The organism is Legionella donaldsonii, from assembly GCF_900452385.1.
Classification (GTDB): Bacteria; Pseudomonadota; Gammaproteobacteria; order Legionellales; family Legionellaceae; genus Tatlockia; species Tatlockia donaldsonii.
Genome location: NZ_UGOA01000001.1, coordinates 970,232 through 1,892,977 on the forward strand (window position 1 = coordinate 970,232; position 922,746 = coordinate 1,892,977).

Genomic DNA, 922,746 nt, shown 5'->3' on the forward strand with positions numbered 1-922,746 from the left:
CTTTTCACGTTGTAATGGGTATTGATAATGACTTTTTGCATGTTTCTTAGATAGCGGCGATCCTCTTCATCAGTGTTCAAAACCTCTCCCTTCAATACAAGAGAGTCTCTTTGCCGCGCAATAACCTGATTAGGTCTTGGGTTAGTAAATCGAATCGTATTATCGCATTGATACAGTATTTTGGTGATGTCGTCAGCAAATTGGGAAAGACAGTCGCCTCGTTTCGCTCCATCTAACCGGTCTTTAAATGTGCTACGACTATTTATTTTCATTGCGTAAAGAGCATCTCGCTCCTCTCTTGGCAAGGATTCTACGAAAGCACAGAGGTTTGCAAACGCTCTTTTTTTTGTGTCAACCCTGCGACGGTAGAAGAAACTGTCGATACGGTTTTCGGCATCAAACTGATTGGAGACCAGCTCAGCATAGTCTTTTAAAGCAGCGAATGCCGATTTACTCAATTTTCCGTTCATCGTGTTGACATAGGCAAGGTAGACTGCACGGTGTGAACACTCCGGATGAGCAATAGTTTGGGCTGGATTAATATTTTGGCGAGCATAAAAATTTTCCAATCGGCCGGTTTCTTTGAAGTTCGCCAGGATGTCATCAAAAGTAAGTAGATCAAATTGAACGCTTGATGCAGCTGGATTGCCTCCTGCACCTGGCCCGCCAACGAGAGCTACCTCTTCTACTTCTCCTCCTGCTACTTGTGCAGGGATCTGGAGAGGCGTTCTACGCACGGCACATAAATCAGCGTGCTTCATGGTATAAAGATTATTTGCCAGTAAATCGTAATCCTGTACCGCACCGGGTAATAAGAAATGATGATAGTTTCTTTCGCCTTTGTACAAGGCGATGAGCTTTGCGATATTGATTAAGTCCGTATGTTTGTCGCTATTATTTTTACCATACAGTTCTTTATAGAAATCGTCTTGTGCCACAAAAGAATGAATCGCCTTAATCAGCTTACCCATAGTAAGCGTTTCAAAGTCTAAAAGGGCAAAGTAGTATCGATTTTTATTCAGAGACTTTAATTTTGCAAGAAGTGTTTCCCAAATAAGTTCTTGGGATACGAGTTGCTGGGTCTCTTTCCACTGTTCGTCGGAGGAGCAGTTATGATTATAAATTGTTACAAAGTACTCAAACATTGTGAGCCTCTCTGATTAATAATTGCTTGCTTATTAAATTTTGCGGCAGTTATAGATCAATTTTTGCACCATGCTACCATTAACAACAATTTTTTGTCAATTATTTTGCTCTGTGAAAAACAATTAGTCACTGTGAAAAATTAAGAATGATTAATTATCCTGCAGGAAAGAATGAAATTGTCTATAACAGTATAATAATTATTTTATTTGGGTATCCACTATCTGCATAAAATTTATTCTATGGCATTGATGGTCCAAACTGCTGAGTTTTGATTTTCGCAAAGAATGTCTACTAAACTTAAGAAGAAATAAAGCTCGAGTTAATAATGGGGATTGGTTACTGACTAAAGGAAGAGGAAATGGGATTATTAAAAAGGCTGGTTTGGCCATTCGTTTTATGTTTTATTCTAAGTATTTCTCCAAGTTATGCTGATACGAATGTTAAGGTAGGTACGGTTTTTTTTGATCCCCCTTTTGTGATGTCAATTAATCAAGGTTTCGATATTGATTTGATACGTGCCATTTTCCAACGGATGAAAACGTCTTATGAGATTATCCCGATGGATTACAATCAGTTATTTACGGCGCTAAATGACGGGACAATTGATATTGCTATCGGCGGTATTTCTATTTCTCCTGACAGAGAAGCCGTTTATATTTTCACTTTGCCTTATATGGTGAGTAAGGGGCAATTTTTAATTTTGAAAAACAGCGGTATTAAATCAATCGATAACTTACTGGGTGGAAAAGTGGGTGTTATAAGGGGGGAAGAGCAGGGCGGAGTTTTTTATAATTATTTGTCTACCAATTACATAAATCAATTCCAACTGATGAAGTTTGATGACATGGAAGATATTATTACGGCCTTAAGTAATAAGAGCATTACAGCAGCCTTTCTTAATCAACCCACAGCTGCTTATTGGGAGCAAAATGGAGGTGGCCAGTTTAAAGCTTTGGGACAACCTGCAATTATAGGGTCTGGTTATGGGATTATGGCTTTACCAACCCATTCAGCCTTAATAGGAACGATTAATCAGCAATTGCAGGGCATCGAAAAAGACAATACTTATTTAAATCTATACGGTACTTATTTCTCTGATTGATGAACCCCTTGTGTGGACTCTGACAAAGATCTTGGGAATAATAACCTCTAGTTCTTCGTATCTTCCTTTGCATGAGGTTATCTATGTCTTCTTCATTTTCGCGGCTGGATTGGTTTGATAATGCTGAACAACGTCCTCATCCCTGGCCTGGATTAAACTGGTTGACTGCGATGCTAGTCGTGCCCGATGTTAAAAAGGCAGTGTCATTTTATGAAGAAGTCTTTGGTTTTGTTCCTATTTTTGAACTACCTGATGACCAGGGTGAGTTGGTTTTTGCCCGTTTGCGTTATAGGGGGTGTAATTTTACCCTAAGTCAAGAGAGCGCTTTTAATTTTGAAGGGGGTTCACCACAGACTACGAATAATATTCCGCCGTTTATTTTTTATGTGTATGTCGATGATGTTGATAAACTGTATGCTCAAGCTATTGCTAAGGGATGTCGATCCCTGGCTGAACCGAATGTCCAATTTTGGGGAGATAAAACAGCACGGCTTGCCGATCCCTTTGGTTATCGTTGGGATATTGCGTTAAAAGTAGTTTAGGATTAACAGAATGATTGATTAACGGGGTTGCTTCACTATCTTGAAGAAACCTGCCACCAGGCTAGGGGGGAAGGATGAACGTTGATAAGGACTATCAACAGGCAAGAACTGATTTTCAAACGTGGCGCCAACAATTGCAAGAGAATATTTTGAGGCCCAATTCTTCTCTTATGCATACCTATCAATGCTATTTTTCCCAACAACCAGACTTCATGCAACAACTAAGTCGTTTTGCTCTTCAAGTGGCAGAGCAATTAGAACCCCTTGTAGTAGAAAATAATTTAGATGCTAATCTGCCAAAAATTGAACAATATAATGCCATTGGTGAGCGGCATGATCGGGTCATTCATCACCCTTCCTATGTTGCTGCTGGCGACCTCATTTATGGTTCAGGCTTAATGCGCTATTTGCTTACAGCAGGCCAAATGCAAAAGACCCTCAGCCTGTTCCTGCTATCTGCACATGCTGGTGAAGCCGGGCATAATTGTCCTATCGCTTGTTCAGCTGGCGTAATTCGTATCTTAAGCCATTACTCGCAATTAAAACAAACGAAGTATTATTTGGATAAATTAACAGAGCCTGCTTTTAGTCAAAATTACACCGGAGCACAGTTTTTAACTGAGATTCAAGGGGGTTCTGATGTTGGCGCAAATGCCGCTTATGCCTATCAAGATAATGAAGGGCAATGGCGGATTAGCGGAGAAAAATGGTTTTGTTCCAATGCCAATGCGGATTTGATTTTATTGACAGCCCGCTATGATCAACAGGTTAGTGGAACCCGGGGCCTAGGATTGTTTTTGTTGCCAAGTCAATTGTCGGATGGTAAGCCTAACCAATTTAAACTCAGACGTTTAAAACAAAAAATTGGTACTCGTTCAATGGCGACGGCTGAAATTGATTTTGAAGCAGCGTTCGCTTATCCGATGGGGGAAATGGCTCAAGGCATTAACTTGGTCATGGAAAATGTTTTGCATTTATCGCGAATTTTTAATGCCTTTTCCGTTTTGGGTATGGCAAGACGTGCTTATCAAATCGCTTATTACTATGCAGTTAATCGCGCTGCTTTCCAGCATAAAATTATTAAGTATCCCTTGGTAAAAGAAACATTAGCCCATATCAAAGCTGAAAATACCGCGTTGCTGGCCAGTATTTTTCATATGGTACATCTTCAGGATGAATTGGATGCTAATCCGCAACAAGAGCATGCTAAAACGCAGCAGCTTCTTTTGCGAACTTTGGCGAATATCAATAAATATTATACTGCCAAGCGCACAGTAGAGAATGTCCATCATTGTCTTGATATCCTGGCTGGTAATGGAACAATAGAAAGTTTTTCTTCTTTACCCCGTTTATTAAGGGATTGTATTGTTTGTGAAAATTGGGAAGGAACCCATTTTACCTTATGGATGCAAACCTTAAGAGACATTAATAAATTTCAAGTGGATGAGTTGTTTCTAGCTCATTTATTGCAACTACTCAATCAAGTGAAAGAGAGTTCTCAGCATAAACTGACCCTACAGGAAAATATTGTTGTTTTGGCTGAAAAAATTAAAGTAATGAAAAGAGTATCGGCTGAAGAGCAAAGTTTGCAAATACAAGAAATCATTGAAAAGATGGCTATCTTGCATGCAGCTTTAACGTTAGTTTTAGAACTGCAAGTAGGAAATCCACCCGAAGCAAAGAAGGGGGCTTTGGATTTATTTATGCAAAAACACATCAATAAAAATGGTTATCCTTATACCGATTATATAGGGTTATTAAATGCCATTCTGGCTATTAATTAACATGGGTTCGATATAAAGAACCTGATTTTTATCTTGTTAAGCAAACGCTTAACTATCGGCTTTATAGTTACTATTTTATTATAATGATCAAATCATTTATTCCTGGGTAAGAAAATGACGAAAAAAGAAGGCTTAATTCTAAAAATAGTAATGTCGCTTTTATGGTTTGGGTTCTTGGCGAATTCTTATGCCTTGGAAAAACAGATTTCTACGAAAAAAATAAGTTTTCAACAGATCAATGGGCTTTATAATTTTTTTGGTAAAAAAATCAGTGTATTGGAACAAAATATCAATAAAGATAAGTTACCTGAACCCTATAATTTTTTGCTGGTACAGCCCTTAATGACAATGGGCATAGAAAAATATTACCATCGTACGCCAAAAATTGAGATAATATCTGCCAAAAAGGATGAGCAGGCGAACACTTATTCCCGTGCAATCGTTATGTTGATAGATGGTAATAAAAAGCGGGATGATGTAAATATTGCCCAATTAAGGAATGAAGCAGTGGCAGTGGAGTTCGCTCTAATCACTATGAACTTTAGTGAGTTGCCTGATAAGGTAATAACCGGAGTACTGGATACCAAGATTCCTTTTGGGAAACTCTTGGTAATTAACCAATTAAAAACCTATGATACTGGCCAGCAATATTTTGCAGTGCAATGTGATTCAGTGATTGAGCATTACCTCCATTGCCCTAAAAATAGCAGGCTTTATGGACGTACTAACACCATAATAAGAAAGGATAGCCAAAAATGGATTGCACAGGTTGTAGAAATTTTATCTGGTCCCAGATGCCAGGATAAAAGTTGTCAAAATTTAATGATAGGAATTAGGTAGAATGAGCTTATATGTAATTGTTACATTTTATAAATTTACACCACTCACTGATTATGTCTCTATGAAAGAGCCTTTATTAAAGTCAATGAAAGCAAATGAAATAAAAGGAACCATTATTCTGGCTAGTGAAGGAGTAAATGGTACTTTTTGTGGTAAAAAAGAGAATGTGTTATCGCTAATCGCTTTCATGCGCAGTTATGCTGGTTTGGAAGATCTTGCTTTTAAAGAAAGTTTTGATGAATTTAACCCTTTCGATAAAGCAAAGGTAAAATTACGTAAGGAAATTGTAACTCTGGGAGAAGCGGGGATTGATCCGGTTCTGGTCACTGGTACTCATGTGAGCCCCGAGGAATGGAACGAGTTGATTGCTGATCCCGATGTGGTAGTGGTTGATACCAGAAATGATTATGAAGTGCAGTTAGGGACTTTTAAAGGAGCGATTAATCCAAAAACGGAAAACTTCAGAGATTTCCCTGACTATGTTACAAACCATTTGAACGATAAAAAAGATAAGAAAATTGCCATGTTTTGTACTGGCGGCATACGTTGTGAAAAATCGACCTCTTATTTAAAAAAATTGGGCTTTAATGAAGTCTATCAGTTGGATGGTGGCATACTTAATTATTTAGCCTCTATTCCCAAGGAAAAATCCATGTGGGAAGGCAGCTGCTTTGTTTTTGATGACAGGGTAGCCTTAGATCATAAACTACATAGCCTTGAAAGAGGTTCGATTGATAGTGAGTGGAAAAATAATAACCGCAAAAAATCAATGGAAGAATCCGACACGCTCTAGTCGTGTAACAGCTGTTCGCCAGATTATAAAGCCCATACTGATTTCTGTCCTATACTAGGATAAATGGTCCCCGCTTGCGCGGGGACAAGCGGTTTAGAGCGAAAGCGCAGTAGGTTTCAATAGGCTTGTTGCGATATCCGCTGCATGAGTAAATAGACTGGATTATCAGGAAGATAAAGCGATGAGAAAGAAATCGGTTGCCTTCTGGTTTACTCTTTTATTCGGCTTGAGCATAAGGAGTTTTGCTATGAGCTTATCCCTTACGAGTCCAGCTTTTGCAGCGAATACCCTGATCCCCTCTCAATATACCTGTCAAGGTGCTGATATTTCTCCAGCGCTGCTTTGGCAAGAGGCACCGGCAGCAACAAAATCTTATGTATTAATCCTGGATGATCCCGATGCTCCCAGTGGAGATTGGGTGCATTGGGTGATATTTAATATACCGCCAACTGTCCAAGGATTAGCGGATGATGCCGAATTACCAACAGGCGCAGTAAACAGTAAAAACAGTTGGGGGCAAATAGGCTATCGAGGTCCTTGCCCGCCAAGTGGTACACATCGTTATTTCTTTAAACTTTATGCATTGGATACGCTCTTAACTCTTAATGCCAATGCAACCAAACAAGATGTTCTTGCCGCGATGGCGAATCATGTGTTGGAGAAAAGTGAGTTGATAGGTCTTTATCGTAGGCAATAAAAAGAGGTAAAAATTGTCAGCGAGAGGAATTTTAGCGTGATTCCTCGAGGCTGCTGACTATTTCTAACCATTCTTCTTCGGCCTGAAGAAGCTCTTGCTGTATATTTTTCTGTTCATTTAATAACGTTTGCAATTTTTTTTGCTGCCCCTCTTCATAGAGGGATAAATCTGAAAGTATTGTTTCAAATTGAGAGAGCCGTTGATGGGACTGTTCGATCATTTGCTCCAGTTTTTTCAGACGATTTTGTAAACTTTTTTTCTCACGATATTGGTTTGCACTTTGGGTTGATGTATTTTCTTTCCCTGTTTCCCGATTCTGTAGCCATTGATAATAATCGTCCAAATCACCTTTAAAGGGTTGCACGTGATGTTGATAAACAAGGTAAAAATCATCGACAGAGGTGCGCAATAAATGCCTGTCATGTGAAATCAGAATTAAGGCGCCTTCATAGCTTTGTAGAGCGATTTCTATCGCAGCCCGCATACCAAGATCCAAATGGTTTGTTGGCTCATCAAGCAATAATAGATTGGGTTTTAACCAAACCAATTTAGCCAGAGCGAGCCTCGCTTTTTCACCGCCCGAAAAATAGTGGATAGGTTTGGTGGCCATGTCCCCTATAAAATTAAAACCACCCAAATAATCACGAATGGTTTGTTCGCGGGTTTCTGGGGAGAGGAGCTGAATTGTTTCAACAGGGCTTAATTTATCATCTAATTCTTCCAGTTGGTGCTGGGCATAATAACCAATTTGCAAGTGGGGTGAGCGATAAATCGTACCGGATAAAGGTGTTAAGGTCCCCGTCAGGGTTTTAATTAACGTTGATTTTCCTTCACCGTTAGGACCTAGTAACGCCAGCCTGTCTCCGGGATTTAATACCAAATTGATCTTTTTCAGAATTGGACTGTTTATCTCGTAGCCAGCATTTACTTTTTCACAGTTGAGCAAAGGATTTCCTGCACGTGGACAGGGATAAAAGTTAAAAGAAAAAGGTGAATCAACCTGTGCCTGTGCCACAATGTCCATTTTAGCGATCGCGTTGAGTCGACTTTGTGCCTGCTTGGCTTTTGATGCTTTCGCACGAAAGCGATTAACATAAGTCATCAAATGACTAATTTTCTGTTGCTGTTTTTCATAAGTGAGTTGCTGCAGAGCCAATTGTTGAGCACGGATTTGCTCAAAACGGCTGTAATTCCCACTATATAAATTCATAGCCTGCTGTTCTATATGAAGAATATGAGTAACAAAGGCATCCAGAAATTCGCGATCATGGGAAATGAGTAAAATGCTACTCGGGCATTGCTTTAGCCATTTTTCCAACCAGAAAATAGCTTCCATATCCAAGTGGTTAGTCGGTTCATCAAGCAACAGGAGGTCGGCAGGTTTCATAAGGCAGCGGGCAAGGCTTAAACGCATACGCCAACCGCCCGAAAAACTGTTCACAGAATTTTTTTGTTCTGTCGCTTTAAAGCCCAAGCCAGCCATAATAGAAGCTGCTTTTGCAGGTTTACTATAACCCGCTGTTTGATTGAGTAATTCGTGGCAGAGGAGAACCTCAGCATCGTCACCTCGTTGCTCTGCACGACCCAATCGTTGTTGTAACGCCAGATAATCGTCATCACCAGCAAGTACAAAATCAACGGCAGGTTCGTCACTATCCGGTAACTGCTGTGATAAATGGCTAATCCGCAATTGCGGATTAAGCAGGCAATCACCGCTATCAGGATGCAATTGATCCAGGATTAAGGCAAACAAACTGGATTTGCCACAACCATTGTGGCCAATCAAGCCAACCTTCTGTTTTTCGTACAGTGTCACGCTGGTTTTATCCAGCAGGACTTTATTACCGCGAGAAAGGGTAATTTGACGCAGTGTTAACATAGTATTCGGAACTAGCAATTAAGTAGGCGCTATAGTACCACAATGTACAAAATACCCTAAGAGTCGGAGTTTATGCCCATAAAACATCACATTGCTTCTTTTGGGCTGATTTAAGCATATTGAGTAAAGGAAAGGCGCGATGAGCAAGGCTTATATTAGGTTCTTCGTCCTCCGCCTCATCGGCGGTGTTTTGTTCTTTTTTTCCTGTTTTCGCTAGTCCCTGTTGTAAGCGAGTTAATGCTTCAGGAATATCCGCAGCAACAATTGCACCGGGAATTGTAGCGCTGTGCCCCATCATTTTTAAAAGTTGTATTGCTACATCACCAAACATGGTGATATTTTCGTAAGCATCACTGGAGAAAGTAACCAACATAATCATTTCCTTATTTTTATCATCTAACAATACAGATTTTACTAGGGTCTGTAGTCATTACGCCAGCTTGAGTGAAAAGCGGTGATTTATGCTCCTCTCGCCCAGTTTACACGAGAGTAAAAGAGCAGCGAAGGAAATCAACGCTTTTCGTTAAAGGGCTACAGACCCTAAATCAAAAGCTTCTGCCTAAATCGACACAACTTTAATTGATTAGGTATATAATAGTGCCATTTTGTTGCCAGGTCGAAAAATGAATAAGCAAGATTTTTATTTTGATTTACCGGAAGAGTTGATTGCGCAGTATCCTTTAGCCAAACGCAGCGACTCGCGATTATTGATTTACAATCGCAAAACGGGTTGTAGCGCGCATCATCAATTCAAAGACATTGTGCAATTTTTTCAGCCCGGTGATCTTTTAGTAATGAATAACAGTAAAGTTATCCCGGCGCGCTTGTATGGCAGAAAAGAAAGTGGGGGCAAGATCGAGTTATTGATTGAACGCTTGCAAGGCAATAATTCATTTTTAGCCCATATTAAAGCGAGCAAATCACCAAAAGCGGGTACACTTATCTATTTGGACAATGATTGGCGTGTTGAAGTAGTAAGCAAGCAGGATGACTTATACCATTGTCAGGTTTTAGGTGATGTGGAGATGATGCTGGAGCAAATAGGCCACATGCCATTGCCTCCCTACATTACTCGTGCGGATGACACAATGGATAGCGAGCGCTATCAGACTGTGTATGCAAAATATAAAGGGTCAGTAGCAGCGCCGACAGCTGGTTTGCATTTTGATGAAGAACTGTTGCAGCAGTTACAGGGTAAAGGTATTAACATTGCCTATTCAACCTTGCATGTGGGTGCGGGGACTTTTCGTCCGGTGCGTTGCGATTCAATCAGTGAACATAAGATGCATAGTGAGCAATTTACTGTTACTGAGGCGCTATGCCAGGCAGTCAATGAAACCCGGGCAGCGGGCAAGCGTGTGATTGCTGTTGGGACAACCGCCTTGCGTAGTTTGGAGAGTGCCGCTGAAGGAGGTCGCCTCAAACCTTGTAGTCGCGATACCGATATTTTCATTTATCCGGGTTATCAATTTCAAATCTGTGACGGTTTGATTACTAATTTCCATTTGCCTGAATCAACCCTTTTAATGCTTGTTTCCGCTTTTATAGGTCACGCGCAAGCGATGGCTCTTTATCAAGAGGCCATAGCACAAAATTATCGTTTTTTTAGTTATGGCGATGCCAGTTTGTTGCTTTAATAAGGATTTGCATGATAAACAAAAAACAAGGTCTAGGTTTGACCCCGGTATTGACTGCGGAAGCAGGCAATTGTTTGACTCTGGCAAACTGGCAAGAAGTCGGTATTAAGGCTGGGGCTTATTATTTGGACGCATTGCTCATGAAGCCTGGGGTTGTTTGCCTTAAAAAACTTGCTCCTTTATCTCATTATACCGGTTGGCAAGGGATTACTGTATTAAATGCTTCACTATTAACTGCACGAAATGGTGTTTACACGATTCGCTCTTGCTATGATGGCAGCCGTATAATAACTGATCAGAACGAACTGACTTCCTTAATTAGCTTGTTGCAGGCGGATAGAGTGGTTTTGCCCTACGGAATATTGAATAACTCTAATCTCAAAGTTTGGCAAACCCTAGCCGAAACAAGTAGGTTATTTGTTTCAGTGGATGAGCACGCACCAATTTATCCGGACTGGTTATTGGGCAGGTACCTGCGTTATGACTGCACAAAACCTTTTTCCGATTTTATGCAGGAACTGCGACAACATGCCGATGCACCTCTCTATTTGAGTGGTGAATTTACAAGTGAACAATTGCATGAGTTGGCACGTTATCCTGTTTGGCATGTAGAGTCTGATAAACCAGCCAGAGATGCAATGGAAGGGCGGGTTTACAATAAAGAAGGCATCATTGATATCCTTGATAGCCAACAGGCAGAAGATTACCGGCCCATTGCTGATTGTTCTTGTCCAACTTGTCAGCAATCATTGACCAGAGCCTATTTACATCATTTATTAGGGCACACACCACTTTTGTGCCAACGGTTTCTTATTCAACATAATGTTCATTATTACCAACAGCTGTTATTACCCTCATGACAAACATAACATGAAATTACTTAGGTACTTCATTTACGCGAGAGTGAAATATCGTTATGATGTCACGCTATCTTGCCCAGCCTTGGGCTAGTGCCATGATTAAACAGCGACTGAGGAGATTAGTATGAGTTTTTTTATAAGCGATGCTATGGCTGCAGCCCCGACCACTACACAAGCAGCGCAGCCTGACGGCACGTTTTCGCTGATTATGATCGTTGTCATTTTTGTATTGTTTTATTTTATGTTGATAAGGCCACAAAACAAACGAGCAAAAGAACATCGTGAAATGATTAATCAATTGAAGAAGGGCGATGAAATTGTAACGTCTGGAGGAATACTGGCTAAGGTTGTTAGCATTGATGAGCAATACATCAAAGTTGCTCTTGCCGAAGGCGTTGAAATTAACTTGCAGCGAGGCGCAGTAAGTACAATTTTGCCTAAAGGCACCATTAAATCCCTTTAAGTTGGCGCAGGGACACGGAAATGCAGAATAAATATCCTCTGTGGAAAAACATTATGCTGATCATCATTGCGGTGCTCGGCTTAATCTATGCGATACCTAATTTGTACAGCGAAGATCCTGCTGTACAAATTTCTTCATCAACCCCAGTTGACATGGAGCAACTCAGTCAACAAGTTCAGACTTTACTCGACGAAGCAAAGCTCAAATATAGTCCGATAGTCGTTTCTGGAGACAATCTGGAAATAAGGTTTTCTTCGACTGATACCCAATTGCTGGCTCGGGATATTATTAAAAATGGTCTTGGTTCAGATTACACAGTTGCGTTAAATTTAGCAGCGGCCACTCCAACCTGGTTAAGCAGAATAGGTGCAGAACCAATGAAGCAAGGCCTGGATCTGCGTGGTGGGGTACATTTTCTTTTGGAAGTCGATGTAGATAGCGTTGTCGGTCGTCGTTTTGAAGGGTTGATGAAAAGCATCGGCCAGGACTTGCGTGAAGCGGGTATTCGTTATACTGGAATTCGTTATGTCGCTGATAAAGGCATTGACGTACGTTTCCGTTCTACGGAAGACATGCAAAATGCCGCTGTCGAGATTAAGGACAAGTTTTCTAATTTGGTCCTGGAGAAATCGAATGCTGCTTATACGATTTCCCTTTCCTTGTCCCCTGCGGAGTTAAACTCAATTCGTCAGAATACTATCGAACAGACCATGAGTATTTTACGAAATCGGGTTAATGAACTGGGTGTTGGAGAAGCAGTAGTCCAGCAGCAGGGAGCAACACGAATTGGAGTGGATCTTCCTGGTATCCAGGACGCGGCACGTGCAAAACAAATTCTGGGTGGTACCGCTACTTTGCAATTCCATCTCGTTGATCAGGAAAACGATGCACAAATTGCCAAGCAAACAGGGGTTATTCCTGTTGATAGCAAACTCTATATGATGGATGGACACCCTATTTTATTGAAGCGTCAGGTGGTACTCAGCGGCGATTCAATTACTAGTGCTGTTTCCAGTTTTGATCAGCAGACAGCTAGCCCTTCCGTACAAATTCAGCTAGGCGGGGGTGGGGAAAGCCTATTTACCAAAATTACCCGGGAAAATATTAATAAGCGTATGGCCATTGTGTTTGTTGAAACCAAGGCAACGACTCAAACCGTGGACGGAGTCAGCAAACGAATTAATCATCGTGAAGAGCGGGTGATTTCAGCACCAGTTATTCAAAATGCGTTGGGTAATAGTTTCCAGATTACTGGGCTGTCAGACAGTAAAGAAGCGAGTAATTTAGCCCTGCTACTACGGGCAGGTGCGCTGCCTGCAGTGATTTATCCCGTAGAGGAACGGACAGTCGGACCTTCATTAGGTAAAGAGAATATTCATCGTGGTATGGTGTCTCTGCAAGTGGGTATGGGGTTAATTTTAGTGTTGATGCTAGTGTACTACCGCTTCTTTGGTCTAGTCGCTAATATTGCATTATTTTTGAACCTGCTTTTGCTTAGCGCCCTGATGTCCATTATCGGTGCTACGTTGACTTTGCCTGGAATCGCTGGCTTTGTGTTAACGGTCGGGATGGCCGTTGATGCTAATGTCTTGATCTATGAAAGAATCAGGGAAGAGTTACGCAACGGTTTATCACCCCAGGCAGCAATGTTTGCAGGGTATGAACGGGCTTTTGCGACAATTATCGATGCCAACGTTACCACGCTTATTGTGGGTATAGTCTTGTTTGCTATAGGTACTGGGCCTGTTCGTGGTTTTGCAGTGATCTTATGCTTGGGATTGTTGACATCGATGTTAACAAGCATCACCTATACTCGTGCTATCGTAAATTGGTATTACGGTGGGCGGAATGTGAAAAAACTGTCAATTGGTATTTGAGGCGAGGCTTAGATGGAATTTTTTAATCCAAATTCAAAAATAGATTTCATGGGGGCCCGCAAGTGGACCGCTCTATTTTCTGCGCTTGTCTTCTTGGTATCGATTGGTGCCTTGTTGATTAATGGGTTGAAATGGGGGTTGGATTTTACTGGTGGAACCCAAATTGAAATTTCTTATCAGCAACCGGCTGATTTAACGGCGATCCGCGACAATTTATACAAGGTAGGCTTTAAGGAAGCACAGGTAGTTAGCTATGGTACATCCAAGGATGTGCTAATTAGTATTGCGCCCCGGGCTGATCTTGATCAGACTTTGCTTGTTGAGAAGGTGATGCAACAATTACCTGGTGCGGAAAAGCAACGAGTTGATTTTGTTGGTCCTCAGGTTGGACAAGAATTAGCTACTAAAGGTGCATTGGCAATCATTGTATCTCTACTTGCTACCATGATTTATATTGCCATGCGTTTTGAATACCGCTTGGCAGTTAGTTCGGCAGTAGCCTTGGTGCATGATCCGGTACTCATTCTTGGTGTTTTTGCCATGTTTGGTATTGAGTTTGATCTCAAAGCGTTAGCGGGTCTGCTTGCGGTTATTGGTTATTCATTAAACGATACGATCGTTGTTTTTGACCGGGTACGAGAGAATTTTGTTAAGATCCGGCGTGCAACGTCGTTAGAAATAATGAACATTTCTATTAACCAGACGTTATCCAGAACTATCATGACTTCTTTGTTAACTTTGTTTGTTGTAGTTGCTTTGTTCGTCTATGGTGGTGAGACAATTCGTGGATTTTCTTTGGCATTAATCATCGGAATCGTTATCGGTACTTATTCTTCAATCTACGTAGCAGGCGCGTTGGCTGTTGCAATGGGTTTAGACAGAAAAGATTTTATGCCAGCGCAACGCAAAGAAATTGATGACAGACCCTAGGGGTAATTGACATTTCTACTATCTTGGCGCTTCTGCTTTGATTTTCTGTGCTTCGCTGCTCACATACTTGTAGGTATGCTCCGCTGCGATGCTCGAAAATCAAAGCATAAGCACGCAAGCCAGCGAAATGTAAATCACCCCTTGCCGCATTGATGGCTTGATTTCCTGTGCTTCGCTACTCGAAAATTAAGCCATAAACAGGTGCAGGTTGGTGGGCACTTCGCCTAACCGCGTATTGACCTACAGCATTAATGCATCAATTTTGGCTGCACAGATAAAATCATTATGTGATAAGCCGTTGAGAGCATGAGTCATGAATCGTACATGGCAATAGTTATAACCAATTTCCAGATCAGGATGATGATTCTCGGTATTTGCTATCCAAGCGATAGCGTTAACAAAAGCCATCGTTTCGTAAAAATTTGCGAAGTGAAATGAACGTTTAATTTCTTTGTTATTCTCATGAACCTGCCATTTTTTATCGAGTTGTGGCATTAGGTTATGAATCTGCTCAACAGTTAATGCTTGACCAATCCCTTCACAAGATTCGCAATGTTTTTGACTTAGATCAGTTTTCATGGCCTGGCTCCTTCTTATTTTCAGACAAACAGATAGCGAGTGTATCAAGAAATCGGGTATTTTGAAGGCTATTACCAATACTTACTCGCAAATGATTAAATAAATTGTAGGGTGCTAACGGGCGTACAATGACTCCTTTTCTAAGTAATCCCTGGTAAATCGGCAGGGCACTAGTCCCGCAATCAAAGGTAATAAAGTTACAGCTTGAAGGAAGGGCCGTTAACTTTAAGTCTTTTAGACCCTGGCGAATTTGCTCTCTTCCCAAGGCATTTAATTCTACAGTCTGTCTCAGAAAGTGTTGATCATCAATTGCTTCATAGGCTGCCGCCAGTGCAGCTTGATTAACTGCAAAAGGAATTTGCACACGTTGTAATAATTCAGCAATTTCAAGATTGGCAATGGCATAACCCAAGCGTAAGCCAGCAAGCCCATAGGCTTTGGAAAAAGTACGGGTGATGACTAAATTGGGGTGGTGTTGCAATAGATTGATACTGGTTTTATCACCCTCAGGGTAAGCATATTCATAATAGGCTTCATCGAGAACAAGAATGGTTGTTGCTGGAATGTTATTCAGTAGCTTTTGAATGGAATCCGGGTTGATAAATAATCCTGTAGGATTATTAGGATTTGCAATAAAGATAAGTGCCGTTTGTTGATTACAGGCAGCAATGATTGCATCAATATCGACTTCCCAATTTGATTTCAATCCGATACTACGTACAGGTATCCCCAACGTTTGGGCTTGGATTTGATAGGAAATAAACGCATGATCATGAGTTAACATATGCTTATTATTATGCAAGGCAAAGGTTGTCAATAAGACAGAAAATAACAGGTCTGAACCATTGCTTAAGGTAAGCATGTCGGGATCAATGCCCCAGTGTTTACTTAATTTTTGCCGTAAAGGATGGTTGGCTGGTGTCGGATAGGTCGCTATCTGCATGCCTGAGAGTTCAGCCAAGGCTTGTTTTGCCAATGGACTGCATCCTAACGGATTTTCATTACTGGCAAGTTTAATAATATCGATTAAGCCTTGTTCTTTTGCCAATTCCTCAATAGATTTACCGGGCACATAAGGATTAAGAGATTGAATGCCAGAGTGAGGCAATCCGTGATAATTGCAGGACAATGAACTCTCCTTACAAAGTGAAAACTTATCATCTTACCTATTATTTCGAATTGTTTCTATCATCAAACCAGTACGTATTGATCACTTGTTTACTCTTTTTTAAAGTCGTACTCTATACACCGCATAGCAACCTCAGGAATGGAATATGAACGCTTATCAGGGATTTTCCTTGACCGAAGCATTGGTCGCTCTATTTTTACTGACTACGACGTCGCTTACACTTTTGCAGCAACAATGGCAGACCAATCAACGTCTTAATGAAGCGCTGCTGCGTGCACTGGCTTTAATTCAGCTTGATAATAATTCGGAAAGAATCATTGCAAGGCAAGCTTTGGCAATGGTTAAAGAGCCGTTTCAGTGGCAAAAAACAGAAACGAATTCTACTGTTATATTGCAGATAAGCTGGCCAGGGGCAGTCACCCGACCGGATTGTTGTCAGTTACAACGTCAAATCGCACGGTTATGAAATATGAGCGAGGCTTTGGCTTAACGGAGGCTATGATCACCGTACTATTAGCCAGTTTAATTATCATTATTTTGTTGCAGCATTATCTAAATTGTAAAAAATTCTATTTGGGCGCACAAATTTCGCTGGAACGTGAATTTGAATTGCAGCTGGTTAGCGATTTAATTCGCGATAGTGTAAGAAGGGCTGGATTCACTCCCTGTGTTAACGTCAATCATTTGCAAAGTATTGATAGACGTAATAACCGAACGCATTTAGTTGCGTTTCAGAGGGATGTTGGTAAAAACCATGCCTTGCAGTTGAATAGGATGAGTGAATATTTCAACCCGGTCTTGCAAATTATAACTTCTTCCCGTTTATTAGTACCCGCTGGAAAGGCCTATACAACCAAACACCCTGTGTTGCTGGCCGATTGTTACCATGCTGAAGTTCAGCAGATTTTATCATTACGACCTACCCTAAAGGGCGTTGAGATGATTTTTCCCCACCCCTTTATCTTTCATTATGTTGAACCAATTTATGTCGGTGAATGGGTTGAGGAGGCCTTTTTTATTCAACAAAACCGGCAAAAAAAATGGGCATTGTTTTACCGTTATAAGCATGCGGAGGAGCTAACGTCTGCCATTAATAAATTAACCGCTGATATCCATTTTCTGCAGGAAAAAACAGTCCTTACAGTGAATTTGGGTTTGGATGATATGCAAAACATGACTATTGAAACAACCGTTCGCACGCCATGAACCGCGAAGCAGGGATGATTTTAATTTCTACAATGCTGATGTTAGCACTGTTAGCCCTATTGGTGGTATCACAGATGCAAACGGTCTTTTTAGTTTATAAGTCGCTGAATCGGTTGGTCGACAAACACCAGTCATTTTACCAACTCGAGATGATTGCTCAAAAACTATCGTCTTTTAATAATAATCAGCTGCAGGCGGCTTGCCTTGTTACAGAAAAAAATCCCGATGAAGTATTCACCTTATTAAAAAATGGCAAAGCTTGTTCTCTCTCTTATGAGCAGCAATCGTTTTTCTATTTAATAGAAGAACTTGGCTTCTTTCCTTGTATGCAGACAGTGAAAGAAAAAGGGATCTACAGTACACAGCATTGGCGGCTTACTGTTCTGGCAAAGGATGAACGATTTAATTTTTTACAATTGCGGATTGCCAGGATTGCTCCCTTCATTCGCTGCGAAAAGAAGCCGTTGGTTTTTATCCATACAGGTATTATCAGTTGGCGTTATTTAGTCCGTTAATCTGTCAGAAATTATGCTATGGTAACAAGAGTATTTATTTTTCATTAGGGGCCGTTTACAGGTCGCTAGCTTGGGTGATTAGGGCTGGATTTTCGAGTATTGCAGCGGAGCATACAGCGAAGTATAGGAGCAGCGCAGAAGCAAGCCATAAACGCCAAGATAGTAGAAATGTAAACAGTCCCTAAGTAGGATTGGAGAAGGATTAATGATAGGGAAACCCTGTGTTTGGAAGTTAGGAACACTCGTTTTTTTAATTTTTTATCCTTTGACCTGGGCCAATTCAGCGAGTCTGAGTGCCTTTGAGGCATTACAGTTAGGCACAGAAGCTTATATCTATGGTTATCCTTTAGTGACTATGGATTTAACTAAGCGAGTGATGACGAATGCAGTGAAGCCGAACAATGGTCGCGGGCCCATGGGGCAATTTATCAATATCAGGCGATTCCCCGATGCGTCGTTTAAAGATATTCCAGCACCTAATGCTGATACGCTTTATTCTTTTGCCTGGCTCGATCTCGGTAAAGAACCCTACCTCTTGCATGTACCCAATCAGAATGGGCGTTATTACATTATGCCCTTATTAAGTGGATGGACCGAAGTATTCGCTGCTCCAGGCAGCCGAACAACGGGTACAGAAGCACATGATTTTGTTATTGTTGGACCTAATTGGAAAGGGACGGTGCCAGAAGGGGTAGTCGAATTAAAATCACCGACAAACATGGTCTGGATCTTAGGTCGCACTTATTGTACGGGAACCGCTGAGGATTACCATCTTGTCCACAGCGTGCAAGATAAATACAGTTTAAAACCCCTTAGCTACTATGGTAAAGCCTATACGCCTCCAACGGGTATCGTTGATCCAGCCATCGATATGAAAACCCCAATACGTCAGCAGGTTAATGCAATGGATGCCGCAACGTATTTTAAACAATTGGCAATTCTCCTCAAGGATAACCCGCCTGCAAGTTCGGATGCCCCCATGGTTGAGAAACTGGCTAAAATTGGTATTGTTGCAGGCCAGGAGTTTGATTTAGCAAAACTTGATCCTGCTGTAGCAATGGCGTTGGAAAATGCTGTAAAGGCTGGACAGTATGAAATTCTGATGCAGAAACTGAAGGCGGCTAAAGAGTTAAGAAATGGCTGGGTCGTCACAACGCGCACAGGCATTTATGGAACTGACTATAAGCAACGAGCTCTCCTTACTGCCGCCGGTCTTGGTGCGAATCGTCCGCAAGACGCCATTTATCCAGTAGCAATGACAGATAAAAGCGGTCAGACCCTCCATGGCGCTAATCAATATCTGATTCATTTTAACCCAGATGAAACGCCGCCTGTTAATGGGTTTTGGTCCTTAACGATGTATGACGAGCGTTTGTTTTTTGTGGCCAATCCTCTTAACCGTTATACAGTAAGCCCCCGTAATAATTTAAACTATAATCAGGATGGCTCTCTTGATCTCTATATTCAACATCAATCTCCTGGCAAAGACAAAGAGTCTAACTGGTTGCCAGCGCCTGAAGGGACTTTTATTTTGATGTTCCGATTTTATTGGCCTAAGCCAGCAATTATTGATGGTCAATGGCAGCTACCAGCAGTGAAAAGAATAGAATCTGCTGGAATACAAAACTAGGTCAGAATCACCCGATTCAAATCCGGGTAAAGCTTGCGCGCACTGGTTTTAAACGGAGGGATTCCGCGGGGGCGCGGAATCCTGAAGTGAATTGCTTTATTTTTTCTTGACTAACTTATAAGGAATATAAGTAGGTTCCCAGATATGGCTTTTAATGTTTTTTTCGATATCAGCATCAGTTAGAAAATCGGCTAAATTGGAATTCACGGCTTCCCTGGCGACAGCTAAGGCTACTTTATAGGAAACGTCTCGTACTTCGGTAAGCGGGGGGAGCAGGTTAGCCTGCGGATCGTGTTTGGCAGGTGAGCAGCTTGCCAGTGCTTTGGCTGCAGCCATGAACATTTTATCGGAGACTTGTTTTGCTTTGACAGCGATCAAGCCAAGACCCATTCCTGGAAAAATATAAACATTATTGGTTTGATCCACTCGGAAAGGCTTACCATTTTTTATAATGTTGCCAAAAGGGCTGCCAGTGCCAATGACAGCGCGATTATCGGTCCATAACATGAGATCAGTGGGTACCGCCTCGCTATGAGTAATCGGATTAGAAAGAGGCATGATAATAGGTTGGGCAACATGCGCCGCCATTTCGCGAATTAATTCTTCAGTAAAGATCCCTACCTGTCCAGAAACGCCTAATAAGGCATTAGGATGCAAATTTTTAATGACGTCTTTTAAACTGATCATGTCTTTGTTTTCACACTGCCAATTGGCAATGGCTTGTTTGGATTTTAACAATTTTTGTTGGAAGGGAAGTAAACCGGCCATTCCTTCCACTAACAAGCCATTGCGATCGATCATATAAATCCGATCCCTTGCCTCTTTTTCGGAAATACCATCATCGATCATGGCATGCACTATCAACTCAGCTATACCACAACCAGCCGATCCTGCACCCACAATTACAATACGTTGTTCGCGTAAGTGAATACCTGTGACTTGGACAGCGGATAAAAGGGTGCCGGTAGCAATGGCTGCTGTACCTTGTACGTCATCATTGAAGGTACATAGCTCTGTACGGTAGGTGTCTAAAAGGCGAGTAGCATTTTGTAAGGCAAAATCCTCCCATTGCAAAAGAATATGAGGGAAACGTTTTTTTAATGCTTTGATAAAAGCCGCAATAAAATCATCGTATTCTTGCCCGCGAACTCGTTCATGTCGCCAACCGATATACAAGGGATCTTTCATCAGTTCGGCATTGTTAGTACCCGTATCGAGTAAAATTGGCAGTGTTGCCGAGGGGTGTATTCCAGAGCAGGCACAATACAAAGCAAGTTTACCAATGGGAATCCCCATGCCGCCAGCCCCTTGATCGCCTAAGCCTAAAATACGTTCGCCATCCGATACTACGATGGCTTTCACTTTATCAAAACGCGGGTTTGCCAGGATTTGATCAATATGGTCGCGATAAGGATACGCGATAAAAATACCGCGTGGGCGTCGGTATATATGGCTAAAATTAATACAGGCATCCCCCACAATAGGGGTATAAACGATGGGCATCATTTCGGTAATGTGTTCGGTAAGCAAGCTGTAATAGAGTGTTTCGTTTGAATCCTGCAAGTCGCGTAGATAAATATATTTTTCCAGATCACTGTTTTTATTTTTAAAGGCAGCGTAAGAACGGGCGCGCTGATCAGCAATATGGCTTTCTTCGGGTGGCAAAAGCCCAAATAAATTGAATTCTTCACGCTCTTGCCTGGTAAACCCCGTGCCTTTATTCAGTATGGGATTCGTAATTAGCCGGTAATCAGTAACATAAACCTCACAATAGGGTTTTCCATCCTTATCTAGGCAATGCGAATAGTCCATTGAATCTTCTCCTTTATTAAATGCCGATAGTTCTGATAGAGCGCCATTAACAACCAGTGCCGTCTCTTTGTCAGTTCCATTCTTTATAAAAGAATAAACCCTTCTTGCATTTATTTCGAATGATAGAGGGAATATTTTTGTTAATTAATGAGAGGTTTCTAACTTTTTTGGCATGAAATGAGCTTAAAGAAGTAAAGTCTTATTTCGCTATGAGGACACAGAGTTCGTTGGTTGACTATATTCGTAGATAGGCAAAGGACGGTTGTTTAATGAATCGAGAGCGTTTAGCGGCGTTTCCATATTGGCCACACCTTATTACGCTGACAATTATTGTATTGGCTTTTGCCGGCTATCGTTTTTTTGCCTATTATTATACTCGTTCCGATGATGCTTATGTCTCAGCCAATATAATTAACATGGCTTCCCTTGTAGCAGGTCCCATTAGCAAAATTTATGTCTGTGAAAATCAACCCGTAAAAAAAGGGCAGAAGTTAATTGAAATTGATCCTCGGCCTTACAAATATGCGATGGACAAAGCCTGGGCTGAACTTCAGATCGCTAAACTCGATTATGAGAATGAGCGATTAGCGATTAAGGTAGCACACGATAAATTGCAGCAAAATCAGGCCATGCTTGCATTAAGTCGCGATCATTACCAGCGTTACAGTAAATTGCAACAGCGAGGTGATATCCCCGAAATCCGATTAATTAATGTGGAGTCCAAAATTCAAGAGCAGGAAGCGATGGTACTTAGTGCAGCTCAAGAATTGCAGATAGCACAACAGAATTTTGATGATAATAAAGTGATAGCAGCAAAGGCAGTTTACGAGAAAGCGCGCTACCTGTATGAACATACGACGGTTCTTGCGCCAACCGATGGTTATGTGACTAACTTCAATTTACGACATGGTCAATATATTAGTGTGGGGCAAGGTCTATTTGCTGTAGTAGACACTAAACGCTGGTGGGTCGTAACGCGTTATAGGGAAACGGTGATCCGCTTAATTAAACCCGGTGATAAAGCAAAGATTATGCTTGATATGTACCCAGGCAAAGTTTTTCACGGACATGTTGGAAGCATTGGTTGGGGCATTAATCGCGTACAGTCGGGCAAGGTTGCTCCGTCGACCCTGGTTTACCTGGAAGCAACCGAATATTGGATTAAGATTGCACAGCGATTTCCAGTACGAATCTATATTGATGATCTGACACCCGAATATCCTATGCGAATAGGAGCGAGTGCAACCACGATCACTTATCGGTGAATTGGTAAGGACTTTTTAAATTGATCACACCAAAAACGATAGAAAATAGAGCTGCATTACGAACCGCCATTGCAACGGTCGTTGCCGTCTTGATCGCGTTTATGCTGCATTTAGACAAACCTTATTGGGCAGGGATGACTGTTGTTATCCTTGCCAATTTATATACCGGTAGCATTATTGATAAAGCGATTCTGCGTATCCTGGGTACTGTCTTTGGTGTCTGGCTTGGTTTCTTTTTGGCTGGTTTTGTAGCGAATAGTTTGTTTCTGTATTTGTTGATGAATTTTATGCTGGTTGCAATCGGCGTCTATTACTATAACTTTAGCTCCCATGCTTATGCTTATCTCCTTGGGGCAATCGGGGCTTTTTTAGTCATTGCCCAATTAGCAATGGATCCTCAAGAAGCCTTTTTTGTAGCCGTCTGGCGGCCTATTGAGATTGGTTTAGGCGTGCTGGTTTCGGCAGCCGCAGCGTTCTGTCTTTTCCCAAATAATATCAGTGAGCATGCTTTAAAGGATATCGATGCAATTTTTACGGAACTTGGAAATGTATTGGAAGGGTTAAAAACCAATTTATTAACTGGTGAGCTGGATTTTACAAAAATTAAAAACAGTAATTTGCAATTGAAAAGAAAACTAAAAAAATCAACCGAAATAATCGATTTTATGCGGCGTGAACTCGGTGTCAAAAAGGAGAAAATAGACCAGATCAGAGTTTTAATTGATCTTTTTTTAAATTTAAGCCGGACTATTTCTTTTTTTATTTCTTCGTATGAAAGGGAGGTTGGGCGGGAGTGGGCTGCTGATCTGTATCAGCCTGTCGCCGAGGTATTTACTGCTGTGCAACATGATTTAGACGTATTACGCAAAGCATTCTTTTCTGTTGCGGAGACCGACCGAACTATACAAATTGATGGCGCGATGGAGGCTTTAAAGCAAACAATCACCTCTGAAACCGATGAATCACTGGTAAAAATAAAACATTACTATCAAATCGAACCTTTGTTGCAGCAAATCAATATGGTCATAACCAGTTTAAGTACGATTTTAATCAGTGGACAGAATTTGGAAGTAAAAGAGGAACGCTTAATTAGTTTCAAACAGCAATTGCGTCATGATCCCGATATTATCAAGCACAGTATTAAAGCAGGGTTAGCCGCTGTGCTTGCGCTTAGTTTCTGGCTAGTGAGTAATTGGCCAGGTGGATTGAATGGGATTATCAGTAGTATTGTTATTTCGATCAGAAGAAATCTGTTTGATATGAAAAACATTAGTTTTCATCGCATTCTAGGCTGTTTATCTGGCGGAGGGGTGGCTTTATTTCCCCTCGCTTTTTTTTCCATGAATTTATATGACTTAATTCTTGTTTTATTTTTTGCAGTCTGGGGCTTTAGTTATTTTGCTTTTAAATACACGAAATATGCTTATATTGGTTTACAAGCAAATATTGCTTTAGTTATCTCCCTGGCACAGGCGGGAGGTCCTCCTACTGACTTGGCTCCACCTCTGGAACGTCTGGGAGGAATTTTTATTGGTATCACTGCCAGTTTCCTGGTAGCCAATATTTTATGGCGCACTGATCTTCTAAGCATGGCATTTGGACATGTTAGGAAATTATTCCGCTATCTTCGCTATAACATGATTGAATTACTCCATGTAGAAAAGGAAAAAGAAAAACTCTACGATCTCGCTAATTTATTTTGGATGTCGCGCGGTTTATTAGAGTCCTTTAATGAGGAACAGCTCAGTCCCAAAAAACAAAAAAAGTTAATAGAGGCGAAAAGGATGTTTGCCCAATTAGCGCTTATTCAAGCGACAATCAGTCTTATTCATCAAAGCATTGATCAGGAAAAAGCACATAATACCGCTGTTTCATTAGGTATTAACCTGGCTACTTTGGAACAAATGGTAATGACACTGTACGATACAAAACAACCTGATAAGAGGCAGGTGTTCAAATCACAGATAGAAGCGCTGTTAGCCCAAATTGAACCGGTTATTTATTCCGTAAAAGCCACCGATATCGATTTGGATAATTGTATTGCCTATATCAACGCATTAACTCAATTGGCTATGTTACGTATTGATTTATAGGGAATGCCAATAAATCTATCCTTGGTAAGGACCGCAGCGCGGTCCAAAGGGAGTTAGCATTCGCTAAAAGTATCGGAAATAAGAGAAGATTAACTGACTAACTTATTTCGGATGCATTGATCGTTATGGGCAAATCCATCGATGACTAACCGGGTGACTGAGGAGACAATATCGTCTCGTTGGATGGCTTCTTTATTATTGTTTGTATAATAGACAGCGATAACAATGGGAGCGCACTGAGGAGGCCAAATAACACCAAGGTCATTGGTTGTTCCATAATACGTGCCGGTTCCTGTTTTATCTCCAACAATCCAGCCCTTCGGTACGCCTGCTCTTATACGTTTATCACCCGTGGTGTTGCTTTTTAACCAGGATAATAAAAGCTCATGCTGGGGCTTGGCTAAAACGTTAGTTAAAGCTAATTGCTGTAAACTTTGTGCCATTGCTTTGGGTGTAGAGCTGTCATAGACATTATTCGGCCCTCCAGACAGCGCTTCTTCTGGCCATCCATTGTCCTGCCGGAATGTCTCGTTATGGATAGAGCGGGCAAAATCGTTAATTTTTTCCAGCCCCCCCAGTTTTTTTACCAGCAGGTTCATCGCAGTATTATCACTATAGCTAATGGATGCCGCGCATAATTCAGCGACAGTCATTCCTGTATTGAGATGTTTTTCGGCAATCGGCGCCCAATTGGTTAAATCTTTTTTTGTATAGGTCATTTTTTGTGACAACAGAGTCGGGTCACTCATACTTTTTTTAAGGATAGCGGCAACCCCCATTACCTTGGAAGTGCACCCCATAGGAAATCGCTGATTAGCACGATAATGTATTTGTTGGCCATTCGCTGTGTTAATCGCATAAATTCCTATTTTTCCGCCTGAAGAGGCTTCCAGTTTGGCCAGTTTTTCTTGAATTAAAGGGGGAGTTATCTCTTCTGCTGCATTGGAGGGCATTGCCGTAAAAAATAAACTACCGGCAATAAGCCATGAGAATAAATAATTAGCTGAAAGGGGCTTCATAGTAGTGGTTCTCTTAAAAAAATAAATGGCTGAATGATGAGCTGTTTGTTTTAGGGCGTTATACAGCGAGCTTTGTATTGTTTGCTCATCTTGCGCGCCATTATAGCAAGTAAGTAAAACCCATGGATAGTGCATTAGCGTTGGGTTTACCGATTAGGTGTCCATCCTCTGTTGCAGGTAAAACCAGTATCAAGTACTGCCAAAGCAACAAACGGTTAATCAATCGAAAAGAAGCACTTTGGATTGGAGAATATTAATCAAGGAACCAGGATAAATAAAACCCTGGTTACGCTATGCTTTGTCAAGACTAGGCGGGTTTGTGATTTGGCGAAACAGCTATTTTTGCCCGTAACCCAGGGTCCTGATTGAGCTCATTGAGATAATGATTTAATTTAAAAATCCACTCAATCGCCATGACCGGCGTTTCGAAAAATCGGGAATCAAAAAAGTGCTTGGAATAATCAGGTAATTTCTTAATAGCTTTACGGGTTGTTTCTGAAAGCCCTGCCATAACACACTCTTTAACAGCGCGTGCGCAATTTTGACCGAATAAGTCATACTTATAGTTCGGATCATGTAAGAGTCGTTCCATCTTTTTTAAGATAGCGATTTCATCAAGAAAATAAGGTTGGCCACATTCGCTGGTGGGAAGCGACACTTTATGATCCGGACTTAAGCCTTCAGTCACCTCACTATTTTCGAGTTCAAGCTCAATTTGCTCTTTTTCCTGTTTTAGGTCGTGCAGCTCTTTTTTTATGTTTTCATACTGCCTTAGCAGTTCATTGATTTGATGCTCTTCTTTTTCAAGATCACGAAGCTTGTTCATTGTGTCAGTGATTTGAGTCTGTAAGGCCAATAACGCTTGTGCATCTTCGTTTTCAGGGTAGCGTTGAAAATAAAGCCTGAGATGACGTCTAACCTTATTACTATCGGGTTCATCGTCATAAAGCGTATTGATTTTATTAAACTCAGAAGTTAATGTACGATACTCTTCAATATAGGCATAAATTTTCGGCATATCGGCGTTTAGCAATAAATTATGGAATTCCACTTTTAATTGCTTAAGTTCTTTCTCCAAGGCTTGTTTTTCTTGGGCTGCAGCAAGACCGTCGTCTGGTTTTTTTACTCCTGGCTTCGATAAGAGATTAACCACATTGGGGGTAGTTTGTGGCAGTAATTTTCTTCTCGCTTCTAATTTTTTTTCCATAGCAGTTTGTGGAGCCCGCCCTTTTTTTTCGAGTTCCGCTCGCATTTCCTGTTTTTGTTTTTCAAGTTCAGCGATCCTGTTATCCACCGCTTGCATTTTTTGTGATAGTTCTGAAGGTTCAAATTCACTGCCTCGGTGATGTTCAATAATGCGTTTTGAACTTGGCGACTCATCCGTAGAATCAGACCATTCCCCTCGCATATCCATTTGTACCTTCTCACTAAAAAGGGACTTAACCTTTCCACCTACTCTGAAGAAACTCTGAATAGCGCGTAACTTCGTAATACCTTCATCGCCGGGCCATAGACTTAAGAAAGCGCTGAGACCTTTTAGTTTTTTTCCTCGCTTATAAAACCCAAGCCCATTGGGATCACCAGTTTTGACTGCTTCATAAATGGGCATAGCCTGTTGGAATTTAAGTTGCTTAAATTTTTTATCAATTTCACTTAAGTTGTGCTTATTTTCATAAAGCGTCACTGCCAGGCTCATATGCCCCACATTGCCGCCCTGAACCACTGCTTTCGCAATGCCTTTTAATGATCCGTGTAGGTCTTGTTTGTTTTTATTTCGTGGATTCCAAACGTAAAGCTCAAGCATTTTTTACCAAGTACAAAGTTAACTCTTATTAATTATAGGGGGGGATTATTAACAGACGCTTAAATTGATCGATGTGGTGAAAAAATAGTCGTAATGGCAGACTAAAGTGATGTGGTCGGACCCTTTTGACTCGACATGCTTCACGAGGATCCAGTGGTGCTGTTAGGTCGAAACGCCTCTGACGGCTCCCTGGTTTTTGGGATATTTAAGGTTAAAACAGAGTATTTTATTTGAAAGCGTTATTTGTCTTTGACCGTGTTATGACAAATGTTTTTATTGGGTATAAACGTCACATAAGGATCTTTATCAGTTAAATGAAATTGCATCACATACTGGTTCATAAAGGAGGAACCTAAAATCATTGCCGGAAAATATTTCATCCGTTCTCTTTGTTTCGCATTACGCCAGGCAGTTGGATGGGGTGGTAATGAACGGATAAAAACCAGTCGCGCTGAATCGTTACCACAACCAGCCTTATTGACATAAATATCAGGTTCCAAATCTAATAAATAATAAGAAGAAGGATCATCCTTCTTCTGAAAACCGATTTTGATTTTAGGCAGTGACTTGAAGTCGAGATCTGCTAAGGGTACACAGTAGTTGTTCTTCCAAAAAGGCTCTCCTAGAGCCTGATTTTTTTTGCCAGCATGCTCATAGATATAGTTTAAAATTTGGCTATGGAGATTTTCATTAAGAATAACATAACCTCCTGTACCAGTATCCAGTACCGCAGCAACAAAAGGAAGCACTGGTTTAGCTATCTGATTGCCTTTGTCATCAAAAAATCCGGAACTTTGTATTTCATAATAATTTTTATGGGTCATAGGGCTTTCATAGTTTTGATGATCGGTGACATTCTTAATGTATTCAGGGCCTATCTCTATATAGCTATCTGCACCAACTCCACACAATACAAAAGTAATGACTCGATGCAGATTATGGTACTTGTGAACATTTTTAACAAAAGTTTGGGCATTAGGAATGATTGAAATATTCTCTTTCAGTAGTCCAAGAATATTCGATGGTTGTGTACTTTCCTCAATCACAAATATTTGCATTTCAGGAATAATAGGATTTTTATGCTTGTACCCCTGAATTTGTGCGTAATATTCAATAACATGGTCAGTGGCCGATCCATATTTCAATACATATTTTGAGCTAGTGGATGAAGGTTTGAGTGCTTTAATTTCAACAAAACCTTTAGTCAATGGATTATCACAATGTGAACAAATTCTTTTTTCAGGAATTACGACTAAAGTCGAGCTTCCAGTATCAACGATTGCTTCAATGGGATGGGGCGGATTTCCTATTAGCACAGGCATGGTATAAATCCCATGCTCAACTTTATAACTAAGCGGAAATTTATAACTTTCTTGCTGTTCATTTTGAGCAAAGATGAGCGAGGACAGGGCAATTGTTGTAATGAAACTTATAATTCTAATTACTGTCAGCTTCATACCCTGTATCCCTAGTTCTTTGCTCATCGATGCAATGATATCTGCGTTAATTGTTTAATGGTTTGTTGACAATTTTGGTACATTGGCGCAGCAACATCTCAGTATTTAGTCTGAATGATGACGCTTCCCTTGGGGGTGCTCAAATCAATGTTGTATCACTCAAACTAGCCAATTGTAAACCTTGGTTTCAAATAAAAACCTGTAATCTGAAGCGCTAATAGATTACAGGTTTTAAACGTTATCCTATTTCACAACCATTAACAGCGTCTATTAGAAATTAATGCCATATCCATATAACTCGACTTTCTCGCCTTGCTTCAATTGTTTTACTTTGTCGACATCATCTTTATGAACAAACACCTTAATATTTTGACCATCTGCGGTTTTTAATGATACACCCACTAACTGATCTTGACAGTCATTGGAGGTCTTGGTGGCATCAGCAAAAGTAAAAGGAGAAAATGCTACTCCTAGTACTAATAGAAGTGGTAAAAATAAGCGTTTCATTTTAGGGAACTCCTTTAAATAGATCAGTTAGAGTATAGACCATCTATCAACATCTAATGCTGGCCGGGCCTTTCTTTGCAAAGAGCATAGCCGTCCTATTAAAGTGCTTACAGGCTAGGGTTACATGCTATGTTCTCGATTTAGCGCCGAATTTGGGAGGGGTTCAAAATTTGAAATGACGCGCAGTTATTGTAATTAATTGATTTTAATGTTTTTTAAAAGCAGGGTCGAACGGCAGGCAAAGCAGATTTTCATAGCCATTGTCCCATTTATTCGATCAAATAAATAAAATCAATAGCGCAATTTTTTTGATAAAAAATAGTTACCAGAAAGGCCAACTTATTTTTCTACCCTATCTTGTATAAGCTCACAATTCAGTACCTTTCGCAGATATAACAGCCTCCTCTCGGGAAGAGGTGTATAGCCAATTAAAATGCCAAAAAGCAAACAATCGCGGATGCTGCCTAGCGCCAAATCTGAGTTTTTATGTGCGATCGGGAAAGCCGGTTAACGGAGCCTGTGGGCATTCTTTGAAGCGTATTCTTCGAGTCTTAGTGCGAGCGGAAGGGATGGGGTTTGAGGATAGGCAAGATTTACTTGGTTATTTACTTAAAATATAATAAATTGATTTTATTATAAAATTTATCGAAATAACCATTGCCCATGTCGATGAGCCATAACAGGCTAACTAGACTATTTAGGATGTAGCAGATTATGAAAGCAAAATGGCTTGATAACCTTATTCCCTTGCATACTCGCTACCTGGGAATACAATATGCCGGTTGGAAACCTACAAAATTTGCGGATGAGAACCTGGGGTGTATTCTTTATTCAGACGTCTATGTGCCAATGCCAGATGGAGTTCGCCTTTCAGCGGACATTTACACGCCGAAGAAAAAAGGAAGATATCCGAGTATTGTCCAATTTTCTGCTTATAACCGTGACTTGCATACAGTAGGTATGCCTACGGGAACCAATGAGATTGGCTCACCGCCTAATTTTACTAATCGTGGTTATAATGTCGTCGTTTTAACCGCTCGCGGAGTTGGACGCTCGGAAGGACAGCTACGATATTGGCAGTGTGATGAAGAAGTTGATGATCATTTTCATGCGATACAGTGGGTGAGTGAGCAAAGCTGGTGTGATGGTCAAATTGCCTTATTTGGTTCTTCCTATTACGGAATGTCTCAGGTGAATGTTGCAGTCAAAGAACCTCCAGCCTTGAAAGCGTTCTTTGCTAATGAAGTCTGCACCGATTATTTTCGCCATGTTTTTCATTATGCGGGTTTGAGTGCCAATAGCTTTATGAGTTTATGGGCTGGCTCTAATTTTACTGAAAAAAATATCAAACGGTATATTGCTCCGTGGAAACGGGCTTTATTGAGCCATTTCATCAATCATTCCTGGACTTCAAAGCTTGGCCATACTTTTATCAATTATATTTATCACAATTTGAAAGATCATTATGTGGCAAAAGAAGCCCTGCCGTTTTATGAACACATCCTGTTTGACTTAAATACAAGAGAGGAAAATGTCGCCCACGGGCCTTTCCAAGCGTTGAAAAATATACATATCCCGTTTGTGGTTGTACAGAATCGAACTGATATCGCTCTACATCAATTTGGCGCTTACGATTTATTCGAGCATAGTGCGACACCTGAAAATAAAAAATGGTTGATTATTAATCGTCCTGAGTATGAATTACCTGTCCTGGAATGGCAGTTGGAAGCTGCAGCTTTTTTTGATTATATAATCAAAGGGTTAGATAATGGATACCAACAACGCTTACCCGTGCGTTATTGGGTTGATGGCGAGGAAAGGTTTGAGGGTTCAACAACCTTTCCCCCTGAAAATACTGCGAAAGAAAAATGGTATTTCAGTCCAAATGCACTATCAAAAACAGTCCCTGAAGAAAGTGATGAGACTTGGGTCAATGTGCCGCCTAATGCCGATATTGTAAAAAATATAAATAATATGGCAGCACAAACCTTGGAATATGAATTGACTGTTGACAAAACGTTTAAAGTGGCCGGTCCGGTTACTATGCACTTAAAATTTAGTTGTAATGAAATTGATTCCTTCGTGGTGGTCAGAGTGGACAGAATAGAGAGCTCTGGCAAGTCATCTTTTTTAACAATGGGGCACATACGGGCTGCGACTCGCAGTCTTTATGAAAACTATTCGTCGAAGTGTGAGGTCGCCTTAGATACGTCGATTCACCAGCCTTTGCAAAGAGGGGTGCCTGTACTGCTTTCCTTTAGCCTGATGCCTACCGCAGCTCTTTTTAAAAAAGGGGATAAAATGGTCATTTCCATCGGGAGTCGAACGGATTATGTAAGCCCAACACCTAAGGAAGGGATCATAGCTCCTCAATTTCAAACGCCATTTTATTTTTGCAGAAATAAGATTTACTACGGAAGTGAAACCTATATAGAGTTCAATGTGGAAAAGGGTCAAGTCCTTTGATAAGAGATATTTTATTGGCTATTTACCTTTCCCTTATAGGCGTCATAAATAAGTTAAATGGCCTTGACCTCTATGATTTTACAGGATTAAAATGCCAGCCTTTTAGGCATTTTAAAAAGGATTTTGCAAATGAAAAAAACCAGTCTGTTTGCCCTAATGATTGCATCTGGCAGTGCAATATCTGGCACAATGGGAGCAGTAGCCCAACCGGAATATTGGTATCTGGTTGGTGGCGCCGGCTATTCTCATTCCAGAGATGCGGATATTACTGTAGACCCGCAAGTTTGGGATAGGGCCGTAGAAGGATACTCTGATGATCTGGGTTCCGCTCCCTTGCTTTTTTTTGGAGTAGGCCGCCAGATTAGTGATTATTTTCGCTTGGATGTCAGAGGAGAGCGCCGGGGTGATTACCATTATTCCAACCCACAAACTGGCGTTTCGTCGACACCTGGGTTTACCGGCGACAGTCGCATTCGTAAATTCAAATTGACCAGTGAAGCACTCATGCTGAATGGGTGGCTCGATCTGGGGGTTTTATCCGATAGGCTCATGTGGCAGTCCGGCAGCTTTGCCATACAGCCTTTTGTTGGCGCCGGGATTGGTGTTAATTATTCAAAAGTTCATGATTTTCATACCATTGGTTTGCCTTTTGGTAACCGCAATGAAATAGCCTCTGTTAACCAACTGGTCACTGGTTCTGAGTTTGCATGGCGCGCAAGTGCTGGACTATCAGCACAGCTAACAGAGCGCTCGATCGTATCTGTAGGTTATAACTATTTTGATGGTGGTGATATTCCATTTCCAAGCTATATCCTATCATCTACTTCTGCCCCAAATGCATCACTTGGCCGCACGGGAGTCAGCACTCCTCCATGGAATGGTAAATTCCGTGCTAATGAAGTCTATGCAGAACTACGTGTAAAATTTTAAGACAAAAAACTAAAACACTCATCTGCGGAGGTTCCTCACGGTGTCCTCCGTAAGTAGTAAATAGCCTGGGTGAAACGAAGTGAAACCCGGGTTATGACAGACCTTCGCCCAGAGACATTATAAACGGAAGCCAGGTTTTTTCATGCGAACTTGCAATATCATCCTGAAGATAAAAGAGGTCAGGCGCTGACCCTGTATGTTTCATTTCTTTGACATAAAACCTACGTTTCGCACCAAGATAAACGATTTTTATAATTATTCTGTTCAATAGCCAGGCAGGAGAAGCCTGTGCCACGCGCAGATTCTGCGGCAAGTCCATAGATTTCAAGAGCATACTGACCAAAATAAGAAATGATTTGTTGATGTACTGGTTTTAGATTAGTTACCACACGATGTTTTTGATCGTTTGTCAGGATGGTTACAACAGCTATCACGTTCATCAGCTCAGCAATCCATTTCATTGTGGGATTTTGTACTGGCTTACCCAGCTGATTGGGAAGTGCTTCATCATGCTCCTTTAAGCATTGCCTGATGTGAGCTTGAGCAAAATTGTACACCATGAGACAAAGCGTCATTACCATCATCAAGGCTGTAATTCGCTCAGGTGTTTTAAGGAAGAAAGAGTCCAGTTCGAAGGCATTGTTTTTCATGAATTTAAAGCTTGATTCGACACAGGATTGCTCTTTATATTGTTGAAGCATGGCATGATTATTCAATAGCGAGCTATCACATTGATTACTGGCCAAAATAAAGCGTCCCAGTGTTTCTTTTTTAGCACCCACCCTCTCCAGACAGGTAGAAAGACAGGCTTGTATTTGATATCCAATCACCATTTTTTGAGCTCCAGGTTTTGGGCGACCTTTCCCTGTATGGCGTTCAACAGGTAGAATCTCATAATGAATTTGGTGGTATTTGAGTGATTTGATGAGCGGTTTTAATGCCTGCTTTGCATCGTCAGGACATTGAAAGACCTGGTGACCAAGATGCCATAAGGATTTAATGAGCTCTTGAGATTTTTTATCCAAATGCCTCTGAAAAGTCTTTAGCTCTCGCAACCTCGCCTGTTGCGACTCAATCAAAACCCAGCGTTGTGGAATACCATAAAGAACCGTTTCATGAACACTTCCACGATAGTTTGCATCAAACGGCTCCCAGGTCAGAGCATCACAAGGCTTGTTCAACAATACTTTGGCTTCATTAAGCTGTGCAGGTACTCGGGTTATCCAAAACACGTTATTGAGGCTTGCCAACTGCTCTGGAACATAAAAGGCGGCATCAACCACAAAACAAAGGCCATCAGGCATCCCATGAATACTTTGTGTAAACGCTTGCACCCTCCTAACCGTCTCTTGGAAACTTGTTTTATCACTACTATTCCCATCTAAGGCCTCCATCCATAAGGGGATATTCGCAGCTCCTCCTTGTACTAGTGACAGCATCACTTGCTTTAGATCAGAGCGATTCGCTTTGGAATATCCGTAGTCTGGTTGCGCAATCCCGGGCGCGGCCTCTTCTGTGTCATAGCGGCCGTAAAGAACAAAGCTTGTACTGTCTAAATGCAGTCTCTGGCTTAGTAAATTTTTTTCTCGGGCAATCTCAAAAGCCAATTCCGAATAAAGCCTGGTCACACCGTATTCTGCGATTTTATCCAGGCAGCGACCAAGACTGTCATCATTCAGGTGTGCCGCGTCTAGTTCTGAACCAAGCAGTTGAGCCACAGGCTTATCTTGGAAAAAATGCGGCGTCATATACAACCGGCTATTCATAAAACCCAACCCATTGATAACCATCGCCGCTACTCGACGACCATAGCTTACCACGCCTCCTTTTTTTTCATTTAACTCAAGGCGTGCATCAATTCTCTCTATTATCCCTAATTCTCTAATCGTTGCTGCAACAAGTCCTAAATGCCCCAATTGCTCTGAACTTACTGTATCTCGATTCAGCATCCTTCTCTCCAATAGGTCTTTGGGAGACAAGGGTACCTGATTCTTCTCTTGTGGGCTGTGATCTTTTTCTTATATCGGCTTGATCTTTTTCTCAATTTAACTAATGCGATAATTCCTTGGGGATAATTCTAATTTTAGCTTTTTCATGCTGCGGAATGTCCGATAAAAGAATAAAAGAAATGAATACATTAATAAACATCATAATCCCCATAAGAAAAAAAGAATGTGTTTTGAAGCAGGCAAGCAAAATTAGATTTAATTTTGTTAACAGGATTTAAATACATAATCCTATGCAGTAGGTATTTGAAATTTTAATCGTAAATGGAGACATCATGCAAATAAGTAGTGACGGCCAAACCCTGGTTAGAGTTAGGGACAGCGATATTGACGATGGTTCTTGTCAAATTCCTGCCGGCATTACGGCTATTGAAAGCTGGGCATTTATTAATTGTACCAAATTACAAACGCTAATGCTTCCTGCTGGGCTTACTGCCATTGGTCATGGGGCATTTTGTGGTTGTACTGGCTTAAAAACGGTAACGCTTCCTGCTGGGGTTACAACTATTGGTGAGAAGGTATTTGATGGTTGTTCCAGCTTAAAAACGATAACACTTCCTGCTGGGGTCACGACTATTGGTCCTTATGCATTTTATAACTGTAGAAATTTACAAAAAATAACAATCCCTGCCGGGGTTACGATCATTGATATTGGGGCATTTTGTGATTGTAGCAGCTTAAAAACGATAACACTTCCTGCTGGGGTCACGACCATTGCTACTGGGGCATTTTTGGGTTGTGCTAATTTACAAACGATAACGCTTCCTGCCGGACTTAAAACCATTGATAAGATGGCCTTTCATAGGTGTAGCCGCTTACAAACGATAACACTTCCTGCTGGGATTACGACTATTGATACGAGGGCATTTACTCATTGCACAAAGTTAACCTCGATTATCATCGCGAGTGATGATGAGACTGAGGTAGCGCGAATAACTCACTTGCTACCTGAAGAATTAAGAAGCAAAGTTATCTCCAAACGTCTACTTGATGAGATTACTCACTTTCAGGAGGAACAATTAGCCAGACTTCTCAATACGCCCCAAACCAATCGGCTCTATGGCTTTTTTCATGCTAAGTCCCGCAGTGTGCCTATGGCTATTTTCACGGAAAAAGATGAGCAGGGTGTAGAGCAACAAAGAGAACAAAAGTGTAGTAAGCTGCCTAGCGATATCTTTTTACACTTCAATCAGCTGACTAAAGATGATAATCCTTATTACCAACAGGTCCAAGCTGCAATTAAGCGTGAACCCTTACCTAAGACTCCCGAAGAGTTTGATGCTTATAAAGCACATATAGGCAAGTTAGTAACGCGGCACATTGACCAGGCCATTAAACAGGCACGGCATTTCAATGCACCTTGCGCGGCCAAAGAAGTGACGACTACTATGTGTGCGCCTGCCGTTTAATTCCTGTTGTTCCATTTACTCTTTCATTTAGAATATAAAGCCACGCATATTTATTCCGGACTACCTATCGGGTTGGCTCTTTCTTTGAAGTTTGGGCATTGTTACAGCTTGGCGTCTAGCATAGGTGATTTCCATTGATAAGAGCCTGAAGATAAGAGGTCAGGCGCTGACCCGGTATGTTTCATTTCTTCGAAATAAAGGAAATGAATACATTAATAAACATCATAAATCCCCATAGATAAGCAAAGAGTGAGTAAATTAAAAAATAGACTGCCCACAGGTAAACTACTTTCTCTGATACCAGGTAGGGAGAAACGAGCATTAACAGAAGCTGTTCTATAACAATAATGAAGGTATATATCCAAAGGCTAATAAGGAAAGAATTGTTATAAGAAAAAAAATACTGGGTTTTGAGGCAGGCAAGCAAAATTAGATTAAATAAAATAAGCAAAACGATAAATAAAAATAACCTCTCATAGAGGATATCAAACGGCAGGTAATGACTTAGAAATACGCAGAATTCTAAAAACAAGACAAGCTGTAATAAAAAAAAGAGCCCGCTCTCACTGGAGCGGAGTATTTTTCTGCAAAAAAGAATCGATAATAGCCAATTTATTCTCATTTTAAGGGCCTTAGATAGACCGAAAAATTAACCGGTTCAGAATACATCGTATGGCAAGAAACGCCCAGGGAAAATCTTGCAGTACGATACGGGGTAAAGCCACCTGAGTTTATTTCTTTCCATGACTGAATGTAGCCTAATTTTTTATCAAATTTAACGGTTAAATAATTAATATTGTCGCAAATACAACCGTTTGCTCCACATCGAGGATAATTTAATTGAATCAAATCGTTAAACAAGCTAGTCATTGGTTGCTCTTTATTTAGCCATGATGGTTTAAGATACTCACAAAAATCCTTATTTGAATCGGAGTGAGCGGTTTTAACCATTTTAAGCCTTCCATTCGCTATCTTGATTGTGTACACACAGTTACCATCATTGCTACTACTGTACGTTAATACATAGTTAGTAGGTTGCTGTGACTCCCACTGCTTAAAAAATAATTTATAAGAATCAATTGTCTGCCTGCGCAAGTGGATTGAATAAACAAAAAGGAGGGCAGTAATGACTACAAAGATAATTGTAAAAATAACAATAAACCGCGTTTTCATCCCGTTAAAAAGAATCATTTCCCAACCGAATTATGTGACCTGTTTTTAGTTTAGCATCTTACATGAGGCGGAATGAGTGGCGGCTGTTCGCCAACTACCCTTTTATATAACCCTGTATAATCCTCATGCTAAAATAATAAATAGAAGGTCTTTCCAACCGAGATTATCATGGACGCCAAAAACGATTACAGAGTGCTTCGAATTGCCCTGGTTATTATTGGATTGATTTTTATCTTCGGGGTGTACCCATTAACTCTTTTGTGGCCTTCAGGCTGGGCATGGCACCTGGTTGGGCATAACGTCTATTTACAAATGATACTAGGGGTTTATGCAACATTGGGTGTTTTTTTAATCCTGGCAGCGAAGAATCCCGTTCAGCATTTAAGTTTAATATGGTTTACTGTTTGGTCGAGTATTGTGCATGGCGGTATCATGGCCATCCAGGCATGGTATTACCCACAGCATTTTGAGCATTTGTACGGTGATGTTCCTGCTTTATTTATCATCGCGATTGTACTGGCTATTTTAACACCCCGTCAAAGCGCGTTAAGAGGATGAATACTAACAGCAGGCCCTAAGCATGGGTTCTTGGGCTATATCATTCCCACCCCGATGGATATTGAAAATACTTTATCAGAAGACTTGATCGCGTGTGAGTGTTGCAATGATTTCCCGTAGTATCACTGCGGTGATTGGCTTAACACAAACCTCATCGGCGCCCAGCTGTAAACAAATTTGTTTCAGCTCTTCACTCATATGGGCTGAGATAACCACGATGGGAGTGTGTTGATTCAGTGTGCTATTGCGAATAATAGGTAGCAATTCAATCCCTGGTCTATCCGGTAACCCCAAGTCAGAAATAATGCACTGGTAGGCTTGTTCTGCCAATCGTTCTGTCGCTTCCTCAGCAGTACTGGCCAATTCGATAGGATAATAATCACGCAGTGCTGCAACATAGATTTTCTGGCAGATAAAATTATCTTCGATGATCAGTAGTGGCGGTTTGGCCGTTATTCCTTCCCCTTTAGTAGACATGTCTAATCCTTTGTAAGCGAAAGGGGGGTATTATTTCTTTTTCAAATTAGAAAAAAAACTACCTTAAAAGGAAGTTATGGGCGTTGTATTCATCGGGGTTGATAAGAAAGGGGGAGGAGTAGCCCTTATTGCAAAAGGATTTACGAGGTAGATATAAGAAATAAAATTTTTTGGTAGTGCCTGCTAAAAAGCTAAAAAATTCATTGGGGGTACACAGACTCAAAGACTACAAATCTGCGTGGGACGTTTAAATGCAATAAGTGCTGACAGAGGACTTTATTAATCTCAAGTTGCAACTTGAAGAACTGGCAACCGCGGATAATTATTAGCAACTGCTTCTGAGGTGAGCTCATCGATAGACTCACTCCCTATAGGTTCCTTTAATTGACCAATAATCTAAAAAAGTCCACTCTGATGGATATATTTTAATCACATAGGGAACACCATGTTTAATAACCGTGTTTTGTTCTTCTTAATAGTTTGTTTAGCTGTTAATCCGGCTTTCGCCTGGTGGACTTCCGTTAAACCACATTCCACTTTCCGTTATAAAAATCTTCATGTTGAAATACCGCCTTTAGAAGCTGTCAAGGCTAAAGCAGGTCGCGATCATGGGCTGCACTATGTGGAGTTTGCCCAATCTGGATTTTGGATGGCTGGTAGAGGATACTCGATTGATTGGTTTTTTTATTGCAACAGACAATCCAAAAATTTTTCAAAAAAAGATTATATTGGGATGGAAAAAAGCCTGCATGATATCGTCCATGAGGGTATGATCAATAAGAAATCCTGCCAATTTACCACTGTTAACTCCCATAGTGCTTATCAATGTTCCATATCTGGCGTAGTTGACTCGGTGCCGGCAAATGTTTTAGTTACGTTTATGTACACCAAGGGAATTATGGTTGTTGCCACTGTTTACCAGCCAGCGGAGAAAAAGGAGCCTATTAACAAGCAAGAGTATGCGCGTTTTATTCGCTCTATAAACGTTGATTACGATAATGAATATGCCCAAAAATGCGCAAAATTACAGGCGGATAATAAAAAGCGCTCATAAGATTAAAAAAAATCTTAAAGGAGCTTGCTTTTGCAGTGTACATGGGGGCAGTGGGTCAGGGCTTGAATTTTGAATTAGTATAAATTAGAAAATCAAAATTTAAGAACTGGTCGGATTTCACTCATTTTCACGGCAATTTTTTATCCTCTGGACTGTTACTCTAATCAAACCATATCAATTTTTTCTAATTTTTTGAATCTTTCCTTCTCTTTTAAAAGCAATTCTAAAGCAACTTCAACTGGTCCAGGTATAGTCGAGTGGCCTGAAACCCAGCGTCTGACAGTGCTAGCGTCGACACGAAGGGCTTTCGCTAGCTTGGTTTGCCAACCCCAGTTACCAAATAGTTTTTCACCGATTAGGACTAATTCTTCTGAAGTCATAATTCATTTTTTATAAATTGTGTTATGAGCCCAAGCGCGGCGGAATCGAAACCAGCGAGGCCAAGAGACAAGGCATCGTTGGGATCACAAACATCACCCTCATTGGCGGCAGTAGCAAGAACGACTAATTTAATGCTTGGGTTTACCTCTTGACGATATCTGTTTAGCAGTAGTGCCAGATGGTTGTCTCCAGCCCAAGTTTCATTATCTGTCAGGATTACAAAAGCATCTAATTCCATTTTTCGCTTAAGAGCATAGGCAATGGGCAATGAAATGTCTGTACCGCCCCAGGCTATTCGTCTGATGGATTTAAGAGCATCGTTCAATCGTTGCGTCTTTATTGCTAATTGATGAACGCGGGTATTGAATCCTATGATATCGATGTTAGGTTCGCTGCGAGCAAAAAGTAGGGCTGTAGCTCCAGCGGCTTCTAGACAGCTCAATACAGGAGAGCCAGAGCACATACTTTCCCGCATTGAAAACGAAATATCAAGACCCAGCAATATGCGCTTATTGCTACACGCTTGCTGTTGAAAGGTAGAATAAAAAGCTGTATTTAATGCCTCACTAATAGCAGGCACCGGTTTCCAAATTAACCTGCCCAATTGGCCATGTCCTTGCGTATAAATTTTGTGAGCCAACAGTAAATCAATAGGATGAACAAGAGCATTTTGTAGTTGCTCATTATCCAGCAAACGATTGGCAACATAACGGGAGGCGTCACTGCCAGGTGTCAGTAGACCTACTTCGGTCATTTTGGCCAGATTGCGAATCATGGCTTTCATCGGCATATCAACCAGTAAGGCATTCCAAACTTCTTTATCTTGCAAATGTTTGTTAGGTACGACCTCTCGCGGTAATGAATATTGTCGGATTACTTGTGCAGCGGCAACAGCATCTGATGCTTCATTTACTTTATATTTTCCATCAATCAGCCTAAATTTTTCTCTTGCAGCAATAATCGCCTCTGTTTTTTGAGGATGCGCGATCCAATCAATTATGATGCAACGTTCTTTGTCGTTATTTTGTGGATGGGCAAGTCTTAATAAATCGCGCATTGACCAGCCGCCGCGTTGAGAATATTTCACTACTTGCAACGACAATTGTTCCAAAGGCAGTTCTAAAAACCAGAGAGAGATTGCCTTTCTTAGGCCACGTCCCCAACCACGCAATCCATTAACAAAATTTACAAATTGCAAAATATGACTACCTGTCCGCGCCACTTTTGTCAATGCTGCCAATGCAGCGTTACGTGTTTCGATATCACCAGCCGCGGTTGCCAGTGCTAAAGCAAATAAGGCCGGTTTATTTTTTGCTGCTCGGCCACTGCCACTGATTTCAATAATGCGATTGACGACTTTAACACCATCTTTTTCAATTAATCGTTGGATGGTTTGGGTGTTGTCTAATGTTAGCTCTGCTGGGGTGGCATAATAGGTTCCTGCCTCAGAACCAAGAATTAAAAATCTATCCAATAGTTGGTTATCATTAATAGGAAAATAATAGCCACCGGCATGGTTAGCGATTTGGCCAGCTACTGGTTCTATTTGTGAGTTCCCCCTAAGCCATAAGGGAGACAACCAATATACAAAGAATTCTCTGATTTGTTGATAACACATACGTGCTCCTAACGCCCTAGCAATCTTTTGCCAAAGAGAAGGCAGAAATGGGGTAAAAAAATGGACAGTGCTGGGCATGAAAGCATAGGTTGGCCCCTCGATGAACCGGCCTATTTCGGCCCAGCGGAGAGCAATTTAGTGCAAATTGCACTAAATGTCAATATTTGGGCGGAGTATGTAATAATTGGGCAAAGCCATTTAGTACTCTGTTCTCCAGTGAGCAGCGAAAATGTAAATGGGGTCAGAGCTTGAATTTTGAATTAGCATGAGAAAATTAAAATTTAAGCCCTGACCCAAAGTGGTGGGAACTTTGGGGTTGCTCATAATCGTCAGTAAGCAAAGAAAGTAACAGTTCCCTGGCAATGAAAGGGCTGTCCTTTGTTCTTATCTGATCATTCAAAAAGGAGGTCGCTTCTCTCAGCGTATCAGAATTAGGTTGCTCTAAATTTTCTAAAAGATCAGTCAGTTTTTTTTCCTCGCCGGGGTGTACTCTTGGCAGAAGAGTAAGGAAGGCTTTTGCTAAGGCTTTCAAAAACATATCCTCTGTCGCTTCCAATTTTTTAACCGGGCAGCAGGTAATTAGCAACTGACATTGATCGTGGTGGTTTAAATTGAATAGGGGATCCTTGTCTTCTGGCTCAATAGTTGGGTTTTGCCAGGATGCTCGCCCAGGTTGCTTGTCAATGGTTAAATCATATTTCAGCTCTTCTCCACAAAATTGTTGAATGAGTTCTAAAATAATCATCATTTCGTGCGGGTCGTAGCTGGTGATTAAGAGGGGCGCCTTGGCATTTTTATGGACTAGAATATTCCATAAAATTTGACACATGTCTAAAATTAACCCCTTAGGTGTTTCATCATGATCACTTAAAAATTCGGGATGACGCCAAATGATACAATGCGCATTTGATATACCTGACAAGGGCGGAGAACTGGCAATATTGGCATGGATATAAGTTTGCTTCACATGGGGGGCTTGTTTTTGTAAAACACGACTATTAAAACGTAAATCTGCTTTATTGATATCGCAACCCAAGTAATTAACCTTGACTCCCCTGGACCGGGCCAACAGCTCAAAGGCCGCTAGTTCAATGGCTGTACCACAAGCAATACTAATCACATTGAACACGTCTGGATTTGCAGAATTCTCCAGGAGGTTGCGGATAACCGGTAAAAGTGAATAAGCCATCCGAAAATGCCGGAAAGGGAATAAGCTTGCGCTTGGAAAAGAGTTAAAAACAAACATTCAAAATAAATAAAAAACTTAATGTTTTAATATTTTACAGCCAATTAAGCATAAAGACAACGATAAATTGACCCAGACAGGCCCACTGTTCCATTAATTAAATCGAATGGCTGACCCCATAGCCAGGATATTATTCTAAAACTAGTTGATAAAGCATTTGATATTTTCCAATAGCTCCTTATAAAGGGAATTCGTTGGATTGTGTTTTAATAAATTACTTGCTTTATCTAGGCAGGTATTTGAGTTCTCATGACATGGACGGATGAAAATCTTATTCGGACAATTATGATGTATCCAGGTATGCAAATATTGTTCAAATAGTACCTTGATGTTAGGGTCAGTAATCAACGTTAACTCACCAAGAATAACGTTTAAAACCATCCATCTATCATAGTATCCATTAGAAAGTAGTCTTATGAAGTAGCGAATGTGCATAAGGCTATTTCTTTTATAAACAAGCTCTAAAATCTCTTCAAAGGTATAACTGTCCTGATATTCCAATAGGCAGTTTGCAAACGATTTTAAAGAGGCTTGATCAGGATTAGATAGCAGGTCGGTAATCATGCTTTTCCAACCTTTCGGTTGCATTTTGAAGGCTGCGTTAATAATTGCGGCATTCAATTGCGAAATATTTTTGCTAATCAATGGTTGAATAGATCTAAAATCATCCTTGTTGCCAGACTCACTCAATCCAAGGATAGCCAATTTAATTGGTTTATCCTGCCTGTTAATGGCATCTCTATAGTAATTGGAAAATTCACTGATACCGAGTTGTTTAAGATAATAACGACTTAGATGTCGAATAGAACGACTACGATCAAACAAAGCCTGTTCTAAGATCCCTTTAGCCTGATTGGGATAACGCTCAATAAAGGCATAGAGAGCCTTTTTTCGAATGGGCATTAGTTTGTCATCCTTGATCTTATTTAGATAAATCAAAAACTGATCCGAGTCATATTGATTATGTGCAAGATTAAAGGCATTGACCTTGATGACAATATCTCTGTTGTTGAGTGTGACAGTTAATAGCTGTTCTATTTTAGAATCAGCCTTTGCAAGAATAGCAAATGCATAGCGCGCAATGATAATTTCTTGACTGTTAATTTTCTTAAAAAGTGCATCACTACATTGGGTTGCAAGTAATGACTCGATCTTCCTGATTAATTCGAGTCGGTCGAGCAGGTGCTCCTTTCTTGTTTTGATTTCTAATTGTTTCAGTAAAGGAAGCGACTCAATAAAGTGATCAATTAGTTCCTTACTTACAAGGCGATTAAGTGTGGTAAAGCATAATATTCTTATCTCCTCTACCCAATCGTTTGCACGGATAATGAGAAAGGGAATTGCCTCTTCAATACTATTTTCCGCGAGTGTTTTAATGGCTTTATAGCGAATATATCCATTGGGATGACAACATAAACTTTTTAAAATAACCACAAACTCTGTCGAATGCCCCCTATACGAATCCACAATGGAGGGTTTTAAGTTATACCAATATTCAGAGAGTTGATTGTAATGTTTAGAGAAAGTTGAATTGCGAATTTTTTCATCGATTTTACTTAAGAGATGAAGGGGTACCTGATGCAATAATGCATGAACCTTTTCATTGGCAAGTTTGCTAACCATTCTATTTTTAGCAAACATAAGAGGTATGAAAGGATAGATTGCATTTGGATCAGTAATTTCCTCAATTTCCTTTAATAAGCCTGCCTTTAACACTGAGGATCGAAATAGATTAATGAGGCTTGGTTTACAAAGATGGTATAAAGAGTCTACGATGCGCTCTAAATTTATATTAGTTACTTTATTCATAAATGGATTTTGTCAGTGTCGTTTTCCCGCTTGACGAGGGTCAGTAAGATAAACGATTCGGAAACTCTTTTAAAACCTCAATAACAATAGGGATTCATTTTTTTTCAAACCTTCGATCGCCTTCTAAGCTCGGCGATTAATTCAGATAGTATATCTTTTTTTAGCCCGAAAAATACAAGGTGTTATTCCGAATGATCGAGAGAGCTAAAATCTTTAAAATAGCAATGAATGCCCCGTCAAATTGTAGGTTAAAGTGCACAGATTTTCACAACATTTAGTGATAGTTTTGATGGGTTTTTCCGCCAAAAAGGTGATAAGCATACAACGTGTATACAAGCAGTACGGGCAGCATAATGGCAACGCCCACCAGAATAAAAACAAGTGTAGACGTTGGTGCTGCAGCCTCCCAAAAAGTCACCTGATGAGGTATTAAATAGGGGTAAACACTGATTGCGATACCGACATAAGCACAGAAAAAAATAACCAGGCTGTAAATAAAAGGTCTGCGTTCATAGCCTAGGGAAAGACTTTTCCAGGCTAAACAAATTGCCAAGGCAGTAACAAGCGGCAATGGAGCCAGGAGGATAACATTCGGAAAACTGTACCAGCGTGTAAAAATCTCAGGACTATGCAGCGGAGTCCAGATACTTACGAATAAGAGAAAAAAGCTAACGATAACTAATAGTCCTTTTGCATAATGGATCATTTTTCGTTGCAGGCGACCACTGCTTTTAATGATCATCCAGGTTGCCCCGAGCAGGCCATACCCGCTTACCAGGGCGACACCGGTCAACAAACTAAAGGGTGTTAGCCAATCTGCGTCATTAATCGTCATCGCTGCTTCATTAATGGGAAATCCCTGCACAAAACAACCTAACACCACGCCCTGAAAAAAGGCTGCAGCAACAGAACTAATTGCGAATGACCAATTCCACAGGGGTTTTGATTTGTCTGCTTTAAATCGAAACTCAAAGCTCACCCCGCGAAAAATTAAAGCAATTAACATCAACATTAAAGGCATATACAGGATAGGAAGTAACAGGCCGTAGACTTGAGGGAACGCGCCATAGAGCATCGCACCACCGAATACCAACCACGTTTCGTTACCATCCCATACCGGTGCGATGGAATTCATCATTTTATCGCGTTCTGCTTCACTGGTCGTAAAGGGAAATAAAATGCCTATACCGAGATCAAAGCCATCGAGGATGACATACATCAATACTATAAATGCCAGCAAAACAGCAAAAATGAACGGTAACATCATTCTTTCTCCCTGGGCAAATCAGTCATGTAGTGGAAGGCATGGTGTTCTACCTGGTCACTCTCTAATGGAGTAGGCCCGCGACGAATTAACTTTAAAAGGTAGTACAGGTAAAAACCAAAAATCACGCCGTAGGCAATCACGAGTAAAACAAAAGAAATAATCACTTCCTCCATGCCTATTGCCGAAACGGCATCCCGGGTTTTTAGTAAGTGGTAAACGACCCAAGGCTGGCGCCCGAGCTCAGCAGTAAGCCATCCTGCAATAGTGGCTACAAAACCAAGTGGGGCAATAAGAACACACCAGCGATGGAACCACTTCACGGAATACAATTTTTTTCTGAAGCGAAGGAAAAGCCCAATGAATGCAGTCATCAGCATGAGCAGCCCGATACCCACCATAATCCTGAAAGAGAAAAAGACAGGGGCAACCCGGGGTTGCTCCGACGGTGGAACCGAGCGTAAACCAACCATTTCCCCATCCCAGTCATGGGTATTGATTAGACTGGCAAGTTTGGGGATGCCCACCTCGTATTCGTTCTTTTGTTCTTTCTGGGAAGGCCAGGCAAATAGTAATAAGGGAGCCCCTTTTTGTGTATCCCAAACGCCTTCCATCGCAGCGGTCTTAATAGGTTGATGTTCATGAACCGAAATGCCAACCACGTCGCCCATAAAGATTTGCAAGGGCACTAATACCAGAGCGGCCCACAAACCAAAAGACAAACATTTTTTTGCCGTATCCAGCGCTTTATTACGAAGCAGATAATAACTGGCGACGGCCATAATCACGAAACTGGTTGTTACATAGGATGCTAAAACCATATGGATAAAACGAGGGATGAATGAGGGATTAAAAACGACGGATAACCAGCTTTCTACCACATACTTGCCATCAATGAGTTCATAACCACTAGGCGTCTGCATCCAGGAATTCGCAGACATGATCCAAAAGGCTGAAATAGTCGTACCGATTGTAACCAACAGTGTTGCCATAAAATGCAGTGCAGGGGGAACACGTTTCCACCCGAAAAGCATGACTCCCAAAAAACCTGCCTCAAGGAAAAAGGCAGTTAATGTTTCATAAGCGAATAAGGCTCCCAGCACATTACCAAATTGATAGATGAATGGGCCAAAATTAGTCCCTATCTGGTAGGCAAGTACAATGCCTGAAACGACACCCATACCGAATGTAAGCGCAAAAATTTTCGTCCATAGCTGACATATTTTCAAATAGCTGTCTTTCCTGGTTTTTAGCCACATGGCTTCCATAATGACTAAAAATACAGCCAGGCCAAGATTTAGTGTAGGAAATAAAATATGAAATCCTATACTAAAACCGAATTGTATCCGTGATAGGAGTTCTACCATTTTTTGAATCCTCTCTATCTATGTTGAACGATTGAATCCCTAGCTCAATACTCTCACAATCCTACGATTACAACCTCGCTTCAGCCCTATGACCCTCCATGAGTTAATAAAGAATCGAAAGGGTCGTTAGCATCAAATTTATTTATACAAAAATTTTACATAAATTATAGCATATGCTAATTATTAACTATAAATCTATACAAAAGTTATGCAAGACTGGTAATAATGGTAATCAAATGAATAAATGGCCTCTTCTCCTAGGGTTTTTAATTGGGTTGATAGTTCTCCTCGAACAAGGGTGTGACATGAATGATCCTGCCAAGTATGAAACGAATGAGCCTGTCCTCACCATACAAGAGTTCTTCAATGGAACGGTAAAGGGATACGGCATGATTCAAAAACGTTCAGGCGAAGTAAGACGGCGTTTTGTGGTGACCATGGAAGGAAAGTGGACTGCAAACGAAGGGACTCTGGATGAGTATTTCGTTTTTGATGATGGCGATAAGCAATATCGCCAGTGGAAAATCAATCTGATTGATGAACACCATTTCACTGCTACTGCAAGCGACGTCAAGGGCGTGGCGATGGGAGAGCAGTATGGCAATGTGATCAAAATGAGTTACCAATTACTGATTCCCTACAACAGCTCTACCTTGGCACTAAGCATGGATGACTGGTTATATCGCATTGACAAACATGTCGTGATAAATCGTGCCACAATGAAAAAATTGGGTATTCGTGTGGGGTCTATTACGGCCAGTTTTTTCAAGGACTAGTTAATGAATAAGCAAAGCGAAAATGAAGAGGTTCTTTTGCCGATAAGAACGATATCTGCCTTAACTGGAGTGAACTCGGTGACAATACGTGCCTGGGAAAGACGCTATGGATTATTAAAGCCAAAGCGTACAGCCAAAGGACATCGCTTATACACCTATGAACACGTCCAGCAGATAAAAAAGATTCTTGCCCTCATTGAGCAAGGCGTTTCTGTTGGGCAAATCAAAGAAACCCTTCTGACAGAGAATATCTTTTCGCATCCACCGCAGACTGAAAATCCATGGCGCCAATACCAACTGCAAATGCGGCAAATTATCTCTAATTTTGAGCAGTTCAAACTCGATAATTTATACAATCAGATTTTATCTCTTTACCCGATTGATATTGTCACCAAATACCTGCTTCTCCCTGTGTTTTTTTCACTTGAACAAGATGCTAAAGAGAAAAGATGCCTGGTCGCAGAGTACAATTTCTTCCAAATCTTTCTTCGGAACAAGTTGGGGGCAAGATTGCATCACGAAGGCCAGTTTGTTGATGGGCCCAGGCTGCTATTAGTATCCTCCCGTGTGGATAGGGATGAAGTCATTATGTTTTTATTCAGCCTGACGGCACTGGCAATGGGATACGTGGTTATTTGTCTTTATTTTAATGATGACAGGGATGAGCTTATTAAAGCCGCAGCCATCATAAAAGCACAAGGATTGGTGCTTATTGGTGAAAAACTTGTTGACGAACAATCCTCATGGATGGATAAGCCGATCGATCAATTATCCATTCCTGTTTTTGGCTTCATTGGCCCGACAGAGATTAAAAGACCCATCAATCAATCAAAGTTGATACCGTTGAATAGTGATTTCCGCCTGGCATTAGAGGAAGTAAAAATCAGATTGCAAGAGATGCAGTCTATTGAATAAAGGATGGATCAATGAAAAAGATAAGAGCGTTCATTCCACTGTTAAAATGGTTTGACGTTGAGTTTGCAGAAAAAAACCTGAAATCGAATACAATCGACTGGTCAAGGACGATACCCTTTGTTGTTTTGCATCTTGGCTGTTTAGCGGTATTTTGGGTAGGAGCAAGTCTTAGTGCAATCATTGCCGCGATCTTATTCTATTTTATCCGTATGTTTGCTATTACTGGTTTTTATCATCGTTATTTTTCGCATCGCTCGTTTAAGACGAATCGCTTTTGGCAATTTATATTTGCATTGCTCGCTGCTTCCGCTGCACAGAGAGGTCCCCTCTGGTGGGCAAGTCATCACCGTCATCATCACCGTTATTCAGACGCTGTTCAAGATCGGCATTCGCCACAGCATCATGGTTTTATATGGAGTCATATGGGATGGTTTTTCGCTTCAGAAAATTTTGTAACCGACTACAAACTGGTTGCTGACTTAGTAAAATATCCGGAATTACGCTGGTTAAATCGATTTGATCTCGTTATACCGCTTTTATTGGCAGTGAGTTTATTCCTGGCAGGTTATTTTCTACAACAATATTTTCCTGAACTTCATACAAACGGTTGGCAATTCCTGGTATGGGGATTTTTTATCTCCACGGTTTTGGTATTTCATGCTACCTGCAGTATTAACTCGCTTGCCCATCAATGGGGAAAGCGCCCGTTTAATACTGCGGATGAGAGTCGTAATAATTTTTGGTTAGCATTAATTACCCTCGGTGAGGGCTGGCATAATAACCATCATTTTTACCCCGGTTCAGCAAGGCAAGGGTTTTATTGGTGGCAAATCGATATCACCTTCTATCTGCTGTGCCTGCTCTCTTACACGCATGTTATTCATGGATTACGGCCTAACCCCTCCAAATTGAGGACCGAGAAATGAAAAAGCGTGTATGGATTACAGGAGCCTCATCAGGTATTGGCAAAGCAGTCGCCATGGCAATGGCAAATCGCGGCTATGAGCTCATAATATCCGGACGTAACCAGGGCGTATTGGATGAAATAACCCGTCAAACAGGCGCTCTGTCTGTCGCTTTTGATATAAGAGATAGAAACAGTAATTTAAAGGCAGCTGACCTTATAAAAGAAAAATTTGGTTATCTTGATATCGTTTTTCTAAATGCCGGAACCTGTGAATATGTTGATGTGACTGATTTCAAAAGCGATATATTTGAAGACATGCTTAAAACTAATTTTTTAAGCATGGTTTATGCTATTGAAGCATCGCTGCCTTTATTACGGGCCAGCAGGAATGCCCAGATTGTTGGAATGAGCAGTTCAGTTGCCTTTGTTGGGTTGCCGCGAGCGGAAGCCTATGGCGCCAGTAAAGCAGCCATCCGCAATTTTCTCCAGAGCCTGCGTATTGATCTTGCTAAAGAGAATATTTCAGTATCCATCGTATGTCCTGGCTTTATAAAAACACCATTAACCGATAAAAATGATTTCCCCATGCCTTTCCTTATAAGCAGCGAGGCGGCAGCAGAAACGATAATCAATGGTATAGAGAAGAAAAAGCTGGAAATCATAACGCCAAGATTGTTTGTTACGCTGATGAAAATTCTAAGTTTTTTACCAAATCAATTAAGTACTTATCTATTAAAGAAGGTTACAAATCGACAATGAAAATTGCCATTATTGGAAGTGGGATATCAGGTTTAACCTGTGCTTATTACCTAAAAAAAGAGGGGTATGATCCTTACATTTTTGAAGCGAACACATATGTAGGAGGCCACACCCATACAGTAGAACTGCAAACCGAGAGTGGTCTTTGTCCCATAGATACTGGCTTTATTGTTTTTAATGAAAAAACTTACCCTAATTTTGTTGGGTTATTGAGGGAGCTGGATGTGGCAAGCCAAATGACCGACATGAGTTTCAGCGTCTTTGATCCACAATCCCGCTTTCAATATGCGGGTGGCTCACTCAATAGTTTGTTTGCCGCACGAAAAAATTTGCTTAGTTATAAATTCTACCGCTTAATCAGTGAAATTTATCGATTTCAGCTTGCAGCTAAGAAACTGCTGGCAAGGAATGAGAAAAATTTAATCTTATCTGAATTCATTGGACAACATGGTTTCCACACTGATCTTGCCAACTTATACCTTTATCCCCTTATCTCTGCCTTGTGGTCAACACCCCTAAACCTGGTAGAACAGATGCCCGCTTATTTTGTGGCAAATTTCTTCTATAACCATGCTTTATTAGAAATGATGCCGTCTTTGCCTTGGAAAGTGATTCAAGGTGGATCTCACTCTTATGTGAAAGCCTTGACCAGACGCTTTGAGAATAACATTTATTTAAACACCGCGATTGAATGGGTAAAACCCAAACCTGGTGGAGGATATTACCTCTCGAGTAAAAACGAAGAAATAGGTCATTTTGAAAAGGTAATTATCGCAACTCATAGCGATCAAGCATTGGCAATGTTGGCCTGTCCTGATGAATTAACAGTTGAAATCCTGAGCCAATTTACCTACCAGCCTAATGAGGTTATTTTGCATACTGACACCAGTGTGTTGCCATCCAATCATCGGGCATGGGCCAGTTGGAATTATTTATTGGTTGACCAAAATGTCCGGCATGCTGTCCTTAACTACTATATGAATCGCTTGCAAAATTTATCTACCAAGCAACATTATTGTGTCAGCTTAAATGCAAGGGATTTTATAAACCCTGAAAAAATTATCCAAATTTATCACTACGCTCACCCGCAATACACCATACCTAGCCTGGCTGCACAATCGCGCCAAAAGGAATTGAATCGTAATGGTTCTCTTTATTTCTGTGGGGCTTATTGGGGTTTTGGCTTCCATGAAGATGGCGTGAAGAGTGCCTTAACCGTCTGCAAACAAATTTTGTCAGAAGAAAATCATGAACCTATCAACGCGGCATAGTGCCATTTATAAAGGCAGTGTAATACATCGGCGGTATGAACCCGTCAGACATCAGTTTTCTTATAATGTATTCATGGTTTTTCTCGATCTGGATGAATTATCTACACTCTTTGATTCCTATTGGTTCTGGTCAGTCGGACGTTACAATATTGCTCAGTTTAAGCGAAGTGATCATCTTGGGGATCCAGCCAATGACTTAAAACAAGAAGTCTATAAACTGGTCGAGGAAAAAACAGGCCATCGGTTAGAAGGTCCTGTTCGCTTATTAACGCACTTGCGTTATTGGGGTTATTGTTTTAATCCCGTCAGTTTTTATTATTGCTACGATGCAACGGGAAGCCGTATAGAAGCAATTGTAGCTGAAGTGAATAACACGCCATGGAACGAACAGCATACTTATATTCTTACAGCCTCGCAAAATCTCGCTAGTTATGAGTATCAACACTTCGTCTTTGATAAAGACTTTCACGTCTCTCCTCTTATGTCGATGGACATGATTTACGATTGGAGGCTTTCAGCACCCAATGAAAAGATTTGGGTACATATGAAAAATATTCACCAGAATCGTAAGGTATTTAGTGCAAGTCTCTGTTTAAACCGCCAGGAAATAACAGGTAGGAACCTTGCCAGGATTTTAATACAACATCCTTTCATGACCGGAAAAATAATTATTGCCATTCATTGGCAGGCATTAAAAATCTGGCTAAAAGGAGCAACGTTTCATGTTCACCCTAAAAAGAGATGAGCGGAATGGAAAATACTGCACGAAAAATTATTTTAAAACGATTAGCCAATTTGACAGTTGGCCAATTGCGAATTGAAGAGGGTGACGTCAGCATGACTTTCGGCGATCGCTCCGCTGCCTCGTTGATAACTGCTTCTATGAAAATTACAAATAGAAAATTTTATCAAGACGTCTTGTTCGGGGGGAGTATTGCTGCAGCTGAAACTTACGCCTCTGGATATTGGGAAACGGATGATTTGACGAAATTATTAAGGATTTTTTTACTCAATCAAACCACCACAAAAGAATTTGAAACGGGCTGGGCAAAATGCCTGGCTGTTTTACGCTGGATTTCCTATCAGTTTAAACGCAATAACCTGCAAGGTAGCCGTAAGAATATTGCTCAACACTACGACTTGAGTAACCACTTTTTCCAATTATTTCTGGATAAGAACCTTATGTATTCCTCCGCTATTTTCCCATCCACAGAAAGTACTTTGGACGAAGCGGCCAGTTATAAACTCGACGTCATTTGTAAAAAGCTGGCCTTAAAATCAAGTGACAAGATTATTGAAATAGGTACTGGATGGGGCGGTTTTGCTATTCATGCAGCAGAAAACTATGGTTGTGAAGTAGTAACCACCACCATTTCTCAACAACAATATCATTATGCTTCCCAACAAATCAGGGAAAAAAAATTGGGAACCAAAATTAAGTTGCTCAAACAGGATTACCGGCAACTGGAGGGGCAGTACGACAAACTGGTTTCCATTGAAATGATTGAGGCAGTTGGCTATCAGTATTACAAGCAATTCTTTCGGACTTGTTCACAATTACTAAAGCCCGATGGCGAAATGCTTATGCAAGCGATCGTTATCCAGGATCAGGCCTATGAACGCGCTAAATATGAAATTGACTTTATTAAACAGTATATTTTTCCGGGAAGTTGTATCCCTTCAGTGACAGCGCTATTGGATGCAATGACCAAGGCAAGTCATTTGCGCCTTTTTAACTTGGAGGACATTGGATTGCATTATGCGAAAACACTTCGTTGTTGGCGGCAGAACTTTACTTCTCAGGCATGCGAAATCAAGACGCTGGGTTTTGATGAGCGCTTTATCCGGTTGTGGAATTTCTATTTTTGCTACTGTGAAGCCGGTTTTTCTGAAGGCTATTTGGGGGACATGCAAATGCATTTTGTACACCCCCTTGCAATAAGACAGAAAAAATATGATTAGGCAACTGTGGCAATTTGTCTTTTTTCAAATACAGTGGTGGTGTTGCTTATTAAGTACGGTCTCTCCTCACTACCATGACCTATTCCTTTTGGCCTTAGTCTTAGCCGTCTATGATGCGTGCAGGCATTTTAAAACTCCAACCCGTTGGCTCTTATTCCTGCTAATCGCAAGCTTGGGTTTAATCAACGATACCCTGTTGATGCATTTAAATATATTTTATTTTTTTGACGATTCTTTGCTGATTATACCACCCTGGCTTTTGGTTTTATGGCTTTGTTTTGGAGGATGGTTTTTAAAGGCAGACTGGATTAATAATAATTACTTCCTAATGGCTTTGCTGGGAGCAATGGGGGGGCCTTTAAGCTATTTTGCAGGATTTAAACTGGGTGCAATTTCCTTTCCCCAGCCGTTGCTACTGACGATGATTATTTTATTGGTTGATTGGCTTTTACTGGCATTAACCCTAACGACATTAAATGGTCTTTGCAGGAAGTGACGGTCTTATTCCAATAAATGGGACGTGGGTGAAAAAATCAAACCGTGAAAGGGGAAATCATTTTCACCGGTGTAGCAATACTGCCGTGAACCAATCCCATAAAATTGACCATGGCGTAAGCGAGAAAAATTTTAAAGCAGACTCTATTTAGGAGAAATCGGAATGTAATCGTATTTCTCCGCAGAAGCAGTCGAGCCGCATTCATCATAAGTATTGTCTACACAAAGAAAAAATTCCTCTGCGCCATATTTCTGAGCTTGGGATAAGGCATCAGCAATCGAATGAAATTGAACAATTTCATTATTTTTCTTAATGAATTTGACAGAGTCTTTTAAAATTACTTCAACAAGGTATTCATGTAATTCAATGGGTGAATAAATTAAAGCAATTTTCTTAGACTCAGTATGGGCATAATTTATTAAGCCTTCATGGGTGTTGTTTAGCATGTTTTAATCCATCCGTTTAATTGTAATTATAGCCCTAAATTTACTATTACGCGGGTTTCATGTTGAAAAGTATAAAATACTTCCCTAGACCATAAAATAGCCAGCACGGATTGGATAGAGCGGCCTCCGTGGCGGTTGAAGTAAACTCAGCCCTATCAAGCCCAAAATCGCCTGGCAGATTGCTGTATGCCGTTCATCCAATGCTTATTCCTTATTAAGACTTGAAGTCAACAATACTCTCCTTCATAGTAGGTTTTTGACTATTAAGGGACCCAAGTTATGGCTCGATACTTAATCATTGCAGCAAGTAGCGCGATAGGTCAGTCAGTGGTTGAGCTTCTAAAAAAGCAAGGGAATGAGGTGATGACTACAGCACGAAGCGAGGACAAAATCGTTCCTGATTTTAGACTCGATGCCTCTGACTTTAGCGCGGTCGATAGGGTATTTGAGCAAGCAGGCCCTCTGGATGGCGTGGTTAATTGCGCGGGTTCTTTATTACTTAAGGGGGCTCATGCGACAAATTTTGAGGAGTTTCAAAAGACAATCAATGCCTCTTTGACTACCTCGTTTGCAGTGGTGCGTGCCGCAGGCAGTAAGATGCTCTCTGGAGGTTCCCTGGTGCTTATTGCCTCCGCAGCAGCCTTAACCGGACTGGCTAATCATGAAGCAATTGCTGCGGCGAAAGCAGGGGTTATTGGATTAGCAAAATCCGCCGCAGCGACTTATGCATCGCTCAATTTACGCGTCAATGTAGTAGCGCCTGGGATGGTTAAAACGCCTTTGACTGACCCATTACTTAACAATCAATTAGTCGCTAAAGCATCTACGGCAATGCATCCCTTGGGACGAATTGGTGAACCCTGCGATGTGGCGCAGGCTATCTTATTTTTTCTTAACCCTTGTAACAGTTGGATAACAGGGCAAGTACTTGCAGTGGATGGTGGCTTAAGCGCTGTTCGTCCCAAGCTTAAAGTGTAATTTATTTTTAGGACGTACGATGACAAAATTGTGTTTTCTTTTGGGCGACCAACTCAGTGAGTCCCTTTCCTCGCTGACTGCAATCGATAAGCACGATGATCTGGTTTTTCTTTGCGAAGTGATGGAAGAAGCCACTTATGTTGCGCATCATCCCAAAAAAATTGCTTTTTTATTTTCAGCGATGCGTCATTTTGCAAAACGATTAACAGCACTGGGTTACCGGGTACTCTACACTCAATACAATGAGGCCAGCAATACTGGGTCTTTTGAGGGGGAGTTGTGGCGGGTAATCCATGAAGAAAAAATTTCAGAAGTCCACGTCACTCACCCTGGCGAGTGGCGTGTTCTGCAAAAACTGGAAACATTAGAAAAGCAATTGTTGATACCCCTCATCATTCATGAAGACAATCGATTTCTATGCTCGATAGATGAGTTTAAAGAGTGGGCAAACGATAAAAAGCAATTGCGCATGGAGTACTTTTACCGAATGATGCGGCAAAAGCATCATCTTCTCATGGACAACCAGGGTAAACCAGTTGGCGGGGTTTGGAACTATGATCAGCAAAATCGGAAAAATGCGAATCACATTGAAGCATTTCCCCCTCGTTTGGTACATCCCCTCGATGAAGTAACCTCAGAGATTTTAAGTCTGGTGGAAAACGAGTTTTCCAATCATTTTGGCCAATTGCAGCCGTTTAATTTTGCCGTGACTCGCGAGCAGGCGCTCGGTGAAGTCAACCATTTTATAACGCATTGTTTAAGGTATTTTGGTGATTACCAGGATGCCATGCGCGCCAATGAAGTCAATTTATATCACTCGAAATTATCCTTTTATTTAAATGCAGGACTTTTACTGCCATTAGAATTATGCCGCATTGCAGAGGAAGCGTTTAAACAAAAACAAGCACCATTGAATGCTGTTGAAGGTTTTATTCGTCAAATTTTAGGATGGCGTGAGTATGTCCGGGGCATCTATTGGCTGTTGATGCCTGAATACGCAAACAGAAATTATTTTAATGCATCCAGGCCGTTGCCCTCGCTGTTTTGGGGGGACGACACCCGGATGTTTTGTATGAAAGAAGTGGTGCGACAGACGCAAGTTGAAGCTTACTCTCATCATATTCAGCGTTTGATGATTACCGGCAATTTTGCGCTTCTGGCCGGCCTTAATCCCAAGGAAGTCTGTGAGTGGTATTTGGCTGTGTATGCTGATGCCTACGAATGGGTGGAGTTGCCAAACACGCTGGGGATGGCGCTGTATGCTGATGGCGGCGTGATGGCCTCCAAGCCTTACGCTGCGAGTGGGAAATATATTCAAAAAATGAGCAATTTTTGTAAGTCCTGTGCTTATAATCCCCAAGAAGTGGTTGGTGAAAACGCATGTCCATTTAATTCCCTCTATTGGAATTTTATAGCTCAACACCAAGCCCTGCTTAAAAACAATCCGCGTCTTCATTATGCTTATCTAAATTGGGATAAAATGAACCTGGAAAAGAGAAACGCCATTCTCGCTAGGGCAACGGAAGTATTCGCCGCATTGGATGCCGGACAGTTATAAGGATCTGAGAATATTCAGGGTAGTTAGTTCATTAATGCAATAACGGCATTGAGATAAGAAGCGAATACCAGCCAAACCAGGTAGGGAATTAATAACCAGGCAATGGTTTTATGCGTTTTTTTAGCCTCAATGATTAAGAGCACATTCAAACAGGTTAAAACCACAAGCCAAATAGCACTTGGCGTCAACCAATGGAGCCCAAAAAAGAGTGGAGTCCAGGCCCAATTCATGAGCATTTGTAATGCGAAAAGCACCGTCACTTTTTTAGAAGACACCTTATTATGATTTGATAAAATCCAGGCAATGACTGCCAGAAGTGCATACAATACGGTCCAAACAATCGAAAAAATAAACCCGGGCGGCGTTAGGGATGATTTATTAAGATGCTCATACCAGGGATAAATATTCGCCTGAGTGAGTAAACCCAGTAAAAAGCCTATGCTTTCAAAAAGCACAATCCAGCCTATCAATTTCATTAGTTTATTGAAGCGCAAAATCATTTCCCTAAAGTTGGGTTAATCCTTCTTTGATGGTTGGGCATTTTAAAGTAACTTTCAACCCCTTTAGGGTTTAAATTAGAACTAAGGTGGTTGCTGGCGTAAAACTTGTGATCCAGGTGGGTCAATGAACGGATGAAATAATCAGGTGAATCTTTTTCTGATAGTGAGTAAGCTCAATAGAAATGATTGAAGGCAGTCACTCTAGTCCTCAGGAAAGATTGATTGAATGTTACTCGTAGCGCTTTCGGCGCATATAATTTCTCTCTGTCTACGCTTGCTGTATAATCATCCAAACTCAAATAAAGAGTATGAATTGCAACAGAAAGATAACTCTTAAATGAGAAATCCAGGATTAAAGAGAGAACATCATTTACATACACGACATCGTTTAAACAAGCCAGCAAAAAAGCTTAAACAAAGCAATAGTAAGATGGCGCGAGAGGCATTCCTCAACCAGACTTTCAATACAACAACAGAAATATCGACAAGAGTGATGTCAATCAAATCTATTAAGGTAATTATTAATGTCTAAAAATCTCAAAATTCTTATCGTAGGGGTTGGTGTAGCGGGCCCCGCACTTGGTTATTGGCTAAGAAGATTTGGTTTTTCGCCAGTCTTGATTGAAAAGTCCAAGTCGATTAGAAAAGGCGGTCAGGCACTGGATATACGCGGCATAGCAACGCATCTCGCGAGAGAAATGGGTATCTATGATCAAATCTGTGAGAGGCGCACGCGAATAGAATGCGGCCGTTTTGTCGATACAGCGGGTAATGTGCTCCATGAAGAACAGGGTGAGAAATTTGGGTTCCGCCAAGATGATGAAGTTGAAATTCTCCGGGGTGATTTAGTTGAAATCCTGATGAAAGCCATTGCTGATATACCTTGCTATTTCGATCAATCCATTATGAGCATGGAGCAGAACGCTGATAACGTGATAGTCCATTTCAGGGACGGTAAGGTTGAAAAGTATGACCTGGTGATCGCTGCCGATGGTATTCACTCTGCTACAAGGCGAATTATTTTTGATCAAAGTGAATATCAGTTAATTCATCTTGGTTCCTATCTTAGTACTTTTACAATTCCAAATTACCTTCATTTAAATCACGTCGATCTCGAATGCGAGGCTGATAATAAATTGGTATCAATCAATAGCGATAACAACCCCGAAATAGCAAGAGCAGGATTTATGTTCCGCTCTAACCATATCCTGAAAGACATTCGCGATGAGCAGGAACAAAAGCAATTCCTGTGGGATACTTTCCGTGATTTTGGCTGGGAAGCAGAAAATATTTTAAATCGAATGTCAGAAAGCGATGATTTTTATTTTGATGCGATTACCCAGGTCAAGATGAAGAGTTGGACCAAAGGTCGAATAGCACTCGTAGGCGATGCAGGGTATTGTCCTTCTCCTTTATCGGGCCAAGGTAATAATTTGGCATTTGTCGGAGCCTATATTCTGGCGGGAGAATTAAAAGCTGCTCAGGGAAATTATAAGCAAGCGTTTACTCGTTATAATGAATTACTCCATTCCTTCGTGGAGGCTAATCAGGAATTTGGTGTTTGGGTGAGCAAATCATTTCTTGTAGAAAATGAAGTTTCCAAAGAAATTGCAGAAGAACGCTCGACCAGAATCCTGGCCATGATCAAAGCAATTTCGAATGGGATTACCTTAGCTCAATATGAGTAATCCTATTCCAGCTGTTCGCCGGAGACGCCTGGCGCAGCCAAAAAAACAGCCCCCGTTCACCCTTTGCAGGGATGGCAGAAGGGGCTATGGGAACAAAGCTTGAATTTTGTATTCAGCGATCCAAATTCAAGCCCTGACCGCGAGATACAACGTTTCTCCCTTGATGTAATGCAATTACATCAGGGGGAATTTTCTCCCAGAAATTGCCGCGAACGGCTTTATTATAACCAATGCGGAATAGCTCATTCATTCGCTGCTTATCAAACATCTCATCGGATTTGGAGACGTAATTGGCAGGCACATAAGTTAGATTAAAATCTACCTCTTGTAGCAACGCACATAAATAAATGAAAATGACATCCGCACTCCCTTGCGCTGCGAGCACGCTATCCAACGCTTGTCGGCCTATCGAAAGTAGTTTGGGCTGGACTATCTTGTAAGGAAAACGATTTTGATTATTCCGGATAACAAATATTTTTACATTCGGTTTCTGCTTTAATTTGAAATAGCTGCGTGCAGCATGGATATCAGAGCCTAATCGACTTAAAAAAACAGCAAAGGTGGTTGAGCCATCAACATGCATTTCCTGATAGGATTTTCCCTGGTTAACAACATCAATATAGACAGGCGGTAATACAGCAGGAATACTTGCGGAAGCCAATAATACTTTTTTGAATAAGATTATTTTTTTTGGATTCCGGCTTGCAGCTAAACGAGTTAAATCCCATACCACTAATTTTCGAGAATAAAGATTGGTAGTACCGACATATAAACGCCTTCCTTGATAAAATCCCTTAGCGATATCATCGAGTAATTGAGGGGTAATGTAACGGTCTAACAAGTTCTGTAATGGCTTATCCCCTTTGAGCGACTCACCGCCAGTGGCAAGCGTCCATAAGATTGGTTTGTCTGTTATCACCTCTTTGGATGTGATAGTGGTATATACCTCTTTTAGAGGTTGATCGTATTTTGGCCCGGCAAAGGCTAAAGGCGCAATTAATGCGCCAGTACTGATTCCCGTTACTGTCGTAAAAGAAGGGCGTTTTCCAGATTTTGTCCAACCATTAAGAATACCTGCACCAAAAGCACCATAATCACCTCCGCCAGAAATAATCAGCAGGCTAAAAAAATTTTTTTGGTGGAACATCGTGTCTGGATACGTTTTGGCTAATTGTTTTATCCGTTCAAGTGATTGCTTTTTGATTAGCGGATTGGAGGAGTTGGTAAATTCGGTTCGTACATCGGGAAAATCGTTTATTTGTACAGCGTTTTCCAGTTCAGCAGGCACCGGATTCGGTTTCCCAGCGATTTGACATCCGCTCTGGCTAAGGATTAAAAAAATAACTACTATGATTTTTTTCATCGAATACTTAATCCTTTAATTCATTAAACCAGGTAATCAAGTTGAAATCGACGCAGACATCAACATGAATACTCCATTCCTTATTAAGCGAAACACTAAGCCTGTGTCAAAATTGTTTACCCATTTTAATCCCATAAACGATTTCATTAGGCGCATTTCTCACAATATCATAATTAACATTAGGCGTGATTTCGATGGCGGACCCAATCTTAAAAATATAATTAAATGCGCCTCTTCCTAAGAACTTACTTTTACTTCCTTCTTCAAATTTAATGCCTGGGCCAATACCGATGGTAATATTTTTTAAAAAGCTTAAGGTTATTAAGCCCATAGTTTCAATTTCATGATGTTGCTCTTTATTATTCGGGGTATTCTCAACATTCAAAGCAAAACCAAAAGGGAGGACCAGTGTTCTGTGATATTCTAGACCGTAAGTAAAATAATTATAATTTTTTATTTCAGTCCCGCCAAGGAACACCGCAAGCAGATTCTTATTTTCTTCCCTTGTATGTTTTGGTGTTTGCGAAGCATAAATGAAGTCAACAGATAAGATGGTTAAGAGAACAATAAAACATCCTAGTTTTTTTGTAATGCGTTGTTTCAATCCAGGTCCCCCAAAAAATAAAATCAGTGAGTCAGTCAATTAGTTTGCTAAGTTGCAAGTTCAGGTGGGCAGAAGAAGCTCTGACCTATCCCAGTTTATTCTCAAAAGTAATATTGAATTGATGGATTTCTTTCTCACCCAATAGTAGGAAGCCCTGGATGTGTGTGGCCAATTAAAATTAAACCTAACAAAACACGATTACTCTATCACCAAATTAGATGCGTTTTAAGAGTTTGTTTTTGAGATAAATTTTTAACGAACTGGCCGAAATCCAGGCGCTTCTTTCTAACACCTGGATACGACAACCAATTTGTTTTGACTGCGCTTAAGCGAGCAAGAAAAGCATGGCTGTATCTATCCGGCCAAGGCAAAGAGTTGAAAGAAATAGCAGCATTTTTAAAGGTATCCACCCGAAGAGTGACTCAGCATCGGCAATGGGTACAGCTGATGGATATTGAATAGGAAGTTGACTAAAAGGACTAATATACTTATTTTGGACTGTGGGTTAATGAGTGATATTTATAATATAATTAATAACTGCTCAAAGTGTAATTGGAGTCCATCTGTTTGTGTTAATATTTTGGACTACGATTAACTGATTGACTAAAGGAAGAGTCTAATGCACGGTATATTATTCGTTATCTTTTTAGTTTTACTTCTTATAGGCACTTTGCCAGTCTGGAACTACAGCAGGCGCTGGGGTTATCGCGTATCCTCTTGCATTGGGGCCATATTAATCATTTTTTTAGTCGTCCTTGCAATACAATATGCAGTGCGGCTACCTTAAAGGTAGGGTAGATTCAATTCAGATCTGATTACTAATGCAATTAAGGATGCCTGGCAAATGGGCTCTTTATTGTCCTTTTAATTCATTAATTACCAGTTTTTGTCCCCACAAGGGCTGAACAGGAGTTCCAAGGATTATATATTTCGGCACCACTGTGTTCGAAATGTTTTTATATTTCTCGTAACTACTTTTACACCGAACACTCAAGCAGTTGCACAATTAATGCATTTCAATCCTCTCATGGATCCGAAACATGAAATTTTACACAACGCGGTACAGACAGTTTGTTCATAAGGATGCAGGCAGAACTGTTTATTAAGCTCTATTAAGCTAAGAACGTACATAATTTGATTGTGCTAAAAATAAACGGATATTTGATGGCCTCTTAAAACAAGTTATAGATTCAATAGATTAATAGATTTGGAAATCATGGATATCATTTCTTTCCGGTGAAGTAGCAATTTATAGCTCATGTGAGGAAATTTTGAATTATACTTAATTTAGTAACATTCAGAGTAACAGGAGAAAAATTGAGTTTTCAATGTTGGCCGCCTGTATTAGGCACGTTCACATGAGATAACTAATAACAGGGGGCATAATCAAGTGCCATTCAATCCACAATTACCTAAGGAACCCATACATCGGATATCCAAACCATTGGCCCGATTTATTCGTATTGAGACTAGCACAGCATGCTTATTGTTGTTGTCTACTATTATTTCGTTAGTAATTGCGAATTCTCCTTGGTCCAGGCCTTTTTTATCCATGTGGGAAATCTCTTTGGGAATTCACATAGGGGATTTTGAATTTTCCCGCCCAATACATGCTTGGATAAACGATGGATTAATGACCTTATTTTTCTTTTTTGTCTCTTTAGAATTGAAACGAGAATTAGTATTTGGTGAGTTACGAAATCCTCGAATGGCTTTACTCCCTATTATCGCAGCGCTTGGTGGCATGCTTGTACCAGCTCTAATTTATCTCATGCTCCAACCAGCTGGGCCAGGGCAGAATGGATGGGGTACGGTGATGGCAACTGATACTGCTTTTGTTATCGGCTGCTTGGCAATTTTTGGTAAGCATATACCTCAAAGCCTTCGTATGTTTATGTTGTCACTGGCTATTATTGATGATATTGGTGCAATTCTGGTTGTTGCCATTGGCTACAGTCAAGGGATTTCATGGATGCCTCTTTTTATAGCGGCAATAGGTTTTATTTTTGTACATACAATAAAACGGCTTGGAATTCGTAATTTAGTCGTTTATTTTTTTATTGGTGCTCTTATTTGGGTTGCAATAGATTCATCGGGTATTCACCCCACTGTTACCGGTGTTATTCTGGGTTTAATGACTCCCACCAGGATATGGATAAATGATAAACAATTACATAAAATTTTAGAGCATATAGTTTCTTATCCCCCTGGAGAACATTGGAGCGGCGATACAGAAGATCGTAAAGCGTTGCTTCGGGCGGAAGTAGCTGCTCGTGAGGCTCTTTCGCCGGTTGAACGATTGGAAATCTTTTTGCATCCATGGGTTGGTTATCTCATTTTGCCTTTATTTGCATTAGCTAACGCAGGCATACCGATTTCTTCCGCCGATTTTACTAATGGGGTTACTGTAGCTGTTTTTCTAGGGTTCATTTTGGGAAAACCAATAGGAGTTTTTGGTTTTAGTTTTATCGCTGAATTTTTTGGACTAGCGAAACGACCTGACGATCTTAATTGGATATTGTTAGCCAGTGGCAGTATATTAACTGGAATCGGGTTTACAATGGCTATTTTTATCGCTAATTTAGCGTTCACTCCAGAGCTTATTAATGGTGCTCGGTTGGGGATTTTGTCAGCAAGTATTTTTTCTGCTTTAGTGGGGATGCTGGTGCTTTTATTTTATAAATTATATTCACTGAAATGATTTTCAATAATCTCACTATTTACACTCTGTTCAGCATACTTATAGGAAAGCTATCATAGCCTGTGAAACATAAAGAGCCCAGTTGTGCTATAATTTAAATATTGATCGTATAAACATTTATTTTCGATCCCCCAGAAACTTTGTAATCACATTATACCTTCTTTAGTTCGCATTTATTAGGCGTCCCTACTTGATTTTATATCGAGAATGATAATGTTTACTTATACTGCAAAAATATATTTTGATAATTTTGAAATAACTACCAATTCTGGAAATAAATTAGAGTCTCTTTTTATTTGGATGTTAGCTCAGGTCCAAGGAAAACATGGTAATTTAAGTGGCCAAGTTATGAATAACAAAACGCATTTAATCGAAAAAGAGTTTCGAGCATGTGCTTATGATTAGCTCTTTTCTGCGCGCAATGGCGGCATCCAACATGTAAAGGAAATATCGACAGTATGCGATATAGATAATTATGGCTCAGTACTTGAGAAACTTGGTTTTGAAAATCGAGGAATATTAAAAGAGTGGTTACATTTACCAGCATACGGATATAAAGCTCGGGATTGCTATAAGTATCTAAAAATAATCTTCTTTGCAGAATAGGGGAGTGGGGCTGAATTTTGATCGTTGAATACAAAACTCAAGCCCTGACCTCATACATATTGCATTATTCGATGCAGTATACATTAACATTAATCGGCGACTTCACACGTAATTTTGGTGCAATCTCGACAATTTTGAGCTGCAGCAGAAAACGCACCAAGAGCTGAAGAAGTAGCACTGTCCGATTTAACCTCAGCAGTTACTTCCTTCTTCAAATTAGATGAGTTTTAAGAGTTTGTTTTTGAGATAAATTTTTAACCAACTGGCCGAAATCCAGGCGCTTCTTTCTAACACCTGGATACGGCAGCCAATTTGTTTTGACTGCGCTTAAGCGAGCAGGAAAAGTGATCCCTGAGCCAATACCTTAGGGTCTGCGGCGAGGAGTCCTGGGTAGAGGGCTCTTAGGAAGTGTGTAGATCGGGTCGTTTAGATTTCTATTTCGTTCATCACTTCCCCCCGAAATAGTCTTTAAATCCTCTTTTTTGATTTTTTCCTTGGGTTGTTTTTTTGAAGGACTTTGAGAAGATTTTTTCATGATTTTATCCCATAACAAAGGAAACACCTTTAATTATAGTTCAATTATATAACACAAGGATTAATTAACGAGCGTCGTTCTATAGCCTCATACTGAAAAATACCCTTTATCCAAAGACTTCACCGAAATTTTTACATCCAAAGCGATCGATAATTTATCCAAAAATTAAAATTGAATGGTGAATTCCTAATTTCCATCGTCTTTTTATAGAGTTTTCTAGCTATCAGAAGATAGTCTAAAGTTTATACTACTCACAAAATTTATTAAAAAATGCATCCAAAACAATGGTTGGCGATTAAAAAAGAGGGCTTGTATTGCATTCCCGGGGATTTTTTTATTGACCCTGTTTTGCCAGTTAAGCAGGCAATTATTACCCATGCCCATCGTGATCATGCACGCTCTGGACATGAGCAAGTGTTCGCACATACCCATACCATTGATCTAATGGCGATACGCTATGATGAAGGTTTTGCCTCAAAATTTCGCCGTTTGGCTTATTATGAGAGAGTGAGAGTTAAGGACGTTGAGTGTTATTTATTGCCCGCCGGTCACATTCTAGGTAGTTCTCAGGTTGTTATCGAATACAAAGGTTCGCGCCTAATTATTTCTGGTGATTATAAACGCTCCTTAGATCCAACTTGTGACCCTTTTGTAGCAGAACCTTGCGATGTATTTATTACTGAAGCAACCTTTGGCCTGCCTATTTTTAAGCATCCCCCTATTGAGAAAGAGATTAATAAGTTGCTGGCGTCCTTAGAGGCATTTCCTCATCGTTGTCATTTAGTGGGTGTCTATGCTTTAGGGAAATGCCAGCGATTAGTCAGAACGTTAAGACTTATGGGTTATCTGGATCCTATTTTTATCCATGGCGCATTAAAAAAACTGTGTGATTTTTATGAATCAATGAAAATAGATTTAGGAGAGTTACGAATCGCATCGACTCTGGATGCCGGTACCTCTCAAGGGAAAATTGTCTTATGCCCTCCCAGTGCCTTAAGGGATAGATGGAGTAGACGCTTTGCCAATGTAGTGGTTTCCATGGCATCAGGGTGGATGCAAACCAGAGCAAGAGCCAAACAACAAGGGGTAGAGTTGCCATTAGTTATTTCTGATCATGCTGATTGGTTTGAGTTAATACAAACTATTAAGGAAATTAATCCCCAAGAAGTCTGGATTACCCATGGACAGGAAGAAGCCCTTGTTTATTATTTAAATCAACAAGGCTATAAGGCCCAAGCGTTGCATTTACTGGGTTATGAGGAGCATGAGGATTAAACATGAAAAAATTGGCTCAGCTTCTCCACAATCTTTATTTTACTTATGGTCATTTGGATAAAATGACGTTACTGCTTAATTTTTTCTCTAGTACACCCGATCCAGAACGTGGGTATGCCCTCGCTATTATGGCAAATACCCTGGTTTTTCCTACTTTTAATCGTGTGTTAATTAGAGAGTTAATCCAGGATAAAATGGATCCTGTTTTATTTGAGCTTTCTTATGATTATGTGGGCGATATCTCAGAAACTATCGCTTTGCTTTGGCCTCAGCCGGGAGCTAATAATGAATTGCCTTTGCTCTCCAGCTTAATTGCCAAATTCAAATCCCTACCCAAAAATGAAATTAAAAATTATTTAAGTGATTTACTCAATCACAGTAATGTTATCGAGCGTTGGGCCATTTTAAAATTAGGTACAGGGAGTTTACGGATTGGTATTTCGGCACGCTTTCTAAAAAATACTTTAGCTAAATATGGCAAAGTTGATGTACAGGAAATCGAACAAATCTGGCATGGATTAAATCCACCCTATATTGAATTGTTTGCTTGGCTAGAAAAAAAGAGTGCCGTACCCCTAAATAAGGAATCGATTTTCTTTCATCCCGTTATGTTATCTCACCCCTTTGACGAAAAAGAGTTGCAACAAATCAATCTCCAGGAATTTTCCTTTGAGCGAAAATATGATGGTATCCGCGTTCAAATTGTATCGACGGATCAAGGAAAGGCTCTGTTTACCCGTACTGGCGATAATATCAGTCATTCCTTTCCGGATCTGCTGGCTTCCATACAAGGCAAGGTCGTATTAGACGGAGAGTTAATCATTAAAACGATGAATGGGATTGGTAGTTTTAACGATTTACAGCAACGATTAAACCGCAAAACAATATCCAAAAAACGCTTATCAGATTCTCCTGCAGCCATAATACTCTATGATATTTTAAGCTGGAATTCGGACGATCTGCGAGCCTTAGCCTTTACTGAACGTCGGCAAAAACTGGAGCAATGGGTGGCGATTCACCCAGCAGATAATATCCTCCTTTCAGAGTTATTAACCTGCAAAGAAGGCTGTACCTTACCGCAATTAAAACACCAAATTCTGCAAGAAAATCATCCAGCCGTAGAAGGGTTAATGATTAAAAATAAGCAAAGCCCTTATCTTGCCGGGAGACCAATGGGACATTGGTACAAATGGAAACGAGATCCGTTAATCATTGATGCAGTGCTCATGTATGCTCAGCGAGGGCATGGTAAACGCTCTTCTTATTACTCAGATTATACTTTTGGCTTGTGGCAAGAAGGGGAGTTACTGCCAATCGGTAAAGCCTATTTCGGATTTACCGATGAAGAGCTCAGACAACTGGATCAATGGATACGCAATAACACTATCCATCGTTTTGGCCCTGTTCGGGAAGTAAAAAAGGAATTGGTTTTTGAAGTTGCTTTTGATGCAGTGAATTTGTCTTCTCGCCATAAATCAGGGCTAGCTCTCCGATTCCCTCGCATTAATCGGATAAGATGGGATAAACCAGCTGAGGAGGCCGATCAACTGAAAACGTTATCAAAATTGATGAAATAGATTTTCTTAAAGCGATTGCTCTTTTACATTCTAAAAATGTAAAAAACCTCAGTTGATACTGTTTCCATGGTGTTAATAAGGGCAATCTCAATCATTTAACCCTAAGCTCATCTTTCGTCATTTGCTGGTCAACGAAATAGTTCAGCGTTGGGGATGCACTATTGTCATAGTGTCTCGCCTGCTAAAAGGGGTTAATGATAATCCCGCGCGGCCTGAGAATGCGTTTTAGCTCTTATTTTTACAGCCTGTTTTTTTCCTTTTTTAGGCGCTGGCTTCGCTTTTACGGCCACCTCTTCTTTAGTTTTTTCCAACCAAAGCAAAAATTTTCCTTTTAAATAATGCATTTTTTCTTTAATAACAATAGCTTGTCGCGATGAAATAATTTTTTTGGCTTGATTAAATAGTTCACCTTCCTCTTCCCGTACATGGTGCTCAACGATTTCCTTTAATTTTAATACCGCTTTCTCCCAATTTTTTCCACTTACTTTGCTTTGAATCACCTTATTAATTTGGTCTTCAATTTCACGATGTTCTTTCTCGCCGTGCAAAGCGATTTCATTGGTTTGAGGGTGTTCAGCCAGTCTACGATATAGAGTCTCTTGCTCAGCGTGAGCGTGGACTAATAACTCCTGAGCAATTAAAGCAACGATTTCCTTTTTACGGGTTACTATTTTTGAATCTTCAAATAATTTAAACAGATGTTCAACTTTGTCATGATCCATTTTTAAATAGTCATAAATATCCATTTGTAGCCTCCTAGGGGGTCATAACCACCTTGATACAACCATTTTGTTTTTCTTCAAAAATTTTATAAGCGTCCGGAGCAGCCTTTAACTTAATGCGGTGTGTGATGATTTTAGATGGATCAATTTCACCATCCGTTATTTTTTTCAACAGCATAGGCAAGTAGCGTTGTACATGGGTTTGTCCCATTCTAAAAGTTAATCCTTTATTCATGGCTGCCCCAAAAGGAATATTATCGAGATTGTCTAAGTACACTCCTGGCATAGAAATAGTCCCAGCCTTCCCACAACATCGAATAGCCTCTCTTAGGACATGGGCTCGATCGGTAAGCAAGTAAGTCATTTGCTTAACTCGATCGACAATCGAGTCAAACGAAGGTCCTACATGGGCCTCGCATCCAACAGCATCAATACAACGTTCTGGACCTAGTCCTTTAGTCATTACCATTAAGGCATCAAAAACATCTTCTTCTTTGAAATTAATCGTTTCAGCATGACCAAATTTTTCGGCGAGTTTTAAGCGCTCTGCAACACAGTCAATGGCAATCACCCGTCCTGCACCTAACATCCATGCGCTTTGGATGGCAAATTGTCCCACCGGTCCACAACCCCAGACAGCTACTGTATCTCCCTCTTCGATAGCACAATTCTCGGCTGCCATGTACCCGGTAGGAAAAATATCAGATAGAAATAATAGTTTCTCATCAGCAATATCCGAGGGAACTTTGATAGGACCTACATTTGCAAAAGGAACTCTTACATACTCTGCCTGGCCACCAGAAAAACCTCCTAACAGATGGGAATAGCCAAACATGCCTGCGGGTGTTTGTCCCATTTGTTGTCTGGCTATTTCTCCATTAGGATTAGACAGTTCGCAACTTGCATAGAGTTTTTTCTTACAGAAATGGCATTTACCGCAAGAAATGGTGAAAGGGACAACAACTTTATCGCCAATTTTTAATTTTTTATTCGCTGAGCCTAGTTCAACAACTTCTCCCATGAATTCATGTCCCAAAATATCTCCAGATTCCATAGTAGGCATTAACCCGTTATAAAGATGGAGATCAGAACCACAAATTGCTGTTGCGGTAACGCGGATTATTGCATCTTGCTCATTAATGATTTCAGGATCAGGGACTTTTTCAATACGTACGTCTTTCTTTCCATGCCAGCATATTGCTTTCATAATAATTCCTTTATTAGTCCATGCAAAATTAATGTATAAAAATTATCCATATATTTAACGGATAGAACATATCTCCTCTCATTTCAACAATCATTGGATAGAAGTAGCCAGGACTAAAAATAGAATGTATTTAAAAATCATTTCCTTAGATAGAGGAATTTTTTTTCCCAGCTTTAAGTCAAACAGGTTCTATTAGGGAGCCGAGAAAGCAATGCTTAAAGTTTCCGAGTGATCAGGTGTATCTTTTAACGTCCATGATTTAAGACGAACTTTCGCTACTACGGCTGAAAGTCTCGATTTGCCTGCATATGCTTTAAAACGTCTACTTAATCATAAAATTACCAGTAGGTAATATCATGCGCGAGGCGGAGCGCGTGAGAAAGCCTATGCAGTTGATTTCGAATTATTTGCATCGGCAAATAATTGGCACTACAAAGAGGTGTGAAGAAATTACAGGGCAATTAATCCTACTATAATAGGATTTTATAGTCTCATTATTGTTCTTCAATAATTAATCCTACTATAATAGGATCTTAAAGTCTTTATTATTCTTTTTGACCATTAATCCTACGAGGATGGGATTAATTAATAATTAATTCAAAATTTTCTATTAAGGATGATATGGCCAAGCAAATTAAAAAACTACCGACTCCTAATCTTCAGTCGCCGTTAACAGCAAAATTGTTAGGAGATGCCATTAAAGCCCGTCGAACTCAAAGTAATTTAAAATTAGAGGATGCGGCTGCTTTATGTGGTATAGCCAAAGAAACCTTTATGAAAATAGAGCATGGGCAATCGAACTGTCAATTAGCAAGTGTATTACAAATTTGCTCTGGTTTAGGGATAAATCTTTACATAAAACCGTGGGTGGAGAATGGTGGAGATAAAAATGATTGGAGCTAAGCAAACCCTGGATGTTTATCTAGGAAAAAATCAAATAGCCAATATTGCTTTTATCGAGGACCAGTTGTACTGGAAATATAATGAAAACTGGCAAAAGAAAGGTTACGCTATATCTCCACATTTACCCTTGCATCAAGATATTCCATCTTTAAATGTGCAGCGTTTTTTACGGAATTTATTACCTGAAGGAAACCCCCTGGAGGTTGATAACCAATATCCATTTTTCGCAAGGGCGGTATTATGTCTTTTCCAAATTTGAAAAAACACTACCTAAAAAGGAAGTTAAGAGTGCTCTATTCATCGGAATTATAGGAAAGAGGGGAGGGAGTATTCCTTATTGGAAAAGGCTTACTGATGTGGATCTACGAAATAAAAAATTTCTGTAGTGCCTGCTAAAAAGCTAAAAAATTCATTTGCAAGGCACCACAGAATCAAATACTATAAATCTGCGTTTGATGTGTTTAAATGCAATAAGCGCTGACAGAGAGGCATCTCACCTCCTCCCCGCCAGCTAACCACAATCTATCTACGAGGATAAATTATGGCTAAACGAATCTTAGTCTATTTCAGTTTTGTATTTCAATGGCATGTCCGTAAGAAGCCACCAAAATTTCACATTATTTGCACCGGTTGAACATTAGGAGCATGGTTTACAGCGTGCTTTTAATTCGCTTTTAACCAGAAATCTTAATTATTTCAGCGACTAGAGATACAGGAATTATTTTTTCAATAATTCCTGTGCTAAGTCACGCCTTTAAAACATAAAGGAAGAATAATGGTGAAAACAAAGCAAGAAACCTTGAGGAAAACGAATTTAATCGACAGTCCCTTTTTTAAAGTGTTTGCAAAAAACTACCTGAACTATTTAGGCAATAGTAATCCAACCGCTAACCAACTGGCCGAAATCCAGGCCTTGCTTTCCAGTACCTGGATAAGACTGCCGATTTGTTTCGATCTGCGTTTAAGTGAGCAGGAAAAGCAATGTCTTTACTTATCCGCCCAAGGTAAAGAGGTGAAAGACATCGCAGCTTTTTTAAAGGTATCCACCCGAAGAGTGACTCAGCATCGGCAATCCATCTTTCAAAAATTGGATTGTAAAAATATAACAAGCGCGATAATTGTTGGATTGCGGTTTGGAGTGATCCAGGCTGAGGATTGATTGGGAGACAAGTTTGGTAAAGTAAGGAGCTCTGGGGAAAGGCTTTCAAATACACCTTTAAGCCCTGACCCCATTGATTTAATAATTCGATCAGATTTTGGAAGAAAATGATCTTACACTGATTATCATTGACAGTTTTTTAGTGGTTCGTGTCTTTAATCTTGCGGAATTACTTTTTGTTTAGTCCGTTTTTCTGATAGCAAAATGGCAAAAAATATCATTAAAGCTCCAATGAAGAATTGGACAGTTAATTGCTCATGCAAATAAATTGCGGCAGTTATGGTTGCAAATACCGGTTCAAGGGAAAAAATAATTGCTGCTTTAGTAGAGCTAACATATTTTTGAAATTGGAGTTGTAGCAAAAAAGCAAAAATTGAAGCAAAGATACTGCAAAATAAAATGGCAACCCAAACATTCGTTTGTGAGGGAATAGCAAGTCTTGTAGTAAATAAGCTGGCAACTCCCGCTAAAATACAAACAAAAATGGATTGAATGAACGTTAAGGAGAGTGATTGGTGAATCTGAGAGGCTTTACCAGCGAATAAAATATAGCCCGCAAAACAAAATGCACACAATAAAACCCAGAGATCGCCGTGACTAACTGTAAATCCATCAGAAAGCGTAATAAACCCAACCCCAACCAGGGCAATTAACGTGGCAGCAATGACATAGATGGACGGCCATTGTTTATGAAGGCAAGACTCAAAGAGGGCAACTACTATAACGGACAGTCCAGTGATAAAGCTCGCAGTCGAGGCAGTCGTGTAGCGTAAGCCGATGGTTTGGAATATCACTGTACCAGCCAGGAGGAGACCTAAAAAGGTGCCATAAAATAGGGTTTGCCGATCGAACCTTATTTTTTTCCAAAAAATAAGGAGTAATAAGAAGCTAGCGATACCAAAACGCCAAAACAAAAAATTAAAGGGTGATAGTGTTGCCACCGCATCCTTAATAAATGCAAAGGTCATTCCCCAAAATATTGTGGCTAATAAGATTGCTCCAACACCCAAAATAGATTTATTTTTATTATCCAACTCAATAGTCTCTTCCAGCGAGTGTTAATAAGGATAGTACTCGGAAATGCTCAAATTGATAATCTAACTGAGCGCTTGTATTTCTACCATAGAAGGACTTGTGATTCCCAGACGATTTGCAGCAGCATAAGAAAGATCTAAAATGCGCGTACTATAAAAGGGGCCGCGATCATTAATACGAACCACTACGGTTCGTCCATTTTTCAGATTCTTAACCCGTAGCCGGGTATTAAAGGGAAGCGTAGGATGTGCGGCTGTCATAGAATACATATTGTACCGCTCTCCATTGGATGTCTTGCGATGATGGAAGCGTTTACCATAAAACGTAGCGAGTCCTCGTGCTTTATACCCTTTTGCCGATCTCAGAGGGGTATATACTTTACCCCTGACTTTATAGGAAGCCATTTCCCCTTGGGACTTTGTTTTCATACAGGCGGTTAAATTAAACAGCAATCCCATAATGACAAAATAATGCATCGTTTTAACGGCTATTCTCATGCTTCTCCCTAAATACCAAATTAGCTTGGAAAAATAGCATATTGATTGAAGTTTGGCGACATATTCGTTGAATACGGCCTAGTGTAATGAAAAAAGAGGATGAACTGCAATAAGAAAAACAAAGGCCGCAGGAAACCTGTAAATCTCCCACGATGTATAACAGTGTCATACTGAAATACGCCAAATTCACACAGAGTAATATTAGAAACGGGGGTTTTGTTAACTCGTGTACTAAGTGTTGCTCGATTTCTAGAAAACCTTTAATAATGCGATCGTAAAAGTTAATTAATATTGTAAATTAAACTAAGTTAATATAACTTCAATTCCAATGAATTAATTAACTAAAAGATAATACGTTAATCGGATATGCCCGCGTTTCAACAGATGATCAAAATTTAAACTTGCAACACGATGTTTTAAAGCAAGCGGGTTGTGGGAAATTTTTTGATGAAAATATAGATAAGGTGATGCATAGATAAAAGAGTTTCGCATACTTTGATTTTAAGCCAACTGAGCCTGAGTTTATTTTGGTTGTACAACAAAAGTAAAAGAATTGAGTACTTCCTTTGATTGATTAAAACCAATTAGCCCAACCTCGTTATCATAAAAGACATTACAAATATCATTGAACGCGTTAATATTTAAGGGAAAGAGAGCGTTGGGATTATGATATATTACTAATCCTTCAGACCATGATTCTTCATAATCAGAGGCATCAATATCTTTATATTCCATTAATGGCAGTAATGCATTCGGATTATCATCAAGTAAAAAAGACATTCTTATCATTTTTATAGAAGAGCTTCCAAGACCAGCTAGCTTACCCATTCGATTGAATTTTGTTAATGTTGCTTGATTACTAAACAATACTCCGCTGATATACTTAGAATATTGCGAATTGAAAAAGAAACCAGATTCAATTTTTTTTCCTTTCCATTTATGTTTGGGTACCTGATAGAGAGTGGATACTCCGTCTTCTATTTTTGATTCTAATCCGTAAAGATAAATAGCAAGCGCTACCCGAGACCAAGTCATGGAGTCATCTGTATGATAATCATGAATTGCAAAAACTAATGGGTGATTCTTTACATGATTTTTTTCCCAATATTTTTTTGTAAGTTTAGATAGCAAAGTGCTTCCAAATTTTATTGGCATAAAATTTTTTAGATTTTTTTGAATATCAGCAGGCTTAGAAGTGGGAGGGTCTGGCCTTTGGGGATTGGTTGAAGGATTAACGGTTACAGCTTCTACAAAAAATTTTTCACCAAAATAAGAAAGTTCAAAATCAGGGGAAGTATGTTCATTACTGACCAGCAGATTTACGTTATGATTAAAATACATATGAAGGTATAGTTCCCATAATCTTGCATGAAAATTTTCTGATTGAAATTCACGTACATAATGCCCATCTTTATCAATAAACGAATTAGTGATCTCGGATATAAGATTTCTTGCGGCTTCAAACCTAGGTTCTTGAGCAAGGATTTTAAAAAATTTGTGTTGTTTATTTTTAGGGATACACTCTTTAAATAAATCAATTTTCCTTTTTTTATTATTACCTTGAGGATAGCAATCCTGAACTGATGATTCATATTGACTATGAATAATACTCAATAATTCTTCTCTACAAATATCTGCAGAAACTGAAAATTTTTTTGATAAGTCAATGCAGCGAAAAAGCCTATTTTCGTCTCGACCCAGAATAACATATCCGTAATCATCATCTATAAAATCCCTTACAATAACCGCTAGGATTCGATTTTCAAAAAACGAATACCATTCAATTTCTTCAAAAAGTTGCGAAGAAAGACGCCTGCAATAACAATATGCATCAAATTGCTTTTTTGAAATTTTTTTTCCATGCTCATCCAAGTAATTATATTTTTTATTCATGTCGAATACTTAAAGTTTATTTTTAATTATAGTGAATTTTTCTTCCATATAGTTAGCCAGCGTGGCTTTGATGACTAGGGGATCAAGAGATAAGAAAATATCCTTATTCTAAGGAAAAAAAGTGGAGATGGTATGGCTATTACTAAACCAGTTTATAGAACATATAGGCCATCTACTGGTAGTGCCTATATAGAAGATCCACGTTATGCAACGGATGCGTTACATTATATAAAGGCTTTTCTGTTAATCCAAAAAGATCTTCTTCAATTATTTGATTACATTGAACCATCAGATATAAATTTGAATACTTATTCTTTCAGGATCCATGAACTCTTAATAAGAAGCTGTATTGAAGTAGAAGCCAATTTTAAAGCAATATTTTTAGCAAATAACTACCCCCATCTTAAGCCTAAAGATTGGAATATTATAAGCTACTCAGATCTCAACCAAACTCATAAATTATCTTCTTATCGAATAGTGATTCCGAATTGGCATGGCAAAATAAAATCTATTGTTCCTTTTGCATCATTTAAAAAAGATGATCTAAAATTAAAATCTCCTTATTGGTATAAAGCCTATAACGAAACCAAGCATGATAGACATGAAAAATTTACCAGTGCTACACTTAAGAACTTAATGGGTGCTGTTACAGGACTTTTAGCAGTACTCTCTTCCCAATTTTATACAAACGATTTTTCCTCTTCTAATCCTGAGCTTTGTTTTGAAAATCCTATGTATGAAAATACAGAGGAGGGAATAGGAGGGTACTTTAGAGTTCAATTTCCCATTTTTCCTAAAAAAGATTGTTATGACTGCAAAAATTCAGATTTAACAAGTCCAGGCTTTAATTTGGAACCTTATGGTAATTGATCTGAATGAGTGCAAAGAGGATACTAATGATAAAAGCAGCAGTAGCTGAAGAAGATGCTAAGGATGTATTTTGTCCAAAGGAAATTTGGGGAATTTTTTGACTAGGGTGTTCCTATCGAGAATTTACGCTTTGAGAGAGAGCCGCTAGAGTAAAACCGTAAGTTTCTGTTCAAATGCCCCTGTTAGTCCAACTCATAAAAAATATACTTCTTTTTTAATGACGATAGTGCCAAGCGGTATTATTACCAAACATTGTATAGGAGATATTATTCAATACTGAATTGAGGTATTAACCACATTCCCGTGTAAATGTGGTATAGAATTGTAAATCAACACACACACAAATGGGGTCAGTACAACATGAAGAGGGTCAGGCTTGAATTTTGTATACCTGCATACTCCCTTACTTCACCTATGGTGTAGAGTCTTGGAGTCAGGGCTTGGATTTTATATAGACTCCTAAGTACCTTATAACGGACATTCCGCAGCATGAAAAAGCTAAAATTAGAATTATCCCCAAGGAATTATCGCATTAGTTAAATTGAGAAAAAGATCAAGCCGATATAAGAAAAAGATCACAGCCCACAAGAGAAGAATCAGGTACCCTTGTCTCCCAAAGACCTATTGGAGAGAAGGATGCTGAATCGAGATACAGTAAGTTCAGAGCAATTGGGGCATTTAGGACTTGTTGCAGCAACGATTAGAGAATTAGGGATAATAGAGAGAATTGATGCACGCCTTGAGTTAAATGAAAAAAAAGGAGGCGTGGTAAGCTATGGTCGTCGAGTAGCGGCGATGGTTATCAATGGGTTGGGTTTTATGAATAGCCGGTTGTATATGACGCCGCATTTTTTCCAAGATAAGCCTGTGGCTCAACTGCTTGGTTCAGAACTAGACGCGGCACACCTGAATGATGACAGTCTTGGTCGCTGCCTGGATAAAATCGCAGAATACGGTGTGACCAGGCTTTATTCGGAATTGGCTTTTGAGATTGCCCGAGAAAAAAATTTACTAAGCCAGAGACTGCATTTAGACAGTACAAGCTTTGTTCTTTACGGCCGCTATGACACAGAAGAGGCCGCGCCCGGGATTGCGCAACCAGACTACGGATATTCCAAAGCGAATCGCTCTGATCTAAAGCAAGTGATGCTGTCACTAGTACAAGGAGGAGCTGCGAATATCCCCTTATGGATGGAGGCCTTAGATGGGAATAGTAGTGATAAAACAAGTTTCCAAGAGACGGTTAGGAGGGTGCAAGCGTTTACACAAAGTATTCATGGGATGCCTGATGGCCTTTGTTTTGTGGTTGATGCCGCCTTTTATGTTCCAGAGCAGTTGGCAAGCCTCAATAACGTGTTTTGGATAACCCGAGTACCTGCACAGCTTAATGAAGCCAAAGTATTGTTGAACAAGCCTTGTGATGCTCTGACCTGGGAGCCGTTTGATGCAAACTATCGTGGAAGTGTTCATGAAACGGTTCTTTATGGTATTCCACAACGCTGGGTTTTGATTGAGTCGCAACAGGCGAGGTTGCGAGAGCTAAAGACTTTTCAGAGGCATTTGGATAAAAAATCTCAAGAGCTCATTAAATCCTTATGGCATCTTGGTCACCAGGTCTTTCAATGTCCTGACGATGCAAAGCAGGCATTAAAACCGCTCATCAAATCACTCAAATACCACCAAATTCATTATGAGATTCTACCTGTTGAACGCCATACAGGGAAAGGTCGCCCAAAACCTGGAGCTCAAAAAATGGTGATTGGATATCAAATACAAGCCTGTCTTTCTACCTGTCTGGAGAGGGTGGGTGCTAAAAAAGAAACACTGGGACGCTTTATTTTGGCCAGTAATCAATGTGATAGCTCGCTATTGAATAATCATGCCATGCTTCAACAATATAAAGAGCAATCCTGTGTCGAATCAAGCTTTAAATTCATGAAAAACAATGCCTTCGAACTGGACTCTTTCTTCCTTAAAACACCTGAGCGAATTACAGCCTTGATGATGGTAATGACGCTTTGTCTCATGGTGTACAATTTTGCTCAAGCTCACATCAGGCAATGCTTAAAGGAGCATGATGAAGCACTTCCCAATCAGCTGGGTAAGCCAGTACAAAATCCCACAATGAAATGGATTGCTGAGCTGATGAACGTGATAGCTGTTGTAACCATCCTGACAAACGATCAAAAACATCGTGTGGTAACTAATCTAAAACCAGTACATCAACAAATCATTTCTTATTTTGGTCAGTATGCTCTTGAAATCTATGGACTTGCCGCAGAATCTGCGCGTGGCACAGGCTTCTCCTGCCTGGCTATTGAACAGAATAATTATAAAAATCGTTTATCTTGGTGCGAAACGTAGGGCGTATGTTTAAAAAAGGGCAATTTAATATTTGGATGGTTGTAATGAAGTGTCATTTATTAACCAGTTGTTTCATCTGTATGGCTAAACTACGCCCTGATTTTGTGTTTTTGTAGCTTTTATATTTTTTGCAACGAAGCCGAATTCCTTGCTTCGTTCAAGATAGGTGTCGGGCCAAGGGCCCGACCTACGTTTACTGTTTTTGAGATACCTGTTGCGCTTACACACCGAGCTACGCGAATGTACAAATCTTATGGGCTACTGACTACCAATTCTTGAGGCCTAACATTCGGCTGACCGAAATCTTGAGCTAATTCTCTTTCTTCCGCAGTAGTTAGACCGACACTGGGCATTAATTCCTTAAAACCTCTCATGCTTTGTGGGCTCGGGTTAAAAAAACTTCCATATTTTAGAGGAGCTTGTTGTTTTAATTGATTTGTTCTGAAATTTAGAGCTAGCAAAATAACTACAAAAATCAATAAAATTGTTAAATTATTCTGATTAAAAAAACTTTTGAGAACATTGGAATTTTGATAATGTACAAGGGAATTGATCATCGAAGCAATAAAAGAAAATGCGGATGCCAGGCTATAAGGATACATCATCCTTTTTTCAACATCTTTATTAACTAAACCTTGTAAATACCTTTCAAAAACTATAACGCCATTATTGGGTACACAACCATTATTTATATATTTAAAATAATCATTTACGGTGAGGGAACCATTGATGTTAATGGGATCAAGAAAAAATACAATTTTTTTATCTTTGATAGGAAATACTAAGACGTTCTCTTCAATATAACAACTCTCAATAACATTATGAATGCGTTTGGATAAAAGGCGATTACTTTGTTTTTCGTAAAAAGATAAATTCTGGAAAATTCTCATTAGCAATTCATTAGGGAGTTGCATCAAGGGAGAAGGCTCAGAATTGGCTTTTTGTAGTGGTGCTCCTAGTGGCAAAGGGTTTTTGGTGACAGGTCTATAACTTTGAAATTGAATTAAACCTCTACTTGCATTACTAGCTAACTGCTCTAATTTAGTTATTTGCCCTCCTAATTTTATAAGATCAGTTAGGCGAGCAATTGCTTCTACATTGCCAGAATGGAGCGCCACTGTATGTTCAGCACCTCTTTTTAAATCTAAATAAGCTGATTTTAACGAAGGTAATTTTGCAGCAATATGTTTCAATTTCTGCTCAGAAATATACCCATAACCAAAAATATCCAGATAATGATTTATCTTAGCTTGCAGACGATCATAATTCATAAATATGAGACGAAATGGATCCTAATGGACAAATATTATACCATTAAGTCAACGTATAATACATTTATCTAATAAGCTACTTAGGTGAAGCAAATCACGCGTTTCACCAACACAGTAATACACCCCAGGGTCAGGTCTTCCGGCTTCATTGCAAAAAAATATAAAAGCTACACAAATGCACAAATGGGGGCAGGGCTTAAATCTTGCATGCAACAATCAAAATACAAGCCCTGACCCCATACTGCGCTGCATATTGCGATAATATTGCCAAGAGGAACAAGAGAGTATTGATAAGAGAAATGGAAAGTAACTATTTGTAAAAGGTAATAGTCTCAAAAAACGGTCGTTTTTCGAGAGTGGTTGAGAAATGGTCAGAGGGAAGATTTTACAAAATTCTTAATCAATTTAAGAAAATTTAAGAAATACTCTTGAGAGCTTAACAGCTTTATTCTGTAAAAATTCCCAACACTTGTGGCGAATGTAGATTTGATTCTCTATGGGTAAGTCAGCCATATTAGTAATTTTCTGATATTGAGTAAGCTCACTGTGGGCTATTGAAATACTGCCAAGATGGGGATTTTGCCAATTATTATAATCATCAGGAAAATATTGAATGAAATAAGTAGCTCAATCGAGCTATTAAATTCCTTCTTAGTTTTAATATCATATATTTTTGCTGTGCCATCTAAGCTCAAATAAAAACGATGGGTTGATGTAGGTTTTATGAGAACTCCACGAAATATAATTCCTAGATAGACAAGTGATATCGTATATCCATCAAAGAAGTTAGCAAATCACTGAAAACAATAGGAGTAAAATATTCTTTACTTTAAGCTTAGCTTTGATTAGTATTTTGATAAATGAACACTTATCAAAAAGGAAACTAATATGCCACGAGGCGGTAAGCGAGAAGGCTCGGGACGACCAAAGGGTAGTAACACCTACGGCGAAAGCACGCATCCATTAAGGATACCGGCCTCACGGTTAGAAGATGTAAAAGCCTTTCTAGCAAGTGGCGTTACCAATTATGCGATGCCTTTGTTTTCAAGCACAGTACGAGCAGGTTCACCAACTTCTGCTGATGATTATATAGAAGATTATATCGATTTAAACACTCATTTTAGCAAACAACCAGGGAGTACATTCTTAGTGACTGCCTCTGGTGATTCCATGGTCAATGCCAGTATTCAAGATGGCGACATGCTAGTTGTGAATAAAGATATAAAACCCACGCACGGTAAAATTGTAATCGCTTCTGTGGCCGGTGAGCTGACTGTTAAGCGATTGGCAATCCTACCAGGAAGGATTCATTTAGTTGCAGAAAATCCCAATTATTTACCCATTGTTGTTAATGATGAAACGAGTTTAGTCATTTTAGGTGTTGTTACTCATATTATTCATTCCGCCACTTAAAACCAGGAGAAAATGTATTCTTACTCTATTAAAGAAAATTTTAAATGCTCCGGACCCAAAAAGGGAATTAAAAAACCGAACAAAGCGTGTAGTTAATTTAGACAGAATTCGAACTATTGATGAATAATTAAATTCAAGAATGTTGGAAGTAGGGACGTGAATAGTAAATTGCCATGGAAGGCATGATTTATAGATATCTTCTGTTAGACCAGCATTGCTTATCATGGATAACTACATCTTATACGCAGAGTAGCTCCATCTAACTCATCACTCTTAATCGTTAGCTATTAAAACAACAGTCAGTCAATAACTGGCTTAGGAATTTATTTACTCAAAATTCTGATGTACGGGATAAGGTGGGCAAAATGTCACAATCAATAAAACAGATTTTACTCGTGGAGGATGAACTTGAAACGCGCTTAATAATTCATCTCATGTTACATCTAAGGCAATTCGAGGTGGATTTTGCTGAAGATGGCCAAGCAGCAGTGAAAATGGCTAACAATAAAGAATATGATTATATTTTGATGGATATTGGGTTGCCTAAACTAAGTGGAATTGATGCTTGTATTGCTATAAGAAATAATGAAGCACAAAAAATGCAGCTAAAAGTAACACCCATAATTGCTATTTCTGAGCGTGTTCAACTTCCTGAGATTGAACAATGCCTTGAAGTAGGTATGAACGCTATTCTCCTCAAGCCAATACAACCCCAATGTTTTGAACGATTAATAACTTCTTTAGAGAAAGAATCTTCTTATTAAGAGGAGAGAGTAATTAGACTTTAGATTCAACTGAATAGTGCAATTTTAGACCGAGAAAAACATTAGGTTTTAAAACACCAACGATGTTATTTTTGTCCCAGACAAATGATGAGAAAAGAGCGGTTGCATTAAAGAGTTGAATCCGCGCCTCCACAAGCTTCGATAAGTCTGATAAATATACTTTATCAGGCTCAAAGAAGTGGTAAGAGAAGAGTTGGTGGGCAAAGGTTTTCTTTCCCTTCCGTCAACGTATAAATTATTTTAATATTAAAAGAGAAGACGATATTAACAGTGAAATCTGAGTACATCATAATAATCAACTCCGACAAAAGATATTAACTTAACACAATTATGGTACTTTAGTTGGATACTGAAAGTGAGATCTTATTAAAGCATTCCATTCAAGGAGAGAATCACATGAAACGTGTATTATTTGTCGGACAGAAACCGGAAACAGTGGATTTTTCCGACCCCGCTTTACCACCAGGCTTGAATGCAGAGAAAATCCATATTGGGATTGCAATTGGGATTAACAAATTGGAAGAACGCGGATGGCAAGCGGATGAATGTATGATCACACCCGACGAAAAGGGTTGCTCAACATTAGAGAAGCAGCTTACATCGACAAACTATGATTGCGTGGTCATTGGTGCTGGCATGCGACTACCTTCTGAAGGATTAGTGATGTTTGAAAAGGTGATCAACCTTGTACATAAGGCTGCGCCTACTGCGGCGATTGCTTTCAATACGAGACCGGAAGACACCGCAGATGCGGCTGCAAGGTGGTTACAAGAAAATTGAGGATGTGAAGGGCGGGGGACACTAATACTCCAAGGCAAAATAAATCACAATAAGTCTGATTGCTGTTCTAATCAGACTTCTCTAATATTATTTAAGTCGGATTCGTTTCCAAAAACCAGTGCTTACGCAGCCAGAAAGCTACATTCACAAGCAGAATAAAAACTGGCACTTCAACAAGCAGCTAGCGTAGCCTGGTTGCTCGCAACCAGGATTTACCAGAGTATTGCGCTCAGATTTTTGCCCCGATGTAAAATGTTAATTGATTGGTTGCAAGTTCTCCGGGAAGAGCAACCTCATGGTCAATTACAGGCGAGATAAAGCGCCGGGCGGCACCTATAATTTCAAGAAGGTCACTATGATTTGAATTTTGAGATAATGAGAAACCTCTCCTAAGCGAGCTAATGGCGACTTGTCCAAACTATTTTTGGAATGGTGTAGGAAGATTAGATTTTCCATGTTCCAAAGTAATTTTTATCTCACCATATGAGTACCAAGAATTATTTGCACTTTGAAAGAGGGTGAAATTTCCTCCTGCAATTGCGGTGCATATTTTTTCTTCATTAGGCAAAAATATTTTGCTTAATTGAAATATAGGAAATCTGGATTTAGTCGCTATGCTAATCTGTCCGTGTCTATTTGCTCCACAAACATACCAGTTACCACGCTCATCACCCAATACAGTATGGGCATTTCCCGAAGAAATGGAGGTAATTCTGCAATTATCAGTCAACTTTATTAACGCAGGTGTAAGCTGAAGTCTTCTATGATTAAATCCTAACTGTCCTGCGCGATTTATACCACATGCAAACCATCCTTCGTCTGTTTGAAAATAGGTATGCGCAAAGAAACCGTGTACTACTTTTACAATACGATGAGTTAACGAGAATGGAATAGGGGCTGGAACAATTTGCCTATCAGTATGGCCTAGTCCTAACTCTCCATAACTATTCTGACCACAACCATAATAAATACCTTCATCGGTTTCTAAGATTGTTGAATTGTTTTGCGTGAAAATATTTCTGATTCTGCTCCCGCTAGGGGATGGGATTAGTTGAGGGATAAGTGAGGTTTGATTGTGTCCCGTCCCTAGCTGACCATAAGAGTTGTTTCCTACACCATACCAATCACCATTTTCCAACTTAAAAAAAGATAAGTTTTTACCGGCTACAATATTTTTTATTTTTACTGTACCTAAAGACTTAACTGGAGTAGGGGAAAAAGAGTCGCCTTTATTTCCAGAATATAATTCTCCATACCCATTAGACCCACAACCATACCATTTCTTACAAGCTGTTCTAAAAAAAACATGTTGATAGCCAGCCACTAATTTTTCGATATAAATTTGTGGGGGAAAATTAATCTTATTTAAATTCGACATTAAATCCTGGCAACTTAAACTAGTTGTTCCTATTCCTAATTGGCCTCTTAGGTGACTACCTATCGACATAACTTTGCCATCTTTAAATAAAAAATAAGCGGCATCTACACCTGCACAAACCCTATGAATAGTACCTTGTCGATTTCTTAGCTCAGCAAGCGTGATAGAGGATTGAGAAAAAAATTTACAAGTAAAAGAAAGATTTATTATGTCTGTATAAGAAAGGTGCTCCTGATATAAAGGGTGTATTTCTTCTGGGAGTAAAGAAAATGGATTACTCATTATATTCCTTGGTTGGTTTAAATCCCTTATAGATCTTGCTTTATCTAGATCATACAGTTCTGAATGAAAACTCTACCACAAATGAGGGGCAACACTGTTTTATACCTACAACCCTCATAAAAATCTCTTTGCTTATAATGCTAACAAATTTTATTAGAAAAGTTTCTAGGTTAAAAAATGAAATCTATACGGCCAGGTATTCTAGATTAACGCAAACCTGGCGTTCGGTTTCTTTACTGTTTTTAAATCGCTTAATCTCTGTTTCGATGGCTTTAGCGAATGAATTATTCCCCATACGGTATTGAGGCTTAGTTTCAATGACAGATGGCATACAAATATTCTTTAGTTTCAAAAATTGTCTGTATTTAACTCATTTTGTTAAAAGATGCCAAGTTAAATTTTTTATAATTAATAATGCCTTAAGGAAGCTCTGCTACGCTAATAAGAGAAAATAAGGTGTTGGATTATGAGCGATTATAAAGCAATTACAGCATTACTGGGCGGGCGAGGAAAACCTGATTTACAGGAGACTCTGCTAAACCCATTGCAATCTCTTCTAGAGAAGACCAATGCAGTCAGTGGTGTTCATCCAACCACCCCAAATCAACAAGCCAAACAATCCTTTGAAGGGATGGCAGACCGATTGATGGCCTGTCTTGCGCCAGCGAATCCATTAAACCTCTTTAAAAAGGGTTAATACAGCTAGCGTAGCCTGGTTGCTTGCAACCAGGATTTACCAGCGTATTGCGCTCAGACTTTTGTCCCCGATGTAAAAATGTTAATTGATTGGCTGCAAGTTCCCAAGGAAGAGCAACCTCATGGTCAATTGCAGGCGAGATAAAACGCCGGCACCTATTTTTACATTAGCCCTAAGAGATAGAAAATCAAATTGGCTCACGAGTTATATAACCTCTCTAGGATGTTCATGTGAATTACATACATTTTAACCCGGTGAAACACGGATTGGTAAAAGAAGTTATCGATTGGCCTAACTCAAGTTTCCATCGGTATGTCAGTGAAGGGTTGTTACCGAATAATTGGAGTGGAGAATTCTTAGGGGAGGGGAATGAGGTATAGGGAGTTAAATTGAAATCCTGGTTGCAAGCAACCAGGCTACGCTTGCTGAGAATTCACCTGTTTTTTAGCTGAGTTTCTCAAAATGCGTAGTCAATAAAATATTTCCTTAAACTTTAAGTCTTAGGATTGGCTCACTGTTAATCAAAAAGATCTAAAATAATGCGAGACCGCCAAGACCAAGGATTAGTTTACACACAACCAATACTAAATAATTACCAAAACACCCTTTTTTCTCGAGTGCCAATGGAACTCATGCAAATAATCAAGGAGTCCAGCCCTATTGCTAAAGCGTTACATCACGCAGCCTATGCACGGCAAGAAGATGTTACAGCCCTTCTAGCTTTGTTACAGTCTAATCCAAACCTACTCCTTCAAACTGGCAATGTAAAAACACCGGGTGGTCATGAAATAAGAGAGGTCACCATTTATGAGTTTTTATTAGGTGCAGGTGATTATGAACTGGCCAAGATGGTGCAGGGTTATTTTGCAGAAATAGATGGTGGCGAGGAAGAAAGAGTACGCCAATATGGGCGTTATAAACCGTATATTGACAACCTACTGAATCAGAAACCCTATGATTTATCTCCCTTAATTGAATTGATTAAAAAAGCGACTCCTCAAGAAATACAGGCCTTGCTCAACAAAGACAGGTCAGGTGAGACAGTGCTGTGTAAGGCCCTGGACCAATTCCGTAAAGATTGGGCTCCTCAAGTGTTGACTACACCCTGCATGCATTATAACTATGCTAGCCTGAAACATACTTTCGAGATACTTGCCCGTGAATGGGATAGTTTATATCAGACAAGTGGAAATAATTACGATATGATTGATTTAGTGTGGCGGCAATTGATAGGTTTTGAAATGAGACGCTTGCCTGGTATTGACCGATGCGTGATGGCACAGAGCCTTTACGGGGTAATAGAAGAGAATAAGGATTGCACGCGTTCCTACACATTTAAAGATTACTATTTGAAGCTCGCCCATGCATTTCCTATTACTGATTGCGACGATTCTTTTGATGGGCTAGGTGGGGATTTTTCAGTTAGTATATTTGCCGGGCGGGTGTTCGTGCGCGCAACCGACGCGCCCGGGTGGTGGCTTATTGGAAAACTTATGTCGAACAAAAACATCAAACTTGCAGAACTTATGCACCCACAGCCAGCCCATCAACAGAGCCCGTGTGTAATATTTTAAGCTGTTGACAAAGGCTGGATAGCGCGGCTGCATAGGCGGTCGCTTGTTCATCCCAGCTCGCATCATCTTATCTCATCCGATTACTTGAAAATTAAATATACAATCACTTTTAACCAATCGTTTTTTTCACACACCTAAAGAGAGAAATTTAAAACTGAATTTGCAGGTATTGATCCACGTTACGCGTAAACTTTATTCAGCGGCTACCTAACTATTTCGGTTTGCAAGACTACGAAACCCATGCATAATCTACATTACCTTATACAAAGGGAAGAGCCTTAAACATACAGGCAAAAATTTTATGGATAATCTTGACCAATATAAAGCTAAACTACTCGAATCAACAAATGACGTTGTTATCATTACAGATAACAATCTAGAAAACCCTGTAATTAAGTATGTCAATAAAGCTTTTGAGAAACTCACCGGTTTTACTAAGGAAGAAGCGATTGGCCAAACACCCCGTATTCTGCAGGGGCAAAAGACAGATAAAAATACATTGAGACGTATAAAAAGAGCAATGCCACTTAAAAAGTCTGTTAATTATGAGCTTCTTAACTACACTAAAAGTGGCGAAGAGTACTGGTTAGAATTTTCAGTCATTCCATTATTAAATGAGAGTGGGGAAGTTTCTTATTATGGTGCGATAGAGAGAGAGATTACTCAGCAGAAAAATTTGCATAACAATTTATATGAACTGGCGACTAAAGATTATCTTACCGGCGCTATTAATCGAAATCGTTTTTATGAAGTGGCTGCCATTTCTTTTGCTAGTTACCTGAGAGGCAACTTTAATATTGCGATCATGGTCATTGATATTGATAACTTTAAATCTGTTAATGATACCTATGGACATATAGAAGGTGATGAACAATTAAAGTTAGTTTCATCTGTATGCCTCAATAATATTAGGGCGACTGATTATTTATGTCGATTCGGTGGAGATGAGTTTATCATACTGATTCACGGACTGGACGGCAAAACTTTAAAAAATAAGGCAGATACAATTATTAATGCCATATTAAATAATGAGAAAGCTAAAGTAAGTATAAGTATTGGCGCCACCATAGTGGATAAAAAAGATACTAATATTGATAATTTAATTGCCAGGGCAGACAAAGCGTTATACGAGGCTAAAAAAAAACAGAAAGGGAGCTTCATTATTCTTTAGGCTAAAATTCTGTTGGATAATTGCCTCTCAAAGCAATGAAACTAAAATCTTTAACCCATCAAGATTTCAAATACAAGAGGTCGCTCTTTCGGATACCATCTATCTTAGTTGCTCGCAACCAGGATTTACCAGAGTATTGTGCTCAGACTTTTTTCCCCGATGTAAAAATGTTAATTGATTGGTTGCAAGTTCCCAAGGAAGAGCAACCTCATGGTCAATTACAGGCGAGATAAAGCGCCGGGCGGCACCTATTTTTTTACATTAGCCCTAAGAGATAGAAAATCCAATTGGCTCACGAGTTATATAACGTCTCCAGGATGCTCATGTGAATGACATTCATTTTAATCCGGTGAAACCCGGATTGGTAAAAGAAGTTATCGGCTGGCCTTACTCAAGCTTCCATCGCTATGTCAGGGAAGGTTTGTTACCAAAAAATTGGAGTGGAGAGTTCTTAGGGGGTGATTTTGATGAATGAGGTATAGGGCATTATGTTGAAATCCTGGTTGCACCCAGGCTTGTATCTTTAAAAAGTAGGCGGAAATGCTTAATCTCAAGGGCACTTGGGATGGGAGAAGAGAGCTTGATCCACAGGCAAGGCAAAAAGAGCCTGAAGCGTAGATTAGGCCCTTCTCCCCACTTATCAATCGACCGAACAGTATCTTAGGCCGCCCGTCAAAGAAGCCTGTATTCGCAAGCTTGGTCAACGATAAATAACCCCAAGTATTTTTACAGCCCATTGGAGATTAGCATGAGCGCATATGAATTTGTAGCAGTGGATATTGCCAAAGATAAATTGGATAGTTCTCTATGTATTAACAATCGCTATAAGCCTGCTGTTTTCGGCGATAGTCGTTTAAGAAAAGCTCTCTATATGGCTGCTTTGGTTGCCAGCGATATAACAAAGCTCTCCATTGCTTTGTAAACAGACTACAGCTAAAGGGTAAAACCCCAAAAACAATTATCTGTGCTTTTATGCGTAAACTAGCCCATATCATCTTTGGCGTTCTTAAAAATAACAAACCTTTTAATGAAAATTGGGCTTGCTTTTAAAGACAGTATCTACGCTTTCTTCTCTTGTCCTACAGGGATAACCAATCGCAATGGTCTTAAAGCCTTAAAATGCTCCCGCTCTTATAATCATCATTTATCCCCAATATGGCATTAGACCAATCTACCCTTATATTCTCGTCAGTACATTGACGTATCAATTTAATAATCAAAGTACATGCATTATCATGTTTTTCAAAGAGCGTTTCAGCTCCCAAGATAGTGCTTTCAAGCAAATCAGCGCATTGGTTATCAATTTCACCCATTTTCAACACGGGATCTCTGAGGCTTTCTATAGGGATATCCGGGCAGCTCATATATATTGTTTCGATCTGTAATTCGTAGGGATGGAGGGTTGTGGGGAATTTGGGTATGTCAGGACAGCCACAAAAGAACAAACAAGAGTAGGAAAAAGACTGTACGGTGGGGATGGCTACCGGTCTTACGGCTGTTACTAGAATTAGTTTATCTGGCCGTTGTAAAGCGAGTATAGGCTCTTGCGTATCTCTCGATATCCATAAGCTTACACTGGATTTTTCTGCTGGCTTGACCTCAACTTGACTTCTCATCATTTGACCTCTTGCTTAATTCATTGCTTTTCTTTTACTTCATGCCTGGCTTCGTCAGTGCTTAGGCGTTGAAAAAATGTACTCTCCTCCCCAGATAGTAGAAGAGATTATAACTTAATTACGAAGTGGTTTAAGAGTTATTTATAACCATAATGATCTGAGTTACAACAATATTGGGACGCAAAAATAGGAAAGCGCTGAAAATACATAATTTTGTCCAATCAGCCAAAAATAGTTACATTGTAGTAATGACATCTACATTGCGCAAATGGGAATTAATGTTGTCTGAAAATTGCCCCGACGCAAAACACCAGGCCTAACTGGGATAGTCAAATCTATTGGACCACGTCATTAATTGGTGCTCAAATAGAAAACCACAATCTATCTCTAAGTTAGACATAAGATGGTTGTATCGGCGATAATACTCTTTCTGGATACCTCGCAGCTAAGGATAGACTGAAATGTTCAGTAAAGAAAAATCTAAACATCCTAAATATAAAAATAGCCAATTAAATCAAAATCCTGAGGTTATTTTTCATGACCAGCATCATGAATCACTCGATAACGATTTACAATCATTATCAGCTAGAGACATTAGTCCGAGCAGTTTAAAAGGCAAAGAAAAGGAGTTACCCGTACCTGAAGATAGTTTGGGAACTTCTAAATTATCTAGAAAAAATTATGATCCCAAAATAAATCAAACGAGTTGGCATGGTAACGTTGGGAGTTCTTCTGGTAATCACTATCCTAAAGCGGCGCCGGCCGAGTCAAGAAGGAGAAATTTGTTTAGAAAGGCTGTATCCAAATCCTTTAGCAGCTTTTTTAAAAATAAAGACTCATCGAGAGCGACAGAAGAACCTGAACCTACTGAAGTCATACTTGAGGGACAGCGAATTCCCCTCAAAGTCTTTGAGGATAACAATGAGGTTACCCAAGGAGTCTTGACCACGATCGAGGACGAACTCACTGAAAGTGATGACAATAGTCTATCATCACCAAAGCGTCATTCACTGTTATTAGAAGACTTGGTTAACGAAGAAAGAAATCCGATTTTATATAGGGAAATTCTTGCATGGGAGCGTTTGAAAGAAAGAGGTGATAATCTCATCGAAATAGTAGAGGAATATCCTTGGCATACTGCTAATTCCATAAAATCATTATTTGATGCCAAATTACGCCAGAAAGTTGAACAGAGGCAAGTTCTTCAAATCGAATTAATTAGGACACTATGTAGAATTTTACACGTAGCATTTCAAAATTATCTTAAGCAAATAAAAGAAAAGGATCCTCAGGCTGAAGCAATGAAGAAATTTTTGCGCAATGCTATCAAATCAGCGATGCGTACTGATCTCTTTGATGAGTATCCTCCCTTTATAAGAAAATTTTTATACCATGACCAATTATCATTAATGCCAGATACGTTGGTCTATGATGATAGCATGCCTGATTCTTTTTATCGTAAAGAATTTGAGCAACGTGCATCGGTCCAATTGCGCTCCTGGAGATTTCCCGAAGCCAAATCTTATAAAGGTCTACTCATTCATACCCTGACTTTTCTGAAAGACAACATAGATCTTGAAACTTATAACGGAATCCTTGATCAATTGTTTGAGCTTATAGTTGAGGTTGGTATGGGTTTACGGGAGATCAATATGAAGACTTCGGAACTCCTATTAGATCTAAAGAAACCTGGACAAGTATTAGAACTTAAGATGTCAGAAGAGGAAAAGCCCAAACGCTTTGTTGCTTTAAGTACACAGTTGCATATGGCCACAAACGTTAAACAAGAAGTTATCAAGAAATTAGTGACTCTTATTCATAGCGAGTATTTAGCGCAAAAACTTTTACATCCTGATTTTAAGATTGATTTACCGCAATGTAGCGGGCTTGAGTCTGATATTTACTTTCCTGAAGGCAGTCATTTATTAATTGATATTCAGAAGACGATTGCAAATTTTATGAGTGAACATTCTAAATGGTTCAAGGGTTCAAGTCCTCGTTCAGGTTCAGTAATCGTTACAGCAAACTCACGAAATCTTGCGCTTATCTCGGAAGGGTTAGCTAACGCACTAAAAAATCAGTTAATGCCTTCAGGGCATGATTTGTACGTTGGGGCTTCGGCCAGCAATCTACTATTTTAGCCGATATCGTTTTATCCCTATGAATTTTAAAATTTTTTTAACGGGTGGAAAAATGAATTTTAGCCTAAATAGTTTTTGTTGGTTCGAATGTAATGAACCATCCCACGGACCTTTCCCTCAATTAGGAGAGGCACGATGAGAAAACCAACATTAAGCCACCTGTTGAATAAGCTAGCGTAGCCTGGTTGCTTGCAACCAGGATTTACCAGCGTATTGCGCTCAGACTTTTGTCCCCGATGTAAAAATGCTAATTGATTGGCTGCAAGTTCCCAAGGAAGAGCAACCTCATGGTCAATTGCCGGCGAGATAAAACGCCGGCACCTATTTTTTTACATTAGCCCTAAGAGATAGAAAATCAAATTGGCTCACGAGTTATATAACCTCTCTAGGATGTTCATGTGAATTACATTCATTTTAACCCCATGAAACACGGATTGGTAAAAGAAGTTATCGATTGGCCTAACTCGAGTTTCCATCGGTATGTCAGTGAAGGTTTGTTACCGAAAAATTGGAGTAGAGAGTCCTCCGGGTGTGATTTTGGTGAATGAAGTATAGGGAAGTAAATTGAAATCCTGGTTGCAAGCAACCAGGCTACGCTTGCTCCCACTTTTACAGATAAATGCGGGCTGGTGCAATTATATAAGCGAGCCGCAACAATTATTGTTTGACTTTTCAACAAAAACCGCTAATTGCTCCCCTATCATCCTTGTTCCATGCATCTTTTATAAAAAACGCATTAATAGCAAAAGTTATGGGTAATTAGCGCTTAGCCCCCACTGACTTTTGGAGATGTATCTGCAACGCAATCTTTGCTCGTGGGTTGAGATAAACCCATTTTTTTGAAAAACAGTATTCGATGGGGGGCAATTGACTCAAGATATTTAATTGCTATTTTTTCATTATTTGCAGCTTGGGCAGGTAAAGGATCTGGCTGATTGACCTCAATAGATTCTTGATTTTCATTATCCTGCTCGGCTGCTTCCTGCTCGGCTGCTTCCTGGGGTGCAAAGTCTGCTTCTGTCGTGGGTAAATCGGGTTCTTTCTCACCAATCATTGTTGCCCATTGAGAATCCTGCATCCAGTCCTCCGGGATATTATTTTGGTCGAAGGGCTCGAAATATCCTGGAAGTTGACCGTACGCATCTGTCATACGTGAATCAGCCTCTTCCTCAAAGTAGGCACTGTCTTCATCATCGGAATGTTCAAAAATAGCTGGGGGTTTAATCTTTTGTTTGACGTCTTTAGTAAACAAAATGCAAGAGATGCGGTGCCACAATTGCCTTACCTCTTCCGGAACTTCAATATCGGTATTACAATGCATGTAATTATCAAAATCAAATAAAAATACATCACCTTCTTCCAAGTCCACATAAAAACCTTCATGGCAAGAATTAGAACTGTTGTTAGTACGAACAAGAACCCCTGGAAAGAAAGTATAGCCGCCTTTATAGGATTTAGTTGCTGGCCCCTTTTGAGCCGGGTTAGATGGGTAAATAACAAATAATGGATTTAACCCCTTTATTCGTTTTTGGTTTTTATCCGTATGAGTTGTAGTTTGCTTGTCGAAATTAGCTTCCATGGTCAACAGATGGCGTGAACCACTCAGGGTAAATGCTTTGGCATATCCCAGATCTTCACAACGCTGTTGGTACTGATTTGGTGCCCATTGCTGGTACAGTGAATCTGCAATTTCTACAATCGGCTTCATCTCAGTTTCGATATCAGGCCTGGATTCAGAAAATAGCGTGGGCCTTACTCGCGCCATACTTGCTCCTACAATTCCAAAAGGCGCTGATCTGATTAACCGTTTTTGTTTCACATTGCTTTTTTCAACCTTGGATGACGCTCCAATTCTATTTAATGTGATTTGAGTGATACTGGAAATATCATTCCTAAGTTTATTGCTTATTAACTCGGGGGGGATAATGCCTCGACGATAAATACCAACTAATGTTCCTTTTTCGTCATAGAAGTTAGTGTCTTTATCAATTTTGATTGAGTTAGGAAATGGGCTATTAATAGTTTCACCGGGCTCTATCGTTTTTTCTTTATTTTCAATTAAGGTGACTGAAGCAATATCAGTACCTTCCAAACCTTTCAAAGAATCATCGCTCTCACTGCTAACATTTACCTGAGGCATCATGCGAAGCTTTTGAAATACCGGTTTTCTGGCGAGTTGATCGTAACTTGAGTTAAAGGCTGATTTTAATGATTTTGTAGTATTTTTATCAAAATTAAATCCCTGAAGAGACAAACTTTGTAAAATAACATCACCTAATTGACTTCCTGTATGCATTCGCAAATAGATGTTACACAAGAGGTGGTGTTGATATAAGTACATTAAATTTTGTACTGCAAGTGCCGGATTTTTTTTAGCTACCGACATGACTTGCGACTCGATATAATTGCGCCTTTTAACAGGATCTTTGTAGAGTTCGCTTCTAGGTAAACTATCCGCCATTTTTTTAACCGTAAATGGATAAGTAATATGGTGCGAGTAGGTGAACTTTCGTTTCAGTTCTTCTGGAAAGCCCTGTTTAATTTCTTTATGGGTATCGGCTCTTTTACCTATAGACGACACATGCTCCATGGAAAGGCGGCTGTAGTATCTTGCATTTTTTGCCAATATGATCTTTTGTTGCTCTTCCATTTCTGCGCTATTCGCCTTTTTCAACTCAATAAATTGAATTAAGTCAGGTGAAATGATTTTTCTTACTGCCGTGACCTTCTTGGTTTTTCCTTTGGTTTTTTCACCACTTTTTGCGCAAACCGTTGGCGCAGAATCTGCATCAGTTGCCTTTTCCTTGCTTTTCTCTGAATCTGCAAGAGGCCTATTGTCCGTCTTTATTTTTTTAGCGCGTCTTTTTGAATGGGCAGGGGTACTGGTAGCGGTGGCAGTCCAACTATCAGAAGGCTCTTTACGTTTGTTGGATTTTTGCTCATCTGAGCGTGGTGCAAATACGTAAGCAGCAGGCTTGGGCGCGTAAGACGCAGGAATCGGGTTATTTTCAGGAGCCAATATTTGACGGCATTCGTCAAGACATGTACTGATAAAAGCGGGGTTACCCGTTCTGTTGATACTTCCCAACACAGAATACAATTTAATTTTCAGGTTTATAAACTCTTCGCTGAGAGGAATACTTTCTGACAAGTATTCAGGTTGAACAGGATTAGGCCGGCTGGCAGGGGACTCATGCTTACTTTGCATTTTTAATTTACTCAAATGTCAATTTACATATTTTTTATAAAATAAAGTAGCAATAATACATTAAAGAAGGCATTCAGCAAATCATACAACCATTAAGATTATTTTTAAATCAAATTAGCCATTGGTTTTAAAGAATCGAACCTTGAATGATTCTAAGATGCTAAAACCCAAATACAAGAGCAAGCCTTTTACCAAGGCATTATTCCCTATAAAATTTTGAGATTTTAGATTTTGCATCAGGGCACAAGCTAGCGTAGCCTGGTTGCTTGCAACCAGGATTTACCAGCGGATTGCGTTCAGACTTTTGCTCCCGATGTAAAAATGTTAATTGATCAGCTAGCGTAGCCTGGTTGCTTGCAACCAGGATTGACCAGCGTATGGCGCTCAGACTTTTGCCCCCGATATAAAAATGTTAATTGATCAGCTAGCGTAGCCTGGTTGCTTGCAACCAGGATTTACCAGCGTATTGCGCTCAGACTTTTGTCCCCGATGTAAAAATGTTAATTGATTGGCTGCAAGTTCCCAAGGAAGAGCAACCTCATGGTCAATTGCAGGCGAGATAAAACGCCGGCACCTATTTTTTTACATTAGCCCTAAGAGATAGAAAATCAAATTGGCTCACGAGTTATGTAACCTCTCTAGGATGTTCATGTGAATTACATACATTTTAACCCGGTGAAACCCAGATTGGTAAAAGAAGTTATCGGCTGGCCTTACTCAAGTTTCCATCGCTATGTCAGTGAAGGTTTGTAACCAAAAAATTGGAGTGGAGAGTTCTTAGGGGAGGGGAATGAGGTATAGGGAGTTAAATTGAAATCCTGGTTGCAAGCAACCAGGCTTCGATTGCTGCCTATAGGTTCTCAATATACGTAGTATCCATAAGGTTGTCTAAATGAGACATATCGTAATCTTTCTAGTTAAATTTTCGCACAATTATCTAGGAGAATATTTAAATGTTAGAAAGAAAAGAAAGAATTCCAGCAGCTAATTCTGGCTGTTCGCAGCAAACAATCGCTTTTATCGAGTTAACCGGCGGTAAGAAATTTAATATAAAGAATGTATCGCAACGTCCGTTAAAGGAAGTTCTTGATCAAATAAAGCTTGATACCGGTAGACAAATAATAATAAAAGAAGAATCGGCTCTTGCATGTATCGGGATAGTTAAATACGATGCGCCACTTGGATACGCTCTTTTTGCCAACAAGAATATCAAAAAGAATCAAATATTATTTAACTATGGCGGCATTGAAGGAAACATCAAAGGATTAACAACTCAATACTTGTTAGAGGTTGGTGCAGGACAATGTTTAGATGCAGAGCACCAAGGTGATCTGGGTTCATTATGTATGCATTTATTTGATCCAATTCAACTTCAAGGCATGACCCCAGTGAAAATAGATGAAACACAGTATAAAGACATACAATTCCATAATCTACGCCATGAAGTTATTCAAACAAATTATGGGGTTGATAAGCGGTTTCATGCCAGAGAAGATATTCCCAGAGGAGCGATATTGGGATTTTCCTACGGTTATACCTATTGGTTTAGACAGAAAGTATCTCCTCTGTTAATGTCAAAAAATGGAAATCCAATCATTAATCTATCTGTAAAGGAGCCTTTATTTTGCTTGCGCAGTGAGAATCAATTGGAGACAGGCTCTATTGTTTATAGTAAGGAAAATTTACTTTATAATTTTAATCGATTCCGAAACAAGAAATTATGTGTGTTTTGGCCTCCAGAAATCAGCCAACCAGTGGTTTATGCCAATAATTTCATCATACAAGCTTTATTAGAAAAGAAATCCTATTCATCGGTTTTTGTGTATATCGATGTAAAAGATATTAGTCTAGAATTGAAAAAAGCTCTGGAGAGAGGTACAAACATGATTGAATTGCCATTAAGTATCTATGCTGAGCATGGTCAAGTTGGTCCTTTTGCGGATTGCTATTTGACAGATGATGAAATGTCCGAAATTAATGCGATTGCCCCGCACTATCTACCAAGTTAAGTTAAGTCAGCAATGTGGCCCATAGCAATCAAGCTATGGGGCTTATTGTATTAAATATTAACAAAGAGAATTTCTGTTATTCATTTTGAACCGTTCGGCTGAGGAGCACTGCCATTGACTTAAGGAATGCATCCAGAGCGAAACGAAAGAGCTCTCGCAAAGCGCATTGCGCCACAGTAGAGAGAGCCTTCGTCGCGAGATCGCTCTTTCGGATAGGCTATATATAAGTTTTTTAGCCATCTATCTTAGTTGCTCGCAACCAGGATTTACCAGGGTATTGTGCTCAGATTTTTTTCCCCGATGTAAAAATGTTAATTGATTGGTTGCAAGTTCCTAAGGAAGAGCAACCTCATGGTCAATTACAGGCGAGATAAAAACGCCGGGCGGCACCTGTTTTTTTACATTAGCCCTAAGAGATAGAAAATCAAATTGGCTCAGGAGTTATATAACCTCTCCAGGATGTTCATGTGAATGACATTCATTTTAATCCGGTGAAACACGGATTGGTAAAAGAAGTTATCGACTGGCCTTACTCAAGTTTCCATCGCTATGTCAGTGAAGGTTTGTTACCGAAAAATTGGAGTAGAGAGTTCTCAGGGTTTTGATTTTGGTGATGAGATATAGGGAATTAAATTGAAATCCTGGTTGCAAGCAACCAGGCTACGCTAGATGACTGCTAGAGTCCATACCCAGGATAAGTAAGTAATTTCACACTGTTATCTTCAGGACCTTCACTATTGGATGATAATAGGGAGGTGGCAGAACGTGTAATTAAAGAGCCTACCGCCATAAAAGGAGATAAAACTGTAAGAACACCGTAAGCTAATGTAAGTGCAAGATGATAACCAGTGTATGACATACTTTCTACAAAAGGCTCGGTTTCTGGAAGGAACGACATGAGAACCATTTTTCCGAAATAAGCTATAGTTCCCACTGCATGGCCTAATGTCATAATACCGTTTTCTAAAGTATCCGTAACCGGTCTGGCCAAAGATTTAAAAAATTCAGATTTTGATCCATAAGGACTAAAAAAAACTGGCATTGTGTTTAGAGCTAATTTAACTCTAGAGGTTAAGTGAAAGCATAAATTTTCATCATCATACTTGCTTCGAAGTTCGTCATCGCTCAAAATTTCATAAGCTTTATTAATTTCTTTGAATTTTTCTGCGGCTGTTGCGTTATCAGGATTTTTATCAGGGTGAAATTGAGGCGCTAATTTTTTATAAGCGTTTTTTATTTCTTCTTTAGAGGCTGTAACTTGAACGCCTAAAGTTTCGTAGAGTGTTGTCATTTACAATTATTCTCGCTTTTTATTTGTGAGCTAGTATGGATAAAAGATTTTAACTCAATATTAAGTATCTCTTCAAAGTTTAAAATTCCCTTTGTGACGTGCGTTGAAATCCTGGTTGTAAGCAACATCGATAAGACTCTCTCAAAATTCTCTTTGTTACTTCAACACCCCCAATAAATCTTCAGGGACTTATATACTGCGGTCTGTTTGTTGATTGTTTTAAGGCCACAGTGTAAAATAATTACCCCATAAGAGCCTCTTAAAAACGCGAACTGTAATAAAGGTAATCTAATATGCCACTACGAAGAAACTTGCCCAAATTAGTTATTAATCAAAATCCTTCTGAATATACCTATCCGTTTACATCTAAAGAGCGAGAAAAATTAAAAACAGATGGTTCTATTTTTTTATCAAGGAGCCGATTTCTACCTGAGATAAACCAAAATATGCCTTCAGGATTAAGGGTGCCTATAGCAACCAACGGCGTGTATTTTTTTGGACAAAGCGGAGTAAAAAATAGTTTTAATAACGGACCCTATAAAGGTAGAACAATTAGAGACGCAGCTTTAGAGGCGTATGTTGCACGAAGTTATTCCCCACTGAAGTTCCATTACGTCGAAAGGAAAGTTGGTAGTAATACTGTTAAGGTCGCAGAAAACAATCGAACGCTAACTTTCTTTTCTATGTTGGGAATTTCTCCTGTCGATCCAATTTGCAAAACCGGTGTTTCGTCGCATGAAAAGGCTGTTACCAAGAATAGCAAGGGGATGGAAAAAGGTTATTCGGACACTATCTTGGTCAGAGGAATGTCACTTACCGATAGTTAAGGTCGAGATTGGGTAATACGGGAGATAATTGCTATAAAGCTGAAATTCTGGGAATTTATCGTAACTTAGTGATTCTCATGGTGGCCAGAGGCAGAATCGAACTGCCGACACGAGGATTCTCAGTCACCCCCTTCAATTATAGTTGATTGATTTTATTATAAATTTTATCGCAGGAAACCACTGCAAATGTCCTACGATGTATAACAGTGTCGTACTCAGATACGCAAAATTTCCACAGCGACCTCTTTCCTTCTTAGTCAAATAATCGAATGAAAACCTGACCTACAGCGGTTAATAGTTCATAGAAAAATCAGTATTACTTCGGATTTTCGATCTCATTTTGGGTTGTTTTTGAAGACGGTGATTCAGTCGCTTTAAAAGGACTATGGGGTCAGGCCCTGACCCATTGTACTCTGCTAACTTGATTGTTGATCGCCTCCTCACAAGCACTCTAAGTGCAAAAAATACGTAGACCATCTCATATTTTCTTCACCGCAAGAGAGCAAAATTAACAATAAGCTTAAATTTTAATCTTTATGGTGCAATCATGAAATTTGAAATTCAAGACATTGAAAATTGGCTTTTTAATATGAATGGTGCAACACCACCTAGTGGCGCAAAACTCCCTCATTCAAGACTTTACGGGCGTCAACAGCAGTTTTATGCACCTAAACAGGAAACGTCCTCTTTGGAATCTGTAGGTGATGGTGTTGTTTCTAAGCGCGTGCAAATTCATTCTGGTGGTGTAACGGATATAAGAATAGCGGCAGGAAAAAGGGGAGCTGTTGCCACATCAAATAATGGTGACTTACTGACTGGTTGTGGTTTTGCTGTTGCCAAAGCAATAATTAATGCAGCCGGTGCTGGATTGCAGACGGAAGTATATAACCGCTACGGCGTTCCTGGAGTCATGGAAACCCCTCAGTATGGTAAAGACAACTATGGTAAGAGTGAAGGCAGAGGGTATGCTATCAGTTGTGACTCTTATGACATGAGAGCTACTCATAATATCGATAAAATTGAAATGCTTACTGTTCCTTATTTAGTCGGTAAAGAAAACGAGGACGGTGTAGAAAACATGTACTATGAAGCTTTTGTTCATAACAAAGATTTAGATTACATGATAGTTCCTATGGCTGGTATGAGTCATCCTCTTCTCGAAAATAGCTCTGATAAAAGTGCTCGATTGACAATGAATGCTTTCGAAAGGTTCGTTCGTGATTATCCAGACTCAAAGCTAAATCTTGTATGTGCCATTTTTAATGATAAACAGGCAGAGGAAAATTATAAAAAGCACGTAGTTGCTAAGGATGCAATTTTAGCAAAAGAGTTAGAGGCTCAACATAAACAAAATCCTGTTCACGCTCAACCGGTTGTTGCTCATGTTAAACCAACTTCGTCAAGTCCAGTTGAAGAGAAAAGCGAAGGATCAAAATTTATACACCAAAGCTCTGATACTGATTATTTCGTTACTGGCGTTGAAAAGCATGGCAACGGTTATAAAATACATGGAGCAAATGACAAAGGTGAGCCTCGTTATGTCATTATCGACGAACAGGGAAATGCCAGAGGCCACAATGGTCCTCAGCTGGGTTATGTTGAAAAGCAATTGTTTACTAATAGGAAAGCAATTTTCAAACAGTATGGTATTGACGAACCGAAACCCCATCAGAAACAAGGTGCTCAGCAAGTAAATAAGTGGGCAAGTTTTAAAGAAGCTCATACCTTGCAGTCAAGCGCGGCAAAAGATAAAGCTGAGAATATCAAATGGGCAAATGTTGCAAATAAGTTGGGTTACCTTGATGCATGGGTTTTTGATGTTAAAGATTCCCACAAAGCGTTTTCTTTCAAGGATGGGAGTCAAGCAGCTCTTTTTGCAAAGAAATTTCCTCATGTAGCTACTTATCAAGAAGGAGACTATCATAAAGTTGTTTTAAATAAATCTCAGCTCAATAATCTTTTACAACCAGCTATAAAATCTAATCTGAGTCAACCAAACGTTGTTGCGGCTCAACCGAATGCGGGAATGCAATCTTTGTTTGAGAAATCTCAACATCAAGACAAGCAACGCAATATTCATTTAGCAGAAGCTATAAAAAAGGTTGGTTATAACAATGTAATGGTTTTCGATTGCAAAGATAGCAAAGGTTCACCCTACAAAGAGTTTTCTTTTAAAGATGGGAAGCAAGCAGCTGATTTTGCCAAGCTTGCTCATGCAGCTACTGCTCAGGCTGGAGGTTATCATCAGGTAATTTTAAGCAAACAGCAAGTTTTAACATTGCAACATAAATTACAAAGCCGCGAGGCTTTCCTACACTCATCTAAATTTGATGAGCATGTAACTGGATTTAAGGCAAAAACGAAAGAAATGAGCGCTAATACGAAAGAAAACGCCAATTATGCTAATGCCCATCCAATAGCTGCTCAATTTTGTTCTGGTTTGGAGGCTGCAGGTAGAAGATATTTAAAAACAGGTGATAAACAAGCCCTGAAATCTGAATGCCAACATCTCTGCAGTAAGGCAAGAAACTCCTCATTGAAAGATCACCGAGAATGGACAGGGGCGATTGCAAAATTTGTAATTGATGTTTTATCAGGCATAACGCTAGGACTAACGAATAGATTGAGTATGTTTACGAGAACTGATAGTGTTAAAAAAGTAGATGATTTCGAACAGACTGTTGTTAATAATCTATCTCTAAATTAACAAGCGCCGCTATTTTTCAAAACACTATGTTTATAGTTTTGAGGTGTTCTAGGTCCCGAAGATTTCCCGAAATAGGATTTTTGAAAAATCAGATATCGATCGTAATTTATTGATTCTCATGGTGGCCAGAGGCAGAATCGAACTGCCGACACGAGGATTTTCAGTCCTCTGCTCTACCGACTGAGCTATCTGGCCGCGAGAGGTTGCTATTAAACTCCGAGAACGTTTCCGAGTCAAGGGGAGTTAATTATTTTTTTTGTAAAAAATAATCCCTGGCAAAATGGTTGAATAACAGGCAATCGGAAAGAGCTAATTTTGCTCTATTTTTAGCGCTTGTGTTGTTCAGGGGAGACAAGAATGTCAGGTAGACTCCATCAAAGCGGCCCGCTCGATGTCATGGCTTTACTTCGCGTTTTGACGCAATTGCTTTTGATAAGCAACCGCAATCTGGGCTCCCAAGAGAGCGTTGTTTTTAATCAACTCAATGTTCGCTTTTAAACTTTGACCGGCTGTTAACTCAGTAATGCGTTCCAGCAAAAAAGGCGTAATCGCCTTTCCAGTGACCTGTTTAGCTTCTTTTTGTGCCTGCTTGATGATTGGAATGATTTTATCGACGGGTATTTCTGCCTGTTTGGGGATAGGATTGGCAATCACGATGCCGTTATTGATAGCGAGTTTGCACTGGTAATGCATTAAATTGGCAATGTCCTCAGGGCTATCGAGACGATGGACAAGCGGTATACCGCTTGAGTGGCTATAAAATGCCGGAAATTCATCAGTCTTGTAACCAACTACCGCAACACCATGCGTTTCTAACATTTCCAGTGTTTTGGGTAAATCGAGAATCGATTTTGCGCCTGAACAAATGACAGTGACTGGCGTGCTGGATAATTCAATTAAATCGGCTGAAACATCAAAGCTTTCATTAGCATGCTGATGGACGCCGCCAATGCCGCCTGTGGCAAACAGCGGCAAACCGGCTAAATTGGCACAAAACATCGTGGCGGCTACTGTCGTGCTGGCTGTTTTTTTACGACTTAAGACAAAGGCCAGATCTCGCCGTGATGCTTTGACGACTTCGTCGCAATTCGCCAAATGCTCCATGAGTTTTTGATCAATCCCAATATGAATTTTTCCTTGATAAAGGGCGATGGTAGCGGGTATGGCACCATTATCGCGAATGAGTTGTTCCACCGCAGCGGCAGTCGCTAAATTATCTGGATAGGGCATGCCGTGCGAAATAATGGTGGATTCCAACACCACAATGGGTTGTTGATTATTTAGTCCATCACGGACTTCTTTGCCAATATGCAACAACTCATGAAACATGGTGCTTAACCTTCTTCTTTGGGCACGAAACCGGATGGTATGGCTGATCCCTCACCAAAAAAATATTTTTGCATTTCATCATGAAGGAATTCACGTGCTTTCGGATCAATTAAACTCAAACGGTATTCATTAATAAGCATTGTTTGGTGAGACAGCCACATTTTCCATGCCTGCTTTGAAATATGATTAAAAATTCGCTCACCCAAGGGGCCAGGAAACGGCGCTTTATCTAATCCTTCGGCTTCCTGGTTTAATTTTGCGCAAAAAACATGTCTTGTCATAAGGGCCTTGACTCAAAATTGGTAAGAAGTCGATTATGCGGCAATGCTATTCTATCGGCAATGCTAATGATTAATCAGCACGGCATTTAGCTTGCGCCAGCATAATATGCTGCGAAAGCAATTGTTCTTGCTCCGCATTTAAATCTTCGAATTGTACCGCTGTCCGGTATTGAGTTTCACTATGGTATTGACTGTAAACAACGACTGCATCCAGCACAACAGGAATCATCTTGGGTTTCGTGTAAATGACGACTTTCATGTGCGTTTTTTCTTTAACCCGATCTTTGGTTTTAAACGACATGCCACCTAAACTAATATTGACTTTACGCAGGTGAATTTTATCGCCAATTAAAAGATGACGGGCAAGGTAATCAATTTTGGCGTTGATTAAATTTAAATAATGGGCCAGTGCTGGTTCCTGCAATGCAAGCGATTGAGTGAGCTCGGCCAACTCATAATCCAGACTTTGGAAGTATTGGGTGGTTTCCAGGTAGCGTTTGCCGTTTTGCCCCAATAACTCCTCGGTGATTGATTTATCAGAACACACTTCTCCGCTGGTTATTATCTTGTAATCGAAATAAACCTGGTCCTCAATGCGGAAGTGCTGACGTCTTTCATGTACAGGCATAATCACTCCATAAAATCCGTTTTATAAGAAGTTTTAAGGCCTCTTGGAATGTTGGATTGATCTGGGTTGGTGGGTAGGCATTGTTTGCCTATCGGCACCTCTAGAAATCCGCACATTGCCGGCTCTTATGTTAACTATAGACACAGATTTAGAGTGTTAGTGAAAAAAATGATAAAGAAGAGCAAAATTTTTATCAAAATGAAGACTATTTTGACTGCTACAGGACTGACGAAACGAATCGGGGCAAGGTAAATTGGCTGATTAGAAAGGACGTTCTTATCCGCTAACTGGATGAATTACAATAAAATTTCAACGAGGCGATGGCCATGTTCCTGCAAAATTCCTTAACGATAACCGAGATATTTGCTTAACAAGACCAACACCGTTAAATGAAGGGGGTAATAAGCATAGAAGAAATAGGGGATACGGGGGAAGGCCAGATCGAGTTTGGTCGCAAGAAGAATTATCGGGAAGGAGGCTAAGGCCCAGTTATTACCATTAAACCGGGCAATAAACACGCAAAAAAATACCGAGGCAATTAAAGCGGTCAGAGAGGGTTTTTTGCAATAGAACCAGCAAGAAAGGCAGAAAGCAATTCCCTGCCAGTTATATTCTACAAAAACACCGCCAATGAAAAATAAGAACACCGCCAGAATGATATTATCCGCCCCTCCTTTTTCATAAAGAAACATACAGAGTGCGGCGATAAAAAAACTAAACATAATATTAAAGGGATAGATATGCTGCAAATATCGCATTGCCATATAGGCGGGAGTGGCCAGCAAACCAAACAGGATTAAGCGTTTGAAAGCACGGCCGTAAGTGCCGTGGGCCAGCGCTTCAGGGCGCGCCAGATTGTAAGCAAAAATAAAAGCAAATAAGGGCATGGCTAATCGGCCTATGCTCAATGCGGTATAACTGCTGGTGTTCCAAAAGATTCGATTGATGTGATCAATAGTCATGGCCAGCATGGCCAACCACTTCATGGCTTCCAACGTACCGCTGGTAATTTTAAGTGAAGGAAGTGGATAAAAAATTCTCATTCTTGTCTTTGTGTTCAACAATCGCTTTCCTGCTTTTTTTGTCAAATCAACTAGGGTCTGTAGACCGGTCTACTCGCCAGGCCGAACAGCCAGCGCAACGTCAGCAAAACCCTAAGGGTTGGTTACATTTCGCTGGGTTGCCTGCTTATGGCTTGGTCCGCGCATCGCAACACCAACATTAGAAATGGAAACAGCCCCAATTATTAACGTAGCTTGTCAGGAAATACAATAGACTTTCTCGAAAACCTGGCAGGGAGAAGACTTGTTTCGTCGATACGGTTGTTCGAATCCCCATAGACTTGATGTGCCACCAGGACCATTCTGGTCATAAGAAACCTGAATTAGTAGCCCACTCACGAAATGATAAAAAATTATTCATTATTCTCCTTTGCAAGCATCAGCGATGACTATAATAAAAGTGGAAGAGATTTCTTTTTTTAATGCGATTTAGGCTGTGTAACAAACATGACTCGAGCGGTTAAGGAGGACTATAGGACGCATCAGTTTGAATGGGCTGCTATTGCTGGGCATAAGGGTTTGAATATTGAGCTTATTGAAGCCACTTGTTACAGCAAGAAATGAAGAAGGAATAGTAATTTAAATTAGCTACCTTATTTTAGGATGAAACATGAGTGAACATTATACGGCAAAAATGTATTGTGGAGCCGAAGAAATTGCCCATAAATCTGGTGATGATATTGAGCAATTATATGTATGGCTTTTGGCTGTCGCTAATGGCCCGAACGGAGGGAATCACGGCGAGATTATTGATAACGAAACACAGCAAGTGGTTCGGCAATTTAAAAAGCGATCAGTAGAGTAGGCATCGATAGCGCAGTTATAAGAATCTAAGCAAGATCACTAAAGTTAACTCGTTCGCAGTTGCGATAGACTATCCACAAAATCTGTGGATAACCTTGTGTATTGCCTGATGATGGATAGTCAATAACAATGAAGAATCACTTATTAGGCCATTCACACTATATCAACACAGCCTAAATTTCACTACAATAGGTTTTTATCAAAATTAAACCAAGTATGTTTAAGCCACTACCACTTTTCATTGGGCTACGCTATACGCGGGCTAAAAAACGGAATCATTTTGTTTCCTTCATTTCTCTCAGCTCCATGCTTGGAATTGCTATTGGCGTTATGGTGCTTATTACCGTTTTATCAGTGATGAACGGGTTTGATGAAGAAATCCACAAGCGCTTTTTTAGTATGGCCCCGGAAATTACGGTTAGCGGCTCCAATGGTAAAATCAGTGATTGGCCCAATCTTGAGAAAGAGCTTAAAACATTTCCAGGTGTTAAGGCGATTGCACCCTATGTCGGCGGTCAGGGCTTGCTTACGCACGAGGGACAAGTTTTACCTATCGTATTAACCGGTGTTCTTCCCGATCAGGAAGAGGCAGTCACCCATCTTCAGGATAAATTACTGGCTGGTAATGTGGCTAACCTTAAAAATTTTGGCGTTATTCTTGGTCGTGGCCTGGCTGATAATCTGGGTGTTATGCTTGGAGACAAAGTCACTATTATGATTCCCCAGGCAACCGTGACGCCTGCGGGCATGATTCCACGTTTCAAACGTTTCACCGTGGTCGGGGTTTTTTCTGCTGGAACCGGGTTTAATTTTGATACGAAACTGGCTTTCATTAACCTGCAGGATGCCCAGAAATTGTTGCAACTGGGGAATGATGTCACTGGGCTGAAGATGAAAATAGATAATATTTACAAAGCGCCAGCCATGTCTGATCAATTAGCTGAGAAACTCGGTGAGGAATATCAGATCGGTAATTGGACCCGAGAGTTTGGTGCTTTTTTCCAGGCGGTGAAACTGGAAAAAACCATGATGTTTCTCATTTTATTATTAATTATTGCCGTAGCTGCTTTTAACCTTGTCTCTTCTCTGGTCATGGTCGTTAATGATAAGCAATCAGAAATTGCGATACTCAGGACTATTGGAGCGACTCCTTCCACCATCCTGTGGGTATTTATTGTCCAAGGCATGATGGTGGGATTTGTAGGGACCTTGTTAGGGCTTCTGGGGGGGCTTCTGTTGGCATCGAATGCAACGACGATTGTTAATGCCCTGCAATCCTTCTTCAATACACAAATCCTGTCTTCAAATATCTATTTTGTGGATTATCTCCCTTCAAAAATTATGTTCAGTGATTTGTGGCAAATATGTGCTATGGCGATGTTAATGAGCTTTGTTGCGACGATTTATCCAGCCTGGCGTGCCTCAAAAACGGTTATAGCGGAGGCCTTGCATTATGAGTAAAATAATTTTCGATTGCCAAAATCTGCGTAAAACCTATCATGATGGTACTGCCTCAGTCGACGTATTGAAGGGAATCAATTTTACTATTAATCATGGTGACAGAGTTGCGATTGTAGGACCCTCGGGTTCTGGTAAAAGTACGTTATTGCATTTATTGGGTGGTCTGGATAAACCGACTGCCGGCCAAGTCCTCATGCAGGATGTTGATTGGCAAACACTCTCTGAGAAACAGCGTTGTAAAGTGCGCAATCATCGTTTGGGTTTTGTTTATCAATTTCACCATTTATTACCTGAGTTTACTGCCTTGGAAAATGTGGCGATGCCTTTATTATTGGCGGGCAAAGCAATTGCTGGTGCTCAGGAAGAGGCAGAAATAATCCTGAAGCAGGTAGGGCTTGCCAAACGACTCAGTCATAAACCGTCGCAATTGTCTGGTGGTGAACGGCAACGCGTCGCAATTGCCAGAGCGTTGGTACATCAGCCACAATGTGTCTTGGCAGACGAGCCTACAGGCAATTTGGATCATGCGACTGCTACCCAGGTTTTTGATCTAATGCTGCAATTAAATGAGAAATTAAATACAGCTTTGATTATAGTAACACATGACATACAATTGGCGGGCAAGATGGATAAAATCATGACTATTCAAGATGGTTTTCTTGCTTAACTTTACTCATCGATAACGGCGCGAAGCGTTTTCAATTGAGTTTGTATTCAATGTTGTGGAGATAGTTGTAATGTCAACAGGAAATGTTCCAAATTCAAAAGTGGTCAACAAGGTACTAGAACGTGTTAAAGGGCAAGACCAGAGAAATAATACCCCTGTGACTGCAGCACAGTGGCCCGCTCAGGGCGGTTTGTTCGGGAGAGTCAATCGTCCTGCTCCTGACGACCAGGAGCCGGCGGCAGATGCACCGGCGGCGATCGTCAATAGAAGATAACGTTAGTAATCGGCATGCCCTGGTGTGCGTGGGAAGGGAATAACGTCACGAACGTTACCAACCCCGGTCACATAGCTCACCAGGCGCTCAAAGCCCAAGCCAAACCCCGCATGGGGCACTGTGCCATAGCGGCGAAGATCCCGATACCATTGATAGTGCTCTTTATTGAGATTACATTCTTCCATGCGCTTATCAAGAATATCCAATCGTTCTTCACGCTGGCTTCCACCAATAATTTCTCCGATGCCAGGCGCTAACACGTCCATTGCTGCGACTGTACGTTCATCGTCATTCAGACGCATATAAAAACCCTTAATTTCTTGTGGGTAATTAGTAAGAATGACCGGCTTCTTACAAAGTTCTTCGGCAAGATAACGCTCATGTTCTGATTGCAGATCAAGCCCCCAGCTAACCGGGTATTCAAAGTTGCGATCTGCTTTTTCCAAGGCAACTATTGCATCGGTATAAGTCATGATTTCGAAATCAGATTGAACAATATGTTCCAGACGCTCAATACAACCGGGTGCTACGAATTGATTAAAGAAATCCATGTCATCCTGGCGTTCATCAAGGACGGTTTTACACAAATAACGCAGCATCTCCTGGCTGAGTCCGCAAATATCATGCAGGGTAGCGAACGCTATTTCAGGCTCTATCATCCAGAATTCGGCTAAATGGCGGCTGGTGTTTGAATTTTCTGCACGGAAAGTAGGGCCAAAGGTATAAACTTTTGACATCGCCAAACAGTAAGCTTCAACGTTTAACTGTCCAGAAACCGTTAAAAAAGCTTCGTGGCCAAAAAAATCTTTCGTAAAATCAACCTGGCCTTGCGCTGTTTTAGGCAAGTTAAGTAAATCTAGCGTACTGACGCGAAACATTTCGCCAGCGCCTTCACAATCACTGGTGGTAATAATAGGCGTGTGGATCCAAAAATAGCCGCGTTGGCGGAAGAACTGATGGATTGCCTGGGCTAAACAGTCGCGAATACGGGTTACAGCGCTGATGGTGTTAGTCCGTGGGCGCAAGTGCGCGACTTCACGTAAAAATTCAAGCGTATGCCGTTTGGCCTGAATCGGGTAGCTGTCAGGATTTTCTACCCAACCAACGACTTCAACCTGTTCGGCCTGGATTTCAAAAGACTGGCCTTTACCTTGCGACACAACTAATTTGCCAGTGACAATGATCGAACAGCCAGCAGTCAGTTTCAGAATTTCATGTTGGTAGTTTGCAATCGTGTCGCTGACAACAACTTGAATTCCGGCAAAGCAAGAGCCATCATGCAAATTGATAAACGATAAACCTGCTTTTGAGTCACGTCGTGTTTTTACCCAGCCGCGGACAGTGAGTGTTTCATCAACACTGACTTCCCCATCCAGGCATTGTTTTATTGCATATACCTCTGTCATGATGTACTCCGAAAACATAAAATAGTCATTAGATTTGTTTACTGCAGACAGCTGCTATTGTAATGTCCGCGCCTCAGGCACTTGCAAGCGAGCGCAATTTCAACAAACCTGGTTGCATCCCGCTATACTAAAGAGCAAGGTAAGCAACAATAAAAACTCGATAATACACTAAATGAAAACAATGGGGGAACCTATGTTGCGAGGAGTTGTACTGTTTTTACTATTTTCATGGCCATTTTACCTCGTTGCCCAAGATACAGAATTAAAATTTTATCGTCCTTTTGGTGAGGTCAATCAGCAAGTGCCGTTGGTAGTTAAAGAAGAAGTGAAAGGCCAATGTTGGCAACAATCAGCACGCATCAAAAGAGAAGATGCCTGGCGTTGTGTCGTGGGGGATAAAACCTATGATCCCTGTTTTGTTAAACAATTTGGTTCGTATACACAGGCTTTATGCCCTCAATCGCCATGGATAGGGGATAGTGTGCAAATCGATCTGCCTGCTGCAGTGGATAATAGCCAGCATATGGAATTGAATATGGCAGAGACTTTTCCCTGGGCTCTTGAGCTAACAACGGGAGAAAAATGCCAGGCTGTGGATGAGGGCGATTTTTTTGATGGTTTACCAGTACGTTATCACTGTGATAGTCAAACCGTATTACTCGGTCATATCCAGCGTTGCAAAGCCAGTTGGAGTATCTTGCAGCGTACGCCATCCGGGGTGTCCACCGCCTGGGTGGCAAAGGCATGGTTTTAAATGGTATTCTGATGGGGTTAAATTCGGGGGTGTTTGGATTTGCCGGGATAGTAGAAAAGATAAATACCCTATAATGAAGAGGTAACCACTGTTTATGGAGTGAACTATGTTTACAGCGCTGTTCCATTCTCTTATTTTCTCTCAAATTTTAGGTCTGTATTTTATTATTGTGGCTATCATTATGATGATTAGAATTGATTTTTATCGTCATTTTATAATGAATTTGAAAGCAGGCAGTGGTGTTATTATTTTGGCTGCATCCTTTTCTTTGATAGTGGGATTAATGTTAGTTGTTGTGCATAATATCTGGGTTTTAGAGCCGCAGGTTATCATTACCCTGCTAGGTTGGCTGTTGGTTATCCTGGCAGTACTATGGCTTTCAATACCGGAAAAAATGACGCACTTCAGTCGATTGGTCTACAGTGGGAAAGGCTATTATGTGCTTGTTCTTTTCACGCTGTTTATTGGTATCCTGTTACTTACCAAAGGATTTTACCATTATATATAACGCTATCCCTTTACGTTAGCGAGAGAGATTAGCCTTCCTGTTTCATCCCCTCACTCATAAGGGGCGGCATCCCTGAATGGCGTCAGGCTAAGGCAATGGGCATTGATCTCATTAATAATCGGGTAATTAGCCATCGAAAAACCGAAACGATTGGCGTTATAGACTTGGGGAATAAGGCAAATATCTGCCATGCTCACTTCATTACCATAACAGAGTTGAGTTTTGTGGGGGATTGCTTGTAATCGCGCCTCTAAAGCATCGAAACCAAGTTTTAACCAATGATGATACCAATCCTGGATTTGTTGCTCATCCGCTTGAAATTGTTCGCGCAAGCGCGTTAGCACGCGTAAATTATTCAGTGGATGCATATCACAGGCAACAGTTAATGCCAGGCTTCTGACTTGCGCTCGACCTAAAGGATGCTGTGGTAAGAGCGGCGGTGCGGGATTCATTTCATCTAAATACTCAATAATGGCTAAGGATTGACTGATAATATGCCCATTTTCATCTAAGGTGGGGACCAGCCCCTGTGGGTTCAGTTGTAAATAATCAGGATGTCGTTGTTCACCGCCATGATTAATCAAATGCACAGCCAGTGTTTCATAACTAATATTCTTAATATTTAAAGCAATACGTACGCGATAACTGGCAGTGGATCGATAATAATCATAGAGTTTCATTGTTCTGGCCCTTTGTAACGAGTGACGGTTTGCTCAATAGCCCCAAAGAGGGACTGCCCTTGTTGATTCAGCATTTCGATACGAATCGTATCGCCATATTGCATAAAGGGGGTGTGTGCTTTGCCTTCGGCAATTATTTCAAGCATACGCTTTTCGGCAATACAGGAAGACCCTTTACTGCGATCCACATTGGAAACAGTTCCAGAGCCGATAATTGTTCCAGCAGCCAAATACCTTGTTTTTGCGGCATGAGCAATTAACTCCGGGAAGGAAAACGTCATATCAACACCGGCATCAGGTTGACCAAATAATTGCTTATTAAGATGGCTGAGCAAGGGTAAATGAACACGCTGGCCATCCCAATGCTGCCCTAATTCATCAGGCGTAATGGCTACCGGAGAAAAACTGCTGGCAGGCTTTGACTGAAAAAAACCGAAGCCTTTGTTTAATTCACCAGGAATGAGGTTACGTAGAGAAACGTCATTAACCAGCATAAGCAATTTGATGTGTTTGGCCGCCTGTTTAGGGTCTACGCCCATGGGAACATCATCGGTAATCACGGCCACCTCCGCTTCAAAATCAACGCCATAGGCTTCATCAGCGACTAATATGGGGCCTGTTGGATCAAGAAAACTGTCGGAACCTCCCTGGTACATCAGGGGGTTGGTCCAAAAATCGGCAGGCATTTCTGCCCCCCTGGCTTTCCTTACCAACTCCACATGATTGACATAAGCACTGCCGTCAGCCCATTGATAAGCCCGAGGCAATGGGGAGGCAAAGTCATCCGGGTTAAAAGCGAAAGCCGAATGACTCTGTCCTTCATTAAGCGCCTGATAGATGTCCTGCAGAGGTTTTTCCACCGCCGGCCAGTGTTCTATGGCAGACTGCAGGGTTTTAGCAATATGACCAACTTGAATTGCCTGGGTCAATGCTTGATTAACAACACATAATTCCCCGTCGCGACAATGGGCTGTTCTTAAGCTGGCTAATTTCATAATAGTCTCTCAATGGGTTTCTTGTAAGGTGCCTCTTTTAATTTGATCGCGCTCGATGGCCTCAAACAAGGCTTGGAAATTACCCTCGCCAAAACCCTGGTTACCACGACGTTGAATAATTTCAAAAAACACAGGTCCAAAGATATTTTCGGTGAAAATCTGCAGTAATAAGCCTGCTTTGGCATCTTTTTCACCATCAATCAAAATGCGTTCTTGCTGCAACTTTGCCAAAGGTTCTTTATGCCAGGGAATGCGGTGATCGACCATTTCATAATAGGTATCGGGAACATCAAGAAAAGCCACGCCATGCTCTCTCAAGGTATGGACTGTCGCATAAATGTCTTCTGTATTAAGGGCGATATGTTGAATGCCTTCGCCACGGAATTCATGCAAGAATTCTTCAATCTGTGATTGATCGTCTTTGGACTCATTTAAAGGAATTTTAATTTTGCCGCAGGGGCTGCCTAACGCTCTACTAATAAGGCCGGTCATCTGTCCTTTAATATTAAAAAAACGAATTTCGCGGAAATTAAAAATCGATTCGTAGAAATGGGCCCATTTATCCATATTACCGCGATAAACATTATGGGTTAAATGATCGATAAAGGTTAAACCACACCCATGAATGGCTTGGGTCACGATTGGTTTGTGTTGCCACTCATCAGCAAAAGGATGGTGTTGCTCATCCACAAAATAAATCACGCTACCGCCAATCGCCTGAATAGCAGGCAAATGATGATCGGCATGTTTGCAATCCTGGAATGGGGTCGCACCATGTTTTAGGGCGTAGGCATAGGCTGCCTGCACATCGTGCACGCGAAAGCCCATGGCACAGGCGCCAGCTCCATGAGTGGCGGCATGCTCTTGTGCCTGACAATCACTGGCAGCATTGACTATAAATTGAATTTGTCCTTGCTGATAAAGCGTAATGTCCTGATTTTTATGGGTAGCAACAATTTCGAAACCCATTTCACTAAATTGTTTATGTAAAAAGGTTTTATCAGGACCGGAGAATTCTAAAAAAGCAAAACCGTTTAATCCACAGGGATTGTTGGTACTATTTTCATTCATTGCCTAACTCCTTGTTAGTCTATAGTCCATCCAGAACTAAGGACGTGGTTTGACTAAAAATAATCCGTCAGCAATCGCTAACAAACTGATATACACGCGGTCATCTTGTTTTAAAAATTCATTAAGCCGGCGAATTTCGCGGGTTTGTCCCCCGGTTTCTTGTTTATCGATTACTTTACCATCCCAAAAAATGTTGTCTATGGCGATGAGGCCTTGAGGGCTAACTAATTGAAGCGCCAGTTCATAATAATTCAGGTAATTGGTTTTATCCGCATCAATAAAAATAAAATCAAAACTATGGGCATGGCCTTGCTGTAGTAACTCCTGCAATGAATTTAAGGCCGGCCCCAAGCGCAATTCTATTTTTTTATCCTGTTTGGCTTCATGCCAGAAAGGAAAGGCTTTTGCTGTCCATTCGGCATTAATATCACAGGTGATGACCTGCCCGTCATCTGGTAAGGCCAATGCCATCGCCAAGGCACTGTATCCGGTGAAAGTGCCCAGCTCAAGTACTTTACGGGCATTAATCATGCGCAATAAAAACTGCATAAATTGGGCTTGTTCAGGCGACACTTGCATATTGGCAAGCGGTAGTTTTGCTGTTTCCTCCCGCAATGCGTGCATGACTGGATGTTCCCGTAAAGAAACATCCAGCATGTAATCATACAGAGCAGGGGTTAGACTTAAATGCTTCATCAATAAACCTTCTCTCTAAACCATAACCTCTGAGCCAGAGGTTATCGGTTTTAAGGGAATTAAGCCAGTTTCTCCTGGGCTAAGGTATCTGCTATTTCGCTGGTAGGACGATTTTCCTGTTGTGAACGAGTAAAAATCTGTAGCAACGCTGTACCAATACCATCAATTTGTTGGTTAACCTGATGTTCCGGGGTATGTAAATATTTACTGGCTGCAAAGATTAATCCGCCGGCATTAATGACATAATCGGTCGCATAGAGAATACCTTTATCATGCAACAGTTGGCCATGATAGCTATGGGCCAATTGATTGTTCGCAGCACCAGCAACAATAGGGGTTTGCAATTGGTTGATAGTGGTGTCATTGATGATAGCGCCCAGGGCACAAGGTGCGAAGACATCACAAGGTACTTTATGGATACTTTCAGTGGGAACTGCAACAGCACCGAATTCACGTACGGCAAGTTCAACAGCCGCGCTGTTAACATCGGCTACCGTTAATTGGACGCCTAATTCATGTAAATGCCCTGCTAACAGATAACCAACATGCCCTAAACCCTGGATAGCAACGTGCAAACCATTGAGATGGTTTTTACCTAACTTGAATTCTACTGCAGCCTGAATCCCTCTTAATATGCCTTTGGCAGTAGAAGGGGACGGATCGCCATTATGGCTTGACAAACTGGCGACATAAGGGGTGTGTTGAGCAATAATATCCATGTCACTTAATACTGTTCCACTGTCCAAAGCTGTGATATACCGTCCACCCAACTGGTTAACAAATCGACCAAAAGAATGCATATAAGCTTCGCGATCGAACGGTTTAGCCGGTTTGATAATCACCGCTTTTCCGCCACCCAATGGGAGGTTAACCGAGGCGGCTTTATAGCTCATTCCTCTTGCCAGGCGCATCGCATCAAGGATGGCACTTTCCGTATTGGGATATTCAATAAAGCGACAGCCACCCAGCGCAGGGCCAAGTTTGGTATTATTAATAGCAACAATCGCTTTCATGCCCGTTTCACTATCCACTTTAAAATGTATATCACCAAATCCGTGTGAAAGTGCGTAATCAAGAAAATCACCTTGCTCGGTGACAAGTGATTCATTTTTTTTCATTGTGTCAACGGACATCATTTTTAAAAACTCCCTTGGTATTCTCGTGCACATGTTATAGACCGATTTGAATTCTAAATCAATGGAAGTTAGCGTTATAAACGAATTGGAAGCAGTCCATGCATGGTGTACACTGGTTTCAGGACTTAAATTTCGGAGACATGAATGAAAAGACTAGCTGGGATGCTTGCTTTGACATTGGCTGGTGATTTGTCCTATGCCATCACACCGCCGAAGATGATGTTGGATAAGGTCATGTATCAGGTGTCTGCTAAACAATGGGTGACCACCAAGACAGCCTTGTTGACGGTTAATATCAATGCCACGTTAACGAATGCGGATTTGGTTAAAGCCCGTGCTGAAATCATGTCTAACCTGGCTAAAATTGCTGGGGGAGAATGGCATTTAACGCAGTTTGATCGCTCTCAGGATAGCTCTGGTCTGGAAAAACTCTATGTGGCTGCGCAGGCTCGCGTACCACAGGCAAGTTTGACTGATATTTACAAAAACGCCAAAAATGTGAGTAAGCCTGGTGCAACTTATGACATCGGCGCTGTGGAATTTAAACCCAGTCTGGAAGAAATTCAGCAAATTAAAGCGCAGTTGCGTCAGCGCTTGTATGAAGAAGTAAAAACAGAAGTAGGGCAACTCAATAAGGTTTATCCTAATCAGAATTACAGCCTTAATCGCTTAATTTTCCTGGACGGTGAGGTCGCAACACCACAGCCTCGGGCTTATAAGGAAGCGAATACCATGTTTACCGCGGCAGTTGCTGCCCCTGCGCCTGCACTGACCGTCAGCAATGAATTGGTAATGAGTGCACTGGTGGAGTTGGCGTCCAATAGACAAGAGGGTAATACAGTTGCAAACACAAGTAATTGAGAGGGTAATTGGCCATCGCGGCGCGGCAGCGTATGCTCCGGAAAATACCCTGGCTTCCTTTGATAAAGCCTTAGCCTTAGGTTGTCGCTATGTTGAGTTTGACGTTATGTTAAGCGCGGATGGCGAACCTTTTGTTTTCCATGATGAAAGCCTTAAGCGAACCACCAATGGTAAAGGGGATTTGGGTCGAGTCGAGGCAGAGTATTTACAATCGCTCGATGCAGGCCGCTGGTTTTCCAGCAGTTATTCTGGCGAAAAGATTCCGCATTTTCGTGATGTGTTGCAATGGTTAACGTTTACTGATGTCAAAGCCAATATTGAAATAAAACCTTATCCTGGCAGTGCTGAGCAAACAACGGCTGTTGTTCTGGCTCATATCCATCGCTACTGGCCCCGCGGTAAACCCTTACCGCTGGTATCCAGTTTTGAATTGTCCGCATTGACTCTATGCCGTACACTCGCCCCGGAAATGCCTTTGGGTTTACTTTTAGATGAGTGGGATAAAAACTGGTTAAAAAAAGCCAAAGACCTGCAATGTTATTCTGTGCATGTTAATAAACGGGCTCTTAGCGCTGCTCGAGTCAAGCAGATTAAAGAGCAAGGTTATGTCTTGTTTGTTTATACGGTGAATCGCAAAAAGGTGGCAAACAAGCTTTTCGATTGGGGTGTTGATGCGGTGTTTAGCGATTATCCTGATCTCCTGTCATGCCGCTAGATTTCTTACGAAGCTCTACTGCAGTGTTGTATTGCTTCGTTGGCAGCGTGTTCGAATCGTCATGGGCTCATAGGTCAATGCCGGTTATGTGCTCTATTTTCCCCTGCCCAACGCCTAAGGCAGTGCGTTTCAAAAGACGTTTATTAAGTCTCTTCTCCGTATTATTTTTTTTAATTCCCTTCAGTAGTTCAGCAAAAACCGACCTGGTGATGTGGTACTCACTTGCCGGGCATTTGGGTGCTGAAGTGAAGCGTTTGGCAACGGATTTTAATCATAGCCAAAATGATTACACGGTAAAGCTGGTTTACAAAGGAGAATACATCGAGGCGATCACAAGTTTTGCGGCGGCTTTTCGCGCTAAACAACCGCCAGCCATCGTACAAGTTTTTGAGGTGGGTACCGCGACCATGCTTTATCCATCAGGCATTATCAAGCCTGTGGATGAGCTGATGCAGGAACAAGGGTTTAATCTCCCCAAAGACCATTTTCTACCGGCGTTGCGTGCTTTTTACAGTGAAGAAAACCGCTTGCTGGCGATGCCATTTAATACCTCTATTCCGGTTATATTCTACAATGCCGATGCTTTGGCGAAAGCGGGCTATTCCGTGTTTCCAGAGACTTGGGATGAGATGGAAGTTCTGGCTGCGGCATTAAGGAAGGCTGGTTATGCCTGTGCTTATACAACCGCGTATCCTGCCTGGGTGCAAATAGAATCCTTTTCTGCTATTCATGGTTTGCCAATGCTTGATGCAGAACGAGCGGTAGTGAGTTATAACAATCCAGCGATTATCAGGCATCTTGAGCGATTAAAGAAATGGCAGCAAAAGCATTATTTTGAATATGGTGGGCGTACCAGTGACGCAACCGTTTTATTTACCAGTGGCAGATGTCCTTTATTCAGCCAGTCATCGGGTGCTTATAATAGTTTATCCGAATTGGTCAGTTTTCGTTTAGGGGTAGCTGCGCTACCACTGGATACACAAGTTAGTTCAAGACGCTACAATAATGTGACAGGGGGGGCTGCTTTGTGGGCAGTTGCAGGCCAGAAAGCAGAGGTTTATCGGGGTATTGCTGCATTTTTTGCTTATATTGCCCAACCTAATGTACAGCAGCACTGGCATCAAGAAACGGGTTATTTACCGTTGGGAATTAGTGGTGTTTATGCCGGGTTGGCACAAGAAAGCCAACATCCTGTGCTTAGGCTTGCCCAGGCTGATTTAATGGGGCAACAGGCTAAACAGGCAAGAGTTAATTTTGGTCCCCAGAATCAAATTCGGGCTATTAATGATGAGGCCTTGGAAGCCATCTTTTCTGGCATAAAAACCCCTGCTGAAGCGGTTCGAGACGCTGAAAAACACGCTAATTACGCGCTGATGCGCTTTGTACGCATTACGAAGGAATAACGCTCGCTCTGTCAGCCTCAATGTGCTTCAACGAGAACAAGCGTTGGTTGCAAATTAAAAACTGGGCTTGTAGTAAGCCGGATTATCAGGAAAAATTTCACCTGCTTCCATTTGTTCTTCAAGTGTCGGGAGGGGCAGTGGATAATTGAGAGCGTGTTTTCTTTCATTAATAGCTTGCCTCAGTGTTTGTTGGTCTTGCTGAAGGCTGTTTTGTATCTCTGCAAGGTAGTCATTAATAAATTTAACCTGCGTTGGTGTCAGTTTTTCGTTCTTAAACTGCAAGAGAATATTACGCTCCAAACTAACATGGAGTTGTACATAGTTAGTCCATGTTCGCTCTATTCCACGCATAATAATCTCCCTGCGCGGATCGTAATGCCCTACGGAGGCTAAAAATTTTTCAAAGAAAGGCACAATTGCGGTGTTCCAAAGATTATTGAATGACGCAAAATGTTGTTCAAATAATTCGTTTTTCATGGAGGTAACTCGGCAATTGGAAGGGGGCAGATAATAACAAAAATCAAAAAAAGATCAAATTGGCATTTATTTGATTATCATTTTTATCTTCAGGATGCCAGCCTAGTAGGGGGAATTCGAGTTTTTATTCAAAACTGATACTATGATAGATGGCATTGTCAGGAAAAATTTGATTAGCCTCGATCTGTTCTTCAAGAATCGGCATAGGTAGTGGATTATTGAGTTGCCTTTTCCTTGCTTGCACAATTTGGTTAAAGGTCTGTTTATCGTCTGTAAGACTTTTTTTCATGAAAGTAACCAGTTCATTATAGCGTGCCTTTTGTTGAGGGCTTAATTCATCTTCTACCACTTTTAATTCCGTATAAATTTTTTCTGCTAGATTTCGATGCAGATAAGCATAGTGAGTCCATCCTTGCTCTACATATCTAAAAATCATGGGACTGCGTGGATCGCAGGTTTTAATATAGTCCAGGAAATTATTGTAGTAAGGAACGATTATTTTATTCCATTCGTTTGCGCATTCATCAAATTTTTGGTCGAATAATTCATCACTGTACATCGTTGGTTTTCCGTTACTAATGAAAAAAGCGCCTATGGTAACAAGAAATAAAAAAAGTGCACATGCATTTTATTGGTTAAAAATAGTTGGTGAGGGTTTTTGATTGGCAGTGCTTAGAGATTGTTTGCCGGTCGTTTGCCCAGCTAAAATGGCAATCTTATTGAGGGCATTGCCCTGGAGCAGGAGGAGGAAATAATGCGCAATTATTTATGGAAAATTAAAAAAATCATTTTATCCATGTTGGGTCATAAAACGGTTGGCGCAAGGGCTTTGGTTATTAATGACGACAAGGTGTTATTAGTTAAACATAGTTATACGCCCGGCTGGTATACCATTGGCGGCGCAGTGGAAAAAGGGGAAACACCGGTAGAAGCGGTTCAACGAGAACTCCTTGAAGAGGTGGGCGTGAAGTGTTTAACTTTGCCCAAATTATTCAGTGTTTACCATAATCATCGAGAAAGAAGAGATGACTATGTCGTGTTTTATCTCGTCGATAAATTTGAAAAAAAATGGGTTAGTTCGGCCGAAATTTTGGATGCGCAATGGTTTGAACTACAGGCACTTCCGCACGACATTTCGCCTGCTACGCAGCGTAGAATTGACGAATATATTGGGACTCGCAAAGTGGACGAGCGCTGGTAAGTTTAGATTGTTGGCTTTCCGGCGCAGGATCAAGTCGTCCTTTTCCGGGAAAGGACACCAAGTCTGTCCCGTGCCCAACCCGGTTCTTAACCGTTTTCGATTACTTTCTTAACACTCTGTTAATAATTTACAGTTTATAATGCTCCCTTATTCGTAGAAACACGATAGGAAAGCTGTATGCCTATTACCGTCACTATTCCTCGTCCTCCTGTTACTATTCTCGTTTTGAGAGGGGATGGTATCAAAGGAGTGGGTTATGTGGGTGCCTTACAAGTTCTCAACGAAAAAAAGGTAATACCCAATTTAACGACTGTGGCCGGAAGTTCGGCCGGTGCGATCACCGCGATGCTGATAGCGCTGGGATATAGTCAACAAGAAATTGAAGAGGAGTTGAGGACCCTGGATTTCAGTCGATTCATGGATCATCCTAATACCTTTCTTAATCGTGTTACCGGGGGTGTTTTTTCTGGATTGAAAGGGCTTTTGGGCTACAAACACGGGTTTTATCAGGGAGAAATATTACGCCAGTGGTTGGAAGAGAAAGTAGAAGCAAAACTCGGTAAAAAGAACGCCACTTTCCAGGATCTGCAAAATGCAATTAAAACTAATCAGGAAGAACAAAATTTAAAGAAAAAAAATCAGTTTAAAGAATTAATTGTTACCGGAACCAATTTGCAAACTGAAAAAACGGATATTTTTTCTGCGGCGACAACACCTGACTTGCCCATCGCCCACTCAGTACGAATTTCCTCGTCAATTCCTGCTTTTTTTGAAACAGTTTATATTAATAAGAAAACCGGTCAGGTTGAGCACGACATGACTGCTGAAAAAGCAAAAGATCCCAACTATGTCCCTTATGTGGATGGTGGGCTATTAGATAATTTTCCTATCGAATACTTGTCCGATGAGCGATATGCTTCCTTATATGAAATAAATAATGGCATTAATCCCAGTGTGTTGGGGTTACGGATTGATAGTTCTTTTGAAACCAATGCTATTTGGAACAAAACTTCGAAAAAATCCCAGGAATGGGATTTGTGGCGCTGGTTGCAGGCTGTTATCTCAAGTCCAATGGAAGATACGCACAAATTGGATAAATATGGGTTTCAGATTATTTCAAGTAATGATCTGAATATTAGTGGTACTGATTTTGCGCTGAGTAAAGAAGGTAAAGAACGCTTGATTCAAAAAGCAAAAGAAGCCACTGCCGCCTATTATGACAATTATATTGAAGGCAGTGCTTATGAAATACTGACTTTCAAGACCAAAGAAGAGCTGGAATATCACTATAATGCTGCGAAAAATGAATTAACCTATCTTGAAGGCTTAAAATCATTTCGCTCTCTGAAACCAGATGAAGAACGAAGAGCCAGCTATTTAAATGACATTTTAATCCCTGCTTATAACAAAACATTGGATACTTTGGTTGATTCTGAGAAAGAAGCCTTTTCAGGAGACTTGGCGCCTTTGGGCAAAGAGCAATCTTTTGTGCCAGAGACCCCCAAGGCCGCCCCTGTATCATTAAAGCAACTTCCTACTTTTTTCCAACCTCTTCAGGCCAAAGCAGTATCGCTTGTTGAACTGGAGAGAAGCGAGGTTGTCTCCGCAGCGCCAGCGGCGTAGGTCGGGCCAGAAGCCTACTCTCCGGATGTCTAAACCCGTTTTCAGTTTGGCTCGGGAGTAAATACCTTGATTACGCTACACTCCATCAAGGCTACGGACGACTGACTGGTTGATGGTAGCCTGGGTGCAAGCCGCAGGCTGTAACCCGGGATTTTCTACTATTACAATAGAGGCTGCATAAACACACTTAAATCCGGTCTTTCCCGCATGCGGTATTAATAACAATAGTAGCCTTGATGGAGTGTAGCGTAATCAAGGTATTTATTTAGCTTAATTCTTTAATTAATATTCTCCAATCCAACCTATCAAAGGAAGATAGCATGGTGAATTATCGGAGAAGTTTCATTCCCGGAGGCACTTTTTTCTTTACAGTGACACTGAGAAATAGAAAATCATGCCTCTTGGTAGATCACATTAATTTATTGAAAGACGCCGTTCAAACGGTTAAAGGGCAACATCCTTTTCTGACCAAAGCCTATGTGGTTTTACCTGACCATCTTCATATAATTTGGCTGTTGCCCCCAGGGGATTCGGATTACTCTCAACGGTGGAAAAAAATTAAGGCTCTGTTTTCAAAATCAATCCATAAATCGGTTTTACCCTTAATGAGAACAAGACACAATGAGTATTGTCTTTGGCAGCGTCGGTTTTGGGAGCATGCTATTAACGATGAAACAGATTTTGAAAATCACGTCAATTATATTCATTACAATCCCATTAAACATGGCTTAGTGGAGTCTTTGCATCATTGGCCTTATTCCTCGTTTCATTATTATGTACGTAGTGGGCGATTATCTAAAAATTGGGCTAACTCGATCCCTGAGCCAATAGAGAAGTTTGGGTTTGGGGAATAAATACCTTGATTACGCTATGCTCCATCAAGGCTACTGACGACTGACTAGTTGATGAGTAGCCTGGGTGCAAGCCGCAGGCTGTAACCCGGGATTTTCCGCTATTACAATAGTAAATACCTTGATTACGCTATGCTCCATCAAGGCTACTGACGACTGACTGGTTGATGAGTAGCCTGGGTGCAAGCCGCAGGCTGTAACCCGGGATTTTCCGCTATTACAATAGTAAATCCCTTGATTACGCTACGCTCCATCAAGGCTACTGAATGACTGGTTGATAGGTAGCCTGGGTGCAAGCCGCAGGCTGTAACCCGGGATTTCCACTATTACAATAGTAAATACCTTGATTACGCTACGCTGCATCAAGGCTACTGACTACTGACTGGTTGATGAGTAGCCTGGGTGCAAGCCGCAGGCTGTAACCCGGGATTTTCCGCTATTACAATAGTAAATCCCTTGATTACGCTACGCTACATCAAGGCTACTGACTGACTGGTTGATGAGTAGACTGGGTGCAAGCCGCAGGCTGTAACCCGGGATTTTCCGCTATTACAATAGTAAATATCTTGATTACGCTACGCTGCATCAAGGCTACTGACGACTGACTGGTTGATGGGTAGCCTGGGTGCAAGCCGCAGGCTGTAACCCGGGATTTTCCACTATTACAATAGTAAATACCTTGATTACGCTACGCTGCATCAAGGCTACTGACTACTGACTGGTTGATAAGTAGCCTGGGTGCAAGCCGCAGGCTGTAACCCGGGATTTACTACTATTACAATAGAGGCTGCATAAACGCACTTAAATCCGGTCTTTCCCGCATGCGATATTGATAAACAGCATAAAAGGCAATGACGTTCTTCAAGTAATTGCGTGTTTCATGCCAGGGAAGGGTTTCAATCCAGATATCGATTTGTTTGGGTGGATGGTTTCTAAGCCAATAATTCACTCGACTAGGACCAGCATTATAGGCTGCCGCGATTAACACGGGATGTCTATTAAAACGATTGGCTAATTGTTTTAAATAGGCAACACCAATGTTGATATTTTTTTGAAATAAAAACAGCTGATCTTTATCGCCATAAGCAATTTTTTCGCGTTTTGCTACCACCTTTGCGGTAGCAGGCATCACTTGCATTAGACCTCGGGCACCCGCTGGTGAAATGACATCCCGACGAAAACCGCTTTCCTGCCGAATAATGGCATAGATAAATTCACGGGGAATTTGGTAATTTTTAGCATATTGGCTAATAGTGGGTTGATACGCCAAGGGAAAGCGTAACACCAATTGATTATTTAACTCGTCGGTATTGCTTAAATAAACTGATTTACCATGCCACTGCAAATTAGTTGCGATCCAATATATCAGGGCACTCTTATCCTCTTTGGGGAGTTCGCTCATAAAATCATTGAGGAGCCTCGCGGCTTGTAACTCCTGTTTGGATTGATAGAGGTATTTAATATTATCTGTAATGGGTTGGTAGGGTTTTAAGATAGCCATATTGGATATTGGCGGCTCATTTTCAAAGCTTGGAGCCTGATTTAACCGCAGGCTGGCAAGGAAACCATAGTAATTCCTTGATTTTGCAACGGACTTATAGAGCGCTTGGGCTTGATCTTTTTTCCCTCTGGCTTCCAGGGCGCGGGCCAACCAATATTGCCAGCAAGGTTTATCTTTGTCAGGCGAATGATTGATTAGGTACTCCACTTTAGACCATTGCTGGCGCTTAAGCGCGTAACGGATTTGCCAATCAAGCAGAACGTCGTTGTAATAAGCCGGGTTTATTTTGTTAAACCAGTATTGCGTATCTTCATGATTACGCATCGCTTTATAAAGTGCCAAATGCGCAAGAAAAGCTTGTTGTTGCGGTTTGGTCAATAATTTTTTAGTTTTGATATGTTGCCAATATTTAATGGCTTGATCCATGTTAATGGATACCAGCCTCTTTAAACCATAAAGATAGAAATAATCGTGCAACTCACCAATCTCAAGCTGAGTAATACGGGACGGACTCTGGTAAATAGCGGCCAGTAATTGTTCGTCTTTGAGACGAGGCTGTTTATATTGTTTCAGTAAATAGCGGGCTAAAGGCAGATTGCGCTTGTCGAGTGCCAGGATAATTCGCTGAGTAATCAGTGTTTCATCAAAACTGTCGCTTTTCACCAGCAGGTTAAATAGCTCATTGCAAGCAGAGGGTTGAGAGCTTCCTGATAGCCATAAAGGCTTAGTCGCTTCCAGAGCCTCTTGGGTTTTTCCTTCATAATAGGTTGCCAGGAGGTTATAACACTGCAGATTAATATCGTTTGAGTTTTGATAATGCTTAAGGTAATTGGGCCAATCTTTTTGATGGGCTAAGTGGTATAGCCATCTTTCACGTAATCTTTTGGCAAGTGGTGTATCGCTGTCAATAAATGCATAAAAATCGGGACCCGGCTGTACAGGCAAGTTTTGGCTCCACTGTGTATAAGCCATAAACCGGTTTAAATACGCCTCACCCGATAAAGCATGAATTACCGCTGATGAATACATCAGGATTAAAAAAAATAATACTTTTTTCATAAGCTCTCAGTTACCACAATTGAGGATCCTTTCAAATGGTCCGATCCCTGTTGAGTTGCCTTATTGCTACAACCCAAGTTAAGAGAATATAAACGTTGCTATAGAATCATTATAGTTAAATTGATGCTAACTGAGTACGCATGGCTGTAATCGTTGTTGCATAATCACCACTGGAGAATATAGCAGAACCAGCAACAAATTGGGTAGCTCCCGCTTGTGCTATACGGGCAATATTTTCTGTGCTGACGCCGCCATCAACACAAATAGGGAGTGTGGGATAGTGTTGTTTTATCAGACTGATTTTATTAATTATTTCCGGAATCAAGGCTTGTCCGCCAAAACCAGGATTAACGGTCATGACCAGAATAAAATCGAGGCGATGGATACACCAGGTCAGGCAATCCAGTGAAGTCGCTGGATTGAGTACCAGACCTGCCTCACAACCTTGCTGCTGGATAAGTTGCAAGCTGCGATCGAGATGGATTGTCGCATCAGGATGAATACTAATTCGTTTGGCACCCGCTTTGGCAAATTGGACAATCAGATCGTCAACCGGTTTTGCCATCAAGTGCACATCAATCGGAACACTGGGAAAACGATGATGCAAAGCCTGGCAAATAGGGGGGCCAAAGGTAAGATTAGGGACGTAATGGTTATCCATGACATCAAAATGAATCATATCGGCACCGGCCTGCATGACTGCAGTGACTTCTTCGCCAAAACGGGTCATATCGGCTGAAAGCAATGAGGGTGCAATAAGGTAGGTCATTATAGGCCCTAAACAAAATAGAAGACATTATAGCAGGCATTCAATGGTGATTTGAATGCCTGCCAGACTAAGACCCTAAGCTTCACTGAACGTGTAGTTAAAAAACAAATTCAGCGTATGAACCTGGAACCGTGTGTCAAATGCACTGATTGTCCTTGTCGACATATAACGATAGTCGAGTCCGAAAGACGTCTCATCACTGTAGAAATAACTTAAACCAAGAATGATTTGCCCAACAGGGGTATTGGTACTTGTTTTCCCGCCCGTGATGAAAAATTCATTGGATGGTTGGGTTACTGTAGGGTTAGCGATACCGTAGAAATTAAGTTGACTTGAAATATGCGCATAACCGATCCCTAGACCAATGTAAGGGACAAAACTTGGATCATCATCTTCGTCGTAAATGTCATAGTAGCCATTAATCATCGCGCCACCGAAACTCGTATTGCCTTTAATTTGTATTCCGGGTGTCCCGCCCGAGGTAGCAAAAGGAGCCAGTGAGTTCACAACAAAAGCATTGAAGGGTACGAAATGTCGTTTAAAGGACAAGCCATCGACAGTCAGTCTGGTAACAGGGTTGTAATCGAAAAATAATTCCCCTTCAACGCGGAAATAACAGATCCGATAGCCAATCTGGCCACCGCCGCCGCCACCAATACTGTAAGCGAGTTGTGTGCCTGCGAGATCAGAAACGACTCCCCTTGGACGAGGATGCGTGCCGGCATTGATTCTGGGAGCATAAGACACTATCCCCGTTGCACCAGCGTACCAACCTTCAGCCGGAACTGCTGAAAACACAGACCAACTAGCTAGCAATAAACCGGCGAAGCCAATATGACGTAATTGTTTCATGTGCGCTATCCTTATTTATAACTGCTTTGATCAAAGCGGTAGGTGACTCCAATGCTGGCTATGTGGATCTGGACGACTTTACCAAGGTGATCGGCACGATCAGTTCCAACATAACGGTAGGCAATGTCAGCAGAATAATTTTCAGCAAAATTATACATTAGGCCGGCAGTAGCCTGATAAGCAAAAACATTATCCGAGCGTTTGAAACGGGTTCTAAAAGGGGCTTCACTGTCCAGTTCAGATTGAACCCAGCCGTAACCTAAACCAGCACCTAGAAAGGGTGCGATACTAGGAACCATTTCTGGGAAATCATAATAGACATTGGCCATGCCTAAAGCCGCATTGAATTGCCCATCAATGCCGAGCTGTCTTATACCCATCACTTGAAAATGGCCAAGATCGGCATGAACATAAGTAAACTCGGCTTCATAACGCAACGGAGTGCTTTTAAAGCCAACGCGGCCACCTGCATTATATCCGCCATTATAGGAGGCGCGTGTACGAGTCCAGCCATAATAGCTATTGCTGATATTATCGGGTACATAGCTGTAGCCACCGAAAACGCTTGAATACCAGCCATCAACAGGCGCCGCTGCTGCTGCAAGGCCGGAAGCCAGTAATGCGGCAGAAAAAAGTGCAATTCTCATGACATACCTTGTTATTTTTATTATTTATATTTAAAGCAATCCAATGTTAGCGATTTGCGTTTATTTTGCAAGCAACTTTTGCTGCTTGTATTACCTCATTGATGAGTTAAGATGATAGATGCCTATGGACAAACGGAGCAAGGAAATGCCGAGAATTATTGATCGCCTCGAGGACTTTGGTAAAGAACTTATTGATTTTATTTCAGATAGTTCTGAGGAAGGTAATAAACGTTTACAAGAAATCTTTAAGCAGGCAAGCAAAGAATATAATCAATATCAGGATTCTTATTTATGGTCCTGGCTTTATTACTATACTCGCCAGCGAACCGCAGCATTTGAAAAAACCATTTCGGCGTTAACTACTGTTGTTGATCCCATTATACAGTTACAAGAGTTTAGAAAGTTTGTCAGCGAAGGAGAATGGAAATCGACTTCAGCCAATATTGATCTCTATATTTTTTTAATTCGTTCCATAGAAGGCTATGAACCCGAAGAGGATCATGTCTTACGTACAGTCATTATACCGCGCTTGAATCAGTTGATCTGCAAAGATATTGATAACCTGATTAAAGCGCATGAGAACGCCATGCAGGAAGCTGAAAAACGAAAAAAAGAATTGGAGGCAATGCTGGCTGGAAAGCGCAAAGAAATGGAAAATGTTGTTCTCTTTGGGGCTGAGAATACAGCAATGGAAACGGCGGTAGAATCCCCGGAAAAACAGGTTTTCTCCCTGATCCGTCTTTCTCCGGAAGCAGAAAGCTCAGACTGGCAATTAACCTGGTATGACTCGACTGGAAAAGCAAACCGATTAGAGATTTATGGTGAATTAAAGCAATTGCTGCAGGAAATAAAAGTATTGCCGGAAGAAAACTCAAGCCGTCAGTTTAAAATAAAATCCGCTTGTACCAAATTAGTCGATGAACTGCTGGCGAAAACACAGGTTCTGGTGAACCCAGCCCCGGAGCTCTTGAAAGACCTCACTTCGACTTATGTGCTCTCCACCAAACCCATGCAAATTGTTTGGTATGATAGTCTGGGCAATCACCAACCTTTAAATTTACATAAATACCCTCAGCTGGAGGCGTGGTTAGGCCCTAAAACCGAGTTTACAGAAAAAGATTTGCCTCGCCTGAAAATGTATTTACGCCATATTGTAGTACGGCGTGAAGTCGATGAAGATAAACAGAGCAATGTCTTTGAGCTCTTACGTAAGAAGCATGGGGAAACGTTAATAGCAACGAATAGTATTGCTGCTGTTCCACCTTACAAGCTTACAGCAGGGACTTATTTATTAATTCGTGAGCCCGATGCAAAAACTGGTGCCTGGGTTTTATATCAAAGGCAAAAGGGAGGGATCAATCAACGGATCAATACCGATAATTGGGAAGCCTTTCATGAAATTCTTGCTCAAAATAAAGATTTTTCAGCTGCCGAATTAAGCTTGGTTGAAAAAAATAAACTGCGTGAATGCATCAAAAAAGCCGATAAAATTTTAGTAAAAAGTAAATCCTTGTGTGTTGCAGTGAATCATTTTTCTGCAGACAATCCGGGAACTTATGATCCAGGTACCTTTATTGTGACCAAGCAAAAAGAACAATGGCAGTTGTTCTATATTGATATGTTGCAGAAAGCCATTGAGGTGGATTTAACACAGTGTAGTCAGGTTAAGCCTCTTTTCGCACAGTGGTCTGGTTTACCTGAGGTTCTTGGAACAGTACAACTTGGCGAACTGTCTAAATTACTTGCTGATTTTAAGCCTGCTGCCCGTCTTAAGGGGGTCGATGTTTCTGAATTGGAACGATGCCTGGCAGCTGGAAAGCAAAAAAAGGAAAAACAAGGAGCAGAAGAGCCAAACTTAACAACACAAACCCTTACTTCTCCTGAAGTACCCAGTAAATCGTTATGCTTGGCAGTGAATCATTTCTCACCTGCCAATGCGGCAGGTTATAAACCCCGTTCATTTATTGTCACCAAGTTGGAAGACCAATGGCAACTGTTCTATATCGATAGCTTGCAAAAAGTCATCCCGGTTGATTTGGATCAATGTAAGCAGGTCAAGCCTCTTTTTGCGCAGTGGCTTGTCATGCCCGAGTCTTTGGGAGAGGATGAATTAGAGGCGCTGTCTAAGTCGTTAGGTAGTTACAGACCTGCTGCCCGTCTTCCGTCTCAGGATCTTTCTGCCGTGGAAAAATTTTTGTTTGGTAGGCAACAGGCCCAAACACACCCACAGCCGACAATGGTAGACTCCCCTACCATCCCGGAAAAAATGCAGCAGGTGAGTCAGCCCCGGTTATTTAATAATATGGCTAAAATTCCCCCCGGAAGCGATGACATAGACTCGCCTGTTTTTACCGTGTAACCGCTTAGCTGTCTCGGCATGTCCGAGACATCCAGCTATCGGGGACTAAGGGTTATATCGTAACAGGGTTAATAAAAAATTTTTTTTGCCAGCCACTCAAACATCATGGTTTGGGTGGCTTTAGACGCAGTATCCATACTTTGCATACAAACAAACGAAACATTCTCTTTTTTGTCCGCTTGGGCCAGCTTATTTCTAATTTTCGTGAGATTATGACTAGCCGGATTTATCGTAATGGTTGCCAGGGAATTATCAAACACCACCTTTTTTGCTTTAATTTCTAAATGGTGTGACAGAGAAATCGGCCAAAATTGTCGTTGATCACGCAATGGATGGTTGAGGTTTTGAGTCAATAACTCGGGTTGTTGGAGAAAAAAATTTTCGAGGGTCGCTTTCTTTATTGGAAAGGGGGCATGAGGCAGATGAAAAAACTTCCTTTGCCAGCCTGCTAATCGGGCACTGTTTTCTTGTACTATCCGATGTTCATTTTGTTTGGGTGTTTTTACTAGTTTTTTAAAATAGGTTAGCCATTTTTTGTCTGTCTGCGTTTTCCAATTTCCCCGGAAGACAAGGTTACTGCCACGAAAAAAATCCTCATAGTGAACCGGGCGAATTAAGAAACAATCATCATTAAAATAAATAAAATGATTCGCTAACCCGTTGATTCGCCATAAGGCAGATTCGATTGCCAGGCTGTTAAAAGTAGGTAAGCAATGTTCAAAACCAAAAAAAATTTCACGATGATCAATGAGTTTTACTTTGTTTTCATAAGGGGTGCCGGCAAATGTTTTCATCAGGGGAGGCGTTTGGGCATCGGTAACAATATAAATAGTTCGCAGCCAAGGTGCAAACCGTAGCAAGGAGTGGACACAGTAATCCAGTTCACCTTGTTGGTTAAATCGGGTAGGCGCTGCTGCCTCAGGTCTTTTATCAAGGCCTCTTTTAGCAAGATAGGAGGCCAGTTTTTCTGCATGCGCTTGATCGTAGCCATCTACCCAGGTGATCACGGCATCGACTGGTTCATTGATTGAATGACTACTCATTTAAAATCCCGAAGTAATTGGGTATCGCCAATCACGCCCAAAGGCTCTGGGACTGACTTTAACACCAGGAGCAGCTTGACGTCGTTTGTATTCATTTCGCTTGATCAAGCGAATCACTTTATTGACATCGGTAGCAGGAAAACCCATCTCAATAATCTCCTCGGCTGCTAGGTCATTTTCCATATAGGCTTTAATGATTGCATCCAAAATAGCATAGTCGGGTAAACTGTCTTGATCAGTTTGGTTGTCTGCAAGTTCTGCACTTGGCGGGCGGGTAATGACTCGCTCAGGAATCACTGCTGATAAACGATTACGGTAGCGAGCCAGGGCATAGACCTGGGTTTTCAAAACATCTTTCAATACTGCAAAGCCGCCGGCCATATCGCCATATAAGGTCGCATAACCGACAGACATTTCACTTTTGTTGCCTGTTGTTAAAACCATCTTGCCTGTTTTATTGGATAGGGCCATTAACAACATACCCCGAATTCGAGCCTGTAAATTTTCTTCGGTGGTGTCTTCAGGCAGTTGGGCAAAGGATGGCGCCAAGGTCGTTAAAAGACTTTTAAAGGCTGGTTCGATAGGGAGTAGGGTGCTTGTTACCCCTAAGGCCTGCAACTGTAATTTGGCATCTTCGAGACTCATGTCGGCGGTGTAGCGAGAAGGCATCATGACAGCATGGACTCGATCAGCACCTAAGGCATCGACGGCAATTGCTAAAGTCAGGGCTGAATCGATTCCTCCTGATAAACCAAGCAAAACCCCTGGGAAACCATTTTTTTCAACATAATCGCGTGTGCCGCAAAGCAAGGCTTCATAAATTAATGGCTCTGGTTCAAGAAGCGGTGTGATCTGCCCTGTTATTTTTTGTTGCTCAAGAATCACTGTCTCCAATGACTCGCTGAAGGCTGGGGCACGTGTACAGAGCGAACCTTGTTGATCAAAGGACATCGATTGACCATCAAAAACCAATTCATCCTGGCCGCCTGCCTGGTTAACATAAAAAATGGAGATACCACGGCGGGCATGTGCCTGCAATAAATTTTCGCGTAGACGTTGTTTTTCATAATCAAAAGGGGATGCATTGATGCATAGCAGGCCATCAATCCCTTCTTTGAGCAGTTGTTCAACCGGGCCTTCCTGCCAGATATCTTCACAAATACAGAGGCCAAGCTGGTAGCCTTTGACTGTCAGGATACAAGGATTTGCTACCCCTGGGGTAAAATAACGTAACTCATCAAACACCCCATAATTGGGTAAACGCTGCTTGTGGTAGCGGGCAATAAGCTTGCCCCGATAAAAAACGCTTGCTGCATTAAAACACCGCCCTTTTTCCAGGCTAGGATGGCCAACAATGACATGACAATGATCGGTATTTGCCTGAATAGTTTGTAAGGCCTGCTCAACTCGTTGATGCAACGTTTGCCGAAAGAGTAAATCCTCGGGTGGATAGCCGGTAAGAGATAGCTCTGGAAAAAGAATGACATCATGTTTTTCTTGTTGGGTTTGAATCACATGGACTAGTTTTGCAGTATTCGTTTCAATTGCACCAACTGTCGGATTAAGTTGAGCAAGCAAAATGGTTAACGTTTGATGCATATGGTTTTGGTACAAGCGCGACATAAAAATGATTTAGTTTATAACATCAGGCTGATTCTGTCGTTAATTATAGACATTATATTTAATGGATCGACTCGGCCTGCCGTATTCGGATTTAAAAAATCAAGGCGTGAAAGGAAGGTATTTTAAAAGAGCACTTTTAAAGCTCCCTGTTCTAAATACTACAATTGCCTTAGTTTGAACTGAAAATTAGTACACTACGATATCAAAAATAAGCCAACTTCGGTATAATATCGCGTTCAAGTTTTGTTATAGAAGATCGCCTATGCTAAAAGAAGCATTATCACGGATGGCTGATGTTTTTTTACCTGCCGTGTTGATGCATGGTCAAGAGTACCAACAAAAAGCACATGTACTCAATATTCGTCTCAGTGATGGTTTGCTGAAAGCACGTGTAAAAGGGCATTCTGGCCAGATTTATGATGTTCATATCGATCTGAAAACCTGGCCGGCAAAACCGGCTCACTGCAGTTGTCAATATAAGACTAATTGTAAGCATGCCGCAGCCAGCCTGTTTGCTTTACAAGTGAGGGAAAACTACGAAATTCCTGCTCCCTCAGGGAATAAGCGTGAGCAATCATTAAATACCTGGTTAACCACTTTACGTGAAAAAGAAGTAAAAAAAACGCCGGCAGACAGCTCACATGAGATTATTTATTTGCTTGAACCACAGTTTGGCGGCCATGAACATCGAATGGTGATAAGACTGGCAATCGCAAAACGCCTTAAAAAAGGAGGGGTAGGCAAAAAAATAATCCTCAATAGTATATCAGAGGGGAAAAAACAACACTTCGCGGCAGAGGATAATGAAATTATCACTTCTTTACTGGTGAAATGTGCAGTTCAGGGTGGGTTCGAACGCTTAACTATTCGTAACAGTGATTTAATAGAGAAAATTCTGGCTACTGGAAGAGCTTATCTCAATACGGATGAGGAACCCTCGGTAACCCTGGGCGAGCGGTTGGATGCCAATTTTTGTTGGCAATTAGAGGCGACAGGCCAACAGCATTTGGTTTTAGAGGTTAATGGTCAACAAGTACTCCCTTTATTGCTTGATAGGCTTTTGTATTTTGATGAAGAGAACCATGTCATGGGTTCTTTAAATAGTCCCTATAGTCTTGGCGAATTAAAAAACATAGTAAATCTCCCTGTCGTTGGTTTGCACCAGGCTTCAGCGGTCGCGATGAAAATTGCTGAAACTTACCCGCAGTTACCCCTGCCTAAAATTTACGACTATAAAGAGGTTCGTAGTGTTAAACCCAAACCTGTGCTCATTTTTGATGCAATCGAGTTAGACGTTTCTTCGGCGGCAGATCAAAATCTACATCCGATTCTTTTAGTGATTGATGTGCTTTTTGATTACGAAGGGGTAAGAGTAAAAATTGACGATGTTTGTCCTACCGTGGTGCGGGAAGAGAATGGACGTTTGGTTGCTATCCAGCGTGATTTGGTTGAAGAGAAAGAAAAAAATAATGAAGTAGAGCAAATTCTTAAACTTCGTAGTGCAACTTTTAGTGAGAAATTGCATTCTCCTTATGAATTACGTGATGAAAAAATATTGGCTCATTATAGCAACACGGATGATTTACCCCGTTTATACAATCAGGTTATTCCCCTGTTAAAAACGAAAGGATGGGAAATCGAGTTTGCCCATCCTTTTTATGAAGAAATTGTTGATGCTAATGAGGTGGAATGGTTTTCTGAGCTGGCTGAACGAGGGAATGATTTTTTTTCATACCAATTAGGTATTCTAGTCGATGGAAAACAGGTCAGTATTGTACCTCTGGTCGCTGAGCTTATTGATCGATTTGATAAAGATAGTATTGATAATTTGCCAGACGATGAAAAAGTGAGATTGCGTCTACCAGATGGGAAGGCCTTACAGGTGACCCTGGGACGAATCAAACCATTGATCCGTTTTCTTTTGCAGTATGGTACTCGTCATATCAGAGATGCCCAACCCTTACAGATAAACCGTTATCAATTAATCCTGATGCAAGAAACAGAGCGGGCAATGACGGCCGTGTCTGCTCGTTGGCAAGGTGGTGAAAAATTTAGGGAACAGCTGCGGCAATTAGTGACATTGGCTGGCTTGCCAATGGTTGAATCACCAAAAGGTTTGCGTACTCTTTTGCGCGATTACCAGCATCAAGGATTGAATTGGTTGCAATTTTTACGTGTGTGTCGTTTTGGCGGGGTATTAGCTGATGATATGGGGTTAGGTAAAACGGTACAGACTTTAGCTCATCTGCAAGTTGAGAAAGAGGAGGGGCGTTTAACCAATGCCAGTTTAATTGTTGCGCCAACGAGTCTTGTCGGTAATTGGTATGAAGAAGCAAAGCGTTTTACGCCAGAATTAAACGTTTTGGTATTTCATGGTCTTGAACGCCATGAGGATGTGTTTGATGATTATGATTTAATTATTTCGACTTATGGATTGATTCAGCGGGATAAATCGCGTTTTATTGATTATCCTTTTTATTACCTTATTCTTGATGAAGCACAATCAATCAAAAATGCACGCACTAAAACAACGCAAATAATCCAGCAGATTCAAGCAGAACATAGACTTTGTTTGTCGGGCACCCCTTTGGAAAATCACCTCGGTGAATTATGGTCTCTCTTTCATTTTTTAATGCCTGGGTTATTAGGCGATGCCAAACAGTTTAGGCAGTTTTTTAAAACACCCATTGAGAAGCAGGCCGATATGGAGAGGCGAGCGCTATTAGCCAAACGGGTCCAACCTTTTATGTTGCGCCGTACTAAAAACCAGGTTGCCAGTGAGTTACCTGATAAAACGGAAATGACTCGGACGATTGAGTTAACTGGTGCTCAACGTGATCTGTATGAAGCAATCCGGATGAGTATGGAGAAAAAAGTACGAGAAGCCATCGCTAAAAAGGGAATGAGCAAAAGTCAGATAGTCCTTCTTGATGCCTTACTTAAGCTAAGACAGGTTTGTTGTGATCCAAAATTGTTGTCAATGCCAGGCGCTGAGATTGCGCATGGGACTTCAGCCAAATTAGATACCTTGATGGAGTTATTGGAGAGTTTAATGGATGAAGGGCGACGGGTTTTAGTTTTCTCACAATTTACTTCCATGCTCAAATTGATAGAAGAGCAACTCATTGAAAGAGATTACTCTTATCTGAAGCTAACCGGGCAAACTCAAAATCGGCAAGCGTTGGTCAATACTTTTCAACAAGGGAAGATTCCTATTTTTTTGATCAGTTTGAAAGCCGGTGGTACTGGTTTGAATTTAACCCGCGCTGATACAGTAATTCATTATGATCCCTGGTGGAATCCAGCTGTTGAGGATCAAGCTACGGACAGAAGTCATCGTATAGGCCAGGAAAATCCAGTGTTTGTTTATAAATTAATTACTGCGGGTACTGTCGAAGAAGCCATTTTGGCAATGCAAGCGAAAAAAAGACAACTATTTGATGGGATTCTATCTGACAAGTCGAGTGCTATGAGCACCTTGACTGATAGTGATGTTGAACAATTTTTTATGCCATTACCTAAACCATAAAAACTAAATCGCTGATTGCAAAGCTTCACATCATAGCCTATTCTAGCATATGAGAAAATTTATGGAGAAAACTCATGAGACAATGGAAGGCGTTTTTAGCATTGATTCTTACGGTATTATTTATACCTGTTGCCCTGGCGCAATCACCTGCTGGAACATGGACAACAATCGATGATAAAACAGGCAAGAAAAGAGCAGTTGTTCGTATTAACGTGTCTGGAAACACACTTAGTGGTACTATTGTGAATGTTTACCCACAACCAGGCGATACAGGGATTTGTTCAAAATGCCCAGGTGGCTTTAAAGACAAACCTATCAAAGGATTGCAAATTGTATGGGGATTAAAGGACAAAGGGAATGGTGAATGGGATGGTGGTCAAATCCTTGATCCAAAAACCGGTAAAATCTACCGTGCCAAGATGACTCTGAAAGGCAATAAGCTTTATGTAAGAGGTTATATTGGTGTTTCAGTACTTGGCCGTACTCAAGTTTGGGTTCGCTGAGAAGGTAGTTTTAGCAAAATTTTGTCCTTTTTATAATCTTAATGTTTAAAAAGACACACTAAAGTGTGTCTTTTTTTGTTTGATATTACAAATAATTCTCAAATTATAGCGGTTTACCAAAATCATGGCAGAAGTACAAACACGAAAAAATACGGCAGTGGATCCATTGAAGCGTCCTCCTCATTCGGCAGAGGCTGAGCAAGCCATTATCGGAGGCTTGATGCTTGATAATCAGGTTTGGGATAATGTGAATACAAAATTATGCGAGGCAGATTTTTATCGCACCGAACACCGCATTCTTTATCGTGCCATTACCGAATTGGCGAAAAAAGAACATCCTTTTGATGTTGTCACGCTCTTGGATACCCTAAAGTCAAACAATGAACTGGATGATGCCGGTAGCGAAACCTATCTCTTTGAGTTGGCTAATAATACCCCCAGCGTAGCCAATGTCTCTGCTTATGCAGATATCGTGCGTGAGAAATCAGTGCAACGCCAATTAATTGCTGTTGCCGGACAAATTGCCGATGCGGCTTATAATCCAGGTGAAAGAGAAGTCACTGAACTCCTTGATTTTGCTGAAACGAAGGTCTTTGCTATTGCGGAACAAACGGGTGGTGATAAAGGACCTGAAAATATTAAATCAATTCTTGCGAAAGCAGTGGAGAAAATTGATACACTTTATCACAATGGCGATGCGCTCACTGGACTGGCAACAGGACTCAGTGATCTTGACGAAATGACTTCAGGTTTACAACCTTCTGATCTGGTTATTGTCGCAGGTCGGCCTTCGATGGGTAAAACAACCCTGGTCATGAATATGGCTGAACATGCAGCGATCAAATCCGGGAGGCCGGTATTGGTTTTCTCCATGGAGATGCCTGCCGATTCGCTTGCCATGCGGATGATGTCATCGCTGGGACGCATTGATCAACATCGCATTCGTACTGGTAAGTTAGATGATGATGACTGGCCGCGTGTTACGTCTGCTGTGCATATGTTATCTGAAGCGCCTCTCTTTATTGATGATACGCCGGCACTAAGTCCAGCGGAAATGCGAACTCGCGCGCGGCGTTTAGCCAAAGAGCATGGTCGCTTGGGGCTGATAGTCGTGGATTATCTCCAGTTAATGAAGGTGCCTGGTTTCAAAGCGGATAATCGTACGGCAGAGATTTCAGAAATTTCACGGAGTCTAAAATCATTGGCAAAAGAATTGGAAGTTCCAGTTGTTGCCTTGTCGCAGCTTAATCGTAGTTTGGAGCAGCGTCATGATAAAAGGCCAGTGATGTCTGATCTGCGTGAATCGGGTGCGATTGAACAAGACGCCGATTTAATCTGCTTTATCTATCGTGATGAAGTTTATAATGAAGATAGCCCTGATAAAGGGGTGGCGGAAATTATTATTGCCAAACAACGTAATGGTCCGATTGGCAAAGTTCGTGTTGCCTTTCTTGGTAAATACACGCGTTTTGAAGATTTGGCTTTTAATGGTTACCAAGGGGTAGATTAACGTGGCTAGGCCTACTCGAGTTCAAATTGACTCAACAGCGCTTATACATAATTTGAATCAAGTTAAGCATCATGCGCCCAATGCCAGGGTTATCGCGATGGTTAAAGCGAATGCTTATGGTTGCGGTATACCAGCGGTAGTACCTGTACTTGAAGGGCAGGTCCATGCTTTTGGTGTTGCTTGCCTGGAAGAGGCAATGGCTATTCGTGCTTTAGGGGTGCGTAGTGATTGTGTACTCTTTCAAGGGGTATTCAGTGCAGATGAGTTATATACAGTTGCGGCGCATCACTTTCAATGTGTGTTGCATCAACCGCATCAGTTACAGTGGTTATTGGCCACGCCGCTGCCTTCTAAAATCAAAGTATGGGTTAAAGTGAATACCGGTATGCATCGCCTGGGTTTTGCACCTGGCGATATCTACGACGTCATGAATGCTTTGCATAATTGTCCCTGGGTTGATGATGAAATTGGTTTAATGACTCATCTTGCCTGTGCTGATGAACCGGACCATCCAAGTAACCAAAATCAATTGCGGCTCTACAAAGAACTTGATTTACCACCATTAAACATACTACGCAGTATCAGTAATTCTGCTGCCATACTGACGTTACCTGAAACCCACGAAGACATCGTGCGGCCTGGCATCATGCTCTATGGCGTGTCTCCATTTGGAAATAAAACTGGCCAGGAATTGGGGTTAATGCCAGTCATGCGCTTTGTTTCAGCAATCAGTGCTATCCACCATTATCCGGCTCAGGCCAGAATTGGTTATGGTGGCACTTGGCAAACAGCGAGACCCTCTGTTGTAGGTGTAGTGGCGGTAGGCTATGGTGATGGTTATCCTCGCCATATCGCGCAAAATACTCCGGTTTGGATAAACGGCTATCAAGCTCCCATTATTGGTCGGGTATCGATGGATATGCTAACTGTTGATTTAACCGATTGTGCAGAAGTAAATATTGGTGATCTGGTTGAGTTGTGGGGGCAACATATCGCGGTAGAGACTATTGCGTTGTCAGCTGGTACTATTGCTTACGAATTGCTATGTCAATTTTCTCCGCGAGTACGTCAGGATAAATTGTTATAGCATTAGGGGCTGTTTGCATTTCTTATAGCTTAATGATTTGTGCTTCGCTGCTCGAACATCAAGCGATAAGCCCTTAAGCGAGCGAAATGTAAACAACCCCTATTGTGGTTGTGGATAATATCTATACGTGATGGTAGAATGGCAACCGATTTTACAACGATTACGCAGGTGAATTCGCATGAAAAAATTAGCGTTGGTATCACTCTCCCTATCAGTGTTTATGACTGGTTGTGCCCAAGTAAACAATGAGGGAATAGGAACGGTGACAGGGGGTGTTGTTGGCGGTCTTATTGGTAGCCAGTTCGGTAGTGGTTCAGGCAAAGTTGCTGCAGCTGCTGGTGGCGCATTATTAGGAGCTTATCTGGGTGGTAATATTGGCCGCACCATGGATCGTCTTGATCGCTTGGAAATGCAAAAGGCGTTGGAAACTGCACCAACAGGACGAGCAGTAAATTGGCAAAACCCGGATACTGGTAATCGTTATACTGTTCAGCCGACAAGAACATATTATACGAATCAACAACCTTGCCGCGAATACATTACAAAAGCAATTATTGGTGGTAAAGCGCAACAAATCTATGGCAAAGCTTGCCGACAAGCGGATGGTTCTTGGCGCGTAGTAAGCTAAGATCTAATCGGTTATCTAACTAAGTCGGGCCCCTTGGCCCGACATTCTCACTTATGACTAATGCACCCTAGTGAGCATACCAAATGCTGTTGTTATATCCATCAGGGTAAGAGACGCCATACCACTTATTAGGTTCATTATATCCATAACCAGCGTAGTAACCGTTATCGATGTAAGAGCCATTTTCATAATAACCAACAGCGATAGGATCATAGGCTGGGCCACTACTTTGGTAAATGGTGCAACTACTCAACAGGATAACGGGCAAAAAGACTACTAGTAGTGGAACAAGTTTCTTCATGATGGCATCCAAGCATGGTCTATGTAATTAAAAGTATAGCTAAATTACTGGGATAATTTGGGCTGTCTCAACTTGCGATGCTACAGTACGGTCGTCCGGTAATTCGATAGTGAGCTTCTTTCTGGTTACTGGTGGCGCTAAAAAGGTTATGCCAAGTGAGTCTGAAATGGTTAACTTCTTGAGAGATATAGACGGGACAGGATCCTGAGCCATTAATTCATTTGCTGCTGTTAAATCCCGTCTTGACTCCGCTACGGGTAATATAGAGGCTTCTGACATTTTTCGCGTGTTCAGTGTCGGGAGTAGAAGTGGCAAAACGTCCTGAGCTGCTTTCTCGTTACTGAGAGGCGCTAAAGGGGGTGAAAAAGGAATCACCGGCGAAGTAAATTTTAGCTGTGCACCCACGACCTTAGCTCCTCGTGTACAATTTTCAATAGAAACGGCAGTGGCGTTTTCTGCTACATCATAGAGAGCCTTTGATTGGTTTGGCCCTTCTAGTAAATGACCCGTTAACAAGAGATTCAAGATAATTGCCAGTCCTTTTCCGGCACCCCCAAAATAATAATGCGCTATCTTATCTTTGCTTGAAGTGAAGGTATTGGCATGCTCTGCACTGCTAAGGCTGCGCTTTTTGTAATCATGATTTGCAATATAGGCAGGAAAATTTTGGATATAATTATTGGGAAAGCCACCGCTATTGTCTTTAATAACTACTGAAACAGCGTCCTTGTCATTCAAGTCAAGTTCAATACTCATTTCCAATTGAGTCGTGGATTGCTGATTGTCTACATAATTCTTTAAAATGGCATCAACACTATTTTTCAAGAGCTCAATAAAAAAACGATCAAGTGTATCAATAACCAGTGGAGCAGGCTCCTGGTAGTTTGCGTTTAAAAAATCAAAACCTCTTTCTTGGGCTGGCTTAGCCCATAATGCTTTGATAGCAGGCCAGTGCAATGCTCCACCTACGCCAGTTAAGGTCTCCCCAATCAGGGTGCGAAGCTTTTTAAATTGGGTGAATAACTCTTGATTAGCCGGTTCGGCTGCATGCTTCATGTAAGCTTCACAGTAACTTTTTAAATCTAAAGATAACTTGACGACAAATGGATTATTGGTAGGAGCAATTTTGATTGTAGTCATAGTGGGAAGTTAATTTAAGCTCAAAGTGCGCGAATATTATCATGTTGATCTTAAAAAGGGCATCTTTATTGATTTTGCGAGTGTGACTGATTTGGACTGACTAGTCATAAAACCAAGACAGAAATTAACAGAACCCGCTCTTAGAGTAACGTATGTTGTGTTTGTTCCCGTAGAGACTGTTGCGCATAGAATGTCCAGACACTATTTGTGCTATATTTAAACAGTATCTGATACGTTGCTCAATCTATTTTTGTTGGTAGAACAAAGTAGGCGGATGAGAGATTTAAATTACAACATTCTTTCAGGGAGCGAGTCATGGCCGACCTAATTTTTTCCGCTTTGCCACAACCAAGGCGTCCTATTGCTTATGTTCATCCTTATGTCACAGTAACCCAGTGCGTTGAAATGATGACTAACGATAATATTGGTGCCCTTGTTGTATTGGATGATGATACAAATTCTAATCTTCTGGGAATGGTGACAGAGCGAGATATCATTAGATCTTGTCTGTTCCGGGGGTTGGATCCTAAAAAAGCAACTGCAGCCGATGTACTTTATTCGGATGTGAGTGTCTTAAATTTATTTGACCCTATTGAGTTGGCTATGGAAACCATTACCAAGACAAAGAGACGCCATGTTCTAGTCGCTGAACAGGGTAATCTGGTTGCTATTCTTTCAATTGGTGATTTGTTGTTTCATGTACTTGAAGACAAAACACGCGTCATTGAACACCTTGAAAATTATATTCAGACCTCTTATTAGAATTCATCAACTTGTACTGCTACATAATGCCGGATAAATCCGGCATTCGCGTCTTCATGCGATCTATTTCGATAACCCAACTAATTCGCTTCGGTAATTGGTTTTGTCCTTGCGGCCAGGATCATGCTGGCAAGCTTTTTCAGATCAAAATTAATATTGAGATAGGGTTTATTCGTGAATGAAATGAGACCAATTTCAGCACTGGGAGTGAGTTGGATATGACTAGTGACACCATTGACCCAACCATTTTTGGTCAGTTGGACGGGAAGACCCTGGGCTGGAAAATCGACGGTCCAGCCTAGTGCCATGGCATCTTTACCAAAATCCAGGGGATTATCAAATTGGGATTGATAAACATAGCTAGCCTGGGCAAGAATCGTATCTTGTAGAGCTGCTGGTGATTTACTCAATTGATAACGGGTGAACTTTAACAAATCAGCCATTGTTGAATAAATTCCACCACTGGGTTGTTCAAAACGAAATTCCCAATCTTTTTTAATCAAATCGCCATTGAGCCAATAACTGGCTATTTTACGTTGGGTCTGTTCTGGGGATAAGGTGACCGTGGTATCGACTAATTTGAGTGGTTTACTAATGAGTAGTTGTAGTAAGTTGCCATAATTAGTATGCATTTCTTTTGCTAGTAATTGACCCAGTAGGCCGAAAGCAACATTGGAATAAAGGTAATGGGTTCCAGGGGCATAAGTGGGTTTATAACTTTCATACCAACTGAGGAATTGGGGCATGTCGTAGGGATAATTAGTTTGATAATCATTATCCTCCGGAAGAGTTGGTAACTGCCGCGGAAAACCAGAACTATGGGTTGCTAAATCCAGCAAGGTGATTGGATGTATTTGTTTTCCTGATCCGTTGAGCAAACTGTCAATAGGCGTATTAAGTCGTACAGCACCCTGATTGACCATGTTGGCGAGCATTTGCGTAGTAAACACCTTGGAAACTGAGCCAATAGGCCATACGGTATTCATCTTGGGACGTTGGCCATTATTTTTTACTGTTTCACCACAACTAATCACTGCTCTTTCATTGCCAGAAATAATTCCAATCATGAGCGCTGGAACGCTACTCTGTTCAAAAATAAACATTTGAATATAGCTGGTCATTACAGCCAGGGGGAGTGTTTTGATGTTCTGTTGTTCTATAACCTGGCATTCTGGTATAGCTGCTTCGGCGAGGAGCGGGAGAAATAATCCGAAGACAACGCTTAACATTCTTGTAATCATAAAATATCCTTGCCTTTATAAGAGCTGGATTTGAAGATAGAACTTAATGTACAACTTAACAAGATGAGTTGTATAGTGATGACATTATTGCAAATGAAGGAATGAACATGCGGATCGCATTAAAAATTATTTTGAGCGCACTTCTTTTTTGTTCTGTTTCGATTGGATTTGCTGAGAGAGCTTCGCCTGCCTGGTTTAGTCTGGATAAAAACAAGCAAGTCAAACTGCGGGTCGAGCTGTTTCTTTCATCTTCTTGCCCTCATTGTAAGAAGGCAGATGAATTTTTTCATACGTTGGAAGCAAAGGAATCCTGGATCGAAGTCCATCGTTATATTATCAACGAAGATAAAGTAGCGTTAGCGTTTTTTAATCAGCGATTGCAACAACAACAGGTGGATAGTTTTGCTATGCCAGCCATATTTTTTTGCGATTCTCGCTGGGTGGGATTTGATAGCGCGGAAAATAGCGGTAAGGTGTTATTGCGGGCTTTGAATTATTGCCATCAGCAAATTGTTGCAGCGGAGCAATTAACACCGTTAACTCGCAATCTGCTGAAACAGTGGGCGACCGCGAGTTGGTACGATATGAGCATTGATTACAAGCCTTCTCCGGCCCTTTTTATTCCTATGATGGCTTTAACGGATGCCTTAAATCCTTGTGCAGCATTTTGTATAATGGCTTTGTTTGCATTTCTGTGGTTAACACCAACTCAATTAGCCCAATTCAGCCTGGGTATTGCATTTATTGTGGCAGTCGGTTTGGTACATTTTATCCAGCAAGCCTATACTGCTGCGTTTTATCACACCTGGACTTGGCTATTTATTTTCGCAGCTTTGCTTGGTTTAGGGCTTTTGGCCTACGTGGGTTCTAATTATTTTAAGGGTAGAACTGAAAAACCAATTTATATCACAGGTATTTTAGTCGTGCTTACAGCCATGTTTATACAGGCCTATCAGCAAACCTGTACACCCAACTTTGCGCTTGTATTTGAACAGTGGCTTGCTGCACAGCCTGTATCATCTACAAGACTGGCGCTTTATCAATTTAGTTATCAAATGATCTATTTAGTGCCTTTGTTTGTATTAATGGTCGTTTTTTCTTTTTTGAGCCACTCAAAGTCTCTGGAAAAGCATCGTTTGGTCATTACTCAGGTATCGTGGATGATTTTGACGATTATTGGCTGTTTCTTCATTTTTTACCCCAAGGGCTTATCAAGTCTCTGGATTTCTTTTGTGGCGTTGGCGGTTGCTATATTACTTGGATGGCTGACTGCAAAGCGAGGTGCTTAACTCGTTAATACGCTATCTAAAATTGATTTTATTATCTAGAGTTATATAACCGCTATGAATATTGGCGAATAAAATGGCTAAACCACCTTTTTTGCCGATTCCTTGTGATGTGGAGCAGGGAAAAACTTATTTCTGGTGCGGTTGTGGGAAGAGTAAGAAGCAACCTTTTTGCGATCGAAAGGATTGCGGCGATAAATGTGTTCCTTATAGGGCTATACTTACAGAAACGATTTTTTTTTGTAGTTGTAAACAAACAAAAGAACCACCCCTCTGTGATGGTTCGCATGCCCAGCTGGCACTCGACTACTTAAAGAAACGTAAGCAGCAACTTTGAAGGGATACTATCATGATGGATCAGCAGTTAAAAAGGAAGGTTGTTAAGACAATTACTCAATACGAGCAACAATACGACAAGTTGCAAATGGAAGTTAATGCCCTTAAAGGCACTCTTAATGAATTGAGTTTGCAAGCATTAAAGGAAACAGAGCAACTAGAATCTGGGATCAAGATCAAGATTAAACAAATTAAACAGCATATTAACCACTCTAACTCCATTGAAGATTTAGCTCATAAAATCCAAGAAAATTTAGTCGTGATGGAAAAACAATTGAAAGACTATAAAGCAAATGAGCAAAAGCGTTGGCAAGATAATGAGCAAAAAATGATGGCATTAGAAGAGAAGCTCATTAAAATAGAACGGAAAGGGGAGGAAATTAAAAATCTCTTATCCAATGAAAAGATTAATTTAAATCGAGATAGCTTAACGGGTCTGCCAAATCGTACTTTGTACTGTGAGTATATCTCGTATGCCTACTATCGTTGGCAAAGGGGCTTTGGTGATTTATCGCTTGCTTTGGCAGATATTGATCATTTCCGGGATATCAATGAAAAATATGGTCATTTAACTGGCGATAGGATACTGCGGGAAATAGCCACTATTTTTAAAACCTCCATTCGTCGTGCTGATTTTTTGGCGCGCTATAGCGGTGAAAAATTTATTTTCATATTTGAGAGAACTCAACAGAAACATGCCGCGATGGTTCTGGAAAGCCTGCGCAGAGCAATCGAAGAATGTCAATTTTTTCATGATAACACAAAGATTGACGTGACAGTCTCCTTTGGCCTTACTACTTTAACGCAAGGAGATGAGTTGGAAGGACTTTTGAGCAGGGCAGACAAAGCAGTTGATCAGGCAAAGCTGGGTGGTCGGAATCAAGTAACAACACTTTAGTTGTCAATAGCTATAAATAATCACCTACTATTAAAAAACTTGATCTAAACTAGTTGATTTGGGATCATCAGTGCATTCAGATAGGTGAGTTTTTGTATGAGTAAGTTAATTGATATTCCAGTTGTCGTTGAAAGCGGCCAAAAATACAAAACACCACAAGGTTTTGTTGCTATTAAAGACGGGGTTAAATCGGCCGGGTTATCTTCTGAGCGTTTGCCCAAGCCTAAATGGTTGCGTATCGTTAATCAGACTACACCTGCTTACAGTCAAGTAAAAGAACAAGTTGTAAAACACAGACTTGCTACCGTTTGTGAGGAAGCAAAATGCCCTAACATTGCCGAGTGTTGGTCTCATGGTACAGCAACGATTATGCTGATGGGCGCGGTTTGTACGCGAGCCTGTCGATTTTGTGCTGTAGATACGGGAAATCCGCATGGCTGGCTTGATACTGAGGAGCCTGAAAATACGGCTAATACCGTTGCGATTATGAATCTTGATTACGTGGTGCTCACGTCAGTAAATCGAGATGATCTGGCTGATGGTGGCGCCAAACATTATGCTGACACGATCCGGGCCATTAAAGCACGAACTCCAAAAACAAAGATTGAGGCATTAACTCCCGATTTTCAAGGAATAGAAAAAGATATCGCTGTTCTTTTGGATAGTGGTGTGGATGTTTTTGCACAAAATGTTGAGACAGTGGAGCGCTTAACGCATCCTGTCAGGGACAATCGTGCCGGTTATTGGCAAACTTTGAATGTTTTGGCCTATGCCAAACAATATCGGCCTGATGTTTTAACAAAAACCAGCCTGATGCTTGGCCTGGGGGAGACGGATGAAGAAATTCTCAAGACAATGGATGAGTTGCGAGCACAAAAAGTGGATATCTTAACCTTGGGACAATATTTACAGCCTACCAAAAATCATTTGCCAGTTGCTCGTTACGTCACCCCAGAAAAATTTATTGAATTTCGCGAAATTGGTTTACAAAAAGGATTTTTCGAAGTGGCTTCGGGTCCTTTGGTGCGTTCAAGCTATCGCGCAGATCGGGTTTTTAAGCGAGATAATCTGGGTTTATAAAGGTTTTTTGAAGAGTAAGTTATTTTTTCAGTCATTGCGAAAAACGTGAAGCAAGCCAGTACAGATTTCTCACAAAGCATGGTTATGGGTTGCTTTGCCAAGCTGGGCAATGACGAAATTTACATACGCCGTGAGCGCTTACGCGAAGGATGCTTTGGCGCAGATGAGAGGCAATGAAACCCGTGATTAAGAATTGGCAAAGATTATTTTTTGTACTTTTCACCGTTATTTAATACCACACACCTGACACGATTGATAAAAACCAACAATGGTGAACTCATCTTCTGCCAGGCGGTTTAGTTCTTGTCGTTGTTCTTCCCAGTCTGCTTCACTTTGTCCTTGAGCAAGTGCAGTATTTTTATAAGCATCATGTCCAGCCAGGAGCAGTTTTTTGCTGCGCTCTGTAGTTAACAGGGGTTGTATGAGATTAGCCTCTTTTATCTTAAATCCGCTTTTTTTCATCCAATAGACAAGTTTCATACCAAAGTCGCCATCTCGCTGTACACCATCAACGTCGTTATCAGGAGAGGGTATGTCTTGACGATTGTAATGCCAGGCTTTGGATGGGGGATAGGAAAAGGCTGCACTAATAATGCCTTCTTCTGCTATATAAAACCCGCCTTTGTTTAAACGATCATAAAAAAGCTTGATCGCTTCCCGCGGACTGTGTAAATGATGTAGAACGAAGCGGCAGTATATTAAATCAAACGTCTCATGATGTTTATCCAAATCATAGACAGAAAGTTCTTTAAAAAGTATATTTTTGTCATCTTGCCGATCACAATATTGTTTGGCCCTTGCCAATTGTGCGGGGCTGATATCAACCGATAAGACCTGACCCTGTTGGCCGACCTGTTGAGAAAGGTAGTGAGTCATAAGACCTGAACCACTACCAACATCCAAGACACGCATTCCAGGCTTAATCCCATTTCGCTCAATAAATGCCTGGCTAGTTGGATTAAAGGATCGATCAAGAATATCGTAATCCAAGCCTTCTTCGGTTATTTCAAAATCATAGCGCTCTTCATGGTGATTGCTCATGGTGTCCTCCCTATCCTGCGCAGGCCGGGCTCCTAGCCCGACATAAGCTGGTTGCTTAAGTGAGTATGTCGGGCCAAGAGCCCGATCGACGTTATCATTTTATATGGTAGTCAACCATTTGTTGCAACTGTTCCTTCATCGTATAGGGAGGTTCCCAGGCTAAAAGTGTTTTGGCTTTATCAGAATTAATCTCTAAATTATTCAATAATTGCTCGGCCAATTTGGCTTTACCAATGCGGCGAAACCCCCATTCCAACAGGTTATGCGGTATAGGCAGAAGGACGGTCTTTTTACCCATGGCTTTGGCGAGTTGCTGCAGTAATTGAGTCGTAGTGACTACTTCCCGATCAGCAACCAAGAACAGTTGATTAGCTGCTTTAGGGTCCTCAACGCATCTGGCAATAAAATCAGTGAGATTGGCAACCCCAATAAATTGACGTCTGTTTTTCACTTTGCCAAAAGGAAGAGGGAGTCCTTTATTGACAAGATTTAACAATTTTTCAAAATTACCTTTAACCCCTGGTCCATAAACGAGAGGTGGTCTAATAATAACCAGATCCATGGACGTAGCGAGTTGCTTTAAACGCTGTTCTGCTTCCCATTTGGCTTGGGCATAAGGTACCTGAGGATTGGGCTGTGAATTTTCATTAAAAGGATTGGCGTGGCTAGCATTTCCTAAAACACCGATACTACTGATAAAAATAAAGCGTTTAACACCCAGACGGTTTGCTTCTTTGGCCAAATGTTCGGTAGCCTGACAATTGACTTGCCGAAAGGTTTCCAGGGGATTATCACTTGTCTCGCGCAGAATATGGGCTCTTGCTGCACAATGAACAATGGTATCCACACCCTGGATGACCTTGTCCCAACTGGTCTCAGCACTTAATTCACCCAAATTATAGATAGTCAGTTCGTCCAGTTGCAGCTGTTTCTTGAGTTGCGAAACTGACCGCAAGGCCGACTCTGAGCGGACAGTGGCTCGTACTTCATAGCCATTTTGGCCCAAAGTTTTAACTAATTCCTGCCCTATAAAGCCGCTCGCACCAGTAACCAGAATTATCTTATTGGACATATTCGTCTCTTTTGCGGTATTGCTGAATACGATCAAGCAATTTACTGCAAACCATTTTCACTGGTGAATAATCGTAATTATGGCTCTTCAGGGCGCGCATTATCTCTTTATTTTGATTGAAAATATTTTTTAGCGATTTATTTGTAGTACCGCCTAAGCGCATTTTTATCATAACTTCAGGAATATAGCTGACCTTGATGTTATGTGAAAAGAGAAGACGTAATAACAATTCGTAGTCAGCGGCTAATTTATAATCCAGATTGAAAAGCATGCCATAGTTATCATGAACTTCCCTACGTGCATAAAAGGTGGGGTGGGCAGGAATCCATCCTTTGGCAAGGAGGGCTGAATTATAAGGACTGGAACGCCAGTAGCGCGCTACCTGATTGATATTATCCTGATTCACGTAAACCAAATCCCCATAGCAGGCATCTACTTCAGGATCGGCCAGAGCGTTTACTACGTTACTAAGCACATGCTTATTAGCAAGCATATCATCTGAATTCAAGAGGCCAATGACATCGCCAGTTGCTTTTGAGACGCCTTTATTCATTGCGTCATAAAGGCCATTATCGGGTTCTGAGGTCAGGTAGGCAATGTGCTCGCGGTTTTTTTCAAGAATTTCTAGCGTACCATCAGTAGAGCCGCCGTCAATGATGATATGTTCAATGTCTTGATGGGTTTGCATTTGAATTGTTCGCAAGGTGTCACGAATTGTTGCTTCGCTATTGTAACATGCGGTAACAATGGAAATTTTCATAGTAACCTCAAATTAAGATTGTAAAAGTGGGAAAGGGCGTATCGTTCTTTGAACCATCACAACGAAGGCATAACCTAATAAAACCAAACTTGCACCGGCTGATGACAGCGCGGCTCCTACGAGCCCATAGTTTGGCACTAAAACGGCATTACCTACAACCATGATAAAAAAAGAAGCAAGATTGATTAACAGGATCAATCGATCGCTGTGTTGGGCATAAAGCGTATACAACGGTACATCGGCGACGCTGCGACAGGCAGCACCAAACAATAGGAAATAGAAGATAGGCAAATTAGCCAGATAAACCGATTTATTAATAAGATTCACGAAGGGGTAGACAAGCGCTATACTTAAGGCAGAAAACACGAGGACAAAAGCAGTCGTGTATTTAAGCATATGCATTGCTTCACTATGGAAAAGCTGGCGATCATTTTGTTTCCACGCCGCTAACAGTTGTGCCAACCGCATTTTTGATACCCCAGTATTGACCAAATTGTGTAAAGTTACACTGAGGCCAGCATAAAAGGTATAGATTCCAACGGCTTCCATTCCGCAATAATAACTCACAAAAAAGCGCTCTATGTACAGGAGGCTCAAAGCCGAGAATGCGGTTACCAAAAAGGGTCTTGAAACTTTCAAACCTTGCCACATTGTTTTCCAGCGCACGGGATGGATCCACATGCTCTTCCACGGAAGGTTGTAGAGGGCTGTAAACCCTATGAAAATACTAAAGGCTGCCCCTGTAATCCAGACAATAAAAATAAGGTTGAAATAGCGGCTGGCAGGAAAAAAATAGAACACTGGCAGCAAGATATAGATCCAGAGTCCCTGGCGAAGAAAATAAATGAAATTGGCTAAATAAGGGCGAGACAAGGCAATAAGAATCCTCATCAACTCGTTGGACGCGTGCTCGAATATAATAAGGATGAAAAACCAGAAACACAGGGAATAGGGTACGAGATGCAAATAGAACAGGATATAAAAAGCCGGGGCGCTCAGGACAAAGGTAAGGGCGTAGAGAATGAATTGATCTCTTATGATGAGCACTTGTTCGATTTCGGAAGCGCCTACCAGTGTCCTGGATGTGTAGTTATAAAACTCCAGACCAAGAAAGAAAAGGGCATAGGCTACTATCGCGGCCATAACGCCGTACAAGCCCAGTTCGCTGGGTTGGAAATACTGCACTAAACAGATTACTAATAAAAATTTTGCTGCTAGAGTGAGACCCCTTATAGCAATTGCTGACAAATTGTAAAACCAAGAAAAACGCATCAATTAATAACATCCTTAAATGGGTTTTGGCCTGCTTTTCCCTGTTTCGAACGATGAAAATCAGCAAAAAGAGTTTGAATTATCCTGTAGAGCCAAAGGTTTGGCAATCATTTTATAATAGGTAATACAGCTATGGCTGTATTTTTTTTGATTATTTATCGGACGAGGGCAGCAAGACAGCAAAATAGTATAAAAATAAGACAATTCGAGATTTTTTTTGTTGTGAATGATACTATCGCACATGTTCGAGAATGCCTAGGATCAGGTTTAGTGAATTTAAGGAGTAAATGTGAGAGGACAGCAAACTGCGGCAGTTTACAGCAACGATGAAATTAATGTGGTAGCACTCTTGCGCCTGTTATGGCAAAAAAAATGGGTTATCTTTTTCGTCATCGTCTTAACTACAGCAATTGGATGTTTGAAGATTTGGAATACCCAGCCAGTCTTTGAGGCTAAAGCCTATATTGTACCGCCAACAGCTGGGGATATTGCTCCTTTTAATTATGGCCGTTCGTATGACAAGAATTCATTATTAAAACCTTTCCAGGTAAAAGATGTTTATCAGGTATTTGCCTCTTCCTTGTTATCCCAGGCAAGTATGTGGGCTCTCTTTAATAAAGCCTATTTACCCACATTGCCAGTTAAACCACGCAATAAAGCATCTTTAAACGCACTTTATAAAGGTTTCAGTAGTATCTTGACCGTTAAAGAAGACGTGAAATCTCCGATGAAATATACGGTGGTAGCCAGAAGTACGAATGTTGCAGAAGCAGCGAAATGGGTAGAACGTTATATTGATGTCGTTAAACAAGATGCAATTAGTAACATGCTTAACATTGTCAAGAGCGAAAACCAAAGCCTGGCTCATGATTTCGAGCAGAGAATCAATACCGTGCGTGAGATAGCAAAAGAACAACGTTATGATCGCATTAAGCAATTACAAGAGGCTTTAAATGTTGCTCAGGCAATGGAGTCAGAGGGTAAATTGCCGCCCCAAACCAGTTCTTTGAAGAACGCCAAGTTGTTCGGGCGTAGCAGCAAAGTACTGAAGGCAGAAATAGATACCCTCAATGCACGGCAATCTGACGACGCTTTCGCGCCGGAATTGCGTAAGTTAGAAGGTGAATATAATTTTTTACGTAAGATTACTATAAACCCTGCGGATGTTGCTGTGTTTCGCCTGGATGGCAATATTGATCTTTCGGATACCCCTATAGCGCCGAGGAAACGCTTGATCCTGGCTTTTTCTCTAACGCTGGGTTTTGTGCTGGGTGTGGCATTGGTACTTATGCAAGCAGTCTTTGCAACAAATCGTGCAAATGAATTGGCAGAAAAATAACTGCAAGTTCGCCAAAGCTGGCTAAATCACGTTATTGTTCTGAATTGGTTCATGGCCGGAGCCCTGCTTCGTGCCATGATTTTTGTTATCAAGAATTGAATTTGAAATGAGGATAGTTGGATGAAAGCGCTCGTTACCGGTGCTGATGGTTTTATCGGATCTCATCTTACTGAGTTATTAGTGAGGGAAGGTTACCAAGTGAAGGCACTCTCTCAATATAACTCATTTAATTATTGGGGTTGGCTTGAAGACATTCATTGTTTAAATGATATTGAAGTCTTAACAGGGGATATTCGTGATCCTCATTATTGTAAACACATTACCAAAGGCGTGGATGCTGTATTTCACCTGGCGGCATTAATTGCAATTCCCTATTCTTATGTTGCGCCAGACAGTTACGTCGACACCAATGTTAAAGGTACGTTAAATATTTGTCAGGCTGCGCTGGAAAACGAAGTTGGGCGTATTATCCATACATCCACTAGTGAAGTTTATGGGACGGCAAGATACGTACCCATTGACGAAAAGCATCCTTTACAAGCGCAATCCCCTTATAGCGCTTCTAAAATTGGTGCAGATGCAATGGCAATCAGTTTTTTTAACGCCTTTAATCTGCCATTAACGATTGCAAGACCTTTTAATACCTATGGGCCAAGACAATCTGCGCGTGCAGTCATCCCAACAATTATTTCCCAAATTGCCAGTGGCCGGGATCGAATTGAGTTAGGTGATGTGACTCCAACACGCGATTTTAATTACGTTGAAGATACTTGCCGTGGTTTCCTCGAGTTGGCCCGTTGCGATAAGGCTGTCGGTGAGGTTGTGAATATTGGCTCAAACTATGAGATTTCTATTGGCGATACACTGAATCTTATTCGAGAGCTCATGCAGAGCAACGTTGAGTTTGTTCTCGATGAGCAACGTTTGCGGCCGGAAAAATCAGAGGTTTCCAGACTATGGTGCGATAACAGTAAAATTCGTAATTTAACCGGGTTTGCCCCGAGGTTTTCTATCAGTGAAGGGTTACAAAAAACAATCGAATGGTTTACTTCGAGTGATAATTTAGCCAAATACAAGGCAGATATTTATAATGTTTGAGTATTATTATGTTTAATTTCCTCATTCAGTTTATTCGTGAACAATACCGCACGGATGATTTTATCCCTTTGCATGCACCCAAATTCATTGGCAATGAACGCGATTATGTGCTTGCTACTATTGACTCCAGTTTTGTCTCTAGCGTAGGTGCCTACGTTGATAAATTTGAACAGGAAATGGCTGCCTACACGGGTAGCCCCAGTGCAGTAGTCACTGTTAATGGTACCAGTGCCTTGCATATGGCTTTAATTCTAGCTGGCGTCAGTCAGGGGGATTATGTGCTGACCCAGCCATTGACCTTTGTCGCGACCTGTAATGCTATTAGTTATTGCAAGGCAGAGCCAGTATTTTTAGATGTCGATAAGCGAAATCTCGGTTTATCACCGCAAGCGGTTGATGCCTGGCTGGACGAGTTTGCTTTTATTGATGAGGCAGGCCTTTGTCGTCATCGAGCAGATAACCGTATTATCCGCGCCTGTGTGCCTATGCATACGTTTGGGCACCCAGCAGATATTGATGGTTTACTTGATGTCTCGGAACGCTGGCATGTGCCGATCATTGAAGATGCTGCTGAATCGTTGGGTAGTTTATACAAAGGCCGCCACACAGGTACTTTTGGGAAGCTAGGTGTTCTGAGTTTTAATGGAAATAAGATCATCACCACCGGTGGTGGTGGTATGATTCTAGCAGATAAAGAGCTGGGTATTCGGGCAAAATATTTAACAACAACGGCTAAAAAACCTCATCCCTATGAATTTTACCACGATGAAACAGGCTTTAATTACCGGATGCCCAATATCAATGCGGCATTGGGGTGTGCTCAATTAGAGCAACTGGATTCTTTTATAGAAAGTAAGCGTTTGTTAGCAAAAAATTATGCGGCGCTTTTAGCAAATACCTCGTTACAATTTATATCCGAGCCCGAGGGTTGCCGTAGTAATTATTGGCTTAATGCGGTGATATGCGAGAATCAGCAACAGCGTGATGAGTTGCTGAAAGCAACCAATGAGGCCGGGGTTATGACCAGGCCGATCTGGCAACCTATGCATCAGTTACCGATGTTTAAAAATGCATTGAGTGGTTCACTCAGTAACGTAGAATGGTTTGCTGAGAGAGTGGTTAATTTACCAAGTTCTGTTGTCATTCAGAGAGATGTACATGCGTAAGATCGCGGTTTTTACAGCTACAAGGGCAGAATATGGCTTATTGTATTGGCTCATGAAAGCAATTCAGGACAGTAGTGATTTGGACTTACAGCTGTTAGTAAGTGGTATGCACCTGGCTCCGCAGTTTGGAGAAACCTGGAAAGAAATTGAAGCGGATGGCTTTAAGATTGATGAAAAAGTCGAAATGCTACTGGCTTCCGACTCCCCTGTGGGCGTTGTAAAGTCAATGGGTCTTGCCACCATCGGTTTTGCGGATGCCTTGTCCCGCCTCAATCCGGATATTTTATTTTTATTGGGTGATCGGTTTGAAACCCTGGCACTTGCCCAAGCTGCATTAATCATGAAAATCCCTATTGCCCATGCCCATGGGGGTGAGTTAACTTTGGGTGCCTATGATGATTCAATACGGCATGCGGTTACCAAAATATCATCCTTGCATTTTGTGGCGGCTGAAGAGTATCGTCGCCGCGTAATACAAATGGGAGAGGAACCTGGCAGCGTATTTAATGTGGGGGCACTGGGGTTGGAGCACACTATAAAAACAGCCTGTCTTTCATCGGCCGGATTGGCAGGTGAATTGCAAATTCCCCTTCATGAGCCTTATTTTTTAGTGACTTATCATCCTGCCACCAATGCAGATGAACCTGTGGAAGCAGCTTTTAAAGGCTTGTTACAGACACTTGATGACTGGCCGAACCATCAGGTACTTTTCACGTATCCTAATGCGGACAATGGCGGCCACATTATTATTCAACTGTTGGAAAATTATTGTAAAGCTAATCCGGGACGAGCTTTTGCAGTGAAATCACTTGGCTTTAAAAAATACCTGAGTGCTGTCGCACATGCTGAAGCTGTGGTTGGTAACTCGTCAAGCGGTATCATTGAGGTTCCTGCTTTTGGGGTGCCAACCGTCAATATCGGTTTGCGTCAGGAGGGACGGTTGGCCGCTGATTCTATCGTTCACTGCAGGACTGATTATCCCGCAATTAAAGAAGCCTTGGGTAAAGCATTAAGCCCGGCGTTCAAGGAAAAATGCCGTCAAGTCATTAATCCCTATGGTAATGGGGAGGTATCAGGGCGAATTTTACCTGTGCTTAAAAACTATCAATTATCCACTGTAAAACACTTTCAAGATTGGAATTTTCACTATGCATGACCATAAAAAACCGGTTTATATTATTGCTGAAGCGGGTGTAAATCATAATGGTAGTCGAGATCTTGCTTTTCAGTTGGTCGAGGCGGCTGCTGAATCGGGTGCTGATGCGGTAAAATTCCAAACCTTTAAGGCAAGCAGACTAGCCAGCAAAAAAGTTGAAAAAGCTAACTATCAAAAATCAACGACCGATAAAGCAGAATCTCAATTGGATATGCTCGCGAAACTGGAGTTACCCGAAGCCTGGCACAGCGATTTGCAAAAGCATGCCAGGGCAAGAGGGATTGAATTTTTATCAACAGCATTTGATGAGCAGAGTTTACAATTTTTACAATCACTCAATTTACCGGTTTATAAAGTTCCTTCAGGTGAGTTGACCAATGCGCCTTTACTGTGGCGTTTTGCTAAAACAGGTAAGCCGCTGATTATTTCTACTGGAATGGCTACGTTGGCAGAGGTTGAGGAAGCGTTGGCGATTGTAGCTCATGCGTTGCAATTCCCAGAGGAGCCGCGCAGAATCGATGAGGTCTGGCAATGCTGGTCTAATCCGCAGAGGCGGGAAATGTTAAAAGGCCATGTCACTTTACTCCACTGTACTTCGCAATATCCTACGCCTTGGCATGAAGTGAATCTGCGTGCAATGGATACTCTGGCGGCAGCATTTGGTTTGGATGTTGGCTATTCTGATCATACTGAAGGAACAGTGATTCCGGTTGCAGCTGTTTCTCGTGGTGCGAGAGTGATTGAAAAGCATTTTACCCTCGATAGGACTTTGCCTGGACCTGATCATCAAGCCTCTATTGAGGTGGCTGAACTCAAAAAATTAGTGTCTGATATTCGCGCCCTGGAAATTGCCTTAGGCAGTCCCATCAAGGCTCCACAAACCAGTGAATGGGATACACGACGGGCAGCCAGGCAATCGATTGTTGCCGCCCACCATTTACCGGCGGGTAAAGTCATTGAGCGTAGTGATTTAACTACAGCAAGAACCGGCGGCGGTTTACCACCTAATTTGTTTTGGGAGCTAATTGGTTCTACCAGCAGTAAATCGTATGAACCCGGTGAGGTTTTTGAATTATGATTTTAAATAAGTTTCAGAGGCCTTTAATTTTACTTGGTGCCGGGGGGCATGCTAAGGTTTTGCTCTCGTTGGTCAGGGCGCTGGATTTACCTGTATTGGGCGTATGTGCTCCTGAATTGGTAAATCAAGGAGCAAATTTCTGGCGGGATATCCGAGTTCTTGGGACTGGAGAGGATTTAACTGAATTCAATCCTGACGAAGTTGCTCTGGTCAATGCGGTTGGGCGGCGCGTGGGGGATACGAATAGCAGGCAGCGTATTTTCGAAACATTGAAAGCAAAAGGTTATTATTTCCCTGTACTTGTGCACCCGGCAGCTTGGGTCGATCCGGATGCCCATCTGCAGGAAGGGACACAAATTATGGCTGGTGCAGTGGTCCAGGCTGATGCAAGGATTGGTAATAATGTGATCATTAATACTCGCGCCTCTGTTGATCATGATTGTGTCATTGAGGATCATGTTCATATTGCCCCAGGTGCGGTATTGTGTGGCAATGTATACGTTGGTAAACGTGCTTTTGTTGCCAGTGGAGCTACCTTGATTCCGGGAACCAGGGTAGGTAACGATGCAGTCGTGGGGGCTGGTGCTTCTATTGTACGGGATGTAGCACCAGGACAATTGGTCTTACCGGCCTTAATACGCCGGACAGAGTTCAGCCTAGAAACATATTGCGGTGATGAAAAATGATAAATTGGGAAACCTTACTCATAAAACCCGATACAACAATTAGTGAAGCAATAGAAATTCTTGATCGAGGTGCACAGCGAATCGCCCTTGTTGTGGATGAACAAAGCCGTTTATTAGGAACGGTAACGGATGGGGATATACGGCGTGCCTTGATTAAACATCTCGCTTTAGATTTGCCAGTACGAGAGATGATGTGTGAGACTCCCAAAAAGGCGGATGCTGATTGGAGCAAAGAACTCATCCTGGCAACGATGGAAAAATACCAGCTTCTGCAATTGCCCATTGTAGCTCCTGATGGGCGAGTGGTCGGCTTGGAAACCTTGCATGATATCCTAAGAAAACGCCATCGCGATAATCCTGTTTTTCTCATCGCCGGTGGATTTGGTACGCGTTTACATCCCTTGACGCAAGAGTGTCCAAAGCCGTTGCTTAAAGTGGGTGACAAAGCTATTTTAGAGCTAATTATTGAACGTTTTATTGATGCGGGTTTCCATCGCTTTTTTATTTCGACCCATTTTATGCCTGAGATGATCAAAAAACACTTTGGTGATGGTAGTCGCTGGGGGGTTACTATTCGCTATGTGCATGAAGAACACCCACTTGGTACCGGTGGGGCTTTGGGGTTGTTACCTCATGACGAAATTGATTTACCCATATTCATGATGAATGGTGATTTGTTAACTTCCCTGAATTTTCAGAATTTATTGGATTTTCATAACGAGCATGAAGGTGTAGCAACTATTTGTGTGCGTGAGTATGAGCATCGAGTACCTTTTGGTGTATTGAATTTTCATGGCCATCGAGTCACTTCGATTGTTGAAAAGCCGGTGCATCGTTCTTTCATTAATGCGGGAATTTATTTACTTTCTCCTGACTTTGCGCGTAGTGTTTTACCGGGTGTGCGTATTGATATGCCTGATTTGCTCCAACATCACATTGACAAGGGAAAAAGTGTTAATATGTTTCCCATCCATGAATATTGGTTAGATATTGGGCGTATGGACGATTTTAAAAGAGCACAGGAAGAGGTTAGTCTGTTAGGTTTTTAAGATGATTAAGCAAAAAAAAGTTTTGGCAATTATACCGGCTAGAGGCGGCAGTAAGGGATTGCCTGGGAAAAATATTCGCCCTTTAAATGGAATTCCTTTAGTCGCTTGGCCTATAAAGACAGCGTTAAGTTCTCGCTATGTTGACAGGGTTATCGTCACAACGGATGCTCCAGAAATAGCTAAAGTAGCGTTAGCGTATGGCGCTGAGGTGCCTTTTATGCGCCCAGCCGAATTCGCCAGGGATACTTCGCCTTCCTCAGAAGCAGTTATTCATGCCATTAAATTCTGTGCTGAGACGGATGGGCCTTATGATTATTTTGTCTTGCTGGAGCCGACTTCCCCTTTAACGGAAGCGGCCGATGTTGACGAGGCTCTGGAAACGCTGGTGGCTGGTGAAGGATTATCAATCGTTGGGGCAAGTAAAGTGGAAGCTTCGCATCCTGTTTACTGTGCAACAATAGGGGATGATAATTTTTTGCGGCCTTATAACCGGGAAAGTTTTGCTAAACCTATCCGCAGGCAGGATGTGGATGATGTGTATTTTTTTGAGGGTTCGCTTTATATATCAGACACTAAAAAATACCTTGAGACAGAAACTTTCTACCACGAACGCACGTTGCCTTATATCGTTCCTGCTTGGAAGTCTTTGGAAGTTGATACGCTATTAGACTTCTTAAAAATAGAAACCATATTGAAAAATAAAGAGTTATTAATTTAAAACCAGGAGCTGTTTACATTTCTACTATCTCGGCACTTATAGTTTGATTTTCTGCGCCCCGCTCTGCTGGCCGGAAATCAAACCATAAGCACTCAAACTAGCGAAATGTAAACAACCCCTGGCCATTGAATGGAATAAAAATGAAAAACGACTTTAAATCGCGTCTGTTGCACGTAATTCCTGGTGGCGCTCATACCTATTCGCGCGGTCATGATCAATATCCTGAAAATGCACCGCAAATTATGGTACGCGGAAAAGGGGCCTATACCTATGATGACAAGGGGATTGAATACCTGGATTATGGTATGGCCTTGCGGGCAGTCAATATTGGCTATGCAGAAGATGAAATCGATCAGGCCGCTTTTGAGCAGATTAGGAATGGTAATAATCTGACCAGAGCGTCGATGATCGAATTGGAAGCCGCTGAATTGTTAGTGGATCTGATTGATAGTGTTGACATGGTGAAGTTTACTAAGAATGGTTCAACAGCTGTTTCAGCTGCCGTTAAATTAGCAAGAGCTTATACTGGTCGCGATTTGGTAGCCCGTTGTGCCGAACAGCCTTTTTTTTCCTACGATGATTGGTTTATTGGTTCCACGCCGATAAAACGTGGTATACCTGCTAATGTCATTGAGCAAACCAAACTTTTTAGCTATAACGATCTTGCTTCATTGGAAGCGCTTATTGCGGAATATCCGGAGCAAATAGCCTGCGTGGTTTTGGAGCCAAGTGCTATGCAGCATCCAGCGCCATCGCTTACTCACGCCGGTGAAACCTATCTTCATGATGTTCAGCGCTTATGCAAGAGGCATGGTATTGTTTTTGTCCTTGATGAGATGATCACCGGGTTTCGTTGGGATCTGAAGGGTGCGCAAAATTATTATAACGTTCAACCGGATCTTTGTACTTTTGGCAAAGCAATGGCGAATGGTTTTGCTGTAGCAGCGATAGCAGGCAGGCGTGAAATTATGGAGCTTGGTTCAATTGAATTTCCTGGCCGTGAGCGTCTGTTTCTACTGTCGACAACCCATGGTGCCGAAATGTGCGGTCTCGGTGCTTTCGTAAAAACAGTGGAGTTTATGCAACGGCATCAGGTTGTGGAACAAATATGGAATTACGGTAAGTCTTTAATCTCGTTAATGAATCAGAAGGCTGCAGAGGCAGGTATCGCCGATTTCTTTAAGGCAGGTGGGATAGAATGTTCGCCTTGGTATGCAACCTATGATGCGAAAGGGGAGACTTCTTTAGCATTCCGTACCCTATTTTCGCAGGAAATGATCAAGAACGGGGTGCTGATGCCCTGGATCGCCTTGAGTTACCGGCATGGTGATAACGAGTTACAAAAAACGGCAGCAGCCCTTGAAAAGACTTTTAAAATTTATGCGCATGCTATTGAACAAGGTTCAACGGAAGGTTATTTGCAAGGTGAGATCATCAAGCCGGTCTTCAGACGTCATAATTAAAAATGGGTCGTATAGAGTAGATTTATGAATCAGGTACTAAACGATAAAGTTGTTGTTGTTACTGGCGGAGCAGGCCTTTTAGGAGCCGAATTTGTTCAGGCAATTGCCAGGAATGGCGGTATTGCTATCATTGCTGATCATAATAAGGAAGCAGCACTCAATGTTGTAGAAAGGATAAGTCAACAGAACCCGGAAGGGCGTGTTGATTTTGTAACATTGGATATTACAGATAAGACTTCCATTCTTGATGTGGTTAAAACAGTTTCGGAAAAATATGGGAAAATAGACGCGTTGGTCAATAATGCTTATCCGCGAAATAAAAATTATGGCCGGCGATTGATGGAGGTCGAATATAGCGATTTCTGTGAAAATATAACTCTTAATTTGGGGGGATACTTCCTGACTTCCCAGCAATTTGCTGCTTATTTTATGCAGCAGGGTTATGGCAATATGATTAATATTGCCTCTATTTATGGTGTTGTAGCGCCCAAATTTGAAATTTATGAGAATACCGCGATGACTATGCCAGTTGAATACGCTGTAATAAAATCGGGTATCATTCATTTGACTAAGTATTTTGCAAAATCATTTAAAGGTAAACAAATCAGAGTTAATTCTTTAAGCCCCGGAGGCATTTTGGATGCTCAACCCGCTTCTTTTGTAAGCGCTTATAAAGAGGAGTGCCTCAATAAAGGGATGTTGGATAAAGGCGATTTATCTGGCTCCTTAATTTATTTACTGTCTGATCTGTCGAGCTATGTTAATGGCCAGAATCTTATCGTAGATGATGGATTCACAATTTAATTAGGTGTTTTATGACTGAGAAACTTAAACGTTGTTCTAATTGTTTACTACCAGAAACTTACGAAACCATCGAATTCGATGAGCATGGATGTTGCAACATTTGTAACTCAGCGAAAATTAAAAAAGAAAAAATTGATTGGGTAGCCAGGAAAAAGCTATTGGATCAATTGATAGAGAAATACCGTGGCAAGGGCGATTATGATTGTATTATTCCTTTTAGCGGCGGGAAAGATAGTACTTTTCAACTCTTATACCTGATGAAGGAATACAAGATAAAACCATTGGTTGTTCGCTTTAATCACGGTTTTATGCGTTCGGTGATTAATGAGAATAATCAGCGGACCTTCAAGAAATTAGGGGTTGATGTGATCGAGTTCACGCCTAATTGGAAAATCGTAAAAAAACTCATGCTCGAATCATTCATCCGTAAAACGGATTTTTGCTGGCACTGCCATACCGGCATTTATTCCTATCCGATGCAAATCGCCATTAAATACAATGTTCCACTTATTTTTTGGGGTGAGCCCCAGGCTGAATTAACCGCTTACTACGATTATCTGAACGACGAAATCGAGTATGAGGATGAGAAAAAATTCAACATGATTAGAAACCTCGGGATATCAGCAGATGATATGTACGGTATGATTAATACCCCTGAAGATCCAATCGATCGGCGTGATTTGAATCCGTTTACTTATCCTAAATTAAGTGAATTAAAAAAACTGGGGTATGCATCAGTCTGTTTGGGAAGTTTTATTCCCTGGGATTATGAAGCCAATACCAAGTGGATTAAAGAGGAACTTGGCTGGCAGGCAGATGAGTTAGAAGGTGTGCCAAACGAAGTGAACACCACCGGTGAGAAGATTGAGTGCTTCATGCAAGGTACCCGTGATTACATTAAATACATCAAGCGGGGTTATAGTCGTATTACGCAAATTAATTCAATTAAATTACGTAACAACAAGATCACTAAAGAAGACGCTGAAAAATGGAATGCGATGGAAGGGCAACGACCTGAATCGTTGGATGTTTTTTTAAGCTATGTTGGTCTTACTGAAGAAGAATTTAATACAATTGTTAAACAAATGGCCATACCACCTTATGAGCATGATTTTGAAAATAATCCGAAAGCGAAACCGGTATGGGATACGATTAAGTGGTATAGAGAAGGTGAATGGATAAAATAATAGGCATCTTAGATTATGGCATGGGGAATATTAATTCAGTTTATAATTCGTTGAGCTATTTGGGCTATGAACCTGAAATTGTGAAAACTGCCCAAGCAATTGAGCGCTGTTCCCATCTGATTATTCCAGGTGTTGGTTCTTATGCAGTTGCTATGGCGAATATTGCGGCGCTTGAAGTAGACACAGTCATAATGAAACATGTACAAGCAGGAAAGCCCTTACTTGGAATTTGTTTGGGTATGCAGATCCTTTCTACAGAAGGTGAAGAGGGTGGCTATTCTAAAGGCTTGGGATTGATTGATGGCAAGGTTGAGTTTCTTGATCTTCCTGATTTGCCAGTTCCTCATGTTGGCTGGAATTCCCTGACCTTTAATTTTGACCACCCCATTTGTAACAACCTGAAAAAGCATGTGGATTTTTATTTTGTTCATTCTTATTTTTTCAATGCCAGTGATACAGGCAATGTGTTGGCTTTAACTGATTATGGTAAACAATTTCCCGCTATTGTAGTTAAGGAAAATGTAGTTGGTATTCAATTCCATCCTGAGAAAAGTCAAGATAACGGTTTGTTATTGCTTGAGAATTTTTGTGAGTGGGGTGGGGCATGTTAAAAAAGCGAATCATTCCAACGCTGTTGTTGAGTAATGGCCGAATGGTCAAAGGTAAACAGTTTGAGAATTTTCGTGACACCGGTGATCCGGTATCAGCAGCAAGAATTTACAATGCACAAAATGCGGATGAATTATTTTTTTTGGATATTGATGCTAATCGGAAAGGCAGTGCTTTTGAGATTTTGGAGAAAACGGTCAATGCGGTTTCAGCAGAATGTTTTATGCCTTTGTCAGTAGGGGGTGGTGTTGATTCGATTGAAAAAATGCGCCGCTTACTGTTGGCAGGTGCAGATAAGATTTCGATTACTACTGCAGCGCATACCACTCCCGATTTAATTGGCGAAGCGGCTAATTTGTTTGGCCGGCAATGTGTGGTAGTAGGCTTGGATGTCAAAGTGGAGAATGGAAACTATTCTCTTTACAGCCATTGTGGTACGCAAAAATCAACCAAGTCGTTACGTGATTTTGTCCTGGAAATGACTGAACGAGGTGCTGGCGAATTTGTTATGAATTCTATCGATAACGATGGCATGATGAATGGTTATGACTTGCAATTAGCCAAAGAGGTGAGACGCTATACGGATCGACCCCTTATTATTGCCGGCGGCGCCGGTACTTTTATGCATTTGGTTGATGCGTTTAAAGAAGCCCAGGTTGATGCGGTTGCCTGCGCGAGCCTTTTTCACTTCGGTGATAATAACCCAATTCGTGCCCGCTCCTATTTGTTGAATCAGGGCATACCCATGAAGCTGACTAAATGAAATTAACCATTGAACTACACTCGCTCAGTGAGTACCTGGCAAAACAATTACAAACGTTTTATCCCGATGGGGTGCCAGTAAAGGATAATATCACCCAGATAATGCCGACAGTGATTGAACGGCTGGATTACTGCTTTTCTCATATTCGCAAAAAATATTATTTCGATGAAGGGCAGACGGTATTTAATCATTTGAATTCTGATCACTATGCCATGTTTTTGTATTTCGTTGCCAATGAAGCCTATCGGCAGCAATTTATCAATGTGGCGGAAAAAGCATTTTTACTGAATAAAGCTTTACATGGGATTGATGCTTTTTATTCTATTGCGCTTCCAAAGGTGTTTTTGTTTGTCCACCCGGTAGGTACTATTCTTGGAAACGCGCACTACTCGGATTTTTTGGTCGTTTATCAGAATGTCACTGTTGGAACGGATGTAAATAGTGTCTATCCTCGTTTTGGTCAGGCAGTCGTGCTATATGCTAAAAGCTCGGTGATCGGTAAGTGCCATATTGGTAATAATGTCAGTATCGCCGGTAATACCTTTATAAGAAATACAAATGTGCCCGATGATTCCATTGTCGTAGGTTTATACCCTGACGTTAAGATAAAGAAGAATAGTAAGAATAATAAATATGATTTTTTTCCTAACCAATAGGGTCTGTTACCGCTTCTACTATCCTGGCCGAAAAGCTGAGGAAATAACGACGGACCGCAGGCAATGGTATAAAACAGGATTTTGTAGGAAATTGACAAGTATAAATTTTTTTATAATAATCCGCTTTTTTTCGCGCAGACACAACTCGCGTCCACAAGATTGTACACATAGTCTCGTTAGCCTCTATTCCTCAAGGTTATGTGAGCGCAGTGGTCAGTGTGGATGTATTCTCAGTGAATTAAGAGCAAGAAACAAGGAGTGTCAATGCGTTTGATACCGACAATTCTATGTGGTGGAGCAGGTTCCAGGCTTTGGCCGGTTTCCCGTGAATTGCATCCTAAACCATTTATTCGCCTAGCTGATGGGCAAAGCCTATTGCAGAAGACTTTTCTGCGGGGAGCGGCTTTATCCGGTGTTGAGGAAATCCTTACAGTCACCAATCGGGAACTGTTTTTCAAAACAGAAGATGAGTTTCGGGAAGTGAATGCAGCTGACCTAAACATGTCTTTTATTCTCGAGCCTTTTGGTCGTAATACAGCCGCTGCTATTGCTGCCGCAGCCTTGCGCATCGCTAATGGGTATAATGAAGATACACTGATGCTGGTATTGCCTGCCGATCATCTTATCTCCGAACAGGAAGCGTTTGAGGTAGCAATTGCACGAGCGGTTGAGCTGGCTGAACAAGGCAAGTTGGTTACTTTTGGTATTCAGCCTGATCGCCCTGAGACTGGTTACGGTTATATCGAAGCGGATGGTACCAATGTATTAAGTTTTGTTGAAAAACCTTCCTTGCTAAAAGCACAAGAATACCTTGATTCAGGACGTTTTCTGTGGAATTCAGGGATGTTTTGTTTTTCCGCTGGGACGTTATTGCGGGAGATGGAGCATTATTGCCCGGATATTCTTCTCGCTACTAAAACGTGCCTGGAACAATCCCATACGGCAACTGGAAAAGGGTTTTCACAACTGGAACTGGATGCCCAAAGTTTTAGCATCGTTCCTGAAAACTCAATTGATTATGCCATTATTGAAAAGTCAGCGCGAGTTGCTGTTGTGCCTTGTAGCATCGGTTGGAGTGATATTGGCTCCTGGAATGCTTTAGGTGATTTGGCTGAGCCTGATGCACAGGGAAATCGTATTGAAGGCGAGGCACTGCTTCATGACGTATCGAATTGTTATATTCGCAGTAAAGAACGCTTGATTGGAGCGGTGGGGGTTGAGAATCTATTCATTATTGATACGCCCGATGCGTTATTGGTCGCTGATAAATCACGTGACCAAGATGTGAAGCGTATCTATGCGCAGTTGAAAGCACAAGGTCATGAAGCACATAAACTGCATCGTACAGTGCATCGTCCTTGGGGAACCTATACGGTGTTGGAAGAGGGGCCACGTTTCAAAATCAAACGTATTGAAGTAAGGCCGGGAGCAAGCCTTAGTTTACAAATGCATCATCATCGCAGTGAGCATTGGATTGTTGTGAGTGGTATGGCCAAGGTCATCAATGGCGAGGAGGAAATGTTTGTCAGAACGAATGAATCGACTTATATTCCTGCTGGTCATAAGCATCGTTTGGAAAATCCTGGTGTGCTTGATCTGGTTATGATTGAGGTACAGAGTGGGGAATATATGGGCGAAGATGATATTGTCCGATTCCAGGATGTTTATGGTAGGGTGTGAACTACTTTTACTAAAAGTAGTTGCTAGCCAACCATAAATTTAAGAACAACGAAAGAACAATCAATTAGGTTTAGGGCTAGGTAAAACTGAGACTATTGAATTTGTTCCGTAACTGACAGATATATCACGAGGTGTTTGGTGAAAACGGCATTAATTACAGGGGTTACTGGTCAAGACGGTGCCTATTTAGCAGAGTTCCTAATCAACAAGGGCTATACAGTACATGGCATTAAGCGTAGATCGTCCCTACTGAATACAGGTCGAATTGATCATTTGTATCAAGATCCCCATGAAAAGGATCTTCGCCTTATTCTCCATTATGGTGATATGACTGACAGTACTAGTCTAATCCGTATCATTCAACAAACCAAACCGGATGAAATCTATAATCTGGCTGCGCAGAGTCATGTCTCTGTTTCCTTTGAGGAGCCGGAATACACCGCCAATTCGGATGCTTTAGGTGCATTGCGTATTTTAGAAGCCATTCGGATCTTGGGTTTTGAGCAAAGAACCAAATTTTATCAAGCGTCTACCTCTGAATTATACGGTTTGGTTCAGGAAACCCCACAAAAAGAAACGACACCTTTTTATCCTCGCTCACCTTATGCTGTTTCTAAATTATATGCCTATTGGATAACAGTAAATTATCGTGAAGCCTATAATATGTTTGCCTGCAATGGTATTTTGTTTAATCACGAATCACCGATTCGCGGTGAAACCTTTGTGACGAGAAAAATTACACGAGGTCTTGCACGTATCAAATGTGGTTTAGAAGGATGTTTGTATTTAGGAAACATCAATGCCAAGCGTGATTGGGGGCATGCCAAAGACTATGTTGAGATGCAATGGTTGATGTTGCAGCAAGAAAAGCCAGAGGATTTTGTCATTGCAACTGGTGAACAGCATAGTGTACGTGAATTTATCAATTTGGCCGCGAAGGAAATTGATTTAGAGCTTCATTGGGAAGGTGAGGGGATTAACGAGAAGGCTTACGACAGTGATGGTGTATGCCGAATTGCCATTGATCCTCGCTATTTCAGACCTACTGAAGTAGATACTTTATTGGGTGACGCCAGTAAAGCGCGTCAGAAATTAGGTTGGGAACCACGAATTCAATTTCATGAGTTGGTAGAAGAAATGATTCGCGCAGATTATGAAATCGCTTGCAGAGATAAATTTATTAAAGAAAATGGTTATGAAAAATGACCTGCGCATCGTCGAAGAGGGCTTCCAGGGGCTGTTGCCAAGCCAGTAGATAGGGTAACAGACCCAATTTTACGAATTGTAATGAGTGAGTGAGATATGCATCATAATGCCAAAATATATGTAGCCGGACATCGTGGGTTAGTGGGTTCAGCCTTAGTTAGAGCCCTGGAAAGGCAAGGCTATACAAATCTGTTACTCAGAACGAAGAGTGAGCTTGATTTAACAGACCAGGCAAAGGTTCATGCATTTTTTGCTCAGGAACGTCCTGAGTATGTCTTTATGGCTGCAGCAAAGGTTGGTGGTATTGTTGCCAATAATACCTATCCTGCTGATTTTGGTTATCAAAACCAAATTATTCAAACTAATCTTATTCATGCTTCCTGGGAAAATAAGGTCAAGCGCTTATTGTTTTTAGGCTCTTCTTGCCTTTACCCAAGGGATTGCCCACAACCCATGTGCGAAGAGCATTTGTTAACCGGCCCGCTTGAGCCTACCAACAAAGCGTATGCACTCGCAAAAATATCAGGCATTTCAATGTGTGAATCGTTTAATCGACAATATGGCACCAAGTATTTGGTCGCTATGCCGACAAATCTCTATGGTCCAAATGACAATTATGATTTGCAAGCTTCTCACGTCATTCCGGCCTTAATGCGAAAAATTCATGAAGCGAAGATTTCTCATGCGCCGTTTGTTGAGGTGTGGGGTTCTGGTGCACCTAAACGTGAGTTTATGCATAGTGATGACATGGGTGATGCAGCGGTATTTTTATTAAATTTACCGGACGCCCAATATGATGAATTGCTTCACTGCCCGGTAAGCGGCCCACTGGTCAATATTGGTTATGGCAAAGATATTTCCATTAAAGAACTGGTCGAGTTACTTTGTCGAATTGTCGATTATAAAGGTGAGGTCAGATGGGATAGCTCCAAACCTGATGGTACGCCGAAAAAACTATTGAATACGGACAAAATCAGCAAAACTGGATGGCAACCGAAGTTGGTTTTAGCGGATGAATTAAAGAAAATATATTTGGATAAGTTTGTTAGTGAGAATAAAGTTTCTTTGGCAGGTACTGTATGACCCGGTTTTTTTTTACAAGACCTAGCTACTTTCTTTATTTAATGTGGTTGATGTTAATGGTTGTTTTTTATATTCAACCGATTGAGTATCTGAAACCAGTTGGCTTCGGTGTTTGGGGTTTCATCCTGGGTGGATTGCTGGTTTTTACTCTGGGTGAGCGATCTGCCCGATTTTTCCCCGTCCGTCATGAGGCTGCTGTCGTTGTTTCAAAGCAACACCTTAATCGGGTTGTTCTTTTTTCTTCTCTGCTTGGTTTACTGGGTATTTTGTGCTTGACTTATGACAAGCTAATATTGAGCGGCCTGGATTATTCCCATGGCTTAGCGTTTATCCGTGAACTGCGTGTTCAGCAACTTGACAAGGGTGTGGATGTTCACCGTTCATTTTGGCTGTATTTAGGCTATCCTTTTTTCTCTTTTAGTTACCCGGCTTTAATGCTGTTGGTGATTAATGCAGCCGAGATCAAACCTTCAGTAGCCCGTTTTGCCCAGCTGTCTGCCAGTTCACCCATCATCTATGCTTTATTGTATGGCGGGCGGATGCCAATATTTATTTTATTCTTTCTTCTGTTGACCTGCTGTTTTATAAGAAAATTTCATGGGAAAACGTTTTTCCCCAGAGAACATGCCTTATTGGCGAAATTGCTTATGCTAGGGATTTGTTTTGCTTTATACAGCAATCATGTTCTGGTTGAGCGTAGACAGAATTCCAATCAGACTTCTTATAATGACTTTATGAACTTTGTTGTTCAGGAAAGTTGGGGTGCTGCGCCAAAACAATGGATAACGACACTCATTGAGGATGATATAGTCAGTAAAGATACGGCGATGACACTTATGACGAATTCAATGTATCTCACAAATGGGGTGGTTAGCTTAAGCAAGATAATAGACAATCATAAAAAATACACACCCTATTGGGGAACTTACCAGGTGGGTATTTTATCGCCTTTATTACGTGTTTTTTACGCTAACAACACGGTGTTGTCTACCATGAAAGAGAATATGGTTGATACCAAAATCTATGGTTTTTATACGACTGCCTGGGGAGCCTGGTTCCTGGATTTCGGACTGATAGGAGCAATTCTATTTATTGCAGCTTGGGGATGCGTCAGTGGTACTAGTGCCAAGTATGCCAGAGATCCGGCTCGATTAGGCTCGCAGCTAATTTTAGCGTATTGCTATACCTCGATTGTGGTCAGTATCTTTAATGGGCCCTTGGGGGTTTCTAATAGTTTTCTCATTTTTGCTTCTCTCGTTGTTGTGGCAGTCATGTTAAGGGGAATTGGTGTGAAACCTATTGCTCAAAGCAAATTGAGCTCCTGATTTTTTAGTTATAGGATAAATAATAATGACCGATGTAATGTTTTTTTCTCACCATAACACTGGCCCTTGGTGGCAGTATTTGGCGGATAGCTTAAACTTTACAAAGTCTGTTTGCCTGGTAAGTGATTTGCGTGGTGAGGGAGATATTTGTATCGTTGATGATTTTTATGCCAATCTACGTGAAAAGGATTGTGCTCAGATTGCCCTCCAGCATTTCTCCCCTGCACTTTGTGATGATATCATTCGTCGTTGCCGAGTTTTACGCAATCAACAAAAAGCTCAAGCCTTAGCAATGATAGGTGCGATGTGGCTAACCTTCGACGCATTAATAAAAAAGGAAAAACCAAAATTACTGATTACTTTTATTATTGATCGTTATGTTTTGGATGTTTTAAACCGAGTATTGCAATCTTACAATATACCGTTTTTGGGTTTGACAGCATCGATTGTACCCGACCATGTTATGTTTATGGTAAGAGGGAAATTGATTCATTTACGTGAACCTGAGAGGCAGGAAATTGAGAAAGCCAGAAAACAATTAGTCAATGACTCATTTACGCCATCCTACGTGAACAATAGTAAAAAATTTGGTCGTCTGCAGTATTGGCGTACCTTTTTATACTTTAAATTACGTGGGGCAGCGTTCGAATTGATCCGCCATTTAAAGCGCGATAAATTGAACTTGCATTATCTCGAAGCTTTAAATCGCCTGGATCATAAACCCCGTTGGCCTGATTATAAAGTGCTTAACCTCTTACATGAGGACTGGGAAAAGAGATTGGCTGAGGTCGCCCCTGATAAGCGGGTTTTTTTAGCATTACAATTACTTCCCGAGGCTTCTCTGGATTATTGGCTTGATGATCTTGCCCTGCTCAACAATGAACAAGTAGTCGAGGAAATTTCTAAGGTTCTTGGTAAAGCGGGCTATACTGTTTTTATTAAAGACCATCCCTTGCAATTTGGTTTCAGAAAACGGGAAGTTATGCAGAAGCTGGCAAAATTACCTTATGTTGTTCTCGTTCCTTATGCTGCTCCAGCGACTCATTTAATTAAAGAATGTCCAATTACAGTGACGTTTACTGGTACTATTGGTTTTCAAAGTGCGCTCGCTGGTGCATGTTCAATTGTTAGTGGCGCATATTATTCAGACGAGCAACATTTTGTGCATTTCCACAATTTACATGATATCACTTTGTTACCGCAAAAAATCGCAGCCTTTCAAAAAGACAAACCACAAAAGATTAGTGATGCGGCGATAGATAGCTTATTAACTAACCTTTTATCAGCCAGTGCGCCGGGAGATCTGTTTAGTTTCCGACGCTTTGATAGGAATCAGCCCCAGCACGTAGAAAAAGCCGCAACGTTGGTTGAGTCATTGAATAAATACTTGCCACAGTTCTTAGTTGCCAGAAAAGAAAGTGAAATAAAAGAACCTTGCTCCGTGTAGTCCTGTAACCCGTTTGCAAGCAAACGGGTTACCTGATGCTCTAAATCATTAGTCCTCACGCTGGCGAATGCAATCCGTCTCAGGTTATCTCAGACAAGTTGAATTCCTTTCCGAGCCAGTCTTCGCTGAAGGAAATAAGCGGTCAGTAGCATAATGCACCCCAGTGCTAACGTACAGGCACCCATAAGCAGATAGTAATTCTGATACAGGGGTAAGCTTTCTAGGGCGGAGCTTTTATTTTCTGGAATTGCTACGAAACCAGCTATGCGTCCGGAAATCGTATTGGATAAGGAAGCTGCCAGATACCACACTCCCATGGCGAAGGCTATTGCCTGGCTGTCGCAATAAAGCCCTATCATACTTAATCCAATTGCTGATACCCATAGTTCAGCCAAAGTGATGAGTATGTAGGTAAACCCTATATAATTACCATCAACATAGCCATTAACTGCATTGGTTGCTGCAAAGGCCATCACTAATAAGGCAAAGCCTGCTAACAAGGTTCCGCCGGCGAATTGATAAGGGATCGTGAATTTAGGGAAGAAACGATAAAAACGCGGTAATTGAGTCCCTAAGGCAATAATGAGTAGCGGATTAAGCATTTGATATTGTGCTGGGGAAACATGAAGATTCAAAAGTTTTAAATTGGAATTATTCTGTGCAAACAAGACGAGGGTTGTATTCATCTGGTTATAAATAATAAAAAATACCACGGCTTCCACGATTAATAATAAGGCAACTAATTGTTTAGTCCGGGTTTCTCCGGTCAGCGCCAGGGTTCTTAAGAGAAACCAAAAAATACCTAAGCCGCAGCCAATGGTTACAAGGATACTGGCAACATAAATGTATGAATAAGCAAAAAGGGTGAAGAAATAAATCATGATGAGATAAACAAATAAATAAGCTTTATTTGATCGGGAAAAAGAAAGGGTATCTTTACCCCAAATGACATTGTCATAAAGAGAATAATGTTTAGCGAAGTTTAAAGCGGCAATTGCCTTGCCGACAAAAACCAGGGTTAAAATTGACAAAGGACCATAACGACTTTCCATCATTGCAGGAGCAATGATTGTTGCGAGCAAGCCACCAATATTAATTGCCATGTAATAGTAAGTCATAGCCGATTTGGCTTTAATGGCATCATCAGAATAAATATGAGAAACCATACTTGATGAGGTACCAATTAAGAGGGAATTGCTGGCAGGTATTAATGCATAAGCGGCGAGAAAGAGTAGATCTCCATATTTACTTAAGGTGTAACCACTTAACATGACAAGTAAATAAGCAGAGGCTAAAAAAATGCTGCCCAGCAAGATGGCACGACGAACGCCTAATACTTTATCCGCCATAAAACCACCTAGAATAGGCATGAGATAGCCCGTAGCTTGGCTAATCCCTATAAAGGCATAGGCTTTTTCTTGATCATAACCTAGACCATGTGTAAGCAGGGGACGCGTCAGAAAAAGAATTAAAACGGTATTAAGTGCATAAGATGAAAACTGGCTCCAAAAGGTAATCAAAACGATATTATTGGTTTGCTGCTGACGAGTATCCCAGCGCGTAAAATAATTCTTTATTGTTTGATAAACCACATGAGCTCCTTAACAGGTGGCATACGAACGGAAATGTAAATAGGCCCTATTTTTTAGCCAGTACCACATCGATAATATGGGTATCATGGTAAGGAAAAGTAAATATTTGTCCAAAAAGACGTTTCAATCGTTCTAATAAAAAATTTTTGGGCAACATTCTCATCGAAATACTGTTTAAAAACCAGGTGCCCTCGATGCCAAAATGGGCCAGTTCGTCAATGTTTTGCAAGGTAATGGGGATTACCAAACGTTGATGGTGAATCACTTTGAATTGATGCTGTGCAAATACATGGAGTAACTCATCCAAACCTGAAGCCACTGTGGTATTTTTTACCATGGCTTTGTAATAATGGCCAACAACGCTGCTCAATAAAGAGCCTTTTGCAATGAAATCGGCTAAATGCTGTTGAGCGACTGGAAAGGATTCATAAGTTGTCGTGATCAGAGAAAAATGGCCATTGGCCCGCGTCAACAGATCAGCCTCATTAAATAGAGTATGAATTGGAATATAAGCGTTGATGAAATGAGCCAATGTTAAATCCTGGCTGTGGTGTGGCAGATAACGGCTGGCCTCGGTTGCACTGGCTTCTATCGTGGTTAAGGGTAAAGCCTTACGAGCACGAGCCAGCATTTCTGTTGAAATATCTATACCAGTAAAATCCGCTTCTGGCATCAGTGGTCTTAGTTTTTCCAAAAAAGCACCATTACCAACGCCAAAATCCAGAACTTTGTAATGTGGCCTTAATCCCAGATGTTCTTGCTTGATCTGTGCTATCGCCACTTTATGGCTGTCACTAATAGAGCCAAATCGATCTGCGGTTGCATAATTTCCCGCAATCTCGTTATACATGGCCTTTAAGGACATGCAGTTTTCCAGTTCATAAACATTCGGACAGTATATCGCCAATTGCGTGCAGGGAATACTCTTTAAAGGATTAAATTGCTGCTGAAGGTTGGCATGGTTTTAGAGAGACATCGTAATTTTTTATTTACTTTCAATTAGAAAAAATGGGTTAAGCAGGTCTCTTATTTTCCTGTTTTTCCTTTTTTGAAAAAAAATCGTTCGATTTTACCTAATTTGCCGTATAATCGACGGGCTTATTTCGTCGCGGCCCAGCATGGTTTAAAAGTAGATTCTAGATAAACAGGATTATCTATTGATAATTATGGAGAGGAGATGGCTTGGTTTAGCTTTTATTTGGTTATTTTGACAGTATCTTGCCTCGTAACATGGTTGTTGCGTCGCTATGCTTTGGCAACCAGCTTGATAGATATTCCTAATCATCGCAGTTCTCATCAGGTTCCAACACCACGAGGTGGGGGGCTTTCTTTTGTTTTTTGTTTTTTAGCAGCAACCTTTTTCTTATTCTCTCTAAAATGTATCTCGCTTTCTGTATTCGCTACTCTGCTGCTGTCTGGCGGGGGTATTGCTGTCCTTGGTTTCTTGGATGACCGTGGCCATATTCCGGCTAAGTGGCGCTTGTTAGGTCATTTTATCGCAACAGGTTTGGCTTTGTATCTGTTAGGCGGCATGCCGGCCATTTCTCTTTTTAATTGGACTTTAGCGCCTGGTTTTATAAGCAATGTTTTAGCTGTTTTTTATCTGGTTTGGCTGTTGAATTTATATAATTTCATGGATGGTATTGACGGCTTGGCGGGAGTAGAAGCGATTACGGTATGTTTGGGTGGTGTTTTATTATATTGTTTGCAAGCGGATTTAATGGCGATTTTTTTACCTCTTTGTTTGGCTTTTGCGGTAACCGGATTTTTAATTTGGAATTTCCCACCGGCACGTATTTTTATGGGAGATGCTGGCAGTGGCTTTTTAGGACTTGTACTCGGATTATTATCGCTTCAAGCTACCGCGGTTAATGCCAGTTTTTTTTGGAGTTGGCTAATACTTTTAGGTGTCTTTATTGTTGATGCTACGGTAACATTAGTGCGCCGTGGATTGAGTGGCGAAAAACTGTCAGAAGCACATCGCAGCCATGCTTACCAGCATGCTTCCCGCCATTATGGAGGGCATTTGCCTGTAACAGTGGGTGTTTTGGTAATTAATGTGTTGTGGTTGTTACCTTGGTCTTTACTGGTAGGGGTAGGTTATCTCAATGGTTGTTTAGGATTACTCATTGCTTATTCGCCTTTGATGGTCTTGGCTCTAAAATTTAATGCGGGAAAAAGAGAGTAATTTTTCTTTTTATTGATAAAAAATTTTTAAAAATCAAATTCCTTAATATTTTGTTAAGAATGATTGTGTAAACTTACAATCGAATGCTTTATTGTTCATTTTTTGTTCGAATTGTAGTCATTTAGAGCACCATGGAAGCGTTCTATGGAATAGGTGATGGCTACTACTAGAAGGGAGATTTGTCATGTTAATTTTGACTAGGCGTATTGGTGAAACGTTAATTATTGGTGATGATGTAAATATCACTGTCTTAGGGGTGAAAGGAAACCAGGTGCGCTTAGGCATTAATGCGCCAAAAGACGTTTCTGTGCACCGCGAAGAGATTTATCTGCGTATACAACAAGAGAAAGAAACAACTGACACTGAAGAAGCGGTATAGGTATAACCCAGATTTCAGCGCAGTCATCCTGCCCCGTATCGTTTAATGAGTAAACAAAGCGGGGCAAACTCCCAATCCCTCTCCTCTCTATTTTCATTGCAATAAACCACTTGTGTTATTCCTAATTGGAATGGGATGTTCTATTGATGCAATGAGGCATCACCAGAGGATAAATAATGTAGCGTACCTTGTTCATCTCTTAAAGTGAGTTGGCCTAACTCATTAACGCCACAAGCCTGCCCCGCAATTAACCCATTAGGTTGCGCAACGGCGATCTGTTTACCGAATAAATAGTCCACCTCTTGCCATCGAGAGCTAAAGCTGGCAAACCCTTGTTGTAAAAATTGTTCTAAATGATCGTCTAACTGAGCAATTAAATTCGCTAAAATAATATTGCGATCAAAATGATGGCCTGTAATTTCATATAAAGAACACCAAGGTCTACCGATCAGAATTTCGTGTTGGGTTGCTGTATTCACGTTAATACCGATACCGATAATAACTTGTGCGCAACCATTTGTTTCGGCAATCACTTCGATTAGGATGCCGCACAGTTTTTTATCGCCCCACAAGACATCGTTAGGCCATTTTAGTAGAAGGTTTTGGTCCACATTACTATTGCGCAAACATGCCAGAATGGCCAAACCTACCACCAAACTTAAACCTGATAGATGGGATAGGCAGCAATGTAATTCCCAGCGACTGGAGAAATAGATATTTTCCCCAAAAGGAGAAATCCAATGGCGACCAAAGCGCCCGCGTCCATTGGTTTGTGTTTCAGCACAACAAATTGCCAAGGAGGTCCCGGAAGGTAATTCTTTTAAAAATCGATTGGTAGAATCAATGGCTGCGAATAAATGAAAATCGAGGGGTTTAGTGAAGGATTTCTTAGATAAATAATGGCGAATTAATTGCTCATCAAGGAATTGCATGGGGGTGCCTAATTGATAGCCTTGCTGTGGCAACCGTTTAATAACAAGACCTAATTCGGTTAATTGGTGAACGTGCTTCCATACTGCGGTGCGAGATACACCCAACTGCTCACCAAGACTATTGCCGCTATGGCATTGGCCATCGGCTAACTGATGCAGCAGTTGGAGTTGTAGGGAGCTGAATTGTTTCATAACCAATGCGCCTAACCAGTTTATTAACTAAAAGGAAGTATATCAGATTCATTTCGGTACTCACGACTTGATAGCTATTGTCAATAAAAGGCGTGAGGATGCTGTGCAAGAAAACTCCTCGCTTAAACGAGGAGTTTTGTCTATCGAATAGGAGAGCAATACTCTAACCAGCGCGGCGCTTTATGGAGAGTGCCAGAAAAATATAAGTCCAGCCATCGACAATCATCTCAATAGCGATAAATAAACCAATCACCCATAAGCCACTAATGGGCCAATGCGCTAAGATCATGACGCCTAGTGCGATCGCAATAAGGCCGGCCAGCAATAACCATCCCCATCCTGCGGATCCTTTAAGCATAAGAGCCATAAAAATACGACTGATCCCGATAATAATGAGTACAGAGGCTAACATGGCGGTAATTAAGGTGGAGGCTAGAATGGGATCATAAATGATCAGGCAGCCGCCAATAAGATAAAGGACAGCAATCAAGGCATGCCAAACCACGCCTTTCCAATGTTTACATTTAAAAACATCAATAATTTGGGTGACTCCGGCAACAATTAATAATGCTCCCAAGAAGATCATACTGGCTAGAGTTAGGCCTACAACCATGCCCAAGCCAATACACCCCAAGATAACAAACAAGATCCCCAAGGCCAGTAGCCATCCCCAGTTACGGCTTAAATTATTTGTCGCCGTTCCCAAATCTGCTTTTTTAGTTGCCATAAAAATATCCTTATTTAAATTCCTTTGGCAATTAAACTATAGACGAAATTACTTAATTTTCATATTTATATGGCCTATATCGCTTCTCTTTAATTCACTAAGAGTCGATTGGATTAACATGTGTTCTAATTTGTGCTATTATGCGCAATATTTAATCTGTTCGGGGTGCTGAATGGCAATAAGAAGTTTTTGGGCACGAGTATGGATATTGCCAGAGGAAAACGAATCTTATGTTCCTTATGTATTGACGTTTATGTTTGTATGGGCGCCAATTGTCACTCTTTTTGGTAGTGTATGGGCCTTATTCAGGAATGAAAGAGAAGAACCTCAGCAGCAGCTTGCAGAAACCAATAGACTGCTTTCCAGGCTCTCTGCAGAGGATGAATTGCAAGGAACTATAGAGCACAGCATCGACGTGTTTGAGGAAGTTGAGCCTGTAGCGGAGTTTGGAATGACATGTAATGTATATAATCATGACAGCCTGCAACGTAGAGACTCCTCATCAAATAAAGTAGAGGAGTTCGAATTAATGGTCGAACAGTTTCAACAAGAGCCTTATTCTCAAGATGAGATGGCTAATACACCATTGACTGTCTTCCTGGCGGCCAGGGTTTTTAATTCGAGGAGTAAATACTTAGAGTCCTATCATCAGGAAGTACTTGATCTTCTTGTTAAATTATGTGAATTAGCTAAAACCTCTAAAACTGCGCAAGCGTTGTTAATAACTGCAAATAATCAAAACATGGCGTTAAGCCCCGAAATGATTCAGATGGGTATGCCATCAAATACTCCGATGATGTTGTTAATAAAAGCGGGTGATAGCGAAGCGGTTAAATTATTAATTCCCTTTTATTCAGCAGAAGATTTACTGAAAGCAACGCCCCGAGGTAATAGTCTGCTCCATATTGCAGCAATCACGGGTCAAGTAGACGTGCTTATGCTACTAAAAAATAGAGCGTTAGAGCTAGGTGTTTGGTCTCAATTAAAAGAGTACGAAAATCAAAAAGGGTTTACAGCCTTTGATATATTAGACAGTTTCCGGCTACTCCCAAGAAGCTGTTTATTTAAAAACCTTTTAGATTATGCCGATGATTTTTTAGGTGGCGAAGAAATTAACAAGGCTGCGGTTTCGAATCAGGGGAAAAGGTGTTTATACGAAGTTCGCAGTAAGGAACTATTACAGTTTGCTGAAGACGTTGAATCTGCCAATAAAGAGGAGTTAACAGCCTCTTGCTCCTCGCCAATTCCGTGCTCTTGATTATTCTTGTTCGACTCGACTGCCCTCGTTAGCATCAAAAAACTGTAGGATCTTCGATAATTTGATAACGAATCTTGTTGATCTGTGGGTTGTAACACAGGGCTGCACTACAAGCCAATTGAGGCATAAAAGAAACCATTTGCCACTCTGTTTCATGCAAGGTATCGCTGATAAGCTCATTGCTTGGGGGCGTAATGGGTACATCAAATTGCTGGGTTGGGTAAGCGAGTCCTAAACCACTTGCCTTAATAAACGCTTCTTTCTGTGCCCAGATATGGAAAAAACTTAAAGGTTTAAGAAAATTTGGGAGCATGAAAAATAGTTGCAATTCTTTGGGTGAAAAGGAGTGCTTGGCTATACCCTCATAAGGCCTGGGTGAAAAAAACTCTAAATCAATGCCTAGAGGGAATCGCCGTCCTATTGCCAGTAGGGCTAAATCACGTGAGTGGCTTAAGTTGAACTCCAGTTGCAGGCAATTTTCAACCTGGGGTTTACCGTGTTTACCATAAGTAAAGATGAGTTGTTTCGGGTCCTGTGTCAGATAACGAGCTAAAATGAGTCGTAACATGGCGCGAGCGGCGGTAAACCGACGTTGATGACGCGGGAAATGGTAACGTTTGGCTCGAGCCTGCTCGGTGCTGTTAAGCAAGGAATCTGCTTGGACCGGAGGATGGAGTAAGGGAAACTCCCAGATATCAATCTGATTATCTTTTAAACAAAAATCACCGGAAGGTATGGTTTCAAAAAGCAACATGGGAAGTATTCCCTAACAAAGAGTGACTATAGAATGTTATCAACGGTGGCGTCAAAAAGCAGTTGCGGTTATCATAGCGCATGAAAATAAAATTCGCCAACGAGTAACTGAATGAGTCGACAATTTTTAGATTTTGAACAACCTATTGAAGAGTTAAATCAGAAAATTCAAGCGCTGCGGATGGTAGGTAGTGACAATGAAGTCAATTTGAGCGAAGAAATCGCGCGCCTTGAAGCAAAGTGTGAAGAATTAACTGCAAATATTTTTTCTAATCTGGAGCCTTGGCAGGTTGCGCAAATGGCTAGACATCCATTGCGTCCGCAAACTACCGATTATATTGAGCACATTTTCACCGATTTTCAAGAGTTACATGGTGACAGGCACTATTCTGCTGCGCCTGCCATTATTGGTGGTGTAGCTCGTTTAAACGGTGAAGCGGTTATGGTTTTGGGGCATCAAAAAGGTAAACGTACCAAAGAAAAAGTTTATCGTAACTTTGGTATGGCTCGGCCAGAAGAATACCGCAAAGCGCTGCGTTTAATGAAAATGGCGGAAAAATTCAAGCTTCCTATTTTTACGTTTATTGATACAGCGGGTGCTTATCCTGGTATTGGCGCTGAAGAACGTAACCAATCAGAAGCTATTGCGCGAAATTTATTAGAGATGGCCAAACTGAAGACGCCAGTCATTTGTACCGTAACCGGTGAAGCAGGCTCAGGTGGTGCCTTGGCTATTGGCGTGGGTAATCGCGTGCTCATGTTGCAATATGGCATATACTCCGTTATTTCCCCAGAAGGTTGTGCTTCTATTCTCTGGAAAGATGCCGCTAAAGCAAGTGAAGCTGCTCGGGCCATGGGGATTACTGCTGATAAAATTCTTGAGTCAGGTTTAGTCGATAAGGTAATCCCTGAACCGCTGGGTGGGGCTCACCGTAATGTGCTTGATATGACTGCTCGGTTAAAGGAAGTTCTTATTGATGAATTACGTTCGTTGAAAAATCTTTCTGTAGAAGAGCTTTTGAACCAACGCTACGACAAATTTATGGCAATGGGGGCTTGTTGACACAATCTTTGCTAACAATCGACTGGCTAACGCAATTAGAGCGTTACCATCGGATTTTTGTTGGTTTTAGTGGAGGGCTTGATTCCACCGTCTTGTTACAACGCTTGGCTATAGAGCCTGCACTATTGCCTAAATTGACAGCCGTTCATATTAATCACGGACTCAGTCCTAATGCATTGGTTTGGCAGGCGCATTGCCAACAGGTTTGCGCCACACTTAAAATACCTCTGATTACCAAATCGGTTGAATTTGCACGCCAGAGTAATATCGAAGAAATGGCCAGGAAAGCAAGGTATCAGGTGTTTGCTCAATTGCTTGAAAAGTCGGATTGTTTAGTGTTAGGACACCATTTGAATGATCAGGCAGAAACCTTGCTATTACAACTCTTTCGTGGTGCTGGTATTGAGGGTTTATCCGCAATGGCTGTTGAGAAAGAATTCATGCAAGGGAATTTGTTACGGCCTTTTTTACACCATTCACGCCAAACCTTGGAAAACTATGCTCGATTGAATCAGCTACAATGGATAGATGATGAAAGTAACGAGGATATTGGTTTTTCCAGAAATTATATCAGGCATCAAGTCTTGCCTTTACTATCCGCACGATGGCCTGGGATCATTAATAGTTTGGCACGGACGTCGACCCACTGCCAGCAAGCCCAGGCGAACTTAGATGATTTGGCGATAATAGACTGTCCAGCACTTGCACAAGCGAGCAGCGAGTTAGTTATCTCTACTTTTTCTCATTTATCTCAGGCTCGTATTACCAATATTTTACGCTTATGGTTTAAGGCAAATCAGGTGAGATTGCCAAATACAGTAACATTCAATCGGCTAATCAACGAAGTGATTCATGCCAGTCAAGATGCTAATCCAGAAATTAGCTGGGACGATGTCAATGTTCGACGTTATCAGGACACATTGTATTTGCTAAAACGACAGGTTGAGTCTTCTCCATTGGCAATAACCTGGACTTCATTCCCTAAGCCTCTTGATTTAGGTGAGTCAGGTATTTTATTTGCGAGTGTTAAAGATAAAGGTCTAATTGTCCCGCCGCAAAGCAAAATTGAGATTCGATTTCGCCAGGGAGGGGAATTATTTCATTGGCATGGGCAAAGCAAGCAGCTAAAAAAATTATTACAAGAATGGCAGGTCCCTCCCTGGCTACGTGGTCAAATTCCTTTAGTTTTTATCAATGGTGAATTAGCGGCTGTGATTGGTTACGCGATAAGCGATTCTTTTTACGGAACTACACCTGCTCCAGCCTACGAATTAATCATCAATAATTAATTTTAAGTTAACAATTGTTAACTTAAAACCAGATTTATTGAAAAATAATTAATTACTATAATGTCTTCTACAGTTATGAGTAGAAGGATTAATCATGGTTTCTAATCTTCGAATCGCTTGGTTACTAAGCTATATTTCCATTGCTTCATTCTCTTCAGCAATTTTGACTCCAGCCTTGCCGCAGATCCAATTACAATTTGGTCTACAGACTGGCGAAATAGAGTGGGTCGTTTCGGCATTTTTACTAGGCTATGTTCTTGGCCAGCTAATCTATGCTCCACTAGCCAATCGTTGGGGTAGATTAGTTGCGTTACGAGTAGGATTAAGCATTAATTTAATCGGTATTTTACTCTGTTTTCTTTGCTTGATAACCCATTCTTATGGTTTGCTAATTACCGGTCGCTTGGTAAGTGCTTTAGGAAGTGCAAGCGGATTGGCTTGTACCTTGATGTTAATTAACGAATGGTTAGCTGAATCACAACGAAAAACAGCAATGGCTTACACGATTTTGTCGTTTACTCTGGGAATAGGTCTGGCTGTCACGTTAGGAGGACTTATTACAGAATATTGGCATTGGACAGACTGTTTTCTGCTCTTATTCATCCAGGGTACGCTTATGTTAGCTGGGACCTGGTTATTTAAGGAGACGCTCAAAAACAAACAGGCAATTAATATCCAGACAATCATGATTGCTTATAAACAGGCTCTAGCATCGCATACTCTGGTTTTATTTGCTTTGGTAGTTGGATTGTGTTCGGTAATTAGTTATTGCTTTTCAGCCGCAGGGCCGCAAATAGCGAATGATTTACTTTATCTTTCGGCTGCTGAATATGGCTATTGGAATCTTGCTAATATGTTAGGCATGCTCTTGGGTGGATTGGGGGCAAAATTCTTATTAAATCGATTTCCGGCCATGCAGGTTATCGTTCTTGGGCTGATTGGTTGTGCTGTGGGTACAATCAGCTTACTGGCTATGCTCCATGAGAATTCATCGTCTGCAGTCTGGTTCTTTCTTAGTACCTTAAGTCTATATTTATTTGGTGGTTTACTCTTTGCGGGCGGTTCATTGATCGCTTCTAACGCTTTGCCTGATAAAGCTAGCGCTTCTGCCATGATGAGCTTCATTAATATGTCCTCGGCTGTATTGGCGGTGGTGGTCATGGGATATTTAGGGGATAGTCCGCTTCAGGCTTTTGTGGAAGTTCTTACCGCAATGTGGCTATTGATTACTGCTCTGTTGGTATTACAAAAAATGTTTAGCAAAAAAATGGTGTTTCAATAATGAAATATAATGCCTGTTTTTTATTAAAAGCTTTGTATGCTAAATGGCGGATTTGAGGCTCCAAGAGTAGGGTAATTTTTTCCTGGAAACAAAGGATTTGTGCATACTAAAAGGTAATTTGACATCGCCAATGCCATTGCACCTTAAACTATGTCATATCACTAAGTCGCTGCAGATAGAAGAGGAAATGCCTGGGCGGAAGCTCTCATTCGTGTACCTGTCTACCTTAGCATTCAGGATGATTAACAGCTAATCCACCCATTGAGGTTTCTTTGTAAATGCTCTGCATGTCTTTACCCGTTTCTTTCATGGTTTTTATCACTTTATCGAGTGAAATCTGGTGTTGGCCATCACCAATAAGTGCCATACGAGAAGCATTGACTGCTTTAACTGAGCCCATGGCATTGCGCTCTATGCAAGGAATTTGAACTAAGCCCAGAACGGGATCACAGGTCATGCCTAAGTGATGTTCCATAGCAATTTCAGCAGCGTTTTCGATTTGCTCAATGGTACCGCCCAAGACGGCGGTCAAGCCTGCTGCTGCCATGGAAGAGGCAACACCGACTTCACCCTGGCAACCCACTTCCGCACCAGAGATAGACGCACCTTCCTTGTAAAGGATACCGATGGCTGCTGCGGTAAGAAAATAGGTATAGATATCTTCTTTGTTTAAGCGATCGTGCGCTTCCTGGCAATACTTCATTACCGCTGGAATAATACCTGCTGCGCCATTGGTTGGGGCCGTAACAATTCTGCCGCCGGCGGCATTTTCTTCATTGACTGCCATTGCGTACAAATTAAGCTTGTTCATAATGTCTGATTGTTCAAATATGCTGGGAATGCCTTTATGCTCGATAAGTTTTTGATATAAATCAGGGGCACGGCGTTTAACCTGTAAGCCACCAGGTAAAATCCCAGGATGATGGCAACCATTTTCGATACATTCATCCATGACTTTGGCAATGGCAAGGATTCCGTCCTGGATTTCCTGAGTAGTTCGCCAGGTTCGTTCGTTAGCCATCATTAATTCGGCAATAGTCAATTGATTATCTCGGCATAATTTTAATAGTTGACGCGCCGTAGTAAATGGATAAGGGGGAGGATTATTATCGGCAGCAGGGTGGTCAAAGGCTTCTTCTGTAGTAATAAAGCCACCACCGATGGAGTAATAAACTTGAGTCAATAGGGTTTTTCCAGCATGGTCATAGGCTGAAAAACGCATTCCATTACTGTGTTTAGGTAACAATTCCTTTTGCAAAAATAGAAAATCGTTGCTTTCGGTGAACGAAATATTTTTTTTGCCAGCAAGATAGAGTTGTTGGGAAGCGATAATTTCCTTCATGCGCGGAATCATCGTTTCGGGAATTACGGTTTCCGGCATTTTGCCTTCCAAACCGTTTAGAATAGCTTTATCTGTACCATGACCTTTACCCGTTAAGGCTAAAGAACCATAAAGTTCTATTTTTACTCGGTTTGTATCACTAAGTTTCTCTTTGTTTTCTAATAAATCCAAAAAAGCATTGGCAGCGAGCATTGGACCGACGGTATGTGAGCTCGATGGGCCAATACCGATGGAAAACAAATCAAATAAGCTGATACTCATATTTTAAACTCAAATTCACGCCAAATAATGACAATTTTAGAAGGAAAATTGCACACAAACAACATAAATCGGTACCAAAGATAAAATTCACCACAAATAATATTAGATTGCTTACACGGTTACTGGTAATTTCATTAGAATTTAGGCAGAATGAATGGGCATTTTTGCAAAGTTCTATTCTGACGACAGACAAAAAGGGGATTGTTTATGAAGATGAGACTGGTCGCGGCAGCTGTCATAAGTATGGCAATGTCAACGACAATTGCTGCAGCTGATGCGACAGCTACAACATCATTAAATAGTGACATGGATAAGTTGTCTTATAGCATTGGCGCTGATTTAGGTAAGAATTTTAAGAAGCAAGGCATCGAAATCAGTCCTGCTGCTATGGCTAAGGGATTACAAGACGGCATGAGTGGTGGTCAACTGTTGCTGACTGAACAACAAATGAAAGACGTTTTAAATAAATTTCAAAAAGACCTAATGGCAAAACGAAATGCTGAATTCACTAAAAAAGCTGAAGAAAATAAAGCGAAAGGTGAAGCGTTCATGAGCCAGAATAAGGCTAAAGAAGGCGTAGTTAGTTTGCCAAGCGGGTTACAATACAAAATAATCCAGACTGGTACTGGTGCAAAACCAGCAAAAGATGACACCGTCACTGTTGAATACACTGGCAAGTTAATTGATGGCCAGGTTTTTGATAGCACTGAAAAAACGGGTAAGCCTGCTACTTTCAAAGTATCACAGGTTATCCCTGGCTGGACTGAAGCATTACAATTAATGCCTGCCGGTTCTACTTGGGAAGTCTATGTTCCTGCCGGTCTTGCCTATGGTCCACGTAGTGTTGGTGGCCCAATCGGACCTAATGAAACATTGATTTTCAAAATTCATCTGATTTCTGTCAAGAAATCTGACGCTTAATTGATTCAATTCACCCTCGGTGCGTAGCGTTGAGGGTGAGTTTGCTTTCACCTTTCTTGAGTATTTTAAAGCATGAACAAACGCCTATTGATCGTTTTTTTATTGGGCTTTTCTTCAGGGCTTCCTTTAGCGCTAATCAGTAGTACCTTGCAAGCCTGGTTTGCTGATACAGGTATGTCAGTACTGGCAACTGGTATGCTGAGTCTGGTTAGTTTGCCTTATGCCTACCGTATTGCTTGGGGACCATTACTTGATCGTTATTCACTTTCGTCACTGGGTAAGCGACGAAGCTGGATTTTGATTATGCAGTTTGCTTTATTAATTGGCTTTAATGTCATGGCATGGTTTTCACCCAATACAGCGCCAGAACTTATGGCGGTTATTGCATTTATGTTAGCTTGTTTTTCGGCTACTCAAGATGTAGCCATTGATGCGCATCGCGTTGAATATTTACCTGTCGTTGAGCATGGCATCGGCGCTTCATTAGCGGTTTTTGGTTATCGTTTTGCTCTGCTTGTTGCTGGTGGTTTTGCTTTAATTATCGCTAAGAATTTCGGTTGGGCGTTTACGTATCGCCTGATGGGGTTTCTCATGTTATTGGGTGTCATTGCGACTTTGTGGAGTAATGAGCCTTCAAAACATAATGAAAATCAAATCAATTTTGTGGAATCGTTTGTTGCACCACTGAAAGAACTGGGCAAAAGGCGCGGTATTGTTCCCTTGCTGTTATTTATCTTGTTCTACAAATTAGGGGAGGCGTTTACAACCACAACAAGTGGTATTGTGATGCCATTTTTAATTCAAGGGGTTGGCTTTTCATTAGATACTATTGGTTATGTTAATAAAATGATGGGTATCAGCTCCATTCTATTAGGCGGTTTGGCTGCTGGTTTACTGTTAATTCGCTGGTCATTATTTCGTGCCTTACTTGTTTTTGGTTTAATTCAGGCAATTACCAATGTCTTGTTTATTGCTCTGGCAATAAGTGGTAAAAATTTACCTTTGTTTGCTACGGCAGTTGTTTGTGATAATTTTGCTGCGGGTATGGGTTCAACTGCTCTGGTTGCCTTTTTTATGCGTTTGGTAAATCAGTCGTTTACTGCAACCCAGTTTTCTCTCTTAGTGGCATTAGCAACCCTACCACGCGTTTTCTCGGGTCCTGTTGCCGCAATGTTGCAAATGTGGTTGGGATGGGTGGGTTTATATCAATTATCGTTCGTATTAGCTCTGGGATTTATTCCTTTTCTCCTCATGATTCGTGAACAAACCAAGGTTGTTAATGAGCCTGGTTTTGGAGAGCCGGAACTAAAAGTCGTTCATTAGACCTCTACCACAGCGAGCTTGGAAAGAGCCCCATTGGTTTAAGCAAGAAAAGGGATCTTATAACATGAGATCAATGCCACCAATTATCCCGTATTTTGATTTTACCTGTGTTCCGCGTAGTGTTTCAGTAATAGGAAAACCGGCAGAAAAATAGAAGGAGACACTATCTCCCAGATTAATTCTGAATCCTGGCGAGAAAAAGAGGCTATTACCTCCGGTATTAGGATCGCTCATTCCCGCAATTTTATCTTGAGTAAGGTATTCACCGTTTAACTCAACAATACCATCAATGGAGTAGTTGAGATTTTTCTCTTTATTATTTTGAGTAACCAGGGGATAAACTACTGCAAAATTATAATCCACTATTTTACCTAACAGCGTTTCTTGGGTACCTTGGGTTGTGTGAGTATAAATACAATCAGCACTGAGTGAAAATTCTCCCAATTTTTTAGAAAAAATTAAACCGGCGAAAGGGTTCCAGGAGCCGCTACCTGGTTGATCCGCAGCGGCAAAAGGTACCCCGTAAGAAGTCATTGCATTGGTTCTACCGGTAGGAGCGTTAACACCGAAAATAAGCGCAGTTGACAAGGGAAATTTGTTATCATCGATCACGTGCCAAAACCCAAAAAGGTTCGCATCGGCTATACCGGATACATCTCCCAGATTAACTACCTGAGAAAAAAAACCTTCTTCATCAGGAAATGCGGTACGTAATTGATAATTGCGGGTATAAGGCAGCGTTGCACCCATTGTGAGATTATCGGTTAGGCCATAGTTGATCATCAGGTAATTAACTAAAAGAGCTAATTGACTTTCTGATATGGGATCCTCTAATAAGGTCTGATCTGACAACGGATTAAGGCGATAATATTCTGATCTTCCACTAAACGACCAACTGCCCTTATTCAAACTATCTGCAGTTGTCGTAGTGACGGGAGTACCTACCCCGCTTGAATAATTTAATGTTGCAGCCTGTGAAGGGATGGCATAAAGATTATTGAAGTAAAGACTCCCTAAACCAATGAATGCATAAGCTAGTTTTTTCACCAACGGTTGTGCCCCAGGTTTACCAGATGAAGCTTGCTGAAAAATTCTATATGCTCTCATGAGATCGTTCTATCAGGTTGCAAGAAGAGCATTGTAGAATGGTTCTGATCCATAGTGTCAGTCACTTCATCCAGACAGGCATCTTTACTTGCTATTCATTATATAAAATAGTTTTTAATTTTCACCAGGTTAATTGGATTATTTTACTGGTTTGAGTAAGTACTATAAGTAGTCTTGGATTGCGTCAAGCGCTGCTCGCGCACAGAGACCATCCAGTTCAGGATTGGCTCCACTAATACCTATTGAGCCTAAATGCTGGCCTGCCTTGCTAATAATCGCTAGCCCGCCTTCGAGGAAAACGATGTCTGGAACAGAAGTATAAGGACTATTGGAATAAGTATTATTTCGTTCTGCCAGCTCTTTGGTAGAAATTGGAATACTGGCAGAAGTCATCGCTTTCAATTGAGACATACGAACACTAACAAAATTGTTGCCATCCATTCTTTTAAATAACTTTAAATTACCGTGATTATCCATGATGGCAATAGCAATACGTATATTATTTTTAACAGCATATTTTTCCGCCTGCTCGGCCATTACCTCTGCCATTTCAAGAGAAAGTTCTTGTACAGTTCGTAACATGGATAGTCCTTATAATTTATAGTGATACCCTAGAATCATACTTGGTAATAATGAATGGGCAAGTTTATCTAGAGGAACTTTCATTCTGCGAGAAGTCATTTAGGCCACTCATCGAAAATAAGAAAATTTCTAATATTTTCTATGTAATTACGTTTCAAAAAGATTAATTTGATCACTTAATAAATCATTAATACTCATTGAGTACAATATGCGACCAAATTGATGTCTAAAATTAAATCGGTAACAGATTCACATGAGAATATTGCTTTATACAAGACTTGAAAATGATACTGGCGGAGATGAGGCCCTCTTAAATATTCTTCAATTCTATCTGCTGCAACAGTTGGAAAAAGGCACGGAAGTCCATTTATGCCTTAGCTATGATACAGCATCGGAGGCGCGGGCTAAAAAAATTAGAACAAAATGGCTAAAAAATTTGGAAGAAAAAGGATTAGAAGGACAAGTTTGGCTATTCTTAACAGCCGAAAGCTCGTTTGAAAAAAGCGTTACTGGCATAAAATGCAAGTACTTGGATATTGGCCAAAAAACAATAGAGAGCTATAAATCGCTTAATACCTTGGATGCTACTGTAACCTGGTATATTAAAGCTCAAGACGGGTATCATTTATATAAGAAAGAAGCTAAGCGAATAGTACCCCTTACATTAAAATCCACAGAACCACCGAAGTTGGAACAAAGAAACTGTTATATTGCGCTGCAACACTCAGGAAGCGAGAAAGACTTTCCTTTATATGTCTTAAAGAATAAGAGTATTTATTACTATAAAACTATAGATGATTCAAAGCCTAAAAAATTCTCCCTGGAATTTGCGGCTTCAAAAGTCCTACAACAACTGCGAAAAAAGGCGAGTGGGGCAGCAAAACTTTTAAGCAATGATGAGCTTAGAATGATCACCTCTTTTACCTGTTATATACCTCCAGAATTACTGATGAACGAAGAAGAATATAACCTGGTAGAAGATTATTTTGCTCAAATACCTGAAAATTTCAGCACAGACAGAATATTCTGGCAAAGCTTTACAGAACTGACAAAGAGCTTGGATTTATTTGTAATGGCCGGATGGGCTCATGCGCAAAAGCCTATCACTGCACAATACTTAAGGGCAGCACTAGAAATTCCTATTACCTGTAAAATAGTACTAAGTTGTGTGCCTGGAATGAGTATTAATGTCAATAATTTCCTGACCGCCCTGCAAGACAAGCAGAAATACTCCCATGTCTTTGCATTACAACCTGGAATTGGCGCTAGAGGCGGTTTTCCGCTATTACCCACTTTAACGAAACTCTCGATTGAAGATCGTGAAGTACGAAATAAGTGGAAATCCCATATTGGTACTGCATATGAACCACATTTGGACAGTGTAGGGGAGACAGGCAAAGATAAATTGATTGTTATTTATTGCAGTAAAGATGCGCCAGGTGCCCCTGGGGAAGAGTTTTTACAACAGATTGCTTTAAAAGTGGATCCAAAGGAGTATCCAGTCCTACTGATTGGTGCAATCGAGGAAAGCGAAGCGTGTAAGCGATGGAAATTAATATGTGCTCAGCGTGACTTCTCTTGTAGCGTTATACCTCGCACCAAAAACACGCAAATATTAATGCGTGGCTTGCGTGATGCCCAATATTCCATGGCAACGGGTTCCTATTCTATATTGGAAGCACGCTATCTGGAGATTCATCATTGTCGATATCTATGTCCGCCTCATATGATAGAATTAGGTAATATGTTAGAAGAAGCAGGGGAGCGGGCTATAGAACAGGCATTTGCTCAGGGACAAGAGGCATTAAGCGAGTTAAGCCGATTACCACACCAAACTGACGAGTGCCATTTTTTGGATCCTCAATCTGCCTGGGATCAAAAAAATTCATGGAGAAGATATTTAGAGGAGGCTTTGAATACATCCGATGTTCCAGAGGCACTAGAACTAGAATCTACTACCATTAGGACCTGTAGTTTGGATAGTGGTTTAAAATTGTAAGATTACATGCAATTCAAAGCGGTAATAGAATCGGTAATTGGAGAAACTAATGTTTTCAAAATTTTTTCATTCAAAGCAATTACAAGCCAGAGAAGAAACTCTTCAGGAAGGAGAGATTGCTTTGTCGAATGCAGTAGAGGAATATATGCAATCCATAACGCAAGGGGACTATGCTCCAGAGTTACCTGAGATGGATTGGGACGCTAACGACGAGGCAAGTTATATCGAGAGACTTTTAAGCCCTGTTTCAGAGTATTTTAACAATCTGTCTATACCCGCATCCTCTGATGCTGGCCTGCCTGCTATTGCTCATCTATTAGCTTCGCTGACAATTCTTAAAGAAATGAGTGGTGTTAAGGCTGATGACAGACTTAAAAAATTAGAAAAAATGGGAGTAATGACGCAAGTTCAAGCCGGTATGCCTGGACCTTGTATGATTTATATCCATGCACTTTTGCAATCGCCCAAATACGATATGATTTCAAAAACTAACTTACTGGGTGATGTGATCAGTTATTTGAGCGGTAATATAAACACCTTCGGTGTACTGGGCGCTACCGTATTAGTTTTTGCGCTCAAGGAATGGTTTGCTATGTTTGAGCGCTTGACTGATAAATTGCAAAACATCTTATCGGAAGATAAAAGTAATCACATGGCTCTTCAAGAAGTGTATTCGACGGAACAGGAAGAAAAGACTTTTGTTGATCAGTGTATTCTGCAAGTTTGGGATATACTCAGCATTGACGTAATGGCGATCGGGTTGGACAAAGACGATTTTCCTGCTCCTCCTGCGTTTCCTTCTCCATTTGGAACTAATGGTTCCTTTTAAATCTACATAGTCGGTTGCAGGCCGAAAGGCTTACAACCCGGCGATTCGAAATAATCAAAAACATCATCAAAAATGCTCTGCAAGGGTGTCTTGACATTATGTGTTGAATGGTGACAATAACACCCAAATTTAATCAATGAGTAAATAGATGACCAATTTTTTTAAAAATAGAGCCCCGGTACAATTAGCCGGTGATGTTGCGATTGGTGCGCTAGGTAACGCCAGGAAAGGTCTTTTCGGTACTCTTTTATTATCTGCAGCTGAAAATTCTATACCTACCGTTGGATCTATTGCCACCATGGCTGGGGCCTGTGCCCTTGGAGGAGCCCTCTTAATCATTCCAGCGATGGCTATAAGAAAAATGTTAATTAGTGAGCTTCAGCCGAACGCTTCTTTTCTTGCGATGGTGGCAAACTCGACAGCCAATTTGTGCTTTAGGACTGCTTTTTCTGTTACTTCAGCCTGTGTTGGAGCAGCTGTTTTAGGATTAGCTATGACTCCTGCTGTGCTAACCAGTCTTACTGCCTCACTAACATTTGGTTTGATCGGCTTCATGGCCGCTCTGATTGTTGAGGCAGCTCGTCCAACGAAGGAGCAAAGAGTCGATTTGCAGGCTATGAATGTAGCATTTTAAATAGCCTTCAAACTATCTTTGGGTACTGCCAAGAGATATTTAGGCTCGTGGCAGTATCTTTCTTTAAGAAAGCCATGTTAAATAATCAAAGTATAGATTTTCGCCTTTGCGGAAATGATAAAACTTAAATCAATCATGAAATTTACATAGCCAAGATAGGATAGAAAATGCTTTTTAAAACTTATTTTCTGGTTGGTGGGGCAGGTTTTATAGGTTCTCATTTTTTAGATGCCTTGTTAGCGGACAAAACAACGCAAAAAGTGACGGTGTATGATAATTTTTCTTCTGGTAAAGAATGGCATTATCAGCAGCACAATGGCGACTCGCGTTTTTCAGTGGTTAATGGTGACGTTAAAGAAAGCGACAAACTGAATAAGGCGATCGAAGGCCACGAGGTTGTTATGCATTTTGCAGCCAATCCGGATATTGCCCGGGCGGTTAAGGAACCGAGTATTGATTTTACTGATGGTATTTATCTTACCTTCCAGGTATTAGAAGCAGCACGATTGGCAAAGGTGAAACGAATTATCTACACCTCAGGCAGCGGAGTCTATGGTGAAGTCCCTATTGAAAGCCCTGAGAATCAAGGCGGTATGTATCCCATTTCTACCTACGGAGCCAGTAAATTAGGTAGTGAAGCGTTTATTTGCAGTTATTGCCATATGTTTGATATGACTGCCTGCGTTTTTCGTTTCGCCAATGTCGTAGGACCTCGTCAAACACATGGAGTAGGGTACGATTTTATAAGAAAGCTTAGTAACGATCCGACCACCCTGGAAATTTTAGGCGATGGTACACAAAGCAAATCGTATATCCATATTCAGGATGTCATTGCGGCAGTTTTACTGGCAAATAGTCACTTAACAAAAAAATATGAGGTCTATAACGTAGCGACTGGCGATTGTATCAGTGTCCATGATATTGCCCAAATTGTTGTCAAATGCATGAAGATAAAAGAGCCAGTCAATTTTCAATTTACCGGGGGTGATAGGGGGTGGAAAGGTGATGTTCCGGTGGTGCGTTTAAACACTGAGAAAATTCATTCCTTGGGATGGTGTTGCCAACAAAATTCTGCCCATGCGATCGAAGCATCCGTTTTGGCGATGATTAAAGAATTAGAGTTGTTGGCCTAACCTGTTGGTTTAAGACCACTCTGTTTGAAGGAACAGAATTTACATGACGTAAATGAGCACGGCAGAGACAGAGATACGCAGCAATAACCAAAAAGAGGTGCAGGTTATCCTACACTAAAATCCAGTATGCCAAGCCAAAACTGATACCCATATAAATACTGATGACTGCAGAGATAATAAAAAGAACCTTGACTAATTTAAACCACTTTGAGTGGCCTGCATAATCTTCGTATAGCCAAAGAGTGATAATTGCCAGGGTGATCCAATAGGGAATGAAATCCATCTCATAGCGTTGAACAGCGAAGGGCAGAAGAAGCAGAAATACGACAATAATAAGAGGAATAAAAAAGGTAAAGAGCAAAAAACGAAGTAAAGGAAGTCTCTCTGGTTTGTTTTCTTTGAAATAAATTTTTAGCAGCTTGGGCAGGGCCAAAATTAAAAGAATAAAAGGAGTCGTTGTTAATACGCCGGCAACTGCTTCAAGATAATAGTCTTTATCAATGTAGTACCAACAATTATGCCAGAGCAGTCCAAAGTAGGGGAAAGTCAAACCTGTAGTGAATGGCTGTAGAAAATAGAAATAAAAACTATAAGCAAGATTACGAGGAATTTTTCCCAGGGTCGCTAATTCAAGATGCAACGCTTTTATATTGTTGCATGAAAGTTGCCAGATATGACCAAAGTCGATAATAGAGTCAAATCTCAAATAGTTGTAGAGTGCTAAAAATCCTCCCACAATAGCTGCTGGAATAACGACAGCCATCGTTAATGTGAACCGGTTTTTAGTCGTGTTCCTGACAAGATAAATTAAAAGTGCAGGCAGTATAAAGAAGCAGACCAGAACAAAATGAGGTCTGGCAGCGACACACAAGGATAAGCAAAGACTGAACAGAACAATATCTTTTGTTTTATATTGTTGGAAAATTTGATAGAGGAAAAATAAAGCGAAACTCATAAAACAATAAGCAGCAGCGATCGCCACTTCGTAGGTTATAGGCCTGGACATTAAAAAAGGAGCCCCATTGGTGAATCCCAGGAGCGAGGCCATTAAGACTAACTGTAGTTCTGAAATACGGGGAAAATAGCGTTCTTTAATTTTTATTAGCAGCAAGAAATTCACTATAAATCCTAATGAAAGGAAAAAGAATGCGGCAAGTCCGCCTGAGGGATAGAAACCCGTTAATAACTTAAAAGGCAGGTAAAACACGACAACTGGAAGGGGGCCAAAATAAAGATAGTATTTCCCTTTGTACAGCGAGGCATCATGCAGTCGGAGGTGACTATTTTGGGTCGGATCATAAGGATCTGCTAACTGCAGTAATTCTGGCGACGGTGAAACAAGTAAATTGAGGTGCCCAGATAAAAAACTCTCCGTTAAATATTGATATAAACTTTGGGGGACGGTATTGAATGATAAATGAAAGGCTGGGTAAAAAGCATATACCATAAGGACGTAGGCAACTATTGCCCCACGGCAAAGCCATTTTTCGTTTGGGTAAGCAGATTGTATTCCTTGGCTCATGAAAGTACCACTTTGGTTCCCTCAAAATCAAAACTAAAGCGGACTTCTTCCAAACCTGCCCGACGCATTGCATGACGCAATTTATTCCGATCAGCTGCATAAAACATTAAAAAACCGCCGCCGCCAGCACCCACTAATTTTCCACCCACAGCGCCATTTTTCATACCAAGCTCATACCAGGCATTAATTTGCTCACTACTCATACCAAGTGAGCGCTGCTTTTTATATTCCCAGTGCTCATGCATCAACTCACCAAAGCGAAGGCCATTGCCTTGCTCCAGGGCTTCTTTGACCTGATAACCCAGGTTTTTGATAAAATGTAAATTTTGCAGCATTTTATCATCGCCTTCCTGGGTTCGGGTTTTTTGATCTTGAAGAATGCTCCCCGCATTTCTGGAATAGCCCGTAAAAAAGAGTAAAAGATTATCTTCTAAATCAAACAACATATCTTTGGTAATATTTAAAGAGCTTGCTGTTACTTGATCATTTTTATGAAAGGTAAAACAAGTTAAGCCGCCATAAGCAGCGATGTATTGATCTTGTTTACCGATTGGTTCCCCCAAACTTTCTATTTCAATACGGCAGGCCAATTCAGCTAATTCTTGTGGATAAATCAATTTGTGGTTATGGGCATAGAGTGCGACCAGTAAGGCTGTAGTAAAACTGCCGGATGAACCCAGACCGGTGCCCGCCGGAATATCCGCCAGGGAGGCAATCTCAATTTGGTTGGAATGCAGCTCGGGTAATCGTAAAACTTCCCGAATGATTCGATGTTTTATCTCATCCACACAGCTGACATGTTCTAATTCGGAATATTTAAGATATATGCCTTTACTAAAGGGCCTCATTACGGTGACATAAACGTATTTGTTGATCGCTCCCGCAATTAAAAATCCTTCGTGTTCGTGGTAATAAGACGGTAAATCCGTTCCACCCCCACCAAAAGTAATCCGCAATGGGCTGCGCGCAATAATCATAGCCTCTCCTAACGAGGTAACTCGAATCCAGCTGCCATCGCATCGTTGTAAAACATTTTCACTGTATCGAGAGAGTAATCTTCTAAATTATAACCAACCAAGGGTAATTTTTTCAGAATATCTTTAGTGACAGTAATAATGTGGCAACCAATAGCATCTGCTTGAAAGATATTGAACAATTCACGCGGGCTGGCCCAGATTAATTCGGCTAGGGGATTCGTTTTAATAATCTCCAAAGCCTCTGCCATTATAGGCAGGGGATCCAGTCCAGTATCTGCAATACGGCCGGCAAATACGGAAATATAACAAGGTACCTCGGGGGATAATGCTGAAGTAATATGACGAACTTGTTCCAGGGTCATCACAGCCGTTATATTCAATTTAACCTGCTGAGCTGCCAGCCTTTTAACTAAGGCATGGCAGGTTTCACGGCGTGTGTTGGTAATTGGAATCTTGACATAAACATTGTCTCCCCAGGAGGCAAGCTGCAGAGCCTGTTGTTCCATTTCACTAAAATCATCGGAGAGTACTTCAAAGGAGATAGGTTGGTCAGGAATAAGGGCAAGAATTTCTTGCGCAAAGGCTTGGTAATCCAATACTCCTTCCTGGCGCATTAAGGTTGGATTAGTAGTCCATCCTTTAATATAGGGCTTGTGGTGCATCTCCAGGATATTTGTTCTGTCAGCGCCATCGGAAAATATTTTTACCCTCAATTGCTCAATTTTTTTATTCATCACACTTCCTCACGAAGAGCTCCTCAGGTAAACCGAGTCGACATGTTAGTTTTGTCTTTCAATTTTGGATGGGACACTAACAAATGCCAAACCACTGCCTGTAACGCTTCGGTATGCGGTGTTATTGTTTCCTTGTTAATTGTTGGAATAATAATGCAGACATCCGCTACTTGGGCCGTATAACCCCCGTCTCGCCCTACAATCCCCGTTATTTTTGCCCCTATTGTTTTTGCATGTTGTAAGGCCATCACAAGATTTGGGCTGACATTTTCAATTAAATTGCCACCTCCCACGGAGAATATAAACACCATATCTTTGTTTGAAAGTTTACTGACTTTTAACCACTCTACAAAGGTTGTTGCCCATCCATCATCGTTAGTTCGTGCAGTCAGTTCTGCGACATTATCAGTCGGTGTATAGGCTTCAATACCAATAATCTTGCGAAAGTCATTGACTGCATGTGAGCAGTTGGCGGCACTTCCTCCTACACCCAGGAAGAATAAGCGTCCGCCTGTCTCTTTGAGGGTAGCAAGGCAAGTAACCATTTGTTCAATTGCACTAATATCTAGCTGATTAAGAATTTCTATTGTTTCGTTCAAATGTTGTTTGGTATAGACCATCATGGTTCTTCTTCATTAACGATTTTTCGGCTTCATGCAATCAAATACAGGCTTAAACTAAATTATTGGGGATTTCTCCAGCTAGGACGTAACCGGTGTCAATTGTAATGTAAGTCTTTTTTTCTGTAATTGCAACCTACGTTTCGCACCAAGATAAACGATTTTTATAATTATTCTGTTCAATAGCCAGGCAGGAGAAGCCTGTGCCACGCGCAGATTCTGCGGCAAGTCCATAGATTTCAAGAGCATACTGACCAAAATAAGAAATGATTTGTTGATGTACTGGTTTTAGATTAGTTACCACACGATGTTTTTGATCGTTTGTCAGGATGGTTACAACAGCTATCACGTTCATCAGCTCAGCAATCCATTTCATTGTGGGATTTTGTACTGGCTTACCCAGCTGATTGGGAAGTGCTTCATCATGCTCCTTTAAGCATTGCCTGATGTGAGCTTGAGCAAAATTGTACACCATGAGACAAAGCGTCATTACCATCATCAAGGCTGTAATTCGCTCAGGTGTTTTAAGGAAGAAAGAGTCCAGTTCGAAGGCATTGTTTTTCATGAATTTAAAGCTTGATTCGACACAGGATTGCTCTTTATATTGTTGAAGCATGGCATGATTATTCAATAGCGAGCTATCACATTGATTACTGGCCAAAATAAAGCGTCCCAGTGTTTCTTTTTTAGCACCCACCCTCTCCAGACAGGTAGAAAGACAGGCTTGTATTTGATATCCAATCACCATTTTTTGAGCTCCAGGTTTTGGGCGACCTTTCCCTGTATGGCGTTCAACAGGTAGAATCTCATAATGAATTTGGTGGTATTTGAGTGATTTGATGAGCGGTTTTAATGCCTGCTTTGCATCGTCAGGACATTGAAAGACCTGGTGACCAAGATGCCATAAGGATTTAATGAGCTCTTGAGATTTTTTATCCAAATGCCTCTGAAAAGTCTTTAGCTCTCGCAACCTCGCCTGTTGCGACTCAATCAAAACCCAGCGTTGTGGAATACCATAAAGAACCGTTTCATGAACACTTCCACGATAGTTTGCATCAAACGGCTCCCAGGTCAGAGCATCACAAGGCTTGTTCAACAATACTTTGGCTTCATTAAGCTGTGCAGGTACTCGGGTTATCCAAAACACGTTATTGAGGCTTGCCAACTGCTCTGGAACATAAAAGGCGGCATCAACCACAAAACAAAGGCCATCAGGCATCCCATGAATACTTTGTGTAAACGCTTGCACCCTCCTAACCGTCTCTTGGAAACTTGTTTTATCACTACTATTCCCATCTAAGGCCTCCATCCATAAGGGGATATTCGCAGCTCCTCCTTGTACTAGTGACAGCATCACTTGCTTTAGATCAGAGCGATTCGCTTTGGAATATCCGTAGTCTGGTTGCGCAATCCCGGGCGCGGCCTCTTCTGTGTCATAGCGGCCGTAAAGAACAAAGCTTGTACTGTCTAAATGCAGTCTCTGGCTTAGTAAATTTTTTTCTCGGGCAATCTCAAAAGCCAATTCCGAATAAAGCCTGGTCACACCGTATTCTGCGATTTTATCCAGGCAGCGACCAAGACTGTCATCATTCAGGTGTGCCGCGTCTAGTTCTGAACCAAGCAGTTGAGCCACAGGCTTATCTTGGAAAAAATGCGGCGTCATATACAACCGGCTATTCATAAAACCCAACCCATTGATAACCATCGCCGCTACTCGACGACCATAGCTTACCACGCCTCCTTTTTTTTCATTTAACTCAAGGCGTGCATCAATTCTCTCTATTATCCCTAATTCTCTAATCGTTGCTGCAACAAGTCCTAAATGCCCCAATTGCTCTGAACTTACTGTATCTCGATTCAGCATCCTTCTCTCCAATAGGTCTTTGGGAGACAAGGGTACCTGATTCTTCTCTTGTGGGCTGTGATCTTTTTCTTATATCGGCTTGATCTTTTTCTCAATTTAACTAATGCGATAATTCCTTGGGGATAATTCTAATTTTAGCTTTTTCATGCTGCGGAATGTCCGTTGCAAAAGGTTTGTTCCGCAATTTGCTAAGAATCAAGATTTAAAATTTATAAGAACAAAATAATAAAAATCAAAAAGTTAACTTATATTTGGCTGCAGAATCCTAGGGATAATTTATGAATGCATCCTGACTTTAATGATGCGTTTTATGGTCCACCAGCTCGTATCCAAGGCATTCATTTTACTCTGTCCAATTCTTTCATGATAATCAATAAACACGGTATGTACTTTATAACCAGATATGATTGGTTTTAATAGTAGTTCAACAGGTAAGGCTGCGCCTTGGGCGTCGAATTGTAAAGCATCAATCATGGTTTTTCGGTAAGCTCGCATTCCACTGTGCAGATCGGTTAGATGCCTAAAAAATAATAGACTGGCTAGCCAGGCAAACACGACATTCCCAACATAGTTAGACCAGGGCATTGCCTGTGGTTTTTTGCCTAGTCGCGATGCATCAACCAGGTCGTAGCCTTGGTCAAGTATTAATGAGGCAAGTTCAGGAATTTTTTTGCTGGGATAAGTATTATCGCAATCTAAAGTAATAATCACTTCGCGACTTGCTTCTCGTAAGGCACGTTCCATAGCTGGACCATAGCCACGGGGCGGAATTTGGCGAATTACTTTTGCCCCCATTTCTTCGGCAATCGTCGCTGTTTGATCGGCGCTCGAATCTATAATGACAATTTCAGCGTCAGGCACAACCTGTTTGATATCTTGAATAACCCTTCCTACGGCTTTTTCTTCATTTTTGGTAATCATGGCAACAGTAACACGTTTCCCTGTAGGATCTGTTGTTAAGCTCATTCAGTTTTTTCTCCAGCTATTTTGCTTGCAACCAAGATGATACGAAAGGCGAATAAGCCAGGTATCAGTCGACTAATCCAATATTCAATAGGATATAAGAATTTACAATAAAATTGATAATAAGGTGAGGTAATAATGGAGTTTGTATCCCCGCTTTTTTGACGGCCGAGTAGAGATTTAATAATGGGTAGGAAAGCCCTCACCAGGAATGGTGTGCAGTCTACCTTTTCAATATTGCAACCACTGGCTTTAACCATCTTTTTAGCGGAACGAAAGGTGAAAAAGCGTATATGGGTACGATCCATGACGCCTGTCATTTCGTAATTAAAGAGGCCAAAAACAAGACGTACGCGATTAAGCCAATTTGCTACATTGGGGAGTGAGATCAGGATTTTCCCATCGTGTTGGAGAAACTCCTGATAATCTCGCAAAATTTGTAGGGGATCATAAACATGTTCCAGCACATCAGAAAAAACAAGGTAGTTAAATTTTTTACCTTGCAACACCTCTCGCACGGTTGCCACTTCATGCAGATCAGCACAGATAACTTGATGAACTCTCTTTTTTGCTTCTTCAGCAATCAAGACATTTGATTCCAGAGCACACACCTCATAGCCAAGCTGGACTAAGGCGGCCCCCAAGAGGCCTCTCCCTGCACCGACGTCTAAAATAGCTGCTGATCCTTTGGCAGGGGGTATTTGCTTTACAATACCTTCATTGATTTCTTCCAGATAGGGGTAATCTTTATTTTTTTGAAAATCCAAAATGAAATTTACATCTGGCATAAAGCAGATCCGGTTAGTTTAGTTAGGGCATTTTTTAAATAGACTAATTTTGTTTGGTGACAATCTACTTTATCGCCATTTAATGTTGCGGCGAGTTTAATGGCCCTGTCGACTGCCATATCGACATTGATATATTCAAAATAACTAAAGCGGCCTAATAAATAGATTCCCAAGTTGGCAAACCAGGCCCTTACTTTAGCAATATTTTCTTCATACCCGACGTCATAGACAACATAAGAATGCTCTACACGGTCAATTTTCTCAAAAACAATTTCGTCGTCAGGAGGCAATAGTTTTCGCTTTTGTAAACCTAGTTTAGTGTGCATTAATATTTCCGCATCGGGCCTGTTCCAGGTTGCGGAATTTTTAGCGCAAGTGATTTCAGCTTGTAAACTCCAATGTCCTTCGGGCCCATTCGCGGCAGAAAAGGTACAAGGATAGCTGATTCGGTTGACCAGGAATTCCGCTTCTGGAAAATAAACCGCGGTATATTGATTGTTGTCAACGCCGCGGATACCAAACGAAACAACATACATCGGGTTAACAATTAATTGTTCCACAGCGAATCGAATGTCATCAGGTATCGCGATATCTAACTTGGTAATGAGGTGGTGAACAGGCATGGTACTGATAACTTGATCATATTCTTTCATGCTGCCGTGCCGATCAAATAATCTGATTTTGCCGTTAATGAACTGGACCTTATCGACGGTAAATTGATAGTTAATGCGATTCGCTTTCTTCCAGGCTTCACTGATCGCTTGATAACCGCCCGTTTGGGGGTAGAAATAATAGAGTTGATGCAAATAACCTTCAGTCGTGTACCCCAAAGAAGATTTGAGGATGTCTTCCGGGGGAGGATTAGGAATACGCTCAGCCATGGACATTGAAAGTTGTTCTACCGGGATATTCCATACTTTTTCGTTGTAGGGAAATAAATAGCGTGAACAAATCCCTTCGCCAAAGGTTTTTAAAAACCACTCTTTCATATTGGCTGGGTTTGCGTATTTTTCTTTATAAGGATTAAAAATAAAATGACGAATACAGTCATAATTATCTTCCAGGGATAGTGCTTTTAAATCATTCTCAAAAGGGTATTTAAGCAACCGGTCTTTATAGGCGATTTTATTGTTACGTCGACACCGGGCAACATTCTCACCCAAGGTGGCAACAATAAAATCTAAAATGTCTTGATCACGAGAAAATAAAATGTGTGGGCCATAATCAAAAGTAAAGCCATTGGCGAGGAACGATGAGGCATGTCCGCCAACATGATTTTTACTTTCCAGGATCTCGGGTGTATCCTTTAGAAAAAGGCTAACAGCCAGACCCGATGGTCCTGCGCCAATGACTGCAAGACGAGACGATGTATTGTTTTTTTGCTTATTAATCATCTGTTAATGGCCTATCCAAAAATCGATACTCCCATGAGATGGGAATTTCATTGATATCATTATATCTAGTTGTCTGCAAATATTATCAGAGCACTAGCCACTCAATTGACCTAAATAAAAGGGAGGACGTCTTACATGAGTTTACCAGTTGCCCTATTAGCCGGCGGGCTCGCGACCCGTTTACTTCCTGTTACTGAGGAAATTCCTAAATCATTGGTAAAAGTAGCAGGCGAATTTTTTATTAATCATCAACTCCGTTATTTACGCAAGCAAGGAATAAGAGAGGTAGTTCTTTGTGTGGGGCATTTGGGTGAGCAGATTGAAGCCATCGTAAGGGATGGTTCTGCCTACGATTTACAAATACGTTATTCTTGGGATGGTCCTCATCTTCTTGGGACGGGGGGAGCATTAAGACAAGCATTAGCGCTTTTAGGTGATGCTTTTTTTATTCTTTATGGTGACTCCTATCTTCCTATTGATTTCAAAGCCGTAGAGCGAAGTTTTCATGAAAGTGGAAAGCTTGCCTTAATGACAGTATTTAAAAATGAAAATCAGGGGGACATCAGTAATGTTCTATTTAAGGACAATAAAATTATTGAATATAACAAACAGAACCCCTCTTCTACTATGCAATATATTGATTATGGATTAAGCATTTTGTCTGCATCTCTCCTGGCCCATTATCCTAAGGGAGAACCGTTTGACCTGGCTGAACTCTTCCATGATTTATCACTTCGGGGAGAGTTGTATGGTTATGAAGTATTTGAACGCTTTTATGAAATAGGTTCTCCGACTGGATTAAAAGAGGCCATCAGTAAGTTACAGGGACGGCAGTCAACGAAATAAAGCAATTACCGATGTCCTCGAGCCAGGTCAGAGTCACTCCTGTTTGCTAAATAGGTATCTGCCATCTCTTCATCGGTTATATCAACGGGCATATTCACAACGTTGCTTTTTGCAAAAAATGAATGTTCAAAACGCGAGCTATTTTTTGTAAATGCTTTCTTGATATAGCGAAATAATTTATCAACCCCATCACCAGTCAGCGCACTTGTTTGAACATAGGCAATAATATTATGGGCTTCTGCTTGTAATTTTATTGTTAGTGCATCAATTTCATCCTGACTTATTTCTCGTTGTTTATGAAGATCCGACTTATTCCCGACCAGGATAATAAACGGGTTTTTCATGGCATGTCTTTGGGCATCATTGACATAATGTTCGACGTGGGAAAAGCTTGCTCTATTCGTCAAATCAAAAACCACAACAATGCCTTGGGCATAGTGATAATAAAAAGGATGGATGTCCTTATAGCGTTGGTGTCCACTCATATCCCAACAGGCACTTAACCAATCGGACTTAAGGCGAAATACGTATTCTGCACCAATAGTTGGTGTGGGTTCGTAATTATAGCTGCAGTGATGGTGTATGAGTTGAGTTTTACCTGTATTGGTATCGCCAATAATAACTAATTGATTCTTCATAGAGGTATTTTAGGATAGATATTTACTTAATTAGGGGACTATGTCATCTATTTAAAATAATTACCAGTTCCAGCGAATATTCTATACTGTGGAGTAGGATGATATCTGCCTCATCACAATGTGCGTGGTGAACATAGCGATGACTTAGAGGAGTAATGATGGAATTTAATGCCTTATATGAAGAATTAGGCCTTAATTCAACGCAGAGTGATGAAGAGAGAGTCCAGATTTTAGCACAATGGTGTTATGAAAAAGTATCCAGAGATATCCGCTTTACTGATAAGTTAGAGGACAACTATGAAAACTATGAGGAACTGGCAACAGACTACCTCGAAGAGTTTCTAATTAATATTCCTCTGGATCTCGGGGAAGAGGTAGCGGCGTTTGAGGGGAGGAATGCTATCCAAGCAGCCGCCTTTTTGGGCCTCGATCAAGCAATCGCTTCCTTAAATCCACAACGGGATTTATTAAATAAACCCGATGCTCATGGAAATACACCTTTGCATATCGCTGCTTTGGCAGGGCATTTTTATACTGTTTCGGTTTTGCTTGATTTGGGGGCGGCTTTTGACAACCCTAATAAACAGTCGCAGCTACCTATTTTTAGTGCTTTAGAAATGCCAATGCTTTATGAAGATGACTTAAAAGAAAAGAAAATAAGAATTTTTAGACTACTAAGAGAGAAGTCACCAAAAACACTGGAGCATCAAGATATTAGTGGAGATACAGTACTCCATTTGATGGCAATTCACGATTTTTCTACTTTATTGGCAGAGGTCCTGAAAACAAATCCCGAGCTTGCCTTGATTAAAAATAATTATTTCTGTTATCCAATCCATACCGCTATTTTAAATAATAAAATCGATTGTGTCCGTAGTCTGCTAGCAATGGAGCAAGCAACAATCTTGGCGGATAGCAAGGGACGATTAGCGCTTCATTATGCAGCGCGTTATAGTGATAAAGACATCACTATTCTTTGCTGTGATGCCAGCGAAGATCTTAATGTGCTTGATGGGAGAGGACGCACCGCTATCATGTTAGCAGCACAGGCAGGAAATAATGCGGCTTTAAACGTGCTGGTTGATAAAGGGGCGGACTTACATGCTATTGATAGTGAAGGCTATTCGGCACTGCACTATGCTGTACTCGCCGGGCATTTGGAAACAGTGCGTTGGTTATTGGCAAATACGACGATTGATTTCAATGCGCCTGATAGCAAACAACAAACGCCCCTTGCTCTTTGTAATACACCTGAGAAAATTCAAATTAAGAACTTGCTTCTCGAGAGAGGGGCGATTTAACGTCCTTTTTAACAAGGATATTAAGCAAATGTACTGGATGGTGTGACTGTCCCCATTTTTTCTGGTGGTTCCTGCTCATCGTTCGGACGAGCCAAAAGGCCACTATTTGTTTGGGAGCTAATTAACAAATTGATGGGTGGCACTTCCGAAATAGTTAGTGTCTTCGCAGATAAGACACAGGAAGTATCCGTAAATGCCCGATGAATTAGGTTCCATAACCCTGGTTCTGTGGCTGTAACCTGACACACTTGCCGAACAAACTCATCAACGTCTCCAGGCCAACCATTTTTTTCTAAACAAGTAAGGTTGGAGTTTAAAAGCGCCTGCAGGGAAGGCTTATCATAGGCATAAAAAAAGCCTTTGCTCTCATTGATATAAGTCGTAATCCCTTTTTGTCTAAAAGCGTTTTTTAATTCTTCAATATTGTAGCCGCCTTCAACAATTTCCTGGGTAGTGAGATAACCAAGCGTTTTCTTGATACCTACCAAATTAAGGTCGCTGGTAATTTTATCCACAAAAAACTCACCGATTTCTTTAGAAATATAACGCTGATCTCGATGACGTTTTGGGACAATAAGATATAAAAGATTTGTTTCTTTGCTATCGAATAACTGTCCCAAACTAACATGATTAGTTAGCAAGGCTTTCCTATTAAAAAGTACGCGTAGATCATTAATATCTTCAACAGTGCATAGATCTCCAAATTTTTTCTTATAGTAGTCTACTATTTGTGATTTTAAATCGAGAATAGTTGATTTTTCATCCAGAGATAATTCAAATTCACTATCATCAATGCTCTTTATAAGAAACTTCATTTTTCCACCAAAATAAAAGAGAACTTGCTATTCTATCTTAGTTAAATTAAATCAATATTAAGGAAATATTAAGAATAAATTTCCATCAAAACCTGTCATTTTTATTTTTTTACTACCATCCTTAGCAAGGCGTATAATTTAACCTGAAGCAGAGATTTTTTTCAGAATAAGCGGAGTTGGGCATGCAACGAATAATTTTTATATTTTTTTTAACAGCGGGATTGGTGGGCAGTCTTTTTGCAGCAACGATAAAGGATTGGCAATTATCGCCAGAGGGTTTGGGGCCTATCCAAATTGGTATGACCTTAAAACAAGCAGAGCAGGCCTCTGGCATGAAATTTGGTTCGACTAAACCGGAGGTAGATCAAGCGGAAGACGAACGTTGTTTTTATGTTAGCCTAAAAGGAACTCAGGGTTTATCCTTCATGATTTCGGGCGATAAAATTGTGCGTATTAATATAACTTCCTCGTCTTTTTCTACCTCAAAAGGGGCAAGAATTGGCGATACGGAAGTGCAGGTACAGGCTTTATATGCTGGCAAGCTCGAAGTTGAACCCCATCACTATGATCAAAACGGTCATTATCTTACCCTTATTGAAACAGGGAGGGATCGTGCCATTCGCTTTGAAACGGATGGTAAAGTAATCACGCAAATTTATAGTGGTAGAAATCAGGAAACACATTATGTTGAAGGTTGTTTGTAATGAAGTCGTAATTTGCATGCTGTCCTATAATTAATCATTATTTGCTCTTCATTCTACTCTGTAAAGTACGTCTCGTTGGACTAAGGAATTGACGATGAGCAACAAAGGTGATCTCTATTTGACAATGCAGGAATTAATGAATCTTATGATCATCCTTGGTTACCCTCTAACGTCCCAAGGTCTTTGTTATGGTTATAGTTATTCAGCACAATTGACAATGTTGGGTGCAGAGTTAGAGACATTCAATCAACGATCCATAAAATTAGCTGAAATATATAGAAAACTTGAAGGGATAGCGAAAGAATCCCTGTTAAAAATATATACTTCCTATCCGCCAAAGGATTTGCAAAGTCATCCAGATAATTCGGTTGGTGTTTTAATAGAAATGTTGAAAAAAGAACGTTTTGCAAAAGACAAGACGGAATTTAACAAATTAGAAAAATTGAAAAAAGAGCTTATTACAGAATTTACAAATAGCGTAAAAGAGATTTCTATTAATAAAGAAAATGCAGCTCTTCAAAGTCAAGCTTATTTTGACTCCGTATCTGTTTTTCATGATATTTCTTCGATTACTCCGAATACGCGGCCCTCTAATCAACAAAATGCACGTTTGGTCATGAAACTGCTTACGCCAATTAAGCTTGAGAAGATGGGGAAAAAGATTCATCATCCCAATGCAATTACAGGTATTTTTGACCATACCGCCTTAAGTCAGGCGTTATCTTTGATGGCAAAAAAAATGCCTCCGATGGATTCTCCCGTGTCTTTCGAATTCGCAAGTTATTTTAAAGTTCCTGGTTCAGGTCAGAATGCTTCAGAAAAGACAGCGCTACATGCAATTGGGGTAGGGTTTGACCCCAATAAAAAGGAATGGCTCTTTGCTGATTCTATGGAACATCAAATAAAGCGTTTTCCTCTGGGAGAAGAAGACAAGTTAGCCAAAGAAATAGTAAAAGAATTTACTCACATGAAAGAATTTAAAGGAGGGATCGCCAAGCCCTTTTATATTAATCCTCTGCTCACTGATGCAAAAGCGCTTGAACCATTTAATCAAGCCGTTACTGAACTGCAGAATTCGCAGGCCTGGCAGCAACTGCAAATTTTCAATCAGAATAAGCAAGAGAATGAGGAGTTTCTTGTGAGAAATCTCCTTATGGAGGGTGCGCCCCAAGTGATAGAGGATTTTTTTTCAAAAAATCCCTATAAACAGTTAATAACTAGTCTAGAAATCGAAGGCAAACCTTTAATTAACTGGTTTTTATGGGCAAGAGGTAGCGATGAAAATATTGATTTACTTCTAGCCAGCTTCATTAAATGCGGTGGGGTGGTGAATGCGAAGGACAGCCAAGGTAATTTAGCATTGAATATATACCTGGCTGATTGTTGGAAAATGAAGAAATTAATGGAAACTGATAAGAAGGCGATCCAGTTTTTTTTAGCGCATGGAGCCGATATTAATGCTCGTACTAGCTATAAAAACCCGCCGCTTTTCCATGCAGTATATCACCAGAGTAGCGACCTCGTTGTTTTTTTGGTAGAAAACGGCGCAGATCCGAATCTATTAAGTGTTAATTGGGATAATACTATTACTTCATGTTTACATCTGTTAATAGAGGAAGTAGGGCGCGGGGGTAATGAAGCTGATAACGCAATAAAAATGGTAAGCCTTCTTCTGGAACATGGGGCTGATCCTCATGCTGGGGAAGATCTGAATCAAGGAAGATCAGCCTTTCAAGTACTAAAGGATGAACGCAAAAAATACCCGGGGTTTGAGGGTTTCAAAAGGGTGGAAGAGTTATTCTCAGGCCTTGAAAAGGCACTTGGTCAATCTGGGGCTCCTAAGTAAAGTCGTATAAAAAACCGATAACAGGGGATGAATTCAGAATAAAGTAAATTTCGGAAGAGCAAATCATGAAACTCGATGACGGTATGTTAGGATAGGGTCAAGTAGTTGCAGGTGTTTATGATCGGTTAGCAATCGTTAGTGGATGTTCGATGAACTTGGCCGCATGAAATTTTTCAATAAAGGATAATCATGCTCAAAAAATTATGGCGGGGAGAGTACCCATTATGGTTAACATTTTGGGTATTTGCTGTAGGGGGTACAGTTTTACTTCAGGGTTTTGTTTATCTCATTCAGTTTTTTTACAGCTCTAACTCGATACAGAGCGTTTCTTTTATTTATCTAATACTGACGGTTGCACTGCTGTATACCGTTTTTTTATGGATTGTAACAGGCCGCAGTTCAACGAACTATAAAGGGACACGACTGTGGCCAATTATGGCAAAAATAGTTATTGCATTAATTTTTTTAAAATCATTAACGGATAGTTATCTCATCTACGAATATGAAACGATAAAAGATGACTTTCGTGAGCAACTTGTCAAAAAAATACAGGCTAAAAATAAGAAGCTACCCATAAAATGGGGGGACACATTGGAGTGGTACAAGGTCGCTGTTGAAGGAAACAACATGGTTTTCTATTATCGATTTGTCAATTTGAATCCACTCCAACAGGCCTCTCTGCAAATGAGTCCGACCCTTGTCCAGAAGAGGTTGAATGAAATATTTAGTGGGGAAGCAGTTTGTAAAAGCAAAGATGCCACCTTATTTTTTCAACATAACATGGGACTTATCTATCGTGTGGATAGAAAAGGACAACAACCTTATCTTGTTTATGTAACGGCAGAGCAATGTAAAGAAAAAACAAATTGAGCTGGGCAATTAGTTCTAGTGATTGGTATTAAAAAATAAGAAAATAAAAGGCGCCGGGACAATAAGGTCCCCGGCGAACGTTGCTTGTAGAAAACGACGTTATTTACCAATAAGAATAAAAATGGCAGCGACCAGGGCGACAATTGCTACTACGATACTTGGAATGGCAATACCTGGTGCTAGAGTACTAAGAGCAACCAAGATTAAATAGACTGCTAGAAAAATAAAACCGATATTTTTGATAAATGTCATAATTATTCCTTTAAATAATTCACTAGATTTCTTTGGAAGAAGTCTATAGAAGGTCCAACGCACAGTTCCACAAGGAACCCATGAACTAGTATGACTGAACACCATTCTTGGGTCTAGAGCTAAGGAAAAAGACAAGAAACGAAGCTCTGTAGACTTTTAACAGCTTGCAACGAGCTGACCACCTGATAAACCACCATCAATGACGAGTTCACTCGCTGTCATAAAGCGTGATTCGTCGGAAGCAAGGTAGGCAATGGCGTAGGCAATATCCTCTGGTTGACCGATATGGCCAATCGGTTGAATGGTATTGTGCCGGGCAATAAATTCTTCATAGCCTATTGCGGATTTACGTGCTACTTCTTCCAGTAGGGGGGTCCAAATGTAACCGGGATGAATAGAGTTAACACGAATTTTGTCTTTCGCATAAAGCATCGCATCTGTTTTAGTCATTAAGCGAATTGCTGCTTTAGCGGCGTGGTTAGCCGGGTAATCAGGTGTACCAATTAAACCATGTAAAGAAGACATGTTGATAATACTGCCGCCACCGGCTTCTCTCAGATGAGGAATCACATGTTTGGTGCAGAAGAGAACACTTTTAACATTAATGTTCATTACCTTATCCCATTCTGCTTCGGTGAGTTCATGAGTAGGCTTATTATCGCCAATAATACCTACATTATTGACTAATACATTGATTCGGCCCCAGGCTTCACTAATCTGATAAAACGTGGTTTGCACGTCTTTCTCAATAACGGCATTCATCGGCCAAAATTGAGCCTTCCAGCCTTGGGAATTGAGTTCGGCAACAATGTTTTCTCCCTTTTCTATATTGATATCGAGTAAGGCAACCTGCGCTCCTTCTTTGGCGAGTAAACGGCAAGCAGCTTCACCAATACCCGAAGCACCTCCGGTAACCAGGATGACTTTATTGTTTAATCTGTTCATCAATTTTTATCCTTAAACCAAATGGGGCAAGTCTAACCTACCAATTAGGTTTAAACTACCTTAGAGAGATATCCAATAGGTTATGCTTATTTATTGTAAGTCGACCAACTAGTTTGAGGAGATAAAATGAGGATTACCATTGAACAGCTTTCGCCTATAGTTGCGCAAAATTTATGTCGCAAGATTACAGCAAATCTGCCTGAGTATTTTGGTTTACCTGCCTGTAATGAGCACTATGCAATGGGTGTCCTGGATAGAATTAATTTTGCAGCAAAGCTTGGTAATGATTATGTAGGACTTTTATGTTTGGATTTTCCTTATCCAACAACGGCCAATATTTATTGGATGGGAGTCATGCGCGAGAATCATCGCCAAGGGGTAGGGGCCCTTCTGCTTTTGTCGGCAATAAAGTATGCGCATCGATTAAATGCTTCTACTTTAACAGTGGAAACATTAGCGCCAAAGGAAGCGGATAAAAATTATCTAAAGACTTATCAATTTTACCGAGCACAAGGTTTTTCTCCATTATTTAATTTAAAACCAGAGAACTATGATTTTCTAATGGTCTATATGGCAAAAAATATATCTGATGCCGTCATTGAAAATGAGAATAAGATTAATCTCAGATCGCTAGTGCAAACTGATATTCAGCCTATTGTAGAAAAATTTAGCAGACATAATTGGGTAAAACCTGCTTCGACGTTTACCACCTATTTAGCTGAACAAAATAGAGGGGAACGTATTATTTGGCTTGCTTTTTCCCAAGATGAATTGGCCGGTTATGTTACTCTAAAATGGCTATCGTCCTATCCATCATTTCGAGATCAAAATATACCGGAAATTATGGATCTGAATGTATTGCCACCTTATCGTAAGAAGGGGATTGGTTCCTGTTTGCTCGCTCGGGCTGAACACGAGAGCGCTAAAAAAAGTACTCGATGTGGATTGGGGGTTGGGCTTTATGGCGATTATGGACAGGCGCAAAGACTCTATATAAAAAGAGGATATCTACCGGATGGCCTGGGGATAACGTCTCATTACAATGATGTTGTCCCTGGGGGGCGCTATGCCGTGGATGATGATTTAGTTCTATGGTTAACTAAAAAATTAGTTTAGTATAAATTAAAGGTTGAAGGTAGCGGATAGAAATCCGAATAAGCCTGAGATACTAAAGTTTACCCAGGTGAGTCGACGCTAACAATACTATGAATACATTACAATGGCTTTCGCATCTTATTGGTTTTAACACCATTTCTAGTAATTCCAATATCCAATTAATTGAGGCCATTGAGGCTTGGTTTAAACGCTATGATATTCCTTATCGTCTTATTCACAACAAGAAAAAATCTAAAGCAAATTTATTAGCAACCATCCCTGCAAACAATGGTGAAACACAGGGAGGTATTCTATTCTCTGGCCATACCGATGTAGTTCCAGTCGCTGGACAGCCTTGGGATACCGATCCTTTTATCGCCACAGAAAGAGATGGCAAAATTTATGGTCGTGGGGCCTGCGATATGAAAGGATTTGTCGCTGTTTTACTTGCTCTCGTCCCCGAATTTAAAACATTAAATCTTTTAAAACCTATCCATTTTGCTTTTACCTATGATGAAGAAGTTGGCTGTATAGGAGCAGACGTTTTAACCAGGCATTTACGGAAAATAGGTCTGCAGCCAGAAGCTTGCATGATTGGTGAGCCCTCTAATATGCGGCCAATAATCGGAGAGAAATCCCGGCAAGTTTACCACTGTAAGGTCAAGGGTTTGGCAGCGCACTCATCACTTGTCATGCGTGGTTGTAATGCAATTGAATATGCCAGTCGTTTGATTGCTTATGTCAGCAATATTGCTAGCCACCTGAGGAAAAACGGTCCTTTTGATGAGGATTTCGATGTTCCTTTCACAACGATTTCTACGAATATTATCAGTGGTGGAATTGCTGCCAATGTTACTCCTGGTCATTGTGAATTTATTTTTGATGTGCGGTATATCCCCCAATTTCTTCGTGAAAATTTCCGTAGTCAAATTGAAAATTATATTCGTGATGAATTATTACCTGAGATGAAAATAACATGCCCGGATGCTGCGATTTCCCTCAATCAAATATCCGATTCGACTGGGTTTAACGCGTCAGAAGATGCTCTCATTACGCGATTAGTGCGTATGGTTACCGGTGTAAAAGAGCGGTTGAAAGTTTCTTATTCAACGGAAGCGGGCATTTTTCAAGAGGCACATATCCCTACAATTGTTTGTGGTCCGGGTGACATTGAGCAGGCACATCGACCTAATGAGTTTGTCAGTATTGAACAACTTAAAATTTGCGAAAAAGTTCTAAGTAATATTGTCAATTTATTTTGTCTGAATTTAGATGCCGGCAGCAGTTTTTAATTTCATATTATTGATTTTTAATACGGTAAAAACGGCATTCCATATCCAAATAATACTCATCCTTATAGTATTCCATCCCGCAATTTTTCATTACGCGAAACGAGCCTTTATTTTTTTTATCGGCATAAGCAATAATATAGTCGGCTTTAATATAGGTTTTTGCCCAATTCAGCAGTGCGCTTAGTACTTCAGTGCCATAACCTTTGTTCCAGTATTTCTGATGAAAAAGATAACCCACTTTGGTTTCGCCACTATCAAGGTGATCAAAATAAGCTTCACCAACAAACTCATTGGTTTGAAGTTTAAAAATAACAAAGCAGGGGAGGCCTTTGGTTTTGCAGTTCAGCATACAGTCATTCATGTAGGCTTTAATTTCATCATCAGTGAGAGTACCCTCGGGAAAGAATTCTTTAACAACCGGATCCTTATCCAGGCTTCTGAGATGTTCAATGTCTTCCCGTCGCATAAAACGCAAACCCAGGCGTTTTGTTTCGATTAGATAGTTTTGCATCCTATTTCATACCCTTTGATTTCATTCCCTACTAGTAAGAATGGCTGAAAAATAGGATGCTTTCCAGTTGCCATGGTGAGCACTGGCATGACTGATAGTAATCTATACCTTTTTTACAAACTGCGATTTCAATTGCATAGGACCAATACCATCAATTTTACAATCGATGTCGTGGTCACCCTCAATTAATCTTATATTTTTAACTTTAGTACCGACTTTTACGACCAAGGAAGAGCCTTTAACTTTTAAATCCTTGATAACAGTCACTGTATCACCATCGTTTAGGATATTTCCGTTAGCGTCTTTAATAACCGTTTCTTTATCTGTGTTCCTTTCAGAGATATCTTTCGGCCATTCATGAGTGCATTCCGGGCAAATAAAAAGTTGGCCGTCTTCATAAGTGTACTCGGAGTTGCATTCTGGGCATCTTGGCGGGTTATTCATGTTAAATCCTATTGTTGATTGGCTTTCAATTTGAAACAGTACTGTTATTTTTGGGCAGTAACCATTTTTTTCCTTCGACTAATCGGGCAATCATCATACTACTTACGCTATTACCTGTCACATTCAACATCGTTGCTAGTGGATCGATAAGAATGCTAATAGCCGCTATAACTATCAGCACTGATGGTGGAAATCCGTAGATAGTCAGGATTAATAATTCACCGAGCATACCACCACTTGGAATGGCTCCCATGACGGTACCAACCAATAAGGAAACACCCAGCGCGGTGAGTAACACGGTGGCTCCCGAAAAATCCAGATGAAAAATACCAAACAAAAAGGCAATTTTAAAAACACCACCGATCACAGAGCCATCTTTATGAATGATGGTTCCCAGCGGAATGGCTGTTTCATAAATTTCTGGGGAAACGTTCATTTTCTTTGTGGCAATCAAATTGGCAGGAATGCTTGCAGCGCTGCTACAGGTTGCGATGGCTGTGGTCGCAGGAAGCCATACATTCTTCCAAAATGTTCTTATTCCCGCTGTGTTACCGGCGAGGTAGGCGTAAAAAGTATAGGCAGCGATGAAATAAACCAGTGACGAAATATAATAAATGACAGTAATGCGAACATAACTTTCCATTAATTTAGGACCCAGTTCACTCACTAAAACGGCAAAATAAGCAAAAAAACCAATGGGGGCGTAATACATAATGAACGAGAAAACGCGCATGAAAATTTCTTCACCTGATTGTAAAAAGGTGGCGAATAATTTGCCTTTTTCACCTGTAGTGGCAACAGCCAGCCCCACTAAAACTGAAAAGACAATTAAGGCAAGCATATTTTCGTGGGAGAGGAGTTTGGAAAAATCGGGAACGGTGAAGATAGCAGCAATCTGACTTGAAAAACTGATCGTAGCCACTTTCTCAGGGTTTGCCAACTGCAAATAAACATCTTGTGCAGGCGGGAAAAACGTTACAATAAGAATGGTATAGATAGCTGCTATCATTCCAGTAAACAGAAAAACAATAGCCATATAGAAAATAATTTTTCCCAGCTTTCCCAAAGAACCTGCGCGTGCAATAGCCGAGGACACGCTGAAAAAAATGAGTGGTACAATTGCTGTAAAAATTAAATTGAGAAAAATATCGCCCAAAGGCTTTAAATAACGGGTACCGGAGCCAAATAAATAGCCAGCCAAGCCTCCCAGCAAAATGGAAGTAATTAAAATAATGGGAAAAGCGTATGAGTTAAGTGTGTTATGTCGAGTTGTCACAACCAAAAATGTCCTATTACTTCTTCAGCCAATAAGCTTAGATAACAGAATTCATAAAAAAAGTCACTGCACTCGCTGATTTTGCGTTATTTTTTCAATGAAAATCACTTAATGTTTTTTTAAGAAACACTTAATATTTTCTTAAGATTTCCTTAATGTATAAGCACTATACTTATAAAAGCTTTTTCTCTAAGGATGTACTCTCATGCCTACCGTAAGTATCGAATCAAATGCTAATAAACAGCTCAGAACCAATTATGCCCGCACTCTAAAGCAAATTAAACATGATTACAAAGAGTTAATGGAAAGATTTTCTAGCCTTGATCAGTCTGTGTCCGCATCAGAAGCTTTTATGATTGAATTGGGGAAAAAAGTTGTTAATCGATTGATTTTAACAGAGGATGATGCAAAAAAATTAGGTAGGGATACGCATACCTTACCCAGTTTTATCAAGAGATCGGAGCTTTGGGCTTTGTGTAAAGGCTCACAATCGCTTCTTCTTAAGTTGTGCGAAAGAGACGCATGGCTACGCCGGTTAACGGGTGCGGATAGTAAGCACGGCAGGGTGGAAGATCGTGAAGCCTTTCATAACCGAGTGAATAAGTTCAAGAAAATATTACAAGAGTTAATGAAAGATACGAACGAATATGAGCTATGCCTTCCTTTTATAGAAAAATTTGAACAAGGAACCCTCGCTGCGTTTAATGACTACCGCAAGCAACTGGGTTTCGCAGAAAGAGTCACCCCTCGCTTACTTAAAGGGTTTTGTGAGCAAGACCATAAAGGCTCTTTGCAAGTACAACAGGCGAGTGTCTTAAATCAGGTTTTCAAAAAGCTGAGCGCAATTTCTGATAATAGGATTACTCAGGAAGAACTCAAATTTAAACAAACCAAAGCATATAAAGAAGCTGCTTCCCCAATGGAGAAACGAATCCTATTGAAGAAGCATATGGATGCCTTTAGAGAAAGTTTACCTTTACAAGAAAAACTGGAGTTCCTGGATCGCGTTCTGCAGAGTCAACAACCCTTTAAAAAAAGAACGCTCACCAAAGAAGAAAAGAAAACGTTAACTAAAGAAGAAAAGGCAGCGATAGCCCTGGAAGAAAAAGAAAAAATGCTTCAGCACAAGGCAGATAAAAAGGAATTTGCCCCTTTATTTAAACGTAATACCAAGGCAGAGCAGCAAGGAAATGCTATTCCTATTATTCAGCATTTAAAAGACCTTCGAGCAGCTTTCGCAGTAGCAGAAGAAGCCAGAATTGGATATCTTCAAGCTGTACAGGCATCACAACCAGAGGCGCGTAAACGAAAAACAGATTCTGCCAAGCCTTCTGCCCCAGAGGAAAGACCGGAGAGCCCTAAAAAGCAAAAAACGGAATCAGGTAACTATGCAAGAAAAATGCGTCTTTTCCATGAAGCAGAGCAACAATCTGAGCAAACAACAGGCCAAACGGTTGATATGGATCTTGAAATAGCAGACGCACCTTTGATTGTACCCATGTACTCAAAATAAGAATTGAAAAAATTTCTTCGTCTTAGTAGGAGGGCTATCGCATTGTTTGAAACTAACAATACGATGGCCCTCATTATTGATACGTTGTTGTGTTCATTATTCGTTTGATGTTTCCCAAATCTGTACGCAATTTCTTCCAGCAGCCTTTGCGGCGCTCATGGCGTGCATACTGTGATCTATACATTGCTCTATAGGTAGATGGGGATCAAGTAAGGCTAAACCAATGGAAACGGTCATGCGAATAGTTTCCTGCTGGCCTGCATCGATGGTGATGGTGGCAAGACCTTTTCGTAAGCGCTCAACCACTTTTTGGCCTGGGGCTAGTGCAGTGAAAGGAATACATAACAGGAATTCTTCACCACCATAGCGAAATACTCTGTCATAAGGCCTAAGATTATCAATCAGGTAATGTGCGATAGCTGCTAATACCTTATCGCCTATGTAGCGTCCGTGTTGCTCATTAATCTCACTAAAATGGTCCAGATCAACCATAGCAATACAACAATTTTGACCCTGGCGCTTGGCTAATTCCTGTTGTTCGCGCAAGATGGGTAAGATGCCTAATTGTGAAATAGCCCCAGTCAACGCATCGCGATTATATAATAAGGACTCCAGTTCACTTTTTAATGCAGTAATTTCCAGTTGTAAATAGGCCAGTGCGCTGGTAAAAAGATCATAGTTAACAGGGCTGATAGTTCCTGTTGCAGCTTCTTTTACTAGCTGTAAAGCGAGAAGATGTATTTTTTTGTGTGCTTCATCAATAGTAAGAAATCCAGGATAGTCATTGAGCTCTTTAGGGGCTGATGTGCTTAGCCATTGACCAAAGATGCATTGATGGTGCCCATCGGCTTGTAGATTATTATTATCAATGGGTAAATGGCAAACAAGGGCGCGAAGGAGCGTGCTATGCCATTGTAAATGTTCACTAAGCGCTTGTTCAAGCTGGATGATGACCTGTTGGAGCTCATGGCGTGGAATCATGTTGGCTGATAACATGATACATCCTTCTAGTTATCCAAAACCACAGTCACTCTAAGTATATTAGGTCACTATTACAAAAACAACCTGCTAGATTTTTAGCAGGCTATCAGACTTTAGGCGAGTTTGCCAGGCCGTTCTCTTTCCCAATATTTTAAAGGTGATAAAGAAGGATTCTCCATAGCGTCTACAGGTAGATAAAAAGTTTGCTCCAACAAAAATTGCCCCCCTAGGGCAGCATGGGAGACTTGATCAGTAAAGACTATCCAAGTGCTATTGGCAGGAAAATCAAATCGTTGTTTATTGACGGTTTGTTGATAGTCATCATTAAGTTTCATCGTATCATGTAAATTGAGCTGATAGTGATCATAGGCTGAGCGGAGCGTTTTAGTTGCTTTTATCCAATGTAAAAATTTAGCGCGAATAGGGCTATAGTTTGGAATGCCTGCGGCAAAGCGATTAAGCACTTTGGCAAAGGGCTCGCCCAGATGCCAGACTCTTGGTGCTCCATGCGGGTTAATATTGCAAAAGACGCGTAATATACGTTGTCCGTTAACTGGGCTGGCTGGAAACGAGTCAACATGCAGACGAGTATCATCCTTGCGCTTTGAGCTGACTCTTCCTTTAATCTCGGCAGGGCGATAACTGGTTCTTCCCCATAGGAGTGCCTGTTGATATTGCGGAAATACCGTATCTACCAATTGCTTTGCAAATTCAGCATAGCGCTGCATAAACGCTTTTAATGGGGCCGATAGCGCATTTTCATCACCCTGCTGTCGATAACCTCCCAAGCGTTGTCGGCTATAATCAAAACTCACATTTTTATGTTTACCATCCAGGATTGTTTCCGTGAGTAATTGCTCGGTTTCTGCTGTCTGAAGCGAAAAAGCATAATTGGGAAAGTAAATGACTTTGCCAGTCTCCAGGGATTGCAAAGCAAGCTCTTTATTGTCGGCACTAATGGACTCTAAATCATTGATGTTCAGAATATGCAATTGGTCGTTCATATTGTCTCAGACTTGATTAATCAAAACGACATGATTCTAGCAAATTATTCTGTCAATTTGCTGAAATTGATGAATTATCTTAGTTTGCAGCCTATTATTGAAGGGTATATAGATATTTTGTTATTTATCTGGAAAGGCCAACGATAAATAATATCAATGGTTATGATTTAACCAATTGATTTTAAAATATCTTCTTTTTGCGCTATGGTTAGAGGAGGTAATATTTCTCTAGCTTGCGTGTTGACAGCTTGATAATGGAGCACCGCAGCGGCGCCTCACGCTCGTATGTGTGGGCAGCGAAGTGCAGAAAATCAAGCGGTAAGCACCAAGATAGCAGGAATGTAAACAGCCTCGAATACATGAAATAACAAGGAGTTTGTATGAGCGATGTCGTCAAAAAACTATCCATTATCATGGCAGATACTTATGCATTGTATTTAAAAACCCAAAATTATCATTGGCATGTTACAGGTCCCCAATTTAAAGCGTTGCATGAATTATTTGAAATGCAATATCTGCAATTAGCGGAGGCTGCTGATCAAGTTGCTGAACGTATCCGCATTATGGGGCATAAAGCGCCAGCGACGTTTAAGGAATTTGAGCAATTAAAGAAGATAAAAGATGGGGATTCCAGCCTTGATGCTAATCAGATGGTGACCGAACTTGCTAATGATCATGATACGTTGGTGAAAGATCTGAACCAGGCAATGACCTTAGCACAAGAAAATAATGATGAAGGGACTGCTAATTTACTTTCCAATCGTATTGAAGAGCATGAGAAATCACGTTGGATGTTAAATGCATCACGTGCCAAATAGCTTTAACTAAAAAAATAAATAAGACAACAGGGCTTAGGCTCTGTTGATCTTATTAGGTTGCTTAAATCAAAAAAATCTTCCCTAGTTTTAAGATATCAGCCACAATCCTTGCTGATTGGGAGTTCGATGCAATACTGGATGCGTGTTTATTCCATGTAGTGCAGCAATAGCAGGATAAATAGGTGATACAATTTCTTTTTGCCACTAGTCTATTTTTAAGCGCAGCCTTGTTATTTGTGATCCAGCCTATGGTAGCAAAAGCGATGTTGCCTCTCTATGGCGGTACGCCGGCTGTTTGGTCAGTCTGTATGTTATTCTTTCAAGCGTTATTATTGTCGGCTTACGGTTACGCCTGGTTGCTTAGTCGTTTTGCTAATTGGCGGTTTGGGAGGTCATTGCATTTTGTAGTCGCGTTACTCAGTCTAATTGTTTTATTACAGCCCTTTATTCCTTCTGAGAGTGGTGCAGTACCTGAGTTATCTATTTTAAAAGATTTAATCGGTCAATTAGGATTGCCATTATTAATCATTGGTGCTTCCGCGCCATTGTTACAATTTGCTTATAGTCAAACACGGGATAAATACGCCAATGATCCCTATTTTTTATATGTAGCTTCCAATGTAGGCAGTTTACTGGCATTAATCAGTTATCCATGGCTGATTGAATATGCTCTTGGCATAGAACAGCAATTTCATTATTGGCAATGTATGTTTGTTGTTTATTTGTTGTTTCTGGGGGTTATCTTTTTTACTATCCCTTACCAGCAATTAGAGTCAATAAAGAAGAAAAACAACCTTGCCTGGCAATCTATTTTTCGTTGGGTAAGTTATAGTTTTGTTCCCTGTAGTTTAATGTTGGGTGTGACTTTTTATATATCGACTGATATTGCGGCAACCCCCTTGCTGTGGGTATTTCCTTTAGCACTGTATTTGTTGTCTTTCGTCATCACTTTTGCCAGAAAGCCACTGATTTCTCATGCCTGGGTGGAGCGCTCTACCTTGTTGGCTGTCATTTTCCCTGTGCTTGTATTTATCGTTGGTGCCAGTTTGTTGCAAGCCTGGCAATTAATTATTTTCCATTTAGTCAGCTTTTTTATGTTTGCTTTATTGTGTCACGGCGAATTAGTAAGGATGCGGCCGCCAGCTAGTCAATTGACAAGTTTTTATTTTTGCCTTGCCTTGGGTGGCGTATTAGCTGGTTTGTTTAATGGTTTGCTGGCACCAAGAATTTTTAATGATGCCTATGAATATCCTTTGATTTTTCTGCTAGCACTCTTTTGTTTGCCTCTATCCAAATCTACCCGTTTAGGTTGGATGCCTTTTATTGTTCTTGTCCTATTAATGCTTAATTATTGTTTGCCGAATCAACCGTGGGTTTTATGGCTTAAGAAATATCACCTGGCTGAGATTCTAGCCTTAGCTTGTATTATTATTTGGCCAAAAAATAGAATCACGTTGTTTGTGGGCATGAGTATTTTATTCGTTTTTTTATTTTCCCCCTGGTTTAAACCAACAAAAATTTTAAGCCAACAACGCAATTTTTATGGTGTGAAACAAATTGTTTCCCAGTTTGGAGCACATGTTTTAATGAGTCAGAATACGGTGCATGGTTTTCAACTGGAAGGAGCGCAAGGGCCTGGGAATGGGGCTATGGCTTATTACGGTCCCATGTTACCCGTCGTGCGGCATTTACAAGAAACCTATCAGCCGTTGCGGGCTACTATATTAGGTTTGGGAACAGGCATGATGGCTTGCCAGTTTCACAAAGAGGATCAGGTTGACATCATTGATATTGATGAGCAAGTACTTGAGATAGCAAAAAATAGTCTTTTCTTTACCTATTTACGGGATTGTCCACCGAGGGTTTCCTTAGTAGAAGGCGATGGCCGTTTGATATTGCAGAGTAAAGATAAACTTGCAGAACTACTGGTTGTGGATGCTTTTTCTTCTGATGCCATTCCGACCCATTTACTAACCCTGGAAGCATTCAAGCTTTACCAGCAAAAAATTATCGCTGATGGGGTTATTTTGGTGAATATCAGTAATCGCCATCTGAATCTACTGCCTGTACTGACCGCAGCCGGGCGAGAACTTGAATTGCTGGTGTTGCACAAAGGGCATGCTGGCAATAATAAGTTAGGCCAATTTCAATCAGAATGGGTCTTGCTTACAGCAAACCAACCGTTGTCAATTTATTTAATGCGTAGTCACGGGTGGCGTTTTGTTGCGAAAAGAGAGAGTCAATTATGGACCGATGATTACTCTAATTTAATCCCTTTACTCAAATGGTAACGCTGGGAGTAACTGAGAGGAATGGCATAGAAGAAACGCTCAAGCAAGGTGTTAGTGCTTGCTTAAGAATTCATCGACTACTTGTTTTAGAGGCTAATTGACTATTTAATCTTCATTATAAGGAAAGAGGCTATAAAATTAACCGCGAAACCTGGTTAAACTTCAGCCAGGTTTCCTTTGGTTTCCAGCCAGGCTTTACGGTCGGAAGCCCGCTTTTTGGCCAGCATCATATCCATCATGGCTACGGTAGTTTCTTCATCCTCAAGAGTGAGTTGTACCAGACGTCTGGTATTGGGATCCATCGTGGTTTCACGCAATTGCATAGGGTTCATTTCACCTAAGCCTTTGAAGCGCTGAACGTTAATCTTCGCTTTCGTGGTTTGAGACAGTTGCGTGATAATGGCTTGCTTTTCCTCGTCATCCAACGCGTAATGCACTATTTTACCTGCGTCAATTCGATACAAAGGTGGCATGGCAACAAAGACATGGCCTGCCTGAACAAGCGGTTTGAAGTGGCGTAAGAAGAGTGCACAGAGGAGTGTAGCAATATGCGCACCGTCTGAATCAGCGTCAGCAAGAATACAAAGCTTCCCATAGCGCAGACCGGCCAAATCAGTGGAACCCGGATCAACGCCAATAGCAACGGAAATATCATGAATTTCCTGTGAAGCTAATACTTCATTGGATTCTACCTCCCAGGAGTTTAAGATTTTTCCTCGTAGAGGCAGAATAGCCTGAAAATCTTTGTTACGAGCTTGTTTAGCGGAACCACCTGCTGAATCCCCTTCAACCAGGAATAATTCTGCCTGGCTTAAATCTTGTTGCAGACAATCGGCTAGTTTTCCTGGTAAGGCTGGACCCTGGTTGACGCGCTTACGGGCAACTTGCTTGGCTTGACGTAGACGTTTTTGAGCGCGCTCAATGGCAAAGGCCGCAATCATTTCCCCCTGGCTACGATGCTGGTTAAGCCAAAGAGAAAAAGCATCTTTTACCACGTTACTGACAAAGGCCGCTGTTTGTCTGGAGCTTAAACGTTCCTTCGTCTGGCCGGCGAACTGCGGCTCTTTCATTTTCACTGACAGTACATATTGGCATGGTTCCCAGAGATCGTCTGCGGTTAATTTCACCCCGCGTGGTAACAAATTACGTAATTCACAAAAAGCAGCCAAGGCATCATACAGGCCTGCTCGAAGGCCATTAACGTGAGTACCACCTTGTGCAGTAGGAATGAGATTCACATAACTTTCATTTAAATTACTGTTGCCCGATGTGGCTGACCAGACCAAAGCCCAATCCACAGTTGCTTCTTCACTGGCAAATTCGCCGGTAAAGGGCTCGTCAGGAAAGTAATCATTGTTTAAGGATTGTAATAAATAATCGGCCAGGCCTTTCTCATAGCACCAATGAGTTTGTTCGTTCGTGGCCTTGTTATTGAAGGTCATGGACAAGCCTGGGCAAAGAACTGCTTTGGCACGCAGAACATGGGTAAGTTGTTTAACAGAGATTTTTGTCGTATCAAAATAGTGAGCATTGGGCCAGAAACGGATAATGGTTCCCGTATCTCTTTTTTTGGTTACTCCAAGTTCATTAAGTTCTTCTAACTTGTCGCCATTGGCAAAACACATACTATAAATAATGCCGTTGCGCTTGATGATAACTTCCACCCGTTCAGAGAGGGCATTAACGACAGAGACCCCTACACCATGCAATCCACCAGAAAAGCTGTAATTTTTATCGGAAAATTTACCACCAGCATGCAGGCGCGTCATAATGACTTCGACACCACTTAAGCCTAATTGCGGGTGTAAATCAACGGGCATACCACGGCCATTGTCTTCCACTTCGATGGAGCCATCTTCATGCAGCGTGACGATGATCTGATTGGCAAAGCCAGCAATGACTTCATCGACGCTATTGTCGATCACTTCTTGTGCTAAATGATTGGGTCTGGTTGTGTCAGTGTACATGCCAGGGCGGCGTTGTACCGGTTCAAGACCGCTTAACACCTCTATTGCTTCAGCTGTGTAATTTTCAGACATGGATAATCACTTATGTGTAAAAAATACCTTTAGTTTAACACGAAAAACGGTGTTTCGTTTAAGTATATATTAAATTCAATTTGGTTTTTTATTATTCAATTATAACAGGGGGAAATTTATCGGCATAATTTAAGGGTTTTCTAGCTAAAATAGCCGCTGTTTTTAGGGCTGTTTTGATAAAAGCGTTTGCTAATTCATAATCACCATGAGCAGCAATAGGGAGACCTTCATCGCATTGACTACGAATACGACTGTCCAGAGGCAGCTGACCTAATAACGTTGTTTGGAAATTTTCACTCAGTGTTTGTCCACCACCCATCCCAAAAATGGCTTCCTGATGACCACATTGACTGCAGATATGTAAAGACATATTTTCCACCAAGCCAAGAACGTCAATGCCGGTTTTCGCAAACATTTTTATGGCTTTTTGTGCGTCGAGAGTTGCCACATTTTGTGGGGTTGTTACTACAACTGCTCCGGTTAAAGGTATTTTTTGCACCAAACTTAATTGAATATCACCGGTTCCGGGAGGTAAATCGATAAATAAATAATCCAATTCGTCCCAGAGAGTAATATCCAGCATTTGTAAGAGTGATTTTGCCAGCATAGGGCCGCGCCAGATTAGGGCCTGCTCATTATCGGTGAGATAGCCAATGGACATAGCCTGTATACCGTGTGCAGAGGCTGGTAAATAATGGTCGCCACTGATTTCTACGGGTTTGGTTTTCCCAAGCATTAAGGGAATACTGGGCCCATAAATATCAGCATCAAGAATACCGACTCTCGCTCCGGCGCGAGCCAAAGCAACTGCCAGATTGACGGCAACTGTTGATTTTCCTACGCCGCCTTTGCCTGAGGCAACAGCAATAGTGTTCTTAACACCTCGTAATCCTTTACCAGCTAATTGAGTACGATGGGCTCTAACAAAAAAATCCACTGCGATCCGAATTTGATAGTTTGGCAAGGCCTCTTGCAAGAGCCCGCTAAGGTGGGGTTTTAGGCTGCTTTCTAACAATTGGGTTGGGAAACCTGCTGCCAAGGTTAAATCAATTCGATTATTTTCTATAGTCAGCCTGGGTTGTATACCCAATTCAGCTATTGTCAAACCTAGTGTCTTATCAGAGGTAGTTGTCAGGATGTCAACTATGATTTTTTCTACATTCATCGCCGTTTAACCCACTTTTCATTGAGTTGGCATGATAGCCTACGATTTCAAGTTCGGGAAGCTCATTAGTCAATAGACCTTGTCTATAAACTCAAACTGCGGTCACCTTACTGTCCTCCCACGTGCAGGCAGTTAACTATCGGGTTTACCACCAGCCTGCCTTACTAATGAGTAATAATATCTTAAAGGCAATTGAGCATAGTACCTTAAGTATTCTTATCGATGGTAATACTTGTCGATGGCATGTTTTCAAGATCGTTCATTAAGGTTCTTAATAAATTTTCCGTTGTTGTATCTAATCCAAAGATGCGAGTAGTCAACCCTCTGCTGCTTTTAAATGTTCTCAGGTTCGTTTGAATCAGCTCAATGCCTTCATGTGGGGATTTTGCTTTTAGATCTTGCAATAATTTTTCCAGTCTTTCTGCTTTCTTTGTGGTTTCGTCTTTATGAAATACACTTTTATGAGCTGCTGCATATAATTTATCTGCATATTCATACACTGTTTTGTACGTGTTCAGGTTAGCTATTTCAGATTGATATTTTTTCGTAAGCATCCATCCATCTATAATGTCTTGGCGTAATTGTTCAGTTGCAAAAAAGTCAAAGCGATTTGGGTTCCATAACATCGTGGGTTTAAAACCATTCCTAATTAATTCTTTATTTAGAACAAGCATCACCAAAGTTCGACAATTGCCGTCAATAAAAGGATGTAGTCGTTCTATTTTTTGAACTAATTCAATAATGACATCCAATTTTTTTTGAGCACCAGACACATGCTTTCGTTTTTCTTCATATTGAAGAAGATAGGATTTAATTTTCTCCTCAATGACTTTGTGAGTCATGCTGGGCGAAACGAACTTACATTTTGTATTTTTTATTTTATCCTCTAAAAAATCTAAAACTTCTTCCAGTGCTTGTTTCTTATCCTCTTTTTTTTCATATTGTGATAGGGCTTCCTTAAGTACATCTACACTGCTATTACTCAAGATCTCAAATTTATTTTCATTTCCATTGGCAATCACTTCTTGTAAAAATTCTCGCAACCCCTCTCTTGAAACATTCGCTTCGTCGCCACCTGTGGTATTAAGTTTTAACCAAAAACCACTTACGTCATTCGAGCGAAACCGATCAAAGCGATCGAATTCTTCCAAGTTTGTTTTGCTTACGCCTTCTAAAGCAGTTCTATATAATTGCAAGATAAGTTGGGGGGTGAGCGTCTTGTGCAAGGTGTTATTGAGTAACTGATGTGCCTTAAGCATGGCAGCCATATAACCTGGTTCTTCCACATCAAATAACAGAGACCCTTTTTGTTTGCCCTCTTTAGTAAGTTGGCGATAATAGTCAATATAAAATCGCCATATTTCATCAGCGAATAGTTTGGCGTATTCATAATTCGCACTTGCTCTAGGCATGTTACAACCTCAGATTCATTGTTTCCTTATTATAGTTCATCGGGTTTATTGCTCTAATTTCTAGCAATTAAAGGCGATTTTAAACGGATTACGCAGGAGCAGGTCTTGTTCTATGTAAACAGGCATAATCTGCCCCGATCCTGGAATCTAGCAGTCAATTTGATCTAATAGTTCAATCTGTTCATTAAGATTCATAATCTGATTCTGCCAGTACACAGGCGTATTAAACCATGGAAAACTCAAAGGGAATGCGGGATCAGCCCAGCGTTTTGCGAGCCATCCTGGATAATGCAACATGCGTAATGTACGTAATACCTCGATTAGATGACGTTCACGCGGGTTAAAATCATGAAACTCACAATAACCCTGTAAAATCTTTGTCAGTTGCATATCCATTTGCTGGGGTTCACCTGAAAGCAACATCCAAATATCCTGTATCGCAGGACCCATGAGGCAATCGTCAAAGTCCACAATATGAGGCCCGGATTCGCTCCATAACACATTTCCTGCATGGCAATCGCCATGCAAGCGGATTTGAGCAACTGGACCTATGCTGTTCAATATCTGATTGATTTTTTGTAAGGCTGTTTCGACTGTGTTACAAAAATTAGGTTTTAAATAATCCGGAATAAAGTCTTGTTCAATGAGAAATTCATAGGGGTCATGGCCGTAACTTTGACTAGTTAATTGGATGCGATGTCGAAATCTTTGACACGCCCCGACTCGATGTAATCGCCCCAGAAAGCGCCCCATCCATTCCAATTGCTCGCTATTATCCAATTCCAGTGCGCGGCCGCCACGTCTGGGAAAGAGTGCGAATTTGAAATCATCATGATGGTGTAAGGTTTGATTATTTATAATTAAGGGAGCAACGATGGGAATTTCCTGTTCTGCTAATTCAAGTGCGAACTGATGCTCCTCTAAAATAGCGGCCGAACTCCAGCGATGAGGCCTATAAAATTTAGCGATGAGAGGTTCAGCATCTTCTATCCCTATTTGATAAACGCGGTTTTCGTAGCTATTGAGCGCGAGTAGGCTGCCTGTGCAAATAAAGCCCAGGCTTTCAAGTGCATCTAAAATGACATGAGGATCAAGTCGCTCATAAGGTGTTTGATTGTTGTGATTCAAATGGGGATCCAGAGGGTAAGCAGGTGAGTGCATTATACCGATTGTTTGCAGCAAACGTAGGTTTATAGACTAGAAGACAGGTCTTTCTTTTTATGAAGGGTTTGGGGGGCAAGTTCTTGAGCTAAGTGATTTGAGTGCATTGGCAGATCCGATTGGTGGGAAACGGTCTATAGCCATTGCTCAACAGAGGCATAACCCCCCTAAAATCCAAATAATTACAGCCTGTTTATTGATTGTCGATAAAAAAGCACTCCTGTCATTGAAATATGAACTAGAAATGAAACTGTTAGGGACGATCCGATTGCTAATTGAATGGCTTTATTAATAAACTCTAAATTCGAATTATTCCATTTCATTGCCCCAGGAAGATAAGCATTATGCGTAAAATAACAACACTCCTGTTTTGCCTCCTGTATTCTTTTTCTCTTTATGCTGCTTGGGAACCCCGTATTGAACAAGTAAAGCACCATTTTGTTCCTGAATTGAGTAACCAGGTATTTCGTGATCAAATTATTAAATTTATTCGGGCAGCAGCCATAGCACAAAACACAGAAACGTCACAATCTAAACTGAATGATTTGGATGCCACCTGGAGTAACCCTTACCAAAAAATGGATTGGAGTGTAAAAATTACTGTATACCATCAAGGAAACATGGTGGGAAAGGGGTGTGCTAATGGAGCGCGGTTAACCGATACGTTAAAGAAGGCGACGGCTTTGGCACTGGGTCACCAAGCTGCTGATAAATTGACCTCAGATCAACTTAAGCAATACCGTTTTAAAGTTGATTTTGATTATTATCCAGCAAAAATTTATTCCTTTATTGAATACAATGATCAGGGACTTGAGTTGGTTGGCAGCCGTGTTGCAGTGAGACGGTTAGATACCAAGGTGGTTGCGCAGCAAATAAAAAACAGTGAACACTATTTGTTAGAAACAATGCATCCACAATTGCATGGTTTTTTTAAGTTTTATGATGCACATGACGACAAACAAGAAAGTTTATTGCGGACCATTTATTCTTCATCCAGTTTATATACGCTGTTGAAACTTTATGCTTTAAACAAAAATCCACAGCTACAGCAGAAATTTAAATCCATCGCTGATTTTATTCTATCGAATCAGGTCACGGAGGGGCCTAATGCCGGTGGTTTTTATTATGGTTTTGATCCCAATACGAATCAGAAAACCTGTGTGGTTGTCGTGGGCACGACTTCGAAAACCATTTTTACCTTGTTGGAGCTTGCTCAGCTCTACCACGATGAACCAAAGTATTTACAGTCAGCCAAAAAAGCAGGGGATTGGTTGTTGACGATGGTAGAACAGGATGGCAGGGTAAAACCAATTGCTCGCTGTGATCACGGTGGTTGGCAATATAATGAAAAACAATCATTTCTGTATTCTGGGCAAGTCTTATCTGCTTTATCGAGACTTTACGCAGTGACACAAGATAAACGTTACTATCAGGGAGCAGCCAGGATTGCCAATCGTTTTGTCGATTTGGTGAAGACTCAAGGCCCTTTAGTCGGTGATAATTATCGCCCGGCAAATTCTATCTCTACAAGTTGGGTGATGATGTCTTTGATTGATTTTGCCAAGGTAGATAATGCCCTTATTTACCGGGATACGATCCAACATGTTGGCAGCAAAATTCTATCTCGCCAGATTACTAATAGGGATGATCTCTATAATAACGGCCGCTATCTCGATGCGATGTCAGCCAGTGGGAATGGCTGGATTAATGAAGTCATGGGCGTGTTTTACGAGTTTTGTAACTCAAATCATTTGGCGAATTGCCAACAGTATAAACAGGCTATTATTTTATCAAGTCGTTGGTTATTACAAAATGCTTACACCAAGGAAAACACTTACAATGTGAAAAATCCTGCCCGAGCGATAGGCGGTTTTATTACCAACTTTAGAACACAAACAGTTCGTACCGATGCTGTTTGTCATGGGGTCAATAGCCTAATCAGCTTATTGGCAATTGCAGGGCCGCAAGAACAGATTTTACTGGAGTTGCCTGAGCGGCCGTTGTCGGAGGTATTGCCTTTATTACGTAATGGTAATGGGTTTATGTAATTAGGGAATGATTAATCGGGTGGTGCGAGTCAGCATTCACGGGGTATGTTATGTTAAAAGCCAAGGCCGCTTTAATAAAGCGGCTCCTGCTGTAAAAATTCATTGACATTGTGTTTGACGACTTCTTTAAAGCAATTCGTCTGCGCAAACACGTTTCTTTGCCGTTCAGAACTGGTGCCACGAGTTAGAATGGTTTGCAAGGTTGAAAAATAATGCTGGTAATGAAGCTGTTTAATATAAGGTTGTAGTTTTTCAATCCATTCTTCCAAGTCATCTCTCATTAACTTTATTTTGCCATCGGTATTCATGACCAATTCGGCATCCAAGCCATATCGAATGGCTCGCCATTTATTTTCCCGTGATAGCCAGTAAGGTGGATAGGCTACTGATTCAAGCCAACTACCATTATCACTAAACCAGTGAGCGAGAGTGTGGATAAAAGCAACAATGGCAAGCGTTTCAGACAGCGTGGCTGCGCCATCACAAACTCGAATTTCCAGCGTGCCAAAGCCAGGGCTTGGTCGCAGATCCCACCATAAATCTTTCAGTGATTTTATCGAGCCACAGGATTTTAGTGTCTTGTAAAGATGTTCGAAATCTTGCCATTTTCGCACCTGATAAGGTTGTCCAGCCGTTGGCAATGATTCATAAGTAGTCGGTCGGCAAGATGATAATCCGGTATCAATCCCTTGCCAAAAAGGGGAGCTTGAAGAGAGTGCTAGCAAGTGAGGTAAAAAATACATAAAAAAATTATTAAAACGAATGCAATCTTCGCCACTGGACATACCCAAATGGACGTGTAAACCAAAAACACTCATGCGACGGGTAAGCCACTGGTTGCGATCGATTAACTCTTGATAGCGAGCAGTCGGAGAAATTATCCAGTCGGAATATTTGGAGAAAGGGTGGGAACCTGTAGTTGCAAGTAAAAGGTTTAGTTCTCTCGCGACAGGTTGTAAGTCAGTTATTGTTTGGTAGAGATCATCTTCAACCTGCTGTACGGAATGGCATTTATCCGTGTTAATTTCTATGGTGCTCAAATAAAATTCCGGTTTCACTTTTTCCAGGGGGGTAGTGGCTTCTAATACCTCTTCTGCACGTGAGCATAAATTATAATTGGTGGCGTCAATGAGTTGTAATTCAACTTCTACTCCTAAAGTAAGAATACCATTGCTGCGAAAATAAATTTCGTTTTCTTCCGCCGAGGCTAACGTGGTTGGTGAAGCAGGAAATTCGAACTCGGGAAATGTTAATAAGGATTCATAGCGTTGATTTTTCATCAGTTAATCCTTCTTTTTTATTATTAATTATTTTGATTTAAAACAACCAGGGATCATGAATTTTTCAATTCAGATTTGTTAGGGACAACTTGTCTGTCCTTACTATATTTACAAAGGCTCCTACAGTTGTATGGAATAGTTGAGTACAATAGATGTTCTATTAAAAATCTATAACTGTTGAAATGATTAGTACACAAACTATTTTTTCATACTAATAGTTTAGGCGGCTCATTTCAACCCTGGGTTACTTAGAAGACTTATTCATGAACAATTTTGATAATAATGCATTAGAAAAAATTCAGGTCGATGCACAATCTGAGCAGCGATCAAAAATGATCATGCTTGCCTTGCGTAAAGTGATGCAACAGATGGATCATCACTCCAGACGTTTAAATAAATGTTATGGGCTTACTGTACCTCAAATTATATGTCTGTATGAGATTTATGAAAAAGGCATCATGACGCTTTCAGCGCTGTCAAAGAGAGTTTACTTATCTACCAGTACGTTGGTGGGTGTTATCGATCGTTTGGAAGAAAAGGGTTTTGTTAATCGCACTAGAGATTCGAAGGATCGCCGTATTATTTTTATCGATATCACCAATAAAGGAAAAGAATTTGTTTGTTCTTCCCCCTATCTTCTCCATAATCGCCTGAATGAAAATTTACAGACTTTAGCTAAGGAGGAGCAAATAGCGCTGGCTAATTCTGTGGATTTATTAGTTAATATATTGAAAGAATTATAAGTATCGACTGAGGCCAGGGTAATCAAAATCGCTCTCGTTTGTTGACTGAATAAGCAGTTAGTTAACTTGAAGAAGCGATATAAACTAATGACTCAAATTGATTTGCAGATAATGGTTCACTAAATAGAAACCCTTGTCCATAATGACATCCATGGTCTATTAGGAATTTTAATTGACTCTCTGTGGTGATTCCTTCCGCGATCACTTTTTTTTGTAGTTTTTTGGCCAGCTGGATAATGATTTCAATAATGATTGCAGAATTACTTTCATGCTCAATATTCATCACAAATGATTTATCAATCTTTAAGGTGCTAATCGGTAAGTTTTTCAAACGCGTTAACGAGGAATGCCCTGTGCCAAAATCATCAAGTGCCAGGTTAAGGCCATTTTTCTCTAAAGCGATTATGTTTTTTTCAACACCCACTCGATTTTCTAATAAAGCAGTTTCAGTTAATTCCAGGTTTAGTAGGTTTGGATTAATGTGATGTTTTCTTAAAGTAGACTTTATTTTCCTTATAAAATTGGAATGGGATAATTGAATCGGAGATACGTTGATCGAAAATTGCAGGGGCTTTTGATATTTATGATTCCAAATTTCAATTTGCTTACAAGCGTTTTCTAATACCCAGTTACCCAGAGGAATCATCATTCCCAGTTTTTCTGCAATACTAATGAATTCTTGGGGGATAATTTTTCCCAAAACCTTATTTTTCCAACGCAAAAGCACTTCACCTCCAATGATTTTTTGGGTCAGTAAATGATAGATAGGTTGATAGCTAAGATAAAATTCATTTTTCTTAAGGGCGACGCGTAACTGAGTTGCTATCTCCAACTCATGGGAATATATTTTCGATAAATTTTTTGTATAGAATGTATAGGTATTTTTACCTGATGTTTTAGCGCGATACATGGCAGTATCAGCATTTTTTAATAGGTCATGATACGTAGTGCCATCCGATGGATAGATAGCAATACCGATACTGGCTCCAGTATAAAGTTGTTTGCCCTTGATACGGAATGGTCTATTCAAGATAGTAATTAATTTATGTGCTACCAGATTAGCTTCATTTTGTGAATTAATTTCTGTAAGAATGATCCCAAATTCGTCGCCACCTAATCGGGCACAATAATCACTCATTCGTATCGATTTTTTTAAGCGTATGGCAACTGCTTTAATTAACGCATCTCCCACATCATGTCCTATCGAATCATTAACGGATTTAAAGTTGTCTAAGTCTAGATATAGCAGAGTAAATTTATAATCATAGCGTTTGGCATTTTCTATCATTTTATTGGTGGTTTCTTCAAACGCCCGTCTATTCAGTAAAAAAGTGAGAGGGTCATAGGTCGATAGCTGTTCAAATTTCTCTTTCTGCTGTCGTAATTCTTTTTGACTTTCAAGTGCGAAATCATAACTAGAAAGATAACTTAATATCAGTGCGAAAAAGGGAATTAAATAGATTAATAATTGTATTAATAGCGCACTAAGATAAACGGTATCGTAAATATGCGTTGAACCAAAGATCATATAGCAAGATATAACAATTTGAGCGATAGCAATATAAAAAATAGAATGAGTTAATAGAGAGAGTTTTTTCTTAATGAGTCGGGGATAAATAGCGAAAATCAAATACAGATAGAGACATAAATTGATTAAACCAAATGGGTGTATAACAGTATTTTCTGAATGGATAATTTCAGGCAGTCTTTCTACTTCTTTAAGCCAATGCATACAGTAATAATTACTGGCAAGAATAAATAGGCTTGTTAAAATTAATAAAATTAATACTAAATATCGTTGCTTTAATTTTTTTAATAAGCAACCGCTTAAACCTACTAGTAATAATATTCCTGCGCAAATATTTGAAAGAACCCAAACATAGGCATGTAAATTTTCAACGTTTTTACTTAATGGGGATACCCATTCGTTAGCCAGGGTAAATGCAGTATTGAAGTAGGCTGCAAATAAATAAGCGAAACCTAGACTAAGCGCTACATTATCTTTTGTTAATTGATAATGGGTGAATGCCAGTAAGGTGATGAGGGTCGCAATAATTGAAATAGACCAATAATAGAGAGCATGATAAATAATGATTGATTGACTCGACCAGTCAGGAACTGCTAATTTAAAGCCAAATAATATCCCCAATGTCGGTAATATAATTACCATTAGGATAATGATTACAAACAATTTAGGCATTGTTACTAATATGCCATTATTATATGAATTCTTAGTCATCCAATAACTCGAATATATCCATACCTTCGTGTTGATCAAATTATTAAAATGATATTTAAATATAGATAATACTGCTATCTAAAACAACGCCTATTACCCCGGCAATCACTTTTTAGTCAGAAATGTATATATTTGACTACAAAGGCAGTCATTTATTAATCAGGAACTCCAATCCCTCTTCTTTTATAGTAGGCGTAGATTTTCCTGAGGTTCATTTAATGGGTAAGCACGGTTTTTATTCAATAGGTGACAGGGCTAAATGGCCAGTATAGTCCCATTGTACCCAATGACCGCTAGCCAGGTAATAGAGCCCGCATTTAATGGGTTCGCTCCTTAGTCTGGCCAAAAGACGAGCGTACTCATTCACTTGTTGTTGGTGATTTTTTTGGGCTTCCATTTGTTCACTGCCAGTTTTGAAATCAATGATCCAACGACATCCTTGAGCGATAAAGGTTCTGTCAATAATTCTGGTGCTAACCGTTCCTTGTTCGCTAACCAGTAATTCGTATTCATTTTTTTCCTCTGCATGAGGTTGTATTAACCATTGGCCAATTGGATCTTTAAACAAATGGGCTATTTGTTGTTGTAGTATTGCATAAACGTTGTCTTGTTCTGTCGGATCCAAACCTAAACTTTTAAGTTGATTCATGACAAGTGGCCAAGGTAGATTTTCATCGGTGCTTGGGTGGTGATCACAAATCCATTGCAGCAATTCGTGGGCAACTATTCCCAGTTGGCGTGCATTACTATCTGCTGGCAAAAGAGTCGTTGCCGGTATTTTGGAGAAAGATATCGATGGCAAGTCCGCATAGAAAGCGAAAGGCAGTCGATAAAGTTCGGGTAATTTTTCGGAAGGCATAATCGGTTGCAATCTTTCTTCCTGAGTAAGAAATTCTTCGTGTTTTAGAAAGCTGCGAAAAGTTCCTTGGCTTTCTTTTTCACTATTATCAAAGAGGAAAAGTCTTTTTTTAGCCCGTGTAACTGCAACATAAAGTAAACGCTGTAATTCATAACTATTTTTTTCGCTATCCAGTTTACCCAGATAATCATAAAGCAAGCACTGTTCTCGATGCGCAGCTTTTATAGGGGAAACAAGTAATAGTTCGCCATGTTTTTTACTGGGTAATTTTAACCAGCGTAATAAAGGATTATCCTGGTTTCTTGCTTTAGAACCTAAGCCTGGCAAAATAACACAATCAAATTCCAGTCCTTTGGATTTATGAATAGTCATCACCTGTAAACGGGAAGGAGTGGTACGTTGAGAATATAAGCGATTAAATTCGTTGTTAAAATAATCCCACTCAGGTAATTGACCGTTGGGAGTACACCGATCAATCAAGCGCCAGAATTGCTCCAGGTCGGCTTGCTCGGTGGCAGTTAAAATTTTATCGCCGTGTAGTTGTCGGAAAGACTGTGCTATCCAGCCAGAGAATGAGTGTTGATGGCGGCAAGCTAAAGCCTCTTGCAACACGGTATAAACAAAACGAGCCCGTGTACGTCCTTCCTCGCTAAGTCTAACGATGTGGTCTAACTGCGACAAAGCATGATAAATGGATTTTTTCTTATCAAAATTGGCCAGCAAATGAAGATCAGCCAAAGATAATCCGGCACAGGGACTTCTCAGTAATGCCAGCCAGGCTAGCCGATTCGCTGGTCTGAGCAAGGCTTGGGTTAATGACCAAAGATCGCGGAGATGAGGAAGCTTGGCTAATAGCTCAATCTCTACACCCTGAAAGCTAATTTGTTGTTCGCGCAATAGCTGCATGATATCAGTGAGCTGGTTACGTGAACGCACCAGAATAGCAATGTCACTGTTGGGATTGGCCTCCAATTCGTCAACAATGCATTTAATTAAAGCGAGGGCTTCTTGCTGGCGATCTGGAAATTGCTGGGCTTTGACGTAACTGTTTCCATCAGCAGGCAGAACATTGGTTGATGGATGAAAGGAAACGGCCCCCGACTCCATATCATCGAGTTGGGGAAAAATAGTGCGGAATTGGTGATTGACCCAATCTACCAGGGTTGCGGTAGAGCGAAAATTACAACACAATTCCAACGGTGTTAATTGGACAGGGCCTATTCCCTGTTGTTTTGCTTTGAGAAAAAGTCCCACTTCTGCTTGACGAAAACGGTAAATGGATTGCATGGGATCACCCACTATAAAGAGAGTTTTACCATCATCAGGCTGCCAACCGTAGACTAATTTTGTCAGCAATTGAAACTGCTGAATAGAGGTATCTTGAAATTCATCGACTAATAAATGGTGAATAGCGTTATCAAGAAAAAGTGTTAAATCTGTAGGATTTTCCTCATCACCGAGCGCAAGCAGAGCCTGCTGCGAAATGGCAGCAAAATCGACCTCATTTTGTTCACTGAAGATCAAATGCAAATGCCCGACTAATATAGGAAGTAAAGTGAATAGCGCTTGCAATACCTCCCATTGTTCAGGGTCATAGTGAGGGGCAGGTAAGTGTTGTACTCGGACTAAGGCGTCAAGAAAATCAGGTGCATTCTCCAGTTGGCTGAGTATTGCCTTACTATTTTCTTTTAGATGATTATAGAGCGCATCGTCGCAAATTCCACGTTTTAACCCGACATGATGATCAAAACTTTTTCTTAAATGACCTTGAGAGGTTAAAAGCAATGCAGCCAGATTGGCGACCAAGTCTCTATCTAATTGCGCGAAGCTATGCCAGTTACGGAGTGAATAGCGGGGGGAGTCCGGGTTTGTTTCAAGACTGGCGAATTGACGAACAAGCTGGCATAAATCGTCCTGGCAATTGACCGGTGTGCTTTGTTTAAAACGGGTTAACTCGTGCTGTTCAATAAAGAGAAGCATTTGCTCATAGTTTGTTTGACTTTGATCACGAGCAGAGTATAAAGAGGCTAACCATTGATCTCGGTTAGCCAGTAATTCACTCAATAGTTCTAAAAATTTGTCTTGACGATTATCCAAATGCTGTAACAAACATTTTAAGGGTTGATGTAAATTGATATCACTAAGTGCATGCGCGAAGCAGGCTCTTGCCGCAGCTTGATAATGGCGCTCCGGGTATTCACTGATTTGTGCATAGGGAACTTGTTTTTCTTGCAGAGGGATTGCCTGACAGAGAGTCTGACATAATGAATCAATAGTAATAATTCGTAAACGCCCTGGCTGTTGTAGAAGTTGCCAGCCTCGTTCTGCACAGCGATTGAGTGCTTCAGCAGCATAACTGTAGGTTTGTTGTTGGTGTGCAGAGGCGGGAGCAAGACCAGAAGCAGCTTGCTGTAAAGCCAATATAATACGCTCTCGCATTTCACTGGCTGCTTTGCGCGTAAAGGTCAGAGCAACGATTTGTTCAGGCTCGTTGACGTGTCCCAATAATCTCAAATAACGTTGAGTCAGTATTTCGGTTTTACCAGAACCGGCCGGTGCTTGTACAATAAAAGACCGGCGAGGATCAGTAGCTTGTAGACGTTGTTGGCTATCCTTAAGCATGTGAGTATTAGTCCCAAATAATTTCTTGCGCTGGTGCTCTGAGATTATAGTTGGAACTCATACAATGACCATAGGCACCGGCATTGGCAATGAGTATCACATCATTTTCCTGAGTCTCTGGTAGCAATCGGTCGTAACCTAAGGTATCCCCTGATTCGCAGATGGGGCCAACGATATGTGCAAAACCCGTTTTTTCCTGGTGCAGGCGACTCAAATTGACAATTTCATGATAGGCACCATAAAGTGAGGGTCGCATCAGTGAATTCATTCCTGTTTCAATGCCAATAAATCGGACTTTACCTTTTTCTTTGCACTGGGTTACTTTCGCGAGGAGCACGCCGCTTTCAGCGACAAAGAAACGCCCAGGCTCCAACCAAAATTTCAAATGAGAAAAACGGGTTTTTACTGCCATTAGGGAAGCATCCAAGGCTGCCAAGTCTAAAGGCTGTTGTCCAGGCTTTTCAACGATGCCCAGTCCGCCGCCCAGATTAATGACAGATAAGTCTGGGAACTGCTCGGCCAATGCTGTAAGCATTAGCGCGGTCTGCTGCCAAAGTTCGGGAGTTAAAATACCGCTGCCGGAGTGAGCATGTAACCCCATGACTTTAACATGGTGTTGGGCAACCAATTGAATGACCTGAGTGAGATCATGCTGCGGTATGCCAAATTTGGATTCATTACCGCCTGTACAAACATACTTATGATGTCCTGCACCGCAGCCTGGATCTATACGTAATAAAATGCGTTTTTCAACGAAGAGCTCCGGCCAATTTTCCAAAGGATATAGATTATCGACGGTGACGTGACAACCTAGTGAAAGTGCGTATTCATACTCTGCTTTTGCAGCGAAATTGGGCGTAAAGAGGAGTCTTTCTTTATCGATTTGAGGAAATAAGTTCAAGACATGTTCCAACTCATCTATTGAGACGCATTCAAAGCCAATCCCCTTGTGATAAAGTGTCTGCAAGATAGCGGGATGTGGGTTTGCTTTAATCGCGTAATAGAGTTGATCAATCGATTTTAAGCTTAATAATTCATCGGCTTTATTGGCCTGAGTTGGACTATGGTAGACATAACAGGGCGAGTTGTTTGCTGCGATTGTCAGCAATTTCTGGCGTTCATTTTCCCACCAAGGTGTTTTCTTCAATGCGGGTTTGCCGAATTCTTCCTGCCAACTTTTTGAATAATAGAAACTTTGCGGGTTATTTTCAATCAGTAGACTATGCAGTTTCTGGCATAATTTGTCAGCCTGTGATTCATCAACAACAAAGGTTAAATTTAAATCATTCGAAGCCAGGGACATGAGGTAAACTTGCTGCGCATCGAATACTTCAAGGGTAGGTCCTAATTGGGGTAGGACAGTACGGATATGATGGCCAACAAGACTAACCGCGCTACAGGGTTCAATCAATTTAGCACGTCCGAAACGATTCAAATCGGCGAGCAACGCATCCAATGCCCGACGGTCACGTAATTTGGCATTACTATCTAATGAAAGCGTGACGTTAAACTCTGAGGAAGAGAGTAGATCCACTGAAAAACCATGCGTTTTAAATGCTGCAAAGACATCAGCCAGGAAACCCACTTGTTGCCACATATTAAGCGTATCAATGGAAATCAGGATAACACTATGTTTGACCTGAATGGATTTTATGGGGGGAGCATTATCATCACTTTCTTTAGAAATCCGCGTGCCTGAATGGTCTGGCATGCGAGTGAATTTGACCACCATAGGGATTCCTGCCCGGCGTACGGGAGGTAAACAATTGGGATGCAAAACTTTTGCACCCATCGAGGCAATTTCCTGGGCTTCATCATAATTCAATTGTTTTAATAGGCGTGCATGCGGCAATTGATGAGGATTGGCTGTATAGATCCCGGGAACATCAGTCCATATTTCACAAGCACTGGCTTGCAGGATAGCGGCCAATAAAGCGGCTGAGGTATCGGAGCCTCCACGACCAAGCAATACCGTTTCTCCTTGTGGATTGGCCGCAAAAAATCCTTGTGTAATAACAGCCGCTGCGCCACTGGCAAGCAGTTTTTTACTGAGCGCTGGATTAGCTTCACTATTGCATCTTGCTGCAAGGTAATTGACAGCATCGCCGCCAGGAATTGCTGTAGAAATTAATGCTTCACGGACATCGAACCACAGACAATTAATTTCTCTTTGTTGCAGAAATGCATGCCCTAAACGAGTCATCATTAACTCACCCAGGCTTAAAATTTGTGCCCGTGTTTTTGCCGGTGCTTCTTTGAGAAGGGCAATACCAGTCAACCATTGATGCAATTGTTCCAGCTCAGTAGTAATCAGTTCAGGAGACACTTGCAAGGCTTGGGCTAATTCCATATGGCCTTGGCGAATCTCTGCTTCAATAGTTTGGTGCTGGTTTAATAAAGCAGCATTGATGGCTTGCTCTAATTTATTTGAAATTTGCGTAAGGGCTGAACACACAATAACCGGTTGTACGCCATTGGCAATATGTTGTTTAGTAATGGCTGCTATATTTTCCCAGGTTTGAAGAGAAGAAACACTGGTACCACCAAATTTCGTAACGACTTGTTGCATGATTATGCCCGTGCAAAAAAAGAACACATTAACATGGACTGATGAATAGATACAAGCAGAAGGCTGCAACAAAATGGCAATTAATTCCCAATGTGATTTTAATAATTACACCTTGGATTTATCATGACTATTTTAATGATTTTATTAGGAAATTTTTTCTCTAATCGTTTGAAAACCGTTTCAATTCATTTATCATCAGTCTTTTGCAAACATCTCGGGATGCATTTTAACGTTAAGGAGTGTGGAGTGAAGAGCATGCAAAAACCCATGAGAACAATCGTCAGCGCAGCTGTCGTTGCGATGATGGCAAGTACTATTGCCAACGCGGGGAGCTTTTCCCTGTACACAGAAAGTACTGCTTCGGCAGTAGGGAATTATGCTGCGGGTGTGGCAGCAGAAGCAGCTGATGCGTCAACTGGCTGGTACAACCCGGCAGGTCTGGCACTCATTCGGCAGCAACAAGTGGTTGTTGGTGCTGTAGGTGTATTTCCATCCTCTGAATTAACGGGTACCAGTACTTTCAGAACGGTAGGTCTTCCTCCTTTTGGCCAAACGTTTAGTGGAATCCAGGGAGCTAAAGATGCCGTAGTCCCTTCTTTTCATTACGCCTTGCCTTTAGGTGAAAATGCAACCTTTGGTTTAAGTATCGTTTCACCATTTGGTTTGGTTACTGACTGGGATAAAACCAGCCAGGTTCGTTATGGTGCTACGATCAGCGAATTGATTACTACCAATGTCTCTCCTGAAATTGGTGGTAAACTGACTGAGAATCTTGCTCTGGGTGGTGGTATTGATTTCCAATATGCGCGAGTTAAATTTAATCGCATCCTGGGTGAGCCCGCCTTAATGCAAGCGTTTGGTTTTCCACCAAGTTTTGTGGACTCAATGAGTTATAACAAGGGCGACTCGTTTGGTATCGGTTTCCACGCTGGTGTGTTAACTATGTTTAATGATAACCACACTCGCATTGGTTTAAATTACCAATCACAGATGAAGCATAAATTTAATGGATACAGCCGTTTGGGTGGTCGTTATGCGTCACCTGGGTTTAACGTTATAAATCCGGTTTCAGTAGCAACGGCAACTCCAAATAACACAATATGGAATAATAATTTATCCAGTAATGACATCGATCTTCCGGAAATTGTTACCTTAAGTGCGTATCAAGATGTTAATGAGAAATTAGCTCTCTTAGGTTCAGTGGTTTATACGGGCTGGCATTCCCTAAGAACTATTCAACTAAATAACGCGCTTACTTCCGCGCCAGTCGTTGGTGTGGTCAAGGTTATTTCTGCTTCTATTGAAGATTATGACAATGCTTGGCGTTTTGCACTCGGGGCTAATTACCATGTGAATGAGCAGCTAATGTTGCGTGTTGGCGGTGGTTATGATCAGACTCCAACCACTAACCTGCATCGTAGCATCCGTATCCCCGACTCTGATCGATGGGCATTATCTATTGGTGCACATTATCAATTAAAGCCAGAAATTGGTGTTGATGTAGGGTATACACACCTCTTTGCTACTGGTGACCGTCGAATCAACAGAACTGATCCTGTTAGTTCGTTCAGTACCTACAATATTAATGCTGATATTGATGCACACGCAGATTTGGTTGGTATTCAAGCTGTCTGGACTATTGATAAGCCAGTTCCGGTTGCTACAAAGTAAAGAGTATAAAGCTCAAAAAGCCACGCAATGCGTGGCTTTTTTATTTTAATCCTTGGTGATAGTCGCTTCGCCTGGGCCATTCACTTTTATAGTATACCCATTAGCGCGAATTTCTGTAGGTGTTATAACACCTGACTCGATGTTCAAATTTAACCAACCTAGGTTTACTGGGTTTGAAGTATTCGTTGCCATTTTAATTAATGCGCCGCAATTTCCTCCTACGATGTGTCCGAAGCAAATCATTCTGACTACTGCCCAATGTACTTTACCATCGCTATTCGCTTTAGTAGGTTGATGGGAGTCAATAGTTCCATCAATATAGGCGTTTGACTCGACATTGGTTCTGTTATGGATAATCAAATAAGTTGGACTTGCAAAAACTGCGCTGGTTGCGAGACTTAACGCTGCAACAGTCAAACCTTTGAACACTCGATTCATATCTTTACTCCGTAATTAAAAATTGGTTTGTTTCAAGCGGTCAGGAATCAATAGGCCGCTCTTTTTATTATTATTACCATCGTTTACAACGAATCCCTTGCGGGTTTTACTATAGGGTAATGCTTGATTAGTGACAACCCTTTATCAGACTTCTTTTGAAACTCTACTGCATTGGCGCATCGCTTCGTCGAACCGGTGCTCGAATCCTCATGTACTGACGTGTACACTGCGGTTCTGCGCGCCGTCTCTCCTCGCGCTGCTCTCACTGCAGCGAGTTTCGCAAGAAGTCTATTTTTATACGCTACTGCATTGGCGCATCGCTTCGTCGAACCGGTGCTCGAATCCTCATGTACTGATGTGTACACTGCGGTTCTGCGCGCCGTCTCTCCTCGCGCTGCTCTCACTGCAGCGAGTTTCGCAAGAAGTCTATTTTTATACGCTACTGCATTGGCGCATTGCTTCGTCGAACCGGTGCTCGAATCCTCATGTACTGACGTGTACACTGCGGTTCTGCGCGCCGTCTCTCCTCGCGCTGCTCTCACTGCAGCGAGTTTCGCAAGAAGTCTATTTTTATACGCTACTGCATTGGCGCATCGCTTCGTCGAACCGGTGCTCGAATCCTCATGTACTGATGTGTACACTGCGGTTCTGCGCGCCGTCTCTCCTCGCGCTGCTCTCACTGCAGCGAACTTCAAAAGAAGTCTATTTTTTGTTTAAAATGCGAGCAATGTCTTTGGCGAAATAGGAAATAATTAAATCTGCCCCAGCGCGCCTAATAGAAAGCAAACTCTCGATCATGGCTTGCTCTTCATTAATTAAACCTTGAGCTGCAGCATTTTTTAGCATGGAATATTCGCCACTGACTTGATAGGCGGCTAAAGGAATTTCAGGATAATGTTGTTTGAGTCGAAAAATGACATCGAGATAGTTCATTGCTGGTTTAACCATCAATAAATCAGCCCCTTCCTCCAAATCAAGAGCGGCTTCTCGTAAGGCTTCATGGCCATTAGCCGGATTCATTTGATAGGTTTTTCTATCGCCAAACTGAGGTGCTCCTTGCGCTGCCTCGCGGAATGGGCCATAGAAACTTGAGCTGTATTTAACTGCATAACTTAGGATTGCTGTATCAAGATGACCCGCTTCATCCAAAGCCTGGCGAATCGCTGTTACCATGCCATCTGTCATGCTGCTTGGGGCTACCCAGTCGGCGCCGGCATCGGCATGGCTAACTGCCTGCTGGCTTAATGAGGTCAAGGTTGCATCGTTATCTATCTGCTCACCCTGTAAAATACCGCAATGACCATGACTGGTGTACTCACAAAAACAGACATCGGTAATAATCAAAAGCTCCTTATTGACATCGCGGATAGTACGTATGGCTTGTTGAATGATGCCGTCTGCCATGAGAGAAGCACTGCCTTGCGCATCTTTATGTGCTGGAATACCAAAGAGTAATACCGCAGGAACGCCCAGGGCTGAAAGCTCTTCAATTTCTTGCGGTAAGCAATTGAGTGTTAATTGAAATTGCCCAGGCATCGATTTAATTTCCTTTTTCTCAGTGATAGTTTCACTGATGAATAAAGGAGCGATGAATTGTTGAGGGTGTAAATGCGTTTCCTGTAGCATCGCCCGCACAGCCGGGTTGCGGCGCATTCGTTTTAAACGTAGGGGAAGTTGATAATTGGTCATCCGATTATTCCTTGCGACGTGTGTATAAGATATCAATCCCGCTTGCAGTAAGACTGGCATTGACTTGGATACTAAAAAATTTATTGAGTAAATAGGTTAGTGTGAGGACGTTACTATCTGATTGTGCCAAACCAAAGTTATAACTTAGATATAAACGTTTAGACAATGATTTTCCTACAATGACCGATTTTTTCTCGGTAGTTTGCTTGGTGTTGTAATTATACTCCGGATTCGTTTCGTAATTGAAATCTAATCCCAAGGTTTGTTTGACCTGGTCGATCATTTGTAATCCTCCTGTCCCTGAATCAAGATTCATAGAGGATATTGCTGCAAGCAATAATTGACCTCCACTCTTATTAGCACGATTAATTGGTTTTCGCAGAATGAGTAGAGACAAAATATCCCCTTGCTGCAACGTAGGGGGGTCAGAAAATAGTGCTACTTTAGGTGCATTCAATCGTCCAGTGATCTCAATTCCTACAGTTGTTTTCCTACCGAAATCCACCGTTTTTAAATTGGTTGCATTAAAATCAAGTAATTCATTTGAGCCTGCAAACGCGCTATTTGCGTTGGTGAATTGACGGACGGCTCGTACATGAATGCTAGGATTATCAATTAAACCACCCGTGAACAGTAATTGACCTTGTTTAATTGTCAAATCTTGTCCATAAGCTTTGTACTGACCATCACGAATATTTAATTCACCGCTGGCAGTCAAAGGGCCTTGGGGGAGTTGGCGCAGACGAATAGCACCCGTAAGAAAACCACGTAACCCTTGTACACTAATAGCAACGTCGTTCCCCATTTCAACACGGATATCCGTATCAAGATGTAAAGGATTGAGAGGCGGTTGTTCTTTACCTGCAAAAACCGCATCCCCAGATAAGCTAACTGAATTACTAAAGGATTGGGGTTTAATCTGGGCGTGAGGGATAAGGAGGGTACCTTTCATAGCCAGTGATGTCGGAGTAAATTCGAAGTTTAGGTTAGGGGAGACATTAATTTGGTATTCCGGTGTATTAATTAGGGGGAAACTGTCCCCCCTAAGGGTTATTGTACCTCTAACAGCGGGTGAAAAAACACCGTTACCTTTTAAGGTTAATGGTCTGCCATTTGAAACAACAGAGCCTTGTGTCTCCCAGTGCTGTGCCTGACTTTGAACTTTAATTTGTACGGGATTGAGCACAAGGCCTTGTTTGGGTAAGGAAAAACTGCCTTTTTCGAGTTGAATAAGTCCATCAATAATCGGTTTGGCGATAGTGCCTTTCGCGTTTAGAATGGCGTGGAGTTGTCCTTCTGCTTTACTAATCTCTTTATTTAAATTACTAAGAAAAGCCAGTGAATTAACGTCTAGACGGAGAGAGCCCCGCAGGCTTTGGTCATTTGCCAAACCTTTTTGCAACTGAAATTGTGGTAATTCAAGATTAAGAACTAATTGCTTGTGTGGATCAATCGTCAATTTGCCGTTGATAAGTAAATGTTGCGGATTTAAACGTACACGAAAGTTGCCGCCAGTAAATGGCAGGCTCGATAGCAAGCTGTCATCTGGTAATTGATAGCTGCCTGGGCGAACCCTGATTAGGGCCTCTCCCTTTGTTGCGCTGCTTAACGACACTTTTGCAGTAATTGAGGTTTTTAAGCCAGCTAAATCAGGATGTAGAAGTTGCAGTTGAGGGAAGCTGGCAGTTGCCTGTAATTGATAAGGTGCTTTTCCTGATAGCCATAATTGATTAGCGCCTAAGATAATTTTGCCCTTTAACTGTTGATTTTGATAATCGAGGACTGCTTTCAATAAATTGTCGCGGTAGCGGGCAGTTAAGTTGCTCTTGAGTGATAAATTGCCAAGGGAATCGCCGGCAAACGCGGTGCTTAATTTCAATTGCCGTAAGGAGGATAGCGGATTTATCTCAGCATCGAAGGATTGTGCTGTCATCTGGCCCTGAATTTGCGGGCTATTTAGGGCATTATAAACGCAGTTAAAATCAATACGGCCTTGTGCTGATTTAACCGTGCTTACCGCATTAATGCTGTGTGGAGTAATTTTGCTATTCACTTCCCACTCTGCAGCTAAAGGGGAATTAAGAGTCGATTTGAGGCGCAGCGTTAAATCCTCTGGCGAACCATCCACATGAATTTCCCCTTTACTGCTCTCCAGATTATATGCCTTATAAAGCGGCCATAAGATCGCTTGCCATTGTGCAGTGGTGTGGATTTCGTAACCATTCCTTAGTGTGCCATTGAGTGTAAGTTGGGCAGGATTAGTGAACTCACCATGCCAATGATAAAGAAAAAAATCACCGCCTAAATCAAGTTTGCCCTCTAAGGGGAATATTTTATTGGCAGACTGAAATCGCAATGCAGCTGACGCGGTAAAGGGCAGTTGGGGTTGCAGTTTGGCTTCAGCAATAATGGCAATTTGATTTAAGTTCATTGCCAGTTTTTTAAGTTTCCATTGCTTGCTTGTTAGCCTGGCTTGCAAATTGATCGCATCGATTTGATGGATTATGCCGGCCTGGGTAATTTTTGTTTGCTTGATAGAGGCGTCTTTGATAGACAGGACAAATTGTAATTGTGGTAATTGGGCGTTAGTTTTCTCAGCCCCCGCTTTCTGGGGAGATAAATCAACCGTTAAACTATCGGCGTTTAGATGTTCGATAGTAATTTGATGGTGAAACAGGGCGCTTACTTGCCATTTTAACTGGAAATTGCTGAGTTCCACGGCAAATTGTTGATGCTGATAGCGCAGATGTTTAAACGAAAGCTGATCAATTAAACGTCCTTGTAATTGCTCAAAATGAAGTTGGCCAGGCAAAAAAATAGTTACCAGTTTGGCAGTGACGTAGAGTCCTGGGGTAGTTGTCACGAGGAAAATAAACAGACTAATCACCAGGATAAAAAGCAAAAACATGCTATAGAATGTGGAGCGCAGTGCTGTAATAAGGAAACGCATTTATAAATCAGGCCCCATGCTTACGACAAACCTTGGTTTCCATCCTTTAATCCGATTAAAATGGTTATCCACCGCTTGTGCGAAACCGATTTTAATTGGTCCAATGGGCGATACCCACATTAAACCAATCCCCACATCATTTTGTAAACGTTTCAAACTTGGCATATAGACATCACCACTGTCTAAAAAACCTGTAAGATACCATTTGTCGACCGTTTCCTTCTGAATTTCAATGCCGCCATAACTAAGAATTTTCCCAGGTCCAAGCGAGTTATAGCTATAGGCTTTCAGGTTATCGGCTCCCCCAAGTAGCAGTGCCAGGGATAAAGGTAATTCATTAATGTTTGAAATTTGGGTTATCCCTTGAATAGTATGAAAATAAAAGCGTGTGCGTAGGGCCGGCAAGGTAAGCGCAGCCTTGGCGTTAATTGATGCCTGCGCAAAGCTGACTTCCGATAAGATAGCCCTACTGGCTGCCAAACCATTGATCGTCACATTATAACCACTGGGGGAAAAAAGTTTGTCAGTCGTTTTAGACCAGGTGAACGTCGCGCGTGGATATACACTGAGTTTTTCAATTTTAGGCGCACCGGTATAGTGGAAGCGTTCATACAAACCATTAATAGACAATATTCGTTGAAAGTCAGATAAAGTATGTTGTTGCGCGATTGAGGTTAGTACGGAATCACTATAACCGGCGTTATAGTTCATGTTCGCTAAATTAGTACTGATATTGTATTGATCCGTTACTGGATTTTGTCCCGGAATAATATATTGGGCTTGCAGGGAGCTTTCATTATAAGCACCTATACCGACGACATTAAATTTATGACCGGCCCGGTTTACGGGGACAACGTGAAAGCCTGCACGTCCTCGTATGCCCGTATCGGTACCGTAGCCAAGGCCTAATGAATAATTAATGCGATCTGCGCGTTGCAGATGAACATCAACAGGAATATAGCGCTGACCATTCACTTGCGGTTTGATTGCCACATTGCTGAAATAACCGCTATCAACCAAATAGTTATTTAACGTCAATAGTTGTTCTGTTGTATAGGGTTGGCCATAGTGAAAGGGGAGATAGCGGTGGAGCAATTCCGGCGAGATGTAAGTGGGGTCAAATTTTACCTGGCCAAAATAATACTGTGGACCTGTATTAAATAACAAAATAATCTGGGCATTGTACCGATTCAGATCAATTAGAATTTCAGCTTTTTCGAATGATGAATGTAGATAACCCTGATTTTCCGCAGCACCAACTAGACGTTGTTTGGCATCTTCATATTGGGCGCTATCCAGGGGCTTACCTTCCTTGAAAGGGAAGTCTTGTATTAGCCTGGTTAACTCCGAATTTTGTGCCCCTTCCCCACGAATTGCCACCTGCACCTTGGTAACAAGCATCTGTGGCCCGGGGATAATTGCAATGTGTAAAGGTTGTCTGCTTATGTGAATTTGGGGTTTAAAATACCCATAGGGCTGCATCGCTTTGGCAATATGCAAACGAAGTTCTGCATCCGTTTCCTGGCTCAGTGAAATGGTTTCATTCAATTCACTTAAGCGTAATTGGATGTTACTTAATAATTTCCCTTTCACACCACGAATATTAAATGGATTCTTATTACTGCTGGCCCCAAGGAGCAAGGGCAATCCTGTCAGAAGCAATAGAATGAGACCTATTTTTTTATTCATAAAGCGATAACATATTACATCAATAGACTTCTTTCGATGCCAGTATTTTCAGTATTCGAGTACCGTAGTTACAAAGCAGGTTCTAAATTTTGAAAAAAATCTAATCTGTTATTTCGTTTGCCTCCAATGCTTTTAGACGATAGACCAATTCGAGTGCTTCACGAGCTGAAAGATTATCGGCATCAATTTTCGCTAACTCACGCAGTACAGGTGCCAGGGGTTTCACTGTAGTTGCAGGGGCTGGTTGTTGAGGAGACTGTTGTTGAACCAGATCCAAATGAGTCGTAGCAAGATGCAAAACTTCAGCGGGAAGGCCGGCAAGTTGCGCTACTTCGAGGCCATAACTGCGATTGGCAGGGCCTTCTTCTACCCGATATAAAAAAACAATACGGCCTGTTGCCAATGTGGCTTGTAAATGAATATTTCTGATGCGATCCATTTGTTCAGGTAACTGGGTTAATTCGAAATAATGAGTCGAAAACAAACTGTAGGCCTTGACGGTTTCGGCCAGATAGATACAGGTTGCGTAGGCCAGTGCCATCCCATCATAAGTACTGGTACCCCGTCCTATTTCATCAATAAGAACAAGACTTTTAGCGGTTGCCTGGCGTAGAATATGGGCTGTTTCAGTCATCTCGACCATGAAGGTGGAGCGCCCTGAGGCCAGATCGTCACTCGCTCCAATGCGTGTGAAAATCTTATCGATAGGACCTATTTGTACCTGTCTAGCCGGTACATAACTCCCTAGATGCGCGAGCAAGACAATTAAAGCATTTTGGCGCATGTAGGTCGATTTACCTCCCATATTAGGGCCGGTAATCAAGAGCATATTTTGTTTATCATCCAGCTCTAAATCATTGGCAATGAATTGCTGTTGCAGAACTTGTTCTACCACCGGATGGCGTCCGGCATGAATGTGAATACCGGGTTTGCTAACTAATTCTGGACAGCACCATTTCAGGCTTTGTGCTCGTTCAGCAAAATTATTGAGCACATCAAGTTGGGCAATTGCCTGTGCCAATTGAGAGAGCGAAGTAATGTATTGTTGTATTTCTTCCAGTAAATTTTCATAAAGCCATTTTTCTCTTGCAAGGGCTTTGACTTCTGCGGACAAGACTTTTTCTTCAAATAACTTTAATTCCGGTGTGATATAGCGCTCAACATTTTTTAACGTCTGTTTTCGTTGATAATTTGCAGGCGCTTTCTCTGCCTGATTGCGTGATAACTCAATGTAATAGCCTTGCACGCGATTGTAGCCAAATTTCAGCGACGAGAGCCCGGAACGTTTTTTCTCGTCATTTTCCAAGGTAATGAGTTTTTCCGCAGCATGGTTGTTTAAGGTTCTTAATTCATCAAGCTCTTCATCAAAACCCGTTGCAATGACACCACCATCACGAATTAACATGGGTGGATTGTCGACAAGGGCCGCGGTTAAGAGGTTGTGTAATACTGGCTGCGCAATTAATTGTCCTGCCAGTGTTTGTGTTAAAGAGGCTTTGTTTTGGGCAACTGTTGCATGCAATTCGGGTAAGAGAGCCAACGTTTGACGCAATTGCACCAGATCACGGGGTCTGGCCGATTTAAGCGCAATACGGGAGACAATTCTTTCTACATCACAGAGTTGCCGTAAGAGCGGTTGTAACAGAGTATCTTGCTTTTTCTCAATCAGTTCTTTAACTGCTTGCTGGCGTTGCTGGATTGCACTATGTTGACTCAGGGGCCTGCCAAGCCAGCGCTTTAGCAAACGACTACCCATCGCGCAGGCTGTGTAATCAAGAACGGCGAGTAAGCTATTTTCTCGTCCTCCTTGATAATTTTCAAATAATTCCAAATGCTTTTGTGTGGAAGCATCTAATTGTAAATAATCACTATTTTGTTCCAGCGTTATACTGGTTAAATGCGGCAAAGCCTGGCGTTGCGTCGCTTCTAGATAAGCCAATAAACAGCCTGCCGCAGGGAAGGCATTGCCATAGTCTTTTTCGCCAAAAGCACTCAAATCGCTAACTGCAAATTGCTCACATAGACGTTGACGAGCTCGTTCGGGGGCAAAATCCCATGCCGGGCGAATTTTTACCCGCTCATTATTACGTAGACAATTGATAGCAATGGCATCTTGTAGCAGAATTTCTACTGGTTGCAGGCGGTTGATTTCAGCAATAAGTTGTTCTTCATCGCCTACTTGTAACAAGTGAAAACGGCCACCACTTAAATCGACCCAAGCGAGGCCATATTGCTTCGCCTGAGGATGAATGGCAAGTAATATATTGTCTCGCCGCGCATCGAGAAGCGCCTCATCGGTTACTGTTCCTGGCGTGATAATACGGGTGACTTGGCGCTCAACAGGGCCTTTGCTCGTAGCTGGATCCCCAATTTGCTCGCAAATGGCGACAGATTCACCTTTCTTTAATAAGCGTGCCAGATAATTTTCAACCGCGTGATAAGGAACACCAGCCATTGGTATTGGTTTATCGGCCGATTGCCCACGATGAGTTAAGGTGAGATCGAGCAGTTGCGATGCCCGTTTGGCATCATCATAAAAAAGCTCATAAAAATCACCCATGCGATAAAGGAGAAGCATATCAGGGTAATCGGCTTTGATGCGTAAATATTGCTGCATCATGGGAGTATGACTAACAGACATGACACTCTAAGGCGATAAGTTTGGGGAGATTCTAGCAAAAGCAGTTGAACAAGTCAGTAAAACATAGCTTGGTATCAATGTCGGGATTACCAGGGCAAGCTAAATTTTCTTATTGGTTTGTCATGGTTGCTTTTTCCAAAAGCAATCGGGATTCGAATCGCGATGCTAGCCAATTCATTAGTAAAAAGCCAAAATTAAGATACTGTAAACAGATGTCACTCCCATGAGAGAGCATTTCTGATATAAAAATTAATATTCCGATTTGCCAATTACGGTAAAATTGGCCATTATGCTAGGCTACCTTTTTATATGACATTTTTTTCAGCAATGGAGAGCATGGCCTATGAAATTTGATGCCCTTGTGCTTGGCGGCGGAATTGTTGGTGTATCGGTTGCCACTCATTTACAAATGCGCGGACGTTCGGTTGCTTTGGTGGATCTGAAATTTCCAGGAAGTGAAACCTCGTTTGGCAATGCTGGATTAATTCAGCGTGAAGGTGTGTATCCTTATGCTTTCCCAAGAGATATTGGTTCCCTGATTAAATATGCTTTGAACCGCTCACCGGAAGCCAGATATCACTTAACTTCCTTACTAAAATTGGCACCTTTTCTATGGAAATACTGGTTTCATTCTCATCCATCCCGCCACGCCGAGATTGCTCGCTCTTATGCAACGCTAATCCAATATAGTTTATCGGAACATCATTCGCTGGCTGAGGCAGCAGACGCTAAACATTTGTTTCGCTCCGGAGGGTGGCTTAAAGTTTTTCGTAGCGCGAAAAAGCAGGATATTGAAACAAGGTTTGCTGAAAAATGCCTGGCTGAGCATGGCGCCAAATTTGAGGAATTGAATGCCGACACCTTACGTCAGATTGAACCCGATCTTGATCAATCTTTGTTAGGCGCCCTTCGTTATACGCAGTCTGAGGCGGTCAGTGACCCTGGTGCGTTGGTCGCTGCTTATGCAAAGCACTTTGAGCGTATTGGTGGGCGCTTTTTCTTTGGAGATGCCTGCAAGCTATCTGATCAGTGGACACTCAAGACAGAGCAGGGCGAGATTAAAGCAGATTCTGCTGTGATTACCTTAGGACCATGGTCGGATATATTAAGTGCTCGATTGGGCTATCGGTTCCCACTGGCTGTTAAACGTGGATACCATATGCATTATGATATGAAACCGGATACATGCCTCAATCACCCGGTGTTGGATGTCGAAAATGGCTATGTTATGGCGCCAATGACACGCGGGATCCGGCTAACGACGGGCGCTGAATTTGCGCGTCGTGACTCGCGAAAGACGCCAGTACAACTTAACTGTGTAGAGCCTATTGCACGCACGCTTTTCCCTATTACCAAACGACTTGAAGAAAAGCCCTGGATGGGTTGCCGTCCATGTACCCCGGATATGCTTCCCATTATTGGCCAGGCACCTCGCCATAAAGGGCTATGGTTTGCTTTTGGACATGCCCATCATGGCCTGACTTTGGGACCGGTTACGGGACGTTTGGTTGCGGAGATGATAACGGGCTCCGATTTGATAACGAATCCCTTACCATTCAGTGCGAATCGTTTTAGCGCATGATGTTTGGATGTTTGTAGAATTTATAGATTCCTAAATTCACACTATAGTATTTATAAGCGGATAATTAGAGCCAAGAGGATTATGAAACGTAACTGGGATATGATTAGAAATATACTCTTCAAAGTGGAAGAGCTTTCACCAAATGCACTGTTGACGTTAGACAGTTTTCCTATAGATGAACACAACGAAATTTCCTACCATTTGGAAATAATGGAAGAAGCGGGATTAATCAAAGGCAAAATCCATAAAACACCAGGCGGTTCTCCGCATGGGTTCCATTTGATTCGCCTGAGCTGGCTTGGGCATGATTTTTTGGAGTGTATTCGTTCCGATGCGATATGGAAACAAATAAACGATCAGCTTGGTTCCAAAAAAGTGGGCATGAGTATTGAAAACATTATGATGATATCTCAAGGTATTTCAAAAAGACTGTTATCTTAATAATCATTTTTTCCGCTGGTATTAATCCACCTTATAGCCATGCAGCATTAAAATGCCAGTTTTAATTGCTGCCAATAGAGGTTATAAAGTGCCAAAGTCTCTTCACCAACATCGCGTTGAAAGTGGCCGCGCTTAAGTGTTTCGGCTGAGGGGTAGACAACCTTATTTTCACTCACTGATTTAGGTAATAATTCGCGTCCTTTCGCATTGGTAATCGCATGCCCTTCGGCGAGTGCGATTTTCGCACTGATTTCAGCCTGGAGCATGAAATTAATAAATTGATAGGCTTCATCAGGATGTGGCGGGCTAAGAGGCATTGCCAAACAATCAACCCAAATTACAAAGCCATCGTTGGGGTAAACAAAGTCAATTCTGTTATTTTCGGCATGCGCTTTAAAAGCATCCCCATTCCAGGCAGAGCCGGCTATGGCATCTTCATCGATCATAATGGCCTGAATGCTGTCACTGGCAAATAATTTGATATTAGGAACAAGTGCCAGTAGGCGTTGATAGGCCGCTTCAATGTGTTTGGGATCGCTATCATTAGGATTAAAGCCGAGGCTCATCAAGGCAATAGCAAACACTTCTCTTGAGTCATCAAGCAACATCAATTGCCGGCGCCAACGACTTTGCCAGAGAGTATTCCAGCTACGTGGTGTCATTTTGACGAAGTCTCGATTGAAAAAGATGCCCGTAGCCCCCCAAATTAAAGGCACACTGTAACGGTTGCCTGGATCATAGTTATTATTGGTAAAGCGCTCATCCAAATTGGCAAGATTAGGTAAGCGAGTTTGATCAAGTGGCGTGAGCATACCTTGTCTTTGCATGCGCTCAACATAATAAGCAGAGGGAAGGATGACATCATAAATACTTTTGCCACTTGCTTTTAATTTGGCGTACATCGTTTCATTACTGTCATACGTAGAAAAATTAACCCTAATCCCTGTTTGTTGTTCAAATTGTTGTATGACCTTTTTGGGAATTTCTCCTCCCCAGACGTAGACATTGACCACTTTATTGGCATGGGCAGAAAAAGAGGCCGTTATCATTAGAAGAAAAAAGCGTAGAATTTTCATACTGATTTACCCGATAAGCGATGTGAAATGATAACTAATACCATCGATATCAGCAGAGTAATCGTACATAAGGCATTCAGCTCCGGGGTTACACCTGCCCTAACCAGGGAATAAATGGTGAGCGGTAAGATATTAAAATCAGGACCAGCAACAAAGTAGCTGATAATGACATCATCGAACGATAAAGTGAAACAAAGCAAAAAGGCACTTAAAACGCCTGGCCATAATAAGGGCAGCAGAATTTTAGTTAAGGCAATCCAACGACTCGCTCCTAAATCCAGGGCACTGAAATAGATATTGGGATCAAGGGTATGAATGCGGCTATTGATTGTTAACACCACAAAAGGAATGCAGAACGTGATATGTGCAATTAATAAGCTTGAAAAGCCTAAAGGAATATTGCTGGCATTAAAAAATAAAAGCAAGGCAACACCAAGAACCAAATCCGGAATAATAATCAACAATAATAATAAGGCATACAGGAAATGGCTGTGCTTACTGCGAAAGAGAAATAGATGGACGCAGGTTAGTACGCCTATCGTAGTAGCTGCAATGGATGCGCTGAGTCCTAACAGAATGGAATGTAGAAAAGAGGACCATAACCCGCGATCATGGAAAAGTTCTATGTACCAGCGTAAAGAGAAGCCATGCCACTGCAGGGAAAATTTGGTGTTATTGATTGAGTAAACGATCAAAACCAAGATAGGAAAATAAAGTATGAGATAAACAAGACTCAAAAATGTTTTTTGCGCCAAGGCCTTCAATGCAATACCTCCTTACTCTGGCGACGATAAATAATTAATAAAATCAGTAAAAGGACTGTTAATACCACCGAGGTTGCTGAGCCCTGCGGCCAATTCTCTAACACCAGAAACTGATCTTGAATTAAATTACCTAATAAAATAGAGCGAGCCCCGCCCAGTACGTTAGGGATGTAAAACAAAGTCATTGCGGGTAATAACACCAATAAGCAGCCTGCAATAATACCGCTGGCGGTATTGGGTAAGAACACGCGAAAAAATATAGCCCATTTATTGGCTCCTAAATCCTTCGCTGCTTCAATCAGTTTGAAATCAAAACGCTCCATGTTGGTAAAAATAGGCAAGACCATAAAAGGAAATAAGTTATAAACCAGCCCGCTGATAACTGCAAAATTGGAGTATAGTAAAGCGAGTGGGGTATCGATCAAATGTAATTTCAACAGAATGGCATTGATAATTCCTTTGGATTTGAGTATGGCAATGAGTGAATAAGTACGTACAAGCGAGCTCGTCCAAAAGGGAATAATAATCAATAATAACAATAACGATTGATGTTTTGATTTAACCAGTAAATAGCTAAAAGGATAGGCAATTAGTAAGCAGCATCCCGTAGTAACGAAAGCAATTAATAGGGAACGAAAAAAAATCTTGGCAAAGACAGGTGTTAGTAGGGCGGTGTAATTGGTTAATGTAAAGGGTAAGCTCACCAGATGGCTGCTATCTCGCGATAAAAAACTGGCTATCAAGACCAAACCTAGGGGAATAAAACTAAAAATGAATAGCCAGGTATAAGTCAAGTAAAGAGACGGTGATTTAACGTTCATCTTAATTCTCAGCACCAGGATTATTGATGTTCATAAGGTAATAGGACTTCCCAGCCGGGTAACCACTCTACCCAAACCGTTTCATTGGCCACATATTCCAGCTTATCATCGTCCTCATCAAAAAACTCCGATGCATTGATGATTTTTCCAGAGGGTAGTTCTACTTTGAGATCAACGGTAGACCCTTTATAGACAATATCGACTATCTTTCCCGGCAGCATTTCTTGCGTATCTTCTACTTCATTAAGACTCCACACCCGAATATCCTCAGGTCGAATGATTAGATGTGCTTTATCACCTGGCTTAAACCGAGCTGTGTTTTTACAGCGTAGTGTAACGGATTCAATTTTGGTGAGTAAGTCTTGCTCATCCAGGGCATCCACAGAGATATCGAAAATATTGGCTTCGCCGATGAACATTGCCACATGAAGATTGCTTGGCGTTTCATACACTTCCCTTGGTGTACCGATTTGCTCAATATGACCGTGATTAAAGATAACAATTCTGTCCGACATAGACAGGGCTTCTTCCTGATCATGGGTGACGAAAATAAAGGTCATCTTTAACGCTTTTTGCAATTGCTTAAGTTCATATTGCATGTCTTTGCGTAAGCGGTAATCCAGCGAGCTTAAGGGTTCATCAAGTAGTAAGACTTGTGGTCGATTGATTACTGCACGAGCAATTGCGACACGTTGTTGCTGGCCACCACTTAATTGTTTGATGTTACGTTCACCAAAGGCTTCTAATTGCACCAGACGCAGGGTTTCTGTAACTCGCTGCGCAATTTCGCTTTCCTTAACACGTTTACAACGCAAGGCAAAGGCGACATTTTCATAAACGGATAAATGGGGAAATAAGGCATAACTTTGAAAAACGGTATGAACATCACGTTTTTGTGGTGGCAATAAATTAACGCATTGGCCATTAATATAAATAGCGCCAGCTGTAGGCTGCTCAAAGCCTGAGATCAAACGCAGCAGGGTAGTTTTTCCACAGCCGGAGGGGCCAAGCAGAGTCAGGAATTCGCCGTTGTATACTGATAAAGAAATATTATTCAGTATCGTAGCACCACCATAGACTTTATCAATCTGCTTAATTTCTATAAGAGGGGTGTTGTTCATGCTTGCGCCGCACAAAATAGAAGAATTATGCGGTTTGCAGGATGGCTTGTCCAGTGCATTGTATCTTTTGCATGCAGATGGGAATCGGGTGATTCCCATCTGCGCTAGGAAGACAATGTCGTTTTGTAGATACGGATGCCGTGCATAAGGCACGGCAGGTTGACAGATTATTGCCAGCTTGAAATAGGTTGATAGGGTGGTTCCCCACTACAAGTTTGGGATATACCACCGTTATTACAAATAACGAGTCCCGTTTCATCTGTGGAGAAAACCCCACCTTGCCATAAGCAGCAACCCTGCAATTTTTCTAAATCCATCACCGCATGTCGAGTACAATAGCAGGATGAGAAATAGCCATTATTACACACGTAGCGACCTGCTGATGAATCGCAGTAATTAATACCACCCATATCACCACAGCATACAGTTTTAGCACAGCTTGGTATGTAAGGTTGGTCGTATCTACATCGAGGGTCATTAGGCGAAATAATCTCGGCGTTTACAGAGAAAGCAAGAAAAAAAAAGGTGATGGCAAGCAGACAACACTTTAGGCGCATGAGGGATCCCATCAATTAATATTTTTCTAGCATACCATAGGTACGGAATTAAAAAGAAGTTATCTTATTGATCTAACAATGACATTATTTTTGAGGACTCCTTTTTCTTCATTCGTAAAAGATTGGTTTTAGCCTACAATGACGACTGTTAAAACCCTGGCTGCTTGCAACGGGGTTATTTGTTTTTCAATGTCTTGAGACAATCGATGAGAAGCTAGTCTTCAACTGCATCAAGTATCGGGATCGTTTTTTCTAATTCTTGCATGTCCAATTCCACCGATTCAATTTTTTGAAAACGTTGGGTAATTTTTTTAGCCGAAGTACTGACTTCACTGACATCCTGATGAGCAAGATCAATATGTTTGGATAATTTGTCCATTCGTTTTTCAAAACGTTGGAAATCATCGGCCAAGGCATGCAAATGTTTCTGGATGATATGGATTTGCTTACGGGTGGCATCGTCTTTTAGAACAGCTCTTGCTGTCGTTAAGACAGCCATTAAAGTGTTGGGTGAAACAAGCCAGACTTTCAATCGTTGGGCGAGGGCAATCACTTCTGGGTAGTTGGCATGAATTTCGGCAAAAATGGCTTCGGCTGGAATAAACATGACTGCGCCATCGGTGGTTTCATTAGGGATAATGTATTTTTCAGCGATGTCTTTGATATGTTTTTGCAAATCTTGACGAAATTGTTGCTGTAATGATTTTCTCTCAACGGAGGTCGCATCTGTATTCATCAGCTTTTGGAAAGTTTCCAATGGAAATTTGGCATCAATGACGACATTGCCTGTCGGCTCAGGAAGGAACAAAATACAATCCGCTCTTTTTTGATTGCTCAGTGTGTATTGCATACGATAATGGGTGCTGGGAATCATATTAGCAATCAACGTTGATAATTGGACTTCACCAAAAGCACCGCGTGCCCGTTTGTCTACCAAGACATCTTGTAAACTGACCACATGGGAAGACAACTCCGTAATTTTTTTCTGTGCTTCATCAATAATGGTCAAGCGCTTAACGACATCAGTGAACGTTGAGGATGTTTTCTCAAAGCCCTCAGTTAATTTATGATTCACTTGCTGGGTGAGGCTATGAAGATGATTGCGTATTTCTTCTGTCAACGTTTGCAGATGAGAGGAGAGCGAACTGGCATGCTGTTTAAAGCTGTGGCTCATTTGTTCCCTGACATCGGTCATTTGTCGTTGTACAATGTCACTGATTAATTGCTGGCTCGTTAACTGACCCTGCATAATTTTTTCGCTAATACTATGCTGACTCGCTTGGTAACCTTGCTGCAATTCAAGATGCAGCTGATGCAATTGGTTGGTGAACAATTGCTGTGTTTTATCGAGCTGGGCTTCAGTGTGTTGACGTTGTTGGTATTGACGGCGGATAAGCCACAATAAAAGACAGAATTGGAGGGCAATCGCTATGGCGATACCCTCAAGCAATGAAAAATCAGCAAAATAAGCCATTATTCCCCTAGTTTGGTGAGTGCAATCGGCGTATCAAATTCAAAAACCTGTTTTAATTGACCCAAATCGGTTAAATGAATATAGCCAAGATAATAAGGTGCTTTATAATTACTTTTTAGCTCGGAATCAAATGAAAAATCCAAATTATGGAGACCGGCAGTTAGCCATGCAGCAGTTTGCGCTGTTTGCATGGGGTGTATTTTTCCTGCTTTATCACTACCATAAAGAACGACTTGCAAGGCATAGCGGCTATCAGTAGCTGCTTCAACGCTCGCAGAAAAAGTTAGCGGGCCAGTTCCTGTTTTTTTGATTTCCCGAATCGCTGCGGAGGGAATAATATAAGAAAAAGCAGAATGCCCTTGTCGCTTAATGGTTTGCGCATTAAGTGTTGTAGTCGTTTTGACTTCCACATACCAATTCCCTCCCTGGCTATCTTTATCACATAGGAGGGTTGCATGCCCTTCGTAGTTTTCATCTTCTATTTTTTCCAGATTTAAAGGAATGGTGTCCCCACTTGCATTGACTAAAGAAGCATCAATGGCATCAATGCGATAATGCTGTTCCTCATCTTGAAAAGAAATGGTTGCCACTAATTCATCTCCGTATTGATAGTGAGCCTTATCCGTCTTGACGTGTAAATAGGTTTTTGCATCCTTATCAAAAACGTGGATAAGGTAATTTTCATCATCTTTTAGGCCAGGTGTAGAACTACTTAAGACAAATTCTCCGGCACCTAGTTCCGGTTTTAATTGTAAGAGAATTAGATCGCGACCATTAAAGAAAGTATTTTGTAGCGCTTCTTCTTTGGAAAATAAGGAAGAGGCTTCAAGGAGGGTCAAATCAAGACCCTTACTATTTTTAATGCGAAAGTCAGGTTTGGCAGGTAATTTTCGATTTAAAGGTGTAATACGAATAATGGCTCCAGGTGCTTGTGTATTGATAACAAGCCCCTTTTTTAATTGTCCAAAGGTTGTTTTTATCTTGTATTTACGGCTTTTTTGTTGATGCTTTGTTTTATGCCCTAAAGGATTATTATTGGTTGGCCAACTTGTACTGAGAGTCTCTCGTGGGAGATTTTCACAACGCTTGCAATCATAGGGTTTAAGTGCTTGCTGCGGGAAGGTCATTGCCTGCGCTTGTAGTGTCCCTAATAAGATTAAAACAAATAGCTGACCTCTCATTGAATTGCTCCTTGTGCAAATAGTGCTTTCCGTAGAATATCGTCCAAACCAAAGCATGAATGGCGGCTTTGATTATGGCTCAAAGGGGTTTGTTGTTTCGTTTTTTGCCAATCATAAAACCAGAAAAGACCAGCGGTCATTTGTGAATCACAATCCAAAAAACCATCTGAGCAGTCATCCAGATAACGTTGGGTGATTTTTAATGCCGCATTCAATAGGTATTGATTGCAATAGCTTTCCTTGTCTAGCGGTGAGGCATTAACATCGGAGCCGACAATAACGTGAAAAGGAATTGGTAAAGAAGGTCGTCCTTTACTACCAAATAACATTTCATCATTAAAGAGCGCCATATCGCCAACGCGCTGTTGCTTTACCGAATCATTGCGATAACCGAGCAACCAGGCTACCTCATCCTCAAACCCATTGCCATCAATTGCTTCGTCAGCTAAGGGTGTACCGCCACTGGACGGTGCAATAGCAATGACGTGATGGATTTTTTTAGACAAAAGCATGAAACGCGGATCATAGGTGGGATTGGAAAGGATCCAACGCATGACATTTGCACCATTCGAATGCGTATAAACCGTCAAATGTTTAATTTGTTTTTCATGAACAAATTCGAGTAATTGGCTAGCCAGGCATCCTGCGGCTTCTTCATGCCACATGTAATGGCTAAAATCGCAATGAACGATGTAGTGGTTTGCTGGATTGGGAAGCGCTGAAGCCAGTGAATTGATAAAACTCCTTTTCCAATAACCACCATCAGCATCTTCGCGATGGTCATTGGTGCCATGTACAAAAGCAATACCCATATTCTTATCTGGTGTTTCTGAGCATGCTCCAAAAGAAACCAGAAAAAGAAAAAAACAGACAAAAAAACGCGGGAAGTCCATTTCATCATCCTTGTTTAAAAGTCAATCACACCCATCTATAACACACTCATCTGCCTGACAGCAAGATTAAAAAATAACAATAAAATTTAACACGTTAAATGTCGAATTATTGGCTTTTTAAGTCCTAATTGTCATTCCATTGGCAAGAAAAAAATTAGGATGTCTCTGAGGGATTGAGAGCGGGGCGTAATTAGGGTTATTTTCCTTAATTTAGTTCAGCAACCTCACATTGTGATTGGTATTATTACATCAAAGAGGGGGGGTACCCCATGCTGATGGAATAGCTATTGCAAAAGCAAAGTGCCTGCGATGCATAGAACCAGGGTTAGAGATTGGTTGTATGCACATGAGGGTGGTATTTAATCTGGATTCACTGCAAAATAAATTTCTATTCGGGTCGCCTGTAGGGTGGTTTCCTTTTAGGGAAAAGCGGGCGCTCTTTAACGCCTCCAGAAACATTTTCTAAATCACCGGGTTTAATTTTGCTAGCCTCTTTTGACTCTTTCATCTGTTTTTTGGTTATCTTGGGCATGAGAATCTCCTAAAAAATTAGGTATTTTGAGTATAGCAGTTGTAGGTTGAACTCCTTGCCTGCCCCCAGGTCGGGCCAGGGGGACCGACTTACTTTTAAAAGAACACGAGCAAGGTGAGACTGTTCCTGTCCAGGCAGTGGATTATTGAAAACATTCATGGTCTTTAAGCGTTTTACTTGCGTAAAAAGCTAACAAACCTTCAAAGTCACGTCGAAAAAATGGGGGGTATGCCGTTTCTTGAGACAGAAACGTTGAAAAAAGAGGAGTAAATCGAATACCATGGCTTCAGCCATCATTGTCTCCTTGGGAGCTAATTGTGGTTAGCTGGTAGTTGTTTATTAATTTAAAAACGCGCTTAAATCTTTTTTATTCCGCAGTGAGTCGCAACAGAAAATTGCGTGTTTTCTTAGCACTCCCGGTGGAAACCGCCCTAGTTAATCTTAAAAGGATAGTTGATGAATGAATGAGGATATTCTCAATCAAATCAAAACATTAAGAACTCGTATCAGAGATTATGATTATCACTATTACGTACTCGACGACCCCTTGGTTCCTGATATTGAATACGACCGCTGTTTTAAGGAATTACAGGCACTGGAATCAGAATATCCACACTATGTCAGTGCGGATTCGCCTACACAACGGATCGGTGGTAAACCTGCCGGTGCTTTTGAACCGGTTTTGCACCAGCAACCGATGCGTTCGTTGGGGAACGTTTTTTCTACAGACGAGTTGCAAGCATTTATGAAACGGGTCAGTGATCGTCTGGAGATGGATGAGAAAGCATTGCTCTTTACTTGCGAGCCTAAACTGGATGGCTTGGCTGTCAGTCTCACCTATAAAAATGGGGTATTAGATTGTGCGGCTACACGGGGTGATGGGGCTGTGGGTGAAAACATCACCAATAATATTCGAACGATTGCAGCTGTTCCATTAAAATTATTGACCGAGAATCCCCCTGAGCTGATTGAGATTCGTGGGGAAGTGTATATGCCGAAGGCCGGTTTTGAAGCCTATAACAAAAAAGCACGGGCTCATGGTGAGAAAACCTTTGCTAATCCCAGAAATGCGGCGGCAGGCAGTTTACGCCAATTAAATCCTGCAATTACTGCAAGTAGGCCTTTGGCGATTTACTGTTATGGTATTGGTGGTTATGAGCCGAAAAATTGGTCATTGCCAACTAGCCATTTTGAGCGCTTGCAATGGTTGCAGAGTTTGGGTTTTCGGGTTTCTGCTGAAACTAAAACGGTGCACGGTTTTGCCGGTTGTCTTGCCTTTTATGAATCGATGTTAGAGAGACGAGCATCGTTACCTTATGAAATTGATGGCGTGGTTTACAAGATCGACGATATCGAGTTGCAGGAGGAGTTAGGCTACGTAGCTCGTGCACCACGGTTTGCCTGCGCCCATAAGTTTCCTGCCAGTGAGGAAATGACTCAGATCCATGCCGTTGATTTTCAGGTCGGACGGACTGGGGCATTAACACCCGTTGCACGATTAAATCCTGTGAGTGTAGCGGGTGTTACCGTCAGTAACGCGACCTTACACAACATGGATGAAATCAAACGCAAAGATATTCGTATCGGCGATACGGTGGTTGTCCGCCGTGCGGGTGATGTGATTCCGGAGGTTGTTTCTGTTGTATTGGAAAAACGGCCTGAAGATACACAATTGATCCAGATGCCTACTCATTGCCCGGTTTGTGGTGCAGGCGTTTTCAGAGAAGAAGGAGAGGCAGTCGCCCGTTGCACTGGCGGATTATTCTGTAAGGCGCAACTCCAACAAATGTTATGGCATTTTGCTTCGAGACGAGCGATGGCGATCGATGGCTTGGGTGAAGTTCTTATCGAGCAATTAATCGACCAAGAGATTGTCCGCGATGTCGCTGATTTATATACCCTGGATCTGGATACTTTAGCTAACCTCGAGCGGATGGGTAAAAAATCGGCAGAGAATTTATTGACTGCCATTGAGCAAAGTAAGCAAACAACGTTTGCCCGCTTTCTCTACGCCTTGGGTATTCGGGAGGTTGGGGAAGTGAGCGCGCGCGTATTAGCGACTGAGTTTTCTGATATTGAATCGTTAAAAAATGCCACAGCAGAACAGCTCATGGCACTGCGAGACATTGGGCCTATTGGTGCTTATCATGTGGTGCACTTCTTTGCCCAATCCCATAATGTTGAGGTCATTAATAAGCTCTTGGCTCAAGGCGTGCATTGGCCGAAGGAAGAGCGCAAACAATTGGATGTTAATCATCCTTTCCACGGGAAGACAATGGTACTGACAGGAACATTGACCAGTATGGGGCGTGAAGATGCAAAAGCACGTCTCTTGGCAGTTGGGGCCAAGGTTGCAGGCAGTGTATCGACCAAGACTGATTTTGTAGTCGCAGGTAGTGAAGCCGGTTCGAAACTTGATAAAGCCCAGGCGCTTGGTGTTAAGGTGTTGGATGAGGATGAATTTCTTCGTCAACTTTGATAGAAAGATCGCTCTCCCTCTCCCGCGAAAGAAACTGGATTAAGGTCGATAAATAAGGTTCTTCGCGGGAGAGGGAGTGGCCAAGTCGATGTGAAAACGCTAGCTGCGTACTTGACTAAAGCCTTAGCGGCTCACATCATAAGACCTTTGAATTATCGTATATCAGGATTTGTACTTTGACAGTATTCTGCAGACAAGGGATCGTATTCTTAATACTGTTTAGTACGTTGCTTACCTCCTATGCCGGGTGGGTATTAAACAATCCTTATCCAGAAGACGAGCGTTTGCAGGAAATTTTTTATTCGTCTTTCAACGAGCAACCCAAAACACTGGATCCAGCTAAATCTTATTCCAGCAACGAATACCAATTCACATCGCAAATTTATGAGCCGGTACTGGAATATGATTATTTGCTGCGTCCTTACAAACTGGTGCCTCTAAATGCCACCAGCATGCCGCAAGTGCGGTATTTCGATCGTTCAAACCGGGCGCTTTCCAATCCTGATGACGGAGAGGTTGCTTATTCAAGCTACACCATTCATATCAAGCCAGGTATTTTCTTCCAACCGCATCCGGCTTTGGCGAAGGATGAAAAGGGTAATTACCGTTATCTTCAATTATCGGCTGATTATCTTGATGAGAACGATATCAGCAGTTTATCTGATTTCGAATATACAGGAACGCGAGAGCTTCTTGCCGATGATTATATTTATGAAATCAAGCGGTTGGCCAATCCAGCGGTTAATTCGCCGATCTATGGGTTAATGAGTGAACACATCATTGGTTTTAGGGAGTTTGCCAGTATCTTGCCAATGATGATTAATCCGGATGATTTTGTCGATTTAAGAAAATATGGCATGGCTGGTTTGCGCAAAATTGATGATTACACGTTTGAGATTACCCTCAAGGGGCAGTACCCGCAATTTTTGTTTTGGCTGGCTATGCCTTTTTTTGCTCCAGTCCCCTGGGAAGCGGATCGTTTCTATTCACAACCTGGAATGGATGATAATAATTTAGGGTTTGATTGGTATCCCGTTGGCACAGGCCCTTTCATGCTGAGTGAAAATAATCCGAACAAGCGGATGGTGCTGAGTAAAAATCCTAATTTTCGTGAGGACTATTTTCCTTCCCATGGTGGGCAAGAAGATAGGGATGCGGGTTATTTATCGCATGCCGGTGAGCGCCTGCCTTTAATTGATCAAGCTGTTTTTACCTTGGAAAAGGAATCGATCCCGAGATGGAATAAGTTCATGCAAGGTTATTATGATACGTCGGGAGTGAGTGAGGATAGCTTTGATCAGGCGATTCAAATCAGTTCGACGGGCGAACCAAGGCTCACATCCTCTATGGTTGCGAAGAAAATGACTTTGACCAAAACCACTGATCCAGCCATTTATTATTTGGGTTTTAACATGCTGGATAGTGTGGTCGGGGGAACTAGCGAGCGAGCACGCAAATTACGCTTAGCGATTTCGATTGCCGTCAATTTTGATGAGAATATTGCCATTTTTTATAACGGTCGTGGTAATCCTGCACAAGGTCCAATTCCACCGGGCATTTTTGGTTATAAGGAAGGAAAAGAAGGCATTAATCCTTATGTGTATCGATGGGAAGGAGGCAGAGCAAAACGGCGTAATATTGCTGATGCCAGGGCTTTAATGCGTGAAGCAGGGTATCCAGGTGGACGCAATCCTAAAACGGGTAGAGCGTTAATTTTGCATTATGATGTACCCATCACGGGCGGACCCGATGATAAAGCGCAACTTGATTGGATGCGCAAGCAATTGGCTAAAATTGGCATTGATCTGAATGTACGGGCGACGCAGTATAATCGTTTTCAGGACAAGATGCGGAGTGGCAATGCGCAAATTTTTAGTTGGGGTTGGAACGCTGATTATCCTGATCCGGAAAATTTTTTATTCATGCTTTATACGGCAAATGGTAAGGTGAAACATGGCGGTGAAAACGCCGCTAATTATTCCAATCGTCGCTATGATCGTTTATTTGAATTAATGAAGAATCATCCTAATGATCCGCAACGGCAATTACTCATTGATAAGATGGTTGAGATTGTCAGGCATGATGCACCTTGGGTGTGGGGAATCAATTCGGAAACTTTGATTTTAAGTCAACAGTGGGTTTCAGCCACGAAGCCCAGCACCTTTAGTCGTAATACCCTGAAGTACCTTGCTGTTGATGTGGATTTGCGTAATGCATTACGGGATCGTTGGAACAAGCCGGTGTTTTGGCCCTTGGGTTTGTTATTGTTATTATTTGTTTTAACTTTACTACCCTTGTTGATTGCTTATCGCCGCAAAGAGAAGCAGAGCGCTGTGAGAATCAAATGATGACCTATTATTTATTGCGTCGTATTGTTTATGCCATTCCTATCTTGCTGGGTATTAACGTGATCACTTTCGCCTTATTTTTTATGGTGAATTCACCGGATGATATGGCGCGTATGCAGTTAGGCCAAAAATATGTGAAGCCAGCAGCGATTATGCAGTGGAAAGTGCAACGAGGCTATGATTTGCCTCTTTTTTATAACGCTGAAAAATCAGGACTCAAACAAGTGACAGAGACTCTTTTTTTCCAAAAATCACTGCGCTTGTTTGCTTTTGATTTTGGCATTTCTGATGGCGGCAGAGATATCAGCTATGATATTTCCCATCGCATGTGGCCTAGTTTGGCGATTGCGATTCCTATCTTACTGTTTGGGATGCTGGCTGATATTATTTTTGCGATGTCGATGGCTTTTTTTCGCACAACCTACCTGGATTTAAGTGGTGTTGTTATTTGCATTATCCTCATGTCCATTTCCAGTCTTTTTTATATTATCGGCGGCCAATATATTTTCGGTAAGGTACTGCGATTAGTTCCTATCTCTGGGTATGATGATGGTTTAGATAGTATTAAATTTATTGTTTTGCCAGTACTCGTTGCAGTCTTGGCGGGGGTAGGCGCCGGTTCGCGATGGTACCGCACGTTATTTTTGGAAGAAATGAATAAGGATTATGTGAAAACAGCACGTGCAAAAGGATTATCAGAATCAATCGTCTTGTTTCGTCATGTGCTAAAAAATGCACTTTTACCTATTCTGACGGGTGTTGTTGTGATTATTCCTTCCTTATTTATGGGAAGTTTAGTGCTGGAATCATTTTTTGGCGTGCCAGGATTAGGCAGCTATATTATTGATGCGATTCAGCAACAGGATTTTGCTATTGTCAGGGCTATGGTGTTCTTAGGGTCAATTCTCTACATTGTAGGCTTAATCTTGACTGATATTTCCTACACGCTAGTTGATCCGCGAGTGAGGTTGGGCTGAGATGGAACTCTTATGGACCGATCAGTGTTTTCTTGGCGTGTTAATCATTAGTTTAATAATCACGCTTTTCAGTTTACGTAAAGTGCATACGAGACAGGCCTTTAAGCGCATTTTTAGAAGGCCTCTGGCTGTAAGTGCCGGTATTGTCCTGTGTTTTTTTCTCGCTATTGGTGTTATCGATTCCATTCATTTGCACCAAAACGACTCTGTGCTAGATCGAGTAATGGCACCGTTGGGAGACAGTTTTGAAAAGACCTATTCAGCCCCGTTAGCACTAAATTTATACAGTGTGGAAACAATTTTGGTTGGCGATAAAGTAGAGCAGGTCTATCCTCGTTTAAAATACCCACCTGCCCAGATAAAAAATGAGGCCGATAAATTCTGGCGAATTAAACAACTATTCGGGAAGGCATTGGCATGGAGTGTTAGCCTGACTCTAGTACTTTGGTTGCTTATGATTACAGCTAAGAGGGTTACCAATAAGCGCTGGCACTTTACCCCCAAAAAAGCCGGTTTGGCTGCTCTAGTGACCTTTTTCTTATGTGTTATGGTTTTACTCTATAGTTATTGGCTGTCGCGGGAATTGCATCTTTTAGGTACTGGAAAAATCGGGCAGGATATTTTTTATTACACGGTAAAAAGTATTCGTACCGGTCTTATCATCGGTATTCTGACAACCTTGTTTATGTTGCCTCTGGCTTTAATACTCGGCATAGCAGCAGGTTACTTTGGTGGCATCGTTGACGATCTTATTCAATATCTTTATACCACACTTAGTTCAATTCCTGGTGTATTGCTGATTACTGCGTCGGTATTATCGATGCAGACCTATATTGCCAATCACCCGCAACAATTTTCCACCCTGAGTAAAAATGCCGATGCGCGTTTATTTGCGTTGTGTCTGATTTTGGGAGTAACCAGCTGGACCAGTTTATGCCGCTTGCTTCGTGCTGAAGCCTTAAAGCTTAGAGAAGTGGATTACGTGATGGCTGCCCGTGCTTTGGGGAGTAGTTCTTTGACTATACTGCGTAAACATTTACTGCCCAATGTCATGCACATTGTATTAATTACCCTGGTGTTGGATTTTAGTTTTTTGGTGCTTGCTGAAGCGGTACTTTCTTATGTCGGTGTTGGGGTTTCACCAATGACTATCAGCTGGGGCAACATGATCAACGGTGCCCGGTTAGAGTTGGCAAGGGAGCCCCTTGTTTGGTGGCCCATGATCTCAGCGTTCGCTTTTATGTTTACCCTCGTTTTAGCGTCTAACCTTTTTGCTGATGCACTACGAGATGCGTTTGATCCGCATCAAGCAAGAGCTTAGAGTTTCTAGAAGTGTCTGTCCGGTTTTGTTTAAAGTTCGCACTTCTGTCAAAACCGGAAGCGCTCGTTTTTTCAATCGGTCAGATTAAGTAGAAACTAATTCCTGTTTAGGCAAGCTATACCGAGTTTATTGGCCAGTTGTTATATTGCTTTTAAACTCGGCAGGGGCTTTCTTTCCAAGCACAAAAATTAATGGTTTTTCTTCTTGGCATTATTGTCGCCTAATAGCCACTCCACAGTGACTGCCAGTTCATCAGCAATAGTTTGAATAGATTTGGATTCAAAAACGACGCCATGCAATAGTGCTTCAATTTTAAATTTGGGTAATTTAAATAGTTTGGAGCATGCCTGAACTCGCTCAGTCATTAAACTGGGAACGCCAATTGCATCTAATTCACCCATCAAACGCTCAGATAATAATTTGTTAGACATGATAGTCTCCTCTTGATTTACTTTTAGTGTAAAACACGTAAGCTTAAGAATTGATTAAGTTAAAATCTGGAGGAGTTAGCTATTATTAGCTTATAAGTGATTGGTGTTTTGTATTTTGTATAAGCTCATTGAGGTGAGAGTTAAGAATGGATAATGGATTTTCCCCAAAAACAAAAGGTGGCTACCCGAAATGGGCTAATATTTTTATTGGCGTATGGTTTTTTACTTGGCTATCCAGTTATGCCTATGCAGATATTCGCGTGGGAACTGTTAAATTTGATCCGCCCTATGTTCTTTCCCTCGACCAGGGTTTTGAAATTCAATTGATAAAACTCATTTGTCAACGAATGAATCAGCAATGCACTTTGATACAAATGCCTTATTACCAACTGTTTGAGGAGTTACTGAAGGGGTCTATAGACATAGGTATTGACAGTATTCCTTTTTACCTCTCCTCCTCGGGTGGCGATCCCTATATTTATTCTTACCCTTATTTACTTAGTAAGGGACAATTTGTCGTTTTAAGAAGTAGCAAAATTAATGCTATCAAGGATATACCGCAGGGATCCACCGTTGGACTAGTTAAAGAGAGTGGGGAACCTGGTCGCGGATTATTTTATCGCTTTTTCGTTGCCAAATACGGTAACACATTTCAGGTTAAACTTTTTGACGATATAGAATCGCTCATCAGTGATTTGTCTAGCGGAAATGTTACTGCGGTATTTTTGGATAATAACGAAGCGAATTACTGGGAACTTAATGGCGGGGATCAGTTTGATGCGCTTGAAACCCCTATGAAAGTTGCTGATGGAATTGGCATTGTTGCTTTGCCCCAAAACCAAGCGTTAATAAACAGTATTAACCAACAATTAATCAACATAGAAAGTGGAAGTGCTTACATTAATTTGTATAACACCTATTTCCATATGGGGGATTAATCGATCATAAATAACAGTCATTGTGCAAAATGTTATTTATTACAGCGTCATGTGTTTTGTTCCAAAGATGCGACAGCCTGTGAAAACGTGATCTACCATTTTTTGGTGTTTTCATGCTTGCTCTACCTGGTTGTCTTCGGTAGAGTGCAGTCATCATTTTGGGGATAGGTCTTTCTTATGCAACCGCGATTCGTTCATTTACGCGTCCATACAGAGTTTTCGATGGTTGATGGTTTAGTACGCATTAAACCATTGATGAAAACCCTTGTTGAAAAAGGGATGAATGCAGTTGCTGTTACCGATTTTTGTAATCTCTTTGCTGCTGTTAAAGTATTTAAAGCAGCGATTGAACGGGGAGTCAAGCCTATTATTGGTGGCGATTTGCCTTGTCATGATCCGGAAAATCCTGAGCAACTGTCGTCTCTCGTTCTCTTGTGTCAAAATGAAACTGGTTACCGCAATCTAACCCGTTTGGTGTCGAAAGCGTATCAAGAAGGGCAATACCAGGGACAACCACGCGTTCATCACGATTGGATAGCCGCGTATTCCGAAGGGTTGATTGCGTTATCAGGTGGCCGTAAGGGCTCCATCGGTAAAGCCTTGTTGGCAGGTGATGAGCCAGGTGCTTATGATCTGGCCAAATCGTTTGCAGCAGTCTTTCCCAATCGTTTTTATTTGGAAATACAGCGGACCGATCGCACCGATGAGTCAGAGTATAATGAGCGTATTGTTGCTTTGGCCGAGGAGCTGCATTTACCTCTGGTTGCTACAAATGATGTGTGTTTTATCGCAAAAGATGATTTTGAGGCGCACGAGGCGCGTGTTTGTATCCACGAAGGATTGAGTCTTGCTGATCCCAGACGTAATCAACAATATAGTGCAGCACAATATTTACGCTCAGCAGACGAAATGGTTGAGTTGTTTAAAGATTTACCACAGGCGATAGAAAATACCGTCGAAATCAGTAAACGTTGTACCTTAAAACTTGATTTAGGCAACAATTATTTACCTAATTTTCCCATTCCTGACGGCTCAACGGTTGAAGAGTACTTATCCCAATTATCAAAACAGGGTTTGGAGGAACGCCTTGCCCTGATTTTTCGTAATCAACCACCAGACCTCATTCAGAGCGCCCGTTTGCCCTATGACAGGCGGTTGCAAATCGAGCTTGATGTCATCAATGCGATGGGTTTCCCCGGATATTTCTTGATTGTGGCTGACTTTATCCAGTGGGCAAAACAAAATGGCGTACCTGTAGGGCCAGGCAGAGGTTCGGGAGCTGGTTCCTTAGTAGCGTATGCGCTAAAAATTACCGATCTCGATCCCTTGCAGTATGAACTACTCTTTGAGCGTTTTCTAAATCCAGAGCGTGTATCGATGCCGGATTTCGATATTGATTTTTGCATGGAAGGGCGCGATAGGGTTATTGATTATGTTGCTGAGAAATATGGTCGGCAAAGTGTGTCGCAAATCATTACCTTCGGTACAATGGCTGCCAAGGCAGTTGTGCGTGATGTAGGCCGTGTATTGGGGCATCCCTATGGTTTTGTCGATAAACTTGCCAAATTAATTCCCTTTGAAATTGGGATGACGTTAAGCAAGGCTCTCGAGGATGAAGAGGAGTTACGGCGCCGTTATCAGGATGAGGAAGAGGTCAAAGAGTTGTTTGATTTGGCCCTAAAACTGGAGGGTATTACTCGTAACGCCGGTAAACATGCGGGCGGTGTGGTAATCGCACCGTCGAAGCTAACCGACTTTACCGCTATTTATTGTGAACAAAACTCCACTCAGATAGTCAGTCAATTTGACAAAGATGATGTCGAAGCAGCCGGGCTGGTAAAATTCGACTTTTTGGGTTTACGAACCCTGACCATCATTGATTGGGCACTTGCCATCGTTAATAAGCAGAAGCGAGAGCAAGGGGAATCAGCTATTGATATCAGTATGATTCCAACCGATGATGAGAAGACCTTTGATCTTTTGAAAGCCTGTCAAACCACGGCCGTATTCCAGCTGGAATCCCGTGGTATGAAAGAATTAATCCATCGCCTGCAGCCGGACTGTTTTGAAGATATTATTGCGTTGGTCGCACTTTTTCGCCCTGGGCCTTTGCAGTCAGGGATGGTGGATGATTTTATTGATCGAAAACATGGCAGAGCAAAAGTCGAGTACCCTCATCCTGATCTGGAACCTATTTTAAAGCCTACGTATGGTGTCATTCTTTATCAGGAACAGGTGATGCAAATTGCCCAGGTATTAGCCAATTATACCTTGGGTGCTGCAGATTTACTCCGTCGTGCTATGGGCAAGAAAAAACCAGAAGAAATGGCACAACAACGAACCATTTTTACTGAAGGAGCTACAGCGCGTGGCGTTAGCGAGCAAACCGCTACCTATATTTTTGACTTAATGGAAAAATTTGCCGGTTATGGTTTTAACAAATCACATTCAGCCGCCTATGCCTTGGTTGCTTACCAAACTGCCTGGCTGAAAGCACATTATCCCGCAGCCTTTATGGCGGCGGTTATGTCATCTGATATGGATAATACCGATAAGGTAGTGACCTTTATTGATGAGTGTGGACAAATGAAGCTCAATGTTTTACCTCCTGGTATTAATACATCAAGCTATCAATTTACTGTCGCTGATAATCAGACCATTCTGTATGGACTAGGTGCTATCAAAGGGGTCGGGGAAGCTGCAATTAATTGTATTGTTGACGAACGAAAAGCGGCTGGCTCTTATCCAGGATTATTTAGTTTTTGCCAACGGTTGGATTTACGCAAAGTCAACCGCCGTGTTCTGGAAGCCCTGATTAAAGCGGGGGCCATGGATGAGTGGCATGTTGATCGTGCGGTTCTCTATGCATCCCTTGAAAAAGCGTTAAAGGTAGCAGATAAGACCCACCAAAACCAAAACAGCGGTCAGACTGATTTATTCGCTTTATTAGAAGATGTAAGTAATCAGGAAGATTATGTTGCCTGTAAACCCTGGCCTGAAATGCAACGCTTAAATGGCGAAAAAGAAACACTGGGCCTTTATTTATCGGGGCATCCAGCACAGCAATATTGCCAGGAATTTAAAGGATTTATCAGTTTGATCGCACGACTCAATCCGGCAGCAAGCAAAAAGGCTATGCTATGTGGATTGGTCACTGCAATCAGACGAGTGATGACTAAGCGAGGTAAAAAGCTAACAATTATTGGTTTGGAGGATTCTACTGCCAAATTGGACGTTGTTGTTTTTTCCGAAGTGTATGAAGCCTTACAAACGGATGTCCAAACTGGACAGATGATCGTTGTTGAGGGTGAAATCGCTACTGATGATTATAGTGGTGGCGTCAAAATGACAGCGAATCAATTATATACGATAGAGGAAGCCCGTACGCGTTTTGCTAAATGCCTCCTATTATCCATGACCGCTGCCGACGGAGATAGACTTCCAGCCTTGCAATCCATTTTAAAGGCTAACCAGGGAGGTTGTGTGGTACAAATTCGTTATTCCAACACCAATGCCAACGCTACCTTGACTATGGGTACAAAGTGGTGCGTTAAACCGAGTGATGAACTAGTCCTTCTACTAGCTGATTTATTGGGCCCCGATAAAGTGCAAGTAACCTATTAGCAAGCATCGGTTGAACGCGTCCCCCAACAGGGTGGTTATAGGGGACGTACCTAGGCTTAATCAAATTTTTCTTCTTTAAGTAAATGAAGGAATTCGGTGACTGTTTCCTGGTTAGCTTTTTGGTAGATGCCGCGCCGGCTGATAAATCCTCCGGTTAATTCTTTGAGTTTGAGGGTCATCTCCGTCCCTTTGACACAAACCGCTATGCCATTGATTACAATTGCACCATCAATAGTAAAGTTTTTTTGCCGAGCGAGTAACAACATCGGCAAACCGCCTGCCAACAGAACTACTTCTACCCCTTTTGCAATCATCGGTCTAATTTGTTCAGTAAACGCATGAAGCAGTTTTTGATAAACAGACGAATTGGTAAAAGCTTGTTCAAAATCTTGCACTTTTGCCTCGACAGCGCTAACAGCAGTAATTCGTTGTTGCAATCCATAATAGTTAATTTGGTTTTCATGCCAGGGAATGAAAACAGGATTGATGGTGACAAGGCCTATTTTATGTCCCAAGCTGCAAGCATGCAGCATAGTGGACTCACCTAAGCCAATCACAGGAATATCTACGCAGGCTTTTATCTCGTTAATGCCGGGTTCTTGAAAATGACCAATAACAAAAGCATCGTAACCTTGTTTTTCGGCTTGCACAGCATTACGAATAGTTTGCATGGCACAGCGAAACTCGGTAAGTGGATGCAGGTTTTTATCTGCAGGGGTTAAGCCATGTACTTCAAACTGAAACTCTTTGTCCGCATACTGATTCAATTGATCTTGTAGATGCTTTAAATAATTTGCTTGCTCAGTGGGGGCAACAAAGCTTTGATACCAAATCCGTTTACGAGTAGTCAAGATAAGATCCTCCATGAACTGATAGTGTAAGCAAACAGGTTAAGCCTTTACTGGAGAGCATACGTCTCGATTCCACCAACCGCCACCTAGTGCCTGAAATAAAGCAGCAGTATCTATAAAACGATTCGCCTGATTTTGTGCAAGCGTAATCAGAGCCTGTTGGTAATTTTGTTGGGCATTTAATACAAATAGATGATCAACTGCTCCAGCTTCCCATTGTTGCTGAGCGATGGCAAGGCTCTTTCGAGCCGCTTGGGTTGCATTGGCTGCTGTCTTTAGACTGATTGCATCAAATTGAATTGCCTTGAGGGTATCGGCAACGTCCTGAAAAGAGGCAAGCACGACACTGCGGTATTGCTCCACAGCTTGTTGATAAGCGGCAATTGCTGCGCGTTTTTTATGTAACAAAGCGCCCGCATCAAAGACCGGCTGGGTCAAATTGAGGCCGATATCCCAAAATTTGGTTAATGAGCTAAATAAGGTTCCCAATTCAATCGCAGAGCTACCAGCATCAGCGGTTATCAAAATATTAGGCAGTTGATTGGCAATGGCAACACCAATTTGTGCACTGGCAGCGTGTATTTGCGCTTCAGCGGCGCGGATATCAGGGCGTTGTTCAATCAGACGTGCCGGTATTCCAAGGGGAAGTTTTTCTGGGAGAGTCAGTGAGCTTAGCTCAAATTTCTGCGCAAATTCTTCGCTGGGAAAATGACCACAGAGAACAGAAAGTAAATGACGTTGCTGGGCAAGTTGTTTTTGCAATGGGGGTAAAACGGTTTGTGCCTGTGCAAGTGCTGCTTGTTGTGCCGCAACTGCAACGGCACCAATTTGGCCTACGCTTTGTTGCTTTAGCATCATGTCCAGTTGTTTTTGTGCAATAGCAATACTTCGTTGGGTTGCTTTGATTTGTTCCCTGATAGACGCTTCTTGGATAACTGCCATCACCACATTGGAAGTCAGAGTCAGGTAAATAGCTTCCTGCTGAAAAAGAGCCGTCTCAGCCTGTGCTTGCAAGGATTCAACTTGCCGCATATTGGCACCAAAGACGTCAGGAACATAAGACACTGTAAGTTGAGGGGTTGTTAAACTGTAAACATAGGCATTTGATGCAACGATACTGGATAGGGTGTGTGCAGTTAGATGACGAGTTGGATTTAAATTGGCAGAAACGTAGGGCAATAAAGTAGCACGTTGAGCCATTGCATTTTCTTGGGCTACACGCAACGCAGCTGCTGCAGCTTTTAGATCGGGATTAGTCTGCAAGGCGGATGCTATCAAATCGTTGAGCGGCTGAGAGTGAAATAGTTTCCACCACTGTGCTGGTATGTCCAAGTTATTAACCAGGTATTGCTTATTTCCTCCTGTAGTTTTTACAGAAATGGTGGAAGCCGGTAATGGTTGAGCGGTGTACTGTTTTATTTTTGGTGGGGGTGGGCGATGAAAATCAGGGCCCATAACACAACTATTTAACATACTGGTTGCTATAAGTGCCGAGAGGAGATGATAGCCTGCATGGCGATACTTTAGTCCCCACGTATTTCTCATGGTTCTTTCCTGTTTGTACGGATTTCTTTTTTAATCTTCCCTGCTATCATGCGCTCTTCAATAAAATAATACAGCGCGGGTAAAAGAAGGAGTGTGAGTGCTGTCGCGGATACCAAGCCACCAACAATCACTGTTGCTAAAGGACGTTGGACATCAGAGCCCAAGCCATGGGTTGTGGCAGCGGGGATCATTCCAATTGCCGCAACGGTGGCGGTCATTAAAACAGGTCGTAATCGCTCCTTGGCACCGTGAATAACTGCTTCTTTCAAGCTGCCCTTATGTTCTTTTTGCCAGCGATTGAGATTGGAAATCATAATGATGGCATTGAGTACAGCGACTCCAAACAGGGCTATGAAGCCGACGGCACTGGATACGTTCAAAGTCATTCCGCGTAGAATGAGGGCAACTAAACCACCAAACATTGCCAGAGGTACTGCGAGAAGGATTAGACCGGGTTGGCGTAAATTACCAAATTGAGAAAATAATAAAACCAACATTAACCCCATCAGCATAGGAATAATGACAGCAAGCCTTGCTTGCGCTCGCTGTTGGTTTTCTAATTGCCCACCCCAAGTAATTTCATAGTCAGTATGATCATAGTGAATGTTACGAGCAAGCAGCTTTTTTGCTTCGTTGGTAAAGGATACCAAGTCACGCCCCCGCAGGTTTAAACGTACGGTTAGTTGGCGTCGACCCATTTCGCGCGTGATAGTCGTTTGACCTTCTACAAATCTGATTTTAGCGAGCTGTCCTAATGCAACTTGCGCTCCATTAGCTGTGCTCAGCAACATATTGCCAATTGCTTGCGGATTATTGCGGGCGGTTTCATTGAATCTTACTGCGACATCATAACTGCGATCTTCAATGTAAATTCGGGTAACTGGACTGCCGCCAATACCGGTTTGAATAAGTGCCATGATATCAGCGATGTCGATTCCTAAACGGGCAATCGCAGCTCTATCAACATCAATGCGAAGCTCTGTCATCGGCGGCTCTTGATCAATAATGACATCTTGGGCGCCAGGAACAGTTTTTAATAGCTGCACAATCGATGTAGCAAGATGTCGGACGCCACGAAAATTATTACCGTATACTTTAACAACCAAGTCACTATGAGCACCCGCTACTTTATCTAATACACCGTCAATCATTGGTTGTGAAAAGGCAACCTGAATTCCGGCTAATTGTGCATACCTGCTTTGGAGATGTTTGATCAACTCTTGTTTGCTCCATCCGGATTTCCAGGTATTGTAAGGATGCAGGGTAATGGCGCATTCGATATGTGAAGGTGTAAAAGGATCGGTACCTTCATCGTTACGTCCGACTTGAGTAACAATATGATCAACTTCTTTGAATTCCATGGTAGCTGCCCGTAATTCGGCAGCCATCTGTGCTGCTTTATCCAGCGAAATACCGGGAGGAAGAGTGACCTGTAACCAGATAGAACCCTCATCAAGATAAGGCAGAAAATCTCTTCCAATAGACATTCCCAGAAGGGTAACCACCAGGAAAGTAGAGAGAAATAACCCCACAACTAGTTTATTCTTACCAATCAAGCGCGCTAATAATGATTCATAGCGCGGCATTATCCATAAGAGAAAGCGATTTTTATAGATGTGAATAGGATTGTGATAAGACCAATAAGCAAGGCCGGGAATTAGTGTTAAGGCGACTAATAAGGCACCAATCAAGGCAAAGCCCACTGCAAAGGCCATGGGTGAAAATAATTTATATTCAATTTGCTGGAAGGCAAAGAGAACGGAATAAGCAGTGATGATAACGAGAATACCAAAGAAAATGGGTTGGGTGACTTGCAAGGTTGATTGCAGAATATCGTCTTCAGTTAATATTGCCTTTTCATCTTCTTCACGGCGGCGCAAAATATTTTCCATTACGACGATCCCACCATCAACAATGATCCCGAAGTCGATTGCCCCCAGTGATAACAGGTTGGCAGGAATGTCGAAATTATACATACAGATAAAAGCGATTAATAAAGAGAGTGGGATGGTTAGAGCTACAATCGCAGCTGCTCTTACACTCCCTAGAAAAAACAGTAGAACAAGGGCAACCATTGTCATGCCGTCAAATAAGGTTTTACCAACCGTATGAACAGTCGCATGGACCAGATCGCTGCGATCAATATAGGGAACAATTTTCACTCCCTTGGGCAAGATGTGTTTATTGAGGGCATCGACGGTCTTATGTACACCGTCCATAACTTGTGAAGGGTTTTCTTTTTTAAGCATTTGGGTTATCCCTTCGATAACATCACCTTGCTCATCTTTGCCAACAATGCCGTGACGCTCCTTACTACCTAGCTTCACTTCACCAATATCTTTAATGAACACTGGAATATTGTTGTATTGAGTTATTTGAATATTCGCAAAATCGTTGAGGTTGTGAATTAAACCCACACCACGGACAACAATACCTTGCTCCCCTCGTTTCATAATACTGCCACCAGCACTGGCATTGTTTGCATTAATCGCCTGGGTAATTTGTCCCAGCGAAAGTTTATATTTGGCCAATTTTATCGGATCAAACTCCAGTAGAAACTGAGTGGTCAGGCCCCCAAAATTAGCCACCTCAACAACACCCGGCACTTGTTTAAGCTTGGGAATGACTTTCCAGAACTGTAATTCGGATAATTCAGCCAAGGTATGTGTCTGTGACTGCAGGGTATAGCGATAGATTTCACCAATAGGAGAGGTTAAGGCATCTAAACCTGGTTGGGCACCATAAGGCAGCGCGACATCGTTAATTCGTTCGAGTAGACGCTGCCGGGACCAATAATTGGGTGCACCATCGCGAAAGATGACCGTAATCAAGGATAAACCGAAGGTGCTGCGCGAACGCATGACACTCATACCGGGCGTACCTATAATCTCTCGTTCCAGTGGAATAGTTATTTGTTGCTCAACTTCTTCTGCTGCAAGTCCATTCACCTGAGTAATCACCTGTGAGGTAGTGGGGGCTATATCAGGGTAGGCCTCCAAAGGGATTTGCTTCCAGCAATAAAAACCATAGAAAGCGACAAAGATAAAAACAAGAACAACAATTCCGCGGCGTTTAAAGCACTGAGTGACTAAATTTTCAATCATTCAATATGATTCCCCCAGTTACTACCACTCGCTCATTAACATGCAAACCCGAAACAATCTCGATGTGTTCGTCAAGCTGGGCACCGGTTTTGACGATTCTTGTCTCAAATTGCCACGGCGCGGTTTCAATAAAAACAATACTGTCAAATCCTCGTTGAATAACTGCTGTCAGCGGTAAGACGATACTTTCATGGGGATTACCGTAGAAGATTGCTTTGGCAAACATATTGGGCTTTAGTCGTCCGTCTTGATTGTCGTGAATCATTTGAATATTGACCGTACGCGTATTGGGGTTCACGACGGCGCCAATGTGATGAACGACGCATTGTATAGGTTGGCGATAAGCATCCAATACTATTTTGACTTTTTGACCAGGATAAATGTTACTGATATCTTTTTCCTGAGCATTCGCGGTAATGTATACCTTCGATAAATCAGCTACGGTCATGATTGGCTGGGTTGTATCATTCCAATAGCCTCCTATCGCAGCATTTAATTCGATAACATGCCCGGAAAGCGGAGAGCGAACAACCAGGACATGCTTGTCGTCATTGCCAGTATTTTCTACACGTAATTCAATTAATCGGGCTTTGGCCCGTGCAAGTTCACTGACTGCTTGCTCATAATTATTCTGCGCCTCTTCTGTATCATGGCGAGCGGCGATATTGGAGACAGTCAGTTTTTCCTGGCGTTTGAGATTCTGTGTTGCAAATACCCATGCAGCCTTCGCTTTATCGACATCACTCAATGCTTGAGCCAGCTCAGCGGAATCAATGGTAAACAAGATTTCACCTGTTTTGACTGAATCACCAAGGCGTTTATTAAGAGTACTGATTCGTCCTAAAAGGGGGGGTAGCACCTTAACCAATGTGGCTGGATCGGCCTCAACCATCGCTGGAATAGTAAAAGGATCTTCTATGGTTTGTTTGGTAGTCGTTTGAATAGTAATTAATTTTCGTAGTGGTGATTTTTCAGGAATAATCAGGCGGCGTCCCTGGTGCACTAAAGGAATAACGACCTCAGGCGGCTTGGAGAAGTGTTTTGCACAACTCACAATCAGCCAGGGAATAAGTATCATAATAGCGAAACCTGCCAAGATCCAAAAAATGCGTTTGGAGACAAGTAATTTCCAATTCAAAGCAATTATCCTTTTACTTTGATACTGGATTAAGAATCCAGCACGTTTTGATTACAGACAATATTAAAACTTATTCATTTATAAATGATTTTTATCAATACATTACTCGTTTCTTTTGAGGTGAGCAAACTAATTTCTTAAAGAAATTCTATTTATGAATATAATTTTCATTTGCAGAGAGATAATAGCGTGATGAGATTTATTAAAAATGATACGCATCGCTTTTTTTATAGCAAGATCGATTTTTGAAAACACAGTATTAATGGATTAGTTTTATCCCCTCTTTTTTTGCTGACGGGCATAGGCTAACATGGGAGATAAGTTACTAAAGGATTGTTATAATGATTGTTTTTTACCGATATCTCGTAATTTGTGTATTAGCGCTATCGATATTGCCTAATACCTATGCAGGGATGAGTAAAGATAATTTTTATCGCAGTTTTTGGCTTCCTACTTATCATGGGGAGCGTTTGAATTATTGCATGCTCGGTGGCAAGATTTGTGGTATCCAGGTAGCCACTCGTTATTGCCGGATAATGGGTTATGCCTATGCGAATCAACAAATTATTGATTACAACGTCGGTTTGACCAATTACATGTCTACTTCTCCAGCGTGTAGGGCACAGTGTAAGGGTTGGCGTTGCAATGGTTTTAAAACGATTCGCTGCGTTGCTAATATGAGCCACAAACCACCAAAATCCTACCACTATCGTTTAAGACGCTTTGTCTACCCCCGTTATAATAATTACCGTGTTGATTGGTGTTATGACGGACGAAAGGGGTGTGGAGAGCGAGCGGCTTATTCATTTTGTCGCCGCTTGGGTTATTTAGCCGCGCGTCGATATGCCAAGCAAGATAAAGTAGCTGCCACGAAGGCTATTGGTAATCAAAAACTATGTTTTGGTAATGCATGTAATGGATTTGCTTACATCAATTGCTATCGATAGGAAAAACAAGGAAAGACACCGTGTTAATTATTTATGACACTAATAAAAAATATAGTCATTTATTTGACAGTGTGTTGGTTATTAACCAATACTCAACATTAGATAACCAGGATACAGGGATACGGTTATGAGCAACAATGAAGCAATTTATATCATTGATGACAACGAAGAACGTTGTCACAAGCTCAGTACGATCTTGAGTTTTGTGGGTGAAACCTGTTTTCATGCCAATTATAGTAATTGGCAATCCCAATCTTACAAGGATGCTCAGGCAATCGTAGCCGGTGTACGTTCCTCTTACAACGATACCATTGAATTTTTGGATGAACTGGGTACTAATGCCCCCAAATTACCCGTTATACTGGTTGATTCTCCTATACCCGAGAGTCGTTACTATACTAAAAACGTCTTGGCAAACCTTTGTTTCCCATTTAGTTATGCACAGATGCTGGAAGCTTTGCATAAATGTCAAATTGCTCAGGAAATTGCTTTGGCCCAATCCAGTCATGAAAAGCGAACTTCTTTATTTCGTAGTCTCGTAGGTAATAGTGATTCAATCAGGCAAGTACGCCGGCTGATTGAGCAGGTTGCGAATACTGAGGCAAGCGTATTATTACTAGGGGAGTCTGGTACAGGTAAAGAGGTTGTAGCACGAAATATACATGCTCTATCGTCACGCCACAGCAAACCGTTTATTCCTATTAATTGTGGTGCCATTCCAGCTGAGTTATTGGAAAGTGAATTGTTTGGCCATGAAAAAGGTGCGTTTACTGGGGCAATTACCTCCAGACAAGGGCGTTTTGAATTGGCAAATGGTGGCACATTATTTCTTGATGAAATTGGCGATATGCCTTTGGCCATGCAGGTTAAGCTATTACGGGTCTTGCAAGAGAGATGCTTTGAGCGCGTAGGCTCTAATAGGAGTGTCGAGGTCAATGTCAGAATTATCGCTGCAACGCACAGAAATCTTGAGCAGGCTATTGAAGAAGGGAAGTTTCGCGAAGATCTTTTTTATCGTTTAAATGTATTTCCTATTGATATGCCTCCGTTACGGGCCAGGCGTGAAGATTTACCCTTGTTAGTGAATGAGTTAATTGCCAGGATTGAAGGTGAAAATAGGCCGAGTGTACGTATTATGCCTGGGGCTTTGGAGGCTTTAAGCCGTTATCAGTGGCCTGGTAATGTGCGTGAACTTGCTAATCTTGTTGAACGGTTGTCTATTTTATTCCCTAACGGGATCGTTGATATTGATGATTTGCCAAGGCGATTCAAGACGGATAATAATTTTCCTACAACGAATACTGCAGTCAGCGGCAATGAGCGCGAGAGCCTGCTTGAAATGGTTAGTCAGGAGCAAGCTTTTTCGGGAGATGGTATTGATCTTAAAGAGCATTTGGTAAAAACGGAGCTAGCGCTTATTAGTCAGGCTTTGGATGAGTCCGATTGGGTAGTAGCTCATGCTGCAAGCTATTTAAATATGCGTCGTACTACGTTGGTAGAAAAGATGCGTAAGTATGGTTTAACACGCCCGGAGCGCGCCTGACCTTTCTCACCCCCCAGTTTCTTCCTGGAGGACCAGGGGGGAAAGAATTCTATCTGTGTATAAATAGAGGGGACGCTTTTTTAAGCTTGTCCGCTATCGGCGTTTTCGTCTTTTCCCACGTTTTCTTCAGCAGCAGGCTTCGGTTTTTTTGCTTTGGCAGGGGATTCTTCTGCTGGTCCAGGTTCTGGTTGCGGAGCTGGAGGTTGTTGCGGAGCTTGAGCTTGAGGAGGAGCCGCCGGTGTAGGTTTAGGCGGGGTTTTAGGCTGGGCTGCGGCTGCAGCCTGTTCTTCTGCTTCGCGTTTTTTCTTATATTCGTCAATAATTTCACCGACGCTGGTTTTAACATCCTTGAAAAGCTTACCCGCAAAGGAGCTCAATTCTTTAAAATCCGGTAGCTTTGATTTGAAATCACCCATGATTTACTCCGTGCTGACAGTTTAATTTCTTTATTCGTTAAGTATATACAACTATATGGGAAAAAAACCTGAATGGGAATCTAATGACGGAATTTAGCAAAAAATTCCCTGCGTGCGTGGAGAGGACAAGGAATAAGCAGGGATAGTACAACAACAATTTGCCTTTCTCATTTACAGGAGAAGAAAGCCTGTTGTAGAGGAAATGATATATAAAATTAATTGCCAGGCTACGATTGAGAACCGACCTCGTCGAGAGGGACGAAAAGGGGTTGCTGATTTAATTTTTAATATAGCGTTGTTGCCCCGCGCCTGATTGACTCCAGTCATTATTGTCTGAAAAGGTTGTATCAACAACGAATCGACTTGCCCAATCATCTCGGACAACACGCTTTTGATTCAGTAGTTTTTGAAAAAAATAATTGGAGGATTGTTCTTTCATTGTTGCATTAATGGGCCCTAACTGGGGTTGATATTTTTTCCTAAATTCTGCAAGGCGACTTTCTAAAAAATTAACAGTCTCTACTTTCTTGGCCGGAGGCAACCAATCATCGGGAACTTTAGAAACTAGCAGCATTAGGTCATTTCTTTCGATATGGAATAATTTAATAAGTGCCCGCTTTCTATGTTCGGGAGTAAGGTTATCAAATAAATGTTTATATCGCTGATTATAATGAGTGACGTTATCAACTAGAAAAACTTTAAGATAAGTATGGTTGAGGGAGTCATCATCACATAAGGTTGAAATCCCTTGGGGAAATTCTTTATCTTGCTGTTTTAATTGAAAAAAATGCAAATAAAATTTTAATTTTTCAGAAGATAAAACCTGAGTTCCACCATCATGCTTCGTGAGCCGGACTTTGTCTCCTGTCTGTTTTTTACCGATGTTATCGAAAACCCATCCACTCAGATCAATATCTGACAGGATTGCTGCGGCTAATTCAAGTTCTGCTAGGCCGTCTAGATCAGAGGGTAAGCTCGGAGTTTCAGGAGAATTATCGTTGAAACGAAGACCTTGCCAATTCTTAATCATTTTACTGATAAGAACAGCATCGTTTGCTGATGATCCCAAATAAGTTTTGGGAGTAGAAATCCCCATTAACCTATAAAAGCCCAGGGCAAGAAATTCATCAACCACTTTTTCTTTTGTTAAAGGCAAGGTCACTTGAGGCCCATTAAGCCAATATACCTGTTCTACATTTTTGAATCTGGATTTAATAAAAAAGAATCTCACAACAACTCCATTTGTAACTCAGTAGCCGCAGTGCTGTATCCGCGGCTACTATTTTCTTTTTTAAGCCCATCGATGCAGCAATTTCATCGCAGGTTGCATCAGTTTGTCAAGGAGAGAGCGTTTGCCGTGAATTGCAATCTTAAATGCATTGTAGTTTTCCATTTTTTCAGTGATGTAATCATCACTGGTTTTCAAACTATCCACCAGTCTTAAATCATAGGCATCTTTGGCTATCCAATGTTCACCAGTCGCTACCTTTTCGATATCCAATTGCTGACGATGGCCAAGCACATAATCTCTAAAAGCGCGATGAATTTTTTCCAATTCTTCCTGGAATTTTTCACGCCCTTTTTCCGTATTTTCAGCAAAAAGAGTGAGTGTGCGTTTGTATTCACCGGCGGTTAATAATTCGAAATCGATATTATTTTTCTTCAACCAACGGTGAAAGTTAGGTAATTGAGCAACAACACCAATGGAGCCCACAATAGCAAAAGGAGCAGCAATAATCCGGTTGGCAACGCAAGCCATTAAATAACCGCCGCTAGCAGCAATTTTATCAATGCAAACGGTCAATGGTATTTTTTTATCGCGTATACGTTGTAATTGGGAAGCGGCTAATCCATAGCCATTCACTGCACCGCCAGGGCTTTCAAGACGAACAACAATCTCATCTTTCTCTTGAGCTATTGCAAGAACAGCAGTGATAACATCGCGAAACTCATTCACTTGCGACGCTTTTATATCACCCTGGAAATCAATCACATACAGCGATGATTTTGCTTCTTTATTTTTATTCTTCTTTTTCTTCTCAGGTTTTTTATTTTTTATTTCATGCGCCATTCGCTGTTGAATTTCATCATACTGCTTATTGAGCGAGGTGATTTCCAGTTTATGTTTCGATTTGGAACCACGGCTTAGTGCTAAAATACCAGCCAGCGTCAGTAGTATTGCGATGACCAATGTGAGGCTTTTTAAAACAAATAAACCGTATTGCATCAGGAAATCCATCATATACCTTAATTAAATTTTATAAAGCAATGATTATCACCATGACCGCTCTGTAGTGCAAGTCTTGTCGACTTCTTTTGAAACTCTACTGCATTGGCGCATCGCTTCGTCGAACCGGTGCTCGAATCCTCATGTACTGACGTGTACACTGCGGTTCTGCGCGCCGTCTCTCCTCGCGCTGCTCTCACTGCAGCGAGTTTCGCAAGACGTCTACTCTTGATTTGCTCTTGCCAGAATAAGCAAATATAGATAGGCTGCCCTTTTTAATTAATGAAATCCTGCATGCTCGACGTTCAATCCCTCACTTTTGACTATCAGGATAAGCCTTTGTTACAGAAGGTCCAATTTTCTGTAGCTGCAGGACAATTACTGCATTTGCGGGGCAATAATGGTGCAGGCAAAACAACATTGCTCAAATTATTGACAGGGTTGCTTCAGCCCCATGAGGGGGAAATTCGTTACGATGGACAAGCGATCATGGCGGATCTTGCGGCTTACCAACAAAAGCTTTGTTATGTTGGGCATAAAGGAGGGATTAATCCTTTACTTACCATCAAAGAAAATTGTTTTTTTGATATGCACTGGGGTAGACGCACCCTCAGTTTTGACCATCTATTAGCAGGCTTTGGTTTACAAGGGTTTGGTGATGAACTGGTTTATCATCTCTCGGCGGGGCAAAGAAGGCGGGTTGGATTATTACGCATAGCAATGACTGATGCGAAATTATGGTTGCTGGATGAGCCTTTGGTCGCTTTAGATAAAGAAGCCATTTCTACCTTGATAACTTGCCTTGAAAGCCATCTTGCCCAGGGTGGGCAGGTTATTTTGACTTCACACCAGAATTTGCCATTAAACCGGACGAGTTATCAGGAGTATTCTCTGTGATGATGAGTCTGTTAACCCTCTTTCGCCGCCAATTCCGCCGAGAAATGCTCATTCATCTTCGCCAACCACGACTTTTGTTTCAGGCGGCCTTATTCTTTTTAATGGTGGCTGTTTTTTTTCCATTAACCATGCCACCCGACATCATTCTCTTACGTACCGTCGCACCAGGATTAGTATGGATAGCAATGTTACTGGCTATGTTGTTAGCTTCAGTGGGGCTTTTTCAACAGGATTATGAAGACGGTGTTGTGGAACAATGGTTGATTTCTGGTTACCCCCTAAGCGTGATTGTGGGAGCAAAAATTTTAGTGCATTGGTTACTCAACCTGATACCCATGCTGATTTTTTGTCCCTTGTTAGCTTTATTGTTTAATTTGACTGCCTATGAAACAACCATTTTACTTTGTAGTTTGATTGTCGGTACACCGGCCATTCTTTTTCTATGTGCTCTGGCTGCTGCATTTAGTGCGGGCATGCAGCAAAAAGGAGTGTTGATGGCATTGATCTTATTGCCTCTTACTATCCCGGTAATGGTTTTTGGCAGTGGTAGTTTAACCGCGGTGATGCAAGGATTGCCTGTACTGGGCTATTTAGCACTCTTGCTGGCTTTATCCATTCTTGCGGTTGGTTTTTTACCTTTTGCGATTGCAGCGGTGATTCGTATTAGCCTTGCTGAGTAATGCATGGTAAAATTTTTGTTTTTTTCTGATTCAATTATTCCCTATGTGGAAATTTTTATACCAACTGGCATCGCCAAAGGCATTTTATGAGCTGACACGATCATGGCTACCTTGTCTGGGTGCTGGTGCTTTGCTTTTTCTTTTACTTGGTATGATCTGGGGTTTGGTTTTTGCACCACCGGATTATCAGCAAGGTGATGCTTTCCGTATTATCTATGTGCATGTTCCGACAGCTTTTTTATCGATGGCAATTTATGGCTGGATGGGATTTTTGGCAGTGCTTTTGCTGGTCTGGCGCATTAAAATGGCTGGTTTAATGTTAGGGATTGCTGCCCAAACAGGGGCCATTATGGCTTTTCTGGCGCTAGTGACGGGCAGTATCTGGGGTAAGCCCATGTGGGGAACATGGTGGATTTGGGATGCGCGGTTGACCTCCGAACTTATTTTATTGCTTTTATATTTGGCGATTTTAGCGACTGGAACGGCTTTTCAGAATAAAGAGCAGGGCGATAAAATCGTCGCTATTTTGACGTTGGTGGGTTTAGTAGATTTGCCCATTATTCATTATTCTGTTTATTGGTGGAATACCTTGCATCAAGGCGCAACTTTATCTGTTTTTGCCAAACCAAAAATCGCGATTACTATGCTTTATCCTTTATTATTGACGCTGGCTGGTTTTTCTTTTTATTGCCTGTGGGTTATGTTACATAAGGCTCGAAATGAGGTGGTTCTGCGTGAACGCCGGCAGCAGTGGGTAAAGAACCTGGTGGAGAGAGAAGAATTATGACACAGTTTATGCACTGGCTTGCCATGGGAGGCTATTCTTCCTACATATGGTCTGCGTATGGTCTGGTAGTCGTCGTTTTGGCAATGAATACTGTTGGCCTAAGACTACAACGCGCCCGTGCCCGCAAATTATTACAACAATGGTTTAAGAGACAGTCTTCATGAATGCTGTACGTAAGCGTAAAATGTTACTGCTTTTATTTATCATTTCTATTCTCGCGCTGGTGACGGGTTTAGTGCTTTATGCATTGCGCCAGAACATCAGTTTATTTTATACCCCAACTCAGATTGTTAATGGAGAGGCTTCCAGTAAACATACAATTCGTTTAGGTGGTATGGTGGTAAAAGGCAGTATTGTACGGGCAAGCAAGGGGTTGGCGGTTCAATTTAAGCTCACTGATTTCAAGCAAACAGTGACTGTCAATTATGAAGGTATTTTACCCGATCTATTCCGTGAAGAGCAGGGAATTGTCGCGCTTGGTGAGCTCAGCACAGATGGGCAATTCAAAGCGCAGGAAGTATTAGCGAAACACGATGCCAATTATATGCCTCCGGAGGTTAAAGATGCCTTGGCTAAAGCGGCTCAACAAGGAGAAAAGAAAAGCGCATGATTGCTGAAATTGGTTTATTTTCTCTAATATTGGCGTTGCTATTTGCTTTTTTGCTGGCGATTATTCCTGCCTGGGGGCTTGTGCGAAACAAAACAGACTGGGTTGCTGCCGCACCGCTTTATGCATCTGGGCAATTTGTTTTTATAGCCTTTGCCTATTGCTGTCTTACGGCTTGTTTTCTGAGTGATGATTTTTCTGTGACTTATGTACTCACTAACTCCAGTATTTCACTCCCCTGGTTTTATAAATTATGCGCGGTCTGGGGCGGACATGAAGGGTCGATGCTACTGTGGGTTGCCATATTAAGTGTATGGATGCTGGCAGTTAGTTTTTTTAGTTCCGCTTTGGATTCGGCAATGCGTGCACGGGTTTTAGTAGTGCTAGGCTGGCTTAGTATTGGATTCATTCTTTTCCTGCTTTCAACCTCTAATCCCTTCACACGGCAATTTCAATTATTAGAGACAGAAGGGCGTGATCTGAATCCTTTGTTGCAAGATCCAGGATTTTTATTTCATCCACCAATGCTCTATATGGGATATGTCGGTTTTTCGGTTGCGTTTGCTTTTGCGATTGCTGCACTTTGGGTGGGGCGTGTTGAGGCGTCTTGGGCAAAATGGACCAGACCATGGACTTTAGCTGCCTGGTGCTGTCTCACTGCTGGAATCACTCTGGGTAGTTGGTGGGCTTATCGTGAATTAGGTTGGGGCGGTTGGTGGTTTTGGGATCCCGTTGAAAATGCCTCTTTTATGCCTTGGCTCGTTGGTACCGCTTTATTACATTCACTCGCAGTCAGTGAACAACGACAGCAATTTAAGGCTTGGACTTTATTACTGGCTATTACTGCTTTTTCACTTAGCCTGGTAGGCACTTTTTTAGTTCGCTCAGGCGTATTAACGTCGGTCCATGCGTTTGCTGTTGATCCTCAGAGAGGTCTTTATATTCTATGCTTCTTATTAGTCGTGATTGGTGGCTCGTTAACCTTATTTGCATTGCGGGCACAGACTTTACAGCGCCGTGATAATCCTTCACCGCTTTCGCGTGAGAGTGCATTACTGCTGAATAATGTCTTTCTGGCAGTTATGATGCTGACTGTATTAATGGGGACTGTGTATCCGTTACTCATTGACGGGCTTGGTTTGGGTAAGCTGTCCGTTGGGGCGCCTTATTTTAATTCAGTGTTTGTTCCATTGATGATTCCCTTAGTGATCCTCATGGGAATTGGCGTTCATTTAAACTGGCAGCGAGACAGTTGGCAAAAACTAGGGACTAAATTGCGACTTGTATTTTTTGCCAGTCTTCTGTTACCTCTGGGTTTACAGTTTGCTTTAACCGGACGTATTGATGGTTATGCACTCTTAGGGTTAATACTTGCTTTCTGGGTGATATTGAGCACAGTAAAACTGATTCATATTCGTAGCAAGCAGCGAGGGTTAAGAAATCTTGGTCAGGCTTTTTGGGGAATGGTTCTTGCTCATTGCGGTGTTGCCGCAACAGTAATTGGTATTGCGGTATCGAATTCTTATGGCATTCAAGATGATGTAAAAATGGCACCCGGTGAGTCTGTATCACTGGCAGGTTATACAATTAAGTTTTTGCGGGAAATTCCTTTAGAAGGTGCAAATTATCACGGCACACAGGCGCACTTTGCGATTAGGCACAAGGATAAAGGCACGGTTATCTATCCTGAAAAACGTATTTACAATGTTGGGCAAATGGCAATGACTGAGGCAGCTATTGACGTGAATCCCTTTCGTGATATTTATGTTGCTTTGGGTGAGCCTCTTGATGATAAAGCCTGGTCGGTACGTTTGTATTACAAGCCTTTTGTGCGCTGGATCTGGGGGGGCGGTTTTATGATTTTAGCAGGGGGATTACTTGCCCTGGCGGATCGTCGTTATTACCAGAAACGCCAGAAGCTCGCTAATCAGATACAAGAGGTTGCAGTATGAAAGCACTGTATTGGCGGTTAATTCCCTTAGCAGTTTTTAGTCTGCTGGTCGTTTTTCTCTGGCGTGGTTTAAGTTTGGAACCACAGACTCTTCCTTCTGTACAGATAGGGAAAATGTTACCTGAATTTCAATTATCAACCTTGGGTAAAGAGCAAGTATTCACCCCACAATCGATGCACGGACGCATAGCTTTATTAAATGTGTGGGCGAGTTGGTGTGCTGCTTGTACGGATGAACAGGTATTTTTGTTACGGCTTGCTCGTGAAGGGGTGCCAATTTATGGCTTGAATTACAAGGATAGCAGCGAAAATGCTAAACGATGGCTTGCAGAATGGGGCAATCCTTATCAGGTGATTGGCGAAGACAAAACAGGGAAAGTAGCTATGGATCTGGGTGTTTATGGGGCTCCTGAGACTTTCCTTATTGATAAGAAGGGTATTATTCGTTACCGCCATGTTGGTATTCTGGACGAAAAAACCTGGCAAGCTGATTTCTTGCCGCTTATGAAAACGTTGCAGGGTGAAGCATGATGAGATTGACAGCTTGTTTAAGCCTGCTCCTGGTTTCCTTGTTTTTCTCTACTGGGTATGCGAATACCCTTTATCCTTTGGAAACACCGAAACAGGAAGCGCAATTTTTACATTTATTAAAAGAGCTGCGTTGTTTGGTTTGTCAAAATCAGGATTTGGCTGACTCCCATGCAAGTCTCGCCAAAGATTTGCGTAGGCAAGTGTATGAGTTGGTTAAAGAGGGAAAAAGTGACAGCGAAATTATTAGTTATTTAACTGCCCGCTATGGTGATTTTATTTTATTTAAACCACCAGTTAAGCTCTTGACGGTATTATTATGGTTTGGTCCTGCATTGTTTCTTTTGCTGGGATTATTAATTTTTTGGCGTACTTGTTTGAAGCGAACGACAAATGAATGAATGGTGGCTTCCGCTGTGTTTTATCACCCTGGTTCTGCTGGCATTGCCAGTGGCCTTATACCCATTGCGTAAAACGAAGTGGTTTGCTGCTGTTTTGGCGCCAATAGTAATTATTGGGGTAGCTGCTGCCTACTGGCGATGGGGTGCGTGGTCTACCTGGCAACATTATAGGCAGGAAACAGAAAGGCAGCGCCGAGTAGAAGCGGTTCTTCAGACTATCAAAAGCCCGACGGAGTTAGTTGATCGATTAAAGGCGCGTTTACAAGCCAATCCTGACAGTGCACGCGGATGGTACTTATTGGGTAGGCTTTATGTCAGCCAAGGACAATGGCAAATAGCGTCTGAAGCATTTGCCAAGGCCCATCAACTCGCTCCCAACGATACAGCCACCACCGTCAATTATGGACAAAGCCTTTGGCAGTTAAATCAACAGCGTTTTGATGAGCCGATTAGAGCTTTATTTACTAATTTGCTGCGGCAAGATCCTGACCAACCCGATGCCTTAGCCATGTTAGCGATGGACTCATTCATGAATCATCATTATCAGCAAGCCATTAACTATTGGCAGCATTTATTGAAATTGGCTCCTGAGCAATCAGAAGAAGCGCAAATGATTCGCAAAGCCATTGCCAAAGCCCAGCAACAGCTTCAAGAATGATTGAAGACTTTTCTTTATAGTCGTTTTTCGTCTACACTCAAATTCAGGTTCAATGTATTGCCAATGATTTCAAGGAGAGAAAATGAACAGTCGAGTTTATCAAATTGTTGAACTGGTCGGCACATCGGAAGAGGGTATTGAAGAAGCAATCAATAATGCTGTGGCTCAAGCAGCAAAAATGCATGGTAAACTGGATTGGTATGAAGTCGTGGAAACACGTGGCTTTATTGAAGGAAGTAAAGCCAAATATTACCAGGTTCATTTGAAAATAGGTTGCCACGCACACTGATTTGGTAGAAAAGCTATTCCTAAACAAGTGTAGCCTTGATGCAGCGTAGCGAAATCAAGGTTTATTTATCTCAATGTTTGTATTATAAGCGTGGGCATATTCACTGTTTAATTTTGGAGAGTGAATACCTTGATTACGCTACGCTGCATCAAGGCTACTAGACGACGGTATGACAAAAATACGGCGAAGTGCTCACATGTCACACTAATTCGACATAGTCGCGCAGGGCTTTTAGAAAGTACATGCCATAATGGTTGAGTTTATGTTGGCCTACCCCGGAAATATTCAATAAATCTTCCATCGTTTGCGGTCTCTCACGCACCATTTCATGCAAGGTTGTATCGCTAAAAATCATGAAAGGTGGTTTATTTTCTTCATCGGCTAATTGGCGGCGCAGGGCACGCAATGTTTCAAACAGTGGATGATGCGTGGCAGTGAGAAGATTGCGTGCTTTTGTTTTAGCTGTTTTATTTTTCGCATCCACATTCACGAGAGCAAGAGAAACTTTTTCTTCTCCTTTTAATAGGGCGATAGCCTTTTTAGACAGGCGCAACACATTGAACTGGTTCAGATCCTGATAACAATAATCCCGATGAATCAATTGCCATGCTAATTGTTTCCAGTAAGCAATTGATTTGTCCTTGCCAATGCCATAGGTGCTTAAAAGATGATGGCCTGATTTTTCGATTTTTTCGGAATTCTGACCGCGCAATACTTCAATAGTATGGGTTAAACCATAACTTTGGCGTAATCTGTAAATACAGGAAAGCAATTTTTGCGCATCTTCAGTTGCATCGACGGTTTGGGGCGGATTATCGCAGACATCGCAATTACCGCAGGCTTGATCACTTGTTTCAGCGAAATAACGCAATAAAATTTGCCGACGACAATGAGTTGCTTCGGCAAAGGCCAGCATATGATTCAATTTAGACGTTTCTACCCTTTGCTGAGCTTCGTTGTTGCCTGTAGCAATCCAGCCCCGTAATCTGGCACTATCGGCAGGATCGTAGAGAAGCAGGGCTTGTGCAGCCAGGCCGTCGCGGCCAGCTCTGCCAGTTTCTTGATAGTAGCTTTCTATATTTTTGGGCAAATCGTAGTGCACGACAAAACGCACATTGGACTTATCAATACCCATACCAAAAGCAAGTGTTGCGACGACAATCTCAACGCGATCGTGGCGAAATAAAGATTGCACTTCGCGGCGCTCACTATGAGACAAACCAGCGTGATAGGCTTTGGCACTGTAACCCGCTTCCTGCAGTTTCGTTGTAAGGCGTTCCACCCCGTTGCGAGTACCGCAGTAGATAATGCCTGACTGTTGTTTTTGGGTTTGTAGAAATTGGTTTAACTGTTTTAGGGGATTATTTTTGGCAAGCACAAGATAGTGAATATTAGGGCGATCGAAAGAAGCAATAAATTGTTTCGGATTGTAATTCAGTTTAACAATAATATCCTGCCGTGTTTGTTGATCAGCGGTTGCTGTCAGCGCAATGACAGGCACTTCAGGGAAATGCTGTTTCAATAAACCCAACGCGGCATATTCAGGACGAAAATCGTGCCCCCACTGAGAGATGCAATGGGCCTCATCAATAGCAAACAAAGCTATAGGGCAGTCTTGTAACCGTTCAAGAAAAACCTGGCTTAGCAAGCGCTCAGGGGCAATATAGAGTAAATCGAGTTCGTTATTGTGTAATTGCGCCAATACCTGCCTTGCCTCATTGCTGCTCAATGACGAGTTATAATAAGCGGCGCGAATTCCCTGTAATTTTAGGGCTGCAACCTGATCTTCCATGAGCGCAATAAGTGGAGAGACGACAACCCCGACTCCCGCACGTACTAACGCTGGAACCTGGTAGCAGAGCGATTTACCACCACCGGTCGGCATAAGTACAAGTAAATCATTACCTGCAATTAGTTCGTTGATAATTTCTTCTTGAGGATGGCGAAAAGCGTCAAAACCAAAATAATTTTTTAAGACATGAGCAGCCTTTGCCTGTTTAATATCAAAATTTGTGGTGGTCTCCATGTGATTTTTTCTTGTTTTTTATTTCACGGACGCCAAAAATTGGCAATAATAACATCTTTATCGAACTGTCATAAGGTTGTTTGGTCTTTGAATTGATTTCACGTTTAACTAAGGATGGGCTATGGATTTTAAATTCAGTGAAGAGCATCTCGCTTTTCGTGATATGGCTGCAGAATTTGCGCGCAATAAATTAGCGCCCAATGCAGCGAATTGGGATGAACATAGTTTTTTCCCGGTTGAAACCTTGCGAGAAGCGGCAGGCCTCGGCATGGCCGGAATTGTCTCTGCTGAAGATATTGGGGGCTCTAATCTCAAACGGCTTGATGCTGCTCTTATTTTTGAACAATTAGCGACTGGTTGTATCACGACCAGTGCGTATCTTTCTATCCACAATATGGTGACCTCTTTGGTCGATCGTTATGCCGATGAAGCTTTACGCAGGACCTGGGGGCCACGTCTGACTTCCATGACCGCTTTAGCTAGCTATTGTTTGACTGAACCTGAGTCTGGTTCTGACGCAGCTTCATTAAAAAGCCGTGCAGTTTTAGAAGGTGATCATTATGTTTTAAATGGTGCTAAAGCGTTTATTTCCGGCGGCAGTGTCAGTGATGTCTATTTATGTATGGTAAGAACAGGTGATGAATCCCATCACGGGATCTCCTGTTTATTAATAGAGAAAAATACGCCGGGGTTGAGTTTCGGTAAGTTGGAAAGGAAAATGGGATGGTGCAGTCAACCTACCTGTATGGTGTATTTTGAGGATTGCCGTGTCCCTGTGGCTAATCGGGTCGGTGCTGAGGGGATGGGGTTTAAAATTGCGTTATCAGCATTAAATGGAGGTAGGGTTAATATTGCTTCCTGTTCTTTAGGAGGGGCGATTGCCTGTTTGCGTTTAACTCAAAACTATTTAAATGAACGTAAGCAATTTGGTAAATCTTTAAACCAGATGCAAGCGTTGCGTTTTTATTTTGCTGATATGTTGACGGATTTTGAGGCTGCCCGTTTAATGGTGTACCGCGCTGCTGATGCTCTGGATAAAGAAGATCCCCATGCGCCCATGTATTGTGCAATGGCTAAGCGTCTAGCGACTGATATTGCTTTTCGTATCAGTGACAAAGCAATGCAGCTGCATGGAGGTTATGGTTACTTACACGATTATCAGATTGAGCGCATTTTCCGTGACCTCAGGGTGCATCAGATCCTTGAGGGTACTAATGAAATCATGCGCGAAATTATTGCTAAAGCAAGTTTGGATGAAGAGTATTTTATTGATTAACAGGAGTTTCTAAATGAATTTAATTGCCCAAGAATTGGATAGCAACGGTATCTTGACCCTTACTTTAAATCGTCCGGAAAAATTGAATGCTCTAAGCAGTGATGTCTTGCATGCTTTGGCGGAAATTTTTGCCTCGGCAAAAGAAAACAAAAAAGTCAAAGCATTGCTTTTAACCGGAACAGGGAAAGCTTTTTGTGCGGGTGCGGATATCTCCCGCCTGGCAGAGTGTAATGCACAAAGCGGCTATCAATTTGCCTGTGAGGGGCAACATGTCTTTAGACAATTGGAAACCTTGGGCAAGCCTTCTCTGGCCGCAATCAACGGTTTTGCATTTGGTGGTGGTTGTGAATTGGCAATCGCAGCAACGATGCGGGTTGCAGCAACTACAGCACAGTTCGGTCAGCCGGAAGTAAAACTGGGAGTTATCCCGGGTTATGGCGGGACACAGCGTTTGGCAAGGCTGATAGGTAAAGGTCGTGCGATAGATCTGTGTTTAACGGGCCGTTTTATCAATGCAGAAACAGCGCTGAATTGGGGACTGGTCAGCGAAGTCTTTGCACCCGACGTATTGATAGAGGAAAGCAAACGAATTCTAACGGGCATTTTAGCAATGGCTCCCTTAGCTATTGCTAGTGTCATGGAAGTGATTGATCATGGCTATGACTTGTCTTTGACTGATGCACTGCATTTAGAAGCCGTTCATTTTGCCAAGGTTTGCGCCAGTGAAGACAAACAAGAGGGTGTAGCTGCTTTTTTGGCAAAACGACAGGCAAAATTCAAAGGAGTGTAGTATGACAGCGGATATTGCTTTTGCTCGTGAGCGGCATATTGGTTTAGTGACCTTAAATCGCCCCAACGCGTTAAATGCGTTAACTCTGGAGATGATCAAAGCCTTACAGCAGCAGCTGGAACTGTGGCAGAGCGACGATGATATTCATGCGGTCATTGTTCAGGCTGAAGGCGAAAAAGCATTTTGTGCTGGAGGTGATGTACGCTGGCTTTATGACGCAGGACTTAACAAAGATCCTGGGCAAATGCAGTTTTTTTGGCATGAATATCGGTTAAATCACTATATTCACGGCTATAGCAAGCCCTATATTTCCTTGATGAATGGGATCACAATGGGAGGGGGGGTTGGCATTTCTTTGCACGGTTCCTACCCCATTGCCAGTGAACGGTTTGTTTTTGCTATGCCTGAAACGGGGATAGGGTTTTTTCCCGATATCGCTGCCAGTTATTTACTGGCTCGTTGTCCAGGAAATTTCGGGGTTTATCTGGGTTTAACAGGGGATCGTTTAAATGCGCAGGAGGCACTTGCGTTGGGTTTGGTGAAGCAAGTGATTCGTTCAGATAAATTGCAAGATGTTCTAATGAGTCTTATTGCTGCTGATTTATCACACAACGCTTCTCAAGCGGTTGCTAATTGCCTGCAGCAATTTGCTATGCCTGCTGAGCGAGCTGTGTTTGAGAAGAAGCAAGCCATTATTGATCAATGTTTCGCGCAGGACAGTGTAGAAAAAATCTTTGCTTCATTGCAGAGAAGTGGTGATGACTGGGCTCTTCAGACTTTAGATCATTTACAGCAAAAAGCACCTTTAAGTCTTAAGGTGACTCTGGCACAAATTCACAAAGCAAAAAACCTGTCGATGGCCGAATGCATTAAGATGGATTATTGCCTGGTTGGCCAATTTATGCGTGATCCGGATTTTTACGAAGGAGTAAGAGCTTTATTGGTCGATAAAGATAAAGCTCCACGCTGGCAACCCGAAACGCTGGCTCTGGTGAGTGCCGCCAAAGTTAATGATTACTTTGTCTGTGAAGGAGAAGCGCTTTCATTAATCAATGAATAACTAGTCAGGATAAGTTCTCGATTCCGCGCGGAAGGTAAGGAAGGACTAGTTGTGGTGTTCTACGGACCGCATCCAAAACACCCTCTGTTTTAATTCCTCTCTTTCTTGCCCTGACAAGAGAGGATTATGTCTTTTTATAATAAACAACTTTATTTCTGCCTTGTTTTTTTGCCTGGTAGAGTGCGCGATCTGCGATTTCAATCAATGCGCTTTGAGTGTCGGCATGTTCGGGCATCATCGCAATGCCAAAAGAAGCAGTGATTCTTTCGAGTAATTTCCCCTGAAAAGAAATTTCTAATTTACCAATCTCCTGACGCAGCTGATCGATCCGTTCATAAACTTCTTCTGCACTATTAACCTCGACTAACAAAAGTAAGATTTCTTCGCCACCATAGCGGCAAACAATATCTGTTTCTCTAATATTGCGTGCTAATAAATTAGCGACCTCAATTAAGACGATATCGCCTGCTTCATGGCCATAAGTGTCATTGACCTTTTTAAAGTGATCAAGATCCATCATGACTATTGCCAAGTTATTATTTTGCCGTTTTGCACGTTGTAATTCTCTGGAAAAAAATTCTTCCAGGTAGGAGCGATTGTATAAATTGGTGAGTGGATCTCTAATGGAGCGCATTTTTATACTCACATGCAATTTAATATTTGAGAGGGATAGTGCTATCGATTCGGCAATGCTAATAATTAATTGTTCATGGTTCTCCACGAGTTGCCGAAATTCCTTTTCATTCAGGTCTTGGCTATTTAGAAATTCCAGGTATAGCAGACCTATGTTTTCATTTTGTGCTTGAAGCGGTATACAGACATAACAGGGTATGGGTTTAACTGCTTTCACATGCTGGCATGGAATACTTTGCCCAGAGTTATAATAATGATAAATTTGCCCACGTCTGATAGCCCAGCATTGTTCGGTACCGATTATTTTTTCTTCTATAATAGGCTTGCCCCAACCTGTCATACAGTCCATATAATTTTTAGAAGGATGGGCTAAATATAAACTACCTGCAGTGGTGGGTAAGATCTTTTGCCCATACATTGCAATAGGTTCTAAAGTTTCCTCAACATTTAAACACATTTGCAACGTACTGCTTAATTGATTGAGCAGATACACAGCATGATTCCTTTGCCTGGTTTCCTCTATGTTTTTTGTTAGTTGTGCGTTGGCTCTTTCCATCTCTTTTTCTATTTTTAAACGTTCCGTCACATTTCTTGCAATTTGTGAGGCGCCAATGAGTATATTGTCTGCATTATGAATGGGGCTATAAGTAATTTCATAACTGTTACGTGTCAGTTTTGAATCACCCAACTCTTCAATAATGGAAAATTTTTTATTGCTGAGTGCTTTTTTCCATAGAGTAATCAGGTTGGTTTGTTCAGCAGGAAGATGTTGTAAAAGATCGTTTAAATTGTCACCCAGGGAAATGGATTTACCAAAAAGTTGCAGAAAATCCTGGGCGTAGGAAGGATTAAAGGCGATCAAATTATAATTGTTGTCAATTGCTGCGATAGAATCATTTGTCCCGCTAATGATGCCTTTTAGTTGATCTTCTGCCTGTTTTCTTCTCTGAATAAGTTTAACGGTGCGCGAAAATTGTATATTGAATATTCCAAGGAACAAAAAAAACAGAACAAACGTCAGGGTATTGGTCATTTTGATATAGCTAAGCGCTGTATCGCTGGTTTTTTGTAGCTCATCATCTCTTGCGTTTAGCAGGGATTTTTCTGTATTAATCATAGTAAAGATGACTGTTTGAAGCTGGTGCAGTAAAGCGCCTCTTTGTTTGGTTAATAGGTCTTCAGCCGCTTCTTCCCCTTTTTTTTGATAAATCGCAATAACGGAATTACTGAAATGAATGCGCTCTTTTAATAGAGTGCTTAAATGGTTCAAACGTTCAAGTTGTTTCGGATTGTCTTTAATGAGTCGTTTAAGATTTTGTACTTTTGTTGAAGCGGCAGCGCTGGCATTATTCAATGCTTGCACAGAGTTGGCATCACCTGTAATGACATAGCCTCTCGTATACACGCTAATTTCTAGAATATTACCCCATAAGTCATTAATCGCGCTAATTAGCTCTTGTGTATGTAATACCCATTGCTTGGCATTAAGCAGGTGCTGGATCTGTACATAAGACGAAACATTAACGCCTATTTGCAAGAAGAATAGAATTAATAAAAAAAGATTTAATAAAACCCTTTGATTAAAATTTTTCATGGCATTTAGGTTCAGGTTCTTACTACAGTTTAGTCTCATTAGAAAGAAACCATCAATAGAAATTAAAAAAACGATGTATGCAGCGGAGCATATTTTCTATTGGTAGTAACCAAAAAGAGCCATAAAGATTAAAAGGTCAGTGTGCGAAGATTGCGGTTTAAATTTTTTTAATCAGGTAGCAGCCTATGCAATTATTGGCATGCCCTGGACGTTCGTATTCAACTGCAAAACCCAGTGTCTGATACCAGGCATAAGCTGGCCATTCCTTGAGGGTAAAAACAGTGACGGCTTTGCATCCTTTGCTTTTAGCCCATTCTTCTGCCTTGGTAACCAGGGCTTTCCCATAACCCTGATTGCGGAACCGCTCATCAACCCACAGCCCCCCAATTTCTGCCGGACCAAAATTGTCGAAGCCGGAAATAGCAGCGATAATTTTGTTGACGTTATCGTAGGCTGCAAAAAAATACCCACCTGTACCGGCCATACCTTGTTGGGCCGCGTAATGGTTGATCCCATGATAAATGGTGCCATGATCTTCTTCGCTGGGATTCTCAATAAATACGATCGATTCAATAGACATTTTATGCTCTTAAAATTCCAAGGCTATTTTCATTTCGCTTTTAGCTTCTTGAAAAAGCCGGGATAAACTAAACTAAGATAATATCTTTATAGCGAATAAAAGCGAAGGTAGATGATGCCTCAGGAACCGATCAAACACAAAATTGTTATTGTAGGTGGTGGTGCAGGAGGACTGGAGTTAGCAACTCGGCTTGGTAAAAAACTGGGTAAAAAGCATAAAGCGGATATTACGCTTGTTGATGAAACATCCACTCACGTATGGAAACCTTTATTACACGAAGTGGCTGCAGGTTCTCTCGATTCTAATATTGATCAAATTAATTACTATGCCCATGCCTCTAACCATTATTATCATTTCCAGCCAGGAAAAATGATAGATTTGGATCGAGAAAGTAAAGTGATCATGATTGCCCCCTTACTCGATGAGCAGGGTAAAGCGATTATTCCATCAAGGACACTGCATTATGATTCGCTGATTTTTGCTGTAGGCAGCCGCTCTAATAGTTTTGGTGTACCTGGAGTGGGTGAGTTTTGCTTAACGATCGATGATCTCGAGCAGGCAAATGTGTTTCAAAAAAAATATCTCAATAAAATTTTATCGATTAATTATTTTCCCAACTCCCCACCAAAACCCCTTAATATTGTCATTGTAGGAGCGGGTGCTACAGGGGTGGAGCTTGCAGCAGAATTACATCACTCACTCACACAAGTTCAAGCGTATGAACTCGATAACTCAGCAATAAAATTAGCTCAAATTACACTGATTGAATCCTCCAATCGTATCCTGTCAGGACTGCCAGAAGGAGTCACTGACTCGGTCTGTAAGAAGATGGAGTCGCTCAGGATGAATGTTTACACCAACACGAAAGTGATTCAAGTGCAGGCAAATGGACTTCACACCGAAAAAGGCGAATTTATCCCGGCTGATCTCTGTGTCTGGGCAGCTGGTATAAAAGCACCCGATTTTTTAAGTAAAATAGCAGGTCTGGAAACGGATCCTATTAATCGCCTCATGATTAAACCAACACTGCAAACGACGCGGGATGACAGTATTTTTGCTATCGGTGATTGTGCGCATTTAATGGATCCCAATACTGGTTTTCCGATGCCTGCGAGAGCGCAAACAGCGCATCAGCAAGCCAGTTTTTTAGCTGATAGATTCAACGCTGAATTTTCCGGCCATAAACCAAAGAACGTGTTTAAGTATCGCGATCGAGGTTCTATTGTTGCCCTGGCCTGTTATGGCGCTTATGGCCATTTGACCAGTTTTGCCAAAATCCAGCATTTTATCAGTGGTAAGGTTGCACTTTACACTTATCGGAGTTTGTATTTTTATCATTTGGCAACTTTATATGGTTTTTGGCCTGCCTTATGGCTGAAACGTGCCCGTAAGCAATTATTAAAAGTAAGGCCCCGGTTAAAGTTACACTTTAGTAAATATTAATTTGCAAATAAATAGCAGCCAATATTCCGTAATTGAATGTGGTAAAATTGTCTGTTTTTGTTATTTCACTTAGAATGCGCATATCGAATGCGCAGCAGGTTTTCTTTATGTCTGATTTTTACCAGGATTTTACCAAAAGGCGGACTTTCGCCATTATTTCTCACCCGGATGCCGGTAAAACAACCGTTACCGAAAAACTGTTGTTATTCGGAGGTGCAATTCAGCTGGCCGGAACCGTAAAAGGGCGCAAAGCAGATAGGCATGCGACTTCTGATTGGATGGAGATGGAAAAAGAAAGGGGTATTTCCATTACCACGTCAGTGATGCAATTTGTCCACAACCACCATGTGATGAATTTGCTGGACACACCAGGCCACGAAGATTTTTCCGAAGATACCTACCGTACACTGACTGCCGTTGATTCCGCACTAATGATTATCGATGTGGCAAAAGGGGTAGAAGACAGAACCGTTAAATTAATGGAAGTTTGTCGTTTGCGTGATACCCCTATTATGACCTTTATCAATAAATTGGACCGTGAAGGGCGAGAGCCGATCAGTTTGCTTGATGAAGTAGAAACTGTTTTGGGCATTCAATGTGCTCCAGTAACCTGGCCGGTGGGAATGGGTAAACGCTTTAAAGGGATCTACCATCTTTATCAGGATACAGTTTATCTCTATGAGCCCGGTAAAAATACACAAAAGCAAGAGGCGATGCAGATTAAAGGGTTAGATAACCCGCAGCTGGATCAACTCCTGGGTCAAACGGCACAAGAGTTACGTGATGAAATTGAATTGGTCAAAGGGGCTTCTCACGAATTTAATCTGGCTGATTATTTGGCTGGAAAAATGACGCCGGTCTATTTTGGTTCAGCGATTAATAATTTTGGTATTAAAGAACTATTGGATGATTTTGCCAAATATGCCCCAGGCCCGATGCCACGTGAGACCGTTGAGCGGATAGTAGAGCCGCAAGAAGACGCTTTCACAGGCTTTGTATTTAAAATTCAGGCCAATATGGATCCTAAACACCGCGACCGCATTGCCTTCTTACGTATTTGCTCTGGAACCTTTAAAAAGGGAATGAAGTTAAGCCATTTACGCCTAGGTAAAGAAGTGCAAATTGCCAATGCGTTGACCTTTATGGCTGGTGACCGCAGCCATGCGGAATTGGCGATGGCAGGTGACATTATTGGTTTGCATAATCATGGCACAATTCGTATTGGCGATACGTTTAGTCAAGGCGAACTGTTGAAATTCACAGGTATCCCTAATTTTGCCCCTGAACTGTTTCGCTTGGTACGTCTGAAAGATCCTTTAAAAAGTAAAGCGTTGCTCAAGGGGTTGATTGAATTGTCTGAAGAGGGGGCGACCCAGATATTTCGACCACTCAACTCTAACCAATTAATTCTGGGTGCTGTTGGCGTTCTTCAATTTGATGTGGTGGCGCATCGTTTAAAGCACGAATACAAAGTAGATTGCGTCTATGAGGCAGTGAATGTAAGTTGTGCTCGTTGGGTTTACAGCGAGGATGACAAGGCAATGACTGAATTTCGTACCAAGGCTCACGACTATCTGGCGCTGGATGGCAGTGATTCTCTCATGTATCTGGCCCCTACCAAAGTGAATCTGACCATGGCACAGGAGCGTTATCCGAAAATTCATTTTTCGGCAACGCGTGAACATTAATTGATCATGTGCTAATCTAGCGCGGCTAATTTGGACTTTTATTAACGGAATATGAATTTTACGGGTTTGCCTTAATAATCCCTTAAGGTTTCCTAACTAGTATTAACAGCATTGCTTTAGACGTTTTCAGGTGTAAAACATGGCCAAGATTAAATTTAGAGAAACTCCCTTTATCAGAAACATCTTAGGTATTTATGATCATGAGCGTGCTATGGCTAGCATGAGCTCAAGCATTGTAATTAATGATGCTCCCCAAGGATGGCTGTACACCTTTGGAATAACGAATAAAGAGTGTTTTATTGATGGATTGGAACAGCCTAAAGCCGGTGGCCTTTCTGATGTTTATCGACGTATTTCAGAGAGTAATCCTGAAAAGGGAGTAAAAAGAAACTGCGAATTTTTTAATTTTGTTTACAATACTTGCTACCAATACATCACGGATAACCAAACACGTTATTTCGGCCGTGCTGATTTGACCGATATTTCCCATGGCAAAGTGTTTGCCATGATCTTGATTGCCCATCTTTGTCAAAAAGCAATGAACCTTCCTGAGGAAGAACAGGATAAATACCGTTCAAGAATTTATAAGTTCACCGTTGAGCTAATGAACAATGACGATATCCGCAGATCCTCCAGTGTAGATGGTGAGATGCTTAGTTGTATTACTGCGCTTGATAACATTTGTATCGCTCATCAGAAACAGCCGGCACAAGAAGAAGATGCCATTGAAAAGCTGTTTTTAGAGGTTGGAAAGACGATTGGCACTATGGAGGAGATACTTCTTCGGGTTGATCAATATACATTGCCTTTAATTACTGGCCAGGAAGGAATCAGTGGGGATCAACTACGCAGTTATTATACCAGAGCAGAAGATATTACTCTTACTCTTAAGCAACAAGGGCTTTTAAATAATCCTTTGGTTGTTGAGTTGTACCGCAAGCCACATGATAAATATACGGAAGAAGGCGGTTATAAAGACCTCTATGCTGGATTGGCTTATGATTTAAGTGCAGCGGAGGATAATTCCTTTTTGTTAAAGCACTTTGATCAAGGTCAGAAGGAAAATTTTATTCGCCTGTTGCAACTACGTGATCGATTGCAGGTTTTAAAGTCCGAGCTCGACAGGCTTTACAAATTTACGAAGACCAATCAAATCACTTATTTAAATGATTTTCTTTACCTTGTTGATCCTTATCTGAAAGAAATGCACCGCGTTAGAGGGGAGTTGCAAGCTTGTGCAGAAAGGTTTGATGCCGATTGCAGCAGGGTTTATCGTGCTCGCCAGGAAGACAAAAGTTGGTTTCAAGAGGCTAGAAGACAATGGGAAAAAATCTATTATAACAAAGATTTTCTTGATGGCTTAAGAAGTGGTATTGTCGCATTAGCGCATAATATTGCCTCTACCTTCGCAAGGATTCCTTTCGATCGTTTTAATGCTTTGGAGGAACGAAGTGTTGAAGCGGGAGAAGTTGTTGCGCGCGGTGAAGTTCTATTTGGTGCTGATTTTAGTAAAGCAAAAAGTAATTTTCAGGAAGCAATAGCGACAGCACAACAATCTGAATTGAATAGACAGGCTGAATTAATTTTAATTAAGCAGCAGGATATTTCTGAAGAATATGAACATCTGATAAAAAAGGCTGAAGCCTCTTCTGATCCGCATAGAGACAGATTAATTGAATTACTGAAACACCGTAAAAAAATCATCGACGACATGATCAAGGCAATGATGCAACAGGCCCGCGATGTTGAAGTAAGCGGGATTGTTGACGAAGATGATTTTGTGGTCATTGAGCACAGTGGCGTTACGCTTGGTATGATGGAAATCGAGCATCAGTCGGGGAGTTTTTTCCAACTCATTCGTAACTATTTAGCCTCTCCCTCTACCGCTGCTTTTGAAAAATTAAAACTGGAGCTTGAGGAAAGCAAAGCCCGATTGGCAGAAGTAGAAGAAACCGTTAAGGCAAAAGACGAGCTTATTAGTGCCAAAGATAGAGAAATTGTAGTCTTGAGAAGTGATGTAGAAGCGCGTGATAGAAAAGTTTCTGCGTTTCAAGAGCGTTTTCAAGTTGTGAACGGAGTTACGGCTACCTTGTTGGGTTTAAAAAGCCCCGAGTTAGTAGAGAAATTATTAACCGATGATGTAATAAACGTAGATGGCCTTGCTCTTCCTGAGGCTAAAAAACTGCAAAACGTATTGGTTAATTATTCGAACATTATTAAGCAAGGATTCAATTATGAAAAAGCCTATGCTGATAATGCGAGTCGATACGAAATTACCCGGTTTTTCTCTCACAATGAGAACGGTAAAAAACATGCGAAGTTGGTCATGGCAGATTGGCAGGCTCATTTAATAGCTCTTTTAAAGCACCATGTAGAGCAGGCTCTCATAAAAAATGACAATAAAGTGGATGAAGCGTTTATTACAGAGTTATCTGCCAGGCTTTCGGAAGTCATCGGAGCCTCAATTGATCACTTGGTGATTGACGACAAGTACAGCAGTTATAAACAACACTCTTACCGTAATTATTTATATCATTTCCATCAGCAAATAGTTGACTCACACCATACAAAGATCGACTTGGTTGAGGAGCCTGCAGCGATTTTAAGTGTGGATGAGGTGGAAGAGGTTGTTGATGCAGGTTTTGATGAAAAAACTTTGCGTGACTTTAGTAAGAGTCTTTATCCTCAACAAAAAGTTGAAGACCAGCAACCAACAAGCTCCTGGCTCCCCAGGATATTCTAAAATATCGTAAATAAATAAAAGGGGAGTTTGATACTCCCCTTTTTTTATGTTTACTTAGTTTGACCGGATCTCCACAAAATGTCGCTTTTTGTGGAATAACTTACATTCTTTTAAGTAGAGCAATGGGCTTTGACCAGATACGAACCCTGGTTAATTAGTTTTACTTTCGCGCCAGAGTCGGCACTAATCGTTATTTTTTCCCCATGATGAATAACCATGGACTCTCTAGCTCCTTTTTCAAAAAGTTTGCCATTAATTTTTGCTTTTTTATTAATCATTTCTGCATACAGTTCAGTATGAGAGCCTTCAATGTGGGTCGTGCAAATAGCTGTAATTGTCCAAAACCAAGAGTTTGCGAAGACTACGGGTTCATTGGGAGCTAGTCGATATTCAATACTGACACCTGGTGAAGTAGCATACATATAATTCATTGCTAGGGTTTTTGCGCTAAATAGTGCACCGGCACATAGTAAACTACAACCGATTTTTCGCAGCATAAAAATTGTCTCCTAAATGACACACAAAAATACCATAACGTGATTTTCCCAGCATGGCAATTTAAGCCATGCCCCTATAAAGGCTTATATCAAGAGTCGCAGAGGTATACAACTATTGAAATAAGTGATCGAATAAAAGTTTTACAGGATTGATAATTGGCAGTCTGTTTAATGCTTAAGACTGCCTCTCCGGTTAAATTTCAGCCAAGGCTTTGGCAATTGACTCCGTCATGGTCTTTGCATCTCCAAAGAGCATGTAGGTGTTGTCGCGGAAAAATAAATCATTTTCCACACCGGCGTAGCCGGGTGAAAGACTGCGTTTTACAAATAAAACAGTTTTAGCCTTTTCAACTTCCAAAACAGGCATGCCATAAATAGGTGAGTTGGGATCGGTTTTGGCAGCAGGGTTGGTGATGTCATTAGCACCGATAACAAAGGCAACATCACAGGTAGCGAAGTCACGATTAATCTCACTTTGCTCAAAGACTCTATCGTAAGGGATATTCGCTTCTGCCAGGAGCACATTCATATGCCCAGGCATACGACCAGCGACTGGATGAATGGCAAAGCGAACTCGAATTGAATGTGCCTCCAGTGCGCTGACCAGCTCTTTAACGGCATGCTGAGCATGGGCAACCGCCATACCATAGCCGGGAACAATAATGACATCCCTAGCATTGCTTAACAAGAACGCTGCATCTTCGCCATTGGCTTGTCTAACTTGCTGTGATTCATGATGGGCTGAGCCACTGCTGACAGTGCCCGCATTTTTTAAACCACCAAAAATGACGTTAATAATGGAGCGGTTCATACCGACACACATGATATAACTCAAAATGGCCCCGCTCGCACCTACTAAAGCACCCGTGATGACCAACAGATGGTTACTCAGCGTAAAACCGATACCGGCTGCTGCCCATCCAGAATAGGAGTTCAGCATGGAAATAACTACCGGCATATCAGCACCGCCGATAGGGATGATTAACAAAAAGCCAATCAAGAAAGACAAGAGTGCAAGTAAGCAAAATGTATGGAAGGGTTGCGCGACAATAAAAAAGATAAACAAGCCAAGAATGGCCAAACCAATGAGGATGTTAAGCGCTTTTTGTCCTGGAAAACGAACGGGTTGCCCTGACATCCAGCCTTGTAGTTTCAAAAATGCGATAATCGAGCCAGAAAAGGTGATGGCACCGATAATTAAACCCAGGCTCATTTCTACCAGACTTGCTTTTTCAATGTTTCCCGGGGTACCGATATTAAAGGAGTTAGGGGATAGAAAGGCACAGAATGCTACAAGGACAGCAGCCAAACCCACTAAGGAGTGAAAACCAGCCACCAATTGGGGGATAGCGGTCATATTGATTTTTAGGGCGATAAAAGTACCGACAACACCGCCAGCCAGGATTAATGCAATAAGCAGCCAATGATGATTCATGGAAGGCATCATCAGGGTAGCAATAATGGCGAGAGCCATCCCAAAAATTCCCAGCAGGTTACCTCGCCTTGCAGAAGACGGGCTTGCCAAACCTTTAAGAGCCAAAATAAAGCATACTGCTGCAATCAGATAAAAAAAAGGAAACAATGAAGTCATATTATCATCCTTAATAAGGCATTATTTTTTTGAGCTTTTATACATCAGCAACATGCGTTGAGTAACCACAAAACCACCAAAAATATTAATGGCAGTGATAAAAATCCCAATACCGCCAAGCCAGGTAATCGTACCTGTTAATTGGCTGCCCGCAGCAATCAAAGCGCCAAGAATAATGATACTGGAGATCGCGTTGGTCACAGACATCAACGGTGTATGCAGGGCAGGGGTTACCTTCCAAACCACGTAGTAGCCGACAAAACAGGCCAGGATAAAAATAGTCAGAATAGCGATATAGGGATTACTGAGCGTATTAATACCAGTCATATTAGTTCTCCTTAACCGTTTGGAAGGGGAGGTAGTTACCCTCATGGCAGAGCAGGGCTTGTTTAATAATTTCATCCTCCCTGCTAAAAGTCAGTACAGGTGGTGTAGATGGCAGCAAAAGGCGAATCAAATTAACCAGATTGGTAGCATATAATTCGCTGGCTGTTGCTGGGACCAGACCGGCTACGTTGCTGTAACCGACTAAAGTCACTTCACCATGTTTAATGATTTTGTCACGTTTGCTCAGTTCGCAGTTACCACCGCGAGCGGTTGCCAAATCGACAATAATAGAACCTGGCTTCATCCCTTCTACCGTTTTTTTAGTCAGTAAAATAGGTGCCTTCCGGCCGGGAATTAATGCTGTGGAAACAACGATATCAGACTGCCTGGCGTATTGATCAATCAGTTCAGCTTGCCGGCGTTTGTAGTCTTCACTGGTTTCTCCCGCATAGCCGCCACTGGTCTCGCTGTCTTCTTCACTGACTTCAATAAATTCGGCGCCTAAACTTTCTACCTGTTCTTTCGCCGCCCGGCGAACGTCAAAGGCATAAACGACCGCACCCAAACGCTTGGCAGTAGCGATGGCTTGCAAGCCTGCAACGCCTGCACCCAGGATTAGGATCTTGGCTGGATGAATCATTCCAGCAGCAGTCATCATCATGGGGATAGCGCGATTAAAATGGTTGACTCCCTCAAGTACTGCACGATAACCAGCTAAATTCGCCTGGGAAGATAAACTATCCATACTTTGTGCACGACTGATGCGTGGGATGAGATTCATTGAAAAAGCACTCACTTTTTCTTTACAGCACCAAGTCAATAGTTCGCCTTCCTGTTCATTATCAAGAGGGCCAATCACTAAAGAACCAGCAGGTAAGCCTTGCAAATCTTTAGGAGAGGGTTCATTGACCGTGACAAGGATCTTGGTCTTTTTCAGGAGGTCTTTTTTATCGGCGACAATAGTAGCGCCAGCTTCTTCATAGTCAGCATCACTAAAGCCAGATGCTTTGCCAGCACCTGCTTCACAAGTGACCTCAAGACCAAGTTTCAAATAGTGTTTTACTGCATTAGGGGTAATGGCCACCCGGGTATCACTGTTACTTTCGTTTAAAGCCGCGATAATCATCGAAACATCCCTTTACCTTAGATGGGATCTATCCTATTGGAATCTGTTTGATATTGCTAGCATTTCAATAGCTGTTCTTGTGGAATTTGCTCATGGCTGCATTATCTTTTGCTTGCCAGAAAAAATTCTTTGTAACCTAATGCCTCCATCGCCGGTCATTATTGAGAATTAATTTTATTTACTCTAAAGTAAGCACTATTGGAGCAAGCCAATCGATGGAATATGGAAATTCTCGCCTTTTTTGCCGGGATAGCTTTTGCTTATACAAAGTCTATCTATCCCTTGTTATTAATTGTCGCTGCCTTATTTTTAAGAGCGCATTGGTCGCTTATTGTTTGGTTTTTAACGGCTATTCTGTGGGTGCTTTTTCATCAACTCTGGATTGCTGATCGGGGAATGCCTGAGCAGTTGGTTATTGCCAAAGCGGTACTGCAGGGCAGGGTAATCTCTGTTCCTGCCATTAGTCCGGGTAAAGCACAATTTCAATTTGCTGCAACCCGTTTGGATAATAAGCCAGTACAAGCTACTCTGTTGTTATCCTGTTACCAACGCTGCCCCATTTTTAAACTTGGACAGGTTTGGCAATTGCAGGCCAAATTGAGAAAACCAGCCAATTTAGGTAATCCTGGCCACTTTGATTATGTCAGTTCGCTCGATGTACGCCATATCCACTGGACCGGTTATATTAAGCTTAAACCATTGCCACCCAAGCGTCTTGAACAAAGAGCGCACCCAGAGCGTTTACTTAATTTACGTCATCATTTAGCGGACTCAATGGCGCAGTTAATGCCTAAAGGTCATGCGTTGGGTATTTTACAAGCACTAACGTTGGGAATAACGGTTAATGTGGATAAGCAGCAATGGGATTTATTTCGCCGTACCGGAACGACGCATTTAATGGTTATCTCCGGTTCCCACATTGGTTTGGTAGCCGGCTTAACCTATTGGTTGATAAAATGGTTGTGGTCGCGCGCCAGTCGCCTTTGCCTTTATTGGCCGGCGCTTCAGGTTGCTTCTGTGGTTGCTTTTTGTATGGCGCTTGCTTATGCCTTGTTGGCGGGTTTTTCTGCGTCGACACAGCGCGCGCTGGTTGCCTGTTTTTTTCTTTTTTTACGTCATTTCCTAAGCCAGCGTTTTACGGTCTGGCAAGCCTGGCGTTATGCCTTGCTTGCCGTTTTGCTATTTGAACCCCATGCCGTCTTAATGCCTGGATTTTATTTATCATTTATAGCGGTGGCAATCTTAATTCTCGTTACCCAGCGTTTTCCTTTTAAGGGAGTCAAACAAGGCCTGTGTTTGCAATTAGCTTGTCTGCTGGGTTTGATGCCGCTCACTTTATATTGGTTTTCCTATGGGGCAGTGAATGGATTGGCAGCCAATTTATTAGCGATTCCCTGGATAGAGTTTGTCATTGTGCCGCTTGCTTTAGTGACAATGCTAGTGACGCAATGGCTTGCTTTACCGGTCTTGGTGATGCCTGTTTATTGGGCAACAGAGGGATTGCTTTATTATTTACGATGGATTGATTCCTTTGCCTGGCTCAATCTGGATTTTTCTTTTACCCAATTACTTTCGCCTTTGGCCTTGATGGCAGCAATGAGCCTGTTACTGTTATTACCCATTAGAACCATTCTTCCAGCTGCACTTGTCCTGGGACTTGCGGGGCTTTTTCCTGCTTACCCACGTGTGAAGGAAGGCGATGCATGGATTGATGTTTTAGATGTAGGCCAGGGTTTGGCTGTTGTAGTGAATACTGCGAGGCATACACTTGTTTATGATACGGGTGTGAAATTTTACAAAGGGGGTGATATGGGAAAACTGGCGATCATTCCCTATCTCAATACCTTGGGAGTCACCAAACTTGATAAAGTCATTATTAGCCACCCTGATTTGGATCATCGCGGTGGCTTGCCCTCTTTGCAGGCAAACTATCCCATCGGAGAACTGGTAGTGGACCAGGTCGCTTTTTATAAACAGGGGACTACTTGCCATCATTATCCAGCCTGGCAATGGGATGGGGTTTTCTTTCGTTTTTTTACAGTTGTGAAGGCTTTTAAAGACAAAAATAATACCTCCTGTGTTCTCCAGATAAGCAATAAGAAGGGAAAAGTTTTATTGACTGGCGATATTGAAAAAGCAGGCGAAGAGGATCTGCGCGGCACTTACGGCAAACAATTGCGCTCGACTGTCTTAGTCGTGCCGCATCATGGCAGTAAAACCTCTTCCTCAGCTGCTTTTATACAACAGGTGTCACCACAATACGCAATCATTTCAGCCGGTTTTGATAATCGCTACCATTTTCCCCATCAACAAACGATTAATACGTTACAGAAAAATAAGGTGAAAATTTATAATACTGCCGATTGTGGTATGGTAACGATCAAGCTACATCAAGATACTAGCGGTATTAAGTTTTCCTGTTACAAGGGATGACAGTGAATGCCCTGTATTTATCCAATACTCGTTGACAACAAAATATACATACTATAGCATCATCCCACTTAATTTTATTCTTGGATTTTTACTCATGGTGCGCATAGCTATTTTTTTATTTTGTATTTTTTCTACGCTTGTAGTTAATGCGAGTACCACCTGTAAGTTCCATGAATGTATAGCCGTCGTTGATGCAGGAAGTACCGGTTCCCGTTTACATATTTATGCCTATGACGTTGATCAAACGAACTCTCCAATTAATATCAAGGAATTATGGTCAAAAAAAATTAAGCCCGGTATTGCTACCATTGAGGCTAACCAGGCAACCATGGATGCTTATCTCACCACCTTGTTTAGTGGTGCTCCGGAAGAAAATTTAGAGGTTTATTTTTATGCTACGGCGGGTATGCGTCTCTTGCCGCAACCCAAACAACATCAATTGTACGTTTTGTTGAGACAATGGTTTAGTACGCACCATGAATGGCAACTGCGTAATTCCAGAACAATTACTGGCAGTGAAGAGGGGATCTTTGGCTGGTTAGCAGTGAACTACCAGTTGGGAGTGCTTAGCAATGCGGCTAAGGAAAAAGCAGTGGGTGTGATGGATATGGGTGGTGCTTCCGTGCAAATTATTTTCCCGGTAAAAACTGCGGAAGGGTTAAGCAAAAAAGATGTGCGTGAATTTAGCCTTTATGGCCGTCATTTGATTTTATTTGTCCACAGCTTTCTCGGTTTAGGTCAAACCGAAGTCGCCCATCAATATCTCGATACGGCCGCTTGTTTTTCTGAGGATTATGAGTTACCAAAAGGGATGCCTGCCGCAGGTGATGCTTACTCCTGCAAAGAAGCAGTGTCTCCTTTAATAACAGGTGTGCACCACGTTGACAGTATTGTACAGCCCACTATGCAGGCTAATCCGGTAGACCAGTGGTTTGTCCTTGGGGGAACAGCCGAGCTTGCACAAAGTAAGCCCTTTACTTTTAAAAGGCAGCAATTCACTAACCAATCGTTGCTGAGTCAAGCGGATGCTCAGATTTGTCACCAGCGCTGGGGGAGTTTAAGCAATCAATACCCGGGAAATGATTTTCTCTATGGTTATTGTTTATTCCCTGCTTACTACTATGCGTTGATGGTAGACGGTTATGGGCTCCATCCACAAGAACCAGTCAATTTCCTGTCTGCCAATCAGAGCGGTGACTGGACCTTGGGTGTGGTTTTACACGAGCATAGTGCCTAATCCGTTTCTCTGGTCTACAGGTAAAAGTAGAGTAGGAGAGACTAAAGACAATCTTGCTTCGCTAACTTCAGCAAGTATATACTTGCGCATGATTGCCGTTGTAGCTCAGTCGGTAGAGCACTTGATTCGTAATCAATAGGTCCGCGGTTCGATTCCGCGCAACGGCATTAGTCTTCTAATAAAAATAAATTTTTATGGGGCACTGGTGGGGCATTCCGCTGCAAATATTAAATAATAAATTATAGTGTTAAAGTTTAGCCACTAAAGTTTCTATTGTTTCCTTACATTTATCTCTTTGTTCTTTAGCTACCTGTATTATTTCGTCATAGATTTTGTAAGTGTGGTTATCCATCGCACTTAAGGGAATTCCGGAGTTTGAAGCAACAACCCCTGCACTATTAAAATCTCTCAGCTCAATAGTAAATTCTTGTTCAAAATCATCTTGAGACGAAATATCATTAGAGTGATCGCGAAACCATTTTTTGTTATCTCTATACTCTTGGTACATTTTTTTTGTTGCTTCATTTGATAATGCTTTGAAAGCATGAGCTGCCCCTTTTTTTTGTGTAAATCTATTCCCGAGTAACAAATGAATTTTAGGTCTATCTAGTTGGTTTTCTTGCACTCTTTTTACAAAAGTATATTTACCATAGACTGGATGTTCTTTTTTTGAACCATAAATTAAATTAAATAAACCTGATATTGCAAAAATTGATGAATCATCCGCATTAATCGGAACTAATAAAAAATCTCCAGCAGCTACAGCCATTTGGGTATATATTGAGAAGCTTGGATTTGTATCAACAAAATAAGTAACCGGTCTGCTATCTGTAATGCGTTCTTTAGTAAGATTTTTTATTATAGAATGGATTTTTTTCCATGGCTTATCTTTTTCCGAAATAGGGTCTGCTTCCGCGCGTCTAGATAGTAGAGGAGAAATTAGTTCTAAATTTCCATCACCTGATAGTAAATAGATATTGGGGGGCAGTTTATTGTTTTTATCGTTTACCTTTATTAAATAATCGCTGTTGTTATGATTTTCTCCAATGATCACATCCGTGATATACCCGACAACAGTTTTTGGAGTTTCTAAAGCTATTAGCTCTTGTAATACGACTTCACCATTACGTCCACCACCAAGAAGCATAGTAGAGCAATTCGCTTGAGGACACATATCGATAACTACAATATCTCTATCTGGGTTTTTTTCAGCATAAACACACGCTATATGAAAAGTAATCGTGCTTTTACCAACGCCGCCTTTATTGTTCCATATCACGTAAGATTTATTTTCCATAATTAAAATCCTTTTTGTAAAAATTATTAATTAAGTATAGATAATAGTCTATTGAAAAAAGAAAAAGTGCTATTTTCTTAAATAATACCGAATCATTTTAAATATTTCTTTTTCATCAAATTATGACTTCACACAGCACTGCTTTATCTTTTGATATCCTCGATAGATCAATGTCGGTGTAACATCCCCTAAATTACTAATTAATCGGGTAAAGAAAACTCCTAGAGCCAAGATAATCAACATTGGCCAAGGGGGTATGTAACTTAGAAAACCAGCTTGCTCTATTGTAGAAAGTGCAGCTTCTTTTTTGTTTTTTTCTTGCTCCAATATTGAGCTCAAAATTTCTTGATTATCCTGAGGTGAAGTTGAGGTATATGAAGTTGGTGCAATGCTCAAAAAATTAGTTCCAAACTTGTTATCAAAATTTTTTAGGTCCTGATGAGTTAATTGATTCTGATGAGCTAACAAATTCTTTAATGACGCTATTTCGCTTTCTAACATCAGCTTTTTAGATTGAACAACGGGTTTCTGTTCATATATAGAATCGACAATGTGGTTATAGGTACAGAGTATAAAAAGCGCTGTCAAAACAGCTAACCCTAATTTATTATGCTAATAAAAAAGTTTTTAGCCATTTTTACCATTGGTTAAATTATTATCATTCGCCTTTATTATTAAGCAATTCTGATCTTAAGTGCCCCATAAATGCCCCTCAATCACATAATAGCTAAAGTAATTATTATATTTATTAAAGTAATAAAAGTCTTTAGCATAAGATTAATTATCAAGCGTAGCAAATGTTTTATCAAAGAGTTTGCTTACAACGAAATTCAATTTCAGATTTGTCGCAGGGGTGGGAGGGGATAGTCGGGGTTTTTGGGACTGTAGAGTCATCCGGTAGTGCACAAATCTCTGAGTTTTTCTGCCAGTTGTTTTTAGGTAGCTATCCAAGTAATCGCTTTGATGTGATCGCTATCTTTAAAATGTGCTAGAAAAATTAATGACAAGAAACTAACAATTTCAAGCTCAACCATACATCTTATCTCCAACAAGAACATTATTTTAACAGTGCCAATCGGTATTTTCCAATCTGGTGAAAACCGAGGGTTTGGTATGCGCATATAGCGGCATTATCATTGGTGAACAAAATTGCTCTTTTGACTTGTCGGTTAGCAGCTTGTTTTAGGCAAAGATACACTGCAATTCTGGCAAAACCTTTATTTCTTAATGAAGGCGGGGTATAAACGGGGCCGATCTGTACAATATCAGGTAGATTGGCATTAAATCCACATAGGGAAACAGGCGTGTTATTTACAAATAAAACCCATCGATTTTGGCTAAGCTGCGTATCTTGAATTTCATCAATAATGGATTGTTCAAGTGTGGGATTATCAGCATCATCCCCGAGTGCTTCAATATGATAAGCGATAAGCCATTCTTTGATGATATCCATGTCGCAATCTTGTACTGGTTTGAGTGTGCAGCTATATGAATGAATTGCTTGAGGTATAATCATTTTCCCAAGATTAAGTAAGAATAATTTTTCCTGATAATTAATGGCAAATAGGGAGAGGTCTAGGTTTAGCTTATCAATGACAAAACCGGCTTGGGTGTCTTCGCCAAGTATTCCGGCAATTGGTCTTGTTCTTTTTAGCTCAAATTCTTCTACTAACGCTGATAATGCAGAAAAATTTTCTGTTTGCATCATCACATTACCATTCCAATAATGAGCTAGAACACCATTAATTTTATTGTTTTCAAAGGAGCCGTAATATTCTCCGTGAAAGGGTGCATCTTGGTAGGTAATTCCCGAGTGATATAAGTTGTTCCTAATGAACATAGTCGTTTCTTGGTGATGATTGAGATAGGATGACAATTCATTTCTATGCAATTCGTCCAGCTTTTTTATCACAATCATTTTTTACCTCGATATGAAGAGTTCTTTTAATGCATTTTTAGATATATGTTAAGATCTAATAAAACCAGGCTATAAAGAGATGTTAATGGACTAAGTAAAAATTGACACCCACTTAGTCCAGAAGCTGTTGCCGAGCAATTTCCATAATTTTTATCGCGGCTTCATTAAAGGCTTATGATCACTAATGCAGCTTGCAATTCCTAAAATTAAAAATGTTCCTAAACAATGACTTGCAAGCATGCCTAGGGTCAGATCTTGCTTTTTACCACTAATATATGCTTGAGTAACGCCCATCAGAGTGGCTAATTCTTCTTGAGTTAACCCCAGCTTGAATACGAGCTAAAGCTACTGGATTATCAACGTAATCAGCAGGATTAAAGATCTCATAATCTTCTTGAGAATGCTTTAATTGCTCAGTAATTTGATGACGTAAAGCATTATAAGTAGCTACAGGCAATAAAACATATTCTACTTTGTCATCAAGAGATTTAATGGTTTGCAAATTCATTTGTAAGCACCTCCATAGGGTTTAATTTTTTCGATAGAGATAATTCTCACAAAAAATTAATTCCATTATTTATCCGCTAAGGCTTTAATAGTTGCAGCATATCGCTCTTTTAATTTGGCCACAGTTTGGGCGCGTTTTTTATGTTTTGCTTCTTCAAGCTGAGCCTCGGTTAGTGAGCCAACTTTGGCTATGATAAAAGGTTCTTGTCCTTTGTGAGCAAAGCAGATTTGTTCGCCATTGGCGATTCTTTCCATGATTTCACATAAATGTTTGCGCATATAAGTATAAGATACTGTTTGCATGGTATTTCCGATATTTTCTATACAAGTACATGTTGCATCTGATTATCTTTTAACTAGCAATATCTGATAGCTTTAATGTCCTTAATATTCTGTTAAATAATGGGATTCCTTCATCAGCGGTTGAGTTAGCATGGTCTGATTCGATCTTATCTCGTGCCTCTCCATAATCCTTCCAGTTAATTGATGCAGTATAAGCTTGCGCTTGATCCATGACCTTTACATAAGTTTTGAAATTTTTATCCCGAGAAGCAAGCCTTAACCCATTAAGATAATTATCTCGATGAACAGTAGGAATTATTATTTTATAATCTTCATGACTGACCAGCTCAGCATTCATCATAATTCTTGATAAGCGGCCATTGCCATCATCAAATGGATGTACTTCGCTAATCAAAAAATGCATAAATAGAGCTCTCTCAAAACCTGGATTGAGAATATTATAACGTTCAAATCCTTGATATAAAGTGCCCAATGATTCTTTGGGGGAAACAAAATACGTATTACCAGCTTTGTTTTGTTCAATCTTAAATTCACCTGGTCTTTTTTCGGGTCTTTCTTTCATTAAGATTGAGTGTCTTCGTTGGAGAATTTCAATCAACTCTTTTGGAGTTCTGGGAGTTATACTCATCTCGTATAAATCATTAGTTATCGTGAAATTAGATAACACATCGTGACTATCAGCATGACGATTGTTAATTTCTTCACCTTTAAAAACGATGTCTTCTGCCTCATCAATTAAAAACTCAGTTCCCTCTATGAAATTAGAAAAATAAGATTCGTAGAAGCTTAAGTTTTTGAAGGAATTTTTTTCGTATTGACATTGGCGAAAAATGAATTCACATTTTTTAAAATAAATAATTAACTCGTCAAATAGTTGGACTCGATAGTCATCATATGGTTTATTTTGAGCAATTGCTTTAGCGTAGGGTGAGACTAATGTATTTTTATCATGATGGGTTGAAAGTAGCGCGCTAATAATTTTCGTTAATTTTTCATATTCCTTATTAAAATTGAGTTCTTGCGCTATTATTCTAGCCTCATCACGTATAGCGTTTAATTTTTCTTCGCCTCTCAAATGTAATTCTTTACTAAGAATTTTTTCAATACCTTCTATTCCTACAGTTTTGGTGCCTATATAAGATGCGCCCCTGACTGTTGTCAGATTTTCTAATAGTGACCTAGGCAAATTACTCCGTGCTAAATTAGGCGTAATTTGTTCAAAGAATTTATCGGGTTCCCCCTGATACACTTTTATAACAAGACCAGGAAGATTGATTGTTTTTTCATATGTGCTGACGACAAAAACAATTGATGATTTTGAGTCAAATCGGACAGGTTTTAACACCAGGGCGGAACTGTATCCAAGAATGCCTTGGGAAACTATGTAAGGAATAATTTTCATCCATTCTTGTAATACAATATTTTCAATGCTGGTAGTTAAATCATCAGTATAAATACCTTGATAGATTCTTCTAAGTTTTTTATCCCTATATCGTCTGGATAAATTTTTTGCTGTCTTATTATCTGCTGCGAATTCTAGCATAGTCTAACCTTGGATAAATATATAATATAAGCATGTTATACCACAATCTAGCGAATTATAGCATGTTTTGTTGTTTATCCTGCGAATATAAGAATTATTTGATGGTTATTTTGCGAATATTAGATTGTTTTAATTGTCTGTCGATGAGAATATTAGGGCGTTTTGAGTGCTTTTATGCGAATTATAGTATGGCTTATAGATGGTATTAGTACTTGAAAAAGGTGAACAATGCCTAGGGTCAGATCTTGCTTTTTGCCAACTTCTAGTCAAAAGACAAATGTCAGGTTATTAGCCTTATTTAAAATTAAGCAGTGATTAATAAAACCATACTTTATTAATCATAATTATGCTATATTTTGATTAATAAAAAGTGAGGTTATTAATCATGAAATGGAATTGGCAGCTTGAGGATTGGCCTAATTTTACTTGGGACTCGGATAAATTAGTTGTGTATGAACAGTCTTTTACTGAGAGTGGTGGGATTATTATTGGGTCCTCACAACATATTTCTCAAGAAGGTAAGCAAAATTTATTTATTGATTTAATGTGTACTGATGCTTTAGATAGCTCTGAAATTGAAGGTGAGCATTTAAACAGAGATAGCGTTCAATCCTCCATAAAAAAAGAGTTAGGGGTGTCTACAGAAGCTACTAGAGCTAGCATGGCAGAGCGTGGGATCGCTAAAATGATGGTTAATTTATATCAAACGATTCCTAGTCCGCTAACGCATCAGGTTCTATTTGAATGGCATCAATTTTTAATGGGTAATAGCCATCATTTGGAACATATTGGTCAATATCGTAAGCATCAAGAAGCAATGCAAATTGTTTCTGGGCCTGATTATGATCGAAAAATCCATTTTGAAGCGCCTTCTTCAAAATGTGTTCCGGCCGAAATGGATCAATTTATTAATTGGTTTGAACGGAGTTCCCTTACTGGCTCAGCTCCTTTACCCACATTAACCCGAGCAGGAATAGCTCATTTGTGGTTTGAGAGTATCCATCCTTTTGAAGATGGAAATGGAAGAATAGGGCGAGCTATAGCAGAAAAAGCCTTATCGCAAGGATTTTCAAAACCAGTAATGACAGTATTGGCAAAAATATTATTACAAAAGAGAAAGGAATATTATCAGCAATTAGGTTTAGCAAGTAAAACTTTAGACTTAACGTCATGGTTAATATGGTTTGCTAACATCGCTTTAGAAGCGCAACAAAACACTTATTTGTATATTGATTTTATTATTAAGAAATCGGTAATTTTAAGGGAAGTGGAAGGGAAAATTAATCCAAGGCAAGAAAAGGTATTATTAAGATTATTTCATGCTGGGCCTGAAGGATTTGTAGGTGGTTTAAGTGCTAAAAATTATATGAGCATAACAGGCGCGCCCATCGCGACAACAACCAGGGATCTAAATGACTTGGTTAAAAAAAATATTCTCAAACGAACTGGCGAACTTAAAGCGACTCGTTATTTTTTAAATCTCGAGAAGGCTTAAATAGAGTTTGTTGAATTGAGTGCGCAGTGAGTGCACCAATCTAAGTTCCTCGTAGGGAGTTCCAAAATGGAACTTAGTGAAGCTTATAATTTGCCAGACATTGTTTAAAATTATATGTGTTCTTTAATTACTCTGTTACACAAGCAAAACAGACTCTTGGTTTTGATAACCATGAAATATCCTTACTTCAAGCAGCCACATAATCGGTTACATGATAAGTGGGTAGAGGTTTGTCAGTGAAGGTGGATTTTTGCCTTGTTGGTAATCTGATTAGAAAGTAAATTTTTTCTTTTCCAGCGCATCCCAAAATGCTCTGATTGCCTCTTCTACTTGATTATATGTGTTGGCGAGTTGCTGACTGTCCTGCGGTTTTAATTTTACTGCTTCATGAAAACGTGCCAGTGCCCTATTGAGTTGGGGTAGGGTAAGGTAATTGATGCCGCCTCGAACACGATGCAATTCTTTGCGAAGGGTTTCATCATCATGACTCGCATAAGCTTTTGCCAAGGTATCGAGACTCATTTTAAGATCAATCTCCAGCACTGATAATAACTCACGAAGAAGACTCTCATCCCCATTCATTTGATCAAGGCTTGCTTGCCAGTCGATTACCGCTGCTTTTTCCTCATCACTGATTTGGATTTCAATCCCAAGTGAGGCGGACTCTGATTGTCTCTTTTTAAACACGTACTGTTGTAAAAGGCTTTCTAACTTGGATTGCTGTAATGGCTTGCTGCAAACTTCTTGCATACCGGCCTCCAATGATTCATTCACCTTTTGAGCATCATCGGCGTGTCCTGTGATGGCTACAATGGGTACTTGTAATGCGTTTTGATTATTCAATGCACGGATCTGTTTCGTAACTTCAATACCGTCGACGTCAGGTAATCCTATATCCATCAAAATTAAATCATAGTCGTTATTTTGAACCATGGTGAGTGCTTCCATGCCATTTTCTGCATGATCATGAGCGCACTGAAAGCGATTTAAGTAAGCTTGCAGGCTTTTAGCGGCAAGGGGATTATCTTCTACTACCAGGACAGAGGCCACAGCATCGACTTTTGTTATTCCCTCTGGCTTTATGGTACGGTCAAATGGCAAGGTTTGCACGGTAGAGATTGGTGGCTGACGCACCGGTATTTTTTCTCTATCAGAATGATCAGAGACAACCAGTGGAAGATTAATAATAAAACAAGTTCCTTTACCTACTTCACTTTGTATATTAATTGTGGCATTCATCGCTTCGATGTAACGCTTCACGGTATATAGACCTAAACCTGCACCTTTGTATAATCCTTGATAAGCAGGCGTCAGGCGAGAAAAATGTTCAAATATTGTTTCAAATTTATCTTCTGGAATACCAATGCCACTGTCCTCTACCAATAATTGTAAGTTCATCTTATCGCCCAAGCGATAAGATGAGTCCCTTTCATCAAGCGATTTCACGTTGATTTTGACAAAACCGCTGTTGGTAAATTTTAAAGCGTTAGATAAAAGATTAAGCAGGGTGCGGTCAAGGTAATTCCGTAATCCACTAAAATAGGTAGGGATAGATTCCTCTATATCAAAAGACAATTTTAACTTTTTGTGAAAAGCAACCGGTTGTAAAAGATCAATGTTGTGTTTAACTAAATCACGAAGATTAAAGGACTCTACTTCTTCTGGCCGATGTCCTGATTCCAGGCGCATGGTTTCCAGAATTTCATTACAAAGTTCTAATAGTTGATCGGTTGCTCCTATTAGAAGCTGGGTATCCTCCTGTACGGTTTCAGTAATCTCTTTTAATAAAGAAAAAAAGGTTTGGGGGGTAGCTAAGTTTGCTTCTTCTGGCGTTTGTTGTAAAAAGGAACGGGCATTGTCCGCTATATTAAACATCTCTTGTGACATCCCAATAATCCCACTTAACGGGGTGCGAATATCATGGCTCATATTGGCAATGAAATCAGATTTTGCCTGGTTGGCTGCTTCAGCTGCTCTTTTAGCTTGAAGTAAGTCTTCTTCCATTTTCTTACGTTCGGTAATATCAACGGAGATGCCAACCATCCCTACAATTTCACCCTTTGTATTATGCAAAGGAACTTTATTGGATAAATAAATTTCTTTAGTTCCATCAGGGTAATGCAAAGGTTCTTCTACAGTTAATGATACTCCTTTATCCATAACCGCTCTGTCTGCTTTCCTATAGTGGGATGCTGATTTATCATCATAAAGATCGGCATAGGTTTTCCCAACGATCTCGTGTCTTGATTTTAGATGTAATAATTTAGCCATATTGTTGTTACATCCAAGGTATACGCAATCCCTGTTGATCCAATAAACACTGACTGGCATCTCGGCAATAATATTTTCCATGTAATTATAAATATTTCTCACTTGCTCTAATGTGCTTTTGCTCTCATCAATTAAATGGCTAGACAAAAGTAGGTTTAGATTACTGATTTCCTGATGAGTAGAGTCCTCAAATTCTTTTTGCATGTTTAAAAGAGACTCGTTCTTTTGATCCTGGACTGTCCCAATCAGGATGAGTTCATTCTCCTCTGGAAGGTTGGCTATATGCCACAGAACCGTTTTATCTCTGGTGTGGGAAACTAAATGTTGAGACTGTAGGGGGCTGTTTGGATCAAGATTGGGGCATACAACTGAAAAGGGTTTACCTATCGTGGTGGCTTTTTTTATTTTAAATTCCGTTTTTGCTTTAACATTGAGATCTAAAATAATGAGTTCGGATGATACCAAGATGATGGGCTGGTCAACCAGGTTTATAAACGTCGATAATATCTCTGTGGTTTTAGGCATGAAATCAACCCGGTTTAATGTTCAACCAAGTAAATGGTAGGCTAGGGAAAAAATAAAAACAAATAAGCCTGAATCATTATGCCCGCGAGTTAATTCAAATATCTATTAAAATTCTAATAAATCACCTCCAATAACTTCATTTAATAGGGAAGGTTCAATATTTTTCTCACTTAAACTCTTGTTGAGTTTGCTGGCTAAGGTTTGGATGTTAGGCTCGTAAAACATACTTTCGTGATCTCCTGGAACGATGTGGAGTTCGATGGGGCGTTTCGAATAATTTTCCCACCAATTTAAAGGGGCATCATATTGAAACATCTCGGTCAGCTTTTCGGCTTTAAACAAAATTAATTGGCTATTAATAATAGGCAATTTGTATTGCGTTAACATGTTTTCCCTATGCCACTGTAGGTCTAGCAAAAATTGAGAATTATAGACATTATTTTCTACATACTTTTTTAATAGTCTCGAATTTTGTTCCTTCATGATGTCTTGGAAATAAAGCTCATTACTTTGAAGTGTGGGATAAAATGCCCAGCCATCGAGAGAGATAATGGCTCTAACAGTTTCCCCTTTCTCCTCTAACTGTCTCGCCATTTCAATCGCGACAGTACTGCCAAATGATGAGCCGCCAAGTAAATAAGGACCATAAGGATAAATAGCCTGAAGTGAATCGATGTATGCGCTAGCCATCTCTTCCAGGGTATTAAAAATGAATTCGTTTTTATCAATGCCTGGGTCTTGTATCGCGTATAAGGGCCTTTCTTTGTCTAAATATTTGGCAAGAAGTTTATACCAAAATACACTGCCGCCAATAGGGTGAACTAAAATAAGAGGTGTTTTATCACCGGTTTCTTTGAGGGCAATAAAATTTTCAGATGGATTATAGATAGTTAATCGATCATCCGCTGTACGAGTCTCCATTTCAATTTCTTTCGCCAAAGAGTGTATCGTTGAGAACTCAAAAAAATTTCTAAGGCTTAAACACACTGAAAATTGCTCATGAATTAGCGAAATGATATTCATAGCGGAAAGTGAGTTACCTCCCAGCTCAAAAAAATCGTCATGAATTCCAAGATGGTCAATTTTTAACACAGAGCGCCAGATATTTTTTAATTGCAATTCAATATCATTATTTGGCTCTGCGTAATCATTGCTAGAAGTCAATTGTTTACAGGGTGTGGGTAAATTCTTTCTATCTACTTTTCCGCTTGGGGTTATTAAAAATTTGTCTACAACAAAGAATCGAGAAGGGATCATGTAGTCAGGAATCATTGCTTTGAGGGTGGAGCGAATATCTGTAGCAGATAGTTGAGCGTTTTGATCCAGTACAACGTAGGCTGATAACGATATTGAATTATCAGAGCCAGGTTCTGGTATGACAATGCATTGATGAATGGAGGGAATTTTTTCCAAATGGGATTCAATTTCATTCACTTCGATCCTAAATCCGCGGATTTTGACCTGACTATCACGTCGACCAATATATTCTATAATTCCGTCAGATTGCCATTTGACTAGATCACCGGTCTTGTACAACCTGTCATTCTTTTTGTTGCTGAACGGATTAGCTATGAATTTTTGCTCTGTAAATTCTTGATTATTTAAATAACCACGCGCTAAACCCTCCCCAGCGATATAGAGCTCACCTGTCATTCCGATGGGCACAGGCTGCAGTTTGTCATCCAAAATATAGGCTTTTGTATTAGAGATGGGTTTACCGATTCGACTTGCATCGCTTTCTGCATCCGCTTGTGTACAAGTCAGTGTTATTGCGTCAATAGTCGTTTCAGTTGGGCCATAAAGATTGTGTAGTTTTGCGCCAGAGGCGTTATTTTTAAAAAAAGCACCAATTGTTTCTGGCAAAAGCGCTTCACCTCCACAAAAGACCTGTTTAAGTGAATGACAGCTATCAAAACCTGGTGTAGACACTAATTCTTTCAACATGGAAGGGACAAGCTGTAAAACACTCACCTGATTGTCTTTGACTAAATTAGTCATTTGGATGGGACTGGCATGAGCGTCTGCTGGTGCTATTACGAGTTTACCTCCTATGAAGAGAGGCATAAAAAATTCCCAAACGGAGGCGTCAAATGAAAAGGGAGTCTTCTGTAGAAAGACATCCGTATTGCTAAAGGAATATTCTTTTTGCATCCATACCATGTGATTACAAATAGCACGATGGGAAATCGCTACGCCTTTTGGTTTACCAGTTGTTCCTGATGTGTAAATAACATAAGCTAAATTTGAAAAATTACTGACATGTTGTAGATTTTCATCCGGTAAATTTTTTAAATCCAGTACGGAGTTTATGTCAATAATTTTGCCTGTGTATCGATGAGGTCTTTTCTTTATTGATTGCTGATCCACGATTAATAGGTTTGCTTTACTATCATTCAGCATATAGGAAATGCGTTCATCAGGATAATTGGGGTCTAAGGGAAGGTATGCCCCTCCTGATTTTAAGATTCCCAAAATACCAACAACCATTTCTATGCTGCGATCTAAACAAATCCCTATCAAATGATCCTTCCGCACGCCCTGGTTTCTCAAGTAGCAAGCTAATTGATTAGCTTTTTGATTGAGCTCGTTATAACTAATTCCTGTACCTTGAAATACAGCAGCGATTGAATCGGGCGTTTTAGTAACTTGTTCTTCAAAGTACTGATGCAGCAGTTTTTTATAGTTATATTTAAACCCTGTATTATTCCAGGCATGCAGCACATTATTTCTTTCTTTTTTACCCATTATTGAAAGAAGGAAAATAGTTTTATCAGGACTATCAACTAAATCTTCCAGTAGTGTTAAAAAATGTCCATTCATATTTTCAAATAATGCATAAGATCCTGGCTGTGAGTTGTCATTGACATTGCTATGAAAATGGAACCAGTCGTGATTTGCTGAGATAAAAATAGTTAATTTTTTATTCGTCTTGCAGGGGGGGGGATTGTTTGCATCGATGAACCTGATACTGGCGTCAATTTGACTGGAAGACTTTTTTAATTGTGGGTAGCGAATAAAAATCTCTTTCGTGTAGGTGCTCTTTTGCAACAGCTTTGTTTTTTCGATTGAGACCAATGTTAATACATCCTTGAATGCCATAGTACTATCAAACCTGGTTGACAACGGGAGATGGTCTGATAAAAAATTATGTAGGAATAAAGGTTTCGATTGTAATTCCAGGGGGCTCAATTCTACGGATAAATTTCTATAATTGTTTAGCCGGTATAAATAAATTAAGGTAGCTGTTAACAAGATGTTCTCTAAAGAATGACCGTCACTGTCACTCGATAGTTTCTTTAGTTTCTTTAGCAAGGTATTGGGAATTCTGGTTTTCATCTCGCCAAATACGGCAACTGATTCCCCTCGTCTCGGTAGCTTAGACAAAAATGAAATCTCTTCCTGGGCACATTTTAAAAACTCATTAACCCAGAATTTTTCTACTTTAGGGTTTTGGGCAGGACTCGTTGATATTTTTTCGAGCAATCCAGCATCAATTGGGTCAAGCTTTGTAGGGATAGTGATATTCAATAAATGAACCAATGTTGGAATATCGTAATTTTCTCCATCAAGATCAGTAAGCTCTAAAATGGCAATATCGAAAGTTGCGGTAGCTACTTGAATATAACTATTTGAAAGCTTAACAATTGTTCCTGGCTCCATTCCTGAGAGTGCATTTAATTTTTTTAGCGCTTTTACGACAAAAATCTTTCCATTCATTATAATTTTGGGAACGACTAATTGATTTAAATAGTTTCCCATGGAGAGAGCCCTACACAATCGATCGATATCATCAGCGGATTTTTCCCAAGCGATAAACCCGAAATTAGCGGGCTTATCTTTTAGGCCGTAGTAGGAGCGGTATGATAAATTTTGTTTGACTGGTTTAGTGGTATTTGTAGCAAGCTCATCAACAAGTTCACGAAATGAGTGGATAGCCTTTTCGTAACATTTTAGATTTAAACTAAGTGCTGTATCAAAATCATCTATGGGAATGAGGGGTTGTTTCAGGATATTACCGGCATCAATCCTTTCATCCATAATGTGCCAACTAATCGCATGTTGTGTTTCGCCATTAAGAATCGCCCATGTCGTTGCATACAAACCAGCATATTTGGGTAATGGAGAATTGTGATAATTGATAGCGTAATAACGCGGAAGCGCCAGAATTTCTTTGGAAAGGATTTCACCATTGACTATGCTAAAGAGGAAATCAAATTTCCCACCCATGTGTTTTTTTTCAAATTGCCTAACGCTCTCAATATAAGGAATGAAATTAGCAGTACACCATTTTTCGATTTTTTCTGACGGAGATATCAAGCCAAGCAACTCATGGCCGCTAGCCAAGATAATATTTGCACATTCTAATGTCATATTATCGTCACCAATAATGTAACAGCTAAAGGTTTTTTTTGCGCTCATACATAGGCTCAATAGATAATTTGAAAATTAATAGGCAAATCAAAACTCAAGTGGAAAAACAATTCATCTGAATGAAAAGCTACTCACCAGAACTAGTCGAGTGCGGCGGTGATATGATGGCTCAGATGAGCTCCATTAGCAGGTAGTATTTTATCATAAATTTGTTGTTAAACTAATCAATGATAATAAATTTGATTCAAAGTAGCCGGGATATGTTTTTCAAATCAATAGGCTACGAAAATTTTTTAATGCTAAAGAGGTAAGACTAAATTTTCCTTAACACACCATAAAACCATCTCCGAAAATTTAAAAATCGTCGAGTCAAGACTGTTTTTTTATTATTTATTTGTTTATGATGCTCCACCGAAGACTTATTTTCTACGTCCTTAGCTATTGTGGATAATTCTTTACTCGCCTCGTCCATTTTTTATAATACAACATCTAATTCTCATCCGACCCCCTTATTTTAAAAGGGTTTTGCCATTTTTTCTTTCATTATTGATTTTTACGTTATCCACAAAAACTGTGGATAAAAATGTGTATAGAGTGGTAAATCTCAATGAACTAAAGCAGTTGAGTAGGTGCTCAACAACTTAACATGGTTGATCATCCGCTAAGCCGCATAGATTTTACGTACAGTGGCTACTGATGCTTATTGCTCCTAATTTGCGCTTTAAAATTAATGTGGGCTTGGTGGCTACTTCCATTCATAGTCGAGCTAATTCCTGTAGGAATGAATCAATAACCTAAAAAAATTACTGAATTCAGGTTAAAAGACCGGCATACAAGCACTTTAGTTGCTTGGCTCATTAAACGCATAGTAGTTATTGACAGGAATGAAACCGTCTTCCGTACAAAATGCTTGGAAAACAACATCGCGCAGCGAAGGCATCATAGGGTTGTTAAAAAATGTAATAGCATGATAAATTGAATTTTTTAATAACAGGGAAGGTCAAGGATGAGATATCTACACGTTGGATTAGGTATTTTAACGGCGGCAACAGGGATGGCACATGCTTCTCTACAATCCACTAGGGCTCAACCCACAACCTGTATTACCTCTCATTTCAGTGCGACAGGCAGTCAATACTGGAAATCAATTGTTTTAAAGTTGACGAATAATTGCAGTCAGGCCGTCGATTTTCAAAATACAACGATATCGTTTCAGACAACCGAAGCGTTAAATACGTCATTTTGGGGTGATTTTTCACCGCTGTCTTACCCTGACAACGTATTAAATATTACTTCACAACAACAACCTGGCAATCAGTTTTTAGCAACCCTTAACCTGCATTTCCCGAGCTTCTCTGGTGCTAATAGCCTTTTACCCATCGGCAGCTCTATTTCAATTAAATATGGCGCAACGACCGATAGCCATATAGAGGGTACTACCAATGTTTACCTCAGCACCGTGGTAGAAACAGGCAGTATTCAAATAACTAATTCCTCAGCGAAGCCAACGAATGTTTCGCAAAATTATGCAATGGTTCATTTGACAATGAATGGTCAATCGGTTGGCGATATCCAGTTACCCTGGCAAAGTTCAAAAACGTTATCCGGTCTTGCTGCCGGTAACTATACGATTTCAGCCGATACAGTCACCGACAGCGCCGGCAACAATTATGTAGGCCAGGCCAATCCCAGCAGTGTTAATTTAGTTGCCAATGAGACAGTGAGCTCAATAATTAGTTACGCACAGCGACAGCAACTCGGGAAATTACGCATCAATTTACAAAATGTACCTAATGAGATAGCCGGTTACAGTGAAAATCCTTCTGTCTTAATTACCCAGGCCAACTCAGGTAACTCACAAACACAATCATTAAGCTGGGGCAGTGTGACAACCGTCTCTCAATTAGCTGAGGGCTCAACTTACCAATTCTCGACATCGACCATTAATTACAATGGTTACAACTGTTTGCCAACCTTTACTCCTGCTTCTTTAGCGGCCAACGCGACCAACGTCCCAGTGACTAATTTAACCTATCAATGTATTCAGGTAGCACAAGATTCTGTGCGATTAGAGGTGAATGGCGCACCGCCTTCTTTATCTGCGTTAAAAATTACTTTAACACCCAATAACGGTTCACAGTCTGTCGAACAAACTATCGATTTAACGAATGGCAGTGGCTCAGCGTCTGTCTCTTTAACCGATGGCGTTATCTATACCGTTTCAACTAATGCGGTATCTGGCTACACGGTACGATTTTCCCCTCAGCCTTTAACAGCCACTCCAGACGCCGTTGAAATAATTAGCTTAACTCAAGAGGTTGCTTCAGGGGGACGTATTATTGGTTATATCCCGGGCTGGAAAACCCCGCCTACCGCGCAAGCCTTAGCGAATGCGGGATATACCCATGTAATGATTGCCTTTGGAGTATTTAGTACAAGTACACCTGGAGTCATCACCCCGGCTTTCGATACGGTTACGAAAGACTATATCCAGTCGCTTCATGCCGCTGGCATTAAAGTGCTTCTTTCTTTAGGCGGTGCGTTAACAAGTCTTCCTAATACAAGTGTTGATTTTCATCAAGTATTAACTGCAGCTGCTTCAGCAGAAGACTTTAAACAAACCTTTATTAATTCTTTAAATGGCTTAATCACGCAATACCATTTTGATGGTTTTGACATCGATATTGAGCACGGCATTAATGGTGGTGGGACTTTTTCTCAACCACAAGGGGATATTGCCGTACTCGCTAGCATTATCAATACGATGCACAATCAAAATCCTTCTCTCCTGATTACCTTAACGCCGCAGGTTGCTAATATTGCAGCGACAAGGGGGTTTGATCAGACCTGGGGTAATTATGCCTCGTTAGTGATGCAGACTCATACCTCTCTGGCCTGGGTTGGGATTCAGCTCTACAATACAGGCTGTGCATTTGGTATTGACCTGGTATGTTACGGTCCCATTCCTACGAATACCCCTGATTTCTCCGTCGCGATGGCTACTGATTTACTGGCAAATTGGCCTGCTAGTGTGAATGGGCAAACTACAGGCTTTCAGCCTTACATTAGCCATTTACAACCGTCACAAGTTGTCATTGGTTATCCGTCTGCTAACGCAAATGGACAAAGTGACGGCTCGCCTATAACGCCAACCGCCACGATTAAGCGCGCAATTCAATGCCTTAAAACAGCGGTTGCTGGTAATACAAGCTGCGGCAGTTATATTCCACCTCAAGCCTATGGCAATATTGGCGGTGTCTTTAATTGGGAAGTCACTTATGACCAAAGTAATAGTTTCAAATTTGCGACGGAACTAAAAAACTGTGTCATTAATGGGATTTGCAATTAATCGCCAGGTTGCACACCGTTTGAAAGAGGGCTGTGTAAACGAAGTCCGGGCTTGAATTTTGTATTCAACAATCAAAATTCAAGCCTTGCTCCATAGGTACTCCCTAGTAAGAAAATTCAGAGAATAGCATTCAGAGTAATGACAGGAATAGAAACGCAGTTGTTAATTGAAACGCTTTGTAGAGGAGCTAATTTGCTCCTTTAGTGTCTGCTGAATTCTAAAAATTCATTGCAAGACACTAAAGAATCAAATAGTATAAAAAGCGCGTTTGAAGTATTAAATGCAACAAGCGCTGACAGAGAGGAATTCGAGCGCCTCCCCGCCAGCTGACCAAATTTATCACAGGAGATAAAGATGGCTAAAGGAATCTTAGTCTATTTCAGTTTTGTATTTCAATGGCATGTCCGTAAGAAGCCACCAAAATTTCCCATTATTTACACCGGTTGAACATTAAGGGCATGGTTTACAGCGTGCTTTTAATTCGCTTTTAGCCAGAAATCTTAATTATTTCAGCGACTAGAGACACAGGAATTATTTTTTCCATTAATTCCTGTGCTAAGTCACACCTTTAAAAAATAAAGGAAGAATAATGGTGAAAACAAAGCAAGAAAGCTTGAGGAAAACGAATTTAATCGACAGTCCCTTTTTTAAAGTGTTTGCAAAGAATTACCTGGACTACTTAGGGAATAGCAGTCCTACCAACAAACAGCTAGCTGAAATCCAGGCCTTACTTTCCAATACCTGGATACGACTTCCGATTTGTTTCGACCTACGTTTAAGTGAGCAGGAAAAACAGTGCCTGTATCTATCCGCACAAGGTAAAGAGGTGAAAGAAATAGCTGCGTTTTTAAAGGTATCCACCCGAAGAGTGACTCAGCATCGGCAATCCATCTTTCAAAAATTGAATTGTAAAAATATAACCAGTGCAATTATTGTCGGGCTGCGGTTTGGGGTAATCAAAGCTGAACATCTATTAGACGAAAAGTAGATTGCTTGGGTAGATGGCAAATTCCAGATGGGGGAGATGTAAGATGTGAATCTTGATATAAATTTTGTTGTACAACTATTTAAAATAAATAGGACATTTGGCGTATTGGGACAATAAAACGATGCTTTATTAAGCATAATGCTGCTATATTCTGATTAATAAAAAGTAAGATTATTAATCATGAAATGGAATTGGCAGCTTGAGAATTGGCCTAATTATACTTGAATTAAAAATAATTGCTGTTTCGGATCCAGTACACGCAAGGTTATCTCATCGACCCTATCGCCTCCAGTAGGGATCAATGTAGCACTGGACGAAATTCAAACGTTTAAAGGCCTGTTATTTGATTCTGATGAGTAAATGCTGGTCAAAAATGATTTCTCGAAAAACCGATCTTTAAGGTGAAATTGAAGTTGGATATTCTCTTGGATGAGGAGCACTGGATTTATGTCCGATAAAATTGATGAAAAGGAGTTACCATTTAAATCGGTTCTTGATCAGACTGATGATGTCGTTATCATCACTGCAGTTGAACCTCTCAATGAGCCATTTGGGCCAAAAATCCTTTATGTCAACAAAGCGTTTACAACGCTTACCGGCTATACCCAGGAGGAAGTTCTAGGTAAAACACCCCGTATTTTACAAGGAGATAAAACGGATAAAAACACGCTAAAACGAATTAGGATCGCTTTGGAAAAAAAAGAAGCTATCCATGTTGAATTATTAAACTATGCCAAAGATCAAACAGAGTATTGGCTCGATTTTACTATTATCCCTATTAAAGATAGTAAGAAGAGGATTCAGTATTTTGCTGCGATTGAACATGATATTACTGAGCGAAAAAAACTGGAAGATGCAAAGGCTATGCTTTCTGCTCTTGTTGAGTTTTCAGGGGAAGCAATCATAGGAAAAAACCTGGAAGGGATCATACAAAGCTGGAATGAAGCAGCCAGGAATCTTTACGGTTACACTGAAAAGGAAGCCATAGGGGCTAATATAAAAATGCTATTTCCTAAGGAGAGGAAGAGAGAGTTTCAATATATCATGGATAAAATGGTTAAGGATCAACCCATTAAAGGCTTTGAAACAGTCAGAATGCATAAAGAGGGTCATATTATTCCAGTTTCTCTTACGATAGCGCCAATAAAAAATGCTCGGGGAAAGATAATAGGAGCATCAACAACAGCTCGCGATATTACCCAACAAAAAATAAACGAAGAAAAATTAAAACACCTCGCAGAACATGATGTTTTGACAGGATTGATTAATCGCCCACTCTTTGAAGATCGCCTGGTTCAAGCACTGGCTATTGCAAAAAGAACAAATTGTAATATGGCCGTTTGTTTTTTAGATATCGATGGTTTTAAAAACATTAATGATACTTACGGTCACGATATAGGCGATTTGGTATTGTGCACGGCAGCTCAATGCATGCAAAAATGTATACGGGACATTGATACGCTAGCACGGTTTGGTGGAGACGAATTTGCATTAATATTGTCCTACCTTAATGAAGAAAAGGATGTTATTAAAATAGTGAAGAAGTTAATTCGTTTATTCTCAAAAGGATTTTTGATTGAAAATTATAACCTCAAAGTTACTTTGAGTATTGGTATTTCATTGTACCCCAGAGATGGCATGAATGATCTTCTTAAGAAAGCGGATGCTGCGATGTATTACGTGAAAAAACACGGCAAGAATAATTTTATTTTTTTCAATGCAATTGATAAGAACTAATTTAGGTTGGTATTATTTGTCCTGAAATTAGGGATAAACAGTCTGGTGGCACTCGCAGGGCACGAGATAACAAGAAATCATGATTGATGACAGCCGATGGTAATGATTAATTTAACCTAATTTATTGATTATATTGCTATTAATAGCAATTCCTGCGATTAGTTTCATTCTCCAAATTCAAACGGTTTCCTTGGCGTAGATAGCCAATTAGCCTTAGTTTTGGATAGCAGGCAATACGTAGCATGTTCTATGAATATAAAAATAAATGGATTACAGTAAGCTTCAATTTTTAAAGAGGAGCGTCTCCGATGAGTATTACCATCTCCTATCTTAAAAATCATCCTCAAGTAATTCCTGCTCTAGCAAGGATTTGGCATTCTGTTTTAGGACGTGTTTGGGTGCCAGACATTCCCATCGAACGTGTCGAGCAGCGTTTTCGTGAGCATTTGAACGATGTGGTGTTGCCAATGACCTTTGTTGCTTTTGATGGAAATAAACTCGTAGGTAGTGTTTCTTTACGTGAAAATGATGGAATTCAGCCGCATTTGACGCCCTGGCTTGGTTCTCTTGTGGTCGATACAGCCTATCAAAAATGTGGTATTGGAAAAATGCTAATTGATGTCACCAAGCAAAAGGCCATTGAATTAGATTTTAAGACATTGTACCTGTTTACTTTCGATCCAACACTTCCTGCTTATTATGTGCGACAGGGATTTAATAAAATTGGTATGGATGAATTTAGAGGGCATCCTGTCACCGTGATGGAAACATCGCTGTGAGCCGTTATTGGCTACAGTCAATTGCTTTCTTTTGAAGCAGGGACTCCTATCCCGGAAATCCGCAGCAAACTCTTTTGCACATCGCCGAATTCTTCTTACAGGAGTATGGAGTTCTTTGAGCTGAATGATTAAATCTTATGCTATCATTTACTATGTCTTATTGATTATATCTCTTAAGGCCAAGGAATCGGTAATGAGCGGACATGAAAAACAAAGACATTCAACATTTCAAAGAAGACGCTAAAGCCATTTTGGAGGCAGTTCCAGATTTGTACCTTATTTTATGCCCCCGATTTAATATTGTTGGTGCAAGCGATGCGTATCTTAAAGCAACGATGCTGAAGCGAGAGGACATACTGGGACACTCTGTCTTCGATATTTTTCCAGACAATCCTGATGATACGTCAGCAACCGGCGTCAGTAATTTGCGTTACTCGTTAAATCGGGTATTAGAAGGCAAAGTTTCTGATGCGATGGCTATACAAAAATATGCTATTCGACGCCCTTCTGCTTTAGGCGGGGGTTTTGAGGAGAGGCACTGGAGTGCCATTAATTGCCCCATTCTGGATCAAGCTAACCGCGTCAAATACATTATTCATCGAGTCGTGGATGTAACAACCTTTATTCATCAGCAATCTCATGACGACCAATCAAAAATTATGGAAATCTTGCAAGGTCATGAAGGGCAGGTTGGTTGGGAAATCATGGAGAGAGCTAATAATCTTCAAGAGGTTAATAAGACGTTGCAAGAAAGAGAGGGGTATAATTCGGCTTTTTTGTCTGCTATTCCTGATGCAATGATTTTAGTGAATCGTGACGGAAAAATTGAATTTAGTAATACTCAGGCAGAAGTCATGTTTGGCTACACCAAAAAGGAATTATTAGGACAAGCAGTCGAGTTATTAATGCCTGAAAATGCGGCTAAAATACATCCTCAGCATCGTGAGGATTATTTTAATGCGCCGCGCGTACGTCCCATGGGGCTTGGCATGGAGCTTCAAGGAAAGCGAAAAAATGGGGACATATTTATCATTGAAATTAGTTTAAGTCCGTTGCAAACCCCTCAAGGAGGTAGTGCAATTGCTATTATCCGCGATGTAACGCTGCGAGTTGAACAAAACAAATTATTACAACAAAAAGAAAAGTCTCTCAGAGAATTGTATGAAACGGTTGAGAAAGAGAAATCGCAACTTAAATCGATTAATCAAAAGATGTTTATTATTACACAATTAAGTGAAACTTTTCTTGCTTGCAACACAATTGATGAAATACTGGAGTCCTTCTCATCGTTTGCTAATAAAATTCTGGGTTTCTCTAAGGGCGCTCTATATCTAATGCATAATTCACGCAACTACCTGGAAAAAAAAATTACATGGGATGATGTAAATCATTATCCAGTGATTTTTTCTTCCAATGAATGTTGGGCTTTAAGACGAGGTTGTATTCATGAGGTCAGTGAAGTGCAGCCCGGGGTTGTATGTCGGCACATCAAAGAGATGAAACAAGAACAGCAGGCATCCTTGTGCATCCCCTTAATGGCTCAAAATGAAATACTAGGCCTGTTATTGATTAATAGGGATTCTGACGAACAGAATACGTTAATTCCAGTGGTTGCAGAAACAGTCTCACTAGCGATTGCAAATATCAGATTGAAAGAATTACTTCATTCCCAGTCTATTCGTGATCCACTTACCGGCTTATTAAATCGTCGCTTTCTTGACGAATTTATGATCAAGCAAATAGGGCAAGCAAAACGTACCAAGACATCCTTGGTATTTATTATGGTTGATATTGATAATTTTAAAGCAATCAATGATAGTTTTGGCCATGAAATAGGAGACTATGTGTTATCTCGCCTGGGTAATTTACTTCCGTCTTTGGTTCGAGAAGGTGATTTGGCCTGTCGCTACGGAGGGGAAGAGTTTTTAATTGTTATACCGAACTGTGATGCTAAGAATGCAAAGCTCTTTGCTGAAAAAATACGAAATAAAGTGAGCAGAATGCGGATTGTAATTGAAGAACGGGTCTCTAATATTGCTATATCACTTGGCGTTGCAATCTATCCAGGGGATGGTTCGTCATTGAAAGAGTTAGTCGATGCAGCCGACCAGGCATTATATGCAGCTAAAAGACAAGGTAAAAATAAGACAATTATATTCACTGAAATTAATAAATAATAATTCAGATTGGTTATTTTGACAGAGTCTGCAAGGTAAGCAGTTAACAACTTAAATTTAAAAATTCTAGAGTCAAGACTGTTTTTTTAATATTTATTTGTTTATCATCACCCACGCATAGTTCTTTTTTTATTTTCTTATAAAGTCTGTGGATAATTCTTTGGTCTTCCCGTCTATTTTTTAGAAAAAAATACCGTTTAATAATTCAAAAGCCTTATTTTAAAAGGGTTTAATAAAACGCTTTAGGGATTGTTGTTTTTTTATCTTATCCACAATATCTGTGGATAAGCGTGTGTATAGAATGCTAAATCCTAATGAACTAATACAGTTATCCATGTGCTCAATTACTTAACACGGTTCTCTTACTTAAGAACACGATGAGGTAGCTAGAAACCCCTATCCAACATTCCTAGTACTCCCAAGGTGGTTTAGGGGTAGTTGGGTAAGCGGTGGGTGTCTGTGTTTTTTCAACCTTCTCGGTTGTTTGATCGCCTATTTGTTCTTCATTCTGCATGGCAGACTTTGTCTTGTAGGCCTTTTCTTTTAATTCCGGGTTTAAAATTTTTGGATTTACTCCGTGAAAATCAGTGCCGTCTAATTCTTCGACGTTCCGAGCAAAGCCATAGGTTGGGAAAAAGTAATTGAGTGCGGGCTCTAACGTAGAAGGTAAGACGTGTTCGGCAAGGATATGACCATTGTGCGAATTGGCGAAATAAACAGTCGTTGCTATACCACGTTGAGTTTGCGGATTTATTTCGGCACCAAAACCAGCCCTTGCGTTATTCATGTCGCCGGTGTGGTAAGCGCCTATTATTTGGCCCTGATTATTTTTGACTAACCCTATGCCTAGACCCCAAGTCACCTGTTCTCTATCGCTTTTAGAAACCCTTATTTTTTCAACCAGTTTATCTTCTGAATAGGGGAAGAAATCGTTGATCATCGAATAAATGGGTTCAATAGGCCTGAAGGCATAGTTTAATTGGTCGTCATTGATCCAGGCGGTTATGAATTTGGCATACTCTTCCGCTGTTGTTCTTAGACTGTTGGCGGCGACAGGTTTATTGCCATAGCTACTGTTTGGCATATTTAAAGCCCGCGGCCCAAATACGTATTCTCGAGCTAATGTTTCCAGATCCACACCGGTCAGTTCTTTAATTGCTCCTTGCAAGCAGTCAATACCAGGTCCTGAATAGGCATAATATTTACCCGGTGGAAACTGGAATTTAAATGGTTCTTCATCCGTGATATGTAAACCAGTTCTATGGGATAGTACCATTTCAGCGGTCAAGAGTTTTGCCTGTTCGTTCTGGTTCGGGAGAAATCGCTTGAGGAAGGGGTTTTCGTCATCTGGAATTATTTGTCCCTCTGTATCCCGGAACAGAGTATACAAAGGCGTTTTTAAATCAAATTCAGTCTTAAATTTCCCCAGGAATGCAGGGCGCTCTCTGTTGATTTTATTCATTTCGATTAGTTTTAAGACCAAATAAGCAAAGACGGGTTTACTCAGCGAAGCGGCCTCAAAAATTGTTCCGGGCCTAACAGGAGTAGGGGAGGACTCTTCTGTGCCAAGCGTTTCTCCTATGGGCATCGTAAAAATACCCCCATTTCTACAAGCAGCAACAGCTGCTCCCTTGATCTTGCTTGATCTCATTAAATGGTGAGTCGACTCGCGGGTAATTCCATTAACCTCATCGACTTCCTGAAGTTGAACGGTGTCTTCAGGTTCAAATTTTTCGGTAGACATTGTTTAGCTCAAGCTTAAGTGTTTATTTATTATACTATATCTTCTCTGGATCCCGGTAACGTATCCCTAACGCCAGTGTGATGATGATATTTTTATAATAATTAGTTGATATTAAAAAGAGATATGGCAAACTTCGCTTTTTTAAACGAGGATGTCTTAACATGAAAAAAAGTTTTGTAGCAGCTTGCCTGATTATGTTGGTTCCAGTGATTTCTTTTGCGAGCATTAACTATAAGAATACCTATTGCGGTAATGAAAAATATTTAGGAAACCCCAAGACAAAGCGGCCACATCTGCACTGCGGCAAGGGTTTTATGTCTTATAAAAAAGCGAGCGGTGACCATACGGTTATAACTGGGCTGGGTGATTGCAAACGAACAGATACTGTTTTTGATGATATAAAAGCGAATCGAACTGCATTTGCAAATTATACTGCGATTTATAATGCCCTTGTAGCCTACCATCAAAGTGGTTGCCCAAATCAATAATTACCCGTTAAACCGTTAAGGGAGTGAGTGGTACTCCCTTGATGGTTGTTAGAAAAGCGATTGCAAGTGGGAACGGGCTGCATCCGTTAGTTCATGGGCTTCTTTGGGGACAGGCATAGGCCCTTTGGGTTTAAATAGACTATCGCAGGCAACGCCCGCAGTAATAACGCTCGGGAAAGCGGTAGTCGCTGTTAGTGTAGGCAAGGCTGTCTCTGCTGATCCCAGAAAAGGTGCAATAAAGAGAGCGGGATAATAGGAGCACAGTGTTAAGCCAACTCCATATCCTATTGCACCTGCAAATAAAGTGATAATTGCCACAGCGGCAATTTTTAAAACAATATTGAGAAAAGGATGCGCTTCTTCTTCAAGAATAAGCTGAGTATTAGCAATAAAGTCAGTAATGGATTTTTCTTTATCTAATCCATTGATAATCGATTCCTCAAGTTGCTCCAAGGCAGCTTGCAATTGCTGCTTTTTATCCTGCGATAAAGGGTCCATTTCTTTGGCATATTTTATTTTTGCCTCGCTCCACAAGGAAAGACGTTGCTTATTAGCTAACTGTTGTTGCTTCACAACCTCTTCGACTTGTTGGCGTAAATCTGAATTCATATCGTGATGGGCTACAACGACGTGTTTGCTAATTCCCTGAAGTGGCAATTGAGAAAGTGTTTGCATCGCTGGGAATTTGCTCGTGCAGTATTGAACTGTTCCAAGCATCATTAATGGCGTAGCAGGGTTTTCTTGGAGGAAAGCATTGATAGCTGACTGGATTTTCTCTATTTCTATGGGTTGGTTTAAATCAATGCAGCAAAATCCTATTTTGCCCTCGTTATGCTCGACAGTGATGATACTTCCTTGCAATCGGTAATGTTCTAAAAGCCAGGTACTTAATAGGTTGTTTTCAAGGTCTTGAAACGCTGTTTTTGTTGGCGTTCCACTACCAGTGGTTAACCGTTTAAAAAAAGAAATTTGTTCTTTACCCATGCTGGTTCCTGGCAAATTTTGCCTAGTGTATTGCAGTTACATTAACGGAATCTTAAATAGGATTTTTCCATTGAACTAAGTCTTTATACGAACGAAATGGCACTGAACAAAACGTGCCTCAGCGTTCCCATGTCTGGTTTTGAGACAAGGAAGCAACAGGGTTATTACAAGAACTCATTGTACCTGTGTTACCCATATTCAATGTGTTTGCCTTTGGTAATTTCATAAATAACTGACTTCACTTTGAAACGCCGGTCAGCGCTTAAACTGTTTGCCAGGGTCATATAAAGTGAACCATCCATTGAAAACACATGGGAACTAACGCCACCAAAAGTGGGTATTGTTTGAATGATGGCAAATTGTCCCTCTTTCCATTGATATAAAGGAGATTGCAAGGCGGGGTTTGGATTAGTGTGATTACCGGTAATAAAATTAATCCGGAAAAGGTAGTGCTCATCCCTTAAAGTGAAATAACTAAAATGGCGTCCTCCTTCGCCTTGTAAAAGTTGATAGGGATTAAATTTTTTTCCATCCCACTGATAGAGTACCGAATCTGTTTTAATATTGGCGTACGCGAGATAAAATTTATTATCCAGCATAAAAAATTCAAAGCCTCGCCCGCCATCACCTTTAAACTGTTGATACAGATTAAATTGAGCCCCATCCCACAAATAAAGGGACGATTGCTTCAAGTGATCGGCAAAGGCTAAAAATAATTTGTTATTAATAGAGAAGGCTTTAAACGAATAACCCTGACGTGATGGAATGGTTTGAAAAGGAACAAATTTTTTACCATCCCACTCGTAAATCATGGAATTAGTTTCTTGAGGATGGCCTTTGTTTTCGGAAGTACCCCCTCCATTTGCAACCGCTAAAAAGTGCCGTTGGCCAATATTGAAAGAGTACCATTGCTGTGCACCGTAAGTTAAAAATTCTTGTACGGGATAAAAATAACGCCCATCCCATTGATAGAGCATGGAATAAGTATGCAAATTAAAAGGAGGATGAGGACCTGAGTGTGCACTGGCAATCGCTAAAAAAGAATTTTTGCCAATCGAAAAAAAAGTAGCTGATTCATTACCATGTCCGGGGATGCGTTGGTATTCACGGAATTGACTACCTGCTTTCTTGAAAATGATCACATCAACATCGGCGTTACCTCCGTCCATCTTGGCAGGGGTGTCAGGGATGTCTTCAGCGAACTGGGCTACTGCAATGTAGTACTCATCCTCCAGAGTAAATGGTGTTAATTGGCGAGCGCCAGTTGTTTCCAGGTATTGGATAGGAATCAATAGTTGTTCTGCAAAAACCGAAGTGGAAAAACCAATCAGTAAATAGGTGATTAACCATTTGATTATTCTCATAATATCCTAATTATTTTCTGTTACTTGAAAATATCAATGTGAACTGGCATAGCCAAGACGAGTGAATCATTTATTTCAAAACATTTAAAAAAATATTTTTTAATTAACTAGTTCTATCACAGCAAAGTCTCCGCATCAATTAGCAGAATTTTTTCATTGTCAGTTCGACTCCATAATATTCACATAAGAAATACGTAATATTGCGATAATAAATTAGTCATACAATTTATATAGAGCAACGCACTTTGTTGTGGTGTTGAATGCACGTATTTTCGGCAATGCAAGAGCCTTATACTAAGGTTAAGGCTACAGTTGATAAGTTTAAGACCTTAGGGTTATCTAAGAAGTGCAATGCGATTCGACATACGTTGACGATGTTGTTAACTAATCCTGAGATTATGTCTGAGCAACTTGCTGAAAAGTTGTTGCCTTCAGCAAGAGGGGTACCTTACCACATCGATTCCTCTGATCCCGAACAAGTCGTTGTGCTTAAAAAAGCAATCAATATGTTGTTCAATATTGAAAAAATGCTACAAGAGCTTGAACAAATCAATCTGAGTGAAACAGCAAGCCTCACAGAATTAGTAGCACTTGCTCCAAAAATCGCAAGAAGCCTTTATTGTGTGATTAATCAAGTGTATGAGGCGATCCAATTAATCAATCACTCAAACGCCTCTGTTCAAGCCATTTTGGGCCCTCATTTTAATCAGCTTAAACAAAAAATGGCTCCACTATTGGAGCAGCTAGGACAATTTACACCCCGTGGTGCTCTTTTAGATCAACCTTGGGGTGAAGTGTTTGGTAAAGCAGTTGAGCTTTTACCCAAAGAACAGATCACCTCTGACGAGGTAAGTTTCAATGCTCTGGGACAAGCTGTTTTTAATATTCCAGACTATTTTAAACAATTACAAACCATGCTTGAAACCGGCTCCTTATTCTCTGAGCCAGACTTATCTATGGATCCCCCTAATCCTGCCCTTTTAAAACAAAAGGAAAAAAGAGAAAAAGAAGCGAATGCCTTTGTTGCCAATTTGGATAGCATGGCCGTTAAAACCTGGTCCCAAGGACTCGGTATTGAATATGTTGCTGCGATTGGGCGGTTGGCAGGTTTCTTAAAAGATCATACGAAGGCCTTAGTCCAGACTGCCATACCAACCTCTAAGGCAGCCTACTTAAGACTCGAAGAAGCCTTACTTAATTTTAAACGCAAAGTACTACCAGCTATCATAGATGAGTTGGAAGCGCTTGAGATAACGATGGGTTTAAAACCTGGCCTCTTGGTTGAGCCAGCGTTAAGTGCAGCAACGACTTATTACAATAAATTGATTGAAACCCTTACTACTAAAATTGAAGAAGCAAGGGTTAAAGCGGATAACGTCGGTGTAAAGGCTTTCTTATATGTCACTGAAAAAGATGAAGATAAATTAGAGTTAGGCACGAAATTCGAAGTAGGGGAAGAAGTCGCGCACTTAATTGATGAGACCTTCGTAGCACAAAGGATAAGTCGGCAACATGCGAGACTCGATGCAGCAAGAGAAAGGATGTATGAGGTACAAGAGATTGCCGGGGCTGCGGAATCATTTTTTGCAAAAATTAGTACGCGACCTGAAAAATTAACTATCCAGGATAGACAAGAATTAGCTTTCCTTTATCAGCAATTCCAACCTCATATGAGGGCTAGAGATCCCCGATTGGATGCGGAAATTGTAAGTTACCTGAATTTAACAGAGCAAGAAAAAGAGCGCTTGTCTCAGGGAGCAGCTAGCGCCTCACCAGAACCTGAGGAACAACCCTTTCTTAGAACCGTCGGTGACTATGGTTTACGGTTGGTTGGACAGACCTTATTTGACAGGATTTTAAAACAAGACACGGCAGTGATGAATGCGATAAACAGAGAAATAGCTACCGTAGCAACGCAAATAGATTTAATTCAATCCAGCCAGGCTCAAGTGAAAGCGTCCTCCTATGAGAGAATGGGTAAAAAAACTACCCTTGAAGCGATTTCTGATAGCAATGGGTTAAATCCAGTCACCACTGCCGAAAACTTATCGTCTAGGCAACTCAACAAAAAAATGGCTGATTTGGATGATCAACTCGATGAATTGGCACAAGCAAGAAAGGCATTTTCAACGTTTATTGATACGCTCAATGAAGTCGCAAAAGGAAATAAACCACTCAGTGGTGTGGATGCAGAGACTAAAGAGCAATTGCGGAAACACTATGCTCAATTCCAAAAATACCTGTTTCCTGAAGAAAACGAGTTTCTCCTCCAATGGGATAAACAAATAGTGCAAGCCTTGATGCAGGATAAACCTCAAGCCGACGGTATTCGTCCAGTGACTACTGGAGAAATAGTGGAGCTTGAAAAGGTAATCGCTGCTAACATGGCCGCTATTCAAAAGCGTTTTGAACAAGGTAAGGAACTCTATTTTCAACAGTTACAAGAAAAATTAAAAGAAAGACCAGCATCTCCCATCATTTTAAAGCCTTCACAGGACTTGTCCAAAGGCACTCTCCTGGCTCAAGCCAATGCCGCAAAACTCTCAGAACAGTTCGATAATTCCATCCAAAAAGCAATCGAATTTTTGCAAAGCAATCTGGCTGCCGAGGTGGCTGCAGGACTCCGTCAGGTGGATAGCTCACCAAGCCTTCCTTATCAAATAGAGGCTAATGATGCGCCTGTAACTGTTTTTTATAAAACGGTATTTAATTACTTTTATAGTTTAATTGATAACACGATTCAAAAAGCAGTTGGTTTTTTGAGAGACAATCTTTCTACTGGATTAGTTACAGAGTTGGGCCTTAGCGAGACTGGGGCAGTAAAACCCTATCAACTAAAGGAAACGGATTCTAGTCAAGTCTCCTTGTACAAAAATGTAATTAACTCGCTTTGCTATTTAAGAGACGCTGTCGTTGCGGTTGAGAAGCAGGCAGGGCATCAATACACCGAAAGCACCTTATCAAGAGCTCTCTTTTTAGGCCAGACAGGTTTAGGGCTTGCTTCACCAGCTAAAAATATGGCTGGTGCTCTTGCTAATGTCGCCAATAATCCGCAATTTGCAGCGCTTGTCAAAATTTTACCTAAGGAGCTCGCTGAGTTTTTTGAACAAGCGAAGTTAACGACTGCTGAAAAGATGAGTGAGGCTGTCGCAAAAGCCAAAGTTGATCCCCGATTTGCCGTTATGTTGCAGGATATCCCTAAAGAGGTAACCGAGTATTTGCAGCATACCGATGATCCATGCCTCATACCAAAAGTTGTTGATTGGCTAGAGCATAGGCTACTTAATTTTTTCGAGAATACCCCTGTTGAACAACTTGAAGCCCGTTTTAACGAGTTTGAGCAAGACTTCATTCGCTTTATCCAAGACCTGGAGGCCAAGGGTGTAACCAAAACTCCCGTGACCGAGGATGGCGTTTTAGTCGATAAAATTTTAGTTGCTTTGCATAAAATCAAAGTACAAATAAAAGTAGAAATGGGTGAAATCGACAATCTGCTTGGTGACCAATGGAGTGCTCCCAGAGGACAGGAATCTGAAGAACAAGTGGCTGGTGATTTACAAAAACTGGATGCCTGCTTAGCTAAGTACACTAAATCAGGTACACCATTGACTCATCAGGATCAAGAAACGATCAAAGAATGCTATAAGGAATTACAACCCTACCTGGCCCAGGTGGATAAAAATTACTATACAAACGATTTATTAAACGATTCTCCGAATTACGAGCAAGTTTTACAGAAAATTTTAATCCAGGATAGAACAAAACGTATTGCAGCAATTAAAGAAAATAGAATGAATAGGATTTTTCATTATGTTCTTTCCGAGGGGACACCAGCACTCAAAGGAGTAATGGGCGCACTTACTGCAAACATTATTGCCCAATCTGAGCCAGCAGTAGAAATGACTGTGGAAAAATCAGATGCCATGAAGCGGGAGGAGGCTCTACAAGAAATCATTGAAGGTGTTAAGAACTTCCCCCTTCCCGCCAGTGATAGCCCCGAGGCTCGCCAAATAGCACAGGATAAGGAAGTTCTAATCTCCGCGCTACAGGGTATGGCTCCATTTCTATTGAAAGTAACTCCAACACCGAAAGACGTACAAAATCTTCTCAATGCAGTAAAAGGAGTTTATGCGGCATTATTCAATGTTGGCGTTGGAAGTCGCGAGTTATTTCTAGAAAAAATGCAGGACTTCCGTGCTGCTTGGGAATCAGTCGTTTTGCTAGCGGATGAGGCTGAATTTTCCCTGGGCTTAAAACCAGGTGTTCTATCGTCTGCTCTTAATGAACCGGTTGACAAATTCTATAGAGGGTTTATTACGAGCGTCAAAACAAAATATTCCGATCAGGATGTTTTAAAATTACTAGGTGATCTGAATCCTATTTCAATACGGATTGCTAATGAGGAACGCCGATTAAAAAATCTCGAAGAAACTGCTGGTTCTGAAATGACTGTTACTAGAAAAATGGAAATCAGTATCTCACGAGAACGAATCGCTTATTTAGCAGAATTAAAATTAGAAAAAGAAGCAGACAAGATCAAACGATTCGAGCAATTTAAGCAAGTTAACTACGAAAAAATCATCAACGAAGAGATTCGCCCTTCAGTGAATGAAAAAATGGGCGTTTATGCCAATCAATTCTTTCAGGATGTGCAACTGTTGTATGATGAACGTAGAGAATCGATGTTGCAAGATATACATCTGGGCACGCCAGTTGAAGCAGCTATTAGAGAAAAAATAAATAGTGTGTTCGTTGAATTGATGACTCCCAGCCCAGAACAATCACCCAGCAATCCCCTCCAAACAATTAAAAAAACTTACACACAACTTAATGCTGATTATCAGGCGATTCAAGAAATAAGAAAGCAATTTAAAAGTCAAAAAAATAATCCTCTGATGCAGGAGATACTTGCCAAATTTGATGCGTTTGAAGAAGAAGTAAAAAATTTTGCAAATAAAGAACTTCCAAGAAGCAATGAATCTGAAAAAGCCGTTTATATGACACAGCTGCAAGAGCACGCCCTTTTTGTAAGATCATTTAGAGATAGATTGGGCAATTATCAGTTACTGGTTAATAAAGAAAACCTGCACAACTATGAGGAATTGCAGGGTGAGAAACAAAATTTACTTGATAAGCCCCCAAGGGAGAGAAATGCAGGGATGCAACAAAAGCTCGCCTACCTGAATACTTATGAAAAACGCCTGATAGAAAAATGTGAGCAGGGTAGTCGGCATGAGGTTGCGGGGGAAATTAACGCTTTTGTTAAAGCACTTAATCTCTATGATGCCTTAGTTGAGGTCTCTGCAAATAACAGAAAGTTAATGGCCCAGTTACAGGAAGAGATAGCTAAATTAACTAAGCCGACTGATAGAAATAAATTAGAAATAAAAAAACAGCAATTGGCTATTGCACAAGATATTGAAGCTATTATTGGGCACCCTGAGATGCCAATAGAACAAAAAATCAAGATTTTAAAGCAATTCATGGTTAATGACAGTCAGGACAACAAAGCAGTTTATACGGGAGATTTTGGTAAAATAATTCAAGAAAATTTATCTGTTGTGAATAAGTTTAGTGCCGTAGAAGAACGGAAGTTTTCCTTTTTCTCAAGCCACAGCCAAGGAAGCTATGTAAGCAATGTAACTCCAGAGACCTTGCTACCCAAAATAGAGAAAAAAATAGCTGAGCTTGAAGGTAAAAATGACAAATCAAGCACTCATAAAAGAGAGGTACTTAAAGCAGCACAGGAAATGTTGCGTGATAGAACTGGAAGCAGGGAAGAACTCGCTGAAGTGATACGTAAATACCCTGAATACGATTCAGGAATTGGACCAAGTGACACAAAGAAACTTGCTCATCAGGCCATGGGTTGTTTAGAAACCCAGGCAAAACAAGCCGGATTAGCCTCCTGAAGCAAAAATAGGTCACTATTCTTCAGCGGGCAGTGGTTGGAATATTGCGCGCTATTTTTGTTTTCGCTACTAAGTGTTAGCCAAGTATTGAGGGGACCTTGTTTACCAGATAAATATAACCGCCAGTCCATGTGATAGGAACCCCACTGATAGTCACGACAGGTTCTACAGGAATACCAACCAAATTTAATCCCGGTGAGGAATATAGAAAAGAATCGACGTAGGTTGAGTCAGCGCATTTATTAAATAATTGCGGGAGGCCGGGGTATAGTTGTTGTAATTGGGCATAGCTGTTAGAACAGATAGAGCTAATGGCATTGCGTATTGAAAGGGGGTTGAAATTATTGGAGATGCCTAGAAACGTTGCATTGAAGTAAATCGCTGCAATGCCATAATAGCTTTGGCTTGCAAAACCTGGCACCGAAGTTAACTGCGATAACATTGAAAAATTGGTAAGGACCTCGCCATAATTTGCCAAACACCTGCTGTATAAAAAATTACCGGTAATGGGCCCTTGGTTATAGCCAACGGGGTAGCAATTATCAGGGTCGAGAGGTGGTTGTACTGCATCCATCGATTGCCTTGCCAGGTCTTGCCCTAACCCCAGGAAACTAATACTGAAAAGATCATACACCACACCATTGATGGTCAATTTGATTACATTGGGATTCGATGGGGTATTGGCAACAAAGGCGACTTGTGCTGAAGCGCCGCCAATTTCAATAATACCCCTGGTAAGGTAGGTACCAAGGCTGCTATTTAAATAATTGACTTCTAGCCATTGGTATAGACCTTCTTGCTGCCCACTAATGGTTTTTGTTTCTCCCAAACCATAGTTATTGCTTACTATCGTATTGGCGACTGATTGATAAATGGCCGCTTGCTGTGCTTCTGTCAGCACTCTCATTCCCGCAGTTCCCAAAACGCTGGCAATGGCCTGAGATGGCATGATTTGATAGGTTTGCAATACATTGGTCGCTTCTGTTAGCAGAGGCTGGATGGCATTGCCTGCTGCTGCAGGGTTATTCGCAAAACTGGCTAGAGGAATATTGTTATTATCAGTGAATAAAGTAACGATGAGAGGATTAAGGGGGGCAATAGTTTGATAGATAAACATGCGTGTGCCACTGCTGCCAGCATCAAAAACGACATTGTATCGTGCATTGGCCGGGGTAATGGTGGCGGGGGATACATTATTTGCTGAAAATAAACAGTAGCCATTTGCAATGGGAGTACAACCCAATAAAGGATAATAACCTGGTCTATTAACCTTGATACCTACGGAGGGATAGACACGATTGGGTACGGTGGTAGTGATGCTTAGATTTAATGAAGCGACATTATAGTTTTGGCAGGTGAGGGGGCCTTTTCCATTAAGGCACAGAGTTATGCTTATTGTTTCTGAGGACAGACCTGTTGATGATACTTTGAAAAAGGCTGCCGCAAAGGCTAGTTGGCCTGTTAATAATAAACCAAACAACACACCAAACCTGCTTAAACTCCGTTTCATTCACAATCCTTATCGTTAAACCACAACTGAGCAAATCAAGGCATTCGCATAGCTCGGGCCTGTGCTCAGGTTATTAAGTAATTGATTTGTCTGCTTTTTAAATTTGCCTTGTCCTAAATAAAAAAAACGATAGCCGCATTCGAGTGGTGCATGACCAAAAACGTTATTCATTCTTACTCCGAAGCCTGCCATTGCAGAAAAGGTGACTTGACTATGCCCCGAAAAAGCATGATCTGGAAGGGTCATACCGTCGAGAGACTCTTCATGAAAACTGCTGGTTGTCAGAATATTGACTCCAATTCCGCTATCAAAAGTAATTCCATAATGATTGGCAGGATTATCGATGGATGCCTTGGCAGCAGCGTAGACAGGAACATGGCTAAGGCCATATTTGTAGGCCAGATTTTCAAATAAATCTTCCTGGATCACCTGTCCTTTAACCTGCGTTTTTGTTAAATAAAAGACATTAATCCCGTAGGATAATTGAATGGCTTTTTTTACGGGATGATTAAAAAGGTACCCTAATCCTACTACCAGGTTTCCATCATGGTGTTTACTGACTGTAAAGCGATCGCCAATCAAGTCTTCAATTCCGATAAACTGGGTTTTACCTGAGTGATTCAGATAACCCCCTAATTGCAGGATTTTCTGTCCTTTTGTTAAATCAAGGGCAAAAGAAGGGGGGGTAATGGCTAATAAGCTAGCCAAGATTATACCTTTTGACAGCGTAAGTTGAATGTTTAATGGCAACATGGTTTTTTCATTGAAAAGTAAAATCTTAAACTGAATTGCTGAAAATATATATAGGTTCTTGATAGTTTTCAAAAAATGGGTATATTTTTTATACGCTATTTTCCTTTTGATTATGAGCTAATTTTCTTAAAAATCGTTCAATGAAATCTAAAAAAATTCCGACTAAGCAGCAATGAGTTGATCCTCTTAAAATTTCCTTAAGCTTCCCTGTGTATAGTGAATGCCAATTAAACAAGATGTCTAACTGATAATTCACAATGTTTTATACTTACAATCCACATCGCCATGTGAAAATTTGGCTTAGCAAAAATCCAGATTCTTTTTTGAACCTTGAAAATCAATTGCGTCTTATTAGGATGAGAAGTATAAATCCCACAGACGAAATTAATTTTGTTTATGATAGTAGTCTTTTATCTGCAGAAGCCATAGAAGAGTTAGATAAATTTTGCCTTCAATACAACATTGCGGCAAAGGATGTACAGAAAGATTTACTTCCCCAATGCAAGACAGTAGAAGAAAACAACTTAATTAAAGCTTATAAAGATGAAATTGCCCATTTAGATGAGGGTGGGAATTTGGCGGTGGCCTGTGATATTTTACGCTGGCTGCGGCCTGTTTACGAACTTGGTACTTACACTGATTTTGATGTACCCGTAGATACCAGAGAGATACCGCCGACGGTTCAGGTCGATAAGCCTCTTTTAGTCAACATGGGAAGTGTTGTTCTCGGTAGTGGTATTGAATCGTTGGCTCTTAACAATGACACAGTCGCTGTGGTTGATTGTGATGCTGCCCTCGAGGATATCAAAAAAATTCAGAAAACTCTGTTTGAAAATAGTTTGGCAAAACCCTATTCATCTGTTTTTCAAACTCATATATCCACTAATATACGGAGTTTGGAGGAATTTTTACCACCTTTCATTGTACCGATTTTATTAAAAATGGATCCTAATTATGCCATGCTCGATGAGTTGGCTTCCATAAGTAGAGGTAAAACATCACGCCAGGTTCGCCATAACATCATGAAATTGACCGAAAATAATAAAGTTTTCAGTGAGAATATTCTCGCTGGGAGCTTTATTTTTGGTTTTGGATATCTGAGTGACCAAGAAAAAATAACGGCTGCAGCAGCACAGCTAAGAAGTACTGTGCAATCACAACTAGGCTGGTTTAATTGGCTATTCTTACCTTCTGCGCAATATCAACAAATTAAAGCAATTGCTTCAATAAAGGACGATAATGAATTTTTAACAACAATGCGCAAACAAACCCGCATGGGGATGTTGAAAACCAATGTTATCTATACGTCAGGCCCTGGTGCAGTAGCATTGGGTTGGTTAGGTCGCCTATTTTTAAAGCGTGAAACGATTGATACGGACATAGCCTTGTCTTCATTCGCCCATTACGGACTCGATAAAGTCTTTATTTCCGAAAATAGCCTGCCTATGCACGCCAAAAGCAAAGAGGTAGTGGCTAAAATGTCAGTCACAGAAGTAGGGAAAACCAACGATTTATCCTGGTTAGAGGAAGGACAAAATGCAACGGTAGTTCGTGAGCAAAAAATCGAAAAATCAGCGTTAACCATCCAGCGATTTTTTCGTGGTAATAAAGTCAGAGCTGAAGCACATCTACCAGCGTCTTTCCTAGGGATGCGTGATAAAACGCAGGCTCATATCGATAAAATTGAAGCTGATTTAAATGGGTGGTTTGGTTTTTATCGTTATCGTCAACGGCATGAGAAAATTAGAGCCCTAAGAGGTATTCTTACGCACTTTGATAAGGAACACTTTGATGTCGATGGATTCCAAAAAGCATTAGCTAGCTATCGTTCCACAGATATTTCTGCAAGTCTTGGAAAAAGTGAAACTAAAGCGCTGATCGATGAGTTAACCCTATTTAGCCACCGGGCAAAAATTTATCGTCTTACTGACTCTCAAGGACAGCTATCACTTAACCTGCAGTGATACTCACTGCCATACCTTATTAATACCTATTTGAATTAGAGTGCTTTAGCTATTACACTTAGCATCTAACGAAGGCGGGTGTAGTTCAATGGTAGAACTTCAGCTTCCCAAGCTGATAGCGTGGGTTCGATTCCCATCACCCGCTCCAATTCCGGGATTCCCCAACATTGTTTTGCCGAAAAATCTTGCAATAGCACTACCCTTTATTGTCACACAAATAAATGAATAAACGTAATCACTGAATTGGGCTATTCAGTAGAGTCGTGGAAAGTCGGCAAGTCAAATATCCTATAAATTGATAGTGATTATCAGGGCTGACGCGGTATTCATTGCAGGCTAATGAGCACGGAAAACGTTTCGAAGAAGGGAACTATCTTCTGGGTACCGCGCATAAGCACGGTACGGAAAGGGAGAAAAGGGGATTCAATATTTCTTGCAAGCTTGCTTCGTTACCCAGCAACTAGAGTCTATCTAGCGACAAAATCCTGGACTTGATGAGGCGCTACTTCATCATTTTCTTGATTTGGAAGTGTCATCTCTTTAAAAAAGGAAAGATTTGCTTTTGTGGCTGTAAGTTTGGTAGCTGAATCGGGCTCTCTTACCACCGCTGGTAGATTTGCACCCAAATAATTCAACATCGTTATCAATCGATTGACCAGATCATTGAAAATTTTTCCAAAACCACGGAGATCTATGAGGGTAGTTTGCTGTGCTGTCTCTATTAATGTTATACCTTCAGTGAAAAAGCCGCTAACACTGATGCCTCCAGTTTTAAGTAAAGTTTGTTTGCCTTCCAGATCGGTAGCAAGTTGACGCGCAATCCCGGCTTCTGCTTTGTAACCTCTTTTTTCCAAATCCGCTGCTTTGCTTGAGAATTGTTTAAATTGCACACCGATTTCTTTGGTGACCTCATAAATTTCATCTAAATCAACACCGTCCCAAATATGGTCTCTCACGTCATTTTCTTTTTTGAGAACATCTTTATAAGTGACGCCATCTAGTCGTCCTTCTTTTATCTTTTGCTCCAGAATAGTAAGAAGAACTTGTGTAAAGAGCACAAAATGGTTTTCTTCCATAATCTCACCCTGCTCATAGGGAGAGAATTTTAGGCCAACAAAGAATCCCTTGCTTTTCGCTAATATTCCTGAGGTCTTTGGATTGTTTAACGCATGATTGAGGGTGTCATAAAGACTTTGTGTTGGGGTGGCTACTTGTGCTTCGCTGATTATAGCTCGTACTAAATGCCCTCTGAGTTCATTATTGGCTACTGCGCGATTGGAAACTGCCATGACAGCACCGGACTCTTTATTTCTAATCAGAAATTTTTCAGGGTCGTTTATATTCTCAAAGCTAATTTCTGACAGTGGTGTGTTTTTTAAAAAATCAATCTCTTCGGGAGCAAGTTGCTTTTTATCGAATGTAACCTCAGCACAATCTTCAATGGTGGCGAGTAGAACTTGTGCAACGACAGCCTTTGCTGTCGCGATAACCGACTCTTTAAGTTTGGGCATTCTATTCCTTGGCACAACAAGCGAGAAATTTGCTCCCATTGTACCATTATGGTTATGAATAAACCATCTGCCAGTTGTTCATAAAGTATAAAGGATGGGGCGCGAACGGCTTGTAGAGTCTGCTGATTTTCGGATTTTTACAGCATCCGATGTTACCACACTGCGATATAGCGTCGTATAGCAATTAATGGTACTATGCAATTTTTTAATCATATAGGTAATAGGATGTACGGAAAGAAAGAAAGTGTATTTAAAAGAGCATATGCTATTAAAGATTATGCATATAAAGAAAGCGGTGTCAAAATAAATAGTGGGGCAAGTTTTTTCCGGCCATTCGACTCTCTTGCAGATGTTAGAACACAGTTAAGATCACCTGTTGTCGCCCCAATAGTTGATTTGACCTTAGCGGTACAATCTTGCCTTCATGCCTGTCGCAACGTTCTGGAAACAGCTATTAATATCGTTTTTCTCGACGTAGGTAATATCAACAAAAGTGTGCCGGAATTTTTTACTAATGTTTTACAGGCTGCCTACTTTGCAGGGTCTGCTCTCACCGATACCTTATGGGATTTGACCGCATTAGCTACGCGTACCTTGTCGACAGTTGTTGATACTGCTGCAGCGATAGCGGGAGCAATTGCCGATGTCGGTTATGCCATTGTTGATGCATGTACTCCTAAAAGCGTACGTTTGTAGATCTCTCCATATCGTAAAAAACCAGCATTGTCCGTAATACTTCCAAGACAAGAAGTGCTGCGGACTCCTTAAAAGTTTGTTGCCTATTATTATGCAGGAACTCAAAATAAAGATTAACTGCTCTTTCCGTAATAAAAATTACGCCAAAATGCAATGTAGTCGGGTTTATTCCAAAACTATTTTCGACTATACGTAGAATCTAACTCGAATTAGTGATAAATAGCAGTTTCTTTTCTTATTCGTTTTTTGCTATGAATAAAAATTCAACGCCAGTTATTCGATTCGCTGTTTTTGAAGATGCCGAAGCGATTGCTATCAACCATATCCGTTCCTGGCAGGAAATGTACAAAGAGTTTATTCCTGAGTCTATCTTACAGAATTTATCCGTCCAAGAGCGTACTCAGCAATGGCAAGACCTTATAAAACAAGGTGTAAAAATATTAGTTCTTGAAATTGATCATAAAATGGTTGGGTTTGCGAGTATCTGTGAATTTCGTGATCTAAAACCAGATGTATTAAAAGGCGAGATCAGCGCTATTTATTTGCATCCAGATTATTGGCGTCAGGGATTAGGCACTCAATTATGTACGATAGCATTGTCTGAGTTATCAAAATTAGGTTTTAAATCAGTCTACCTTTGGGTTTTATCTGACAACTCCCAAGCGCGGCGCTTTTATGAGTCGCTGGGATTTGTCGTGACCGATTACACGAGAATAGAAGAATTCTATGAAGGTGGCGCGTTGCTGGAAGAAATTCTTTATAAAAAAACACTTGAGTAATACGTCGCCGCGGTGAAATTGAAAGGGCATGGGAAGTTGTTTGGCAGCGTTTCGGACCCGCATAAATGATAAAATATATATCTATATGTTATAATAAATTACAAAACGCCCCTGGATGCATCATATGAAATTAACTCATGCCATCAAAGCCGCTTTCGAGAGAGTTTTAGGCCAACAACCTATTGAGATGAAAGACAATAAAGAGAGCCCGGTTTTTGAGATAGCGTTTAAAGACGAAATCGATAAACAGGCTCTGGAAAAAGAATTTAAAGCGCTAAAAGAAAATTACACGATTAAGCACAACGTCTTATCTATCAATAAAAACGCCGTAGAACAATTCAATGCAATCATTGCTCAAGAGAATGCAAATAGAATTAAGGAATTAACCCATAAGAAATATGAACTGGTGTTAAGTCATTATTTCGGCAAAGTTTCGGGAATAACGGAGAAGGACTCATTACTTCATATCAGGTTTGAAAATTCTGTTGATAAAGAAAAGGTACGGAGTTTATTCACTATTGATGATCAAAGTAATCAAAATCATTTGGTTATTGGTCCAGGTGACCTTAACGATTTTAATCGTCAAATTGATGAATTACTCCTGATGCTTGCTGAAAACCAGGTGAATGCGTTGGATGAGGCGAAGCACCATAATTATTCTCCCAGTATGTTTCGGTAAATGAGAGGGTAATTATCGTCTGACAGCGTTGACGAGTTTCATCATCTCCTCGTCACTAAAAAAATCTGCCAGGGGGAGAGGGAATTTATTTTTAAGAATGTCGCTAAACATCAGGAAATGCTTTTCGAAGAAAATAGACTCCAGGTAGTTAACGATTCTATTTTTGAAAAGGTTATTGGGGTATTTATTCTTTTTAAATTTTTTGAGATCAATAATTTTTTCATTTTTGTTATCGTCTTGCTCTATAGGATTGGTTTGTTTAGTGATTAAATGGTTATAAAGTGCCTCTACTTTTTTAATGGCGACCGTATCCATCTTTAAATATTGGGTGACGGTTTTAAGAAAAAACAACTCTTTATACTCAGGAGTCTGTTTGCAAATGTATTCTTGGGACCATTGAACATTGAGTGCAGACGCTGCTGCTTCCAATAGAAATCCTCCACACCATTCCGGAACATCGCGTTTGGTTTGGTTCTCTTTACGCCAGATTAACTCCAGACTTTTAGCCAGTGCAAGCGTGAGATCATTGACTAAGACTTCTGTATTGGCTTGAAATAAATAGTTAGGATACCGTTGTTTGGCATGCGATACCCAGCGATTAAATAAAAAGGGAGCAGCCCTTTTTATTTTAAAGACCATTGTTGATTCAATAACCGCTTTAAAATAAATGGAATTTTTGTCTATTTCTAAATCCTCTTTTCACTTCTATCCAGCGAATGGAGTACTTTGGGTACCCCAAGCTTGTGATTCTAACTGAATTCTCTAGCCATAATTGCAAAGGCAATCGGCGTTATGATTATAACCCAGGCAGCGATTCCTCGATAAATGTTTATTTCACCATGATTAATGGTAAATTTTTCCGCTTTATCCCAGCTTGTGATTCTGTTTTTACTTAAGTTACTATGGGCTGAAATGAGCGTGAACAGGTTAATAAAGGGAATACCCATTGCCAAGCCAAAAAACCAAACTTTTACACTTCGTTTAAAAGCATGGGGCAACGTTGGTCTTTGTCCATCATTGGGTATGATTTGAATCCTTAACAGCCATTTCCCGAAAGTGCTGCCTAGGGTAATTAATAAGAGAGTTTCTACGAAGATCCAGGCAACTAAGGATAAAAAACCAAAAATGGTATCATTGATTCCCTCCATAAAAGCGGGCACGAGAAATACTAAAATCCAGCCAAACAGGATAGTGAATAGAGTATTGTCTATCATTCTTGCCATAAAACGTGTCCATGGCCTTACCGCGCTATGCTCAGTCTCTTCTTTAGATCCTGATGATTGGTTCCAATCAACGTAGATATCATGAAGCTGTCCTTCATCCTTAGGCATTTTAATGATCCTTATTCAAATTATTCAGAAGGCTTACTTCATTATGTTAAATCATAAGTAAAAGACGGGGCTACCCTGTGTATCATTTATTCCATAAACTTGAGAGAAAATCCGGATTGAGGGACTTCGATGACAAATTTAAATAAACCAATAATCCTGCGGGGCGATTACTGTACCTTAAGGCCGTTATGCCATGAGTATCATGATGATTTAGTAGAGGCAGTAAACGATGGGGAGTTGTGGAAACTCTGGTTTACCTTTGTGCCGGAGCCCCAGAAAATGCGGGAAAATATTGATTTGCGATTAAAAATGCAAGCCGACGGGACGATGTTGCCCTTTGCTGTTATCAATAATCAAACCCAAAAAGCAATTGGAATGACAACCTACTTAAATATTGATCATGTCAATAATCGTTTGGAAATAGGGGGAACCTGGTATAGTAAAACTGTGCAACGTACGGGTCTTAATACCGAGTGCAAACTGTTAATGCTAAACCATGCGTTTGAATCCCTAAATTGCATTGCTGTAGAGTTTCGTACGCATGCTCTTAACCGCCAAAGTCAACGTGGTATCGAGCGTCTGGGAGCCAAGTTGGATGGTATTTTGCGCAATCATATGGTGATGCCTAATGGTACTTTACGAGATACCTATGTTTACAGCATTATTGCAAGCGAATGGCCTGCTGTGAAAGCGCAGTTGGCGTTTTTAAAATACCAACGTTACGTAATGGATTAAAGGACGCATTTTGACATTTAAGCACGATAAAAAGAACGATAACACGCTGGAAGCGCTGCAGGAGCCAACGTTAAGGCAATTATCATCGATTAAACATGCCTTTTTCACGCGACGCGGCGGGGTGAGTGAAGGGAGGTATTCTTCTCTTAACTGTGCTTATGGCAGTGATGATGAACCCAGAAGAGTGGAGGAAAATAGACGAAGAATTACCACATTTTTGGGATATCCTCTAACCTCCTTGGTAACCGTAAAAAATGTTCATGGTAATAAGGCCGTGATTGTTGATGAGCATTGGCCAGAGAATGAGACCATTGAAGCAGATGCAATGGTAACAAAGCAAAAAAATATCCTTTTAGGTTCAGATAGTGCCGATTGCCCTATTGTTTTATTCGCTGATGAGCAAGCAGGTGTCATTGGGCTCGCCCATGCCGGATGGCGAGGCGCCAAAGCGGGCGTGTTAGAATCAACTATCCATAAAATGCAAGAGCTAGGTGCTACCCCCGAGAGAGTCGTGGCGGCTCTTAGTCCTTGTATTGCTCAGTCTTCTTATGAAGTCGGTCATGATTTTTTCGAGGCATTTATTCATGAAAACCAGGACAATTGCCGTTATTTCAAAAGCGCTGAGAAATTAAATCATTTCATGTTTGATTTACCGGGGTTTGTCGAAAGAGGTTTGGTCAACTTGCGTTTAAAATCGATTGGACAGATGGGCATCGATACTTATACCGACAAAAGATTTTTTAGCTGCAGACGCGCGTATCATGCGGGAGAGGATGATTTCGGGGGAAATTTTTCCTGTATCTTATTGAAATAAAAAATAACGAGAGCTGGTTTGAACTGAATATCATTGCATTTAGGCACTGGCTTTTATTATGTGTAGCTTGATAAAGAGACATGCGATTTTACGTATCCTGCGGCCAACGTGGCCCTGCCCTCAGTATCTCGATTTTGTTATCAATTAATTCATCAACGCCAATTTTGTTTTGTGTTTGAAATTTATAATTCACGGATGGATTTTGGAAAAACTGAGGCTTCTTTTTATCTTGGACGCCTAAATCTGGTGTGAGCATGTCTCTAATCTCATTAGCCGACTTAAAATTAGAAATATGTACATAGAGATCACAATCAGACACGGTTTTTCCTGTAGAGTTGCTGTAGTCAATGTATCGTTCACATAAAGCATTCTCTAAATAGTCTTTATCTCTCGCTTGTTCTTCAGGTGTGCCTGCCAGAGTGAATTGCACCAAATCATTTAAAAGGTTGATATGGATCATAAGCGTTCCAATTAGAGGATTATTTGATTAATTATAGAGCATTGTGTTCTTTTGTGCGCATAAATAATAAAGTAGTAGCAGCACAGCCTTTACCGGTATTTACGGTGTTATTCAGTTTGGGAGGGGGTGTTCAAAGGTGACTACAATGAGCCAGGTTTGTTTCCACTGTTCTGCCTCTACTCCCACCGCTAGTTGCATTTGTTCTGATTTTGAGTGAATTGAGATGAACTAGCGTTTTGAAGTTGGCAGATTCTTGTTTTTCCGAGTTTTTTTTAAGTAATAGACTAAGGGAAGAAACAGGGGGATAAGTAATAAACCCATAGTAACCTTTGCAGGATTCAGAGCGTATTTCCATTGATAATAACTTAGATTGGGTGCTGATTGTGGATTATAGGCTTCGTAGGTCAACAGGGTGATCAAGGTTGTAAATTGGCTATGAATATAGTTCCAGTTGTTCCACAGAATTGCTATTGCAATACAGATTAATCCTCCAATCAGGATAAAGATAATATTGGTTTTGCCCAAGCTGCTTTCAGGGCTAAGATTATTGAAAGCATAATAAAAACCACCGAGCATGATTAGGAGGCTTAAACAGAATAATAAATGGATGATTGGATTTTGCAGCAAGCCCATATAGCCCATTTGATTCGGATCGATTTGAGTCAGTGCGGCTTGAAATGGCGTTGTAAATATTAAAGCAACACGGAAAAAACCAATAAACAGAACGACCGCTAATACAGTCAATGTCCTCTTTTCCATGAGGGTAACTCGCATAGGCCAATAAATTAAAGTATATGCAAAAAGCACACGAACAGAGAAGGCGCTATCCGCTTTATACCATGGTCCTATAATGCCGTCGCTTTTCCACTGCGTCGTTTCTTGCTACTTTATGATTAGTAACAAATCGAGGGTAGGTTTCAATTGTAGTAGCATGGTTTTTAAAAGGGCGCTTTAATTCCCCAACCTCTTTTGCGGCACCGCTAAAAAATAAACTGTAAGGATTACTGTCGTAATATAAAGGACTTTCTGAGCTTCTTGTGGCAGAACAAGGGAATGATTTTTCCGTATCTTTGGGCTTATCATGAGGGATGGTTGAATCTTGCCAATCTGGGGATGAGAGTATCTCTGTAGTAGGGGGTGGTGATGAGCTACTGGATGGATGTACTGAACTGCCTGTTAACCGTACATTTACCCAAAACTTGTCGTCATCGAGATCGGAGCCAGAGTCATCTGTTCTACTTGATGTTGATGGATCATCGATAGTAGTGGATGCGGTAGAATCATTCAAACTCGTTGATTCATCCAGCAGTGCCTCTACCCAATGTTCGGCATTACTGAGATCCACCGTTGTAGAATCCTCGATGTCCGCCGATTCATCCGGCAGATCGGTCAGTAGTAACTCTACCCAATGTTCCGCATTACTTAGCTCCAGAGCAGTAGAATCCTCTTCTGTACTTGATGTTGACGTCCCGTCCTGGGTGACTGGTGTTGTAGAGTTCTCCATACTTGCTGGTTCATCCAGCAGATCAGTCAATAGTGCCTCTACCCAATGTTCGGCATTACTTAGATCTTGCGTATCAGAATCCTCTGTTGCTGTTGAAGCAGGACTATCTATACTTGCTATTGTAGACGCTCCTGCAATGCCTGGTTCATTCAGAAGATTAGATATAGAAAAAAGAAAGCTATCTACCCAGGTTTGATATCGTTGCTGTGTTTCTTCACTCATAGTTATCCCTAGCGCTGCAAGCGATCGGATTCGTTTCTGTAAATACAGGGCTATGCGAGGGTGTGTTATTGTCTCTTCCAAAATAGTCTGTCCAGGTATCGTTGCACTAAGATGGCGTAGTACCCGTTTTCTATAAGGTATTTCCAGATAGGTTGGTGGAAAGAGGGTGAGGTCAGTACAATCGCCAAATGGGGACAGTAAGTGGAGCGTTTCATTAGGAAACAATCTATCCACAGCTTTATAGGTTGTATCTGCTTGGGTCAATGAAGCAAAAATATTTTTTCTAATAGGGGCAATGGTATGAGAGGTGATTAGCTGACTCATATAAAGTGGAATCTTTAAACCCCGTCGTTGTAATTGCGCTAGCAAACCCACTAAATTTTTTTCAGCAACTCTTTCTTTATGATCCAGGCAAATATCTATAAGAGTGATAAAGGATTCGCCTTCAGCAGTTATTATCTTTAATGCACTCTCAAATTGATGAGGATCCATAGTTCGTACTTCGGTATCCTTTAAAACAATTGTGGGGCAGGCATTGGATCCGTATTCATCCCCACGCAAAGGCAAGGGATCCCCTGCTTTGTTGACATAATGGAAATCAACCGCAGAGTAATTTTTTTTGGCGAAATGGTTGATAATTGGCCTTTCGGTCGCTGAGCTTGCTGATTGAACATATAAGGCACAATTATGGACACTATTATCGGGCCAATAAACAGGGATGGTTGCTAATAAAAGATGGATATTGGCGGGGAGTTTAGAAGCAATGCCATCGATTCTTTTAATAAGTAATTTATATTCGTCCAGGCTTAAAGGACTCTCTTTGGTGTACAGGCTAAATTCATTCAGGCTTAAGCGGGTTACTAAAACATCGGCTGTTGTTATTTCTAGTTTTCTATGTGCTGTATTTGCTTGAGCCGCAAGATTTTCTATATGAGCGGCCATACGAGTTACCCTATCGTCAGTAATGGAATTGGTGTCCTTAATATACCAAGCCGTACCTCTTAACTCTTTTGCTTTTGATTGTAGGATTTCCCCGCTATTGTTTATTGCAATTATTTCTTGTATCTGAATAGGTTTACCCATCAAAGTACCCTAAGCGCCAAAAAAATTGATCTATTTTAAATCAATTTTATTAAGAAAAAATTAAATCGAATAATTGAATAAATTGTATGGAGGAAACAAAGTGGAATTACAGTGTTTCAAAATTTATTCAATCGGGTCGGTGTAAGGAATAAGGAAAAGAATATCTAAATTCTGCGAGGGGATAAAATTTTTTTTCTTTATTTGAAATTGAGTCGCTGAAATTTGTTTTGCTTCTTTTTTTCCACAAAAGCTTAGTATATTTTTCTTGTCACCTTTATCAATTGTTAGGGTAAAATTGCGAATCGGTCCTGCCCAGTTGGCGCCGGTTTTAAGAATATAAGCCAGGCGTCCTTCCGTATAAGGGGGCGTACTGTTTTTGGTTTTGGGGGTTAAACTTTTTTGTAAATGGTCGCTGATGCAGTATTTTGTAACAAATTCTTTATACCATTTTTCATGGATTGCATACGAAGTGCCTATACTGGTGCCTGCTGATGAGCCAACCACCGGTTGGTATTCATGTTCAATAATAATAGCTTGCCTGGGTGGAAAAATTTGCTCCCAGGTATAAGTGGTTTTTAAGTCCCATGCAGGTTGCGGTTCCTTTCTCATTCCTTTGCCATCGTCGAATTCCTCAAGCCAAATGAGGCCAAGTGATTCTAATTCCGGCCATTGCTGTTTGGGAATAGCCAGTAAGGCTTTTTTGGTTTGACTGTATTCAGGTGATAAAGGAAGCTTGTACTTTTTGAGTATAGCGGTTTGGTCCTTATTTTTAACCAGCGCTTTTTGGTGGATGGACATTTTAATCGGCTGGTTATTGACGCGAGTGACGAAACCCACAGGATTGACTGGATCATCGACTGGTAAAACTGCAAATTGTCTATCATAGCGGTAGCTTTTAATTAAGGGTAAAGGAAAGGCTACCAAAGCCTTAATAGGTTTATCCGATTTATTAAAAAAAATATAACGAATGCGTACCTTCTTTAAGGATAAAAAGAGTTCTTCCGATTGTAATTCAATGAAAGCATTTTTAGTGAAAACTAAACCTCCTGAAGCTAATTCAGCGGTGGAGTCGTTTGCACAGGCAATCCCAGAGAGGAATAGAATTGAGATTAAAAAAATGTTTCTTATCTTCATGGTGTTTCCTCATAACCAAGGTGCTAAAGCAATTGAGTATAAGTATGAGCAGTACAAGTCATATAATCCAGTGAATATTCTTTGAGTGATGCTTGCTCATAAATGACATCAAGACTGCTAATGGGAAGCTGTCTGAGGAATAGTTCTAATGCGTGTATACAGAGTCCCCTTGATAGATTATATTCAGGGTAATTAGTTAGTAAGGGACTATTATGAGAAGATTTTTTGCTGTATCCGGTCCACTATTTCTCAGTGCAATTAGTATTAGTTATGCGGCCAGTTATGATTGCCAAAAGGCAGGTAGTGCTGTAGAGAAAATGATTTGCAATGAGCAGGAACTCAGTATAAAAGATAGTTATTTGAGTCTTTTATATAACCAACTTTCTAACACGGCCTCAAGTAGCCAATTAACAGAAAGCCAAAAGCAATGGCTAAAAGAACGAAATCGCTGTCAATCTACATCCTGTCTTGCTAACGCTTATGATCAACGGATCAATGCGCTACATGCCTTGCTGCCAGCTTCGCAACCTATCCAGAAGCAGATTGCCACCGGGACTTGGCTTGCTGACTATAGCAATCAGTATGGGCAGTCCGCTTTGGAAATTACTGCTGTTGACTCAAAAGGTTTCAGTTATACCATTTTGGCAAATAACGGAGGTAATACAGGCGAACTGGACAATAAAGCGTTCTTTATTGGTAAGGATGCTCTAACGATTGATAAAAATGCAGAGGGCGGTAATCCACCTTGCCAACTGCTATTTCAATTTGTAAATAAGGGGCTTGTTGTCACCCAAAATGCTGGTTGTACTTATTACGCAGGAAATGGGGTTTTCTTCAGCGGTAATTATGTCAAAAATGGTAAAAAGAAATCCCTTAATCTTGTAGAACTGGGCTTGTTAGATTCAAAACAACAGGAAGACCGGTTTAAGAAACTGGTGGGTAATGATTACTCTCAGTTTATATCAGGATGCGGGGGGGCAGGGGATAGTGAGCAAAGTACCGATCCTAAAGCCTCTGTCCGTTCAGGATTTATACGAGGCATAGGACCTGGGAACTGTATCATAATGACCAGTGATAATCTGATTTGGACTGCAGTTTTAAACTCCGATGAGAGAAAAGTAAGCTACTTCACCAATGATCCTAGTCGTCGTGGTCAATTACCATCAGCCATTCAAGAGTGGATTGCCGCAAGAGAAAAAGAAGATGGTAAGAATATAGAAATTATTTTTAAATCGCTCTGATGTGGCGTTTTATCTTGTTACTTGTAGTCTCTCTTTAATAATAAGAATCATCTTGCGGTGATTCTTATTTCATAGCTGTTTCCAAGCCTCGTCCCCCCTAATGATTAGTTCTTTCTTGAGTTGTGAAGAGTAGGCATACTCTGGAGAAATTCTAAATGGTCTATAATTAATCATACATTAGCAAAAGGAGAGAACGATGAGCAAGGAAGAATCCCTACGATTGCAACAGCAAACCCAGAATAGGCTTTTAGGAAAAAATTTACTTAATTCTGTTCAGCCTATGCGAGAACTACTCGAGCTTAATCTTAAAACGCTGCAAAATTTTTCTTATATGAAACCCGAGCAATTAAAGGATCTTAATCGTCCAGAAGAAATTTTGGATAGAAATGTCTCACTATTGTTTGATAATGGACATAAGGCAATCGATTACTTTGAAGAAGCCTTTCATATTTTAGAAAAGCATCTATTTGAGCTGAAAGAAGAGGCAGCCAGGCAAACAAAGAAAGAGATTAAACGAACCACACGAGTTTTGCAGAAAGGGCTGAAAAAACGCGCGCACTAAACTCAGGTATTAGGGAACGCTTATGAATGAGAAAAAGGACGTTCAATTTCTTAAGCAAGCTTGTGATCCTGATACTCATTTCAATGAATCTGCACAGCCATTGCTTAGAGAGATTAAAACATTAAGCGAAGAACTGTATGAAAAGGGAAAAAATACGTTTGCGGAGATTGAGGATGAGATGCAAGCATCTAAAGAAATAATTATGCAAGCGGCCAAGGAAAATCCCCTTAAAACCCTGTTAATTGCTGCCGGTATAGGACTTTTGTTGCTACGTGGAATCTTTGGCAGGCGCTCATAACATGAGCGCCTGCGGAGCTTATTTTTAAACAAGCCGGTGTTGCTGAATTTTCATCCTTTTTTATAGAGTCTTTGCCAGGTCTCAGGATGATTGGGAGTATTCCAATCATCGCCAATCAATTTGCCAATCAAAATATTCTGGATTAAATCGAAGGTTTTTTAGGTAATTGGCATCACAGATAAACAATTAATTGTGATGAGGCAAGAAAAAAACACCTGATCTACAGGTGGGTTTTCGTTTCGAGGTTAAACGAATAAGGGTTCAATAACTAAAATTTGGGGTTGTGGTATAGGCACCCCTTTTGAGCCTGAGCCCGATAGGGGGCGTCAACAGAGTTCCTTAAATTAAGAAAGGAATGATTTTATAAGGCACCAGCGCACAATATTCATTCCAGTCTTGACCATATTTTTCAGCGCACCGTTTATCATCACGAAAAGCACGGTCGATGAGGAGAATTGTCAGGAAACAAACATAAAAATAAGGGGCGAAGTGGGTAAAAAGGGCAGGGACTGACCAAAAAAAGGCGCTGGTAAGCTCTGGGACATAATGAAAATGCCTTGCAAGACCCCACCATCCTGAGGCAAGTAGTAAGGTTTTCTTCGTATTTCCTTCGCTCGTTTTATAATGGGCAGGCAAAATCAAGGGTTTCTTGCCCCATATTTTGCAATTGCCTGCTGATTCCCTTGCTCGAATTCGTTGTTTGTCAGCAAGATAATTGATAAGGATACTGGCTGCCCCCAGACTTAAAATAAGTGCAACCCATACAAAATTTAAATGAATTGGGTGAAGTACAAGATACATACTGGGCGAGGTGTAAATACAAGGAACCCAGACCAGGCAACCCCAGCAAATATAAAAGCCAGCTCGATCATGCATAATGTCTAATGAGCGTAAATAGCCTGTTTCCCAAATAAAGAATTTGGCTATATACAAGAATTGTAATGAGACAGAGAGGAGCATTGAATTCGCTAGCCCACTCAATTCTGCTTGTTTGGCACAATAAGAGAGAAGGAATAATCCCCAACTCATCATGCCAAAACGGCAAGTAATAAATTTTTTAATATGCCAACCAAAAATTTGTGGGTATAGCTCTGTTCCCCAATAGTAATCAAATAAAATATTATTGCTGATACTTGCATCGGTTGATGAAGGATAAAAGCGTCCTTTAAGATACAATAGGACGCAGAAAAGAAGGCTAAAAAGGTTAAGAGCGCCTAAGATACTACCCAGATTGTCATACAGGATGGTTGCAGGAAATAAATTCAGGCCAAACGTGGCCAGGCAAAACGTTCCCATCGTGGTAATGAAGGCTAAAACGCCATTCGCTTTATAGGTCGGGGTATTTCCCTTCGGTGTAAGAGGCCCTTGAAAAGGTTTTCCGGGCAGAAAACGCATTAAGACGGCTTCAAAGACTATAAAGCAGCCAATGATCATCCAGGCGGTATCTGAACCCCAAAAATAGGGTCTCCATATGTCATAAATGGTTTGTACCAATCCATTTTGGGTTATCATGTTCCATAGCGTCGCTAAGGAACCTGCTAACTCAGTATTGGTATACCACATCAGCATGACAAAGGGAGGGCATAGCAGAATCAGCAGAAGGGGTCCCAATGAATTCCTAAGATTAAGCCACACGATTTATATCCTTATATCAAGTACTAACCTTTGAGCCTAAGACTAACATTAATAACATAATTCCTGAATTTAGTTAACTCAAAGTAACCGAGAGGGATAAAAATACGCTATTGATACCATTTGTTACTCCTGTTAAATAATTAATAAATAGGTTCCCGCTTCCGAGAGAACGACAAAAACCTGAACGATATCTTGGGATTACAGGCAGGCCTGTTTCGGTGTTAATTTAAGTGCATACAGTGGCTTATGGGATTAAAACAAGCCATAGTGAAGCAACCAGGCTTTAGGGAGTTTGATAGGAGAGTGTTATGCTGGGATGGCTTGTACGTATACTTTTGGTAGTAGCAGGTTTTATTGCAAGTTGGTTTGTCGCGCGCGATGCGCTTAATTTTGATATCGTGCAAATGGTGGTGGCAATCTTTCTGTTTACCATTATAGTGGCAATAGCAGCCTTTTGGGACCTATTAGCCAAGTGGTTCAGGCATACAGACAAGAAGCCTAAGTAGGCTATATTTTACTTTATTTAATCGAGTAGCCATTTCTATGATAAGCTCGGCCCCATACTAAAAGATGAGTAAAAAAATGATTAGAGTAGGGCAGTTTAACAAATTAAAAGTCATCAAAGAGGTCGCGTTTGGTGTTTACCTGGATGGTGGTAACCGGGGCGAAATTTTATTGCCTAATAAAGTTGTGCCTCAAGGTACCAGGGTGAATGATGTAGTAGATGCGTTTATCTATTTCGATTCGGAAGATAAGATTATTGCCACAACCTTGGCGCCCCGTGCCAAAGTAGGCAGTTTTGCTTTTTTAAAAGTAGTTGATGTTAATCGCATAGGTGCTTTTCTTGATTGGGGATTGGAGAAAGATTTATTAGTTCCTCGACCTGAACAACGTCGTCCGATGGAAAAAGATAAATCGTATCTCGTTTATGTGAAACAGGATAATGAAGGGCGTATTATTGCCAGTTCCAAAATAGATCACTTTCTGGATCAATTACCAGCTCCCTACAAGCCGGGTGAGGAAGTCAATCTACTGATTGCCGAAACCACCCCTTTAGGTACCAAGGTCATTATTAATGATAGCCACTGGGGGCTAATCCACTCCGGGGACATCTTTCAGATTTTGAGTTATGGAAAAAGACTACGCGGTTATATAAAAGCGATAAGAGAAGATGGAAAGATTGATATAGCCTTAAGAAAAACCGGCCAGGATAGCATCCAGGAATTAGCCCAGCGTATCGTGGCGCAATTACAAAAAAAGGGTGGTTTTTTACCACTGCATGATAAAAGTTCACCACTGGAAATCCAACGTGCATTTAGCGAGAGTAAAAAAAGCTTCAAGAGCGCAATAGGTCAACTCTATAAACAAGGTGTCATTAGCATCGAGTCAGATGGCATTCGTCTGCAGGATAAAGAGGGGCGTCAATAATATCAGGGTTTAGGGTAATAAATCTGGAAAGGTCTGGTTTGTTTATTCACTACGGCAAAGTCTGTTAGTTTATGCGGTTGGATTGAGCTTTTACTGATAATGTCGAACACCTTGATGTTTCTTATGATTTCTGCATCAGCAATCAGTGAGCGATGGCAGCGCCAAGGTACGGCTTCAGCACACATGATGGCCACTGCGGCGTTATTTTTAATGAGATCATGCAATTCTTTAAGTCCTTCATAAAAGAGTTTGGTTTGCATGTAATCGGCATAATTACGAAAACTGGCATTCCGCCAACCTGTGTTGATTGAAGTAGGGAAGCCCTTCCGTAAGCCCCCTAATTTGGATAAATGGGTATAACTAATTGCTTCCTTCGCCAGAGAGACGGAAAAATCTTCCTTATTAAACCAGGGGACATGGCGAGACTTTGGCACAGTACGAACATCAACCAGGTGACTAATATGGTAGACATCGAGGATCGCTATGAATTCTTGCAAGGAATGAGTTGAATGTCCTATGGTATAAAGTCGAGGCATCTTATTTCCCAGATTAAGGATTTAACTTACAGGACCTAGGCAAAGCTTCGATCTCTTCGTTAAAATGTTATTTTAATTCGGTCATTTAGTTTAGCTAAACGCCCTCATTAAAATAAAATTTTGCCTCGACCTCTAAGTTTGCGTAAGCCCTGACTTAATAATGGTTGAAAATTTTTATTATTCAAGAATAAGGATCGAATTTTAAATTGATCATTGCTCCGATACCGAAGTAAACTTGTTCTATCTGCACAAGACGTCAATAAATTATGTTATCGATTAAAGACCATCTCCTTGTACATCGATACTCCTATGAGTTTTTTAAACTGTCGCTGAATTTTAGAAAAAATTATGAAACCTCTTTGTTTTTTGGTGAAAACAAGTCTTTGCGAATGTTCGTCAATGGTGCACTGGTTAGCCCCAACCTGTTCAATCTTTATTATTTAATTACCCTGGTTCGCCAAGGATTAATTCTTACGGCTCACACGGATAAGAAATTAGAGGATTATGTTTCTTTTACGCGCGCTAATTTTAGTCCTTTAATTAAATCCTGGTGTGACTGGTGCTCGATTGTGAATGGTTATGGTTCCTTTCTGATTGAGGTTATTAATGATTACCTCGCACGCGATCCCGACGCCCGTATCATGTCGAAATTAAAACTCTTTAAGTACAAGGCATTAATTCATTTTGATTATTTAAAAATCATGTTACCGAAAGAGAGTTATTTTTCAAATCAGCCACCACGTCAGCCAGCGGATTTATTTCCTGCTTTTGAGCAAACCAATTCGCGGTTGCTTAAAAAGCTCTTGAAAACCCTTACTCGTTCCTATAATACATTCCAGGCAGTAGAACATCGATGGTGTCCATTTCTCCATATAAAGCGTATTGCATTAGCTCCCACAGCATCGGATAGATATCATTTTTATTTAAACTGTTTGGGATATGCTGATCTGATGCGAGCAGGGGAAATACTTGCTCATTTCAAACACCTCAAATGCAATCAGTGTGCAGAGCAAATTAATCATTTTTTAGGAAATAACTCAAAAGCGGTTGAAAAAGATAAACTTGCGCTGCATACGGAGGAGTTTTTTGCTCTTATATGTAAGCTTTCGCGCGCAAAGCCGCGTTAATGCCGATCATGCAGTTTAATTTTCGGCTAAGAATTTTTTGATAGGATTTGGCGGTCCAATCAACCAATAAGGGTTTAAAGATGACTTGTGTTTATAAAATCTTAACCGTTGACGAGTGGATCGCTTTCGAGAAAAGCGGTCATTTCGATGGTTCTGCAAACGATAAGAAAGATGGATTCATCCATTTAACGTTCGAAAATCAATATCCCGCAATTCTTGAAAAATTCTTCAAGGGAATTGATAGGGTCATTTTAGTAGAGATTGACAGTAGATTATTGGAAAAAGATACTTTGAAAGTGGAAGCTAATAAACCGGGTGGCGAGCAATATCCCCATCTATACAGCATGATGTCCATGAAAGCAGTTAGCTCTCATACGGAGCTGGAACTTCCCTATGAGCCGAGAGCTATTTTTCAAATCTAACGATTGCTATTCTCAGTATCTGCTACCCGAGGGAATTCTGCTTTTTGACTTGGATTCCACCGGACTATATGCTAACTATTTATTACTATCTCCATAAAGTTTTGAGCATGCTTAATGAATATATTTCCCTGGCAGAGGTCTATCTGGAGGCGTTTCGAAAGCAGCTGTATGATGATTCTTTAGTCGAAAGGATCGATAAAATAATCACTGAACCCATAGAGGGAATAAGCTTCATTGAGGCGTTGTTAGCCCAGGCAAATAATCCTGCAGAATTGGCTTATATCGCAGCAGGTCCTTTGGAAGATTTTTTTATAAAAAATTATGAGGTTCTTGGGGAGCCTTTCAATAAATTACTACGAACGAACAGCAAGATGAGGCAGGCGCTGACAGGTATTTGGATAAGTGAAAATACGAAAGCCAGAATTACCCTCGATAAATTGCTGGATAAATATCATTTAACCTATGGTTCGTTATAAGGTTGTATTTTATACCTTCTTGTATTGAATTAATAAAATAAATCAAAGGGTTGGTGTTATTTTTTTACAATTCGGTTGGGTTTCTTATCTGACTGTAAACACAAGGATGCGTAAAATCGACATGAAAAAAAATCTGAGTGCGCTGAGCTTATTATGGATTGCAATGACCAGCATGATTGGTTCAGGCTGGTTATTTGGTTCTTTATATTCTGCCCATTTTGCGGGTCCAGCAGCCATTATCGCTTGGCCCCTCGCTGGTTTTTTACTGCTGTTTGTTGCTTTGGCTTATGCTGAAATAGGAACGATGTTTCCTCGAGCTGATACACTGGCTTGTTTACCTTTATACACTCATGGCCGTTTAACCGGTGTGATGATCAGTAGTTTAGCGTGGTTTTCCCTGGCCATTTTACCGGTGATTGAGACTCAGGGGGTTATTCAGTACGCCAGTAATTATATTCCCGGATTAATTATTCATGAGGGTATGCATTATACCAATACACCCCTGGGTTATTTAGTGGCGTTGGTATTGCTCATGAGTTTTGTTTTATTTAATTATTTCGGGATTGGTTTATTCGCACGAATTAATGCCGCTTTTACTGTCTGGAAAATACTAATCCCAATCCTTACAGTCATTAGCTTGTTAACCATGAGTTACCATGCAAAAAATTTTTCCCAATACGGCGGTTTTATGCCCTATGGCTGGCAGGGAGTTATGGCTGCTATGTCGAGCGGGGGAGTCCTTTTTTCATTATTGGGATTTCGACAAGTTATTATTATGATGGGCGAAATTGAAAAACCAGGGAAATATGTTCCCCTCATTTTAATGAGCTCGTTATTGGTGACAACCTTGCTCTACACAAGCTTGCAATGGTCGTTTATTGGCAGTGTTAGTGCGCATGATCTAAGCAATGGATGGGCTAAGTTGTCTTTTACAGGGGAGGCTGGTCCTTTTGCTGCATTGGCTGCTCTGGCCGGGATGATAGGGCTTAGTGTTTTACTCTATGCGGATGCCTTTGTATCGCCTTACTCAACAGGTTTGGTTTATTCAACCACGGCAGCTCATATGTTGGCCAGTATGGATTCAGTCGTTTATATGCCGCAAGTTTTTGCCAAAAAAAATAAATACCAGGTACCTTGGGTGTGTTTAGGGGTGAATTTTTTATTGGCTGCTACGATGTCTATCATGTTACATGGCTGGCAAGAAATGTCGGCTTTTTTAGTAGCACTATTAATGGTTAGTTATGCTGTAGGTCCCATTTGCCTTAGCTGTTTACGTAAACAATTGCCTGACTATAAAAGACCCTTTCGTTTGCGTTGTAGTGGCTTCATTGCCTTGATTGGATTCTATGTCTGTACCGTAGGGGTTTATTGGTCTGGTTTTCATAGTGTACGAAAATTATTAGTCATTATGATTCTTGGTCTGATAGTTTCCTGTCTTTATTGTTTTATAAAAAAAGCACATCGGGATCTTGATGGGAAACAATCGCTTTGGTTTTTGTTTTATCTTCTAGGGCTGGGAATTTTTTCTTATTGCGGCAATTATGGTGGAAAACATTTCATACCCCAATATTGGGATTTATTGTATTTGTTATTATTCAGCCTAATTATTTTTGGCTTTGCTGTCTTGTCCAGGAAACCAAGTGGTTATACCCAGGCATTGGTTTCAAAAATACGTTAAGTCATTGGACTATTCAATCTTCAAACGCTATGAAATTCTTAGGTAAGAAAACACGTTCAGTCTATCTATTTCAATTATTCATTCAAATTGTAGAGTCAAGACTGTTTTTTAAATAGTTATTTGTTTATCATAGCCAGGCACTCGTTCAGTTGCTTCTTCTAAACCCTGTGGATAACTCGTTAATCTTACCGTCAATTTTTTATAAATAAAAAGGCATTATTGCAATGATAAACCTTGTTTTAAAAGGCCTGAATGATTTTTTCAATTAATGATTGATTTTTATCTTATCCACAAAATCTGTGGATAAGAATGTGTATAGAGTGTCAAAACTCAATAAACTAATGCAGTTAATCGAATGCTCAACAGCTTGTCATGATTTCTGTGCGATAGGGCGAAAGCGAAGTTGTAAGGACGCAAACTTGATACTGCCAAAAAGAAACATCCCATGGCTAGCTGAACCAATTTTTGATTGCAATTAAGCGTTCTTCAGCCTCTTCACTGTAACGTTTTTTCATTGGTGATCGCCATTGTCCCATTTTTAAGGGATTTCTCCTCTTTTCGAGGTCTAATTTTGACTTTTCAGGGTAAAATATGTGCAAATTCAAGTTATACTATTCTTAACCTATTTAAAATAGAAGTAGAAAAACTAATAACTAGTATTCATTTTTAAGTGATATTTCGACTTTATACCATCTCTTGTAAGGAATGTTATGTTTTCAAAAAGCCTGGGTACTCAAGGTGAGTTTATACAGAAATACAATGAGTTCGCAGAACTTATAAACAGGGAAAAACTAAATAGTGATGGGGTATGCTATGGGTTATCCGTGATTTATTTAGATTATGCAAAAAAAAATGAATTAGATGAATTTTTTGCTATCAAGAGAGTCATTTCTTCTCTTTCAAAGAAGGATATTGAAAAACTTGCACAATATTACCGAATGTATTACGCAGGCTCTAGCAAAATAAGCGGCGATTTTTCTATTACCTGTAACGACGATGAATTCACCTCTTCCCAGATTTTAGATTTTATCGATCGTGTTCATTCTGCCCAGAAAGAACAAAATCGTCATCCATTCCTTCACACTAGTTTGTCATGGGAAGAAACCCAATTAATATCCAACGATGATAGCCCAGGTGCCTTTACATTAGCAGATGCGCTCAATGATACGGATTCACAATTCATGCAACTTAACGATCGCAGCCATGCTTGTTCAGTTTTTAAAACGGAAGAGGGCTTGTTTTTCTTTGATCCTAATATTGGCGAACATACCTTATTTAAAACTCCAGAAGAGTTGCAACAACATTTTTATCATGAAGATGATTCAGAGCTCTCATGGGATTCTCGTTTTTTGACCAGACTTTTTGTTAGCGGGTTTTTTGTTTTGCATGGATTATCACTGACAACGATTGATCCTATCGTGGATGATTTACTAGATAAGGCAAAGACAAAGTTTAAAGATGATCCGGATTGGATGAAGGATATGGAAACCGCTCTAATCAGCTATAGACTAGGAAATATATCCAACAAAGCCCTGTTAGGCACTTTTTTAGCTTTTATAGCAAAGAAATCGGGTATGCCGATAAATAATAGTAAAGAGGCTTTAAATCAAATTGAAGCTGTAATTGAACCTGCTTTTGCAGAAACTAGCCTTAAAAGAATCCAAAGCTATTTGGATTCTTATTTTCAACAAAAAGACAACCTAGGTAAATTTTTTTCAAGTCTGAGTATCCTTACAGATAAGTTCAGCAAAAAAGAAAAAAGAAAAAAAATATTTGATTTCGCAATTGCTCTTATCAATGTTAAGGATGGCACTCTATTAAAATCTTTTATTGAATATCTAAATAGCCACAATATTAAATTTGACATAAACCAAAAATTTAATACCTCAATGGGCGGATTGGGCCCAACAGAGAGTCTTCTGGAAATTGCTGCAAAATTAGGAAGCGTTAGTTGTATTCACAGCTTAAGGCAATGTGGTGCTGAGATAGCGGATTTAAAAAAGTTATTAATATCGGCAGCAGAAAATCGTCAAGTTCAAGTTTTGGAATATTTTGCAAAAGAGTTTGATAAACGAAAATGGCCTATTTATGGCATGATTAAGTATTCAATAAAAAAAGGCCATATTGATGTTGTTAAGTTTTTTTTGCCAGAATATAAACAATTAATAATAAGGATGATTAATAATGACAGAGAAAAAGAAGTAGGAGACAGCATTGCCTACCGTGCGATAGCACATAAAAGGAGCGCTAAAATATTGTACGAGCTTGAGACTCTGGGATGCGCTATAGAAGATAATTTCAAGGTTGAATTATTTAAGGTTGCTGTTTTAGATCAACCTCAAGCCGCGGCTAATATGATTGAGTATGATCCTAGAGTTGTGCAACTTTCTTTAGAGACAATTAGTCCCGAAAAGTTAATTCATCGTATGACAACAGGCGGAGCATGGGAGGCTTTATGGGAAATGGATTTAACTCAACTAAGCAAACCAGTAATTAATGAAATTTTAATGCATGCTGTACGATGCAAAAAATGGGAATGCGCGGCTCTGCTAATGACTGCTCTTGATACAACGCAGGTACCTAAAGAATTATCTACCAGTCAAAAAGGGTTTATAGTTGATGGCTATTTAAAACTTCTTGAGACAAAACTTAATAAACAAGGCTTATCTGCTAGAATAAATGCCCATATTAGCTCTATTTGGGAAGGAACCCATGCATTAGGTTCATTGTTTAAACAAAAAGAAAGTGTGATCGAAGTATTTTGGAGTCCGAGTAGGAGCAGCGCAGGAAATCAAAGTAGTGTGACACGTAGACTTAGTCGCCTGGAAGACTTAGTAGGGAAGTACCAGCCACCCGCTTCTGAACCTATCCACAAAAACAAATTATGCGGCGATTCTTGATATATTAATCAAAGCGCTTAACCAGATATCGTAGAGGCCTGCGAAATTATGGTTCACATCTTCACATCAGCGTGGATCAGCTGAGGAGAATATTTATAGTAGATTTATAAACGCTTTGGCTTCAGCCAAAAGAGGTTATTCCTGTGGTGAATAGTCGGTTGGTTGTGATGTTTTTTTAGTCTATTGGGGCTTTATTAATGCAAAATTAAAATCAAACTCTATACTTATGGTGTATGAATACATACCAATGAAAAACAAGGAGGATGTTATGAGTACGCATTCTATACCTTTTTCAAGGTTAGTAGGTGCAGTAGTAACAGGAACCATATTATCTTTGGCATTATTATATACATCAAGTGCTAGTGCGGCTAATGGATGTGGGTTTGGCTATCACATGACCGCTTTTGGTCGGTGTGTACCCAATAGTCCTGGTCCCAATGCAACTCCCGCGCCTGGACGCCCAGACTGTTGGTACAATGGTGCTGGTCAATTGCGTTGTTGGAGGTAATTCATGGTAAGCAGATTCGGTTTATAACCCAATCTGCTTACTATTTGTTGTGACCTTGATTTGAATCACATCAAAAGTGGGTTCTTGTAAATTGTAAATAAAGCGATATGATTTAATGAAATTTATTCATATTGGATTTAAAAATGCAAATAGAACGCTTATATAACAAGGTAGCCAAGACTTATAATCAAGATATCAGTGGCAAGGTTCTTAATGAAGCGAAACAGAGAGCCGTTGATTTGGCGCTTGCACAAAATCGTTCATTCAATTCAATCCTTGCGCTGGGAATGGGTGATGGTACTGATATACTTCCTTATGTAGAACATTACCCTAACGCCAATTTACATGGCCTCGATATCTCTGAAAAAATGTTGGAAAGGGCAAAAGGGATCCTCAATTGCACAACTTATCATGGCGATATTAGCAAGGCATCCACGATTATCAAAAAACAGGATTTTGATTTTATTCTGGCCCATTTTGTGTCTGCTTATGTTCCCCTTTCGTCGATTCTTGGCGAGTGTAGAAAATTAATTGCCAAGGGCGGATTAGTTTCAATTGTGACCAATACCATGGCATCGTTCCCAGTTGCCCGATCTTTATTGCCTATACTCGAGGAGTCTTCACATCCTTTTAACAAACTGATTGCCTATCATATCAAGAAGACTCTAAAGAAAGTGTATGTTCCGCAAGATTTAAACCATTTAGAGAGTATGATTGAGGACAGTGGGTTCAAGCTTAAAACTCTGGAAGAAAAAAATATTCAAATTTCTCTTAAAACAGAAAAAGATGTCTTTGATTTTTTTATCCATGGTGGTTGGTTCGTCAGTGGTTTTATGCATCCACTCTTACCCCATAAGCTCATGAGTAGAGTTTGTCAGCAACTCATCCATAAAAATTTCTCCATGCCTTATGAAGACAGTATGAAGATTGCCTTTGCTATTGTTGAATAAGAAAAAGGGTTAATGCAAAATAAATAAATTAGTCAGGAGAGCCTAAGATGAATCCACCCAAGCGCATTTTTATTATCGGCCATGCAGGTGCCGGAAAAGGTGTTTTGGCACAGGCTCTGGCTGATAAACTGGGTTGGCGATTTATCGATGCGGATTTTGGATTAGCACCCTCTGTTGGCCGTAATCTGGCTGATATTCTTGGTAGCACAGGAGAAGAAACGTTTCATCATTGTCTGACAGATATTCTGACCTATCAACAACATCAGGAATATATTGTTGTAACCACCGATGATAGTATTGTTTGTAGTAAGACAAATCGAGAATTACTGGCTGCCGAGTTTACTGTTTATCTGAAAGTAAGTATTTCCGTGCAACTTGAAAGAATTTCCCATCATCGTCCGCTTTTGCCGAATCCAGATTACAAAGCCTTTTTGAACAAGCTTCGCCAGGAGCGAGATCATCTCTATGAAGAAGCCGCTGCTTTTTCCTTAAGCGCTGATAGCGGCTCGCTAGATGAGCATGTGTTGAATGTTATCAACGCTATGAAAAAATAAGCCATATAAGGGATTAAATATCGGATAGCTTTTTACGGGTTTGTATGCCTTCAAAAAAGAGAGTCGTGTTACCTGAACAGAATCAACTGATTGATTCATTCCAGGTTTTTGCTTTTCAACCGGAAGAAAGTTTTTATTCTTACCCTTTTGACGAGCGTTTAAGGCTATTGGAGGAGCGAATTCTTCTTGCTAAAAGATATTTGGCTAAGAAGGAAGAGGGGAACACGAGCAAACAATCCACGTCATTTTGGGCTAAAAGTAAATTGGAGGCTTTCAAAAACACACTAAGTGGAAGTGGCGTCAAGCAAGCAGAACACCCCCCCAGAGCCATTTTTGTGGCGCCTGAATACTTATTTAAAAATCTTTCTGAATTTTGTTATAAAAGATATTGTACTCAAGAGCAAAAGAATAAATTCAAAAAGCGATTACAAGCGCTTTCTGTGGATACTGATATGTTAATTGTTCCAGGAACAATGTGTTGGTATAAGAAAGGGGCTGATCAAGAAAACTATTATCGCAACACGGCTTATTTTTTCTATCGCGGGGATCTGCAAAAATACAAAAAGAGAAACCCCCATACAAACTATGACTTTGATTATACCAATGAGGGTTTTTTAAATCTGATGGATTTGCGTCGAGTTTATTTTAAATCGGGTCAACTCGATACCCCGGTTAAAAATTATTTTGGCCTTAAGATTGGTATTGAGATTTGTTTTGATTCTGTTCATGGTGAATTAGTTGATTTTGTTAAAGCAAATAACCTTTCCATCGATGTACAACTTATTATCGCAGATGGGGCGAAAAAACCTGTTCTTGTCAGGCAAGAGGGAGTGCTTTTTATTAAGGCGGAAAAAGATCCTCGGGAAACGCAAATAGGGACCATCGTTAAGGTTGATAATAAGCGAGTAGAGTTAAAACCGGCTATTGCTTTAGGCAGACTTGAAGAAGAAAACGATCTAACTTGGTTTCAATTTAAATAGCAATCACGGTATACAATATACCTTCATCTATGCGTTCGAATAGACCCATTGAGAGCTAGGTTCACACTACTCATGGCTTCTTATCCAAGGGACATAGAGCGGCTCTACTATCTGGTTCCAAAATGAATAGGTGCGTAACCATTTAATTGCTAAATGGAATACTGAATTCCTAACATCACTGTATCAAGACTTGGATTTCTGACATTAGTATTAAAACTGGCATTTAGAGTATTCACATTAAAGTTACCCGTGGTTTTGGGATTTGAACCAAAGGCATGGAAGTAGGAGGCAGTGAATGCCCAATTATCGGAAAGGTTATAAGCCCCTTCCATTTTCAGTTCAGGTAAAACAGAAGTATAGTTGATTGATTCAACAGAGTTTGCTAGCGCAACATTGAAAGGATTAAAGTTAGCACGGGTTCGAGTACTCATGTTTTGTATAAGTGCGCCGGTTTTAAAAAACAAACTATAATTGGAGGCAGTATAACCAACACCTACCAGGGCATCAAAACCGCTCAGGGTATTTCTAATACTCAAGCGAACGGGAAGAGAGGGCGGGACTGTACCTGCCTGATCAAGATTAGTACGACCATAATAACCAAAACCAATTTCGCTGCTTAGTGCAAATTGTTCATTGATAGGTCTTATTATTCCACCGGCAAGGCGGCCAGAAAGTCCTTTGTCGCTTTTATGAGAATAGAGTCGACCGTTTATTCCTGTAAGGCTAAATTCGTAATTCTCAATCTGATTCCATGAATAACCACCTTCCAAGGCTAAAAAGGAAATCAAGCAAGGCGTTGAATCCATAACCCCCATAGCCCCGGCATAGGTATAAGAACTCTGGGCTAAGGCAGCAAGCATTGAGAGTATAGTTATTTTTTTCATTGAGCTAGCCACGATTTTCTTATTAAGAGTACAGTTTAAACAGTTCTGGGAAAATTACTAGCTCTGTGGATTGGTTGCTAAGTTCAACCTTGCTTGGTGAGATGTCATATAATTAAGAAAACTGTCAATCCCGGACTTACTATGAAAGAGGTTGATGAGCTTATCAACGCTATAATTGAAGCCCTGCAACCTATCAATAAGGATGAGCCTTTTTTACATCAATTAGTCGATGATAGTACGGGGCTCACTATCTCTTCGATTAGATCATCAACTCATCCAAAAATTAAGAAAATTGATCTTTTTACTGTCCCTGACAGGCATAAATCCCCGCTCAAACCGCTTGGTACTGTAGTACAAATTACAGGAAAAGATAATGTTGTTGCTTTATTCAAGGTTACACCCGAAGTCTTAGAAAAATTAAAGCCATTATTGATACGGGCAAGGGTTTATCCTGAGTCTGCTTTTTTACGTCCCAGAGTACCTGCATTAACCATTTCAGAGTTTGATAATTTGCAAATCTACGATGAAAAAACACATAAAGATTATGAAGTTATCCGACAGTCTATTGCTAAGGCTGTGGCAGCTTTCATGCAGGAAAAATCCAATATGGAGGTTATGTTGGTGGATGTTGGAACGGGATTGGGAGACTGTCTGGTGTTAACTGCAAAAATGGTGCAATCAATTCCTAAAAATATTATTGCGATAGGTATCGATCCCAATGATAAGAGCATAGAGACAGCGCAAAAAAAATTTTCTGGCTATCAGTTTATTCTTGCTGAAGCTCGCTTTTTAGAAAAGATAATTAGAGAAGCAGATCAGCAAAATTCGAAGAATTTTTTAGTTGCTGTAACTGCTAGTGGTTCGCTTACACGTCTAGTGCTCAATAATACCCTGGAAGCATTGAATGTTTTTCAACAAGCCTATCGTGTAGCTGATATTATGGTTCTAGGTGGAGAGAATGAGATACTAATTACCCGTAAGATTGCCAAAAAAATTGGGTGGCATGCTCAATATCAGCCTAGTCAATTAGAAGGCGGAAATTTAGTTTATGTACTAACGAAAGAAGAGTTTCCTATTCCCAAAGTAAAGGATGGTCATCTTAATTTATCTTTACATGGGAATCCTCTTTTAGTGTTAAGTCATTACCCTGATCTGGCAAAAATTACCAGTCTTGATCTTGGTTTGGCTTATCTGAAGGAAGGAGAGGTTGCTCAATTACTTCAATTGATGCCTCAACTTAAAAAAATACAAATTTCAGGATTGGAAACATGGAAGGGGGAATTAGAAAACAGCATCAAAACCCATGGTCTTGAAATAACTATTTTCGTTGATTCGAAGGCCTATGCTGATACCGAATTAGATCCTAAACAGTGGGAATTAAAAAAATTCACTTCAAAATTTTATAAGCAACATGCGGGAATGCTTACCTTTTTTAATAAGGCTATTGCCAGTTTAGAAAAAGAAGCTGATGCGGCAGAATATAAGCCTGATAAGCATGAATCACCTCAAGACTATCTTGCACGCATAGAAATTCGAGCTAATAAAGGGGATGATATAGCAAGTTATGTACTGGCAAAAAAACTGTCAGAAGAGATAACAAATTTTCAAAATTTGCAAAAAAGTTTTAAATATTGGTCTGTCTTATATGAAAAAGGATATCCTGTTCTGTTTGAACTTGAGAAAGTTCACCATCTTATAGAGAAGGCGAATCCATTGCAGGATCTTTATGCGAAACTAAATGAGGCATTTTCTAAATTTAAGCCAAATGGCTGATGAGACGGCTATGAAATTTTTTTGTAAGAAATGTGGTATTCCTGTGACTCCAAAAATAGAAATAGTCAAGCAGTTGAGTAACTCACCTATTCAAATTTACTTTTGCAGTCAATGTAATGAACGACTATTGGAGTTAGGGGCGCGTCCTAATTTGTGGAGTGGAATTTGGGAACTTGCTCTGTTTGATTTATTGCGAGTCATTTATTTTGAAATCAAGCGATTCCTGTGTCGTTCGAAGTCTAAATAACGGCCTCTTTTGTAAAAGGTTTTATTCTGGTTTTCCCTTCTGTCCGTTATACTCTCGGCATTGATGTCACCAGGAGAGTAAATGCCTTTTAATCTTATGGCTGATTGGTTAGCACAGGAAGCTAAAGCCGGCTCAGTATGTCCTGACAGAGCCGTTTTATCCACGGTAAATTCAGCCGGTATTCCGCATAGTCGTGTGGTAGCAATTAAAGCGATTGAGAGTGAGAGAGAGAGCGTTTTATTTTTCACACCGCGAGGAACAAGAAAGTTTATCGAGTTAATCGAGAAGCCACAGGTTTCAATAACGTTCTGGTTTGCAATGCAGCAACGACAGATTATCCTGGAAGGAATTGCCAAGCCGCTTCCTTTACAAGAAAACGAAATTTATTGGCGAGCTCTCCCACGCGAACGCCAATTACGTTTTTCTACCTATGCGCCTACCTCAGGGAAGGCTATCAATTCCCTTGTTGAGTTAGACAAAAAGCTTGCGTTACTTAAACAACAATATCACGATGTCCCATCGCTTCCCATGAGTGAATTTTATTGCGGATTTCGCGTGTTCCCTGACACGCTGTATTTTTATACCTTAGGCTCAGAATCCTTTTCTGAAATGATAAGCTATGTGAAAAATACAAGTGGTTGGAGCCAACAATTGCTTTCACCTTAGGCTGGAGAGTGATTAGTTAAAAGGGACGATGTATCGCTTTTTATAAAGTGGAAACTACAAACACGGAAGGTTGAATCCCTGCTAAATTCTTTTTTACGATGAAGGGGATTAACGCTCACCCTGTTTTTGTGCAAAAATAACGCAATAAGTCTATAATTTATGAAACAAACAAGGAAGCGCTGACCAAGTTCAACAGAGAAAACATGGAAAAAGGATTAGTCTGATGAAAACCTTCGCTCTATTAATTCTCTTTTTATTTTCTTTTCAGGCAGAGGCTGTCACTGCTTGCAGATGTACTTGCGATTTGTCAGATAGACGGCTATGTGCCAGTACAATCTTTCTTGACCAGCCTTGTCCTGGGATATGCCCTTCGCAGAGCCCTGAAGCACCACCAATGGGGAATACAGCCTGTCCTACATCAAAAGTCTTTAATGCAAACAAGAATACTTATGAGTGGGTAGCTATTTGTCCTGATTAGCGGGGGATTTATTCTCCAGCGTAGCGACACTCATTTTTAGCCATCTCTGTGCAGATTTGTATACAATTATCATCCTTTGAGTCTGGGCACCTGACTCCAGTGCATCGTTTTACGCTTTGCTGTACACAAAGATTCTGATCAAATTGTTGTTGCTGGATCTGTACTTCAGGAATATCTTCGGCTTGAACAGAAGTGAATGATAACAATAACAGTAAGCTGACGATCAATTTATTCATGATATGATTTTCCTTTGCCATATCTTTCAACTTAGCATAGAAGAATAATGTACGCTATATCTATCGACTGTAATGGTCTAAATACCAAGGAAATCGAATGAAGACTATCTTTTTACTGATTGGTTCCAATATCTTTATGACGTTTGCCTGGTATGGCCACTTAAAAAATCTTAATAACAAACCGTTATATCTGGCTATTTTAGTAAGCTGGGCTATCGCATTTTTTGAGTATACCTTGCAAGTACCTGCGAATCGCTTGGGCTATAAAGAATTCAATTTAGGGCAACTGAAAATATTACAAGAAATTATTACAATGAGCGTCTTTGTAGTTTTTGCCTATTTCTATATGAATAAACCGGTGGGAGTTAATTTTCTGTATGCAAGCCTATGTATGGTAGGAGCTGCCTATTTTATTTTTAAAAATTAATAGGGCACCTTAAAGGCCTTGTTTGACTATTGTCTGGAATCCAGGTTATATCTCTAAAAATTTATTTGCGCCGATGAAAAGTCTCTATAAGGATATTGTGTGGAACAATTCATAATCTTTGCATTGAGTAATTTTACCCTGACACTATTTATTCTAAGTGTCCTGTTTGCTGCGCTTGCACTTACATTAAAATCCAAGTTAAAGAGGGCAGAAGTTATTGACGTTCTTTTTTCTTATTTTCTGTTGTTTAACGTCGGCATTAGCTATTTATATAATTTTGTCATGCATGTTTTTTTAGGTGATATGGCAGCCCAATTTATTGGTTGGGCGCAAAGCCCCTTTCAACTTGAGGTTGGGTTTGCCAGCCTCGGCTTTGCTGTTATTGGTATCATTAGTTTTTGGAGCAAGCTCGGTTTTCGTGCGGCGACAGTGATTGCTCCTGCCATGTTTTTATGGGGGGCAGCAGGTGGTCATATTTACCAAATGATCGTAGCCACTAATTATGCACCCGGCAATGCTGGTATTATTTTGGGGACCGATATTTTCATGCCAATCCTTGGTTTTATCCTGCTTTGGTTACAATATAAAAATCCTCCCGTATCGGCTCGATAGCTGTCGACGGCCCGGCTACGATTGGGGCTGTGAAAAATAAAATTAAACTATCCAGGCTTATTCCGTGAATACCAATAACAATTCAATGTGTGCATAATGTTTACTTAATTTTCCCTTGTTACCATTGTGATTTTTTAAGTCAAAATGGTTCGTCATGGGTAAATCTATATTTTTTCTAAACACAGCAACACTTGAAAATTCTGATCTGTTAAACATTTTAAATTTGGCTGAAATTAATAAGGGAATGAATTTCACTGCCGAGATTGCCAAGGCATCTCCAGGAGCCGCTAAACTCCTTAGAATGGCCAAGGTATATTATGAGCGAGATGGCGTATGTTTTACCTTTGATAAATTTATTGTCAAACCCACTAATACCAGCAAAAAGGTGGAAGATATTCCTGCGGTTAGAAATGAGATTCGCTTTGTCTATGATGAGGTCCAGACATCATGGTATCTTGTAACAGTAGCAACGGATGGTCAGCGATTTCAAAAAAAAGTTAATCAACTGACTGTTCAAGATGCCAGGCAACCTTATCTTGCTGGATTAAAGTTGGCTGAGCTAAAGACACTTCTTAATAAAGCAAGCTTAACCACGAGTGAGTGGAACCAAATCAAATCAGATTGTTTTGTGCATCCTAATCCTTTACATGCTATGGCCGAGTTATTAAGAACCACTTTGGATAGGCCCAAAAGCCTTTCCGCTGCTCAGGAAACTAGAGAGATACGTGCTTATTTTCAAGATAAAATTAAAAAACAGGGAATCACCTTAATTATTTACTCAAATGCCTTAAATGCGGATGCTTGTGGTAAAGCAGAAAGCGATTATGTAAAAATTAGCGCGGATCGAGCAATTAAGCCTCATCAGCAATTGCGAGTACTGTATATAGGCGGGGGGCATGGTTGGCCTAAACAGGCCTGGGATGGACAGGGAATGTTGTCAGCATTAAAGGCAAAAGATGTAGAGGAAATATGCCTGGCTTTAGAAGCAAAAAACGTACGCGTTCATGGTGTAATTGTTTTAGGCAGCTGCTTTAGTGCTTCTTATGCCCATCAATTCTCTTTCTTACTGACTCCACATAGCGTGATGTTGTCTTCAAGTTTATCGCAGGCAGGAGAGAATTTCTTTAAAAATGCAGTAACCGTCGCTAGCCTCCAAAATCGGTTGAGTTTTTTTAGTGTCATTCCAAATCATCCAAAACCAAGCCCAACAGGGTTATGTATCACTTATAAAGACAAACACATTGGGCTTAAACTGTATGCTAAAAAGACGGGTTTACCAGCCACCTCAGCTTATGATGAATATGCTAAAAATAATAACATCGTTACCTATCTTAAAAGTAAAAAGCTTAACAGTGAGTTTAGTGACTCTTTACACGATTGTAATGAAAAAAGTCAAAAAATGAAGTTTAATGAGTATTCCAAGGCTGCTTTAAAACGTCAGGAATCATGGGGCCTACTGACAAAATTTTCTTTATTTGCATTAGGGGGAGCGGTCATAGGAACAGCAGGTTATTTTGCAATAAAATATAGAAATAGTCGTAATGGATAAGTTAAAACAGGCCTATAACCGGATTAGTAAAACCTAATCCGGTTATAGGGATCACTATCTCGTTTGAGGGGTATTAAACATGCCCCTGAAAGAGAAAGAAGCCGTGTGCCATCAGGACAATACCAATGAGGCCGGCTATGATTGCTACGGCGTAATACCCCGGTCCTGAATACACTTTATGCGTCAGGTTTACCATAAATTCTGGGAAAGATAGCCAAAGTATCGATTTAATTAACAAGCACCAGGCAAAAATTGTAATTAATACTTCTGATTCCCAAATCCAAAGGTTATGCACAAGGACGAGCATGATACCAAGGATTAACCCCAGAGTAGCTGCTACGACAATAGCAGAACTTCCTACCTTGATGTGAGTTAACAAGTCTTGATAATACCTCGCGCGAGCTAACATAATAATGGCAATAATTACCAGGTAAAGCCCAACAGCTTGCGCCAGAAATAAGGTATGTAATGATTCGTGCATGGTAAACTCCTTTTAATAGATCTCTATACTAAGTTTAGTATAAAAAAGAGGGTCTTAAATCGCGGATTCGGGTTTGACAGGGTGCTTTTTATAGATAGGTTGCAAGCGTAAATTGGAAAGGATTATTAGAGCCGTTCTCTACGATAGAGTCTGTAGTTATCGACTTTTTTAAGATCAGTAGCTCGTTAAAGACGAGCTACTGCAACTGCTCTAGAATGTTAGTGTGCTAATTTTTTTATTAGCATACTCTTCTCGGGCTTCAGCATTCATGTATGAATGTTGAAGCTCGTGGACATAAAGGGTCTCTGAAGAAAATATCCGGCCATTAATAGTTTTTCTGTTTTCATGGAAAAATAGTAGGGGTTTTGGTTCACTGGCAATTATTTTCCGAATCGCTGTATCCATTTCAGCCAGTAGTTCAGGAAAGGTGGTTTTAATTTTGTCGAGGCCCGCAGTTAATTGCTCCTCAAATAAACCCGCTTTTTTAGGTACCAAATTACGCTCAAGAACGAACTCATTACCGCTCTGGAAAGTATCAGTTTTCACTGAAGCCGCCCCACAACGTTTAACTTGTGCTGTTTTGAGGGCCTGCGCAATAATATCGAAGAAAGCATCTTTATTTGCAGTAAAATCGTTCTGTCCTAGTAACGAGCGTAGGCATCCCAGCTCCCTCTTACAGGTTTTAGCCGCATTTTCCAGATCTTGAGTGAGTGGCTTCTTGGCAAAAAAAGTTTTATAGCCCACTTCATACCAGCGACTTTTTCGTTGATTATCGCCATCCAGATATTGGAACCCTTCTGTAAATGCATCAATGACCTCTTTTACTGAAGGCATGATTTTATATCTCCCCGGTAAAAAATGGCTATCATAGCTTAAAAAGAAAGGAAATTCTTGCTGCCCTGGCGGCAGGGTAGAGAGCAGATTGAGATTAAATGAAATAATTCAATTAGATGGGTTTTGATTCTGGTGCGGTATTTTTTTTGCAAACTGTTCTTTATTAGCTATTATCTCATTTAAATAGAGTAACTGATCTCATAAAGATAAATGAAAATCCCTGGGAATATCGGTTGGGGAAAAACCAGCTCGGTAAGAAAAGGTTTCACAAATATGGGTCACAATCATATAAGTTGATTGTTTGTCTTTTTTCACCAATTCCCAAGTATGACTTAAATCGGCAATCAATTGTTGGCTGTAGGGCGCAGGGGATTGCCAGGTTCTCGCATACCAACTGCCTTTTGTTTCAATAATGACTTTATTTCCCTGCATTTGGCTTTTTTGTAATTCACAATCAAATTTCTGATCGAAATAAATCAGTTTACCAATTTGGTGATCAGCAAAACCCGCGATGCCTTTAAAAACAATGTTACTGCCACGAAGTGTGATAAGAAGATTGTCTGCATCGACAATGGGTAAAAAGGCAGTAATGGGTGCCCGTGAAGCATTGAGATGGTTAAATTGTTTAATAATGTTAAAAGCTTCATTAGTAATAGTCTTATTCATTCTTTATCCATTTTTTACTGGGCCCCTCCGACCCTACAGAAACACAATGCAGCACTCTCAGTAAAGCAAACCAATAAAAGTATTTCATTACTCTACAGACTTTTGATAGTAGTGAAAAGCATATTTTTTGAGCATATTTAATGAGGAATAAATAATACGATAACTTCCGTCAAAGAGATGGCTATCTTTTGTAATAATTCATGCGTCTTAATAAAATATTAATCTCTGTGTGCTAAAAGTTATCAAAGAGAGTTGATGTGCCAAAGAGTCAGGAATGCCAAAGTTATATACCAAAAAACGGGTTAATTTTAGTCCCATAGATTCATCCGATATTCCACGCTATCAGTATCACCATACTTTGCGTCAAGCAATTGAATTATCGGCTACGAGCTATTCCTACCAGGAAGGCCGCGACGGGAAACCCTATCAATGGGACAATATTGCGCCAGAGGTGGCCTTGGTTATTCTGCAGGATGCTGAAAAAAGTGGTGTGTGGATAGAACAAGAAGTGATTGAACAACTGGGCTCTGCGGACGTGTTTAATGCGGCCGCCTTAGACTCTGTATTGGATACGCTTAATAATAATCCTGATTATTCGCTGTTCACGCAAAAACTAGCTTTACGCATCACTGGCAAACAATTGACTCAATTGACTCACGAAGAATTAGAATTAGCAGGTATTACCACCATTGAGCAATTTGACAAGGTTTATAGTGCTTTCTTACTTGAGCAGGATAAATTAACCAAAAACTTTCCTAATTTTGAAAAAGTTAAGGACAGTGATGACTATAACCAATTGCTTGATTTCCTGGTTAATAACCCTTTGTATGATAAATTTTTAAAATCATTCACAACAATCCTGGCCAACGAATTCAACAGAAATAGAGCGACGGTCGATCAAGTCCAAGCCCCCCAAGAGATTAGCAAACAAACATTACTTCATTTTTTTACCGCTATTAGCTGCGATCTGCGGTTAAAAGCCCCTCCTTCGGGAGTATTGGAAAAGAATACTTTATACCTCGAGATCATTGATGATCTGCTCTATTATACTGTGATAGCCCCTGATGGTGAGAAAGTTACAGATTCAATTCGTCCGGAACAATTAAGCCTTCATCTTGATAAAAATACTTCCGAAGACGAGTTGCGAGAAGCTTTACCCTTGATTCTGAGAATAACAGCACAGAGAGGGCACACAAGTACTATGGCGTTTCATAGTACGGCCTCATTAAAGGCTCAAGGAATTGAATATTTAGCTGGTGATACACACCATGATTTATTTCTATCACATTTACCTGCAGTCGATTTGGTTAACGATGAAGCCAATAAATTTTGTATCTACCAATGGTTGCAGCAGGGTAATTTACCCAGATTAAAAAGTCATATCGCTGAAGGAGCTTGTCAACGCTATTTTAGCAGTTTGGAGCGTTTTGCTCACCAAGCTAAAGAACCCTTTGCAAAAGATGAAGAATTTATAAAGCAAGTTGACTCAGTTTCTCTTTTAATGAGAGAGATTGTTGAATTGATTGCCTCATTAGATACGAATCGCAATGAAACAGATAACGAGTTAGATGAAAAATTACTTAAACTGGTTGGGCATTTAAGCTGGCTAAAAGAATATTATGGTAATACGCCATTAATAAAATCGGGTGATAGTTTTCCAAGTACAGAAGGAAATTTTGACGATTTTGTTAGAAAAATGATTTTCAATTCAACGAACGATAAAGTGGTTCGGTATCTTACCGATCAAATGGATTCTTCTGATACCTTGCGGCTCAATTTGGTTGATTTAGTCAATGCGCTCATTAAGAGCAGTTCTACTGTCCAGGTTCGCCAGGTAAGTAATAAAAAAATGATAAGGATCCTGGGGGGGGACCAAGGAAATATGCCGCCTTTAACCGTATTTCGGGAGCAAATGAAAGAGCATGTTTCTACACAGTTAAAGAGTAATACTCATCATTATTATACGGTTCGTAGTTATGAAAATGATCAGTTAGAGCTGAATGAAGCCCCCATGTCTTTTCGTGGGGGAAATTTAACCAATACCTTAGAAGAGACGAGGGCCTTTGCCAAAAAATTTACACGTAGCGGCGAATTCTCTGCTGACAGTCATTTACTCATTGGACAAGAGAATAACATCAAGAAACATGAGGTACGCTCTGCAACGGCTGCCAATTCATTGGCGGCTACAGGTGTTGATGGAACACGTTCGGCAACTGATAAACTCGATGTGGCAATTCACTATGGTGGCGATAGGGATGTTAAGATCATTTATGTATTACGCGGGAAAGAAGCGTTTCATTCGCATTCTTATTTAGATCCTCTGGGTAAAAATAAAATGAGCGAAATTGCTTTTACGCACGTTAATCCCAGCGACTATGTAATGACGATTATTTACGATAGGAATAATACGATCCTTGATGTGATTCCAGGAAATCTGACTGGTGAAATTCATGGTGTTAGTGATTTCACCAGAAAAGTACTGGAAGCAGGTATTGGATTTTATAATGTCAAACACAATCCCAATTACAGTGGTTCCGTTAAATTACCTAATCCTGCGGAGCAGCTTAAAACGCCAACGATTCATTTGCATAAAAAGAAATCACTGATCGATATCATTCAATCCCATAAAAGTGAAACCCGTCCAAAAGAGGATAAACCCACTCATCAATTAAGTAGTGTAAGAATAAAGCGTGGGGTGACGATTGATGGTTATAAACATTTATCACTGGATACACTTCGTCAAGAAGTGCAAGCAACTGACCGATGGGATAAAACGTGGACTTTCCCTACGAAACCATTCAATCCTCTTTCTTCGAGTTTAACTGAAGTTAGAGCGGAAGCGCAGCGCCATTACAACATGAGGCATGTTTTAACACTTAAAGACTTTACGGGCTGGAGTGAGCGTGAAAGAAAACTGCAAGAAGCACATAATCGTATCTTGCAGCCTGGCTTCATGGCTGGTGATATCGATACACAATTAGCGCATGCGCAAGTTGCCAGGGAAGCCTGGTTAACGGATGTGTTAGTCCCAAAGATGCAAACAGCGCTTTTGCTGCATATTGCTGCGAGATTAATTACTGACTACCAGGTAGATGTGGAAGATCTCAACCAGATAGCTCAAAAACTACAGCTTTTAATTCATGATAAACACACGTCTGAGCTTATGGAGTATGAGCATCAGATAATGAGGACCCTGGATATTAGTGATGTATCTGGCCAATATCAGGAATGCATGGAAAAGGCAAAAGCCAAAATGACAACCATCTACCCCATGCTCGAAGAAGACAGCTACGAGTACCGCAATAAATTCACGTCTTGTTTTGAAATGGAGAAGAATAAGTTAAGAAAACAATCAATAAATAAAGCGATGACAGAGTTTCTTGATAAGTATCTCGATGTTTATACTCAGCAGAATGGACTCAAGAAAAAGACGGTCTATCCACTGGCAGATAATCATGACTTTGTCTTTTTAGGACCTGCAGCCAGCGGTAAAAGTACCATTTCCAGTCAGTATATTAGTCGGGAAGATCGTAAGGATTATGTTTCACTGGCTACGGACGATTATCGCGGTGTCTTTTTACCTTTTACAGAGAAGTTTGAAGGCCAAGAGATTGAACAGGTTTTTATTCGAACCCAAGACAGTGCATTTCTCATTAGCGAAATAGTTGAAGAACGGATGAAGGCAAAAACGGTAGAGAGAGCTAATGTTATTGTAGATGGGGTAACTTATAAACCGTCTCACCGGGAACTGGTAGAAAAAAATAATAATTCGATTGTCGTTTGTGCTTGTCTTGATGATATGAGTTTGGTTGTCAGGCGTTCTTATGAACGGGCAATGCAGGAAGATGCTGGTTCGGCTGATAAAGGCCGGCATGTTAACACCAGCAGTTTGATCAACATGCACAAAACAGCCAGTCTGAATTTAATAAAATATTGTACCCCTAATTCTACTATCAGGTTTTATGACACCAATATTCCTAAGGGGACAGTGCCGCCATTAATTGCGACTGTGGATACCCACGGCACGAAAACGTTGACGATTAGCGAAGAGAAAGGTGCGTTAGTGAGATTGGCTTCTTTCTTCAATAAAGCGCGGGTTAATATCGGTGCAAAGAGCGATGACAGTTTATTTTTCAAAAAATTAAAGAAAGCGGAGTTTCAGGTTGATTCGTTATTCGCAGCCATGAATTTTGGCTATCAAATTGTACTCAATGGTGACAATCAAAACCCTTGTTTAACAGTGAGAAAAGAAACAGATGGGCAGATTGTTATGGAAGTGAAGGATGTTGCTGCGCTCAAGAAAAAAATGTTAGATTCCACTGAAATAGAAAAGGAATTGTTGGCAACAGTTATAATCTATGGGCATTATGGTAGCCTTAAAGAAGTTCATAAACAACGGCTATTACATGATATCAGTGCAGATAGGATGGCAGAAAAATTCCTTGCCTCTTTACCTGAGCAAGTTGTTTGCGACCTCGACTCAGAACCTAAGTTCAAATTAGATGCATAGGGTATGTTAATGCCAGGTTTTTGAGAAATTCAAGACACGTGTGTTGTCTTCATTGGAGAAAAGGCTATGGAAGAAATACTGGAAAGAATGGCAGACTTTATCGATGACGTGCATAAGTCGCTTAATGACACAGCCGATGTTAAAGAAAGAGCTAAGCGCCAGGAAGTTTTCGATTCGTTATTACTTTTAGCAACCTATACTTCCGCAATAGAACTGGAAAAGGCCTTGTCTCGTAGCCTTCCTTTGGAAGAGGCTAACCCTGGATTAACGTATCTCTGTAAACAATTACGAGAAATCAATGGGCTTTGTACCTTTTCCTTTAGTGACAGCCATGACATCTACCGCTCTCTCTTCACCAATATTCAATTTAATAATTTTGATGAGAAAGAGCGTTTGCGCAAAGAACTTAGCCGACAACTGACTGAATTAATTTTTGAGAAAACAAATACGGAGATACCGTCCAGTAGCCTTAGATTTTAAGGACTATTTACATTTCTTTTCTCTGCGACGCTTGAATCATGCCATAAGTACACCGTAGTCTGGATGAAAGCCGAGGCCGTCATCCAGGCTTTTAAACGACTAGCCTATCCAGAGCGTTAGTGAACTCCTATGTATACAGCACATTCTTCGGGGTTTTTGTATATTTCAAAATCAGAGATGTAGGCTCTTCTGAATGGTTTTATTGATGAAAAATAGTGCCATATTTCTTGCCAGGTTTTGATGATTGCTTGCGGCATTGGCCCTCGATTTTCGAAGACGAGGTAATTGCCTGTCTCGATGGTAATTGAGTTAAATTCAGGTAAAAGCTCTTTACTTTTCACTTCTATACCTGCTGTAACTGTATAGGCTCCTGTAAAGTCTGTTTCATAATTCGAGTAGACTCCGAATAGGGGTAAATTGCTCTGCTCTTGCTGAAATTTTTTGACGATATCTTGATTATAAAATTGTTCCCATAGTTTGGGTAACTGAGCATGCTGGGGATCGAACTCGTTATCATTTTTTGTTCTTACGCTTAGTCCCGAAATAATAAAATTTTGCACGTGGGTTAAATACGGTTCTTTGTCAGACATACCATTCTCCTTAATAACTATCGATAAACAGGCGCTGGGAGATAACAGTAATCAGCTTGAAACTCATAATGGGTTAAAAATGAAAGGCTAAGTTTTAACCGATGGTTCAAGTCCGGTAAATATGGCAGAATCCAGCTTGTTTAACCTAGTTTAGATGACGGTGCTGTCAAATTCTGTCAGTAGTAAACAGGTTGATAAATAAACATAATAGATAGAGGGCAAGATGATAAGGCTTGGCATTATTGGCTGTGGCGATATTGTAAATCGTTATAAAGGATTTTCCAGTGAGTCACTTAGGGCAAAGGGGCTTGAAGTGACGGCCTTAGTCGATGTCAATCTGGAGAGTGCAAGGAAAATGGCAAATTATTTTGCCAATCCCCTCCTGGCAACCTCCTTCGATGAACAAGTGATTGCTGCTACAGATGCAGTCCTAATTGCGGCACCGAATCATTTACATCATTATTATGGCAAACGTTGTCTGGAAGCAGGCAAGCATGTGTTGATGGAGAAGCCTTTGGCTCTCACACAAATTGAGTGCGAAGAATTAATCGCTATCAGTAAAAGAAACAATCTCGTTCTAATGGTTGCTTTATGCATGCGTTTTCATCCCTTATTGCAACAATTTAAATTGTTGTTAGACAAGCAACAGTGTGGGGACTTATTTCAATTGTCTATTTGGACCGAGCAGCATACGGAATTTCCACAGGACCACTGGCATAATCAACAAGTCACTTTAGGTGGTGGACAGTTGTTCAGTCATGGCTGTCATTATATCGATTTATTGATGTGGTTCTTGGGGCAACCGGTCGAAGGTTTTTTTCTGGGTACAAACAAGGAAACCCCCTGGATGGAAAAAGAGGGTACAACAAATGTTTGCTTAAAATTCCCTGATAATTCTTTAGGTTATTATTTTGGTACCTGGGGGGCGCGCGGCACGCGTAATGATTATTTAATCCAGGCTCATGGATCAAAAGGGATGTTGGAAGCTGATTTTAATAAATCAGCGATTACACTGTATTCGAAGGGCAGTACAAACGATACAAAGCAATTTTATACTGGTTACACCAAAGAAGAGCTGCTGTGCAAAGAAGAGGTGGATATTAGTGAAATGTATCACAACGAAATGCTTCATTTTTTAACCTGTATAACAACTAATCAAAAACCTTTAACCGATGCGACAGTCGCTTTGCAAAGTATGAAACTTATATGGCAGCTCTATCAACATGGTTCCCTACAATCAGGCAGGGAACACGCCTGAATGGATTTAAATTATCTATGTTGTGTTTTATACGTGCAATCCAGTCACATTCTCATTTATTAAGATCCATTCACTGCCATACTGGTTATTTGATTGGTTTGAAAATGATTAACGGCCAACACCGCCCACGCCTCCTGGTCCGCCATTGCCAGCACCTAAGCCGCCACCGCCATAATCCTCTTCCGTTGTTACCGGTTTTTTTTGGCTCCAAGAGCAGCCGTTGAGGAGGCTTGATAGGCCAAATAAAATTAATAAAGTAAGCAGGATCCACATCGTTGTTCTTCTCATCTGAGCTCCCTGTAAATCAATTTAACCTATCGAATGTTGTCAATAGTATGCACTACCCAAGGTGTAGTCACTAGCTTTCTAGCTGTTTTAAGGCTTTAGGGGCTGATGAGACAACTATCAGTAGTCAATCTCGCAGTGAGTTGTAGCTCTAATTAAATACATTATGAAATAAAAATGAGATGAATGCTCATTATTAATAATTTATTAAGGTTGGTGAAATATAATGACGCCTGTTTTGTTATTAACCGGAAATTAGTCTTAAGCAGGCAGTCATCCAACACATTGATGGAATTAGGAAGGTAAGGAAAGGCCGCAGTTATTGCCTCTAGTCTATTCTCCCCTAAAAGTGAGGGTATTATGCCTTTTCGTATAGATGTTCCATCTCCTAATGGTGAGTGTTATCAAGCTCCAACTCAAGCTTATCAGGATTACTTAGACGATGTAGAAAAATACGGTGATATTTTTGGCCCGTTTATAGGTGATATGTATACGCCGGCTAGTCTCTATCTTTCCGTCACTCGTCAAAGTATAACCTGGTCAATGGTTGCTCCACTTGAACATGATTATACCTCACAGAAATGGCGTAATGAGGTCTATGGCACGGCAGGTTTGGGACATCGTGAAATTTCTGAAGGTTGTGTAGGCTATTATCGTGGTACCAATTCATTACACGTTAAACGGCAACATCAGACAGCTAATGAAGCTGCTCACAACCACAACCACTATCGTTTTAATACTGATGTAACTCCAGAGCTTTTTGCACAACATTTGAGAAATTTTGTTAAACATGATAAAGCGTCTACTCATAATGGTTCAAGTTTAGTTGGCGTACCAAAATTTCTAACTTCAATGGATGCTGAAAGGATCATTGAAGCGTATACTCTCTGCTATCAAGAAGAAGTACGGACTGGTTTGAAAAAAGAACTTGAGTCAGACCCCTATTACCAATACACCAGGGAAGATACCGAGGAATTGCGTGAAGGGCTAGTCATAGAAGGTACCTGCCGAGATATGAGTAAGGGCTTGGACCATACTATGGTGGGATTAAGATATGACCGTGCTGAGGAGCGTCAACATAAAGACACACCTCTCTCTGTGCTTAAATCACGGCAAATTTATGCGGGAAGGTCTCAAAAATTGGAAGCTATACGTGCGAAGCGTGAAACTTTCGCGAAGGAATTTTATGCCCCAAAGGTTGATGTTCCTACTCAAGATGTTTCACTGCAACCAAGTTCTATGCAATCACGTTCTTCAACGGAAGTGTTTTCCCCTGAAACGCTTACCCAATTGAAAAAGAGTAGTCTAGTTGGATTTTTTAATAAAAAACAACCTGAACCTGTTATAGCTCCAGTAATGACTCAGAGCGTCCCTTCGCAAGGGAGTTCGGTCGCATTTTCAACAGAGACTGTCAGTACTCTGAAAAAGAGCAAATTGGCCGGATTTTTTAACCGTCCAGGCGCTTCTCTTGAAGAGGTACCAGATACATTCCAATCGACTGTTGAGGAATTAGCGCGAGAAGATGATACGAATGTTCAATTACCCGTTCTTGAACCCTCTAATCATGATAGCCATAAAGATAAAGGAACTAAGGATTTAACTGAAAGCGTTGTTGTATACAGTTAATTGGGAATCGCCTTGCCGGCTAAACCGGCAAGGCCTTTCTTATCACTCAATTAGAGGCCTAACCAACGGATAAACTGATCAGTTGTCCTTAGGTTAACAGAGGATTTTTCTTCAAAATCAACAGTATAGTTTTTAATTGGATCAGTGATGTTGGTCGAATCAATGTGTGGCCTGACCTCTTTTATTCTGCCTAACGGCACAATTTTCATTTCAGTAACATAATAACCCCGCTGCATCTTAACTTCAGGAACTACAAAGTAAATAAAACTCAAGCTGTCTTTGTCATTGCTGGAGACTAGATTTTTAAACTCAGTATTACTCAAGGCAATGTATTCCATATTCTCGATTTGACGCCGCAACATGCGTTCCAAAGGCGCTTTAGTATGGAATATCCGTTCGTAATGATCCGCAGCCATGACGACAATTGCTTCATTATGTTTACTGAGACCAGCAAAAAGTACTGCTTCGCGTTGTTCTGTAGGGGGTTTCTCTTCTGCCTCAAGTTTGTATGAACTTTGTAAAGGAGAAAAATGATGGCAATTTAAAAATTTTGATTTTAAAAACCAATCATCACTTGGATAATAAATCACGAATAATGAATTATCTTTTATTGTATTGATAATCGGTGTTGTAAGGTGTAAAGGAAGGGCAGGACATCCCCAACTTCGACCCGCTCTGCCATATTTTTTTATGAAATTTTCATCCATATACCAGCCCCCATGCATCACAATAGAGCGATTCGACGCATTATCATTAAAGCCCCTATCCAAGCCATCTAATCGCAATGATAAGCCTTCACGGCCGTAATAGGCTTGGTCAGTTGTATAAACACCGATGCTGCTGGCTTTACTATCGTATTTGTTGGAAAAATAGTTGGACAATAAGGTTCCTGATTTAATACCGTGGGACACATAAGTATAAAATAGTAATTCCTCGCTGTTTAAATCAAATACCCATAAGCGTTTTTCGCTGGAAGGCAGAGAATAATCAATAATCGTTAAGATATTATTGTGTGCGACATTATATTCTTTGGCACAAGTCAGGGTTGCCAGTACCTTATTAATAACCATTGTATTCAAATTAGGCGCTTTTTTACGCAACATTTCTTCAATGTTGGTTTCATTAAACGATTTGATGGTAGCTCTGGGGACATATTTATTACTCACCAGTGTCATGATCCCCTCAATGACATTATTCCTGTTGATTAGGTCATTGGTTAAAAGCAGGTTTGACGTGGGTAAGGAGAAACAAGTCGTAGTGACTGCGAATAGCAGTAATAGCTTCTTTCTCATATGATTTCCTTGAGTTGGATTATTTAATTCTTATTTTTCCTATCAATTAATATAGCCCATATTTGCATAAAAGATCGGCAAAGTGATGTTACCTCCTTTCTTAATGGTGATTTTCAAGTTTAGTTTGGTTATTTGTTGGTATAGCGGTGTATCAGGCTTCTTGCGAAATTCGCTACAATGAAAGGATTGCCAAGAGAAACGGCAGAGTATACAAGCCAGTCCAGGAGGATTCGAGCCTCTATCGACAAAGCAATGCTCAATGCAGTAGCGTTTAGAAAAAAAATCCATTAAAAATCAAAAAAATGGACTCAAATAGAATGATTAAGTTCTCTTTTCTATAGAGACTTGCTCGTGCTATTGACATATTTGGTTATACTTTGATGTTTAATCTCCTCGTGCAGTAGGGTAGCCAGGTCGTGGTAAATCGCTGTTTTTAGTAATTCCCATGTGTAAATAGAGTCTTTAGATTTAAAGAAAGATGGTTTTGTATCATTATTGCTCTGAGATTTTTTAAATGTTACCAAGAGATCAACAAGCGTATCAAATTCAAGGAATTTAATTTCTTTCTGTACGCTGGCTTGGAAAGCCAAAAGAATGACATTGGTATCCTCTTTTAAAAGAAAAGTAGAGTCTTGAAAAAATAAGGCGTGACCTCTCATTATTTGATCAAGAGCGGTTACTAAAAATTTTATTTTATCAGCCAATTGGGGAATACTATCAAAACTGTCTTTGTAAAGCGCCTGTTTATTGGTTTCTACTTGATAATCATAGTCACCCGATAAATGACGATCGGTAGCATAATAAGGCGCGTTTTCTTGGCTTGTTGGAGTGGTTGAGTCGACTAAATAGATAGCCACACTCTTGGGAATCCTGCCTTGGATACCTGGATCATAAATTAGATCCCCTTGTTTCAATGGGATAGGGTGTGCTGCTCCACCTACAAAAATAGGTAGTATATCGTCCCCACAGTATTCTTTAATGAAATTAGCGAAGGTTTCATTTGTTTTAATGATTCTATCCGGGCTTCTTTGAAATTTTTCCATCTCCCTAAGTGTTTCCATGGGAATTTGACCTTTGAGCTTGTAAAAAGGATTGCTAGCCTTGTTTTCTGCACCTAAAACGAGGATACCGGCATTGGTAATTGCCAAGAAAAGAATGAAAGAATCAATTGTTTTTTCTTGCATTGCTTCAACCTGTTTTAAAGGATTATTTGAGCCTTTTTGTGCTTTGCCAAGGGCTCTTTTAAAATCAGGATTTGCATCTTGGTTAAGATGTTCGAAAATTAGAACCACTCTTTTTTTAGAGCGGGATAAGACATCTAAATTGGCGAGAATAGCCTGCCAAGTAGGACTGCTATCATGTATTTCTCCTAATAAAATAGTAGAAATTTCTTCCCTGTTTGCTTTATTGATTAAGTTGGTCAGTATTTCTCTGAAAGTAGGTTTCTTCTCTTTGGTCAGTTGATCCAAAATCTCTGTGGGGCCAAGCATAATATAATCTCTTTTATTTAGCAGTTTCTGCACGCAAATAATGAGCATATTTTGGCCATAAATATCAAAATATGCAAGGCTTAACGCATTACGCGAAGGTGATATTCGGTTCGCAAGAGACTTTTAATTTCTTCTATGGTTAAATTCCGTTGCTAAGTCGATTAACTAAAAAGGAAGAAAATGATGGATATACCAAAGATCGGCGAATTTTGTTGGAATGAATTGGCTACACCCAATGTGAAGGCAGCAAAAGATTTCTATGGCAAAGTGCTTGGGTGGGAATTTACCGACCATGATATGGGAGATATGACTTACACCATGATTAAATGTGGTGGCGGTAAGGAATTTGGTGGGATTTGGCAAATTCCTAATGATAAAAAAAATGAGATTCCACCCCATTGGATGGGTTATATTTTAGTCGATAATGTCGACAGTATCTTAACCAAAGCAAAAAATGCGGGGGCTACAGTCAAAATGCCTGTCACTCCGGCAGGGGATTTGGGACGTTTTGCCATTATTGTTGATCCCACCGGTGCCCATATTGCCTTTTGGCAATCACTGAAATAATCAATTTACTTAAGACAGATAGACCAGCCCCAATAAGTTAAAAACACGTCTTTATCTTCCTCAGCCCGGGGGCTGGTTTTTGTTTTTCCCTTCCAAAACTTGTTTAAGCAATAACGGCTATCTCCAAATTTGGAGAATTTTTATTTTCAGCAGGCAAAAATAAAACCTGAATCGATCAAATCCCTTGAGCCGCATTCATCTGGTTGCCCTTGAAAGGAACGGAGTCAGTTGATGGTCAGAGTAGGTAATTTGGCGACATAATAGCTTTCTCCACACTCTAAGGCTAGTTCGCCAGGGCTGCAATCCTGGGTTCGTCGAAGACCCAGGATCAGATGGATTCTGTTAAATTTATTTAATTTTTTCAACGGTAATAGCCCAGCCAGGACCTGCGCCAATATGGTGTTTTTTGGCGAAAGACTCTTGATTGGATGCCAGTGACAAATTAAGCAAGCTATTTAAATAAAGTAAATCAGCGTATTTTTGGGTTTCACCAAAGGTGTTATGGAAGGACATGACCCCAGAATACTGTTTAACTTTATTATGATAAATGGTTACCCGATAAGGTTCACTCGCTTTAAGACCAAAAGTTTCCATCAGCTTCTTATCAATGTTGGTCCAGACGTTTCCATACTGAGCATCGAGAATAACAATTGTCCCGTGCAAGGCATTGTTTTCAATAGTTGCTTTTTGGTAGGGCAGCTTGATGATTGGTTCTTTCAGGACAGGGCCAACTTCAGCGAATGAAATCTTGCCTGCAGCCAATTTGGCTGCAGTATAGGCATACACATCTCGGCCATAAAAAGTGTAAGAGGTGGTAGAACCTTTTAAGCGATTTTTTGCTTCGTCGATAGTTCTCACTTCTTTAATACCATAAGCATCATCAATAAGGGTTAGAGTGCCATTATCAGGGGTGACAAAATATTGACCATTTTTTGTCAAGGCGACAACCGATCGTCGCGTTGTACCTACTCCAGGATCCACGACACTAACGAATACGGTTCCCTGGGGCCAATAGGGGGCTGTCTGGTAAAGACGGTAGGAGGCTTCCCAAATATTGTAAGCCGGGATTTCATTGGTTAAATCGGAAACAATCAGGGAACGATCGACGGAGTAGATGACGCCTTTTACTTCGCTGACCGCACCATCTTTAATACCAAAATCACTTTGGAAGACAACAATACCTGGTTCGGCGAACGCGGCAGAAGTGAGCAAAAAAAAGGAAAATAACAATTTAAAACCACGCGCAATTATTTTGTTCATTTTGAGAAAACCTTCTATCAATGATTGAAACAAAGCTGATCCTGACAGGTTAAATACCGGTCGTGATAATAGTCAATAAATACTAACATCAGTGCTAGCTTTCGCCAATTTTCTTGTAATCTTTTTCACCAAAAATAGCGGACGGGTAAGTATAATATTTAAATTCAAGGAGATTATTACTTGGATCTTTCAGAAAAAAACTTTGATGTTCAATCCTTGTATTGGAAAAGCGTGTTTTAAGGGGGACTTCATAATTAATTTGTTTGGCGTTTATGCGTTGAATAAAAGCATCAAATTCGCTTTTTTCGGTAAAAATTAAACCAAAATGCCTTGGATAAATACTTTGTTGTGAGGGGAGGGGCTGATCAATTTTATGGGCCACAATTTGATGCGAACCAAATTGAATGATCAAGGCATGCTCTGACTCCCGACCTAGTTCGAAACCAAGTTGCTCGTGGTAAAAAATTTTTGCCAGGTTGAAATCATGGATAGGAAAGGCAAGGTGGAAGAGGGTATTCATTAATTATTAACCAAGGTGAATTTGAACCATTTTAAACACAATAGAGGGTTAGGTAGAACTCATTTTTTAAAATTTGGAAAGGGGGGTTGCCAAAGTAGAGACGGGTACTATATCTTTTTCCTGTTCATCCATTTAACTCATGACCAAGGGTGTTTAATGTTGGCAATCATTCAAGCCCAACCTCGATATTTGGGAACTATTTACTCTTTGATAAGGGAACTCGCTAAACATGAGGGAATCCTGGATAAGATTCAAATTAGTGAGCAGCAATTGGGCGCGTTGCTATTTGGTACTAATCCTTATCATTTTGTTGCGGTTGCTTTAGTGAATGGGACGGTGGTTGGGATAGCAATGTATAACATGACTTACCACAATATTTGTTTTAATGCTGTCCCTGGCATTTATCTGGAAACTCTTTTTGTTTCACCGGAATTCCGGGGGCAGGGCATAGGTAAAGCGTTATTAACTTATGTGGCTGGAGAAGCAAAAGCCAAAAATTGTTCGCGGGTTGAATGGTGGGTAAAGCGTAATAATAGTGCAGCGAGTCATTTTTATAAAAGTATGGGTGCTATTGAACTGGCTGATTTGGCCATTTATAAATGCGAAAAAACCTGTATTGATAACCTCACAGAAAATCATGAATAAGTCCACTTCGTCCATCAAGGCTTTATGGGCCGGTGTTTTGGGTACCGCCTTGCAGTGGTATGATTTCGCTCTTTTCGGCTACTTTGCGCCCATTATAGCTACTACCTATTTTCCCAATGATAATCCCTATGCGGCGCTTCTAAGTGCCTTTGGTGTCTTTGCCGTAGGCTATCTTTTGGCACCTCTGGGGGCAATTTTTTTTGGTTATGTGGGTGATCGTTATGGCAGAAAAAAGGCGCTAACCTTTAGTATTCTGGCGATGGCAATACCGACAGCAATGATTGCTATAATCCCCGGGTATCATCTAATTGGTTTGGCAGCCCCTCTTTTAATTACTTTATTTCGCGTGCTGCAAGGGTTTGTTGCCAGCGCTGAGTTTACTGGATCGGCTATTTTCTTGGTTGAACATGCCCAGGTTGGTAGAAAGGCATTTTATGGTTGCTTAACCAGTTCAGCTTACAGTATGGGGATGATTTTAGCAGGCTTGGCTGCGTCTTTTTTTACTGCTTCATTTATGCCTGAATGGGGTTGGCGTTTAGGTTTCGCAGTTGCATTAATAGCTGGAATCCTTGTTTTCTTTTTACGAATACATGTTCATGAAACCCCGGAGTATACCCATCTTGAAGAGAGCGAAAAGCTAAGACGACCCTTTTTAACCGCTGTCAAGGAAATGCCTTTCACTATGCTTGGCATTATAGGTATTGCCTGGTTAGTGAGCATTATGACTTTTGGTACTTATGTTTTTATTGCCAGTTACCTCCATAGCTATTTTCATTTGTCGTTGAGTCAGGTGACGTTCATTATTACCATCTCATTGGTAGTAGATGCTTGTCTGGAGCCTTTAATTGCCTTTATAGCCGATAAAATCGGTCATTTAAAGGTAATTATTACGGGTATGGTTGGCATGATGTTACTCAGCTTTCCTGTGTTTCATCTCCTGATTTCTGGTGAGATCACCCATATTATTCAAGCGCTAGTGTTGATGTCGGTTTTAATTGCTATTAGCTATGCACCGCTCAATGCTTATATGGTTTCGTTATTCCCTCAGCAATATCGTTATAGCGGTTTTGGTACCGCTTTTAATGTCGGAATTTCAATTTTTGGGGGGACAACGCCACTGGTGATGATGTGGTTAGTTGAAAAAACAGGTTATTTTATTGCTCCGGCCGCTTATTATATTTTTGGTACTGTAATCGGTTTAGTTTCCTTGGTCATTTGTGAAAAAGGCCGAGGCAGGGCGCTGAATTTACCATTGCTAAGGATCTCTTTAAGCAGGGCAGGTGAAGTTGTTTGAGTAAACAGTCCTTGTCTTAGAGCAAAAGAGGAGCACAGTTTCACTGTTTTTTATTGGCAATAGAAAATTAATTGCCCTTATTTGTCAAATATTATACAATAAATCCACTTTTTATTCTTCTTTGTCTTTGACTTCAGCACTTAAGTGAGAAAATTATGGCCGTTCAACAACAATTGCTTCAGAAAGCATTAAATGCATTAAAAAAAGCAGGGCAGCTTTCTGGTTCAGAGGGGGTAAAAAATCAAGCGCTTCTTCTTGAAAACCAGAAAGATATCGAGAAACTTGAAGGAATTGCTAATCTTCTGCAGGTTTTAGCGCGTGCAGGTATGCTTACCAATTTCCAAGGCAAAGCAAACTACCTGTGTTTTATGCAAAATCTGGATCATGTTGGGTCGATTGCCGAGGGAATGGCTGCGCTTGAGCATGCCAGATTACTTCGTGGGCCTCAGGGACAGTTGTACTTCGATCTTCTCATTCAACATAAGAAATACGCCTCGAGTCTTGCTGCTGGCATTGTCGCGCTCACCAGGGCGATGCTCATTAAAAAATATGATATGGTTCTTGTTGCAAATCCAGAGCAGGCAAAAGATCTCGCTAGTGCTATTGTCACATTACACCGTGCAGGCCTCCTTGAAGGGGAGCAGGGCATAGCGAATCTCGCTCTTCTAACAAAGCATAAAGAAAAGGCTGAAGTAATTGCTCGAGCGTTATATTGGTTACAAGTAGAGGAGGACTGGTTAGTTGGTGAAGAGTCTCGACTTTTAACACAAGCTAATTTTAGTGCTCTTTTCCGCTATCCAGAATTTTTGGAAGAAATTACACAAGAGATAGAAAATCTCGCTATTAGTGGATTGGTTGGAGGAGTAAAAGCAGGTTTTCCAGGCATTATCGATAATAAGCGTGTAAAACGTGAAGAGCGGGAACGAGCTATTTTTGCTGCTTTAATACCGCCAGTCGAAGCAGTTGTTGCACAGGGATTTTTTAAAGCGGTGCCGCCTGCCACACCAACGCTCCCAGTAGTACCGCTTGTCAGTTTGGTTTGTGAGTACTTACGTTAGACTTATCTCTTTGAAGTGTCAGTACACAAACGCCTTGGTATGGGTGTTGTGTACTGTCAATTGTCAATTTTAATGAGTACTTTGTTGTGGGTTTAGAAAATCGTGTGTCGCTAATTGATAAGTATTAAGAAAGTCGTCTTGAATTACAACGGCTTTTTTATTTATCGCAGTTAGATCAGTCGTTTGTTTTAGCACGCCTGTGCGGTAACTCCAACCCTGTGGTAACTGCAGTTTAGAGCCCAATTGCGCTAAGCTTGCAGCAGTTTGGGGTGTTTTCTCAATACTATAAGATTGCATTACAAAAACCCGACCTTTGGGATCAATCAGTTCATAGACTGGTTTACCCGCTTTATAAACCCAGGTTGTTTGCCGATCGACGACGTGATCATGATAAGGTTTAGCGCTGCTTAGAATATCTGATAACCCTAACTGCAATACACCGGCCTCACGCATGGCGAGACCAGAAATAACTTTTTTCTGAGGATTGACCAGCTGCGAATTTTTCATGCCGTCGATTACCCAATATCGAGGGCCGTTAAGTTTTACATAGGCTGCTTTTGTCTCTGCTTTAACAGAACTAACCGAAATTTTATTCCATAGTTTTGGTGGGCAATCATTTAGCCCTATTGTATTGTAAACTTCCATTTTAAACATCGTGGGAGATAAAAGAATTTCACAGTATCGATTACCGCGGAGACCATCGATATGGCCAGCATGCACGAAGGCAGGTAGGCTAAGAAGTACAGTTGCAAACAATTTTTTTCCTAAGAGTTCATTTAAGTTTTGCAACTTGGTTTTTAGGGAAAAAGCGCTATTCCTTACTGTTAACATGTCTTATCTCCATAAGTATTGAAGGCGATTTTCGTCGATCTCACTATAAATAGATAACAGCTATTTTTCAATTTTTTCAAACCATGAGCCATGCAATCCTTCGGGTATGCGCCGTGGTAATTGAATCACAGCAAGGGGAGCTTTCGAAATATCCAGAGCATCCATAATCAAAAAGTCACTCGTGTTGCGCTTGGCGTCATAGGCAAAAAATACCAAATAGCCATCATCTTCGCTTTGTGCTTGTGGTTTAGGTACAAAGACTACCTCACCAATCGAATATTGCTCACCAAAATCCTGAACAGTCGTTGTTTTTGATGCCAAATCGTATTTTACCAAGCCATTAAAAGTGGCTGGTTTGAGTTGGTTGTTTAAGCGAGTTGGGGCATAAATAAAATGGTAAATTTTACTATTATAGTGGTTATTAATTGTAGGAAATTCAACGATATAATCTGCAAGCAGCGAATCTTGAAAAGCTTTTTCCCTTAAATCGATTTCCATTCGATGCATTTGTGGGGGTGAACTGACAACCTTATTTTGCACACCAAAATTCAAGCGACCATGGCGAACGTAATCGATGATGATTTTGTTCTCGATTTCATAAGCATTCGCAAAATGGAATACGAAAAAAGCCTCTGTAGTTAGCCAAAGCGGCGGTTTATCTTTATCCTGTCGTGAGGCGATACCAATCCGGGTACCTAATTCAGCGCGCCATTCCAAAACATTCCCGCCACTCTCCATCGCTGCCAGATCGAAAACAGCTGGGCAGTCGAAGAAAATCAAGAAATTTTTTGTTAAAACAAAATCATGCATCATAGTACTACACGATTTTTCTATAATACGAGTTTCTATGAGATTCCCTTGCTGATTAACTTTGTGGCAAGTCAGGAAAGGGGGTTGAATATCATAGTTAATTAAATATAAGTCCTTCGTATCTGGATCCAGGCGTGTATGAGGGCCTACGGCAAGGGGCTGCGGTGTACCGGCTAGCCACTCACCAATCGTATTTAATTCATGATCCATTTCATACGCAGCCCCACCTTCCCACATGGCTAAATAATGCTTGGCATGTTGGATAATATGGATGAAAGCCCCATTTTTAAAAGGTCCAGGATCATCATTGGGTCCTATCAGTTGTGGATCGGGTGGAATCGGCATTGCAATACCACTATAAATTGCACGGCCTAACTTTTGTTCAAGTAACAGTCCTTTCGTTTTAACGTAGCGATTACGATAATGAATCGCCCCATCTTCGAGGTACATGGCGTGGATCATGCCATCCCCATCCAATGGAAAAGTATAGGAAATAGGAGCAAAAGCGGGGTTGGGCCCATTACGCATGTAGCAGCCCTGTAAATCAGGGGGAATTTTTCCCTGGACAACCAGGTTATGAAAGTCACTTTCCTCATGAATAGGTGCAAAATTGTTTTGCAAAAAGGGATTCGCTTTATTGCGGAGTCGGTATTGTCGTTCGCGATACCAATGGGGTAATTTTTTGGATACCCAAATGCCGATAATCATAGGCGCATAAGAAAGGATCTGATAAACGATTTCAGAGGCGGTTGTAGCTCCCCAGGGAATAAAATACATCACGGTAGAAAAGCTGAGGATAATCCCCCAAATAATAGTCAGTAGTTGATTAACCCGCCAAAACCCTTTTGTATGCCAAACCTGTTTAGGGGTTTGCTCATAGGCATATTGTAAGGTAAAGGGTTTCCCGATTAATAAAGAAATCCAGACGATAAGGGCTAAGGATAGATTGGAAAGCATCCAGGCATTTTGGATCACCCAATTCATTTTAAATACAATCGTTAACACATAGATGGTGGCAAAAAATAATAGAGTCCCCCAACTTAAAATAAATCCTTTCAGAAGTTGGCGCCATTCGGTGAGTATTAAGACTAAAGTGGTAATTGTTAGGGTTAAAAGAATTTCTTTCTGAGATTGACCATAAAAGGTGGAAAAAAGAATCCAGGGTAAAAAACCTAAAAGGAGCTGCCACATAGAGGTTTCCTAATGATCCTTGTTTTAGATTTGGTTTTAAGTATACATCAGCTTTGGAATTTTAATGCGAATAAAAAAGAAATACGGGATTGGAGAGGGCTTATAATACTCACCCTCGCCAGAGATAATCCCAGTTTAAGAATTACTGCTTACGAGGGGGGGTTATAAGCTCTGATGTATCATGCCTATGGTGCGTGAGTGGGTGGACAACATCTGTAAAAAAGCTCATACCTTTCAAAACCATGTTACGTATTGATTGTTGGCGTACCGTTGCACTCGTTGTTGGTTCTGGTGTTGTTTTACTCTTTTTCGTTGCTGTTGAATCAATGTCGCTTTCACCAGATCTTTTCCCATGAGGAGGGTTTGTTTCTGATTGAGCAGTTAGGGATTCAGTTGCTGATTTATCACCTGCATGCATGACTATAGCCGCTTTGTTAGTATGAGTCTCTTCACGGTAAACGGACATTTCATCATCACCAGCTTCATGGCTACTTTCCAGTTTTACCATTTCTATCTCGTGGCCTATCTCTATAGTACCAGAGTCAGCCTCAGAAAACTGTTTTAAACTGGTTTGATCGCTGGTTTCTAATTCTTTTGCTTTTTCTTCGCCATTCATTAAATCTTCAAGGCCTTCTAAAAACAATAACTCCTCTGGCATTTCTTCAATGCCATCCATGTTTTCAAGATCGGCTTTAGCGCCAAAATTCAGAGCATATACCCGTAAAGAGAGTACTACGGAGCAGAAAATTCCAAGGGCTATAGAGGTCTTTAATACAATCGGTTTATCCTGGAAGTCATTGTGTAAACTAACCTCGAGGAAAGAGATAGTAAGAATATAACCAATCAGTTTTTGACCCTTGTTTAATCCGGAGAAGAATGCACGAACCACATCAAGCCATTCCGTATAAAATCCAGTACCAGGGGTCGCCGCCATGGTATGAGTCTCAATTAATTCTGCTAAAATTCGGTTGGCTTTGGAGTAAGCATCTTCGAGGGCGAAGTGTGGCTGATTAGGATTTTCATGTACTTTCGATAGTTTTTTATAATACTGTGATAACGAGTAAATAGTAGAGCCCACTAAAAGAGCGACCCCTATCATTGCATTACTCACCAATAAAGCAGGCGGCACGGCGCTAAAGAACATCAGGGAGGTCATGAGCATTTTGGTGACAACAGCATAAATTGCCAAACCATTTTTTACGCCACGAAGCGCATGATTGACCATGCCCGCTGTTTTAGCATCCACTTCGCTACTGAGACGGATAATTTCTGCAAGAAGTACTCCATATTGGTGATTGAGTCCATCTTGTTGTACTCGCTGTGATTCTTTGTCTGCCTCTGGAACCGTAGTATTCTTGAAAAGAGCTAATTGAGCATTCAAAATGTCCAGTTCGTGTTTCTTTAATTGTAATTTGACTCCCAACGTTTCGAGTTCTAAACCACGTTGGTATTCATATTCTTCATAAATACGGGCAGTAATGGCAGCTGATGACAAGACAATACAAACGGATGCTACAGGAATAAACGCCGGAGACGTAAAACCCATTAAAGCCAGTGGAGCAATATAGTAGGCTAAGCCTTCTAGCATTCCATTATAAGCTGCTGATAAATAAGCATATCTTAGCTGAGCATTCATTTCGTAAGGTATTTTATCGTAAAAGTCTTGAAGAGCATCTTTTCGCTCTTTAAGTACGTTGACATCTACCTTTTCAGTTTCATTCAATTCAAGCGCAGCAATGTCTTTTAACAACGCTTTAAAATTACTCTTTAATTCTTTTCGTTGATCTTGCAAACGCCGGAACCAAATGCGGTTTAGCACGGATGCGCTACCTACCAATAATCCGGCAGGCATCATCATGGAATTTAAGCTGGTTTCGTGAAATAATGCTGCAACTTTCAGTGCGTTACGTACGCCTTTGTTCGCATTTTTTAATTCACTGATGACATTCCGGCAGTAGGGCCATAAGGTCATAATAGCCTGTCTATAAGCTCTGGGATCATCTTCTTCGGTTTTATTGGCCAGCAGTGATAGACCAATGAACGCGACCGATTCTACAGAGGCAATAGCTATTCCACTAGGAGTTAAAAGCCAGTCACGTAGTGGATTGGCAGAACCCTTGTTAGAGGCAAAGATATCAGAAAACCATTTAAGACCGGTATAGGCCAGGATTTCAGCATCCAACAATGCGTATAAAGTGTACACATAACCCATGTCATGAACTCTCTTGGCAAAACGAGAGTGATTTATAGCGATGCGATTGCTGAATGAATCACTTCTGACTAAGCCTGGTCTACCGGGTTCCTTTGACTTTACAAGTAACTCGCCAGTAGGGTGGCCATTTTCAAGTGTTTTAACTTTTTTATTCATATGAGGATCAGTCATTAGTTTGTTCTATTTCTTAAACAATTACACTTAATTCTAGCGTAATAGTCTTATAGAAATATTAAGTGAATTAAATTTATTTCGCATGATCAAAAAATATCCGAAATAGTGGTTGTCCCCAGGGTGAATTCTGTGAAGAGGTTAACGAGCAACAATTTTCGTTTAATATCTTATTTCTAAACGAGTAGTTCCTTTCTAACTGCATAATAATGGATATATTTTTTTTTTCTTCTCTTATAGTTGATATAATATAAAAAAGGTAGCGTTATTAAGCGGCTTACCATAAAACAAACAAAATGGTGTATTATTATACATATGTGATTTTATGCGCATAACCAATCATGAAATATATTGAAATCACTCCTGGTCCCATTAATAACTATGAATTAGTTAATTATACCGATTTTGTTCAACAAATTTGCAAAAATCTTTTTAAAATAACGGGTATTAATCATTTCAGTTATGTTGAGATGAATGAACAGGGTCAATTTTTTTGGGTAGGCAGCAACGGGGATTATTTAGAAAAATGCATTAATAATCAATTGGTTGATAATGCTCCTCTGAGTATTTTGAAAACCTACCCTAAAAGTGGACTTTACCTGATTGATGTCTATCAAGAGGAATATAAACAACATAGTTTGCCGGTTTTTGAATTATTGAACCAATTTAATTATGGCCATTCATTTAGAATACTTGAAATTATTAATAACCAGCGATTCAAACTTTATTCATTTGATGCTCCACTTGAAAAACATGATATTAATCATGTTTATCTCAATAATCTTGAAATATTTAAAAAATTTAATATTTATTTTGATGAAAAAATTGCCCCAGTTAAGAATGAATTAATAAAATGCCAAATAGATAGTGATAATCACGCAGAATGCATAGGGCTGATTAATAGTTTCTTGGAAAATAATTTATTGGAAACTACTTTTCAGGGAGATTTTGATAAAAATAATTATATACAGCTTACTCCGCGCGAAAAAGAAATTTTATTATGGTTTGTCAAAGGTAAAACTTCTGATGAAACCGCGAGTTTGTTGAATATTTCGAGACGTACTGTTGAACGTCATTTTGAAAATTTACGTGAAAAATTTAGTTGTTTTTCAAAAAACCAATTAGCTTTGAAACTAAGAAATCTTTTAGACGGATCATAAGGCTAAGACAAAATGCGGATCATTGGCTATACTATAAGTGTATGACCTTTGGAGGCTAGTAAAGCTCCTGGTCAACAACAAGAACCACCTGTGGGTGGTTCTTGCTTTTTATTGATCGGATATAAATGAATTAAAATTATCCGTGCATCTCATGAAATTCCTTCCATTCAAAATCCACATAGTTTTCAAGGAGTCTCTTAATTTCGTTTTGCACTTCTGTTTTTGTACGATATTCTGTGTGAAATTTTTGAGGTGGAGTAAGTCCTTTTTTATCCAGGCAACAGACTACATAGCCATCAGCTTTATATAAATTAGTAGAGCCTGATACAGGCTTTATATCATAAAAAACTTTAAATCCTTTATAAATATACTGGGCCATTTGCCACTCCTCTTCCATGATAATTAAATGTCAGAATTAACTCGTGAAATAGATTACGGTGTTCTATTTTTCGGTAACGGCATCTACGCGGTTTATCTTTCATTTTGTTCCCCGTGGAGAATTCAGAAAATGAGTGGCTATAAACCTGACTATCGTGGCTAGAAAGCCTGTTTGCCTCATATATTTTGTCTTTACGAGCTGGTTAGCTACATGATTTAGAATAATTCGCATGAATTTTATACGTAGATAGTTAATTAATAATCTATAAAGCATCGAACCGTTCCTCCTATAAGTGTTATTTAATTAGTATAGTTGATTATAGATTGTTTCGTGTTATTGCAAATTAGCAGCATTTTGTGGGGGTGTGTCAGTAGAAAAATGAAGCAGGTATTTGTGGTAATCATCTTTAAAGGCTTCACTATTTTGATAGTCGAGTAAGGCTGGATTAATAACACTTAAGAGCTTGAAATTATTTCGATTAACCGCTATACCTATCCCAGCACCAAAAGTTACAGGTTCACCCATAGCCCTTAAAGATCCCGATGAGTTCATATGCCAGTAATGCGCAGTTGGGTTATCAACGAATGCAATGTCTATTGCTCCTGAGCGTAAAGCCTGAATCATCAGGTTATCATGCTCAAATAAGATAACTTTAGGCTTCTTTATTCCCATTATTTTAATAAGTGATAAAAAGGCGTTATCGGTAATACCAATTTTTTTATTATCTAACAAATCGATATCGAAAGGTTGAGCCGCTAATTTTGCAGGACCAAGAAAGCGGGCCTGGCTGACTAAATAAGGTAAGGAGAAATTAACTTGTTGGAGTCTTTTAACCGTGATGATAATTGAACTTACTGCTAAATCAGCTTGCCTGCTTCGGACTCTTTCAATCAATAGATTGTTGGGCGTAGCGATAAATTGACAGGTGTAGCCGATTCTCCTGCAAACATCTTCCATCATAGCAATATCAAAGCCATAGAATTGATTATTGGCTATTTGCATGACGAAAGGGGGATCATAAATGGCAACAGCAATTCTCAGCACTTTTTCTTGAGCCCATAGCCATGGCGAAATAAAAATACAAAGTAGAATCATCATGAAACGATATATTTTCATGTCCTTTATCATCGTATTTGGGATGACTACTTAAAAGTATAGATAAAGCTGCCTATAAAACAACCAAGCTTTGCGAGTGACTAGGAAGATTATTTAGTGTTCATACAATCTAACAGTAATTTTTGTATCCTTTCTAAACTGAATTGTTGCATGGTTGCAATATTTTTTTCGGGGATTGTTGACGTATCGCCATAATAATCAATCGCTTTTTCAACGCTTTCTTCACGCAGCAAGTGGAGCATAGGGTAAGGTGAGCGGTTGGTATAGTTTGAAACATCATTGAAATCAACATCAGCAAAACAATAATCGGGATGAAAAGAGGCTATTTGATAAATGCCCTCGTAACCACTCTCCACCAGGAGTTGCTCAGCCAGATCAACAAAATCCAGATAATGAAAAAAATCTTTAAACAATCCGGGAAAAATCATCAAGGTAGTTTCTAGTTCTCGTTGTTGATCTAAAACCTCAATTTCTGATATCAACTCAGTGAGGGCGGCTTCTTCTTTTGCAGCAAAACTGACCTGAAATCTCACCGAGCCTTTATTTATCTCCCTTTTAGCAAAAGGACAGATATTGAATTTGATAATAAATGAATGAATCCAATTCTGAGTTTGACGGATAATTAATTCGCTCGATTCGGACATCAGGAATCTCAACTGATTTATTTTTCAGGTATTCTAATCCATTTTCTTTCTTATTCAATAATCGGTTCTATACTATGGCTATGGGTGTGTAGCAAGCGATTAATGGACGAATCATGAAGACATTACTAAATGGATTAGTAAGTATTTTTCTGTTTACTTTACTTGGAGAGGCTTTCAGTAGCGAAAATACAGCCAATAAATATCTCTTACCTTCGCCGTATCCTGTGTATGTTCTCGAAAGTGAGGGTGTGATCAATCATCCCTACCCAGGCGCAATACAAAGAATGCTACCTACAGACAATAGCTATAACCAAGTCCCCGGTTGTTATATTGCCTGTTATTCGCATAGTCCCGGTATTTATGAGGTAGGGCCAAATATTTCTGTGATGGGCCAAATTCGTGTTCGCGGAGTTTATCTTGGGCGGATCTGCCAACCACACGGTTATAAAAATCAGGATATTAGTGCCGCTGGCGAATTCAAAAGACTGTGTTCACAGAAGATAGATGCTTGTAGAGCAACTGAATGTTGGGCTGGGGGGGATACGGGTGGTTGGTTTGGTATTCAACCCTAAGGGACGGTTTACCTTTCTACTATCTTGGCGCTTGGGCTTTGATTTTCTGTGCTTCGCTGCTCACATACTGGCGTGTATGCTCCGCTGCGATGCTCGAAAATCAAACCGCGCTTAAAGCTTAGTCTTCGGAGAGAAACTTAACTTCCTCCATCATGGCACTAATACGAGCCTGCAGGTAACGGTCATTTTTAGCAAGTATTTTTGCCTGTTTTAGCTGCCGCATAGCATCACGTCTGCGGCCTTGTAAAAGCTGGCATTGCGCTTGAGTAAAATAAGCATAACTTTTTTGCCTGGATGCAGCTTGTGCTTGCGCAAGCTCTTCGCAAAGGGGTAAATCTCTTTTGAATAGTCTTGAGCCTTTTAGTAATACAGAGGCTGCTTGCCCAGCTTTCCCTGCTGCTAGTAATCCCTGGGCATGAGCCATGATTGCCGCGTAATTTTCAGGGTAATTGGCTTGTAGATCACTTAGTCGTTTTAACGCAATTTCAAATTGCTTGCTCCCGGTTTCGGCCTGTGCCATGGCAATTTGATAAAAAAGATTATCGTGATCCTGAGCGAGTAGGGATGTTAAACGTGCCTGTGCCTGTTGGAACTGATTTGTATTGAGTAGCGCTAATGCATAACCATATTGACAGGCTGGGCCACTGGTTCGTTTTTGGCATTGAATTTGATAATAATCAAGCAATTGCTTGTTATTGTTGGTGACTGAAACGCGAATCAATTCTTTAAACAAACGATAATTCAGACTATCAGTATACTGTTTTTTCCCCAAATTCTGGCTACGGTTTTCTGCCTCCGCAATACGCTCCTCATCCAGGGGGTGGGTTCTTAAGATGGCAGGAATATTGGCTGTGTAGTAATAACGAGAGTTTTGTTGCATTTTTTTGAAAAAACCAGCCATACCGCGAGGATCTAAACCTGATTTAATAAGCATACCAATGCCGATTCGATCCGCCTCTTTTTCATTGGCACGGGTAAAGTTAATATTATCTTGAGCAAAACCAGTCATGGAGGCCATCAATGCGCCGCTACCTAGTGTAGGGTTAACGACGCCCAAGGCAGCGGATGCTAACAACGAGGCAAGGAGCGGGATACGCATCTGTTTCTCATGCTCAATCCTCTGGTAAAGATGATGAAGACGAACGTGGGCAATTTCATGAGCCATAACAGCGGCTAATTCACTTTCATTATCCGTGGCAAGAATTAATTGCGTATTAATACCAATATAACCGCCTGGACCGGCAAATGCGTTGATCTCATTTGATTTAACAATAAAAAAATAAGGCGTAGGCATATGGGCTAGGCGTGCCAGTTTTTTACCTAAATGATTAATATACTGATTTGCTAAGGCATCGCGCTCGATACTGTCTGACTGGTTAATAATCTGAATAAATTCTTTTTCTAACTCTTCAAGCTCACGAGTCGAATAAGGGGAAAAAGCAAGCGCTGTAGTTGGTAATAGCTGAATAAAAACGAGGAAAAAACACAAGCAGCCGCGCATGAAACTTGAAGAAAATCCCTGTCGTTTAAAAAGTCGCAATAAGATCATAGACTTGCTCTTCGATTAAACAAGCTCATTACTTGAGCAATTATTAACGGCTCACCAAGTGGCGACCAAATGCCTTTCAGCGTTGATTGGTTACAATCTGGCATCCAAGGTCTATGACAATAGTAACATGGACTTATCATACCATAGACAACAGGAGCGATAAAAAATAATCGCCCTTTTTAAATGGATGCTTTTAGGCAAAACGGAATTGTGCCTGATTTTCTTTGATTTGCTTTTTGGATAGTTCATTCTTGTTGCTGAAAAGTCCTAATCCCTTGAGATATTCTGTTTTTATACCAGCACCAAAAACAAATTCATCATCGGTTGCAAAGGCAATAGGCTGTTCTACATCAGAATAAACCCCTGTCACTGGATGGGGCGATTTTTCTTTATGCCAGTTAAGTTTGCTATGACAGGTAGGACAAACTTCAATAGGAATATTTAATGCTCGAATTCGATTTTTCTGCTCAAGAGTTAAAAAAATACAATGCCCTAGTCTCACTTTGCCAAAAAGCGGATTTGCTTGTTGTGGGGCATTGGTTTTTACCCAAGCCTCCAGAGCGGTTAAAATGGTATCTGTATCTTCGCGTTCAACAGCCGTATCGGCCTCTCCCATATGAATTGCCAACCCAACCTTGGAGTTCAGTGCCAACTCGATTAACTGCTCCAGATCCTTACCTCGTAAGGTTCGTGGTGCAATCGGATTACCAGAGATATCAATGCCTTTAAGCACGCCTTCAGGGCTTTGAACGACTCGCTTAATAAAATGTTGTGCTTCTGAAAAACTATGGATAGTTCTATCCAGGCTCAATAAACCAAACGCTTTTTTAGACGTGGATTGAGCTGCAGCCAACAAGCCTTGTTCAAATGCATTGATATAATCATCCTTGGATTTATCGGTCATTTCTTTTGGGGTTGTTCTTATCTCCATATATTTAGCCGCAGAACTGCGGATAACATCCACGGTACCCAAACTGATATCTTCGGGAGTTTGTATAATTGCTTGAATTAAACCAAATATTTCCCAGATAGAATGGATATCTTCTTTGGCATAACCTTCTTCAGGTTGCTTTTGGGTTTTGCTTAGATAGGCTTCCCGCAAGGCTACAAGACTCGTATATTTGTCTAAACAACCGTTTTTTTTGGCAACCTCATAGAGATAGGGAAGACTAAAACTGCCATTGAGATGGCAATGCAGATCACTGGTATTTTGTTCAAACATAATGATTTTTTGAGAAAATAAAAAAATTAGCGGAAAAATATTTTTTTATATATACAATATTCCCTCTAACTTTACTACCTTATTTTACATGACACTACATCAACCTCAGACTACTCAAAAATTGAATAATTTGTTATCATCTTCGCATTTTTATGTAGTGATTTAACTATGCACAAATACTTTATGCTGGCCGCCCTCGAACAAGCCTGGTTCGGACGGGGTAATTGTGCGCCAAATCCCAGCGTTGGGGCTGTTGCAGTCCACAAAGGCGAAATCATTGCTCGTGCTTGGCATCAAGGGGCTGGGACTGCCCATGCCGAGCAACTTCTTGTAGCGAAAATTCCAGCAGGTTTACAGGATGTCAGTCTCTATGTCACTCTGGAGCCTTGCAATCATTGGGGAAAAACGCCGCCTTGTGCGATGGCTATTCTTGGTCATGGTATTTCACAGGTGATTTACGGTTTTTCTGACCCCAATCCTATTGTGCGGGCAAATAATACCCCTGAAATATTACGCAAAAATGGAATTGAAGCCTTACATTATCCTCTACAGGAAATTGATGCGTTCTATCAAAGCTATCATTATTGGACAAAGACTAAACGCCCCTGGGTTACGGCCAAGATAGCGCAGACTTTGGATGGCAAAATTGCCGGCGTGAATGGACAACGGTGTCAATTATCGAATGCAGACTGCGCTGAATTTACCCACCAGCATCGCTTATATACCGATGTGATTTTAACTACAGCGAAAACAATTGTTCAGGATGATCCCTTACTCAATGTTCGTTTAAAAGATAGAGAGAAAGGTAAACGCCTGGCAATTCTAGATAGCCGCTTGTCTTTAAATAAAAATGCCAGGATTTTTAGCAGCGCTGAACATTGTCATATTTTTCATGATGAAAATTATGCAGTAACTAACCCTTTCTCTAATTGCAGTTATTACGGTATTCCTGCTAGAGAAGGATTACTTGATTTGGAATTTGTCCTCAAACAGTTGGGCGAGTTGGGATACCATGATGTTTGGGTTGAAGCAGGGGGCGCATTATTTTCTGCCCTGCATCGTGAGAAATTGGTGCAGCGAACTTACCTTTATCTCGTTCCTGAGATACTCGGAGAAAATACAACACCTGCCTTTCAGGGAGAGGTGTTTTTTACTACTAAGCGAGCTGTATCGTGGCAGGTGAAGTCTGACAATGTGATAGCATGCCTTGATTGGCACGAGGAGGATCCATGTTTACAGGCTTGATAGAGCAGCAAGGCGAGGTGTTGGCTAATATTAGCGACAAAGTTGCCAATCGTCTGTTAATTAAATCCCCCTTTGCTGATTTACAAACAGGAGAAAGTATTGCTGTGAATGGGGTATGTCTAACTTTGCTCCCCGAGCATGAGCAGTCTTTGGCTTTTGATGTTTCACCAGAGACGTTGCGTCTCACCACACTGGGGCAATTGCGTGCCGGTATGTCGGTGAATCTTGAACGAGCTATGCTGGCTTCCGCTCGTTTTGGGGGACATTACGTGAGCGGGCATGTCGATACGACAGCTCGCCTCAAGGCTATTAATCCAATCGGTGACTATCTAGAACTGGTTGTTGGTGATTTTGCAACATGTGCTAGCATGTACCTCTTGCCCAAAGGAAGTATTACTTTGGAGGGAGTAAGTTTAACCATCAATGCAGTGAACGAAGACAATATTAAGTTGATGTTAGTCCCCCATACTTTGGTAAAGACCACATTGGGCCAATTAGAAATTGGTCAACGTTTAAATGTGGAATTTGATTATTTGACTCGGATCGTGGCACATCAGCTCAAGATCGCAGGACAATTGAAAAATGAGGTTGAAGCATGACAACTCCCTTTGCAACCATTGAGCAGGCAATTTCGACATTAAAAGCTGGTCGTATGATTATGTTACTGGATGATGAATTGCGTGAGAATGAAGGGGATTTAGTGATCGCCGCGCAACATATTACCCCGGAAGCAATCAATTTTATGGCTCGCTTTGGTCGGGGCCTTATCTGTTTACCAATGGCGGGTGAATTGATTGATAAATTGCAGTTGCCTATGATGGCACAGAAGAATCGTTCTCCCTATGGTACAGCATTTACTGTTTCGATAGAGGCAGCCAGTGGTGTATCGACTGGGATTTCGGCTTACGATCGTGCCCATACAATTCAAGTGGCGATTGATTCTGCCAGTGGACCTGAGTCAGTTATTTCTCCTGGGCATGTGTTTCCTTTGCGGGCAAGAGCAGGTGGGGTTTTAGAACGGGCAGGCCAAACAGAGGGCAGTGTCGACTTAAGCATCCTTGCAGGGCTGAAACCTGCAGCGGTCATCTGTGAAATTATTAATGATGATGGAACAATGAGCCGGCGTGATGAATTAGCGTCTTTTTCTCGCAAACATGATATTCCGATGGTTACTATCAAGGATTTGATAGAGTATCGTATTGGCCATGAAATGTTGGTTGAAGAGGCCGCGACGACACGGATCCCTTTGCAGAATTATGGTGATTTTTCCATGACTGTGTTTCACAATAAGCTGGATTCAGCAGAGCATTTTGCCCTTATTAAAGCGCCCAAAGTAACTAATAAAATACCGTTGGTGCGTATTCATTCTGAATGCATTACTGGTGATGTATTCGGCTCTTGCCGTTGCGATTGTGGTGCACAATTACAGCAGGCTATCAGTCAGATCGCTGACGAAGGAGGCATTCTCCTTTATTTGCGCCAAGAGGGTCGAGGGATCGGTTTGGCTAACAAACTCAAGGCTTATGCTCTGCAAGAGCAAGGGTTTGATACGGTAGATGCCAATTTGCAATTGGGATTGCCAGCTGATAATCGCAATTATGCCGTTGCGTTTCAAATTCTAAAATATTTAGGTGTGGATACATTACGTTTATTAACGAATAACCCGCATAAGGTCGAAGCCATTGAAAAATATGGTTTGAAAGTAAGTGAGCGAGTTCCTTTATTGATTCGGCCAACTCAGGAAAATCGCGATTACCTAAAAACCAAGCAAGAAAAACTTGGTCATTTATTGACAGTTGAATAGGGATGCTTATGAAACACATTACTGCTGAAACCTCTGGCTCGATAAAATCTTTTCCCATCGCACTGGTTGTGAGCTCCTTTAACCGCGAGGTGACAGAAGAATTGAAACGCGGTGCTTTGCAAAGATTAAATGAATGTGGCTTTGAAGCGAAAGACATTATTGTGGTGGAAGTACCTGGCGCAGTGGAGATTCCTATTGTTGTTAAACGCTTGGCAATGCAAAAACAAGTGGATGTGATCATTGCCCAAGGCGCTGTTATCCGCGGTGAAACCAGCCATTATGATTATGTTTGCGAGCAAGTCAGCAATGGCTGCCAGCGTCTGGCTTTGGATTACAATGTCCCTGTCATTTTTGGTGTTTTGACTACAGACAATGATGAGCAAGCCTGGGATCGTCTTGGCGGTAAACATGGCCATAAAGGGGTAGAGGCAGTCGATTGTGCGATTGCGATGTATAAGATCTTACATCAGCTAGATACTTTGACTAAGTAGGACTGTTTATATTTCTACTATCATGGCGCTTATGGATTGATTTCTGTGCTTTGCTGCTAACTTGAATCCTGGGTTTCGGCTGCGCCTGCACCCAGGCTACGGTGGGCTATTGACACTTGGATACAAGAGTACCTTAGGATTTTAAACTGCTAGTGAAATGTAAAAAGTCCTTAATTTATTTCTACTATCTTGGCGCTTATGGATTGATTTCTGTGCTTTGCTGCTAACTTGGATCCTGGGTTTCGGCTGCGCCTGCACCCAGGCTACGGTGGGCTATTGACACTTGAATACAAGAGCACCTTAGCCTGGATGAAAGCCGAAGGCTGTAATCCGGGATTTTAAACTGCTAGCGAAATGTAATAAGGATAAAGTATTAAGATTTTCCTTATCAAAATAAGGGATTTTATTTTGATGAGGAAATCTGTGTTATTTCTGTTCTTCTTTTGTTAAAATTGAATCCCGTTTACATGCGATCTTATTTATTCCGCTTGTGCGGCGGTTTCGGCATTCCAAACGGGGTCATCTATGACAAATTATATTTTCATTACCGGCGGTGTAGTTTCTTCGCTGGGTAAAGGTATTGCTGCAGCCTCATTGGCAGCTATTCTCGAAGCACGTGGTTTAACAGTCACGCTTATTAAACTCGATCCTTACATTAATGTTGATCCTGGGACTATGAGCCCTTTTCAGCATGGTGAAGTGTTTGTGACTCACGATGGCGCCGAAACAGATCTTGACTTGGGTCATTATGAACGTTTTGTGCGTACTACTATGACCAAGCGTAATAATTTCACTTCCGGAAAAATTTACGAAACAGTGATCAAAAAAGAACGTCGGGGTGACTATTTAGGCGGAACAGTACAAGTCATTCCTCACATTACTAACGAAATTAAGCGTTCTATCAAACAAGGTGCTGACAACTTTGATGTGGCAATGATTGAAATTGGTGGGACTGTTGGAGATATTGAATCCTTACCTTTTCTTGAAGCCATTCGTCAAATGCGAATTGAGCTTGGTTCACAGCGCTCTTTGTTTATTCATCTGACTTTAGTTCCTTATATCGCTACCTCAGGTGAAACAAAAACGAAACCAACCCAACATTCAGTGAAAGAATTACGCTCCATTGGTATTCAACCCGATATTTTGATCTGTCGTTCTGAGAAACCTCTTTCTTTAAGTGACAGAGCAAAAATTGCGCTATTTACCAACGTGGAAAAAGAAGGGGTTATTTCCTTAGAAGATGCCAAGAGTATTTACCAAATTCCCATGATTCTGCATGACCAAGGTTTGGATGAGATTGTGGTGAAAAAATTAGGCCTGACTCTTAAGCCGGCTGATTTACATGAGTGGCAACGAGTTGTTGACGCACAAGCTATCCAGACAATGACGGTCAAAGTGGCTATGGTGGGTAAATATACTGAGTTAAATGATGCCTATAAGTCGATTAATGAGGCCTTGCTGCATGCAGGCATTCATACGCAAACAAAAGTGGAAATTGTTTATATCGATGCTGAATTAATAGAAAAGCATGGTACTGAATTGCTTACTTCTGCCGACGCTATTTTAATACCTGGCGGTTTTGGTGAACGAGGCATTGAAGGAAAAATCAGAACAGTACAATATGCGCGCGAAGAAAAAATTCCTTTCCTCGGTATTTGTTTAGGTATGCAAACAGCGGTTATTGAATATGCTCGTAATGTCGTAGGGCTTAAAGGAGCCAACTCGACTGAATTCGATAAAACAACACCTTATCCTGTTATTGGCTTGATTACTGAGTGGATGGCAGAAGATGGTAGTATCAAACTACGTGATGAAAATACGGATCTGGGTGGTACCATGCGGTTAGGTGCTCAGATGTGCCAACTTGATGCAAATTCCCAGGCCTATAAAATTTACAACAAGCCACAAATTGTTGAACGACATCGGCATCGCTATGAAGTTAATAATCAATTTGTTGATGCGTTGGTTGAAAATGGGTTAACGATTTCGGGACGCTCTGCGGATAATACCTTGGTTGAAATGATTGAGCTGCATGATCACCCTTGGTTTGTAGCTTGTCAGTTTCATCCGGAATTTACCTCTACACCGCGAGATGGCCATCCACTGTTCCAGCAGTTTATTTTAGCAGCACGTAGTTATCACGGACAAAAGGAAAAAGCATGAAATTATGTGATTTTGAAGTAGGTATTGATTCTCCTTTATTTCTGATAGCAGGCCCGTGCGTCATTGAAAGTGAAGCACTGGCTTTGGAAACAGCTGGTTATTTGAAAGAAATATGCGGGCAGTTAAAATTGCCTTTTATTTATAAATCCTCTTTCGACAAAGCAAATCGTTCGTCAATGAACAGTTATCGTGGACCTGGATTTGAGAAAGGTTTATTGATTTTAGAAAAGGTCAAACAACAGATTGGTGTGCCTGTATTGACTGACGTTCATGAAGATACCCCCTTGTTAGAGGTTGCCAGTGTCGTCGATGTATTACAAACCCCCGCATTTTTATGCCGTCAGACCAATTTTATTCAAAAAGTGGCTGCAATGAATAAGCCTGTGAATATCAAGAAAGGGCAGTTTTTATCTCCCTGGGATATGAAACATGTTGTTGCCAAAGCCAAGGCCACGGGGAATGAACAGATTATGGTTTGTGAACGCGGCGTAAGTTTTGGTTACAACAATTTAGTTTCTGACATGCGCTCCTTACAGATTATGCGTGAAACAGCCTGTCCGGTGGTCTATGATGCTACCCATTCTGTTCAGCTACCTGGGGGCAATAATGGCGTATCAGGCGGGCAACGCGAATTTGTCCCTGTATTAGCCAGAGCAGCTGTCGCCGCAGGGATTGCCGGTATTTTTATGGAAACCCATCCGAACCCTGATCAAGCACTTAGCGACGGGCCAAATAGCTGGCCATTGGACAAAATAAAACCTTTACTGGAAAGCTTAATAGCGATTGATAAAGTATTTAAAAACAGTGAAGTTTTTTAAACTGCAACATACCGCCCGGCTTATCAGACTGCAAAGTCTTGGAAGCTGGGCATTAGGATCTATGCTGTTACTCTCGTCCAGACTTGAATATAGGGATTTGAATACCCTTCAATGGTAGCCACCTTCGATGCCCATTGTTTTTCCCAGGCATCGGGAGGAAAGCGCTTATCCCATATTTCAAATAATTGTTTTTGCGCAGCACTGAGTTTGATGTTGTATTTATCAGACATGAATAAATTAGCACGCGCTACGACTCCTTTAATGTGATCATCGGGCTCTACTTGACGTAATTTTCTATCAATTTTAAAAGAGCAGCCTAAAAAATCGGCATTGCCTGCCAGTTCAGCGTAGCGATAATTAGAACGCGCCTGATTGACAACTCCTTCAGCTGGCCATAAGTTATAAAGTTCGGCTTCGGCTTGCTTAAAATCAGGATCTATCTTTTCGCAACATCGTCGTCCTTTATAAGGCTTACCATCTTTGCTGCAGAGGGCTTCTCGCCAACATTTGAATTGCTTGCCAAAATTTTCAGCTGGCATCATGTGCTCCCATTCAACACGAGCAGCACGTTTATGGGTCTGTGCTGCCTTCATATGACAACTTGCCAGATCAATTTGATGTTGCTGATTGTAAGTGCAGCCACAATAGAGTGTTTCACGGTGAGAATCAAAAATCGCTGTAGCTTGACGCTTGGCTTGCTGAAAGTCATGCGGGGGTTTTGCAACAGCGGGTAGACTTAATAAAAATAAGAAAATAGCTGTATTAATAATAAGTTGAGTATTTTTTTTAAAATAAAATGAAGAATTCAAGTTTTAAACTCCTGATTAAATAAGTTGATTCAGCAGATTGTGAGAACGCTTTTGAGGGCTAATTACGCAAGTACTGACAGGTTTCTTTCAAAACATAGCGATCTTATCAGGAGTTGATTGTATCAAAAAATAACACAGATAAATTTTTTTAATCATTCAAAAAAAATGAGGATGAATATTGGTTGAATCGTGATCCCCGGGTTCGTATTCGGGTCTATGATTTACATTTTCGGTGGAAATCTTTACAGTGTAAATAATACCTAACCGTATTGATTTCAATATCATTTTAAAAGGAATTATGATGAGTACTGTCCTAATCTCTGGGTTTGCCCGTTCATTTATATCCGGTGAACCTATCGCAGATGCAACGATTACTGTTGTTGAAAATGAAGCGATAACATTTAAGACGGATGTGAATGGACGATTCGGGCCCTTTGAATGGCCTGTTGGGGAGGCCATTACTTTGCGTTTTGAGAAGCCAGGGTCTTTCTGGTCTGGCTATAGGACAACACAAACAGCAACGTTGATACCCCCGCCAGAGGGGATAAATGATGAAAATTATTTAAAGAACATTTCATTTCAGGTCCCTTCAAACCTGGCTTATACCTTCCTTTCTTTCGCCATGGGAGTGACTGAAGATCCACAAGCTTGTCAGATTGCTGCAACCATTACACCTCCAAACACAACGCTGGATGATATTCCACAAGGTGTTGAAGGCGTTAAGGCCACTTTATCACCGGATGTCAATAGAAAGCCTTTTTATTTTGGTATATTCCCTGTTATCCATAAAACCAACCCCTTTATTAGAACACTTGAAGCGACTTCACTGGATGGCGGCGTTGCTTTTCTCAATGTCCCACCCGGTGATTACACCTTGGAAGTAACAAAAGACAATATTCCATTTTCTAAGGTTACCATTAAAGCGCGAAAAGGCGTTGTTGTGAACGCAAGCCCGCCCAATGGCCCAACGATGCTGCAAGAGCTGCAAGCACAGAGAGCGGAGCAAAAACCAAATCATTTCAGTTTCTTCAAACCTGCGCTAGTACTCGGGGTAGCGGCCGTAGGTGCTTGTATTGCTGGGGCTGCTATTCTCAGAAAGTAATGAGAAAATGCGGTATCAATCCTAATTAGAGTCAACCAGCTAGATGTTAGAAATGGTAGTCGGGTTCGGCTCCTGTTCTGGAGGAGTATACTTAATACCGTATCCGTCGAGTGCTGTTAAATTCGGATTACCATCTTCTGTTAATAGTACATCAGTTATAAATTGGCTCAGATCGACGCGTTGTGACATATCTACTTTGGCGTGAGGGCCAATTCGGCTGAGCATTTCAAAGACTGTTTTTGCATCCAGTTGCTTCTGTTTACCCAATTCAATGAACTTGCTGGCAGACACCATACACCGTCCTATAGTCCCCGATATATCTTCGAACAGTGCCTTGTCTTTGGGGCTTAATTCTTGATAGTGTTTACTGCGTTCTATATCAGAGATACAGGTTTTATAAAGCTCAGTGAGTGTCATCTGAGAACTATCAAAAGCCAATAAGCCTTGCTGAAGCTGTGTTAATGCTTTTTTCAATGCTGAGTTTTGAAACATGGGTTGGTTGGATAAGGATTGAATTTTAGTCTTAAGAAAATTATCTGCCAGGTGGTCTTTAATAGAATTGCCGAAAATAATGAGTATATGCTTCTCATCTTCTAGTAAGTTAGGGTCAAACCAACTGACGTCCTGAGTAGGAGGTTGAGTATAATACGCTTGAGGAAAGCTACAAAGATGTAACGCATCTGTCCAGTCTCGATAAGCTTTCTTGAGGGAGTTTACCAGTGCCAGGGGACCCGATACGTTGATAGTAGAACTTCTTCGCGCACTAAATCCTGAGCTAACAGCTTCTCGATTAGGATTACGGTGTGCTTCGAGTAACGGAGGCGAACCTTTATACAAACGCCTATAATTTTCTTTTATTGATTCCATGTAATTATGAAGGTCGACTGAACCTGGAGCAGCCGCTAACAAATCATTGTTATAAGTACCCAGATAACTATGAAATAAGAAATCATTTTTGGCCTTAAATAGTTTGGGTAGCGGTTTACCTGGCGGCATGTCGCGCGCATCGTAATAGACTCCGCCATCAGTATCCAAAATGGTTGCTCTTAACATATCAGAGGCTGCCGCAAAATTCGGATACTGGCCTGCGATCTCATCATCGTAATACGGTCTGTAGATCATCCTTTCATAGACATCAGGGCGACGAATGTAATTGGCATGTTTAATTTTCCACGGCGGATTGGGATTAACATCACAGAGTTTAATGTTATTCTTTTTAGCCCAGCTTAGCAGCTCCATGAGTTCGGGTTTAGCGTCCGGAGCATACGTTGATGAATCTATCCATAAATTGCTTTCGTAATCTTTGTTTTTTGAGCTCCAGGCAAGAATATTAGATCGATCTTCTTTATCTAGAACTTTACCAAGCCAAACAGCGTGTAACTTATTCGGAATAATATATCTTTCTTCGTCGATCTCTCGCTTGCTTTCCATCGTAACCTCATTTGATTTTTAACCTGCTGATCATGTTAAAAATTGTATTTTATGATTAAAAAATGTTTGTTAGTTAACTATAGATTCATTTGGTGGTGCAATCAAAGAATCATTAATTCGTCAGCGAGCTTGTGGCGTCATCACAGGATTCTAAAAAGACTTCAAAAATAGGTTAAAGGGATGTTAATTTTTTAAATAGATTGTCTTACGAAGACCGATAGGGTGCTGGAGTAGGGTTATCCTGGCAATAAATTGCGTCTGTAACGATGCAATGGCTCTTGTAATCATTTTTAATATCCAACACAAACATTGAAGCCAATTTAGTCCCATCACAGAGAACCAACTTCAATTTTCCTGTTGTTATTCTTCCAGCTATTGTTGGATTATTCCCCGAAATTTCGGACGGTTTTCCACACATTTCAATTGCAAATAAACGGGCTGTCATTGAAGTTTGATGAAACTTTATTTCAATATGGATATTCGTTGCTTTTTTCGGAACGGAATAACATTGACTGATTTCGTCTTCACAACAAGGACAATCATTGGCAAATAAAAAACCGGGTGCGATGAGAAAGAATAGAAGAGTAAGCTTTTTAATTCCCTTTTTCATGTTTTCTACCTAAAACCAAATCCCGGATATGAATAATGTTAGCCCGAAATCAATACAATCGCAGTCAGATTATATTTAATACCTGCGAGACATTCCCCCTCAGCTCTTCAGTCTATACCGCTACTGTCTCTTACTCATTTCCATAAGTTTTCCGCTCTGTACACCAGCCAGGTGCACTAGTTCCTGCAGATAACCCTCATGACCATTTTCTGTTGCTATGATCTCGACTGTCTTACCGTGTTTATTAGGGATAGTAAAATCAATGTCAGGGAACTGCTCATAAATTTCATGCAGCAGGGTGATGTCGCCTGTCGCTGCAGACATATGCAAAAGAGCCTCGTAGAAGATATGATCCAAATGAGTATAGAGGTTATTTTTAACCCTTAACTCGGGAGTGGCTCTTTGCCAATGGGTCAATAAAGTAGGGATATCCACTGCCAGGAGTTCCGACCAATGGGAAGGTTGGTCCAATCTCATATTTTTTCTGCCAAAAAAGCGCTCTAAATCTTCTTGAACCGCTGCGGAAACATCCGGGAGATAATCGTGAGCCAGTTGTCCCAAGACCCGCATACTCACTTCGAATGGATATTTATTTTCTGATTGCAGGACGGGTAATTTCTCATGGGAAAGTGCTTTTTCAAGAGTATTATCCCCAGAGACGCCAACTACCGAATTGGCAATATGGAATAAATAATCATAATCATGATCGTTTAATTTAAAATCGGTCAAAATTCTAATGGTTCTTTTCGGTGTCTGCTCGTCTGAATTTAAAACAATGGTCCGTCTATTGCCATTCAAATTTATCTCAATACTTGTAAAACCTAAATTTTTTAAGTTAGGAAAACATAAATTCTTTAATTTAGGATAATCAGGCGCTGCAATTAAAAATGATTCAAAAGGAGGGAGCTTGGCATCCTCCTGTTTAATTTTTATAAGTGGTAGACGAACACCACTGGCATCAACTTTTTCTGCAGGCTGCCACTCATTACACGTTGGTGTAAACAAATTGTCATAATTATTAATATAGAAAGTAATATCACCCTGGCGAGCTAGCGTTGGTTGCTCAAGGCAGAAAAATATAAACTTTATAATACTTATTTTTGATTGCAAATAAGCAGGTATTAGCTGATTATTACGCAGAAATTCTGTGATGGTTTCTTCCGAGGGGACTTCCTGGGAATCAGTATGTCCCAACAATGCCCGCATAAAATCAGTATTTTCTAAAGTCTGGATAGCGTCTGCTTGACTCATGGAATGAGGCGCTTTGATTTTAACGCCGTAGCAGTAAGTTCGTTTCTCCAAACCCATCCATCGATCATTAATATTTTTTAAATTGGGAATAGCGCGATCTCTCTCATCAATCGAGCTAATAGGACTAAACTGGGCAGCAGTCCGTAATCCACACTGTTCGCTGATATTCACCACAGGAATACCTGGTCGGCAAAATTGTAATAGCAGATCTTTTTGTTCTTTGGTTGTCGCAGTAGCAATTTGGAAAATACTCAAGGCCCGGCGAAGCCTGTTTTGAAGTTTCATAGTATTGCCTACAAATTCCTCGAACAGGGCTGGCAATTCACGAGGATTCCTAGTGTCTGCAGTAAAGATAAAAGGCGTTAAACCAGGACAACGCTCCGCAATTTTATCAATTACTGTTTGCTTTCTCTCAGTCAGGCAGATCACCAGCGGTACGATTTTGATACCTAGCGTTGCAGCTAAAGGCATCAATGCTTCCATGATATCCAACAGATGGCTAAAATCCCCTATACCATCGTAATGAATGTAATTAAACAGAATAAGCGTCGGCTGCTTGGAACCGGGATGAAAGAATCCTGGTATTTTTTCTCTGGCCATAGATGAGTCCAATAAATGGAAAAACAGTATATATTATATGCAGATCGATTTGTATTCTCAATGTTCTATTCAAGTGCATATTGAATTATATTTGCCTTGTAGCAAGATCGATAGGTGCAGATAAGCTGAGCCTGCATTCGAGAAGCTCAAGCCATAAACTTTTAAATGAAAACCATATCAGAGCGATTTCCAGGGATTCTATGCGTTATGCTGAACAACCATTGAATGTAATTTGATCATTATTTATACTTAGTGGATATACTATTAAAAAGATAAGTCAGCATGGGAACGACTAAGGTCAGCTCTGGCAATAAGCCATTATTGAGCAAGAGAAAAGCTGTTAGAAATTTAAAAGAGCTGGCAAGCTCCAGCACTGGTTCAGTTAACCTTGAAGCCTCTACCTCTGCATTTTTCCCTAAAGAGCAAACGCCTCACCAAGATCCGTTCTTCTACGAAAACCTGCAAGACAATATTGGAAAAAAGATCGATAACTATTTTCTTTACTCCTTGGAGAGTTACATTTATTTTAAATGTAGTAATGACTGTAATAATGAAAAGAATAAACTGGCAGTGGCTGCGAAACGTTCCATATTTGCTGGACAAAGGGTTGAAACGGGATGGAAATTACATATTTCTGTTGATCCAGGCCAAATTTCTGCCGCGTGGGCAATTATTTATCCCATCCTGATGGAAAATAAAATGTCCGCCAAAATTCTTGCGCCTGACGTTTTAAAGAGCAAACCCATCGAGAAGGTTTCGGGGAAACAATTTACAATTTATCAATTTCAACATAAGCATATTAATACTGATGCATGGATCGATATCATGCAGAGAATTGAAAATGAACTAAGAGAACATGGAATAGCAAAAGGTGTTACACCAACAGCTAATAAACAAATACCAAACAGCGAGTATTTTTCTTATCGCAATGATGCTGGCCCTGGTGGTAGATATATTTCTGATACTAAAGCACAACAGTTTGTAGAGCTGCATCAGCACGAAGCTCCGCCATTACTTGCCTATAATTTGGCAAATACGAAAGATCCATTCACGGAAGTGGTGTTGCAATCTCCTTTAGATCACAATCAAATTGACAATGAATTAAAGCCCACTTAGTTTGTTGAAAATCTATAAAATTGCATCACTCTTGATGAATCAATCAAGTCCTATCTTCGTTGATCGAGACTTATAAGGATGTCGAGTATGAATAGATTTAGGAATACAGATTTGGAGCAGCTGACAGGGATTGCTCAGGAAGCGAAGTGTACTCATGAAACTATCGCCACGATTGAAAATTTTGTAAAAGCGGCGAATAAACGAGCTGCGGGTATGCATGAGTTAAATGAAGACGAGATCAAGGAAATAACAGCGAACAAAACTGCAAAATGCCTTATGATTTTATTCTTTCTTACCAAGAATGTTGCACTGGAATTTTTAAGAAGAAAGAAAGAACCGTATAGAAATGATCAAATTTTAATTAACAATATTTGGTATGACATTAAAGAAATACTCGTTAAAAAATTACTTCTGTCTAGAGATATACAAAGTTATTTTCAACCTTTTGGTGGTATAAATTCTGAGGAGTTCACTCATTTCGTAAATGCTGCAAAAACAATTAAAATTATTGATCTTGTGGCTGAAGAGTTTGTGAGTAATAACGTTGGGAATACAAAGTTTCGTCTTGATTTAAGAGGAAAATATGAGGTTGTTGGCACTCCAGGCAAGCACTTAAATCCTGAAACCTATACATTGCATGATCGTAAAACCTGTTTTCATGAAGGGTTATATGATCCTTTTAAATTCGAAGAAAATCAGACCTGGACGGCTTATAGATATTTAAACAATTCTGAAAAAAGAAAACTCATCAACTGCGTATTTACTCTTAAATATGCTTTACCAGAATTAACAGTGTTGAATAATGACGGTTCTTATCTAAAAATCCCGGCGGAAGAGATTGCCGGTTTTATAAAAAAAAATTTAGCTGATAACGAAATTGACAACAGCCTCTATCAAGCAGTCAAAAAGGATTATGTAAAATTATTCCTGCCACCCCTCGAGGTAACAACCTTGCAGAGCATCTACCAGGAAATTAAACCAGTGATTGAACAGGCTGAGCGGCAAGCATTAGAGGTGAATAAACCGCTATTAATACTATTGTCTGAAATACACGGCTCGAAGGAATCTTTTTTACTGCATACAATCATCCTGCTAATTGCTTCCAATAGGGGGATTAAACATTTATCAGTTGAAACAATTAATATCTATCATGAAAAATACGGTTGGGATGCTCAAGTTAATGAAATAAAGCGGCTCATGGTTTTTGCTCAGGAGAATCTTGCTATGCATGTGCAAGATCTCGAGGGTAACTTACACTATAAAAACCAATTATCCCCTTATCCCTATCACGAAATCCCAGAGCAGGAATTCGGTATTGAAGTCCGTGAAGCAAGCTGGATTAGCGACGTGACAGCACTTAAAAAGGCTAATATCATGATTGTGGGGGCAGGGCACCTGAATAATCTTTTAAACAGCGAATTAAAAAATAGTTACTACCTGTTACCAATTGACTGTACGAGTGATAAAGATTTCAGCGATATGTTGTCGATATCGCAGCATAACTTTATTGCCATAGAGAACAGCACCCAGCATCTTTCTCTTGATGAAATTCTTGCAATGGTTGAAAAATTGCTTGATTCATAACAGGGTTGAAAGGCGGCTATAAATCCATGGAGCCAGACTCCATTGATTTATAGCATAAAGGCAAGATCTTGAATTGTTTCATCTCTGGATAACACAGTGGTCTTCTGATTTTTATTATTCTTGAATGCTAACACTTTCAATAACCACAGGTGTTATAGGTTTATTTTGATAATCGGTTGGTAGCTTGCTAATCTTGTCAGCAACGTCTTGTCCCGAAATGACTTGACCAAACACGTTGTAATTGCCTTTTAAGTCAGGTGTTGGTGCTACGGTAATAAAAAATTGGCTGCCGTTGGTATTGGGTCCTGCGTTAGCCATCGCAAGTACACCAGGCTTGTCAAAACTAGCCTCTGTATTTTCATTATCAAATTGATAGCCGGGTCCGCCGGTTCCATTGCCAAGAGGATCACCACCTTGAATCATAAAACCACTAATGACGCGGTGAAAAGTTAACCCATTGTAAAAAGGGCGTTTCACCATCTCACCTGTCTTTGCATCTTTAAATTCCTTTGTTCCCGTTGCCAAGCCCACAAAATTTGCTACGGTATTGGGTGCTTCTTTGGTAAATAATTCACAGGTAATAGTCCCTACAGAGGTTTTAATAATCGCTGTTTCTGCGTGTGCAGATATCATGTCTGTTATTAACAATAAACTGACTAGCAAAGAAGCTATTTTTTTCATTTGAGAATCTCTCTGGTTGTGATAGGGACTATGTTAGCTCTGACAGAACGTAGAGCACAAGGGTAGCTCGGCTAAAACGTCGCTTTATTTTTATGGAACTACTGGAATAGGCGGTGCATTTTCACTGCTTATAGGACTCATGGCCAGGCTTTGAAAGGGGTTAAAAAAGCCGCATTTTAAATTTCCGATAGGAGGATGTTTTTCACTGGTTGCCACTCGTTCTTCCTTCTCGGGTACTCCATCAGGAATCCAGACGGCGAGTGGGGTAGAGGTGCCTGCTGACAACTCTTTACGAGGATGTGTTTTTACTAATGTCGTTGTTTCTACAAGCGTTTGTAATCCATTTGAATCGACAATACTCGCTAAGGTCTCGCCTGCTGACACCTGTGCTTTACTGGCTGATACTTGCTCTTCCTGACTGGCTATTGCATTAGGAATTAATCCGGCGGAGTGAGTAGGGAGATCTGCTGTTAACGGATTTTCCTCAAAGGAAAGAACTAGAATCTCTTCCAACTTGCTTGTCTCTGAAGGAATCGTTGGTTGCTGCCGGGTAGAAAATAGATCTTTAAAATAAGGAAATATTAGCCACCCAGCAATGATGAAACACCCACAGGTCGCTAAGGCAGATAGATACAAAGCACTGTAAATGATAGAGGTTGCTGCAATAGTTAATACGGCGGTATATCTAAATCCAATATAGAGAGTCAATTGGAAATTTGGCGGGTCAACCTTAATTTCCTGCACAGGTGCAGGCGTCTTCTCTTTAAAACTGGGTTTTAATTTTTCCAAACCAAGTTTAAATTTATCTAAAGTTAAGTGATATGTTTCACGCAACTTAAGCAGATTATGTTTATTTTCTTCAGCAAGCCGTTCATAGTTTGTTTGATAATGTAGTAACTCGCTAAGCGCTTCTTCCGTTTCTACAGGAAGTTTTTCTGGCATTGCTTCAAGCCATTGCTGTAATTGCACTAAGGTCGTTTCTGCGGGCAGTTTCTCCAACAAAGCAAAGAAATTAGGATGAGCACTTAATTTCAGCAAATTCATCAAATCAGGAAGGGCCAGGGTGCCAAGTTGGTTTATGAAGTGAGGATTTAATTGAGTTATCCTTTGCAGGCTTGACTTATAAGGACTATCTTCTAACGCGTTCAAAACGAGTTCTGAATGGGAGGCATGTTGTAAGATTACCATTAAGGTATTTACGTTGAGTAAGGCATCAACTTTAGAGTCACGATAACTTTCCAATACCGGCCATATACCAGGGATTGCTTGTACCCATGGAATGTATTCTTGTTTGCCAGTTAGCTCTAAATATTTTGATAAGGCCAATAGCAGTGCTTTATTTTTTGTTAGAGGCCCAATTTTATCGATGAGTTGGCCTACTTTAACATTTTCTTCATTGGCCAGGGAAACAAGCGCATTAACCGTTTCTGATAAGTCTTTGCTAATGTCATCAAGCCCAACAAGTATTTGTGCAACAAGCCATTCTGAATCGGCAAATCGTCGTTTAAGAGCATTTTTTATCCATCCAAAAACCGTGGGTACAATAAGACGATTAACAATAAAGGGTATTGGTCCGCCTATAATACCCATAAATAAAGAACCCGCCGTGAGTGTGCTGCTGATGCCTGAAAACCAGCTCGTTATCGTAGAAAGATCGATTGTTGGCAGACTGACTTCATCCCATTTTTTCTCGCGAATTTGGATTTTAGTTTTATTAAGATAGTCGGCAACAAAGGTTTTTATCCGCTCGTCAGGCACAAAGCGGCCAATAACGGGAATCGTTTGCGCAAACTCTAACATTTCATTCAGGCTGGTTTTAATAAGAACTATTTGAGCCTCAACTTGCTCCTCACTGAGAAGTCCTTTTTCATCTAAAGCAGAGCAAATCGTTTCTTTGAGACTGAGTTCCTTTTTAAAATAGGGATCGAAAATCTCAACGAATTGATCCAGGGTATCGAAATTTTGTTGGGTTACCTGATGGCCGTCCTGTTTCCATTTGCGGTGGAAAAGATCAGCAAAAATTCGGAGTTGATCGACCGTTGCCCCTGGTAATTGAGGTACCAGGGTTGGCAATGTGTTGAGAGGGACGGAGGGTTCAACGAATTCTATATCACTAATTTTATTTTCCGGTAGCCAGCAATCCAGCACTTGCTGATAATCTCTGGCTCTGGCTTCTAAAAATTCATTAGCCACATCGCCGTCTATTACGGGATGGCGTTCTAACAGTTCTGCATAATGCTTTTCAGCATTGCGGTTCAAGCTACTTAATGCGTGCAGTAATTGTTGATAGTCAACGATAGAATGGTCTTCCCCAAATTGAGGTGCCAAAATTTTATCGGCGTTTTGTCGACATTGGAGCAGTTGGTCAACCATTAAATAACGTGCTTCTTCTAATAAACGCATTTTTGCGCGTTCTTGGTGTTGCTTAACGCTAATCTGTAGTTGATGATTCTTAAAAGCTGCCGCCAATGTTTCTGGGGAGTCCGAAGGTTGGCCTATGCTTTGCGCATCAATGATGGAAATGTACTGTCCCTTTTTTCCATTGCGGGCTGCTCTGCCTTGAATTTGTTCTAATTCACTCGGCGTCAAATCGGTACAGGCATTAACGACCAATATGCCATTTTCATTCTCTGGATCCACATCGGCGCCACGAGCCAGACTTTGGTTCGCTGCGGTCAGGAAATAATCCAGCCCTGCTGTATAGATTACATTTTCTTCTGATTTCCCTGTTTCTTCATAACCATGATAGCTTTGTACTTTCCAGTCAGTATTTCTTGCTATGAAATCCCGGAACTGATCAGTCGCTTGGGGGGAACGCGTAATTAATAAAATCGGTTGCGCCGGGTTTTTTTGTTTACGCTGTGTAAGCCACTCAAACGTTTTATTAAGATGATCTTCTGTTCCAAACGCAGTGATTAATCCCAGGTCCTCTGACTGATCGGGATAAAAAGTTGGATAACGGTAAGCCACTAACCCCTGCTGCTCATAAAATTCAGTGCGATCGACACGAGGACCGGAAGTTGCTGTTAAGCCGACTATAGGGCCGCCACGTAAACGATAATAATCAAAGAAAATTTTGGCTGCATTAACAATGATTGTTTCTATACTCGGTTCTATGATAAATGGATGGGCTGGTGGCGGAGTTTTATTATTAAGCAGGGTATGCAAAAGCTGTTGTATATAATCAGAATAGCTAACATGGGGATCAGGCCTGCTACTAACAATAGGCGCTGCATAAGAATGTACGTCACTTTTCTCTTTTATTTTTACTGTAAAGAAGTCTTCTTTTTCCTCTAGTTCATGAGTTATGGTAGCGGATTCAATGATGGCGTCTAATAACTCATCGGAAATTTTTTGGGTAAAATTGATAAAGGCACTACGAGGATTTTTGGCAATAAAATAATTTCTTAAATTAGCAATATCATCTATTTCAGCGCAGGGATTATTAAGGTAGATATCTTTTTCTTTGACAAATTCGAGTAGCAATTTATAAAGTTGAGCCCAGGACTCCGTATCATTTAATAAAGGATCTAACGACGCAGCCAGGCGAAATAGCACTGTAGAGGTTAAAGCAGCATCGATCTCATCAGCAACCAACGCAGGATTATTAGGCAGGACTTTCTTTGCCAATGCCATCCGCATGCGGAATAAAGAAAGATTCGATGCGGTAGAATAATTAATCCCGTTAGCAGTGTATTTAGCATGCGCACTTTGTGCGGTGATAATAGTTTCCCCATGAGGGATCCCTAAATAGTGATAACAGGATGAAAATTTTTCCAGCGCATTTTTTGCCAATTCATTATTTTCAGTGACAACATCGACTGTTTTACCTAACCCCACCAATAAAACGGCATGCATAGCAGCAATAATACTTTTACCTTCTCCCGTTTTAACTTCATGAATAATATTATTGGGGGAATGTATGCGTTGCAGCAAGGTTAAGATTTGAGTATCGCGTGGAAATTTGTAGGTGGTGCGATAAATCGCTTCGGCACCCAAGGCAACCAACAGTAACTGATTACGATGAACGTTTATTCCCTTGCTGATTTGATCTTGTAATGCTTTGAATAAATGTTGGAATTCAGTGTCATTCAAGTCATTAATGGTAAGCTCTTTAAGAACCCCATTAATATTTAACTTAAGCGGTTTTTCTGCCATATACGACATAACGAGCTGGTAGTCACGCCACAGCAGTTCTTGTTGTTCGTCGCTTAACGGCAGCGGTTCATCGGTTTCATGAGACTTGAGTTTTATTTGCGCAATTTTTGCTCTTACAGCGGCGGGATCATACTGATATCTTTGCAGGTTCTCTTTGTATTTCGCGCGGTGAAACACTGCTATGGCTTGTTCCAAAGAAGGCTTGGCCAATAGTTCCAACATTTCTTCAGCATTCACTAATTGTGATTTATGCAGCCGCGCTAAATATTTTAAGCCGCGCGGATGTTGTTCTGCCAGTTTTTGCAATTCAGTGAGCAAAGGTTGTTTTGTTTGCTGGGAAATAGCATGGCCAAGTATCAGTAAGGAGTGAATTTCATCTTCAGGCTTTTTTTCCAGGAATTTTATTAGTTCAGTAAGCTCATGGGCAGGATTTTGTTGGTAAAGTCCATCGAGCACTTTCAGGGCTAACGAAGCAGGTTTAACCTTTTTGAGAAACTGAGTGATATCGTTTAACTGGTTAGCGCTTAGATATGGGTGGGCATTTAGAAAATCCAGGCCTTCCTCATTACTAACCAAGGGGATAAGTGCAGTGAATATTTGCTGCGCTTCTTCCAAGCCAAGCGGCAACAAGGTTTCCATAAGATTGAAAAAGGATGCTGGATTCACTTTGGCATCGATACTTAAACAAGTCTCCAGAAGAAGGCTTACTAAGTTCTTTGCCTGGGGTAATGCGCCATAAAGCAGCGGCTTTTTTCTAAGGGCGAGTAAAAAATTCGTCGTTAGCCTACTTTTAGCTAGTTGTCCTTGGTGCTTTGTCAGTTCGACAGCAGTCAGTTCAGCCAACGATAAGAACGCATCCACATTGGAATTTATTTCCAGAAATTGATCAAACGCAAGAAAAATTAAATGGTTAGGATTGTTATTTGCAATAGCGCTTAGCGCATGTAAAAGGCTTGTAATTTTATTGATGTCACGTAGCAAAATTTTCATATCCATTTTTGGATATAACGCTTTTAGGCAAGGTCCAATCAAGGATCGGTATGTTTCAGAAATGTCTAACTCGCTGAGCCAGGCATGGATTAGGGAATGTACAATGCGGCTGGAATCCTCCAGTGCGCCCAGGGATTTTTCCAGATTTTCTTTCTGAGTTAATAAAAAATACCCTAGTTTTTTTGCAGGAAATTTTCTTAAAAAGATTTCCGGGATTGGCGTATTAGCTATCCTAAATGCAGACACCTGATCGTCTCGCCAAATACTCCATAAACTCTGAACACCATTTATCTCATTCGATTGCGCTTCACTTAAATGTAAGGAAAATTCATGGATGCAGGCAGCAATGTGTATTGAAGATAATCGTTTATCAAAACCATTTTCTCGCAAAAAATTTATAAAGTTTGCAGAGAATTTTGCTGGTTCAATATTGCTGCGATAATGACCTCCTGTGGTTGTTGCAACATAGTAGGCACATAATAGATCGGCAATATAAATAGCCTTATCGTCTACCGCATTTTGGGTCATTACTTGATGCAATTTGCGATAAAAAACAAGGTCTTCTCGCAAAGGTTGGGTTCCGAGGTAGCGAAACACCGCTACTTTAAGGTACTGCTCACCGGGTTGGTGGCTCACAATAGCGTCTAATAATTCAGTCTTAGAAACAGCGTAGGTTTTTGTTATCGGATGAATCGCCGCAGAATGAATATTCATTTCAGCGGAAATCACTTGAAAACCGTTCCAGGTATAGGCGTAAGGAGCATCCATGGGTAATAGGGACACTCCTTTGATTTCGTCAATCTGTTCTTTTAAAACGTGCTTGGCCATTGCGTGGTCAAGTAAATTCTCCAAGCCGATGAAAAAGGTTTGAATAGTTGTGAAAGGAGCAATGGATAAACCGTTTTCACTGATTAACTGTTTTGCAAGAAGGGCTAATAGTTTTTGCGCTTCCTCTTCATTTCCGGTGTAGGCCATAAATTTTATATAAAGACGTTTCCACAAACCTTCTAACTTGTGCAGTGTGACCCGATCAAAGCTAATATTATTTTGCGCCGTATATATCAGTAGATGATGGCCTAGAGTTTGAAAAGCGGGCCAGGTTAGTGGTGATTTTCCTACAGGGGTTTCTGCTGCCACTTTTAGAAAAATGGCATAAGAGCCGTTTGCAATAAGTTGTTCGACCGAGGAAATGTCTGTTGCATATTGAAAATGTACTTTATAAAAATAGGGTAATAGGGAGCGCTCTTCCAAAAATGACAATAATTTAAAAAAGCATTCCAAGCCTTGCTTATGCTTGCGAATAATAATCTGTAGAAGGATTTTTAAGTTGTCTTCATTGTGTACTGCAAAGCTCGCAATAAATTGTTCTAAACGTTCGATTTCTTCCTTATGATTTGGGAAATAAAAACGTGTTAAAACGAGCAATTGCTCTTCCAGATCCTGGATCTCAACTTCACTCAAGGGAGGATGGGGATGAAAAATATTCAGCAAGCGCTCTGCACAACCGATGAGTTCGAGCTTTTGCTCATCCCTGAGAGAAGCTATGTCCTCTTCAGCTAGCAAGGCTGGATAGGATGGTAATAACGGGTCATCTGCGATACCCGACGGTGACTGGGAATTATACAATAATTTGGGGAAAACAAGCGGTGGGTTTACAGGAAGGTATTTGTCATTTGGCTTTAGTTTAATGGCGTACATTGTGCGGCCAAAAAAATAACTTTCCTTAACTTGACAATCTGCTGCGAGGTACCCATCAAGAGTGGATTCAGCGTGATACAGCAAGGCTGAAGCGACGTATTCTTCCATATTATCTACAGCATAGTGAGGCAATTTAATCCTGGGGATGGCGTCAGATTGGCTGTTAGGCTCTATCAATGCGGTACCAAAAAATTTGGCGGCTATGCGTAAACGAAAGTTCTCATCGTTGGCGAGTTGTTCATAAAAATGACGGCGACTATGGTGTTTGAGATAAAATTCGGTAAGGTAGCCCGCTTGTTTAAATGACTCCTCTTGCTCTATTACATGTGGTAGAGTGCTTTTTGCAAAAGACGCCAGTCGTTTACAGAAACCATCTAAATTAACTTTTAAATCCCATGAAGAATTAAATGTTGAAGAGAACGCCATCGATTCATCTAATTCTTGATGAACGGCTTGTGAGTGGGTTTCTTGCACCTGTTCATTGACGGCTTGTGAGTGGGTTTCCTGCACTTGCTCATTGACGGCTTGCGTTTGGGCGACGGATTCTTGATGTGTCAGGGATAAGCGAACCTTGGATTTGAGTTGTTCCCGGCTAAGCGTCTTCGACTTACGTGTATTTGCACTTGCCTCGCGGGCAAGGATATAGGCCCCAGGTTGAACCTGCTTGTTCGACTCTTTTTCGTATTTTTGCTTATAACTATTAAGCGCTTTAAACCATTTTCCGGACTCTGTGCTTGACGCCTGAATGTTTCTATAAGTCGCCGATGCAATATGGCTGGACGATAAATAATAGCCCGCTTCTTGGGGTAAAGATTGAAAGAGTGCTGTTTTGTCTTGCGCAATGGGCCTTAGGGCAAGCAGATTAGCATCGATATTGTCTTTGGTAATTAAAACAACTTGTACCAAGGTCTGACATTTACTGTTTTTCACCGCTTCTAACGTTTTTTCAAAAACTTGTTGACGCTCAGCCTGCTCTTTATATTGGTCTCCCTTAAGTACAATGGTTATTTCACGAATATCGTAGGTCGTACAGCGTTGCAAGAAAGGTAGTAACTCATTGGCACCCGCAGGGTTAGCAAGCGCTATAACTGGAGGGGCATTATCATGACTACTCTGAAGGGAAAAATGAATGTAACCGGTTAGCGCTGAATTAAAATAACAATAATCGTTTAAAGGGGTAGTGTAATTAATATATCCTTGCTTCTTGTTAGGGGAATGAAAACCACTTGAATAATGGTCAACAATAGTTTGATTTAAGTGATCGTGTGTTTGCCCTTTGTTGGCTGGGAGTGGTTTAAACTTCTCAAAAATAGCTTTTGCTACTTGGTAAGGAAGTCGTTCTGTTCTTTTTTTATAGTCAGCTACGCTTGTCACACACTCATCGATACCAGGACGAAAGTGAGGCGGCGGTGTTCCCCCCTCAGTAACAAGAAATACTTCGCGAAAGTCGATGCCAAGAGTTAGGCCATTTAGAACGTTTTTATAAATTACGTCGAGGAGAATGCTAATAAGACGAGCCTGCTGTTCCCAGTTGCCAATACCATCCAGCGCTGCAAAAGTTTCTAAAGAAAGATGCGCTTTTTTACTGCGCCAAAAATAGTTGGTCTGTCTTTGCTCAGCAGAATTATTCGAGTTCTCGAGTATGTCGGCAATGTTTTTTTCATAAGGATTGTTATAAGTCCATCCCTGCTTTACAGCTTTAAGAAAGTTAAGGCTGGCGTCTCGGATAACCCCTGATTCTACGGAGCTCCATAGGTAACTCGACACCTCCTGCATAGAAAAAAAGGAGGTAGATGGTTCTTTTAAATAAAGGAAAGGCGCATCCCAAGTACTTATCATAAAAAGCGAAATACCATCAACCCAAATTGGAGCGAACTATAGCATATCAGCAATTAACTGGTCGAATTAAACATTACACAATGAGTAATATTCGAGCATCAAAAAATCACAGGTGCTGGAATGTCAGCCTGTTTCCATGTTTCATTCATTCCTCTTGTAGCTGAGCCGCTTCTTTGCTCGTTCCTCCTTGTCGTAACGCGTTAGCCAAATCATAAATGTCTAACCATTTTTAGGATGCTGTTTTAAATCTTGCTCATGTATTACAACGGCTTCTTGAGATGTCCGACTTTAAACAAGCATTTCCCAATAGCCCTCTAACTGCAAATACCAATTAGGTGGCTCGAGCCCGCGATCCTTCTAATTATTTTTGCATAATGATATCGGCATATATTTCAGGCGCTGTTCTTTCATCTAATCCGAGATCCTTTTTTAAACGAGGCGGCTGTACTTTGGCGGTAAAAAAGGAGGCGATGGAATTTGAGAAATACTTTTGTGGTAAATAGGGCTTACCCAAATGTGAATAAGTTGGTTTACCCTCCAGGACAGCCTGATTGAGCAGTGCACCAGGCACAGCTTGAGCGATGCGTTCTGCGGCTGACGCTGCTTCTGAGCCTGTGACGTTAACTCTTAGAAAGGCTGCTTGGTATTCAGGATTCCCAATGGTCAACCCGGGGACTTGAATTCGACTCGCAATATTATCGGGTAAAATAATTTTAAATTGAGCTGCTATCTCAGGATGCTTTTTATAGATTGCAAGGATCTTTTGCAAATAAGCGTCCAAATCTTGTATACCCGGATGAAGGCCAAGACGCACTTGCATAGTTGGATGGCATTTTAATTCTTTTAATAAGCAATCAAAAAAGTCTGCATCGATTGCTACTGGCTGGGTAGTACTGCTGATAAAGGCCAATGATTGGTCTTTCGATACGTCTAAAATTTCTCTGATTTCTTGTGGAGTTTTGCTACTTGAAGTGTTTGATGTGGCATAGGCATTATCAATGCTTAAATGCCCAGTAACAAACAATCGATTGCTGGGAACTTGAAAATCGTCTTTGGCAATATCCAAAGGGATGGCCCATTTAACATTGGAACGGGTACTTAGAGTGGGAACCTGTTTCCATAAACAGTGGTTATCCGGTTTAAACATAAATTCATAGGCCATGAGTACAGGCATATTGACCGATTCAGCCAATTGAAAGGGTATTTCATTGTCGACAGAGGGTACCCCTATGTAGGCATACTCGACTTCCTGTTTTTGCAGGTGGCTCACAATCCTATCGAGCTGTTCTTGAGTTAATCGCCCTTCAACAAAATTATCCAATTGGAGAAGCTCAGGAAGCGCTATTGTTTTTACCGAGGGTGGAATTTTGGTGCTGCTAACTTGTTGTAGTGCTGCCTTGGTCAATGAAATAAGAGTAATTCCTTGCCCCTTCGGCGTTAGAACATCAATGGTTTTTAAAGCTAGATTGGTATCACCGACACTACTAACAAAAAATGCGATTTTCATAGAGTACTTTAATAAAGTCAGATGGTCATTGAGGAGGTATTCTGGCATTTTCATATAGGCTTGTAAATTCAATTTCAGGTGTTTGCGTAGCTAAGTCGTTTGTGAGCACAACGAGGCTACCCTGCTGTAATTATGCAAATTGCCTTGCAATAAGTTATCTGGGAATGACTCTATAAATTGACACTTTACAATGTGTTTTTGCAACACACCGGGGTCAGGGATTGACCCCGGTTTATGCAGGTTTTTCACTAAACAGCATGGGATTGACTGAAAACTGAAGGGAGGATGAGTTTTGGTGATGATGGCGTTCAGTAGGTTTAGCTGGTGTAGCCTTGATGGAGCGAAGCGCAATCAAGGTTTATTTATCTCAATCCATGAGTGTAGTAGGCGACTATCCAAAAATCGGGCTGATGCTTAAACCAATTGAGCAGTTTAATGTTAGAAAGGATAACTCTGATTACGCTTCGCTCCATCAAGGCTACTGACTGACTATATTTATCAGAAAATCACTATTGCTTATTAAGGAAAATTATGATGTCAAAAAAGAGTACAATCTTTTTAGGAGCTGGTGCGTCATTTGATGCAGGATATCCGTTAACCTCAGGACTTTATGATTGTTTAGATAACTATTTTTCTACTGCTGATGCAACTCAAAAAAAAGAATGGGAAAGATTTAAAAGATACAGAAGTGAGGCGGATGGACGAATAGGCTCAATTTTAAAAAGTAATAATTTAGAATTAGTGCTTACGTTACCTGACTTACTTGCTGCGTCAATTGAGGATTACGATTTAGAAACGGAGAGACTCATTGGGGATATGGAGTCTTTGCAGGGAGCGCAAGAGTGGAGTAGGAGAGTAACATCTAAAGAGCACAATGAATTGCAAGAAGCAAAGCAGATACGTGATTTATGTCTCAGATTATTCGAAAATTTTTTTAATTATTTATCTTTTAAAGACAGTGCTAATGAACCACCTAATTATTATAAGAAAATGTTAAAAAGGTTTGATACAGTCATTACTACTAACTGGGATAGTTTATGTGAGCGAACTTTATTTACTAGTGGGCAGTGGAGTCCTTACAATGGTTATGGAATTGAAGTAACCAATGTAGTGACTAAAACTCTATCAAAAAAAATGATCTATAAACTTCATGGAAGTTCAGGATGGAGGTTTGATTCAGAAAGTAATGATTTTTTCTTAGAGGATTTATTTAAAAAATATCTAATCAAAGAGGCTCCTCTAGAAAGACAGTCAACATCAGAAAGTGAATATATTTTCATAACACCTAGTTATTTAAAGCAACTTGATAATCACAATCTAATTAAGATTTGGCAAAAAGCTTATCAAGCAATTAATACTTCGCTAAAATTGTCTATAGTAGGCTATAGTCTTCCAAAGGCAGATGTCGCGATTAGAGCTTTATTATTGGCTGCAATAGGGAAAGAAATTGAAGTAATAGACCCATGCCGCGACAATCAAGAAAAATGGGATGTATTCTTTGGTGTTGGCAATTACACGTTTATTCCAAAATCTGCCAGCCGCTATTTTGATGGTTAAACGAAAGCTCTGAAAGATTTTTGAATCGGAAACTCTCAAAACCAGGTATCCCCACTAACAATCTCACCAGGCATTGTCTGCTTCAAAAAATTAATCTCTTCCGGGGTGGGTTGGTTAGGGCCGAAATAAATATAGGTTGTTCTTCCTGCATGTTCAGGCACTTCATCTTCAATATCTTCGATATACACAACGTCCGGGTTATCGGGATCTTTATTGACCCAGTAACCGCGTATGCCAAATTGCTCGCCTGAGTGAACTTCAGTACCTTTCGCTGCGTGGGTATGCATCTTTTATCCTTAAAAGAAATGTTACCGTTTAAAGATAGTATAGTTTTCGCATTAATTCCTGGATTGCTTAGTTTCTATTTTCTGATTGGATTCAGGGCAGGGGAGTTAGGTTTCTGTGGCGAGCGTCTGAAAATTTTTATTGCAACTCACCACAGAATAAAATAAGCTTATTACGCATTTTTTGAGATTTAAATGCAGTTGTACAAGCGCTGATAGGAGGGACGGCAATCCCCCGCTACCAGCTAACCACAATTTACACGGGAGTAAATCATGGCTGACGTCATACTAGACGATTTCACGTCTATTTTTCAATGGTTCGTCCACAAGAAAACCCTTTATTCACCTGGTTTTATCTCTTAAGCATTCGGCTTAATGGCTTTTTAGTGTCCATAAAAAGCTGGCAGGCACGTATGGATTTTTGAGATCTCGACGCACGGGTAGGGTCTTTTTCTGTCTTACCCGGGCTATCGCTCACCTTGAAAAAGGAATCAGGATGAATCATTCAATCAATAAAAACCCCTATGCACCTATTACGCGCTTAAAGAGGGGCTTCGTTTTGGAGCGATAAAACCACTCCCGGCCGACTAGGCGCCCAAGACTACACAGCTGTCTGTAGCCTGGGTGCAACGAAGTGAAACCCGGGTTACGGTTCGCCGACCTTCAACCTAGCAACAAAAAACAAGGAAAAAATGATGTCCTACTCACCACTGTTAATCGTTGAAGATGATTTTGTTTGTCAGCACATTTATCTGTCCTTACTCAACGAGTATCAACCCGTTTTGGCAGCGACGGCGGCAGAAGCCCTCGACTGCCTGTCAAAGCAGCCTTTCCATTGCATCCTGCTCGATTTGGGTTTACCGGATAAACCAGGCGAGGAGTTACTTCCTTTAATTCGTCGTAATCCCTTAAATGGCAATACACCGGTGATTGTTATCTCCGCACATGTGGATGAGGAGTTAGGCCAGCAATGCTTGGCTTTAGGGGCGAACCACATTTATGTAAAACCAGTGCTTCCTGCGATGTTGCGGCGAATGGTGGAGAGTGCCTTGTTGCATTAATGAAGTTGGGCTATACCGGATGTGAGTGCATCCGTTTTTTTGTTAATGAAGAGTGGTGTTCACTATTGTTTTCTATTCATAAAATAAACAATATTTTCAATGAAATTTTATGATGAATAAGGGTTGCTCTGCGTTAAATAACGCCAAAGCCACGGGGCGGGGCTTCAATTTAAGGTGGAATTGGACTTTGGTTGGGACTATCGTTATCTACAGCAAATATGTCATTAATCCACTCTCTCTTTATACGCAGATCAGTACATTTACGTAATAAATTAACGACCAATGAACAGGCGTTATCATGTTTAGTAAATAGTGATGCTGCAGCTAACATGTCACTCTCAAGCGAATCGGCACATAGATCATCTATCTCAGCAGTTTTTAATAGTTTACCTTTGGCGCTTTGTTTGGGTATATCCTCGCCGGTAAATATTTCAATGTATAATTGATAAGGGTTGAGGTTTGGGACTGGTTGGGCTTTTTGAAAATAACTAAAAATGTTAAAAAAGGAATAATAAGACAATTGAGGTGCTGGTACTGGTGGCCTTGCCGCTGTTACCAGAATTATTTTATCGGATCTTTCTAATGCTAGCACGGGTTCTAGAGTGCTATTCGATGTTAATAAGCGGACAATAGATTTTCCTAGAGGCACACCACTATCACCATGAACTTCAACTACACTTCTCATGAATTTACCTCATTTTAAGTTATCGCTTTTTCTTATAGCTTAAGGCTGATATCCCTAAAACACTTATTCACACACAATAAAATATTGATAAACGACCTATCTGAAGTACTGTGTTGGAAGACGGCTTTTTTGAATCCTGAATTGCGCCATTGCGCCACGATGCTTTTATAACATTGATTAGAAAAGAAGGGGAATAGGACACAACAGGAAATCAAATTTGGCGGAGAGGCAGGGATTCGAACCCTGGGAAGGTCGCCCTTCAACGGTTTTCAAGACCGCCGCTTTCAACCGCTCAGCCACCTCTCCGACAGGGCAGAATAGTATCTTAACAGGTTGCGCTTTGCAAACGATTTTTAACCCATTTTCAATTTCTGTGTCTTTTCCTTTTTACAGTTCGCAAAATCCTTGTAGATGAGTATAATGTGCCACATTTGCAAGGTTGTTGTGATATAGCTTCTTTGAAAATAAGTCAGGCGCTTATTAGGTAAGAGAGCTATGTCGTGATGGATTAGAGCACTCATAGTTGACAGGTGTTTTTTTATGAAACAGATTCGAGCGTTATTCCTGATAGGGCTTTTGCTTTCTTTGACTGCTTGTGCCAAGTGGTGGAATAAAGATGATGATGATAACAGTCCTTTCCAGGGGATGACAGCCAAACAGTTGTTTACCGAAGCTCAGCAAGCGATGGCTAAAGAACAATACGAGAGTGCTGCCAAGCGTTTGGAAGCCCTCGAATCCATGTATCCCTTTAGTGATTATGCTGAAAAAGCACAGATGGATTTGATCTATGCCTATTACAAGAAGCAGGATTATCCTTCGGCGGCGGCTACAGCAGAGCGTTTTATCCATCTTTACCCGCGAGCCAAAAATGTGGATTACGCGTATTATATGAAAGCACTGGCGAACTTCCAGCAAACACGAGGTACCTTCGCTAACTTCCTGCCATTGGATGAATCCTGGCGGGATCCTGGTACACAAAGCCAGGCTTATGCCGATTTTGCTATTTTGATCGAAAAATTCCCAAATAGCCGCTATAAGGCAAATGCTTTGCAGCGTATGATTTATTTACGCAATATGTTTGCGCAGCGGGAATTAAATACTTCACGTTACTATTACGATCGGAAAATGTATGTAGCAGCCGCGGAGCGTGCCAGCTACTTAGTGAAAAACTATCCCCAGGCACCGAGTGTGCAACAAGCCTTGGTTCTGGTTTATTATTCCAATAAAGCGTTAGGTCTGAAAAAAGCGGCTGATGATGCGCTGGCTGTTTATCAGTCTACTTATCACAAACAAATGCCGGAAACTGTTGTATAGGTTAATAACGTCGTGAGCAAATTAGGGTATCGCTATTGTTTATTTTTTATACTTTATTTGCTCATTCTTTCAGCCCATGCTTTAACGATGGAAGATGCTCGCTTGTTGCAGAAGGAGTATCAGCAATATCAAGCCTGGGTGTTGGGGCGTAATTATTTTTTTGGTACCACCGTCAAACAAGACCGCATCAAGGCACTTGCCTGGCAATTGGTGTATGTGGAGCAATTGCCAGCGCCCTATCCTGAAAAAGAAAAACTGCTCAGTGTCTACAGTCAGGGATTATCGGTTGGGCAAAAAGAAGAAGCCAAAAAACTCTCCGCTTTGTTGCGGACGCAATATGATTTTCTACCTCCTTTTAACGAAGACGAATTGTATCGTGTGTATATCCTCCATGAGGAAAAGATTTCCTGGCGTACATTGCAGCTGGTGTTGCCGCCTGAGAAGGTATGGAACAATTTTAATGCTTGGTTGGATTGGCTGGCAAAGACCGCTAACACTGCGCTAGCAGCAACGCTTGAACGGCGTATGCGCGATTTAATCGCTGCCAGGCAATTCCCCATTGTCTATGGCCAGGTTATCGTCAAGGGGCCTGAACCATTGCCGCTGGTTAATTCAGAACTGGAAATTCTGCCGGGTGGTTTTTTTATCGGTCATCCCGACAGAACGACGATTTCTTTTGCTTTGCCCGGTTATAAGTCTGCGAGCTTTGGCATCAATCCCCGTTATGAAGTACAGGCTATTCCACCCATTGTTTTAGACGCGGAGGTGGGGACTAAACCAACTGGCGTCGTGGGGCGGGTTTTACCCTGGGGTGGTGTTGATCGGTCGAATATGTTGTTACAAAGGGTCGTTGGAGAGGGTAAAGCGAGCGAGGATCCCTGGTTCAGGCAGGCGATACCTTTAACGGTCACGAATGGTGGTGAATTTTATACCACTGGTCTAAGCCCGGGACGCTACCAGCTTTTTATCAACACAGCTGGGTTAAGCACTTCAAAGCAATTTACTGTGCGTGATGGTGAAATCCGGGGCTTGTCCTTGATTGATTTACGCCAGAAAGTGGCCCATTAAGCTGGGCTACCTTCGAGTTCTACTGCGGGACTAGTCGTTTTTGTTTGATCGCTTGTTGCATTGAGTCCTGCCAGCAAATCATTAGTCAGATTACGTAACTCTCCGCCGAGCAGGGTAAGGGCTGCATCGCGCTGTAGGTATTCTTCTTCCAGTTCCTGGATTTCGTTAAATTCATCGATAAGGTAATCAAGGCTTTTAAGGCGTTTGAAGGTTAAATCCTGAGTCAGAGTAAATTGAATGCGCTCATTCCATACCAGGGAAATTTCAGCAACACCTAATCCTTGTGCCAAAAGTGTCAAAATTTCTTCTGCAGGTAATTCATAGCCTTTGCAATTGACTCGTTTCTTTTCATTATCAAGGGAAAACAAGAGACAATCAGAGGCTAATTGAAATGAAGGAGGAAGAAGCTCTGGATTACTAAGCCATTGAGCGAAACGTAAGGCTAAATTTTCATTGAGGGCCAAGGGCTCAAGGTGAAGGCCGGGTAGTGATTTTCGTAATAAAGCAGTCAATTGTGAGGCTTGATTGTTGCTTGAGGAATTAATAATCAATCGATTAGACAGGGTATCCAGCATAGCAAATAATCTTTTTTGGACGCAGAATGATTTCGGTAGTAATTCAAATTCCAAATCTTCGGCAAGTTGTGCTTTCTCAGCTCTTTTTATAGTACGGCCTTGCTGTGTTTCGATCGTTTGAATGCGCTCATCTAACATGCGCTTAATGACTCCTCGCGGTAGAATACGCTCTTCTTTACCTAAGCAAATCAAGGAGCAACCAGCTACTTCTTGCACCAGTTCATCGGCGTAAGCTGGTAGCCAGCCATAAATGAAGCGTGCATGGGGAGGACAGGGTTTAAGGATTTCCTCGGCCATAGTAGTCATTAAGTCAGGCTGTTCTTTGAATTCGTAGTGATAAATAAGTGCGTTGTTAAACCACATGATACATCCTCGATTAGCAAAAAAGGGATGCTAACATGTTTCCAAATTGTCTGCGATTACTTAAGGCTTATAAAATTAAATTGCTTTGGATTTATGATCTGGGAGAGGGGGTGGAACTCACGATCTGTCAGTATCGACGTTTTTCCATTCCCCCCGCAGGGTGGGAAACCCTATAATGGCTAATAATCAGTTTGACTTGCTATTCACTAGGGCGAATTCGGTGAAGTTGGGGCAGGAGAGTATTTCTCTTGGGGATGTTGTATAGTTTCCTTCCGCTTTTGCGCCAACACGGCATTGACTTTCCTTAGTTCATTGGTGAGGGCAGCCACTTCTTGCTGGATCGTTTCTAATTTTTTTTCACTTGCCTTGATGGCAAGAACGAATGTTGTAATTTGAGCACTTAGTTCTGGCGGGTTGTGGTTTTCCTGATGTGAACGCAGAGTAGCCATTTCCCGGCGATACTCAGCAAGGTTTCTTTCTTCTTCTGCTTCCCGCATTCCCAGTTGCACAAACTCAGGTTCATAACTGCGATTTAATCCTTCAAGCTCTTCAAGAGTCATTTGGTATAAGGTTTTATAGAGTTGAAGAGGCGGTAGTTGTGAAAAAAAGCGCATGATGTTCTCTCTGTAGTAATTGATTGAGCGATTATATTGCAAGCTGGTTTTCATATAAAGGATATGATTTTAGTATTCACAGTGGGTATTTATTTTTTACAACCTTGCCTGGCCGCCTAGAGTAGGCTGGCCAGGCAAGGCTAGGAGTAAGGTATTAGCTACGTAAAGCAGGTGAGCAGCAGGAAGAGACTTCCAAATGATCTGCCTCAGCTTCTTTGCGTTTTATAGCAAGGACTGAATTGACAATGATTAATTCATCGATAGATGCTTTTTTTTCTTCTATTAAGTCACTTAGTTGCATTTCGTTGTTTTTAATTCGTTCTTTAATCTTTTTAATTTCAATTGATACCTTTCCTTGCTGGCTATCAGCAACAAAAAAAACGCCAAAAAAACCAAGCTGTAAATAACGTTCAGCACCATTGCCGGGAAGACTGGCTAATGCTTCTTTTCTTTTTTCTGCCTCGGCTATACTTTGCCGTTCAAGTGCATCATAGCGTTCTTGCAAAGCAACCAGTTGCTCCTGATCGGCCTCTATACCTTGCTCTGTTGTCTCTATTTTTTCTTCCAGTTTCTCAAAGTGGGGGCCATAGCTGCGATTCAATGCCTCAAGTCTTTCGAGGGGCATATCATTTAAGAATTCAAGCAATTCGTCAGGTTTTTTTTCGGGGTAAAAAGGCATTAATTTCTCTTAAAAGGTCATTAAGGGTGAAAATGATATAGTTGGTTAATAGCAACAGCAAGAAATTTTTACCAGTAAGCGTTAAACGCGAGCACGTAGGAGATAAAATCAACAGTTTCGCGCCCAGCTACGGTAAACCATGGGCCAGCAATGATGCCTACATTGGAAGAAAAATTATATTCTATAGCGGGTGCCAGGGTGATTTTATCAACAGCCCCATGGCCTATCGTGCCGGGCTTTCCCATCGCATCATTGCCTATAATGCCTCTAAATCGAGTTTTTTGCCGATTGGCAATATAAGTTTCCATCACTGCAACCCAGTTTTGGGTTAAGGTTAATTCTGCGGCCGCATCCAAACTCACCAGATCGCCAGGTCGAATGTTGCCATCCGTGTCAGGCGTCCCGCCATAGCTACTTAAACCTTGAATGGATACAGGACTGGCATAAACGTAGGCTAGACTTAAACGCGAACGAAAATAATGAACGTCCGTGAGGTGCAAGAGATGTTGAAAATTAAGGGAAAAAACGGTTTGGTAACTACCTAAACCGGTTGCATCAACGCCGTTACTGGTTGGATCCAGCTTTTTATAATTTCCTGTGGGGATAATTTCTTGCACCAAAAGGCGCAGATCAGGGCGCCAGAGTTTATCTTTTTGTTCTATTAACTGTAAGCCCATGCCGGCAGAGGTATCACCGATACCAGTCGAATTGGCACCTGACAAACGGTTATAGACATAAGGCAGACCAAATTGCACATCCATTCGATCGGTTATGCCATGGGTAAATATCGGGTTTAAAACCTGACTTTGGCCGGTTGGTACATGAATTAATTTCCAATGACGGCTATAAATGCCATCATTGATGGTATCGAAACCGTAAATTTCAAGGTTAGTATGGCCATTAGGCACCGTATGCCCAGCGGGAGCTAATAAAGGACCAGTAAACCAAGGTCCTGCAGCAGAAACTTGGGCATGGGAGAATAGAAGGGCAAGCGTGCATACTGTAAAAAATCCGCGCATAAAGTCCTCTACCTTGCGATACCACAACACAGTAGTGTAGATTAGCCGACTTTTAGTGTTTCGGAAATAGCCATGAAACCTGCAGTTTATCTTCATAAAACTAAACAAAATGCGTTGTTACGCGGTCACCCCTGGGTTTTTCCCAAGGCAATCAGTAAAACAACGGGCAAATTGGTGACGGGTGATTTAGTGGATGTCTTTAGTGAGGAAAAGGAATTCCTGGCAACGGGTGTTTATAATGAACATTCCCTTTATCGCGTCCGTGTTCTTGCGCAAGCTGGAGAAATGAGTGATAACAATTCATTGGCAGCGATTGTCTTGCTGCGCTTAAAGCAAGCTTTAACCATTCGGGAAAGCCTTAATTTACCTAACGAAATGACAACAGCTTACCGCTTGTTTAATAGCGAGGCCGATGGTTTGTCTGGGTTGACCATCGACCGTTTTAATCAAGTTTGTGTAGTAGCCAGTTCAGCTTATTGGGTCGAGGCAAATAAGGAAATGATTAAACAGGCCCTGGGTGAACTTTTACCCCAGGATAACCTTGTTTGGCTGGCGCAAAAAAAGCCCTTGGCCCAAGATGGTTGGAAAAAAGAAACGGAAGAACCGGCCGCAGAGACTGCGCAAGTGCTTGAAGCCGGTGTCATTTATCAGGTTGATTTTTCCCAGGCACAAAAGACAGGCCTTTTTCTTGATCAGCGTGAAAATCATCAGCGTATTGCAGCGTTGGCGAAAGGCAAGAAAGTATTGGATCTTTATTCCTATACAGGCGGGTTTGCTTTACATGCGGCGAAAGCGGGAGCTACTAAAGTAACGGCTGTCGATAGTTCTGCACAAGCGATTCTCCAAGCGAAACAAAACGCAGCATTGAATAATCTTGATACGATCGAATTCATTGAAGCGGATGCGCGTGATTATTTAACCCATGCGGGGGACTATGATTTGGTCATCCTGGATCCACCCAAATTGGTTCCTTCGCAGCAACATTTACAGCGTGCTAAAAACTATTATCGCTTTTTGCACCGAGAGGTATTCAAAGCCATGCGCTCTGGCGCTTTGCTGGTGACCTGTAACTGTTCATCGGCCTTATCTACCCAGGAATTTTCTTCCTTGGTGAGTAGTCAAGCTGCGGCAGTAGGAAAACAAGCGCGTATCGTTGGTATTTTTGGGCCATCGAGTTGTCATCCTACCTTGGCAGCTTTTCCAGAAGGAAATTATTTAACGGCGGTTTTGTTGGCCGTAGTCTGATATCTTCAGGCATTTGCGTAACGTCAAGGCGAAAAAAGTTTTTACTGAGGAAATCCAGATACGACTAAATGACCGAATTAAAATTTTTTTCAACGAAGAGATCAATGTTTTTCGTGTCCTGTATGGCGAGTTTGTAAACATTGTAATACGTCATAAAAACTAAGTTCACAGGCTTGCAGCAGGACTAATAAGTGAAACAATAAATCTGCTGTTTCGTTCATCAGTTCATCCCGATGATTACTCACTGCCGCAATTACGGTTTCAACCGCTTCTTCACCTACTTTTTGCGCACAGCGAGAAATACCTGTTGCCAATAATTCGGCGGTATAACTGCTAGTATCTTTCTTGTCTGCGCGGTCTTGAATCAGGTGAATCAAGTTAGCTAAAAAACTCAGCAGGGCTGGTGTGGCTGGTTGAAAACAGGTAGCGAAACCTAAATGACAGGCTGGGCCTGCAGGGAGTACCTGCACCAATAAACTGTCGCCATCACAATCCCTGGCAATGGATTGCATGATCATGGTGTTGCCTGAGGTTTCACCTTTACGCCACAAGCGTTGTTTGCTGCGGCTATAAAAAGTGACTTGTTGGGTGTCCAGGGTGATTTGTAAGGATTCCTGATTCATGTAACCCAGCATGAGGACCTCAGCCGTTTGGCTATTTTGAATAACGGCGGGAATAAGGCCATTCATTTTGTGCCAATTCAGATCCCCGATTTGAAAATTGTTCATAATCTTACCTCAATGTGATTGGCAGCCAGTTGTTGTTTGACGTCAGTGATACTTAAAATGTTATCGTGAAAAACACTGGCAGCCAGCGCTCCGGAAACCTCTGTGCGCAGAAAAACGTGCACGAAATCAGCCGCTTTTCCGGCGCCACCTGACGCAATTAATGGCACTTTGCTTAACTGGCGAATTCGCGCCAATTGCTTCAGATCATAGCCTTCACGCACGCCATCGGCTTGCATGCAATTCAAGACAATTTCACCGGCACCACGCTCTTGGACTTCATGAACCCAGTCGCTTGTTTTGCGTCTTGAATTTTTACTTTTACTTTCATCGCCCGTGTATTGATAGACATAAAAATCATCCTCTACCCATTGACTGTCAATACCAATCACAACGCATTGACTGCCAAACTCACTGCTTAACTTATTGATTAAGTTGGGATTCTCCAATGCTGGACTGTTGATTGACAGTTTATCCGCCCCGGCATGTAAAATAGCTTTCGCTGTTTCCAGGTTGCGGATTCCGCCTGCCACAGTAAAAGGAATATTGATTGTTGCTGCAATTTGGTTAACCCAGTTGGGACACACACTACGTCGATCACTACTTGCTGTAATATCATAAAAAACCAGTTCATCAGCACCTTGTCTGGAGTAGCGGGTAGCCAGGGGTAAAATATCACCAATAACCCGATGATTACGAAATTTAACCCCTTTCACAACTTTATTATCATGAACATCGAGACAGGGAATAATACGTTTACTTAACATTTTTTTGCCTCGCTAAATAAGCTGCAAGTTCAAAATCACTTTCATAAAGCATGCGTCCGAGGATGGCTGCTGTTACGCCAAGGGAAGATAAAAGAGCGAGATCATCCACATGGCGAATGCCACCGGATGCCTGCCAGTGGAGGGTTGGAAAGCGGTTAATAGCCTCGGAATAGAGCATAAAATTAGGGCCATTCATCATCCCATCACAAGCAATATCGGTACATAAGATTGTTTTAATACCCAATTTTTGGTAGTGATTGACCACGTCCCACAAGTTATCATCGGTCGTCGTTTGCCAGCCATGAATCGCTGGCTTTGGCATCCCTTTGTCGGTGTGAACATCCAAGGCTAAAACAAGTTTATGCGCACCTAACTGGTTGATAATTTCTGCTGTAAGTTCGGGATTGGTGATGGCGATACTTCCTAAAACAAGCTTATTGATCCCTGCATTAATACAAGCGGTTGCACTTTCAAGGCTGCGAATTCCGCCACCAACCTGCACAGTTAGGGTCGGTGTTTGCATGCTTTTTATGAGTTTCAATTGCTGGATGTTGCCTGTTTTGGCACCATCCAGATCAACGATATGCAAATGAGCTGCACCTTGCAGGGCATAGTGTTGTGCCAGTGAGACGGGAGAATAGTCGTAAATCGACACGTCTTCAAATTGTCCTTGGCGTAAGCGTACACAACGGCCTTGTTGTAAATCAATCGCAGGAATAATTAGCATGGTTCCTCCAACTGTAAAAAATTGTTGAGTAGTTTCAGTCCGGTGTCGGCTGATTTTTCCGGATGAAATTGCATCCCGTAAATATTTCTATACTGCACAATGGCTGTAAAATCTCGGCTGTATTGGCAACGAGCCAAGGCATGCTCATCACTAAGCAACGCATAACTATGGACAAAATAGACATAATCGTCAGGGGCCAATCCTTTTGCCAGCGGCGTGGTTTTCGTCCAGTGCAATTTGTTCCATCCCATGTGGGGGATAGGATGCTCCTTTGTTGGCGATAAACGTTTGATGGCACCAGGAAGCAGGTTCAAACAGGGAACATCGCCTTCTTCACTATGCGCAAACAGTAATTGCATGCCGAGGCAAATACCTAATAAAGGCTGAGTTAGCTGCTGTAAGACTTCAATTAATTGATAGTCATGCAAGGCACGCATGGCGCTTGCTGCTGCACCCACACCAGGTAAAATGACGTGACTTGCCTGGATGAGATCTTCTGCCTGGTGGGTTAATTGATAGTGATAGCCTAAGTGTTTAATCGCATTCGTTAATGAGCTTAGGTTATTACCAGTAATATCAATCACAGCAATCATAAAACCCCCTTGGTGGAAGGCAAGTTATTATCACATCGCAAACAGGCCTGGCGCAGCGCCCGGCCCAGTCCTTTGAAGCAGGCTTCTATCATGTGATGATGGTTTTGCCCCGTCACTTTGATGTGCAAAGTAGCGCCTAAGCTGCTGGCCAGTGAGTGGAAAAAATGCGGTACCATTTCAGTAGCCATGCCACCAACAAATTCACGTGTAAATTCACCTTCAAAAACACAATAGCTACGGCCGCAAAGATCCAACGCAATGGTAACCAGTGCTTCATCCATAGGCAGGGTAAAGCCATAGCGGCCAATACCCCATTTATCTCCTAAAGCCTGCTTAAGTGCTTCGCCCAAGGCGATAGCGGTATCTTCAATTAAATGATGCTCATCGACTTCAATATCGCCTTCCGCGTGTACTTGCAAACCAAAACCACCGTGCTTGGCAATTTGTTCCAGCATATGACTGAAAAAACCAATCGGAGTTTGGATCTTGTTTTCTAGCCCGGCATCCAGATTGACTCGCAATTCAATCGCTGTTTCTTTGGTTTGGCGTTGAATGGCTGCTGTTCTTTCCTGTTGTAAAATGGTCTGTACAACAGCTTTCCAACCGTGGTTTATCTGAATTGGTAAAAAGGAAATCCCCAGATTTTGAGCTAACTCTTTATCGGTTTGGCGATCGCCAATGACCCAAGATTGCTTTCGATCGATCGCATTTTGTTGTAAGAAGGTATCCAGTAAGCCCGTTTTCGGTTTGCGGCAATTGCACTGATCACTGTCTCTGTGAGGGCAGATAAACACGTCGCTAAAATAAATACCTTGTGTAGTGAATAACGAGAGAATGAAATCATGACAGCGTTGAAAAGATTGCTGCGGAAAACGGTCAGTTCCCAAACCATCCTGATTACTAACCATAACCAGACGATAGCCAGCCTGTTGTAAAGAGAGCAGGGCGAAGATAACATCAGCACACAAGCGAATCTTGTCTAAGGCATCCACCTGGAAATCGTCAGGCTCTTCAACCAGAGTACCGTCTCGATCAATAAAGAGAATTTTTTGCATTGTTATTCTCCCTTAAACGTGTTCAATGCCATTAACAGGCGTTGATTCTGGGATTCATCGCCTACACTAATACGTAAGTAGTTTTGGAGCAGAGGAGAGCCAGCAAAATGACGGACCGCAATGTCCTGTTCAGCAAACCAGGTAACCAGACGGACTGCGTAGGTGCTACGTACGAACATGAAATTGGTACGGCTTGGGTAGACAATATCTATCCAGGGTGATTGTTGCAGTTCAGCCATTAATTGGCTACGGGCATTAAGTATTTGCTGTACATTCTGAGCGAACCACTGTTGATCAGCTAACGCTTTGTTAGCCAAGGCAAGCACCACACTGGATAAGGTATAGGGGGGCATAATATTTTTCAGGGCCTGGATAACCTGGGGTTGGGCAATCACAGTCCCCAGGCGTAATCCTGCCAGGCCATAGGCTTTTGATAGCGTACGCAGCACGATCAAATTATCAAAAGAAGCAAGCAAACTTGCAGCACTGGGATATTGAGCGAAATCAATATAGGCTTCATCAACAACCACCACCGCTTTATCTTTGAAGTGTTTACAGAGGTGTGAGACAGCGTCTAAATCCAACAAATTCGCTGTTGGGTTATTGGGCTGGCAGAGCATAATAATTTTGCAATCAGGTTTCCAGAGGGATAGTAGTTTTTGGATATCCAGACTAAAGCTGTTCTCTGCATTCAATGGACAATTAATTATATCAGCCTGCTGTAGACGGGCATAAAAAGCGTACATGGGAAAAGTGGGTGGACATTGCAAAATACTGTCTATTCCGGCACGTAGGAATAAACGCATTACCAGCTCAATCCCATCATCGCTGCCACGAGTCAAGACCATTTGCTCACTACGGATTTGATAGTGTTCAGCGAGTTGTTCCAGCACCAATTGTTGCTGTCGAAAATCCGGGTAATGATTTACAGGAATATCCATAAACGGTATTGGTGATTCGGGTGATTCATTGGCATGTAAGCGGCAATTCAACTCATCACCATTGGGGACATAAGCTTTCATAGTGACCAGATCAGGACGAATTAAATTTAAGACTGACATATCAAGACTCCAAGGTGTTTAACCGTAATTCAATGGCTTTGGCATGAGCGTCCAAGCCTTCAATGTGAGCAAGCGTTTGTGCTGCTTCCCCCAAGGTCCTCAGTCCTTCAGCTGTAATGGACTGTACGCTTAGCGTTTTTAGGAAATCGAGGGTACTAAGGCCGCTATGATTTCTGGCATAACCATTGGTTGGTAAAACATGGTTAGATCCACTTAGGTAATCGCCCATCGTTTCCGCAGCCCAGGGACCGAGAAAAATAGTCCCTGCAGCGCTAATCTCTGGTACCCAATTAACAGCGTCAATACGATTAATAATTAAATGCTCGGGTGCATAGCGATTAATGATATCCAGTTGTTCGCTCCGTTCGTTGCACACGAGAATAATGCTATGTTGTAAAGCCTGCTTAATGATGGCCTGTCTTGATAAGGCAGCTAGTTGCTGGCTAATTGATTGATTGACTTTAGCAGCAAAATCCTCACTTTCACAGAGTAAAATCACCTGCGAATCAATACCATGTTCGGCCTGTGCCAATAAATCGGCGGCGACGAAATCAGGATTAGCCTGATCATCGGCCGTGATCATCACCTCGGAGGGACCCGCAGGCATATCAATTGCGACACCGTAGGGATCGGCTGCCACTTGCGCTTTTGCTTCGGTTACATAGCTATTACCTGGACCAAACAATTTATCCATTTTGGCAATTGATTCGGTGCCATAAGCCATCGCTGCAATCGCTTGGGCACCGCCAATTTGATAAATTGTGTCAATATCACAGAGACGTGCCGCCACTAAAAGGTGCGGATCAATTTCTCCGCGTGCATTGGGTGGTGTACACAAGATTTTGATTGGGCAACCTGCAATTTTGGCTGGAATTGCTTGCATAAGTAAGGAAGAAACCAGTGGCGTACTATTTCCACCAGGTACATATAAACCAACTTTATTGATGGGTCTGTGAGTACGGGCAATCGAAATCCCTTTTGCGGTGACCACTTGTCTTGCTTGCGGCATCACTGCCTGGTGGTAAGTAGTAATAGTCTGTATCGCAGCAGTGAGAGCTTGTAATGCCTGTGCGCTAATTTCTGCTGTCTCGATAGTGTCAATTGCAACCTGCAAGCTGCTTAATTCGACTCGATCAAATTCACGTGTAAAAGCAAATAAAGCGTCATCCCCTCGTTGTTGTACTGTAGCAATAATGTCTTCGACCTGTTTGCGGCAGTAATTATTGATTCGTGGTCTTGTTAGTTGTTGTTGTTTTTCTTTCAGGGATAAATTTTGCCAATTATTGATAGTTAACATCGGAGTCACTCCAGCATTTTTTCAATGGGTAGTACCAGGATTGAGCTGGCACCCAGGGATTGAATTGTTTCCAAGGTATTCCAGAAAATACCTTCACTGGAAACGACGTGGACAGCTACTTTCTCTGGATTAGCCGGCAAGGGCATAATGGTCGGTGATTCCGCACCGGGTAGCTGCTCACAGATACGCTCCAGGGCCATTTTTGGTGCATGAAAAAGAATGTATTTTCGTTCACTCGCTTGTTGGACAGCCTGGATCCGTCTTTGCAACATGGCAAATAAATCGTGGAACGAAGGATCCATAATGTGCTCGGCTTGAATAAAAACAGCCTGGCTATGCAGCACGATTTCAACTTCAACTAATTTGTTATCTTCCAGGGTTTGACCGGAGGAGACCAAGTCACAAATGACATCGGCCATTCCCATACGGGGGGCTACTTCAACTGAACCTGACAAAACAAGACTTTCGGCACAGATCTGTTCTTTCGCTAAATATTGTGCTAACAGCAGGGGATAACTGGTAGCAATACGTTTACCATCCAAACTGCCTGGACCACGATAGTCAAACGTTTCGGGTACTGCAATGGATAAACGGCAACGGCAATTTCCTAAGGTTAAAATGGTTTGATAGGATTTAGTTGTTGCACTCAGAGCAGCTTCCAACAAGACATTCTCGCCAACAATGCCGCCATCACAGAGGCCATCAAAAATGAGGGTTGGGATATCATCATCACGAACAAAAAGCAGATCAATGGGAAAGTTATCAACGTGGGCAAGGAGACCATTCTCTTTAATACGAAATTTCAAACCACACTTCTGCAACAAACTTAGGGATTCTTGCGCTAAGCGCCCTTTTTTCTGCAAGGCTATACGTAAACGTTTTTTCACGACTGCTCCAAGCGTTCAGCAATTAAGGAATAGCCGCCGCTACCAAAACTCAGGCAACGGGCGACACGAGTTATCGTTGTGACACTGACTCCTGTCTGCTCATGAATGCTGCGGTAGGGGATCCCTTGCTGCAACATAGGAACAACTTCCCAGCGATCCACCATGGCTTCAAGTTCAGCGGGTGTGCATAAATCCGTAAAGAAGGCCAAGGCTTCATCCGCATTGTTTAGCAGACTAATCGCATGCATGAGTTGATGAGTAGCATGTTGTTTGTTGCTATGATGTGCTTTCATGATAATGTATTAACGTAATATAACATTGTTACATTGTATTGATTCCACTCTACGCTGTCAAATAAATTTGACAGCACTCTGGGTTTGCGTTGAGATGTTGTTTTTCTGTGGGAGAAAGGAATGCTGTTAGAGAAAGAAACGTCCTGTGTTGTATTGATTGATGTGCAAGAAAAATTAACCCCCTTTGTCCAGGAAGCAGATGCCTTGGTAGCGAGATGCCAATGGGTCATCCACCTGGCGAAAGAATTGGGAATCCCTTTGTTAGTCAGTGAGCAATACCCTAGTGGCTTGGGTGCCACTGTCGAGCCCTTACATTCCCTGATTGCGCAAGGTGAATGTTTTGAAAAAGTACACTTTTCCTGTTTTCGACAACCCGCCTTTAAGCAGAGCTTAAAAGCGCTCAATAAAAAGCAACTTGTTTTAATCGGTATCGAAGCCCATGTGTGCGTTTTACAATCAGCAATAGAGATGAAGACAGCGGGTTACGAAGTCTATCTCGTAGTTGATGCGGTAAGCAGCAGAAGTCAACTTGATTATAGTTATGGCCTTAGACGTATGGAGCAAGCTGGTATTCATTTAGTGACTTCAGAAATGGTATTTTTTGAATGGGTTGGCCAGGCTGGTACACCGCAATTCAAAGCATTAAGCAAAGCCTATTTACAACAAAAGGATAAACAATGAATTTAGATAATCAAATCGCTGTTATTACCGGTGGTGCTTCAGGAATGGGCAACGCCTGTGCACAAGCATTAACTGCACGTGGGGTAAGGGTTGTTATCTGGGATAAACAGATAGCGGCTAGTACTGCCAAAGAATTTGCTTTTGCTGTGACTTGTGATGTGAGTTCTGCCGACGAAATTGAGCAGGCACTGCAAAAAACGATTGTACAAATCGGTGTACCAAGAATTTGCATCAATTGTGCTGGGATAGCACCTGCTAAACGGATGGTAGGTAAAGAAGGTGCGATGCCTTTAGCTGCTTTTAAGCAGGTTATTGATATTAATCTGGTAGGAACCTTCAATGTCATGCGAGTAGCAGCTACTGCGATGGCCACGTTGGAACTTGAACCGGGTTCGCAAGAGCGGGGGGTCATTATTAATACGGCCTCTATTGCTGCTTTTGAAGGGCAAATTGGCCAGACTGCTTATAGTGCTTCCAAAGGCGGCGTTGTCGCGATGACCTTGCCTGCGGCGCGAGAACTGGCGCAACATGCCATTCGCGTGAATACGATAGCACCCGGTTTAATTGCGACACCAATGCTACTCAACATGCCGCAGGAAGTACAAGACAGCTTGGCCGCTACGGTAACGTTCCCTAAACGGTTAGGCAAGCCAGAGGAATTTGCAGCACTTGTGCTACATATTATTGAAAATAGTTTTATCAACGGTGAAGTCATTCGCTTCGATGGTGCTTTACGGATGCAAGCCCGTTAAGCGATTAAGTTTGTCAAAGCCTCTTGCGAGATCACTTCGGTGTCAGCTGCTATAAAAAATCCAATTAAAATTTATTCTCAGTGGCTGTTAGCGCGATGAGGAGAGATGAGCATAGGCGAATGCAGCATTGCTAAGTACGCAGGGTTTTATGATGACGTAATCTGTTTTTGGCAAGAGAAAGCCAGTAAGCCTCTTAGAGGCTTACTGAAGTCGATTAGCCTGGTCTTTGGCCTTAGGAATTGCTGGCAAAGGGGTTGTTTATTTCGGTTATTCCATTTGCTGTATTGGCCTCCCTGCCAACGCCTTGGAGAAGCGGTGCAAACATATTAAAAATAGTGTTTACGTTGCTAATCCCTGGCAAGCCTTCTTCTTGAACTCCTTCATCATCGACTTCAGAAGTAGGGTTGAAGTCACTCGGAACTAAAGAAGTTAGTTGGCTCAACGCTTTCAAAGAATCTGTAATTTTATTAAGTTGGTTAGAGAGCCTGGTCAGACTTTGAAGCTCAACATCCAAATTTTTTATTTCCTCTATGTCTTTTACGGCATATTTATTTTCCATTTCTGCTATTTCGTCGAGTAATAGCCTCTGTTCATTTAGCATTCGACTATAGCTGGAGGGAGCCCTGCCTGATTTGAGAGGAAAACCGCGAATCTTTTTTTGTAATTCAGCTAATTCCGATTGTTTTGCAATCAGTACTAAAGAATGCTGAAGAAATTCCATGGTCAACTGTTTCAATTCCTCAAAGTTATCAAACTTAACTCCGAAGTACTCTAGGGCTTTATCGATATTGGTCAAGTTTTGTGAACCTGCTTTAGCAAATGCCATGCGTTGTCTATAGTCCAACTTCTTGTGGAAGGCATTTGCTGCGGTTTGCACTTTTTTTTGTAAAGCGATCACGTCTTTATCTTGACGAACTCTTTCCATAACGTCTGTATCATGTTTATCCGTAAAAGCATCCAATTGACTTTTTAACCTCCTTTCGCCGGAGTTAGTGGGAAGTACTACACGTCGGAGTCTTTCGATGTTGGTTTGGTAGTATTCGATTGCTTTTTCAATAGAGGCGTCTGTGCTGGAAGAGGGGTGCTCCGCTAAATAGCGTTTAAGGGTTGATATTAATTGCTTATAGAAAGCAATTGACTCTATCGTTTTGTCGCGATTGGCAGTGAGCGCTTTTTTAAGTGGGTGGTTTTCTGTTGATAAGATAGTATGAGCAATTGGCAAACCGCTCTCATCGCTTCCAAAAAGGGAAGCACCATGCCTTATCAATACCGATAAACAATCAGCGATTGGATTTTCCCTGATATCACAGCTTAGACAGTAATGAACGGCAGAAGGATAAACGATCCCTTTGACAGTAACTTCCTGGTTATTAATATTAACGTCACCATGTTGCAAAATAAAATCTAATAACCGATGATTTCTGGTCAGTAATGCCATCTCCAGGTAATTTTCTAAAAGATAATAAAAAGAAGGCATTTGCTCCGCTACTTTAAATTCACCTTTTATCACGAGTCGCGTAAATAATTTTTGTCCTTCGTTCTGCACTTGTTGCTGTATATTTTTTAATTTGGTTAATGAGTTTAGAGAGACAAGGGTTTCGCTATCCTCTAATGTTAAAGAGAGTTCATTAATTCTTGCCAATAAATCAGCAAGTTGAGTGGCGTAGATCTCATCACTCTCTTTAGCCAGTTTGTTAAATTCTGTAGTAATCCGCTGAACTTTTTTATCAAAGGGAGAGGGTTTAACTTTCACTGGTCCCTTCTTGGCATTTCCTTGTTTACTCGGGGTGGATGGTTTTACTTCGCCAGAATGGCTCACTGTTTCTTTGCTGGTTTTTTCACCCACTACAAGAGATGAAGAGTGTGTTTCTGTGGCGGTCTCCAAGAGTTTATATCGCTCTGTAACCGCCGTGATCATGCGCTGTGTATATCGATAAACATTTTGATAATGATCATGCTTGACTAATCGTGCCAAGCGTTTTGCTATTTCAGCACCTTCCCTTAGTGTAGCCAGATAATTTTCATGATTATGAGCTATCGAGGTGGCTAATAGAGACGCCTCTCGGTCCCATTCACTATATTGTGTTTCTAACGCTTTAACCGTATCAGTCAGTTGCTTCCTAATGTTTTTAATCAGAGGTTTAGCATAAGCACGAGCCAAATTAATAAAGTCTTCCTGTAACTGCTCGCTTTCGAAGGGCGTGAAACTGCCGTCAGTTTCATTCTGGATGGAAAACACAGGTTTTACTGTCATGTCGTTTTGATCATTATAATAGACATGTAATTGATATCTTGTTCCATCTCGCCCTTTGAAATAGGCCGTGTAGTGATATTGACTAAGGAAAGGGTTTGCCTGGTTTTCGGTTTGGTAAACACTGACATGGTGATCGAGTAAAAGATACTCGCCGTCTTGCAGTACAACCGGGTGGGTATGTTCTAACTCAAAGCGGTAATACAGGCGCTCTTCTTTAGTGGAATCCAACTTGACAGACTGGCAATTAGGGAGAGGAGCTTCGGAGGCTGCAAGATAAAAATCAACGAAGTTAAAAAGCACATTTTTTGCCATAATCAGTTTTTCCGTGATAAAAAAAGAACAGATTATATATTTTAAGGGAAAAATGATCAATTACAGACAATTATTATAAATTATTATTGTTCTGAATAAAATTTACGCTTCTTGATGTCTGCTTGTCGCTGTGGTGCTTTGTACATCGCCATTAGCTGTGTAAAGGTTGGTTGCATTGACCTGATTTTTTCCTGTTAAGGCACCAAGGATTTCTTGCCTAGTGTTGAGATTACTTGTAATGACTTGCCCATTAACAGCATTCAATTCACGGCAGGAAAGCAACTTTTCTGCAAGTTGGTTATTTAATTGTTGAATTTGATTGGCTTCTTCGACTGAGCATGCTCGCAAAAGGGCTTGTAAAGCTAATTTGGGTTGATTGTCATGCAGATTCATTGCGAGCAATTCAATACGTTGCTTGGCGCTTTGTTCAAGCTGCTCGGAAAGCGCTTGTTTTTGTTCCGCTAATGACTCTAAGGCATCGAATTGACGCTGGATGAGGACGTTTTTTTCTTCAGATAACAGAGCAATCAGTGAATCAAGCCATGTCAGTTCTTGCTGGAGTAAATCAACTAATTGGGCGGCTTTGGATTGAGTCATTTTTACGTCCTTATAATTCATATTAGGCAAGATTTACATAGAAGGTTGTTGCCTACTATTCAATCAGGCGCAGTGTTGATCAATTTACTTCAAGATCAGCAATTATTTTTTGAGCAATATTGTCGCTGCGGATGTGGTATTGTCCTGCTGCAAGTTCTTCTTTAAAAAAGGCTACTCGCTCTTGATCGATCTCTTGGGCATCGCGAATAAATTCTTTGAGTGCATCTATTTGTTTTAAGGTATCACTCCGACTAACAAGATTAGTTTCTTCGGCATGGCTTTCTTGAGCAGCGGGCTGTGTACGCTGCGGACGAGAGTCTGCCTCTAATCGTTTGAAATTGCCTGACTCATTAATTGGGTTGACCATAACATTACTCTCAATTGCACTCATGATTGTTATCGGCTCCTGTAGTGAAATCTTTAGTAATTTTCGTTTAATTTTTAACCTATACCATATTTTTAAACAGAAGTCACTATGATTTTAATAACATTTTTAAATGGCAACCCTAACCTGTTTTTTAGCCTGAATCTGGGCCTCAATAATTCGTTTGGAAGACAGATTTTTCACTTTAATAATGTCCCCTAAACTACCATCATTTAGGGCTATTCCTTCCATACTTACACTAAGCATTTCACCCACTGCCTGGATGCTCACTTGCTCGCCTTTGTGAATTATTACTGCTGTTTGCAAAATTGCAGGATTAAAAGCACTGCCCTGAATTAGATTTTGTTTACAAACAAGACCAATAATATCTTCCATTTTAGTAAAATAGCCCTGTTTTAGCTGACTGACATCCACAGTAGCGATTTCAATGTCATCTTTACCAATTTGGGCTCCTTTAAGTAAAGGACGTTTAGCGACCAGGATGGTTTTTTGTACACTTATTTTTATTGGTACATAGAGTGTCCAGTGTTTGTCAGGTTCTTGACACCTAATTCCCATGGTGGTGGCATTTAATATTGACGTTTGATAGGGGTTAAAGACTTCAAGTTTATCGGTATCACAAGCACGCAATTTTAATCTTGCGTCGATTTTACCGGTTGAGATATGGACATCTTTATGCTCTGAAGCGTTTAAGGCATTAAGTATATGCTGGGTGATGCGCTCTTCAATGATGGTTAATGATTGGATGGCTTCTGCTTGTAATAAAGGGCTTGCAAAAATTAGTAAAAAAACTAGGATACTGCGTTTTAGCATAAATTGTTCTCATTTAGAGGAATTCTGCTTTTAAGCAAATTACGGGCCAACTTTCAGGGGGAATGGTGAGTTTGCATTATAAACTGATAATGATTGTATTGTGTGGATGGTTTACAACGACGTTTTCGTGTGCAGAAAGCCATCATCCGCAAGCCTTTCTAAACTCCATCAAAGGCAGTAAGAATGAAGGTGAGCAAATCGTACAGCATTTTTGTAGCAATTGTCATGCAGTAAAGCCTTTGATCCCTCTTGGTGCCCCTGGAATGAAACAGAAAGCGGACTGGGAGGCTCGTATTAAAGGTGGGCTAAAGCAACTGGTAGAACATACCGAAAACGGATTTAATGCCATGCCTCCTCGGGGTGGTTGTTTTGAATGCAGTGATAAACAACTCACTTTAGCTATCTTGGCGATGCTTCCTGATGAGTTTGCAAAAAAGCTTTTAATTGATCGAAAAGTTTATAAAAAAAACAATTAGTTAAAAATTTTTATAAAAAAGCCTAAATTTATTCAAAATTCTCCCGATAACATAAAAAAAAGAGGGAGGGTTCACCAATGAAAAAACAACTAATCATTGGACCGTTGTGTGTGTTGACGGCCGCCTGTTCCACGATGGGGGGGCGTGATTCAATTGTGGATGATGCGGGTTATACGCATTACACCATAAGTTACCTGTCAGATTCAAAAGGATCAAGCTATTTCCCGGAAAAACGACCAGCGACGGGTAGAAAAGTCTTTATTTTTGACCCGAAAGCGACCGCTTGGGCTGCCTATGATGCGCAAGGTAATCGCGTTAAAACAGGAAGTGCCTCTGGGGGTAAAGACTATTGTGAAGACGTTGGGCGAGGATGCCGTACAGTCACTGGAACTTTCAGGGTTTATTCCAAGAAAGGAGAGGAGTGTACTTCCAGCATTTACCCAATTGAAACGGGCGGTGGTGCGAGAATGCCTTATTGTATGCATTTCAATGGCGGTTATTCTATTCATGCTGCTTATGAAGTGCCTAACTATAATGCCAGCCATGGTTGCATAAGAGTTTTACCAGGCGCTGCAAAATGGTTGAATCAGGAGTTTATGGATGTTGGTTCAACCGTGATTGTGAAGCCCTATTGATCAAAGTAATACAACCCGCTTTAAAAGCGGGTTGTCGTTTAGTTATCTTGCGACAGGTAAGTTTTTAGCAAACGATTAATTTGCTCAGGACTAGCCTGTCCTTTAGTTTGTTTCATCACTTGACCAACAAAAAACGCCAGTAATTTTTCTTTACCAGCACGGTAATCTGCTGCTTGTTGAGGATATTGCTGAACGATTGTCTGAACAAGTGCTTCAAGCTGGTTGTTACCAACTTGCTCGTAACCTTCTTTCTTAATGATGTCTTCAACACTGCCTTCGCCCGCCCATAATTTGGCAAAAATTTCCTTGGCTATTTTGCCTGATATTTTTTGCTCATGAAGATGATTTAGCAAAGAAGCCAGGGACTGTGCAGAAACGGGTGGATTATCAAAATCAAGATTTGTTTCATTAAGTGCGGCTGCATAATTACCTTTAAGCCAATTAATAATGGTTTTTTCATCTGCATGACAGAGTTGTTTTACCGTGTGGAAAAAATGGTAGGTGGTTGGGGTGGATAGTAAAAAATAAATATCATCCGGATGTAGTGATTTATTTTGTCTTAGCGTTTGTTTAATTTGTTCAGGCAAAGGGGGCATTCTTTGCTTCATTTCCGCCAGATTTTTAGCTGTTATATGAATTGGCAATAAATCGGGATCAGGGAAATAACGATAATCGTTTTCATTTTCTTTTGATCTTAAAACTTGCGTAGTCTCTGTGGTTGGACAATAAAGTCTTGTTTCTTGTTGAACTGCTTGCCCACTCTCGAGTAAATCCTGATGCCTGGCTTGTTCGTAGGCAATTGCTTTCTCGATGAAGCGGAAAGAATTAAGATTTTTTAGTTCTGTGCGGGTACCAAGCTTGTTTGAACCAGCAGGTTTGAGAGAAATATTCACATCGCAGCGAAAAGAACCTTCCTGCATATTGCCGTCACAAATTCCTAGAAAGCGAACTAACTGATGCAGGGCTTTAAGGTAATTCACTGCTTCTTCCGCAGAGAAAAGACAGGGAGTGGTTACAATTTCCAACAGCGGGATACCCGCGCGATTCAGATCGATCCCGGTATACTGCAGGTGAGCGTCGTGCAGTGATTTACCCGCATCTTCCTCCAGATGAGCCCTGACTATAGTCACTTTTTTCGTACTTCCATCATTCATTTCGACAAGCAGAGAACCATTACTAACAATAGGGCGTTGGAATTGGCTTATTTGATAACCTTTGGGTAAATCCGGATAAAAATAATTCTTTCGTTCAAAATAGGAGTGATCATTGATTTCAGCATTAATAGCCAAGCCGAACTGAATAGCCATTTCCACTGCTTTCTGATTCAGCACAGGTAAAATGCCAGGTAAACCAGCATCAATAAAACAGGTTTGTGAATTAGGTTGCGCGCCAAAACGGGTTGCCGCACCTGAAAAAAGTTTCGATTGCGTTTTTAATTGCGCATGAACCTCAAGACCAATAACAGTATCCCATGCCATAAATATCACCCTTTATAGGTTGGTCTGGCTTGGTGCCAGTTGGTGTCTTGTTGATAAAAATAAGCAAGATTGAGTAATTGTGCCTCGCTAAAATGGTTGCCGATTAATTGCATACCAATAGGTAAACCCCTGCTGAACCCTGCAGGAATAGAAAGGGCGGGGAGACCAGCCAAATTCACTGCTACCGTAAATACATCGGCCAGATAGTTTTGTATCGGATCAGTTTTTTCACCTAGCTTAAAAGCGCAAGTCGGTGTGGTAGGGCCAAGTATGACATCAACCTGGCGTAAAACGTCTTGTAATTCATTTTGAATTAAACGCCTGATTTTTAGAGCCTGCAGGTAATAATCGTCAAAATAGCCTGAGGATAAGACATGGGTACCCGTAAGGATACGGCGTTTAACTTCCCTACCAAATCCTTCACTTCGAGAGTTCGTAATTAACTCTTTTAAGCTATTGCCTTTACTGCTACGGTAGCCAAAGCGTATACCATCATAGCGTGACAGATTCGAGGATGCTTCTGCGCAGGCAATGACATAATAGCAAGGCACCCATAAAGGTTGCAGTGTTAAATCAAGTTGCACAATTTCTGCGCCTGCATATTGCAATAGTTTGACGGCATCACGTATGGCTTGTTGAATATCAGCTTCAACTTCTTTCTGGAAAAAACAGGAGGGTAAACCTATGCGTAATCCTTTTATAGGTTGGTTCAAGGCTGCAGAAAAATCAGGAATCTTGCAGGAGACTGAAGTGGAATCATTCGCATCGAAACCTGCCATTGCTTGTAAAACCAAGGCTAATTCTTCCGCACTGTTAGCCATTGGCCCTGCCTGATCTAGGCTTGAGGCATAAGCTACCATACCGAACCGGGAGACTAGGCCATAGGTCGGTTTAATCCCCGAAATACCACAAAAAGCAGCAGGTTGCCTGATAGAGCCACCAGTATCAGAGCCGGTTGCAAAGGGGATAAGGCGTGCCGCAACAGCCGCTGCAGAACCACCCGAAGAGCCGCCAGGTACTCGTTCAAGATCCCAGGGATTTTTTACTGCACCAAAATAACTGTTTTCATTGGTAGACCCCATGGCAAACTCATCCATATTGGTTTTACCTAAAACAACAACACCTTCGGCTTCCAGTTTTGAAACAATGGTAGCCTGATAGGGGGCATGGAAATTGGCCAGCATCTTTGATCCGCAGGTAGTGGGCAATGATTGCGTACAGAAGATATCTTTATGTGCTATAGGGATGCCAGTCAGTAACTTGGCTTTCCCAGCTTGTAATTGTTTATCCGCTTTAGCTGCACAGTTAAGAGCAGCTTCTTCGTCAATACTAATAAAACTATTGAGTTCTTGGTGTTGTCGAATCCGATTCAAATAATGTTGGGTTAACTCAGTGCTTGAGAATTCACGTCGTTGTAAACCAAGAATTAATTCACGTAAAGAATGCTTGTGCATAAGCTTATTGTCCTGAGTCGATTACTTTGGGAACGAGATACAAATCATCCTCAAACAGTGGTGCAATTTCTGCCAATTGCTGACGGCAATCTTCCTCACTGATTGCATCCTCTCTCAGTCGCTGGTGTAAATCAAAAGGGTGAAAAAGGGGCGCTATGCCCGTTGTTTGGATTTGGCGTAACTGTTCGACAAAATCCATAATCGCACCAACTTCTTCAGCGAGTTGTGTGTCCTCACCAGCCTCCGGATCGAGGTAAGCAAGTTGTGCAATATTTTCTAAATCAGTTTTTTTAAACATCATTTTTCCCGCAAGAGTGAAAAAAAATTATACCCTGCTGCTCACAAGATACAATCCCCTTCCTACGGAGTTTTTCCTGTAACAAATGCTTGGTACCAGCTTCCAGTGATAACCGCCGATTTACTTGGTTAGAGGTGTCGACTTTTACCCCTGAATACAGGCTGCTTTTCTTTGGAAGCCGTGAAGCTGCCTGATGAGTTGGATTCCTCGTTATTTCTTGCAGAGGCTGGGTTTTAAAGTAGAATGGATGGAACCTATTATTGTTTTTTTGATTGAGTGTATTAGCGATGTTACAACAGGTAAAAACCACGGGTGGAATTCATATCGAGTATGAAGAGCATACTTTGGCCTATGAAAATGCTATTGAGCCACTTCTCGAGCGGCTTGATACGCATCGAGGGGCATTATTTGCCTCGAGTTTTGAATACCCCGGACGTTATACCTGTTGGGATATCGGTTTTTATAACCCGCCCCTGGCAGTCACATGTAAAGTAGACGAAATTTGTTTGGAGGCTTTGAACAAGCGCGGTGAAATTTTATTGGCGATGATTTTACCTTTACTGCAAGCAAGCAAGGAATTAATAATTTCTGAGCAATCCCTGCAATGTTGCATACTCAAGGTGCAAGGAACGCAACAAATTTTTAGTGAGGAAGAGCGGAGTCATCAGCCTTCCATATTCACAGTATTGCGTCAGCTAATCGCTTTTTTTAAATCGGATGAACCTTATTTAGGTTTGTATGGTGCTTTTGGTTATGATTTGATTTTTCAATTTGAAAAATTGGAGCAGCATAAAGAACGTTCGCCCGAACAGCGGGAAATGGTTTTGTATCTTCCTGATGAAATTTATGTAGTTAATCATCGCAAAGAAATTGCTTTTATTCGCCGTTATGATTTTCAATACCAGGGAAAGTCTACTCAGTCTCTGCCGCGAGAAGGCGAGTTTAAGTCTTATGAGCCTAAGTTTAAACCGGAAAAAGAGTGTGATCATGCGCCTGGTGAATACGCGAAACTGGTGGAGATCGCCAAGGAACGTTTTGCTCGTGGTGATCTTTTTGAAGTGGTTCCCAGTCAAACTTTTTATGCCCATTGTTCGGAACAACCTTCGGCGATTTTTACCCGTATGCGTCGCATTAATCCATCGCCTTATGGTTTTTTCCTTAATTTAGGTAAGGATGAATATTTAGTTGGTGCTTCCCCTGAAATGTATGTGCGCGTACAAGGCAGACGTGTCGAAACCTGTCCGATTTCAGGCACTATCAAGCGCGGGGCTGACGCGATAGAGGATGCTCACAATATCCAGCTTTTGCTGGATTCAGAGAAAGAAGCATCCGAACTGACAATGTGCACTGATGTTGATAGAAATGATAAGTCAAGAATTTGCGAAGCAGGGAGTGTTCGTGTTGTAGGACGTCGTCAAATCGAAATGTATTCCCGTTTGATTCATACGGTTGATCATGTGGAAGGAATTTTGCGGCCGGATTTTGATGCTGTGGATGCTTTTTTAACACATATGTGGGTAGTGACTGTGACTGGGGCTCCCAAACTATGGGCAATGAATTTCATTGAGCAATACGAGAAATCACCACGTAGATGGTATGCCGGTGCTGTAGGTTGGTTGGGTTTTAATGGGAATTTAAATACAGGACTTGTATTAAGAACGATGCGTATTCAACAGGGAATAGCTGAAATTCGTGTAGGAGCAACTTTACTTTATGATTCAGAACCAAAGGCTGAAGAACAGGAAACAAGATTAAAAGCCTCTGCGTTCTTGGATATTTTGCAAAAGCCTCATGCTAAGGTCGGACTGACTAGTTCAATACCGCAAAATGGGGTTGGTAAACGCGTATTACTGATTGATCATCAAGATTCTTTTGTTCATACCCTGGCTAATTATGTTCGTCAGACTGGGGCGGAAGTTTTGACTGTTCGCAGCGAATATGCTCAGGATTATTTGCAAAAACAAAATTTTGATCTGGTTCTTCTTTCTCCTGGTCCTGGAAAGCCGGTCGATTTTAAGTTAGACCAGACTATTACAGCAGTACTTGAACGTCAGATCCCTTTGTTTGGCGTCTGTTTGGGGTTACAAGGCATCGTGGAATATTTTGGTGGTAAACTGGGTATTTTGACTTACCCGATGCATGGCAAGGCCTCTGAAATTGATGTTAAAGATGAAACCGGATTATTTGCGGGCTTAGGTACTTCTTTTACTGCAGGGAGATATCATTCACTCTACGCAATACTTGAGCAAGTCCCGGAAGAATTGCGGGTAACAGCCTTGAGTCGTGACGGTATTGTTATGGCAGTGTCTCATAAAACACTCCCTGTGCATGCTGTGCAGTTTCATCCGGAAACCATTCTGTCTATGCCTAATCAAGCTGGCTTACGCATTATAGGGAATTTAATGAACATGGTGAGGGGCAATGCGCGATAAAGTTTTAGTCATTTATGCAACAGCGATCTTATTAGGAATTCTGACAGGTCTGGCTGGCTCTTTTTTTCAAATAGCGATTTCTTATGGCAATCAGTTACTTGAAGCGTTCTTCCGTGTCACTTCGGCTCAAGGCTGGCCAGTTTGGATCGTTTCGGCACTGGTTTCCATGATGTTGGTTTTTGTTGCCTGGTTTTTAGTAAGAGGTTTTGCACCAGAAGCATCCGGCAGTGGCGTGCAGGAAATCGAAGGAACTTTATTGCATGAGCGTGAAATTTTTTGGCGCCGATTATTGCCGGTGAAATTCATTGGTGGAGTGATGGCAATTTGTGCAAAAATGGTTGTGGGTCGCGAAGGGCCAACTATCCAAATGGGCGGGAATCTTGGCGCTATGTTGGGAGATTATTTGCGCCTTTCCCGTGAACGCTGTGATACATTAATTGCAGCTGGTGCTGCAGCAGGGTTGGCAACTGCTTTTAATGCCCCCCTGGCTGGTGTACTTTTTGTGCTGGAAGAAATGCGCAGTCAATTTAATTTTTCGTTTACCAATTTTAAAACAGTAGCTATTTGTTGTGTGATAGCCACTATAACCTTGCATTGTATTATTGGTTCGCAACCAGCAATCGCGATGGATATTTTTACCTTACCCAGCCTGCAATCATTATGGTTCTTTTTTATTTTTGGTATCGTTGTGGGCTTTGTCGGCTTACTATTTAATATAGTATTGATGAAGACGTTGTCTTTAACCGATAGATTAACATTTAACACACGGGTTGTTTACGTGCTGTTCATAGGATTGTTTGTCGGTTATCTTGCTTATGCTTACCCGCAAACAGTAGGTGGCGGCTACGATATTATTGAACGTTCTCTAACCTTATCACCACCGTTCTCAGCCTTGTTAATATTATTTGTTATTAGGTTTTTTACCACCATGCTTTGCTATTCATCGAGCGTGCCAGGGGGCATTTTTGCTCCTATGCTTGCCTTGGGGACCTTACTTGGTGTTGCTGCATCCTACCTGTTTGAAGCATTCAGCCATGATGCGACTATCCATCCAGGGATGTTTGCTGTAGCTGGAATGGGTGCGTTATTTTCTGCAGCCGTCCGTGCACCGATTACCGGTATTATTCTCGTGGTAGAAATGACGCAAAATTATTTATTGATATTACCATTAATGGTTTGTTGTCTGACTTCAACAACGGTAGTGCAATTGGCTGGTAATGAACCTATTTATACGCAGTTGCTACAACGCACTTTAAGGATGCAACGTAAGGACGGGTAATATTTCTACTATCTTGGCGCTTATGGCACACAAGCTAGCGAACTAGTAATCCGTCCTTATTCCTGGCATATTATCGTTTAATTTTCTGTACTTCGCTGCTCCTATTAAAGAAACCAACATAGCTTGGCTGTTTTGGGGATCTTGGGTCAGGCGAGCTCTGGCTTATTGGGTAGCCTTGATGAAAGCCGAAGGCTGTAATCAGGGAGTTCTACCGCTTATCTTGGATGTTAGCCTCGCCTCAATCAAGACGCACAATGATCTTGCCAAAGTGGGCGTTATTTAACATGCGGGCATGGGCCGCTTCGATGTCTTCAAACTTGAATTCAGAATCGATTACGGGAACGATATGCTTATTAAGTAGTGCTGTAGGCCATTGTTGCTGTACAGCTCTCCATAACATGGCCTTTTCATAAAGGGATTGGGAACGTAAAACAAAACCATGAATCGCTAGCCGTTTTCTCATGAGAAGTGCTAAATCACATTCGGCCTTATGGCCATCCATGCAGGAAATCTGGATTAATTTTCCTTGTGGCTTCAAGAGTCTTAAGTGCTTGGGAAAATAGCTTCCGCCTATAAAATCAACAATGACATCGACTGACTCAGAGCCAAGGACTGCTTCAAAATCTTCTTGATTATAATTAATAAGAGTCGATGCGCCTAAGTGTAGGGCTTTGTCCATTTTTTCTTGGCTACTGATGGTACTAATGACCTTGGCACCCAAATGGCTGGCCATTTGAATTGCAATTGAAGAAATACCGCTGCTGGCTGCATGGATCAATAGGGTCTGTCCTTGCTTTAGTTGTCCAATTACAAAAATAGTGGCATGTGCCGTCATTAACGATTCGGGGAGGGCTGCTGCATAACTAAAATCCCAGGGCTCTGGAATAATTGCAGCAAGATTTTGATGCACAGAACAATAGTCGGCATAACCTCCACCAGCTACTAAACCATAAACGCGGTCCCCTGTTTTAAATTTTTTCACAGCAGAACCGACCTCAACCACCTCACCTGCAACTTCCAACCCGGGAATGGTTGATTCACCAGGTGGAGGTGGGTATTTGCCACGACGTTGCAGTAAATCAGCACGGTTTAAAGCGGTCGCTTTTACCTGTATTAAAATCTGTTCTTTGTCGTAGATTGGCTTTGCTTCTTCTTTGATAAGTAAGCGGCTTTCAGGGCCTGGATTCTCTATGATTACGCAGCGCATAAGGGACTTTCTTATTGGCTAGTAGAAACAGTACTATAAAGCTTCTCAAAAACAGATTCTAGGGGCTGTTAACATTTCTACTATCCAGGCCGAAAAGCATTGATTTCCTGCGCTTCGCTGCTCGTAAATCAATGCGTTACGACTCAAGCTAGGGAAATGTTAACAAACCCTGGTACTTACAATTTCTTGACTTATTAAGACTCGCAAAATGAAAAGTCTTCGTTATATACTTGCGGATTAGCTAGTAATTTGGTGGCTGATGGCAAAATACACGCAGCATAAGAAAGTAGCGTTGATGTTTATACTACCTCAACTGCTCATTACTTTGTTATTTTTTATCTGGCCTGCCTGCAGCGCGCTGATTCAATCAGTTTTTTTTAGTGATGCTTTCGGCTTGCATAATCGTTTTGCTGGCCTCGCTAATTTTTTTGATTTATTTAAAGACCCTGGCTATGGCAAAGCAGTTCTGGTAACTATAGTCATTGCTGTCTTTGTAACGCTACTGACAATGAGTTCAGGGCTGTTGTTGGCGGTCCTTGTACAGAGCCGGAAAAAGAGTCAGCGCCTCTATAAAACCTTATTTCTTTGGCCTTATGCTGTTGCGCCTGCGGTAGCGGCTATATTATGGCGTTTTTTGTGTCAACCTACGATTGGCTGGTTGGCGCATGCGTTACAAGCGTTAGGGATTAATTTTAATTATTTGATTAACGCCAAACAGGCTTTGCTCGTTGTGGTATTGACAGCAAGTTGGCAACAATTTAGTTATAATTTTCTTTTTTTCTTTGCGGCGCTTAGGGCGATTCCCACCGCTTTGATTGAAGCGGCTATCATTGATGGTGCTTCAGCCTGGCGGCGATTTTGGCAAATTGTTTTTCCTTTATTATCGCCAACCACTTTTTTCCTGCTGGTCATGAATTTGATCTATGCTTTCTTTGACACCTTTGGCATTATTGATGTAATGACTAATGGCGGGCCGGGTAGCAGTACCACAACCTTAATTTATAAAGTCTACAAAGATGGTTTTGTCGGTATGGATCCAGGTAGCTCGTCAGCTCAATCGGTGATGCTCATGTTTATGGTTGTCGCCCTCACGCTAATCCAATTCCGTTACCTTGAAAAAAAGGTGCATTACGAATGAAAACATTAAATCGTCTCCTTATTCACGGGTTATTGTGTTTAGCTATCGCTGTTTTATTCATACCTTTATATCTGGCCTTGGTAGCGGCTAGTCATGAGGGAACTGCTATGATGCAGGCGCCCTTGCCTATCTGGCCTGGTACTGCTTTTTTTCACAACCTGAAAGCGGTGCTCACGGAGGGCTTGGTAGTAACAGGTGGTCAACCAGTCTGGCAGATGTTGCTTAATAGTTTGTTAATGGCAATTTTAATTGCTGGAGGAAAAATTATTTTGGCTCTCGGCTCAGCCTTTGCGCTGGTATATTTCGAATTCCCTTTTAAAAAGCTCTGCTTCGCATTAATTTTCTCCACCATGATGCTACCTGTCGAAGTAAGAATAGTACCAACTTTTCAAGTCATCGCTTCTTTTGCCTGGTTGAATACCTTTGCCGGTTTAACTTTACCGCTAATGGCTTCTGCTACCGCTACTTTTTTGTTTAGACAGTTTTTTAAAACGATTCCTAAAGAACTTATTGACGCAGCTAAACTTGACGGCGCGGGGCCCTTGAGATTTTTTTTAGATATTCTTTTGCCTTTATCCAAGACACAGATTGCTGCTTTGTTTATTATTCTTTTTGTATATGGTTGGAACCAGTATCTTTGGCCATTGGTAATTACCACAGATACTAATATGGCAACGATAGTGATGGGTATTCGTTATTTAGCGGGAGTAGCTGATCAAATCCCTCAATGGCATTACATTATGATGGTTGCCTTGATTGCTTTGTTACCACCTTGCTTGGTAGTACTTACCATGCAACGTTGGTTTGAAAAGGGGTTAACGCATTAATGGCAACAGTAAACTTAGTGGATGTGAGCAAATTCTATGGCCAACAGCCTATTCTCAATAAAGTCAGTTTAAGTATTGAGAAAGGTGAGTTTGTCGCTGTTGTTGGGCCTTCTGGTTGCGGCAAATCAACCTTGCTGCGTCTTGTTGCAGGTTTGGATACCGTCAGTAATGGCAGTATTCTGATTAATAATCAATGTGTTAACAAAATTCCTGCTTCCAAGCGTGATATGGCAATGGTTTTTCAAAACTATGCGCTTTATCCGCATATGACGGTTTACGATAATATGGCCTATGGCTTGAAAATGCGTGGGATGAAGAAGAATCAGATCCAGCAAAGAGTGCACGAGGTTGCTGCAATGTTGCAGCTCTCGGATTATTTACTGCGTAAACCACAGGCACTTTCCGGAGGGCAACGCCAACGAGTAGCAATGGGACGTGCTATTGTTCGTTCACCTGCTGTGTTTTTATTTGATGAACCTCTTTCTAACCTGGATGCAAAATTACGGGCAGAAATGCGCTATGAAATTAAAAAACTGCATCAACAACTCCGTACTACTTGTTTATACGTAACGCATGATCAGACTGAAGCAATGACAATGGCGTCACGGGTATTGGTTTTAAATAAAGGGCAGGTTGAGCAGATCGGTTCTCCACAGATGTTATACCAACAGCCGGCTTCACTGTTTGTGGCTGGCTTCACTGGGCATTATCCAATTAATTTTTTACCTGCAAAGATCGATCTGGCGAAACAGAAAGTAGTCACAGAAATGGGGATTGAGCTATCCTTACCTGTATTGAAGGAATCTCTGACTTGTGGGACGGGGGTAGTAGTGGGAATAAGGCCTGAGCATTTAAATCTTACTGTCAGGAATAAACCTGGGGCAATTCCAGTAAAAATAGAATTTATTGATGATATGGGCGCTGACAAACTCATGCAAGTGATGAGTTATTGTGGAAAAGCCCGCTTTTCAGTAAAAATTACTGCTGATACTGAGATAGTTGAGGAGCAACTTGCCTTGGAAGTTCTTGTAAATAAAGCTAATCTATTTCATCAAAAAACCGGATTGCGATTGGGAGGCTGGCATGACTGAGCAAACGAAGACATTACGCGAAATTGATACTCCTTTTTATAATTACTGGCAGGCTCTCTATCTTTCTTTTTTTAGTAGCCGTCTTTATGTCGACGTGGGGAAACGATGGAAGGGGTTTGGCCTTCTTTATCTTTTACTGCTGATGTTTATTGTTTCTATTCCCTTTGCCATGCGTGTTACATCTGATTTTAATCGTTTTATTAACGAAGAGATGATTCAACCACTTGAACAGCTACCTTCAATTTACATTCAAAATGGTAAAGTGTCATTCGATAAGCCAATGCCCTATATGGTAAAGAATAAATCTGGTCAGGTTGTTTTGATTGTTGATACGACAGGTAAGGTACAGACTATTGATAATACTTATCCGCATTTGACGACCCTCATTACCAAAAATAAATTTATGTACCGTTTTCCTTCTCCGCAATTCTTTTTTTCCAAAGGGCCAGTTGCTTCTGAGAGCAGTCTTTTTGTCCAAACAATTAGTGAACAAGTGAACGAGGTTTTCGATGGTAAGCGTTGGGTGAAATCTTCCGGGATTGACCGTGTTAAATATCTTTCTGCTGCGATTATCTATCCTATGGTGGCATTGATTTTCTTCGCTATGTACCTCGTTTTTTTTCTGGCCTTTGCTCTCATGGGACAATTTGTAGCGAAGCTCTTTCTTAAATTATCCCTTGGCTATAAACAAGCCAGTCGATTATTGATAGTCAGTTCAACACCTCAGATTGTATTGTTGTTATTTATGTTAACAATGGGGTGGTTGTTTAATTGGTTTGGTATAGTCTTGCTTATCGTTTTATCGATTTATTTTACTTATGCGATTATTTCATTGAAGCGAGAAAGCCATAAACTGGTGGTTTCGTGAAAGAATTGATTCATTTTGCTCATGGTAATGGATTTCCTGCGCTTTGTTATAAGCAATTACTGGATAAGTTAGAAGAGCAATATGATTGTTGTTACATCGATAGGATTGGCCATAACCCTCAATTCCCTGTCACCGAGAATTGGCATTTTCTGGTTGAAGAAGTCATTGCCAGCATCAAAAAACAGGCCAGTCAACCCGTGATTGGCCTTGGACATTCTCTTGGCGGTGTATTGAATCTCTTGGCAGCGATTGAGGAGCCCCAGTTATTTAAAGCAGTTATTATGGTGGATTCACCGCTTCTGGGGCATTTTAAATCAAGCATGGTACGTCTTGCTAAAGCACTTGGGGTAATTGACAGGATAACCCCGGCTGGCCGTACGCGTGGCCGTAGGGAGCATTGGCAAAATAGAGAGCAATTGTTGGCTTATTTGAAGGGTCGGGAATTGTTTCAAACTTTTACGGACGCTTGTTTGCAAGACTATATTGATTATGGCTTACAACAAACAGACCAAGGATATGTACTCCGTTTTGATCGCCACATTGAATATTTGATTTATCGTACGATCCCGCATATCTTGCCTGCTTACGCTGGAAAGGCGAAAGTTCCTGTCGCTTTGATTTATGGAAATAAAAGTACTGTAGTAGACAGACTTGATGTGCGCTATATGAAAAAACATTACCATATTTTATGTTGTAAGGTAGAGGGGACACATATGTTGCCTATGGAGCATCCAACTCAACTGGCAACGCAAATTTCCACGTTACTTAATGCTATACTGAAATGACGGTATTTATTGCACAAATAAGGTATTGGCAAATATTGCCTTACTCCGTTTTTTGCTGCACATTATCGTGTTGTTGTAATTTCAATTGAATTCAAGGATTGTTTACTGAAAGGAGAAAACAGTGTTGCATAGTCTGATTGTTCTGGCGGTGGTGAGTGGCGCTCTTTTATTACTGGCCAGGCAGGCTTCCCTTGCTGTATGGGCTATAAGTTATGCTTTGTTTGCATTATTGCTTGTGCGCTATGGTTCCCCCGGTTTTGTAGCACAGTTCTTTCTATGGGCTGTTTTAGCAACATTTGTTCTTTGCGCAATCAAACCATTACGGAGGACCTTGTTATCTCGCCGCCTATTTGCTGTCGTCAGTAAAGCAATGCCAGCCATGTCTTCCACTGAACGCGAGGCCTTAGAAGCTGGTACAGTGAGTTGGGAGGGGGATTTATTTAGCGGTTCACCTGATTTTGATGCCTTGCTTCGGGCACCAGTTGTTAAATTAACAGCGGAAGAACAGTCTTTTATCGATGGTCCGGTCAATGAATTATGCCGCATGATTGATGATTGGGATATTACCCATGTAAGAACAGATATGCCTCCTGAAATGTGGCAATTTATTAAAGACAAAGGTTTCCTGGGGATGATTATACCCAAAAATTTTGGTGGCCTTGATTTCTCTGCAACGGCACAGATGTCCATTTTAGCCAGAATCTATGGCCGTTCCGTGACTGTTGGCAGTACTATTTCAGTACCTAACTCATTAGGTCCTGCAGAACTATTATTGAAATATGGTACTCAGGAGCAAAAAGAATTTTATTTGCCACGTTTAGCAGACGGCCGGGAAATTCCCTGTTTTGCGTTGACAGGTCCAAATGCAGGTTCTGATGCTGCATCTATCCCCGACAAGGGTATCGTTTGCCGTCAGGAAGTTAATGGCCAAGAGGTGTTAGGCGTACGTTTAACCTGGAGTAAACGGTACATAACGCTTTGTCCGGTAGCAACGGTGATTGGTTTGGCATTCCGTCTCTTTGACCCAGATAATTTACTGGGTAAAGGAACTGATGTTGGTATTACTTGTGCTTTAATTCCTGCCAATACACCCGGCGTTATAAAAGGACGTCGTCATTTCCCATTAAACACCGGTTTCTTGAATGGACCGACACAGGGAAAAGATGTTTTTGTACCGATTGATTGCCTCATTGGCGGTGCTGAAATGGCTGGTGCTGGCTGGCGGATGTTAATGGAGTGTTTAAGTGCTGGCAGAGCGATTTCTTTGCCTTCAAGTGCTGCGGGCGGATCACAAGCGGGGGCATTGGTAAGTGGTGCCTACGCTAGAGTACGTAAGCAATTTAACCAGGCAATTGCTAATTTTGAAGGCATAGAAGAGCCGTTAGCCCGTATTGCTGCTAATACTTATCTTATTGATGCCGGGTTAACCATGACTGCAGCAGCGATAGATCATGGTGCTAAACCTTCCGTTGCTGGCGCTATCTTGAAATACAATACGACAGAGAGAGCCCGCCAATTAGTGATGGACGCCATGGATATTCATGGCGGAAAGGGGATTTGTCTTGGACCTAATAATTACCTCGGCCGTGGTTACCAAAATGCACCTATCAGTATTACCGTTGAAGGAGCCAATATTTTAACGCGTAGTCTCATTATCTTTGGACAGGGGGCTATTCGCTGTCATCCTTATGTATTTCGCGAATTGGAAAGTGTACGGGAACACAATCTTGCTGCTTTTGATAGTGCTTTTTGGGGACATGCAGGATTTGTACTGGCTAATTTAACCAAATCGCTGATTTTTGCATTCACTGATGCGCGTTTTACTGCTACACCAAGAAGTTCAGTAGCGCGGTATTATCAACTAGTACATCGCTACAGCACTAATTTAGCTTTCCTGGCTGATTTTTCAATGGTAGTGATGGGCGGGGAATTAAAGCGTAAAGAAAAAATTTCAGCGCGTTTAGGTGATGTACTTAGCAATTTATATTTAATTTCTGCGGTATTAAAGCGCTTTCATGATGATGGTGAGCCTGAGGCTGATATCCCTTTGGTGGAGTGGAGTTGTCAACAGTTACTTCATGAGTGTGAATTGGCAATTCACGGTGTAATAGCGAATTTCCCAGCGCGTTGGGCTCGTATTGTGTTGAAATTGTTGCTGCAACCTTTGGGCAGTCAACGGCACAGACCTTCTGACAAATTGGGGAAAAAATTGGCACACTTACTCACTGAACCCAATGAAGCGCGTACACGGTTAACCCGATTTGTATTTGTTGAGCCGCTGGATAACTGTCCTTTAGGACGTTTGGAAGAAACGTTCCATAAAATATGCGCTGTTGAAGAGCTTGAGAGAAAAGTTGGCAAGGCAGTTAAAGAAGGTACACTGACGTCGTTAACATTACTTGAACAAATTGATGAAGCTGAGCATGCCGGTATTTTGGATGTCAAGCAGGCAGCACAACTTAGAGAGGCTGAGCAAGCCAGACAGCAAATTATTGCGGTTGACGATTTCAGCGATGACGAATTGCGTCGACAGCCAATAGATAATCTATTTAATCAATCTAAGAAAAAAATCCCTACTCAGGATGGTTTAGCGACTGAAGTAGTTTGATTAGATACTCATTGCCGTGCATCCCTCTCGTTTTTTGGGATGCCGCCTCCAGAATAGCAGCGTATTTTATTTCAGGTCTTCCTCCTGCGGGGGGAAGCAACAAAGCCTTAAAGAGTGACAATCTGCTCTCTAACTGCAAGTATTATACCGGTTAAAATTATAATACCTCCAATAAGTTGCGCGATTCCGGGTGCTATCCCTAAGATCAAATAAGAAAAGAAAATTGATGAGACGGGGACAAAGGATGCAGCGATAACATCATCCACTACTTTAATTCTTTGCATTCCTAAATAATTAAAGAGCATTCCCAGTGCCACAATGACATTGCCATAAAATAGCATCCACTTCCAGAGAAAGGGAGAGAAAAGATCAGCGAAATGGGACCACCCAAACATCATGACGGCAATTAAAAAGAAAAAAACAGCCCCTAGTCCCATCCGTAGAGTATTAAAAATTCCCCCAGGAAGTGCTCTAATTGCATGAAAACTGATTAACGTGGAGAAGGTACTTGAGACAACGCCAAGTATCACATAAATTTCCCCAAGGTGAGGCGTGGATGCCTGTGAGACTGGATTTGTGATAGAGAGCCATGGTTGAAGTAAGACAATCGCAGCACTCCCTGTCATTGTAATTACTGAAGCGATAACCAATCGAATGGTTGGTTTTTCGCGAAAAAAAAGCCATCCAGCAAACAAGGTCAAGGGGGGTTGAAGGGTCGAAAGAAGGATAACATTAATTACGTTTGTATACATAATGCCAAAGAAGAAAAAAGTTGGTGTAAAAAAACCAATCAGAAGAGCGCTTACAAGAATCCATAGCCATTCTATACTTGTCAATTTTTTGAAATTAAACGCTTTAAAATTTTTATACTGCAGGATGAAGAGTGTTATTGCACCAATTAAACTTCCTGCAAATAATAAATTACAAAATGAGATCGGGTTATGGCCATGTATTGTGTTATTTTGACCAAGCTGAATAAGCTTGGCAATTACTGGTTCATCAGCACTGAAGATTATATAGCTAATAGCTATATAAATTATTCCCTTAGTCCTGGCAGTAACAGCCATCCTTTTACTCAACTAAATATAATTAAATAAATTAAAGGATATCTGAAACTGTATGAACCAAGCAAGAATCCGTCGAAAGTAGAAAACGTTGCTGCTGTCCTAATTAAGGGAAAGAAACCTTAACATTCGCCTTAGTCAAAGAGTTATCGCACTTTCATTATTCAGGATTAGGAAGGTAGAATTGAGGAACTTTTCGTGCCCCTTACTGATAAAGGAGCAGACCATGAACGTTGTCACAGGGAAGGGGGAAATAAGCAGGCAGCCAAAGAGTAGTCTAAGCGTTTTCTACGGCCTCATCAGGCATAGTAACATTTAATTCAAGCACTGAATTATCACCCATACGTTCTAAATTCACACTGACCTGATCCCGGTTGATACGAATATATTTGGCAATGACTGCCAGAATTTCTTCCTGCAGTTTGGGCAAATAATCAGGTGTATTACGCTGAGAACGCTCATGCGAAATGATAATTTGCAGACGCTCTTTGGCGACTGAAGCAGTACTGTTACGTTTTCTCAGATAGTTAAATAGGCTCATGCTGGTACGTCCTCCTTGTTTTTACCGAACAAGCGGCGCAATAGGCCTTTCCGCTCATTTTGAACAAAACGCATAGGTCTGGTTTCCCCCAGAAAGCGGGCTATGGCATCCTGGTAGGCAAGACCAGCGTCACTGGCTTCATCAAGAATAACCGGTGTACCCGTATTAGAGGCTTTAAGAACAGCTTTTGATTCAGGAATAACACCAATGAGAGGAATCGCGAGAATCTCTTTAACGTCATCAACAGATAACATATCACCTTTTTCGACACGTTCAGGATCATAACGAGTCAACAACAAATGTTCCTGAATTGGTGTACTATTTTCAACTGCACGTTTGGTTTTACTGGCTAAAATACCCAAAATTCGATCGGAGTCACGTACCGATGATACTTCAGGATTTGTCACAACGATGGCATGATCAGCAAAATACATTGCCATATGAGCGCCTGTTTCGATACCCGCTGGAGAATCACAAATGATATAATCAAATTCTTTGGCCAAATCGTTTAAAACTTTTTCAACACCTTCCAGTGTTAATGCGTCTTTATCGCGAGTTTGTGATGCGGGCAAAATAGATAAATGCGGTAGACGCTTATCTTTTATCAATGCCTGGTTCAGACTTGCTTCACCATTAATAACATTAATAAAATCATAGACAACACGTCGTTCGCAGCCCATGATAATATCAAGATTTCGCAATCCTATATCAAAATCGATAACTACTGTTTTATGGCCTCGCATGGCAAGACCGGAAGACAAAGCTGCGGAAGTAGTCGTTTTACCTACACCACCTTTACCTGATGTGACAACAATAATTTTAGCCAACGCTGAACCCTTCCTGTTAGTCGACCAGTTAAATAATTTAGCCCAGTTTACACGTTATTGATTGTTCAGTTCAAGCTCAATGATGGCTTAGAGAAAATTAATTTATACAAACAGTCAGGACGGGTTTGAAAGTGTCATGTTCGAGATAAGCGAAATTAAACTCTATCCTTGTTTATAAAGGAAATTGAGTTAGGGATAATAGACTTGTACCAATCATGTACAAGCAAGTTGGCTGCTTTTCATTCATGAGACAAGGCAGCCATTCTTAATCTTTTAAGCTGCTAACTAGATACTCTTGAATCAGCTATTAATACCAACCGTTAGAGCCACAACAAGTTGATGTATATTCGCAGGGGCAACTGGTTGTACAGCTGAAAGTACCGCACCCACAGCCAGATAGTAAAACAAATGAGGCGACTACCGCTACTAGGATTAACATTTTTTTCATGATGCGTCCTTGCTAGTTTGGATATAAGTAAGTATAAGCATTGTTTTTATATTTAACAAATTGCTCTTTTTGTTGATATATACCGTGAATTGGCCCATTATTTTATGGGCAGTTATTTATCATTTTCCAGAATGCTTGTATAATGTCCGGTTAATTTAATTGTTGGAGTGTGGTATGTCTCTTTCTATTGCGCAACAAGCACTGACTTTCGATGATGTATTATTGATTCCCGCCCACTCAACAGTTCTGCCAAAAGAGGTTGCTCTCAAAACCTTCCTTACTCGCGAAATTGAATTAAATATCCCTCTAATATCAGCTGCTATGGATACTGTGACGGAAGCCCGATTGGCGATTGCTATCGCCCAGGAAGGGGGGATAGGGATTATTCACAAAAATATGAGTATTGCTGATCAGGCCGAGGAAGTACGCAAAGTAAAGAAATTTGAAAGCGGGATGGTCAAGGATCCCGTCTCCGTCACACCTTCAGTGACGGTTGGTGAGTTGCTAGAGGTAATGACCAAGCATAATTTTTCCGGCGTTCCTGTTGTAGAGGGCGATTTATTGGTGGGCATTGTCACTTCGAGAGATATTCGATTTGAAACTAATTTGGGTTTACCAGTATCGGCCGTCATGACACCACGCGAGCGTCTAGTCACAGTGAAAGAGGGCGCTGGACGTGAGGAAGTACGCACTTTGTTGCACAAACACCGAATTGAGAAACTACTGGTTGTCAATGATGCGTTTAATTTACGTGGCCTGATTACCGTAAAAGATATTCAAAAGGCAAAAGAGAATCCTTTTGCTTGCAAAGATAGTTCCGAACAATTGCGGGTAGGGGCTGCAGTGGGTGTGGGTGAAGGGACGGATGATCGGGTGGCTGCCCTGGTTGACGCAGGGGTTGATGTTCTTATTGTTGATACAGCCCATGGGCATTCCCAAGGTGTTTTAAATCGTGTGAAATGGATAAAGAAGCACTTTCCCCAAGTTCAGGTTATTGGTGGAAATATAGCTACTGCCTCTGCTGCTCTTGATCTGGTCGCTGCTGGTGTGGATGCGGTTAAAGTGGGCATTGGTCCTGGGTCTATATGCACTACCCGGATTGTTACAGGAGTTGGTGTGCCACAAATTACTGCTATAGCGAATGTTGCAGCAGGACTTAAAGGAAAAGTGCCGCTTATAGCAGACGGTGGTATCCGCTTTTCCGGTGATATCTGTAAAGCCTTGGCAGCCGGTGCTTACACTGTAATGTTGGGAGGAATGTTTGCTGGTACAGAAGAATCTCCTGGTGAGATTGAGCTTTATCAAGGCCGTACTTATAAAAATTATCGTGGTATGGGATCTATCGGGGCTATGGCTCAGGCACAGGGATCAAGTGATCGCTATTTCCAGGATATTAGCCAAGGGGCTGAAAAATTGGTACCTGAAGGTATTGAAGGACGCGTTGCTTATAAAGGTCCTGTACAAACCATTATTCATCAAATGATCGGTGGGTTACGTTCATGCATGGGGTATACAGGTTGCAACACAATTGCTGAGTTGCATGAAAAAGCTGAATTTGTTCAAGTGACTAATGCGGGTATGCGTGAGTCACATGTACATGATGTAAGCATTACTAAACAGGCACCTAATTATCAGGTTGATAATTGATTATGATGAAAAATATAAAAAAGCGTCCGCTGGTTATTCTTGATTTTGGTTCTCAGTATACGCAGTTGATAGCACGACGTGTGCGTGAAATAGGTGTGTATTGTGAAATTCATCCTTTCGATGTTGAAAAGAGTACACTGCAGGCTTTGGAGCCTTGCGGTATTATTCTTTCTGGCGGTCCTTCTACAGTGACTCTTCATACGAACCCGAGAGCCCCTGACTGGTTATTTACGTCCGGGTTACCCTTGTTGGGTATTTGTTACGGCATGCAAACAATGGCAGTGCAACTAGGTGGCGAAGTGCAATCTTCGACTATTCGTGAGTTTGGTTACGCTGAATTGCGCCTGCATGGACATAGCCAATTACTGGATAATATTGAAGATCGAGCGACCTCAGAAGGTGATGCTTTGTTGGATGTTTGGATGAGTCATGGGGACAAGGTGACTGTTATTCCTCCGGGTTTTAAAGTTATTTGTGAAACACGGAATGCACCAATTGCTGGTATGGCGAATGAAGAAAAGCATTGGTATGGTTTGCAATTTCATCCTGAAGTGACACACACTTTACAAGGCTTGCGTATTTTGCAGCGTTTTGTAGTCGATATTTGTAAGGCTGAAACCAATTGGACCGCTGATAATATTATTGAGCAAGCCATAACGACTGTGCGGCAACAAGTTGGTGATCAGCACGTTTTATTAGGGCTTTCCGGCGGTGTGGATTCATCGGTAGTTGCTGCTTTATTGCATCGAGCTATCGGCAAGCAATTAGTCTGTGTTTTTGTTGATACTGGCTTGCTACGATTAAATGAAGCTGAGCAAGTTATGGCTATGTTTGGCCAACATATGGGAATACGGGTTATTGCCGTCAATGCAGAAAAAAGATTTTTAAAAGCCCTAGAGGGAGTTGATTGTCCTGAGAAAAAACGAAAAATTATTGGACATACTTTTATTGAAGTTTTTGATGAAGAGGCACAACGTATACCTGAAGTGAAGTGGTTAGCTCAAGGCACTATTTATCCTGATGTTATTGAATCAGCTGCCACGAAAACGAATGGTGCAGCGGTCGTGATTAAGTCTCATCATAATGTGGGTGGGTTACCAGAAACGTTAAATTTACAGTTATTGGAACCGATCCGCGAATTGTTTAAAGATGAAGTGCGCAAAATTGGGTTGGAATTAGGGTTACCCTACGAAATGGTTTACCGACATCCATTTCCTGGACCTGGACTTGGCGTTCGAATTTTAGGTCAAGTTAAAAAAGAGTATGCGGATATTTTACGCCAGGCGGATGCCATATACCTTGAAGAGTTACATGCTGCTGATTTATACCACAAAGTCAGTCAAGCTTTCGCTGTCTTTTTACCAGTGAAAAGCGTTGGTGTGATGGGGGATGGTCGTCGCTATGATTATGTGATTTGTTTGCGCGCTGTTGAAACCATTGATTTCATGACTGCGCACTGGGCTCAATTACCTTGGGATTTTTTAGCGCAGGTATCCAACCGTATTATCAATGAAGTTGTTGGTGTGTCACGTGTAACTTATGATATTTCTGGTAAACCACCCGCGACGATTGAATGGGAATAAATGATGCCTTTTGGATGGCGCAGGCCTATGAGTTTGCGCTTAAAGCCAAAGAGCAGGGTGAGGTCCCTGTCGGAGCAGTTTTAGTGGCTGACGATAATGTTACTTTGTTAGGACAAGGATGGAATCAGGTCATTCAAACGAATGATCCTTGCGCTCACGCCGAGTTAATGGCTATTCGGGCCGCAGCAACTCGTCTTCATAACTACCGACTCTTAAACACGACGCTCTATGTTACCCTGGAACCTTGTTCTATGTGTGCTGGTGCTTTGATTCATGCCCGTATTGCGCGTCTGGTCTTTGCCACGCGTGATTTTAAGGCCGGTGCAGCAGGTTCCGTTTATAATTTATTACAAGGGTACCCACTGAATCATCAGGTTCAAATTGATGAAGGGATTATGCAACAACCTTGTGCCACGCTATTGGCTGATTTTTTCAAAAACCGTCGTTAGTTAGAGCTGCCATCAGTATTTGTTTAAGTAAGTCTTTTTCTTCTTTATTCAAGGGATGGCCTGCCTCACTGGATATAAAGAACATATCTTCTGCTCGTTCACCCGCAGTAGCAATTTTTGCATTGTGCAAATAGATACGTAGTTTTAGGAATACGCGACTGATATTGGCTAATAGACCAGGCCGATCAGCGGTGACTAAAAATAAACGTGTTTGTTGATGTTGATTATCGTCACTAAAGGTAATTTGTGGTTTTAGATTAAAGTGGGCTTGTGTGCGCGAAATCCTGCGGTGAGAGATAGTAGGGAGTTGGGTTTTATCAGCTAATTGACGCATTAATGCTTGTTGAATATCGGCAGTTCTACGTTCATCGAAAAAAGCTTGATGATGTTCATCAAGAATAATGTAAGTATCGAGATCGTAATTATTTTCGCAAGTTAAAATAGCCGCTTCCTGAATCGTTGCATAATGATTACTTAGTACGGTTGTCGTGATAGTAAAGCGGTCATCGCGATGTGGCATATAGATGAATACTTCCGTTCCCCCTTCGCTATGATGCGGCATAATAAGTACAAGAGGAAATTGCTGGCAGTTAAGAATAGCGACAGAGTGTCTGGCGATAACCTCGGGTGGCTCATGGAGAAAATACCTGCCTTTAAAATGGGACCATAATTCTTCAATCGCTGCCGGTGAGACAGCTTCGCTTACCAAAATAGCAAGGGCTTCTTGCTTGCGTTGGTTGATAAGAACCGTTTCATCCAGCAGGGCTTGCTCTTGTTGCATGGCTTGATGGGCTGCCCAGTATAATTCTCGCAATAAAGAATCTTTCCAGGCATTCCACAGTTTTTGGTTAGTGGCGCAGATATCGGCTACAGTGAGGAGATAAAGGTATTCAAGATAATCTGCTTTGGGGAGGCAACTACAAAACTGGCGAATGGTTTTCGGATCATAAATATCCTGTCGTTGTGCTGTTTGTGACATTAATAAATGATTGCGTACTAACCAAACGAGTAAGTCTTTATCTTCCTCACTTAATTTATGGCGTAGAGCAAATTGCTGCGCTTCTTCGGCTCCTAATTCGGAGTGATCACCGCCACGTCCTTTGGCAATATCATGAAAGAGGGCAGATAAATATAAAATACCACGTTTTTTAATCGTAGCCATTAATTGTGCGGCTAGAGGAAATTGTTTGTTATAGTCGATTTTCAGAAAACGCGCTAAATTTCGAATGACGAAAAGCGTATGTTGATCAACAGTATAGATGTGAAATAAATCATATTGCATCTGTCCCGTTACTGCAGCAAAACAATCCAGATAATGCCCCAGGATCCCATATCGATTCATGTGATGTAACGCTTCATAAGGATTTTGTGCCGTATTGAAAATGGCAATAAAACATTGCGTCGCTGCTTTGGAAGCGCGAAATTGTTTATTCATTAAATAAAGATGTTGGCGAATTAGCCGAATAGTGCTTGCTCGAACACCCTCAATGTCAGGGCGTTTGGCCATCCATAAGAATAATTCAAGTAAGGCTTGGGGTTTTTGGGCAAAGACTTTAGGGTGTCTTACTTCAATATGGTTGTTTGAGAGTTGAAAAGCGCTGTCTAAACGAGTAATTAGTTGTTTTTGATGATGGACAATTGCTTCAGAAAACCATTGTACCAACATTTCATTAAGCTCACGGTTACGCTTTATAATTTTGAAATAGGCTTTCATAAATTGTTCAATGGCTAGTGAGCTTGTATTGTCCTTGAAGCCAAAAACTGTTGCTAATTTAACTTGATAATCAAATAGTAAGCGCTCTTCACGTTTTTCAGCCATCATATGCAAAGCGAAACGGACCCGCCATAAAAAATGTTGGCAGTAGATTAGTTCTTCGTATTCTTTATCGGTAATAAAACCACTATTAATCCCATCTGCCAATTTCTTGATGCCAAAATGGCGTTTGCCAATACTTAATAAAGTATGTAAATCACGTAAGCCACCCGAACCATATTTGACATTGGGCTCCAGGTTATAGGCAGTTTCACCGTATTTCGCATAACGCTGTTGCTGCTCTTGTTGTTTGGCAAAAAAATAGTCGTGGCTTGACCACATATGTAGAGGATGGGTTTGATAGAGTAATTCTTCCATTAATGCACCACGGCCGCAAATTAAGTACATATCAAGAATACTGGATATCACACTTAAATCTTTACTGGCTAGTTCAGCACAAGCTGCGACAGTAGTTATCTGATGGCTAATATCCAAACCAACATCCCAGCAATCCTGAATGAACGCCTGGGCACGTTGTGAATGGGTTTTGGTAATTTTTTCCGTATGAAGTAACAGGAAATCAACATCAGAATAAAGTTGTAACTCACGACGTCCATAACTGCCTAAAGCCAAAAGACAAAATTTATTACCAAGGTGCAAGCGATTTTTTTGGAAAAGAGTAAAAAGAACTTTATCAATAAAGGTGACTAATTTGCGTGTGATGGTACTAATACTTCCTTTTTGGCAAAATTCCTCACACAGTTCATCCTTGAGCTGTTTGATGGATTGTTTTAAAACGCGATTATCTTTCTTCATTACGTAAAGTGAGAATTTCAACCCCGTCGTCAGTAACTAGCAAGGTATGCTCCCATTGGGCAGATAAGCTGTGATCTTTGGTAACCACAGTCCAGTTATCAGGTAGCAATCGAGTATGATGTTTCCCAATATTCACCATCGGCTCAATAGTAAATGTCATTCCTGGGCGTAAAATTTCACCAGTTCCTGGTGTACCATAGTGGAGAACCTGTGGGTCTTCATGAAAAATGCGCCCAATACCATGCCCGCAGTATTCTCGAACGACTGAGCATCGATTTTTTTCAGCGTGTTGTTGAATCGCATGGCCAATATCACCCAGACGGGCGCCGGGTTTTACCATGTTAATACCAATAAACAGGCACTCATGAGCAACAGCAACGACATGCTTGGCTTTGACGGAAGGATTACCAATAAAAAACATTTTACTGGTGTCACCGTGATAACCATCTTTAATAACAGTAATATCGATATTGATAATATCACCGTCTTTTAGCGCCTTTTTGCCAGGGATGCCATGACAGACTACATGGTTAATTGAAGTACAAATTGATTTTGGAAATCCATTATAATTCAATGGTGCAGGAATGGCTCTCTGCTCATTGACAATATAATCATGACAGATTGAGTTGAGTTCATCAGTAGTAATTCCTTCCTGCACGTGCGGCCCTATCATTTCCAATACTTCACCGGCGAGTTTGCCAGCCACGCGCATTTTTTCAATTTCCTCAGGAGTCTTAATTGTTACTGCCATTGTTTAATCCGCAAAAAATTTAATAGTAGCATAAGCTTATCTTTATCAACACTCACCACAGCGAATTTCGAAAGAGGCCTATCTAATTATAAAGGGAAAATTAAGATTGGCGATCCATTTTTCTGGGGATGAATGGATTAACCATTTTGAACAGAAACGGATTCACTACAATAGAAATAAAGGCACCGACAAGGATCAGGTCTTTGGCCTGCTGTGAAAGGATCCCCAGTTTGTAACCCAATTCAGCAAGAATAAATGAAAATTCACCAATTTGGGCGAGGCTTACTGAAATGGTAAGGGCCGTATAAAAAGGATAACGAAACAAAATAACAATGACAAAGGCGGCAATCGATTTCCCTAAAATAATTATCAAGGCAGTTATAAGCACCAGAAAGGGGTGTTCAACTAAAATGTCAGGGCGTAATAACATGCCTACCGACACAAAAAACAAGACAGCAAAGGCATCGCGTAAAGGGAGTGTTTCCTGTGCGGCGCGATGGCTTAAGGTGGATTCACCAAGAAACATACCGGCAAAAAAAGCACCTAAGGCAAAAGAAACGCCGAATAATTTAGCTGCCGCAAAGGCAACAACCAAGGCTACAGAAAGCACAGCCAAGCGAAATAGTTCGTTTGACCCTTTTCGGGCAACCCCGTGTAACAAACGAGGGATATAGCGCTGACCAAAAATTAACATAAGCACAATAAAGCTGGCTGCTTTAAGTAAAGTTATTAAGAAGGCCATTGCTATTTCATGGTTAAAGTAAGATGACGGGCTAGCGCCTGTCTCATAACTGGATAGCGCAGCCATCGGCGGGATAAACACAAGGATAATTACAACGGCCAGGTCTTCAACAATTAACCAACCGACGGCTATGCGTCCATAAATTGTTTTCAGCAAATTCCATTCTTCTAAAGCTCGCAATAACACCACAGTACTTGCAACGGATAAGGCTAGACCAAACACGAATCCTGCTACGAGCGGCCATCCCAGGAGGCAAGAAAATGCAGTTCCTAATAACGTTGCAATGACCATTTGTACAATGGCGCCAGGAATAGCTATTTTTTTGACGGATTGGAGATCTTTGACAGAAAAATGAAGTCCAACTCCAAACATCAGGAGAATAACGCCAATTTCAGCGAGCTCTGAAGCAAGCGCATAATTTGCAGTATAGCCAGGCGTTGATGGACCAATAGCAACACCAGCTAGAAGATAACCAACAATAGGAGAGATACGTAAACGATAAGCCACATAACCAAATAAAAAAGCTAAACCAAAACCAGAGACTAAAATAGTAATGAGAGGGATATGAGAGTCAAGCATAGTTTTTCCACCACACACTGTAATAAGCAGTATAAAACACCCCCGCGAGGCGGGGGTATATCAACTTAGTGACAATTTTTAAAAAGTTGTTTGCGTTTTTCCATTTGTTGTTTCAATAACGATTGAAATTGGGTTTTTTGCTCCACACTAAGGACATTGTACATTTGGTTTCTAGCTTTAATTTTAGCTTTTATTCCCTTACCGAGAAGTTCTATTTTTTTATCAACCAAACTATCCAGTTGGGCTTCATCGACCTTGTCAGACTGCATGAGGGCATGGATTTGTCCACGAATATCGTCGAGCTGAGCCCAGGTATCTTTTGTGTCTGATTTGAGTTGATCTTTGATTGCTTTTATTTTCGCTTGTTGCTCCGCATTAAGATTCAAAGCCTTAAGAATTTTCCCCATGCCGCCAACACAGCAATTACAGCCTTGCGTTATTTGTGTTGAGGTAGAAGCCACTAAGGTTTGAGCCGCAAATAATGAAAAGGCCAGCGTTACTGCAGTTAATATTCTTCTAGTCATGATACTATCCTTAGCTAATTTTTATGAGTTACAGCAAGCAGTATAGACGTAGCCGATTATTTTTGCGTGTTTCTCGCTAAAATTAATTATTAAATAAAGTCAATTACATTTGCTGATAACCCCAGCTTGTGGTATAAATATCGCGCTTTTAACGACACACACGTTTCGTCACATACGGTTGGGTCCCAATGCAAGGGTACCGTATGGGGGGCGTGGAGGCCTAACCCTGGAGATTTATTAATGAATGTTAGTATGCGTGAATTACTCGAAGCGGGCGCTCACTTTGGGCATAGAACCCGTTTTTGGAACCCTAAAATGGCGGAATTCATTTTTGGTTCGCGAAACAAGATCCATATCATCAACCTGGAAAAAACGCTGCCAATGCTAAATGATGTTACCAACTATGTTGGTCGTTTAGCTTCGAATAAAGCCAAAATTCTGTTTGTGGGCACTAAAAGAGCGGCTCAAGACAGTATTCGTGAGCATGCAAAGCGTTGTGGGATGCCTTATGTTGATCACCGTTGGTTGGGTGGTATGTTGACTAACTACAAAACAGTTCGTCAATCTATTTTCCGCTTGAAAGAGTTGAAAGAAATGCGTGATAAGGGCATCTTTGAATCAATGATCAAGAAAGAAGCCTTGATGCTAACCAGAGAGCTTGAAAAATTAGAGCGAGGCTTAGGCGGTATCGAAGATATGGGTGGATTGCCTGACGCGTTGTTTGTTGTTGACGTTGGTTTTGAGCACATTGCTGTTGAAGAAGCTCGACGTTTAAAAATTCCTGTTATCGGTATTGTTGATACTAATAACTCCCCTGATAACATCGATTACGTTATTCCCGGTAATGATGATTCTATGCGAGCAGTTGATATCTATGTTCGTTGTATTGCAGATGCCATCCTCGATGCTAAGCGTGGTAACACAGTTGGTGGTGTACCCTCCGATGCTGAGTTTGTGGAGATTGCTGTTGCTGATAAAGAATCAGACAAAGCGGATGAGTAATTAATTTTGAATATAAAGGGGGGGCGTTGCGTCGTTAACGTGCCCCCTTTTTGCTATGTGGAGGATTGAAATATGTCGATTAGTGCTGCATTAGTCATGCAATTACGTGAGCGTACTGGCGCTGGAATGATGGAATGCAAGAAATTCTTGATTGCTACTAACGGTGATATTGAACTGGCAATTTCTGAAATGCGTAAAGCTGGACAGGCTAAAGCGGATAAGAAAGCAGATAGGGTTGCCGCAGAAGGGGTTATCGTTGTTGCTCGAGCAGCTGATGGCCGCTCTGCTGTTATGTTAGAAATTAATAGTGAAACTGACTTTGTAGCTCGTGATGAGAATTTCACTGGGTTTGCTGGTAAAGTTGCGGAAACAGCATTAAGAAGCGCAGCCAACGACGTGACTGCTTTAGCAAATGAAACTTTAATCAGTGCTAATAATACGATTGAACAAGCACGACAAGAACTCGTTGCTAAAATCGGTGAGAATATTAAGTTGCGTCGCATGGAGAGAATGCAGTGTGATGGCGTTATTGGTTTCTACCTCCATGGTACTCGCATTGGTGTTATGGTTGCTCTTAAGAATGGTGATGAAGCGCTTGCAAAAGATATTGCTATGCATATTGCTGCTAGCCGTCCGCTGGTAGTTAATCGTGATCAGGTTCCTGCAGAAGCGATCGAAAACGAGCGTGATATTTTCACAGCACAAGCACGCGAGAGTGGTAAGCCACAAGACATCATTGACAAAATGATTGAAGGGCGTATCAACAAGTTTATTGATGAAGTCAGTCTCTTAGGTCAGCCTTTTGTGAAGGATCCCAACAAGAAAGTGGGGCAATTACTAAAAGAAAAAAATGCTGAAGTAATCTCTTTCATTCGCTTCGAAGTAGGTGAAGGTATCGAGAAGAAAGAAGATAATTTCGTAGAAGAAGTAATGGCTCAGGTTCGTGATTAATTATGAATGGTAATCAGCATCCGCAATTAAAATATAAACGCATTTTACTTAAGTACAGTGGTGAAGCGTTAATGGGACAAGCCCAATTTGGTATTGACCCGTCTGTTCTTGACCGTATTGCCAATGAAGTGGCTGAGCTTATTCACATGGGGGTTGAAGTCGGCTTGGTGATTGGCGGTGGCAATTTATTTCGTGGTAAAGCCTTGTCTGAGGCTGGCTTAGGCCGAGTTACCGGCGATCATATGGGTATGCTTGCAACTGTCATGAACGCCTTGGCCTTGAGAGATGCGTTGGAGCGTATTGATTTACCAGCGCGGATAATGTCGGCCATTCCTATGATGGGAATGGTTGACCCTTACCACCGCCGTAAAGCTATTACCCATTTACGCAATGGGCATGTCGTTATTTTTGCTGCGGGTACTGGAAATCCGTTTTTTACGACAGATTCTGCTGCCTGTTTACGTGCCATTGAAGTTGGAGCGGATGTCGTTTTAAAAGCGACAAAGGTAGATGGTATTTATTCGGATGATCCGATTAAAAATCCTCAGGCGACCCGTTATGATTACTTAACCTACAAAAAAGTATTGAGTGACGGATTGCAGGTAATGGATTCTACTGCCATTTGCTTATGCCAGGATCACGGTATGCCTTTACAAGTATTTAAGCTGACGGCTCCAAATGCGCTAAAGAAAATTGTCCTTGGTGAACGTGTTGGTACCATAGTAGGAGCAAACCATGATCAATGATATTAAACAAGACGCTGAAAAGCGGATGAAAAAAACCGTTGAGACTTTGCAACATGATTTGACTAAGATTCGAACTGGTCGTGCTAACGCCGGTTTATTGGATCATGTGCAGGTTGATTACTACGGTACACTAACTCCTTTAAATCAAGTAGCCAATATTACGAGTAGTGATTCCCGGACTTTATTGGTAACACCCTGGGAAAAAGCGATGGTCGCAGCTATTGAGAAAGCGATTTTGACCTCTGATTTAGGCTTAAACCCAGCAACAGCAGGTAGTGCGATCCGCGTACCGATGCCTCCTTTGACTGAGGAGCGTCGTAAAGAATTGATTCGTGTTGTCAGAGCTGAGGGTGAGCAAGGTCGGGTAGCGATTCGAAATATACGCCGTGATGCAAATACCCACCTTAAAGAGCTTGTCAAAGAGAAAGAAATTTCTGAAGATGATGAGCGTCGAGCTGGAGAAGTTATTCAGAAGCTTACTGATAAATACATCGCTGATGTTGATGCAACGCTTGTTGAAAAAGAAAAAGATTTAATGGAAATTTAATGACATTTCAACTATCTTGACGATTGTGCCTTGATTTTCTGTGCTCCGCTGCGATGCTCGATAATCAAGGCACAATCACTCAAGCTAGTGAAATGTCAATTGCACCTAGTTTTTTATCTCCGCTACACAACCCCATTTACTATCCCAAGTCAAATGTTTAATTTTTTTACTTTGCTTAAGAAGATCCAGTAAAGAAGCTACAGTCTCGCTTTTGCAGGCTAGTATGATCATGTTGGGACAATTTTTAACGGGTAAAGCAACTGTAGCAGATAAAAACTGTTGTCGGATAAGTTGAAAAATTGGCCATTGTTCATGTCTGTTGGCTAAATTTACCGCGAGAATACCGCCAGGTAACAGTGAATGCTTACAATTAACAAAAAATTGTTCCGTATTACATTGGGGTGGGAAGGCTTCAGCACTGAATAAGTCAACAAGTAGATGTTGAAATTGCAGGGTAGTTTGTTGCAAAAATAGACTGGCATCCTGATGTACAATATGTACGTTTTTAAGATTATTAATCATAAAAAATCGTTTCGCAATATCAATCACCTCACTATTGTTTTCTACCACTGTCAGTTGGGAGTCTACCAATAGGGAAGATAACGCATGAGCCGCTCCGCCGCCTCCAAGACCTAGCATACAGCAATTAGCTGGTTGTAATTGCACCGTCAAAATAAGCGATTTGATATACCGTAATGCTGGTCGGTGGGGAAAATATCTGTTTAAAACAGTTTGTAATGCAGTACCATCAAACTTTAACCAGCGAAAGAAAAAATTTTGAAAAACTCTGACTCTTGTTGATGAGCGATAAATACATCGTCCTGCGAAAGTTTTCCACATACCCTTACCCAGTTTTTTCGCGTTGAAAAGGATAAAGTGCCCCCAGGTTTAAGAGACTGCTTAACTCATCTAAGGCTGATAAACACTCATCAATAAGTAAGGGATCACGCAAGTCGTTCGCTTGTAATTGAGTACGGTAATGGCGTTTAACCCAAACCTCAAGACGGTCTAATAGCGTATCATTGACTAAAACACCCTGGTGCATTGCTTGTAGCTCTAATTCGGTTAAAGGAACACGTAATCGCAGGCAAGCGGGACCCCCTCCATTACGCATACTTTGCCTAAGATCAAGATAGTGCACAGCAGCGATAGGATTTGTATTATCAGCTAGTAACTCATCAATCAGTGCCTTAACCACAGTATTTTCCTGGCATTCACCAGGAGCAATCAAAATCATCCTGCTATTTTCTGCAGCATTAGGCAGGGTAATCAGTTGTGAGTTAAAGAGATAAGAGCCCACTGCTTCGGCGACACTGAGGCGATTACGGTTAACTTTCAGGATCTGAATTTGAAAGTTAGCTTTAGTTTGCAACTCATTCAGAAGCTCCGTTTGACACCAAAAAGCATCCTCATGAATGAATAGCACCGATTCATTGGCGACAGCGATGACGTCATTATGAAAAACACCCTGATCAATTGCCAGTGGATTTTGGCAGGCAAAAATAACTTGATTGGGATTTAACAAATGCGATCGGGCAATTGCCTGGGAGGCTTCAAGTGTTTGCCGTGCGGGGTATTTTAAGGGACTGTTCGGTGAGCCAGAATTTTTTGCTAACGCCTGTTTACCGTAAACAAATAAATTTATAGCGGCTGCATTATGCTTAGTGCATAGACGATTATGATTGGCTGCACCTTCATCGCCTGTAATGGCACTTCTCGGTAGTACAGGGTGATGATTAAAGTAAGTTTTATCGTGAAAAAGCGTTTGCAACAAATAACTCGAAAAATCGGCTTCCTGATAACGATGTAAATTACTAATTAAATTGGCTGCTGTAAAATGAACTCGCTTATCAGCGGTATCAACGCTTGCTGAGACAGTTGCGGCGTTAGCAGTCCACATGCTGGAAGCAGAATAGCAGGCATTCAACAACTCAGGAGCGCCGCGATAGGCTTTTTCAATCTGTTGTGCAGCTGTACCACTAAACCCCAATTGATACAATAAATGTAGATTAGGACGTTGGTGCGGTGGCAACAAAGCCTGCTTGATGCCAGATTGATGCAATAAGCGCATTTTAGCAAGCCCCTGAAGCGCAGCTGCCTGAGGATTGGAGACACTCAACGCATTTGATGCCGAAGCAAGGTTACCCGCAGCAAGGCCTGCATAATTGTGTGTTGGACCAACCAGACCATCCAGATTTAATTCATAGGTTTGCATAAACTTAGCTCAAGTCGATGCCGGGCAATAGTTGCGCTGGCGTGGTTAAATGAGGTTGCTCCATACTGGCAATAGGATAAGCGCAATAATCTGTAGCAAAATAAGCGCTGGGACGATGGTTACCACTACGACCTATACCACCAAATGGAAGGCTGCTTGCAGCACCAGTGGTTGGCCTATTCCAATTGATTAGACCTGCACGTACCGTATGGTAGAATCGCTGATAGTGTTCAGGATTGTCGCTTAACAAGCCTGCTACCAAGCCATAACGTGTTTGATTGGCAAGTGCCAAAGCGTCTTCAAAATTCTGATAACGATAAACCTGAACCAAGGGAGCAAAAATTTCTTCATCAACAATTGTATGAGCTTTGGTCATCTCAATGATGCCGGGGGAAAGCAAGCCTGTATTCTCGGTAAGTAAAGACATGGTTAACAAGGCAACACCGCCATTTTGAAGCAGTTTTTTCTGTGCCTGTAGATGCTGTAGGGCATGCTCGTGACTAATAACGGGTCCTAGGAAAGGCTCTGGCTTCTCGGTAAATGCGCCAATACGCATTTTTTCACAAGCGTTTATAAAACGTGCAAGGATTTGATCACCCAATTGGTTATCTGCAATAAATAGTCGTCTCGCACAACTACACCGTTGGCCGGCAGTGATCATTGTGGAAACCAGCGTATGATAAATAGCAGCATTCACATCACTAACCTCATCAATGATGAGTGGATTATTGCCTCCCATCTCCAGTGCCAAGATAACCTCTGGTTTGTCACTAAAATGTTGGTGAATCTGCTGGCCTGTACGATAGCTGCCTGTAAAGTAAACGCCCTGGATGTCGGCTGCGAGGAGCTCTTTGCCGCAATCAGCATTACCTTGCACACAATTAATAACACCTTGCGGCAAACCGCTTTCGTGCCAGCAGTGAACAATGAATTGTGCAACTGCTGGAGTCAGCTCACTTGGTTTATAGATAACCGTATTTCCTGCTAATAGGGCGGGTACAATATGGCCATTACTTAAATGGGCAGGAAAATTAAAGGCACCCAGAACAGCAACAACGCCATGTGGCTTATAACGCAGGCAGGCGTTTCCATCCGGCAGTGTGGTTTGTTTTTCGGCATTACGCTCTTGATAGGCTTGAATCGATAAATTAATTTTAGCGATAACCGCATTAACTTCGGTTAATGATTCCCATAAAGGTTTTCCTGTTTCCAAGGAAATTAGGTAGGTAAGCTCATTACGTTTTGTTTCCACTTCCTTGGCAAAAAGCTGCAAATAGTTGGCTCTCGTAGCAACATCCAGGGAAGACCAATAAGGCAAAGCAAGATGGGCTGCCTCACAGGCTTTTGCTATTTCTGCAGGCGTTGCGCTAGTACCTTGCCAAATTACTGAATTATCTGCGGGATTCCTGGAGACAAACAGTTTTCCTTCTCCTTGTACCCAATGGCCTCCAAAATAATGATTTGCTGCGCTGTTATTTTGTTGGCCTAAATTCATTTTTTCTGCTCACTATAAATAGTTGGTTCTTCAATCTGTAAAGGGGCGATCCGTATACAATCACCCCGTTTGACTTCCAAGAGTCGAGCGGTTTCCTTGCTAATAATACAAGAGGCCTGCTGAGTATTAAAAATAGCTTGACTAACAGTGGCGCGAAAATCAAGTTTCGTATTTGCAAGTAAAAAACGTTTGCTACCAACCTCATCACTAATACTTTTAATAGTCATAATGCGACTGGCTGCAAGCGTGCGTATCTGGTTCCGTGGAGCCTCAATTGTGGGGCCTGCATCGAAAATATCGACATAACAGTGGTAGCGAAAGCCTTCATGTAACAAGATATTCATTGCTGGGACAGTGGATTGATGTGGTTTGCCAATCACTGCTTGTGCTTCTGGTGCAAGTAATTTGACATATAGCGGGTTTCTTGGCATTAAATCCGCAATAAATTGCTTGTTCGTCGAGATTGTTAAGCGATCAGCATCAGCAAAAGGCATATGAAAAAAATGCCTTCCTACATTATCCCAGAAAGGGGAGTGCCCCCATTCGTCGGAGATACCGCGCATTTCGGCAATGATGGTAGAGGCAAAGCGATTGGGATAGTGGGCAATAAAGAGAAAACGGGCTCGTGAAAGAAGCAAACCATTACTACTCTGTCTGTAAGCAGGCTCTAGAAACAAAGTACATATTTCACTGCGTCCTTGATTGTCATTAACCAGGCTTAGTACTTCATAATCACTGCGAATATTAAGAGAATGGCAGATTCGGGTGCGCTTAGATAACTTGTAGGAGTAGAAAGGGAGTTCATGTCCAGTCGCTGCTTCAATCGCCGAAGTTCCAATAACTTGCCCTTTTTCTGGTTCTTCCAATACAAATAAATAGTACTCACTTCTTGGCTTGTGAACCGTTTTTTCAAAGGAAGCACAAGACCAGGCAAGGCGCTTGTGGAGAAGTTCTTTATCTTTTGGCAGTGTGGTCATGCCAATACCGCAATGTTCAGCAAGATGAAAAATAGCATCCAGATCAGTTTCTCGCGCACGGCGAAATAGCATCATCTTATTAATTCCTCAAGCCCACCATTTGCCAAATCAAGAAGTAACAGGGTGCTAAGTGAAGCACGTTCAACAAGACTATCCAGTAACACAAATTCATTGGGACTATGAATATTGCCTCCACGAACACCTAAGGTATCAATAACCGCTAAACCATGCTGCGCAAGATTGTTGCCATCACAACAGCCGCCACTATCTTGCCAGTCTATCGATAAACCGAGTGCTCGTCCAACCTGTTTGATGCGGTTAAATAGCCGTTCAGTCCCCTCGCTAATTCGTTTAACTGGCCGGCCGAAGTCGCCATGAAGTGTTAATGAATAATCGTCACGTTTCATTTTATTAATAAGCGTAGTGAGTTGCTGTCGTACCCATACTTCGTCGTCTGGCTGATTGATACGAACATCCAATTTGGTAACTGCTTTATCAGGCACAACATTCAATGCTTCGCCACCAGCAATTTTACCCACATTAATAGTAACACCATCCCGTTGTCCATTTAGGGCATGGATAGCGGTAATTGCTTCAGCAAGATAGCAAATAGCGTTGCGCCCCTCAAAAAAAGCACGACCAACATGTGCTGATCGACCGGTAGCAACGAGGGTCAATTTGCCACTGCCGCGACGATTTTTAGCCAATGTACCCTTGGTATTCATGGCCGGTTCGTAAATCAAGGCAGCCTGATAGTTAGCAGCAATTTCTGCCAGAAAAGGGCTTGAAGTAGGGGAGCCAATTTCTTCATCGGCATTAATCATTACATCCCAACCGAGCCCGGAAGCTGTAGAACTTTCTTCAAAAGCAGCCAAGGCATGTAACATGACGATAATGCCCCCTTTCATATCGGCAACGCCAGGGCCGTTTATTTCATTATCATTCAAGTAGGTTAGGTTTTGAAAAGGGTGATTTGCTGCATAGACTGTATCCATATGCCCACACAGTAGAACACGACGTTTTAATTCAGGTCGTTTACGAATGAAAAGGATATCTCCGCAATGCTGGACTATCGTGTCGCCCGTCATGTTGATGGTGGTTGTAACAGGTGGTTTAGGCGTTTGTATTTTATCCGCGATAGGCATGAATGCATTGCTTAACAACTGATGCATCTGTGCCAAGCCTTGTAAATTTTCTGTACCGGAGTTGATGGTGCAGAATTGATGTAATTGCTCTATCATGGCCTGCTTACGGCCACTCAAAGCGTGAACCAATTCCTTTGTTGCTCGATCCATTACATTCACTCATACACAAAGCTTATGACATTAGCGGAAATTCTCATGCTCCGCAATATAGCCGGTCACTTCATGGGGGAGTATTACAGCAGATGAATAGTTACTTCCTAACCTAAGTGGAAGAAGAATGCGCTAAGAATAGGAAGAGGGGATTGAACTTTGTATAATGCTGATTTTGTTGGAGAAATCGTGTACTGTTTATTGGAAAAAGTGCATCCGCAATGGCACAAGATAGTGGCTCAGGCCCTGGAACAGGTTGATAAAGAGTATCTTTTACAATTACAAAATAGTAGCCATTGGTTGCCGGGCATCAATGCTTTGTTTGCTGCTTTTAGCCTCCCTCTCTGTGATACGAAGTATATTTTATTGGGTGAATCACCTTATCCTCGTCCCGAATCAGCGAATGGTTATGCTTTTTGGGATAATTCGGTTCATAATTTGTGGAGCCAAACAGGACTTAGCAAAGAAGTGAATCGTGCAACTTCTCTGCGTAACTGGATAAAAATGTTATTGGTTGCCAGGGGTGATTTGCAACAGGATCGCTCACAGGCAGCAATTGCGACGCTTGATAAATCGCATTATTGGCAAACGGCAGAACAATTTTTTAGATCTCTGATTAATAAGGGTTTTTTACTTTTAAATGCGTCTTTGGTGTATAGTGAAGATAAGGTAAGGTTTCATGCAAAGCACTGGCGTCCTTTCATGCACAGTTTGCTAACGCAACTGGCTCAATACAATCAAACGTTGCAGTTAATTTTATTCGGTCGTATTGCTGAAGAAATACCAGAGGCCAGTTTTTTTTCTTGCTTAATCGCAGAGCATCCTTACAATTTGAGTTTCATTTCCAATCCGATGGTATTGGAGTTTTTTAAACCTTTGGACTTACTGAGTTGCCATGAATAGTAAATCGACGATAGATTCGCAAGAAATTGCCAAATTTGCTCAGCATGCTGCACGCTGGTGGGATAAAAATGGGCCGCTAAAAACGTTACATGATATAAATCCTGCACGCCTTGAGTTCATAAATGACTATTGTGAGCTCAACCAAAGTACAATTCTCGATGTTGGTTGCGGTGGCGGTATTTTATGTGAAGGAATGGCTGTACAGGGTGCTAATGTAACAGGTCTGGATGTTGAAACAGAGGCAATTGAAGCTGCTAAAGCGCATGCCAAAGAAAGCAACTTGGTCATTGATTATAGTTGTTGTCCTATCGAAGACTATGAGAGCCCACTGTTTGATGTAGTGACCTGCATGGAAATGCTGGAGCATGTACAAGAGCCACAGTTAGTGATAGAGCATTGTGCTCGTTTGCTAAAGCCGGGAGGCTATCTTTTTTTATCTACTATCAATAGAACATTTAAAGCGTATACCACAGTGATTTTGGCAGCAGAATATCTATTAGGGTTATTGCCTAAACAAACACATGATTTTGATAAATTTATTAAACCTAGCGAAATGGTGGCCATGTTAAGAACAGCGGGTCTTGAATTTATTGGTATGAGTGGCTTGTCGTATAATCCATTAAGCCGCATAGCAGGATTAAAAGAGGCCGTTGATGTTAACTATTTAGTGTCTTGCTTCAAGCCTTGAGCTTTTTTATCCCCGTAACGCTGTTGGTAACGTTGATGGGCATATTTAGCCTGCTCCTCTGTAACAATATCCACCTCATTACCAAATAAGTCGACACGGGCTGTGTTGGCTTTTTGGCAGTTTAAGTAAGCAGGGGATGAACTGTAATAGCTAAGGGCTTCGCGTAAGGCTTTCTTACTAAAAGTGGGTGTATCCAAACGTTCGTAAAAATCGATAATGTCGTCGAAGATACCAATTTGCAGTGGTTTGACCTGATTTCCCTTTTTAAAAAAGGCATTGGGGAAATGTTCTATTAACCAATCAATGATTTGCAATTTATCTTTTTTAACGCTTTCGTTTTGCCTATTCATACTCACACACTCTGAAGCAATTAAATCCCGATTAAACTACCATAAATAGTAGCTTTAGCAAGGCGCTTTCGCGATTTAATCAGTAAAAAGTCAGTTTTTTGCTACTAAGGAGTAAACTAATTAGGCAGAAATAGGAGTCAATTTGAGGTACTATCAGTTATCTTTTATCACTAGTTTGTCTTGCATTGCTCCAAGACATTTCTCAATCTATAGTAAGAAAACGGTGCTTAATCAAATGAAATTACTCTTCATTTAAATGTAACTTTATGAATAGTAACTATTTAATTTTATTTAGGAAAGAAAATGCTTCATTTGAATGATAATTGGTTGTCTTGCACAACAGAAAGCTAATTGCTAAATTTTAAGCATGACTTCAACGGATTTGGGGTCGTCCAAAAGGAATTGTAATCATAAGGAAATGATGATCAGGGATGATTTTTTTCAGGATAGGATGTCCTGAAAGGATGATTGCAAAAAGCCAGGGCCTAAAACCCTGGCTTTGTTATTTATACTGATGCGTAACCTGAATGAGAGAGATAGTAGCTATCAGGATAGTAAGCAAACACCACTGAACCCCCTTTAATTGTGTTAATTACTGGTTTCGCCAGGGTTTTAGCAATAGAAGGGCATCCCCAGCTTCGTCCTGCTCGTCCAGCCTTCTTAATGAAATCCGGTTCTACATACCATGCGCCATGGATTACCACTCGTCTGTTAAAAGCATTGTCATTAAAACCTCTTTCTAGACCCTGGAGGTTCAAAGAATAACCCTTGGAGCCCATGTAAGTATTACGAGTAACATAGGTACCTAGGCTGGTTTCTTTACTGGAAACTTTGTTAGAAAAATGATGTGGAGTATCCATTCCCGAATTCTTACCATGTGCTACGTAAGTATTGTATAAAAGTCGTTCTTTGCTGAGATCAAAAATCCACATCCGTTGTTTGTTAGATGGTAAGGAATAATCAATAACAGTTAAAACTGGTTTTTTAACTGCGCCTTTGTCGGCGGCTTTTTTATAAGCAGTCAGAGCAAGCTTAAGAACTCTTCTGTTAAGTTTAGGGGCTTTTTGACTTAGATGTTGAACATGTTTGTTGACATCAAAGCCAGTTTTTATTCCATGGGGTGTAGTCCCCGTAGTAGCGGTAGTGGAAAAGAAAGCCGCAGAAAGTATGCTTAATATAGTACTCATATTACTCCTTTTTTCTTGTTAACTCGCCTTGAAACAAGGTCTACAGAAAGGTGGTGATTATATTTACAACTAATACAAATGTAAAATCACAAGGGGTATCCTTGCGCATTAGGGATAAATATTAATCAATTCAGAGGGTTAACAAATGATTAGACTAAATTAATTGGCTAATAGTACATTAAATAGTTCAAAATGTAAACTAAGTATGCGAATTTTCGCCCGCCTTGCGGTTCTAAATTAGGTCAATTAGTGCGTAATTAGATCTGTTTTTGCTTGTTGAGCAAGCCATTTTTGCCCCATTTGGGCTGCGATTTAGTCTGTTTTATTGTTGTGATTGCAACAGATGGATTTCAATTAGAAATATTCTGCATTATTATCGCTTGATATTTTTTGACCCGTTGGATTGGAGGCAATATGCTTGAACGCTACTCAGCACAATTTCCGCAAGGTACACGTGCGCAGATTAACAAAGCGTATCGGATTGACGAATTAACATTAATGACCGAGCTTATCGAGAAAGCAGCATTAAGTAGTGAGCAAGTTGTTGCTATTCGCAATACGGCAACCCATTTAGTTGAACAGGTTCGTTCGGAGCGTAAGAAAAGTACAGGGATTGATTCCTTTTTGACACAGTATTCTCTTAGCAGCGATGAAGGGATTGCACTGATGTGTTTGGCGGAAGCGTTATTACGTGTGCCCGACAATGCCACTATCGACAGTTTAATAAAAGACAAGCTCACAACAGCTGACTGGAAGGCACACCGAGGCCAAAGTGATTCCTTTTTTGTTAATGCAACAACCTGGGCTTTGATGCTAACTGGGAAGGTTTTAACCCCGGAGCGCGCTGACTCCGTGTTAAGTAAGGCTGTATTCAAATTAATTAACCGCAGCGGTGAAGGGGTTGTGCGTAAGGCTGTTGATAAAGCAATGCGTATTATGAGTAAACAATTTGTAACCGGTCGAACGATCAAGGAAGCATTGTCTCGAGCAAAGAAAAAAGAAGCGATAGGGTACCGCTATTCCTATGATATGTTAGGCGAAGCAGCACTCACTGCTGTCGATGCGGATCGCTATTTCACTGCTTATAAAGAAGCTATTGAAGCAATAGGGAATAGCGTGGATGAGCGTACGAATGTTTATCAGCGCGCAGGCATTTCAATAAAACTTTCTGCGTTACATCCGCGTTATCAAGAAGCAAAGCGTGCGCGAGTTATGGATGAGTTATCTCCGAAGCTCTTGGCGCTTGCTCAATTGGCCAAACAATATGATATTGCGCTAACGATTGATGCTGAAGAGTCAGAGCGACTTGATTTATCCCTTGATGTTATTGAACGTGTTTTTAGTGATGATAGCTTGTATGGCTGGCATGGGTTTGGAATGGCGGTGCAATCCTATCAGAAACGAGCCTTTTATTTGTTGGATTGGGTGGCTGCTCTGGCAAGAAGCAATCAGCGACGAATGATGGTTCGTTTGATTAAGGGGGCTTATTGGGACAGTGAGATTAAGAAAACACAAATGCAAGGCTTTTCCGAATATCCCGTATTTACCCGCAAAGTATTTACCGATGTGTCGTTTCAAGCCTGTGCTAAAAAATTATTGACAATGACAGATGCTATTTATCCGCAATTTGCTACCCATAACGCCTATTCTGTTGCCATGATTTTAAATCTGGTGGGTGATTACCGTGATTTTGAATTTCAATGCCTGCACGGTATGGGTAACGAACTTTATGAGCAGGTTGTTCCAGCAAATCGTCTTGGTATACCATGCCGAATCTATGCGCCAGTTGGGAGTCACGAAGATTTATTACCCTATCTGGTTCGTCGTTTACTGGAAAATGGAGCAAATTCTTCTTTTGTAAATCGTATTGTTGATGAAAAAGCGCCAATCAGTACTTTGGTTGAAGATCCGGTAAGTAAGGCTAATCACTTACTGAGTAAGATAAACCAAAATATTCCTTTACCAGCGTCCATTTTCTTACCGGAAAGAAAAAATTCCGCCGGTTTTGATTTTTCTGATCGGGAATCAGTAGCCGCCTTACAACAGCTCTATATGAATATGGATCTGGCCCATTGGCAGGCCAACCCTATTATAGCAGGTAGGCAGGGTGGTGAAGTTGATAGAAGTGTAACGTCACCACAAAACCCAGGACAATTGATTGGTAGGGTAAGTGATGCTACGTTACAGGATATCGATTGGGCTTTATCCCAGGGAGAACGGGCTTTCCCGGCGTGGAGTAATAGACCGGTTAGTGAACGAGCCGCTTGTCTTGAGCGCTTTGCCAATCTTTTAGAAGAAAATATGCCAGAATTGCTTGCTATGGCTTGTTTAGAGGCAGGTAAGACCTGGAGTGATGGTGTAGCGGAAGTGCGTGAGGCAGTAGATTTTTGTCGTTACTATGCCATGATGGCTGAAAAACTAATGGCTAAACCTGTACGCCTTCATGGCTATACAGGAGAATTAAACGAGCTCAGCCTACATGGTCGAGGTGTTGTTTTATGCATTAGTCCATGGAATTTTCCTTTAGCTATCTTTACCGGCCAAGTTGTTGCCGCCTTGGTAACCGGGAATTGTGTGATTGCCAAACCAGCTGAGCAAACATCCTTAATTGCTGCTTTCGCAGTGAAACTGATGCACCAAGCCGGTATTCCAGTTGATGTTGTACAATTATTACCAGGTAATGGTGAAGCAGTGGGAGCTCCCCTGGTGGCGGATCGCCGTATAAAAGGGGTAATTTTTACTGGCTCAACACAAACAGCAGAAAGTATTAATAAAATTTTAGCGGTTCGTGGTGGAGAAATTATTCCTTTGATTGCTGAGACAGGTGGTCAAAATGCTATGATTGTTGATTCGTCTGCTTTGTTAGAACAAGTGGTTGTTGACACAATTGCGTCAGCTTTTGGTAGTGCGGGACAGCGTTGTTCGGCTTTACGGGTTTTATATGTGCAAGAAGAAGTCTATCCACGTATACTCGAACTGCTCAAAGGGGCGATGGCTGAACTGCAAGTTGGTGATCCACGTTGGCTTGCTACGGATGTAGGACCTGTAATTGATAGTGAAGCTTTGGCTGGATTAAAAGCCCATGTGGTCGCTATGCAACAAAATTATGAGATTATTTATCAATGCAAGCTGCCGGAAGAATGCGAAACAGGTTATTTCATGCCGCCTACGGCGATTGCTATTGATAATATAGCTGCTCTTAAAAAGGAAGTTTTTGGACCAGTGCTCCATGTCATTAGTTATAAGCGTAAAGCGTTAGACAATGTTATCGAACAGATTAATAGTACTGGCTATGGTTTAACTTTGGGAATACATAGCAGAATCAGTCAAACGGTTGAATATATCCGACAACGAGTGCAAGTTGGGAACTGTTATGTTAACCGTAATATGATCGGTGCTGTGGTTGGTTTGCAACCTTTTGGTGGTGAAGGCCTTTCCGGTACGGGACCTAAGGCAGGGGGGCCACATTATTTATTGCGTTTATGTCATGAGCGAACTTACACAGTAGATACCACTGCAGCAGGAGGTAACGCCAGTTTGATGTCGATTCCTGAAGGGATTTAGCTTTTTATACTCATAAAAATAATGTCATTCCCGCATAGGCGGGAATCCACCTTACAAAAGAGCCAGGTAGTCTGTTTGCTTGTAAACAGGCTACGGCGGTTTGATGTCCGTGCAGCAAGGCGCAGAAATGACGGTCATCGCTAGTCAATATAATGGTTGGGATGGGTTTTATCAAACGCCTCATCGTGTTTTTTAGCAAACCACCAGGGCAGTGCCACAAAGACAAATAAACCGCCACATAAAAACATTTCAAAAAAGAAAATATTATTAATTGGAATTTGTGTAGGTGGTACAAAACCTATAACCATTGCAGCAAGGCAACAAATAAGCCCAATACCAGCGACTAACCACATCACCAGGTTTCCTCCGGGTATTTTATAGCTGCGTGGTTGATCTGGTTTGCTGTAACGCAATTTTATTGCTGCAGCGAACATGAAAATATACACTAATAAAGCCATTTGGGCACTGAGATCGCTCAGTAGCCAATAAGCGGCATTAATTGAATCCAGTAAGATGAATACAGAGCTTAAAAGAGTAAAAATAATACCCTGGGTAATTAAAATAGCGACAGGAGCTCCATAGCGGTTAACCTTGGCAAATAGTTGCGGTAGAGAACCATCGAGTGCAGAGACCAGTAACCCTTTAGTTGGACCAATAATCCATGCTGATACACCACTTAAGCCACCGAGAATAATGAACACAGCAATCAACGGAGTCATCCAGGGCATATGGTAAGAATCAAAGAATATGGCATAGGCATCAATCAAGCCGGAAACCACACTTAATTGATGATTAGGTACTACAAGAACAATAGCCAGGGAGCCACCTACGAGGGTGGCGAAAATAAGAATAGCTGAATACAAAATGGCGCGAGGGTAATCGCGTTGGGGGTTTTTAACTTCTTCTGCATGTACAGCAGACATTTCCATCCCGAGTAGGCCAAATAATACAGCTGAAAAAAGAGATAAATTTCCTATCGAACTGAAATCCGGGATCCAGGATGAGGGCATATCTGTAGTAAGCGGGCGGCCTTGAAAAAACCAAATAGCTCCTAAAAGGCTGATACCCACCATAGGCAAAATCGTACCAAGACTAGCACCAATAATACTAACGATACTGGATAGTCTCATACCAAAACAATTAAGTAAGGTAAAAAGCCAAAAAAGGCTCAACACAGTAATAAGAAGATAGGCTTTATTATTAGCAAGCTGAGGTGCAAAAAGGTAGGATAAGGTCGCTGCTATAAAAGCGAGAATGGTTGGATACCAGACCACATTATAAATCCATTGCAGCCAAATGGTAATAAAGCCAGCACGACGACCAAATGCTTCACGTACCCAAACATAAAGGCCGCCTGTATTGGGATAAGCTGTTGCTAATTCAGCGGCAACCAGAGCAATAGGAATAAAAAAAGTGATTGCCGCAACTAAATAATAAGTGACTAAAGGCAGGCCTAATTTTGCACTGATAGGAAGCGTGCGCAAACTATCAACTGCAATCACATTAATCATAACTAGAGAAAAAACCGACAAAACTTTTTTAGAAGAACGCATGCGGGGTCCTTAGTGGATGCAGCTTAAGACAATTGGCGGTGTCTGATCATGCAGAATAAATAGGTAAAATTTGTAAGCGGGGAAATTTAGCAGTTTACCTTTATAAAATCAATCTGCACAGCCTTTGGAAACCCATAAAAGGGCTTTGGGACTGCGGAATTTATCAGGCTCCACAGTCCCTGAAAGATCAGATTAAATTGCGTAACACATACTGCAAGATTCCACCATGACGGTAGTACTCCAATTCATTGGCTGTATCGATACGACAGAGCACCTCTACTTTGTTTTCACTACCATCTTGTCGTGCGATAACCATGGTTAGTTTTTCTCCAGGTTTTAGTGAGTCATCAACAGCAATGCTGATTCGCTCGGAACCATTAAGTTGTAAAGTCTTTCTTGTTGTATCCCCTTGGAATTGCAGGGGCAGCACACCCATACCAATCAGGTTGGAACGGTGGATGCGTTCGAAGCTCTCAGCAATTACTGCTTTGACACCCAGGAGGTTTGTCCCTTTTGCTGCCCAATCCCGTGATGAGCCTGTACCGTATTCTTTCCCAGCGATAACTACAAGCTGTTGATGTTCTTTTTGATACAGCATGGAGGCATCATAGATTGACATGATTTTGTCTGAAGGGATGTGGCGAGTAACACCGCCTTCAACCTCAGGGGTCATTTCATTGCGAATGCGGATATTGGCGAAAGTGCCTCGCATCATGACCTCATGATTGCCGCGGCGTGAGCCATAAGAATTAAAGTCAGCCTCACTAACCCCTTTGGATTTCAGGTATAAGCCGGCAGGGGAGTTTGCTTTAATTGAGCCGGCAGGCGAAATATGATCAGTAGTAATCGAGTCGCCTAAAAGCGCCAAGACATAAGCTTTAGTTACTGGCTTAATTGCCTGTGGTTTGGCTGAAAGATTTTCAAAAAAGGGCGGATGCTGGATATAGGTAGAATTGGCATCCCAATTATAAGTAGATCCACTACTTGTTTTAATCGCTTGCCAGTGCTCATCACCTTGAAATACTTCAGCATATTCCTTGCGGAACATACTACCCGTTACTTTAGCAACCTCTATAGCAACTTCAACATTGGTTGGCCAGATGTCTTTGAGAAATACATTGTTACCTTGAGTATCTTTGCCAAGAGGATCTTTGCTGAGATCAATGCAAGTGGTTCCACTTAACGCATAAGCGACAACTAGTGGAGGTGATGCCAGCCAGTTTGCTCGTACCTGCGGATGGACTCTGCCTTCAAAGTTACGATTGCCAGAAAGAACGGAGCAGACCACCAGATCGTTATCAGTCACACAATGCGCAATGTCATCAGGCAAAGGACCTGAATTACCAATACAGGTCGTACAACCATAACCCACTAGGTTGAAACCAAGTTTATCTAAATAAGTTTGTAAACCAGCATGTTGTAAATAATCGGTAACTACTTTGGAGCCAGGAGCTAACGATGATTTGACCCATGGTTTGCGAGTTAAACCTTTTTCAACCGCTTTTTTAGCCACCAGCCCTGCTGCCATTAATACACTAGGGTTAGAGGTATTAGTACAACTGGTTATAGCGGCAATAACAACATGCCCATGATGCATTTTAAAGTCTTGATTTTTTACGGGAAATGCTTTTTCTTTTTCTTTAGCTTTACCCACTTCTTCCAAAAAGATATCAAACTCATGAGCCAAGGTTTTTAAATTAACCTTATCTTGTGGACGCTTAGGGCCAGCTAAGGATGGTTCGACACTTGTTAAATCAAGGTGAAGGGTATCCGTAAAAATGGGATCTTCTGCTTGACTGTCATACCATAAGCCTTGGGCTTTACTGTAGCTTTCGACTAAAGCAATTGTATGGGCATCTCGTCCAGTTAACTGCAAATAACGTATGGTTTCTTTATCCACTGGGAAAAAGCCACAGGTGGCGCCATATTCTGGCGCCATATTAGAGATCGTTGCACGGTCAGCGAGAGGTAGATCAGCCAGGCCTGGACCATAGAACTCAACAAATTTTCCTACAACGCCTTTTTTACGCAGCATTTGCGTGACAGTCAGTACTAAATCAGTCGCTGTAATACCTTCTTGAAGCTTACCAGTTAATTTAAAACCAATCACTTCAGGAATCAGCATAGAGACGGGCTGCCCCAGCATGGCGGCTTCTGCTTCGATACCACCAACTCCCCAACCTAATACGCCCAAGCCATTAATCATCGTGGTGTGAGAGTCAGTACCAACGAGTGTATCAGGATAGGCATATAGAGTGCCGTCATGCTTGCTAGACCATACTGTTTTACCTAGATATTCTAAGTTAACTTGATGGCAGATACCGGTGCCAGGAGGAACCACCTGAAAGTTAGCAAAGGCCTTTTGACCCCAGCGCAAAAATTCATAGCGTTCCTTATTACGATGAATTTCAATTTCTGTATTGACCTTAAGTGAATCTGCGCTGGCAAACTTATCCACCATTACAGAATGGTCAATAACTAGATCAACGGGAGAAAGCGGAGAAATTTTCTTGGCATCACCACCCATTTTTTCCAAAGCATCACGCATAGCGGCAAGATCAACGACAGCTGGAACACCGGTAAAGTCTTGCATTAACACTCTGGCAGGCCGATAAGCAATTTCATGGTGAGATGATTTTTTATGTAACCAGTCGGCGATTGCTTTAATGTCGTCTGTGGTTACTGTATGGCCGTCTTCAAAACGCAGTAAATTTTCAAATAATACTTTAAGAGAGTAGGGTAAGCGGTTAATCCCTTTAAAATGCTTTTTTTCTGCTTCTTTCAGGCTATAGTAGTGATAAGTTTTGCCATCTACTTGTAATTGGCTCTCAGTCGAGAGGCTATCTTGACCCACTTGCATATACTGACTCCGTTGAGTTCAAAACAGTAATGATAGCTGAAATTCAGCAAAGTTTCATGAGGCTAAGGGGGCTAATTAACTTTTCTTTATACGTAAAAAATGGCACTGACCAAATCGTGCCACTTTTCGTTCCAAGGCTAATTTTTCATACGGTAACAAGACATGCTTGAGCATAGCTCTGTGTTAGCCCATGAATGGCATGCTTGCTTGCTGTCCATCAGCAGAGACTTTATCTCCTGTTGGTACAGGATGGACTAAAGCAGTCACTGTGGCAAACAAGGCTCGTTCTTCCTGTTGAACTTCAAGTTTATTCGCGTTTGTTTCCGCAATAACATAAAAGAGAGCAGGGGCTAAAATGAAAATAGCAATGCCTAGCAGAATGAGGCCGGCCGTTAGATCAAAGGGCAGGGCAATTAAACTGCAGACAAGCATCGTAGTACTCATTTGGGTTAGCTTAGTCATCACATTGTCCATAAAAGTGTAAGAATATTGTCCTTTCTCGCCACCAATGTGGTAATAATTGGGTGATTTATGGTAATTCCTTACCAGGGTTTGCTGCTCAGCTGGGGTATCGATACAGCCTGTCAATGTCTCGGCAAAAAGAAAGTAAGAGCAAATCAATTTTTCTTTTGTTGTTTGGTTGTCGGCCTGTGCAATTTGTTGTCGGATAACAAGTTGCTTTTCCTTGAGCTGGTTAATGACAGGTTGCCAATTTATAACGTATTGATAAGCCTGCAATTTTTGGAAGGCCTCAACTAAAAGCTTTTGCGCATCGTCTTCAGTTTTTTGTGGTCTTGCTCTAAAAAAATATCCCATGAGTATCTCGCAATGAATTTTAACTCAAGCAGATTAGCATGTTCAAACAATAGTCAAAATGAGCTATTAGCATAATTTACAGCCAGGTAATAACTTTTAACTAGTCCTTGACGTTCGAGGTGGGGCGGAAAAGAAAGTTACTATTTGAAAAACTGGTATGCATTTTGCTAACTAATGTAAGATTACAGGGAGTTTGCCCATGGTTGATTTAATCCAGTTAGCCTCTATACAACCAGCTGCCAAAGAACTTCAGTTGGCCTGTGAAAATGATGCAATAGAGGGTGATAAAAGCGTGCAAGATAGTACGGCATTTATGGCTATTTTAGAACCCTTATTGCTTGATGAAGTTAATGAATCAAGTGTGATAGGTCGAGGAAAAAATATTAAACAACAAGAAAAAGCGAGTACTGAATCTCCTGAGCAAATTGAATTGTGTAATATAGTAGAATTTTGTGAAAATGGTTATAAGAATCAAACCATTGACGAAGAAAAATCAATTGAAACAGCAAATAAAATAAACGACCACAAAGACGAACTCGATTTGATAATCGTTGATAACCCACAATTAGCTTGGTTTAATGCCTCTTCTTTTGAAGCACCTGGGGTGAGTTTGGAACTTTCCCAGGAAGAAGTAGCTGTCTCTGTTAATCAGCTTATACCGAGCAACCAAAAAGCCTTGACGGGACAGGAAATAGAACAGCCTGCCGTAATAATACCTGAAAGAGTCAACGAGGTAGCAGAGCAATCCACGGCAGTTAAATTGGATAAGCCAATCACACAAGAGTTGTCGCTTGTAAAGCCAGTTAGTGATTATTCAAGTGATACGACTCATGAGCAGACTCTCTTTGAGCAAATTAGGAATTCAGAAAGTAGTATTCCATCAGTAACCTCCGAGAAGGATTTATTAGAATCGGGCTCAGAAGACAGTGAAATGTTCGCGATAGAACAACGAAGTGACAAAAATCTGGCAGCTATAATGCCTGTCTTGACTAATCATCCAAATACGCAGACTTCGACTACGGCAACAGTTCCAGCCAAGGTGATTGAGTTGTCACAGAGCGTCGTGAATCCCGAGTGGGGGGACGAATTTAATCAGCAGATAATTTGGATTGGCCAACAAAAAATTAAAAGTGCGACTATAAAATTAAATCCGCAGGAGCTAGGTCCATTGGAGGTCAGCATTAAAGTGGTTAAAGAAGTTGCTACTGTCAATATTACGACTCACTCGGCACCGGTGAGGGATTTAATTGAACAAGCCCTCCCGCGATTGCGAGATATGATGGCTGAACAAGGTATCAATTTGTCGCAGGTCAATATTGAGTCAAATAATAATCAGAGACAACAATCCCCGCAGTACGATGAAGAAAGACGGGTTGATCATGAAATCAACGATGAACAAGCACTTGCCACTACGTCATTAACAGGTAGAGTCAGTAAAAGCCTTATTGACTATTTTGCTTAAAAAATCATTCTTTAAATAATCACATTTTAACGGGGGGTTTAAGCATGTCAGTTTCTAGTGGATCTAAAAATTATTTTCTTGATTGGTTCCAACAGAATGGTAATTTTCTTGATAAGAAGCTGACTACAAAAGAATGGGATCAGAAGGCAAGCGAACATGCTGTAAAAAAAGCGGTTGAAAACAATAAAAAAGCGCGCGCAATATACAGTTATCTGGATAATAAAATCATCTTGCAACATGCAAGGCTGGTCGACTATATCTTAACGGAAGCCTTTAAAAAATTTCAGGCTTCTGACTTTGAAAATCCCTCTGGTTTTGCGCAACCTAAAAAAGCAAGCCCAGAGGTTGTTAATTTTTTTAAGGTAAGGACTAAATTAGAGGATTTCATTCGTCAAAATATCTTCCAGCATCCCAGCCAAGCGACACAGCTTCAGGCTTTTCAACGATGGCTTACAATAGCAGAGATGTTGCGTCAACAAGGCTGTTATGAAGGAGTTAACGTCGTTGTTGGTGTGTTGATACAATCGGATATTAAATTAAAACTGGTGGCTCATTTAACAGACATTTACCGAAATCAATTTTTAGAACTAGAAACACTCATTGCACCTTTAAAAGCATTCCAAGTTCTACGTAAGGAGCTTGCGAAAGGGCAAAAACCCTATCACGATCTACCCTGTATCTTAATGTTGATTAGAGATCTCACCGGGTTTAGTGAAGTGCTAGGAGAGAATCAGAGTGAAATTGGACCCAAGCATTCCTCTTTTCAACAACTTGCTGCCAAGCAAAAATTGATACAAGGTATTTTAAATACTCAGACAAGACCATTACCCTGGTTTCCTAATGCCTTACGAGAGGTTTATGAAAAAATTGTAGGAAAAAAAGATAACGTTGTTTGTAATCCAGCCGCCGTAGGAGAGGATGAAGAACGCCCCGCTTTAAAGAGAGAGAGAGACGTTGTTGATTTATTAACATCCAATACTAAAGGTAACCCCTGCTTTTGGCAGTCGGTAGTTCCAGAGGAAAAACCTGCCTTGGGGGAAGGGACAGTTCTTACCAGTTCCCCCGCAGCTTTTTGAGCTCGAATACTATTGGTAGGAAATTAATAACAACTTCTTACACAACGAACAACAGCCCCATAGCGATTAACATAACAGTTTTTTTGGCAACGTACACCATAATAAGGTCCCCGGCCACGCCAGTAAATGGGTCCTGGGCGATAGTAATAACCGGGACGATAATAGCTGGGACCATAGTAGTAATACCTGGGGTAGTTGCGATAAACTTGGAAATAGGCTAATTCCATGTTCTTAGTTGCGCTTGGTGTTGGATTTTGGATTGAAGCTGCATGAGAATTGGACGTATAAGCGGTAGTTAAAAACAATAAAGCAGAGATTGTAAGTGTAGGCAACAAGCCAATGTTTTTAACAGAATGGCTGTTCATGTTTACTGTCCTTAGTTTGTTAGGGCTATTTTAAATTATAGACAGATTGGCAAATTTTAACCAATTGCTGTTTTAAACTCAGAGAAGAGTTAATTCATCGTTTTCGTGTTATTAATAGGTGGTCAAATTGATTGATAGAAACTATACCTTTCATTTAGCAATTTTAAGTCTTATTGCTGGTATGCCAATGGCGTTCGCAGCCACGGTTTTTTCACCTGTCTGCCCAAAAGAAATCGATATAATGGAAACCTTGATGAATGCTTATCCAGGTTGGAGTCAGGTTGTGAGTAAAGGGAGTTATTACCTTAACAGCATTGCTTTTTACGCAGGTGACCCTAAGGATTTAGCGAATCTCAAACCCGATTTTGCCAACAAGGGAGTGGCTAAATGGTCTTTCTCACCCAATGATAATATTTATATTGTGTGCGGCTATAATCAGACTGCTATACAACTTACCCAAGCCTTACCTGCAAACATTAACCGTTGTGAAGTAACATTTGATCAAACGATGATGAGTGAGAAAGGCTTTATCCCTAAAAAAGTAACTTGTTTCCAAGAGCAGTAGTTTTTCGCTATTCACTAAGCGAGATAAGTAATATTCACCAGAAATCCATTGGTATATAGATGAGCTAAGGTCAAGCCAGTACTCATCGTTTGTCCAGGCGCTCGACTAAGTTGACTTTTCCCCCAATCCGCAAATTCGTAGCCAATGCCAATTTGCCAATTTGAGGTTAATACTTTTTGTACGCCAGCTCCAAGATTATAAGTGAATGCTGTTTTGGTATGAGATGCAAAATCGGGTGTGGGCAGTGCTTCAAAAATTGTTGGCATGTTAGTAAAACGGTAAGCTTCGTTAAATCCAATGCCTATACTGCCGCTAATCCAGGGGATAACAACATAACCGCTATCGAGCAAAATCTTGCCTTTTAGAGCGATATGAGAATGTTTTAAGCGGTAGTTGTAACTATAATTATTAAATTGGGGGTCCGCATCATCCCATACATAGCCTGATAATTTTGCATTACCTGTAGTGACTACAGCAAGGCCCATTTGGCTTTGGAGTTGATTCCCATGCAGTGTTTTTTGTATTCCTACAAAAAGTTCACCTTCTGCTAATGCATTTGTTGTCTCATTTTTTACATAGGATTTTTCAATCTGTGGCGCGAGAAAAAAAGTTTGTGTTCTTCCACCATTTTCCCATACAGGGCCGCTACTTAAACTTGCAACAAAAGATGAATAAATAGTAGAGGACAGATTGTTAAAGAGAGGTATATTATTAGTTGCGTGAACTTCTTGCATTCCCAGTCTTGTACAGAGTATTAACACTACACTCAATTTACTGTTGTTTAACTTCATAAATACTCCTGTAATCATCTATCCGATTGACGATTCATTCTACAAAGCATTATCGAATTACACAAGAAAGAATAATTATAAAATCAATTAGTTGTAAAATAATTGGCTTATTCTTTTCATAAAATTTAACCTAAGTGAGGGCTCAAATTTACCTCAAAAAATGCGATAGAAACGTTTAATCATTTAGCCTAATAACAGCATGAAAAAAGTTCTTAAACTTAAGAGAATAATGAGGGTACCAACAGTAATCATCAGTATCTTCGCTGGTATAATACGAATCATATAAGCGGAAATAGGAGCTGCAAGAGCACCACCTAAAATTAGACCAATAATAACTGGCCAGTGTTTAAGTCCAATAGTAGAAAAAAAAGTGGCGGAGATACTGGTTGTTACCAGGAATTCAGCTAAATTAACCGAACCGATTGTATAACGGGGTGGTTCACCTTGAGCGAGTAAGGCTGAGTTGACAATCGAGCCCCAACCACCGCCACCTGCTGCGTCCAGGAAGCCGCCGGCAAAGCCTAGTGGGATAAGACGGTGAATTTTTTGCGCTGGTTTTTCACGCCGCAGTAATTTATAGAGGATATAGTTCCTTATTCTTTCTGATAAACTACTTTGCTGAAAGGCTTTGTAGATGATGTAAATACCCATAACAAACAGATAAATCATCAGAAAAGGTTTAATAAGTTGTTCCGGAGCTTTTGTTAGTAGATGGGCGCCTGCAATACCTCCCAGGATGCCTGGGATAACAAGCCTGCGAAATAGGTTATGATCGATGTTTTTAAACATCATGTGTGAGAGGCCAGAAACAGCGGTTGTAACTATTTCTGCAGTGTGAACGCCAGCACTTGCCATCGAAGGCGCTACGCCAAAGGCCATCAGTGCGGTCATACTGATGAGTCCGTAACCCATGCCAAGGCCGCCATCAATCAATTGGGCTCCAAAGCCAATTAATCCAAAAAGCAAATATTCATTCATTGATATTAATATTATTTTTTATATTAGAATAATACGCTTTAAAAATATTTTTTAAATGAGAAAATTAACTATTTTAAAAAATAGGACACTAACCAATTCATATGGTTATAGCTTACTTAAAGAAATAAAGAGTGAATTAAAAAGATAAACTGGCTGTTATCTATTAAATCTGACAATGGGTTCTCTTCCCTCGAGTACCTCTGCAGGACTATCCTGGAGAAATTTATAATCAATCAATATATTTTTTACATATTGACAGATTTGATCCCACAGTTTTCTTTTATCGAAGATAGTTGCAGCACTGCTGCTGGGGCAATCAATCTCGAGATCAAGCAACGTGATTCCTTGAGGGTTAAACAAAGAGGTTGTGGTTGTCTTGGCATGATACCCATTCCCACTGATTTCATCTATTCCTTGACTGGTAGATAATTTTTTATAAATCTGTTCCTCTTTAACCTGCAAACCATTTCCTGTAGGAACAAAATCAATGGTGGTTTGTGGTTCGCAAGCTCGTATTAGACCACTGTTCACATTACTGACACAATAATTAGTGGCAAAGGGAAAACCAGCTTGGTGGAAATGCATCAGTGCTTGCAGCACTAATTCATCTTGATCTGCAGAAGGATAATTAGCGAATAAAAATTTTTTAAAAAAATTAATGAGTTCTTCATTATTGGCAAAGGTATCCGGGTCTTTAATTTCAATTTTGGCATTTATTAGTACTTGAGGGAGCGATAGACCATTGATTAGGATTGGGCATTTTTCGCCACCTCGTGCCCATCGGTTCCAATCTCTACGTGCCTGTTCCATATCATTTGTGGGGGCGGCGGTATTCTCTTCTTCTGCATAGGCAAAAATACCTAAATGTTTGTATTTCCAGTAAGTACCCATTGTTGTCTTTGATTCTGTTTTATTTGTTTTGCCAAAGTATAGCAAGCTTATCTTAAGTCAAAATTAAAATTAAAATTAAATATCAACCATGGCTTTTGGCCAATAAGCGGTTAATGTATGCGATCGCTAAAGCTGAAAAAACTAAAGTCAGATGAATAACTACTTGCCACATAACGGTATTACTAGTTTGCTTGGTGGGATCGATAAAGGTACGCAACAAATGGATCGAGGAAATCCCAATCAGTGCGAGTGCCAGTTTAATTTTCATGGCACCCGCATCTAACTCGTCAAGCCATTCGGGTTGATCAGGATGATTATGTAGATTCAATTTGGATACGAAGGTTTCGTAACCGCCCATAACAACCATAATCAGTAAATTAGCGATCATAACCACATCAATTAAATCCAGTACGCCCAACATGATTTGAATATCATTAAAGCCGTTGATATGGAGAATTAAATGAAATAGTTCTTTAATAAAACGATAAACATAGGCGATTAAAATAAGCATGAGGCCAAAATACAAAGGAGTTTGCAGCCAGCGTCCCACAAAAATTAGACGGCTAATATTTTCTTTTAATTTATTCATGCTAAATCGTTCGCTGTTGAGTGAATTACCGTGATCAATTCAGGAGGTTGCAGTGTACTGTAATTTTTGAAAATAGAATAGGCAGTCAGATCTCTTTAACAGCATATTTCTTTTTCTCTTTGATGGCCAAATCAGGTCCTTTTGAAAGATAGGTAGTCAAACGAAGCGATAATTTCCAGCTATAGTTTATTTAGAGGTGGCATTTTTTCAGGGAGAATCTAATGGCCAGGAGGATATTGACAAATTTGGGGTTGTTGACAGTCTTGCTATTGATAAATTCCGCGAGTGGATGGGCTTCCTCACCACCAATACAACCACCAGGTGCCAGTTTACCACAATCTTATAATCCAGGGACGGGTAGCGATTTGTATACTATTAGTAATCATGGCGGGAGTTTTGACACTACACCGGTAGATCACACTGGTACTGAGAATGATATTCACTATGAGTACAATCATGTGCAATCAAAAGAATATCAAGGTAAACAACCTATTCACAAAGGGTTTTGACGTGTGGATGAAGTGAAATTCTGAATGTCAATCCTCTATTCGCAGTCAACAAAATAGAAAGATAAGAAACTATCGTTAATTTGTTGCTAATTTCTACAAGAAGCGATAAAAATGATTAAGGAATCTTATTAGAGCCAACCATGCCAATCTATTATAATGATAAGCTGTTGACCAAGTTCAAGAATAAGAAAGGCGGTAAAAACCACGTTGAGGTAGACGGTTTTTATCGTGATCCGGATGGGAATGAATTTTTCATTAAAAAACCCAAAGATCGTAAAGAGTTATTTACAGAGTTATTCGCTGGCTTGTTGCTAAAAGAATTCATAAGGCGCGAATTGATTGATGAAATTTATCATGATTCGTTTATTTGTGCCGACTTTATTAAACTTGACGATGGGAGTTATGGCCTTATTCAGCCAAAAATTGTATTCAAAGAATTGTTTAAAATCATTGGTACCGGCTATCGTGATGGTTCAGATCGGGATCCTTTGTGGGAAATGTTTTGCGGGCCTCAGTATTATTTATTACTCACGCAATTAAGACAGCATTTTGGCCTGGCTGTCATTCTGATGTTTTCTTTGCTTTTAGGGGATAACAGTGTTCATAGTGGTAATGTCGTTTGTTTGGAAGTGATTGCTGCTCTCGCGATTGATTTTATACAATTTGCACGGATTGATTGGGGGGCTGCCTTTCGTTATTTTGGACACAAAAAAAATAATGAGGATCTTCTAAACCCGTTTGAATATCAGGGCTGGTTCAATCCTAAAGGCTATACAAAGGGTTATTTTTTAAATTACAAGAAAATCAAAGGGTTATTTCCAGCTATCGCCGAACAGGCAAAAAGCTTTCTGGCTCGAGTCGATGAAGCAATATTTGCCGATATGGTTGGCTGTGTATTGCAACAAATGCCTGTTGATTTGGTGGATCATGAGACTCAAACAGAGCTGACCGCGTATCTTTGTATAGAATCCTTTAATGCGGTCATTTTGGGCAAAGAAGGTAATTCTCAACAATTTTCTCGTGACTTAGCGGAAATATTACATACACGATTAACAAAAATGACAGGCTTGCGGGATTTTGCTGTTGCCTCCGCTGAATCAAGCTTGTCGCAAATTATGTTTGTGGAAAGTACACCAAAAGCAGTTGCTTTGCCGGTTAATCTGGTTACTCCTTTTGCTGAACAGATGAAAATTTGGTTTAGTATCCTTTCTGCCTCTGATGAAAAAAGTATTTTTGACTTTAATACCGTAGAGTTAGCCAAATTAGTAAGACAGTTCAATGCGTTTACTAGCCGGTTATTACGGCAAGCTGAAACATTAACCGGGGCATTATCAACTGCTCATGGAGAGGGTTCTCAGCCTGGTCATTTTCTCCGTTGTTTATTTACTATGGAAGACGATTTAACCCCTCACTTCACCTCCTACACAGAAAAGCGCAGCTCCGATATACAACCTTATTGGCAGGCTGTTGAAATGGCGTTAACGTACAGTTTTAATACGATTGTTCTCATCAAGGTACTGCAAAATACCCAAAATTCAACTGAACTCGCCAAAGCATCGGCTATTCATTTCCTTTTTGGGGCTCTAAAAGATGCTTTAGAGTCGTTTGGTATCGCGTATCAAGGTTTAGTGCAGGAGCTCCAAGAAACACTATTGTCTATGACGGGTAAACAACTTGTTAAATGTTGTTTGGAGGAAGCGGATTTTGCCAGTACAAGTTTGTTAATTGGACTTGTACTTAAAAATCAGGCGCTATGGATGCGAATGAATTTAGCGTTTGATGAAGGGGGTGAAGAGTTTGGTCAGGATAAGGCTGTGCATGAAATTGTCAGGTTGCGCCAATTCCATGAAGATTATAGGTTGCTCACGACCTTAATCAGAGAGTTAGCACTAATAACTACCTTTGATACAAAGGGGGTCGTTGTTAATAAAATCTTCTGGCTTTTCGAAAAACTGCCTGAATCGTTGCAAATAGAACTTGCTCCTACCTTAACCAAAATTCAACTGGAATTTAAAGAGTGGCAGCAACGGTACAGTGTTGATGGGAGTCTGGATGAGTTGGATGAGGAATCCAATTCATCTTCAGAAACGGGCGACACAACGCATTTAACGGTGATGATTAGTTCTGAGAGTATGGCGAATCCTGCTCCTAAACAAGCCGAGGAAACTGTCGCAAGTAAACTGCTTTTTTTCCTACCGGCTAAGATTACCAATTTTTCAAACATGGTTAATAGATCGGCGGTTAAAAAAGAAGAAGCACCGCCGCCGGTAGCCAGTTCTCATAAGGCTTAAGAATTCATGGCCAATAACGCTTTGTCAGCATCGCGATAACCTGCGGCGATTCGCTTTTGGATTGTGTTTGGAGAAAAATCAAACGGAGCACTTACAGTTTCTGGATCTACATTTTCAATATAAAGGATATTCTCAATATATTTGTAGTTTATAAGACGTTGATAACCTGGTAGTTGTTTAATAGGGCTATTAGCAGGGATGATTTTTTCAATTTCATCCATTGCTTCAATGTATTCATTGATTTTTTCAGTTAATTCTTTGTTAAACCTCACTTTATTAGAAAATTGAATTTCAAAAATTCTGTCAAAAACATCAATCATATTGTCTGGTATTTTGCCTTGGCTGGGAAAAAGATTGATGACAATAATTTGTTTTTCTACTTCCGGGTTTGGATCCAGGCAGTCCAAAACTGGGGATAACGGTGTGTTTTCAAATAAACCACCGTCCCAATAATACTTGTTTTTGATAGTTGTCATTGGAAAACCGGGAGGTAAGCTGCCGCTGGCCAACACATGTAAAGGCGTTATTTTTGTAGACCCCTTGCCTAGATTAGTGAACGTTTTTACTTTTCCTGTTGCAACATCCGTTGCAGTAAGAATTAGCCGAATAGTGCTATTATTGACCTTTTTAAAATCAATGTATTTGTTTAGTAAGTGCTGTAAAGGCTGGGTGAAATAAAAACTCGTCCACTTAGTCAGGTTCCAATAGTCAGTGCGTAGACGGAAAAAGGATTGATTACCAAACAAGGCCAGATAAGAGCTTAGTTTTTCACTGAAGGGAAAAGAAAAAACAGTGAGTTCTTCCCACATTGCTTCAAGGGTCGAAATTGGTTCCTCTCTCGCACCGACCAATGCTATGGCATTTATGGCACCAATAGAAACCCCTGAAATAATGTCTGGTGTGAATTGAGGATTCTCGTAGAGGCGTTTTAAAGCACCAAATTCATAAGCTCCTAATGCACCGCCGCCTTGCAGTACTATCCCTGTTTGTTTCATGGATATCCATTCTGTACAGCTAAATCTAATCTTTAGTATAGATTAAGTAAGGGCGCTTCGCATGAGTCATAGCGAGCCTGGCAGGGCAAGAGGTCCGTACATGGCTAGGGGAAAATAGCACCTTGATTTTTACCATGATTGGTATCCATATCATACTGGGTATCCCAGGTATTATGTTTACTGATGATCTCTTTTGCCTTCATGTTAAGCTCTGCTTTCAAAGCATTACAATTCGGCATCGCTGGCGTATTAAGCAAGGCCTGCTCAATTTCCATAGCTGCTCGTTTGCCATTATTCCCATGGCCTTCTTCATGTTTGATTAAATTGTTCAGATAAGTATTCCATTTGTTTTGTAAATAAGGGGTGCTGGTGTTTTGATTGCTCCACGCCGGAAGAATGCTTGTTACATTGACTGAGACTGTAACATTTTTCACATAACAGGGATTTTGTGAGGGATGATTATAATGCCAGTTATAATTCCAGGTAACATACCAAATGGTTTGTGCATCGTAGTGATGGCCTTTAATGACTGGGCCTAACTCACCCATTTGCTCGCGTAAGGTTTGTTCTGTGTTGCCGCTGATTTGATAGTAATTCTTTACCTCATTAATGCTATAGCTTGAAAAAGCCGCATTACTGAAAAAAAATATCAAAAAAGAGGAAAAAAAAAGGCGTTTCATGGTTAAGCTCCTGAAATATCAGGTAATCAAGCATTGACGAATATAACTACTATAACAAAGATCAATGATTGCGCGTCAAATATCCCTAGTAATTTATCAGAATGGTTGTCTTTTTTGACAATTAAGTCTAAATTAGACTAAAATATCTTTTTTGATTATTAAAATTAGTCTATGAAAAAAGCAATTAAAGCATTCTTACCCACCGCCGAAGCAATTCAACGACTCTTATATCCCTATGCGGAGGTAGTTATCCACGATATAAAAGAGAATCGAATTGTGGCAATTTATCATCCTTTTTCTAAAAGAAGAGTGGGGGATTCTTCCTTGTTAAGTGAAGAGGAAGAAATGGCAACCTTGTCAGACTGTATTGGACCTTATGAAAAAATAAATTGGGATAGACGGAAGCTTAAATCAGTAAGCAGTATTATTCGTGATGAAAAAAATCAAGCTGTTGGTATGTTATGTATTAATCTTGATATTTCCAAATTAGAAAAAATGCAGGCGGTTATGGGAGAGTTTCTTGGTTGCGAGCAATTAATACCGCAACCAATTCCTTTATTTAAAGAAGACTGGCAAGCGCGTATTAATCACTATATCCATAATTATCTGGCAGAACATCATTTAACTCTTGAAATGTTAAGACGGCAAGAAAAAAAAGAACTCATTGAGCATCTGCAGCAAGTCGGTGCTTTTACTGCCAAACATGCTGCAACCTACATCGCCCAAATTCTCCATATTTCAAGGGCTACCGTTTATAACTATTTATCTGATCACTAAGGGGTAAGGATTCGTTATGTTCGATATTAAAAATGAAGTACTACAGGCAGAAAAGAGAATACAAGCTCATGTACGTGAAACACCACTGGATTATTCTGTTGCATTGAGCAGAATAACCAATACCAATACTTACTTAAAGTGCGAAAATCTACAATACACTGGTTCTTTCAAAATACGTGGGGCATTCAATAAATTGCTTTCTTTAAAGTCATCACAACAACAGCAAGGGGTGGTTACTGCTTCGTCTGGAAATCATGGGGCTGCGGTTGCTTTTGGTCTTAAAAAACTACATCTTCCCGGTATGGTTTTTGTTCCAGAAAATATTTCTTCAACAAAGATAGAGAACATTCGTAATTATGATGCTGCCCTGGAGTTTTATGCTACTGACTGCATGCAAACAGAAATGTATGCTCGGCATTATGCCGAGCAGCATAACATGATTTATATTTCGCCCTACAATGATGCGCAAATCATCGCTGGTCAAGGGACAATTGCTGCGGAATTAGTTCGGCAATTGGATCCGATTGATGTGGTTTTGGTCCCTATTGGTGGTGGTGGGCTAATAGCTGGGATTGCAGGTTATCTGAAAGCTGTTTCTGCAAAAACAAAAATTTATGGTTGTTTACCAAAAAACTCCCCTGTTATGGCTGAATCCATAAAGGCAGGACAAATTATAGATCTGGAAACAAGGGCAACCCTTTCTGATGCAACATCGGGTGGGATTGAACCAGATGCCATCACCTTTGAGCTTTGTGAACAATGGGTTGATGATTACATTCTGGTATCTGAAGAAGAAATTAAAGACGCAATTCGTACTCTCATCAAAACACAGCATCTTTTAATTGAGGGCGCAGCAGCTGTTGCACTGGCCGCCCTTATAAAAAGCGCTGAACAATTTCATGCTAAAAATGTAGTGGTTATTCTTAGTGGTGGAAATATCAGCCTAGAGACCTTAAAGAAATTACTTGATTAATACCAATGAAAATTATTGCTTTGGCGGAGATAAAAGAATTACTTCATGCAGTAAACCTGATTCCCAAACTGGAGGAAGGTTTTGTTGCTTATTCAATGGGAAACACTGTAATGCCGCCTGTCGGGGAGTTATGTTTTACTAATCCTCCTGGCGATGTACATATTAAATACGGCTATATCAAGGGTGATGAATTTTATGTAGTAAAAATAGCGTCAGGATTTTATGAAAATCCTGAATTAAACCTTCCCTCCAGCCATGGCCTCATGTTGCTTTTTAGCCAAAAAACGGGGGTTTTGCAGGCTATTCTCCTTGATGAAGGGTATTTGACGGATGTGCGAACAGCAGTGGCAGGTGCAATTGCAGCCAAATACCTTGCCCCACGTATTGTTGATAGAGTCGGAATCGTTGGTACAGGGACACAAGCCAGGTTGCAGCTTTATTTTTTGCAACAAATTGTCTCCTGTAAAGATATCCTTGTATGGGGAAGAGATCAGACTAAGTTATTAGCTTTCCAAAATCAGATGCAAAATGAAACTTGTCGAATCAAGATCACCCAATCGATGGACGTATTAACCGATAGTTGTAATCTCATTGTTACAACAACACCGTCTTCTGTGCCAATCCTTTTTGCAAATCAAATTAGAAAAGGTACTCATATTACAGCGGTGGGTGCTGATACGCCGTTAAAACAAGAATTGGATGAAAACATCTTTGCTGAAGCAGAACTAATTATTACTGACAGCATTTCGCAGAGTATTGAGCGCGGTGATGTAGCGCATGCATTACGTAAAAAAATTATTGCTAAAACCCAATTAATTGAGTTAGGAGCAATAATTGCTGGCCTGGAAAGAGGGCGTAGTAATGATAAGCAAATTACTATTGCTGATTTAACCGGCCTGGCAGTTCAAGATCTACAGATTGCCAAAGCTGTTTACGAAAGAGTCAGTTAAAAATTCAGGGTTTTGATAAATTATTCCCTGATTTTGTCGGAAGTATATACAGTGCTAAATAAGTTAATAATTGAAACCCGCCTTGTACCATGTGATTTTCTTCCAAATCGAATTTCATAACCAGCTGATCAGCAAGAAAAAAAGCCAGCCAATAGCTCAGTGAGATAATGAAGGCTATATCAGCTCGTTGTCTCCAACATGGAGTAGGCTGGTTTAGGCTGGCGCATGCCCAGCCGAAGGCTAAGGTAGAGAGTAGCGACCAGAATAGAATTCCCGCAAAGCAAAGTGGAGGGATCCAAAAAGGGGGATTGTACATCTTTAATGATTCGACGAGAAAAAGATAGTTGGTATCTGGTGCCCAGCTTTTTTGTAATAAGCCAACGTGCGCCAGCAAGCCCACGCTATCGGTCCAGAGCGCTATTAGCCACCAAATAGCCCAAAAAATAATGATTGTTTTTTTAAAAAATTCTGTGTTGAGATTTTGTAAAAACATAATAAACAAACCAACTATTTTCATGCTAACAATTTTATCTTGATTTGATTTAACTGTCTTCTTGTAAAAAAAAGGATTGTATTTATGGCATAAAAAATTGCGTCCTTTTTAAAAATAAGTATCATTAACTGTGATCACAGGAGGGAGTGATAGATTGAAAGGATTTCTAAATAATACAAAGCAATTCAGCAAGATAAGTTTTTTTACTGGTCTTTTAAGTTTCTCTTTTTCAGTGAGTGCCGCTTTTCCCATTTTTTCCCAACAAGGCCAGTTTGAGTGGTCAGCTAATGCAGGCTTATCCTGGTTACAGACTGGTAACTCCACTGTGGTGATCAGTGAGTTTGAGACTGACCGTTTGCGTCAGACCCGTACCCCGCTTGCTGGAGAGCTGGGTTTAGGAATTGCTTACCTTTTTCCTTTGAATACGTCTGCCAGGGGAAATTTAATCTGGTTTCCTGAGTTAAGAACAGCTTTGAATATCCGTTATATGGATCAAGCAATTATCGGTCAGGATGTTTATGGGGAAGTTGATCTATTCCAGGATTCCAGCATGAACAATTATACCTATGATTTGTCACTTGCAAGCACGCGGGTGATGATTGATCTGGCTCTGACAGTCGCTTCACTGGAACAATTTTCTGTGTTTTTATTGGGTGGGGTAGGGGCGGGTTGGACACAGGTAGACTACCAGGATCGGCCGAGCCCTGGTTCTCTATCTTTAAATAGCAGAACGAAACATGGGGCTGTTGGCGAAGCTGGGGCTGGTTTAGCTTATGACTGCAACAAACAATTTAGATTTTCTTTGGCCTACCTCTATACCGATTACGGTACTATCAAGACAGGTAGTCAGGGGATTATTGATTTTAATACCCCTATAGCAATTAACCCCATGCAATTTTCTTTTCACACACAAGCCATTTTATTTGGCGTGCATGTAAAAGTGTAATTTCATTTGATGAAGGTTGATAGAATGCACAAATACTTTCGCCGTTGTTTTTATTTATTCGCTTTCTTGTCTTTGGGGTTATCTGCCAGTTGGGCAGGCATTCTCCCTCTTTCTTTTACAGTTCAGCCTGTAGCCAATCAAATGGCGGTTGGCCAAACACAGATATTGACTTATACGATTCGTAATAATGTAAAAACACAGCGCTTACCGCTCAGAAGAATCGCAATTGTTAACAATGGTGCTGACGTACAGGCTCCTGCAGCGACTACTTTGAGTACTACTTGCGGTTCTTCTCTTGCCCCAAATCAATCCTGTTCAATTACTGTAGTGGTTTCTAATCTTCATCAGGGGGCTCTGGCACGGTTTTTAAGCATTGACTACGGTGGTAGGGCTCCTTTGCTCAGCAGTATCATGATGAATGTAGAACAGGCTAAATATACCATTCTGGTATACATAGTAGGTTCGGATTTAGAGTCAAAAAGTGGTGCTGCAACAGATAATATCAACCAAATGATGCAAGTTGGCTCTACTAAAAATATGAATGTTGTGATAGAAACCGGCGGGGCACAAAAAGCAGGTTGGCTTACGGTGCAGCGGAAACTGGTATTACCCGGCAGTTTGCTTTTACTTCAGGATTTAGGTTCTATTAGCATGGGTGCTACCAGTACTGTGCAGGATTTTCTTGAATGGGGTGTGACCAACTATCCTGCGGATAAATACATTATCGTCTATTGGGATCATGGTGGGGGACCCAATGGTGGTTTCGGTTTTGATGAAGTGAATCCTCCTGCCATAACACCTATGAATCAAATCGTGGCCGCCACGATGGCCGCTTCCAATAATACCGGAAAACGTTTTGAGATTATTGGTTTTGATGCCTGTCTTTTTGGCAGTGCTGAAACAATTGCCGGTTTGTATCCTTATACAAACTATTACGTGGGGTCGGAAGATTTAGAGCCTGGCGAGGGGTGGCAATACAATACTTTTCTGAGTTATGTGAACACACATCCTACAGCGGATGGTTTGGCCGTGGGCACTGAGATTGTTAATGGTTATACCAATCAAAATAAAAATGATTCGACTACTTTATCAGTGGTCGACTCGGCTGCTATACCTGATTTACTATCTGCAGTAGATCATTTTGCAGTTGCTTTACAACCTTATACCAATAGTATCGCCAATTGGAAAAATATTGCACGGAGCAGGTTCAAAGCACCAGATTATTCTACTTCAGTATGGGACAATGAGAGCTATGATCTGGTCGATTTGGTGGAGTTTGCCAGTCGGGTATTTGACCAGTTTCCTGTTGATTTAGATTTGCGTGCAGCATCAACAGCCCTGGCTGACGCCACACAAAACGCAGTGAAATATTTTAAAAACAGTCCTAATAGGGAAGCTTCTTTTGGTTTGACGGTCTATTTCCCTTCCATTTTAGCCTCTTATAAAACAGACTATCCTAACAATACATCACTGAATGGAAATCAGTTTTTTTCAAGTAATTACATCAATTTAGTGACTGCCTACAATAATTTTTATACAGCGAATACTGCCGGTTTAGTGGCCAATATAATTAATTTAAATTTCGATGGTACTAATTATACAGCAACAGTGACCAATGATTTTGATGAGTTATTTGCTGCAGTGGGGAATGATAGCTGTAACAATGTGTTTGACAATAACAACAACAATATTGGTGCGGTTCCCTGTTATACCTCCATACAGTATTCAAATATTAATAGCACTCCCAGTGTAGGTACCACGTTTGATGTTAGCTTTAATAAAGCACAAAATCTTGCTAGTTGGCCTTCCTTAAATACGGAGCCGGTTCTTTTTATTCCTAATGATACCAATCCAAGCGTTGCTGGGGAGGATACTTTTTTAATTCCAGTTAAAGAGGTTAGCCCCACAGGCTCTAATGGTTATTTAAATGTTATATTAAACAGCTCCAACGAATATGAGGTTGTTGGATTTCAAAAATCCACGGGTAGTGCTAATTCGGCAGGTAAAATAGGGGAAATTGCGGATGGAACACAGTTCTATGTGCGAACTTATGCTTTAAATGGAACATGGATGTTGTTGCGTACTGATAGAATAGTTACAGCACCTTTTTCTGTGACCTTTGGTACTGTACCCAATACCTTTGATGCTTTTCGCTTCCTTGTTGGTGATATAACGGGGGCTTTAACAATTACTGTAAACTCAGTGGCTTATTAAACAATGAAACCAATACGAGTTTTTTTTGCACTTGCCATGCCCCAATCGACACAGCGATTATTGGCAGAAATCCTGGCTTCAGCACAGAGATACATTCCTGCTGCTGAAGTACATTGGGTGCCTAAGGAAAATTTACATATCACCCTGCAATTTATGCCAGAGGTTCATATTAATGATCTGCCACAACTTATTGAAAATGTTCGCAGTAGTTTAACGAATCTGTCTTCGTTTTATTTGGAATTGAAGGGCATGGAATTTTTTCCGACACCAACGCATCCACGAATTATTTCTTTGGCTGTAGGTCCAAGTGATTGTTTAACTCAATTGTCCACCGTGATTGGCCAAGGAATTAAAGCAAGTAATTATCCTGTTGAAACCCGTGCTTTCCGGGGGCATCTAACACTGGGGCGTTTACGTCGTGTTCATCAGTCTTTTTCCCTGGAAAAAATTAAAATGCCACTTATTCCCAGGATTTGGATTGATGAGATTCATTTATTTGAAAGCAGGCCTGGTAAGGAACACTCTAATTATATCCCTTTGGCTCACCTTGAATTGAATAAGAACTGAGTGATAAAGGAATTGTTCAACTTTTTGGAGGTGTTACTTTTACTTTGCAGATTAAAAATAAATAAATAATAACCCAATAAATAAAAAGTGGTTTGATAAGAAAATTGAAAATTAGAATTAGCCGTAAAAAAAGATCATTTGAATGCCAGAGAATATGGCAGAGGGTAAGGAGATCGAGGTCCTGGTAGGGTTTAATATATAAAAACAGTGTAATTTGTTTAATGATGAAAATAGCTATTAAACTGCAAAAAATTGCAATGAGATGCTTTAGTGGGAACACCCGATCAAAAATTTTTTTTTTGTCCATAGCGTCTAGTTAGAGATTCAGCCTATTTCTTTACGACTAATTCAGATAGTAAGGTCTTGTCAAAACCCTGCAGGGGTTTGCCACTAATAGTTAGGTACAGTGCACAATTAAAAATAGTATTAAACGCTTTACTAATAATAACCCCTAAAACAAGAAAACCCAGAATGATTGGTATATTGACTGGTAATGATTGATTCGTTTCGTTAAAAAGATAGGCAACCAAGTAGAAAACGCCAATCATTACTGCAACAAACAAAAACAAGATGAAATTTGCAGAGAGCAATTTTCGCCAGCCTTTACCAATGAGTGTAATTGAATGTTTGAATGCTGTAATTGGCCCTATGTCTTCTACTATCATAATCGGCAAAACGAAATAAGTGGTAATCGCCCAGGAAAAGCCAAAAATAGCTGAAAGAATCTCCCCAACAATGTCATGTGTTCGTTCCAGTGCATTAATGAGAATACATACGGTGGCGCTAATGAAGGTCCATTGCAAGAGAGGGCCTGTTCTTTTTAAAGTACTAAATAGAGCCTGGAAAACAGTTATTTTATTTCCTTGCATGCGTTCGATGACACAAGTAATAAGTGAGGCGTTAAAGTAAAGAATCACAAAGGACAATAAAAAATAAAAAAGCAATAAACCAATAATCAGAATGGCTATATTGGTTTGGTAATATTGGAGTAGTACATCTATCTCTAAAAATGAGGCTCCCGCGAGCGAAGCAACAACCACTAATATTGCAACTAAGCTAAGTACGGGTAAGACAATCAAATCCGGATTTTTTTTCAAAAACTGAATACAGCAGATTAAGAAATCCCAAGAGTTTTTAAGACGTTGTACCAGGCTCATGTTACACTCTTGTCAATTAGATTTCTTGTAGTATAGCTTATTTGCATCGCGTAAAAAGGACATTAGGAAGACTCCGTGCCAAGAACAAACGTTTACGACTGTTTAAAAACGGCTAATGCCAGATAATTATTGTTAATAAAGGGATTTAATTATGCAATCTGCAATTACAGCAATAGGAACTGCCAATCCACCTTATAAGCGCAGCCAGAAAGAAATTGCTGAAATCATTGGTATTAGCCTAAAACTTAATCCCGTTAAAAGAAGACTATTAAAGGCTATTTACAAATCATCCGGAATCGACGAACGTTATAGTGTATTGAGTGATTATTGTAAGATGCCGGGTGAGTTTGTTTTTTTTCCAAATGAGCCTACAGCAGCATTTCCTACGACTGCACAACGGATGGCTATCTACAAACACCATGCTTTGACGCTTGCACTGCATGCGATTCAAAATTGTTTAGGTAGGGCAACCAATTGCGTTAAAAAGGAAATTACTCATTTAATTACTGTGAGCTGTACTGGTATGTATGCGCCGGGCATTGATATCGAAATTGTACAACAGTTGGGGTTAAATTCGTCTACTAACCGTATGGCCATTAATTTTATGGGATGCTATGGTGCTTTTAATGGAATGAAGGCAGCGGATGCAATTTGTCGTGCGCAACCCGATGCAAAGGTATTAGTGGTTTGTATTGAGTTGTGTTCAATTCATTTTCAAAAAGATCTTGCTACGAAAAATATCATTTCAAATGCTATTTTTGCCGATGGTGCTGCCGCAATCTTAGTTGAAACCAAACCACAAAATCAGAACTGCCTGAGCCTGGAATCTTTTTATTGTGATTTAATTCCACAGACTGAGCAGGAAATGGCATGGCATATTGCTGATCATGGTTTTGATATCATTCTCAGCGCCTACGTACCAGAGGTTATAAAATCTGGAATTGCCAGTTTTATGGAGAAATTACTCAGCCATTCGAGTTGGTCTGCTAAGGAGATTGACTATTATGCTATTCATCCTGGTGGCCTTAAAATTCTGCAAGCCTGTGAATCTGCTTTAACGATTAGCGCAGATGACAACCGCTATTCTTATGAGGTCTTACGGAAATATGGCAACATGTCTTCTGCTACCGTTTTATTTGTTTTAAAAAGCATATGGGATAGCTTAGGGGGGAAGGATAACAATAAGTCGATCTTTAGTTGTGCTTTTGGGCCGGGATTGACTTTGGAGTCAGTACTTTTAAAGATACACTATGTCTAGAGACCTGTAACAGGTCTCCTATCTTGTGTTTGCGCTTCGCACACACATAGGCCGCGCGATTCGAATAAGCCCTAACCATTAAACTAGCGACCGTGAACAGTTCTTATTATGGCTATGGAGTTTTTAACTTAGTCCCGGTATATCAGCAGGGAAAAATTCAGTTTCATCGCTATCTTGCGGGATATTAATCTGGCTTAACAGGTCAGGAGTAATTTCAACAATTGCTTTATTCGTACAGGCAAAATAAGTTAAAAATTTAGAATTTTTCAATAGAACCAGGCCGCTGACAGTCCAGCCTTTACCGATACCTTCATAGATTAGATAATCATAAGCCTTGTTTTTGAAGCGTAAATAGATTCCCCCGCCACCGCTAAACATTTGGGAACGACCCTGAAAAGCTTTGCTAGCGGGGACAGTCTGATTCGCCGGATAAGTCAATTCAACTGCTTTTTTATTCCCGAATCGATATTGAATATAACCATTTGTAGCAGATAATTCCTTAGAAGCACACAAAGAAATTATTTTGTTTTGTTTTGTCATACAGGAAAATAAAATCGTTTCCTCTGCCTGGCAAAGGCTGCTATTGCTTGCCACAGCGTTCATCATAAAACAGCTGAGGAGGAGGAGGGATAAGCAGGTTTTATTATTTTTCATATTCATTCATTTGACAGTTTTTTTAAACTATAACCCTTTAGTGTAAGATTTGCAGCAGATGAATAGGTCTGATGAAAAATCTTAAAAAATGATATTCTTTGCGCAACAGCGAGATGAAATCAAAGAGTGTTTAATAATGGTGTATTTTCATGAGATCGATGTAAACAAATTTCTAACTGAATATTGGCAAAAAAAACCATTGCTAATTCGCCAGGCATTACCTGATTTTGTTAATGCACTTACAGCTGATGAGTTAGCTGGTTTATCAATGGAAGAAGAGATAGAAAGCCGCCTTGTTTTTGAAACACCAGAAAAAGCGCCTCATTGGCATTTAAAACGCGGGCCCTTCGTTGCGAAAGATTTTAAAACGTTACCTGAAACGCATTGGACCTTACTCGTCCAGGGTGTAGACCGCTTCATTCCAGAGGTAACACAAATGCTTGATTATTTTAATTTCATTCCTCAGTGGCGGGTGGATGATGTCATGATTAGTTATGCCGTTGAGCATGGCAGTGTGGGACCTCATTACGACAACTATGATGTTTTTTTGTATCAGGCACAAGGAAAGCGGAAATGGTCGTTAACGACCAAACATTGTCGGACAGATAATTATTTACCCGGCGTCGAATTACGTATTATGCAACAGTTTCTAACGGAGGAGGAATATATTCTTGAAGAAGGGGATATGCTCTATCTTCCTCCCCATGTTGGACATTATGGCATAGCTATTGGCAATGATTGCATGACTTATTCTTTTGGATACCGTAGTTATCAGGGGCAAGAGTTGTTAGATAGTTTTGCAGACTATTTAGCAGAAAAAAAACCGACTGGTCTTTTATATCAAGATCCTGATTGGACTGTTAATCAAGGTTCAGCGGAAATACCAAAGCAAGCCTGGTTAAATGCAAAAAAATTATTGCAAACAGTTATCGACGATGAAAGCCATTTGCAACATTGGTTTGGCAGCTTTGTGACCCAATTGGATCAACAGGCCGAAACTTTATTACCGATCCCTTTGGCGGATGAGGAAATGATTGATATCGGTCTTTTTACCCGGCAGCTTACTAAAAGCGAGGGGATGATTCGTAATGCATCTTGCCGCTTTGCTTACCAGGTAAACTCTCAAGAAGAGTCCCGCCTTAATTTATTTATTAATGGAGATGAATGGCCTGACAATGATGTTTCGCCTGCTTTAATCAAATTGGTTTGTAACCATCGTTTATTAACTAATACTGCGCTCTTGCCTTTCCGCAATCGGGAACAGGATCTGGCCTTTTTATTTAAATTATGCCAATTGCAGTGGCTAGAACTGATTGACTAGCTACAGTCATCAAGCGATTTTTAGTGATTTCATACGGTTAATAGCGGGTAAATTGTGGTATAGACTTTGCAGGTTAGGAGTATCCATAAACAAGGGTTGAGGGATTGGCAATGTGGAAAAAATACCGGAGCGTGTTTCGCAAGAGATCTCTTTTGTGTTTTGCCATACTGGGGGGGATGCTTAGTAATCCAAGTTTTTCTGAAGTCCGAGAAATAGCCATCACCATTGATGATTTACCTTTTGTCGGTTCAGCAAATGGTAAGGCTTCCAATTTACAGCGAGAACATGATCGCTTTATGAAAATCCTGCAAACATTGCGTGATAAGAATGTTCCAGCTACTGGCTTTGTGATTGCTGGTTCAATTGAAAAGGGGCAATGGGAACTTTTAGAGCAATTCCAGCAAGCCGGTTTTATTTTAGGGAATCATACTTATTCTCATCGAAGTTTAAATAGCGTCAGTGCTGAAAAATACATCGAGGATGTCGATAAGGCAGATAAAATTTTAACGCCTTTAATGACAACACAGAAATATTTCCGTTATCCCTACCTGGCCGAAAGCAAAGGGGATAAAAAACAGAAGGTCTATGATTACCTTACTGAACATCAATATATTATTGCGCCTGTAACAATTGATAGTAAGGATTTTCTATTTAATAGTCAGTTATTTGCTATTCCCTATCGTTTACGGGAACAAAATTTAAACCGCCTTAAACAAAGGTATCTTGCCTATATTTGGAGTCAAACAGTCAGAGCAGAAAATAAAGCAAAAAAATTTAATGGAGATAAGCCAGTTAAGCAAATATTGTTAATTCACGCCAATTTGATTAACAGCTATTGTTTAGGAGATATCATTGATTTATATCAGCAACATGGGTATCGCTTTATAAGTTTAGCTGACGCATTGGAGGGTACTGCCCCTACGCTTATCACCCCAGCAGAAGCACGAAATGAGGAGGCTTTTGAAATGATTTTTCAAGACAGTGTTCTTAATAGCCTATTTCAGAACTATAAATCTTGATTGCTTGTTGAGAAAAGGAATTGTCTTTATTAGGACAATTCCTTTTTCTCGAGTTGAGTAATGGTATGGCGTGGTAAAAGCAACCAGTAATGGCCAGCATTCTTCATATGGCCCGCAATGAAAGTCGCTTGTTTACCTGCTCCCCAATAAACGTCACCACGCACCATTCCGCGAATTGCACCACCAGTATCCTGGGCGATCATTAGGCGTTGAAATATTTTTTTATCGTCATGATGCTTATCGGGTCTGGTGGTATTTAGCCAGATCGGGGCACCTAACGGGATATATTTGCGATCAATGGCTAGAGAGTAACCGGCAGTCAAGGCAACACCTTGCGCACCATAAGCAGCATTTTGTTTTAAGTCCTGGAAGAAAACAAAGGATTTATTTTGATTTAAAACAGCGTCAATCTCTTCAGGATGTGCTTTAAGATAGCGCTTGATTCTTTGCATCGAAGCATTATCTTTCGTCATAACTCCCTTATCAATTAATACCCGTGCTATCGACGTATAGGGGGCGCCATTCTGGCCTGCGTAACCAACGTACATGCGTTTTCCGTCAGGCAGCTGGACAATGCCCGAACCTTGAATTTCTAAAAAAACTCTGTCAATGGGATTATCAATCCAAACTAAAACTTCCGCTTTATTAGCGATGGCGCCTTTATTGATTTCTTTACGTGTGTAGTAAGGTACTACGGTATTTTTTTCTAAACGCCCAATAACCCGGCGATTTTTTAAGCTTGGATCAAAAGGAGCTAAGTTAATTGTAATTAGATCGGAAGGTAAACTATAAATAGGGACATTGTATTTCTTGGTTTTAGTTAAACTTCCATGGAGTAAGGGCATATAGTAGCCGGTAAATAAACCTCTTACTGGCTCGTTATTGGAAAATTCAACGACTTTAAACCATTTTTGGAAAAATTTTTGTGCTCTTGTCTTTGAGGTAGAGGTAATCGACAATGCTTCTTGACAAGCGGGGTGCCAATCTCCTGCTTTTAGCTCGATCTGTTGACTACCAACTGATTGCTCAGGATCTTGCTTTAAAAAGGTGCGGCAGGAAACCTGAAAGGTTAGCAGTGACTTCCTGACATTCGTTGTTTCCCAACCGGGTAATTGGGTAAAAGGAATTTGTTTTAAAACAACGGCTGGTTGTTCTTGCTGAGGCCAAAACCACCATCCGGCAAAAAGGCGCAGTGCAAGTAAGCTAACAAAAAGTGTTGTGTATAAGAATTTTTGTTTCATAACTGGATAAATTTTACACTAAAAGAGATTAAATGCAACATTTATTTAAGGAATAGAATAAGCATGGCACATATTAAGTTATCAAAACAAGGGGTTACACCCTTTGAAAAACTTTTAGGTCACTTACCTGAAATTTCTGTCCAATGGCAGCAACTTGAAATGGCTTTTTTCCAAAGTAATACGTTTGATGCTGACTTTCTTGAGCAAATCAGACGTGTCTTAGCGTTTAATCATGTTTGTCAGTATTGTATGGCCAAAGCAGGGCCAGCGGACGAAAATCCTGACTCGTTAAGATTGGCAGAAGCACTGCGTCTGGCTAATAAATTTGCTTTGGACCATTTATCAATTGATCAAGAGGAAATTGCGCGCTTAAAAGAATATTTCTCTGATCAGGAATTGGTTGAGTTACTTGCTTTCTGTAGTTTTATATCTGCAGCGCAAAAATTGGGTGCGAGCCTTGGTTTACAGGCAGCCAATCATTACAGCGGCGAATTGACTCAGTAGATTAGGCTTGGTAAAACTTATTTGGCTAAGAGGATGGGATATTTTTTACAGAAATCGTTCCAGCTGTACCATTCTAACTTTCCTGGCGAGCGATATTCTTTGGCAATTTCTTGCTGTAGAGGCAATTGTTCGTCAGCTGCGTTAAATAGTGTTTTTGCAGGTGTGACTAGCCAGGAGGCGCCAGCTGTGCGATATTTTTTTATTAATTCTGTGGCTGCATAGTAACTGTTGGTAAATAAGCCAGGCCAAATAAAATCAAAATTATTAATGCCTAAGTCATCCATGTAACAATCATTATTCATAATTTCATTATTATCTGCAGGACTGTCTATTTTAGGCCCGGTAAAATAAGCCAATTGGTAATCATTATTATCAAATTTGAACTGAGGAAATAATTTTTTAAATTGGGTTACACATTGATAGACCAATTGAGCATCGTCCGTTATTTTCTCTCCTAAAGCAACAAGCTCATGAGTACTGCTTAGGCCTTTAATATAACTAATAATAGTGACAGGCTGTTTTTCCTCATCGTAGGTAGTGGCCATTGTTAAACCATATGACAAATAAACACCGGTTAAGTCAGGGCTTTTCCCTTTCAAGAGTAGCATTGGAATAAAACGAACGGTATTGGGGACAAGGTTTTTTCTTAAGTGATGGGCTTGGGTTAACATAGTAGTGAGTAATTGATTATTTCGACCCGCACAAAGGAAATAATGTTTTGATTTAATTAAGAAAGTTCCTTTGGAAGTGTTTATCTCGGCCTGCATAATTGTATTTTGCTCTTCACTATAAATGAGTTTTTGTACACGAGCATCGACAATTTGTTTTCTGTATGGCTGTGCTAAAACAGTTATAATGGCGCAGCCATTAATTGTTCCTTCTTGTACAGAGAAAAGTTGTTGTTGGGGTTTTAATTCACAACCAAGACTTTGTAAACTCGCTGGAATTTTTTCTAGAGATTGATAGGGTAGTGATTTGGCCTGCCAAATGGATTTTAGATGTTGAGCATCGGATTCATTGGTTATCACATAAGCGTTATCTTTTTTTCCGCATTTATCATGATGTTGCTTGAAAAAATGATCCCACCAATGACTGCTTTCAACGGTGGAGATTAAACTGTTAAAATAGCCTCTATTATAATAGCCGTGAGTATGATTTGACTCCCCCTCACCTAAGGGCTGATCAGTTACAAGGGCAAGAGATTGTACACCGGCTTCTTGAAGAAGGTTTAAAAGCATTAGACCCTGAATACCACCACCAATGATAAGACAATCACAATTTATTGTTTTCATAGTGAGATCTTAAATTATTTTTCTTTAGTATAGATAATTCTGACATGAAAAGGAGGTTGGCACAGACGACAACATTGTTCTAAACGCCTTTGGCATATTCATGCGCCAGGACAACTTGTAAGCCTGCAGCTGTAAGTGAGAGGAAGTTATAGCCTGGATCAATGGTTGTACGTTCTAACCATTCATTGGCAATACAGATATCAGCAAGTTTGTGAACCTCTTCAAGCGTCACATCACGTTTAAATTTTTGGGCAAGTACACTAGCAATTGATTCGTCAATATTCATAAAAATAGCATCTCGGCTTTTTCCTTGAGCCTTCATTTCTTCATAAAACAGCAGCAAAATATCGACTTCATTCATGATAAGTCCTTTTAGTCATCCATGATTAAAATATAGACAAAATAGCGAAGATTAGCAGAACGTTTCTGTTGGATAGAGAGTTTTCTAAAAATATTCATTCAGATTTATAGTGGAGCGTTTACCAAGATGGCGAAGATTTTTTTCTAGCCAATCCGCAGCCTCTCTACGTCCTTCCTCGAATAATTGACAAAGAAACGTCCAATCAAAATATAATTTATTGGCTACTGGATAAGCTTGCATGACTTTGTCAGCTCGCAGGCTATGCAAATAAACCTGCTTCATATTTTTTTTATATTTTTCCTTAATACAATCTTTGTCCAGTAATTCATTAACAAAAACCAGATCCTTTATTTCTCGTATTAACGAAGAGTTAAAGCTAATTTCATTAACCCGATTTAAAATATCGGTTGCTGATTCGGGTACTTGCTCTCGAGCAATTGGATTTGTATGAAGAATTAAAATGTCATTATTAGGTGAATGAGAAAGAAGAGGGGATAGTGCTGGACTCCCTATATAACCGCCATCCCAGAAATAATCGTCATCGATTTGAACAGCTTGAAACATAAAGGGGACACAAGTCGAGGCCATAATAGCATCTATGGAAAGATGCTCATTATTAAAAAGTTTAACCTTGCCTGTTTTTACATTGGTTGCGGTGATAAATAGTTTTGGTGTATGAGCAATTTTGATTTGATCAATGTTTAATATCGTTTTTAAGATTTCCCTTAGGGGATTAAAATTAAAGGGGTTTAACTGATAAGGTGAGAACATTTTGCTCATCAAGTCAAATGCAGTAAAGGACAAAGAGTGTTCAAGGTCTATGGCAAATAATTCTTCTATTGGGGTAATTTTTATTGGATTATACAACTGCCCTGCATTGCTAATCATTTTCCAAAGTTTATATAAAGTTTCACGAGCTTCATCATTACCCCCTTCAATTAAGCCATAGACAAGCGCTGCTGCATTCAATGCACCTACACTACTGGCTGAAATTGAACCAAAATTTATACGGCCGTCTTCCAGGAATTTATCTAAAACCCCCCAGGCCAGAGCACCATAAGCTCCGCCTCCTTGTAGCGCAAGATTAATCGTTTTAGGATTAGTGGTCATGATAAGCGCGCTTCCTATATCTGGATTCACTCTGCCCTATCTGTATAAGTATAATTCTTTATGGAATGTAATTTGATCAAAATAGGAAATTTATTTTCCATCAACCTTAGGTTGCGGAGCCACTAAAAGTATCATTTCAATGGCATGGCGGGAGTCAGTGCGAGATCAGATGAGATAGACGTAGTTGAATTTGCCCATAAACAGACGAGTTTTGCTTCTTTCATTGGTTGGCGAACTGATCTATCAAGGTGTAGATAAATCTTAAGTTTTGTAGTAAGTACTTTTTAAAACATAATAAATGGGGCCTAGAACCAAACCGTAGATAAGATGTCCGACTAAAGAAAGTTTATTGTTGTCAAAACCGGAAAAACTCCACTGTGCCAATAATGGAATATCAGTTGACAAATAGGGCTGTAAAGTCATGGGGCCCAGTACCCACATACTAATACCGAATACAGATCCCCAAAGAGTTGCGCTCAGCCATGAATTTATTAAGCGGTCTAACAGGAGGACGAAAGCGATACCAGCGATTAAACTGATGCAAAGGTGCACAAAAAAACCACCAAGCCTGGTAGGCATGCCAATGATACTTCCAAGATCTTCGGTCATCCCGTTCATGAGTAGAAAGAAAGCAAAAAAAAGCCCTGCGACAAGACCCGCAAGTATGCCGTTACTAATACTTCTAGGATTACTCATGTCAAGATTCCTATTACCATTCTAGGAGCTATTTTCATTTCCACTATTAGGTAGGGTATAAACTCAAGCTAGCGAAATGTAAACAGCGCTAGTACTTATTATTCTTTCATTATTTAATTTTTTTAGTTTTTTTACCATGAAATTGCGGTTTATTCACAAAATTTATTGATGTTAGTTTACTTACAATGTTCTAAATCCTGGATTAATGATCGTATTCGATTACGCGGCAGGTTTAAAGAGAATGTCCTCTTTATTAGCAAATTCTTGTGCTGAACTTGAGATAGCGCTATCTTAAAGTTTGGCGATCTAAACGAAAAATATTATTTCGGGAATAGTGTTAATTTTCTTCTATCCAAATTCGATTACACCTAAAGGAGAAAGCGATGTGGTCAAAAGAGGAGTTAACTAAGGGAATGGAAGCCCGTCCTATTATTTTCACCGAGCTCGATACGGTACTGGTGGAAAATAAATTGGACGCCAACCAGGCGAGAGTGAAAGTTAGTAAAGCAGTATGGCTAATTCGAGAAAGTTCAATACCTGACTTGTTAGTGGTTTCCTATTTTGATCAAAAAAAGCGGCAATATACCCATATTGGGATTGGCAGAGTGAAAGGCAGGTGGGGGTTTGCTCCGGTCGGTGATGCAGATATACAGGTCTTCAAACGACAAATTGAAGCTTCCTTTAAAGAAAATAGAATGGAAGACGGTGCGATTAAACTTGTTCATTTTCTTGCAGAGTATGATTTTGACCTCACGAAAATAGTAAGACCAACATCCATTGAAGCGACCAGAAATTTACAATATATCAATTACATGCTTAATGAGGAGATGACACAAGCCTGCTGTGAAGTCTATTAAGTTTAATTTCGATTATCGCGGGTCGTGCGCAGAGAGGCACAAAATAATAATCTATTATTTTATACTTCCTACGGCCTACCTCCTGTGTTTTATACGCCAGAGGTTGGCCGTAAAAATTTGGGAATTCTCTTCGACTGTTAAGATTTAGTGTGAGCCATTTTACTGTGCCAGCCAACTGGATATTATTTCATGCTGTGCCAAATCCAGGAGAGCGGGAGCATGTCCGGCATCCTCTACTTCCAAAACCTCAATATCAGGGTGAATTCGGCGCATCTTTTTTATGTGTTCGGGAAGCAGAAGATCTGAATGGCGACCATGGATCACCATTACTGGACATTTAATTTCTCGCCAGATAGACCAAAGATCAATATCAAATAAAATGCCTTCTAATGCTTTGTGAGGATTGGATAGGAATTCTTTTAAGAAATGACCATGCCATTTAACATCTTTAATGCCGGGATCCAATTTAACAACATAAATGCCAGGTGAGCGCTCTTCAATACTATGCTCAGTAAATTCTTCCCATTGCTCTTCGCTCAATGCACCGAAGGTAGCATAGATAGTTTTGAAATATTCTTTAGCTTGTTCCTTACTCAAGAACTCAGGATCTTTACCCGCATATTTAGATAATCGCCAAAGAGCATGAACAGGTATCTGTGGGCCAACATCATTCATAATTAGACGGCGAATAGGTGAGTTAGGCAGGGCAGCGATCATCATGCCGATTAGACCGCCCATCGAGGTGCCAATCCAATCGATTTCTGTTGTTGCGGTACGAGCAATCAGCGCATTCATATCGAGAATGTATTGTTCATAAGTATAGTGATGGGAATCCTTGAGCCAACTACTATCGCCTCGGCCAACAATGTCTGGACAAAAGACGTGATGACCTTGCAGGCTTAAATACCTGGCAAGTGCGTCAAAATCACGGCCATTGCGAGTTAAGCCATGGACACAAATAATAGAAGCGCGTGATGAAGAGGGGATACCCCATTCAGTATAAGCAATTCGATGAAAGCCTTCTTTCGACATGGAAAGAAAATTATTTTGCTTCATTTCACTCCTTCCTTCCTGTGGTATTTATTAAGTTCAAAATGAGCTTATTTTAGTTTTTAACTATAGTACATGGCTTCTAGTGCGTTTTACCTCATTTAAAAAATAGCAGAAATAAGCGGGAATCTCTTACAACAGCCTCTTATCAAACCGCTAACATTCAAATAGTTATGCTTGAGTATATTAATTGATCATTGAGTGTATTTATTTGCCAATTTGCCTCTCTGTGAATCTATAATTAAAGAAAGCGCAGAGAAACGGTTGTAATGATGAAAGATGTTTATGCAGAGCAAACATACCATTTAGAGAAAGGTCCAAGAAACAAAAGTGAAGCTACTTACGATCTTGAAAAAATAGCATTAGCATTTTTAAACGAATCAGATCATATGATTACAGTCTTTTATAATGGACGGCAAGAACTGGAAGTTCAAATTGATGATCATACTTATAATCTTACAAAAATCCTAGAGCATGCTGATTTCGAACACTTGGAATTTGCCGATAATGCTCTTGATGGTTATGTTACCTTTCTTAGAAAAAAGACGAATAGGTATAGACCTCATTTGGATGAGGATCGTGAAGATGATTTGGATCAGCTGATGCAGTCGGCCGAGCCTACAAAGACAGTCGAGTTTATAGAGAACCCTACAGAGAAAATGACTGAAGAGGCTACAGAGGATCTTATCGAAGAACTCATAGATGATATGACGGAGGATCTGACTGAACTGACATACGTGGAGCTTGCGGACCTGGAGCTTGATGAGGTGGGGGTTGCAGAGAAAGAAAGCGGGCAAAAAAAAGATGGTTTTCCTACTCGGAAAGATTTCCAAACTCGCGATCCCGAAGGTATTTATGACGATTTATCTTATGCTGAAAAATTGGCCGTTAATATTTATACAACCCCTGCCTATCACCTTATCAATGCATTCTTGAGAACTCGTGGAAAAAGTGAAAATCTAAGAAAATTACCGCTACGGGAATTGGCTCAACAAGTGCAAGAAACTATTTTAGTCTGTTGTATTGCAGCTCAAGGGCTTAATAAAATTGATCTACAATCTCCCGAAGGCGGTGATGAATCAGTAAAGTTGGAGAAGTTAAATCGCTTTGAAAAAAAGAGTGATATGGAGGCTGTATTCCAAGAACGAGTTAACGCTGTTAAAAAGAAAAGAAAAGAAAAAAAACAAGAAGCCTTTATCAGCTCTTCATTGAAAGATGATATTAATTTCAGCCGATATGATACTTACGTTACTATTTATCAGCCCTTTGGAAAAAATCCCCTGGGGAAAAGAGTCGAGTTACTGGCTGATCTAAAAAAAGAAAGAGAGGTTCTTTTCACCCCTGGAACACAATTAAAATTTTATGAATACCGTAACAAGGAAAAACATCACTATTTCGCTGCTATTCCAGTTCGCTCTCTTGATACAGCCGCTGAGTCACTTCGGTATTCGGCAAAAAATATTGCTATACGTGATGAGCTTATAAAATTGCATGAAGAGCTTGCTCAAGCCCTCGATACTTATCAACGGGAAAGAAAACCGGCGAAAACAGGCTTTTTTTCAAAAATACATTTTATTTCCAGTAAGAAAATTTTGCAAAAAATTGATGGGCTAATTGATTTTTTAGCAGTGAGTAACCCACTCGATCAAGCAAGTTATTTGAAAAAATTACAGGAAGTAAAAAAATTAATAAGTGAAGAGCTGATAAAAGTCAGCAAAATTAATCCTTCTGAATCGAATAAACACATACAGACTGTTGTGCTCGCCATGAGGGATGTCAATCAACAGGTAGAAGAGCAAATTCAATGGGCAAATAAACGCTTCAGTGAACGCGTGGAGCCAGCGAGGCTTTTAGCTGATATGAAAAAACTCGATAAGAAAGTTCGTGCTCGAATTGAAGAGACAACGGATGCTGTGGCGAATATACAAAAAATAAAAACTATCTGTGCCGATAGATACAGCGATAAAGTCTATTATGGTAATGCGGCATTAAATAGAAAAATTCTCCTGGATAAGGAGATAGCCGATTTATTAACACCAGAAACCATGGCTTTGATATTTGATGAGCATCAACAATTAAAAAAACAAGGTAAATTAAGCCCTGAGGATAGTATAGCAATCAGAAGAGATGAAAAAGAGAACGATACCTATATTAGTTTAGCGGATGCGCTATTGTTTGGATTTAAAGATGGACTTCATGTTATTGAGCATCTTCCTAATAACGAGAAAAGATATGGCCCCAAAGAATACGATGAACAAAAAAAATCGTTTAGAGAAAATACCAGGAGAATTATCGAAAACCTTCTTAACGCGAGTAGGTTGTTTGGTTTAAATCCCAATGCAACGAAATATCAGCATCAGGAAAATGACAGTTCTTTTCTACCACTTGGCAGACGATTTGCTCAGATTGAAATGGTAATCGGGCTCATAAAACGCGATAGCAAGGGTGATGATCTGGTTTTTGTTCCAGGCTTTGAAGCGGCGCATATCAGATCCCAATGTGTTCGGGGATTCCGTAATATTTGTCAGATAAAAGAAGACGCGCCAAATAGTTATGTGGTTGTTGAAAAAGGCATAACGAGCTTAAATGATTTGGTGAGTAAATTTATTTCTGATCCGGGATTACTTTTCGATAGTTCTATATCCCATCTTCTTTATGATAGGGTTCACTTTGAGGCTTGTTTGGAGCAGGACACGATACTTCGTATAGGGAAAAACGAGTACAGATTGGCTGATTTTTTTCGTGAAGTTATTAAACTTTGTGCGAGTTCACCAGATTATTATGCTGCTCAAGAACAGTTTGATTTGCGTATGCACTTGGTTGAAGCTCATCTACAAGACAAATTTCCTAAACAATGGAAACAAGGAGCCGGCTTAATCAATCAACCACCGAAGGATGATGTACCGAATCTGCTCACAATGTAGATTAAAATCAAGTCATTACTCCGAATAAGTAATGATTTTGTAGGTCGTGCTTATAGTCATTGACGAGGGGGCGCTTTCGAGTTTATAACTAAGTTAAATAGTAGGGATGATTTAAACTTTATGAAAGCCGCGATTATTGAAAAATATGGTGATTTTAATCAATTAACCATCAAAGACCTACCTGATCCTGTTGTTCATAAGAATGAGGTTTTAGTCCGCGTTCAAGCCTGTAGTGTCAACCCTATTGATTGGAAAATTCGTTCTGGTGCCTTGCGTTATGTTTATCCAATTAAGTTACCGGCAATTTTAGGCTTTGATTTTTCTGGGGTCGTAGAAGGTGTCGGTGCGGGTGTTAAGACTTTTCAAATTGGGGATGAAGTTTATAGCTGTTCCATTAAGAAAGAAGGGCAGGCCTATGCTCAATTAATTGCTGTGAGCGAAGCAAGCCTGTCTTTGAAGCCAAAGAATATAGATTTTAAACAAGCGGCGAGTATTCCCTTAGCTGCAATGACTGCGTTACAGGCCTTGAGAGATAAAGGTGCTGTTAAAGCTAATTATCGGGTATTAATTTTAGGGGCTTCTGGTGGTGTTGGCATGTTTGCAGTGCAAATAGCCAAATTGCTGGGAGCTCAAGTTACTGCGGTTTGTAGCACTGCGAATGTGGCTTTTGTGCAATTATGGGGAGCTGATAAAGTCATTGATTATAAAGAGAGCCCTCCTTTTGTCAGCGATGAAAAATACGATGTGATTTTTGATTGCGTAGCAGCTTATAGTTATTCTCAGTCTAAGAAATGTTTAACCAAGCATGGTATTTATATTGCTACCTTGCCCAGTCCTTCATTGATTTTTAATAGTTTGATCAGCAAATTTACCCGGACAAAAGCAAAGATTATTTTACTGCGAAAAAATAAAAAAGACTTAGACAGTCTTACGCAATTTATCGAAGAGAATAAATTAAAAACCCATATAGACAGTGAGTTTAATTTGCAAGATGTTGGTTTGGCTCATCAACGCAGTGAAAGTCAACGGGCTGTGGGAAAGATAATCATTAATGTAAGTAATGATCCTGAGACGGTATCATAAAAATGAAATTGAATTTATGAATTTATTGTCGCTCAAGCAACCAAATACTTAATAAACCAGGCTTTAGCTAATTGGGCTACTTCAGCGAGTGTACCTGGCTCTTCGAATAGATGAGTAGCCCCGGGAATTAATTGCAATTTTTTTAGGCAGTTCATTTTGGACATAGCACGCTGATTCAGATCAATAACAATTTCATCATTACTACCTACAATGAGTAATGTAGGTGCTTTGATAAGACTTAATGCTTCTTTAGCCAAATCGGGTCTTCCACCACGTGAGACAACGGCTTTTATATTGCCTGGTGCGCTTGCGGCAGCAACAATAGCTGCGCCCCCTCCTGTACTGGCTCCAAAATAACCAATAGACAGGTGATAAACAGAAAGATTTTTTAAACACCAATTGGTTGCGTCAACCAAGCGCTCGGCCAAGAGAAGGATATCAAAGCGAAACTCCCTAGTTGCTACATCAATCGCATCTTCATCAGGAGTTAGCAAATTAAATAACAAGGTAGCAATCTTGCCCTTATGTAAAACATCTGCAACATATAAGTTACGCACACTATGCAGATTAGACCCGCTACCATGAGCAAATAACACAAGACCTTCGGCCTCCTTAGGTATATATAAAAGACCCTCAAGATAAATTTCCGCACTGGGAATAATTACAGGATGTTCCATATCTACCATGAAGTCACTCATGATGGACTCCTGTTGCAATAGAAGGGGTATGCTCCTCGTTTTTTTTGCTTGCTTTTAATAAATCAGATACTTCGCTATCTGTGGTTTGTGAAAAATCGTCATACCATAAGCCAACAGCATAAAAATTGAGTGGTTTCATGGAACAGATAATTTTATCAACTAGAGCGCTCATTTCGTTATAAGTACTCAGAGCTATTACCGGCACTGCCAAGATAATACTTGCAGGTTTATGTTGAAGGATTGCTTTAATTGCCGCTCGCATGGTTGCTCCTGTGGCAATACCATCATCAACAAGAATAACTGTTTTCCCTTCCAGCTTCGGAAGAGGTCTATTATCACGGTAGCTTATTTCACGACGTTTTAACTCGCCTTGTTCAGTTTGTAAAATAAGCTCAATAGCTGATGGAGATATATGGAGATCATCGATAATCTCCTCATTAAAAATGGTTGTTCCTCCTGTTGCAATGGCCCCCATAGCCAATTCTTCATGCCCGGGTACACCCAGTTTACGTACAATAAAAACATCAAGGGGAAGTGCTAAGGCTTTTGCAATTTCATAACCAACGGGAACTCCTCCACGGGGTAAGGCTAAGACAATCACATCCGGTTTATTGGCATAATCTTTCAGCTGGGTTGCTATAACTTTCCCCGCCTCGTATCGATCACTAAATTTATCCATAGTGAATTACTCCATTTTCCAAGCACTATTCTTATTAAGTGTCTAGGGGGCTGTATTGGATATTTTTGATGATTCTATGTAGTTTGTTATCAATTATTTCACCATTGATATCGCTGAAATTTTCTCGTGCTTGGTTGCGCATCCAAATAACTAATTTTTCAATATTATCTCCATGGTTTTTAACTGTTTTTCCATCCTCGAAATAGATTTTTGCCGTATATTTGTGCTTCATTTTTTGGCTTTTAATGTAAATCTTATGCTTTAATTTTAGCAGATGTAAAATTATCTGTTATTACTATTACAAAATAATCGATTTTAGAGATAAAGATGAAAATTTATATAGGATTTTTTATGAGAGTTAATCAATTTAAAAAAGAATATGTCACTCTTCTAGTATCGTTGGCTATGTTGTGCTCTCAAGTTGCTTTCGGCGCAATAAGCGAAGATAGAGTGTTTTTTAAAAAATTATTTACCAATTGGACTACTGCGTTTAATAACCGTGAATTGGCTAAATCTTGTAATTTATTTTCTGTTCACATTGTTGCAGATTATCGAGGGATAAGTAGGAAAAATTATACAAATATATGTAATGGTTTTAAAAAAATTTTTGCTGATGACATACGCAAATATCATTACAGTTTTAAATTGCATGAAATTTATCGGTCTGAATTTCTGGCAGCAGTACGAATTACCTGGTATTTAGAAATAGCCAATAAAAATGGTGGTGTAATTCACGTTCAGGATGAAGGTCTGGATATTTTAGAAAAAAACAGCAAAGGTGAATGGAAAATTATTAATTATCTAAGTTATCCAACTGGAAATTCAGAGGAATAAAGTTATTAAAAAAAGAACGGGATTGGCAATACGTAGTTTTTATCAGACTTTCTCCAAGCTTTCTTGTTGAAGAAATAAAAAATCGTTTAATCAGGTATATACTTAATTTTAGGTTGCTTCTAACACGCTTTTGGCTAGATGGGAGAGTGCAATGATTAATCCATTTGAATATCAGCCCAAAGGGGATAAAAAAAACACAGATTATTTTAACGAGTATCGCATGAAAATATATGAGCGGCGACAAGGTGTTGGCTTGAAGGATCTTTATGGGGATATTTGTGGAATCGTGGTGCAGGTACAAACAGGTGACGCTATTAGCTATCTAAATGAACTATATATCATGACACCATATCGTTATGCTGTCAGTTATATTAGTGCAACACACAAAATTTATTTTCTTGTTAACACCCCAAATAGTCCTATTTTTATTGTACTGGAGCCCTTAGATCCAAATTTCAAAGATGATATCACTCGTATTAATAAAATGTATCCCAATGGAAGAGAAAAGTTCAATGCTCGTTATGTCGGAGAAATATTCAAAACAAAAGACAAAGACGAGACTCGTAAGATTTTAAGATCTCAGGATTTCCATTTTCATGATGCTGATATGACTGAGAATAAATTTTATTGTAATGAACATTTTTATTTTACTCGTTTATCAGATTATTGCTTCAATAGTACAGGTTATACCGACAGTGATATTTTTGATTTTGATAGCCTGAATTTGGGGCAGCGATTTTATTTAACCAAGCAGGAAAAGAAACTTTTAGATAAAGCAGAACAATTCAGTATTGATAAAGGCATTAAACCTTTGCTTAAAGGGATTGATCATATGGCAACACGAATTTTAGCTGGCGAGCGGGAGGATTCAATTTTAGAGTTTCTTTGCTTGTCTAATTACTATTTCTGGGGTGCTTACAACATTAGTGATATGAATTCATCAACGAATGTGAATCGTGTCTCTCATGGCCAGGATATTAAATCGCCTGCCAAGGTGTTTACTGCCAACAATACCCCTTTTATGGTGAATTCTTTTGAAGGCCTCCCCATGCCTACTGAGAATTTTGTCAGAAACTATGGGCGCCGCATGCATCATATTGCTATCGAGGTAACAGATGGCGATCACAGTACTGGTAAAAAGAATATCGATTATGTCATTGAGACCTTGCGGGACGAGGCCAATATTGAGTTTTTAGCTAAGATTTTTGGAGCATGTAAAGAAGAGCCTGATTTAAAACAAATATTTTCTAAGCACTCCAAATATTCAATCTTGATTACTGAATATGTTGAGCGTTGTCATGGTTTTGATGGCTTTTTTACTAAAGAAAATGTGGCTGCTTTGACAGAAGCCGCAAGTTTGGATGAAACAGTGAAAACACATAATAGAAAACATGGATTAATCGGTGATTAATCAGGGTAAAGTTGTTGTATGAGAGGCGTTATGAACATTGCCTGGCTTACAGACATTCATTTAAATTTTTTAGATAGTAAGGCTCGTCATCTATTCTATAAAGCGCTAATTCATAGTCGTGCTGATCGAATTATTATTAGTGGTGATATTGCTGAAGCACCGACTGTTGGTATTTTTTTGCTAGAGATGTGTGAGGCGTATGCCAAACCCATTTATTTTGTCCTTGGAAATCACGATTATTATCACGGGCGTGTTGATAACGTTCGAGAACAAATCCAACAATTGACACATCAGGAACCATTGCTGGTTTGGTTGGCAACGGCTGGGCCAATTTTACTGGAAAAAAACATTTATCTGTTGGGACAAGATGGGTGGGCGGATGGACGATTTGGCGATTATTACAACAGCTCAATCATAATGAATGACAGCAGAATGATTGAGGATTTATTTCGGAAAAACTGCCTGGGTAAAACTGAACTTTTAGAAAAAATGCAAGAATTGGCTGATAATGACGCGCAGCAATTAAAGGAAAATCTTAGAGCGGCAATTACCGAGCATGCTGAGCGTATGATTGTTGTAACTCATGTGCCTCCTTTTCAAGAAAACACCTTGCTTGGTGAAAAAAGAAATACTATTGATTTCCTGCCTTTTTATACATCAAAAGCAACTGGTGAGGTATTAATCGCAATGGCCGAGGAATACCCTCAGCTTGATTTTTTGGTATTGTGTGGACATATCCATAGTGAAACTAACTATCAACCTCGCCACAATCTAATGGTTAAAACAGGCCAGGCAGAATATTATAATCCGGCGATTCAAACCATTTTGACATTGTAATCAAGTAGAAGGGGCTCCGCGCTTTAGAGTGCGCAGAGCTTATGAGGGAATTACTATTTATAGCTGAAAAAAGCCGTAGAGAATAGCGGAGATAGCTATTAGTCCAAGGATAGTAATAAAGGCATTCTGAAAGGGTTGTCGGTATTTTTTCATTGCTGGTACTTTAGCAATGGCATACATGGGCATTAGGAAAAGTATGATTGCAATGACTGGCCCACCAAGAGTCTCAATCATACCCAGGATACTTGGGTTAATCGTAGCAACGGCCCAGCATGTAACGATGATAAATATTTCAATCAATCGGTGTACCTTTTTGCTGCAAACACTGATGTGGCGCACACGCAGGGATTTGACAATTAAACCATGTAATCCTTCACTCGCACCAAGATAGTGCCCCAGGAATGATTTGGCTATCGCAATAAACGCTATCATTGGAGCAATATAGGCAATAACTGGCGTATGAAAATGGTTAGCCAAATAAGACAAAATAGAAATGTTTTGTTGTTTTGCCAAGGCTAAATCCTGTGGTGACAAACTGAAGACACAGCTAAATACAAAAAACATGACTGTAGTTACCATCATGATATGGCTATATTTCAGAATCCACGAACTTTTCTCATCTGCTTGTTCCCCATATCGTTGTTTTTGAGCAACAGCAAAAGAAGAAATGATAGGGGAGTGGTTAAAAGAAAATACCATTACTGGAATGATGAGCCATAGGGTCATCAGTGAACTATGCGATTCACCATTGGGCACACTGTGTTGCAGGATAGAGTCGTTCCAGTGGGGAATTAGATAAATAGAGAGTAAAAGCAAAATACTCACAAAAGGATAAACTAACAAACTCATTGATTTTACAATTATTTGTTGTCCAAAACGAACAATTGCCATCAAGCCTAAAATGAGAATAATTGCTAAAAGTGCGCGTGGCGGCGCGTTCATGCCCAATTGATTGACGATAAAACTTGAAGTGGTATTGGTAATAGCCACACTATACATGAGCAAAATTGGATAGATAGCAAAGAAATAAAGCAAGGTAAGCACCTGCCCCGCAGCACGACCAAAATGTTCATCAACCACTGTGGTGATATCAGTTTTTGCTGAGGAACCAGAAAGCACAAAACGGCATAGGGCTTGGTGAGAAAAATAAGTCATTGGAAATGCAAGTAACGCCATGATGAGCAGCGGCCAGATACCATTTAATCCGGCATCGATGGGAAGAAAAAGGGTTCCGGCACCAATTGCCGTACCATAAAGACTTAGCATCCATACTGTATCTTGTTTTTGCCATGCCGAAAATCGGCTTTCTGTTTCTGGTATGACCACAGAGATGTCATTTAGAGACATAAAAACATCCTCGTCTATTGCTATGAATTAAAGTAGTTCATGGCCCGGTTAAGTATCTTTCCAATATAATATGTGTTTTTTTTATACAAAAACCCTACCATGTTATCTAAAGGTATTAGATAAATCAAGACGTAGAATTTTTCGTCATCTTGAGAGTGAGAGAAAATCACTGCCAGGGCTATAGAGGAAGTCTGTTGTTAAGCACAAAAAAGGGAGAGTATACTCGCATTTATTTTAAAATTTTTGATCTAAGCTTTTAACAGACGCTTTATTTTTGTGATTATTGCCAGATATATAAAGGTTTTGCTGTTGTAGTTATATTAAAGATTTATTGAAAGTACTTTCAAGAGACTTCCATGTTGATAAGAGATGAAACAATTCAGCTTCTGCAGAAGCAAAAGTACATCCAGATCCCTTTTGCAATAAAACAGGATGTTTTGGAAGAGGCTGTTATTGCTTTTTTCAAATTTTTAGAAGAACCAGACTCAGTTAAAAATTATATTGATTTTACTATCGCGCCACTACATCGTAGAGGGGATGTAGGTTTTAAACATCGTGATCCTAATGATCATCTTTATAATGACTGCAAGGATTTTTTTCATTTCCACCCTGCCTTATTTGAACGTTATGGGGTTTTTTTACAAACCCATCCCGTAGTTCTGGATTTTGTAAGGAAGGCGAAACCCATTTGGGAACTAGTTTACAAAACAGTACATGATATCCTGCAGGTTTTTGAGAAGCAATTTCCTGGGATTGTGGATAAAGTTTTTGCTACGGATGATGTTCATGTCCTACTGCGTTTCCTCCGCTATAATTGGCAAGAATCGGGAAAGTATCTGGCCAAACCTCATTTTGATGCGGGCTCTTTTACGTTGGCAATTGCAGAAAGCTCTCCTGGTCTGAGAATTGGTAGCTGTCCTGATGATTTGAAACTGGTAGAGCATAAAGATGAGCATGCAGTGTTTATGTTGGCAAGTAATTTCAGGCAACTTATGGATACTAATGAGTTTTCAGCAGGATGGCATGATGTAGTTCAATTGGATGAAACACTGATCGGTAAGCCTTATGCGCGATGGGCTATTGTGGCCTTTATTGAGGCTCATGGTGTGGAGGCCTTGCCACGATCGGAAACGCATAAATGGTACATCAATGAGGAGGCACAATAAGGCATATTTTAGTTGTTATTGTGCATTTCTAAAAAGCCTTTAATCCAGCATTAATATGTCTTTCCCAAAGCGCTCCAATTCTTTTTCAGACTTTAATTCAATAAAATTTGCATGCGGGTATTTTGTTCTTAAGGTGTCTAAAAGTGAATGAACTCGTTTTTCATAACTCCACATGGATTTTAACAATGACCAACTTGCTTTTTTTTGCCGACCAAGGACAGGGTCATCGATAATCATTTGTTTATTAAACAAATTTTTTAAAACCTGCCAATAACAACGATGGCGAGGAAAATTAAAGTATAAACAAATAGCATTCTGCTCTTCTGTTAACAGTTCTTCTTGCAGAGCTAAAAACTCTTGATAATCTCTCTCAGTCCAACTAGCGAGTGAAAAAAATTTATCAAAATAATAAAGAGAAATACCCAATCGAGTTTTCAATGTTTTAGCAAAACTCGCTTTACCGCTGCCTGGTCGACCAAGGAGCATAATACGGTTAGGCAAATTGGTTTGGCGCTCTAATCCCATTAATTGGTATTCTTTCTTGAGCAGTCTAATGGTTGTGCGGACTTGAAAGCCAAGTTTTTTATAACAATGAATGGCTTTGTAATTGTCTGTTTCAGGGTCTACAATAATTTCAGTCGCTGAGGGGCAATATTGATTAATGAATTGAGTCAAGATTGGTGTTGACCACCCTTGCTCTAAAAAATTGGGGTCGCCAATAAACATATCAACACCAACACAGGGTGAGCTCGTGATGTATTTCCAAAAGGGGTGTTTACTATTAATGGTGTAGCGCTGTATGTAACCTATTTGTTGTCCATCAATCTGGATGATAAAACGCATAACAGTATCATTTTTCAAATAATGTTGTTTAACTTGTTTCTGCTTGCGATGCCCATCATCCCAAAATTCACGAATATGGGGTAGTTGGAGCCAACCGTGTACAATTGGAACATCACTTGCTCTAAAGGGTTTAAATAATATCATTCTACAAATCGTTAAGTGATCAAATGGTTGCGATTATAAACTGCCATTTATTCTAGCGATATTAATCTGTGCAATAAATTAAGTGGACGCTACAATTTATTGCAAGGTATTTTTAAAGCAAATACATTCTCAGGTTAGTAGTAAATCGCTTGGTACGGCTTAGAAGGACATGCTTGCCTGGTAAAGACTATCTTCTTGTTGCTGGGCTTTTGAATTAGCATCTTCTGAACTGATCGCTTCCACTAGCTGTCGTCCGCTATTGACTCCACCAGTAAGAACGCCAGCTGCAGTTTGTAGCAGGTTTCTGGATAAATAACCCGAATTGAAAATGGTTTCCATCGTTCTTGAGAGCAGGGTAATTATTGTAACCGCTGTATTGATAGTATTGATAATCAAAGCACCAACTTCAAACACGAGACCGCCAAGAACTCGCGGTATTGCTTTAGTGGGGTTATTAAAAATAGCTTCAAAAAATAACAACGTACCGACTATTATGCGTCCAACGCCCATAAAACACTTGAAAGCATTAACAAAGGGATAAAAAACTGCGGTAGCATGATAACCAACCGTGTAGTAAGGTTGAATTGCTGTTTCATATTCAAGTCCGAGTAACTCGGTTGCCTTTGTTAGCTCCTTTTTGGCATTAAAATAAAAAAAAGATGCGTTGTAGTTGGCCATTTTGCTCCCTGCTCAATGAGTTTTTGATAGATCCTTATAGCTAAGGATATACCATACTACATGCTAGAATATTAGATAATTATATTAAAAGCGATGTTACCTCATTTGTGGTGATTGTTTTATGGAAACTAATTTTAACTACGCCAGTAAGACGCCATATCACGCTCGAAAAGAAGCAGTCAATTGCCAGCCCGTGCCCGAAGGCTACTACCCGATCTTTACACAATTGTTGGCTCGTCATGGCGCACGGGTCTTATCCAGTAATAAATACAATGAGCTTACATTGCAGATTTGGCAGCAGGCGAGAAGAGAAAAGTGTCTGACTAAACTTGGACAGTTATTGGCTCTGGATATCGAAAAGATAGCCAAAACAGCTTTAAACATGGGTTATGGCAATTTAAGTCAATTGGGTAAACTGGAGCAGGAAGCGTTAGGTAAGCGGTTGGTAATACGACAAGAACGCCTATTTAGCTTGGCTCAAACTAAAAATCAGCGTATTGAGATAGCAACCTCAGGCAAGGCGCGCGCGGAAATGAGCGCTGATTATTTTATGCAGGGCATGCTAACTGTTTCACCATCTCTCCGCACTTTATTCAATCCGTTACATCAGGACAGCAAACGGTTATATTTTCATAAAACTGATGAAAACAGTGCTTATCAAAATTATATCCATAATGATCCAACGCTCTTGAAAACCCTGGATAAAATTAAAAATCAACGCAAAAGCCATGAGGTTGCCCAGGCCGTTTTAGAGCGCCTGTATACAAAAAGCTTTGTTGATCGATTGGCAAAAACGAGGTATTCATTTCAAAGTAGTGAAACAGGAAAAATACGTCGTCCCAATGTAATCGATGCTGCCATAGCTCTTTATAATCTTTATTGTATTGCACCTGCTATGCAAGAAGAAGGGAAATGGCATTTTGAGCGCTATGTTCATGATTCTGAAGCCCTTTGGTTTGCTTATCTTAAAGATGCCCAGGATTTTTATCGCAAGGGGCCTGGCTTTAAGAATCAAACAATGACTTATCAAATAGCCAAAATTCTTCAAGATGATTTTTTTACTCAGGTGGATGAGGTGATTTCGGGGAGTAGCAATAAAGTTGCTAAATTGCGTTTTGCTCATGCTGAAACGATTATTCCCTGGGTTGCTCTCATGCAAATTCCAGGCTGTTGCCAGGCAGTTGAACCAGAAGAAATTTATACCTATGCAAATAATCCTTGGCGTGGTGAATTCGTATCACCTTTCACGGCGAATATTCAGTGGGATGTCTATAAAAATGACAAAAATCACGTTATTATTCGTCAATTATATAATGAAGAACAGAGTGCTTTTAAAACGGAATGTTGTCCCATTGCACCTGGTAGTTTGTATTATGATTATCAGGCCTTGTTACAATGTTACAGAAAATAGTTAGCATTGATTTGGCAATCTTTTTTTTTATATGGAATGTGCGTTAGTTAGACTCATTACGAGACTGCAATAATTCCTGGATTTGTTTAGGAAGAATGGATTGTGCTTTTTTAGTCAGTAAGGCTTCATGTTTTTGCCATAAAGTACCTAAGTAAATAATGACCAAGCCAATTAAAGTAAGGGCTGCTGGGAAAAGAACACTGTCTTTAAAGACTTCTGAGGCCAGATGACCCAGGTAGAAACCGCAGCCTATGGCACCAAAGATAACAAAAACTTTTCTTACTAAAATAACGCCTATACCAATCATGATGAGATTGATGCATAAATAGATGAACTTAGAGAATTCGCTTTCAGAGCTTTGGCAGGTCATTCCTCCCCAAAAAGCCATAACCCCAAAAATGTATAGCCAGAATGCATAGTCAGCAGAATAGCGTGATTCCAAATCCACCCAAAATGCGATGAGAATAGTGAAAAGTCCGAAATACATTGAAACATTTGCGCTTAGGGTAAAACTGGCATTTTCTCCTGCAATCATGGCTGCGAGATCCATGGACATATACCAAAGTGTTACTGCTATCGGCATAACTATAAAAGGATAGCGGTATATCCAGGCTAAAATAATTCCTACCATGAGAGTGCCTAACTCCATAAAAATCCAATGCCATTTAATGTAGCTATGATAAGCGCGATAAACGGTATCATCGGGCCACCAACCCATACCTATTTGCAAGCCATAAATAGCTAATGGTGTTAGGCAGACCACAAATGTTGCGCAAATGCCAGCTGGAATACGGTAACCTTTAGTTTCGAAGAAAGAAGACAGATATAAACCAGCTATCGCATACAGTAAGGAGAGATAAAAAATTCCCCAACCGCCAAAGGTTTCCCAACCCAAGTTCATAAATAAAGTCATGGCTCCGATAGCAATTAAACCACCCAGATAATACAAAACATTCGTGAAATTAAAACTTGGATTCTGTTCAGGTTGATTTTTGATAAAATCTAATAAGGCATCAGCTTGTTTATTATTAATTATTTTTGCTTCGACAGCTTTGTTCAAAACAGCACGTGAAATTTTCATTGCTTTCCCCAACGCAGGTTTTTAACTGGACTCGGGTTTGTTTTGCCTTTCCTAAAGTATAGTTCAGTGAATGTATAATTGGCATAGTAAATTATGGCGGGAGTTCAATGGGGCTCTATTCTTGGGTATGAGATGTTATAATAGGCGGTTGATTAGACTTCTATTCAATTTTTTACAAAGTTAACTGGCACTTGCAGGAATGGTTTTCAATAGTTGATAGGTATCTGACAAAGATGATTGAGCAAGAAAAAAAATTTCCTCGATTATTATCCCTGGATGTATTTCGTGGAATTACCATTGCTTTAATGATTGTGGTTAATTGTCCCGGCAATGACAGCACTTATAACTGGCTTGAACATTCTGCTTGGGATGGTTGTACCTTGGCAGATCTGGTTTTTCCTTTTTTCGTTTTTATTGTCGGTGTTGCCTCCGTATTTAGTTTATCCAAATCACGTGCGCAGGGCGGTTCTTTACAGCAATTACTGCCTAAAATTATTAAGCGGACTATTCTGATTTTTTTAATTGGCTTGTTTCTTAATGCGTTTCCTTATCATTTTGATTTTGCCACAATTCGTGTATTTGGTGTTCTACAGCGTATTGCCATTTGTTATTTCTTGTCTGCATTTTTATTTTTAACCACACAGCCCCGAACGCAACTGATTGTAATGTTTATCTTATTGTTGGGTTATTGGTTGTTCATGGCTTTTTGGCCAGTACCGGGTTATGGGGCTAATAATTTGACTCCACAAGCTAATCTCGCCGCTTATGTCGATCGCTTGCTTTTTTCTTCAGCTCATTTATATGGCAAGGTCTATGATCCGGAAGGCTTGTTAAGTACGGTACCTGCGATTACTACTGTTTTATTGGGTAATCTTACCGGTATAGGATTATTAACGACCGCCAGTCAGCAGGAAAAATTGGTCGGGATGAGTATGGCCGGTATTAGCGCGTTACTTATTGGTTGGTTATGGGGATTATGGTTTCCAATTAATAAGGCTCTTTGGACTAGTTCTTATGTTTTATGGACTGGCGGCTTGGCGCTCTTGGTCTTGGCGTTTTGTTACTGGACAATTGATATTAAAGGATGGAAAAGATGGTGCAAACCACTTGAAATTTTTGGTGTTAATGCGATGGCAGCGTATATTCTCCATATATTTTTTTTAAAAATACAACTAATGATTACACTGCCTAATCAAGACGGTTTCCCTGGAAATTTACGTTCTTTTATTACCGAACATCTATTTGGTTGGGCATCTCCTCCTGATGCTTCCCTGTTATATGCCTTAAGTTATACTTTTTTCTGGTTAGTGATTCTTACTATTCTTTACCGTAAGAAAATATATATTCGAATTTAGACCATGGGTTGAGCTAATGGGTTAATAATTTAATCATCGGTTGCTTAGGTTCGTTCAACTGGCAACCAGGAGATTTATGGAGACTAACTTGGGGTTCTAGAGTGGGTATTTTCTTGTCTATCCTCCATTACCATGAATAAATAATGAGAACAAAGACGAAGTATTGATGTGTCTCATAACCTAATTCCGTATCATATTTTTCTTTGTTTTTCACTGAAAATTTAGTCATAAAATTATAATGACTCTCTATGGCAATGCCAATGTTGCTGATTAAAGTGTCATTTCCATTTTTTATTTATTCGACCTAATTTTTTTAGGTAAAACCTATAATAAATAATATCCGTTTTTATCCAAGTTAAGTTTTATGAAAAATTGCGTTATATTAGAATGCAATTTTCAATAAAATAATTCATTATTTTAGCTTACACCCTCTAGAATAAAGGCAAGTGAGTAAGCCTATGAAGAATGTTTTTCAAAAGAGTAATTTGAACTATTCCCTGGATGATGAACTGGCATTGGCTATTGCTCTTGCAAGAAAAGCTGGGCAAGTTATAAGAGACATCCGCACAAAGGGTTATAAGATTCAGGAAAAAGAGGAACAACAGGGGCCTGTTACAGAAGCAGATCAAGCAGCCAGCGATTTATTGTTGGAAGAAATTAGACAAATATTTCCGCATGACCTCCTTATTTCAGAAGAAGCCCCTTTACCTTCTAAAGCCAATCCACTAAGGCGTACATGGTTTATCGATCCCATTGATGGAACGAAAGAATTCATTGCTAATAACGGGGATTGGGCAGTCATGATAGGTTTGGCTATTCATGGCCATTCTTGTTTAGGGGTAGTCTATCAACCTGATTTAGATCGCCTCTATTATGCTACAAAAGGAAATGGTGCTTTCCTGGTAAAACCGCAAGGAACGAAGCGCCTCAAAGTAAGTGGCACCTCAGAGCCAACCCAGGCTGTTTTAATTCAGTCTCATAACTCCCATAATAAAAAAACAGAACAGCTAATTGCGCAATTAGGGATCAGAAAAACACTTAGACAAGGCTCGGTCGGGTTAAAGCTAGGAGTCATCGCTGAAGGGAGGGCGGATCTCTATTTTAATTTTTCAGGCTACTGCCATTTATGGGATCTTTGTGCACCCGAAATCATACTTCAGGAAGCAGGGGGTGGGGTTCTTCTCTCCTCAGGAAAAAGCATCATTTACAATCTTGAGGGAATCAAGATTAAAGAAAAATTTTTAGCTGCTAATAATGGGTTATTAAGGGCAGTATCGCAATTTATAAAATAATTTCATCTTTATGAAGTCTAGCTTGTTTATCTTTCCCGGTTACGCTCGATAGAATGATGCTTGGTTTCCATATACACTGTGGTAGCGACCAGGCCTTGCTCATTTTCCAATTCAACAAAACGTACTCTGTCTCCCACTTCCAGTTTTTCAAAATCATAATCTATTACGCTGTGACTGGTGAAACGGATCTGGCGGCCATCGGTTGTTTCTATATAGCCGTAGTCAGCAGGTGGAGCGATTTCATTAACACGTCCATAAGATACCGGTTCATGGTGTTTAATCTCACCACGCTGTTTACTGATATGGCTTTGTAATTGTCTTTTGATAGCATTAAAAGCGTCTCGAATTGCTACATAAACATCTTCGTGAGCATGATTTTGCATGGGTTCTCGACTAGCTACAAGTTCGGCATTGGGTACGCTAAGATCAATACGAATATGATAAAGCGTGCCTTTGTGATGATGGCGGTGAGGCGCTTCAATCGTCACACTACAACTGATGATATGATCAAAATAGCGCTCTAGTTTCTCGGCCAGTTGGTTAACTTTATTTTCAACAGCGGGGGATGGATCCATATTGCGAAATATTACACGAACAGGAAATTTCATTACGTAACCCTCCTGTATGACTAAGACAATTACAAGTGCGTCTAATTCTAAATGATAGTCAAGAAAACTTATCTTTGCCAACGAAACTAATTGTTCATTGTCCGAGAAAAAATAAATAGAGAAATTGCTAGCAGTTTTTTTGCCTACTTTATTTACTTGAAATGAGAATCTATAATGCGAGAGTTAGCGAGATGGTTTAGCGTAAAATAAAGTAGGGAAATAAAAATGCGAGAACCCGTTAAAGTGCGTTTTGCAACCCCGCAAGATATTGATTTTATTTATGATTCCTTAATTGAATTAGTAAAGGAAGCTCGCTTAGAGAAGCGATTTTCGCAAACAAAAAACTCTCTGTTTAGAATGATTTTTTTAAACGATTCTGCTGTTGAGGTTTTAATTGGTCAAGCCAGAAATAATCCTGTTGGATTAGCCTTATTTTCAATGACTAACCGTAATTTTATGTTATTCAACGGTCCGGGCATTTATTTACATGATTTATTTGTAAATGAACGCTATAGACGAATGGGTATTGCTACTGCTTTGATAAATCAATTAAAAAAAATAGCAAAGGAAAGACAATGCTCTCGTATCGATTGGGTATTATTAACGGACAATAAAGAAGGGAAGGAATTTTATAAAAGCCTGCAGTGTGCCGAACCGGTAGAATATTTTCAATACATGAGAATTAATCATGATGAGTTAGGTTTATTATGATCCAATTACTCGGGCTTGATTCCTAATCCAGGCCAAAAGCGCTGATTTCCTGCGTTTCGCTGCCGGTAAATCAGCGCTTTTCGACTCAAATTAAATCAAATATCAACAGCCTTTAAGTAGATCAATATCTTATTGATTTCCGTACCTCAATAATTGCGTTGCCATCCCAGATATAGTCATAGTGTCCTGCCTGGACGGGAATGGTTAAGGCTGGTGGCCTAAAGATTGCCAGACATTTAGCATTCTCAGTTCTTACGCTAGGGTAGATTAAACCCCATTCATTGCGTTGTTTTATTTCACGACCCAATTCCTGGCTTTTTCCATAAGACTTAATATCTGCTACTAGATAGTCTTGATAGCGATTGTGGCAGAGATCGACTAGGCTTTTAGTCACATGGGCAGTATATTCTCTCATTTGGACTATACACGGTGGCTCCTTTGATGCGGCTAAAAAAACTTCGCGATGAAATTTAGTTTCGGCAATCGCTGTTCTGGTTGAGTCCCCAGCGTAATAAATGCCATAAGAGGTGCCATCACTGAAGCGCGAAATGCCGAAATGGGTAAAAGCCGCCATTAGTGGAGTAGATCCAGACCCACCGACCCAATCTTCTTTGGCTACCAGTGAAATATAACCGTATTCTGTTGTTAAACGATCATTAGTAAGCCCTTCCAGATAGGCAATCTGCTCCAGCTCTTCTGGCGATTCGGCCCAATCGAAAAAGCTTACTGGTGGATATCTGGATGGAACAAGGCGATGTGTTTTATCCTTAAAATCTATATAGTTAAACATTCCTTATTAATACCCTCGCCAAAAATCTAAAAATCTACGTACCTCTGCAAGTCTCATGAGGCTTCCTTCCATCATATAAGTTTTTGGAGTAATGCCATTAAAAGGCGGCAAGGTATTTTCCCTATTAATCCAGGATAAAGCTTGGCTACTGTCAATAAATAAAATTCGCAGATCTTTATAGATCCCTAATAGTAAAGAAATACGTTCTTTTTCATCACGACTTAGGTTCCCATTATAGCTTTTGATTCCTTTATAGTAAGAGGAGGCAGGCATATCGCCCATCAATTTCAGTGCTTCTTCTTTACTAAAATTAAACCTTTCTACCAGATTTTTAAGGGCTTTCCATATGACTTCATTAGGTACTGCTAATGACACTTGCGCTGAAGTTTTCATAAGAACCTTTTCTTTAAATATACTTTATTATTGTCTAATTTTAGATTTTTGTCTAATTCTAGATTAATAATTTTTATTGACTACTGAAATAGCAAATTGTATTTACAACTTTCCATTGGTCTAATTTTTTTTATTTGTGCTGTTAATTAAAGCATGCAACAATGGTTGAAGGTACTACGGGCAAAAAGGACAAGCGTATGAAACAATATATCTGGTTCCATCCTCTTTATATTGCAGAGACTGCCAAAACGACCGTGGTAGGGCAGATGCGCAATGCAGAAAAACATGGTTATATTGTTTTAAAAGAAAAAGAATTAAATAAGGTTAGTACTCGAGATCATTTATCGATTGTTGGTCATTCATTTTCTCCAAAGTTAGAAGTAGAAGCAGATATAGACGCTATGTCATTATTGGTTAGATCCCCAAAGGGGATGGAGTGTGAGTTAGCAGAAGATATCGCCCAACAGGAGGATACGGGTTTTTATATTCAAGGAGAAACAGCCGAGCAATGTATAAAAAGATTACAGCAAGCAGGGCTTAAAAAAGGACCACTACTCTTATCACTGGAGTGCTGCATAGCGGCTGCAGCGAACGGCATTGCCGAACAACTGTCGAGTCATCGATTCTTTATAAATACGATTATTGAGGCTAATACAAGCGGCATTGGCCGAAATCCTGGCAATCTTTCCTGGTCTATGCCAGAAGACTGCTTTGGCCGAGTTGTATTGCAGGATAGTAAAAATCCTTGGATTTTTCTGCTCGGAGGTAGTCAGGTTGCAAAGCGTTCTCATGGGACTTACCAGATTAGCGAGGTAATAAGAACAATACTGCAGCAAGATTTCCACAGTCGCTTTTTTAGCCATTATAGACCTGGTCTAAGAGGGGGGCGTGTAGGACGATACTGTGAGAGTACTGGTCAGCGAATAACCCGTGAAAAAGCAGTTGCCTTCGCCTTGGAGCAACGCGGTTCAGCGACTGATATAGCGTTACAAGAAATGGATAAAGAAGAGGAGAATAGAGTTCTAAGTCACTAGATTACCACATGCATTTTACTCCATTTATATTCCTTCAATTGAATAGCGAATTTTTAACGATATTGATAATTATTAATTATCAATATTGGAACCTCTGCATCTAAATTTCAGGCTTATTTAATTATATTAATAATTCATTAATTTTACCCGGGTATAATTCAAAATTTTTACATTTTATTTAATTTTTATATATAAATTAACCTTAAATTCCTATGGTTAAAAGCATAAAAATTTTGAATTTACAGGAGGATTTATGGGGCTTTCAACCAATTTGAGACTAGGTGAATGGGCAAAAAATAAAACACAATTACTAGTGCCTTTTAGTACCAATTCAGGTGGTCAAAAAACCATTGAGCAAACACTGTTATTAACGATGGTTCGCAAAAAACATCCAAAAATAATGCGGGAGCAAATAGCAAGCTGGTCTCTTAGCCCCAATCCTGCTGATAATAGTGAAGATCATAGTAATAGACAAATATCCTTTTATGATGGTTTTGGCAAAGAACATGTTGATACTTTGTTGAATTTTCACAGTTGGTTAAAAGACGCCCGAGATAAAAAGGCTAGTGGTTATCATCGTGACGGTACTTATCGTACAGTTTTACATGATATTGAAAATAATGCTAAAAATAGTGTTAAACATGGTGTAGGAAACTGTGATGAGTTAAGTGGTATAGCGTATCTTTTATTACTCGAATGCCCCTCAAAATACACAAAAAGCCAACCTGTTCGAGTTGAAAAAATCAATATCACGTCCCCGGGTGATCATTGCTTTGTTGTAATTGGACGTAGAAAAAATTCTGATCTTAGAGATCCATCGACTTGGGGGCCTGATGCCGTGATTTGTGATCCTTGGGGAAATGTTAATTTTTCGGTAAGTGAACAATTAAATAAGAATAAAAGCGATAGATTAGCCATGTTTAACTATATAACTTATCATTTGGCAGCACGGGATTCTGCTTTTAAAATCAGTCAAGACTATGTGGGAGGGGGGCATTCTCAGCGCTGGGATAAAAAGGGGCGAACTGATTTACGGTATCACCAAAATTACTCTGCAAAACAACAACATATTCCTTTTTTTCATTCGGGAGGCTATCAATTAAGTGATGTTGAAGCCATGGATATCGTAAAAGATGAAGGAGCAAATCTTGTTATATAATTTGCCCAGACAATAGGCTTTCTTGAATTGCTAATTCGTTAGATTGATAGTAGTAATTTGTTTTGAATTGATGATGTTGAAAATTGTCAGCTAACAGGAGCGAAATCAGCTTAAAAAGGACGCGCTAATTCAGATTTTCATGGACGAAAATAGACAATTAGTTATTCCTATATGGATAGTTTGCACCTTGGATCTAATTATTGATGGTTATGATTATACATTACCTCATATCACCGCTCTTCTCTTATGATAGACCAGACTGCATCTCTACTTGGTGCAGTATTTTGGACCATTATTTGTCGGACGTTTGGCTGACGTAATAGGCAGGAAAATCATGCTTATTCTAAATTATATTCAAGCATTCTGGATAGCGCATTTCAAGGCCCATTTTGAAAAAGAGTTATTGATGACTAGCTCTTGAAATTGATGCTCGATTAAACTGAACTATAAGGTAAAAGGTAGGGTAAAAAATAAGCCTGCTTTCTATTCAACAATAGAAATATAATTGCAGGCCTAATAAAGAGCTTTAATGTATTAGCTTAGTATACTTACTATACTTGCCACAGCCTCTTCTTCAGCGCTCTTTTTCGTTGTGGGCGTCTTTTCAGGAGTCGAAGAGAGCGTCGGTAATTTCACATGGGTATCTTCTTCCCTTAACTCCTCTACAGTCGCAGTAAATGTACGGGAACCACCAAAAAAACTGGCTGGAGTAGAAGATGGTTTAACTCTATCCATAGACGCCGTGAAGAAACGAATTTGTCCTTTGAGCAAATTCCTTACAATTTCTAAGGCTTGTTGAGCAAGCTTGGTTGGTAATTGATCGTAAACTTCAACAAGACTTTCTTCCCTTTCCATAAAAATGCTGTAGGTAGCTATGGGCGCGCTCTTATGAGTTTTAAATACGACATTAATGCTCAAAGTCCCATGATCATCTCTACGGACTGACGCTTTTGTCCTACTGGCAACTTCATGGATCATTCTGACAGGAAAATAAGCATAGCCTTCAGGTGTGGCGGTAACATCTTCTTTTAAAACATGGGATAAGTGTTGCGGAGTTTCTTTCTTTTTGAAGGATTTTGCTTTTGATACTGGTTGAACGATACCTACTACCTCAGTAAAACCAGGCTCTTTAGGATTACTGGAGCTGTGATAAATATTGTGTTTATAACCGCCATGTACTATGAAACTGCAAAAACCACGAGGGTGTGAGTGTCTGGTTTCTGGTTCTAGGCGAGCACCTAAACTTTCATAAAGATCGCCTGGCCAAAAATTGAGTCGTAACTCTGCAGCATCAGGAATGACTTTTAAAATTCGAGGATCTTTGATTGCACTAATGAGATCATTATTTAAACGTAAAAATCCGGATGGGTTTCTGCTTACTGTTAAATGTTCTGCATAAACTGGATTTTCTAAAACCTCTAAAATTGCAGTCATGAGAGTAATTTTAAATCCGACGTTGGTTAGTGCTCTATCAACGCTATCTAGTCTGCGCGCATCTACACAGGTCATTGCTAAACGAGCTCTATCGCCCTCATTCAAAAAGCTAAATAATTTTCGCGATAGCTTGTTAGTGCTTCCACCATGAAAAACATCTTGAAATGTTTTTGGTTGAGTTTTGGGCTTGGTAGATACTACTGTAGTTACTACAGAGGGATCTTCGCTTGGGGTTACTAGGGGGGGTACTGGGGGAATAGTTGGTGTAGCGACTACTTTATCCTGCTCAACAAGTGAACGTACGCTATCTTCTGTTAACATAATTATCTGCCCTCAAATAATAAATAAATTTGATTAGTCCCTCCTCTTTTTTCCCTTAAATTGCCTGGTAAATTGGCAAGAGCTCAAATGTTAACCATAAATTATTAAGGAAATATTAATAATTTTTAAACAGTATTAAGTATTTTTGAACAATTAATTTATTATTTAAATAGCTAACTTAACAGGGGTTAATGAATAAATTTGAATTAAGTTTAGATTAATCAAGGATAAGGGTAATTTCTTGTTTGATAATAAAAAATTATGGTTCGTGACTTACACTACGCCGTTGCAGAATGAGTATATTGTTCGTGTAATATTCCTTTGGCGATATTTCGATAGAAAAGATTTTCTGGCTTACTGGGTATCATCTAATTAAGTCAAGTTTATCGTGGAAGATAGATTGTCTTCATAATAAGCGTTTTCTTTAAAAATGATCTTTTTTCCTGAAATCGCCGAAATACGATTACCAGGTAAAATAAAACCTATCACATTGAGCGGATCGACGGCTGAAATGGAAAGTATTTCTTTATTGGGTTCCTTATTTTTAGTTGCCCGTAAAGAATCTACAGCATAAGGTAAAGCGAATTGTTCACCTAAAAAACCACTGACAAAACGCCCCCCACGAATTTCCCCGCGTGCTTCCAGGCGACGAAAAGCGATTAACAATTCCCGCCAACGTGGAATTACTTTTTCTCTGGCTAAAAGATCACGAAAAACAACACCATATCGTTTCAATAATAACCAGCAAATCGCTTCAATTTGTGCAGTAGAATCTTTGTGGGTATGAGTTTTTAATAAGGACCACCTACCCGTACTGTATTGATGACGAAGAGGGTGGCGTCTTTTTTTGTTTAAGCGACGACGGGGATCAATTAACGAGCGTAAATTATCGAAACCATCAGCAGTTGTTAAACCGGCAGTAACCAGCTCCCAGAGACCCATCTCTATCTCTGATTTAAGATGGTTTACACCCAGAGCAATATCAGTAAAAAAGGAAGCCCCATTTTTTTGTAAATAACTATAGATGCTTTTTGCAATATGACTTAAAGCGGGTAAATCTTCTTCATGAGTGAAATGTTGCACTTCCGGCATCCATGCTGCTGTATCTCGCACGAAGAAAGTAATCGGAGCAATACTTGTTGGTATCACACGTTTATTTTCTAATATTGTCTCATTCTTTAAAGAGGAAAGTCGTCCCCAACCGATAATCCCCGTGAGGCAAAGTCTATCGAGCATCGCCGGATCATAATTATTAACTCTTTTGGCTAAAATTTCTGGTTCCCAGGCTTTTGCAGGCATTTCAAATCCTTGTAACTGGCTGATTATCTCCAGCAGGCCTTGTTCATCTCTTAATTGAGTGCCTGGGGCTAAATGTTGCCAAGATAATAGCCATTGCACAAATTTCATCGCGCTGACAGGTTCGATTTCTTTACGCAATTTTCCTAAAGTTAGTTGATGAATCCGGGCTAGCAGGCGCCGCTCGCACCACTCCAGCTGATTAGCTTCTTTAAAGGTGCCTCGCAAAATTAGTCCGCTTGCCTCTAATCGAAGTAAGGCATGCTCTATAGAGGATAAATCCAGATTTAATAACTGACTTAATTCTTGACTGGTTGTTGGGCCTAGGGAGAACATCCAGCCACGGATTAATTCAACGATACCTTCCTCTTGAGACAAAGGTTTTCCCTCAATGGCTTTTAAGGGATGCTGAATAATTGCGTGTGGGTAGATATTCGAAAAAGTTTTGGCTTTTTCTATAGCAAACCAGAAAAGTTTGTCACCTACCAGGGCTGTAGCCGCTCGTCCGCCAGCAATGAGTTCAGTTAGGAAGTTTTGCCACAGTAAACGAGTGGTTTCTTGCTTGAAATACAGAGCGGGAAAAGCAATAAAGGTTTGTAGGGCATCTTGAAGCTCATCAGCATTCCTGACATCAGGCCAAACTTGCTGTTGAACCTCCTCAATAATGTTTAAATCCAGTTTACCTATTTCTTGTATAAGTGAGTCAGGCAAGACACGCCGCATGGCAACTGCACGTGCTCTCCTCTCTTCCAAAGGTGCATCATCCAAAAAGGCATAAGGATTTGCATTTAATATTTCGTGGGCAAATTGTGAGGGGCTTGGCGTATCTACAGCAAGATACTGGATTTCACCCTTTTTTATTTTCTTTAAAATATCAATCAAACCATCCAGATCGAGTGCTTCTGTTAGCGAATCTTTTAATGCTTCATTAATCAGAGGGTGGTCTGGTAATTCAATGTCGCGCCCAGCGAGATTGTCTTGGCAGGCTGCTGCATCGGGAAAAACGGCTGCCAGTAGGTCATCGGACAGCATCCGGATAATATTGGGTGGTACTTTTTTTCCATTACGAAAACGAACTACTGCCAATGCTCGGGCTGCATCCCAACGCCAACGGGTAGCAAATAGAGGGGATTGCAAAACAGCCTGAGTGAGTACTTTCGTAATGGTTTTCGGATTTAAAAAAGCAAAAACATCAGCTAAAGGAAAACTATGCTGTTCAGCCAGGGCAATATTAATGCCGTCATCAGTTGCAGAAGCTTGCAGTTCAAAATTGAAAGAGCGGCAAAAACATTTTCTTAGCGCTAAGCCCCAGGCTTTATTAATACGGGCGCCGAAAGGAGCATGAATAATCAATTGCATGCCGCCTGATTCATCAAAAAATCGTTCAGCAATAACTTTTTGTTGTGTAGGAACTGCTCCCAATAAAGCTCTTCCTTGCAAAATATAGTCAATAATTTGCTCTGCCCCGGCGTTATCAACTCCGCAATTTTCTTTTAACCAGGCAATTACTGGTTGAATAAGCGCCTGGTTTTTAGCTGTTTCAATGGAGGAACAAATGATTGGTAATTTGTCGCTGATCAGTTGACGTAGATTGGAAACACGTAATGATAGTTCAACCGTTCTCCCAGGCGCTTCGCCGCGCCAAAAAGGGACGGTTGGAGGTGCACCATGAGCATCTTCTACCAATACACGACCTGTAGCACTTTCAATATGTCTGATTTTCCATGAAGTACTACCTAGTAAGATGATATCTCCACGGTTACTTTCTACTGCAAAATCCTCATCCAATGTACCGACCATCACACTGGTTGGTTCTGCGAACACGGTAAATAAACCAGTTTCAGGAATTGCCCCTCCGTTAGTAATGGCAGTCAAACGGCTGCCACGCCGGCCTTTAACCAGGCCATTAACGCGATCACGAAAGAGGTATGCACTATAACGACCGCGCGATCCCGCAATGCCTTCAGAGAGCATTTCAAGAATATTATTAAACGTTTCGCGTTCTAAAAATTTATAGGGAAAAGCGTGTTTTACCAACGCAAATAAATCATTTTCCGGCCACTCGTCGGTAGCGCAACTTGCAACAATTTGTTGCGCTAAAATATCCAGGGGTTCCTTAGGAATAATCAACCGATCAAGGTCGCCATCTTTGATAGCATTGACCAGGGCTGCACACTCTAATAACTCATCGCGTGTAGTGGCGAAAATTCGACCTTTCGAAATCGCACCATGCCAATGACCCGCACGCCCAACGCGTTGTAGCATGACTGCAATTGAACGCGGCGAACCCAATTGGCATACCAAATCGACTGTACCAATATCAATTCCTAACTCCAAAGAGGCTGTGGCGACAAGCGCCTTTAGCTGTCCGTTTTTTAATTTGGTTTCAGCAGTTAGTCGTAATTTTCTAGACAGGCTTCCATGGTGGGCGGCAACTTGCTCTTGGCCTAGCCTCTCTGCCAGATGATGAGCAACTCTTTCGGCTACTCGGCGTGTATTGGCAAAAATTAAGGTGGAACGATTTTGCTTGGCGAGTTCTGCAAGCCGATCATAAATTTCATCCCACATACTATTTGATGCCACCGCCCCTAATTCACTGGATGGGACCTCTACAGCCAGTTCTAACTGTTTGGCATGTCCAATGTTAACAATTTGCGGTAAAGCTCGCCGGTTACCTGTTAAAAAGTTTGCAACTAACTCAAGGGGTTTTTGTGTTGCTGAAAGGCCAATGCGTATGGGAGACTGATGAGTAATAGCCTCAAGACGCTCTAGAGATAATGACAGGTGGGAACCGCGTTTATCATCAGCCAACGCATGGATCTCATCGACAATGACTGTTTTAACTGTCCGCAGTAGTTCTCTACTTTTCTCGGTTGTTAATAATATATAAAGGGACTCTGGGGTGGTTACTAAAATATGAGGCGGTTTTTTAGACATGGCCAGCCGTTCTTTAGGCGATGTATCACCGGTTCTTACAGCAACCTTTATCTCTGACATGCAAAAGTCTTCTGCTTTTGCAAGTTCCATAATGCCAGCAAGGGGACTCATCAGGTTTTTTTGGATGTCATTACCCAATGCTTTTAAAGGGGAGACATACAGCACTTCTGTTTCGTCACCAAGAATACCGTCGAGCGATTTTCTAACCAGTTGATCAATGCAGGCTAAAAAGGCAGCAAATGTTTTTCCTGAACCAGTAGGCGCTGAAATTAAGGTTGTCTTACCGGCAAGAATGTGAGGCCAGCCTTGACGCTGTGGTTCCGTTGGCTCCCCAACATTGGTGATGAACCAGTCCCTGACAAGTGAATGGGCCCAATCAAGAGTATGATCAGATTTCATCGATATAACATTGCCAAAAGATAGAGTTAACTGCTTAAGTATACACTATATGAACTGATGCAATAATACCAACCCAGAAGTCTGGTTTGGTATTTAAAGATAACAATAATTCCTACTATTGCGTGGGATCTTAAATTCTAATACTAGTATAAGTGGTTTTATCTGAATGTATTGCTTTATACATTTTTTTGTTCATGCAAACTATCTTTTCAACACTGTTGGGTATAGGAATAAGGACAGAAGATTTTTTGACGGTTATATAGAGTTTACTGTTTTTTATTTTCCATTTCCCTACTAGTGCTTTTGCTGCGTGCTTGATATCAGTTTTATCAGCAATTTTTCCTATCAGCGTGTGATCTTTATTAAAAATTAAAATATCTACGTAGGATCTGCCTAGCAGTTTAACCTCCATACTTTCTTTTCTTTTCCCAATAATATTTTTTTCATAATATTTGTCCGTTTGTGGGTAACAATTATCAGAAGCAAAAATGGGAGAAATAAAGAGTAAAAAGCAGGTTGTGATTAAGTATTTAATCATCAATTCGCTCCATAAGTTAGTAATTTTTTTGCATTAAACAAAAGATTTTAAACTGTGTCAAATAAAACTATTTGAGTAACAACTGTTCCAGGGGTAATTTAGTTGTTGATTTCAAAAATTGATATGAATTTAAATAATAAAATTTATGTAAGAAATTAACTATTAATATTTTATTAATATTTTTACATTAGAATGCCAAAAATTAAAAAATTTTATCGGAAAATATATCATGCTGCAGAAAGTTGAAATTGTAGAAGATAGCTTGGTCGAGTGCGTTAATAGTCAAAGAAATGCAAGAAAAACAATCTTGGCCAGTATTGCACAGAATGGTCTAACTCCACCTACAACCGACAGCAATAGCCATCTTTTATTATCAGCTGATGGACATATTTCCTCAAAAATTTCTTATAATTTAGTACAATTAGAAAAATGTAAAGCTAATAGTTTTTCAAAGATTTGTGATTATGCGATTCAGGATCCCCACTGTGGAATGATTGGAATAACCCTGGAGCGGAATTATACAATCAACGCTAAAGATATAACTGAATTGACGCCTATCCTGTCTCCTCGTCTGCTAAACAGTATTTTGTTTATTGTTGTGGGTGAACAATTAAAGACCAGAAGGTCCCAATACTCAGGCGATGTTTCTGAGCAGGAACTGGAGGGGTGTATTGGCCGTGGTGCAATCCAAGCCATTATTGTTCCCACTTTTTTATATGCTGAGGTAGTTAATCTTTATAAGGATGTCACTATCATTCCCGTCGATACTGTAAATTGCAGAATAAAATTAAGTAAACATGTCGCTAAAAATATTCAGTTAGAAAATACTGACGCCCTGGATAGGGAGATCGACAAGAAATTTCCACTGATGAAACTACAACATCCTAGTTTGTATGAAGATAAGCAGATGATATTGCAGTTTGTTGAATTTGAAATGACTATGCCTGATTATAGTACTGGTTTGGTGCAATATATTGAAAATAGTATAAAAAAATATGGTAAAAGCCATTTTTTTGGGCTTCATTTAACAAGGCTTCCTACGCAGCACGATGTATCCGTGTTATTGCAGAAGAAAGAAAATGATCCTAAGGAAATGATGAGGAATGATAGACAAAATGAAAATAAAGTTGAATCTCAGGTAGCTAATGAAGTCGCTGTAACCCCTGCAACTCCACAAATTGATTTATTTAGCTTAAATTTCTTAACGAGCATGGCACAAAAAGCAACTGCAGATTCTACGCCATCTAATGAGGAGTCAACTGCCTATACATTCCCATAATGATGTAAGTAGTGATAATTTAGAGGTAAATTCTGTTACCTGCCAGAATGATTTGGTTATCATGAATCCTATTATCAATGGCAAAATTGTCCTATTCAGGCCAGCAATAAAGTAGACACGCGATAAGTAGGAGGAAACCTTTCTTGTCGTAAAATACCTCTCTTTCTGTCGTCAAATACATGAGCAAACACTGCAACAATCGGTGGATGCCATTTTTATACTGGTTACTCTGGTATAATGCGTGATCCCTAGTTAATTCTTGCAGTTATTCCAGAAGCGGATAAAGCAAGCAAGTCAATGCATTTGGATCCAACACCTCTCTTTTATTGGGATGAAGAAATGCAGCGTCTGTTATGTCGTAAATAGGTTGATAACCTCACGACCGGGCAATGACCATTGATTGGTTGGGAAGGGGTACCCTTATTGAACTGAAAAGAGATCGTAGTGAAACAAAAGAGAGGTGCGACATTCTGTATAAGTTAAAAAGGGATGAGTATCTCGAGTAAGGGGGGATTTTCTATGTTATACCTTCAAATACAAGCAACAACTGACCTGTTATTGAGTGTTGAGAGCTGGAATGCTAAAAATTACTAATACGTTATGTGTTTCTATGTCAGAAATTGAATTAACAGCAATTCGAGCTCAAGGTGCTGGTGGCCAGCATATCAATAAAGTATCTACGGCAATGCATCTTCGCTTTAATATAGAACAATCCAGTTTACCGCCAGAATTAAAAACTAGATTAGTTCAGCTAAGAGATTACCGCATTACCCGGGATGGTATGATTGTCATCAAAGCGCAGCGTTATAGAAGCCAGGATAAAAATAGAGATGATGCCTTGCTAAGATTAGTTGCACTCATTAAAAAGGCGTTGTTTGTACCTGTTTCGCGGATAAAAACCAAGCCCTCCAAACTGTCGATTAAAAATCGACTTGATAATAAAAAACGTAGAGGTTATTTAAAAAAGCTTAGGCAATCCACAGAGTAATTATTCTTTATTCTTATCTGTTTAAATCTCTAATTACATCGATTTGATTGGAAACTAACATCGTCCATATTAGCTTTTGCCCGGAACAGTGCCGCTAGACGTGATTGCATAATTTGCGTTCTTATTTATTATTTCTTTTGCAACGCGCTCACCACTAAGATAAGCACCATACACAGTGGCGGGATAGAGATTTGTAGTTGCTTCTCCGGCAAATAGAAGATGTCCAGCAACTGTTCTTGCCATATTTAAATAATCTTTTCCATCCTCTAAAGCTTCTGGACGCAAGCTTGAATAAGAACCTTCACTATAGGGGTCTTTACCCCAGCGAGTGATGACATAGGATGTTGGAGCTGGAATTTTTTCACCATAGATAGTTTTTAATGTTTTCATCACAGATTGAATAATTTCAGTGTCCTTTTTATTTTCAAGATTTTTAGCAAAATCAGCAGAAACAATGGCAGATAAAATGGGTTGGTGAAAGAAATAATTGAGGTTATCAAATTCAATCCACTCTCCTTTATTTACCCAATTTGTACCTGACCAATAGGCAGGAGAAATGTAACTAATAAATTGCTCAGAGTCCCAAAAGACTTTTGGAAAAAGCATGATAATTTTATTCATGATTCCCATATTGAGGTGTTCCATTGCAATAATTTTATTCCTGGGTAATTGGGGTATAAATTTAACACGGCCAGTTTTTAAAACGCCCAAGGGCAATGTACAAATAACATATTCGCCAATAAAATTTTTGTTATTGTTTGTACTGACTACGATTGCCTCGCTGTTTTGATAATTTACTTTGATTACTACATGATTCAAAAGAATATGGGTCTTTATGTTTTTAGCAAGACCATTAACCAGATCTTTATAACCATGAAGGAGGAGTTTTTCTTTCCCTGGAAAATTATCTTCATTGTCATACCAAAGGGCAGATAAATCGTGAATATCAGCTGCATATTCTTGTTCAATTTTGTCTGAGATTTCATACAACAAGCCATGTTGTGATTTTTTATTAAGATGTTTCTGGTTAATTAATTCAAGAACAACATCTGACACGGATAATTTTGCATTCTTTTTATTATCTCTACGTTTTTTTTCGACTAGCTTTTCAAAATCCAAATAAAGTTCTTCATAGGATGTATCAATGGCATCTGAAATTTCTTTACCTTTCGAATTATAAAATGAGGAAGAATGACTATCTAGGGAAGCGGTAGCCAGATGCCATTTTTTAGCTAATTTCATTAAGGGATTGCTTTGATCGCCGCCATGAATTATTCCTGCTCCCAGCTCTATAGGCACCTCTTTCCATGGCATAATAGTACTGACTCTCCCACCTATACGATTGCGTGCTTCGAGAATAATATAATTATTTACGCCATGCTTTTGTAAATAGTGACCAGCTTCTAATCCTGCGATTCCTGCTCCGATAATAATAACTTTATAGCGAGCAATTCTGTCCTTTTCGGCTTGAAGCGTTTGACTAAAAATGAGAAAAATTATGATTAAAATCCTTTTTAACATAAAACATCCTAATTTTGTTGATTTGTTAAATATAACAGGTGAGTGTCTAAATCACTTGATATTTTCTGAAATTTATTTAATTGCTTAGTTAAATCTTGCTATAGATCTGATTATTGGCAGCTACCTCGCTTTTTGATGGTATGAGCATCGGCAGCGAACTATAATTAAAAACATCAATGTGCAGGAGTAATGATGGGGATAAAAAATCCTGGTGATCTTTTCGATATTCCTAAAGAAAAACTGTTTATCTCGGAAAGTGGTTATGCATATAGCATTGATATGATAGCCGATTTTATTAACAGTGATGATTGGGATTTCAATGAGTATAAAAATAGGGAGGAATTGCAAGGGACCTTCCGTGACTTCAAAAATAAGGAACGCGAATCTGAAGAAATAAAAGAGGCTTTACCAATTCATTTATTCACTGAACGTGATATCGCAGAATTACTGAAACATAGAGAAATCGTTAGTGCTTATGAAAAAAGTCCACTGGTTAGTGGGTTAAAAGATCTGGCAGATGGTATTAGTGAAACAACATTAGAGCTTATTGGTGCAGTGGCTAAAAAATCGCAAATTCTTGAGAGTGGTGGTGAAAGTGCGAATGAAGCGCGATTGGGGCTCGTATTATCTACACCACTTCATGCACTTTCTGAACATCTTAAAACGATTAAAAGAACAGAAAAGAATGCCCTGATTTACCTTACCAGCCAAGGCGGGCCTGTGGGCCGATATTCCGAACCGGATGCGCGAGGAATGAATTTTATCGATGATCTCAATAAGATTTATAACTCAGGATGTGGAGCTGGTTTTAACCGACATATCGCCAATGTATTTACTATTCTTAAAAGTTATAAATTGTACCAGCAAGCCCAAAAACAACTTCAAATGGAGTCTTCCCACTCCTTCTCTGCTAATAAGGCCGTATCAATGTGGGCGGTTTCACCTTCGCTAATTGATCCAGTCAAGATGGATGATGCTTTGCATTACATTAGAGACAAAAGAGGGGCTTTGGGCATAGCAGAGCTAGATCAATTAGAAGATAATTTTTTAATGAAGAAAATTGAGCTCATCAATGGAAATAGTAAAGAATGTTATCTGATAATAATGGATCTCAATTTAGATAAAGAAACTGGAGTTAAAAAAATTCTTATTCCAATTGAGAAAATTCTAGAGTTTGCCGATAAGCACACCCATTCGCCTGGTATGGCTACTTGATTGAACCAGACAAAAATTATTGTCAATAAGTTTGCTCACAACACGTTGGGAAGAGGGGATTATATGAATTCTATGAGCTAGCTGTTTTTAATGAGCGGTCTGTTTTCAAAAAAACATTCGCTAAACCAGGGACGCTAACGTAAGTTTTGATTGGTTACACCCGTTAACCCCCCATGCATCCATTTTATTGCCCAATTATAAAATTCCTCAGCGGGCATGGGTTTTGCGATTAAATAGCCTTGTGCCAGATCGCACCCCAATTCGAGCAGATAATTCCAATCTTCGACAGTTTCTACTCCTTCCGCAACGGAGGTGAGCTTTAATTTTTTAGCCATTTCCAGACTGGAACTTACGATGATGCGCGTCGATTCATTTAAGGCAGCATTGGTTACAAACGACTTATCGATTTTAAGTTCCGTATAGGCGATACGCATAAGTTGCTGCATAGTTGAATATCCGGTCCCATAATCATCAATAGACAAACCAAAACCTTTCATTCTTAATCTGGATAGATTTTCCAGGACACTGCCAAGGCAAGAGGTTGTGGCGGATTCAGTGATTTCTAAAATCATATGATGAGGCTCCAATCCTTGGGATAGAACTAGATTCGTGATTCGATCGGCCAATGTTGTATCTGTTAAGGATATGAGTGACAGATTAACTGAAACCATTATATTAAGTCCTGCTTGCCTCCATGAGCTGCAATATTTTGCTGCTTTTTTTAAAATTACCCAGGTCAATTCATCAATGATCTCCATATGCTCCATATCGGAAATAAAATCCTGGGGGGTGATAATACCTGCTCGTGGGTGTCGCCAGGAAGTAAGTGCCTCAGCGCCTTTAATGAACCTGGTTGTCAATTCAATTTTAGGTTGGAAAAAAGGTTCAAACTCTTCGTTTTTTAGTCCTTTCAACAATTCTTTTTTGGTAAATGATCGTGTTGGAGGTTTTGATTTTGTTACCTTGTGGTTTCTAACGGCAGACATATATTTGTTAAGTAACAATTCTAACTTATTCTTACTAACTGGTTTTTCAACGACACCGAGAAGATTAATCTCGTAAGCCAATGCCATGGTTTCGATAGATGTGATCAGTGGCCGTTCCAATCCACTAAAAATAATAGTGGCTATTTTAGTTTTAATTTCACTAAGGTGGCGAAGTAGTTCCATGCCATCCATGCCAGGCATTTTGATATCGCTGATTATAATATTAATGGATTTAGCATGTTTTTTAATTATTTCGAGTGCCGTACGGCCATCAGTCGCTTCGTATAGGTTTTCTACACCCATATTTTTTAAGAGGCGGATTAGGATATTACGTTGAAATTCTTCATCTTCTACAATTAGAATGGTTAAATTTTTAAAGCTCATACATTTATTCACCTGACTGAATGTCTTAAGTTCTTCTGCATAACAGAAACGTAATAAGACTAGATTAGAGTGAATCTAAATAGTTCTCCAAGTTTTGCACCTCTTCATCAAGTTTAATTCGATATTTTTCAACGGTTTTATCATCATTTTTGCGACTCGCTTCTTCAATTTTCTGACAAATGATGGCAAGTCGTTGAGCTCCAACCAGCTGGCAAGCCCCTTTGATCTGATGAGCTAAGTTCATTATTTGGTTGAGCTCCTTCTTTTCTATCGCGTCATTAAGTAAAGCAGTACTTTTACTGTTTGTTCGCCTGAAATCCTTAAGAATCTCTTGTATTGCTTTCTCATCTTCTCCTACAATTTCAATCAATAGGGAGCGGTCGATAGGGGGGGCTGTAGGAAGTGGTAACCAATGATCCATACAGCGCATTAAATCTATCAAGGCCACAGGTTTTACCAAAACATCATTCATACCTGCTGCCAGGCAATTTTTTTTTACATCCAATTGAGCATCAGCCGTGCAGGCAATAATCGGGGTATTTTTTAGGGCATTTACATGCTCATATTCACGTATTTTCTGTGCCAACTCATAACCATTCATCATAGGCATGTTGCAATCTGTTAAAATTAAAGCATATTTTTTAGATTGCAGTGTCGCCAGGGCTTCGGTTCCTCCTTTAACTCCTTCCGCAGCATAACCCAAAGAATTTAACTGTTGCATGAGAACTTTACGATTCACTGGATAATCATCAACTATACATACGAGGGAATTTTCTCTCTCTGCATCAGGAACATTAGGAGCACTCCGACGATTAGCTATTGTCTCTGCTAATTGATGGATGGGTTCTGTGAAGTCAGTTTCGATTTGCTTTTGATCTGCAATGGGAAAAGTGACTGTTAGAACCATCATAGTCCCGTGATTTAACTCACTGCTAATGTCAATGGAACCATTCATCAATTCGGCCAATCTTTTGTTTATTGCAAATTCTAAAATTGCACCACATATCTCATGGGCATGCTGTTTTTCAATCTCGGCAAATGGGTTGAGGAGCTGTTGCAAGCTCTCAGGAGGGATTCCAATCCCAGTATCTTCTACTAAAAATCGTAAACGCTCGGATTTATTAAGGCGTTCTAGTAGGTCAACCCGAATTATTATTTTTCCTTCCGATGTAAATTTAATTGAATTGGTTATAAAATTTCCAATTATTTGTTGGAGTCGTGCTGAGTCAAATACTAAAGCAGGACTAATCGATGGATCACAATAAGCCTCTAACACGATTCCTTTTCGACTAACTGCTCCACTATATAATTGATATAATTTTTTAATGACCGCGGCAATAGAATCAGCTTTGGGAGAAATTTTCATTTTCCCTGCTTCAATCTTTGAAAAATCTAAAATATCATCGATAATGCGCATTAACGATTTACTGGATTCATAAATTGTTGCGAGAGTACTTTGTTGATCAGAATCCAGCCTGCTTAAACCTAATAATTCCAATAAACCGATAATTCCCATCATTGGAGTGCGAATTTCGTGACTCATAGTGGCAAGAAATTTACTTTTTTTAATATTAGCCAAATCAGCGGCTTCTTTTGCCACTTGTAACTCTATTTCACGGCGCATTAGCTCTTTATTCATGCTGACAACATCTTCAAATGAAGAAGCCAGCAAGTGGAGAATTTGCTCAGGTCTTGACGGGATAAAATAGTCCTTATCATCCAGATTGATTCGGTACCCGGATTTTTTATTTTTCTCTCTAATCCGTTTTTTTCTCTTTAAAATCAATTGAATGCGATGCAGCAAAAATTCTGGCTTATAAGGTTTATAGATGAAATTATCAGCGCCGGCTTCCAGGCCTTTGCCAATTTCTTCAATTCCCTCCAGAGACGTCATTAAAATAATCGGTATGTCTTTTAAATTTTTATCATCCTTAATAGCTCTACATAGCTCAAAACCATCCATCTCCGGCATTAGAACATCACTGATGATAAGATTAGGCTTTTGTTGTTCTACCGCTTGTAAGGCTTCTCTACCATTGGTTTTTACAACATGTTGATACCCGTTTTTTTCCAGTAAATAACTTAGCGTTGCGCATTGTGTTGGACTGTCTTCAACAATGAGAATGGTTATTTCCTGGTTACTGTTCACGAGCTTTACTCCAGTGAATGATGGTTCCTGCCATGTTAGTCAAAAAATTGGCAATGTCCTCCGGCGATAAAACAGCGGAAGCAGCACCTATATTGATTGCTTCACCAGGCATACCATTAACTACAGACGTTTCTTTATCTTGAACGATGGTAAATGCCCCATGATTTTTCATCAGTTTAAGTTCAGCCGCTCCATCTTTTCCCATTCCCGTTAATAAAATGCCTACTGCCTGATTGCCCATTTGTTTTACAATTGATTGAAATAACGCACCGACAGAGGGGCAATGACCGTTGATAGGAAGATCTTTACTCAGTGCGATTGTTCCCGTTTTCGTTATTTTCATTTGAAATCCTTCAGGAGCGACATAAGCACACCCTGGTTGGAGAATTTCACCAGCATCTGCTATTTTGACCGGGAAACCCGTTGCTTTTTCCAGCCAATCTACAAAACCTTGGGTAAAACCATTTGCAATATGCTGAACAATTAAGATACTTGCCGGGAAATTTTTCGGAATATTGGACAAAATAGTCTTTAACACAACCGGCCCTCCAGTAGACGCTCCAATTGCAACGATTTTAACTGCACCAAGATTAAATTGAGCTTGCGAATCAGTTGTTTCAGTAGACAAGCGACTATCTTTTTGGGGCCATCGCCGGATTACTTTTATCTCGGACATTGCTCTAATAGTTTGTATCAGTTCCTGGGCTTGAGTTTCGTGCTCGGGGTGCTGGGAACCGACTAAAGAGCCAATAACAGATACTGCTCCCGCATCAAGTGCATGAAAATCTTCAATGGCTTCCTGGGTACTTACGCTAGCTGATACAATAACGATCGCCACTGGATGTGTCTCCATGATTTTACGAGTAGCCTCCAAGCCATCTAAGTGGGGCATGTGAAGATCCATCGTAACTACATCAGGATTTTTTGCTTTCACAGCAGCAATGGCCTCTTCACCGTTGGATGCCGTGCCAATCAATGTCATGTCTGGTTGAGCATCTATAATGCTTGTAATTAGTTCTCGAATGACAGGAGAATCGTCGACTACCAACACACGAATTTTGTGAGGTTCTTCAACTTGACTCATAGTAATCTCCGCACGATCTCCAGCAAATTGCTTTGATCAAAACTACTCTTAGCCATATAGGCATTAGCTCCTGACTCAATCCCTCGCTCTCGATCCTCTTGAGAACCGAGCGCTGTAACTAACACAATAGGTAATTGTGCGTATACCTTATCTGCCCGAATTTTTTCTGTTAATTCAAAACCATTCATTTTGGGCATATCCACATCAGACATGACTAAGTCAAATGCTTTTGTTCTCAATAAAGTATAGGCTTCTAAACCATCAACTGCTGTTGAAACTTGATAACCAGCTGATTCTAAAATACCCTTTAACAGGGTGCGGGAAGTAATAGAGTCTTCAACGACCAGAATAGATTTTTTGACTGGTTCAGCAGTAGGCTTATATTCTTGAACAGGTTTGGGGCTAGCTAATAATATGCACGCTGTACGAAGTAAGTCGGCAACATTTAAAATAGGTACCACCTGACCATTGTTCCGTAAGGTAGCACCAGCAATATTACGGATATGGGCTGCTTGTTTATTGAGATTTTTAACTAAAACATCTTCTTCGCTGAGTATTTCATCAACACCAAAAGCGATGCGCTTACCAGAGGCCTCTAAAATGAGTATAAGTTGATATTCTCTTGGCGAATCATTACTCGCTGATTGAGCTAAACCTAAGGTATTTGCCAAAGTTATAAATGCCAGGGTTTCTTTTTGCCAAACAATAACAGGTCGATTCTCAATGGATTTGATGGACATTTTTGGTATCCGTAAGCATTGAATAATCTGGGCAGATGGTAAAAGAAATTGCCGATTCAAAACTCGTACATAGACCCCGCGGAAGGTTGTAAGTGTTAATGGCAAGATAATCCGAAATGTTGTTCCTTTACCTTTATGAGTATCTACGGTAACCAAACCACCCAGTTTATCCGTTTTTTCCCAGACAATAGCAAGCCCAAGCCCTCTACCCGACAAATCCGTGATCATTGGACTTGTGGTTAAACCGGATTGAAAAATGAGCGGGATAATATCTTCTTTTTTAGGAGACTGATTTTCCCTCGGGTTGATGAGGCCAAGTTGTTGGGCTTTTGCATAAATTTGCTTCAGATCGATACCAGCTCCATCATCCGAAACAAGTATTTCAATGTGGCCACCTGCGTGTTCCTTCGTACTGAGAGTAATAGTTCCTTTGGCGGGTTTATTAGCTCTGTCGCGATCATCCGGTTTCTCTATGCCATGATCAATACAGTTTCGAACGAGATGAATAAGTGGATCAAACATTTCTTCAATAATTCGACGATCAATTTCAGTATCGGCACCCTGTATAATCAATTCCACATTCTTCCCTTGTTCTTTAGCAAGGTCACGTACTAACTTGGGAAGTATCTGGAGTGTGGTGAAAATGGGTTGCATTACCACTTTTTTCATATCTTCCAGCAAACTGTTAACTTTTACATTGAGCAAGTGCTCATCCTGCTCAGCTGACTTTAGTAATTTTGCCATTTGACAATTAAAGGACTTAACGAAATCTATCTCCCAGGATACAAATTCAAGCAATCTTTTTAATTGCGGCTCTTCTATCTGAGAGTGAGGATGTTTATTTGGTTTTTCCACGGAATTCGATAAGGATTTTTGAATCAGTTTTAATTTAGCCTGGGCTTTTATAAGTTTTGCCAAAACGAGAACAGCTTCACGAATATCAATAGTCCTCTGAGAAGTAGCCAATTTGATGGCTAACAATTCTTCTACTTCTAAGAGCAAGGTATCCAATTTGGTTTTTGCGATTCTTACTGTGTTGGCTACTGCTAGCTTTACGGTAGGAGGCGTTTCATGATGGGTGGGTGGGGTCGAGGGATTATTCTTTTTCCTTTTTAAGGGGGTCTCCAGCTCTGTTGGTACTTTAGGGATACTACCCTTCTTGATTAAATCTTCAAGCTGGGTGATTAATGTCGCGACAGGATATAGTTCTTTCCCCATGTCACTATTTTCTTTTGCTAATATATGACTAATCGTATTCACAATTTCGTGAAGTGCATCTAATAATGCTGAGCTAATTATCAACTGATTATGTTTAAGTGCTGAAAAAACATTTTCAACTGTATGGCATAAAGATTCGATATTAGTAAGATCTACCGCTCTGGATGCTCCTTTTAGGCTATGGGCTGCGCGATAAATAGTTTCAACTATTTCTCTCCTTTTATTCGATGATTGCTCTTTTTCCAGCTCAATTAACCCAGAGGAGAGATTTTTAATATGCTCCTCTGCTTCCTCCCTGAAAGTTTGAAGTAATCGTTCGCGAAATTCTTGATTAGCGTTTTCCATAGTACTTCCTTCATTAAGCTTTGAACTCCTCCGTTAATGCCTGAAGTTTTTGTCCCAACTGGGACAATTCATGTGCCAACATTTCGACCTGCTTTGTACTCGCAACGTTTTGTACACTGGCTTGATTGATATTTTGCATTGCTTGTGCTACCTGATCCATTCCTATCAACTGTTGTTGGGAAGAAGCAATAATCTGGGTTGCCGCATTGGCAGATTCCGCTATGCTTTTGGCTAGTGTGCGAATCGCTTCGCTTGCACTGTTTGAAAGTTTTACGCCTGTTTCAACCGCTTTACTGCCTTCTTCTGCTGACAATACAGCAGTACTTAAGGCTTTGTGAATATCGCCTAGTATCATACGTACTTGAGAGGTCGCTCGCTTGGATTGTTCGGCCATCGTTTTGACTTCCTGAGCTACTACGGAAAAGCCTTTCCCATGTTTACCGGCTTTTGCCGCCTCAATTGATGCATTGACAGCCAGCAGATTTGACTGTTCAGCGAGGTCATTGACAGTATTAATGATCTCTCCAATGTCCCGGCTTTGTTCAGAAAGCGTTACAATTCTTTCCGCCATGGTTTCCATTTTCTCCTGAATTTGATTCATGGCTTCCACCGATTCCGCCATAGATTTTTGGCCTTCTTGGGAAATCTGAGCTGTTTTTTGGCCAATCTCTGCTACATATTTGGCTTTCTGAGCAGAAATTTCACTTGTTTGCCTTACCTCTTCAATAGTGGATGATGTTTGGCTAACGGCTGCTGCTGTCTCACTCGAGCTTGAGGCTAGTTGGGTTGTTGACGCTGTAATTTGATTCGCCGCGGTAGCTAATACGTTAGTTCCTTCATTGATCCTTCGTGATGCTTTGCGCAATGAGCCCATCAACCAAATGGCCATAACGATACTTACGCTGATTGCTGCCAAACTAGCAAGTGCCAAGACGTAAATTGTAAATTTGGCATTTTGCTCTGACTCACTCAAAATTGTACGGGCATTTTGTTCCATCATATTGACTATGTCATTAGCTAACACGTCCATTTTCTTATTAATATCAGATTGAGCACTGACCATTAATCTCCTGGCCTCTTCCATCTTCCCCGCATAAATCAAGGGAACAATCTGTTCTTCTCGGAGGCGATTAAACTCTTTGCGAAGCTCGTTAAATTGCTGCAATTTGGAAAATCGTTCTGATCGCTTTTGATTACGCGTTATCAAATCTTCTATGTTTTTATTATTTATTGTTAATCGTTCTTGAATAGCATGGTAAAAAGCTTCTTGTTCCGCTTTTTCAGAAACGATACTCATTTGCAGCAGATCGGCGCGTGAGGCATTTTGTTGGCTTCGCATATCTTTAATAGCCAAAGCATCCACAAATTCTTGCTCAAATAATGCTTTTTGTGATACCAGTATTCTATTCATTCCCCATATTGAGAAAAACGAGACAAGAATTAAGAGCGTGATAATCAAGATGAAACCACTCCCTAGTTTTCCCCGCATTGAGAACGTCGTTTTCCCTGTCATAAATAGTCTCCTGGTTTCATCGTAGGATAACCCCTTCTCGTAGGGGCAGGGCAATTGGTTGAACCAAGACCAATGCAGTACTTTAATTCTAGGTTATATTAAATGTTTCATTCACGATAATCGTTGGATCGCTTAAAATTTTGTTCGCGTCTAAAATAACAATCTGCTTCTCGGTTACCCCTTTTAGGTAGTCTTTCCTGACGCCAGAAAATACGTTAAGGGGAGACTGAATCGAATTAACAGGAATTATTCTTGGTCCAATTGAACGATCGGCAATAATCCCAAATTCCATCAAATCGGAGTGAAGAATGATGACTTGACTCAGATTTGTCAGCTCTTTCTTAGGAATTTCAAAGAAAGTCTTGATATCCAGCACGGACATAATTTTTCCACGTACATTCATGATCCCAAGCATATAAGTGGGTGTACCTGGTAGCGGGGTAATCTCTTTGGCAGGGCAGACTTCATCAATATAACTTAATTCAATGGCATAGGTTTCTTCTCCTAACTCAAATTCCATCACTGAAATTGTATCTGTTGATTCTTCTAAAACGTGAGGTTTTTTAGCCAATCTTAGAGCACGATGCTTTAGAATTTTCTGAGTTTCATCGGGAGAAGGGTGCCAACCTTGTTCAAGAATCCTTTGGCTTGCTTGAAGACGTTCATGAATTGTTTTCCAGTCGTATTTCATAACTGCCTCCGTTAACCATCGTTACTTGAATAAGTTCTGTAAGTTGACGGGCACTCAATCCTTCTGATTCTGGAACAATTTGTTCTTCTTGATAATGACTCAAAATCTCTAAAGCACTCCTAAAATGTTTTTCAGCATCATGAATGCAACCTTGCAGATGATATTGATTACCGATAGCAATGTGGACAATAACATTATTTTGATCAATGAATAGGGCGCGTTTCAGTGCATCCAATGCGTCTTCCTGGAGTCCTTCTTCCTGGAGTATCATTCCATACAAATACCACCATTCCTTATTTAATTTATCAATTTTTAAGGCCTTTTTACACCATTGATGCGCATCCTTTAAAAAACCTTGATTAGAATAACATCGAGCTAATAAGAGCATAGTCGACGGTTCCTGGGGATTTTTTGCCAAAATTTGCTTTGCTATTCGTATAGCCTGCTCATAATGTCCTTGAACAAAGTAATTTTCAGCTTTCTGGTAAGAGCGTTGGTATAATTCCGCAGCTTTTTCTACTGGATTATCTCCGCTTACATTTAACAGTTCGATTGTGGGCAAGGCTGAGGGTTGCGGCTCAGCAGAAGCCAAGGCTAAATTGATGGCAGAGGGTAAAATGAGGGGAGGTTCTCGATATCCTTGTTCTTCTACCTTATATGAACTCACTTTCTGGTAAATCATCGAATGACAGCTATCTATCAGTACAAGATTAGGTAAATTCATAGTTGATGGAATATCCACTGGGCTAAGAAATAACCATCCGCCCTCTACTAAGGACTGCGTTAATTTGTGCAGGACTCGATTAATTTCAGAATGCTCGAAGTACATCAAAACGTTTCGGCAAAATATGATATCCATAGCATTGGTGCCATTATCAATCGAAGGATAGCTATTTTCCGCTAGGTTGTGATAAGAAAATGTCACCATTGCTTTTATTTCAGGTGAAATCGCAAAATGGTCCTGATTTGTTTTACTAAAATAAGTTTCCTGAATTCCAACTGGCGCATCTCGGAATGACCAGGCGCTATAGACTCCTTCGCAGGCTTTGCGAAGAAATTCCATGACAATATCGGTAGCAAGAATTGTAATGTTCCAGGAGCGCCGATTGGGGATTTGTTTTGCAAGTGCTATGGCAATGGAATAGGGTTCCTCACCCGTGCAGCAGCCCGCGCTCCAGATCCGTAAACGCTGGTTAGTCCCTAAACGCTTTTTTAACAAAGAAGGAAAAACGTGCTGTTCAAGCATTTCAAAACTTTGCCGATCACGAAAAAAATAGGTTTCACCAACAGTCAAATACTTGGCAAGAATTTCAATTTGTTTTTGCTCCCATGGCGATGCAATTAACTTGTGGGCCAGCTCCTCAGGGCTTTTTATACCAAAAGCATCGGCGGCTGCTTTAATACCCCGATATAGATCTAACCTTCGTATTTTCGTGAAATTTAACCCTGTATTGATTCTTAGGGAATCACTGAGTTGTACCCATAATTCGTCTTCAGGATCAAATTCCTCACTTTCTATCCGCATATGCAATCGCCTCTTGAAGTGGTTTAGCTTCGTCTATGGGAAGTAGCTTATCTAAATCATGCAACAACAATATCAATCCATCTTGTCCCTTGAGAACTTGCCTGACATATTCTATTCCTGGAAAAATGGGTTCTAAATCAATAAAATCCTTTTTATCATACTCAATGACACCAACTACCTTATCAACTAGAAAGGCAGTAGATTTTTGGTTTTGAGTGATAATGATAAGCTTATCCGATAGATTAATTTGATGTTCTGGCAGATAAAAATAGAGACGTATATTGAGTACGGGCATAATCTGCCCTTGCAAATTAATAATACCGAGTATATTAGGTGGTAGATTAGGCAAGGGAGTAATTTCAACTACTTGAACAACTCGGTCGACGCTCTTTAAAGGTAAACCGAATTGGTGTTCGTTGATCAAAAATACAACCACTTGCTCTATCACGTTGGATCTGCCTTGTTATTACTCAATTTTAAGATTAGAGTACTCAAACTCGATTTGCCAATCTGTACTCAAGCTAAATGGGATAAATAGGATAAGTACAAATAGCTTACTTATCGCAGGATTTTGTAGATGAGGAAGGTGAAAAGGTTATCCAAAATGCTGTCTGTATTTTTAATACATTTAGTTTGGCGTCGACTGCAACTATACCACCATGAGTACGTTCTGGGATTGATCGTTGTTCGAATTGAGCCATTGAAGAAAATAGATCAAAAACCAATCCAACTGATGTAGTAGTTGTGTCGATTGCACCATCACATAATGATTTAGAACCCACATCTTTTTCTCTTAATGTTTCGATTAGGGATACTAAGTGGACCATTGAGCGACCCAATCTATCTAAACGCCAAACAACCCAAACGTCGCCCGGAGGGTAAGTTCTCCATACACTCGAAGAGATCATATCCTTTATTGACACAACCTCTTGTATTCGCGTCTTTGCCAAAGTACAGAAAACTCCTTGATAGCTACAATGTTGCTTGCTGATAAACTTGCCCCTTTGGGTCTTTGATGGAAAAAATCTATGTTTGATCAACTCTGATCCATCAATAAAATAGGATAATGATCAACCCGAGCGCAATGGGCGGCCAACTCCTTTTTAAAGGATTTTTCTGCTTAGCTTTATGCCTACAACTCATTGAAGATTAAATGGTTTTAGGACGATGCTTTAATCCCATAAAACTGATCATTAATTATTCATTTTGTCGGAATTATTAATATTATCTTAATATTACGAAACATATAATTGGTAGCGTGAAAAAATTAGATTAACGTTTACTCTAGAGAAAAATTATGCCCAGAATTATAAACAGTAACGCTTATGCAGATATGGAAGTTGAACTTGATACCTTGTTTTATCAGGTCTATCAACACGATAAGAGAGATAGGCAGGATACAACTTTCCTTGTTCAATCTTTTTTAGATAAGTTCAGTGAATCTCTTGTAAGTCATTGCCGTCAATTATTTAACAATGTTCGTGAAGAAGATGTAATCTATTATAAATCAAAGGATAAACGTAAAGGAGCCTACAGTCTTGATCCATTGAGTGATTATGCTGGTACCTTGCAACTTATGGTTACTACCTTAATTGCTGGACAAGAGGATCCTACTAAGCGCGCCTTTTATTATGAAATGTTCATTCAATTAATGAATTCTTGTTACCGCAAAGGGGATTTGACAAGTGCTACAGCCATATGGATCGGACTACGATCTCATAATCTTGGAAATTATGTTGATATGAAACGAATCAGCGCTAAGAGCCGCTTGCTTTGGCAAGAATGTGATGTTGAGCTTGATAGAATAAATAGCCCTGTAACTACATTAATCGCACATGAGGAGTTGAGAAGAAAATTTAAAGAAGTTTTAATTCCATCATTAAATCCCCTAATACAGATTCAGGCTAACTGTAAGGAAGTATATGATGATAGGCTTGCGCAGGCTCAAGAGAAACTGAAAGAAATCGAGCCTAAACTACGTAAACTGGATCGTGAAATGCATCGATTGCTTAATCAATTGCAGTTCGACAATTCTATTTGGTCGCAAGAATATTATGACTATATGAGTACGGTTTATTTATCTCAGTGTCAGTTTGAGTATTCCTGTCTCTTGCGAGAATATGATGAGTGTTTAGGCTATCCAGGTGTGGCTAAAGAATTTCATAAGGATCAAAATGCAGAACATCTGGTTCGTCTCCTAGACCGATGTTTTCAAGAAAACCGTGAGCTTAAAATTTCGCCTCCAGATGGGAAAGTGCTTGCATTGTTAGACGAAGTAGAAGAATTTAACCGTACTTATCCGGGGGATATTACGTTAGATCTTTATGATTTGGTTAAGGAAAATTGTCATAAGGTTAAAGCCCGGAATATTAGTAAATATACTTCAAAAATTATGGAAGGTCTTAAACATCCTCGAGGAGTTCCAGTAATTGGGTACGAAAATGAGCAAGATCCCGAAACGGTAGAGTATATTCAGCCTACTTATGATGGCATTAAATTAATGCAAGAGCTGTATGATGCAATAGAGGCTCATGAACCTAAAGTTATCGTTGAAATACCGGTGGGTCGTATGCATTGTGGATTCTTTAAGGATATTTCTAATGCACCGGCTGTTGAAGAAGGACTTGTTTTGCAAAACCAGGATAGGCAGCCAATTGGTTATGACTTAGATGATTTTCAAGTTCCTGTAGTCCAGGTTCCTAGCTAATTTCGCGACAACACTTGTCTCAATGCAAACAGAAGATAGGGTATGGGTAACTCGTCCTCTATTTTCTGTATTTTTAAAATACATGCTCCTGGTAGCTTGGCACAAGTTCGATTGTTCATCGTCATAAAGAAACAATAAATAATCAAATTGAATAAATTTATATCTAATATATAATTTATAACATCTACTCAAATGATAAATATCATGGGCTTCTTCATTAAGAATATAGTTGTTATTGGTGATATGGAGGGCAAAAATGGCGAATACCATAGCTCTCTAAACTCAATGCAAAGTGGTCGTCCGATTATTTTCAATGATGGAATTGTTGACAATCAGCGAGTGGAGCGGATGGTTGAGCAGATAAAAGGGCTTGCGGAATGTGCAAAGAAAAACTCTAAGCCTACAAGATTAACCCGGCTGATTACCGATGAATTTAGTTTTTATACAAAAAACACTCCCTTGAGCATAGAAGAATATAAAGAACTTATTAATCGAACGTCTGACGCGCTTAAGCACCTTCCTCCCAATATTGTTTTAATTTTGAGCAGCATTCCAGTTTTATGGCCCGATGGAACCTTACGCAATGCTGTCTTGCATGTTCAGTCTCCAAACACTGAAGATTCGGAACCCGTTATTCATCATTTTAGTAAAGAAAGCTGTTCTGGCATCGATCCATGGTATTCCAAAGATAATACCCTCTCTAATTGTTATGAATTTCGCGGTGATGATTACTCCAGCGATGAATACTCTCCTGACGTAGTCTTGAAAGATACTAAAGTGAAATGCAATGATCCAAACCAGTACAAAAGTGCCATTATCGTCCAAGGTGTCAATTTTCCTCCCATTATTGACGCCATTGATGTCTGCTTGGATCATCAAAATGGGGTTGCAATAAAAAATGCCGAACAGTTATTAAAAAACCTTTCGTCGCCGCCAGTATATATAAGCCACATTGTAACCTCTAATTATATCGCTATAAGTGAAGACCAGCTGACATCAAGTGTCGTACATGTCGATCATAAGAGACGGAGGGTAGAAGGCTCTGACGAAAAAAAAGAAGAGTTGATAAGCACTGCTTTTGGAACTGAAAGCAGGGTATTTATATACCAATCCAAAAAAGCTGAACCCATTCATTCCAAGTTATTTAGAAACATTTCTAATAAAGTAAATCTACAAAATATTATCGATGATGAGGGTAATACTCTGCTGCATCAATGTATTACTCCTGATAAGAGAAACAATCCCTACTGTACCCATAAAAGAAGGCGTATAGAAAGTATTCTGCCGCACTATGACCATCAATCTATTAATCAGCAAAATAAGGAGGGTGATACCCCTCTTCATTTAGCAATAAAAGCTTTTTATGAAGAACACCTCTTTCTCCAGTTTCTAGAGCGAGGAGCGAGACTCGATATTAAAAATAATCTAGGGTTAACTCCTATTGGTATCGCATATCAAGAGAATAAACCTGATCTGGTTACGGCTCTTTGTAATAAAATCATCAATAATAAAAAGATATATCTTTTCCATCGTGATGTTATTTTAGATCTAATCAATGAAATCAAAGACCAGGAACTGCAAAAAAAATTAGCTCGCGCGGCATTAAGCTTTGAGAGTTCTGAATTTTTCCTTAAGAAGGAAATTATTGATCGTTTATTCGAAATAAGTAGCAATTCACTCGAATCAACACCCAATGCTCCTCCATTGTCATCTGCACTTGGCACATCCAAAGAAGAAGAGTCTGCAATCCCAGAGCCTATAGAGCAAGAGCCTATCCTCCCAGATCTTAGTAAAACTGACCCTTATGCTTTAATAAAATCTGAATTTAATAAAGGTTCCGAAGCGAATCTAAGATTGATTGAGCGCATTTTATTACAAAATATTAACTTAAATGAAGGTAGTGGGTTTGGAGATCTTACTTTAGGTGCTTATCTCGTTGCCCAAGCATTTATCAGTAGAGATTCTATTTCGCCTATTCTCTTAGATTTTTTCTTCACCTTAGCAAAATCTCATTTAGATGAGTACACGATCCAAAAAATAAGCGATTACCTGGACGAGTCAACGTGCACCGATTGGATTTACCAAGAATTGGTAAAAGATCAATTTAACAAAGTACTCCAAGGAAAAACGCTTGATACAGGGATTATTTTTACTGCTTTTTCTAAGGGAAAAACCATTTGGGATGCAAAATATGGTGCTCTTACCCTTGCGGAGCAAGCTGTGTTTGAATCTTATCGCACAAAAAATCCAAAACTTCTAGAGATGGTATTTACAGAGTTGCGTAAAGAAAAACTATCCATTGATGTTGATGAAATTGCAAAAAAAATGGGCGAAAACTCCTCTGATTTTTTAAATTGGGTAAATACGCAACTTGAAAAAATTGAGTTACATCATCTCCTGAAAAATGAATTTTTAAAAGGATCTTCTGCAGACCTAATTACTGTTCGTAATATTTTGGAATTAGGAATCAATTTAGATAAAGACAGTGGTCTTCGTGGTGGTCTTACCCTAGGCGAACATGTGATTGCTCAGGCTTTTATTAATAAGGATTCCATTAGCGCTGATACTTTGGTTTTTTTCTTCAACTCAGCTGGGGCTAAACTAAATCCTGAAAAAATTAAAAGAATAGCCGTAACTTTTGAAAACACGGAAGAAGTTAGTGATTGGATTTATCAACAGTGGATGACACTTGAACTTAATAAGGGGATACAGGGGCAAAAGATTAATGAAAGGGTCATTCTTACTGCCTTATCCCAAAGAAAAGAAATTTGGAATCAAACATACGAACCTCCAGTAGTACCGATTGAAGAACCCACGTCAGACCCCACAAAGGCTACTGCAATTACTGCTGTTAAAATTGCCATGGTCTCCCAAAAGCCCAATGGTGTGCTACTCACTTTTGCTGAGCAAGCTGTAGCCCAAGCTTTCAAAGAAAAAAACTTAAAAATTCTTGAAAAAGTATTCATTGAATTAAATAGAAATAACTTAACACTCGATGTAAAAAAAATAGCAGAAAGTTTCGATAATCAAGGGCAAGAACTAGTGAGCGATTGGATCAACAGCCAACTGCCACAACTTGAAGCACAACAAATATTAAGAATAGAGTTTCAAAAAAAAGAACAAGCCAATCTAGAGGTTGTTCTGGAGAACTTATCTAGAAATCCTAATTTGAACTCAGATGGAGGCTTTTCCAACGGGCTTAATCTTGCCGAACAAGCCATTGCACAAGCTTATATTTCCCAGAGCTATGAATTGTTATCAGCAATTAACTCACGCTCTCCAATTGATAAGCAAGCAATTAATAAAATAGCAAAAACCTTTATTGATCCCAAAGATACTTTTTTAAATAACTCAGAAAAAATGAAAAAATTCAAGGATTGGGTAGCCCAACAATTATCACTGATGAACCAATCTGAATTAAATCCTATAAGAACAGTAGCTAAAAAGTATCAGTTTTTCCCGCAATGCAAACCTTCAACTGCGATTATTGAGACGCCTGAATCCAAAAATACTCCATCCTGAAATACGCTATTAATTCAAGAAATGGCGATCATATTTATTTCTTGTTCATTTAAAATCGTAATAATTAGTTTGCTATTAATGTAATTGGGATTAAATGCTTCATGAAATTTATGATCCTGGCCTCGTGTCCAAAATGCTGCATCACGCTTCGCATTTTGTCGAGCCTCTCAGTTCAAACACTTCCGGGCGTAGCCTGTTTGCTTGCAAACAGGTGCATTACCTTTGAAAGCAACGAGGGTTTTTGCTATTTCAGAGCGAGTTTGTTTTTGGTGTATTTTATGTGGATTGTTGCAATTTGAGGGAGAAGGATAGATTCGTCGGTCACTACGTTTCCTCCTCACCGCGACGCGGCGCACTGAAGTGCGTCCAAAATGCTGCGCCACGCTTCACGTTCTTCGCTTCGCATTTTGTCGAACCTCTCGGTTCGAACACTTCCGGGCGTAGCCTGTTTGCTTGCAAACAGGTGCATTACCTTTGAAAGCAACGAGGGTTTTTGCTATTTCAGAGCGAGTTTGTTTTTGGTGTATTTTATGTGGATTGTTGCAATTTGAGGGAGAAGGATAGATTCGTCGGTCACTACGTTTCCTCCTCACCGCGACGCGGCGCACTGAAGTGCGTCCAAAATGCTGCACCACGCTTCGCGTTCTTCGCTTCGCATTTTGTCGAACCTCTCGGTTCGAACACTTCCGGGCCAAGTACATCCGTGCATTGGCCTTGATTTCGGAGTGATTTATCTTTCAGTGTGTTTATCTAAAATGGCGCGCCCGGAAGGATTCGAACCTCCGACCCCCTGGTTCGTAGCCAGATACTCTATCCAACTGAGCTACGGGCGCGTGTACTGGCGGAGAGAGAGGGATTCGAACCCTCGATGGGATTTCTCCCATACTCCCTTAGCAGGGGAGCGCCTTCGACCTCTCGGCCATCTCTCCAGTCAATGGAGGCGAAGTATATCAGGTATTTATGTGGCGTCAACACCATTATCAGTTAATAAAAATGATTTTATTTAGATAAATTCCAAAAACTTAGGATTACTGTTATCTTTGACATGAAAAATTTGGCGCTTGTCAGCTGCATTGACATGTATCAGGAGGAGTAATGAAACAAAAGTCGAATTTAAACGGTAGGCGGGTCTATATAGTAGATGGTAGTCGAACACCGTTTTTAAAAGCAAAGGGAGTTGGTCCTTTTACCGGGTCAGACTTAGCAGTAGCTGCGGGTATGCCCTTGTTAAATCGTCAATCTATTAGCCCCACTGATTTGGATGAGGTTATTATTGGTTCTGCAATGCCGGGTCCTGATGAGGCGAATATCGCGCGAGTTGTTGCTCTGCGTTTGGGCTGTGGAGAAAAAGTTCCCGCCTTCACTGTGATGAGAAATTGTGCCTCTGGTATGCAGGCTCTTGATAATGCAGCGTTGCAAATTGCCAATGGTCGTAGTGACCTGGTCTTGGCGGGTGGTACTGAGGCTATGAGCCATGCGCCCTTACTATTTAATCAAAAGATGGCATCCTGGCTGGCTAATTGGTTTGCCGCTAAAAGTGTTGGTCAGCGCCTCGGTTTGGTAACTCAATTTAGACCTTCTTATTTGGCACCGGTAATTGCTTTACTACGCGGTTTGACTGATCCCATCGTGGGCATGAACATGGGACAAACCGCCGAGAAGGTCGCTTATCGCTTTAATATTAGCCGAGAGCAGATGGATGCTTTTGCCAGTGAGAGTCATCAGCGTTTAGCGCATGCCTTTATAGAAGGACGTATGGATGAAGTTGTTCCTATTATTGACACGAAAGGTCGTGTCTATCCGCAAGATGATGGTATTCGTCCAGATTCTACGGTTGAAAAATTAGGTAAATTAAAACCTTTTTTTGATAAAAAATATGGCATGGTAACAGCAGGTAACAGCTCCCAAATTACCGATGGCGCCTGTTTGTTATTATTGGCTAGTGAAGAGGCTGTTAAAAAGCATAAACTTCCTGTCCTTGGTTGTATTGTCGATTCGCAATGGGCTGCTCTCGATCCTTCACAAATGGGATTAGGGCCAGTGCATGCGGCTACACCGATTATGCAGCGTCACAATTTGAAACCCGCCGATTTTGATTGCTGGGAAATTAATGAGGCTTTTGCTGCTCAGGTATTAGGTTGTCTAGCCGCCTGGGATGATGAAGACTATTGCCGTACCCAACTAGGATTGAAACAGGCAATGGGGGCTCCATCTCTTGCGCAACTGAATAAAGATGGCGGAGCGATTGCGGCTGGACATCCAATTGGCGCTAGTGGCGCTCGTATCGTGCTGCATGTATTGCAATCATTGAAACACAGTAATGGAACTCGCGGAATGGCTGCCATTTGCATTGGTGGAGGGCAAGGCGGGGCAATGTATCTGGAACGCGTGACAGAGGTGAAAGGACATGAGTAACTATAAACATTGGGAATTACAAACAGATGCAGACCATATTGTTTGGTTAGGTATTAATCGCAAAGATACGGCGGTAAATGCTATCAATAGTGATGTTTTAGATGAATTAAATGGTCTTTTGCAAGAGATCGCTCAGAAATCAGATGTAATAGGCTTGGTTATTTACTCCGCCAAACCCAAAGGTTTTATTGCCGGTGCGGATGTAAATGTTTTTTCGAAGTTTGATACACCAGCAGAAGCAGTTGATTTTTTAAGGCAGGGACAAGCTGTATTTTCACGCCTGGAAGCTCTGTCAATGCCTACAGTTGCTATGATTGATGGTTTCTGTATGGGAGGTGGTTTAGAGTTAGCTCTTGCTTGTGATTATCGGATTGCTACTGATGATAAAGATACCCGGTTAGGTTTGCCTGAAATTATGCTCGGTATCCATCCTGGCTGGGGTGGAACAGTACGCTTGCCACGTTTGATAGGTGGGTTTGATGCGTTATCTAAAGTTATTTTGACTGGTGCGCCGATCGCTGCTGCCAAAGCCAAGCAACTAGGATTTGTTGATGATGTAGTACCTGTTCGTCAATTAAAGCGTGCCGCTGTTTATTACATTAAAAATAAACCTGCCAAGCATAAGCCAAGCTTTATGCAATCATTAAGCAACTACTCGTTAGTACGAGCTATCCTTGCCCCTATACTTCGTTATAACGTCAGCAAGCGCGTACTTAAAAAGCATTATCCTGCGCCTTATGCAATTATTGATTTGTGGGAAAAGGAAGGTGGAGTAGGCGAACGAGCTTATTTAAAAGAGGCCGATTCTGTTGAGCAGTTAGTAAGTCAAGGGGATACGGCAACAAACCTAATACGTGCTTTCCATTTGCGGGAACGCATGAAAAGCTTCGCTAAAGACAGTGACTTTAAAGCTCAACATGTTCATGTAATCGGTGCCGGTGTTATGGGGGGAGACATTGCTGCCTGGTGTGCTTTGCGCGGTTTACGAGTGACCCTGCAAGATAAGTCTCACCAGCAAATTGCGCCTGCGCTTGTACGAGCTCATGCACTTTTCAAAAAGAAATTGCGCCAACCACGATTAATTCAAGCGGCCATGGATCGTTTGCTTGCTGATCCAAATGGTTACGGTATTACTAAAGCAGATGTGATTATTGAGGCTGTGTTTGAGAATCTTGCAGTTAAACAAACAATTATGAAGGAAGTCGAACAAAAGGCCAGTAAAGAGGCTATTATTGCCACGAATACATCAAGTATTCCGCTCGATGAAATCAGCCAAGCCATGGAAAATCCTACTCGGTTAATTGGTATCCATTTCTTTAATCCAGTTGCAAAGATGGATTTGGTGGAGGTAGTCAGTAGTAATAAGACCGCCAAAGAGGTCACTAAACGTTCTTGTTCCTTTGTTAATCAGATTGGCCGCTTACCATTACCTGTAAAATCGAGCCCAGGATTTTTGATAAATCGCGTTTTAATGCCTTACCTCATGGAGTGTGTGCAGTTGTTGGAAGAGGGATATAGTGGTGAAGAAATTGATGAGGCAGCCAAAAATTTTGGTATGGTCATGGGGCCTGTTGAGTTAGCGGATACGGTTGGGATGGATGTATGCTTGGCTGTTGCTGAAAATTTGACAGCGCATTTTGGGGGCTCAGTACCGCAAAAATTGCGTGATATGGTTAAAGAAGGCAAGCTTGGACGTAAATCAGGTCAAGGCTTTTACCGTTATAAGAATGGCAAAGCCATCAAACAAAGAGTGAAGCCTGCAAAATCAGCTAAAGGAAAAGATATTGCTAATCGCTTGATTCTACGTATGGTCAATGAGGCTGCATCTTGCCTGCGTGAAGGGGTTGTTGCGGACAGTGACTTACTAGATGGAGGAATGATTTTCGCCACTGGTTTTGCTCCATTCCGTGGCGGGCCGATGAATTATGCTAAGCAATTTGGCCATGACAAATTAAATGAGCTTTTCGCTAAATTGGAAGCTCAGTATGGTGAGCGTTTCAAAGCCGATACTAGCTTATAAGGTATTTGTGCTCCTTTTTATGGCAAGGTATCATTTCCTTGCCATATTTCATTTAGAGTAATTATTCATGTTTATATTAAGTCCTTTGCGCCTGCTGTTAATATTTCTATTAATGATTACTCTGACAGATATCTCGTTTGCCCTTACTTTTGTACTTCCTACTGAGGGTGATGTTATTGGCGAGATGCAATATGCTCGTCCCCAGGTTGGTGAAACACTGAGTGAAGTTGGTATTCGTTACGATATCGGCTATTACGAAATGATGAGAGCCAATCCACAGGTTGATTCTACAAGACCTTTGCCGCCACATACCCGTTTGCTAATTCCCTCACAATTTATTTTGCCACCCGTACCACGGGAGGGGCTGGTTATTAATTTAGCTGAGTATCGTCTTTACTATTATCCTCCAAACGATAATGTAGTGATAACCATGCCTGTAGGAATTGGTAGGGAAGGGTGGACAACGCCAATCGGTATAACCAAAGTCACTACCAAAGAACGTGATCCAATTTGGCGTCCTACCGCAAATGTACGTGCCGAGGCTGCAAAAAACGGCATACCTATACCGAATGTTTTTCCACCCGGTGATGGTAATCCTTTGGGGCGGCATGTATTGAGATTAGGATGGCCAACTTATCTTATTCATGGGACTAACCGTCGGGATGGTGTCGGAGCACGGGTAAGTGCTGGTTGTATACGCATGATGCCGGAAGACATTGAATACCTCTTTGATTTTGTTAGTGTAGGTACTCCAGTACGTGTGCTCAATGAGCCAGTAAAATTTGGTTTCGACAAAGGTACACTCTATATTCAAGCGCATCCTTTACTTGCTGAGCAAAAAAATAATTCTTTGCAAGCATTGGTTTATGAGCAATTAAAAAGAATGTCTGCTCTAAATAAAGTCAATAAGACAGTGGTCAATTCAGAATTAAGTAATCCGAGTGGTATTCTTAAAAAAATCAGCACTTAATTTATTACCGACTACCGAATTTTTTGAGTTTTTTTCCTGTAATAAAAATACAAGCCATGAGCAGGAAGAAGAATCAGGAAACTGCCAAACAGGTCAATTGGATAATGCCAGCCAAGCAAAATACAGGAAGCCAGTAAGAGGACATTAATTGGCAGCAATAAAATAAATACAATACGCCAACAGCGAACCAGGTACAAGCAAAGCCAGGCCCAGATAGCATGGAAAGAGGGCATGGCAATCATACCGCCCTCAATAGTAGAGGGCTGGATGTAACGATGAATTTCAGTAAATTTAATACCAGTTGCATGCTGTTCAGCCATAAAGTAAGGGCTTGGAATAAAACTTGCCGGTCCCATGGTGGGCAGATAATAGTAAAAGGTAAAACCAATTAAAACAGTAACAAGCAAAAGGCAATAATGTTCACGAATATAAGAAAATTTTCCTGCAATAATGACAGCTAATGGCAAAATACTCATTTGGAGGTGAAGGCTATCGTAAATATAAGCCAGTAATAATTGCAAGCGTGGGTGATTCGCTGTCCATGCAACGATTGCTTGCATGTTGATCCCCATGGTTGCTTCGATGGCTATTAGTTGCTTATCTATGGGTTGGAATGGTGTATATTGCACCGCATTTGTGGCAAAGGCAATCACTACCAAAACCAGGAAAAAATAAAAAATTTCACGGACTGTACGTACAAAACGGCCATGTTTACCAAATTGCAGAGAGCCGCCTATCATGGCCAGGAGCAAAACTATAGCTATTAAGGAAGTACTGGGAGGGAAATAATTGTTGCCTGGGAAGCGGTAAAATAAAAAATTAACCGCATAGGCTACGATAGCCAAACTACAAATAAAAAAGGCCGTAATTAGGGGACAATATTTAGCAAAGTCCTGTATAGGCGTAGCCAGGCGATTATTCGGCATCACCACTTTGTTGTTTCTGCTTGATAGCGTGATAAATTTCTTCACGATGGACTTGGATTGATCGAGGAGCTTCCACACCGAATTTAATATTACCGTGTTCTGAGGTCTTAAAAGCGACTATTTGTACAACAGTACCATTCACATGAACAGTCAATGGTTCTTCAAATGGGATGGTCACAATATTCATGCAAAACCTCTTTTGTTTTTAGTACGTTATATCGTATGGAAAGTTTAAAAGCAACGATTTTACTGGGGGCTGTTGCCATTTCGACTATCTTGGCCGAAAAGCGTTAATTTTTAGTGCGTTGCTGCATTTACTCGCATGTAAACCAGGATGAGATGCTCGTAAAACAACGCTTTTCGACAGATAACAACTGCTGAGGCAATTCTGAAAGTAGAAAATAGATTTTTACTAATTCGTTGTTGCCATCGATCAATCAGCCTGCATTTGTCTATAATTTAGTCTTTGTAGGTATAAGGACTCACTCTTAAGCTGTTTAATTTACCGGGAAGATTTGCTCCGTAGACGAAAATCAGTTAAGATTGTGCGTTTTTTTAACCTTGCCTTACCTCAGCTCATATGAGGAAGGCTATAACCCATAAGGAGAAACTATGAGACATTATGAAATAGTGTTTCTTGTACACCCTGACCAAAGCGAGCAAGTACCAGGAATGGTCGAGCGCTATGAAGGGATCATCACTAAACAAGGCGGTAAAATTCACCGTAAAGAAGACTGGGGACGTAGACAATTAGCTTACCCAATCAAAGAAGTACACAAGGCACACTACATACTGATGAATATTGAATGTAATCAAGTTGCTTTGGACGAACTGAAAAATGCGTTCAAGTTTAATGACGCTATCTTGAGAAATTTAATCATCAATCAGAAAGAGGCGATTACCACTCAGTCTGTGTTAATGAAGAAAGAAAAAGACGACCGAGCAGCCTAAGGAGTAGTTAAATATGTCAGCTTATTTTCGTAGAAAAAAAATGCGTCGTTTCAATGCCGAAGGTTCATCTGAAATAGACTATAAAGATATAAATTTGTTAAAAGATTACATAACAGAAACTGGTAAAATTGTACCAAGCCGTATTACTGGTACGCAAACCCGCTTCCAGCGCCAGTTGGCTAAAGCCATTAAGCATGCGAGATTCCTGGGTTTATTGCCTTATTGTGATAGCCATAGATAATAATGACTCGTTTGGGTGACTTACTACGTAAACAAGGTCATTTCCTTTTGGAAAATGACTATTATGCCTTGTTGTATATTGTAATTTGCGCATTAATACCGTTTACAGCGTGGTTGTCCGCGGCCATTGTTGCATTAGTGACTTTGCGTAAAGGTTGGCTTGATGGGTTTAGAGGGTTAGCCCTCGGGATTAGCGCATTGTTGATCTTATCATTGATGTCCATGCCTTTATTTGGAGCCCTTGTTACCACTATGATGGCATTTCTACCCTGTTATTTAGCGGCTGTTGTTCTGCGAGCAACAGCCAGTTGGCGAATAACGGGGGGATTTATCGTTTTACAGGCACTGCTGGGGATTATTCTGATCCACTGGTTAACTCCTGAGTTTATCACTGCTCAATACCAGTATATTCAGGTAATGCTTAAACAACTGGAAGCTGATAGCTCCGTTAATAGTCTGTTAGATAATCAAAATCAAGTAATTTTTTCCAATTACTTAGTGGGAATACAGGTTGTGAGTGTTGTGGTATCGACACTCGTTTCGCTAATGCTGGCTCGTTCTGTGCAGGCCAGGATATTTTATCCTGGTGGTTATAGACAGGAAATGCTTAATTTCCGTGCAAGCGGGTGGGGTGTTGCATTATTAATCCTTGTCGCTATTGGAGCATATCAGTATAACCCTATTGCTCTAAGTTGTTTGCCGGTGCTTGTTTTATATTATGTATGTGCAGGGCTTAGTTTAAGCTTTACTATTTTGGCTAAAGGCAGAGGAATTAGTACCTTACTTTTATTAGTAATACCGTTAGTACTCGTGCCTTTTGTTATGTTGCCTGTCTATGTGATTTTTGGTGTTTTAGATAGTTTGTTTAATTTTAGAATACGCTTGCAAAATGTAGGTGGAAAATAGAATAGGGGTAATAAGATGGAAGTTATTTTATTAGAAAAAGTTAGAAACTTGGGAAATTTGGGTGATAAAGTGGATGTTAAACCAGGTTATGGCCGTAATTTCCTAATTCCACAAAGCAAAGCTGTGTTTGCTACTGAGGAAAATATTGAAGCATTTGAAAAACGTCGTGCTGAACTTGAGAAAAAAGCACAGAAAACGTTAGCTGCTGCAGAGCAACGTGCTGCGCTGCTGAACGATACGACTATTGTCATTGCTGCTATGGCTAGTGACGAAGGTAAACTGTATGGTTCTGTAGGCCCTAATGAAGTCAAAGAGGCTTTGATTGCTAAGTCTATGGAAGTTAGCAAGCGTGAAATTGTTATGCCTGAAGGTCCTATCCATTCAATTGGTGACTATGTAATTGAAATTCATGTTCATAGTGATGTGATCGCCAACCTGCAAGTACAAATCGTTCCCGCAAAATAGTTAAAGCTAAAAAACCTGCTAGGGCATAGCAGGTTTTTTAATTACAGAATGAGAACAAGCTTGGCATTTTGCTGTTTATACTCATTTACATACTGTATTGCCACTTATCACTTTCTGTATTCTCTGTGTTTTCTCTATCTTCTGCGCTTTCTGTATCTTCTGTGTTTTCTGCCAGAGTAACTTCAGGGTTATGTTTTTCTAATTCTTTATTACGTGCATCTAGCATGATTGTTGTTAATTGCTCAATATTTCCTTCGGGTTCCCAAAGAGACTCTGGAAAAATACCCTTTATACATACTCTGGCAATTTGCTTATCAGTCCAGCTTTGAGCCATAGGAGATTTTCTTATACTTTCGAATGAGAAATTAAAGGAGCTAATGTGGTCTTTTGTAATCTCCTGCCCAGCAAAAGTTATATTCTCTTGATTAAAAGTTGTAGAAGATTGGGCAGACAGAGTCTTATCCCCAGAGCTTGCCACTCCTATAAATTGATTAATAGCTTGAGGATCTTTCCGTATAGTCAATAACATAGCAGCTAAAGATTCAAGATTATCTTCGGGTTCCCATATCTCTTCACCGAAAACAATTTTTACTGCACGTTTGCTTATCTGTTCTTCAGGCCATCCAGTAGGGAGTTGTTGGGTTTGTGCAAAGGCGTTGTTAAAAGCTTCAATATCTCGTGGTGTAATCTCATTGCCCTTAAAGAGTAGTTTCTGAGGGGACTCACTTCCAGCTGCTTGCTCTTTAGAGATATTAGCTGCAGGAGCTTGTCGCTCTTTAAATTGTTTAATAGCATTTGTTTCAGGAATTTCTATATACTGCACGGCATCAACCCACTCGTTTATTTTATTAGCGCCAACAGAGCCCTCAAAAATGTCTCTATCTATTTCATTTATTTTGCCACGTATTATTTCCTGAATGGATTGCATTAACTCTTCGTCACCTTGGTATAATTCGACTTGTTCTTCATCACTTAGATTTTCAACAGCATTTATAAACTCTTTATTTGCCAAGTCAGAGAGTATTTCTGTCCCTCTTATAATTACAACATCTGGATGAATAGCTTCCAAGGACTCTACAATTTTATTGATAGTACCTCCACGGCAAGCATGTCGTGATTCACCACCTAGATCTTTACCATTATTATCTAAATTATATTCTCTATCGGATAATGCCATGTTTTTAGCAATCAGATTGCATCTTGCTAATGTATCTTCGTTATGAGTATCGCTCGCTGGATAAGCAGCCTTATCTTTCGCTGCCAACCACATGGTGGTTAAAGAATCGAGTATGGATCGACCCGATTTGCCATCTTTAATTCGGTCTGTTTTAGCCCTTTGCAATGTATTTAATGCGTATGTTTTTTCATCAGCATTTAAATAATCAGTTGATTTAATGAATTTTTCAATATCAAGTAAAGTTTTCTTTTGTAGCAGTTCATTTTGGGATGGTGACAAAACATGGTGTCGTGCATCTAATTTATCCATAGAGCGTTTAATAGAACGTTCAACGGAATCCAAATGGGTACTTTGAGCAATATCTTGGAAGTCTTTTCCTTCTCGGAGCTGTTTCTTCAAGGTTATTGAATGATAAAGACTGCTCACCTTATCCTTTATGCCATTCTTTAGACTTTTAAAGGGTGCCAGGAATGCTTCTATTGTCTTTTCTCTTTTTTGTTGTCTGATGTCACTTTTAAATGCTTTATATAATTCATCCAATTGTTTGGTTTGATTAAAAAAAATACCGGCTACCCCGTTCATAATTTCTTTATATTGATTCGGATTTTTAGAGGTTTTTTCCCGTAATGCGGTCAAAGTTGCAGAAATTTCTTCGTAATTGTCCGTTTGCGGGATCTCAAGATCCCACTGTTTGGCTAAAGCTCTTGCTGTTTCTAAATACATTGACCTGGCTTGGGTTTCAAAGAAAACCTGGCCTTCTTCATTCTTAAGTGAGCCTAAAGTATCTTGATCCAGGTTTTTGGCAATATATTGATCATATTTTTGGATTTTTCCGATCAAGGAAAAAATAAAAGCCTCATCATCACTTGGTTCAGTTCCTTGCGGTCTTAGATGGCTGGCCATGTTATTCACCTGACTAATTGGTACATTTCTCAAAGTATAGTTTATTAGCTTTTATAGTATGGAATGAATAGACAAGAATTGAATTAATACGTTTCTTAAATGCAAATTTTAGTTTTCTAAACGAATGACATCAAAAGCTGGTTCTTCGTAGGGATGGCTGGTTTTTAATGCTTGAACTGCGGCGTTAAGAAATGCACCAGAACAAAGCATCTCAACTTTATATTCTGGAACAAAGGTCAGTTTTTGTAGAGTGCCGATGCTTGGATTCGCGCCTTTCAAAGGTCGAAATTGACCTTGACCAAGACATTGCCAACAGGCTTGATCATAGTCACCTTGCCTTCCTGCGCCGGCATCAAACAAGGCCTGCTTAACAATTTCCAGATGACTTTCAGGCACATAAAAATTTATTTTATAATGAGAGGCTAATTTTTCCATTTAATGTTGCACCCCAAACTGGGTTTTTGGTCTGGGTTGATAGGTTGGTTTGCAAGCAAGCAATCCAGAGCATCACGAACAGACTTGCCAGTGACCTCAGTTTGGTTACCTGGACGAGAGTCATCTAACTGTCCGCGGTAGACAAGATTCAGATTGGAGTCAAAAACATAAAAATCAGGGGTGCAGGCTGCATGATAAGCTTTTGCAACTTCTTGTGTTTCATCATAGAGATAGGGAAAGGGATAAGCCTCTGCCTGGGCAGTTTTTTTCATATTATCCGGGGAGTCGTCAGGGTACTTTTCTACATCATTGGAGTTAATCGCTAAAAAGTAGACTCCTTTACTTGAATAATCATTGGCAAGTTTGGTGAGCTCTTTATTAACATGTTTTACATAGGGACAATGATTGCAGATAAACATAATTACTGTTGATCTGGCTTGATGGGAATTATCTAATCCTATCTTTTTATTACTAACTACATCCAGCAAAGAAAATTGAGGGGCAGTGGTACCGAGAGGTAGCATACTGGAAGCTGTCTTAGCCATTAAAGTCTCCCGCCTGATGAAAAGATTAATTTCAAGATTGCAATCAAGGCAAATAGTGAATTAAGAAAAGCCCATAATAAAGTGATTCGCTTACCTTTATAGGCACTGTAAAAAGCATAAATTGCGACAGACAAGCTTCCTGCAAAGAACACCCATTGGTTTTCATAAGCGAAACCGACAGATAAAACAGCAATGCCAATAACTCCAATTAAAAGGAAAAAATTATTTATTTGACCGCTTAACAAATAAAAGCAGAGAAGCTGTAGACACAAAAGGATTGGTAAAGCCATCTGTAGCGCTGTACCAATCCCCAAAAGAATTGCACCGTGACCAGCAATAAGAATCATTTCCAAGGCTATAAAATAAATCAGCTTGAAATGCAGAGAGGTGAACAATAATAGTAGGGAGCCCACCACATAATAGCTTTGCGCTGGAGTCTGTGTTAAACCAACCAATAATATTATTGAACCAATAATTCCAATCAGCAGAAATAATTCATCTTGGGTCTTTGTATTCACTTAATCACCAGCGTAGGTAAATGCCTTTTCGAGTTGCCTCATTAATAACATCTTGTTGTGACTTATTCGTGGAAACCCAATAATTACCCATATTGCTTAAAGCAAATTTAACACGAGGATATTGGCAAACATCTAATACTGTACGGCAGTCAACTGGAGTTGCACTAGGCGTATTCTCCTCATTATTAGTCTCATTTTCCGGTGTATTTTCTTGTTTACGAGAAAAACATTGGAAATTTAAATTGGCGATGTCAGATGCAAAAGCGGCCCAATTAGATGGGTCAAGCTTGACAGTTAGAGAAGGGCTCATGAAGACTTCACGTGTTTCAAAACGTTGTAATTCGATTTGTACGTTACTGCGGTTTTGAATTAAGTAAAAAGTTTGTTGGCCATCATCATTGACAACCAGACGATCTTGGCTAAAGCCGAAACCTGATACCTCACAACCATGTGGAAAGTTGTCCGCGGCTACCGTGCTGCAGAAAAAAACAGTCATTACAAATGTTGACATGATTATTCTACAAAGTGACATGAAAATCCTCTTAAATAAATTGAAACGGGATATTCTAATGATAACCGCATTAAAAGTGAATCAACTTCTTTCATCTTTCCGTAGGATAGTTTTCACTTTAAGCATGGGTGAATAAGTACGGTACATACTAAGAGTCAGATACATAATGACATAGCCCAGGGATAAGGATAACCACAGCGAATCCATGCGTGGGTAATTTAATAGCACAAAGGCTGAACTGACACCATAAATCAAAGAGAAGCTGTGCATAATTATTTTCAGAAACCTGGAATCAGTCAGGTAATCAAGACGAGATGGGTAGACATATTTAATTGGTACAAATATCAATACACATAATATTGAGAGGATCCAGGCATTTGTATTCATCGAAGTATCGAATATAAACATGTAAAATACTGCAATGTTCCAGTAGCAGGGGAATCCTTTAAAGAAATGATCCGGTGTTTTTGCATCTGCCTGACAGAACTGATAAGACGAGGTCAGTGTAATTGCAACAATGATAAAAAGCAAAAAATGAGAGGGTAGCATGCCGGGTTTTACAAAAAGGAAAAAGCAAGGTGTTATCACGTAGTTTAAATAATCGACAATATTATCGAGTAAAGCACCATCCATATTGGGGAGTACTGATTTTACTTGCACTAATCTGGCTAAGGTCCCATCCACGGCATCTATGACCACAGCTACAGCCATAAACCAAAGAGCTTGCACGTAATCGTGTTGATAGATTTTGATGAGGGTAAGAATACCAAAACAAGCTGCGCTCGCAGTGAATGCATGCACAGCCCAGGCAACCAGGTAGTGAACAGGATGGTAGCCTAGAATTTTGTTTGTCATCGCGTGTCCTAAGGTTAGTGTCATACTACTGTATAAGGCTGTTATGCCGGATTACTTAATTGCTAACAATGCCGATACAACGAAATTAGCAAAATAGTAACAACAATCAAAACCCCTGTGCAAGAATACTGATGTGTTGAATGAGTGATTTGCCCATTACATACAACGAACTGCCTTAGAACAGAACTCTTTGGTAAAAGTCTATCTAGTCAAAAGTAGTAAACTCATTACTGGATCGCATATAGGCGAGCTTACAGGAAATGGATGATTTAAATTAGTTTGCGTCTTCATTGGCATCGGCTACACTGGTAAAAATAAGAATAGAGGCTGATGCAAATGATTATAAAAACTATCAATCCGGCGACGGAAGTTGTTTTGCAGGAGTATTCAACGCTTAGTGAAAAACAAATGGATGCTTGGATTGATGCGGGTCATTTAACTTTCAATATCTGGAAAAAAACAACTTTTTTGCAGCGCAAACAAGCCATGTTGAAAATGGCAAGTTTATTACGGCAAAAGAAAAATGATTTTGCCTTGCTGATAGCAAACGAAATGGGTAAGCCTATTAGTGCTGGAAAAGCTGAGATTGAAAAATGTGCCTGGGTCTGCGAGCATTTTGCTGAACATGCTGAAGATTATTTACAACCAAGGATAATTCAAACAGAAATGAAAAAAACCATGGTTTGTTATCAGCCTCTAGGCATTGTATTTGCTATCATGCCTTGGAATTTTCCTTTTTGGCAGGTTTTTCGTTTTGCTGCTCCAACGTTGATGGCTGGGAATGCAGCTATTTTAAAGCATGCACCTATTTCAACTGGTACTGGCGAGGCGATTGCTGCTTTATTTCTGGAAGCCGGTTTTCCAGAACACTTGTTTCAGCATTTTATTTTAGATAATGAAATGGCCGCCAAAGTAATTGCGCACAAAAAGATCGTTGCCGTCACTTTAACGGGAAGTGAGCGAGCAGGCCAGATAATTGCTGCTAATGCAGGCAGCCACTTAAAAAAAGCAGTGCTAGAGTTAGGAGGTAATGATCCTTATATTATTCTTGAGGACGCTGATCTTGATTTGGCTGCAAATTGTATTGTCACTTCTCGATTGAATAACAGTGGCCAAGTTTGTATTGCTGCCAAACGAATCATCGCAGTAAATTCTATTTGTGATCAATTGGTTAAAAAAATAAAAGAGAAAATGATTGGTTATCAAATGGGGAGCCCTCTAGATGAAAAGACCCATTTAGGTCCTATGGCTCGTGATGATCTGCGAAAAACACTTCATCAACAGGTATTAAAAAGTGTAAAATTAGGAGCAAAATTGGTCATGGGTGGAGAAATACCAAATACCAAGGGTTTTTACTACCCGCCAACCTTATTACTTGATGTGCGAAAAGGTATGCCCGCTTTTGATGAGGAGTTGTTTGGTCCGGTCATTGCCGTTATTAATGCAGACAATGAAATCGATGCTGTACAATTGGCTAATCAAAGTGAATATGGCTTAGGCTCAGCAGTATTTACGAGGGATTTGACTCGTGGAGAGCGGATTGCTCGCTATGAATTAGAGGCTGGCGCCTGTTTTGTGAATGCTTTGGTGGCCTCAGATCCAAGAGTACCGTTTGGGGGAATTAAACATTCTGGTTATGGAAGAGAATTATCGAAGGAAGGTATTTTAGAATTTGTTAATACAAAAACGGTTGCAATCCATGACCATGATAACAAATAATCAATTGATTTTTATTTCGGCAACTGAACAAAGGATGCATTGTTTTGACAATAATAATGTTTATAAATCTTACCTAATATCAACGGGAAAAAACGGTTTAGGTGAATTAAGTGGCAGTGGATGTACCCCTCGCGGCTGGCATCAAATATACTCTCGTATTGGCCTGGATGCCCCGATAAATAGTGTTTTTATATCTCGTGAGTGGACAGGAGAAATTTACACGCCTGAGTTAGCAGCTCTTTATCCCGAGCGAGACTGGATATTAACTCGTATTCTTCAATTGGATGGTTTAGAGGAAGGACGCAATAAAGGCGGTAAGGTGGATAGCTTACAGCGCTTTATTTATATTCATGGCACGCCTGATACATCCGAATTAGGTAAACCAGCTTCCCATGGTTGTATTCGTATGCAAAATTCGGATTTAGTCGAATTAGCTGATTGGGTTGCTGTGGGAACACGCGTGTGTATTGAATAAGTTATGGAATTGTTGGTATGTCCGCTATCTTGCAGTTATGTCTTGATTTTCTGTGCTTCGCATGCTCACATGCTAGTGTGTATGCCTCCGCTGCGATGCTTTAAAATCAAGCCATAATCACTCAAGCTAGTGGAATGTGAATAGCTCCTGGAGCAAAAAAATGCATTACTGGCGGTGTAACTTATCGCGTAGAAGTATATAATGCGCCGCAATTTATTTTCATGCCTAATGAGGTGATTGAATGTCTTACAAATTTGAAGAAGGCAAAGATTTAATTATTGAAGCTGTAGTGGACAAATTAAAGCAAAAAATGAGTGGTGAGCAAGCTGATTTTTGCTCTCAATTTGTTCGCCAATTTTATGGCACGGTTGCCTTGGAAGATTTACGTGAATGGGATATCGATGATCTGTATGGGGCTGCAATTAATTTTTGGTCGCTTATTCAACAACGAGCACCGGATGAAACAAAAATTCGTATTTATAACCCTGACTTTGAAAGGCATGGTTGGCAAACAACTCATACGGTTGTAGAAATTATTACTGAGGATATGCCTTTTCTGGTCGATTCATTGCGGATGGTTATCAATCGCTTAGGATTGGTTTCACATCTCATTATGCATATGGGCGGTTTATCTTTACAACGGGATAAAAACAACCAGGTTACCGCAGTTTTTCCACGTAGTTTAGGTAGTAATAGTGGCAAATTAACAGAAGCTGCGATCTTTATTGAAATTGATAGGCAAACAGATGCTTCTATTCTTGAAGACTTGCATCGTAATTTTGAACGTGTGTTAGAAGATAATCGCGCAGTTGTTAAGGATTGGATCCTTATGCGTGAAAAAGTTCGTGAGGCCATTGCTGAACTTGACCACGCATCCGGGATTTTAGAAGCCAATGAAGCCGCAGAAACGAAAGCGTTCCTAAATTGGATTGAAGATCATCATTTTACGTTTCTGGGTGTACGCGATTATGAACTTGTTCAAAAGGGACAGGAGACTATTTTACAGCCACTGCCTGAAACTGGGTTAGGTGTACTTCGCCAAAGCATAAGTAAATCCAGTGCGCGTAGTATTTCTGCGATGACCCCGGAAGCACGTGAGCATACCTTATCTTCACGCGTTCTGGTTATGTCCAAAACAAATACGGAGGCTACTGTCCACCGTCGTGCTTACACAGACTATATAGGTATTAAGCGCTTTAATAAAAAAGGGCAGGTGATTGGAGAGCGTCGCATTATTGGTCTGTACACGTCTGCCGCTTATAACACAAGTCCTAAACACATTCCGTTTTTGCGTCATAAAGTTGCCATGATTATGGAGAATTCCAAACTTGATCCTCGTGGTCATGCTGGTAAGATTCTATTAAATATCCTGGAAACCTTGCCACGTGATGATTTGATACAAGCATCAGAGGATGAATTATTAGAAATCGGTATGGGTATTTTTTATATGCAAGAGCGTCGAAGAATTCGTATGTTTGCGCGTACAGATGTCTATCGCCGTTTTATTTCCTGTCTAGTCTATGTTCCTAAAGAGCGGTACAACACTGAATTAAGGCAGGAGATGGAAAAAGTCTTAAAAGACAGTTTTAATTCTGATGAAATTACTTTTTCTACCCGATTTTCCGAAGAATCAATTTTGGCGCGTATTCATTTTATTATCCGTACTAATCCTCAGGATAAAACAGTATGGGATTTCAAAGAAGTTGAGAAAAAATTGATTGATGTTGGCCGTACCTGGTCTGATGATTTACAGCATTTCCTTTTTGATACTTTCGGTGAGGAAAGCGCTAATCGCCTCTATGTGCGTTATAAAAATGCTTTCCCAGTTGCTTATACCGCTAATTTCCCTCCAAGAACAGCAGTGTATGACATAAAACATATGGAAGCACTCTCTAAAGAAACTCCTTTGGTAATGAATTTCTATAAATTAATGGATGAACCACCGGAAAATTTCCGTTTTAAAATTTACCAGCATGATAACACGATTCCCTTGTCTGATGTGCTGCCAATCATTGAACGACTGGGGATGCGCGCAATCAGTGAAAGGCCTTACGTTTTAAAATTGGAAGATGGTAAAGAAACCTGGATTAATGATTTCGCGCTTCAATATACTCATGGTGCTAAATTTGAAATTGATGAAATAAAAGAATTATTCCAAAATGCTTTTTCCAGTGTATGGTTTGGCGACGCAGAAAATGATGGATTTAATCAATTAGTTCTTGCTGCTGAGTTGAATTGGCGCCAAGTCGCAGTGATGCGTACTTATGCAAAATATTTCAAACAAATTGGGTTTACTTTTAGCCAGGAATACATTGAAACAGCATTAAATAACAATGCTCATATTGCTAAAAGATTAGTAGAACTATTTGAGCTTCGCTTTAACCCAATCGTTGATGAAACCAGAGCTGAAAAATGCATGGATCTGGTCAATAAGATTTTGGCAGCTTTGGATGAGGTGAGTAATCTCGATGAAGACAAGATTATCCGGCAATATGTACAGGTGATTATGTCTACATTAAGAACTAATTACTATCAGGTTGATGAGAAAGGAAATTATAAAAATTACATTTCTATTAAGCTTGATAGCAAAGAAATTCCTGGTGTACCTAAACCTTATCCAATGTTTGAGATTTTTGTTTATTCACCTAGGTTTGAAGGTGTTCACCTTCGGGGTGGTAAGGTTGCACGAGGAGGCTTACGCTGGTCTGATCGTAAAGAAGATTTCCGTACGGAAATTTTAGGATTAATGAAAGCGCAGCAGGTAAAGAATGCGGTGATTGTACCTAGTGGAGCAAAAGGTGGCTTTGTTCCCAAACATTTGCCTGTTAATGGTACACGTGAAGACATTTTAGCGGAAGGTATTAGTTGTTATCGTTTATTTATCCGTGGCTTGTTGGATATTACCGACAATTACAAAGAGGGAGCCATTGTTAAGCCTGCTAATGTGATGTGTTTTGATGAGGATGATCCTTATCTGGTTGTGGCTGCTGATAAAGGTACAGCGACTTTTTCGGATATTGCCAATGCAATTTCACTGGAATATGGTTTTTGGTTAGGTGATGCTTTCGCTTCAGGCGGTTCCGTTGGTTATGACCATAAAAAGATGGGAATTACGGCTAGGGGTGCTTGGGAATCAGTTAAGCGTCATTTCTACGAAATAGACCGTGATATAGAAAATAATGATTTTACGGTTGTTGGTATTGGTGATATGGCTGGGGATGTTTTTGGTAATGGCATGTTGTTATCACGCCGTATCAAATTGCTTGCTGCTTTTAACCATGTGCATATTTTTATTGATCCCGATCCCGATCCTGAGATCAGTTTCCAAGAAAGAGAGCGATTATTTAATTTGCCGCGTTCCAGTTGGACAGATTATGACAAAAAATTGATCTCTAAAGGCGGAGGTGTTTTTAATCGCAGTGCCAAATCGATTCCTGTCAGTAAAGAGATGAAGGATATTTTTAATATCAAGCAGGCAACAATTGAACCCAATGAATTAATTCGGGTGATTTTACGTGCGAAGGTTGATTTATTGTGGAGTGCAGGTATTGGTACTTTCGTTAAAGCACAATCAGAAACGCATGCTGATGTGGGAGATAGAACGAATGATGCAACCCGAATTAACGCTAAACAATTACGCTGCAAAGTAGTTGGTGAGGGTGGAAATCTTGGTTTAACTCAATTGGCGCGTGTGGAATATTCACTCAATGATGGCCGTATTTATACTGATTTTATTGATAATTCGGCTGGAGTTAATTGCTCTGACAAAGAAGTGAATATCAAAATTCTCTTGGATAGTATCGTAACTGCCGGTGATTTAACTGAAAAACAGCGCAATGAACTATTAGGTGAGATGACTAACGAAGTTGCTGCCCTTGTCTTACGTGATAATTTTGCTCAGCCGCGTGCAATTGGTATTGCTGCAGCGCAGGCAGTGCGTTCCATAGAGTTGCATGGTCGTTACATTAATGAATTGGAACGAAGTGGTAAGTTAGATAGAACGATAGAGTTTTTACCGGATGAAAAAGCGTTATTAGAGCGTAAGTTAAGTGGAGCCAGTCTAACCCGTCCTGATATTGCCGTACTGATGTGTTACAGCAAGACTTTGTTGAAAGAACAAATTCTGGACTCTAATGTCCCTGAAGATGCTTTCCTTAAAACAGTTTTGGTTAGTTGTTTCCCTAAACCCTTGCAAGATTGTTTTAGTAAGCAGATGCAAAGTCACCCTTTAAAACGTGAAATTATTGCAACAAAACTCAGCAACACTATTGTCAATGAAATGGGATTCACCTTCATCTACCGCGTCCAGGATGAAACAGGTGCTCCGGTTTCATCTATCGTACGAGCTTATATGATTGCCAGATCGGTACTGGATCTTGAGACGATATGGAAGGAAATAGGTGCATTAAATACAAAAATAACAGCGGCGAAGCAAGTTGAATTATCAATGTTATATTTGAGATTGCTTAGAAGGGTAACACGCTGGTTCCTTCGTACTCCACGCATGGGGCTGGATATTAATAAAGCTGTAAAACACTTTGCGTCAGGAGTCTGTGAGCTTAAGAAAGCGCTTCCTGCTGTATTTGGCGAAGCCAATCGTGCGAACTACGATGAGCATTTTAATGAATACGTAGAATTAGGGATTCCAACAGGTCTTGCACATGAGTTATCAATTACGCGAGCTTTGTTCTCTGCTATTGATATTATTGAAGTTAGCCATCAAACAAAGCTCGATGTTGCAAAAGTAGCGGAAGTGTATTTTGGTATTGATGAGTTCCTGGATCTGTCATGGATTCGTTCACAGATCCTTGCCCATCCAACAGATAATCATTGGGAATCTTTATCTAGAGAGGGTTTGCGCGATGATTTGGATTGGCAGCAAAAACAATTGACAGCAGGCATTATCAGTATCGATAGTAAGAAAAAGGATTTCATGAAGTGTTTTACTGCCTGGTCAGATAAAAATATTGTCTTGATTGAGCGATGGCGGCATATTCTTGCTGATTTAAAGGCGAGTACGACCTTGAACTATACGATGTTTTTTGTTGCTATCAGAGAATTGTTAGCTTTAACTCAAACGACTATCCTGGCAGAAAAAAATGTTGATGTTGTAGTTTAAAACGAAGCATTCGTTTCTTCGGAAAATTGTCATCAAAGAGTAGCCCGTGTTAATAAGGCTACTCTTTTTTGTGGCAGGCATTAGTAAAGTGATTTGCCTAGTAAGAAGTGCTTTACCCCCTCTACTTTTATTAGGTATAGTAGGGCAACTATTCTTTAGGATCATTTTTGTTTTTCATAAAAAAGAGACAGAATTAGTGCCAAAAGGCTTAATCAAGGAGTTCAGACAGTGAAAAGACAGGTTGTCAATTATTCAAGCGGATCTAAGTTCATCCATTGGTTTGTTGCTCTGATTGTTATCTGTATGCTTGCGGGCAGTTTCTTTCTCGATGATTTACCAGAACACTATCAACCCTCGGCCTATATGCTACATAAATCGTTTGGTCTCACCATACTTTTTTTAATGATTATCCGCCTCTTCTGGATTGCGTATAGGGGTAAACCCGCTTTGCCTGCTTCAGTACCTGCTTGGCAAAAATTTCTTGCGCATTCGGTGCAATACAGCCTGTATTTTTTTGTAATTCTGATGCCTCTATCCGGTTGGATAATGTCAGTGGCTGCTAACAGAATTCCCTCATATTTTACGCTGTTTAAGGTACCTTTCCCGGGAGTAGTTCCAAATGAAGCGGTGGCCGAGTTGATGGAACAGGTTCACAATACGATTGCTTGGATCATCATCGTGCTGCTTGTCATACATACCGCTGGTGCAATCAAGCATCATTTCATTGATAAGGACGATGTTTTGCGCCGTATGCTTCCTGGTCGTCGGCGGTAAACTACCGTGCTTTATGCACGTAGTCGATTTTCAGTGGAGTATCAGCCCAGATTGTGCGCATAAAATGCAGTCAGTAGTATTGCCTTTGTATGGTAATTAAGCTTTACTGAGTATTACGGGATGTTTATTGCCTTCAATGAGTATTTCATTGGGATGCTCAAATAAGATGCTTGAGGCAATTAAATAGCGACCGTCTGCTAAAGGACTAAAATCAATCAATTCACCTACTTCTGTTTCACCAGAAGGAGTAAATAATTTTTTCCCCGCTAATAAAAGTTCAGGAGTATGAATGCTAAATAAGCGTAAACTATGTTTGAGTTTGGCTTTGTAGTGAGTGCGAGCAATGATTTCTTGGCCCTTATAACAACCTTTATCAAAGCTTAAGTAACCGGATAAGTGTAAATCAAGACGGTGTGGTAAAAATAACCCTCTGGTCTCGGGGTAAATAACTACGCGCTTCTGTTGGAGTTGTAATTGATGCCAAGCGAGAGAACCACGCATCTGTTGCTTTCTAATAAAAGGCTGACTTAGCGATGAGGTTGCTTCTTTAGTAGCCAAAATTAAATAAAAACTATCACTTAGCTGATAGCAACATAGTTCGTTTGAATGGGTTACAGCGAAAGACTCGTTAGGTAATTGCAGATTTTCTGGTAGTAAATCGGATTGATTATTGACATATAATCCATACATTCGATACGACGTTGGTTCCAGTTGAACTCTCGAAAGTAGAGCCGTCTTCATGAGCGATGATTTTGTTTCAGTCATTAAATCAACAGGAAGAACTAACTGCAAATGATGCCAGTTAATGACATCTAATAAAGTTAGGATTCTGCCTTTTAAATTACACATAACCCCTTGCTGCATTCTATCGGTAGTTACTTTACGTATATCGCAACTTAGTTGACCCTGCAGAAACTCCGCGCTGCGTTCACCGATAACAGCAATTGATGTAAGGTAAGCCAGGTCAAACAGATAATTTTTATCAGCTTGAAAATTAAATTCATCCTCCAGGGATGATAAGGCCGTATAGGGACGGCTATTGAGCAAATATTGTTTAAAACTCATTCTAAATACTTGAGATTGCGATTAAGAGGGATTTTAGTGTAACATCGCCCAGTTTGACAATCAGGTAGCCCAATGATTAATCCATTAAGAAAAGCGAAGCTCATGTGGCATTGTAGGCGAGGAATGCTCGAGCTGGATTTAATTCTTATACGCTTTGCTGAGAGTTACTTGGATACTATGACAGAGAAGCAGGTAGATACCTTTGATGAGTTGCTTGGATGCACTGATCCTGAGCTATTCAGTTGGTTAATGGGGCATGCAAAACCTGTAGACAAGGAGTTGCTAGAGATTGTTGAATTTATCAAATTGCATGATAAAACTGGACAGATCGGCCCTTTACGTTAGATTAGCGTCTCTCATTTATTTCTCAGTAATGGTCGTTCTTTATTATTCTGCCTGGCCATGCTTCCTTAAATTACCAGGATTTTTTCTATTGTTATTCTTTTTTCTTCGCATTAAAGCTACTTCCATACCTGGTTCTTGCTCTTTATTGGTGTATACAAATAATAATTGGCAATTACATGATGTGCATGGACAACAGAGGACATACGCAAAAATGCGAGTTGTTATGAGCGCAGGTCTTTTTTTTCTTGTAGAATTCTCTCATGAAAAGCAACGCAAGCTTGTTGTTATTTTTTCTGATCAGATTAGCAAAAATGATTTTAGGTTATTGAATATTATAGGGAAAATAAAATAAATTAAAGCTGTTCATTTTTTTGTCGACACCTTAGGTAGGTGGTTGAAAAATGGACATATTATGCGGGATGCAGCGTCAGTGACTGAGAGGCAATTAATTGAATCAGCGCTAAAGGGAGAAGCCAAGGCAATGAACCATTTAATTGCCCGTTACCAGGCTAAAATTTTTGGCCAAATAAAATCACAAATATCCGACAATTCAATCGCTAATGATTTAACGCAAGAAGTCAGTATAAAAATTTTTTGTAATCTTTCAGGTTTTAAGCAACAGGCCAATTTTACTACCTGGTTGTACCGTATCACCCAAAATACTATTAAAAATCATTTTAGAGCAATCCATATTGAATCAAATAATTTACTCGCTCTGCGAGGTGAAGAAAATAACTCACCTGAAGCCTATTTAATCGGTTTTCAGCTTGCTGAACGGGTAGAAAAGCTCTTTACTGCCATGTCAAATGAATTACAGCACTGCTTTAATTTATATGTGGTAAAGGGATTAAGTTATGAAGATATTGCCAAACATCTTGACTGTCCGTTGGGAACAGTACGCTCTCGTATTCATCGAGTACGAAATATACTTTCAGAGCTTGTTAATTAATTCTGCTAAAAAATAAACCTCTTTTAAAAACGTTCTGCTCATGTACTTCTATGTGCATTGCGCTGCAATGCTCATCAATAACAACTATTGCTCTAACAAGCTCCTTGAACATATCAGCCCTTTGCAAAGATAAAATTTTAAAGTGCATTAACCGCAAAGGAGATGAGCTTGCAGCAAAAGCTGTGTTAGAATGCAGGAATCATGGTAAACCCTAGACTCCTATGTTGGAAAGTGACCGTTTGATTAGTGCTGGCTCAGCTACATCGGAAGAAGCGTTAGATCGAGCTATTCGACCCTTGAGTCTTAATGAATATATCGGCCAGGATGCTGTCCGTTCACAAATGCGTATTTTTATTGATGCAGCCAGAAATCGTATGGATGCACTTGATCATGTGCTTATTTTTGGTCCTCCAGGACTTGGTAAAACAACACTCGCTAATATTATTGCCCATGAAATGGGCGTTAATTTGCGGCAAACGTCAGGACCTGTTCTTGAACGAGCCGGGGATATTGCTGCCATATTGACTAATCTACAAGAAAACGATGTGTTGTTTATTGATGAAATTCATCGTTTAAGCCCGGTAATTGAAGAAATTCTCTATCCAGCGATGGAAGACTACAAATTAGATATTATGATTGGCGAGGGACCTGCTGCCCGTTCCATTAAATTGGAATTACCACCTTTTACTTTAATCGGAGCAACAACTCGTGCAGGACTTCTTACCTCACCGCTACGCGACCGTTTTGGCATCGTTCAGCGCTTAGAATTTTACTCCGTAGAATCTTTAACCCATATTGTCTCTCGTTCGGCAAAATTGCTTGGTGTTAATACGGAAGCAGCCGGCGCTAAAGAAATTGCGATGCGCTCGCGAGGTACACCAAGAATTGCTAATCGACTTTTACGCCGTGTACGAGATTATGCTGAAGTGAAGGGGAGTGGTGCAATTACCCTGGAAATGGCAAGACTTGCCCTGGAAATGTTGGATGTTGACCAACATGGATTTGACATGATGGATAGAAAATTAATGCTTGCTGTGATCGAACGCTTTGCTGGTGGTCCAGTTGGTCTTGATAGTATTGCTGCTGCAATTGGTGAAGAAAAGGGAACTATCGAAGATGTCCTTGAACCTTATTTAATTCAACAAGGTTTTTTAATGCGTACGCCAAGAGGCAGGGTTGCTTCTCAATTGGCTTATCAACATTTTGGTATAGCGGTGCATGAATAAGAGTAATCATCCAGAGCATCAATTTGATATCCGAGTGTATGCTGAAGACACTGATCTCATGGGTATTGTTTACCACGCAAATTATCTTTGCTTTTTTGAGCGTGCGCGGACTGAAATGATACGTAAATCTGGCTTGTCTTTAACCACTCTGGCAAAGTATGATTGCCATTTTGCGATCAATGAAGTTCAGTTGCATTATTTCAATCCTGCGCGTTTGGATGACTTACTCACAATCATTTCAAGAATTGATAGTAGAACAGCATGCAGTGCATTATTTAAGCAGCTCATGTACAATCAGCATAAAAAATTGCTCTGCGAAGCAATGGTTAAAGTAGTCTGTGTCAATACCCATTTGAAACCAAGACGCTTACCAGACGATCTATTCTGAGCGTTAAAGAATTAACAATTTTAAAAAAAGCTTTAAGAAGCAAAGATGACTAATGGAGGAATAAAACGTGGTTAACCATGCCAATGTATTGGGTTATTTTATGCAAGCAGGTCTGGTCGTGAAGACTGTTATGATGATTTTGCTTGCTGCTTCTGTGGTATCCTGGACTCTCATTTTGCAACGAGCCTGGTATTTCAATCGTAAAAAACAACAGTGTGAAGGCTTTATCAGGCGTTTTTGGGATAGTAGTGATTTAAGCAAGTTATACGCAGACCTCGATAGCAATCATAATGATAGAGAAGGATTAGCTGCAATTTTTCACGCCGGATTTAAAGAATATGTGCGTTCGCGCAAGACAGGAAATGTCGTTCTTGAGCCGATTCAGCGAGTGATGCAAATAAAACATGCTAAGGAAGCGGCACAATTAGAACAGCATTTGCCTTTTTTTGCCTCAGTAGGTTCTATTGCTCCTTACGTTGGTTTATTTGGTACTGTATGGGGAATTATGACCTCATTTCAGGCTCTTGGCCAAGCCTCTCAAGCAACTATCGCTATGGTGGCACCGGGAATATCGGAAGCATTAGTGGCAACTGCCCTGGGATTATTTACAGCTATTCCCGCCGTTATTGCTTATAACCGTTACAGCACCCGTGCTAATAGCTTGCTGGATCGTTATGACTTATTCCAGGATGAATTAGTCTCACTGATAGAGCAGCAAACCTCCGTGCCAGTAAGGGGATAATCTTATGTTGAGGAAAAAAACGACCACTTCTCGCCCAATTGCAGACATTAATGTAGTGCCTTACATCGACGTGATGTTAGTTCTATTAGTCATTTTTATGATTACAGCCCCTATGCTAACTCAAGGTGTGACTGTGGATTTACCTAAAGCAGCGAGTGAGGCACTGAAACCTTCCGAGCGTGAACCAATTATTGTTTCAGTCAATCAACAAGGAGATTATTTTCTCAATATCCATTCTACACCTGAAAGCCCAATTGAACCTCAGGCATTAATGGTTAGAGTGGCTGCAGAATTAGAATTGGCTCGCCAATCCAATCAAGCGTTGAATGTTTTGGTTAAAGGTGATCAGGGTGTTGCTTATGGCAAGGTAGTTGGTGCTATGAGTTTATTAAAGCAAGCAGGGGCTGCTCAAGTAGGTCTGTTGACTGATTCTACTGATGTAGAGCAGGGGAGTCGTGGATGATAAATGATCAGACTTATCGTAAAGCGTTTTTCATCGCGATTGCGTTGCACTGTTTTTTAGCTTTATTGTTGACGATGGAGTCGACTCATCAGCGACCTGTTATGACACTTGCCGCAAAAAATGAACCAAGCAAAGTTTTACCGGTAGAGTTGGCTGATCAACCCAAAGAACAAGCCGTGAAGGCAGTGAGTGTAGACAGCCAAGAAGTGATGGAAACAGTGAATCGTCTAAAACAAGAACGAGCTAATCAATTAAGAGCAGAACAGTCAAGGCAACAGGCTTTGGCCAAACAAGCTGAAATGGCTCGTAAAGCACGTTTACAGGAACAACAGCGATTAGCAAAACTGAAAGAAGAGGCAGAGAAAGTAGCGATTGCGAGAAAAAAACAAATTGAAGAAGAAAAACGTCATTTGAAGCAATTAGCTTTGCAAAAAGAGCAAGAAGCCAAACGACTGGAGGAATTAAAACATAAACAAGAATTGCTGCAGAAAAAGCAACAGCAAGAAGCTGAAAAACTTGCGCAATTGAAAAAGAAGCAAGCAGAAGAAAAAATAAAAAGCGATAAAATAAAAGCTGAAAAAGCAAAAGAAGAACTTGCACGCGCAGAAAAAGCTAAAGCGGAATTAGCAGAAAAACAACGGCAGGCAGCAATGCAGCAAGCTGCGCAAGATGCGGCTAAAAAAGCGCACATTGCTGGAGAAGTTGATAAATACAAGGCAATGATTGTTAATGCAATAAGCCGACAATGGATCCTGCCTGAGAACGTAAATAGTGGCTTATCGAGTCAATTTAGAATTCGCCTGGCACCTGATGGTGCTGTGTTGGATGTTAGTTTGACACGCGGTAGTGGTGATCCGGTGCTCGATCGCTCCGCCGAGACGGCTATTCGTAAAGCATCACCGTTACCCGTTCCAACTGATCCAGATACCTTTAATATGTTTCGTGATATCAGTTTAACGGTACGTCCAGAAAATGTGAGGGGATAAAAGTGTTAGTTAAACGTTTAGTAGCATCATTTTTTTTATTGATTTCAGGGGCAGTTTTTTCCCTCGATCTCGAATTGACACAGGGTATTAATTCAGCATTACCGATTGCCATTAATTCTTTTGGTTATGATGATGCCGGCCGGCAATTAACAGAGGTTGTTCGCCATGATTTAAGTTTTTCCGGCCAATTTAACATTATCGCTCCTCCTCCAGGTATGCAGAATGGGCAAGTAGCAATTGGTCTTTGGCGTCAAGCTGGGGCAGATAGTGTGTTGTCAGGCCGTGTTAGCAAGATTGGCTATAATCGTTACGACATCAGTTTTGAGTTGGTTGATGCAGTAGCACAAGGCAGAACACTTTTATCAAAAAGCTACCAAATCAGTGGAAATGAATTACGAGCACTGGCTCATCACATTAGTGATGAAGTTTATCAAAAATTAACTGGTGAACGTGGGATTTTTTCTACCCGGATTGCTTACATCCTGGTGCAACGTAATGGAGAGAACGCCAAGTACTTCCTTGAGGTCGCTGATGTAGATGGTCATAATCCCCAAAGTTTATTGGTGTCTTCTGAACCTGTTATGTCTCCTGCATGGTCGCCTGATGGTAGACAAATTGCCTATGTATCCTTTGAAAAAAAGAAGGCGCAGATATTCACTGTTGATGTAGCAACTGGTAGACGGCGTTTAGTGACTGATTTTACCGGGATCAATGGTGCACCTGCCTGGTCGGTAGATGGGCGTCAGCTTGCCGTCGTGTTATCCAAAGGAGGTTCGCCTAAAATTTATAGTGTGGATTTAAGCAGTGGTTATATGAAGCAACTGACGTTTGGTGATGCCATTGATACGGAGCCACGTTATTCACCCGATGGTCGCTCGCTGTTATTCACTTCCGGACGCGGTGGAGCGCCACAAGTATATCGCTTATCACTGGCTGATGGCAGTGTTAGCCGGATTACCTATGATGGCAATTACAATGCTCGTGCGTCTTATACCCCTGATCAAAAGCATATAGTAATGCTGCACCGTGAAGATAGGAATTTTAATATTGGTGTGCAGGATACCAGCAGTAGTCGAATAACCCAGCTAACTTTCTCCTCGTTAGATGAGTCTCCTTCTATAGCACCAAATGGACGCTTGGTTCTCTATGCAACACGTTACAATGACAAGGGTGTCTTGGGCATGGTGTCACTTGATGGCCGTATTAAATTGCGCTTACCGGCCCGTGAAGGCGATGTGCAGGAACCAGCCTGGTCACCTTATCTGGGATAAAAATTCATGGGTAAAAGACTCGGTTGTTGTTGTCTCGGTGTTTTGTTAGTGATAACCAAAAGTTACAGCTGGAATGCATTGGGTCATCGTTTGGTGGCTCAAATCGCCTATCATCATTTAACCAGGCAAGCCAAGCAAATTTTTAATCATTACAATCATACTTTAGACAAACAATATCGGCCTACAAGTCTGGTTAATGCTGCTGCATGGCTAGACCGTTTACATGATCAAAATCAACTTTGGCTTGCACCAAAGCACTACATCAATATTCCTTTTACCAAGGATGGTACTCGCTTGATACAGCCTGCCAGGGTTAATGCTGTTTCTGCTGTTGAAGAAGCGATGAGGGTTATCAATTCTCCGCAGAAAAGTGAGCTTGCCAAGGGCTTTAGTTTGCGTGTTTTACTTCATGTAGTCGGTGATCTCCACCAACCAATGCACACCGTCAACCAATTTAGTGTTCGTTACCCGCAGGGTGATAAAGGCGGTAATCTCTATCCCCTGGGCGCTAATCCAATTGCTTCTAATTTGCATTCCTACTGGGATAAAGGAGGCGGTATGTTAAGTAAAAAAAGACATTACTCGCAAGCCCAGGTTAACAGATTAGCATACAGGATAGAGCAGCGTTGGCCTTGCAGTATAGCCAATGTAAATCTTCAACCAAAAGTTTGGGCAACAGAGTCTCATCAATTGGCAATCCATAAAGCCTATCAAATAAAGGCAGGACAAAAACCTGAAAAACGCTATCAAAGGATGGTTAAAGCAACAACTGAAGAGCGTCTTGCTATAGCTGGATGTCGTTTGGCTGCAGTACTCAATACACTGGCTGCCAATTACGAGGCTAAAAATAAATAACATTAATATTTACTTAAGTTCTAATCTATAAAATTCAGATACTTACGTTAGTGGTGTAACAAATGGGAAAAGATTCAAAAAAGACTTATCCAGCGTTCGCAAATAGCCCTTTTGGGAAATTTCTTTCCAAACTCCAAGCTAAACTGAGTCAAATTCGAGAGTCCAGACCTGCTACCGCAGACGACCCGGTTGAAAAAATTTATTCCGATCAACAATTGGCTGCTATAGGACAAGGTTTTGATTTTTTGATAAAAACGGCGTTGCCTATTTTTGATGCTGGTAATAGTCCAAGTCTATTTAGCACAGCACTGCCTGGCATGATCTCATCCGGATTAGGCTTACTATCTCTTCTTCCCGTTTTTTATACGCCTGAATATGCCGTCTATGAGGCAATCGAAAAAGATTTAGAGGGTATGCTAACAACCTGGTTAGAGACAAAGAGAATTAAGTTATTTACTCCAGAAAATATAGATAATCTTAGAGCTGCTTTGAAGGTAGAGATCAGAAAACAAAAAGAAATTCGTTTTGCGGCCGCCAACAAAATACCGAATAACAATTTGGATTTAATTTTAGCCAAGCTTGATGGGGTCATTGAGAAATTTAATTTTACTCAGTTTAATCAAGAAAAATATATTGATAAGAAAAAATTAATCACTCAATTAAATTTTGATATAAAAAAAGAATTAATCGGTTGGAATCATCAGTTTAAGGATTTTAATCCGCCCTTCCAATTGAAAATAACCGACCCTGGTCTTTATCAACTCCTTGTTGAATTTTTATTACTCGTTGATACCCTTCCGGAATCACTTGATGATTGTATTCCTTTTCTAAGTCCCACAGCTTTGAATCTTAATTTGAGAAGTGGAATTATTGCAAAATTACTTTCTGCTGCAGGTTTGAATCCTTTCCAGTTGGCAAGCATTTCTAATGAGGAAAGTTCTAGTGCTTATTGCTATGACTTATCTATAGGTGAAGAAACAATATCGTTTAATGGTGATGAGCATTATCGAGAAGCCCTTCCCCAAAGTCGAGTTTTTTTATATGCGCTTTTAAACGATTATTTTGCTGTTTATGGAGAGACTTCTCACGTCAAAAGCGAACGCGCCAAAGCCAAATTAATTCAAGATTTTATAACGGAAGAAACGCATTGGCTGCAAAATAAGAGCAAGCCATATAATGAAAGATATCAAGAGTTGAATAAAAGTCTCCCTGCTGAAATGGGTTATGAGGATAAACTTAATTTACTCAAACAAAAAATGGTGGCTGTGAATGAGCTGTTGAGTGATATCGAGCAATTGATTGAAGGAGTTAATAGCAGAAATTATCAACAACAAACGTTTGCCGATTTGCTTGTCATGCATAACATGGTGGGTGTACTTGAGGCAGATGCAGCGTTGGGGCTTGATGTGTCTTATGCCGTTTCTGCTTTACCAGCAATTCTTGTTGCTGAAGATCAGGGTAGAAGTTTTACGACTATCCCTGTTCAACAAATTTTACAAACCAAATTGTACTCAACTCTGAATGATCTTTCGCGCTTGCGGAAACAAATAACTGATCAACAATTAGACTTTGCCCAACAGGATAAGCTGATCTTGCACGAGTGGCATGAAGCAGTACTTAAGCAACATCAGAAGGAAAATGAGCGTTGGTTAGAGCGCTTAGAACATTTTCGTATAGAGGCGAGCGGCGCTTTACGTCTTGATGAAATAGAGATGCCAGATGACGGTGACAACTTTGAACTACAAATTCAATCACTCTCTCAAGAATTAGAAGATTTGACGCAGTGTCAAGAAAAATTGAAGAAGTATGAGATCCAGCTAGAAATCTTGCAAGAAGCTCTCAATAAACCTGTCCCATGTCCAGAAAGGCTTTGCCAGGATGATAATAGGCTCATTGAAGCAGTAGAGGGCTGTTATACAGCAAGTAAGAAAAAAATGTCTCTTTGTGGGCAGCAACTGCGTGAGAGTGCCAAATTATTTGAAAGCAGGCAAGAAGCTCTAGAGGGGCAGTTACGCAAAATACAAGCGGCTAAAGCCTTTGCTGAGGCAATGCGCTCATCAAATCCTGAAGATATTGAAATACTACTGAGTGACAAGCAGGAGCAGCTTCGAGAATTGTTTGTTACGCAGGAAAAACGTACTCAGGACTTAAGTAAAAAACGATTGCAATTGCAACAAGATGAAGAAAGCCCTTATGGAGTAGACGATGAAGTCTTGGAAGAGGTCGAACCGTTATCAACGTTGGTAAAAAAACGAAATTCGATTATACAAAGTATTCTGGCGGAAATAGCAGCCCACTCAAAGCAAATTTTGGCAGTAGAACCAGGTTTCGCTGCTTATTTTGATGTAAAAAAATTAAATTCTTTGGCGGGAGTCGATGCAGCTCAGCGTTACTTAAATAAAATCTTTGAAGATCAAAGGGGATTGGAGAATGTTGAGGAGAGCCGAGATTACCCCCAAATGCTCGCTGCTTTAAACGCTGCTTATAACTGTATCAATGATTCCTCAAAGGAAAGATTTCCTTTTAAAACGTTAACTTCTTTGCCAGCGCTGCAAGGCATTGTCACGGGTAAAAACAGCGGTTTTGAGGCTTTATTGAGTCTGCTTGATGATTCAAACACAACGAAATTATGGCTTGCCTATAGTAAGTCTGCTCCTCCAAAAGAGCTGTTGTTGCAAGCAAGAGAGCAGCTCTTGAAACTCATTGAGTCAAAAAGATGGAGTTACCAGAGTAAAATGCAGGGGCGTTTAATCTTGGAAAAAGCACAAAAAGATTTTCTGCATGCTCAAGATAGCCTTCTATTCATTAGGGATCTTATGATTCTTCTACCAGTTCTGAACAATGATATTGAAGAATTGGTAAGGAAGCATAGAGAACAGAAACGTAGTGACTTGCTTCTTGCAATTGAACAAGAAGAACTTAGTCTGGCTGAAGAGGAAGAAACGGCGGTTTCATTGACTGAAGATGTCAGTATATTGCAGCAAGTTGTCGATTTATTAAGAGGCTGCCAAGCACTCAATAAATTGGTTGCTGAGGTTGAAGCGTCAGACACTGAATTCGGCTCTGCCGATTTACTTTATCAAAATCAAGAAATTATAAACGGAAGAATTGCAAGAGCAGTTAGTCAACAGGGCAAGTTGAACCTGCTATTAGAGAAGCTAGCGAGGAGCGTAAATAGCTTAAATGATAATACAGCTTATTTAGCTAATATTGAGACGATTACCTCTTTACTGCAGAGTTCAGAACAAAGAATTTTAAAATTTAAGGACGGTATTTTTGGCAGGAAAGTTAATGATCTGCAGGCAAAAATTCAAGCTAATAAAGAAGCTATGGTAGTTTTAGGCAAAAAATTGGCGGCTCAATTTACAGGGCAGGAAGTCCCATTGGCTGTTCAATTAAGTCGGTTAAATACGCTATTAATACAATACAGCAATTATGCTGATGCAAGAGATTTAATCACCAAATGCCAGGGCGCAATTCAAGGCGATTTACAAGCAGTAAATGCTGAAAATCTAAAGATACAATTTAGTTTGGTTAATAATAATGTACAACAGTTGGCGTTGAGTAATGAGCATTCATTAGTAAGTTATTTAAACCAGGTAGAGGAAATTCTAAAGACTTATGAATCAGATCTGCAAACACACTCTACAACTGTAAATGTGGCATTTAGTGAAACAACAGAGTGTTATCAAGCTAATCGGAGCATTTTTGCCGATACAGAAAATTATTTAAGGAAGTTCCCACAAACGACGCTTGTAGGGTTAGTGAGTACCTTAGAGAATTTAAAGCCTGCTAGTGAAGCTGTTCTGCATAAACTCAAAGCTGTCTGCAAAGCGCCTGAGGCCTTGCGAGATTTACTGGCTCAAAAACAATCTATTAATGCTGCTTTGAATGCTCGCATAGAGGCAAGAAAAAGTTTTGCTGTCGATTTTACTGCGGCCTTAGATCGTTATCTTGTTCAAAGGAATGGCAAATATGCTCTTAAGGATTATGTTCTTTGGACTGATGGTGTTGCACGTAAACAATTTGTCGAGCAAGTGACATCCGCTCTAGATGCTTATACCAAGTCGGGTAACAGTGAGCCCCTTTCTACTTATATTAACTCTCAAAGAGGAAAATTCGCTGGCTACAATCTTCAAACTATTCTGAGTCGGTTGTTACATGGACTCAGTGAGCAGGACAAAAGAATTCCTAAAAATTATGATGACAATAAATCGGAGGCTTTGATTATTGAACATCAACGTGCTTTAGCTGCTCTTGCTACTTTTGACGCTGCTGGAAATAATAAAGAACAACTTGTTAAAGCTATTGAGCAACTTTATACTGAAATTGAAGGAATAGAGCAGTATGGCTTAAAGGTGAGCGGTTTAACTGATGAGCAGAGAAAAACTATTCTGGAGTTAGCCCAGTCTTTGAGAACTAAGGTAGACACTTTTATTATTAGCAATCAAGGGCGGGAAGTCACTAGACAAGCAGTTGAGTCTTTTCAAACCGAATTTATGCATTTGGCTCATACTCAGGATGAGTTAATGAGTAAGCATGCTTCCTGGTGGGGACCTGTGTTGTTTAATATGTTTGTTGCAGTAACTACTTTGGGGATTGTTGTAGGTTTGCAATTGGCTGCCTCAAAATGGTCCACTGGTCGTTTTGCCTTTTTCTACGATCGCTCTGTTGGATTGGAACGAGTTGGTGCAGTAGAGAAAGCGGCTGCTGCTATTGCAGCACCAGCTGCCTAAAAAACGGTTGCACCCTGAATTTAAAGCCCGCTGAAGCGGGCTTTCTTTAAGGTTTTTGGAGGGCTTGGATCACTGCCCCTAAAAATCTGGTGGCTTCTCCGCCAGTAACTGCTCGGTGATCAAAACTTAAAGACAAAGGTAGGAGGCGATGGATTTCTGCTTTACCTTTAGTTGCTACAACAGCCTCATATAAACGCCCCACAGCCAGAATTGCAACCATAGGGGGGACTATAATTGGGCTGGCAAAGCGGCCGGCAAATTTGCCAAAATTCGAGAGAGTAATGGTTGCACCTTTTAACTTTTCAGGTGCTACAGCACGATCCTGTACAGCTTGTTTATAATCATTAATCATTTGACGTAATTGCTCGTCTGAACAGCTTGCTGTGTTATGGATTACGGGTACAAATAAGCCTTCACTACTATCCATTGCCAAACCTAAATGGACTTCATTAAAACATTTACGTGCGCTATGAGCGGTATCGAACCATGCATTAAGAGCAGGCTCTTCTTTGCAGGCGTGAGTTATTGCTCTAATCAGTCGGACAGTAATGTCAGTCTCTGGCTGCCAACTATGAATATCCGCTTCATCAAAAATGCTTACAGGCACAACTTCCTGATGCGATTGCATCATGCTATTAAGCATAGCGCGACGTACGCCCCGTAAAGCTTCGAAGCCCTCTGGAAGTTGAGCTTTTTTATTGGCCGCTGCTTGAACATCCTCTCGGGTAATAACACCATGTTCACCACTACCACTTAATGTATTAAGAGCGACTCCCAATTTTTTAGCCAGCAAGCGTACCGCAGGTGTTGCTTTTGCTCGTTGCGACGTGGTGCGTCCCGCTCCAATGGTAAAATTGTCATCTGAAATATCGGTGCTTTCTTCAAGATTACCAACCACTGTTCCTTTATCAACACGTGGTGCATCTGTGGCTGCAAAAGCGACTAAGGGCTCACCTGTTTTAATAACATCACCAGGCTTGCCAAATAATTTCACAATAGTTCCACCTTGCGGGCAGGGCACATCGACGACTGCTTTGGCTGTTTCCATTGATACCAAAGGTTGGTCAAGAGTTACGGTATCACCTTCTTTGACAAACCATTCATGAATTTCAGCATCGGGCAAACCTTCGCCCAAATCAGGCAAATTGAAAATATTCATTATCACTCCATTATACTCATGACACTGTCTTTGATTCGTGCAACACTTGGTAGATAGTGTTTTTCTAGTTGAAAATAGGGCATGACTACATCGTAGCCAGTTACTCGCTGAACCGGCGCCAGTAAGTCGGGCAGCAAGTTTTCCATTAATTGTGCCGAGATTTCTGCTCCAACACCACAGGTTTTTGCTCCTTCATGGACAATGACGCATCGCCCTGTTTTTTCAACGGATGCAAGTATGGTTTCTATATCCAGTGGCTTGATAGTAGCCACATCGATTACTTCACAGGAGATACCTTCTTCATTCAACTGTTTGGCCGCTTGTAAAGTCTCGTGCATGCTGGCTCCCCAGCTGATTAATGTTACATCATCACCTTCTTGTAAGGTAAAGCACTTACCCAGGGGTAAAGCTTGACCATTATCTTCCACGGGTTGCTTAACCAGGCGATAAATTCGTTTGGGCTCGAGAAAAACAACCGGATCAGGGTTCCTGATAGCTGCTAATAGTAAGCCATAAGCTCGTCTAGGTGAGGAGGGAATAACGACCTGCAATCCCGGAATATGAGCAAATAATGCTTCGGTGCTCTCGGAGTGGTGCTCAGGTGCACGAATTCCCCCACCAAAGGGAGCACGAAATACTAATGGACAATGCAGGCGGCCGCGGGTTCGGTTTCGCATACGAGCGGCATGGGAAATAATCTGATTCATTGCCGGATAAATGAAACCCATAAATTGAAATTCGGCAACAGGTTTCAAACCTTGTACAGACATTCCTACAGCAAGTCCTGCTATCATCGATTCAGCAAGTGGGGAATCAAAAACACGATGTTCACCAAAACGATCTTGTAAGCCAACAGTCGCACGGAATACACCGCCGTTTTTACCTACATCCTCGCCAAATACAATGACATTTTCATCATGAGCCAATTCATAAGCTAATGCTTGGGTAACTGCCTCAACTAGGGTTATATCAGGCATGAGCTGCTTCCTCCATTGCTATTGCTCGTTGCTCAACCAGATAATCTGGTAGTTCAGCATAATGGTAATCAAAGGCACTACTAATAGGTTGAGGGGTACGTTCCAAGTATTCGTCTACGGCCTGCTGAACAAGTTCACCGCATTCTTTGAGAAGCTGTTCTTCTTGCGTTTTATCCCATAAGCTCTGTTGTTCTAAAAAGTGCCTAAAGCGTGCAATCGGTTCTTTTAGTTTTGCCTTCTCAACTTCTTCTTGTGGTTGATAACGAGTAGCATCATCAGCTGTTGTATGATCGCAGAGCCTATAAGTTAACGCTTCAATTAAAGTTGGCCCCTGGCCAAGACGTGCTTTTTCTATTGCTTCACCGATAACCTGACGACAAGCAAGTATGTCATTGCCATCTATTTGGGTGCCAGCAAATCCCGCAGCAATGGCTTTTTGAGCAACAGTTTGACTGGCTGTTTGTTTGGAAAGTGGCACTGAAATAGCCCATTGGTTATTATTAACAATAAAAACCACAGGTAATTTCCAGGTTCCTGCTACATTCATTGCTTCGTAGAAATCACCCTCTGAGGTACCCCCTTCACCAAGGCATACCACCGCAACGCGTGCTTGCTTACGGTATTTGAATGCAAAAGCAACACCAGCCGCATGTAAGCATTGTGAGGCAATAGGCACGCAGATGGGCAAATCTTCTGAATCACAAGCGAATTGACTACCCCGCTCATCACCGCCCCAGTAAGCTAGAATCTCTGACATTTTTACGCCGCGTTGAAATTGGGCAGCATAATCACGATAGTAGGGAACGAATACATCTTCTGGTCGCATAGCGTGACCTATCGCTGTTGAAATGGCCTCTTGACCGTTAATGGGGGCATAAGTCCCCATCTTACCAGTACGTTGCAAGGCAATTGCTTTTTTATCAAAGGTTCTTGTACGTACCATGATGCGATAAAGTTCTTGTAACAACGTTTTATCGCTAGCAAAAGAAGGCAGGGTAACGCAAGGTTCACCTTGTTCATTAATAATTTGAGTGAAAGGTATTTCAAATCGAGCAACTGTTGTCACGGCTTGTCTCCTTGTTAACAACGCCGCCATAGAATACTCACAATTTTTTGCAAAAACCAGATTATGTTTACAATTCTGTAATACGCTGGTGAAAAAGCTGATTAATTCCGGTTATGACTGTTAAAAAATAAGTTATAATTGCGCTGCTAGTCATTTAGAGTTTTGCAAATTATAACCTAGAAATCAGGGTGTTATTGTTGAGTATCTTCCCTTTAGAATATACTGATAATCTCATAGGAAATTATCAAAAAATGAGTCAATTGCCCGGCTTTGTACTCTTGGAGAGTAGTGACAGAGTTCGAGGGCGTTATGATATTCTTAGTGCCTATCCTTATGAACAATTCAGAGTCGAGCGTCACCTAACTAATTTATGTAATCCATTTAAGGAATTACAAAAGCGAGTTCCTTTAATTTCCTCCAATATCGATTTACCTTTTCAAGGTGGAGCAATTGGTTATTTTTCTTATGATTTTGCTGCAAGTCTGGCGGGTATTAATTCGACGACACAACCTACATTGACTGATATGCCTCTGGTGGATATGGGATTGTATGATTGGGCTATTATTACTGATCATAGGTTAAAGAAAGTCAGTTTATTTGCAGCAAATAGTTGCACCGACACCGCTTCAATTGTCGAAGAAATAAAAATGCTATGGCAGGGCAGAACGCAACAGTGTAAGTCGTTTAGTTGGAGTGGCTTCTTTGCACCGCTACTTAGCAAAGCAGAGTACCAAGAAGCATTTAAAAGCATTTATCAGGATTTGCAACAAGGTCGATGTTACCAGGTGAATTATACACAGCCTTTTAATGCCTGTTATCAGGGCGATTCTTGGGAAATGTATAAACGGGTAAGATTAACTAATCCCGTACCGTATTGTGCCTTTATGCGTACTAACTCAGGGGATCTTCTTAGTTTTTCACCAGAACGATTTCTAACTGGCGATCAAGGGTATTTATTAACATCCCCTATAAAAGGAACTGAAAGACGAGCTGCCAATTATTGGGATGATGCACTATTGCGGGAGCGGTTGTTAGCAAGTAGTAAAAATCGTGCTGAGAATATTATGATCGTTGATTTGTTACGTAATGATTTAGGCAAAATTGCGCGGCCAGGAACTGTACGGGTAAATGCTTTATGTGAAGTGGAAAGTTATCAGTCGGTGCATCATCTAGTCAGTCATATCGAAGCGCGAAGTCAGGATGGTATTAGTTCCTGGCAAGCAATAGAAGCCTGTTTTCCAGGAGGGTCTATTACAGGAGCACCCAAATTAGAATCCATGCATGTTATTGCGGAACAAGAACCTTATTCTCGTGGTGTATATTGTGGCAGTTTAGGTTATTTTTCTCGACATGGCCGCTTTGATAGTAATATTGCCATACGGACTGTAACCGCTTGTCATGACGTTTTGCATTTAGCGGCAGGTGGCGGCATCGTGATTGATTCCAACTGGGAAGATGAGTATCGTGAATGTTTCACAAAAATTGCCGCAATTGTAAATGGATTAATAAGTGAATAAATTAGAAACTCCGAAAGAGGCTGGCGTGATAGTGATGCACGATTTAACCACTGACTCTTTAGTGTTAACTCAACGAAGCACGGAGATGCCTGAACATCCAGGCGAAATTTGTTTTCCCGGTGGTCGTTGGCAAGAAGGTGATGATAATTTGTATGCAACTGCTTTACGCGAGTTAAGAGAGGAGTTGGATATAGATTCCTCTCGCATACAGTTGCAAAGAAGTATGGCTCTTGAGCGTACTTTAACCGGTTATATTATTCAACCATGGTTGGTTACTATTGAATCAATAGAACCTTATAAAGCTAATTTAGCTGAGGTGTCAGCTGTGTTTAGTCTACCGCTTGCGGAAGTTAGTAATTTGTCGAATTATCAAGAGGTTACTGTGAAGCGTTATGGAGTAAATATTAAAAGCTATCAATATATGGCTAGTACTTATTTTGTCTGGGGTGCAACAGCGCGTATTATGATGCAGTTAAGCAAAAAGCGAGTGATGGAGTAGAAGTTATCATCCCTGCTTTTAAAAAACAGGGAATGAGCAATGGAGAGATAAGGTATTAAGCAATACTGATTTCTTCGTTTTCTTTATTTTCTTTATCCTTTAGGGCTCGGCGTAAAATTTTACCAACATTTGTTTTTGGTAATTCCTTGTAAAATTCAATAATTTTAGGCACTTTGTAAGCCGTAAGATGTTCGCGGCAATGAGCAATGATGGCTTCCTCAGTCAGTGCAGGGTCTCGTTTAACAATACAAGCTTTTACCCGTTCACCTGATTCAGAGTCTATAACCCCCACCACGCCTACTTCAAGAACGCCTGGGTGCATGCCAATAACCTGCTCAACTTCATTAGGGTAGACATTAAAACCTGACACGACGATCATATCTTTTTTACGATCAACTAAATAAATAAATCCTTTTTCATCAATGCGGGCAATATCCCCTGTTTTTAAAAAACCATCCGGAGTAAAGACCAAAGCTGTTTCGTCTGGACGTTGCCAATAACCGCGCATAACCTGCGGCCCCTTAACACACAATTCACCCGCTTTATCAAAATCGACTTCATGATTCATTTCGTCTCTAATGGAAATGTCTGTCGACGGCAGAGGCAGGCCTATACTGCCATTATATTCTTCCAGGTACATAGGGTTGATAGTTACAGCAGGACTGGTCTCGGTTAAGCCATAGGCTTCCAATACACGAGTTTTAGTGGTTTCACGCCATTTAAGCGAGACGCTTTTTTGTAAGGCCATCCCCCCTGAGAGGGCAAGTTTGAGCTTTGAAAAATCAATGTCTTTGAAATTAGGGTGATTTAAAAGAGCATTAAATAAAGTATTAACACCGGTAATTGCTGTAAAACCGCTGTTTTTTATCTCGGCAATAAAATGAGGAATATCACGTGGATTGGTTATCAAGATGTTCTTAGCGCCGGCTTTTAGAAAAGTCAGGCAATTGGCAGTAAGAGAAAAAATATGATAGAGGGGAAGTGCGGTAATAATGATATCTTGGCTATCAACCTTTAAAGGGGATATCCAGGCGGAAGCTTGCAGTACATTGGCTACCATATTGCCATGAGTGAGGATAGCTCCCTTGGCAACGCCGGTAGTACCTCCAGTGTATTGTAGAAAAGCAATGTCTTCATGATTCAATTTTACTTCTTGTAAATGACCCTGTTTCCCTAGTTCTAATGCGTCATTGAAGCGAATTGCATGGGGGATGCTGTAGTTAGGAACCATTTTTTTAATATATTTGACAACTGCATTGACAATGACCCTTTTAAAGAGCGGGAAAATATCGCCAATTTGCGTAATAACGACATGTTTAACAGTAGTCATATGAGCCAAGGCCTTTTCCACCGTTTTAGCAAAATTAGCCAGCACTATAATCACTTCTGCCCCTGAGTCATTCATCTGGTGGGCTACCTCATCCGACGTATAGAGAGGATTAGTATTAACAACAACGAAACCTGCTCTTAAGGCTGCGAACAAAGCAATAGGATACTGCAATAAATTAGGCATCATGAGCGCAATGCGTGCACCTTTTTTTAAACCAAGTTGTTGCAGGTATATCGCAAACTGACGAGTTTTAAGCTCTAGTTCACTGTAACTCAACTCACAACCTAAGTTGACATAGGCTATTTGTTCAGAATACTGGCGGCATGAATCTTCAAATAAAGCAACAATAGATGAGTGCTTACTGCTATCGATTTCATAAGGAACGCCTGCTTGATAGTGTTCTAACCAGACTTTATCCACGTTGATGTCCTTCTGTTATTGATCCCCTCGTGATAGTATAAACAAAAAACAAGGTGATGGATATCGGAGTTATGGCAGATAATTTATTGAAATCACAAGCATTTAAACTTAAAGGCAGATTATATACTTTTACTGTTTTACAATTATTATCCAGTAATAGAGTATTATTTGAACAGCAACTAAATGAAATAGTCGCCAAAGCACCTCGCCTTTTTGATAGAACACCGATTGTTTTGGACTGCAGTGTTCTCGCGGAAAATGATGTTGATCTGCAGGACTTGTGTCAGTGTATGCGCGAGTACAATTTGTTACCGGTCGCTATTCAGGGTGCGAATCCTTTGCTGACAACGATTGCTCAATGCCAGGGATTAGCTGTTTTGCATGCTTCATCTACTCACGATAAACCGTTGATTGAAGAGCCTTCCGGTGAGTCAACGGCAGTGAGTGAATCGTCCAAAACCAAGTTGCAAACAACGCCTGTCCGCTCGGGACAGCAAGTAGTGAGTAAGGGCGGTGATTTGGTAATTACAGCCTCAGTCAGCCATGGTGCGGAGCTGCTTGCAGATGGCAATATTCATGTTTATGGTAGTTTGCGTGGTAGGGCATTGGCTGGTCTCTCCGGGGATACGCAAGCAAGAATTTTCTGCCAATCTTTAGAGGCTGAGTTGGTGTCTATTGCGGGTTTTTATCGTTTAAGTGATGCGATTGAGCCTCATTCCGGGCCTTGCCAGATCTATTTACAAGATGAGCATATTTGTATAGAGCCTCTATGATAGAACGTATGCTGCGCTTTGTTCGATTTAAGAAAAATGGTTTAAATTTGGATCATGTTGGTATCATTTACTCGTCTAAACAGCCTGTGCGAAACATTGAAAAACGACCCATTATGACGGCCATGACAAAGAGGCCTGACGATCGTTTGGCTGCAGTGTTTATTTCGGATTTACATTTACACCCCGAAGCGCCTTTAATTACAGCACGCTTTAATCGCTTTATCGAATGGGCAGCGCAAAATACCAAGGTTGTTTATATTCTAGGTGATTTTTTTCATGCCTGGGCTGGTGACGATAGTATTGATTCCTGGTCCAAATCGATCGCAAAACGTCTATTCTGGTTATCGCAACAACAAGTAACTATCTATTTTATGCACGGCAATCGTGATTTTTTGCTAGGAAAAGCGTTTGCTGATTTGGCGGGAATGATTATTCTTCCTGAGCCTGCCATTATCCAATTAGGTGATACGAGAATGTTATTAGTTCATGGTGATCGATACTGTACTAATGATAAAGGCCATCAATGGTTTAGACGTTTAACGCGAAATCGATGGTTTAGCCACTTTTTTTTACGTTTTCCCTATAAAGTCCGGGCTCAATTAGTTAGCAAGATCAGACAACACAGTCAAACAAATCGAAGTAAACCCTATAGCAAAATGGATGTCGTTGTATCGGATATGATAGAACATATGCAGAAATATAAAGTAGCTACTTTAATTCATGGGCATACACATAAGCCAGGCTTAATAAATCATTGTTATAATGAAATTATGTATAGTCAATATGTACTAAGTGATTGGGATGACAACCCTGTGCTTCTGTGTTATGATGAATCAATAGGTATATTTTTTAATCAATTGGAATTAATAGAGGTATCTCGCTATGCCAACTCCTGAAGAAACGAAACAGGAACAAATCAAGACATTAGCAGCCAAGGAGGACGAGGGTGCTTTACAAGGTATGCTGCAAAATGAGCAACGAGCGAAGCAGCAGCAGATGAAAGAAGAATTAAATAATATGGGTAGGGAAAAACGGCGTGCTAAAGGGAAGGATTACTGGGATAAAGTTAATAAAAATGCTGACACTCTCATGGGCGATGGGATGAAAGGCTATAATGATTGGGTTTCTGGTATGAACGCCATTGTTAACACAATGATGGACTTGGCTATGGCTATGTCGCTGGATCCGATTGGTGATAGTGACTATGCAGCAGTGGGAATGTTGAAATTTGTAGCAGAAGCAGGCAATGATTTAGTTCTAAAACCGCTGGTCTCACTGGTACCTTATAACAAGGAAATAGGGCAGTTCGCTGAGGGTGTAGGCGTGCTCGTTTCCGATAAAGTTGGTAACACCCGTGTTGGTAGTGCACTTGGTTTAGGAACAAGAGTTCCTGATGTTAAATTTAGTGTGAATGTTGATGACGAAGGGCATTTGGTTTCTTGCGCGACCAAAGATGGAGAGCCTTTTGGAGAAGCGGAGCAAATGCGTTTTGATGCGGGATTGGTTGCATGGGCAAAAACACACGGCTATACCAATCAACCCGATCCTAATCATCCTGGCAAGGTCGTATTAAAACAAACAGAGAGCCTGGGAGGACAGCCACCCACTAACGCAATCATGACTACAGCACAATTCAAAGAGCTTAGTGAAGGCAGGGCGCCTGACCAACCGGCTAATACCGGCTTAAAAAGCTTTATGGAAGGACGCTATAATATCAATATGAAATATGAGCCACCTCAAGAGCCAAGCTCTGGAATGACCATATAATAGGGTCTGTTGACCCTGGTTTCAGACAGGTATTCCGCTGTGAAAACGGAATACCTGATCAGTATTATTAATTAGTTCGTTTTCGACGGTAATAAAAAAATCCAGCCGCTTGCTAATATCCCCGCCATAAAGTTTTGCCAGATGCAAATAATCTTGAAAATGGCGTGCTTCAGATTTCACAAGCGAACTATAAAATCTGCTTAACTCGTTATCTTCCAGTCTAGGAATCAAAGCGTTAAAGCGCTCACAAGATCGTGCTTCAATAAGTGCACCAATAATTAATTGATCACGTAAACGCTCCCGGGTATTTTCTTTGGGTACAAAACGATGCATTTGTTGTGCATAATTAGAGGGATGAAGAGGTCCAAATTTAATCGACCGCGCCTTCAGCAAATTGACTACCTTTTCAAAATGTAGTAATTCTTCACGCGCCAAAGGAGACATAACTGCGACTAGCTCTTGCTTTTCCGGGTATTTACTAATGAAATTGATTGCTGTGGCTGCTGCTTTTCGCTCACAATGTGCGTGATCCACCAGTAAGGTTGTTAAGTTTGATACAGCAGCATCCAACCAGGCAGTAGGGGTGGGTGTACGAATAAAATCAATTAAAATTTGCAATTCATTGGTAAGTGAGCTTAGCATGACAAATATACATTATACTATTTGATAAGAGTGCGTTATATCACAGTCTGTTGCAAAATCAAGTTGGATGAATAATGAGCGAAAAACAAGCAGAAAGCGATTTGTCAATGTGGTATTCAACCTATGGTTTAATAACCGCAGAACGAATTTTAGAAAAATGTAAAATTAAACTCCCGCAAGAAGATCTGTTTGCTGCGGTCAAAAACCCCAATAATTTTTATCATCGTTTGCTACGTGTTCCCATGAAAAACGTATTTAACGGGATTATCTTGCAGCAAGCCCATGATTATCAGGTTTATGCACAAAAATTGTTTGTTGATTATTTGCTGTCCGGTGAAACGGCCAAAGATGAGGAATCGCCTGGTGGTTTGACCAGAGAGGATTTGGAGGCGATGCGTAAAAAACTTGTGGAAATGGGGGATGAATTTCATCAATTAGAGTTTGCCCAGGATAAATTGATTGCTGAAAGCCAGCATAGTCTTATCAAACATGCTTCTGAATGGAAAAAAATCCTTCAAGGTATTGCAAAAAAAATTAAACCTGCTTTGCCGTTAGTTGGCGGAGATAAAAGTGATGAGAAAATTATTCAGGCAATTAATCACTTGATTATTAAAGAAAATACTGCGCCGGGGGAAACCATCAGCTTTAAGAGTAGTACCTGGGGTGATTTGGAAAAAATTTTGGGTCAAAGCATAGGAAATGAACTTAAACAATTAATCGTAGAGGAGCTTGTCAAGTTAACTGAATTTGCTGAGTCAATAGAGGCATCTTTGGTGAATTTTATAGAACGTGTTTCGGATGCTGGGCGAAGTTTGCGTCAATATCGCACTGATTTTTATAATTTGATACTACGAGTCAATGAATTGATTCAATTACTGCCAGAATATCGTATAAATCCGGAGCAAACAGAAGAGAACCGTGAATCACTCTATTTTGATGCCGATATTGGCGAACGATGAATTTATATTGGCTACTACACTATCAGATCGTGTATAATACCGCGCTTTAATCTTAGAAAATTGGAGTGCGTTATGGCAAAAGAGTTAACCCTATCTATCATCAAACCTGATGCAGTGGCTAAATCAGTCATTGGCCAAATTTATTCTCGCTTTGAGAAAGCTGGCTTAAACATTGTGGCTGCGAAAATGATGCATCTTTCTCGAACACAGGCAGAAGGATTTTATGCTGTTCATAAAGCGCGTCCATTTTTTAACGATTTAGTGTCTTTTATGATTTCAGGTCCTGTGATGATTCAGGTTTTAGAAGGCGAAAATGCGATCATCAAAAATCGTGATTTAATGGGCGCGACTGATCCTAAGAAGGCGGATGCAGGTACTATTCGTGCTGATTTTGCTGACAGCATTGATGCAAATGCAGTTCACGGTTCTGATAGTCCTGAAACGGCCGCTCAAGAAATTGCTTATTTCTTCGAACCACATGAAATTTGCAAAAGATAATTGTTGTTTGAGGTAATGTGATGAGTCAAAAAATCAATTTGTTGGATTTTAATTATCAGCAACTGCGCAATTTTTTTAATGAGATTGGTGATAAGCCATATCGTGCGCAGCAAGTAATGCAATGGATCCATCAGGCTGGTTTTCATGATTTTTCGCAAATGACTAATTTGGGTAAGTCGCTCCGAGAGCGGCTTAGCCTGCTGGCTGAAATTCGTTTACCAGAAATTGTAACTTGTCAGAAATCTGCTGATGGCACTCATAAGTGGTTACTGAAGTTGGATTGTGGAAATTGTATAGAAACTGTTTTTATTCCTGAAGCAACGCGGGGGACTCTCTGTGTATCATCGCAAGTTGGTTGCGCATTAAATTGCAGCTTTTGTTCCACTGCTAAACAAGGGTTTAATCGAAATTTGAGTACAGGGGAAATTATCGGCCAGGTCTGGTTAGCTGTGCGTGAATTATCACAACAGAATGGAGCACATGATAAGCGAGTTACCAATGTAGTCATGATGGGGATGGGCGAGCCTCTGCTCAACTTTGATAACGTTGTAGCGGCAATGGATATCATGATGGATGATTTTGCCTACGGTTTATCCAAGCGACGGGTTACTCTGAGCACTTCCGGTGTTTTGCCAGAGTTAGAGCGTTTGCGTGAAGCCAGCCCAGTCGCACTGGCTGTTTCCTTACACGCACCTAACGATGAATTACGTAACGAATTAGTGCCTATCAATAAAAAATATCCCTTGGCTGAATTAATGGCTTTATGCAAACGCTATTTTAAAAATGAACCTAAAAGAAAGGTAACGTTTGAATATGTGATGCTTAAAGGGGTTAATGACCAGCCTGAGCATGCTGCCCAATTGATTAAATTATTGCGCGATGTTCCTGCGAAAGTGAATCTAATACCTTTTAATCCTTTCCCTATGACGCAATATCAACGTTCTTCACAAGCGACTATTGATGCCTTTCGGGAAAAGCTAATAGCCAAAGGAATTAACACGATTACACGTAAAACAAGAGGTGACGATATTGATGCAGCCTGTGGTCAATTGGCTGGAGAGGTAAAGGATAGAACAAGTCGCTCTCGGCGCTGGCAAAAATTACACTTTGTGCCTAAGACAGCCACTAACGAGATTGACGAAAAGAGTGCATAAAGCTTTTTAAATTTATCTGTTCACGGTTATAATGGCCAATCCTTTAATACCAAGTGACCATTGTGTTGAACTTATTACGCTTTTTACCTTGGTTAATTTTCCTGTTGTTACAAGCTTGTCAACAGAATAATGACATAAAGGCAGAACATCTACAGAAACGTAATGAGGCAGCATCCTATAATACTCAGCTTGGTTTGGCTTATTTAAAACAGGGTGATAGGCCACGTGCAAAGCGGAAGTTGCTTACCGCACTGGACTTGGCGCCTGATTCCGCTGATGTGAATGTAGCGATGGCTTATTATCTTGAAAAAACAGGGGAAGTAAGGAAAGCGCAGGTGTTCTACCAGAAGGCTTTAGTTCTGGCGCCAGATAGTGGTGCCCAACTGAATAATTATGGAACTTTTTTATGTCGTCTTGGGCATTATAAAGAAGCAGAACGTTATTTTCTAAGAGCAGCGAATGATATTCACTACATTCATACAGCTGGAGCCTATGAAAATGCTGGATTGTGTGCGGCGGCAGTGCCTGATTATCCTAAGGCGAAACATTATTATTTAAAGGCATTGCAACAGGATCCGCGTCGAAAACAAGCGCTTTACGAGTTAGCCGCTATCGAGCTTAAAGAGAAACATGCAAGTAAGGCATTGGAATATATGCAAAAATATCCTGCGCTTTCATTGACTGACCCTAACATACTTGCAATGGGTGTGGAAGCAGCGCGTCAAGCAGGAAAAAGGAATATTGAAGGGGAGTATAAACAGCGTTTGGCTAGATTGACTAATTATACGGACTATTATACCGGAGCAAAAAATGAATACGATAGTAGCAATGGATGAAATTCATAACGGTAATCGAGAAAATCCTGGCTTGCAGTTAGCTCGTGTACGTGAAAAAAAGGGCTATAGCCAGGAGTATGTTGCAGCTAAATTGCATTTGCGAGTTCGACTTATTGAATTGTTGGAAGCCGATGATTACCAGCAAATGCCAGAACCTGTTTTTATTAAGGGTTATATCCATGCTTATGCCAAGTTACTTGGGATACCATCGCAGCCGCTCTTGGAAACCTTTAATAGTCTCTATTCAACGGAAGCAAAGCCTGAGAAAGCATTGTGGCAAAGTAAGCGGGAATCGAATAAAGGAGAACGTCTGGTGCGTTGGTTAACCAGTTTGGTTGCTATTGCTGTGATTGTCGCTGTGAGTATTTGGTGGCAAAAAAATAAAGATAGTCAGCAATTGTTTACTGCAAAAAATACTCATACTGACGCCTTACCGAATAAGGCCGAAACGGATATTCGTTTAACAGATCTATCAAAAATGCGCTCTATGCTTTCAACTAGCCCCAGCCCATCTGGCCCGGCTACACCTTTGGAGACACATGGTGGGTGAGAGAATTCAAGCTGTAAGGGGTATGAATGATGTTTTACCTCATCAAACGATGTTGTGGCGCTTGCTTGAAAAAATTTTCATCCGGTGTTTGTTGCAATACGGTTATCAAGAAATTCGTTTTCCTTTGGTGGAAAGTACGCAATTATTCAAACGCACTATCGGTGAAGTAACTGATATTGTTGAAAAGGAGATGTATACGTTCACCGACTTGAATGGTGATAGTTTGACTCTAAGGCCAGAAGGTACTGCGGGTTGTCTTCGTGCTTGTCTGGAGCATGGCTTGTTACATAATCAGCAGCAAAAACTTTGGTATATGGGACCAATGTTTCGGCATGAAAAACCGCAGAAAGGGCGTTACAGGCAATTTAATCAGTTTGGTGTTGAAGCCTTGGGTATAGAGGGTGAAGCTATCGAATTGGAACTCATTGCAATCTGCCAGCGTTTATGGACTGCTTTGGGAATTAGTAGCCTAGTTCATTTACAAATTAACACCCTCGGAGAGTTAAGTGAGCGGCACCAGTATAGAGAGGAATTGGTTGATTATTTTACCGCCCATTTTGATCAGCTCGATGAGGATAGTAAACGGCGTTTGGATAGAAATCCATTACGTATTCTTGATAGTAAAAATCCTGACATGCAGGCTTTGCTGGGTAAAGCACCTAAACTAATGGATAGTCTTGGTCCGGAGAGCCAAAGGCGATTTGCTAATTTATGCGAAGGCCTTACTAAAATGGGCATAGCCTATTCTGTTAATCCTTTATTGGTTCGTGGCTTGGATTATTATGGTCATATGGTTTTCGAATGGGTTACTGATCAACTGGGGAGTCAGGCTACAGTTTGTGCAGGAGGACGTTACGATGTCCTGGTTGAGCAGCTGGGAGGCAATGCGACACCGGCAGTTGGTTTTGCCATGGGTGCTGAACGTTTACTGTTATTATTACAAAACTCTCCAACAATAGCGATCCAGGAACCCAAAGCGTTATTTATTATTGCAGCAGGTGCGGACGCGATGAGTCAGGCTTTATTGCTTGCTGAAGAGTTGCGAAATACAAACCCAAACTGGCAAGTGATTACTAATACGGCAGGAGGCGGTTTTAAAAGTCAATTTAAAAAAGCGGACAAGAGTGGGGCTGAGTTTGCGTTAATCCTCGGGGAAGATGAGGTTAGGCAAGGAGTAATTGGGGTTAAAAATTTGCGTAGTCATGAAGAACAGGCAACCATTCCACAACGGGAATTGAGCAAGTACTTACAAGACTGTCTGGGAAGGTAGTGGGAGATAATTATGTCGGTTTATATGACAGAAGAAGAGCAGTTAGAAGCAATTAAAAAATGGTGGAACAGGTATAGTAATGTGATTACTGTGATCTTGTCGTTAGTATTATTAACTGTTGCAGGTTTTAAATATTGGAACTGGCATGAGTCTAAAATGAGTATGCAAGCATCCAATGCTTACGAGCATCTTATGGTCGCTTTTTCTAACCAGGACAATAAAGGTGTCCGCTCCTATGCTAACCAACTCATGAATGAATACAGTGATACAGTCTATGCAGATGCGGCTCGTTTGGCCTTAGCCAAACTCTTTGTTACGCGTGAAAAATATGAAAAGGCTAGAGAAAATTTAGACTATGTAGCTAAAAATTCCAAAATGACAGCCCTGAAGCAGGTGGCGAAAATTCGTATTGCGCGTTTGTTTGCTGCAGAAAAAGCGTATGATAAAGCGCTTGCCGAACTAACTACTATTGATGATATGGCTTATATGCCTGTTGTTAATGAGTTAAAAGGTGATATTTATGCGGCTACAGGAAGATATCAACAAGCGATCGTTTCTTATAAAGAAGCGATTACGGAAGTGCGAACAAATGGTATGGGTAACCTTTTCCTGGAAATGAAAACAAATGAATTAGCTGCTCTTACTCAATCCATGAAAACCAAAAACAATGCTTTACAAGCTGCTTGATATAAAGAGGTCATATGTTGCTTATTAACAAAAAATTGGTGGTTTTAGGCGTCTGCGCATTATTACAAGCCTGCACCCAGGTTGATGATTATATGTTGGGTAAGGACAACACACCCACACCAACGCCTTTAGAACCTCTTAAAACCAAAGTAAGTTTAATTGAAAAATGGTCCGTTCCTGCTGGTGGGACCCAAAAAAATAACTCTAATTTAAAACTAAAACCAGAGATTAGAGGGAATATTATCTACACTGCTGACACAAGCGGTATAGTACAAGCTGTTGATAAAAACTCCGGTAAAGTGCTTTGGTCAAAAAAACTGGATAGCGGAATAGTAAGTGGTCCAACCGTTTCTGAGGGAGCTATTGCGGTAGGAACTGACACATCAAATATTATTTTGTTGAAACAGGTTGATGGAAGTGAGTTATGGCGAAATAAAGTGTCTGGAGAAGTTTTGTCCAAACCAGTTATTGCCAATAATAAAGTCATTGCCAAAACTATCGACGGTAATCTGTATGCTTTCGATATTGTAAAAGGCGAAAAACTGTGGATCTCTGATCATGGAGCGCCCAGTTTAATTTTGAAAGCGAGTTCTTCACCGGTTATTTTTGACAATAAGTTGGCTTTGGTAGGGTATTCTGACGGTAGAATGGATGCTGTTGATCTCCAAACTGGTCGTCTGGTGTGGCAACGAAGTATCGCTTATGCAAGCGGTGCAAGTGATGTTGAGCGCTTGGTAGATATTGACGCAGACCCAATTGTGCGTGGACAAGTTGTTTATCTCGCCAGTTACCAAGGTTATGTTGGTGCACTCTCTCTCACCGATGGACAGTTTATATGGCGTAAACCAGCATCTGTTTATCGAAATATCACGATGGATAGTAAAACAGTGTTTTTAACTGATAGTGATGATGTTATTTGGGCTATTAACCGCCAAAATGGTCAAGTTAACTGGAAGCAGGTAGCACTGAAGGCTCATGGGCTTACTGAACCAGTGCTAATGGGGAATCGTTTAGTGGTTGGGGACAAGACCGGCTATCTACACATTCTCGCAACCGATAGTGGTAATTTGATCTCACGCGCGCAACTTGGCAGTGCGATTAATACGGCTCCTTCTGTTATTGGTAACAATATTTATGTAATGGCCGCTAATGGTAAATTAAGCCGTTTTTCTGTGAGTTAAATGAATGATTCCTGTTATTGCTCTTGTTGGTCGTCCTAATGTAGGAAAATCGACACTGTTTAATCGATTAACCCGGACTCAGGATGCTCTCGTTGCAGATTATCCTGGTTTGACACGCGATAGGCAGTATGGTCAGGCTGAGTTTGAAAATAAGCCCTTTATTGTGATTGATACCGGTGGAGTTGGTGTTGATGATTTGGCTGTTGATGCCTTGATGTCAAAGCAATCGGAAACAGCTTTGGAGGAAGCAAATACTGTTTTGTTTTTAGTTGATGGCAGAGCTGGGTTAACAGGAATTGATGAAAATATCGCCCAACGTTTACGTAAGATTAGCAAACCTGTTTACCTGATTGTAAATAAAACTGATGGCTTAGATGAAGAAATAGCCTGTTCTGAGTTTCAGTCTTTAGGGTTCAGTGAAGTACATCCCGTTTCTGCAACCCATGGTCGCGGTATGCACTCTTTATTGCAGACTTTAACCAAAGATTTTGAGCCCGTTGGAGAAGAAAGTTCAGATGTTAAGGCAATTAAAATTGCTTTTGCTGGTAGACCCAACGTTGGTAAATCTACGTTGATTAATCGTATCCTGGGTGAAGAGCGAGTTGTTGTCTATGATATGCCTGGCACTACCCGTGACAGTATTGCTATTCCATTTAAGCGCGATGAAAAAGAATATGTTTTAATTGATACAGCTGGCGTACGTAGGCGTTCACGAGTTGATGAGAAAATTGAAAAATTTTCGGTAATCAAGACACTGCAGGCAATAAAAGAGTCTCACGTTTGTATGATGCTTTTAGATGCCCGAGAAGGATTAACCGAGCAGGATATGCATTTGTTGGGTTTTATCATTGAGTCAGGTAAGGCCCTGGTTGTAGCGGTTAATAAATGGGATGGCTTGGATGAGGAACACAAAGAACAGGTTCGTTCGGAACTGGATCGTCGCCTGCATTTTGTTCATTTTGCCAAAATTCGCTTTATTTCCGCTTTGCACGGTAGTGGTGTTGGCCTATTATTCAAGGATATTGAAGAAGCTTATGCATCAGCAATACAGGCTTTTTCAACACCAAAATTGACTCGTTTACTGCAAGATTTGGTGAGTCAACATACGCCGCCGATGGTGCATGGTCGAAGAATTAAATTACGATATGCTCATACTGGTGGTCATAACCCGCCACTTATAGTTATCCATGGGAATCAGTTGGATTCTTTGCCAGATAGTTACAAGCGTTATCTTACGAATGCCTTTGTGGCTCATTTAGGGTTAGTCGGTACGCCTTTAAAACTTGAATTTAAAGGTGGAGGCAATCCATTTAAAGATAAAAAGAACAAGTTGACCGAACGCCAAGTCAAGAAGAAAAAAAGGCTTATGAAACGTGTTAAAAAGAGGTAGTTTCATTAAGAGTAAACCTATTATTTGAGTGTGAAATGCGACTAGAGTTAACAAAAAGAAGTCTCATTCCTCTTCAGTAATTAATGCCAGGCGCTTATCAAGCACCAGAAATCCTTGTTGCTAGTATGCGAAGAACACACTGTAGTTATGAGAGCAAAAAGAGAATAATATTTCTTTAAAATGCTATTTATAACGAAGAAAGGCAATTCAGCAAAACCTTTTTGAGAAAATATCCTTCCTATAAAGAAATGCAGGCATATCTTTATCTTTTAAAGTTATCACTCATTGGTAATGATATTTTATTGGAGGTTAATGAAACTGAAGATAAAGAAAACTTAAGCCTTGTCGTGTTTTATCTCTAAGGATCGTTAAAAAATAAAGAGTGTGTTATACACTCATGCCGGGCTCTTTCCTAAGGAGAACAATCCCAATAATTATATCTTGTTTCGTATCGTTAAAACATCGCAAGGAGCATGATGCACCACAGCATGTGCTGTACTTCCCAGAAAAGCTGGCAGTGCGTTTGGGCTGTGGCTGCCAATAATTATGAGTCCACATCCTAAGGCTTTTACTTTATCCAATACATTCATTTTGATTGAGCCTATTTCAACATGTTGTTGCTCAGGAGGGATGCCAAGTGCTTCGCCCAAAACATTCATAACCGCTTGCGCGTCATCTTTAACCGGGCTATCAAATTCAGCAAACCCAAGTCCCTGTGCCAGCTGTAGACTAGGCGGGGGTTCAATGACATGCAGTAAGTGAAGGGTAGCTCCAAATAGATGAGCAATTTTTACGGCCTGTTTACACATATCAAAATGGTTTTCACTCAAATCGGTTGCATGCAGTATAGATGTATACACGATTCCCTCGCTTAATAACTGCTTGATATCGTAAGTGTAGTTTATGAACAGGAAAAACAACAATGAATTTTATTGCTTGATTGTTGAGCAAAACTTACTTTCTTTAATAAGCTTAGAAAGGTTGTTGTTAGCCATGATTGCAGGCTTGGGGGATAGCTCAAGCAAAGGGACAAAAACAAAATCGCGCAAATGTAATCCTGGATGCGGAACCTTTATTTTCGTGGAGTTAATTTTTCTTGTGCCAAATAGCAAGATATCGATATCAAGTGTACGTGAGCCCCAACGTATTTTTCGTATACGACCTTGCTGACGCTCTATTTTTTGGCAAAACATTAATAATTGTTCAGGCGTTAAGCTCGTTTGCAGGGCCACTACGGTATTGTAATAATCTGGTTGTGCTTTTCTTCCCCAAGCACTACTACGATAAAAGCCTGCTACTTTGTTAACTTGTGTAGATGGCAAACCTCTTAAAGCAGTTAGAGCTTGTCGTAATTGACGTTGGGGCGATCGCAGATTGCTTCCCAATCCTAGATAACAGGAAATCATTCGGGTCTTGCTGCTTTGGGTTTGCGACGTTTTCGCGGTTTGCGTGGAGCGGCAGGAGCAAGTGTTGCAATCATCTCAGTTTGCTCACTTTCAGATGCATCCTGAAAGGTAGTCCACCATTGCGCCAGCTCGAGTTCTTCGTCACCTGCAAGAGCTCGCAAAGCGAGAAAGTCATACGCAGCGCGAAATCTTGGATGCTGCAATAAATTAAAGGCACGTCCACCTAAACGTTTTGGAAAGCGGTATTGCAAAAGCCACATTTCTCGCATGATTTGGCTAAAACGTTTGGGAATTGTTATAACTTGATTTTGTTCAATAATAACTTGTGACATTGCTTTTTCTAAAGCAGGCAGTGGATCTAGCCCCTCTTCTTCCTGCAACAGCGCAGTTCGTGCTTGCAAAGGAAACCATAGCAATACGGCAAATAAAAAAGCGGGTGTAACAGGCTTGTTATCCCTAATGCGGGTATCCGTATTTTCTAATGCTATTCCTATTAAGGCATTCACTGGATAGTGACTATCCATTAATTTTGCTGTTTGGGCGAAAAGATGAGGAAATAAACCATGCTGAATTAATAAACGATGCACGTTTTCGGCTTCGCCACATTGGTATAGTTTAGTCATTTCATCAAATAGGCGCGAACCAGAAACATGGGTAATCAAATAACTTAAGTGTGGCAGAGGTTCAGCTGTTTCTGGAGCAAGGCTAAAATGTAATTTAGCGCTAAAACGTACTGCACGCAGCATACGTACGGGATCTTCCTGATAACGTGTTGTTGGGTCACCAATCATACGAATGATATGCTGATTAACATCATTGACGCCACCAGTGAAATCAACAATCGAAGAGTCGTCAATATTGTAATAGAGTGAGTTAATGGTGAAATCACGGCGCCAGGCATCTTCATCGAGAGTACCATACACGTTATCACGAACGAGCATGCCTCGCTCATTGGTTAATTGATTCGCTTCAATAACTTCATCTGCACCTTCACTGCCTCGGAAAGTGGCTACTTCAATAATGTCGCGGTGAAAAATAATATGCACTAGCTTAAAGCGTCGTCCTATAATACGGGCATTGCGAAATAATTTTTTTATCTGGTTCGGAGTTGCGTTGGTTGCAACATCAAAATCCTTAGGTACTTTGCGCAACAAAAGATCACGCACGCTACCGCCAACTAAAAAGGCTTGGAAACCAGCACTATTAAGGCGATTCAAGACTTTAAGTGCATTTGCACTGATATCTGTTTTTGATATATGGTGTTGGCTGCGTGGAATAATATAACTGGCATCAACAGGTGATTGGTTCGTCCTGGATCTACGTAGCAGCTTTTTGATTAACTTAATGATTTAGTCACCTGTATAACTTGTTTATCGCGCGTTAGTATAGCTAAGATAGGTTAGAAAGTGAATCATTTACCTTTGGATAAGTTCGGGTGACAATAAGGCTGCTGATATTGATATTTTAAAGTGATGACATGGAATTTTTAGATATACTTTTAAGTCTTTCTGCGCTGGTTATTTTAGAAATAGTACTAGGCATAGATAATCTTGTTTTTTTGTCTATTTTGACAGAAAAATTACCGCGCGAACAACGTAAAAGCGCCAGAAGATGGGGGCTAACTTTTGCCTGGATGACTCGAATTGCTTTGCTTGGCTCAGCTGTTTGGCTAGTAAAATTAGTGCATCCGTTGGTTTCCTATGGGGAATTTTCTTTTTCTATACGCGATCTATTTTTATTTGCCGGCGGCGCCTTTTTAATAGCGAAAGCAACACAGGAAATACATTATGAAGTAGGGGAAGACAAGACGGAATTGCAAGCTAAAGGTCCTAAACACCCCACTTTTAAAGTGGTTGTATTTCAAGTTGCTGTTATGGATATTGTTTTTTCTTTGGATAGTGTTCTTACGGCAATTGGCCTGACTACTCGTTTTTGGGTCATGGCAGCTGCTATCACCTGTGCGATCTTAGTTATGATTTATGCAAGTGAACCTGTAAGCGAATTTATAGATAAGCATCCAACAGTTAAAATGTTGGCCTTAAGTTTTTTGATTTTAATTGGTATGGTTTTAGTCGCTGATAGTTTTTCTTTTCATGTACCGCGTGGTTATGTTTATTTTGCTATGGGCTTTTCTTTAAGTGTTGAAGTGCTTAATATTGTTCGGCGTTCTCGTCAACATAAACGAAAAAACAGGTCATAGCCTATGTTAATTGTTAAGGCACTTCATATTATCGCAATGGTCGCTTGGTTTGCCGGTCTTTTTTATTTACCTCGTCTTTTTGTTTATCACGCTGATACAAACGATCAAATATCGATTGAACGTTTTAAAATTATGGAAAAGCGCTTGTATTATGGAATAACTTGGCCTGCTGCTTTATTAACAACGGGATTTGGTTTGGCCCTAATTAGCTACAATTGGCAGTACTACTTAAAAGCAGGTTGGATGCATGCAAAAGTAAGTTTGGTGATTTTATTGTGGTTTTACCATCTGTTCTGTGGGCGTTTTGTTAGGCAATTTGCTCAGGACAAGAACGAAAAGAGGGCAAGGTTTTACCGGATCTTTAATGAATTGCCGACTTTATTTTTGTTGAGTATCGTTTTCTTGGTGGTACTCAAGCCATTTTAGCCGTGAGTCAGGAGGAGCCTCACGGCAGGGAAAGATTGTTAATTAAGGATTAATCTATTTCAACCATTTCAAAGTCTTCTTTACCTGCTCCGCAATCAGGACAGAACCAGTTTTCTGGTACTTCCTCCCAACGCGTTCCTGCTTGAATGCCGTCTTCAGGCCAACCTTCAGCCTCATCGTAGATAAAACCACATATAACACAAATGTATTTTTTGTAATCTTGCATATCTGCCGCTCAATATTTTAAAGGGGCTAATTTAGCTATTGACTGCACTAATGTAAAGTCTAAATTTGTTATAATTTTTGTCAGCCCCCTAAAAAGACTGTAGAATAACGGGTTAATTCTAGACGATGGAGTGGTCATGCGGAGTTCTCAACAATTATTTGCGCAAGCGCAAACCGTTATTCCTGGCGGTGTCAATTCCCCTGTTAGAGCTTTTAAAGGTGTTGGCGGCGATCCAATCTTTTTTAAACAGGGAAAAGGGGCTTACTTAATTGATGCGGATAATAAACATTATATCGATTATGTAGGATCTTGGGGGCCTCTCATTTTAGGGCATTGTCATCCTGGCGTTGTTGATGCAGTTAGTATTGCCTTGCGTAGCGGTATGAGTTTTGGTGCGCCAACTGAATTGGAAGTCAGGCTTGCGCAAAAAATAACGACGCTAATGCCGGCTATCGAAAAGATACGGATGGTTAATTCTGGTACAGAAGCAACAATGACGGCTATTCGATTGGCACGCGGCTTTACTGGTAAAAATAAAATTATCAAGTTCAATGGCTGTTATCATGGTCACAATGACAGTTTGCTTGTAAAAGCAGGTTCGGGTTTACTGACTCTTGGTATTCCTTCTACGCCAGGCATACCTGCCAGTATAACCGAACATACACTCACTGCTGACTTTAATAGTCTTGAACAAACAGAAAAACTGTTTGAGCAATATCCTGGCGATATTGCTGCAATTATCATAGAACCAGTTGCCGGCAATATGGGTTTTGTATTACCAAAACCAGATTTTCTGCAAGGATTACGTGATTTATGTGATGCTCATGAAGCCTTATTAATTTTTGACGAAGTAATGACTGGATTTAGGGTTGCTTTAGGTGGAGCACAGGAACTATTTAATATTATTCCTGATCTCACGACGCTTGGTAAAGTAATTGGTGGTGGTATGCCTGTTGGAGCAGTGGGTGGCAAGGCTGAAATTATGACTCATTTAGCGCCTGAGGGGCCCGTTTATCAAGCAGGTACTTTATCAGGTAATCCTTTAGCGATGGCTGCTGGTTTAGCGACCTTGACTGAATTGGAAAAGCCAGGATTTTACGAGAGACTTTCTGCTAATACAACTGCAATGGTAGAAGGCTTGGCTGAGGTTGCTGCTTCATTTAATATTCCATTTTGCCACTCCTCCTTGGGGGGTATGTTTGGTTTTTGTTTTAATCGTAAAAAACAAGTTTTTGATTATGCGGATATTGCTTCCTCGGATGAAACTTTATTTAAACAATTTTTTCATGGTATGTTACAAAAAGGAGTTTATTTCGCGCCATCTATGTACGAAGCAGGTTTTGTCTCTATTGCTCATCAAAACGAAGAAATTCAATTGACACAGCAAGCTGCGGAGTCAGTGTTGGCAAGCCTCACGGAGATCAGAGCTTAAATGAAAAAATACCATGTTTATGGTGTAGGAAATGCCCTATTGGATAGGGAAGCAAAAATTAATGAGCAGATTTTAGAAGATTTTCAGATAGAAAAAGGAGTCATGACTTTAACAGATGAACTAACGCATCATCGCTTGATGACAGCCTTAGCTGATTCGTTTTGTCATAGGGGATGTGGCGGCTCTGCCGCCAATACAATGATTGCTCTCAGTCAGTTTGGTGGACGTGGTTATTATAGTTGTAAAGTTGCTAACGACGAGGCGGGTTATTTATTTTTGCATGAGTTAAAAGCCCTCGGTCTTGATTGCAATTTAACTGTCAATAATCTGTCGTCTGGTATAACTGGGCAATGTATTGTCCTTGTCACAGAGGATGCGCAACGAACTCTGAATACTCATTTGGGTATTTCAGAAACTTTATGCCCAGAGGCGTTGGATTTAAAAGCGATTGCTGCAGCGCGATATATCTATCTCGAAGGTTATTTAGTTACTTCACCCACCGCTAGAAATGCATTATTAACTGCGCGACGGTATGCAAATACTGTCAATACCAGGGTTGCTTTAACCCTATCTGATCCCAATATGGTTCGTTATTTCAAGAATGAATTACTATCAGTCATTGATGGTGGAGTTGATCTTTTATTTTGTAATGAAGAGGAAGCTCTTTTATTTACTCAAACGGATCATTTAGAGGCGGCCATTGGTTTGTTACAACCTTTAGCAAACCATTTAGTGGTTACTTGCGGAAGTCGTGGGGCTGTTTTAGCTATAGATGGTGAAATAATGGCTATTCCAACAACACCTGTATTGGCTGTAGATACGGTAGGAGCTGGTGATATGTTTGCAGGAGCTTATCTCTATGCAATTACTCAGGGATATGCACCTCAGTTGGCAATCGATTTGGCCAATAAGGCAGCGGCACAGGTTGTCAAACAATATGGTGCCCGTCTGGATAATAGACAGGTTAAAATAATTAAAGAACAATTTACCTCAAATAATTACCATTTTGCTGCCCCCGGTCACTTTGGCACAAGTCAACTGGTTGAAATGGAAGTTGAGTCTTAGTGATTTCGCTCCGGATGCAGGATTGTTGTTCTATAAAGGTTCCAGGAATTAGCTATTTGAGTAATTTCTTTTATGTGTTCATACTAAAAAGCATAAAATATTTTTAATAGAAAAAGTTTGTATAATAAGTTAGCTAAACTTAATAGAGTAAGGTAATTAAAGATAGAGTTATGAATTGGGATTTGTTTGATAAAGTATATCAAGAGCCCTTCCAGGAAACTCTGGCTCCTGGTGCTGTAATATTACATGGTTTTACTCTTTCTATGGATCGTTTAATTCTGGCAGATTTGAAGAAAGTCATTGATGTGGCTCCGTTTCGGCATATGGTAACGCCCGGGGGATATACCATGTCAGTTGCTATGTCAAACTGTGGATCTTTGGGTTGGATAACGGATGAAAGTGGATATCGTTATGAATCAATTGATCCTTTAAGTGGAAAAAGTTGGCCGCCAATGCCTCATTCATTGGTAGAGCTCGCTAAATCAGCTGCTTTGCAAGCGGGCTTTAGTCATTTTATTCCAGATGCTTGTTTGATAAATCGTTATGAACCAAAGAGTCGTCTTTCCTTACATCAAGATAAAGATGAAAAGGATTTTACTGCCCCAATTGTCTCTGTATCGCTTGGCATTCCTGCAATATTTTTGTTTGGTGGTTTTAAACGAAGCGATAAATTACAACGCTTGCCTCTAATGCATGGAGATGTTGTGGTTTGGGGTGGCCCAGCCAGACTTCGTTATCATGGTATCTTACCACTCAAAGAGAATGAGCATTTTTTAGTCGGTAGATACCGCTTGAACCTTACTTTTCGTAAAGCCGGATAGAGTCTGTTGACCTTTCTACTACCTCGATCGAAAAGCGTCAATTTACTGTCGCAGTTCATTTACTATTAATCAACGCTTTTCGACTCAAGCTAGCGAAATATCAAATTTTTCACGATTTAGATTGGTGTTGGTTTTCCAGAATTTTAGTGGCTGTTTTTTGAGCAATATAGGCTTCCTCATCCCCTCGAACGACTAAAATAGGTTTTCCAGAATTTGAGATAATATGGCATTTTTCATTACTGCAACTGGAGTTAGCTGTAGAATCTAATTCAAAATCCAGGTGCTTGAGAGGCGCGACAACCCGCTCACGAATTAAAGCAGCATTTTCACCTACGCCACCGGTAAAAATTAATGCATCCAGGGCGGCAACTTGACTACTGTAAGCGCCAATTGTTTTTTGAATGGCATAAACATACATCTCAATAGCGAGTTCTGCGCTCTGATCACCTGCTAAAGCATTAGCTATGAGTCTACGCATGTCATTTTCACCCGCAATGCCTTTTAGTCCACTTTGTTTATTCAAGAAGATATCAACTTGCTGGGCAGTCATCCCTTGCTGCTGTAAATATAAGGGAATTGCCGGATCGATATCTCCGCAACGTGTACCCATTACCAAACCTGCTAAAGGGGTCATCCCCATTGAGGTATCAAAAGATTTACCTTGCTTAATTAAGCAAGCACTTGCACCATTCCCTAAATGCAAAGTAATAAAATTGCAGTCTTTTATTGGTTTTTGCAAATAGGTTGCTGCCTGGTTGGCAACATATTCATGATTGATACCATGAAAACCATAACGTTTAATTTGATAACGATTCGCTGTCGCTGAATCAATTGCGTATTGGCGAATATATTCCGGCATTGTATGATGGAAGCCGCTATCAAAGACAGCGATATGCTGAGCTTCTGGGAAATACTGTTGGGCGAACTCAATACCCAGGGCATTAATCGGATTATGAATTGGAGCAAGATGAGCAAGCTCTTTTATTTCCTTTAATATTTTGGGTGTAATAACCGTCGGTTCATAATAGCGCTCACCCCCGTGTACCACACGATGACCAACGCCTGTGATAGGGTGATCTTTAAGGTCATGGTGTAATTTGTCCGCTAATGAGTGAAATGACTCATCATGCGCTTTAAAATTTTTTTTTATGGTTTCTTTACTGTGCTTATAATGATGCCAAAGGCATTCAGATTCACCAATTCCTTCAATTAAGCCTGATAGCAGGGGAGTAACTTGCTGCTTTTCAACCTGGAATGCCTTATATTTAATAGACGAACTTCCTGCGTTGATCGTTAAAATATACATTATTTATCCCCTTGTGCTTGAATGGCAGTAACGAGAATCGTGTTGATAATATCTTGCGGTGTGCAGCCTCTACTTAAATCGTTGACTGGTTTGTTTAAGCCTAACAATACCGGACCAATTGCCAGAGCCCCACTTTCACGTTGTACTGCCTTATACGTGTTGTTCCCCGTATTAAGATCAGGAAAAATCAGTACAGTTGCATGACCTGCAAGTTTGGAATGAGGTAGTTTTTTTGCAGCAACCTCAGGATCGACTGCAGCATCATATTGTATAGGTCCTTCTGCTAACAAATCGGGTTGTTGTTTCTTCACAATTTCCATAGCCTTGGCTACTTTCTCCACACTTTCTCCTTTACCGGAATCACCCGAAGAATAAGACAAAAGCGCAACCTTGGGTTCTATACCCAAATTTTTAGCGATTTGGGCGGCCTGAGCTGTAATTTCAGCAAGTGTTTGACTATCAGGTTCTGGATTAATAGCGCAGTCCCCATAGATTAAAACACGTGCAGGCATGCACATAATGAAAATAGAGGATACCTTGCTGACGCCAGGTTTAGTTTTTATTATTTCCAAAGCTGGTCTGACGGTATCTGCCGTAGTATGGGCTGCTCCGGAAACCATACCATCTGCATCACCACAATAAACCATCATTGCAGCGAAATAATTAATATCAGTCATTCGCTCAAGAGCAATAGGTAAATTAACATTTTTATGTTGACGAAGCTGGTAATATTGTTGAGCGTAGTTTTCTCGCTTTGCGGATTTTTCAATATCAATAATTGTTGCATTTGACAAATTCAAATCCAGACGTTTGGCTAATAAATTAATCTTTTCAGTTTTACCCAAGAGCGTAATCTTAACAATATTACGCTTTAGTAAGTGATCTGCAGCAATTAGTATTCGGGCATCATCACCTTCTGGAAGAACAATATGCCGTTTTAACTGCTTTGCCCTATGGATTAAGTCATAAAGAAATACGGCTGGACTTAATTGTGGTTTAACTGAATTATCACTCAGTAATTTTGTCAAGGGTTCATGGAGATAAGGACGCATCGTTTCTATAGCTGTTTTCACTTTATCTGGATTAGATTCACTTAAACTAAATTTTGCTGAAAACAGAGTGGTAGCCGTTTCATAGGTTTTAAGTGCTGTTAGTAAGACCGGAAAGGGGTGATCGAGGCCTGCGAGAATTTCACAGATAGCGGTTCCGGGCATTTCACCTCCGGTTAAAACAATACCGGCTATTTTAGGATAATAAGCTGATTGATCGGCCAGAAGTGAGCCTAAAAGAATATCAATGCGATCATCTGGCGTGATAATAAGCATACCGCTTCTATCAAGACGTGATTGCAAGAAATTACTTACAGTCTTGGCAGCAATCGTAAATTGTCTGACGGGACGGTGTAACTCGCTTTCTCCACATAAAATTTTAGCATCTAAAGTGGTCACTATATCGCGAACAGATGGGTTAGCCAGAGATTCAAACTCGGGAAGAATGGCTGTAAATGCCAGTTTGGGTAACTGCTTGTTAAAAAGCTCGGATGCTTCACTTTCATCAGAAGGCGACACTTGGTTAATAATAACTCCCGCAACACGTGCATGCGCTTTTTTGCTCACTTCCAGAGCAGTCTTTAAGATAGAAAGCGTATGCTCCAAGGTTCTATCTTTAGCTGAAACTACTAAGACTACATCGCAATTTAGTTGATGCGCGAGTGTTAAATTAAACTGATATTCAAAAACATCATTGTCACTTTCAAAATCGCTGCCCTCAAGATAAATCAAATCATCCTGGTTTTGAGTTTTGGTTGCTTCTAATACCGCTGAAAGTAAATCTTCAGGTTGCGTGCGCATAAGCGCAATGGCTTTATTGACATCCATGATCGGTGTTAGAGATTGTTCTGCTACTGCTTCCAGTAATGGAATTTGCGACTCATCTGATTCCGTAAATAACTTAAAGCATTGAATAGAGTTTTGCTGTTCTTTAAGCGCTGATAAAAAACCCAACGATACAAACGATTTTCCTGGTCGCTTTTCTATGCCAGTTAAGTAAATTTTTTTGTGCATGGTTAAACCTCAAACACGTTGATCATTAACTACAGGGATCAAATCAAAAGAGCGATCGAAGCAGCAAAACTTGTTCTAAGTCTTGTATTGTAAAGAAATTGTAGAGTTTTGTATAAAAAATATTGCAATAAAACTTCAATTTGTAAAGAAATTGCAGGTTTTTGTAATAACTTTATTTGATCGTCCTTTTTGCATAGACAGCTAAAAATTGCCATGTCATATTCGAGGTGAATTAGCTAACAGAGGAGGGCATCCAATGTTAAGAGTAGCTAACAAAAAAATAGTTTGGAATAGGTTGCCGCAAGGAGTAGTTCCCCTGTTCTTCATTCAAGTTTTTGCGACCTTAAGTTTTAGTGTGCTTTATTCGACGCTGGTTTTGTATATGACTGGCAAACTTGGTTTATCCATTAAATTGGCTAATAGCGTTACGGGTATATTTGTTGCTCTTAACTTTACTTTACACCTATTGGGTGGTTATTGCGGTGGGAGATTTTTCTCAAATCGAGCGCTGTTTTGTTTTAGTATGTTTGCGCAAATTGTTGGCTGTATTTTATTAGCCAGTATCAATGTAGCTTACCTTTATTATGGTTTAGCCACTTTTTTAATTGGCTGTGGTCTTAATGTTGCCTGTGTTAACTGTATGCTAACGCAACGTTTTAAACCCCAAGACCAACGCCGTGAAACCGTTTTTTTGTGGAATTATGCAGGAATGAATATCGGTTTCTTTACTGGTTTTAGTTTGAGTGGTTATTTTCAATTATCGCAAAATTATCAACGCTTATTTTTATTGAGTAGTTTGGGTAATTTGGTTGCTCTTTTTATTTGTTTATACTGTTGGCACAGTTTAGCCGATCATGAAACTGTTTATTCGCGTCTTTCTAGACAAAAGAAACGACAAGCTTCTTTGGTTGGCATATTGGTTATTCTTTGTATGCCTTTGCTTTTAAGCCAATTGATTCATTTTGCCAATTGGGCAAATAAGTTGGTTTTGTTTACTGGTGGATTAATGTTAGCTGTTGCTTGTTGGCTCGCATTCCAGCAAAATGTTATGGATGCACAAAAAAAGATGCTCGCTTTTGTAGTGTTGATGTTAGTGAGTACGGTGTTTTGGATGTTGTATCAGACCGGGCCTATGGGTTTAACCTATTTTATCGATAACAATGTTGATCGTAATTGGCTGATGATGACCATCCCTCCACAATGGTTTCAGAATATCAATACGTTAAGCATTGTTATCGGTGGGCCATTATTAAGTTCATTATTGAACCATCTGCGTTCGCGTGGCATACCTATTAATATTCCTGTGCAATTTGCCTGGGCCTTATTGTTAATTAGTTTAGCGTTTATAATATTGCCTGTAGGGATAATCAGTGCAAATTCGGTTGGATTGGTTGCCCCTGGATGGATCTTTCTCAGTTTTATTCTCCAAAGTGCCGGTGAATTGCTTATCGCACCTATTGGTTATGCGATGGTAGGCGCGCTAATACCTAATTCTCTACAAGGCGTGATGATGGGCATGTGGATGTTGAGCACCGGTGTAGGGGCGATCTTATCAAGTTATAGTTCTAATTGGATGATGGGCGGGCAAGACAGTATTTCACCTGTACTCACTAATTCTAGCTATAGTCGTGTATTTTTAGAGCTAGGCTTAATTGCTCTAGTTGCCGCTTTGTTAGTATTTATTTTAAGACCACGGTTATGTAAATGGATTGAAAATATGCAATCTGAAGTAGTTAATGAAGCAAATGCAGCGGTAGTTAACAACTCTGTTATAATCACACCCACGCGTTAATTTTCGGCATAGCTTGGCTTTGTTACGAAATCATTCTAGTGTGTGCTTGTGAGTAATCCTTTTATTCCAATTGAAACGGCAGATTTAATGTGGTGTGATGGTTTGCCGTTTTCTACCCGATTTAATGACATTTATTTTTCTAATGAAAATGGTTTGTTAGAAGCGGAGCATGTGTTTATCACCGGGAACAACCTCATAGAACGTTGGCAACGGTTAGCCACTGAGGGACGTGGTTCTTTTGCTATTGCAGAAACAGGTTTTGGTAGCGGTCTTAATTTTTTATTAACTTGGTCGCTGTGGCTTAAATATGCCCCTCAGCAAGCTCGGTTGCATTTTATCAGTTGCGAGAAATTCCCTTTGCGACGAGAGGAGCTTGCTCGTTGTTTAGCTTTATGGCCGCAATTAAAGAACTTAGCATTGGTTTTACAGGCAGATTACCCTATTTTAACGCCAGGATTTCATCATCTACAATTTGAAAATGGCAGAGTCAATTTAACTTTGATGCTTGGAGAAGCTAGCCACTGTTTTCATCAACTTTTAGTTTGTGGGGATGTTAAACTTGAAGCAGAATTAAGGACAAATCATATTGATGCCTGGTTTTTGGATGGTTTTGCACCAGCCAAAAACCAGCAGATGTGGAGTGAAGAGCTTTTTCAGATAATAGGGCAATTATCTAAACCAGGAACAACGCTTGCTACCTTTTCTGCTGCAGGTGTTGTTAGAAAAAATTTGCAAGCCGTTGGTTTTGAGGTCAAAAAAATCAAAGGCTTTGGTCAAAAACGTGAAATGGTGGTTGCTGCATTTAAAAAAGCAGAGTTCGCCTCCTCGCCAAGAGCTCGGGTTACACCTTGGCAAAGTGGTATTCCAAGAATTGTCAATGAAAAAAAGGCCATTGTTTTAGGTGCAGGATTGGCTGGTTGTTATCTTGCTCAAGCTTTAGCGAAACGGGGTTGGCAAGTTAATTTAATGGATGCTCAGAATGAAGTGGGTTGTGGTGCATCAGGGAATGCCCAGGCAGTTTTATACCCAAAATTATCCGCTTATCGCTCACCTTTAACTCTATTTATGCTAAATGCTTTTCTTTTTGCTCATCGCATTTATAGCCAATTACTTCATAAACATGATATTGGTAAATTGTCGGGGATTTTGCAACTGGCCTTCAATGATAGAGAACAGGCTTCACAGCTTGGTTTAGAGAAATGGTTGGCTGCTTATCCTGAGTTGGGTGTTCTTGTAGATCAGCAGTGTGCTACGGAAATTGCTGGAATTCACTTAAATACTGGTGGTTTGTTCATCCCTCACTCTGGATGGTTGGATTCACGTGCATTATGTAATATATTTGCTCAAGAAAAAGGAGTCAATTGGATTCCTGACACAGTAATAAGAGAATTAGTCTTTAGAAATGAGCAATGGCATGTAGCAGGGCATAAGGCCGACGTATTAATCATTGCGAACGGCAATCAAGCGAATCAATTTAGCCAAACCTCTTTTCTACCACTGAAATCAATTCGTGGCCAAATGACAATGATTAGCTCAAACCTTCCTAGTGAAAAATTAAAAATACCCTTGTGCGGCGATGGCCATGTTTTACCAGCAAATAAAGGTATGCATGCCATTGGAGCAACTTATCATTTAGACATTACTAAACAAACTTGCTATGAAGAGGATAATAAGAGCAATCTCGCAAGGTTGGAAAAAATCCCTACAGAATTAGTTTGGTCTGATGAAGTGATTGACAATTGGGCTGGTGTGAGAGCAGCTACTCCCGATTATTTACCTTTGGTGGGTCCTGTGCCGGATGAGCAGCTTTTTAAAGCGCGTTTTGCTGATTTAGCAACGAATGCTAAGCGTTGGTTGCCTACTCCTGGTGTTTTTTACCCCGGTTTATTTCTGTGTGCCGGTTTTGGTTCGCGGGGGTTAACGACGGTTCCGCTTAGCGCTGAATGGTTAGCATCACTGATTAACAATGAGCCCTGGTTTCTGCCTCGCACCTTAGTGCAATCTTTATCGCCAGCTCGTTTTTTACGTAAAGAATTAACAAAAAATTTGCATCAAGATTAAGATTCATTTTATAGCCTATACTTTTACAGTATGGGCAAAGGAATTGGTCAAAATTATCAAGTTACTTGTAAGATAGGAATTTTGAACTATAACTTTATATCAATAATTAATCAGGAGTAGCCATGAAGGCAAAAGTAATTGTCTACAGGGAGCATAAAGAGGGTAATGAAAATTTTGAGTTAATGGCTGGTCATCTGTCTTTAGTGATGAATATACTGAATAGAATGGATTCAACGCAGTTAACACAAGATTTACTCTCGCATTTAACTGAATCTTCTCATTTTCTAAGGGAAAGTCTCAACTTGGCTGACAATCAATCCAGACAGGTCACAAAAAGAGCCTCTATTCAACCTGCGATTCTACAAGCGCGACATTAAAACTGCCATATGCTTTGTTTTTTTGCTTTCTTAAGGAAGAAAAAAATCAAAGCATATTTAATAAATCAAATAAATAGTAGCCCAAGCTGCTTATTGATAGCTTAATCTTCCCTGTTTTTTTTTGAACATGTTAACATATCTTTTTCAGAGAGAGAAAAGTGAGAGTATTGCTTCTCTAACATGAGATCGTTACTCTTCGAATCCACAGGTTAGTCAATGGGGTAGTCCGTGAACAGCATTGAAATTTTTCAAATTGATTCATTTACTGACAAAATATTTCACGGGAATCCGGCGGCAGTATGCCTGCTCAATGATTGGCTCAATGATGAATTGATGCAGGCTATTGCTGTTGAAAATAATCTTTCGGAAACCGCTTTTATTATTGAGGATAAAAGTGGTTTTCATATCCGTTGGTTTACACCGCGGGGTGAAATTAGTCTTTGTGGACATGCTACCTTAGCCGCAGGTTTTGTTTTACATGAGCTAGGTAAATGTTCTAAAGATACGGTTCATTTTTCGAGTCCTAGTGGACTTCTTTCGGTGAGAAAAAAAGGAGAGAGCTATACTCTGGATTTTCCTCGATTAAATTTTCAATTGAGTGAGACCCCGGAACTAATTGCAGCCTTAATTGATAAACCTTATGTGGATGTTTTTGAAAGTGACTTGGATTACCTAATTTTACTTGCTGATGAAAATAAAGTGTTGCATGCTCAAGTCGATCTTAAAGGGTTAGTCAAATTACCGAAACGTGGATTAATTCTCACATCTCGTTGCAGTGGTGCAGATTTTTATTCACGCTGTTTTTACCCAAGGCATAACATTGCGGAGGATCCGGTCACAGGGTCAGCTCATTGTGTTCTTGGACCTTTTTGGGCTGAGCGCCTCAATAAAAAGATCTTGCATGCTATCCAGGGTTCTTTCCGCAAAGGGGAGTTAACTTGTGAAATTCATGACGAGCGAGTTCATATTTCAGGTCATTGCACATGGTATTCAAAAGGGTATTTGGTTATTTGATTATAAGTCTTAGCCTCCAGGAAGATGAATTTGTACATTAAAGGTAACTACATGTCCCATTTGGATTGGTGTTGAAAAAATTACCTGATTGAGATAGCCTGCACCAACGTTTAACCATTTTGATGCTTGTTGATCAAGACCAATCGATAATCGATTTTGATCAATGGTTTTAGTGGAAAGCCAGTCTGGCCGGTTAAAGTTGATAAAGAACTCATTTGAGCCAACAAGGCTAATACTGGTTGTAAGCGGGTGGCTAATAAGAATACGCTCTCTAAATCGATAACCCCATTGGTCGGAGCCTTTACTTCTGCGTTGTTCAATGCGTGATCTAAAAAAAATTTTATTGGAATTCAGTGTTTCATTGTAAATAACATCTTGCCATAGGCGAAATTCCTGATTTTTGGTATCTTCATCTTGTGCAGTGGAGAGCCAACCTGTACCTAACCAAAAAGCCCATTGCGAGGAAGCATTATAACCGCTGCTAAATCGCGACAGGAATTGCTCAAGTACTCTAGGGTCGTTAACAAGCCGTACTTGTGGTTCAATTTGATAGGAAAATTTGCCAATATCCGTATTCAGGCCAAGAATTGACCAGAATTTCTGTGTGGTTTGCATAGCTGGCGAAGTGGGAGAATATAGAGCTGGACCCAATATAAGCAGTAAATAAAAAAAGCGTGAGAGATTCATTGGGGTGTAGAGTACCTTGTAGTTCATGCCTTTATTTAGGGTTTGTTGCCAGATCTTACATTGCTTAACTTAACAAAAAATTTATTAAAAGCACATGGCAGGACCGAGATAATTGTTCTAAGCTGAAAACGCTGGAGTTTTAATTTACAGACACCAGGGGTTGCTGTCATTGCATAGGCGTCCCCCTAAAACTAAGGATAGTGATTATGGATACATGGAACAGTATAATTTTTATGAAAACCAATAAACCCTGGTCTGATTTAAGCACAATGGCCAAATGGGATGGGGTAGAAAAAATGTGGTCCACTACAGGTGATTGGGACTGGTGCATTAAGCTGGATATGAAAAATTCTTCTCCTGAAAAAACAGAAGCCTTTGTTGCGCGTATGCGTGATGGGCATTGGGCAACTGAAACCAAAACAAATTGGTGGAAAGAAGTATCTGTAAAATAATCATGTGCCCGGATAGTGTTCCGGGCTTTGATTCGGCCCTTCTTCTCGTCCTAAATCATCGTTCTATCGGTTAAATAGCTTGTTTTTCCACAGGTTTAGCAGTTGCTATCAGACTGCCAGCATGATAAAAATGCCGTTCACAATGTCAAGGAGTGAATATTGATGTCTATGGGAAAGCGCTTTAGAACGCTTGTTCAAAATCATTCTCCATTACAAATTGTCGGAACCATCAATGCTTATTCTGCAATGCTTGCTGAATCAGTTGGCTGTGAGGCAATTTATCTATCCGGCGCAGGTGTTGCCAATGCCTCTTATGGTTTGCCTGATTTAGGTATGACTAGTCTTACTGAGGTGTTAGAAGACGTTAGGCGAATCAGCCAAGCCTGTTCCTTGCCTTTATTAGTTGATGTTGATACTGGTTGGGGGCACGCATTTAACATTGCTCGAACTGTACAACTAATGGAGCGGGCTGGTGTTGCCGCCATTCATATTGAAGATCAAGTGCTCGCTAAGCGTTGCGGGCATCGTCCCAATAAAGCGATTGTTTCAATGGAGGAAATGGGCGATCGCATTAAAGTAGCAGTAGATGCGCGAAGTGATGACAGTTTTGTTATTATGGCACGGACCGATGCCTATGCTGTTGAGGGAATGAATGCTGCGATAGAGCGCGCTCAATTCTGTGTTGAATTGGGCGCTGATATGATTTTTGCAGAAGCAATGACGACACTGGATGAATACCAGATTTTTAGTAAACAGGTTAAAGTGCCTATCCTGGCCAATATTACTGAGTTTGGTAAAACACCGTTATTTACCAGGGATGAGTTGGCTAAGGCTGGTGTGCAACTTATTTTGTATCCTTTGAGTGCTTTTAGAGCTATGTCACAAGCAGCTTTACTTGTTTATAAAGCAATTAAGGAAGAGGGGACACAGAAAGGCTTGCTGGAGAGCATGCAAACACGTAATGATTTGTATGAGGTACTGGGGTATCACGATTATGAAAAAAAATTAGACCAATTGATGGAGGGTGAGGATGGTCAATAAAGCAGCAGGAGGATTGGCTGGTGTAATAGCTGGGCAATCGGCTATAGCCACTGTAGGGCTGGCTGGAAAAGGGTTAAATTATCGTGGTTACTCCATTGATGATTTGGCCGAGCATGCAACGTTCGAGGAGGTGGCTTATTTACTTCATTATGGTAAGTTACCTACAAGTTCAGAGCTTAGCACTTATACAAAAAAATTGGTTGGTTTGCGCCATTTGCCTGATACATTAAAGACTGTATTGAAATTAATCCCTAAAAATACGCATCCAATGGATGTATTGCGGACTGGCTGTTCAATGTTAGGTACCTTGGAACCAGAAAAGGATTTTGCTCAGCAATATGACATTGCTGATCGACTGCTAGCCTTATTCCCGGGCATGATGTGTTATTGGTATGCTTATCATTTTAAAGGGAAAGAAATTAGTGGTGAAAGTAATGAAGACACCATAGGGGGGCATTTTCTTGAACTGCTTCATGAGCGTAAGCCATCTAAGTTGGAAAGTGACATGATGAATGTTTCCCTGATTTTGTATGCTGAGCATGAATTTAATGCCTCCACCTTTGCGGCTCGCGTTACAGCTGCTACTCTGGCTGATTTCTATTCAGCAATTACTTCAGCAATTGGTACCTTACGTGGCCCTTTACATGGTGGAGCAAATGAAGCTGCAATGGAGTTGATTGAACGGTTTAAAAGTCCAGAGGAAGCTGAACAGCGTTTAATGGAAATGCTGGCTAATAAAGCGAAAATTATGGGTTTTGGCCATCGTGTCTATAAGGATTGCGATCCTCGGTCAGATATTATTAAGGCGTGGTCGCATAAATTAGCTGAATCCAAAAACGATCTATTGTTATACACGGTTTCAGAAAGTGTTGAAGCGGTAATGCGGCGTGAGAAGAAATTATTTCCAAATCTTGATTTTTACAGTGCATCAGCTTATCACTACGCAGGTATACCGACCTTTTTATTTACCCCTATCTTTGTGATGTCAAGGATTACCGGTTGGTCAGCACATGTTTTTGAGCAACGTGCAGATAATCGTTTGATTAGGCCAACTTCCGAATACACTGGACCTGATGCTAGAAAATTTATTCCTATTGAGCAGCGAGGATAATATGCATTCCTATGTAGAAGACAACGTTAAACCAGATTATGACAGTGTACTAACAGATATTGCTGATTATGTATTGGATATGGAGATTAAGAGTGCAGCTGCTTACGAAACAGCTCGCCTTTGTTTAATGGATACTTTAGGTTGCGGCATGTTGGCGCTTAATTTTCCTGAATGTACCAAATTGCTGGGGCCTGTTGTCCCTGGCGCGGTTTTGCCAGGCGGGGCACGTGTACCCGGTACTAATTATGAACTTGATCCGGTGCAGGCGGCATTTAATATCGGGACTATGGTGCGATGGCTTGATTTTAATGACACTTGGCTCGCGGCTGAATGGGGGCATCCATCTGATAATCTGGGTGCGATTCTGGCTGTGGCTGATTATATGAGTCGACAAAATCTCCAGCAGGGTAAAGCAGCAATTACCATGCATGAAGTATTGACTGCAATGATTAAGGCACACGAGATTCAGGGATCTCTGGCGTTAGAAAATAGCTTTAATCGCGTTGGCTTGGATCATGTTTTGCTAGTCAAGGTTGCCAGTGCAGCCGTTGCTGCCCTATTACTTGGTGCAGATAGAGATACAATGCTTCGTACTTTATCGCAAGTTTTTGTGGACGGACAAAGCCTGAGAACCTATCGCCATGCTCCGAATGCTGGTTCACGTAAATCGTGGGCTGCCGGTGATGCGACGTCGCGTGCTGTACGTTTAGCCTTGATTTCTGCTCGTGGTGAAATGGGCTACCCCAGTGCTTTAACAGCCCCTAAATGGGGATTTTATGACGTTTTATTTGGTGGAAAAGCCTTTAAATTTCAACGTCCCTATGGCAGTTATGTCATGGAAAACATTTTATTTAAATTATCTTATCCAGCGGAGTTTCACGCTCAAACCGCTGTTGAATGTGCTGTTGCTTTACATCCGCAGGTAAAAGCGCGAATCGCGGATATTACACGGATAGAACTTGTAACTCATGAGTCAGCAATTCGTATCATTAGTAAGCAAGGTGCTTTGCATAATCCCGCTGATAGAGATCATTGCCTGCAATACATGGTAGCGGTCGCTCTTTTGCACGGTGATCTACGAGCTGAACATTATGAAGATGAAACGGCCTCTGATCCACGTATTGATGAACTACGTGAAAAAATGCATGTGAGTGAAAATCAACAATTTTCGCGTGACTATCATGATCCTGAAAAACGCTCTATAGCAAACAGCATCAAGCTATTTTTTAACGACGGTACAGAATCACAATTGATAACGGTAGAATATCCTATTGGCCATAAACGACGCCGCGAAGAGGGGCTTTCGGTTTTGTTAGCAAAATTTAAACGGAATTTAGCAACCCGCTATGCGCCTGCACGTGTTGAGGCAATTTCCAAGGCAATGGATGATACTAATTCATTAGCAGCCTTGTCGGTTGTTGAGTTTATGGCTCTTTGGCAGATTTGAGCGAAGCAATAATGAAGAAGAAAAACGCTAGGATGTTTTTTGCTGCTTTCTAGCGTTTTTGTTGTTCAATTAGAATTTTCGTTTAATCCCGGCTGTAGCCAGAATCTTGGTAGCAATTTCCTCAATTGAATAGCGAGTGGAATTGATATAGGGAATGTTTTCGCGTTGGTACATCGTTTCGACCTCAGCAACTTCACGTCGACATTGTTCCATCGAAGCGTATTGACTGTTAGGGCGTCGTTCTGTACGTATATGCTGTAATCTCTCCGCGTCAATTGTGAGTCCAAACAATTTATTCTTGTAAGGCCTTAATGATTCTGGTAAGCGAAAAGAGGTTAAATCATCCTCGGCAAAAGGGTAGTTGGCGGCCAAGACACCGAAGTGTAAGGCCATATAAAGGCAGCTTGGCGTTTTGCCGCAGCGTGATACCCCAATTAAAATAATGTCTGCTTTTTCATAGCCACGTGTTTTAATGCCATCGTCATGGGCTAAGGCATAGTCTACTGCTTCAATACGTTGAGTATATGATTGCGGATTTGCGACACCGTGAGTACGCCCTACAGTATAAGATGATTTGGCTTGCAACTCATGCTCGAGAGGTCCAAGAAAAGTATTAAAAAGATCAAAAACTTTTGCTTTAGACTGTTTAATTGCTTGAGCTATATCTGGGTTAATCAAAGTCATGAAGATGAGCGGTTTAATACCTGTTTCTTCGTAAGAAGAGTCTATGCGTGCAACTGCTGCTTCTGCTTTTGCGACAGTATCAATGTAGGGAATAGTAAGTTTCTCAAACTCAATGTTTTCAAATTGCGTAATTAAACTATTGCCTAAATTTTCAGCGGTAATCCCTGTCCCATCTGAAATCATGAAAACATATCGTTTCATCTATACCCCTTCTTTAGAGAGTAGTCTCTAAACTCAAATTTATGATTCTAATCGATTAATAATCTTGCTACCAGCTTATAATAGCTTGGCAAGGTAACTCGCTTCTGTTATTTTCATGAGAGTGATGATTATTGGAAAAGAGATGACAAGCTCGTCTGATAAATTAAAGAATTTGTTGGCCTGGGCTACCGAGGTCCAAGCAATTGCTCAGATTGGCCTTACCTACAGTACTGATCTCTACGATAAAGAACGTTATGAACAACTGGCAAGACTAGCTGTTGAAATGATGTCAGATGTTGTGGATGTAAAGAAAGAGGTTCTTCAGGCAACTTTTCTAAATCAAGCTGGCTATGCGACACCTAAAGTTGATGTCAGAGCCTTGATAATCCAAAATGATGAACTATTATTAGTGCGTGAGGCACAGGATGGAAAATGGGCGTTACCGGGTGGCTGGGCAGATGTCAATTATTCTCCTTCTGAGTGTATAGTGAAAGAAGTACATGAGGAAACAGGATTACAGACCCGAGTAAAACGGCTTCTTGCCTTATGGGATACTGCAAAACATGATCATCCCCCCCACTGGCCTTACATTTATAAATGCATTTTTTATTGTGAGGTAATTGGAGGGCAATTTACCCATAGTCATGAAATTCTCGATATAGGTTTTTTTAGTCTGGGGACTTTACCGCCACTGTCAGAATGCCGGATTACTAGAAGCCAGCTCGAAAAATTAATGAATTTATATGATTCCAATGATTTTTGTACTGTTTATGATTAAATTCCGGGATAAATAAAGATTATGGAACCAGATCGCTACGAGCAAAATAGTAAAGTTTTTATTCTTGGTATCGTTACGCTACTACTTAGTTTAACTTTATTTGCTCTTGGCTTTTATGTAGTTCCCTACCTTTTTTGGGGCTGGAATTATGATATACCTGCAATTGTTTTAAATTGGCATGAATGGTTAAAAGAATATTATGAGTTTAGTGAAGCTGGGGCTTCCTGGATAATTTTTCTCATTTTTATTATTCCAGCCCTGATTTGCGGTTATATTTCCCATCTTGCCTCAAATCACATAGATAATAAAATCCATGGTATTGAACCGGTAAAAACAGACAAGCAGATAGAAATAAAAGAAGAAGTAAAAGCGACGCTAAGTTTTGGTTTCAAAATAGTGTTGCTAATTGTGTTAGTTTTATTAGCGTTGTCGTTGCTACAATGGTTATTAACTGTCCCATAAAAGGAGCTGGCATGCTTTTTAAACGGTTTAAAATTAGAAGATTAAATAAAAAAATAAAGGCGATGCAGCACAACCGTGTTCATAATCAGCCCAAAGATGACGTGTTAGCAAAAGAAATTTCTTATTATCATGAGTTAGGAGCTATCTATCATTCTTTAATAGGCCATAAAAAATATCCTTTCTCGGATGTAATGGTTGTTGCCTGCTTACGTGCGGCTTCAACATTGGATGATCCAGTCGCTGGATACCAACTAGGAAAAAAACTACTGGATGAAGCCAACTACAGAGCAAAACTTGAGGAAGGAAAACTTTTTGCAAGCCCAGGAAATGAGCGTCAAATGCTTCAGCTTTATGAAGAGGCGCATGTCTATTTGCAAGCTGCAGAAAAACTTGGGCATGTTGAAGCAAAACGGTTACGGGGCTTATGCTATATAAATGGTTGGGGTGTGACTCCTGATCGTGATAGAGGATTTGAGTTAGTCGTTGCCAGTATCGAGCAGGAAAACAGTTGGGATAGAGTTCCACAGATCTTTGCGGCAATAGGCTTGAATAAACCTGAATTCTTCTCCGCGTTAATGAAACATCGTAATAAAAGTTGATTCAATTGGTCATTATAAGGAGATCAGAGCTCTACTGAGCTCCTTAGTTAAAGAGAAAAGTTAAATACCAATTTATAAAAGACTTTCCACAAAATAGCGAGACGAGGCCAGCAATACAGAGAAAGGGACCAAAGGGAATTGGTGTATTTTTTGTTGTTTTTCCTTTGGCTTTTAGATAGATAACTCCTATTAGGATACCACTTAAGGAAGCAAATAATAAAATAAGGGGTAACTGAGTCCAGCCAAACCAGGCACCAAATGCGGCAAATAATTTAAAATCACCGTGCCCCATTCCTATTTTACCAGTACATAAATAAAAGATTTGAATAAATAGCCACAGGCATAGATAAGCACAGGCAGCACTTAAAACGGCGTCTGATAAAGACGTAAAAAGCGATTGCGTATTAGCGATTAAGCCTAGCCAAAGTAGGCCTAAAGTTAGACTATCTGGTAAGAGTTGATGCTGGAGATCAATAAAGAATAAGCTAATACTAAACCAGATAAATAACAGTGCGAAAACCAAGGTTAAATTAAAATCGAAATGCCAGGCAGCTAATAGAGCAAGTAAACAACTGAGGCTTTCAACCAAGGGATAGCGTGGTGAAATGGAGTGTTTGCATTGCCTGCAACGGCCACCTAAGAATAAGTAACTAAGCAATGGAAGATTATGTATTGCGGGGATCATTGCCTTGCAGGCAGGACAGAATGAGCGAGGCAAAAATAAATTTATTTTTTCGCTTAATTCTGGAGACATGTTCAGTATTTGACGACATTCTTTCTTCCACTCAGCCTGAATCATTCGAGGTAAACGATAAATAAGAACATTTAAAAAGCTGCCTATAGCCAAAGAAAACAGGGCAAGCAAGATGTAAGTTGTTGGGGAATGAATAATTTGCAATTGATTAAGCATTATTTTCTACACTATTGAGCCAAGTTTAAAAATAGGAAGATACAGGGCAATTATCAAAATACCTATCAGCAGTCCTAAAAGTGACATAATAATAGGTTCTAACAGATTGTTTAAAGTACTTATTGCGCTATCTACCTCTTCTTCATAATAAGTAGCTATTCTAGTCAGCATCAGCTCGAGAGTACCTGATTCTTCTCCAACAGCGATCATTTGAATTACCATTGCGGGAAATAAGGCTTTACTGGCTAAAGCAGTTTGCAACTGTTGACCGTTACCTATCTCTTTCTGAACGTCATTGACTGCCTGGGTATAGATGGAGTTACCTGTTACTTGCGCAACCAATTTTAAAGCTTCCAGTAAGGGAAGGCCAGCGGCAAAAGTAATGGAGAGGGTCCACGCAAAGCGAGCAATAATGATTTTTGTAAGAACAACTCCAAGAAAAGGTGTTTTTAGCAAGAGCTTGTCTAACCATTGTCGAAATTGTTGAGAGCGCTTGAATGCGTAGAATAGGCTATAAATAATACCTAGTACCGTTCCAGTGGATATAAGCCAGTAATTTTTAAAGAACTGAGAGAAATAAATGATACCTCGTGTTAATAAAGGAAGCTCGGCATCAAAGGTTTTGAATAATTGTTCGAATTGTGGAATAACAAATATTAACAGTGCAACTGTGACAAATAGAGCTATGCTTAAAACAGCACAAGGATAGGCGAGTATTTTTTTTATTCCCCTTTTAATGACACCCATTTTTTCTTTATAAACTGCCAGTTTAGTCAGCGTGAGCTCAAGCGAGCCAGATTTTTCTCCGGCATCGACAAGATTGCAAAACAAGGTATTGAAAAATGGTGGATGTTTACGAAAGGACTCTGTGAGTGTAAGTCCAGTTTCTATATCTTTTTTAATAACTTGTAGTAGATTTTTCATTGCTTGATTGCTACAGCTCTTAATAAGTGTTTCAAAGGATTGGATTAAGGGTATGCCTGCCTTGATTAGGGTTGCCATCTGTCGGCTAAACAAAGTGATATCATTTGTGGTAATTTTTTTATTAATACGGAGACAAGAGAAGAACGATTGTTTGCTTATTTTTTTAGTAATCACTCCTTGCTTGCGCAATTCGATTTTAACTGCTGAAAGATTAGGAGCTGCAAGGGAGCCTGTTAGTTTTTCTCCACGGCGGTTGAGTCCTTGCCATTGATAGTAGTTTGTTTTTTTAGTCATACATTACTCAAGGCTACTCGTTGAACCTCTTCTATCGTGGTAAGCCCTTGCTTTATTTTTTCAAGACCTGATTGATAGATAGTGATCATGCCTTCACGTTGCGCTTGTTGGAGAATACCTACTGAATTTCCTCCGGCCATAACAAGTTCTGTTATTGTTTGGGTCATGGGAAGTAATTCTAATAACGCTATTTGGCCGTAATAACCATTGATACATTGCTTACAGCTGCCTGATTTATACAATTGGAGTGTATAGAGTTCTTTCTTATGAAAACCTAGTTTTATTAAATCATCCGAAGGAATATCATTGCGTATCAGTTTGCAATAAAGACATAAGCGTCTTACTAAACGTTGCGCAACTACTAAACGAATAGTGCAAGCAATATTGAAAGGCAGGATACCCATATTGAGTAAGCGGTTCAGTGTTTCAGCAGCACTATTTGTATGTAAGGTAGATAAAACAAGATGGCCAGTTTGAGCTGCTTTAATAGCGATTTCGGCTGTCTCAAGATCACGAATTTCACCAACCATAATAACATCAGGGTCTTGTCGTAAAAAAGCACGTAAGATGGTAGGGAAGGTTAAACCAGCCTTGGTATTAATATTAACTTGGTTAATCCCTGGTATTTTAATTTCCACAGGATCTTCCACCGTTGAGATATTTCTTTCTTCACTGTTTAACAGGGCAAGTGCTGAATAAAGGGAAATTGTTTTACCGCTGCCTGTAGGTCCGGTTACCAGGATCAGACCTTGTGGTTGTGTTATAGCGTTTAAAAATTGTTTTTTTTGAACCGTGTTAAATCCTAGTGCATCAATGCCTAACTGCGGAAGTGCTTGCTCAAGTACTCTTATAACAATTTTTTCACCATAAATGGTAGGGCAAGTATTTACCCGACAATCAATCGTGCGAGTATGGGATATTTTCATTTTAAAATGCCCATCTTGTGGGACGCGACGCTCAGAAATATCAAGATTAGCCATTACCTTAATGCGGGATGTAATCTGATTGGTTAGGTTAAGGGGCGGTGATGTTGCTTCGAATAACAAACCGTCTCGACGATAACGAATGCGATATTGATGTTCATAAGGTTCAAAATGAATATCAGATGCTCTTTTACTAATTGCATCCTGTAAACAATGATTGACAAATTGAATGGCTGGGGCTAACTCTTCAGGTTCTGCATAATTTTCTAAATAGGTCAGGGCAACTGGTGGGGTGTGTTTTTCTTTTTCTGACAGTATCTTGTTAATCAATTTACCGAGTTTATCGCTTTCAACGACTACGATGGAGACAGGGAGCTCTGCATGAAATTGAATTTCTTTTAATAAAAATGGCTTACCAGGATCATCCGTGGCGAGCAATAAGCGATTGCAACGAATAAAAAGCGGCACGATATGGTGGCGGCGAATTAAATGTTCATTAATCAGGGTGTGAGAGATAGAATTGATGTCAATACTATCCAGATCGATGAAGGGAACGGAATAATGTTCTGCTATTGCTTGCGCAAGTTTTTGCGCACAAAATAATTGCTCGCTAATTAAATATTGCAATAAAGTTTGTTTGTTTTTAAAAGCAATTTGTTGATATTCAAGTGCTTTTTCAGTCGTGATAAGTTTATTTTGTACGAGTAATTGGATAATTCCTTGTAATTGTTCCTGTGGCTTTATTGTCTTTTCCATGATTAGCCTTTTAATTTCCCCCAGTTACTATAAAGAAAAAAAAGCCAAATTCAATAGATTGCAGGGTTCTTTGTTCTGCATAAAGGTAAGGTTACGAGATTGGGGACAGACTATTCAGGCAAAAAATTCGCGCTGAAAAGCCCAATGGCAAATTCACACACATTGGGCTCGATTACTGAGGTCATTATCCAAAAAGATATTGGATCCCTAATGAGATGATATAGCTTTTATTGGCAATACCAGCTGCATTATTGAAATAAGCGCGCTCGCCAGTCATGTTGTCTATTATCTCAGTATCAGCTAGTCCCTTTGAATAGTGATTATAGGAGGCTGCGGCGAAAAGCTTCGTACTTTGAGTAAAATGATACCCTGCATCAATCGTTGCTGAATATAACTTTGAATTTTGCCCATGCTCTTTGAAGGTTAGGCCACGAGAGTAGTGTTCATCTCGATCTTGCGCATTAGCCCAATCACTAAATTTAAGCAGAGCATTAAACTCAAAATTATTGATTACATATTTTCCTGATAACCCTACATAAGGAGTATTAAATTTTTGTTGATAACCTATTCCCCCGTCATCATTTACAAAACAACCTATCTCACTACCGTTTTCATACTGATAGCAGCCACCAACTGCACGCCAACTATAGCTATTTCTTTGATACCCTGCGACAAGACCTAACTTATAGTTTTGTTTTTGCATTATCCATGCTCGTAGATTCAAATCCAGTTCATTACCATAATTAAGGTGGGTGTTTTCATGATGAGACCAATCCGTCCAATTAGATTGAAAAGGATCCAGCCAATCATAATCATCCATTGTTGTTTTGCTTTTACCCAGAGTAACCCACCCTCTACCATTGAGACTAAGCCAGGATAGGAAATCATAATTGACTTCACCGTTAACGATAGGTGCGTTTTTTATCCGCCAGTCCAATTGACTCATTTTTCTACCACTCTCCGAATCATAAACGTATTCTTGTGATTTGCCGGATAAGCTTCCCAGTGAGGCACTAAGAGACAAACCATTAAAACTATAATCGGTTGAACCTGTAGAGGCATTGGCATTCAGAGAAAAAGTCAACGGTAGGGCGATAAGAGCCAACATAACTACTTTATTATTTTGCATATTTTTCCTAGTTAAGCGCCGATTATCCCTTCAGCAAATTGGTTAAAAATCGTCGAATTATTATGGCTCACACTGTGCTTGTCAAGAACAATAAAAGGAAATGTTGGTCATGAAGAGATTAAATCGAGCATTTGGTTTTGAAATTAAGTTAGGCAGGATTGAGATAGGGTTGTCTTTCTATTATTGAATAGAGTCAGCTTTGCATAAAAAAGTCTGCTTATACTTAATGGTTATTGTAAATAGATATCTTGCTGTAGACTATGACTGTATGATACAAAAAGGAAGTTTTGCTTATTAAATATGAGGCGAGTGCTTTGTCTTTCGAGGATCTGAAAACTAGGTTTTATGCCCTTGATGACTGGTTTAACTCGCCACAGGGCATTCATTTAGGACATGCTTTTATTGCGGAATTAGCCCATCTTAGCGATTTTTTGTATGGGACTACTTTATTACAGCTAGGAAATTGCGGTGATAATTTATGGCTGCAAGCATTGCATTATAGTCATAAATGGTTAGTTACCCCCTACTTAAATCCAGCTAAAAGTACTCTGGTTAGCTCCTTTACTCAATTACCTCTTGATAGAGAGAGTGTCGATTGTGTAATTGCTCCTTTAACCTTAGAAGCTTTTACGCATCAAAAAAACCCATTAGATGAGATTGATAGAGTTCTCAAACCTATGGGATATGCGGTTTTTTTTGGAATTAATCCCATGAGCTCTTGGGGCGTCAAGATGCATCTGGGAAGCTTGCCTTGCTTTGGTGCTTATGCTGGTAAATCAATGTCTGCTTTTTTTGTAAAGAGAGCGATGGTTCATCGTGGTTATGTACTGTGTAATTTATCGAGTTTTTATTACATTCCCCCAGTAAAAAAAGAAAAATGGTTACATAAATTAGAAATACTTAATGAATTAGGTAAAATGATTTGGCCTTGCCCCCCAGGATTTTATTGTTTGGTAGCCCAAAAGCAGCAAGAGGCTCATCCTGATGTGCTTTTGGAAACTGCTTCCGAAGACGAATTGTTACTAACGAATCGGGTGCCGCTGCAACCCATTTAAATTGCGGGCATCGATCAATAAAAGCACTTAATTGCTTGGATAAGCCCATCAACATTCGGTATAATAATATTGGTTTATTTTTAGGTTAGTTGCATGTCAAAAAAATCACTTTATCGTATAACTTTCGCAAATCAGGAAGCAATTTATGAGATTTACGCGCGTAAAGTTTGTGAAAGTGAAATGTTCGGTTTTCTCGAAGTTGAGGATTTTGTTTTTGGTGAGAATACATCCTTGGTTGTCGATCCCTCTGAAGAGCGTTTAAAGGTAGAATTTAATGATGTGAAGCGTACTTACATTCCAATGCACTCTGTTTTTCGTATTGATGAAGTGAGTAAACAGGGGGCTGCGAAAGTTAGAGATAAATCGAAAGATGAAGGTAAGGTAAGCATGTTTCCAGTTTCTGGTAAACGTAAAGATTAATAACCCGATCGTCAAAATTCTTAGGATATCAGATGTCTATTCCAAGTAAAATCAAAGAGGTTTATGAGAAATCAAGTTGCCTATTTACTACTAAAGAAGTTGAGGCAGCTCTAGATCGAATGGCGATTAATATTCATGAGCAGTTACAGGATAAAAATCCTGTTCTTTTGTGTGTGATGATTGGCGGATTAGTCCCTATGGGAAATTTGTTGCCACGCCTTGATTTCCCTTTAGAAGTCGATTACATCCACGCTACACGTTATCGGGGTGAAATTACAGGTGGGGAGTTGCATTGGAAGGTCAAGCCTAGTACTGACTTGACCGGAAGAACAGTTTTAGTTGTTGATGATATTCTTGATGGCGGTGTTACCTTGGCAGCAATTATTGAGGAAGTCAAGCTGATGGGGGCTGCAGAAGTCTATTGTGCGGTATTAGTCGACAAATACCACAAGCGTGTACCTAATGGTTTAAAGAAAGCTGATTTTGTGGGTTTACAAGTCGATGATCATTATATTTTTGGATACGGTATGGATTACAATGAGTATCTAAGAAATGCGCCGGGTATTTTTGTTGTTGCTCCTGAGCATGATAATTAACAAGCGTTCTAAAATTGTTAAACGAACATTATCCCGTAAAATGCATAGCATTTATACGGGATCCATTTAACGTTCTCTGAGTGCTGTTTGCTGAGCTTTTAAAATGGGTTTTAATAAATAATCCAAGACTGATTTTTTACCAGTCAGAATATCAACTGTTGCCATCATACCGGGTATGATATAAAGCGGTTTTTTCTCATTTCCCAAGTAATTTTTTTCTGTTCTGACGCGAATTAAATAGTAAGTTTCCTCTTTGCCATTAGTTGGTTTTTCATCAGTAATTGTATCAGCACTGATTTGTTCAACCTTGCCAGGTAAGCCACCATAAATTGAAAAATCATAGGCGGTTAATTTAACGACGGCGTTTTGTCCTGGACGGATAAAGCCTATGTCTGCTGGCTTTACTTTTGCTTCAATCAATAAAGTATCATCAAGAGGAACTATTTCAATGATATCCATTCCTGGTTGAATAACGCCACCGATGGTGTTTACTTTGAGCCTCTTTACAACACCTTTTACTGGCGAGCGAACAGTGGTACGAGTTAGTCTATCTTTATCTGCTCGATGGGCAGCATTAAGAGCCCCTAACTCACCTTTAGCTTTATTGAGTTGTTCAAGAGCTTGCGATTTGAATTGATGAATTTTACCTTTTATTTCACTGACAGAACGTTCCAATCTTAAAATTTCAACTTCTGAAATAGCACCTTTGGCAACCAATGGTTTAGAGAGAGATAATTCTTTATCTGCCGCAAGTAAAGCATCATTGAGTTGTTTTAGTTCTTCTTGCCTGGATTGGTATAAGGCTTTTTCAGCCTCAATAAGCTCGGCGTTATTTTCAGCAAATTCTGGTGGAATATTCATTGGTTTTTGATTCATTTCCGCCGTGATACGTAATATCTGAATTTCTAAAGCGGCGATTTTTTTTTGTGCCTCGTCATAGGTTGCCATAAATCGAGTATTGTCAATTTGCATCAATACCTGGTCTTTATCGACGATCTCTCCCTCATGGACGTAGAGTTTACTGACGATACCACCCTCCAGATTTTGGATGACTTGGACTTGGCTTGAAGGAATAACTTTTCCTTGCCCTACAGTCACTTCGTCAAGAATAGCGTAATTTGCCCAGAGAGTAGCGCATATAATAAATAAAACAGCGCTCCAAAGAATAATGTGAGTAAACAGACGTGATTTTTCTTCGCGCCTCATTTTGTTTTCCTCTCGACAGTCATGCCGGCTTTTAATGCTGAAAGTACAGATTCTTTGGGACCATCAGCGATTATCTTACCATCATCAAGAATGATAATTCTATTGACCAGTTCTAACATGGAAAATTTATGCGTTACTAAAATAAGGGTATGATTTTCTGTCATATGCTCAATTAGTTGGGTTTTAAAACGTCGCTCACTGTTGTCATCCATTGCGGAGGTTGGTTCATCAAGAAGCAATATATTGGGATTACGTAACAAGGCTCTGGCGATTGCGATAGATTGCCGTTGTCCTCCCGACAATTCACTTCCTTTTTCACCAACTTGTCTGTCAAAACCATCAGGATGGCTATTTATAAAGGAAGTAACGCCTGCAATATTAGAGGCTCTTATTAAGGAGGCGTCATCAATAAAAGGGGCTCCAACACAGATATTGTCTCGGACACTACCATAGAATAAAGTGATGTCCTGTGGCACATAGCCAATTTGCTGCCTTAAATCATCGGGATTAATTTGGCGATAATCCGTATCATCAAGAAGGATGGTACCCTCGTCAGGCAAATAAAGTTTAAGTATTAAACGCGCAAGCGTCGATTTTCCTGAGCCTACACGACCAATAATGGCAACTTTTTCTCCGGCTTTAATTTTAAAGCTGATCGCTTTTAAAATAGAATTTTTACCATCACCATAGCTAAAGGAGACTTGATGAAATTCAATTTGTCCACGCAACACTGGCCTGTGCAGAAAATGACTATCTTCATTAACATCAATTGGTAATTGCATGATGCGATTAAGCGATGTTAATGCGTTAACGGATTGATAATAACGGGTCAAGAGAGAAGCCACTTGCGCCATGGGAGCAAGTGCACGGCCAGTTAAAATAGTACAGGCGATAAGTGCCCCCATTGTTAAATCGCCTTCACTAATAAGATAGACACCAGCAAGAACCATGATAATCGTCGCAGCCTGTTGTGCGAGAATAGTGAGATTAATGCTGGTATTGGATACCAGACGTAATTTCATTCCTGTTTTTGCGGCAAGACCAATTAATTGCTCCCATCGTGATTGCAGGGCAGATTCCGCAGTGGTTGTTTTTACTGTTTCAATATTGGAAAGTGACTCAAAAAGAATGGCCTGTTTTTCTGCTGCGTATTGATAAGACTGTTTTGTCAATTTTATCAAAGGGAATTGCAGTAAAATACCGATAACAAAAATAATGGGGATAGTAAGTAAAGGAATCCAGAATAAACTGCCACCTATAAAATAAATCACTAAAATAAAAATAACGACAAAGGGTAAATCAACTAAAATTGTTATCGTGCTTGAAGTGATAAAATCACGGAAAATTTCAAAAGATTGAACGGTATTGGTTAAGGCTCCTACTGATTTTGGCCTTGTTTGCATACTGATTCCTAATATCTGCTCAAAAATGTTTGCAGATAATTCAATATCACTACGTTTACCCGCTAAATCAATAAAATGCGAACGTAATGTTTTAAGTAAAACGTCAAAGAGAAACACTAAGCCAACACCGCTGGCTAATACCCACATCGTTGCAATGGCATGGTTAGGTACTACACGGTCGTAGACATTCATTGTAAATAAAGGAATAACCAACGCAAAAAGGTTAATTAGCAGGGAGGCCACCAATACTTCGGAGTAGGTCCGCCAAGACTTTAGGAACACTTTCCAAAACCAGTTTTTTGGGGGTTTCCCTAAGGTTTCTTCGGCACGTGTAGTGTATTTATATTCTGGTTGCACCAAAATGGTTTGGCCAGTATAGCTAGCTGAAATAGCTGCCGGCTCCAGCTGTTCAGTAGGTGTTTGGGGATTAATAATCTTACGCTTTCCTTGGGCATCTTGTATTAATAAACAAGCTTCGCCTTTTTCCAATAGTAAAACAGCAGGAAGTTCATTGTTCTTGATTTTATCGATAGATTTATCGAATATTTCCGCACTCAATGAGGCACGCTCAGCTGCTCGGGCAAATAACTTAACAGTGAGTTTATTTTGTTCCAAAGGTAATCTTGCCGTCAAAGATTGTGCAGAATAGGGGTTTCGATAATAACGGGTTAGTAATACAAGACAACCTAACAAAGAGTCTTGTGGAGGAAGTGTATGTAAATCAATGGTTGACCAGGATTGTCTTTTGAAAGTAGCCATCTCATTACTGTGTTATTGTTTTAATTCAGTATAGAGCGAATTTATTAATTTTTGCTAATTTTTGTTGAGTGATCATGCAAACATCTTTACAAAAGCGAGTCATGATCAAAATATTGCAATAATAGTCGTTGTTAAGCTCATCAACATTTTTAGAATAATAAATTTATAGAAACTTAAATTTATTAGGTAGTTGTAAAACCAGTAGCCTCTCCATTTGATATAATTTAATTCTGAATGTATTAATATTTTACAAAACAAAGTTAAAAGTATACATTTAAAATAGGTCTACTCCAAGAAAATCAGCTATGGGTTTCTTCAGAAAGACTCTCCGCAAAGAGCATTTGTTGGATAGAGGGATCTATTCTGATAGTAAAGGGCATTTGGCGCAAAGAATAGATTACGCGTGGGATGTTTATAATAGCCCTAAACCAAAGTACACAACAGCTCATAAAGATGCGGCTCTTTCATTTCTGCGAGCAAGTTTTAATATCCCTGAAAGTTGTAAAAAAGATCAGGCAGTAGAAAAAATAGCCTCCTTAATGGCATTAAAGGCGGCTAATCCTGACAAAAAATTTGTACCAAAACTACCTGATCCAGAACGACGGGAAGTTGTGGTTGGAGGCACTCCATCTGTGGCTGTAAGGGTAGCTGAGATGAGAGCCCCTGTGGAAGAAGTGGTCAGGTCAGAGCCAATGGCTAAACTTAAGCATATAGCTTCACCTTCTACCGGCCATCTGTCAAAAAGTACAGCTCAAATGGTAGACAAATTTATTAAGAGCGTAAATGGTGATATAGATGAGTTAAACAGGCTTATTAAAGTTTATAACGATACGAGGGATAAAGAAGGAAAAATTAGAGCCCTGCAAGGGGTATATCATTATGCAAAGACTGTGGATAGTAAATACCAAGCTGCATATATGAGTTTTTCAGCGGGTTATCGTGCAACGATTCATCAGACGTTATATAGCAATGTAAAGAAAGAATTCGCAAAGCTCGGAATTGTATCCTTACATAAGGTTTTAGAGATAAATCCTGCCTCACCTCCCATCACCCCTGTTAATAAAGATAGCTTTGCAGAAATACTTGCCAATATGTCGCCTGAAAAGACCTCGCGCTTGCTAACCATTTTAGCCGAGGGGGCACAATTTGATTTGACAGATTTTAAAAGGTTATATAGCCGTGGCGAAGAAGGCTATGAGACATTTCAATCCTTTTTAAAGAAGCATTCTATTCAATTTTTAGGCGGAGGAAATTCAAAAAATTTCAGAATCACCTCCCTTGCTGATGGCTCAGAAATTGTTTTGAAAGTAGATAATCGCTTAAATATGCCCAAAAAAGTTGAAGCCCATCTGAGGGAGCATTCACTCAAAGCAACACTCACTCCAGTTGCAGCGGAGCGACAAGCTACTTATGTGGATGCGAGTAGTAGCGAAACACTGACTCGAACGTTGTTGCTAACTGAATTTTGTGCTGGCGGTGATCTGGAGAGTCATTCAAAACAACGTCCAAACAATGCTGCTCGCCTGCAATCTGCTCTTGATATCTATAGTCAAATGGGAGCGATTCTAAATGATATTAGTCGGGATGGCTGTGGTTTTCCTGACATGAAAAACACGAATTGGCTGTTAGATAGCAATGGAAGGGTACGTCTTGCAGACACCAAATCGTTTGCATTTACCGATGCCTCGGGAAAAATTGATTACAAAAGTCCGGCAAATGAATGGTGCAGTCTTTTATCAACAGGTTATATGAATCCACCTGAATTTAAGCGTTGGGATAGAGTGCCTTTCTCGGCAGATAAAATGCATTCTTTTATGTTAGGAAAAAATTTATATCAATATCTCACTCAATGTAATTTTGAATATCTTTATGGGAAAAATGATGCTGCAGAGTTTGATTTCTCAGCGCCAATCTTCCAAGGTGCACCAGGCCGTCAATTAAAAACGCTCATTTCTTCAATGATTAAAGTCGATCCGGCACAACGCATTCCAGTCAATGAAGCAGTATCTGAATTAACAAGAATCCAAATAATAATTGCTGTAAATGAATGTAATGAAATTTTAGAAAAAATTAACAGGAAGGGATTTGGCAAAGCGGATACAGCAATGAATGCGTTTGTTATGGCTAAGCAGGCTGAGATTCTAAATGCAAAAAACCTAGCTGAGGTTGGTAAAATAAAAGAAGAATTAAAAGCTTTCGAACAAGTTAAAGTTGATCCTGTGTTAATAGAGTTAAGAGAAGCGCTAATTACTTCTGGAGATAGAAACGCTGTCATTGCATTAAATCAAATTCCAGTAAAAGAAAGAGGAAATATAATGGCGGCGACCTCTCCTGAAGCTCTTGTAGCCAAGGAATTGATCGTTGTTTATCGTTATAAAAGTGAATGTAAGAGGATTTTAGCGACGATTGCGCATGAAGAGTTGAGTCCAAACGATGTAGCAATGCGGGATTTTATTGAGAAAAAGAAACTTGCCATTGCAGAAACAACAGATTCTAATGCGCTTTTAAAACTAAAAACCGAACTAACTAGCACCTTGGAGCACTTAAAAAGAGATTCTTCAGTCAAGGAGGTCAAATCAATTATTCAAGACTTTCGCAAGAATGCAGGTTTGTTGACTGTAGGTATGAACGCCAAGGCTGCTCGAATTGAAGATGCTCTCATGAGGGTGCCAATTGAAGAAAGAAGAAATTTACATCGGACATTCCGCAGCATGAAAAAGCTAAAATTAGAATTATCCCCAAGGAATTATCGCATTAGTTAAATTGAGAAAAAGATCAAGCCGATATAAGAAAAAGATCACAGCCCACAAGAGAAGAATCAGGTACCCTTGTCTCCCAAAGACCTATTGGAGAGAAGGATGCTGAATCGAGATACAGTAAGTTCAGAGCAATTGGGGCATTTAGGACTTGTTGCAGCAACGATTAGAGAATTAGGGATAATAGAGAGAATTGATGCACGCCTTGAGTTAAATGAAAAAAAAGGAGGCGTGGTAAGCTATGGTCGTCGAGTAGCGGCGATGGTTATCAATGGGTTGGGTTTTATGAATAGCCGGTTGTATATGACGCCGCATTTTTTCCAAGATAAGCCTGTGGCTCAACTGCTTGGTTCAGAACTAGACGCGGCACACCTGAATGATGACAGTCTTGGTCGCTGCCTGGATAAAATCGCAGAATACGGTGTGACCAGGCTTTATTCGGAATTGGCTTTTGAGATTGCCCGAGAAAAAAATTTACTAAGCCAGAGACTGCATTTAGACAGTACAAGCTTTGTTCTTTACGGCCGCTATGACACAGAAGAGGCCGCGCCCGGGATTGCGCAACCAGACTACGGATATTCCAAAGCGAATCGCTCTGATCTAAAGCAAGTGATGCTGTCACTAGTACAAGGAGGAGCTGCGAATATCCCCTTATGGATGGAGGCCTTAGATGGGAATAGTAGTGATAAAACAAGTTTCCAAGAGACGGTTAGGAGGGTGCAAGCGTTTACACAAAGTATTCATGGGATGCCTGATGGCCTTTGTTTTGTGGTTGATGCCGCCTTTTATGTTCCAGAGCAGTTGGCAAGCCTCAATAACGTGTTTTGGATAACCCGAGTACCTGCACAGCTTAATGAAGCCAAAGTATTGTTGAACAAGCCTTGTGATGCTCTGACCTGGGAGCCGTTTGATGCAAACTATCGTGGAAGTGTTCATGAAACGGTTCTTTATGGTATTCCACAACGCTGGGTTTTGATTGAGTCGCAACAGGCGAGGTTGCGAGAGCTAAAGACTTTTCAGAGGCATTTGGATAAAAAATCTCAAGAGCTCATTAAATCCTTATGGCATCTTGGTCACCAGGTCTTTCAATGTCCTGACGATGCAAAGCAGGCATTAAAACCGCTCATCAAATCACTCAAATACCACCAAATTCATTATGAGATTCTACCTGTTGAACGCCATACAGGGAAAGGTCGCCCAAAACCTGGAGCTCAAAAAATGGTGATTGGATATCAAATACAAGCCTGTCTTTCTACCTGTCTGGAGAGGGTGGGTGCTAAAAAAGAAACACTGGGACGCTTTATTTTGGCCAGTAATCAATGTGATAGCTCGCTATTGAATAATCATGCCATGCTTCAACAATATAAAGAGCAATCCTGTGTCGAATCAAGCTTTAAATTCATGAAAAACAATGCCTTCGAACTGGACTCTTTCTTCCTTAAAACACCTGAGCGAATTACAGCCTTGATGATGGTAATGACGCTTTGTCTCATGGTGTACAATTTTGCTCAAGCTCACATCAGGCAATGCTTAAAGGAGCATGATGAAGCACTTCCCAATCAGCTGGGTAAGCCAGTACAAAATCCCACAATGAAATGGATTGCTGAGCTGATGAACGTGATAGCTGTTGTAACCATCCTGACAAACGATCAAAAACATCGTGTGGTAACTAATCTAAAACCAGTACATCAACAAATCATTTCTTATTTTGGTCAGTATGCTCTTGAAATCTATGGACTTGCCGCAGAATCTGCGCGTGGCACAGGCTTCTCCTGCCTGGCTATTGAACAGAATAATTATAAAAATCGTTTATCTTGGTGCGAAACGTAGGTTACATATCAGTAAAAACCCGGCTGCTGTTGAAGTTCAAAAGGCGATAGCTTCACACCGCTATTGGGGTAAAAGAGGGGAAGTCTATTTGAATAAAGATGGGACAGTTGATGAAAAGAAAGCGGCTAATAGCTTTAAGGATTTTAAAGCCCGCCTAAATGCTGCGAAGGACTCTCCCGCGGAAGAGACTCCTGCTGCGCGTATAAAGACTTAACCGGTTGAAATATGAACTATGTACCTCTCAAGCAATTTTGCAAAATGGCTATAATCAGGCAATTTTATTTCTATGTGGAAATTGACTTAATGCGGAATTTATTTGTTTGTATAATTCAGGCAACCAGCGTGGTTGAGCAAAATTGGAAGTAGCTGGTTTAGCAATCCGCAGGTCGTTAGGAGCAATAATAAGTTTTACATGGCTTAAGCCTACGCGGCGAACGAGAAGAAAAAGCTGATCAATAGCCCGATCTCCTACTGCTAAACAACCAACAGATAATGATTTACCATGAAGAAAAATATTATTACCAAGTCTGCGACGCCCATCTTTACTGGCTTGCAGCCGATCAAAATAATTTGGATAATCAATCATCATTGATAAGTGCATGCTACTGAAGGGATTAAATGTTATTAATCGATATATTCCTTCGGGTATTTGTCCATCTCGTTCCTTGAGTTTGGGGCCTAAACGACCGCTGAAGGCTGTTAAGGGGTAAGTATGGATATAGCGCCAAGTAGTATTGCTATCTTTTGCCCATAATTCCATTCTTCTTTCTTTTTTGAAGGCTAACAATGCTATATCTTTGGGAGGGTATTCGACGTTCGATTTTGCAAATAGTCTAAGTAGTTCTGGCTCAGTTCGCAGACCATATTTTCTCACTGCGTTATCAACCGCATTGTCCCAATTTAATTTGGGAGCCATGCTGTAAGACGATGTAAATACTAATATCGATAAGACTAAAAACAAACTGCGCATAATAGTAATAGTATAAAAATTTCCGATATGTTAACAAAAAATAAACAATGGAACAAATTATCTACAAGGTGATTTTATTTGCTCATTTATTAAAATTATTCTATCTAACCTCTTGTATAAAAAGACAAATTATAAGGAATCTGATTCCTGTTTAAATTTGTTTTGTAATTGTATCGGTAACTGCTTAACAACAAACCCTGGAGCAGAATCCAGCCGTCCTACAGAAGGGAGCAAGCCGTAGTGGTTAGGGCACATAAACCTTACAATACTATCAGGTCCAATTTTATAAAAGACATATTTATAGTCGCAATAAGGTTGTTTGTTAAAGCTAGCCACTTGCAAAATGGGGGTTCCTGGAAGTCTATTTTCAACAAACACGGCATTTACCCATAAATTTCCTAATAAAAGAAACAATCCGGTTATGAGACATGCAGATAACAAACCTGTGCTATAGTGAATCAATTTGGTTTGAGTATTATTGCTTAGGCTGAATAACAAATAAATGGTTGCTGCGAGCAAGATGATTAAATTGAGTGAGTAAATTATAGCGTGGGTGTAATTAAAATAGCTCCCAAGAATTTCACCACCGGAAGCACGGTAATGCAAAGCTAACGCAATAAGGCTTAACCACAAAGAGGCGACAATATAGTTTTTACGTTGTAATCTGATGCCTACAAGAAAAAAAAGGCACCCCAAAAAGGGGAGTAAAAAATGGATCGCATCCATCAAGTTCATCATCAAGCTAGTCCCTTTCTAAAATTAGAGTTAGCTAATTGGCTTAACTCAGTAGAGATATCTCATTAGATTGAGATAGTAGAGTATCAGATTTTTATAGAAATGCACCAGCTATGATTTACTCAGGTTTTGTATTGCACAGTCAATGCAAAGCCTCTTTCCTAATTTCCAAGCCTGTTGACTCTCTAATTAACAATAAAGTGGGCTCTACAACAATTGGTAATTGTTTTTTTGCATGATATGCAGGTAAAGGAAGTTGCCGTTGCAAAAATTGAGGGAGGGCATTACTGACATATATAAGTGAATTTGGCTTATTTTTATTACTTAAATTCATGTGCTTTAATTCATGGGGTTTTAAAGGAGTGCGAGGATGAACGCTTCCCAGCCAGAGCGGTTGATGAAAATGGTGTAAATGATAGTTAGAGCGCCAAATTCTCAAAATTTGCATGGGGTTCCCATCATTAGGCTGATAGGTCATCACGAGAACTGGTTTACGATTTAAGTATAGTTGCGCCATTAGAGGAAGTTGCGCAGAAGCCCCTTGCCCGCTAACTCGAGTTAAGATTGAATTAAAAAGAGAGTCATGCTGCTTTTTCCAACCAAAAGCTGTGAGGGCATTAGTAAAATGAATTAACGAACCAGCATACTGAATATTGAATAAACTGATACGTTGGCCAATACGATTGGTACGATACATTGGTAAAAGAGGCTTCCTTTGATTCCACCACAATTCATCAGTAAATACATATTGGGCGAAATAGGGCTGATGCCTTCTTATCGATTTATTATAGGTTAACAAACCAGAGGTCATGCTCGCTAAAAATAATGAAACCAAAATAATGGTAGGTACTAGGAATGAACGAACAGCCTGTTGATTCTGACGCCGATAAAATAACCAATGGCTAAGACTAAGGCTAAAACCACAGAGATAGGCACCCAGGTTATCAGTGAACCAGTTATCCCCCAAATAAATCGATGCTAATCCTGCAAGCAATAAGCTTAAGGATAGGATTATTTTGAAAAGGCCATTTAGTCGTCCTGGATAATAGGTTTTTATATAAAAGATGAGGGATGAAAACAAGGCCGTAGCATAGGTAAGCTCAATAGTTGGAAAGGAGTTTCCAGCTTGAATTTCCAGAAGATCTTGCGGCCGAGGACTGTTGATAAGCAAGTGCACAGTGAGAAGTATAAGGGTACAAAACAAATTGAGGCTTAGCCAATAAGTTAATGAGCGCCAGTCTTGTGCATAAATTGTTAAGGCGATAATAGTTAATATCAAAGTAATTAATGTTAAAGGACTTACTATTTGACTAACTACAATGAAAAAAACATCGAAGGCATGCGTACGCAGGCTTTGCATAAAAAGATGTGTGGGACTATTAAGAACGCTAATCCAGTCACCATGCATTACAAGGGCAGCAAGAATAAGAAATAAAAGAGTACTTATCCCAAGCAACACAACTAGGGCGGCAGTTGGATAATAATTGGTTTCGTAGGCGGGAGTAACCAGTTTGAAAAATTTAGCCCAGTGAGGATGAGTTGAAGACCAGGACCAAAAATCATGTAAACTCGATCTTAGTAAGCGATTAATACGGATAAAGAGCCACTTAAGCCCCACACTCAATAACCAAATACTTGCCAGTAAAACTAAAATAAGAACGAAGAGACGGGTAGCACTTTCAGGGGAGAGTTCACTACTGGCTGCACCAATTAATACACCAGGGGTAACATAAATAATTGCCCAGGCAATAGCAGAAAGGGCATTGGCAATAAAAAAGCGCCAGTGACTCATGTGCATCATTCCCGCAATTACCGGAATAATCGAGCGTAAGGGGCCTATAAATCGCCCTACCAACACGCTTTTACCGCCGTGTCGGGCAAAGTAATCTTTGCCATAAAATAACCAATTGGGGTAGCGGCTAAAAGGCCAGATGTTAATAAGTCGCTCGCTAAAGGCGTAGCCTAGCAAATAACTGCTGCTATCTCCTGCAATTGCTCCCAAAGTTGCAGCAAGAAGTGTTAAATCAATACGCATAACGCCTGATCCGGCAAGAATACCAATAGCAGTCATGGTGACTGAGCCAGGGATAATCGAGCCGATAATTGCTAGTGATTCAGTAAGCGCAATGAGGAACGTTATAATTAAGGCCCAATGAGGGTGGGTATAAAGCCAAGCAGTTAATGGTTCAATGTAATCAGTGAATAAATGCATAGATTATCTATCAGTGTTCAAATTGAGTTAAAAATGCTTCAGTAAACAGTTTACTGGCGCCAGCAACACTTACGTCAGGTACATAATCACTTATTTGAGCCATTTTCAGTTTAGCAAAACCACAAGGGTTTATACTTTGAAAAGGTGCGAGATCCATAGCAACATTAAGCGAAATTCCATGATAAGTGCAACCATTTTTCACGCGTAAGCCAATAGAGGCTATTTTTTTATCTTCAACATAAACACCAGGTGCACCACACCGTATCGAGCCAGGGATCTGGTAATTTGCCAGAAGATTTATCAAAATTTGCTCTAGTTGGCTTACCAAATTTCTAATACCAAGATGGCGTCTTCGGATATCCATTAATACATACGCAACCAATTGGCCTGGGCCATGATAGGTAACTTGTCCACCGCGATCACTCTGGACGATTGGGATATCATTAGGGTTTAAAATATGCTCCGCCTTACCAGCTTGTCCCTGAGTATACACTGGCCAATGTTCTAATAGCCATAATTCATCAATTGTACTTTCATTCCGCACAGAGGTGAATGATTTCATTTTATCCCAAACTGTTAAATAGGGTTGTAGGCCTAGATTACGGATATTAATCATCATAACACCATTTTGATGTCAGGATGTTTGGTTAAGTCGCGGTATAGTGCATCAAGCGTCACTTGATCTTGGGCATGTACCACCGCAGTAATAGCTAAATAATTCCCGTGCTGGCTTTCTTGATGCCTGATTGCTTTATCCGGTGTTTCTGGAAAATGTTTGTGAATAATCTCTATAATATCCGTGGCGAAGTTAGCGGTTTTTTTCCCAACTATTTTCAGAGGAAAATCACAAGGAAATTCGATCATAGATTTTTTATCATTCATGAGTGTTTTTTATCAATTGTTGATAGTGTTCATTGAGTTGTTGCCAATACATACCACCACAGCCTTTGCCTATGATGCAATCATTAATACGTGTTACGGGATAAATTTCTTTAGTTGTACTCGTTATCCAAACTTCCTGCGCATTAAAAATAGATTCAATTGGAATTTTTTCTTCCCGCAGGGGTAAAGAAAGCGATTTTATGAGATCAATCGTAATGTGGCGTGTAATGCCTGGTAGACAAAGATTATCCAAGACAGGAGTACGAATAGTCCCCTGTGCATCTACTAAAAAAAAATTGCTCGCACTTCCTTCAGTTAAAAAACCTTCACGGGATAAAATCGCGGTATTTGCTCCTACGGATACAGCATCGTCATTGGTGAGGATATTTGCTAATAAAGACGTGGTTTTAATATTACAACGCGACCAGCGAATATCTTCCACCAGCATGGCATGCAAACCGCGTTTTTTAGCTTCAAAACTGGGGTAGGGGGTATGCAGGGTAAATGCAATAATCGTGGGATTTAATCCCTCGGGGATGTCGTGTTTGCGTAATCCCTGATTACCACGGGTGACTTGTAAGTAAATCTGCAAATCACCCCTCCCATTTTGCTTAATAAGTTCATGAAAAATCGAACGCCAATTAATGTCAGGCATCTTAATTCTTGCTTGAGTGAGGCTGGATTCCAATCGTTGTAAATGACTATTCACAAAGAAAGTACGTCCATTGTATACCGGAATTACCTCATAAACAGCGTCGCCGAATAAAAAGCCACGGTCAAATACCGATATTTTCGCGTCCTCTGTTTTACAGTAATCACCGTTAAGATACACAATGCCTGTCATAACTATGCCTTGCCTTTACTAACCGAACCAACGCTTGAATGTTAATCGGACAGAGTCCTTCATTCGAGTAAAAATACCTCCTTTTTCAACGTCTTCCAGTGCATAAAGGGGTTGGGTTGATATTATATTGTCATCAAATTGAATAACCAGTTCGCCAACAGCATCCCCTTTAGCAATAGGTGCCTGAAGATTTTGAGGGACTTTTGTATTAATACTTAATCGTTGATATTGACCGTTAGGAATAGTGACAAATTGATCTTCACGCAGCCCAATGGTTAATTTATTTGTTGAACCTTTATAAATAGGGGTTTCAGTAATGGTTTGACCGGCTTTATAAAGTGCATGGGTTTCAAAAAAGCGAAAGCCATAGTTAAGTAACCGTTCGCTGTCGTCAGCACGTGCTGATTCGCTAGGAGAGCCCATAACAACAGCTAATAAACGCATATTTTCTCGTTTAGCGGATGATACCAGGCAAAAACCAGCCTCGTTGGTATGTCCTGTTTTTACTCCATCGACTTGATTATCTCTCCATAACAGACGATTGCGATTAGGCTGACGTATTCCATTATAAGTAAACCATTTTTGTTTGTACCAATGGTAATATTGGGGGAAGTCATTAATTAAGGCACGACCCAGGATAGCCAAATCTTTAGCGGTGGTATATAGATTGGGATCCGGTAAACCAGTACTGTCGGTGAAATGGCTATCCTTCATACCCAGATTTTGTGCTTGTTGATTCATAATTTCAGCAAAGCCCGGCTCGCTACCACCTAAATGTTCAGCCATTGCAACGCAGGCATCGTTACCTGAGTCTACAATAATACCTTTTAACAGGTCCTCAATAACCACATCTTGTCCTTCTTTGACAAACATGCGTGAACCACCGGTTTTCCAAGCATCACGACTGATATGAACGTTATCATTTAAATGAATCTGCTGATTATGTAATGCATGGGAGATGACATAAAGTGTCATCATTTTGGTTAAGCTGGCTGGAGGTAATTTTTCCTCGCTATTTTTTTCAGCGATAATTTTACCGCTGTTTACATCAATAAGAATGTAAGCCTTGGCATTCAGTGTGGGTGCTGAAGGGGTAATCAGTGGCTTGTTGGCAACGGGCGATGAAGTCGGTACCGCTCCAGACAAGCCGGATTTAGGTAAAACATCAACTGCAGCATAAAAACTATTAGATGTTGCAAGTAGCGTAGTTGCTATTAATATGCGAATGAAAGGAAATGGTAACTTCATGGTTTCTATACTCATTATTACAAAACGCCGCCATCTTACCACAGCCTCAATCATGCAACCAAATGACATTAAGGTATTTTAATACGATTTCGCTTTGTATATATTAGGCAAACATTATTTGTTCGAGTTAAAGAATGCGATTTGTTTGTCTTTTGGCCATATGTTTGTTAGCGAGTTGCGGTACCAACCGGGATTTAACCGTTTCCCCTGCTAAATCCTCTAAGAGATATAGCCAAGAGAAAGACGGGGCGCCGGCAGGCCCCGTGCCAGTATCTTTCAAAGAGGTAAAACCTAAAAATGAACCATTCAGCCGCTATGGTAATCCGGAATCTTATGCTGTAGATGGTCATACTTATGAAGTAATGAAAAGTTCAGGTGGTTATAAAACGCGAGGTATAGCGTCTTGGTATGGGACTAAATTTCATAGCCAACGAACTTCCAGTGGTGATGATTATGATATGTATGCTATGACAGCTGCGCACAAAACCTTGCCATTACCAACCTATGTCAGAGTAAAAAACTTGAGTAATGGGCGGGTGGCTATTGTCAAAGTTAATGATCGAGGTCCATTCCACAGTGATCGGGTTATTGATCTCTCCTATGCTGCTGCTCTAAAACTGGGTTTATTACCTAAAGGTACCGCACCAGTTGAAATCGAGGCGTTGAGTACTGGTAAACGCGTTGCTCATTATTATGTGCAGGCTGGTGCATTCAACTCAGAAAAATTAGCGAATGTCCTGCAAAATAAATTGGCAAAATTAACACCATCGCCTGTTATTGTTGAGAAATATGCAAATCGCTTTGTTGTTAAAGTCGGCCCTTTTGCTGATAAACACATGACATCGAATTTAAAAAATAAGCTCGCTGCTAATGGTGTGCATGGTTCTTTTGCCTTATTACAATAAAAGGGCAAAAAGTCATTTGAATTTAGGGTCTGTTGATAGGCCGATTATCTTGCCCGAAAAGCTTTGATTTCCTATGCGTTGCTGTTTATTTACCCTGGCGAAATATCAACAGACCCTAATCATCGACCGAATCAATGATGACTCGAGTACCTTTCATCCCACCGCCCGGTAATTCAACAAATTCCTCATTTAACCAGCGAGCATCTTCGGTAAACATCCTTATACAGCCATGACTTGCTCGATAGCCAGGTACTGTTTCACTTCCATGCAGAGCATATCCACGGAAAAAATGCATACAAAAAGGCATTTCAGCACCACCATTATTGCCATCTGCACGTCTAGGAAAGGCGGTAGAAATACAGTCAATATCTTGTTTACGAATAATGCGGTACGCACCAGAAGGTGTTGAGCAACCACCTATTACGCCTGGGCACTTGCCTTCACCTGATGAAATCGGTCCCCACCATAATAGTTCACCATCTTCATCATAAGCGCCCCAAGCTAATTTTTTTTGACTGATATAGATGGTTTTTTCCCCTTCAGGTTCTATATAACGAGGGAAGGGGGAAACATCGTAGATAGTCAAGCGATCGATGTTTCTAGGAACTGCTATAACCATACCCGCTCGTAAAATAATGTTCATACGATTAACACGGCGTACAATATCTTTCTCTTCGTCATTCGGAAACAAGCTATTCCAGCTTTGACCACTTTTTATTTTAATACAGAAGTAGTCAGGCTCCTTACACAATGTTTCTCCATATCGCGTTTGAGACCAGGCTGTTGAAACTAGTATGGCTACTAATATTATTGTCTTTGTAATTAGCCGTTTCATGATGAGCCCAATTTAGTTTAACTGGTATCTAATTTAACGGCATAAAGAAAAAAAACTTTACAAATTGTTTGTTAAATTATTATTAATTTTGTCAGGAATAGTCGTTTTGATGTAAGTTATGCATTTTCTAATTTAATAGCTTGCCACGCTTCATGGATGTCTGTGAGTAGTGTATTGGCCTGCATAAGTAATTCAATATCATTATCCAAGTTGGCTTTTAGTAGAATACGTTGAATATATTCATAAAGTTTATCCAGGTTTTCAGCAATTTCGCCCCCATTTTCATGGTCAAGACTTACGCGCAGACCTTCGATAATACTTATTGTTTTGCCAATATGCTCGCCTTTCTTACTGATTTGCTTACGTTGTATGTTACCTTGTGCAGTTGCTATGTGTGAACGTGCACCTTGTAATAGCAAGTGAATCAATTCGTGAGGGGTTGCAGTCTCTACACGGGTTTGCAATTCGATTGATTTGTATTGTTCAAGGGCTTGTTGATGAGGATTTTTCATTGTATTTACCTCCTGTTCGCAGTCAATTGTGGTAGGTTGGCTAACTGTTGGGTCAGAAAATCACTGGTGCTTTGCATTTTAACTAATAAAGCATCCAGTGCAGTGAACTGTTTTGTATAACGATTAGAAAGAGTAGAGGCTTTTGTAGTGAGTTGAGCGCGTTGCGTATCAATGTCACCCAAACGCCCATTTAATTGTTCGGTTTTAGTGGAAAGATCTCCGGTATCGCCGAGATAATTAGTTACTAAGTTATTTAATTTTACGGCAAGGCCATCGGTTATTTCGATTTGTCCTCTAGCGCCAGTACTACCTGCCAAAACTTCAACAGAGAGTCCTTGAAAACTGCTAGTGCCTTTTAACGTTAAGCCATCGCTTGAAGTGGCGTTTACACCACCAATCGTGCCGGATAATGATGTACCGGGAACAAAACTAGTGATTACTAAATTATAAACTCCCGTTTTAACCCCATTTCCCACGGATTTGATGCGTATATTCGTGTCAGTGGCTGTTGCTGTTTTAGCAAAGAGGGAAGCAATGGCATCATAATTACTTGCGACAGCGGTATTAAATTTCTCGCTATCCATTTCCAATAGCCCCTGCTTGTTGGTTTTTATACCAATGTCGGCCAGTGTAAGTACAGTACTCCCGCTCTTTGCTAAAGGCTCTCCTAATAGTTTACTCAAATTTAATTTTAAATTACGTACTCCCGAATCGGCTTGTAAGGTGCCCCCTTTTTTTGTTTCAGCATTATAGGAAGTGAGTGCGTTTATGGTGGTCATCGTGTCATTGTACTGTTTGATAAATTCATTAACTGCATTGGTTAACTGAGAGTCATTATTTGCGATTGTTAAATCCACCAAAGTGCCTGGTTGAGCCTTTTTAAGATCAATGGTTACTCCCTCGATCGCATTTTTAAGTTGGTTAGAACTTTGAGTTAATAGAAGTCCGTTAATACTAACTTGGCTGTCCTTGGCAACTGTCGTTTGAACCAGTGAATTATTGCCAATAGTTGGATCAAAGGCTAAGGCTGATAAACCTGTCGAGTTATTATTAGTGCCGTCATTATCAATCACTGAAATACGCATTGCTAGTGATTGGCCAGTTTCTGGGCTACTTAAAGTTAATCGATAACCTGAGCTATCCTGGACTATGTTGGCTTGTACACCCGCGCCACTAGTATTTATAGCATCTCTTATGGCGGATAAACTATCTTGTCCAGGAGCAACGTTGATAGTTACTGACTGTTTATTGGGATTTGCAGTAAAGACAGTATTATTATTGCTGTATGTCCCAAAATCAATGGTAATACTGCCATTGCCGACTGTCGACGATGAATTGGTATAGGAAGTTGAAGCAAGGTTTTGTTTGGTTGCAATGGTCTGTACTTCAATTTGGTACTGACCTGCAGAAGCATCATTACTAACACTGGCAGAGAGAATACTTGTGTCAGTCACCGAACTTTTCAATGCATAAAACTGGTTTATGTTGGACAGTTTTATCATGGACGTCTGCAGATTGGATAAGGCGCTTTTAATTTGGCCTAAAGCAGATAATTGGGTTGTAATACTGGCTTCCTGTTTATCAAGCCTGTTCTTTGTCGGAGTAATATCTGCTTGTACAAGGGCATCAACTATCCCTTTAACGTCAAGCCCAGAGCCTACTCCTGATGATGTTAACCCAGCCACGATAAACTCCTTTTCGTCAAAGTTCTAGTTATCAATTTTAAAAATCCAGTTGCAAGCAAGATACCAATTTTGAAGAATGAACTTCAAACTTTTTTATCAATAGTGCCTCTAACCATATTGTCAATCATTGATAATAGCTTTAAATATTCATCGGGAGGCATTTTACGAATAACCTCATTTGATAATTTATCAGTGACAATTGTTTGTAATAATCCTGTCGCTTTATCAAGTGCTGAAGTGGTTTCAATAGCGGCGGCAGAAAAATCTAATGATGAGATATCTTGACTGAACTCTGATTTGTTATTTTGCTCTTTATTTACTGACCCTAATGAGGGGGCACTAACTTTATTTAGTGAGTCTATATTCATAACAACCTCCTATGCCCATTTAGTCAACTAAATCAAAGGCATATCAAACATTCCCCCACGCAAAGATTCTGCATGGGGGATTCATTCTTCTTAGCGGCCAAGTAATTGCAACACTGATTGCGGCAAGCTATTGGCTTGGGCCAACATCGCTGTACCAGCTTGTTGTAATATTTGTCCCTTAGTCAGGTTTGCTGTTTCTGCGGCAAAGTCAGCGTCTTGAATCCGGCTTCTTGCAGCAGTGAGACTTTCTGTTACGTTTTGCAAGTTAGCAATGGTTGATTCGAAACGGTTTTGCAGAGCACCCATTGCGGCTCGGTTAGAACTAACCGAAGTAAGCGCTGAATCCAAACGACGGATAGCTAATTGTGCGCCGGATACAGTACTGACATCAATGGTATCAATACCATTAGAATCTCTGGCAATTGAAGCAGCCAGACCGACTGTTGCTACCGTACCACCGATAGTTAAGGTTTCTGCTGCACTAATGGTCAGTGTCCCCCGTAAGGTAGCCGCGAAGGCGCCAGCAGTAACGGTTAAACCATCAGTACCTGCAGTAAAACCAGTACCACTCTCTGTTACAGAAATATTACGGCCATCAGCTGCAGTCAGGGTCATATTACCACCATTAAGGCTGGCAGTGACTCCTGTTTGACTGCTTACAGAGTTGATTGCGTCCCTAAGTGCGGTATTGCTAAGTGCGGTAGAAACGTCTTCGTTGGTAAAGATTGCAATACCGTTAATGCTCAGGTTATAGGTGTCTGCTGCGGTACCACCAATCGGACCAATTGCTTGAGTTCCAGATGTTACGGCACTGACGCTTAGACCTGCAATACCAGCGTCATTAATAGCGGCTGCTTTCGCATAAGCTGAGGTGGCATCTTGTTGCGCATTGCCGGTGAATCCAGCACTAGAGCTAATGGTTGTTGCTGCACCAGAACCTACGGCAATGGTTATATCGGTTGCTGCGGCAGCAGATACCTGAGTACCTGTTTGTTGAGCTATCCCCCCCATAGAGGAGGCTTTAATACTACCAATAGCGAAGTTAATGGTTTGGTTCGCATTCGCACCTACCTGGAAACTGGCACTGGAGAATGAACCATCGAGAATACGTTGGCCGTTAAACTCCGTGTTTAATGCAATTCTGTCTAACTCGCTTTGTAATTGTACAATTTCTTCCTGTATGGCTTGACGGTCACCAGAGTTATTGGTTGAGTTTGCTGATTGCAGGGAAAGTTCACGCATACGTTGCAGAATATTCGTGGTTTCCTGCATCGCACCTTCTGCAGTTTGTGATAAAGAAATACCATCATTAGCGTTACGAATCGCTTGTGTCATACCGCGTACTTGAGCGGTCATACGTTCTGTAATTGCAAGACCCGCAGCATCATCCTTTGCGCTGTTGATGCGTAAACCAGATGAAAGGCGCTGAATGGCAGTTTGCATTGTTTTTTGTGAGCTATTTAAGTTACGTTGCGCATTAAGCGACATTACGTTGGTATTAATAACTTGAGCCATGGCTAAATCTCCTCGACCTGAATCCCTGGAGTGGGATTTCCCGTTTATACCGATAAATTTCTTATTTTTTAAATTTATCGAACCCAATTACCTTATCGGAAAAAGAGAAATAAACTTTAGCTTTCGATAGTATTTTTTATTAAAAAGAATCTATTAAAAGCCAAATAATTTCCATTATAAGACATATTGTTTAATTATTATTATTTTTGAAATTAAATAATCAATTAAGGTCAAAAAACAATCCAACTTGTAAGAGGGAATTCTTGATAACAATTAGTCGTGCAAGTGCTAATTTCAGGTTATAATGGACAGATTAAGATTAATGGATTCCTATATGAGTTGGTTGAAAAAATTATTGCCTTCAAAAATTAGAACTGAAACGTCACAAAAAAGAGTTCCTGAAGGGCTTTGGGTAAAGTGTTTGGGTTGCAGTTCCGTTCTTTATCGTACTGAATTACTAAAAAATTTATCTGTATGCCCTAATTGCAATCATCATCATCGCTTGTCAGCCAGAGAGCGTTTGGCACAATTTCTGGATGAAGCAGGTCAAGAAGAAATTGCGGAAGAGTTGGAGCCAATAGATCGTTTGAAATTTAAAGACTCTAAAAAATACAAAGACAGAATTAGTCAGGCACAAAAAGCAACGGGAGAAAAAGAAGCTTTGATTGTCATGAAGGGTGCTTTGATGCGGCAACCTGTCATTGTCAGTGCGTTTGAATTTAATTTCATGGGTGGCTCTATGGGGGCAACCGTTGGTGAAAAATTTGTCAGGGCTGTTAATGCAGCAACGGCTGAAAAAAGAGCTTATATTTGTTTCACTGCAAGTGGTGGTGCCCGGATGCAGGAGGGACTATTTTCATTAATGCAAATGGCTAAAACCTCAGCAGCACTCGCTAGATTTTCAGAAACCAGATTGCCTTTTATTGTTGTATTGACTGATCCTACCATGGGTGGTGTTTCAGCTAGTTTTGCGAGTCTTGGTGATATTATTATTGCTGAACCTAATGCATTGATTGGTTTTGCAGGGCCACGTGTTATTGAGCAAACGGTTAGACAAACCTTACCTGAAGGATTCCAGCGTAGTGAGTTTTTGCTTGAACATGGCCATATTGATATGATTGTCGAGCGAAAGGCCTTAAGGAGCACTGTTGCTGAGCTTATAGCAAAGCTATCTCGTCGTGATTTAAGCAATAGCTTTGATGAAGCCGTATAGCCATTTTAATGTTACTGAGTGGTTAGCCTATCTTGAAAATCGCCATCTCCAGGAGATTCAACTAGGCTTATCCCGAATCAAGCAAGTAGCTGAGCATCTGGATTTGCTCAATCCAAATGCAAAAATTATTACAGTTACCGGAACAAATGGGAAAGGATCAACGGTAGCCTCACTTGAAGCGATCTATTTGGCAGCAGGCTATCAAGTTGCCAGTTATTCCTCGCCGCATCTATTGGCATTCAATGAACGAATCAAGGTTAATAGACAGCCAATCAGTGCACAACAACTGTGTGAAGCATTTTGTGTCGTTGAAGAAGTCAGCAATACGATTAATACCCATCTAACCTATTTTGAGGTTACGACCTTAGCTGCTTTATGGCATTTCAAGCGGTATTGCCTTGACTTGATTATTCTGGAAGTAGGGCTGGGTGGTCGTTTGGATGCTACAAACATTATCGATACTGATTTAGCAATTATTACAACGATTGATTTTGATCACCAAACCTTTTTAGGCACTACAAAAGAGGCTATTGGCTTCGAAAAGGCTGGTATCTTAAGAGCAAATAAGCCATTGATCTTTGCTGATAATAATCCACCGGCGAGTGTTTTAAAACAAGCTTATGCGCTTAATACACCACTGTATTTATATGGTCGGGACTATAATTATCTGCATCACGCAGATGGCCTGCAGTTTGTTAGGTCAGAGCAAGTGATTGACCTGCCTCAGCCACAATTGCATGGTAATGCTATTGCCGCCGCAATAATGGCTTCAATTTGTCTGCAGACATGGTTACCCATTCAGCGTTCTCAGTTAATACAAGGCATTCAAAGTGCTTCTCTAATGGGAAGGGGGCAGCTTGTAAAGGGAAGGGTAGAGACCCTATTTGATGTAGCCCATAACCCGCAAGCAGTGAGTAATCTAGTAAAAGTTATTAAAAAATTGTCAGTGGATAGAACTGTGCATGCAGTTTTTTCAGCGTTAAAAGATAAAGATATTGTTGGATTGATTGCCCCTTTGGTCAAAAGTGTTGATTATTGGTATCCAGCCTTGTTAACAGGCAAGAGAGCAGCTTCAAAAGAGCACTTAACCCAAGCATTTACAAATTGTGGTATTATACCTTCCTGTTATCGCGATCCTCTGTCAGCCTATCAGGTTGCTTGCAATCAGGCAGGTGCAGATGATTTAATCGTAGTTTATGGTTCGTTTATCACTGTGGGAAATGTGCTATCCGCAGTATATTCCCCTAAAACTGAGGAGATAGAATGAAACTAGTATTAGATGAACGAGTTAAACATCGCATTATAGGCCTAGCTGTTATCTTATCAATAGGAGCTATTTTTGCTCCTGCAATTGTAAAAAAATCTAATCAACGCTTTGATGGAAATGTTAACGTATCGGTCCAGTTGCCGCCCAAGCCTCTGCCACCAAAAGTTGCTATGCCTGATGAGAAGGCGATGTTTGGTACTGTTAAAGTTGCTCATGTTGAATTACCTGCACTGCCAGATGAAAAAACGATAGTTAAAGTGGCTAAAGCTGAGCCACTTAGCCCAATGAATGATGTTCGGATGCCTGTGGTAGCTAAAGCAAATGTTGATACGCCAAGTCTGCCAAAGGCAAAAACGACCCCGGTTTCTAAACCAACAGTCGCCAAAATGGCAGCTAAAAAAGTTGTAAAAAATATTCCGCAGCCTAAAGCGAAAGTGGTTGCAAAAAACAATAAAAAAGTGGCACCTGTTACAGTAAAAGCTTCAGTAAAAGGGCGTTATGCTGTACAGCTGGCAACTTTTTCACAACAGCGGAATGCTGACACTCTTGTATCAAAATTACGTGGCAAAGGGTATAAGGCTACTTACAATAAAATTACTACCACTGATGGTACTGTTTACAAAGTAATCGTGGGCCATACTGATAGAAAAGAGCAAGCTCGGGTATTACAAAAGCAGCTAGCTAGTGTTATGCAGATCAATGGTTTTATTGTTGAGACAGGGGTTAGTTAGCCATGCCATGGGACTGGGTAGATTTAGTGATTGTAGGGATTATCGCTTTATCGGTTATAACCGGTTTAATTCGGGGTTTTGTTAAAGAATTAATTGCTATTGGTGTCTGGATTCTAGCAATTTGGCTGGCTTTTAATTATTCACAAAACCTCGATCCCTGGCTGCAAAAATTCATTCAAGATAAAACAGCAAGGAAGATAACCGCATTTATTATGATTTTATTCGGTACCCTAATTGCTGGGGGGATAGTAAATGCTTTGCTTGGTTTTATTTTGAAAAGCACGGGATTAAGCGGAACAGATCGAATATTAGGCATGGGCTTTGGGTTTGTTCGTGGGGTATTTATCGTTGCGCTTATTATGGTTGTAATAAAAATGACCTCTCTACCGTATGCAGAGTATGCTGGTAATTCTAAATTATATGCTAAATTTGATCCGGTCGTTAATTGGCTATCTGGTTTAATGCCGAGTTTGATAGATCGAGTTAAAGGATTGGAAACACCGGATGCTCCAGAAAATCTTACGCAGATGACCGGTGATTTCGAGCTATCTGAAGCTTGAATAAAAATTTTTCCCCCAGCAACGCGTTCAAGCTAAAGTCATATTGGTGTTGATTAATGGATCATTAACAAGCGGAAATTTAATCTGAAATTAGGAAATAGGGGTTCTTTAAGAATAGGGTCTATGAAAGGCTACAAGCCCCTGAGTACGGAACCAATGCTTATCTTCTTCAAAAAAATAAGGTTTTAGTTTTGGAATATCCTGAATATTTTCATAGTCAATTGCTACAAGATATCGTTTGCCAGTAATATAAAATTCTTTTGTATTTCGTGAAGGATTCACCAGAATATGTCCTGTAGGGACATATTGAAATAATTGTTCAATAAAGCTCACTATCTCTTCTTCTTTTTCTATTCCATTGCGAACACCTAAAAGATAAGGGACAAAGGCGGTATCAAAAGCTGGTTTTTCTTTGCTCCCAATTTTATCAATTGTTCCTGCATTGAATTGTATATTTTTATCTAACTCAAAATTATCTTCAATTTTAAGTTCAATGGCATGTCGAACTAAATATACCATGTAGTGGATATAGGCGCGTCGCAACAGGTTAGGGTTAATGGCCCAGAATAAAATATTTCTGCATTTTCCAGAAGGTAAAGTCATTAAAGGCGGGTACCAACAGGTCAGTGCTGTAAATAATTCCTCAATTGAAGGATAAGGCTCACCTTTGTCTGTATGCTCTTTGTAATGATAATATTTTTTAAACGCTTTCATCCAGGCAATAGTTACCGGATCCTTATCGTAAACAGTAATTGATTTTGCTCCAGCTTGGGCAAATAAAAAACTACTAGTGCCGTAACCAGGAATGACTAAAACATTTTTTCCCTCTATATCAGCTCTAATGTTATATCGTCCTTTGTTGTCTTCAAATAAAGTAGATGACAGATACCTTTCCGCTCCCATTGGATATATTTGAACCTCTTTATTATCTGAAAGTCTTGTTATGCGCCTCTCTAATATCCAATTTTTTTCTTGTTTGCTTAAGATAGTTTCGTTGGCAGGCATAGAGAACTCCTTTAGAAGTAATCATAAATATAATTGATGTTTTTTTATGTAATGTGCTACTTCCTCAGGCAAATAAGTGCTTGGATCTTTCCCCTCGCTAAGTTGCTTGCGTATCTGGCTGGAAGAAATATTAAAGCTGCCTGCATCATAAAAATAGATAAGACCATGGGAACTCCTTATCAGGGTTTTACCATCAAATGTTTCGTGCTGCTCGAGTAGTTTTTTAATCTGCTCTGACATAACCACATTATCAGATCCACAACGCTTTATAACCAACAAATTAGCTAGTGTTAGTAGCTGTTGCCAATTATGCCACTGGGGTAATTGGTTAAAACTGTCAGTACCAAGTAACAGGGTGATGGACAGTTCACTCCCCAATTCAAGGCGAAAATTTTGCAAGGTATGGACCATGTATGAAGGTGATTCGCGATTAATTTCACTTAAATTAATTTCAAAATTTTGATCCAGATTTTTTACAGCAAGTTCTAACATATCAATACGTTGTTTTGCTGTTGCTGTAGCCTTCTTTTTTAATACGGGGATTTTGCAAGGTAGGAAAATAAACTGCTCAAAATTAAAATGATTTTGCACATTAATGGCAGTTTTTATATGACCATTATGAATTGGATCAAAAGTACCGCCATAGATAATTAAATTATGCACAACAACCTACCTCTTTTCCTAAACAAAGCGAGAGAGTAATAAGTTCAAGAGCATGCCAAATCTGGCCGCTTTGATTTGATTTTATGCGCTCATCAATAAGTTTACAAAATTGCAGTAGGGATTGTAAGTTATCTAAACTAGCCTGTCTTAATGCTGTTTGGTAGAGCCGGCTACGTTGTGACCATATTTTTAATTGGTTACAAGCTGTATTAAAAGGAACCGATTGATCGACTAATTCAATTAGTTGAATTAGTTGACGAATTTCTTGGGTTAATAACCAAAGAATTAAGGTAGGCTCAGTCTTGGTATTGTAAGCATGACGAAGAATTTGGAGGGCTCTATCTGCTGAGCAAGATAAACAGGCGTCTGCCAAGTCAAAGAGCTGATAATCACATTGATCAACTAATTGTTCTCTAACTATTTCTGGGGTTAGCACACAATTCTGCTCTGCTATTAACTGAAGCTTGGTTATAACTTGGGCGCAGGCAAGCATATTACCTTGAGTGTATTGGTGAATTAAGCTGGGAATTTGTTGGTCGAATGTGAATCCTTTTGCTTGCAAATGCTGTTTAATCCAATGTTGCATTTCCGAATTATCAAAGGAAAAAACCTGGACAATATGAGCATTATCATGAGATGTGAGCCATTGTAACTGTTTAAGAGGTAAATTAGGTGCCCGTATGAGTAGTAAACAGCGAGGGTTCATGTTTTGTATATAGCTGCTTAAAAACTCCTTCCCTGCAGGATCTAGCGTTTTCTTTTCATAACGCACATCAATTAAAACTTTGTGGGCAAATAAGGAGTAACTGTTGGCTTCTTCATCCAGTCGTTCCCAATCTGTCGGATTATTAATGGGTAAAGTAGTTTCCTCATAATCGTCTTTATTTGGAGGGCACCATGCCTGCTTGATTGAGTCAGCCGTACTGTTAAGAAGGAAACAATCCTGGCCAATAATAAGATAAAGTCCTGAGATTTTTTTTGCTAAATGTGAGGTTAATGCTTGTTGTTTAATGAGCATATTGATGTCTTAGATTCGTTATTTGAGTATCTAAGGGCTTTATAGCTATTTTCTACTCAGTCTATTGATTATTTGCATGGCAGCATCACGCCGCATTTCACCGTACAGTAGTGTTTCTTCGGAATCTGAACCCAATATTCTGTCATTATTTACAGTTAACTGTCTAGTTGATATGACATGATTGGAAGGAATAATCGTGTTCCCTTGCTTACTAACGAGACTAAATTGCACATCATAAAAAAGTTGATATTGTCTGGGTGCGGTGCTGGCACTGACATTGGTAATTTGTTGCTGGCTGCTATCCTTTTCGATTATTAATAAATAGTCAGCCTGTGTTACATTAGGACTTACTTTAATATTATAAGCTTGTAACTGATCTTTTAGCAGCGGTCCTAAATCTCGATGAGCATTTTGGGTAACAATCGCAACGTTATTAAGCCATGGTGGCATGTCAACCATGCCACGCAAATGAAAGCCACATGCAGTCAACAGGAAAAAAAACAACCAACTGAAAAGACATCTTATTAACATTAGCTGACAACCAAATTAATCAATTGGCGATGAGTAACAACGACTGCTTTTTTAATTGTTTTTCCTTCCAGAAAAGCTTTTGTATGCTGCTTGGCTAAGTCAATCAGTACATCTTCTGTAATATCATTATCAGCTGTAAATTGAGCTCTTAGTTTGCCGTTGATCTGTACCACATAATCTATCTCATCACTTTTTAAGGCACTCTTGTCAACCTTAGGCCAGGGAGCATCAATAATTGCTTTTTCAAAACCTAGTTGCTGCCATATATGATGGCAAATATGTGGGGTGATAGGGGCTAAAAGACGAAGAAGAATACTCATTCCGGAATGGAGGAAGTATTTATCTTCTTCATTTTGTAGTTCATAACCAGAGAGTTCATTAAAAAGTTTCATGCAACCAGAAACAACGGTATTGAATTGGTGCCGCTCATAATCGTTGTTAGCTTGGGCTAAAATCTGGTGTACAACCAAACGAGATTTTTTTAAGCGATTTTGAGCATGTTGCCAATCGACATGACCATTGCCGCCCATGATGGCATCATTTATGTCAATAAATAGCTGTTGGTGCTGGCAAGCGAAAGACCAGATTCGTTTCAGGAAACGATGCGCCCCTTCAACGGCGGTATCAGACCACTCTAATGACTGTTCTGGTGGGGCTGCAAACATTACAAACAAACGTGCTGTATCAGCACCATAAGTGTCTATCAGGTGATTTGGGTCTACGACATTACCTAACGATTTAGACATTTTATGGCCATCTTTGAGAACCATGCCCTGGGTGAGTAGAGCCTTAAAAGGTTCATCAGAATTCACTAAACCTTCATCACGCATTAATTTGTGGAAAAAACGCGCATACAGCAAATGCATTACGGCATGTTCGATACCACCGATGTACTGATCGACTGGTGTCCAATATTTAGCTCTATCATCAAGCATGGCATTGTCTTGTCCCTTGCAAGCGAAACGGGCGTAATACCAAGAGGACTCAACAAAAGTATCAAAAGTATCTGTTTCTCGTGTTGCATCTTGCCCGCATTTAGGGCATTGAGTCTGGACAAATTCGCTACACTGGGCTAATGGTGAACCGTTACCAGTAAATTGAATATTGTCTGGTAAAGTGACGGGTAAGTCATCCTCAGGAACAGGCACAATACCGCATTCTTCGCAAAAAATCATTGGAATTGGTGTGCCCCAGTAACGTTGGCGGGATACTCCCCAATCACGCAGCCTATAATTAATTGTTGTTTTACCTGCATCGTGGGTTTCAAGGTAATTGGCAATCTCTTTTTGGGCTTCACTAGAGGATAAACCATCAAATTGGCCTGAGTTTACTAATTGGCCTTCCTGGGTAAAGGCGGATTTGTTGTAATCATGTGAACCATCGACAGGTTTGATGACTTCTTTCATGGGCAGTTTATATTTTTTAGCAAACTCCCAATCTCTCTGATCATGAGCAGGCACAGCCATCACAGCGCCAGAACCATATTGCATGAGTACAAAATTAGCCACCCAAACAGGGACTTCAAGACCGGTGATGGGATGAATGGCAGTCATTCCTGTATCAATACCTCGTTTTTCCATCGTGGCAATATCCGCTTCTGCCATACGAATACCCTGGCAACTATCGAGGAAGGCTTGCACCTCTGGATGTTTGTTCGCTGCCTCTTTGGCAAGTGGATGGTCAGGAGCTACCGCCAGATAAGTTACTCCTAATAGAGTATCCGGACGTGTCGTATAAATTTTTAATCGCTTGGCAAAACCTGGTACTTTGAAACTGATTTCGCAGCCTTCAGAACGGCCAATCCAATTTCGTTGCATTTGTTTAACTTGAGCAGGCCATTCATCCAGGGTATTAAGATCGTTAAGTAATTCGTCAGCATAAGCGGTAATTTTAATAAACCATTGTGAAATTTCACGGCGTTCAACCAAGGCACCTGAGCGCCAGCCGCGTCCATCAACAACTTGCTCATTGGCTAGAACGGTTTGGTCGACAGGATCCCAGTTCACTACCGCATTTTTCTTATAAACCAGTCCTTTCTCATATAACTTGATAAAAAACCATTGTTCCCAACGGTAATAGTCAGCATCACAGGTGGCTATTTCACGCTTCCAATCATAAGCATTACCTAAACGCAGGAATTGCTCTTTCATTGACGCTATATTTTTCTTTGTCCATTCAGCAGGGTGGATACCATGTTTTATTGCTGCATTTTCTGCGGGTAAACCAAAAGCATCCCAGCCGATAGGTTGTAATACATTTTTGCCCAAAGCACGCTGATAACGAGCAATAACATCACCCAGGGTATAGTTACGAACATGTCCCATATGCAGGGTACCACTGGGATAAGGAAACATGGATAAGCAGTAAAATTTTTCTTTATTTAAGTCTTCGGAAACACTAAATGATTGTTTTTTAAGCCAATACTGCTGGGCTTGTTCTTCAATTTCTTGGGGTTTATAGCTGTTATCCATAGTTAATTAGTTATATTTCAGTCAGGTCGGTAAGGATAGCGCCTCTTGTCCTTAGCAGCAATAGGTTAATGATTTACTTTATGGTGGCGTATACGATAAACCATATAAATAAACACCACCAAAACAGCAAATAGCAGGCTTGGCAGATCACCAAAATAAACCCAGGGAGTCATGCCAGTCATTGGGAATAAGGTCGTTTTTAGTATACCCGCACTGAAGGCAGGGAGTGACGCTGTAATTTCTCCGCGAGTATTAACGACAGAAGATAAACCATCATTATTAGCAATGATTTGGTAACGGGCTGTCTGTAGAGAGCGTACCTGTGCCATTTGCTGTTGCTGATACATGGCTAAAGAATGGCCAAACCAACCATCGTCACTAATCGATACAATCCACTCCGCTCGTGGAAGTTGGTGACGTAATAAATCACCATAAGCTAATTCGTAACAAATTAAAGTTGCCATAGCATGACGACCTATTTTAATTAGGGTTTGGTCAGTACCTCCTGGTTTTAAGTTAGCATCAGGGATTGCTAACCAGTTACTAATCTGTTGGAAAGGTTTAGGTATATATTCACCAAAAGGTACAAGGTGTTGTTTCAAGTAAAACCCTTTCGCATTTCCCAAACTGATTAAAGCGTTGAAATAGTAGTTTTCATCAATTGTGGTGGGTTTGGGAATCCCCAACATTACCGCGCTCCCTGCCTGTTTTGCTTTAACATGGATGTCAGTCAGGAAATCGCCAATATAACTCGGTGGTAGGGGAATGGCTGATTCCGGCATAACAATTAACTGAGTACCCAATAATTTTTCGGTATCTTGCTGGTAGCGCTGTAATAATTGCCAAAATAAATTTTCATCCCACTTGTCGCGCATTGATAAATTAGCCTGTATTACTCCCACTGACATGGAAGTAGAATCTTTTTGTGCCCAATTTATATATTTCAACAAAGAAGGGCTTAACAGCAAACCAACGAAAGCGATTAAACACAAGGAGCGTCGTAAGCCATTGAGTTGTGTGCTGGTAGCCAGTATTGTGGCCGCAAAACAGGTTAAAAACCCAACTCCATAGACGCCAATTACGGGTAGTAAATACTTACTGGGAGCATCAAATTGGCCAAAACCCAATAAGAGCCATGGAAAGCCACTTAAGAATGTGGAGCGCAGGTATTCTGTTAAAGTCCACAATGCACTAAATAATAGACAGGACAGGAAGGCTAAACGAGGAATAGCCAGTTTTTTAAAAATCAGGGCCATCAGGGCGGGAAATAAAGAAAGATAAATTAAAAAGCATAATGTAATCAGAGCCGCAAACACGCTATTAAGGTGTCCATACTCATGGATACTAACAAATACCCAGGAAATCCCTAAGCCAAAATAGCCTAAACCAAGAAAAAGACCATCCCAAAAAGCCTGCTGATTTTGCTCTTTGCCTAACTGAGCATAAAAAAATGCCAGACTTAAAATGGCTGCCCCAGGCAGGTGGAATGGGGCAAAGCTTAAAGGAAGCAATAATCCAAACAAAAAGGCACGTAAAAGATGGCTGTAACTTATAGCTCTTGTCGAAATAAACGCCAGGCTTTGTACTGAAGTTGTTCGAGTCATACCTTTTACGTGTTTAAATGAAAGCGACGATAAAATACTAATTGCTAAAGGTCAAGATTTTTACAATAAATCATTTGGATTGGGAGTATTCAAGGACCATTTTTTTAGTGTACGATGACGGCTCGTTTTACAAAGGAGAAGGAATAATATGTACAACGTTATGATTACTGGCGCTGGGAAAATTGGAAGTTTAATTGCCTGCTTATTAGCCGATAGTGGTGACTATCAAGTTCATTTGGCTGATGTGGAGTTTTCTGGAACGGATGTCACTCGTTTATTGCAAGCGATGCCGGAAATCAAAACAATTGCGCTTGATGTCAAAGATCAGGAATCTACACAGGCTTATTTGCAAAAAAATAATATCATTGCGGTGATTTCAAGCCTTCCCTATTTTTTAAATACTCATGTTGCAAAAGCCGCAAAAGCCGCAAAAGCACATTATTTCGATCTGACTGAAGATACCTCTGTTACTGAAGCAGTCAAAGCGATCGCTGCAAATGCTTCTACTGCCTTTGTACCTCAATGCGGACTTGCGCCTGGTTTTATCAGCATTGCCGCAAATAGCCTGATGAAAGAGTTCGACCATTGTCATCATGCTAAATTGCGTGTCGGTGCACTACCGCAGCGTGCTAGCAATGCTTTACATTATTCTTTAACTTGGTCAACGGATGGTGTTATTAACGAATATGGTAATCCTTGTTATGGGATTGAGGGCGGAAAACCCGTTGTCTTAAAGCCTCTTGAGGGGCTAGAGTCTATACAAATTGATGGTTCAGAATATGAGGCATTTAATACTTCAGGTGGTTTAGGCAGTTTGGCTGAGCTTTATCAAGGAAAGGTCCAGACGTTAAACTACAAAACCATGCGTTATCCTGGGCATTGTGAAAAAATGCGTTTGTTAATGAATGATCTGAAATTAAACGAAGATCGCGATACTTTAAAGCGAATTCTGGAGCGAGCTATTCCTAAGACTTATCAGGATATCGTGATGGTTTATGTGACTGTTGAGGGCCTTAAACAAGGTGAATTAAGCGAAAAAAGTTACGTTAAAAAAGTATATCCAGCAACTATTCGCGGTTTGGAATGGTCGGCTATTCAAGTTAGCACTGCATCCGGCGTTTGTGCAGTAGTGGATTTGGTGTTAGGACAAGCCAATGAATACCGTGGTCTGATTTTACAGGAAAATTTCCATTTGAATGATGTCTTGGCCAACCGTTTTGGTCAGCATTACGCCTAGGAGAATGACATGGATTTATTAAAACATTTAAATATCAACGACGTTAACCCTGGCGCTTTCAGTGGTCAGGGTTGGCAAAGCCAGATTGGTACTAGTCGTTTACCCTCTTTTAATCCGGCAACGGGTGAGAAGCTGGCTGAAATAGCAACCTGTTCAATGCGTGATTATGAGCGGGTGATAGAGCGAGGACAAATCGCAGCTAAAGAATGGCAGACAATACCTGCTCCCAAGCGTGGAGAAATAATTCGTCAAATTGGACAAGCGTTACGTGACCATAAAAATCTATTAGGCAGTCTAGTATCACTTGAAATGGGCAAATCTAAGCAGGAAGGCGATGGTGAAGTACAGGAGATGATTGATATTGCTGATTTTGCTGTCGGTCAATCACGTATGCTTTATGGTAATACCATGCATTCCGAGCGTCCTAATCATCGTATGTACGAGCAATGGCATCCTTATGGTATTGTTGGTGTCATATCAGCCTTTAACTTTCCTGTCGCGGTCTGGTCATGGAATGCTTTTATTGCAGCAATCTGTGGCAATGTAACGCTGTGGAAACCTTCAGCTAAGACACCACTTTGTGCTATTGCAGTACATCATATTTGTAATCAGGTATTACAAAAAAATAATTGCCCAGAAATTTTTAGTTTAATTATTCCTGAGTCGCATGATATTGCTGATGCGATGGTAAATGATATGCGTATACCGCTCATTTCTTTTACTGGCTCAACAGCTGTAGGTAGGCAGGTTGCGGCCAAAGTGGCGAAACGCCTAGGAAAAACAATTCTGGAGCTGGGTGGAAATAATGCGATCATTCTCGATGAATCCGCTGATTTAAATCTTGCTATCCCAGGTATTGTCTTTGGTGCGGTTGGTACAGCAGGTCAACGATGTACTTCCACCAGGCGTCTATTTGTTCATGAATCAATGTATCGCGATGTTGTTAAGCGACTACAACATGCTTATGAGCAAATTACTATCGGTGACCCTTTAGACAGCAACAATTTAATGGGACCTCTGATTGATGAACAGGCTGTAAACCAATTTCGCAAAGCGATTACACGTATACTTGCTGCAGGCGGACAAATTGCATTTGGTGGTGAGGTGATCAATCAAGCTGGTTATTTTGTTCAACCCACTTTGGTGACTGACGTGAAAAACGAATGGGATATTGTACAAGAAGAAACATTTGCCCCTATTCTTTACGTGATGCCTTATCGCAGTCTGGAGGAAGCAATTGCTTTACAAAATGGTGTCCCACAAGGCCTATCTTCTGCGTTGTTCACCCAGAATCTTAAGAACGCCGAGCGTTATTTAAGTGCTATGGGTAGCGATTGCGGCATAGCCAACATTAACATTGGCACATCCGGGGCTGAAATTGGTGGCGCTTTCGGTGGTGAAAAAGAGACTGGAGGTGGTCGCGAGTCAGGTTCTGATTCCTGGAAAGCTTATATGCGTCGGCAAACGAATACGATTAACTGGGGAGATGCACTACCTTTAGCCCAGGGAATTCGTTTCAATCTGTCTTAGAGCAGCTTACCGAAATGATTTTGTAACCAGTAGTCGTTGTAACTCATGGTATTGTGACTTGTTATATGAAGGCAGTTATAGATACCAATAAAGCAAATAGGGCTGTTGGCATAGGGCAGTAAATGGCCAGCGAAGCATAGAAAATCATTGCTTCTTGGCTAAGATAGTAGAAATGCCAACAGACCCGAATCAACGCCGAACCTAATGTTTTCACTTACAAAAAGGACATGAATCATGCAGGAACCATTTTTCATTAAAAAAGTTGCGGTTCTCGGTGCCGGTGTCATGGGGGCACAAATTGCAGCACATTGCGCGAATGCAGGGATTGAAACCTTATTATTTGATTTAGCAGGTAAAGAAGGAGCGACTAATGCTTTAGTTGATAAGGCTATTGCTAATCTGGGTAAATTAAAACCCGCACCTTTGGCTACACCGCAGACAGGGCTAGTCTTACAGGCAAAAAATTATGAGCAAAATTTGACTGATTTGTCTGATTGTGACTTAATTATTGAAGCAATTGGTGAACGTTTAGATTGGAAAGAAGATTTATACCGGCGTATTACGCCCTATTTGAGTAAAACAGCTATTTTAGTCAGTAACACGTCAGGCTTGAGTATTAATGCTCTTGCCACGGTGCTGCCCGAATCACAGCGCAACCGGTTTTGTGGTGTCCATTTTTTTAATCCACCACGCTATATGCATCTGGCTGAATTAATACCAGCAACTACAACCACATCGCTATTACTGGATAATTTGGAAACCTGGCTAACCAGTCGCCTGGGTAAGGGAGTTGTACGCGCTAAAGATACACCGAATTTCATTGCTAACCGAATAGGGGTGTTTTCACTATTAGCTACTTTACATCATGCACAAGTAATGAAACTTGGTTTAGATGAAGTAGATGCTTTAACTGGTTCTTTATTAGGCCGACCAAAATCGGCTACCTTTAGAACCATGGATGTTGTAGGGTTAGATACCATGCAACATGTCGTGCACACGATGGAGCAACAGCTTAAAGAAGATCCTTGGCATGCTGCATTTAAATTACCGGAGTGGTTGACAGCTTTGATTAAAGCAGGCCGTTTAGGTCAGAAATCAGGGGAAGGCATTTATCGTAAAAATGGAAAGGTTATTGAAGTTTATGATCTTGAATCAGGAACTTATCGTCCAGCCCAGGGCGAGGTCAGTAATGAATTAAAAGATATTATGAAGATTGCTGATCCAATAGTGCGCATGCAGCAATTGACTACCTCTACAAATAAACAAGCCAAATTTTTGACCGCTTGTTATCGTGATCTCTTCCATTACTGTGCTTATCATTTAGCTGAGATAGCTGACAATGTACGCGATGTTGATTTAGCCATTCGTTGGGGCTTTGGTTGGCAATATGGTCCTTTTGAAACTTGGCAAATGGCTGGTATTAATGAAATGAAAGCCAGCATAGAAAAAGCTAGCGCTGAAAAAATGACTTTAAGTCAAGCCAAATTACCTGCCTGGCTAACTAATATTAAATATTTTTATAGTGCGGAGGGTGCTTATTCCGCCGAGAAGAATGAGTATATTCCACGTAGCCCGCTAGCAGTTTATCAGCGTCAGTTTTTCCCGGATAAAGTGTTAAAAGAAACGTCTCATCGTATGACAACTTTATATGAGAATGAAGGTGTTCATTTGTGGCATCTAAAAGAAGATATTGCGGTTGTTAGTTTTAAGAGTAAAGCCAATACTGTTGGGCAAGCGGTGCTTGATGGCTTACAAGAGGCAATAGACAAAGCTGAAAAAGAATGCCAAGGTTTAATTATTTACCAATCTGATGCCTCAAATTTTAGTTCTGGCGCTGATTTACGAGGTGTTGCTGCGTTGATTCAGGCAAATAAGATGGATGCGCTGGATTCAATGATTGGCCAATTTCAACAAGTTGCACTGCGCTTAAAGTATTGTGCAATTCCAACCATTGCAGCACTTCGAGGACGTGCTCTAGGTGGTGGTTGTGAATTGATGATGCATTGCGATGCAGTCATTGCTGCTTTTGAGGCTTATCCTGGTTTGGTAGAGGCTGGGGTTGGCCTTATCCCTGCTGGCGGTGGGTGTAAAGAAATGGCGATGAGAGCTGCTGCCAAAGCGCAAGAAGCGGATTTAATGCTTTTCTTGCAACCGTATTTTCAACAAATTGCGACGGCGCTTGTAGCTGGCAGTGCGCCTGAGGCCAAGCAGCGCGGCTACCTGCGTGAGAAAGATAGTTGGGTGATGCACCCTAATGAAGTGCTTTTTGCTGCACTTGCACAAATTCAAGCAATGCAAGCTGCAAATTATCAGCCACCGCTTAAAACCCAGTTTAAAATTGCCGGACGAGAGGGACATGCACGTTTGCAAGCCGGGTTAGTCAATTGGCTTGAAGGGGGTTTTATTTCTCAACACGACTATTTTCTTGCCAATCAACTTGCTCATGTACTTTGTGGTGGGGATGTTAATGCGGGCGAATTAGTTGATGAGGCCTGGTTACTACATCTGGAAAAACAAGCCTTCATGACTTTGGCGGCAACACCATTATCTCAGGCTCGTATTTCCCATCTGTTAGAAACTGGTAAGCCATTGCGCAATTAAGGAGACTTGATAATGACAAATGTATATGTAGTTGATGTATTGCGTACTCCTGTTGGTAAAGCACCACGAGGTGTGTTTCGTCATACTCTACCGGATGAGCTTCTTGCACACACAATAAGAACGCTGAAAAGTCGTAATCAACCTGTCGATTGGCAAGCTATTGGTGATGTAGTAATTGGTTGTGCGATGCCAGAAGCCGAGCAGGGTATGAATGTTGCGCGAGTCGCTTCGTTATTAGCTGGCATGCCTCAATCAGTACCAGCCATGACCATTAATCGCTTCTGTTCTTCTGGTGTGCAAAGTATCGCAACTGCGGCGGCATCAATCACCCAGGGAGATATGCCACTTGCACTAGCCGGTGGAGTCGAAAGTATGTCCATGGTGCCTTTGGGCGGTAACAAATACACTGCAAATCCGGCAATTTTTAACAACGAACATGTTGCTATTGCTTATGGCATGGGTATTACGGCAGAAAATGTTGCCAAACGCTGGGAAGTCACCCGCGAGCAGCAGGATGAATTTGCTGCAGAAAGCCATCGGCGTGCCGTTGCGGCGCAACAACGAGGTGATTTTCGGGCAGAAATAAGTCCAGTGGAAATCACCGTACGCCATGCTGATCTGGCGTCTTCTGAGGTTATAAGCAAAAAGCGTATGGTGACTGACGATGAAGGACCACGCGCCGATACATCGTATGATGCAATAGCGCGTCTACGTCCAGTTTTTGCAGCTAAAGGAACTGTGACAGCTGGTAATAGTTCACAAACCAGTGACGGAGCGGCTATTGCTTTGTTAGCGAGTGAAGACGCATTAAAGCGGTATGATTTACAGCCTATGGGACGTTTATTAGCCTATGCTGTTGCTGGAGTTCCTCCTGAAGTTATGGGTATAGGCCCTATTAATGCAATACCCCTGGCTTTGAAAAAAGCTGGTATTACTTTAGCGCAACTCGACTGGATAGAGCTTAATGAAGCCTTTGCTGCGCAAGCTTTAGCCGTTATTAAAACACTGGATTTGCCTCTTGATAAGGTAAATCCCTTAGGCGGAGCCATTGCTTTGGGGCATCCATTAGGAGCTACAGGGGCAATCCGGACCGCTACCTTATTACATGGTTTACGACGTACAAAAGGACGATATGGGATGGTTACTATGTGTATAGGAACAGGAATGGGTGCGGCGGCAATATTTGAAGCCATTTAGGGTCTATTCCCATTTCTACTATCTGGAGTCGAAAAGCATTGATTCCCTGCATTTCGCTGCTCATTTACTTGCAGGAAATTGTGTTGTAATGCGTAAATCAATGTTTTTCGACTCAAGCTTGAGAAATGTCAACAGACCTTGGGCTCTGCTACATGTTATCATTGCCTATAATTATTGATACTTTAGTATGCAAATAAGCCAGGTTCATCATGGATGCTATGCTCTTGGAACAAATTCATCAGCAACTAAACCCAGGTACACTGGAAGAACCACAACCAAAATCGAATGAGGTGTTAATTAAAGTACATGCCTGTGGTATTTGTCGAACTGATTTACATGTTATAGATGGTGAATTAACAAGGCCCAAACTTCCTCTTGTTCCTGGCCATCAAATTGTTGGAACCATTAAAAAGCTAGGTAAGCGGGTTAAAAATTTTGTTATTGGCCAGCGAGTTGGTGTGCCATGGTTGGGTAGCAGTTGTGGTGTTTGTCATTTTTGCCTAACTGGTCGCGAAAATTTATGCGACGAGGCAAAATTTACTGGCTATCAAATTGACGGTGGTTTTGCCAACTATTGCGTAGCGGATTGGCGTTTCTGTTTTTCTATTCCAGAAGGATATCCTGATCATCAAGCGGCGCCTTTGTTTTGCGCAGGGTTAATAGGTTATCGCGCTTTATTAAAAACAGGGAATGCACAACATCTTGGTATCTATGGATTTGGTGCTGCAGCACATATTCTTATTCAAGTAGCACATTACCAGCAACGGAAAGTTTATGCTTTCACTAGCCCTGGCGATCTAACTGCTCAGGATTTCGCTTATCAGTTAGGTGCTGTCTGGGCTGGTAGTTCAGAGAAATCACCACCACGCCTTCTTGAGGCAGCAATTATTTTCGCTCCCGTTGGTGAATTGGTTCCAATCGCGCTTCGAGCCACTGAGAAAGGAGGAACAGTGGTTTGCGCAGGTATTCACATGAGTGATATACCAAGTTTCCCTTACGCTGATCTCTGGGGAGAGCGAACCTTATGTTCTGTAGCTAATTTAACTCGGAAAGATGGTGAAGAGTTTTTAACACTAGCTCCGCAAATACCTATAAAAACAGAGGTTCACACTTATCCCTTGCATGGGGTCAATCAAGCCTTGGATGATTTACGTTATGGGCGATTTACTGGTGCTGCAGTTATCGTCATGTAACTGAGTCGAAGAGCCTTGATTTAGGAGCCTCACAGTATATTTACAGAATAGTCAATACCGGAAACCAGTGCTTTCGGCTCAGATAGTAGCCAGCTCAACTTGCTCTAGTAGACCACGAATATGGGCTGCAGCGCAGGCTCCTAAACCATTTAAAGCGTAACCGCCCTCTAATACGGACACCATCCGTCCTTGGCAACATCTCTCTGCGATAGTTTTTATTTTTTGCGTGATCCAAAGATAATCATTCGGTGTAAGTCTGAGATCCGCCATATCATCATCAATATAAGCATCAAAACCAGCCGAGAAAAAAATGAGCGAAGGTGCGAAAGATTGAATTTGCTCCAACCAATGTTCAGTTACTTTGGCACGAAACTGCTCGCCCGTTGTTCCAGCAGCCAAAGGGATATTGAGAATATGCTGATTTCTTGTTTCGGCACCACTAAAGGGGTAAAAAGGATGCTCGAAAGAAGAACAATACAAAACCCTTGGTTCTGCCTGAAAAATATTTTCAGTACCATTGCCGTGGTGAACATCAAAATCAACGATAGCTATGCGTTGTAATTTGTAGAAATCCAGTGCATAGGCGGTCGCAACAGCAACATTATTAAAGAAACAAAAGCCCATTGCTTTATTACGTTCTGCATGATGTCCGGGAGGACGTACATTGCAAAAGGCTGCTTTAGTGTCGCCCTTCATGACTAAATCAACACCATATATTGCTGCGCCTGCTGCGTGAAGAGCGGCTATTAGAGAGTGAGGATTCATCCATACATCTGGATCTAAGGGAATGAGGCCTTTTTGCGGGGAGATATTAAAAATAAATTCAATATAATCCGGATCATGTACAAGTTGCAATTGATCTTTGGTCGCAAGAGGGGCCTGGTAATAGTTTAAATGCTCACTCAAACCACAACGAATTAACTCATCCTCAATGACTTGCAGCCGAGCTGGCTGTTCAGGATGTGTTGTTCCCATATTATGTAACAGGCAATTTGGATGAGAAATAAACGCTATAGACATTTGAATCATCCTTGATGTTTAGTTAGGCACATCAATGAAACACTACTTTTAGGCAAATTCCTAATAAAGAACAAAAAGTGTAGAGCAGACATTAACACGAATGAGTGTTAATGTCTGGACCTATTAGTGATAATACTTATTAAGCGTTGATATATACTCCGGAGCAGCAAAATTAGGCCAATGGTCTTTATCAAATCCAGGAGCATTCTTTAAACTTTCTTTGTCGATGTTCAAAAGAAAGCAATTATTTTTTTTATCATAGGTGAATAAATCCCAAGGAACAGCAAAAAATTTGTTGCCGAACCCTAAAAAACCACCAAAATCCAGGACTAGATAATTTACTTTCCCCATAAGTTTATCAATGACAACCTCGTTAATTTCTCCTAAATCTTCACCTAAAGAATTCTTAACTTTAACACCTGATACTTCGCTGCTTTTAACTATATTTGCATGATTCATAATATAACTCCTTTTATCATTATAAAAATATATTTAATCTAATAAATTAATCCCTAATCTTATAAGTATAGATTAGAGTTTTAAATGATATTAATGCGAAACTATAATTACTTATGTCTTGTTTTATTTTTCATTAGGTCTCTTTTGCTTATCCATACGACATGGATGTCTAGCTAAAAAGCTTATCCATTGGAGAGTTTTTGGAAGAGTGATTTTTTTTACCACTTACTTAATAATAAGAAAACTTTTTTCCTAAAATTACGTAAGTATCTTTAATGCTGTCTTTATATAAAACAGCTTTTTCTATTTCCTTATATTTTTTAGCTGAATATAAAGAAATTTTATTATTATCCAATTAAATATTCCTTATATTCTACTCTTATTAACTCTCTGTCATAATGGTACTCTTCCAATTAAGATAAGTATCAAAAGAATAACTAGAATAAGGCCTATAAGCCCTGAGGGCCCATATCCCCAATTACTACTGTAACCCCATCTAGGTAAGCCACCAATTAACAGTAAAATTAATAATACAATTAATAAAGTAGTAAGCATGATATTCCTCCATGAATGTACATTAAAAGTATAGCATTTCCTTTTATTTTTATTGAATTCGCATTCGTTTTTACATTGGATTAATTAGAGTTATTCGTAATTTTCTCTATGCTAATATAAATAATAAAGTGGTTTTTAAATTGGATTTTAGGAGCAAATCATGGACGCAATATCTTTTTTGATTAGTGAGCATAACAAAGTTAGAAGAACATTGAATGAAATAGCCAATACAAATTTTCGTGATGATAAACGGCAAACGATGTTTGATGATTTATGTCATGAGCTTATCAGACATGAAACAATGGAACATAAAGTTTGGTATCCCTGCTTTAAGGACAATAAAAAATTAGATCCCACGGTAAAGCATTTACTCACAGAAGAGAAAAGGGCAGAAAAGGCTATTAAAGAGTTTGATGATATTAAAAGCCAACAAGAATGGGAGGAAAAATTTGCCCGTTTTAAAAATAATGTGATTCACCACGCAGAGGAAGAAGAAAATAAATTGTTTCCACAGGTAAAGAATTTACTTGGCGGTAATGAGTTGGAAATAATTGGTGAAAGAATGAGTCAGTTTAAAAAGAAATACGATGCTTAACTCATCGAAAAGGAGACTACCCTGAAAGGATAGTCTCCAATGTTTTAGTCTTGGACTTCACAGGTTATTTTAGTGCAATCACGGCAATTTTGAGCTGCAGCAGCAAAGGCATTACTAGCAGAAGCTTGAGTATTTGCCAGTTTATCATCTGCAGCTTTTTCAGAGGCTACATCACTGCTACTAGCATTTGTAGTACAGATCCATTTTGAATTCATATCTGTAACATTTGCTGCATAAACACTACTTCCTAAGATTAAGCCAGTGAATATTAAAATGAGTTTTTTCATGATTTTCGTCCTTGTAATATTTAAATAAAGTTCCATCTAATATAGTTGTCATTAATATAAATTAGAATTTTGTTTTAATACGAGCTCTCCTATAAATTATTAATAAGAATTCTTAAATTATAGTCTATTGGACAGTAGAAAAATTCATAAAACTATTAAATGTATCACTTGCGATAATAATTTTTTAAATTTCCTTTTCAATTTAATAAGGTCAATCGGTACTTTTTTACTGACGAATAAACCATAGATAACAGTGAAAGAAGACCATTAAAATATTACCAATTTGTAGAATCAATTAAATTAGTTAGCAAATTATTTGCTTTGTTGTCTTAATATCCTACGCTTTTAATAAGGGAATTACTCAGGAGTAAGCATGCGAATACTGGTTCTCGCTGCTTGTCTTTATATTAATTCAGTTTTTGCCGATGTGATTGTCGGTTTTTCTGCCTATGAAAATGGTGATTATACAACCGCCTATCCTCACTTGGTACAAGCAGCCGATGAAGGAAATGATGAGGCCATGTATTTATTAGGGCGTATGTATCAATACGGTTATGGTGTGAATCATGATGATGTTAAAGCTGGAGAGTGGTATCAAAAAGCAGCGGCAAAAAATAATGCCTTAGCAGAGTTAAGTTTAGGTTTTTTATATGATAATGGTCGTGGGGTAAAACAGGATTATAAACAGGCATTCCTTTGGTATATGAAAGCAGCTGAGCATGGTAATGCGATTGCCCAAAGAAATATTGGTTTAATGTATGCTGTAGGAGATGGGGTTGAAACGAGTGAAGTTAAGGCTTTTGAGTGGTTTAAAAAATCAGCAGAACAAGGTTATGCAAAAGCACAGGTTAACTTGGGTTATCAATACATGATGGGTTATGGTACTGAAAAAGATGTAGAGAAAGCTTTATATTGGTATGAAAAAGCGGCAGAGCAAGGTGACGCAAAAGGACAATATAGTCTTGGTCTTTTATATACAGGCAAATACGGTATAGCTCAGGATCAACGTGCAGCCACTTACTGGTTTTCCAGCGCCGCCAATCAAGGACATAGAAATGCCCAAGCCTATTTGGCCTATCAATATCTCAATGGATTGGGTGTAGAAGCAGATGCCCAAAAAGCGGTTTATTGGTATGAAGCGTCTGCTGAACAGGGAAATTCACAAGCTCAGGCGGAACTGGGGCAACTTTTGCTGACTGGCGTTGGCGTTAATAAAGATTACGAACAAGCAGCTTATTGGTTTGGCAAAGCGGCAGATCAAGGCAATGCAATGGCTCAGGGGAAATTAGGTTATCTATATTTGGCTGGTCTTGGTGTGAATAAAGATGTTTCTAAGGCTTATGCCTGGTTGAAATTGGCTACTGTTAATAAAAATCAGCAAGCATCAAAGGAGCTTGCCCGACTTGAACCTACTATGTCTACTCAAGATAAAGATCGTGGTGAAGAGCTATTCCAGCAAATAAAAAACAAGAAAGAATAGTCTTTATCCATGCGTATTTAAGCTTTCACTTAATATAAGAGCAGACATTTTTCCCTGTTTATCTTTATTACGCTTAATGATGGTATAGTTAACGAGACTTAACTCACCTATTCTGACCGTTGCAATTGTCATAAAATATTGGCTTTCGACGGTAATTTGGTCACTGCGGATATTCAATTTTTCTAAAATAGGGTAGAGCTCTTTAAGATCAGAAATACCTTTTTTTCTACGTGCAGCTAGTAACTCATTGACTTGTTCTTCATTAAGCCCGTTACCCAGTGTCATTAAAAGTTGTTTCGGTGCTGTATTTATATTAATCGGAGTTGATTCTGGTAGGGCTATGACATAAGGAAACAGGCGTTGATAGAGTTTGGCATTAACACCTTTAATTAATCTGAGCTCAGAGACACTCTGCATCGGTTGCTGGCTGGGGTAGTAGCCGGGCTTTTTTCGTAAATAATAAGAAAAAAATTCATTACCAACTCCGGGCTGATAAGGCATCAACCAATTGGTTGTCGCTAAAGTAAGTTCTTTACGCTCATCTGGAGTCATTTGTGATGATATCGATTCTAATAATTGGACAAAGAGAGCCTGATATTTCTTATCGGTTAAATTATTTAAATTAAAGCGGGCTTGTAAATCATATAAGCCACCTTCAATTAGAGCTTCTGGATAGAGTCTTTGCAGTTTGGTAGGAAAATTACTAATTTTGCCATAGACATCACCAACCCGGAAAGAAATTTTCTTCGAGGAGAGCATATCCATTGCCCAAAAACTTAGTGCCTGCGAAGCTAGATAGAGTTTATCACTATTTATTGTCAAACGAGTACGGTAAATATCAAGTTGCAAGCGAGTGCTCATTGCTGTAGCCGCTATTGCAACAAGCGTCATGATAAAGAGTGCGGAAATAAGCGCACTTCCTTTATTTTTGGCCCTATTAAGCACTATAAAGAGCCTCCGGAATAATCAATAGAAAACTCATTTTTCCCCAGTTTTTTAATGTTAAGGAAAATTGAATTGCTTTTGGAAAAGGTTCTTTACGCTGGTTTTGCTGTAAGGCATTCGCAAACCATTCAGGCAATACTTGTAAGCTATAATTCAAATAGGCAAATTCACAGTCTTCCAGGCCATAAAGTAGTGATTGGTCTTCATAGCGACTACGCTCTACTGTATCAAGTGTTTCCCAACTTCTTCTTACCAGTTGATGTTTATCACATAAATAAGCGATGCGTTGAAGAGTACTACGTTTTTCAGTGGCTTCGGGATTTGCAACACCAGTGCGAGTAAATTCAAGGTAGTGTGCTTGCCCTACAAAAGGAGGAAAAATATGCATGTCATTCCCGCGGACAGCTCTTTCTACAGCTTGTTTTGTATCTTGTTCAATGCGGGTGATTGCTAATTGCAAGGTATTCAATTGCTCCGCTTGATGTGCTACCTGCTTTTGAGTATGAAAGGCATTATACATCGCAGAAGAACATAGGCTTGCCAGAATGGCAAAAACAACCAGCGCAATTAAAATTTCAAGAAGAGTAAAGCCCTGTTGTTTGTTCATTTTTGTTGATACCGAAATGCTACTAATGGAGAGCCAAAGGGGCCGGCCTGGTTTTGACTGACAGTGATGGTAATTTGTTGCATAGATTTGATGGGTGTAGAATTAGCACCGACACGCCAATACCATCGTTGACCAAGCATCGTAGTGACTTGGGTAACTTCCTGGCTGGTATTCACTTGTAATAAGCCTAGTTGAACCATGGCTACTCCTTGCATAGCCACCCAATGACTTATCGTTTTCTCTTTTATTCGTTGTGTATTGACTATATTTTGGGCAGAAGATTTCAGCAAGGCAGTTAAGGCTATGCTAATAACAGCCAGTGCTAAAAGAACCTCAATTAAAGTAAAACCTGTCTGATTTTTGTATTGATGAGAGCGCTTGGTCATGATGCTTGGGGTTTTAGGAGAACGAGCTGGCCATTGTGTTTACCAATCAGAGTAGCCAATCCAGGCTTATCAGTTGTACCAAAACGTAATTTAAAGACAGTTAAATTACCAGAAGGGCTCATCATAATATCAGGCATCCGCGTATTATTTTTGAGTGGGCTTTCCAAATCAATGACAAGATTATTAGGAAAATGTTGCCAATGAAAAATGCTTTTTTCTGGCATAGCCTGCCATGTGTTTCCCTGTTCTAAACGATAGGTTTTATAACCTTGGTTATTAATATCAACACCTAAATTTTTTCCTTCGATAATTGCTTGTTGTTGCACTAGCTTAAGATAAGCAGAAAACTGCTCTGCCGCAACGATAATGCGTCGGCTGGCGCCAAAATCACCAAAGGCAAGTAAGGCAAAGCTTAAAGTGATGCTGATAATAAACAGCACCACTAAAATTTCAATGAGGGTAAAACCACCCTTATTGTGCATCCCAATTACCTATTTCTGCATTAATACCACTGCCTCCCTGTTGCCCATCAGCTCCTAAGGTAAAAATATCTATTTCACCATGCTCTCCTGGATTAAGATATAAATACTCACGACCCCAAGGATCTTTAGGTATAGATTTTAGGTATTGTTTCCAATCACGAGGAATAGGGTTAGAAGTAGGCTTTTCAACTAAGGCATGGAGACCCTGATCTGTACTGGGGTAAATGCCATTATCCAATTTATAAAGATCCATCGCGTTTTGAATTGCAAGTACATCTTGTTTCGCTTTAACAACACGAGCTTCATCCGGTCGACTGATAATTTTAGGCACTACAATGGAAGCAAGAATACCCAGGATGACGACTACAACCATAATTTCAATTAAAGAAAAGCCACTTTGTCTATTCATTAAAAACTCCTCAATCAATTTGTTAGGGGCTGTTGACATTAGCTTGAATGATCATGGCTTGATTTTTCGAACTTCGCAGCGAAGACCCAGTATTTGAGCAGCAAAACGCAGTAAATCAAGCTATAAGCACCAAGCTTATCGAAATGTAAATAACCCCTGGACTGATTCTACTATAAGGTGCGCATGCACGATACGAAAAAGGATAGCTGTTATTGAAAGTTGTTAGATTCTTATCCGTACGTAAATAATATTGACTAGGTAACAAGCTGTTCCATAGAAAATATGGGTAGGAGAGTGGCCAACACGATAAATAAAACAACCGCTCCCATGAGTAGAATGAGCAGGGGTTCAAGAAGGGTTAATGCGGTATCAATGAGGTGTTTTACTTCACTATCAAGATGCGAAGCAGCACGTTCCATCATGACAGCTATTTGTCCGCTTTTTTCACCACTAGCAATTAAATGCGTTGCCATTGGACTTAAATAACTTGTTTCTTTTAATGCTTGACTGATGGAACTTCCTTCTCTGACCCTTATGGTGGCGAGATCGAATGCATTACGCATGACCAGGTTAGTCACCAGACTTGCAGAAACACGCATGGTTTCCAGGACATTAACTCCGGCAGTAAATAAAATACTAAAGGTGTGAATATAGCGTGCTACATTAATGGATCTAACCAAATAGGAAACAATGGGTAATTTTAACAACACCTGATGCCAAGTGGTACGGATTTTCAGATTATGAAGACTCTTTTTAAAGCCCGCTAGTAGAATAATAATGATTCCCAAGCTAATTAATCCGTAAGATTTAATGAATCCACTGAGGGTAATAAGCACTTTAGTCATATTCGGCAAAGATTGGCCACTACTGGTAAAGACTTCAATAATTTTGGGCACGACAAAAGCAAGCAAGAAACCAATGATCGCAGTTGAAACAACAATCATCACAGAGGGATAAATAAGCGCCTGCTGAATTTTCTGTCTGGTTTCTTGCTGATTTTCAGTATATTGCGCCAGTTTTTCTAATACGAGATCCAAACGACCTGTTTGTTCACCTGCACCAACTGTTGCTCGATAAAGTTCTGGAAACGCATTAGGAAATTCAGCCATTGCTTGTGCCAAAGCATATCCTTCAAGTACTTTGGAGCGAACACCGATAATTAATTCTCGGACTTTATCTTTTTCGGTTTGCTCACTGACACCGCGCAAAGATTCTTCTACAGGAATACCGGCAGCAAGCAAAGTTGCCAACTGGCGAGTAAATAAGGATAAATCTTGCGCAGATAGCTTGTCTTTTCTGCGTGACTGCTGTTGCTTAACCAAAGCACGAATTTGTGTTGGAATTAAACCACGCTCACGGAGTAATTGGCGTGCTTGGCGTTCTGAATCAGCTTCAATAACACCTTTCGCAGTCGAACCCGCTTTATTTAGCGCTTGATAATGATAGGCGCCCATATTCACTACTATTAGTTTTAATAGGAAACAGTGTAATCTATTGGGTTTAGTAAGTCACTTAGGGTAGACTTGGTGGTGGTCAATCTTGGAGATGATAATGAACAAAGAAGTAATATACGAGAAAATAAAAGCACACGATGCTAAATTTATTGATTTGCGATTTACAGACACACGAGGAAAAGAACAACATATCACTATTCCTGTTGGGGCTGTAGATGATGATTTCCTTGAAAACGGTAAAATGATTGACGGATCTTCTATCAAAGGTTGGCAAAAAATTCATCAGTCAGATCTAACTCTTATGCCTGATATGGATACAATCCTTCCTGATCCATTTTATCAGGATAATACACTGATTCTTCGTTGCAATGTGGTTGATCCGCAAACTATGCTAGGTTATGACCGTGATCCACGTTCCATAGCACAGCGAGCAGAGGTTTATTTGCAATCGACCGGTATAGCAGATAAAGCTTTTTTTGGACCCGAGCCCGAATTTTTCCTGTTTGACGACGTGCGCTGGGAAACAAACATGAGTGGGTCTTTTTATAAAGTTGATTCTGATGAGGCACATTGGAATTCTGGTAAAAATTTTGAAGGTGGCAATATTGGCCATCGGCCCAGTGTCAAGGGTGGCTATTTCCCTGTTCCACCAGTCGACTCCTCACAGGATATCCGCTCTGCAATCTGTTTGACACTAGAGTCCTTAGGCATGGTTGTCGAAGCGCATCATCATGAAGTAGCTACCGGAAACCAATGTGAGGTAGCAACGCGTTTTAATAGCTTAACTAAAAAAGCCGACGAACTACAAATTTTAAAATATGTTATCCATAACGTAGCTCATAATTATGGTAAAACAGCGACTTTCATGCCTAAACCTTTAGTAGGTGATAATGGTAATGGTATGCATTGTCACCAATCTTTAATGAAAGATGGCGTCAACTTGTTTAGTGGTGATCAATATGCTGGTCTGTCAGAAACAGCCCTTTATTACATTGGTGGTATTATCAAGCATGCAAGAGCACTGAATGCCTTTACCAACCCGGCTACTAACAGTTACAAGCGTCTGGTTCCTGGTTTTGAAGCCCCTGTTTTACTGGCCTATTCGGCTCGTAACCGTTCTGCAGCGATCCGTATTCCTCATATTAATAATCCGAAAGGTCGTCGGATTGAGGTGCGCTTCCCGGATCCAATGGCTAACCCATATCTTGCATTTTCTGCAATGATGATGGCCGGATTGGATGGTATACAAAAGAAAATTCACCCAGGTCAACCCATTGATAAAGATCTTTATGATCTTCCTCCTGAAGAGTTGGTGGATGTACCTACGGTATGTGGCTCCCTGGAGCAAGCTGTACAACATCTACTAGAGGACCATGACTTTCTGTTGCAAGGTGATGTTTTTAGTCGCGATTTTATTAAAAGTTATATTTCTCTTCGCGAAGCTGAGATTGCACAAGTTAGAAGTCTTGTCCATCCTATTGAGTTTGAATTGTATTACAGTCTCTAAGAAGCCAGTAACTAAGGTATTATTATCATCTTCATACTGCTGACTGTCAGTTCTTTATAAACGCAGGTTTATTAGTGAATTGACAGTACAGGCAGGATAGCCGTTCAATGCCATTTTTATGGCTTCCTCCAAGTTTTTGAATATTACCAGGTGTAGTTAAGGGTAAAATCATTAAAATTATTAATAAAACTCAATTCTTCACCTTGAAATTGTTGGCGGATGTCCACATATAAGTGGAATGAAATGTCCCCTGTAGCATCTAAGCAATAAAGAATAAAGGGGTAAATCTAATAGTAATGCTCTTAGAAGTAATATTCGTGAGTATCCAGTATCATTTTTTTAATTTTTATGAGTCATGGGAGATTTATAAATGGTGGCTAAGCAACAAACAATGGGGTTCCAAACTGAAGTGAAACAGATGTTACATCTTGTTGTTCATTCACTTTACTCCAATAAGGAAATCTTTTTACGTGAATTAATCTCAAACGCATCTGATGCTTTGGATAAGCTTCGTTTCCTTGCTCTTGCTAATGCCTCATTGTACGAAAAAGACTCTGATCTACGTATCACTGTCGAATTCAATGAAAAGTTAAAAACAATCACAATCAAAGACAATGGTATTGGCTTAAGCTGGGATGAAGCGGTTGAAAATTTGGGTACTATCGCCAAGTCAGGAACCAAGGAATTTATGAGTCACTTAACGGGTGAACAAGCAAAAGATTCTCATCTGATTGGCCAATTCGGTGTCGGTTTTTATTCTGCTTTTATTGTGGCAGATAAGGTTACCGTTAAAAGCCGGCGTGCTGGCCTCAGCGCTGATGAAGGCATTGTCTGGCAATCCAATGGTGAAGGCGAGTTCACTATTGGCCAGGAAAAGAGAAAAGAGCGGGGCACAGAAATTATTTTGCACTTGAAGGAAGATCAGGATGAATTTTTGAGTGACTGGCGTTTGCGTAGCATTATCCATAAATATTCGGATCATATTTGTTGGCCAATTATGATGAAAAAAATGGATGAAGTTGAGCAAGAAGAGAAAAAAGAGAAAGCAAGCGAAAGCCCTGATTTTGAAGCGGTCAATAAAGCAACGGCTTTATGGACTATGCAAAAATCAGAAATCAGCGATGAAGATTATAAAACCCTCTATAAACATATCGCTCACGATTACCAGGATCCTTTAATCTGGTCCCATAACCACGTAGAAGGCAAACACGATTACATTAGTTTACTCTACATACCTGCAAATGCTCCCTTTGATTTATGGCAACAGGAAATGAAACACGGCCTAAAGCTCTATGTGAAGCGTGTTTTCATTATGGATGATGCAACCCAATTTTTGCCACGCTATCTACGATTTGTAAAAGGAATTGTGGATGCCAGTGATTTACCACTAAATGTTTCGCGTGAAATTCTACAAGATAATAAGCAGGTTGAGTCCATCAGAGCCGCATGTACTAAGCGTGTTTTGTCAATGCTGGATAAATTGAGTAAAGATGATCCAGAAAAATATCAACTTTTCTGGGAGCAATTTGGCTTGGCACTTAAGGAAGGACCGGTAGAGGATTATGCTAACCGAGAAGCAATCGCCAAATTATTGCGTTTTAGCAGCTCAACATCCAACTCAGAAAAGCAAACGGTTACCTTGGATGATTATGTTTCACGCATGAAAGAGGGGCAGGATAAAATTTATTACATCACGGCAGCTAGCTATAATGCAGCCAAAAATAGCCCACATCTTGAGATTTTCAATAAAAAAGGTATTGAGGTTTTGCTCTTAAGTGATCGTATTGATGAGTGGTTAGTTAGTTATTTAAGTGAGTTTAATGGCAAGAAATTGCAATCGATCAGTAAAGGCAAAGTCGATCTTCCGGCCGGTGATGACACGAGTGATACTCCACAAGCAAAAGAGCAGGAAAAGGCTTTGGAGCCCATGCTCAAGCAAATTAAAGATGTTCTTGGGGAGCGCGTCAAAGAAGTACAATTCACTAACCGCTTGACCAATTCGCCTGCTTGTATTGTGGCGGATGAACAGGACATGGGTTTGGAAATGCAGCGCATTTTGCAAGCAGCTGGGCAAAAGGTATCGGCGAGCAAACCCGTTTTTGAAATTAATCCGGAACATGCTTTGATCAAACGCTTACATGGCATAACGGATGATGGTTTATTTGCGGAGTGGGTTGTGATGTTATTCGAGCAAGCAGTCCTTGCAGAAGGAGGCCAGCTTGAAAATCCTGCTGATTTTGTTAGTCGAGTGAATAAACTCTTGTTGGAAGCTTAATAGCAAATTTAAGCCCGTTTTAGACGGGCTTTTTTATAATTCTAATATTACAGTCAGCCATCTTTGTCGCTTCCATTCTCTTGTCTGAGCTTGATGTCTGGAGAAACTGTTTTTTGATTAATCATGGAAAAAAAAATATAATCCCCCATTTTGGGGGATTATATGTTCGATCTTATTCAACTTTGGAAAAATATTTCTATAGAAAGTACGCCCGCACCTCAGCCTGTTACCCGTAGTTATGCTGTTGATACTAAACCAATAGCAATTAATTTTGATACGAATACGACCCAGTCAAGCTTTCAATTTAGAGCCTCACCCAAAGTTGTTTTTGTAAAAAGCGTGAAAAATTTAGTACCTGCTAATTTATACGATGATTTGCCAGCAGTCAGTCTAACTGATGAGGAAGAAACAGAACGTTTAGGGGTGATAGAACAGCAAAAAAAGAGAAATCCTGATTTTTACGATGGCCAACAAATGGTTATTACAGGTGTGGTCTATGATGAAGTTACGAATACAGTTTATATGGAAGCGAAAAAAGTTCCTTATTCTTTTATTGTCGCCTTATCAAACAAGAAATTTCCAGAGCAGAGTGAGCTTTATAAACAGAGCTTTTTTAAGACAGGTGTCCTTGCTCCTTTAGTAACCACTAATGGTAAAACTGTGTTAATGCAGCGAGTCCAACTTGGTTTATATTCTGTCCCTGGCGGTTTTTTGGAAGCACATGATGTTGAAAAAAGGCTAAATTTTGCTGATGGTCGAAATTTAGTGGTTGAAACAGCCAAGAGTGAAGTAACAGAAGAAATAGCAGGAGTTGCAGGGAAAAAAGAATTACGCTTCGATTTTTCCGAGCCTGAAATCACTGCGCTTTCCTTTCGAAGAACAGCCGGAAATCCAATAGGTACCGTGGAGTTTGTCGCGCCGGTGCAAGCCAAGTGTCATAGTGCCTATATAAGCAAGTATGTAATACCCAAGAATTTAGCTAAAGATGCGCGCGAACACTCAACTAATCACGCCGTTATACCTTTAGATTCACAAGACAGGGAAGCATTATTGACAACATTACTAACTGGACCTGGTATTCTTCCTGGTGCGGTTCTTCACTTACCAGTTGTATTGAGCTTAGCGAGCAAAGAAAATGCTGGTGCAATGATACCTTTGCCACGAAGAATCCCGAATAGGGGTTCAATTGCATGGCCATTGAGTATATTTTCAACCAAACCGGAAAAACCCTTGCCTTTAATTCACCAGGAAGAAGAAGTCAACGACACTGGTTTTAATTTAATTTCATAAGAATAATCGAATAAAAAAAGGCTCGTGAATACGGGCCTTTTTCAGAGTCTAATAGCGGTTTAGCTAACAGTGTATTACTCGTCTGTAAGACGAAAATATTTTGTGCCGAAATAACGTTGTAATTTTTTTCTGATAGTACCACGGCTGATTCCAAGCATTTTCGCTGCTTGCAGTTGATTACCACGACGTTTCTCCATAACAGCCTGTAGAAGAGGTGGCTCTACTTCAGAAAGAATCATGTCATACAGATCATCAATGGACTTGCCTTTATTTTCAGCAAGAAAGCGAGTTACTAAACCATAAACCAAGTCTTGAAGACCTTGTTCTTGTTTTGTAGTTTGAGAAGATGCTTGTGTATCAATGACATTCATCGTAACTTCCTTATTTTGGTTAAATCATTCTATCCCAATACTTTCACCATCAGGTGGAAGCAAGATTAATTGTACATGAAGGTTAATTGATAATCTACATAAATCTTAAGGTTCCCTTAATAATTGGTTGATTATCAGGCATACTTGACTCAATATACGTTAATATACTGACTATTCTTGCTTTATTTTATGCAGAGTGATTTATTTCAGCCTTTACCAGCGTTAAGAGCGAACAATCCGCTTGTTCAGAGGAAATGGAGATTTTTAAGTGTTTAAGGCGCCTTAACATACGTTCTTTTACTTCAGTATCAATCAAAAGTTCACTCAAAGTACGAGTTAATTCTGTTGCATTGCAATCGTATTGCAACAATTCAGGAACCACCATTTCATTTTGCAACAGGTTACATAAGCCCAGGTATTTTACTTTGATTAATTTCATCGCTGCGATATAACTAATCATGGAGCTTTTGTAGATAATGCACATGGGTTTTTCCAACAGTGCACACTCAAGAGAGGCTGTTCCAGAAGCTACCACGGCGCAATCACTGCAAGCAATGACCTCTCTGGCATGCCCAGGGATGAAAGAAACCCCAACCTTACTCTTAGCAAAATAATTTTTTACCAGAGTAGGGTTTAATGAACCCGCAATAGGAATAACAAAATGGATATTATCCTGCTGTTGGCTGAGCATTTCAGCTGTAGCAAGAAGTACGGGCATATGTCTTTCTATTTCATTATTTCTACTGCCAGGTAACATAGCAATTAAGCGTTTTTCAGCCGGTAAATTTAAATTTTCGCGAATAGTTTTAATATCAGTGTAAGGAAGGATTTTATCGACAAGTGGATGGCCCACGAAAGAAACAGGGACTCCTGCTTGCTGATAAAGTGTTTTTTCAAAGGGCAAGATAACAGCCATATGATCAACACAAGCACGAATCGTTTCAATCCGATTAGCTTTCCATGCCCAAATTTGGGGACTAATGTAATATAGGATGCGAATACCAAGTTTTTTTTTGGCAAATTTTGCTAAACGCAAATTAAAACCCGGGTAATCGACCAGAATTAACAAATCGGGTTTTACGGTTTGTAGATGCGCTTTGATCGCTTTGAATGCTTTTTTAATAACTCGAAGGTGACGAATAACTTCAGAAAGTCCAGTAACACCAAAGCGCGCCAGATCACTGATCAGCTGGACACCGGCTTCCTGCATATGCCTACCACCAATACCACTGATAATAAGATTATTGTCCCAAGCACGTAATTGTTGTATCAGGACGGCTGCGTGCATATCGCCTGATTCTTCACCGGCAATAATGACAATATGTTTAGCTGACGACATGTCTTGCAACTAAATGCTTATTAATCAAAGAAGTAATTTTTTCTGCTGTCGCAAGCGCTGCACGGCCTTCTTCACCGGTAACAAGTGGTGATGTATCTTTTTCAATACAATTTATAAAAGCCTTTATCTCTTCCAATAATGCATCACCTTTCTCAAATACTGATTGATGACGGGTAATTTCAGGGATACCCGGAAACATTTCACCTTCTCCTTTTTGAAAGACGGCAAATTGCTTATTATGGTAATCAATCGAAATATAAGAATTTGGTTGAAAGATCCTTGTTTTGCGTTCAGTCTTAAAACTGATACGACTGGCAGTGACATTAGCGACACAATGATTTTCAAAGGTAATTCTTGCGTTCGCGATATCAATTGACTTGGAAAGAACGGGGGCTCCCTGCGCATCGATATTCACTATAGGACTATCCACAATAGTCTGAATGATATCGATATCATGAATCATTAAATCAAGAATAACATTAACATCGGTACCCCGTGGATTAAATGGGGCTAAACGATGAGATTCAATAAAAAGAGGTTGTTCTAGATGCTCGTCCAACGCTAGCCGGGCAGAATTGAAACGTTCTAAATGGCCAACCTGCAATTTGACCTGGTGTTTTTTTGCCAAGCGAATTAATTCGCTGGCTTGCTCAACAGTTTCAGTAATTGGCTTTTCAATAAGTATATGAAGACCTTGTTCCAGGCAATGCTTAGCGATTTCATAATGTTGGTTAGTGGTCGCTGCGATGCTGACTGCATCTACTTTATCAAATAAATCTCTATAATCTTGATAAGCGGGTACTTGTAGCTCCTGAGCAACCGCTTCGCTGGTTGCTTTATTCGCATCACAAACAGCTACCAATTCTGCATTTGGCAGCATGAGGTATTTTTGAGCATGAAAACGCCCTAAATAACCAACTCCAATAACAGCACATTTTAACTTAGCCATAAGACAACAATTGCCAATAATTTGCGCGCATGATCGCATTTCCTAGCGGATAAATCAATTTTAAATAGTCGGAGCTTGATATAAAAAGATTTTTTAAAGGTGTTTTTACACAATGCATAGCTTTTATATGAGATCTCGTTAAACTATCGCTTTTTATTGAACCTCAGGACAAGGGCGTTATGGAGAAATGTATTGCCGGTGTTGATGAAGTCGGTCGTGGTCCTTTAGCCGGAGCAGTTGTTACTGCTGCTGTGATTTTACACCGGCCGATCGAAGGAGTGACTGATTCCAAAAAGTTAAGTGCAGCCAAACGTAAGCAATTGGCCGAGAGAATAAAGAATGAGGCACGATGTTTTGCTTATGGCCGTGCAGAAGTAGAAGAAATTGATCAATTAAATATTCATCATGCTACCTTACTTGCTATGAAGCGTGCCATAGAGGCGTTAACAATAAAACCTGATGAGATTTTAGTTGATGGCTTATACATTCCTTCTGTTACTATTCCTTGCCAGGCCATTGTCAAGGGGGACAGTTTGATTCAGGCTATTGGGGCTGCTTCCATTTTAGCTAAAGTACTGCGTGATGAAGAAATGGAAAAAATGGAGTTGGTTTATCCCGGCTACGGTTTTGCTATCCATAAAGGGTATGCAACGGAGATGCACCGTAAGCTTCTTGAGGAAAAGGGGCCGTGCGCTATCCACCGTAAAAGTTATGCACCAGTTTCCTCAAAATTGATTTCTGCCTGAGAGACAACCCTGGCATTTATCCGGGTTAACTCTACAAACAGACTAGGGGCTATTAATAGGTCGCTAGTTTGGGTGATTATGGTTGGCTCATCGCAGCAGGATATACGCTGTCGTATGTGCTGGAAATCAAACCATAAGCGTCAAGATAGTAGAAATATAAACGATCCCCTACATGCTATTAAACAAAATACGATGTGAACTGATGGACATTAAAATACCAAAGCTGGTGAGGAAAGTAACCATCGCAGTACCACCATAGCTTACTAAGGGCAGCGGAATACCAACCACAGGCAGAATCCCCATAACCATGCCAATATTTACAAAGGCAGATAAGAAAAAGGTCATTGCCAAAGAGGCTGCTAATAAACGTGTAAAGCTTGTTTGGGCTTGTTTTGCTATATAAAGGCCCCGCAAAGAGATAAGAATGAACAGAATAATAAGAATACTACTGCCTACAAAACCAAACTCTTCTCCGCTAACTGCAAAAATAAAATCAGTCGCATGCTCGGGTAAAAAATTAAGATGGGATTGGCTCCCTTCAAGCCAGCCTTTACCGAATGCTCCTCCTGAGCCAATCGCAATTTTTGACTGGATAATGTGGTAGCCTGATCCTAAGGGATCTTGTTCCGGATTGAGAAGAGTAAAAATTCGTTGCTTTTGGTAATCATGCATGAAATGCCAAAGTAGGGGGGTAGCAAGTCCTATCAAGGTAATGAGTGCCAGAAGGACATTCATACTGATTCCAGCTAGAAAAACAACGCTTAAGCCTGCTGCTGCAACCATAATTGCAGTGCCTAAGTCAGGTTGTTTGGCAATTAATAGGGTAGGAATAAAAATTATGAGAGCAGCTATCATCAGCGATTTGATATCAATAGGGATTGCCTTGCGGTCAAAGTACCAGGCTGTCATCATAGGAATCGCCAGCTTCATGATTTCTGAAGGTTGAAAACGAAATAAGCCTAAATCGAGCCAACGCTGGGCTCCTTTACCGATTTTTCCTATTAGCATCACTGCTATCAAAAGTCCTAAACCAACACCAAAAATCCAAGGGGTCCAGATTTTATATTTATGCGGGGGTATGACAGCAAAAAGCATCATAATTGCCAAAGCAAAAACTAATCTTAGTGATTGACGGAGGACCATACTTAAATTTTGGTTAGAAGCGCTATATAGAATAAGCATGCCAAAGGCAATTAAAGCTAAAAGCAGGCCAAGTAAAGGTAAATCAATGTGTAATGATTTAGCTGTTAATCGATAGACAGGCCGTACATGACTTGATTTCATGATTTTGTATCACTTTTTTTGAGTTCAAAATAAGCATCCAAGACTTTGCGAGCCACGTTAGAGGCAGCAACATCATTTTCTACCATAACTGCAATTGCTATTTCAGGATCTTCTACAGGGGAAAAGGCAATAAAGAGTGAATGGTCTCTTAGAAACTCGGGAATTTCCCCTCCTTCACGCGCCTTTTCATAGTGCCGCCCACCAAATACTTGCGCTGTGCCTGTTTTTGCCGCAACAGAGTAGGGGGCATTTCTACCAAAACGGTAACCAGTTCCCTCGTTACTTACGATGACAGATTGCATCGCATCAGCAATCACAGTCCAGTAGCTATCATCTTTCAGGCGCATTGGGTACTCTTCCAATACCTGATACTCATGCGTTTCACCACGATCACTTTGAACTGATCGTTGTAAAAGGTGGGGTCTGTACCGTTTACCTTTTTGGCTTAAAGAAGCAGTTGCATTAGCCAACTGAACGGGTGAAACCAACATAAAACCTTGTCCAATAGAGGTAATAACCGTATCACCGGGGTACCAGGGAACACCTTTAGTTTGCCTTTTCCAATGTTTGTTGGGTAAAAGTCCGGCTGCTTCTTCATGGAGATCAATATGAGTTAATTGACCAAAACCAAACTGACTTAATATATCTTCCATAGCTGCAATACCCATTTTATGACCTAATTGATAAAAATAAGTATCGCAAGAAACAGTGATTGCGCGCTTCAAATTGATGACACCGTGACCAGTCTTTTTCCAATCTCGGTAAGCATGGCTGACACCAGGCAATCTGAACCAGCCTGGATCATAAATACTGTAATGTGTATCAACAACTCCTTTTTCCAGGCCGGCAAGCCCCATAAAAGGCTTGATAGTAGAGGCTGGCGGATATAGTCCTCGAACGGCGCGATTATAAAGTGGTCTGTCACGTGCAGTAGACAATTTTTGATAGTCGCTCGTATTAATTCCATTAACAAAAGCGTTCGGATCAAAACTTGGAGCACTAACCATTGTTAAAATATCCCCGCCGCGGGTACTCATGGCAACAACAGCACCGCGTTTATCTTTCATTGCCTCATAGGCGACTTTCTGCAAACGCGAGTCAATTGTTAAATAGAGTTTTTCACCAGAAACAGGGTTTTGCTTATTAACAATTCGTAGTGTCCTGCCACTAACATCTGTTTCTACCTGTTGATAGCCCACTTCACCATGAAGGATATTCTCATAAAATTTTTCAATCCCTGCTTTTCCAATGAAATTTGTGGCGCGATAATTGGTTGGATCAACTTGACGTAATTCCTGTACATTGATTCGTCCTACATAACCAAGAAGATGTGCAGCTATTTCTCCTTGTGGATAAAACCGCATCAACCTTGCTTTAATACTTACTCCAGGAAACTGATATTGATTTGTAGCAAAAAGAGCAACTTCTTCTTGTGTTAGTTTGAGTTTAAGAGGAATCGGGACGAAAGAACGATTCTGCTTACGAGCTCGTTTAAAATTATCAATATCATCATCCGTAATTGATGGAAGAAGCATTCTTAACTTTTCAATGGTTATATTTAAATGTTTAACACGTTCTGGAATCACTTCTAAAACATAGACAGGGATATTTTCAGCGAGAACAACTCCATTTTTATCGAGAATAATTCCCCGCGGAGGTGCGATAGGAATGATACCCATCTGATTTTTCAAGGATAAGGTTTCATATCGTTTAAATTCTGATATTTGTAAATAAGCCAAGCGTAAAACCAGTATAAATGACAAGGTAATGATCAACGCGACAAGTAAATTCAATCGAGATCGATGGATGTGTGACTCCACACGGTCATTTTTTACAGATCTATTTAAACGCATGCTTTTCTATTGCTAATAAGGTGGCAAGAACACAGGACATCTTATCTTAAAACCTCATTTGTGGTAAGGGTGGTTATGAATTATTGACCAGGCTCGATAAAGTGCTTCTAATAGAACGATGCGCACAAGAGGATGAGGAAGTGTCAATTGTGATAAAGACCAACGCTCGTTACTACGAGCAATGACCGATGGAATTAATCCCTCAGGCCCACCAACAAGAAAGCAGAGATGGCTAGTAATTTGCTGTAATTGTTCAAGCTTTAAAGCAAGCTTTTCACTGGTGAAGCTGTTTCCATTGATTTCTAATGCAATAATACGGGCATTAGAGGGAATTGCAGCACTAATCAGAGCCGCTTCTTTTTCTAAAATGCGTGTCAAATCAGTAGATTTACCCCGTTTGGCCAGCGGAATTTCAACCAAATTAAAGCTAACATAATCTTGCAGTCGCTTTGAAAACTCAGCGACGGCCGTGTTAACCCAAGACGGCATCTTATTACCACAGGCAATGAGGGTAATTTTGAACATGTGTTATTTACTAGGAGGAGTAGTTTGCCAGAGCCCTTCAAGATTATAGAATGCACGACTATCAGGCTGCATGACATGTAAAACAAAATCACCAAAATCGATCAAGGCCCATTCACCAGATTCAAGGCCATTTTGACTCAAAGCAGGTAATCCAGCAGCTTTCATCTGCTCTAAGACAAGCTCGGCGATCGCTTTAACGTGGCGTGATGAACGGCCGCTGCATATGATCATATAGTCAGTCACTGAAGTTTGGTTTTTTACATCAATAACGACTACATCGATTGCCTGGATATCATCCAAGGATTTAAGCAGTTGCTTTAAAAACAATTGTTGCTCAGACATAAAAGCTGAAATCTCTTTCAAAAAGGGGAGAATGATAGCAGTAATTCAAAAAACTCTCAAAGCATAGTTGTTCACTAGAAAAAATTCTTATGTAATCAGTCACCTTTCCCTGCAGCGCCAATAATATCCGTTTATACTATAGGTAAATAACATGGATGATGAGGAGCCTTATGAGATTATTACCCTTCAAAAAATCCTCTGCTGTATCAATTGGTGTAGAACTCGAATTTCAGATTGTTGCACCACGCACGTATAGCTTGGTTTCACGTGCAAAAGATTTAATCCGAAATTTAAGAGAAAGTCCTCATCGCCCCAGAATAACACCAGAAATCACCCAAAGCATGATTGAAATTAACTCCTCAATTCATCACTCACCACAAGCGATGTTAGAGGAGTTAGTCCATTTACAACAATTTCTTCTGGGCCAGGCTGCTGAGATGCATATTGCTATTTGTGGTGGTGGAACGCATCCTTTCCAAAGATGGACTATGCAAAAAATATTTCCAACCATAAGATATAGGAAATTATCGAGAAAATATCGCTATTTATCCAAACGGTCAACAGTATTTGGTCAGCATATTCATATCGGTTGTACCCAAGCGGAAGATGCTTTGTATCTTACGCATGCTTTAGCAAGATATGTTCCGCAGTTTATTGCTATTTGTGCTTCTTCGCCCTTTTATCAAGGCATTGATACGGGCTACTGTTCATCAAGATCGACAATTTTTAATGCTTTTCCGCTCAGTGGCGTCATTCCTTACCTGATAAATTGGCGAGAATTTTCCGACTACTACTACAAAATGCGTCAATTGGGAATTATAGCCAGTATGAAAGATTTTTATTGGGACATTAGGCCAAAACCAGAGTTTGGTACAGTGGAAATTCGTGTCTGTGATACCCCGTTGACTATTAAAAAAGCAGTTTTAATCATTGCCTATATTCAAGCCCTGAGCCTTTATCTACTGGAGGAAAGACCCATAGACGTTAGTCATGATTTATACTATCTCTATAATCATAACCGCTTTCAGGCTAGTCGCTATGGTTTTGAAGGTGATTTTATTAATCCTTATACTATGCAACATAGTTTGATTATTGATGATTTAATTGAAACAGTTAAAAAAATTGAGAACTATATCGTGCAGTTAGGCAATTCAGACTATGTTGCTCTATTGGTAAATGATGCGATGAAGAACATGAATGATGCGGCTTTCTTAAAACAGGTTTTTAAACAAGAAGGCTCTTTATCTAAGGTAGTCGCAGCGCAATGCCGTATGTGGGCTGAATCAATTTAAAGAGCTATTTAAGGGTCATGGATAGATAAATGGGGAGGGGAGGATAGGATGTTTAAGCTCATTGATAATCCAGAAACGATGGCCAAGCTCCCTGAGTTGGAAGAGACCAATTTAGCCAATTACCTGGATCGTCAAGAGTTGGAAGTTTTATTAAACAATGGTCAAATCCACAGCTTTTCTACCGGTGATGTGATCCTGCAACAAGGGAAAAAAGCAGAAGGTATTTATATTATTATTAGCGGTAATGTAGTGGTTTCTGCGCGCTCAATGGGGCAGGGAATGACTAATATAGAAGTACTAAAACCGGGTAATTTTTTGAATGAGATAAGTTTTATAGAGAAAGGAGCTTCACCTACTTCTTATGTGGCAAGTAATAATGTGCAGTGTTTATTTATCAATTCAGTCCATTTTGAAATGCTTTCTCTCTATTTTCCGGAAACAAAATACAAAATATTATATGCAATTACCAAACAAATTTGTTCTCGTTTAAAAGCAATGCATGGCAAAGTTACAACACTTATTACACAATCTGAAATACCTGGTTTATCTTTTTTGGGGCGTGTAGTTGATTCACTGAATCAACCAAAGCAAGTTGCCTCAATCAACGAATCTATGTTGGAGCGCTTACAAAAAAAATCCTTATTTAAATCATTTAGTAAAGATGAATTGCATGAATTATTTCAACATACGGTTCTCCTGGAAGCAGCAAAAAATTGTAAATTGATTCACGTAGGGGAAAAAAACGCTTCCTGCTATATAGTCATACAGGGAGCTGTCCAATCGAGTATTATGCAAGATAATAAACTCGCCAAACTATCGGTTATTGGCCCTGGAGCCTTATTTGCCAGCATAGCCTGTATCGATAATGACTCTTCTTTTACGATAACTTTTGTTACTTGTGAACAAGCAATCTTGCTCAAAATATCAGAATCAGAATTGGATGCAATACGCAACAATAACCCGCGGCTTTGGTATAAATTATTTGATTTGATTTGTATCTCTCTGGTCGCGTTGGAAAAATCCATTAATAAGTTGGATGTGAGACTGCATATTGAAACATATAATAGGTAAAAAATATGTGTAGAATATTATCATATCTTGGCAAACCAATTGTTGTTGAAGAGTTGCTTTATAAGCCTGATAACTCATTTATTAAGCAAAGTTATCATCCTAAATACATGTCTCATTTGTTGAATCTGGCTGGGTTTGGGATGGCTGCATGGGATGGTATGTCGCACAATCCCACAGAGCCCTATCTCTATAAAACTCCGCAACTGCCTTTTTATGATGAAAACCTGCGTAACCTGGCAGCGAAAATTTCACCTCACTGCCTTCTAGCGCATTTACGGGGGGTTTCCTATCATGAAAAACAGGTTGTGTCTAATCAAAATGTACATCCCTTTGTATATGCGGGTTCAAATGTAGCATTGGCGCATAATGGAGCGCTTAGTAATTTTAATACGATGCGTTATGATTTGTTAGAGTACATTAGTCCGGAGTATAGGAAAGATATTAATGGCACTACGGATAGTGAATGGATTTATGCCATCTTTTTATCACAACTATCAACCTATGATGGCCGCTATGAGACAGAAGAAATAGTAAAGGCTATTATTGAAACCTTAAAAATACTGCAGCGTGTTCGACATAAGAAAAATATAAAAGTCAATTCGCCAGTGAATCTTTTTATAACGAATGGTGAATTTATTGCTGCAACACGGTTTGTGTTGGACTATGGCTGGCAACCAGCAGATGCTTTACCCTCTGCCCACTCTGGTGTCTATCATTCTTTATGGTACACCTATGGTGAGAGTTATGGCTTCTATGACAATGAATATAAAATGAAAGGTGGCAATATAAAGGCTAGTATTATTATTGCGTCTGAGCCATTAACTGAAGATACTACAACGTGGCTTGAAGTTCCTGAATACACACTGGTTGTTGCCCGCCATGAGCAGGGAGAAATTAAAATCGTCTCACAAGATATTAATTTATAATACAATTAGTTAGTGCTAATTCCCTCCCAGAATCAAGCAAGACTCTAGTTAATTTCTTCTATTTCCAATACCATCATTTATGCAGTTCAAATTATTAATTCTAAAATGCATTTCAGGGAGAAATCGTTATGGCAAAGGTTCTTTGTGTTCTTTATCCGGATCCGGTGAATGGTTATCCTAAACATTATGCGCGAGATGAAATTCCTCAAGTAAAAATTTATCCTGGCGGACAGACCTTACCAACACCCGAAGGGATGGATTTTACACCAGGAGAGCTTTTAGGCTCAGTCTCTGGCGAGTTGGGTTTGCGAAAATTTCTTGAGCGTCAAGGACATGAATTAGTTGTAACCTCTGATAAAGAGGGGGATAACTCCACTTTTGAACAGGAATTACCCAATGCTGACGTGGTTATTTCACAACCTTTCTGGCCAGCCTATTTAACAGCAGAGCGGCTTGCCAAGGCAAAAAAATTAAAATTAGCTATTACAGCGGGTATTGGCTCTGATCATGTCGATTTGACTGCAGCGATTAAAAAAGGCATCACGGTAGCTGAGGTTACTTATTCAAATAGTATCAGCGTTGCAGAACATGTGGTTATGATGATCTTGTCTTTAGTACGTAACTATATTCCCTCCTATCAATGGGTTATCCAAGGGGGATGGAATATTGCTGATTGTGTTGAGCGTTCTTACGATCTTGAAGGAATGGTTGTTGGTTCTTTAGGAGCTGGGCGTATTGGTCTAGCTGTAATGCAGCGATTAAAACCTTTTGAAGTCAAGCTACACTATACTGACCGTCACCGTTTGCCAGAAAGCGTCGAGCAAGAATTAGGGCTTACTTATCATTCCGACCTGCAATCCATGCTACCTCATTGTGATGTTGTTACTATTAACGTTCCCCTCCATCCTGAAACAGAACATCTTTTTAATGAGCAGCTAATAAGTACAATGAAACGTGGAACCTATCTTATTAATACAGCACGAGGCAAAATTTGTGAGCGTGATGCAATTGTTAATGCTCTAGAACAGGGGCAACTAGCGGGTTATGCTGGTGATGTTTGGTTTCCTCAACCGGCTGCGCAAAACCATCCTTGGCGAACAATGGCTCACCATGGTATGACACCACATATCTCCGGGACATCTTTATCTGCTCAAGCGCGATATGCTGCGGGTACGCGTGAAATACTGGAGTGTTGGTTAGCTACGCGACCTATTCGCGATGAATACCTTATCGTCGATCATGGCAGATTAGTAGGTATGGGCGCCCATTCGTATTCAGTTAAAGAAGATTTACCTGATATTTTATAACAACCTCCTAAGGCATTTGGGTGTTCAATGTGAATTAATTTTTGACAAAAAGTGAGTGGATTGCTATAATGTGGCCTTTAAGTTGTCATTTAGGTTACTTATGATTGAACAGGGCGCCCCAAAAAAACAGAAGCAATATCAAATCAAAAAAAATGAGCAATATCAAAAAAGAGAGATTCGCTTAAATACTTTTTCTGGTTTTTTCGTGCCTTTTAATTCATTGTCGGATATGCAGCAAGAGATAAGATCTACGTTGTTAATACCAATAGTAAACTTAACAATGGCTGTTGGTTCAGCAGTTTTTTCTATAGGTAAACTTGCTGAAACAGCAGCAAATTTAGCTATTATGGATCTAAATCATGCCGTATCGAGTAACAATATGTTTCTTGCTGGAATAGAAACTAGCTGTTGTTTTGTAGGAAGCCTTTTGGTTGATACGCTGTGGTCGCTCGTATCACTAGCTTTGCGTACAGTCTCTACCTTTGTAGCGGGTGTTGCTGCAACAGGCAAAGGACTTATCAGAGGTGGTGAGGCAGTTATTAACTGCTGTACTTGCCAACCGAGTTTGTAACTGTCTACAGTATTGTTGCTAAATGGACGTTTTGAACGTCCATTGCTGGGAAAATACTGATCATTACTCCATTTCGTTCAAATTAAGACCATTAAGCAACTCAAAGTTTCAGTCTTATTTAGGCTTTGTTTTCTTAAGCAACCCTATCCATTTATTCCTGTTGGGCTTACCCATGTCGGCCTTTCTAATCACATAATGCAAAATATAAAACCCATCTTTACCTTTGGTAACAAATTGTAATTCATCCTGTTGCATGTTACTTGGACTATCAATACGAAACTCAAATAAAGCCTGTTCAGGTGTCTCTTCGATAATAGTAACAATTGGTTTAAATCCAGATTCTTTTAAATTGTTTATTATGGAGTCAATATATTGTTTGATGGAGATTCTTGTTTGTAAGCGAGGGATAAATTGACTGGTAACCAATTCTTGCCAATGCTCGATATTATCATCAGCGGGTACATATTCAACAACGGTTATTTCTTCTGTTTTTTTCCCAAAAACAACTTTCCAGGGGCGACTATCAAAGGCTATTTTCTGTGTTTCGTAATTTTTTATTTCTGGATTCATTGGCGCAACATCTTGGGTCGTAATACTACAATAGATCCCACCTTTATAATGGTAATATTCAATGCAATTGGGATTAGTATCATTAGTTACCTTAATAAGCTTGCTTGGATCCATTTCAGCCTGAGCAGTTAATAAAAAAAGCATTACATATAATGATATTGTTAAGCGTAGCAATGTGGGCATAATCTCTTCCTGAGTGCTAAGGTATTTAGTAAATTAGCGAGTTTTACAGTAAGACTCACTGACTCATACTGAATTAAGGGCCTTATTTTTTAGCAAATAAATCGGCTACCCGCTTTTTCATTTCTTCTTCGGAAACATCTTCAATGTGTGTGGCGATATACCAGGTATGGCCAAAAGGGTCTTCAAGGGTGCCGCTGCGATCGCCGTAAAATTGATTTTCCACTTTTCTAACCAGCTTAGCTCCATGCTTAACCGCTAGTGCTGCGGTTGCATCAACATCTTTAACATAAAGATGCATCCCAACCGGTGAACCCTTATATTTATCTGGCGCGTAAGCATTCATTTCAGGATGTTCATCAGCCAGCATAAATTTAACATCACCGATGGACAATTCTGCGTGGCCTATCTTTTTGTCAGGGCTTTCCATAAGCATCATTTCCACTGCATCGAATACTTCCTTATAAAAATCAATGGCTTTTGCAGCATTTTTAACAATTAAATAAGCTGTGAGTGTCTGATAGCCAGCTGGTAAATAAGAATTTTTTTTATCCAAAATTGCTCCTTTAATGCGATGTGACTGCAGTCTTGGTTTGAACCGCAGCGAGGAGGATACCACTCACTGCCAAACCAAGAGTGGCCAAGGTCATCGGTAATACAGCACCTATTTGGGCAATTAGACCCGTAAAAATCGATGTTAAACCAAAGCAAAGAGCCATAATTGAACCCGTAACTCCCATAACCCAACCTTGCTCATCCTCATTTACCTGATTGGAAAAAATAGTCAACAGCACTGAATAGGCGACAGATAGACTCATTCCAATCAAAAGGGCTGCCACCCAGGCCACCCATTGTTGTTTAAATAGCAATGTGATTAACACATGCGTCGCTGTCAAGAGTAAGCCAGTGATAACCACCCAATCAAAAGAGTACCGCTTGGTACAAAAATCAACAATATAGCCACAACCGATACTGAAACCCAGCCCCATTACCGCAAGGAAAAAAGAATTTTCCATGGCTGAGTAATGATAAGTTTGCAATAAATATAAAGAAATGAAGGAAAAATAATTGGACCAGCCAAAGATCATAACGAGCAATACAACAGAATATTTACAGATAGAGGGATGCTTAAAGGCTGAAATAAAAATATTGACTGCATAGTGCCATTGAATTTTTATCTTATTACCAGCCTTAGTAAAGGTTTCATTGAATGAACGGTGCAACAAAGCAGCATTTAATAAAGATAAAGCAGCGGCAAAATACATGGGGGTTTCGAAGCCAAACCAGGAGACCAGGCGATTATCTGATAGCAGACCACCGAAAATTGGACCAAAAACAAAGCCAAGTGACACGGCTAATAAAATAAATCCAATGTTGCGTGCTTTGTGTTCTTCGGAACTGACATCAACAATGGCTGCTTGTGCAATTGGTTGGCTACCAGAAGTAAAGCCGGCGATGATACGTCCCATGATGAGTAGCCAGAAATTTTGCAAAACAATCGCAATTGCAGAAAGAAAATACCCAAGGAAAGAACCCAGTAAACAGATCATCAATGATTTTTTTCGGCCTACGCTGTCGGATAAATCACCTAATATTGCAGCCCCAAAAAACCAGCAAATCATAAAAATGCCGATTGTTAAACCATAATAGAAATCACGTAAACCTAAGCTTGTTTCAACCGGTAAAAAGCCAGACTGAGGTTCAATAATGATGGTGTTTAAAATAGGGAACAGTAAGCCCAAACCCATGCCGTCGATAAATAGAACCAAAAACAAGGGTAATATTGATGATAATGACTTTTGCTGATGCATGATAAACCTAAATAAGAGGTAGAAGGTAATAAGAATGGCCTTCCAAGGCAAGAAATAATGCCATGTCTGCAGTGTAGCGTCAAATGGCATCATAAGGAACTTCAAGGCACGCAGCCCAAGGTTAGCTTTTATTAACCCAGGGCTTGTTGTTTACCCCTTCTCATTGCGTAGCAAGAGGGATTTTATAAAGAAGCCTAAAATGAAGCAAACCACCGTGGCAGCCAATAAAATATACAATAATTCGGCAAAGGTGCTTGCATAATGAATTTTTAACGTGGTAATCGTTAATTCATCTGATTTAATCGAGGTTAAATTAGCCAATTTACCTGATAAAAAGCCGCCAATACCCAGTGAAACAAAGAAGATCCCCATCATTGTACTCACTTTTTTACGACTGGCTAGCACAGTGATCGCAGAGAGACCTACTGGAGATAGTAAAAGTTCGGCGATAGAAATCATTAAATAGGCAGGAATAAAATACAAGGGTGATAATAAACTAGCCCCCTGGCTGTTGCGGCTTACTAGTGTAATAAGGGTATAGGCAATAGTCATAAAAATCATTGCCAAAATAAATTTATTACTTGTACGTATACCACTTTGCACTACATTGAGCTCCCTCTTTCCCCGAGCAAGAAAATAGCCAAAAATAATCATCCCAAAACTTTGTATACCAACATAGTAAGGTGGTGGGAATTGAATACCAAAAAGATTGGGCTCAACAACTCTTGAGATAAAGAGAGTAAGCGACATAAACATTTGAAAATAAAAAGCCCAAAACATCACTGAAATGATACATAATAACCCAATGACAACAGTTTGCCTTGCTTGCTGGGCTGTTTCACGTTTTGCACAGTAAATTAAATAACCCAACGATAAGAGAACCACGCCACCAAAGGCTGAATCAGCAAAGATGGGGTATTCAAGAATTGAAAAAGACAGCAGCCATAAAAATATCATCATCAAAATCGATTTTAGTAATTTATCAATACGGAATTCGAAAGGTTGATAATCGGCTATTTGGTAAATATAAACTCCAAAAACAAAAACTGCAAAAGCGATAACCATTCCCAAAGCAGCACTGGCAAAAGCAACGGGCCATCCAAAATGACTATGAAGTAAACTAGGTAAAGTGGTCCCTAAAATAATACCTGTTGTTATCCCCATGTAAAAAATCGTAAAACCGCTTTCTCGTTTTGGCGAATCGATGGGATATTCATTACCTAATAACGAGGAAATATTAGGTTTTAATAAACCTGTGCCTACTGCAATCGCAGCTAGAGAAACGGTTAAGCCTTGATCTGAGTTGAGAAGGGATAGTGAGAGGTAACTAAGAAATAAAAAACATGCTCCAGCCAAAATGGCTCTTTTCTGCCCAAGTAAATGATCAGCAATCCAGCCTCCAATTACTGGAGACAAGTAAGTTAAAGCGGTAAAAGAGCCGACCAGCGCATAGACGTCTTTATCGGGCCATTTGAAATGACGAGCCAAATACAGGGCCAATAAAGATTGTACAACGTAAAAACCATATCTTTCCCACATTTCTGTGGCGAAAAAAACCCGCAATGAAGGAGGGTGTTTTGATTGAGGTGTATGCACGATAACTCTTCATTTTTAAAAAGCGACTTTACAGTCTATCATGTTGATTGTTATTTTTACAACCTGTATGAATGCTTCAAATGGAATAGCCATTCACGTCCTTTATCCCCTCGTGTATGATACCCAATAGAACTCAAGGATGGAGAAAAAATGGCTGTGCAAAACCACGCGCTACTCAATATCAGCGCTCAACGCGGTACCCAATTGGAAGCTAAAAATTGGCTTACAGAAGCTGCTTTAAGGATGCTTCGTAACAATCTGGATCCTGATGTAGCGGAAGACCCTGCTTCATTAGTGGTTTATGGAGGTCGTGGCCGCGCAGCCCGTGATTGGCCTTCTTATAATAAGATTGTGGAAGTTCTCAAAGAGCTGAATGATGATCAAACTTTATTAGTTCAATCGGGAAAACCTGTAGGGGTTTTTACTAGCCATAAGGATGCGCCACGAGTTTTAATTGCTAACTCTAACTTAGTACCGCATTGGGCTACCTGGGATCATTTTAATGAGCTTGATAAGAAAGGGCTCATGATGTATGGGCAAATGACTGCAGGTAGTTGGATTTATATCGGTTCGCAAGGCATAGTGCAAGGTACTTATGAGACTTTCAGTGCCTGCGCTAAGAAACATTACGATGGTAATTTATCAGGTCACTGGGTATTGACAGCTGGCCTTGGCGGTATGGGAGGAGCGCAACCTTTGGCAGCAACAATGGCAGGAGCTAGTATGCTTGCCATTGAATGTGATCCTCGTCGATTGGAAAAACGGTTAAAAACCCGCTATTTAGACCGCTCTACAGAAAATTTTGAGCAAGCCATGGAATGGATACAGGAATCCTGCCGCAATAAAATACCCTTATCGGTAGGGCTTTTGGGGAATGCAGCTGAAATTTATCCGGAATTATTACGACGGGGTGTTTTACCATCTCTGGTCACAGATCAAACCAGCGCTCATGATCCATTAAATGGTTATTTACCAGGTGGTTGGTCCTTGGAAAAAGCAGCTGAACTCAGGCGAACTGCTCCGCAAGAAGTTGTTGCCGCAGCGAAAAAATCGATGGCTGAACAAGTGAGAGCAATGCTTGCATTCCAAAAGGAAGGTATTCCAGTATTTGATTATGGTAACAATATTCGTCAAATGGCTTATGAAGAAGGCGTTACTGACGCCTTCATGATTCCTGGATTTGTACCTACCTATATTCGCCCTCTATTTTGTGAAGGTGTTGGCCCTTTTCGCTGGGTGGCTTTATCAGGAGACCCCGAAGATATCTATGCTACAGATGAAAAAGTTAAAAGTCTGATGCCAGATGACAAACATTTGCATCATTGGTTGGATATGGCCCGAGAAAAAATTGCTTTTCAAGGTTTACCAGCCAGAATTTGTTGGGTAGGCCTTAAAGATCGAGCACGGTTGGCACTTGCCTTTAATGAAATGGTAAAAAATAAAGAAGTTAAAGCACCGATTGTCATTGGCCGCGATCATCTTGACTCTGGTTCAGTGGCCAGCCCAAATCGAGAAACCGAGGGGATGTTGGATGGTAGTGATGCTGTATCGGACTGGCCATTATTAAATGCTTTATTGAATTGCGCCAGCGGTGCGACCTGGGTCAGCATTCACCATGGCGGTGGCGTAGGCATGGGATTTTCCCAACATGCAGGAGTGGTCATCGTGGCCGATGGCACCGAGGAAGCTGCAATTCGTCTCGCGCGCGTGTTGCATAATGATCCCGCAACCGGCGTTATGCGCCATGCTGACGCTGGTTATACCTTGGCAAAGCAATGCGCTAAAGAAAATAATTTATGGTTACCCATGGAATCAATTGGTGGAGTGCGTCATGGCTGAGTTTTTTACCCTTGTTCCAGGCCACTTAAGTCTTCAAGCAATCAAGTCCATTCTTTTTCAACAGAAATCCTTGGTTTTGGACGAAGCTTTTTTACCTCTAATTGAGAAATCTTGTGCAACTGTACAACAGGTAATAAATGACAAAAGAACTGTATATGGCATCAATACGGGGTTTGGTTCTCTAGCCAACCAAACTATTTCTACTGAGCTTTTAAAACAATTGCAACGTAATATTGTCTTATCTCATGCTTGTGGAACCGGTGAGTTACTGGCTGATGAAATTGTAGCGTTAGTTTTAATTCTTAAAATTAATAATCTAGCACAGGGTTATTCTGGAGTCAGAAAAGAGCTTATCGATGCTTTATGCGTTTTATACAACAAAGGTGTTTATCCCTGCATCCCAGCTAAAGGCTCCGTAGGTGCATCGGGTGATTTAGCACCACTAGCCCATCTTGCTTTACCTTTAATAGGAGAAGGGCAGGTGCGTTTTGAAGGGAAAATAATTAGTGCTGTTGAAGGCCTTAAAATTGCTGGATTAACACCGTTGGAATTAGCACCTAAAGAAGGTTTGGCGTTGCTTAACGGCTTACAAGTATCTACAGCTTTAGCCATGCAAGCCTTATTCAAAACAGAATTACTCTTTGAAACAGCCGTTATAGCGGGAAGTTTATCGGTAGATGCTGCTTCTGGCAGTGACGTTCCTTTTGATATGCGCATCCACCAGGTCCGTGGTTATTCAGCCCAATGTGACGTTGCAGCAAAATATAGAGATTTACTAGCTGGAAGTTTGATTCGTGAATCGCATCGTAGTTGCTCGCGGGTACAGGATCCATACTCGTTGCGTTGTCAACCTCAAATCATGGGCGCTGTTTTACATCAAATGCGCTTTGTTAGTGAAACCTTAGGGATCGAGGCCAACGCTATTTCAGATAACCCCATCGTCTTTGCTGAGCAAGGGGATATTTTATCTGGAGGTAATTTTCACGGGGAAATTATTGCCATGGCAGCTGATAATTTAGCGTTGGCAATTGCCGAAATGGGAGCTAATGCAGAGCGTCGTATTGCATTATTAATTGATAAACATTTCAGTGGATTACCGGCTTACTTAGTTAAAGAGGGAGGTTTAAACTCTGGTTTTATGATTGCCCATGTTACAGCCGCAGCTTGTGCCAGTGATAATAAAGCCTTGGCTCATCCTCATTCTGTAGACAGCCTCTCGACCTCTGCGAATCAGGAAGATCATGTTTCAATGGCTACTAATGCAGCGAGGCGCTTGTATGAAATGATTGATAATACCGCGACTATCCTAGCTATCGAATTATTAGCTGCTTGCCAAGGCCTCGAGTTCCATACACCTCTAACTACCTCACCTAAATTAAGTCAGGTTTATGCAAAAATAAGAGCGGTAGTTGCTCCATATAATCAGGATCGTTACTTTGCTCCCGATCTGGAAATTATTAAGCAAAAAATCCTCCAGGGTGATTTTTTGCTATGAAGATTATTTATTGAGGAAATAAATAAGGACGATAAAAATGGAATTGAAAACGCTGTTTAAACGTCTTGCACAAGAAACGCGTGTAAACCCTTATTTATCCTGTGAAGAACGGCAACAGACCTTGCAACAGTTAAAACAACTCCTGCAAAAAAATGCAATTGAACTCGCCCAGGCGGTGAATGAGGATTTTTCTCATCGTGCTTATCAGGAGACACTTCTTTTAGAGATTTTTCCAAGCATTAATGCAATTGATTATTGCTTAAAAAATTTAAAAAGGTGGATGAAAATTCGAAAAAAGCCGGTTTTATGGCTTTTTAAACCTGCCTCTGCTTATGTTTTTCCACAACCATTAGGCGTGATTGGTGTAATGGTTCCCTGGAATTACCCACTTTATCTTGCATTGGTACCTTTGGTTTATGCTTTAGCTGCTGGGAATCGTGTCATGATTAAAATTTCAGAGCAGACGCCCAACACAGGAGAGAGATTAGCTCGATTGTTCAACCAAGAGGGGATAGAGACTAGCTTAGTAACTATTGTTAATGGCGGCACAGAGGTTGCTAAAAAATTTGCTAATTTGCCTTTTAATCACCTTCTTTTCACAGGATCAACTGCGGTAGGTAGAGAGATAATGGCAACAGCAGCCAAGAGTTTAACTCCAGTTACGCTTGAGTTAGGAGGAAAATCACCTGTAATTATTTCTTCTTCTGTTAATCCAAATTATTTTTCCCGGCTTTTTATGGGAAAACTCTATAATGCTGGCCAGACTTGTATTGCACCCGATTATTTGTTGGTGCCCAAGGGATGGGAGGCTCGTATTGAGACCTTTTGTAAAGAGTTTATGGCCAAACATTACCCCGATTTAGAAAGCAATCCAGATTATTCTTGCATTATTTCCGCTCAACATAAGGAACGGTTACAGAGCTATATCGATGATGCTCAAGACCAAAATGGGCATATTATTCAAATTGGCAAATTTGAGAGCCAAAAGCAAAAAATGCCATTTTATATGGTATTGAATGTAAAGAATTCGATGCTGCTTATGCAGGAAGAAATTTTTGGCCCCATTCTTCCAGTTATCAGCTATGAGTCCTTTGATGAGGCAGTTGATTTTATCAATGAACGCCCCAAACCTTTGGTCATCTATTATTTTGGTGAAGATAAACAGGAAAGGAAAGCACTGGAAATAAAAACACTCTCTGGTGCTTTAACTATTAATGATACCTTAACCCATATTGCCATTGATGCGCTGCCTTTTGGTGGAATAGGGGAAAGTGGAATTGGTCATTATCATGGGCAAGAAGGGTTTGAGCGTTTTTCAAAATTAAAGCCGGTATTTTCACAACGACGTTTTGCAGCTATTACCTGGTTTTATCCACCTTATGGTAAATTGATACGCTATTTTTTAACCTGGGTAGCAGGTATGGATCTTAGGGAGAAGAAATGACGAGGGTATTATTTATAACGGGGGCAAGTCGGGGGATAGGAAGAGCCATTGCACACCGCTTTGCACGCGAAAAAGCCTGGATAGCTCTTGCTGCCAAAACGGATACTCCTCATCCGAAACTGGAAGGTACAATTCACACGGTTGCCAAAGAGGTAGAACAACTTGGTGGAAGGGCGCTACCTCTCGTTGTTGATGTACGTGATGAAGAACAAATTCAGCATGCAATAGCAGAGACTGTAGATGCCTTTGGCAAGCTGGATATTCTGGTTAATAATGCTAGTGCAATTAGTCTTAGTGATACTTTGGCAACATCAATGAAACGCTACGATCTAATGCAGGCGGTCAATGCACGGGCAACTTTTGCATGCTCTCAGGCGGCAATTCCTCATTTAAGGAAATCTGATAATCCACATATTTTAACACTATCTCCGCCGCTATCCTTGGATAAAAAATGGTTCGCACCCCATCTTGCTTATACAATAAGTAAATTTGGCATGAGTATGTGTACCTTAGGTTTGGCAGAAGAATTAAAATCTTACGGGATTGCTGTTAATTCTTTATGGCCAAAAACAACAATTGCTACCGATGCCATTCGCGTACATTTTCCTGATGCCATATTCAAAGCAAGTAGAACACCTGACATTGTTGCCGATGCCGCCTATTGGATCTTAACGCAGTCTGCCAAATTCTTGAGCGGCCATTTTTTTATTGATGAAGAAGTACTAACAAACGCTGGTATTCATGATTTTTCTGTGTATGCTATCGACCCTGCTGTTGAACCTTATCAAGATTTATTTTTATGACCATTAAAATTTATACCGATGGGGCATGCAAAGGAAACCCCGGGCCAGGTGGCTGGGGCGCTTTGCTACGTTATAATGGCCGTGAAAAAACTTTATACGGCGGGGAGACACAAACAACGAATAATCGCATGGAATTGACGGCTGCTATTAAGGCCTTGGAAGCATTAAAAAGACCTTGTGAGGTGCATCTCTATACCGATTCGCAATACCTGCGGCAAGGAATGATGGAGTGGTTAGGTCAATGGAAGAAGAATGGCTGGCGTAATTCAAGAAAAGAACCAGTTAAAAATGTTGACCTCTGGCAACAATTAGATGCCTTAGCTATGCAACATAAAATTAGGTGGCATTGGGTAAAGGGGCATGCAGGACATCCTGAGAATGAACTAGCTGATGCCTTGGCAAACCAAGCAATTGAAGAACTCCTTAATACTTAAACGGATAAAGATATGCGTCAAGTTGTTTTAGATACCGAAACAACCGGTATTGGTCATGAATTAGGCCACCGGATTATTGAAATAGGTTGCGTTGAACTACAAGACAGAAAACTGACAGGTAATCATTTTCATGTTTATCTTAATCCGCAGCGCGAAGTCGATGAGGGTGCATTTCGCGTTCATGGTATAAGTACCGAGTTTTTACAAGATAAGCCCTTATTCAAAGATATTGCTGAGGAATTCATGCACTTCGTTCAAGGTGCAGAGTTAATTATCCATAATGCTCCTTTTGATATGGGTTTTCTTAACGCTGAATTAAACTTGCTTAACTGGCCTGTGCTGCTTAAGGATTGTTGTACTGTTTGCGATACGTTAATTCTTGCACGTGAAAAGCATCCTGGCCAGCGTAATAGTTTGGATGCCTTGTGCAAACGCTACGAGATCGATAACTCCAATCGAACCCTGCATGGGGCCTTACTGGATGCAGAGATTCTAGCATCAGTCTATTTAGCCATGACAGGGGGACAAGCAAGTTTATTTGAAGAGCGTATGGAGCATGTTAATAAACCTGGAGTTGTCTTGCAGCAAATAGAGCCTTTGGTTAGCAATTCACCTGTGATTGTTGCTGACGTACATGAATTACAACGACATCAGGAATTTATCCAATTTTTAGTCAAAAAATCAAACACTAACCTTTGGGATGTTGAATAAAGTTTTGCGAATGGTTATTTTTTGAACTATATTTAATCGCAGGGTTCTCTAGTTGTAGGAAATATCATGGATGAGCACAGTCCTCGCAAATACTGGCCTCTTATTTTTGCTGGTTCTTTTCTCCTCTATAGTAGTACAGCAGCATTTGGTTATTCTCCTCGTATAGATACGGCTGATAGCAGTATGCCAAAATTACTTGTTCTTGCTAGCAATACCTTTATTTTTAATCCGCGTTCACTAACTTGGAAGGCAATCAATGAAAATGGTTCTGTAATAAGAACCGGGAGAGCCTCCGGTGGGAGGGGATATTGTCCTGATATTAGGCGCTCTTGCAGAACCCCTTCTGGAACTTATCGAATTATTAGTAAAGGAAGTGCTAGTTGTCGTTCAAGTCGCTATCCATTAGGAGGCGGCGGGGCCAAGATGCCTTATTGCATGTTTTTTAGTAAATATTATGCTATCCACGGCTCATACGATGTGCCCAACTATAATGCAAGCCACGGCTGTATTCGTGTTACACCGGGTGATGCGTATTGGTTACACCGTAATTTTATTAGAATTGGTACTAAAGTGATCGTAAAATCCTACTAAGCGGTAGACTTCTTGTCTTGCGAAACTCTACTGTATTGGAACATCGCTTGATCGACTCGGTGCTCAAGCACTCATTTACGTATTACTCAGAGGCTGAGCGCCGCTCCCATGCAGGGAGTTTCGCAAGAAGTCTGGTGAATTATTCGTCATCATCCATGCTAAACGATGAACCGCAGCCGCAAGTCGTTTTAGCATTGGGATTACGAATAACAAATTGAGAGCCCTGAATATTTTCAACATAATCAATTTCAGCTTCACTAAGATATTGGTAACTCATTGAGTCAACTAATAACTTTACTGAGGATTGACCATCTGAACAATGTTGCACAATGACTGTATCATCGTCCTGAATTGTTTCATCAAAGGTAAAACCATATTGAAAGCCCGAACAACCGCCCCCTGTAACAAAGACTCGCAAATTCAATCCAGGATTTTCTTCTTCAACAATTAAAGACGCTACTTTGTCTGCGGCGCTGACAGAGAAATAAATACCTGCCGTTTCAGCAGGGGAAGCATTCATTGTGGACATGTTGACTCCAGATTATTGATACCAATATTAAAGCAAAATTGGATATTATTATAATTGTACAATATTAACGGATAATTTGTTCTATTGTAGCACCACCCAGACACTGATTTTTCTCATAAAAGACAATATATTGTCCTGGTGTTATCGCTCGTTGCAAACTCGAAAACATCACATAGTGCTGTTTATTGCTCTCTGGAGAAACAACACAGGCTTGCTCTGGTTGGCGATAACGTGTTTTTGCATAGCAGGTTAAGGGCAATTCCACTGCATGCTCAACCAGCCAATGAATTGGGCCGCAAATAAGGCCTTGTGAATAGAGCATTGGATGATGATTACCTTGGGCAACAATTAAGGTATTGGTTTTAGTATCCTTATCGACTACATACCAAGGTTCTTCACTGGCAGTTTGCCGCCCTCCAATGCCTAACCCCTGACGTTGGCCGATTGTATAGAACATTAAACCATCATGTCGTCCCAATTGCTCGCCACTGCTACTTTTAATATCGCCTGGTTTAGCCAAAATGAATTCATTGAGAAAGGTTTTAAAACGCTTTTCACCAATAAAACAAATTCCTGTCGAATCTTTTTTGTCATGGGTGACCAAGCCCAATTGTTTAGCAAATTCTCGTACTTCCCCTTTATGATAATCTCCTACAGGAAATAAGGTCTTTGCCAGTGCGGCAGGTTCCACGGCATGTAAAAAATAAGTTTGGTCTTTTTCCCTGTCCTTAGCTTTTAAGAGTTCGCCAATGTTGTTATTTCTCCGTACTTTAGCGTAATGGCCAGTAGCTATATAATCTGCCCCCAAGGTAAGTGCATGCTGCAAAAAGGCATTAAATTTTATTTCCTTATTGCAGAGTACATCGGGATTGGGAGTTCGCCCGTGCTCATATTCATTAAGAAAATGGGCAAAGACGCGCTCCCAATATTCTTTAGAAAAATTGACACTGTGCAATGGAATGCGCAGTTGGTTGCACACGGCTTGCGCATCCTCTAAATCATTTGCTGCAGCACAATAACCATCGGAATCGTCCTGCTCCCAATTTTTCATAAAAAGACCTTCCACCTGGTATCCTTGCTCTTGCAATAACCAAGCTGCAACAGAGGAGTCAACCCCCCCCGACATGCCGACAATAACTTTGGCTTTCATAGACTATCTATATCAGTATGTATAAAAAAAATCCTATTTTACGTTATAATGTCTGATTTTAAAATTGTATTTACAGTTGTTTTTGATGAGGGACTAATTAAAGAAACAAGAATAAGGTATAATTAAGAGTTCTATAAATGATCTTGCGCTATTAAATCTACTAAGATCTTTTTTTAAAGTGAAACAGTGAAACTATGTTAATTAATTTGAAAAGCGAAGCCGCTAAAGCAGGACCTCAAAACGTTAAAATCGAATTGCAGGAAAGACTGCCAGCTTATGTTGCTGCCCCTTGTGTACTTGATTGCCAATTCAAAGTCAGTGCCGAGAAAAATTATTATTTAATAACCATGGATGTTGATTCCATTGTATCGGTGATTTGTCAACGTTGTTTAGGTGAGTTTCATCATCACTATATTAATCAGACAACCTTAGCTGTTTGCGATTCTGATGAAGTAGCCGAAAAATTAATGGAGCTTTATGAGTGTGTTGTTTCTACTAATGGTCAGCTTGAGTTAGAGGAATTATTAACTGATGAATTGCATCTTTATGTCCCGGAGTCGCACTTGGATATTGAGAATTGCGACCAAGAAATCAACCGCTTTATTCAGGTAGATAACATAATAAAATCATAAAATATCTAAGTAATACTTGGATTACCGCGAAAAAATCGGTAATATTCCGCCCCAGCGAATGCAAATTGTTTAGGAGTAATACAATGGCCGTACAACAAAATAAGAAATCACGTTCCGCACGTGATATGCGTCGTTCTCATGACGCTTTAACAGAACCCACGCTATCAGTTGATCCAACTACTGGAGAAACCCATTTGCGTCATCACGTTACACCCGATGGCTACTATCGTGGTAGAAAGGTTTTGGATACAGCTGATAGCGCATACGAAGAACAAGAGTAACTCGCTTGAAAAACATCACCATTGCTGTAGATGCGATGGGTGGGGATCATGGCTTAACAGTTGTGATTCCTGCTTGTGTTCGTGCTGCACGAAATAACCCTGATCTAAAGTTGTTGCTGGTGGGCGAACAAAATCAGGTGAATGCGCATCTTAAAAAATTCGGTATCACCAATAACAGCCAATTTTCGGTCGTTCATGCGTCTGAAATCGTCGAAATGGATGAGTTGCCTTCGCATGCAATGCGAAATAAGAAAGACTCTTCCATGCGGGTGGCTATCAATCTGGTGAAAGAAGGGCGTGCTCAAGCCTGTGTAAGTGCTGGCAATACCGGCGCTTTGATGGCTACGGCTCGTTTCGTTCTAAAAACTCTGCCAGGCATCGACAGACCAGCAATCATTGCCGAATTGCCAACAATGCATGGTAAGACTCGAGTTATTGATTTGGGCGCTAACGTCGATTCCTGTGCCGAGCATCTTTTCCAATTTGCAGTGATGGGTTCCGCTTTAATTCAGGCCGTAGATAAAAAAGCAATGCCCAAAATTGCCCTGCTAAACATTGGTGTAGAGGAAATTAAAGGAAACGATCAGGTTAAACGCACAGCCCATATGTTGGCAGAGTGTAATTTAATGAATTACGTTGGCTACGTTGAAGGTGATCAATTCTATTCTGGTGACGTTGATTTGGTAGTTTGTGACGGGTTTGTGGGTAACGTAGCGTTAAAAGCGAGCGAAGGCTTAGCAAAACTTATGCTAGCGGTACTCAAAGAGTCATTTACAAAAAGCTGGTTGAGTAAGTTGGCTGGTTTGGTTGCTTTGCCTGCTTTAGGTCATTTGAAAAAACGTATGGACCCGGCGCGATATAATGGTGCCAGCTTGCTTGGCTTGAATGGTATCGTCGTAAAAAGCCATGGTGGAGCCAGTGAACTTGCTTTTCAATATGCTATTGAAGAGGCCAAGCTACAAGTAAAAAATAATGTGGTTGATTTGGTACGTGACCAAATTACCGATTTTATCAATCAGGGTTTGTTACTATGAAAAATGCCATTATTAATGGAACAGGCAGTTACTTACCTGAACGCATACTTACTAATCAAGAATTGGAATCCAAGCTGGACACCAGCCATGAATGGATTCTGTCAAGAACAGGAATAGCCAGCAGGCATATTGCAGCGGAGCATGAAACAACCTCTTTTATGGCTTGTAGAGCTGCAGAAAAAGCAATAGCAGCTTCTGATATTGATGCCAATGAGATTGATTTAATCCTGGTAGCAACTTGCACTCCTAATCATTTTTTTCCCAGCATGGCTTGCCACGTTCAGAAAGCACTTAAGATTTCACGCCCTATACCAGCCTTTGATATCAGCGCTGCTTGTAGTGGTTTTGTGTACACAATGGACGTAGCCAAACAATATATCAGTACTGGTGCTGCAAAACATGTTTTGGTAATTGGTAGTGAAAGTATGTCACGAGCCCTTGATTGGAATGATCGTGCGACCTGTGTTCTATTTGGCGATGGTGCAGGCGCTGTCGTATTAAGTGCTAGTGATAAACCTGGAATCTTGGGAAGCACATTGCATGCCCTACATGATGAAGATGGATTGTTGACTTATCCTAATTATGCCACTGAAGATTATAAAGCGATCATTGGTATGAAAGGGAACGAAGTTTTCAAGTTGGCTGTCAATATTATGGGTGATGTTGTAGATGAAGTGCTCCAGACTTGCCATCTACAGAAATCAGATATTAATTGGCTTATCCCGCATCAAGCCAATATTCGTATTATCCAGGGTATTGCTAAAAAATTAAGTTTACCCATGTCACAAGTAATAGTAACTATTGAGAATCAGGGCAACACCTCTGCTGCATCCATTCCTTTAGCTTTGGATTACTCTATCCGGGAACAGCGTATAAGACGTGGTGACTTACTATTATTAGAATCCTTTGGTGGCGGGATGACCTGGGGTGCGATGGTTATACGTTATTAATTAAGGTTGTTTCGGAGTTCATTATTCATGATTAATTCTGCATACGTCTTTCCTGGTCAAGGCTCCCAATCAGTGGGCATGTTAGCAGACTTGGCTGGCAAGTACTCTTTGATTAAAGATGTTTTTGCTTTGGTCTCAGACAGAATGGGTTATGATTTGTGGCAATTGGTACAAGAAGGGCCGGAGTCACAATTAAACCAGACTGAACATACTCAAGTTGCGATGCTAACAGCTGATGTTGCTGTATACAGACTTTTAGAAAAGCTTGGCACAGGACAGGCTCAAATGATGGCTGGCCATAGCTTGGGAGAATATGCTGCCTTGGTTTGTGCTGATGCTATCAACCTGCCAGATGCAGCTCAATTAGTTGCCAAGCGCGGGCAACTCATGCAAGAAACTATTCCTTTAGGACAAGGGGCTATGGCCGCAATTGTAGGATTGACGGACGAACAGGTCGAAGCGCTTTGTACTCAAGTAAGCACGCAGCAACAACTAGTCACGCCTGCTAATTATAATGCTGTTGGCCAGGTAGTCATTGCCGGGCATACAGCAGCTGTTGAGCAAGCTGTAAAATTGGCTGAGACCGTTGGAGCTCGAATGGCAAAGATTATTCCAGTCAGTGTACCTTGCCACTGCCCTTTGTTAAACGATGCAGCTGAGGCTTTTGCTGACTATCTTGCTAATGTTAATTTCAAAACACCGGCTATTCCTGTTATTTCTAACGTTGATCTGAGCATTTATAAATCTCCTGAGCAGATTTGTTCTCTACTGAAAGAACAATTGTATCGTCCTGTAAGATGGGTTGAAACCATCCAATTGATGAAAAGCAAAGGCATTGAATATGTTATAGAATGCGGGCCAGGGAAAGTATTAAGCGGGTTAATAAAACGCATTGAAAGGACACTGCCAGCAGTTAGTGTGAATGACAATGCAAGTTTGGAGCAGTTTCTTAGCCAACTCACTGCGGATGAGAAATCTTATTAACGAGGATGTCGTCATGTCAAATTTACAAGGTAAAATAGCCCTGGTTACAGGCGCAAGTAGAGGGATCGGTAAGGCTATTGCCCTAACTTTGGCCAAAAAGGGAGCTTACGTTATTGGCACGGCCACTACAAATCAAGGTGCTGCTACTATTAGCGACATGTTTGTACAAGAAGGGGTGAAAGGCGAGGGGGTTAGTCTTGATGTGACAAGTAGAGAGGGAGTTGATAATCTAATGACAGAACTCTCAGATCAAGATAAATTACCATCCATTTTGGTTAATAATGCCGGTATTACCTGTGATAATTTATTGCTAAGGATGGATGACGAAGAGTGGTACAAGGTTATAGAAACGAATTTAAGTGCTATATTTCGTCTAAGTAAGGCTTGTATTAAGCCGATGTTTCGTGCGAGATGGGGTCGTATTATAAGTATTGGCTCCGTAGTTGGCTCTAGTGGTAATTCCGGGCAAACTAATTATACTGCCGCTAAATCTGGTGTGGTAGGATTTACTAAATCCCTGGCACAAGAGATTGCTAGTCGTGGTATTACGGTAAATGTTGTTGCTCCAGGTTTTATTGATACTGATATGACCAGCGCTTTACCGGATATGGTTAAAGAAGAAATGCTAAAGCGTATTCCAATGAAGCGATTGGGTAAGGCTGAAGATATTGCTGAAGTAGTTGCCTTTTTGGCTTCTGACAGCGCAAATTATATAACTGGTGAAACCATTCATGTGAATGGTGGCATGTATATGGATTAAATAGGCTTGCGTTCTTTGAATAATTGAATAAACTAGCCTGCAGGAATTTTTTAAACTAAGAGGAAATACAAGTTATGAGTACAGTTGAAGAACGAGTTCGTAAAATTGTTGTTGATCAATTGGGCGTTAAACCTGAAGAGCTAAAAAACGACGCATCCTTTGTTGATGACTTAGGTGCTGACTCACTTGATACTGTTGAACTGGTGATGGCTTTGGAAGAAGAATTTGAAACTGAAATTCCAGATGAAAAAGCTGAAAAAATCACTACGATTCAGGAAGCAATTGATTATATTGAATCAAACCTTAATAAAGAAGAAGCTTGATCTAGATACTTCGAGGAGTTTTCATTGGCTAAGCGGCGTGTTGTTGTTACTGGCATGGGTATGGTTAGCCCTGTCGGTTTAAATGTAGAGCAATCCTGGCAAAATATTTTGGCTGGCAAAAGTGGTGTTGGTATGGTTGAAGGTTTTGATACCACTGAATACTCAACTAAAATTTGGGCCAAAGTGAAGGATTTCAATATTGAAAACCATGTGCCGCTCAAAGAAGCTCGCAAGATGGATCTGTTTACCCAATACGGAGTTGCAGCGGCTGATGAGGCTTTAGCTGACTCCGGCTTGGTTATTGATGAACAACTTTCTTACCGTGCTGGCGTAGCTGTTGGTGCCGGAATTGGCGGTATAGAAACGATTACTAATAACCAAGAAAGACTTATGAGTGGTGGCCCGCGTAAAGTGTCGCCCTTTTTTATTCCTGCTGGAATCATTAATATGGTCGCAGGACAGATTTCTATTAAACACCATTTAAAGGGCCCTAACATTTCAATCGTGACTGCCTGCACAACAGGTACTCATAATATCGGTATTGCTGGTCGTATGATTGCCTATGGCGATGCTGACGTTATGGTATGCGGTGGTGCGGAAATGACAACAACGCCTTTGTGTCTTGCAGGTTTCTCAGCAGTGCGTTCCTTGTCTAAACGCAATGATGAGCCTGAAAAAGCATCACGTCCCTGGGATAAAGATCGTGATGGTTTCGTTATGGGCGAGGGTGCTGGCGTTCTAGTGCTTGAGGAGTATGAACATGCTAAAGCACGTGGAGCGGTTATCTATGCAGAGCTGGTTGGTTTTGGCATGTCAGGAGACGCTTACCACATTACAGCCCCTGACGAAGATGCAGATGGTGCAGCACGTGCTATGACTGCAGCAGTGAATGATGCCGGCCTTGATGTAACAAAAATTGACTACATCAATGCTCATGGCACATCAACTTATCTTAATGATATGAATGAAACTAAAGCAGTTAAACGAGTTTTCAAGAATCATGCTTATGAATTAGCAATGAGTTCTACCAAATCAATGACAGGACATTTGTTGGGAGCCGCAGGAGCTGTTGAAGCTATTTTCAGTATCCTTGCTATCAAAAACCAAGTTGCTCCTCCGACTATTAACTTAGATAACCCTGATGAAGGCTGTGACTTAAACTATGTAGCTCATACTGCACAAGAAAGACGAATTGAGTATGCATTAAGTAATTCGCTTGGCTTCGGGGGCACTAACGGAAGTTTATTGTTTAAGCAATTTAAATGAAAAAGCGTTGGTTTAAATCAACCCTTTTTGGTTGTTTAGCGCTATTTCTTGTATCTACTGTAATTGGCTACGATACCTACAAGTTATTAGTCAAACCGATGGTGATTAGTGCACCTGCACTAATCACCATCACTATCGATAAAAATAGTTCCGCCTCTGGCTTTGTCCGAGCTCTTAAATCCAAACAATTAATACAGTCGGCTCGCCTTTTTCTACTGCTCATCAGGTTTCAGGGCTTATCTCATCATATCAAAGCAGGTATTTATCAAATTAAGCCTGGCGAATCAGCCCAACAATTATTAAAGAGAGTTGTGGCTGGTGACGTATTGGTGGAGTCTTTTACAATTATTGAAGGCACTACCTTAAATCAGGTGAAAGCGAATCTCTCAAATGCACAGCATTTAAAATATAACGTGAATGATTGGCAACTAATTACTGACTCTCACCCGAACCCAGAAGGGTTATTACTGGCCGATACTTATAATTACAATGCCGGTAGTGATGCAAAACATCTCCTGCAGCTTGCTAACCAAAATTTAGTACAATATTTGAATACCTCTTGGCGGAATCGTGCTCCCGGACTACCTTATAAATCACCGTATGAGTTATTGATTGCCGCTTCTATTTTAGAAAAAGAAGCTGCCTTAGCAAAAGAAAAGAGGATTATTTCTGGTGTTATTGTCAATCGCTTAAAAAAATTCATGCCCTTGCAGATGGATCCTACTGTTATTTATGCGCTGGGGGATAATTACAATGGCAAATTAGGCCATCATGATCTGGATATTGATTCGCCTTATAATACCTACCGTTACCGCGGGTTACCCCCTACACCAATTGCGATGGTTGGCAAGGAAGCAATTGATGCAGCGGCACATCCACAGTCAACTAACTATCTCTATTTTGTGGCTAAAGGCGATGGTTCTCATTATTTTTCTGCCACTTATAAAGAGCAAAAAGAAGCTATTGCACGTTATCAAAGCAAGGGACGATCATGATCGAGCGTGGGCAATTTATTGTTGTTGAAGGCTTAGAAGGAGCTGGCAAATCAACTGCGCTTCAAACCATTAAACACCATCTGGAAAGTTTTGTTCCCGAGCTTATCCTTACGCGTGAACCAGGCGGAACAAGGGTCGGTGAGCATGTACGGCAGTTGTTGAAAGAAAAAGTAGAGGGGGAAGCGCTTGAACCTCGTTGTGAATTACTTATGTTTTATGCAGCTCGCGTTCAACTGCTAGAGCAGGTAATTCGTCCTGCATTAAACAAAGGAGCCTGGGTTTTAGCAGACCGATTTGAGTTATCTACTTACGCTTATCAAGGAGGAGGACGAAAACTCGACAAACAGATGATCAAGCATTTATCAACATTCTGTTTACAGGGGTTTAAGCCCGATTTGATTCTTTTTTTAGATATTAATCCGGAACAAGGGCTTGGCAGAATCAAAGAGCGTGGTGAAACCGATCGAATCGAACAAGAATCCCTAGCCTTCTTTACAGATGTCTATAACGCTTACCATGAAATGATTCGTGGTATGGATAATGTTGTTTGTATTGATGCTGGTCAAGCCATGGAAACAGTGCAAAAATCAATTTTATCAGCACTTAAAACGTTCGTATCACATAATCCAAATGCCTCCTAAAACACTTGAATTATTACCGGCTCATACTGAGCAATGGGCTCAGTTACAAAAAAATCTTGCCAGGCACTGTTTGCCTCATGCGCTATTGTTGGTTGCACCACAGCATGGGGCTGTGTCTGATTTTGCCCATGCAATGTCGGCAGCAATACTTTGTCCTAATGAGAAACAGCCTTGTGGTGAATGTAAATCTTGCCATTTGGTAACACTCGCTGAACATCCGGATCTTTGTTATCTGCAACCTGATAAAGTCGGCGGGGCAATCAAGATTGAACAAATTCGTGATATACAGACGCTGTTATATACGTCACCACAATTGGGCAATAATCGGGTAGTCCTTATTCATCCGGCTGAAAAAATGAATGTTGCCGCAGCAAATGCTTTGCTCAAACTTCTCGAAGAACCGCCTGATGGAGTAGTTTTTATTTTGCTTGCAGAGCAAGTCAGTACTATTCTACCCACCATATTAAGCCGTTGCCAACTCTGGCGCTTCCCGGCAACTGAAATTTTGCATAGCGATTATTTAAGTCTTGGAGAAGGGTATGCAACGGATAGTGAGAGGGGTAAACTTTTTTCCCAGCTACCTGTTATTCTTCAAGATTTACTTGCTCTTATGGGAAATAAGATTTCTGTATGCAGTCTGGCTGCCAAATGGCTTAGCTATGAGATCAATGATTTGCTGTGGCTTATTTATTTAATCAATGCACAGATGATTAATTATCGCCTTAATAATTTTCAGTATGAAAAATCATGGACATTGGCATTGCACGAGTTAGCAAGCCATTTTCACCCCCTTGTCCTCTTTCGGCAATTGGATGAGCTTAACCGACTATGCAAAAAACTAAATCAGAGTATCAGTATTAATCAAACACTGATTCTTGAAAATTTATTATTTGAATATAAAAAGAAATAGATCACTAAAAATAGAGACCTACCGTCTTGGCATGCTAAAATCAATACAAAATTACTCTTATGATCTTCTAATATGTTAGTAGACTCACATTGCCATCTTAATTTTATTGATTTAAGTGATTTTGATAATGATCTCAATAATGTTATCACTCAAGCCCGGGAAAATGACGTAGGGCATTTTCTTTGTGTTTGTGTTGAGCTGGATGATTATCCGGTTCTTTGTCAATTAGCAGCGAGCTACCCAACTATCAGTATTTCAGTTGGTTTGCATCCTAACAGTAAAATAGCTCGGGAACCTGATGCGGCAAAGCTTTGTGAGCTTGCCAAGCAGCATCCAGCCTGTATTGCTATTGGTGAGACCGGACTTGACTATTATCGAACGGAGACACTAGAGGCACAAGAAGAGCAACGTCAACGTTTTCGTGCTCATATCCAAGCGGCACAGCGTACATCAAAACCTTTAATTATTCATACCCGCCAGGCAGCGGATGATACTTTATTAGTAATGCAAGAGGAGGAAGCCCGCGATATTGGTGGGGTAATGCATTGTTTTGCAGAGGATTGGGATGTTGCTCGTCGTGCTTTAGATATGAACTTTTATATTTCTTTATCAGGAATTGTCACTTTTAAAAATGCAACCGCTTTGCAAGAGGTGGCTAAAAAAGTGCCGCTTGATCGCCTTTTAATTGAAACTGACTCGCCTTATCTTGCTCCTGTTCCTTATCGTGGCAAGCAAAATCATCCGGCGTTGGTAAAATACGTGGCAATGGCTTTAGGTGAGTTACGGCAAATAAGTTATGAGAAAATTGCAGAGCAGACAACAGAAAATTTTTATCGTTGTTTTAAGCTTAATAAGCATTCTTAAGATAATAAAGCCTCTTCTTTACAAAGAAAAGGCTTAGAAATTTATGACTAAGGTGCTGGTGATACTGCTGCTGGTACGTGGTATTCTGCAGGGTTGAAGTCGCCTAAATCCGCACCGTAATCCTTGTTTGCCTTAACTACGGTATCAGTTACTACCGCTTCAATGAGCGATTCAACAGATTTCTCTTTATTAGTTTCCAGGGCTTTAATATAGCCAGCTAAGGTTGGATTTTTTTGGAATTTGGCCATACCAAGCGCAGAATTTAATGCCGTGAGGCTTTTTTCATGAGAAGCTTTCATGCTGTTTTCTATAGCAGTCACTACATCATTGACTGTTTTCCCCTTCTTAATTACATTAGCACTAGCAGCAGCTAAATCTTTTAAAGCCTGCTCATAATGTTCTTTTTTGTGTAACATTAAATGCGACATCGCACTTGCAGCATAAGAGGTAACCGAAGTGTAGTCGACTGCTTTTTCTCTTTTCTGGAACATAATAAATCCTAAACAATGGCCGGTTAATTTTGAATCTAAATATAAAATTTTTATACAATTCGACCACATAATACCACGCCATTACAAAATTACCTAGCGATAAAGGAAAATTTTTTACCAATTTTTATGGAAAGAGTTTCCCTATTATACAAACTATCGTCAGCAATCGAAAAAAATTCGCCTCTATCCTTTAACTTTCGGTAATAAAGAAACTAGTGAGTAATGAAATGAATGTACATGCGAATAAACTGATGACCAATAAAGAAGGGTAGTAACTAATAAATCCACCAACAAGTCCACCAATAATCGCTGAAATGGTTGTCCTTAACATATTAAGTACGGCAGTTGCCGTCCCAGCATGTTGTTGGTAATCAGTAAGTGCGATGGAAAAAGTTGGTGGGTTAGTCAGACTCACACCAAAATTAATGAGTAGAGTCGGTGCGAGACTAATTAGACTCAATCCTTGGATATAAAAAAGAAAGCACATCGTTATAGAACCTATAAGCATCAAAGCAGAGCCTACCCGAATATTCCACGACAATGATTTTTTTTCGCGCAAGCGAATACCTAAATAATTACCTGCAACAAGCATTACACCATTACTGGCAAATAATAAGGAAAAATTAAAAGGAGAAATGGCTAAGTTATCGATCACTAGAAAAGACGCATTAATAACTATAATCATGACACAAGAATAAGACGCTGTAATGATAAAAACAGCAAGCCACAAACGACGATGGGTAAAGATTTTTTTATAGGTAGCAAAAGAAGCTCTCAATAAAAACGTGGTTTCGGTTTTTTGCCAATACACTGATTCATGTAAGACGTATTTTGCAAGCACCAAGAGAATTAAACCAATAAGACCCATCACTAAAAACGTTGTCTGCCAGCCATAACGCATCAGAATAATGGAACCAAGAATTGGGGCAAACAGAGGTGAAACTGCGACAATCATGGAAAGGTATGAAAGCATCCGGGCACGTTCCGTACTGTCCTCATGATCTCTTGAGGAAGAAAAGGCAATTACATAGACACAACAAATGGCAAACCCCTGTAAAGCTCTTGCCGCAATTAGCATTTCAATATTAACTGATGCAATACAGGCAATAGTCGCAATTAAAAAAATGGCCAAACTGACAGCCAAGGTTTTCCGCCGGCCATAATGATCAATTAAAGGCCCCCATATTAGTTGAGAAAGGCCAAATATAAAGAAAAATAGGCTTAAAGTTAACTGACCTAAGGCTGGACTTGTATTAAAATACTGCGTTATTGTCGGTAAAGCGGGTTGGTATAAATCATAGGTTAACAAAGAGAAAGTTGACAAAATGCCTAAATACCAAAAAGGGGTAGGTTTATTTTGAACAATCTCAGAGGGCATATAAGACCATTTTCGTTTATAAAATCAGCTAAACATAGAAGAAAACCAGTATGCCACAAACAATACGGATGGAATAATGAAATTATTTATTGGCCTAATGTCTGGCACCAGTATGGATGGTATTGATGCTGCACTTATCGATTTGTCTTCCCATTCTTTCATCGCTGGAATTACCTGTCCTTACAACCCCGAAATAAAGCAGCGATTGCTCGAAGTATGCAATGGCGATCTTTATGGGTTGAAGCAGTTTAGCCAGTTAAATACGCTTTTAGGGCGAGAGTTTGCCAAAGCAGCACTTGAACTGATGGCTACAGCAAAAATAAGTGCTAAAAATATCCATGCTATTGGCAGTCACGGGCAAACACTCTGCCACGATGCTACCGCAGATATTCCCTATACAGTGCAATTAGGTTGTGCTCATACGATTGCCGAGTTGACTGGAGTTCCTGTAGTGGCTGATTTCAGAACGCGTGATTTAGTTGTTGGCGGGCAGGGGGCTCCTTTTGCCCCCTTGTATCATCAAGCTTTATTTCAAGGCCAGACATACCCTTTAGCGATTGTTAATATTGGTGGTATTGCCAATATGACTTATCTTGCCAACGAGCATGATCTTCATGGTTATGATCTAGGTCCAGGAAACTGCCTAATGGATGCGTGGATTAAAAAACATCTGGGTCATGATTATGATAAAGATGGGGAATGGGCTGCGCAAGGGCGGGTAATAGAGCCCCTCCTTGATGCACTTTTAACTGATGCTTATTTTAAACGACAGCAACCAAAAAGTATTGGGAAAGAATATTTTTCACTGGATTGGTTAGCAAGGTATCTCCAACCAGCTTATGATGCTGTTGATGTACAAGCGACCTTACTTTGCTTTACGGCTCGAGCAATTGCGCATGAGCTAAAGGCCGGTAATTTATCTCCCAAACGTCTCTTGCTGTGTGGTGGCGGTGCCCACAATACGGCACTTCTTAATACGCTTACTGATTTGTTACCTGAAATAAGCGTGGACAGTACAGCCGCCCTCAATATTAGCCCAGATTTTATAGAGGCAGCAATGTTCGCTTGGCTGGCAGAAAAAACTCTAACCAATACTCCGGTTAATCTTTGTCAAGTCACTGGTTCTACTCGTTTAATAATATTGGGAGCAATCTATCCGCCAGGCATTGACAAAGGAAATTCGCTTAGGGTGTAATGTGCTATTTTCATCAGATAAGACGTTTATCTTGGACACACATCAATTACATCATGCTCAACCTAATAAATTAAGTGCTTACCTCGTTTTTTTGCTGTCTGCCACTTTTTACTTGTATGAGTTTGTGCTGCAAGTTGCCCCCAGCGTTATGGCTGAGTCAATGATGAAAACCTTTCAGGTCAGTGCAGCTGGTTTTGGTATTATTTCTGCCTTTTATTTTTATGCCTATGCACCTATGCAATTACCAGCAGGTTTACTGTTTGATCGGTACGGTCCACGAAAATTAATGACCTCTGCCTTGACTTTATGCGCGGTTGGCTCTTTCTTTTTTGCTTCAACTGATAGTTTGTTTACAGCAGCTTTAGGACGTTTTCTTATTGGTATTGCTTCTGCGTTTTCGTTTATTGGTGTCCTGGTTTTGGTTTCACGTTGGTTCCCACCACAACAATTTGCTCTGTTGGCTGGTATCGCTCAATCAATGAGCTCAATCGGGGCTATGTTTGGAGAAATGCCTTTAGCTGCTTTAATTGAACAAGTAGGTTGGCGTAATGCCAGCTTTATTCTGGCTTTTATTGGGTTATGTTTAGCAGCTCTTATTTGGTTTGTTATAAGAGATTATCCTCACCAGCCCACTCAGCCTGCACCAAAACGACAGTTTCGGGATGAATGGCGCCGTTTATTAGATGTTTGCAGCCGCTCTTATACTTGGATAATTGGTGCTTATTCCTTCGCTATATGGACTCCTATCGCAGTTTTCGCAGCGTTATGGGGAGTTCCTTATTTGCAACAAAAATTTCAAATTTCGGTGATGGTGGCATCAGGCTTATGTAGCATGATTTGGCTTGGGATAGGCATAGGCAGTCCGTTGTTAGGTTGGGTTAGTGATCGTTGCAATAGTCGGCGCCTGGCACTGGCTATTAGTTCCATTTTTGGTCTTATATCTACTTTAGTTTTGTTGTATTTCCCTGATGTCCCTCTCAATTGGATGTACGTAGTGTTATTTTTTTTAGGATTTGGCGCAGGCGGACAGACTGTCAGTTTTGCTGTTGTGAAGGATAATAACCCTCCTGAGCTTGTCGGAACAGCTTCTGGCTTTAATAATCTTTCAGTACTCTTAGGTGGTGCAATTTTCCAACCCCTCGTAGGCGTCATCCTTCATCATAGTGAGAGTTGGTTAGTAAATGACATACCTGTTTACAGTGTTGAAAGTTATAATCGAGCATTGTTGGTTATGCCTTGCTGTTTTCTTGCCAGTTTAATAATAGCGATCTTTATATTAAAAGAATCACACCCTGGTAGAGCTCATTCATGAAAGATAATTTTTCGGCAAAAGTAATAACACTTCATGAAATATATGAAAACAGTTACAAACTGGCCAAGGTTATTATGCAATCTCCCTACAAATTTGATATTGTAGTTGCAATAGCCAGAGGTGGATTTCCTACAGCACGATTTATTTGTGATTTTTTAAATATTCGTCAATTATGCTCAATGCAAATCGTTCATTATCGTGGTGGTGCGGTTAAAAAAGAAAAAACGGAAATCATCTCTCCCATCAATATCAGCGTTAAAGAAAAGAATATATTAATCGTTGATGATGTGAATGATACAGGTGAAACACTTAAAGCTGCTTATGACCATATTCAATCATTAGAACCTGCCTTATTTAAAATCGCTGTTCTTCATGAAAAGTCAACGACTCTATTTAAAGCAGATTTTGTAGCTTCTCACCAGACAAAATGGAAATGGTTAACGTATCAATGGGCTGTAACAGAAGATATTATATCCTTTCTTGAAAAGGACAACATGCTGGGGGAAGATGAAGCGCTTTCTCGGGAGCACTTATATAAGAAATATAAGATTAAAATAAGTAAAAAAGCTTTCCAACAAATACTGGGTATGCAGGGCAACTATCTTTAATTTTAAGCTAGATCTGATTTGATACCAAATTCATTTACCAATTGTTAATAGTGATAATTCTCTTGTTGGAATAATAACTATTGATGACATGATTGATATCCTGAGTGAAAAACTGACTCAAATAGTATCTCTTGTAAAACTCCAATAAAAAGAGAAGCGAAAAAGAGGGCTTGCAGCGAATTTTTAATTTTTCTGGCTGCCTCATGAGGCCAATTCTTTCAATTTGAATAAAAAGTTATGCTATGCTTTTTTTTATCACTCCTAGTAATCATGGCTTATTATGAAAACAGCAAGAGGGTTAGTCGTTACAACTGATTCTACGCAAGCCATTGGAGATATTGATTATTTTCACCAACAAATAGTAAGCTCCGGGAAATCTGCTGATGCCGTATTGGAAGCAGCCAAAAACCATGTTGATAATTTACTGATTCAAACTTATGCAGCAGCCTTTTATTTATATGGACAAGAGCATACTGCAACCAATAATGCGACAGCTTATTTATTACAAGCTGAAAAATGCCTGCGAACTGCCAATTTACGTGAAAAAATGACTTATCAAGCAGTACGTGCCTGGCAGCGATTGGATTATGAGTGTGCTATCAGCCTGTTTACCAGTATTGCTGCACTTTTCCCGCGCGATACCCTGGCAATAAAATTTGCTGAATGGCTTTTTTATTGCAGTGGTCAAGCTTTTCAAGCAAAGCGCTTCCTAGCACTTTGTGAAAAAAGTGCACCAGAAAATCAAGATGACTCTCATTTTTTAGCTATCCATTCATTTGCCCTTGAATTATGCGGCCACTATAGTCAGGCAAAAGTGATGGCAGAGCGAGCAATTGATATGGATTTACTTACTCCATGGGCGCATCATACTTTGGCACATGTTTATCTCTTGCAGAATGACATTAGCAGCGGAATCAGCTGTTTACGAAAATTACAGCCCAGCTGGGATAAGATTTTGCCTTTACTTAAAGGACATAATAGTTGGCATCTTGCCTTATTTTATTTGGCAAATCGTAAAAAAACCGAAACAATAGAGCTTTTTAATTCAAGTATTTTTGGTATCTGGCCTGATACCGTATTGGAGCAGCTTGATGCCATTTCCTTGCTCTGGCGCCTGGATATGGCAGGGTTTCCACAGGATGATTTATTTAAGGAGATTGCTGACCATCTAAATCAACATCCTTATGAACAGTATACTGGTTTTAATAGCATTCACTTTTTGTATTGTCTTGCAAGAATTGACGATGAAAAGGCTATTAATCGGGCTTTAGAGACAATGATAACCTATGCAAAAGCACTCCAGCCTGGTTATGCACAGAATTTGTGGCACAATGTTACTCTGCCTTTTTGCAAAGGGATATTGGCCTTCGTGCGAAAGGATTATCATGCTGCCTGTGATATGCTTGCGCCTATTATAACTGATTGCTTCCAAATGGGGGGAAGTGATGCTCAGGATGAACTGTTTCTGCAAACTTATTTACTCAGCCTCTTGCGTTCTAAAAGGCAGGTAGAAGCGGAGCAGTTTTTTGCCAAGTATCTATCTCACTACAAAAATACACCTTTGGCAGAGTATTGGTTTACCAATAGGCACTAAAGAGTGCTAATTCTTTAACGTTCTTATCATTAGGAAAGACCAGATTGGTGCAGCAAAAATCATGAAAATCATTAAAATAACCGCAATAGGAATACTATCAGTTGTTATCAAACCATAAATCAGTGCAATTACAGCTAGTATGTTGAGCCAAAAAATAACAAGGGTCCACTTTATCCAGTGACTGTTAACAATGATTTTTGATTGTCTGCTTGCTTTATACACCAAATAAACACCCAAGCTTCCTATTAAAAACCCCCAAGCGATTAAAATTGCCGAATGTGACTGTATGACCAGAAAGGTACTCCAGAAGTTCTGGAGAATTTCTGGAGGAAGCTTAAATGTACCCATTAAAAACCAGCAAGCTAATAAATTTAAATCAACCATGACTCCTGTAAAACCAGCGGCAAAAAAGCAAAAAACAGCAACATTGGTGTAAAAATTAGTGCCAAAAATATAGCGGAAAGCTAAACCTAATAACATGACGGCCATATCTGCAATAGTAAAAATTATAAAGGACCAGGCGTAATATGCCCAGTAAGGCTGTAGTTTTTGCATAAAATGAGAGGCTATTTCAGGGGTATATATGATGGAATGGGAAAAACTAATTGGCGATATCATATGAGCGCCAGTATAAAGTAATCCCCCCAGTAGCCAGGCCAAACCATAAACATAAAAAAGTGCTTTCACAAGGTTATTATTCATGTTTAACACAATTCCGTATTCAGGGTAGTTAAACTATTTATAAATCATAATCTCAATTGCTGCCAGTTACAGTGATGCAAATACACATGGCATTCTCTATGCTTGAAATATGATGAGGGAACCTACATCATTAGTCTAGATGTACTATACTTCACTTGCGATTAGATGAAATTATGGAGAGCTAGTATGTCCCCGACCAAAAGAAAAGATATTGCCGAAGAACATAGCAATTTGCAGCAATATTACATGGACATCATCGCGTGCATGCCCAATATCGTATATATTTTAGATAATAACTGCGTCTTTACAGGTGGAAATAGTAATTTTCTTAAGTTACTGGGTCTTAAACGTACAGAAGAATTGGTTGGTAACACCTACAAACAAATAATAAAACTCGTTCCCTGGTCAGAAGAACGAATGCAATTATTCAAGCGTGATGACATTAATGTTTTGCTTTCTGGTGAGGCGGTTTATAACGAAGAAGAAGCCCCCGTTTTCGATCAACAACGAGGTATTATTCATTATCTTTCTACCCGGATCCCTTTGTTTGATAAAGATAAAAATGTGATTGGTTTGGTTGGTATTTTGGTGGATATTAGCGAACGTAAGAAAATGGAAGAGCAATTAAGTAAAATAAAAGAGCAATTGCAAAAGAATAATGCCAAACCACAAGAGGCCTTAGTGAATATGGACGATAAAAAGATCCCTAAGGTATTAATGATTGAGGATAATACTATTGCACAAAAAGCTGCTCAATCTTTGCTAATGCAGTTAGATTGTCAAGTAGACGTAGCCGAGTCTGGCGATAAAGCAGTAGAGCTATTTAAGCCCGGTAAGTATGATTTGGTGTTTATGGATATCGGGTTAGAAGATACTTCTGGTTATGTTGTCGCAAAAAAAATCAGACAAATAGAGAAAGATACTGGCCAGCGCGTTCCAATCATCGCATTGACAGGTTATGAAGCTGATGTCGTTAAATATGACTGTGTTGATTATTTTATGGAAGGGGCGCTAACTAAACCCCTAACCAGTGAGCAGGCCAAGCAGATCATCCAACACTATATATATCATATTGATATACCTGTTCGCGGGCTTAAGAGTATTCAACAGCCAGAGTGAATTATAAATAAGGTCTATTTTCCGCGCTGTCACGCGCGGATTTAGTTCTCAAGCTTTATCGAGATTGTTATTGCAGGCAAATATTAGGCTGTTTGTCGTAAATGATTAGCCTTTGGTATTGCCTCATCCGCACGATATCCACCTGCTAATTCTTGATAGAGCTTAACTACCGTTATGAGTTGCTGCAACTTATCTTGGTTTAAATTGATGTTTATCTTATCCAGGAGAACTTTGCTCTTCAAGGTTTCTACATAATTCTGGATGCCACGCTGGTATAAACGATTATTTAAATCGTATGCCTTTGCGACGCGTTTTTGTGCCAGAGTTGTCTGCCGAAATTTATTGGTTAAGCGCTCATTTTCTGCTAGAGCATTCGTAGTATCTCTCAAAGCTTTTTGCAGGGTATCAATATAGTTGAAATAAGAAACCTTATTTAAGCCACGTGCCCTGGAAATTTCCCCAAGAACCGACATGCGGATCAAAGGAATTTTTAATAATTGATCATTAAAATAAACATGCTCTCTTGGTACCTCATAACGGCTATCACCAGCAACCAGGCCATCAATCAAATCTAATTGGATAGTGGGTAAAAGATTAGAGGCCGCCAATCCTATGCCTTCGTTAGAAGCGCGTAAGCGATTTGCAGCCATTTGCATATCAGGTCTATTTTCAAGAACTGTTAACGGTAGGGAACCCGGTATTAAATGGCGGTTATTAAATTGTAAAAATTTTGCTGAAGTTTTTATTGCACCTGGATTTTGATTAATTAGATAACGCAAGGCATTACGACTAATAATGATATTACGCTCGGCAACCTCTACTTCCCCTCGGATTGTCTCCGCTTCGCTATACAATTCTTCCTGTTCAATTTCCGAACTCAAGCCCCCCTTATAAACCTTATTAGCAACCTGCGCGAGATGAGCAAGATCGTCAGCCAAAGTCTGCAAAAGTTGTTTACGTTCTTTTTCAGCCAGATAGGTAAAATAGCTTGCCGTAATTTGGGAAATAATGACCAATTTAAGAGCATCATCTTCGGCTTTGATTTGCTCTAATTTATATTTTGCTATTTTTTGTTCTTTAATTTGATGAAAGATATTCATCGTATAATTGGGAATTAGGACAGCCAGAGTACCAGGAAATCCGGTTGCTGGATTTCTGGAATAACCTAGCATCATGTCTAGAGTTGGGATCCATTGATAACGAACCTTTTTAAGTTCTCCTTGTGCTGCCTCTATATGACCTCGTGACATATTAAGGCTGGTATTACACTGCAAACCTCTGGCAATAAACTGATTAAGTGTCGGATCTTTAAAACCACGCCACCAGGCTATATAAGGCATATTTTTTTCGTCTGTAGAAATAATATTTCTGTCAGTTACAGACCATTGATTGGCAACTTTAACACTAGGTTTAGGGTAGGGATTATGATAAGCACATCCGGCTAAAATAAATGTTAATAAAAAAGCTTTAACCAGGTGTTGCATGCATTACTCCGTCGCTTAAATCCATTTTCTCTACGCCAATAACAAAAGCTTTTAAACGTACTAAATCAGCCTGTACCTGTTGCAATAACTGAAAGTAATCGAATTTATGATAACGTTTAGTATAATAGGCCATATAGAGAGCTTTAAGGCCAATAAAAATGCGATTAGTTAATTCAACAAACTGATTAAACGTATCTCCCACTGCACCTTCCGATTTAATTATAAATTGGGCATTCCTTATTAACATATTCACCGCAAAGAGGCTTTCCGTCAATTTAATACATGCTCTAAACCATTCTGTTCGTTGAATTTTTCCCTGATTTAATAATTTAACTAACGTATAAAGATCGTTAATCACCTCCGATTGTGTCTGGTTAATAAAGCGTTCCATCAACTTATAGCGACGAAACCAAAAATATTCAAAAATTAAAATAATGCCAAAAGCAATCACGGTACAAAGAGTATAATCAATGATGTAGTAGGTTACTGTCAGCGAATTCTCTGTACTAAAATAGCCGGCGCCAATCACCGACGCATTCACTGTGAATACAGTTGGAACACTATACTCACGCCCCACCAGGAAAAAAGCAAAAAACACAGTCATAGGGAGAATAATAATTAGGGTTCGATAGTCAACATGGCCTATAAACCATAGTATATAGCCGCTAAATAGACCTAAAAGCACTCCCAGGAAGCGCTGATAGGCACGAAAGATAGTTGTCCCATTGTCGAAACCAGCATAAATCATCATTACCGCAAAGCCAGTCCAGCCAGCGCGCGGATACCTTAGCCATTCCTGCACAAAAAAAGTAAAGAAAAACACAGTACTAATTTGTATGCAGCGCAATTCAAGGTAAGTAAAGGTCTGGTTTCCTAGCCATCCGCGCATAAATAATTCCAGCTTAAAATTAATTGATATAGAAGACGTAACTCATGTGTTTCGTTAAACGCAGGTAACTCTTGTTGAGTAAAAATAACAGGCTGCCTGTTTTTAGAAGCCTCGGCGAGACGTGCAAGATAGGTATGTAAAACAGCGACGTATTCTATGCGCAGTTGCTTTTGAAAAGATAATAAATAAGACATCGTCAAGATCAATTCAAAAGCCAGGAGAGTTATTTTTAATACACTGAAACATTTAATTTTTTTAGGCAACATTTTGGCATAACGCTCCATTGTAATAATGCCTGGGAAAATAGCGATGGTTTCAACTTCTCCTTTACAAAGTTTACCAGAGAGTGTTTCTAGATTAGTAATGACCTCACGAAATGCACTGAACCAAATTTCAAAATAGTAGCTTTTGGGAAAAATAGACAAGCCAGCAAAAATAACTACAGTAGCAGCAATGGTTTGTAAGGCATTATTGACAGCAATATAAAAATTACTATCTGCATCAAGCCCATAAATGAGGGAATAAGAGGCCAGACTTAACATTAAAGGAACAATAACAAGCATTCTTTTCAGGGTATGCAGCACAATAAAATAAAGTGCCAGGGTGTAGAAAAAAACAAAAAAAATAAAAAAAACGTTATAAACAGAAAAGACACCAAAGAGAAAGATCGATAAAGCACTACCAAGAAGAGTCCATAACAAAAATACATATTTTTCTTTTAGCGTAGTCCCAGCAGTTTCGGCTGTAAGGCAAGTGATCGGAACATAAAAAAAATAAAAATAAGGATTGTGCATAGAGGAAAAAAGGTTGAACAGAATCATGAGTTCCAAGACAAATAAAGCCTTTAACCCATTAGTACGATGTTCTTTATATTTATCGTAGGCAGCAATCTTATCTTTTAGTCGAGATATAAACATAAGCACTTGCGCCAGGGTTTAGAGGATAATTTGGATCGGGATCTAATATTTTGATTTGCAAAGGGAATCGCTGCGGCAGTAATAACCATTCATTCTGATTGGAAACAACCTGCAGCTGGCTTTTTTGAGCCGTCACCTGTCTTTCTGCTGGCCATAGGGAGTTAACTACTTCACCATGAAATAGTTTGTCAAAATAATACATACGTAAAATAATATAAGCCTTATCGCCCGGGCGTACATTACGTAAATCAGTTTCATTAAAATTGGCTTGAATATAAAAATTTGATGTGTCTATAAACGAAAACACAGGTTTATGAATTTCAATCGGTGTATTAGGGGAGACGTACATATTATCTATTACGCCATCTCCCGGAGCCCTTACCACAGTCAAATCAAGATTAATCTTGGCTTGATTTTTTTTAGCTTTAAGACTAGCAACCGTATGTTTTTGCTGCTCAATTTTAGCCTGTAATATTTCTACCTCTTGTAATAAGGACGCACGTTTATTACTTAGCGTAGTTACATCATAAGAAAGGTTTTTAATTTCGAGAATGGAAACTGCTTCAGCCACATTTTTATCTTTTTTTAAACCCAGAGCATATTTAGCCTTATCTAACTCGGCATCAGTTGCTCTAATTAGAGCCATCGTTTTCTCAATTTCCTTTTGAAATACAGTGATTTTCTTTAAACCCTCCTGATAATCCGCACTAGCTTGCTGATAAGCTAATTGATAAGGAACTCGATACACTGTAAATATGCGATCATTTTTTTTGACGTGCTGACCGTTTTTTACATAAATGTCGGTAATAAAACCCGAGACATCAGCTGCTACCGGTGTGACATTGGTTACGACAAAAGCATTATCAGTAAAGGGAATTAAATACGAAAATAGATGGAAGATACCAATAAGAAGTGCCAAACCGACAACAAGAACTGGCAAACTAAGATGACTTTTCCATCGTTTAAAAAAAAGAGGCATTGTATGCGTAAAGAAATGATGTACCCATTTACCTAATGCTTCATACCATACAGTGGAATTATCGTTCACAATAACGCGCCTCTTTATAAAACAACGAGTACCTAACTTAATTTATGTTAAATTGCACCTTTTTTCCATTTTCGAATTAAACGAGAATGATTATTGGGCGATTCATACAAACGACTTTGTCCGTTTTCTGGTAAATACCCCCATTGCGATTCCTCAGCAAGTATGGTTTGGGCATCAAAATAACCAGCATCTATTCGCTTTTTAATAATAGACTGGCCAAAGTTATAATCTTTGGAAGCTGCCTTAACAATTCTTGCGCTGTAAATTAAGTGAACGAGAGTACAATGATGCGGCGTGCCGATATCAAGTAAATGTGCATATTTTTTCCTCTGATCAGCAGTCAAAATACCACTTAATTCTAACATCGAGTTACGCATTTTTTGGCGTTGCAAATAGTTAAAAATAGAGCGTTGCGCGTGTGTACTATAAGAAATATCTTTCATTCGTTCCTCGATCTCGTTCATGGTTTCTGGCATGAATGAAGGCCCTCCAAAACAATCAATAAGAAAACACAATGTATTATCTGGCGGAATGGCCTCTAAGATAACTTCCAGGGGCATATTTGAGTGTACACCACCATCCCAGTAAAATTCACCATTTATGTTAATTGCAGGAAACCCGGGGGGTAGGGCTGCACTCGCCATGACATGCTCTACTTCAATACGGTAATTAATGTTATTGAAATAAATCAGATGGCCATTAGAAATTTGTACGGCACCAAGACTTAGACGGATGGGGCAGGAATTGAGAAGATCAAAATCTATCAATTCCAAGAGTGTTTCTCTAAGTGGCGTTGTATCGTAATAGCTAAGCGTGGTGGGATCTCCCCATATGGGGAAGACGCCAGTACACCAGCGAGGGTAAAAAAATCCGGGTTGCCCATACAGTAAGGCAAAAGAGGCACTGATTTTATTATAAAGCTCCAGAGTTGAATCCAACTCCCCTAAATATTCAACTATATTATTAGGGGCAATTTTTTGCCAAAATTGCTCTAGCCTCTCAATACGTTTTTCTGGTGGATTCCCAACTATAATTGCAGCTTGGATAGCCCCAATTGAGGTCGCTGCAATCCAATCAGGCTGATAACCTGCTTCTAATAATCCTTTAACCACGCCAAATTGATAGGCACCCAAGGAACCCCCACCTTGTAATACATACGCGACTCGTGGAAAACGCCCTTTAGGTTTAGCGGGTAAATGATTAAAACGGTTGGCCAAAGGATTATTACCAGTAGGTTTCGAGTCCATTTTTGCATTCATAAAAATCTCCCTTTATCGAGCACTGTTATTTACCGGCTCTTTAGCCCTACACAGTATACCTGAAGATTATCTAGAAAAATCAGTAACGTTATCAAATTTGTTCTCATGTCCTCTCGAACAAACTGAGAGATCTCCAGAATAGGTATCGTACTATTTTTATACGTTCGAAATGACGTAGAAGCAATCTAAAAAAGCAGGAATCAAAGCAAAACACACACCCCTAGCTTATAATTATATTAACTCAAAGACAGGATTGATTCATATGGATAAAATGATTAAATCTGTTGATGTGATTATCGTGCGAATCTATATTCTGGAGTCATCCAATTTAATCCAAAAAATCTTTGACCATTTGGAAAAAACAGTAAAAATTCGTGGTGTAAGCCTATTTCGTGGTTTAAGGGGCTTTGGTGAAACAGGAGACCACAGCAGTTCTGTGTTCGATGTTCGCTGGGATTTACCGATCATTATAGAATTTTTTGATAGTGAGGAAAAAGTGAAGCTTGCTTTAGAGTACTTGACTACCTTTATTAAACCAGAGCACATAGTTTTTTGGAAAGCACAGGCAAATACTGAACTCTAAAATGCAAAAACTTAAAAAGAACCAGCAAAACTTCATCTTATTGATAGTGTATCCGCCATTAAAAATTAATAAATAAATCAATGATCTATCCTATATTTTCTCAATTTACGTAGCTGAGCTAAGTCTTAATTAATTTCATTAGAACAAAATATGCAGTTTGTTACCGACACTAGTCGACTATGACATGTAATAAATTGGTATATTTTTAAACACTTTAACCATGGGGAATACAATGAATCCAATCTATAATGTTGCTGGTTTTTTACAGCAGGATAAAAGAGCGATACTAAATCAAATAGCATTTAATATAGTTAATGAGCTCGTCATACTGGAGGGTGATGTCGATGGACAAAACCTACTTATTGCAGCAGAAATAGCTCAGGCAATCGACGCATTATTAAAGGAGAAAAGCTTCACCTCTCGCACAAAAGTATGCTATCAGCCGCAGGAAATCGAAAAATTTTTTAATCTACACATGCAAGCAATACAGGATTTGGCCGGTCAATTATATGCCTTAAATGAATCTGACTTATACAAAGACATCTGCACGCTAGGAGAATTACTATACGCCGGACGATGGGACACTACGAGTCATCTTAATAATGAAAAAGCCTTACTCGCTACAGAGAATACAAGAGTTCTGCTTTACTGTGCTGAAAATGGTGAATTGGCTATCCGCTTCCCCAATGAACAAGTATGTAGGGCATTTAGCCAACATCTAAAGCCTGCAATCATTCCAGAAAATTTTAGAAAAGGGGCTCAATACGAACGTAATCCAAAGGGCTTCACGCCTGTTCGATATGAGGAAAATTTAAATTGTCTCTTTATTCCTTCTTACAAAGCACTCAATGGTGAATTTGCCATTAACTGTGGTACCCAAGAAAATAGAGACGGTTTACTTAAACTTTTAGGGTTAAAAATCAGTTCTACCCAACAGACCAATACATACACTACGACAATCTATGCCGATGGGCTATTTACCATCTATTCTGTAGCAAAGCAGAGTAATGCGATCTATTTTAATAAAGAGAATAAAATATTTACTGAAAAAGGGACTTGTCTAAAAATTGACACTACAACAGGTGAAATTCGGCAAATCCAAATTAAAGATTTTTCAAAAATAGTTCAAAAACGGCCACCTAGTCGTTTTGACGCCTTCTATGCGCTTGATATCTCAACCCTGCATCAACCTATACCTGCTGTACAACCAGTTGAAGCACCGCAAGCAGTCGCTGTAAAATCAGTTTTATCGAAAAATTGCTTATTTATGCTTGATAAAAATAATGGAAATGAGCCCGAGATTACCATCCAATTCCCAGATCAATTCAGCCGTGATCAGTGGCATGCAACCTTTGTAGGATTCGCTAAGTCAATTGGTATCTCAATAACGAATGATAGTTTGGTTGAGAAAAGCGATAAGGATTCATCAATACTTCGCTTCAAGGCTTGGAATGGGGAGGGAAGTATTGGTGTTTTTTCATTAAACCCAAGTTCAAGTACTCTATTCCAATCCCAAACTCAAATAAGTATTGATTTCGGTGACCTACAACTGCGTGAACTATTCATTGAGACCTTAGGTATTAGTGATCAGGTTGCGACTATTTTCACAGATTGCCATCGCGCGCGCACTCTGCATTTCAAGCCCGGTATTCTCAATTCTCAGGCTGATCACCAATTAAATACAAAATACAATGATGAAGCTCTCGCTAGTTATACCCTTCTCCTTTCTGCAATAGAAACGTCAACAGTAAATCCTGTTATTAATTGCTAATAGGACTACCTTCTGGTTTTCCTTTATAAAGGAAAACCAGAGTTTTTTTCTCTGAAGAGAATAGTTGTTTCCTAATGAATTTGTTACTGGTGTTAGGATAGAATTTTTAATCAAGAAAATTTTATTTGTACCTATCTTTTACAATTATCATTTTATTATAGGAATTAAGTGTCTTTTTCTATCTATAAGCAGCCACTAATTAAACCTTCTTAACTACATTGCCACATTAGGGGGATGTTAGTTTTTTAGGTTCTTGGTCTTTGATTGAGCTTAGCGTATGATTATTTTCTCCGCTCCGGATTATCATGAAACTACAAATTGATAAGATCGGGCGTGTTATCAACCAACAGCCAAAGCTTTGCCAGGCATAGTCGATACAGTGGGGGATGAGCTTAACTATACTCGTTGATTCTGGTGTACCGCTCAAGATTGGATTTCGTACGTATTGGGAGCAAAAACGGTTATGTTAGGACGTTCGCCCGTTTACGTTTTAGCAGCAGGGCAGGTAGATGTTGAGAACCTGCTTACTATTTTTGCTGATGAAATGCGTATAGCTAGGAGTTACCTCCATTGCGCAAATTGACAAAAGCAATCTTGCCACTCTCTAGGGGTTGATAAGTGTTTTATAGCTTTTGCATTTTTTTTCATGTTCAATCAACCATTTTTTTCTTGCAACCCCGCCACCATAACCACTGAGCTCCCCATTGCTATTAATAACGCGATGACAAGGGATAACGATTGCAAGTTGATTTGATCCATTAGCTCGTGCTACAGCACGCCAGGCAGAGGGTCTATCAACAATTTTTGCAATATCAGCGTAGGAACGAGTTTCGCCAGGGGGAATTTTGGCTAAAGCACCCCAAACTTGCTTTTGAAAAGGTGAGCCAAGCAGGCTTAGAGGTGTATTAAATAGTTGTAGAGTGCCATTAAAATAGGCATTAAGCTCGTTTTGAATTGAAATAAGAGGGGCTGTTGAGCCAGGAATGATTGCTGACTGTGTTTTTTTTCGCAGGCGTTCAACCTCGCGCTCAAGCCCTTTACGATCAATGAACTCCAGGAGGTAAAGGGTGTTTTCATCCGCAATAGCGAGCATTGGCCCCAGCTTAGTATCTAGCCAAGCTGCCTTTAAAATATTTTTATGCCCATGCTTGGCAGGAGCAGCCCCCATAATTCGTACAAATGCATCTCTAAAACCACTACCAGATTCATAACCCGCAGAAATTTGTGTACTGATAATTGACTCACCATTTCGGATTTGTTTCACTGCCAAGCCTATTCGTCGAGCTCGCGCATATTCTACAAAGGTCATACCAAACCTTTTTTTAAATTGGCGACGAGCGGTCACTGCCTCAATTGATAGAGCCTGGAAATCGGCATTTTTCCATCGTTTTTCAGGGTTTTCGTCAATAGCATTCACTAATTTTTGTATTATTGTTGAGACTTGATTGGGATGAGAAAGAGGAAGACAACGCTTGCAAGGCCTAAATGAAGCTAATAGGGCTTGTTGAGCGGTTTCGTAAAATTCACAATGCTCAAATTTAGGTTTTCTTGCAGGACATGTTGGGCGACAAAATACACCGGTTGTGGTAACAGCAACGTAAAAAACACCTTCATATTCAGTATTCTTATTCAATAACGCCTGATAATACTCGATTTTTTTCTCTTCCGTTAACATAGAGACCTCTAATGACCATTACTTCCACTTTATTGTAGCGAATTTAGAAAAAGGCGCCGCCGAAATTTGGACATCGATTTTATTTTATGGAAAAGGGTATTGGATTAGTCTCTACAAGAAAAGATAGTGGGCAGTCTGCAGTATGAGCAGGCACCCACTGAATAAATGGAATAAAGCTTACTAAGTCTGCTTAAGCAGCGCAGGCAGCAGTATTAGTAGAAATGGTGTCATCTTGAGATGGCAGGGTAGAAGTCGTCCATGTAAAACTTGAACCAGGAGGTCCATTCTCATCATCCTTTTTAGGAAAAAGAATCGGCATCCTGCAAGTAGACTGGAGCCCTAGTGCAGTTTTTGACGTTATACCAATTGCACATAATTTAACAAGAGAAGGGGATACCCAGGGGATTAGATGACTTCTTTGTTCCTCTCTTTCCTCTTCTTCATTTTGTATTGGTTCATTACTTCCAAAAAGCCAATTTTTCAGAGAACTAAATGCCTGAACAACACGGGCAACGAAATTTTTGATATTTTGAAAAAGCTGCATTGAAAACCTTTTATTGGGACTACAATTAATACACTAAGAGGCATTATTATACTAAAAAGCACAAAAAAAGCTATTTTTAATTTTTAACAAAATGTTATGACGCTGTATGGAAATTAAACATCTATCGCATACAAGTTATTTGCTTAAGCATCTCTAAAATGCAATTATGGTTTGTCTTGTCTTAGCCATTGGCGAAGAGCATCGATTGTTTCTTGGTTGACTGTTAAAAGTTGATGATAAAGCTGTTCTAATAATGTCCGGTGGCCTGCTTTGTAATAGCGTTCAAGATACTGGCATGCTAATTCCAAGCGAGCTGTACCAAGATATACTGCGCCACCTTTTAATTTATGTGCAATCTTTTCAATTTCACTCCAATTGTTAGTCGTGTAAGCTTTTTCTATCTGATAAATATCGTCTTGTCTTCCTTCAGAGATAAATTCTCTTATAAGTTCTTGGAGCAGCGTGAGATTACCATCAAAGTGTTTAAGGGCTTCTTTCTCGCAAAAAATTGGCAAATGCCCCAATTCAAATAATTCTCTTTCTGTCGCAGGTAACTCTTCCCCCAAACCTTGCGAAGAAATTGTCTTGGTATTTTGCGTCTCCTCAGAATGTTTAATATATTTATTAACAATATTCTGAATCATATTCAAAGTAATCGGTTTGGTAAAAACATCATTCATACCGGCTTTTAAACACTCAGCTTGCATAACGCCAGTAGTATGTCCTGTCAAGCCTATAATAGGTATTGGGTTTTTAGTATGCGCTATCTCCCATTCACGAATTTTAGCAACAAGTTCATTACCTGACATTCCCGGCAAACCAACATCGGTGATTATAAGATCAAAATGATTTTCTTTAGCCAACTCTAAGGCTTCCTCTCCTGTAGAGGCCGATTTAAAGCGGTATCCGTTTTTAGAAACCATTGTTTCTAATATTTTTGCAGCCAGCATATTATCTTCAACTAATAAAAGAAGTGGTTTTTTTTCATTTTCGTTTGTAGGGTGTGATAACTTCGTCAGGCTAGAAGAAGTTAGTGGAGTAGGAGAGTGGAATTGAGACCCAGCCAATTTTTCTATTATTACGTCTCCTTCTACACCTTTTCGACAAGAAAGCTCGAAATACACTGTTGTCCCAACCCCTTCTGTACTAGAGAGCCCAATTTCCCCGCCCAATAATTCAACATAAGAACGCACAATATGTAACCCAAGGCCGTAGCCTTTATAAATTCCTTTGTATGAAGGGGTTGCTCGGAAGAAACGATCAAATACTTTGTCTTGTATATTTTTAGAAATCCCAATTCCTGTATCAGACACACTGAATTTTAGTCGAATATCTGAATCATTACTTTCAAGACAAGAGATTTGTATAGTGATATGTCCGGCCAAAGTGAATTTAATAGCATTACCTAGCAAATTAAGTAGTATGCGGTGTATTTTATTGCGGTCACTTACAATATATCTAGGGACATTCCTATCAATATCAACATTTAGTCCTAAATTCTTTAATGTAGTAGTGGGGCGCTCAAGTTTTACCAGATCTGCTATGCATTGATATAAATCAAAAGTATCAAGATGTATATCATTTGCATCCATACTGCCAACGCTAACATCCCGAAGAATATCGTTTAACATTCTTAGTAATTCTTCACCACTATCATAAAGCATACGAGCATCTTTCTTTTGCTCTGGGTCATCTAAAGTATTTTCTAGTATTTCAGAAATGCCAATAACACCAATGAGAGGAGTGCGAATATCATGACTCATATTGGCTATAAATTCGGTTTTTGCACGACTAGCTGCTTCTGCTTTTTGTCGAGCAATAATTAAGTCTTGTTCTAAATTTTTCTGCTCAGTGATATCCATTGATGTACCAATAATACCAACTATCTCATTTTTCTCATTATATAAAGGACTTTTTATGGTTAATTCAGTAATAACTCGTCCATTGGCTAATTTTGCTGGCTCCTCTCTCTTGTAGGTTTTATTTTCTCGCATTACCTCCAAATCAAGGTTGCGCCAATCTTGAGCAAATTCTTTCCAACATAAATCAAAATCAGTTTTTCCGAGTACTTGTTCAGGTTTGTCAAAGCCGGCCATGTTGGCAACAAATTGGTTACAGCCCATATAACGACCTTCTTTATCTTTCCAATAAATTGCACCCGGTAGCGTATTTATAATAGCATTTATGTAGGATTTTAATGCTTCATTGGTTCTATCAATAACTGTAAATATCGCTAAATAGGACGAGTTTATGTAGGCGATTAAAAGTGTATATTCGAAGTTTAAGTTTTTATCACTTAGCTCAGATTGCTCAAACAAAGTCGAATTTACCTTATTCATTAAATTAACAATATTTTTTTTATCGAGATTTAAGTGACTAATTGCATCAGCAAAAGGTTTATTCTGATAGTAAGCTAATTCTAAAAAATAGTTTTTATCTGTTTTGAGAATGATATGTTTAATTGTATGTTTTTTGTCAATAAAAAATACAATTCTTTCGGCTTCCTTTAGAAAAGAAAGAAAAAAAAGGCTATTAATTTTTTCTTTCATCGTTTGATTAGTTGGAGAGGATGCTTGAGTAACCATTAATATTCCTTTTCGATTACTGGTAAGGTGGCATCAAGTAAGTTTTCAATATAGATTGCCACTTTTTCCATCGTATTGTGCTGATGAAATTCATGATAAGTCATATGTAAATGGAAAGTTTCATTAATAGTAGCCAAGAAATAATACATGGATAAGGAAGAAACTCCATGTGTCCAAAATTCTTCTGTGATTAGCACATTATCACCTGTAATATTAAGCCACATTTGTTTTAACTTGGATAAAATCGAATTATTACCACCTTGTTCATTATTATAGGCGGTAGGAAGAGATAATTTCTTTTTATCCAGCTTACCATTAATTGTCTGTGGCCATTTTTCAACCCATATATAAATAGAGGGATTTACCCAGGTCATCACATGCTTTTTAACGTGCATTTTTATATGATCAAAACAAAATTTCTGTAGCCACGGACTAAAAGGTTCCCTGCAATGGGCATGAAAAGAGTCAATTTTCTCCTTTTCAAAAGGACGTATTAGTTCTTTCGTATTAGAAACAGGAACTAATAGCATTTGTATATAATTTTGCGGTGCATTATGTTGATAATGAATAAATCTTTCATAGCCATTCAATTTTTTATGGATTAGAGCATGCGCAATGGTTTTATTTTTTTCATTCAATAATATTGGATTTTTTAACAAATTTTCCAAGTGAGTATTTTCACGAATTGATAACGCATTGCAAAGGGTATCAAGATAGTCGTAAGGTATACTCTGGATTTTAATTGGTCTGGGAGTTTGATTAAGAATATCCGTTATATCGTCTTCAGAATTAAATGCATTAAACGCGATTGTTTGACACTCGAGTTGCATCACTTCTTGCTCAATATGTAATATCACATCGTAGCGAAAATAATTAAGCTCATTTGGATAAAGACCATGCTTAACATTGATATCTACCCAGCTTATTCTCTTAAATTGTTCTTTCAATGCATAAAAAAATAGGGGAGACAATACAATTTCACTATCCCTTGATTTGTAAAATAAATGTGACGGATATCCATCCTCTTTCTCGTGGTGATGACAATAATGTTTAATACCAAGAAAGACCTCTAACAATTCAAGTGAGCGTACATCACCAATCAGTATCCTACCACCAGTTTTAGTCGCTTTGATCAGTTGTCTAAGAGAGTCCATAAGTGATTTTATACTTGGTAAATATTGAATCACTGAGTTAAGAATAATGCAGCTATATTGGTTTGTTTCGTGGATATTAATGATTGATTCCAGTTTGAATTCAATTTTGTTCAAATGAACGTTAGGAACAATTGATTGAACATAATCAATAGCTTTTTGCGAAATTTCAACTAATGTTACTTGTTGTGCTTTCGGTAAGTAATCTAAGAGTAGACTTCCAGTACCACACCCAACTTCAAGTACATGAGTAAGGTCAGCATTTTGAATATATCTGCGAATATTAATATATGATTCCGAGAGCTCATCCGCTTGAAATGTTTTTCCTGTAAAGGAATTTTGCCAACCACATGTATTTACAATCCCACTTTCAAATTCTTTGGCATGAGTGTAGGTTTCATCATATATCGTTTCCATATAGTAGGATGAATCTTTGCTGATAATATTTGAATGGTGTGAAAATAGCGATTCCTCATCAATTTCCACATAAGCAGCCAGGGTTTTGTAATAATCATTGTGCTCATGGATCTTTACGACAGCTTTTTTTACAAATATTTCCTGTTCAATCGAAGCTTCTATTTCCCCTGCCTCAATACGAATACCACCAAATTTTAATTGATCGTCTTTTCTTCCCACATAGCAGATCGTGTTGTTATCTGTTTTAACAACTAAATCACCGGTTTTGTAAAAACGGTCTCTTTCTTTCTCATCATGAATAAATTTAATATTTGTCAGTTCTTCCGCATTTAAATAACCTCTTGCAACGCCTAGCCCCCCTATATAAAGTTCAGCTTGATTGGAGTCGTCTTCATAAACTAGTTTAAGAGTAGTATTTGCAAGAGGTTGACCTAAAGGAACAGATTCAGTGGTTATTGGGCTTTTTAAATGATAAATCATCGACCACATACTGGTTTCAGTTGGTCCATAGACATTCCAAACATTCCCTTTTTCATATTGCAGTTTTAAAGCAAGACTGGTTTTAAACTTCTCACCACCAACTAAAATTCTTATTGAACCATTATTATTCCAATTGTTTTTTAATAATATTTCCCAAGTTAATGGGGTTGCTTGGATAAAGCTTACTTTAGAATTTTCTAAATATTGTTTTATCTTTTTCCCGTCTGCTACAACACCATGCTCGGTCAGAACAATAGGGGCACCAAGCGTTAATGGCATTAATAATTCAATTAAAGAAATGTCAAAAGTGTAATCGGTAAGAGCGAGGAAGCAATCTCTATTTGATAGGGCTAAAGTCTCAATTAATGAAGAAAATAAATTCATCATAGATTGGTGTTCAATCAAAACACCTTTGGGTTTTCCAGTTGACCCAGAGGTATACATCACGTAAGCAAGCTCATTATGACAATATGTATACTCCATAGAGAGATTGTTATTATTGTCAGCATACAGATTCTCTGGCCTAATTGCCTTTACGCTACTCGGCAAATTAAATTGGATTGCCGTATCACAAAATAGGAGTTTAGCCTTGGTTTCTTCTAAGATATATTCTATACGTGAGCAAGGAGAAGATGGGCTTATTGGCAAAAAAGCGCAACCTGATTTTAATATACCCACCATGGTGATAATAATATTAGGAGTCCTCTCTAATACCAAAGGGATGATGGTTTCTTTAGGAAAATCAAACCTAGAAATTTCATGGGCTATATTGTTTGATAATCGATTTACTTCTTCATAACTATATATATTTTTTCCAAAATATATTGCAGGCTTATTCGAAAAATTTTCAACTACAGAAGAAAATTGTTTAATAAAGTGAGGTAGCATTCCCCATTCTCCCTTGTTTGTTTCTATTGGTAGCAATTACCATTAGTTTAGATTTCAGGATTAATTTATTACACTATGCAAAAATAACTGATGGTTAAACTTATATTTCTAATTTCTTCAAGTCGTATTTACAACTACTGAGTTTAAAACTCCTCTTTAGTCTCGAGTAGAGGATGCTTATCAAGTAATTTTTTTCAGTATCTAATGTATCAACTGCAAGAACTTGCTTATTGGCTTTATTAGCAGAAGATATAACGAATTGATCAGGTAGGAGTTGAGCACGAATTTGTCTAGTTAATTCATTAACCGATAACCCAGGTAAGCCGATATCGGTAATAATTAAATCAAAATCTTTCGATTTTGCTATTTCAAGCGCATCCTCGCCATCGGCGGCAGAAGTATAATGGCATCCTGGTTTTTCTGTATATCCTCCAATCATTTGTAACGCGATTGAATTATCTTCGACCAGCAAAAGGGTGGTGCAAGAAATCTTATTTTTAGGAATCTCAAGGATACTTGCTTTGCCTGGCACACTTTATCTCCTTTTAGTACCAATAACGTACAAAATGGCAGCAAAAGCCATTCCTTTAATAAATGGCAAATTTTGGCCAAGTACCAATGGCTGCGTAATATATCACAACAATTGCCTAAGGAGGCTCCAATATTTTCAATATGGTAACAAAAAATATCTTTTCCTATCATTTCACTAGCCAAGGACAAGCATTGAGGATAAACAAGTTTGAGAGATTGTTTGTTGGTCTTGTCTTATCGGCCCGGAGTGATGTTAAAAATTTCATATAATTCAGTGTATTAGTCTGCTAATTCATAAAATAAGCACCCTTCCACTAAGTCTGATTATCAAAATAATCAGACTTAGTATCGCAATTGGACTACCAAGCGCATTCATTCCCTTTTGATTCCCTGATTACTCTAATCTCCCTCAATCTTTCTGAAAGCAAATAGATTTTTATACAAAGAATGATTTAAGAATACTCCTCTTTATATTTTTGTTTAAATTTTAATCAAATATGATATAATGTCCTCTTTACAAATTGAAATTGATAACAAGCATTGATACCATCGCCGAGTTTATAATCCGTAGTAACAGTGTTGAATTATGAATTACAAAGTTGAACTAGAGAAAGAACACAATAAATACAAGGTTCTTTCCCAAAAAAGAAATGAGTTAATCAATGATTTTTGTAGTTTGGATCATACAATTGAAGAACTTAGTCAGTTAAGACAAGCACATAAAGAATTAGTTATCGCTATTTCAGAAGTACTGCATAAAAGTTCAGAACTGATTCAAAAAGCGTTTTATGCAACAACTCACATAACGGAGAATCATTACAGTGATGAAAAGATATAATCCTTTAGATGCACAAAAAACGTTTGGTATTCTTTTTATTGAAAATGGTGCCCTCGCCTGTATAAAAAGCTTTTTTATTGTCTTATTAAGTTGGTCGTTGCGTACTAACACAGCCCCTGTCCCTGTTTCTGTATGGATACTTAGCTATTTTGCTCTTTGCGCTTACTTTACCTGGAAGCCTAAATTAACCCGATTCCTAGTTAACAGAAAGCAAAGAAAAACAGCTAAAGATGATTAGTATTTTTATTTTCATCATCGATCCACTGGCTAGTTATTGAGCATGCTTTTAACCGCTTTAGTTCATTAGGATTTGACAGTCTATACACATTTTTATCCACAGATTTTGTGGATAAATTCAATACCCCTCTAAAGAAAGAAAATACCTCAATGCCTTATAGGGCAAGGATTATCTCTTAAAATAGGCGTTTTTTTTGTAATGCTTGTCGGGAAGAGCGAAGAATTATCCACAGGATATTAGAAGAAGTAAACAGACCTACCGCGCAGACGATAATAAACAAATAAATAATAAAAAAACAGTCTTGACTAAGAATATTTTTATAATGACGAGTCAATCTTGTAAATAACAGGACATGAATTTCATTCCCTCATTCGAGGCACCATAATCTCCAATGACTGCAGCACCCCAATGGCAATAAGGAGAGCTGCATAACTATTTGAAATGTCTCCATTTATTCTTTTTTACAGATGAGATGAAAAAATAATCCAGTTTTAGCTTATCTAAAAATGACATGTCATACATGGCAATAATTTTTTTATTCTTTTTGTACACAAAAGCAAATTGCTTATTTAGATAATCTTCAGTTAAATAGATGTTCAAATTCCACCAAAGTGATGCAAACTTCAATTTTTACATCACTCTGCAATAAAACACTTATACCTCATAACTAGAAACAAACTTCTCCTCTTGATTATCTACTGAAACTGGTGGCGGCTCAAATTGGAAAAATCGGGAAAGAATCCAGGATTTTCTTGTGGGATAACTCTCGGAAGACTTTTCTCGAAACGGAGCTGGTGAATGAATAGCGAAAGGTTTTTCTTGCGTATTGCCTGTATTATCGGTGGCATCCATCCTATCCAACCCAACATCAGCATTTGTTGATGGTTCAGAAACAGAGTCCTGCAAATCATTGATTTTTCTTTTTTTAACAATAGACTTAGGCGCCCCTTTAGACCTGACTTGAGGTGAAGGTTGCTCAGGATATTCTCTTTTTGGGACACTTGCTTCCTCGCTATTCCTATTTTCTAATAAACTCGTTGCCTCACTGACTAATTCATCAACTGAGCTTATAAACCTATTATCAAATCCTAATTGCTGTTGAGTAGCCTCATCCTTATAAGATTTTTTTAAAAGAGCAGAAAAACTTCTCCCTACAGTTATAATCTTTCTTAATGCCTCAGGGACTACATGAGGAGAATTTTTAACATAGTGAAAGAAAATTTCTGCTCTACGGAATTTAATCTCTTCCTTTCTATAAACTGCTTCCATTAACTGATTTGAAAGTAATGGCGTCATACTGGTATAAGGGAGGGAGCGGGTATATTTGCTAATTATCTTATAGCACTCATCCGCTTCTTCAAGCTGTTGAAAACACTCTTTACGAGTAGCACTCACTTTCATCGCAAGCGCATACGCTATATAACTTTTCCCGATTATTAACAATGATTGATTGCATGGCTCAACCTGGTGAGCCATGGCTGTTGCTAAGAAGGATTTAAGGGTGCGTTTATCTACTTGCTCATATAACCTTATATTGTCTGCCAATAGCCTGGGATTTTTGGTAACCAAAAATCTTTCGTAATTGAAATGAATTTCTTCATAAATTTCTATTATATTAGTCATATTATCTCTCTAAATTATAAGCATATCCCTATGGTTTCATAGATGCTTCGCTATTGAGAATATGACAGCGAAACTCTCTCAATTTCAAAAATAGCTGGCAATTATGAAGTAAACACAACAATTGTAAAAGGGAAAATTTCCACTTCAAAAGCCTAGTTGGAATGGAACCTGGAAATGATGTGGTTTATTGTTGTTGTATGAAACAACAAACAGTTTTTTTATCATTATTTTAAGTTTTACCGTTAACGCGAGTTTTTGTTATTTTCATGAAGGCGGAAATCTATTTTTAACCAATCCCTTGATTTACAAGGTAAATATAAACCAGTTCCCCGCTTGCCCAGGAAGATAAAAAATACTCACTTAGGGCTCAGGATAGTTTGAAAATCCCTTCGATCAATTCGAAATTTTAGAGCTCCCCTCCCTGTTCTCATTGCTTACAAAAAAATTGAGTAGGAGTCTTCTCTTTATAAAGCCTGTTGAGTCTAAGCGAGATGGCAGCAGCCACAACAGAAACTTATCAAAGAATTCTTCTTTATAAAAAACCTGCTTTGATCTATGCTGGAAAACCTTAGGTCTTTGTTTTATAACAATGAACACCATTAGAGTGAGGGAAATCACGATGGATTTTATACTACCTGGTATGACTCTGCTCTTTTTCGGTCTTTGTCTCGCCTTAATCAACTTTTTTGATTCATTATCGCGGAGCGAACGATGATCACATACCTGATTTGTGGGTTAATTACCCTCGCCCTACTGATTTACTTACTGTTTGTTTTATTCAAACCAGAGGTATTTTGAAGATTATTTTATAGTTTGTTCGCTAGATTAATTATGGCTTGATTTTGAGCATGCCCGTAGGAAAGGACTCTATGACTGAGATAGGTTTATTACAAATTTTTTTCTACCTGTTAATCCTCCTTGCCTTGGTAAAACCTTTGGGCTGGTACATAAACAGCGTTTATGAAGGTAAAGCTTGGGGATTACATTATCTTGGCGCTCCACTGGAGAAATTCATTTATCGACTTAGCGGCATCAAACCCAAGCAAGATATGGATTGGAAACGCTATCTTTCTGCTATGCTCGTTTTTAACTTATTTGGCTTATTAGCCGTTTATCTAATCCAACGCTTGCAAGCCTACCTTCCTCTCAATCCACAACAATTCATTGCCCCCTCCCCACACCTGGCATTTAATACCGCTGCCAGTTTTGCAACCAATACCAATTGGCAATCCTATGGCGGGGAAACAACAATGAGCTACTTAACGCAAATGCTCGCTCTTACCAGCCAAAATTTTCTTTCTGCAGCTACAGGCATGTCTCTCTTGATTGCCCTAATCCGTGGCATCACAGGTAACGAAACGAAACATTTGGGGAATTTTTGGGTAGATACCGTTCGCGCGATTCTTTATATCTTGCTGCCATTATCATTGCTTTTTGCGGTCATTCTGGTCTCACAGGGTGTGATTCAAAATTTTAAACCTAATCTAACGGTTAGCTTACTACAACCGATTAGTTTTCACGCGGAACAAATATCGACAGAAATTAAAACCCAAGTCATCCCTATGGGCCCTGTTGCTTCGCAAATTGCCATTAAACAATTGGGTACCAATGGTGGTGGATTTTTTAATGTCAATTCGGCGCATCCTTTTGAAAACCCTACGCCATTAACTAATTTTTTAGAAATTCTTGCTATTTTGCTGATTCCTGCTGCCCTTTGTTATACCTTCGGGATCATGGTTAATGATAGACGTCAAGGATGGGCTATATTAGCCGCGATGTATCTTGTATTTGTTCCTTTCGTTATTTTTACAGTCGTTGCAGAACAAGCAGGAAATCCAGCCCTCTCATCTTTAGGGGTTGAGCAAAGAGCACAATATGATAGTTATCCCGGTGGTAATATGGAAGGCAAAGAAACCCGCTTTGGAATAGTTAGTTCTGCTCTCTGGTCTATAGCGACCACCGCTGCTTCTAACGGCTCGGTTAACTCCATGCTTGATTCTTATACACCCTTAGGGGGATTTGCACCTCTCTGGATGATGCATTTGGGCGAGGTCATCTTTGGCGGTGTTGGATCAGGTTTGTATGGCATGTTAATGCTTGTCATTATTACAGTCTTTATTGCCGGCCTTATGGTTGGAAGAACACCTGAGTATTTAGGTAAAAAAATTGAACCTTATGAAATGAAAATGGCCTCCATTGCAGTTTTAATTATGCCTCTTATAGTCTTGCTTTCTACTGCAGTAGGCTCTGTTACTGAAATGGGAGTAAGTTCGATTGGTAATCCCGGAGCACACGGATTTAGTGAAATTCTCTATGCCTTCACTTCGATGGGAAATAACAATGGTAGCGCTTTTGCCGGGCTCAATACGAATACTCCTTTTTATAATCTGCTGGGTGGTTTAATAATGCTGGTTTCGCGCTTCTGGATTGCAATACCAGCCTTAGCTGTGGCTGGTTCTCTTGTAGGCAAAAAAATAAGGCCACATAGCTCAGGAACCTTGGCTACGCACACACCTCTTTTTATTCTTCTTCTTATCGGTGTCACTATCCTCATCGGCGCACTGTCTTTTCTTCCGGCATTGGCTCTAGGACCAATCGTTGAGCAATTACTACTTTGGGGACAGCATGGGCGCTAATACACATCGATCTTCCCTATGGGATTTCGGCATCATAAAGATGGCAGTACGCCATTCGTTTTTAAAGTTGACACCTCTTCATCAAATTCGCAACCCGGTCATGTTTTGTGTTTATATCGGTTCATTGATAACAACCGCACTGTTTATTCAAGCTTTATTTGGGGAGGGAGAAGCCTCGCCAAAATTTATTTTAGCAATCACCTTGTGGCTTTGGTTTACTATCCTTTTTGCTAATTTTGCTGAAAGCATGGCAGAAGGCCGCGGCAAAGCACAAGCCCAAGCCTTACGCAAAGCCCGCCGTGAAATACAGGCAAAGAAATTGGCAAAACCAGTTAAAGGCGCAAAAATCACTTTGGTTCAATCCGCCCTCCTGCGTAGTGGCGATATCGTGTTCGTTGAGGCAGGCGATTTCATTCCTAGCGATGGTGAAGTCATTGAAGGGATTGCTTCTGTAAATGAGAGTGCTATCACAGGAGAAAGTGCGCCAGTCATTCGCGAAAGCGGCGGTGACCGCAGTGCGGTAACTGGGGGAACCCAAGTTATTTCGGATTGGCTCATCGTGCGTATTACTTCTAATCCCGGTGAAACTTTTTTAGATAAGATGATTGGCCTGGTGGAAGGTGCCAAACGCCAGAAAACACCTAACGAGTTAGCGCTGACTATTTTACTCGCAGCATTAACTATTGTCTTTTTATTGGTCTGCGCTACGCTTTTACCCTTCTCTATTTACGGTGTGATATCAGCCAATGCAGGCAAAGTGGTAACTATCACGGTATTAATAGCACTCTTTGTCTGTCTGGCGCCCACAACCATTGGTGGTTTGCTTTCAGCGATTGGCATTGCTGGCATGGATAGAATGATTCAAGCCAATGTCATTGCTATCTCAGGACGTGCGGTTGAAGCCGCAGGTGATGTCGATGTTTTACTATTAGATAAAACAGGGACAGTTACCTTAGGAAATCGTGAAGCAATTGAATTTATTCCGGCAGAAGGTGTCAGCATTGCAGCCTTGGCTGATGCCGCTCAGCTAGCCTCATTGGCTGACGAGACACCAGAGGGGCGTAGTATCGTCATTTTGGCTAAAGAGAAATATGGATTACGTGGCCGCAATATTTCCAAACTAGGTGCGACCTTTATTCCCTTTACTGCTGAAACAAGAATGAGTGGAGCGAATTTACCAGGACGACAAATTCGTAAAGGAGCAGCGCAAGCCATTAAACATTATACTCAGGAAATAGGTGGTACTTTTCCAAATTCAGTGCAAGAAAGTGTCGAGATCATTTCTCGTCAAGGTGGGACAGCACTTGTTGTGGTCGAAGAAAAAAAAATATTAGGTGTCATTCACCTCAAGGATATTATCAAAGGTGGTATCCGTGAACGTTTTGCTCAACTTAGGCGCATGGGAATCAAAACAATCATGGTAACAGGTGATAACCCATTAACAGCAGCAGCAATCGCCGCAGAGACCGGTATCGATGATTTTTTAGCCGATGCCAAACCAGAGGAAAAACTTAAACTCATCCGCAGATTACAAGCACAAGGCCATTTGGTTGCTATGACAGGTGATGGAACCAATGATGCCCCTGCTCTAGCCCAGGCTGATGTGGCTGTTGCGATGAATACAGGTACACAGGCAGCAAAAGAAGCTGGTAATTTAATTGATTTGGATTCCAATCCTACTAAATTAATTGAGGTCGTTGAAATAGGTAAACAATTGCTAATGACGAGAGGCGCTTTAACTACCTTTAGCATTGCCAATGATGTCGCAAAATATTTTGCAATTTTACCGGCTGCATTTGCGAGCACGTATCCCGCATTAAATACATTAAATATTATGCACTTAGCCACGCCTGAAAGTGCTATCCTATCTGCAGTCATTTTCAATGCTCTTATCATTATTTTTCTTATTCCACTTGCACTTCGCGGCGTGAAATATCATCATGTTGAAGCGGCTAAGTTGTTGCGAAGCAATGTTCTTATTTATGGATTAGGCGGTTTAATCGTGCCTTTTATTGGGATTAAACTGATTGATTTGCTCTTATCAGGATTGGGTCTAGCATAAGGAGGAGCCGATGTTTAAAGCAGCAGTCAACCAAATGAAAACAGCTTTAATACTACTTATTTCACTAATGGTTCTCACCGGTTTAATTTACCCGCTTATTGTCACTGGCCTTGCACAATTTTTTTTCCCTACTCAGGCAAATGGGAGCTTAATTCAACAAAATGGTTTGATTATTGGTTCTCGGTTAATTGGGCAATCGTTTTCTTCACCTGCTTATTTTTGGGGCAGACCTTCTGCAACTACTCCTTTTCCCTATAATGGCGGCGCTTCATTAGGATCAAACAGCGGTCCGTCCAATCCTGAATTTTTAGCTTCAGTTAAGGATCGAGTAACACAGCTCAACGCATTTAACACAAAGACCAATCAGTTAGTTCCTGTTGATTTAGTGACTACTTCAGGTAGTGGTCTTGATCCTGAAATTAGCCCTTATACTGCCTTCTATCAAGTAGCACGTGTTGCTAAGGCACGCCACATTCCTGAAAAAGAATTACAAGCATTGATCATCAGTCAAATCAAAAGCCGTACTTGGGGAATACTTGGTGAACCTCGAGTTAATGTTTTGCAATTAAATCTTGCTCTGGATAATTTAAGGACAGGTGATGGTCGATTCACGTCCAAATCCTGAGCAGTTATTACAGCGTGCCCAGGAAGAAGAAAAACAAGGGAATCGCGGTAAGCTTAAAATCTATCTGGGAGCTGCACCTGGAGTTGGCAAGACCCATCAAATGCTTCAGGATGCGCATGAAAAGCGTCGCCAGGATCTCGATGTTATCGTAGGTATTGCCGAATCCCATGGACGAAAAGATATAGAACGCCTGTTACATGGCTTTGAAATTTTGCCTAGAAAAGCCGTTCTTTATCGCGGCAAGCGCTGTTTGGAGTTTGACCTTGATAGGGCTTTACAACGACATCCAGGAATTATTTTAGTCGATGAAATGGCTCATTCGAATGCTCCCGGGCTACGTCATGAAAAACGCTGGCAGGATATCAAAGAATTGCTTGAACGTGGTATTGATGTTTATACCACTCTTAATGTGCAGCATATTGAGAGTTTAAAAGACGATGTCACCCAAATCATTCAGGCTCCGATCAGAGAAACTGTTCCTGACTCCATGATTGAAAGTGCTGATACGATTGAGTTAGTTGATTTGCCTCCCGAAGATTTACTGAAACGCCTGGAAGAAGGAAAAATTTATATCCCACAGCAAGCCGAGTTTGCTCGCGAACATTTTTTTCGCAAAGGAAATTTAATTGCTTTAAGGGAATTGGCATTGCGTACCACAGCAAAACAGGTAGGCTCAGACGTCTTGTGGTATAGACAAGGCGAAGGTATACAAAAAATATGGCCTGTCAAAGACAAAATACTTGTCTGTGTGGGACCAAAACCGGAGGCACAAAAATTAATTCGTGCAGCAAAACAACTGGCAAATAGTTTACAAGCAGAATGGCTAGCTGTTTATATTGATATACCTCATTTACGATCAACAGCATATGAACGTCGCCGTGCTATTAAAAACTTACGGTTGGCAGAGTTATTGGGTGCAGAAACACATATTTTAGCGGGCTTTGATATTGTTAAAGAGATCATAAGTTTTGCCCGCGAACAAAATATCACTCTGATTATGATATGGAAGCATATTCCCATTCGCTGGCAGAGTTGGTTCCGCCGCAATTTAGCCGATGAAATTGTTCGTCATAGCGGCGAAATTGATATCTATATTATTACAGGTGAGTCCTCTGAGAGTTCAGTTAAAAAAGAGCAGTTACCCTCCCCAAAACCATGGAAAATCTATGGTATTACCTTGGGCATTGTCACTTTAGCAACTTTAGTTAATGCCCTGCTTTATCCTTTTCTTGCAACAAGCAACCTTATCATGGTTTATTTATTGGGTGTCACAATAGTTGCCCTTTTTGGAAAAATAGGACCCTCCACTCTGGCATCAGTATTAAGTGTTCTGGCCTACGACTTTTTCTTTATATCTCCTTTTTTTAGTTTTGCGGTCACTGATATAGAGTATTTTTTTACCCTTGTTGTGATGTTAATAGTTACTCAAATTATTAGTCATCTAACTATCTTAATGCGTCGCCAAGCTGAATCGGCACGGCTTACACAGCGACGAACAACTGCGCTCTATACTTTTAGTCGACAACTGACGAGCACACGTGGAGTTGATAATCTACTTCAATTAGGAACGCAACACATTGCGAATGCTTTTAATAGCAAAGTCATGGCATTACTTCCGAAAAAGAAAAATCTTACAATTCGCTCTGGCTATCCTTCCCAACAAAAACTGGATAGTAAAGAGCAAGGCATTGCAGAATGGGTTTATGAGATGGGGCAGCCTGCGGGTTTTGGTACCGAAACCTTATCATTTTCCAACGCACTTTATCTGCCGCTATTGGGTTCATCTGGCCCTATCGGTGTTTTAAGAATCCAGGCACTGAATCAAGAATTGCTCGCACCTGAACAAAGAGGTCTTTTAGAGTCCTATATTAATCAAATGGCTTTGGCTCTGGAAGTTGACTCTTTGCATGAAAAAGAAAGAAAGAAAGAATTGGAAGTCGAACGAGATGACGCTAGAACCTCCCTGCTAAAATCTATTTTTCATGATTTATGCTTTCCTTTAAAAATAGTGATTAGTACGGTTAATCGTCTAAAAAAAATAGAAGGGAAAAAAGTTAGAGAGATAGAAGAAAATATCGATCATGAAATCGATAAGCTCAACAGATTGAATAATAATCTTTTCCAAATTATTCAATTAGAAACTCAAGAGATTGAACTGAAAAAAAGTCTCTCTTCGCTAAAAAAAATTATCGAATCTGTCATAAAGCATTCTAAAAAATCCATTCACAAACGGCGTATTCATGTCGATATTCCAGAAGCGCTTCCTCTCCTTATGATAGATAGTAAACTGATTCAAGAAGTCCTACTCCATTTATTAGATAACGCTATTAAATATTCTCCACCCGAATCTCCGATCCATATTTTAGTCGAAGCAACTCAAGAAAGGATTGTTGTCAGTATCGAGGATTTTGGTTCAGGAATTATCCCTCAGGAAAAGAATAAGGTATTTAAAAAATTTTATCGTGGCAAACAAGTTATATCTGAGCACGGATTGGGATTAGGTCTGACAATTTGCCAAAAAATAATTACAGCACATGCAGGTCATATTTGGGTAGAAAATATTGAAAATAAGGGAGCCTCTTTTCGTTTTTCACTTCCGCTAAAAACTGAGGCAATATGATAAAATATGAACATCATTTTGCTTTTAATAATAAATTTATCTTTCATATCGATTGCCACTGCAAATCAACTGCATGATTCTCAATCGCCATCCCAAAGCACAGCGGATACTTTAACAAATAATTGGAAAGTTTTTGGATACCTTGACGGCTCATACAATTATTTATTGCGAAGTAATCAATTTATCAGTGGAACTTATGATCGGGTATTTGATATTAAGCAAAATGGACTCACCCTCCAGCAAACTGGTATGACTTTGGCTTATCAACCACAAGAGGGCTTTGGTGGCTTAATAACGCCAGTAGTTGGCCGTGATGCTCAGACTTTTGCACCTTATGGCTGGATTACTAGTGATCCTTCCCAGGAAATAGGTTTCGCAATTCCACAAGGTTATCTTCAATATACTGCTGCTTCCTTAACATTCATGGCTGGAGCCTTTATTGAATTGGCAGGTGCTGAGAATCTCTTTTCTTACAATGATACCAATTTTTCGCGCTCCATTCTTTGGGGATATGCCGAACCTTTTACAGTGACAGGATTACGGGTTTCTTATATTCCCAATAACAAACTCACTTTGATAGGAGGACTAAATAATGGCTGGGATAATATACGAGATACCAGTCGCGGTAAAACCATCGAACTAGGTGCTTCCTATGTTTTTAACCCCATGTTTTCTCTAGCCACTTATCTTTATTCAGGCCAACAGCGTGTCACTGAGCGTACGTCATACGGCCCTACAGGACAACGAACTCTACTTGATCTTGTTGCCACGCTAAATATTACTGAAAAAATAAGCTTTGTAGTGAATTATGATGGTGCTCAACAAACTAGAGCCGCTCTTCCAAACGGGACTATAGCAAAAGCAATTTGGCAGGGTGTTGCTGGATATTTTAATTATAAATTTAGCGAAAAATGGAGAACTTCCCTACGCGGAGAAATTTTCTCTGATAAAAATGGTTATCGCACAGGTGTTGCACAGACTTGGAAAGAAATTACACTAACTGTTGGCTACGAGTTGTTGCAGAATTTTGAATTACGTGCCGAAACAAGACATGATATTTCTAATGTAAATGCTTTCCTTAAGGCTAACAATAAAGGCACGAGTAATAACCAACAATCATGCGCGATAGAAATTGTGGGCAAATTTTTATAAGGTATGTTTCGAATTGCCAGATCAAGCTATAAGCAAAATAAAAAATCAAATCAGGAAATCCAAACTAAGTGATTTATAAACTCGTTTCAAAATTTGTTCTGCATTGATTTCTATCAATCGATGAGCGCGACCTTATTCAGGTTCAATGGCTATTACATAGTCTCGGTTGAAATGGTCTAGGATCCGTAGCCTGAATGAAAACCGAAGGCTGTAATCCGGGACTTGAATTAGTGTATATGGCGATGATGGAACAATCATTCAAACAAACCTGGTTATGCCTGCACCGAGGCTAATCACATAGTTTGTTTTTCCCTATTTATATTGTATGCTATTGGATCTCAAGGACACTAAACATAAGGGACTCATATGAAAATCAAATTGATTGTATCTGCAATGTCTTTAGGTGCTGTTCTGCTGGCTTCTGGATGTCAACAATGGAATGCCACTTCTCCTTTTAATGGTTATACCCAAGCTGCACCAGCTACACCTGCACAAATGAAAGTTGATGCCAGGATCCTTGGTAGTTTGGTTGTCCTTAATCAAAATGAAATGGCAGCCGCCACATTGGCACAAAGAAAAGCGTCTAGTCCATCTGTGAAAAATTATGCAGCCTGGATGTACAAAGCTCATAATCAAAACTTGCAAGAAACTCAAAGCTTGAGCCAGAGAATAGGTATTGCGCCAGAAAAAGGTGCTACTGCTCTCGCGCTCCAAAGACAAGGCCGACAAGAGATGGCTACCTTAAATCGCTTCAATGGCAAAGCTTTTGATAGAGTCTATATCAACGCGATGGTAAAAGATCATGCTGCTGCCCTACACATGATCGATCACAAGTTGAAAACCGAAGCTACAAACCCACAATTGAGAGGACAATTAGAAGCTACTCGTGCCCATGTTGCTGAACATCTGCAACAAGCCAGAGCGGTTCAAAGGGAAATCGCCCACGGTTAATAGTTCTCTTTAATATGACAAAAAAGGGAAAGTATTTTTCCCTTTTTTGTTTTCTGTACTAAGTACTGATACTGCCTAATTTATTTTTCAGCTTTTCCAAAAGAGTTTTCTCTTTTTCAACAACTCATCATTGAAGAACTTGCTCTTGAATTTTATCAGCCCCACTATTCAAAGGTTGCTTTTATAAACCCTTGTATTGGGAATTTGTATTTGACGACTATCCTGGGGTCATTAAAATGGTGGCACGAATTATCTTCATCCAGATAACCAGTTAAGCAATTTGCTGTTTCGTCGCTTGCGTCAAAACATAAAACTGGGACAAAGAACAAACTGTTCCTCCGCAAGCAGGAATCGTTACCGTCTTATTATTATAACTTACTCTAATATAATAATTTTTATTGTTTTTAAACAAAGCAAAATCAACATGAGAGGCATAGGGCGGTATACTTTCCAAGGGAGCCCCTAAAGTGGCCATGACACTCATAATGGAGCTGTCGTGCGCAGAGAGTAAGACATATTTTAAAGAGGATTTTTTCTCCACTGCATTAACAAAATAATTGTTTGCCGCATTAAGAAACGAATGCCCCATGGGATAGCTAACCTGCCTCAACTTAAAATAGTTAACAACTGCCCATTTACCTAATTGGATAATTTCATTGGCATCAGCATTACTAATACCTTTTGGCATAGGTACATGATGAATTCGACGAATGTATAAATTATCAGCCAAGGGAACAATTTGCTGATAATTTTTCAAGGATAAACCAGTCACACTCCTCCACTTTCTTAATTTCTCTTGTCTATAGCTGGTTTGCTCTTGCCAAGCTTTGCGGCTAATGAAATAAAGCTTGATTAAAGAAAAGATATTTTTACCCGGTGTAACAATTAACAAATTATCCTGACTTTTACTGATTGCATGCACAGGAATACTACCTCGTCTCGTTTTTGAGGGATAAAGCCCCAATAAAAAAGCATTGGCGCTCTCAATGGTGCGTTTGGTATCCGTTGAACGTACGTAAACTAGCCTTGGGTTATAATTAGCCGGTAACAAGTGATATTGCTTCACATATTTTGTGCGTGCAGCCCTGCCTGATTCTAGCTCCTGATACCATCCTCTTTGCGTCAACTCACCAAACCCCCGCTTCCAGTCATGCGGCGAGTTAGGAATTTCCTCCAAAGGAGTTCTATCGCCATGTCGAATAAGCTCGAGGGCAAATATAAGTTTTTCCTGAGCAAAAGCATTTGAAACAATGACAGCCAAGAAGATAAGAAAACAGTTTTTTATGAGCACTTTCATTTTGATGTTATGCCGGATTTTTGTTAGCGTATTATTCAACTTATTTATTATATATTAGTGAATGGGTATCAAGCTGTTCTATTACTTTAGAAGAATCAGTATGAAAACTAAAAACTAATGAATTGTTTTTTGCAGCTGCAGTGAAACCATAACCAACCTGGAGAGCTAAAAAATCCTAATAAATTAACGAATAAATCCTCTGCCGTCATTTTCCATTTGCAAATTGATCAGCAAACTCTTTAACATTATCATGTATTCAGAAAAAATGAAATTATAAAACTACAGTGAGGCGATGACGGTAAGATGCGTCCGATATTTACTAAATTTGAAGCAAAACTCATCCGTGTTGAGGCGTTATTGCGCGACTGTAAAGATGCATTAGACTTGGAGTTTTTTAAAAATCAACTGCTTAATCCCACAATCCATAATTACAATGAGCAATTACGTCTTTCAAACAAAACGGTTGAAGAACAGGAAGCATATAATCGAATCACTACAAAACTTAATTTGCTTAAAGCAAATTACCTGGAAAAGAAAAAATTGCTCACTGAAGAAGAGAATGGTACCTATCTGATAGGCAAAAATTTTATTCTTGGTCCCCAAGGTTTGGTCAATGAGTTGCCTAAAGCAAAGATTGACCGAAATCCACCCTTGCCTCAAAAAGCAATTCAAGCGATAGAAGAAAAGGATAAAGTTAGTTTATTAGAGTTTTTGTATCAGTTTTGCGAAGAAAAATTTGCTATGAAAGAACCTCCGGGCTTTGTTTCTTTAAAAATGATTGATGCCTTGTGGGAGATGGGTACCAGGGGACATGAACTTGCAGATTTATTAAAAAAGGCCTTGCCAGATTATAATAAACCAGGCAATCAATTGTCTGAGGCACGGTATATTGCCCTTAAAAACACGACAGCTTTAATTTACCAAAAATTTTGGCATAGCGGTGATTCATCGATAGAGCGTTATGCCTTGGAGGGGTTTGATCGACAATATATAAGTGGGTTTAATGAGAAAAATTTTTCATTCACCAGGCCGAATCCTCTGCTATCAACAAAAAATATTTCTTCAAAAATCTCTGAAAATGAGTCACTACTTTTTAATAGACAAGGTCACCTGCGTAAAATAATCAGTGATGCTATTTTAGATCCAAAAGCGGAAGACTCCAGAATGACCCCGACAGTTTATGTGACCAACAAGGACGTTTGGATAGATGAATCCAGTCAATCTCAAGAAATGCGGTGTTTTGGTACTCAGGGACGATTCTGGAAACGGTGGCAAAAATGCAAAGAAGAGAATGAAGTAGTTGCTGAAACAGAAAGCGGTGATGTCCCAACAGCCAGGATTCTTACTGAGCGCCACGGCCCAGGATGGTAATAATTGTCTCAGCTATAGAGAAGAGCTTGCACGCCTCATAATTCATTACATCAGCGCATTGAAATGACGATGAATTTTTAGATAACATTACTAGGGTTCTCTCACCCCGCTTGCGAGCAAACGGGGCTATAAACCTGTGCAAATTATGAGTACTCACTCTCATTCCTGTTTACTTTATTTCCATGTTGCAGCCAAGCAGTAATGCCACCATCAAGATTATAAATATCAAGTTCAGGGTTTTCATCCAAGAGTTTTTCACAAGCCTGTGCTCCACGCTTACCCAGAGCACAATGGACTACAAGGCGCTTACTCTCCAGCTCAGGCAATGTTCGGTATGAAATTTTTGCCAAAGGCAGGGAAATAGCACCGGGAATATTTTCCTTTTGATGCTCCTCTGGTTCACGCACATCAATCAATATTGCTTCCCCTCTATCTAGCCAGTCTTTTAGAGTTGCTGGATCTACGGTTTGTATGGGCATAGTGACCTCCTATCAGTTATTCCTAAAATAAAGTAGTTCTTTTATCCGCAGTTGGGTTATCAGTTGTAGTAGGAACAACCGTTACCACAGATTCGGGAACAACTTTAATATCACTTAATCTATCTTCAATAATACATTGAATATTCTCAGGTGTCGTTAGTGTCTTATCGGTATATGACATAAGTTTTTCTATATCAGCAGAACTGGTAATATCCCCAATTGCTTCTTCAAGTTGTCCCTGCGTCACTGAATGAGTAATTAATCTTTTCATTCGTGCAATTAATGTAGCCTTGTTTTCCTCAAGTAATAATGCGGTGCCTGGCTCTTCTATCGCAGCCTTTTCTTTAAGTGTCTTCCATTTCGTCGACATTTCTTCATTAACAACATCTGTTTTAGGGCGAAAACTTCCTATAAAATCAAGCTCAACTGCTTCTGTTTCCTTGTGGGCAACTGCAATCTTTTTCTGAAGTGCCATAAAGCCCTCTGGAGGAATCTCAATTAGCTGTGCTTCATTAGCGTTGACTTCCAATCCAAAGATTTCTTCTATTTTTCTGACCTGATCAGCTGTTCTTGCGGTAACACGAAGAGACAAACTACCGTCTTCATGCCATGTAGGGATAATAGAAACTCTTCTTTGTGGCCCCACACCATGATTCATTAAAGAGACAAGCATAGGGATTGTTTGCTGTTCATAGGTAGGCCTAATCAACTGCTGTTCTCTTTTTTGATGATACTGTGCATCAACTGCAAACATCAATTTGAGCATATCTTCTTGCGGTACAGTACATGTCGAAAGCTCACCACTCTGTTTAATGAAATCAATTCCAAATAACTCTTTAAATTTAGCTGCGACCTCTGGTTTAGAAGTACTTAGGATATAATCACCATTTTCTTTTCTTAATAACTCAAAGGGTATCCTTTTATCTGACGGATCAAAACGCATCGTATTAAGAAAAACAGTGCCATCATGTGACATAACCGAAGTGGGAGAGAAAATTTTCTCTAACTTGTCGATTAAATCAATTTCATGGCTAGTCAGCAACACTCGCTGTTGAAAAACCTCTATGATTCTTTCATTACTTTTAGCAGCTGTCGCTTCCATTTCACCAATAAAAGTCAGATATTGCTCGAGCTCGTCATAGGGCATCTTGTTTTTCAGCGCTTCATTAATTAAATCAATTTTAATTTCAGCGAAATAGGCAGCAAAGGGAGTCAGTTTTCCTGTACTGATTTTCACGATGTAAGTATCGACCAGACCTTGTAATTTGCTTCCTTCCTCGCTCCCAGCCCTGATATCAGCCAAACGATTTAATAAATTTTTTGCAGAGGGTGTGCGCTCTTGTATACGGGTTAATTCCTGTCTTAAACCAGGATAGCTTTTTATCACTTCTTCACTGGGATTATCGCCAGTAATCATTTTTCTTAATAAATGGACACCTACCATACGGTCTGATAAAGGCGTATCGTAGAACACACTATAGTTTCGGTACATAAAATGACGAGCAATACCAATTTTGGAAGAGCCTCTAAAGATTGCAGGCATTTTGGCCGCTGTATCTTCAAATGAAAAATCATCTTTCAAGCTTGAGCATACGCCATTACCTTCATAGGGCTTACCATAGTCAAAACCATAAAAAGCACCTTCGGCAAACCCTTTGTTCTGGGCTTCTTTACCCATCCCATCTCTATCACCGATGGCAATTCCAAAAATTAAATTTTTACCTAAACCAGGAATATTTTTGGAACGTTTAATCGGTGCATCTCTATCCTCGACTAAAATACCGTTATAATCCGGCTCATCGCCACCGTGGAGAAACTGCCTTAATTCCTGTAACCCGTTTTTCCAACCACAGGCTAATAAAGCATGAGCACCTTTTTTACCATTATTAACCCAAGCTATTTCCTGTTTTTGGTTTTGATCACTGAAGATACCCGCTAACCGTGTACCTACAAACTCTCTTATGGCTTCTTTATTCGCATCAATTCTCTTTTTCTGTCCTTCAGCATAATCAAGTTTATACATCCAGGCACTTAGCTTATTATTTTTAGCAACTGCCTCTTTGACTTCATTACAAAGCCATCGAACCCCTGGATCCATTACACTTTTGCTATGAGGTCCTGAGACATGAACATTGATAAAAGTAGCAAAATCAAAACGATTTTTTTCCAGATCGCCGATACTAAGCCTTACTCTTAATTCAGCAAGCCTACCTCTACCCTCGAGGCTGAGTTTTTCCAATGAAGGCAGATTTTCTTCCGCTAAAATTTTTTGTAACTCTTTAAAAAACGCCGCATTCAAATCAATTGCTCTAAAACCTGGTTCTACACCACCCGGTTTTTCTGCATAACAAAACTGTGTACTGCCAAACATACTTCCTAAACGCGTTAATTCTTTGTCTGTGCGTAGTTGTGGTTGACTTAAATCTCTTCGGACAACCTGGTCGACCGATTTACTAACGGTAGTAGAGACACTTAATCTCTCTGAACCAACCACAGGGGTACTTTTTGAGGTTTCAGTTACTCCGATCTCAGTTTTTATCACTGGCGGCAATAAGTTCTCTTCATCAACGTGTTCAGGCTTCACATCCAACTGGGACTTAAAGATACGCATCATTAAACCGTCTTTTTTGATGCGGTAGTTTTGCTCTTTACCTAGCTCAACACCAAAATTTTTCTCACAAAATGTTTTAAGATATTTACCTAACTTACTACCTGCTCCACCTGATGATTTTAGAATCTGAGCATATTCATCAGCGTAGACATTCAACAGAGCAATAATTTTTGCATCAGGAGATAAATCTTTAGCTTCAACGACTGCTTTTATATTTTTATTAAGACGCTCTATACTAGCAGTGCGTTCTGTTTCTATTTTTCCTCCCATCTGTTTGAGAATTGCCTGGTATTCTTTTTCAAAATGGTTGGTGGTTATTACTGGTTTGGTTTTATTACCGCCAGCTAATAACAAGTCCATATAGTGCTTGGTAAACTCTTTATCAACCTCATATTTTTTACCACTCTTGGAAGATCCTACAACCTCATCATCGAGTTCCATTGCCACAAAATAGTCTGGATCAATTTCCAAATCGCTTAATAACAATTGATACGCTGCGTTTCTTAGAGCATAAGATTCTATTTCAGCCCCTGTAAATTGAATCCACGCGGGACCCGCAGTCACACCACCATGCGTTGGAAAACCAGGTGCAGTTAATAAACCCCTCAATGCACGATAACCACAACTCCAACTATCTCTTTGCAAATTATCTGACGCTGGAGTAACTGTTTTGGTTGTACCAGGAAAGGCACTATAAAGCCCATCTGTATAATCGATTGCAGCAGTTAAAATGCCTTGTTCGGTCCCACTTAAAGCCATCGAATCCTGATAAGCGATAGTTACTGAATTGGCCGTTGGATCAACGGTCACCATCGCATAAGTCCAATGAGAGCCCTGGCTACGTAACGAATCTGTACTGCCTCGATTTATAAGCAACGGAATCGTATAGGGCACTGTTGCATTGGCATGTTTCACTCTCTCAAAATGCAAAACCATCCCGATATCTTCCGCAGTTAATCGGGTAATATGCACTCTGTCTTTGACACCCATCTTAATTAGGAGACGCTCTAAATCAACTTCCCCTAGCCATTCAGTTGGACCTAAATCACCATTAAGCAATTTTTCAGCAACCCCTAAATTGCTACTTTGGGCATGTAAGTCTCGTAAAGAACGAGACGCAAGCCGTTGGTTAAGGTCCAGCCCGACTAAAATGGCAGCTTTCTCATTGAATGAAGTCGCCACTGGTGGGGCAACACCAGTGAAGACTACGAGTTCGTCTAATAAACGTACTAATTCGTTAAATTGTACTTCATGAGTTTTGCGAGTTTCTAAATTGTCACTGCCGATTGCAATAATATTTAAATTGTCATTGTTCAGATTATAGAAAAAGTCAATGGCCTCGGCTAAATGGCCATAATTATCCATATTATCCAGCCAGCGCGGGTTAAAGCCCTCCTTGTATTTCCCCCTCAAATATTGTTCAATAATGCTACGTTTTTTTGTTTCATCAAGTGCTTTAGTTACTTCGCTTGCAGGTATCATTTCATCTTCCTCATAAAGATTTCAGATCTGGATGCGAAGCAAATGTAGATAGCCTAGCATCCAACTAGATCTACAGATTTATTCTTCAACCTTAATCCCTTAAGGTTAAGCAAACATTAAACAGATTGTTAAAGTATTGAAAAGATATAATGCGTTAAAATAAAACAATAAGATTATTTATCTTCTTCAATAGGTTACTTAGAGTATAGTATTTCAATACAAATAATGCTCAATTAGACCATTATTTGTATTTTTTGTGGTTTTTAATGCATATTTTACGGGCAAATGATATAATAGACGCCCTGTATTCACAGTGACAAAATAAATAAGGCGAAGGCTTCTATGGGTGATAGGGAACCTGGTAGCGAACAACAATCCTTTGTTCTCTTTCCAGTTAAGCTGAAAAACGGAAAAATTGTTTATTATGCCAGCGATTACTCTGAACCATTAGGTGGATCGGTCTATAAAGGTTATCAATGCACATTACGCTCTCCGCAAACCGACTTAAAACCTTGCCGGGTAAAAAAAGAAGACATTACTCTTGATAAAACTCAGGTAGTTGCCCTAAAATTTTATGAAGCAGGAAAACATCCATCCCCCTACCAATTTTACGATTCAGAAATAGCTACTCTGAAATTAGCAGGTAAAGACGTCCTCATCATGGAATATATTGATGGATTTCATATCCATCCAGAGGGAGAAAAGAATCCACAGTTAAGGGAGTTAAATTTTTTCCAGGTTGTCGATGTGGCCTGGCAACTCATTCAGGGATTAAATAGCAGGCATTATAACAATACCCTAGGCCCCTCGGTTGTACATGGTGATATCAAGGGCAGTAATGTCAAGATAAGAATCAAGAAAACTCTTAACGGTATGATATGCCAAGTTGATGTATGCTATCTTGATGATGATTATTCGAAACCTATCGTTAGTAATCCACAATGCCCCCAAGGAACTCTTGAACATTTTGCGATCGAAATTCTAGATGGCTACTATTCAGAAAGCAGCGATTTTTTTGCCCTGTCCCCTCTCTTATTAACTCTTTTTGGTGCGAACAACCCCCTACAAAGGATTCTTGATTTCAGGAATACCCACCCCAGCATGGATCGGGTTGACCTGGTAAAGCAATACATTGAGCTTGGTTTCAGCAGCGATGGTTTATTTGAGCACTTTGAAAAAAAACCCGAAGCATTTATTTGCGAATTAGTAAAAAATTTCATCATGAAAATGGCAGCAAAATATAAGAAAGACCGGCCTAATCCAGAGGCAATATTGGAGTTTTTTACAGCACTTAGACAATTTTGCCTAATTGATGAGGCTAATGTAGATAGAGATTTTAATGTTTTGCGCTTAAGAATAGCCGCGCAGGATAAAACTTGGCTTACAGAAATAAAATATCCAATTTTATTGCTGAGTTTGGAAAACCATTTTCAAGATCGGCTCATTGCTTTAATGGACCCAGAACAACGGGTCAATTTACATAATCTTTTGTTAAACATCGATGGAACACTCCTACTAAGAGAGAAACTCCGACAAATTATTGCTGTTGATCTGGCAGAACTCAGTAAATCAATTAAACCACCCTCCAGGCTGAGCTCTTTGTTCTCTTCACCCGTAACTCAGAAAGATTTAGCATGGTTAATACGCTGTTACGAACAGAATGATCGTGTTGAATTTCACTCACCAACCAACAAAGCAATAAGAAAAAAACTTAAAGACTGTAGCGAAACACATCTGGCATCTTTAATTTCAGTTATCACAGCAGGATTTGCCAGTTCAACGGAACTAATTAAATCCCCACAAATGCTGTCTATGGCTTAAAATTAAAAATAGATTTAACGGATTTTCTTGCGAGGTATTTATGCCATTTGAACTTTTAAATCAATGGCTCAATGAGGAAAAGGAAGCCGGCGCACCTAATCCCAAACAAGCTGTATTGTCAACTGCAACTTTGCAAGCTATACCTCATAGCCGTGTTGTTGCAATACGTGAAATCTCAACGGAGGCTTTATTATTTTTCACCCAGAAAGGAACAAGAAAAGTAATAGAGTTGGAAAATAATCCGCGAGCCTCACTACTATTTTGGTTTGAGTTGAAACAGCGGCAAGTTATTCTTGAGGGATTCGTTGAGCGATTATCAAAAGTTGAAAATGAGCGTTATTGGCACAGCTACCCACAAACAGCTCAAATCAGATTTGCTGCTTATGCACCAACCTCTACACAGCCTATAGCCTCTAAAGAAATGATCGAAAGCAAAAAACGACAACTTAAACTGGAATACGGCAGAAAATTATTGCCATTTAACCCCTTCTACTGTGGTTTTCGCCTTAAACCGACCAAATTTGTTTTTTACGCATTGCGCTCGGATGAGTTATCCGATGTCACTGAATATACCTGGCTTGATAATCAATGGCATAGCCAAATCTTATCTCCTTAAGCGAAGTGGGTAGACAGAAATGTCTATATCACCTACCTTATGTTTTTATTATTGGATAGATAATTTATCATTGAGATGAAATGGGGAGAATGAGCACCATGAATTTACACGGCAAAATTATCCTAATTACCGGAGCTTCCAGCGGGATCGGAGAAGCCTGTGCCCGCCTTTTTGCTGCTAATGGTGCAAAACTAATTTTGGCTGCTCGTAGAAAAGAACGAATTGATAAGCTTGCAGCGGAGCTCTATTCCATGCATGGCACAGATTGTTTACCATTGGCCCTTGATGTCAGGAATAAATCAGAAGTAGAACTAAGCCTGGGGACTCTACCAGTAAGTTGGCAAACCATTGGTATATTGATCAACAATGCAGGGCTTGCATTATCAAGCGACCCCATCCAAGTTGGCTCTATTGATAATTGGGACGTCATGATCGATACAAATCTCAAAGGCTTACTTTATGTAAGCCGTAGTATTTTACCTGGGATGTTAGCGCGGAATCAGGGACATATTGTTAATATTGGCTCCATTGCCGGTCAGGAATGTTACCCTGCAGGCAACGTATATTGTGCTACCAAACAGGCCGTCAGAGCCATTACAAAATCCATGCGTCTTGATTTATTGGGAACACCAATCAGGGTCACTGAATTAGCCCCCGGTGCCGTTGAGACAGAATTCAGCGAAGTTCGTTGGTCTGATAAAAATAAAGCTCTATCATTTTACAAGGAATTTACTCCATTATTGGCACAAGACATTGCTGATGCGGCTTACTACTGTGTAACAAGACCAGAACATGTTGATATTGCAGAAATGACGATTATGCCGACAGTACAAGCCTCAGCAAATCACATTTATAAAGAGAAATTAAAATAATACCGTAACCGAAATTGGCCAAGGAAGGCTATCCATGTTAAAAATATCATTAAAGCGTTTACTGCCGTTGCTAATATTACTTCTATTATTGTTTTTATTTTTTTATTTTCGGTTAGGGCAATACCTAAGTTTTGATTCGTTAAAAGAGCATCGAACGCAACTAATCTCCTGGACTAATAAACATTACTTGGCTGCCGTTTTAGCCTTTATGGGAACCTACATTCTGGCTGTTGCAATCTCAATACCAGGCGCCCTTTTTTTAACTCTGACAGGCGGGTTTTTATTCGGCATTTTTTGGGGGACCCTCTATGTCATTATCAGCGCCACTATTGGGGCGACACTGTTATTTCTTGCAGTGCATACTGCACTTGGAGAATGGTTCAGCCAAAAAACGACGCAATGGATCACTAAAATGAGAAAAGGATTTCATAAAAATGCTTTTTCTTATTTAATAATACTAAGACTCATACCTGTCTTCCCTTTCTGGGCAATTAATATTGTTTCGGGACTTTTAAAAGTAAAACCAAAAACGTTTATTCTTGCTACCTTTATCGGCATTATTCCTGGCGCTTTCATTTATGCCATGATTGGCAATAGCTTGGGCTTGATATTTGATAGAAATGAAAAACCCGATTTGCATATTGTTTTTTCTCCGGAAATTTTATTACCTTTAATCGGCCTGGCTTTATTATTACTTTTACCCATTATTTACCACCAGCTAAAGGATAAGTATAGAGGGAAAAAAAGAAACACGTCATTGTGATTTGGCTATTATCAGTGTGGGTGCTGGTGGTTTAAGTTTGGCTGCAGGCGCAGCACAACCAGGTGTAAAGGCCGCGTTCGTTGACCACAACACAGAGGTTCTTTACCAATTTTGTCATAACTGGTTGCAATGGCGAGCGAATTCAAAAGACTGCGCCGTACACACCACCCTGTAGCAATACGCCGTAATACGGTGTAAAAAGACTTATTGTTAAGATCATCAGGGATGATGCTATGTTAGAACAATCAATTCGTCCGCTCTATCAAAGTTTATTGGTAGAACCCGCTGTGCGATGGATTGGCCACCGCATTGATCCATTCGCTATTACAGTGCTTGCGGGCATACTGGGATTGCTTTTTATTCCAGCCCTACTTTTAAACTATCCTTTAGCAGCAATTGCCTTATTATTAGCTTCCGGCTACTGTGATACCTTGGACGGGACACTAGCTCGTTTTCAAAAGAACACCACGGCCTTAGGCACTGTTCTTGATATTGTAATGGACCGTTTTGTTGAATTCAGTACTCTCTTGGGATTGTATCTACTCGCTCCCAATACTCGTGCACTCGCCACGATTTTTATGCTGGGCAGTATTTTATTTTGTATCACCAGTTTTTTGGTTGTGGGCATTTTTACACCGAATAATTCGGATAAAAGTTTTCACTACAGTCCTGGTTTAATGGAGCGTGCCGAAGCATTCTCTTTTTTCATCGTAATGGTTCTTATCCCTCATTATTTTAATTTATTAGCATGGATTTTTAGTTTTCTAGTCTGTTTGACGGCAGGCATTCGGCTCAAACAATTCGCTCAAGGACAAAAAAAATTAAATTTAATTGTAAATATTCCGCAAAATTCAGAATTGCAAAAAAAATAGAACACAAAGTCACTTTATAATTCACGCACAAAATTAAAAGAGCGTCATATGAAAGTTAGTAACTCCAAAGAAACACAGAAAGATTCACGCACTCGTGCCATCGAAAACAATCCCTGTAATATGTGCCGTGCATTTGGCCTCCCAATATGCCGCGGTCACGGTGGCGGTGGCGGTGGCGGAGATGGGGGTAGCGCAGGAGAAACTCAGGATAATACGCAATCTATGTCAGGATCTCCGTGGCCTGTTTTGAAACCAGTGACCGAGAATGAAAAACTCATCCATTTTCTTCTTGAAAGTGGCATGTGGGCATTAGCCGAAGAGGCAGACTTAGAGCTTGAATTCTCTAATCTCGATGCCTTATTAACTATTAAACTGGATATGGAGAATGGTGAGCTCTTGTTTGAGGGTAAGCGTGATTTGCCTCCAGGAACTTTAGATGAATTGTTTGATGCAGTAGAACAGGAGTTAGCCCTTTTTAGTCAAGAGTTAATAGATAGAAAATTAATTAATGAACCAATAAATGCTGTACGTGACCGGGAAAAAAACACATTATCTATAAAAATTCCCAGCCCGCAATATTATGATATTTTTATTCAGCGTTTATTGAGTAAAAATATACTGCCTAACCTGCCAGTTCCTGCGCTAGAGGAAAAAGAAGACTTGCAGCAAACCGCAACTAAACATTCTCCGGAAGAGCTAGCGAGCATAACAAGAACTACACCTACACCTCTGGATTTGTTTGATATTAGCCGTGGTCCAAGGCCTAAAATTGAAGCATAGCATCGATAACAAATTAACTGAAAATCAGGGCGAGGGATTGCCCATTCTTCTCTAACCCCCCCTTGCTATTTCATACTGAAAAAGACGTGCTGTTGCTGCAGCACATTGTAATCTTCTCTCCAGAATAGAACTCTGTTTTTCTTTATTGCTGGCCAATAATCACATAACCAATCCGTCAAGGTCACTGAATAAATTGTTGCTAACTAATTTCCTCAAGAAATCGCTAATTAACTTCCCTCTATGAGCTATAATTTTTTAACCCATGTTTGAACGCTTTGCTGCAGGAATCAATTTATGGGGGCTACAAGCGTGGAAAAAATTAGGATTTTTTTATGTGGGGATGTCATGACTGGCAGAGGAATTGATCAAATCCTCGCTCATCCAACCAACCCGAGAATTTATGAGTCTTATCTCACTGATGCCAGAGATTATGTACGACTTGCTGAATCAGTGAACGGCTCAATACCTTATCCTGTCAATGACAATTATTTATGGGGCGATGCTCTAAAAGAATGGCAGCTTCACCAGCCCCAGCTAAAGCTTATTAATCTCGAAACCAGTGTTACAAGCCATGATATCCCTTGGCCCCACAAAGGGATAAATTATCGTATGAACCCAGACAATATAACTGCATTAACCGCGGCAAATATTAATGTCTGCACACTCGCCAACAATCATATCCTGGATTGGAATGTGGAAGGTAAGGGAAACCCTTTCAGTTCTACAAAAAAATCATATTGCTTATGCTGGCGCTGGCGAAAACATGGTAGAGGCACAGAAACCTGCTATTCTTCCCATCTCTAAAAAACGTATTTTGGTATTCTCTATAGGGCTTCGCTCAAGTGGCATTCCTTCTGAATGGCAAGCCACTCAAAATCAGCCAGGAGTTTGGTTACTTGATGATTTAAACGCTAACTCACTCAAGCAGGTTCAGGAAAAAATTGCCAGCTATAAAAAAACTGGGGATCTCTGTATCGTCAGTATCCATTGGGGTAGAAATTGGGGCTATCATATCCCCTTCACTCACCAACTGTTTGCTCATGAACTCGTGGATCAAGCGGGAGTTTGTTTAATTCACGGTCATTCATCTCATCACCCGATTGGTTTCGAAATTTATAAGAATTGCCCCATATTTTATGGCTGTGGTGATTTTATTAATGATTATGAAGGGATTGACGGCCATGAAGAATTTAAGACTTATTTGTCTTTAATGTATTTTCTAGAATTTGATGCACAGAGTTTAGAGTTTTTACGTCTCGAAATAGTACCCTTGTCGCTAAAAAATTTTCAGCTCCACTCTTCCCGCTTTGAAGATTGCCAATGGTTAGCCCATACCTTAGAGCAAAAATCCCTTTTTTTCCGCACATAAACTCCTATTGAATGACCATGGGCATATTGTTGTGGAGTTAAACTCGGCTTTTTAATCGATATAGATATAAGGTTGCTGCTTTTTATCAAGCCAATGAAGAAGTGTTGATAAATGCCGTTTATCTATTGCTACACAACCATGAGTGCCTTTGTTAGAAGAGGCTAATAAGTGCATAAAAATAGCACTTCCAGCGCCAGGAATAACAGGATCCGTATTGTAATTAATTACCAAACCCATTTTATATTCATCAATCAACATTGGCTCGTAACTTTTGGCATCCGTTTTACCATTAACCCAGGTGTTATAACTTTTAGAGTTTACATCATCGACAAATTTATCCTCTGCAGTAATGTATTTATAATCCATTTCAAGTGCTAACGGTTGTGAACCAAATGCTGGTCCTAAAGAATAGAAACCAGCTGGGGTTTTCATATCCCCTTCTTTCTTTTCCCCTAAAGAGGCTACACCAGCTTTACCGATCACTACAGAAAACGGGGGCATTGTATCCTGCCACACTTTTCCTTCTCGCTGACAGGTACTCATTTCTGCTTTAAAACCATCCTTTGATTTGACAATAACTAATTGTGACGTGGATAAGGGTAAATCTTGCTGCTTCATGGTACTCACAAGTTTCTGGCAATTGTCACTTGCATTTTGCTTTGATTTCTCAATCATCAAAATAGCGAATGCAAGAGCCAAAAAAGCAATGATTAATTTATATCTCATAGTATGGGATCTTCCACATTCATAGCAGGAGGGGTATCAATAAAGCGCTTTTTAAACATCTGTGGTGAAAGTGCCTTAGTATCTAAGGCATCAAGATAAACCAATTTAAAAAATCCTTTGTTTGCTGGTGAGTTAATCTCTGGATTTTCAGGGTAATATTTAAGCAACGGTAAAAAAACTGCCTGACCAATCATATAGCGCTTATCCCCATTAGCAGGAGAAAGCCCCCAGACATTTTGATAGGTGATTGCTTCCACCTCTTGATTTATTTTCTTTTTGCCCACATACAACATAACATGACCATTAATATAAATAATGGTCATGAGCGGATGCCCCTTTTGCTGCAACAAATTAAGACGTGTCTCCAGTTTATTGTTTGACAAATCCAAGGTTGAACTCAACTTTGCCTGTTGCGCTGTGTTTCTAGGTAACCAAATACCAAAGGGGGTAAACAAACTTTTCATTTCCTGAGAGCAGTCATTAAAAAAGAAAGCACCACCCCATCCGTATGGACGATTCTGTAATTGTTTGATGAGCTTGGCCATATTTTTTTTCGATGCGGCCAACGGCATTACACTTGCAGCGTTTTTACTCACACTACCCATTGTCACCACTGCTTGCTGATGTGCATTTTTTACTGGAATTAAGATGGAAATTGTCTCTTCATTACGCTGGGCAAGAGGGAATACAGCACCAATGTAACCTGTAAACTGAAAATGTTGCTGCTTATCAACTACCGTTGCGCCTGTTTCAGTTATAGCCACAAGGCCCTTCTGGGCAGCAGCTTGCCATTGACCAATGAATCCACTTGATGCATAGGCTATATCGCTGCTTTTAACCCAGGCAAAATAGGCATCTGGAGTTAATACTAACGACCAGGCCTTATCTTGTGAAACAGCAAAAACATAAAGCGGTGTTCCCGCCCAAATGACAGACTCTTGTAAGTTATCAAAAGGAAAACCTTGTCCGGGCAGACTGAAATGAAAAAAATCGGGGGCCATGTCTGGTAAGGCGCGCGCATAAGTATTATTAACGGAAATCGCTTTGTTCTTTTCTTGATATTCAACATTATCCAGCGCATAAACATCCATATTCTGCTTAATTTGATTTAACCAACTCTCATCATGTTCTTTAAAATTCTCGGCATAATGACGATCAGCCCCAGTCTTATTTTGATTATCAAAATCGTCTAAAATTTGGAGTTCAATCTTTTTCACCACAGGTAAAATGGATTTCACCATTTGCTCGCTCCATGGTGAGAGCGCTTGCGCGTCAGTTGCGTAGTAATGTTTATAGAATTGTTGTAACTGAGCAGCTTGATAGTCAGGCTTTAATAACGAGACTTCATAATCTGCACTATCTGAAGGTAGGTAATCATTAGTATTTTGCGTATAGGCCTTGATTGAAAAATCATAAATAGGCACCTCTACTGCATAAGATAGCGAAAAAAACAGCATGAGAAAAAAAGTGATAAGTCGTTTACTTAACTGCTCGCCATTCAATCGACCACTCAACATTCTGAACCAACCCACAGAAATAAAATTCTGTGAATTATATCACAAAAAAAACCTCTTTATTCGCAATTAGATTAAATTTCAACCAAACCAGGGTGGGCACTTACGGAGTACTTCAGTTTTTGAAAACCAGACAAAAAGAACAGTCCTCATTGCGAACAAAGTGAGGAAATCCAGTTCAAATCTTATGCAATATCATCTAGATTGCTCACCAAGGCTCGCAACGACTTAAGACACCTACTACCCTGTAAACGATTATAAAATAAGTCGCTCTTAACCAAACGCAGTTATTGGTGTTGTTGCTGGTAACATTGGTTTAGAGAGTGGTTGTGGATAGTGAGAAGAGACCGTGAATTTGGGCATGTAAAAAAATGCTACTTCACCATATTTTGTTGGAGAAACCAGTTTTGGCTCTTTATTAGGTTGCTTCTCGCTCCCCAGTTTGTTTGCATAATCAGGAATTACTTCTGATTCCTTAATTTTGTTTAAAACATGCGCGGGAACAGCAATAAGCCATTGTAATAAAAAATTAAACGAGAGACTTGAGCTTACTTGTTGTTGCTTCTCTCCGCCCATCTCTTTTTCCAGTTTCTTGTTTTTGGTTTGTTGTCTATGATCAACAATTAAAGCATGCACCGAAGCAAACGTTAACGCAGTCATGCCTAAAATAGCCCGCTCAATAGGCTGAAAAGTCTGCAATTTTATAGGGGATAAAAAGAGTACCGTACTTATCGTAAGCATCACATATTTATAAGCAGCCAAACCATTTTTTAAACCTTTTAGGAGAGGTGATAATACTAATGCATTTTCTTCTTTTAGCTTATCAGTCAATTGCTGATGTAAGGCGCTAAGGCGTTCGATTTTTTGTATTACTCTATCATTGAGCTCCAGCTCGCCATCAGCAAGTTGTTTACCTAAATAAGTCATTTCCTTTTGATATAAAGCTAATTCAACATGAATTTGTGCCCTGTTCAACTGGCGCTGTGAATTGATTTCATCATAAACTCGCATTACCAAATTACCCAGCAAATAAAATCCACAAAAAACCGTAATGACTGTTAGCATATTAGGCGTTAAAACACAAAGTCCAAGCGCTCCAATATAGGGATTGAGACCATCAACTATACCCATGGCTGCTGCAGACAATAAAGCATGGTTTCTTAACTGTTGCGATTGTCCTTTTATGTATTGACGCAACGCTTTGATTTCCTCAAGACTCGCGTCATCTATCGCTTCAACGATAGAAAGCAGCATTTCATTATCTGCCAATAGCGCTTTGCGTTGTTCAGCAACACGACGATAAAAAACACGATTCAGTATTGATAAACCACCTAACAACACTCCCGCAGGAACAATAAGAGGGCGTAAATCCTCAATCTCAAGCAGACTCATTAAAGTAAACGTGCCGCTTACAGCACGATAAGCATTTCTTAGCGCCTTGAGGGAGTCGCGGGTATAAGGCCAGGTCACTGCAATGTACCGCTTAAAAAGATTTTTGTCTTTGTCACTGAAATGATTAGCCAAGAGTGAGAAAGCAACAAGACCAATACCGCTTGACGTTGCAGTAGCTACACCACCCGGTGTTTTCATCCATGCCTGCATAGATTTGGTAGCTAAATCACCATTTGCAAGAAACACATCGAAGTAATATTTGATCATGCTACCGGATAGTTTGCCGCTATCGATAGCCAAATACAGCGAAAATAAATGAAATTTTTTGGCTAAAAATCGTCCCTTCTCATCCACTTTGCGGGTAAGTTGAAAAATATAACCTGATTCATGAGATTTATTAGGGACAGTTGATGTCATATAGGCCAAAAGCAATACGTAGTTAAAAATTGCCATAATTGTACTAATTTGCCCAATAAATGACAATTAAATTCTCATACTGTAATTAATAAAAACAAAATAATGCTTTCTTTTTCATTACTTCCTTAAGGCACCATAATTAATTTAATTCGCAAAAATTCATTATTAATTAATAGATTAGTCCCATATTGGCGCTGTCCAATACGGGACTTAAGGATAAAATGAAGGAGAAATCATAAGCATTAAATTTACTGCACTTTCCCCGAGTACCAATTACTCGAACCAATCCCATGATCTTGCACTTGCTCTTCAAGAGACAATAAATGCTTCTCAAAAATAGAAAACGCCTGTTGGAAATAACTCAATGTTTTATAACCGTTTTCAAAAAAAACTGCGACGTTTTTTTGCAAAATCTCTTGTGGCTGACGCAAATTATTTAATTCTTCCGGTCTTAAATAGGAAAGATTTTGCAGCGTTCTAAAATTTAGAGTGATTAACTCTTGTATAGGCCTCTGGATATGGTCAGGTACATTTTTAAGATAGGTTTGTTCTAACATGATACCCTCCTTTTATGCTGCAGTGCACAATAAAAGCATAGCCTATTCACATTGATTGTCAATAAATGCACAAGGAGGGGAACACTATAAACCATGGATAATAAGGTTATGTTCCTTTTATGGTTTGCTGTTGTACCTGCCTAATTTGCTGTTGCAATGACGCTTGTATTTTTTGCATTTGAGCCTGGGTTTGAGCATTCACCTTTTGGATTTGCTCCTGTAATTGGGCCTGCATTTGCTTCATCTGCACTTGTAGCTGTCCATTCAGTTTATCAATTTGCTGTTGTTGCTGGGCTTGAATCTGTTTCAATTGACCTTGTATCTGGGTATTTAATTGCTGGATTTGTTGTGCTGAAGAATCAACGCTGGCTGCATAAGTCGATAGCGGTAACGCCGTTGAAAACATTAAGGAAAAAATCAATTTGCTCTTTTTTTTCATCGTCAACTCCTGTGGTAAAATAGATGTCCTCGTCAATTACTTTAACGAATCTGATTTTGAATGCAACACTAATTTTGTAGCATTCTCGGTTAAAAACAACACCAGTAAAAAGTTTTTTATTTCATGCATCGATCTATTGACCTTAACGTTACGTCAGCCCTTATCGTGTGTTTTGTCAAATAGAGGAGACAAAAATGCCTTATACGGTAAAAAAATTAGCCAAGTTATCAAATGTTAGCCCACGTACTCTTCGTTTTTATGATGAGATTGGTTTACTAAAACCAGCTTATTACGGTGATAATAATTATCGTTATTATGAAGAAGAGCAGCTTTTAATACTGCAGCAAATTTTGTTTTTCCGTGAACTCGGTTTTCCTCTAAATGATATACAGAGGATAGTTTGTAGTCATGACTTCGACAAAATTGAGGCCTTGAATACTCACAAAACAATCCTCTTAAGAAGTCTTGCCAGGACAGAAACACTGATCAAGACAATTGACAAAACTATCTCCCATCTAAGAGGAAAATTAATCATGAAAGAGATTGAAATGTACGAAGGCTTTAATGCAGAAAAACAGCAGGAATATGAAAATTACCTGCTTAATAGTGGTACGCTAAGCCAACAAGAAATTGATGAGAGTTGGCAAAATGTACGTCATTGGAAAAAAGGTCATTGGCAACAACATCAAGAGGAAGGTGAGAATATCAATAAAGAGCTGGCTAACGCAATGAATAACCATCTTAAACCTGAGGCTAAAGAAGTACTGGCCTTGATTCAACGACATTATAACTGGGTAAAAAATTTTTGGACACCTACCCGATTAAGTTACGAAGGTCTAGGGAAAATGTATCTCAATCATCCTGATTTCAGAAATTTTTATAACGCCTACCATCCTGATCTAGTGGAGTTTTTAGTAGCCGCTATGAAAATTTATGCCAAGGCTAATCTAACTTAAATCACTCTCCAGGCCAATTTTATTAATTGGCCTATTCTACATAAGCTGATTTGTTCTAATAATGTGTTCAGTAAACAGGCTACGTAAATAAAACCCTCTGGGTAAGGTTAAAATTTTATTTCCCTCATTATCAAACCCATAACATAAGGATTTAGCATTAGCAGCCTTGGGTCGAACCTGCAAATACTGGCCAATTCGGCCATTAATTTCATCCAATTGGCCAGTGCTAATCATAAGGCTAAGTTCACGCCAATCATTTGCCAGAATTGCTTCTTCTGCTTGATTGGGAGACCATAAAAACCCCCGCCCTACTCGCCGTTGTTCAAAAGGAATAGTTTTATCGCCTTCAATAGGCAACCACAGGACCCGCTTTAATTTTGCATAGCATTGTGAAGACAGCCAATCTTGCTGGTGGAGGGTTAACAAGGGAATACTGGTGACAAACGTCGACTCAGCCGGCTTACCTTGTGCATTAAGTGGTACGGTTTTTAATTCAATACCAAGTTGCGTAAAATCAGGTACAGGCTTCGTACCTGCAGTTGTTCCCAGTGCTAGTTCGATTGCAAGCCCCGCCCAACCTTTGCGTTTGTTTTGCTCACGTGGGATACTAATCTGCAAGAGGTTTGCCAGTTGCGCAAAACTCAAGCCTTCAATTAATTGACATCGCGCGAGGAGTTCTGCTTCATCCTTCACTGGATGCTTTGACAACAGAGGGTTCATTTTGACCTTCTTTTAGTTCGATGCTAATCGGCGGAATAGGAGGTTTCACCCCGGCCGCTTTAAATTGGGCTGTAATAGCAAATAGGACCTTGGAACGGATCTCAAACCGTGTATGTAGTTGCACATTAATAAAATAACGCACTTCAAATTCAATAAGTGCATCATCAATTTGCTTCAAAAACACCTGTGGCGGAGGCTCATCAACTATTTCAGGAATAATTGCCAAAACATCTAAAATCAGTTGCTGGATCATTGCTGGATCATCTGCTCGACTAACTTTGATAGGAATTACAGTACGGACAATGCTGTCTTGATGTGTCCAATTGGTAAATGGCTTATTGAAAGTCTCGGCATTAGGAATCAGCACTTCCATATTATCCCAGGAAGATACTCGCATCGAACGAATACCAATATGAGCCACCCGCCCTTCATAGGTTCCTAAAGTAATTAAATCACCTTCACGCACAGGACGCTCGATGAGCAACATTAATCCGCCAACCACATTGGAAGCAAAATCGCGTAGACCGAATCCCATACCTACAGCAAGGCCACCAATGACCATCGACATACCACTAAAATCCAGTCCCAAAACGCGCAAAGTAATGAAACCACCAATCAAAATCACTGCATATTGCGTAAAGACCGATAAGCTATTACGAATGCCCGCATCTCTTGCATCCCGGTAAAGCCAACGGTAACAAAATTCCCGTGTCCATTTAGCAGCCCAAACAAATACAGATGATAAAATGAGAAACTCAACAATACTGGTGATTGTAATATATATTCCCGACAAGTTGACGAGTGGATATTTGCTAAGTCTCTCTACCCCAGCCATGACAGCTGGATCTGAATACCAACCAAATAACTGAAATAAAACAAGCACGCTAAAGATGAATAATAAAACACGTAATATTTTATCCAAAGGTTTTAGTAAAACTTCAATCCAAAGCCATCCATTACTTAAAGAAGAAATCATCCACTCGGATATCAAATCCAAGACATCAACAATGAGTCCTCTACTCACGACATAGGTAGTAATTACTAATAAAATTTGCACCTGATAACGACTCATTATCCAAGCCAAATTGATGTATCCCACTAACCCTATAATTGCCGTAGTGAAAACGGTTAAGGGGATTAAAACCACCAGCAACATAACAGCGTTACGGAAATATCTTTTTTTGGTTTTCAAGAGTGGGTGCAGTAAATGAGTAATCACTTCCCTGCTCTTCCAACTCACTAGTGAAACAGCAAGTAAGAACAGCATAAATAAACGATTAAAGATATCTTGTAACATTGATGAGAGAGGAAGCAGATGACTAATTACCATCAGGGCACTAGTCCACCCTCCGGCTAATAAAAGCCATTTAATACGGTAATACAAGCGGACATCTGTACCCGAAGAATCACTTACCCTCTCTAATAAGGTTAAACGAGCAACAAGGATTAGCAGGCGAAAAATAAGCCAGACAAAAAATAGATTTAGCAACAATTGATAATTGGAAAAAGGGACTTGATTTAAATAAAGTACCAACATAATTGCTGTTGCAAAAGCCAAATGGGGAATATTACGACTCAGCAAAATTATAGCGCCATCATAAAGATGGGCAGATAAACGCGAACGTTCTCTATTGCGCGTCAACCGCTTTAATACCTTATACAAACTAAAAGCACCAAGAACAACTAACAGTAGCGCTACCCACATGAGCGCTGCTGGCAAGACATCCTGCCAAACATAGTTGTCTCTTACCTTCAAGCTGAGTGACTTGAGGTAATTGTATAATTGAGTAGGTAGATGAACTAATTGCTGAATAATGGATAACCAGCTATCCATTCGATACTCACCTAGCGTTTGCCGTACAGATAATTGTTTTTTTAATTCCTGTTCGTGATTCTCAAGATCTTCTTGCAGGGTTTGTTGTTGGATTACAAGACCTTTAATGCGCGAATTAATAATAGTTAATAAGGTTCCGAATTGCTGATTCAAATTTGAATCAGTTATATGAATCTGCTCATTATTAATCAGTACTTGCATTTTCTTCAGCGATTGCTCCATTTCAGACAAGCGCATAATACTATCTTTATAAATAGCAGTTATTCTTTGCAAAGTACCTACATTCGGATTTTTTTGCAGTAAATAATCCGCCTTGACCAATTTTTTTTGTAAATCAACTTCGGCTATCTTATGCTGTGTGAGGCTAATAATCTGATTATTTAAGAGTAATTTTGCTTCAATAAGGTAGCTTGGCTTAGTATCATTGTTGTTTTTAATGTCTTGTTGCAGTTTAATACTGTTTTCATAAAGTCTGGTTAGCGCATCATTGAGGCGGCTATCCTGGTTACGCAATTTTTCCAATTGCTCATTCATTTGCTCTTTAGCTTTCCACAACTTAAGACGCTGCTTTTGTAAAACCAACGTATCATTATAGCGATTGGCCAGCACTAAATTTTCAGTAAGCAACTCTATTGTTTTTTTATTCACCTCATTTAAGGTGTTAATTTTATCAATCCGCTCTTGGGAACTTATCTGCGCTGATTGAGCTAAAGGCGTTTGTTGCAGTCGCTTTAAATGCTGAGTAAAATCCTGTTGCAATTTTTTTTGGTTGACAAGGAAGCTCTCAAGGCTAACTAACTTAGCCTGATTTAAAGTCATCAATTTTTCATTGTCCTGACGCAATTTTTCATAATCAGCTACACTGGCTGGTGATTCGGTAAGCTTTATATTATTAATTGCCAGGGTCAAATTAATCTTTTCCTGTACGAGGTATTCGATTAATTTATTCGCGCTGCTAACCGATTTGGCAAAGGCAGGCAACGATGCGAATTGAATTGAAAGGAGACAAAATAAACAATAATAAACCAAGCCCCTGCAAGCAGAGGCTGTACTACTTAATAACGAAAATTTATTTAATTTGTGACGTAGGTGCAAGACGGATTCCTAACTCATTAAGTTGTGCATTTCCAACCGCAGTCGGCGCGTTAGTCAAGAGACAAGCCGCTGATTGTGTCTTAGGAAAGGCGATAACATCACGTATTGAATTAGAATCTGTCAATAACATGGCTAAGCGATCAATACCAAGCGCTATACCGCCATGCGGAGGACAGCCATATTGCAGGGCATCTAACAAGAATCCAAATTTCTCTTTCGCCTCTTCCTCTCCTATTCCTAACAAATCAAAAACAGCTTGTTGCAGTTGTGGTTGGTGAATACGAATTGAACCACCACCAATTTCATAACCATTGATAACAATATCATAAGCCTTGGCTAAGGTTTTTGTTGGGCCTTGTTTTAATGCAGTAATCGACAACTCCTGGGGAGATGTAAAAGGATGATGCATTGATTGTAATTGGTTTGTTTTCATGTCAATTTCAAACATAGGCCAATCAACCACCCATAACAAACGCCAACCGGGTTCTACCAATTTATTATCGTGCCCTAATTTTATTCGGAGTGCCCCCATGGACTCATTCACTAACTGAGCATGTCCTGCACCAAAGAAAATAACATCACCAGTTTTAGCTTCAACACGCTCGAGAATAGCATTCACATTTTTTTCAGAGAGAAACTTAATGATAGGTGATTGTAGACCATCCATGCCTTGAGTAAGGTCGTTCACCTTGATATAAGCCAATCCTTTTGCTCCGTATATACCAACAAAATGACCATAAGCATCGAGTTCTTTACGGCTGAGCTCACAACCACCGGGCAACTTCAAGGCAACAACACGCCCCTCCGGATTATCCGCTGCAGCTGCAAAAACATTGAAATCACAGCCTTTAACCAAATCTGCAATATCCACCAGTTCTAAAGGAATACGTAGATCGGGTTTATCACTACCAAAACGGCGCATTGCTTCTGCATAGGTCATTTTTGGTAGCGTTTCCGGTAATTCAACCTGTAGAATGTCTTGAAAAACCTTTTTTAACATGCCTTCAATCAGTTGTTGAATAACTCCTTCATTAATAAAGGCCATCTCGATATCAAGCTGGGTAAACTCAGGTTGTCTATCAGCCCGCAGGTCTTCATCACGGAAACAACGTACAACTTGATAATATTTATCAAAACCAGACATCATCAACAACTGCTTAAACAGCTGTGGTGATTGAGGAAGCGCATAAAACTCACCCGGATGAACACGGGAGGGAACCAAATAATCCCGAGCCCCTTCTGGTGTGGCCTTAGTCAGCATAGGCGTTTCAATATCAACAAAGTCCTGCGCATTCAGGTATTCTCTGATACAACGTATCATTCTGTGGCGCAGTGTCAGATTATTTTGCATCTCGCTACGACGTAAATCGAGATATCGATAACGATAACGAAGATCTTCGTTAACAAACTGATGATCATCTGGCAAAAAGGGTGGTGTTTGCGCCTGATTCAAGATTTCAAGCCCAGTGCCAAGGATTTCAATACGGCCTGTGGCCATTTTATCATTCACCATGCCTTGCGGACGAGGGCGCACTATCCCTTGAATCCGTACAACAAATTCATGTCTCAGCGTTTCAGCGACAGCAAATATTTCTGCAAATTCTGGCTCATAAACAACCTGTACCAGGCCAGAACGATCCCGAACATCTAAAAAAATAACACCGCCATGATCACGACGATTATGGATCCAGCCACAAATGCTCACTGACTGTTCTATCATTGTTTCGTTAATTCTTGTGCAATAGTGTGATCTCATAAAAGCCGCCTATCTAATTTAAATTTTTACTTCCGAACCGATCGATGGTGGTGCTTGCATTACGCCCAAAGAAATGATGAATTTTAACGCCTCATCAACGGTCATTGATAACTCAATCGCATCTCGTTTGGGTATCATCATCAAAAACCCTGATGTAGGATTCGGTGTTGTTGGTACAAATAGAGAAAGCATTTCTTCTCCAGTATGAGCACAAAGCTCTGGACTGGTTTTACCCGTTAGGAAAGCAAGACTCCAGAGATCTTTGCGAGGATATTCAATTAACAACACTTTACGAAAAGCCTGACTATTGGTAGCAAAAACTGCCTGAATTACTTGTTTTGCTGCATTGTATATGGAGCGTACCAATGGAATTCTGGCAAGCAATGCTTCGCCAAAAATCACTAACCGTTGCCCCAAAATGTTGGTTGCGATAATACCCGTCACTAACAACAAAGCCAGCGATAAAACAACACCTAAACCTGGTAGGTGGACTCCTAAAAGCTGCTCTGGCTGGTACGCTTTTGGTAAAAGGGCCATCGTGTTATCAAGGATATCAATGATAAAACGCAATACCACAAAGGTGACTAAGATCGGTAACCATACTACCAAACCTGTTAACAGATAACTGCGAAGATATTTAGATTTCAATCTTTATCACCTTTTGTACTGGTTGTTGATGATTTAGAGTCAGTCGTCTTTTTTTCTTCAGACGCCGGTTTAGCTGTATTATCAGAAACCACGGTGTCTTTCTTGTTTTCTTGCTTGCCTTTATTTTTAAAATCCGTTGCATACCAACCAGTTCCTTTTAACTGAAAACCGGCAGCAGAAACCAGGCGCACAGCCGTATTTTCCAAACAACGCGGACACTGCTTCGCAGGAGCATCGCTTATTTTTTGCATCAGATCGAACTGGTGATGACAACTTGTACACTCATATTCATAAATTGGCATCAACAAATCTCCACAGATGATCGGTCAGTTATATTATTTTTTCAAAAACAGTAATTATAGCTAACAAGCTGATTATGAACAATGCATGGAATGACTAAAATCAAGGCATTTTCCCAATTCGATTCATTAGGGCCCATTAATAGCCTTAATTTTTCTCTCACAGTAAGTCAATTAGGAAGAATTCATCTACAACTAAACAAACAGTTGTGACAATTTAATAGTTTCAGTTAATTTTCCCTGATACGGGATAGTTGCCAAAAGTGGCATTTCCATTTTTAAGGATAATGTGGCGATGTTTTCGGTTAAAGCCAACATCTCTTTATCCAGACAATTCGCAACCCATCCTACACAAGCTGTGCGATTATTTTTTAATACACTCGCCGTCAACAAAGCATGGTTTAAACAACCAAGACGCATGCCAACTACCAAGATTACAGGCATTTGTGTCAGGTTTAGGAAATCCAGCCAAGTTTCTTTATCGTTTAGTGGTACTAGTAATCCCCCTGCTCCTTCAACCAACAAATAGTCATGATTAGCAAATTGCCTGCTCAAGCAGAAATCGGCGATTTCATGTGCTGTTAAAGAACTACCGGCTGCCTTCGCAGCAAGATGTGGAGATATTGGCTCGGGAAACTGCCAACCATTAATTGAGTAATCCTGATTCCTATTATGTTTTTGCAAACTTAAGACATCATCATTCAGCAACTGTCCATTGCTTAGAAAACATCCGCTAGCTACTGGTTTTAAGGCCAAACCTTTTTTCTGTTGTTCATTTAAATAATCTAATAATTGGCAGGTAACGTAGGTTTTACCGCAATTCGTGTCCGTGCCCGTAATAAAGAAGGTCTTCATTGTAAAATACGCTCCAAAATAGCAATAAATTCATCTGGATGTGACAAAAAAGGCATATGCGCCGCTTTATCAAACATCACATAATCAAAAGCAGGATACAGTTTCTGCATAGTCGCCATTGTCATTCGAGGTGTAATTGCATCAAGCCGTCCAAACATAAAACCAGTTGGCTTGGTAAACGTATAGAGTGATTGCCGTAAATCCCAATCAGCCAACACCTGCAATCCAGCCTCTAAACCAGATAGGGAAGGACTTGGTGGAAAGCTGTAGTTATAGGACTGATCTTTGAGCTGCAGAGCAATAAACTCAGAAATAGTCCTTGTTGGTTGAGAAGCTAATTTTTGGAAAAAATTATCAAAAATTGCCTGCTCAACGCCGGGCCAATTCTTTTCTTTGATAAAGCGTGGTGAGGAAGCAATATTTAACAAATAAGATACGCGCTCAGGTTCTTCAAGCGCCAAACGGGTAGCAAATAGACCTCCCATTGACCAGCCAGCTAAAGCAAAATGCTCGGGTAGTTGTGGTAATAACTGCTTTTTGAATACTTCCCAACTCATCACTGAACTTTGACCAAATCCAGGTAAATCAACAAGATAAAGGCAATAGCGAGCACTTAGAAGACGGGCAAGCGGCAACCATACTCGATGATCAAAGCCCCATCCATGAAAAAAAACCAAGGGACGACCTTTCCCTATAATGTTAATATGTAGATTCATAAAGACGTTGTAATTGAGAAAATAAGTAATCGATATGGACTGGCTCATGATGATAATTCAAAATAACTCTTAAACCAGTGTCTTTTTTACTCACGGTAGGCGCACGCATAGCTTGGCAAAAAATTCCTTTTTCATGTAAGAAATGTGCATAAACCAAGGCCTGATGAGGGCAACCCAACTGTAATTGCTGAATAGCGGTTTGCGAATGTCGCCATCTTAGTGACGAACTCTTAATAGCTTGCTGAAAATAATCAATCAAATACAACAATTTTTGTCGTCGCTCATCCGCCTCTCTAACAATGCTCAGTGTTTCCAACAAACCATAGGCGATTGCTGGACTAACGGCTGTTGAATAGAGATGAGAGCGAGCTGACTGTAACAAGGCATCTATCCATTCTCCCTGTCCTACAACCATCGCACCTTGGGAAGCAAACGCTTTACCAAAGGGTATTATTCTTAAAGGCACTTCTTTCTGGGTTAGTCCATGTTGGGCTACAGCTCCCAACCCTTGTGGGCCAAGCACACCAAAAGCATGGGCTTCATCCACAATAAGCTCTGCCTTATGCCTGGCGCATAAGCGCGCGAGTTCAGCAAGACAAGCGGTTTGCCCACTCATGCTAAATACACTTTCAGTGATTACAACTGGATTAGAAGTCATCGCTTGTAATTTAATTGCCAAATTATCCAAATCATTATGTAAAAATCGATTGTATTGGGCTTTGGCAAGTTTCAAACCATCGTAAAATGAAGCATGTGCTGCCCTATCAATAAGGAGCTCCCCTTCAAAACGAGCAAGCAAAGAGATGACGCCCAAATTCGCTGTGTAGCCTGAACTAAACAAGAGCGCATCATCAACCTCTAATGCCAAAGCAAAAGCCTTTTCTAGTTCGCGGTGAACCGGATGATAGCCACAAACAACCATGGAGCCACCACTACCGGATGGATAGTTAGCGAAACCTCTTTGAAACGCTTTCTTCACTCGTTCATCTGCAGTTAATGAAAGATAGTCATTCGAGCTGAAATTAATAACGTCCCTATCATCAAAGCAGGCAGGCAGTGTTCGTTTACGATGTAAACCCTGCTGTTGCAACTGCTTTGAATAAAGGATAAGAGATTGACTAATCATGCTTCAGTAAAGGCGTTGAGCCCTAATTTCTCAAATAAAAATTTATCTTTATCGCGTTGCGGATTGTCTTCAGTTAATAATTTATTACCTATAAACACTGAATTAGCACCTGCAAAATAACATAAAGCTTGCAGCTCATCGCTCATTTCAGTGCGCCCGGCAGTAAGACGAATAGCACTCTTTGGCATGAGTAATCGCGCTGTAGCAATAGTCCTTACCAATTCAATTCCCTCTACCTGTTTGGATTTCGCTAAAGGCGTTCCTTCGACTGGAATCAAGCGATTAATTGGAACGCTTTCAGGTGGAGTTTCCATATTGGCCAAAGTCAGCAAAAACTCGATGCGGTCTTCACGGCTCTCCCCTAATCCTAAAATACCGCCACAGCAAACATTAATACCAGCCTTACGCACATTTTCTATGGTATCCAGTCGATCACTAAATTGACGCGTTGTGGTTACCTTGCCATAGTAGGAAGGCGAGGTATCGATATTATGATTGTAATAATCCAATCCCGCCTCTTTTAGAGCACAAGCCTGTTCACGATCAAGCATGCCTAAGGTCATACAGGTTTCTAAACCCATTGCCTTGACTCCCTCAATCATGGCTTTTAATTCGGGCATCGCCTTGTCAGGAGGACAACGCCATGCAGCACCCATACAAAAGCGCTTAGCTCCACTTGCCTTGGCTTCTTCTGCTTTAGCGAGTACCTGCTCTATTGACATTAATTTTTCTTTTTCCACATGCGTTTTATAATGGCCACTTTGTGAACAATAACCACAATCCTCTGGACAAGCACCTGTCTTGATACTTAGTAATTTCGCCAATTGCAGAGAATTAGCCGGATGATTGCTCTTATGAACGCCATGTGCGGCATAAATAAGATCGTTAAATGGTTGTTCATAAATACTGGCCACCTCATCAAATGTCCAACGTGAATTATTATTACTCACACTTCACCCCTTTTTTTTATCGTGGTGAACATGATAAAGTCACACAATTTCTTGTCAACCAAAAAATAGAAAGATGGTTAACCACACTCTAATTGAAAAAGATTTAAAACATATTTGGCATCCTTGTACCCAAATGAAGGATCTACAGCAAACTCCACCGCTGGTCGTTAACCATGCAAAAGGAAGTTATCTTTACACTGATCAAGGGCCAATAATTGATGCTTTATCCAGTTGGTGGTGTAAATCCTTAGGCCACGGCCATCCAGCTATTATTGCTGCGATTAAAGAGCAATTGGACCGATTCGAACATGTGATCAGCGCTAACACGACTCATCCATTGCTAGTCGAACTAGGGGAAAAACTGGCTGCTATGAGCCAAAAGCAGCATGTCTTTTTCGCGAGCGATGGTTCAAGCGCCGTCGAAATTGCTATGAAGCTGGCTCTACATGCCAACCAGTTAAAAGGATCGCCTCGTAACGAATTTATCGCACTACAAAATAGTTATCATGGTGAAACTTTAGGGACATTAAGTGTCAGCGATTTAGGGATCTACAAAAAGCCTTACATAGGCTATGGCGTCAAATGTCATTTTCTCCAAGCGATTCCCTATGTTTCTAATAGTAATGAATTTTTATGGCATAACGCTGATTTTCATTGGCCACAAATAAAACTTGCACTTGAAAAAATTAAGAACAAAGCTTGTGCTCTTATTGTTGAACCAATTATTCAGGGTGCAGGCGGCATGCGTTGCTACAGTGCGGATTTCTTAAAAAAACTAGCAACTTGGGCTAAAGAAAATGATATTTATTTAATTGCTGATGAAATCATGACAGGGCTTGGTCGAACAGGGCAATGGCTAGCTTGCCATCATGCGGACATTCAGCCCGATTTAATCTGCTTATCCAAAGGCTTAACTGCTGGAACCATGCCTTTAAGCTGCGTTCTTATCGACAAGCCCATTTACGATTTGTTTTATGATGATTATGAGAAAGGTAAATCGTTCCTTCATTCTCATACCTATAGCGGTCACGCTCTAGCAGTTAGTGCAGCACTGGCAACTATCAAAGTCATTGAAACAGAAAACATGAATGAACGGGCACAAAAACTTGGACGCTTCATGCAACAACAATTTCAAGAACTGGCAGCAATTACTGGCAAGTTAAACCACATTCGATCAGTAGGAGCTATGGTCGCAGCTGATTTGCCTGTCAGAAAAAATAAACGGGTTGGTTATCAGCTATATCAAGAAGCACTCAAGCGCGGAGCACTGCTTAGACCCTTGGGAAACACCTTATATTGGCTACCGCCATTAAATACTGATCAGCAAACCATTGAGAATTTAGCTGAAATCACCTTAAACTCAATTAGGGCTGTCTATGATTAAAGGCAAATGAACGCCAAACACTACGCTAACTATATCAACGCTCAGCGCTTGCTAAATTTTGCCTGGGTGTTTTTGGCTATCCTGTTAATTATTGTTTCCATTTACTATCAACGGCAACAATATCATCTACAAAAACAACAGCAACTACAGCTTATTGCCAATGAGGTAGCACTTCGATTTGATAACTTTCTTGATAAAGCACTCGACTCAGCTTATACCCTACCCTTTGGCCATCCTTTTGAAAACTGTGAGCAGGATATCTTACCTGTACTGCGTAATATTATTTTTAATAATCCTGCTATTTCCGGTGCAGTCATCAGTGATCAAGAAAATAAAATTATTTGCTCAACCTTAGAAGATAACTATTTACTCCCAGCTCCTTCATCCCAAAACCCGGCTATTTTCGGTCCTATCCCTCTAGGGCTCGGACAGCAACCTGCTTTTTTAGTACAACAACGAATGGGGAAGTATTATTTTGGCATTTACATTATAAAAAATGTTATTGAAGATTTGCTTCGCTCGGTTTTCCCCCAAATTGGATATATTGGCTTATACAATGAAAGAGAGAAAAAAATCGTTTTTCATATTGGTAACGATACCTCCACGAATCCACGACATAATTTTGCTAAAACACCTTTACAGGATTTAGATAACTACTCAATTATTATTACCGTCAATCAGCTGCAATTTAATAAGGATTTTTTCCTTCACCAATCAGTTCTTGGTGTAATTCTCCTGCTTGTTTTAATTCTATTGTACTTAAAATTCCGCATGCTTTTGAATAAACGTTTTTCTTTAAACTATGCTTTAAGCAATGCCATTAAACACAAACATTTCAACCCTGTCTATCAGCCAATCATGGATAATGCAAAAAATAGATTTTGCGGAGCGGAAGTTTTACTGCGTTGGCATACGAACACCAGTGAAATTTTGCCAGATGTATTTATTGATGAAGCAGAAAAATCGGGTTTAATTGTTCCAATTACACTACAGTTGATTGAAAAAAGCTTTCAGCAATGCCATCAATTTCTAAAAAAGCATTCTTATTTCCATTTAGCTTTCAATCTGTCAGCGAGCCACTTTCAGAAAGAGGAATTTTTTACTCAATTTTATCATCTGAGCGATAAATATCAGATCCCTGCCCAGCAGATATTGATTGAACTAACCGAACGAGAATTACTCGATCAAAATGATTCTCGCCTTGTAACTAGAATGAATGAATTGCGGGCTAGAGGCCATTCACTGGCAATTGATGATTTTGGCACGGGGCATGCCAGTATTAAATATCTACAACATTTTCCTTTTAATTATCTTAAAATTGACAAACTATTTGTACATTCTATTGGCACAGGAGCCGTTACTGAAACATTGAGTCAAGCCATTATACAAATGGCTAATGTTTTGAAACTTACAATTATCGCTGAAGGAGTGGAAACTATTGAGCAATTTAACTTTCTGCGCCATTATCAAATTAATCTCATGCAAGGTTGGTATTTTGCAAAAGCAATGCCCCATGAACAGTTATTTCAACTTATTGAAGAAGGTGCCATAGCATGAACAAGCACACAATTCTTGGTTTAGCTTTAGGTTCTCTTTTTTCACCCTTCCTTATGGCCGATGATCTCAATTATTGGCAGTGTACAGCCCATGACGCCCAAAACAAACAATGGACTGTTAGCAATTCGTATCAATTAACAGCCATCAATAAAGCCTTCGATGCCTGCAAAAAAGCAAGTCAAATACCTGGCAGTTGTAAAAGCTCAAGGGAAGACTGTGATTTTTTCTTACACGGCGTATCGACTCGACCTATGTGGCAATGCCCTGCACTAGACGCTGAAGCTAAAGTTTGGAGATCCAATATTTATATGCATGCAGACGATGCTGCTCTGGCCGCAAAGGCCTATTGCCATTCTAAAAGTGATCTGCCTGATACTTGCTACACTTACCTGTTCATGTGTAGAAATTTAAATTCAAGAGATCGCTAACTATGTATTGTGTTGGGTTAACAGGCAATATCGCCAGTGGAAAATCAACCGTTGCCTCTTTTTTTAAAAAACGTGGCCTCAAAGTGATTAGCGCCGATGAAATTGCAAGAAAACTAACTACCCCTGGCCAAACTGCATTAAGTAAAATTGCAAATCATTTTGGCAATAGCGTGATTAATAATACAGGGGAACTCGACCGTACTGCATTAAGGGAAATTATCTTTACTGATCCTAAACAGCGCTTATGGCTGGAAACATTATTACATCCCCTGATTCGGCAGGAGATCTCGAACGAAATTAGGACAACCAATAGCCCTTACTGTGTAATTGAAATTCCATTACTAAAAAATCGTAAGGATTATCCTTATCTAAATCGTATATTACTTGTCCTTGCTGAACGTGAACAACAGATCGAACGAGTAATGCGTAGAGATAAGAGTCCTCGCAAACAGGCGTTGCAAATCCTGGCAACCCAGGCCAACGACTTAAATCGACAAGGAATTGCCGATGATATTGTTGTAAATGATAATAGCTTAACGGAACTAGAAAAAAAAATTGAAAATTTGCATTATCAGTATTTACAATTTGCTCGCCAAAAGCCATTATGAGTCAAAACTTACTTATTATTCATGAGCTTTGCGCTGAGGTATGTTTTTTTCCCTTTTTATAGTATTATAATTTTATGCTAAACTGCACAAAAATCGGCTAAGGACAGCAATTTCATATGCCTCAAGGTACAATTACTTTTCAATTAGCCACTCATTATCTGCCTAAAATTGCCTTACGGCTTGAATGTTTGTATCAAACCATTGATCAGGCTTGTGAAGAAACCCACCCTGTTATCCATCACTATGCACTGAAAAATGTGATAGAAATCATTAAACTGATTGAAAAACCCGAGCTCAAAAGTAGGTTCTTAAAGGAATTGATGCGGATAGAACACATCTTAAATAAATCCAATACCAGCCTTTCTAAAGAATTATGTGCCAGTCTTCATACCCAAATACAAGTGTTGACCCATGTGGTGGGTCGTTTCGGGGAAAATATTCATAATAATCCTTTTTTACAATCAATAAGGCTTACCTTACCTACGCAGACTAATGATTACGAAGGTTATTCACCACAACTTTTATTATGGTTAGAGTCTAATCCAGCCCTACGACAGAGAGATCTCGTTGTCTGGTTGAACAGCCTTCGCACCCTGCACGCTACTGTCGATCTCTATTTATCTTTATTGCGTGACTCTGCTCAATTTGACAAAATTGATATGTTCAATGGTTTTTATCAGCGACAGTTGCCATCGCGGACTTCCTGCCATCTCATCCTGCTCAGAATTGATAAATCCTTTGGAATTGCGCCTCGAATGCAACTTGGCCATCATGGTTTTACCCTGCGCCTATGTGAAATCAGTACGATGCGTGAAGTTCGCGAAACAGAAGCCAGACTTGATTTGGCGATTTGCCAGTTATAAAAAGTCTTTTTATTCGTAATTCAAGCAAATGCGCAACGCCCCAGCCCCCTGACTCTTTCAAAATGTTCTAATTTTTTCTGATTCTTAATAGTTGCTTAATGTTGATCAGCTATATTAACAATTATTAAATATGAACATCAGATAATCACATTGATTCGGTAATGCCAGCAGGAAGCATAGAAATTTACCAAGAATACGGGGTTTTTATGAATAAAGAAGCACTTCAGGCGTTAGTTAATAAAATGGTAGCGGCAATAGAGAACTTAGAAGCGCAGTGCTCGGGCCCCACATTGAAAGATTTGGATAAGAAAGTACTTCATATTACAGAGTTACGTCGAATAAAAGCTGATTTGACTAGCAAATTAGAATTAATTGCGACATTCCCTGATGATAATCCCAATGATAGCTCCAAAATAGCTGAGACCTACTCTAAGTGCGAAGCACAAATAGGAAGTTACCGTGCGATAATAAATAGTAAAATTTCGTATCTCAATGCGGTTAGTAAAGCTGGAGCTGATCAAGCAGCCTTATACGTCGCTTTTAAAAATGCAGTCGTAGCAGAAGTAACTAGTGATCCCTATCCTTTATTCTTTACTATTCCTGAAAGCTACCTGTCAGATACACAGCTTTCGCTAACTTTAGCACAAATAGGAGCTTCGCCCTCTTCTCTTCAACATCTTGTTGAACAACAAGCAAAAATGATTAGAGAAAGCCGAAAACCTTCTTTTGAAGCAGCTTTCGCTCTTGTTGAAATGTCTCTTGATCAGTTGAGAGCAAATAAAGAAGAAGCAGAGAGACGGTATAATCTAATTAAACCTGAAGCCATAGCCTATGTACAAGCAAAAAAGAAGAAGGACGGCTTGTGGGACGAAATTGGGCGCTTATGTGGGACCGTAATTTCTGACTATCATGTTGATTTACAAGCGGATATTAAAGACGATGCGAGCCAGATACGAGCTCTAGTAAAAAAAGCAGCTCCAATAGCTATTAAAAGATACCTCACGGAAGGTAATAAAAATCTGGTAGATAAATACCAAACGGCAACACGTGAATGCGAAAACGATGTTCGTGCCTTAGAAGACACCATTGAACAACTTAAAGCTGAAATCGAGCTATTGAAGCAAAAAAGAGAAACTAAATTAGTCCAATTAAACGCTGCTATTGCTGATTTGAAGCAGGTTTTTGAAGAAAACTATGATATACAAAGTAAAAAATTAGCACTCTATGGCTTAGACCTAAGTATTATTTCACCCATAGCAAAGCAATTTAATGACAAATTAAATCAAACGAACACTGACGCGCTCGACCCAGTTGAATTCCTTGAGAAAAAACTGGCTGCACTAAAAGGGATTGCTCCTAAATTAACTGAAGCAATGGTCGCAGAACAGGAATTCATAGCGGAAGGAATCGTTGCAAAAATTGAAGAAGTATCCTCTGAGATTACATCACTTCGCAAGCAACTTATAGAACGTATTAGAGGCAGGGGATTAGTTTTTACGGAAGAAGAAACCGCTCTTCTTAAAACAGTAGACTCTTATCTTATTGGACAAAGCCACGAGAAAACAACCTCTCCTGATGTACTTGAAGGAAAATTCAAAGAGGCTATTAAAAAACGAGACCTTTTTAAAAATGTTGCTTTACCAGAAATAGACAAAGCAATAGCACGTAGTCGACAAGCAAGAGTTGCATCTTTGGAGCAAGAGTTGCAATTATTATCTGAGACTTTCAAACCTTATTACGAAAGTATCCGTAGCAAATTAGTGGATTATGGTTTGTGGGATGAAGAGGGCGATATTCATTATTATGCAGTCCAATTCGAAGAAAAATCTGCCGAAAAACCTGGTCGTGATGTAGATCCAATTCTTTTTTACCAAGAGCAGTTGGCTGAATTAAAAGAAATTAACGAGCAGCTGACTGGAGCTGTACGTGGGCAAAATGAGAGGCTTGCTACAGCAATGGTGCAAGCAATAAGCAAGATTGCAAAAGGAATCACTGCAAAACGCGATGAGCTTCTCCAGCAGATGGAAGGCCAGAATTTTAAATTTGATATTGAGGAAAGCAAAGCCATTGCACTCATGGATAACGCTTTGATTACAGAAGCTTATGCACAAGCAACTTCGCCTGAATATCTCGATCCCGTATTACAAAGAGCAAAAGAGAAAAAAGCTAAATTTGTAGAAATTTCATCGACTGTAGAAAAAGCAATAGAACGTTGCACAGTAATCAAAATCGCAGAGTTGAAAGAGAGTATTGCAAATCAAAAGCAAGTATTTAAAGACGTCTTTAACAAAGTGCACGCTGATTTGGGTACTTATGGATTAGATCACACCGCCGTTTCGGAAATCAATGAAGAATTTGATAGTGAATTCAATGCAATCAATGAAGATGAAATCGATCCAATTGAGTTTCATAACAGTAAATTGCAGGCCTTGAAAGCAATTGCAACAAGATTAGATAGCGTGGTAGTTCAAGCCGAAAATGATATCGTTGTTGACTTAAAGCATAGGATCGATTCATTAGTGGATAAAATTGAGACAGGGCATGGAGAAGCTCTTGCAGGGAAACTTAAACCAGAATACCAATTTGATGAAACTGAGCAAGCACTTGTCGATGAATTTAAAATCCCCTTGCCGAGAACTTATCGAGAATGGACCGATCGAGCACAGCTAGAAGAGCATATGCAAGCCCTTAAAATTCAAAAGGATGGCTTGGCTGATAAGTCCGAAAAAATAAAAGAGATGGTCGCTATTCATGACGGTGTTGCCTTCGGACATTATGACGGCTTTTTTATTGAAATGAATATGGCTGATAAAGCTAAGGCAACAGCGATGCTTACTATGCTGGGCAGGTATCTAGCCGTAAAAAATGAAAAACTGCAAGACTGTATTACGTCGATCGGTTTTGAATATATTTTTAAACAACCTGCAATCGAAGCAATTGAAGACCTGGCACAAGACAACCCAGAATACTCAGGTATGCTAGAGCAATTACAGTTTATTAAAATATTGTCCGCTAAAAAGATTGATGCTGTAAATTATCTAACCTCAAGCTCGACAGTCGGGGTAGTTAATTTACTGCATGAAAAAGGCTTAGATCAATTTATAACGAAAGAACTGCTAGATAACGCTGAGTTAATTAAGGCCTTAGGCCTGATTAATAAATATAGTTCCGTTGAAATTAACGAAGCTCTCATGACACAGGGAATCCTTAACAAAATGGCAGCGGTTATCAATAAAATTGATACCTTTGTTGATGATTACGATTGTAAACCAGCAGTCAGAGAACAATTAGGGCAATTCCGTAAAGCAGCAATCCCTGCTTTATTAACAGATAAGTCCTGTGAGGCTAAAAAGAAGGAACTCTGTACTTTAGCGCACGAACATTTTGAACATCAACACTTCGGTCGCCGTGTTCTTGCAGATGTGTTACAATTTGTTACCCTTGCCTTCATACCTCTTATGCTGTATCGCGGATACAAAGGTAAATCTCTGTTGTTCAGCCAAGCAGAGACAAATCGGGAAAGCGTACTAAAACGGGATATTTTACCTGCGTTGACGGATGATAAGAGTAACGAGGCACCCCAAGGTGGTGAAGAACTACCAAAGGTAGAACCCCAACAATAAAAAACGTCTGTCGGGAGAACCCTCCTTGCAACATAACAAAAAGGGCGCAGCCTATGCTGCGCTGTCTGGTCTTTTTTTTGGCCTTATAGGCTACTTTGGCGTTAGTGTTATTAATGCTGATATTTCAGTCTCTAATATGCTATTTTGGCGCTTTCTTGTTTCCGGCCTTTTTATTGCTATTCTATTAATTCCCAGCATGAAAACCTCCCTGTCTACCACCAGTATCTGGGAGCTTTTCAAGGTAACCTCTGCCGGTGCCTTATTTTACGGTGCCTGTTCTATCTTTTATTTTATCGCGGCTAAATACATTGGTAGCGGCTTGTCGATGGTTATCTTTTTTACCTATCCGGCTATCGTTATGCTGATCAATTTTTTATTCTACAAACAGAAAATCAGCAAAATTTATTATCTGGCAATCACGATCATCTTCATTGGATTGGTCTTTCTCACGCATGGAGAGGGAATAAAATTTGATGTGACGGGAATTGGTTTAAGCTTATTATCGGCGCTTCTCTATGCCCTTTATTTGATAGCCAGTAAAAGCAGTCCCGTACCCTCTCTGTTAGCTACCTTAATGGTCTCGATTGGTTGCATGGTAGCCTGTTTAATAGCAGCTTTAATGGATAATACCTTCAAAGTCCCTCTCGGTATAAACGTCTGGTTTAATATTTGTGGCATTGGGATTATTTGTACCGCTTTACCCATCGTTTTGCTATTACAAGGGTTAAAATATATTAGCTCCGTACAAGCATCGATTCTATCTGTCCTGGAACCAGTCTTTGTCGTTATATTTGGTATTTTACTTTTGAATGAAACAATCAATTTTATTCAAACGCTGGGTGTATTGATCTTATTGTCAGGTGCCTTACTTGCTTTACTGAGTGAACGGCAAAAAAAATGAGTTATCATAAAGGTTACAATAATTTTTCTGGCTGCCTAGATTCCTTTTTTATCAATTCAATAATCTGGATATTTGCTTCAGGAAACTGATAGTTATCCAAGTCATCAATGCTAACCCAGCGCAGATCAAGTTGAGATTCACGACAGCTGGGTTTTCCTTCATAACCAGTGATGATAAACACCAGCAAATTAACTACTTGGGCATTGTAGTAATGAGTTACCTCAGTCAAAAAACGATAATCAAGAATATCAATACCGACTTCTTCTTTGATTTCCCTAATCAGAGCCTGCTCAGGTAACTCATTCGCTTCTAACTTCCCACCAGGAAATTCCCACATGCCGCCATGAGCAGCATGCACGGGTCTACGAGTAATTAATACCCGCTGTTCCTGATCAAAAATGATGGCAACGGCTACCTTCACGCCAAGCTTCCATGACAACTTTTAAATTTTTTGCCAGAACCACAAGGACAAGGATCATTGCGCCCTATTTTTCTCTCAACTCGTCTAAAGGTAGTATCACTATTTTGCTCTCTGGCTTCAGCTTGCTCCTCTTCATGCAGAAACTGCATTTTACGAATCTGCTCTGCTCGACGTTGTTCTTCAACCGCATTCACATCTTCTTCTGTTTGTACTTCAACCGAAGAGAGTAAACGAACAATATCGTATTTCAAATTATCAAGCATCATGGTAAACAAAGAGAATGCTTCCCGTTTATACTCTTGTTTGGGATCTTTCTGAGCATAACCCCGCAAATGAATACCCTGACGTAAATGATCCATTGCTGCTAAATGTTCACGCCAATGGGTATCCATCGTCTGTAAAATGACCGACTTCTCAAACTGAGACAGTACGTCCCTGCTCGCTATTTTCTCTTTTTCCTGATATTGTTCAAGGCAAAGCTGGAATATTTTTTCTCTAATCTGTTCAGGCTGAATACTATGATCGTCTTCTATCCATTGCTCAACATCTGCCTTCAGCTTGAAATCTTCCGATAGAGCTTGTGTAAGTCCTTTCAGATCCCATTGATCTTCCAAACTTTGCGGGGGTATAAAATTGTCAACCAAGCCATAGATAACATCTTCCCGCATTGATTCAGCTACCTCGCGTGGATCAGTCATTGCCATAATCGCAGCACGTTGAGTATAGATGACTTTTCTTTGTTCATTGGCGACGTTGTCATAATCAAGCAACTGTTTTCTGACATCAAAATGATGTCCTTCCAATTTACGTTGGGCATTCTCAATCGCTTTAGTCACCAAACTATGTTCGATAGGCTCACCCGGTTTCATACCCAAACGACGCATCATGGCGGCAACACGCTCAGAAGCGAAAATACGCATCAAATTATCATCTAGTGATAGGTAGAAACGACTGCTTCCTTCATCACCTTGTCGCCCAGCACGACCACGCAGCTGATTATCAATCCGACGAGATTCATGGCGTTCCGAGCCAATGATACGTAACCCACCTGCTTTGAGCACTGCTTCATGGCGATTTTTCCAATCAGCCCGGACAGCCTGTCGGTCAGCCTCTGTTGCATCCTCTGGTAAAGCCGCCAGCTCCGCAGAAAGGCTGCCCCCTAATACAATATCCGTACCTCGACCCGCCATGTTAGTAGCGATCGTTACAACACCAGGGCGTCCAGCTTCGGCAATAATCTGCGCCTCTTTTTCGTGGAATTTAGCATTTAATACCTGATGTTTTAAACCCGCTTTTTTTAGCAACTGGCTTAACAATTCCGATGCCTCAATGGATGCCGTACCAACTAACACAGGTTGCTTACGTGCCACACAATCTTTTACGTCTTCAATGATCGCTTGATATTTATCCTGCTGACTTAGATAAATCAGATCGGCTTGATCATGGCGGCGCATGGGCTTATTCGTAGGAATAACCACCACTTCGAGATTATAAATTTGTTGGAATTCATAAGCTTCCGTATCAGCTGTTCCTGTCATCCCAGACAGTTTATTGTATAATCTGAAATAATTCTGGAAGGTTATTGAAGCGAGTGTTTGATTTTCCTGTTGGATAGCGACACCTTCTTTGGCTTCAATAGCTTGATGCAAACCCTCTGACCAACGCCGGCCCGCCATAGTACGTCCAGTATGCTCATCCACAATCACAACTTGATTGTCTTTAACAATATAATCCACATCACGATGAAACATTGCATGGGCTCTAAGTGCCGCATTCACGTGGTGCATAAGAATAATATTACTGGCGTGATACAAGCTTTCGCCTGGATCCAGTAAATTTTCTTTCATTAACAGGTCTTCAATATGCTGATGGCCAAGCTCTGTCAAATGGGCTTGTTTTTGTTTCTCATCAATCGTGTAATCGCCATCGTCTCCCTCTTCCTCTTGCTTTTTTAGCAAGGGGATCAATGTATTCACCTTCATATACAATTCTGAACTACCTTCAGCTGCACCTGAAATAATCAGAGGTGTACGTGCCTCATCAATCAATATAGAATCAACTTCGTCAACAATCGCAAAATTTAATTCACGCTGAACTTTATCTGCCAGGCTAAAGGCCATATTGTCGCGCAGATAATCAAACCCAAATTCATTGTTAGTACCATAAACAATATCTGCTCCATAGGCAGCTTGCTTGGCATCATGTGGCATGTCAGGATAAATAACCCCCACCGTTAAGCCTAAAAACTCAAAAATAGGCTGCATCCATTGACTATCACGCTTGGCAAGGTAATCGTTAACTGTAACAACATGCACGCCGTGCCCACTAATCGCATTCAAATAAGCAGGGAGTGTAGCAACCAGTGTCTTACCTTCCCCAGTACGCATTTCTGCAATATTGCCCTCATGCAGCACCATACCGCCGATTAATTGCACATCAAAATGTCTTAATCCCAAAGTACGTACTGATACCTCACGTACCACGGCAAACGCTTCTGCTAACAACTCATCCAGTGTTTCGCCCTCAGCTAAACGGGCTTTAAATTGGGCTGTTTTAGCGGCTAATTCCTCATCCTTAAGTACCTGCATCTGGGCTTCAAAAGCATTAATAACCTGTACTGTTTTTTCCATGCGTCGCAAAGTACGTTCATTGCGACTACCAAACATTTTTTTCATCAACGTATTCAGCATAGCCCTGATAATCCTCTCGATAATTCCGGCTTTAAAGGCGCTTAATTTACTAGAATTTTGCCCAAAATGCCACGTAAACCATACAATGCCAGCCAAATAGCTCAGCACTGCAAACAAAATGAACGTTTGAATATCCTATTCTTGTTCATTTGGGGGCAATAACAATAAATACAACTTGATTCGCTGAGTTTTTATATCGCAGCCAGAGCTGCGGCCTCTTCCATTTCACTTAGCATAGCGACTGACTCGTCTAATTTATCAATTTGTTTTAGCTGTTGTGCTTGTACTAATTTGTCTTTCCAGGATTTGGCATGCGGCAAACCATAAGCCAAATTAAAAACTGGTTTAAGTAATAGAGTTAAAGGCACACCACGCTCAAATTGTCCACGAATATAGGCAATATATTCATGCCAGATAGCAGAACGTGTTGGTTGGGGTAATTCCGGATAAAGCTGATGATGAATAGCGGCCAATGCATAAGGATTTTGGCAAGCCAAACGCCCTAACATCACCCCATCAACTTGTTGCAAATGGCTTTTAATTTCATTTGTTGTATTAATATTACCGTTGATCACGACAGGTATCGCTGGTATTTCCTTTTTAATTCTATAAACAAAGTCATAATGCAAAGGAGGAATGGTGCGATTTTGCTTGGGATTTAAACCATGCAGCCAGGCTTTGCGAGCATGCACAATCAATTTATCACAACCAGCATCTATCAATCGGTGGGCAAACGCTGCAAAAAAATCATAGCTATCCTGCTGATCTATTCCGATTCGCGTCTTAGCCGTCACCGGAATTGAAACTACTTTTTTCATTGCTGAAAGACAATCAGCTACTTGTTCGGGCTCAGCCATCAAACAGGCACCAAAATGGCCTGCCTGTACTTTGTCACTGGGGCAACCCAAATTTAAATTAACTTCTGCAAAGCCCTTTTCTTCTGCGATTTTTGCGCAACGAACTAAACCATCCTTATTTGCACCACCAAGTTGTAATGCCAAAGGATGTTCCACAGGATCAAAGGCAAGTGCGCGCTCAGGATTATTGGTGACAGCTCCTATGGTTTGCATTTCTGTATACAACAAGGCATGAGGAGCTATAAGACGCATAAAGACCCGAAAATGCGTGTAAGTCCAATCAATCATTGGCGCTATAGCAAGCGGCGAAATTAAGGATTTGCGCAAAACGCCGATTTCGTTGTTAAAATCAAATTTTGCCTCGACATCGGAGTTTTTCGTAAGCCCTGTTGAAAACGGCGGATTAGGTAATGATTGCACTGCAAATTATCGGAGCATTAAACTAAGGCACTATTATACTCTATTTTGCAGAGTCTTTTCACATTTCTGAAAAACATTGATTCCTTGCGCTTCGCAGCCCCTAATATTCAAATTGCCTCTAAGGCATCAATGACTAACTGGAGTTTCGTTCTTCCCTGATAACTATTGATATCCAGCTTATAAGCAGCATGTACTTTTTTAACTCTGTGATTGGGCCATTGATTTAGATCGACATTAAAAGCAATTGCATCAATAGCCTCTCCACCATCAGGATGAACCAAGGCTAACTTTAAATGATTTTTCCCGACTAAACGTTGATCAAGGACTTCAAAAATATTATCAAAGCAAGGTTCAGGAAATTGCTGCCCCCAAGGTCCAGCCTGCTGCAAAAGCAAGGCCATTTGCAAACATAATTCGTCAGGATTCAAAGAACCATCTGTCCAGAGTTCGCCCTCACACTGAGAGATATCAATATGTTTGGCAACTTCAGCAACAAAAGCCTGTTGAAAATCCTCGAACGCGTGAGGATGCATACTTAAACCAGCTGCCATAGCATGTCCACCGAATTTAGTGAGTAACCCAGGCCTATCTTTATCAACAACAGCCAAAACATCACGTATGTTCAAACCCGGTACTGATCTTGCCGAACCTTTCAATTCATTCTCACTCACCGCAGCGAAAGCAATGACTGGTCGGTGATAACGATCTTTTAAGCGCCCTGCCAAAATACCAATAACCCCTTGATGCCAAGACTGATCCACCAAACATAAAGCAAGCGGCAACCGTTGTGTATCAGCCATTTTTTTAGCTAACTTCTCTACTGCTATCATTGCCTGCTCTTTCATTTCAGCTTCAATCACTCGCCGCTCTTGATTCAACTCATCTAATTGTTCTGCCAATAGACGTGCTTTATCAAGATCATGACTCAACAAACACTCAATACCCAATGACATATCATCAAGCCGTCCTGCGGCATTCAATCTTGGCGCAACGACAAAACCCAAATCACTTTCCCGTAAACGGGAACAGTCACGATTGGCAATTTCAATTAAAGCCTTAATACCAGGACGACAAAGGCCTTGACGCATACGAGCCAGACCTTGATTAACCAAAATACGATTGTTTTGATCAAGCGCCACCACATCCGCAACGGTACCCAAAGCAACCAAATCAAGAAATTGTGCCATATTGGGTGCAGTAAGTTCTTGGGCATTAAACCAATCGTGATTAACAAGATGCCGTCTTAAAGCCAACATCAGATAGAAAATAACACCAACACCGGCAATTGATTTACTCTGAAATTGATCCCCTACTTGATTAGGATTTACGATTGCACAAGCCTTAGGCAAAATGTCAGCAGGCAGGTGATGATCGGTAACCAGGACATCAATACCCGCTTGATTGGCTGCATCAACACCATCAATACTGGCAATACCATTATCGACCGTAATTATCAGGTGTGGCTGCCATTTTTTAGCAACCTCCACTATTGCTGGCGTTAAGCCATAGCCAAAATCAAAACGATTAGGAACTAAAAACTCAACCTGAGATGCTCCCATTGCACGTAATGCTGAAACAGCGAGAGTCGTGGATGTTGCACCATCTGCATCAAAATCACCAATAATAAGAATACGTTCTTTCGCCTCCAGGGCCTTAGCAAGACGAATACAAGCTTTATCAATATCTGTTAAGGCATCAAACGGCAGCAGAGCTTGTAAACTTTTGTCTAATTGGGATTCATAGTTTACTCCACGAGAGGCGTAGATACGTTGTAAAACAGGCGGGCAAGAAGGAAAAACGGGTAAAGAGTCGGGTACCTCTCGTTGTTTAATACGCATAACCTATTATCTCCATAATCTCGACCACCAGCGATTCTTTTGCTTGGTATATGCCATGTTATTCCAAAACCAATGCGTGGTAATATTTTTGGTGTTTGCCTCGATCATCGCCAAATTAAATTGCTGCGGGTATTTCAAGAGCAACAAATCATTTTTTTGAATGACTGAACCTGGCGTATAAAGGGTAATTTGCTCTAGTTGGTTACAAGGATTAACAAGGAGCACTTTATCATCGGTGGCTATTTTTCTATTTTTGGGGAGTTTAAATTCACCGGGACCCCAAAACCACAAGCCATTAATAGCCAATTTATTCTGTCGTTGCTGGTTCAGGGGATGAGAACTCAGATACATTTGTAATTCAGTGATTAGACGCAACCAAAAAAGGGTATTATCCATTGCCTCAAGAGCAGGCATCATCGACTGATGCTGCATTGCGTAAACTGATTTACTACTAAAAACAGGCTTCGAATCAATGTTAAATAACCAAGTTTGCGCGTCGTGATATACCGGCGAAAAATCATCCTCTTTCAAAAACTGCTCAAGCTCCGCAAACCATAAGAGAGACTCTTCTTCTGTTAACTCCAGCTCTTCACCAGTTGCAACCACCATTGCATCATTATGAGTTGCTTGCCAATGAATGGGGGATGCGATTACCCATTTCCCCTCTAAGTGGTGAGAGAGACGCAGTAAATCAGCCAGAGGAGGATAGACTGGATCATAACCCAGGCAACTTAAAAAATTGAGGTAATAATGTCCATAACTGACAAGTGGTTTACTCCCATCTGGAGCATCTTCCTTTACACTATTAACAACCACATCCATCACTAAACTGCCTGCAAGTAACCATCTCGTTTAAACAATGCCTTTAAATTGCGTAACGCCTGGCGGGTTCTCTGGTTATTTTCTATTAAGCCAAAGCGAACAAAATTGTCTCCTTGTGCACCAAACCCTATACCAGGAGATACGGCAACACAGGCTTCCTGTAGCAGGTATTTGGAAAACTCAAGGGAACCCATTGCGCTGTAAAAAGAAGGAATCGGTGCCCAGACAAACATGGTAGCTTTTGGTTTTTCTACATACCAGCCAAGATCCTGCAGACCTTCACATAACACATCCCGTCGCTGTTCATACAAAGCTCGAATCTCATGCACACAGTCATCAGGCCCCTCGAGCGCAGCAATAGCAGCCACTTGGATGGGGGTAAATGTTCCATAATCCAGATAAGATTTAATTCGGGTTAAGGCAGCCACTAACTCCTCATTACCACAAGCAAATCCTACGCGCCAACCAGGCATATTGTAGGATTTCGACATAGAATAGGTTTCAATTGCCACATCAATTGCACCTGGTACTTGTAAAATCGATGGTGCTTTGTAACCATCAAAAACAATGTCAGCATAAGCTAAATCATGAATAATCCAAATGCCATGATGCTTGGCCAAAGCAACTACCCGTTCAAAAAACTCATATTCCACACAATGGGTACTTGGATTAGCAGGAAAACTGATAACCAAGGCTTTGGGCCTTGGCCAGGTTTGTTCAATAGCAGCCTGTACCGCTTCGAGAAATTGATTTTCATCAATGAGAGGAATTTGCTTAACATTTGCTCCTGCAATGATAAAGCCATAGGTATGAATCGGATAGGCAGGATCAGGAACCAGTACCGTATCGCCTGGGCCACTAATTGCCAAAGCAAGGTGGGCTAACCCCTCTTTTGAACCTATTGTAGTAACAATCTGCTTTTCACTATCAAGGCTAACTTGATAATTGCGTTCATACCAGGATGCCATCGCACGGCGTAATCGGGGAATCCCTTTCGACATAGAATAGCGGTGAGTGTCAGGACGCTTTACTGTTTCAATCAATTTATCAACAATATGTTGCGGTGTTGGTTGATCAGGATTACCCATGCCAAAATCGATGATATCGTCTCCACGCGCCCTCGCCTCAGACTTCAACTGTGTTAATGTGTTAAAGACATAGGGCGGCAAACGTTTGATTCGTGGAAATTGACTCATCTTTTTAACCTCTGTGGTATACTGAGCGGTAGTATAAATTATTTTGTTTGATTAAACACCATGCATATCAACTTAGAAACAACAGACCGGCACGCGGTACAAGCCTATAATGAAAAAGAAATTCAGATTGACTCAATTTCTTATCAAACCAGTCTCATTGTTAATCGCCATGAAATTATAACTGACTGGCCAATTCACCGGGTTAATGAATTGAATGACGAATTATTACTCCCTCTTCTTAAATATCAACCGAAAATCCTAATTATCGGCCACCATAAACAGGGAGAGTTTGTTTCTTTCTCTATAATCCAGGCTCTGGCAAATCAGGGGATTGGTTTAGAGTGTATGTCGATTGGTGCTGCTTGCCGTACTTTTAACGTGCTGCTAAGTGAACAACGTGAGGTAGTGCTAGGTATTATTTTATAATGTGATTGCCTCAATTAGTTTCTCAGTTTCTTTCTCATTACGACTTAATTTAAGCTTAATAATCGACTGCTAAAATTAGACTAACTGTTTATAGAGCTCCAGACGCTCTAATAGATGGATTATATGGATTAAGGTGGCTCATGGAAGGTTAACGCTTAAAGGTGACTTAATGGCAGTGGATCTCTCCCAAAATCAGGTGATCGAAAATCTTAATCAGTACCTGCAATGGCATAATCTACCCTTGAAAATGAATTCTGACGGCGTTTGTAATGGATTAGCTATTATCTATGCAAAATATATCCTGGAAGGTAAAAAAGGGGAATTTTGGAAATTAATGGACTATGTGGCAGGAAAGAAAATCAGCCAGAACGAAGAAGAGTCTGTTAATCAATTTGTAGCGGAAGTTATTCTCAGCTTTAAGCCTGATAAATACATCAAGGGACTCAACCAAACCCGTGCCTATGAAACTCAAAAAATTAACAATAAACCATTAAAATCAGACTTTGATCTCCCCTTAGTGACTAACGATACTAATTGGAGAAAAATATTTGCAGATATCAACCTACAGAATGATGAAGTTATGTTGGTACGCAGTCCCAACCATACAGTGACTATTTCCAAAAGCAACGGTCAATACGAAGTCTACGATCCGAATTATGAGGATGGACCAAAATTTTTCTCTAACGAAACTGATTTGGTAACTGAATTACGCAAAAATATCTTTACATACAGTACCTCGGAAATGGGCTTATTAGTGAGTGTAGTTAGTCATCCAGAAAAACCGGTAAGAACCAATTTCCCAAAGGTTGATTCAATTTATCAGCAATATTTAACCACTACTAATGTGAGTCAAAAAGCCAGAGCAGACGATATAGCTACGAGTACCATTGAACTTGCAGGGTATTTTGATAATGCTGATCTGGCAAGGCAACTGCTTGTTTTGGAAAAAGATAAAGACAACATTTTTCACGCAGCCCACATTGCAGCCGTAAATAATAACCCAGCAACACTAACAGTATTGTTACCAGAGTTAAATAAGGAACAGACCCAAATTATCTTTTTAACCACATTACGATGTGGAAGAAAAGAAGCCTTTGATGCTTTCATACAGACTGAAAGTGGAAAAAAGGTTTTCGACAAATTTGTAAAAGATGACGTCAATGCCAAATTTATCTTTCATAATGCTGCAAGGGGCGGTAATCCCGCACTTTTACAACAAATGATCGATGCTTTTAAAACACATAGTACAGATATATTTGGACAACCTTTTACTGACAGTGATGTCACCCGAGCGCTGCTTGCCAAGACTAAAGATAGGGACGCAGTTATGTCAGCAATTGCTGGAAAAGATCCAGCCTGCCTTAGATTGGTCTTGGAAAAGGTGGATACTGTAGCTAATCCGCTAGACAATAGAAAAAAATTGGACTATTTGCTGTTAGCAATCAAGAAAAATCAACCCATTTCGGTACAAATTTTAGTAGAAAACTTGTCACCTGCTCTGCTGCAAACAGTATCATTAAGTTTATCCGTTATTGAAAAAACTGATTTAGGACTACTCAATACACTCCAAAGTCATGGTATGGTTTTTTCAGAGAAAGCCCAAGCGGTTATTGCACAGAAAAAACATCAGTCAGTGGGTTTATTGCTTTCCATGGGGATTGCACTCATCAAATTCACTGATTTTTGTAGAGAGATTTTATTTAAAAATGAAGGCGTTTCTTGTGACGAAAATAAATTCCAATTTTTTGCCCAGCAGCAGAAAGTAGAAAAAGCGAAGGTTACAGATACAGGTGATTTAACTAATCATGGTTCGCCACCTATTCAGGTTAATTAATTAGTTCATGAATAACTATTAACTTAACTCCAAACTAGTTAATCACTTAAATCACACTCGCCTTTTCCGTCAGAGCTCCACCGTGCTTTAATAGTTTTAACACCACCACATTCTTGATCCTTGCAGATCTTGGAAGCTGGAATTACCTGACAAGCCATTGCCCATCCTCCGTTAAAAAAGGTAATTGCAATAGCCTGAGTACCTTTAGGTAAAAAGGCAATGCCTTCGCGCCGCCCTATTGTCGACGCTACAAACCAATTGGCTTGAGAACCATCCAGGTTATAACTTAGGCTTAACTGACTGATTGCCCCCAAATCACCTGCTGTAAACTGCACAGTAACGCGCTTCGGCAGTGCCCCACCTTCTATGAAGTTATCAACATTTCTTATATCCGTCTTAGCGGGGACAGAATAATTTTCACCGCTTAATTTACCCTGGTATTGGAAAGGATTAAAATCGAATTTATTCATTAATACCCAGGCGTTTGCCACCGTGGCAGCCAGAGTATTGGCATTCCAGTTCCAATCCCAGGGTAAGGGAAAACGCCTACTGGCATACAGATAAGCTTGACCTATATCAGGGGGGACCACTACAAAGGATTCTTTTGGGGTGGCATCGAAAAATTGCGAATCCAAATACAAATCATTGCGTAAATGCAGAATATTTGCCTCCATACTCTCCAAATCATCTTCTAACTCTGAAATATCAACACCTTTACCAGAATAGTAATCAATCAAAGAATTCAGGGTATTAATCGCGCTGGCAGTACCCTCCGTTGACATTATGTTTTCGGGGATTGGACCGATATTATTATCCATGGTAAAACCCACACCCCATAATTGACCATTATTAAAATACCCCCCCTGATTACGTACAATGCGCCATATTTTTCGGGCTGTATTAGGGCCAAACCACCGATCGACGGTTTCCACTCCCAGCGCCGAAATCCCCCAAAGATTAACATTCACAGACATGAAACTCCCTTCATCAGTAGTATCAGGTTGCCAATCATCAATTGCAGAGGGTGTAATTGCTGTACCATGGGTAAAAAATAAACCTTTCTTTACATCAAAAGCACCGTTATACAAAAAAACCAGTAAACCCAGCGTGTCATAGCCATTAACCGTTTTCCCCCCATATAGCATTACATCAATACGTTGCCTGGCTAAGATCACTTCTGAGGTTTGTTCCGTATTTTGCAAAATGCGCTTTAAAATCTGTAATCCGGCCAACACAGAAAAATTGTCTTCTACTGAAATTTCACCTTCGGGAATAAGACCTTGAGCGCCTACCGTTCCGCCTGGGGCATAATAAAAAGCGCCTATAGCCGTCTGCATTGCAGAAAAAGCATATAGACTATTCATTGCATTACTCAATGCTTTTGAAGTGATAGGAATACTACCGTTATAAAGTAAATAGTCTGCTTGCAGTGGGCCGATTATCTGTGCCCAGGCATTATCCCCTGTTAGTGGCTGCCAGTCAGACCAAGTAGTCACATATTTAAAAAAATCAGGTGAAGAGTGGGCAGGATCAAGTTTAGCCAATTTATCGGGTTCATAATCCCAACTAATAAAATTCTGATATCTACTTTGGAAAAAGGGATCTTTATTATAAAAATCCGTTGTAATCAAACGAAAAGTAAACGCCAAGGTTGGATCCGTAATAGATTGTTGATAACCATATTGAAATAGAGGATTAATAGCACGATTTCCCGGATTTGAGATAGACTGTAATTGATTGGCAATAAACGTTTTTGCAGTATCCCAAGCCAAATAATGATATTTTGCAGCAAGCGCTAAAGCAATCTGCCAGGTTGCCGCATCATAAATGGCTGTACCATATTTGATGTTTGTGCGTTCAATCTGAGTTTGTGCCTGAAACCATTCCAGTTCGGTACCTTGTTCAGGGGGGAGGCCACGGCCTAAAATCGCAAATGGCCCTTCATAGAGTGTATCCACTACTGTACAGGTATTAAGAGGCGCACAGATATAATCACCAAAATACCTTGTGATATCTTCAAGATCTCCTACATAAAAACTTAAAGGAACAGAAAGAGAATCTTTACTAAGTGCCAACATTGGCGGCGAAATGAGAAAATGGATGAGCTCCTTAATTTCTCGGTCATTCTTATCTACTGTTGCCACAGCAAGATTGGCGCTACTAAGTAATAAAACACTGGCTGCGAGTAAGACTGAACCCTTTCTCATAACCATGACCTATTAAAGTGAGTGAAGTACAACTTAGGTCATTACTGTGCAACAAATACGCCAACTAAGGTGATTCCAGTAAAAAGACTGTCTTTTAAGAAGAACGCTGCTTATACCTGACGTCTTGCTTCAAGTACATTAGGGATTTGTTCCAGTTTATTCAATAATCTTGACAGGCTATTCAAACCATCGATTTCCACAGTTAAAGTGATAAAAGCTGTATTATCCTGTTTATTACTTTGAGTCTGCAGCGCATAGACATGGGCTTTTTCGTTTGACAAGAGTGACGTGACATCTTTTAACAGGCCAGAACGATCAAACGCTTTAATCAAAATATCAACCACATAATGATCGCGAGTTGAACTGCCCCAGCTTACCTGTAAAAAGCGTTGCCGCTGTTTCACCCCTGCATGAATGATATTCGGACAATCCTGCCGATGTACAGACACACCACGCCCAAGCGTAATGTATCCTACCACCTCATCGCCCGGTACAGGTTGACAACAACGTGCCATATGGGTGAGAAGATTTCCAACACCTTCTATACGTAAATCACTACCCCTAACCTCCGGTTTGGCTAATGGTTTAACAATAGTTTGAATGCTTGGTTCTTCAACTTCTGTAGGGGACAATTTACTTAGAATTTGACCTAACTTAATATCACCACGGCCAAGCGCTGCTAACAAATCATCCAGCCGTTTGAAATTAAATGAAGAGATGATGTCATGCAACCGATCTGTTTTTATCCCCAGAGTTTTTAATTCTTTATCAAGAATTTCATGCCCTTCAGCTTTATTTCTATCGTAATCCTGCATTCTAAACCAATGCAGAACTTTTGCTTTAGCACGGGATGTTTTCAAATAATTCAGATGGGGATTAATCCAGTCTCTTGATGGGCGCTCATCTTTACCTGTTAATACCTCTACTTTGTCACCTGTTTTTAACTCATAGGTCAGAGGAACTATAGAGCCATTCACTTTAGCACCGCGGCAACGGTGTCCAATCTGACTATGTACATGGTAGGCAAAATCCAACGGTGTAACACCCTGGGGTAAATCCAATACATCCCCATCCGGAGTAAAGACATAAACTCTATCTTCAAGAAATTCAGTCTCAATTGCTTCCGACACACCACTCGAAGTTGCCATTTCTTTATGCCAGGCCAACACATCGCGTAGCCATTCAATTTTGCGTTCGTGGCTTTCTTTTTGTTGAACAGCCCCCTCTTTGTATTTCCAATGTGCAGCCACACCCATTTCAGCCAGATCATGCATTTGAAAAGTACGAATTTGTACCTCAAAAACACGGCCTTCTGGCCCTTCTACAGCAGTATGCAGCGATTGATAACCATTAGGTTTTGGATTGATTATATAGTCATCAAATTCCACTGGAACTTGTTTCCATAATGTATGCACCATGCCCAGTACTTCGTAGCATTGCTCCTTGCTTTCTACCAAAACTCTTACTGCTGTTGCATCATAAATTTCATCTAAAGAAACATTTTTTCGCTTCATTTTGCGGTAAATACTATGAATGTGTTTTGAACGACCATACACAGCAAAATGATGCGCACCAGTAGCCTTAATCTGCTTATTCAACTCCTCAACAATAAAATCAACATATTTGTCTCTTTCAAGGCGTTTGGCTTTTAACCCTTTTGCAATTGATTTGTAATCATCTGGATGCAGGTAGCGAAAAGCAAGATCTTCCATTTCCCATTTTATAGCCCCTATCCCCAAACGATTTGCTAAAGGCGCATAAATTTCCATTGCCTCGGTGGCAATTTGATGGCGCATTGCCTCAGGAAGTTGGCCAGAAGCTCTTAGCACACAAAGACGCTCCGCCAACTTAATCAATACTACACGTACATCATCAACCATCGCTAATAACATTTTGCGAACATTATCAATTTGATGCTTATTTTGTGGATATTTATTAAGAGCCTGCAAATTATGCATGGCACTCATTTTCTCAATACCTTTAACTAATTTGGCAATTGATGAACCGAGCTGCTCTTCCACATCATCCAGCGATAATTCTGCATAATGAACACTCTCAAAGATAATAGCTGCTGTCAGTGTCTCCTGATCAACCTCCAGATCAGCCAATACATCAGCCATTGCCAAACCTTGCTGCAAACAGGATACTCCAATTTCAGTAGCATGATCCTGCCCAGCCAGTTGGCTTAAAGTACAAGCATTACGAATGAGTTCCAAGTCCTGAAAATACCCTTTACTTGCTAACTGATGTAGCCATTGTTCGACGTCAATACCACTATCTGTCGTCCAGGGAGTATCTTCTTTAACTTTAACCATTGTTGCTTATCCTTTCTCAAATAAAGCGATGGACTCCACATGTGCTGTATGTGGAAACATATCCATAACGCCAGCTGAATGTAATCGATATCCTTTTTGATTCACTAAAATATCAGCATCTCTCGCCAAAGTGGCAGGATTGCAAGACACATAAACAATTCGTTGCGGCTTAAATTTATCAATTTGCTTTACAATTTCTAAAGCACCAGAGCGGGGTGGATCTAGCAAAATTTTAGTAAACCCATAGGGTAACAAAGACGTCAAGGCTTCAGTGTCTTCCAAATTAGCACAAAAAAACTCAGTGTTAGCCAAACCATTCGCTTTAGCGTTCATCTGAGCTCGGGAGACCATGGTATCGCTTCCTTCTACACCTACAACTTTTGCACAATGCCTAGCAAGCGGTAACGAAAAATTACCTAAACCACAAAACAAATCCAACACCACATCATCTGGCGCCAACGCCATGAGTTTCAGCGCTTGCGCAACCATCAGTTGATTTAGACCCGCATTGACTTGGGTAAAATCAGTCGCATGAAATTGAAACTGGATGTCTTCTTTAGATAAAGTATAGGTTAAAAACTCATTACCTCCCTGCGGATAGAAAAGCATTACACTGTCAGGTCCACCGGGTTGTAAAAAAATACGGAAATCCGTGTTTTCCCCAAATTGACGAATTTTTTCCTCGTCAGCAGTGCTCAAAGGCGACAGGTTACGAAAAATGAGTGCTACCTCCTCATCACCTGCAGCCACTTCGATCTGCGCAATACTATTTGGATCATCGAGAGAATCAATAAGCGCACGTAAATTCACTATTTGTGCGTCAATTTTTGCATTCATCACCGGACATTGGTTAATTTCGGTAATATAACGGGGATTATTTTTCTCCCTAAACCCTACTAAAGTAGAACCTTTTTTTTCTACATAGCGTACGCTTAAGCGAGCCTTGTTGCGATAGTGCCAACTTTGACTAACAAGAGGAGGCAGAATCATCTCTGGCTCACAATGACCAATACGGCGTAGTAAATCAAGCAATAAGACTTCCTTTTCATGAATTTGAGCTCGCTCATCCAGATGCTGCAGGGAACAACCACCACATAAGGAATAGTGTGCGCAACGCGGTTCAGCACGTAGAGTTGAGGCTGCAACGAGTTCAACAATTTTTCCTTCATCAAAATCACGTTTAACTCGCGTATATTGAAAAGTAACTCGTTCTCCGGGAAGAGCGCCTTGGATGAACGTTGTTTTACCGTTAATTCTCGCGATACCTCGGCCATCATGACTGAATTTTTCTATATCAGCGGTTTGTACCTCTGCAGGTAATCGTTGGCGTCTTTTACTCATGACTCTAATCTCTTAACTACTTCATTATTTCCACAAAATTGGAATGAAAAAACAGGCTGTCTTGAAAATCAATGGATAATTTACAAAGCGGCCAAAAACCTTTCAACATCCTGTTTTGATAATTCCATAAAATTACCCCTTGCGAGTGAACGTGGCATTGTTAAATGCCCATAACGGATACGTATCAAACGGCTAACTTCAACACCTTGCGATTGCCATAAACGCCGTACTTCTCTATTGCGTCCCTCTGTTAAAACAACATGGTACCAACTATTAGTCCCTTCTCCTCCCCTAAACTCAATTCGTTTAAATTGAGCAACACCATCTTCTAAATCAACGCCTTTTAACATGGCATTAATAGCTTCAGCGCTGACTTGACCATGCACACGCACCGCATATTCTCTTTCCAATCCAAATTTTGGATGCATTAAACGATTGGCCAGCTCACCGTCATTAGTAAAAATCAGCAGACCGGAAGTATTAATATCTAAACGACCAACCTGAACCCAACGCCCTTGCTTTAAATAGGGTAAACGATCAAAAACCGTTTTCTCATGTTTAGGATCATGCTTGCTGGAAATTTCTCCAACAGGTTTGTGATAAATAAGTATTCTTGTTTTGGATTGTGATTTGAGAGGATTAGCAATGACCTTTCCCTTCACACTGATTTTATCGTCTGCGTTGGCCACATCACCTAATTTAGCCACCACGCCATTGACATGGATCAATCCTTGCTCAATCCAACGCTCCATCTCTCTTCGCGAGCCAATACCTGCTTGACTTAATATTTTTTGTAAACGTTCACTCATTATTAAACACACTCTTCGTCTAAGGCTTCAACAGGCGCTATCACTAAAGGGACATTGATTTCCTGTAAAGCCGGTAATTCATTCAGGCTGGCTAAATTAAAGTAATCGAGAAAATTCTTCGTCGTAACATAGACTGCTGGTTTGCCTGGCACATCACGATGTCCGGCTACTCTAATCCACTCCCGTTCCAGCAATGTTTTTAGAATCGGACTACTAACAGCAACACCACGAATATCTTCAATATCAGCACGGGTTACTGGCTGTCTATAAGCAATAATCGCCAGAGTTTCCAGTAAAGCCCGTGAATATTTAGCTGGTTTTTCAGCATATAAACGGCTGACCCAAGTACTGTACTTTACCTTGGTTTGTAGACAATACCCACTCGCCAAACATTTTAACTCTATCGCGGTTTTTTGGTAGTCATCAGCCAACTCCGCTAAAACGGTATTTAACTGCTCTCGACTGGGTTTTTCCCAGTCTTCAAAAACCGCTTGTAACTGTTCTATAGTCAAAGGATTACCCGCATTCATCAAGAGCGCTTCTACCACCAGTTTAAGTTCATTTTCATTCATGATGAGCAGCCTGTATATAAATGGGTGCATAAGCACTGGCCTGACTAATCAGCAATAACGATTGGCGTGCCAACTCCAAAATAGCCAGAAGTGTTACCGCCAGCCCCATTCGTCCTTCTTTCTGGTTAAACAAGTGCGTAAAGGATACCACTCCTTCCTGCTGTAGTCTCTCCAATACAATCCCCATTCGCTCCCTGACAGACAAAGGCTCACGCACTATTTGGTGATGGCTCAGGTGGTTTTGTCGTTTCATTAAATCTCGCATGGCCGCTGTTAAAGCTGCAAGCTCTACATCAGGATGGATTATTGTTCGCTCAATCAGTTCCGAACTAATCGAAAAACGAAAAACGTCACGCTCACAACGAGCCAAGGTATCTAATTGCAACGCTGCATTTTTAAACTGCTCATAGGCCTGGAGTTTTCTAACCAACACAAGTCGCGGATCTTCTTCACTTTCCTCGTTTTCGTTGAGCGTTGGTGGCAACAATAAACGTGATTTTATTTCTGCAAGCATTGCCGCCATTACTAAATAATCTGCCGCCAATTCCAAGCGGTGTGCTTCCATAAGCTGGATATACTGCATGTACTGTTGGGTAATATGAGCAATCGGAATATCTAAAATATCAATATTCTCCCGCCGTATCAGATATAATAGCAAATCCAGCGGTCCAGAAAATGACTCCAACAATACTTCCAACGCATCTGGGGGAATAAACAAATCTGCCGGTGCCTCAATAACAGGTTTACCCGCTACAATGGCAAGTACAGAAGAAGATTCTGCCGACAAATCCGCCTCCATCAATAGTCCAACCCCATGACTTCACGAACATCTTCTAACGCTTTAGTTGCTTCTTCTCGAGCTGCTTCACTACCTTCAGCAACAATCCTCTTTACTGACCCCAAATCCGACTCATACTCTCTGATGGCTGCTTGAATGGGTTGTAATTCTTGCCTGACAGAATCAATTACCGGCCGTTTACAATCAATACAACCTATACCAGCCGAACGACAGCCAGTTTGCACCCAATCTTTTACCGTCTCGGAGGAATATATTTTATGAAATTGCCAAACCGGGCACTTTTCCGGCTCGCCGGGATCAGTACGTTTAACACGGGCAGGATCGGTTGGCATGGTTAAAATTTTCTTCTCAACCTGCTCTGGCTCTTCGCGTAAACTAATAGTGTTATTGTAAGATTTCGACATTTTCTGCCCATCTATACCAGGCATTTTTGAGGTTTCCGTTAATAAGGGTTGCGGCTCAGGTAAGATTATCTTTCCAGAACCATCCAAATAACCAAGCAACCGTTCCTTATCCCCGATCGAGAGATTATGCTGATTCGCTAACAAAGCTTTTGCCGTGTTTAAAGATTCATGACAACCGTCTTGTTGGAATTCTTTCCGCAATTGACTGTAGAGCTTGCCATTTTTTTTACCCATTTTTTTTATAGCTTCATGCGCTAACGCTTCAAAATTAGGTTCACGACCATAGATAAAATTAAACCGGCGGGCGATTTCGCGTGTTAATTCAATATGAGCAACCTGGTCTTCACCGACGGGAACATAATCCGCTTTATAGAGTAAAACATCTGCACTTTGCAAAAGGGGATATCCCAGAAAGCCATAAGTCGCTAAATCTTTATCATGTAGTTTAGCTTGCTGATCTTTGTAGGTTGGCACACGCTCAAGCCATCCCAAAGGAGTGATCATTGATAATAAAAGATGTAACTCAGCGTGCTCAGGTACCCAAGACTGGATAAAAATTTTCGATAAACTTGGATTAAGGCCACAAGCTAACCAATCGACCACCATGTCCCATAAAATAGTTTCTATAAAACCAGGTTCGTCGTAACGTGTCGTTAAACCATGCCAATCGGCCACAAAGAAATAACAGTCATATTGATGTTGTAACTTAAGCCAATTCTTCAGGACACCGTGATAATGCCCCAAATGCAAGCGGCCACTGGCACGCATTCCCGATACGACTCGTTTATTAGGACTGAATAAAGCTGACATCTAAATCCTTAACTATTTAACAAAACTATTAAATGTATCCTCAAATTAAAATACCCAAATGGAATAAATTTAAGGCTAATTATCTAAAAGGCTCTGGATCACCTCTTCCTTCACGCAATACAACCGGGTAATCACCTGTTAAATCAACTACGGTAGTTGGTTGGTATCCACAATTACCGCCATCGATGATTAAATCAGTCTGATTACCAAGCAAATCTTTAATCGCCTCTGGCTCACCTAGAGGAGCTGTGGCTCCAGGCAATATCAAGGTCGTACTCATTAAAGGTGTTTCAAGGCACTCAAGTAACGATAAGGTAATGTTATTTTCAGGGACCCGTAAGCCTAAGGTCTTGCGTTTGGGGTGTAACATCAACCTTGGAACTTCATGAGTCGCATTCAAAATGAACGTATAAGAACCTGGTGTAAATGCTTTAAGCAAACGAAAAATTGAATTTGAAACTTTTGCATAAGTACCTAATTGCGACAAATCTCGGCAGACCAATGTCATGTTATGATTTTTATCTAACTGGCGCAAACGTCTAATTCGCTCCAGAGCTGCCTTATTGCCTAATTTACAGCCCAAAGCATATCCTGAATCAGTGGGATAAACCAGGATCCCCCCCTCTTCAATGATGGACGCCGCTTGCCTCAATAAGCGCGACTGTGGATTATCAGGATGAATTGCAAAAAACTGACTCATAAACGCCCCTGTTAAAGATTCCATTGTTGCCATATAGGTGTACAGTTTACCGGTAGTTGTTGCTGTCTTCCAAGAGAAATACGCGATAAAGTATCACCATGATAATCTGAACCTGTTGAGGCACACAGCTGAAAACGTAAACACAGCCCAAGCATTTCTTGTATTTGTGTTACTGTCATTTCCCCTGACACAATCTCAAGTCCAGTGCCACCGGCCATTTTAAAAGCTATAATCAATTCTTGCAGCCGTGTACGTGTTAAGGAATATTTTAGGGGATGAGCCAGTACCGCCTGCCCCTTGGCTTGCATAATTCCTTCCACAGCCTCAGTCAGACTAAGCCAGGGGGTTGCTACATAGGCCGGTTTCCCTCTGCCAAGATAGCGTTTGAACGCAGTTTGCCTATCAGGGACTAACCCTTCGTCAACAAATAATTGTGCGAAATGCGGTCTACCAATTCGTTCATGACCAGCAAGTTTACAGGCTTTTATATAGGCATCATCAATCCCACAAATTTTCATTTGCTCAGCTATTTGCAAAGCTCGTCCAATACGACTTTCGTTTTGCTGTCTTATCAGCTTTAAAATGTTGTCGTCATCAGGGGAAATATTTAAACCCACAACGTGAATATCATATTTTTTCCAACGAACGCTAAGCTCAATACCATTAATAATGGTAAGAGACAGATTGCGTGCTGCCCTATGCAGCTCATCCAAACCAGACATCGTATCGTGATCAGTCAAAGCCAGCATTGTGATGTTAGCTTCAACGGCTTTTTTTACTAGTGCAGCGGGAGTAAGCATTCCGTCCGAAAAATTACTGTGACAATGTAAATCAATCATAGCTGGTTGGATAATGGGGATTTAGGTTAATTAAAAAACAAATTATTTATATAGTATACCTGATGAAAAGAAAAAATTGTTATTTATGTTGGCTCCAATTATAGTGGGATCAACTTAATCCAAGACTACAAGGGTTTTATGGTTATTATTTTAGTTGAAGATAATCCAGTTAATCAATCGATTATGAAGAAGATATTAGAAAGCAATGTCAAGAATGCCCTTGTGAAAGTGATTGGGAGTGGTGAAGAAGCGGTTAAGTTTTTTAATAACAAGGCCAATCTCCATTTTAATTTAATTATTCTCGATGGCAATTTAGGAAGTAAGGCCATCAATGGCCCTCAAGTCGCGGAGGCAATCGTTAAGACAGAGATAGATGCCCCCATAGCGTTATGGACTGATGACAAAGCTATGATAGAAATCATGGAAGAAGTTTTTGGCAGAGCACTTCCGCATTTAGATAAAAGTCCAATTAACAAAAGTAATATCATTAATGTGGTCAAAAGTATTTTGGAGCCAACGACTGAACCTACAGCACAGAGACGTATGACTTGGTAATCATCGAATCAGCTGGTTAAAAAATGTCTTGAAATTCAAAGCAGCTTGCGAACTAACCAGTTTATGCACTATTCTTAACATATGCAGAACAAACCTTTAATACAGCATTGAGTAGTACACTACAAAGCGAAAAAGTTATATTTCCTCATTTAAGCTCACAGCAACTGGCAAATTTGTGTGGCGTATTGCATGAAAATATCAATCTGTTGGAAAAACATTTTAATGTGACCATAAAAATCGGTCATGATGGATGCGTTTTATATGGACATTCAACTCCCAGCCTGCATCAGGTGAAACAGCTTATTAAACAGCTGCAACAACTAACTAATCAACCAATACCTGTTGAATTAATAAACTCCCTATTAAACCATAAGGCACCGCAAACCATGATGACCCATTCGATAAAACTCAATCGTAAGACCATACAACCACGAAATAGTAAACAAGCTGATTATCTTCAAAGCATCAATACCCATGACATTATTTTTGCCGTGGGTCCTGCCGGTACTGGTAAAACTTATCTGGCCGTCTCCAAAGCAATAGAATGCTTTGAGAAAGGTGAAGTGCAGCGTCTTGTTTTTGTTAGGCCTGCTGTGGAGGCCGGTGAAAAACTGGGTTTTTTGCCTGGTGATCTTGTTGAGAAAGTCCTACCCTATCTTCGTCCTATTTATGATGCACTTTATGAAATGATCGGTTTTAAAGAAACACAGAAACTTATCCAAACCGATATTATTGAAATCCTTCCTCTGGCCTTTATGCGTGGTAGAACGCTCAATGAAGCCTTTATTATTCTTGATGAAGCCCAAAACACCACCATTTTACAAATGAAAATGTTTCTAACACGTATGGGTTTTGGTTCTAAAGCAGTCATTACAGGCGACATGACTCAGATAGATTTACCCAAAGGAACCGATTCAGGACTGCCTCATGCAATTAAACTCTTGGCAGATGTCCCTGAAATTAGTATACACACTTTCACTAGCCGTGAAGTGGTGCGACATCCTTTAGTTTCTCGCATTGTTGATTGCTATGATAAAATTACCAAGGATAAAAAATAATGGCATACCACATTGACTTACAAAATGCTTGCGATGACCCGATTCCAGTTAGTGACGAAAAGCTTATTTCCTGGGCCGAATTACCACTTATTGACCACCTGCAAACAGCTGAATTAACAGTGCGTCTAGTTGATGATAAAGAAATGACCCAACTAAATCATGCTTACAGACAACAAAACAAAGCGACCAATGTACTTGCTTTCCCTAGTGCTATTCCAGCTGGCGTTGAGCTTGAATATCCCTTGCTTGGCGATGTCATTATCTGCCCATCGGTTTTACGGGCAGAAAGTATTGAGCAAGATAAACCCCTGGCAGAGCATTGGGCACATATTATCATTCACGGGGTCTTGCATTTATTAGGTTATGACCATATTCAAGAGAGTGATGCTGAAGTCATGCAAGCCACCGAAATTAAATTGCTTGCCAAACTTGGTTTTTCTAATCCTTATCACATAGAGGGTAGCCATATTGAGTAAAGAGGATGATACTGGTTCATGGTTTATGCGCTTAAGGCAATTTTTACAAGTTGAGCCACAAAATAAAGAGGAGTTAATTAGTTTGCTGCGTGATGCTCACGCTCGCTCACTAATCGATTCAGAAACCTTAAGCATGATAGAGGGCGTTATTCAATTTGCGCAAATGCGAGTACGAGATATTATGCTGCCTAAAAACCAAATGACTTGCATTTCCCAAGACGATGAATTGAAAGATATCATTGATACCGTTACCAGTTCAGGCCACTCTCGCTTTCCAGTTACCGGAGACAATAAAGACGAAATTATTGGTATCCTGCATGCAAAAGATTTACTTCGTTATCAGGCTGAGCGAACAACCGACTTCGATTTACACGATATTATCCGCTTCACCACTTTTGTACCAGAAAGCAAGCGACTGGATTTATTACTTAGCGAATTTCGTAATAATCGGAATCATATGGCAATTGTTGTTGATGAATATGGTGCTGTAAACGGCTTTGTCACGATTGAAGATATTATTGAACAAATAATTGGCGATATTGAAGACGAATTTGATATCGATGAAGAGGCATATATCAAAGCACATGGGGATGCTTATTATATTGTGAAAGCACATACCCCCATTGAAGAGTTTAATGAGCAGCTAGAAGCTAATTTTAGCGATGAAAACTACGATACCATTGGTGGTATTGTCATGAGTACTTTTGGCTATTTACCTAAACGAGGTGAAGCGATTACAATTAATGAGTTTGAATTTAAAGTTATTAATGCAGACTCCAGACGTATTAAGCTACTTGCCTGTTTTGATAAACGTAAGCAGCAACAAAGACATAATGTCAAGGACAACTAAGTAATGAATAACAACATCTTGATTGTAGATGACGATACGGAACTTACCGATTTGTTAGTCCAGTATTTAGAGCCGGAAGGTTTCCATGTTGTCTGTGTTCATGATGGCGAAAGTGCCGTAAAAAAAGCACTGAACCAGGCATTTGATGCAATCATTTTAGATGTCATGCTCCCCAAATTAAACGGTTTTGAAGTGTTAAAAGCAATACGGGAGCATTTGCAAACGCCAGTTTTGATGTTAACTGCGCGTGGCGATGATATTGATCGTATTGTTGGACTTGAAATTGGTGCTGATGATTATTTACCCAAGCCCTGCAACCCCCGTGAACTGGTCGCAAGATTACGCGCCATTCTGCGACGAACTCAAAAAATCCCCACGCAAAGACCCATTATTGAACATCAAGGGATTCTTGTTGATTGCTCAAAACGGCTAGCGACTCACAATGGCGAGCCCATGGACTTAACTAACGCCGAATTTAATATTTTGGAAATGTTAATTAAATCACCAGGGCAGGCTTTCTCAAAAGAAGAATTAACAGAATATGCATTAGGTAGAAAATATACTGCCTATGATCGCAGTATTGACGTTCACATTAGTAACTTACGCAATAAACTAGGTGATAATCAAGCTGGAGAACCGTTTGTTAAAACCGTTCGTGGCTTTGGGTATATGTTTAATGCTTAGACTGTATTGGAAAATCTTCCTTTCATTTTGGTTAGCAACCATTTTAATCATTATTACCACTGCCTGGGTAACGAGTGAAATTGCTCAGAAATCATCAATACCAGCCCGCGAACGAGTCTTTATGGATAGTTACGCCAATGCAGCAGTAGCCACCTTTGAGTCAGGCCAACATTTAGCTTTGAAAAAATGGCTCAATAGAACTGGTGTATCCAGACATATGACCTTGTATTTAATTAGCAGTACAGGCGAGATTATTGGTAGTGCAACCCCACCAGAAATAGTTAAACATATTTCTGCCAATTTGGTAGACGAACAATTGGATGATGGACTACTCAAATTCGGTGATATTATAGTCAGCCACGAGATTCTTTCTACATCAGGAAGGGCTTATCGGCTGGTAGCAGTTAGTACCAAACCACTGGCTCATTTTGTGGAAATTCCATGGGCTGGCCTGACGATACGCTTAACCATCGCAATTTTTATTAGCGGCCTTATTTGCTATCTTTTATCCATTTACCTAACTCAACCTTTACAGTCCTTAAGAATGGCAGCGCAATCAATAGCGACAGGCAAATTAAACACACGCGTTGGCCGCTTCAAAGGCCATTACCGTGATGAAATTGCTGAATTAAGTGGTGAATTCGATAGTATGGCCGAACAATTGGAAACCATTGTTAATTCCAAAGAGCGTTTATTACAAGATATTTCTCATGAATTACGCTCGCCGTTAGCCCGTTTACAAATCGCCATCGAATTGGGAAGGAAAAAAGCATCTCAGTTGGCTGAAGTTGAATTCAACCGTATGGAAGTTGAGTGTTTGCGGTTAAATACACTCATAGGAGAAATTCTGGAGTTTGCAAGACTGGATAAATCCTCAAGCCAGTTAAATAGAACGGTTGTCAATTTATCTGATTTACTCAACCAGATTATTGAAGATGCTAATTTCGAGCTTAGAAATACCCAATCAGGAGTGATACTACGCAAATCACAAGAGTATAAGCTCTTTCTGGATGAGCGATTAATTCATCGGGCTATTGAAAATATCATACGGAATGCACTTCGTTATGCAGCACCTGAGCCAAAGGTCATTGTTTCATTACAACGCAATGAAACCAACTCGGAAATCCATATTAACATTGAAGATAATGGTCCCGGTGTTCCAGAAGAACAATTAGAGCGTATTTTTAATCCATTCTACCGAGTTGACACATCGAGAGAAAAGAAAACAGGCGGCTATGGCCTTGGCTTAGCAATTGCACAACAAGCCATTAAATTGCATCATGGTAATATACAGGCAATGAATCGCAAGGAAGGCGGACTACTGGTAAGAATTAGCTTACCACTTTTGGAAAACCAATTACCTGCTTAGATTTTTTCCAATAACAATCCATTATAACCAATGGCGCTATCCAGCACGATTTTAAGTACCACGATTGGTTAATCCTCTTCACTGGCTCTATATGATTGGATATAATTTGCATCGGATAGAAGGGGTTAGTTTTTTCTGCTTAAAATTACCAATCAAAGACCCAGTTCTGAAATAAACAGCTTAAAGAATTTTTGTATCAAATTCTCAAAAGATAGAGGGGCCAAGCAGTGAGCCATGCCGAAAAACTTAATAAAGCCAGCACTGCCTTTTTCTTTGCCGGATTTGCGGTATCAAAACTACATCATACCCCTTTTATTGTGCTGGCAACTCTGTCAAATCTTGCTTCACTTTTTTTATATGCTATTGCCTATTGTCTCTGGTTTCTTGCAAGCCGACTGTATCCTGATTATCCACGTAAAGCGCAATCTTGGTATGGATTTACTGAATTTAAAAACCAACACATCATTGCTGTCATCCTGGGTATAGCAGCAATAATCAGTTGCGTGGCAGCGCTCAGCATGCCTTTAGCCATTATCCCGGCCACCTGGCTTTTTGCTTCTAGTAACAGTATCTGGTGTATTAGTGAGTATCATAAAAAACAGAGTCTACCTATTTCTGAAAAAGATTATTCAGTCAGCCTACAAACGGCCTACTTGCGCTATGCAATCACTACGACGGCCTTATCTTTTCTTACCGCATTAGACACTACCCTTGTTATTTTTTTCCCAGCAGAGGCAGTGCTAATACTGACTTTTTCCTCTGTTGCTGGTGTTGGCCTGGGAGCATTGGCAATTTATTTTCTGACAGATTATATCTACCGTAAACAGGCCTCTGATGGGATAGATATGAGTTATATCAAAATGATAAACCCGTTTAATCTCCTAAGTGACCAGTCACCTCAAGCGCAGCCACGCCCATCTCACGAGGTCGCGCACTTCCCTCCTGTTTTAGCAACCAAGCTTCCTGTGGAGATCTCTGCTAGTCACAGCCAGTCTATGGATGTCTCTTCAACCCCAAACTCTTGTTGTTTGTTTTAAGCAATGATTGAAAGCAGCGCCAATATAATATGAATAAACATTGAATAAATATTAATCTAACCATCCTTATTTTAATTCTATTGACCAAAATATAACAAGAAAATTACGAATAGATCACTTATAATCGCAATAATAAGCTCACGACTTGTCAGGTCAAAGGATAATGAGTATAGTTTGCAGGCTGTTTCAGGAGTAATTAATACATGAGCGAGCTAACAAAATCGATGATTGAGCACGCAAAGCAAGTCTTGGGTCGGGCTTATGCGCCCTACTCCAATTTTAAAGTAGCTTCTTGCTTATGCAGTGAGGATGATCGGTTTTTCTCTGGTGTTAATGTTGAAAATGCTTCTTATGGGCTATCCATTTGCGCTGAATCATCAGCCATTTGCCAAATGGTGGCTGCAGGTATACAAAAAATCAAATCAATCGTTGTACTAAATAACCAAAATACCCTATGTCCACCATGCGGAGCATGCCGCCAGCGGATAGCTGAGTTTTCAGCTCCCGATGCCTTGATTCATCTTTGCAATAGTGAAACAGTAATAAAATCAATGTCAATCGGGGAATTACTGCCTGAAGCCTTCAAATTTAAGCCTTAATCTGGAACAAATATGACGAAATCGAACCTTACTTCAGCCCATTTAGCGGCAGAAAAAATTAAACAACAAGTACCTAGCTTTAAACCAACGATAGGCATCGTGCTGGGCTCAGGTTTAGGCAGTTTCGCTGAGCAATTAGATGATGCTGTAACAATCAGTTACGACGAATTACCTGGATTCCCCAAAATAACTGTGCATGGGCATGGCGGCAATTTAGTAGTGGGTTACTTATCTGGTATTGGTGTGGTTTGTTTGCAGGGACGTGCTCATAGCTATGAAGGCGATCATCACGATACTGTTAAAACTTATGTACGAACCTTACGCTTACTTGGTTGCAGCCATTTTATGGCAACCAATGCATCAGGCTCTCTACGTGAAGACGTCGGGCCTGGTGAACTGATGCTGATTACTGATCACATTAACATGCAACCTGGAAATCCTTTGGTTGGACCTAATGACGATGAATTCGGCTCTCGCTTTTTCCCTCTGGACAATGCCTATGATCAAGGTATGCGTGATAAATTGTTACAAATTGCCCATAAAGAAAATATTGCTTTAAACCAAGGCGTTTATCTTTCCGTCTTAGGTCCAAATTATGAAACTGCGGCTGAAATTAGGGCTTTTCGTATTATGGGAGCGGATGCCGTGGGCATGTCGACTGTGCCTGAAGTATTGGTTGCCAATCATTGTGGTATGAAAGTAGCCGTCATTGCTACCATTACCAATTATGCCACCGGCCTTTCACGCACAAGCCATAGTCATGAAGCCGTTGTATTAATGGCTTCTAAAGCAGCAGAAAAATTAAATAGACTTGTGAAACAGTTTATTGCGGAGCTGGCGTGAGTCTCGAAACAGAATTTTTACTGACGCTAGGTGAGTTAAATGAAATCTTGCGTCAGCAACCTATTGCCAATTCAGAGGTAATTCCTCTCCTTGATTTAACCCTTCTGGATGAAACGGCTGGCTATGAAGAGCTTTACTCTTTAGGTAAAAAAGCGAATTTACATCAAGTTGCCGCGGTCTGTGTATTGCCAGAACAACTGGAAATAATCCGCCATATAACGACAGTTAAATTAGCCACCGTAGCCAACTTTCCCACAGGAAGTCAACCTCACAAAGAAGTTTTAGCAGCAATCGAAAAAACGATCATTAACACTAAAGTCGATGAAGTTGATTATGTATTTCCCTACCAGGATTATTTGGCAAAAAAAACCTCTTCTGCCTTAACCCAGTGCCAGCAAGTCTACCAACTATGCCAACAGGAAAATATCCTCTTTAAAGTCATTTTGGAAACAGGAGCGTTACCGTCAATGGAATTTATCTATGATCTCAGTACTGAGATCATTAACAATGGTTGTGATTTCCTGAAAACCTCAACCGGGAAAATTGCTCAGGGGGCAACCCCTTCTGCTGCTTTTGCCATGTTAAAAGCAATTAAAGACAGTAAAGCGTCCTGCGGTTTAAAAGTCTCAGGAGGTATAAAACAGCCTGAGCAAGCCTACACGTATATGGCACTGGCTAGCCTTGTGCTCGCCCATAATTTAAACAAATCCTGGTTTCGTATCGGTGCCAGCGGCCTTCTGGATGTACTGCTCAACCAAAATTCAATACCACATAATCGGCATGAATAGCTCTCCTCTTTACTGCCAAACAACCTCTAACAGTAATAATTCAAAATAATAGCCAACCACATCAGAGCACCATACCAATTATTGGAGGAAAAAGCCTGCAAGCATTGAGCAGACTGGCGTTTGGCAATTAACTTTTGTTGGTAACCCAACAAAAAAGCAGCAAGCAACCAGCAATAAAAAAAGGGCCAGAAATTATTTAATCTGATAGCTAAAAATAACCACAAACCATGAAACACTATCTGCAAAATGCCAATAATAATGCGATCGTAATCAGCAAACAAAATAGCAGTTGATTTTACTCCTATACGCAAATCATCTTCACGATCCACCATCGCATACTGGCTGTCATAGGCAACAATCCACATAAAATTAATAATTAATAAATAAAACATCATGCTATCAGGCACTTTTCCTGATGCAGCATAAGCCATCGGAATCCCCATAGAAAAAGCGACTCCCAATACTAATTGCGGTCCTTGAATAAAACGTTTACAAAATGGGTATAAAAACGTAATAAAAACAGCAAATAAAGCATAATAAAAGCACTGCTTTGGCAGTTGCAACAGTATCATTAGTGCGGCAAACAATAAAATAAATAACAGTACAAAGGCCTCTATCAAACTGACTTCGCCAGAGGTCAGAGGCCTCCTTTGTGTTCGTTCAACATGCAAATCGATGTGGCGATCGGCAATGTCATTAATAACACAACCAGCTGCACGCATTAGCACAGTACCGCATAAAAACAAAACAATCAGTTCTAACGAAGGATGGCCCTGATTAGCTATCCATAAAGCCCAGGCTGTAGGCAACCATAACAACAAAATGCCCACCGGCTTATGGAAGCGCATTAATCTTAGGTAACTCCCTTTCAATTGATGCTCCTTAATAAGCCAGGTAATAATACTTCCAAAAGATAAAAAGGGGATTTTTCAGCAATAGTAAAAACGGATAAACGCGACCAAAGCTCTGTCTTTTGACTACCAAGATAAGGTTGTAACCAATAATACTCCAGGGATTGTTGGTTAATTGCGTAGTGAATCATTTGCTCTCGACATACCTCAACTTCACTGAAAACAAGGTCACCTAAGGATTCATATTGTAATCTTGCAAAAAATGCAGGAGTCGTTTGATACGACAATTCAGGAATGATAGTACGGGCAAACCAGCAAGGATTTTGCTCTGCTAGCATGATTATGTCACGATGCATGACCAGGCTGGTTTGTAAGCCCAACGTAAATTTGTCCCACCAGTTTGGCCTCACCCAATGTTGCTTAAGTACTTCAAGTCGCGCCTCACCGGCGTCGCTTCTAAGTTTAGCAGTCAACGACAATTGGTGTTTAAGCCAGCACTCTATCTCTGCAGGGGGGGTACTTAGGGTATTTAATAAATTATCAGCTTTAATTAACATTCTTAATCAATAAATGGGTTCAGCCTAACTATTTGATGGATTATAACATTAGTGACAAGGAAGAATGTAATAGCTTATTCAGCAAGAAAAAACGGCGGTATCAAACCGCCGCTCAGAATTTAAATTATTACTACGGCTAAAATTAAGGTTCTTTCACAAGGGCTGTAGGTAAATCAGCAAACATAGCTTGCAGATTTTTGTACCCCATACTCTCCAAATTTTTATTTATGACCTCTTGGAGGTCTCCTACTACATGACCTGTATAGGCTTCATTAACTAAAAAATCCGTATCAATACGACTATGTTGTGCTGCCTTTAAGGCATTTTCAAGAAGAACAGCCGCATGAATCTTATTTTTTACAGCATTTAGTGCCGACGGATCAAAGAGGCCATTTACTCTTTCTCTTGACAAGTTTCGAACCTGTCCCCTTAAATCGCTAATGAGTTTTTCAACATCTTTTATAAAGTCATCCAAAAGAGTTTCTTTATCTTTAACCTGAGTCGCTGAAACAGAAACAACTGGTGTTTTCTCTACTTTTTTAGCTTGAGGATTCCTCAATTCGTTTGCGAAAGCGTCTAAGTCGGCTTTTACGGTTTCGAGCGCGTCTTTGGAGCCCTTTCCACTACTAATCGCTATAGCTATTTGCCCTTGTATCTTAGCAATGTGATCAAGCACGCCACGAATATAAATATCTCGAGCACCAGACTCCACTAAAGTGGGGCTTTGCGCTATTTCATCAATAAACTCGCGGGTTCTGGCAATAGTCGTCTCTATTTCTTTTGCGAACTCCTTCGTTCCTTGCGCCCGCAATACCTCCTCAGCATTTGCATAGGCAAACATCGTTCCACGATTAGCAGTCCTCGTTAAAAACTCTTCCGCTTCGTCTCTGATAAGCAGACTTGGAGTAAGAGCAGCACGAGGATTATAAGCCTGAACAGAATCATAAGCCAAGTCGGTCATAATAGCTTTTGTCACATCGGTAACAGCAGCTACAGAGCAAGGTATACCAAGTGGATTTGTCATTTGTTTATCACCGCTGGCGTCAACAAATAGAGCTTGGTTTAACGCATTATTAAAGACCACTTGTGGATCAAGATGTAGTTTTTCTTTCACAAATTTTTCAACAGCTGAGCGTACTCCCTTTTTAACATGCTGGTTATTGGGATCAGCTAAACTTGCCAATTGCTTGATTAATAAAGTCCTGTAGACGATAAATGCTTCGCTCAACTGATAAGGCGTCTCGAGAGTTGCTTTTTCATCATGCTTTAAAAGCGATAAGAGGAATTCATAAGAACTATCTAGATAATCTTGAACATTCCCGCCATTGATTTTGTTTTCAATCCGATCTTCCTCACTATCCACCTTTAAACCAAGAATAGCTCGATAGGTTGCATCACCAGTTAAGATGCGTGGATTACCTTTAGCAATCAATTCCTCATTAAATTCATAAGCTGCTTTTAATACCACTTTAAGGGGATGGCTTTCATCATTTTGTCTGACATCCTTCTTAACGATAGGGGCTAACTTTCTGGCGAGTTCCAAGTCCTGTACAGAACCACCCAATTGCCCGGTATAAAAATCAACCAAATAGGGGGGTAATGCTCCCATTGTTACAGGAACAATGGCAACAATTTCCAGAACTTGTTGTCTGATTTTTGCTTTCAATTCAAATTTTTTGATAAAACCCTGATTTTTCTCATCATTTAAATAGGCAGTTGTATCACTAATAAAACCTCTTAGCTCATCTCCGCTACCAAGCAAGCTATCTTGCATTAACTCGGTCTGCTCCACTGCTTTACCAATGATTCGACGATGATTCTCCGCCAAATCAATTTCGCTTTGTTTGGAGTGACGATAGCGAGACGCTTGTTCTCTGTACCAAGAGTCACTTGAGCCAACCGCAGCATAATTAGGTTTTGCTGCTAAACCAGGCAAGTTTCCTACAATAGTTCTCACAGACTCCAGGAAAGACTCCTCTTGATAGCTCCCTAATTGTGCAAGATCTTCTTGAGTCGTTTCTTTTACTTTTTGGATAACTTGTTGCAATCGTTCTATTTCGTGGTCAACAATATCAATGGTTTCTTCAATGGACTGACGATTTTTTGCATCACGCTTATAGTACAAACTGTCAATTCTAGTTACTGCGAAATAGCTTGCAACGGCAGTCACAGCAGCAGCAACCAAGGCAATACTTAAAATACCTAAAGTAATAGGCCCCCCAACAACCGCCGCAGCGACACCTAAAACCACAGTAGCAGCAATTAAACCACCCACTGTTGCTGTAAACGCTGGATAAGCAGCTAAGAAGCCAGGCTCATTCATTTGATGTTGCAAAAAGAGCATACTCTGAGTCATGAATTCAATTTGTAACTGCTGGGTAAACTCTTGTCTCTTTGCAGGATCCTCAAAGCAACTCTTGAACCAGCTAACTATTCTGTATTGGTTCAGTTCTTGCTGTATTTCTTGTTCTTTAATCTTATAAATGTCTTTAAAAGCTTCATTAAACGCTTCATTCAGTTGTTGTAGAAAATAGACTTCGATAGCTATATTTAAAGCTTCATCATCAATTTTGGAACCTTCAGGTAGTGTTTTTGCAAACTCTGCTCGCATGCTGGTATGAGTAAGACTATTCTCCAAACCAAGCAGTAAGCCTTCTCGTAAATGAAATAGTTTGACTATGTTACCTGCCAAAACGTCGTATTTTTCACCAAGACCAGCCTTACGCATTTCTGCCTGGAAGGTCTCAAAATCAGGTGCTGCCTCACCCTGATAAGATTTTTTCCAAAGATTATAAGTAATAAGGCCAACCCCAGCACCCAATCCAGCGCTGGCTGCACCAGTCAGCACATTTTGCACTCCAGCAAAAGGATTGATCATCCCGGTAAGAAAACCGCTTTTTGAAGTCAAAAATGTTGCCCCGCCAACACCCACACCGAGTAGAGCAGCTAAAGCACCACCACCCAGTTTGGCAAGAGTAGATAATTGAGCAATTGCACCCGTCAGATAATCTGTGGTTGTTTTCTTTTGTCCGTAGTGAACTAGAGCTTCAGCATAAGTCCTAATCTGCTTAACTTTTTCACCCTTGATTTTACCCTTTGACAAACTGTCAAGTTGGGTCAGCATATTTTCTTCTAAATATTTTTTATGATTTTCCTTGATAATTCGAAGGCCATCATCAACCGTTTGAAACTTGCGAGCCGGTCTCTTGGCTTTCAGTGAATCAAGCTCTTCACTTCTTTTCTTTTCATCAACCTTGGCTTGAACTAAGATCTCAAGATGTTCTTTTATTTGTGATAATTTAGCTAATTGTTCGTTACATGCTTTTTTTGGAAGAGCGAATTCCTTGTATGCCTTAACCAAATCACTACCGGTTGGAACAGTTAATAAACGCCCTAATGCTGCATCTGCAGTACTTGCTTCTCTTGTCAGACCTACATAAGGTGGTGTATTGTCAATATCAACACCATGTTCATGCTTTAAGGCATTAAGCAAAGTGTTAATTGGGTCAAGATATTGCTTCTTCTGAGCGTCAACTGTCTTTCTATAGCTAAGAATCGGTTGATATGCCTCTTTAATTTGTTCTATTCTTGCGACTATATTGCTTCTAGCCTTGATATAGTTCGGGAATATTTGTGCAAACTCTTCACTTGCTGTTTTATCCGCAGCATTAACTTCTATGTTTTGTAAAATCGTGTTATAGCCATTGTCCATCCAACCATCTACTGCAAACTGCTCAAATTCTTCTTGGGCTTGTCTTAATTGATTATCATTTTTCCAGGTTGCCGGATAGGTGGGGGCCTGTGTTTGTGCCTTAAGCGCAGCAACAAACTTTCTATAAGCACTTTCTTCTGAGCCAACTATTTTTACTTGATCTGCCAGCAATTCTCTCTCTATCTCACCAGAGACTTGCTCTAATGAATCTATAGGATTCTGGCTTAAAAGGCGCTGAAATTTTTGTTTTAAAACAGTTAGTTCATCAATCTTAATTATTTCTGTAAGATTTGCTGGAACGCCTGCTTTCTGACAAGCTTTATAATTGCGCTGTAAATTATCAATAGCGTCAATCAGTGCACTCAGCCTAGTTCTTAATTCTGCTTTATTCATAAAAAACTCCCGCACAGTCTGGCAAACTTTTTTATGCTCCAAGCCTTTTACCAAAATCCGAGTTCAATGCCTTTTAATTAAACAATTTTAAACTATTGTTACTATAGCTGATTAAGATTAAGTAAGTATTAAGAAAATAAAAACCATAGTGATTAATTATTAATCTTTCTAAAGTAGACTAAGTGATACTAGCTAAAAAATTATTTTTTTTGGAAACAGTGTGTTACAGAAAGATGGTCTATAAATTCACTTCACTTACGATAAAATAAGCTGTACTCAATTATAGATTTTGCTGCCGCAATACACGCCCGAATCGATTCACCACCAGTTTTATCGGTTCAGATTGTGGGTTTTGGAGGAGGAAGTGCCCACTGGTAACCATACGCTTTAATTCAGAACTGAATAAGAGGTAATCTTTTGAGTGAAACCCATGCCAACCAAGTGTGATACTGGATTGCGGCCAATGCCATTGGTGTAATAGTTCACAGCCTGTATGGAATTGATGATTTTTATTATCAACAAAAAGAATCATTCCCTGCGACCAATCGTTCGAGTCAGGTAAAGGAGTCAAAGCCAGTCTGACTCCCCGCAAAAGGGCAGTATTCCTTGCATAATACAATGCGGTAATAATCTCTTTTTCTCTAACCTGTAATTGGTTTCTTTGGTAAAGCATGGCACCCCAAGGTACACCAAAGAAACACAAGCACACAAGGAGAGCCATGCTTATTAATAATTCAATTAAAGTCAAGCCATGACGTTTAGGCACAATTTTCCATTAAAAAATGTTTCACGGCTTTCAAGTCAGCATAAGCCTTTTTCTTATCTATTGGATTTCGTAATAAATAGGCCGGATGATAACTTACCAAAAAAGGAGTATCTTTATAATGGTATACTTGGTTACGTAACCGATTCAGTGGTAATGCTTCATTTGCTAAAAATTGGCCTGCGAAGCGCCCCAGTGCCAGAATCAATCCAGGCTTGATAAAATCAATCTGCTGGGCAAGGTAGGAACTACATTGAATAATTTCCTCCGCCGCGGGATCTCGATTATCAGGAGGCCTGCATTTTAAAACATTGGCTATATAAACATCCTCCTCCTTCATGCCAATACTTTGCAACATCTGATTAAGCAAGCTGCCAGCTTTACCTACAAAAGGTAGTCCTTGCTTATCCTCATAAAACCCAGGTGCTTCTCCAATGATCATTAATTTAGCATTGGGATTACCACGCGAAAATACGGTTTTACTACGGGTTTTATGCAAAGGGCAACGTATGCAGGAGGCAACTTCCTTTGCCAACTCAGCTAATTGCTGCGGGCAGGAAGAACGGATTTGACGCGCTACCCAGCGGTCTATCCCCATATTTTGCAGGTAATAATGGTTTAATGCATCTGACATAGTTCTCTCACCGTAGATCAGCTTTAATTTGACCATCTTTTGAATGCAGCAAACAAGTCCTGAGAGATCCTCCCAAAAATTTGGACAATAAGGAGTCAGCGTCTCTGTTCGGCCTGAGAAGCCATAGCCACGTCTCAAAGACTAAGCATCGAGGCTTCGAGACAACGCTGCGCGATTCCTCAGGCCGAACAGCCGTATTTTCTCATTTTAATTTTTTGTCAATCTCGCAATAACAAGTCGCGGCAGATAAGGTGCTGAAGATCTCACCTAATTCGCGTATTACACTACCAATCACTTATAAAGGGATTGTCGCAAGCAGTTCTTGCACTACATTCGCCGGCTTAGGCGCCGTAGTAATTGAACGACCAAGCACCAAAAAATCACTGCCATTTTCAACCGCTTGCACCGGTGTCATCACACGCGACTGATCATTCAGTTTATCTCCTGGCAAACGAATACCAGGCGTAATGGTCAAAAAAGATTGGCCGCAGGTATTTTTAATCATTGGAACTTCAAAGGCAGAACAAACAACGCCGTCAAGTCCCGCTTGCAATGCAAGTTTAGCCAATCGTTTGACCTGGGTATCAACAGACGGCTCTATACCAATCTCTGGTAAATTCTCTGTGGCCATACTGGTTAAAATAGTCACCGCAATGAGTAAGGGACGATTATCACCATAAGGCTCTAAAGCCTTTACTGCTGTCTGCATCATTGCCAAACCGCCTGAAGCATGAACATTAATCATCCAAACTCCAAGCTCAGCACAAGCTTGACAAGCTCGGGCGACGGTATTGGGAATATCATGAAACTTCAAATCCAGAAAAATTTTAAACCCTTTTTTCACCAAATCACGAACAAAATCAGGACCAAAAAGAGTAAACATTTCACTACCAACCTTGAGTGCGCATTGGCTCGGCTCTAATTGCTCAACCAAGGCAAACGCATCTTGTCGATTTGCAAAATCCAGCGCTACAATCAATTTCAAAGCCATTATACCCCTGCCAACTCACTTACCAGACAAGTTTTAACTGCATGAGCAATTTTTTGCTGGTCTTCCATGCTTAAGTATGGGTGCATTGGCAAACTGACTACATGTTTACTTGCTTTTTCAGCATGGGGAAAATCACCAATTTTATAGCCCAAAGCGCTGAGAGCCTGCTGTTGATGCATGGCAACCGGATAATGCACTGCTGTAGGAATACCTAAAGCCTGCATTTGCTTCTGAAAATCATCGCGGTGAGGAACTTCGATTGTATATTGAGCATAAACACTGGTATTGCCTTCCATGACAGAGGGTGTTTTAACAACATCAGCAAGCAATTGCTCGTAACGTTGTGCAACCCGTTGACGCATGGCAATTTCATCAGGGAATAATTTCATTTTTTCAATCAGGATAGCTGCTTGTAGGGTATCCATTCGGCCATTAATACCAATTCGTTTATGGCAGTATCTTGTATTTTGCCCATGATTACGGATTTCTATCAATCGTTCGGCAAGAATATCATCATCTGTAAAGCAGGCTCCAGAATCACCATAACCACCCAGCGGTTTGGATGGGAAGAAACTGGTACATCCAATTGTCGATAAGGCACAGGAGTATGCGCCTTGGTAGGTAGCCCCAAAACTTTGGGCGGCATCTTCAATAACTGGTAAGCCGAATTGCTTTGCAACCTCATTGATTGTCGTCATATCAGCACATTGGCCATATAAACTCACTGGCATGATTGCTTTTGTTTTGTCAGTAATAGCTTCTTTGATTTTTGTTGCGTCAATATTGTACGTTGTTGGATCGATATCAACAAAAACAGGTTTGGCGCCGACAAGAGCAATCACTTCACCTGTAGCAAAAAAACTGAAAGGACTGGTAATAACTTCATCACCTGGCTCCAGCTCCAAGGCTAACAAAGCCATCAGCAAGGCATCTGTACCGCTTGAATTAACAATGGCATGTTTAACATTTACAAACTCCGCCAATTGTCGTTCAAGTTTGGCGATTTCAGGTCCCATAATATATTGACCATGCTCTAAAACAGTTTGGATGCCTCGCAGGATATCTGTTTCAATTAATTTATATTGTTTTTTAAGATCGATGAATTGCATAATTCTCTCAAATTGAGTTAGGGAACTGATTAGACTCAACAGCAATTTGCCCAAATTTACAGTCGGCTCTAATCCCCTTCCAAACCATGGACTGGCTTCATTCTACCCCACTGTTTACAACTTGGGCAATGCCAATGCAAATGTTTACCACCAAAACCACAGTGTCCACAGCGATAGATAGGCTTGTTATCTAAAAATTTACTCGTAATGTCATACAACATTTGTAATTTATCCCGCACTTTACCGTGAGCAGTTTCCAAGTGCCAGCAAATTAAGCGGTTTAAACCTCTAATAGAAGGATGAGTACTAAGCTTATCCGATACAAAATCAATGGCAGCATCCATATTTTTTTCGCGACGCAAAAACTCCGCAATAACGAAAATGGTGGATGCACGGGGATGCTCGACTAACGTCTGTTGTAAATACTCTACACATTCGCTCATCGCATCCAGTTCGCGGTGGCAAATCACTAACGGCTCAATGATTTCGCTAAGAAACTCTGGATCTTGTTGCGGAACTCGCTTTAAGGAGCGAATAGCCTGTTTATAACGAGCATTTTGCATATCCAACGCTGCTTGCATAAGGCTGGCGCGCGCTGACATTTTATCAACAACGAGAGCTTGCTTAATTGCGTTTTGAGCTTTATCAACAGAATTATTCTTTAATGCCTGATTAGCAATTTCGCAATAATAATGCGCGGCTTGCATGTGCATACTCTGCCCTAGGGAAAGCTCTAACTTTTTTATGACATCCAGCGCTTTTTCCCACGCTTTTTCTTGCTGATAGATAGCAAGTAAGCCCTGTAGACTGGAGGTTTCGCGGCTACCTCCCAACTCTACCACCTCTAAGAAAATGCGTTCAGCTCTGTCAAATACACCCGCACTCATGTAATCCTGACCTAAAGCCATTAATGCTTCTTTGCGCTCTACCAAACTTAATTGCGGCCTGGCAATCAGATTCTGATGTATTCTAATGGCTCGATCTACTTCGCCACGACGGCGAAAGAGACTTCCCAACGCCAAATGAGTCTCTACTGTTTCACTATCAACCTCCAGCAGTTTGATAAATACATCAACTGCTTTATCTGGCTGTTCATTTAATAAGTAGTTTAGTCCCACTACGTATTCACGCGAGAGTCGGTTATCAAAACGCTTTTCTTTACCAGAGTAATTACGGCTAGCAACCCACCAACCAGACCAGGCTGCAGCAGGTAACAATAATGGCCATAAATTAATCATTAAAGCTCTCCATTACTTCAACTCGTTCAGTTTGATTAGGGCTATTACACTGACGATCTATCTGATTTGTTAATGAGACCTCTCCGTGGAACAGCGAAGAAAACAATTTCAACAAAAATGTAAACAGCACCTAATATAAATTAGCAATTTAAATTCGCTCACTGATAATAAATTCAGAGCTGACCAGGGTCAATCATCTTAATGTTGATCCTGCAAAGGAATTGCCCGTAAGTTTTTTATTTCCTTTTCAGTCAACTTCAACTGGCTCTTTATTTTTAAGTATTCAACCTTAAGACGCCAATAACGACATAGAAAAAGCAGGAAGCCCAGAATAGCCCCAACACCCAGCATCACCGTCATTAATACGGATATGGGCATCGTTAGAACTTTAAAATAAAAATTAACCTGTACTGAAGAAGCGTTCAGTGCAGCAAAACTTACACCTAATAAAATTAATACTAAATAAAATATCATCATTAGCAGGCGCATTATATTAATCCTTAAAATAGCTGCAAATTAAATTGATTCATATCCCTACTCATGAGTAGTTTATTCGATCCCTTCGAGTTTCTGAAGAAGTCTAGTGCTCGAATCCACCTATACTCGTGCATACACTCCGATTCTGCGCTCATCTCCCCTCGCACTTTTCTCTCCACAGCATGTTTGGAAAGGGTTTTTATTAATCCCGATCGTTAATTCGCAATTAGGCTTTTGAAAAGTGTTAATTGACGAGAATTACCCACTTAACAAAAAAAAAGCGTAGTTAAACTACGCTTTTTTATTTAGGCAAAGAGGTTTATTCACCCTCTTTATTTGCCATTTTTTCTTTCAGCAAGTCACCTAAGGTCGTTGAAGCAACTTCCCCACTGCGTGAGTATTTTTTGATTGCTTCAGCTTGATCTTGAGCATCCTTCGCTTTAACAGACAAGGCTATCGTGCGATTTTTCTTATCAACATTGATAATTTTTGCCTCGATTTCATCACCTTCTTTAAAGAGAGTGGTTGCATCATCAACCTTTTCTTCTGATAATTCATTGACACGAATTGTTCCGATAACATCAGGAGCAAGATCAACTGTGACTGTTTTAGCATCAACTGCAGAAACTTTTCCTTTTACAACAGCGCCTTTAGCATATTCTTCAACATAACTGCTGAAAGCATCACCTTCAAGTTGCTTCAAACCTAAGGAAATACGTTCACGCTCTGCATCGATAGCCAGAATGACTGCCTCTAATTCCTGACCTTTCTTAAACTGCTTAACAGCCTCTTCGCCTGGAACGTTCCAGGAGATATCAGACAGATGGACCAAGCCATCAATCTCACCATCCAGACCAATGAAAATTCCAAAGTCAGTAATTGAACGGATTTTTCCGTGAACTTTTTGTCCTTTGCTATGAGTTTGTGAAAACTGGTGCCATGGATTACCAACACACTGTTTCATACCCAGAGATATACGACGGCGCTCTTCATCAATTTCAAGAACCATAACATCGACCATATCACCCATAGAAACTACTTTGCTTGGATGTACGTTCTTGTTAGTCCAATCCATCTCAGACATATGAACCAAACCTTCAACCCCTTCTTCTATCTCAACAAAGCAACCGTAATCCGTGATATTAGTCACTTTACCATGCAGCTTTTTACCGACAGGATAACGTTCAACCAAATCAACCCAAGGATCATTACCGAGTTGTTTCATACCTAAGGAAACTCGATTACGCTCACTGTCAAAACTCAAGACCTTCACTTTAACGTCCTGACCAACAGTCAACAGCTCGCTTGGATGTTTTACGCGCTTCCAAGAAATATCGGTAATATGGAGTAAACCGTCAATACCACCTAAATCGATAAACGCACCATAATCGGTAAGATTTTTAACAATACCATTAAGGATTTGACCATCATGTAAGGATTCAAGTAAAGCCTGTCTATCAGCACTGCTTTCTTCTTCTACGACAGCGCGACGTGAAACAACAATGTTGTTTCTCTTCAGATCCATTTTAATAACCTTGAATTCAAGCTCTTTGCCTTCGAGGTAAGAGGGATCACGAACTGGTCTGACGTCAACCAAAGAACCTGGCAAAAATGCACGAATAGAGCCGATTTCAACCGTGAAGCCGCCTTTGACTTTCCCAGAAATCAAACCGGTTACCGTGTCATTATTTTCATGGCATTTAGATAATTTGCGCCATGCTTCTTGACGCTTCGCTTTTTCTCTTGATAGCAATGTCTCGCCATAGCCATCTTCTACAGAATCCAAAGCAACTTCAACAGTGTCGCCCAAATGGACTTCTAACTCACCATTTTTGTCTTTAAATTCTTCAACAGCAACAATCCCTTCTGATTTTAAACCCGCATTCAAGGTGACGTAATCATCATCGATACCTATGACTCTTGCGGTGATTATTGCTCCAGGATAAAACTGTGCGCCAACGATACTTTGCTCAAATAATTCTTTGAAACTTTCAGACATGTTAATAAACTCTTTAGTAAAAAAATAGAAGCATGAGGTCCACTCATCTTCCCCCCTATGAAACACAATTTAACGAAGAAACAGGCGTTCATCGACCAATTTTAATACATTATCGAACACTTGTACAATCGTCAAACCAGTTGTATCAATCATTACCGCATCCTCTGCGGGCTTTAATGGCGCGTGCGTACGAGCAGTATCTCTTGCATCACGTTTAGCCAACTCATCAACAACTTCGGCGAGGCTAGCATCAATTCCTTTTTCTTTCAACTGAAAATAGCGACGCGAGGCTCTTTCTTCTGCTGAGGCATATAAATAGATCTTTAATATTGAATCAGGAAAAACCACAGTGCCCATATCTCGACCATCCGTTACTAACCCTGGAGGCAAGGCGAAAGCACGCTGGCGAGCAAGCAGAGCCTTTCTGATCTCAGGTACTACGGCAATTTTAGAGGCATCCTGTCCACAGAGCTCTGTTCTTATTTCATCAAAAACATCATGCCCCTCAAGCAGTACGCGAGTTCGTTGTTGAGGATCCGTTTCAAAACGCAAATCAAGTGAATATGCCAGCTCGACAATTTGCGCAATGTTATTAAAATCAATGCTTTTCTTTCTAGTTGCATAAGCGAGAACCCTGTAAATACATCCACTGTCCAGTACATGCCAACCAAGATGGTTTGCTAACATATGGCAAATGGTTCCCTTACCGGTGCCACTAGGACCATCAATAGTAATCACTGGTACGTTTTTATCTAACATCATCATGTATTTCCTTGATAGCCAATTTTATTTTGTTGGCCGTTTTTACAAATGTTGGAAATGACGTTGCAACATTGGCACAATTTTTTATGGTAACTGGCGCTTTAGCAACAGCTCCGGCAATAGCAAAGGCCATGGCAATGCGATGATCATGAAAACTATCGACCTCTCCGCCTTGCAACACTCCACCATTAATATATAAACCATCTTCGAACGCCTGCGCTTCAATTCCCAAATGTTGCAAGCCTTCAACCATTGCCCCAATTCTATCGCTTTCCTTACAACGCAATTCACGTGCTCCATGTAGCAAGGTCTGCCCTTTGGCACAGGCTGCTGCAATAAAGATTACAGGAAATTCATCAATAGCAATTGGCACTAAGTCAGAAGGAATATCAATACCTTCAAGCTGGGCATACTTCACATAGAGATCAGCAACGAGCTCTTCACCACAAAGGCGTTTGTGATTCAAGCTTATATCTGCGCCCATTGCCGTTAAAATCTGGATAATCCCTGTTCGGGTAGGATTAATGCCGACATTTCGTATAACTAGTTCTGAACCCGGAACAATTGTTGCTGCGACGATAAAAAAAGCAGCAGAAGAAATATCACCTGGAATAATAATATCGGTACCAATACATTCACTGTCCGAATTAATTATAATCGTGTTTTCCGCTTTTTGAATAGGATAAGAAAAGGTTGTCAGCATCCTTTCGGTATGATCACGAGTAAACCCCGGCTCAATTACTTTTGTTTCACCCTGGGCATAAAGGCCTGCGAGTAATAGACAAGATTTAACCTGTGCGCTTGCTTCTGGCATTTCATAAGTAATACCGTGTAAAACATGGCCACCACGAATAAGCAAAGGAGGTCTCCCTTCCTTTGTTATTATTTCAGCTCCCATTTGCATTAATGGTCTACTTACCCGCTCCATTGGTCTTTTTTGCAGGCTTGCATCACCACTCAATTCACTGTCAAAAGGCTGCGCTGCAAGTAGACCTGCAAGTAAGCGCATAGATGTTCCTGAATTACCGCAATCCACAACACCTTTGGGCTTTTGCAATCCATATTTACCTACACCATGAATCACAACCCGTTGTGCTACAGGCCCTTCAATGGCAACACCCATAGACTGAAAGGCCTTTAAGGTTGCCAAGCAATCTTCTCCATCTAAAAAGCCGCTAATAGTAGTCGTACCCTTGGCAATGGCACCCAAAATAATTGAACGATGAGAAATGGATTTATCACCAGGAACTGTCACATCACCTTGCACCGACTTTATAGGGCTGCTTACATAATCTATCAGGTTCATTAATTATGTTCCTTAGCAAAATCTCGCATAAATTTGATTAGATATTCTACACCTTCCATAGGCATGGCGTTGTATATGCTTGCTCTTAATCCTCCCACTGTGCGATGGCCTTTTAAAGCATATAGACCCCGTGTTTTGGCTACGGCCAAAAACAACTCTTCAAGGTTCGCATCAGAAAGCGAAAAACAAATATTTACTAAAGAACGTGCCTCCTCGGATACTTTACAATGATAAAATCCTGAAGAATCAATGTAATCATATAATCTAGAGGCTTTTGCACAATTTATTTCATACAACGCATCAACACCGCCTTGGGCTTTGACCCATTGAGCCATTTTCCCCGCCAGATAGCAATTAAAAGTAGGTGGTGTTGCGTAAAGTGAATGCGTAGAGCTATGAGTCCGGTAATCAAGCATTGTCGGAATACTATTATCGGGCAAAGAGTTTAGTAGCTCGTCACTGATAATGACCAGTGTTAAACCGGCATTTGCAATATTTTTCTGCGCCCCGGCAAAAATCAGCCCATAATCGCTCACAGTAATAGGCTCGCTCAGTAAACATGAAGTCATATCCGCAATAAGAGGGACTCCTGAAATAGCTGGTATTTTGGCAAAGCGAACACCATTAACTGTTTCATTCGGCGTAAAATAGAGGTATTTTGTATTTTCTTTAATCTGCCATTTTTCCGGTGATGGAATCTTTATAAAACCATTCTCTTCATCACTGGCAACACAATAAGCCTGTTTAATTTTTACTGCTTCCTGGTAAGCCAGTGAGGACCAAAGACCGGTGATTAAATAACCTGACTGTTCACCAGCTGCAAGCAAATTCATGGGAACCATACTAAATTGCGTACGTGCCGCCCCACCTAAAAAAAGCACATGATAATTGGCAGGGACGTTTAATAGCTCCCTGAATGCTTGCTCCGTCTGCTCCATCAAGGCCATGAACTCTGGTGTACGGTGTCCAATCTCCAGGACGGACATATCCAGATTTTGCCAATTTAGAAGTTCTTCCTGTGTTTCTATTAAAATTGATTCAGGCAACATCGAGGGGCCAGCACCAAAATTATAGCCCCTACTCATCATTAGTTTCTTCTACATCATTCTCTTCATCGGAATCTGACATCTCTTCAGTATCGTCTTCTCCAATGTCTACTATCCGTTGCATACCCACAACCTGCTCACCTGAACTGACATTAATAAGGCGTACACCTTGAGTATTTCGACCAATGATTGATAGTTCACCAACTTTAAAGCGAACTAAGGTACCCTTATCAGTGATTAACATCGCTTCATCCCCCTCGGAGACTTGCAGAGCACGGACTACTCTACCATTACGTTCATTGACTTGGATTGAAATTACGCCTTGACCGCCACGGCCGGACACACGATATTCTTCAATATTCGTGCGTTTACCATAGCCATGCTCAGTAGCAGTTAATATCGTACCCTCCGATTGAGCAACGACCAGGGAAATAACGGATTGATTTTCTCCCAACCGAATACCACGCACCCCACGTGCGGTTCTACCCATAGGTCTAACAAGGTTCTCATCAAAACGAATCACCTTCCCAGCATCGGTAAACAGCATAATATCTTTACTGCCATCGGTAATATCTACACCGACCAAGCGATCTTCATCATCCAGATCTACTGCAATAATTCCCGTAGAGCGTGGTCGACTAAACGCTTCAAGTGGTACCTTTTTCACAGTACCATGTTTGGTCGCCATGAAGACAAAATAACCCTCTTGATACTCACGCACTGGCAACATAGCGTTGATAGCTTCATCGGCTGCCAACGGAAGAATATTAATAATCGGTTTACCGCGTGAAATGCGGCTTGCCAAAGGCAATTGATAAGCTTTCAGCCAATATAGTTTCCCGTGATTTGAAAAACATAGCAAAGTATCATGAGTACTGGCGATAATCAGACGCTCGATAAAATCTTCATCTTTCACATTGGTAGCTGATTTACCCTTACCACCACGACGCTGGGCTTGATAAGCAGAAATCGGTTGATATTTCACATAGCCCTGGTGAGAGAGGGTAACCACCACATCTTCTTCAGTAATTAAATCTTCAATAGTTAAATCTTCTTGCGATGCGGTAATTTCTGTACGACGCTCGTCACCAAACTGGGCTTTGACTTCCAGCAATTCATCTCGAATCACTTGCATCAACCGCTCAGGAGAAGCAAGAATATCTAACAACTCTTTAATCACATTTAACAACTCTTTAAATTCATTGATGATTTTATCTTGCTCAAGAGCCGTTAAACGGTGCAGCCTTAACTCAAGAATTGCCTGGGCTTGATGTTCTGATAACCGATAACCTTCTGCAGCTAAACCATAATCACTGGATAAATCATCTGGTCGGCAAGCATCGCTTCCTGCATTTTCCAGCATAGCCTTAACCAAACCTGGTTGCCAAAAACGCGCCAATAAAGCCTCTTTTGCGTCTTGAGGGGTTGGTGATTTCTTAATGAGTTCAATCATCTCATCAATATTAGCCAGTGCAATTCCCAAACCTTCTAATAAATGAGCGCGATTACGAGCTTTCTTCAATTCAAAAATCGTACGGCGAGTCACCACTTCACGGCGATGCTTGATAAAATACTCAAGAATTTCTTTTAGATTGAGTGTACGCGGCTGACCATCAACCAAAGCGACCATATTAATGCCAAATACATTCTGCATCTGGGTATGAGCGTACAAATTATTCAAAATTACTTCAGCTACTTCACCCCGTTTGAGCTCAATAACAACTCTCATGCCTTGTTTATCAGACTCATCCCGCAAACCAGAAATCCCTTCGATACGCTTTTCACGCACTAATTCAGCGATTTTTTCTACTAAACGGGCTTTATTAACCTGATAAGGTAATTCAGTAATAATGATGGCTTGTCGACCAGAATGACTATCTGTCTCTATTTCTGTCCGCGCGCGAATATAAATCCGGCCGCGCCCGGTGCGGTATGCCTGCAGAATACCCGCTTTACCATTAATAATTGCCGCTGTTGGAAAATCAGGGCCAGGTACATAGTTCATTATGTCATCCAGCGTCAAATCAGGATCTTCTACCAAAGCAACACAGGCATTAATAACTTCGGTCAGGTTATGCGGTGGAATATTGGTCGCCATACCTACAGCAATACCAGAGGAACCATTCACCAGCAGGTTAGGAACTCGTGATGGTAAAACGACAGGAGCAAATTCTGTTTCATCGTAGTTTGGACTAAAATCGACGGTTTCCTTGTCCAGATCAGCCAATAAAGCGTGGGCAACTTTTGACATTCTGACTTCGGTATATCGCATAGCCGCTGCGAAATCACCATCGACGGAACCAAAGTTACCTTGCCCGTCAATCAACATATAACGCATAGAAAACGGCTGTGCCATCCTTACAATGGTATCGTAGACTGCTGTATCACCATGCGGATGGTATTTACCGATGACATCCCCTACCACACGCGCTGATTTTTTATAAGGCTTATTCCAATCATTACCTAATTCACTCATCGCAAAAAGCACACGACGATGAACAGGCTTCAGGCCATCACGGACATCGGGCAAAGCGCGGCCAACGATAACACTCATAGCATAATCCAGATAGGACTGCTTTAATTCGTCTTCAATATTGACGGGTATAACTTCTTTGGCAAGATAAACCATGGTTTGGACGCGTCCTCATGCAATGATTGAAATGAAAATAAGCTGGAAGGATACCATAGAGCAGGCTTTAATTGAATCATATCAAGCATTTCAATCTGCCTACCCACAAGGGAAGCTCATTTAATATTTTCAACATGACTCAGCCATTGGCAGTTATGGTTTCATTTCATTTTTAGCATTTTATTTCTGTTAAAAACCTTCAATCTGGATCATACTTATTCATTAGTGGAAAGATAAATTTTGACAGCTTCTATAAATTGACTGGAGAAAGGCATTTTTATATAGTCTGCGCACTTAGTAAGCGAGAAGGCTGTCAAGCCATGAACGAGGAGACACGATGACAAACAAAATTGCCAGGCTTAGTATTGACGGTCACGAGCCAATTGACTTACCAATCTATAGTCCGACTTTAGGTAATGAAGTAATTGATATCAATAAATTGGGTGAGCAAAGCATGTTTACCTATGATCCGGGCTTTGTCTCCACCGCGTCTTGTGAATCCAAGATTACCTATATTGATGGGGATAAAGGAATTTTGCTTTATAGAGGCTACCCCATTGAACAATTAGCCGAGAAAAAAGACTTCCTCGACGTCAGTTATCTTCTTCTCAATGGCGAATTGCCTGATGCAAAGGAAAAACAGGATTTTATTAATCTGATTAACAACCATACTATGGTACATCAGCAGATGTATAATTTTTTAAATGGTTTTCGCCGCGATGCTCATCCTATGGCCATTATGGTTGGTATAGTAGGTGCCTTGTCTGCGTTTTACCATGATTCAATGGACTTAAATAATCAACAGGATCGTTACATTTCTGCAATTCGTTTAATTGCTAAAATGCCAACCCTTGCTGCAATGAGTTATAAATATTCAGTTGGACAACCTTACATGTACCCGCAAAACAAAATGTCTTATGCTGAAAATTTTCTGCATATGATGTTCGGCGTACCGTCTGAGGATATCAAACCCAATCCCATCATCGTTGATGCGATGGATACTATTTTTACACTCCACGCAGATCACGAACAAAACGCTTCGACTTCCACAGTGAGATTAGCCGGATCAACGGGGGCGAATCCCTTTGCCTGTATTTCAGCAGGAATAGGTGCTTTGTGGGGGCCCGCCCATGGTGGTGCCAACGAAGCTTGCCTTAATATGCTCAAAGAAATTGGTGATATTAAGCATATTAACCATTATATAAAACGCGCGAAAGACAAGAATGATCCTTTCCGCTTAATGGGTTTTGGACATCGTGTTTACAAAAGTTATGATCCGCGAGCCAAAGTGATGCGCAAAACCTGTCATGAAGTATTGAATGCGGTTGGTGCCCATGAGGCGCCCTTGTTTAAACTTGCTATGGAACTTGAGCGCATTGCCCTTGAAGATGACTATTTTGTAGAGAAAAAGCTTTATCCGAATGTGGATTTTTATTCCGGTATTACCTTAAGTGCCATTGGCATTCCTACCAACATGTACACTGTTATTTTTGCCTTAGCAAGAACGGTAGGCTGGATGTCACATTGGATGGAAATGGTTGCCTCCAAATCCAAAATTGGTCGCCCAAGACAGCTTTATACTGGCGAAAAACAACGAGATGTTCGCTAACCAACCAATACAGCCAGGTGAAAACCGGTCGTTGAAACCCGGGGTTTTAACCCTAAACCTTTTAAAGAAGCCACGCATGCGTGGCTTCTTTAAAGCCCGTTGGTTTTGTTTGGCCCTCAAAGGCTACAAACCTGCTTTGATCATCTGCAAAGCTCTCCGCCACCCGCAATAATCTTTCTCCACACTGTCTCTCTCTTTCGCTGCCACAAATTCTTTTTCACAAACCCAGTTTTTCTCCAATGCCTCTAAAGAATCCACAAGACCACATCCTATTGCTGCTAATATAGCCGCTCCCTGAGCGGTTGTTTCTATATCATCAGGTTTTTGCACCGTTAAATTGCATTGTGAAGATAAAAATTGAAGGAACCATTGATTAGCGGCCATCCCGCCATCAACGCGCAACAACGATAAAGCTATCTGACTATCTTCGCGCATACAATCCAGAACATCACGGGTTTGATAACAAACACTCTCCAGCGCTGCACGGGCAAAGTGAGCACGATTAGTTGTCCGTGCCAAACCAATAATGGCGGCACCCGCAGTCGTTATCCAATGGGGGGCACCAAGACCGGTGAAGGAAGGAATTAAATAAACGCCTTCATTACTGCTAAGGCTTTTTGCAAGCCACTCTGTATCAGCAGCGGCTGCAATTAATTTCATTTCATCACGTAACCATTTAACAGTTGTCCCTGCATGGTACAAACTCCCTTCTAAACCATAAACAGTTTGTCCTTTAATCTGGTAGGCTATTGTTGTTAACAACCGGTGTTTCGACAAAACGGGCTGCGGGCCAATATTCATAAGTAGAAATCCGCCTGTACCAAAAGTTGCTTTTACCATCCCGTGAGAAAACCCTCTTTGTCCAATCAGGGCAGCCTGTTGATCGCCAACTACACCGGTAATAGGAATCGATGCACCTAGATAATCTTGCTCTATGTTGCCGAAATTAGCATCGCTGGAACACACTTCTGGCAAAATGGCAGGCGGGACTTCAAAAAGTTTCAATAAATCCTCGTCCCAGCGCTGCTCCACAATATTAAATAATAAGGTTCGCGATGCGTTGGTTATATCTGTTAAATGGGCTTTACCTTTTGTTAAACGCCAGATAAGAAAACTATCAATCGTGCCGAAGGCCAATTGCCCTCTTGCAGCCAACTCGCTTGCTTTAGGTACATTAGCTATTAGCCAATTTAATTTACTTGCAGAAAAATAAGGATCAGGCAATAGCCCTGTTTTTTGTTGGATTGCCTCCCCGCAATCCAACAAACTATCGCAAAATAGTTGGGTCCGCCTATCTTGCCAAACAATTGCAGGTGCAAGACACTCGCCTGATTGTTTATCCCAAATTAACGTTGTTTCACGTTGGTTAGTAATCCCACAAGCAATAACTTGATGCGCATCTACTTCAGAAACAACATCTTGCATAGCCTTTAATGTTTTTTGCCAAATTTCCTCGGGATCATGTTCCACCCAGCCTGGTTGCGGGTAAAATTGGGTCAATAAATATTGACTCGAAGTGAGTAATTTACCAGCACTGTTATACAACATGGCTCGAGTACTGCTAGTTCCTTGATCAATGGCAAGAAGATAATTCATTGCGTTTACTTCCCTGATTATGCTATTTAGATTTTCAATCACCATTAAAACATTATTTCATTAGGGGCTGTTGACATTTCGCTAGATTGATTCAAAAAATATTGATTTATGAGCAGCGAAGCGCAAGAATCAACACTTTTCAGCCAAGATAGTAGACATGTCAGCAACCCCTGGAGGAAAATAAAAAAACTGATAATATCAGTCTCAATTAACAGCAACCAAAACTATTCTATACGCTTTTTTGCGGAGACCAAACATGGATCAGGTTTTTGACGTGGCAATCATCGGCGGGGGCATTAATGGTTGTGGTATTGCCGCTGATGCAGCGATGCGCGGATTGTCTGTGATCCTTTTGGAAAAGGGAGATCTCGCTTCAAAAACATCGTCCAGTAGTTCTAAATTAATCCATGGAGGCCTAAGATATCTGGAGTATTATGATTTCGCCTTGGTTAAAAAAGCCTTGCATGAGCGGCAACTTCTATTGAGCCTGGCTCCTCATCTCGTTTATTCTCTTCCTTTTGTTTTACCGTATCAACAAGGTATGCGTCCCTCCTGGTTGCTACGAACGGGCTTATTTCTATATGATAATCTTGAGCGTAAAAATAAATTGCCCCACAGCAAACTGATACGTCGGAACCACCACTCACCTTATTTTTCACCTTTAGCTAACTATTTTGTCAAAGGCTTTTTATTTTATGACTGTGCGACTGATGATGCTCGGCTGACAATTGCCAATGCATTACAAGCCAAAGAATACGGTGCCTCGATTCAAACAAGGGTAGCCGTAACCAATGCCACTGTACAAAATAATCTATGGCTATTAACTGCTAAAAAAAATTCAGGCAAAGAAGAGACAATCTCTGCCAAAGTACTTGTTAATGCCACTGGTCCCTGGGTGGAGTCGTTCAATAAATTATCAGGTATTCCCAGTAAATTTAAGATGTCTCTTGTCAAAGGTAGTCATTTAGTTGTTCATAAGCTCTACGAAGGAAATCATGCCTATCTCCTTCAGAATGATGACAAACGCATTATCTTTATCGTTCCTTATCACGGTTACACGATGATAGGAACCACAGATGTTGCTTTTAAAGGCTCTTTAGATGAAGTCTGCATTTCCACAGAAGAAGTTAATTATTTATGCAATCTTGTTAACAATTATTTTAAATGTCGGGTGCAGCGAAAAGATATTATTAACAGCTGGAGTGGCGTTAGACCGTTACTGGCCGCATCAGGCGAAGAGCTTAAAGCATTAAGTCGCGATTACACCTATCATTGCACAAACTCACCTGCTCCAGCCCTTACGGTTTATGGCGGAAAAATCACAACTTACCGACAATTGGCGTTGGAAGCAGTCAATAGTTTACATGAGTTTTTCCCTGCCTTGGGTATATCCCGTACAGAATCTATCCCCTTGCCAGGTTCTATCTTTGAGAACTGGAGTTATAAAGAATATACCACTTATGCACGGGAGAAATATTATTGGCTGGACGAATCAATCCTAGAGCGTTACCTGACGAGTTACGGCACCCGCACCGAATTATTGCTATCAGGATGTAAAGAAATGAGTGATCTGGGCCTTCATTTTGGCAATGATTTATACCAGATTGAAGTTGATTATTTGCGAAACGAGGAATGGGCTTGTGATAGCGACGACATCCTATGGCGCCGCACTAAACTGGGCTTGAATTTTGAGCTAGAACAAAAACAAGCCTTGGAAGATTATTGTCAGCAACGACTTAGCCTTAATAACTAAATTTCACCTTTGTCTATTTTGGCTCGGATTTCGCTGACATCTACACTGATAGCCTGCTGTACCAGTTCGTTAAGCGTTGATTCAGGCATACTACCTGCCTCTGAGTAAATAGCAATGCCCTGCTTAAAAACCATTAAATGGGGGATTGATCGTATTTGAAAAATTTCAGCCAGCTCGGCTTCCTCCTCAATATTGACCTTAACAAATTTAATCGTCTTATATTGCTCAGCAACTTTCTCGTAAACCATTGCGAAGTGTTTGCAAGGTGCACACCATTCCGCCCAAAAATCAATAAAAACTATCTCATTATTCGCAAGCAAACCTTCAAATTGGTCTGTCTTTATAGTGTTGACTGACATGGCATCTCCCTGGCATTAATACAGGATAAAATGGCTGAAAAAATATTATCCATGCTGCCAACGCCCTGCACACGATGAAACTGTGGTGCCAGACTATCATTTGTTTTCGCCCACTGCTGGTAATAATTGATGAGAGGCTCTGTTTGTTGATGGTAAACAGTGAGACGCTGCTTAATCGTCTCTTCTTTATCATCATCCCGCTGAATCAATGGTTCTCCGGTAATATCATCAACATTATCTGTTTTAGGCGGTTGAAATTTAACATGATAAACGCGACCAGAAGCTACATGTACACGTCTACCACTTATACGATTGATAATTTCCTCGTCAGGCACTGCTATTTCAATAACATGATCAAGCTTAATCTTCGCACTCTTTAGGGCATCAGCCTGCGGAATAGTACGGGGAAAGCCATCGAATAGAAATCCAGACCGGCAATCATCTTGTTGTAAGCGCTCTTTTACCAAACCAATAATAATTTCATCAGAAACCAGTTTTCCAGAATCCATTACCTTTTTAGCACTTTTCCCCAATTCCGTCCCAGCAGCAATTGCCGAACGAAGCATATCACCAGTCGAAATTTGTGGTATTTTAAAATAGTTAATTAACTTAATTGCCTGCGTTCCCTTTCCCGCACCCGGCCCCCCTAATAACATTAAACGCATTAATCAGCTCCTATTCGAATTTAGCGATCATCCTACCTTTTCAAAACTTGGATGTCATTACTAATCTTAACTACTTGTTCTTACCACTATTTTATAGCCACCTAATCTTGTGCCTCCTATCTATACCAAGGTTTGGAATTTAACGAAGCTTTACATTGGCTTAATTGCGCTTGATATAAATAGGAACGTGCTTTAACTTTGCGTGCAACCTGAATCAACCAAGGTTTCTTCAAATAAGTTCTAGATTGATAACCACCTATTCCTTCATGATAAGCCAGATATAAAGGGTACGCGTCATTTCTGGGTATTCCAGCACGGCGATTAGCCTGATTAGCATACCAACCAATAAAATCAACTGCATCGGCAAAAACATCTCGTGAGGCGAGATACCTACCCCCATCCCCCGCTCTTTTATATAGCCGCCAAGTAGAATGCAGGGCCTGAGAATAGCCATAAGCTGTGGATGGCCTTTTCCAGGGTATAATCCAAAGCAATTTTGTCCGTGGTGGTTTTGCGTTGGCATCAAACTTGGATTCCTGATGAATAATTGCCATTTGGACTGAAATAGGGATTCGCCATCGGCGCTCAACATCCTGAGCATCCGAATACCATCTGGGGTATTGTTTAAAAATATGGCAAATATTATTAACGTCTCTTGGGGGTGGGCTAGCGCAGGATATCAGTAACAATGAAAAAGCAATAAGCGTTAGCAGTTTTAAATTCATTTTCTTATTTGGTATGGGCTAGGATGAATGAGCGTATTAGTAGCAAAAAAGCAGATAAAATTAAACATTTTTATTTAAACTGACAATTTTTTTGCAATTTCGTCTGTCAATTTGGCAATATAAAAGTCAGCGCTCTCCTTTCGTTGTCATTCCCAAATTGACCCAGCTATGTTAGTTTTAAGCTAAAACTATGAACCTCTTTATTTTACTGAGCACTCTTCATCATGAGCATTCTGGTATTTGACATAGAAACCATTCCTGATATTAAAGCAGGACAAAAATTATATGAATTAGAAGGATTATCTGATGCGGATACAGCCTCAGCCCTCTTTACTTTACGTCGCTGTAAGACTGGCAACGATTTTTTACCGCACTATCTCCAAAAGGTAGTTGCCATTTCTTTAGTACTTAATCAAGGTTCACAGCTAAAGGTCTGGTCCTTAGGTGATGAACAATCGGATGAAAAAGATTTGATTCAACGATTTTTTGCGGGTATTGAGAAATACACACCGACGCTGATTAGTTGGAATGGCTGCGGTTTTGACTTACCCGTGCTCCATTATCGTGCCTTATTGCATGGTATTTCCGCACCAATTTATTGGGAAACCGGTGAAAATCAACAAAATTTTCGCTGGAATAACTATCTAAATCGCTTTCACTACCGTCATCTGGATCTGATGGATGTGCTAGCCGCTTATCAAAATAAAGCGTTTGCGCCTCTGGATGAAATAGCTAGTATGCTTGGCTTTCCTGGTAAAATGGGCATGAGCGGAGCAAAAGTATGGGAACAATTCCTTGCTGGAAATTTAAAGAATATCCGTGATTATTGTGAAACCGATGTATTAAATACTTACTGTGTTTATCTCCGCTTTGAATTGATGCGAGGCACACATAATCAGGAAACTTATACCAAGGCTATAGATAACCTGCGTACTTACTTACAAAGTGAAAAAGAAAAACCTCATTTGCAGGAGTTTTTAGAAAGAATGAATTGATTTCTAACCTGAGTGAAGGCCAACAATACCTCACCAAACTCTAAACTACGTTTTTTAAAGTTATTTTTTGCTAATCAATTTTTTAAGCAAGATAGCATCTTCATAACCATTTTCGTCTTGATAATAGGCTTCTTTAATTGCGTCTTTACGAAAACCAAATTTCTCGTATAAGGCAAGTGCAGCCACGTTACTGGGACGCACTTCAAGAATAACAGTATCGAAATTAGTATTTACCAAAGAAGAAAGCACTGCTCTCAATAGCGAGCGTCCATAGCCCTTTCTCTGTGCTGAAACAGCTACACATAAGTTGAGAATATGGCAGACATTAAAGCTATAACGACAGATTACATAGCCTTCTATGCGTTTTTTAGACTCTATGACTCGACAATCATAACCAACTAGCACACAGTCACTTAAAATATCCCTGCTCCACGGAGCTCGGTGTGACATCACCTCAATCTCATACACTCTATCAATGTCATTCTGCTGCATTGGACGTATTTTAGGTCTCATAGTAGTCCTAAAGATCAGATTGTATTTAAGGGTTGTTGAATCTACTATCTTGGCGCTTATGCCTTGGTTTTCTGCGCTTCACTACTCACATACTAGCGTGTATGCTCCGCTCAAAGCAATTAGCCATAGTCTAAATAATCAACTCAGACTATGGCATCTCAGATGCAAATTACTTTTTCTTTTTCTTAGGTAAATAAAGATCCGTAATTGTTCCTTCAAAAATTTCTGCAGACAAGGCAATTGACTCAGAAAGAGTCGGATGAGGATGAATAGTTAAAGCGATATCTTCGACATCGCAACCCATTTCAATTGCTAAAGAGGTTTCAGCAATTAAGTCACCCGCATTTACCCCTACAATTCCAGCTCCCAGAATACGATCAGTTTCGGGACAGAATAACAACTTGGTCATTCCTTCTTCACGCCCCATACTCAAAGCACGTCCGCTGGCAATCCACGGGAAAACTGCTTTCTCGTAGTTTATTCCCTTCTCCTTAGCTTCTTTTTCAGTCAATCCAGTCCAGGCCACCTCTGGATCGGTGTAGGCAACACTAGCAATGCATTTGGGATCAAAATAATGTTTCATACCACCAATCACTTCAGCTGCAACACGCCCTTCTGGGATTGCCTTATGGGCTAACATGGGTTGCCCTACCACATCTCCAATTGCAAAAATGTGAGGAACATTGGTTCGCATTTGTTTATCAACTTTAATAAAGCCACGTTCATCAACTTTTACACCCGCTTTTTCAGCATCAATAGTACCACCATTTGGTTTTCTTCCTACCGATACCAGGACTTGCTGGAAGCACAACGGTTTATCAGTAGCGTGCTCTCCATCCATAGAAACATAAATACCCTCTTTTTTAGCTTCCATCGCGGTAACTTTCGTTTTAAGCAGGATCTTAACGCCTTTTTTCGCCATGCGCTTGTGTAAAACATTGACCAAATCAATGTCAGCTCCAGGCATCAATTGATCCATAAACTCAACAACTGTCACCTCAACACCCAGAGCGGAATAAACAGTAGCCATTTCCAAGCCAATAATACCGCCACCCAAGACAAGTAAACTCCCTTTAATGTCAGCTAATTCCAAAGCACCAGTTGAACTGAAAATACGTGGATCTTCAGGAATGAAAGGTAAATTGACCGATTCACTACCTACAGCAATAATAGCGTTTTCAAATTCAACCGTAGTAGTACCATTTCCCCCTTGTACAGTGACCTGGTGGGTACCTGAAAATTTCGCAACACCAGTTACTACATCTACCTTGCGCTGCTTGGCTAATACTTTCAGACCACCTGTTAATTTGCCAACAACAGAATTTTTCCAAGCAACAATTTTTTTACTATCCAGCTTGGGTTTACCAAAACTGACTCCCTGATCTGCCATTTCATGGCTTTCATCAATGACTTTAGCAATATGAAGCAAGGCTTTTGAAGGAATACAACCAACATTTAAACAAACACCGCCCAAGCTATCGAAACGCTCAACCAATACAACTTTTTTGCCCAGATCGGCAGCACGGAAGGCTGCTGTATACCCTCCAGGACCACTACCTAATACCACTACATCAGCTTTAATATTTGCAGTCATTTCACGCCTCATACTGTTCTAAAATCTATTTTCTATATATATTTTTTTAGTTTCTTTAGGGGTTATTACAATAAAATCCGTCGAATATCGCTGAGTGAGTCAGCAATGAATCGAGTAAAACGTGCAGCCTCTGCACCATCAATAACCCGGTGATCATAAGATAATGATAAAGGTAACATCAACCGCGGTTTGAATTCTCCTCTGTCGTAAACAGGTTTCATGCTGGAGCGGGAAAGTCCTAGAATCGCCACCTCAGGACTATTCACAATCGGTGTAAACGCCGTACCACCTATCCCTCCCAAACTTGAAATCGTGAAACAACCACCACTCATATCTGCAGGCATCAACCCTTTATCTCGTGCTTTTGCACTTAAACGTGCCATTTCTGCAGCAATGTCGCTGACAGTCAGGTGATCAACATCTTTTATAACAGGAACTACCAAACCATTCGGAGTTTCAACAGCAATCCCTATATGACAATAACGCTTGTAAATTAAATTCTCACCACTCGCATCCAGTGATGCATTAAATTGTGGGTATACTGCGAGTGCTTTACTCACTACCTTAGTCACAAAAGCAAGCATCGTTAACTTGAAACCACTTTGCTTTGCATTTTCCGCTTCCGATTTCCTAAATGCCTCAAGCTCAGTAATATCAGCTTCATCGAATTGCGTCACATGAGGGATAGTAACCCATGAGCGATGAACATTAATTCCGGTCAAGCGCTTAATCTTGTTCAAAGGCTTAATTTCAACTTCACCAAACTTGGAAAAATCAATCGCAGGCGCGCTAGGAAATGCAAAACTGCCCGAAGATGGCTTTTCGCTCAGCCGTGCTTTTACATAGGCTTGCACATCTTCCTTCATAACTCTCGATTTTCGCCCACTACCCTTAATTTCATTAAGGTTTACTCCTAACTCCCTGGCTAAACGGCGAACGGATGGCCCCGCAGAAACAACCGCGCCAGCCCTTTCAGTACCTACTAAACCAGGAGCTATCTCAGGCTTTTCAGAACGAACTGCAGCGGGTTGTGCCACTGTTTTTTCTGGGACTAGCTCACCTGGCTGGCCTGATGATTGTTCTTTTTCACTGCTGATCTGCTCTACATTTAACGCAAGAATCAAAGTACCCTGTGATACTTTATCCCCTATTTTTACTGCAATACTCTCAATAACTCCTGCTGTAGGCGAAGGAATATCCATCGTTGCCTTATCACCTTCCAGGGTAATAAGTGATTGATCCTTGGTAACCGATTGACCCGGCTTCACCATAATTTCAATAACATCAACATCTGTTGCGCCGCCAATATCAGGTACGCTAACTTCCTGGTGTTGCAAGGTAGTTTGCGATTTTAGGCTTACCTCTTCCGTTTTGGGTATTATTTCTTCTTTTTCCAAGGCTGTGGGGGGAGCGGCTATAGACGATTTTTCCTCTGTTTTCAGCTGTTCTCCAATCAAAGTCAAAATGACATCCCCTTCAGAAACCTTATCACCAACCTTAACCTGCAAGTGGCCAATTTTACCGGCCTGGGGTGAAGGAATCTCCATACTCGCCTTATCCGATTCCAGAGTAATTAATGGTGTATCTACGCTTATTTCATCCCCTGGTTTAACCATTACTTCAATGACATCAACACCTGTTGCGCCACCAATATCAGGGACCTTAATCTTAATCTCATCTGCCATAGTTATCCTCAGCAAACAGGTAAACTGAAATTTATTTGACCAAATTTAATGTTACGAGAACATCCTTTAAAACTGGGCATCTATTTACCCCGGATAGCCCTTCTATATTAATTCCACCCCACTAAACAGTGTAGAATTGTCGGGGCTATGCCGAGAAGAATTGAGGGGAGCCCTAGTGAGTCACTGGATCCTCTTTTTCACTATTAATGCCATACCGTTTCATTGCATCAACAATTGTTGATTTAGGCATTTCTCCCTGCTGCACTAAAGCATCTAAAGCTGCTAAAACAACAAATTTAGCATCCACTTCAAAGAAGTGGCGTAAACGCTCTCGCGTATCACTGCGTCCATATCCATCAGTACCCAGTACTATGTAAGGTGCTGCAATGTAGGGTCTTATCTGATCAGCATATAAGCGCATATAATCTGTCGCAGCAATCACAGGACCTTTACGATCAGCTAATTGCTGGCTGACATAACTCTGCTGTGGTTTAGCATCGGGATGCATGCGATTATGCCGTTCTGCAGACAGGCCATCTCGTCTTAATTCATTGAAGCTTGTGACAGACCAAATATCCGCAGTCACTGCAAAATCATCATGAAGCATTTGTGCTGCTTTGATGACTTCCCGCAGAATAGTACCACTACCCAGCAGTTGCACATGCTTTTTGCTCTTTTTCTCACTCTCCTGTAGCAAATACATGCCTTTGAGAATACCTTCTTCAACACCGGCTGGCATTTCAGGGTGAGTATAATTTTCATTCATTACGGTAATGTAGTAGAACACATTCTCCTGTTTCTCATACATCCGATATAAACCATCACGAATGATGACAGCTAACTCATAAGCATAAGTTGGATCATAAGCCACACAATTGGGAATAGTTGACGCCATAAGATGACTATGACCATCCTGATGTTGCAAACCTTCTCCCGCCAATGTGGTACGTCCAGCGGTTCCTCCCAAAAGAAATCCACGTGCCTGCATATCGCCTGCTGCCCAAGCCAAATCACCAATGCGTTGAAAACCAAACATTGAGTAATAAATATAGAAAGGTATCATTGCCAGTTTGTTGGTACTGTATGATGTTGCGGCAGCGATCCATGAACAGAAGGCTCCTGCTTCATTAATGCCTTCCTCCAGGATCTGACCATCTTTTGCTTCACGGTAGTACATCACCTGTTCATGATCCACAGGAGTATAAAGTTGTCCAACTGGAGAATAAATACCGATTTGACGGAACAAACCCTCCATACCAAAAGTCCGACACTCATCCGGAACAATCGGCACAATACGCGCACTCAATTCTTTATCCTTCAATAAAACCGATAGAATGCGTACAAAAGCCATCGTAGTTGAAATTTCCCGTTCACCCGTACTACCGGTAATCGCAGAAAAAGCTGATAACACAGGAATTTTTAGCGGTTCAACATCCGTGGTACGAGCAGGTAAATAACCTCCGAGGGCTTCACGCTGTTTGCGTAAATACTTAATTTCCGGACTATCATCGGCAGGACGATAAAAGGGTATTTCAGCAATTTTCTCATCGCTGATAGGAATACTAAAACGATCTCTGAAGGCTCTTAGCTGTTCAATAGTCATTTTCTTTTGCTGATGGGTAATGTTTTGACCTTCACCAGCAGCCCCCATACCATAACCTTTGATGGTCTTAGCCAATATTACTGTTGGGCTTCCCTTATGCTTGACTGCTTGTGCATAGGCAGCAAATACTTTCTGTGGATCATGGCCACCACGGTTTAAACGCCAGATTTCATCATCAGACATATTGGCTACCAGTTTTTTCAGCTCTGGATATTGGCCAAAAAAATGTTCACGGACATAAGCACCATCATTTGCTTTATAGCTTTGATAATCACCATCGACGCATTCTTCCATGCGTTTTTGCATAATACCAGTATCATCCCGTGCAAAAAGTGGATCCCAACGTCCACCCCAGATCACTTTAATAACATTCCAGCCAGCGCCACGGAATAAACCTTCCAATTCTTGAATAATTTTGCCATTACCGCGGACAGGGCCATCTAAACGCTGTAAGTTACAATTCACCACAAAAATCAAATTGTCCAGTTTTTCACGGGCCGCAATAGATAAAGCACCAACAGATTCTGGCTCATCCATTTCACCATCACCCAGGAATGCCCAAACTTTACGTCCTTCAGCATGCATCAATCCTCGATTTTCCAGGTATTTTAGAAAACGTGCCTGGTAAATAGCTTGCAATGGACCTAGCCCCATGGATACTGTAGGAAATTGCCAGAAATCCCCCATCAACCACGGATGCGGGTAAGAAGACAATCCATCAACTTCAACTTCCTGACGGAATTTATCTAATTGTTGTTCTGATAAACGGCCTTCTAAAAAAGCACGGGCATAAATTCCTGGTGAAGAATGCCCCTGTATATAAAGCAAATCACCGCCTTTCACTTTATCCGGACCTTTGAAAAAATAATTAAATCCAGTTTCATATAAGGTCGAGGAAGAAGCATAAGAAGCAATATGCCCTCCGAGCTCTGCGGCATATTTACCTGCTCGCACAACCATTGCTACTGCATTCCAGCGAATAAGAGCATTAATTCGCTTGCCGATACCTTCGTCAGGTGGCATCGGCTGTTCTTCATGCGGTTTTATAGTATTACGGTAAGGAGTATTAATAGAGCTTTTCAGCTTCACTCCCTCGGCATTTGCTCTATTCATAAGCTCCTGGAGCAGAAATGCAGCCCGTTCGTTACCATCATTGGCAAATACTGCTTGCAAGGCATCCAGCCATTCACGCGTCTCAATTGGATCTATATCATTACTGTTTTCATATGACATGAATGTGTTCCTCGTCAATCTTTAAGCTTTTTAGCAACAAGCTGGTGTAACCTGTAAACGTTTATGAATTACGCCACCGCAAGCCTGCATGCAAACCTGATAATCTGCCCGGCAGTTACAGGTTGTTTTTCGGCATTGTAGTGGATCACGGAAGGAATTCAACTCAAGAGCAAGCATTTCACCTTTTACATAGCGCTCATGTTGATAACGATAATAACTTTTCGCGGTCTTTTCTTTCGCATAAGCATTACATTGCTGGCAATTATTACGACAGGTCTTGTTACATACTACCGCTCTACTTTCACAATTTTTTTGGCAAGTGGCAAAACTGCATTTTGCCAACCCACACTGTACTTGTGGAGTAAGGGTTTGGTGCATACAAGCAGTCAAAAATAAAAAACAACAACCCCATACAGCCCGAACAATAAAATTTATCATAGTTAGCCATCTCAATTTATGAAAATCATTAGACTTCCTTAAAATTCTACTGCATTGGAGCATTACTTCATCGATACGGTGCTCGAATCCTCATGTACTATGTACACTCCGCTTCTGCGCGCACCGTTCCTCCTCTCCCTGCAGCAAGTTTAGAAAAAAGTCTATATCTTCACGCTGTTACAACCACGCTCCCAAGGTGAAAACGGCAACAAAGACCAAAAAGACAATTAGTGCATGCTCTACCAAACTTTCTGCATAGGGAAGCTGTACAGACTCATTTTCACTGTTATGAGCAGCAAGTACCCCCCCCTGGCTTAAGAGAGAATCATTATTTTCCGGCGCAGAAAAAAACATTTGGATATAAAAACGAAATCCGCGCTGAAAATTACCTACTAATAAATAGAGTAGTACAGTAATTCTTGCCGGTATCCAATCAAATAGATTAGTTAGCCATTGAGCCAATTTCGCTGTTTGCTCCTGCCCTTTACACAATGATACCAAACGATAAGCAAGAATGGCCAAAGGACCGGCAACAATATACCAAAAAACAACCCCAAACAATTCATTATTGGCTTTAACGAAATAATTTCCCGCTACAGCCTCCTCATCCCCTTCATTTTCCTGCCTTACCGGATAAAAAGGATTCTCAGGGCCTAAACAATAATAAAAAATAGCTAAGTTAAGCAGCAATCCAATAAATCCGTAGAATAAATGACCAAAAATAAAGAGTACCAACCAGCAAATAAAGAGTATAGGCAATAAGATAGCCGCAATAAGCAGTCCTGGATGAGCCATGCCTCCCTCTTTTGGTAACCGTTGACTAAGGGCATTATAATAGGAGGAAAACCAATAAAACCGATTATGTGATAGTGAATGCACTAGAAAACGTTCACTCAGTAAACAAAGGACAATGATCAGTAATTTCATTTTTAATCCTTACGCATTTTATCCGATAGGGCAATTGGTGTTGGGTATTTTAACACTACTAAATAGGACGAAACGATAAATGTCAAAATAGTTGTGGCTTGTATCAAATTCGATGCAACTTCAGAAATTAGCTTTGTGCTTAAGGCAATACTGGCAACTAAAAGAGAAAACTCACTTGCCTGCCCTAATCGCAAACCAACTTCTCTAGCCACTGTTTTTTTCTCTCCTGCTTTAACAAGTAATACATTAAATAAAAGAGGCTTAACCAGCAACATTAAAAACGACAAAATACAGGCTGGTATAACAACCTGAGCAGCAAAACCAAAATTAAACGTTGCACCAATTGAAAAGAAAAACATAACGAGGAAAAAATCACGCAAGGGCTTCAAGCTTTCGGCGATATATAAAGAAATGGGGCTTGACGCCAAAGCAACACCTGCTACAAACGCACCAATATCTTCGGACAGGCCTAATCGTTGCGCCAGAAACGACATACCCAGGCACCAGCCAATGGATAAAAGAAAAACATACTCTTGCGTTCTATCAAAGCGCGCTAACAGTTTCACTAAAACATAACGCTCCACTGCAAACGCAAGTAGAGTTAAGGCGGGTAGCGCAACCCCCACCAAAATCAGATCGTCTACAGAGAATCCGGCCCCCTGCTGTGCACCATTAATGAGGATTAATACAATGATTGCAATAACGTCCTGCATAAGGAGTACGCTTATCATGACTTCACCAGTGTGCTGATGATGTAAAATCGTTGTTGGCAACAATTTGAGGCCAATAATGGTACTGGAGAACATCATTGCGGCGCCCAAAATCCATGACTCAGTCACGCTTAATCCAAACCAACGACCGATCAAGTAAGCAATAATAGCAAATAACACTGAACTGATAACGGCAATCCAGGTTATTTTTCTTAGCATATGGACTAGGTTTTGAGGCTGTAGATGTAAGCCCAATAGAAAAAGTAGAAATACGATACCTATATCCCCGACCTGCTGCACGACGCTAACGTCTGAAACAAGTTTGAATCCCCACGGGCCTAAAACCGCACCCAAGAGAATATAAGCAACAAGCAATGACTGCTTGGTATACAGCACCAGTGTCGAAAAAATAGCTGCACCCGCAAAAATCAAAAAGATGGTATAAAAAACTTCACCCGTTTGCATAGACTTATTGCCCCATAAGTAAATAATTCAAACAATTAAGACATAAACCAACCAAAACTCTCAATGTTCGTGGCATATACCATAAAAAATGATAGGTAGGATAACACATATCAAGTCAGACCCAATCAATTTACGCATAACATCTCTGATTTATCGAATAATATCTCATGTGAGAAGCAAAGTGGTTTTAAATTAATCATTAACGCCTCTCAGCCATTTGCCAATCTGACAGGTAGATAATGTTGTCTTCCCTATTCTTTGTAGTTTTTACTCTTGCATTAATAAAATCCTATTTTATCCCATAGGCTTATATAGCGTTTTGTTTTACAATCATTTCCCTTTGACTCTAAAAACCTATAATTTTTATGCTGGTTACTGCGTACAGAATAGACAATTAGTAGTCAAGCTGGTAAGCTTTTTATTTTGTCCCTAAAAAAATATTACCTAGTATAAATTCCAGTCATTAACAAGCTAATAATATCAGGAGTAATAAAGTCGATGGATTATAGCAGCACACAACCTGCCACGCCGAATCATTCCACCCTAAAATCGCTGATGCCTTGGATTGTTTGGGGTTTAAGCTGTATTTTCTATTTCTATGAATGTTTATTGCAGGTATCTCCTAGCGTGATGAGTTCAGAGCTCATGCGGGATTTTGCAGTGACCAGCCAGACTTTAGGTATCTTATCGGGCGTGTATTTTTACTCCTACGCCGCGATGCAGCTGCCAGGCGGTGTTTTAATGGATTATTTTGGCCCCCAGCGATTACTCACTATCGCAACAACAATTTGTGCAATCAGTACAATTGCCTTCGGTTTGACCGATAACTTTTTTATGGCTTGTATCGCACGCTTGATGATAGGTTTTGGTTCTGCTTTTGCTGCAGTGGGTTCAATGAAGTTGGCCGCCAACTGGTTTCCCCCACAACGATTTGCCCTTTTGACTGGAATGATGGTAACCATTGGTATGTTGGGCGCTATTGGTGGGGAAGCACCTCTCGCTTTATTAATCGACACTTATGGTTGGCGCCAAAGTATGATTATTATGGGTGTAGTGGGTCTTTTTCTCGCCATGCTAATCCTTCTGATTGCCAAAGATTCACCCCACAAATTGCCTCAGCCAACAACGCATCATGACACTGAAGAAGAACATTTGTGGCCAAGCTTGTTGACAATCGTGAAAAATCGCCAATTATGGTTAGTTGCAGCCTATGGCGGTCTGATGTACATGGCCACACCAGTATTTTGTGGATTGTGGGGCGTACCCTTTTTAATGTTTAAGCTAAATCTTGCCAAAGCAACTGCTGCCAACTATATTTCTTTAGTATTTATTGGTTGGGCTATAGCAAGTCCACTATGGGGCATTTACTCCAACCGTATTGGCTTACGTAAACCGCCTATGTACATTGGCAGTATTGGTGCCTTGGTAACCAGTTTGTTTTTTATCTATGCTCCTGTGCAAGCAGGTTGGCCCGTACAACTATCGCTTTTCCTCTTTGGTGTTTTCTCAGCAGGCTTTTTACCCGCCTTTGCTGTGGCAAAAGAGCTATGTAGCAAACGTTATGTCGCTACAGGCCTCAGTTTCATGAACATGATGAATATGGTTGGTATTGCACTAGCTCAACCTATTATTGGCTTTATTCTTGACCAGTTGTGGCAAGGTAAAATTGTTGATAAGGTTCGCGTTTACCCCCTGGAGGCTTATCATATCGCACTGGCCTTGTTACCGCTTGGCATTTTGGTTTCTTTAGTCATTTTACCACGCATTAAAGAAACGCACTGTCAAAGTGTCCAGGGATAAGATTTGTATTGTTTTAAAGTAGAGCATTATGGCAAAAAAACTTTTTATTAAAACAAATGGCTGCCAGATGAATGAATACGATTCATCTAAAATGGCTGAGGTTTTGCTGCAATCACATGGCTTGGAGAAAACTGAGTCGGTTGAAGAAGCTGATGTTATTCTCCTAAATACTTGTTCCATTCGTGAAAAGGCACAAGAGAAGGTATTTTCTCAATTAGGCCAATGGCGTGAATTTAAACAGAAAAATCCCCATGTAGTGATTGGTGTTGGCGGTTGTGTTGCCAGCCAGGAAGGTGCAGATATTATCAAGCGCGCCCCTTATGTGGATTTGGTTTTTGGACCACAAACGCTTCATCGCCTGCCGACTTTACTTAATGAGCGTTTAAGCAGCAAAAAACCGGTGGTTGATATTAGTTTTCCGGAAATTGAAAAATTTGACCATTTGCCTGCCCCGCGCGCCGAAGGACCTGTTGCCTTTGTGTCAATTATGGAGGGCTGCAGCAAATACTGTAGCTATTGCGTAGTTCCTTATACTCGAGGGGAAGAAATTAGCCGTCCTTTTGATGATGTTTTGGCCGAATGCTACCATTTGGCAACTCAAGGTGTACGCGAGATTAATCTTTTAGGACAAAATGTTAATGATTATCGCGGCCCCATGAATAACGGTGAAATTGCTGATTTAGCCCTGTTGATCCATTATCTGGCAGCTATTGATGGCATAGGCCGTATCCGCTTTACAACGTCTCATCCTTTGGCGTTTTCCGATAATTTGATTAATGCCTACGCTGAAGTTCCGGAACTGGCTAACCATCTCCATTTACCTATACAAAGCGGCTCAGATAAGATTTTGTCAATGATGAAGCGCGGCTATACAGCAATGGAATTCAAATCAAAGATCCGTAAGTTGCGCAAAATCAGACCGGATATTCGTCTATCGACTGACATCATTGTTGGGTTCCCCGGCGAAACAGACAAGGATTTTCAGGATACGATGGATCTGGTTCATGAAATTGGTTTTGATACTTCATTTAGCTTTATCTTTAGTCCACGCCCAGGAACACCAGCCGCTAATTTAGCGGATGAAACACCTATGGAAGTGAAAAAACAGCGTTTACAAATCCTGCAAAACCGTCTTCTCATGCAGGCATCACGTTATAGCCAAGCGCTGGTAGGCAATACACAGCGCATTTTAGTTACTGGTACTTCCAAGAAAGATTCACAGCAATTGGCAGGCCGAACTGAGTGCAATCGTGTTGTAAACTTTGATGGTCCTCACGAATTGATAGGCCAATTTGCCAATGTTCACATTAGTGAGGCATTGCCTAATTCACTTCGTGGCAGACTGGTGCAAGGCGAGTAAATCGTTAACTATTATGTCTGATTCGATTAGTGAACAGCTTATTATCCCGCGTGAATACCACGGGCAACGCCTCGATGTGGTACTCGCGCAGCTTTTTCCCACTTATTCACGCTCCCAACTAAGCACCTGGCTTAAAGAAGGGGCTATCACCTTGAATCAACGTCAGTGCAAACCTAAAGACAAAGTATTGGGCGGCGAACAAATTAATCTATCGATTGCTTTTGAAACCCAGACAAACAGTGATATCTATCAGCCAGAAGCTATTCCACTAGCTATTATTTATGAAGATGAGCAATTATTGGTAATCAATAAACCGGCCGGATTAGTCGTCCATCCGGGAGCCGGTAACCGCGAACATACCTTGGTGAATGCTCTCTTATATCATGCCCCTGCTCTACAGCATTTATCCAGGGCAGGTATAGTTCATCGACTGGATAAAGATACAACAGGATTATTAGTGGTAGCTAAAACACTGACAGCACATACCCATCTCGTCCGGCAAATGCAAGCACGTGAAATCCAACGCCGTTATATCACCCTCGTACAAGGCCATTTAATTTCGGGCGGTGAAATTGCTACCTTTTACGGCCGCCATCCCAGAAATCGTTTAAAGATGGCGGTCTGTGCACAAGGTAGAGAAGCGATTACACTTTATTCGATCCGCAAACATTATCAGGATTTTACTTTACTCGATGTCCAGTTAATGACGGGGCGTACCCATCAAATCCGCGTTCATATGGCTCATCTTAATCACCCCGTTGTAGGTGATCAACTTTATGGCGGCAGGATGCGTTTCCCCGCACAAGCATCAGCAGAGTTAAGACAACTTTTATGTCAGTTTCAACGGCAAGCCTTACATGCCTCCTTGTTGTCATTTTTTCACCCCGAGAGTGAGGAACAATTGACATTTGAAGCGCCTTTACCTGATGATTTTCAAACACTTCTTAATTTTTTGGATGATTATTTTGGCTAATCTTTATGCTAATTGGCCGGCACCGGCGAATGTATCGGCTCTCACTACAATGCGAACGCCAGGATTCAGCAAACCACCCTTTGATGCGAATAACCTGGGTTTTCACGTCGGAGATGACAAACAGGTTGTTGCTTCTAATCGACAAGCACTAAAAGCACGTTTGGAGTTACCCAACGAGCCGGAATGGCTAGAACAGGTCCATAGCAATCTTTGCGTGTTAGTTGAAGAAGAAGAAAATCGTACTGCAGATGCAGCCATTACACGTAGTCCTCACCATACACTGGCAATCATGACTGCCGACTGCCTGCCTATTCTCCTCTGTAATCAAGAGGGGACGGAAATTGCAGCTATCCACGCTGGCTGGCGAGGTTTAGTCAATGGCATCGTTGAAAATACCATTACTAAAATGCTTAGTGAACCAACGCAGTTACTGGCCTGGATTGGACCTGGCATCTGCCAGTCTTGTTATGAGGTCGGCGATGAAGTTTTACAGGCTTACCAAGATCGCTATCCGTTTGCGACAAACTCGTTTCTTCCGAATGAAAAGAAAAAATGGCAGGTCAATTTGCCCCATTTGGCGGAGCAGATCCTGTATAATATAGGTGTATTTGCTGTTTATCAGTCAAAAAAATGCACATTTGAGCAAAAAAATGAGTTCTATTCCTATCGCCGGGAGCAACAAACGGGTAGAATGGCTACACTCATTTGGTTTAACGCAACACATCAGGATAAATAGAATATGAGTAATAAAATTCGTATGCTAGTAAAAGCCCTGCTTTTATCTATGCTTGCTTTTACCGCATCGGCTGAAGAAGCTAAAACAATGGCGAGCCTTGCCCCCGTATTGAAAAATGCAATGCCGGCTATTGTCAACGTTGCTGTACAAGGCGTTATTCAAATTAATCCCGCAGCGTCTGACGAAGAAGGTGGCGATGAGCCTCAGGACAGACAGCTAGTCCCGGAAAAACCCCGCAAATTCCAGAGCATTGGCTCAGGTGTTGTTGTTGACCCTAAACACGGTGTCATTATTACCAATGATCACGTCATTCGAAATGCTACATTAATTACGGTTACCTTACATGACGGCCGACGTTTAAAAGCGAAATTGATTGGTGGTGACAGTGACACAGATATTGCGGTTTTAAAAGTCGAAGCCAAAAACCTCAAAAGTTTGCCAATCGGTGATTCAGACAAAGCAGAAGTGGGAGATTTTGTTGTCGCTATCGGTAATCCTTTTGGTTTGAACAGCTTTGGCAATAGTCAAACAGCGACCTTTGGTATTATCAGTGCCACCAAGCGTAGTGATCTGAACATTGAAGGGGTAGAAAACTTTATTCAGACTGATGCAGCGATTAACCCTGGAAACTCTGGAGGTGCATTAGTCAATGCTAAAGGAGAGTTAATTGGTATTAATACCGCCATTATTTCTCCTTATGGCGGCAATGTGGGTATTGGTTTTGCTATTCCTATCAATATGGCAAAAGATGTCGCTCAACAATTAATTCGATATGGTTCAATTCACCGTGGACTGATGGGTATTTTCGTACAACATCTTACCCCTGAACTGGCTCAGGCAATGGGTTACCCAGAAGACTTCCAGGGTGCCATTGTTTCACAGGTTAATGAAAACTCACCTGCTGAAAAGGCAGGTTTAAAACCTGGTGATATCATTATCAAAATTAATGATACGAATATAACCCAGGCTACTCAGGTAAAAACGACTATTGGACTGCTACGTGTCGGCAGTGAAGCCAGAATAACGGTAAAACGCGACGGTAAAGAAATGACTTTAAGCGCCGTTGTCACCGACATTAAAAAGCACGAACAAAAGTTACAAGCTAGTAATCCATTTCTTTATGGCCTCGCTCTCAAGAATTTTGAACAAGATTCTCCTTTGCACGGGCATGTAACGGGCATACAAGTGGTTGGAGCTTCTGAAAATAGTGCCGGATGGCGAGCAGGTTTAAGACCAGGCGACATCATCATTGCCGCCAATAAACAGCCAACTACCAATGTTAGGTCGTTACAAACGATAGCCCAGCAAAAGAAACAACAACTACTTGTTCAAGTATTACGCGGCCCAGGCGCGCTCTACGTCTTGATCATTTAGCCTTTCTAACCGAAGGTTGGGTGCAAACTCAACCTTCAAACCCTTCTCATTAACCTCTCTCACTTTCGTGCAGAATAACTCAATTTCCCTGTAATCCAGTTTGAGCCATAATAGCGGCTGTATAGGACGCTCTCGTCAGCTATAGTATATTTGCGTCATTTTACTGTTCTTATCGCCTGAATGCCTTCACCAGAAAGGCCCTATTTGCAGTGGGTAGGTCGAAAATACAGGCCTATCTTTTGCTGATAGTCAGCGTTGGCTGATAATCAAAGTGATTGTCCTAGTAAAGCACAAGCTCTGAATTTTCAATTAATGCATGAACTCTTGCTGATTATAGCTTGATAGGCCGAACCGAGATCATCAATGAAGAGGTGTTCTCTAGCCTTTAACTCAAGGAAATAACCTCCCTTCTTAATCTCTTTTACGAATCTTGTGATAAACTCAAAAGTATGATGGCAACAGGATGAGCCTGATGAAAGCAATTCGCTACCTGACTGTGCTGATTGTCTTGCTGAGTATGCCCCTATATGGGACTCCATTAAAAATTGCAGTTTCAGTTTATGATCCGCCCTTTGTTCTTCAGGAAGCCCAGGGACATTTCCATGGTTTTGATATCGCGATGATGCAATATGTTTGCAAGGAGTTAAAGCGCCCTTGCCAGTTTGTACCTATTCTGGACAGACACTTGCTAGACGCCGTAGAACATGGTGAGGCCAATGTGGCAGCCAGCTCCATTCTTATTTCGGTTTCTCGCGCTAATCAGGTCAATTTTTCATCACCCTATCTGGCCAGTAAAGTGCGTTTTGTCTCGCTAAGAAAAGTTGGGCAACAATCAAGTGAAATAGCGACCTTCTCCAAGAAAAAAATTGGTATGGCTGACAAGGCATTAGCAGAACAGATCGAGCAGCTTGGAACATTGAATGCAAAAATCATTTTGTTTAAGCAACATGACACGCTGGTTCAAGCACTGTTGCGAAAAAAAATAGACTTCGCCTTGATGCCTCATCATATTGCGGAACACTGGCATCTTCACTCAGCGGGATTAATCCAATTTGTTGGTGAGCCCTTGTATTTAGGTTTGGGGGTTGCCGTTGCCGTTAATCGGAAGGATGTTAAATTATTGAGTGATATCAATATCGCGTTGTTCCACTATCAGGCCAGCAATGAGTTTAAAAAAGATTTCGAAACTTATTTACTGACCTATTAAGACAACCTACCCCAATCAAAGTTGATAGCATTAGAGCTGGTTAATTCTAGAATCACCAGCTCTTTCTAAAGTTATGCTGCGGGAGAAGCTGGAGTATTTTGCTCCTCATCTTCTTGTTTTCGATGTTCTCGTAAATGCTCTTTAAGGATGGATTGGGTATCCTTTAAAGTAGTTAGTTTTTGAGCCTCCACGTTTGTTGAGTTTTCCTCAGCACCAACGACCTTCTTACTCCCCACCAAATCATGGGTTTCCACAGCGTCAACAAATTCCTCATCCTCATCATCCTCGAATGAGAAAAATTCGTCCTGATCCTCCTCGTCAAACTCCTCTACAACAGCCACGGTGGGCGTTTCTTTAATTCGAGTAATTTCTTGTTCAACGGTTGTTAACAGTGCCCGAGCCCTAATGTCTTCTTTTTGTGCATTCTCTAACGCTGCTTTAGCTTTATCATAAGCGAGCAGCGTAAGCTCTCCTATTTCGACGCCAGACTGTTCGACTGCTTTAACTGCTTGAGATACTTGCTCATAGTGCTCAGCTGCGGCTCTCGTGGCTTCTTCCATCCCCCTGATTTTTTTAGTCAAGGTCTCGGCAATATCCTCCAAGGCAAAGTCTATCTCATCGTCTTTATATTCACCCGTCTTCAGCCCATTCATAAATCCTGTAAATCTTTCCCGCAAACTCTCTACGTATTTTACAGCGCCTGATACCTTTTCCAGATGTTCCTGCATTTTTGCAGTATGCACAGAGATAGCCTCAATATCCTTTTGAGCTCTTACTGTTTGTAAAGTTGCTAAAAATTCTCGTGCATCGCTTTCTAATGCCTGGGCCTCCTGCAACGCTTCCTTGACTGCTTCGCTCTCCTCTTGCATTTCAGGATTCGTTTTAGCCAATTCACTGACAGTTTGATCGAGCGCTACCAATTTGCGCGTGGCTGCGCCTAGGTAGTTCTCCACCTCATCGCCGACTTCTTCAATCATGAGATCCAAGGCTTCATAGTCTATTTTACGCATCGCATCGAATTTCTTTTGCTCGCGCCCTATTCTCTCAACAGAACTGTTTGCTTTTTCAAGTTGAGTTTCTGCTTTTTGGACATAACCAATCTCTGCTAAGACTTCATCGATGCCTTTTAGCACGTCTCGAGCAGTTTTTTCTACTTTTTGTGCCTTCTTCAAGGCCTCCTCAGCTTTAGCAAGAGCAGCCTCAGTAGCCTTCTGTGGTTGGACACCAGACTCTTCCTTTTTGATTGCTTGAAAGGCTTCTTGATAAGCTTGTGCTGCCAGGCGCGTGGCGTTTTCCATCACAGCAAGCACCTCACGCAAACTATCAGCACTATCCTGTATGTCCTCATAGTCTAAGCCATTAATAAACTCTTCTCTGTCATCACTCTCTTCCAGATCTTCAAGGATCTCTGCAAGAAGTCTCTGCTCACCCCATGTTCCTCGCTCACCCAATGCTTCTTTTGAAGCTTGTGCGACTTGCTCCAAGTGTTCATGGACTTTTGCAGTATGACCAACAACAGTCTCGTGAGTAATTCGAGCTAGTTCTGTCTCTATAGTCTTTAAAAATTGTTGAGACTCAGTGACTACTTCTTTTGCAGATTCCCACGCTTTCTTGGCTTGATTGCTGGCTGTCAGCGTAGGCCCTGTAATTGCAGTCAGAGTAGAAAGATGACCCACCTCGCCGGCTTTGCCAGCTTCTTCGTATGAGCTTCGATATTGCTCTTCCACCGCTTCCGCACCTGCAGTTAACTCGCGAATTGTTTGACGCACTCTGACAGCCATTTCTTTCAATTCTTTCTTATTATTTTTCAACAGATCATCCGTAGAAAACTTTTCCCGTTCTACCTGAATACCTGTTGCAACTTGTTTTACTACTTCTAGTTGTCTATTGGCTTCTTTTGCATGATTTTTGGCTTTTACTTCATGCTCACTCTTTTCAGGTTGCATTCTTACCTCTGCCTTGTGAATGAGCTCCACATCGTCCATTGCTTTATTGATCTTGCCAAATGCTGCCTTATAACTCTCTAACTCCTCATTAACTGGATTCACCGTTCCTTTCCATCTGACATCACCATCAGAGGACGTTGCGAGCGCTTGTTGGGCAGTTTCCAATTGTGCTTTAATTTGCTCACCCATTTCCTTTATTTTATTGGCTCGCGCTTGCATTTCCTCATAAGCTTTGACATCTGCGTCATAAGAGGATTGTCTCGTGTAGTCTTTGGGATTAGGCTTAGTAGCACTAAACCCAACTTTTTCCTTAGCTGCAATTTGATCCTTAACCAATTGATGAAACGTGTCTAAGTCTGTCTTTAATGTAGACAGAAGTTCCATTTCGTCCACCACGGTTTCTACCTTTGGATGTTTTCGAACCAAATCGCGCGCTTCTGCCACAGTATCAACAATCGGTTTAACGCCAGAAGTAAAGATACCGGATACTTTGTTATAGATAGTATCCGTAACGACTGCTTTTACTAAGCCAATGCCGAAACACTTCAGATAATTCAAACCTGTTAAAAGTGTTTTTTGGAAAGGTGAAATATCTGTTCTTGCTTTAATAGCCTCAAATTCATTATCACGAGCCCTGACTTCCCGGACTGTGTTGAAAGCTACTTTTGCGACTACAATAGCCCCAAGGATTGCTGCGCCAATGGGTGAACCAAGGCCTACAGCAGTCAACGCACCCAGGCCAACACCTCCTGCAGTAATAGCAACACCCACAAAGGCCCAAAAAATGATTGGCGTTGCCAGATTACCAATCGTTTTAAGTATCCTCATTGAAGGGCCAACTTTAACCGATTTATCCAGTTCAGCTGCTATGGCAGTTCTTCCAGCAAGCTTGGGCTCGTTTTCTCGGCTTTCCGGTATTAATCGCTCTTTCCTGTCCTTGATATTGAGCTCAATTAATTGTGAGGTTGCAGTCAATTCCTTGCTTAATTCCTCAAACTTGGCTTTCGCAAGCACCTTGGTTGCATCCTGAAGTTCTGCAGCGCGTGCTTTTGTGCGCGGTTGCTCAGGAGTAGAAGGGTTAATAGCATCTGCTTCTTCTAACTTTTCTAGCACAGAGCCTAGCGTCGACATTGCCTTTTGTTGTAATTGTCTTGCTTGCTCTTCCGTTACTTCTTTTGAAGCATTCATTTGCATCATCATGAGTCGGTTATAAACACACATGCCGACCAGAGCAGTTTCGTCAGGAGAGTTAAAGTCAACATTCTGCATTAAAAATTCCAACTCTCTTTCCAACTCCGCTTCTTGTGAGGTAGGTGGCATTTGTGCTTTTAACGTGTCATCAACACGCTTAAACTCGTCGCTTATTTTCTTAAGAAAGTCTTCGTGCTCTGACTCAGGTTTACCTTTCAGTGACTCACTGAATAAATATTTAGCACATTGAGTTCTATCCAATGCAGGGTTATTCTTTTTGATAGCCCGATATTGCAAGTAAAACCCTGAAAATGCCTCACGCTCGTTTGCTTTAAGCGTTGACCGCTTAGAGGGATCTTTAGAGATGTAGTCAAAGGCTTTTTGTTCCAGAATTTTTTGCACTTCGATATTTAAATAGGGACAGAGAACGTTTTTCAGCTTCTCAGCGGCCACACCTGTTAAATAATTCTTTGCAGAATCGACTACTCCACCAACTGTGGAAAAAACAGATTGTAACGCTTTAGGGAAAAGTTTCTCTTGTACCTCTGGGCGAGCTAACACCCCTATCGCAACATCAGCAATAAGAGCCTGGGGCATAACATAAGCCAGTGGCATACTTAATGCGTAGTATTGAGCCATACCTGGAATAAAACCAGTTACCGTATTTAAAGCGCCTCCAATTCCCCTTTTTACAGTTTCTTCATTAGCCAATTGATTGCTTGTTAAAGGATTGCTCAATTGCGTCATTAATTCTGGCGGAGGTGGTGTATCTTTAAACGTTTTCTCGTATTTAACCTTCGCTTGTACAATGCCATCTAAATGCTCATTCTTACTCATTGCGTAAGCCAGGATTTTTTCAGGCATAGAAGCGGATAGCATGCCACTTTTTGGCAATACTGTTTCCCACGCAAGGGATATCAATTGTTTCGATAAGGCCTGGGCACTGAGCACATCGGACATATCAATTTCACCACCCGCTAATTTCCTTATTTCCTCTGCCAGATCATCATCCTTTTTAATATCTGTCATGAGCTTGGTGACCGCTTTATTTAACGCCTCTAGATAGTTGATTTTTGCATCACATAAGCTTTTGAGGGGATCATTCGGACTCAAATCCCGCAGACCTCTACAGGCAGCTAATTGTTTTTCCAGGCTCTGAGAAATATTCCCAAAAATAGGGTGGACAGATTCCAAGGTGGCCTGATAGCTTTGGCGCGCTTCCTCTTTAGGAGTAAAAGCCTTAGGCGGCTTGGGAGCTTCTGGGGGAGGGAAAGAATCCGCTAGCTCCGCTATCCATAGAAGATTAAGGCTTCTATCGTTTTCATCTCTATATTTTTCTAACTCTACCACATCAGCAGAATTTAAAAGTTGCCCACCCTT

At 40.4% G+C, this 922,746-nt stretch carries 810 protein-coding genes, 6 tRNA genes and 2 pseudogenes (2 of these 818 only partly in view); 422 read left to right on the forward strand and 396 right to left on the reverse strand.

Annotated elements, in window-relative coordinates; translation table 11 throughout:
- A protein-coding gene (locus DYC89_RS04580; RefSeq protein WP_115220704.1) for a hypothetical protein crosses the window boundary here: on the reverse strand, positions 1 to 1,145 show its 5' portion. 337 nt of this gene lie to the left of the window's left edge; only the first 1,145 of its 1,482 coding nucleotides appear in the window; it begins with the start codon at positions 1,143 to 1,145; the stop codon falls past the left edge of the window.
- 359 nt (positions 1,146 to 1,504) lie between these two features.
- On the opposite strand from DYC89_RS04580, the gene DYC89_RS04585 reads away from it, so the two are divergent.
- From DYC89_RS04585 to DYC89_RS04610, 6 genes are all read left to right on the forward strand, one after another.
- A complete protein-coding gene (locus DYC89_RS04585) occupies positions 1,505 to 2,248 on the forward strand; it encodes a transporter substrate-binding domain-containing protein (RefSeq protein WP_115220705.1) in 744 nt (247 codons plus the stop codon).
- 83 nt (positions 2,249 to 2,331) lie between these two features.
- Positions 2,332 to 2,790 (forward strand): VOC family protein, encoded by a 459-nt coding sequence (locus tag DYC89_RS04590; RefSeq protein WP_115220706.1) that lies wholly within the window; start codon positions 2,332 to 2,334, stop codon positions 2,788 to 2,790.
- A 74-nt stretch (positions 2,791 to 2,864) separates the two neighbouring features.
- Entirely contained in the window at positions 2,865 to 4,574 is a 1,710-nt protein-coding gene (locus DYC89_RS04595; RefSeq protein ID WP_115220707.1) for an acyl-CoA dehydrogenase family protein, read from the forward strand.
- Between the two features lie 114 nt (positions 4,575 to 4,688).
- Positions 4,689 to 5,414 carry a hypothetical protein gene (locus DYC89_RS04600; RefSeq protein ID WP_245953949.1) on the forward strand — a complete coding sequence of 242 codons (726 nt, stop codon included), beginning with the start codon at positions 4,689 to 4,691 and terminating at the stop codon, positions 5,412 to 5,414.
- A 1-nt stretch (position 5,415) separates the two neighbouring features.
- A complete protein-coding gene (locus tag DYC89_RS04605) occupies positions 5,416 to 6,207 on the forward strand; it encodes a rhodanese-related sulfurtransferase (RefSeq protein WP_115220708.1) in 792 nt (263 codons plus the stop codon).
- Positions 6,208 to 6,454: 247 nt separating this feature from the next.
- Complete coding sequence (locus DYC89_RS04610; RefSeq protein ID WP_115220709.1) at positions 6,455 to 6,904, forward strand: YbhB/YbcL family Raf kinase inhibitor-like protein; 450 nt, start codon at positions 6,455 to 6,457, stop codon at positions 6,902 to 6,904.
- A 31-nt stretch (positions 6,905 to 6,935) separates the two neighbouring features.
- On the opposite strand, the gene DYC89_RS04615 is transcribed toward DYC89_RS04610, so the two are convergent.
- On the reverse strand, positions 6,936 to 8,783 hold the full coding sequence (locus DYC89_RS04615; protein WP_115220710.1) for an ABC-F family ATP-binding cassette domain-containing protein: 1,848 nt from the start codon (positions 8,781 to 8,783) through the stop codon (positions 6,936 to 6,938).
- A gap of 70 nt (positions 8,784 to 8,853) precedes the next feature.
- The gene (locus DYC89_RS04620; protein ID WP_115220711.1) at positions 8,854 to 9,156 is read right to left on the reverse strand and encodes a DUF1840 domain-containing protein; all 303 of its coding nucleotides are present in this window, start codon (positions 9,154 to 9,156) and stop codon (positions 8,854 to 8,856) included.
- 250 nt (positions 9,157 to 9,406) lie between these two features.
- Between DYC89_RS04620 and queA the strand changes: the two genes are divergently transcribed.
- The 5 genes from queA (at position 9,407) to secF (ending at position 14,550) form a co-directional block, all read left to right on the forward strand.
- The gene (gene queA, locus DYC89_RS04625; protein ID WP_115220712.1) at positions 9,407 to 10,420 is read left to right on the forward strand and encodes a tRNA preQ1(34) S-adenosylmethionine ribosyltransferase-isomerase QueA; all 1,014 of its coding nucleotides are present in this window, start codon (positions 9,407 to 9,409) and stop codon (positions 10,418 to 10,420) included.
- An 11-nt stretch (positions 10,421 to 10,431) separates the two neighbouring features.
- A complete protein-coding gene (locus tag DYC89_RS04630; RefSeq protein ID WP_115220713.1) occupies positions 10,432 to 11,280 on the forward strand; it encodes a queuine tRNA-ribosyltransferase in 849 nt (282 codons plus the stop codon).
- 124 nt (positions 11,281 to 11,404) lie between these two features.
- Positions 11,405 to 11,743 carry a preprotein translocase subunit YajC gene (gene yajC, locus DYC89_RS04635; protein ID WP_115220714.1) on the forward strand — a complete coding sequence of 113 codons (339 nt, stop codon included), beginning with the start codon at positions 11,405 to 11,407 and terminating at the stop codon, positions 11,741 to 11,743.
- A gap of 20 nt (positions 11,744 to 11,763) precedes the next feature.
- Entirely contained in the window at positions 11,764 to 13,620 is a 1,857-nt protein-coding gene (secD, locus tag DYC89_RS04640) for a protein translocase subunit SecD (RefSeq protein ID WP_115220715.1), read from the forward strand.
- A gap of 12 nt (positions 13,621 to 13,632) precedes the next feature.
- Positions 13,633 to 14,550, forward strand: coding sequence for a protein translocase subunit SecF (secF, locus tag DYC89_RS04645; RefSeq protein WP_115220716.1), 918 nt, complete (start codon positions 13,633 to 13,635; stop codon positions 14,548 to 14,550).
- Positions 14,551 to 14,790: 240 nt separating this feature from the next.
- On the opposite strand, the gene DYC89_RS04650 is transcribed toward secF, so the two are convergent.
- Positions 14,791 to 15,129, reverse strand: a complete 339-nt coding sequence (locus DYC89_RS04650; protein ID WP_115220717.1) for a 4a-hydroxytetrahydrobiopterin dehydratase — start codon at positions 15,127 to 15,129, stop codon at positions 14,791 to 14,793.
- Positions 15,119 to 16,258: a histidinol-phosphate transaminase gene (gene hisC, locus DYC89_RS04655; protein ID WP_115220718.1), complete on the reverse strand. Its 1,140-nt coding sequence runs from the start codon at positions 16,256 to 16,258 to the stop codon at positions 15,119 to 15,121. Before hisC (DYC89_RS04655) ends, DYC89_RS04650 begins: the two co-directional genes overlap by 11 nt.
- Positions 16,259 to 16,403: 145 nt before the next feature.
- Between hisC (DYC89_RS04655) and DYC89_RS04660 the strand changes: the two genes are divergently transcribed.
- The 4 genes from DYC89_RS04660 to DYC89_RS04675 all read left to right on the forward strand — a co-directional run bounded on the left by DYC89_RS04660 (position 16,404) and on the right by DYC89_RS04675 (position 19,609).
- On the forward strand, positions 16,404 to 16,724 hold the full coding sequence (locus DYC89_RS04660; protein WP_115220719.1) for a hypothetical protein: 321 nt from the start codon (positions 16,404 to 16,406) through the stop codon (positions 16,722 to 16,724).
- The gene (locus tag DYC89_RS04665) at positions 16,721 to 17,464 is read left to right on the forward strand and encodes a hypothetical protein (RefSeq protein WP_115220720.1); all 744 of its coding nucleotides are present in this window, start codon (positions 16,721 to 16,723) and stop codon (positions 17,462 to 17,464) included. Before DYC89_RS04660 ends, DYC89_RS04665 begins: the two co-directional genes overlap by 4 nt.
- A gap of 14 nt (positions 17,465 to 17,478) precedes the next feature.
- Positions 17,479 to 17,979, forward strand: coding sequence for a hypothetical protein (locus DYC89_RS04670; protein ID WP_147285473.1), 501 nt, complete (start codon positions 17,479 to 17,481; stop codon positions 17,977 to 17,979).
- A 205-nt stretch (positions 17,980 to 18,184) separates the two neighbouring features.
- On the forward strand, positions 18,185 to 19,609 hold the full coding sequence (locus DYC89_RS04675; RefSeq protein WP_115220722.1) for a DUF1254 domain-containing protein: 1,425 nt from the start codon (positions 18,185 to 18,187) through the stop codon (positions 19,607 to 19,609).
- 96 nt (positions 19,610 to 19,705) lie between these two features.
- Here the strand turns inward: DYC89_RS04675 and DYC89_RS04680 are convergent, their stop codons facing one another.
- Positions 19,706 to 21,421, reverse strand: coding sequence for an NAD-dependent malic enzyme (locus tag DYC89_RS04680; protein WP_115220723.1), 1,716 nt, complete (start codon positions 21,419 to 21,421; stop codon positions 19,706 to 19,708).
- A gap of 269 nt (positions 21,422 to 21,690) precedes the next feature.
- On the opposite strand from DYC89_RS04680, the gene DYC89_RS04685 reads away from it, so the two are divergent.
- Together DYC89_RS04685 and DYC89_RS04690 are read left to right on the forward strand one after the other, a co-directional pair.
- On the forward strand, positions 21,691 to 22,686 hold the full coding sequence (locus DYC89_RS04685; protein ID WP_058445283.1) for an HlyD family secretion protein: 996 nt from the start codon (positions 21,691 to 21,693) through the stop codon (positions 22,684 to 22,686).
- 20 nt (positions 22,687 to 22,706) lie between these two features.
- Positions 22,707 to 24,779: an FUSC family protein gene (locus DYC89_RS04690; RefSeq protein ID WP_115220724.1), complete on the forward strand. Its 2,073-nt coding sequence runs from the start codon at positions 22,707 to 22,709 to the stop codon at positions 24,777 to 24,779.
- 89 nt (positions 24,780 to 24,868) lie between these two features.
- Here the strand turns inward: DYC89_RS04690 and bla are convergent, their stop codons facing one another.
- From bla to DYC89_RS04710, 4 genes are all read right to left on the reverse strand, one after another.
- Positions 24,869 to 25,798, reverse strand: coding sequence for a class A beta-lactamase (gene bla, locus DYC89_RS04695; protein ID WP_181879322.1), 930 nt, complete (start codon positions 25,796 to 25,798; stop codon positions 24,869 to 24,871).
- Between the two features lie 307 nt (positions 25,799 to 26,105).
- A complete protein-coding gene (locus DYC89_RS04700; RefSeq protein ID WP_115220726.1) occupies positions 26,106 to 27,602 on the reverse strand; it encodes a hypothetical protein in 1,497 nt (498 codons plus the stop codon).
- A gap of 239 nt (positions 27,603 to 27,841) precedes the next feature.
- Positions 27,842 to 29,059 (reverse strand): pepsin-like aspartyl protease, encoded by a 1,218-nt coding sequence (locus DYC89_RS04705; protein ID WP_181879323.1) that lies wholly within the window; start codon positions 29,057 to 29,059, stop codon positions 27,842 to 27,844.
- 270 nt (positions 29,060 to 29,329) lie between these two features.
- Positions 29,330 to 29,566 carry a hypothetical protein gene (locus DYC89_RS04710; RefSeq protein WP_115220728.1) on the reverse strand — a complete coding sequence of 79 codons (237 nt, stop codon included), beginning with the start codon at positions 29,564 to 29,566 and terminating at the stop codon, positions 29,330 to 29,332.
- 714 nt (positions 29,567 to 30,280) lie between these two features.
- On the opposite strand from DYC89_RS04710, the gene DYC89_RS04715 reads away from it, so the two are divergent.
- Complete coding sequence (locus DYC89_RS04715; RefSeq protein WP_115220729.1) at positions 30,281 to 32,032, forward strand: CocE/NonD family hydrolase; 1,752 nt, start codon at positions 30,281 to 30,283, stop codon at positions 32,030 to 32,032.
- Between the two features lie 129 nt (positions 32,033 to 32,161).
- The gene (locus tag DYC89_RS04720) at positions 32,162 to 32,962 is read left to right on the forward strand and encodes an outer membrane protein (protein ID WP_115220730.1); all 801 of its coding nucleotides are present in this window, start codon (positions 32,162 to 32,164) and stop codon (positions 32,960 to 32,962) included.
- Positions 32,963 to 33,183: 221 nt separating this feature from the next.
- On the opposite strand, the gene DYC89_RS04725 is transcribed toward DYC89_RS04720, so the two are convergent.
- On the reverse strand, positions 33,184 to 34,911 hold the full coding sequence (locus DYC89_RS04725) for an IS1634 family transposase (protein WP_115220201.1): 1,728 nt from the start codon (positions 34,909 to 34,911) through the stop codon (positions 33,184 to 33,186).
- Positions 34,912 to 35,243: 332 nt separating this feature from the next.
- On the opposite strand from DYC89_RS04725, the gene DYC89_RS04730 reads away from it, so the two are divergent.
- Positions 35,244 to 36,377, forward strand: coding sequence for a leucine-rich repeat domain-containing protein (locus tag DYC89_RS04730; protein WP_115220731.1), 1,134 nt, complete (start codon positions 35,244 to 35,246; stop codon positions 36,375 to 36,377).
- Positions 36,378 to 36,995: 618 nt separating this feature from the next.
- On the opposite strand, the gene DYC89_RS04740 is transcribed toward DYC89_RS04730, so the two are convergent.
- On the reverse strand, positions 36,996 to 37,568 hold the full coding sequence (locus DYC89_RS04740) for a hypothetical protein (protein WP_147285474.1): 573 nt from the start codon (positions 37,566 to 37,568) through the stop codon (positions 36,996 to 36,998).
- 150 nt (positions 37,569 to 37,718) lie between these two features.
- Here DYC89_RS04740 and DYC89_RS04745 point away from each other — a divergent pair, with 150 nt between their 5' ends.
- On the forward strand, positions 37,719 to 38,108 hold the full coding sequence (locus DYC89_RS04745; protein WP_115220734.1) for a DUF6632 domain-containing protein: 390 nt from the start codon (positions 37,719 to 37,721) through the stop codon (positions 38,106 to 38,108).
- 75 nt (positions 38,109 to 38,183) lie between these two features.
- On the opposite strand, the gene DYC89_RS04750 is transcribed toward DYC89_RS04745, so the two are convergent.
- On the reverse strand, positions 38,184 to 38,585 hold the full coding sequence (locus tag DYC89_RS04750) for a response regulator (RefSeq protein WP_115220735.1): 402 nt from the start codon (positions 38,583 to 38,585) through the stop codon (positions 38,184 to 38,186).
- Between the two features lie 445 nt (positions 38,586 to 39,030).
- Between DYC89_RS04750 and DYC89_RS04755 the strand changes: the two genes are divergently transcribed.
- A complete protein-coding gene (locus DYC89_RS04755) occupies positions 39,031 to 39,639 on the forward strand; it encodes a hypothetical protein (protein WP_115220736.1) in 609 nt (202 codons plus the stop codon).
- Positions 39,640 to 39,803: 164 nt separating this feature from the next.
- Here the strand turns inward: DYC89_RS04755 and DYC89_RS04760 are convergent, their stop codons facing one another.
- The 6 genes from DYC89_RS04760 to DYC89_RS04790 form a co-directional block, all read right to left on the reverse strand.
- Positions 39,804 to 40,019, reverse strand: a complete 216-nt coding sequence (locus DYC89_RS04760) for a helix-turn-helix domain-containing protein (RefSeq protein WP_115220737.1) — start codon at positions 40,017 to 40,019, stop codon at positions 39,804 to 39,806.
- Positions 40,016 to 41,638 carry a TROVE domain-containing protein gene (locus tag DYC89_RS04765; protein ID WP_181879324.1) on the reverse strand — a complete coding sequence of 541 codons (1,623 nt, stop codon included), beginning with the start codon at positions 41,636 to 41,638 and terminating at the stop codon, positions 40,016 to 40,018. Before DYC89_RS04765 ends, DYC89_RS04760 begins: the two co-directional genes overlap by 4 nt.
- Before the next feature lie 274 nt (positions 41,639 to 41,912).
- Positions 41,913 to 42,827, reverse strand: a complete 915-nt coding sequence (locus DYC89_RS04775) for a hypothetical protein (protein WP_115220740.1) — start codon at positions 42,825 to 42,827, stop codon at positions 41,913 to 41,915.
- A gap of 198 nt (positions 42,828 to 43,025) precedes the next feature.
- Positions 43,026 to 44,693 (reverse strand): HEAT repeat domain-containing protein, encoded by a 1,668-nt coding sequence (locus tag DYC89_RS04780; protein WP_115220741.1) that lies wholly within the window; start codon positions 44,691 to 44,693, stop codon positions 43,026 to 43,028.
- 274 nt (positions 44,694 to 44,967) lie between these two features.
- Positions 44,968 to 45,957: a cytochrome d ubiquinol oxidase subunit II gene (gene cydB / locus DYC89_RS04785; protein ID WP_115222657.1), complete on the reverse strand. Its 990-nt coding sequence runs from the start codon at positions 45,955 to 45,957 to the stop codon at positions 44,968 to 44,970.
- Positions 45,957 to 47,324 (reverse strand): cytochrome ubiquinol oxidase subunit I, encoded by a 1,368-nt coding sequence (locus tag DYC89_RS04790; RefSeq protein ID WP_115220742.1) that lies wholly within the window; start codon positions 47,322 to 47,324, stop codon positions 45,957 to 45,959. Before DYC89_RS04790 ends, cydB begins: the two co-directional genes overlap by 1 nt.
- Positions 47,325 to 47,560: 236 nt before the next feature.
- On the opposite strand from DYC89_RS04790, the gene DYC89_RS04795 reads away from it, so the two are divergent.
- The 8 genes from DYC89_RS04795 to DYC89_RS04830 are packed head-to-tail and all read left to right on the forward strand — an operon-like array spanning position 47,561 to position 54,410.
- Positions 47,561 to 48,100 (forward strand): DUF3833 domain-containing protein, encoded by a 540-nt coding sequence (locus tag DYC89_RS04795; protein WP_181879325.1) that lies wholly within the window; start codon positions 47,561 to 47,563, stop codon positions 48,098 to 48,100.
- 3 nt (positions 48,101 to 48,103) lie between these two features.
- Entirely contained in the window at positions 48,104 to 49,015 is a 912-nt protein-coding gene (locus DYC89_RS04800; protein ID WP_115220744.1) for a MerR family transcriptional regulator, read from the forward strand.
- Positions 49,016 to 49,026: 11 nt separating this feature from the next.
- Positions 49,027 to 49,941, forward strand: a complete 915-nt coding sequence (locus tag DYC89_RS04805; RefSeq protein ID WP_115220745.1) for an acyl-CoA desaturase — start codon at positions 49,027 to 49,029, stop codon at positions 49,939 to 49,941.
- On the forward strand, positions 49,938 to 50,681 hold the full coding sequence (locus tag DYC89_RS04810; protein ID WP_115220746.1) for an SDR family NAD(P)-dependent oxidoreductase: 744 nt from the start codon (positions 49,938 to 49,940) through the stop codon (positions 50,679 to 50,681). Before DYC89_RS04805 ends, DYC89_RS04810 begins: the two co-directional genes overlap by 4 nt.
- The gene (locus DYC89_RS04815) at positions 50,678 to 51,952 is read left to right on the forward strand and encodes an NAD(P)/FAD-dependent oxidoreductase (protein ID WP_115220747.1); all 1,275 of its coding nucleotides are present in this window, start codon (positions 50,678 to 50,680) and stop codon (positions 51,950 to 51,952) included. The genes DYC89_RS04810 and DYC89_RS04815 overlap by 4 nt, the downstream gene beginning before the upstream one ends.
- Positions 51,930 to 52,697, forward strand: coding sequence for a DUF1365 domain-containing protein (locus DYC89_RS04820; RefSeq protein WP_115220748.1), 768 nt, complete (start codon positions 51,930 to 51,932; stop codon positions 52,695 to 52,697). Before DYC89_RS04815 ends, DYC89_RS04820 begins: the two co-directional genes overlap by 23 nt.
- A gap of 5 nt (positions 52,698 to 52,702) precedes the next feature.
- A complete protein-coding gene (locus tag DYC89_RS04825) occupies positions 52,703 to 53,914 on the forward strand; it encodes an SAM-dependent methyltransferase (RefSeq protein ID WP_181879326.1) in 1,212 nt (403 codons plus the stop codon).
- Entirely contained in the window at positions 53,907 to 54,410 is a 504-nt protein-coding gene (locus DYC89_RS04830) for a DUF2878 domain-containing protein (protein ID WP_115220750.1), read from the forward strand. The genes DYC89_RS04825 and DYC89_RS04830 overlap by 8 nt, the downstream gene beginning before the upstream one ends.
- Positions 54,411 to 54,553: 143 nt before the next feature.
- Here DYC89_RS04830 and DYC89_RS04835 read toward each other — a convergent pair whose 3' ends face one another.
- Entirely contained in the window at positions 54,554 to 54,856 is a 303-nt protein-coding gene (locus DYC89_RS04835) for a DUF6482 family protein (RefSeq protein ID WP_115220751.1), read from the reverse strand.
- A gap of 279 nt (positions 54,857 to 55,135) precedes the next feature.
- Here DYC89_RS04835 and DYC89_RS04840 point away from each other — a divergent pair, with 279 nt between their 5' ends.
- Both DYC89_RS04840 and DYC89_RS04845 read left to right on the forward strand, forming a co-directional pair.
- Positions 55,136 to 55,834 (forward strand): SDR family NAD(P)-dependent oxidoreductase, encoded by a 699-nt coding sequence (locus DYC89_RS04840; protein WP_115220752.1) that lies wholly within the window; start codon positions 55,136 to 55,138, stop codon positions 55,832 to 55,834.
- Between the two features lie 19 nt (positions 55,835 to 55,853).
- Positions 55,854 to 57,392, forward strand: a complete 1,539-nt coding sequence (locus DYC89_RS04845) for a cryptochrome/photolyase family protein (RefSeq protein ID WP_115220753.1) — start codon at positions 55,854 to 55,856, stop codon at positions 57,390 to 57,392.
- Between the two features lie 23 nt (positions 57,393 to 57,415).
- Here the strand turns inward: DYC89_RS04845 and DYC89_RS04850 are convergent, their stop codons facing one another.
- Entirely contained in the window at positions 57,416 to 57,886 is a 471-nt protein-coding gene (locus DYC89_RS04850; protein WP_245953951.1) for a TspO/MBR family protein, read from the reverse strand.
- 530 nt (positions 57,887 to 58,416) lie between these two features.
- Here DYC89_RS04850 and DYC89_RS04860 point away from each other — a divergent pair.
- Positions 58,417 to 59,580, forward strand: coding sequence for a tetracycline destructase (locus DYC89_RS04860; protein WP_115220756.1), 1,164 nt, complete (start codon positions 58,417 to 58,419; stop codon positions 59,578 to 59,580).
- A 112-nt stretch (positions 59,581 to 59,692) separates the two neighbouring features.
- Here DYC89_RS04860 and DYC89_RS04865 read toward each other — a convergent pair whose 3' ends face one another.
- Positions 59,693 to 60,943 carry a patatin-like phospholipase family protein gene (locus tag DYC89_RS04865; protein ID WP_115220757.1) on the reverse strand — a complete coding sequence of 417 codons (1,251 nt, stop codon included), beginning with the start codon at positions 60,941 to 60,943 and terminating at the stop codon, positions 59,693 to 59,695.
- A gap of 106 nt (positions 60,944 to 61,049) precedes the next feature.
- The gene (locus tag DYC89_RS04870; RefSeq protein WP_147285475.1) at positions 61,050 to 61,547 is read right to left on the reverse strand and encodes a hypothetical protein; all 498 of its coding nucleotides are present in this window, start codon (positions 61,545 to 61,547) and stop codon (positions 61,050 to 61,052) included.
- A 619-nt stretch (positions 61,548 to 62,166) separates the two neighbouring features.
- On the opposite strand from DYC89_RS04870, the gene DYC89_RS04880 reads away from it, so the two are divergent.
- The 3 genes from DYC89_RS04880 (at position 62,167) to DYC89_RS04890 (ending at position 64,653) form a co-directional block, all read left to right on the forward strand.
- On the forward strand, positions 62,167 to 62,334 hold the full coding sequence (locus tag DYC89_RS04880; RefSeq protein ID WP_115220759.1) for a DUF3309 family protein: 168 nt from the start codon (positions 62,167 to 62,169) through the stop codon (positions 62,332 to 62,334).
- Positions 62,335 to 62,937: 603 nt separating this feature from the next.
- Entirely contained in the window at positions 62,938 to 64,248 is a 1,311-nt protein-coding gene (gene nhaA, locus DYC89_RS04885) for a Na+/H+ antiporter NhaA (protein WP_115220760.1), read from the forward strand.
- A 213-nt stretch (positions 64,249 to 64,461) separates the two neighbouring features.
- On the forward strand, positions 64,462 to 64,653 hold the full coding sequence (locus tag DYC89_RS04890; protein WP_115220761.1) for a hypothetical protein: 192 nt from the start codon (positions 64,462 to 64,464) through the stop codon (positions 64,651 to 64,653).
- A gap of 565 nt (positions 64,654 to 65,218) precedes the next feature.
- Here DYC89_RS04890 and DYC89_RS16595 read toward each other — a convergent pair.
- Positions 65,219 to 65,389 carry a hypothetical protein gene (locus tag DYC89_RS16595; RefSeq protein ID WP_220271766.1) on the reverse strand — a complete coding sequence of 57 codons (171 nt, stop codon included), beginning with the start codon at positions 65,387 to 65,389 and terminating at the stop codon, positions 65,219 to 65,221.
- 270 nt (positions 65,390 to 65,659) lie between these two features.
- On the opposite strand from DYC89_RS16595, the gene DYC89_RS04900 reads away from it, so the two are divergent.
- Both DYC89_RS04900 and DYC89_RS04905 read left to right on the forward strand, forming a co-directional pair.
- The gene (locus tag DYC89_RS04900) at positions 65,660 to 66,664 is read left to right on the forward strand and encodes a ligase-associated DNA damage response exonuclease (RefSeq protein ID WP_115220762.1); all 1,005 of its coding nucleotides are present in this window, start codon (positions 65,660 to 65,662) and stop codon (positions 66,662 to 66,664) included.
- Positions 66,665 to 66,666: 2 nt separating this feature from the next.
- Positions 66,667 to 68,241 (forward strand): cisplatin damage response ATP-dependent DNA ligase, encoded by a 1,575-nt coding sequence (locus tag DYC89_RS04905; protein WP_115220763.1) that lies wholly within the window; start codon positions 66,667 to 66,669, stop codon positions 68,239 to 68,241.
- A gap of 191 nt (positions 68,242 to 68,432) precedes the next feature.
- Here DYC89_RS04905 and DYC89_RS04910 read toward each other — a convergent pair whose 3' ends face one another.
- Both DYC89_RS04910 and DYC89_RS04915 read right to left on the reverse strand, forming a co-directional pair.
- Positions 68,433 to 68,987 carry a hemerythrin domain-containing protein gene (locus tag DYC89_RS04910; protein ID WP_115220764.1) on the reverse strand — a complete coding sequence of 185 codons (555 nt, stop codon included), beginning with the start codon at positions 68,985 to 68,987 and terminating at the stop codon, positions 68,433 to 68,435.
- A 10-nt stretch (positions 68,988 to 68,997) separates the two neighbouring features.
- Complete coding sequence (locus tag DYC89_RS04915; protein WP_115220765.1) at positions 68,998 to 70,170, reverse strand: zinc-dependent alcohol dehydrogenase; 1,173 nt, start codon at positions 70,168 to 70,170, stop codon at positions 68,998 to 69,000.
- A 621-nt stretch (positions 70,171 to 70,791) separates the two neighbouring features.
- Between DYC89_RS04915 and DYC89_RS04925 the strand changes: the two genes are divergently transcribed.
- The 3 genes from DYC89_RS04925 (at position 70,792) to DYC89_RS04935 (ending at position 72,232) form a co-directional block, all read left to right on the forward strand.
- Positions 70,792 to 71,073 carry a helix-turn-helix domain-containing protein gene (locus tag DYC89_RS04925; RefSeq protein WP_115220766.1) on the forward strand — a complete coding sequence of 94 codons (282 nt, stop codon included), beginning with the start codon at positions 70,792 to 70,794 and terminating at the stop codon, positions 71,071 to 71,073.
- Entirely contained in the window at positions 71,045 to 71,332 is a 288-nt protein-coding gene (locus tag DYC89_RS04930; protein WP_115222658.1) for a HipA N-terminal domain-containing protein, read from the forward strand. Before DYC89_RS04925 ends, DYC89_RS04930 begins: the two co-directional genes overlap by 29 nt.
- A gap of 516 nt (positions 71,333 to 71,848) precedes the next feature.
- Positions 71,849 to 72,232, forward strand: coding sequence for a response regulator transcription factor (locus DYC89_RS04935; RefSeq protein ID WP_115220767.1), 384 nt, complete (start codon positions 71,849 to 71,851; stop codon positions 72,230 to 72,232).
- Between the two features lie 155 nt (positions 72,233 to 72,387).
- Here the strand turns inward: DYC89_RS04935 and DYC89_RS04940 are convergent, their stop codons facing one another.
- Together DYC89_RS04940 and DYC89_RS04945 are read right to left on the reverse strand one after the other, a co-directional pair.
- Entirely contained in the window at positions 72,388 to 73,266 is an 879-nt protein-coding gene (locus DYC89_RS04940) for a DMT family transporter (RefSeq protein WP_115220768.1), read from the reverse strand.
- A 63-nt stretch (positions 73,267 to 73,329) separates the two neighbouring features.
- Complete coding sequence (locus tag DYC89_RS04945; protein WP_115220769.1) at positions 73,330 to 73,764, reverse strand: septal ring lytic transglycosylase RlpA family protein; 435 nt, start codon at positions 73,762 to 73,764, stop codon at positions 73,330 to 73,332.
- Positions 73,765 to 74,123: 359 nt separating this feature from the next.
- Between DYC89_RS04945 and DYC89_RS04950 the strand changes: the two are divergent.
- Positions 74,124 to 74,222: pseudogene (locus tag DYC89_RS04950) on the forward strand (recombinase family protein); the annotation flags it as partial.
- Positions 74,223 to 74,286: 64 nt separating this feature from the next.
- Here DYC89_RS04950 and DYC89_RS04955 read toward each other — a convergent pair.
- Complete coding sequence (locus tag DYC89_RS04955) at positions 74,287 to 75,657, reverse strand: hypothetical protein (protein ID WP_115220770.1); 1,371 nt, start codon at positions 75,655 to 75,657, stop codon at positions 74,287 to 74,289.
- A gap of 132 nt (positions 75,658 to 75,789) precedes the next feature.
- Between DYC89_RS04955 and DYC89_RS04960 the strand changes: the two genes are divergently transcribed.
- Both DYC89_RS04960 and DYC89_RS04965 read left to right on the forward strand, forming a co-directional pair.
- The gene (locus DYC89_RS04960; protein WP_115220771.1) at positions 75,790 to 76,527 is read left to right on the forward strand and encodes a hypothetical protein; all 738 of its coding nucleotides are present in this window, start codon (positions 75,790 to 75,792) and stop codon (positions 76,525 to 76,527) included.
- Positions 76,528 to 77,163: 636 nt separating this feature from the next.
- Entirely contained in the window at positions 77,164 to 78,891 is a 1,728-nt protein-coding gene (locus DYC89_RS04965) for an IS1634 family transposase (RefSeq protein ID WP_115220201.1), read from the forward strand.
- A 251-nt stretch (positions 78,892 to 79,142) separates the two neighbouring features.
- Here the strand turns inward: DYC89_RS04965 and DYC89_RS04970 are convergent, their stop codons facing one another.
- Entirely contained in the window at positions 79,143 to 80,162 is a 1,020-nt protein-coding gene (locus tag DYC89_RS04970; RefSeq protein WP_115220772.1) for an F-box protein, read from the reverse strand.
- 888 nt (positions 80,163 to 81,050) lie between these two features.
- On the opposite strand from DYC89_RS04970, the gene DYC89_RS04975 reads away from it, so the two are divergent.
- The 3 genes from DYC89_RS04975 (at position 81,051) to DYC89_RS04985 (ending at position 83,140) form a co-directional block, all read left to right on the forward strand.
- The gene (locus DYC89_RS04975; RefSeq protein WP_115220773.1) at positions 81,051 to 81,575 is read left to right on the forward strand and encodes a LexA family protein; all 525 of its coding nucleotides are present in this window, start codon (positions 81,051 to 81,053) and stop codon (positions 81,573 to 81,575) included.
- Positions 81,576 to 81,940: 365 nt separating this feature from the next.
- Positions 81,941 to 82,339 carry a response regulator gene (locus tag DYC89_RS04980; protein ID WP_115220774.1) on the forward strand — a complete coding sequence of 133 codons (399 nt, stop codon included), beginning with the start codon at positions 81,941 to 81,943 and terminating at the stop codon, positions 82,337 to 82,339.
- A 417-nt stretch (positions 82,340 to 82,756) separates the two neighbouring features.
- Positions 82,757 to 83,140, forward strand: coding sequence for a hypothetical protein (locus DYC89_RS04985; protein WP_115220775.1), 384 nt, complete (start codon positions 82,757 to 82,759; stop codon positions 83,138 to 83,140).
- Positions 83,141 to 83,558: 418 nt separating this feature from the next.
- On the opposite strand, the gene DYC89_RS04990 is transcribed toward DYC89_RS04985, so the two are convergent.
- Positions 83,559 to 84,800 carry an RCC1 domain-containing protein gene (locus tag DYC89_RS04990; protein ID WP_115220776.1) on the reverse strand — a complete coding sequence of 414 codons (1,242 nt, stop codon included), beginning with the start codon at positions 84,798 to 84,800 and terminating at the stop codon, positions 83,559 to 83,561.
- Positions 84,801 to 84,984: 184 nt separating this feature from the next.
- Entirely contained in the window at positions 84,985 to 85,131 is a 147-nt protein-coding gene (locus DYC89_RS16475; RefSeq protein ID WP_181879327.1) for a hypothetical protein, read from the reverse strand.
- A gap of 135 nt (positions 85,132 to 85,266) precedes the next feature.
- Here DYC89_RS16475 and DYC89_RS04995 point away from each other — a divergent pair, with 135 nt between their 5' ends.
- The 6 genes from DYC89_RS04995 (at position 85,267) to DYC89_RS16400 (ending at position 89,164) form a co-directional block, all read left to right on the forward strand.
- Positions 85,267 to 85,497 (forward strand): hypothetical protein, encoded by a 231-nt coding sequence (locus DYC89_RS04995; RefSeq protein ID WP_058443487.1) that lies wholly within the window; start codon positions 85,267 to 85,269, stop codon positions 85,495 to 85,497.
- Positions 85,498 to 85,727: 230 nt separating this feature from the next.
- On the forward strand, positions 85,728 to 85,877 hold the full coding sequence (locus tag DYC89_RS05000) for a hypothetical protein (protein WP_181879328.1): 150 nt from the start codon (positions 85,728 to 85,730) through the stop codon (positions 85,875 to 85,877).
- 252 nt (positions 85,878 to 86,129) lie between these two features.
- Positions 86,130 to 87,071, forward strand: a complete 942-nt coding sequence (locus DYC89_RS05005) for a hypothetical protein (RefSeq protein WP_245953952.1) — start codon at positions 86,130 to 86,132, stop codon at positions 87,069 to 87,071.
- Positions 87,072 to 87,372: 301 nt separating this feature from the next.
- The gene (locus DYC89_RS05010) at positions 87,373 to 88,242 is read left to right on the forward strand and encodes a sensor domain-containing diguanylate cyclase (protein WP_115220778.1); all 870 of its coding nucleotides are present in this window, start codon (positions 87,373 to 87,375) and stop codon (positions 88,240 to 88,242) included.
- Positions 88,243 to 88,567: 325 nt separating this feature from the next.
- Positions 88,568 to 88,717, forward strand: a complete 150-nt coding sequence (locus DYC89_RS16600; protein ID WP_220271767.1) for a hypothetical protein — start codon at positions 88,568 to 88,570, stop codon at positions 88,715 to 88,717.
- Positions 88,718 to 88,990: 273 nt separating this feature from the next.
- Positions 88,991 to 89,164 carry an IS110 family transposase gene (locus DYC89_RS16400; protein ID WP_147285476.1) on the forward strand — a complete coding sequence of 58 codons (174 nt, stop codon included), beginning with the start codon at positions 88,991 to 88,993 and terminating at the stop codon, positions 89,162 to 89,164.
- A 184-nt stretch (positions 89,165 to 89,348) separates the two neighbouring features.
- Here DYC89_RS16400 and DYC89_RS05020 read toward each other — a convergent pair whose 3' ends face one another.
- A complete protein-coding gene (locus DYC89_RS05020; protein ID WP_115220779.1) occupies positions 89,349 to 89,861 on the reverse strand; it encodes a hypothetical protein in 513 nt (170 codons plus the stop codon).
- Between the two features lie 458 nt (positions 89,862 to 90,319).
- Between DYC89_RS05020 and DYC89_RS05025 the strand changes: the two genes are divergently transcribed.
- Complete coding sequence (locus DYC89_RS05025) at positions 90,320 to 91,999, forward strand: hypothetical protein (RefSeq protein ID WP_115220780.1); 1,680 nt, start codon at positions 90,320 to 90,322, stop codon at positions 91,997 to 91,999.
- 398 nt (positions 92,000 to 92,397) lie between these two features.
- Complete coding sequence (locus DYC89_RS05030) at positions 92,398 to 92,547, forward strand: hypothetical protein (protein WP_220271768.1); 150 nt, start codon at positions 92,398 to 92,400, stop codon at positions 92,545 to 92,547.
- Positions 92,548 to 92,765: 218 nt separating this feature from the next.
- Here DYC89_RS05030 and DYC89_RS05035 read toward each other — a convergent pair whose 3' ends face one another.
- Positions 92,766 to 95,207 carry a hypothetical protein gene (locus DYC89_RS05035; protein ID WP_115220781.1) on the reverse strand — a complete coding sequence of 814 codons (2,442 nt, stop codon included), beginning with the start codon at positions 95,205 to 95,207 and terminating at the stop codon, positions 92,766 to 92,768.
- A gap of 953 nt (positions 95,208 to 96,160) precedes the next feature.
- Between DYC89_RS05035 and DYC89_RS05045 the strand changes: the two genes are divergently transcribed.
- Together DYC89_RS05045 and DYC89_RS05050 are read left to right on the forward strand one after the other, a co-directional pair.
- The gene (locus DYC89_RS05045; RefSeq protein WP_115220782.1) at positions 96,161 to 97,216 is read left to right on the forward strand and encodes a hypothetical protein; all 1,056 of its coding nucleotides are present in this window, start codon (positions 96,161 to 96,163) and stop codon (positions 97,214 to 97,216) included.
- A gap of 467 nt (positions 97,217 to 97,683) precedes the next feature.
- Positions 97,684 to 97,821: a hypothetical protein gene (locus tag DYC89_RS05050; protein WP_220271769.1), complete on the forward strand. Its 138-nt coding sequence runs from the start codon at positions 97,684 to 97,686 to the stop codon at positions 97,819 to 97,821.
- Between the two features lie 71 nt (positions 97,822 to 97,892).
- Here DYC89_RS05050 and DYC89_RS16880 read toward each other — a convergent pair whose 3' ends face one another.
- Entirely contained in the window at positions 97,893 to 98,507 is a 615-nt protein-coding gene (locus tag DYC89_RS16880) for a J domain-containing protein (RefSeq protein ID WP_115220783.1), read from the reverse strand.
- 293 nt (positions 98,508 to 98,800) lie between these two features.
- Between DYC89_RS16880 and DYC89_RS05060 the strand changes: the two genes are divergently transcribed.
- Together DYC89_RS05060 and DYC89_RS05065 are read left to right on the forward strand one after the other, a co-directional pair.
- Positions 98,801 to 99,334 (forward strand): hypothetical protein, encoded by a 534-nt coding sequence (locus tag DYC89_RS05060; protein WP_115220784.1) that lies wholly within the window; start codon positions 98,801 to 98,803, stop codon positions 99,332 to 99,334.
- A gap of 547 nt (positions 99,335 to 99,881) precedes the next feature.
- Positions 99,882 to 102,041, forward strand: a complete 2,160-nt coding sequence (locus DYC89_RS05065; protein ID WP_115220785.1) for a hypothetical protein — start codon at positions 99,882 to 99,884, stop codon at positions 102,039 to 102,041.
- Positions 102,042 to 102,160: 119 nt separating this feature from the next.
- Here DYC89_RS05065 and DYC89_RS05070 read toward each other — a convergent pair.
- From DYC89_RS05070 to DYC89_RS05090, 5 genes are all read right to left on the reverse strand, one after another.
- Positions 102,161 to 102,236, reverse strand: a tRNA-Phe gene (locus DYC89_RS05070).
- A 207-nt stretch (positions 102,237 to 102,443) separates the two neighbouring features.
- Positions 102,444 to 103,370 carry a pseudouridine-5'-phosphate glycosidase gene (locus tag DYC89_RS05075; RefSeq protein WP_115220786.1) on the reverse strand — a complete coding sequence of 309 codons (927 nt, stop codon included), beginning with the start codon at positions 103,368 to 103,370 and terminating at the stop codon, positions 102,444 to 102,446.
- Positions 103,371 to 103,375: 5 nt separating this feature from the next.
- On the reverse strand, positions 103,376 to 103,651 hold the full coding sequence (locus tag DYC89_RS05080; RefSeq protein ID WP_115220787.1) for an oxidative damage protection protein: 276 nt from the start codon (positions 103,649 to 103,651) through the stop codon (positions 103,376 to 103,378).
- A 70-nt stretch (positions 103,652 to 103,721) separates the two neighbouring features.
- The gene (locus DYC89_RS05085) at positions 103,722 to 104,279 is read right to left on the reverse strand and encodes a PilZ domain-containing protein (protein ID WP_115220788.1); all 558 of its coding nucleotides are present in this window, start codon (positions 104,277 to 104,279) and stop codon (positions 103,722 to 103,724) included.
- A gap of 344 nt (positions 104,280 to 104,623) precedes the next feature.
- Entirely contained in the window at positions 104,624 to 105,322 is a 699-nt protein-coding gene (locus tag DYC89_RS05090; RefSeq protein ID WP_115220789.1) for a TraX family protein, read from the reverse strand.
- A gap of 628 nt (positions 105,323 to 105,950) precedes the next feature.
- On the opposite strand from DYC89_RS05090, the gene DYC89_RS05095 reads away from it, so the two are divergent.
- The 3 genes from DYC89_RS05095 to lolD all read left to right on the forward strand — a co-directional run bounded on the left by DYC89_RS05095 (position 105,951) and on the right by lolD (position 108,272).
- Entirely contained in the window at positions 105,951 to 106,145 is a 195-nt protein-coding gene (locus DYC89_RS05095; protein WP_115220790.1) for a hypothetical protein, read from the forward strand.
- 215 nt (positions 106,146 to 106,360) lie between these two features.
- Positions 106,361 to 107,605 carry a lipoprotein-releasing ABC transporter permease subunit gene (locus DYC89_RS05100; RefSeq protein WP_115220791.1) on the forward strand — a complete coding sequence of 415 codons (1,245 nt, stop codon included), beginning with the start codon at positions 106,361 to 106,363 and terminating at the stop codon, positions 107,603 to 107,605.
- Positions 107,598 to 108,272, forward strand: a complete 675-nt coding sequence (lolD, locus tag DYC89_RS05105) for a lipoprotein-releasing ABC transporter ATP-binding protein LolD (protein WP_115220792.1) — start codon at positions 107,598 to 107,600, stop codon at positions 108,270 to 108,272. The genes DYC89_RS05100 and lolD overlap by 8 nt, the downstream gene beginning before the upstream one ends.
- A 276-nt stretch (positions 108,273 to 108,548) precedes the next feature.
- Here the strand turns inward: lolD and asnS are convergent, their stop codons facing one another.
- Positions 108,549 to 109,952 (reverse strand): asparagine--tRNA ligase, encoded by a 1,404-nt coding sequence (gene asnS / locus DYC89_RS05115; protein ID WP_115220794.1) that lies wholly within the window; start codon positions 109,950 to 109,952, stop codon positions 108,549 to 108,551.
- A 193-nt stretch (positions 109,953 to 110,145) separates the two neighbouring features.
- On the opposite strand from asnS, the gene DYC89_RS05120 reads away from it, so the two are divergent.
- Both DYC89_RS05120 and DYC89_RS05125 read left to right on the forward strand, forming a co-directional pair.
- Positions 110,146 to 110,706, forward strand: coding sequence for a hypothetical protein (locus tag DYC89_RS05120; protein ID WP_115222660.1), 561 nt, complete (start codon positions 110,146 to 110,148; stop codon positions 110,704 to 110,706).
- Between the two features lie 106 nt (positions 110,707 to 110,812).
- The gene (locus DYC89_RS05125) at positions 110,813 to 111,214 is read left to right on the forward strand and encodes a hypothetical protein (RefSeq protein WP_115220795.1); all 402 of its coding nucleotides are present in this window, start codon (positions 110,813 to 110,815) and stop codon (positions 111,212 to 111,214) included.
- Between the two features lie 50 nt (positions 111,215 to 111,264).
- Here the strand turns inward: DYC89_RS05125 and maiA are convergent, their stop codons facing one another.
- From maiA to DYC89_RS05150, 5 genes are read right to left on the reverse strand one after another with little or no spacing between them, the layout of a single operon-like run.
- Positions 111,265 to 111,894: a maleylacetoacetate isomerase gene (maiA, locus tag DYC89_RS05130; protein WP_115220796.1), complete on the reverse strand. Its 630-nt coding sequence runs from the start codon at positions 111,892 to 111,894 to the stop codon at positions 111,265 to 111,267.
- Positions 111,891 to 112,889: a fumarylacetoacetate hydrolase family protein gene (locus DYC89_RS05135; protein ID WP_115220797.1), complete on the reverse strand. Its 999-nt coding sequence runs from the start codon at positions 112,887 to 112,889 to the stop codon at positions 111,891 to 111,893. The genes maiA and DYC89_RS05135 overlap by 4 nt, the downstream gene beginning before the upstream one ends.
- Before the next feature lie 9 nt (positions 112,890 to 112,898).
- Complete coding sequence (gene hppD / locus DYC89_RS05140; RefSeq protein ID WP_115220798.1) at positions 112,899 to 113,960, reverse strand: 4-hydroxyphenylpyruvate dioxygenase; 1,062 nt, start codon at positions 113,958 to 113,960, stop codon at positions 112,899 to 112,901.
- Between the two features lie 36 nt (positions 113,961 to 113,996).
- On the reverse strand, positions 113,997 to 114,656 hold the full coding sequence (locus DYC89_RS05145; RefSeq protein WP_115220799.1) for a class I SAM-dependent methyltransferase: 660 nt from the start codon (positions 114,654 to 114,656) through the stop codon (positions 113,997 to 113,999).
- A gap of 59 nt (positions 114,657 to 114,715) precedes the next feature.
- Positions 114,716 to 115,792, reverse strand: coding sequence for a Leu/Phe/Val dehydrogenase (locus DYC89_RS05150; RefSeq protein WP_115220800.1), 1,077 nt, complete (start codon positions 115,790 to 115,792; stop codon positions 114,716 to 114,718).
- 144 nt (positions 115,793 to 115,936) lie between these two features.
- On the opposite strand from DYC89_RS05150, the gene DYC89_RS05155 reads away from it, so the two are divergent.
- From DYC89_RS05155 to DYC89_RS05165, 3 genes are all read left to right on the forward strand, one after another.
- On the forward strand, positions 115,937 to 116,653 hold the full coding sequence (locus DYC89_RS05155) for a hypothetical protein (protein ID WP_115220801.1): 717 nt from the start codon (positions 115,937 to 115,939) through the stop codon (positions 116,651 to 116,653).
- Positions 116,634 to 117,368, forward strand: coding sequence for a glycerophosphodiester phosphodiesterase (gene ugpQ, locus DYC89_RS05160; protein WP_115220802.1), 735 nt, complete (start codon positions 116,634 to 116,636; stop codon positions 117,366 to 117,368). The genes DYC89_RS05155 and ugpQ overlap by 20 nt, the downstream gene beginning before the upstream one ends.
- An 86-nt stretch (positions 117,369 to 117,454) precedes the next feature.
- Positions 117,455 to 118,771, forward strand: a complete 1,317-nt coding sequence (locus DYC89_RS05165) for an extracellular solute-binding protein (protein WP_115222661.1) — start codon at positions 117,455 to 117,457, stop codon at positions 118,769 to 118,771.
- Between the two features lie 54 nt (positions 118,772 to 118,825).
- Here the strand turns inward: DYC89_RS05165 and DYC89_RS05170 are convergent, their stop codons facing one another.
- Together DYC89_RS05170 and DYC89_RS05175 are read right to left on the reverse strand one after the other, a co-directional pair.
- Complete coding sequence (locus DYC89_RS05170) at positions 118,826 to 119,248, reverse strand: hypothetical protein (RefSeq protein WP_115220803.1); 423 nt, start codon at positions 119,246 to 119,248, stop codon at positions 118,826 to 118,828.
- Between the two features lie 124 nt (positions 119,249 to 119,372).
- Positions 119,373 to 119,807 carry a hypothetical protein gene (locus DYC89_RS05175; protein ID WP_115220804.1) on the reverse strand — a complete coding sequence of 145 codons (435 nt, stop codon included), beginning with the start codon at positions 119,805 to 119,807 and terminating at the stop codon, positions 119,373 to 119,375.
- A gap of 195 nt (positions 119,808 to 120,002) precedes the next feature.
- On the opposite strand from DYC89_RS05175, the gene DYC89_RS05180 reads away from it, so the two are divergent.
- From DYC89_RS05180 to DYC89_RS05190, 3 genes are all read left to right on the forward strand, one after another.
- On the forward strand, positions 120,003 to 120,449 hold the full coding sequence (locus DYC89_RS05180; protein WP_115220805.1) for an NUDIX domain-containing protein: 447 nt from the start codon (positions 120,003 to 120,005) through the stop codon (positions 120,447 to 120,449).
- A gap of 177 nt (positions 120,450 to 120,626) precedes the next feature.
- Positions 120,627 to 122,072: a patatin-like phospholipase family protein gene (locus DYC89_RS05185; protein ID WP_115220806.1), complete on the forward strand. Its 1,446-nt coding sequence runs from the start codon at positions 120,627 to 120,629 to the stop codon at positions 122,070 to 122,072.
- Between the two features lie 320 nt (positions 122,073 to 122,392).
- Positions 122,393 to 122,926, forward strand: a complete 534-nt coding sequence (locus DYC89_RS05190; protein WP_115220807.1) for an REP-associated tyrosine transposase — start codon at positions 122,393 to 122,395, stop codon at positions 122,924 to 122,926.
- Positions 122,927 to 123,698: 772 nt separating this feature from the next.
- On the opposite strand, the gene DYC89_RS05195 is transcribed toward DYC89_RS05190, so the two are convergent.
- The 4 genes from DYC89_RS05195 to DYC89_RS05210 all read right to left on the reverse strand — a co-directional run bounded on the left by DYC89_RS05195 (position 123,699) and on the right by DYC89_RS05210 (position 127,751).
- Positions 123,699 to 125,483, reverse strand: a complete 1,785-nt coding sequence (locus DYC89_RS05195; RefSeq protein ID WP_115220808.1) for a lytic transglycosylase domain-containing protein — start codon at positions 125,481 to 125,483, stop codon at positions 123,699 to 123,701.
- 115 nt (positions 125,484 to 125,598) lie between these two features.
- The gene (rpe, locus tag DYC89_RS05200) at positions 125,599 to 126,252 is read right to left on the reverse strand and encodes a ribulose-phosphate 3-epimerase (RefSeq protein ID WP_115220809.1); all 654 of its coding nucleotides are present in this window, start codon (positions 126,250 to 126,252) and stop codon (positions 125,599 to 125,601) included.
- Positions 126,253 to 126,327: 75 nt separating this feature from the next.
- The gene (locus DYC89_RS05205) at positions 126,328 to 127,104 is read right to left on the reverse strand and encodes an outer membrane protein (protein WP_115220810.1); all 777 of its coding nucleotides are present in this window, start codon (positions 127,102 to 127,104) and stop codon (positions 126,328 to 126,330) included.
- 11 nt (positions 127,105 to 127,115) lie between these two features.
- A complete protein-coding gene (locus DYC89_RS05210; protein WP_115220811.1) occupies positions 127,116 to 127,751 on the reverse strand; it encodes an outer membrane protein in 636 nt (211 codons plus the stop codon).
- Between the two features lie 145 nt (positions 127,752 to 127,896).
- Here DYC89_RS05210 and DYC89_RS05215 point away from each other — a divergent pair, with 145 nt between their 5' ends.
- The gene (locus tag DYC89_RS05215; protein WP_115220812.1) at positions 127,897 to 130,110 is read left to right on the forward strand and encodes a hypothetical protein; all 2,214 of its coding nucleotides are present in this window, start codon (positions 127,897 to 127,899) and stop codon (positions 130,108 to 130,110) included.
- Between the two features lie 68 nt (positions 130,111 to 130,178).
- On the opposite strand, the gene DYC89_RS05220 is transcribed toward DYC89_RS05215, so the two are convergent.
- Positions 130,179 to 131,153: a stealth family protein gene (locus tag DYC89_RS05220; RefSeq protein WP_115220813.1), complete on the reverse strand. Its 975-nt coding sequence runs from the start codon at positions 131,151 to 131,153 to the stop codon at positions 130,179 to 130,181.
- Complete coding sequence (locus DYC89_RS05225) at positions 131,154 to 132,752, reverse strand: NAD+ synthase (RefSeq protein WP_115222662.1); 1,599 nt, start codon at positions 132,750 to 132,752, stop codon at positions 131,154 to 131,156.
- Between the two features lie 286 nt (positions 132,753 to 133,038).
- On the opposite strand from DYC89_RS05225, the gene DYC89_RS05230 reads away from it, so the two are divergent.
- The 5 genes from DYC89_RS05230 (at position 133,039) to DYC89_RS05250 (ending at position 140,033) form a co-directional block, all read left to right on the forward strand.
- Positions 133,039 to 136,305 (forward strand): DEAD/DEAH box helicase, encoded by a 3,267-nt coding sequence (locus DYC89_RS05230; protein WP_115220814.1) that lies wholly within the window; start codon positions 133,039 to 133,041, stop codon positions 136,303 to 136,305.
- 74 nt (positions 136,306 to 136,379) lie between these two features.
- Positions 136,380 to 136,808, forward strand: a complete 429-nt coding sequence (locus DYC89_RS05235) for a DUF2147 domain-containing protein (protein WP_115220815.1) — start codon at positions 136,380 to 136,382, stop codon at positions 136,806 to 136,808.
- 124 nt (positions 136,809 to 136,932) lie between these two features.
- Complete coding sequence (dnaB, locus tag DYC89_RS05240) at positions 136,933 to 138,318, forward strand: replicative DNA helicase (RefSeq protein WP_115220816.1); 1,386 nt, start codon at positions 136,933 to 136,935, stop codon at positions 138,316 to 138,318.
- A gap of 1 nt (position 138,319) precedes the next feature.
- A complete protein-coding gene (gene alr / locus DYC89_RS05245) occupies positions 138,320 to 139,405 on the forward strand; it encodes an alanine racemase (protein ID WP_115220817.1) in 1,086 nt (361 codons plus the stop codon).
- 178 nt (positions 139,406 to 139,583) lie between these two features.
- On the forward strand, positions 139,584 to 140,033 hold the full coding sequence (locus tag DYC89_RS05250; RefSeq protein WP_115220818.1) for an RT0821/Lpp0805 family surface protein: 450 nt from the start codon (positions 139,584 to 139,586) through the stop codon (positions 140,031 to 140,033).
- A gap of 67 nt (positions 140,034 to 140,100) precedes the next feature.
- Here the strand turns inward: DYC89_RS05250 and DYC89_RS05255 are convergent, their stop codons facing one another.
- Positions 140,101 to 140,334 carry a hypothetical protein gene (locus DYC89_RS05255; RefSeq protein ID WP_115220819.1) on the reverse strand — a complete coding sequence of 78 codons (234 nt, stop codon included), beginning with the start codon at positions 140,332 to 140,334 and terminating at the stop codon, positions 140,101 to 140,103.
- A gap of 39 nt (positions 140,335 to 140,373) precedes the next feature.
- Positions 140,374 to 141,390: a hypothetical protein gene (locus DYC89_RS05260; protein ID WP_147285477.1), complete on the reverse strand. Its 1,017-nt coding sequence runs from the start codon at positions 141,388 to 141,390 to the stop codon at positions 140,374 to 140,376.
- 399 nt (positions 141,391 to 141,789) lie between these two features.
- Between DYC89_RS05260 and DYC89_RS05265 the strand changes: the two genes are divergently transcribed.
- Entirely contained in the window at positions 141,790 to 142,236 is a 447-nt protein-coding gene (locus DYC89_RS05265) for a CBS domain-containing protein (RefSeq protein ID WP_115220821.1), read from the forward strand.
- 80 nt (positions 142,237 to 142,316) lie between these two features.
- Here the strand turns inward: DYC89_RS05265 and DYC89_RS05270 are convergent, their stop codons facing one another.
- Positions 142,317 to 143,477, reverse strand: a complete 1,161-nt coding sequence (locus tag DYC89_RS05270; RefSeq protein ID WP_115220822.1) for a serine hydrolase — start codon at positions 143,475 to 143,477, stop codon at positions 142,317 to 142,319.
- Between the two features lie 107 nt (positions 143,478 to 143,584).
- Between DYC89_RS05270 and DYC89_RS05275 the strand changes: the two genes are divergently transcribed.
- The 5 genes from DYC89_RS05275 to DYC89_RS16830 all read left to right on the forward strand — a co-directional run bounded on the left by DYC89_RS05275 (position 143,585) and on the right by DYC89_RS16830 (position 147,254).
- A complete protein-coding gene (locus DYC89_RS05275) occupies positions 143,585 to 144,766 on the forward strand; it encodes a hypothetical protein (RefSeq protein WP_115220823.1) in 1,182 nt (393 codons plus the stop codon).
- 73 nt (positions 144,767 to 144,839) lie between these two features.
- The gene (locus DYC89_RS05280; RefSeq protein ID WP_115220824.1) at positions 144,840 to 145,100 is read left to right on the forward strand and encodes a CDGSH iron-sulfur domain-containing protein; all 261 of its coding nucleotides are present in this window, start codon (positions 144,840 to 144,842) and stop codon (positions 145,098 to 145,100) included.
- A 12-nt stretch (positions 145,101 to 145,112) separates the two neighbouring features.
- Entirely contained in the window at positions 145,113 to 145,997 is an 885-nt protein-coding gene (locus DYC89_RS05285; RefSeq protein WP_115220825.1) for a GGDEF domain-containing protein, read from the forward strand.
- Positions 145,998 to 146,093: 96 nt separating this feature from the next.
- Positions 146,094 to 147,077: a lipoyl synthase gene (gene lipA, locus DYC89_RS05290; RefSeq protein ID WP_115220826.1), complete on the forward strand. Its 984-nt coding sequence runs from the start codon at positions 146,094 to 146,096 to the stop codon at positions 147,075 to 147,077.
- 45 nt (positions 147,078 to 147,122) lie between these two features.
- Complete coding sequence (locus tag DYC89_RS16830; RefSeq protein WP_281271378.1) at positions 147,123 to 147,254, forward strand: hypothetical protein; 132 nt, start codon at positions 147,123 to 147,125, stop codon at positions 147,252 to 147,254.
- Positions 147,255 to 147,302: 48 nt separating this feature from the next.
- On the opposite strand, the gene DYC89_RS05295 is transcribed toward DYC89_RS16830, so the two are convergent.
- From DYC89_RS05295 to DYC89_RS05310, 4 genes are all read right to left on the reverse strand, one after another.
- Positions 147,303 to 148,118, reverse strand: coding sequence for a class I SAM-dependent methyltransferase (locus DYC89_RS05295; protein ID WP_115220827.1), 816 nt, complete (start codon positions 148,116 to 148,118; stop codon positions 147,303 to 147,305).
- A 94-nt stretch (positions 148,119 to 148,212) separates the two neighbouring features.
- Positions 148,213 to 149,190 (reverse strand): SDR family NAD(P)-dependent oxidoreductase, encoded by a 978-nt coding sequence (locus DYC89_RS05300; RefSeq protein ID WP_115220828.1) that lies wholly within the window; start codon positions 149,188 to 149,190, stop codon positions 148,213 to 148,215.
- Complete coding sequence (locus tag DYC89_RS05305) at positions 149,180 to 149,950, reverse strand: glycosyltransferase family 2 protein (RefSeq protein ID WP_115220829.1); 771 nt, start codon at positions 149,948 to 149,950, stop codon at positions 149,180 to 149,182. Before DYC89_RS05305 ends, DYC89_RS05300 begins: the two co-directional genes overlap by 11 nt.
- A 12-nt stretch (positions 149,951 to 149,962) precedes the next feature.
- Entirely contained in the window at positions 149,963 to 151,225 is a 1,263-nt protein-coding gene (locus DYC89_RS05310) for a lipopolysaccharide biosynthesis protein (RefSeq protein WP_147285478.1), read from the reverse strand.
- A gap of 286 nt (positions 151,226 to 151,511) precedes the next feature.
- Between DYC89_RS05310 and DYC89_RS05320 the strand changes: the two genes are divergently transcribed.
- From DYC89_RS05320 to DYC89_RS05410, 19 genes are all read left to right on the forward strand, one after another.
- A complete protein-coding gene (locus DYC89_RS05320; RefSeq protein ID WP_115220832.1) occupies positions 151,512 to 152,561 on the forward strand; it encodes a Wzz/FepE/Etk N-terminal domain-containing protein in 1,050 nt (349 codons plus the stop codon).
- 120 nt (positions 152,562 to 152,681) lie between these two features.
- Positions 152,682 to 153,659, forward strand: a complete 978-nt coding sequence (locus DYC89_RS05325) for an NAD-dependent 4,6-dehydratase LegB (protein ID WP_115220833.1) — start codon at positions 152,682 to 152,684, stop codon at positions 153,657 to 153,659.
- 8 nt (positions 153,660 to 153,667) lie between these two features.
- Positions 153,668 to 154,825, forward strand: coding sequence for a LegC family aminotransferase (locus DYC89_RS05330; protein ID WP_115220834.1), 1,158 nt, complete (start codon positions 153,668 to 153,670; stop codon positions 154,823 to 154,825).
- On the forward strand, positions 154,818 to 155,981 hold the full coding sequence (neuC, locus tag DYC89_RS05335) for a UDP-N-acetylglucosamine 2-epimerase (RefSeq protein ID WP_115220835.1): 1,164 nt from the start codon (positions 154,818 to 154,820) through the stop codon (positions 155,979 to 155,981). The genes DYC89_RS05330 and neuC overlap by 8 nt, the downstream gene beginning before the upstream one ends.
- Positions 155,974 to 157,059 carry an N-acetylneuraminate synthase gene (gene neuB / locus DYC89_RS05340; protein WP_115220836.1) on the forward strand — a complete coding sequence of 362 codons (1,086 nt, stop codon included), beginning with the start codon at positions 155,974 to 155,976 and terminating at the stop codon, positions 157,057 to 157,059. Before neuC ends, neuB begins: the two co-directional genes overlap by 8 nt.
- The gene (locus DYC89_RS05345; protein WP_115220837.1) at positions 157,056 to 157,745 is read left to right on the forward strand and encodes an acetyltransferase; all 690 of its coding nucleotides are present in this window, start codon (positions 157,056 to 157,058) and stop codon (positions 157,743 to 157,745) included. Before neuB ends, DYC89_RS05345 begins: the two co-directional genes overlap by 4 nt.
- On the forward strand, positions 157,742 to 158,794 hold the full coding sequence (locus DYC89_RS05350) for a nucleotidyltransferase family protein (protein ID WP_115220838.1): 1,053 nt from the start codon (positions 157,742 to 157,744) through the stop codon (positions 158,792 to 158,794). Before DYC89_RS05345 ends, DYC89_RS05350 begins: the two co-directional genes overlap by 4 nt.
- Before the next feature lies 1 nt (position 158,795).
- Positions 158,796 to 159,512, forward strand: a complete 717-nt coding sequence (locus DYC89_RS05355; RefSeq protein WP_115220839.1) for an acylneuraminate cytidylyltransferase family protein — start codon at positions 158,796 to 158,798, stop codon at positions 159,510 to 159,512.
- A gap of 140 nt (positions 159,513 to 159,652) precedes the next feature.
- Positions 159,653 to 160,975 carry a glutamate-1-semialdehyde 2,1-aminomutase gene (locus DYC89_RS05360; protein WP_115220840.1) on the forward strand — a complete coding sequence of 441 codons (1,323 nt, stop codon included), beginning with the start codon at positions 159,653 to 159,655 and terminating at the stop codon, positions 160,973 to 160,975.
- 24 nt (positions 160,976 to 160,999) lie between these two features.
- The gene (locus DYC89_RS05365; protein ID WP_115220841.1) at positions 161,000 to 161,779 is read left to right on the forward strand and encodes an oxidoreductase; all 780 of its coding nucleotides are present in this window, start codon (positions 161,000 to 161,002) and stop codon (positions 161,777 to 161,779) included.
- A gap of 11 nt (positions 161,780 to 161,790) precedes the next feature.
- Complete coding sequence (locus tag DYC89_RS05370; protein ID WP_115220842.1) at positions 161,791 to 162,966, forward strand: N-acetyl sugar amidotransferase; 1,176 nt, start codon at positions 161,791 to 161,793, stop codon at positions 162,964 to 162,966.
- On the forward strand, positions 162,954 to 163,577 hold the full coding sequence (hisH, locus tag DYC89_RS05375; protein WP_115222663.1) for an imidazole glycerol phosphate synthase subunit HisH: 624 nt from the start codon (positions 162,954 to 162,956) through the stop codon (positions 163,575 to 163,577). The genes DYC89_RS05370 and hisH (DYC89_RS05375) overlap by 13 nt, the downstream gene beginning before the upstream one ends.
- Positions 163,571 to 164,338 carry an imidazole glycerol phosphate synthase subunit HisF gene (hisF, locus tag DYC89_RS05380; protein WP_115220843.1) on the forward strand — a complete coding sequence of 256 codons (768 nt, stop codon included), beginning with the start codon at positions 163,571 to 163,573 and terminating at the stop codon, positions 164,336 to 164,338. The genes hisH (DYC89_RS05375) and hisF (DYC89_RS05380) overlap by 7 nt, the downstream gene beginning before the upstream one ends.
- Positions 164,335 to 164,994, forward strand: a complete 660-nt coding sequence (locus DYC89_RS05385; RefSeq protein WP_115220844.1) for a serine acetyltransferase — start codon at positions 164,335 to 164,337, stop codon at positions 164,992 to 164,994. The genes hisF (DYC89_RS05380) and DYC89_RS05385 overlap by 4 nt, the downstream gene beginning before the upstream one ends.
- 264 nt (positions 164,995 to 165,258) lie before the next feature.
- Positions 165,259 to 166,674 (forward strand): mannose-1-phosphate guanylyltransferase/mannose-6-phosphate isomerase, encoded by a 1,416-nt coding sequence (locus DYC89_RS05390; protein WP_115220845.1) that lies wholly within the window; start codon positions 165,259 to 165,261, stop codon positions 166,672 to 166,674.
- A gap of 138 nt (positions 166,675 to 166,812) precedes the next feature.
- Positions 166,813 to 167,880: a GDP-mannose 4,6-dehydratase gene (gene gmd, locus DYC89_RS05395; RefSeq protein ID WP_202972487.1), complete on the forward strand. Its 1,068-nt coding sequence runs from the start codon at positions 166,813 to 166,815 to the stop codon at positions 167,878 to 167,880.
- A gap of 96 nt (positions 167,881 to 167,976) precedes the next feature.
- Positions 167,977 to 168,963 (forward strand): GDP-L-fucose synthase family protein, encoded by a 987-nt coding sequence (locus DYC89_RS05400; protein ID WP_115220846.1) that lies wholly within the window; start codon positions 167,977 to 167,979, stop codon positions 168,961 to 168,963.
- Between the two features lie 50 nt (positions 168,964 to 169,013).
- Positions 169,014 to 170,288, forward strand: coding sequence for a hypothetical protein (locus tag DYC89_RS05405; protein WP_147285479.1), 1,275 nt, complete (start codon positions 169,014 to 169,016; stop codon positions 170,286 to 170,288).
- Between the two features lie 25 nt (positions 170,289 to 170,313).
- Positions 170,314 to 171,735: a hypothetical protein gene (locus DYC89_RS05410; RefSeq protein ID WP_115220848.1), complete on the forward strand. Its 1,422-nt coding sequence runs from the start codon at positions 170,314 to 170,316 to the stop codon at positions 171,733 to 171,735.
- 89 nt (positions 171,736 to 171,824) lie between these two features.
- On the opposite strand, the gene DYC89_RS05415 is transcribed toward DYC89_RS05410, so the two are convergent.
- On the reverse strand, positions 171,825 to 173,327 hold the full coding sequence (locus tag DYC89_RS05415; RefSeq protein WP_115220849.1) for a peptide MFS transporter: 1,503 nt from the start codon (positions 173,325 to 173,327) through the stop codon (positions 171,825 to 171,827).
- 46 nt (positions 173,328 to 173,373) lie between these two features.
- A complete protein-coding gene (locus DYC89_RS05420) occupies positions 173,374 to 174,192 on the reverse strand; it encodes a class I SAM-dependent methyltransferase (protein ID WP_115220850.1) in 819 nt (272 codons plus the stop codon).
- A 312-nt stretch (positions 174,193 to 174,504) separates the two neighbouring features.
- On the opposite strand from DYC89_RS05420, the gene DYC89_RS05425 reads away from it, so the two are divergent.
- Positions 174,505 to 175,515, forward strand: a complete 1,011-nt coding sequence (locus DYC89_RS05425; RefSeq protein WP_115220851.1) for an MraY family glycosyltransferase — start codon at positions 174,505 to 174,507, stop codon at positions 175,513 to 175,515.
- Positions 175,516 to 175,699: 184 nt separating this feature from the next.
- A complete protein-coding gene (gene csrA, locus DYC89_RS05430; RefSeq protein WP_019217553.1) occupies positions 175,700 to 175,894 on the forward strand; it encodes a carbon storage regulator CsrA in 195 nt (64 codons plus the stop codon).
- A gap of 140 nt (positions 175,895 to 176,034) precedes the next feature.
- Here csrA and birA read toward each other — a convergent pair whose 3' ends face one another.
- Both birA and DYC89_RS05440 read right to left on the reverse strand, forming a co-directional pair.
- Positions 176,035 to 177,018, reverse strand: a complete 984-nt coding sequence (gene birA / locus DYC89_RS05435; protein ID WP_115220852.1) for a bifunctional biotin--[acetyl-CoA-carboxylase] ligase/biotin operon repressor BirA — start codon at positions 177,016 to 177,018, stop codon at positions 176,035 to 176,037.
- Positions 177,019 to 177,181: 163 nt separating this feature from the next.
- Positions 177,182 to 177,745, reverse strand: coding sequence for an HdeD family acid-resistance protein (locus DYC89_RS05440; RefSeq protein WP_115220853.1), 564 nt, complete (start codon positions 177,743 to 177,745; stop codon positions 177,182 to 177,184).
- Positions 177,746 to 177,917: 172 nt separating this feature from the next.
- Here DYC89_RS05440 and DYC89_RS05445 point away from each other — a divergent pair, with 172 nt between their 5' ends.
- On the forward strand, positions 177,918 to 179,003 hold the full coding sequence (locus DYC89_RS05445; protein ID WP_115220854.1) for an ankyrin repeat domain-containing protein: 1,086 nt from the start codon (positions 177,918 to 177,920) through the stop codon (positions 179,001 to 179,003).
- A gap of 34 nt (positions 179,004 to 179,037) precedes the next feature.
- On the opposite strand, the gene DYC89_RS05450 is transcribed toward DYC89_RS05445, so the two are convergent.
- Positions 179,038 to 179,757 (reverse strand): 4'-phosphopantetheinyl transferase family protein, encoded by a 720-nt coding sequence (locus DYC89_RS05450; RefSeq protein WP_115220855.1) that lies wholly within the window; start codon positions 179,755 to 179,757, stop codon positions 179,038 to 179,040.
- Positions 179,758 to 179,868: 111 nt separating this feature from the next.
- Here DYC89_RS05450 and DYC89_RS05455 point away from each other — a divergent pair, with 111 nt between their 5' ends.
- From DYC89_RS05455 to DYC89_RS05465, 3 genes are all read left to right on the forward strand, one after another.
- The gene (locus DYC89_RS05455) at positions 179,869 to 180,819 is read left to right on the forward strand and encodes an acetyl-CoA carboxylase carboxyltransferase subunit alpha (protein WP_115220856.1); all 951 of its coding nucleotides are present in this window, start codon (positions 179,869 to 179,871) and stop codon (positions 180,817 to 180,819) included.
- Positions 180,816 to 182,108, forward strand: coding sequence for a tRNA lysidine(34) synthetase TilS (gene tilS, locus DYC89_RS05460; protein ID WP_115220857.1), 1,293 nt, complete (start codon positions 180,816 to 180,818; stop codon positions 182,106 to 182,108). Before DYC89_RS05455 ends, tilS begins: the two co-directional genes overlap by 4 nt.
- Before the next feature lie 94 nt (positions 182,109 to 182,202).
- A complete protein-coding gene (locus tag DYC89_RS05465) occupies positions 182,203 to 183,390 on the forward strand; it encodes an MFS transporter (protein WP_115220858.1) in 1,188 nt (395 codons plus the stop codon).
- Positions 183,391 to 183,616: 226 nt separating this feature from the next.
- Here DYC89_RS05465 and DYC89_RS05470 read toward each other — a convergent pair whose 3' ends face one another.
- Complete coding sequence (locus tag DYC89_RS05470) at positions 183,617 to 184,993, reverse strand: L-serine ammonia-lyase (protein ID WP_115220859.1); 1,377 nt, start codon at positions 184,991 to 184,993, stop codon at positions 183,617 to 183,619.
- Between the two features lie 207 nt (positions 184,994 to 185,200).
- On the opposite strand from DYC89_RS05470, the gene DYC89_RS05475 reads away from it, so the two are divergent.
- Positions 185,201 to 185,914 (forward strand): FKBP-type peptidyl-prolyl cis-trans isomerase, encoded by a 714-nt coding sequence (locus DYC89_RS05475; protein ID WP_181879329.1) that lies wholly within the window; start codon positions 185,201 to 185,203, stop codon positions 185,912 to 185,914.
- Between the two features lie 72 nt (positions 185,915 to 185,986).
- Positions 185,987 to 187,237, forward strand: a complete 1,251-nt coding sequence (locus DYC89_RS05480; protein WP_115220861.1) for an AmpG family muropeptide MFS transporter — start codon at positions 185,987 to 185,989, stop codon at positions 187,235 to 187,237.
- Between the two features lie 57 nt (positions 187,238 to 187,294).
- Here the strand turns inward: DYC89_RS05480 and DYC89_RS05485 are convergent, their stop codons facing one another.
- Both DYC89_RS05485 and DYC89_RS05490 read right to left on the reverse strand, forming a co-directional pair.
- On the reverse strand, positions 187,295 to 188,344 hold the full coding sequence (locus DYC89_RS05485; RefSeq protein WP_115220862.1) for a transporter: 1,050 nt from the start codon (positions 188,342 to 188,344) through the stop codon (positions 187,295 to 187,297).
- A gap of 162 nt (positions 188,345 to 188,506) precedes the next feature.
- On the reverse strand, positions 188,507 to 188,926 hold the full coding sequence (locus tag DYC89_RS05490; RefSeq protein WP_220271770.1) for a GlcG/HbpS family heme-binding protein: 420 nt from the start codon (positions 188,924 to 188,926) through the stop codon (positions 188,507 to 188,509).
- Between the two features lie 253 nt (positions 188,927 to 189,179).
- On the opposite strand from DYC89_RS05490, the gene DYC89_RS05495 reads away from it, so the two are divergent.
- The 4 genes from DYC89_RS05495 (at position 189,180) to DYC89_RS05510 (ending at position 193,521) form a co-directional block, all read left to right on the forward strand.
- Entirely contained in the window at positions 189,180 to 190,925 is a 1,746-nt protein-coding gene (locus DYC89_RS05495; protein ID WP_147285480.1) for a hypothetical protein, read from the forward strand.
- Between the two features lie 49 nt (positions 190,926 to 190,974).
- Positions 190,975 to 191,754: a hypothetical protein gene (locus tag DYC89_RS05500; RefSeq protein ID WP_115220864.1), complete on the forward strand. Its 780-nt coding sequence runs from the start codon at positions 190,975 to 190,977 to the stop codon at positions 191,752 to 191,754.
- Between the two features lie 148 nt (positions 191,755 to 191,902).
- A complete protein-coding gene (locus DYC89_RS05505) occupies positions 191,903 to 192,388 on the forward strand; it encodes a hypothetical protein (protein WP_115220865.1) in 486 nt (161 codons plus the stop codon).
- 167 nt (positions 192,389 to 192,555) lie between these two features.
- The gene (locus tag DYC89_RS05510; RefSeq protein WP_115220866.1) at positions 192,556 to 193,521 is read left to right on the forward strand and encodes an NAD-dependent epimerase/dehydratase family protein; all 966 of its coding nucleotides are present in this window, start codon (positions 192,556 to 192,558) and stop codon (positions 193,519 to 193,521) included.
- A gap of 109 nt (positions 193,522 to 193,630) precedes the next feature.
- Here the strand turns inward: DYC89_RS05510 and DYC89_RS05515 are convergent, their stop codons facing one another.
- From DYC89_RS05515 to DYC89_RS05550, 8 genes are all read right to left on the reverse strand, one after another.
- Positions 193,631 to 195,043 (reverse strand): hypothetical protein, encoded by a 1,413-nt coding sequence (locus DYC89_RS05515; protein WP_115220867.1) that lies wholly within the window; start codon positions 195,041 to 195,043, stop codon positions 193,631 to 193,633.
- Positions 195,040 to 196,020: a galactokinase gene (locus DYC89_RS05520; RefSeq protein WP_115220868.1), complete on the reverse strand. Its 981-nt coding sequence runs from the start codon at positions 196,018 to 196,020 to the stop codon at positions 195,040 to 195,042. The genes DYC89_RS05515 and DYC89_RS05520 overlap by 4 nt, the downstream gene beginning before the upstream one ends.
- 8 nt (positions 196,021 to 196,028) lie before the next feature.
- Complete coding sequence (locus DYC89_RS05525; protein ID WP_115220869.1) at positions 196,029 to 196,754, reverse strand: transaldolase; 726 nt, start codon at positions 196,752 to 196,754, stop codon at positions 196,029 to 196,031.
- 23 nt (positions 196,755 to 196,777) lie between these two features.
- The gene (locus DYC89_RS05530; RefSeq protein ID WP_245953953.1) at positions 196,778 to 197,377 is read right to left on the reverse strand and encodes an SIS domain-containing protein; all 600 of its coding nucleotides are present in this window, start codon (positions 197,375 to 197,377) and stop codon (positions 196,778 to 196,780) included.
- Between the two features lie 133 nt (positions 197,378 to 197,510).
- The gene (locus DYC89_RS05535; RefSeq protein ID WP_115220201.1) at positions 197,511 to 199,238 is read right to left on the reverse strand and encodes an IS1634 family transposase; all 1,728 of its coding nucleotides are present in this window, start codon (positions 199,236 to 199,238) and stop codon (positions 197,511 to 197,513) included.
- 276 nt (positions 199,239 to 199,514) lie between these two features.
- Positions 199,515 to 200,204, reverse strand: coding sequence for a glycosyltransferase family 2 protein (locus DYC89_RS05540; protein WP_115220870.1), 690 nt, complete (start codon positions 200,202 to 200,204; stop codon positions 199,515 to 199,517).
- On the reverse strand, positions 200,201 to 200,989 hold the full coding sequence (locus DYC89_RS05545; RefSeq protein WP_115220871.1) for a class I SAM-dependent methyltransferase: 789 nt from the start codon (positions 200,987 to 200,989) through the stop codon (positions 200,201 to 200,203). The genes DYC89_RS05540 and DYC89_RS05545 overlap by 4 nt, the downstream gene beginning before the upstream one ends.
- Complete coding sequence (locus DYC89_RS05550) at positions 200,977 to 202,383, reverse strand: protoporphyrinogen/coproporphyrinogen oxidase (RefSeq protein ID WP_115220872.1); 1,407 nt, start codon at positions 202,381 to 202,383, stop codon at positions 200,977 to 200,979. Before DYC89_RS05550 ends, DYC89_RS05545 begins: the two co-directional genes overlap by 13 nt.
- A 135-nt stretch (positions 202,384 to 202,518) precedes the next feature.
- On the opposite strand from DYC89_RS05550, the gene DYC89_RS05555 reads away from it, so the two are divergent.
- Positions 202,519 to 203,229: a nucleotidyltransferase family protein gene (locus DYC89_RS05555; protein ID WP_115220873.1), complete on the forward strand. Its 711-nt coding sequence runs from the start codon at positions 202,519 to 202,521 to the stop codon at positions 203,227 to 203,229.
- Positions 203,230 to 203,234: 5 nt separating this feature from the next.
- On the opposite strand, the gene DYC89_RS05560 is transcribed toward DYC89_RS05555, so the two are convergent.
- A complete protein-coding gene (locus tag DYC89_RS05560; RefSeq protein WP_115220874.1) occupies positions 203,235 to 203,867 on the reverse strand; it encodes a Rab family GTPase in 633 nt (210 codons plus the stop codon).
- A 155-nt stretch (positions 203,868 to 204,022) separates the two neighbouring features.
- On the opposite strand from DYC89_RS05560, the gene DYC89_RS05565 reads away from it, so the two are divergent.
- Complete coding sequence (locus DYC89_RS05565) at positions 204,023 to 205,168, forward strand: ankyrin repeat domain-containing protein (RefSeq protein ID WP_115220875.1); 1,146 nt, start codon at positions 204,023 to 204,025, stop codon at positions 205,166 to 205,168.
- 20 nt (positions 205,169 to 205,188) lie between these two features.
- On the opposite strand, the gene DYC89_RS05570 is transcribed toward DYC89_RS05565, so the two are convergent.
- Complete coding sequence (locus DYC89_RS05570) at positions 205,189 to 205,983, reverse strand: hypothetical protein (protein ID WP_115220876.1); 795 nt, start codon at positions 205,981 to 205,983, stop codon at positions 205,189 to 205,191.
- A 182-nt stretch (positions 205,984 to 206,165) separates the two neighbouring features.
- Between DYC89_RS05570 and DYC89_RS05575 the strand changes: the two genes are divergently transcribed.
- From DYC89_RS05575 to DYC89_RS05585, 3 genes are all read left to right on the forward strand, one after another.
- Entirely contained in the window at positions 206,166 to 206,687 is a 522-nt protein-coding gene (locus DYC89_RS05575) for a hypothetical protein (RefSeq protein WP_115220877.1), read from the forward strand.
- Between the two features lie 94 nt (positions 206,688 to 206,781).
- Positions 206,782 to 208,533 (forward strand): ankyrin repeat domain-containing protein, encoded by a 1,752-nt coding sequence (locus DYC89_RS05580; RefSeq protein WP_115220878.1) that lies wholly within the window; start codon positions 206,782 to 206,784, stop codon positions 208,531 to 208,533.
- A 189-nt stretch (positions 208,534 to 208,722) separates the two neighbouring features.
- Entirely contained in the window at positions 208,723 to 209,403 is a 681-nt protein-coding gene (locus DYC89_RS05585; protein ID WP_115220879.1) for a hypothetical protein, read from the forward strand.
- A gap of 99 nt (positions 209,404 to 209,502) precedes the next feature.
- Here DYC89_RS05585 and DYC89_RS16480 read toward each other — a convergent pair whose 3' ends face one another.
- Both DYC89_RS16480 and DYC89_RS05590 read right to left on the reverse strand, forming a co-directional pair.
- Positions 209,503 to 209,655 (reverse strand): hypothetical protein, encoded by a 153-nt coding sequence (locus tag DYC89_RS16480; protein ID WP_181879330.1) that lies wholly within the window; start codon positions 209,653 to 209,655, stop codon positions 209,503 to 209,505.
- Positions 209,656 to 209,811: 156 nt separating this feature from the next.
- On the reverse strand, positions 209,812 to 210,600 hold the full coding sequence (locus DYC89_RS05590) for an SDR family NAD(P)-dependent oxidoreductase (protein ID WP_115220880.1): 789 nt from the start codon (positions 210,598 to 210,600) through the stop codon (positions 209,812 to 209,814).
- 126 nt (positions 210,601 to 210,726) lie between these two features.
- Here DYC89_RS05590 and DYC89_RS05595 point away from each other — a divergent pair, with 126 nt between their 5' ends.
- Both DYC89_RS05595 and argE read left to right on the forward strand, forming a co-directional pair.
- Positions 210,727 to 211,716 carry a GNAT family N-acetyltransferase gene (locus DYC89_RS05595; RefSeq protein WP_115220881.1) on the forward strand — a complete coding sequence of 330 codons (990 nt, stop codon included), beginning with the start codon at positions 210,727 to 210,729 and terminating at the stop codon, positions 211,714 to 211,716.
- An 89-nt stretch (positions 211,717 to 211,805) separates the two neighbouring features.
- Positions 211,806 to 212,987 carry an acetylornithine deacetylase gene (gene argE, locus DYC89_RS05600; protein ID WP_115220882.1) on the forward strand — a complete coding sequence of 394 codons (1,182 nt, stop codon included), beginning with the start codon at positions 211,806 to 211,808 and terminating at the stop codon, positions 212,985 to 212,987.
- A 7-nt stretch (positions 212,988 to 212,994) separates the two neighbouring features.
- Here argE and DYC89_RS05605 read toward each other — a convergent pair whose 3' ends face one another.
- The 3 genes from DYC89_RS05605 to DYC89_RS05615 form a co-directional block, all read right to left on the reverse strand.
- Positions 212,995 to 213,498: a GNAT family N-acetyltransferase gene (locus DYC89_RS05605; protein ID WP_115220883.1), complete on the reverse strand. Its 504-nt coding sequence runs from the start codon at positions 213,496 to 213,498 to the stop codon at positions 212,995 to 212,997.
- Positions 213,499 to 213,600: 102 nt separating this feature from the next.
- Complete coding sequence (locus DYC89_RS05610; protein ID WP_115220884.1) at positions 213,601 to 213,942, reverse strand: zinc ribbon domain-containing protein YjdM; 342 nt, start codon at positions 213,940 to 213,942, stop codon at positions 213,601 to 213,603.
- 25 nt (positions 213,943 to 213,967) lie between these two features.
- On the reverse strand, positions 213,968 to 215,218 hold the full coding sequence (locus DYC89_RS05615; RefSeq protein WP_115220885.1) for a dicarboxylate/amino acid:cation symporter: 1,251 nt from the start codon (positions 215,216 to 215,218) through the stop codon (positions 213,968 to 213,970).
- A gap of 205 nt (positions 215,219 to 215,423) precedes the next feature.
- Between DYC89_RS05615 and DYC89_RS05620 the strand changes: the two genes are divergently transcribed.
- On the forward strand, positions 215,424 to 216,731 hold the full coding sequence (locus tag DYC89_RS05620; RefSeq protein WP_115220886.1) for a hypothetical protein: 1,308 nt from the start codon (positions 215,424 to 215,426) through the stop codon (positions 216,729 to 216,731).
- A 96-nt stretch (positions 216,732 to 216,827) separates the two neighbouring features.
- Here the strand turns inward: DYC89_RS05620 and DYC89_RS05625 are convergent, their stop codons facing one another.
- Positions 216,828 to 217,727, reverse strand: coding sequence for a diguanylate cyclase (locus DYC89_RS05625; RefSeq protein ID WP_181879331.1), 900 nt, complete (start codon positions 217,725 to 217,727; stop codon positions 216,828 to 216,830).
- 98 nt (positions 217,728 to 217,825) lie between these two features.
- Positions 217,826 to 218,716 (reverse strand): Kdo hydroxylase family protein, encoded by an 891-nt coding sequence (locus DYC89_RS05630; protein WP_115220887.1) that lies wholly within the window; start codon positions 218,714 to 218,716, stop codon positions 217,826 to 217,828.
- A gap of 380 nt (positions 218,717 to 219,096) precedes the next feature.
- Here DYC89_RS05630 and DYC89_RS05635 point away from each other — a divergent pair, with 380 nt between their 5' ends.
- Both DYC89_RS05635 and DYC89_RS05640 read left to right on the forward strand, forming a co-directional pair.
- Complete coding sequence (locus DYC89_RS05635) at positions 219,097 to 219,534, forward strand: Dps family protein (protein WP_115220888.1); 438 nt, start codon at positions 219,097 to 219,099, stop codon at positions 219,532 to 219,534.
- A 182-nt stretch (positions 219,535 to 219,716) separates the two neighbouring features.
- Positions 219,717 to 221,825, forward strand: a complete 2,109-nt coding sequence (locus tag DYC89_RS05640) for a spermidine synthase (RefSeq protein WP_115220889.1) — start codon at positions 219,717 to 219,719, stop codon at positions 221,823 to 221,825.
- 155 nt (positions 221,826 to 221,980) lie between these two features.
- Here DYC89_RS05640 and parE read toward each other — a convergent pair whose 3' ends face one another.
- The 4 genes from parE to DYC89_RS05660 all read right to left on the reverse strand — a co-directional run bounded on the left by parE (position 221,981) and on the right by DYC89_RS05660 (position 227,569).
- On the reverse strand, positions 221,981 to 223,864 hold the full coding sequence (gene parE / locus DYC89_RS05645) for a DNA topoisomerase IV subunit B (RefSeq protein WP_115220890.1): 1,884 nt from the start codon (positions 223,862 to 223,864) through the stop codon (positions 221,981 to 221,983).
- Positions 223,865 to 223,955: 91 nt separating this feature from the next.
- Positions 223,956 to 225,029 (reverse strand): iron-sulfur cluster carrier protein ApbC, encoded by a 1,074-nt coding sequence (gene apbC, locus DYC89_RS05650; RefSeq protein WP_115220891.1) that lies wholly within the window; start codon positions 225,027 to 225,029, stop codon positions 223,956 to 223,958.
- Between the two features lie 206 nt (positions 225,030 to 225,235).
- Positions 225,236 to 226,441, reverse strand: coding sequence for a Fic family protein (locus DYC89_RS05655; protein ID WP_115220892.1), 1,206 nt, complete (start codon positions 226,439 to 226,441; stop codon positions 225,236 to 225,238).
- Between the two features lie 147 nt (positions 226,442 to 226,588).
- On the reverse strand, positions 226,589 to 227,569 hold the full coding sequence (locus tag DYC89_RS05660; protein ID WP_115220893.1) for a serine/threonine protein kinase: 981 nt from the start codon (positions 227,567 to 227,569) through the stop codon (positions 226,589 to 226,591).
- Positions 227,570 to 227,946: 377 nt separating this feature from the next.
- On the opposite strand from DYC89_RS05660, the gene DYC89_RS16690 reads away from it, so the two are divergent.
- The gene (locus DYC89_RS16690) at positions 227,947 to 229,650 is read left to right on the forward strand and encodes a glycoside hydrolase family 76 protein (protein WP_245953954.1); all 1,704 of its coding nucleotides are present in this window, start codon (positions 227,947 to 227,949) and stop codon (positions 229,648 to 229,650) included.
- 71 nt (positions 229,651 to 229,721) lie between these two features.
- Here the strand turns inward: DYC89_RS16690 and DYC89_RS05670 are convergent, their stop codons facing one another.
- Positions 229,722 to 230,930 carry a carboxylate-amine ligase gene (locus DYC89_RS05670; RefSeq protein WP_115220894.1) on the reverse strand — a complete coding sequence of 403 codons (1,209 nt, stop codon included), beginning with the start codon at positions 230,928 to 230,930 and terminating at the stop codon, positions 229,722 to 229,724.
- A gap of 263 nt (positions 230,931 to 231,193) precedes the next feature.
- Here DYC89_RS05670 and DYC89_RS05675 point away from each other — a divergent pair, with 263 nt between their 5' ends.
- Positions 231,194 to 231,673, forward strand: a complete 480-nt coding sequence (locus DYC89_RS05675; protein WP_115220895.1) for a MarR family winged helix-turn-helix transcriptional regulator — start codon at positions 231,194 to 231,196, stop codon at positions 231,671 to 231,673.
- A 61-nt stretch (positions 231,674 to 231,734) separates the two neighbouring features.
- Here DYC89_RS05675 and DYC89_RS05680 read toward each other — a convergent pair whose 3' ends face one another.
- From DYC89_RS05680 to DYC89_RS05690, 3 genes are all read right to left on the reverse strand, one after another.
- Entirely contained in the window at positions 231,735 to 233,912 is a 2,178-nt protein-coding gene (locus DYC89_RS05680; protein ID WP_115220896.1) for a bifunctional diguanylate cyclase/phosphodiesterase, read from the reverse strand.
- Positions 233,913 to 234,147: 235 nt separating this feature from the next.
- On the reverse strand, positions 234,148 to 237,393 hold the full coding sequence (locus DYC89_RS05685; protein WP_115220897.1) for a UvrD-helicase domain-containing protein: 3,246 nt from the start codon (positions 237,391 to 237,393) through the stop codon (positions 234,148 to 234,150).
- 7 nt (positions 237,394 to 237,400) lie between these two features.
- Positions 237,401 to 239,962, reverse strand: coding sequence for a bifunctional aspartate kinase/diaminopimelate decarboxylase (locus tag DYC89_RS05690; RefSeq protein ID WP_115220898.1), 2,562 nt, complete (start codon positions 239,960 to 239,962; stop codon positions 237,401 to 237,403).
- 219 nt (positions 239,963 to 240,181) lie between these two features.
- Here DYC89_RS05690 and DYC89_RS05695 point away from each other — a divergent pair, with 219 nt between their 5' ends.
- Entirely contained in the window at positions 240,182 to 241,633 is a 1,452-nt protein-coding gene (locus tag DYC89_RS05695; protein ID WP_115222668.1) for an OmpP1/FadL family transporter, read from the forward strand.
- 45 nt (positions 241,634 to 241,678) lie between these two features.
- On the opposite strand, the gene DYC89_RS05700 is transcribed toward DYC89_RS05695, so the two are convergent.
- From DYC89_RS05700 to mutS, 6 genes are all read right to left on the reverse strand, one after another.
- Positions 241,679 to 242,071, reverse strand: coding sequence for a hypothetical protein (locus DYC89_RS05700; RefSeq protein WP_115220899.1), 393 nt, complete (start codon positions 242,069 to 242,071; stop codon positions 241,679 to 241,681).
- An 83-nt stretch (positions 242,072 to 242,154) separates the two neighbouring features.
- Positions 242,155 to 242,766 carry a hypothetical protein gene (locus DYC89_RS16605; RefSeq protein WP_220271771.1) on the reverse strand — a complete coding sequence of 204 codons (612 nt, stop codon included), beginning with the start codon at positions 242,764 to 242,766 and terminating at the stop codon, positions 242,155 to 242,157.
- A 7-nt stretch (positions 242,767 to 242,773) separates the two neighbouring features.
- Entirely contained in the window at positions 242,774 to 243,760 is a 987-nt protein-coding gene (gene hemB / locus DYC89_RS05715) for a porphobilinogen synthase (RefSeq protein WP_115220900.1), read from the reverse strand.
- 4 nt (positions 243,761 to 243,764) lie between these two features.
- A complete protein-coding gene (locus DYC89_RS05720) occupies positions 243,765 to 246,710 on the reverse strand; it encodes a translocation/assembly module TamB domain-containing protein (protein WP_115220901.1) in 2,946 nt (981 codons plus the stop codon).
- The gene (locus DYC89_RS05725; protein WP_115220902.1) at positions 246,711 to 248,399 is read right to left on the reverse strand and encodes an autotransporter assembly complex protein TamA; all 1,689 of its coding nucleotides are present in this window, start codon (positions 248,397 to 248,399) and stop codon (positions 246,711 to 246,713) included.
- Between the two features lie 100 nt (positions 248,400 to 248,499).
- A complete protein-coding gene (gene mutS, locus DYC89_RS05730; protein ID WP_115220903.1) occupies positions 248,500 to 251,040 on the reverse strand; it encodes a DNA mismatch repair protein MutS in 2,541 nt (846 codons plus the stop codon).
- A 343-nt stretch (positions 251,041 to 251,383) separates the two neighbouring features.
- Here mutS and DYC89_RS05735 point away from each other — a divergent pair, with 343 nt between their 5' ends.
- Positions 251,384 to 252,622 carry an NAD(P)/FAD-dependent oxidoreductase gene (locus DYC89_RS05735; RefSeq protein WP_115220904.1) on the forward strand — a complete coding sequence of 413 codons (1,239 nt, stop codon included), beginning with the start codon at positions 251,384 to 251,386 and terminating at the stop codon, positions 252,620 to 252,622.
- Positions 252,623 to 252,703: 81 nt separating this feature from the next.
- Positions 252,704 to 253,063 (forward strand): DUF2513 domain-containing protein, encoded by a 360-nt coding sequence (locus DYC89_RS05740; RefSeq protein WP_115220905.1) that lies wholly within the window; start codon positions 252,704 to 252,706, stop codon positions 253,061 to 253,063.
- Positions 253,064 to 253,110: 47 nt separating this feature from the next.
- On the opposite strand, the gene DYC89_RS05745 is transcribed toward DYC89_RS05740, so the two are convergent.
- From DYC89_RS05745 to DYC89_RS16485, 9 genes are all read right to left on the reverse strand, one after another.
- Complete coding sequence (locus DYC89_RS05745) at positions 253,111 to 254,139, reverse strand: ABC transporter substrate-binding protein (RefSeq protein WP_115220906.1); 1,029 nt, start codon at positions 254,137 to 254,139, stop codon at positions 253,111 to 253,113.
- On the reverse strand, positions 254,136 to 254,903 hold the full coding sequence (locus DYC89_RS05750) for an ABC transporter permease subunit (RefSeq protein WP_115220907.1): 768 nt from the start codon (positions 254,901 to 254,903) through the stop codon (positions 254,136 to 254,138). The genes DYC89_RS05745 and DYC89_RS05750 overlap by 4 nt, the downstream gene beginning before the upstream one ends.
- Positions 254,900 to 255,724, reverse strand: a complete 825-nt coding sequence (locus tag DYC89_RS05755) for an ABC transporter permease (protein ID WP_115220908.1) — start codon at positions 255,722 to 255,724, stop codon at positions 254,900 to 254,902. Before DYC89_RS05755 ends, DYC89_RS05750 begins: the two co-directional genes overlap by 4 nt.
- Positions 255,725 to 255,744: 20 nt before the next feature.
- Positions 255,745 to 256,845: a spermidine/putrescine ABC transporter ATP-binding protein PotA gene (gene potA, locus DYC89_RS05760; RefSeq protein WP_115220909.1), complete on the reverse strand. Its 1,101-nt coding sequence runs from the start codon at positions 256,843 to 256,845 to the stop codon at positions 255,745 to 255,747.
- Positions 256,846 to 257,012: 167 nt separating this feature from the next.
- The gene (locus DYC89_RS05765; RefSeq protein ID WP_115220910.1) at positions 257,013 to 257,402 is read right to left on the reverse strand and encodes a neurogenic locus notch; all 390 of its coding nucleotides are present in this window, start codon (positions 257,400 to 257,402) and stop codon (positions 257,013 to 257,015) included.
- Between the two features lie 214 nt (positions 257,403 to 257,616).
- The gene (locus DYC89_RS05770; protein ID WP_115220911.1) at positions 257,617 to 258,876 is read right to left on the reverse strand and encodes a DNA recombination protein RmuC; all 1,260 of its coding nucleotides are present in this window, start codon (positions 258,874 to 258,876) and stop codon (positions 257,617 to 257,619) included.
- On the reverse strand, positions 258,876 to 260,057 hold the full coding sequence (locus tag DYC89_RS05775; protein WP_181879332.1) for a DUF4785 domain-containing protein: 1,182 nt from the start codon (positions 260,055 to 260,057) through the stop codon (positions 258,876 to 258,878). Before DYC89_RS05775 ends, DYC89_RS05770 begins: the two co-directional genes overlap by 1 nt.
- Positions 260,054 to 260,950: a hypothetical protein gene (locus DYC89_RS05780; RefSeq protein ID WP_181879333.1), complete on the reverse strand. Its 897-nt coding sequence runs from the start codon at positions 260,948 to 260,950 to the stop codon at positions 260,054 to 260,056. The genes DYC89_RS05775 and DYC89_RS05780 overlap by 4 nt, the downstream gene beginning before the upstream one ends.
- Positions 260,951 to 261,338: 388 nt before the next feature.
- Entirely contained in the window at positions 261,339 to 261,482 is a 144-nt protein-coding gene (locus DYC89_RS16485; protein ID WP_181879334.1) for a hypothetical protein, read from the reverse strand.
- A gap of 460 nt (positions 261,483 to 261,942) precedes the next feature.
- Here DYC89_RS16485 and ligA point away from each other — a divergent pair, with 460 nt between their 5' ends.
- The 4 genes from ligA to DYC89_RS05800 all read left to right on the forward strand — a co-directional run bounded on the left by ligA (position 261,943) and on the right by DYC89_RS05800 (position 268,607).
- Positions 261,943 to 263,961 carry an NAD-dependent DNA ligase LigA gene (gene ligA, locus DYC89_RS05785; RefSeq protein ID WP_115220913.1) on the forward strand — a complete coding sequence of 673 codons (2,019 nt, stop codon included), beginning with the start codon at positions 261,943 to 261,945 and terminating at the stop codon, positions 263,959 to 263,961.
- 200 nt (positions 263,962 to 264,161) lie between these two features.
- Positions 264,162 to 266,309 (forward strand): ABC transporter substrate-binding protein, encoded by a 2,148-nt coding sequence (locus DYC89_RS05790; RefSeq protein WP_181879446.1) that lies wholly within the window; start codon positions 264,162 to 264,164, stop codon positions 266,307 to 266,309.
- A complete protein-coding gene (locus tag DYC89_RS05795) occupies positions 266,309 to 267,286 on the forward strand; it encodes an ABC transporter permease (protein ID WP_115222671.1) in 978 nt (325 codons plus the stop codon). The genes DYC89_RS05790 and DYC89_RS05795 overlap by 1 nt, the downstream gene beginning before the upstream one ends.
- A 1-nt stretch (position 267,287) precedes the next feature.
- Positions 267,288 to 268,607, forward strand: a complete 1,320-nt coding sequence (locus DYC89_RS05800; protein ID WP_115220914.1) for an ABC transporter permease — start codon at positions 267,288 to 267,290, stop codon at positions 268,605 to 268,607.
- A gap of 188 nt (positions 268,608 to 268,795) precedes the next feature.
- Here the strand turns inward: DYC89_RS05800 and DYC89_RS05805 are convergent, their stop codons facing one another.
- Positions 268,796 to 269,038, reverse strand: a complete 243-nt coding sequence (locus DYC89_RS05805; RefSeq protein ID WP_115220915.1) for a hypothetical protein — start codon at positions 269,036 to 269,038, stop codon at positions 268,796 to 268,798.
- Positions 269,039 to 269,184: 146 nt separating this feature from the next.
- On the opposite strand from DYC89_RS05805, the gene DYC89_RS05810 reads away from it, so the two are divergent.
- Together DYC89_RS05810 and dnaE are read left to right on the forward strand one after the other, a co-directional pair.
- Entirely contained in the window at positions 269,185 to 269,976 is a 792-nt protein-coding gene (locus DYC89_RS05810) for a transporter substrate-binding domain-containing protein (protein WP_115220916.1), read from the forward strand.
- A 177-nt stretch (positions 269,977 to 270,153) separates the two neighbouring features.
- Positions 270,154 to 273,600: a DNA polymerase III subunit alpha gene (gene dnaE / locus DYC89_RS05815; RefSeq protein WP_115220917.1), complete on the forward strand. Its 3,447-nt coding sequence runs from the start codon at positions 270,154 to 270,156 to the stop codon at positions 273,598 to 273,600.
- Between the two features lie 56 nt (positions 273,601 to 273,656).
- On the opposite strand, the gene DYC89_RS05820 is transcribed toward dnaE, so the two are convergent.
- Genes DYC89_RS05820 through DYC89_RS05835 form a run of 4 tightly spaced genes read right to left on the reverse strand, consistent with a single transcriptional unit; the run spans position 273,657 to position 280,238 of the window.
- Positions 273,657 to 274,451 carry an aspartate/glutamate racemase family protein gene (locus DYC89_RS05820; RefSeq protein WP_147285481.1) on the reverse strand — a complete coding sequence of 265 codons (795 nt, stop codon included), beginning with the start codon at positions 274,449 to 274,451 and terminating at the stop codon, positions 273,657 to 273,659.
- Between the two features lie 39 nt (positions 274,452 to 274,490).
- Positions 274,491 to 275,996 (reverse strand): efflux transporter outer membrane subunit, encoded by a 1,506-nt coding sequence (locus tag DYC89_RS05825; protein WP_115220919.1) that lies wholly within the window; start codon positions 275,994 to 275,996, stop codon positions 274,491 to 274,493.
- Entirely contained in the window at positions 275,993 to 279,100 is a 3,108-nt protein-coding gene (locus DYC89_RS05830; protein ID WP_115220920.1) for an efflux RND transporter permease subunit, read from the reverse strand. Before DYC89_RS05830 ends, DYC89_RS05825 begins: the two co-directional genes overlap by 4 nt.
- Positions 279,093 to 280,238, reverse strand: a complete 1,146-nt coding sequence (locus DYC89_RS05835; RefSeq protein ID WP_115220921.1) for an efflux RND transporter periplasmic adaptor subunit — start codon at positions 280,236 to 280,238, stop codon at positions 279,093 to 279,095. Before DYC89_RS05835 ends, DYC89_RS05830 begins: the two co-directional genes overlap by 8 nt.
- Before the next feature lie 341 nt (positions 280,239 to 280,579).
- Here DYC89_RS05835 and DYC89_RS05840 point away from each other — a divergent pair, with 341 nt between their 5' ends.
- Both DYC89_RS05840 and DYC89_RS05845 read left to right on the forward strand, forming a co-directional pair.
- Positions 280,580 to 281,185 carry a hypothetical protein gene (locus DYC89_RS05840; RefSeq protein WP_115220922.1) on the forward strand — a complete coding sequence of 202 codons (606 nt, stop codon included), beginning with the start codon at positions 280,580 to 280,582 and terminating at the stop codon, positions 281,183 to 281,185.
- Between the two features lie 127 nt (positions 281,186 to 281,312).
- A complete protein-coding gene (locus DYC89_RS05845; RefSeq protein ID WP_115220923.1) occupies positions 281,313 to 282,728 on the forward strand; it encodes a sigma-54 dependent transcriptional regulator in 1,416 nt (471 codons plus the stop codon).
- Between the two features lie 80 nt (positions 282,729 to 282,808).
- Here the strand turns inward: DYC89_RS05845 and DYC89_RS05850 are convergent, their stop codons facing one another.
- The 3 genes from DYC89_RS05850 to sohB form a co-directional block, all read right to left on the reverse strand.
- Entirely contained in the window at positions 282,809 to 283,144 is a 336-nt protein-coding gene (locus DYC89_RS05850; RefSeq protein ID WP_115220924.1) for a hypothetical protein, read from the reverse strand.
- Between the two features lie 277 nt (positions 283,145 to 283,421).
- Complete coding sequence (locus DYC89_RS05855; RefSeq protein WP_115220925.1) at positions 283,422 to 284,375, reverse strand: hypothetical protein; 954 nt, start codon at positions 284,373 to 284,375, stop codon at positions 283,422 to 283,424.
- A gap of 60 nt (positions 284,376 to 284,435) precedes the next feature.
- Positions 284,436 to 285,383 carry a protease SohB gene (gene sohB, locus DYC89_RS05860; RefSeq protein WP_115220926.1) on the reverse strand — a complete coding sequence of 316 codons (948 nt, stop codon included), beginning with the start codon at positions 285,381 to 285,383 and terminating at the stop codon, positions 284,436 to 284,438.
- 282 nt (positions 285,384 to 285,665) lie between these two features.
- Here sohB and ccmA point away from each other — a divergent pair, with 282 nt between their 5' ends.
- The 10 genes from ccmA to DYC89_RS05910 all read left to right on the forward strand — a co-directional run bounded on the left by ccmA (position 285,666) and on the right by DYC89_RS05910 (position 292,169).
- Entirely contained in the window at positions 285,666 to 286,268 is a 603-nt protein-coding gene (gene ccmA, locus DYC89_RS05865; RefSeq protein WP_115220927.1) for a cytochrome c biogenesis heme-transporting ATPase CcmA, read from the forward strand.
- Positions 286,268 to 286,948, forward strand: a complete 681-nt coding sequence (gene ccmB / locus DYC89_RS05870) for a heme exporter protein CcmB (protein WP_115220928.1) — start codon at positions 286,268 to 286,270, stop codon at positions 286,946 to 286,948. The genes ccmA and ccmB overlap by 1 nt, the downstream gene beginning before the upstream one ends.
- Positions 286,949 to 286,991: 43 nt before the next feature.
- Positions 286,992 to 287,735 carry a heme ABC transporter permease CcmC gene (ccmC, locus tag DYC89_RS05875; RefSeq protein WP_115220929.1) on the forward strand — a complete coding sequence of 248 codons (744 nt, stop codon included), beginning with the start codon at positions 286,992 to 286,994 and terminating at the stop codon, positions 287,733 to 287,735.
- Positions 287,732 to 287,899 carry a heme exporter protein CcmD gene (gene ccmD, locus DYC89_RS05880; RefSeq protein WP_115220930.1) on the forward strand — a complete coding sequence of 56 codons (168 nt, stop codon included), beginning with the start codon at positions 287,732 to 287,734 and terminating at the stop codon, positions 287,897 to 287,899. Before ccmC ends, ccmD begins: the two co-directional genes overlap by 4 nt.
- Positions 287,896 to 288,345: a cytochrome c maturation protein CcmE gene (ccmE, locus tag DYC89_RS05885; RefSeq protein WP_115175502.1), complete on the forward strand. Its 450-nt coding sequence runs from the start codon at positions 287,896 to 287,898 to the stop codon at positions 288,343 to 288,345. Before ccmD ends, ccmE begins: the two co-directional genes overlap by 4 nt.
- Positions 288,342 to 290,294, forward strand: coding sequence for a heme lyase CcmF/NrfE family subunit (locus DYC89_RS05890; RefSeq protein ID WP_115220931.1), 1,953 nt, complete (start codon positions 288,342 to 288,344; stop codon positions 290,292 to 290,294). The genes ccmE and DYC89_RS05890 overlap by 4 nt, the downstream gene beginning before the upstream one ends.
- On the forward strand, positions 290,291 to 290,824 hold the full coding sequence (locus DYC89_RS05895) for a DsbE family thiol:disulfide interchange protein (RefSeq protein ID WP_115220932.1): 534 nt from the start codon (positions 290,291 to 290,293) through the stop codon (positions 290,822 to 290,824). Before DYC89_RS05890 ends, DYC89_RS05895 begins: the two co-directional genes overlap by 4 nt.
- Positions 290,824 to 291,222, forward strand: coding sequence for a cytochrome c-type biogenesis protein (locus DYC89_RS05900; RefSeq protein ID WP_370634627.1), 399 nt, complete (start codon positions 290,824 to 290,826; stop codon positions 291,220 to 291,222). Before DYC89_RS05895 ends, DYC89_RS05900 begins: the two co-directional genes overlap by 1 nt.
- Positions 291,215 to 291,880, forward strand: coding sequence for a tetratricopeptide repeat protein (locus DYC89_RS05905; RefSeq protein WP_115220934.1), 666 nt, complete (start codon positions 291,215 to 291,217; stop codon positions 291,878 to 291,880). Before DYC89_RS05900 ends, DYC89_RS05905 begins: the two co-directional genes overlap by 8 nt.
- A gap of 82 nt (positions 291,881 to 291,962) precedes the next feature.
- Positions 291,963 to 292,169, forward strand: coding sequence for a dodecin (locus tag DYC89_RS05910; protein ID WP_058443593.1), 207 nt, complete (start codon positions 291,963 to 291,965; stop codon positions 292,167 to 292,169).
- 199 nt (positions 292,170 to 292,368) lie between these two features.
- On the opposite strand, the gene recQ is transcribed toward DYC89_RS05910, so the two are convergent.
- A complete protein-coding gene (recQ, locus tag DYC89_RS05915) occupies positions 292,369 to 294,195 on the reverse strand; it encodes a DNA helicase RecQ (protein WP_115220935.1) in 1,827 nt (608 codons plus the stop codon).
- A 121-nt stretch (positions 294,196 to 294,316) separates the two neighbouring features.
- Here recQ and DYC89_RS05920 point away from each other — a divergent pair, with 121 nt between their 5' ends.
- From DYC89_RS05920 to DYC89_RS05930, 3 genes are read left to right on the forward strand one after another with little or no spacing between them, the layout of a single operon-like run.
- On the forward strand, positions 294,317 to 295,471 hold the full coding sequence (locus tag DYC89_RS05920; RefSeq protein ID WP_115220936.1) for an acyl-CoA dehydrogenase family protein: 1,155 nt from the start codon (positions 294,317 to 294,319) through the stop codon (positions 295,469 to 295,471).
- Between the two features lie 13 nt (positions 295,472 to 295,484).
- Positions 295,485 to 296,261 carry an enoyl-CoA hydratase/isomerase family protein gene (locus DYC89_RS05925; RefSeq protein ID WP_115220937.1) on the forward strand — a complete coding sequence of 259 codons (777 nt, stop codon included), beginning with the start codon at positions 295,485 to 295,487 and terminating at the stop codon, positions 296,259 to 296,261.
- Between the two features lies 1 nt (position 296,262).
- Positions 296,263 to 297,321: an enoyl-CoA hydratase/isomerase family protein gene (locus DYC89_RS05930; protein ID WP_115220938.1), complete on the forward strand. Its 1,059-nt coding sequence runs from the start codon at positions 296,263 to 296,265 to the stop codon at positions 297,319 to 297,321.
- Between the two features lie 124 nt (positions 297,322 to 297,445).
- On the opposite strand, the gene DYC89_RS05935 is transcribed toward DYC89_RS05930, so the two are convergent.
- Positions 297,446 to 299,548: a sensor domain-containing diguanylate cyclase gene (locus DYC89_RS05935; RefSeq protein WP_181879335.1), complete on the reverse strand. Its 2,103-nt coding sequence runs from the start codon at positions 299,546 to 299,548 to the stop codon at positions 297,446 to 297,448.
- 157 nt (positions 299,549 to 299,705) lie between these two features.
- A complete protein-coding gene (locus DYC89_RS05940; RefSeq protein ID WP_115220940.1) occupies positions 299,706 to 300,128 on the reverse strand; it encodes a GNAT family N-acetyltransferase in 423 nt (140 codons plus the stop codon).
- Between the two features lie 111 nt (positions 300,129 to 300,239).
- Here DYC89_RS05940 and DYC89_RS05945 point away from each other — a divergent pair, with 111 nt between their 5' ends.
- The 3 genes from DYC89_RS05945 (at position 300,240) to DYC89_RS05955 (ending at position 306,002) form a co-directional block, all read left to right on the forward strand.
- Positions 300,240 to 301,571, forward strand: a complete 1,332-nt coding sequence (locus DYC89_RS05945; RefSeq protein WP_245953955.1) for an NAD(P)/FAD-dependent oxidoreductase — start codon at positions 300,240 to 300,242, stop codon at positions 301,569 to 301,571.
- 107 nt (positions 301,572 to 301,678) lie between these two features.
- A complete protein-coding gene (locus DYC89_RS05950; RefSeq protein ID WP_115220941.1) occupies positions 301,679 to 303,259 on the forward strand; it encodes a peptide chain release factor 3 in 1,581 nt (526 codons plus the stop codon).
- A gap of 139 nt (positions 303,260 to 303,398) precedes the next feature.
- Positions 303,399 to 306,002, forward strand: a complete 2,604-nt coding sequence (locus DYC89_RS05955; RefSeq protein WP_115220942.1) for a hypothetical protein — start codon at positions 303,399 to 303,401, stop codon at positions 306,000 to 306,002.
- Positions 306,003 to 306,112: 110 nt separating this feature from the next.
- Here the strand turns inward: DYC89_RS05955 and DYC89_RS05960 are convergent, their stop codons facing one another.
- From DYC89_RS05960 to DYC89_RS05975, 4 genes are all read right to left on the reverse strand, one after another.
- Entirely contained in the window at positions 306,113 to 306,499 is a 387-nt protein-coding gene (locus DYC89_RS05960; protein ID WP_115220943.1) for a hypothetical protein, read from the reverse strand.
- 193 nt (positions 306,500 to 306,692) lie between these two features.
- Complete coding sequence (locus DYC89_RS05965) at positions 306,693 to 308,090, reverse strand: NAD(P)(+) transhydrogenase (Re/Si-specific) subunit beta (protein ID WP_115220944.1); 1,398 nt, start codon at positions 308,088 to 308,090, stop codon at positions 306,693 to 306,695.
- 21 nt (positions 308,091 to 308,111) lie between these two features.
- Positions 308,112 to 308,417 carry a proton-translocating transhydrogenase family protein gene (locus DYC89_RS05970; RefSeq protein WP_058443603.1) on the reverse strand — a complete coding sequence of 102 codons (306 nt, stop codon included), beginning with the start codon at positions 308,415 to 308,417 and terminating at the stop codon, positions 308,112 to 308,114.
- A gap of 1 nt (position 308,418) precedes the next feature.
- Complete coding sequence (locus DYC89_RS05975) at positions 308,419 to 309,543, reverse strand: Re/Si-specific NAD(P)(+) transhydrogenase subunit alpha (RefSeq protein WP_115220945.1); 1,125 nt, start codon at positions 309,541 to 309,543, stop codon at positions 308,419 to 308,421.
- A 222-nt stretch (positions 309,544 to 309,765) separates the two neighbouring features.
- Between DYC89_RS05975 and DYC89_RS05980 the strand changes: the two genes are divergently transcribed.
- The 3 genes from DYC89_RS05980 (at position 309,766) to DYC89_RS05990 (ending at position 313,380) form a co-directional block, all read left to right on the forward strand.
- Positions 309,766 to 311,976 carry a DNA internalization-related competence protein ComEC/Rec2 gene (locus tag DYC89_RS05980; RefSeq protein WP_115220946.1) on the forward strand — a complete coding sequence of 737 codons (2,211 nt, stop codon included), beginning with the start codon at positions 309,766 to 309,768 and terminating at the stop codon, positions 311,974 to 311,976.
- A 94-nt stretch (positions 311,977 to 312,070) separates the two neighbouring features.
- Positions 312,071 to 313,213 (forward strand): multidrug DMT transporter permease, encoded by a 1,143-nt coding sequence (locus DYC89_RS05985; protein WP_115220947.1) that lies wholly within the window; start codon positions 312,071 to 312,073, stop codon positions 313,211 to 313,213.
- A 94-nt stretch (positions 313,214 to 313,307) separates the two neighbouring features.
- Positions 313,308 to 313,380: transfer RNA gene (locus DYC89_RS05990), tRNA-Thr, on the forward strand.
- An 80-nt stretch (positions 313,381 to 313,460) separates the two neighbouring features.
- Here DYC89_RS05990 and DYC89_RS05995 read toward each other — a convergent pair.
- The 7 genes from DYC89_RS05995 to DYC89_RS06020 form a co-directional block, all read right to left on the reverse strand.
- On the reverse strand, positions 313,461 to 314,510 hold the full coding sequence (locus DYC89_RS05995) for a ParA family protein (RefSeq protein WP_115220948.1): 1,050 nt from the start codon (positions 314,508 to 314,510) through the stop codon (positions 313,461 to 313,463).
- A gap of 120 nt (positions 314,511 to 314,630) precedes the next feature.
- Complete coding sequence (locus tag DYC89_RS06000) at positions 314,631 to 315,098, reverse strand: hypothetical protein (protein WP_115220949.1); 468 nt, start codon at positions 315,096 to 315,098, stop codon at positions 314,631 to 314,633.
- A gap of 469 nt (positions 315,099 to 315,567) precedes the next feature.
- A complete protein-coding gene (locus DYC89_RS06005) occupies positions 315,568 to 316,428 on the reverse strand; it encodes a GNAT family N-acetyltransferase (protein ID WP_115220950.1) in 861 nt (286 codons plus the stop codon).
- A gap of 150 nt (positions 316,429 to 316,578) precedes the next feature.
- Positions 316,579 to 316,755: a helix-turn-helix domain-containing protein gene (locus DYC89_RS16930; protein ID WP_220271787.1), complete on the reverse strand. Its 177-nt coding sequence runs from the start codon at positions 316,753 to 316,755 to the stop codon at positions 316,579 to 316,581.
- Positions 316,697 to 316,936, reverse strand: a complete 240-nt coding sequence (locus DYC89_RS06010; RefSeq protein WP_220271772.1) for a hypothetical protein — start codon at positions 316,934 to 316,936, stop codon at positions 316,697 to 316,699. The genes DYC89_RS16930 and DYC89_RS06010 overlap by 59 nt, the downstream gene beginning before the upstream one ends.
- 65 nt (positions 316,937 to 317,001) lie before the next feature.
- Entirely contained in the window at positions 317,002 to 317,238 is a 237-nt protein-coding gene (locus DYC89_RS06015) for a type II toxin-antitoxin system Phd/YefM family antitoxin (RefSeq protein ID WP_115220951.1), read from the reverse strand.
- Between the two features lie 49 nt (positions 317,239 to 317,287).
- Positions 317,288 to 318,781, reverse strand: coding sequence for a Fic family protein (locus DYC89_RS06020; protein WP_115220952.1), 1,494 nt, complete (start codon positions 318,779 to 318,781; stop codon positions 317,288 to 317,290).
- Between the two features lie 385 nt (positions 318,782 to 319,166).
- Here DYC89_RS06020 and DYC89_RS06025 point away from each other — a divergent pair, with 385 nt between their 5' ends.
- The gene (locus DYC89_RS06025) at positions 319,167 to 320,276 is read left to right on the forward strand and encodes a Fic family protein (RefSeq protein ID WP_115220953.1); all 1,110 of its coding nucleotides are present in this window, start codon (positions 319,167 to 319,169) and stop codon (positions 320,274 to 320,276) included.
- Positions 320,277 to 320,546: 270 nt separating this feature from the next.
- Here the strand turns inward: DYC89_RS06025 and DYC89_RS06030 are convergent, their stop codons facing one another.
- Positions 320,547 to 323,072 (reverse strand): response regulator, encoded by a 2,526-nt coding sequence (locus DYC89_RS06030; protein ID WP_115220954.1) that lies wholly within the window; start codon positions 323,070 to 323,072, stop codon positions 320,547 to 320,549.
- A gap of 105 nt (positions 323,073 to 323,177) precedes the next feature.
- On the reverse strand, positions 323,178 to 327,491 hold the full coding sequence (locus tag DYC89_RS06035) for an amino acid adenylation domain-containing protein (RefSeq protein ID WP_115220955.1): 4,314 nt from the start codon (positions 327,489 to 327,491) through the stop codon (positions 323,178 to 323,180).
- A gap of 958 nt (positions 327,492 to 328,449) precedes the next feature.
- Here DYC89_RS06035 and DYC89_RS06040 point away from each other — a divergent pair.
- From DYC89_RS06040 to DYC89_RS06060, 5 genes are all read left to right on the forward strand, one after another.
- Positions 328,450 to 330,792, forward strand: coding sequence for a glycosyl hydrolase family 18 protein (locus tag DYC89_RS06040; protein ID WP_115220956.1), 2,343 nt, complete (start codon positions 328,450 to 328,452; stop codon positions 330,790 to 330,792).
- Positions 330,793 to 331,381: 589 nt separating this feature from the next.
- The gene (locus tag DYC89_RS06045; protein WP_115220957.1) at positions 331,382 to 331,780 is read left to right on the forward strand and encodes a response regulator transcription factor; all 399 of its coding nucleotides are present in this window, start codon (positions 331,382 to 331,384) and stop codon (positions 331,778 to 331,780) included.
- A gap of 447 nt (positions 331,781 to 332,227) precedes the next feature.
- Complete coding sequence (locus tag DYC89_RS06050) at positions 332,228 to 333,517, forward strand: sensor domain-containing diguanylate cyclase (protein WP_181879336.1); 1,290 nt, start codon at positions 332,228 to 332,230, stop codon at positions 333,515 to 333,517.
- 308 nt (positions 333,518 to 333,825) lie between these two features.
- A complete protein-coding gene (locus DYC89_RS06055) occupies positions 333,826 to 334,296 on the forward strand; it encodes a GNAT family N-acetyltransferase (protein ID WP_115220959.1) in 471 nt (156 codons plus the stop codon).
- 203 nt (positions 334,297 to 334,499) lie between these two features.
- Positions 334,500 to 336,473 carry a sensor domain-containing diguanylate cyclase gene (locus DYC89_RS06060; RefSeq protein ID WP_115220960.1) on the forward strand — a complete coding sequence of 658 codons (1,974 nt, stop codon included), beginning with the start codon at positions 334,500 to 334,502 and terminating at the stop codon, positions 336,471 to 336,473.
- A 409-nt stretch (positions 336,474 to 336,882) separates the two neighbouring features.
- Here DYC89_RS06060 and DYC89_RS06065 read toward each other — a convergent pair whose 3' ends face one another.
- On the reverse strand, positions 336,883 to 338,217 hold the full coding sequence (locus tag DYC89_RS06065; protein WP_245953956.1) for a serine hydrolase domain-containing protein: 1,335 nt from the start codon (positions 338,215 to 338,217) through the stop codon (positions 336,883 to 336,885).
- Between the two features lie 161 nt (positions 338,218 to 338,378).
- On the opposite strand from DYC89_RS06065, the gene DYC89_RS06070 reads away from it, so the two are divergent.
- On the forward strand, positions 338,379 to 338,705 hold the full coding sequence (locus tag DYC89_RS06070) for a hypothetical protein (protein ID WP_115220961.1): 327 nt from the start codon (positions 338,379 to 338,381) through the stop codon (positions 338,703 to 338,705).
- 48 nt (positions 338,706 to 338,753) lie between these two features.
- On the opposite strand, the gene DYC89_RS06075 is transcribed toward DYC89_RS06070, so the two are convergent.
- Together DYC89_RS06075 and DYC89_RS06080 are read right to left on the reverse strand one after the other, a co-directional pair.
- Positions 338,754 to 339,689: a hypothetical protein gene (locus DYC89_RS06075; RefSeq protein ID WP_115220962.1), complete on the reverse strand. Its 936-nt coding sequence runs from the start codon at positions 339,687 to 339,689 to the stop codon at positions 338,754 to 338,756.
- A 188-nt stretch (positions 339,690 to 339,877) separates the two neighbouring features.
- On the reverse strand, positions 339,878 to 341,053 hold the full coding sequence (locus tag DYC89_RS06080) for a hypothetical protein (protein ID WP_115220963.1): 1,176 nt from the start codon (positions 341,051 to 341,053) through the stop codon (positions 339,878 to 339,880).
- Between the two features lie 260 nt (positions 341,054 to 341,313).
- On the opposite strand from DYC89_RS06080, the gene DYC89_RS06085 reads away from it, so the two are divergent.
- Positions 341,314 to 346,965: a hypothetical protein gene (locus tag DYC89_RS06085; protein WP_115220964.1), complete on the forward strand. Its 5,652-nt coding sequence runs from the start codon at positions 341,314 to 341,316 to the stop codon at positions 346,963 to 346,965.
- Between the two features lie 76 nt (positions 346,966 to 347,041).
- On the opposite strand, the gene DYC89_RS06090 is transcribed toward DYC89_RS06085, so the two are convergent.
- Both DYC89_RS06090 and DYC89_RS06095 read right to left on the reverse strand, forming a co-directional pair.
- Entirely contained in the window at positions 347,042 to 348,475 is a 1,434-nt protein-coding gene (locus DYC89_RS06090) for a hypothetical protein (RefSeq protein ID WP_115220965.1), read from the reverse strand.
- 15 nt (positions 348,476 to 348,490) lie between these two features.
- Positions 348,491 to 349,228 (reverse strand): hypothetical protein, encoded by a 738-nt coding sequence (locus DYC89_RS06095; protein WP_115220966.1) that lies wholly within the window; start codon positions 349,226 to 349,228, stop codon positions 348,491 to 348,493.
- Positions 349,229 to 349,485: 257 nt separating this feature from the next.
- Here DYC89_RS06095 and DYC89_RS06100 point away from each other — a divergent pair, with 257 nt between their 5' ends.
- Together DYC89_RS06100 and DYC89_RS06105 are read left to right on the forward strand one after the other, a co-directional pair.
- The gene (locus DYC89_RS06100; RefSeq protein WP_115220967.1) at positions 349,486 to 351,192 is read left to right on the forward strand and encodes a glycosyltransferase family 88 protein; all 1,707 of its coding nucleotides are present in this window, start codon (positions 349,486 to 349,488) and stop codon (positions 351,190 to 351,192) included.
- 74 nt (positions 351,193 to 351,266) lie between these two features.
- A tRNA-Gly gene (locus DYC89_RS06105) sits at positions 351,267 to 351,340 on the forward strand.
- A gap of 319 nt (positions 351,341 to 351,659) precedes the next feature.
- On the opposite strand, the gene DYC89_RS06110 is transcribed toward DYC89_RS06105, so the two are convergent.
- On the reverse strand, positions 351,660 to 352,703 hold the full coding sequence (locus tag DYC89_RS06110) for a hypothetical protein (protein WP_115220968.1): 1,044 nt from the start codon (positions 352,701 to 352,703) through the stop codon (positions 351,660 to 351,662).
- Between the two features lie 225 nt (positions 352,704 to 352,928).
- Here DYC89_RS06110 and DYC89_RS06115 point away from each other — a divergent pair, with 225 nt between their 5' ends.
- The 3 genes from DYC89_RS06115 to DYC89_RS06125 all read left to right on the forward strand — a co-directional run bounded on the left by DYC89_RS06115 (position 352,929) and on the right by DYC89_RS06125 (position 354,857).
- Complete coding sequence (locus tag DYC89_RS06115) at positions 352,929 to 353,399, forward strand: hypothetical protein (protein ID WP_115220969.1); 471 nt, start codon at positions 352,929 to 352,931, stop codon at positions 353,397 to 353,399.
- A 251-nt stretch (positions 353,400 to 353,650) separates the two neighbouring features.
- The gene (locus DYC89_RS06120; protein ID WP_115220970.1) at positions 353,651 to 354,178 is read left to right on the forward strand and encodes a GNAT family N-acetyltransferase; all 528 of its coding nucleotides are present in this window, start codon (positions 353,651 to 353,653) and stop codon (positions 354,176 to 354,178) included.
- Positions 354,179 to 354,302: 124 nt separating this feature from the next.
- Positions 354,303 to 354,857, forward strand: coding sequence for a hypothetical protein (locus DYC89_RS06125; RefSeq protein ID WP_115220971.1), 555 nt, complete (start codon positions 354,303 to 354,305; stop codon positions 354,855 to 354,857).
- Between the two features lie 12 nt (positions 354,858 to 354,869).
- Here DYC89_RS06125 and DYC89_RS06130 read toward each other — a convergent pair whose 3' ends face one another.
- Both DYC89_RS06130 and DYC89_RS06135 read right to left on the reverse strand, forming a co-directional pair.
- Positions 354,870 to 355,496, reverse strand: coding sequence for a hypothetical protein (locus DYC89_RS06130; protein ID WP_115220972.1), 627 nt, complete (start codon positions 355,494 to 355,496; stop codon positions 354,870 to 354,872).
- A 110-nt stretch (positions 355,497 to 355,606) separates the two neighbouring features.
- Positions 355,607 to 356,188 (reverse strand): RDD family protein, encoded by a 582-nt coding sequence (locus tag DYC89_RS06135; protein ID WP_115220973.1) that lies wholly within the window; start codon positions 356,186 to 356,188, stop codon positions 355,607 to 355,609.
- 129 nt (positions 356,189 to 356,317) lie between these two features.
- Between DYC89_RS06135 and DYC89_RS06140 the strand changes: the two genes are divergently transcribed.
- Together DYC89_RS06140 and DYC89_RS06145 are read left to right on the forward strand one after the other, a co-directional pair.
- Positions 356,318 to 356,923: a GNAT family N-acetyltransferase gene (locus DYC89_RS06140; RefSeq protein WP_115220974.1), complete on the forward strand. Its 606-nt coding sequence runs from the start codon at positions 356,318 to 356,320 to the stop codon at positions 356,921 to 356,923.
- Positions 356,924 to 356,933: 10 nt separating this feature from the next.
- Positions 356,934 to 357,737, forward strand: coding sequence for a polyphenol oxidase family protein (locus tag DYC89_RS06145; protein WP_220271773.1), 804 nt, complete (start codon positions 356,934 to 356,936; stop codon positions 357,735 to 357,737).
- A gap of 88 nt (positions 357,738 to 357,825) precedes the next feature.
- Here DYC89_RS06145 and DYC89_RS06150 read toward each other — a convergent pair whose 3' ends face one another.
- The 4 genes from DYC89_RS06150 to DYC89_RS06165 form a co-directional block, all read right to left on the reverse strand.
- Entirely contained in the window at positions 357,826 to 358,197 is a 372-nt protein-coding gene (locus DYC89_RS06150) for a hypothetical protein (protein ID WP_115220975.1), read from the reverse strand.
- Between the two features lie 228 nt (positions 358,198 to 358,425).
- Entirely contained in the window at positions 358,426 to 358,956 is a 531-nt protein-coding gene (locus tag DYC89_RS06155) for a hypothetical protein (protein ID WP_147285482.1), read from the reverse strand.
- 73 nt (positions 358,957 to 359,029) lie between these two features.
- Entirely contained in the window at positions 359,030 to 361,006 is a 1,977-nt protein-coding gene (locus tag DYC89_RS06160; protein ID WP_115220977.1) for a hypothetical protein, read from the reverse strand.
- Between the two features lie 123 nt (positions 361,007 to 361,129).
- Positions 361,130 to 362,140: a DUF4424 family protein gene (locus DYC89_RS06165; protein ID WP_115220978.1), complete on the reverse strand. Its 1,011-nt coding sequence runs from the start codon at positions 362,138 to 362,140 to the stop codon at positions 361,130 to 361,132.
- Positions 362,141 to 362,352: 212 nt separating this feature from the next.
- Between DYC89_RS06165 and DYC89_RS06170 the strand changes: the two genes are divergently transcribed.
- The 3 genes from DYC89_RS06170 to DYC89_RS06180 all read left to right on the forward strand — a co-directional run bounded on the left by DYC89_RS06170 (position 362,353) and on the right by DYC89_RS06180 (position 364,241).
- Positions 362,353 to 363,381: a lysozyme inhibitor LprI family protein gene (locus DYC89_RS06170; protein ID WP_115220979.1), complete on the forward strand. Its 1,029-nt coding sequence runs from the start codon at positions 362,353 to 362,355 to the stop codon at positions 363,379 to 363,381.
- Positions 363,382 to 363,577: 196 nt separating this feature from the next.
- Positions 363,578 to 363,943, forward strand: coding sequence for a phasin family protein (locus tag DYC89_RS06175; protein ID WP_115220980.1), 366 nt, complete (start codon positions 363,578 to 363,580; stop codon positions 363,941 to 363,943).
- A gap of 22 nt (positions 363,944 to 363,965) precedes the next feature.
- Positions 363,966 to 364,241, forward strand: coding sequence for a hypothetical protein (locus DYC89_RS06180; protein ID WP_115220981.1), 276 nt, complete (start codon positions 363,966 to 363,968; stop codon positions 364,239 to 364,241).
- A gap of 339 nt (positions 364,242 to 364,580) precedes the next feature.
- On the opposite strand, the gene DYC89_RS06185 is transcribed toward DYC89_RS06180, so the two are convergent.
- Positions 364,581 to 365,876 (reverse strand): 7-dehydrocholesterol reductase, encoded by a 1,296-nt coding sequence (locus tag DYC89_RS06185; protein ID WP_115220982.1) that lies wholly within the window; start codon positions 365,874 to 365,876, stop codon positions 364,581 to 364,583.
- A 308-nt stretch (positions 365,877 to 366,184) separates the two neighbouring features.
- On the opposite strand from DYC89_RS06185, the gene DYC89_RS06190 reads away from it, so the two are divergent.
- Both DYC89_RS06190 and DYC89_RS06195 read left to right on the forward strand, forming a co-directional pair.
- Positions 366,185 to 366,382 (forward strand): hypothetical protein, encoded by a 198-nt coding sequence (locus DYC89_RS06190; RefSeq protein ID WP_115220983.1) that lies wholly within the window; start codon positions 366,185 to 366,187, stop codon positions 366,380 to 366,382.
- A gap of 76 nt (positions 366,383 to 366,458) precedes the next feature.
- A complete protein-coding gene (locus tag DYC89_RS06195; protein ID WP_115220984.1) occupies positions 366,459 to 367,304 on the forward strand; it encodes a CvfB family protein in 846 nt (281 codons plus the stop codon).
- Between the two features lie 2 nt (positions 367,305 to 367,306).
- On the opposite strand, the gene DYC89_RS06200 is transcribed toward DYC89_RS06195, so the two are convergent.
- On the reverse strand, positions 367,307 to 367,840 hold the full coding sequence (locus DYC89_RS06200; protein WP_115220985.1) for a DUF488 family protein: 534 nt from the start codon (positions 367,838 to 367,840) through the stop codon (positions 367,307 to 367,309).
- A 266-nt stretch (positions 367,841 to 368,106) separates the two neighbouring features.
- On the opposite strand from DYC89_RS06200, the gene DYC89_RS06205 reads away from it, so the two are divergent.
- The 9 genes from DYC89_RS06205 to DYC89_RS06245 all read left to right on the forward strand — a co-directional run bounded on the left by DYC89_RS06205 (position 368,107) and on the right by DYC89_RS06245 (position 377,435).
- A complete protein-coding gene (locus DYC89_RS06205) occupies positions 368,107 to 368,967 on the forward strand; it encodes a hypothetical protein (protein ID WP_115220986.1) in 861 nt (286 codons plus the stop codon).
- Between the two features lie 80 nt (positions 368,968 to 369,047).
- Positions 369,048 to 369,389, forward strand: a complete 342-nt coding sequence (locus DYC89_RS06210) for a DUF952 domain-containing protein (RefSeq protein ID WP_115220987.1) — start codon at positions 369,048 to 369,050, stop codon at positions 369,387 to 369,389.
- Positions 369,390 to 369,496: 107 nt separating this feature from the next.
- Positions 369,497 to 369,865 (forward strand): DUF6869 domain-containing protein, encoded by a 369-nt coding sequence (locus DYC89_RS06215; RefSeq protein WP_147285483.1) that lies wholly within the window; start codon positions 369,497 to 369,499, stop codon positions 369,863 to 369,865.
- Between the two features lie 121 nt (positions 369,866 to 369,986).
- The gene (locus DYC89_RS06220; protein WP_115220989.1) at positions 369,987 to 371,543 is read left to right on the forward strand and encodes an APC family permease; all 1,557 of its coding nucleotides are present in this window, start codon (positions 369,987 to 369,989) and stop codon (positions 371,541 to 371,543) included.
- Positions 371,544 to 372,253: 710 nt separating this feature from the next.
- Positions 372,254 to 374,443 (forward strand): ankyrin repeat domain-containing protein, encoded by a 2,190-nt coding sequence (locus DYC89_RS06225; protein ID WP_115220990.1) that lies wholly within the window; start codon positions 372,254 to 372,256, stop codon positions 374,441 to 374,443.
- A 268-nt stretch (positions 374,444 to 374,711) separates the two neighbouring features.
- On the forward strand, positions 374,712 to 374,951 hold the full coding sequence (locus DYC89_RS06230) for a GCG_CRPN prefix-to-repeats domain-containing protein (RefSeq protein WP_115220991.1): 240 nt from the start codon (positions 374,712 to 374,714) through the stop codon (positions 374,949 to 374,951).
- Between the two features lie 143 nt (positions 374,952 to 375,094).
- Positions 375,095 to 375,901 carry a class I SAM-dependent DNA methyltransferase gene (locus tag DYC89_RS06235; RefSeq protein ID WP_115220992.1) on the forward strand — a complete coding sequence of 269 codons (807 nt, stop codon included), beginning with the start codon at positions 375,095 to 375,097 and terminating at the stop codon, positions 375,899 to 375,901.
- Between the two features lie 47 nt (positions 375,902 to 375,948).
- Positions 375,949 to 376,455, forward strand: coding sequence for a shikimate kinase (locus DYC89_RS06240; RefSeq protein ID WP_115220993.1), 507 nt, complete (start codon positions 375,949 to 375,951; stop codon positions 376,453 to 376,455).
- A 44-nt stretch (positions 376,456 to 376,499) separates the two neighbouring features.
- Positions 376,500 to 377,435 (forward strand): hypothetical protein, encoded by a 936-nt coding sequence (locus DYC89_RS06245; RefSeq protein ID WP_115220994.1) that lies wholly within the window; start codon positions 376,500 to 376,502, stop codon positions 377,433 to 377,435.
- A 149-nt stretch (positions 377,436 to 377,584) separates the two neighbouring features.
- Here the strand turns inward: DYC89_RS06245 and DYC89_RS06250 are convergent, their stop codons facing one another.
- Positions 377,585 to 378,319, reverse strand: a complete 735-nt coding sequence (locus DYC89_RS06250) for a hypothetical protein (protein WP_147285484.1) — start codon at positions 378,317 to 378,319, stop codon at positions 377,585 to 377,587.
- A gap of 141 nt (positions 378,320 to 378,460) precedes the next feature.
- Here DYC89_RS06250 and DYC89_RS06255 point away from each other — a divergent pair, with 141 nt between their 5' ends.
- The 4 genes from DYC89_RS06255 (at position 378,461) to DYC89_RS06270 (ending at position 381,483) form a co-directional block, all read left to right on the forward strand.
- On the forward strand, positions 378,461 to 380,092 hold the full coding sequence (locus DYC89_RS06255) for a class I SAM-dependent methyltransferase (RefSeq protein WP_115220996.1): 1,632 nt from the start codon (positions 378,461 to 378,463) through the stop codon (positions 380,090 to 380,092).
- Between the two features lie 10 nt (positions 380,093 to 380,102).
- The gene (locus tag DYC89_RS06260; protein ID WP_181879337.1) at positions 380,103 to 380,339 is read left to right on the forward strand and encodes a DUF2197 domain-containing protein; all 237 of its coding nucleotides are present in this window, start codon (positions 380,103 to 380,105) and stop codon (positions 380,337 to 380,339) included.
- Between the two features lie 81 nt (positions 380,340 to 380,420).
- Positions 380,421 to 381,005: a pyridoxamine 5'-phosphate oxidase family protein gene (locus DYC89_RS06265; RefSeq protein WP_115220998.1), complete on the forward strand. Its 585-nt coding sequence runs from the start codon at positions 380,421 to 380,423 to the stop codon at positions 381,003 to 381,005.
- A gap of 223 nt (positions 381,006 to 381,228) precedes the next feature.
- On the forward strand, positions 381,229 to 381,483 hold the full coding sequence (locus tag DYC89_RS06270; RefSeq protein WP_115220999.1) for a hypothetical protein: 255 nt from the start codon (positions 381,229 to 381,231) through the stop codon (positions 381,481 to 381,483).
- Between the two features lie 8 nt (positions 381,484 to 381,491).
- On the opposite strand, the gene DYC89_RS06275 is transcribed toward DYC89_RS06270, so the two are convergent.
- Positions 381,492 to 381,719 (reverse strand): hypothetical protein, encoded by a 228-nt coding sequence (locus tag DYC89_RS06275; protein ID WP_115221000.1) that lies wholly within the window; start codon positions 381,717 to 381,719, stop codon positions 381,492 to 381,494.
- A gap of 97 nt (positions 381,720 to 381,816) precedes the next feature.
- Between DYC89_RS06275 and DYC89_RS06280 the strand changes: the two genes are divergently transcribed.
- The 3 genes from DYC89_RS06280 (at position 381,817) to DYC89_RS06290 (ending at position 384,307) form a co-directional block, all read left to right on the forward strand.
- Positions 381,817 to 382,146, forward strand: coding sequence for a DMT family protein (locus DYC89_RS06280; protein ID WP_115221001.1), 330 nt, complete (start codon positions 381,817 to 381,819; stop codon positions 382,144 to 382,146).
- 99 nt (positions 382,147 to 382,245) lie between these two features.
- A complete protein-coding gene (locus tag DYC89_RS06285; RefSeq protein ID WP_115221002.1) occupies positions 382,246 to 382,758 on the forward strand; it encodes a DUF6790 family protein in 513 nt (170 codons plus the stop codon).
- 154 nt (positions 382,759 to 382,912) lie between these two features.
- A complete protein-coding gene (locus DYC89_RS06290) occupies positions 382,913 to 384,307 on the forward strand; it encodes a hypothetical protein (RefSeq protein ID WP_115221003.1) in 1,395 nt (464 codons plus the stop codon).
- Between the two features lie 73 nt (positions 384,308 to 384,380).
- On the opposite strand, the gene DYC89_RS06295 is transcribed toward DYC89_RS06290, so the two are convergent.
- The 3 genes from DYC89_RS06295 to DYC89_RS06305 form a co-directional block, all read right to left on the reverse strand.
- Entirely contained in the window at positions 384,381 to 384,788 is a 408-nt protein-coding gene (locus DYC89_RS06295; RefSeq protein WP_115221004.1) for a hypothetical protein, read from the reverse strand.
- 210 nt (positions 384,789 to 384,998) lie between these two features.
- A complete protein-coding gene (locus DYC89_RS06300) occupies positions 384,999 to 385,622 on the reverse strand; it encodes a hypothetical protein (RefSeq protein WP_115221005.1) in 624 nt (207 codons plus the stop codon).
- A 198-nt stretch (positions 385,623 to 385,820) separates the two neighbouring features.
- A complete protein-coding gene (locus DYC89_RS06305; RefSeq protein ID WP_115221006.1) occupies positions 385,821 to 386,288 on the reverse strand; it encodes a hypothetical protein in 468 nt (155 codons plus the stop codon).
- Positions 386,289 to 386,562: 274 nt separating this feature from the next.
- On the opposite strand from DYC89_RS06305, the gene DYC89_RS06310 reads away from it, so the two are divergent.
- Both DYC89_RS06310 and DYC89_RS06315 read left to right on the forward strand, forming a co-directional pair.
- Positions 386,563 to 390,798 carry a hypothetical protein gene (locus DYC89_RS06310; protein WP_115221007.1) on the forward strand — a complete coding sequence of 1,412 codons (4,236 nt, stop codon included), beginning with the start codon at positions 386,563 to 386,565 and terminating at the stop codon, positions 390,796 to 390,798.
- A 66-nt stretch (positions 390,799 to 390,864) separates the two neighbouring features.
- On the forward strand, positions 390,865 to 391,278 hold the full coding sequence (locus tag DYC89_RS06315) for a hypothetical protein (protein WP_115221008.1): 414 nt from the start codon (positions 390,865 to 390,867) through the stop codon (positions 391,276 to 391,278).
- A gap of 116 nt (positions 391,279 to 391,394) precedes the next feature.
- On the opposite strand, the gene DYC89_RS06320 is transcribed toward DYC89_RS06315, so the two are convergent.
- Positions 391,395 to 391,868, reverse strand: a complete 474-nt coding sequence (locus tag DYC89_RS06320; protein ID WP_115221009.1) for a GyrI-like domain-containing protein — start codon at positions 391,866 to 391,868, stop codon at positions 391,395 to 391,397.
- A gap of 223 nt (positions 391,869 to 392,091) precedes the next feature.
- On the opposite strand from DYC89_RS06320, the gene DYC89_RS06325 reads away from it, so the two are divergent.
- Positions 392,092 to 393,126, forward strand: a complete 1,035-nt coding sequence (locus DYC89_RS06325; RefSeq protein WP_115221010.1) for a Gfo/Idh/MocA family protein — start codon at positions 392,092 to 392,094, stop codon at positions 393,124 to 393,126.
- 108 nt (positions 393,127 to 393,234) lie between these two features.
- Here the strand turns inward: DYC89_RS06325 and DYC89_RS06330 are convergent, their stop codons facing one another.
- Positions 393,235 to 393,414 (reverse strand): hypothetical protein, encoded by a 180-nt coding sequence (locus DYC89_RS06330; protein WP_115221011.1) that lies wholly within the window; start codon positions 393,412 to 393,414, stop codon positions 393,235 to 393,237.
- A 357-nt stretch (positions 393,415 to 393,771) separates the two neighbouring features.
- Between DYC89_RS06330 and DYC89_RS06335 the strand changes: the two genes are divergently transcribed.
- Positions 393,772 to 395,037 (forward strand): hypothetical protein, encoded by a 1,266-nt coding sequence (locus DYC89_RS06335; RefSeq protein WP_115221012.1) that lies wholly within the window; start codon positions 393,772 to 393,774, stop codon positions 395,035 to 395,037.
- Between the two features lie 50 nt (positions 395,038 to 395,087).
- Here the strand turns inward: DYC89_RS06335 and DYC89_RS06340 are convergent, their stop codons facing one another.
- Together DYC89_RS06340 and DYC89_RS06345 are read right to left on the reverse strand one after the other, a co-directional pair.
- Positions 395,088 to 396,329, reverse strand: a complete 1,242-nt coding sequence (locus DYC89_RS06340; RefSeq protein ID WP_115221013.1) for a murein L,D-transpeptidase catalytic domain family protein — start codon at positions 396,327 to 396,329, stop codon at positions 395,088 to 395,090.
- A 335-nt stretch (positions 396,330 to 396,664) separates the two neighbouring features.
- Entirely contained in the window at positions 396,665 to 397,819 is a 1,155-nt protein-coding gene (locus DYC89_RS06345; protein ID WP_147285485.1) for a hypothetical protein, read from the reverse strand.
- Positions 397,820 to 398,002: 183 nt separating this feature from the next.
- Between DYC89_RS06345 and DYC89_RS06350 the strand changes: the two genes are divergently transcribed.
- The gene (locus DYC89_RS06350; RefSeq protein WP_115221015.1) at positions 398,003 to 398,386 is read left to right on the forward strand and encodes a VOC family protein; all 384 of its coding nucleotides are present in this window, start codon (positions 398,003 to 398,005) and stop codon (positions 398,384 to 398,386) included.
- 348 nt (positions 398,387 to 398,734) lie between these two features.
- Here the strand turns inward: DYC89_RS06350 and DYC89_RS06355 are convergent, their stop codons facing one another.
- Positions 398,735 to 399,646, reverse strand: coding sequence for an SAM hydrolase/SAM-dependent halogenase family protein (locus DYC89_RS06355; protein WP_115222675.1), 912 nt, complete (start codon positions 399,644 to 399,646; stop codon positions 398,735 to 398,737).
- A 94-nt stretch (positions 399,647 to 399,740) separates the two neighbouring features.
- On the reverse strand, positions 399,741 to 400,166 hold the full coding sequence (locus DYC89_RS06360; RefSeq protein WP_115221016.1) for a VOC family protein: 426 nt from the start codon (positions 400,164 to 400,166) through the stop codon (positions 399,741 to 399,743).
- 156 nt (positions 400,167 to 400,322) lie between these two features.
- Here DYC89_RS06360 and DYC89_RS06365 point away from each other — a divergent pair, with 156 nt between their 5' ends.
- From DYC89_RS06365 to DYC89_RS06375, 3 genes are all read left to right on the forward strand, one after another.
- Positions 400,323 to 400,811 carry a GNAT family N-acetyltransferase gene (locus tag DYC89_RS06365; RefSeq protein ID WP_115221017.1) on the forward strand — a complete coding sequence of 163 codons (489 nt, stop codon included), beginning with the start codon at positions 400,323 to 400,325 and terminating at the stop codon, positions 400,809 to 400,811.
- Positions 400,804 to 402,105, forward strand: coding sequence for an MFS transporter (locus tag DYC89_RS06370; protein ID WP_115221018.1), 1,302 nt, complete (start codon positions 400,804 to 400,806; stop codon positions 402,103 to 402,105). Before DYC89_RS06365 ends, DYC89_RS06370 begins: the two co-directional genes overlap by 8 nt.
- 155 nt (positions 402,106 to 402,260) lie before the next feature.
- The gene (locus DYC89_RS06375; RefSeq protein WP_115221019.1) at positions 402,261 to 403,163 is read left to right on the forward strand and encodes a hypothetical protein; all 903 of its coding nucleotides are present in this window, start codon (positions 402,261 to 402,263) and stop codon (positions 403,161 to 403,163) included.
- Positions 403,164 to 403,232: 69 nt separating this feature from the next.
- Here DYC89_RS06375 and DYC89_RS06380 read toward each other — a convergent pair whose 3' ends face one another.
- From DYC89_RS06380 to DYC89_RS06390, 3 genes are all read right to left on the reverse strand, one after another.
- Positions 403,233 to 403,994: a hypothetical protein gene (locus DYC89_RS06380; RefSeq protein WP_115221020.1), complete on the reverse strand. Its 762-nt coding sequence runs from the start codon at positions 403,992 to 403,994 to the stop codon at positions 403,233 to 403,235.
- A 60-nt stretch (positions 403,995 to 404,054) separates the two neighbouring features.
- Positions 404,055 to 405,995, reverse strand: a complete 1,941-nt coding sequence (locus DYC89_RS06385) for a carotenoid oxygenase family protein (protein ID WP_115221021.1) — start codon at positions 405,993 to 405,995, stop codon at positions 404,055 to 404,057.
- A gap of 142 nt (positions 405,996 to 406,137) precedes the next feature.
- On the reverse strand, positions 406,138 to 408,363 hold the full coding sequence (locus DYC89_RS06390) for a hypothetical protein (RefSeq protein WP_147285486.1): 2,226 nt from the start codon (positions 408,361 to 408,363) through the stop codon (positions 406,138 to 406,140).
- A 356-nt stretch (positions 408,364 to 408,719) separates the two neighbouring features.
- Here DYC89_RS06390 and DYC89_RS06395 point away from each other — a divergent pair, with 356 nt between their 5' ends.
- Positions 408,720 to 409,538, forward strand: coding sequence for a helix-turn-helix transcriptional regulator (locus DYC89_RS06395; protein ID WP_115221023.1), 819 nt, complete (start codon positions 408,720 to 408,722; stop codon positions 409,536 to 409,538).
- Between the two features lie 136 nt (positions 409,539 to 409,674).
- On the opposite strand, the gene DYC89_RS06400 is transcribed toward DYC89_RS06395, so the two are convergent.
- The 3 genes from DYC89_RS06400 to DYC89_RS06410 form a co-directional block, all read right to left on the reverse strand.
- Positions 409,675 to 409,917 carry a hypothetical protein gene (locus DYC89_RS06400; RefSeq protein ID WP_115221024.1) on the reverse strand — a complete coding sequence of 81 codons (243 nt, stop codon included), beginning with the start codon at positions 409,915 to 409,917 and terminating at the stop codon, positions 409,675 to 409,677.
- Positions 409,918 to 410,250: 333 nt separating this feature from the next.
- On the reverse strand, positions 410,251 to 411,033 hold the full coding sequence (locus tag DYC89_RS06405; RefSeq protein ID WP_181879338.1) for a transporter substrate-binding domain-containing protein: 783 nt from the start codon (positions 411,031 to 411,033) through the stop codon (positions 410,251 to 410,253).
- Between the two features lie 89 nt (positions 411,034 to 411,122).
- The gene (locus DYC89_RS06410; protein ID WP_115221026.1) at positions 411,123 to 411,677 is read right to left on the reverse strand and encodes a DUF1415 domain-containing protein; all 555 of its coding nucleotides are present in this window, start codon (positions 411,675 to 411,677) and stop codon (positions 411,123 to 411,125) included.
- Between the two features lie 113 nt (positions 411,678 to 411,790).
- Here DYC89_RS06410 and DYC89_RS06415 point away from each other — a divergent pair, with 113 nt between their 5' ends.
- Positions 411,791 to 412,249 (forward strand): hypothetical protein, encoded by a 459-nt coding sequence (locus DYC89_RS06415; protein ID WP_115221027.1) that lies wholly within the window; start codon positions 411,791 to 411,793, stop codon positions 412,247 to 412,249.
- A 118-nt stretch (positions 412,250 to 412,367) separates the two neighbouring features.
- Here the strand turns inward: DYC89_RS06415 and DYC89_RS06420 are convergent, their stop codons facing one another.
- Complete coding sequence (locus DYC89_RS06420; RefSeq protein WP_228365050.1) at positions 412,368 to 413,750, reverse strand: M48 family metalloprotease; 1,383 nt, start codon at positions 413,748 to 413,750, stop codon at positions 412,368 to 412,370.
- Positions 413,751 to 413,991: 241 nt separating this feature from the next.
- Positions 413,992 to 415,020: a hypothetical protein gene (locus DYC89_RS06425; protein ID WP_115221029.1), complete on the reverse strand. Its 1,029-nt coding sequence runs from the start codon at positions 415,018 to 415,020 to the stop codon at positions 413,992 to 413,994.
- Positions 415,021 to 415,188: 168 nt separating this feature from the next.
- On the opposite strand from DYC89_RS06425, the gene ribD reads away from it, so the two are divergent.
- The 6 genes from ribD (at position 415,189) to kdsA (ending at position 421,541) form a co-directional block, all read left to right on the forward strand.
- A complete protein-coding gene (gene ribD / locus DYC89_RS06430; RefSeq protein WP_115221030.1) occupies positions 415,189 to 416,265 on the forward strand; it encodes a bifunctional diaminohydroxyphosphoribosylaminopyrimidine deaminase/5-amino-6-(5-phosphoribosylamino)uracil reductase RibD in 1,077 nt (358 codons plus the stop codon).
- Positions 416,250 to 416,864 (forward strand): riboflavin synthase, encoded by a 615-nt coding sequence (locus DYC89_RS06435; RefSeq protein WP_115221031.1) that lies wholly within the window; start codon positions 416,250 to 416,252, stop codon positions 416,862 to 416,864. Before ribD ends, DYC89_RS06435 begins: the two co-directional genes overlap by 16 nt.
- Positions 416,861 to 418,069, forward strand: coding sequence for a 3,4-dihydroxy-2-butanone-4-phosphate synthase (gene ribB / locus DYC89_RS06440; RefSeq protein WP_115221032.1), 1,209 nt, complete (start codon positions 416,861 to 416,863; stop codon positions 418,067 to 418,069). Before DYC89_RS06435 ends, ribB begins: the two co-directional genes overlap by 4 nt.
- An 8-nt stretch (positions 418,070 to 418,077) precedes the next feature.
- A complete protein-coding gene (gene ribH, locus DYC89_RS06445) occupies positions 418,078 to 418,560 on the forward strand; it encodes a 6,7-dimethyl-8-ribityllumazine synthase (RefSeq protein ID WP_115221033.1) in 483 nt (160 codons plus the stop codon).
- Between the two features lie 525 nt (positions 418,561 to 419,085).
- Positions 419,086 to 420,723 carry a CTP synthase gene (locus DYC89_RS06450; RefSeq protein WP_115221034.1) on the forward strand — a complete coding sequence of 546 codons (1,638 nt, stop codon included), beginning with the start codon at positions 419,086 to 419,088 and terminating at the stop codon, positions 420,721 to 420,723.
- A complete protein-coding gene (gene kdsA / locus DYC89_RS06455) occupies positions 420,720 to 421,541 on the forward strand; it encodes a 3-deoxy-8-phosphooctulonate synthase (protein WP_115221035.1) in 822 nt (273 codons plus the stop codon). Before DYC89_RS06450 ends, kdsA begins: the two co-directional genes overlap by 4 nt.
- Before the next feature lie 59 nt (positions 421,542 to 421,600).
- Here the strand turns inward: kdsA and DYC89_RS06460 are convergent, their stop codons facing one another.
- A complete protein-coding gene (locus DYC89_RS06460) occupies positions 421,601 to 422,350 on the reverse strand; it encodes an endonuclease (RefSeq protein WP_245953957.1) in 750 nt (249 codons plus the stop codon).
- Positions 422,351 to 422,651: 301 nt separating this feature from the next.
- Between DYC89_RS06460 and DYC89_RS06465 the strand changes: the two genes are divergently transcribed.
- Positions 422,652 to 423,452, forward strand: coding sequence for a carboxypeptidase regulatory-like domain-containing protein (locus DYC89_RS06465; RefSeq protein WP_245953958.1), 801 nt, complete (start codon positions 422,652 to 422,654; stop codon positions 423,450 to 423,452).
- Positions 423,453 to 423,491: 39 nt separating this feature from the next.
- Here DYC89_RS06465 and DYC89_RS06470 read toward each other — a convergent pair whose 3' ends face one another.
- The 3 genes from DYC89_RS06470 to DYC89_RS06480 all read right to left on the reverse strand — a co-directional run bounded on the left by DYC89_RS06470 (position 423,492) and on the right by DYC89_RS06480 (position 427,344).
- A complete protein-coding gene (locus DYC89_RS06470; protein ID WP_115221037.1) occupies positions 423,492 to 424,883 on the reverse strand; it encodes a glycosyltransferase in 1,392 nt (463 codons plus the stop codon).
- Positions 424,884 to 425,088: 205 nt separating this feature from the next.
- Positions 425,089 to 425,493 (reverse strand): hypothetical protein, encoded by a 405-nt coding sequence (locus DYC89_RS06475; RefSeq protein WP_115221038.1) that lies wholly within the window; start codon positions 425,491 to 425,493, stop codon positions 425,089 to 425,091.
- A 120-nt stretch (positions 425,494 to 425,613) separates the two neighbouring features.
- Entirely contained in the window at positions 425,614 to 427,344 is a 1,731-nt protein-coding gene (locus DYC89_RS06480; protein ID WP_115221039.1) for a hypothetical protein, read from the reverse strand.
- A gap of 282 nt (positions 427,345 to 427,626) precedes the next feature.
- Between DYC89_RS06480 and DYC89_RS06485 the strand changes: the two genes are divergently transcribed.
- Together DYC89_RS06485 and DYC89_RS06490 are read left to right on the forward strand one after the other, a co-directional pair.
- Positions 427,627 to 428,460 (forward strand): hypothetical protein, encoded by an 834-nt coding sequence (locus tag DYC89_RS06485; protein ID WP_115221040.1) that lies wholly within the window; start codon positions 427,627 to 427,629, stop codon positions 428,458 to 428,460.
- 87 nt (positions 428,461 to 428,547) lie between these two features.
- Positions 428,548 to 430,044 (forward strand): hypothetical protein, encoded by a 1,497-nt coding sequence (locus tag DYC89_RS06490; protein WP_115221041.1) that lies wholly within the window; start codon positions 428,548 to 428,550, stop codon positions 430,042 to 430,044.
- A gap of 114 nt (positions 430,045 to 430,158) precedes the next feature.
- Here DYC89_RS06490 and DYC89_RS06495 read toward each other — a convergent pair whose 3' ends face one another.
- The 3 genes from DYC89_RS06495 to DYC89_RS06505 all read right to left on the reverse strand — a co-directional run bounded on the left by DYC89_RS06495 (position 430,159) and on the right by DYC89_RS06505 (position 440,917).
- On the reverse strand, positions 430,159 to 430,725 hold the full coding sequence (locus DYC89_RS06495) for a peptidylprolyl isomerase (protein ID WP_115221042.1): 567 nt from the start codon (positions 430,723 to 430,725) through the stop codon (positions 430,159 to 430,161).
- 90 nt (positions 430,726 to 430,815) lie between these two features.
- Positions 430,816 to 439,410 (reverse strand): preprotein translocase subunit SecA, encoded by an 8,595-nt coding sequence (locus DYC89_RS06500; RefSeq protein ID WP_115221043.1) that lies wholly within the window; start codon positions 439,408 to 439,410, stop codon positions 430,816 to 430,818.
- A 361-nt stretch (positions 439,411 to 439,771) separates the two neighbouring features.
- A complete protein-coding gene (locus DYC89_RS06505) occupies positions 439,772 to 440,917 on the reverse strand; it encodes a hypothetical protein (protein ID WP_115221044.1) in 1,146 nt (381 codons plus the stop codon).
- A 531-nt stretch (positions 440,918 to 441,448) separates the two neighbouring features.
- Here DYC89_RS06505 and DYC89_RS06510 point away from each other — a divergent pair.
- Positions 441,449 to 442,474, forward strand: coding sequence for an SIR2 family protein (locus tag DYC89_RS06510; RefSeq protein ID WP_115221045.1), 1,026 nt, complete (start codon positions 441,449 to 441,451; stop codon positions 442,472 to 442,474).
- Positions 442,475 to 442,509: 35 nt separating this feature from the next.
- Here the strand turns inward: DYC89_RS06510 and DYC89_RS06515 are convergent, their stop codons facing one another.
- The gene (locus DYC89_RS06515) at positions 442,510 to 442,761 is read right to left on the reverse strand and encodes a hypothetical protein (RefSeq protein WP_115221046.1); all 252 of its coding nucleotides are present in this window, start codon (positions 442,759 to 442,761) and stop codon (positions 442,510 to 442,512) included.
- Positions 442,762 to 443,450: 689 nt separating this feature from the next.
- On the opposite strand from DYC89_RS06515, the gene DYC89_RS06520 reads away from it, so the two are divergent.
- Positions 443,451 to 443,819 carry a response regulator gene (locus DYC89_RS06520; RefSeq protein ID WP_245953959.1) on the forward strand — a complete coding sequence of 123 codons (369 nt, stop codon included), beginning with the start codon at positions 443,451 to 443,453 and terminating at the stop codon, positions 443,817 to 443,819.
- A 169-nt stretch (positions 443,820 to 443,988) separates the two neighbouring features.
- Here DYC89_RS06520 and DYC89_RS06525 read toward each other — a convergent pair whose 3' ends face one another.
- Both DYC89_RS06525 and DYC89_RS06530 read right to left on the reverse strand, forming a co-directional pair.
- Positions 443,989 to 444,504, reverse strand: a complete 516-nt coding sequence (locus DYC89_RS06525; RefSeq protein WP_115221048.1) for a hypothetical protein — start codon at positions 444,502 to 444,504, stop codon at positions 443,989 to 443,991.
- Between the two features lie 218 nt (positions 444,505 to 444,722).
- Positions 444,723 to 444,810, reverse strand: a tRNA-Ser gene (locus DYC89_RS06530).
- 234 nt (positions 444,811 to 445,044) lie between these two features.
- On the opposite strand from DYC89_RS06530, the gene DYC89_RS06535 reads away from it, so the two are divergent.
- Both DYC89_RS06535 and DYC89_RS06540 read left to right on the forward strand, forming a co-directional pair.
- On the forward strand, positions 445,045 to 445,818 hold the full coding sequence (locus DYC89_RS06535) for an outer membrane protein assembly factor BamD (RefSeq protein WP_115221049.1): 774 nt from the start codon (positions 445,045 to 445,047) through the stop codon (positions 445,816 to 445,818).
- A 12-nt stretch (positions 445,819 to 445,830) separates the two neighbouring features.
- Entirely contained in the window at positions 445,831 to 446,886 is a 1,056-nt protein-coding gene (locus DYC89_RS06540) for a hypothetical protein (protein WP_115221050.1), read from the forward strand.
- On the opposite strand, the gene DYC89_RS06545 is transcribed toward DYC89_RS06540, so the two are convergent.
- The 4 genes from DYC89_RS06545 to DYC89_RS06560 form a co-directional block, all read right to left on the reverse strand.
- The gene (locus tag DYC89_RS06545) at positions 446,883 to 447,824 is read right to left on the reverse strand and encodes a recombination-associated protein RdgC (RefSeq protein WP_115221051.1); all 942 of its coding nucleotides are present in this window, start codon (positions 447,822 to 447,824) and stop codon (positions 446,883 to 446,885) included. The genes DYC89_RS06540 and DYC89_RS06545 overlap by 4 nt on opposite strands.
- 206 nt (positions 447,825 to 448,030) lie before the next feature.
- The gene (locus DYC89_RS06550; protein ID WP_115221052.1) at positions 448,031 to 448,438 is read right to left on the reverse strand and encodes a hypothetical protein; all 408 of its coding nucleotides are present in this window, start codon (positions 448,436 to 448,438) and stop codon (positions 448,031 to 448,033) included.
- Positions 448,439 to 448,592: 154 nt separating this feature from the next.
- A complete protein-coding gene (locus DYC89_RS06555) occupies positions 448,593 to 449,117 on the reverse strand; it encodes a hypothetical protein (RefSeq protein WP_115221053.1) in 525 nt (174 codons plus the stop codon).
- 68 nt (positions 449,118 to 449,185) lie between these two features.
- Positions 449,186 to 450,136 (reverse strand): transporter, encoded by a 951-nt coding sequence (locus DYC89_RS06560; RefSeq protein WP_115221054.1) that lies wholly within the window; start codon positions 450,134 to 450,136, stop codon positions 449,186 to 449,188.
- Between the two features lie 72 nt (positions 450,137 to 450,208).
- Between DYC89_RS06560 and DYC89_RS06565 the strand changes: the two genes are divergently transcribed.
- Positions 450,209 to 451,381 (forward strand): class I SAM-dependent rRNA methyltransferase, encoded by a 1,173-nt coding sequence (locus tag DYC89_RS06565; RefSeq protein WP_115221055.1) that lies wholly within the window; start codon positions 450,209 to 450,211, stop codon positions 451,379 to 451,381.
- Between the two features lie 101 nt (positions 451,382 to 451,482).
- Here DYC89_RS06565 and hisIE read toward each other — a convergent pair whose 3' ends face one another.
- From hisIE to DYC89_RS06610, 9 genes are read right to left on the reverse strand one after another with little or no spacing between them, the layout of a single operon-like run.
- Positions 451,483 to 452,109, reverse strand: a complete 627-nt coding sequence (gene hisIE / locus DYC89_RS06570; protein WP_115221056.1) for a bifunctional phosphoribosyl-AMP cyclohydrolase/phosphoribosyl-ATP diphosphatase HisIE — start codon at positions 452,107 to 452,109, stop codon at positions 451,483 to 451,485.
- Positions 452,106 to 452,873, reverse strand: a complete 768-nt coding sequence (hisF, locus tag DYC89_RS06575) for an imidazole glycerol phosphate synthase subunit HisF (RefSeq protein WP_115221057.1) — start codon at positions 452,871 to 452,873, stop codon at positions 452,106 to 452,108. The genes hisIE and hisF (DYC89_RS06575) overlap by 4 nt, the downstream gene beginning before the upstream one ends.
- Positions 452,863 to 453,600: a 1-(5-phosphoribosyl)-5-[(5-phosphoribosylamino)methylideneamino]imidazole-4-carboxamide isomerase gene (gene hisA, locus DYC89_RS06580; protein ID WP_115221058.1), complete on the reverse strand. Its 738-nt coding sequence runs from the start codon at positions 453,598 to 453,600 to the stop codon at positions 452,863 to 452,865. Before hisA ends, hisF (DYC89_RS06575) begins: the two co-directional genes overlap by 11 nt.
- Complete coding sequence (hisH, locus tag DYC89_RS06585; protein WP_115221059.1) at positions 453,594 to 454,193, reverse strand: imidazole glycerol phosphate synthase subunit HisH; 600 nt, start codon at positions 454,191 to 454,193, stop codon at positions 453,594 to 453,596. Before hisH (DYC89_RS06585) ends, hisA begins: the two co-directional genes overlap by 7 nt.
- Complete coding sequence (hisB, locus tag DYC89_RS06590) at positions 454,190 to 455,248, reverse strand: bifunctional histidinol-phosphatase/imidazoleglycerol-phosphate dehydratase HisB (RefSeq protein WP_115221060.1); 1,059 nt, start codon at positions 455,246 to 455,248, stop codon at positions 454,190 to 454,192. Before hisB ends, hisH (DYC89_RS06585) begins: the two co-directional genes overlap by 4 nt.
- Before the next feature lie 2 nt (positions 455,249 to 455,250).
- Positions 455,251 to 456,309, reverse strand: a complete 1,059-nt coding sequence (gene hisC, locus DYC89_RS06595) for a histidinol-phosphate transaminase (RefSeq protein WP_115221061.1) — start codon at positions 456,307 to 456,309, stop codon at positions 455,251 to 455,253.
- Position 456,310: 1 nt separating this feature from the next.
- Positions 456,311 to 457,606, reverse strand: a complete 1,296-nt coding sequence (gene hisD / locus DYC89_RS06600; RefSeq protein ID WP_115221062.1) for a histidinol dehydrogenase — start codon at positions 457,604 to 457,606, stop codon at positions 456,311 to 456,313.
- A 5-nt stretch (positions 457,607 to 457,611) separates the two neighbouring features.
- Positions 457,612 to 458,493 carry an ATP phosphoribosyltransferase gene (hisG, locus tag DYC89_RS06605; protein ID WP_115221063.1) on the reverse strand — a complete coding sequence of 294 codons (882 nt, stop codon included), beginning with the start codon at positions 458,491 to 458,493 and terminating at the stop codon, positions 457,612 to 457,614.
- A complete protein-coding gene (locus DYC89_RS06610; RefSeq protein ID WP_115221064.1) occupies positions 458,490 to 458,786 on the reverse strand; it encodes a YerC/YecD family TrpR-related protein in 297 nt (98 codons plus the stop codon). The genes hisG and DYC89_RS06610 overlap by 4 nt, the downstream gene beginning before the upstream one ends.
- Positions 458,787 to 458,906: 120 nt before the next feature.
- Between DYC89_RS06610 and DYC89_RS06615 the strand changes: the two genes are divergently transcribed.
- Positions 458,907 to 459,467: a hydrolase gene (locus tag DYC89_RS06615; RefSeq protein ID WP_115221065.1), complete on the forward strand. Its 561-nt coding sequence runs from the start codon at positions 458,907 to 458,909 to the stop codon at positions 459,465 to 459,467.
- Complete coding sequence (locus DYC89_RS06620; protein ID WP_115221066.1) at positions 459,464 to 460,219, forward strand: SDR family NAD(P)-dependent oxidoreductase; 756 nt, start codon at positions 459,464 to 459,466, stop codon at positions 460,217 to 460,219. The genes DYC89_RS06615 and DYC89_RS06620 overlap by 4 nt, the downstream gene beginning before the upstream one ends.
- Before the next feature lie 232 nt (positions 460,220 to 460,451).
- Here DYC89_RS06620 and DYC89_RS06625 read toward each other — a convergent pair whose 3' ends face one another.
- The 4 genes from DYC89_RS06625 to flgA all read right to left on the reverse strand — a co-directional run bounded on the left by DYC89_RS06625 (position 460,452) and on the right by flgA (position 464,580).
- Complete coding sequence (locus DYC89_RS06625; RefSeq protein WP_115221067.1) at positions 460,452 to 462,785, reverse strand: hypothetical protein; 2,334 nt, start codon at positions 462,783 to 462,785, stop codon at positions 460,452 to 460,454.
- A gap of 102 nt (positions 462,786 to 462,887) precedes the next feature.
- A complete protein-coding gene (locus tag DYC89_RS06630) occupies positions 462,888 to 463,382 on the reverse strand; it encodes a flagella synthesis protein FlgN (RefSeq protein WP_115221068.1) in 495 nt (164 codons plus the stop codon).
- Between the two features lie 79 nt (positions 463,383 to 463,461).
- Complete coding sequence (gene flgM, locus DYC89_RS06635; protein ID WP_115221069.1) at positions 463,462 to 463,773, reverse strand: flagellar biosynthesis anti-sigma factor FlgM; 312 nt, start codon at positions 463,771 to 463,773, stop codon at positions 463,462 to 463,464.
- 102 nt (positions 463,774 to 463,875) lie between these two features.
- Positions 463,876 to 464,580 carry a flagellar basal body P-ring formation chaperone FlgA gene (flgA, locus tag DYC89_RS06640; RefSeq protein ID WP_115221070.1) on the reverse strand — a complete coding sequence of 235 codons (705 nt, stop codon included), beginning with the start codon at positions 464,578 to 464,580 and terminating at the stop codon, positions 463,876 to 463,878.
- A gap of 89 nt (positions 464,581 to 464,669) precedes the next feature.
- On the opposite strand from flgA, the gene DYC89_RS06645 reads away from it, so the two are divergent.
- Both DYC89_RS06645 and DYC89_RS06650 read left to right on the forward strand, forming a co-directional pair.
- The gene (locus DYC89_RS06645) at positions 464,670 to 465,056 is read left to right on the forward strand and encodes a c-type cytochrome (protein WP_181879448.1); all 387 of its coding nucleotides are present in this window, start codon (positions 464,670 to 464,672) and stop codon (positions 465,054 to 465,056) included.
- A gap of 77 nt (positions 465,057 to 465,133) precedes the next feature.
- The gene (locus DYC89_RS06650; protein WP_115221072.1) at positions 465,134 to 465,691 is read left to right on the forward strand and encodes a L,D-transpeptidase; all 558 of its coding nucleotides are present in this window, start codon (positions 465,134 to 465,136) and stop codon (positions 465,689 to 465,691) included.
- Between the two features lie 38 nt (positions 465,692 to 465,729).
- Here DYC89_RS06650 and gatB read toward each other — a convergent pair whose 3' ends face one another.
- From gatB to gatC, 3 genes are read right to left on the reverse strand one after another with little or no spacing between them, the layout of a single operon-like run.
- Positions 465,730 to 467,169 (reverse strand): Asp-tRNA(Asn)/Glu-tRNA(Gln) amidotransferase subunit GatB, encoded by a 1,440-nt coding sequence (gatB, locus tag DYC89_RS06655; RefSeq protein WP_115221073.1) that lies wholly within the window; start codon positions 467,167 to 467,169, stop codon positions 465,730 to 465,732.
- Between the two features lie 5 nt (positions 467,170 to 467,174).
- Positions 467,175 to 468,623, reverse strand: coding sequence for an Asp-tRNA(Asn)/Glu-tRNA(Gln) amidotransferase subunit GatA (gene gatA / locus DYC89_RS06660; protein WP_115221074.1), 1,449 nt, complete (start codon positions 468,621 to 468,623; stop codon positions 467,175 to 467,177).
- Between the two features lie 4 nt (positions 468,624 to 468,627).
- Positions 468,628 to 468,924, reverse strand: a complete 297-nt coding sequence (gene gatC, locus DYC89_RS06665; protein WP_115221075.1) for an Asp-tRNA(Asn)/Glu-tRNA(Gln) amidotransferase subunit GatC — start codon at positions 468,922 to 468,924, stop codon at positions 468,628 to 468,630.
- A 284-nt stretch (positions 468,925 to 469,208) separates the two neighbouring features.
- On the opposite strand from gatC, the gene DYC89_RS06670 reads away from it, so the two are divergent.
- Together DYC89_RS06670 and clcA are read left to right on the forward strand one after the other, a co-directional pair.
- A complete protein-coding gene (locus DYC89_RS06670) occupies positions 469,209 to 471,353 on the forward strand; it encodes an anthranilate synthase component I (RefSeq protein ID WP_115221076.1) in 2,145 nt (714 codons plus the stop codon).
- Positions 471,343 to 472,632 carry a H(+)/Cl(-) exchange transporter ClcA gene (gene clcA / locus DYC89_RS06675; RefSeq protein WP_115221077.1) on the forward strand — a complete coding sequence of 430 codons (1,290 nt, stop codon included), beginning with the start codon at positions 471,343 to 471,345 and terminating at the stop codon, positions 472,630 to 472,632. Before DYC89_RS06670 ends, clcA begins: the two co-directional genes overlap by 11 nt.
- 238 nt (positions 472,633 to 472,870) lie before the next feature.
- On the opposite strand, the gene DYC89_RS06680 is transcribed toward clcA, so the two are convergent.
- The gene (locus tag DYC89_RS06680; RefSeq protein WP_115221078.1) at positions 472,871 to 473,839 is read right to left on the reverse strand and encodes an NAD(P)H-quinone oxidoreductase; all 969 of its coding nucleotides are present in this window, start codon (positions 473,837 to 473,839) and stop codon (positions 472,871 to 472,873) included.
- Positions 473,840 to 474,098: 259 nt separating this feature from the next.
- Between DYC89_RS06680 and ugpA the strand changes: the two genes are divergently transcribed.
- The 6 genes from ugpA to DYC89_RS06710 all read left to right on the forward strand — a co-directional run bounded on the left by ugpA (position 474,099) and on the right by DYC89_RS06710 (position 481,156).
- On the forward strand, positions 474,099 to 474,977 hold the full coding sequence (ugpA, locus tag DYC89_RS06685; RefSeq protein WP_115221079.1) for a sn-glycerol-3-phosphate ABC transporter permease UgpA: 879 nt from the start codon (positions 474,099 to 474,101) through the stop codon (positions 474,975 to 474,977).
- Positions 474,974 to 475,804 (forward strand): sn-glycerol-3-phosphate ABC transporter permease UgpE, encoded by an 831-nt coding sequence (gene ugpE / locus DYC89_RS06690; RefSeq protein ID WP_115221080.1) that lies wholly within the window; start codon positions 474,974 to 474,976, stop codon positions 475,802 to 475,804. Before ugpA ends, ugpE begins: the two co-directional genes overlap by 4 nt.
- A complete protein-coding gene (locus DYC89_RS06695; RefSeq protein WP_115221081.1) occupies positions 475,804 to 476,895 on the forward strand; it encodes an ABC transporter ATP-binding protein in 1,092 nt (363 codons plus the stop codon). The genes ugpE and DYC89_RS06695 overlap by 1 nt, the downstream gene beginning before the upstream one ends.
- Positions 476,888 to 477,763, forward strand: a complete 876-nt coding sequence (locus tag DYC89_RS06700; RefSeq protein ID WP_115221082.1) for a DUF1189 family protein — start codon at positions 476,888 to 476,890, stop codon at positions 477,761 to 477,763. Before DYC89_RS06695 ends, DYC89_RS06700 begins: the two co-directional genes overlap by 8 nt.
- Entirely contained in the window at positions 477,760 to 478,548 is a 789-nt protein-coding gene (locus tag DYC89_RS06705; RefSeq protein WP_115221083.1) for an alpha/beta fold hydrolase, read from the forward strand. Before DYC89_RS06700 ends, DYC89_RS06705 begins: the two co-directional genes overlap by 4 nt.
- Positions 478,549 to 478,672: 124 nt before the next feature.
- A complete protein-coding gene (locus DYC89_RS06710; RefSeq protein WP_425451567.1) occupies positions 478,673 to 481,156 on the forward strand; it encodes an acyl-CoA dehydrogenase in 2,484 nt (827 codons plus the stop codon).
- 107 nt (positions 481,157 to 481,263) lie between these two features.
- On the opposite strand, the gene DYC89_RS06715 is transcribed toward DYC89_RS06710, so the two are convergent.
- The 3 genes from DYC89_RS06715 to minD all read right to left on the reverse strand — a co-directional run bounded on the left by DYC89_RS06715 (position 481,264) and on the right by minD (position 483,588).
- Positions 481,264 to 482,223, reverse strand: a complete 960-nt coding sequence (locus DYC89_RS06715; protein ID WP_115221085.1) for a DMT family transporter — start codon at positions 482,221 to 482,223, stop codon at positions 481,264 to 481,266.
- Between the two features lie 274 nt (positions 482,224 to 482,497).
- On the reverse strand, positions 482,498 to 482,761 hold the full coding sequence (gene minE, locus DYC89_RS06720) for a cell division topological specificity factor MinE (protein WP_115221086.1): 264 nt from the start codon (positions 482,759 to 482,761) through the stop codon (positions 482,498 to 482,500).
- On the reverse strand, positions 482,758 to 483,588 hold the full coding sequence (minD, locus tag DYC89_RS06725; protein WP_115221087.1) for a septum site-determining protein MinD: 831 nt from the start codon (positions 483,586 to 483,588) through the stop codon (positions 482,758 to 482,760). The genes minE and minD overlap by 4 nt, the downstream gene beginning before the upstream one ends.
- A 622-nt stretch (positions 483,589 to 484,210) precedes the next feature.
- Here minD and guaB point away from each other — a divergent pair.
- From guaB to tadA, 3 genes are read left to right on the forward strand one after another with little or no spacing between them, the layout of a single operon-like run.
- A complete protein-coding gene (guaB, locus tag DYC89_RS06730; RefSeq protein ID WP_115221088.1) occupies positions 484,211 to 485,683 on the forward strand; it encodes an IMP dehydrogenase in 1,473 nt (490 codons plus the stop codon).
- 5 nt (positions 485,684 to 485,688) lie between these two features.
- A complete protein-coding gene (gene guaA, locus DYC89_RS06735; RefSeq protein ID WP_115222677.1) occupies positions 485,689 to 487,266 on the forward strand; it encodes a glutamine-hydrolyzing GMP synthase in 1,578 nt (525 codons plus the stop codon).
- Positions 487,257 to 487,715 (forward strand): tRNA adenosine(34) deaminase TadA, encoded by a 459-nt coding sequence (gene tadA, locus DYC89_RS06740; RefSeq protein WP_245953960.1) that lies wholly within the window; start codon positions 487,257 to 487,259, stop codon positions 487,713 to 487,715. The genes guaA and tadA overlap by 10 nt, the downstream gene beginning before the upstream one ends.
- Here the strand turns inward: tadA and glnD are convergent.
- The 4 genes from glnD to DYC89_RS06760 all read right to left on the reverse strand — a co-directional run bounded on the left by glnD (position 487,699) and on the right by DYC89_RS06760 (position 492,880).
- Complete coding sequence (glnD, locus tag DYC89_RS06745; protein WP_115221089.1) at positions 487,699 to 490,284, reverse strand: [protein-PII] uridylyltransferase; 2,586 nt, start codon at positions 490,282 to 490,284, stop codon at positions 487,699 to 487,701. The two genes, tadA and glnD, sit on opposite strands and share 17 nt — an antisense overlap.
- Complete coding sequence (gene map, locus DYC89_RS06750) at positions 490,271 to 491,035, reverse strand: type I methionyl aminopeptidase (RefSeq protein WP_115221090.1); 765 nt, start codon at positions 491,033 to 491,035, stop codon at positions 490,271 to 490,273. Before map ends, glnD begins: the two co-directional genes overlap by 14 nt.
- A gap of 100 nt (positions 491,036 to 491,135) precedes the next feature.
- The gene (locus tag DYC89_RS06755) at positions 491,136 to 492,356 is read right to left on the reverse strand and encodes a cation:proton antiporter (RefSeq protein WP_115221091.1); all 1,221 of its coding nucleotides are present in this window, start codon (positions 492,354 to 492,356) and stop codon (positions 491,136 to 491,138) included.
- A gap of 65 nt (positions 492,357 to 492,421) precedes the next feature.
- Positions 492,422 to 492,880, reverse strand: a complete 459-nt coding sequence (locus DYC89_RS06760) for a Spy/CpxP family protein refolding chaperone (RefSeq protein ID WP_115221092.1) — start codon at positions 492,878 to 492,880, stop codon at positions 492,422 to 492,424.
- A gap of 240 nt (positions 492,881 to 493,120) precedes the next feature.
- Here DYC89_RS06760 and rpsB point away from each other — a divergent pair, with 240 nt between their 5' ends.
- From rpsB to frr, 4 genes are all read left to right on the forward strand, one after another.
- The gene (gene rpsB / locus DYC89_RS06765) at positions 493,121 to 493,882 is read left to right on the forward strand and encodes a 30S ribosomal protein S2 (RefSeq protein WP_058444430.1); all 762 of its coding nucleotides are present in this window, start codon (positions 493,121 to 493,123) and stop codon (positions 493,880 to 493,882) included.
- 72 nt (positions 493,883 to 493,954) lie between these two features.
- On the forward strand, positions 493,955 to 494,833 hold the full coding sequence (gene tsf / locus DYC89_RS06770; protein WP_115221093.1) for a translation elongation factor Ts: 879 nt from the start codon (positions 493,955 to 493,957) through the stop codon (positions 494,831 to 494,833).
- 2 nt (positions 494,834 to 494,835) lie between these two features.
- Positions 494,836 to 495,579: a UMP kinase gene (gene pyrH / locus DYC89_RS06775; protein ID WP_255673196.1), complete on the forward strand. Its 744-nt coding sequence runs from the start codon at positions 494,836 to 494,838 to the stop codon at positions 495,577 to 495,579.
- Positions 495,569 to 496,126, forward strand: coding sequence for a ribosome recycling factor (frr, locus tag DYC89_RS06780; protein ID WP_115221095.1), 558 nt, complete (start codon positions 495,569 to 495,571; stop codon positions 496,124 to 496,126). The genes pyrH and frr overlap by 11 nt, the downstream gene beginning before the upstream one ends.
- Before the next feature lie 105 nt (positions 496,127 to 496,231).
- Here frr and DYC89_RS06785 read toward each other — a convergent pair whose 3' ends face one another.
- The 5 genes from DYC89_RS06785 to DYC89_RS06805 are packed head-to-tail and all read right to left on the reverse strand — an operon-like array spanning position 496,232 to position 502,108.
- Positions 496,232 to 496,966, reverse strand: coding sequence for a spermidine synthase (locus DYC89_RS06785; RefSeq protein ID WP_115221096.1), 735 nt, complete (start codon positions 496,964 to 496,966; stop codon positions 496,232 to 496,234).
- 4 nt (positions 496,967 to 496,970) lie between these two features.
- The gene (gene astB, locus DYC89_RS06790) at positions 496,971 to 498,341 is read right to left on the reverse strand and encodes an N-succinylarginine dihydrolase (RefSeq protein WP_115221097.1); all 1,371 of its coding nucleotides are present in this window, start codon (positions 498,339 to 498,341) and stop codon (positions 496,971 to 496,973) included.
- A 4-nt stretch (positions 498,342 to 498,345) separates the two neighbouring features.
- The gene (astD, locus tag DYC89_RS06795) at positions 498,346 to 499,836 is read right to left on the reverse strand and encodes a succinylglutamate-semialdehyde dehydrogenase (protein WP_115221098.1); all 1,491 of its coding nucleotides are present in this window, start codon (positions 499,834 to 499,836) and stop codon (positions 498,346 to 498,348) included.
- Entirely contained in the window at positions 499,833 to 500,888 is a 1,056-nt protein-coding gene (locus DYC89_RS06800) for an arginine N-succinyltransferase (RefSeq protein WP_115221099.1), read from the reverse strand. The genes astD and DYC89_RS06800 overlap by 4 nt, the downstream gene beginning before the upstream one ends.
- A complete protein-coding gene (locus DYC89_RS06805; RefSeq protein WP_115221100.1) occupies positions 500,885 to 502,108 on the reverse strand; it encodes a hydrolase in 1,224 nt (407 codons plus the stop codon). The genes DYC89_RS06800 and DYC89_RS06805 overlap by 4 nt, the downstream gene beginning before the upstream one ends.
- Positions 502,109 to 502,267: 159 nt before the next feature.
- On the opposite strand from DYC89_RS06805, the gene DYC89_RS06810 reads away from it, so the two are divergent.
- Complete coding sequence (locus tag DYC89_RS06810; RefSeq protein ID WP_425451547.1) at positions 502,268 to 503,011, forward strand: uracil-DNA glycosylase; 744 nt, start codon at positions 502,268 to 502,270, stop codon at positions 503,009 to 503,011.
- Positions 503,004 to 503,699 (forward strand): bifunctional 2-polyprenyl-6-hydroxyphenol methylase/3-demethylubiquinol 3-O-methyltransferase UbiG, encoded by a 696-nt coding sequence (gene ubiG / locus DYC89_RS06815; protein WP_115221101.1) that lies wholly within the window; start codon positions 503,004 to 503,006, stop codon positions 503,697 to 503,699. Before DYC89_RS06810 ends, ubiG begins: the two co-directional genes overlap by 8 nt.
- Here ubiG and DYC89_RS06820 read toward each other — a convergent pair.
- Together DYC89_RS06820 and DYC89_RS06825 are read right to left on the reverse strand one after the other, a co-directional pair.
- Positions 503,672 to 504,049, reverse strand: a complete 378-nt coding sequence (locus DYC89_RS06820) for a ProQ/FINO family protein (protein ID WP_181879339.1) — start codon at positions 504,047 to 504,049, stop codon at positions 503,672 to 503,674. The two genes, ubiG and DYC89_RS06820, sit on opposite strands and share 28 nt — an antisense overlap.
- A 506-nt stretch (positions 504,050 to 504,555) precedes the next feature.
- Positions 504,556 to 505,236 (reverse strand): murein L,D-transpeptidase catalytic domain family protein, encoded by a 681-nt coding sequence (locus tag DYC89_RS06825; protein WP_115221103.1) that lies wholly within the window; start codon positions 505,234 to 505,236, stop codon positions 504,556 to 504,558.
- A gap of 414 nt (positions 505,237 to 505,650) precedes the next feature.
- On the opposite strand from DYC89_RS06825, the gene putA reads away from it, so the two are divergent.
- Positions 505,651 to 508,800: a bifunctional proline dehydrogenase/L-glutamate gamma-semialdehyde dehydrogenase PutA gene (gene putA / locus DYC89_RS06830; protein WP_181879340.1), complete on the forward strand. Its 3,150-nt coding sequence runs from the start codon at positions 505,651 to 505,653 to the stop codon at positions 508,798 to 508,800.
- A gap of 140 nt (positions 508,801 to 508,940) precedes the next feature.
- On the opposite strand, the gene DYC89_RS06835 is transcribed toward putA, so the two are convergent.
- The 3 genes from DYC89_RS06835 to DYC89_RS06845 form a co-directional block, all read right to left on the reverse strand.
- A complete protein-coding gene (locus DYC89_RS06835; RefSeq protein ID WP_115221104.1) occupies positions 508,941 to 510,353 on the reverse strand; it encodes an APC family permease in 1,413 nt (470 codons plus the stop codon).
- A 187-nt stretch (positions 510,354 to 510,540) separates the two neighbouring features.
- Positions 510,541 to 513,213 (reverse strand): aconitate hydratase AcnA, encoded by a 2,673-nt coding sequence (gene acnA / locus DYC89_RS06840; protein WP_115221105.1) that lies wholly within the window; start codon positions 513,211 to 513,213, stop codon positions 510,541 to 510,543.
- 183 nt (positions 513,214 to 513,396) lie between these two features.
- Positions 513,397 to 514,029, reverse strand: coding sequence for a hypothetical protein (locus tag DYC89_RS06845; protein ID WP_115221106.1), 633 nt, complete (start codon positions 514,027 to 514,029; stop codon positions 513,397 to 513,399).
- Between the two features lie 199 nt (positions 514,030 to 514,228).
- On the opposite strand from DYC89_RS06845, the gene DYC89_RS06850 reads away from it, so the two are divergent.
- Both DYC89_RS06850 and DYC89_RS06855 read left to right on the forward strand, forming a co-directional pair.
- Positions 514,229 to 515,491, forward strand: a complete 1,263-nt coding sequence (locus tag DYC89_RS06850; RefSeq protein WP_115221107.1) for a flagellar hook-length control protein FliK — start codon at positions 514,229 to 514,231, stop codon at positions 515,489 to 515,491.
- Positions 515,492 to 515,535: 44 nt separating this feature from the next.
- The gene (locus DYC89_RS06855) at positions 515,536 to 516,567 is read left to right on the forward strand and encodes a RasGEF domain-containing protein (protein ID WP_115221108.1); all 1,032 of its coding nucleotides are present in this window, start codon (positions 515,536 to 515,538) and stop codon (positions 516,565 to 516,567) included.
- Positions 516,568 to 516,590: 23 nt separating this feature from the next.
- Here the strand turns inward: DYC89_RS06855 and DYC89_RS06860 are convergent, their stop codons facing one another.
- Positions 516,591 to 516,932, reverse strand: a complete 342-nt coding sequence (locus tag DYC89_RS06860) for a hypothetical protein (protein WP_115221109.1) — start codon at positions 516,930 to 516,932, stop codon at positions 516,591 to 516,593.
- 127 nt (positions 516,933 to 517,059) lie between these two features.
- On the opposite strand from DYC89_RS06860, the gene DYC89_RS06865 reads away from it, so the two are divergent.
- Positions 517,060 to 517,497: an STY0301 family protein gene (locus DYC89_RS06865; protein WP_115221110.1), complete on the forward strand. Its 438-nt coding sequence runs from the start codon at positions 517,060 to 517,062 to the stop codon at positions 517,495 to 517,497.
- Between the two features lie 14 nt (positions 517,498 to 517,511).
- Here DYC89_RS06865 and DYC89_RS06870 read toward each other — a convergent pair whose 3' ends face one another.
- The 4 genes from DYC89_RS06870 to DYC89_RS06885 form a co-directional block, all read right to left on the reverse strand.
- Positions 517,512 to 518,288 (reverse strand): outer membrane protein, encoded by a 777-nt coding sequence (locus DYC89_RS06870; RefSeq protein ID WP_115221111.1) that lies wholly within the window; start codon positions 518,286 to 518,288, stop codon positions 517,512 to 517,514.
- Positions 518,289 to 518,471: 183 nt separating this feature from the next.
- Positions 518,472 to 519,266, reverse strand: a complete 795-nt coding sequence (locus DYC89_RS06875) for a sulfite exporter TauE/SafE family protein (protein WP_115221112.1) — start codon at positions 519,264 to 519,266, stop codon at positions 518,472 to 518,474.
- A 156-nt stretch (positions 519,267 to 519,422) separates the two neighbouring features.
- Positions 519,423 to 520,157: a hypothetical protein gene (locus DYC89_RS06880; RefSeq protein ID WP_115221113.1), complete on the reverse strand. Its 735-nt coding sequence runs from the start codon at positions 520,155 to 520,157 to the stop codon at positions 519,423 to 519,425.
- Positions 520,158 to 520,239: 82 nt separating this feature from the next.
- The gene (locus DYC89_RS06885) at positions 520,240 to 520,746 is read right to left on the reverse strand and encodes a TIGR00645 family protein (protein ID WP_115221114.1); all 507 of its coding nucleotides are present in this window, start codon (positions 520,744 to 520,746) and stop codon (positions 520,240 to 520,242) included.
- A gap of 221 nt (positions 520,747 to 520,967) precedes the next feature.
- Between DYC89_RS06885 and DYC89_RS06890 the strand changes: the two genes are divergently transcribed.
- Together DYC89_RS06890 and DYC89_RS06895 are read left to right on the forward strand one after the other, a co-directional pair.
- Positions 520,968 to 521,255, forward strand: coding sequence for a hypothetical protein (locus DYC89_RS06890; protein WP_115221115.1), 288 nt, complete (start codon positions 520,968 to 520,970; stop codon positions 521,253 to 521,255).
- A gap of 140 nt (positions 521,256 to 521,395) precedes the next feature.
- The gene (locus tag DYC89_RS06895; protein WP_115221116.1) at positions 521,396 to 523,546 is read left to right on the forward strand and encodes a LepB GTPase-activating domain-containing protein; all 2,151 of its coding nucleotides are present in this window, start codon (positions 521,396 to 521,398) and stop codon (positions 523,544 to 523,546) included.
- Here the strand turns inward: DYC89_RS06895 and DYC89_RS06900 are convergent.
- Both DYC89_RS06900 and DYC89_RS06905 read right to left on the reverse strand, forming a co-directional pair.
- Entirely contained in the window at positions 523,543 to 524,541 is a 999-nt protein-coding gene (locus DYC89_RS06900) for a patatin-like phospholipase family protein (protein WP_115221117.1), read from the reverse strand. The two genes, DYC89_RS06895 and DYC89_RS06900, sit on opposite strands and share 4 nt — an antisense overlap.
- 104 nt (positions 524,542 to 524,645) lie before the next feature.
- A complete protein-coding gene (locus tag DYC89_RS06905; protein ID WP_245953961.1) occupies positions 524,646 to 525,221 on the reverse strand; it encodes a DUF922 domain-containing Zn-dependent protease in 576 nt (191 codons plus the stop codon).
- A gap of 171 nt (positions 525,222 to 525,392) precedes the next feature.
- Here DYC89_RS06905 and DYC89_RS06910 point away from each other — a divergent pair, with 171 nt between their 5' ends.
- The 3 genes from DYC89_RS06910 to DYC89_RS06920 are packed head-to-tail and all read left to right on the forward strand — an operon-like array spanning position 525,393 to position 527,921.
- Positions 525,393 to 525,998 (forward strand): helix-turn-helix transcriptional regulator, encoded by a 606-nt coding sequence (locus DYC89_RS06910; protein ID WP_115221118.1) that lies wholly within the window; start codon positions 525,393 to 525,395, stop codon positions 525,996 to 525,998.
- Positions 525,999 to 526,014: 16 nt separating this feature from the next.
- Positions 526,015 to 526,971, forward strand: coding sequence for a threonine/serine dehydratase (locus DYC89_RS06915; protein WP_115221119.1), 957 nt, complete (start codon positions 526,015 to 526,017; stop codon positions 526,969 to 526,971).
- 5 nt (positions 526,972 to 526,976) lie between these two features.
- On the forward strand, positions 526,977 to 527,921 hold the full coding sequence (locus tag DYC89_RS06920; RefSeq protein WP_115221120.1) for an ornithine cyclodeaminase family protein: 945 nt from the start codon (positions 526,977 to 526,979) through the stop codon (positions 527,919 to 527,921).
- A 4-nt stretch (positions 527,922 to 527,925) separates the two neighbouring features.
- Here DYC89_RS06920 and DYC89_RS06925 read toward each other — a convergent pair whose 3' ends face one another.
- The gene (locus tag DYC89_RS06925; RefSeq protein WP_147285487.1) at positions 527,926 to 528,414 is read right to left on the reverse strand and encodes a hypothetical protein; all 489 of its coding nucleotides are present in this window, start codon (positions 528,412 to 528,414) and stop codon (positions 527,926 to 527,928) included.
- Positions 528,415 to 528,568: 154 nt separating this feature from the next.
- Between DYC89_RS06925 and DYC89_RS06930 the strand changes: the two genes are divergently transcribed.
- The 3 genes from DYC89_RS06930 to thpR are packed head-to-tail and all read left to right on the forward strand — an operon-like array spanning position 528,569 to position 532,141.
- The gene (locus tag DYC89_RS06930) at positions 528,569 to 529,360 is read left to right on the forward strand and encodes an outer membrane protein (protein ID WP_181879341.1); all 792 of its coding nucleotides are present in this window, start codon (positions 528,569 to 528,571) and stop codon (positions 529,358 to 529,360) included.
- A 24-nt stretch (positions 529,361 to 529,384) separates the two neighbouring features.
- Positions 529,385 to 531,574 carry a clostripain-related cysteine peptidase gene (locus DYC89_RS06935; protein ID WP_181879342.1) on the forward strand — a complete coding sequence of 730 codons (2,190 nt, stop codon included), beginning with the start codon at positions 529,385 to 529,387 and terminating at the stop codon, positions 531,572 to 531,574.
- A 3-nt stretch (positions 531,575 to 531,577) separates the two neighbouring features.
- A complete protein-coding gene (gene thpR, locus DYC89_RS06940) occupies positions 531,578 to 532,141 on the forward strand; it encodes an RNA 2',3'-cyclic phosphodiesterase (protein WP_115221124.1) in 564 nt (187 codons plus the stop codon).
- Positions 532,142 to 532,470: 329 nt separating this feature from the next.
- Here the strand turns inward: thpR and DYC89_RS06950 are convergent, their stop codons facing one another.
- Complete coding sequence (locus DYC89_RS06950; protein WP_115221126.1) at positions 532,471 to 533,298, reverse strand: DUF6159 family protein; 828 nt, start codon at positions 533,296 to 533,298, stop codon at positions 532,471 to 532,473.
- Positions 533,299 to 533,449: 151 nt separating this feature from the next.
- On the opposite strand from DYC89_RS06950, the gene DYC89_RS06955 reads away from it, so the two are divergent.
- Entirely contained in the window at positions 533,450 to 534,556 is a 1,107-nt protein-coding gene (locus DYC89_RS06955) for a type III polyketide synthase (protein ID WP_115221127.1), read from the forward strand.
- A 123-nt stretch (positions 534,557 to 534,679) separates the two neighbouring features.
- On the opposite strand, the gene DYC89_RS06960 is transcribed toward DYC89_RS06955, so the two are convergent.
- On the reverse strand, positions 534,680 to 535,210 hold the full coding sequence (locus tag DYC89_RS06960) for a hypothetical protein (RefSeq protein ID WP_115221128.1): 531 nt from the start codon (positions 535,208 to 535,210) through the stop codon (positions 534,680 to 534,682).
- 136 nt (positions 535,211 to 535,346) lie between these two features.
- On the opposite strand from DYC89_RS06960, the gene DYC89_RS06965 reads away from it, so the two are divergent.
- A complete protein-coding gene (locus DYC89_RS06965; protein ID WP_115221129.1) occupies positions 535,347 to 536,531 on the forward strand; it encodes a cupin domain-containing protein in 1,185 nt (394 codons plus the stop codon).
- Between the two features lie 110 nt (positions 536,532 to 536,641).
- Complete coding sequence (locus DYC89_RS06970; protein ID WP_370634590.1) at positions 536,642 to 537,550, forward strand: polysaccharide deacetylase family protein; 909 nt, start codon at positions 536,642 to 536,644, stop codon at positions 537,548 to 537,550.
- 29 nt (positions 537,551 to 537,579) lie between these two features.
- On the opposite strand, the gene mltA is transcribed toward DYC89_RS06970, so the two are convergent.
- Complete coding sequence (gene mltA, locus DYC89_RS06975; protein WP_115221131.1) at positions 537,580 to 538,791, reverse strand: murein transglycosylase A; 1,212 nt, start codon at positions 538,789 to 538,791, stop codon at positions 537,580 to 537,582.
- Positions 538,792 to 538,854: 63 nt separating this feature from the next.
- Between mltA and DYC89_RS06980 the strand changes: the two genes are divergently transcribed.
- Positions 538,855 to 539,295 (forward strand): carboxymuconolactone decarboxylase family protein, encoded by a 441-nt coding sequence (locus tag DYC89_RS06980; protein WP_115221132.1) that lies wholly within the window; start codon positions 538,855 to 538,857, stop codon positions 539,293 to 539,295.
- Positions 539,296 to 539,312: 17 nt separating this feature from the next.
- Here DYC89_RS06980 and DYC89_RS06985 read toward each other — a convergent pair whose 3' ends face one another.
- The 4 genes from DYC89_RS06985 to DYC89_RS07000 all read right to left on the reverse strand — a co-directional run bounded on the left by DYC89_RS06985 (position 539,313) and on the right by DYC89_RS07000 (position 542,754).
- A complete protein-coding gene (locus DYC89_RS06985; protein WP_115221133.1) occupies positions 539,313 to 540,587 on the reverse strand; it encodes an FAD-dependent oxidoreductase in 1,275 nt (424 codons plus the stop codon).
- Positions 540,588 to 540,666: 79 nt separating this feature from the next.
- Entirely contained in the window at positions 540,667 to 540,948 is a 282-nt protein-coding gene (locus tag DYC89_RS06990) for a hypothetical protein (RefSeq protein WP_115221134.1), read from the reverse strand.
- An 84-nt stretch (positions 540,949 to 541,032) separates the two neighbouring features.
- Positions 541,033 to 542,058, reverse strand: coding sequence for a patatin-like phospholipase family protein (locus DYC89_RS06995; protein WP_115221135.1), 1,026 nt, complete (start codon positions 542,056 to 542,058; stop codon positions 541,033 to 541,035).
- A 261-nt stretch (positions 542,059 to 542,319) separates the two neighbouring features.
- The gene (locus DYC89_RS07000) at positions 542,320 to 542,754 is read right to left on the reverse strand and encodes a hypothetical protein (protein ID WP_181879343.1); all 435 of its coding nucleotides are present in this window, start codon (positions 542,752 to 542,754) and stop codon (positions 542,320 to 542,322) included.
- Between the two features lie 383 nt (positions 542,755 to 543,137).
- On the opposite strand from DYC89_RS07000, the gene DYC89_RS07005 reads away from it, so the two are divergent.
- Positions 543,138 to 543,611: a hypothetical protein gene (locus tag DYC89_RS07005; RefSeq protein ID WP_115221136.1), complete on the forward strand. Its 474-nt coding sequence runs from the start codon at positions 543,138 to 543,140 to the stop codon at positions 543,609 to 543,611.
- 159 nt (positions 543,612 to 543,770) lie between these two features.
- Here DYC89_RS07005 and DYC89_RS07010 read toward each other — a convergent pair whose 3' ends face one another.
- Positions 543,771 to 544,667, reverse strand: coding sequence for an alpha/beta fold hydrolase (locus DYC89_RS07010; protein ID WP_115221137.1), 897 nt, complete (start codon positions 544,665 to 544,667; stop codon positions 543,771 to 543,773).
- Between the two features lie 263 nt (positions 544,668 to 544,930).
- On the opposite strand from DYC89_RS07010, the gene DYC89_RS07015 reads away from it, so the two are divergent.
- Together DYC89_RS07015 and DYC89_RS07020 are read left to right on the forward strand one after the other, a co-directional pair.
- Positions 544,931 to 547,585: a hypothetical protein gene (locus DYC89_RS07015; RefSeq protein ID WP_147285488.1), complete on the forward strand. Its 2,655-nt coding sequence runs from the start codon at positions 544,931 to 544,933 to the stop codon at positions 547,583 to 547,585.
- Between the two features lie 120 nt (positions 547,586 to 547,705).
- Positions 547,706 to 548,668, forward strand: a complete 963-nt coding sequence (locus DYC89_RS07020) for an NAD(P)-dependent alcohol dehydrogenase (protein ID WP_115221139.1) — start codon at positions 547,706 to 547,708, stop codon at positions 548,666 to 548,668.
- Positions 548,669 to 548,700: 32 nt separating this feature from the next.
- Here the strand turns inward: DYC89_RS07020 and DYC89_RS07025 are convergent, their stop codons facing one another.
- Complete coding sequence (locus DYC89_RS07025) at positions 548,701 to 549,366, reverse strand: dienelactone hydrolase family protein (RefSeq protein WP_115221140.1); 666 nt, start codon at positions 549,364 to 549,366, stop codon at positions 548,701 to 548,703.
- On the reverse strand, positions 549,359 to 550,045 hold the full coding sequence (locus tag DYC89_RS07030; RefSeq protein ID WP_115221141.1) for a phosphoribosyltransferase: 687 nt from the start codon (positions 550,043 to 550,045) through the stop codon (positions 549,359 to 549,361). Before DYC89_RS07030 ends, DYC89_RS07025 begins: the two co-directional genes overlap by 8 nt.
- Before the next feature lie 351 nt (positions 550,046 to 550,396).
- Here DYC89_RS07030 and DYC89_RS07040 point away from each other — a divergent pair, with 351 nt between their 5' ends.
- The 3 genes from DYC89_RS07040 to DYC89_RS07050 all read left to right on the forward strand — a co-directional run bounded on the left by DYC89_RS07040 (position 550,397) and on the right by DYC89_RS07050 (position 553,127).
- Entirely contained in the window at positions 550,397 to 550,879 is a 483-nt protein-coding gene (locus tag DYC89_RS07040) for a hypothetical protein (protein ID WP_115221143.1), read from the forward strand.
- A 151-nt stretch (positions 550,880 to 551,030) separates the two neighbouring features.
- On the forward strand, positions 551,031 to 552,290 hold the full coding sequence (locus DYC89_RS07045) for a hypothetical protein (RefSeq protein ID WP_115221144.1): 1,260 nt from the start codon (positions 551,031 to 551,033) through the stop codon (positions 552,288 to 552,290).
- Positions 552,291 to 552,320: 30 nt separating this feature from the next.
- The gene (locus DYC89_RS07050) at positions 552,321 to 553,127 is read left to right on the forward strand and encodes a metallophosphoesterase family protein (protein WP_115221145.1); all 807 of its coding nucleotides are present in this window, start codon (positions 552,321 to 552,323) and stop codon (positions 553,125 to 553,127) included.
- A gap of 57 nt (positions 553,128 to 553,184) precedes the next feature.
- Here the strand turns inward: DYC89_RS07050 and DYC89_RS07055 are convergent, their stop codons facing one another.
- Complete coding sequence (locus DYC89_RS07055; protein WP_115221146.1) at positions 553,185 to 554,474, reverse strand: serine/threonine transporter; 1,290 nt, start codon at positions 554,472 to 554,474, stop codon at positions 553,185 to 553,187.
- Positions 554,475 to 554,830: 356 nt separating this feature from the next.
- Between DYC89_RS07055 and DYC89_RS07060 the strand changes: the two genes are divergently transcribed.
- Entirely contained in the window at positions 554,831 to 555,640 is an 810-nt protein-coding gene (locus DYC89_RS07060) for a hypothetical protein (protein ID WP_115221147.1), read from the forward strand.
- A 39-nt stretch (positions 555,641 to 555,679) separates the two neighbouring features.
- Here the strand turns inward: DYC89_RS07060 and DYC89_RS07065 are convergent, their stop codons facing one another.
- Together DYC89_RS07065 and DYC89_RS07070 are read right to left on the reverse strand one after the other, a co-directional pair.
- Positions 555,680 to 556,627, reverse strand: a complete 948-nt coding sequence (locus DYC89_RS07065; RefSeq protein ID WP_115221148.1) for a GNAT family N-acetyltransferase — start codon at positions 556,625 to 556,627, stop codon at positions 555,680 to 555,682.
- 159 nt (positions 556,628 to 556,786) lie between these two features.
- The gene (locus tag DYC89_RS07070) at positions 556,787 to 557,305 is read right to left on the reverse strand and encodes a hypothetical protein (RefSeq protein WP_115221149.1); all 519 of its coding nucleotides are present in this window, start codon (positions 557,303 to 557,305) and stop codon (positions 556,787 to 556,789) included.
- 121 nt (positions 557,306 to 557,426) lie between these two features.
- On the opposite strand from DYC89_RS07070, the gene DYC89_RS07075 reads away from it, so the two are divergent.
- Positions 557,427 to 558,716, forward strand: a complete 1,290-nt coding sequence (locus tag DYC89_RS07075) for a histidine-type phosphatase (RefSeq protein WP_115221150.1) — start codon at positions 557,427 to 557,429, stop codon at positions 558,714 to 558,716.
- A 43-nt stretch (positions 558,717 to 558,759) separates the two neighbouring features.
- Here DYC89_RS07075 and DYC89_RS07080 read toward each other — a convergent pair whose 3' ends face one another.
- A complete protein-coding gene (locus tag DYC89_RS07080; protein WP_115221151.1) occupies positions 558,760 to 559,797 on the reverse strand; it encodes a DUF2157 domain-containing protein in 1,038 nt (345 codons plus the stop codon).
- Between the two features lie 233 nt (positions 559,798 to 560,030).
- Between DYC89_RS07080 and DYC89_RS07085 the strand changes: the two genes are divergently transcribed.
- Both DYC89_RS07085 and DYC89_RS07090 read left to right on the forward strand, forming a co-directional pair.
- Positions 560,031 to 561,152, forward strand: a complete 1,122-nt coding sequence (locus DYC89_RS07085) for an acyltransferase family protein (protein WP_115221152.1) — start codon at positions 560,031 to 560,033, stop codon at positions 561,150 to 561,152.
- A gap of 458 nt (positions 561,153 to 561,610) precedes the next feature.
- A complete protein-coding gene (locus DYC89_RS07090) occupies positions 561,611 to 562,444 on the forward strand; it encodes a 3'(2'),5'-bisphosphate nucleotidase CysQ family protein (protein ID WP_115221153.1) in 834 nt (277 codons plus the stop codon).
- Between the two features lie 26 nt (positions 562,445 to 562,470).
- On the opposite strand, the gene DYC89_RS07095 is transcribed toward DYC89_RS07090, so the two are convergent.
- Entirely contained in the window at positions 562,471 to 563,052 is a 582-nt protein-coding gene (locus DYC89_RS07095; RefSeq protein ID WP_115221154.1) for an HPF/RaiA family ribosome-associated protein, read from the reverse strand.
- A 225-nt stretch (positions 563,053 to 563,277) separates the two neighbouring features.
- Between DYC89_RS07095 and DYC89_RS07100 the strand changes: the two genes are divergently transcribed.
- Positions 563,278 to 563,763 carry a GNAT family N-acetyltransferase gene (locus DYC89_RS07100; protein WP_115221155.1) on the forward strand — a complete coding sequence of 162 codons (486 nt, stop codon included), beginning with the start codon at positions 563,278 to 563,280 and terminating at the stop codon, positions 563,761 to 563,763.
- A gap of 121 nt (positions 563,764 to 563,884) precedes the next feature.
- Here the strand turns inward: DYC89_RS07100 and DYC89_RS07105 are convergent, their stop codons facing one another.
- Positions 563,885 to 564,553 carry an RES family NAD+ phosphorylase gene (locus DYC89_RS07105; RefSeq protein ID WP_115221156.1) on the reverse strand — a complete coding sequence of 223 codons (669 nt, stop codon included), beginning with the start codon at positions 564,551 to 564,553 and terminating at the stop codon, positions 563,885 to 563,887.
- Between the two features lie 6 nt (positions 564,554 to 564,559).
- On the reverse strand, positions 564,560 to 564,946 hold the full coding sequence (locus DYC89_RS07110; RefSeq protein ID WP_115221157.1) for an antitoxin Xre-like helix-turn-helix domain-containing protein: 387 nt from the start codon (positions 564,944 to 564,946) through the stop codon (positions 564,560 to 564,562).
- Positions 564,947 to 565,143: 197 nt separating this feature from the next.
- On the opposite strand from DYC89_RS07110, the gene DYC89_RS07115 reads away from it, so the two are divergent.
- Positions 565,144 to 565,980 carry a hypothetical protein gene (locus DYC89_RS07115; protein WP_115221158.1) on the forward strand — a complete coding sequence of 279 codons (837 nt, stop codon included), beginning with the start codon at positions 565,144 to 565,146 and terminating at the stop codon, positions 565,978 to 565,980.
- 253 nt (positions 565,981 to 566,233) lie between these two features.
- Positions 566,234 to 567,139 carry a hypothetical protein gene (locus tag DYC89_RS07120; RefSeq protein ID WP_115221159.1) on the forward strand — a complete coding sequence of 302 codons (906 nt, stop codon included), beginning with the start codon at positions 566,234 to 566,236 and terminating at the stop codon, positions 567,137 to 567,139.
- A gap of 534 nt (positions 567,140 to 567,673) precedes the next feature.
- Here the strand turns inward: DYC89_RS07120 and DYC89_RS07125 are convergent.
- The 3 genes from DYC89_RS07125 to DYC89_RS07135 form a co-directional block, all read right to left on the reverse strand.
- Positions 567,674 to 568,894, reverse strand: coding sequence for a hypothetical protein (locus DYC89_RS07125; protein WP_115221160.1), 1,221 nt, complete (start codon positions 568,892 to 568,894; stop codon positions 567,674 to 567,676).
- 372 nt (positions 568,895 to 569,266) lie between these two features.
- The gene (locus DYC89_RS07130; protein ID WP_115221161.1) at positions 569,267 to 573,526 is read right to left on the reverse strand and encodes a DEAD/DEAH box helicase; all 4,260 of its coding nucleotides are present in this window, start codon (positions 573,524 to 573,526) and stop codon (positions 569,267 to 569,269) included.
- 130 nt (positions 573,527 to 573,656) lie between these two features.
- Positions 573,657 to 574,064 carry a hypothetical protein gene (locus tag DYC89_RS07135; protein WP_115221162.1) on the reverse strand — a complete coding sequence of 136 codons (408 nt, stop codon included), beginning with the start codon at positions 574,062 to 574,064 and terminating at the stop codon, positions 573,657 to 573,659.
- A 307-nt stretch (positions 574,065 to 574,371) separates the two neighbouring features.
- Here DYC89_RS07135 and DYC89_RS07140 point away from each other — a divergent pair, with 307 nt between their 5' ends.
- Together DYC89_RS07140 and arfB are read left to right on the forward strand one after the other, a co-directional pair.
- Positions 574,372 to 575,343: a hypothetical protein gene (locus DYC89_RS07140; protein ID WP_147285489.1), complete on the forward strand. Its 972-nt coding sequence runs from the start codon at positions 574,372 to 574,374 to the stop codon at positions 575,341 to 575,343.
- A gap of 577 nt (positions 575,344 to 575,920) precedes the next feature.
- Complete coding sequence (arfB, locus tag DYC89_RS07145; RefSeq protein ID WP_115221164.1) at positions 575,921 to 576,331, forward strand: alternative ribosome rescue aminoacyl-tRNA hydrolase ArfB; 411 nt, start codon at positions 575,921 to 575,923, stop codon at positions 576,329 to 576,331.
- A gap of 69 nt (positions 576,332 to 576,400) precedes the next feature.
- On the opposite strand, the gene DYC89_RS07150 is transcribed toward arfB, so the two are convergent.
- Entirely contained in the window at positions 576,401 to 577,852 is a 1,452-nt protein-coding gene (locus tag DYC89_RS07150; RefSeq protein WP_115221165.1) for a flavin monoamine oxidase family protein, read from the reverse strand.
- A gap of 189 nt (positions 577,853 to 578,041) precedes the next feature.
- On the opposite strand from DYC89_RS07150, the gene DYC89_RS07155 reads away from it, so the two are divergent.
- Entirely contained in the window at positions 578,042 to 579,067 is a 1,026-nt protein-coding gene (locus tag DYC89_RS07155) for a hypothetical protein (protein ID WP_147285490.1), read from the forward strand.
- Positions 579,068 to 579,201: 134 nt separating this feature from the next.
- Here the strand turns inward: DYC89_RS07155 and DYC89_RS07160 are convergent, their stop codons facing one another.
- The 9 genes from DYC89_RS07160 to DYC89_RS07200 all read right to left on the reverse strand — a co-directional run bounded on the left by DYC89_RS07160 (position 579,202) and on the right by DYC89_RS07200 (position 590,610).
- Positions 579,202 to 580,437 (reverse strand): EAL domain-containing response regulator, encoded by a 1,236-nt coding sequence (locus tag DYC89_RS07160; protein WP_115221167.1) that lies wholly within the window; start codon positions 580,435 to 580,437, stop codon positions 579,202 to 579,204.
- Positions 580,438 to 580,501: 64 nt separating this feature from the next.
- Complete coding sequence (locus DYC89_RS07165; protein WP_115221168.1) at positions 580,502 to 582,586, reverse strand: response regulator; 2,085 nt, start codon at positions 582,584 to 582,586, stop codon at positions 580,502 to 580,504.
- The gene (gene cheB / locus DYC89_RS07170; RefSeq protein WP_115221169.1) at positions 582,576 to 583,670 is read right to left on the reverse strand and encodes a chemotaxis-specific protein-glutamate methyltransferase CheB; all 1,095 of its coding nucleotides are present in this window, start codon (positions 583,668 to 583,670) and stop codon (positions 582,576 to 582,578) included. Before cheB ends, DYC89_RS07165 begins: the two co-directional genes overlap by 11 nt.
- Positions 583,667 to 585,973 carry a hybrid sensor histidine kinase/response regulator gene (locus DYC89_RS07175; RefSeq protein WP_115221170.1) on the reverse strand — a complete coding sequence of 769 codons (2,307 nt, stop codon included), beginning with the start codon at positions 585,971 to 585,973 and terminating at the stop codon, positions 583,667 to 583,669. The genes cheB and DYC89_RS07175 overlap by 4 nt, the downstream gene beginning before the upstream one ends.
- Positions 585,974 to 585,986: 13 nt before the next feature.
- Positions 585,987 to 587,486: a HAMP domain-containing methyl-accepting chemotaxis protein gene (locus DYC89_RS07180; protein WP_115221171.1), complete on the reverse strand. Its 1,500-nt coding sequence runs from the start codon at positions 587,484 to 587,486 to the stop codon at positions 585,987 to 585,989.
- 88 nt (positions 587,487 to 587,574) lie between these two features.
- On the reverse strand, positions 587,575 to 588,177 hold the full coding sequence (locus tag DYC89_RS07185; RefSeq protein ID WP_115221172.1) for a chemotaxis protein CheW: 603 nt from the start codon (positions 588,175 to 588,177) through the stop codon (positions 587,575 to 587,577).
- On the reverse strand, positions 588,149 to 589,702 hold the full coding sequence (locus DYC89_RS07190; protein WP_115221173.1) for a CheR family methyltransferase: 1,554 nt from the start codon (positions 589,700 to 589,702) through the stop codon (positions 588,149 to 588,151). Before DYC89_RS07190 ends, DYC89_RS07185 begins: the two co-directional genes overlap by 29 nt.
- Entirely contained in the window at positions 589,686 to 590,150 is a 465-nt protein-coding gene (locus DYC89_RS07195) for a chemotaxis protein CheW (RefSeq protein WP_115221174.1), read from the reverse strand. The genes DYC89_RS07190 and DYC89_RS07195 overlap by 17 nt, the downstream gene beginning before the upstream one ends.
- 106 nt (positions 590,151 to 590,256) lie before the next feature.
- Positions 590,257 to 590,610: a recombinase family protein gene (locus tag DYC89_RS07200; protein WP_115222683.1), complete on the reverse strand. Its 354-nt coding sequence runs from the start codon at positions 590,608 to 590,610 to the stop codon at positions 590,257 to 590,259.
- A gap of 389 nt (positions 590,611 to 590,999) precedes the next feature.
- Here DYC89_RS07200 and DYC89_RS07205 point away from each other — a divergent pair, with 389 nt between their 5' ends.
- Both DYC89_RS07205 and DYC89_RS07210 read left to right on the forward strand, forming a co-directional pair.
- Positions 591,000 to 592,409: a RasGEF domain-containing protein gene (locus DYC89_RS07205; protein WP_115221175.1), complete on the forward strand. Its 1,410-nt coding sequence runs from the start codon at positions 591,000 to 591,002 to the stop codon at positions 592,407 to 592,409.
- 204 nt (positions 592,410 to 592,613) lie between these two features.
- Positions 592,614 to 595,931 (forward strand): ankyrin repeat domain-containing protein, encoded by a 3,318-nt coding sequence (locus DYC89_RS07210; RefSeq protein WP_115221176.1) that lies wholly within the window; start codon positions 592,614 to 592,616, stop codon positions 595,929 to 595,931.
- Positions 595,932 to 596,687: 756 nt separating this feature from the next.
- Here DYC89_RS07210 and DYC89_RS07215 read toward each other — a convergent pair.
- Positions 596,688 to 596,764: transfer RNA gene (locus DYC89_RS07215), tRNA-Arg, on the reverse strand.
- Between the two features lie 6 nt (positions 596,765 to 596,770).
- A tRNA-Ser gene (locus tag DYC89_RS07220) sits at positions 596,771 to 596,860 on the reverse strand.
- A gap of 166 nt (positions 596,861 to 597,026) precedes the next feature.
- Here DYC89_RS07220 and DYC89_RS07225 point away from each other — a divergent pair.
- From DYC89_RS07225 to DYC89_RS07235, 3 genes are all read left to right on the forward strand, one after another.
- The gene (locus DYC89_RS07225) at positions 597,027 to 598,346 is read left to right on the forward strand and encodes an acetyl-CoA C-acetyltransferase (protein ID WP_115221177.1); all 1,320 of its coding nucleotides are present in this window, start codon (positions 597,027 to 597,029) and stop codon (positions 598,344 to 598,346) included.
- Positions 598,339 to 600,366: a 3-hydroxyacyl-CoA dehydrogenase NAD-binding domain-containing protein gene (locus tag DYC89_RS07230; protein ID WP_115221178.1), complete on the forward strand. Its 2,028-nt coding sequence runs from the start codon at positions 598,339 to 598,341 to the stop codon at positions 600,364 to 600,366. The genes DYC89_RS07225 and DYC89_RS07230 overlap by 8 nt, the downstream gene beginning before the upstream one ends.
- A gap of 67 nt (positions 600,367 to 600,433) precedes the next feature.
- Positions 600,434 to 601,336, forward strand: coding sequence for a L,D-transpeptidase family protein (locus DYC89_RS07235; protein ID WP_115221179.1), 903 nt, complete (start codon positions 600,434 to 600,436; stop codon positions 601,334 to 601,336).
- A gap of 11 nt (positions 601,337 to 601,347) precedes the next feature.
- Here the strand turns inward: DYC89_RS07235 and DYC89_RS07240 are convergent, their stop codons facing one another.
- Together DYC89_RS07240 and DYC89_RS07245 are read right to left on the reverse strand one after the other, a co-directional pair.
- Positions 601,348 to 602,262, reverse strand: a complete 915-nt coding sequence (locus tag DYC89_RS07240) for a phosphatase PAP2 family protein (protein WP_115221180.1) — start codon at positions 602,260 to 602,262, stop codon at positions 601,348 to 601,350.
- Positions 602,252 to 602,449 (reverse strand): carbon storage regulator, encoded by a 198-nt coding sequence (locus DYC89_RS07245; RefSeq protein WP_019216791.1) that lies wholly within the window; start codon positions 602,447 to 602,449, stop codon positions 602,252 to 602,254. Before DYC89_RS07245 ends, DYC89_RS07240 begins: the two co-directional genes overlap by 11 nt.
- Positions 602,450 to 602,874: 425 nt before the next feature.
- Between DYC89_RS07245 and rpsF the strand changes: the two genes are divergently transcribed.
- Genes rpsF through rplI form a run of 4 tightly spaced genes read left to right on the forward strand, consistent with a single transcriptional unit; the run spans position 602,875 to position 604,824 of the window.
- On the forward strand, positions 602,875 to 603,213 hold the full coding sequence (gene rpsF / locus DYC89_RS07250; protein ID WP_058447848.1) for a 30S ribosomal protein S6: 339 nt from the start codon (positions 602,875 to 602,877) through the stop codon (positions 603,211 to 603,213).
- Between the two features lie 13 nt (positions 603,214 to 603,226).
- Positions 603,227 to 603,454, forward strand: coding sequence for a 30S ribosomal protein S18 (gene rpsR / locus DYC89_RS07255; RefSeq protein ID WP_058447849.1), 228 nt, complete (start codon positions 603,227 to 603,229; stop codon positions 603,452 to 603,454).
- A gap of 2 nt (positions 603,455 to 603,456) precedes the next feature.
- Positions 603,457 to 604,359, forward strand: coding sequence for a hypothetical protein (locus DYC89_RS07260; RefSeq protein WP_115221181.1), 903 nt, complete (start codon positions 603,457 to 603,459; stop codon positions 604,357 to 604,359).
- Between the two features lie 15 nt (positions 604,360 to 604,374).
- Positions 604,375 to 604,824, forward strand: coding sequence for a 50S ribosomal protein L9 (gene rplI / locus DYC89_RS07265; RefSeq protein ID WP_115221182.1), 450 nt, complete (start codon positions 604,375 to 604,377; stop codon positions 604,822 to 604,824).
- Between the two features lie 85 nt (positions 604,825 to 604,909).
- Here the strand turns inward: rplI and DYC89_RS07270 are convergent, their stop codons facing one another.
- The 6 genes from DYC89_RS07270 to pcsA all read right to left on the reverse strand — a co-directional run bounded on the left by DYC89_RS07270 (position 604,910) and on the right by pcsA (position 609,768).
- Positions 604,910 to 606,904, reverse strand: a complete 1,995-nt coding sequence (locus DYC89_RS07270) for a hypothetical protein (protein ID WP_115221183.1) — start codon at positions 606,902 to 606,904, stop codon at positions 604,910 to 604,912.
- A 108-nt stretch (positions 606,905 to 607,012) separates the two neighbouring features.
- Positions 607,013 to 607,339, reverse strand: a complete 327-nt coding sequence (locus DYC89_RS07275; RefSeq protein WP_115221184.1) for a YqfO family protein — start codon at positions 607,337 to 607,339, stop codon at positions 607,013 to 607,015.
- Positions 607,327 to 607,884 (reverse strand): thioredoxin family protein, encoded by a 558-nt coding sequence (locus tag DYC89_RS07280; RefSeq protein ID WP_115221185.1) that lies wholly within the window; start codon positions 607,882 to 607,884, stop codon positions 607,327 to 607,329. The genes DYC89_RS07275 and DYC89_RS07280 overlap by 13 nt, the downstream gene beginning before the upstream one ends.
- On the reverse strand, positions 607,884 to 608,402 hold the full coding sequence (locus tag DYC89_RS07285) for a hypothetical protein (protein ID WP_181879344.1): 519 nt from the start codon (positions 608,400 to 608,402) through the stop codon (positions 607,884 to 607,886). The genes DYC89_RS07280 and DYC89_RS07285 overlap by 1 nt, the downstream gene beginning before the upstream one ends.
- A 4-nt stretch (positions 608,403 to 608,406) precedes the next feature.
- Positions 608,407 to 608,934, reverse strand: coding sequence for an enhanced entry protein EnhB (locus DYC89_RS07290; protein ID WP_115221186.1), 528 nt, complete (start codon positions 608,932 to 608,934; stop codon positions 608,407 to 608,409).
- 60 nt (positions 608,935 to 608,994) lie between these two features.
- A complete protein-coding gene (gene pcsA, locus DYC89_RS07295) occupies positions 608,995 to 609,768 on the reverse strand; it encodes a phosphatidylcholine synthase (RefSeq protein WP_115221187.1) in 774 nt (257 codons plus the stop codon).
- A gap of 336 nt (positions 609,769 to 610,104) precedes the next feature.
- Between pcsA and DYC89_RS07300 the strand changes: the two genes are divergently transcribed.
- The 4 genes from DYC89_RS07300 to DYC89_RS07320 all read left to right on the forward strand — a co-directional run bounded on the left by DYC89_RS07300 (position 610,105) and on the right by DYC89_RS07320 (position 617,855).
- Positions 610,105 to 611,487 carry an NAD-dependent succinate-semialdehyde dehydrogenase gene (locus DYC89_RS07300; protein WP_115222685.1) on the forward strand — a complete coding sequence of 461 codons (1,383 nt, stop codon included), beginning with the start codon at positions 610,105 to 610,107 and terminating at the stop codon, positions 611,485 to 611,487.
- Entirely contained in the window at positions 611,474 to 611,962 is a 489-nt protein-coding gene (locus DYC89_RS07305; protein ID WP_115222686.1) for a L,D-transpeptidase, read from the forward strand. The genes DYC89_RS07300 and DYC89_RS07305 overlap by 14 nt, the downstream gene beginning before the upstream one ends.
- 241 nt (positions 611,963 to 612,203) lie before the next feature.
- Positions 612,204 to 617,081, forward strand: coding sequence for an NAD-glutamate dehydrogenase (locus DYC89_RS07310; RefSeq protein WP_115221188.1), 4,878 nt, complete (start codon positions 612,204 to 612,206; stop codon positions 617,079 to 617,081).
- A 228-nt stretch (positions 617,082 to 617,309) separates the two neighbouring features.
- Entirely contained in the window at positions 617,310 to 617,855 is a 546-nt protein-coding gene (locus tag DYC89_RS07320) for a cytochrome b (RefSeq protein WP_115221190.1), read from the forward strand.
- Between the two features lie 96 nt (positions 617,856 to 617,951).
- Here the strand turns inward: DYC89_RS07320 and DYC89_RS07325 are convergent, their stop codons facing one another.
- Positions 617,952 to 618,920: a YgfZ/GcvT domain-containing protein gene (locus tag DYC89_RS07325; RefSeq protein WP_115221191.1), complete on the reverse strand. Its 969-nt coding sequence runs from the start codon at positions 618,918 to 618,920 to the stop codon at positions 617,952 to 617,954.
- 72 nt (positions 618,921 to 618,992) lie between these two features.
- Here DYC89_RS07325 and DYC89_RS07330 point away from each other — a divergent pair, with 72 nt between their 5' ends.
- The 11 genes from DYC89_RS07330 to DYC89_RS07380 all read left to right on the forward strand — a co-directional run bounded on the left by DYC89_RS07330 (position 618,993) and on the right by DYC89_RS07380 (position 630,881).
- The gene (locus DYC89_RS07330; RefSeq protein ID WP_115221192.1) at positions 618,993 to 619,265 is read left to right on the forward strand and encodes a succinate dehydrogenase assembly factor 2; all 273 of its coding nucleotides are present in this window, start codon (positions 618,993 to 618,995) and stop codon (positions 619,263 to 619,265) included.
- Positions 619,266 to 619,293: 28 nt separating this feature from the next.
- Complete coding sequence (locus tag DYC89_RS16935) at positions 619,294 to 619,617, forward strand: hypothetical protein (protein WP_425451549.1); 324 nt, start codon at positions 619,294 to 619,296, stop codon at positions 619,615 to 619,617.
- 60 nt (positions 619,618 to 619,677) lie between these two features.
- Complete coding sequence (locus DYC89_RS07340) at positions 619,678 to 620,214, forward strand: RNA polymerase sigma factor (protein WP_115221194.1); 537 nt, start codon at positions 619,678 to 619,680, stop codon at positions 620,212 to 620,214.
- 221 nt (positions 620,215 to 620,435) lie between these two features.
- Positions 620,436 to 621,440 carry a Holliday junction branch migration DNA helicase RuvB gene (gene ruvB, locus DYC89_RS07345; protein WP_115175211.1) on the forward strand — a complete coding sequence of 335 codons (1,005 nt, stop codon included), beginning with the start codon at positions 620,436 to 620,438 and terminating at the stop codon, positions 621,438 to 621,440.
- A complete protein-coding gene (locus tag DYC89_RS07350; protein WP_115221195.1) occupies positions 621,433 to 621,828 on the forward strand; it encodes a YbgC/FadM family acyl-CoA thioesterase in 396 nt (131 codons plus the stop codon). The genes ruvB and DYC89_RS07350 overlap by 8 nt, the downstream gene beginning before the upstream one ends.
- A gap of 67 nt (positions 621,829 to 621,895) precedes the next feature.
- Positions 621,896 to 622,570, forward strand: coding sequence for a protein TolQ (gene tolQ, locus DYC89_RS07355; RefSeq protein WP_115221196.1), 675 nt, complete (start codon positions 621,896 to 621,898; stop codon positions 622,568 to 622,570).
- Between the two features lie 4 nt (positions 622,571 to 622,574).
- Positions 622,575 to 623,033, forward strand: a complete 459-nt coding sequence (gene tolR, locus DYC89_RS07360; RefSeq protein ID WP_115221197.1) for a protein TolR — start codon at positions 622,575 to 622,577, stop codon at positions 623,031 to 623,033.
- Entirely contained in the window at positions 623,030 to 624,019 is a 990-nt protein-coding gene (gene tolA, locus DYC89_RS07365) for a cell envelope integrity protein TolA (RefSeq protein ID WP_115221198.1), read from the forward strand. Before tolR ends, tolA begins: the two co-directional genes overlap by 4 nt.
- A gap of 2 nt (positions 624,020 to 624,021) precedes the next feature.
- Positions 624,022 to 625,290 carry a Tol-Pal system beta propeller repeat protein TolB gene (tolB, locus tag DYC89_RS07370; protein ID WP_181879345.1) on the forward strand — a complete coding sequence of 423 codons (1,269 nt, stop codon included), beginning with the start codon at positions 624,022 to 624,024 and terminating at the stop codon, positions 625,288 to 625,290.
- A gap of 6 nt (positions 625,291 to 625,296) precedes the next feature.
- Positions 625,297 to 626,145: a S1/P1 nuclease gene (locus DYC89_RS07375; RefSeq protein ID WP_115221199.1), complete on the forward strand. Its 849-nt coding sequence runs from the start codon at positions 625,297 to 625,299 to the stop codon at positions 626,143 to 626,145.
- Between the two features lie 62 nt (positions 626,146 to 626,207).
- The gene (locus DYC89_RS07380; RefSeq protein WP_115221200.1) at positions 626,208 to 630,881 is read left to right on the forward strand and encodes a hypothetical protein; all 4,674 of its coding nucleotides are present in this window, start codon (positions 626,208 to 626,210) and stop codon (positions 630,879 to 630,881) included.
- Between the two features lie 46 nt (positions 630,882 to 630,927).
- Here DYC89_RS07380 and DYC89_RS07385 read toward each other — a convergent pair whose 3' ends face one another.
- The 3 genes from DYC89_RS07385 to pdhA are packed head-to-tail and all read right to left on the reverse strand — an operon-like array spanning position 630,928 to position 634,083.
- A complete protein-coding gene (locus tag DYC89_RS07385) occupies positions 630,928 to 632,040 on the reverse strand; it encodes a dihydrolipoamide acetyltransferase family protein (protein WP_115221201.1) in 1,113 nt (370 codons plus the stop codon).
- Between the two features lie 2 nt (positions 632,041 to 632,042).
- Entirely contained in the window at positions 632,043 to 633,017 is a 975-nt protein-coding gene (locus DYC89_RS07390) for an alpha-ketoacid dehydrogenase subunit beta (RefSeq protein WP_115221202.1), read from the reverse strand.
- Positions 633,010 to 634,083 carry a pyruvate dehydrogenase (acetyl-transferring) E1 component subunit alpha gene (gene pdhA / locus DYC89_RS07395; protein ID WP_181879346.1) on the reverse strand — a complete coding sequence of 358 codons (1,074 nt, stop codon included), beginning with the start codon at positions 634,081 to 634,083 and terminating at the stop codon, positions 633,010 to 633,012. Before pdhA ends, DYC89_RS07390 begins: the two co-directional genes overlap by 8 nt.
- A 197-nt stretch (positions 634,084 to 634,280) precedes the next feature.
- Between pdhA and pabB the strand changes: the two genes are divergently transcribed.
- Positions 634,281 to 635,600, forward strand: coding sequence for an aminodeoxychorismate synthase component I (pabB, locus tag DYC89_RS07400; RefSeq protein WP_115222689.1), 1,320 nt, complete (start codon positions 634,281 to 634,283; stop codon positions 635,598 to 635,600).
- Positions 635,593 to 636,099, forward strand: a complete 507-nt coding sequence (locus DYC89_RS07405) for an NUDIX hydrolase (RefSeq protein WP_115221203.1) — start codon at positions 635,593 to 635,595, stop codon at positions 636,097 to 636,099. Before pabB ends, DYC89_RS07405 begins: the two co-directional genes overlap by 8 nt.
- 55 nt (positions 636,100 to 636,154) lie before the next feature.
- On the opposite strand, the gene DYC89_RS07410 is transcribed toward DYC89_RS07405, so the two are convergent.
- A complete protein-coding gene (locus DYC89_RS07410) occupies positions 636,155 to 637,849 on the reverse strand; it encodes an AMP-binding protein (RefSeq protein ID WP_115221204.1) in 1,695 nt (564 codons plus the stop codon).
- A 71-nt stretch (positions 637,850 to 637,920) separates the two neighbouring features.
- On the opposite strand from DYC89_RS07410, the gene minC reads away from it, so the two are divergent.
- From minC to DYC89_RS07425, 3 genes are all read left to right on the forward strand, one after another.
- Entirely contained in the window at positions 637,921 to 638,622 is a 702-nt protein-coding gene (gene minC / locus DYC89_RS07415; RefSeq protein WP_115221205.1) for a septum site-determining protein MinC, read from the forward strand.
- Between the two features lie 122 nt (positions 638,623 to 638,744).
- Complete coding sequence (locus tag DYC89_RS07420; protein WP_115222690.1) at positions 638,745 to 639,518, forward strand: UDP-2,3-diacylglucosamine diphosphatase; 774 nt, start codon at positions 638,745 to 638,747, stop codon at positions 639,516 to 639,518.
- A complete protein-coding gene (locus DYC89_RS07425) occupies positions 639,505 to 640,389 on the forward strand; it encodes a hypothetical protein (protein ID WP_115221206.1) in 885 nt (294 codons plus the stop codon). Before DYC89_RS07420 ends, DYC89_RS07425 begins: the two co-directional genes overlap by 14 nt.
- 21 nt (positions 640,390 to 640,410) lie before the next feature.
- On the opposite strand, the gene DYC89_RS07430 is transcribed toward DYC89_RS07425, so the two are convergent.
- The gene (locus DYC89_RS07430) at positions 640,411 to 641,031 is read right to left on the reverse strand and encodes a tRNA-(ms[2]io[6]A)-hydroxylase (RefSeq protein ID WP_115221207.1); all 621 of its coding nucleotides are present in this window, start codon (positions 641,029 to 641,031) and stop codon (positions 640,411 to 640,413) included.
- A 74-nt stretch (positions 641,032 to 641,105) separates the two neighbouring features.
- Here DYC89_RS07430 and DYC89_RS07435 point away from each other — a divergent pair, with 74 nt between their 5' ends.
- The 9 genes from DYC89_RS07435 (at position 641,106) to der (ending at position 649,556) form a co-directional block, all read left to right on the forward strand.
- Positions 641,106 to 641,990 (forward strand): hypothetical protein, encoded by an 885-nt coding sequence (locus DYC89_RS07435; RefSeq protein WP_115221208.1) that lies wholly within the window; start codon positions 641,106 to 641,108, stop codon positions 641,988 to 641,990.
- Positions 641,991 to 642,062: 72 nt separating this feature from the next.
- Positions 642,063 to 642,488 carry a nucleoside-diphosphate kinase gene (ndk, locus tag DYC89_RS07440; protein WP_115221209.1) on the forward strand — a complete coding sequence of 142 codons (426 nt, stop codon included), beginning with the start codon at positions 642,063 to 642,065 and terminating at the stop codon, positions 642,486 to 642,488.
- Between the two features lie 20 nt (positions 642,489 to 642,508).
- Positions 642,509 to 643,642 carry a 23S rRNA (adenine(2503)-C(2))-methyltransferase RlmN gene (rlmN, locus tag DYC89_RS07445; protein WP_115221210.1) on the forward strand — a complete coding sequence of 378 codons (1,134 nt, stop codon included), beginning with the start codon at positions 642,509 to 642,511 and terminating at the stop codon, positions 643,640 to 643,642.
- Between the two features lie 62 nt (positions 643,643 to 643,704).
- Positions 643,705 to 644,478 (forward strand): type IV pilus biogenesis/stability protein PilW, encoded by a 774-nt coding sequence (gene pilW, locus DYC89_RS07450; protein ID WP_115221211.1) that lies wholly within the window; start codon positions 643,705 to 643,707, stop codon positions 644,476 to 644,478.
- Positions 644,453 to 645,028: a helix-turn-helix domain-containing protein gene (locus DYC89_RS07455; RefSeq protein WP_115221212.1), complete on the forward strand. Its 576-nt coding sequence runs from the start codon at positions 644,453 to 644,455 to the stop codon at positions 645,026 to 645,028. The genes pilW and DYC89_RS07455 overlap by 26 nt, the downstream gene beginning before the upstream one ends.
- Positions 645,018 to 646,298, forward strand: a complete 1,281-nt coding sequence (gene hisS, locus DYC89_RS07460; protein WP_115221213.1) for a histidine--tRNA ligase — start codon at positions 645,018 to 645,020, stop codon at positions 646,296 to 646,298. The genes DYC89_RS07455 and hisS overlap by 11 nt, the downstream gene beginning before the upstream one ends.
- A 12-nt stretch (positions 646,299 to 646,310) precedes the next feature.
- Entirely contained in the window at positions 646,311 to 646,985 is a 675-nt protein-coding gene (locus DYC89_RS07465) for a YfgM family protein (RefSeq protein WP_181879348.1), read from the forward strand.
- 14 nt (positions 646,986 to 646,999) lie between these two features.
- Positions 647,000 to 648,166, forward strand: a complete 1,167-nt coding sequence (gene bamB / locus DYC89_RS07470) for an outer membrane protein assembly factor BamB (RefSeq protein WP_115221214.1) — start codon at positions 647,000 to 647,002, stop codon at positions 648,164 to 648,166.
- Positions 648,167 to 648,170: 4 nt separating this feature from the next.
- Positions 648,171 to 649,556: a ribosome biogenesis GTPase Der gene (gene der / locus DYC89_RS07475; protein WP_115221215.1), complete on the forward strand. Its 1,386-nt coding sequence runs from the start codon at positions 648,171 to 648,173 to the stop codon at positions 649,554 to 649,556.
- A gap of 434 nt (positions 649,557 to 649,990) precedes the next feature.
- Here der and DYC89_RS07480 read toward each other — a convergent pair whose 3' ends face one another.
- The 3 genes from DYC89_RS07480 to pcnB form a co-directional block, all read right to left on the reverse strand.
- Entirely contained in the window at positions 649,991 to 650,416 is a 426-nt protein-coding gene (locus DYC89_RS07480; RefSeq protein ID WP_058447892.1) for a universal stress protein, read from the reverse strand.
- 69 nt (positions 650,417 to 650,485) lie between these two features.
- Positions 650,486 to 650,962, reverse strand: coding sequence for a 2-amino-4-hydroxy-6-hydroxymethyldihydropteridine diphosphokinase (folK, locus tag DYC89_RS07485; protein ID WP_115221216.1), 477 nt, complete (start codon positions 650,960 to 650,962; stop codon positions 650,486 to 650,488).
- Positions 650,959 to 652,290 (reverse strand): polynucleotide adenylyltransferase PcnB, encoded by a 1,332-nt coding sequence (gene pcnB / locus DYC89_RS07490; protein ID WP_115221217.1) that lies wholly within the window; start codon positions 652,288 to 652,290, stop codon positions 650,959 to 650,961. Before pcnB ends, folK begins: the two co-directional genes overlap by 4 nt.
- 149 nt (positions 652,291 to 652,439) lie before the next feature.
- Between pcnB and DYC89_RS07495 the strand changes: the two genes are divergently transcribed.
- Positions 652,440 to 653,162 (forward strand): TerC family protein, encoded by a 723-nt coding sequence (locus DYC89_RS07495; RefSeq protein WP_115221218.1) that lies wholly within the window; start codon positions 652,440 to 652,442, stop codon positions 653,160 to 653,162.
- A gap of 3 nt (positions 653,163 to 653,165) precedes the next feature.
- Positions 653,166 to 653,588 (forward strand): protoporphyrinogen oxidase HemJ, encoded by a 423-nt coding sequence (gene hemJ / locus DYC89_RS07500; RefSeq protein WP_115221219.1) that lies wholly within the window; start codon positions 653,166 to 653,168, stop codon positions 653,586 to 653,588.
- 49 nt (positions 653,589 to 653,637) lie between these two features.
- Here the strand turns inward: hemJ and DYC89_RS07505 are convergent, their stop codons facing one another.
- Positions 653,638 to 653,814, reverse strand: a complete 177-nt coding sequence (locus DYC89_RS07505; protein ID WP_115221220.1) for a rubredoxin — start codon at positions 653,812 to 653,814, stop codon at positions 653,638 to 653,640.
- A 136-nt stretch (positions 653,815 to 653,950) separates the two neighbouring features.
- Between DYC89_RS07505 and hemL the strand changes: the two genes are divergently transcribed.
- From hemL to alkB, 3 genes are all read left to right on the forward strand, one after another.
- On the forward strand, positions 653,951 to 655,246 hold the full coding sequence (gene hemL / locus DYC89_RS07510; RefSeq protein WP_115221221.1) for a glutamate-1-semialdehyde 2,1-aminomutase: 1,296 nt from the start codon (positions 653,951 to 653,953) through the stop codon (positions 655,244 to 655,246).
- Positions 655,247 to 656,311 carry an adenosine kinase gene (locus DYC89_RS07515; protein WP_115221222.1) on the forward strand — a complete coding sequence of 355 codons (1,065 nt, stop codon included), beginning with the start codon at positions 655,247 to 655,249 and terminating at the stop codon, positions 656,309 to 656,311.
- A 170-nt stretch (positions 656,312 to 656,481) separates the two neighbouring features.
- Positions 656,482 to 657,132: a DNA oxidative demethylase AlkB gene (alkB, locus tag DYC89_RS07520; protein ID WP_115221223.1), complete on the forward strand. Its 651-nt coding sequence runs from the start codon at positions 656,482 to 656,484 to the stop codon at positions 657,130 to 657,132.
- 109 nt (positions 657,133 to 657,241) lie between these two features.
- Here alkB and DYC89_RS07525 read toward each other — a convergent pair whose 3' ends face one another.
- Positions 657,242 to 658,438, reverse strand: a complete 1,197-nt coding sequence (locus DYC89_RS07525; protein ID WP_115221224.1) for an acetate/propionate family kinase — start codon at positions 658,436 to 658,438, stop codon at positions 657,242 to 657,244.
- On the reverse strand, positions 658,438 to 660,501 hold the full coding sequence (pta, locus tag DYC89_RS07530) for a phosphate acetyltransferase (RefSeq protein ID WP_115221225.1): 2,064 nt from the start codon (positions 660,499 to 660,501) through the stop codon (positions 658,438 to 658,440). The genes DYC89_RS07525 and pta overlap by 1 nt, the downstream gene beginning before the upstream one ends.
- Before the next feature lie 256 nt (positions 660,502 to 660,757).
- Between pta and DYC89_RS07535 the strand changes: the two genes are divergently transcribed.
- The 4 genes from DYC89_RS07535 (at position 660,758) to DYC89_RS07550 (ending at position 665,745) form a co-directional block, all read left to right on the forward strand.
- Positions 660,758 to 662,293 (forward strand): peptide MFS transporter, encoded by a 1,536-nt coding sequence (locus DYC89_RS07535; protein ID WP_115221226.1) that lies wholly within the window; start codon positions 660,758 to 660,760, stop codon positions 662,291 to 662,293.
- Between the two features lie 48 nt (positions 662,294 to 662,341).
- A complete protein-coding gene (gene mnmC, locus DYC89_RS07540) occupies positions 662,342 to 664,354 on the forward strand; it encodes a bifunctional tRNA (5-methylaminomethyl-2-thiouridine)(34)-methyltransferase MnmD/FAD-dependent 5-carboxymethylaminomethyl-2-thiouridine(34) oxidoreductase MnmC (protein ID WP_115221227.1) in 2,013 nt (670 codons plus the stop codon).
- Positions 664,355 to 664,476: 122 nt separating this feature from the next.
- Positions 664,477 to 664,731, forward strand: coding sequence for a hypothetical protein (locus tag DYC89_RS07545; protein WP_115221228.1), 255 nt, complete (start codon positions 664,477 to 664,479; stop codon positions 664,729 to 664,731).
- Positions 664,732 to 664,959: 228 nt separating this feature from the next.
- Positions 664,960 to 665,745 (forward strand): PhzF family phenazine biosynthesis protein, encoded by a 786-nt coding sequence (locus DYC89_RS07550; RefSeq protein WP_115221229.1) that lies wholly within the window; start codon positions 664,960 to 664,962, stop codon positions 665,743 to 665,745.
- A gap of 9 nt (positions 665,746 to 665,754) precedes the next feature.
- Here the strand turns inward: DYC89_RS07550 and DYC89_RS07555 are convergent, their stop codons facing one another.
- The gene (locus tag DYC89_RS07555; RefSeq protein ID WP_181879349.1) at positions 665,755 to 666,432 is read right to left on the reverse strand and encodes a DUF2490 domain-containing protein; all 678 of its coding nucleotides are present in this window, start codon (positions 666,430 to 666,432) and stop codon (positions 665,755 to 665,757) included.
- Positions 666,433 to 666,638: 206 nt separating this feature from the next.
- Here DYC89_RS07555 and DYC89_RS07560 point away from each other — a divergent pair, with 206 nt between their 5' ends.
- The 4 genes from DYC89_RS07560 to DYC89_RS07575 all read left to right on the forward strand — a co-directional run bounded on the left by DYC89_RS07560 (position 666,639) and on the right by DYC89_RS07575 (position 670,483).
- Positions 666,639 to 666,884, forward strand: coding sequence for a hypothetical protein (locus DYC89_RS07560; RefSeq protein ID WP_115221231.1), 246 nt, complete (start codon positions 666,639 to 666,641; stop codon positions 666,882 to 666,884).
- Positions 666,885 to 667,046: 162 nt separating this feature from the next.
- Positions 667,047 to 667,925: a methylisocitrate lyase gene (prpB, locus tag DYC89_RS07565; protein WP_115221232.1), complete on the forward strand. Its 879-nt coding sequence runs from the start codon at positions 667,047 to 667,049 to the stop codon at positions 667,923 to 667,925.
- Positions 667,915 to 669,036, forward strand: a complete 1,122-nt coding sequence (gene prpC / locus DYC89_RS07570; RefSeq protein WP_115221233.1) for a bifunctional 2-methylcitrate synthase/citrate synthase — start codon at positions 667,915 to 667,917, stop codon at positions 669,034 to 669,036. Before prpB ends, prpC begins: the two co-directional genes overlap by 11 nt.
- Position 669,037: 1 nt before the next feature.
- Positions 669,038 to 670,483, forward strand: coding sequence for a bifunctional 2-methylcitrate dehydratase/aconitate hydratase (locus tag DYC89_RS07575; protein WP_115221234.1), 1,446 nt, complete (start codon positions 669,038 to 669,040; stop codon positions 670,481 to 670,483).
- A 69-nt stretch (positions 670,484 to 670,552) separates the two neighbouring features.
- Here DYC89_RS07575 and ppsR read toward each other — a convergent pair whose 3' ends face one another.
- Complete coding sequence (gene ppsR / locus DYC89_RS07580; RefSeq protein ID WP_115221235.1) at positions 670,553 to 671,368, reverse strand: posphoenolpyruvate synthetase regulatory kinase/phosphorylase PpsR; 816 nt, start codon at positions 671,366 to 671,368, stop codon at positions 670,553 to 670,555.
- A 124-nt stretch (positions 671,369 to 671,492) separates the two neighbouring features.
- On the opposite strand from ppsR, the gene DYC89_RS07585 reads away from it, so the two are divergent.
- Genes DYC89_RS07585 through DYC89_RS07595 form a run of 3 tightly spaced genes read left to right on the forward strand, consistent with a single transcriptional unit; the run spans position 671,493 to position 673,207 of the window.
- A complete protein-coding gene (locus tag DYC89_RS07585) occupies positions 671,493 to 672,146 on the forward strand; it encodes an NUDIX hydrolase (protein WP_245953965.1) in 654 nt (217 codons plus the stop codon).
- Positions 672,147 to 672,167: 21 nt separating this feature from the next.
- The gene (locus DYC89_RS07590; RefSeq protein WP_115221237.1) at positions 672,168 to 672,608 is read left to right on the forward strand and encodes a hypothetical protein; all 441 of its coding nucleotides are present in this window, start codon (positions 672,168 to 672,170) and stop codon (positions 672,606 to 672,608) included.
- Between the two features lie 11 nt (positions 672,609 to 672,619).
- Positions 672,620 to 673,207: a hypothetical protein gene (locus DYC89_RS07595; protein ID WP_181879350.1), complete on the forward strand. Its 588-nt coding sequence runs from the start codon at positions 672,620 to 672,622 to the stop codon at positions 673,205 to 673,207.
- Between the two features lie 43 nt (positions 673,208 to 673,250).
- Here the strand turns inward: DYC89_RS07595 and DYC89_RS07600 are convergent, their stop codons facing one another.
- From DYC89_RS07600 to DYC89_RS07615, 4 genes are all read right to left on the reverse strand, one after another.
- Entirely contained in the window at positions 673,251 to 674,117 is an 867-nt protein-coding gene (locus DYC89_RS07600) for a prepilin peptidase (protein ID WP_115221238.1), read from the reverse strand.
- A 6-nt stretch (positions 674,118 to 674,123) separates the two neighbouring features.
- The gene (locus DYC89_RS07605; protein WP_115221239.1) at positions 674,124 to 675,335 is read right to left on the reverse strand and encodes a type II secretion system F family protein; all 1,212 of its coding nucleotides are present in this window, start codon (positions 675,333 to 675,335) and stop codon (positions 674,124 to 674,126) included.
- Complete coding sequence (gene pilB, locus DYC89_RS07610; protein ID WP_115221240.1) at positions 675,332 to 677,014, reverse strand: type IV-A pilus assembly ATPase PilB; 1,683 nt, start codon at positions 677,012 to 677,014, stop codon at positions 675,332 to 675,334. Before pilB ends, DYC89_RS07605 begins: the two co-directional genes overlap by 4 nt.
- Before the next feature lie 184 nt (positions 677,015 to 677,198).
- Complete coding sequence (locus DYC89_RS07615) at positions 677,199 to 678,143, reverse strand: omptin family outer membrane protease (RefSeq protein ID WP_115221241.1); 945 nt, start codon at positions 678,141 to 678,143, stop codon at positions 677,199 to 677,201.
- A 287-nt stretch (positions 678,144 to 678,430) separates the two neighbouring features.
- Here DYC89_RS07615 and DYC89_RS07620 point away from each other — a divergent pair, with 287 nt between their 5' ends.
- The 3 genes from DYC89_RS07620 (at position 678,431) to DYC89_RS07630 (ending at position 680,214) form a co-directional block, all read left to right on the forward strand.
- Positions 678,431 to 679,198 (forward strand): class I SAM-dependent methyltransferase, encoded by a 768-nt coding sequence (locus DYC89_RS07620; RefSeq protein ID WP_115221242.1) that lies wholly within the window; start codon positions 678,431 to 678,433, stop codon positions 679,196 to 679,198.
- Positions 679,199 to 679,291: 93 nt separating this feature from the next.
- Positions 679,292 to 679,618 carry a DUF1820 family protein gene (locus DYC89_RS07625; RefSeq protein ID WP_115221243.1) on the forward strand — a complete coding sequence of 109 codons (327 nt, stop codon included), beginning with the start codon at positions 679,292 to 679,294 and terminating at the stop codon, positions 679,616 to 679,618.
- A 32-nt stretch (positions 679,619 to 679,650) separates the two neighbouring features.
- Positions 679,651 to 680,214, forward strand: a complete 564-nt coding sequence (locus DYC89_RS07630) for a hypoxanthine-guanine phosphoribosyltransferase (protein ID WP_115221244.1) — start codon at positions 679,651 to 679,653, stop codon at positions 680,212 to 680,214.
- Between the two features lie 66 nt (positions 680,215 to 680,280).
- Here DYC89_RS07630 and DYC89_RS07635 read toward each other — a convergent pair whose 3' ends face one another.
- Positions 680,281 to 681,420 carry an HlyD family type I secretion periplasmic adaptor subunit gene (locus DYC89_RS07635; RefSeq protein ID WP_115221245.1) on the reverse strand — a complete coding sequence of 380 codons (1,140 nt, stop codon included), beginning with the start codon at positions 681,418 to 681,420 and terminating at the stop codon, positions 680,281 to 680,283.
- Positions 681,417 to 683,582, reverse strand: coding sequence for a type I secretion system permease/ATPase (locus tag DYC89_RS07640; protein WP_115221246.1), 2,166 nt, complete (start codon positions 683,580 to 683,582; stop codon positions 681,417 to 681,419). Before DYC89_RS07640 ends, DYC89_RS07635 begins: the two co-directional genes overlap by 4 nt.
- Before the next feature lie 344 nt (positions 683,583 to 683,926).
- Here DYC89_RS07640 and DYC89_RS07645 point away from each other — a divergent pair, with 344 nt between their 5' ends.
- The 3 genes from DYC89_RS07645 to DYC89_RS16835 all read left to right on the forward strand — a co-directional run bounded on the left by DYC89_RS07645 (position 683,927) and on the right by DYC89_RS16835 (position 688,382).
- Positions 683,927 to 686,344: a hypothetical protein gene (locus tag DYC89_RS07645; RefSeq protein ID WP_147285491.1), complete on the forward strand. Its 2,418-nt coding sequence runs from the start codon at positions 683,927 to 683,929 to the stop codon at positions 686,342 to 686,344.
- Between the two features lie 96 nt (positions 686,345 to 686,440).
- Positions 686,441 to 688,168: an IS1634 family transposase gene (locus DYC89_RS07650; RefSeq protein WP_115220201.1), complete on the forward strand. Its 1,728-nt coding sequence runs from the start codon at positions 686,441 to 686,443 to the stop codon at positions 688,166 to 688,168.
- Positions 688,169 to 688,256: 88 nt separating this feature from the next.
- Positions 688,257 to 688,382 (forward strand): hypothetical protein, encoded by a 126-nt coding sequence (locus tag DYC89_RS16835; RefSeq protein ID WP_281271379.1) that lies wholly within the window; start codon positions 688,257 to 688,259, stop codon positions 688,380 to 688,382.
- A 54-nt stretch (positions 688,383 to 688,436) separates the two neighbouring features.
- Here DYC89_RS16835 and DYC89_RS07660 read toward each other — a convergent pair whose 3' ends face one another.
- The 7 genes from DYC89_RS07660 to DYC89_RS07690 form a co-directional block, all read right to left on the reverse strand.
- The gene (locus DYC89_RS07660; RefSeq protein WP_115221249.1) at positions 688,437 to 689,138 is read right to left on the reverse strand and encodes a L,D-transpeptidase family protein; all 702 of its coding nucleotides are present in this window, start codon (positions 689,136 to 689,138) and stop codon (positions 688,437 to 688,439) included.
- A 129-nt stretch (positions 689,139 to 689,267) separates the two neighbouring features.
- On the reverse strand, positions 689,268 to 689,876 hold the full coding sequence (locus tag DYC89_RS07665) for a type I secretion system protein LssZ (RefSeq protein ID WP_115221250.1): 609 nt from the start codon (positions 689,874 to 689,876) through the stop codon (positions 689,268 to 689,270).
- A 139-nt stretch (positions 689,877 to 690,015) separates the two neighbouring features.
- On the reverse strand, positions 690,016 to 692,085 hold the full coding sequence (locus tag DYC89_RS07670) for a VTT domain-containing protein (protein ID WP_115221251.1): 2,070 nt from the start codon (positions 692,083 to 692,085) through the stop codon (positions 690,016 to 690,018).
- A gap of 10 nt (positions 692,086 to 692,095) precedes the next feature.
- Positions 692,096 to 692,698, reverse strand: coding sequence for a lipoyl(octanoyl) transferase LipB (gene lipB, locus DYC89_RS07675; protein ID WP_181879452.1), 603 nt, complete (start codon positions 692,696 to 692,698; stop codon positions 692,096 to 692,098).
- Positions 692,699 to 692,700: 2 nt separating this feature from the next.
- Positions 692,701 to 692,967, reverse strand: a complete 267-nt coding sequence (locus DYC89_RS07680) for an HP0495 family protein (protein ID WP_115221253.1) — start codon at positions 692,965 to 692,967, stop codon at positions 692,701 to 692,703.
- Positions 692,960 to 693,811, reverse strand: coding sequence for a D-amino acid aminotransferase (locus DYC89_RS07685; RefSeq protein ID WP_115221254.1), 852 nt, complete (start codon positions 693,809 to 693,811; stop codon positions 692,960 to 692,962). Before DYC89_RS07685 ends, DYC89_RS07680 begins: the two co-directional genes overlap by 8 nt.
- 18 nt (positions 693,812 to 693,829) lie before the next feature.
- On the reverse strand, positions 693,830 to 695,059 hold the full coding sequence (locus DYC89_RS07690; protein ID WP_115221255.1) for a D-alanyl-D-alanine carboxypeptidase family protein: 1,230 nt from the start codon (positions 695,057 to 695,059) through the stop codon (positions 693,830 to 693,832).
- A 263-nt stretch (positions 695,060 to 695,322) separates the two neighbouring features.
- On the opposite strand from DYC89_RS07690, the gene DYC89_RS07695 reads away from it, so the two are divergent.
- Positions 695,323 to 695,964 (forward strand): septal ring lytic transglycosylase RlpA family protein, encoded by a 642-nt coding sequence (locus DYC89_RS07695; RefSeq protein WP_412754674.1) that lies wholly within the window; start codon positions 695,323 to 695,325, stop codon positions 695,962 to 695,964.
- A gap of 115 nt (positions 695,965 to 696,079) precedes the next feature.
- Here DYC89_RS07695 and DYC89_RS07700 read toward each other — a convergent pair whose 3' ends face one another.
- The 5 genes from DYC89_RS07700 to DYC89_RS07720 form a co-directional block, all read right to left on the reverse strand.
- Positions 696,080 to 696,799 (reverse strand): L,D-transpeptidase, encoded by a 720-nt coding sequence (locus tag DYC89_RS07700; RefSeq protein WP_115221257.1) that lies wholly within the window; start codon positions 696,797 to 696,799, stop codon positions 696,080 to 696,082.
- A gap of 116 nt (positions 696,800 to 696,915) precedes the next feature.
- On the reverse strand, positions 696,916 to 697,311 hold the full coding sequence (gene fliS / locus DYC89_RS07705) for a flagellar export chaperone FliS (protein ID WP_115221258.1): 396 nt from the start codon (positions 697,309 to 697,311) through the stop codon (positions 696,916 to 696,918).
- 5 nt (positions 697,312 to 697,316) lie between these two features.
- Positions 697,317 to 698,996 carry a flagellar filament capping protein FliD gene (gene fliD / locus DYC89_RS07710; protein ID WP_115221259.1) on the reverse strand — a complete coding sequence of 560 codons (1,680 nt, stop codon included), beginning with the start codon at positions 698,994 to 698,996 and terminating at the stop codon, positions 697,317 to 697,319.
- Between the two features lie 83 nt (positions 698,997 to 699,079).
- A complete protein-coding gene (locus DYC89_RS07715; RefSeq protein ID WP_115221260.1) occupies positions 699,080 to 699,364 on the reverse strand; it encodes a flagellar protein FlaG in 285 nt (94 codons plus the stop codon).
- A 90-nt stretch (positions 699,365 to 699,454) separates the two neighbouring features.
- A complete protein-coding gene (locus tag DYC89_RS07720; RefSeq protein ID WP_115221261.1) occupies positions 699,455 to 700,879 on the reverse strand; it encodes a flagellin in 1,425 nt (474 codons plus the stop codon).
- 334 nt (positions 700,880 to 701,213) lie between these two features.
- On the opposite strand from DYC89_RS07720, the gene accD reads away from it, so the two are divergent.
- From accD to DYC89_RS07740, 4 genes are read left to right on the forward strand one after another with little or no spacing between them, the layout of a single operon-like run.
- A complete protein-coding gene (gene accD, locus DYC89_RS07725) occupies positions 701,214 to 702,092 on the forward strand; it encodes an acetyl-CoA carboxylase, carboxyltransferase subunit beta (RefSeq protein WP_115221262.1) in 879 nt (292 codons plus the stop codon).
- Positions 702,079 to 703,359 carry a bifunctional tetrahydrofolate synthase/dihydrofolate synthase gene (folC, locus tag DYC89_RS07730; RefSeq protein ID WP_115221263.1) on the forward strand — a complete coding sequence of 427 codons (1,281 nt, stop codon included), beginning with the start codon at positions 702,079 to 702,081 and terminating at the stop codon, positions 703,357 to 703,359. The genes accD and folC overlap by 14 nt, the downstream gene beginning before the upstream one ends.
- Positions 703,356 to 704,090: an SPOR domain-containing protein gene (locus DYC89_RS07735; protein ID WP_115221264.1), complete on the forward strand. Its 735-nt coding sequence runs from the start codon at positions 703,356 to 703,358 to the stop codon at positions 704,088 to 704,090. Before folC ends, DYC89_RS07735 begins: the two co-directional genes overlap by 4 nt.
- A gap of 2 nt (positions 704,091 to 704,092) precedes the next feature.
- Positions 704,093 to 704,650 (forward strand): CvpA family protein, encoded by a 558-nt coding sequence (locus DYC89_RS07740; protein WP_115221265.1) that lies wholly within the window; start codon positions 704,093 to 704,095, stop codon positions 704,648 to 704,650.
- A gap of 108 nt (positions 704,651 to 704,758) precedes the next feature.
- On the opposite strand, the gene DYC89_RS07745 is transcribed toward DYC89_RS07740, so the two are convergent.
- From DYC89_RS07745 to lnt, 6 genes are all read right to left on the reverse strand, one after another.
- Positions 704,759 to 705,655, reverse strand: a complete 897-nt coding sequence (locus DYC89_RS07745) for an ABC transporter permease (RefSeq protein WP_115221266.1) — start codon at positions 705,653 to 705,655, stop codon at positions 704,759 to 704,761.
- A 21-nt stretch (positions 705,656 to 705,676) separates the two neighbouring features.
- Positions 705,677 to 706,318 carry a nicotinate-nucleotide adenylyltransferase gene (gene nadD, locus DYC89_RS07750; protein WP_115221267.1) on the reverse strand — a complete coding sequence of 214 codons (642 nt, stop codon included), beginning with the start codon at positions 706,316 to 706,318 and terminating at the stop codon, positions 705,677 to 705,679.
- Positions 706,311 to 707,336: a DNA polymerase III subunit delta gene (gene holA / locus DYC89_RS07755; RefSeq protein WP_115221268.1), complete on the reverse strand. Its 1,026-nt coding sequence runs from the start codon at positions 707,334 to 707,336 to the stop codon at positions 706,311 to 706,313. The genes nadD and holA overlap by 8 nt, the downstream gene beginning before the upstream one ends.
- A 45-nt stretch (positions 707,337 to 707,381) precedes the next feature.
- The gene (gene lptE / locus DYC89_RS07760; RefSeq protein ID WP_115221269.1) at positions 707,382 to 707,867 is read right to left on the reverse strand and encodes an LPS assembly lipoprotein LptE; all 486 of its coding nucleotides are present in this window, start codon (positions 707,865 to 707,867) and stop codon (positions 707,382 to 707,384) included.
- On the reverse strand, positions 707,867 to 710,338 hold the full coding sequence (leuS, locus tag DYC89_RS07765) for a leucine--tRNA ligase (protein WP_115221270.1): 2,472 nt from the start codon (positions 710,336 to 710,338) through the stop codon (positions 707,867 to 707,869). The genes lptE and leuS overlap by 1 nt, the downstream gene beginning before the upstream one ends.
- 65 nt (positions 710,339 to 710,403) lie before the next feature.
- On the reverse strand, positions 710,404 to 711,942 hold the full coding sequence (lnt, locus tag DYC89_RS07770; RefSeq protein ID WP_115221271.1) for an apolipoprotein N-acyltransferase: 1,539 nt from the start codon (positions 711,940 to 711,942) through the stop codon (positions 710,404 to 710,406).
- 148 nt (positions 711,943 to 712,090) lie between these two features.
- Here lnt and DYC89_RS07775 point away from each other — a divergent pair, with 148 nt between their 5' ends.
- The 5 genes from DYC89_RS07775 to DYC89_RS07795 all read left to right on the forward strand — a co-directional run bounded on the left by DYC89_RS07775 (position 712,091) and on the right by DYC89_RS07795 (position 719,700).
- On the forward strand, positions 712,091 to 713,179 hold the full coding sequence (locus DYC89_RS07775) for a saccharopine dehydrogenase family protein (RefSeq protein WP_115221272.1): 1,089 nt from the start codon (positions 712,091 to 712,093) through the stop codon (positions 713,177 to 713,179).
- A gap of 9 nt (positions 713,180 to 713,188) precedes the next feature.
- Positions 713,189 to 714,709: an L-piperidine-6-carboxylate dehydrogenase gene (amaB, locus tag DYC89_RS07780; protein ID WP_115221273.1), complete on the forward strand. Its 1,521-nt coding sequence runs from the start codon at positions 713,189 to 713,191 to the stop codon at positions 714,707 to 714,709.
- A gap of 234 nt (positions 714,710 to 714,943) precedes the next feature.
- Positions 714,944 to 717,310 carry a 3-hydroxyacyl-CoA dehydrogenase/enoyl-CoA hydratase family protein gene (locus DYC89_RS07785; protein ID WP_115221274.1) on the forward strand — a complete coding sequence of 789 codons (2,367 nt, stop codon included), beginning with the start codon at positions 714,944 to 714,946 and terminating at the stop codon, positions 717,308 to 717,310.
- A 12-nt stretch (positions 717,311 to 717,322) separates the two neighbouring features.
- Positions 717,323 to 718,507 carry an acetyl-CoA C-acyltransferase gene (locus DYC89_RS07790; RefSeq protein ID WP_115221275.1) on the forward strand — a complete coding sequence of 395 codons (1,185 nt, stop codon included), beginning with the start codon at positions 717,323 to 717,325 and terminating at the stop codon, positions 718,505 to 718,507.
- Between the two features lie 209 nt (positions 718,508 to 718,716).
- A complete protein-coding gene (locus DYC89_RS07795) occupies positions 718,717 to 719,700 on the forward strand; it encodes a zinc-dependent alcohol dehydrogenase family protein (RefSeq protein WP_115221276.1) in 984 nt (327 codons plus the stop codon).
- 78 nt (positions 719,701 to 719,778) lie between these two features.
- Here the strand turns inward: DYC89_RS07795 and DYC89_RS07800 are convergent, their stop codons facing one another.
- The 4 genes from DYC89_RS07800 to DYC89_RS07810 all read right to left on the reverse strand — a co-directional run bounded on the left by DYC89_RS07800 (position 719,779) and on the right by DYC89_RS07810 (position 721,734).
- Complete coding sequence (locus DYC89_RS07800) at positions 719,779 to 720,720, reverse strand: histone deacetylase family protein (protein WP_115221277.1); 942 nt, start codon at positions 720,718 to 720,720, stop codon at positions 719,779 to 719,781.
- 123 nt (positions 720,721 to 720,843) lie between these two features.
- Positions 720,844 to 721,179 (reverse strand): PRC-barrel domain-containing protein, encoded by a 336-nt coding sequence (locus tag DYC89_RS07805; RefSeq protein ID WP_115221278.1) that lies wholly within the window; start codon positions 721,177 to 721,179, stop codon positions 720,844 to 720,846.
- 229 nt (positions 721,180 to 721,408) lie between these two features.
- Positions 721,409 to 721,534, reverse strand: coding sequence for a hypothetical protein (locus DYC89_RS16840; protein WP_281271380.1), 126 nt, complete (start codon positions 721,532 to 721,534; stop codon positions 721,409 to 721,411).
- A 38-nt stretch (positions 721,535 to 721,572) separates the two neighbouring features.
- Positions 721,573 to 721,734, reverse strand: a complete 162-nt coding sequence (locus DYC89_RS07810) for a DUF3309 family protein (protein WP_115175154.1) — start codon at positions 721,732 to 721,734, stop codon at positions 721,573 to 721,575.
- Between the two features lie 160 nt (positions 721,735 to 721,894).
- Here DYC89_RS07810 and DYC89_RS07815 point away from each other — a divergent pair, with 160 nt between their 5' ends.
- On the forward strand, positions 721,895 to 722,329 hold the full coding sequence (locus tag DYC89_RS07815; protein WP_115221279.1) for a hemerythrin domain-containing protein: 435 nt from the start codon (positions 721,895 to 721,897) through the stop codon (positions 722,327 to 722,329).
- 44 nt (positions 722,330 to 722,373) lie between these two features.
- Here the strand turns inward: DYC89_RS07815 and DYC89_RS07820 are convergent, their stop codons facing one another.
- Positions 722,374 to 722,616, reverse strand: a complete 243-nt coding sequence (locus DYC89_RS07820) for a hypothetical protein (protein WP_115221280.1) — start codon at positions 722,614 to 722,616, stop codon at positions 722,374 to 722,376.
- A 373-nt stretch (positions 722,617 to 722,989) separates the two neighbouring features.
- Here DYC89_RS07820 and DYC89_RS07825 point away from each other — a divergent pair, with 373 nt between their 5' ends.
- Complete coding sequence (locus DYC89_RS07825; RefSeq protein WP_115221281.1) at positions 722,990 to 724,096, forward strand: SEL1-like repeat protein; 1,107 nt, start codon at positions 722,990 to 722,992, stop codon at positions 724,094 to 724,096.
- Between the two features lie 3 nt (positions 724,097 to 724,099).
- Here DYC89_RS07825 and gspK read toward each other — a convergent pair whose 3' ends face one another.
- From gspK to lspF, 6 genes are all read right to left on the reverse strand, one after another.
- Positions 724,100 to 725,041 (reverse strand): type II secretion system minor pseudopilin GspK, encoded by a 942-nt coding sequence (gene gspK, locus DYC89_RS07830; protein ID WP_281271381.1) that lies wholly within the window; start codon positions 725,039 to 725,041, stop codon positions 724,100 to 724,102.
- A complete protein-coding gene (gene lspJ, locus DYC89_RS07835) occupies positions 725,034 to 725,648 on the reverse strand; it encodes a GspJ family T2SS minor pseudopilin variant LspJ (protein WP_115221282.1) in 615 nt (204 codons plus the stop codon). Before lspJ ends, gspK begins: the two co-directional genes overlap by 8 nt.
- Complete coding sequence (gene gspI, locus DYC89_RS07840) at positions 725,645 to 726,034, reverse strand: type II secretion system minor pseudopilin GspI (protein WP_115221283.1); 390 nt, start codon at positions 726,032 to 726,034, stop codon at positions 725,645 to 725,647. Before gspI ends, lspJ begins: the two co-directional genes overlap by 4 nt.
- Entirely contained in the window at positions 726,031 to 726,516 is a 486-nt protein-coding gene (gspH, locus tag DYC89_RS07845) for a type II secretion system minor pseudopilin GspH (RefSeq protein ID WP_115221284.1), read from the reverse strand. The genes gspI and gspH overlap by 4 nt, the downstream gene beginning before the upstream one ends.
- Positions 726,506 to 726,925 (reverse strand): GspG family T2SS major pseudopilin variant LspG, encoded by a 420-nt coding sequence (gene lspG / locus DYC89_RS07850; protein ID WP_058443746.1) that lies wholly within the window; start codon positions 726,923 to 726,925, stop codon positions 726,506 to 726,508. Before lspG ends, gspH begins: the two co-directional genes overlap by 11 nt.
- A gap of 254 nt (positions 726,926 to 727,179) precedes the next feature.
- The gene (gene lspF / locus DYC89_RS07855; RefSeq protein WP_115221285.1) at positions 727,180 to 728,379 is read right to left on the reverse strand and encodes a GspF family T2SS innner membrane protein variant LspF; all 1,200 of its coding nucleotides are present in this window, start codon (positions 728,377 to 728,379) and stop codon (positions 727,180 to 727,182) included.
- Positions 728,380 to 728,476: 97 nt separating this feature from the next.
- On the opposite strand from lspF, the gene glnA reads away from it, so the two are divergent.
- The 3 genes from glnA (at position 728,477) to DYC89_RS07870 (ending at position 733,451) form a co-directional block, all read left to right on the forward strand.
- A complete protein-coding gene (gene glnA, locus DYC89_RS07860) occupies positions 728,477 to 729,886 on the forward strand; it encodes a type I glutamate--ammonia ligase (RefSeq protein WP_115221286.1) in 1,410 nt (469 codons plus the stop codon).
- A gap of 370 nt (positions 729,887 to 730,256) precedes the next feature.
- The gene (gene htpG, locus DYC89_RS07865; RefSeq protein ID WP_115221287.1) at positions 730,257 to 732,161 is read left to right on the forward strand and encodes a molecular chaperone HtpG; all 1,905 of its coding nucleotides are present in this window, start codon (positions 730,257 to 730,259) and stop codon (positions 732,159 to 732,161) included.
- Positions 732,162 to 732,323: 162 nt separating this feature from the next.
- Complete coding sequence (locus DYC89_RS07870; RefSeq protein ID WP_115221288.1) at positions 732,324 to 733,451, forward strand: hypothetical protein; 1,128 nt, start codon at positions 732,324 to 732,326, stop codon at positions 733,449 to 733,451.
- A gap of 74 nt (positions 733,452 to 733,525) precedes the next feature.
- Here DYC89_RS07870 and DYC89_RS07875 read toward each other — a convergent pair whose 3' ends face one another.
- From DYC89_RS07875 to DYC89_RS07885, 3 genes are all read right to left on the reverse strand, one after another.
- Positions 733,526 to 733,822 (reverse strand): helix-turn-helix domain-containing protein, encoded by a 297-nt coding sequence (locus DYC89_RS07875; RefSeq protein ID WP_115221289.1) that lies wholly within the window; start codon positions 733,820 to 733,822, stop codon positions 733,526 to 733,528.
- Between the two features lie 187 nt (positions 733,823 to 734,009).
- On the reverse strand, positions 734,010 to 735,161 hold the full coding sequence (gene lpxB, locus DYC89_RS07880) for a lipid-A-disaccharide synthase (RefSeq protein WP_115221290.1): 1,152 nt from the start codon (positions 735,159 to 735,161) through the stop codon (positions 734,010 to 734,012).
- On the reverse strand, positions 735,148 to 736,110 hold the full coding sequence (locus tag DYC89_RS07885) for a Gfo/Idh/MocA family protein (protein ID WP_115221291.1): 963 nt from the start codon (positions 736,108 to 736,110) through the stop codon (positions 735,148 to 735,150). The genes lpxB and DYC89_RS07885 overlap by 14 nt, the downstream gene beginning before the upstream one ends.
- A gap of 179 nt (positions 736,111 to 736,289) precedes the next feature.
- Between DYC89_RS07885 and rnhB the strand changes: the two genes are divergently transcribed.
- Positions 736,290 to 736,856: a ribonuclease HII gene (rnhB, locus tag DYC89_RS07890; protein WP_115221292.1), complete on the forward strand. Its 567-nt coding sequence runs from the start codon at positions 736,290 to 736,292 to the stop codon at positions 736,854 to 736,856.
- Between the two features lie 168 nt (positions 736,857 to 737,024).
- Here rnhB and rodA read toward each other — a convergent pair whose 3' ends face one another.
- From rodA to rsfS, 4 genes are read right to left on the reverse strand one after another with little or no spacing between them, the layout of a single operon-like run.
- Positions 737,025 to 738,140, reverse strand: coding sequence for a rod shape-determining protein RodA (gene rodA / locus DYC89_RS07895; protein WP_115221293.1), 1,116 nt, complete (start codon positions 738,138 to 738,140; stop codon positions 737,025 to 737,027).
- Positions 738,137 to 739,993, reverse strand: coding sequence for a penicillin-binding protein 2 (mrdA, locus tag DYC89_RS07900; protein WP_115221294.1), 1,857 nt, complete (start codon positions 739,991 to 739,993; stop codon positions 738,137 to 738,139). The genes rodA and mrdA overlap by 4 nt, the downstream gene beginning before the upstream one ends.
- A gap of 54 nt (positions 739,994 to 740,047) precedes the next feature.
- Positions 740,048 to 740,518 carry a 23S rRNA (pseudouridine(1915)-N(3))-methyltransferase RlmH gene (rlmH, locus tag DYC89_RS07905; RefSeq protein WP_115221295.1) on the reverse strand — a complete coding sequence of 157 codons (471 nt, stop codon included), beginning with the start codon at positions 740,516 to 740,518 and terminating at the stop codon, positions 740,048 to 740,050.
- Between the two features lie 3 nt (positions 740,519 to 740,521).
- The gene (rsfS, locus tag DYC89_RS07910) at positions 740,522 to 740,860 is read right to left on the reverse strand and encodes a ribosome silencing factor (protein ID WP_115221296.1); all 339 of its coding nucleotides are present in this window, start codon (positions 740,858 to 740,860) and stop codon (positions 740,522 to 740,524) included.
- A 170-nt stretch (positions 740,861 to 741,030) separates the two neighbouring features.
- Between rsfS and DYC89_RS07915 the strand changes: the two genes are divergently transcribed.
- From DYC89_RS07915 to DYC89_RS07935, 5 genes are all read left to right on the forward strand, one after another.
- Positions 741,031 to 742,152, forward strand: coding sequence for a YbdK family carboxylate-amine ligase (locus DYC89_RS07915; protein WP_115221297.1), 1,122 nt, complete (start codon positions 741,031 to 741,033; stop codon positions 742,150 to 742,152).
- 48 nt (positions 742,153 to 742,200) lie between these two features.
- Positions 742,201 to 743,223 carry a Crp/Fnr family transcriptional regulator gene (locus DYC89_RS07920; RefSeq protein ID WP_115221298.1) on the forward strand — a complete coding sequence of 341 codons (1,023 nt, stop codon included), beginning with the start codon at positions 742,201 to 742,203 and terminating at the stop codon, positions 743,221 to 743,223.
- A 5-nt stretch (positions 743,224 to 743,228) separates the two neighbouring features.
- Positions 743,229 to 744,149 (forward strand): class II glutamine amidotransferase, encoded by a 921-nt coding sequence (locus DYC89_RS07925; protein ID WP_115221299.1) that lies wholly within the window; start codon positions 743,229 to 743,231, stop codon positions 744,147 to 744,149.
- A gap of 128 nt (positions 744,150 to 744,277) precedes the next feature.
- Positions 744,278 to 745,456, forward strand: coding sequence for an NAD-dependent formate dehydrogenase (locus DYC89_RS07930; RefSeq protein ID WP_181879353.1), 1,179 nt, complete (start codon positions 744,278 to 744,280; stop codon positions 745,454 to 745,456).
- A 100-nt stretch (positions 745,457 to 745,556) separates the two neighbouring features.
- Complete coding sequence (locus DYC89_RS07935) at positions 745,557 to 746,027, forward strand: hypothetical protein (RefSeq protein ID WP_115221301.1); 471 nt, start codon at positions 745,557 to 745,559, stop codon at positions 746,025 to 746,027.
- Between the two features lie 114 nt (positions 746,028 to 746,141).
- On the opposite strand, the gene DYC89_RS07940 is transcribed toward DYC89_RS07935, so the two are convergent.
- The 4 genes from DYC89_RS07940 to DYC89_RS07955 all read right to left on the reverse strand — a co-directional run bounded on the left by DYC89_RS07940 (position 746,142) and on the right by DYC89_RS07955 (position 750,184).
- The gene (locus DYC89_RS07940) at positions 746,142 to 746,780 is read right to left on the reverse strand and encodes a hypothetical protein (protein WP_115221302.1); all 639 of its coding nucleotides are present in this window, start codon (positions 746,778 to 746,780) and stop codon (positions 746,142 to 746,144) included.
- Positions 746,781 to 746,862: 82 nt separating this feature from the next.
- Positions 746,863 to 747,333, reverse strand: a complete 471-nt coding sequence (locus tag DYC89_RS07945; protein ID WP_115221303.1) for a VOC family protein — start codon at positions 747,331 to 747,333, stop codon at positions 746,863 to 746,865.
- Positions 747,334 to 747,343: 10 nt separating this feature from the next.
- On the reverse strand, positions 747,344 to 748,588 hold the full coding sequence (locus DYC89_RS07950) for an MFS transporter (RefSeq protein WP_115222694.1): 1,245 nt from the start codon (positions 748,586 to 748,588) through the stop codon (positions 747,344 to 747,346).
- Between the two features lie 150 nt (positions 748,589 to 748,738).
- Complete coding sequence (locus DYC89_RS07955; RefSeq protein WP_115221304.1) at positions 748,739 to 750,184, reverse strand: peptide MFS transporter; 1,446 nt, start codon at positions 750,182 to 750,184, stop codon at positions 748,739 to 748,741.
- A 150-nt stretch (positions 750,185 to 750,334) separates the two neighbouring features.
- Between DYC89_RS07955 and hutU the strand changes: the two genes are divergently transcribed.
- From hutU to DYC89_RS07990, 7 genes are all read left to right on the forward strand, one after another.
- A complete protein-coding gene (hutU, locus tag DYC89_RS07960; RefSeq protein WP_115221305.1) occupies positions 750,335 to 752,023 on the forward strand; it encodes a urocanate hydratase in 1,689 nt (562 codons plus the stop codon).
- Entirely contained in the window at positions 752,016 to 753,518 is a 1,503-nt protein-coding gene (hutH, locus tag DYC89_RS07965; RefSeq protein WP_115221306.1) for a histidine ammonia-lyase, read from the forward strand. The genes hutU and hutH overlap by 8 nt, the downstream gene beginning before the upstream one ends.
- A 37-nt stretch (positions 753,519 to 753,555) precedes the next feature.
- Positions 753,556 to 754,962: a coniferyl aldehyde dehydrogenase gene (locus tag DYC89_RS07970; protein ID WP_115221307.1), complete on the forward strand. Its 1,407-nt coding sequence runs from the start codon at positions 753,556 to 753,558 to the stop codon at positions 754,960 to 754,962.
- Positions 754,959 to 755,765 carry an SDR family oxidoreductase gene (locus DYC89_RS07975; RefSeq protein WP_115221308.1) on the forward strand — a complete coding sequence of 269 codons (807 nt, stop codon included), beginning with the start codon at positions 754,959 to 754,961 and terminating at the stop codon, positions 755,763 to 755,765. Before DYC89_RS07970 ends, DYC89_RS07975 begins: the two co-directional genes overlap by 4 nt.
- The gene (gene rnhA, locus DYC89_RS07980) at positions 755,762 to 756,199 is read left to right on the forward strand and encodes a ribonuclease HI (RefSeq protein WP_115221309.1); all 438 of its coding nucleotides are present in this window, start codon (positions 755,762 to 755,764) and stop codon (positions 756,197 to 756,199) included. The genes DYC89_RS07975 and rnhA overlap by 4 nt, the downstream gene beginning before the upstream one ends.
- A 12-nt stretch (positions 756,200 to 756,211) precedes the next feature.
- A complete protein-coding gene (gene dnaQ, locus DYC89_RS07985; protein ID WP_115221310.1) occupies positions 756,212 to 756,910 on the forward strand; it encodes a DNA polymerase III subunit epsilon in 699 nt (232 codons plus the stop codon).
- A 66-nt stretch (positions 756,911 to 756,976) separates the two neighbouring features.
- Positions 756,977 to 757,501, forward strand: a complete 525-nt coding sequence (locus tag DYC89_RS07990; RefSeq protein ID WP_115221311.1) for a L,D-transpeptidase — start codon at positions 756,977 to 756,979, stop codon at positions 757,499 to 757,501.
- A gap of 139 nt (positions 757,502 to 757,640) precedes the next feature.
- Here DYC89_RS07990 and erpA read toward each other — a convergent pair whose 3' ends face one another.
- Together erpA and mnmA are read right to left on the reverse strand one after the other, a co-directional pair.
- Positions 757,641 to 758,030, reverse strand: a complete 390-nt coding sequence (erpA, locus tag DYC89_RS07995; protein WP_115221312.1) for an iron-sulfur cluster insertion protein ErpA — start codon at positions 758,028 to 758,030, stop codon at positions 757,641 to 757,643.
- Between the two features lie 64 nt (positions 758,031 to 758,094).
- Positions 758,095 to 759,180: a tRNA 2-thiouridine(34) synthase MnmA gene (gene mnmA, locus DYC89_RS08000; RefSeq protein WP_115221313.1), complete on the reverse strand. Its 1,086-nt coding sequence runs from the start codon at positions 759,178 to 759,180 to the stop codon at positions 758,095 to 758,097.
- Positions 759,181 to 759,374: 194 nt separating this feature from the next.
- Here mnmA and DYC89_RS08005 point away from each other — a divergent pair, with 194 nt between their 5' ends.
- From DYC89_RS08005 to DYC89_RS08060, 12 genes are all read left to right on the forward strand, one after another.
- Entirely contained in the window at positions 759,375 to 759,812 is a 438-nt protein-coding gene (locus DYC89_RS08005) for a metal-binding protein (protein ID WP_115221314.1), read from the forward strand.
- 83 nt (positions 759,813 to 759,895) lie between these two features.
- Positions 759,896 to 760,093, forward strand: a complete 198-nt coding sequence (rpmF, locus tag DYC89_RS08010) for a 50S ribosomal protein L32 (protein ID WP_115221315.1) — start codon at positions 759,896 to 759,898, stop codon at positions 760,091 to 760,093.
- Between the two features lie 5 nt (positions 760,094 to 760,098).
- Positions 760,099 to 761,127 (forward strand): phosphate acyltransferase PlsX, encoded by a 1,029-nt coding sequence (gene plsX, locus DYC89_RS08015; protein ID WP_115221316.1) that lies wholly within the window; start codon positions 760,099 to 760,101, stop codon positions 761,125 to 761,127.
- On the forward strand, positions 761,124 to 762,077 hold the full coding sequence (locus DYC89_RS08020; RefSeq protein ID WP_115221317.1) for a beta-ketoacyl-ACP synthase III: 954 nt from the start codon (positions 761,124 to 761,126) through the stop codon (positions 762,075 to 762,077). Before plsX ends, DYC89_RS08020 begins: the two co-directional genes overlap by 4 nt.
- Positions 762,078 to 762,104: 27 nt before the next feature.
- On the forward strand, positions 762,105 to 763,061 hold the full coding sequence (fabD, locus tag DYC89_RS08025) for an ACP S-malonyltransferase (protein WP_115221318.1): 957 nt from the start codon (positions 762,105 to 762,107) through the stop codon (positions 763,059 to 763,061).
- 13 nt (positions 763,062 to 763,074) lie between these two features.
- Entirely contained in the window at positions 763,075 to 763,821 is a 747-nt protein-coding gene (fabG, locus tag DYC89_RS08030) for a 3-oxoacyl-ACP reductase FabG (protein WP_115222695.1), read from the forward strand.
- A gap of 74 nt (positions 763,822 to 763,895) precedes the next feature.
- Positions 763,896 to 764,144, forward strand: coding sequence for an acyl carrier protein (gene acpP / locus DYC89_RS08035; RefSeq protein WP_058443967.1), 249 nt, complete (start codon positions 763,896 to 763,898; stop codon positions 764,142 to 764,144).
- Between the two features lie 24 nt (positions 764,145 to 764,168).
- Positions 764,169 to 765,410 carry a beta-ketoacyl-ACP synthase II gene (gene fabF, locus DYC89_RS08040; protein WP_115221319.1) on the forward strand — a complete coding sequence of 414 codons (1,242 nt, stop codon included), beginning with the start codon at positions 764,169 to 764,171 and terminating at the stop codon, positions 765,408 to 765,410.
- The gene (gene mltG, locus DYC89_RS08045; protein ID WP_115221320.1) at positions 765,407 to 766,405 is read left to right on the forward strand and encodes an endolytic transglycosylase MltG; all 999 of its coding nucleotides are present in this window, start codon (positions 765,407 to 765,409) and stop codon (positions 766,403 to 766,405) included. Before fabF ends, mltG begins: the two co-directional genes overlap by 4 nt.
- Positions 766,402 to 767,046: a dTMP kinase gene (gene tmk, locus DYC89_RS08050; protein WP_115221321.1), complete on the forward strand. Its 645-nt coding sequence runs from the start codon at positions 766,402 to 766,404 to the stop codon at positions 767,044 to 767,046. The genes mltG and tmk overlap by 4 nt, the downstream gene beginning before the upstream one ends.
- Complete coding sequence (locus DYC89_RS08055) at positions 767,036 to 767,956, forward strand: DNA polymerase III subunit delta' C-terminal domain-containing protein (protein WP_181879354.1); 921 nt, start codon at positions 767,036 to 767,038, stop codon at positions 767,954 to 767,956. Before tmk ends, DYC89_RS08055 begins: the two co-directional genes overlap by 11 nt.
- A gap of 72 nt (positions 767,957 to 768,028) precedes the next feature.
- Positions 768,029 to 768,820 carry a TatD family hydrolase gene (locus tag DYC89_RS08060; protein ID WP_115221323.1) on the forward strand — a complete coding sequence of 264 codons (792 nt, stop codon included), beginning with the start codon at positions 768,029 to 768,031 and terminating at the stop codon, positions 768,818 to 768,820.
- Between the two features lie 47 nt (positions 768,821 to 768,867).
- Here the strand turns inward: DYC89_RS08060 and DYC89_RS08065 are convergent, their stop codons facing one another.
- Both DYC89_RS08065 and DYC89_RS08070 read right to left on the reverse strand, forming a co-directional pair.
- The gene (locus tag DYC89_RS08065; RefSeq protein WP_147285492.1) at positions 768,868 to 769,311 is read right to left on the reverse strand and encodes a hypothetical protein; all 444 of its coding nucleotides are present in this window, start codon (positions 769,309 to 769,311) and stop codon (positions 768,868 to 768,870) included.
- Positions 769,312 to 769,501: 190 nt separating this feature from the next.
- Positions 769,502 to 770,689: a multidrug effflux MFS transporter gene (locus DYC89_RS08070; protein WP_115221325.1), complete on the reverse strand. Its 1,188-nt coding sequence runs from the start codon at positions 770,687 to 770,689 to the stop codon at positions 769,502 to 769,504.
- Positions 770,690 to 770,765: 76 nt separating this feature from the next.
- On the opposite strand from DYC89_RS08070, the gene DYC89_RS08075 reads away from it, so the two are divergent.
- The 5 genes from DYC89_RS08075 to DYC89_RS08095 all read left to right on the forward strand — a co-directional run bounded on the left by DYC89_RS08075 (position 770,766) and on the right by DYC89_RS08095 (position 775,398).
- The gene (locus DYC89_RS08075; RefSeq protein WP_115221326.1) at positions 770,766 to 771,884 is read left to right on the forward strand and encodes an anhydro-N-acetylmuramic acid kinase; all 1,119 of its coding nucleotides are present in this window, start codon (positions 770,766 to 770,768) and stop codon (positions 771,882 to 771,884) included.
- 28 nt (positions 771,885 to 771,912) lie between these two features.
- Complete coding sequence (locus tag DYC89_RS08080; RefSeq protein ID WP_228365063.1) at positions 771,913 to 773,196, forward strand: MFS transporter; 1,284 nt, start codon at positions 771,913 to 771,915, stop codon at positions 773,194 to 773,196.
- A complete protein-coding gene (locus DYC89_RS08085) occupies positions 773,193 to 773,804 on the forward strand; it encodes a phosphoribosyltransferase (RefSeq protein WP_115221327.1) in 612 nt (203 codons plus the stop codon). The genes DYC89_RS08080 and DYC89_RS08085 overlap by 4 nt, the downstream gene beginning before the upstream one ends.
- Positions 773,805 to 773,844: 40 nt before the next feature.
- Positions 773,845 to 773,952: a hypothetical protein gene (locus DYC89_RS16940; protein ID WP_425451568.1), complete on the forward strand. Its 108-nt coding sequence runs from the start codon at positions 773,845 to 773,847 to the stop codon at positions 773,950 to 773,952.
- Between the two features lie 132 nt (positions 773,953 to 774,084).
- Positions 774,085 to 775,398, forward strand: coding sequence for a tetratricopeptide repeat protein (locus tag DYC89_RS08095; RefSeq protein ID WP_115221328.1), 1,314 nt, complete (start codon positions 774,085 to 774,087; stop codon positions 775,396 to 775,398).
- 6 nt (positions 775,399 to 775,404) lie between these two features.
- Here the strand turns inward: DYC89_RS08095 and DYC89_RS08100 are convergent, their stop codons facing one another.
- Entirely contained in the window at positions 775,405 to 776,100 is a 696-nt protein-coding gene (locus DYC89_RS08100; RefSeq protein ID WP_115221329.1) for a hypothetical protein, read from the reverse strand.
- Positions 776,101 to 776,286: 186 nt separating this feature from the next.
- Here DYC89_RS08100 and DYC89_RS08105 point away from each other — a divergent pair, with 186 nt between their 5' ends.
- Positions 776,287 to 777,219, forward strand: coding sequence for a response regulator (locus DYC89_RS08105; RefSeq protein WP_115221330.1), 933 nt, complete (start codon positions 776,287 to 776,289; stop codon positions 777,217 to 777,219).
- Positions 777,220 to 777,302: 83 nt separating this feature from the next.
- Here the strand turns inward: DYC89_RS08105 and DYC89_RS08110 are convergent, their stop codons facing one another.
- The 5 genes from DYC89_RS08110 to DYC89_RS08130 form a co-directional block, all read right to left on the reverse strand.
- Entirely contained in the window at positions 777,303 to 778,703 is a 1,401-nt protein-coding gene (locus DYC89_RS08110; RefSeq protein ID WP_115221331.1) for a TolC family protein, read from the reverse strand.
- The gene (locus tag DYC89_RS08115) at positions 778,687 to 779,592 is read right to left on the reverse strand and encodes an FUSC family protein (RefSeq protein WP_181879355.1); all 906 of its coding nucleotides are present in this window, start codon (positions 779,590 to 779,592) and stop codon (positions 778,687 to 778,689) included. The genes DYC89_RS08110 and DYC89_RS08115 overlap by 17 nt, the downstream gene beginning before the upstream one ends.
- Positions 779,577 to 780,509 carry an FUSC family protein gene (locus DYC89_RS08120; RefSeq protein WP_181879356.1) on the reverse strand — a complete coding sequence of 311 codons (933 nt, stop codon included), beginning with the start codon at positions 780,507 to 780,509 and terminating at the stop codon, positions 779,577 to 779,579. The genes DYC89_RS08115 and DYC89_RS08120 overlap by 16 nt, the downstream gene beginning before the upstream one ends.
- Complete coding sequence (locus DYC89_RS08125; RefSeq protein WP_115222698.1) at positions 780,484 to 781,488, reverse strand: efflux RND transporter periplasmic adaptor subunit; 1,005 nt, start codon at positions 781,486 to 781,488, stop codon at positions 780,484 to 780,486. The genes DYC89_RS08120 and DYC89_RS08125 overlap by 26 nt, the downstream gene beginning before the upstream one ends.
- A gap of 116 nt (positions 781,489 to 781,604) precedes the next feature.
- Positions 781,605 to 782,816 carry a patatin-like phospholipase family protein gene (locus DYC89_RS08130; RefSeq protein WP_115221334.1) on the reverse strand — a complete coding sequence of 404 codons (1,212 nt, stop codon included), beginning with the start codon at positions 782,814 to 782,816 and terminating at the stop codon, positions 781,605 to 781,607.
- Positions 782,817 to 783,078: 262 nt separating this feature from the next.
- Here DYC89_RS08130 and DYC89_RS08135 point away from each other — a divergent pair, with 262 nt between their 5' ends.
- Together DYC89_RS08135 and DYC89_RS08140 are read left to right on the forward strand one after the other, a co-directional pair.
- Positions 783,079 to 783,399 (forward strand): DUF190 domain-containing protein, encoded by a 321-nt coding sequence (locus DYC89_RS08135; protein WP_115221335.1) that lies wholly within the window; start codon positions 783,079 to 783,081, stop codon positions 783,397 to 783,399.
- A 232-nt stretch (positions 783,400 to 783,631) separates the two neighbouring features.
- The gene (locus DYC89_RS08140) at positions 783,632 to 785,170 is read left to right on the forward strand and encodes a hypothetical protein (RefSeq protein ID WP_115221336.1); all 1,539 of its coding nucleotides are present in this window, start codon (positions 783,632 to 783,634) and stop codon (positions 785,168 to 785,170) included.
- 604 nt (positions 785,171 to 785,774) lie between these two features.
- On the opposite strand, the gene DYC89_RS08145 is transcribed toward DYC89_RS08140, so the two are convergent.
- The 5 genes from DYC89_RS08145 to DYC89_RS08165 all read right to left on the reverse strand — a co-directional run bounded on the left by DYC89_RS08145 (position 785,775) and on the right by DYC89_RS08165 (position 793,442).
- Entirely contained in the window at positions 785,775 to 786,845 is a 1,071-nt protein-coding gene (locus tag DYC89_RS08145) for a bifunctional transcriptional activator/DNA repair enzyme AdaA (protein WP_115221337.1), read from the reverse strand.
- Between the two features lie 190 nt (positions 786,846 to 787,035).
- Positions 787,036 to 787,389, reverse strand: a complete 354-nt coding sequence (locus DYC89_RS08150; RefSeq protein ID WP_115221338.1) for a hypothetical protein — start codon at positions 787,387 to 787,389, stop codon at positions 787,036 to 787,038.
- A 164-nt stretch (positions 787,390 to 787,553) separates the two neighbouring features.
- Positions 787,554 to 789,974 (reverse strand): PAS domain-containing sensor histidine kinase, encoded by a 2,421-nt coding sequence (locus tag DYC89_RS08155; protein WP_115221339.1) that lies wholly within the window; start codon positions 789,972 to 789,974, stop codon positions 787,554 to 787,556.
- Complete coding sequence (locus tag DYC89_RS08160; RefSeq protein WP_115221340.1) at positions 789,974 to 792,910, reverse strand: amino acid adenylation domain-containing protein; 2,937 nt, start codon at positions 792,908 to 792,910, stop codon at positions 789,974 to 789,976. Before DYC89_RS08160 ends, DYC89_RS08155 begins: the two co-directional genes overlap by 1 nt.
- Before the next feature lie 100 nt (positions 792,911 to 793,010).
- Complete coding sequence (locus DYC89_RS08165) at positions 793,011 to 793,442, reverse strand: response regulator (protein WP_115221341.1); 432 nt, start codon at positions 793,440 to 793,442, stop codon at positions 793,011 to 793,013.
- 585 nt (positions 793,443 to 794,027) lie between these two features.
- Between DYC89_RS08165 and DYC89_RS08170 the strand changes: the two genes are divergently transcribed.
- Together DYC89_RS08170 and DYC89_RS08175 are read left to right on the forward strand one after the other, a co-directional pair.
- Positions 794,028 to 794,279, forward strand: a complete 252-nt coding sequence (locus tag DYC89_RS08170) for a hypothetical protein (RefSeq protein ID WP_115221342.1) — start codon at positions 794,028 to 794,030, stop codon at positions 794,277 to 794,279.
- A complete protein-coding gene (locus DYC89_RS08175) occupies positions 794,263 to 794,517 on the forward strand; it encodes a hypothetical protein (RefSeq protein WP_147285493.1) in 255 nt (84 codons plus the stop codon). Before DYC89_RS08170 ends, DYC89_RS08175 begins: the two co-directional genes overlap by 17 nt.
- A 654-nt stretch (positions 794,518 to 795,171) precedes the next feature.
- On the opposite strand, the gene DYC89_RS08185 is transcribed toward DYC89_RS08175, so the two are convergent.
- Positions 795,172 to 796,140, reverse strand: coding sequence for a hypothetical protein (locus DYC89_RS08185; protein WP_115221345.1), 969 nt, complete (start codon positions 796,138 to 796,140; stop codon positions 795,172 to 795,174).
- Positions 796,141 to 796,851: 711 nt separating this feature from the next.
- Here DYC89_RS08185 and kdpF point away from each other — a divergent pair.
- The 7 genes from kdpF to DYC89_RS08220 all read left to right on the forward strand — a co-directional run bounded on the left by kdpF (position 796,852) and on the right by DYC89_RS08220 (position 806,186).
- Complete coding sequence (gene kdpF / locus DYC89_RS16945) at positions 796,852 to 796,938, forward strand: K(+)-transporting ATPase subunit F (protein ID WP_082646665.1); 87 nt, start codon at positions 796,852 to 796,854, stop codon at positions 796,936 to 796,938.
- Between the two features lie 71 nt (positions 796,939 to 797,009).
- Entirely contained in the window at positions 797,010 to 798,776 is a 1,767-nt protein-coding gene (kdpA, locus tag DYC89_RS08195; RefSeq protein ID WP_115221346.1) for a potassium-transporting ATPase subunit KdpA, read from the forward strand.
- Positions 798,766 to 800,838, forward strand: a complete 2,073-nt coding sequence (kdpB, locus tag DYC89_RS08200) for a potassium-transporting ATPase subunit KdpB (RefSeq protein ID WP_115221347.1) — start codon at positions 798,766 to 798,768, stop codon at positions 800,836 to 800,838. The genes kdpA and kdpB overlap by 11 nt, the downstream gene beginning before the upstream one ends.
- A 10-nt stretch (positions 800,839 to 800,848) precedes the next feature.
- Entirely contained in the window at positions 800,849 to 801,463 is a 615-nt protein-coding gene (kdpC, locus tag DYC89_RS08205) for a potassium-transporting ATPase subunit KdpC (RefSeq protein ID WP_115221348.1), read from the forward strand.
- Complete coding sequence (locus tag DYC89_RS08210; protein ID WP_181879357.1) at positions 801,438 to 804,083, forward strand: sensor histidine kinase; 2,646 nt, start codon at positions 801,438 to 801,440, stop codon at positions 804,081 to 804,083. The genes kdpC and DYC89_RS08210 overlap by 26 nt, the downstream gene beginning before the upstream one ends.
- A gap of 6 nt (positions 804,084 to 804,089) precedes the next feature.
- The gene (locus DYC89_RS08215; RefSeq protein ID WP_115221349.1) at positions 804,090 to 805,235 is read left to right on the forward strand and encodes an outer membrane beta-barrel protein; all 1,146 of its coding nucleotides are present in this window, start codon (positions 804,090 to 804,092) and stop codon (positions 805,233 to 805,235) included.
- A gap of 366 nt (positions 805,236 to 805,601) precedes the next feature.
- Complete coding sequence (locus DYC89_RS08220) at positions 805,602 to 806,186, forward strand: DUF4142 domain-containing protein (protein WP_115221350.1); 585 nt, start codon at positions 805,602 to 805,604, stop codon at positions 806,184 to 806,186.
- A 271-nt stretch (positions 806,187 to 806,457) separates the two neighbouring features.
- Here DYC89_RS08220 and DYC89_RS08225 read toward each other — a convergent pair whose 3' ends face one another.
- Positions 806,458 to 807,483, reverse strand: coding sequence for a histidine phosphatase family protein (locus DYC89_RS08225; protein ID WP_115221351.1), 1,026 nt, complete (start codon positions 807,481 to 807,483; stop codon positions 806,458 to 806,460).
- A 303-nt stretch (positions 807,484 to 807,786) separates the two neighbouring features.
- Here DYC89_RS08225 and DYC89_RS08230 point away from each other — a divergent pair, with 303 nt between their 5' ends.
- Positions 807,787 to 808,854, forward strand: a complete 1,068-nt coding sequence (locus DYC89_RS08230; RefSeq protein ID WP_115221352.1) for a hypothetical protein — start codon at positions 807,787 to 807,789, stop codon at positions 808,852 to 808,854.
- A gap of 143 nt (positions 808,855 to 808,997) precedes the next feature.
- Here the strand turns inward: DYC89_RS08230 and DYC89_RS08235 are convergent, their stop codons facing one another.
- Together DYC89_RS08235 and DYC89_RS08240 are read right to left on the reverse strand one after the other, a co-directional pair.
- Positions 808,998 to 809,333: a rhodanese-like domain-containing protein gene (locus tag DYC89_RS08235; RefSeq protein ID WP_058447726.1), complete on the reverse strand. Its 336-nt coding sequence runs from the start codon at positions 809,331 to 809,333 to the stop codon at positions 808,998 to 809,000.
- A 22-nt stretch (positions 809,334 to 809,355) separates the two neighbouring features.
- Positions 809,356 to 813,426: a hypothetical protein gene (locus tag DYC89_RS08240; RefSeq protein WP_115221353.1), complete on the reverse strand. Its 4,071-nt coding sequence runs from the start codon at positions 813,424 to 813,426 to the stop codon at positions 809,356 to 809,358.
- 342 nt (positions 813,427 to 813,768) lie between these two features.
- Between DYC89_RS08240 and DYC89_RS08245 the strand changes: the two genes are divergently transcribed.
- The 7 genes and pseudogenes from DYC89_RS08245 (at position 813,769) to DYC89_RS08275 (ending at position 820,519) form a co-directional block, all read left to right on the forward strand.
- Complete coding sequence (locus DYC89_RS08245) at positions 813,769 to 815,247, forward strand: protein kinase domain-containing protein (protein WP_115221354.1); 1,479 nt, start codon at positions 813,769 to 813,771, stop codon at positions 815,245 to 815,247.
- A 40-nt stretch (positions 815,248 to 815,287) separates the two neighbouring features.
- Positions 815,288 to 815,863: a pyridoxine/pyridoxamine 5'-phosphate oxidase gene (locus DYC89_RS08250; RefSeq protein WP_115221355.1), complete on the forward strand. Its 576-nt coding sequence runs from the start codon at positions 815,288 to 815,290 to the stop codon at positions 815,861 to 815,863.
- Positions 815,864 to 815,961: 98 nt separating this feature from the next.
- Complete coding sequence (locus DYC89_RS08255) at positions 815,962 to 816,735, forward strand: SDR family NAD(P)-dependent oxidoreductase (protein WP_115221356.1); 774 nt, start codon at positions 815,962 to 815,964, stop codon at positions 816,733 to 816,735.
- 34 nt (positions 816,736 to 816,769) lie between these two features.
- Positions 816,770 to 817,498 carry a TVP38/TMEM64 family protein gene (locus DYC89_RS08260; RefSeq protein WP_245953967.1) on the forward strand — a complete coding sequence of 243 codons (729 nt, stop codon included), beginning with the start codon at positions 816,770 to 816,772 and terminating at the stop codon, positions 817,496 to 817,498.
- A gap of 233 nt (positions 817,499 to 817,731) precedes the next feature.
- A complete protein-coding gene (locus tag DYC89_RS08265) occupies positions 817,732 to 818,370 on the forward strand; it encodes a CDP-alcohol phosphatidyltransferase family protein (protein WP_115221357.1) in 639 nt (212 codons plus the stop codon).
- Between the two features lie 48 nt (positions 818,371 to 818,418).
- Positions 818,419 to 819,150 (forward strand): hypothetical protein, encoded by a 732-nt coding sequence (locus DYC89_RS08270; protein WP_115221358.1) that lies wholly within the window; start codon positions 818,419 to 818,421, stop codon positions 819,148 to 819,150.
- 345 nt (positions 819,151 to 819,495) lie between these two features.
- Positions 819,496 to 820,519: pseudogene (locus DYC89_RS08275) on the forward strand (CapA family protein).
- Between the two features lie 51 nt (positions 820,520 to 820,570).
- On the opposite strand, the gene DYC89_RS08280 reads toward DYC89_RS08275, so the two are convergent.
- The 5 genes from DYC89_RS08280 to DYC89_RS08300 form a co-directional block, all read right to left on the reverse strand.
- The gene (locus DYC89_RS08280; RefSeq protein ID WP_245953968.1) at positions 820,571 to 821,245 is read right to left on the reverse strand and encodes a L,D-transpeptidase family protein; all 675 of its coding nucleotides are present in this window, start codon (positions 821,243 to 821,245) and stop codon (positions 820,571 to 820,573) included.
- Positions 821,242 to 822,762, reverse strand: a complete 1,521-nt coding sequence (locus DYC89_RS08285; RefSeq protein WP_115221359.1) for an SH3 domain-containing protein — start codon at positions 822,760 to 822,762, stop codon at positions 821,242 to 821,244. Before DYC89_RS08285 ends, DYC89_RS08280 begins: the two co-directional genes overlap by 4 nt.
- Positions 822,763 to 823,032: 270 nt before the next feature.
- Positions 823,033 to 824,604, reverse strand: a complete 1,572-nt coding sequence (locus tag DYC89_RS08290; RefSeq protein ID WP_147285494.1) for a hypothetical protein — start codon at positions 824,602 to 824,604, stop codon at positions 823,033 to 823,035.
- 212 nt (positions 824,605 to 824,816) lie between these two features.
- On the reverse strand, positions 824,817 to 825,125 hold the full coding sequence (locus DYC89_RS08295; RefSeq protein ID WP_115221361.1) for a phasin family protein: 309 nt from the start codon (positions 825,123 to 825,125) through the stop codon (positions 824,817 to 824,819).
- Between the two features lie 106 nt (positions 825,126 to 825,231).
- Entirely contained in the window at positions 825,232 to 825,564 is a 333-nt protein-coding gene (locus tag DYC89_RS08300; RefSeq protein WP_228363936.1) for a hypothetical protein, read from the reverse strand.
- A 194-nt stretch (positions 825,565 to 825,758) separates the two neighbouring features.
- On the opposite strand from DYC89_RS08300, the gene DYC89_RS08305 reads away from it, so the two are divergent.
- Positions 825,759 to 826,520 carry a MerR family transcriptional regulator gene (locus DYC89_RS08305; RefSeq protein WP_115221362.1) on the forward strand — a complete coding sequence of 254 codons (762 nt, stop codon included), beginning with the start codon at positions 825,759 to 825,761 and terminating at the stop codon, positions 826,518 to 826,520.
- Between the two features lie 36 nt (positions 826,521 to 826,556).
- Here the strand turns inward: DYC89_RS08305 and mutH are convergent, their stop codons facing one another.
- The 9 genes from mutH to bioB form a co-directional block, all read right to left on the reverse strand.
- Positions 826,557 to 827,240 (reverse strand): DNA mismatch repair endonuclease MutH, encoded by a 684-nt coding sequence (mutH, locus tag DYC89_RS08310; protein ID WP_115221363.1) that lies wholly within the window; start codon positions 827,238 to 827,240, stop codon positions 826,557 to 826,559.
- Positions 827,203 to 830,169: a mechanosensitive ion channel domain-containing protein gene (locus tag DYC89_RS08315; protein ID WP_115221364.1), complete on the reverse strand. Its 2,967-nt coding sequence runs from the start codon at positions 830,167 to 830,169 to the stop codon at positions 827,203 to 827,205. The genes mutH and DYC89_RS08315 overlap by 38 nt, the downstream gene beginning before the upstream one ends.
- Positions 830,144 to 831,925, reverse strand: coding sequence for an aspartate--tRNA ligase (aspS, locus tag DYC89_RS08320; RefSeq protein ID WP_115221365.1), 1,782 nt, complete (start codon positions 831,923 to 831,925; stop codon positions 830,144 to 830,146). Before aspS ends, DYC89_RS08315 begins: the two co-directional genes overlap by 26 nt.
- Positions 831,926 to 831,943: 18 nt before the next feature.
- Positions 831,944 to 832,573: a DUF502 domain-containing protein gene (locus DYC89_RS08325; protein WP_115221366.1), complete on the reverse strand. Its 630-nt coding sequence runs from the start codon at positions 832,571 to 832,573 to the stop codon at positions 831,944 to 831,946.
- The gene (locus tag DYC89_RS08330; RefSeq protein WP_115221367.1) at positions 832,570 to 832,875 is read right to left on the reverse strand and encodes an FmdB family zinc ribbon protein; all 306 of its coding nucleotides are present in this window, start codon (positions 832,873 to 832,875) and stop codon (positions 832,570 to 832,572) included. Before DYC89_RS08330 ends, DYC89_RS08325 begins: the two co-directional genes overlap by 4 nt.
- A gap of 192 nt (positions 832,876 to 833,067) precedes the next feature.
- On the reverse strand, positions 833,068 to 833,727 hold the full coding sequence (gene bioD, locus DYC89_RS08335) for a dethiobiotin synthase (protein WP_115221368.1): 660 nt from the start codon (positions 833,725 to 833,727) through the stop codon (positions 833,068 to 833,070).
- Complete coding sequence (locus DYC89_RS08340) at positions 833,724 to 834,443, reverse strand: alpha/beta fold hydrolase (RefSeq protein WP_115221369.1); 720 nt, start codon at positions 834,441 to 834,443, stop codon at positions 833,724 to 833,726. Before DYC89_RS08340 ends, bioD begins: the two co-directional genes overlap by 4 nt.
- Entirely contained in the window at positions 834,427 to 835,569 is a 1,143-nt protein-coding gene (locus DYC89_RS08345; RefSeq protein ID WP_115221370.1) for an aminotransferase class I/II-fold pyridoxal phosphate-dependent enzyme, read from the reverse strand. The genes DYC89_RS08340 and DYC89_RS08345 overlap by 17 nt, the downstream gene beginning before the upstream one ends.
- Positions 835,566 to 836,519, reverse strand: coding sequence for a biotin synthase BioB (bioB, locus tag DYC89_RS08350; protein WP_115221371.1), 954 nt, complete (start codon positions 836,517 to 836,519; stop codon positions 835,566 to 835,568). The genes DYC89_RS08345 and bioB overlap by 4 nt, the downstream gene beginning before the upstream one ends.
- A 73-nt stretch (positions 836,520 to 836,592) precedes the next feature.
- Between bioB and bioA the strand changes: the two genes are divergently transcribed.
- The 7 genes from bioA (at position 836,593) to DYC89_RS08385 (ending at position 845,883) form a co-directional block, all read left to right on the forward strand.
- On the forward strand, positions 836,593 to 837,903 hold the full coding sequence (bioA, locus tag DYC89_RS08355; RefSeq protein WP_115221372.1) for an adenosylmethionine--8-amino-7-oxononanoate transaminase: 1,311 nt from the start codon (positions 836,593 to 836,595) through the stop codon (positions 837,901 to 837,903).
- Positions 837,904 to 837,909: 6 nt separating this feature from the next.
- Positions 837,910 to 839,460, forward strand: coding sequence for an EAL domain-containing protein (locus DYC89_RS08360; protein ID WP_115221373.1), 1,551 nt, complete (start codon positions 837,910 to 837,912; stop codon positions 839,458 to 839,460).
- Positions 839,457 to 839,888 carry a hypothetical protein gene (locus DYC89_RS08365; protein WP_115221374.1) on the forward strand — a complete coding sequence of 144 codons (432 nt, stop codon included), beginning with the start codon at positions 839,457 to 839,459 and terminating at the stop codon, positions 839,886 to 839,888. Before DYC89_RS08360 ends, DYC89_RS08365 begins: the two co-directional genes overlap by 4 nt.
- 2 nt (positions 839,889 to 839,890) lie before the next feature.
- Positions 839,891 to 840,496, forward strand: a complete 606-nt coding sequence (gene coaE / locus DYC89_RS08370; protein WP_115221375.1) for a dephospho-CoA kinase — start codon at positions 839,891 to 839,893, stop codon at positions 840,494 to 840,496.
- A gap of 116 nt (positions 840,497 to 840,612) precedes the next feature.
- The gene (zapD, locus tag DYC89_RS08375) at positions 840,613 to 841,359 is read left to right on the forward strand and encodes a cell division protein ZapD (protein WP_115221376.1); all 747 of its coding nucleotides are present in this window, start codon (positions 840,613 to 840,615) and stop codon (positions 841,357 to 841,359) included.
- 206 nt (positions 841,360 to 841,565) lie between these two features.
- Complete coding sequence (locus DYC89_RS08380) at positions 841,566 to 844,982, forward strand: hypothetical protein (RefSeq protein ID WP_147285495.1); 3,417 nt, start codon at positions 841,566 to 841,568, stop codon at positions 844,980 to 844,982.
- 25 nt (positions 844,983 to 845,007) lie between these two features.
- The gene (locus tag DYC89_RS08385; protein WP_115221378.1) at positions 845,008 to 845,883 is read left to right on the forward strand and encodes a DMT family transporter; all 876 of its coding nucleotides are present in this window, start codon (positions 845,008 to 845,010) and stop codon (positions 845,881 to 845,883) included.
- 13 nt (positions 845,884 to 845,896) lie between these two features.
- On the opposite strand, the gene mutT is transcribed toward DYC89_RS08385, so the two are convergent.
- From mutT to alaC, 6 genes are all read right to left on the reverse strand, one after another.
- The gene (gene mutT, locus DYC89_RS08390) at positions 845,897 to 846,304 is read right to left on the reverse strand and encodes an 8-oxo-dGTP diphosphatase MutT (RefSeq protein WP_115221379.1); all 408 of its coding nucleotides are present in this window, start codon (positions 846,302 to 846,304) and stop codon (positions 845,897 to 845,899) included.
- Positions 846,301 to 848,994, reverse strand: a complete 2,694-nt coding sequence (secA, locus tag DYC89_RS08395; RefSeq protein ID WP_115222702.1) for a preprotein translocase subunit SecA — start codon at positions 848,992 to 848,994, stop codon at positions 846,301 to 846,303. Before secA ends, mutT begins: the two co-directional genes overlap by 4 nt.
- 191 nt (positions 848,995 to 849,185) lie before the next feature.
- The gene (dusA, locus tag DYC89_RS08400) at positions 849,186 to 850,139 is read right to left on the reverse strand and encodes a tRNA dihydrouridine(20/20a) synthase DusA (protein ID WP_370634566.1); all 954 of its coding nucleotides are present in this window, start codon (positions 850,137 to 850,139) and stop codon (positions 849,186 to 849,188) included.
- A 239-nt stretch (positions 850,140 to 850,378) separates the two neighbouring features.
- Positions 850,379 to 852,109 carry a single-stranded-DNA-specific exonuclease RecJ gene (gene recJ / locus DYC89_RS08405; RefSeq protein ID WP_115221380.1) on the reverse strand — a complete coding sequence of 577 codons (1,731 nt, stop codon included), beginning with the start codon at positions 852,107 to 852,109 and terminating at the stop codon, positions 850,379 to 850,381.
- 6 nt (positions 852,110 to 852,115) lie between these two features.
- On the reverse strand, positions 852,116 to 852,931 hold the full coding sequence (locus DYC89_RS08410; RefSeq protein WP_115221381.1) for a hypothetical protein: 816 nt from the start codon (positions 852,929 to 852,931) through the stop codon (positions 852,116 to 852,118).
- Between the two features lie 2 nt (positions 852,932 to 852,933).
- Positions 852,934 to 854,127, reverse strand: a complete 1,194-nt coding sequence (alaC, locus tag DYC89_RS08415; RefSeq protein ID WP_115221382.1) for an alanine transaminase — start codon at positions 854,125 to 854,127, stop codon at positions 852,934 to 852,936.
- A 60-nt stretch (positions 854,128 to 854,187) separates the two neighbouring features.
- On the opposite strand from alaC, the gene DYC89_RS08420 reads away from it, so the two are divergent.
- Both DYC89_RS08420 and DYC89_RS08425 read left to right on the forward strand, forming a co-directional pair.
- Positions 854,188 to 854,553, forward strand: coding sequence for an Mth938-like domain-containing protein (locus DYC89_RS08420; RefSeq protein ID WP_115221383.1), 366 nt, complete (start codon positions 854,188 to 854,190; stop codon positions 854,551 to 854,553).
- A gap of 169 nt (positions 854,554 to 854,722) precedes the next feature.
- On the forward strand, positions 854,723 to 856,387 hold the full coding sequence (locus tag DYC89_RS08425; RefSeq protein ID WP_115221384.1) for a hypothetical protein: 1,665 nt from the start codon (positions 854,723 to 854,725) through the stop codon (positions 856,385 to 856,387).
- 38 nt (positions 856,388 to 856,425) lie between these two features.
- Here DYC89_RS08425 and DYC89_RS08430 read toward each other — a convergent pair whose 3' ends face one another.
- From DYC89_RS08430 to DYC89_RS08470, 9 genes are all read right to left on the reverse strand, one after another.
- A complete protein-coding gene (locus DYC89_RS08430) occupies positions 856,426 to 858,594 on the reverse strand; it encodes a hypothetical protein (protein WP_115221385.1) in 2,169 nt (722 codons plus the stop codon).
- A gap of 110 nt (positions 858,595 to 858,704) precedes the next feature.
- Positions 858,705 to 860,909 (reverse strand): GTP diphosphokinase, encoded by a 2,205-nt coding sequence (gene relA / locus DYC89_RS08435; RefSeq protein WP_115221386.1) that lies wholly within the window; start codon positions 860,907 to 860,909, stop codon positions 858,705 to 858,707.
- A 6-nt stretch (positions 860,910 to 860,915) separates the two neighbouring features.
- Positions 860,916 to 862,250 carry a 23S rRNA (uracil(1939)-C(5))-methyltransferase RlmD gene (gene rlmD, locus DYC89_RS08440; RefSeq protein WP_115221387.1) on the reverse strand — a complete coding sequence of 445 codons (1,335 nt, stop codon included), beginning with the start codon at positions 862,248 to 862,250 and terminating at the stop codon, positions 860,916 to 860,918.
- 80 nt (positions 862,251 to 862,330) lie between these two features.
- On the reverse strand, positions 862,331 to 863,062 hold the full coding sequence (gene rluB / locus DYC89_RS08445; RefSeq protein WP_115222704.1) for a 23S rRNA pseudouridine(2605) synthase RluB: 732 nt from the start codon (positions 863,060 to 863,062) through the stop codon (positions 862,331 to 862,333).
- Complete coding sequence (gene scpB / locus DYC89_RS08450; protein ID WP_115221388.1) at positions 863,062 to 863,631, reverse strand: SMC-Scp complex subunit ScpB; 570 nt, start codon at positions 863,629 to 863,631, stop codon at positions 863,062 to 863,064. Before scpB ends, rluB begins: the two co-directional genes overlap by 1 nt.
- Positions 863,624 to 864,430: a segregation and condensation protein A gene (locus tag DYC89_RS08455; protein ID WP_115221389.1), complete on the reverse strand. Its 807-nt coding sequence runs from the start codon at positions 864,428 to 864,430 to the stop codon at positions 863,624 to 863,626. Before DYC89_RS08455 ends, scpB begins: the two co-directional genes overlap by 8 nt.
- Positions 864,430 to 865,644, reverse strand: a complete 1,215-nt coding sequence (locus tag DYC89_RS08460) for a tryptophan--tRNA ligase (protein WP_115221390.1) — start codon at positions 865,642 to 865,644, stop codon at positions 864,430 to 864,432. Before DYC89_RS08460 ends, DYC89_RS08455 begins: the two co-directional genes overlap by 1 nt.
- Positions 865,645 to 865,723: 79 nt before the next feature.
- Positions 865,724 to 866,344 carry an L-threonylcarbamoyladenylate synthase gene (locus DYC89_RS08465; RefSeq protein WP_058448048.1) on the reverse strand — a complete coding sequence of 207 codons (621 nt, stop codon included), beginning with the start codon at positions 866,342 to 866,344 and terminating at the stop codon, positions 865,724 to 865,726.
- 11 nt (positions 866,345 to 866,355) lie between these two features.
- The gene (locus tag DYC89_RS08470) at positions 866,356 to 867,183 is read right to left on the reverse strand and encodes a PHP domain-containing protein (RefSeq protein ID WP_115221391.1); all 828 of its coding nucleotides are present in this window, start codon (positions 867,181 to 867,183) and stop codon (positions 866,356 to 866,358) included.
- Between the two features lie 138 nt (positions 867,184 to 867,321).
- On the opposite strand from DYC89_RS08470, the gene DYC89_RS08475 reads away from it, so the two are divergent.
- From DYC89_RS08475 to deoC, 10 genes are all read left to right on the forward strand, one after another.
- Entirely contained in the window at positions 867,322 to 867,738 is a 417-nt protein-coding gene (locus DYC89_RS08475) for a response regulator (protein WP_115221392.1), read from the forward strand.
- A gap of 107 nt (positions 867,739 to 867,845) precedes the next feature.
- Positions 867,846 to 868,796, forward strand: coding sequence for a PhoH family protein (locus tag DYC89_RS08480; protein WP_181879358.1), 951 nt, complete (start codon positions 867,846 to 867,848; stop codon positions 868,794 to 868,796).
- Positions 868,796 to 869,272: an rRNA maturation RNase YbeY gene (gene ybeY / locus DYC89_RS08485; protein ID WP_115221393.1), complete on the forward strand. Its 477-nt coding sequence runs from the start codon at positions 868,796 to 868,798 to the stop codon at positions 869,270 to 869,272. Before DYC89_RS08480 ends, ybeY begins: the two co-directional genes overlap by 1 nt.
- Before the next feature lie 25 nt (positions 869,273 to 869,297).
- Entirely contained in the window at positions 869,298 to 870,122 is an 825-nt protein-coding gene (locus tag DYC89_RS08490) for an HlyC/CorC family transporter (protein ID WP_370634588.1), read from the forward strand.
- A gap of 3 nt (positions 870,123 to 870,125) precedes the next feature.
- Positions 870,126 to 870,806 (forward strand): two-component system response regulator CpxR, encoded by a 681-nt coding sequence (cpxR, locus tag DYC89_RS08495; RefSeq protein WP_115221395.1) that lies wholly within the window; start codon positions 870,126 to 870,128, stop codon positions 870,804 to 870,806.
- Entirely contained in the window at positions 870,799 to 872,175 is a 1,377-nt protein-coding gene (cpxA, locus tag DYC89_RS08500; protein WP_115221396.1) for a two-component system sensor histidine kinase CpxA, read from the forward strand. Before cpxR ends, cpxA begins: the two co-directional genes overlap by 8 nt.
- 227 nt (positions 872,176 to 872,402) lie before the next feature.
- Positions 872,403 to 873,212 carry a hypothetical protein gene (locus DYC89_RS08505; RefSeq protein WP_115221397.1) on the forward strand — a complete coding sequence of 270 codons (810 nt, stop codon included), beginning with the start codon at positions 872,403 to 872,405 and terminating at the stop codon, positions 873,210 to 873,212.
- A gap of 203 nt (positions 873,213 to 873,415) precedes the next feature.
- A complete protein-coding gene (gene cdd / locus DYC89_RS08510; protein WP_115221398.1) occupies positions 873,416 to 873,811 on the forward strand; it encodes a cytidine deaminase in 396 nt (131 codons plus the stop codon).
- Between the two features lie 12 nt (positions 873,812 to 873,823).
- Complete coding sequence (locus DYC89_RS08515) at positions 873,824 to 874,654, forward strand: purine-nucleoside phosphorylase (protein ID WP_115221399.1); 831 nt, start codon at positions 873,824 to 873,826, stop codon at positions 874,652 to 874,654.
- Entirely contained in the window at positions 874,651 to 875,442 is a 792-nt protein-coding gene (deoC, locus tag DYC89_RS08520; RefSeq protein WP_115221400.1) for a deoxyribose-phosphate aldolase, read from the forward strand. Before DYC89_RS08515 ends, deoC begins: the two co-directional genes overlap by 4 nt.
- Before the next feature lie 26 nt (positions 875,443 to 875,468).
- Here the strand turns inward: deoC and ubiA are convergent, their stop codons facing one another.
- From ubiA to gyrA, 14 genes are all read right to left on the reverse strand, one after another.
- The gene (ubiA, locus tag DYC89_RS08525; RefSeq protein WP_220271790.1) at positions 875,469 to 876,290 is read right to left on the reverse strand and encodes a 4-hydroxybenzoate octaprenyltransferase; all 822 of its coding nucleotides are present in this window, start codon (positions 876,288 to 876,290) and stop codon (positions 875,469 to 875,471) included.
- Between the two features lie 20 nt (positions 876,291 to 876,310).
- Positions 876,311 to 876,850: a chorismate--pyruvate lyase family protein gene (locus tag DYC89_RS08530; protein ID WP_115221402.1), complete on the reverse strand. Its 540-nt coding sequence runs from the start codon at positions 876,848 to 876,850 to the stop codon at positions 876,311 to 876,313.
- A 142-nt stretch (positions 876,851 to 876,992) separates the two neighbouring features.
- Entirely contained in the window at positions 876,993 to 880,955 is a 3,963-nt protein-coding gene (locus DYC89_RS08535; RefSeq protein ID WP_115221403.1) for a hypothetical protein, read from the reverse strand.
- Between the two features lie 280 nt (positions 880,956 to 881,235).
- Positions 881,236 to 881,721 (reverse strand): GspH/FimT family pseudopilin, encoded by a 486-nt coding sequence (locus DYC89_RS08540; RefSeq protein ID WP_115221404.1) that lies wholly within the window; start codon positions 881,719 to 881,721, stop codon positions 881,236 to 881,238.
- Entirely contained in the window at positions 881,714 to 882,352 is a 639-nt protein-coding gene (locus DYC89_RS08545) for a uracil-DNA glycosylase (protein WP_115222706.1), read from the reverse strand. The genes DYC89_RS08540 and DYC89_RS08545 overlap by 8 nt, the downstream gene beginning before the upstream one ends.
- Positions 882,353 to 882,647: 295 nt before the next feature.
- Positions 882,648 to 883,343: an orotidine-5'-phosphate decarboxylase gene (gene pyrF, locus DYC89_RS08550; RefSeq protein ID WP_115221405.1), complete on the reverse strand. Its 696-nt coding sequence runs from the start codon at positions 883,341 to 883,343 to the stop codon at positions 882,648 to 882,650.
- A complete protein-coding gene (locus DYC89_RS08555) occupies positions 883,343 to 884,452 on the reverse strand; it encodes a DegT/DnrJ/EryC1/StrS family aminotransferase (RefSeq protein ID WP_115221406.1) in 1,110 nt (369 codons plus the stop codon). Before DYC89_RS08555 ends, pyrF begins: the two co-directional genes overlap by 1 nt.
- A gap of 68 nt (positions 884,453 to 884,520) precedes the next feature.
- Positions 884,521 to 885,690, reverse strand: a complete 1,170-nt coding sequence (gene lapB / locus DYC89_RS08560; RefSeq protein WP_115221407.1) for a lipopolysaccharide assembly protein LapB — start codon at positions 885,688 to 885,690, stop codon at positions 884,521 to 884,523.
- Between the two features lie 198 nt (positions 885,691 to 885,888).
- Positions 885,889 to 886,179 carry a lipopolysaccharide assembly protein LapA domain-containing protein gene (locus DYC89_RS08565; RefSeq protein WP_115221408.1) on the reverse strand — a complete coding sequence of 97 codons (291 nt, stop codon included), beginning with the start codon at positions 886,177 to 886,179 and terminating at the stop codon, positions 885,889 to 885,891.
- A gap of 307 nt (positions 886,180 to 886,486) precedes the next feature.
- A complete protein-coding gene (rpsA, locus tag DYC89_RS08570) occupies positions 886,487 to 888,166 on the reverse strand; it encodes a 30S ribosomal protein S1 (RefSeq protein ID WP_058447783.1) in 1,680 nt (559 codons plus the stop codon).
- 69 nt (positions 888,167 to 888,235) lie between these two features.
- Positions 888,236 to 888,928, reverse strand: a complete 693-nt coding sequence (cmk, locus tag DYC89_RS08575) for a (d)CMP kinase (protein WP_181879454.1) — start codon at positions 888,926 to 888,928, stop codon at positions 888,236 to 888,238.
- On the reverse strand, positions 888,915 to 890,225 hold the full coding sequence (aroA, locus tag DYC89_RS08580) for a 3-phosphoshikimate 1-carboxyvinyltransferase (RefSeq protein WP_370634587.1): 1,311 nt from the start codon (positions 890,223 to 890,225) through the stop codon (positions 888,915 to 888,917). The genes cmk and aroA overlap by 14 nt, the downstream gene beginning before the upstream one ends.
- An 8-nt stretch (positions 890,226 to 890,233) precedes the next feature.
- Complete coding sequence (gene serC / locus DYC89_RS08585; protein WP_115221410.1) at positions 890,234 to 891,322, reverse strand: 3-phosphoserine/phosphohydroxythreonine transaminase; 1,089 nt, start codon at positions 891,320 to 891,322, stop codon at positions 890,234 to 890,236.
- On the reverse strand, positions 891,312 to 893,909 hold the full coding sequence (gene gyrA / locus DYC89_RS08590; protein WP_115221411.1) for a DNA gyrase subunit A: 2,598 nt from the start codon (positions 893,907 to 893,909) through the stop codon (positions 891,312 to 891,314). Before gyrA ends, serC begins: the two co-directional genes overlap by 11 nt.
- A gap of 337 nt (positions 893,910 to 894,246) precedes the next feature.
- Here gyrA and gltA point away from each other — a divergent pair, with 337 nt between their 5' ends.
- On the forward strand, positions 894,247 to 895,518 hold the full coding sequence (gene gltA, locus DYC89_RS08595; RefSeq protein ID WP_115221412.1) for a citrate synthase: 1,272 nt from the start codon (positions 894,247 to 894,249) through the stop codon (positions 895,516 to 895,518).
- A gap of 123 nt (positions 895,519 to 895,641) precedes the next feature.
- Here gltA and glpK read toward each other — a convergent pair whose 3' ends face one another.
- Positions 895,642 to 897,114: a glycerol kinase GlpK gene (gene glpK, locus DYC89_RS08600; protein ID WP_115221413.1), complete on the reverse strand. Its 1,473-nt coding sequence runs from the start codon at positions 897,112 to 897,114 to the stop codon at positions 895,642 to 895,644.
- 256 nt (positions 897,115 to 897,370) lie between these two features.
- Between glpK and glpD the strand changes: the two genes are divergently transcribed.
- On the forward strand, positions 897,371 to 898,867 hold the full coding sequence (gene glpD / locus DYC89_RS08605) for a glycerol-3-phosphate dehydrogenase (protein WP_115221414.1): 1,497 nt from the start codon (positions 897,371 to 897,373) through the stop codon (positions 898,865 to 898,867).
- On the opposite strand, the gene trxA is transcribed toward glpD, so the two are convergent.
- The 3 genes from trxA to DYC89_RS08620 form a co-directional block, all read right to left on the reverse strand.
- A complete protein-coding gene (trxA, locus tag DYC89_RS08610) occupies positions 898,864 to 899,226 on the reverse strand; it encodes a thioredoxin (protein WP_115221415.1) in 363 nt (120 codons plus the stop codon). The genes glpD and trxA overlap by 4 nt on opposite strands.
- Positions 899,208 to 899,891 (reverse strand): adenylate kinase, encoded by a 684-nt coding sequence (gene adk, locus DYC89_RS08615; protein ID WP_115221416.1) that lies wholly within the window; start codon positions 899,889 to 899,891, stop codon positions 899,208 to 899,210. Before adk ends, trxA begins: the two co-directional genes overlap by 19 nt.
- 116 nt (positions 899,892 to 900,007) lie before the next feature.
- Entirely contained in the window at positions 900,008 to 900,616 is a 609-nt protein-coding gene (locus tag DYC89_RS08620; protein ID WP_115221417.1) for a hypothetical protein, read from the reverse strand.
- A gap of 224 nt (positions 900,617 to 900,840) precedes the next feature.
- On the opposite strand from DYC89_RS08620, the gene DYC89_RS08625 reads away from it, so the two are divergent.
- Positions 900,841 to 901,611: a 3'-5' exonuclease gene (locus DYC89_RS08625; RefSeq protein ID WP_115221418.1), complete on the forward strand. Its 771-nt coding sequence runs from the start codon at positions 900,841 to 900,843 to the stop codon at positions 901,609 to 901,611.
- Positions 901,612 to 901,671: 60 nt separating this feature from the next.
- Here DYC89_RS08625 and rimI read toward each other — a convergent pair whose 3' ends face one another.
- The 7 genes from rimI to DYC89_RS08660 form a co-directional block, all read right to left on the reverse strand.
- Positions 901,672 to 902,124 carry a ribosomal protein S18-alanine N-acetyltransferase gene (gene rimI, locus DYC89_RS08630; RefSeq protein ID WP_115221419.1) on the reverse strand — a complete coding sequence of 151 codons (453 nt, stop codon included), beginning with the start codon at positions 902,122 to 902,124 and terminating at the stop codon, positions 901,672 to 901,674.
- A gap of 169 nt (positions 902,125 to 902,293) precedes the next feature.
- Positions 902,294 to 903,718 carry a dihydrolipoyl dehydrogenase gene (gene lpdA / locus DYC89_RS08635; RefSeq protein ID WP_115221420.1) on the reverse strand — a complete coding sequence of 475 codons (1,425 nt, stop codon included), beginning with the start codon at positions 903,716 to 903,718 and terminating at the stop codon, positions 902,294 to 902,296.
- A gap of 65 nt (positions 903,719 to 903,783) precedes the next feature.
- A complete protein-coding gene (aceF, locus tag DYC89_RS08640; protein ID WP_115221421.1) occupies positions 903,784 to 905,403 on the reverse strand; it encodes a dihydrolipoyllysine-residue acetyltransferase in 1,620 nt (539 codons plus the stop codon).
- A 172-nt stretch (positions 905,404 to 905,575) separates the two neighbouring features.
- Positions 905,576 to 908,239: a pyruvate dehydrogenase (acetyl-transferring), homodimeric type gene (aceE, locus tag DYC89_RS08645; protein ID WP_181879359.1), complete on the reverse strand. Its 2,664-nt coding sequence runs from the start codon at positions 908,237 to 908,239 to the stop codon at positions 905,576 to 905,578.
- 30 nt (positions 908,240 to 908,269) lie between these two features.
- On the reverse strand, positions 908,270 to 908,677 hold the full coding sequence (locus DYC89_RS08650) for an acyltransferase (protein WP_115221423.1): 408 nt from the start codon (positions 908,675 to 908,677) through the stop codon (positions 908,270 to 908,272).
- 177 nt (positions 908,678 to 908,854) lie between these two features.
- Positions 908,855 to 909,604: a hypothetical protein gene (locus DYC89_RS08655; RefSeq protein ID WP_115221424.1), complete on the reverse strand. Its 750-nt coding sequence runs from the start codon at positions 909,602 to 909,604 to the stop codon at positions 908,855 to 908,857.
- A 2-nt stretch (positions 909,605 to 909,606) separates the two neighbouring features.
- Positions 909,607 to 910,779 carry a cation:proton antiporter gene (locus DYC89_RS08660; protein ID WP_115221425.1) on the reverse strand — a complete coding sequence of 391 codons (1,173 nt, stop codon included), beginning with the start codon at positions 910,777 to 910,779 and terminating at the stop codon, positions 909,607 to 909,609.
- 498 nt (positions 910,780 to 911,277) lie between these two features.
- Here DYC89_RS08660 and DYC89_RS08665 point away from each other — a divergent pair, with 498 nt between their 5' ends.
- The 6 genes from DYC89_RS08665 to DYC89_RS08690 all read left to right on the forward strand — a co-directional run bounded on the left by DYC89_RS08665 (position 911,278) and on the right by DYC89_RS08690 (position 918,229).
- A complete protein-coding gene (locus DYC89_RS08665; RefSeq protein ID WP_115221426.1) occupies positions 911,278 to 912,579 on the forward strand; it encodes an MFS transporter in 1,302 nt (433 codons plus the stop codon).
- Positions 912,580 to 912,607: 28 nt separating this feature from the next.
- Positions 912,608 to 913,939, forward strand: a complete 1,332-nt coding sequence (gene miaB / locus DYC89_RS08670; protein WP_115221427.1) for a tRNA (N6-isopentenyl adenosine(37)-C2)-methylthiotransferase MiaB — start codon at positions 912,608 to 912,610, stop codon at positions 913,937 to 913,939.
- 13 nt (positions 913,940 to 913,952) lie between these two features.
- Positions 913,953 to 914,912, forward strand: coding sequence for a 23S rRNA pseudouridine(1911/1915/1917) synthase RluD (gene rluD, locus DYC89_RS08675; RefSeq protein ID WP_115221428.1), 960 nt, complete (start codon positions 913,953 to 913,955; stop codon positions 914,910 to 914,912).
- A complete protein-coding gene (gene pgeF, locus DYC89_RS08680; RefSeq protein WP_115222708.1) occupies positions 914,905 to 915,648 on the forward strand; it encodes a peptidoglycan editing factor PgeF in 744 nt (247 codons plus the stop codon). Before rluD ends, pgeF begins: the two co-directional genes overlap by 8 nt.
- 48 nt (positions 915,649 to 915,696) lie before the next feature.
- The gene (locus DYC89_RS08685; RefSeq protein WP_370634586.1) at positions 915,697 to 917,022 is read left to right on the forward strand and encodes a Do family serine endopeptidase; all 1,326 of its coding nucleotides are present in this window, start codon (positions 915,697 to 915,699) and stop codon (positions 917,020 to 917,022) included.
- 472 nt (positions 917,023 to 917,494) lie between these two features.
- Complete coding sequence (locus tag DYC89_RS08690; protein ID WP_181879360.1) at positions 917,495 to 918,229, forward strand: transporter substrate-binding domain-containing protein; 735 nt, start codon at positions 917,495 to 917,497, stop codon at positions 918,227 to 918,229.
- Positions 918,230 to 918,300: 71 nt separating this feature from the next.
- Here DYC89_RS08690 and DYC89_RS08695 read toward each other — a convergent pair whose 3' ends face one another.
- Positions 918,301 to 922,746 carry the 3' portion of a hypothetical protein gene (locus DYC89_RS08695; protein WP_115221431.1) on the reverse strand. It continues 2,073 nt past the right edge of the window, so the window shows 4,446 of its 6,519 coding nt (coding positions 2,074–6,519); its start codon lies off the right edge, out of view; the stop codon is at positions 918,301 to 918,303.

Bases quoted from the DNA above. Each gene is read 5' to 3' on its own strand.
- DYC89_RS04585 (WP_115220705.1), top strand. From the start codon at position 1,505: ATGGGATTATTAAAAAGGCTGGTTTGGCCATTCGTTTTATGTTTTATT.
- DYC89_RS04590 (WP_115220706.1), top strand. From the start codon at position 2,332: ATGTCTTCTTCATTTTCGCGGCTGGATTGGTTTGATAATGCTGAACAA.
- DYC89_RS04595 (WP_115220707.1), top strand. From the start codon at position 2,865: ATGAACGTTGATAAGGACTATCAACAGGCAAGAACTGATTTTCAAACG.
- DYC89_RS04600 (WP_245953949.1), top strand. From the start codon at position 4,689: ATGACGAAAAAAGAAGGCTTAATTCTAAAAATAGTAATGTCGCTTTTA.
- DYC89_RS04605 (WP_115220708.1), top strand. From the start codon at position 5,416: ATGAGCTTATATGTAATTGTTACATTTTATAAATTTACACCACTCACT.
- DYC89_RS04610 (WP_115220709.1), top strand. From the start codon at position 6,455: ATGAGCTTATCCCTTACGAGTCCAGCTTTTGCAGCGAATACCCTGATC.
- DYC89_RS04615 (WP_115220710.1), bottom strand. From the start codon at position 8,783: ATGTTAACACTGCGTCAAATTACCCTTTCTCGCGGTAATAAAGTCCTG.
- DYC89_RS04620 (WP_115220711.1), bottom strand. From the start codon at position 9,156: ATGTTGGTTACTTTCTCCAGTGATGCTTACGAAAATATCACCATGTTT.
- queA (WP_115220712.1), top strand. From the start codon at position 9,407: ATGAATAAGCAAGATTTTTATTTTGATTTACCGGAAGAGTTGATTGCG.
- DYC89_RS04630 (WP_115220713.1), top strand. From the start codon at position 10,432: ATGATAAACAAAAAACAAGGTCTAGGTTTGACCCCGGTATTGACTGCG.
- yajC (WP_115220714.1), top strand. From the start codon at position 11,405: ATGAGTTTTTTTATAAGCGATGCTATGGCTGCAGCCCCGACCACTACA.
- secD (WP_115220715.1), top strand. From the start codon at position 11,764: ATGCAGAATAAATATCCTCTGTGGAAAAACATTATGCTGATCATCATT.
- secF (WP_115220716.1), top strand. From the start codon at position 13,633: ATGGAATTTTTTAATCCAAATTCAAAAATAGATTTCATGGGGGCCCGC.
- DYC89_RS04650 (WP_115220717.1), bottom strand. From the start codon at position 15,129: ATGAAAACTGATCTAAGTCAAAAACATTGCGAATCTTGTGAAGGGATT.
- DYC89_RS04660 (WP_115220719.1), top strand. From the start codon at position 16,404: ATGAACGCTTATCAGGGATTTTCCTTGACCGAAGCATTGGTCGCTCTA.
- DYC89_RS04665 (WP_115220720.1), top strand. From the start codon at position 16,721: ATGAAATATGAGCGAGGCTTTGGCTTAACGGAGGCTATGATCACCGTA.
- DYC89_RS04670 (WP_147285473.1), top strand. From the start codon at position 17,479: ATGATTTTAATTTCTACAATGCTGATGTTAGCACTGTTAGCCCTATTG.
- DYC89_RS04675 (WP_115220722.1), top strand. From the start codon at position 18,185: ATGATAGGGAAACCCTGTGTTTGGAAGTTAGGAACACTCGTTTTTTTA.
- DYC89_RS04680 (WP_115220723.1), bottom strand. From the start codon at position 21,421: ATGGACTATTCGCATTGCCTAGATAAGGATGGAAAACCCTATTGTGAG.
- DYC89_RS04685 (WP_058445283.1), top strand. From the start codon at position 21,691: ATGAATCGAGAGCGTTTAGCGGCGTTTCCATATTGGCCACACCTTATT.
- bla (WP_181879322.1), bottom strand. From the start codon at position 25,798: ATGAAGCCCCTTTCAGCTAATTATTTATTCTCATGGCTTATTGCCGGT.
- DYC89_RS04700 (WP_115220726.1), bottom strand. From the start codon at position 27,602: ATGCTTGAGCTTTACGTTTGGAATCCACGAAATAAAAACAAACAAGAC.
- DYC89_RS04705 (WP_181879323.1), bottom strand. From the start codon at position 29,059: ATGAAGCTGACAGTAATTAGAATTATAAGTTTCATTACAACAATTGCC.
- DYC89_RS04710 (WP_115220728.1), bottom strand. From the start codon at position 29,566: ATGAAACGCTTATTTTTACCACTTCTATTAGTACTAGGAGTAGCATTT.
- DYC89_RS04715 (WP_115220729.1), top strand. From the start codon at position 30,281: ATGAAAGCAAAATGGCTTGATAACCTTATTCCCTTGCATACTCGCTAC.
- DYC89_RS04720 (WP_115220730.1), top strand. From the start codon at position 32,162: ATGAAAAAAACCAGTCTGTTTGCCCTAATGATTGCATCTGGCAGTGCA.
- DYC89_RS04725 (WP_115220201.1), bottom strand. From the start codon at position 34,911: ATGCTGAATCGAGATACAGTAAGTTCAGAGCAATTGGGGCATTTAGGA.
- DYC89_RS04730 (WP_115220731.1), top strand. From the start codon at position 35,244: ATGCAAATAAGTAGTGACGGCCAAACCCTGGTTAGAGTTAGGGACAGC.
- DYC89_RS04740 (WP_147285474.1), bottom strand. From the start codon at position 37,568: ATGATTCTTTTTAACGGGATGAAAACGCGGTTTATTGTTATTTTTACA.
- DYC89_RS04745 (WP_115220734.1), top strand. From the start codon at position 37,719: ATGGACGCCAAAAACGATTACAGAGTGCTTCGAATTGCCCTGGTTATT.
- DYC89_RS04750 (WP_115220735.1), bottom strand. From the start codon at position 38,585: ATGTCTACTAAAGGGGAAGGAATAACGGCCAAACCGCCACTACTGATC.
- DYC89_RS04755 (WP_115220736.1), top strand. From the start codon at position 39,031: ATGTTTAATAACCGTGTTTTGTTCTTCTTAATAGTTTGTTTAGCTGTT.
- DYC89_RS04760 (WP_115220737.1), bottom strand. From the start codon at position 40,019: ATGACTTCAGAAGAATTAGTCCTAATCGGTGAAAAACTATTTGGTAAC.
- DYC89_RS04765 (WP_181879324.1), bottom strand. From the start codon at position 41,638: ATGTGTTATCAACAAATCAGAGAATTCTTTGTATATTGGTTGTCTCCC.
- DYC89_RS04775 (WP_115220740.1), bottom strand. From the start codon at position 42,827: ATGGCTTATTCACTTTTACCGGTTATCCGCAACCTCCTGGAGAATTCT.
- DYC89_RS04780 (WP_115220741.1), bottom strand. From the start codon at position 44,693: ATGAATAAAGTAACTAATATAAATTTAGAGCGCATCGTAGACTCTTTA.
- cydB (WP_115222657.1), bottom strand. From the start codon at position 45,957: ATGTTACCGTTCATTTTTGCTGTTTTGCTGGCATTTATAGTATTGATG.
- DYC89_RS04790 (WP_115220742.1), bottom strand. From the start codon at position 47,324: ATGGTAGAACTCCTATCACGGATACAATTCGGTTTTAGTATAGGATTT.
- DYC89_RS04795 (WP_181879325.1), top strand. From the start codon at position 47,561: ATGAATAAATGGCCTCTTCTCCTAGGGTTTTTAATTGGGTTGATAGTT.
- DYC89_RS04800 (WP_115220744.1), top strand. From the start codon at position 48,104: ATGAATAAGCAAAGCGAAAATGAAGAGGTTCTTTTGCCGATAAGAACG.
- DYC89_RS04805 (WP_115220745.1), top strand. From the start codon at position 49,027: ATGAAAAAGATAAGAGCGTTCATTCCACTGTTAAAATGGTTTGACGTT.
- DYC89_RS04810 (WP_115220746.1), top strand. From the start codon at position 49,938: ATGAAAAAGCGTGTATGGATTACAGGAGCCTCATCAGGTATTGGCAAA.
- DYC89_RS04815 (WP_115220747.1), top strand. From the start codon at position 50,678: ATGAAAATTGCCATTATTGGAAGTGGGATATCAGGTTTAACCTGTGCT.
- DYC89_RS04820 (WP_115220748.1), top strand. From the start codon at position 51,930: ATGAACCTATCAACGCGGCATAGTGCCATTTATAAAGGCAGTGTAATA.
- DYC89_RS04825 (WP_181879326.1), top strand. From the start codon at position 52,703: ATGGAAAATACTGCACGAAAAATTATTTTAAAACGATTAGCCAATTTG.
- DYC89_RS04830 (WP_115220750.1), top strand. From the start codon at position 53,907: ATGATTAGGCAACTGTGGCAATTTGTCTTTTTTCAAATACAGTGGTGG.
- DYC89_RS04835 (WP_115220751.1), bottom strand. From the start codon at position 54,856: ATGCTAAACAACACCCATGAAGGCTTAATAAATTATGCCCATACTGAG.
- DYC89_RS04840 (WP_115220752.1), top strand. From the start codon at position 55,136: ATGGCTCGATACTTAATCATTGCAGCAAGTAGCGCGATAGGTCAGTCA.
- DYC89_RS04845 (WP_115220753.1), top strand. From the start codon at position 55,854: ATGACAAAATTGTGTTTTCTTTTGGGCGACCAACTCAGTGAGTCCCTT.
- DYC89_RS04860 (WP_115220756.1), top strand. From the start codon at position 58,417: ATGTCTAAAAATCTCAAAATTCTTATCGTAGGGGTTGGTGTAGCGGGC.
- DYC89_RS04865 (WP_115220757.1), bottom strand. From the start codon at position 60,943: ATGAAAAAAATCATAGTAGTTATTTTTTTAATCCTTAGCCAGAGCGGA.
- DYC89_RS04880 (WP_115220759.1), top strand. From the start codon at position 62,167: ATGCACGGTATATTATTCGTTATCTTTTTAGTTTTACTTCTTATAGGC.
- DYC89_RS04890 (WP_115220761.1), top strand. From the start codon at position 64,462: ATGTTTACTTATACTGCAAAAATATATTTTGATAATTTTGAAATAACT.
- DYC89_RS16595 (WP_220271766.1), bottom strand. From the start codon at position 65,389: ATGAAAAAATCTTCTCAAAGTCCTTCAAAAAAACAACCCAAGGAAAAA.
- DYC89_RS04900 (WP_115220762.1), top strand. From the start codon at position 65,660: ATGCATCCAAAACAATGGTTGGCGATTAAAAAAGAGGGCTTGTATTGC.
- DYC89_RS04905 (WP_115220763.1), top strand. From the start codon at position 66,667: ATGAAAAAATTGGCTCAGCTTCTCCACAATCTTTATTTTACTTATGGT.
- DYC89_RS04910 (WP_115220764.1), bottom strand. From the start codon at position 68,987: ATGGATATTTATGACTATTTAAAAATGGATCATGACAAAGTTGAACAT.
- DYC89_RS04915 (WP_115220765.1), bottom strand. From the start codon at position 70,170: ATGAAAGCAATATGCTGGCATGGAAAGAAAGACGTACGTATTGAAAAA.
- DYC89_RS04925 (WP_115220766.1), top strand. From the start codon at position 70,792: ATGGCCAAGCAAATTAAAAAACTACCGACTCCTAATCTTCAGTCGCCG.
- DYC89_RS04930 (WP_115222658.1), top strand. From the start codon at position 71,045: ATGGTGGAGATAAAAATGATTGGAGCTAAGCAAACCCTGGATGTTTAT.
- DYC89_RS04935 (WP_115220767.1), top strand. From the start codon at position 71,849: ATGGTGAAAACAAAGCAAGAAACCTTGAGGAAAACGAATTTAATCGAC.
- DYC89_RS04945 (WP_115220769.1), bottom strand. From the start codon at position 73,764: ATGAGAATAGCCGTTAAAACGATGCATTATTTTGTCATTATGGGATTG.
- DYC89_RS04955 (WP_115220770.1), bottom strand. From the start codon at position 75,657: ATGAATAAAAAATATAATTACTTGGATGAGCATGGAAAAAAAATTTCA.
- DYC89_RS04960 (WP_115220771.1), top strand. From the start codon at position 75,790: ATGGCTATTACTAAACCAGTTTATAGAACATATAGGCCATCTACTGGT.
- DYC89_RS04965 (WP_115220201.1), top strand. From the start codon at position 77,164: ATGCTGAATCGAGATACAGTAAGTTCAGAGCAATTGGGGCATTTAGGA.
- DYC89_RS04970 (WP_115220772.1), bottom strand. From the start codon at position 80,162: ATGAATTATGATCGTCTGCAAGCTAAGATAAATCATTATCTGGATATT.
- DYC89_RS04975 (WP_115220773.1), top strand. From the start codon at position 81,051: ATGCCACGAGGCGGTAAGCGAGAAGGCTCGGGACGACCAAAGGGTAGT.
- DYC89_RS04980 (WP_115220774.1), top strand. From the start codon at position 81,941: ATGTCACAATCAATAAAACAGATTTTACTCGTGGAGGATGAACTTGAA.
- DYC89_RS04985 (WP_115220775.1), top strand. From the start codon at position 82,757: ATGAAACGTGTATTATTTGTCGGACAGAAACCGGAAACAGTGGATTTT.
- DYC89_RS04990 (WP_115220776.1), bottom strand. From the start codon at position 84,800: ATGAGTAATCCATTTTCTTTACTCCCAGAAGAAATACACCCTTTATAT.
- DYC89_RS16475 (WP_181879327.1), bottom strand. From the start codon at position 85,131: ATGCCATCTGTCATTGAAACTAAGCCTCAATACCGTATGGGGAATAAT.
- DYC89_RS04995 (WP_058443487.1), top strand. From the start codon at position 85,267: ATGAGCGATTATAAAGCAATTACAGCATTACTGGGCGGGCGAGGAAAA.
- DYC89_RS05005 (WP_245953952.1), top strand. From the start codon at position 86,130: ATGCAAATAATCAAGGAGTCCAGCCCTATTGCTAAAGCGTTACATCAC.
- DYC89_RS05010 (WP_115220778.1), top strand. From the start codon at position 87,373: ATGGATAATCTTGACCAATATAAAGCTAAACTACTCGAATCAACAAAT.
- DYC89_RS16400 (WP_147285476.1), top strand. From the start codon at position 88,991: ATGAGCGCATATGAATTTGTAGCAGTGGATATTGCCAAAGATAAATTG.
- DYC89_RS05020 (WP_115220779.1), bottom strand. From the start codon at position 89,861: ATGATGAGAAGTCAAGTTGAGGTCAAGCCAGCAGAAAAATCCAGTGTA.
- DYC89_RS05025 (WP_115220780.1), top strand. From the start codon at position 90,320: ATGTTCAGTAAAGAAAAATCTAAACATCCTAAATATAAAAATAGCCAA.
- DYC89_RS05035 (WP_115220781.1), bottom strand. From the start codon at position 95,207: ATGCAAAGTAAGCATGAGTCCCCTGCCAGCCGGCCTAATCCTGTTCAA.
- DYC89_RS05045 (WP_115220782.1), top strand. From the start codon at position 96,161: ATGTTAGAAAGAAAAGAAAGAATTCCAGCAGCTAATTCTGGCTGTTCG.
- DYC89_RS16880 (WP_115220783.1), bottom strand. From the start codon at position 98,507: ATGACAACACTCTACGAAACTTTAGGCGTTCAAGTTACAGCCTCTAAA.
- DYC89_RS05060 (WP_115220784.1), top strand. From the start codon at position 98,801: ATGCCACTACGAAGAAACTTGCCCAAATTAGTTATTAATCAAAATCCT.
- DYC89_RS05065 (WP_115220785.1), top strand. From the start codon at position 99,882: ATGAAATTTGAAATTCAAGACATTGAAAATTGGCTTTTTAATATGAAT.
- DYC89_RS05075 (WP_115220786.1), bottom strand. From the start codon at position 103,370: ATGTTTCATGAGTTGTTGCATATTGGCAAAGAAGTCCGTGATGGACTA.
- DYC89_RS05080 (WP_115220787.1), bottom strand. From the start codon at position 103,651: ATGACAAGACATGTTTTTTGCGCAAAATTAAACCAGGAAGCCGAAGGA.
- DYC89_RS05085 (WP_115220788.1), bottom strand. From the start codon at position 104,279: ATGCCTGTACATGAAAGACGTCAGCACTTCCGCATTGAGGACCAGGTT.
- DYC89_RS05090 (WP_115220789.1), bottom strand. From the start codon at position 105,322: ATGAGAATTTTTTATCCACTTCCTTCACTTAAAATTACCAGCGGTACG.
- DYC89_RS05095 (WP_115220790.1), top strand. From the start codon at position 105,951: ATGAGTGAACATTATACGGCAAAAATGTATTGTGGAGCCGAAGAAATT.
- DYC89_RS05100 (WP_115220791.1), top strand. From the start codon at position 106,361: ATGTTTAAGCCACTACCACTTTTCATTGGGCTACGCTATACGCGGGCT.
- lolD (WP_115220792.1), top strand. From the start codon at position 107,598: ATGAGTAAAATAATTTTCGATTGCCAAAATCTGCGTAAAACCTATCAT.
- asnS (WP_115220794.1), bottom strand. From the start codon at position 109,952: ATGACAGAGGTATATGCAATAAAACAATGCCTGGATGGGGAAGTCAGT.
- DYC89_RS05120 (WP_115222660.1), top strand. From the start codon at position 110,146: ATGTTGCGAGGAGTTGTACTGTTTTTACTATTTTCATGGCCATTTTAC.
- DYC89_RS05125 (WP_115220795.1), top strand. From the start codon at position 110,813: ATGTTTACAGCGCTGTTCCATTCTCTTATTTTCTCTCAAATTTTAGGT.
- maiA (WP_115220796.1), bottom strand. From the start codon at position 111,894: ATGAAACTCTATGATTATTATCGATCCACTGCCAGTTATCGCGTACGT.
- DYC89_RS05135 (WP_115220797.1), bottom strand. From the start codon at position 112,889: ATGAAATTAGCCAGCTTAAGAACAGCCCATTGTCGCGACGGGGAATTA.
- hppD (WP_115220798.1), bottom strand. From the start codon at position 113,960: ATGAATGAAAATAGTACCAACAATCCCTGTGGATTAAACGGTTTTGCT.
- DYC89_RS05145 (WP_115220799.1), bottom strand. From the start codon at position 114,656: ATGAAGCATTTAAGTCTAACCCCTGCTCTGTATGATTACATGCTGGAT.
- DYC89_RS05150 (WP_115220800.1), bottom strand. From the start codon at position 115,792: ATGATGTCCGTTGACACAATGAAAAAAAATGAATCACTTGTCACCGAG.
- DYC89_RS05155 (WP_115220801.1), top strand. From the start codon at position 115,937: ATGAAAAGACTAGCTGGGATGCTTGCTTTGACATTGGCTGGTGATTTG.
- DYC89_RS05165 (WP_115222661.1), top strand. From the start codon at position 117,455: ATGTGCTCTATTTTCCCCTGCCCAACGCCTAAGGCAGTGCGTTTCAAA.
- DYC89_RS05170 (WP_115220803.1), bottom strand. From the start codon at position 119,248: ATGAAAAACGAATTATTTGAACAACATTTTGCGTCATTCAATAATCTT.
- DYC89_RS05175 (WP_115220804.1), bottom strand. From the start codon at position 119,807: ATGTACAGTGATGAATTATTCGACCAAAAATTTGATGAATGCGCAAAC.
- DYC89_RS05180 (WP_115220805.1), top strand. From the start codon at position 120,003: ATGCGCAATTATTTATGGAAAATTAAAAAAATCATTTTATCCATGTTG.
- DYC89_RS05185 (WP_115220806.1), top strand. From the start codon at position 120,627: ATGCCTATTACCGTCACTATTCCTCGTCCTCCTGTTACTATTCTCGTT.
- DYC89_RS05190 (WP_115220807.1), top strand. From the start codon at position 122,393: ATGGTGAATTATCGGAGAAGTTTCATTCCCGGAGGCACTTTTTTCTTT.
- DYC89_RS05195 (WP_115220808.1), bottom strand. From the start codon at position 125,483: ATGAAAAAAGTATTATTTTTTTTAATCCTGATGTATTCATCAGCGGTA.
- rpe (WP_115220809.1), bottom strand. From the start codon at position 126,252: ATGACCTACCTTATTGCACCCTCATTGCTTTCAGCCGATATGACCCGT.
- DYC89_RS05205 (WP_115220810.1), bottom strand. From the start codon at position 127,104: ATGAAACAATTACGTCATATTGGCTTCGCCGGTTTATTGCTAGCTAGT.
- DYC89_RS05210 (WP_115220811.1), bottom strand. From the start codon at position 127,751: ATGAGAATTGCACTTTTTTCTGCCGCATTACTGGCTTCCGGCCTTGCA.
- DYC89_RS05215 (WP_115220812.1), top strand. From the start codon at position 127,897: ATGCCGAGAATTATTGATCGCCTCGAGGACTTTGGTAAAGAACTTATT.
- DYC89_RS05220 (WP_115220813.1), bottom strand. From the start codon at position 131,153: ATGAGTAGTCATTCAATCAATGAACCAGTCGATGCCGTGATCACCTGG.
- DYC89_RS05225 (WP_115222662.1), bottom strand. From the start codon at position 132,752: ATGCATCAAACGTTAACCATTTTGCTTGCTCAACTTAATCCGACAGTT.
- DYC89_RS05230 (WP_115220814.1), top strand. From the start codon at position 133,039: ATGCTAAAAGAAGCATTATCACGGATGGCTGATGTTTTTTTACCTGCC.
- DYC89_RS05235 (WP_115220815.1), top strand. From the start codon at position 136,380: ATGAGACAATGGAAGGCGTTTTTAGCATTGATTCTTACGGTATTATTT.
- dnaB (WP_115220816.1), top strand. From the start codon at position 136,933: ATGGCAGAAGTACAAACACGAAAAAATACGGCAGTGGATCCATTGAAG.
- DYC89_RS05250 (WP_115220818.1), top strand. From the start codon at position 139,584: ATGAAAAAATTAGCGTTGGTATCACTCTCCCTATCAGTGTTTATGACT.
- DYC89_RS05255 (WP_115220819.1), bottom strand. From the start codon at position 140,334: ATGAAGAAACTTGTTCCACTACTAGTAGTCTTTTTGCCCGTTATCCTG.
- DYC89_RS05260 (WP_147285477.1), bottom strand. From the start codon at position 141,390: ATGAAGCATGCAGCCGAACCGGCTAATCAAGAGTTATTCACCCAATTT.
- DYC89_RS05265 (WP_115220821.1), top strand. From the start codon at position 141,790: ATGGCCGACCTAATTTTTTCCGCTTTGCCACAACCAAGGCGTCCTATT.
- DYC89_RS05270 (WP_115220822.1), bottom strand. From the start codon at position 143,477: ATGATTACAAGAATGTTAAGCGTTGTCTTCGGATTATTTCTCCCGCTC.
- DYC89_RS05275 (WP_115220823.1), top strand. From the start codon at position 143,585: ATGCGGATCGCATTAAAAATTATTTTGAGCGCACTTCTTTTTTGTTCT.
- DYC89_RS05280 (WP_115220824.1), top strand. From the start codon at position 144,840: ATGGCTAAACCACCTTTTTTGCCGATTCCTTGTGATGTGGAGCAGGGA.
- DYC89_RS05285 (WP_115220825.1), top strand. From the start codon at position 145,113: ATGATGGATCAGCAGTTAAAAAGGAAGGTTGTTAAGACAATTACTCAA.
- lipA (WP_115220826.1), top strand. From the start codon at position 146,094: ATGAGTAAGTTAATTGATATTCCAGTTGTCGTTGAAAGCGGCCAAAAA.
- DYC89_RS05295 (WP_115220827.1), bottom strand. From the start codon at position 148,118: ATGAGCAATCACCATGAAGAGCGCTATGATTTTGAAATAACCGAAGAA.
- DYC89_RS05300 (WP_115220828.1), bottom strand. From the start codon at position 149,190: ATGTCCAATAAGATAATTCTGGTTACTGGTGCGAGCGGCTTTATAGGG.
- DYC89_RS05305 (WP_115220829.1), bottom strand. From the start codon at position 149,950: ATGAAAATTTCCATTGTTACCGCATGTTACAATAGCGAAGCAACAATT.
- DYC89_RS05325 (WP_115220833.1), top strand. From the start codon at position 152,682: ATGAAAGCGCTCGTTACCGGTGCTGATGGTTTTATCGGATCTCATCTT.
- DYC89_RS05330 (WP_115220834.1), top strand. From the start codon at position 153,668: ATGTTTAATTTCCTCATTCAGTTTATTCGTGAACAATACCGCACGGAT.
- neuC (WP_115220835.1), top strand. From the start codon at position 154,818: ATGCGTAAGATCGCGGTTTTTACAGCTACAAGGGCAGAATATGGCTTA.
- neuB (WP_115220836.1), top strand. From the start codon at position 155,974: ATGCATGACCATAAAAAACCGGTTTATATTATTGCTGAAGCGGGTGTA.
- DYC89_RS05345 (WP_115220837.1), top strand. From the start codon at position 157,056: ATGATTTTAAATAAGTTTCAGAGGCCTTTAATTTTACTTGGTGCCGGG.
- DYC89_RS05350 (WP_115220838.1), top strand. From the start codon at position 157,742: ATGATAAATTGGGAAACCTTACTCATAAAACCCGATACAACAATTAGT.
- DYC89_RS05355 (WP_115220839.1), top strand. From the start codon at position 158,796: ATGATTAAGCAAAAAAAAGTTTTGGCAATTATACCGGCTAGAGGCGGC.
- DYC89_RS05360 (WP_115220840.1), top strand. From the start codon at position 159,653: ATGAAAAACGACTTTAAATCGCGTCTGTTGCACGTAATTCCTGGTGGC.
- DYC89_RS05365 (WP_115220841.1), top strand. From the start codon at position 161,000: ATGAATCAGGTACTAAACGATAAAGTTGTTGTTGTTACTGGCGGAGCA.
- DYC89_RS05370 (WP_115220842.1), top strand. From the start codon at position 161,791: ATGACTGAGAAACTTAAACGTTGTTCTAATTGTTTACTACCAGAAACT.
- hisH (WP_115222663.1), top strand. From the start codon at position 162,954: ATGGATAAAATAATAGGCATCTTAGATTATGGCATGGGGAATATTAAT.
- hisF (WP_115220843.1), top strand. From the start codon at position 163,571: ATGTTAAAAAAGCGAATCATTCCAACGCTGTTGTTGAGTAATGGCCGA.
- DYC89_RS05385 (WP_115220844.1), top strand. From the start codon at position 164,335: ATGAAATTAACCATTGAACTACACTCGCTCAGTGAGTACCTGGCAAAA.
- DYC89_RS05390 (WP_115220845.1), top strand. From the start codon at position 165,259: ATGCGTTTGATACCGACAATTCTATGTGGTGGAGCAGGTTCCAGGCTT.
- DYC89_RS05400 (WP_115220846.1), top strand. From the start codon at position 167,977: ATGCATCATAATGCCAAAATATATGTAGCCGGACATCGTGGGTTAGTG.
- DYC89_RS05405 (WP_147285479.1), top strand. From the start codon at position 169,014: ATGTTAATGGTTGTTTTTTATATTCAACCGATTGAGTATCTGAAACCA.
- DYC89_RS05410 (WP_115220848.1), top strand. From the start codon at position 170,314: ATGACCGATGTAATGTTTTTTTCTCACCATAACACTGGCCCTTGGTGG.
- DYC89_RS05420 (WP_115220850.1), bottom strand. From the start codon at position 174,192: ATGTCCTTAAAGGCCATGTATAACGAGATTGCGGGAAATTATGCAACC.
- DYC89_RS05425 (WP_115220851.1), top strand. From the start codon at position 174,505: ATGGCTTGGTTTAGCTTTTATTTGGTTATTTTGACAGTATCTTGCCTC.
- csrA (WP_019217553.1), top strand. From the start codon at position 175,700: ATGTTAATTTTGACTAGGCGTATTGGTGAAACGTTAATTATTGGTGAT.
- birA (WP_115220852.1), bottom strand. From the start codon at position 177,018: ATGAAACAATTCAGCTCCCTACAACTCCAACTGCTGCATCAGTTAGCC.
- DYC89_RS05440 (WP_115220853.1), bottom strand. From the start codon at position 177,745: ATGGCAACTAAAAAAGCAGATTTGGGAACGGCGACAAATAATTTAAGC.
- DYC89_RS05445 (WP_115220854.1), top strand. From the start codon at position 177,918: ATGGCAATAAGAAGTTTTTGGGCACGAGTATGGATATTGCCAGAGGAA.
- DYC89_RS05450 (WP_115220855.1), bottom strand. From the start codon at position 179,757: ATGTTGCTTTTTGAAACCATACCTTCCGGTGATTTTTGTTTAAAAGAT.
- DYC89_RS05455 (WP_115220856.1), top strand. From the start codon at position 179,869: ATGAGTCGACAATTTTTAGATTTTGAACAACCTATTGAAGAGTTAAAT.
- DYC89_RS05465 (WP_115220858.1), top strand. From the start codon at position 182,203: ATGGTTTCTAATCTTCGAATCGCTTGGTTACTAAGCTATATTTCCATT.
- DYC89_RS05470 (WP_115220859.1), bottom strand. From the start codon at position 184,993: ATGAGTATCAGCTTATTTGATTTGTTTTCCATCGGTATTGGCCCATCG.
- DYC89_RS05475 (WP_181879329.1), top strand. From the start codon at position 185,201: ATGAAGATGAGACTGGTCGCGGCAGCTGTCATAAGTATGGCAATGTCA.
- DYC89_RS05480 (WP_115220861.1), top strand. From the start codon at position 185,987: ATGAACAAACGCCTATTGATCGTTTTTTTATTGGGCTTTTCTTCAGGG.
- DYC89_RS05485 (WP_115220862.1), bottom strand. From the start codon at position 188,344: ATGAGAGCATATAGAATTTTTCAGCAAGCTTCATCTGGTAAACCTGGG.
- DYC89_RS05490 (WP_220271770.1), bottom strand. From the start codon at position 188,926: ATGTTACGAACTGTACAAGAACTTTCTCTTGAAATGGCAGAGGTAATG.
- DYC89_RS05495 (WP_147285480.1), top strand. From the start codon at position 189,180: ATGAGAATATTGCTTTATACAAGACTTGAAAATGATACTGGCGGAGAT.
- DYC89_RS05500 (WP_115220864.1), top strand. From the start codon at position 190,975: ATGTTTTCAAAATTTTTTCATTCAAAGCAATTACAAGCCAGAGAAGAA.
- DYC89_RS05505 (WP_115220865.1), top strand. From the start codon at position 191,903: ATGACCAATTTTTTTAAAAATAGAGCCCCGGTACAATTAGCCGGTGAT.
- DYC89_RS05510 (WP_115220866.1), top strand. From the start codon at position 192,556: ATGCTTTTTAAAACTTATTTTCTGGTTGGTGGGGCAGGTTTTATAGGT.
- DYC89_RS05515 (WP_115220867.1), bottom strand. From the start codon at position 195,043: ATGAGCCAAGGAATACAATCTGCTTACCCAAACGAAAAATGGCTTTGC.
- DYC89_RS05520 (WP_115220868.1), bottom strand. From the start codon at position 196,020: ATGATTATTGCGCGCAGCCCATTGCGGATTACTTTTGGTGGGGGTGGA.
- DYC89_RS05525 (WP_115220869.1), bottom strand. From the start codon at position 196,754: ATGAATAAAAAAATTGAGCAATTGAGGGTAAAAATATTTTCCGATGGC.
- DYC89_RS05530 (WP_245953953.1), bottom strand. From the start codon at position 197,377: ATGATGGTCTATACCAAACAACATTTGAACGAAACAATAGAAATTCTT.
- DYC89_RS05535 (WP_115220201.1), bottom strand. From the start codon at position 199,238: ATGCTGAATCGAGATACAGTAAGTTCAGAGCAATTGGGGCATTTAGGA.
- DYC89_RS05540 (WP_115220870.1), bottom strand. From the start codon at position 200,204: ATGAGCTTAACAACAGATCCTACAGGGAAACGTGTTACTGTTGCCATG.
- DYC89_RS05545 (WP_115220871.1), bottom strand. From the start codon at position 200,989: ATGCCAGATGTAAATTTCATTTTGGATTTTCAAAAAAATAAAGATTAC.
- DYC89_RS05550 (WP_115220872.1), bottom strand. From the start codon at position 202,383: ATGATTAATAAGCAAAAAAACAATACATCGTCTCGTCTTGCAGTCATT.
- DYC89_RS05555 (WP_115220873.1), top strand. From the start codon at position 202,519: ATGAGTTTACCAGTTGCCCTATTAGCCGGCGGGCTCGCGACCCGTTTA.
- DYC89_RS05560 (WP_115220874.1), bottom strand. From the start codon at position 203,867: ATGAAGAATCAATTAGTTATTATTGGCGATACCAATACAGGTAAAACT.
- DYC89_RS05565 (WP_115220875.1), top strand. From the start codon at position 204,023: ATGATGGAATTTAATGCCTTATATGAAGAATTAGGCCTTAATTCAACG.
- DYC89_RS05570 (WP_115220876.1), bottom strand. From the start codon at position 205,983: ATGAAGTTTCTTATAAAGAGCATTGATGATAGTGAATTTGAATTATCT.
- DYC89_RS05575 (WP_115220877.1), top strand. From the start codon at position 206,166: ATGCAACGAATAATTTTTATATTTTTTTTAACAGCGGGATTGGTGGGC.
- DYC89_RS05580 (WP_115220878.1), top strand. From the start codon at position 206,782: ATGAGCAACAAAGGTGATCTCTATTTGACAATGCAGGAATTAATGAAT.
- DYC89_RS05585 (WP_115220879.1), top strand. From the start codon at position 208,723: ATGCTCAAAAAATTATGGCGGGGAGAGTACCCATTATGGTTAACATTT.
- DYC89_RS16480 (WP_181879330.1), bottom strand. From the start codon at position 209,655: ATGACATTTATCAAAAATATCGGTTTTATTTTTCTAGCAGTCTATTTA.
- DYC89_RS05590 (WP_115220880.1), bottom strand. From the start codon at position 210,600: ATGAACAGATTAAACAATAAAGTCATCCTGGTTACCGGAGGTGCTTCG.
- DYC89_RS05595 (WP_115220881.1), top strand. From the start codon at position 210,727: ATGAGGATTACCATTGAACAGCTTTCGCCTATAGTTGCGCAAAATTTA.
- argE (WP_115220882.1), top strand. From the start codon at position 211,806: ATGAATACATTACAATGGCTTTCGCATCTTATTGGTTTTAACACCATT.
- DYC89_RS05605 (WP_115220883.1), bottom strand. From the start codon at position 213,498: ATGCAAAACTATCTAATCGAAACAAAACGCCTGGGTTTGCGTTTTATG.
- DYC89_RS05610 (WP_115220884.1), bottom strand. From the start codon at position 213,942: ATGAATAACCCGCCAAGATGCCCAGAATGCAACTCCGAGTACACTTAT.
- DYC89_RS05620 (WP_115220886.1), top strand. From the start codon at position 215,424: ATGCCTACCGTAAGTATCGAATCAAATGCTAATAAACAGCTCAGAACC.
- DYC89_RS05625 (WP_181879331.1), bottom strand. From the start codon at position 217,727: ATGTTATCAGCCAACATGATTCCACGCCATGAGCTCCAACAGGTCATC.
- DYC89_RS05630 (WP_115220887.1), bottom strand. From the start codon at position 218,716: ATGAACGACCAATTGCATATTCTGAACATCAATGATTTAGAGTCCATT.
- DYC89_RS05635 (WP_115220888.1), top strand. From the start codon at position 219,097: ATGAGCGATGTCGTCAAAAAACTATCCATTATCATGGCAGATACTTAT.
- parE (WP_115220890.1), bottom strand. From the start codon at position 223,864: ATGTCTGAAAATTACACAGCTGAAGCAATAGAGGTGTTAAGCGGTCTT.
- apbC (WP_115220891.1), bottom strand. From the start codon at position 225,029: ATGAATGTAGAAAAAATCATAGTTGACATCCTGACAACTACCTCTGAT.
- DYC89_RS05655 (WP_115220892.1), bottom strand. From the start codon at position 226,441: ATGCCTAGAGCAAGTGCGAATTATGAATACGCCAAACTATTCGCTGAT.
- DYC89_RS16690 (WP_245953954.1), top strand. From the start codon at position 227,947: ATGCGTAAAATAACAACACTCCTGTTTTGCCTCCTGTATTCTTTTTCT.
- DYC89_RS05670 (WP_115220894.1), bottom strand. From the start codon at position 230,930: ATGAAAAATCAACGCTATGAATCCTTATTAACATTTCCCGAGTTCGAA.
- DYC89_RS05675 (WP_115220895.1), top strand. From the start codon at position 231,194: ATGAACAATTTTGATAATAATGCATTAGAAAAAATTCAGGTCGATGCA.
- DYC89_RS05680 (WP_115220896.1), bottom strand. From the start codon at position 233,912: ATGACTAAGAATTCATATAATAATGGCATATTAGTAACAATGCCTAAA.
- DYC89_RS05685 (WP_115220897.1), bottom strand. From the start codon at position 237,393: ATGCTTAAGGATAGCCAACAACGTCTACAAGCTACTGATCCTCGCCGG.
- DYC89_RS05690 (WP_115220898.1), bottom strand. From the start codon at position 239,962: ATGCAACAAGTCGTTACGAAATTTGGTGGTACCAGTGTTTCTTCTCTT.
- DYC89_RS05695 (WP_115222668.1), top strand. From the start codon at position 240,182: ATGCATTTTAACGTTAAGGAGTGTGGAGTGAAGAGCATGCAAAAACCC.
- DYC89_RS05700 (WP_115220899.1), bottom strand. From the start codon at position 242,071: ATGAATCGAGTGTTCAAAGGTTTGACTGTTGCAGCGTTAAGTCTCGCA.
- hemB (WP_115220900.1), bottom strand. From the start codon at position 243,760: ATGACCAATTATCAACTTCCCCTACGTTTAAAACGAATGCGCCGCAAC.
- DYC89_RS05720 (WP_115220901.1), bottom strand. From the start codon at position 246,710: ATGCGTTTCCTTATTACAGCACTGCGCTCCACATTCTATAGCATGTTT.
- DYC89_RS05725 (WP_115220902.1), bottom strand. From the start codon at position 248,399: ATGAATAAAAAAATAGGTCTCATTCTATTGCTTCTGACAGGATTGCCC.
- mutS (WP_115220903.1), bottom strand. From the start codon at position 251,040: ATGTCTGTTAGTCATACTCCCATGATGCAGCAATATTTACGCATCAAA.
- DYC89_RS05735 (WP_115220904.1), top strand. From the start codon at position 251,384: ATGAAATTTGATGCCCTTGTGCTTGGCGGCGGAATTGTTGGTGTATCG.
- DYC89_RS05740 (WP_115220905.1), top strand. From the start codon at position 252,704: ATGAAACGTAACTGGGATATGATTAGAAATATACTCTTCAAAGTGGAA.
- DYC89_RS05745 (WP_115220906.1), bottom strand. From the start codon at position 254,139: ATGAAAATTCTACGCTTTTTTCTTCTAATGATAACGGCCTCTTTTTCT.
- DYC89_RS05755 (WP_115220908.1), bottom strand. From the start codon at position 255,724: ATGAACGTTAAATCACCGTCTCTTTACTTGACTTATACCTGGCTATTC.
- potA (WP_115220909.1), bottom strand. From the start codon at position 256,845: ATGAACAACACCCCTCTTATAGAAATTAAGCAGATTGATAAAGTCTAT.
- DYC89_RS05765 (WP_115220910.1), bottom strand. From the start codon at position 257,402: ATGCGCCTAAAGTGTTGTCTGCTTGCCATCACCTTTTTTTTTCTTGCT.
- DYC89_RS05770 (WP_115220911.1), bottom strand. From the start codon at position 258,876: ATGGCTTATTTTGCTGATTTTTCATTGCTTGAGGGTATCGCCATAGCG.
- DYC89_RS05775 (WP_181879332.1), bottom strand. From the start codon at position 260,057: ATGAGAGGTCAGCTATTTGTTTTAATCTTATTAGGGACACTACAAGCG.
- DYC89_RS05780 (WP_181879333.1), bottom strand. From the start codon at position 260,950: ATGGACTTCCCGCGTTTTTTTGTCTGTTTTTTTCTTTTTCTGGTTTCT.
- DYC89_RS16485 (WP_181879334.1), bottom strand. From the start codon at position 261,482: ATGCCCAAGATAACCAAAAAACAGATGAAAGAGTCAAAAGAGGCTAGC.
- ligA (WP_115220913.1), top strand. From the start codon at position 261,943: ATGAATGAGGATATTCTCAATCAAATCAAAACATTAAGAACTCGTATC.
- DYC89_RS05795 (WP_115222671.1), top strand. From the start codon at position 266,309: ATGACCTATTATTTATTGCGTCGTATTGTTTATGCCATTCCTATCTTG.
- DYC89_RS05800 (WP_115220914.1), top strand. From the start codon at position 267,288: ATGGAACTCTTATGGACCGATCAGTGTTTTCTTGGCGTGTTAATCATT.
- DYC89_RS05805 (WP_115220915.1), bottom strand. From the start codon at position 269,038: ATGTCTAACAAATTATTATCTGAGCGTTTGATGGGTGAATTAGATGCA.
- DYC89_RS05810 (WP_115220916.1), top strand. From the start codon at position 269,185: ATGGATAATGGATTTTCCCCAAAAACAAAAGGTGGCTACCCGAAATGG.
- dnaE (WP_115220917.1), top strand. From the start codon at position 270,154: ATGCAACCGCGATTCGTTCATTTACGCGTCCATACAGAGTTTTCGATG.
- DYC89_RS05825 (WP_115220919.1), bottom strand. From the start codon at position 275,996: ATGAGAAATACGTGGGGACTAAAGTATCGCCATGCAGGCTATCATCTC.
- DYC89_RS05830 (WP_115220920.1), bottom strand. From the start codon at position 279,100: ATGATTGAAAATTTAGTCACTCAGTGCTTTAAACGCCGCGGAATTGTT.
- DYC89_RS05840 (WP_115220922.1), top strand. From the start codon at position 280,580: ATGATTGTTTTTTACCGATATCTCGTAATTTGTGTATTAGCGCTATCG.
- DYC89_RS05845 (WP_115220923.1), top strand. From the start codon at position 281,313: ATGAGCAACAATGAAGCAATTTATATCATTGATGACAACGAAGAACGT.
- DYC89_RS05850 (WP_115220924.1), bottom strand. From the start codon at position 283,144: ATGGGTGATTTCAAATCAAAGCTACCGGATTTTAAAGAATTGAGCTCC.
- sohB (WP_115220926.1), bottom strand. From the start codon at position 285,383: ATGGATTTCCTGATGCAATACGGTTTATTTGTTTTAAAAAGCCTCACA.
- ccmA (WP_115220927.1), top strand. From the start codon at position 285,666: ATGCTCGACGTTCAATCCCTCACTTTTGACTATCAGGATAAGCCTTTG.
- ccmB (WP_115220928.1), top strand. From the start codon at position 286,268: ATGATGAGTCTGTTAACCCTCTTTCGCCGCCAATTCCGCCGAGAAATG.
- ccmC (WP_115220929.1), top strand. From the start codon at position 286,992: ATGTGGAAATTTTTATACCAACTGGCATCGCCAAAGGCATTTTATGAG.
- ccmD (WP_115220930.1), top strand. From the start codon at position 287,732: ATGACACAGTTTATGCACTGGCTTGCCATGGGAGGCTATTCTTCCTAC.
- ccmE (WP_115175502.1), top strand. From the start codon at position 287,896: ATGAATGCTGTACGTAAGCGTAAAATGTTACTGCTTTTATTTATCATT.
- DYC89_RS05890 (WP_115220931.1), top strand. From the start codon at position 288,342: ATGATTGCTGAAATTGGTTTATTTTCTCTAATATTGGCGTTGCTATTT.
- DYC89_RS05895 (WP_115220932.1), top strand. From the start codon at position 290,291: ATGAAAGCACTGTATTGGCGGTTAATTCCCTTAGCAGTTTTTAGTCTG.
- DYC89_RS05900 (WP_370634627.1), top strand. From the start codon at position 290,824: ATGAGATTGACAGCTTGTTTAAGCCTGCTCCTGGTTTCCTTGTTTTTC.
- DYC89_RS05905 (WP_115220934.1), top strand. From the start codon at position 291,215: ATGAATGAATGGTGGCTTCCGCTGTGTTTTATCACCCTGGTTCTGCTG.
- DYC89_RS05910 (WP_058443593.1), top strand. From the start codon at position 291,963: ATGAACAGTCGAGTTTATCAAATTGTTGAACTGGTCGGCACATCGGAA.
- recQ (WP_115220935.1), bottom strand. From the start codon at position 294,195: ATGGAGACCACCACAAATTTTGATATTAAACAGGCAAAGGCTGCTCAT.
- DYC89_RS05920 (WP_115220936.1), top strand. From the start codon at position 294,317: ATGGATTTTAAATTCAGTGAAGAGCATCTCGCTTTTCGTGATATGGCT.
- DYC89_RS05925 (WP_115220937.1), top strand. From the start codon at position 295,485: ATGAATTTAATTGCCCAAGAATTGGATAGCAACGGTATCTTGACCCTT.
- DYC89_RS05930 (WP_115220938.1), top strand. From the start codon at position 296,263: ATGACAGCGGATATTGCTTTTGCTCGTGAGCGGCATATTGGTTTAGTG.
- DYC89_RS05935 (WP_181879335.1), bottom strand. From the start codon at position 299,548: ATGAAAAATTTTAATCAAAGGGTTTTATTAAATCTTTTTTTATTAATT.
- DYC89_RS05940 (WP_115220940.1), bottom strand. From the start codon at position 300,128: ATGTCTATTGAATCGATCGTATTTATTGAGAATCCCAGCGAAGAAGAT.
- DYC89_RS05945 (WP_245953955.1), top strand. From the start codon at position 300,240: ATGATGCCTCAGGAACCGATCAAACACAAAATTGTTATTGTAGGTGGT.
- DYC89_RS05950 (WP_115220941.1), top strand. From the start codon at position 301,679: ATGTCTGATTTTTACCAGGATTTTACCAAAAGGCGGACTTTCGCCATT.
- DYC89_RS05955 (WP_115220942.1), top strand. From the start codon at position 303,399: ATGGCCAAGATTAAATTTAGAGAAACTCCCTTTATCAGAAACATCTTA.
- DYC89_RS05960 (WP_115220943.1), bottom strand. From the start codon at position 306,499: ATGCTGCGAAAAATCGGTTGTAGTTTACTATGTGCCGGTGCACTATTT.
- DYC89_RS05965 (WP_115220944.1), bottom strand. From the start codon at position 308,090: ATGACTTCATTGTTTCCTTTTTTTTATCTGATTGCAGCAGTATGCTTT.
- DYC89_RS05970 (WP_058443603.1), bottom strand. From the start codon at position 308,417: ATGACTGGTATTAATACGCTCAGTAATCCCTATATCGCTATTCTGACT.
- DYC89_RS05975 (WP_115220945.1), bottom strand. From the start codon at position 309,543: ATGATTATCGCGGCTTTAAACGAAAGTAACAGTGATACCCGGGTGGCC.
- DYC89_RS05980 (WP_115220946.1), top strand. From the start codon at position 309,766: ATGGAAATTCTCGCCTTTTTTGCCGGGATAGCTTTTGCTTATACAAAG.
- DYC89_RS05985 (WP_115220947.1), top strand. From the start codon at position 312,071: ATGGTGCGCATAGCTATTTTTTTATTTTGTATTTTTTCTACGCTTGTA.
- DYC89_RS05995 (WP_115220948.1), bottom strand. From the start codon at position 314,510: ATGGAAAATAAATCTTACGTGATATGGAACAATAAAGGCGGCGTTGGT.
- DYC89_RS06005 (WP_115220950.1), bottom strand. From the start codon at position 316,428: ATGATTGTGATAAAAAAGCTGGACGAATTGCATAGAAATGAATTGTCA.
- DYC89_RS06010 (WP_220271772.1), bottom strand. From the start codon at position 316,936: ATGAATTTGCAAACCATTAAATCTCTTGATGACAAAGTAGAATATGTT.
- DYC89_RS06015 (WP_115220951.1), bottom strand. From the start codon at position 317,238: ATGCAAACAGTATCTTATACTTATATGCGCAAACATTTATGTGAAATC.
- DYC89_RS06020 (WP_115220952.1), bottom strand. From the start codon at position 318,781: ATGCTAGAATTCGCAGCAGATAATAAGACAGCAAAAAATTTATCCAGA.
- DYC89_RS06025 (WP_115220953.1), top strand. From the start codon at position 319,167: ATGAAATGGAATTGGCAGCTTGAGGATTGGCCTAATTTTACTTGGGAC.
- DYC89_RS06030 (WP_115220954.1), bottom strand. From the start codon at position 323,072: ATGCCTAAAACCACAGAGATATTATCGACGTTTATAAACCTGGTTGAC.
- DYC89_RS06035 (WP_115220955.1), bottom strand. From the start codon at position 327,491: ATGAGCGCAAAAAAAACCTTTAGCTGTTACATTATTGGTGACGATAAT.
- DYC89_RS06040 (WP_115220956.1), top strand. From the start codon at position 328,450: ATGAGATATCTACACGTTGGATTAGGTATTTTAACGGCGGCAACAGGG.
- DYC89_RS06045 (WP_115220957.1), top strand. From the start codon at position 331,382: ATGGTGAAAACAAAGCAAGAAAGCTTGAGGAAAACGAATTTAATCGAC.
- DYC89_RS06050 (WP_181879336.1), top strand. From the start codon at position 332,228: ATGTCCGATAAAATTGATGAAAAGGAGTTACCATTTAAATCGGTTCTT.
- DYC89_RS06055 (WP_115220959.1), top strand. From the start codon at position 333,826: ATGAGTATTACCATCTCCTATCTTAAAAATCATCCTCAAGTAATTCCT.
- DYC89_RS06060 (WP_115220960.1), top strand. From the start codon at position 334,500: ATGAAAAACAAAGACATTCAACATTTCAAAGAAGACGCTAAAGCCATT.
- DYC89_RS06065 (WP_245953956.1), bottom strand. From the start codon at position 338,217: ATGTCTACCGAAAAATTTGAACCTGAAGACACCGTTCAACTTCAGGAA.
- DYC89_RS06070 (WP_115220961.1), top strand. From the start codon at position 338,379: ATGAAAAAAAGTTTTGTAGCAGCTTGCCTGATTATGTTGGTTCCAGTG.
- DYC89_RS06075 (WP_115220962.1), bottom strand. From the start codon at position 339,689: ATGGGTAAAGAACAAATTTCTTTTTTTAAACGGTTAACCACTGGTAGT.
- DYC89_RS06080 (WP_115220963.1), bottom strand. From the start codon at position 341,053: ATGAGAATAATCAAATGGTTAATCACCTATTTACTGATTGGTTTTTCC.
- DYC89_RS06085 (WP_115220964.1), top strand. From the start codon at position 341,314: ATGCACGTATTTTCGGCAATGCAAGAGCCTTATACTAAGGTTAAGGCT.
- DYC89_RS06090 (WP_115220965.1), bottom strand. From the start codon at position 348,475: ATGAAACGGAGTTTAAGCAGGTTTGGTGTGTTGTTTGGTTTATTATTA.
- DYC89_RS06095 (WP_115220966.1), bottom strand. From the start codon at position 349,228: ATGTTGCCATTAAACATTCAACTTACGCTGTCAAAAGGTATAATCTTG.
- DYC89_RS06100 (WP_115220967.1), top strand. From the start codon at position 349,486: ATGTTTTATACTTACAATCCACATCGCCATGTGAAAATTTGGCTTAGC.
- DYC89_RS06110 (WP_115220968.1), bottom strand. From the start codon at position 352,703: ATGCCCAAACTTAAAGAGTCGGTTATCGCGACAGCAAAGGCTGTCGTT.
- DYC89_RS06115 (WP_115220969.1), top strand. From the start codon at position 352,929: ATGTACGGAAAGAAAGAAAGTGTATTTAAAAGAGCATATGCTATTAAA.
- DYC89_RS06120 (WP_115220970.1), top strand. From the start codon at position 353,651: ATGAATAAAAATTCAACGCCAGTTATTCGATTCGCTGTTTTTGAAGAT.
- DYC89_RS06125 (WP_115220971.1), top strand. From the start codon at position 354,303: ATGAAATTAACTCATGCCATCAAAGCCGCTTTCGAGAGAGTTTTAGGC.
- DYC89_RS06130 (WP_115220972.1), bottom strand. From the start codon at position 355,496: ATGGTCTTTAAAATAAAAAGGGCTGCTCCCTTTTTATTTAATCGCTGG.
- DYC89_RS06135 (WP_115220973.1), bottom strand. From the start codon at position 356,188: ATGCCTAAGGATGAAGGACAGCTTCATGATATCTACGTTGATTGGAAC.
- DYC89_RS06140 (WP_115220974.1), top strand. From the start codon at position 356,318: ATGACAAATTTAAATAAACCAATAATCCTGCGGGGCGATTACTGTACC.
- DYC89_RS06150 (WP_115220975.1), bottom strand. From the start codon at position 358,197: ATGATCCATATCAACCTTTTAAATGATTTGGTGCAATTCACTCTGGCA.
- DYC89_RS06155 (WP_147285482.1), bottom strand. From the start codon at position 358,956: ATGGAAAAGAGGACATTGACTGTATTAGCGGTCGTTCTGTTTATTGGT.
- DYC89_RS06160 (WP_115220977.1), bottom strand. From the start codon at position 361,006: ATGGGTAAACCTATTCAGATACAAGAAATAATTGCAATAAACAATAGC.
- DYC89_RS06165 (WP_115220978.1), bottom strand. From the start codon at position 362,140: ATGAAGATAAGAAACATTTTTTTAATCTCAATTCTATTCCTCTCTGGG.
- DYC89_RS06170 (WP_115220979.1), top strand. From the start codon at position 362,353: ATGAGAAGATTTTTTGCTGTATCCGGTCCACTATTTCTCAGTGCAATT.
- DYC89_RS06175 (WP_115220980.1), top strand. From the start codon at position 363,578: ATGAGCAAGGAAGAATCCCTACGATTGCAACAGCAAACCCAGAATAGG.
- DYC89_RS06180 (WP_115220981.1), top strand. From the start codon at position 363,966: ATGAATGAGAAAAAGGACGTTCAATTTCTTAAGCAAGCTTGTGATCCT.
- DYC89_RS06190 (WP_115220983.1), top strand. From the start codon at position 366,185: ATGCTGGGATGGCTTGTACGTATACTTTTGGTAGTAGCAGGTTTTATT.
- DYC89_RS06195 (WP_115220984.1), top strand. From the start codon at position 366,459: ATGATTAGAGTAGGGCAGTTTAACAAATTAAAAGTCATCAAAGAGGTC.
- DYC89_RS06200 (WP_115220985.1), bottom strand. From the start codon at position 367,840: ATGCCTCGACTTTATACCATAGGACATTCAACTCATTCCTTGCAAGAA.
- DYC89_RS06205 (WP_115220986.1), top strand. From the start codon at position 368,107: ATGTTATCGATTAAAGACCATCTCCTTGTACATCGATACTCCTATGAG.
- DYC89_RS06210 (WP_115220987.1), top strand. From the start codon at position 369,048: ATGACTTGTGTTTATAAAATCTTAACCGTTGACGAGTGGATCGCTTTC.
- DYC89_RS06215 (WP_147285483.1), top strand. From the start codon at position 369,497: ATGCTTAATGAATATATTTCCCTGGCAGAGGTCTATCTGGAGGCGTTT.
- DYC89_RS06220 (WP_115220989.1), top strand. From the start codon at position 369,987: ATGAAAAAAAATCTGAGTGCGCTGAGCTTATTATGGATTGCAATGACC.
- DYC89_RS06225 (WP_115220990.1), top strand. From the start codon at position 372,254: ATGTTTTCAAAAAGCCTGGGTACTCAAGGTGAGTTTATACAGAAATAC.
- DYC89_RS06230 (WP_115220991.1), top strand. From the start codon at position 374,712: ATGAGTACGCATTCTATACCTTTTTCAAGGTTAGTAGGTGCAGTAGTA.
- DYC89_RS06235 (WP_115220992.1), top strand. From the start codon at position 375,095: ATGCAAATAGAACGCTTATATAACAAGGTAGCCAAGACTTATAATCAA.
- DYC89_RS06240 (WP_115220993.1), top strand. From the start codon at position 375,949: ATGAATCCACCCAAGCGCATTTTTATTATCGGCCATGCAGGTGCCGGA.
- DYC89_RS06245 (WP_115220994.1), top strand. From the start codon at position 376,500: ATGCCTTCAAAAAAGAGAGTCGTGTTACCTGAACAGAATCAACTGATT.
- DYC89_RS06250 (WP_147285484.1), bottom strand. From the start codon at position 378,319: ATGAAAAAAATAACTATACTCTCAATGCTTGCTGCCTTAGCCCAGAGT.
- DYC89_RS06255 (WP_115220996.1), top strand. From the start codon at position 378,461: ATGAAAGAGGTTGATGAGCTTATCAACGCTATAATTGAAGCCCTGCAA.
- DYC89_RS06260 (WP_181879337.1), top strand. From the start codon at position 380,103: ATGAAATTTTTTTGTAAGAAATGTGGTATTCCTGTGACTCCAAAAATA.
- DYC89_RS06265 (WP_115220998.1), top strand. From the start codon at position 380,421: ATGCCTTTTAATCTTATGGCTGATTGGTTAGCACAGGAAGCTAAAGCC.
- DYC89_RS06270 (WP_115220999.1), top strand. From the start codon at position 381,229: ATGAAAACCTTCGCTCTATTAATTCTCTTTTTATTTTCTTTTCAGGCA.
- DYC89_RS06275 (WP_115221000.1), bottom strand. From the start codon at position 381,719: ATGAATAAATTGATCGTCAGCTTACTGTTATTGTTATCATTCACTTCT.
- DYC89_RS06280 (WP_115221001.1), top strand. From the start codon at position 381,817: ATGAAGACTATCTTTTTACTGATTGGTTCCAATATCTTTATGACGTTT.
- DYC89_RS06290 (WP_115221003.1), top strand. From the start codon at position 382,913: ATGGGTAAATCTATATTTTTTCTAAACACAGCAACACTTGAAAATTCT.
- DYC89_RS06295 (WP_115221004.1), bottom strand. From the start codon at position 384,788: ATGCACGAATCATTACATACCTTATTTCTGGCGCAAGCTGTTGGGCTT.
- DYC89_RS06300 (WP_115221005.1), bottom strand. From the start codon at position 385,622: ATGCCTTCAGTAAAAGAGGTCATTGATGCATTTACAGAAGGGTTCCAA.
- DYC89_RS06305 (WP_115221006.1), bottom strand. From the start codon at position 386,288: ATGAATAAGACTATTACTAATGAAGCTTTTAACATTATTAAACAATTT.
- DYC89_RS06310 (WP_115221007.1), top strand. From the start codon at position 386,563: ATGCCAAAGTTATATACCAAAAAACGGGTTAATTTTAGTCCCATAGAT.
- DYC89_RS06315 (WP_115221008.1), top strand. From the start codon at position 390,865: ATGGAAGAAATACTGGAAAGAATGGCAGACTTTATCGATGACGTGCAT.
- DYC89_RS06320 (WP_115221009.1), bottom strand. From the start codon at position 391,868: ATGTCTGACAAAGAACCGTATTTAACCCACGTGCAAAATTTTATTATT.
- DYC89_RS06325 (WP_115221010.1), top strand. From the start codon at position 392,092: ATGATAAGGCTTGGCATTATTGGCTGTGGCGATATTGTAAATCGTTAT.
- DYC89_RS06330 (WP_115221011.1), bottom strand. From the start codon at position 393,414: ATGAGAAGAACAACGATGTGGATCCTGCTTACTTTATTAATTTTATTT.
- DYC89_RS06335 (WP_115221012.1), top strand. From the start codon at position 393,772: ATGCCTTTTCGTATAGATGTTCCATCTCCTAATGGTGAGTGTTATCAA.
- DYC89_RS06340 (WP_115221013.1), bottom strand. From the start codon at position 396,329: ATGAGAAAGAAGCTATTACTGCTATTCGCAGTCACTACGACTTGTTTC.
- DYC89_RS06345 (WP_147285485.1), bottom strand. From the start codon at position 397,819: ATGCTTGGCCCCACAGAGATTTTGGATCAACTGACCAAAGAGAAGAAA.
- DYC89_RS06350 (WP_115221015.1), top strand. From the start codon at position 398,003: ATGGATATACCAAAGATCGGCGAATTTTGTTGGAATGAATTGGCTACA.
- DYC89_RS06355 (WP_115222675.1), bottom strand. From the start codon at position 399,646: ATGAACAAAATAATTGCGCGTGGTTTTAAATTGTTATTTTCCTTTTTT.
- DYC89_RS06360 (WP_115221016.1), bottom strand. From the start codon at position 400,166: ATGAATACCCTCTTCCACCTTGCCTTTCCTATCCATGATTTCAACCTG.
- DYC89_RS06365 (WP_115221017.1), top strand. From the start codon at position 400,323: ATGTTGGCAATCATTCAAGCCCAACCTCGATATTTGGGAACTATTTAC.
- DYC89_RS06370 (WP_115221018.1), top strand. From the start codon at position 400,804: ATGAATAAGTCCACTTCGTCCATCAAGGCTTTATGGGCCGGTGTTTTG.
- DYC89_RS06375 (WP_115221019.1), top strand. From the start codon at position 402,261: ATGGCCGTTCAACAACAATTGCTTCAGAAAGCATTAAATGCATTAAAA.
- DYC89_RS06380 (WP_115221020.1), bottom strand. From the start codon at position 403,994: ATGTTAACAGTAAGGAATAGCGCTTTTTCCCTAAAAACCAAGTTGCAA.
- DYC89_RS06385 (WP_115221021.1), bottom strand. From the start codon at position 405,995: ATGTGGCAGCTCCTTTTAGGTTTTTTACCCTGGATTCTTTTTTCCACC.
- DYC89_RS06390 (WP_147285486.1), bottom strand. From the start codon at position 408,363: ATGAATAAAAAAGTTAAAACACTTGAAAATGGCCACCCTACTGGCGAG.
- DYC89_RS06395 (WP_115221023.1), top strand. From the start codon at position 408,720: ATGAAATATATTGAAATCACTCCTGGTCCCATTAATAACTATGAATTA.
- DYC89_RS06400 (WP_115221024.1), bottom strand. From the start codon at position 409,917: ATGGCCCAGTATATTTATAAAGGATTTAAAGTTTTTTATGATATAAAG.
- DYC89_RS06405 (WP_181879338.1), bottom strand. From the start codon at position 411,033: ATGAAAATATATCGTTTCATGATGATTCTACTTTGTATTTTTATTTCG.
- DYC89_RS06410 (WP_115221026.1), bottom strand. From the start codon at position 411,677: ATGTCCGAATCGAGCGAATTAATTATCCGTCAAACTCAGAATTGGATT.
- DYC89_RS06415 (WP_115221027.1), top strand. From the start codon at position 411,791: ATGAAGACATTACTAAATGGATTAGTAAGTATTTTTCTGTTTACTTTA.
- DYC89_RS06420 (WP_228365050.1), bottom strand. From the start codon at position 413,750: ATGCGCGGCTGCTTGTGTTTTTTCCTCGTTTTTATTCAGCTATTACCA.
- DYC89_RS06425 (WP_115221029.1), bottom strand. From the start codon at position 415,020: ATGTTTGAACAAAATACCAGTGATCTGCATTGCCATCTCAATGGCAGT.
- ribD (WP_115221030.1), top strand. From the start codon at position 415,189: ATGCACAAATACTTTATGCTGGCCGCCCTCGAACAAGCCTGGTTCGGA.
- DYC89_RS06435 (WP_115221031.1), top strand. From the start codon at position 416,250: ATGTTTACAGGCTTGATAGAGCAGCAAGGCGAGGTGTTGGCTAATATT.
- ribB (WP_115221032.1), top strand. From the start codon at position 416,861: ATGACAACTCCCTTTGCAACCATTGAGCAGGCAATTTCGACATTAAAA.
- ribH (WP_115221033.1), top strand. From the start codon at position 418,078: ATGAAACACATTACTGCTGAAACCTCTGGCTCGATAAAATCTTTTCCC.
- DYC89_RS06450 (WP_115221034.1), top strand. From the start codon at position 419,086: ATGACAAATTATATTTTCATTACCGGCGGTGTAGTTTCTTCGCTGGGT.
- kdsA (WP_115221035.1), top strand. From the start codon at position 420,720: ATGAAATTATGTGATTTTGAAGTAGGTATTGATTCTCCTTTATTTCTG.
- DYC89_RS06465 (WP_245953958.1), top strand. From the start codon at position 422,652: ATGAGTACTGTCCTAATCTCTGGGTTTGCCCGTTCATTTATATCCGGT.
- DYC89_RS06470 (WP_115221037.1), bottom strand. From the start codon at position 424,883: ATGGAAAGCAAGCGAGAGATCGACGAAGAAAGATATATTATTCCGAAT.
- DYC89_RS06475 (WP_115221038.1), bottom strand. From the start codon at position 425,493: ATGAAAAAGGGAATTAAAAAGCTTACTCTTCTATTCTTTCTCATCGCA.
- DYC89_RS06480 (WP_115221039.1), bottom strand. From the start codon at position 427,344: ATGGCCAGAGAAAAAATACCAGGATTCTTTCATCCCGGTTCCAAGCAG.
- DYC89_RS06485 (WP_115221040.1), top strand. From the start codon at position 427,627: ATGGGAACGACTAAGGTCAGCTCTGGCAATAAGCCATTATTGAGCAAG.
- DYC89_RS06490 (WP_115221041.1), top strand. From the start codon at position 428,548: ATGAATAGATTTAGGAATACAGATTTGGAGCAGCTGACAGGGATTGCT.
- DYC89_RS06495 (WP_115221042.1), bottom strand. From the start codon at position 430,725: ATGAAAAAAATAGCTTCTTTGCTAGTCAGTTTATTGTTAATAACAGAC.
- DYC89_RS06500 (WP_115221043.1), bottom strand. From the start codon at position 439,410: ATGATAAGTACTTGGGATGCGCCTTTCCTTTATTTAAAAGAACCATCT.
- DYC89_RS06505 (WP_115221044.1), bottom strand. From the start codon at position 440,917: ATGAAAATCGCATTTTTTGTTAGTAGTGTCGGTGATACCAATCTAGCT.
- DYC89_RS06510 (WP_115221045.1), top strand. From the start codon at position 441,449: ATGATGTCAAAAAAGAGTACAATCTTTTTAGGAGCTGGTGCGTCATTT.
- DYC89_RS06515 (WP_115221046.1), bottom strand. From the start codon at position 442,761: ATGCATACCCACGCAGCGAAAGGTACTGAAGTTCACTCAGGCGAGCAA.
- DYC89_RS06520 (WP_245953959.1), top strand. From the start codon at position 443,451: ATGATGTCCTACTCACCACTGTTAATCGTTGAAGATGATTTTGTTTGT.
- DYC89_RS06525 (WP_115221048.1), bottom strand. From the start codon at position 444,504: ATGAGAAGTGTAGTTGAAGTTCATGGTGATAGTGGTGTGCCTCTAGGA.
- DYC89_RS06535 (WP_115221049.1), top strand. From the start codon at position 445,045: ATGAAACAGATTCGAGCGTTATTCCTGATAGGGCTTTTGCTTTCTTTG.
- DYC89_RS06545 (WP_115221051.1), bottom strand. From the start codon at position 447,824: ATGTGGTTTAACAACGCACTTATTTATCACTACGAATTCAAAGAACAG.
- DYC89_RS06550 (WP_115221052.1), bottom strand. From the start codon at position 448,438: ATGCGCTTTTTTTCACAACTACCGCCTCTTCAACTCTATAAAACCTTA.
- DYC89_RS06555 (WP_115221053.1), bottom strand. From the start codon at position 449,117: ATGCCTTTTTACCCCGAAAAAAAACCTGACGAATTGCTTGAATTCTTA.
- DYC89_RS06560 (WP_115221054.1), bottom strand. From the start codon at position 450,136: ATGCGCGGATTTTTTACAGTATGCACGCTTGCCCTTCTATTCTCCCAT.
- DYC89_RS06565 (WP_115221055.1), top strand. From the start codon at position 450,209: ATGAAACCTGCAGTTTATCTTCATAAAACTAAACAAAATGCGTTGTTA.
- hisIE (WP_115221056.1), bottom strand. From the start codon at position 452,109: ATGAACAATTTTCAAATCGGGGATCTGAATTGGCACAAAATGAATGGC.
- hisF (WP_115221057.1), bottom strand. From the start codon at position 452,873: ATGTTAAGTAAACGTATTATTCCCTGTCTCGATGTTCATGATAATAAA.
- hisA (WP_115221058.1), bottom strand. From the start codon at position 453,600: ATGCTAATTATTCCTGCGATTGATTTACAACAAGGCCGTTGTGTACGC.
- hisH (WP_115221059.1), bottom strand. From the start codon at position 454,193: ATGATTGCTGTGATTGATATTACTGGTAATAACCTAAGCTCATTAACG.
- hisB (WP_115221060.1), bottom strand. From the start codon at position 455,248: ATGCAAAAAATTCTCTTTATTGATCGAGACGGTACTCTGGTTGAAGAG.
- hisC (WP_115221061.1), bottom strand. From the start codon at position 456,309: ATGTCAGTCTTAAATTTAATTCGTCCTGATCTGGTCACTATGAAAGCT.
- hisD (WP_115221062.1), bottom strand. From the start codon at position 457,606: ATGTTAACTATCAATAATTGGCAAAATTTATCCCTGAAAGAAAAACAA.
- DYC89_RS06610 (WP_115221064.1), bottom strand. From the start codon at position 458,786: ATGAAAGCACATCATAGCAACAAACAACATGCTACTCATCAACTCATG.
- DYC89_RS06615 (WP_115221065.1), top strand. From the start codon at position 458,907: ATGCTGTTAGAGAAAGAAACGTCCTGTGTTGTATTGATTGATGTGCAA.
- DYC89_RS06620 (WP_115221066.1), top strand. From the start codon at position 459,464: ATGAATTTAGATAATCAAATCGCTGTTATTACCGGTGGTGCTTCAGGA.
- DYC89_RS06625 (WP_115221067.1), bottom strand. From the start codon at position 462,785: ATGGCAAAAAATGTGCTTTTTAACTTCGTTGATTTTTATCTTGCAGCC.
- DYC89_RS06630 (WP_115221068.1), bottom strand. From the start codon at position 463,382: ATGACTCAATCCAAAGCCGCCCAATTAGTTGATTTACTCCAGCAAGAA.
- flgM (WP_115221069.1), bottom strand. From the start codon at position 463,773: ATGAGTGCAATTGAGAGTAATGTTATGGTCAACCCAATTAATGAGTCA.
- flgA (WP_115221070.1), bottom strand. From the start codon at position 464,580: ATGCTAAAACGCAGTATCCTAGTTTTTTTACTAATTTTTGCAAGCCCT.
- DYC89_RS06645 (WP_181879448.1), top strand. From the start codon at position 464,670: ATGATTGTATTGTGTGGATGGTTTACAACGACGTTTTCGTGTGCAGAA.
- DYC89_RS06650 (WP_115221072.1), top strand. From the start codon at position 465,134: ATGAAAAAACAACTAATCATTGGACCGTTGTGTGTGTTGACGGCCGCC.
- gatB (WP_115221073.1), bottom strand. From the start codon at position 467,169: ATGGCATGGGATACTGTTATTGGTCTTGAGGTTCATGCGCAATTAAAA.
- gatA (WP_115221074.1), bottom strand. From the start codon at position 468,623: ATGCACAAGCATTCTTTACGTGAATTAATTCTTGGTTTACAACGACGT.
- gatC (WP_115221075.1), bottom strand. From the start codon at position 468,924: ATGATGTTTAAAAAAACTGATTTAGAAAATATTGCACAACTTGCTTAC.
- DYC89_RS06670 (WP_115221076.1), top strand. From the start codon at position 469,209: ATGTTACAACAGGTAAAAACCACGGGTGGAATTCATATCGAGTATGAA.
- clcA (WP_115221077.1), top strand. From the start codon at position 471,343: ATGCGCGATAAAGTTTTAGTCATTTATGCAACAGCGATCTTATTAGGA.
- DYC89_RS06680 (WP_115221078.1), bottom strand. From the start codon at position 473,839: ATGCGCTGCGTAATCATAGAGAATCCAGGCCCTGAAAGCCGCTTACTT.
- ugpA (WP_115221079.1), top strand. From the start codon at position 474,099: ATGGCAAAATACACGCAGCATAAGAAAGTAGCGTTGATGTTTATACTA.
- ugpE (WP_115221080.1), top strand. From the start codon at position 474,974: ATGAAAACATTAAATCGTCTCCTTATTCACGGGTTATTGTGTTTAGCT.
- DYC89_RS06695 (WP_115221081.1), top strand. From the start codon at position 475,804: ATGGCAACAGTAAACTTAGTGGATGTGAGCAAATTCTATGGCCAACAG.
- DYC89_RS06700 (WP_115221082.1), top strand. From the start codon at position 476,888: ATGACTGAGCAAACGAAGACATTACGCGAAATTGATACTCCTTTTTAT.
- DYC89_RS06715 (WP_115221085.1), bottom strand. From the start codon at position 482,223: ATGGCTGTTACTGCCAGGACTAAGGGAATAATTTATATAGCTATTAGC.
- minE (WP_115221086.1), bottom strand. From the start codon at position 482,761: ATGAGCCTATTTAACTATCTGAGAAAACGTAACAGTACTGCTTCAGTC.
- guaB (WP_115221088.1), top strand. From the start codon at position 484,211: ATGTCTCTTTCTATTGCGCAACAAGCACTGACTTTCGATGATGTATTA.
- guaA (WP_115222677.1), top strand. From the start codon at position 485,689: ATGAAAAATATAAAAAAGCGTCCGCTGGTTATTCTTGATTTTGGTTCT.
- tadA (WP_245953960.1), top strand. From the start codon at position 487,257: ATGGGAATAAATGATGCCTTTTGGATGGCGCAGGCCTATGAGTTTGCG.
- glnD (WP_115221089.1), bottom strand. From the start codon at position 490,284: ATGAAGAAAGATAATCGCGTTTTAAAACAATCCATCAAACAGCTCAAG.
- map (WP_115221090.1), bottom strand. From the start codon at position 491,035: ATGGCAGTAACAATTAAGACTCCTGAGGAAATTGAAAAAATGCGCGTG.
- DYC89_RS06755 (WP_115221091.1), bottom strand. From the start codon at position 492,356: ATGCTTGACTCTCATATCCCTCTCATTACTATTTTAGTCTCTGGTTTT.
- DYC89_RS06760 (WP_115221092.1), bottom strand. From the start codon at position 492,880: ATGACTAGAAGAATATTAACTGCAGTAACGCTGGCCTTTTCATTATTT.
- rpsB (WP_058444430.1), top strand. From the start codon at position 493,121: ATGAATGTTAGTATGCGTGAATTACTCGAAGCGGGCGCTCACTTTGGG.
- tsf (WP_115221093.1), top strand. From the start codon at position 493,955: ATGTCGATTAGTGCTGCATTAGTCATGCAATTACGTGAGCGTACTGGC.
- pyrH (WP_255673196.1), top strand. From the start codon at position 494,836: ATGAATGGTAATCAGCATCCGCAATTAAAATATAAACGCATTTTACTT.
- frr (WP_115221095.1), top strand. From the start codon at position 495,569: ATGATCAATGATATTAAACAAGACGCTGAAAAGCGGATGAAAAAAACC.
- DYC89_RS06785 (WP_115221096.1), bottom strand. From the start codon at position 496,966: ATGTGGAAAACTTTCGCAGGACGATGTATTTATCGCTCATCAACAAGA.
- astB (WP_115221097.1), bottom strand. From the start codon at position 498,341: ATGCAAACCTATGAATTAAATCTGGATGGTCTGGTTGGTCCAACACAC.
- astD (WP_115221098.1), bottom strand. From the start codon at position 499,836: ATGAATTTAGGCCAACAAAATAACAGCGCAGCAAATCATTATTTTGGA.
- DYC89_RS06800 (WP_115221099.1), bottom strand. From the start codon at position 500,888: ATGATGCTATTTCGCCGTGCGCGAGAAACTGATCTGGATGCTATTTTT.
- DYC89_RS06805 (WP_115221100.1), bottom strand. From the start codon at position 502,108: ATGGATCGAGCAACAAAGGAATTGGTTCACGCTTTGAGTGGCCGTAAG.
- ubiG (WP_115221101.1), top strand. From the start codon at position 503,004: ATGAATAGTAAATCGACGATAGATTCGCAAGAAATTGCCAAATTTGCT.
- DYC89_RS06820 (WP_181879339.1), bottom strand. From the start codon at position 504,049: ATGAATAGGCAAAACGAAAGCGTTAAAAAAGATAAATTGCAAATCATT.
- DYC89_RS06825 (WP_115221103.1), bottom strand. From the start codon at position 505,236: ATGAGTACTATATTAAGCATACTTTCTGCGGCTTTCTTTTCCACTACC.
- putA (WP_181879340.1), top strand. From the start codon at position 505,651: ATGCTTGAACGCTACTCAGCACAATTTCCGCAAGGTACACGTGCGCAG.
- DYC89_RS06835 (WP_115221104.1), bottom strand. From the start codon at position 510,353: ATGCGTTCTTCTAAAAAAGTTTTGTCGGTTTTTTCTCTAGTTATGATT.
- acnA (WP_115221105.1), bottom strand. From the start codon at position 513,213: ATGCAAGTGGGTCAAGATAGCCTCTCGACTGAGAGCCAATTACAAGTA.
- DYC89_RS06845 (WP_115221106.1), bottom strand. From the start codon at position 514,029: ATGGGATATTTTTTTAGAGCAAGACCACAAAAAACTGAAGACGATGCG.
- DYC89_RS06850 (WP_115221107.1), top strand. From the start codon at position 514,229: ATGGTTGATTTAATCCAGTTAGCCTCTATACAACCAGCTGCCAAAGAA.
- DYC89_RS06855 (WP_115221108.1), top strand. From the start codon at position 515,536: ATGTCAGTTTCTAGTGGATCTAAAAATTATTTTCTTGATTGGTTCCAA.
- DYC89_RS06860 (WP_115221109.1), bottom strand. From the start codon at position 516,932: ATGAACAGCCATTCTGTTAAAAACATTGGCTTGTTGCCTACACTTACA.
- DYC89_RS06870 (WP_115221111.1), bottom strand. From the start codon at position 518,288: ATGAAGTTAAACAACAGTAAATTGAGTGTAGTGTTAATACTCTGTACA.
- DYC89_RS06875 (WP_115221112.1), bottom strand. From the start codon at position 519,266: ATGAATGAATATTTGCTTTTTGGATTAATTGGCTTTGGAGCCCAATTG.
- DYC89_RS06880 (WP_115221113.1), bottom strand. From the start codon at position 520,157: ATGGGTACTTACTGGAAATACAAACATTTAGGTATTTTTGCCTATGCA.
- DYC89_RS06885 (WP_115221114.1), bottom strand. From the start codon at position 520,746: ATGAATAAATTAAAAGAAAATATTAGCCGTCTAATTTTTGTGGGACGC.
- DYC89_RS06890 (WP_115221115.1), top strand. From the start codon at position 520,968: ATGGCCAGGAGGATATTGACAAATTTGGGGTTGTTGACAGTCTTGCTA.
- DYC89_RS06895 (WP_115221116.1), top strand. From the start codon at position 521,396: ATGCCAATCTATTATAATGATAAGCTGTTGACCAAGTTCAAGAATAAG.
- DYC89_RS06900 (WP_115221117.1), bottom strand. From the start codon at position 524,541: ATGAAACAAACAGGGATAGTACTGCAAGGCGGCGGTGCATTAGGAGCT.
- DYC89_RS06905 (WP_245953961.1), bottom strand. From the start codon at position 525,221: ATGAAACGCCTTTTTTTTTCCTCTTTTTTGATATTTTTTTTCAGTAAT.
- DYC89_RS06910 (WP_115221118.1), top strand. From the start codon at position 525,393: ATGAAAAAAGCAATTAAAGCATTCTTACCCACCGCCGAAGCAATTCAA.
- DYC89_RS06915 (WP_115221119.1), top strand. From the start codon at position 526,015: ATGTTCGATATTAAAAATGAAGTACTACAGGCAGAAAAGAGAATACAA.
- DYC89_RS06920 (WP_115221120.1), top strand. From the start codon at position 526,977: ATGAAAATTATTGCTTTGGCGGAGATAAAAGAATTACTTCATGCAGTA.
- DYC89_RS06925 (WP_147285487.1), bottom strand. From the start codon at position 528,414: ATGTTTTTACAAAATCTCAACACAGAATTTTTTAAAAAAACAATCATT.
- DYC89_RS06935 (WP_181879342.1), top strand. From the start codon at position 529,385: ATGCACAAATACTTTCGCCGTTGTTTTTATTTATTCGCTTTCTTGTCT.
- thpR (WP_115221124.1), top strand. From the start codon at position 531,578: ATGAAACCAATACGAGTTTTTTTTGCACTTGCCATGCCCCAATCGACA.
- DYC89_RS06950 (WP_115221126.1), bottom strand. From the start codon at position 533,298: ATGAGCCTGGTACAACGTCTTAAAAACTCTTGGGATTTCTTAATCTGC.
- DYC89_RS06955 (WP_115221127.1), top strand. From the start codon at position 533,450: ATGCAATCTGCAATTACAGCAATAGGAACTGCCAATCCACCTTATAAG.
- DYC89_RS06960 (WP_115221128.1), bottom strand. From the start codon at position 535,210: ATGAAAAATAATAAAACCTGCTTATCCCTCCTCCTCCTCAGCTGTTTT.
- DYC89_RS06965 (WP_115221129.1), top strand. From the start codon at position 535,347: ATGGTGTATTTTCATGAGATCGATGTAAACAAATTTCTAACTGAATAT.
- DYC89_RS06970 (WP_370634590.1), top strand. From the start codon at position 536,642: ATGTGGAAAAAATACCGGAGCGTGTTTCGCAAGAGATCTCTTTTGTGT.
- mltA (WP_115221131.1), bottom strand. From the start codon at position 538,791: ATGAAACAAAAATTCTTATACACAACACTTTTTGTTAGCTTACTTGCA.
- DYC89_RS06980 (WP_115221132.1), top strand. From the start codon at position 538,855: ATGGCACATATTAAGTTATCAAAACAAGGGGTTACACCCTTTGAAAAA.
- DYC89_RS06985 (WP_115221133.1), bottom strand. From the start codon at position 540,587: ATGAAAACAATAAATTGTGATTGTCTTATCATTGGTGGTGGTATTCAG.
- DYC89_RS06990 (WP_115221134.1), bottom strand. From the start codon at position 540,948: ATGAATGAAGTCGATATTTTGCTGCTGTTTTATGAAGAAATGAAGGCT.
- DYC89_RS06995 (WP_115221135.1), bottom strand. From the start codon at position 542,058: ATGACCACTAATCCTAAAACGATTAATCTTGCGCTACAAGGAGGCGGA.
- DYC89_RS07000 (WP_181879343.1), bottom strand. From the start codon at position 542,754: ATGAGTAATCCTAGAAGTATTAGTAACGGCATACTTGCGGGTCTTGTC.
- DYC89_RS07005 (WP_115221136.1), top strand. From the start codon at position 543,138: ATGTGGTCAAAAGAGGAGTTAACTAAGGGAATGGAAGCCCGTCCTATT.
- DYC89_RS07010 (WP_115221137.1), bottom strand. From the start codon at position 544,667: ATGAAGCAAAATAATTTTCTTTCCATGTCGAAAGAAGGCTTTCATCGA.
- DYC89_RS07015 (WP_147285488.1), top strand. From the start codon at position 544,931: ATGATGAAAGATGTTTATGCAGAGCAAACATACCATTTAGAGAAAGGT.
- DYC89_RS07020 (WP_115221139.1), top strand. From the start codon at position 547,706: ATGAAAGCCGCGATTATTGAAAAATATGGTGATTTTAATCAATTAACC.
- DYC89_RS07025 (WP_115221140.1), bottom strand. From the start codon at position 549,366: ATGAGTGACTTCATGGTAGATATGGAACATCCTGTAATTATTCCCAGT.
- DYC89_RS07030 (WP_115221141.1), bottom strand. From the start codon at position 550,045: ATGGATAAATTTAGTGATCGATACGAGGCGGGGAAAGTTATAGCAACC.
- DYC89_RS07040 (WP_115221143.1), top strand. From the start codon at position 550,397: ATGAGAGTTAATCAATTTAAAAAAGAATATGTCACTCTTCTAGTATCG.
- DYC89_RS07045 (WP_115221144.1), top strand. From the start codon at position 551,031: ATGATTAATCCATTTGAATATCAGCCCAAAGGGGATAAAAAAAACACA.
- DYC89_RS07050 (WP_115221145.1), top strand. From the start codon at position 552,321: ATGAACATTGCCTGGCTTACAGACATTCATTTAAATTTTTTAGATAGT.
- DYC89_RS07055 (WP_115221146.1), bottom strand. From the start codon at position 554,474: ATGTCTCTAAATGACATCTCTGTGGTCATACCAGAAACAGAAAGCCGA.
- DYC89_RS07060 (WP_115221147.1), top strand. From the start codon at position 554,831: ATGTTGATAAGAGATGAAACAATTCAGCTTCTGCAGAAGCAAAAGTAC.
- DYC89_RS07065 (WP_115221148.1), bottom strand. From the start codon at position 556,627: ATGATATTATTTAAACCCTTTAGAGCAAGTGATGTTCCAATTGTACAC.
- DYC89_RS07070 (WP_115221149.1), bottom strand. From the start codon at position 557,305: ATGGCCAACTACAACGCATCTTTTTTTTATTTTAATGCCAAAAAGGAG.
- DYC89_RS07075 (WP_115221150.1), top strand. From the start codon at position 557,427: ATGGAAACTAATTTTAACTACGCCAGTAAGACGCCATATCACGCTCGA.
- DYC89_RS07080 (WP_115221151.1), bottom strand. From the start codon at position 559,797: ATGAAAATTTCACGTGCTGTTTTGAACAAAGCTGTCGAAGCAAAAATA.
- DYC89_RS07085 (WP_115221152.1), top strand. From the start codon at position 560,031: ATGATTGAGCAAGAAAAAAAATTTCCTCGATTATTATCCCTGGATGTA.
- DYC89_RS07090 (WP_115221153.1), top strand. From the start codon at position 561,611: ATGAAGAATGTTTTTCAAAAGAGTAATTTGAACTATTCCCTGGATGAT.
- DYC89_RS07095 (WP_115221154.1), bottom strand. From the start codon at position 563,052: ATGAAATTTCCTGTTCGTGTAATATTTCGCAATATGGATCCATCCCCC.
- DYC89_RS07100 (WP_115221155.1), top strand. From the start codon at position 563,278: ATGCGAGAACCCGTTAAAGTGCGTTTTGCAACCCCGCAAGATATTGAT.
- DYC89_RS07105 (WP_115221156.1), bottom strand. From the start codon at position 564,553: ATGTTTAACTATATAGATTTTAAGGATAAAACACATCGCCTTGTTCCA.
- DYC89_RS07110 (WP_115221157.1), bottom strand. From the start codon at position 564,946: ATGAAAACTTCAGCGCAAGTGTCATTAGCAGTACCTAATGAAGTCATA.
- DYC89_RS07115 (WP_115221158.1), top strand. From the start codon at position 565,144: ATGAAACAATATATCTGGTTCCATCCTCTTTATATTGCAGAGACTGCC.
- DYC89_RS07120 (WP_115221159.1), top strand. From the start codon at position 566,234: ATGGGGCTTTCAACCAATTTGAGACTAGGTGAATGGGCAAAAAATAAA.
- DYC89_RS07125 (WP_115221160.1), bottom strand. From the start codon at position 568,894: ATGTTAACAGAAGATAGCGTACGTTCACTTGTTGAGCAGGATAAAGTA.
- DYC89_RS07130 (WP_115221161.1), bottom strand. From the start codon at position 573,526: ATGAAATCTGATCATACTCTTGATTGGGCCCATTCACTTGTCAGGGAC.
- DYC89_RS07135 (WP_115221162.1), bottom strand. From the start codon at position 574,064: ATGATTAAATACTTAATCACAACCTGCTTTTTACTCTTTATTTCTCCC.
- arfB (WP_115221164.1), top strand. From the start codon at position 575,921: ATGCTAAAAATTACTAATACGTTATGTGTTTCTATGTCAGAAATTGAA.
- DYC89_RS07150 (WP_115221165.1), bottom strand. From the start codon at position 577,852: ATGTTAAAAAGGATTTTAATCATAATTTTTCTCATTTTTAGTCAAACG.
- DYC89_RS07155 (WP_147285490.1), top strand. From the start codon at position 578,042: ATGATGGGGATAAAAAATCCTGGTGATCTTTTCGATATTCCTAAAGAA.
- DYC89_RS07160 (WP_115221167.1), bottom strand. From the start codon at position 580,437: ATGAGCTTTAAAAATTTAACCATTCTAATTGTAGAAGATGAAGAATTT.
- cheB (WP_115221169.1), bottom strand. From the start codon at position 583,670: ATGAGTCAAGTTGAAGAACCTCACAAAATTCGTGTGTTGGTAGTCGAC.
- DYC89_RS07175 (WP_115221170.1), bottom strand. From the start codon at position 585,973: ATGGAAAACGCTAATCAAGAATTTCGCGAACGATTACTTCAAACTTTC.
- DYC89_RS07180 (WP_115221171.1), bottom strand. From the start codon at position 587,486: ATGACAGGGAAAACGACGTTCTCAATGCGGGGAAAACTAGGGAGTGGT.
- DYC89_RS07185 (WP_115221172.1), bottom strand. From the start codon at position 588,177: ATGAAATACGACTGGAAAACAATTCATGAACGTCTTCAAGCAAGCCAA.
- DYC89_RS07190 (WP_115221173.1), bottom strand. From the start codon at position 589,702: ATGCGGATAGAAAGTGAGGAATTTGATCCTGAAGACGAATTATGGGTA.
- DYC89_RS07200 (WP_115222683.1), bottom strand. From the start codon at position 590,610: ATGATCTCTTCGAGTGTATGGAGAACTTACCCTCCGGGCGACGTTTGG.
- DYC89_RS07205 (WP_115221175.1), top strand. From the start codon at position 591,000: ATGCCCAGAATTATAAACAGTAACGCTTATGCAGATATGGAAGTTGAA.
- DYC89_RS07210 (WP_115221176.1), top strand. From the start codon at position 592,614: ATGGGCTTCTTCATTAAGAATATAGTTGTTATTGGTGATATGGAGGGC.
- DYC89_RS07225 (WP_115221177.1), top strand. From the start codon at position 597,027: ATGAAACAAAAGTCGAATTTAAACGGTAGGCGGGTCTATATAGTAGAT.
- DYC89_RS07230 (WP_115221178.1), top strand. From the start codon at position 598,339: ATGAGTAACTATAAACATTGGGAATTACAAACAGATGCAGACCATATT.
- DYC89_RS07235 (WP_115221179.1), top strand. From the start codon at position 600,434: ATGTTTATATTAAGTCCTTTGCGCCTGCTGTTAATATTTCTATTAATG.
- DYC89_RS07240 (WP_115221180.1), bottom strand. From the start codon at position 602,262: ATGCCGAATAATCGCCTGGCTACGCCTATACAGGACTTTGCTAAATAT.
- DYC89_RS07245 (WP_019216791.1), bottom strand. From the start codon at position 602,449: ATGAATATTGTGACCATCCCATTTGAAGAACCATTGACTGTTCATGTG.
- rpsF (WP_058447848.1), top strand. From the start codon at position 602,875: ATGAGACATTATGAAATAGTGTTTCTTGTACACCCTGACCAAAGCGAG.
- rpsR (WP_058447849.1), top strand. From the start codon at position 603,227: ATGTCAGCTTATTTTCGTAGAAAAAAAATGCGTCGTTTCAATGCCGAA.
- DYC89_RS07260 (WP_115221181.1), top strand. From the start codon at position 603,457: ATGACTCGTTTGGGTGACTTACTACGTAAACAAGGTCATTTCCTTTTG.
- rplI (WP_115221182.1), top strand. From the start codon at position 604,375: ATGGAAGTTATTTTATTAGAAAAAGTTAGAAACTTGGGAAATTTGGGT.
- DYC89_RS07270 (WP_115221183.1), bottom strand. From the start codon at position 606,904: ATGGCCAGCCATCTAAGACCGCAAGGAACTGAACCAAGTGATGATGAG.
- DYC89_RS07275 (WP_115221184.1), bottom strand. From the start codon at position 607,339: ATGGAAAAATTAGCCTCTCATTATAAAATAAATTTTTATGTGCCTGAA.
- DYC89_RS07280 (WP_115221185.1), bottom strand. From the start codon at position 607,884: ATGGCTAAGACAGCTTCCAGTATGCTACCTCTCGGTACCACTGCCCCT.
- DYC89_RS07290 (WP_115221186.1), bottom strand. From the start codon at position 608,934: ATGTCACTTTGTAGAATAATCATGTCAACATTTGTAATGACTGTTTTT.
- pcsA (WP_115221187.1), bottom strand. From the start codon at position 609,768: ATGACAAACAAAATTCTAGGCTACCATCCTGTTCACTACCTGGTTGCC.
- DYC89_RS07300 (WP_115222685.1), top strand. From the start codon at position 610,105: ATGATTATAAAAACTATCAATCCGGCGACGGAAGTTGTTTTGCAGGAG.
- DYC89_RS07305 (WP_115222686.1), top strand. From the start codon at position 611,474: ATGATAACAAATAATCAATTGATTTTTATTTCGGCAACTGAACAAAGG.
- DYC89_RS07310 (WP_115221188.1), top strand. From the start codon at position 612,204: ATGTCTTACAAATTTGAAGAAGGCAAAGATTTAATTATTGAAGCTGTA.
- DYC89_RS07325 (WP_115221191.1), bottom strand. From the start codon at position 618,920: ATGAGTTTTAAACAATATTTGCTCAATAGCCGTCCCTATACGGCCTTA.
- DYC89_RS07330 (WP_115221192.1), top strand. From the start codon at position 618,993: ATGATTAATCCATTAAGAAAAGCGAAGCTCATGTGGCATTGTAGGCGA.
- DYC89_RS16935 (WP_425451549.1), top strand. From the start codon at position 619,294: ATGGTCGTTCTTTATTATTCTGCCTGGCCATGCTTCCTTAAATTACCA.
- DYC89_RS07340 (WP_115221194.1), top strand. From the start codon at position 619,678: ATGCGGGATGCAGCGTCAGTGACTGAGAGGCAATTAATTGAATCAGCG.
- ruvB (WP_115175211.1), top strand. From the start codon at position 620,436: ATGTTGGAAAGTGACCGTTTGATTAGTGCTGGCTCAGCTACATCGGAA.
- DYC89_RS07350 (WP_115221195.1), top strand. From the start codon at position 621,433: ATGAATAAGAGTAATCATCCAGAGCATCAATTTGATATCCGAGTGTAT.
- tolR (WP_115221197.1), top strand. From the start codon at position 622,575: ATGTTGAGGAAAAAAACGACCACTTCTCGCCCAATTGCAGACATTAAT.
- tolA (WP_115221198.1), top strand. From the start codon at position 623,030: ATGATAAATGATCAGACTTATCGTAAAGCGTTTTTCATCGCGATTGCG.
- DYC89_RS07375 (WP_115221199.1), top strand. From the start codon at position 625,297: ATGGGTAAAAGACTCGGTTGTTGTTGTCTCGGTGTTTTGTTAGTGATA.
- DYC89_RS07380 (WP_115221200.1), top strand. From the start codon at position 626,208: ATGGGAAAAGATTCAAAAAAGACTTATCCAGCGTTCGCAAATAGCCCT.
- DYC89_RS07385 (WP_115221201.1), bottom strand. From the start codon at position 632,040: ATGAATATTTTCAATTTGCCTGATTTGGGCGAAGGTTTGCCCGATGCT.
- DYC89_RS07390 (WP_115221202.1), bottom strand. From the start codon at position 633,017: ATGCCTGATATAACCCTAGTTGAGGCAGTTACCCAAGCATTAGCTTAT.
- minC (WP_115221205.1), top strand. From the start codon at position 637,921: ATGGCAGATAATTTATTGAAATCACAAGCATTTAAACTTAAAGGCAGA.
- DYC89_RS07420 (WP_115222690.1), top strand. From the start codon at position 638,745: ATGACAAAGAGGCCTGACGATCGTTTGGCTGCAGTGTTTATTTCGGAT.
- DYC89_RS07425 (WP_115221206.1), top strand. From the start codon at position 639,505: ATGCCAACTCCTGAAGAAACGAAACAGGAACAAATCAAGACATTAGCA.
- DYC89_RS07430 (WP_115221207.1), bottom strand. From the start codon at position 641,031: ATGCTAAGCTCACTTACCAATGAATTGCAAATTTTAATTGATTTTATT.
- DYC89_RS07435 (WP_115221208.1), top strand. From the start codon at position 641,106: ATGAGCGAAAAACAAGCAGAAAGCGATTTGTCAATGTGGTATTCAACC.
- ndk (WP_115221209.1), top strand. From the start codon at position 642,063: ATGGCAAAAGAGTTAACCCTATCTATCATCAAACCTGATGCAGTGGCT.
- rlmN (WP_115221210.1), top strand. From the start codon at position 642,509: ATGAGTCAAAAAATCAATTTGTTGGATTTTAATTATCAGCAACTGCGC.
- DYC89_RS07455 (WP_115221212.1), top strand. From the start codon at position 644,453: ATGAATACGATAGTAGCAATGGATGAAATTCATAACGGTAATCGAGAA.
- hisS (WP_115221213.1), top strand. From the start codon at position 645,018: ATGGTGGGTGAGAGAATTCAAGCTGTAAGGGGTATGAATGATGTTTTA.
- DYC89_RS07465 (WP_181879348.1), top strand. From the start codon at position 646,311: ATGTCGGTTTATATGACAGAAGAAGAGCAGTTAGAAGCAATTAAAAAA.
- bamB (WP_115221214.1), top strand. From the start codon at position 647,000: ATGTTGCTTATTAACAAAAAATTGGTGGTTTTAGGCGTCTGCGCATTA.
- der (WP_115221215.1), top strand. From the start codon at position 648,171: ATGATTCCTGTTATTGCTCTTGTTGGTCGTCCTAATGTAGGAAAATCG.
- folK (WP_115221216.1), bottom strand. From the start codon at position 650,962: ATGATTTCCTGTTATCTAGGATTGGGAAGCAATCTGCGATCGCCCCAA.
- DYC89_RS07495 (WP_115221218.1), top strand. From the start codon at position 652,440: ATGGAATTTTTAGATATACTTTTAAGTCTTTCTGCGCTGGTTATTTTA.
- hemJ (WP_115221219.1), top strand. From the start codon at position 653,166: ATGTTAATTGTTAAGGCACTTCATATTATCGCAATGGTCGCTTGGTTT.
- DYC89_RS07505 (WP_115221220.1), bottom strand. From the start codon at position 653,814: ATGCAAGATTACAAAAAATACATTTGTGTTATATGTGGTTTTATCTAC.
- hemL (WP_115221221.1), top strand. From the start codon at position 653,951: ATGCGGAGTTCTCAACAATTATTTGCGCAAGCGCAAACCGTTATTCCT.
- DYC89_RS07515 (WP_115221222.1), top strand. From the start codon at position 655,247: ATGAAAAAATACCATGTTTATGGTGTAGGAAATGCCCTATTGGATAGG.
- alkB (WP_115221223.1), top strand. From the start codon at position 656,482: ATGAATTGGGATTTGTTTGATAAAGTATATCAAGAGCCCTTCCAGGAA.
- DYC89_RS07525 (WP_115221224.1), bottom strand. From the start codon at position 658,438: ATGTATATTTTAACGATCAACGCAGGAAGTTCGTCTATTAAATATAAG.
- pta (WP_115221225.1), bottom strand. From the start codon at position 660,501: ATGCACAAAAAAATTTACTTAACTGGCATAGAAAAGCGACCAGGAAAA.
- DYC89_RS07535 (WP_115221226.1), top strand. From the start codon at position 660,758: ATGTTAAGAGTAGCTAACAAAAAAATAGTTTGGAATAGGTTGCCGCAA.
- DYC89_RS07545 (WP_115221228.1), top strand. From the start codon at position 664,477: ATGAAGGCAAAAGTAATTGTCTACAGGGAGCATAAAGAGGGTAATGAA.
- DYC89_RS07555 (WP_181879349.1), bottom strand. From the start codon at position 666,432: ATGAATCTCTCACGCTTTTTTTATTTACTGCTTATATTGGGTCCAGCT.
- DYC89_RS07560 (WP_115221231.1), top strand. From the start codon at position 666,639: ATGGATACATGGAACAGTATAATTTTTATGAAAACCAATAAACCCTGG.
- prpB (WP_115221232.1), top strand. From the start codon at position 667,047: ATGTCTATGGGAAAGCGCTTTAGAACGCTTGTTCAAAATCATTCTCCA.
- prpC (WP_115221233.1), top strand. From the start codon at position 667,915: ATGGTCAATAAAGCAGCAGGAGGATTGGCTGGTGTAATAGCTGGGCAA.
- DYC89_RS07575 (WP_115221234.1), top strand. From the start codon at position 669,038: ATGCATTCCTATGTAGAAGACAACGTTAAACCAGATTATGACAGTGTA.
- ppsR (WP_115221235.1), bottom strand. From the start codon at position 671,368: ATGAAACGATATGTTTTCATGATTTCAGATGGGACAGGGATTACCGCT.
- DYC89_RS07585 (WP_245953965.1), top strand. From the start codon at position 671,493: ATGATTATTGGAAAAGAGATGACAAGCTCGTCTGATAAATTAAAGAAT.
- DYC89_RS07590 (WP_115221237.1), top strand. From the start codon at position 672,168: ATGGAACCAGATCGCTACGAGCAAAATAGTAAAGTTTTTATTCTTGGT.
- DYC89_RS07595 (WP_181879350.1), top strand. From the start codon at position 672,620: ATGCTTTTTAAACGGTTTAAAATTAGAAGATTAAATAAAAAAATAAAG.
- DYC89_RS07600 (WP_115221238.1), bottom strand. From the start codon at position 674,117: ATGCTTAATCAATTGCAAATTATTCATTCCCCAACAACTTACATCTTG.
- DYC89_RS07605 (WP_115221239.1), bottom strand. From the start codon at position 675,335: ATGACTAAAAAAACAAACTACTATCAATGGCAAGGACTCAACCGCCGT.
- pilB (WP_115221240.1), bottom strand. From the start codon at position 677,014: ATGGAAAAGACAATAAAGCCACAGGAACAATTACAAGGAATTATCCAA.
- DYC89_RS07615 (WP_115221241.1), bottom strand. From the start codon at position 678,143: ATGCAAAATAATAAAGTAGTTATGTTGGCTCTTATCGCCCTACCGTTG.
- DYC89_RS07625 (WP_115221243.1), top strand. From the start codon at position 679,292: ATGTCAAAAAAATCACTTTATCGTATAACTTTCGCAAATCAGGAAGCA.
- DYC89_RS07630 (WP_115221244.1), top strand. From the start codon at position 679,651: ATGTCTATTCCAAGTAAAATCAAAGAGGTTTATGAGAAATCAAGTTGC.
- DYC89_RS07635 (WP_115221245.1), bottom strand. From the start codon at position 681,420: ATGAGGCGCGAAGAAAAATCACGTCTGTTTACTCACATTATTCTTTGG.
- DYC89_RS07640 (WP_115221246.1), bottom strand. From the start codon at position 683,582: ATGGCTACTTTCAAAAGACAATCCTGGTCAACCATTGATTTACATACA.
- DYC89_RS07650 (WP_115220201.1), top strand. From the start codon at position 686,441: ATGCTGAATCGAGATACAGTAAGTTCAGAGCAATTGGGGCATTTAGGA.
- DYC89_RS07660 (WP_115221249.1), bottom strand. From the start codon at position 689,138: ATGCGCAGTTTGTTTTTAGTCTTATCGATATTAGTATTTACATCGTCT.
- DYC89_RS07665 (WP_115221250.1), bottom strand. From the start codon at position 689,876: ATGATGAACTTGATGGATGCGATCCATTTTTTACTCCCCTTTTTGGGG.
- DYC89_RS07670 (WP_115221251.1), bottom strand. From the start codon at position 692,085: ATGCATTTATTCACTGATTACATTGAACCATTAACTGCTTGGCTTTAT.
- DYC89_RS07680 (WP_115221253.1), bottom strand. From the start codon at position 692,967: ATGAATGATAAAAAATCTATGATCGAATTTCCTTGTGATTTTCCTCTG.
- DYC89_RS07685 (WP_115221254.1), bottom strand. From the start codon at position 693,811: ATGACAGGCATTGTGTATCTTAACGGTGATTACTGTAAAACAGAGGAC.
- DYC89_RS07690 (WP_115221255.1), bottom strand. From the start codon at position 695,059: ATGAAGTTACCATTTCCTTTCATTCGCATATTAATAGCAACTACGCTA.
- DYC89_RS07700 (WP_115221257.1), bottom strand. From the start codon at position 696,799: ATGAAACGGCTAATTACAAAGACAATAATATTAGTAGCCATACTAGTT.
- fliS (WP_115221258.1), bottom strand. From the start codon at position 697,311: ATGAAAAATCCTCATCAACAAGCCCTTGAACAATACAAATCAATCGAA.
- DYC89_RS07715 (WP_115221260.1), bottom strand. From the start codon at position 699,364: ATGAATATAGACTCACTAAATAAAGTTAGTGCCCCCTCATTAGGGTCA.
- DYC89_RS07720 (WP_115221261.1), bottom strand. From the start codon at position 700,879: ATGGCTCAAGTTATTAATACCAACGTAATGTCGCTTAATGCGCAACGT.
- accD (WP_115221262.1), top strand. From the start codon at position 701,214: ATGAGTTGGTTGAAAAAATTATTGCCTTCAAAAATTAGAACTGAAACG.
- folC (WP_115221263.1), top strand. From the start codon at position 702,079: ATGAAGCCGTATAGCCATTTTAATGTTACTGAGTGGTTAGCCTATCTT.
- DYC89_RS07735 (WP_115221264.1), top strand. From the start codon at position 703,356: ATGAAACTAGTATTAGATGAACGAGTTAAACATCGCATTATAGGCCTA.
- DYC89_RS07740 (WP_115221265.1), top strand. From the start codon at position 704,093: ATGCCATGGGACTGGGTAGATTTAGTGATTGTAGGGATTATCGCTTTA.
- DYC89_RS07745 (WP_115221266.1), bottom strand. From the start codon at position 705,655: ATGCCTGCCAACGAAACTATCTTAAGCAAACAAGAAAAAAATTGGATA.
- holA (WP_115221268.1), bottom strand. From the start codon at position 707,336: ATGCTCATTAAACAACAAGCATTAACCTCACATTTAGCAAAAAAAATC.
- lptE (WP_115221269.1), bottom strand. From the start codon at position 707,867: ATGTTAATAAGATGTCTTTTCAGTTGGTTGTTTTTTTTCCTGTTGACT.
- leuS (WP_115221270.1), bottom strand. From the start codon at position 710,338: ATGGATAACAGCTATAAACCCCAAGAAATTGAAGAACAAGCCCAGCAG.
- lnt (WP_115221271.1), bottom strand. From the start codon at position 711,942: ATGACTCGAACAACTTCAGTACAAAGCCTGGCGTTTATTTCGACAAGA.
- DYC89_RS07775 (WP_115221272.1), top strand. From the start codon at position 712,091: ATGTACAACGTTATGATTACTGGCGCTGGGAAAATTGGAAGTTTAATT.
- amaB (WP_115221273.1), top strand. From the start codon at position 713,189: ATGGATTTATTAAAACATTTAAATATCAACGACGTTAACCCTGGCGCT.
- DYC89_RS07785 (WP_115221274.1), top strand. From the start codon at position 714,944: ATGCAGGAACCATTTTTCATTAAAAAAGTTGCGGTTCTCGGTGCCGGT.
- DYC89_RS07790 (WP_115221275.1), top strand. From the start codon at position 717,323: ATGACAAATGTATATGTAGTTGATGTATTGCGTACTCCTGTTGGTAAA.
- DYC89_RS07795 (WP_115221276.1), top strand. From the start codon at position 718,717: ATGGATGCTATGCTCTTGGAACAAATTCATCAGCAACTAAACCCAGGT.
- DYC89_RS07800 (WP_115221277.1), bottom strand. From the start codon at position 720,720: ATGTCTATAGCGTTTATTTCTCATCCAAATTGCCTGTTACATAATATG.
- DYC89_RS07805 (WP_115221278.1), bottom strand. From the start codon at position 721,179: ATGAATCATGCAAATATAGTTAAAAGCAGCGAAGTATCAGGTGTTAAA.
- DYC89_RS07810 (WP_115175154.1), bottom strand. From the start codon at position 721,734: ATGCTTACTACTTTATTAATTGTATTATTAATTTTACTGTTAATTGGT.
- DYC89_RS07815 (WP_115221279.1), top strand. From the start codon at position 721,895: ATGGACGCAATATCTTTTTTGATTAGTGAGCATAACAAAGTTAGAAGA.
- DYC89_RS07820 (WP_115221280.1), bottom strand. From the start codon at position 722,616: ATGAAAAAACTCATTTTAATATTCACTGGCTTAATCTTAGGAAGTAGT.
- DYC89_RS07825 (WP_115221281.1), top strand. From the start codon at position 722,990: ATGCGAATACTGGTTCTCGCTGCTTGTCTTTATATTAATTCAGTTTTT.
- lspJ (WP_115221282.1), bottom strand. From the start codon at position 725,648: ATGAACAAACAACAGGGCTTTACTCTTCTTGAAATTTTAATTGCGCTG.
- gspI (WP_115221283.1), bottom strand. From the start codon at position 726,034: ATGACCAAGCGCTCTCATCAATACAAAAATCAGACAGGTTTTACTTTA.
- gspH (WP_115221284.1), bottom strand. From the start codon at position 726,516: ATGCACAATAAGGGTGGTTTTACCCTCATTGAAATTTTAGTGGTGCTG.
- lspG (WP_058443746.1), bottom strand. From the start codon at position 726,925: ATGAATAGACAAAGTGGCTTTTCTTTAATTGAAATTATGGTTGTAGTC.
- lspF (WP_115221285.1), bottom strand. From the start codon at position 728,379: ATGGGCGCCTATCATTATCAAGCGCTAAATAAAGCGGGTTCGACTGCG.
- glnA (WP_115221286.1), top strand. From the start codon at position 728,477: ATGAACAAAGAAGTAATATACGAGAAAATAAAAGCACACGATGCTAAA.
- htpG (WP_115221287.1), top strand. From the start codon at position 730,257: ATGGTGGCTAAGCAACAAACAATGGGGTTCCAAACTGAAGTGAAACAG.
- DYC89_RS07870 (WP_115221288.1), top strand. From the start codon at position 732,324: ATGTTCGATCTTATTCAACTTTGGAAAAATATTTCTATAGAAAGTACG.
- DYC89_RS07875 (WP_115221289.1), bottom strand. From the start codon at position 733,822: ATGAATGTCATTGATACACAAGCATCTTCTCAAACTACAAAACAAGAA.
- lpxB (WP_115221290.1), bottom strand. From the start codon at position 735,161: ATGTCGTCAGCTAAACATATTGTCATTATTGCCGGTGAAGAATCAGGC.
- DYC89_RS07885 (WP_115221291.1), bottom strand. From the start codon at position 736,110: ATGGCTAAGTTAAAATGTGCTGTTATTGGAGTTGGTTATTTAGGGCGT.
- rnhB (WP_115221292.1), top strand. From the start codon at position 736,290: ATGGAGAAATGTATTGCCGGTGTTGATGAAGTCGGTCGTGGTCCTTTA.
- rodA (WP_115221293.1), bottom strand. From the start codon at position 738,140: ATGAAATCAAGTCATGTACGGCCTGTCTATCGATTAACAGCTAAATCA.
- mrdA (WP_115221294.1), bottom strand. From the start codon at position 739,993: ATGCGTTTAAATAGATCTGTAAAAAATGACCGTGTGGAGTCACACATC.
- rlmH (WP_115221295.1), bottom strand. From the start codon at position 740,518: ATGTTCAAAATTACCCTCATTGCCTGTGGTAATAAGATGCCGTCTTGG.
- rsfS (WP_115221296.1), bottom strand. From the start codon at position 740,860: ATGTCTGAGCAACAATTGTTTTTAAAGCAACTGCTTAAATCCTTGGAT.
- DYC89_RS07915 (WP_115221297.1), top strand. From the start codon at position 741,031: ATGAGATTATTACCCTTCAAAAAATCCTCTGCTGTATCAATTGGTGTA.
- DYC89_RS07920 (WP_115221298.1), top strand. From the start codon at position 742,201: ATGTTTAAGCTCATTGATAATCCAGAAACGATGGCCAAGCTCCCTGAG.
- DYC89_RS07925 (WP_115221299.1), top strand. From the start codon at position 743,229: ATGTGTAGAATATTATCATATCTTGGCAAACCAATTGTTGTTGAAGAG.
- DYC89_RS07930 (WP_181879353.1), top strand. From the start codon at position 744,278: ATGGCAAAGGTTCTTTGTGTTCTTTATCCGGATCCGGTGAATGGTTAT.
- DYC89_RS07935 (WP_115221301.1), top strand. From the start codon at position 745,557: ATGATTGAACAGGGCGCCCCAAAAAAACAGAAGCAATATCAAATCAAA.
- DYC89_RS07940 (WP_115221302.1), bottom strand. From the start codon at position 746,780: ATGCCCACATTGCTACGCTTAACAATATCATTATATGTAATGCTTTTT.
- DYC89_RS07950 (WP_115222694.1), bottom strand. From the start codon at position 748,588: ATGCATCAGCAAAAGTCATTATCATCAATATTACCCTTGTTTTTGGTT.
- hutU (WP_115221305.1), top strand. From the start codon at position 750,335: ATGGCTGTGCAAAACCACGCGCTACTCAATATCAGCGCTCAACGCGGT.
- hutH (WP_115221306.1), top strand. From the start codon at position 752,016: ATGGCTGAGTTTTTTACCCTTGTTCCAGGCCACTTAAGTCTTCAAGCA.
- DYC89_RS07970 (WP_115221307.1), top strand. From the start codon at position 753,556: ATGGAATTGAAAACGCTGTTTAAACGTCTTGCACAAGAAACGCGTGTA.
- DYC89_RS07975 (WP_115221308.1), top strand. From the start codon at position 754,959: ATGACGAGGGTATTATTTATAACGGGGGCAAGTCGGGGGATAGGAAGA.
- rnhA (WP_115221309.1), top strand. From the start codon at position 755,762: ATGACCATTAAAATTTATACCGATGGGGCATGCAAAGGAAACCCCGGG.
- dnaQ (WP_115221310.1), top strand. From the start codon at position 756,212: ATGCGTCAAGTTGTTTTAGATACCGAAACAACCGGTATTGGTCATGAA.
- DYC89_RS07990 (WP_115221311.1), top strand. From the start codon at position 756,977: ATGGATGAGCACAGTCCTCGCAAATACTGGCCTCTTATTTTTGCTGGT.
- erpA (WP_115221312.1), bottom strand. From the start codon at position 758,030: ATGTCCACAATGAATGCTTCCCCTGCTGAAACGGCAGGTATTTATTTC.
- mnmA (WP_115221313.1), bottom strand. From the start codon at position 759,180: ATGAAAGCCAAAGTTATTGTCGGCATGTCGGGGGGGGTTGACTCCTCT.
- DYC89_RS08005 (WP_115221314.1), top strand. From the start codon at position 759,375: ATGTTAATTAATTTGAAAAGCGAAGCCGCTAAAGCAGGACCTCAAAAC.
- rpmF (WP_115221315.1), top strand. From the start codon at position 759,896: ATGGCCGTACAACAAAATAAGAAATCACGTTCCGCACGTGATATGCGT.
- DYC89_RS08020 (WP_115221317.1), top strand. From the start codon at position 761,124: ATGAAAAATGCCATTATTAATGGAACAGGCAGTTACTTACCTGAACGC.
- fabD (WP_115221318.1), top strand. From the start codon at position 762,105: ATGATTAATTCTGCATACGTCTTTCCTGGTCAAGGCTCCCAATCAGTG.
- fabG (WP_115222695.1), top strand. From the start codon at position 763,075: ATGTCAAATTTACAAGGTAAAATAGCCCTGGTTACAGGCGCAAGTAGA.
- acpP (WP_058443967.1), top strand. From the start codon at position 763,896: ATGAGTACAGTTGAAGAACGAGTTCGTAAAATTGTTGTTGATCAATTG.
- mltG (WP_115221320.1), top strand. From the start codon at position 765,407: ATGAAAAAGCGTTGGTTTAAATCAACCCTTTTTGGTTGTTTAGCGCTA.
- tmk (WP_115221321.1), top strand. From the start codon at position 766,402: ATGATCGAGCGTGGGCAATTTATTGTTGTTGAAGGCTTAGAAGGAGCT.
- DYC89_RS08055 (WP_181879354.1), top strand. From the start codon at position 767,036: ATGCCTCCTAAAACACTTGAATTATTACCGGCTCATACTGAGCAATGG.
- DYC89_RS08060 (WP_115221323.1), top strand. From the start codon at position 768,029: ATGTTAGTAGACTCACATTGCCATCTTAATTTTATTGATTTAAGTGAT.
- DYC89_RS08065 (WP_147285492.1), bottom strand. From the start codon at position 769,311: ATGTTCCAGAAAAGAGAAAAAGCAGTCGACTACACTTCGGTTACCTCT.
- DYC89_RS08070 (WP_115221325.1), bottom strand. From the start codon at position 770,689: ATGCCCTCTGAGATTGTTCAAAATAAACCTACCCCTTTTTGGTATTTA.
- DYC89_RS08075 (WP_115221326.1), top strand. From the start codon at position 770,766: ATGAAATTATTTATTGGCCTAATGTCTGGCACCAGTATGGATGGTATT.
- DYC89_RS08085 (WP_115221327.1), top strand. From the start codon at position 773,193: ATGAAAGATAATTTTTCGGCAAAAGTAATAACACTTCATGAAATATAT.
- DYC89_RS08095 (WP_115221328.1), top strand. From the start codon at position 774,085: ATGAAAACAGCAAGAGGGTTAGTCGTTACAACTGATTCTACGCAAGCC.
- DYC89_RS08100 (WP_115221329.1), bottom strand. From the start codon at position 776,100: ATGAATAATAACCTTGTGAAAGCACTTTTTTATGTTTATGGTTTGGCC.
- DYC89_RS08105 (WP_115221330.1), top strand. From the start codon at position 776,287: ATGTCCCCGACCAAAAGAAAAGATATTGCCGAAGAACATAGCAATTTG.
- DYC89_RS08110 (WP_115221331.1), bottom strand. From the start codon at position 778,703: ATGCAACACCTGGTTAAAGCTTTTTTATTAACATTTATTTTAGCCGGA.
- DYC89_RS08115 (WP_181879355.1), bottom strand. From the start codon at position 779,592: ATGCGCGGATGGCTAGGAAACCAGACCTTTACTTACCTTGAATTGCGC.
- DYC89_RS08120 (WP_181879356.1), bottom strand. From the start codon at position 780,509: ATGTTTATATCTCGACTAAAAGATAAGATTGCTGCCTACGATAAATAT.
- DYC89_RS08125 (WP_115222698.1), bottom strand. From the start codon at position 781,488: ATGCCTCTTTTTTTTAAACGATGGAAAAGTCATCTTAGTTTGCCAGTT.
- DYC89_RS08130 (WP_115221334.1), bottom strand. From the start codon at position 782,816: ATGAATGCAAAAATGGACTCGAAACCTACTGGTAATAATCCTTTGGCC.
- DYC89_RS08135 (WP_115221335.1), top strand. From the start codon at position 783,079: ATGGATAAAATGATTAAATCTGTTGATGTGATTATCGTGCGAATCTAT.
- DYC89_RS08140 (WP_115221336.1), top strand. From the start codon at position 783,632: ATGAATCCAATCTATAATGTTGCTGGTTTTTTACAGCAGGATAAAAGA.
- DYC89_RS08145 (WP_115221337.1), bottom strand. From the start codon at position 786,845: ATGTTAACGGAAGAGAAAAAAATCGAGTATTATCAGGCGTTATTGAAT.
- DYC89_RS08150 (WP_115221338.1), bottom strand. From the start codon at position 787,389: ATGCAGCTTTTTCAAAATATCAAAAATTTCGTTGCCCGTGTTGTTCAG.
- DYC89_RS08155 (WP_115221339.1), bottom strand. From the start codon at position 789,974: ATGGTTACTCAAGCATCCTCTCCAACTAATCAAACGATGAAAGAAAAA.
- DYC89_RS08160 (WP_115221340.1), bottom strand. From the start codon at position 792,910: ATGCTACCTCACTTTATTAAACAATTTTCTTCTGTAGTTGAAAATTTT.
- DYC89_RS08170 (WP_115221342.1), top strand. From the start codon at position 794,028: ATGAATTACAAAGTTGAACTAGAGAAAGAACACAATAAATACAAGGTT.
- DYC89_RS08185 (WP_115221345.1), bottom strand. From the start codon at position 796,140: ATGACTAATATAATAGAAATTTATGAAGAAATTCATTTCAATTACGAA.
- kdpF (WP_082646665.1), top strand. From the start codon at position 796,852: ATGATCACATACCTGATTTGTGGGTTAATTACCCTCGCCCTACTGATT.
- kdpA (WP_115221346.1), top strand. From the start codon at position 797,010: ATGACTGAGATAGGTTTATTACAAATTTTTTTCTACCTGTTAATCCTC.
- kdpB (WP_115221347.1), top strand. From the start codon at position 798,766: ATGGGCGCTAATACACATCGATCTTCCCTATGGGATTTCGGCATCATA.
- kdpC (WP_115221348.1), top strand. From the start codon at position 800,849: ATGTTTAAAGCAGCAGTCAACCAAATGAAAACAGCTTTAATACTACTT.
- DYC89_RS08210 (WP_181879357.1), top strand. From the start codon at position 801,438: ATGGTCGATTCACGTCCAAATCCTGAGCAGTTATTACAGCGTGCCCAG.
- DYC89_RS08215 (WP_115221349.1), top strand. From the start codon at position 804,090: ATGAACATCATTTTGCTTTTAATAATAAATTTATCTTTCATATCGATT.
- DYC89_RS08220 (WP_115221350.1), top strand. From the start codon at position 805,602: ATGAAAATCAAATTGATTGTATCTGCAATGTCTTTAGGTGCTGTTCTG.
- DYC89_RS08225 (WP_115221351.1), bottom strand. From the start codon at position 807,483: ATGAAAGTGCTCATAAAAAACTGTTTTCTTATCTTCTTGGCTGTCATT.
- DYC89_RS08230 (WP_115221352.1), top strand. From the start codon at position 807,787: ATGCGTCCGATATTTACTAAATTTGAAGCAAAACTCATCCGTGTTGAG.
- DYC89_RS08235 (WP_058447726.1), bottom strand. From the start codon at position 809,333: ATGCCCATACAAACCGTAGATCCAGCAACTCTAAAAGACTGGCTAGAT.
- DYC89_RS08240 (WP_115221353.1), bottom strand. From the start codon at position 813,426: ATGATACCTGCAAGCGAAGTAACTAAAGCACTTGATGAAACAAAAAAA.
- DYC89_RS08245 (WP_115221354.1), top strand. From the start codon at position 813,769: ATGGGTGATAGGGAACCTGGTAGCGAACAACAATCCTTTGTTCTCTTT.
- DYC89_RS08250 (WP_115221355.1), top strand. From the start codon at position 815,288: ATGCCATTTGAACTTTTAAATCAATGGCTCAATGAGGAAAAGGAAGCC.
- DYC89_RS08255 (WP_115221356.1), top strand. From the start codon at position 815,962: ATGAATTTACACGGCAAAATTATCCTAATTACCGGAGCTTCCAGCGGG.
- DYC89_RS08260 (WP_245953967.1), top strand. From the start codon at position 816,770: ATGTTAAAAATATCATTAAAGCGTTTACTGCCGTTGCTAATATTACTT.
- DYC89_RS08265 (WP_115221357.1), top strand. From the start codon at position 817,732: ATGTTAGAACAATCAATTCGTCCGCTCTATCAAAGTTTATTGGTAGAA.
- DYC89_RS08270 (WP_115221358.1), top strand. From the start codon at position 818,419: ATGAAAGTTAGTAACTCCAAAGAAACACAGAAAGATTCACGCACTCGT.
- DYC89_RS08280 (WP_245953968.1), bottom strand. From the start codon at position 821,245: ATGAGATATAAATTAATCATTGCTTTTTTGGCTCTTGCATTCGCTATT.
- DYC89_RS08285 (WP_115221359.1), bottom strand. From the start codon at position 822,762: ATGTTGAGTGGTCGATTGAATGGCGAGCAGTTAAGTAAACGACTTATC.
- DYC89_RS08290 (WP_147285494.1), bottom strand. From the start codon at position 824,604: ATGGCAATTTTTAACTACGTATTGCTTTTGGCCTATATGACATCAACT.
- DYC89_RS08295 (WP_115221361.1), bottom strand. From the start codon at position 825,125: ATGTTAGAACAAACCTATCTTAAAAATGTACCTGACCATATCCAGAGG.
- DYC89_RS08300 (WP_228363936.1), bottom strand. From the start codon at position 825,564: ATGAAAAAAAAGAGCAAATTGATTTTTTCCTTAATGTTTTCAACGGCG.
- DYC89_RS08305 (WP_115221362.1), top strand. From the start codon at position 825,759: ATGCCTTATACGGTAAAAAAATTAGCCAAGTTATCAAATGTTAGCCCA.
- mutH (WP_115221363.1), bottom strand. From the start codon at position 827,240: ATGAACCCTCTGTTGTCAAAGCATCCAGTGAAGGATGAAGCAGAACTC.
- aspS (WP_115221365.1), bottom strand. From the start codon at position 831,925: ATGAGATCACACTATTGCACAAGAATTAACGAAACAATGATAGAACAG.
- DYC89_RS08330 (WP_115221367.1), bottom strand. From the start codon at position 832,875: ATGCCAATTTATGAATATGAGTGTACAAGTTGTCATCACCAGTTCGAT.
- bioD (WP_115221368.1), bottom strand. From the start codon at position 833,727: ATGAAGACCTTCTTTATTACGGGCACGGACACGAATTGCGGTAAAACC.
- DYC89_RS08340 (WP_115221369.1), bottom strand. From the start codon at position 834,443: ATGAATCTACATATTAACATTATAGGGAAAGGTCGTCCCTTGGTTTTT.
- DYC89_RS08345 (WP_115221370.1), bottom strand. From the start codon at position 835,569: ATGATTAGTCAATCTCTTATCCTTTATTCAAAGCAGTTGCAACAGCAG.
- bioA (WP_115221372.1), top strand. From the start codon at position 836,593: ATGGTTAACCACACTCTAATTGAAAAAGATTTAAAACATATTTGGCAT.
- DYC89_RS08360 (WP_115221373.1), top strand. From the start codon at position 837,910: ATGAACGCCAAACACTACGCTAACTATATCAACGCTCAGCGCTTGCTA.
- DYC89_RS08365 (WP_115221374.1), top strand. From the start codon at position 839,457: ATGAACAAGCACACAATTCTTGGTTTAGCTTTAGGTTCTCTTTTTTCA.
- coaE (WP_115221375.1), top strand. From the start codon at position 839,891: ATGTATTGTGTTGGGTTAACAGGCAATATCGCCAGTGGAAAATCAACC.
- zapD (WP_115221376.1), top strand. From the start codon at position 840,613: ATGCCTCAAGGTACAATTACTTTTCAATTAGCCACTCATTATCTGCCT.
- DYC89_RS08380 (WP_147285495.1), top strand. From the start codon at position 841,566: ATGAATAAAGAAGCACTTCAGGCGTTAGTTAATAAAATGGTAGCGGCA.
- secA (WP_115222702.1), bottom strand. From the start codon at position 848,994: ATGCTGAATACGTTGATGAAAAAAATGTTTGGTAGTCGCAATGAACGT.
- dusA (WP_370634566.1), bottom strand. From the start codon at position 850,139: ATGATTGATTGGACTTACACGCATTTTCGGGTCTTTATGCGTCTTATA.
- recJ (WP_115221380.1), bottom strand. From the start codon at position 852,109: ATGCGTATTAAACAACGAGAGGTACCCGACTCTTTACCCGTTTTTCCT.
- DYC89_RS08410 (WP_115221381.1), bottom strand. From the start codon at position 852,931: ATGGATGTGGTTGTTAATAGTGTAAAGGAAGATGCTCCAGATGGGAGT.
- alaC (WP_115221382.1), bottom strand. From the start codon at position 854,127: ATGAGTCAATTTCCACGAATCAAACGTTTGCCGCCCTATGTCTTTAAC.
- DYC89_RS08420 (WP_115221383.1), top strand. From the start codon at position 854,188: ATGCATATCAACTTAGAAACAACAGACCGGCACGCGGTACAAGCCTAT.
- DYC89_RS08425 (WP_115221384.1), top strand. From the start codon at position 854,723: ATGGCAGTGGATCTCTCCCAAAATCAGGTGATCGAAAATCTTAATCAG.
- DYC89_RS08430 (WP_115221385.1), bottom strand. From the start codon at position 858,594: ATGAGAAAGGGTTCAGTCTTACTCGCAGCCAGTGTTTTATTACTTAGT.
- relA (WP_115221386.1), bottom strand. From the start codon at position 860,909: ATGGTTAAAGTTAAAGAAGATACTCCCTGGACGACAGATAGTGGTATT.
- rlmD (WP_115221387.1), bottom strand. From the start codon at position 862,250: ATGAGTAAAAGACGCCAACGATTACCTGCAGAGGTACAAACCGCTGAT.
- scpB (WP_115221388.1), bottom strand. From the start codon at position 863,631: ATGAATGAAAATGAACTTAAACTGGTGGTAGAAGCGCTCTTGATGAAT.
- DYC89_RS08455 (WP_115221389.1), bottom strand. From the start codon at position 864,430: ATGGAGGCGGATTTGTCGGCAGAATCTTCTTCTGTACTTGCCATTGTA.
- DYC89_RS08460 (WP_115221390.1), bottom strand. From the start codon at position 865,644: ATGTCAGCTTTATTCAGTCCTAATAAACGAGTCGTATCGGGAATGCGT.
- DYC89_RS08465 (WP_058448048.1), bottom strand. From the start codon at position 866,344: ATGAGTCAGTTTTTTGCAATTCATCCTGATAATCCACAGTCGCGCTTA.
- DYC89_RS08470 (WP_115221391.1), bottom strand. From the start codon at position 867,183: ATGATTGATTTACATTGTCACAGTAATTTTTCGGACGGAATGCTTACT.
- DYC89_RS08475 (WP_115221392.1), top strand. From the start codon at position 867,322: ATGGTTATTATTTTAGTTGAAGATAATCCAGTTAATCAATCGATTATG.
- ybeY (WP_115221393.1), top strand. From the start codon at position 868,796: ATGGCATACCACATTGACTTACAAAATGCTTGCGATGACCCGATTCCA.
- DYC89_RS08490 (WP_370634588.1), top strand. From the start codon at position 869,298: ATGCGCTTAAGGCAATTTTTACAAGTTGAGCCACAAAATAAAGAGGAG.
- cpxR (WP_115221395.1), top strand. From the start codon at position 870,126: ATGAATAACAACATCTTGATTGTAGATGACGATACGGAACTTACCGAT.
- cpxA (WP_115221396.1), top strand. From the start codon at position 870,799: ATGCTTAGACTGTATTGGAAAATCTTCCTTTCATTTTGGTTAGCAACC.
- cdd (WP_115221398.1), top strand. From the start codon at position 873,416: ATGAGCGAGCTAACAAAATCGATGATTGAGCACGCAAAGCAAGTCTTG.
- DYC89_RS08515 (WP_115221399.1), top strand. From the start codon at position 873,824: ATGACGAAATCGAACCTTACTTCAGCCCATTTAGCGGCAGAAAAAATT.
- ubiA (WP_220271790.1), bottom strand. From the start codon at position 876,290: ATGCGCTTCCATAAGCCGGTGGGCATTTTGTTGTTATGGTTGCCTACA.
- DYC89_RS08530 (WP_115221402.1), bottom strand. From the start codon at position 876,850: ATGTTAATTAAAGCTGATAATTTATTAAATACCCTAAGTACCCCCCCT.
- DYC89_RS08535 (WP_115221403.1), bottom strand. From the start codon at position 880,955: ATGAATAAAGCAGAATTAAGAACTAGGCTGAGTGCACTGATTGACGCT.
- DYC89_RS08545 (WP_115222706.1), bottom strand. From the start codon at position 882,352: ATGTCAGATGCATTAAACCATTATTACCTGCAAAATATGGGGATAGAC.
- pyrF (WP_115221405.1), bottom strand. From the start codon at position 883,343: ATGGCTTTGAAATTGATTGTAGCGCTGGATTTTGCAAATCGACAAGAT.
- DYC89_RS08555 (WP_115221406.1), bottom strand. From the start codon at position 884,452: ATGCAATTCATCGATCTTAAAAAACAATATAAATTAATTGAAACAGAT.
- lapB (WP_115221407.1), bottom strand. From the start codon at position 885,690: ATGATTAATTTATGGCCATTATTGTTACCTGCTGCAGCCTGGTCTGGT.
- DYC89_RS08565 (WP_115221408.1), bottom strand. From the start codon at position 886,179: ATGCGCCTGCTAATGATGATATTTTATTTAGTATTAATTTTATTAGGT.
- rpsA (WP_058447783.1), bottom strand. From the start codon at position 888,166: ATGTCTGAAAGTTTCAAAGAATTATTTGAGCAAAGTATCGTTGGCGCA.
- cmk (WP_181879454.1), bottom strand. From the start codon at position 888,928: ATGATGTTAGATAAAAACGTACCAGTGATTACTATTGATGGTCCTAGT.
- serC (WP_115221410.1), bottom strand. From the start codon at position 891,322: ATGATGAGTAGGGGCTATAATTTTGGTGCTGGCCCCTCGATGTTGCCT.
- gyrA (WP_115221411.1), bottom strand. From the start codon at position 893,909: ATGGTTTATCTTGCCAAAGAAGTTATACCCGTCAATATTGAAGACGAA.
- gltA (WP_115221412.1), top strand. From the start codon at position 894,247: ATGACAAACAAAATTGCCAGGCTTAGTATTGACGGTCACGAGCCAATT.
- glpK (WP_115221413.1), bottom strand. From the start codon at position 897,114: ATGAATTATCTTCTTGCCATTGATCAAGGAACTAGCAGTACTCGAGCC.
- glpD (WP_115221414.1), top strand. From the start codon at position 897,371: ATGGATCAGGTTTTTGACGTGGCAATCATCGGCGGGGGCATTAATGGT.
- trxA (WP_115221415.1), bottom strand. From the start codon at position 899,226: ATGTCAGTCAACACTATAAAGACAGACCAATTTGAAGGTTTGCTTGCG.
- adk (WP_115221416.1), bottom strand. From the start codon at position 899,891: ATGCGTTTAATGTTATTAGGGGGGCCGGGTGCGGGAAAGGGAACGCAG.
- DYC89_RS08620 (WP_115221417.1), bottom strand. From the start codon at position 900,616: ATGAATTTAAAACTGCTAACGCTTATTGCTTTTTCATTGTTACTGATA.
- DYC89_RS08625 (WP_115221418.1), top strand. From the start codon at position 900,841: ATGAGCATTCTGGTATTTGACATAGAAACCATTCCTGATATTAAAGCA.
- rimI (WP_115221419.1), bottom strand. From the start codon at position 902,124: ATGAGACCTAAAATACGTCCAATGCAGCAGAATGACATTGATAGAGTG.
- lpdA (WP_115221420.1), bottom strand. From the start codon at position 903,718: ATGACTGCAAATATTAAAGCTGATGTAGTGGTATTAGGTAGTGGTCCT.
- aceF (WP_115221421.1), bottom strand. From the start codon at position 905,403: ATGGCAGATGAGATTAAGATTAAGGTCCCTGATATTGGTGGCGCAACA.
- aceE (WP_181879359.1), bottom strand. From the start codon at position 908,239: ATGTCATATGAAAACAGTAATGATATAGATCCAATTGAGACGCGTGAA.
- DYC89_RS08650 (WP_115221423.1), bottom strand. From the start codon at position 908,677: ATGATAAATTTTATTGTTCGGGCTGTATGGGGTTGTTGTTTTTTATTT.
- DYC89_RS08655 (WP_115221424.1), bottom strand. From the start codon at position 909,604: ATGAAATTACTGATCATTGTCCTTTGTTTACTGAGTGAACGTTTTCTA.
- DYC89_RS08660 (WP_115221425.1), bottom strand. From the start codon at position 910,779: ATGCAAACGGGTGAAGTTTTTTATACCATCTTTTTGATTTTTGCGGGT.
- DYC89_RS08665 (WP_115221426.1), top strand. From the start codon at position 911,278: ATGGATTATAGCAGCACACAACCTGCCACGCCGAATCATTCCACCCTA.
- miaB (WP_115221427.1), top strand. From the start codon at position 912,608: ATGGCAAAAAAACTTTTTATTAAAACAAATGGCTGCCAGATGAATGAA.
- rluD (WP_115221428.1), top strand. From the start codon at position 913,953: ATGTCTGATTCGATTAGTGAACAGCTTATTATCCCGCGTGAATACCAC.
- DYC89_RS08685 (WP_370634586.1), top strand. From the start codon at position 915,697: ATGCTTGCTTTTACCGCATCGGCTGAAGAAGCTAAAACAATGGCGAGC.
- DYC89_RS08690 (WP_181879360.1), top strand. From the start codon at position 917,495: ATGAAAGCAATTCGCTACCTGACTGTGCTGATTGTCTTGCTGAGTATG.